Consider the following 922,746-nt stretch of genomic DNA (forward strand, 5'->3'; position numbering starts at 1 on the left):
GTTTTCAGATAGAATAACCCCAGTAATATCGCGGGTTGAAGCCAACAAGACGGGTGAACACCGGTGAGTGGAACATCGGATTTCGTCCATATATTAACTAAATGACATTGGTTCAGGCTGTGCCGCCGATCACGCTGCTGATTCCGTACATGAGCCTGATTGTATCGCTGAAGCTGTTTAATACATATGGGGCGCTGGTGCTTACTTATATGGTATTTACCCTGCCCTATGCGATATTGATGCTGACGGGGTATTTCAATACGCTTCCGAAGGATCTGGATGAAGCGGTTATGATTGACGGAGGTACCAGATTCAAGGCATTATGGAGCGTCCTTGTACCGCCGTCGGTTCCGGGTCTTGTCTCGGTAGGGATGTACACGTTTATGCAGGCGTGGAATGAGTATTTATTCGCACTGGCATTGACAAAGACCAATGATATGCGTACAGTGCCGGTAGGAATCAATTTGCTGATGGGGCAGCATGCCTATGAGTGGAATCAGATGATGGCGATGAGTGTACTTGGTTCTCTGCCGATTTTATTCCTGTTCCTGTTCTTCCAGAAATATTTCATTGCAGGTATGACGGCAGGATCGGTAAAGAATTAGAAAAGGAGTAGGCAGGATGGACTTGAAACAGAAATATATTGAGGCATATGAGGATCTGGACCGATTGGTTCAGGCAAGGATCAGTGGGGAACGTTATCCGGCGATGGGATATACAAGCAATCTTGACCTGCTATGCGACTTTAAAACGGAACGTCTGAACCGGCTTCTTGAAGAGCATATACCGGGGGTGCAGCTTTCCAAAATGAAAGCGGCACCAAAGATCCGGACGATGCAGGATTTGCTGGAAACAATGGTATATTACTGCTCCAACGGGATCGGCGGGGAGGCCGATGTGGAGAATGTGGAACTTGTAAAAGAGCTCTTTGATTTTAAATACGGCATGGGCGGCACTGCAGTCCAGGCGGCGTTGGCGCTGAGCGGTGTGGGATGCCCGTCGATTGTGCATCTGACGGATGACTCGAAGGAAGTGTGTGATATTTTAGAGACCCCGTGGGTGTACACCGTATCGCGGGAAGGCCGGCTCGTGCATACGGATGAAATCAGGCAGACTCAGGAGCAGGAACCTCATTTCATCATCCAGTTCAAAAAGGGAGATAAAATATGCCTGGGAGGGCAGGAAGTCGTAATCCCGTGCTCGAATCGACTGATACTCACAAAAATCACTGTAAACGAGTTTGTGCCGTTTTCTAAGCCGTATTTTCAGTGGATCGAACAGAATGCCCGAAAGGTAAGCAGCAATGTACTATCCAGTTTTAATGCGCTTTTAGATCCGGAACTTTTAAAGGAGCGGCTGGGCTATACAAAGCAGCATATTGAAAAATACAGAAAAAACAATCCGGAGGGAATCGTCTTTTTCGAAGATGCACATTTCCACAGCATAGATGTGAAAAAGCTCTGCCTGGAAACGGTCGGGGAAAGCGTGGACATTCTGAGTATGAACGAGGAGGAGTTAAATCATACTTTAAATGAAATGTATCATCTGGATGTCCATGTGGACGACATCCTTTCCTGTGTGGAAGGCGCAAAATCAATCCGCAGCATGTTCGGCGTCCGCAGAGGGGTGATCATCCATACGAAAGATTATTCCATGTATGTAGGAGAACCGCTTAAGGCGGATATTGAAAAAGGCTTGATCTATGGAAACCTGCTGGCAACGGCAAAAGCGAAGCATGGCTGGTACGGCACGAAAGAACAGATAAAAGAAGTGCTGGAATTTGGTTTCAGCGACAGGGGCGTGAAGAATTTTCAGGCGGTTCAGGAAAGTAAATACGCAGGGGAAGCTGTTTTGGTCCCATCGAAGTATATTGACAAGCCGAGATATACAATCGGCCTGGGAGACTCTTTTGTGGGCGGCGTACAGATGTGTTTTTAAAATTTGAAGTATAAAAGAAATTTTATTTTTTGGAATTATTGACAGAAAAAAACAGGTGGATTATTATAATAATAGTATTTTATGGAGGTAAGGATTATGTTAATGAATATGAAGGATATTTTGGCTGTTGCGAAGGAAAATAAATTTGCGCTTCCGGCGTTTAATATCAGTGACTATTCTATGTTTCTTGGTATCATGGAGGTGTGTGAAGAGACAAACTCACCGGTTATTATAGAGATTCATCCGGACGAGCTGAGTTTCATCGGCTCAGAGATGGTGACGGCGATCAAAGAGAAAGCATATAAATCACCGATTCCAGTATGTATTCATTTGGATCACTGCAGTGATTTTGGAAAAATTATGTGGGCGATCCAGAGCGGCTTTACTTCTGTAATGTTTGACGGGGCGGAGCTTCCTTTTGAGGAAAATATTGCAGGGACAAAGAAGGTTATCGAGGCGGCGCATCCGGTCAATGTATCTGTTGAGGCGGAACTTGGGACAATTGGCACGACAGACCCGGACGAGATGGAAGGAGGCGCTGCTGAGATCATCTATACAGATCCGGAGGACGCGTTCAAGTTTATCGCTGAGACAGGTGTTGATACGCTGGCAGTCGCAATCGGAACCTGCCATGGCCTGTATCCCGCAGGCATGAAGCCGGAGCTTAAACTGGATATCCTGAAAGAGATCGCATCAAAAGTGGACATTCCGCTGGTGCTTCACGGCGGTTCGAATAACCCGGACAAGGAGATTGGGGAGTCTGTTACACTTGGAATTAATAAGATCAACATTTCTTCCGATATCAAGGCGGCATACTTTGAGAAGATGAGGGAGGTTCTTGAGGACAAGAGCCTAAGAGAGCCGAACGTGATTGAGCCTGAATGCATGAAGGCGATGAAAGAAGTTGCAAAACATAAGCTGGAGTTGTTCCAGACAATCGGAAAAGCGGATTTATATTAAAATAATATACAATAGTCGGGGTGGCAAAGTTGAGTGAGAGGGATTTTCTGAAAAGAGAGGTGCTTGATGTGATCAAGGAGCAGTACGATCTTATTTTTTCCGCCGAGAAGAAGGTGGCGGATTTCGTATTGCAGAATCCTCAGAAAGCAGTAGAATGTAATGTTTCAGAACTTGCAAAACACAGTGGAGTCAGTGATGCTACGATTGTGCGGATGTGCCATCATATCGGATATACGGGATACTACCAGTTCAGGATCACGCTTGCGAGGGACTTGGGAAAGCAGCAGTATAACAGTATTGAGAGCATTGAAAGTAAAGACAGTGTTGAGGCGATGTTCGGGGAATTTGCGAAGTCGATGCTGGTCATGGGAAGAAGGCTGGATCTGGAAGTGATGCGGGCCTGCGTCAATCTGTTGAAAAACTGCAAAGTCGCCCATATCATGGCGGTGGGAAATACGAGTCCTCTGGCGCAGTATATGGGATTCCGTCTGGGACGTCTGGGGATTAAGAGTACATATAATGTCGCGCCGGAATATTTCCTTAACCATGTGAATCTGGCGGATGAAGGTGATATTCTGATTGCCATATCACAGTCGGGTACGTCAAGACAGGTCATCCAGGGGATGGAGCTGGGAAAAGAAAAGGGGCTTAAAATGATCGCCATTACGGCGTGCGGCCAGACGCCTGTATCTGACCTGGCAGATTATGTACTGCTGTCCGCAGGGATTGAAGAACCGTTCAGTTATTACAAGAGTTATGCGCATCTGAATGAAACGGCCATCATTGACGCTTTGCTTAACTTTGTCACCAACGAGGAGCTTATTAAGATGAGACAGGCTGACAAACCGGAGATGATTTTGTCAGAATATAAGATTTAATAAGATCAGGTGGTGCAGGAGGAGAATGTTATGAAACGTTCCAGAATTAATGAAGTGATAAAAGACATGGAAGCCCTGATCAAGGAACATGGATTTGAGATTCCCCCATTTGCAAAATGGAGCGCAAAAGACTGGGAGAATGTCGGGCATGAATATGATGAGATCCGTGATAACTGCCTTGGGTGGGATATTACGGATTATGGGCTTGGAGACTTTGACAAGGTGGGATTCTCGCTGCTGACTATCCGCAACGGAAACCGGAACCAACCGGAAAAATATCCCAAGACTTATGCCGAGAAACTACTCATGCTCTATGCGGGGCAGACGGCTCCGATGCATTTCCACTGGTATAAGATGGAGGACATTATTAACCGCGGGGGAAATGATATCTACATTACTGTGTTTAACGGAGCAAAAGACGGCAGTATGCTTGATACGGATGTGACGGTATATTCCGACGGCAGGGAAGAGGTAGTGCCTGCGGGGACGAAAGTGCTGTTAAAGCCGGGGCAGAGCATTACGATCATGCCATATATGTATCATGACTTTATCGTGCCGGAGACGGGAGGGGCTGTGCTCCTCGGGGAAGTGTCCATGTGTAATGACGATGAGAATGACAATCGTTTTTATGAGCCGATCGGACGTTTTCCGGAAATAGAAGAGGATGAAGCACCGTACCGTTTGCTTTGCAATGAGTATCCGGCGGCTGAGTGAGAAAGATGGTGCGGGTGATACTATATGTATTGAGCTGCCAACGGTCAGATTAGAATTTGTCATATGAGGAGAGGGCGGAAGAATCCGTCCTCTTTTTGATAACGTAAGATTTGCCATAATAACCAAAAAAGACATTTTTTTATTGAACTTGCAGTGCATCACAGGTATAATGGACATATTCGAAGAAAGGAGAGGCATCTTATGAACATGTTATCCATTGAGCAGGAGTTAAAGAACAATTCTTATCCGGGAAGAGGGATCATCCTTGGGAAAAGCGCGGACGGCGAGAGTGCGGCGGCGGCGTACTTTATCATGGGGCGCAGCGTGAACAGCAGGAACCGCATCTTTGTGGAAGACGGGGAAGGAATCCGGACACAGGCGTTTGATCCGGCGAAGCTGACAGACCCGAGCCTGGTGATCTATGCGCCGGTGCGTGTACTCGGCAATAAGACCATCGTGACCAATGGGGACCAGACAGACACGATCTACGAAGGTATGGACAGGCAGATGACATTTGAACAGGCGCTGCGTTCCAGGGAATTTGAGCCGGACGCTCCCAACTATACGCCTCGTATCTCCGGGATCATGCATGTGGAGAACGGAACATATAATTATGCCATGTCGATTTTAAAGAGCAGCAATGGAAATCCGGATAGCTGCAGCCGGTATACATTCGCCTATGAGAACCCGGCGGCGGGGGAAGGGCATTTTATACATACCTATATGCACGACGGCGATCCGCTGCCCAGCTTTGAAGGGGAACCGAAGCTGATCTCCATCCCGGATGACATGGAAGCCTTTACAGAGCTTCTGTGGAACAGTCTGAATGAAGAAAATAAGGTCTCTCTCTTTGTAAGATATATCAATATCAGGAGCGGAAAATACGAAACCAGGATCGTGAACAAGAATCAATAGAAAAAAGAAAGGCAGGAGCTGCGACAGATGAAAGAATTAGAATTAAAATATGGCTGCAACCCGAATCAGAAACCATCCAGGATCTATATGCAGGACGGAAGCGACCTTCCCATTGAAGTACTTTGCGGACGTCCGGGATACATCAACTTTCTGGATGCATTCAACGGCTGGCTGCTGGTGAGTGAGATGAAGAAAGCCACCGGGCTTCCGGCTGCGACTTCCTTCAAGCATGTCTCCCCCGCAGGCGCCGCGGTGGGCCTGCCGCTCTCAGAGACACTTGCGAAGATCTACTGGGTGGATGACTTAGGAGAGCTTTCTCCGCTTGCGTGCGCCTATGCAAGGGCCAGGGGGGCTGACCGGATGTCCTCCTTCGGAGATTTCATCGCGTTGTCAGACGTGTGCGACGCAGATACGGCAAGGCTGATCAAACGTGAGGTATCCGACGGCGTGATCGCGCCGGGATATGAGCCGGAGGCGCTGGAGCTGTTAAAGCAGAAGAAAAAAGGAAACTATAACGTGATTCAGATTGACCCCTCTTACGAGCCGGCGCCGCTGGAGCACAAGGAAGTATTCGGAATCACATTTGAACAGGGAAGAAATGAATTAAAGATCGACGACGAGTTTTTTGCGAAGGTGGTAACCGCCAACAAAGAGATTCCGGAAAATGCAAAGAGGGATCTGGCGATCTCCATGATCACACTGAAATATACCCAGTCCAATTCCGTATGCTATGTAAAAGACGGACAGGCGATCGGGATCGGAGCCGGGCAGCAGTCCAGAATCCACTGTACCCGTCTGGCGGGCCAGAAAGCGGACAACTGGTGGTTAAGACAGGCGCCGCAGGTTCTGGGTCTGCAGTTTAAGGAGGGCATCGGACGGGCGGACCGGGACAATGCCATTGACCTGTATATCGGAGAAGAGTATATGGACGTTCTTGCGGACGGCGTATGGGAGAAGACCTTCCAGGTAAAACCGGACGTATTTACAAGGGAAGAGAAGCGGGCATGGCTGGACAAGATGACCGACGTATCCCTGGGGTCTGACGCGTTTTTCCCGTTTGGGGACAACATTGAGCGGGCTCATAAGAGCGGAGTAAAATATGTGGCGCAGCCCGGAGGTTCCGTGCGGGACGACCATGTGATTGAGGCATGCGACAAATACGGCATGGCAATGGCGTTTACGGGACTCCGTCTGTTCCATCATTAAGAAGAAAAAGCGGAGGCAGGCATGGTATTGGAATCAAAAAGCCCGGAGGATACATTTCAGATCGGGATGCGTCTCGGGCAACTGGCGAAAGCGGGAGAAGTATACACGCTGACCGGTGACCTGGGAGTCGGAAAAACCGTATTTACACAGGGATTTGCGAAGGGGCTGGGGATTGATGAGCCCGTGAACAGCCCCACCTTTACGATCCTGCAGATCTATGAGGGCGGCAGGCTGCCCCTGTACCATTTTGACGTTTACCGGATCGGAAGCGTGGAAGAGATGGACGAGACCGGGTTTGAAGAATATATGACGGGAGAAGGGGTTTCCCTGATCGAATGGGCGGACCTGATCCGGGAAATCCTGCCCGGAGAGCGCACCCGGATCCGGATCGAAAAGGATCTGGAAAAGGGGTTTGACTATCGACGGATTACGGTTGAAGCGGCAGAAGAGTGTTTGGATTGATCCTGCCGCAAGCTGATGTGGCATTTATAGGCGATTCCGTATATCAGACATGGAAAGAAAGGATGTATGACATGAAGGTGCTGGCAATAGACAGTTCCGGGCTGACGGCATCGGTTGCCGTTGTGGAAGACAGCCGCACGATAGCGGAATATACGGTGGATTATAAAAAGACGCATTCCCAGACTTTGCTGCCCATGATCGATGAGGTGGCAAAGATGACGGAGCTGGAACTCTCGGACATAGACGCCATAGCCGTGTCAGGAGGGCCCGGGTCATTTACCGGGCTCAGGATCGGTTCGGCCACGGCGAAGGGGCTGGGGCTTGCACTGGATAAGCCGCTGATCCATGTGCCTACGGTAGACGGGCTTGCCTACCAGGTGTACGGCTGCGGGGATATCATCTGTCCCATCATGGACGCGCGCAGGAACCAGGTCTACACGGGAATCTATACATTCTCCGCAAAGGCGGGAAAAAAAGAAGGAACCCGGGAGGTGGAGCCTGTTTTTCAGGTGCTGCGAATGCAGATGGCCATTGCCGTGGAGGATCTGATCCGACGGCTGAACAACTATAACAGGCCGGTGGTGTTCCTGGGGGACGGAGTGCCGGTTTACCGGGAAATGCTGTCTGCGGGACTTGAGGTTCCCTATTCGTTTGCGCCCTCCTATATGAACCGGCAGCGGGCGGCCGTGATCGGCGCGCTGGGAATCCGTTATTACAAAGCGGGAAAATATGAAACCGCTATGGAGCATCAGCCGGAATACCTGCGGCAGTCCCAGGCGGAGCGGGAGCGTGCCCAGCGGGAGCGGACGGCAAAGACCCTGATCCGGGAGATGAAAGCCGAGGACGCGGCGGCTGTCGCGGAGATTGAGTATCAGACATTTCCGGATCATTGGAGTCAGAATGCCGTACTGGATACACTCTCAAACCCGCAGACCGTCTGCCTGCTTGCGGAAAAGGCGGGCAAGGCCGCGGGATATCTGCTTGCCTATCTGGCAGGCGGCGAGGCGGAGATCGCCCGGATCGCCGTGCCGGAAGGGTTGAAAAGGCAGGGTATTGGGAAAAAACTGCTGCAGCTTCTGGAGGAGACCTGTAAAGAGAAGCAGGTCGGAAGGCTTCTTCTGGATGTGCGGGAAAGCAACCGGGAGGCAAGGGCGTTTTATCAAAAAATGGCGTTCCAGGAGGACGGGGTACGGAAAGGATTCTACCAGTCGCCGGCGGAGGACGCGGTACTGATGAGCAGGGAGCTGTAGAGGAGATGCCAGGCAGCATATTGCTGTTCATCCCGCTGGTGCCGGATATCCAGCCATGGGAACGTTTCCCAGTGGGAAACAGAAGAGAAAACAGTTATAATTTAGGCGTAACAGAACTCACAGAGTATTTGATCATACGGAGGAGGAGGATTGTATGCGCCAATATTGTCATATAAAAAAAACGGAAGAGATCAAAGAGGTCAGCAGGATGATCTGCAACCAATGCGGGAAAGAGATTCCGGTTGTGAACGGCCAGGCCCGGGAAGGGGTGTTCAGCGCGGACTATAGCTGGGGATATTTTTCGGAAAAGGACGGGGAGAGGCATTCCTTCGAGCTGTGCGAGGAATGCTATGACGCCCTGCTGAAGGGGTTTCGCATACCGGCTGAAATAGAAGAACAGTGGTGAATGCTGTTCAAACCATTTGCTTTGACGGAGGAATGGAGAGGATTATGTTAGATGTATGTTTGCTTGGATGCGGCGGGATGATGCCGCTTCCTTACCGCTGGCTGACTGCGCTGATGACCAGGTTCAACGGCAGCAGCCTTCTGATCGACTGCGGGGAGGGTACGCAGATCGCAATCAAAGAGAAGGGATGGAGCTTTAAACCCATCGATGTACTTTGCTTTACACATTATCATGGAGATCATATCAGCGGCCTTCCGGGGCTGCTTCTTACGATGGGAAATGCGGAACGCCGGGAGCCTCTGACCATGATCGGCCCGAAAGGCTTGGAGTGGGTGGTCAATTCGCTCCGCGTGATCGCCCCGGAGCTGCCGTTCCCAATCCATTTTCAGGAGATTGAGGGGGCAGAACAGACTTTTGAAATGGAAGGCTACCGTCTGCAGGCATTTCGTGTCAACCACAATATTCCATGCTATGGATATTCTCTGGAGATTGACCGGGCCGGGAAGTTCGACCCGGAACGGGCTATGGCCCAGGAGATCCCTCAGAAGTACTGGCGGTATCTGCAGAAGGGGGAATCCGTGGAATCGGAGGAAGGGCGTCTGCTGACGCCGGACATGGTGCTTGGGCCGCCGCGAAAAGGAATCAAGCTGACATACACGACAGATACCCGGCCCACGCGTTCCATCGTGGAACACGCGGAACAATCGGATTTGTTTATCTGCGAAGGGATGTATGGGGAAAAGGAAAAAGCGGCCAAGGCCGTGGAGTATAAGCACATGACATTTTACGAGGCTGCGCAGCTTGCAAAGGATGCCCGGGTGAAGGAAATGTGGCTGACCCATTACAGCCCGTCCATGACCAGGGCGGAGGTGTACATGGATGAGGTGCGGAAGATCTTTCCTGCGGCAAAGGCGGGAAAGGATAAAATGTCGGTTACGATGAAGTTTGAGTAGGTGGGGATATGAAAGAAATCAGGGATATGAATATACTGGCAATCGAAAGCTCCTGTGATGAGACGGCCGCGGCAGTGGTGCACAACGGGAGGGAGGTCTGTTCGAATATCATTTCCTCCCAGATCGACCTGCACAAGCTGTACGGCGGCGTGGTTCCTGAGATCGCGTCCCGGAAGCATATTGAGAAGATCAACCAGGTCATTGAGGAAGCCTTAAAGGAGGCTGAGGTGACGCTGGAGGATATTGACGCCGTGGCCGTGACCTACGGCCCCGGTCTGGTGGGCGCACTGCTTGTAGGCGTGGCGGAGGCCAAGGCCATTGCCTATGCCAGGCATCTGCCGCTGATCGGCGTCCATCATATCGAAGGGCACATTTCCGCGAATTATATTGAGCATCCGGATCTGGAGCCGCCCTTTTTGTGTCTGGTTGTATCCGGAGGGCATACCCATCTGGTCTGCGTGCGGGATTATGGGACCTATGAGATCCTGGGGCGAACCCGGGACGACGCGGCAGGGGAAGCCTACGACAAGGTGGCCCGGGCCATCGGACTGGGATATCCCGGCGGACCGAAGATCGACCGGCTGGCGAAGGAGGGCGATCCGGACGCGATTCCATTTCCCAGGGCGCATATTGCGGACGCGCCATTTGATTTCAGCTTCAGCGGGCTGAAGTCTGCGGTTCTCAATTATATCAACGGCTGTCAGATGAAGGGAGAAACCTTCCGGCCTGCAGATGTGGCAGCATCCTTCCAGAAGGCGGTGGTGGATGTGCTGGTGGAGCATTCGATGAAAGCTGCGGAGGAATACGGGATGGGAAGATTTGCCATTGCCGGGGGCGTGGCTTCCAACAGCGCGCTGCGGGAAAGCATGAAAAAGGCGTGTGAGGAGCGAAATCTGAAATTCTACCATCCTTCGCCCATCTTCTGCACGGACAACGCGGCTATGATCGGGGCGGCGGGATATTATGAGTACCTGGCCGGAACCCGGCACGGGTGGGATCTGAATGCGGTGCCGAATCTGAAGCTGGGGGAGCGTTGACTGGCTGTACAGGGATAACAGGATATATTGTGATAAAAATGGGTTGCATACTATATGTTGTGGCCCGGTCGATCGGCTGTGACGAGATACCTTGGGTATACCTTGCGAAGCGGTCAATCGGCTATGACGAGATGCGCCTGGGTATATTGTATTCCATATGGAGATCAGATAGGGGGGCACAATGGAAAAATCGTATTGTACCGCGGTCGTCCTGGCAGCAGGCAGGGGGAACCGCATGGGAACGGAAGTGCATAAGCAATATCTTCTTCTGGCAGGAAAGCCGATCGTCTGCTATTCGCTGCAGGTATTCCAGGAATCAGATATCATTGACGAGATCATCCTGGTGACCGGGGAAGGAGAAGAGGACTACTGCCGGAAGAATTTTGTGGAGACATACGGGATCACCAAGGTGAGCAGGATCGTGGCAGGCGGAAAAGAGCGTTTTCATTCGGTCTGGAACGGACTTCGGGAGACCAGGGAGGACGGATATGTGTTTATCCACGATTCCGCGCGTCCGTTTGTAGATGAGGAAATGCTGTCACGGCTGTATGAAATCGTGCGGCTGGACAAGGCATGCGTGGCCGGGATGCCGGTGAAGGATACGATCAAGATCGTGGATCCGGAATGCAAGGTAAGGGACACACCGGACCGCGGCACGCTGTGGATGGTGCAGACACCCCAGGTATTTGAGACAAAGCTTGTAAAACAGGCGTATAAAATGCTGATACAGGATCAGGAGAAGCAGGCCCGGGGAGAATCCGGCGGCTCCCGCCGCAGAGGATATACCGTGACAGATGACGCGGGCGCAGTAGAGATCATGCTGAGACATCCGGTGAGGATGGTGAAGGGATCCTACAAAAATATAAAGATCACCACTCCGGAGGATCTGGAAGTGGGAGAGGTATTTGCCGGCCGGGGGAATTCCTGACCGGCCTTTTCTGATGTAAAACGGGGCGGCAGATTTATATGGCGTTTCGGAACTGTCCCGAAGAAAAAACACGAACTATTTGCAGATTATTTTGGGATTGTTTTTAGTATAAACACGATTCAGGACATTGATTACATGCATATGCGGACAGATTAAATGGTAAAATAATGTTCGTGTGTATATTCAGAAGTTTAGGAACTGTATAAGTAATTCCCATACAGTTCCTCAGAATATGATGAGAGAAGGAGCTTTCATAGTATGAGCGCAGGAACAGAATTTTTGGCAGTTGTTATGGAAAAACTCCGGGGGAGGATCCGGGAGCTGGACGAAACGATAGAATTTGTGCAGAAGGATATCGAGGGGATGCACGAATATTATTGGGAAAATTATACGGAGATGGACCAGTACGGCTACGAGAATTTTGATAACAGCCAGGCTCTTCTGACACAGATCAATGCAAATCAGGAGAATCTGAATATGAGGCGGCGACTGAAAAGGATGCTGGATTCTCCGTTTTTCGGAAGAGTAGATTTTATCTATGACGGCGATGACGAGGCGGAAACCTTCCATATTGGGATTGGAAATTTTTCAGAAAAGCGGGGCGGGATCCCTCTGATCTATGACTGGCGCGCTCCGGTCAGCGGTTTGTTTTACGATTATGACAGGGGGCCTGCGTCCTATGAGGCACCGAGCGGGAGGATGCATGGGGAGATCAGCTCCAAATGGCAATACAAGATCCGGGGCGGCAGGATGATCTATGAATTTGAGAGTGATATGAAGATAGACGACGACATCCTGAAACAGGAGTTGGGAACCAACAGCGATACTCAGTTGAAAAATATTGTGCGCACGATCCAGAAGGAGCAGAACGCCATTATCCGGAATACAAAGGATAAGGTCCTGGTGATCCAGGGGGCGGCGGGAAGCGGAAAAACCTCTGTAGCCCTGCACCGAATCGCCTATCTGCTGTACCATGACCGGGAGAACTTACGTTCCTCGAATATACTGGTGCTGTCGCCGAACAGCGTATTTTCAGATTACATTTCCCATATCCTTCCGGAGCTGGGGGAGGAAAATATCCGGGAAATGAGTCTTGACCTGTTTGCGTATCGGGAATTGAAGGATACGGTCGCTGACTGCGAGGACAGATACCATCAGATCGAGCGTCAGATCCGGGAAGGATGCGCGGGCAGAGACCGTCAGGCCAGGGAAGCACGTTACCGCTGGAAGCAGTCGAAGGAATTTGTACAGTGCGTGGAAGGATTTCTTGTGGAGCTGGAGGACCGTCTGGTGGATTTCCAAAATGTGGAATATAAGGGCATGGAGAAAAAGGCGGAGGAGATCCTGAAGCTGTTCTACCACAAATTCTCCGGAGTGCCGCTGCTGTCCAGAATGGATGCAGTAATGGAGTGTTTTGTGGATGAATATGAGACGCTCCATGATAAAACACTTCCGGAAGAAGAATTGCTGGTGATCCGGGAGAGATTTGAGAGTCTCTATGTGACCACGGATCTGTATGTGATCTATAACTGGCTGCTGGAGGATTCCGGATATCCGGCGCTGAGGGATGTACCGGCGGAGAAGCGATTTTTGAAATATGAGGATGTGTATCCCCTGCTGTATCTGAAATACCGGCTTCTGACCGGGGCGGCGCGCCGGAACATCCGCCATCTGGTCATTGATGAAATGCAGGATTATTCCTATCTGCAGTATGTGATCCTGGGGCTTTTGTTCCCGTGCAATATGACGATCCTGGGCGACCGCGCACAGACGGTGGATCAGGAGCCGATGGATGTGCTGACCTTTCTTCCGGAAATATTCGGCAGGAAGATCCGGTGCATTGAGATGAAAAAAAGCTATCGGAACACGGCGGAGATCGCGGAATATGCAGGAAAGATCACGGGAATTGAGGGAGTAGAGTATTTCCAGAGGCATGGGAAGGCTGTGGAGGAGAGACGGCTGGCATCCAGGGAAGAAGCGCTGGATGAGGTGCTGCGGCAGGTACGGCTGATAAGGCTGGAAGCGGAAGCGGCCGGGGAAGAACGTGGAACAGACGAACGGCGGGAAATGCCTGGGGCAGAGGAAATGAGAGGAGCTTCCAAAGCAGGCCCAACGAGAGAAAAGAGCAGTGCAGAAAGTGGATCAGAAATAGAATATGAGAATGCAGCCGTCCTGACGATGACGGAAGAGGAAGCAATCGACGCATACCGTTATCTCAAGGAACGGCGGGAGGACGTATATTATATCGACAGGGACAGCAGCCTGTTCCAGAAGGGGATTACGGTAACTACCTTTTATCTGGCGAAGGGACTGGAATTTGACCAGGTGTTTGTGCTGGGCGGCGAGAAGGAAAGTCCGCTGTTTCAGCAGTTCCGGTATATCTGCGCGACACGGGCTCTGCATGAGCTGTATGTATATGATTTTGGGGCGTAACGGTCTGAATACCAGTTTTTATGAGCATCCTCCCGACCAAGCAGCGTGGTGATTGGCCGGGGGGTGACATATAATGGTGAAACTACGCAGAAATAGAATACGATCGGGAACTGCACAAATAGGAAATTGATTTTTATAGTTCCTTTTTACAAAATGAGGAGGCGGTCATTTGAAGGAGCAGGACAGGGCATTGGCTGAAAAGGTTCTGGATTACTGGTTTACAATGGAATTTTTGGCTCAGGATAAATTTCCGGATCATCCGGAGCTGACCGGCAGAGTGAAAAAGTGGAAGCAAAATCCGCCCAGAGGCAGAGAAAAAAACACTCCGATCGAGGATTTTGTATTGCTCCGGGGCAGCTCCTGCCGGGAGACGCTGTATGAGGTGATCGCAAAAGAGGCCCGGGCCTGCGGGATGAAAAAGTGGGGGAACCTTACCATTTATATTGGGAAGGTCAAGCGGGAAAAGTGTATCGACCGGATTGCGGAGGTTCTGCCGTTTACAGCGGAGGACGGAGGCAGGCCGGAAAAAAGTACGGATCAGATTGCATGGGCCAGCCTCCAGCTATCTCCGTCGGGAGAGTACATCAGGTATTCGCTGTCCCTGTCCGCCATCCTGTGGGCGCTCAGGCAGGTGAAATCTGCCAAAGGGGATCTGTCTGCGTCCCTGGACGCAGCTTTGTATGCAGAGGCGGTAGAAGAACTGGAAGCTATGTTTTTTGGACCGGAAGCCGCTCAGTCCGAGGGACAGGAAGAGGAGAAGGACGACACCCTGCAGTCCTTTTCGGCAGGCGCCGTAACATTTGACCGGCTCCGCGGTCTTTATCAGGAGATCGAGAAGCGGTATCTCAAGGGGAACATACAGAATACCGCGGCAGAAAATGAGGCATATGATGCATACGAAGAGGTTTATGCAGTTCATTTTCAGATGTTTGCGGATGGAAGGATCAAAAGCAAAAAAGAAGAGGATCAGTATCTGGGGCTGACGCATGATTATTTTTCCAATGATATCAGGCTTGTCCAGGAACAGATCAGAAGCGGGGTATTGGAGGAAGACTGCCATATGGGGAAGGATCTGCTTGCCTATGTGACGGTCTTAAAAGAGCAGGAAACGGATGGTATCGATCTGGTGAATCCCGGGAAGCAGGGGAAAGCGGAATATCAAAAGCAGATCCAGGAGATTTTATCCGTGGAAAATGCGCCTCTGGGAAAATGGCCGTCCAGATTTATGCCGGCCTTTATGCAGCAGACGGCCATCAACCTGGCGATCGGCAAAGGCAGCTCCGAACTGTACGCCGAAAATGGGAATATTTTTTCTGTTAACGGACCTCCCGGAACGGGAAAAACGACCCTGCTCAAAGAAATTGTGGTCAGTAACATCATAGAACGGGCCATCCTGCTTTCGGAATATAAAAAACCGGAGGATGCCTTCGAAGAGCATGATTTTCTCCATGGCGAGGAACCGGGAAATGCTTATTCAAAGTACACCCGCCATTGGTACAGCCTGAAAAATGATGAGATCAACCGGTATAGTATGCTGGTGACATCGTGCAATAATGCCGCAGTCGAAAATATTTCCAAGGAGCTGCCCAAAAAGATGACAGGCGATCTGTCGCCTCTGGACGGGGATCCTGAGGAGCTTCGGGGGGCATTGGCAGAGGTGGGCAGGCTTTTCGAACCGGAGGAGTCCGACGTGACAGAGAGCACCGGTCAGAGCGGAAAAGGCAGTGAGAAAATCCAATACAGAGATATTTACTTTACAAAATATGCGCAGGAGCTTTTGGATGATACGGAGGTCTGGGGACTTGTGGCTGCCCCGCTGGGCAGAAGATCGAATCTGAATCAATTTTATCAAAAGGTGCTGTATCCCCTGGGGTGGGATTTTTACGGGAAAAAGGAGACGGCCCAAAACAGACTTCCGTCCTACCAAAAGGCAAGGAAACAGTTTTTGCGTCAATTGGAGATCGTCAGAGAGATGCAGAGCGCATTGGGAAAAGCCGGAGCGTTGTCAAAAAAGAAAGCGGAAGCCGAAGCCTTAGCCGCCAGGATTGAAATGGAATCCGGAAGGGCGATATTTGAGGCGGGGCAGAATATCAAAAAAGGAAGAGCTGTTTTTTCCGAGTTAGAGAAGGCCAAAGAGCAGATCTGCGCAAATATGCTTGCCTGTAAAAAGGCAGCGGAGCAGGCAGAGGCAGCGCGGCAGAGCAAAGAGGAAGCGCTTTCCGGGGTGAGAGGAAAACGAAAGGAAGCTTTGGAAAAGGAATTTGAAAAGAGAAATTCTGTAAGCGGATTACAGAAGCTTTTCCAAAAATCAAAATACGAGGCTGCCATGAAGCTTGCCGAGGAATATGGCCGGGAGGCCGGAGAGCTGGAAGACGTGATCTCCGAATTAGAATCTGAGCTGGAGCTCTTGAATCAAAATGTGGAGGAAGCCCGGACGCTGAACCGCCGGGCGGAACGAGAATACCAGTCACATCGGTCAGAGACTGGGAGGTATGCACAGTGGATCAGCAGTGAGGAGGAAAAAGCTGCTGACCATAGAAAGAAGATATCTCAGGCCCGAAAAGAAGCAGAAGCGGCCCGAAAGGAATACGAATCGGAAATATCCCAATATACTGGCGCAGGCAGAATGGACGAAAGAGTGGCTATTGATGAAAGCTTTGTGGAAAAACTGCTTTCCAAGGATGTCCGAACATCCACCGATGCCCAGGTGGCAAATCCCTGGTTTACCCAGCGTTACAACCGGGAGCGGGAAAAATTGTTCGGGTATGCAATGCGCATGAACAAGGAATTTGTGATTTCCTCCAATCACTGCAGAGACAACTTCACCACGCTGTCCCATTATTGGGGGCTGCGGATGGGGGATGAAAACGAAAGGATCCTGTTCCATCAGGAGGACAAAGAGATTATGGTGCCCGCCCTTTTTCAGACCCTGTTCTTACTGGTGCCCGTATTGTCCTCCACGTTTGCTTCGGTGGGAAGGCTGCTCAAGGACATCACACAGCCCGGGGTGATCGGTACGCTGGTCGTGGACGAAGCTGGGCAGGCACAGCCGCAGATGGCTCTGGGGGCGCTTTACAGAAGCCGGCGGGCGGTCATTGTAGGAGATCCGAAACAAGTGGAGCCGGTGGTCACCGATGACCTGATCCTGCTTCGGAAGGCATACCAGGATCAGGCGCTCAAGCCCTATAAGAAAAAGACTCTGTCCGTTCAGGCATTTGCCGACGGGTTGAATCGGTTTGGTACATATCTGGACAACGGTACGGACTACCCGGAGTGGGTAGGCTGTCCACTGCTGGTTCACAGGCGCTGCATCTCCCCGATGTACGACATTTCCAACGAAATCTCGTATAACGGGATCATGAAGCAGCAGACCCGGCCGCCCAAAGCGGAAAAGGCCGCAAGGTTTATTTTTGAGAAATCGCAGTGGATCAATGTAAAGGGCGAGGAAAAAGGAAATAAGAACCACTTTGTGGAAGCCCAGGCCCGGAAGGTCTGCGAACTCCTGGAAATTGCGTTTTCCAAAAATCCGGAGCCTGGTATCTATATCATCAGCCCATTTACGACCGTGGTCGCCGGAATCCGGAAATATATTGACCAATACTGCAGGGAAAACGCCGGCCAAACCAGGATCAACAGCAGATATATTCTGGATTATGACCAGAAAAAGATTGGTACGGTCCACACATTTCAGGGGAAAGAGGCCGATGAGGTGATCTTCCTGCTGGGCTGCGATACAGGCGAAGGAGCAAAAGGGGCCGTCCGGTGGGTAAACCGGAATATTGTAAATGTAGCGGCGACCCGTGCAAAATTTCGGCTGTATGTCATTGGGGATGAGGAAGCCTGGAAGGAATCGGCATGTATCAGCACCGCAAAGAATATCATAGATACCTTTGCCATCAAAGAGATCAAATCCATCCTGGAGCAGGACCTTCCGGAGGAGGAGCGCAGAGAAGCCCTGCTGAAAGCATCCGCGGGATTGCCTTCGGTTACCGCGTTTTCTACGGCTGAGGCGGAATATGAAGAGGATGCGGTAGACTACAGCATTGATACCTCCGGTCTGCTCCAGGGATTGAATGATGAATTTCTGACCACGGAGCTGACGGCGTCCCAGCTGGGGAAATTTGGCTTTGACTCCGGAAAGGCTCTCGATCAGCTGTCTGGCAGAGTCAGGGATAATCTTCTGCTGGGAATGAAGCTGTACTTTCTTCTGGAGCCGGTCTATCGGGTCAATCCCGGGTTCGACGCCTCCTGCTGCGCGATCCTTTTTTGCAAGGCAATTGAGCTGCGGATGAAGGACTGCTTCCTCAAAAGCCTGCAGGAACTGTTTCCCGAATTTAAGATTCGGGGAATGGGAAAGGGCAGAGGCACCGTAGCGCTCAAGGACGCCAAATACGAAGAGCTGACGCTTGGGGCATTTGGCGTGATCCTGAAAAATCACAGGGCGGAGCTTGGACGGCGGATGCAGGCGGCAGGAAATCCGCGGTACGATGAAAACTGGTGGAGGGCCTTTGAAGCACGGCTGCAGGACTGCACCAACAGGAGAAATCAATGCTGCCATTCGGGGCTGTTTAGCTGGATGGATCATTTGCACCTGCTGGCGGATCTGTTCCGGGCCGATAAAACAAAGGGGAGAGATCCGAAGATCGGCGGGATTATGTTTGAGAGTGCAGTGGGGATGGTTCTGAGCGGTTCTGAGCAGGTGTGATTGGTTTAAAGAAGAGAGAAATGGGAAATATGATACTGGGCGTGATCAATTTGATGTGAGTATATAAGTATGTATATAGACAGGAGGGTACCGGCAAATGAATTTGCATACATTTGAATCTATGCTTTCAATTGGAGAGACGGTTGCTGTGGAATTTAAGCGTTGTGGAAATGGAATTGAACACGATGTATACGAGAGCGTTTGCTCTTTCCTGAACCGATTTGGCGGTGATCTGTTTATGGGGGTATTGGATGATGGTACTGTGACGGGTGTGCCGGAGAAGGCTGCTGGCGATATGATTAAAAATTTCATCAGTGTGATCAGTAATCCGGTTCACTTTACACCGACGGTCTATCTTGCGCCGGAGCTGCTGAAGTATAAAGGTCATACAGTGATTCATGTACATGTGCCGCCCAGCGCAGAGGTTCACAGTTATAAAAAAGTAATCTATGACCGGGTAGATGATGCAGACGTGAAAGTGACGGCAACCGCGCAGATTGCGTCTATGTACATCCGAAAGCAGAATATTTTTACAGAGAAAAGAATTTATCCGTATGCTTCGGAAGAAAATCTGCGGCTTGACCTTTTGCCTCGGATTCGAAAGATGGCAGTCAATAACGCCGGAGGAAGGCATCCATGGGAGAGCATGAGTGATCAGGAACTGCTGAAGAGTGCAGGTCTGTATGGTATGGACATTGCCACGGGAGAAAAGGGATATAATCTGGCGGCGATTCTTCTATTGGGTAAAGATGATGTGATTATGAATGCCTGTCCTGCATATGAAACGGATGCTCTTGTACGTAAGGTCAATGCTGACAGATATGATGACCGAGAGATTATTCGGACGAACTTGATCGAAAGTTTTGATCAGCTGATGGATTTTGCAAGAAAGCATCTGCCGGATAAATTTTTTCTGGAAGATGTAAGCAGGGTCAGCCTTAGAAACATTCTTGCAAGGGAAATGATCAGCAATATACTGATGCATCGGGAATTTACCAGTTCCTATGCGGCAAAATTTGTGATTCAGAAAGAACGGATGTATACGGAAAATGCGAACCGGGCTCTCAGGGAAGGCGTTATCACTCCGGATAATCTGGAGCCGGATCCGAAGAATCCGATCATAGCATCCTTTTTCAGGAATATAGGCAGAGCTGACAGACTGGGATCCGGCGTGAGAAATCTGTTCAAATACAGTAAGTATTATTCGGGGCAGGATCCAGAGTTTCAGGAAGGGGACGTATTTCGGATCATTGTTCCGCTGGATGAAGAGTACTCTTTTGATTATGGTCTGGATCATGAGGCTGGGGAAATGATTGGCGGTGGGACTGCTGTAAAGATTGACGGTAAAATTGACGGAAAAACTAACGGAAAAACTGACGGAAAAACTAACGTTAAAACTGACGGTAAATCAATAAAAAAATTAACGGATGCGGAGCATAAAGTTTTGGATTTGGTACAGGACAATCCGTTGATTACGCAGAAAGAACTCGCAAGTATTTTGGATTTATCAGACAGTGGAATACGTTATGTGATGAGGGGGCTTAAAGAAAAAGGTCTGCTGTATAGAACCGGATCACATCGAAAAGGTATCTGGCATCTGACAAAGTGATAAAAATACCGAATCGGAATTGTTCTATATGATGTGAAGACCATATAACATTTTATATAGTAAAGCGGAGAATCATTTTCTGACCGACAGGCTATTAGTAAAAAAGAAGCCTGTCGGTTTTTATTTATCAAGATTTCTGATTGAATGGGCTAAACAAATATCCAATTCCCAATATTGTCTTTTAACAGGACATTGTAGTTTTTCGAATTGTATATAATCGAAGATAGTCTACTGTAAGCAAGAAATGAGCTTTATGCTGCAGATTGATCTTTTAAATCAAGTATGGGAACAAATATCGCAATTTATAGATATTGCAGGTATTATCCATGTCTGCTTAGAATGAAAATAAAAAATCTTGGAAGTGACAGAATGTGTCCACGTGTTCCTTTATAATCATTTATAGTGACTGCTCGGAATAGCAGGTTTGCGACGGAACGTCCGCACAGCAGACGGTCTATGTCGGTTGCCCTGAATACGATAGTGTGCAGAAAGATTGCGGGCGGCAGGCATTTCTGCATGGCAGAGATTGATAAAAGAATACGAGGAGGCAATACGATGGGAAACGGTACGGAAGATAAGGCAGAACGGATCTTGACGATTTACACGAAATTAAAGCAGGGGAAGATCATTTATAAGGATGCATTAATTGAAAAATATGGAGTCAGCGCCAGAACAGTTCAAAGGGACATAACTGATATTCAGGAATTTCTGCAGAGCCAATTCCTGGAAGAGGGAAATATCCAGGAGGTTATATTTGATAAAAGGGCGGGCGGATATCGGCTTCAGATTAAGCGGACCAATGAACTGAATGGGAAAGCGGTTCTGGCGGCCGGTAAGATCCTTCTGGAAAGCAGGGCGCTGGCAAAAACGGAAATGCTTCCGATCCTATATAGTCTGACTGCGTTATGCGATACCGATTCGGGGGTGACGGATGTAAAGGATATGCTTCGCAATGAAATTCAGAATTATACGGAATTGCGGCATGGACAAAAGCTGCTCGATCGGATCTGGGATCTGGAACAGGCTGTGAAAGCGCATAAATATACAGAAGTCACGTACAAGGCTCAGCAGAATCACAGGGAAGTGACAGAGAGAATAAAACCTGTGGGAATTGTGCTGCGGGATTTCTATTTTTATCTGGCGGCTTACGGCGCAGAGGAAGACAGTGAAAAAAACAGTGATCCGAAAAATGTATTTCCTGTATTTTATCGGGTGGACAAGATTCAGGAATATACGGTAATGGAAGAATATTTCCGTGTTCCGTATGCGGGCAGATATGAGGAGAGTGAGTTCAGAAAACGAATCCCATTCGTGCAGAGCGGGGCTTTGAGAAAAGTGGAGTTCCAGTATGTTGGAAAAGCATTAGAATCTGTGCTGGACCGCCTGCCTTCGGCCACTGTGATACAGAAGGATCAGGACGGATATCTGATCGAAGCGGAAGCGTTCGGGCCGAGGATTGAGAGATGGCTCAAGGGTCAGGGGGACAATGTAAAAAATCTGCGGGTTAAATGAAATCGAATACGAAGGAACTGTATGGAAATGAAAGTACGGTGTAAGAGAGCTGCCGGAATGCAATCGTATAGTTGGAGAATGGTTTATACACCGTATTTCGTTTTGAACATAGTAGAAAGAGGAAGAGGGGCGGGAAAGCCCACAGTAAAATTATGGAAGACTTGATCAAAGAGATATACGATAACAAGATGAAAAAAAGTAAATGGAATCGAATAGATTATGAGATTGAAAAGGAAATACGGGATCTGCTGCAGCATGTAGAGGAGCATTTGCCGCCCAAAGAGTATGAAAAGTGCAGAGACAAGATGTATCAGGCGGCATTTGCAGGAAAAGAGAAAGGATTTGCCGAAGGGTTCCGGTATGGAGTCAGATTGACTGCAGAATGCTTCATTCAGAAGGAAGGTCGTGAAGAATCCTGACAATCTCCAGAATCTGCTTTTTGGTGCGGTCGGTACAGGAGTGAAGCTCATGTAAGATCTCCTGCTCCAGTACAGAATAAGATGATGGCAGGACTAGGCTACATCATTTTCTTTTTACCTATGATCGTAATGAACGAATCCAAATTTGCAAGATTCCACGCAAACCAGATTCTGCTCTTGCTGATACCAGAGGTGGCCATTACATTCGTAGGAACAATTCTCTCGACAATGCTTATGGCGTCATTTTCATTTGGGCTGGCTGGAATCATATCATTTATTATGGTTGCGATTTCTATTGCAATCGGTGTTGTGGCAATCATGAATATGATTGCAGCATTTCGAGGAGAAGCCAAAAGAGTTCCATTTATAGGCCATATTACGATCATCAAAAATTCGAATGATATGTTTTAAATCATCATGAAGCGCTTTTATGGAAATGCGGAAAAATATTTTATGTTAATGAGATAATTGATGGAGCAGGCAGAAAAATATTGGGTTTCTGCCTGTTTTATTTCCTATAGAAACACATGTGATTACTATCTGATTTTAAGAATAAAACATTTTTGCGATGAAAGAAGTGATTATATGTGCTATACTGGTATAAGCGACATGAAATAGTGTATGTATAAAAGAATTGAGATATAAATTTCACACAAAACTGTTCGATTATTACAAAAAACGCGGCATTGCTCCCATCGGTTGTATAAATGCTGCACAGAGGAGGCAATTGTGGGAAATAAAATTTATAGGATTTTGGATCTTTACATAAAACTTTCTGAGGGCAAGATTGTCAATAAAGCAGAGGCTGCAGTCGATTATGGAGTAAGTGAACGTTCAATCCAGCGGGATATAGAGGATATTAAAGAATTTCTTGAGGAAAGAAGAATAACAGACGCGGATATGCGGAAAGTGGGATATGAGAAGGAAAAAAATGGTCATTCCATGAAAGGCTTGGAAGATACGCTGCTGTCCAACAGTGAGATTCTTGCCGTGAGTAAGATTCTATTAGAGAGCAGAGCGTTTACAAAGATAGAGATTAACAGCATACTGTATAAAATCATCAACGGATGTGTTCCAGAAGAGAGTATGAAACTGGTAAATAAGCTGATCGACAATGAAAAGATTCATTATAAAGAAACCCGTCATGGATCCTATATTGATGGAAAACTCTGGGGTATAGCACAGGAAATCGGTTCGGGCCTTGAAAAAAACAATTTGCTGGAGATGACTTATCAGAAGCAGGATACTTCCACAGATGTTGTAAAGTATGTTGTTCAGCCGTTGGCGATTTTATTTTCGGAATATTATTTTTACCTGAATGCCAATATTGTAGAAAAAATGAAAGGGGCACCTATGTGCCGAAATATAAGTATCCGGCTGTTTTTCGAATTGACAGGATTAAAGAATACCGCAGAATTGAGGAAAAGATTAAGATAAAAGACAGCGAACGTTTCGAGGAAGGAGAGTTCCGCAAACGGATTCAGTTCATGTATATGGGCGAGCCAATCAAGATAAAATTTAAGTATACCGGCAAAAGTATTGATTCTGTCATTGACAGACTGCCTACGGCGGAGAAGGAACCGATATTGACCGAGCAGGGTCCGGCTTGGCTTGTGGATGCGGAGGTCTATGGAAGAGGTGCCCTGATGTGGCTGCTCACCCAGGGAACTATGGTGGAAGTTGTGGGGCCGCCGTCCGCCCGGCAGGAGATGAAAAATATGCTCCGGGAAATGCTTGCGAAGTATGAACAGTAACTAGAAACGGAACACATTAGAAAATGATATTGCAAGTCTTTGCTATAAAACCAGTATGTATGCTATACTCAATCCATACACAGGAAAGGAGCGTTTTGGCATATATGGAAGAAAAGAAAAAACTTCCAATAGGAATTGAATTTTTTAAGGATTTTAAAGCAGATAATTTCTACTATGTGGACAAGACAGGCTTTATCAGCGAATTGCTCAGAACCAGGGGGAGTGTGAACCTTTTTACAAGACCACGCCGTTTTGGGAAGAGCCTGAATCTTGATATGCTGAAATCCTTCTTTGAAATCGGCATGGATCCATCTCTATTTGACGGATTGGAAATATCAAAAGAAGCAGAACTGTGTGAGCAGTATATGGGCAGGTATCCAGTGATATCTGTCAGTTTGAAGGATGTGGATGGTGAAGACTATCAGGCTGCGTTTGAAGCATTTTCCGCAGTAATAAGTGAAGAAGCTACCAGGCTGGATTATCTATTACAGAGTGATAAACTAACGCAATATGATAAGGCAAAGCTCGTTCGGCTGATAGAAGGGGAACTGGATAAACCGATATATCTCCAGAGCGGTCTGAAATTGTTGACAAGCCTTCTTTATAAGCATTATGAAGTTCCTGTTATCGTTTTGATTGATGAATATGACGTTCCGTTGGATAAGGCTTATCAAAGAGGATATTATTCAGAAATGGTCCAGCTGATCCGTTTGCTGTTCAGCCGTCTGCTGAAAACAAATGCAAACATGCATTTTGCTGTGATCACAGGCTGTCTGCGTATAGCCAGAGAGAGTATTTTCACCGGATTAAATAATTTTAAGGTCCGCACCATTTCTGATGTGCGGTTTGCTGAGCATTTTGGATTTACGAATGAGGAAGTTAAATCAATGCTTTCTTATTATGGATTGGAAGATAAATATAACCTGTTCAAAGAATGGTATGACGGATACCATTTTGGAAATGTAGATGTTTATTGTCCTTGGAGTGTGATCAATCAATGCGATAAATTTTGTGAATCCGGGAATGCACAGATAGAGTCTCATTGGGCCAACAGCAGTAATAACGCGATCATCAAAGAGATCATAGAAGAGGCTACGGAATCCACCAGATCGGATATCGAAGCATTGATTTCAGGGGAGACTGTGAAGAAAAGACTGATTCCGGAATTGACATATACAGACTTTGACAGCAGAGATATCGATATACGTCAATCCTATTTGTGGAGTGTTCTTTTTGCGACGGGCTATATAACGGATGCCGGAGAACCAGAAAATGGAGTTCATACATTGGCGATACCAAACAAAGAAGTTCTCGGTATTTATGATACAAAGATTCATTCCTGGCTCAGAGTGAAAGCAACTGGCAATACAGTGAATTGGCATAGATTCTGCAGTGCTTTTAAAGAAGGAGACGCAGAGACAATACAGGTAGTATTTAATGAATTTATGGCAGATTCTATCAGTATCAGAGACACTTATGTGAAAAAAGAAATGAAAGAAAATTTTTATCATGGAATGTTACTGGGGCTGCTGAAAGCAGAAGGAAGCTGGATTGTAAAATCGAATGCGGAGTCAGGGACCGGCTATACGGATATAAAGCTTGTGATTCCTCCGGAAAGGACAGGATGTATTATAGAGGTAAAATATGCGGAAAATGGGACCTTTGAAACAGCCTGTCGTAAAGCAATGAAGCAGATCGACCATGATGGATATGTGGTGTCATTAAAACAAGAGGGTATGCAGACCATTCATAAATATGGAATTGCCTGTTATAAAAAGAATTGTAGAGTGATATATCAGGAAGAGAAAATATAATCTGCAATTGCTGTTCTACGGATAGACAGGATTAAAGAATACTGCAGAATTGAGGAAAAGATAAAGATAAAAGACATCGAACGATTACCAAAAGAAAAAAATCTTTCCGCATATCTTTAAAATTGAAAAACTTTCCTGTATAATAGAATGGATTTCAAGGAATCCATTCTATTTTTATGGATATAAGAAACTGTCTCAAAATAAGAAGCTGTCATGAAATAACTTTTTATTATGAAACTGTTTCTAAAGATTGACAAGAAAGGCCGTGTCTGTGAATGCTTCGAACAGATACGAAAGGTACAGATTTTTTATGGATATTAATCAGAAACTGGCACAGGAACTGGACGTAAAGCTCTGGCAGGTGGAAGCCGCGGTAAAGCTGATCGACGAGGGCAATACGATCCCTTTTATTTCGAGATACCGGAAGGAAGCCACAGGCTCCCTCAACGACGAGCAGCTTCGGAAGCTCCATGAGCGGCTCACGTATCTGCGCAACCTGGAAGAGAAAAAAGAGCAGGTATTGTCCAGTATAGAAGAACAGGGTAAGCTGACCGCGGAGTTAAAATCCCAGATCCTGGCGGCGGAGACGCTGGTGGTGGTGGAGGATCTATACCGCCCCTACCGCCCGAAGCGGCGCACCCGTGCGACCATCGCCAAGGAGAAAGGGCTGGAGCCTCTGGCGGCGCTTATTACCCTTCAGCAGACGAAGGAACCGCTGGAGGAAAGTGCAAAGGCATATCTGTCCGAGGAAAAGGAAGTAAGGACCGTGGAAGAAGCCATCGCCGGAGCGCAGGATATTATCGCGGAGTCCATTTCCGACGAGGCGGATTACCGGAGCTGGATTCGGAATGCCACCGCCCGGAAGGGCAAGGTGACATCCGCGGCGAAGGATGCCAAAGCAGAATCTGTGTATGAGATGTATTATGAATTTGAAGAGCCGGTAGGCAGGCTGGCGGGGCACAGGATTTTGGCTCTGAACCGGGGGGAGAAGGAGAAGTTCCTGACGGTGAAGGTGGAAGCGCCGGAGGAGGACATCCTCCGTTACCTGGAGAAAAAAGTGATCCACAAGGACAACCCCATCACCGCACCGGTGCTCAAAGCGGCCGTGGAGGACAGCTACAAGCGTCTCATCGGGCCGGCCATTGAGCGTGAGATTCGAAACGAACTGACAGAAAAGGCGGAGGACGGCGCCATTGAAGTATTCGGAAAGAACCTGCACCAGCTTCTGATGCAGCCGCCCATCACCGGGCAGGTCGTGCTGGGGTGGGACCCGGCGTTTCGTACCGGGTGCAAGCTGGCCGTGGTGGATGCCACGGGAAAGGTGCTGGGAACGACGGTCATTTATCCCACGGCACCGACCACTCCGGCGAAGATCAAGGCATCCAAGGATCTTCTGAAAAAGATCATTCCGAAATACAACATCACGCTGATCTCCCTTGGGAACGGCACCGCTTCCCGGGAGTCGGAGCAGTTCATCGTGGAGCTTTTGAAGGAAATTCCGGAGAAGGTGCAGTATGTGATTGTAAGCGAGGCGGGGGCATCGGTGTATTCCGCGAGCAAGCTGGCCACCGAGGAATTTCCCAACTTTGACGTGGGGCAGAGGAGCGCGGCTTCCATTGCGAGAAGGCTTCAGGACCCGCTGGCGGAGCTGGTGAAGATCGATCCCAAGTCTATCGGCGTGGGGCAGTACCAGCATGACATGAACCAGAAGAAGTTGGGAGAATCCCTCACCGGTGTGGTGGAGGATTGTGTGAATAAAGTCGGTGTGGATCTGAACACGGCATCCGCGCCACTGCTGTCTTATATTTCCGGCATCAGCAGCACCCTTGCAAAAAATATCGTTGCCTACCGGGAGGAAAACGGAAGGTTTACAGACCGGAGAAAGCTTTTGAAGGTTGCCAAGTTAGGACCCAAGGCATTTGAGCAGTGCGCCGGATTCATGCGGATTCAGGGCGGGGACAATCCCTTAGATGCCACCGGAGTGCATCCGGAGTCCTATGAGGCGGCGGAAAAGCTTTTGACAAAACAGGGCTTTCAGCCTGAGGACATCATCGGCGGAAAGCTGGCAGGATTATCTCTGACCATCAAGGACTACAAAAAACTGGCGGAAGAATTGGGCATTGGGGAAATTACCCTGCAAGATATCGTAAAAGAGCTGGAAAAACCAGCCCGTGATCCCCGTGAGGAGATGCCCAAGCCGATCCTGCGGACGGACGTGCTGGAGATGAAGGATCTGAAAGAGGGCATGATCTTAAAGGGAACGGTCAGAAATGTAATCGACTTCGGTGTGTTTGTGGATATCGGCGTACACCAGGACGGGTTGGTACATATTTCCCAGATCACGGAAAGGTTCATCAAGCATCCCCTGGAAGTGGTGAGCGTGGGCGACATCGTGGATGTGAAGGTTATGAGCGTGGATCTGAAGAAAAAAAGGATTCAGCTCACGATGCGGGGAATATCATAAACAGATTTCAGAAAAGAGGCGGCATTTATGAAAAACCTTAAGATTCCGGTAGGGCGTTCCGGATTTGCGGATATCCGGAAAAACCAGTATTATTTCGTTGATAAAAGCGGCCTGATCGAGGAACTTCTGAGGACGGATGCGACACAGGTTACGCTGATCACTAGGCCCCGGCGGTTTGGAAAGACGCTGGGAATGAGTATGCTTGCCGCCTTTTTTGATATCCGTATATCCGGAAAAGAGCTGTTCAAAGGGCTTGCCGTCTCGGAAAATCAAGAGCTGTGCGCCGCCTGGATGAACCGGTATCCGGTACTGTTTTTATCCTTTCGAAGCGTGGACGGTCTGGACTTTGAGGGCGCATATGCCCAGTTTGCCTCTGTCATCGCGGAGCTGTATAAGGAGCACTTTTACCTGATGGAGAGCGAACAGATCAACACGCTGGACAAGGAGATGATCTACAGGATTGCGTCAAAAAAAGCAGGAGCGGAGGAGGTAAAAAACAGCCTGCTCAAGCTTACACGGCTGATGGCTGCACACTATGGAAAGCCCGTTATCCTGCTCATAGACGAGTACGATGTACCCCTGGCCAAAGCAAGTGAAAAGGATTACTATCCCCAGATGCTGGATATGGTAAAAGGGATCATGCAGGTCATCAAGGACAATGAAGCACTCAAATTTGCAGTGATCACAGGTTGTCTGCGGATTACAAAGGAGAGCATTTTTACAGGTGCGAATAATTTTGTGTCCGATACCATTTCTGATACCAGATTGAACGAATATTTTGGATTTACGCAGAAGGAAGTGAACCAGCTCTTGCGGGAAGCGGATCTCTCGTCCCATGAGGAGGAGATGCGGGAGTGGTACGACGGCTATCATTTTGGAGAATTTGATATATATTGCCCATGGGACGTTGTAAACCATGTGAATCAACTGCTTCTGAATCCCGGGGCAAAGCCGGCCGGCTACTGGAAAAATTCCAGCGACAATGCCATCATCCGTTCCTTTATCGATTATTCCGGCGTCGAGATCACGAAAAAGTTTGAGTCGCTCCTGTCAGGAGAAACTGTGATTCAGAAGGTGGAGTTGGATCTGAGTTACAACTATCTGCATTCTTCTCAGGAAAACCTCTGGAGTATTCTCTATCTGACCGGCTATCTTACAAGGGTCAGAGAGGGAAAAACAAAAGGAAAACTGCCCCAGGGAAGTCTGGAGCTGGCTATCCCGAATGCGGAAATTATGGAGATTTTTGAGACGACGATCAGCAAGTGGTTTGAGGAAACTGCAAGGCAATGGGATCGACAGGCTTTGTTTGCGGCGGTATGGAACGGAGACGCAGAGCGTGTGACAGACGAAATGACCAGGCTGCTTAGAAAAACCATCAGCTATCACGACTATAAAGAGGACTTTTACCATGCGTTTTTTGCAGGAATTTTTGCCGGGGCAGGTTACAACGTAGAATCCAATCGGGAGCACGGCGAAGGGCGCAGCGACATCATCGTACAGGACTATGCAGGAGACCGGGCAGCGGTTTTCGAAGTGAAATATTCGAACACCCTGAAAGAACTGTCCGGAGACTGCAGCAAGGCGCTTGCGCAGATAGATGAACGGATGTATGCGGAAGAACTGGAAGAGGATTACTCCCGGGTTGTCTGTTACGGGATGTCATTTTATAAAAAGCGCTGTCTGGTAAAAAAGAAGAAGACGGAATAAAAAAGAAACGTTTTGATGAAAAGCGGGAATTACACGGCTGAAAGCCAGAAAAGGAACAGGAGAGGAGAAGGAAAAAAAGATGGATGCAATTAGCAAGATAATCAACGATATCGATAAGTTCGTGTGGGACTGGTGGATGATCATTCTGCTGCTCGGAACCCACGTGTTTTTGACCATCCGGACGGGATTTATCCAGAGAAAGACCATATCCAAAGGGATTAAGCTTTCCGTGGCAAAGGATCCGGACGCAGAGGGGGAGGTGAGCCAGTTCGGGGCGTTGTCCACGGCCCTGGCTTCCACCATCGGAACCGGTAATATCATCGGGGTGGGAACCGCCGTTGCCATGGGCGGGCCCGGGGCCGTGCTGTGGTGCTGGCTCACCGGTGTGTTCGGGATTGCCACGAAGTACGGGGAATCCCTGATCGCGGTTAAGTACCGTGTCAAGACCGAGGACGGCAGAATGCAGGGGGGAGCTATGTATGCCCTGGAGCGCGGGCTGAATATGAAGTGGCTGGGCGTGGTCTTTGCGGTCTTTGCCGGATTTGCGTCCTTCGGAATCGGGTGTGCGACCCAGGTCAACGCCATTGCGACGGTCTGCAGGGAAAACCTGAATATCCCGGAATGGATCATCGGCATTGTAGTCGCGGGCCTGACAGCGGTTGTTATTTTCGGCGGGATCAAGAGTATCGCAAGAGTCTGTGAGAGACTGGTTCCTTTCATGGCCGTTTTCTATGTGATCGGATGTATCATCATCCTGGGGATCAACTATGACTTCATCATTCCGGCCATCGCAACGATCTTCCGGCTGGCATTTACGCCGGGGGCAGCGGCCGGCGGACTGGTAGGCGGCGGGATCAAGCTTGCCATCCAGTACGGGGTAGCCCGGGGGCTGTTCTCCAACGAGTCCGGTATGGGTTCTGCTCCCATCGCTGCGGCGGCTGCACAGACAAGGAATCCGGTGCGCCAGGCGCTGGTTTCTTCCACAGGGACATTTTGGGATACGGTAGTCGTATGTCTCATGACCGGGCTGGTGCTGGTGACAACGATTATGAAAAACCCGGCCATCAATGCAAATGAGATCGACAACGGAGGCGTGCTTACCTCCATGGCATTTGCCCAGATCCCGTATCTGGGGCCGGTGATCCTGGTCGTAGGCATCATCTCCTTTGCGTACTCTACCATCCTGGGATGGGCTTATTACGGGGAGCGGAGCGTGGAATATTTTGCAGGCAGGAAGGGGCTGATCCCTTACCGTATTCTGTATATCATAGTTGCGGCGGTGGCTCCTGTACTGGCATTGGATCTTGTATGGACCATCGCGGATATCCTGAATGCATTGATGGCGATTCCAAACCTGGTTGCGGTGCTGCTGCTGTCACCAATCATTGCCGGTGAGACAAAGAAGTATATCAACAACCTGGACGTAAAGGATGACACACCGATTCCGGTGGTGAAGACAGGACTTGGGGAGAAGTGATTGAAAAATGATTGCGATTGTAGATTATGATGCGGGCAATATCAAAAGTGTAGAAAAGGCGCTGCTCCTGCTGGGGCAGGACGTGAAGATTACGGACAATGGGCAGGAGATCCTTTCGGCGGACAAGGTGGTGCTGCCCGGGGTGGGCGCTTTCGGAGACGCCATGGGCAATCTAAAACGCCGGGGGCTGGTGCCGGTGCTCCGGGAAACAGCGCAGAAAGGAATCCCGTTCCTGGGGATCTGCCTGGGACTGCAGCTTTTATTTGAGAGAAGCGACGAGGCTCCGGGCGTAGAGGGCCTGGGAATCCTGCCGGGCGAGATCCTGCGGATTCCGCCGAAGGAAGGGCTGAAGATTCCCCATATGGGCTGGAACTCCCTGCACTTAGAGCACGGCGGGCGGCTCTTTGAGAATGTGCCGGAGCAGTCTTACGTGTATTTCGTACATTCCTATTACCTGAAAGCCCGGGAAGAGGAGATTGTGAAGGCATCCGCGGAATACGGCGTACATATCCATGCATCGGTGGAAAAGGGAAATGTATTTGCCTGCCAGTTCCATCCGGAAAAGAGCAGCGAAGTGGGACTGCGGATATTGAAAAATTTTGTTGAGCTGTAAAAAGAACCTGTCTGTGAGGAGACAGGACAGAGAAAGATGAAAACATCCGCTTTGCCTCTCAGTTTAAAGAGACAGAGCGGATGCATGCAGGAGAAAATTATGCATACAAAAAGAATCATCCCCTGTCTGGACGTAAATGCGGGACGGGTGGTAAAAGGCGTGAATTTCGTAGATCTGAAGGATGCGGGAGATCCGGTGGAGATCGCAAAGGCCTATGATAAGGCCGGCGCGGACGAACTGGTATTTCTGGATATTACGGCGTCTTCCGACAACCGGAATACGGTGGCGGATATGGTGCGCAAGGTGGCGGAGTGCGTGTTTATCCCGTTCACCGTAGGCGGCGGTATCCGCACGGTGGAGGATTTCCGGGCGCTGCTCCGGGAAGGGGCGGACAAGATCTCCATCAATTCCTCGGCCATCAATACGCCCGGGCTGGTGCGCGATGCGGCGGAGAAGTTCGGGAGCCAGTGCGTGGTGGTGGCCATTGATGCCAAGCGCAGGGCGGACAACAGTGGTTGGAATATTTATAAAAACGGAGGCCGTATCGACACAGGGATAGATGCCGTGGAATGGGCGCAGAAAGTGGAAAGCCTGGGAGCGGGAGAGATCCTGCTGACCAGTATGGACTGCGACGGGACAAAGGCGGGATACGATCTGGAGCTGACCCGCGCCATTGCGGAGCATGTGTCTATCCCGGTCATTGCGTCCGGCGGAGCCGGAACCCTGGAGCATTTTCGGGATGCCCTGACGGAAGGAAAAGCGGATGCGGCGCTTGCGGCGTCCCTCTTTCATTATAAAGAACTGGAGATCCGGGAAGTGAAGGAATACCTTCAGACAGAAGGAATCCCGGTACGCCTGTAGGGAGGAAATGCTGTTTCTTTAAGGGAACCTCTCCAAAGGATAAAAGTATAAATGACAAAGGAGTAAATAAGAATGGCAGGAATCAACGGCGACTGGTATGAGATATTAAAAGAAGAATTTGGAAAGCCTTATTATAAGCAGCTTTTTCAGACTATAAAGCAGGAATACAATACAAGGCTGATCTTCCCTCCGGCCGATGACATATTCAATGCATTTCATCTGACCCCGTTAAAGGAGGTCAAGGTGGTGATCCTGGGACAGGACCCCTACCACAATCATGGCCAGGCACACGGGCTTTGTTTTTCCGTCCAGAAAGGGGTGAACGTTCCGCCCTCCCTGGTCAACATTTACCAGGAGCTCCATGACGACCTGGGGTGCGCCATACCGAACCACGGCTGTCTGACAAAGTGGGCAGAGCAGGGCGTGCTGATGCTCAATACGGTGCTGACCGTGCGGGCGCACCAGGCCAATTCCCACAGAGGGCTGGGATGGGAGGAATTTACGGACGCGGCGATCATGGCCTTAAACGCGCAGGACAGGCCCATCGTATATATCCTGTGGGGTACGCCGGCCCAGAGAAAGGAACGGATGCTGAACAATCCCCGGCACCTGATCTTAAAAGCGCCCCATCCAAGTCCATTTTCCGCTGCCCGGGGATTTTTCGGAAGCAGGCCGTTCAGTCAGACCAACGCGTTTCTGGAGGACCACGGGCTGGAACCGATCGACTGGCAGATCGAATAGGCTTTCCTGTTTGGCTTCTCAGTTTTTACAAAAACAGGTTGACAGCCCCCGGCGTGTGTGGTAAAGTTTTTTTAAACCAATGAGGAAGAGCAAGTACTTTTTGCTGCTGCCGCACAGAGAGCTGCAGGTGGTGGGATTGCAGCGGGACAGGGCAGGGAGGAATGGGCTTCTGAGGGCAAACTGAATTGGATTCGCCATACAGCGGTCAGACTGTACGGCATGGCGTCTGCGGCAGCGCAGGCAGGGGTTCACAGTAGGGGAGCCGGAGAGAGTACTCCGTTAACAAAGTCCGCATATGTCAGTATGCATGAGAGGGTGTTTATGAACACCAAGCCGGGTGGCACCGCAGGAGCGGATGATGATAGGATTCGTACAGCTCTTGTCCCTGCAATAGTATCTTATTGTGTGGGATGAGGGCTTTTTATTATGCCCGGTCATCCCGAACAAAATCCTGGCTGTTTCAGACAGCCGGTTCTGTAAAAATGAAAGGAGAATGGAACGATGAGTGAGAACAAGATTCCCTACAAGATTTACCTGGAAGAAAGCGAGATGCCCAAGGATTGGTATAATGTCCGCGCGGATATGAAGAACAAGCCTGCGCCCCTTCTGAATCCGGGCACCCATGAGCCGATGACCGCAGAGGAGCTCGGCGTGGTGTTCTGTGAGGAACTGGTAAAACAGGAGCTGGACAACGACAACCGTCTGATTGAGATCCCGAAGAAGATCCGTGATTTCTATAAGATGTACCGTCCGTCTCCGCTGGTACGTGCATACTGCCTGGAGGAGAAGCTCCAGACTCCGGCAAAGATCTATTACAAATTCGAAGGCAATAACACCAGCGGAAGCCACAAGCTCAATTCCGCCATTGCACAGGCATTTTACGCAAAGGAGCAGGGACTTAAGGGCGTGACCACAGAGACCGGGGCCGGACAGTGGGGAACCGCGCTGTCCATGGCATGCTCCTATCTGGAACTGGACTGCAAGGTCTATATGGTAAAATGCTCCTACGAGCAGAAGCCGTTTCGCAGGGAAGTGATGCGGACCTACGGCGCCAGCGTAACGCCTTCACCGTCAGAGACCACGGAGATCGGACGCAAGATTCTGGCAGACCATCCGGGAACGACAGGAAGCCTTGGATGCGCCATCTCCGAAGCGGTAGAGGCTGCGACCCGGACGGAAGGCTACCGCTATGTACTGGGAAGCGTTCTGAACCAGGTGCTGCTCCACCAGTCGATCATCGGAGTGGAGACCAAGACCGCCATGGATAAGTACGGCATCAAACCGGACATCATCATAGGATGCGCGGGGGGCGGCTCGAACCTGGGCGGACTGATTTCCCCGTTTATGGGAGAAAAGCTGCGGGGCGAGGCAGATTACCATTTTATCGCGGTAGAGCCGGCATCCTGCCCAAGCTTTACCAGAGGCGTATATGCCTATGATTTCTGCGATACCGGCATGGTTTGCCCGCTGGCGAAGATGTACACGCTGGGCAGCGGCTTCATCCCCTCGGCCAACCACGCGGGCGGCCTGAGGTATCACGGAATGAGCTCCGTACTGTCCCAGCTTTACGCGGACGGTTATATGGAGGCACGCTCCGTAGAGCAGACCGCCGTATTTGAAGCGGCGGAGCAATTTGCAAGGGTAGAGGGCATCCTGCCTGCGCCGGAGAGCAGCCATGCGATCCGCATCGCCATTGATGAAGCGATGAAATGCAAGGAGACCGGCGAGGAAAAGACGATTCTCTTCGGTCTGACGGGAACCGGATATTTTGATATGTATGCCTATGAGAAGTTCCACAATGGTGAGATGAGCGATTATATTCCTACGGATGAAGATCTGAAGGCCGGGTTAGAGGGGCTTCCGAAGTTCTGAAAAACTGCCGGATCTGTATTCAGAAATCCCTGCCGGATACAATATCATATTGTATAGGCAGGGATTTTTAGCTTGCGGCTTTTGCCGCTGCAGGCAGGTATGGAAAAGAAATAAGAAAGACAATCGACGCGGTTTAGGGACATTTTGCCGGGAGGAGGACACGGATGTCATATTTTCCAATGTTTATTGAGCTAAAAGACAGGCCCTGCCTTGTTGCAGGCGGCGGTAAGATCGCCCGGCGCAAGGCGGAAACCCTGCGGGATTACGGCGCCCGGGTGACGGTAGCGGCTCCGGACGTGCTGCCGGAGATTCGGGCTATGGAAGGGGTTGTATGCCTGGAAAAACAGTTTGATCAAAGCGATCTGGCGGGGCAGGTGCTGGTGGTGGCGGCCACCGACGACCCGGAGCAGAATCACCGGATCAGTCAGGCATGCCGGGAAGCGGGGATTCCGGTGAATGCGGTGGACCAGAAGGAAGACTGCAGCTTTATTTTTCCGGCTTATCTGAAAGAAGGGGAAGTGGTAGCCGCGTTTTCCAGCGGAGGACAGAGCCCGGTCGTTGCCCAGTATCTGAAGGAACAGATGAGGCCGGTTATAACGCCCCTGCTGGGTGAGCTTGCAGAAGCATTGGCCTGCCTGCGGAACGCTCTGAAGCAGCCGGGGATGGAGGACATGAGAAAAAAACTCTGCCGGGAGATCTTAGAGCTTGGTCTGGATATGGGCGGAGTGCCTGGCGCAGAGCAGTTAGGAGAGATGATCAAAAAGATGCAGGAAGGGGGAGACAATGATGGAAAGAATGAGAAGGCTGAGAGTGAGCCCGGCTATGCGGAGCCTGGTGCGGGAAAATCACCTGCGGGCGGATGAACTGATTTATCCGATCTTTGTTATGGAAGGGCAGAATCTGTGCAGCCCTGTGGAGTCCATGCCGGGGATCTGCCAGTATTCCATCGACCGGCTGCCGGAAGAACTGGACCGTGTCGTGGAAGGCGGGATCTTGTCGGTTCTGCTGTTCGGGATTCCCGCTCATAAGGATGAGGTGGGGAGCGGAGCCTACGACGACCAGGGGATCGTACAGCGGGCCATCCGTTTTATAAAATCCCAGGAACGCTACAGGCATCTGATCGTGATAGCCGATGTCTGTCTCTGCGAATATACGTCCCATGGACACTGCGGACTGGTAAAGGATGGCGTCATCCTCAACGATGAAACTCTGCCGCTTCTGGCCAGGACCGCGGTCAGTTATGCAGGGGCCGGCGCAGATATGGTCGCGCCCAGCGATATGATGGACGGCCGGGTGAGGGCCATCCGTGAAGCACTGGATGAACATGGATTTGTCCAGATCCCGATCATGGCATACAGCGCCAAATTTGCCTCCGGATTTTACGGCCCGTTCCGGGACGCCGCCCATTCGGCGCCGGGCTTCGGAGACCGCAAGACCTATCAGATGGATCCGGCAAACGGCCGGGAGGCCCTGCGGGAGGTGGAGGAAGACCTGCGGGAAGGGGCGGATCTGATCATTGCCAAGCCTGCCATGGCTTATATGGATATTATCCGGAATATTACCGAAACCTTTCATGTTCCGGTGGCAGCTTATAATGTGAGCGGGGAATATGCGATGGTGAAGGCAGCGGCAGCCAACGGCTGGATCGACGAAAAAAAGATCGTTATGGAGATCCTGGTGGGCTTGAAACGTGCAGGGGCAAAGATGATCATCACCTATCATGCTCTGGACGCGGCCAAGTGGATTCGGGAAGGAGAATAGAATGGATACAAGATCAAAAGAACTGTTTGAAGCGGCCAGGCGGCATATCCCGGGCGGGGTGAACAGTCCGGTGCGTGCATTCGGCTCCGTGGGGAGGACGCCGCGGTTTATCGCGTCTGCCCACGGCAGCAGGATCGTGGATGTGGATGGAAATGAGCTGATTGATTATGTCTGCTCCTGGGGGCCGGGAATCCTGGGACATGCCCACCCGCAGGTCATCGAGAAGGTCCGGGAAGCATGCCTGGACGGGCTGACCTACGGCGCGCCTACCGAAAGGGAGGTGCAGATGGCGGAGCTGCTGTCGAAGCTGATGCCTTCCATGGAGGTCAGCCGTCTGGTCAGTTCAGGCACAGAGGCTGTGATGAGCGCCATTCGGACTGCCCGGGGGTATACAAGGCGTGATAAAGTCATCAAGTTCAAGGGCTGCTATCACGGCCATTCGGACGGGCTTCTGGTGAAGGCCGGTTCTGCCGCACTGACGACCTCCGTGCCGGACAGCGCCGGGGTTCCGTCGGATTATACCCGAAATACCCTGGTGGCCCTGTACAATGACCCGGATTCGGTGGAAGCCTTCTTCCGGGCGAATCCGGGGGAGATTGCAGCCGTGGTGGTGGAACCTGCGGCGGCAAACATGGGTGTGGTTCCACCGGCCCCTGGTTTTCTGGAATTTTTGCGGGAGATTACGGAAAAAAACGGTGCGCTTTTGATCTTTGACGAGGTGATCACAGGATTTCGGCTGGCTCTGGGCGGGGCCCAGGAGTATTTTCATGTGACCCCGGACCTGACCACCCTGGGCAAGATCGTGGGCGGAGGAATGCCCATAGGGGTCTACGGAGGAAAGCGGGAAATCATGGAAATCGTGTCGCCCCTGGGGCCGGTGTATCAGGCGGGTACGCTGTCCGGAAATCCCATTGCAACGGCGGCGGGACTGGAAACCCTCCGAATCCTGCAGGCAGATCCAGGGATCTACCGGAGAATGGAAGAGAAGGCAAAACGCATCGAGGACACCGTCCGGGAGGCGGCCGGAGATCGTGTGTGTGTGAACCGGATCGGGTCGCTCTTAAGCCTCTTTTTTACATCAGTCCGGGTAACGGATTACGAAAGCGCGGTTTCCTCGGATACCGCAAGCTATGCGCGATACTTTGGATATCTGCTGGATCACGGAATCTATGCGGCGCCGTCCCAGTTTGAAGCCATGTTTCTGTCGGACGCCCATACGGAGGAGGATGTGGAAACCACCTGCCGGGTGATCCGGGATTTCCTGCGCGGCATGGAGTAAAGCGTGTCCGCAGATGAAAAAAGGAGGCATCCGGATGCAGTTTGGATTTTTAGGGATCAGTTATCAAAATGCCCGGCTTGAGATCCGCGACAAAATATCGTTTACAGACGCGATGAAGCTGGATTTTTTTCAGAAAGCGGAGGCAGTCGGAATACAGCAGTGCATGGTGCTGTCCACCTGCAATCGAAGCGAGATTTATTATATTTATATAGAAGAAAAACAGAAAGCAGAGATCCGGCATATTTATGAGGAAATGTTTCCGGATGTGGAAGTGAGGGCGTATCTGTCTGAGCTTTCCGGTGAGCCGGCCATGGCCTATCTGTTCAGGACCGCGGCGGGGCTGGAATCCCTCGTGCTGGGGGAAGATCAGATTCTGGGGCAGGTGAAAGAGGCGTTGGAAGATTCCAGGGCCATGGGATATTCCGGCAAGGAGCTGAACCGGATTGTACGCGGCGCCGTGACCTGTGCCAAACAGATCAAAACCGATCTAAAGATCAGTGAAAGACCGCTGTCTGTCAGCTATATCGGGATTCGGATGCTGGAGGAAGCATGTGGACTTACAGGGAAACGGCTTCTTGTGATCGGCAGCGGAAAGACGGCGGTGCTGGCGCTGAGATATCTCTGCGGATATGAGTCGGTGCAGGTGACGGCGTGCAGCAGAAATAAAGCACATGCCAGGCGGCTGCTGGAGGAATTTCCACAGATTGGAATCGTGTCTTATGGAGAACGGTATGAGGCTTTGAAAACGTGTGATATTGTGGTCTCCGCCACGGCCTCCCCCCATCTGGTTCTGCGGCGGAAGGACTTTTGTCCGGTAAGGCCGCTGACCATGCTGGATCTGGCGGCTCCCAGGGATATTGACACGGCGTTTGCAGAGGATTCGCTGGTAAGGCTGATCAATCTGGATACCCTGCAGGAGATCGCCGCGGATAACCGGAGGGACAGGGAACTTCTGGCGGAGAAGAGCCGGGAAAGGATCGAAGCAGCGGTACAGGAGACGGCTGCCTGGCTGCTGCAGAGCAGGATGGATATGACCATTGAGTCTTTGCAGCATCGGTGCGGGGAGATTGCAGAGGACAGCTATGCATATCTGGATCGGAAGCTGGAGCTGAGCCAGAGGGAGAAAAAAATGCTGAAAAAGGTGCTTTATGCCTCCCTGCAGCGCCTTCTGCGGGAGCCCATCCGGGAGTTAAAACGTCTGGATACGGAGGAGGAGCAGGAGGAATACAGGCGGCTGGTCCGGCAGCTTTTTCAGATCTGATCTGCTGTAGGCAAGCCTGCCTGGGACAGGACCTGGAACTCTGATTACGAAGTATCCGGCAAAATGCGCCAGCGACGCGTTTTGCCGGATTTTACAGGAGAAGATTATGAAATATATCATTGGTACACGGGGCTCAAAGCTGGCGCTGGCACAGGCGGAAGCGGTGCGCCGCAGGCTGGAGGAGGCATACCCGGAGGACAGATTCGAATTATACGTCATTCAGACAAAGGGGGACCGGGTTTTGGACAAACCCCTCCATGAGATTGGCGATAAAGGGGTTTTTGTCAAAGAGATTGAGGAAAAAATCCTGTCCGGCGAGGTGCAGATCGGGGTGCACAGTATGAAAGACATGCCGTCTCGTCCGGCTCCCGGCCTGAAATTTACCAGGGCATGGAAAAGGGAGGATCCTAGGGATGTGCTCATCCTGCGCGAAGAAAGAAGGCTGGAGGATCTGCCCGAGGGTGCGGTCATCGGGACGGGCAGCAGGCGCAGAAAGTTCCAGCTTCAGAGCCTGCGTCCTGACCTGCAGGTCGTGAATATTCGGGGAAATGTGGACACCAGGATCAGGAAAATGGAGGAAGAACAGCTAGACGGTATCATCCTGGCGGCGGCCGGCCTGCACCGCCTGGGAATGCAGGAACGGATCACCCGGTACCTGGAGCCGGAGGAGATGGTGCCCGCCCCGGCCCAGGGAATCCTTGCACTGGAGATCCGGGAGGGAGAGACCAGGCTGCAGGAGCTTTTGGACGCTCTCAGCGATGAGGAGACGGATCTGGCCGCAGAAGCAGAGCGAGGATTTCTGCGTGAGATCGGTGGGGACTGCCATGTTCCCGTGGGGGCGGTGTGCAGAAGGCAGCCGGGCGGACTGCTCCGGCTGGACGTCATGTTCGGAGATGAGACAGGCAGCCGGATGGCTTTTGCGTCTGTCCTGGGAAGGAATCCGGTACAGCTTGCAAAGGAGGCTGCGGTCAGTATCCGCCGTCAGATGGCGGGAACTGTATACCTGGTGGGCGGCGGTCCGGGAGATCCGGGACTGATCACAGTGAGAGGCATTCAGATGCTCCGGGAGGCGGACTGCATCATTTACGACCGGTTATCCCCGCCGGAGCTGCTGGAAGAGGCAAAGCCTGGCTGCGAGAGGATTTACGTGGGAAAGGCGGACCGCCGCCATACGATGGAGCAGGAGGAAATTAACCGGCTTTTAGCAGAGAAAAGCCTTCGGTATGAAACCATCGTCCGTCTCAAGGGCGGGGATGTATATGTGTTCGGACGGGGCGGCGAGGAAGGGCTGTATCTGGCGGAAAAAGGAGTACCGTTTGAAGTGGTTCCGGGAGTCAGCTCAGCCACTGCCGCGCTGGCCTGCGCAGGGATTCCCGTGACCCACCGGGGAAAAGCATCGGGGGTTCATGTGGTGACAGCCCACAGCAAAGAGGACGCCCTGACAGAGATTGATTTTGAGGCAATGGCAGGGGGAAAGGAAACCTGTGTCTTTCTCATGGGGCTGGGAAGGCTGGAAGAAATCGCCTCCAGACTGATGGAAGCCGGGATGCCGCCGGATACGGAGGCAGCGGTTGTTTCCTGCGGTTCAACTCCGGAGCAGAGGAGCTGCACGTCAGACCTGGCCCATATCGCGGAAACGGTGCGAAACGCCGGTCTGGTCTCCCCGGCAGTCATTGCGGTGGGAGAGGTGGTCGCATTGCGGGAGAACCTCAATGTTTATGAAAAACGTCCTCTGTTTGGAAAACGATATCTGATTCCGAAGATCGGGGAAAGCGGCTCCAGGCTAAAGGAGCTGCTTGGGCGCCAGGGCGCGGCGGCGGATGAGGTCTGTGTGGGAACGATTGTCAACACCGGAAAAAGATTTTCAGCAGAAGAATTGAAGCAGGCAGACTGGCTGATCTTTACCAGCAGGAATGGCGTGGACGCATTTTTTGAAGGACTTGCAGAGAGCAGGCTGGATGTACGCTGCCTGTCCGGGTGCAGGATCGCGGCTATAGGCGGCAGAACGGCGGACGCTCTGAAACAATACGGGCTGTATGCCGACCTGATTCCGGATGCATTTCACAGCGATGCGCTGGCCAAGGCGCTGAAACAACGACTGTCCCCGGGGGACCGGGTCTGGTACCTAAAGGCGGGAAATGCGGACGGACATTTAAGATCGCTTCTGGAAGGCTGCTGCAGTCTGGAAGAAATCCCAGTATACGAAAATCAGGCGGCAGTACCGGATACGGAAAAGCTGCGGAAACCAGAGGAGTATGACGGAATCTTGTTTACCTGTGCCTCCTCCGTGGAACGTCTGCTGAAAGTGGTGGGAGAAGAGTGGAGACAGTGTCCGGCCTGCAGCATCGGTCCGAAGACGACCGCCTGTTTAAAGAAATGCGGAATGAGGCATGTTATAGAGGCCGGGCGGGCAGATTATGAAGGAATGATAGAAGCGCTGGTTAATGGGAATTCCTGGCTTTGAGCTGTTTTTTTAAAAAAAAAGTTGACAAAGTGATTTTTTTGTATTAGAATGGCCGACGTAATATTTTTGTAATATTTGTAATAAATTAGAAAAAATATGCATATATTTTATAAGAAAATATTTACAATATTGCAAAGAATTGGAGGTTGGAGTATATGAAACAATATAGAAAGATCATTGCGTTACTTATGGCGGCAACGACCAGTGTGGTCATGTCGTCTGAATTTGAAAGTCAGGCTGCGGACCCGGCATTGGATATGGCTCAGGTAAAGATTCTGGGTGAGTACAAGCTCACCCAGCCCTATGGTTTTAACGATGCGCCGGAAGAGGCCCTGCTGAATCTGAAGAAAGCGACAGCGCAGGCAGAAGAGCAGTACCAGGAGATGAAACGGAAGGAAAAAGAGGCGCGGGAACGGAAAGCAGCGGAAGAGGCCAGAAAGGCACAGGAAGAAGCGGAACGGATCGCAGCACAGCAGGCAGCGGCGGAACAGGCAGCAGCAGAACAGGCTGCGGCACAGCAGGCAGCAGCAGAACAGGCTGCGGTACAGCAGGCAGCAGAACAGCAGACGGCAGTTCAGCAGACCGCGGCATACAGTGCATCAGCCAGCGACCAGACACTGCTTGCGGCTATCATCTTCTGTGAGGCAGGCAACCAGCCTTATGAAGGCCAGGTGGCGGTGGGAGCCGTGATTATGAACCGGGTACGCAGCGCCGTATATCCGAACAGTATTGCCGAGGTCATCTACCAGCCGGGACAGTTTGGTCCGGCAATGACCGGATGGCTGGATTCCATTCTTGCCAGCGGCGGCTATACGGATACGGCTATGCAGGCAGCAGCGGACGCACTGGCGGGAAGCAACCCGATCGGGGATTGCCTGTACTTCGGATGCGGAAACTTTGGAATCCAGATCGGGGATCATTTCTTCCATTAAAAGATGCTGTACGCGCCTCCTACTCGTTCTCCCAGAACCACTCCGGTGTGTTGGCACAGGCAATGCTGTGGTAGAACTTGTGGGGCGCGATCCCTGTGGATTTTCGGAAGACCCGGCTGAAGTAGAGCGGGTCGTCATACCCCACCAGCCGCGCTACCGTGGAGACGGACATGGAATTGGCCGTTAGAAATTCTTTCGCTTTCTCGATCCGCAGGCGGCTGAGGAACTGCATGGGAGGGACTCCCATCCTCTGTTTGAATGTATGGGAAAAGTAGCTCTCGCTCAATTTACAAAAATCTGCCATGGAGGCCACAGTCCAATTTTCCATATACCTGGAGTTGATCTCACAGATCAGGCGGTCGATAGAAAAATCATTTTCAGAGGGGCGCAGGGCATTGCACAGGGATCGGTGGATCATAGACAGTAAGATATAAAAATTTCCCGCAACCACATCTTCATAATGTATCTTTTTAAACTGAAGCTCCGTGATGATCAGATGGAACAATTGCCTGACGGAGGAGCTCTCGCCGATGTAGCAATTTTCAATGGAATACCGATCTAATATCCCTTCGCATGCATTTCCGGTAAAATGAATCCAATAGACCTCCGGCTTATCTGCCGCGTAGTAGGAATAGAACTGCGGCTCCGAGGGGCGGAACAAGACCACGTTTCCTGCCGCCAGCGCCGTCCATTCCCCGTTCAGGCAAAAATGTCCTGCGCCCCTGTAGATATAAATGATCTGATAATCCAGCCGCCCCTTCTCTCGTTTAAGAAAATAATTATGATTTTTAAAAATCTGCTTTCCGCAGCAATTGACCAGCAATGGGACGCTCTCGTCGTAAAATCCGTCCAGCCGTCTCCTGTCCCGCAGGTGTCCGCAAATATTTACCATATCCTTTTCCTTTCTTATGATTCCGAACTGATATTGATAGTTCTATTTTGAAGGCCGCTGCGAAAAATGTCAAGCCGAATCCGCTGCTGCCGGCACCGGTCAGGGTGTGAACAGCAGATGTTCAGATATAAAAAGCAGGATTGTCCATGTTGAAAGCACTTCTTGCAATAGTATCCCTGCCGGATATTTTATAAGATACATATAGAAAAGAGACCGGAATCTTTTGAACACAGGCTCCCAAAGCCCACAGTCCCGCACGCGCAACGGGCCCCGGGGGTCTGCATAAAAAAGAAAAGGAGGAGAGTTTGCTTGAAAAAACAAGTTGTCTTCTTGATGACAGACACGACAAGAAAAGACATGCTGGGGTGTTATGGAAATAGAAACATGATTACCCCGAACCTGGATTCCCTGGCAGAAGAGGGAATCCGCTATGAAAATGCGTACACCTGCCAGCCTGTCTGCGGACCGGCCCGGAGCGCAATCTTCACAGGCATGTTCCCCCATTCCAACGGGACGGTGGCCAACGGAGTACCCTTCGGGGATAATGTGAAGACAGTGGGCCAGCGGCTGACGGATCATGGAATACAGTGCGGCTACATCGGCAAATGGCATCTGGACGGGGGCGATTATTTTGGCCTTGGAAAATGCCCGGAGGGATGGAATGCAGACTACTGGTATGACATGAAGAACTATCTGGAGGAACTGTCGGAGACGGACCGGGTTCGTTCCAGGCGGTCCGGGGAGTGTTTCCGCCCCGGGTTTTCAGAGGAATTTACATATGCGCACCGTTGTACAGACCGGGCTGTCCGCTTTCTAAAGCAGTTCCGGGACGAGGATTTTTTCCTGACGGTCTCCTACGATGAGCCCCACTCCCCGTCCCTGTGTCCTGCTCCCTACAATGAGATGTACAAGGGCTTCAGGTTTGAAAGTTCCGCATCTTTTCAGGATGATTTGGAGGATAAGCCTCTGCTGCAGCGGCTCTGGGCAGGGGAGCTTCTGGACGCGCCGGGGCAGCAGGTCAGCCAGCCCTCCGAATACCTGTCCCTGCTCCTGGGCTGCAATTCCTTCGTGGATCATGAGATCGGGCGGGTGCTGTCCCTGATCCGGGATATCCTGCCGGAGGCGCTGGTGATCTTCACCTCGGATCATGGGGATATGTTAGGGGCACACCGATTATTTTCAAAAGGCCCCACCGCATATAAGGAGGCGGCGAATATCCCGCTCATCATCCGGGGAGGGGAAAAGGGGAAGGTGGTTCATGCGCCCGCATCGCATATCGACCTTGTCCCCACAATCCTGGATTATTTTGGGATTCCCATTCCGAAGCTGTTGGAGGGCAAAAGCATGCTCCGTCAGATCTATGATGCAGAGGTGGCTGTCAACCAGGCTGTATTTACCGAATTCACCAGGTACGAGGTGGACCATGACGGCTTTGGAGGCCTGCAGCCCATGCGGGCGGTGACCTCTGAAAGGTACAAGCTGGTGGTGAATCTGCTGGATAAGGATGAATTTTATGATCTGCAGCATGATCCTGAGGAGCTGGTAAACCGGATCGACGATCCGGCCTGCCTGGACACGATCCGGGAATACCATGGACTCCTGATCCGTCACATGAACGACACCCGGGATCCCTACCGGGGGTACCAGTGGTCACTGCGGACCTGGAATAAGGGTTTTGTACCGTCTTGGGAGAACGAGGGGTTTACAAGGCAGCGGGAGAATGAGGAATACGAGCCGCGCCAGCTGGATTATGATACCGGCCTTCCCATGGTGAATGCGGTCCGCAGCAAATATCTTTATGAAATGGAGGGAAAGATATGAACGATCGAAAAAAAGAACGGAACGCGGCGGGAAAAAAACGAAGGATTGAGCAGCTTAAGCTGAACGCATGGTGCTGGCTGTTTATGGCACTGGCAGTGGGCTTCTATATCCTGTTCCAGGGCTACCCGATCCTGTGCAGCATCCAATATTCCCTTCTGGACTGGTCCGGGATGACGTCTGACGCGGCGTTTGTGGGGCTGGCAAACTACCGGGAGCTGCTAAAGGACGAACTGTTCTGGAACGCCTTTGTCAACAGCTTCAAGTACATGCTGATGATTGTTCCGCTGGAGCTGGCCGTTTCCCTGTTCCTGGCATATATGCTGAACGACGAGCGGCTGAGAGCGCGTTCCGCCTATCGGACAATGTATTTTATCCCGGTGATTACCACCGCTTCCGTGGTCGGTATCATCATGATTTTTATTCTGGGGGTTCAGGGGCCGGTCAACCATGCCCTGACGGCAGTTCACATCCTGGAAGAACCGCTGAATTTTCTGGGAAATGCGAAATATGCCCTTCCCACCCTGGTGGTGATCTCCCTGTGGAAGGACTGCGGCACTTACATGATCTATTGGCTGGCAGGACTGCAGGGCGTCTCTAAGGACGTGTACGAGGCAGCCACCATTGACGGGGCGAACCGGAGGCAGACCTTTTTCCATGTGGTGCTGCCGCTGATCGCTCCCACTGGAGGGATTATTGCGATTCTGTGCGCCATCAATTCCCTGAAGGTATTTGATATGATCAAGACCATGACCGAGGGCGGGCCCTATTACGCGACAGATGTGATCGCTACCTACGTTTATCGGAACGCATTTTCCAGTGAGATCGGGATGCCCAGGCTTGGTTATGCCAGCGCGGCGGCCCTCTTCTTCGGTGCGGCCGTGATCGTCATCGGTCTGGGGCTCAATGCGGTGAAAAGCCGGCTGAGCAAAATAGTGTAAAGGAGGACGCGGTTATGAGTAAAGAAAAAAGTATCCGGACCGTCAAGACAACGGTCACACACCTTTTACTGGCGGGCATCGGCTTCGTCTGGATTTATCCCTTCTTGTGGATGATCTCCGCATCGTTCAAGAGCCAGGCGGAATTTTTTGAAAACAGGCTGGGGCTGATTCCGAAGTCACCTACCATTGAGAACGTCATACGCATCTGGAACAAGGCAGATTTTGGAACTTATTTTATCAATACGATCATTGTCACCGTGTTTTCCGTGCTCATCGTTCTGGTTATGACCATGATGGCCGGTTATGCGATGGGCCGGTACAAGTTCCGGGGGAGGAACATGTGCATGGCGGTATTCCTCGGGAGTATTGCAATTCCTCTGGTCAGCACCATCATCCCCACTTACGAGGTGGTAAAAAGCATGGGGCTTGTAGGCACAAAGCCGGGGCTGATTCTGTCTCAGGCGGGCGGCGCACACGTGATCTTCCTGCTGCTGTTTACCAGCTTTTTCGAATCTGTGCCCAACGAGCTGGAGGAGGCAGCGAAGATCGACGGCTGCAACTTTTTCCAGACATTTTTCCATGTCATGATGCCTCTGTGCAAGCCGGTTGCGACTACGGTGGTGATCATGGAGACCATCTGGGCATGGAACGCATTTATGCTTCCGCTGGTATTGACGCTGAACAATCCGGCATCCCGGACTCTGGCCGTAGGCCTGTATGCGTTTAAGGGAGAGAATACCGTGGACTGGACGGGAATCGCGGCGGGCGGTACCATTGCGGTTATTCCAGTGGTCATCCTGTTTATTTTTATGCAGAAACACTTTGTAGAAGGAATTGCCGGGGCGGTGAAGAGCTGACCCCTCTTTGGAAAGGAAGGTACATAACATGCTGAAAAAGAAAATCGCAACCCTGATCATTGCCGCGGCACTGGCGGCTGTTTCCCTCGCGGGATGCGGCGCGATGCCGTCCATAGGCGGTTCGGAGACAGGAAGCACGGAGGAGAAAGCCGGAGCGGATGCTTCGGAAGAAACGGATGCCGACGGAAAAGTGACTCTCCGGATCGTAGACTGGAGCGACGGCTCCGCGAACCAGCGGGAGGAATTTCACAAGAAATACATGGAGGAGCACCCGGACGTCAACATTGAGTATACCATGCTGACGGTAGACCAGTTTAAAAATACCATTGTAACCATGATCAAATCCGGCGAAGGACCCGATCTCTTTCCGATTCCGGTGGGGCTGACATTGAATACCGCCGTGAAGGAGGGCTGGTATCAGCCTATAAACGGATTTGTCGGGGAGGATTTTGCAGACCGGTTCGATGCTCTGTCCTTCGAAGAGGGCGTGACCCACATCGGTGAAGACTGGTACACCATTACAGAGGTTATGCCTACGATCCAGTGCCTGTTTTTTTATAACAAGGACGTGCTGGACGCGGCAGGCGTGAAGGAGATTCCATCCACCTATTCTCAATTCCGGGAGGCCTGCAGAAAGGTGACGGAAAATGGGAAGGGCAATGTCTATGGCCTGATCGACGGCGGAAAGCAGATGAACCGTATGGATGTCTTGGCGCGTTCATTGGCTGCGGCCGCAGGAGGTAAGGTGGCCGCGACCACCAAAGTTCTGGCGGATCAGGGAGCGGCTCCCTATGACACAGAGGAAATGAGACTGGCTTTGGATCTGATCCGGGGGCTTGTGGATGACAGAAGTATCCATCCGGACACGATCAATATCAGCGCGCCCGAAGCGAGAGAGCTCTTTGCCCAGGGACAGGCCGCATTCCTCTGTCAGGGTATGTGGTGCATCGCACAGTGGGACGAGACCTATCCTGACCTGAATTATGGAGTTATGTCTGTCCCGGTGCCGGACGGGGTGGCAGACACTTATGTCCAGGGCGGGGAATTGTCTCCCTGGATGGGGATCTACAAGCAGTCGAAGCATCCGAAGGAAGCCGCTGAGTATCTGATGGCGCTGTACAGCGAGGAATACGGCTACCAATCCAGCTGCGTGGAGGACGGAATCTTTGTGTCTGTGATCCCTTCCATCAATGAAGCTTATATGACCAACGAGGTGATGAAGCAATACTATACCATTGCGGAGGAAACCTCCCGGGTAGTGCCGACCATCGTGAAACGGGATGAAAAGGCAAACGATTTTTATGCGGAGATCAAGGATGTCCAGCCCAGCCTGGGAGCCATCGTCCAGGGGATCATCTCCCAGAGCATCCCGGATTACGAGACAGCCCTGCAAACATTGGCAGATGAATCCACGAAAGAGTGGAAGCGTGCCTGCGAGGCTGTGGGGATGGATTATGCGGCTCTGGAATTTCCAAACTGGGATACGGCCAGGGATTATACGGATGAGGATTATGAAGCATTGAGGTAGCGGAAAGCGGAACAAAAAAGCATATACCAGGGAAATCAAGCATAATTTATAATGATCAGTTGAGGCGCGTATAAAAAAAGCTCCTCCGGTTTATGAAACATAGCCGGAGGGGCTTTTTCCTATAGTGCGGAGACATTGCCGGCAGCAGCCGGTCATTAAAATCTTTAAGAAATCTTAAGAATATTTTGTGGAGATAATAGGTATTTCGTTATATAATAGATGAGTAGTCTGTGATTTCGGGAATACGCAGAGGAAAGGAGGGGGAAAGTGGACAAGGTAATCGAGGTAAATAACCTGTACAAATTATATCGTGTGGGCAATTCTGTTGTGCGCGCATTAAACGGCGTGAGCTTTGCAGTCTATCCCGGGGAGTTCTGTGCGATTGTGGGAACCTCCGGCTCCGGAAAATCGACACTTCTCAACATGCTGGCAGGGCTGGAGAAGCCGACAAAGGGAGAGGTCATTGTCAGCGGACAGCACATGGAAACACTCAATGAAGACGGCCTTGTAAAATTCCGCAGGGAGAATGTGGGATTCATTTTCCAGTCGTTTCATCTGATCGGAACAATGAATGCCCTGGAAAATGTGGCCCTGCCCTTAAGCTTCCGGGGAGAAGCGAGAGGCAGCCGGCTCAAAAAAGCGGATAAGATGCTGGAGCTGGTAAATCTGAAAAAGCACAAAAAGCATATGCCCAACCAGATGTCCGGCGGCCAGCAGCAGCGTGTCGGCGTGGCCAGGGCGCTGGTGGTTGATCCCAAGATCATCTTTGCGGACGAGCCGACCGGCAATCTGGACTCCCACACATCGGAAGAAGTGATGCATTTGATGCAGCAGGTGGTGCGGGAACAGAAAAAAACGCTGGTTATGGTAACCCATGATAACCATCTGGCAGCCTATGCCGACCGGATCTTTCATATTATAGACGGCAATATCGTGAAGATTGAAGACAACCGGAAAAAGGCACATGCCGCGTCTGCAATGGATGCCAGGCAGAACATATAAAAGATTAAGATAACGGAAAGAGAGGAACAGGATTCATGAAAAAATGGACGCAATGGACAGGGATTTTTCTGAGCCTGTCGCTGGCCGTCTCCTGTGTGCCGGCGATACATAGTCAGGCGGGATACGGCACGGCACATGCACGGGCGGCGGCTGCTTTCCCGGGGACAGGGATTATGGCAGCAACAGCGGTGCCGGACGGTGCGGAAAGTTCACAAGATCCGACAGACGCTTCTGACGGAGCGGATGCAGCGGATTCGGATTCCGGAAATGGTCTGTCCACAATTCGGATTTCAGTAGGAAACGGACAGGCTACCCCGCAGTACCAGGCAGGGCAGAAGGTGGAAAAGCTGACGGTCACTGTAAAAAACAGCAGTACTTCTCCTGCGCAGAATGTCGTGATTTCTCCGGTCATTGATGATGCCAAAGAATGGCCCTTTGAGATCGACAGTATGAACTATGACAAAGAATTTCAGAAAATCGACGCAAACGGTTCGGTAGAAGCTGTTTGGGAGAATCTGAGAGTGCGTGAGGACGTCGAGACAAAATCCTACAAGTTGGTTTTCGAGATATTGTACGATGGTATAAAAGAACCCTGCAGGAAATATGTCTATGTAAAAACAGCGGGTACAAAGGGTGACGAGCCCCAGGAACCAGGATATCCGCCCTACCCTCCGATCATTATCAATCCGCCGTCAGCCGAGCAGCCGGGGGATCAGCCCTCCGACGGGCAGCCGGAGGATCCCGGGATCCAGGGTGGCATGGAGGAAGGCGGCGTATATAACGGCGATATCTCAGCAGTTGGAGGCGGAGGCGGTTCTGATGAAAAGAAAGGGGTTCCGAGGGTCATTGTGACCGGATTCAATACCGAACCGGGAGCCGTGAATGCAGGAAGCAATTTCCGGCTCATCGTCCATGTGAAAAATACATCTACAACAACGGCAGTTTCCAACATGCTCTTTGATTTTCAGGCACCTTCCGCCGGGACAGAAGCGGCCGCGGAAGCACCGGCGTTTTTGCCCTCATCCGGGGCCAGCTCCATTTATCTGGACCAGATTCCGGCAGGGGAGACGAGGGATGTTGCCATCGACCTGAATGCAAGGGCGGATCTGGTGCAGAAGCCGTACAGCATCAATATGTCCATGCTCTATGAGGACTCAAACGCGTCCCAGTACGAGGGAAGCTCCAGTCTGGCAATTCCCATTTACCAGGCAGCCAGGTTTGAATTCAGCGAGATTGAGCTGTCGCCGGCCAGCATTGAGGTGGGGCAGGAGGCAAATCTGATGTGCAGCCTGTACAATACCGGCCGTGTGAAGCTTTACAATGTAAAGGTGAAGTTCATGGGCGATGGCATCAGTGCCAAGGAAGTATTCGTAGGCAATCTGGATTCCGGCGCCACAGGAACCATTGACGGGATGCTGACCGGAGAATCCGAGATCATGCCCGGGACAAAGTGTAAAATGGTCGTAACCTATGAAGACGAATCCGGGAACCCATCCTCCAGAGAGGAAGAATTTGAGATCCAGGTGACGGCTCCTATGGAAATGGATATGGGAGATATGGAGATGATGGGGGAGATGCCGGAGGAAGCGAAAGGATTTCCGGTCATTCCGGTTGTCATTGCGGCGGCAGTCATTCTGGTGATTGTTCTGGCCGTGGTTCTGACCCGCAGAAGGAAGAAAAAACGGGCACAGGCAGAAGAGGAGGATTTAGCGGATGAGGTGGATCGATTTACTGAGGATGAGTAGCGGAAACCTCAAAAAAAGAAAGCTCAGGACTTTTCTGACGATCCTGGGTGTAGTGATCGGTACGGCTTCGATCGTAGTTATGATCTCCCTCGGGCTTGGGATGCAGCAGTCCATGTACAAGCAGATCGAGCAGGCAGGAGGCATGACGGCCATTACGGTGACAGGACAGGATGTGGGCGGAATGATGTACTATATATCATATTCTCCCGAAGAGGGCGAAGCAACGAAATATGTCACGGATGATACGATTGCTGAAATAGAAAAGCTGGAGCATGTAAAAAGTGTGACTCCGTCTCTTACTATGAGATCCATGATCCTGAGCGGAAATTATTACGCCGACATTCAGTTGGTGGGTATGACACAGGAGGAACTTGAGAGGCAGCATATGGACCTGGTAGAAGGCAGCCGTATGCCGGAGTCCAATTCCGCAAGCCTGGAGCTGGTGATCGGAAATATGGTTCCTATGGATTTCTATGAAAAGGGATCCAATAGAGGTTACTGGGAGACGCAGCAGCTTCCGGATATTGATTTTATGAAGGATCCTGTATTCCTGATCCTGAGCTCGGAGGATTATTATAATGCACAGTCAGGCGGTAATTCCGGAGCATTTGGTTCGGAGGGGAATGCCGCGCCGGTGAAAGCACCGAAAAAATATGTGGTACAGGCCAGCGGAATGATGTCCGGAGGAATAGATACCTATCACAACGGCTCTTATAATGTATACTGTGATATCTGGACGTTAAAAAGCTTCCTTCAGAAGGAATACAGAGGAAAGGCTATTCCCGGACAGCCCAAGACACAGACAGGAAAGCCTTACAAGTTCTTTGCTTATACCAATGCCATGGTGCAGGCAGATGATATCGATCACGTAGAGGATCTGGCCGCCGCCATTCAGGGGATGGGCTACAGGACCAGCACCAATGCGGAATACCTGAAAAGCGCACAGCAGGAGTTTGCCATGATCGAGGCGGTGCTGGGCGGAATCGGCGCTGTGTCGCTGTTCGTAGCGGCTATCGGAATTGCCAACACGATGATGATGTCCATCTATGAGAGGACGAAGGAGATCGGAGTCATCAAGGTGCTGGGCTGCAGCCTGCGCAATATCAAACAGATGTTCCTTCTGGAAGCCGCGTTTATCGGCTTTATTGGAGGTCTGGCCGGCAATATCCTGAGCTTTCTGCTGTCCTTTGCGATCAATATGGTTACTGCCCATGGCGGAGCCATGGGACTGGACAGCGATATTTCCTACATACCGGTGTGGCTGGTGGCAGCGTCCATGGGATTTGCCGTGCTGGTGGGAATGGTGGCCGGGTATTTTCCGGCGCTGCGCGCCATGCGGCTGAGCCCGCTGGCTGCGATCCGAAATGAATAAGAAGCTGTAGTAAAACAGAAAAGAAAAGCAAAGAGACAGTGGAACCGGGACGGACGCTGTCTCTTTCATGACGCGGTATGCAGCATGCTGATGATTTCTGCCTGCATGATTTTTTACATAGCTATTCTTCGATTACCTGGATTTCCAGATAGTCAAAATCAATGGAATCCACGAAATTATCCTGATAAAACCTGGCCTTGCTGTGACGCTTAAACTCCGCGATCGTGGCGTCCAGCCAGATGGGCTTGCTTAAGTCAAATTCATAGCAGACGGCATCCAGTGCGTTGAAAATTTTATGCGTGCGTGTATCATCCGTCTCGTCACAGATCACCGTGTCACGGACCATGCGGTTATCCTTCCACTCTTTTCCCCATAAACGGAACATATCGAATCTTCTCCTTTGATCAAAAGTATATCGCCCCAAACGGCGCAGTATCTAAGGCGTCCTCCACGGAACAGTTACAGTATATCATCAGACGCAGGAAAATAAAAGACAGAAATTATAATGACAAAAGAGAAGAATCGTGCTATATTTTTTACAATCATTATCTGAAAATCAAGAGACAGGGGGAAGATTCATATGAAAAGCATGCTGGACAGAATTTTTGTAGACGGCCTCAGCGGGATGGCGCAGGGCCTGTTCGCTACCTTGATCATCGGGACGATCATACAGCAGATCGGTACATTTGCAGGCGGGGACGCGGGCAATCTGATCTATCTGACAGGAAAGGTGGCGGCGTCTATGACAGGGGCCGGAATCGGCGTAGGAGTCGCCAGGAAGTTCCAGGCAGACCAGCTCGTTGTAGTATCAGCCGCTACGGTGGGAATGGTGGGGGCCTTTGCGGGCAAGCTGCTCTCAGGAGAGATCATGCAGGATGGCACCATGGTATTCGCCGGACCAGGGGAACCGCTGGGGGCGTTTGTGGCCGCCTATGTGGCGATTGAGGTAGGCATCCTGATCAGCGGCAAGACGAAGCTGGACATCATCCTGACCCCCCTGGGGTGTATTGGGGTGGGGGCTGTCGTAGGAATATTTGTAGGCCCGCCTATTTCAAAATTTATGGCATGGCTGGGCTCTCTGATCAATTGGGGGACGGAGCAGCAGCCGTTCCTCATGGGGATTGTTGTTTCCGTCCTGATGGGGATGATCCTGACACTGCCGATCAGCTCCGCGGCTCTGGGAATCATCCTGAACCTGTCGGGACTCGCAGCCGGCGCGGCCACCATCGGCTGCTGCTGCAATATGGTAGGCTTTGCGGTGGCAAGCTTTCGGGAAAACCGTTTCGGCGGGCTGCTGGCCCAGGGAATCGGAACCTCCATGCTGCAGGTGCCGAATATCGTGCGGCGTCCCCTGATCTGGCTTCCTGCGATCCTATCCAGCGCAATCCTGGGCCCGGTGGGAACCATGCTGCTCCATATGACAAACAATGCAACCGGATCGGGTATGGGGACGGCCGGACTGGTGGGACAGATTATGACATGGCAGGTAATGACCCAGACCGAGCCGCCGACGGTGGTTCTGGTGAAGATCCTGGTGATCCAGGCGTTGCTTCCGGCGCTGCTGACATGGATGATCTCAGAATTTATGCGTAAGAAAAACTGGATACATTACGGGGACATGAGACTGGATCTGTGATGCTCCAGGTGTTCATTTTTACGATCAAAATACATAAATATGCATGTACTTTGAATATACGTAGAATACGGTTGAATAGATAGAGGGTACATGATATGATAAGACGTGGGGCCATACTGAGCAGGCCCTGGGGCGGGCTGTATTCCGGCAGCCCTGAAAATAAAATACAAAAGCAAGGGAGGTGATCAATTGAGGGGAGAACAACAGATGCAGGATGCAATCAGGAATTATGAGGACGTAGACAGTTGGAAAACAGTGATTTTCCTGTATAATGCAGCCCTGAAGGAAGTCGGGACCAAGCTGGAGATTCTGAACGATGAATTTCAGCATGTACATAAGTACAACCCAATCGAGCATATTAAAACAAGAATCAAAACACCGGAGAGCATCGTTAAGAAGCTGAAGCGTTACGGCCGGGAGACTTCCATTGTAAATATGGTAAAATATATCAACGATATCGCAGGTGTCCGTCTGATTTGTTCTTTCACCTCGGATATATACCGGCTGGCTGAGATGATTGGAAATCAAAGCGATTTGAAAGTGCTGTCGATCAAGGATTATATCAAGAATCCGAAGGAAAGCGGATATAAAAGCTATCATATGCTTGTGTCCGTGCCGATCTTCCTGTCCGACAGTGTTGTGGATACAAAGGTTGAGATTCAGATCAGGACAATAGCGATGGATTTCTGGGCAAGTCTTGAGCATAAGATTTACTACAAATTCGAAGGAAATGCACCGGAATATATCAGCCGGGATCTTCGGGAGTGCGCGCAGATGGTTGCGGAACTGGACGATAAGATGCTTTCTCTGAATGAGGCGATCCAGGCGTGTCTGGATGATATATAAGAGGCTGTCGGGAAATGGGATTGCAGGAATGCAGCCATTTACCGGCGGCCTTTTTAAACTTAGTATTTGTCATGAAAAAAACCGGCGGCTGTCAGTCCGGCGCCGCCGGCATATGAAAAAATCCTTATAAAAGGGAGGATGCCGGGTGGTCGATTGCTCAACCCCCGGCATGTATTATGAAAAAGTTTATTCAAGTAATCTTCTGACGTCTTTTTCAGTATCAAATGTGTTCTTCATTTGATGATATTAGTATATCCGTGAGAAATGAAGAAAACGTGATGATAAAGTGAAGGTTTTTTAAATGATAAATGAACAATCTGTGAACTGGGATTTTCTCGGGATATTTGGGAAATGATTTAGAAAAAAGTAAGAAAAAGCAGGAAAAATTTATGCTCCGGGCACTTGGAAAGTGCTGGAGATTATGCTATCCTAAAAACGGAGTTTTTTTCGGAAGATAAGGTTTACCGGCAATGAGATTTGCGTGGAAGCTCCCAAAGGCTTTCAGACGTTAAGCTGAGGAGGGAATGATATGACGAAGAGTGAATTTCTGGCACAGTTGAAAAAGGCGCTCCAGAACAACCTGAGCAGCAGCGCCGTGCAGGAGAATATGGATTATTATGACCGCTATATTATAGAAGAGACGGCAAAAGGCAAAAGCGAGCAGGAAGTGGTGGACATGCTGGGAGATCCCTGGATTCTGGCGCGTACGATCACAGATGCCAGCGACGGTACGGACTGGGAGACCGTACATGAGACAGGAAGCGACAGGAGCACATCTTCCTATGGCGAGCGAAGCCGTGAGCAGAACCGGAGCGGGATGCATATGTCCGGGGTAAGCACCTGGGTGCGCGGGATTCTTCTGGTCTTGTTTGTGGTTATGGTGCTGATGCTGATCGTATCCATCGTCAGCGGAGTGGTAAGCTTTCTTGCGCCTGTGCTTGTGCCCATTCTGATTGTAATGTTTGTGATTCGCCTGTTTGGCGGCCGGCGGTCTTGAAGCCGGCTGCGTCAGATATAAGAACGGTAAAAGACCGATGGGGGAGCCATCGGTCTTTTGAGGGGAGTATAAATAATTAATAAGGGGTTGTAGAAAGTATACTTTCTACAAATCTTAGTATAATATATCAAATTGGAAAATGCAAGCAAAAATGAAAAATTCTTTATAAAAATTAAAAGAAAATGGCTTAAAATGGGCTGAAAATCAAAATTTGAGGAAAATTCGATGCATAAAAAAACAAAATAGAGAGAGAATATGAGTGTACTAAATAATTTCAGGAGGAATTTTACTCATGGCAAAGAATACGAACAACTCAAATTCAAACAGCAACAGCTCCTATTCATCTTACGCGGATGAGAGCAACAAGAACTCAAACAAGAACGCGCAGAACAAGAACAGCTCTAACGCACAGAACAAGAACAGCAATCAGAGCAACAGCCAGAACAGAAACGCATACAACGAGAAGAGCAACTACTAAGTTACCGTTACCAATAACCATCTGGCAGGTAAATATCAGGGGCGTAGTAAATTCAACTTTACTACGCCCCTGATTTATAGTAAGATATCAATACGGGATCAGAGAAGGATCTGGTTTGAAGGAGGTTTTCATGGAAAGGGTAGAATTGATTGCTCCCTGCCATTTTGGCCTGGAATCGGTACTGAAAAGGGAGATTCTGGATTTGGGATATGAGATCATAAAAGTAGAAGACGGACGGGTAACGTTTCGGGGAGATCAGGGGGCGGTCTGCAGGGCCAATCTGTTTTTGAGGACCGCGGAAAGGGTTCTGTTAAAGACCGGAGAATTTAAAGCAGTCACATTTGACGAGCTTTTTGAAAAGACGAAGCAGATTCCGTGGGAGGAATATATTCCCGAAGACGGCAGGTTCTGGGTGACAAAGGCGGCATCGGTGAAAAGCGCCCTGTTCAGCCCTTCAGACATCCAGTCCATCATGAAGAAGGCAATGGTAGAGCGGATGAAATTACGCTACCGGAAGGAACGGTTTTCGGAGGAAGGGGCATCCTACCCAATCCGTGTTTTTTTTATGAAGGACATTGCGACGGTGGGGATCGACACATCCGGCGTATCATTACATAAGCGGGGATACCGCCAGCTTTCCAGCAAGGCGCCGATCACGGAGACGCTTGCGGCTGCACTGATCCTGCTGTCTCCGTGGAAAAAAGACCGAATCCTTGTAGATCCGTTCTGCGGAAGCGGTACATTTCCCATTGAGGCGGCTATGATTGCTGCCAATATGGCGCCGGGCCTGAACCGGTCTTTCACGGCAGAGGAATGGACGGGCCTGATACCGCGGAAGCTGTGGCTTGAGGCGGCAGATGAGGCAAGGGAACTGGAAAACTTGGATGTGGAGACGGATATCCAGGGCTATGATGCGGACGGGGAGGTGATCCGGGCTGCCAGGCAGAATGCCGCGGACGCCGGGGTGGAGCATTTGATCCATCTGCAGCAGCGTCTGGTAAGCGAACTGCGCCATCCTAAGAAGTATGGATTTATCATTACCAACCCGCCCTATGGGGAACGGCTGGAGGACCGGGAGTCTCTGCCGCAGATCTATCGGGAGTTTGGAGAAAGCTTCCGGCGGCTGTCCGACTGGTCCGCCTATGTGATCACCGGGTATGAGGACGCAGAGCGGTACTTTGGCAGGAAGGCAGATAAGAATCGAAAGATATACAATGGAATGATCAAGACCTATTTTTATCAATTTATGGGCCCAAAACCGCCCAGACGAGAAAAGAGAGGTCCGGAAAACTGATTTTCGAATGGAATCCCGGAAAGATTATGGGTTTTGGTCGCAAAATAAATGATTTTGTGGTATACTACGTTTAGTCCGACTATTTATGTCCAGAGGCACCGAAAGCCGGCCATCCGGCGGTCTTTTGAAGGCGTTTCGCGTGAGGGCATGAGTTGTATGGATCGGATCAATGTACCAAGCGCCGGATCAATCTGCTGCTTGGCATCATAGAAAAGAATGATAGAAAGACTGAAGATGAACTGAGAAGGTAGGATTATGGAAAGAAGAATTGTATTTGCGACAGGAAATGAAAATAAGATGGTTGAAATCCGCATGATTTTATCAGATCTGGGAATGCCGGTTTATTCCATGAAGGAGCTTGGAGTGGAGGCTGACATCGTGGAAGACGGGATTTCTTTTGAGGAAAATGCGGAGATCAAAGCCAGGGCAATTTCACGGCTTCTTCCTGATGACATTGTCCTTGCGGATGATTCGGGCCTGGAGATTGATTATCTGGATAAGGCGCCGGGAATCTACTCCGCGAGATTTGCGGGAGAGGATACTTCTTATGATGTGAAAAACTGCATTTTGCTGGACAAGCTGGAGGGGATTCCGGAGGAAGAACGTACCGCCAGGTTTGTGTGCGCGGTTGCGGCGGCATTTCCGGACGGAAGTGTGGAAACGGTTCGCGGTACGATAGAAGGGTCGATTGCCCAGGAGATGCTTGGGGAAAATGGCTTTGGATATGATCCCATTTTCTATGTGCCGGAATACGGCTGTACGACGGCGCAGATGGATCCGGACAAGAAGAATGAGCTGAGCCATCGCGGGAACGCGCTCCGTGCCATGCGCAAGATCATCGAAGCAAGATTTGGGAAGGAAGAGGAATGAGGATTTTAATTGTCAGTGATACTCACGGATATCACAAAAACCTGGACCGTGCGCTGGAAAGTGCGGGAGAGGTAGACATGTTTATCCATCTTGGGGATGTAGAGGGCGGAGAAGAATATATCAATGCCGTAGTTGGGTGTGAAAAGCACGTTGTCAGAGGGAATAACGATTTTTTCTCGGATCTTCCGAAGGAAGAGGAGTTTTATATCGGAGAGAAAAAGGTGTTTATCACTCACGGGCACGCATATTGCGTTTCCCTGGACCCGCAGCAGATCAAGGAAGAGGGAAAGGCAAGGAACGCGGATATTGTCATGTTCGGGCATACGCACCGGCCGTACCTGGAGCAGGATGGGAGCATCACGGTGCTCAACCCGGGAAGCCTGTCCTATCCGCGCCAGGAGGGACGGAAGGGCAGTTATATGATCATGGAGACGAAAGACCAGGGAGAGGCGGAATTTCACCAGCTTTTCCTGTAATAAGGGAAGAGGGCCGGGGAAAAGACCGGTTCTTTCAATCTTCCCCTTTGCCGCAGCAATAGCCCACGGCAAGCCCGATCAGAAATGATATGCACGTCAGAATGATAATAACAGCGGGATGCAGCATGTCTTGTATCCTCCATGGAGTTTTTGAGGCGTCGGGACGGTATCTGAGAGGTACCGTCTATATCTATATGTATGCAGGCCGAGACAGGATCGTGCATGTTTTGGTTAAGAAAATCAAAAAACAGAATTTGGATAGGGAAACAGGCTGTTGCTGTCCGGCAGGGTGCTCAAAATTTTTTTCTTGGTTGTCCGCAAGATCTTCCTCTTCCTTTGAACAAGGTAGAGAGAAGATAGTTTTTCTCTTTGAACTCTACCCCAATTTGACAGTTCAGGAATGTTTGGAGTATATGGGGGATCTTGCAGGAGATCCAAAAACAGAACGGTACTATTTTCCATCCATGTAGTGGAGGATTTAGCGGCTACCTGTAACCAGCTTGCGATTATGCACAAAGGTCGTTTTTTGTATGCGGGTTCTATAAGGAATTTAGTAGAGGAAGCACAGGGGAAAATCTGGATTTGCAAAGCGGCGGAAAAGGAAAACCGCCTTTTTCAGCACTAAAGATATACTAAAAATCCGAAACCGCCTCCGATTGGAACCGGGTTCGGATTATCATTATCTGATGCGGATAACAGGACTTGAACCTGCACGTCGTAGACACCAGATCCTAAGTCTGGCGCGTCTGCCAATTCCGCCATATCCGCATAAACACAATAAAATATATAAATGAATAATCAGACATATACATGATGAAAAAATATCCGGGAATCAATTTCCTGGATATTTTTCTTCGAATGAGCGTGCGGGGATTCGAACCCCGGACAACTTGATTAAAAGTCAAGTGCTCTACCACCTGAGCTACACGCCCGTAATCTTATGAAATTCCCGCCTGGATCATGCCAGGTAACTGGGCTAGCTGGATTCGAACCAGCGAATGCAGGAGTCAAAGTCCTGTGCCTTACCGCTTGGCGATAGCCCATCAAAGACTTAAATGAACATCATGTCTTCCTGATGCTTTCTTCTTCCTGCGAGAAGAGGGTGGGTAGTGGGACTCGAACCCACGACATTCGGAACCACAATCCGACGCGCTAACCAACTGCACCATACCCACCATAACGAGCCTGGGGGGATTCGAACCCTCGACCTACGGCTTAGAAGGCCGTTGCTCTATCCAGCTGAGCTACAGACTCACAAATAAAATAGCCCCCATCTATTACTTCTTTAGGCTCCTTACAAATAACTTCTGTAAGAGAGCGGGTGATGGGAATCGAACCCACGTATCCAGCTTGGAAGGCTGGTGTTCTACCATTGAACTACACCCGCATATCACGTCGGGGTGACAGGATTCGAACCTGCGACCTCCTGGTCCCAAACCAGGCGCTCTAGCCAAGCTGAGCCACACCCCGCAACATCAAAACCATACGTCCTACCCGTGACGCAAGACCTATTATATAGTATACTGAGCACATTGTCAACAAAAATTTTATCGAATTTTTGCAGGAATTTTATCGGCACTTCAGAACCGCAGAAAAATGCAGAAAGAATACGAGATTTCGGTTACATGAAAAACAAAGTGACTGATTCCAGTCGTAAAAATCATCAAACAGCTTATCATCAAATGCTATGATTGACGAATCTGTCTGCTGATTTTTATATGGCTGTGACCAGTAACGAATCGTAACGGTGAATCGCAATGAATTGCTTACAAAGCCTTGACATCATTGTTCGGCCATGCTATTTTTGAAAACAGCAGGCCGCACAGGCATTCGTGTACGGATCGAAGGAGATGCGAATGGTGAAAACGGCAGTGCGGGACAAAAAGCAGACGCGGATGGAGCGATACAAAAGGAAGAGAGAGGACGATACAAATGAGAAGGACGGACCGGGAAGTAAAAGATGTGGATGAAATGATCGGGATCATGAAGAGATGTGACGTGTGCAGATTGGCGCTGAACGATGGCGGCTATCCGTATATCCTCCCTTTGAATTTTGGTTTGAAGGCGCAGGACGGAAAGGTGACTCTGTATTTTCACGGAGCGGAGAAAGGAAAAAAATACGAACTGCTTGCAAAAGACAGCCGCGCTTCCTTTGAGATGGACTGCTCACACCGGCTGGTGTCCTCTGAGGAGAACGGGCAGTGTACGATGGAATATGAAAGTGTGATCGGCAAGGGAAAGGTGGAGATCGTGTCAGAGGAAGAGAAGATGGAAGCGCTGACCATTCTGACAGACCATTATCATGAAACACATTTTGAATTTGATACAAGGGCGGTTCCGAAAACGGCGGTGATGAAGCTTGTGGTGGAGGAAATGACCGGAAAACGAAGAGTGAAGGGAGAACATTAAAGGATGAAGTATATAACGTTTGCGATTCCGTGCTACAATTCGGAAGCATATATGGAGAAGGCGATCAATTCGATCCTGCCGGCAGGCGAGGATGTGGAAATTCTGATCGTGAATGACGGTTCCTCAGACAGGACGAAAAAGATCGGGAAACAGTATGCAGAACGGTTTCCCTCCATCGTGCGGGTGATCAATAAGGAGAACGGCGGGCATGGCGACGCGGTCAACTCCGGGTTGTCCCAGGCTTCGGGAAAATATTTCAAGGTCGTGGACAGCGACGACTGGGTAGACGAGGATTCCCTCATGAAGCTCCTGGAAGTGATCAAGGGATTTGTCAGCGAAGAGGAAGAAGTGGATATGATCGTCTCCAATTATGTCTATGAAAAAACAGGCGTGGAGCACAAGAAAGTCATCCATTACAGAAATGTCCTTCCTCAGAACGAAATCTTCCGCTGGGACGACATCGGCAGCTTTCACCTGGATCAGTATATCCTGATGCATTCGGTCATGTACCGCACGGAAATGCTGAAGCTCTGTCAGCTAAAGCTTCCGAAGCATACATTTTATGTGGACAACATTTATGTCTATTATCCGCTTCCGCATGTGCGCAGGCTTTATTATCTGGACGTGGATTTTTACCGCTATTTTATCGGCAGGGAGGATCAGTCGGTCAATGAAAAGATCATGATCAGCCGCGTGGATCAGCAGATTTATGTGACAAAGAGCATGATATCCATGTATGATCTGCGCCTGATCGGAAGCAAGAAGCTCAGAAAGTATATGATCAATTATCTGGCAATCATGATGACGGTATCTTCTATATTATGTATCCGCTCCAAAAATGTGGAGAACCTGCAGAAGAAAAAAGAACTGTGGAAATACCTGAGACAGATGGACTACAAAATTTTCCTGAAGATCCGTTACGGCATCCTGGGACAGACTATGAACCTGCCGGGCAGATCCGGGAGAAAGGTTTCTTCTATGGCCTACAGCGTGGCGAGAAGACTGATCGGGTTTAATTGACGCTTCGGTGGGCCTGATTTTAGAAAGGCGATAGAAAATCCTGGTTTTAGAAGTATATTTTTCCAGCCTGGGGACAGACTATTTATCGAAAGATATAGAAAAAGAAAGGGAGTTTGTTCTATGGCTGTTAATTTCAAGGAAAGCAAGACAAAAGAAAACCTGATGCGGGCGTTTGCCGGGGAAAGCCAGGCGAGGAACCGCTACACGATCGGGGCAGAAAAGGCGCGGCAGATGAAAATGTATTCCATCGCGGATATTTTTGTATACACGGCAGATCAGGAGCGCGCCCATGCGGAGCGGTACTATGAACTGCTGAAAAGCCTTTCTGGGGATACCATATTTATTGACGGCGGATATCCTGTGGACCAGCAGGAAAGCCTGGCGCAGTTGATCCGCGCGGCAGAGCACAATGAAAAGGAAGAGGCGGAAAACGTATACCAGGAGTTTTCACGGGTTGCCAAGGAGGAAGGCTTCCTGGAGGCAGCATCCGCGTTTTCACTGATCGCGGAGGTGGAGCGGACTCACCAGCTCCGTTTTGCGGAAGTGGCGGAAATGCTGGAAAAGAGCGAGTATTTTGCCTGTGCAGATACCGGAAAATGGATCTGCACAAACTGCGGATATATTTTCGAAGGAAAGCAGGCGCCCTCATCCTGTCCGTCCTGTCATCATGAGCAGGGGTATTTCCTGCCTTATGAGCTTGCGCCTTATAAGGGTAATCATTAGTATATTTTCCACCTGTACGGTTGGATGCTCTTTGAGCAACCGTACAGGTGGAAAATTTTTATCTTGGCAGATCCGGAATTTTATGTTATGTTTATATACAGATACGAAAAGAGAGGCTGGATTTATGTTTTGGAAAATGACGAATCTGCAACTGAAAAAAGGCAACATTTTTCCTCTTTACGGGGATAGTGCGCCTTTTTTTAGGAGGATTTGCGGCAAAACGGATATGCATAAGCCATATATTTGACGGCTTCTGCGTATGATCCGGCGGATCTTTTTACATTGGCACATTATCTCCTTAACGATATTCATTTTACAGTTAAGGAGATTTTTTTATGCAGAATATTCAAAAACAAATATCGAGACTTTATTTATCAACCGTGTTCGGCTATTTGTCACTGTCAGGTGCATGGATCGCAATTCTTGCGGCACGCGGTTACAGCCTGGTTGAAATTGGTTTTGCAGAAACCGTATTTCATATAACCAGCCTGATCCTGGAAATTCCGTCAGGCGTCTTTGCCGATGTATTTGGAAGAAAAAATATGCTGATCGTCAGCAGCATCATGCGGACGATCGGCAACATTGTTATGATCTTTTCCAGCAATTTCTGGATGATATGCATCTCTATGATGTTTCAGGCGGCAAACTATAATTTTTCGTCTGGGTCAGGGGAAGCTCTGGCATATGATTCACTGAAACTGGCAGGTCAGGAAGCACGTTATGAAAAATATGCATCCAATCAACTGATGATCCAGCGATTTTGCAGAGGGCTTTCTACTTTATGTGCCGGATTTGCACTTTTCATCGGGTATCAAATGGCGTACGGCGCGGACCTTCTGATCGGCATGATACAGATCTGGATGCTGGGATCGCTGTATGAGGCGGGCACAGGCCGCAAACATGAAAACAATGAGCAAAGCCCGTTGGCACAATCGGAAGCGAAGCTTCGGAATCTGCAGATCATCTTACATAATATAGGGCGCGAGCTTGTTTCCTGCTTTATCACAAGCCTTTCCTTCATGAAAAAAGCAAAGGGCGCCGTCCTGCTCATGTTCTGTAATTCGCTGGTCGGAGCTGCGGACATTTTGCTGCTGTATTTTCTGCAGGCAAAGCTGCCGGAAAGCGGCATGTCGGATTCTGCGCTTGGATTTGCGCTGTTTTTTATGGAACTTGGCGGTATATTTGGCGCAAAAATCATTCTCAAATGTAAGCAACTGCAGTATCGAAGCGTATTTGTGATTACCGGGCTGCTTGTATTTTGCGGAATACTGGCGGAGCACTCCGGGCTCTGTATACTGATGACGGCAGGGGGCTTTGCCGCCGCGCTGGGGGATGATGCCCTGCAGGTCAGGACCAATACGGTTCTTCAGGATATGTTTCCGTCGGACCAGCGGGCGACGTTGATTTCCATAGAATCCTTTACATTTTCGATGATTATGATTGTATTGTCGCCGCTTGCAGGGGGATGGTTTTCACGCTGGTAAACGGAGCGTATCCTTTTTTCAAAAAGCGGGCAGATGATGAACAATGCGAGTTTTTCACCCATTGATATGGAACGTATGCTATACTTAATGTGCGGATCGAAAATTGTTAGACGGTAAGCTTTCGTTAGTAAGATCAGAAAAACTGACAGGAAATTGTAAGCCGCAAGGAGAAAAATACGATGATAAGACAGGCAGTGAAAAATGACGCGTCAAGAATAGCGGAAATATTGATATTTACAAAACGCATGAATTACAGGCGGATCTTTCAAAACGATCTGGTGTCGTTTGGAGAAATGCAGGTTTATCCATTAGCAAAGGATTATATAGACAACCCGGATAAATTAAAGGGTATATGGGTTTATGATGATGGAATTGTCAAAGGAATGGTGCATATTCAGGAAAACCGGATTGAAGAATTATACGTTGACAGTTTTTTTGAAAATCAGGGCATCGGCACTGAATTGATGGAATTTGCGATTGAAAGGATGGGCTGCAATTCATTGTGGGTTCTGGAGAAGAACACGAAAGCAATCCATTTTTATAAAAAGCACGGTTTTTTATTTACAGGAGAAAGGCGGCTGCAAGAAGGGACAACAGAAATTCTTCTTGAGATGGGGCGGTAGATTTCAGTTTGGAACGCAGGGAAAAGTGGGATTTCCTGCGTTCTTTGTTTAGGGAACATGGAATGACTGATTCGCAATTCGGAGAAAATCGCATATTGTAAAAGGAAGGAGAGGGAAGGCGGCGATGTTTTGTGAATAGTCAGAAAGCAGATAATCAGTTGAATCTTGCGCTGGATGCTACGGAGGAGGAACGCCGAAAATCACTGGAACTGGATGTGGGATATGATCCGATTGAGCGGGAATGGGATCTGATTATTAAATATTCCGGAAACCTGGACGCTGTCCGCTTGGTGGCGGAGTCTGTAACGGAGATGGCCAATGAATATGCGGTCATTGTGATACGCGAATCCAGAATCCCGGAACTGGTAACGATTCCGGAGGTCGAGTATATTGAGAAGCCGAAACGATTGTTTTTTCAGGTGTCAAATGGGAAACGGGTTTCCTGCGTCAATCCGGTACGGCAGGCACCGTTTTCTTTAAGAGGGAAAGGGGTTCTGATCGGGATTGTAGACAGCGGGATTGATTATAATCTGTGGGATTTCCGCAATCCGGACGGGACGACCAGGATTCGCTGTCTGTGGGATCAGTCGATTACAGGAAACCCGCCGGCAGGATATGCGGCAGGTACGGAATATACACGGGAACAGATTAACGAGGCGTTGTCAGCGGAGACCCTTCAGGAGAGATACCGGATCGTACCCAGCCGGGATTTTTCCGGACACGGAACGGCAGTGGCCGGAATTGCCGCCGGGAACGGGCGGCAGCGCGGGGAGAGACAAGGGGCATCGGGCAGTCTGCGGCCGGGTGCGGCAGAAGGAACGGCGAGCGATTTGCGGCCAGGGACGTCGGAAGGAACGATGGGCGGATTACAGCCGGGGGAGTCGGAAGGAACGGCGGGCAGCTTGCGGCAGTCTGCAGCAGGAGGAACGGCGGGCGATTTGCGGCCAGGGACGTCGGAAGGAGCGATGGGCAGCTTACAGTCGGGGACACCGGAAGACGCAGGAACCGGCGTTCGCTTAGATATGTCGGCAGTGGCGGAACAGTATGCCGGGGTGGCGCCGGAGAGTGAACTGTTGGTTGTGAAAATGGGCAGCCCCCGGGCGGATGGTTTTCCGAGGACGACAGAGCTGATGCAGGGAGTCGATTATGTGATCAAAAAAGCGCTGGAACTGCGGATGCCGGTGGCAGTGAATATCAGTTTTGGAAATACGTATGGCCCGCATGATGGTTCATCATTGCTGGAACGATTTCTGGATGATATTTCTAATTACTGGAAGAGCGTGATCTGCGTAGGCGCCGGAAACGAGGGAACCAGTGCAGGGCATACGGCCGGGCGGATGCGTGAGAACCAGGAAGAAGTAGTTCAGCTAGGGGTGCAGACGAATGAGCCTGTGCTGAATGTGCAGATCTGGAAGTCCTATGTAGATCAGGTGGATATCTCCCTGGTCAGTCCTTCCGGTGTCCGGGTGGGACCGATTCAGGAAATATTGGGATCCCAGAGATTTGTGCTGGGAAATACGGAGATATTGCTGTACTATGGGGAACCCAGCCCCTATAGTGTGCGGCAGGAAATTTTTATAGATTTTCTGCCCAGACAGTCTTATATTGACAGCGGAGTCTGGAGGATCATACTGACCCCCAGAAAGATTGTAAACGGAGAATACGAAATGTGGCTCCCAAGCCAGGGGGCATTGAATGTGGGGACTGCATTTTTATATCCGGAAAGCAGTGCTACGCTTACGATTCCGTCTACTGCATCGAGGGTCGTTACAGTGGGGGCATATGATGCTTTGAATTATACGTATGCAGATTTTTCCGGAAGAGGGGTACGGACGGAATATACGGCGGGATATGAAAATATGGCTGCCTTCAAGCCAGATCTGGCAGCACCGGGGGTCAATGTGATGACAGCGGCGGCAGGAGGCGGATATGCCCCGGTAACGGGAACCTCATTCGCGGCGCCGTTTGTGACAGGAGGTGCGGCGCTGCTCATGGAATGGGGGATTGTGAAGGGGGAAGATCCTTATTTGTACAGCGAAAAAGTAAAGGCTTATTTAAGGAGAGGAGCAAAGCCATTGCCGGGATTTGATGTGTATCCTAACCCTCAGGTGGGGTATGGGGCGTTGTGTGTCGAAAACAGTCTGCCGATGTAGGATTAGGGGAGACTTTTTGGGGAAGATTGGTTAATTTCTGCTATGCTAAAATTAAGAATAGGATACCTGTACCGCTTTAATTGGTATGTGTAGGTATCCTTTTTCCATATGTTTGCCTGTTGATACATAAAATTGTGTAAATACACATAAAATAGCGATTGATGTTATATTTAAAATAAAGACAGAGAATGGAGGCTATCTCTTAGAGGCAGGCGAATACATAATTACTATCCGTTCAGACTCACACCATGTATTGGACGAGGAAACCTTTACGTTAGACGGCGATATTGATTACAGTACAGGAGGGCGTACATCTGATGGGACTGTGGCAACAGAATCCCTAATATGACAATGGCAGATGGGCCGCAAGGGGTGCGTAAGCAGGAAGGGGCGGGAGATCAGTTGGGGTTGAATGCTTCGCTGCCTGCCACTTGTTTTCCAACCGCAGCTGCAATGGCAAATTCCTGGAACCCAAAACTTGGTGAGGAAATGGGCAGATGCGCTTTGAGAAGCAGGCAGCTTACATATAAGTATCTAATTCCTTCTGTAATTGCTGGAGAAATGTATAAGAGGCCTTGGAAAGTACCTGATATTTTTTCCAGACAATACAAAGCTGCGCATGTAAAGCAGGAAGAAGCGGCCGAAAACAAAGGTTGCTGTCGCCAGTGGTATTGATGAGTTTATCCAGTGCAATCACATATCCAAATCCTTTTTTTACAAACTGCGCCGCGTTGTAGACAAGATCATAAGTGGCTACGACATTCAGCTTTGAAATGTCCGCCTTCAGCCAGGAAAACATTTCACTGTTTATGGAAGTCTGGTGGGACAGGATCAATGGTTTATCCCATAGGTCTTCTGCCTGGACTGTCTCTTTTTCAGCCAGCGGGCTGTCTTTCCTCATAAGCACGCCCCATGTGTCCTGCATCGGAAGTCGGATATAATCATATTTGCTTATGTCTGTCGGGCCGACGAGAAGCCCGAAGTCAATCAGCCCTTTATCCAGACGCTCCATGACACGCTCTGCATCGCCGCTGTAAATGTGGTAGTGGATCAGAGGGTGACTTTTTTGCAAATTCCACGCGGCCTGTGCCAGAAAGGAGATGGCCTCTGTTTCGCCGCATCCGATATAGATTGCACCATTGATATTTTCATTGGAAGAAGTCAGTTCCGCTTTTGTTTTTTCCATCAGGTCTACCAATTCTTCTGCACGTTTACGCAGCAGCATCCCATCTTCGGTCAGAGTAACCTTCTTACTGCCACGGATGAGCAGTTGTTTCCCTAGTTCTTCTTCCAGGTCTTTGAGCTGCCTGGAGAGGGGCGGCTGTGTCATGCGTAATGATTCTGCGGCTTTCGTTATGCTTTCTTCCCTTGCGACGGCGAGAAAATATTGTAATACCCGAATATCCATATGTAAATCCTCCTGTTGTTCGATGGTTTTAGATATTGCGCTATGTCTGGATTGTAACAAAAATATAGATACCTTTCAAGTATGACAGAACATTCTATATATGTATTTGATATTTGACTTGCGGCGATTTACAATAGACTTGGAAGGAGGATAAAAGATGGCAGAAGCAAACGATATGTATGAAAGCATTCATCAAAATCTGATTGATGCGGGATGTAACAAGGAAACAACGGAGCAAATGATATGAATGATTTTATTTTTCACAACCCTGATAAGGTGTATTTTGGAAGGAACCAGCTCGGTCATCTGACTCCACGCTGGCTTAAGTATATTTTGAATGAAGGTACAGCTTCTGCAATCTATCGCCTTGGTTCAAAGGTGTTTGGTGTTGCGGAAGGAATGGAGCCGATGGAACTGAATCCGGATGATGTGGAAAAACCTGGGCGGTTGCAAAGGGAACTCTTCCCATTATAGGAGTTACCAAAGTAAAACAAGTAGAAGAAGCTGCAGCGGCAGCGCAAATTGAGCTGGACGGAGAAGAAATTAGGCGTTTGGAAAAATTGGGTGATGATACTAACGTTCAGACGTTACGGGAATGGGAAAGAGAGATGTAGTAACTGGTGGAGCGTAGTTGGATAAAATTCATTCGTTAAGAAAGGTGGAAAGGGTTTTGACAATAGAGGAAGTAATAGAAGGATTTGGAACAGAAAAAGAAAAAAGTCCTGAGTATGGTACATATGCGAATGAGCTTTTCCAGGAAGCTGTCCGAATCGGTATGGAAATGAATACCCATTACCATACCCCGGAAGAACTCAGGGGACTAATGAGTAGGTTGATCGGGAAAAAGATAGACAGTTCTTTTCGGATGTTCCCCCCGTTCTATACAGATTTTGGAAAAAACATAGAAATTGGGGAAGATGTATTTATCAATTCAGGATGTCATTTTCAGGATCAGGGGGGGATAAGGATTGGAGATGGTACACTGATTGGACACAATGTTATACTGGCAACAATCAACCACGATCTGAATCCAAAGAATAACAGAAAAAATCATTATGCGCCGATAAAGATTGGCGCTCATGTATGGATTGGCTCTAACGCAACGATATTACCAGGAGTAACGATTGGCGACTATGCAGTAGTTGCAGCAGGAGCCGTCGTTGTACGGGATGTTCCCTCTATGACAGTAGTGGGAGGCGTTCCTGCAAAAGTATTAAAAGTGATTCCGCAAGAAATACCTCAAGGATATAGCTGTCTGTCCAGAGAACAGGAGCAGGTTGGGGAAAGGAAGGTGCTGCATGAAAAGGCTGTTTAAATGTATGCTGGCGGGGACACTTATCGTTATGCTGTCGGCCTGCGGCAAAAATGCTGGGATGGAACAATCCGAGCGGCCGGAACATGCTGAAACAACAGAGCCGTCAACAATTTCCCAGATGGAAGAAACAACACAGGAACAGGAGGAGCAAGTCATGACAAATGATATTTCTTTTGATTTTCCCAGAAAAACTGTCATGCTGAACAGTGGATATGAAATGCCGATTTATGGGATTGGTACTTACAGCCTGACAGATGAAGTTTGTGTGGATTCCGTTACGGCGGCATTGAACAGCGGCGTTCGTCTGATAGATACCGCATATATGTACCATAATGAGGAAAGTGTGGGAGAGGCTGTCAGAAATTCCGGTATACCGAGGGAAGAAATTTTTGTGATAACAAAACTTTATCCCAATCAATTTTCTAATCCGGAAGCTGCGATTGAGGAAGCGCTTGCCAGATTAGATATAGAATATATTGATATGATGCTGCTTCATCACCCCGGGACAGGCGATGTTGAGGCTTATCTCGCAATGGAACAGGCGGTTGCTGATGGAAAGATACGTTCGATTGGCTTATCAAACTGGTATGTTGAGGAACTGGAGGAATTTTTACCGCAGATAAACATTACACCCGCTCTGGTTCAGAACGAAATACATCCTTATTATCAGGAAAACGATGTAATTCCATACATTCACAGCCTTGGGATTGCTGTGCAGGGCTGGTATCCGCTTGGCGGTAGGGGATATACGGCAGAACTGCTTGGAAATGAGGTCATTTCTGAGATTGCGGAGGTTCATGGAAAATCGTCTGCACAGGTTATTCTTCGGTGGAATCTTCAGAAAGGTGTTGTAGTTATTCCTGGTTCCAGTAATCCGGATCATATCCAGGAGAACACAGAACTATTTGATTTTGAATTAACCGAGGACGAAATGGAGCGTATTAATGCCCTTGACCGTGGCGAGAAACATGATTGGTATTAGAAAAGTGAAGGGGCTGATGCTTTAGGATTTGCGGAACAAATTCAGAAGTTTATATATTTAATATTCAGTTGGAGGTAAGGAAATGAAAGTATTAGCGATTAACAGTAGTGCCCGAAAGGATGGGAACACAGCAATTCTTATCAATACTGTGTTTGAGGAATTGCATCAGGCGGGAATTGAAACAGAGATGGTACAGCTTTCCGGCAAAATTATTGAACCCTGCAAGGCTTGTTGGGCTTGCGGCGGAAGGAAAAACTGTGTGCATAAAAAAGATTTATTTCAGGAAATTTTTAATAAGATGACACAGGCAGATGGGATCATTCTTGGCTCACCGGTTTATACGGCAAATATATCTGCGAATATGCAGGCTCTTTTGGAGCGTGCCTCAGTAGTGACGGATATGAATCGTAATGAGAATCTCTTTTGGCATAAAGTTGGTGCGGCTGTTACGGCGGCACGCAGAGGCGGTGCGTTAAATGCGCTTGATGCAATGAACCATTTCTTTATGTTGCAGAATATGTTTATTGTAGGTTCTTCTTATTGGCCAATGGCTTATGGGCAGATGCCAGGTGATGTAGAGAAGGATGAAGAAGGGCTTGCTACGATGAAAAATCTCGGTCGGAATATGGCGCATTTGTTGATTTCTTTGAATGCGGCTGACAGGCATAAGGGAATTTTTTAAGGAAGACCTAGAGGAAAGGCGGTTGTAAAATTGAGAAAAGGAATTTACCTGGTGCTTTCAATCCTACTACTTTTTACCATGGCTGGATGCGGAAATGAAAACAGTGAAAATGGGGCGGAAAGCAATCTGACGCAAACAGGCGGGCAGGCAGACCAATCGACAAATCATGAACAAGAAGGCTCTGAAACTGAAAATCAAGAATCACCAGAGGCAGTTTCGGAGCCGGAACAGGAGCCGGATATGGAAACAAAAACTTTGGTAGTGTATTTTTCTGCTACAGGTACGACAAGACCGCTGGCAGAATATACGGCAGAAATTCTTGATGCAGATATTTATGAAATAGTGGCGGAAGAACCTTATACAGAGGATGACCTTGCATATTATACGAATGGCAGGGCAGACCAGGAACAAAACGATCCCAATGTGCGGCCTGCAATTTCCGGCAGCGTGGAAAATATGGAACGATATGATACGATAATCCTTGGCTATCCGATTTGGCATGGACAAGCTCCTCGCATTATCAGTACATTTTTAGAAAGCTATGATTTTTCGGGAAAGACAATTGTGCCATTTTGCACTTCACATAGCAGTGGGATTGGTTCTAGTGCAAGCAACCTTCATTCCCTGTGTCCGGATTCAACAAAATGGCTGGATGGGGAGCGGTTTGAGGGTGGAACTTCAAAAGAAACAATCAGAAATTGGCTTGAAAAAAGGATAATGACTTTTATGAAAGCTTGATAAAGTTCATATCGGATCATGGTTATATGCCAAAAGTATATTGCATAGAGGGGTGCCCATTACGTCTGAATATTTGAAAGATGCAGGTTTGGAGGGTAAGATACCATTTGTTGTAAAAATAAAAAATGTAGGTAACTGCAAGGCAAATGATATAAATATACAAATTCATATGCCTACTGGAGTGAGAATTTTTAGTAAAGTTATGCTTGAAGAACTAAAAGAGCCTAAAGCTCCAGAAACTTTAGAAAATCCAATAAATTGGTTTTATAGTAAATCATATTTGGGAGCAGCAACGTCGTCATTGGAGAATATTTTTAATGTAGGGAGAGGAATAGGCGCATACAATATATCTCCATTGACAAATTCATTTAGTATTAATAATGATGAAGAAATTAAGGATAACTGCTTGAATATTTGGAATCGAAGTATGATACATACAGGAGAATATGAATCAGAGGAAGATTCAAAAAGAATGTTTGAACATGCATGTGCTTTTTGTGATTTGGGAAAAGGCTATTCCTGCAGCCTTTTCCCATACATTTGTTTATGCTCAGAAACGGTACTACCACAAGAGAAAATTGTTTTAGAATGATGTGTTGCTCCCTCTCAATTTTTACGGTACTCTTTCGGTAGGACTTCAAAATATGTTTTAAATGCCGCAGTAAATTTGCTCTGACTGTCATAGCCGACAGCCTGTGCGATTTCAGCTATGCTCTTATTCGTTTCTTTTAACAGTTTCGCAGCCTGTCGCATTCGGTGTTCCTTGATATGTGCTGCAATGGAAGTTCCATAAACAGACTTGAAAACATTTTTCAAAGTTGTTTGATTGATGAGATATTGTTTTGAAAGTTCCTCTATGGTAATTCTTTGCTCCATGTGTTGCAAAAGCTGGTCATGAATTTTTCGGATAGTTTCTGTTAGCTCGAATTGATATTCAACCAATTTGCTTTGGGGAGTAAATTCCATTTTGTTAAGGTATAACAACAATTCTAAAACTTTGATTTTCTGGTATGGAAGCGTAAGCGTTTCAGGCTGGTCATAAAATGCAGAAAAGATACTTTCCGTCTGTTCATTTCCGGCAAGAAAGACAGGACTATCGTTTTGGCAAAATTTTTTAGGCAATACGGTTTCAAAAATAGTACTGTTTTCCAGCAGGTCAGGTGGATTTCCAGAGGCTTTTGGCAGATCAATATAAATACTAAGTCCCTGATACCTATTGTTTGGAAACGTAAGTACAGAATCCGTACAGGCTTTCATGGTATGGAGAGAAAAATCTCCCGGATTCAGATATATACGGTTTCCGTTTTTCATCTCCCACATAAGCTGTCCGGATTTGCAGTAGTTAATCTGAATAATATGTGATATAGCCTTATGCCGCACAGAAAAAGAATCAGTTGAAAATGTAAGATAGCATAACTCAATACCGGAATAAAGCGGAATGAGAGTCTGTGATACCTCTTGATGAAATTTCTCCACATTTTTTTGTATTTTTTTCAATTCCTCATTCATAGGGCAGACCTCATAATTCAGGACAGGTGATTTCCATAACCTGCTCAATCATCTGATGCAGCAGACGTCCCTGTGGCGTATCTGCGGCACGATAGTAAACCTCTTTTCCTTCACGCCGGCAAACAATAAGACCGCTGTTTTTCAATGGTCTGAGATGATGTGACACTGCCGGACTTGACATATGAAGCATATCTGAAATATTGAGGACACATTCCTCCTGGTGGCAGAGAAGCCAGAAAATTCGGATTCTGGTGGTATCTCCAAGCTGTTTGAAAACTTCCGCTACGGTTTGAAAATAATCTACATGGTCTAACTGTTTCTGGATTAGTACAGTCTGTTGTCCTTCGCCATGTTGATGTGGCAATTTCATATTATCCATATTGTTTTCCTTTCTTTTATTTGTATTTCGCCCAAACGGAAATACTTTTCGCCCGTTTGGGAGGGAATGCTTTGGGGATATTGACGTGTGTCTTTTTCCGTATTATACTACGGCTATGATGATTAAACAAGTACTTAATCACTGAATTTAAAAATAACAAGGAGGACTTTACAATGAAGAAAACTTACAAGATCGAGGTAGACTGTGCCAACTGCGCAAATTTGATGGAGGATGCGGCTCGCAAGACTGCTGGTGTGCAGAGCGCAACAGTTAATTTCATGACACAGAAAATGATTGTGGAGTTTGATGAGGGGCAGGAGCCGAAAGATGTCATGAAGAACGTGCTGGATGCTTGTAAAAAAGTGGAGCCGGACTGCGAGATTTTTCTTTAAGCGGTAGCTGCCTGTGACAGAGTGACACCCTTAAAATGCGCCGCTGCAATTTAGGGGTGTTATTTTTACCAATAACGATTAAATAATTAAGCATATTTTGAAAGGAGTTTCATTATGGAGGAATTAGTAATAAGTATATTACTTATGGTTGTCATTATAATGGCTGCGTCGCTTCTTATTTTTGTTGGCAGCCGCAAAGATGGAATGACAAAAAAGCAAAGGGTTATGATGATTCGGATTTTACTCAGTGCCGGAATCTTGCTGGCACTCCAGTTTATTTCCGCAGAGATGTTCGATACAGCCTGCGGGTATTTATTCCCGTCTGCCGGAAGATGGCTTCGTTTTGCGTGCTATTTGATTAATTATCTGATTATCGGATATGACATTTTACGGAAGGCTATAAAGGGTATTAAAAACCGTCAGGTATTTGATGAGAGCTTTCTGATGGCTGTGGCTACGATTGGGGCAATGGCACTGGCTATTTATGAAAATGGAGAATATCTGGAAGCCATTGCTGTTATGCTGTTTTATCAGATTGGGGAGTGGTTTCAGGGATATGCGGTTGGTAAGAGCCGCCGGAATATCAGTAACCTGATGGACATTCGTCCTGATTATGCAAATGTTGAGAGAAATGGAAAATTAGAGCAGATTGATCCGGATGAAGTAGGGATCGGCAGCGTGATTGTTGTTCAGCCGGGAGAGAAAGTGCCGATTGACGGGATTATCGCCTGTGGTGCTTCCAGTCTGAATACCAGTGCATTGACCGGGGAAAGTCTGCCGAGGGAGGCAAAAGTAGGTGATGAAGTAATCAGCGGCTGTATCAGTATGACAGGAGTATTGAAGATACAGACAACAAAAGAGTTTGGAGAATCTACGGTTTCTAAGATTTTGGATTTGGTGGAAAATGCAAGTTCCCGCAAATCGAAATCAGAGGATTTTATCTCGAAGTTTGCAAAAATCTATACTCCGGCTGTCTGCTATGCAGCATTGGCGCTGGCATTCCTTCCTCCTGTTGTCCGTATGCTTTTTATGGGGCTGTCTGCCGATTGGGGAGTCTGGATTTACCGGGCATTGACATTCCTTGTTATCAGTTGTCCTTGTGCGCTTGTTATCAGTATTCCTTTAAGTTTCTTTGCAGGTATCGGAGGAGCAAGCAAGGAGGGTGTTTTGGTGAAAGGCTCCAATTATCTGGAAATCCTCTCCCAGACAAAATATGTTGTTTTTGACAAAACCGGAACCATGACAAAGGGTGTCTTTGAAGTAAATGGGATTCACCATTCTACCATAGGGAATGAAAAATTGTTAGAGTATGCTGCTTTTGCAGAAAGCGCGTCTTCCCACCCGATCAGCAAGAGTTTACAGCGGGCATATGGGAGAGAAATTGACAGGACTCGTGTATCGGATATACAGGAAATCAGCGGAAACGGTGTGACTGCAAAAGTAGACGGCATAGAGGTTGCAGCCGGGAACGATAAACTGATGAAGCATTTGAATATTCTTTATCAGGACTGTCACCAGACCGGAACAATTATCCACATGGCAATTAATGGGAAATATGCAGGTCATATCGTGATTTCTGATATTATTAAACCTCATTCTAAGGCGGCGATTGCGGAATTGAAGAAAGCGGGAGTAGATAAGACCGTCATGCTGACCGGAGATGCAAAGAAAGTGGCAAATCAGGTTGCTGCATCACTTGGGATTGATGAAGTTTACAGCGAACTTTTGCCAGCAGATAAGGTTGAAAAAGTAGAAGAACTTCTGCGGGTGAAGCCTGGCAAGGCAAAGCTGGCATTTGTGGGTGACGGTATCAATGACGCACCTGTGCTTTCCAGAGCGGATATTGGTATCGCTATGGGGGCAATGGGTTCCGATGCGGCAATCGAAGCAGCGGATATTGTTCTGATGGATGACGATCCGATTAAGATTGCAAAAGCAATCAAGATTTCAAGGAAGTGTCTGAGGATTGTGTACCAGAATATTACGATGGCGCTTGTTGTGAAATTTGCTTGTCTTGCATTAGGAGCTGTGGGCATTGCGAATATGTATCTGGCGATTTTTGCAGATGTAGGTGTTATGATTCTTGCTGTGCTGAACGCAATCCGTTGTCTGTTTGTGAAAAAACTGTAAGGAAGGAGGGGTTCCTTTGGCGGAATATCAGGTCGGTCAAATTTATGAAGGACTGAAAGAAAGCGATTTGTACATTCTTACGGAATTTTTTAAGATGCTTGGGAACCCTACCCGTATTCGTATCCTGTTTCTTTTAATGGAACAGGATGCGAATGTCGGTGATCTGGCGGAGCAGCTTGGGATTACGCAGTCTGCGGTATCGCATCAGCTTAACTTGCTGAAGTCGAATAAATTGGTAAGGCGGCGCAGAGATGGAAAAATGATATTTTATGCTTTAGTGGATGAGCATGTGCAGATGGTAATTGAAAAAGGGGCAGAGCATATTTGTGGGCGGTAAAAATGAGGTGACTATAAAATGACAATGGATGAATTGAAACCAAAACAAAGTGCCTATATCCGTTCCGTAGGCGGAGCAGGCGCACTCAGGCATCATTTGCTGGATATGGGGCTTACACCGAAAACAGAGGTTACGATTCAAAAGATTGCACCTATGGGTGATCCAGTGCAGATTGAGCTAAGGGGTTATGAATTAACATTGAGGGTTGATGAAGCGCAAAAAATTATGGTGGAGAAAGTTCATACCAAAGCGGAAAAAATTCATGCCCCACAAAGAACACAGGCAGTAGAACACCCAGGTGTCGGTGAACTTGGCAGGGCGAAAAGTTATCATGTTCATGATGCGGCGAATGAGATAGCTGAAGGAGCAAAGATTACTTTCGCACTGGTAAGGAAATCAGAATTGCGGGAAAACCACTTTGTTCAACCAGCTCACAGGGGCAAATCAGCATGTGGGAAACTTTCCCGGAGTAACGGTTGACCGCAAAGATGGAACAATCCGTAAACATTCAGAGGCGGTTGTTACAGATTTACCGGGAATCTATTCTCTTTCCCCCTATTCCAGTGAGGAAATTGTGACAAGGGATTTTCTAATGGATACGCACCCGGACGGGATTATCAATATTGTTGACGCTACCAATATGGAGAGGAATCTGTACCTTACCATGCAGCTCATGGAGCTTGGTATTCCGATGGTGCTGGCATTGAATATGATGGATGAAGTACGGGCAAACGGTGGTTCTGTCAGGGTAAATGAACTGGAAGAAATTCTTGGTATTCCGGTAGTACCGATTTCCGCAGCAAAAAACGAGGGGATTGAGGAACTGATTGACCATGCACTTCATGTGGCGAGGTACAGGGAAAGTCCCGGCAGGGTTGATTTTTGTCCGGCAAGTAACGATGAACATGATTCTGTGGGCGCAGTACATCGGTGCATTCATGCGGCAGTACACATATTGGAGCCAGAGGCAAAAGAGAAAGGGTTGCCAGTCCGCTTCACAGTTACAAAACTGGTAGAAAATGACCGCCTGATGAAAGAGAAACTTTCTATTTCTCCTGAAAAAGCGGACATATTTGAACATCTTGTTTCTGTATTGGAAGCGGAAACAGGACTTGACCGAGAAGCTGCGCTTGCAAATATGAGATTTTCGTTTATTGAAGCTCTGTGTGCAAAAACAGTAGTCCGTCCCCATGAAAGCCGGGAACATAAACGCAGTATGTCGATAGATCGGATTTTAACAGGAAAGTATACAGCGATTCCATGTTTTATCGGGATTATGGCTCTTGTATTTGTTATGACGTTTAGTTTAATTGGTGCGGCATTGTCTGATCTGATGGGTATGGGAATTGATAGGGTGATTGCTTTGCTTGATCGGTTGCTTGTAAAGGCGCAGGTGAATCCGGTGGTTCACTCCCTTGTGATTGACGGTGTTTGTAGCGGTGTGGGAAGTGTACTCAGTTTGCTGCCAACGATTGTGACTATGTTTTTCTTCCTCTCCATTTTGGAGGACACTGGATATATTGCGAGAGTGGCTTTTGTCATGGACAGGCTGCTTCGTAAAATTGGGCTTTCAGGGAGAAGTATTGTTCCTATGCTGATTGGTTTTGGATGTTCAGTTCCTGCGATTATGGCTACCAGAACGCTTTCCAGTGAACGGGATCATAAAATGACAATTCTGCTGGTTCCATTTATGAGCTGTACCGCCAAGCTGCCGATTTACACTCTGATGATTAGTGCGTTTTTCCCAAGAAGGTATCAGGCGCTTATTATGGTTGGGTTGTATGCTTTAGGGATTATCTGCGGTATTTTATATGCGTTACTTTTAAAGGGGACAAAATATAAGGGAGCGCCGGTTCCGTTTGTAATGGAACTTCCAAACTATCGGTTTCCTTCAGCAAAAAGTGTGTGGCAGCTTATCGTGGAAAAGGCGAAAGGATTTGCTAAGAAAGCCTTTACAATTATTTTTGTAGCTTCTCTTGTAATCTGGTTTTTACAGACCTTTGATATAAGGCTGAATGTTGCTGCTTCTGCGGAAGAAAGCCTGCTGGCACTATTGGGCGGGGTAGCTGCTCCTTTATTTGCACCTCTTGGATTTGGAGATTGGAGAGTTTCTACGGCATTGATTACCGGATTTACTGCAAAGGAGAGCGTTGTATCTACGCTGACGGTTCTTTTGGGCGGGGATGTATCTTTGCTTGGAACATTGTTTACGCCTTTTACCGCATTTGTATTTCTTGTATTTACCTTGCTGTATACACCATGTGTTGCGGCTGTTGCAACTATGAAGCGGGAAATGGGCGGAACTAAGGCAGCGGCTGGAACTGTAATCGTACAATGTGCAATCGCTTGGATTGTGGCATTTGCTGTTCACAGTGTAGGGGCTGCTGTTGGGCTTGTATAGAGGAGGATTTGATGATGAATTTGGCAAGTATCGCTGTACTTGGCATTGTAGCTGGTCTGTTGATATTATCCATTGTTTATTCCCGAAGAAAGGGAATAAACGAATGCAATGGGAATTGTGCTGAATGTGTTGTTCAATGTACAGATAAAAAATAAACTGATAAATTGAAATACCTCTGGCACAAGTTCTCTATTCCGGAGGTATTTCAACCTGCCTTCTGTGTCAGTTATCTGTCTGACCTATTTTTGTGTGATACAGTTCGATTATATCCTGTAAAGAAATGCTGGACATATGTTTTTCGGTTCCTTTTTGTATTTCGTTGTAGTAATCCTGCAGAGCCAGTTGGATATTAACCCCTACTCCGCAATCTGGATTGGTGTGTGTATCAAGATGCAGAAGCGGCTTACTTCCCTCAACAGCTTTATAAATATCCAAAAGTGTGATTTCCTCTGTGGGTTTTGCCAGGGAAGGCTTTGCATGACCGTTTATGCTGGACATCAATCCTGCCTTTTTTAATTTCATCATGATCTGTCGGACAAAAGCCGGGTTTGTCTGAATACTGTCAGCAATTACAGTGCTGCTTAGGTCATACTCCTGATGGATTGCAATAAAAGCCATGATATGCACTGCGTCACTTAATTTTGTAGAATATTTCATGAAAAACTCCTTTGCTGTAAATTTAATTTTAACAGCCACTTGACTTGTTATATGGATAGTGCTATACTTTTGATTTGTTGTTATTTATATAATAACAACAAATCAAATGAAAGTCAATAAAAAGAGTTGAAAGGAAAAGAAAGCAAACATGAATCGAGAGTATGATAGAAAAGCAGATATCCTACTTGAACAGATTGAGAGAGCAGATGCCGTCTGTGTAGGGGCGGCTGCGGGGATGTCCGTTGCCACAGGCTATGATATGGCGTATCACAGCGATAAACATTTTAAGAAATATTTTGGGGAATTTGAAAAAAAGTACGGATTTCAGGGGAGCTTTAACGGATATTATTACCCATACCCGACCAGTGAAGAACGCTGGGCATTTCTGGCGACCTCCATCCATGCAAGTCTGGAGCTTCCGGACGGTCCTGCCTATGAAAATCTGTTTGAACTTCTGAAAGGAAAGAATTATTTTGTGGTGACAACCAATCAGGACACCTTATTTAGCAGACGCTTTCCGGAAGAAAGAGTCAGTACCATTCAGGGAGATTTCAGATGGCTTCAGTGTGTGCGTCCCTGTCATGACGAGCTGTTTGAAAGTAAAAGTATGATTGAGGAGATGTATGCAAATATAAAGGACTGCCGGATTCCTACAGAATTGATTCCGCACTGTCCGAAATGTGGAAGGGAACTGGAGCCGTGGGTTCGGGGCTACACGTTTCTGCAAGGCAGAAAATATAAAGAGGAATACGAAAAGTGGAATCATTTTCTGATGGAAAATAAACATAAAAAAATACTTTTTCTGGAACTTGGGGTGGGGCGCATGACGCCCATGTTCATTCAGCAGCCCTTTTGGAATATGACATGCTCCCTGCCGCAAGCCTATTACATTACAATCAACCCAAAAGATGCACTGCTTCCAAAGGAGTTAGAAAGAAAAGGAACTGCGATAAAAGAGGATATTGCAGTGGTTCTGGAAAAAACAGTTAAAAAAATATGGTGCAAAGAATGAAGAATAAAGAAAATCTGGAACTTCTGGCAGAAAAAATCCGTCAGGTAGATGCAGTTGTGATTGGGGGTGGTTCCGGGCTTTCCAGTGCAGCAGGCTATAATCACTACCATTGGATGCCTTATCTGGAAGGACAGTTGCAGGATTTTATTATTGCTATTCTTCACCAGAGCAACAGTGGGCATATTACGCACGTTATATACAAAGTCTGTGGGATGCCCCAACGGGGCAGACTTATTATGTCTTGGCGGAGATTGTAAGGGGAAAAGAAGTATTTATATTAACAACCAATGTGGATATGCAGTTTGAACGGGTATTTCCCCAAAATTCTATTTGCAGTTATCAGGGGAATGTGGGCTATTTTCAATGCAGCCAGCCCTGCCATGACCGGATTTATCCGAATGAGAACATCATCCGGGAGATGTGTGAAAATATGCTGGGAATGCGGATACCTTCGGAACCGCTTCCAAGATGCCGGGTATGTGGACGGATCATGGTTCCGTGGGTAAGAGATGATACGTTTCTGGAGGGGCGGGACTGGAAAGATGGTGTAATACGCTACGAATCTTTTCTGAAACAATGTCTGACAAAAGAAAATGCAAAAAGCGTTTTGCTACTGGAATTAGGGGTAGGAGAAATGACGCCCGGTATTATTAAATTGCCCTTTTGGGAAATGGCATATAAAAACAAAGGTGCTTTTTATGTCTGTATGAATCAGGAAGATTCTTCTTCCCCGGAGCATTTGAAAAACAAAAGCCTGTATATAGATGGTGATTTATCAAAAACTTTACAGGATTTAAAACAGATTATGAAAGGAAAGGCAGGGACAGGAAAGTGAATGTATATCAGAAAATAAAGCAAATCATCAGTGAAGCGGACGGGGTGTTGATCGGAGCCAGCAACGGATTATCCATAGCAGAGGGGTATCATTTATTTACGGATGATGCGTGGTTTCGTGAAAGAATGGGTGATTTCAGGGAAAAATATGGTATTTACTGTATTTTGCAGGGGATGGCTGTTTCCTATTCTTCCGAGGAAGAAAGATGGGCATATTTCAGCCGAATCATCAAAGAAAAGTGTTTGCAGGATGAACCGACGCAGATTATGAAGGATATGTATGAACTTGTAAAGGAAAAGGATTATTTTGTTGTTACGTCCAATGGGGAGGATCACTTTATCCCGGCAGGTTTCGAGGAAGAACGTGTATTTGAAATGGAAGGCAAGCTGACAGAAATGCGTTGCACAAAGGGCTGCTGTGATGAAGTCTATCCAGACAGGGAGGCAGTTCTTCGCATGGCAGAGGCGGAAACAGATGGCAGAGTGCCGGAAAGACTTTTGCCCAGATGCCCAAAATGCGGCGGGAGTATGGAAGTAAATTATGGGGAGTACTCCTCTTTTCAGGGGAAAAAGAACTGGCAGGAAAAAGCTGCCCGCTATCAGGGATTTGTAAATCGTATGCGTGGAAAAAAACTTGTCATTTTAGAGTTTGGTGTTGGCTGGCGCAATCAGATGATAAAAATGCCATTTATGCAGCTTACGGCAGCAGAACCTCATGCTAAGTATATTACTTTCAACAAAGGTGAGATTTACATTCCTGACGGGATACAGGGAAAGTCCATTGGTGTGGATCAGGATATTGCAGCGGCGTTGCGTGAAATTGTGAAAGTGGGGTAGGGCTATGCAGGAAAAATGGATGGAGGGATTACCGGAATGGAAACTGATAAGACCTGTATTTGATAAGTGGAATGATATTCTGGAAAATCAGGTTACGTTTACATTAGAGAACAGTGAAAAGCACACAGGCGCACATTGCAGGCGTGTAATGCTCTACGCATTAGCAATCGCACAGCGTCAGGGGGTGCCGGAAGAAGATAAAGATATATTGGGGGCTGCTGCGGCATTTCATGATTCCAGACGGCAGGATGACTGGTTGGATGTTGGACATGGACAGCGTGCGGCAGATTATTATCGGGAATATTGTGTATCCCATGAACTGGAGTTTAAACAGAAGTGCTATGATATTATTTATTATCATGATCGTGACGACCAGACTGGAATTGATGTCATTTCAGGAAGGAGTCCATTAGGGCAGAATAGTGTGGTGATTTACAAGATTTTTAAGGATGCAGATGCCCTTGACCGGTTTCGTTTGTAAGCGTTACAAAACACACCGTAATGAAAAGAAGTGCATGTCGTGATATACTCTATCAAAACATACACTTCTTTTTTGTTCTATGTTCCCTGAGTCGGCAGCTTTCTGGCAGTGTCTCAGACCAGGGAAGATATGCTTCCAGTAATTCAGGATGGTTTCGGTGATCGAGATCCGGCAGGCTTTCTAATAAATAACATAGATAGCCAAATACATCCAGATGATTCAGTTTCGCTGTTTCTACCAATGTATATACGATGCCGCTGGCTCTTGCCCCTGCCGGTGAGTCCGCAAACAGCCATGCCTTGCGTTCGGTTGCAAATGGACGGATACTGGTCTCGGCACGAAATCCGAATATTCGGATATCGTGCCGAGCGGTGTGCGAAATCCTATGCGACGGGGAGAAAGAACGTCCTTTTCCACGATACGGTAAAGGGCGCGAGAACCAGTGCCATCATCTACAGCCTGGTAGAAAACGCAAAGGCAAACCACCTGAATGTGTTCCAATACCTCTACACACTGTTGCTGTACATGCCGGACTATAAAGAGGAGCCCGCAGGTGTGGAAGCGATGATGCCGTGGAGCGAGTTTATAAAGGAGCGCTGTACCAGAGTGATGGATACAGAAACAGAAACACCGGAAAACAGGGGGCAGATACCGCTCTGAGAGGAGCCGCCCCCCATTTTGTGATGGAACAAGGATCTCTGATAGAAGATGATATTTTGCTGACAGTACTAAGGCCTGATGGAGCCTTCCCACGTTTGAAATATAGATTTATACACTTCGGATTCATTAGCTCATTTATAAGAAGCTGCTTCTTAATCAAGATTACCCCATAGATTTCAGAAAATGTAAAAACGATAGGTTATTCATCGCTTACTACATAAAGAAAATCGAAGCGTTGAGGGAGGAAGAACGCAGGTTATGTGAGCAGATCCAAAGGCTGCAGGAAGAAAATGAGAAGGGTGCAGAGGAAGGTGAGATACAGCAGGATGAAACAGAGCAATATGGAAAGTTCAAGAGCCTTACCAGAGATGTAGTGGAACAGTGGATTGATTGCATATATGTATATGGGAAAGCGCAGTTTGATATAGTTTTTCTATAAAAACATACAAGAAATCAATCGTAAAAATTTACGATTGATTTCTTGCGCGTTTCTGCATATAATATAATCAATAAAATTGGAAAGGGGACGAATGTTATGCATGAAACAAGGATATTAGAATTTAAGGAAACAATTACAAATACTTTTTTAAAAACAGTAAGCGCCTTTTCAAATTATGATGGTGGAAGAATCCTTTTTGGAATTGATGACGATGGTAATGTCAAAGGATTAGCAGACGTAAAACAAGCATGCCTGGATATTGAAAATAAAATTAATGATAGTATTTCTCCTCAGCCTAATTATACGCTTGAAATACAAAATAATGATAAAACAATAACACTAACCGTAGAAAGTGGTGTTCAGAAGCCCTATTTATATAAATCAAAAGCATACAAGAGAAATGATACGGCGACGATAGAGGTAGATACACTGGAATTTTCAAGACTTATTTTAGAAGGCCAGAATATTGGATTTGAAGAGTTGCCATGTAAAGATCAGAAGATAACTTTTGAAGTTTTGAGTCATAAGTTGAAAGAAAGTATTCAAATCGAAACATTTAATCAGGATACATTAAGAACATTGAACTTATATGACAGTGTCAACGGATATAATAATGCGGCAGGTCTTTTGGCAGATAAAAATCATTTTTCGGGAATTGACATAGTGAAATTTGGTGAAAATATCAGTATCATTCAAAAGAGGGCAACATTTGAAAATATATCGGTATTGGATGCATACGAGAAGTCGTTAGATGTATTTAGAGATTATTATCAATACGAAGAAATACAGGGTGCTGATAGAAAAAGGATTGAAAAAATACCGGAAGCCGCATACAGGGAAGCCATTGCAAATGCCTTGGTTCACCGAGTCTGGGATGTGGAATCGCAGATTCGGGTTCTAATGTTTGATGATAGAATAGAAATTATTTCTCCCGGAGGTTTGCCATCCGGAATAACGGAAGAAGAATATTTATCCGGTAAAATTTCTGTTTTAAGAAATAGAAATCTTGCAAATGTATTTTATAGGTTAGGGTTTGTTGAGATATTCGGAACGGGAATTACCAGAATAAAACAACGCTATGAAGAAGGATTAAAAAAACCGGGTTTTGAAGTATCAGAAAATACAATTAAGATTGTGCTTCCGTTATTTGAAAAAAACCTGAATTTAACGGAAGATGAAAAAACGGTATATAAAATTTTAAGCAAGACAATGCTGAAATCAATCAGTGAAATTGCACCATATGTTCCTTTTGGTAAATCGAAGACAACACAATTATTGAAAGAAATGGGGCAAAAGGGTGTCATAAAAGTTGAAGGCAGGGGAAGAGGCACAAAGTATATAATAAAATAGAAAGTACAGGCTTCATGCAAAAGGAACATCCGAATGAAAAACGTGCAGAAATAAACGTAAAAAACAGTATAATAGTGGAACAATTTTGCAATGATTTGACAATGGAAGGGGAAATAAATAAACTAAATAATGAATATAGAAGCATACAATTTAGATTCTCTGCGAAAGTTAGTCCGAAATCTCCAGGACGAAAACAAAAGATTGAAAGAATTGCTGGACAAGGCAGATGTTGCTTATGAGTCAGGAAATGTGTTTGAAGAAAAAATAGAAACCATCGAAGAATATGATCCAGACCAGGGTGGGCGCATCCAGAGTAAATACATTACAGAAGAGCTGGCAAACCGATTTTTTGCAATGTTTTGGGGGAGAATGGATGTTTATGCCAAAAGAGGCACGAAAGGCGGATATTTTCCACAGTGTGATAATAGATGGAATAATCGGATATGCCCAAAACAGCGTGGTGAAAAAGTCAATTGCGAAGCCTGCGAGCATAGGAGGTGGACGGAACTTAAGCCCAAGAAAATTATAGAGCATCTTCTCGGATATAGAGAAGATGGTGCGGATGTACTAGGAGTATATCCACTGCTACCAGATGGCACATGCCGGTTGGTCGTTTTTGATTTTGACAATCATGAGAAAGGTGCTGAAAAGACAGATTTTGCAAATACGAATGATGAATGGCATGAAGAAGTGGATGCTTTAAGACTTATCTGTGAAAGAAACGGCATCACACCATTAGTCGAAAGATCAAGGTCAGGCAGAGGCGCGCATGTATGGATATTTTTCAAAAAACCGATATCCGCTGCTCTTGCAAGAAATTTCGGCTTCTTGCTGTTGGATAAAGGCTCAACTTCGATTAATCTGAAATCTTTTCATTATTATGACCGAATGTATCCGTCTCAGGATGCTGCAAGCAGTATTGGAAATCTCATTGCATTGCCGCTGCAGGGACAGGCACTGAAAAATGGAAACAGTGCTTTTGTTGATAAAAATTGGAATGCTTATCCGGATCAATGGGACATTTTGCTCAATCATACTCAAAAACTGTCAAAAGAAGATGTAGAAAAATATATGGCAAAATGGCAGACAGAGCTTGCCAGAGAAAAGGAAATGCTGGTTCCTTCCAATTCCGGAAATCGTCCAAAGCCCTGGAAGAAAAAAGAGGGATTTGTAAAATCGGATGTTGTTGGAAAAATGCACATAGTTCTCGGGGATGGAGTATATGTCGATACATTAAATTTGATGCCGCGTCTGCAAAATCAGATTCGAAGTATGGCTGCTTTTGATAATCCTGTATTTTATAAAAACAGGAGGCTTGGATATTCTAATTACTACAATTTCAGTGCCGTTTATATGGGGAAAGATCAGGATGGTTATATCTGTATTCCAAGAGGACTTCGGGATGACCTGCTTAGTTCCTGCAAAGAAGCAGGTATTGAGTATGATATTTTAGATTACAGAGAAAAGGGAAGACCTATAAGAGTGTCTTTTCATGGTGATTTAAAGACGCAGCAGAATCTGGCGGCACAGCATCTGCTTGCATTTGACCATGGGATTCTCAGTGCAGCTACAGCATTTGGAAAAACGGTAGTCTGCAGCTATCTGATTTCAGAAAGAAAAGTGAATACACTTATTTTGCTTCAAAGTAAAGATTTGCTGGAACAGTGGGTGGATGAGTTAAATAAATTTTTAAGCATAGACGAGGAGCCGCCGATTTATAAAACAAAAAGCGGGAGGAAAAAACACAGGAAAAGCGTCATAGGTATTTTGCATGGCAGCAAAAATACTTTGACAGGTATCATTGATGTGGCGATGGTCGGCTCGATGTATAGTAAAGGAAAATTCAATGATTTTGTTAATTCTTACGGTATGGTTGTGATGGATGAGTGCCATCACTGCGGTTCCAATACATCTGTGGAAGTGATGCAGAAGGTAAATGCCAGATATGTTTATGGTGTGACGGCAACGCCTAAAAGAGGGGATAATCTGGAGAAAATAATCCATATGCTTTTGGGTCCGATCAGACACAGCTATACGGCAAAAGAGCGGGCAGTTGAACAGGGGATCGGGCACTATGTATATCCGCGGTATACAAGGGTGGTTGATACAAATGAAAGTAAAAATGGTATTAATAGTGCATATGCTTTGATCAGTACGAATACTGTTCGGAATGAAATGATTCTTGCTGATACAAGAATTTGTGTGAAAGAAGGAAGAACCCCTGTGATTCTCACAAGGTACAAAGAGCAGGCAAAATACTTGTATGATAATTTGCAGAAAGACGCAGATTATGTGTTTATCCTATATGGAGATAACAGTGATAAGGAAAATTCAGAAGTCAGAAGAAAACTAAAAGAGGTGACCAGGAATCAGAGTTTGATTTTGGTGGCAACGGGGCAGAAGATAGGAGAAGGGTTCGATTATCCGAGACTGGATACTTTGATGCTGGCTTCGCCCGTTTCTTTTGCAGGCAGACTTGAGCAGTACATTGGAAGATTGAATCGTGACTATGAGGGTAAAAAGGAAGTCATAGTATATGATTACGTAGATTCTCATATCCGGGTTTTTGATAATATGTACTCAAAAAGGCTGCGTACCTATAAACGAACAGGATTTCAATTGATAACGAATCGTATTCTTTCAAAACAGACAGTAAATTCAATTTATGATTCCGGGAATTACATGGATGTATTTGAGAGGGATATTGTTGAGGCAGAAAAGAAAATCATTGTGTCCAGTCCAGAACTTACGCAGGATAAGATAGAGCGTTTTATCTATCTTGTCAAGGCAAGGCAGGAAGCTGGAATAACAGTGACAGTCATAACAATAGAACCACAGAACATATCTTATGGAAGTCCGGAGTTTTGCCAGAGATTCATTCAAGAAATGCGGGAAAGTGGCATTCAAGTCATCGTAAAGGAGGATGTAATCGAACATTTTGCTATTATAGACGATGAACTTGTGTGGCATGGAGGAATGAACTTGCTGGGAAAAGAAGATGTATGGGATAATCTGATGCGTATCAGGTCTGATCAGGTTGCTGAAGAGCTGCTGGAGATTGCGCTGAAGAAAAAAGTTCGAGATTTTACTTGTAAATAGCGAAAAAATGATTATAATAATTATTAGATTAGAATGTGATTTGAATTGGACGGGAGATTTTTATGTTCGTTGAAAACAAGACAACTGAATTCAAGAGAGTATACGTTGAAGATATTAAAAATACGATTGTTGCCTTTGCAAATTGTGATGGGGGTACACTTTATATTGGAGTGGACGATGACGGAACAGTTTATGGTGTAGACGATGTTGATGGTACTATGCTGCGTGTAACCAATGCGATCAGAGATGCTGTGCGCCCAGATGTTACGATGTTTGTTGAATGTCATAATGATGTCATGGATGAAAAGCCTGTTGTGTGTGTAAGTGTCCAACGTGGTACTGCAAGACCTTATTATTTGCATGGAAAGGGAATCCGTCCAGAGGGTGTTTATGTTCGTCAGGGAGCATCGACAGTTCCGGCAACAGACGCTGCTATCCTGAATATGATCAAGGAGACCAGCGGTGACAGTTATGAGGCGGCACGTTCTCTTAATCAGCATCTTACTTTTAATAAATCGATCGACTTTTTCAAAAAACGGAAGGTAGAGTTTGGAAAAGCCCAAATGCGTACACTTCATTTGATTGGAGAAGATGATATGTACACGAATTTGGCGTTTTTGCTGTCTGAGCAATGTACACATATGATCAAACTGGCTGTTTTTGAAGGGAGTAAGAAATCTGTATTTAAGGACCGCCGGGAATTGTCGGGCTCCCTTTTGAAGCAACTGGAGGAAGCCTTCGATTATATTGATCGTTTCAATCGCACCCGTGCAGAATTTTCTGGACTGGATCGGTTAGATATGCGAGACTATCCTCCAGAGTCAATCCGTGAAGCATTACTGAATGCTATCGTCCACAGAGACTATTCATTCAGCGGGTCTACTCTTATCAGTATTTTTGAAGACCGAATTGAATTCGTAACAATCGGTGGTTTGGTGAAAGGCATTGTATTGGATGACGTGATGCTGGGGGTGTCCGTATTGCGCAATCAGAATTTAGCCAATATTTTTTATCGCCTGCGGCTGATCGAAGCATATGGTACAGGAATTCTAAAAATCAATGAATGTTATAATGATTATGCTGTGAAACCTATGATAGAAACAACATGTAATGCTTTTAAGATTACGCTTCCTAATACCAATTTTCATTCTCAAGAGCAAAAAGCTTCAAATACCCTTAAAATGGTTAGTTCTACTAGTGTGACCAAAAAAGAAGAACGAATAAATGCTGTCTTAGAACTGTGCCGCAGTAAAGGTTCTATTATTCGCAGCGATGTAGAATCGGCACTTGGTGTTTCTCAATCTACGGCAATTTTGCTTTTGAGAGAGTTAACTGGTGATAGTGTGCTGATTAAAAAAGGAAAGACTAAAAATTTGCGATACTATGAGAATAAACATAGAAGTGGTTAAGGCTGCACTGCTCAAATATGAATGTGCAATGAATCATAAGAGTAAAATGGAAAATGATTGAAAAGATCATCCATTTCTAGTATAATCACCTCATTACCATTTTGGAGGTGCGGCAATGAACCGAACAAAAAGGCGATCAGTGACGCATTCTGGCAGCTTCTCGAAGAGAGGCCCTACAACAAAATTACAGTGCAGAATATTGTAGAATACTGTCAGGTAAACAGGAATCCCTTTTATTATCATTTTCAGGATATTCCTGCCCTGACCGAGTATTCCATTCAGGAGTGGACAGAAGAGAACTCAAAAATCATTGTGAATTTGGAGCGCCGATCCAATGCATTACCCTGATCGCGCAGGAATGCATCAGGCGTAAAACCGCTTTTATCCATCTTTACAGTTCTTCGCACAGAGAGGAATTTATACGGTGGGGCTGCTTTTTTTGATTTCCTGTATGAATTGAGAAAAATACCGGAAGGAAAACAGGCCCATGGCGGGGGATTTCTCTTCCGGTATTTCCATATATTTTATTCATGGATTGTTAAAACGCTCAGGAAATTATAACCGTTTCTTCCTGGCTGCAAGCGCTGAGCGGAACTCCGGCAGCGCGGCCTGTCCCATCTCGGTTACGGGCTTGATCCATTTGCCGCTTACGGTGTACCACAATTCAAAGGCAAGCCGGATCAGCTCGTCCGTGTACAGGAACGAGAATACGGCAAGGAACGGAAGGTGCCAGATCATGCCCGCGGCCCATGTTGCCGGGACGCTTACGGTAAACAGGCAGATGATCTCAAGCAGCGTTCCGAACACCGCCTCTCCACCGGCGCGGTAGCAGCAGTTCATAATATAGTTGCAGGTGCGGATGGTTCCGGCTGCCAGATAGATGAGAATCATATATTTACCGAAAAACATAGCTTCAGCGCCAAGGCCGAACAGTGAAAGCAGCGGTCTGTTCAGCAGCAGGCCGATCAGGCAGATACAGAAGGTGATGGCCGGGCACAGTACGGAGAACTTTTTCATATACTGGTAACCGCTCATGAGATGGCCGGAGCCCACTTCCTTTCCGACAACGACGGAAGACGCATCTGCAAGGCCCGCAAAGAAGGCGAATACAAATCCCTCCAGGACACGGAAGGCAGCCATGGCAGCGATGGCCGATGCCGACTGATGCCCGATGACAATATTGATCAGCATCTGCCCGATCCCGTAGAACAATTCATTGCAGATGATCGGGAGACATTTTCCCATATATTCCTTCAGAAAACCGTCCTGCCAGGAGAACATTTCTTTCAGCCTGAGCTCAACGGTTTTCTGGTCTTTCATAAGAAACATAAGCAGTACCAGCACATTTACAACGCCTGATACCAAGGTGCCGACCGCCGCACCCGCCGCGCCCATCTTAGGCGTACCGAAGCGCCCGTAGATCAGAATCCAGTTCAGGATAAAATTCGTAATCAGCGCGAGAACGGAACTGATCAGAGGCGGTTTTACCCGTTCCGTGGAACGCATCAGAAAGCTGATGATCATCGCAATCACCTGCAGAGGGTAGGCAAAGCCTACGATCCGGATATAAGGAGCGCCGATTGCAATGATATCTGCCTTATCTGTATAGATTCCCAGTATGAACTCCGGGTTGGCGACCGCCGCTCCGCCAAAGAGCACGGACACTGCCAGCATACAGGCCAGCGCAAGCCCGAAGACACGGTTGATCCCCTTCTCATTGCGGGCTCCCCAATACTGCGAGAAAAACAACAGTCCCCCGCTTGCAAACCCGAAATAGCAGGAAAAGAATAAAGATGAAATCTGAGAGCAGATTCCAACCGCGGCAACAGACAATTCACCCTGGCTGCCGATCATGATGGTATCTACCATACTCGCCGTGGTGGACAAAAAATTCTGGAGCGCGATGGGCAGCGCGATGGTAAGCACTGTCCGAAAGAAACTCACCCAGCTTATTTTTTCGTGATTCATATGTTGACTCCTTTCATTCATTCGTTGCCGTCTTTCCGCAGATCCCGCGGAAAACCCGTATTTCCCATTATACCCGGAAAAACGGACATTGCAAGAACTATTTTATAAATGAAAGGCCAAAATAAGTCAGAAAAAAACTAAGAAAAGGAACGCATATCCTCAGAGCCGCTGTCCGAATAATAGTGATACAGCAGGTCGGCCTCTAAAGGCAGAATCCGCTGATTCAGGCGGACGATGCCCAGGGCCGTATCCAACGGTTCTTCCAGCGGGTACGACAGCAGATTCGGAAAGTTTGCGACATCAACCATATTCCGCGGAAGTAAGGTGACTCCCAGATCATTGGCGACCATATTCAAAAGATACAGATGCCTTCCGGCAATAAACCGGATATGGGGTGTGATGCCCAGCCGGGAAAAATAATCCGCACACAGCTTGTAAATATCAGATTCCTTATTCAGCATGACAAAAGAAACCCCGGACAGGATATCCGGAGAAATGGCCTGCAGATTTTCAGGTAAAGCCTCCCGTTGTTTTTGGGAACAGACAAACACAAAATGGTCAAAACAGATGGTATGAAAATCATAAGTTTTTTTGGAAATATAATCCAGCCGTAAAATGGCCAGATCAATCTTTCGGGCGGATAAAAGATGCAGGATGACCTTTTGATCCCCCTCGGTAATATTTACCTGAATATTGTTGAATTTCTGGAACGTTGTCAGAGTTTTTAAAATATTGTATTCTGTGATCAGCGGCAGGACGCCCAGCGACACGTCGCCGGCAGGGGCGTCTTCTTTCAGGGCAGAAATCTCCCTTCGGAGGTTTTCATAATTTTCGCTGATGATCTTCGCATATTTATAGAATAATTTCCCGCCCGGAGACAAGGAGACTTTATTGTTGGAACGGGCAAAAAGAGTAATGCCGAGTTCGTTTTCTAAGGATTTGATCTGCTTGGAGAGAGAGGATTGAGAAATATACATCTCCTCTGCTGCATTTGAAAAATTGCTGTATTCCAGTATCGCTAAAAAATATTTGATCTGTGCGATTGTCACTTCTGCTCACTCCTTCTTTCCCCAATCCGATTATAAATTTGATATACAGAAAATGCAATTCTTTTTTGGAATAAACGCCTGTCAGAATTGGAATAGCATTTTGGATATGAAAAAAATATAATAAAGCAGGAATCCGGCATGACATGATCCGACAAATCATGTCAGCATGAAAAAAAGAAAGGAGGAGGTAAACATGCCGATAGGAGTAATCATTAATGCCGTGTCAGTCGCGATAGGGGGAATCTTAGGAGCGTTGGTCGGCAATAAGCTGAATGAGGACTTCAAGACCAAGATCAATATGATATTCGGGGCCTGTTCCATGGCAATGGGAATCGGGTCTATCGTATTGATGAAAAACATGCCGGCAGTCGTATTTTCAGTCATTATAGGTACCGCGCTGGGTCTGGTGATCCATCTGGGGGACCGGATCAACACGGCAGGCGCCGGGATGCAGAAGGTCATTTCCAAGTTTGTGAAAGCAGACACTTCCAAAATACCTGAGGAAGAATTTATGGCTACGCTGATCACTGTAATCGTGCTGTTCTGTTCAAGCGGTACAGGAATCTACGGCGCCATCGTATCGGGAATGAGCGGAGACCACAGCATCCTGATCGCAAAGTCCATACTGGACCTGTTTACGGCCATGATCTTTGCCTGTACGCTGGGAATGGTTGTGTCCACCATCGCGGTTCCGCAGTTTGTGATCTTTCTGGTGCTGTTCCTGTGCGCAGGACTGATCTTCCCGATGACCACACCGGATATGATCAATGACTTTAAAGCCTGCGGCGGCATCCTGATGCTTGCGACAGGGTTCCGCATGATCAAGGTGAAGATGTTTCCCACTGCGGACATGATCCCGGCAATGGTGCTTGTAATGCCCATCAGCTTTTTCTGGACAACCTATGTTCTCCCGCTGGTGAGCTGAAATAGCGGACGAAAACATGAAACAGACAATGCAGCCAATCTGCGGTGCAGATTGGTTCCAATTTCGGAGGTGCAAAAATGGCAAAAATGAATGATTTGAGATCTGCGCTTGAATTTCTTAAGACAAAAGAAGGCCAGTATATTGAAAGCGATGTAGAGGTAGACCCGAAGGCGGAGCTGTCGGGCGTATACCGTTATGTGGGAGCCGGCGGCACGGTGCCGAGACCGACACAGGAAGGCCCGGCCATGGTATTTACAAATGTTCGGGGACATGAGAACGCAAGGGTTGCAATCGGCGTCCTTGCCAGCCGCAAACGGGTAGGCTACCTTCTGAATGAAAAACCGGAAAACCTGGGCTTCTTATTAAATAAGGCTGTGGAAAATCCGATCCCGCCGGTAGTGGTAGACAACGCAAAGGCAAAATGCCAGGAAGAGGTGCATTACGCTACAGAGGAAGGCTTTGACATCCGAAAGCTGATCCCGGCGCCGACCAATACCGAAGAGGACGCGGGCCCGTACATTACAATGGGGCTCTGCTACGCATCGGATCCGGAGACAAAGGAATCGGACATCACGATCCACAGACTCTGTCTCCAGAGCAAAGACGAGATTTCCATGTATTTCGTGCCCGGCGCGCGCCATCTCGGTGTGTTCAGGGAAAAGGCCGAGGCAGCGGGAAAACCGCTTCCGATCTCCATCTCCATCGGAGTGGACCCTGCGATTGAGATCGCGTCATGCTTTGAGCCGCCTACAACCCCGCTTGGGTATAATGAGCTGGGAGCGGCTGGCGGTATCCGCGGAGAAGCGGTGGAGCTTACGTCCTGCCTGACCATTGATGAAAAATGTATTGCGAATGCAGAGTATGTAATAGAAGGAGAACTGATTCCGAACGCCCGGATTCGCGAGGATGTCAATTCGGATTCCGGAAAGGCAATGCCGGAATTTCCGGGGTATACAGGAGGCGCCCAGCCGGCCATTCCGGTGATCAAGGTAAAAGCCGTTACCACAAGGAAGAATCCCATCATGCAGTCCTGCATCGGACCCAGCGAGGAGCATGTAAGCATGGCGGGGATTCCGACAGAGGCAAGCATCATTTCCATGGTGAACCGTGCGATGCCGGGAAAACTCAAAAATGTATACTGCGCGTCCAGCGGCGGCGGAAAATATATTGCGGTTCTGCAGTTTGTAAAATCCGTTCCTTCCGACGAAGGACGCCAGCGTCAGGCAGCGCTGCTTGCATTTTCGGCGTTCAGTGAGTTAAAGCATGTATTTTTGGTCGATGAGGACGTGGACTGTTTCGATATCAAGGATGTGATGTGGGCGATGACCACAAGATTCCAGGCGGACGTGGATATGATCCCGATTCCGGGAGTGCGGTGCCATCCTCTGGACCCGTCCAATGATCCGGCCAACTCACCGTCCATCAGGGACCATGGAATTGCTTGCAAGGCGATCTTTGACTGTACCGTACCGTTTGCGGAAAAGGATCGTTTCCATCGTTCCAAGTTTAAGGAGCTTGATCCCTCCCATTGGGTTCCTGAATTGTTCAAGTAATCGGAGGTATAAAAACAGAATGGGGGACGGCATATGCGGATGATTGTAGGCGTATCAGGGGCTACAGGAGTGGAGATGAGCTTTTACCTCCTGAAAGCTCTTAGAAGCTTAAAAGACTGTGAAATCCATCTTATTTTGAGTGAGGGGGCGAAGCTGACCTGGGAGCTGGAGAGCAGCATTCCCATGGATGAGCTGACCGCCCTGGCGGATGTGGTCCATGACAACAAGAATCTGGCGGCATCCATATCCAGCGGGTCCTTTGTGACGGACGGAATGATCATCATGCCCTGCAGCATGAAAACACTGGCGGGCATCACCGCGGGATTTGCGGAAAATCTGCTCCTGCGGGCCGCGGATGTCTGTATGAAGGAAGGGAGAAAGGTTGTGCTGGTTCCGCGGGAAATGCCGCTTAGCCGGCTGCATCTCAGAAATATGGAATGTGCGGCGGAGTATGGCTGCGTGATCGTCCCTCCTGTATTGACGTTCTACAACGGGTCCAAGACGGTGGAGGACCAGATCAATCACATTGTAGGAAAGATCCTGCTGCAGTTTGGGATCACCTACGAAAAGTTTGTTCCGTGGACCGGAACGGGGAAAGAAGGGTAAGGTATGATCACAGAAGAATTGTATGGAGGCTATACGGTTTCCTGCGACATCATCCCCATGGGGAAAGACTATACGCTGGCAGTGTACGGCGGGGATACGCCCCATGTGGGAAGCGTGGTCATGTCAAGCGCCAGGCCGAGCCTGACAGGAGAAGGGATCGGCGTCACGTCTTCTGTGCTGACCGGGCTTGGACATAAGGATGATGTAGTGGCAAAGCTCTTTGCAGAGGCGGTTGCGAAGAGAGGAAACTGTACGGCGGTCTGTGCCTGCGGAATCCATATAGATGATATAGATTCTGCGCAGCTTGAGACCGTAAAACAGAGCTGCGAAAAGCTGCTTCAAAGGGTTCTGGAGACGATAGGATGCGGTTCCTAAAACGGCTTATAAGCGTATGTTCTTAACGAAAAACAGATTGAATTTGATTGCTGTCTAACTCTTGACATTTTGGGGAAAGAAGTGCAAAATAGTGATGTTGAAAAAGGCATGAAAGCATACCGGATTTTTTATGCAGCATACAGGAATATAGGAGGGTGATGGAATTGGATTCGGAAGAAGTGCAGATGATGGACAAGGCGGCGGTACAGCAGAAGATTGACGAGATGCAGCAGGAGATTGAGCAGCAGAGAACGCTTTTGAACGAGAAGGCCAGGGAAATTGAGGAATTGAAGCGGCTTTTTGACGGCAGCGGCGTGGAGGCAAAGCAGACGCTCTGTACGTCTCGTGATTGTTTCAAAGACAGCCTGGAGGCGGTCTATGAGATTGTTTCCGGCCTGGAAAAGTATACAACCGAGGAAGTGCTGTTTTATGCGGCGCAGATTCTCTCGGAATTGATGGACACCAGGGACGTGGCAATCTATACCGTGGCAAATCGGGATTACGCCAGACTGTGCTCCGCTACATCTTCGAATGCAAGGAGGATGGGCAATTCTATAAAATATACGGCTTTGGGAGAAGTGTATGAGGAACTGAAAAACGGCCGGGTATATATGAACAGCACCATGCGGGAAGATCTTCCCCTGCTGGCCAGCGCGGTTTATGATCATGAAGAGATCCGGGTAATCCTGATGTTCTGGGGGATTCCTTCTGAGCGGATGACGCTGTCAGAGTCGAAGCGTCTGACCGTGATCGAGATGCTGCTTCAGAATGCGATCCTTCGCGCAAGCCGTTATATGTCCAATTTCAGAAGGCAGCGCTACATGGAAGGAACCAATGTGCTGAACGAAAAAGCATTCCGGGTTCTGGTCAACGCGTTTCTGGAGGCAAAGGAGAAGGGGCTGACAGAATGCGCGCTGGTAGAGGTGGATATGGGATATGAGGACTACGAAGAGGTGTCCACCCAGGTGGCCTGCAACATACGTCAGACAGATTATATGGGCCTGATGGAAGGCGAGAAGCTTTACATACTGCTTGCCAATACGGATATGAAAAATGCGGAGGTTGTTCAGGAACGTCTGCGGAAGCTTGGCTATGAAAGCACACTGAAAGAGGATGCGGCATAACCCGACATAAACGGGCTGCCGGAAAATGATCTGCAGGTATGCGGCATTTTCCGGCAGCCCGATTTTTTTCAGAAAAGGACCGGTGGTTTTATTTCAAAAAGAACCGGACCAGTTTTTCATGGATGTGTTTATACGGCTGGTAGCGCATGGGCAGGTCCAGCCAGGTCTTTTTATCTACGATACTCTTTTCGTGGGAGAAGGCGTCAAATCCGGTTTTCCCATGATAAGCCCCCATCCCGCTTTCCCCAAAGCCGCCGAAGCCCATTTCGCTGGTGGCAAGGTGGATGATGGTGTCGTTGATGCAGCCGCCGCCGAAGCCGCAGCGGGACGTTACCCTGCGGGCAAATGCCTTATCCCTGGTGAATACGTAGAGCGCCAGCGGATGGGGCATGGCGTTGAGGTTGCGGATGACCTCATCCTGGGAGTCGTAAGTGAGGATCGGCATGACCGGCCCGAAGATTTCCTCCTGCATCACGGCGTCTGCGAAGGTCACGTTGTCCATCACCGTCGGCTCGATCTGCAGGGTGCTGCGGTTGACCCGCCCGCCGCAGACCACCTTGTCCGGATTGATGAGCCCGCAGATCCGGTCATAATGCTTCTCATTGATGATCTTTCCGTAGTCAAAATTCAGAAGCGGCGTCTTGCCGAACTGCTTCTGGATCTGGCGGCGGATCTCCTTGACCAGCCGGTCCTTGACTGCGCGGTCACAGTACACATAATCCGGGGCGACACAGGTCTGCCCGCAGTTCAGATATTTTCCAAAGACAATCCGTTTGGCCGCCAGCCGGATGTTGGCGCTGCGCTCCACAATGCAGGGGCTTTTTCCGCCCAGCTCCAGGGTGACGGGGGTGAGGTATCTGGCCGCGTGCTGCATGACCTCTTTGCCCACGGCCTGGCTTCCGGTAAAGAAAATATAGTCAAAATGTTCGTTCAGCAGGCAGGTGTTTTCCTCCCGTCCCCCGGTAACCACAGACACGTACTGTTCCTCGAAGCATTCCTGCAGGATCGTGCGGATGATCTCGCTGGTATGGGGGGAATACGCGCTGGGCTTGACCACCGCCGTATTGCCCGCCGCAATGGCATCCACCAGGGGATCAAGAGTCAGCAGGAAGGGGTAATTCCAGGGACTCATGATCAGTACCACCCCGTAGGGGCACGGCTTTTTATAGCTTCTGGAATGAAACTGCGCCAAAGGGGTCCATACCCTTTTTTCCCGGGCAAAAGAGTGGATATGCCTGAGCATGTAAGTGATCTCGCTGAGCACCAGCCCGGTTTCACACATATAGCTCTCGAAGGCGCTTTTTCCCAGATCCTTTTCCAGGGCAAGGTGGATCTTGGCTTCATATTTTTCGATGCATGCTTTTAATTTTGTGAGGGCCTGCACCCTGCGGCTGACATGCAGGGTTGCGCCTGTATAAAAATAAGTACGGTGTTTCTGTACGATTTCTTTGATCTCGGTCTCTGTCATGACATGGTTCTCCCTTCTTTATTATTGCGCGGACACCGCATGGTAAAACTGCTCCAGTTCTCCGGCATCCATCAGCACAGGTACGGGGTAGAGCGGGTTCGCTTCCTTGTCCGCATAGCGCGCCAGCTTCGGGATATCCTCTTTTTGGATCTCTTTTATGGTATCCCCGATTCCGAACCGTTTTTTCATGTCCTTGACGGCGTCGATGAAAATGCGTGCCGCTTCATCATATGGAGTCCCTTTTTCCACCAGGTCTGCGGCCAGGGCCAGGTGATACAGCTTTTTGTGGATGCTTTCCCCGTAGGCTTCCAGCACAAAGGGAAGGAGGACGGCATTGGCCAGGCCGTGGGGGATATTGTATTCCCCGCCCAGGGAGTGGGCAACCGCGTGTACATATCCTACATAGGACTTGGTAAATGCGCAGCCGGCATAAAAAGAGGCGTGGAGCATGTTTCGGCGTGCGGCGATGTCCGTCCCTTCGTTGTAGGCGGTATCAATATTTTCAAAGATCAGTCTTACGGCTAACAGGGCATCTTTTTTCGTACCCCGGGTGGTGGAGCGGCCGATGTAGGCTTCCACCGCGTGGGTCAGGGCGTCCATACCGGTGGTGGAGGTGATCTCCTTCGGAAGACTGACCGTAACTTTGGGGTCAAGCACCGCATAGCGCGGAATCAGAGGGAAGTCGTTGATGGAATATTTATGTCTGGTAACCGCGTCTGTGATGACGGCTGCCAGTGTAGTCTCGCTGCCGGTTCCGGCTGTGGTCGGAACCGCGATGAGCAGAGGCAGACGGGTATGGACTTTCAGAATGCCCTTCATCTTGGAAAGGGGCTTTTTCGGCTTTGCGATGCGGATTCCTACGCCCTTTGCGCAGTCCATGCTGGAGCCGCCGCCGAACCCGATGATGGCGTCGCATCCTTTTTCCAGATACAGGGCCGCGGCTGTTTCCACATTTGCAGTCGTCGGATTTACTACGGTCCCGTCGTAGATGGTATAAGGGATATCATGCTGTGTGAGCGCTTTTTCCAGACGCTTTGTAAGCCCCAGTTTTAGAATGCTTGTATCCGTGATGATCAGGACGTTGGTGCATTTTTTCTTTTGAATCAGTTCCGGGAGCGCCTTGACGCTTCCCACAACTCTGGGCTTCCTGTAGGGAAGGAAGGGGATGGAAATCTTCAATACGGTCTGAAATGTTCTGCAATAGAGTTTTCTAAGTGTATTCATGGCTGATCATTATCCTTTCGTACTGATAGTGTAAATCATGAGGTATCTCCTCACAGGCATTGCCCTGCGGATCTACCTTTTATAAGGCAAATGTCAATACAACAATTTAACCGTATTGACTATAGCAGGAAAAAGGCGAGAAGTCAATTGCATACTTTTATATAGAAGCTATGCCAGAAAACACTTCAGTTCCCGTATGGAATGATTCAGAATCAGCTTTTCGGGCAGATCTGCAGTATCCGCAAGCTCCAGGGCGTATGAGACGTCTCCCACGTGCTCCGTGCCGTGGCTGTCGCTTGAGAGGATGACCGGGTAATGGTAGTGCCTGCACAGATTCAGGATCATCAGGTCATTGAACCGGGTGTCCCCACGGTATCCGTCCGGACTTAAGGAACTGTTATTGATCTCCAGAAGCACATGGTGTTCCATGGCGGCCTGTATCATGGCGGGATAATCCACCGGATATTTTACATCGTCGCAGTGCCCGATGATACGGACATGGGGATTTTTCATGGCGGCAATATAGGCGGCTGTATTCTCATCGATGGTGCCGGGCTTCTTCACCGGCTTGTGGATACTGGCAATCACATAGTCCAGATGGGCTAAAATCTCATCATCCAGATCTAAAGTCCCTTTGTTGTCTAATATATTGACCTCCGCGCCGTAGAGCATCTCTACCCCCAGCCGCATCCTTGGGGCATGGGCCAGGCCGCGGAAATAGGAGTCTCTGCCGCCGCCCGGTGTGGCGGGCCCGTGGTCGGAGATCCCCAGAAGTCTCAGGCCCCGTGCCCAGGCTGCTTTTGCCATGTCTGTGATCGTTGCGGCAGAACCGTGCCCGCTGGCAATGGTGTGTGTATGGATATCAAATGTAATGGAGGACATTGCAGATTCTTCCTTTCTTCTATAAAAAGTAATATAAAACACTTCCGGTATCCTTCGAACCATCGGCAGTACGAACCGATGATTTACTTCTTAACCTCTTTACAATAACACAAAATTCAGTAAGGATTCAAGAAGAACTGCAGCCGTTTTAAATACTTGCGAAACATGGGTATCCATGATACGATGGGTTGTAGATACACTTCGCTGCCGGCCGTCATGGGAAGGCAGCGTAAAAAAGATTGTGATGATATGGAAACATTAAGAAAATGAATCCGAAACAGTCTGGAAAATCCCACGGAAAAGCCGTGAGTGAAATAATAGGAGGAGGTAACAGACGATGTCAGAAGAGTACAAAGGAATGGCCATCGGGGTATTTGAACTGGAAAGCGAGTGCGCATGCTTCGTGGCGCTGGACGCCGCGGCAAAGGCGGCGGACGTGAAGATCCAGGGAGTGGAAAGGAACCGGCTTTCCGCCGGGGCCTGCGTGAAGATGCGGGGGACGGTCTCCGATGTCAATGCGGCAATGGAAGCGGCCCTTCGAACGGCAGAACCGCTGTCCAAGATCGTTTCGCATACGATCATTGCGGCTCCGTCAGAAGAAGCGGAAACGGCAATTCGAATGACCATCAACAAGTAGTCTGCCGCTGTTTATAGTTGAATTGAAAAAACGGCAGAGCGGCCTTTGGGCCGGAGAAAGGAGAGTAGGGATATGTCATATGGTGCTTATGGGCTTGTGGAAGTCCTTGGAGATGCAAATGCTGTTCTGGTGACAGACCGGATGCTGAAAGCGGCGGATGTGGAATACGTGACAAAGGATACAAAGTGCGGCGGTCATGCGCTGGTCTTTATGGGAGGCAGTATTTCGGCTGTCACCGCGGCAGTGGAGAGTGTGAAAGAAAACCCGCCCTGCAGGATCTTTCAATCCGCGGTGATATCCAATCCGTCCCAGGAGATGGTGGATATCGTGGAAATGTTCCGTAACAGATAACCGACAGCAGGAAGGCGGCCTATGAAGCGCAGTGCGCGGCCGCAGAAAAATAGAGACAGCAGCCAGGAGGGCAGGATGAAACTTGTATTTTTGGATAAAAAAACAATCGGCGAGGACATGGATTTTTCTCAGTTTGCCAGGCTGGGAGAGGTGGTGGGGTACGACTTCACCGCACCAAAGGAAGCGCCGGAACGGGTGGCGGATGCGGATATTGTGATTGTGAACAAGGTTCCCATCAACCGGCAGACCATTCATAACGCACGGAATCTGAAACTGGTCTGTGTGACGGCCACCGGAACCGACAACCTGGATAAGGACTATCTGGCCGAAAGAGGGATTGAATGGAGGAATGCGGCAGGCTATTCTACGGAGTCCGTGGCGCAGCATACGTTTGCCATGCTGTTTTACCTTCTGGAACACCTGCGGTATTATGATGACTATGTGAAAAAGGGAGACTACATCAACGATGTCATGTTTACCCATTTTGTGAAAACCTTTCCCCAGCTTACCGGAAAAACCTGGGGCATCATCGGCCTTGGGGCCATCGGCCGAAGGGTGGCGGAAATCGCCCGGCTGTTCGGCGCAAGGATCGTGTATTACTCGGCATCCGGCGCGCCTGCGCAGGAGGGCTACCGGCAGGTGGATCTGGAAACACTGCTTCAGACGTCGGATATCGTATCCGTCCATGCGCCCCTGAACCAGTATACGGATGGGCTGATGAATCAGAAAGCCTTTGCGCTTATGCAGCCCCATGCCCTTTTTCTGAATCTGGGCCGGGGACAGATTGTGGTGGAGGAAGCGCTTGCGGAGGCGCTGAACGAGGGGAAGATCGCGGCGGCGGGCCTGGACGTCCTCTGCAGGGAGCCTATGGCTGCGGACAGTCCGCTGCTGAAAGTGAAAGAAAAAGACCGGCTTCTGATCACCCCTCATATCGGATGGGCCAGCGTGGAAGCGCGTACGAACCTGATGAATATCGTGGCGGAGCATATCAGAACCTTTTGCGGCAGCCCAAAACATCCAGGGACATGAAAAACTGGATTGTGCAGGTTTACCTATGAGAGGGTGTGGTTTCCTGTTGCTGTTGGGCAAAATGCTGATCGCATTTCAGGGCGTTGTGAGTAAAACTCCCACACAAAACCACATAAAACCAAATGTTGTATCTGTTGTGATTCCTTTAAAACAAATGAAAAACCAAACAAAACGTGTTGTTTTTTGTTGACTTTTACCTGCGTTAGGAGTATAATGCAATTAACTGGCTGGGGAGTCTTATCTTGTCTCTCTACGAGGTTAAAATATATCCATAAGCGACACACAAAATTTAACAGATCTACTTGTGATGCAAAGCCTGTTTGTGGATAAGAAAGGAGTAACAAGCAGATGGGATTATATACTTATAACAGTACGGATATCCCGAAAACCGACCGGATACCAAAGCTGGTAGAGCACTTGTACGCAAAGCTGCCGGAGATTGAATCTGCAAGGGCCGTCCTGATCACGGAATCTTACCGCCAGACGGAGAATGAACCCATGATCATCCGGCGTGCCAAGGCATTTCAGCATATCCTGGAGAATATCCCCATCATCATCCGTGACCTGGAGCTGATCGTGGGAAGCACGACCATAGCGCCCAGGGGCTGCCAGACCTACCCGGAGTTTTCTTACGAGTGGCTGGAAGCGGAGTTTGATACGGTGGAGACCAGGTCTGCCGATCCGTTTTACATTTCCGAGCAGACCAAGCGGGAACTGAAAGAGGCGGATGCCTACTGGAAGGGCAGGACTACCAGTGAGCTGGCGACGGCTTATATGGAACCGGAGACGTTGATCGCGATGGAGCACAATATGTTCACGCCGGGAAATTATTTTTACAATGGCGTAGGGCATGTGACGGTAAAGTATGAGGAGGTGCTCGCCATCGGATTTTCCGGAATCCGGGAGAAAGCGGAGGCGGAGCTGGCAGCTTTAAGCCTGGCAGACGGAGACTATCAGAAGAAGTCCCGTTTCCTTCAGGCGGTCATCATAAGCTGCGATGCGGCGGTGACCTACGCCAGACGTTATGCGAAGCTGGCCCTGGAAGAGGCAGAGAAGTGCACCGACGGTGCCAGAAAGCTGGAACTGCTCCAGATCGCGCAGAACTGCGCCAATGTGCCTGAGAAAGGGGCGGCCGGATTCTATGAAGCCTGCCAGTCCTTCTGGTTCGTGCAGCAGCTTCTTCAGATCGAATCCAGCGGACACTCGATCTCACCGGGACGTTTTGACCAGTACATGTATCCTTATTATAAGAAGGATCTGGACAGCGGCAAGCTGACACGGGAATTTGCTCAGGAACTGATGGACTGCATCTGGGTAAAGCTGAACGACCTGAACAAGTGCCGTGACGCCGCATCTGCAGAAGGGTTTGCAGGCTACAGCCTGTTCCAGAACCTGATCGCTGGAGGACAGAACGGGGAGGGCATTGACGTGACCAATGACCTGTCCTTTATGTGTATCCAGGCGTCCATGCATGTCTTCCTTCCGCAGCCGTCCTTCTCCATCCGCGTATGGAACGGTTCGCCCCACGAATTTCTCGTTAAGGCGGCGGAACTGACGCGTACCGGGATCGGGCTTCCGGCGTATTACAATGATGAAGTCATCATTCCGTCCCTGGTCAGCCGCGGGCTGACGCTCAAGGACGCTCGGGAGTACAATATCATCGGCTGTGTGGAGCCTCAGAAGGCGGGCAAGACCGAGGGGTGGCATGACGCCGCGTTCTTCAATATGTGCCGTCCGCTGGAACTGGTATTTACCAACGGTATGGACAAGGGGGTACAGGTAGGGCCCCAGACCGGCAATGTAGAGGATATGAAGACCTTCGAGGAATTTTACCATGCATACAAGATGCAGATGGATTATGCCATCAAGCTGCTGGTCAATGCGGACAATGCCATCGATATGGCGCATGCGGAACGCTGTCCGCTTCCGTTCCTTTCTTCCATGGTGGACGACTGCATGAAGCAGGGCAGGACCGTGCAGGAAGGCGGAGCCGTTTACAACTTCACCGGCCCCCAGGGCTTCGGGGTTGCCAATATGGCGGATTCCCTGTATGCGGTGAAAAAGCTGGTGTATGACGAGAAGCAAGTCACCATGAAGGAAATGAAAACCGCTTTGATGACCAACTACGGTCAGGGACTGGATACCGAGGATATTGCTGCTGTTACGGCAAATGTAGCCAATGAGATGAAGGCTTCCGGCCAGACGGTAGGGGAAGCAGAGATCGGGGCCATCCTTAAGACCGTGGTGGCAGCATCCGAATCACCGGAAGTCAAAGCCAACGGAGAACGGATTCTGAAGCTCATCGACCAGGTGCCCAAGTTCGGCAATGATATCCCTGAGGTGGATGCGTTTGCCAGGGACGTGGCGTACACCTATACAAGGCCGCTGGAGAACTACAAAAACCCAAGGGGCGGCATCTTCCAGGCCGGCTTATATCCGGTATCTGCGAATGTACCCCTGGGCGCACAGACGGGAGCGACGCCCGATGGAAGGCTGGCCCACATGCCGGTGGCAGACGGAGTATCGCCGTCCGCAGGCAAGGACGTGAACGGGCCGACGGCGGCAGCAAATTCCGTATCAAAGCTGGATCACTATATTGCTTCCAACGGTACGCTGTTTAACCAGAAGTTCCATCCCTCCGCACTGAGCGGAAGAGCGGGGCTTGACAACTTCGTAGGTCTGATCCGGTCTTACTTTGACCAGAAGGGCAGCCACATGCAGTTTAATGTAGTCAGCAGGGAGACGCTTCTGGACGCGCAGAAGCATCCGGAGCAGTACAAGCACCTGGTGGTCCGCGTGGCAGGCTACAGCGCATTGTTCACCACATTGTCCAAGTCTCTGCAGGATGACATTATCCGCCGGACGGAGCAGGGCTTCAGCGATGAAGGCTGAGCAGGGAAGGAAGAGCACCATGGAAGACTATAAGAAGACAACAGGCCGCATTTTCGATATTCAGCGGTACTCCATCCATGATGGGAACGGAATCCGAACCATTGTATTTTTAAAAGGATGTGTGCTTCGCTGCCGCTGGTGCTGCAATCCGGAATCTCAGGAATATGCGGTACAGACCATGATGGTTCAGGGGGAACCGAAGACCATCGGCAGGGATGTGACCGTGGCCGAAGTCATGGAGACTGTGGAGAAAGACCGGCCCTATTACCGCAGGACCGGGGGCGGACTGACGCTCTCAGGCGGGGAAAGCCTCTGCCAGCCGGATTTCGCAACTGCGCTTCTGCGGGCCGCAAAGGAAAGCGGCATCAGCACGGCCATGGAAAGCATGGGCTGCGCAAAGTGGGAAGTGATCGAAGGACTGCTCCCTTACCTGGATCAGTACCTGCTGGATATCAAGCATAGAAATCCGGACAAGCACCGGGAATTTACCGGCAGATCCAACGAGCTGATGCTGGAAAACGCAAAGAAAATCGCGGATTCCCATATGACGGAGCTGAGTATTCGGGTTCCGGTCATTCCGGGCTTCAACGATACGCCGGAGGAGATCCGGGATATTGCCGCATATACGAGAGATCTGGGCAATGTAAAACGGCTTCATCTGCTTCCCTACCACAGGCTTGGCCAGGACAAATACGCCGGGCTGGGAAGGGAATACCTGATGGGCGATGTGAAACCGCCCTCCAATGAAAAGATGAACGAGCTGCTTGCTGCTGCAAAGCAGGTATCCGGAGTAGAATGCCAGATCGGCGGGTAAGTTAAGATAGATATAAGAAAAGAAAAAGTATAAAAAATCCAAGGAGGATAAAAGGATGCAAAACGAATTTGAAATCAAAAAAGAGATGTGTGAGATCGGCAAGCGCGTATACAACCGGGGAATGGTTGCGGCAAACGACGGAAACTTTTCTGTAAAGCTCAACGACAATGAATTTCTGTGCACACCGACCGGCGTAAGCAAGGGATTCATGACACCGGAATACATCTGCAAGGTAGATGCGGAAGGCAGAGTGCTCCAGGCAAACAAGGGCTTTAGACCTTCTTCCGAGATCAAGATGCATATGCGTGTCTACAAAGAGAGACCGGACGTAAATTCCGTAGTTCATGCGCATCCGCTGTATGCGACCACATTTGCAATCGCAGGGATTCCGCTGACACAGCCGATCATGCCGGAAGCAGTCATCGCTTTGGGATGTGTTCCGATCGCGAAGTACGGCACACCTTCCACCATGGAGATCCCGGATGCGGTATCCGAGCATCTGCAGTATTTTGACGCTGTACTGCTGGAGAACCACGGCGCGCTGACCTACTCCGATTCCCTGTTAAACGCATACCATAAGATGGAATCCGTAGAGTTCTACGCTCGTCTGTTATGGCAGACCATGCAGATCGGCGGACCTCAGGAGCTGAACAAAGAGCAGGTTGAGAAGCTCTATGAGATCAGAAGACAGTTCGGACTTCCTGGAAAGCATCCTGCAAATGTATGCCCGAATGCAAAGGCAGGCAAGCCAAGCTGCCATACCTGCGGCGGAAACTGCAGCAGCGCGGCTCCAAAGGCAGACGCAGACCTGGTAGCAGAGATTACCAAGAAGGTTATGAGCCAGCTTGGAATGTAAAGCATATGAATGAACAGGAGATTTCCGGCCTGGTGAAAGCCGTGCTGGAAAGTATGAAAGATACAGGTTCCGAACATGCCCCCGGCCATGTCTGCAAATGCAAACAGCATAAGATGACCCTGGATAAAGCCAATGCCCTGATCGAGAAGGTCAAGGCAAAGGCATCGGAAATGGGCGTCCGGGCGGTGGTGGCGGTTGCGGATCAGGCCGGAAGGCCCGTGGCGGTTCAGAGTATGGACGGAGCCTATATAGCAAGCTTTGACATTGCGGTCAATAAATCATTTACCTCGGCAAGCCTGAAAATGTCAACGGAGGCTCTAAGCCGTTTGAGCCAGCCGGGCCAGTCCTTGTACGGCATCCAGTTTACCAACGGGGGTAAAATCGTCATCTTCGGAGGCGGAGAGGTGCTTGAGGCAGAGGGGAAAATGATCGGAGCCTTAGGCGTAAGCGGAGGTAGTGCAGAGCAGGATACCGAGCTTGCGGCTTACGGCAGGGAAGTATTTAAGGAGGTAATATCGTGTCTGTAAATGAACGGATGGTTCAGGACATTGTACAGGAAGTGGTGGCGAAGATGCAGATCGCTTCTGACGTGACCGGCAACCACGGTGTTTTCCAGGATATGAACGCTGCCATTGAAGCGGCCAAGAAAACACAGAAAGTCGTTGCACGGATGTCCATGGACCAGAGAGAAAAGATTATTTCCAATATCCGTGCAAAGATCAAGGAACATGCGGAGATTTTCGCGCGTATGGGAGTACAGGAGACCGGTATGGGAAATGTCGGACACAAGATTTTGAAACACCAGCTTGTGGCTGAGAAGACGCCGGGAACCGAAGATATTCAAACAACAGCCTGGTCAGGAGACAGAGGTCTGACCCTGATCGAGATGGGGCCGTTCGGAGTCATCGGAGCCATCACGCCCTGCACCAATCCAAGCGAGACGGTGCTGTGCAATACGATCGGCATGCTGGCGGGAGGCAATACGGTTGTATTCAACCCCCATCCGGCGGCAATCAAGACATCCATCTATGCGGTCAACCTGATCAACGAGGCATCCCTGGAGGCAGGCGGCCCGGACAACATCGCATGTACGGTGGAGAATCCGACGCTGGAGAGCAGCAACATTATGATGAAGCACAAGGACATCCCTCTGATCGCGGCGACCGGAGGCCCGGGCGTGGTAACGGCAGTCCTTTCCTCCGGCAAGAGAGGCATCGGCGCAGGGGCAGGCAACCCGCCCGCGCTGGTAGACGAGACGGCAGATATCCGCAAGGCGGCGGAGGATATTGTAAACGGATGTACATTTGACAACAATCTCCCCTGTATCGCGGAGAAAGAGATCGTGGCGGTGGATTCCATCGCAGACGAGCTGATGCATTACATGATCTCCGAGCAGGGCTGCTACCTGGCTTCGAAGGAAGAACAGGACGCGCTGACAGAGGTGGTATTAAAGGGCGGCCGTCTGAACAGAAAGTGTGTCGGAAGAGACGCGAAGACACTGCTGGGCATGATCGGTGTAACCGTACCGGACAATATCCGGTGCATCACCTTTGAAGGGCCGAAGGAGCATCCGCTGATCGCGGAGGAATTGATGATGCCGATTCTGGGCGTGGTCAGGGCAAAGGATTTTGACGACGCGGTAGAGCAGGCCGTATGGCTGGAGCATGGCAACCGTCATTCCGCCCACATCCACTCCAAGAACGTGGACAATATCACCAAATATGCAAAGGCGATCGACACTGCGATCCTTGTAAAGAACGGACCGTCCTATGCGGCGATCGGGTTCGGCGGGGAAGGCTTCTGTACCTTCACCATTGCCAGCCGGACAGGAGAAGGACTGACAAGCGCAAGCGCCTTTACAAAGAGGAGACGCTGCGTGATGTGCGACAGCCTTTGTATCAGATAAAGAAGCAAACAGGCAGTCAATCTGTAAATGCGCCAGGGGAATGAAAGGCGGCAGGTTGGTTGTAAGTTGAGGAGGCAATAAAAAATGGAAATGAATTCTGCAAATGTAGAAGCCGTTGTAAAGCAGGTTCTGGAAAGCATGTTAAGCCAGCCGGTTTCGGCTTCGGCGGCTGCACCGGCAGCAGGAGGGGCGATCCCAAAGACCGCGCATGTTGCCATGCTGACGGCTCTGGAGCATTATGATGTAAAGGAATTTCCGATGCCGGAGGTCGGCGACGGAGATATCCTTGTAAAAGTAGAAGGCTGCGGTGTCTGCGGAACAGACGCGCACGAATTTAAGAGAGATCCCTTCGGCCTGATCCCGGTAGCGCTGGGACATGAAGGAACCGGCGAGATCGTAAAGATGGGAAAGGACGTAAAGGTTGACAGCGCAGGAAAACCGCTGAAAGTAGGCGATAAAGTTGTAACCTGTATGATTTTCAAGGACAACCCGGATATCACCATGTTCGACCTGAACAAGCAGAATGTGGGCGGCGCGGATGTATACGGACTGCTCCCGGATGATGATATTCATCTGAACGGATGGTTTTCCGATTACATACTGATCCGGAAGGGCTCCACCGTATTCAATGTCAGTGATCTGGATCTGAAGTCCCGTATCCTGATCGAACCCTGCGCCGTACTCATCCACGCGGTTGAGAGGGCGAAGACGACCGGCATCCTGCGGTTCAACAGCAGGGTTGTGGTTCAGGGCTGCGGACCGATCGGACTGATCTGTATCGCGATCCTCCGTACCATGGGGATTGAAAATATCGTGGCAGTAGACGGAAATCAGCAGAGGCTGGATTTCGCGAAGAGGATGGGAGCAGACAATTCCGTCAACTTCATGAACCACAAGGGAATCGAAGCACTCAGCGGCGCCGTGAAGGAAGCATTCGGCGGATACGAGGCGGATTTCGCGTTCCAGTGTACCGGATCTCCGGTGGCTCACGCGAATATCTACAAGTTCATCCGCAACGGCGGCGGACTCTGCGAGCTGGGATTCTTCATCAACGGCGGGGACGCAACCATCAATCCGCACTTTGACCTGTGCTCCAAGGAGATCACACTGGTGGGCTCCTGGGTATACACCCTGAGAGATTACGCAACCACGTTTGACTTCCTGAAACGGGCGAAGGCAATCGGGCTTCCGATGGACGACCTGATCACACATGAATTTCCGCTGGAGCAGATCAATGAAGCCCATGTGACGAACTTAAAGCAGGAAGGTCTCAAGATTGCGATCGTAAATAAATAGTGACTGATTTGTAAAAACCTGCGAAGGAGAGTGGTTATGGGAGAAGCAGTAGGAATGCTGGAGGTATTCGGGCTGGCAACCGCCTACGCGGCGGCAGATGCCGGGTGCAAGGCAGGCAATGTCCGGCTGGAAACCTTTGATAAAAACAAACCGGCGAATGCGGATGAATTACCTGTACCGCTGATCGTGATGGTAAAATTTCGCGGAAGCGTATCCGATGTCCAGGCTGCGTTGGAGGCGGCAAAGGCAAAGGCCGAACAGCTTGCAGGGATCGTGACGGAATATGATATCGCAAGACCCACGGAGGATACGGAAAAGATGCTCAAACTGAGCGGCTTAGATAAAGGAACACCAAACAAAAAATATTTGAAGGAGATTTAGGAGGATATAGAAATGGCACAGCAGGCATTAGGAATGGTAGAAACCAGAGGACTGACAGCAGCAATTGAAGCAGCGGACGCAATGACAAAGGCGGCTGAGGTTACATTGGTAGGAACTGAGAAGATCGGCTCCGGTCTTGTAACCGTTATGGTACGCGGAGACGTAGGAGCAGTAAAGGCAGCAGTTGAGACAGGCGCGGACGCTGCGGCAAGACTTGGGGAACTGGTTGCAACACACGTGATCCCAAGACCGCATGACGATGTAGAGAAGATTCTCCCTACAATTTAATTTGACAGAAGCTGTGACCCGCGGCCGGATTAAAAAAGGCTGCGGGCCGGAACAGGAGAATCCCTCAGATTGATTAGTAAAGGAGCAGTCTCATGGGACAGGCATATGGATTTTTTGAAATCCCGAGTGTGACGGCTGCCGTAGTCGCCATTGATATGATGTGCAAGACGGCGGAGGTGGAGCTGGTCACATGGGAGAAAAAACTGGGCGGACGGCTTGTCACCATCATCATCCGCGGGGATGTGTCCGCAGTCACACAGGCGATTGAAACTGCAGCGGCAAACGCGATCAAAGAGCCGGCAGCGTATGTGGTGATTGCAAGTCCACACGAGGAAGTCATCAGGATGGTGAACCAGAGTGCCAACCGGGTAAGTTGAGGAGGCAGTGACCATGGCAGATGAAAAGAAGCCGACAGGCGAGGAGAAGAACATAGATTCTTCCAAAGCGGAAGGCGCGGCCAAAAAAGGCAGGACAAAGAAAACTGCAGGATCAAAAGCTGCGTCCGCAAAGAAAGCAGAAACAACAGCCAAAGCGCCCGCCAAGACAGTTCAGAGAGTGAAGCAGGCGGCGCAGCAGGCTGAAGAAGTTATTGTTGAACAGACGATCCAGAAGGAGGAAAAAAGAATGTCACAGGAAGCATTGGGAATGGTAGAAACAAGAGGTCTGGTAGCATCCATTGAAGCGGCGGATACCATGCTGAAAGCAGCGAATGTTGTACTGGTAGGAACAGAGAAGATCGGTTCCGGTCTTGTAACCGTTATGGTACGCGGAGACGTAGGCGCTGTAAAATCAGCAGTTGAGTCCGGCGCGGAAGCAGCAGGAAGGCTCGGCGAACTGGTAGCGACTCACGTAATCCCGAGACCACACGGCGATGTAGAAAAGATTCTTCCGGCAATCAAATAAGTAAGAACGATGCCAACCGGGGGGTGGAAAGACGCGCCCTCCGGAGGATATGCAGGATGCCCCTTCCGCAGCAATGTAGCATTGGAATAGAAACGTGGGCGGGACGTGGGCCTGCATCACAAAGAGGAGAATTGATATGGACAATAGTAATGTAGCATTAATTACGAAGATGGTCTTAGAGGCAATTGAACAGCAGAAGTCTTCGGCGGAAAATGGCTACCTGGTGCCGGTGGGGGTATCCGCAAGGCATATCCACCTGACCCAGGAGCATGTGGAGGCCCTGTTCGGAGAAGGCTATCAGCTCACGAAGAAAAAAGAGCTGATGGGCGGACAGTACGCATCCAACGAGACAGTGACCATTGTCGGCTTAAAGCTTCGTGCCATTGAGAATGTCCGGATCTTAGGACCTGTCAGGAGCAAATCCCAGGTGGAGGTATCCGCTACAGACGCCATCCGTCTCGGTGTGAAGGCGCCCATCCGGGAATCCGGCAATACCGCCGGCTCCGCGGCAGTTGCAGTAGTAGGGCCGAAGGGCGTGATCTATCTGAACGAGGGATGTATCATTGCGAAGAGACATATCCACATGGCGCCGAAGGATGCCATGGCAGCCGGAGTACATGACGGCGATATTGTTTCCGTAAAAGCGGACAATGAGCGCGGCACCGTATTCAATCACGTGCAGATCCGTGTAGACGACAGCTTTACGCTGGAGATGCATATTGATACGGACGAGGCAAACGCGTCGAAAATTGCGACAGGAGACACGGTGAGGATCATATGCTAATCGGAAAAGTAGTAGGAAGTGTTGTTTCAACACGGAAAAGTGAAAATTTAGTCGGGAATAAATTCATGATCGTGGATGTCCTGGAGCATATGCAGAATGGTGCAAAGCAGTTGATCGCCATAGACAAGATCGGCGCCGGAGTAGGAGAATATGTACTGGTGGCACAGGGCAGCGCGGCCCGGATCGGAAGCGGCATGCCGGACGCCCCCGTGGATGCGGCGATCGTTGGAATTATTGACGATGGAACAGGACTGGAGTAGTGAAAGATTATGGATATGAAAGAATTAAGTGTACTCATGCAGCAAAACGGAATCGTCGGCGCAGGCGGCGCGGGCTTTCCCACCTATGCGAAGCTGAATGAGAATGCGGATACAATTATTCTAAACTGCGCAGAATGTGAACCACTACTGAGATTACATAGACAGTTGCTTGAAAAATATGCCCAGGAGATCGTGGATACCTTCCATCTGATCGGGGAGGCAGTGGGCGCCAAAGAGGTCATCATCGGAATCAAGAAAGCATATACCAGGACGATCGAGGCGCTCAATGCAGTTATCGGCGTTTATCCGGAGGTTCGGTTAGGGCTGCTGGATGAAGTCTATCCTGCCGGTGATGAAGTGGTGCTGATCTACGAGGTGACCGGAAAAGTCGTAAGGCCGGGCGGGCTTCCCATCGAATGCGGCGTCGCCGTGTTCAACGTGGAGACGGTCTACAATGTATACAGGGCCATGAACCAGCAGACCCCGGTGATGGATAAGCTGGTGTCTGTGGTGGCGGAAGTAGAGCATCCAATGACCGTGCGCGTGCCGATTGGTACAAGCATTGAGGAGACGGTGCGCCTTGCCGGAGGAGTGACCACACCCAACCCGGTGTATTTTATCGGCGGCCCGATGATGGGATTTATCGGAAGCGGTTCCCAGCCGGTGACCAAGACGACCAATGCGGTGCTGGTGCTGCCGGAATCCCACTATATCATCCAGAGGAAACGGCAGAAGGTTTCTATAGACCTGAAACGGGCGGCGGCATGCTGCTGCCAGTGCAGCATGTGTACGGATCTGTGTCCGCGAAACCGTCTGGGCCATCCGATCCAGCCCCACCTGTTCATGCGTGCGGCGACCTGTAAGGATGTGCAGAAGCCGGATATCTTTGTCAACACGTTTTTCTGCAGTTCCTGCGGATTATGTGAGATGTATTCCTGTTTCCAGGGACTGTCTCCGAGAACGCTGATGGCAGAGTATAAGGCAGGCTTAAGAAGCCATGGGTTAAAGCCCCCGCAGGTCGTACCCAAGCCGGTAGGGGAAGAGCGGGAATACCGCAAGGTTCCGATGGAACGTCTCATGGCAAGACTGGATCTGACGAAGTACAACAGGGAAGCACCGCTGGATGAATCGGCGGTACCGGTCCGCAGGGTGAAGATCATGCTCAGCCAGCATATCGGCGCGCCGGCTTCCCCAATCGTAAAGCAGGGGGATACCGTCACCGCGGGACAGATGATCGCGGAACCGGCCAAGGGCTTAAGCGTGGGTATCCATGCATCCATTGACGGTGTGATAAAAGAAGTAAGTGAGAAATATGTGATCATTGAGACGCAGGAAGGACGTGCAGGGAAATGAGTAAGGCAATTGGAATGGTAGAATATAAGACTGTTTCAGCAGGTGTCGTGGCGGCAGACGCCATGGTGAAGACCTCTGAAGTCAGTATCATCGAAGCACAGACCGTATGTCCGGGAAAGTATATCGTCATCATTTCAGGAGATCTGAGCGCAGTCAATGCAGCCGTGGAAGCGGCAAAAACATTGCATGGAATGCATCTGATCAACAGTTTTGTACTCGGAAACCCGCACGAATCCATTTTCCCGGCTATCTACGGGGCAGCCGAGATAGAAGCGGTTTCGGCCCTGGGAATCATGGAGACATACGATGCGACTTCGATCATAGTGGCAGCAGATGAAGCAGCAAAGACAGCGATTGTGGATCTTGTGGAGCTTCGGATCGCAAGAGGAATGTGCGGAAAATCCTACCTGATGCTGACCGGAGAGGTGGCGGCCGTAGAGGCAGCCATCGAGCGGGCAAAATCAGTGACTGCAAAGGACGGGATGTTCCTGGATTCCTCCGTGATCGCACATCCGGACGCACAGATCAGGAACGCGATACTATAAAGAGTTTAAACAAAGGAATGCGGGAAAATAACTTCAGTATGCAATATAGGCGATATGTTATTTTCCCGCAGTCTTTCGTTTTCATTGGATTTATAAACAGTTGGGAGGCGGTACGATGCTTGCGATTGAGAGACGGAATGAGATACTGGAAAAGCTACAGGCAGAACGCCGCGTGGTAGTGAGTGAATTGAGCCAGTTCTACAAGGTATCGGAGGAGACGATACGGCGTGACCTGGAGAAGCTTGTCAATGACGGATATGCGATTAAGAGCTACGGCGGTGCGGTGATCAATGAAAACACCAATATTGATCTGCCTTTTAAGGTCCGGAAGAACCATAACGTGATCGGCAAGCAGCGCATCGCCGGACTGTTTAACAAGATGGTGAAGGACGGCGACAGCATCATGCTGGACGCCAGCTCCACCGCTGTCTATGTCGTGAAAGCATTGAAGGATAAAAAGAATCTGACGGTGATCACCAATTCCGTGGAGATCATCATAGAACTGCTGGATGTGCCGGACTGGAAGATCCTTTCCACCGGAGGCGTGTCCAGGGAAGGGTCATTCGCCCTGGTAGGCCCCCAGACGGATCGGATGCTGAGGTCGTACCATGTGGACAAGGCAGTGATCTCCTGCAAGGGGATCGACCTGCAGGCAGGGATCACGGATTCCGATGAGCTTCATGCGGACAACAAAAGAACCATGCTGGAATCCGCCAGAGAAAAGATCCTGGTGGTGGACGGCAGTAAATTTGGAAAGGTGGCATTCAATACCATTGCCGGGCTGGGTGAGATCACATCCGTTGTCACAGACGAAAAGCCCGACGAGCAGTGGCTGCAGGCGATGGAGGCTGCAGGGACAGAATGCATCTATCCGGAGTAAATAATGCGACAGGATGATTCGGTCAAATGAAAAGTTTTGATATAAAGACAAAAATATATTTCGGCGACCAGGCGCTGGACCGGCTCTCGGAAATTCCCTACCAGCGGGTGCTGGTCATCACGGATCCGTTCATGGCTCAGAGCAGTATGATCAATCTGGTAACCGATCCTCTGAAAAAGGGCCGCAAGGAATTTGAGATTTTCCAGGATGTGGTTCCGGATCCGCCCATCGAAAAGATTTCCGAAGGCGTGAAAAAAATGCTGGAATACAGGCCCGACGTGATTGTGGCGGTGGGCGGCGGCTCTGCCATTGACTCCTCCAAGTCTATCCGGGAATTTGCGCTGCGGGTTGACCGCTATGGGGAGGTTGGGCTGATCGCAATCCCAACGACCAGCGGGACGGGCTCGGAAGTGACTTCCTTTGCGGTGGTTTCAGATCCGAAAGAACAGAGAAAGTATCCGCTGGTATCCCGGGATATGACGCCGGATGAGGCGATTCTGGACGCGGAGCTGGTGAAAAGCGTGCCGCCTGCGGTGACGGCGGATACGGGGATGGATGTATTTACCCATGCGCTGGAAGCCTGCGTGAGTACGAATCGGAACGATTTTTCCACGGCTCTGGCGGAAAAATCCATCGAGATCTGCGGCGTGTTCCTGCTTCGGGCATACTTAGACGGCAGCGATACCCACGCCAGACAGAAGATGCACTCGGCTTCCTGCCTGGCAGGTCTGGCATTTAACTCCGCATCATTGGGGCTGAACCACGGGATGGCGCACCAACTGGGCGCTACCTTCCATATCCCCCACGGGCGGGCCAATGCCATGCTGCTTCCGCATATCATTGAGTTTAACAGTGATATCAATAAGCACAGCAAAAGCCAGACGGACTATCTGCCTGCGGTAAAGCGTTACTCCACCGTGGCGCAGATTCTGGGCCTGAGCAGCTATAATAAAATCATGACCGTGCGCTCCCTGGTGAACTGGGTGCAGTTCATGATGAAGGAAATGGATATCCCGCTGTCCATCTCCCAGATGGAGAAGATATCCAAAGAAGAATATTTTGCCGCCATCGACCGTATGGCAGATGCCGCGCTGGCCGACGGCTGTACCGCCACAAACCCGCGGGTGCCGAGCAAGGCGGATATTATGAAAATTTATGAAGCATTGTGGTGAAGCTTAGCTGCAATCGTGTCTGCTTCGTATGTGAGCAGATGCGGCTGCAGCTTTTAAAATATGTCCGAAATATTTACATCCCTATGGTGTGAGCAAACTTTTAAATGACTGTGTGGAATTAGAACAGCAAGAATATGGTATTGAAAGCCGCAGATTTCTGATGAAAGAGGTCTGCGGCTTTTATTATAGAAAATTCTATTGACATATAAGTGTATATAGTGTATAGTGTGCATATAGATGCATCACATTAAAAGAGGAGACAGGACCATTGAAAATATTAATCTCGAACACTTCTGACATCCCATTGTATCAACAGATCAAAGACCAGATTAAGGATGCTATCCTGAAAGAAGAGTTGGTTGAAAATGATCCGCTTCCCTCGATCCGTGCATTTGCCAATGATTTGAAAGTCAGTGTCCTGACGATAAGACGGGTCTATGAAGAACTGGAACAAGAAGGGTTTGTGATAAGCCAGGTTGGTATCGGGACCTTTGTATCTGCAAGTAATATTGAACTGCTCAGAGATTCCAGACGCCGCCTTGTAGAGCAGAAAATGCAGGATATGATACAGACCGCAAAAGCACTGGATATCACTAAGGAAGAACTGAATGCAATGATGGATATTCTTTATGAGGAGGTATGACTACATGGCATCAATTTTAGAGGTTTCCGGATTGAGAAAGAGTTACGGCAATTTTGAACTGAACGATATCAGTTTTACAATTCAGGAGGACTGTATCACAGGCTTTATAGGTGCAAACGGCGCGGGAAAAAGCACAACCATTTATTCTCTGCTGAATCTGGTCCGCAGAGAGGCAGGAACGATCACATTTCGCGGAAAAGATATTTCTGCAGACGAAAGACTGTTCAAGGATAAAATCGGTGTTGTTTTTGACAGCAGCAGCTTTTATGATGAGCTGACGATTCAGGAGATGACCTCATTGATTGCGCCCTCATATTCTGAGTGGAATCAGCGTGCGTATCAAGAGTATTTAGATATGTTTTCTCTGCAGAAGGAACATATCATAGGAATGCTGTCAAAAGGCATGAAAATGAAATACGCTCTTGCACTTGCTTTGTCGCACAACGCAGAGCTGCTGATTATGGATGAGCCCACAAGCGGACTCGATCCCTTTATGCGGAAGCAGTTTATCCGCATTTTGAAAACATATATGGAGGCGGGAAGCAGGGCTGTCTTTTATTCCACGCACAACACGACAGATTTAGATCAATCCGCGGATATGCTGATCATGATACATGCAGGAACTATTTTGTTTGAAGAGAATAAAGATGCGCTGCTGGAGAAATTCAGAATCGTTAAAGGCGATGTAAAACTGCTGCCGGATATACAGCCCTTCATGCTGAATTTTGACAAAAGTAATTATGGTTTTACCGGCATTACGGACAAAGCTGAAAAAATCAAAGCAGCATATCCGGAGGTTTTGATCGAAAGAGCTGCAATAGAGGATATTATGCTTGCATATATAAAGTAGCGTAAAGAATCGTATAAGTAAATGACATGGAAACGGCACCTGTCCAACCGCACAGCCGGCATATTTTTCACAGACAGGCAATGAAGCAACTGTGCAGGTTGGGCGTGGTATACAACAAGCAGATTCAAAGGAGCGTGAATCAAAATGATAATGACATTGGTAAAAAAAGACATCATGATTATAAAAGGATATGTTTTGGCAGAAATTGCAATTGCAGTCGGAATCCCTCTGATAATCGCAAACAGGCAGCCGCAAATGGGCGGAATGACAGGACTTTTGATAGCGACTTTGATTGCCTCACTATCCTTTAACCTGGCGGTTTCGGGAAAGGAAAATCAATATCCAAAAGCGACTGCTCTACTTTCGTCTACCCCATATATGAGGAATAGGGTGGTTGCGGCAAAATACATCTTATACATTATAATCTATCTGTTCTGCTGTATTGTGTCGTTCGCTGAAATGAAATTCATTCCGGAACTCAGGGTGGAATCCTTCGTTCAATCCGCGGCGTTTGTTTTTCTCTCCCAGGCGATTGGGATGGGAATTTTCCTGCCGATACAGTACAAATTTGGTTATGAAAAAACAAGATACTTATGCTCTTTGTTTTATCTGTATCCTTTTGCTGCAAGTGCAATGAAACAGATGCTGCTGTTTGAAAGCTTCGGGCATTTGCGCCGTTCCAATACAGGGACTTCAGCTATAATATTGTTTGCCGCCGGATTGGCAGTTTGGATCATTTCTTTTGAAATCTCGAAAAAGATATTTGACGGGAAGGACTTAGTATAAAGTGAACCGTGTGAAACGGCCGGATATCCGGAGGAAAGAGAGAATCCCCTTGTATTTTAGGACTTTGAGAAAGGCATAAAGTACAAGGGATTCCCTTTTCCTTGGGAATCAGGGAAAAAACGGTATGGACCGTCAGTCCCGTGAAAAAACATCACTGCAGTTCAAACGGAATTTCCGCGATCACTTGGGGCGCATTGTCGGTGCCGGCAGTCTTATCCACGATTTTTACCACAAATTGAGAAGCTTCCGCTGCATTTGCAGTGATCTCCAAAAGGGGCTGTCCGGTTGTCTCATCGGATGCGTAAGAAATATGCTCCCATTCAACCTTTGCGCCGGCGGAATCAAAAATCTGAGGAACCAGCGCATGGGTGTCCCGTCCGAAGGGGACAAGGATTGTAAGGTGGAGACAGCTGGGGGTGGCAGCGGCCTTTGTGACGGTGAAGCCCTGGTTCTTTGACGGACTGCTCAAGCTTCTGCTGCCGGACGGGTCTGCGGATGTACGAAAGGCCAGCTTCCAGTTTCCGCGTATGGTCTTATGCCCCATCGCCTCATGGTACGCCCCTTTATAGGTGCCGATATCTTCCAGCCTTGTGCCTCCGACTGCGTTAAAATCCAGTCTGACTTCCAGGGTATCCGCGGAAGTGAGGCCCGCGGAATCCATGGAAATGCGTACAAGCTGGACAAAAGAGCCGTCATCGCTTTTCCGAGGCTGCATGAATACAGATGTCACCTCTGTTCCGTTTATGAAGGCCGGAGCAAAGAAGGGAAGCGGATCTCCCTCTATAAAGTTTAGCGGAGTAAGGAACTCAGAGCTGTTCAATTCTTCGTCTTCTGTCCGTATGGAAAGTGTATAGTACAGGTCATAGCCGTCAAAGTATACATCGGAAATCATAACCTCTACACCGCTGTCATCGGCAATGGTTCCAGGCTCCGTACTGCTGCCGTTTGCATTGACTCCGGATTTTGCGGAACCAGTGTCTGTATCACTGCCAGATTTTGCGGAGCTTCCGTCTGTATCACTTTGCGGAGCTTCTGCTTTTTTCGAATATTTTTCAATCTCTTCATATGCGGTTTTGTCCTTTGGATCTGTACGGATGTTGGTTTCCTGGATTTTTTTAAAGAGATTTCCTATAATCGGAAGATCCCTTGCAAGTGCCGGCTGGCTGAAAAGCAGACCGCCGGCACTTATTGTAATCACGGCTGCCGCAGCTGCTGCGGCCCATGCTGCCATCCGCCGCTTTCCCTGCCGTGTATGCGCTGTGTTTGTTTGTTCTGCACTTATTTGCTCTGTATTTTGCTTCACGGTACGTTCCTTTTGGGGCCTGCGGCTCAAAATCTGCCGATATGCTTCGTTCAGCTTTTCATCTACCGCATCGGGAATGACCAGCTCCCGGCAAAGCTCCTGTTTCATTTTTTGTTCTAAATTCATTAATTACACCTCCAAATTTTTGTAACCAATTTGCATAGAAAATGGACTTTCTGCCTGTTATCTGCGGGGCATTGCCTGCCTGGATTCGGAATAGGTCATTTCTTGTAAATAAAGCCTTCTGTACAGATCCCTGCCCCTGGAAAGCCTGGTTTTGATTGTATTTTCGTTCAGACCCAGGAGCTCGGCGATCTCTTTGACGCTAAATTCCTCCGCATAGTATAAAAGCAGTACGAGCCGGTATTTTGCGTCGATCTGCTCCATCAGCCTGGAAAATTCAAGATTGTCTGTCACCTCTTTTTCCGGGCCGGGGTTCTCATCGTGCTCCCGCAGTTCCTGGATTGATGCCAGTTTATGCCGTTCTTTGAGGATTCTGCGGCAGTGGTTTATCAGGATCTTAAACATCCAGGCTTTGAATACGGAAGGATTTTTCAATGTGCTTATTTTTTCATAGCAGGTCAGCGCCGTGTCCTGGATGGCATCGGCCGCGTCCGGGGCGTTTTTTAAAATTCCGAACGCAATACGGAACATTTCCTGTTTGTTGTTTTCGATCAGCGTGATCAGCGCCTCACCGTCGCCGCTCTGGGCCTGCTCAATCAGCGAATGATTCATGTATACCGCTCCTTTCGTCTTTGCTGCTGCAGCATTACACATATTAAGATAAAATAAAGGGGGAAAAGGTTTCATATTTTTTGAATTAATTGGCTTGACCGGCTTATAAAGAAATCATCAGAGAAGAGATGAAAAATATAGTACTCAAAATAAAATATCCTTTTGATAATAGTTCCTTATGCATGATATCAAACCAAAAAATCAGAACAGTTGCTGCAGCCAGGATGATGCATACGGCCAAAATTCGGAATATATCGGCATGCAGAATCAAGGACAGCAGCATCCCCTCCCCTGCAATTACGATCATTGGAATCACGGCAAACTGTACTGCGATCTGCTTTTCTGATAATGGAATCAACAGGCCGTCCTGTGCTTTTTCAAGAATGCTGTCCAACTGCAGCAGCATACTTCGAAGAGTCAGTTGAAATACCGCAAAGATACTTCCGGTCAGCAGAAGCTGACGTGTCGATTCCTGATCCAAAATCGGGATCGTCCAAAATAGTTCAACCCGGCAGATGGTCAGACTGAATGTAAAGAAGAGCAATCCGGTTAAAATAAATTCCCTGCTTAATCTGTAAATGGAGGTTCCTGCTTTCCAGACCAGGGGAAATCTGGCCAGCAGTTTCGGTGCATTTTTTCGAACAGGAAGATTGCGGAGCTTTTTTTCTTTTGCGTATTGATTTAATAAAACCGTATTATGATTGTTTTGTGCAGTATGTATTTTTTCAATAAACTGCATTTCATCTTCGTACTTTTCCATATTCAGATGAAGTGTGAGCAAATAGCGGTACAGCATGAAACACCACAGCAAAAAAGCAATACCGGACAAGAAGGGATGTATCCAGACGAAAAAAACGGATAAATATAATAAAAGCAAGATACCAAAATCAAATAAGGTTTTTCTGTTTTTGTGATAGATTTTCCATCGGAGCAATCCTACGGAATTTAATAAATATAAAACAGAAAACAGGGTGTATGCAAAATCACGGTTCCAATTTACCCCATTTATACACAATGCAAGGAACAGGGCCAGTAAAAACTGCCTGCACGCGATTCCGATAAATTTTATTCCGATCAGTTTTTTCAGCCTTTTTTCACAAAACAGGAAAATAGAAGCGGGCTTTACAATAATAAGAGGCTTAACCCTGAAAAAACAGCAGCAAAAAGAATATACTGCCAGAGCGGAAATCAGGCCGTCATAGATCTGAGGCCGGAAGTCCTCTATGTCTCCGATTGCAGGAACAGCGAAAGCAGTAAATAGGAACAAGATATAACCGGTGAAGAAAACGAAAAACAGAGAGGGTAATAAAAGATTGCTTACCATTCTTTTGCACTCCCGCAGCCTGTTCAGACACAACATTTTATAGATATACATGTTTCATGCCTCCTTCATTTTATCAGAATCACGGTTTGACTGTATCGGATGTACAGCGATCTGTCAGGTGCAGGTAAAGTTCTTCTAATGAAACTGCATCGCTCACATGGTACTGCGCAGTGATTTCTTCTTTACTGCCCTCCGCAAGAACCTGCCCGTTGTGGAGAAAAACAAATCTGCCGCAGATGGCTTCTGCCAGATCCAGCAAGTGAGTTGAAATGAGTATGGCTTTATGCTGATGCGTTAATTTCTGCAGAATCTGCTTAAATATATGGAGTTGTCGGGGATCAAGCCCTGTGAAGGGTTCGTCTGCCAAAAATATTTCATATTGACGCAGCAGCGCAAGTGCAATCATAAGCTTTTGCAGATTCCCCTTTGACAGGGCGCAGGGGATTTTGTGCAGATGCTTCTGTAACTCTAATTGTTTGATCAGACCTTGAATGGAAAGAGGATTTTGCGGATACAGCGCTTTTACAAACTGCAAATGTTCCAAAACGGTAAGCTCTTCATAATATACAGGTGTATCCGGCACAAATGCAAACGGATGATTCGTATTTGACAAAGTGGATACAGGGCTTTGGTTTACCAAAATATTTCCACTGGATGGTGTTAATTTTTTGATCATTATTTTCAGCATGGTCGTTTTGCCGGAACCATTGGAACCAATCAGACCTGTTATTGTACCACTTTGAATTTGAAAACTTACATTTTGCAGGACAGGCAATTCTGTATAAGAAAAATTGATATTCTCCACCTTAACGTGCATTGTAACTCCTCCTTTTTTGTTTGATCTTACACCTTAGACAAGGTTTAAGGTCAAGAAAAAAGAAAGATTTTCTGTATAATCTAGTTACTGTGAATAATAACATAATCTAAAGACCTATGCCTTTTCGTTGTAATATATTATCCGGATCATGCAGACGAACACAACGATTATCATAGAAAGTGCAATCAACTGAAACGGCAAAGTCATATAAGCAGTAAAAAGCTCGAAATAAAAATACAAACACAGGATCATGACAAACAGCCATCCTAAAATGCAGATTGACTGCCTGGAAAGAAAAATAAGACTCTTTATGCGATCCTGCTTTTTTAGCTGCTCTAATTGTCTGCAGTAAGCCTCTTTATTATGAAATATTTGTTTTAACAGGTTGTCCGGCACTTCGTTTATATCTAATTCCAGACCGGCAAGCTGTTCACATAAGAGTTGATTTTGTCTGATTCTTTGCTCCTCGGTTTTGAGGTCATCCATATGTATTCTCAGAACATCTGATAAATTTTTTCTGCCTTGTATACATTCACGAATCTCTGAAACAGAAATGTCCAGTATTCTCAGCAGTTTTATTCGATTTAGCAGCTTTACATCAGCATCGGTGTATTCACGGTAACCATTCATGGGATTTCTTTGCGGAAAGATCAGATGCTCTTTTTCATAAAAACGAATATTATGACTGGTGATTCCAGTTTGATTTTCTACTTCTTTTATTTTCACAGGCGGCTCCTTCTTTCGTGATTTGTTTTTCTTTATTATATCAGGCTTTTTGCAAACTCACAAATGATTCGAAAGAATGCTGCATTGGATTTGATGGAAACACCTTATACAAAAGAATTTTGCCTGGGCCGTTGAATAAAATATTGGAAAAGTGTATAATAAAAATAGATAATATATGAGCTGTTTTTATGGAAAAATGCATAAAATAGATCATATATTATCTATACTGAAAAGAAACTGTATATGCAAAGGAGAGCTGTAACAAGATGGCGGCAGAATATGTATGGGAGACGCCGGAAGAGATGGATCTGCTCCTGGCGCAGAGAATACGAAGGATTCGGAAACGTCGTTTAGTTTCACAGGAAAAGCTGAGCCAGATGAGCGGAGTCAGTTTTGGGTCAATCAAGCGTTTTGAAACGACAGGAAAGATTTCCCTGCTTTCCCTGACAAAGCTTGCGGTTGCGCTTGACTGCGGGGACGAGATCCGAAATATGTTTACACAGATTCCATATCGGAATATAGAGGAGGTTATTCGTGAAGGCAGATAGATATCTTAAGGTGCTGTATCAAGGCAGGCTGGCAGGTACACTGGCCCTTACACCGGAGAAAAAGGCGGCATTCGAGTATGCAGACGAATGGCTGAAGGACGGTTTTTCCATCAGTCCGTTTTCCCTTCCTCTGAAAAAACAGGTATTCATCCCTCAAAAAGACTATTTTCACGGCCTGTTCGGCGTATTTGCGGACAGCCTGCCGGATGCGTGGGGAAATATTCTATTGAACAGGCTTTTAAAGAAAAAGGGGATCAATGCGGATCAGATGGATATACTGGACCGGCTGGCAATTGTCGGGAGTTCCGGAATGGGGGCATTGACCTATCAGCCGGAAATACAGGTGGCAGCGGATACTTTGGAACAAAGCGATTTGACAGGGTGAGGACGGACGGTGCGGGTGAAACGAAAAAAATTCATATGCTGACAGCGGCCGCATTGCTGGAACTGGATTTTGAGCAGCCGAGTCTGGATTATCACAGCCTAATGAAGCTGACAAAAATTTTAACAAGAAATAACCAGGAAGATATGCAGAATATGTTCCGCAGGATGTGTTTCAATGTGTTTGCCCACAACCGGGACGACCATTCGAAAAATTTTTCGTTTCTTTATGATGAAGAGAAAGATTGCTGGCGGCTGAGTCCGGCATACGATCTGACTTACAGTACGACATATTATGGTGAGCATACCACAACCGTGGACGGAGAAGGGGCTTCTCCGGGAATCAGAGAAATCCTGGCAGTGGGAACAGCGGCTGGGCTGGGGAAAAGGTACTGTGAAGCCGCTGCGCAGGAGATTTTGGAGAAGGTGAAACAGATGCTGGGGAGGTATTTATCATGCGGTTGTTTATGGAAGTTATGACTTTCGGAGGGCAGAAATTATGCTGAACATCATTTTCAACAGAGGCACAAGGGACATCGAAAACAGGAATTATGTGTTTAGCCCGGACACCTATTTTAAATATAACTATGAGGAAGAATGGTTTGAGGATGAACTGGTGAAGGAAATGGTTTTGGATGTAGACAGTTCATCGGTAATATCTGCGCATGCAATTGACAGTCCAGTTTTTGGGGCGATCGCTCCGGAAAGACTGTCAGGCGGTGTGAAAGCCCTTATTATCATGTACAAAGAGCCGTCTTTAATAGTGAACGCCTCTTCCTGCGGGAATAATTGTGCAAAATGGATATTAGAGATTGGGAAAATACAGGATATTACCATCAGGCTCGGATATGAGATGGAGTTTGAAGAGCCTTTTGAAATCTGTATCAAAAACAGTGGAAAAGTGGTTCATAGCTACGTTGATTTTCTAAAAGAATTTCAGGAGGTGGAGATTTTTGAAGGGTAATATCAAAGTGATTGTCTCCACCAAAAAGCTGCGTTATGAGTTAAATCTGCGCAGGAATATTACGGTGATTCAGGGAGACAGCGCTACAGGGAAGACCACTCTGGTTCAGATTGTAAGCGATTATTTATCCGAAAGGACAGGACCTGGAACAGAAGTGATATGTGACAAAAAATGTGCTGTCTTATCAGGAGATACAGAGAGTGCAGTGATACGGTTGAAAGCACTGGCGGATGCAGTTGTATTTGTAGATGAACAGGAACGATTTTTGTATTCGAAGGTATTTGCAGAGACTGTGTTAGATTCAAATTGCTATTTTGTGTTTATTGCAAGAGACGGGCTGAATATGCTGCCGTATAGTGTGAATGAGATTTATTACCTTAAGAACAGCGGTTATTATCAGAATACCAGGCAGGTGTATAATTCCATGCATCAGGTATATCCGGAGATGGGTATGGCAGAGAGAATCGAACCGTCTGTTGTTCTGACAGAAGATTCCAATGCCGGTTATGAGATGTATGAAACAATCTACAGGGAGAAAGAAGTGAGATGTATTTCCGCAGGAGGAAAATCGAATATCGCAAAGTACATTCTTGCCAACAGGCAAAATCGGATATTTGCAATTGTAGACGGTGCGGCATTTGGCGCTGACATGCAAAGTGTAATACATGCATTGGAATTATGTCAGGGAAGCCATGTTTGGACTCCAGAGTCATTTGAATACTTAATTTTACAATCAGGGATTGTACAGGCAGAAGGATTGGGGGAAATTATGCAGGCGCCTGGAGAATTTATCGAAAGCGGGGAATACAGCTCGTGGGAAAGATTTTTTACTCATTTGCTAGAAGATTTAACAAAGAATACAATATATGCTTATAGTAAGAGAAAGCTCAATCCGAATTATATCACAAAAGGAAATATTGAAAAAGTTATAAAAATGTTTCCTAAACAGATATCTGATATGATCAAGGCTTTATAAGTTTATCCTGGATTTCCCGCTCTTATGCTTGACATATTTTTGCTCTGAGAGTATCATTTTTAATAGGATAAGTATCTGAAAAATCAACGGATACGACAGAATAAGTTCATTTCTGAAAGCGAGGAACAAATCAATGGCAAGTACTCATGAGGAACAGATCAGGATCGTGCAGGAAACCGTGGCCGGCAAGGAAATTACCTTTGCCCATGTGATGGGAAGTCCGGCTCCGATCATATATCAGAAACTGGGATTAAATCCGCAGGTGGACTACCGCTCATCTGCGATTGGGATTATGAACATGACACCGCCGGAATCGGCAGTCATTGCGTCGGATATTGCGGTGAAAAGCGGGAATGTCTATCTCGGCTTCGCAGACCGTTTTACCGGGACGCTGATCATTACAGGCGATATCTCGGAGGTGTTTTCCGCAATGACGGAGATCGTGGACTATTTCCGGGATTCCCTGGGGTATGTAGTCTGCGGCATTACGAAGAGATAAGGCAGAGGCAAAAAAGTCTCTGATGACTGAGAACAGGATCAAGGGCGTATCTGTGAACTACAAGGCAGCTACGGGACAGGAAGTGACGCGATGGCTCGAATTACAAAGGAGGAACTGCTGGAAAAGCTGTTCCATAACGATTATGAACATCTAAAGGGAAAGCGGCTGCGCATGACGCGTGTGCGGGTTCCGGGCAAGGAGGTTTGTCTGGCACATGTGCTCAGCCCGTCCGAGACATGTATCTATCAGAATCTGGCCCTGCATATCGGCGTCCATGAAGGGGAAGACCATACCGGTGAATCCATCGGCCTGATTCGTTTCACCCCATGGGAAGCGGTGGTGGCGGCAGCAGATATAGCGGTAAAAAGCGCGGATGTGCAGGTTGGATTTATGGATCGCTTCTGCGGTTCTCTGATCCTCACCGGAGGTTTGTCACAGGTTCAGACCGCGGTGGAAGAGGTGGTCAGATTTTTCGGTGAAGAACTGGGCTTTCGGACCTGCGAAGTCCATAAAAATTAAGATTACAGGATCGTATAAACTATGAAAAAATTATTTTTGATGGGCAGGAGCGAAGCGGGAAAAACCTCTCTGACACAGGCGCTGAAGGGCGAAGAGCTTCATTATGTAAAAACACAATATACGAATACCAGCGAGGACACGATCGACTCTCCGGGGGAATACGCGGAATCGAAGTGTTTTAGTGTAGGACTTGCCTGCTTTTCCTTTGAGGCCGATGTGGTGGCGATGGTTCAGGCGGCAGATGAGCCGTACAATCTGTTCGGGCCTGGAGGCCGTTCGTTTATCCTGCGTCCGCTCATAGGGATTATTACGAAGGTGGATTCGCCCTATGCCAATATTCCGATGGTCAGGCAATGGCTGGTTAATGCAGGGTGTGAACGGATCTTTCTGATCAATAACGTGACCAGAGAGGGGATTGACGAGTTGATGGAGTATCTGTCGGAGGAGCTTCCCGTCCTCACACTGCAGCAGGCGAAAGACAGGCAGGCACTGGGACTGAATGAATGGGATGCTGTGCCGCTGGCCGGAGAATGACAGACTTGCCTGAAAAAGATAAAAAAAGAAAAGCGGAGACTGCTGAATACAGTGGTCTCTTTTTTTCATTTAAGTGGGGATATTTTTGTCATTGAAACGTCTAATAGATGTAATACAAATGAGAGGCCGGCCGGCGGAAGGGAGATGTAAATGCGTGACGAAAGAACAATTGGGAACCTTGATCCTTGCTTCTGAAAAACAAATGTACGCTACAGCAAAGTCCATCCTGAAACAGGATGCAGACTGCGCAGACGCGATACAGGAGGCAATTGTCAAGGCTTTTGGAAAGGTGGATGGTTTGAAACAGGAAAAGTATGCCAGAACATGGCTGATGAGGATCTTGATGAACGAATGCTACAATATTCTCCGCAAAGGAAGCAGGCAGGTGTCTCTGGAGGCTTGCCCGGAAGCAGCAGCCATGGAGGCGCCGGAGAGGAAGGATTACGGCCCGCTGTACGAAGCGCTCAGACGCTTGAAGGAGGAACTGAGGATCGTAACCACATTGTATTATGTGGAGGAATTTAGTATCCGGGAAATTTCGGCAATTTTAGAAATATCAGAGGGCGCTGTCCAGAAACGTCTGGCACGTGCAAGGGCAAAGCTTAGAAATACACTCAATTATATGGAGGTGGAATGGTGAGATTGGAAGATTTAAAACAGCAGTATCCGGAGCCGCCGGAATTTATCCATCAGATGATCCTGAATGAGGTAGAAAAACAGATCAAAAGTAATACGGAAAACCATGGAGAAACAGCAGGAATCAGGAGAAAGAGAGAACGCCCATGGACGATCAGACGGACAGCAGCCGCGGTGCTGGCGGCCTGTATGATCATCGGCACGGCTGCGTTTGCGGCGGTGAGTATGTATCATCTGAAAATCGAAGAGAAAGGAAAATACAGTGTTGAAACCCGCGTGATCCATGACGCGGACGAGGAGAAAAGCATTTCTCTGCCGGAAAAAATTGCGGATGTCAGGCTTGAGGCGGATTACATTCCAAAGGGGATGCGCTGGAGGGACGAAAGCCACCTGGACTTTGAGGAAAGCCCGGGATCAGGCGGAATTTCATTTAGCACACTTCTGCTTGATGAAGAAAGCGACGGGCTGAACATCACGGATACGAATGTTGTGGAGAAGGAAAAGCAGGAATTTGGAGAACATGAAGGAATTTATATGCGCTATAATATGGACTCCGGTTTTTCACAAAGGATCTATCTGCTTTATCCGGAACTGTACAGAATCCTGATCCTTTATATTAGCGAAGAAGTCTCCCAAGAAGACGCATATAAGGTGGCTTCCGGCATCACGCTGCAGGAGACAGGGGAAATGCTGGATACATCCGAAGTGTGGAGCTGGAGCGAATATATCAGCCAGCAGAACCCGGTCGGAGATTCAGACGAGATGATGACTGCCGTTTTGAAAAAAGATCTAAAGCTTCATAAGGTTGGAAACGCCTTTCCGCTGGATATGGCAGGCAAGGATCTAAATGGAAATCACGTATGGGCTTCGGAGCTGGGGATGGAGATCACGGCTAAAGTGGATTCTGTAGAAGTTCTGGACGACCTGTCCCTTCTGGAAGCGGAATATATCCCGGACGAATGGAAGGATGCAGTCGGAGAGGACGGAAAGTTGATGAAAAACCAGCTATCCTATATCAAGAAGGGGGATGGGGTGAATACGCTGGACGAAGTTGTGGGGACCAAAGAGGTCAGACAGAAGCTGGTGCTTGTGACAACAACGTATACCAACAACGGCGATCAGGAGCTGCACAACGTACTTTATCAGGGGAACCTTCTGCTCCTGAAAGAGCAGGGCAGTGAATACCGCATCTATACCTATTCTGATACGGAAGGGCTCTGTGACATTGCCGGAGGCGGTACCTGCGGGGAATCCGGCCAGGCATACGACGATATCATGCAGAGCGGAGTTGCCTGGAGTCAGAAATATCGGTCGCCCCATGCGGATTATGGGAACGGCGGTAATTATATTTCCGCATTAAAACCGGGAGAATCTGTTCAGACCCGGCATGCCTGGATCGTAAATGAGCCGGATCTGGAAGATATGTATCTGAATGTATGTGTAACCGGCGGAATGATGGAATTTGACGAGGATATGATAGAGACCGGCCTTGTGGATGTACGGCAGTAATCCGCATATTGGCAGGTATGAAAACGAAGAACGCAGGCATGACCGCTGCGTTCTTCGTTCTGTTTATATTTCAGAAATGTTCCTGAAACCTCTGTTTTTTAATATACGTCTTTCCACTCGTCGATATTGTCAGCGTCGAATTTGAACGGTGCGCCCAGGATCATCTCTGTACCGCCGTCATCTGCTGCAACGATTTCATAATCGCCCATGTCGCCTGCGGTGAACTTGTCGCCTTCTGCGCCTGTGATGGTTCCGTCAACCAGTGCCATGGAAGTATATGCTCCAAGACGTCCAAGGTCGATGGGGTTCCACAGATACATATAGGGGCAGGAGTGGTCGTCATCGTCGCCGATGTACTCAGCCATTTCAGACGGAAGTCCAAGTCCTGTCAGCTTCACGGAAGACTTTTCATCCTGAAGAACCTTAGCTGCCGCGTTGATACCAACGGTTGTCGGAGCGCAGATGACTTTCAGATCCGGATATTTTGCAAGCAGAGCCTGTGTCTGGTCGGTGGATTTCTGCGGCTCGTCATCGCCGTAAGCAACCTCTACCAGCTCCAGTCCGGAATACTTGTCGTCGCTTTCCATGACTTCCTTCATCGCGTCGATCCATGCATTCTGGTTTGCTGCCTGTGATGTAGCAGACAGAACTGCCCACTGTCCTTCACCGCCGGAGATATCAAGTACGGCATCCATCAGAGCCTGTCCGATCTCCTGTACACCTGCCTGGTTTACAAATACCTGACGGCTGTCCGGATTGGTCTTGGAATCTTCACAGCATACCTTGATGCCTGCGTCCATTGCTTCTTCCAAAGCTGCCTGCAGCGCGTTCTCATCGTTTGCCGCGATACAGATGGAGTCTACACCCTGGGAGATCAGGGACTGGATTACGGAAACCTGCGCGTCCGCTGTCGGAGCTTCAGGATGCTTTACGATTGCCGTGCCGCCTGCTGCTTCGATGACTTCCTGGAAACCGTCGGCTGTCTTCTCATTGAACGGGTTTCCTGCGGACTTTGTAACGATTGCGTAAGTACCGCTGCCGCTCTCTCCTCCTTCGTCGCCTGCGTCTTCTGCGTCTCCGCCTGCATCGTCCGTAGCTTCGCTGCTGCTGCCGCTGTCAGTATTTCCGCTGTCGTTGTTTCCGCCGCCGCATCCAACTGCCAATGTAGCAACCATAGCTGTGCACAATAAAGCGCTTAATAATTTTTTCTTCATGCTTCTTTCCTCCCTGGAATATGATTTTTTATACAAAGTATCCCCTGTCCGGCGGATACCTGGTACCATGAAATAAGTGATATAAAAAAGTTTTAATACAACATCATTTTGCCGAAATAGTCTTATGCTTTCTTCTTCACATTCAGCCGTGCCGAGAGGTTCGGCAGCAGCACCGCCAGGATCAGAAGGATTCCCAGGATGATCAGGATCAGCTGCGGGTTCATGTTGATCTGTCCAAGGCCGATCCGCAGGCAGATGATGGTGAAGCCGGAAATGATTCCGCCCAGCAGCCTTCCTTTTCCTCCGGAGGTGGAGATTCCGCCGAATACTGCCATTGCGATAGCATCCATTTCAAATCCGTTTCCGGTGGTGGTGTTCGCGCCGTACAGAACGGACGTCAGAAACAGCGCCGCAAGCCCGGCCATGAATCCCATCACGGTATAGATGATGAGCCGGATGGTCTGTACATGGATTCCGGAATAGTATGCCGCCAGCCGGTTGGAGCCGATGGCATATACGCTCCGTCCGAAGGTGGTCTTTGCCAGCACCACGCTGAACAGTACGGCCATGAGGATCACGATAAAGAAAACGTAAGGAATGATCCCGACTTTTCCGGCGATCATACGGAAGCCGTCCGCATTGGTCAGGGAAATGGATCCTCCGCTACCCAGCGCGATTTCCGCAATCCCGCGGAATACGATCTGGGTTCCCAGTGTGACGATCATAGGCGGCAGCTCCTGGAAGTTTGTCAGGATCAGGCCGTTGACCAGGCCGCATATAGTGCCCACAAGCAGGGCTGTGAGGATCACGGCTGCGAAGGGCAGCCCTTTGTTGGACGCCATGCAGGTCATGGTAGCCGACAGGCAGACCGTTGCGCCCACGGAGATATCAATTTCACCGAGTACCAGGATGAAAGCCATGGGGAATAACAGGAACATTTCGGTCAGGTACTTCGGCATTTCTCTCAAAACATTCTCAAACTGATAGCTTTGGGAGATACTTGCACAAAAAACATTGATCAGGATAAACAATACGACTAACATGCCTTCCCAGCAGAATAATGTCTTTTTCAGAGATTTCTCCGGGACATTGGCAATCGTTCTTCCGGATTTTCCAGCCATAGCTACATCTCCCTCCCTTTCAGATTGTTTTTATCCATTACGCGCTGTGTGATCACGTTCAGCACGATGACCACCAGGATGATGACGCCCTTTACCGTGTTCTGCGCGATCGCTTCGATTCCTACAAGGGGAAGCGCTTTCGCGATGATCGCCAGGATCAGAGAGCCTAAGAGCGCTCCGGCTACGCTTCCCCGGCCGCCGGTCATGCTGACGCCGCCGATGACGCAGGCCGCGATGACATCCATCTCTCTGCCGTAGAGCATATTCGGCTGTGCAGAGGAGTAAATAGACACTGCCAGCGCGCCGCACAGTCCGGAGAGCGTACCCATCACGGTGTAGACCATCAGTTCCACATTGGCCGTGTTGATACCGGAGATCTGAGCCGCCTCCCGGTTGCTTCCCACCGCGTAGACCATTCTTCCGACCTTGGTCCATTTCATCACGATGAAGAAAATGATATAGCAGATCACCATGACGATGATCACGTTGTTTACTCCAAGGACGCTTCCCAGCGCAAAGTCCTTAAAGGTTCCCAGGTTTTCCGCGCTGGCCCACTGGCTGTTGGCAATGATGTAGGCAAGCCCGCGGTATATGTACATAAAGCCCATTGTGGCAATGATCGGCAGTACCTTTCCTCTGGAAATGATCAGCCCGATCAGCAGTCCGCACAAAGCGCCGATCCCGATGGCAATGAGGAATAATACGAATGTATTCTGCACCATGCCGTATTTCATCAGCATACCCACCGACATACCGGAAAACGCAAGCGTGGAAGCGATGGAGATATCAATTCCGCCGATCAGCAGTACGCCCAGCATTCCCAGGGTCATGATCATGATGACCGCATTATTTTTCAACATATCCGAAATAGATTTTAATGTCATGAAAGAAGGACTCCGCAGCGAGATCACGATACAAAGGACGATCAGTACGATCAGCAGGCTCGCTTCACGGGAATCGGTAATCTTCTTTAAGACTGATTTATTCTCTTTCATCTTCCCTGTTTCCCCCTTACTTTGATTTTTCCATGGCAAGCTCCAGGATGCCTTCCTGGCTTGCCTCGCCTCTGCTCAATTCCCCGGTTACCTTTCCGCCGCACATGACGATGATCCGGTCGCTCATGCCTAAGATCTCCGGCATTTCGGAGGAAATCAGGATGATCGCATATCCTTTCTTCGCCAGGTCGCCCATGATCTGGTAGATCTCAGCCTTTGCGCCGACATCGACGCCCTTGGTAGGTTCGTCCATGATGACCACTTTCATTTCCTGTCCCAGCGCTTTGGCAACCACCACCTTCTGTTGGTTTCCTCCGGAGAGGGAGGAGGCCGGGTCAAAGATGGTCACAGCCTTGGTGTCCACGTCTTCCAGAAGCTCTTTGGAAATCTCCCGTTCCTTTTTCTCATCGTTGAAGCCGTTTTTCGCGTATTTGCCCATGGTGGGGAGGACCACATTTCTTCCCAGCCCCCAGCTCATGATCAATCCTTCCTTCTGCCGGTCCTCGGGGAGCAGGATGATGCCCTGCTTCATGGCGTCGGAAGGCTGTTTGATCTGGATCGGCTTTCCTTCCAGGTATACTTTTCCTTCATCCGGCCTGGTGATGCCGCATATACTCTCCACCACTTCCGTCCGTCCGGCTCCGACCAGCCCGGTGAGCCCGATGATCTCGCCGGCGTGTACGCTGAAAGAGACATTTTTATAATACCCCATTCTGGAAAGACCTTCGACCTTCAAAACCTCCGCGCCGATTTTGACTTCCGGTTTCGGGAACAGGTCCTTGATCTCCCGGCCCACCATGGCTTTGATCAGATCCGCGTTGGTGATCCCGTCTACGTCATAGGTTCCGATATACTGGGAATCCCGGAATACGGTGACTCTGGTTGCCAGGCGGTACATATCTTCAAAACGGTGGGAGATGAAGATGATGGATACGCCGTCGTCCCGCAGCTTATCGACGATCCGGTACAGCTCCTCCGATTCATTCTTGGTCAACGCGGCCGTAGGCTCGTCCAGTATGATGATCCGTGCATTGGTGGAAAGCGCCTTGGCGATCTCCACCATCTGCTGCTGCGCCACGCTGAGCGCTCCCATCTCGTCCGTGGATTTGAAATCCGCATTTAACTGGTTCAAAAGCGCGGTGGCTTCTTCGTTCATCTTTTTCCACTGGATCATGCCGTTTTTGATGATCTCATGCCCCATGAATATATTTTCTGCGACGCTCAGATCCGGATAGGATGTAGGATGCTGGTATACGGCCGCGATTCCTGCGGCCTGCGCGTCCCTGGGCCCTTTGAAATCTATTTTCCGGCCGTCTAAGAACATCTCGCCCTCTTCGGCTTTGTGAACGCCGGTGATGACTTTTATAAATGTAGATTTTCCGGCACCGTTCTCACCCATCAGTGCATGAACTTCGCCCTTTTTTAACTGGAACTGCACGTTGTTCAATGCCTTTACGCCGGGAAATATTTTCGTAATTCCTTTTAATTCCAAAACATAATCCGACACCTGCTTTACCCTCCTTCTTTTTTATCCCACAGGATATCCTGCATAATTTTATTCTACCAATCCGGTTCACGACATGAAACAGCAATTTTTTTCGATTAAGGGTAAATTTTTTTTGTGGCATTTTTCAAAAGGATTTGCTAAAATGAAAAGAACCGAACTGACGGCCGGAATGTTCAAGAGGGGACAAGACGGCGTTTCTGTACAAAGGAGACGGGACTGGGATGAAACTGTTAATTGCGGATGACGAACTGTTGACAAGGGAGGGGCTTTCTTCCTCGATTGACTGGAAAAACCTGGGGATCGACCAGATCTTTCAGGCGGACGACGGGCTGCGCGCCCTGCATATCGCGAAGCTGCACGAGCCGGATATTATTTTGTCCGACATCCGTATGCCGAGGATGAACGGGATCGAGCTGGTGGAAAGGCTGACGGAACTGCTGCCCGATACCAGCATTATTTTTATGAGCGGCTATTCGGACAAGGAATATCTGAAAGCTGCCATCAAGCTGAAGGCCATTGATTATGTAGAAAAACCATTGAATCCGGAGGAAGTCCGGGCAACCGTGGTGGAGGCCATCAACCGCCGGCAGCAGGTGCTGCGCTCCAGGCAGAATGAGGATCTGCTGTCCATGGAGACCGAATCGAATCTGGCGCTGCTTCTGACGAAGCCGTACAGGGACAACAGCCCTCAGATCGAGGCCCTGGCAAAGGAGCTGTCCCTTTGTCTGTCGCCGGAGAGCGGTTTCGTGACTTACATTGTGAAGCTGCGGACCGAGGAGCCCATCTCGGTTCTGATCAAAGGTATCCGGGAGAATCTGAAGAGCTTTCTGAAAAATTTCCATATAAATGCGGTTTACATACGGATGCATGCGGTGTATCATGTGTTCCATCTGATCGGAGAGGGCGGCGCGCCTTCTGGGGCCGTGCTGTCTTCCATTGACCTTTTTTTCAAGGAGCAGTTTCTGCCCTTCGGATTTTTCACGATGAGCCGGGGAGATACGGTGAGCGGGATTACAAGGGTCTATCAATCCTATACCTCGGCGGTGGTCGCCATCCAGAACAGCTTTTTCTTTCCATCCGGTACGCTGCTCACCCCGGATGACGCCAGGGGAGGATTTACATTTGCGCCGGAAGGCACGGCGGGGGTGGAAAATGACACGGAGAGCTTTGCCGATGCGCTGGAGGCAAAGGATTCGGATCGCTGCATGGCCTTTCTGGACAGCCTGCACCAGAAATACAATAAGAACTACGGGATGCTGCCGAACCAGATCAAGGATGCCTATTACAGATTGTTCAATGTGCTGAATGACTGCCGGCAGAAGTGGAAGCTGTCCGCCGATTTTGCCGGGACGGATTCCAGCGAAAGCATCATCGAATATCTGGAAAATTGTTTTACCTATGAAGAACTGCACGATACCCTGGCGGAACGTACCAGGCGGATGTTCCAGCGGCTGGATGCTTCCGTACCGGAGGACAATGTGATCTTTCTGATCAAGGATTATATTGCAAAGCATTACGGGAGCGATCTGCTTTCGATTAAGGAAATCAGCGATTATGTACATTTGTCCGCATCCTATGTGTGCACGTATTTTAAGACCCAGACCGGGCAGACGCTGAACCAGTACCTGACGGAATACCGGATGGAAAAGGCCATGCACCTTCTGGAGGATGCACGGAACCAGATCGCGGATATTTCCGCCAAGGTGGGATACAGCAACGGGAATTATTTCAGCAAGAGCTTTAAAAAGTTTACGGGGCTTACGCCGTCAAAGTACAGGGAGAAGATGCTGGGGTAATGAAAAACCGGCATATTGGCTGCAATATCAGGGGGCTGCAAAATGAGAACATTTTTTCAGGGCATTACGCATTTTTATAGAAATCTGCGCCTGCAGACGAAGCTGACGATCACCCATCTGGTCATCGTGACGATCCCGATGGTTGCGATCCCTGTGCTTTTTTTTACACAGCTTTATGATATGATCGTTGCCGATACTGTGCGTAAGGAGCAGGAGGCTGCCATCCAGACCGCGCCTATGATTGAGGAGACGGTGGCGGATATCCTGGCTGTCCACGGAACGCTGACGGAGCATGAATTTTACAGTAAGCTTATCAATCCGGCCCGGGTGGAAGATCTGGAGGTCTTTGCGGATTCGGAAGAGGCAAAAGGGTTTCGAAAGGAGGCGGAAAGTCTGGCGGGAGACGGGCTGATCAGGGACATCCGCCTTTATATGGATATTCCGGACGATGGGGAGATTTTCTCGGACAGTGCCCTGAGCCCTTTGGCAGAACCTATGGACCGGATACGCAGGACCTACTGGTACGGGATTTTCGCGGGGGAGCCGTCCACCAGCAGGCTGTTCTGCCCGTCCTTTTATCTGGGGACTTACGAGAAGAGTACCTATGGGGATATGGCGTATATTACCAGAGGGAGGACGCTCTATGAAGGCAGGTGGGTGACCTTTTACCTTGCCGTTTACTTTTCGCAGGAGCATTTGGATGAGCTTTTGAAAAATAATATGAGCTCCAACAGCAGCGTGGCCTATATCATCAACAATCGTGACAGCATGGTTGCCACGACGGATATCGCGCTGTCGGGAACCTACCATTTCAGCTACGACGTGGTGCTGGAATCGGTGATGTCCTCGAACAATTTTATTTCCAAAAATATTCTGGGGGAGGACGTGTATGCCGGCTTCAACCGTATCCGCAATACGGACTGGTATATGGTGGTTGCGGTTCCGTCGGAGCCGCTGATCCAAAAGAGCCGGATCTTTATCGGCCTGTTCGGCCTGGTCTATCTGGGGTGCATCCTGGCGTCCTTCATGATCGCTACACTCCTGTCCAGGTCTCTGACCAACCGGCTGTCCGCAGTCATCGACCAGATGTCGAAGTGCCGTCTGGGGCTTCCGGCGGCGCTGCCGGATTCGGACGCCCAGGATGAGATCGGGGATTTGGTGGATTCCTACAATTATATGACGCACATCATCCATGACCTGGTGGAGGAGCAGGCAAAGGCGGCGGAGGATCTGCGGATTGTCGAGTTTAATTCCCTGCAGGCGCAGATGAATCCGCATTTTCTCTATAATACGATGGATATGATCAACTGGCTGTCCCAGCAGGGGCGTTCCCAGGAGGTTACCATGGCCGTGCAGAAGCTGTCCCGGTTCTATAAGCTGACTTTAAGCCGGAAGCAGTCTTTGAGCACCATCCAGGATGAGCTGGAGCATGTGTCGATCTATGTGGAGCTTTTGAACATGCGGTTTGCGGATAATATTGACTTTATCGCGGATATGCCGGACTGCCTGATGGAGCGTCCGATCCCGAAGCTGACCTTCCAGCCCGTGGTGGAAAACTGCATCCTCCACGGCATTATGGAAAAAGAGGAAAAGGAAGGAACCATTGTGCTTACCGGATGGGAGGAGGAGAACGGGATCGTGATCCTCATCTCCGACGACGGGGTGGGGATTGAGCCGGATATACTGGAGAATATTCTTGTGGAAAAGAAGAACAGGGCGAAAAGCTCCGGGACGAATATTGCGGTGTACAATACCCATCGACGCCTGCAGCTTATGTACGGCGTGGAATATGGGCTGAAATACAGCAGTACGCCGGGGGAGGGGACGGAGGTGGAGATTCGGATACCGTGATATGATTTCAAGATGTACGGCTGTGTTGACGGACGCAGGAATGTGCCGGAACGGTTTTTGTGAACGGATGAGCAGGCTGGTATAATTTTGACGGAATGGTCATAAAAATGTAGAAGAAAATTTTCGAGGGGAACGTTAGAACGATGGATCAGAAAATGAAGAGAATATGGCTGGAGGTGGGACTGGCCGTTGCACTTGTCGTAAGCCTAAGCTTTCTGGGAGCAAAGATGGGCTCCGAACACCAGAAGAAAGAAGCAAAACTGGAACTGGCTGAGGCCGAGAACAAGTCTGCTGCAGAAAAGCAGGACGGCAGTGCGGCCGAAGAAGAATCCGGAGGGAATGCAGAAGACGGATCAGGAGCATCCGATCCGGGGGCGGCACCTGCACCAGAAGCCGAAGAAGTGATCGCGGACGGACAGTATCCGATCATGGGGAAAAGTTCGGTGACCGTGGAGCAGATGGTTTCCTATTTTAATTCGGTCAATCTCCCCTATCCTGCGGAGCAGCTATCCAAGGGCGGGGCAGATTCTATTGAGACGTTCTGCCAGATGTACTATGAGGAGGCGGCGGCAGAAGGAGTGCGCCCGGAGGTTGCGTTTGTCCAGACGATGAAGGAGACCGGGTGGCTGCAGTACGGCGGGGATTCCTCCATTGAACAGTTTAATTTTGCCGGACTGGGCACCACGGGAGGCGGCGTGGCGGGCAATTCATACCCCGATGTCCGTACCGGAATCCGGGCACAGATCCAGCATTTAAAGGCATATGCTACGGCGGATGCGCTGGCTCAGGAGTGCGTGGACGACCGCTATGAATATGTCATGAAGGGGTCTGCCCCCTATGTGGAATGGCTGGGCCAGAAAGAGAACCCGGGCGGCCAGGGCTGGGCGACAGCGGAGAATTACGGGTATTCGATCGTAGAGATGATCCATAGTATGAACCAGATGAAGTGACGGATAGTAATAGAAGGCGCTGCCGGCGGGTCTTAAACAGGTATGATGCAGGGCTCATTATAATAAGGAACTTTTCTTTTTGATTCTTAAGATTTTAGAAACTCCTTGACAAAAAAGCATTTGCCCGCTATGATATTGTTTAGTTCATTTGGAGTTAACAATTTTGTAAAATTTCAAAGGTGTTGAGAAAGAGGAGTACATAATTACTTCCCACAGAGAGGACAGCCCATCGGCTGGAAGGCGGTCCGGGTATTAGGATTATGGAACGTGGCTTTTGAACCGGATGCCAGAAGCAGGACAGCGAGCAACCTGGGATTCTGCGGGTAAGGCATCCCGTGGCGGTTTACGTTACAGAACCAGCAGTTATGTTATGGGGCGGCATGAAAAGCGGTGCGACCGTTTGTTTTCTATGTCACATCATAAGTATAGGAATTAAGGTGGTACCGCGGAGATACATTCGCCCTTTACATTGTAAAGGGCTTTTTTAATACCTCAAATGTGAAAAATCCGTGAAGTACCATGAGAAAAAGGAGGAGAATCATGGGTAAGGAACTGGCAAAGACGTATAATCCAAAGGAGATTGAGGAAAAACTGTATGAGAAGTGGTGTGAAAACAAGTATTTTCACGCAGAGGTGGATCGGGACAAAAAAACGTTTACGACCGTTATGCCCCCTCCGAATATTACAGGAAAGCTGCATATGGGGCATGCCCTGGACAATACGCTTCAGGACATCCTGATCCGCTATAAGAGGATGGAAGGCTTCAATGCCCTTTGGGTGCCGGGAACCGACCATGCGGCCATCTCGACGGAAGTAAAAGTAACGAACCAGTTAAAATCCGAGGGGATCGACAAAAAAGAACTGGGACGGGAAGGATTTTTGAAGCGCACCTGGCAGTGGAAGGAGGAGTACGCGGGCACCATCGAGAATCAGTTAAAGAAGATGGGCATCTCCTGCGACTGGGACCGGGAGCGGTTTACCATGGATGAAGGCTGTTCCAAAGCGGTGGAGGAAGTCTTTATCAAATTATATGAAAAAGGATATATTTACAAAGGGTCCAGGATCATCAACTGGTGTCCGGTATGCAAGACGTCCCTGTCCGATGCCGAGGTGGAGCATGAGGAGCAGGGCGGACATTTCTGGCATATCAAGTATCCCATCGTGGGGACGGAGGATTTCCTGGAGATCGCAACCACCCGTCCGGAAACAATGCTGGGCGATACGGCCATTGCGGTACACCCGGAGGATGAGCGGTACAAGGATATCATTGGAAAGCATGTTATGCTCCCGCTGGTGAATCGGGAGATCCCGATTGTGGCAGACTATTATGTAGATAAGGAATTTGGAACCGGAGCGGTGAAGATCACCCCGGCCCACGACCCCAATGACTTCGAGGTAGGCAAGCGGCACAATCTGGAAGAGATCAACATCATGAATGATGACGCCACCATCAATGAGCGGGGCGGCAGATATGCGGGGATGGAGCGTTATGAGGCCAGAAAGGCCATTGTAAAGGATCTGGAAGAGCAGGGATTCCTTGTGAAGATCGAACCCCACTCCCACAATGTAGGAACCCATGACCGCTGCGGCACCACGGTGGAGCCGCTGATCAAGCAGCAGTGGTTTGTAAAGATGGAAGAGCTGGCCAAGCCTGCCATTGAGGCGCTTCACACGGGAGAACTGAAATTTGTGCCGGAGCGGTTCAACAAGATCTACCTGCACTGGCTGGAAAATATCAAGGACTGGTGCATCTCACGGCAGATCTGGTGGGGACATCGGATTCCGGCTTACTACTGCGACGCATGCGGGGAATTTGTAGTGGCAAGGGAGACGCCGGAAACGTGTCCCCACTGCGGAGGAACCCATTTTACGCAGGATGAGGATACGCTGGATACCTGGTTCAGTTCCGCGCTGTGGCCGTTTTCCACTCTTGGCTGGCCGGAAAAGACGGAGGATCTGGATTACTTCTATCCCACGGATGTGCTGGTGACCGGATATGACATCATTTTCTTCTGGGTCATCCGTATGGTGTTCTCCGGGCTGGAGCATACCGGAAAATCCCCCTTCCATACCGTGCTCATTCACGGGCTGGTGCGGGATTCCCTGGGGCGCAAGATGAGCAAGTCCCTGGGAAATGGAATTGATCCGCTGGAGATCATCGACCAGTACGGCGCGGATGCGCTGCGTCTGACGCTGGTAACCGGAAATGCCCCCGGCAACGATATGCGTTTCTCCAATGAGAGGGTGGAGGCAAGCCGGAACTTTGCGAACAAGGTGTGGAACGCATCCCGTTTCATACTGATGAATATGAAAGAAAACATCGTCGAGGAGCCCGAGGATTCTCTGCTGGGACCTGCGGACAGGTGGATTCTGTCAAAGGCCAACAGCCTTGCAAAAGATGTGACGGAAAACATGGACAAGTTTGAGCTTGGGATCGCGGTTCAGAAGGTGTATGACTTTATCTGGGACGAGTTCTGCGACTGGTATGTGGAGCTGGCAAAATTCCGGATCTACCATGCAGAGGAGGATCCGAGTTCCGCGAAATGTGTCCTGTGGGTACTGAAAACCGTATTGGGGCAGGCGCTCAAGCTTCTGCATCCGTTCATGCCGTTCATTACGGAGGAGATCTACGGCGCGCTGGTGCCGGAGGAAGAATCCCTGATGATCTCATCCTGGCCGAAATACCGGGCGGAATGGGAATTCCCGGCTGCGGAAGAACTGATGGGCCATGTGAAGGATATCACCCGGGGCATCCGGAATATGCGTGCAGAGATGAACGTGCCCAATAACCGCAGGACGAAAGTGTTTATCGTCAGCGGGGACCGGGAGCTGCTGAACGGGATGGAAGTATTGAAGGAATCGGTAAAACCGCTGATGCTGGCAAACGATATCATCCTTCAATGTGAAAAGAAAGAGGCCGCAGAGGACGCGGTGTCGATTGTAGTGCCGGGGGCAGCGGTGTATCTGCCGCTGGAAGATCTGGTAGACTTTGAGCAGGAGCTGGAACGTCTGACCAAAGAGGAAGAAAAGCTGACAAAGGAGATTGCACGGGCGAAGGGAATGCTCTCCAACGAGAAGTTTTTGAGCAAGGCGCCGGAGAAGAAGGTGCAGGAGGAAAAGGAAAAGCTGGAGAAGTATACCCAGATGCTGGAACAGGTAAAGGAACGTATGGCTGGGCTGAAAAAAGCCTGATCAGAGCATGAAACAGGGAGAGAAGTTGGGATGAAGAAGGTTCAGATCAAGAAGCCGGATTTCAGGGGCTTCTTTCACAGAATGAAAAATTTGAAGATAGAAGACCTCAAGGCATACTGGATCGCCAGGCGGGAGCGCCGCGCAAGGATTCTGGAGGAACGGCGCAACAGTAAATTTGCAAGAAGAATGGCGCCCGTTTACCGGTTTATGAACCGGTTTTCCCTGGTGTTCCATTATCTGCTGGCATGTATATTGAACTATTTTATAGAAGCGATCTCAAGGCTTTCCCTGTTTCAGGCATGGGAGTATCTGACGGAGACGCCGAAGGTATTTTTGTTCAATGCCTTCCTGATCTTCGCCACCTTTTCCATCGTGTATGTGGTCAGGCGGCGGGTATTCGCAAGGATACTGCTCAGTGTGTTCTGGCTGTTTCTGGGCGCGTGCAACGGCTATCTGCTGACGAAGCGGGTGACGCCCTTCAATGCCCAGGACTTAAAGGTGCTCTCGGACGCCCTTTCGCTGACCGGCAATTACTTTTCAACCTTCGAGCTGATTATGCTGATCATAGGGATCGGCGCCGTGATCCTGTGGGTCGTCTCCATGTGGAGGCGGGGCGGACAGTTTACCGGGAAAATGCACCGGATCATTGCGCTGTTCGGGGTTGCCTTCTGGATCATTGCCTATATGGCGCTGACAGAGGCGGCCATCGACCGCCGGATTATTTCCAATTACTTCGGAAATATCGCCTTTGCGTATGAAGATTACGGATTCCCTTACTGCTTTACATCCAGTATTTTCAAGACCGGGATCTCCGAGCCGGCAGGGTACGGGGAAGAGACGATGGAAGCCATCAGCGGCGGAGGGAAGATTACACAGAGTACAACGGGACGGAAGGAAGAAGAGCTGCCCAATATCATCTTTGTGCAGTTGGAGTCATACTTTGATCCCACAGAGGTGGAGTGGCTGCAGTTCTCGGAGGATCCGATCCCCAACCTGCGGAAGATGTATGAGGAGTATTCCAGCGGGTACTTTAAAGTGCCGTCCGTAGGCGCGGGTACGGCCAACACGGAATTTGAAGTGCTGACGGGTATGAGCATGCGTTTCTTCGGGCCGGGGGAATATCCCTATAAAACCTACGCAAAGACGAAGCTTTTGGAAAGCGCGGCCACAGCCCTGACCAGTCTGGGATACGGGGCCGAGGCGCTGCACAACAACGGAGGTAATTTTTACAGCCGGGCACAGGTGTTCAACCATATGGGGTTTGACCATTACACCAGCAAGGAATTTATGAATATCCTCCAGACCACTCCCAAAGGGTGGGCCACGGACGACATCCTGATTCCAAACATCATGGATTCCATGGATACGACGGAAGGACAGGACTTTGTATTCGCCATCAGCGTTCAGGGGCACGGAGATTATCCTGTGGAGAAGATGATCGAGAACCCCGCTATTCAGGTTGGCGGCGTGGAGGACGAAGGCAGGAGAAATGCCTGGGAATATTATGTGAATGAAGTATACGAGATGGATCAGTTTGCCGGGGATCTGGTGAAAGCCGTGGAGGAACGGGGAGAGCCTTCGGTCATCGTATTTTACGGAGACCACCTGCCCACCATGGACCTGCAGGCCAAGGACCTGAAAAGCCGGTACCTGTACAATACCAATTATGTGATCTGGGACAACATCGGCCTGAAAAAGAAGGACGGCAACTATGCGGCATACCAGATCATGGCAGAGGTGCTGGACCGTCTGGATATCCACTCGGGGACGGTGTTCAATTACCACCAGGAGCGCCGCCAGACGAAAAACTATCTGGCCGATCTGGAACTGTTGCAGTATGATATTCTGTACGGGAAGCAGTATGTGTACGAGGAAAGCGGAATGCCGATCACGTCCGGCCATATGGCGATGGGGGTCAAGGACACTTCGATCACTTCCCTGGTGGAGCAGCTGGACGGCACATACAGCATATACGGAGAGAACTTTACCAAGCAGAGCAAGGTCTATATCAACGGCGAGAAGCAGAACAGCACGTTTTTGAATAATACAAGGATTGATCTCAAGGAGTCCGTTCTGGAGGAGGAAGATATTGTCATGGTGGCCCAGGTAGGCTCCAGCAATACCATTTTCCGGACGTCGAAGGAGTATAAATACCGGGACGGGCGTTTCGTACCCCTTCCCAGAAATACAACCACGGTGAAGGCCGGGCGGAATGCGTTTATCGGAAATGACGAGGGAGAGTAGGCATTTTGACATATGATGAGGCAGTGGATTATATCTTAAATATCCCGAAGTTCACGAAAAAAAATTCTTTGGAGCATACCAGGCAGTGTTTACGTTTCCTGGGAAACCCGGAGCGGGAGCTGAAAGTCATCCATGTGGCGGGAACCAACGGAAAAGGCTCTGTCTGCGTATATGTGGAGGCCATGCTGAGGTCGGAGGGAAAGTCCGCCGGCCTCTTTGTCTCCCCCCATCTGGTGCGGATGAACGAGCGGATACGGATTCGCGGGGAGCAGATCTCAGACAGGGAATTTGTGCGCGTGTTTGAAAAGGTGATGGAGAAAGTCAGGGAAATGGAACGCCAAGGCTTTCCTCATCCCACTTTTTTTGAGATCCTGTTTGGCATGGCGGTGACGGCGTTCGCTGACGCCGGCGTGGAGTACGCGGTGCTGGAGACCGGGCTTGGCGGGCGGCTGGATGCCACCAACGCCGTAGAGCATCCGGCAGTGACAGCCATTGCGTCCATCGGGATGGATCACCGGGAGATTCTGGGGGACACACTGGAGCAGATCGCGGCGGAAAAAGCGGGGATCTTAAAGAAACATGTACCGGTATTTTATTCCGAAGGGGCGGAGGCATCCAACCGGGTGATCGAAGAACGAGCCGCCGGACTTGGGATTTCCTGTAAGAAAATCGGGAAAAATGCGTTCGAAAATCTGAGAATCGAACATAAAAATATTGCATTTTCCTGTACAAATGCGTATTATGGAACTACGGCATGGAAGCTTCACAATACAGGGCTGTATCAGGCGGAGAACGCGGTGCTTGCCCTGGAGGTGATGCGAAGCCTGACAGGAGGCAGCGGACGGCCCCACCTTTGGAGGGAAGCGCTTGCCCGGGTCACATGGGAAGGCCGCATGGAAGAAATCCTGCCGGGAATCTATATTGACGGGGCCCACAATGTCAATGCCGTACAGCGTTTTGCGGAAAGCGTCCATGCACGGGGGCCGCACAGAAAGGCGGTTCTGTTTTCTGCCGTACAGGAGAAAGACTATGAAGAGATGACGGCCTGCCTTTGCAGAAGCCTGGATGCGGATTTTTATGTCGTGACCCATCTGGAGGACAAGAGGGCAATGGATGCCGAAAAACTGGCGGAAGCGTTTGCGCGGTACACAGACCGGCCGGTGGAGGTGCGAAAGTCGCCCCGGGAAGCCCTTTCCTATGTGAGAAAACACCAGGACGGCCGGACAGTCTATTGTCTCGGCTCCCTCTATCTGGCCGGGATGCTGAAAGAACTGGCCCGGGAGCTCTGACCTGTTGGAGGAAGATTATGTTAAATTATGAAGAAGAACTGAAGAAATTCAAACCAAGCCTGGAAGTAGAGGATATAGAAGATGCGGTTTATCAGGAGGATCTGTCGGACATGTCTGATCTGCTCAAACAGGTGATGGATCAGAAACGATAGGAGATCAGCATGGAAGAACGATTTGAGATTCCGGATATGCTGCGGAAAGAAAATGGTGAGGTTTGATGGACTATACGAAGAAAATCATCCGCCAGTCGAACTACTGGTATAATGATGGCCTGAAAAAAGCCCGGATACGGGATATGTCCGGTGCGATTGTCTCACTTCGGCGGAGTTTACAATATAATAAAGGTAATGTTACGGCGCGGAATCTGCTGGGGCTGGTCTACTATGGCCGGGGCGAGGTCGTGGAGGCGCTGGTGGAGTGGATCATCAGCAAGAACCTGCGTCCGAAGAACAACCTGGCAAATGCCTACCTTCAGAACATTCAGCATTCGGCCAGGGGGCTGGAGGTGATCAACCAGTCCATAAAAAGGTACAACCAGTGCCTGGTCTACTGCCAGCAGAACGGGGAAGACATGGCGATCATCCAGCTCAAAAAGGTGACGGTATCGCACCCTACGTTTTTGAAGGCACATCAGCTTCTGGCCCTGCTTTACCTGCATACAAAGCAGTATGCCAAGGCGCAGCAGGTGCTGACAAAGGCGCGGAAGCTGGATACGACCAACGAGATCACGCTTCGCTATATGCATGAGCTGACGCAGATCCGTGGCAAAAAGGCGAAAAAACCGGAGAACAAGGGGACAAAGAAGAAAAAAAGAAAAAAAGAAACCATAGAATACAGTCTGGGAAATGAAACCATCATCCAGCCGGCACACCGCATGGTCAAGGAGATCGCGGGAAGATTTACCTTGATGAACATTGTGCTGGGCATGGCCATCGGCGCGGCGATCGTATGGTTTCTGATCATGCCTGCTGTGGACGAGTCCAAGTCCGACAAGCGGAACCGGGAGGTTCTTGAATACAGCGAACGGATCAACGGCCTGGAGGCACAGTTAAGCGCGGTGACCCGGACGCTGGATTCCTACCGTGCAGACAGCGCGGATTCCGAGGAGGCGGTACAGACCGCGGCCGCCACGGCGGAAAGCTATGAAGCCCTGATGACCGCATCGGAACAGTACAGCTCCGGAAGCTATACGGAGGACAGCATTGCCGATCTGCTTCTGAATATCAACCGGGGCGCCCTTGGGGAGAACGGGCAGGAGCGGTATGATGACCTGACGGAGAGCGTATATCCGGTTGCCTGCAGCAGCAACTATGAGTCGGGAACGGCGTCTTATAATGTGGCCAATTACGATACGGCCATCGAGGCACTTTCCAAGGTTGTGAGAATGGATGAAAGCTATGACGACGGCGGCGCGCTTCTGACTCTGGGGCTTGCCTGCCTGGATAACGGAGACCCCGAGTCGGCGACCAACTATCTCAAGAGGGTGAACGAGCTCTTCCCGGACGGTGAGTATGGGGAAGAGGCAAGGACAAAGCTGGATGAGATCGCGGCTGCGGCCAGCCAGAATACAGAAGAATAGACAAGCGGCGGGGATGCGCCGGGATACGAAAGAAAAGGATGTGTAGAGAATACGCGTCCTTTTTTATATACCATCGTATACAGAAAAGCTGCCAGTGACAGGTTTTCTGTATGCCGACAAACCGGAGACGAGGGGGCGTTACCATATGATCAGGAGGAGTATAGATAAATGAAGTATCAGGTAGAAGAGAATTGCCTTACGATTTTTCTTCCAAAGGAGGTGGACCATCACCAGGCGGAGGAAATAAAAAAAGAGGCGGATGCGATCATAGAACGCAGTCATATAAAATATGTGATTTTTGATTTTGGGGAGACAGAATTTATGGACAGTTCGGGAATCGGGGCGGTCATGGGCAGATACCGTCTGGTCCATCTGATCGGCGGCGAAGTATGGGGAGTCCATGCAAACGCCAGGATCAAAAAGATTCTGATGATGTCAGGAGTTACAAAAATTATGCAGATATATGAGGAGGATCAGAGATGAGAGACACAAATGAAATGGAGGTCATATTTGACAGTTGTTCTTCAAATGAAAGGTTTGCGCGGGTGGCAGTGGCGGCATTTCTGACACAGCTCAATCCGACAGTGGAAGAGGTGTCCGACGTGAAAACGGCCGTATCCGAGGCGGTCACAAATTCCATCATCCATGGCTATGACCAGGAGATACATAAAATCAGGATACAGTGCCGGATTGATCAAAATCTGTTTATGGTGGTCGTGAAGGATGAGGGAAAGGGGATCGAGGACATTGCCCAGGCAATGATGCCCATGTACACCACCAGGCCGGAGCTGGACCGGTCCGGTATGGGGTTCGCGTTTATGGAAGCATTTATGGATAAGGTGGAGGTGGAATCTGCCCTGGGCGGGGGAACCACGGTCAGGATGGAGAAAACAATTGGAAAAGGAAGGAATCTATGGACCACACAATCGCTCTGATTCAAAAAGCTCACGAAGGAGATAAGGAGGCAAGAGAGCAGCTTGTAAAGGAGAATGTGGGGCTGATCTGGAGCGTGGTGAAGCGGTTCTATGGACGGGGGACGGATGCGGAGGACCTGTTTCAGATCGGCAGCATCGGACTTTTGAAGGCGATTGACAAATTTGACCTGTCCTATGACGTCCGGTTTTCCACCTACGCGGTGCCTATGATATCCGGGGAGATCAAGCGGTTTCTGCGGGATGACGGCATGATCAAGGTGAGCCGATCCCTGAAGGAACTGTCCTATAAGCTTTTCCAGGCAAGGGAGGAGATGACTGCCGCCCTGGGGAGGGAGCCCACCATCGAAGAGCTTTCCCTGGAGCTCCATGTGGAAAAAGAAGAAATCGTCCAGGCGATGGAGGCCGGAGGGGAGGTGGAATCCATTTATAAGCCCATCCACCAGAAGGAGGGGAGTGAGATCAGGCTGATGGACAAGCTGGTGGAGAAGGAGCACCAGGAGGACAGAATACTGGATTCCATGCTGCTGCAGCAATTGCTGGAAACACTGGACAAGGAGGAACGGCGGCTGATCTACCTGCGCTATTTTAAAAATCAGACCCAGTCGGCGGTGGGAAAAAAGCTTGGGATTTCGCAGGTCCAGGTATCCCGGATGGAAAAAAAGATCATGGCTGCTCTGCGCCGGGAATCAGGTGTATAATTTTCGGATTTTCTTAGATACTAATTCCTATATTATAGAGAAAGGACAGGTGGCTGTAATGGAAGAGGGAAGAAGAAAAATCCGGATCTGCCTGATGAGCATGATTCTGGCGGCAGTGGTGATCGGAATTTTTTATTATTACTATAACGACGCTGAGGCTGTTTCCGAGAGCGCGGGAACGCTGATCCAGAGGCCGGGTGCAGAATCGTATGTCGGCTAACCAGGAAACGGTCTATATCAAAGGCGAGCGGGATGTGGAGGTTACAAAGACAGACGTCACTCTGGGGGATATACTGACCCTGGAGTGCAGCAACAAGGCGATGATCCCAAAGCTCAGGGTCTTGAAGATCCTCAAGATCCCGGAAAAAGGAAAGCACCGGTATGTGATCTCCATATTGAAAATTATTGCCTGCATCCATGAAAAATATCCCGGGGTGGATATTCAGAATATGGGAGAGACGGACATCATCGTGACCTATGAAGACCAGAAAACTCCCGGCATGGCGGTTCATCTGATCAAAACGGTGTTTGTGGCGGTGCTGACCTTTGCTGGATCCGCATTTGCGATCATGGCATTTAACAACGACGCGTCCGTGTCGGACCTGTTTTCCCAGATGTATGAATTTGTGATGGGAACAAAGACAGACGGCTTTTCGATCATGGAGGTCAGCTATTCCGTGGGGATCACCATCGGGATATTGGTATTCTTCAACCATTTCGGGAAGAAAAAATTTACCGTGGATCCCACTCCCCTTGAGGTGCAGATGCGGGTCTATGAAAATGAGATTCAGACCACTCTGATTGAAAATGCATCGAGAAAGGGGGCGGAGCTGGATGTGGGTACAGCAGATCCTTCTGGGAATCATCGGCCTTAGTTCCGGGGTGGTTATCGCAGGCGGGCTGTTTGCGCTGATCGTGGAGCTGGGGGTGATCGCGGACTTCGCGGACCGGACCCATACGGCGGATAAGATCCTTCTCTACGAGGACTGCGCCGCATTGGGAGGCGTGGCGGGCAACCTGATATCGGTATTCCGTCCCCAGATGGGATATCTGGGCTTCCTGCTTCCGGTTTTCGGGCTTTTGTCCGGGATCTTTGTAGGCTGCTGGGCCATGGCCCTTGCGGAGGTGCTGAATGTATTTCCCATCTTTATACGAAGGCTCAAGATCGTGCGCTACAGTGTGGCCTTTATCCTCAGCATGGCCCTTGGGCGCGGGCTGGGAGCCTTTATCTATCTGCTGAAGCGTTGGTAATGGAACGTCAGATATCCATACGGGCATGACTGTTTGGCTCGCTGCTTCGCGGGAATAAATGCCGATGAGCCGGATGTGCCATGCATCTCACCTGGCTCGTTGTTTCGTTCGTATAATTCGTATCAAGGGCTGCCGGGATTCGGCAGCCCTTTCGCTGCGCAGGCGGGGTTACATGATTCCCCACAGCCAGTAGAGAAACCCCAGCACCCAGGTGGTAAAGATGCCGTAGAGGATGACGGGGCCCGCGATAGTAAAGATCTTGCAGCCGATGCCGAATACCTGCCCTTCCTTTTTATATTCGATGGCCGGGGCAGCTACGGAATTGGCGAACCCGGTAATGGGAACCAGCGCGCCGGCGCCTCCCCATTTTGCGATTTTGGGATAGACATTCATCCCGGTCAGTATGATGCTGAGAAGGATCAGCAGCAGGGACGTCCAGCCGCTGCAGGCATCCTTGGAAAAATCCCGCAGCTTGCAGTAATTATAGATCAGCTGTCCCGCGGTACAGATGATCCCGCCTGTCACAAATGCCTTTCCCATATTCACCCATACATTGTGGACGGGCGTCTTTTGCTTTACATAGGTTTCATATTGCTTTTCCTGCTTCATTTTTTGTGTTTTATCCATATTCTCACCTCATGGATAGTATCTGGAAAATGTAAGATCTTATACGGCTTCATGAATAAAATCCCGTTGGTTTTCTTATACTACGTACTAAAAATGAATCCGGTCAGGTTAACAACCCACGGATTGGAAATGAGGAAACTGTGTGGAACAGGAATTGAAAAATCAAATGAATCAGATCAGAGGAGCGCAGAGCATCAGCTTTGAAGTCTCGCCTTATATTATCAGCAGCGGTTCCGTTGCCGGCAGCAAGGAGGCGGAAGGCCCCCTTGGAAAATTATTTGACATGACGAATCAGGACGACCTGTTCGGAGCTAAGACCTGGGAGGAAGCGGAGAGCAACATGCAGAAGGAAGCCTGCGTGCTGGCCCTTGGAAAAGCGCATGTAAAGCCCCAGGAGGTTCGATTCTTATTCGGCGGGGACCTGCTCCGCCAGGGAGTCGCCACTTCTATGGGCGTGGAGTCGCTCCAGATCCCGTTGTTTGGGCTCTACGGTGCCTGCTCCACCTCCGGGGAGGCGCTGGCCTTAAGCGCCATGAGCGTGGCCGCAGGCTATGGGGAGCGGATGCTGGCGGTTACGTCCAGCCATTTCGGCAGCGCGGAGAAGGAATTTCGTTTCCCCCTGGGCTATGCCAGCCAGCGTCCGCTGTCCGCCCATTGGACGGTGACGGGAAGCGGTGCCTTTCTGGTGGGGGCGGAGAAAAGCCATGTGCGCATCTCCGGTGTGACGGTGGGAAAGATCGTGGATTACGGCCTGAAGGATTCCCAGAATATGGGGGCCTGCATGGCCCCGGCCGCCATGGACACCATTGTACAAAATCTGGAGGACTTTGGGCGGAGCGTGGAGGACTATGACAGGATCATTACAGGCGACCTGGGATATGTGGGGCAGGATATCCTTTTTGACCTGATGCAGGGAAAGGGCTATGATATCCGTATCAAGCATATGGACTGCGGAATGGTCATCTTCGACCAGAAGTCGCAGGATACCCATGCCGGTGGAAGCGGCTGCGGCTGCGCGGCTGTAACGCTTTCTTCCTATATTCTGCCGAAAATCCGCAAAGGAGAATGGAAACGCGTCCTCTTCGTGCCTACCGGGGCGCTGCTTTCCACGGTGAGCTTTAATGAAGGCGCAAGTATTCCGGGAATTGCCCACGGAATCGTACTGGAACATGTGAATTGACTGTGAATAGTAACAGAGAAAGGCAAAATTTACATGAAAAGGAGGATAAGGATTTGGATTATGTAAAAGCATTTTTAATCGGAGGAATCATCTGTGCGCTGGTACAGATTTTACTGGACCGTACAAAATTGATGCCGGGACGTGTTATGGTGCTGCTGGTCTGCACCGGGGCGGTTCTTGGTTTCTGCAATATCTATAAGCCCTTTCAGGAGTTTGCAGGAGCCGGAGCCAGCGTGCCCCTCCTGGGGTTCGGCAACGTTTTGTGGCAGGGCGTAAAGGAAGCGGTGGATAAAAGTGGATTTCTGGGGATTTTCCAGGGCGGCTTCAAGGCCAGCGCGGTGGGCATCTGCGCGGCGCTGGTGTTCGGGTATCTGGCGTCTGTCACCTTCGAGCCGCGGATGAAAAAATAGGCAGAGGAAAAGAAGTTCTTGTTGCTTTTTACCGGGGATAATGTTATCTTGTTCGTGTAGTGTTTTGTACGAGGGAGGAAAGAGCATATGGATTATGTAAACATTATCGTCCCCTTTATCGGGGGGCTTGGCATGTTCATTTACGGCATGCAGATCATGGCGCAGGGACTGGAAAATGCCGCCGGCAACAGGATGAAAAGCATGCTGGAGGCCTTGACGCGTAACAAATTTTTCGGGGTGCTCCTGGGGGCGCTGATTACGGCGGTAATCCAGAGCTCTTCCGCCACCACGGTCATGGTGGTTGGTTTTGTCAACGCAGGGATCATGAGCCTGAATCAGGCGATGGGAGTTATCATGGGGGCAAACATCGGTACGACTGTGACCGGATGGCTGGTATCCAGTGTGGAATGGGCCAAGTTTTTAAGCCCCGGCAACCTGGCGCCCATTGCGATCATGCTGGGTGTTGTCGTGATGCTGACCGGAACAAGGCGTTCCACGAAGGATATTTCCAGCATCATCATCGGCTTTGGACTTTTGTTCGTGGGAATCACAACCATGTCCGCATCGGTTGCGCCGCTGCAGGATTCAGAAGGGTTCCGCAACATATTCATAACCCTGGGGCATAACCCGTTTCTTGGAATCATAGCCGGAGCCGTAGTGACCGCGGTGATCCAGAGCTCCTCCGCGTCCGTAGGTATCCTGCAGAGCCTGTCTGCCGCAGGGCTGGTGCCCTTCAACGCGGCGGTGTATATCATCATGGGACAGAACATCGGTACCTGTGTGACAGCCATCATGTCCAGTATCGGGGCAAAGAAGACGGCAAAGACAGCGGCAGTGATGCATCTACTCTTTAACATCATCGGTACGGTGCTGTTCAGCATTGTTGCCATTGTATTGTTCAAAGTAGTGTTCCCGACGGCGGGGACAGGCATGATCACCCAGACCGAGATCAGTACGGTGCACACGATTTTCAACATCGGCACCACCGTCCTTCTCTTCCCGGTTTCTGATCTGATCATCAAGCTGGCGAAGAAGCTGGAGCGGGAAGACGACCGCGACCAGGACGAAAGCAGAGTGCTTCTGGACGAACGTATGCTGGAGACACCGGGGATCGCCCTGCAGTCCGTAGTCAGCGAGATCGCCAGAATGGGAAAGATTGTGGTAAGAACTGCCGACCGGGCAGAGCAGGTCATGTTTTCCAAGGATGACCGCCAGATCCGGAAGATCCGGGAGGAAGAGGAGACGGTGGACAACCTGTGCAGCGGAATCACCGGGTACGCGATCCAGCTAAGCTCCCTGTCATTGAATGAAAAGGAGCACCAGCATATTGCAAGCCTGCTGCAGACGTTGTCGGATATGGAACGTATCAGCGATTACTGTGAAAATATTTCCGAATTTGCCGAGACGATGACGGAGCGTAAGGCGGAGTTTTCGGAAAAGGGGACGGCAGAGCTCAAGGAGATGATGCAGGTCTGCTTCGACAGCTACCGCTATGCGGTAGAGGCATTTGCCGGAAATGACAAGGAAAAGGCGATGAAGGTCATCGAGAAGGAGAGTCAGGCCGATGAGCTGGAGATCCAGCTCCGTTCCGCGCATATGAAGCGGCTGGCCAATAACCAGTGCAGCACCGACGCAGGCATTGTATATCTGGACGCTCTGGTATGTCTGGAACGTATATCCGACCATTCCCGGAATATTGCGGAGGAGATTCTGATGTCCTGATACAGGGAAGGGCCGGAAAGGACTCGAAGAAAAATGCCTGCAGGGATCTTGCAGGCAGCAGGAAAGAGCCGGGTGAAGGATGAGAATATTATATGCAGAAGATGAGGTGAGCATGTCCGAGGCGGTGACGGACATTCTCACCTACCATCATTATATGGTAGACCCGGTGTATGACGGGGAGGAAGCCCTGGATTATGCCAGGACAGGAGAGTATGACGGCATCATCCTGGATATCATGATGCCCGGGAAAAACGGATTTCAGGTGCTGGAACAGCTCCGCAGGGAGGGATGCCGCACCCCCATCCTTTTGCTCACCGCGAAGGGGGAGGTGGAGGATCGGATTCAAGGGCTGGATCTGGGCGCGGACGATTACCTGCCCAAGCCGTTTGCCATGGAGGAACTGCTGGCCCGGGTGCGGGCAATGCTTCGGCGCAGGGAGGCGTTTGTTCCGGATATCCTGACCTGCGGGGACATTTCCCTGAACCTCCAGAGCTACGAATTGAGCGGAAACGGGCAGACTGTCATACTGCCGAAGCTGGAATACCGCATGCTGGAGGTGCTCATGCAGAACCAGAGGCGTTATCTTTCCTCAGAGGACTTGCTTGTGAAGGTCTGGGGATATGATACGGAAGCAGAGGTGGGGGCCGTCTGGGTGTACATATCTTATCTGCGGAAACGTCTGGCGGCTTTGAGCGGCAAGGTGGAGATCCGGGTGAAACGAAACATCGGCTACACTCTGGATCTGAAGGAATAAGACGAAGCGGCAGAACGGCACGGAAGACATAGAAGGATCGGCGGCAGAAGGCTTTTCGCGGGAGGAATGCAGGATGCAGAAAACACTTCAGAGAAAATTTGTCCTTACGGCCATGTCGGCAGTGACGGTGCTGCTTGTCATTCTGCTGGGCGCCATCAACGGATTGAATTTTCGGCAGAACGGGCAGCAGACGGATCAGCTCCTTGTGATACTGGCCCAGGAGGCAGCGGGACCGAGAAAATCAGTCCCCCAATCGTCGCCGTTTCCGGGGATGCCCCAAAAGAAGCCGGGGGATTTTTTCAGCCCGCCGGTTACCAGGGATCATGCCATGGCGGCCCGGTATTTTTTTGTTCGGTTTGACCGCGACGGGAAGATTGAGGAAGCGGATATCAGCCGGATTTCCTCCGTATCCACGGAGGAGGCAAAACGCTGGGCACAGGACATTTACGAACTGGGGAAGGAATCCGGAAAGCTGGACCATTTTAAATACAGACGGCAGTTCGCACACGACGGACAAGGGGAGATCCTGCTGTTTCTGGATACGTCCTCACAGCAGCATTCCCTGCTGGTGGTGCTGGTACTGTCTGCGGGGATCGGTGTGCTCTGCTGGGGCGCGATGCTGCTTCTGGTGATTCTGCTGTCAAAAAGGGCAATCCTCCCCATTGCCCGGAATCTGGAGCGGCAGAAGCAGTTTGTGACGGATGCGGGACATGAGATCAAAACGCCGCTGGCCATCATTCTGGCAAATACGGAGGCCATGGAGCTTCACGGCGGGGAGACCAAATGGAGCCGCAGCATCAAGGCCCAGACGGTTCGCCTCAACGGACTGATGCAGAACCTTCTGGTGCTTGCCAGGCTGGATGAGGACGCGGCAGAGCTGCCGGTATCGGATTTTTCCATGAGCCGGCTGCTGGAGGAAGCGCTGCCGCCGTTTTGCGAGTCGGCGGCTTTGAAAGGCGTGATGATCGAGACCCAGATTGGCCGGGACATAGAGGTCTGCAAAAACCGGGAAAACATGCTGCGCCTGGTGTCCATTTTATTGGACAATGCGGTGAAGTATGTACCTGCCGGTGGGGAGATCGCTGTCACCTTAAAGAGACAGGGCCGGGAAATGCTGCTGCAGGTGGAGAACGACTGCGCAGAGCTGCCTGGGGCCGAACCGGAAAAGCTGTTTGACCGTTTTTACCGGGGGGACGGCGCCAGAACGCAGAAGAGCGGGGGATACGGGATCGGGCTTTCCGCCGCCAGAGCGATTGCGGAACACGGCAGGGGAGAGATCCGGGCAGAGTATCGGGAAGAAAACAGAATTGTGTTTACAGTTCGGATGTAAAAAGACAGGATGCTATAAGAATGGACTGACTTGACAGCATTTGGAATGATCTGAAAAAATAAAACAGGAACAGGCAAGGCCCCTTGGTACGGTGCGGTATCAGGGGGCTTTTCTTTTCAGGAAACACTTTTTTCACATATTTCTAAGTTACATCTAAGGTTTCCCATGTAGAATCTACCCAAACAGTACAGTTGGAAAAATCATGAACTGTTTTGACTACCTGTCACACAAACGATCAGAAAGGGGAGGGAAGTTTTGACTTGGCGTCATGAATGGAAGCATGAGATCAATGTCTCGGATCTGCTGCAGCTTAGGCAGCGTCTGGGTGCGGTCATGGAGAAGGATTCCCACGCGGCGGATGGGAAATATGAGGTCCGAAGCCTGTATTTCGATACGCCCGGGGATAAGGCGCTTCGTGAGAAGATCGATGGGGTGGATCGAAGGGAGAAATTCCGGCTGCGGTATTACAACCGGGACCATTCCAGGATCTGGCTGGAAAAGAAAAGCAGGCGCGGCGGGCTGGGAAATAAGCAGAGTACGGGCATGTCAGGAGATGAAGCGCAGGCTGTAATTGAAAACCAGTGGGGATGGATGATGGACAGCGGGAGGCCGCTGGTGGAGGAATTGTACTGCAAAATGAAGTTCCAGGGGCTGCGTCCGAAAACCATTGTGGACTATACCCGGGAGCCGTTTGTCTATGCTCCCGGCAATGTCCGCGTCACGCTGGACTATCACATCCGAACCGGGCTGTACGGCACTGACTTTCTGGATCCGGACTGCGTCACAGTTCCGGCGAAGGACGCGCCTGCAATCCTGGAAGTAAAATGGGATGCATTTCTGCCCTCCGTCATTCGGGATCTCGTGCAGCTGGACGGGCGGCGTACGTCGTCATTTTCCAAATACGCGGCCTGCCGCAGATATGGTTAGATAAAAATTGAAAATCAGGAAGGATTGGTACATATGACATTTCAAGATATTTTCAAATCCAGTTTTCTGGAGAATGTGGACAGCGTCAGTATTGTGGATATGGCGCTGGCAATGATCCTGGCATTTGGGATCGGTTTGTTTATCTTTTTGATCTATAAGAAAACCTTTTCCGGGGTGATGTATTCCTCCGGCTTTGGGGTGACGCTGGTTGCATTGACCATGATTACGACCCTTGTCATCCTGGCGGTGACGTCCAATATCGTGCTGTCCCTTGGTATGGTCGGCGCATTGTCCATCGTCCGCTTTCGAACCGCGATCAAGGAACCGCTGGACATTGCGTTTTTGTTCTGGGCGATTGCGGAAGGGATCGTACTGGCAGCAGGCATGATCCCGCTGGCCGTGTTCGGGGGAGTTTTTATCGGAGCGGTGCTGCTTTTGTTTGTCAATAAAAAATCATATGTTAACCCATATATTGTCGTGCTCAGCTGCGTGAACCAGGAAAGCGAGCGAAAAGCGCTGGATTTCCTGAAACAGGAGGTCAGCCGGTGCATCGTAAAAAGCAAGACTGTTCAGAGGAGTATGGTGGAGGTGACTGCGGAGATCCGAATGAAGGGGGAGAATACGGAGTTTATCAATACACTTTCCGGAATGGATGGTGTGAAAAGCGCCGTACTGGTCAGCTATAACGGGGACTATATGGGATAGGAGGAGATGCTCCGGAACCGCAGGCGGCGGGGAGCTACATTGTATAAGGAGGAAAACTGATGTCAACGCATAAACAGATTGACAGGATCTGCTGCGGCGTTCTGGTGCTGGTGCTGCTTCTGACAATTGTATTTATGAATGCAGGGAAGCTTGGCGTACAGGCCGTATCGCGTGCTTTGGGATATGAGTCGAAGCTGTTTGACACATCCATTGTGCATACGATTGATATTGAGATGGAAGACTGGGATACATTCCTGGAGGGGTGTACGGATGAAGAGTATGTGTCCTGTTCCCTGGTGATCGACCAGGAGGCATATCAGAATGTGGCGATCCGGGCCAAAGGAAATACGTCGCTGACATCTGTGGCATCCTATGGAAATGACCGCTACAGCTTTAAGGTAGAGTTTGACCATTATGAACAGGCAAAGACCTATTATGGGCTGGATAAGCTGTGCCTGAATAATATCATCCAGGACAATACCTATATGAAGGACTATGTATCCTATCAAATGATGGCCGAAGCCGGTGTGGCCTCGCCGCTCTGCAGTTTTGTATATATTACGGTAAACGGAGAGGATTTTGGCCTGTATCTTGCCGTGGAAGGAGTGGAAGAAAGCTTCCTGGAACGGAATTATGGAACGGATTACGGAGAACTGTATAAGCCCGACAGTATGAGTATGGGCGGCGGCAGAGGAAACGGAGCCGGGTTCGATCCGGGAGAGGGCGGTCTGTGGGAAGACGGAAATTTTGAAGAATCACCTGCAGGAAATCCGGCAGGGCGGATGAATGAAATGCCGCCGGAGGGAATGGAGAACTTTGAAGGCCAAATGCCGCCGGAGGGAATGGAGAACTTTGAAGGCCAAATACCGCCGGAGGATATGGAGAATTTCGGAGGTGAGAACATGGTAGCGCCGAATACAGAGATGCCTACAAAAGATATTTCCGGCAGTGAGACCGATGCTTCTGGAGTGGAAAGAGAAAAGGTTCCTGGCAAAATGACCATGGGCAGTGAGGATGTCTCCTTGATCTATACGGATGATGAATATGACAGTTATACCAATATTTTTGAAAATGCGAAAACGAAAATTTCAGACAGCGATAAAGACCGCTTGATCGCGTCCTTGAAAAATCTGAATGAAGGTGAGAATATAGAAAATGTGGTTGACGTAGAGGAAGTGATCCGCTATTTCGTCGTGCATAATTTTGTCTGTAATTTTGACAGCTATACGGGCTTTATGATCCACAATTATTATTTATATGAAAAGGACGGGCAGCTTTCCATGATTCCGTGGGATTATAATCTTGCCTTCGGCGGATTTGAGGCAGGAACAGACGCGCAGAGCCTGGTAAATTATCCCATCGATTCTCCGGTTTCCGGCGGTACGGTGGAATCCCGGCCTATGCTTGCGTGGATATTTGCAGATGAGAAATATACAGAACTGTACCACCAGTATTTTTCGGAATTTCTCAGCCAATATTTTATAAGCGGCGAATTTGAAAAAATGATAGATACTGTTTCTGAAATGATTGCGCCGTATGTGGAAAAAGATCCTACAAAGTTCTGTTCCTATGAAGAATTTCAAGAGGGTGTTTCTACGCTGAAAACATTTTGCGGGCTTCGGGCGGAAAGCATTCAGGGGCAGTTGGACGGGACGATCTCATCCACAGGCACGGCACAGCAGTTCCCGTCGGAGGAGCAGCAGACGGAAGCATTTGAAGGGGTAGAAGCAGGGGATTTGGCCATTGAAACAATGGGAACCATGGGAAATACGTTCGGTCCGGGAGGCGGCCCGGGAAAGTTTGCGGGGGCGTCAGAAGTTTTTGCGGATGAAGACGCAGAGGGGACAGAAGGCAGTGAGGGACGAACAGGTATCGAGTCGGAAGATACCGGCGGAGAAATTGGTATCGGGCCAGAAGGCAGTGAAGGAGGAACAGGTATCGGCTCGGAAGATACCGACGGAGAAATTGGTATCGGGCCAGAAGGTACTGGTGAAGAAAGCCATCTGGGATCAGGAGGAGTTCAGGAGAAAACCGACCCTGGTGCAGAGGAATTTGAAGGGAGATTCAAACCCCAGGACATGGGGGCGATGGCTCAGCCAGAGGTTCAGAGGAAGGACATGGGAAATATATGGATCATGACAGGGTTTTCATTTATTGTACTATTTACAGGAATCATCTGTGCATGCAGGTTTAAAAGATACTCATAAAAAATGAACATAAAAAGAAGGACTGGCAGGAAATAAGTGTGATCCAGGCAGTCCTTTTTTACTTCATCTAAACACGCACTATTTTACACTGCCTATCCCTCTGCTATTAGAATCGTTATTTATACGCTTTTGACGTCTTGCTAATTTTTATAAATACTTTTTAGATATTTCCGGCGTCAAATTAAATACACTTGTTCTATCATCAAGCATACATTAAACGTCCTTTAGGCTCTGGTATCACAATTCCTCTCTTTTTGTTTACATCAATCCATAACTTTATCTCCTCTTCAATTGCAGCCGCAACCTCCGGTAAACTCTCTTCATCTGCTATGCATCCTGGTAATTCAGGTACTTCCGCCAGATAACAATCATCTTCCTTACTCCACCAAATAACCACTTCATATTTTGCATCCATACTCCTAATTCTTCCCAGCCGTCGCCATTTTGCCGTCCCCCACTCGTCGCCGTTCCCCTTTGTAAGCCTTTAGATGTACTTCCTTGTGTAAACGCTTTCTTCCCTGTATTTTCCGTCCAAAACAACGAAAAAAGGCTCAGTTCCGGTATTCTCAGAACCAAGCCTTGACAATGGAAACAATGAAGAACGAACATATGTTTATTTTTTCGGACTTTCGTTTTTTTTCTTGCCTTCTATAAGAGAGCGCTCTGCAGACGAATTGGGAAGGATTTTTTGGAAAGCGTAGGCACTCCTGCTATCAGAAATGCTTTAGGATGCCATGATGCCCCACATCCAACAAAATAATCATTTTATCCCCTTCATAGTACCAAATAATGCGAATATCCATATTAACACTGCATTCAAAGAGGTCTGTACCCTGTATCCGTTTTGTACGTAATGATGAATGCGACGGATTCTGCGCCAGAAGTTCCAGTTTGATTTTTAGCTGATTTTTCTCCTGTGTACTTAGCCTTTAAAAATGCTTTTGAAAACGGGACATAAATGTAAATTTGTATGCCATTAGTCTGCCTCCAATTTATCAAACAAAGCATCAACGCTATCAAAAACTGGCTGCTCCCCAGAGGCGATCTTAGCTTTCACGTCACGGATCTCTTCTTTTAAGTCATCCAGGTATTTCTTTGGATAAACAACCACTGGCATGATACAGATAGAGCCGTCCTTTTCAAAGATATCCAACTTATCTCCCTCTGACAGTCCCAGCTTTACAATGATTTCTTTTGGAATCGTAACCTGTGCCTTCTGGCGTAATTCAGCTATCATTATATCATCTCCCTTTAGTAGATCATTATTGGGTTTTAGATTTTTCCAGCTAATTTCGTTTAGTTCTTTTTAGTTTTTTCCAGCATCAAATCAAGTACTATTTTAAGATGCCTTAGCATCTCTCTTTTAAATGGCTGATTATGCTGACCACTTTTCATTGACGTATCCGATAGCCGCTTCATTGGTAAGTTTAAATCTTTCCATGATTTTCTCTATGATAGTTGCATCATCCAGACTAGATTCCCGATAGGTTCTAACTACAGCTCTAATTGCAACGTCTTTCGAAATTTCATCCATGATCTTACTCATTTTCTTCACCTTCCTACGCAACTTTAGAGTAATCAATAATTGAAATTTTACTTACTATTTTTTCTAAATCATCTAAGATATCATCAATTTTTTCTGCAATGGAATTTCTAAAAACAACTTCACCGCACTGGCCACATTTCATGCAGGGCACATTTTCTATAATAACATAACAATCTTTAAGCTCTGCAAAATACGTCGTCTTAGTTTCTTCCATTTGCCCGATTTTACAACATGCACATCTCATACTCATCTGAACTTTCTGGTTCATAAATCATCTTCAAATTTGTTTGAATTAGGAATATAAGCCATTATCTTTTTTTGCATTTCTACATTTTAAAACAAGTCCGAATGCGTACCGGTTCTGGAAAGTTCTAAAAATTCTCCATTATAACGATATATCAATAACAATCCGGCGAAATATGGCATTCTCTAAATCCTTTGTATTCCCCTCTTAAGTCATGGTCTTTGTTCTTAATATCCAAGGGTTCCGGTTTCATCAATTTCTCAAGTATAACTTCAAAAAGCTGGAAATCATATCCTCTTTTTTGACATAGCTTTATGTCTTTCTTCATTTTCCCGGAATATTTCAAATTATACATACTTAACTCTCCAGCATTGCAGAAATAAAATCATGCGCACTGCCTTCAAAGACTGTACCGCCTCCATTTTCCAATTCCTGCATAGCCTCCACTGTTTCCTCATTCGGTATTTTTTCTAAAATCTCGTCCCCAGCGGTCACCCCTTGCAGATACGCAATTACATATTCAATTTTATAATCTGGAACGGCTTCAAGCAACTGCATTGCTCTTTCGCTATTGCTCATAGTTTTATTCCCTCTCTTTCTGCTTTTTCTTTAATTTCCTGAAACAATATCCGTCTATAATATTCTGATATTTATTACTCAAACTTCGCACATGGATTTTAGCTATGCACCTTGAAAATTCAATATCTGGCAATAATTTAATTATCAAAGAACAGCCTTTTGGAACACTATGCTACTATTAATTGGGATTGTAGCAGGGATGGCAGGGTGCTGATAAAAGTGTCAACCAGTTCATCTATCTTTTCATCAACAAGATCACAGTGTTCCTCTAAAAGTTTCCGGAACATTTGAAGCAGCATTTGAAATGCCTGCATCCATGTGATGTCAGACATTTCGTCAGAAAAGTACAGAAACAGTTCTCCAAGTGAGCGGCTGTCGTTTGATTCCCTGTTTTCGATGGACAGCATCATATACCTGGTAAAAACAACTGCCGTATGGGCGGTCATTGCATCAAAAGAAAGGCAATGGCATTCTTTGCTGAGCCTGAGATAACTCTTGCAGACTTTGAAGAATACTTCGATATCCCATATGCCGATATTTTGTAATTGAGACCACTAAAACCAATATATCCTGCAAAAAATCGGCATTTTTAAAATGTCGGCATTTTATCCCAGCGTTTTCCATAAAGGCGGATGATTTCATCTTCACATAAGGATGTATCTGTTGTGATAAGGCAGAGGTATTCCTTGCGCTTATTCCTGTTGCGGACATATACAACCCTGGCCGGAACCGCTTTCCCATCTTTGATGGCTTCCACATCCACTGATAAGAGGTATTTGGAACGTCCCCTGCGTTTTTTGTTCCTCTTGTAGATATCGATAAGGGAGAGTTCTTCTCCATTGTATCGGAAGAACATTTTCGGGGTTTTCTTAATCATTCCAATCACTTCATAGCCAAGATTTTTTACAGCATGAAGCGTTTTGGGAGAAGAAAACCAGCTGTCAAAGAGGACATATTTGGCAGGAATCCCTGTTGTTTTAGCGGCTTTCAGAAGTTCTAACATAGCTTCCGTCCCTTTGGTCATGGAAAGCTTGCGGCGGTTATAACCGATGGTCCTTTTATCAAGGCTGACGGCTTCATTCACACGGTTTTTCTTATTATCCGTGGATAAAAGGATGCTGTTGACTGGAAGAAACGTACTTCCGTCAGTCCATCCCAGGGTCAGCATACGGAACCCAAACTTATAAGCATGTTTTGCATGGTCGTAAGTTTTTGCAAGGAGTTCCACTTTCTTGGAGCGGTTTCTTTCAAACATAGAATCATCAATGCAGAGAACATTTTCCCTGTCTGCGTTATTTAGTGGGACAACGGCATCCTTGATAATTCTTGATGCAAGTATCGTTGTGAACCTGATCCAGTTGATCTGTGTTGATTTCATAAAGCGGTATACCGTATCTTTAGCAAAAGCCGGCGTATTTCTTCCCGACAGCAGATTCATGTACATGCTTCTGTTTGAAAAGATCAGAAGGAACAGATACTGAAAAATCTGTGTCACAGGTGTACCTTTCTTATGATAAGCGCCCGCCGTTTTCAGGGCAGACGCCACATGGAATCTGGCGAAAAATCTTTTGATGGTTTTAGAAATCTGGTTATCATTCTGGTTGTCTTGTGTTATACTGTTATTCATAGCATGAGCCTCCGCTGGTATGTTGTTTCTGGACAATTCAATTATACCAAAAACAGAGTGTTTCATGCTATTTTATTGCCAGTTTTTATTGAATTTTCAAGGGGCATAGGCACTTATTCAAGTGCGAAGTTTGAGTACAGTATATATAAATCCTGTAGATGTATTGCAGGGGAAAGCATTACTTTTGTTTGTAACCCCTTCTTTTTTAAAGTCATTGCTTCGATTTCGGTATGATTATTTTTTAAATACGTTTCAAACCCGACTTCAATAGTGTCTCCCATGATTTCCTGCATTCTTTTTTGAATCATTACTTTAAATTCCTGATATTCCATTTTTTCTCCAATCCCGGTTAAAAAACCGATTATATTTTTTATGTGCTTTATCGCCAGAGCAGCTCTGGCGAATCCTGTTCCATCTATTCAGAGTCCTGCAATTTTTTTTATATTTTTGGTAATGGTTATATGGTCTAAAAATTGAAGGGAGGGAGGTAAAGATTGATAGATGGTAAAGTTGCTCTAACCTGGTCTGAATATACCTGTGCCTGCTTTTCCCGAGAAAGGCTGACACAGGTACCATAGAAAACTGTATGAATAAAAGGGATAATACCATCATGGCACTATCCCTCTCAGTTAGTAGAAGCATTATTGTTTTTTTGATTTTTACTGCTAATTTTTTTTAGTTCTTTTTAGATTTTTCCAGCCTCAAATCATGTACTATTTAAGATGCCTTAGCATCTCTCTTTTAAATGGCTGATTATGCTGACCATTTTTCGCTGACGTATCCTGCAGCCGCTTCATTGGTAAGTTTAAATCTTTCCATAATTTTCTCTATGATAGTTGCATCATCCAGACTAAATTCACGATAGGTTCTAATGGATGCTCTAATCGAAGCCTCTTTTGCAATCTCCTCTCCAATTCTACTCATTTTCTTCACTCCTTCCGGATTCTTCTTTAAATATTTCGTGCGTTCTGCCATTAACTCAAAATACATATCATCAGCATCTGTACAGTTAAAATCATGCATCAGCCTTCCTATCTCAGAGTCTCCCCGGTATTCGCCATTCACATACAAAATATGCTCACCATCTTCGAACGGCTTTCCTGTCACCAGATTGATTCTTTCAATAGGGTATAATGGTTCTCCTTTTCCGTAGAAATCTTCATCCACGATAAAGATTACATATGTATCTGGTAACTCTTCAAATTCCTGCCCTGCATTCAGATTTTCAATATCCATTACACTGGAATGGTATCTTGCCCTGTGTGGAGATGCACCTGCTTCCCCTTTCTGTACTTCTATATCATATTTTTTACCTATGGAGTCTTCCCCATAAGCATCAAGGCAGAGGGAACGTGCTCCTGCAAGCCTTTTCATGTCCGCTTGTGTTTCGCAGTTGGTAATGACCAAGTCCTTTTTCCCGGTAATGATTCTTAATACAAGCTCCACCAGTGGGATATTGTCTTTAAACATGCATCGCATAAACTCGTCGTCAATGGGTCGCAAATCCTGTAGTTTCTGTAAATTTGCTTCATATTCCCGTTCTCTTATCTGCTGTTCCGTCTCACTCATCAACCGCTCTCCTCTCTTTTATAGTCATTATACCCTCAATCAGCATCTAAAACAATCCCAAATTATTCTACTTTCAGAAACCTGATCCAGCCCACTTTCCCAGACTTCCAATCCTTCCCAGCCGTCGCCATTCCGCCGCCACTCACTCGTCGCCGTTCCCCTTTGCAAGCCTTTAGATGTACTTCCTTGTGTATACGCTTTCTTCCCTGTATTTCCCGTCCGAAACAACGAAAAAAGGCTCAGTTCCGGTATTCTCAGAACCAAGCCTTGGCGATGGAAACAATGGGGATCGAACCCATGACCTCTCGCGTGTGAGGCGAACGCTCATCCCAGCTGAGCTATGTTTCCATATCAGTATTGTCAACCTTTAGAAGCAAAGCAGACATATTGCTGTACGAACTCCCTTCACGGGCGTCTGCTTCGCGGTAAGGAATCCTCTACTTTGTAGATCCCTCCTTACCGAAAATAATGGACCTGGCGGGAATCGAACCCGCGTCCAAAAACCTATCCCATGTACTTCTACTATCATAGTCCGTTCTTTTTCATTCCCTCTGCCGTACGGGAACGAACACCCTTACGGTTTCAGTAGCTTCATAATACGCCTGCAGGTTCAAAGCTTTGCCAGCATCGTTTCCCGCATAGTCGGTGCCAGATTCCCGGAGTGCGGGTGCCCCGGGGCTGACATGCAGCAATTAGGCTGCAGCTAATTCGAAATTATCGTTAGCGTTTAATTTTAAGTTTGCGATTTGACGCATCTGCCTGCGGATAGCTTCTCCATCTTCAAGATCCCTGTCGAAACCAGTACAAGCCCTCAGATGAATGGCATACTTTATATACCATATGTCTATTTTAAAAAAGCCGGCCGAATTAGTCAAGTAAAACAGTCAAATTCATAAAACTTTCACAAACCAGGACTTCTGCCCGATTTTAAATATTCCAAAAATGTTCTTTTAAGAAATGTTTTATATTCTTTCCAGTTTGTGATAAGATAATAAAGAGAAATGTCAACTGGAAAGGAGTGTATATTATGCCGACAACATATGCACACTATAAATTTGGAAAGGACGTGATCGCCACCCTCCCAAAGCATTTTCAAAAGTCTATTGAAAACAACCGGGAATTGTTTGACATCGGACTGCATGGCCCTGACATTTTATTCTATTACAGAGTGCTCACGACAAACCATGTAAATACGACCGGATACGAGCTGCATGATCAGCCGGCGGAGGCATTTTTTCTGCAGGCCGCCCAGGTCATTAAGCGGTCGCTGGATCAGGATGCGGCGCGGGCATATATCGACGGATTCATCTGCCATTTCGCGCTGGACAGCGAATGCCACAAATATATTGAAAAAATGATTCAGGTCAGCGGAATCAACCATTCCGAGATCGAGATGGAATTTGACCGGATGCTTCTGACAGAGGATCTCATCAATCCGGTTTCATATCTGGGAACCAACCACATTCATCCGACGATGAAAAATGCGGAAGTGATCGCTCCTTTTTTTGAGGAGGTCACGGCAAAAGAAGTAAAAAAATCATTATCTTCCATGATTTTGATTCATAAGCTTCTGCTTGCACCGAATCCTGGAAAACGGCGTTTTCTGTTTACGGCCATGAAGCTGACGGGACAATATGATTCCAAGCATGGCATGGTCATGAGCGAAACTCCGAATCCGACCTGTCAGGATTACTGCAGACTGCTCAGAAAACTATATAAAGGAGCCGTACCACTGGCCGTGGGCCTGATCCTGAAGTATCACAAGCTGCTTACCGACGGTATCGAACTCCCGTCCAGATTCCATGAAACCTTCGGTCCCGGTGAACGCTGGCAGGATCTGCCCCTTTAAACCGCTTTTTGCATCAGCAGACAGCACATAGGCATAGCCCTGGAAAGGATGTAAAACATGAATTTTAAAATGACCCCGCTGGAAAAGAGATGGGTACTCTATGATGTCGGCAACTCCGCATTTTCAATGCTTGTTTCGACAATATTTCCTATCTATTTTAATTATCTGGCAGAAAACGCCGGAATCTCTGATGTGGATTATCTTGCATACTGGGGATATGCGTCTTCCATCTGTACCCTGCTGGTGGCGCTGATGGGGCCCACTCTGGGAGCTGTGGCCGATACAAAGGATTTTAAAAAACGGATCTTCAAAGTGGTTCTCTTTATCGGCGTTGCAGGCTGCATTACGTTGGGATTTTTATCTTCCTGGATCTGGTTTTTGGGCATATTCATCCTGGCAAAAACAGGCTACTCTGCCAGCCTTGTTTTCTATGATGCCATGCTCACGGACGTGACGGAGCCCGAACGAATGGACACCGTTTCTTCACAGGGCTTCGCATGGGGGTATATCGGAAGCTGCATCCCCTTTGTGGCAAGCCTTGGAGTGGTATTGGGCGGAGGGTCTCTGGGACTGAGTATGCAGTCTTCCATGACCATCGCCTTTATCATCACGGCGGTATGGTGGCTGCTTTCCGCAGTCCCGCTGCTCATTTCCTATGAGCAGAAATATTATATCGAATCTACGGCGCATGTGATCCGCAACAGCTTCCGCAGACTGAAAAATACCTTCGCAGACATCAAAAAAGAAAAGCACATATTCCTTTTCCTGCTTGCGTTCTTTTTCTACATCGACGGAGTCTATACGATCATTGATATGGCCACCGCTTACGGTCAGGCGCTTGGGCTGGACACCACAGGACTGCTCCTGGCGCTCCTTCTGACACAGGTGGTCGCATTTCCGTCGGTTCTGCTGCTGAACCGCCTTGCAAAAAAGGTCGGCTCCACGAAAATCCTGACCGTCTGTATTCTGGCATACCTGTTTATCGCCCTGTATGCATACGGACTGGATACCCAGCGTGATTTCTGGATTCTTGCGGTCATGGTAGGGCTGTTCCAGGGTACGGTGCAGGCACTGTCACGCTCCTATTTCGGCAAGATCATCCCCGTGGAAAAATCGGGAGAGTACTTCGGCCTCTATGATATCTGCGGAAAAGGCGCCGCGATCCTGGGCACCACCCTTGTATCTGTGATGAGCCAGCTTACCGGAAGGATGAATGTGGGGGTAGCCACTATTTCCGTACTGTTTGTGATTGGACTGGTGCTGTTCGGCAAGGCAGTGAAGCTAAATGAGAATGCACAAAAATCATAGTGTCTCATATTGCCAAAGGCCCGTTTAAATGATCAAAAAAACACCGAAAACTGGAATTAAAAATAAGATAGTTTCATAGAACCACGGAGGGTTTTTGTTCTATAGGAAAATTCGGAGAAGTTTATCTCAAACGTGACATACAATCACACTCCTTTTGAAGTATTTAGTCGTTTATTATACTATCGGAGTTGGTTGTATGTTTTTTATATTTTTAAAGGACAAAAACCAAAAAATTTGTAAACTGCTGCAACTTAAAAAAAATATGAAAAATAGGCGATCCAACCAGAACAATAAAGGATAGTCCATTGATAGAAGTTTTTTCTGCTGCAATGGACGGCCTGAATACCAGCTTTTATGTGCATCCTTCCGACCAATCAGCGTGGTGATTGGTTGGGGGTGACATGTAACCCTGACAATCCCAGTGTGCCCGCCGTCCGTTATATTTCTCTTGCCGGAATGACAGGGGAATGATATACTTTGTGTGAATAAAAAGATGGGCATGCCGGAAAGCGCAGAACAAATACACCCGAAGCAGTATTTTATGGGGGGATATGATGGATATGAACAAAAATTTCCGATTAAATTTTAAAATTTCCGCCCTGCTGGGCGCAGTCATTTTCTTGATCATTATCATATATCTGCTCATTTTCACGAATCATTACCAGAAATATGAATATGAGATTATCGGGCAGGAAAATATCAACACTCTCCGCTCCATTGATTCATCATTAAGCACGATGGCCGCAAGCGCGGACAATTACTCGAAGATGATACTTGCCGACAGTGTGGTACAGCAGATGATGGAGACAGGGGATATACTGGATGACTTCAGCAAACAGCAGACGCTGATGAAACGGATCTATTCTGTCCTGCAGTTTTCTGAATTTATTGATATGATCTGGCTGACGGATCAGCAGGGGCAGAGATTGATCATCGGGGACAGCGCCAGTATCCATACTGACAGCGGAAGCGGATATGAAGGAAAATATGAATGGCTGAGAAAACCCTATGGAGAACCGGAGCTGGTTGTGGAGAAGGGGGAAAATACGAACTCTCTGATGCTCATTCGTTCCTTCAACAGCCTGGAGCAGTTTGCGAGTCTCGGACTTATCGGCGTACAGATCAATCAAGATAAAATAGACCATCTGATCTCAAATAGTATCGACTACGAGAACGAGCAGATCGCGATCCTGAATTTTGATAATGAGATCATCTACCGGGGCGGGACACAAGGGGCGGTCGGGGATGTGGTCAAAGCTGCGGAGGCGATCAGCCTGTCGGACCGGGAGCTCATCAAAAAGGAGCATATAAACGGAAAAGACTATTATCTGCTGGGAGTCGTAAATCCGAAAAACGGTTGGAAAATCTTTCGCTATACGCCGATTGTCAGAAATAAAGATATCAACACCCTGGTTCGATTCAACATCCTGCTGATCCTGATCATCGGCCTGCTGATCTTTTGCGGCGCGTCTGCAATTGCGCATATGCTGACAATCCCGATTCAGCAGCTTTTATGTTATATGAAGAATGTTGAAGGCGGGCAGCTGGAAAAGATTCAGGAGCAAACCCTGCTGCAGGAATTTAAGTCGCTGTTCCACGGCTATAACAGACTGGTGGATGAAATCAAACGGTTAATCCAGGAGACGATCGAACGGCAAAAACGGATCCGGATTGTAGAGATGAATGAAATCCAGGAACAGATGAAGCCGCACTTTTTATACAATGCGCTGGATTCCGTAGAAGCGCTTGCCATGCTGGGTGATACAGACAACGCCTGCAGGCTGATAGAAGCGTTGGGCGGTTTTTATAAAAAATGCGTAAGCGGCGGCCGGGAATATATTTCCATTGACAGCGAGATCCGTATGGTTCATGATTACATGGAAATTTTAAAAATCCGTTTCGGGGATTTGTTTCAGTTTGATATTGAGGTGGAGGATTCCTGCAGAAAATATGAGATTCCCAAGCTGACCATACAGCCCCTGGCAGAAAATTCATTCCAGCATGGAATTCGTCCGAACAAGACATCCGGATATATCCGGGTCTGCGTCAAAGAGGAAGGCGGGAAGCTGCATATCCTGGTCCAGGACAATGGGAAGGGAATCCCGGACGATATCGTCAGCGAACTGCAGAACCTAAAGGACTGTGGAGAAAAGAAGAGCCTTGGACTGCGGGGGACGATCCAAAGACTGAAATTGATCTATGAAAATGCTTTTTCCTTTGAGATAAGAAATCAGGGGCTTTCGGAGATACATCTCTATTTAGATACGGATGTTTTGGGAGAATAGTATGGAAAAATTAAGGGTTATTATTATTGACGATGAAATGCTGATCAGGAAGCTGATACGCATGAAAATGGATCTGGAGGGATTGAACCTGGAACTGGCCGGGGAATACCAGGACGGCGCCGATGCTGTCGAAGCTCTGGATTTGGTCAGGCCGGATATCATAATCAGCGATATCTGCATGCCAGAAGTGGACGGGCTGAGCTTCAGCGAAAAATGTATCGAATTATTTCCGGATATCAAAATCATCATCCTGACAGGATATGATGATTTCGATTACGCAAGGCGGGGGATTAAGGCAGGGATTTTTGATTACCTTATGAAACCTGTCCGGGCTGACGAACTGAATGCCACACTGAAAAAGGCAGCTGACGAGATCTTGAAGCTGAGACTGCAGAAGGCAAAACAGAAAAAGCTGCTGGAAGAAATGGAACGCAATATTCCTGCCTTAAGGGACATTTATATCAACCGGATCCTGCTGCAGGAGCGCGCGGAGGATGATATTGAAAAAGAACTGGACAAATATGGAGTGAAGGTCAATACAGGGAAGGATCGGGGCATCAAGGTTGGGATCATCGCGATTAAAGAAAGCGTCTCCCAGTTGGGGCTGACGGAGCAGATCATGGAAGAGGCAAAGTCATTTTACCAGAGTGACGACGATATCATAGTGCTGCGGGATCACTGGAACCGGATTGTTGCGGTGACGGATAGTATGGACGTACCATTTGAGGAATGCATGGATATCCTGATCTCTATTATACAGAAAAAATTTCACTGCCATGTAAGCGCCGGAATATCCGAGGGATATCCAGGCTGGAACAGCATCCACAGCGCTTATGCGGATGCGTTGGATGACATGAAAAAGAAACATGGCACCAGAGCCGGCGACGCAGGCACGAAAGAAACGGAATTTTACGGACTGTGGGGAGAATTGGCAGAATCGGTGAAAAACGGATCTGTTGAGGAATCCCTGGAAATGGTAGAGCGGATTTTTTCCGCTCCTGAGCCGTCTTTTCCGGAACAGCAGAAGAAGGTTATGATCTGCTGCCAGAAAATGTACGCAGACCTGGAAGTAAACCAACAGAAAGTCCTGTTTGATAAAATGTTAAAATGGTGCTGTACAATGGATCAGCTGAAACGCTGTGCGGATAATATCATTTCCGAACTCCTTATCAGAAAGAAGCTGGAATGCAGCTGCCGGAACAGTGATCTGGTCGTGCGTATCATCAAATATATGCTGGAAAACATTCGGAACGAGAAACTGAGTCTGAACCTCCTTGCGCGGGAATTTTCCATAAGCACCAGTTATCTCAGCCGTCTGCTGAAGCAGTTCACAGGACGGAGCTATGGCGAGATCCTTTCAGATATCCGGTTCATGAGGATGATCGAGCTTATGAATACAACCCGCATGAAAGACTGCGATATCGGGGGGCAGATCGGGATCAACGATGCGCATTACCTCAGTATCTGGTTTAAAAAGATTTCCGGATATTCGGTAACGGAATATCGGAAAAACATGAACATCAGTCCTCTTTAAAAACAAAATAATGAAACCCGAAGGAAGAAAAGAGCAGGAAAATGAAACATTCTCTCATGGTTTGTGAATGTATTTACCTGCTCTTTTTTTGTATAATGTCATATATCAGGAGAGAAAACTCCAAAAAAGCATCACAAAATAATTCCAGAGGAGGGAAAAAGGATGAAAAAGATTTTCAGAAAAACAAGTGCCTTATTTGTGGCAGCTTCTATGACGCTGGCGCTTGCAGCCTGTGCGGGCGGGGGCTCAGGGACAGAGAAGACCGGCGGAGAGGGACAGGCAGAAGGCGGAAGCGATGCCGGGGAGGAGATTACTCTGACAATCTGGCACCAGTCTGTAGCAGATACGGATCCTGTGAAAAAGATCATTGAGGATTCCGTAGAGGAGTATCACAAGCTGCATCCCAACATCACGATTGAGCAGGACGGCGTTACGGGAGAGCAGTATAAGACCAAGATCAAGACGGCATTTGCCGCAGGGGAAGCTCCCGATATCTCTTACATGTTCAGCGGAGGAAGCTTCGTAAAACCGTATATTGATGCAGGATATCTGCTTCCGATTGATGAATATCTCAGCGAAGAGACGAAAAGCAAAGTGCTTCCGGGGATGCTTGACGGATGTACATTTGACGGAAAAGTCTATACCCTGCCCACGGTCACATTTCTGGCAAACCTGTACTGCAATACGGAAATGTTCGACAAGGCGGGCGCAAAGATCCCGACCACGTGGGATGAGCTCTTAGAAGCTATAGAAAAACTGAATGACGCAGGGATGACTCCTATTATGATGGGAGAAAAAGACCGGTGGCCGGGAATGTACTGGTATGATATCGTTTCTGCAAGGACAGCGGGAAACAAAGGGCTGGAAGAAGCATTCGGTGACCCGTCCAAGTTCAACTCCGAACCGTTTATCAAAGCGGCGGAGAAGATGCAGGAGCTTGTCAATGCAAAGGCATTCAACGAAAATATGATGAGTATGAGTTACGACGAGATGGTAGAAGGGTTCGCGGCCGGCCAGGGAGCGATGCTGTTCCAGGCGAACTGGGTTCATCCCTCAATCCAGGCAGATACATCGGCTACAAAGGGAAAGGTTACCTGTGTTTCCTTCCCGGTGATTGAAGGAATGGCAGGCAGCGAGACAGAATTTTCAGGAGGCAGCTCCGACGGGTACTATATCAATGTGAACTGTGAACACCCGGAAGAAGCCGTAGAATATCTTTCCTATCTGAGTGAAAAGATCGGCCGGGACGGCTACCAGCAGGGCGCGGGTCTTCCATGCTGGAATACCGAAGATGTGGATACATCAGGACTGAGCGTGCTGGATACGGAATCTGCGGCGCTGATGGAAACAGGTACTTCGTATATTACATGGTGGGATAATATTTTCCCGGCAGAAGATTCAGAGACCTACAAGGATCTGGTAGCGCAGCTGATGGCTTTAAAGATTACTCCGGAAGAATTTGCAGAAAGTATGTCTAAATTAAGTCCGTCTGAATTTTATTAAGGCATTCGGATTTTACGTGACCATACTCCCGGGACGGCCTGACCGGACATCCCGGGGGCTGCGGCAAGACATAAAAGGGGTTACTCGGTTTCAGGTAATCCCTTTTACTTTATCTAAGGGAAGGAGACGCAAAAAATGCGAAAAATTTTATCCAACAAACAGGCAATTGTGCTGTTCATGCTTCCGACAATGCTTCTGATCGCAGTCTTTGTCGTGATCCCGATCGCCATGTCCGTTTATTACAGCCTCTTGGACTGGGACGGAATTGGGGCAGGGATATTTGTCGGACTGCGGAATTATAAAGAAATGTTTCTTGATACCAGGTTCGTTAATTCGGTGAAAAATTCCCTGCTGTACGCCGCGCTTTCACTGTGCCTGCAGATTCCGTTTTCGCTGTTTCTGGCGATTGTTGTAGCAAATGTGTCCAGAGGGGAAAAATTTTACCGTACAACTTTTTTTATACCGGTGATCATTTCCAGTGTTGTGATCGGACAGCTGTGGCAGAAGATCTACAACGGAGATTACGGTCTGTTAAATGCGCTCCTCGGCATGTTCGGCTTTGCCGGGCAAGACTGGCTGGGACAGGAAAGTACGGCTCTGATGGCAGCATTTATCCCGAATCTGTGGCAGTATGTCGGTTATCATATGCTGATCATGTATGCGGGTATAAAGTCCATTTCGCCGGATATCTGTGAGGCGGCAAAGATCGACGGGGCAAACCGGGTTCAGATCGCGTTTAAGATTACGATTCCGTTGTTGAAGCCGATCCTTCAGGTGTGCGTCACATTTTCATTGATCGGTGCTTTGAAGATCTTTGACCTGATCTATGTACTGACCGGAGGAGGACCCTTCTTCTCCACGGAAGTGCCGACGATCTATATGTATAAAACGGTATTTGATTCCTTTAACTATGGCTATGGAAGCGCCATTTCTATTTTTGTGATCCTGGAATGCCTGCTGCTGACAGTTGTGCTAAGGACATTTTTCAGAGACAAGGAGGAAGCATAATGAATACAAAGGGCCCGAGAAATATAAAAACAATTATTACACATGCATTTCTGCTGATCTTTGCGTTTATCCAGGTATATCCGATTTTCTGGCTGTTTGAATTTTCACTGAAAGACAATAGCGAGATCTTCGGCGGAAATATTGCCGGACTGCCTGAGCACTGGAGGTTTAGTAATTACGCGACAGCATTTTTCAACGCAAATATCATGCAGTATTTTTTAAACAGCGTACTGGTCACAGGTGTTACCATTCTCGTGACGCTGGTAGCGGCGGCAACTGCGGCTTATGCAATTTCCCGTATGATCTGGCGGGGGAGAGAGACGATGCTCAAGGTGATCCTTCTGGGGATGATGGTGCCGATCCATGCAGCCCTGCTTCCGTTGTTTATCATTTTAAGCAAGACGCATCTGCTGAATTCCTACTGGTCGCTGATCATACCTTATGTGGCATTCGGACTGCCCATGGCAATCTACCTTTTTACAAGCTTTATGGCATCCATACCCAAGGAAATGGAAGAGGCTGCGGCGATTGACGGCTGCGGGATCTATCAGATGTTTTTCCGCATTATATTCCCGCTGATTCGGCCCGCGATCGCGACCGTGAGTATCTTTACCTTTATTTCTTCCTGGAATGAGCTGATGTTTGCGGTCACATTTATCAATAAATCGGAATATAAAACACTAACGGTCGGCATTATGTCGATGGTCGGAGCATATACCACCAAGTGGGGCGAGATCGGCGCCGGCCTGATGATCGCCACGATTCCTACGGTGATCGTATATCTGCTTCTCAGCGAGCAGGTACAGAACAGCCTGGTTGCAGGAGCGGTAAAGGGGTGATAAAATGGGAAAGAGTGCAAAACTGGCGGTTTATGCCGACCATACGAGAAATACGATCAGTAAAAACATTTTCGGACATTTTATGGAGCATTCTGTAGATGTGATCTACGGAAGCGTGTTCGATCCGGAAAGCCCGCTGGCGGATGAGGACGGTTTTCGGCGGGATGTACTGGAAGCATTGAGGGACGCGAAGGTTCCGATGCTGAGATATCCGGGAGGAAATTTTGTATCCAACTATCACTGGGAAGACGGGATCGGCCCCAGGGAGAAACGGCCAAAGTGTTTTGATTACGCATGGCTTGCAGAAGACGATAACCGGATGGGCACGGTCGAATTTATCAAGCTCTGCAGAAAGACCGGAGCGGAGCCGTACCTCTGTGTCAATATGGGCAGCGGGACGGCCGAGGAGGCCATGCATTGGGTGGAATTTTGCAATGGTACGGGGGATACCCGCTATGCCGCCCTGCGGAAAAGCCTGGGGTATGAGAAGCCTTTTCATGTAAAATACTGGGGACTCGGAAATGAACTGTACGGAGACTGGCAGTTCGGCGCAATGAATGCCTCGGATTACGCAAAAAAGGCGCTGGATTTTGCCAAGGCCATGAAGTGGATGGATCCGGAGATCGAGCTTGTAGCCTGCGGCTATGACCTGGGAAGCGACTGGAATTATGAGGTCGCGCGGGTTCTGAAGCCACTGATCGGCCATCTGGCGATTCACCATTATTCCATCGGCTACGGGATTTTTACAGATGAGGATTACAGGCAGTGCATGTATATCCCGGATTATATCACGAAGCTCACCAATGCGGCCAGGGCCTCCGTGGTGGCAGGCACCAACGACGCGCTGTCCGAGATCAAGATTGCCTGGGACGAATGGAATACCCATGCATGGGATCTGGAAAAAAAGGATGACGACCGGAATTATACATTGAGGAACGCCGTCCTGACAGCCGGAATCCTTCATTCCTTTATCCGAAGCAGCGATATTGTGGAGATTGCAGGATATTCGCCCTTCGTGAATGTATGCGGAGCGATTTCTGTCAAAAAGGACCGGGTGCTCAAACGCCCCCAATACTATGTATTTGAACTGCTCTCAAAGGTGTTCGGCGAATGTACGGAATATGTGGAGACACGGCTGGAGTGTGACACCTGTTCCATGCCGGAGGTCATTGACTATTCAAACCGCCCGGCGGAGGCAAAATTTGCTCTCAACGCAAAAACCGCTGTCCGTTATGTGGAGACCGGTTATCTGGACTGTGCGGCGTCGATGAACCGGGAGAGGTCCCGGCTGGCGTTATCTCTGATCAACAAAAGCGAGGACAGGGACTACACGGTGGATGTCTCCGTATTCGGGAGCAGTGCTGTATGGAAGGATGCGGCCGGTTATGAATTGTACCATCCGGATTTTGACGCGGCCAATACCGCCCAGGATCCGGAACAGGTGGTGATCCAGGAGGCGCATCCGGTTTCGGAGGAAGGGAAGATTTATCTGAAAAGGCATTCCCTGACGGTTGTGGTGATGAATTTGTTGCAGGGAGAGGAATCATGGACAGAAAAGAAGCAAGACTAAAGGCACAGGAGTTGGTCGCGCGGATGACGATCGAAGAGAAAGCTTCCCAGTTAAAATTTGATGCGGAAGCAATCCCGCGGTTAGACATTCCTGCCTATAACTGGTGGAACGAGGCGCTGCACGGAGTCGCAAGAGCAGGAACGGCGACAGTATTTCCCCAGGCGATCGCGCTGGGAGCCGCGTTCGACACGGAGCTTATGGAAGAGATCGGAAGCTGCATTGCGGCTGAGGGACGCGCGAAATATAACGAAAGCAAAAAACACGGCGACCGGGATATTTATAAGGGACTTACCTTCTGGGCTCCAAATGTCAATATTTTCCGGGATCCAAGATGGGGACGCGGGCATGAGACCTACGGAGAAGATCCATATCTTACATCAAGGCTGGCCGTTCCCTTTATCCGGGGGCTGCAGGGAAATGGGGAATATCTGAAGGCGGCGGCCTGCGCCAAGCACTTTGCCGTACATTCAGGGCCGGAGGCAAAGCGGCACTTTTTTAATGCAGAAGCTTCGAAAAAGGATCTCGAAGAGACATATCTTCCTGCCTTTGAAGCCTGCGTGAAAGAGGCAGAGGTGGAAGCGGTCATGGGCGCGTACAACCGGACAAACGGGGAGCCCTGCTGCGCGAGCAAAACCCTGATGCAGGATTACCTGCGGGGAAAATGGGGATTCGAGGGGCATTATGTATCGGACTGCTGGGCGGTTCGGGATTTTCACGAAAATCATCAGGTGACGGACCGCCCCGAGGAATCTGTAAAAATGGCTCTGGAAGCCGGGTGCGATTTGAACTGCGGCTGTACCTATCAGAAAATCCTGAATGCGTACCAGGAGGGCATCATTGATGAAGCGTATATTACTGAATCCTGCGTAAGGCTTTTTACGACAAGATTTCTGCTTGGAATGTTTACGGAGACGGAATACGACAAAATTTCTTATCTGGAAGTGGAGAGTCCGGAGCATCTTGCATTGGCACACAGGGCCGCAAGAGAAAGCATGGTCTTATTAAAAAATGACGGGATCCTCCCGTTAGATCCAGCCAGGCTGAAAACCATCGGCGTGATCGGCCCCAATGCGGACAGCCGGAGCGCCCTGATCGGCAACTACCATGGAACATCCTCACAGTATATCACGGTATTGGATGGGATCCGAAATATTGCAGGCGCATCCTGCAGGATCCTGTACTCCGAAGGATGCCATCTCTGGAAAGAGAATGTGGAGCATCTGTCATCTCCGGAACAGATGGACCGGCTGTCGGAAGCCGCTGCGGTTGCGGAGCATTCGGACGTGGTGATCCTTGTGCTGGGACTGGATGAAACCCTGGAGGGAGAGGAAGGAGATACCGGCAATTCCGATGCTTCCGGCGACAAGCAGGATCTTTTGTTCCCACTGTCCCAGAGAAAGCTGACGGAAACCGTTCTGCAGTCGGGGAAGCCGATGGTCATCGTGAATATGACAGGAAGCGCTATGGATCTTCGGGCGGCGGATGCACAGGCGAATGCTATCCTGCAGGCATGGTATCCGGGGGCGCGGGGCGGACAGGACGCGGCGGAACTGCTGTTTGGAATGGCATCGCCTTCCGGAAAGCTGCCGGTGACGTTTTACCGCGGTACGGAGGATCTCCCGGACTTTGAAGATTACTCCATGAAAAACCGGACCTACCGCTACTATGCCGGGGAAGCGCTGTACCCCTTTGGATATGGGCTGACATATGGGGAATGCCGGGTTGAGAGTGCGGACTGTGAAAAGACTGCATCGCCGGATGGGCGGCTTGAGGCAGTGAAAATCACCGCGCTGATTCGAAACGGCGGGAAAATGGAGACGGAGGATGTCCTGCAGGTCTATGTAAAAGATCTGGACTATCCGGGAGCAGTACTCCATCCGTCACTGGCCGCGTTTGCAAGAGTACGGCTTAAGCCAGGGGAAGAAAAGCAGATCGGTCTGACGGTTGACAGGATGCGGTTTACAAGCGTGGACGAGGATGGAAACAGAGCAATCTATGGGAAACATTTTGAACTGTATGCAGGATTCTCACAGCCGGATCCCCGAAGCGAGGAGCTGACCGGGCAGAACTGTGAGAGGATGACAGTGGTTCTTTAAGAGATTGCCCGTTCCCTTGATACAATGCCCATCACAAAAATTTCCTGGCCGGCTTATATAGTCTTTCTATAAGCCGGCTGTCTTTATTTCAATATATGGCATCATAATGCGTTTTACGTTAACCATTTTACGGCAACAGATAAACATTTCACAGCGATTCCATTGTTTCGGCGTTTCGGATAGGCTATAATAAAATGTCTATCTTGATGATGATTTAGGAGGTGGCACCTTGATCCATATTGTAATCTGCGACGATGAAAAACAGATGTCTGATCACATAAAGACGTTTGTTTCCGATTTTTTTCGTAAAAAGAACAGGGAGATCAGCCTCCGGACGTTTTTAAGCAGTGAAGAGCTGCTGAACTACGATGGGCAGATCGACATCCTGTTTCTGGATATCCAGATGAATGGCATGGATGGTATGGAGACGGCAAGGAAACTGAGGGCGGATAAGTTCCGGGGATTTCTGATCTTCATCACGGTACTGAAAGAGATGGTATTCCAGTCTTTTGAGGTGCAGGCCTACGATTATCTGGTCAAGCCGGTGGAAGAAAAGCAGTTTGAGAGAACCATGGAGCGCCTGTTAGCTTCTATGCACAGCGTCGGTGAAGACAGCCTGCTCGTGCAGAAGGGATATGAAGGGCGCATTATTCGAAAGGATGAGATTGTATTTTGTGAGATCATAGACCGGAAAATATATCTGAACCTGGTATCAGACGAAGTTCTTGATTATTATGAGCGGATTGAAAATCTGGAAACGAAACTGGGCGGCCATTTTTTCCGATGCCACAGGAGCTATCTCATCAATCTGAAGCACTTAAAAGGTTATAAAAACGGGACTGCCTATATGGATAACGGCAAAGAGGTTCCCGTATCACGGCTGCGGAGTAAAGAGTTCTCCAGTGTTGTGCTGCGGTATATGAAGAACATCTGAGATTCGAAATGGTTCTGATTCAGATTGCCGGCCTGCCTGAAAGGGTGCCGGGCAGATAGGGAGATTTCCATATGGGAGGTAAAATGGCTGAGTATTTAGACTTTTTTAATAGATATATTATGGGCGTTATCGAGATATCTATCCAGCTTTATTTTTTGGCAAAAATCCTGAAAAAGAAAATATGGATTCCTTTTTATTTCCTGTTTGCAGTATGTGCGGTGGTTGTCAACGATTTTTTTTCGGTCGGCACGATAACGGGCTTCGTGGTGTATGTATTTCTTCTTACGGGATACGGGATGCTGGTCTGTCACGCGGATTTTAAGTTTTCTATTTTGTATGCGGCCTTGATGACGGAAATCATGCTGCTCTGCTTTGGGATTGTGAACTCCCTGACGGGGCTTTTATACTCATGGAGGCCGGATTTTTTCTGTGGTAGGGCCGGTATCGCGGTCATGCTGGGCAGCGAGGCGGCGTCACTTCTGCTGGCCGGGTTTTGTTATTATATGGTATATCGCTATTTTTCCTATTATACCGCAGCGGAAATGCAGCAGATGTTTCTGGTTTTCATCCCGATCCTGATGATCTTTATTATGAGTGAGTACATTAATGCGATCGCATTTGAGTACAGGTATGAGGTTATAGGGGAGGAAGAACCTTACCTGTATCTGTTCAACCACTGGCAGCTGCTCGTCATGCAGTTTTTTGGGCTTTTAAGTGTGTTCTGCATCCTGTTCTCTTATAAGAAATTGCAGCAGAATTTCCGCCTTAGCAGAGAATTATCATTGCTGGAGCAGGAAGAATATTCCCTGAATCAGTATGTAGAGGAGGCGAAGACCCGTTACGATGAAACAAAGTCATTCCGCCATGACATCAGGAATCACATCGCTGTGGTAAAAAAGCTCCTGCAGAGAGGGAAAGTAGAGGAAGCTGTAAGCTATATGGAGGATATGGACGATATGGCGGAAAAAATGTCATTCCCCTGCAGTACCAATAACCCGGTCGTGGATATTTTGGTGGGGAACAAGCTGGGGATTGCAAAAAGCATGGGGATAGGCGTGGATTGCTCCCTTCTTCTGCCATACCCCTGCAGCCTGCGGGACATTGATATCTGTATTGTCCTGTCAAACGCGCTGGATAATGCAATCCATGCATGTAAAAATCCGGATGACGGCACAGATGGGCATATCTATGTGTCCGGGCGTATCCAGGGGGATTTCCTTATGATAGAAGTGGAGAACAGCTTCCATGGAAAAGATACGTTCAAAAAAGGGACTGGCTTGTCGAATGTAAAAAAGGTAGCCGAAAAATATGGCGGCGCCATGAGTATAGAGACACGGGGAGACGTATTTATCCTACAGGTACTGCTGATCATCCCACAGCATCCAGAAAGCATCTCACAGCAAATGGATTAACCTGCCGCTTCTCACTGCCGAAAAACGAAAAAGGGGACAGCTCCTTACCCGGCAATATCAAATTGGAGGGATTATAATGCATGCGAAAACGATGGAAGGCCTTGCAGGGGCAAGTATGAATATGAAAATGATGAATACACCTTTCCGTGTCTATCAAGAAGCAGAGAGGAGAGGTGATACATCTGCCATGGAGCGGGCAATGGGGTATGTCGGTGAGACCGCAGATAAAGCAGAGGACTATCAAAAGAAAGTTGAAAAGGGAATGAAGGAAGAAGCGAAGGAGGCGCGGGAAAAAGCGAAATCAGAGCAGGAAAACGCTATCCGGAAGCGAAAAGAAGAACACGGGGAACAGGAAAAGAGAATAGCGGAAAGCAGGAATGGGAACACAGATACAGTCAACATTAGTGAAAACGGGAAGGCAATACTGGGTGAGAGGTCTGATCTGGCTCAGGCTGGTACAGACAGCGGCATACCTGTAGAAACAGCAGATGTTGTTAAGACAGAGCCGGTAATCTATACGAAAACCGGAGAAGCCGCCAGGCCGGAATCCAGTACGAATATTTCGGTTTCTGCATAGAAGGAATTGATCTCTGAAAAAGAGAGGGGATAAAAAAGGATAATGAGTAAATATAACGCTTTATGGGAATATGTTCAGAAAACCGGAAAGGAATCTTTTCGGCTGACATTTGAGGAAATTCAGGATATCGCAGGGATACCCATCGACCATTCTTTCCTGAAATACAAAAAGGAATTGACGGATTACGGTTATCAGGTCGGGAAAATATCCATGAAAGAGCAGACTGTTATTTTCAATAGGATGCCCTGCAAAATCCGCTGTCTCAAAAAGCCTGTATGGCAGTTTACTTGAGGATAGTAAGATTATGGAAGGCTCTATTATTGTAGAAATGAGATAAAAATCCAGTTATCGAGGTAACTATATATGGGGAGAAATACAAAATACAAACCAGATCATTTGTGCATTGCAATATTCACGCTTTGTTTATCCGTGAGGTTTGTAGAATACTTTCTGATTGAAACAGACAAAACGGCTATTGGAGAAAATGTGCTTCATAAAGTAGTTGGAATTATCATATTGGCTTTGGTACTAAAAAGGGTAAATCTTTCGTGGAGTGATATTGGATTTCAAAGAAACGGTTTTGCAAGCGGTATTTTGAAAGGATTGTTATTGGGAAGCGTTTGCTTTATTATTTCATATGGTTTGGAATTAGCAATTTTTATTCTACAAGGCAATCCCGCACATTTAGAAATGTATATCAGCAGTTTTTCATTAACCGGCTCTCAAATAAAAAATACGGATTTCGTTTTCTTTCTGTTATGTGTGCTATTTAATATGATCAATGTATGGATGGAGGAAGGTGTTTTTCGCGGATTATTCATCAGAACACTTTCCGAAACAAAGCCATTTATGCAGGCGAATTTTATTGCTGCATTTTTATTTGGTATTTGGCATATGGTAATGCCAATCAGAAGTTATATCAACGGCGAAATGTCATTTGCGGCAATGCTTCTTATGGGTATTGGCTATATGATCCTTGCCGGGATTATGGGAATCAAATGGGGCCTTCTTTACCGCATAACAGGAAATCTATGGGCAGGGCTTGGCGACCATTTATTCAATAATACTGTTGCTGCAAACATGCTGCATGTCGTTTCACTAAATGGCGCAGACGAATTACAAATTGTCCGGATTTTGGCGGCACAAATGATATCCTTTGCAGTTGTGTTGGCAATTCATACTGATCGAACGACTAATGTTCGATCAGGTATTACTGCAAGAACAGAAGCGGAAATAGATAACGGAAAAGAAGTTGAAGGACAAAGGAGGAAAGGTTCATTGAACGATTTAAAAGAATTAGTGAAACTGATGAAAGAGCATCCTATCATTATTGTTGTAACATTGGCGGCGATGGTCGTTGGCGCAATTTTAGGAGCAGCAGCGTTTTATCAGGGGTGGTTAGGATGAGTTTTTATTTGATGCAGATTGAATGACAGGAGGCAATAGAGTATGGAATTTGTAAAATTGACATACGAAAATATGGATAAAGAACACATCTGCTGTGCCATATCCAATAACAAAGATATTCAGGTCATGTCCAAAAAGAACTGGCTGAAGGAGCGGCTGGACGAAGGGCTTGTATTCTTAAAAGGCAATGTCCGGGGGAAATGCTTCATTGAGTATATCCCTGCGGAATATGCATGGGCGCCCATCTGGGCAGAGGGCTACATGTACATCGACTGCCTGTGGGTATCCGGGCAGTTCAAGGGGCATGGATACTCGAACTTCCTGCTGGATGCGTGTATCGGAGACAGTAAAGCGAAAGGAAAAAAGGGGCTTGTGACCCTGTCCTCCAAAAAGAAAATGGGATTCCTCTCTGATCCAAAGTATATGGGCTATAAGGGATTTCAGACAGCGGATACGGCGGAGCCTTATTTTGAGCTGATGTATTTGCCCTTTGAGGAGGACGCTTCCCTTCCACGTTTCCGGGACAGCGTATGCGGGCATGGAGATATGCCGGAAGGATTTGTGCTGTATTATACAAACCAATGCCCCTTTACGGCTAAGTATGTACCGATACTGGAGGGGATGGCAAAAGTCAGGAACGCTGCGTTTCAATCCGTACATATTCAGACCAGAGAGGATGCGCAGAATGCCCCCTCGCCCTTTACAACGTTCTCTCTTTTTTATGACGGGCAGTTTGTGACCCATGAAATCCTGTCGGAGAAGAAATTTGATAAAATTTTAGTCAGTAAGGGACTGTGAACCGGAATTACACAAGTCAATAAATTTAGGGAGTGTTGCTATGAAAAAGAAACTGTTCATAATTATAACGGGGGTCATATTGGTTGGTTTCGTATGTATTTGGCTTTTGGTAAAGAACAAGTCTGCGGAGCAAATGATTGTTGACCGCTTAAACGAAGCAGTCTCTCATTATACGGATATGAACATAAAAGATGATAAAACATATTCTCTGAAAGTTTCTGACACGGAAATGCTTGTGACGACATATGTGCCTGAATATTCGTTTTTTGGAGTTTCTACCGATGCGTATACGGTTCGTCCATGCAAAATAGATGAGACTTTAACGACAGAAAAAGAACAGGATCTGCCAATCTGCAATTTTGATTATGTATTGATTTACGATGAAAAAGCAGACAAGTTTTATAATATAAAATTCGAGGAAAAAGGAAAACCAGTCATTCCAAAGTTTACAGACGCAAAAGAACTGGCTTATGAACTTGAATTACCAAATGTGGGGACAGTAGAAAATCTCTCTCTCAAAAAAAATTCTGATAATCCAATCGTGATAAGCAGCAAAGAGGATGTGGAAGACATATTGGGCATTTTAGAAGGTACGAAACCGACTACAAAGAGCGGTGAAATAGGTACGCCTGTCCGTGTTGAAAATATTATTAATGCAGACTTTATCAGTAAAGAGAATGTGATATGCAGATTATTTTTATATGAAGATGAAGGAAAATATTTTATCGAACAGACGGACAATGGAGTGTATACGATTTCTAAAGAGGATTATGATTTGATAGAAAATCATATGGAAGGCAATTGATCATTGAGCAGCAGTGTGGCTGAAATTCTGTCACGGAGATACGGTTTAAACTACTTTAAAATAGATGATTTTGGGGATAGATCTATGCAGGTAGTCCGTTTCCTGCCGGGCAGAAACGGCGCTTCTGCATTCCATATGATAGGAGGAAAATATAGTTGAAAGTATTGAGAGCAGAGAATATTTCAAAAATATATTGCCAAAATGCGGTGTCATTGCAGGCACTATGCAGTGTATCGGTGACAATCCAAAAAGGTGAATTTGTCGCTGTACTGGGTAGAAGCGGTTCGGGAAAATCAACGCTTTTAAATATCCTTGCCGGTTTGGACAGACCTTCAGAGGGAAAGGTTTACATTGACGGTACGGATATTGTAAAGGAATATGTACCTGGGGATTTGCAGGTGACGGCAGGAAGCATTTATGAAAATATAGCGGGAGGGGATATTCCCTCCATATCGGATTCGGTTTTTCAGGAAATGAAAGCAGTTCCGGGCGTCAGGCAGGTGCAGGATTATGCGATCAATTACGACAGAGGGATCTTTCTCTGCGAGGAAAGGGAAAAATTAAACGCGGACAGCGGGAATTATGAATCAATGCTGGCTATGGAGCAGGAGATTGACGGAAAGAAGCAATGCTTATACAATCTGGTTTTGGCGACAACGGATGATATAGAGGCGCTGGCGCCGTCCTATGATGAAGAAAGAGACGGTCCTGCCGCGATCATGGAAACGGAACTGGCAAAGACATTGAACCTGGAAATCGGGGATATGTTTACCATTTATGATGAGCAATTGATTATAAACGGTTCGAAAAACGGATGTAAGTCTGCCCGTGTAAAGCTTCTGGATGCCCGGAATATTATATTGTCGGAAAATCATATAGGAGGGAATCTGCTGGTTGTGGACAGGGAAACTGCACAGTTATTTTCAGGCAGATTATACCGGCAGGTTGTCAATGTGTGGACTGAGGAGGGCAGGAAAGCAATGGCCGTGTCCAATTTGGAGCGTATTTCAGACGCTAACGGATATTCCTTCCGCAATGCCGGCCGGCAAATACAGAAGTACGTTGATTCGGATCACTGCCAGAAGGTGATGCATTGTTTTTTTATCATCATCCTTGCGGTGATCGGCCTTTTGGTCTATTTCAATACTGTATTTACGAACTTGCTAAGCAGGAGAAATGATTTTAAGATCATGTATAAAATCGGCATCCGGAAACAAGAGATGTATTGGATGGTAATGAAAGAGGGTTTGATTCAGGGCGGTATGGCAGCAGGAGCTGCGGCGATTGTGCAGGCCGCTTTGAGCGCAGGCAGACAGGAGTCATTTTTCAGTATGTTTACGATAACAGATGCGGGTGTGGTGACAGCATGCGTATTGTTTCCCATTTTTATACTTTGGTATATGTTTCATAAAGACTCTCAGGTGGCGTGAAAGCCCTTATTATTTATGTATAAGGAGCCGGATCTTATTGTAAATGCGTCTGCATGTGGAGACAATCAGGAGATGGAAAAACGGATAAATCCTTTGACAGAGATAGCCGATAGGCATTGAAAAACCGCCGTTATGGCGTTACCCATAGCGGCGGCAGACAGGACACAGTATCCATTGCTGCTTACTCATTTCTATGATCCTTCGTTTGAAACAATTTCTCATTCATTTTTCTTACATTATATCTGCCTATCCCAAACTGTATGATCCATATAACTACAAAAATGAAAGCGAAAATCCCAAAATAGATTAAAAATCCAACTATACTATGTTCCATCCAATATGCAAAATAAGCGATGGGTAACATTATTACGGAAATAATTGAAAAGTAAATTCCTGTCTGCTTTACAATGCTCCAACTATCCATTTCCCATATTACTGAACTTGCCGCAAATCCCACACCTAAGATTCCGCAAAGAATTGTTTGCAAAATGACAGCATTGATTTCATTTCCCATAATGGATATGAGTTCGGGTACACAAGGCGAGTAATATCCATCTGCCCAACCAAGAGAAATCAAGATTGTAATGAAATAGCCCATTGTAATTCCAAGTGGAAACCCTAAAAGACTACGCTTCACAATTTTCTTTTTCATAACATTCACCTCATAATCCTAATATCTTTTTTAGTTTTGCAACATAGCGTCTGGATACATATGTTGTTATTCCATTTGATAATTTAACGCAAATTGTACCTGTAAAACTCAAGTCAAAATTATTGACTTTTTTTAAGTTGATAATTTCCGAATTTGATATACGAATGAATTGATTAGAGGGTAATCGATTTTCTATCTCATATAACCTAAGTCGAAGAATATATTCCCCTTTGTCAGTAACTGCAAAAACTTTTCCAGAATTTGCATAAATACGAATTAAATCTGTCTGTTCTAATATTTCAATTTTTTCATCTTTATACCCAGAAATTATTTGTGAGGCATTTTCTGAAAGTTTTTTTACAATGTTACTCACATCTTCTGTCATTGAAGCAGTCAGTATGATTACTTTGGGGTCAATATATGAACTGTCAATTTTAATTTCGACCTGCATGATAATCACCTCTTTCTTTTTCTTTACAAGGCAATTATAAGTAAAGCAGATAATAGTTTCAATGGATTTGCGATAGTTGGTTGATTTCAAAACACAACTGGTCAAAATCCAAACTTATATAAAAAAAATATGAAATTTGTTTTCTTTGGTTTTTTATATGCTATAATGAGACTCTATAGAAAACGAAAGGAAAACATCTATGGCAGAGTTTGTTCAACTAGAGAATATCACGAAAGTATACAGGATGGGCGAAGTGGAGATCCGGGCGGTAGACGGGATTGATTTTGCGATAAAAAAAGGGGAGTTTGTGGTGATTGTAGGGCCCAGCGGGGCGGGGAAGACCACGGTTCTGAACATTTTAGGCGGAATGGATACCGCCACAACCGGCAGGATCACGGTGGACGGAGAGGACATCACCGGATATAACGAGCGGCAGCTCACCGGATACCGGAGAAACGACATCGGATTTGTGTTTCAGTTCTACAACCTGGTTCCAAACCTGACGGCAAAGGAGAATGTGGAACTTGCTCTGCAGATCTGCAGAGAGCCGTTGGATGCGCAGACAGTTCTGGAGGACGTGGGCCTTGGCGACCGGCTGGACAATTTTCCGGCACAGCTTTCGGGAGGGGAACAGCAACGGGTATCCATTGCCCGGGCGCTGGCCAAAAATCCCAAGCTGCTGCTCTGCGACGAGCCTACGGGAGCGCTGGACTACAATACGGGAAAAGCGATTTTAAAGCTTTTACAGGAGATGTGCAGGCAAAAAGGAATGACCGTGATCGTGATTACCCACAATTCCGCGCTGGCGCCGATGGCGGACCGTTTGATCAAGATCAAGAACGGAAAAGTATCCGCCATGGAAACAAACACACACCCGCTGTCGATCGACCTGATCGAATGGTAAGGCAGCATGTAACAACAGCAGGATCATGAGCAGTAACTGAAAAAAAGAAAACGGCAGGTTTTACATATGGGTAAAAAAGCACTGAGAAAAGATTTTTTCATGGAAATAAAAACCAGCTTCGGAAGATTTATGTCCATTTTTTTCATTGTGGCCATCGGAGTTGCGTTTTTTTCCGGAATACGGGCGGCGGAGCCGGATATGCGGTATTCCGGGGACGCCTATTTTGATGAAAAGAAGCTCTTCGATATCCAGGTGATCAGTACCCTTGGACTGACAGAGGATGATGTGCGGGCGCTGAAAAAGGTAGAAGGGATCAAAAAGGTAGAATACGGATATTCCATAGACGCCCTGTGCCAGGCAAATGACAGCCAGCAGGCGGTACATATCATGTCCATCCTTCCGACTATGAATCTTCTGACCGTGGAGAGCGGCAGGCTTCCCGAGGAGAAGGACGAATGCGTGGTAGACGCGGATTACCTCATGGCCGGCGGATTTCAGATCGGGGACAGGCTTACGTTCAGATCGGGAACGGACGACGCGATTACAGACAGCTTGTCTACGGATACATTTACCATTGTAGGAACAGTCAGCAGCCCGTGCTACATCGGCTTCCAGAGAGGAAGTACAACCATCGGCACAGGGAGCATTGCCGGCTTTGTCAGCGTGCCGGAGGAAAGCTTTTCCCTGGATGTCTATACGGAAATTTATGCATCCGTGGAGGGCGCGGAGGAACTGCTGGAATTTACGGCCCCCTATACGGACCGCGTGGAGGAAGTAAAGACGCATGTCGAGGCCATCCGCAAAAAGCAGGAGGACGCCAGGTATCAGGAGATCATAGACGAGGCGAACGAAGAGCTGGATGATGCGAAGAAGGAGCTCAAGGACGCGAAAAAAGAGGCTGAGAAGGAGCTGGAGGACGCCAGGAAAAAGCTGGACGACGGGCACAGACAGTTAAAGGAAGGAAAAAAGAAGCTGGACGATTCTGCCGCAGAACTGGAAAATTCCCGTGCAGACCTGATCTCCGGCCAAAATGAAGTAGACCGGAACACGGAGGAACTGAACCGGCAGAACGACCTGCTCAATGAAAAGATCGAGGAATACAACCTGCATGTAGAAGAATATAACGGCCAATTGGAGGAGTTCAACCAGAAGCTGGCGGAATTTAACCGGCAGCTGGACGAATTTAATGAACAGAAAGAAGAATTTTATGCCAGGAAGCAGGAGTATGAGCAGGGAAAAGCGGAGTATGAGCGAGGCATGCGGGAATACGAACAGAACCGGCAGCTTCTTGAAGAAAAAAGCGTACAGTTGGATGAGGGATACCTTGCCCTGGAGGCAGGGTTCCAGGCATTGGATGAAGGAATCAGCGAACTGAACGGAGCAAAAGAGCAGTATCAGGCAAAGAAAGCAGAGTACGACGCCCTGGTTGCCGCCGGCGGCAAAGATGACGCGGCGCTTGCGGCGCTGCAGGCTATGGCGGGGCAGATTGCCGAAGGGGAAGCCCGGATCAGCGCGACCCGGACTCAGCTTGAGAATACCCAGGCCCAGCTTGAAGCCGGAAAGACAGAGCTGGAGGCCGGAAAAGCCCAGCTGGAGGCCGGAAAGGCGGAACTGGATGCGGCAGGCCCGCAGTTGGAAGAAGCCGGACGTCAGATCGCAGCCGCCCAGGCCCAGATCGATGAGGCCCAGGCTCAGTTTGACGAGGGAAAAGCCCAGTTGAACGAAGGCCAGGCCCAGTTGGATGAGGGAAAGGCCCAGTTGGATGACGCGCTCTCCCAGCTTGAAGACGGGAAGCGGCAGATCCAATCCGGAAGGGATCAGCTTGCGGATGCCCAGGCCCAGATCAACGACGGCTGGTATCAGCTCCGACAGGGGGAGAAGAAGCTTGCCGACGCGCGGGCAGAGTTTGCAGAGAAGGAGCAGGAGTTAAAAGACGCCGAGAAAGAATACCAGGAAGGAAAAGAGGAAGCTGAGGACAAGATCGCGGACGGGGAAAAGAAGATTCTGGACGCGGAGGATGAGATCAGCAAGATCGAACACGCAAAATGGTATATCAATGACCGGGACGACCTGCCGGAGCACGCAGGATACGGGGAAAATGCAGACAGGATGCGCGCCATCGGAGAAGTGTTTCCGGTGCTGTTTTTCCTGGTGGCTGCGCTGATCAGCCTGACCACCATGACCCGTATGGTGGAGGAGCAGCGAATCCAGATCGGAACCCTGAAGGCATTGGGATACGAGCGGCATTCCATCGCGGGAAAATATCTGGGCTACGCCTGCCTGGCTACGGTCATGGGAAGTATCGTGGGCGTGCTTTTCGGAGAAAAAGTATTTCCTTATATTATCATCACGGCCTACAAGATCATGTACGAGCATATTCCCAATGTGGTGATTCCGTACGATATCCGTTATGCGCTGATGGCATCGGCGGCGGCGCTGGCATGTACATTGCTTGCGACCTTTTTTTCCTGTTACCGGGAACTTCGGGAGCAGTCTGCAGAACTGATGCGACCGCCTGCGCCCAAACAGGGGAAGCGGGTTTTGCTGGAGCGGGTCCCGTTTATCTGGAACCGTTTGAATTTTACATGGAAAGCGACGATTCGGAACCTGATCCGGTATAAAAAAAGGTTCTTCATGACGATTTTTGGAATCGGGGGCTGCATGGCTCTTCTGCTGGTGGGCTTCGGATTAAAGGATTCCATTTTTGATATCGGATTTCTGCAGTATCATGAGCTGCAGATTTATGACGGAAATATCATCCTGAATGAGGATGCGTCCAGGAAAGAGAAGACGCAGGCATATGAAGCGCTCACAGAAGACACGCGGGTGGAAAAGACGGAGCTGAACCTGCTCAAGCAGGTGACGATCAGCAATGGCGGCAAAAAAAAGGATGTATACCTGAATGTCCCGGAGGACGCGGAGCGATTTCCCCAATTTGTGATCCACAGGGACAGAATCACAAAGGAGACATATACTTTGGACGATGAGGGCGTGATCCTGACGGAAAAAATGGCGAAGCAGCTCCAGGTACAGCCAGGGGACAGGGTTTGGATCAAGGACGACGCAAAGGGAGAGATTGAAGTTCGGATTTCCTCGATTTGCGAGAATTATATGCAGCACTTCCTCTACATGTCTCCCGCCCTGTATGAAGAAGTACACGGAAGGGCGCCGGAATACAATTCGGTTTACTTTATCATGAAAGAAGGAAAGGAAAAAGAGCTGGAGGATGTGGGCGAGTCCGTGTTAAAGGAAAAGGGCGCCTTAAGCGCAAGCTATACGAAGGATATCGAGTCCCAGCTCGACGATATGCTGGTGAGTCTGAATATCGTAATGGTCGTGCTGGTGATCTCGGCCGGAATGCTGGCGTTTGTGGTGCTGTATAACTTAAATAATATCAATATCACGGAGCGGAAGAGGGAGCTGGCCACGCTGAAAGTCCTGGGCTTCTATCCGGGCGAGGTGGCCCAGTATGTTTACCGGGAAAATGTGATCCTGACCGTACTCGGCGCGTTTGCGGGGATGGTGCTTGGAAAATTTCTGCATCAGTTTGTCATTGTAACGGTGGAAATTGATTCGGCCATGTTCGGACGGAATATCGATTTCAGCAGCTTTGTGTATGGATTTTTGATCACCGTCGGATTTTCCGCGTTTGTGAATTTTGTAATGTATTTTAAATTAAAGAAGATCAACATGGTGGAATCTCTGAAAAGTGTGGAATGATCCAAAAAATAGAGGACGGATTTCACAAAAGAAACATATCTTTTTCGTATACTATACCACAAAAGGAGAGATGCCCTATGGAAAAGATAAAGATTTTAGTCGTTGATGATGAGAGCAGGATGCGCAAGCTTGTCCGGGATTTCCTTGTAAGGGAAGGATACGTGGTTCTGGAAGCAGGGGACGGGATGGAAGCGATGGACATCTTTTATGAAGCCAAAGATATCGCGCTGGTCATCCTGGACGTGATGATGCCGAAGATGGACGGATGGCAGGTGTGCCGGGAGATCCGGGAGCATTCCCGGGTGCCGGTGATCATGCTGACTGCCCGTTCGGACGAGCGGGACGAACTGCAGGGCTTTGAACTGGGGGTGGATGAATACATTTCCAAGCCCTTTAGCCCGAAGATCCTGGTTGCACGGGTGGAAGCGATCCTGAGAAGGACCCTTGGCCTGGAAAAGAATGACGCTGTCAACGCGGGCGGGATCATGATCGATAAGGCGGCCCACATCGTGAAGATCGGTGAGCGGCAGGTTGACTTAAGCTATAAGGAATTTGAACTGCTGTCCTACTTCATTGAGAACCAGGGAATTGCCTTGTCCAGGGAAAAGATTCTGAACCATGTATGGAATTACGATTATTTCGGCGACGCCCGCACCATCGATACCCATGTGAAAAAGCTCAGGAGCAAGCTGGGAGAAAAGGGCGAATGTATCAAAACCATCTGGGGTATGGGATATAAGTTTGAGGTGGAAGGCTGATTATGGCAAAATCAATTAAACGGCAGTTGGTAGTCGTATTTGTTGGATTGATCGCCATGCTGCTGGCAGTGGTTTTTATTGTAAATTCCATGTTTCTGAGACAATATTATGTCCTCCACAAAAAGTCCGAGATGATCGAGATGTATCAGATGATTGATTCCGCGGTGTCTTCGGGAAGCGTGGCGGAGAAAAAGCAGCAGGAGAAGATTGAGTCGAAAAGCGTGAACGCCAATATTTCCATGCTGGTGGTAAGGCACGACGAGTATTCCTTAGAACCCATCTTGTTTTCAATACAGGTAAAGGATGTGCTGATAGAGGAACTGTTCGGCTATATCATAGGGCAGAGCCGGGGAAAAGTGCTGGATCAGGCGCAGAATTATACCTTCTACAGGTCAGAAGATCCGGTGAATCAGGACACATTCTATCTGGAGATGTTCGGAAAGCTTTCTGACGGCGCGCTTTTTCTGCTGCGGAGTCCTCTGGACAGTATTCGGGACAGCGCGGAGCTGGCGAACAAATTTTTGGCCTATGTGGGCATAGCGGCATTGGTGTTCGGAGCATGCTTTGTCTGGTTCTTTTCCCAGAAGATCACCAACCCGATCCTGGAGCTGGCTGTATTGTCCAAGCGAATGGCGAATCTGGACTTTAACGCCAGGTATACGGGCAGCGGAAATGATGAGATCGGGATTCTGGGAGAAAGCTTCAATACGATGTCGCAGAAGTTGGAAATGACCATATCCGAGCTGAAAAAAGCAAACAATCAGTTACAGAAGGACATTGAACAGAAGGAAAAGATCGAGAATATGCGCACGGAGTTTCTGGGCAATGTATCTCACGAATTGAAGACCCCCATCGCCCTGATCCAGGGATACGCGGAAGGGCTCAAGGAGGGGATCAGCGAGGACGCTGAAAGCCGGGAGTTCTACTGTGACGTGATCATAGACGAATCCAATAAGATGAATCATATGGTCAAGAACCTTCTGACACTGAACCAACTGGAATTTGGCTCAGAACAGTTGGATGTAGAGCGGTTCGACCTGATCCGGCTGCTTCGGGGCGTGATCGCGAGCTGCGAGATTCTGATCCAGCAGGCGGAGGCGTCGGTGGATTTTATCGCCGGCGAGGAGGTCTATGTATGGTCGGATGAATATAAGACGGAGCAGGTGTTCCGCAATTATCTGACCAATGCGCTTCACCATGTGGATCACGAGAAGCGGATCGAGATTCGTGTCATCCCCAGGGAAGACATTGTGCGCGTCACTGTATTTAACAGCGGGACACCCATTCCGGAGGAGGATATCGGAAAGCTGTGGGATAAGTTCTACAAGGTCGATAAGGCGCACACCAGGGAATACGGTGGGAACGGGATCGGCCTGTCCATCGTGAAGGCGATCATGGAATCCTTCCATCAGGAATATGGGGTGCGTAATTACGACAACGGCGTGGAGTTTTGGTTCGAACTGGATGCGAAAGAATAATTTCTGAATTTTTTCTTGACATTTTCCGGTTTGGCGCATATACTATGTACCAAGTTAACAAATTAATACTTTAGCACATGAAACCGATGAACAAGAGGAGTAGGTAAGAATATTTGTTTACAGAGAGCCATAGGCGGTGGGATTATGGCAGCAAGAGTTTTTACTGAATGGACTTGTGAGGGCAGCTTGAAACTACCGGATATGATTCGGGAAGGAGTAGACGCTGACGGGGGAACCGATCCGTTATCAGCAGGGAGTGTATGTTAGTACATGAAAGAGCGGCCGGTTTGTCCTGTTTTTCAGGAAGAGGCAGACTGGCAATATGGGTGGCACCGCAGGGTGATGATATGACGATCAGTCCTTGTCCCATTGGAAAGAGATTTCCAGTGGGGCAGGGATTTTTTTCGTTTTCAGGAAAGGAAGTGTAAGAGGATGCTGAGACCAGACAGAGAGACCATTATGAAGCTTGCAAAAAATTATTCTGTGATTCCGATCAGCAGGGAACTGTTCGGAGACAGCACGACTCCCATTGCGATTCTCCGGAAGCTCGCGCTTTCCAGCAGCAGATACTACCTGCTGGAAAGCGTGGAGGGCGGTGAGAAGTGGGGGAGGTATTCCTTTATGGGATGTGATCCGGTGATGCGGGTGACATGCCGGGGGATTGCAAAGGACCCGCCGGAGGATGGGGGTGCCGCGGATGGGGAAGAGCCGGAAATCCGGGGAAGTGGGGAGACGGAATCCCGGATCTGCAGAAAAACCGCCCGGGTGGTGATAGAAGAAAACGGAAAGAAACGGCAGATAGAAACCCACCGTCCCCTGGAGATCCTGCGGGACATATTGAAGACCTGTAAGGCACCGGTTCTTCCGGAGCTGCCGCCGTTTACCGGAGGATTTGTAGGTTATTTTGCTTATTCCATGATCGGATATGCGGAGCCGGTGCTGGATATCCGGAAAGGGGAATTTTCAGATTATGACGTGATGATGTTTGACAAAGTGATCGCATATGACCATCTGAGACAGAAGCTGATCCTGATCGTAAATATGAAAACCGACCAGGTACTGGAAAATTACGGAAAGGCATGTGCCGAGATTGAGAAGCTGTCCGCTTTGTTGAGGCAGGATATTCCGCCGGCACCGGCATTTGAACAGGAGGAAATCCATTTTACCTGCGCTGTGAAAAAGGAAGACTACTGCAGGCAGATAGAGCGGACAAAAGAATATATCCGAAACGGCGATATCTTTCAGGCGGTTATATCCAGGCAGTTCCGAAGCCCTATGAAGCAGAGCCTGCTGAATGCATACCGGGTGCTGCGGACCACCAATCCTTCCCCTTATATGGTTTATCTCCACACGGAAGAGGAGGAATTGATGAGCACGTCTCCGGAGACGCTGGTGCGTCTGAACAAGGGAAGGCTGGCCACCTTTCCGGTAGCGGGCTCCAGGCCCAGAGGCAGGACGGAGGAAGAAGACAGAATGCTGACAGAGGAATTGCTGCAGGATGAAAAGGAACTGTCGGAGCACAATATGCTGGTGGATCTGGGGCGCAATGATCTGGGGAAGGTCAGCCGGTTTGGAAGCGTTGCGGTGACAGAATATCAGATGATCCATAAATATTCCCGGATTATGCATATCTGCTCCCGGGTGGAGGGGGATATCCGGGAGGATCTGGATGCGCTGGATGCCATTGAAGCCGTGCTTCCCGCCGGAACACTGTCCGGAGCGCCGAAGATCAGGGCCTGCCAGATCATTGAAGAACTGGAGCAGGAAGCACGGGGGATCTACGGAGGCGCTCTTGGGTATATTGATTTTACCGGAAACATGGATACCTGTATCGCGATTCGTATGGCAGTCCGGAAGAACGATATGGTCTATGTCCAGGCCGGAGGCGGCATCGTGGCGGACAGCGTGCCGGAGACCGAATATCAGGAGTCAGGAAACAAAGCGGCGGCAGTGCTTCAGGCAATCATGCGCGCCGGGGAAGCAGAAGGAGGCGGGGAAGGATGATTTTGCTGATCGACAATTATGACAGCTTTACGTACAATCTGGTTCAGCATCTGGGAACCTTGCAGCCGGATATCCGGGTAGTGAGAAATGACAGGATTACGGTGGAGGAAATCGCCGGAATGCATCCGACACACATTGTTCTCTCCCCCGGCCCGGGTTACCCGAAGGACGCGGGAATCTGTGAACAGGTGGTGGAAGCATTTCAGGGGAAAATTCCGATCCTTGGAATCTGTCTGGGGCACCAGGCCATCTGTGAGGTCTACGGAGCAAAGATCACCCGGGCCGCACAGCTTATGCACGGGAAGAAAAGCAGGTTAAGGCTTGCGCCGGACTGCGAACTGTTTGTCGGGCTGGGAAAGGAGCTGGATGCGGCCAGGTATCATTCCCTTGCGGCAAAAAAAGAAACCGTGCCGGAAACACTCCGTATCACGGCATTGTCTCCGGAAGGGGAGGTCATGGCGGTGCAGCACAAAACATTTCCTGTATATGGGCTGCAGTTCCATCCGGAATCTATTTTGACAGAATCCGGAATACAGATTTTGAAAAATTTTTTAAATATTACTATCGGAAAGGAAGGGAAGAGCATGATCAAAGAAGCAATTTATGAATTACTGGAGGGCAGAGACCTGTGCTATGATATGGCGAAGCAGGTGATGGAGGAAATGATGGACGGCACGGCGACCCAGGCGCAGATGGGGGGATTTTTGACGGCGCTGCGGATGCAGGGGGAGAGTATTGAGGAGATTACCGCATTTGCAGAGGTCATGCGTGAGAAGGGGGTCAAGATCCATCCGGAGCGGGAGGTCATTGATATAGTAGGGACCGGCGGGGACGAGGTGGGAACATTTAACATCTCCACCACCACCGCATTTGTGGTGGCGGCAGGCGGGGTTCCGGTGGCGAAACACGGCAACCGGAGCGTGTCCAGCAAGAGCGGCGCGGCGGATGTTCTGGAATGCCTGGGCGTGAATGTAGGACTGAACGCACAGCAAAACGAGACGATCCTGAACCGGACAGGAATGTGCTTCCTGTTTGCGCCGGTATACCATTCGTCTATGAAATACGCGGCTCCGGTTCGCAGGGAGCTGGGCGTCCGCACCGTATTCAATATCCTGGGGCCGCTGTCCAATCCGGCGGCAGCCACTATGCAGCTTCTGGGCGTCTATGATAAAAAGCTGGTGGAGCCTCTCGCAAGGGTTCTGGGAAATCTGGGGGTAGTCCGCGGCGTTGCAGTATGCGGGGAAGACGGCTTGGATGAGATCACTCTGACAGGGGAAACCATTGTTTGTGAGATCCGCTGCGGCGAGATTACCCGGTACACGATTACACCGGAGCAGTTTGGACTCCGGTGCTGCGGGCTGAATGAGATGATCGGGGGAACTCCGGAAGAAAATGCGCAGATCACACGGGATATCCTCTCTGGAAAAGAAAGAGGTGCAAAGCGGGACGTGATACTGATGAACGCGGGTATGAGCCTGTATCTCGGGATAGACGGCATTACATTGGCGGAAGGCATCCGAAAAGCGGCGGAGCTGATCGACAGCGGAAAAGCCCTGGCAAAGCTGGAGGAATTTACGGCAGCGACAAAAGAATATCAGGAATAGCATTTGTATCATTGTTTCGGGCAAAGCTGTGCATTTACAGAGCAAATTGCCGGAGGAAAGAGGGATAGGCCATGATTTTAGATGAGATTGCAAAATCTGCCAAAAGGCGGGTTGAGGCGGAAAAGAAAAGGATTTCCTGCAGGGAGATGAAAGTTCTTGCCGGGAAAAAAGCGGAGGCGGAGCAGGAAGGCGCAAAAGGCGGCTTCGACTTCCCGTTTGAAAAGGCATTGCGGGGGGAGGATATTTCGTTTATCTGCGAGGTGAAAAAAGCATCTCCCTCCAAAGGCGTGATCGCGGAGCACTTCCCCTATCTGGAGATCGCAAAAGAATATGAACAGGCAGGGGCGGCTGCCATTTCCTGCCTGACAGAGCCGGAATATTTTCTGGGGCAGGACCGCTATCTGGAGGAGATCGCCGGGAGGGTAAAAATTCCGGTGCTCAGAAAGGACTTTACGGTTGACAGCTATCAGATCTATGAGGCGAAGGTACTGGGGGCAGACGCAGTGCTTCTGATCTGTGCGATACTCAGTGAGGAACAGATCAGAGAATCCATCAGGATCGCGGACAGCCTGGGGCTTTCGGCCCTGGTGGAGGCCCACGACGAGCAGGAGATCGTCAAGGCGCTGTCCTGCGGGGCAAGGATACTTGGGGTGAACAACCGGAATCTGAAGGACTTTACGGTTCATGTGGAGAACAGCCTGGAGCTGCGCAGATATGTACCCGGGGATATTCTGTTTGTGGCAGAGAGCGGCATCCGTACGGCGGAGGACATTGAAAAGCTGCGGCAGGGAAATGTGCAGGCCGTGCTGATTGGGGAGACACTGATGCGGTGCAGGGATAAAAAAGCGATGCTGGAGGAACTGAGGGGAAAGAAGGGATTCTGTGGTTAAAATAAAAATCTGCGGGTTGAAAACCGGAGAGGATATCCGCATGGCGAACCGCCTTAAGCCGGATTTTGCCGGGTTTGTATTTGCAGACAGCAGACGGCGGATCACGCCGGAACAGGCAGCCGGTATGAAAAAGGAGCTGCAGCCGGAAATCCGGAGCGTGGGGGTTTTTGTCAATGAAGAACTGGAACGGGTTGTAAGCCTGGCCGAAAGCGGCGTGCTGGATCTGATCCAGATTCACGGTGATGAGGATGAGGCATACATCCGCCGGCTGAAGGAGAGGACAGAGAAGCCGGTCATAAAGGCTGTCCGGGTGAGAGGACAAAAGGACATCCTGCAGGCGGTAAAGCTTCCCTGCGAATATCTGCTCCTGGATACTTACAAAGCGGACGGGTACGGGGGCAGCGGCGAGACCTTTTGCTGGGACTGGATTCCGGAGATCACGAAGCCGTTCTTCCTGGCAGGCGGATTGAGTGCCGAAAATATTGCGGAAGCATTGAAATGCTGCCATCCATGGGCGGTGGATGTGAGCAGTTCTGTGGAGACGGAGGGGAGGAAGGACGAAAAAAAGGCCAGACGGTTTATGGAGGCCGTGCGTGCGCAGGAGCAGCATGAACGGCCGCACAATCAGGAGAGGGACATCCGTGACGCAGGTCGGGAAAAAGGAAAACAGGAACAGAGAAAATAAAGACAGATATGAGAAAGAGCAGATTCAGAAAAGAGAGGATGAGACTATGAGCAGCAGTGAAACAAGCCGAAAGGGACGATATGGTCAATACGGAGGGCAATACATTCCGGAGACTCTGATGAACGCGGTCCGCGAGCTGGAGGAAGCCTATGAGAAATACAGCCGTGACCCGGAATTTATCCGGGATCTGGACGAATTGATGAAGAACTATGCAGGGCGCCCTTCCATGCTGTATTTTGCGGAGAAAATGACAAAGGATCTGGGCGGCGCGAAGATCTATATCAAGCGGGAGGACCTGAACCATACCGGTTCCCACAAGATCAACAACGTGCTGGGTCAGGTGCTTCTGGCAAAGAGGATGGGCAAGACAAGGGTCATCGCGGAGACCGGTGCCGGACAGCATGGGGTGGCGACGGCCACAGCGGCCGCTCTGATGGGAATGGAATGTGAGATTTATATGGGGAAGGAGGACACCGACAGACAGGCACTGAATGTATACCGGATGGAGCTTCTGGGCGCAAAGGTCCATCCGGTGACCAGCGGCACGCAGACGCTGAAGGACGCGGTCAATGAAACTATGAGGGAATGGACGAAGCGGATGGATGACACTCTGTATGTGCTGGGCTCCGTGATGGGCCCCCATCCATTTCCCATGATCGTGCGGGACTTTCAGAAGATCATCGGGGAGGAGATCAAAGAGCAGCTTCAGGAAAGAGAAGGGAAGCTTCCGGACGCGGTGATCGCCTGTGTGGGCGGCGGAAGCAATGCCATGGGGGCATTTTACGAATTTATCCCATATCCGCAGGTCCGGCTGATCGGATGTGAGGCGGCAGGGCTGGGCATCCATACAGAGAAGCATGCGGCGGCCATTGCAAAGGGAAGCACAGGGGTTTTCCACGGTATGAAATCCATTTTTTGCCAGGATGAATACGGACAGATCGCGCCGGTCTATTCCATTTCCGCAGGGCTGGACTATCCGGGGATCGGGCCGGAGCATGCAAGGCTGGCGGAGACAAAGAGGGCGGAGTATGTGCCCGTCACAGACGAAGAAGCAGTCCGGGCGTTTGAATACCTGTCCCGGACAGAAGGCATCATCCCGGCGATAGAGAGCGCCCATGCGGCAGCCTATGCCATGAAGCTGGCGCCGGTTATGGAAAAGGGCCAGATTATTGTGATTAATCTGTCCGGCCGGGGGGACAAGGACGTGGCGGCAATTGCAAGATACAGGGGGGCAGAGATTTATGAATAGAATCAAAGAAGCATTTCACAATAAAAAGGCATTTATTCCGTTTGTGACAGGCGGAGATCCCACACTTGACATTACGGAGCAGCTTTTGTATGCTATGGAGGAGGCAGGAGCAGATCTGATCGAGATCGGAATCCCGTTTTCAGATCCCATTGCAGAGGGCGTGGTGATCCAGGAGGCAAACGAACGCGCCCTGAAAGCAGGATTCACTGCGGATAAGCTTTTTGACATGATCCGGCGTGCGAGACAGAGGGTGACAGTGCCGATGGTGTTCCTCACCTATCTGAATCCCATTTATACCTATGGAAAAGAGAAATTTATGAAACGCTGTGAGGAGTGCGGAATTGACGGCATCATTGTGCCGGATATGCCTTTTGAGGAAAAAAGAGAGCTTTCCGATGTCTGTGAAAAATATGGTGTGGACATTATTTCGCTGATCGCCCCCACTTCGAATGAACGGATACGGATGATCGCCGGAGAAGCAAAAGGATACATTTACTGTGTGTCATCATTGGGGGTGACGGGGGTACGCAATGAGATCAAGACCGATATCGCCGGGATGGTGAAATTGGTCAGAGAGACCACGGAGGTTCCCTGTGCGGTGGGATTCGGGATCTCAACCCCGGAGCAGGCCAGGAAGATGGCAGAGTTGTCCGATGGGGCGATCGTAGGAAGTGCCATCGTGAAGATCATTGCGGAGCATGGAGAAGACTGTGTGCCTCATGTAACAGAATATGTGAGAACTATGAAAGGAGCACTGCCATGAAGTACATAGAAATCCCTTATGTAAAGAAAAAAGTATCCCGTATTTTGTACGGAACTGCCGCGCCTCCGTTTATGCAGGGCGAAGATGGAAACGACCTGCTGGACGCCATGTATGCCCTGGGAATCAATGCGTTTGATTCGGCTCGGGTGTACGGCGGGGCGGAAAAGTCACTGGGAAAATGGATTGAGGACCGGAAGCTGCGGGATAAGGTTATCATTCTTTCCAAATGCGCCCACCCGGACCCCTCCGGAAGGAAGCGGGTCAATGAAAAGGAGATCCGGGAAGATTTTGCGGAATCCGCCGAATATCTGCGGACGGACCATATCGATATCTATCTGCTGCACCGGGACGATCCGGAGGTGCCGGTGGGAGAAATTGTGGAGATTTTGAATGCCATGCATGAGGAGGGGAAGATCGGCGCTTTCGGAGGTTCCAACTGGACCCACAGAAGGATTGCCGAGGCAAATGCATATGCCAGGGAGCACCATCTGATCCCGTTTAGCGTATCCAGTCCCCATTTCAGTCTGGCAGAGCAGGTCAGGGATCTCTGGGGCGGCGGCTGTGTGACCATCTCCGGCCCTTCCAACGGAGCGGCAAGGGAGTGGTACCGGAACCAGAATATGCCGGTGATAGCCTATTCCAGCCTGTCCCACGGGTTTTTATCCGGAAAGCTGAAAAGCGGGGAGCGGGAGAAGGCGGATCAGATTCTGGATGAATTTGCAATGAAGGGATATGGGTGTGCGGATAACTTTGAACGGCTGCGCAGATGCGAGGAACTGGCTGAGAAGAAGCAATGCACCGTGTCCCAGATCGCCATGGCATGGCTCTTCCGGCAGGAACTGAACACGCTTGCGGTGGTGAGTACGTCCAGCGCGGAGCGGATGCAGGCCAATATTGACGCAATGTCTATCAGATTCAGTGAGGAAGAGGCGGCGTATCTGGATTTACTGTAGGCGGCCGGGCAGCAATTTATTCCAGCGGAGCAGCGAGCCAGGTTGCCATGCCTGCATATTTGACTACCGCGTAAGGGCTGGACGGGGGGATGGCTGCTGCGGGGAATTTGACTTCTGCAGGCTCCGGGGCGGCTCCTGAAATTCTGCCTTGTAGGAACGGGAAAAGGTGGAATAATCCCGGAATCCGGCGGCAAAGCAGGCTTCCGTGATGGGGGCGCCCTCTTCGATCAGGCTGCGGGCCAGAAGGAGCCGGCGGTAGGTGATGTAGCTGCCGATGGTATATCCTGTCTCGGCTTTGAACAGGCGCATCATGTAATATTTGCTGATAAAAAATGTATCCGCGAGGCTGTCAATATCCAGTGCATCGGTCAGATGGAGATGGATGTAGTGCAGGATGGCAATGACTTTCGAGTTGTAGTGTTCCGTGTCCAGAAATTCGATCCTTTTCTTCAAGGCCGCCCGGTTCAGTTGGATCATAAATTCCAGGAACAGCACCTGACGGTACAGGCTGCTGGCATATTCCGTATCACTGAAGGATTTTTCCAGCCGGTTGGTGATCTTGAACAGGGAGCTTTTCTCCAGGGAGGGAATCCGCAGCACGTGGGAGTGTTCCTCCTTTGCCTTTTGAAAACAAAAACTCAGGTCGTATTCTTCGTTCTGATAATCCGCCATAAAGCCGGGAGATATATAGACGATGATCCGTTCATAGGGCACGGAACCATCCACCTGAATCCGGTGCAGGTCGTTTTTTTCCACCAGAACGATATCGTAGGGCTCCAGCTCATAAGTTTTTCCTTCTATATAATACTGTACATTTCCGCGGATAAAGATGGTAATCTTATGGAACTCGTGATAGTGGAACTGATACTCCTTCACCAGTTGGTCGGTCAGATGAAAGATGCGGAAATCACTGTTCAGATATCCTTTTTTTTCATAATTTCCCATAGCTTCTCCTTTATCATGTTTTTATATGTCAGTCTGCATATGCTGGTTTCATTATACAGCAGTATCTGCAATGTTTAAAGCATTTTCTGCGTATTATTTGAAAAAAATGCTTGCTATAATAGTAAAAAAGATACGGACGGCAGACCTCGAAGGTGCTGCCGGAAATGAACAAACCATGCAGAAATCCGCACGAAACCGTGGGGAAGGGCTGCACAAAGCTTGGAGGTGCGACGATGAAAACCGTAGTAGAACGATATCATGGACTGGGAAATGATTATCTGGTATTTGATCCGAATAAAAATGATCTGAAGCTGAACAGGGAAAATGCGGCTATGCTGTGCAACCGTAACCTGGGGCTGGGCTCCGACGGAATCCTGGAGGGGCCGTTTATAGGGGAAAAGCATATGTCGCTTAAGATCTGGAATCCGGACGGGAGCATTGCCGAGAAGAGCGGAAACGGAGTACGCATTTTTGCAAAATATCTCAAAGACGCTGGCTATGTACAAAAGAAAAAATACCATCTGCAGACAGACGGCGGCATGGTGGAGATCGCATATCTGAATGAGGACGGGAGCAGGCTGCGCATATCCATGGGGAAGCTGTCCTTCTGGAGCGATGAGATTCCGGTGGCCGGAGAGCGCAGGGAGGTCATCAATGAGGATATGGTATTCGGAAATATGTTCTATCCGGCAACCTGTGTATCGGTGGGGAATCCGCACTGCGTCATCCCCATGGATGAGATCTCGGAGGAGCTGGTGCGCAGGCTGGGAAGTGTTTCCGAAACGGCAAGATATTTTCCGGAACGCGTGAATACGGAGATCATGAAGGTGATCGACAATTCCAACATTGCCATCGAGACATTCGAGCGCGGCGCCGGGTATACCATGGCAAACGGAACCGGAGCCTGTGCGGCGGCCGGCGTGGCATATAAGCTGGGCCTGACGGGAAACAAGGTGATCGTCCACATGCCGGGAGGAGACTTGCAGGTGGAGATTGACGATGACTGGGAGACTTATATGACCGGGGACGTATTCTATGTGGCGAAGATCAGTCTGAGCAGCGAGTTTACCGAAAAGCTCCGGGCACTGTGATGAAATAAGACAGGACAAAAAAGAATCTCTTGTTGCAGAGATTCTTTTTTTGTGCTACCATGGCTATAACAATTCAAAAGATAAGGAACTGTGGAGCAGCGGGCTTGGGAACGTCTGGAAAAGTTCCGCTTGTCTGCGGTTTCTGAGGAGAACATATGCTGATAGAGATAGATTTTAACAGTGAGGAAGCGATCTATATCCAGCTTCGGAATCAGATCATCCTGGGAATTGCGACTTCCATATTCCAGGAAGGGGATTCCCTGCCGTCTGTCCGCCAGCTTGCGGACACCATCGGGGTGAACATGCATACGGTCAACAAAGCCTATGCCGTTCTAAAGCAGGAGGGCTTCATCAGCCTGGATAAGAGACGGGGCGCGGTCATCCGCGTGGATATCGACAAGATCAAGGCATTGGAAGAGATGCGGGAGCAGCTTCGGCTTGTACTGGCAAAGGGCTGCTGTAAAAATATCACCAGGGAAGAGGTACACGGCCTGGTGGACGACATATTCGACACATACTCAGGAATGATTTAGAAGGAAGGGAAGGCAGACTTTATGCAGAATCGTTATACAAAACAGGCGGAGAGAGCCATCAATTATGCGGCGGCGGCCGCAAAGGAGCACAAGCATCCCTATATCGGGACGGAGCATCTCCTTTTGGGGCTCTGCAAAGAGATTACCGGCGTGGCCGGGCAGGTGCTGGCGCGGCACGGTGTGGAGGAAGAAAAGCTCCTTCAGCTTATGGACGAGCTGATCGTACCGGGCGGAGAGGAGCCGGTTACACTGCGTCCCCAGAGAAGCCCCAGGCTTGAGTACATTCTGGAGGACAGCATCCGGGAGGCAGGACATTTTCATATGGATAAGGTGGGGACGGAGCATCTTCTGATGGCCATCATCCATGATGCGGACTGCGTGGCGGCCAGGATTCTGACCACGCTGAACGTCAACCTGCAGAAGGTAGTGCAGGACATTCTCTTTGCGGCGGGCGTGGACTCCAGAAGCTACCAGGAGGAGCTGCAGGAGGACGGAAGAGGAAGGAACAGCGCAGTAGAGCAGTTCTGTAAGGATATGACCGGGGAGGCGGAAGAAGGAAAGCTGGACCCGGTGATCGGCCGGGAGGAGGAGATCTTCCGTCTGATGCAGGTTTTAAGCAGGCGGACGAAGAACAACCCCTGCCTGGTGGGCGAGCCCGGCGTGGGCAAGACGGCGGTTCTGGAAGGTCTGGCCCAGCGGCTGGCCTCCGGGCTTGTGCCGGAAAGCATGAAGGGCAGACGTATCTATACACTGGATCTGCCGGGGCTGATTGCAGGCTCCAAGTACCGCGGAGAATTTGAGGAGAGAATGAAAGCGCTGATCTCGGAGGTGGAGTCAGATCCCAATGTGATCCTGTTTATGGATGAGCTTCACACCCTGATCGGCGCAGGCGGCGCGGAGGGCGCCATGGATGCCTCCAACATCCTCAAACCTGCGCTGGCAAGAGGGGAGCTGCAGATGATCGGGGCCACCACCCTGGCGGAATATCGGAAATATATTGAAAAGGACGCGGCTCTGGAACGGCGTTTCCAGCCGGTAAATGTGGAAGAGCCGACGAAGACGCACTGCCTGGAGATCCTGGAAGGACTGAAGGAAAAATACGAAACCCACCACCGGGTTACCATAGGAACAGATGCCATGGAGGCAGCCGTACACATGTCGGAGCGTTATATCACAGACCGCAATCTTCCCGACAAGGCTATTGACGTGCTGGATGAGACATGCTCCAGGGTCAGCCTGAAGGGATACAAGATTCCGGAGAACCTTTCCAGACTGGAGGATTCCCAGAAGGAGCTGATCCGCCAGAAGGAAGCAAGCATTATGGCAGGGGATTTCACAGAGGCGCATCTGATTCAGAAGGAACAGCAGGCGGTTGAGAAAAAGATCGAAGCTATGCGGAAGCGTTTTGATAAAAAAAATGAGGCCCAGCATCCGGTAGTCACGGAACAGGATATCGCTGAGGTGGTGTCCGCATGGACAAAGATCCCGGTGCAGAAGCTGGAGGAAAGCGACAGCCAGCGGCTGAACAAGCTGGAAAAAGAGCTTCACAAGCGGGTCATCGGACAGGAGGAAGCGGTCAGCGCGGTGGCAAGGGCTGTAAAGCGCGGCCGGACGGGATTGAAGGACCCCAGAAGGCCCATTGGCTCCTTCCTGTTCCTGGGACCTACAGGGGTAGGAAAGACCGAATTGTCCAAGGCCCTTGCGGAGGCTTTGTTCGGCAATGAGGAATCCATCATCCGGGTAGACATGTCCGAATATATGGAAAAGCATTCGGTGGCCAAGATGATCGGCTCCCCTCCGGGATACGTGGGCCATGGGGACGGCGGCCAGCTCAGCGACCGGGTCCGCACGCATCCCTATTCGGTCGTGCTGTTTGACGAGGTGGAAAAGGCGCATCCGGACGTATTCAATATTCTTCTGCAGGTGCTGGATGACGGACATATCACCGATTCCCAGGGAAGAAAGGTGGATTTCAGCAACACGGTCATCATCATGACTTCCAATGCGGGGGCCAAGGCGATCATTGATCCCAAGAAGCTTGGATTTGCCGTGAAGGAGGACAAAAAGAGCGATTACGAACGGATGAAACAGAATGTCATGGATGAGGTGAAGCTGATCTTCCGCCCGGAATTTCTGAACCGGATCGATGAGATCATCGTATTCCATCCGCTGGATAAGAACCATATGAAGCAGATCGTGACCCTGCTTGTAAAGGCGTTTACAAACCGTCTGAAAGAGCAGATGAACATTACCCTGACGCTGCGTGATTCTGCAAAGGTTCACATCGTGGAAAAAGGGACCGACGCGAAATACGGTGCAAGGCCCTTGCGCCGGGCGATGCAGACCGAGCTGGAGGACAAGCTGGCAGAAGCCATCTTAAACGGAGAGATCGTTCCCGGAACCTGCGTAGAAGCCGGAATTTCCAAAAAGGAGATTAAATTTTATCCAAAAGAAATAAATGAGTAGAAAATAAGAGAAATTTATTATATAATATAGACAACAAAAGATTTTCTCAAAATACTTAGGAGGATTTAGAAATGGCAAGAGTAGAGGAATTATTACGTACGGAAAAGGATGGGACGATCAGCTTTGGAGATTACACACTGGCATCGAAGACAAAGCTGGATAATTTCGAATTTGAAGGCGATCTTTATAAAGTAAAAACATTTGCTGAAATCACCAAGCTGGAAAAGAACGGCATGTTTGTATACGAATCCGTTCCGGGCAGCGCGGTGGAGAACTTCAAAGCTACGGACACAGAGGTGAATTTCCGGATCTCGGCTCCGGAGGATGTGAACTTTACGCTGGAGCTTCAGCCGGAGAGTGAGTACGAGGTGCTGATCGGAGGCGCGTCGGCCGGGAAGATGAATACCAATCTCAGCGGGAAGCTGAGTGTCAGCGTGGAGCTGGGAGGCGATGAGAGCACAGAGGTCAGGATTGTGAAGATGTAGGAGGGATGCACCGGTATAGACCGGAAGATCCATTCACTAAGTGAATGATAGACAATTCAGGATATTAAAAATATATGGAACTGTCACTTGGCAGAGTGGCAGTTTCTGTATTTAGGAAAGGGGTGGGCTGGCAGGATGGGTATATATTTGAATGGGAAAAAAGCATATGGTTTATTTCAGGAGGACGCTTCGCTGACATATTACGTGGATAAGACAGATATCCTGGAGGAACTTGTGCCGATATTGGAACAAAAGAAAATTAGAACTGACAAAACAGAATCCGACAAGGGAAAGAGCCTCAAATATATCTGCATTACCAGGCCGCGCCGTTTCGGAAAGACGGTGATGGCCAATATGATCGCCTCTTATTTGGGAAGGGGCGTGGACAGCAGCAAAGAGTTTGACCGCTTAAAAGTGTCCCAGTATGAATGGTACAGAAAGCATCTGAACCAGCACAATGTGATTCGGATTTCGTTTAATGAGATGCCGAGAAACTGTGAATCATTCAGGCAGTACATCACAAGAATAGAAGATGGACTTCTTACAGATTTGGGAAAAGCGTATCCTGACGCGGAAATTGAAAAAGACGATGCAGTGTGGGACGCGCTGACAAAGATATACGAATACTGCGACGGTGAAAAATTTGTCTTTATACTGGATGAGTGGGATTTTATTTACCACCAGAAATTTGTTTCACAAGAGGAGAAGGATGCATTTACCAAGTTCCTCAGCGTCCTTTTGAAGGATCAGCCGTATGTGGAGATGGTCTATATGACGGGGATTCTTCCGATTTCGAAATATTCCAGCGGTTCGGAACTCAATATGTTTTTTGAGTTCTCAATGGCAACCATGGAAAAGTACAGCGAGTATTTCGGATTCACGGATGAGGAGGTGGATGCGCTATACCAGCGGTATATAAGACTGGAAGACAAGCCAAAGGTGTCACGGGACGACCTGAGACTCTGGTATAACGGCTATCAGACGATGTCCGGAAGAAGGCTTTACAATCCACGCTCGGTCGTCGGCGCGCTGGAGTACAATCAGATTGGAAGCTACTGGACGACTTCCGGGCCCTACGATGAAATCTATTATTACGTAAAAAACGATACTGCCAATATGCGGGAGGACATTGCGCTCATGATGAGCGGGACACCGGTGCCGGCAAATGTACAGGAATATGCTTCCGTCTCGATGGATCTTAAGACAAAGGATGAGATTTTTTCGGCTATGGTGGTATACGGCTTTTTAAGTTATCTGAATGGCTGCGTGTCCATTCCAAATAAGGAACTGATGGATAAGTTTGCGGAAATGATGCTGCTGAGCGCCGGATAAAGCTGCCGCCCAGTACCGTAAAGTCAAATATCCATGCAAGCATGGCTGCTTGGCTCGTTGCTTCGCGGGAATAAAAAGAAACAGCCGGGAGCATTTCACATATGCCCCGGCCCTTTCTTTTTTTCAGGACGCCCCGTCCCTGCTGAATATGACGCAGAGCGTTTTCAGCAGAATAGTACAGTCCAGGCCCAGAGACCAGTTTTTTATGTACTCGGTATCCAGACGCACCACTTCATCAAAATCTGTGATCTTGCTTCGTCCGCTGACCTGCCACATGCCGGTGATTCCGGGCTTGATCGCCATTCGGATTCTGTGGTGCAGGTCGTATAACTCCCATTCATCCACTGTCGGGGGACGGGTGCCGACCAGGCTCATCTCTCCTTTCAGCACATTCCAGAACTGAGGAAATTCGTCCAGCGAAGTTCTGCGGATAAAGTGGCCGATTCCTTTGGGATTGCCGTGCCGGTCCTTCTTTCCGCTTCCGATCACCCGCGGGTCGCAGTCCATCTTGAACATCAGCGGACTGCCCTGTATCTTATTCTGCTCGATCAGCTCCTGCTTTTGGCGTTCCGCGTCCATATACATGCTTCGGAATTTATAGAGCTTAAACTGCCTGCCGTTCTGCCCGATCCGGACCTGCTTAAAAAGGATGGGGCCGGGAGAGGAGATGTAAATAGCCGGACCGATAAAAAGGAACAGGAAAGCCGTGATCAGGCATCCGATCAGCCCTCCGGCGATATCCATCATCCTCTTGTAGAGCCGCTGCTTCGGGGAGACCATGCTGATACTCGTGGTCAAAACGGTTTCTCCCCCCATCAGCTCCACCTGTTGGATACCTTCCTGGATATTCTCAATTTTGGACAGGGTCATGTGCACGGTGATGCCCATTAAAATAAAAGAATCAATCAGCTTTCCGGGATATTCCACCGTATTCGGAACCTTGATAAAAACCTCATCCACCCACTCGTGCCGGATATAATCCTTTACGCTCTCCGCGCAGGCCACAACCGGGATTTCACCGATGTACTGCCCTGTCAGATCCTGGTCAAGAAGGACGATCCCGGATATGGTAAACCCTTCATAGGGAACGCCTGTGAACCTGGAAATGAGCTCGTCAGCCAGAGCGGATACCGTGATTACGACCATGGAGTGGCTTCCCACCGATGACCGGCCCTTTTTTACCAGATACATCTTTCGAATGATACGGCTCAAGTATAACAGAACCAGATAAATGGCTGCGGTTGACGTAAAGAGGAGCCTGGAATGGTCTAAGGTCTGCCTGGTCAGGAACAGATGCAGCACCGCAAGCAGCATGACGGCGCACACGTGCTTGAGGGACTCTCTGAACTCAATGTAGGAACTGCGCTTCAAGATGTCCTGATAAGGGCTTATGAAAAACGCGGCGGCAATCTGGCAGAACATAAGCATGACCAGTTCATTTCGATACATCCGGTCGCTGTAAGCAGCCGGGGGGAGACAGAATGCATAGGCCGCCCGGAAAGCAAGCTGCATGACGATCAGGTCCAGCAGCAGAAAATCCCAGTATCTCAGCCAGCCGTAGGATGCCTTTTTATACATGATTTTTCTCCTTTGAATCGTTTTTTTATTCCCGCGAAGCAACAAGCCAGGCAGCCATGCTTGCAATGGAAAAACCATTAAAAAAACTTGTTTATGATTCGTTTGGCCATCTCTTTCATAAAGCAAAATTCGGATGTCCTGCAGTAAACGGCCAGGTAGACTGCATTTGGAATCAGGATGCAGAACAGCAGTCTGAGCACAAATCCGAACAGCCCTTCTCCTGCCGCCGAGCATGCCAGCCCTGTAAGTCCTCCTGCCGCGGCAGTCAGCAGCAAATGTCCCAGATACCGCAGAAAATATTCTCCGATGGGCTGCTTTAATCCATGCCGGTAAAGGCCCAGCGGTTCGACCCAGAAGGGCAGCGCCATTGTACTGATCAGCGTCCCGGCGAGAATCCCGAAAATTCCCCACCGCTGTGCCAGAAGGATGGAAACCGCCAGGTTGAGGGGCGGCTCCAGGATGGATTTGTAGCGTTCATCCCAGAACAGGCCCATAACGCTTTTTGTGTTGGCGACCGGGATGCGCATACTGTTTACGTAAAAATTTATTACGATGATCAGCACCACCGGCCTGGGCAGCAGGTAATTCCCGCCCAGCCAGATACGGATAAAGGGATCGTAGAGCCACAGCAGGCAAATGCTCATCCAGCCGAACAGCCATGCCGAGAAAAAGTTGAGACGGCGGAATGCCGCCTGCCTGTTCTGCTCGGTTTCCGTAGCGTTCAGGTTTCCCAGGGCAGGGGTAATGGCATTGAACAGCGCATTGACCATCACATTCAGAAACCCCCGTATCATGACATAATTGGAGTACAACCCGGTGGTTCCGATGCCTACAAACTTCGAGATCAGGATATTGTCCGTGCTGAATATGGCCACGGCCCCGATTCGGTGCAGGATCATGGCTCCCACGTTGCGGCGGATATCATGCAGGATTTCCACGGGCAGAGGGGAGATATCCGTTTTCTTCAGGTACGGATAAAGCCGGTCTGTTTTTACGGAAATCAGGACGTTCTGTGTCAGTGCAGCCCCGATCGCAATGAACAGGTAAAACACGTAGTTTCCGGTTATCAGCAGTACCCCGATCTGGGCGACGGCGGCGATTACGGACACGGCAGTGCGGATCAAGCTGTCGATGTACTTTTTCTGGTATACGAACAATAAAGTGGATTTATAGGCAAACAGGTACGATACGCTGGCATTCACCACGTTCAGCACGTAGATCAGCGATATATTCGGGATATTTTCCGGCATTTCCTTTACAAAAAAATCCAGAAAAGGGGTCAGGGACAGACCGGCTGCCAGGACGATCACAAAGACGCTGCGGTAAACGCGCCGGTAAAGCTGCATCAGGGACTTGATCAGAGTGGTGTTGCCCTGGGCTACCGGCTGGTACAGGCTGTATGTGATCGAAACGCTGAATCCCAGTTCCGCCAGCGAGAGCATGGAAAGGATATCGGTAAACAATCCGCTGACTCCCAAATATTCTTTTCCCAGAAGCAGCACAAATACCCGCCGGGATACGAATTTTAAGACCGCCAGCACCAGCTCGCTGACTGCGGCAAATTTTAAGTTTTTTACAACATGCTCCGTTCGATCCATCTGCTTTCTTCACTCCATCCCTGGGGTTTTGCCAGAACCCTTTTTGATGTACTTGTAGACAGCGGCAATTCCATGAAAAGCGGTCCTGCTGACATACAGCACCAGGATCGAAAACCTGGTCTTTTTATCCCGGCAGAGCGCCAGCGACTTCCAGCTAAAATGATGCCGGATGTTCTCCCGGAACCGTTTCAGATATGCGGACAGATCGGCTCCCTTGGTTCCTCCTTCCACAGCCTGCATGGCCAGGCGCACAACGGTATCCATGGCCAGGAGCTTTAAGCCTGGAACTGCTTCCGGGAAGTGGACGGAAGCATCCGCACAGATATGATCCAGAACGGAAAGCACCGTGCATCGTTTCTCATCAACGCCGCTGTTGATCAGGCTGCCGGGCCTGTAAAGGTAGTGGTACAGCGTATCCGGAAAATAGCGGACCGTTTCCGCATCCTTTAACATCTGATAGAAAAAAAGAAGGTCCTCGCAGCAGAGGGCGCGCTCATCAAAGGGATGCCGTTTTACATCTTCTGCCGAATAAAGCTTCCCCCATACATTCCAGAGGAAAGGGGTCCGCCGGGCCAGGCAGCAGACGGTTTCGGCGGCGGAATAGGTGCCTGCAGGCGTATTGGATTTCCCAAACCCCTCGATCCCGCAGATACTGATGTCCGCTTTGCATTCCATGAGATTGTCATACAGCTTTTCCAACAGGTTCGGCTTTACATAGTCGTCCGAATCAATAAAAGAAATATATTCTCCGGTGGCCCTGCCAATGCCCTCGTTTCTGGCAGCGGACAGCCCGCGGTTTACGGGAAAATGAACCACCTGCATCCGTTTGTCCCGGGCCGCGTAAGCGTCGCAGATGCTTCCGCCCTGGTCTGTGGACGCGTCGTCTACGAGGATGATTTCTATATTTGAATAGGTTTGCGCCGATATGGAATCCAGACATTTTTCAAGATAGGATCCCACATTGTATACCGGCACGATGATACTGATCTTTGGCTTATTCGAATCCATTTTATCTGCCCTTCCACCGTTTGATCTGTCCATAGACACGTGCAGCCTCCTGGAAAACCGACGCACCGGCGTACAGCAGCAGCGCCGCTGCCGTCACTTTTTTCTCCTGGCAGAGCATAAGCGCGTTCCGGCTGAAATGCCGCCGGGTATTCTGACAGAGCCGCTTCAGATATCCGTACAGCATACCGGACGGCATGTCTGCCTCCACTGCAAGCATGGCCAGACGGGTGTTGGTATCCAGGGCAATTTGCTGGAAGCCTGCCAACGCCTCCGGAAAACGGACGGAGGCATCCCGGCAGATCTTGTCATGCACCAGAAGGGCGGTGCACTTCCGGTCGTCCACGCCGCTGTGTACCTGGCTGCCTTCCCGGTTGACATAATGGTAAAGCCGGTCCGGCAGATAGCTGACCCGGTTGGAGGATTTTAAAATTTCATACAGGAACAGAAGATCTTCGCTGTAAAAATAACGTTCGTCAAAAGGATGTTTTTTTACAAGCTCCATTGTATAGAGCTTCCCCCAGGGCACGTGATTGAAAGGGACGCCATGTGCCAGGCAGCAGACGGCCTCAGACCGGGAAAATGTACCCGGGGGACCTCCCTGAAGCTTGATTCCATCGGCGCCGCAGGCACTTACATCGGCACCATTTTCCAACAGGTTGTCATACAGCTTTTCCAGCAGGCAGGGCTCTACATAGTCGTCGGAATCAATAAACGAGACAAAGGCCCCGCAGGCCCTGCGGATGCCCTCGTTTCTGGCAGCGGACGGGCCACGGTTCTCTGAAAAATGCAGGACAGTGATACGACCGTCACGGGCGGCGTAATGGTCACAGATCCTGCCGCTTTCATCGGAGGAGGCGTCGTTTATAAGGATCACCTCGATAGTTTCATACGTTTGAGCCAGGATTGAATCCAGACACCTTCCAATCCAGGCTTCCACATTGTATACCGGTACGATCACGCTGATCATCGGTTTTTCCTGTTCCATGGGTTCTTCCTCCTATGTCATTTTATGTACATCCGTTTTACTCAAGGTTCATAACCTGTCTGTAATATTCGGCAAGCCGCTCATGCATCCGCCGGATGCTGAATGTATGTTCCGCTTTTTCCAGATTGTTTCGGGACATGGCTTCCAGCATCTTTACATCGCTGCTGCAGCGCAGCATGGCTTCTGCCAGCGCGGCAGTATCTCCGGGTTCCACCAGGATTCCGTTTTCCTCCGTGACGACCTCTGGAATCGCGCCTACGGCGGTGCTTATGATGGCCTTGCCGGCTGCCATCCCCTCCAGGATGGATACGGGCAGACCTTCGTGGTAGGAGGGGAGGACCAGGACTGCGGCCTGCTTCAGGCAGTCCAGTTTCTCCTCCCGGCCAATCCAGCCAGGCACCCGGATCTGACGCTGGAGTCCTTTTTGGGCAGCCAGGGAGCGGATCTGTTCCATATCCCCGTCTCCCGCCATACAGACGGTGAGATCAGGGTTTCTTCGGAGGGCAAGCTCCAGGGCATCAACCAGGTCATAGGCCCCTTTTCGCTCGCCAAGCCTGCCCAGCATGAGAAAGGAATTGCGGTACTTTGACACGTCCGCGGCTGCAGAAAGGAATTGGGCGGTATCAACCCCGTTGTTCAGCACCCGGCAGGTGTCGATGTGAAAGCGGGCTTCCAGTTCCCTCTTCCAACTGTCAGACAATGCCAGCACCAGATCCGCCTGACGGATAAAACGGTCCACGATCTTCTTTCTGCGCGTCCCCAGCCTGTCGTAAAACACCAGATATTCCGCGCCGTGGATATGTACGATTGCTTTTTTTCCGGCCTGTTTTATTTTTCGTAGATAAAGGTTCTTTCGGAAGGTGCTGCCTTTTTCTGCGGTGTGGATGTGGAACAGGTCATAATTTTTATACCGAAGCAGAAAACGCAGATAGCCGTAGGCGGAATACAGCAGCCGGACCGCCAGGCTGCCGTCGATATAGGATGGGAAAATGTCGATCTGAAACTCTTGGTTCAGAGATGCGCTTTCCCGGATTCCGCGGATAACCTCAGCCATCCCGCCGCAGGAGCGGGTATCGCTGGGGCCGATGACTAAAACCTTCATGATGCATCCTCCCATTGCGCGCAGTGCTGTTCAAGCGCCTTGTCCGCCAGGGAATCCATATGGTAGGACATGGGGACCAGGGCGCAGGCGATCATGGTATAGGGGTAGTAGATCGTATTGTCTGTGGCGTACAGCACAAAGCAGTAGATACAGATACTGAGAAACAGGCAGCCTGCATTTTTTCCGCCCTGCCGGAACCAGTAACGGAGCCTTACGATCAAAAAGCACCAGAGCCAGATCCAGTATCCCACAAACCCCATATTCAGGTACATGCGCAGAAAATCGTTGTGGATCTGCATGATCGTCCTCTGGGGAGTCTGGAATACGGCGCCGGTCTGCCAGTCCACATACCGCTCAAATCCAATCCCCCTGCCCATAAAGGTGAAGTTGATATCGTAGTAGGGCTCCAGGTTTGTAAACATGCCCAGACGTCCTTTGGTATCAATCTGAAGCGCTGTCTCCAGGTATTCAAAAAGGCCCAGGCGGATTCCCGCAATGTACAGAAAGCTGACCAACATCATCCCCACGGCCAGGCACAGCGCCGTCTGTCTGGATGCTTTTTCCGGCAGCAGGCGCAGGATGAAGGCCACGAGGAATCCAAGCAGGATGGCGGGAATGGCAATCCGTTTCAAACCGAGAACAAACAAAAGGGCCACTACCAGCATCCAGAGGAAAGAGTGTGAGACTTCCTTCCGGTTCAAGAGCAGGTAGAGTATGAAGGGACCAAACGCAAAGGTCAGGTCGTTGATCTCCAGTTTCGTCATGAGGGGGCCGCTTTCCACTGCGAAGGAGAGCAGCAGCGTGCGAAATTCCATCAGAAAAGGCCCAAGCCCGCCTTCTGCGATCACCACCAGGACAAGCAGAAAATTTGCGGCGCACATGGAACCCAGACAGTACCAGATCCCCTTTTCACCAAACAGGTACAGAGTTGCTACAGCCACACAGACCGACAAAAGCTGCGGAATGATCATGCCGATACCGTTTGCGATGGTGACGGCGTCCGCTCCGGACGCCACCCAGATGACCGAGGAAAAGAGAAAGGGGATCAGGTAGGGCAGGACCTGTACCGCAGTATGGCGGGCCAGAAGGACGACTCGATTGAGCCGTACCGTGGCCGTAAAATTCAGCAGCGCAAGAAACAGAATCGCGAACGCACAGGGATTTTTAAGGCTGAAATCAACGCCCCCCACTTTAAAATATGTATCCTGCAGAAAGAACATTGCAGTGGCCAGTATAAAATAGATGATTGAGATCAAGCTTCAAACCTCCCTGGTATAAGTGTAACGCTCCGCTTTATCGGACCGGGCACCCCCCGGCTCAGTCATGGGAGCACGGCAGTATCCGTGACAGTTTCAGGCAGATACGACCGGAGAACATCGTCAACGGAGGCGAGAAACGTCTCCGTATTGGACTGGTATGTATCAAACTGGTGATTGCGGACCACCGGCAGTATCTCCGGCAGGAGATCCACGTCCGGACAGGTGTACACCAGATTCATATCGTGAAATCGCGCCGGCAGCTCCAACTGGTGGTCGTCCACATGCTCCCCGTATCTGGAAAGACGGGGAACTACGATAGTTTTCTTTCCGCGTTTTACGGCGTCAATGATCGTGCCGGTGCCGCCGTGCGTAATGAGGACCGTGCACGATCCGAGCATTTCCGAAAACAGGGCCCGGTTATAGAAAGGCTGGTACCGGCAATGGGAAGGCGTATAATCGCTGGCGCCTGTCTGGATCAGAACCTCTTCCGTGATGGCGCCTTCCTGAACCATCTGATCCACCTTTTTCAGCAGGCGGTTAAAGGGAAACTTTTGGGAGCCGACGGTTACAAATATCATAGGATCACCTCAATAGATACCTCCGAGATACACGGCGCCGGGATAGAACTCCAACAGCTCAGGCCATTGGACATAGAAGCGGTCCGCGAACCGGTAGAGAAATTTTCCTGTCCTGGTAGGACTGTGGACATTGGCATAGGATTCGATAAAAACAAGCTTTGCCCCCCATATTCTGGACAGCAGGCAAAGCGGGATGACTGCGAGAACGCCGGTGGTTATGACCACATCCGGCTGTTCCGCAGACAATATCCTGAGGGAAAGGAAGGCATTTGCAAGCAGCCGCAGGAAACAGCTTTTTTCCCGGCGGTTGACCTGCTGCAGATAGTAAAACCGGATTCCTTCCTCAGACGCTTCGTACAGGGTGCGCTCTGTGACGATGAAACTGTCGTACCGGCCCATAAGGGGCCGCAGCATCATGAGCTCTTCCAGATGGCCGCCGGATGATGCTGCGAAACAGAGCTTTAATTTTTCATTTTTCAAAACCGATCATCTCCTGCATGAGTGCTGTTGGCCCGCTTCATGGCGGTAGACAGCAGTTCACGGATATAATAGCATTGTTCTTCGCCGGCACAGGCGGAGCCGCTCTGCAGTCCGATATGATAGCCGCGCTCCCCGGCCTTTTCCTCCATGACGAGACCGATCTGGGTCAGGGCTGCGTTCACCTGCTCCCGTTCCAGCGCTTCCGCGAAGAGCAGATACTGTCCGGCCCCGTTATTGCCCACAAACAGCTTGTCGGAGGGGACGAATACGGAAGTCAGGACTCCAACGAAATCCTTGATGATCTGATCCCCGGCTTCGCGGCCCAGACGGGCATTTTCCGCCTGCAGGTTGGCCAGCTTAAATACGATACAGGCAAAGCTCTCCGGTATCGGACGGCGGTCCCGGGCCGTAATGAACTGGTCGCATTTCGCACGGTTGGGAAGTCCGTCCACCTTGTTTGTGAAAGCATAGTATTCGATAAAATCTTCGACCCTGCCGAAAAGCGCCGCGCCGGCACAGCCCAGGGCTCCGAAGATCACAACGATCAGGATGGTGAAGATCAGGATCGGAAAACGTTCCGTAACCCGCACGCTGGAAAGCATGGAAATGTTCCGTACACCCAGATATTCGTTGTATTCATCGTTAGTCTCATAGTAAATCGTCTGGAGCTTATTGATCTTTTCCGCCAGGCGTTCGATCTTGGCCTGGATCTCATCCTGAACCTCCTGAGGAGAGCTGGAGGGCGCGCCGGTGAATACATCCAGAATATAGTTATTGTATTCCCGGTCGATCAGGTTCTGCTCGTAGAGGGTGCGGTCTTCGATATACTGCATCATCAGCAGGTCGTATTCCGCCGTCCGGTCTACGGGCTCCCAGTCGTCTTCCTCATACTTCCGGTTCCAGTCGTCGTATACGTTGGGCAGCACATAGTTGCGCAGAGCGCTCTCCCGGGTCTGGTCGATGGTATTCGGATCTGCCTCCGGTGTGTTGGTGGCGCTGAACTCATCCATGGCGTTTTCATAAGAGGAGATGATGCCGCGGATTCGTTCCACCTCAAAGGACACCGCGCTGTTGGAAATCTCCAGGTCATTGTTCCTGTTTTTATATTTGTCCAGGAGCAGGCCGCAGTCCTTTGTGATCTTACCTTCCAGAATCTCGGAAAGGAGCTCGCGGACTTCTACATCCTGGATAAACTCAAATTCATTTTTCAGATCCTGGAAGCTGCGGCCGGTTTTGCTGGAACGAAAATCCATATCCCATTCTGCCTTGTTGGCCAGATGCTCCGTCATACTTTCCAGGGTTTCATCCATGACCTCGGCCATTTCCAGATAATCGTAGCCCTTTGTGGAGATGTCGCTGACCGGGTTTGCGGCCAGGCCGGTGTTGACATGGGATTTTCCGTAATAGCTGGCGTATTCCTGCAGCACCTGGTTCAGGATCTTGCGCGGATACTCCTTGCCGTTTCTGACGCCGCAGTTGAAGGAGACCAGAAACCGGGTCGGTATGAACTCATAATCCTCTTCCCCGTTGTCCAGCTTGGCCTGCTGGATCAGAAGATCTTCATCTGTGATGATGGGTTCCGCATGGATGTTCATACGGATGTCATCCGTGGTTGCCTCTGAAAACTCAATCCCAAGCGCCCGCATCGCATCGGAAACCAGGTTGGTGGCGTAGATCTCGGACGGGTCGATGGGGGTATCATCCGGGGAGAGCCCTTCGGCAGCTCTGGAACCGGTATATTCAATCACTGTGACCGCGGTATACTGCTGGATATACAGCTGGGCGATCAGGTAAAAAGCGATGCCTGCCAGAATGGAAAACCCGGCGATCGCTTTACGGTATTTTTTTAAATAGCGAAAAACATCTAGTTCTTTCATGACGCGTCCCCCTTCTCTGTTTTTCCGTTTTTCCTGCCAAGTCTCCAGGTTCTATGTCCGGCTGTGCGGACTTTGCCGCTGTCCTGGCAGAACGGCTCCAATAGCATATTCCCGCCCAGTGCGATGACAAAAAGGAGCGTGAGCAGAAGTGCGTCAACGGCGATGCCTGAGGCTGACGGCGAGCTGAAGCATACCTGTATGTAGCCGTCCCGCTTTTCTGCAATATAGGTATCACACAGTGTTCTGCTCTGCTCGGCCAGATTCAGCAGTTCGTTTTTCAGGCTGTCGATCTGACGGTCTGCTTCCTCATAGGCATTGGAAGGAGCCTGGCTTTTTCCGACCTGCGCGGAGGCGTAGGTGTTGTGTTCCATTTCCTCGACCAGCTTCGTGGCCTCCGCCAGAAATTCCGTTGCTTCCTCCGCGAAGTAGTCCACGCCGACCTTTGTCCTGGACATGTAAAATTCCTGTTCCACATCGTAGGTAGGAATCAGAACGAAACGGGTCATAAACGCATCGTAAATATCAATGGCTTCGATGCGTACGTCATGTGCCGCCATCTCCTTTAGGCGGGTGTTTTCCAAAAGGTGGTTTGCGTACTGCATCCGGGACTGATAGGTGTCCTTGTTTGTGGAGAGACCTTTCTCCAGAATAAAAGCTCCGTAGCGTTCCAGCTCGATATTGATGTAATTTTCAATTTTCTGGTACAGGGAGGAGAAGGTTTCCTGATCTTTCTCCGCACGGAAGCTGCTGCTCTCGCTGCTGTAGCCGGGGAGATAGTCTCTGACCTTTGTGGCCTGCATCTGCAGATAATCCTTTACGTCCAGGTATTCCATTCCCTCCAGATCCTCAAAGGAGAGATCCAGCACACTGTCATTTTCCGCGTAATTGAGGGTAAAATCTTCCCGGTATACGTCTGCCAGAAAGTTCAGGACCGTCTGGGGCTTCGTATGGTGGAGGGATACGCGTTCCGAGCAGTGAATCCAGTATTCCGTTGAAATTTTCAGATCGGATTCCTGGGAAACATCCAGTTTTTCCGAATCCAGGGGAGTGGATATGGACAGATAATCGGACAACTGCTCCGGACTCATCTTCAAATTGCCGCGCTGAATGACTTTTTCAAGGATGTGTTCGGACAGGATATTGGATTCGTTGAATCTGGTGGCGTTGGGGTTCTGCCCCCGCGCCGCCTCCTCGTAGTTGAAGATCATCAGCATGCCGGGAGTCCAGAGCTCAGTCAGCAGGCGTCCGATGAAGTAAAGCAGAAAGAAGAGCGCTCCAAATAAAGCGAGCTGTCTTTTCTTTTTGGCCAGGGAGCCAACGCCGTTTTTAAGCCCTGAGATCTGCAGCTTCGATTTCGCTCTCAGGAAACGCCAGCCCAGAGATATGTACAGAAGAAGCATACACAGCATCAAAACAGGTTTTACCATACTTAACAGAATCATATTGTATTCACTCCTTTACTATTTCTGCGGAACATCCGGTTCCTTGCGGATGTTGATGTCGATGACCGCCAGCTCGGGTCTGTTGTTGATCCGGGGAAATCCACTGTGCCCGCCCATCCCTCTCGAAACAAAGATGGTACTGTCCGTCAGCCGGTACATTCCGCCGCTGTATTTTGGAAAAAGGCCGGTATCTCCGTGGAAGAGCCCGCCGATCACGGGAAGGCGTACCAGCCCGCCGTGGAAGTGCCCGCAGACTCCTAAGTCTATCTCCGTGTCAGCCAGATGCTCATAGTAGAGCGTAGGGTAGTGGGAGATCAGCAGCTTAAATTCCTCGCTTTTTTCATACTCTTTGATAAATTCCTCTCCGTATTCCTCATATCCCTCCGGAGCCGTGGTCAGCCCGCCGATCAGGAACGGTGTCTTGTGGATTGTGACCGATTCGGCACGATTGATCAGGACGTGGACGCCTTTTTCAGCAAGCATCTCTTCAAGGGGAATCCCTTTTTCATAGAGCAGATGGCTTTCGTGGTTGCCGGGGCCATAGTAGACAGGGGCGATCTTGAGCAGCTCATCGCACAGGTTCATCAGGATCTCCAGATTGTCGTCGTCTGAATTGACCATGTCTCCCGCGATCACGATCAGGTCTGGCATCAGGGCGTTGATCTGTTCTGTCAGCTCTGAGTTGCCTTTGCCAAACTCATGGTTATGCAGATCCGACAGAACCACCAGGCGGGTATTTTCCGAGCCTCTTATTTTGGGGGAGTGCAGGTGGTAAAATGTGACCTCCAGCTCGTCGGAAAGCAGATAGCGTCCCCCCAGAACCAATATGGCGGCAGCGAGGAGCAGGAATAAAAACGCCCATTTTCGGCGTTTTTTGGTACCTCCCTGAACTGCCGCTGAGTCAGCCGGGCTGACTTCTTGATTTTTTTTGTTTTTCTTTCGCATAGTCCCTCCTCTTTGACGGAATTACAAAATCCGCATTTTGTTTGAGAAGCGGGCCAGGAGAACATCTTTTAGCGGACACATCCGCCATACGGCAGAAAAATAAAGTTTGAATCATAAAACATGGATTGAATAACCTGATTTAGCCGAAAAAAAAGACTGTGAAACACAAAGATGGGTATAAAGAAACAGGAACATAAGCAAAGCATATGTCCGTTTTTACTCTGATATATTGCATCGTGTCGAAAAACCACCGTGAAAATGTGCGAACCATAAAGCTGTCTCTACAACATGAAATGCTGCGTTGTTTAGGGACTCTAACTGATCAATCTCAGACTTTCCAACTGCCGGGCATGCTCCGTGCCGGTAGTGACTAGATAGATCCGGGTTGTGTCTATACTGCTGTGCCCCAGTACATCCGCCAGGCGCACGATATCTTTACATGCGTTATAAAAGCTTGCCGCGAAGAGATGCCGGAGATTGTGTGGAAAAACCTTTGAGGCTTCCACCCCGGCAGATGCGCACAGCGCTTTCATTTCCTTCCAGATCTGATTTCTTGACAAAGCGTTTCCGTTTTTTGCAATAAAAATCCGCCCCTTCTTAATACCATGCTTTTGCGCATATTTCCTCAATTTTCGGCAAAGCTTACCGGGCAGCAGGATTGTCCGGATTTTTCCTTTCAGGGAGATATCCGTTCGTCCATTACATACAGCTTCTACGGTAATGTATTGTACCTCTGAAACGCGGATGCCTGTGCTGCAGATTGTTTCCATCAGCAGACACAGACGCTTTTTTCCCTGCATCTGGGCGGTGTGCAGAAGCTTCATATACTCTTTCCGGTCCAGCTCTTTTGCCTGCTCCCGGAACATTTTACGCTGAATGTGAAGAAATTTTACCCGGCATTCTTCCCAGCCCATAAATCGGAAAAATCCGTTTATAGCTGAAAGCATCGAATTGATCGTAACGGGGACATACGACATGCCCGCCAGATATTCTTTCCAGCCGGCGGCATTTTCTCTGCTCACTTCTCTCTTATCAAGCCAGGAAAAAAATGCCTTTATATCGCGCAGATATTTTTCGATTGTCCCATCGCTGCGTTCCTCGCGGCGGAGATACTCTTTATAACTGTTGATATCCTCATTTGTCATCTGATAGTTCATGATATCCTCCTTTTTGTTTTCTCTTTGGATGCCTCGCACACCTGTATTTATCTTAACACGAAATATATGGCCGGAAAAGCCAGGAAGGAAGAATCTATATGCTCATTCTTCCCCGTAAAGAAAATGTCGCAGAGTGTCCTACTCTGCGACATATTTCCGCCCTTGATATTGAGTAAATATTAACACGTTTTGTACATATTTTCAATACTAATCTATGAGATTAGCAGGATTTAACATGTGCCTAAAAAGAAAAAATAAAAAAAAGAAACATTTTTTTGCAAAGACTGAGCCTTTCGCAGTCGGTTAAACAGTCATTATCTTATATGATAATAATGTAAAATCTTCTGGATTTTATTGGCACTATGGACAGAGTGAAATATAGGAGGTACTTACATGGCAAAAGGCGAAAATATTTTCAAGAGGAAGGACGGGCGCTGGGAAGCGCGGTACATCAGATCCAGGGAGGAGGACGGCAGGATCAAATATGGATTCTGTTACGGAAAAACCTATGTGGAAGCGAAAGCAAGGGTGACGGAGGCAAAGGCAAAGCTGTTGAACGAAGCGAACCTGGATTCTGTCCTCAATAAGGAAAAATTTTCCTCTTACTGCGACTGCTGGCTGGATCTGAGAAGCACACAATTAAAAACTTCCAGTTACGTGAAATATCAAAACGGCATTGAAAAACACGTCAAACCTTATTTGGGAGAACTGTATTTAAAGGATATTACTACCGAAAAAATCTCTGCTTTTTCGCAGCATTTGCTGAATGAAAAGAAGCTATCCATCAAATCTGTACGTGATATTCTGACATTTGTTCGTTCCATTCTTTCTTACATAAACAGGCAGATTGACGGTGAACTTTCTCATGTCGAGGTCATTTATCCCCGAGAGTCTCCCAAGACCATACGTGTATTGACTGAGCAGGAAGAATCCGAACTTATCTTGTATCTGGCAGAAGGGATGAATGCAGGAAAATTTGCGGTGTATCTGGCGCTCCGCACCGGAATGCGGATCGGGGAAATCTGCGCGCTGCGCTGGAAGGACATTTCATTTGCAGACGAGACGATTCATGTCGGCAATACCGTCCAGCGTATTAAAAATATTGGAGCTCAGGGCGACTCAAAAACCGTGTTGATGATCGGATCGCCCAAAAGTGATAAATCCAGGAGGACTATACCTCTGATGCCGGATATTGCGGCGCTGTGCAGGAAGTTTTATCGCGGGAATCCGGAATGCTTTGTACTGACAGGGAAAGAAAGCTGCATGGAACCCCGGAAACTGCAGAGATATCTGAAAAGCTACACAAAAGAATGCGACATTCAGGACATTCATTTTCACACCCTCCGGCATACGTTTGCGACCCGGTGCGTAGAGGTTGGCTTTGATGTGAAAACGCTGAGCGAGGTTCTCGGACACGCAAGTATCTCAGTCACATTGGAACGCTATGTGCATCCCAATTTAAACCTCAAAAGGGAAAATATGAGACGTTTGAAAATTGTGGACTGCTTTTCTTCTGAACAGTCAGATACAGCAGTAAATCAGTAAAGGGGTCTGCCCGGCATACATTTTTTTCATCATTATCGCAGAGTAGGACACTTTGCGGCAGTCAGGATTTCTGCCTGAAATTCTACTTTCCAGGGAGGTTGGCGGAACGATGACGGGCAGAAAATGGAGTGAAAATAAAGAGTCAGAACCAAGGCTCAGTCTGGAAAAGGCGGAAGAGATTTTAAGAAATGTATACCGGGCAGCCGGTGCTGCTCCGCCTGAGAATTGCTCTGAGATCCTCCGGCGGGGAAGTGAAAAGACTTTTTAATTTTAAAAGAGAATGATGCCTGAATTACAGATATGTAACAAAATGCGGATTTTGCCAATCCGCCGAAGCGGTGTTTCTTCAAACGCAGATACAAGTATGTGAGGGGGAATATATGAATGAAATAAACAGAGAGGGTAACCAGGTCAGGACTTACAGGGGTACCCGTTTTTTATGTATGGGAGAATCAGTGTATCAGCAATAAAGACAATTTATGATGAGGATGGCAAAGAATAATGAATGTATTATTAATTGGCGGAGCCAGCAAGGTCATGGATGTCATGATCGATAAGTTGAATAAGAGCAACCACCGGATCTATCTGCTGACGGGGCAGAAAGGGAAGGACAGAGAACGCGGGATTTCACGTAAACGGGTCTTTGAGAGATATGATTTCCTGTATGACAGTGAAAGCGTCAAGGACGTCATGGAAAGTGTAAGGCCGGAAGTAGTGCTTTTTATGGGGGCCTATGATCCGAACTTTGACTGGAAATATCATGGAAGGACAGAGTCGGTCCGTTATACGTCATCCTTGATCAATATTCTGTCGGCGTATTCCATGCTGGGGGGCGGGAGATTTATCTATCTTTCTTCGCAGGAAGTGTTCAGCGGATCTTATGTGAATGATATTCCGGAGACAGAGAAGGTATCGCCGAAAGGATTCAAGGCTCTGGCAGTGGCGCAGGGAGAGGACTTATGCGGAAATTATCGGAACATGCAGGGGGTTGATACAGTGGTCCTTCGTCTGGACCGTGTATATGGGATACCGCAAAAGGGACAGGAGGAAGATAACCCCTGCTTTAAGATGTGTCTCGAAGCATTGAAAAGAGGACGGATTTCAGCCAGCAGCAGAAAGTCGTTCAGTATGCTGTTTGTGAATGATGCTGTGGAACTTGTTTATAAGGTGATGACAGCGGAAAAAACGGCGCAGTCTTGTTATCATATCTCCTCCATGGAGGAAATCAAAGAGATTGAGCTTGCCCAGATTATCATCGAAAAGATGGGAGTCGGAATCTCGATTACAGACCAGTCGGTAGGGGAAAAATACAGACATATACTGGACGGGAAAAAATACCAGAATGAATACGGGCAGCGGATTTTCACACACTATCCGGAAGGGGCGGAGCAGGTTGTATCGTTTATGAAGCGGCACAGCGACAGCTTTCTAAAATCTGAGGATACCGGAGGCGGCTGGGGAGGCAGACTGTGGCACAATACCAAAGTAGCCGTGAAAACTCTGCTTCCATTCATAGAGAACTTTATCTGTTTCTTTGTATTTCGGATGCTTTATATGCAGGCGTCTGGCAGCCAGTATTTTGGCAGGCTGGATTTTTATCTGCTGTATGTACTGTTGTTTGCAGCGATGTACGGACAGCAGCAGGCCATCTTTTCCGCACTTCTTGCGGGATTGGGCTATTGCTTCCGGCTGGATGGCGGACGTTTACAGTTTGAAGTGCTGCTGGACTACAATACATATGTGTGGATGGTACAGTTATTTATTGTCGGAATGGTCGTGGGGTATATCCGGGACCGTCTGCGCCACACCCAGGATGACAAAGAGGAAGAACTGGGATACCTCTATGAAAGGATTGAAGATATCTCGGAGATCAATGACAGCAACGTCAGGATGAAGCGGAGCTTTGAAGCCCAGCTTGTGAATCACAAGGACAGTCTGGGAAAAATCTATGAAATAACGTCCAGTCTGGAAAAGTATGCTACTGAGGAGGTGCTTTTCTATGCGGCCCAGGTTCTGGCAGAACTGATGGACAGCCGGGACGTGGCAGTGTATATTGTGGCGAACAGGGATTATGCCAGATTGTTTTCCGCAACCTCCCCGGAGGCACGGAAGCTTGGAAATTCTGTAAAATATACAGCAACAGGGGATATGTACACCGAATTGAAAAATGGACGCGTCTACATCAATAAGAACATGGAAGCAGATCTTCCTTTGATGGCAAGCGCTGTATACGGCGATGACGAGATGCAGCTGATCCTGATGGTATGGGGGATTCCATGGCAGCGTATGACTTTGGCAGAGGCAAACCGTCTGAAGGTGATTGGCACATTGATTCAGAATGCGTCGCTGCGGGCAAGCCGTTATCTGGATACCCTGAAAGGTCAGAGATATGTGGAGGGAACCAATGTCCTGAATGAGGATGCGTTTACACTTTTGGTAAGAGCATTCCTTGAGGCTAAGAGCAAAGGGCTGACAGAATGTACATTGCTGGAGATTGTGACAGGATATCAGGGATATGAACAGGCATCGGCACTGCTGGCCGGCAGTATCCGCCAGACCGATTATATGGGAACAATGGAAGGCGGAAAGCTCTATATCCTGTTATCCAATACAGATCTGGAAAATGCGGAAGGTGTTCGGGACCGTTTCAGGAGACTTGGCTATGAAAGCGTGCTAAAGGAGGCCGTAGTATGACACTGACAAGGGAAGAGCATATGTTTATATGGATGCTTATGATCAATCTGGCGGTGGCTGTCCTCTACCTTGTGTGCGGAATGTTCATTGCGGTGCCGATTCGGAAAAAAGAGAATGAAGATGAGGAATATTTGTATGACGGCAGAAAGACATATATTGTTCGATTTGTGATCATGCTGCTGTGCCCGGTAGTGGCTCCACTTTTCTTTTTTATGACACACCTGCTTTATATGACTATTTTCAGATTCCAGGTCAATCTGGAGGATGTTATTTTTGACAAGAGCCGTGTAAAGACGCAGGTAAAGGCAAATGAAGAACGGGAACGGAACGTGATTCCGGTGGAAGAGGCGCTTGCGGTAAGTGATGAGAAGAACCTGCGGATGGCAATGATGAATATTATTAAGGGAGATATGAATGAATCCTTATCTTCCGTTGCATTGGCGCTGAATTCAGAAGATTCTGAATCCGCCCATTACGCGGCGTCCATCCTGAGCGATAAGCTGAATGAGTTTCGGATGGGAGTCCACAAGCTGTACAGACAGATGAAAGAAGAGGGGCCTGACTCTACGGAATATGAAGAAGCTCTGACTGCCTATATGAATGACTTTCTGAAACAAAAGGTATTCATGGAACTGGAGCAAAACCGCTTTATCAGGATGTTGGAAGAGGCGATGGAGCGGCTTTATGAAAAGAATGCTTCGAAGCTTTCCGCAGAATGGTGTGAGAGCCTCTGCCTGCTGCTGCTGGAAAGCAGAGACTATGAAAAAATGGAAAAGTGGTGTCAGAGGCTGGAAGAACAGTATCCTGACGAACTGTGTACATATACCAGCAGGTTAAAGCTGTACTTTACAGTAAAGAACCGGGAAGCATTTTTCCAGACGCTCAATGTCTTGAAAAATTCAAATATCATCATTGATAATGAGACGCTGGAAATGATCAGGATTTTCAGCTAAGGAGAGAGGGAAATGATATCGCGTTGGAACTATCTTGCAATCACAACGGTTATGCTGGTTGTGTTTTTCCTGTTCCAGTTTACAAACGTTGCGCTGGAAAATTGGGACGGTTACGAGGAAAATTCCTATTATCAGGACAGAGAGGAACTTCCGGGGGAGGACAGTGCTTATCAGGCCGGAACCGGAATGACAGGCAGGCCGGGCAGTTTTGGAGACATGCCGGACGGTTTGCGGAGACGTGTGGTATATATCGGAGCCGAAGACAGTATGGAGAGGAATGTGGTAAATACATGGGCTTCATATACAAAGCGCAGTTTCGCAGACTATGGGACACTGGAAGAATATGAAGAAGCGGAGCATGGAGACGAGTCTCTGCGTCCGGAAATGCTGGTGATCCGCCCGGAGGATGTAAATTGGGGGCAGCGAAGCCTGTACAGAGAACTGGAGGGCTATGTGGATGCCGGTATCAGCCTGGTATTCTGCGGTCTTCCGGATGCGGATGTGATCAAGAACAATGTGCGGCTGCAGAAACTTCTGGGCATTGAAAAAGTAAAATCAGAGAAAATCCAATTGGAAGGTATTTACCTGCATGAAGGCTTCCTGCTGGGAGGAGAGGCAGTGTATCAGGCCGAGAACCAGGAGGAAAATGAAAAGAGACAGGATTTGGAACTGGTACTGCCGTGGTATACGGTAGGGGAGAATGCAAAAGTCTATATGCGCGGAATCACGGAGGAACTGCAGAAAACGGAGGAAGATTATCCGGCTGTCATCTGGCGGAACCATTTTGACAGGGCCTATGTGTTCGCGGTAAACGGCAGTTACATGGAGGATGTGACAGGGCTGGGACTTTTGACCGCAATGTCCTCTGAAAGCAGAGACTATGATCTTTACCCGGTGGTGAATGCACAGAACATGGTGATTCTCAATTATCCGGAGTTCGCGTCGGAGAATACCGCGAAGATGGAAGAACTGTATGGGCAGCCTATGTCTGGAATGATGCGGGATATTGCATGGCCGGCGGCAGTAGCAGCCTACCGGCAGAATACACTGGGACTCTCCTGTATGCTGGCTCCGGAGTATGACTATGAGGATGATACGTTTCCGAGTAAAAAGGAGCTCCAGTATTATATGAAACGCCTGAAGGAACAGGGGGGAGAGGCAGGACTGTCAGGTACGGCTATATCGGATACAGAGATCCGGCAGAAGCTGAGAGAGGATCAGCGAATCATGAGTAAAGAGCTTCCAGACTTCCAGTTCTCATCCTTCTATGCAGGCGGGCTGACCGGGGAGGAGACAGAAGCGTCGCTGCAGGAGGAACTGCTGCAGTCTGTGCGAACCGTGGTATTGGATTATGAAGGGGACAGCGAGATCATCGGATACCAGTCGGAGAATATCACAAAACAGGACATTCTGTCTGACGGTACGAAGCATACATACCGGGAGGACTTCCGGATGCGCAGTGTACAGACGGCATTGGGATACAGCAGTGTGGGGATGGATATGACCCGGGTAGCGTATCCGGAGGATGCAGATGATACGCTGGAAAAGGTGGTCTCTGAATTTAGCGGGAACGTTGGATATTACTGGAAGAATTTTAAAGGATTTTCCGGCACAACGGTATCGGAATGTGACAATCGGATTCGAAGCTTTCTGGCGCTGGATTATACGGAAAGCCGGGAGGGCGGCAGCATTCATCTGGAATTAACAGGTTCGGAGGCACCGGCATGGTTTGTTTTGAGAGCGGACGGCGAGAGGGTTACCCATATAGACGGCGGAAGCTTCACAAAACTGGAAGATCAGGTATGGCTGATCGAGGCGGAAGCTTCAGATATTATGATTGAATTGAAGTAAAAGAGGAAGGAAAAAGATGAGAATCTGTATTGTAGCGGAGGGTTGTTATCCATATGTGGTGGGCGGAGTGTCCAGTTGGATACACAGTCTGATTCTTTCATTCCCAAAGCAGGAATTTGTGATTCTGGCAATTGTGGCAGACCGCTCTCTGCGAGGGAAATATGTATATGAACTGCCTCCGAATGTGAAGGAAGTACATGAAGTATATCTGAATGACGTTGACTGGGGTAAAAAGAGGATGCATAAGCATCGTATGAACAAAAAGGAATACCAGGCCCTGAGAAGTCTTCTGCTGGGACAGAAGATCGAATGGGAGAACTTGTTCGAGTTTTTTCAGAAGAAAGATATTTCCCTGAACGGAATGCTGATGGGAAAGGATTTTCTGGATGCGGTGACGGAATTTTATCAACTGAATTACAGCCAGATGGTATTTACGGACTTTTTGTGGATGATGCGCTCCATCTATCTGCCGCTGTTTACCATATTAAAAACCGGACTTCCGAAGGCGGATCTGTACCATTGTATCTGTACCGGATATGCCGGAGTGCTGGGTAGTATGGCAAAGCATATCTATGGGGGCAGGCTTTTGATCTCGGAACACGGCATCTATACCCGGGAGCGGGAGGAAGAGCTGATTATGGCCAAATGGGTCAGGGGGATCTATAAGAATATATGGATCGAACAGTTTTACAAGATGTCCGGGCTGGCATATGACAGGGCCGACATGGTGACAAGTCTGTATGAACACGCGCGTGAGCTTCAGATCGAACTGGGATGCCCGGTTGAAAAGACCAAGATCGTACCAAACGGGGTCAGGGTGGAAGAATTTCAGAATCTTCCCGGCAGGACACAGGAAGATGAGGGGAAGATCAATATCGGTGCAGTGCTGCGCATCACTCCGGTGAAAGATGTCATGACTTTGCTGCAGGCGTTCGGATTTGCAAAGGAACGGGAACCGGCGCTGAAGCTGTGGGTTATGGGTTCCTGGGAAGAGGATTCCGAGTATGCGCAGGAGTGCTTTGAACTGGTAAAGATCATGGACATACCGGATGTGGAATTTACCGGCAATGTGGATGTGAAAGAATATTACGGCAGGATGGATATGATCGTGCTGACAAGCATCAGCGAGGGACAGCCGCTGGTGATTCTGGAAAGCTTTTCGGCCCGTAAGCCGGTGATCGCTACCAACGTAGGAAACTGCCGGGGGCTGATACTTGGAGAACATGACGATTTTGGAGCGGCAGGGATCAGTACGCGTATTATGAATGTAGAAGAAACCGCACATGCCATGATTGCACTTGCAAGGAACGAGCCGCTTCGGGTTCAGATGGGCGAGAATGGATACCAAAGAGTGATGTCACGTTTCCAGATGACGCAGCTGCAGGACACATATGAGACCATCTATAAAGATTTTGCGGATAGTATGCAGATTGCCTGGGAAACGGGAAAAGGCAGCGCAGATACAGGCCGGAAGGCAGCGGAAGAAACATGCAAACATACTGCTGAGATAGAAGAGGAGCCGGATAAGGAGAGCGGGAGGAGTTAAGACATGGCTGGTGTAGGAGTAAAATTAAATCGCATATTTGAAAAGAAATCAATCCTGGCTGATTTGCTCGGATTCGCCTATAGCCTGATTATCACGATAGCGCCGATGCTGGTGATCATCTTGAATATACTCCTGATGGGATGGATACTTGGATTCCGGACGGTTCCGTATCTGACAAGGGAATTGTTTTCCTGTACCATCCTGTATACGTTTATCTTCGGGCTTCTGGCAGTTTCGCCGTTTAACGCAGTCTTATCAAAGTATATGCAGGATGCGATCTATGAGGAACGCTACGAGGATATTCTGCCCTGCTATTATGTGGGGGCGCTGATGACACTTATACTTGCATGCCTGGTGGGAGTTCCGTTCTGCCTTTGGGAGCACTTTGTGGGCGGTGTCGCGGTGTATTATGTATTTACCGGGTTCTGCACCTATATTTCTATGATCCTGGTATTCTATTCCATGATCTATCTGTCCATCTGTAAGGACTATGAGAGAATCTCCCTGTTCTATATCATCGGGATGGCGGCGGCATTTTTTCTGTCGCTGTTCCTGCGGTTTGGATGCGGATGGGAGATTTCCTACAGCATGCTTTTTGCATTGACGGCAGGTTTCTTCCTGACTGCGGTACTGGAGTTTGCCGCTGTAAAAAGATATTTTCAGAAGAACAGCAACCGGTTTTTGCCTGTACTGAGATATTTTAAAATCTGGTGGCAATTGGTAGCGGCTAATTTTTTATATATTCTCGGGATGTATGTACACAATTTTGTGTTCTGGACGGATGACAGAAGGATGGTGCTTGTGGATACCTTTGTCTGCAACCAGCCTTATGATATGGCGACATGCCTTGCCATGTTTACAAATATTTCCGCTACGATTATATTTGTTACCCATGTGGAAATGCATTTCCATGATAAATACAAGCTCTATTCGGAATCGGTTATCGGCGGAAAGCGAAGCGATATTGAGAGCGATAAGCGGCGGATGTTCCGACAGCTGGGGAATGAGCTGATGAACCTGATGCGGGTACAGTTCATCATTTCCGTAGTAATCTATCTGCTCTGTGTCGTGCTGCTGCCGCAGTTCGGATTCGGCGGTACGATTATGCAGATCTACCCTTGTTTGGCAGCAGGGTATTTTATCTTGTTTTTGATGTATGCGGCGATACTGTTCCTGTACTATTACAATGATCTGACGGGGGCGGTGCTGACGACACTTGGCTTTTTCGGAGTGACCTTGCTGGGAAGCATATTTGCAATGAAAATGCTGACGGAGATCTGGTATGGACTTGGGGTTGTGCTGGGTTCCTTTACAGGGTGGACAGTGGCTTATATGCGGCTGCGTAGAGTGGAAAAGAATCTGGATACACATATATTCTGCCAGGGGACGCTGCTGAAACGGGCAAACGGATCAATGCCGGCGGGGATGGTGTATCAGGCAGAGGAAGAGAAAAGACGAGGCGCAGATGGTCTGTAAGAGACAGTGAGGAAATGAAAACTCCAGGCTGCAGAGGCTTTAGATTTGCGGCTTCTAAAGATGGGGGGCAGATTTGATGAGGCTTGCATTGGCAGTCATGGGTATCCTGATTATACTGGCGTCGTTCTGGTTTCGTGCTGTCAGGAAATTGACAGTGGATTTTACCGTGATGTGGGGGATTTTGGGAATCCTGCTTTTGCTGGCGGGAATCATTACGCCGCTGTCAGTCTGGATTCGAGAATGCTTTGCGGGAGCGGGGCGGGCAGCGGCCGTATTTGGAATGGTATGTCTGGCGGCGGGGGCTCAATTCAGTCTGACACTGTCCCGGCTGACAGTAAAAAATCAGGAGCTTGCGATAGAAGTATCGCTGCTGAAGCAGGAAAATGCCAGAATCTTGACTGAATTGGAAAAGGATATTAGAAGTAAGACGAAACAAGATCACGAGGAATGAGCGTATTATGATGAAAGGTTCTTTGCAGACGGATGTGTCGGCATAGAAAAATGAATGAGAAAAAAGAACTGCTGGTAATTATGCCGGCTCATAATGAAGAAAAGAATATTCGGAAAGTACTGGAGCAATTGGAGAAGCAGAAGGTTTTGCAGATTGCGGATATCCTGGTGATTGATGATGCGTCTTCGGATGCAACCGGCCAGGCTGCGAAAGAACATGAATGTGCATTGATTTCAAACATATTCTGGATGGGGTATGGCAGCTCTCTGCAGTTGGGATATCGATATGCGGTGAAAGAGCAATATAAGTATGTAATCCAGATGGATGCGGACGGACAGCATGATGTCTGCAATGTTCCTTTGCTTTACCGGAAGCTGCGGGAAAGGGATGCGGACGGGCGTACGCCTGATATTGTGCTGGGTTCCCGTTTTATGGAAGGAAGCTCCGAGTTCCGGGTGATTCCGCTCAAGAGATTTGCATATGCATGGTTCCGGCTGATCATCCGGGCATTGACCGGAAGGAAAATCGCAGATCCTACCACAGGTCTTCAGGGACTGAGCAGGAAAGCTTTTTTTTACTATTCAGAAGAGGGGCATTTTGATGACAGATATCCGGACGCAAATATGGTCATCCAGATGCTGCTGTTGAACTTCCGGGTGGTGCAGCTTCCGGCAGTCATGCATGCGAGAACAGAAGGACAGAGCATGCACAGAGGAATGAAGGAAGCATGGTATATGTGCAGGATGTTCTTTGATATTCCGGCAATTGTATTTCGGATCAAAGGATTAAAAGCGGATGCGGAAGTCAGTGATAGGCTGCAATAAGCAGACGGCCGGGCTTTGAATTGGGGCAATAGGGTCTGCCGTATATATCGGGGACTGTGAGGAGGAGGCACCAGGATTGGATACTTGGTATTGGATTTTTGAATACGGAAAAGTGTTTTGCGGCTATGTGTTTTTGATGTTCCTCTGGCCGTCGGTTGTATTTTGCGGGCATCTCAGGGAGAAAACGAAAACATACCGTTTCAGCTTCTGTGTCACAGTACAGATCGTGCTTATAAATACGGTGGTTTTGACCCTGGGACTATTTCATATACTTCATCGGTTTTTTGTACTTTTTCTGTTCTATGGAGTATTCGCTCTGGCGTTGGTACAAAAACTGAGGCAGCATTTAACTTCAATTGATCTGGAAAAATTAAAAGTATACAGACTGTCAACTATCCGGATCAGAGTGAAGGAATATGTGTCGGAAATCTGGCGCAGAGTGTATCCGCTGTTGAGAGAATACGGACTTTTATTAGCTGTAATCGTATATGGAATGTTGTATTTTTCTTATGGAGCATTTCAGGTTCGCGCTTATGGATATGGGGATCTGTATGCCCATCATGACTGGATCAACGGACTTTTGGAGGGCAGGATCTTTTCCGGAGGAGTTTATCCGGCGGCGATGCATTGCTTTATCTACTGTATGAATTCTCTTCTGGGAATCCGGGTCTATAGTATTTTGTTGTTTATGCAGGGGATTCATACGGCAGTATTATTTATTTCGGTATATATTCTGCTGCGGAAAATTTTTTATTATAAGTACACGCCGGTATTTGTGATCATGCTGTTTTTAACATTGGATCTGGTAAATGCGGATCAGATACAGAGCATGTTCCGGCTGCAGATTACGCTTCCGCAGGAATTCTGCCTTCATACAGTGTTTCTGTGCGCGTTTTATCTGATTGTTTACTTGAAAAATACGGACTTCATTTTCTGGAGGGACAGACTGTCAAAATGTCATTGGGACAGAAATCTGTTTTTGTTTATGATGTCGCTGGCAGCCGCAGTTATGACGCACTTCCATACGACAATCATGGTGTTCCTGATATGTGTACCGTTCGCAGCATTTGTCTGGAAAAAAATATTGCGCAGAGAATATCTGATTCCGCTGACTGCGGCTGTCCTATGCAGCTGCTTGATAGCGGCTGCGCCTATGGCGGCAGCTCTGGCTGCAGGAATCCCATGGAATAGTTCCATTAATTGGGCAGTAAACGCGATGAGCGGTGAGGAAAGCCGAAGCCTGCGGGAGGAGAAGGAGCTTCCGAAGGAAGGGGAGGAGACAGAGCAGGCAAATCCGCAGATGGAACGCAAGGAGATCAGCATAACAGCTTTTATTATAAATCTGTTCATTGGAGGATATGAGAAAAGCGGCTATGCAGCTTTATATGGAAGAGGGAGGGGAAATTGGATCATTTTTTTCACAATGCTTGCCGTTATATACTGCTGGCAGGTTCACAGAAAGCTGAGAGGCGGATTTTTGAATGATATTTGTTCCTTGTATCCCCCGGTCATACTTGCATCATTTGTTTATGTACTGGTTTATGAAGCGCCGATGCTTGGACTGCCGGATCTGATTCCGGAGGGGCGGTTTTTTGTCCCGGGGCACATGATGGTTCTGGCAGTCACGATGATACCGGTGGATGTTCTGTTTTCCATACTGGAGCTTTTCTGCCGGAAATGCATCTTAAAGGTCGTGTCCGCGCTGTCCGTATTAGGAATCTATGGGGGCGCGCTCCTTATGGGAAATTATCGGGGATTTTTATTCTATGAATTGGTGAAATATAGTTCGGCGGTGTCGGTGACAGAATCTATTGTGGATACATTTCCGAGACACAGTTATACCATCGTGTCTCCTACGGATGAAATATACTCCATTATCGGCCAGGGATGGCATGAGGAGCTGCTGACATTTGTTGAAAAATGTGAGAGTGAAGAATATACACTTCCATCGGAATATGTGTTTGTATATGTGGAGAAGAAACCTCTGCTCTATGCGCAGTGTCATTTCCATCAGGGACCGTCCTGGTTGGGAAGCGAAAAATATCAGGAACCGTATTGGAACATATATTCTAAAAAATATCCGGATGGCGGGGCGAGCCAGAGCCCGGAAGTGATTGCTTCAGAGACTTCCGAAAAAGAAGCGGAGAAAAAGATACCGGAATATACGAATCCGTGGCTGAAGTATACGAAGCTTGGCAGCCGTACGATTCTGGAGTCGAAGGCGTATGAATGGTGCAGGCATTTTTCGGAGCTGTATCCGTTTGAAATGAATGTCTATTATGAAGATGAGGACTTCGTATGCTATTACTTCAGACAGGACACGGCTTCATTGTATAACCTGGCGCTGGGAATGGAATAGCATGGCAAAGAGGTACAGGATAGATAAGAACAGAACGAACAGGAGAAAAAATGATTTATATGAGACTGGAAGAGACTGGAGGGAGGAATACAGAGCTGACAGACGCAGGATCGAAGAATATGAAGCAAAAAGGCGTAAGTGGAACAGGCGGAGGGTAAGAATCCAGAGGGCAAAACAGGTGCTTGCTGTCTGCTGCATATGTGCGGTATTGCTGCTGCTGGGTTACAGACTGATTTTATATCTCATGAGAGAAAGGCTTGAAGTAGAGAGCTTTTCGTTTACGGAATCTGCAAGAGAATTGCGGAATCCAAATCGTGGGTTTTACCATCTGTATAGATTTCAGATCACGGAAGAGCCGGAAGACTATAAAGCGCTTGTACAGGAACGCTACCAGAAGGATACAGATACAGAGCTTACCCTTGTTCAGATCTCTCTGCAGGCTTACAGGGAAAAGGAAATAGGGGAAAGGGGGCTTGAAAATATCAAAGAATTGTTTTCAGCCCTGGGAGAATTAGATAAGCAGTTAATTATTCGGTTCATGTATGACGAGGATGGAGAAAATGAGTTGTATGAGCCGGAGAGTATAGAGATTATTCTGACGCATATGGAACAGCTTGGGCCTGTACTGTGTGAGGCAGAAAAAGATATTTTCGTCATTCAGGGCCTTTTTACCGGAAACTGGGGTGAAATGAACGGTACACGGTACAGTTCGTCAGAAGATATGCGGCTTCTGGCTGAAAAACTTGCGGAGGTGACGGATCAATCTACATATTTATCCGTGCGTATGCCGGCACAGTGGCGCGGGATTCTGGGATTGGATGATCCGGCGGAAGCGCTGGCAACTCATATATTGGCCGGCCGGCTGAGTTTATTTAATGACGGGATTCTGGGCAGTGACAGTGATTATGGCACTTATCTGACAGAGGATTTTGTCGGGATAGATGAGTATGGAAGATGGAGACGAGCAGAAGAATTGGATTTTCAGAGGGAGTTGTGCCGCACAGTTCCGAATGGGGGCGAGGTAATCAACGAAAATGTACTGAATGATTTCGAAAACTCGGCAAAAGAACTGGCGGCTATGCATGTGACCTATCTGAACACGGATTATGACGAGAAGGTTTTGAAGAAGTGGAAAGATACACGGGTGGCGGAGGAGGGCTGTTTTGAAGGAATGGACGGCTATACCTATATGGAGCGTCATCTGGGATACCGTTTGCTGATCCATGACACCTGCCTGAAACCCAGCAAAGATAAAAAAAGTGTGTATGCGGCGGTTCATTTAAAAAATGTGGGATTTGCGCCTTTGTATAAGATACCGAAGATAAAGCTGATTTTGTATAGTGAGGAGGAAGGGCAGCTTCCGCCGATGGAGATGTCATGTGCAGTAGATCAGCTTGTGGGCGGTGAGGAGCGAGACGCATTGCAGATGGCGGGAGTGAAGATTGCGGTGGATGAGCTTAAGAGGGGGAGGTATGAGGTGTACTTTTTCATGGAGGACCAGGATACGGGGAGAAGTATATTGATGGCGAATGAAGAAGAGGAAGAGGAGTATGGGTATCGGATTGGGACGATTGTGGTGAGATGAAAGGTAGGACTTGTTTTAGTAGATTTTTGTAACAAAAGGAAGAGTATATGAAATTGAAATCCATTATGATATATCTAAAAAGGGGTTATTATAATATAAACGGTTTAAATGGGATTATTTTCATATTATATATGACGTTTATTATATCGGCTCGAAGTTTTATTTCGTGGCGTGGGGACTTTACGTTGTTTTTTGTAGCTGCAATTTTGTTAGTTTTAGCAAGTGCAAGTTATATATGTCCAATCATATTACAAAAAGTTAAAGATTTAAATATTGATTTAAAAGAGAATAAAATGAGCAAGAAGGAAAAATATATATGGATTATATGTTTTTTGGTGCTACATTTATGATTTTACTTACCTGGTATTTAGCATATTATCCGGGAATGTTTTCAGGTGATGCAATAGATCAATATGGGTAAGCATTAGATGGCGAATATAATGATTGGCATCCAGCTTTACAGACCCTATTTACATATACATTACCATTAAAAATTACTGGAAGAGCAGGATTAATTATTCTATTTCAGATTCTGGAATTTTCCGGTGTGCTTTCATATTTGCTATATACAATTTTACGATATACAAAGAAAAAATATGTTTGAAGATTGTTTTATATTTTATTGTATTGATTATGCTGATGGTGTTTTAGAGTATGTTTTTACTATATTGGAGTGATTAATTTAGCTGTAATAGTATCTGTTCTGGGGAAATATAATCGCAAAAATGAGTGCAAAAGAGTTTTTTTGTGTATACCGATTTTAATATATGATTTTGGAACAATGTTCCTTTTGTCAGGCAGTGACTTTAGATTTTTTTATTTGAATTTTTCGATTTGTCCAATTATTATGATTATTTTATATGGTAGAAGAGTTCATGATGGAATTATAGAGATAAATAGAAAGAAAGATGAAAAACAATGTGTGGTTGAGGTATGAAGAAAGTGATTATTATAGGAGCAGGTCCTGCAGGTATCACCGCAGGATACAAATTCTATTCTATGCTTTTTGAAAATTATACAGAAAAAGTCAGGGGGCGGTCTGAGAGAAATTCCTCGGGATTGGGGGATGCAGAGAATAAAAGGACTGTCTGTAGCGTTGCTTATTAAACATTTTTTTGAAAATACGCTTTGGAAGAGAAATGCAAGTTATAAAAAGGAAACTAAAGAAAGCATTTGGAATGTAAATGCTGAAAAAAATATCAAGAAGAAAGAAACTAGATGTCAATGCAAGTATTTAGGGGATTTTCATCATGAAGAAAAGGAAGAAGAATACACCATTCTTTTCAGTAATTGTACCTGTTTATAATAATGAAGATGATATAGAAAAGTGTATTTCCAGTATTCTTGCCCAAACATATGACGATTTCGAACTAATAATAGTAGATGATGGATCGACAGATAAAACACCCGATATTTGTGATGATTTTGCACAAAAGGATGAAAGAATTCGAGTAATACACAGACAAGGGAATGGCGGGGTAACAGCAGCTCGTAATGAAGGACTTTTCTATTCATCAGGAGAATATATATATCATGTTGATGGAGATGATTGGATAGCTGAGAAATTGTTGGAAACTGCGAAAAATAGATTAGATAAGGCATCTATTGATATATTTGTATTCTGTCATGTGAAGGTTTTGGAAAACAATCAATATCAAAAGAGAAAGCTGAGAGTTGAAGAGGGGTTGTATGATAAGGAACGTTTAAAAAAACAGATATATCCGTGGATGATTTTTCAATTAGACAAAAAGGGGGGGATTGATTCGGGATCACTTTGCGATAAAGTGATAAAAAGGAAACTGCTACAAAAGCATTATTGCAGTGACACGAGTTTATTTCGCGGCGAGGACTGTGTCTGTGCGTGGGAATGTTTGTATTTTGCTGATAATGTATATTTTTCAGAAGAGATGTTGTATTTTTATAATCGTTTAAGTGAAACCTCAGGCCAAAAAAAGTATCGTAAAAATTTGTTGGAAAATGAAAAGGCCATTGCTAAATATCTTAGATCAAGTTTGAAAGTAAAAGAGGACTTTGAAATTGAACGACAGATTAATATGTTGGAGTTTTATGGGATTGTGAGATCTATACATCAGGAAATTAATTTTCATCATTCTTTTTTTAGCTCGGCGCAGTTGTTAAAAATGAAATGCAAAGGAGAAAGAGATATATGCTGCTATAAAGGGATGCCTTTAAAAATATATCCGTATGTTCTATTAATAAACCATCAATGTTTTTTGTTCTTGATGATGTGCGTTATACTAAAAAAATATATCTATAAACTGTTATGCATATTTAGAGGTTGGATTATAGATATATAAAAAAATTGTTTATATCATTGGAACAAGCAGCACATGTGTATTCCATTTTTGAGATGCGATATAGGGTATCAAGGTGTATGGAGTAGAAAATGAAAAGTGAAGATATGAAATTGAAAGCATTATTTTTTTTGAATTCATTTATTGGAGGCGGCGCTGAAAGAGTTTGTTTAAATATGGCAAAACAACTTTTTAAACTTAATATTGAGAGCGATTTTATTACTATTTATAATAGAGAACCTGATTATGATATACCTGAGTATATTCATATATTTCCACTAAAAATTGATAACCGAAAGGGGGAAGGCTGGGATATTATCAGAGCAGTTCCTAAAGTGAACACGTTTCTTTCAGGAAAAAAATATATATTGATCACAGCTCATGTTCAACCGTCTCAACTTTTAGCCTCTTTGACAAAAGTCAGTAAAAAATGTCTTTATGTGATGCATAAGAGCCGCCATCAGGCGGAGCAACATAGCACTGGCTATGAGAGACTGTCACTAAAACTTTTCTTGAAGGGAAAAAAGATAGTGACTGTTTCACATGGAATCAGAGATGAATTGATTCAAGAATATGGGATTTGTTCCAGGAATATAGAAACTATATATAATCCTTGCAGCAGCTTGGATTTAAGAAACATGTCTGTATCAGCGTCTCCGCACAACAGGGCGTATATCCTTGTCATGGGCCGTCTCGTTGAACAAAAAAATCCCTTGCTGGCATTGGAGCTCTATTGTAAAGGTCATTTTTATGATCAATATGATTTAGTATACTTGGGAAAAGGCATTTTAGAGGAAAAATTGAAGCACCGGATTGAGGAATATGGAATGCAAAAATATGTATTTGTACCTGGATTTAAAAAAAATCCGGAACAATGGATTAAAAATGCAACGCTTTTGCTTTCATGTTCAAGACAAGAGGGACTCCCTATGAATATTATTGAAGCTCTGATCTGTGGAATACCTGTTGTAGCAGCTGATTGTCCATATGGGCCAAATGAAATTTTAACAGGTGAATTATCAAAATATCTTATTCATCCTGAAAAGGATCAGGAGAACAGTATTTCTGTAATTTCAGATGCATTGGAGTCTTATCCACAAATTACAGAAAAATATTATGAAAAATTTGATGACGGATTAATTACAAAGACCTACTTAAGAGTTTGGAAAGACTTTTTTATACAATAAAAATAGGAAAGAGTCATAAGGAGGGCAGAATGGAGACATTTTGGATTTTAGAATATTTAAAAGTCTTTAGTGGCTATATTTTCCTGATGTTTATTTGGCCGACGGTTGTTTTTTGGAACCATTTAAGAAGTAAATCAAAAATATATCATTTTAGCTTTTGTGTTACAGTCCAAATTGTTTTGATCAATACCATTGTACTTATGATGGGATTATTACACATTTTGAATGATAGGACATGTGTTTGGTTCTTTACGTGTATTTTTTTGCTTTCTATATGTCAAAGGATTAAGGCTTTGACATTTCAATATGAAGAATCTGCAGATAGTGGGATAAAGGTGCTGCTGCAGTCTTATAGTGAAAAAGTGAGGGGGTTATTCCGTCTAGGGAAAGATAGCCGTTCTGGAATTTGGGAATATATTTTACTTTTTGTTGTAATATGTTTTGGGATGGTTTATTTTTCTTATGGTGCGTTTCAGGTACATTGCTATGGACAAACTGATATAATGACTCATCATCAATGGGTGAATCATTTGACAGAGGGAAAAATTTATCCGGATGGGATTTATCCAGAGGCGATGCATTGCTTTATTTATTGCTTATATGCTTTGTTTGGTATTCGTATCTATAGCATTATGATGTATTTGCAGTGCATTCATATAATGGTATTCTTTATTTCAGCATACGTATTGTTGCGGGAAGTATTTTATTGGCGCTATACATCGATTTTTGTACTGTGTTTATATATGACACTGAATATTAATGTTCCTACTTGTGAATATAGTATTTATCGTCTTCAGATGACACTACCAATGGAATTTGGCTTGCATACACAATTTTTATGTGCGTTGTTTTTGATTCGTTACTTAAAAAAAATACGTCCATATAGAATAATAGAAGATTTATTTAAATACTGTTGGGATGAAAACTTGTTTTTATTTATGATGTCAGTTGTTGCATCCATTTCAATTCATTATTATACAACATTTATGGCATTTATTATATGTGTTTCTCTTGTGGTATTCAACTTCAAAAGAATACTAAAACCAACGAATCTAATTCCTTTAATGATTTCTATAATATTTGGGGGTGCTATTGTATCAATGCCAATAATGGGTGCTCTGGCAATTGGAATTCCCTTTGAAGCGTCTATTAATTGGGGGGTACAATCTATAAATAGTAATGACAGAAAAAATGAGGTATTAGAAGGTAAAATTGCTAAAAATCCTTTAGAACCAGGAGAAGAAGATAGAGAAGTTTTGGAAAAGTTGCCAGAAATCGGACAAAAAATTGTGAAGGGATTGATGAAAATAGAATACCTTCTAAAAGAGACGTATAAAAGGGGCTACAAAGGTATGTATGGAGAAGAAAGAGGGAGTCGTATTTTTATAGTAACTTTAATAGTTATTGGGGGCTGTCTCATAGGGAGATATGCTTCTAACAGAAATATAAAGAAATTTTGTAAAGGATATCCACCAATTATTTTGACTTCATTTTTTGCAATGATAGTATACATATCATATGAAGCACCCGATTTGGGTCTTCCAGTATTAATTGCTGGTAACCGATACTGCTCCAGCGCGCATATGATGACTCTAGCAGTTATGATGATGCCGGCAGATTTTGCGTTTTCTTTAATAGCTTCTTTTTATAGAGATTTTATTATGCAATTAATATCTTATATTTTTTCTGTAGCAATTTATTTATTTACAAATTTGTTTGGAATATATCATGGATATCTGTATTATTCATTAACACGATATGATTCTGCAGTGATGATAACAGATTCCATTATAAATGATTTTCCACAGAATAGTTATACTATCGTATCTCCGTATGAGGAATTATGTCAGGTTTTTTTATATGGAAAGCATGAGGATATATCGCTTTTCATTGAAAAAAATAACGATGAATATTATACAATTCCGACAGAGTATGTTTTTGTGTATGTGGAAAAAAAACCAATAATATATAGACAAGTTTATTACTTTAGTGGGCCATTATGGTTGGGGAAAAGTGGAAATTCCGTTATAGAAGCATCTGAGATTTCAGAGAAAGCTGTACAGAAAGATTTATCTGGATTTAGTAAAAAATCTCTTTACAAAGAGGGGCGTACAATTTTAGAATCGAAGGTATATGAATGGTGTCATCAATTTTCAGAGAGATATCCTTCTGTGCTGAATGTTTACTATGAGGACGATGATTTTGTCTGCTACTATTTTGAACAAGATTCAGATGCGCCTTATAATTTGGCGGAGGATTCAAAATGAAATCAATTCTGTTTGTGATAAATACAATGGGCATGGGGGGTGGAGAAATTGCGATGATAGAATTGCTTAGGCAATTAGATATGGAAAAGTATGAAATATCGCTGCTTGTGCTGACAGGACAAGGAGAGCTCATAAGAAAGCTGCCGAAGAAAGTTAATTTATTAAATAAAAAATATTTTCCTGTTTCTGTGCTTGATTGGAGGGGAAAGATAAGACTTTTTAAGACCGTAATAAAAGTAATGCTGTTTAAAGGTTTGGTTTTTAAAAAGATGCGTTATATTATCAAAAATCTGAAGAATATGATTGAGCAAGGAAATATAAAAAAGGATAAACTTCTCTGGAAATGTATTTCTGATGGAGCACAGCAACTGGATCAGGAGTATGATCTTGCAATAGCTTATTTGGAAGGCGCTTCGGCATATTATGTGGCGTCTAGGGTAAAGGCAAAGAAAAAAGCAGCGTTTATTCATATTGATTATAAATTGGCAGGATATAATAGAATGCTGGATGAAGATTGTTACCTGGATTTTGATAGGGTATATACTGTATCAGAAAATGCGAAAAAGGTTTTTCTTGAGGTTTATCCAGAATGCAAAGAGCGGGTAGCAGTATTTTACGATTTGATAGATAGGGAAAGGATTATTAACAATTCTAAAGAAAAGGGGGGATTTTCAGATGATTTTGACGGAATCAGGATTTTGACGGTCGGGCGTTTGGTTCGTCAAAAGGCAATTGATATAGCAATTGACACGATGAATATATTAAAGCATTCTCAAAAACATTTTCGATGGTATGTTTTAGGAGAAGGAGAACTGAGGAGAAAATTGGAAAAGCAAATTCGAACACTTGGACTGGAAAAAGATTTTATCCTCCTTGGAACGGTAGATAACCCATTCCCATATTATGCTCAGTGCGATATATACGTTCATACGTCTTATTTTGAAGGAAAGGGAAGCATTGCGATAGAAGAGGCTCAGGTTCTGGGGTGTACAATAGTTGCATCGGAGCATAGTAGTGTACGGGAACAGATAGAGGATGGCGTAGATGGGGAAATCTGTAAGCTCGACTCGAAGACATTGGCTGAAACTATATTGGAGCTTGCGAATCATCCTCAGCAGATGAACGCTTATAGTCGTGCTGCATTAGAGAGAGAACAGACAGATAATCAAAAAGAAATAGAAAAATTACTTGAGTTGATATCTTAATTGGAGGGGTGTTGTGGCAGGGAAGGTTTTATTTGTAATAGAAAGGTTTTATGGAGGAGGAGCAGAAAGAGCCTTGTCCAATATTGTAACTCACTTTCCGAGGGAATGGCAAATTGATATTTTAGTAGATGATGAATCAATGGTTAAATATCCGTACAGAGGAAATTTGTTATCTCTTTCATATCCAGAAAAAGATTCGACGATACACTTTATCATGAGTATGATAAAACGGACAATATGTCTAAGGAAAATAAAAAGAGACAACAAATATGACGCCTGCATAAGTTTTCTTGAAGGCGCGAATATTTCTAATATCCTGTCGGGAAACAAATACTGCAAAATCATTGTATCAATACGAAATCAAGTAATGCCTGAACATTCAGGGACATATCATAAAGTTAGAGATTTTCTTCTGACAAAACTGATGTTCGCTCATGCGGACATAGTTTCAGCCGTATCAGAAGAAATTGCAATGAGGTTGATTTATCAATTAAAGATTCCTCAAAATAAGGTGTGTGCGATTGTAAACGGATACGATTGTGAATGGATAAAAAGAAATATGACCCAACTTCCTGAGAACCATATAGCGTACAATGAATTTGTCGGCAAAAAATATAAAATAGTAGTTACAGTTGGCAGGCTTGTTTTACAAAAAGGTCAATGGCACTTAATCAGAGCTTTTTCGGAAGTGCTAAAAAGAGAACCACAAGCAGTATTATTCATAATAGGAGAAGGCTTCCTAAAGGAGTATTTAGAAGAACTGGCCCAATCTTATGGGATATGGAAGCAGGTTGTTTTTGTGGGTTGCACGGACAATCCATTTTGGTTCCTTGGAATCGCAGACATTTTTATATTGCCTTCTTTATGGGAAGGATATCCTAATGCATTGGCGGAGGCAATATGCTGTGGATTGCCATGCATTGCTTCGGATGTGCATTCAGGACCGAGAGAAATACTGGCTCCGGGCTTAAATGCAACCGATAAAAGAGTAAGCGAAATAATGGAGGCGGAATATGGAATGCTAATTCCTGTATGCAGTGGTAAAAAGTATTCGGTTCATGACCCTCTTGAACCAGAAGAATGCAAGATGGCGGAAGGAATTATAACACTATTGTGTGATGACGCCAAAAAGCAGTATTATAAAGATAAAAGCATGAAGAGGGGAAAAGAACTGGATATTAATCGAGCAGTTAAAGAGTGGATAGATATTATATAAATGAACAAGGTGAGAGAGGAAAATACTTGGAGCTGAAAGATAAAAAAATATTAATAACAGGAGCAGCTGGATTTATTGGCTATCATTTGGTATCTGTTCTTTTACAGAAGGAGAAAAGTATACATATTATAGGAATAGATAATATAAATGATTATTATGATATCAGTATTAAAGAGTATCGATTAAAGAAAATAAATGAAATATCTTTGGAATATTTTGATTGTTCATGGAGTTTTTTGAAAGGCGATATTTCAGACAAACAATTTGTTTGTGCTGTATTTAAAAAGTATAAACCTGATATTGTTATAAATCTTGCTGCACAGGCAGGGGTTCGTTATAGTATCATAAATCCTGATGTTTATATTGAAAGCAATTTGATTGGTTTTTATAATATATTAGAGGCGTGCCGGAATAGTTGCATAGACAATGATTCGGTAAAAACAAACGAATATCAAGGTGTTCAACATTTGATATACGCATCGAGTTCATCCGTATATGGAGAAAACAAAAAAGTACCATACAGTACAGAGGATAAAGTAGATAATCCAGTATCGCTTTATGCGGCTACCAAAAAAACGAATGAGCTTATGGCTCATGTATATTCTAAAATTTATAATATACCTAGTACGGGACTGCGTTTTTTTTCGGTTTATGGTCCAGCTGGGAGACCGGATATGGCATATTTTAAATTTACGGATCAACTGCGTAAGGGTGAGAAGATTCAAATATTTAATTATGGGAATTGCAAACGTGATTTTACATATATTTCTGATGCAGTGGAATGTATTTTACGGGTGATATCCTGTCCACCCATGCAGACTGCAGGGGAAGATGGGCTGCGGGCAGCACCATATGCAATATATAATATTGGAAGCCAAAAACCTGAGAAATTATTGGATTTTATGGAAATTCTTCAAAAAGAACTGGTCGATGCGGAGATTCTGCCGAAAGATTATGATTTTGAGGCATTAAAGGAGTATGTACCCATGCAGCAGGGAGACACGCATGTTACATATGCAGATACAACAACATTGGAACGTGATTTTGGCTTCAGGCCTAAAACCAATTTGCGTGAGGGGGTACATAAATTTGTTGAATGGTATAAAGATTTTTATAAATTATAATTGAACTCAGAAAAATTCTGTTTTATTTTGTCCTTAAAAATAGCAGGCAGTCAATTTATTTTGAAAGATGATGCTTATGGAAGTGAGGACTATGGTGAAAGAATTAATATCTATTATTGTTCCAATTTATAATTCCGCACGATATATTTGCGAATGTGTATATTCTGTGCTTGAACAGACCTACGAGAATTTTGAATTGATTTTAATTGACGACGGCTCATTGGATGAAAGCAAAGAGATTTGTCTGAAATTGTGTGAAACAGACAAACGAATCCGTTTCTTTCCACAAGAGCACAGGGGAGTCTCAGCGGCAAGAAACACAGGATTGAAAGCGGCAGAAGGAAAATACCTTTTTTATATGGATAGTGATGATATCATACATCCTAACTTGTTGGGAACATTATATAATGAATTGGAAAAAACAAATTCTATCATGGCTGTTTCACAATTTCATTCCATAAAGGATGTGGATAAAAGGGAACAGCTGACCGCAATGCCAAACAGAGAGAAGCCTTTCTTTTCATATATCGAAAAATCAAAAGTAATCGAATACTTTTTGGGCGGAATATGTAAAGAATTTAAAGCTTTGGCAGGAAAAATGATTTTGCGCAGTTCGGTACAAACATACTTTTTTGATGAGTCACTATCGCATGGAGAAGATACGAAATATATATCAGATTTTACTGAATGGATCAGATGCTGTCATATTACATCAAGATTGGTATTTTTATAGGAATCATTCCGGGAACACAAGTAAAATACATTCTATAAAAGCATACAATAGTATGTATGAATGTGAAAGGTTTATATGCGATCAAGAAAAAGAGTGCGGAAGAATTAAAAGTGCAGTTATTCGAGAACAAGCTATTATGAATCGTATCATAGAATGGTATATAAAAAGCAGATACCTTCAGAATCAAATTGTGATGGACTATCTCAATAAATTAGCTGCGGATGAAAAAAGGCGGGAGATATATTCATTTACATGCCTCTCTCTAAAAATCAAATTCTCATTGGCATTTTATTGTTTTCCGTTATATTGGATTTATTGTGATATTCTTTATGTATTAGGAAAAATAAAAGCAGGATTTTGTTCATTAAAGAAAGGTTGTAAAAGAAAAAATGGACGATATGAAGAATAGAATGGATGTTGTTGTAGGCATTATAACTTTTCATTGCTCAGATAATTATGGTGCTATGCTACAAGCATTTGCACTTAAAAGTTTCTTATGCAGAAGTGGGAGAAAAGCTGAGATTATACTCTATGAACCACCCTTTTTAACAGGGAGGCATTGGTGGATTCCATATATACCCGATAGCAGTTTTTTGAAATGCTTAAGGAATGCAAGATGGGGATGGGAATGCCATCTGCGAATGAGAAAGGATTTCTTTAGATTAAGATACAATATGAAAAAATTTAGAAAAAGCTATTTGAACCCGAACAGTCAAAGAAAAAGTTTTTTTGCCTGTCAACTGAGGAAACTCTCATATCAATATTATATTGTTGGAAGCGATCAAATATGGAATCCGGAAATTACATTCGGTTTGAAAAGTGTGTATTTTGGTGATTTTAAAAACAAGCTAAAGAAAAAAGTGATTTCGTATGGAGCAAGCCTGGGGGGAGACTCATTGGATGAAAAATATAATGAAAAAATTTCAAAGTTGCTTTGTAATCTTGATGCTATTTCTGTTAGAGAAGAGACAGCAATACCATATATAAAAAAGTTTTACATGAGAAGCGTGATAGCAGTTTTAGATCCGGTTTTCTTATTAAAAAAAGAAGAATGGGAGAATATAGAAAAACTTCCCAAAAGGGAAGAGTATATTTTGGTTTATGCTACAGAGTTTAATGAAAAATTAGTGGATTATGCAAAAAAGCTGTCAGACATTAAAGGAATACAAGTAATAGAATTGAGAACTTGTATAGGGAAAACAAGCGATGAATTTATGATAGAATATACGGCTGGACCATCTGAGTTTTTAGGATATATCCATAAAGCTGCTTATGTTGTGACAAATTCTTTTCATGGAGTGGCATTTAGTATAATTTATCAAAAGAAATTTATTGCCTTTCCGCACAGTAGCCGTAATACAAGAATTTGTAATCTTTTAAGAAAATACGGGTTAGAGAATCTGCAGCAGAACAATCCAGATCAAAAAATGATAGATTCTTTGATAGATTGGGATGATATTAAAAAAAGAACAGAAGAACATGTTAAGATATCTGCAGAATATTTATGGCAGGAAATTATACTGGATTCATGTAAGAAAAAATAGAAAGCTTAAAGAGACTTATGGAAAAGGTGTCGATTATTATTCCGATATATAATGAAGAAGCTTATATCAGACAGAGTTTAAAATCTGTAATGAGGCAAACATATAAAAAATTGGAAATTATTGTTATCAATGATGGCTCTACAGATCAAAGTCTACATATATGTAATGAGCTTAGCCAAAATGATGAAAGAATTTTTGTATTCTCTCAGATAAATACAGGTGTATCAACCGCACGTAATCGTGGCATTGATATTGCTACAGGAGAATATATTTTTTTCTTGGATGGCGATGATGCTATTCACCCGTTTCTCATAGAACATTTGGTTTGTCAAATGAAGAAGCATAATGTTGAACTGGCAATGTGTGAATGTAGAAAAATGACAAACCAACAAATGGAAAGTATTATATATGGGATTTCGAAAAGTGAAGAAGAAAAAAAAATCTGGACAAGGGGTCAGGCAGAAGAATGGTTTCATAAATATCCGAAAAGACTATCTGGTATAGGTGGAAAAATGATATTGCGGAAATTCATAGGAGATCTGCGATTTGAAAGGCAAATGATCTATGGGGAAGATACCTTGTTTTTGTATAATTTAATTTGTAAAAATCCGCGTGTTGCATATTTTAATGTAGAATGGTATTTTTACAGGCAACATTTATGTAGCGTTACTCATTCTGAAAAAGTGAAAATGGATGAGAAATATTTTGAGTGTACGAGAATAATTCGAAAAAGTGAATACGAGAAAAATCAGATGCCCTATGTATTATATTGGGAAGAATGGCTTTTGGAACAAATGGAGAAGAGCTTTGTGTTAATGAAAGAAAACAATAAAAAGAAGAGATGGAAAGAGTTAAGGAAAATGGCTGTTGCAGAGAGAAAGCATCCGTTGTTTTATAAACTGAATCTGTGCAGGAGACTACGATTTTGGATCTGTTTTTTTGCTTATCCATTGTATAAAAATTATTACAATGAATAAGAAACTGCTTCTGAGATCGAACTGAGGTTTAGATATTATAAGGAACATTATTTTAAGACTTTTGCGAAATTCTAGGAGAATAGAATGCTTGAAATGTTTAAATATTTAACACAAATTTTAGAAAAGGATGAACAGAGGATGTGGAGGTTTATAGCCTTTTTCTCTGTTATGGATTCCACAAAGTCAATGATAGGTGTTTTTTTAGGTGTTAATATCATTAATGCTGCTGTATACATAAACCAGATAACATCAAGTATGCTTTTTTTGTTGATTTTTATGGGGGGTGCATCCATTCTGTTGAAAATAATTGCGCTATATAGGATTAAAATAGAAAATCTATTTATATATAATAGTGCACAGAAGCTATCTATAAAGGTATTGGAACTATTTATTAAAGAAGACCTGGAACATCACAACAAAAAAAGTGGAGCAAAGATGTTGACTTCAGTTCGTAATGATACGGAGAAATGTATTAGTATTATCATATCATGCATTAATATTTGGGTTAATATGCTTTCGATGATTATGGGCTGCATGATTATAATCTATGTTTCAAAATGGGTGGGGGCAGTCAGTTGTATTGCAATAATATTGTTAATGACAGGATTTATATATATTAACCGCATACAAATGAATCTTTATGGAGAGAAACGCAGAATGTATGAGGTGAAAACAGCCTCACAGATTTTTACTGCGTTTGGTTTGTTTAAAGAAGTGAAAGTCGCAGGCTGTGCATCGGCTGTTTTACAGAAATATCGGGATGCAAGCGAAGGATACGCACATGTACATAGTGAATATGAGTATCGAACAAACTGTACGAATATGTTTATGCAGATTTCTGCAATGTCTATAGGTTATATCATGTTTGCAATTATAATAGGAACTAAATCGGATGTTCTATCTGCTGCAGCTTCAATATCAAAATATTTTATGATATTAGGCATAATCGTAGGAAGTGGGAGAAATATAATAAACGGAGTAAACAAGATAGAGTTTTCAAAAAAGTCTTATGAAACATTGCAGGAATGCCTGGACAGATATACAAAACTAAAACAGGAAGAGAAAGATTCTGCAAAAATCAGACAAAAAAAACTGACATTCCAAAAAGGGCTTACGGTTAAAAATTTGAAATTTTCCTATAACGAAAGGATGCAGATATTCGATGATGCTTCAATAGATGTTCCTGTAGGAAGTTCTGTTGCGATCATAGGGATTTCTGGCATAGGGAAGACTACTTTTCTTGACCTGCTTCTGGGACTTTTGAAGCCTCAGTCTGGAAATATTATTTATGATGATTATGACATTGTTACGCAGTCGGATGCGGAGGGAATATGTAGGGCAAATCTTGGAGAAATCGTAGGATACATCCCTCAGGTAGTGTACCTGAATGACGAAACAGTACGCAGAAATATTTCTTTTTTCGAAGAGGGGATTGATGAAGAGCGGGTCATTGAGTCCTTGAAATGCGCACAGATATGGGAAGATGTTGAGCAAATGCCCGAAGGAATCAATACTCTGATTGGGGAAAATGGCACAATTATTTCAGGTGGACAGCGTCAGAGAATGGCACTGGCAAGAGCTTTATACAGAGATTTTGAGATTTTGATCATGGACGAGGCAACAGCCGCTTTAAATATGGAGATGGAAAAAGCAGTAATAGATTCTATCAGGCAGGTAAAAGGAAATAAAACGCTGCTTATTGTAACTCATCATATGAGTTTGGCAAATGAATGTGATATAATTTATAAAATTGAAAACAAAAAATTTGTAAGAGAAAAATAAAATTTCATTATATATTTTGTCAATTTTGATGGAGGAATTTTAAATGGACAGTGGATATCAGAAATATACAAAAGATCTGGTTTCCATCGTTACCCCGGTTTTCAACGGAGGATACTATCTTCAGCGTATGCTGGATTCCATATTGAATCAGACTTATCCGCAGATAGAAATGATCCTGGTGGATGATGGCTCAACAGACGATACAGTCCAGACTGCCCAACGATACCAACAGAGATTTGCCGAACGAGGCTTTGGATATCGGATCATACAATCTGCCCATAAGAATGCATCTGCAGCAATCAACCAGGGCCTGCCGTATGTGACCGGAGAATATCTGATCTGGCCTGACAGCGATGACATATTGGAGTTGGAGTCCGTAGAAAAAAGAGTGGAATTTTTGAAAAAAAATCCGCAATATCAATGTGTCCGCTCACTGTCCTATTATTTTGACCCGGATTCAGGAGAATCACGGAAGGCAGAAGAGCAGATTGGAGATCTGGAAAAGGAATCTCTGTTTTGGGATATTTTAGAAGTCAAAACCTTTGTATGCTGTGGATGCTATATGTTAAAATCAGAACATTTTTTTTCAATATATTCGGACAGGCATATACCGGAATACCCTGTGGGACAGAATTTTCAAATGCTTCTGCCTTACATGTATCAACATAAATGCCCGACATTGCGAGAAGCGTTGTATGGTGTCTGTGTCAGGAAGGGCAGCCATTCCAGGAGGAAACTGACTCAGGCAGAGGAGGAACTGAAGTATTTGGACTATGAAAATCTGGTGGATGAGATTGCAGGCATCTGCGGTATTCATGATAAGAAATCCTTGAGTCGTATTGGATGCTGGAAAGCGAGACGCAGATACAGTATTTCAGTAAAATATGGACGTAAAAAGGAAATGCTTTATGCATTATATCAGCTATTTCTAAACCATGGGATGACAAAAACGTTGCTGATAGAGGCATTTTGGCGGCTATGGGATGATTTTTTTCATTAAAAAATGCGATAGCAGAGATTTATTGAAAGCAAATACCGATATGGAAGGAAAAGTATTTGGCGGCGTGTAAGATATGATGACATTTGCCTGGACAAGATACAGGCAGAGAGGAGCCGGCATGGAATTATATTTCAAAAGAGAGGAATGCTGCGGATGCGGGGCATGTGTGGATGTATGCCGGGTACAGGCTGTGCGTATGCGCCAGGATGGGGAAGGGTTTCTATATCCGGAAATCGACAGATCCATATGTGTGCACTGCGGCAGATGTGAAGAAGTCTGTCCTGTAAAAAAACATACCTTGCCGGACGAAGTCCTCCGGCCCGCAGGGCATGTGTTCAGGTGTGCCCTTGGGTATACCTTGACGGACAAAGCCCGCACGCTCCATAGGGGCATGGACTATGGGATGCCCTTAGAGAATCCTTCTGCCGAATGCTGGAATCAATACATCGGAGCAAGGGCAAAAAGTGCAGCGGTCAGAAATTCCAGCTCTTCCGGCGGTATGTTTTCAATCCTGGCACAATATGTCCTTGAAAGGAAAGGTGTGGTATTTGGTGCAGGCTATAACAGCAGGATGGAAGTGGTACATAGAGGAGCAGAGAATCTGGAACAACTGGAAAAGATAAAAAGGACCAAGTATGTCCAGAGCAATATACAGGGTATATTTTTAAAAGTAGAGCAGTGTTTAAAAGGGAGGCGGTGGGTGCTGTTCTGCGGTACGCCTTGCCAGTCACAGGCTCTTAGGCTTTTCCTTGGGCAGGAGTATGATACGCTGATCGTTGTGGATCTGGTATGCTATGGTGTTCCGTCTCCGGGAATCTGGGAAAATTATGTAAAGTATCTGGAGTACAGGCATCATGGGAAAATGACAGAATTTTCTTTTCGGGATAAGAGGGCGCAAGACTATGGGCATACATGTGCTTATGTGATCAATGGAGAGGAATATGCGGGTTCACTTTTTCAGGATAGGTTCTGCAGGATGTACTTTAAAAATTATATTCTGCGGCCTTCCTGTCATAGCTGTAAATTCTGTACGGTAGATCGAAGCAGTGATTTTACGATCGGGGATTTCTGGGGGATTGAGAAGGTTAGGCCGGATTTGGATGATGGCATGGGAAATTCAATGATGATCCTTCATACGGAGAAAGCAAGAAGAATTTGGGAACAAGTTCAGGAAGATGTGGACTGGTTTGAATGTACAAAAGAAGATCTGCTGCAGCCGCGTCTGACTAAGCCAACATGCAGGGCAAAAGGACGAAGAATGCTCCTGCTGCTATATAAACTGCTGCCATTTTTTCTATTTATAAGAGCAGCGGATGACCGGGCGTGGATCTGGAAATTGTTTCGAAAGAAATAGATGAAAAGCAGGAGGGGCTGTTTTGCAGCAACCCCTTCCTCAGTATCCGCTTTTTTACCTTGCGAATATCCTTTCCCATTCATCTAAAATATTCTCTTTTTCAAATTTTCGAACAGAATCTGCAGCCTGCCTGCCCATTTCTCTGCGCATCTCTTTATCATTCATAAGAACTTCCATTTTACATGCAAAATCTTTTATATCCCATGGCTCGACCAAAAAGCCATTTGTCCCGTCACATATGACTTCTTTTGGACCAGTTTTGCAGGAATAACAGACAGCTGGGAGTGAAAAAAACATAGCTTCAAGAAGAACCATTGCAAATCCCTCATTTCTGGAAGGAAGAACAAAGAATGCCGCATTCTTATAATATTCTTCAATATTAGATACAGCTCCAACGAAACGCATATTTTTAATGCCGGCTTTTGCTGCCTTTTTCTCTAAGGCGCTTCTATCTTTACCATCCCCTGCAACTACAACCGCCCAGTGTGTATATTTCGGTTCCAGCAGACTCCAGCTTTCAATCAACAAATCAAAGCCCTTCGCCTCCGTAAGTCTCCCTGCTGCTAAAATAAAAGGCAATTCCTCTCGTTTAAAAAACGTATCTTCATACGGAACAGGATTGTAGATTTGTGTCAGCGCGCATGTTAACCGAAGATTTTTCTGATAATATTTTTTATCTTCTTCTGTTAGGACGATCAGATGATTGGAATATCTTGTGACCATCCGCCTTACTATCTTCCTTAAAAAATGATTCCTTTCGAAGTGATAATAATAATTAAAATGTTCCCACGAAATCCAACGGATTTCTGGCATACGGTATTTCAGAAAAATGGAATAGCAGCCTAATATAATATCTACATCCACCAGAAAATCAGGACGTTCCCGGGACAATAGTGCTGTAAGGTATTGAAGATTTCCGATAATTCCAGGGTTCTTTCTTTCCTGCGCTGCCCAATAGACTTTAATGCTCTTATCTAATGAAAAGAATGTTTTTCCATTTCCTCCCAGGCTAATTAGGGAAACTTGATAACCGCGTTTCAACAGTCCATTTGCAATGATAGACAATACTCGTTCTGTTCCACTGGAATGGCTCATGTCGCCAATAAAGAAAAAAAGCCGTCTATGATTTTTATTCAATGTTTTTCTCCTCAATATATTAGACTTGCTCTGGAATATAAAATAATGTTTTCTGAACTTTAATCACAGAAAATATACTATATAGGCGATTAAAAGTCAATAGCTTAAGCAGACGAGGGGAAGCTTCTCTTGCAGAGAAAGACGCGGAGCTTGCCCGGAAGGAAGCCGAACTTGCCCGGGCGATGGAACTGTTGAAAAAATATAATATTGCATTTGTTTCATAACATCTGATTGTTTTTTATCCAAATACCAGAAGCCAGTAAAGGCGGAACACCTTGCCTTGACTGGCTTCTGGTATTTGAACCTGGATAGTCAAGTAGCTCAAAGAAAAATTTTCAGACAACTTACTTACGCATGTGATCTGCCTATCAATACCTTCTTCCCCCTGAAAGCAAATCCGTATTTCCTGATCCTTTCGGCCGGCACGCCTTTTGCTTCCAGAGAGACAGCATATTCTTTTTCTTCGATCTGCTGCAGCGCCGCTTTTACCGTGTCTTCCAGATCTTTCTCGTCTTCTGAATCCTGAATTTTGAACTCCAGGATAATTCCGGGCTCCTGTATATCCTTTGGTTCAAGCATAACGTCATATCTTCCAAATCCGCTTTCACGGTTTGATGTAATGATATAACGATCCTCCAATGTCACCATCAGTCCTAATACAAATCCATGATAAAAGCGCTCCGGTTCACGTTCTTCGGATGGCTTGCCGCCGCTGTCAAAGTAACTGAACGTTGTCTTTGCTACCCGGTTCATATAGATATTCATTGCTTTCAGATCATCCAGCAAAAGAGCTTTTATAAAATCATTGTAATTGGAAGCAGAAGACGCAAACCATCCCTGCACCATACTGCGGAACATGATCTTCGTTTCATAATTGGTGATTTCCAATTCATAGACAGGCTTCCACTCACGGCCTGGCACATAGCTTGTCTCACATCGTTTTACCCGGAGATAGCCGCTTGCCAAAAGCAGGCTCCAAATGGCATTTTCATCCAGGTCAAGCTGGTTATAAACAATCTGCTCTTCAATCTCAGTTAAAATAGTTTTTCCATCCAGCAACTGTTTAAATGACTCTTTGACCTGCTTCGTCCCTTCCCTGATCATCTTTCCTGCCAGACTATTGCTGCTCGTATTTGCCCAATAAGGAGCAAACTGATGTTTATCCAGGTAATGAATGATAGACCATGGATTGTATATATCTGTTTTATGGCCGAAAACAAAGCCGTCATACCAACTCCTCACCTCATCTTTCCTATTCGAAAGATGATATTCGTCTAATGCAGCAAAAACCTCCTCTTCTGTGAATCCAAAGCATTCCTCATATTTATCCGATGTTGTTGTTACGACTTCCAGGTTGTTAAAATCCGAAAAGATAGATTCCTTACTGATCCGGGTTATTCCTGTCATAATTGCACGTTCCAAATAGGGGTTCCCTTTAAAAGCCGCATGAAACAGACTGCGCGTAAAAGCTGCCAATTCTTCCCAATAACCATTTACATATGCCTCCTGCATAGGAGTATCATATTCATCCAGAAGGATGACAGCCTTTTGACCATAATATCGGTACAGATAACCAGACAGTCTCCGGAGTGATATCGTAATATCTGTATCATCACTATCCGAAGATATTCCATCATAGTATTTTTTGTCTTTTTCTCCAAGAATACCTTCCTTTAACAGAAAGTCGTATTGGTTATACAGGTCTACAATCGTCTCACATATTTTTTTCCGTGCCTGTTCGTAGGATACTTCTTTAATATCTGAAAAACTCAAAGATATGACCGGATAGGTTCCCTGGAGTTTCCGATATGCATCTTCTTTCCATATATTCGTTTCCAGGAAAAGGCTGCTGCCCGAATACTGCACTGAAAAAAAATGTTCTACCATACTCATCGTCAGTGTTTTTCCAAATCGGCGCGGCCGGGTAATCAATGTGACATCATCCATGGATTCCCACCACTCTTTGATAAACATGGTCTTATCTACATAAAATACATTCCGTTTGATTATCTTTTCAAAATCCTGGAGACCGATTCCAACGGTTCTTGCCATACCGACACCTCTCTCTAAAATACACACAGCGCAATAAGTTTCTTTCATTATAGCTGTTCTCTGTCTAAATCACAACCGCAAATAACCATATATACGATCAGTCAGTTGGAAGATAAATTTGTTTTGGGATATACAACCGTTCAGAAGCTGAAAGAGTAAGAAGCAATGAATTATATTGGTTGTTGAGTGAAGGCAGCGATTACAGAAAAAACAATCGCAAAGCGGCTTACTATACGACAAGTGCCAAAAAAGCCCCTGTTTTAGGAGCTTTTTGCAGGCAGGCCGCCAGAATTGACTGTTCATCAATAACGGCCGCGGCTGCCGTGAGCTTGGACAGCCGCATAAATGTATGTTTTTTCAGCGATTTGTATCTTCTTTATTATTAATGTTTGTTAGAAAACCACGCCGGCTCATATTCTGTATGTGCAGATCGTGTATATAGCAAGGGGATACATTGACTGCGCGGCAGACTGCTGAGATATGTATCTTACGATGAAAGTGATATAGATGCCGCATTTGGAATGGCAGGAGTTAAATGTTAAACGCAGATTGGTATTGAAAAAATATGAAAATCGTGTTAAAATTTACTCACTATTTGATGCGTCGTCTTGTCGTATAGTAAGCCGCTTTGCGACAAGCCGTATACACTGAGAATATCAGCTCAGAATTGTAATTTCCAGGGAGGTCGGATGAGCCGTGTGGAACAGAAGATGGAATGAAAAAGAAGAGATGGAACCAAAGCTTGGCTTGGAAAAGGCGGAAGAGATTTTAAGAAACGTATATCAGGCAGCTGGTATTGCCCCGCCTGAGAATTGTGCGGAAATACTTCAACGGGGAGCAGAAAAGAATTTCTGAATGTGAAGTGAAGATGCCTGAGTTTTAGCTGTGTCAGAGATTGCGGTGACGTTTTACAGAGAGGGTACTCTTTTCAGAAAACAGAAAGGATGCCCTCTTTCAATATCATCGTGCGCAGAAAGGTGAAAAAGATGGTTGTATTATTGATAGGCGGCGGCTGTGTGCTGATGGATGCGATGATCAGCAAATTAACCAAAAACGGCCATCGCGTGTACCTGCTGACAGGGCAGAAGAACAATCGTTTTTCCTACAAGCAGGTGTTTGAAAAATATAATTTTCCGTATGACAGCGGAAGCATCAAAGATATTTTTGAGAGTACGAGGCCGGACGTGGTCGTATTTATGGGGGCATACGATACGAACTTTGACTGGGGGGAGGACGCGAGACAGGACTCGGTGCGCTATGTGGCCGGGCTTGTCAATATCCTGTCCGCTTACAGTGTGGTCAAGGAAGGGAAGTTTGTCTATTTTTCTTCTCAGGAAGTATACGGCGGAGTCTATATTGACAACATCGGTGAAGAAGAGCCGGTATCCCCGAAAGGGTTTAAAGCAATGGCCATGGTCCAGGGAGAGGAAACCTGTGAGAATTTCCGAAGGACGCAGGGCGCGGATACGCTGATCCTCCGGTTTGACCATATGTACTGGATACCGGAAAAGGGGAAGTCGGAGGACAACGATTGTTTCCGGATGTGCCTGGAAGCCCTGAAAACGGGAAAAATCTCAGCCAACGAGAGACGGGCTTTTTCCATGATCTATTTGAACGACGCGGTGGAGCTGGCATACAGGGTCCTGTGTGAGAAAGATCCCACACATTCCCTTTACCACATTTCTTCCATGGAGCCGGTTAATGAAAAACAGCTTGCCGGGAAGGTACAGGAAGCGATGGGGGCCGGGATCACGGTGACAGACAGTTCGGTGGGGGCAAACAGCCGCCTGGTTCTGGACAGCGGTAGGTATAAGAAAGAGTTTGGCTTTGAACTGTTCACCGACTATGACAAGGGGATCAAGCAGATCGTCCACTACATGAAGCGCCACAGCAATTCGTTCGTTTCGGAAGAGGATGAAGGCGGCGGGATGGCTCTGAAGATCTGGAACCTTGTCAGGCGGATCTTCAAGGCGCTGTTTCCATTTGCGGAGTCGATCGCAATGTTTGCACTTGCCTTTTTCCTGAACGGCCAGGCGGCTGACAGTGAATTCCTGGCGAAGCTGGATATCTACCTCCTGTATGTATTGCTGTTTTCCGTTGTTCACGGCCAGCAGCAGGCTGTTTTCTCTGCTCTGCTGGCGATGGGCGGCTACTGCTACCAGCAGATGTCAGTCCATTCCCTGTTTGAAGTGCTGCTTGATTACAATACATACGTCTGGATGGCACAGCTCTTTATCGTGGGACTGGTTGTGGGCTACATGAAGGACCAACTGAGCTTCATCCGGGAAGAGGGGAGATGCAGGGTTCAATATCTGAACGGCCAGCTTAAGGACATTGAAGATATCAATGACAGCAACGTGAAACTCAAACATAATTTTGAATCCCAGGTAGTCAATCACAGGGAAAGCCTTGGGAAGATCTATGAGGTCTCTTCCTCACTGGAGCAGTACGGGCCGGAAGAGGTGCTTTTTTATGCGGCGCAGGTGCTGTCAAAGCTGATGGACTGCAGGGATGTGGCAGTATACAACGTAGCCAACGGGGATTACGCAAGGCTCTTTTCCTCCACATCCCCGGAAGCGCGCAGGCTCGGTAATTCGATTAAATATTCGGGGATGGAGGAACTGTATGGGGAACTGAGGGCGCACAGGGTTTACATCAACCGGAATATGGTAGAAAAAATGCCCATGATGGCAAGCGCAGTCTATTCGGAGGATTCCATGCAACTGATCATCATGCTCTGGGGCGTTCCGTGGGAGCGCATGACGCTTGGGGAGGCCAATCGGCTCACGATTGTGGGATTCCTGATCCAGAATGCGGTAGTACGTGCCAACCGTTATCTGGACGCACTCAGGAATGAGCGTTATGTGGAAGGGACCAGCGTGTTGGAGGAGGAAGCGTTTACGCATCTGGCAAAAGCCTTTTTCGACGCAAAGGATAAGGGCCTGACGGAGTATATTCTGCTGGAAATCATAACCAATGAATGGAACTGCGAGTATGCGGCGGATTCCCTGGGCAGAACGATGCGGCAGACAGATTATCTGGGACTTTTCAAAGGCGGACATCTGTATGCGCTTCTGCCGAATACCAACAGGGAGAATGTGGGCGGTATCATAGAGCGTTTCCGCGATTTGGGGTATGAGTGCCGGATCGACGAGGAGGCGGTGCTATGACCATGGCAAGAGATGAATACATTTTTTTGATAATCCTTGCGGTCAATCTGATTGTGTCGGTTCTCTACCTGGCGGCAGGGATCGTGCTCATGGTGCCTGCGCGCATCGCTGGCGGATGGGAACGACGAGGAGATCCTGTATGACAACAGAAGAACTTATGTGATCCGTTTCATCGAGATGATCCTCTGCCCGGTCATTGTTCCGCTGTTCTTTTTTATGGGGCATCTGTTTTACCTGTTTGTATTCTGGCGGGACGCAAACCTGGTGGACGTGGTTTTCAGCAAAGACCGTGTAAAAACCAACCTGAAGGCGGACGAAGAGGCAGAACGCAACATCATTCCCCTGGAGGAGGCACTCCTGGTGAATGAGAAAAAAGACCTGCGCTCGGTGTTTGTGAATGTGATGCGCGAGGATATCAGAAATTCACTGGCGTCCATTACCCTGGCGCTGGACAGTGAGGACTCGGAGACTTCTCACTATGCGGCGGCGGTTTTGTCGGATGAACTGAATAAATTCCGTATCTTCGTGCAGAAGCAGCTCACGCAGGTTCGGGAGAAAAAGGATTCCGATACGGAGGGGGAGGAGATTCTGGTAGATTATATGGACAGCATTCTCAAGCAGCATGTTTTTTCGGATCATGAACAGAGAAAATATGTAAACGAGATGGCAGAGGCGGCGGAACTGCTCTATGAAAAAGATGCTTCCAGGATCACGCTGGAACGATATGAGGCGGTCTGCCTGAGAACCCTGGAGATGAAGGATTATGGTGCCGCGGAAACATGGTGCCGGCGCATGGAAGAACAATACCCGGACGAACTGTCCGCGTACACCTGCAGGCTGAAGCTCTATTTTGCCAGGCAGGACAGGGAAGCCTTTTTCCAGACCCTGGATGCCTTGAAGAAATCAGATGTGGTGATTGACCGTGAGACGCTGGAACTGATTCGGATCTTCAGTACAAGGAGGCAATAAAGATGTCAATGGCAATACTTTCCGTACTGCAGCTCACAGAGGTCGCGGCAGCCTATGTTTTCGTAATCCTGCTGCTGCCCTGGCTGTTTCTGCGCAGGAGGCTTGCAGGCTTCGGCAGTGTGCCCGTGAGATTTATGATCTATTTCCTTACCGGAAATTTTTACATCATCAATCTGGTATACCTGCTGCAGCTCTTACATATCTCCTGCTGGCTGACGCTGTTTCTCGGAACATTTGCTCCGTTCATAGCGACGGGTTTTGTGAAATACAAAGGGGGGCTTTTGGCGGCTCTGGAGAAAAAGCTTGTTCAGATCCTGCTCGTCCTGGGAGGGGAGACGGGAAGGAAGACATTGTTTCTCCGTCTGCGGAGAAGGATGAAAAGGCTCTTGGCAGCCCTCAGCAGAAAAGGCAGTGAAGCCGTAAAAAAATTCGGATTTGAGATCCTGGTTGTATTCGGGCTGATCCTGCTTCTGGTCTATATGTACGGGACAAATGCAGTCAATGTCTACGGATACTGCGCATCGGATGTTGTGCTGCATAACTACTGGATCAACGAGATGGGGCACAACAACATATTTGCTGACGGCGTGTATCCCTTTGGCATGCACTGTCTGCTGTACCATCTTCACGGACTGTTCCGGATACCTGTGTATGTGCTGCTCCGGCTTTTTTATGTGGTGCAGACGGTTATGATCCACCTGGTGCTGCTGGCATTTCTGCGGTGCGTGTGTAAGTCAAAGTATGCTCCGTACATCGGGATCGTGATTTATATTGTTTCGAACCGGTTTTACCACTATACCTATATCAGATATCACGCCACACTGCCCCAGGAGCTGGGTATGGCTTTTATACTGCCGGCTGCCTATTTTGCAATGGCCTTTCTCCAGGAGAAAAACGTTGTGTCCAGGCTGAAAGAGGCGGGGGATGCAGGAGCAGAAGAGGCGGAAAAAGTTGGCGGGGAGGAAAAGAAGGAAAAGGGCATTACGGTTTCGGGACTGTATCTTGCCCTGTTTGCGGCCAGTATTTCCCTGACGCTTACCATTCATTTCTACGATACGTTTATTGCCGGACTGTTTTGTATTGCAATCGGGGTAGGATTTTGTTTCCGCGTATTTCGATGGGAATATTTCAAACGGATTGTGGCGGCCGGAATTGCCGGGATCGTGATCGCGGTGCTTCCCATGGGCGCGGCCTATGTTACCGGGACGCCTCCGCAGGGATCACTGAACTGGGGGATTTCCCAACTGCAGTCCGCTGCATCCGTTTCAGGGGGAACGGGTACAGATGGCGGAAACAAGGCAGGAGAAGGGCCGACGGTACTGGAGAATATTCTGGACAGGATGGAGTTCTTTGTGACAAACGATATGGAAACCGCCCAGGTGCTGGTAGGAAGCATCGGCCTGCTTTTTGTGTTGGGGCTTTTGTGGATACTGTTTCGGAAAGTGGACTATGGGGCGGTTCTGGTATCGTTCAGTATTTATATGGCGACCATGGCTGTTTTTCAGGCGGCGTCTGAGCTTGGGATCATGCAGCTTTTGGAGGTTACACGTTATTCCGTGTATCTGGGATATGGGATTCCGGCAGTCTGGAGCCTGTGCGTGGATGCACTGATCTTGATTCTGTTCCGGAAGGCAATCGTTCTCAATCTCTGCTCCTTTGCAGCCCTGGCGGCATCCTGCGTGCTGACGGTAAGAATGGGAGTGCGGCCTCCTACCTGTGTCACCCCTTATGAGACGAATGAAGCGATCATCTGTCTCAATAACATCATACGTGAAAACAAAGGGCAGGCATGGACGATCTGTTCCGCCAATGACGAACGCCAGATGATAGGGGACTGTGACTTGGGCTTTCATTATGAAACCATCAAGTTTTTAAAGGAGATGCGTTCCATCGATGAGGAGACCGAAATTACGATCCCTACATCTACGGTGTATTTCTTCATTGAGAAGATCCCGCTTCTGTACAGAGATCCGATCAATACGGAGAAGGCTACGCGGCGGGTATCCCCGGAGGGGGCCGGAAAACCGCTTTCGGAGGAGCCGGGGATCAAGCCCTATACCGAGGAGAGGCGATGGGTCACAATGTCGCATATGTACTATTGGGCATTGGCTTTCAAAGAACTCTATCCGAATGAGATGGAGGTCTATTATGAAACGGAGCAGTTTGTATGCTACCGCGTAAGACAGAACGGATACAGCTTGTATAATTTTGCGATTGATTACGGATATAACGGATATGACGAGACAAAGAAAGATCAGGAGAGGGGAACATGATATCACGCCGAAATTTTTTCATAATGACAATCTTAATGTCGGTTGTATTCTTTCTGTGTATGTTTATCAACAACATGAAGGACATATCCAATGATTATGAGGTCAATGCATTTGTCACCGGGACGGCGGAGGATTATCCTTCCAAGGTCAGCATCTACATGCCGGACGGGCTGAGAGAGAAGGAGGAACCAGAGGAGGAGACTCAAGAAGGGGCGTCGGAGGATGAGGCTGTCTGGGTTTCCCGCAATAAGGCAGTATTCATCGGAGCTGAAAACGGAAAGCTTGGGGAACTCGTAAAGACATGGGCTTCTTACACAAAGCGGGATGTCTCCGGATATGAAACCCTTGCCTCCTTAAATGCAGCGGAAGGGGAGCAGGAGCTTCCGGAAATGCTGGTCATTGATCCCGGCTGTATTGACTGGATGCAGGAGAGTGAAATCGGATTTTTGACCGAGTGCATAGAACGGGGAACCCATCTGGTATTCGCATCCCTCCCGGATGTATCGGTGATAAAGAGAAGCCGGCAGGTCCGGGAGCTTCTCGGCATTCGGGAAGTGGAACAGGATCAGACGACGGTGAAGGGGATTCATCTGTACGGCGGTTTTCTGCTGGGCGGAGAGACGGTCTATATGACAGATAAGAAGGAGGAGCGGAAGTTTCAGGACATGGAGCTTACATTTCCCTGGTACAGTCTGGCCTCCGGAACCAAGGTATATATGAAGGGAATCCCGAAGGACGAGGAAACAGAGACGGAGGATTATCCGGTTGTGATATGGAGGAAAAGCTTCGGCTCAGCGTATGTATTTGCCGTAAACGGCGGATATATGGAGGGAATGTCCGGCCTTGGGCTGCTTTCCGCCATGTCCTCCGAGATGTACCGGTATGAGATCTATCCGGTGGTCAATGCACAGAGTATCGTGCTGGCCGGCTATCCCAGCCTGGCCGATGAGAACCGGAACGTGATGCAGAAATATTATGAACGTTCCATGCCGCTTCTCCATCAGGAGTCGATTTGGCCGAATATCACCACGGCCCTCCAGGATTATGAGATCGGCCTTACCTGTATGATGACGCCGCAGTACGACTATTCGGATGGGAAACTTCCGGACGCCCAAAGGCTTAAGGACTATATGAAAAATTTCCATGAAAAGTCGGTGGAGGTCGGCTGGTCGGGGCTGAGTATCTCGGATACGTCTGCGGCTGAGAAGCTTTCCTGGGATCAGGAGTTTCTGTCGGATGCGGTGGGCAGCTATGAGTTTGCCTCTTTTTACGCGGGAGACATGGACGAAGGGGAGGCGATGGAGGCTCTTGGGTCAGAGCTTTTGTCGTCGGTGCGGACAGTCGTACGGGATTATGACGAACAGGCAGTAAGCCCTCTGGGATATCTCTCCGAGCATATTACGGAGCAGCGTGCGGTTATGGACGGCACAGAGTATTCCTTCCGGAAGGATTTTCGGGCAAGGTGTGTGGAAACGGCGCTGGGATACCTCAACATGTGCTGCGATATGGAGCGTGTGGCTTACCCGAAAAACAAGAAAGATTCCTGGGATGAGCTGTCCAAAGAATTTGTGAGAAATGTTGACGTGTTCGGAAAGACATTCAAGGGCTTTGACAAGGCGACGGCATCCCAGTGCGACGAGAGAATCCGCAGCTTCCTGTTATTAGACTATACGGACAGGCGGAAAGGGAATACGGTGTATCTGCAGATCAGCGGGGTGGACACTGCCGTATGGTTTGTGTTCAGGAATTACGGCAAAGGCATAAAGGAAGTAGAGGGCGGAAGCTTTCGGGAGCTGGAAGAGGGCGTTTATCTGATCCGGGCGGACAAAAGTGAGGTTGCGATTACACTCGAACCGGCTGACGAGAGGTATTATTACGGATACTCTGAAAGGAGATAGCAAGTGAAAGTCTGCATAGTAGTAGAGGGATGTTATCCATATGTGACAGGCGGAGTATCCAGTTGGGTACACGGTCTGATCCAGTCTTTTCCGAAGCTGGAATTTATCATCCTGGCGATCATCAGCAACCGTTCCCTGAGCGGCAAATTTACCTATGAGCTGCCGGAAAATGTTTCGGAGGTGCATGAGCTGTATCTGGAGGATGCCGACTGGAACCGGAAGGGCCGCAGAAGATGCAGGCTGAGCAAGGCGGAGTACCAGGCGTTTCGGAGTCTGGTACGGAACCGGCGCGTGGAATGGGAGACGGTATTTCGGATGTTCCAGGAAAAACCAATTTCGCTGGATAAGTTCCTGATGGGAGAAGATTTCCTGAAAATCGTCCGGGAATCTTATGACATGCATTACAGTCAGCTTGTCTTTTCGGATTTTTTATGGACGATCCGATCTGTGTACCTGCCGCTTCTGTTTGCCCTGAAGATGAAGCTGCCCAAAGCGGATCTGTATCACTGCGTGGCAACCGGATATGCGGGAGTGCTTGGAAGCATGGCAAAGGTTCTTTACGGCAGCCGCCTGCTGATCTCGGAACACGGGATCTACACCAGGGAACGGGAGGAAGAGCTGCTCCGCGCGGACTGGGTGCAGGGGGTGTACAAAAACATCTGGATCGACCAGTTTAAGAAGATGTCAAAGCTGGCATACGACAAGGCGGATCTTGTCACCAGCCTTTATGAATATGCCAGGGAGCTCCAGATCGACCTGGGATGTCCTGTGGAAAAAACCATGGTGACGCCGAACGGGGTATCCGTAGAGCGGCTGAAAGACCTTCCGGGAAAAACAAAGGAGGATGAAGGAAGGATCAACGTCGGCGCCGTGCTCCGCGTAACGCCGATCAAGGATGTAAAGACCATGATCCAGGCATTCAGCTTTGCAAAGGAGAGGGAACCCAGGCTGAAGCTCTGGATCATGGGCCCCACGGACGAGGACGAAGGGTATGCCCGGGAATGCCGGGAACAGGTGGAAGCGCTGGGGATAGAGGACGTGGTATTTACCGGGCGGATCGATATCCGGGAATATCTGGGCAGGATGGACATGACGATCCTGACCAGCCTCAGCGAAGGCCAGCCCCTCACGATCCTGGAGGGCTATGCGGCGCACAAGCCCGCCATAGCTACGGATGTAGGAAACTGCAGGGGCCTGATCTACGGGGAGAACGACGGGTTCGGCGACGCGGGGATCGTGGCCCACATTATGAATGTGGAGGAGATCGCACAGGCCATGGTGGATCTGGCAAGAAATGAGCCGATGCGCCTGCAGATGGGGGAAAACGGCTATCAGCGGGTGGTTTCAGGCTACCAGATCGAGCATATGCGTGAGAAATACCAGAAAATCTATAAGGACTTTTCTGACAGCATGGGACTTCGCTGGGAGGAATAGCGGAATAGCGGATGGGAGAGGAGAATGTCAATGGCAGGCATAGGAAGTAAACTAAGTAAGATATTTGAAAAGAGTACGATCACAACATATCTTATCGGATTTGTATACAGCTCCATGTCCACGGTGACTCCGATGTTTGTGATCATCCTGAATATTCTGGTGATGGGGTATTTTCTGGAGTTCGACAGCCTGGGGCTCATAGAAAGGGAATTGTTTTCCTGCTCCGTGCTGTATATATTTATATTTTCACTTCTGACCTGTTCGCCGTTTAATTCAGTCCTGTCCAAGTATATGTCGGATGTGATCTATGAAGAGCGGTATCAGGATATCCGGCCCTGCTATTATCTGGGGCTGCTTATGAACCTTTTGCTCAGCAACCTGCTGGGAGTGCCTTTCTGTCTATGGGAGCATTTTGTAGGCCGGGTGGACGTATTCTATGTATTTACGGGGTACTGCGGCTATATTGCGCTGGTGCTGGTTTTTTATTCCATGATCTATCTTTCCATTGCGAAGGCGTATCAGAAGATTTCTTTATTCTATACGATCGGTATGGTATGGGCGTTTGTCTTTTCCCTGTTCCTGCGGTTCATTATGAAGTGGGGAATCAGAGAGAGTATGCTGTTTGCGCTGACCACCGGCTTTTTCCTCATCGCCTTTCTGGAAATAGCCCTTGTGAAGCGTTACTTTCAGAAAAGCAGCAACCGGTATGCGTCGGTTCTCAGGTACTTTAAAAAGTACTGGCAGCTGGTGGTCGCAAACTTCTGCTATATCCTGGGCCTGTATGTACACAATTTTGTATTCTGGACTACGGATATGAGGATGGTGCTTGTAAAGACCTTTGTCTGCAACCAGCCGTATGACATGGCCACATGCCTGGCCATGTTTACCAACATCTCTGCCACGATCATTTTTATCACCCGGGTGGAAATGTTTTTTCACGAGAAATATAAAAATTATTCCGAATCGGTCATCGGCGGGCGCGGCAGGGACATTGACATTGCCAAAAAGGAGATGTTCCGCCAGCTTTCCACGGAACTGATGAGCCTGGTGCGGATTCAGTTCATTATTACGACGGTGGTGTATCTGGCCTGCGTCGTGCTTCTTCCGCGGTTTGGTTTTTCCAGTTTGACGCTGCGGATCTATCCATGCCTGGTAGTGGGATACTTTATCGTGTTTTTGATGTACTCGGAAATTATATTTTTGTACTACTACAACGATCTGGGCGGAGCGGCTCTGACATCACTGACCTTCTGCCTGGTGACCTTATTCGGAAGTATCCTTGCGTCAAGGCTGCCGGAGCTGTGGTATGGGCTGGGCGTTGTGCTGGGAGCATTTTCCGGATGGACGACGGCGTATTTCCGCCTGCGGCATATTGAAAGAAACCTGGACCGGCACATCTTCTGCGTAGGGTCGCTGCTGAATCCGGGGATGGGGACGCAGCCGCCGGGAAAGGTATATGACAGAAAGATACAAACAAGGAGCGAGGAGGTCTAGCGATGGACAGCGATTGGATTCGGTTTGGAATCAGCTTTGCAGGGATTTTGCTGATGGTGGTCAGCTTCGTGATGCATTCCTACAAAAAAATTACGGTGAACTATACGGTGATCTGGGAACTGCTGGGGCTCGCACTGCTTCTGACCGGCGTTGTCCCTGTTTTTTCACAATGGACCAGGCAGCTTGCGTCAGGAACAGGACTGGCATTTTTCTGTGTGGGAGCCATATTTTTGTTCGAGGAGTTCAGAACCAGCGCGATGATCTCCCAATTGATCTTAAGGGAACGGGAAATGGCCATGCATGTGGCTTTGCTCAATCAGGAAAATGAGGCGATCCTGAAAGAACTGGAAAGTTTGAGCAGGATGGTGGCGGAGGAACATGAAAAAAAGGAAGAGGAGAACAATGGCTCTGGAGAAACGAAAGCGTGCGGAGAGAAAGAAACTCTTGTTTGTGGTTAACACATTGGGCCGGGCAGGTGCGGAGACTGCGCTGCTGGAGCTGTTAAAAAAGCTGGATGGCAGGGAGTATCGGCTTTTTCTGTATGTGATCATGGGACAGGGGGAGATGGCGGGGGAACTGCCTTCTCATGTGAAGCTTTTGAATCCCAGATTCAGCAGATGTTCCGTTTTGGAAAAAAAGGGGAAGCGGGTCATGGTACGGACCATATTGTCCGCCTTTTTTCGAAACGGAGGATGTCTGGACAAGCTTTGTTTTATTCTGAAAAACCTTGCGGCCATGAGAAAGAAAGGTATATTCCAGCCGGATAAGCTTTTGTGGCGGATGCTTTCAGACGGGGCGCACCGTTTCGACGTGAAGTTTGATATGGCTGTGGCTTACCTGGAAGGGGCTTCGGCTTACTACGTGGCGGAGCATGTAAAGGCAGACAAAAAATGCGCCTTTGTGCACATTGATTATGAGAGCGCAGGGTACACAAGGGAGATGGACCAGGGCTGCTGGGAGCGATTTGACCGGATTTTCACCGTTTCGGACGAGGTGAAGTCCCATTTCCTGGCGTTCTATCCCGAATACGCGCCTAAGACGGATACGTTTCATAACTTAATCGACCAGGAGGCGGTCAGGAACCGGGCAAAGGAAGGCTCCGGATTCCGGGACGGCTACCCGGGGGCGCGGCTTTTGACGGTGGGCAGGCTGACTTATCAGAAGGCGTATGACATCGCGATTGACGCCATGGGGCTTTTGAAGACTTCGGGCTGCCGGGCCAGGTGGTACGTGCTGGGCGAGGGGGACCAGAGGGCGGCGCTGGAGAAAAAAATCGCGGCTGCGGGACTGGAAGAGGATTTTGTGCTGCTCGGCGCCGTGACGAATCCGTTTCCCTATTATGTCCAGACGGATCTTTACATACATGCGACCAGATTTGAAGGAAAGAGTATTGCGATCCAGGAGGCGCAGACTTTGGGATGTACGGTGATCGCCTCGGACTGCAACGGCAACAGGGAACAGATCACAGACGGGGTGGATGGAATACTCTGCGAACTGGCTCCCCGGGCGATTGCGGACAGTATCGCGGCGCTTTTGAAGGACGAAGACAGGAGAAAAAGGCTGGGACAGGAAGCGGCAAAGAAGACGACGGCTCAGAAAGAGGAGATTCAGAAGCTGCTCAGAGTCCTGGAATAGTGTGAAGTATCGTATGAAAAAAGATGCGGGGCATGGAGGCAACAGCATGGAGAATAAAGAATTACTGATCATTATACCGACTTACAATGAGGGAAATAACATTCTGAGGCTGCTGATGCAGTTGGAAGAACTGGGAATGAAGGATAAGGCAGACATTCTGATCGTCAACGACGCTTCTACGGATGCAACCAACTGGATCGTAAAAGAGATGCACTATCCCATGCTTTCACAGCTCTACAACATGGGGTACGGCTGCGCGCTGCAGACCGGCTACAAGTATGCGGTTCGCAGGGGATATCAGTATGTGATCCAGATGGACGGGGACGGACAGCATGATGTGTGCAACATTCCCGTGATCTATCAGATGCTGACGGAGCAGGATGCTGACGGACAATATCCGGATATCGTGCTTGGGGCGAGGTTTATGGAAGGAAGCGCCGACTTTCCGGTTTCCCTTCCCAAGAGGATTGTGTATTCCATGTTCCGCTGGCTGATACGTATGGCAACGGGAAAGAAGATCTCAGACCCCACCACGGGACTGCAGGGTTTAAGCCGGAAAGCCTTTTTGTACTATTCGAAGTATGACCATTTCGACGACAAATACCCGGATGCGAATATGATCATACTCATGATGCTGCTCAAATTCCGGATCGTGGAGATCCCGGCGGTGATGCACGCGAGAAAGGAAGGAAAAAGTATGCATTCGGGGCTGAAGCCGTTTTGGTATATGCTTCGGGTGATGTTCAGTGTTATGGTCGTTTTGTTCCGTGTAAGCGTTCTGAAAATGGACGCAGAAGTGGGGCTTTTAAGTGCGGACAAGATCTGATGCGTCCGCCGGACTCTATTTGGGAAGGATGCTGATGTCCATGCTTCCCAGAAAAAAGCCGTATTCAGAGCAGGTTCCTTCGTTGGCGGGAAGGACTCTGTGTCCGGAAACCGGGTCGCTGATCTGAAAGTAGAGATCATAGGTTCCGGTGGCATACTCCCGGACTGTTACGGGAATCGTAAGCCGGATTTCTTCACCGGGATTCCAGAAGCGGGTATCAGTTTCTACAGCCAGGGAATATGTCTCGCCGGTTTCTTTTTTCACCAGAACCAGGGACACGTCAAAGGGCCGGTAGCAGTTGGAAAAGCCTGTATTCTGGAGTGTGATGTTTACCGCCGCGTTTTTTTCCCAGGGCAGCATGGAGGGGCATTCAAAGGAGCGGAGAACATACCGGTATCCCAAGTGTCTGGAGATATAGTCGAATCCGCTCATGCCGTTATAGGGAGAATTTTCCTGGCAGGTATGTGCACGCCATTTGGAAAATACGTTGTCGTCATAGGCGCTGTTGAGATAGGAAACATGGGTGCTTGAGAGATCTTTTACCGCTGCGGCAAAATCATTGCGGGGATTGGGGATCACCACCTCTCCCCCGTTTGGCACATAGCTGCATAAAAGCTGCTGGAAACCAATCTCATCCTGCCTGCTGTTTTTGTGATAGAGGGAGAAAGCACCCGAGGCAGAGCCGACGGCATAGGTGTTGAGATCTGTTTCAGACCCCAGCATACCGTCGTTGAACAGGCTGAGCCTGGAAGCAAAAGTGCCGCTGAAAGCCTCGGAGCGATCCAAAGGCGTCGTGGAGCCGGTCAAAAGCCGCCATTGCTGGGGGGTGCGGACGGCCAGGAAAATCTTCGGATCTGTGACGGAAGCCAGGTGGCTTGTCAGGGTGATCATATCCTCCGCATTCGCATAGCTGGAACCGTGCATTTCCCCCCATGGGCCGATGAAGATCCCCTGTAGGATATATACGCAGTCGGAGTAACGGTTTACTGCTTCGGCGGTCTGGGACATATGGTTCAGGATCAGGGAGAGTTCCCGGGGTTCAGATGCCGCTGCGTCGCCGTCCCAGTCATAGAAAAAGCGGACGATCAACTGCCTGCCTGTTGACTGCCAGCTCTGCAGCACCTGGTTCAAAAAGGAAAGTCCTTGTTCGCTGATGGGGCGGTCCGCATAGTTTTTCAGGTTAAATTCCAGCAGGACGAGGCCGGCATGGTACTCCTGTTTGAGAATCCCGGATAGATCATAGTCCGTATCGTCCGAAACCATGTAGTTGTGGATCTGGTACCAGCCGATGTAGGGATTTTGAAGTTCTTCCGCAGATTCGGTAAAACCTGTGGGAGTAGAATGGACAAAACGCATTGCCAGGAATAAAAGTAAGATTCCGAGGACTGCGCAGAAACATAATAATGAGATAACCGCTGAAATCATTTTTTTGAAATTCATGGTAGTTTGGATTCCTGCCTTAACAAAAATTTATTCCCGCGAAGCAGCGACCAAAGCAGCCTTGACTGCAGAGATAGCTGACATTTGCCGCGGGGGAAAAACGCGGTGCATCACGCCATCGGTGTGAACCGTAGCCATTATATCATTTTTCAGACCGGAAAGCTATCCTGAATATTGCGGTTAAAAAAGAAGTAAAAAAAGAAAGAGAGGGCGCTTATGGCCTGGGGGCCGTAACAACGGGGCGTATGAAAAAAGTATCGGTCATTATTCCGATGTACAATTCGGAAAAATACATCAGACTTTGCCTTTGTTCTGTGCTGGGCCAGACGTTCAGGGACATGGAAATACTTGTGGTGGATGACGGTTCCGCAGACCGGGGGCCTGAGATCTGTGAGGAAATGAGACTTGCGGATGACAGGATACGGATTTGCCGCAAGGAGAACGGGGGCGTTTCTTCTGCAAGAAACCTTGGAATCGAGCGGGCAGGAGGAGAATATCTCTTTTTTCTGGACAGCGATGATGCTGTCCATCCATGTCTGATTGAACAGATGCTGCGGAAGGCAGAAGAGCAGCAGGCAGACCTGGTGTTCTGCGGCTATCGGAAACTGGACACAGAGAAGATGGACGGTGCGCTGGAAGAAGGGAAGAAGGGATGCGGACGTATCCGGCAGCAGACCGCAGAGGGGGAGGAAGCAGAGGAATGGTTTCACATCCGGCATGCGAATGCCCTCTCCGGCATCGGCGGCAAGCTGCTCAGGCGGGCGGCCATCGGGCCGCTGCGGTTTGACAGAAGTCTGGTGAACGGGGAGGATACGATGTTTTTGTATCAGCTGATCCGAGGGCAGGTACGGTGTGTCTATCTGCAGAAGGACTGGTATTATTACAGGCTTCACCCGGAGAGCGCCACACAGTATTCGGCAATGCCCGGAGGAACCCGCTATTTCGAGAGCAGCCGGAGGATTCGGGATGAGGAGTACAGAAGGGGGCGGACGGAGTTTGCGCTGACCTGGGAACGAATTGCAGCCGGGCAGATGGAGAGATACTACAGCGTGCTGAAAAGCGCGGCAGATCAGAGGGAATGTGCCGGGATGAGGAAGCTTGCGGCAAAAGAGAGAAAGCATCCCATGTTTGAACGGCTTCTTTTGAGCGAAAGGGTGCTCTTTGACCTCTGCTTTTCCTGCCACACCCTGTATGTGCCGGTGAACCGGATGGTTCCTGTGCTGCTGAAATGGAAGGAGACGGTCATGATGCGAAAAAATCATGGGGATATTGGAATTATCACGTTCCATTGTTCCAACAATTACGGGGCAATGCTGCAGGCGTACGGCCTGAAAAGTTTTTTGCGCAGAAATGGGAAAAAGGCGGACATTGTACGTTACGAACCGTTTTATATGACGGGAAGGCACTGGTGGATTCCCTATGCGCCGCTCCGGGGATGGAAGGGGCGGATCTGGTGCCTGTTCAATATGTGGGACGGGTTTCTTGCGCATCTGCGGACAAGAGAGGAGTTTTCCAGGCAGCTTCAGAATATGAACTATTTCAGATATAAGTACCTGGTCAATAAAAAGCGGAGGAAGATTTTGACTGCAGCGGGACTCAAAAGGCTGAAGTACAGATGCTATGTCCTGGGAAGCGACCAGATCTGGAATCCGGATATCACCTGCGGGTTAAAGAAGGCATACTTCGGCGCTTTTCAAAACAGGCGGAAAAAAAGGGTTATTTCCTATGCGGCAAGTTTCGGCGGTTCAGAGCTTTCTCCCCGGTATGATAAGGAATTTGCAAAACTGGTGAGCCATGTGGACGCCGTGTCGGTCAGGGAGGAGGAGGCCGTTCCCTATGTGGAAAGGCTGTACGGCAGTAAGGTGACAGCGGTCCTGGACCCGGTATTCTTTCTAAAAAAGGAATCCTGGCAGAACGTGGAGCGGATTCCCGAGCGGGCCGATAAGCGGCGCTATATTCTGGTTTATGTTACGGAACCGAATCAGGAGATGGCGGATTATGCAAAGAAACTATCCCGGGATACAGGGCTGCCGGTCCTGGAAGTACGTGCCGGGCAGCTTGGGACGGATGCGGGATTTGAAGTGGATTACAGCACAGGGCCTGGGGAGCTGCTGGGATATATCCACAGGGCGGAATATGTGGTCTCCAATTCCTTTCACGCAGTGGCGTTCAGCATCATATATGAGAAGCAGTTTCTGGCATTTGTACACAGCAATCTGGGAGCACGGGTGAGGAACATTCTCAGAATCCATGGACTGCAGGAACGGTTATGTGAGGGCAGCAGGACGGCAGATATCCATGCACGGATTGACTGGGAAGCTGTGAGAGAAAAGACAAAGGAGCATGTGAGATTGTCCGGCGAGTTCCTTTTGAACCAGATAGAAGAATCGGTTGAGGTTGAAACATGAAGCGATTATTTACAAACAAAGAAGCGTGCTGCGGCTGCGGTGCGTGCGTGGATATCTGCCGCTGCGGTGCGGTGCGAATGGTGGTTGACAGGGAAGGCTTCCGCTATCCGATCATTGACGAAGCGAAATGTGTGGACTGCGGAAGCTGTGTACAGGTCTGTCCGATGAAAACACAGGGCAGGGAGAAAGGGCTGCCGCCCCAGTATTTCGGCGTACAGGCGAAGGAGGAGAAGGTTCGGTATGCCAGCTCTTCCGGGGGGATGTTTCCGGTTCTTGCGGAATATGTACTCCGGCAGCAGGGCGTTGTCTACGGGGCGGCCTATGACAAGCATATGCGGGTGGTACACAGGGAAATCCTTACCATGGAAGAGATGGATAGTATCAAACGAACCAAATATGTTCAGAGCAGTTTAAAAGGGATTTACCGGAAGATCGAGGCACGGCTGAAAAAGGGGCAGTGGGTACTGTTCTGCGGAACGCCCTGCCAGGCAGAGGGGGTGAGACTGTACCTGAAACAGCCGTATCCAAAGCTGATTCTTGCGGATCTGATCTGCTATGGGGTGCCCTCCCCGGGAATATGGGGGGACTATGTAAAGTATCTGGAAAAAAAGCACGGCGGAAAAATGACGGATTTTTCATTCCGGGATAAGAGGAAGGGAGACAACGGACATACACGCGCTTATGTGGTTAACGGAAAAGAATATACAGGTTCCCTTTACGGGGACACCTACTGCAGAATGTATTTTTCCAACAATATGCTGCGGCCTTCCTGCCATCAATGCAGATTCTGCAGTGTCGAGAGGAACAGCGACCTTATGATCGGCGATTTCTGGGGAATCGAGAAGGTGAAGCCGGAGATGGATGACGGCATGGGAACCTCGCTGGTTATTCTGCATACAGACAAGGGGCGGGAGATATGGGAGGCGGTCCGGGAGCGGCTTTCCTGGTTTGAATGCAGGGAGGAGGATGCGGTTCAGCCTCGTTTGACCAGTCCCACAGACGCAGCAAAAAGCCGTGGATTCTTTCATGTTTTTTACAGGCTGCTGCCGTTTCCTCTGTTCCAGGCGCTATACAGGGGATTTGCGTCAGGCAGAGCGCTGTTAAAGAGAATTTTAGGATGGAGCTGAAAAAATGTTCAGATATTTGACGGGAATTTTGGATACAAGAGAGCGGATGACATGGAAAATATATGCGGTGTTGAGCCTGATCAGCCCGATTGTGGATATCTTTAGTTTTTCCGTGATCATTTATATCATCAATATTGTGGTGCGTGAGAACCAGGCGTCTCCGGAGCTGACGGCATTTACGGTTTTTATGGTACTGGTGTCCATGCTGAAATGCCTGTTCGAGCTGTACAAAAGTAAGATCGCAAATCGCTTTGTGTACGAGGGCGCCCAAAAGCTGTCCATGAAAATCTATGAACTGCTGATCAAAGAGAACCTCACGGAGCACAATAAAAAGACCGCCATGCAGGCATTAAATATGGTCCGCAATGATACCACAAACTGTATTCAGATCATTGTAGACTGGATCGGCATCGTGATCAACGGCATAACCATGGCGGGATTTGCCGCCGTGCTCATCTATGTCTCGAAGTGGATCGGGGTGGTAAGCAGCATAATACTGCTTCTGCTTATGGCTGTCGTGTTTTTCCGGATGCGTACAAGGATGCGGGAATACGGGGAGAGAAGCAGGGCCTGGTCAATCAAAGCAAATTCGCAGATCACCATTGCATACGGATCGTTCAAGGAAATGAAGATTGACGACCGCTCCACCTTTGTGCTCCACAAATACGGGGATGCAAGCCAGGCATATGCGCAGGTTCAGGGAGAGTACAAGTACAAGATCAGCAGCATCGGAGTGATCCTGCAGAATTCCATTATGGCAGCGATGTTTGTCATTCTTGCGGTGATCCTGGTGTTTGGAACGAACCTGTCCGCCATCCTTGCGCCGATGGTGGTGTATATCACCGCTCTGGTGCGTATGCTGCCCATGGCTTACAACGTATTGAACGGGATGAATAATGTGGAATTTGCGGAAAAGTCATATGAGGCACTGAAGGAGTGTATGGCTGAATACAGCCTGCTCAAGGAGGAGGAAAAACGTTCCGAAGCTGTCCGGCAGAAAACGCTGACGCTTCAAAAAGGGGTTTCCGTTCGAAACCTGACCTTCGGCTATTCTGACAGGGTACATATTTTTCAGGACGCCTCGATCGACATTCCTGTGGGGTGCTCCATCGCGGTGATCGGTGCTTCCGGCGCGGGAAAGACGACCTTCGTGGATTTGCTGCTGGGGCTTTTAAAACCCCAGAGCGGGCATGTTTTTTTCGATGATTATGATATTGTGACCCAGTCCGACGCAGAAGGCCCCTGCCGGGCCGGCATGGGGGAATTGGTCAGCTATATTCCCCAGACGGTCTATCTGAACGGAGAAACCATACGGAACAACGTGGCTTTTTTTGAAGAGGAGGAAGAAGTGGATGAGGCACGGGTCATTGAATGCCTCAAATGCGCCCAGATCTGGGAGGACGTCCGGAAAATGCCGGATGGAATACATACCCTGATCGGGGAAAACGGCACCGCGATCTCCGGCGGACAGCGGCAGAGGATCGCGCTGGCAAGGGCGCTTTATAAGGATTTTGAACTTCTGGTTATGGATGAGGCTACGGCGGCGCTTGATATGGAGACAGAAAAGGCGGTTATTGATTCCATCCGTCAGATCAAGGCAGACAAGACGCTGATCATGGTAACACACCATATGAGCCTGGCCAATGAATGCGACGTGGTGTATAAGATTGAAGACCAGAAGATCCTGCGGGTGAGATAAATGCCGGGAAGGCAGGGACCAGAGCGCTTGTATATCATAGAATGCAGAAAAGCTGCCGGCTGCAGGTTTTCCGCGTGACAAAAGGAGGGGCAGATGGATCAGAAGCAATATGAATACAATCCAGGCCGGGTGTCTGTTGTGACTCCGGTTTACAACGGAGAAACGCATTTATCCTACATGCTGGATTCCATACTAAGTCAGACCTACCCGGACATGGAGATGATCCTGGTGGATGATGGTTCATCGGACGGCACAGTCAAGGTGGCAAAAAGCTATTGTGAAAAATTTGCTGCAAAGGGGTATGGGTACCGTATCGTACAGGCGGAACATAGGAATGCGTCCGCGGCGATCAATCAGGGGCTTCCTTTTGTGTCTGGGGAATATCTGATCTGGCCGGACAGCGATGACTGCCTGGAACCGGAATCTGTAAAGCGGAGGGTGGAGTTTTTACAGAAATATCCCCGGTATGAGTGTGTCCGGTCGCTTTCCTATTATTTTGACGCGGAGACAGGGAAGAGAAGTGATAAAGCGGATGAGCAGAGGGGAGATACGGCAAAGCAGGATTTGTTCTGGGATATCTTATCGTCGAAAACTTTTGTCTGCTGCGGATGCTATATGCTGCGAACGAAAGCGTTCTTTGAGGTTTATCCAAAGCGTCGGATACCGGAATACGATGTGGGCCAGAATTTCCAGATGCTGCTGCCTTTTATGTACCGTCACAAATGCCCTACGTTGGAAGAGGAACTGTACGGGGTTGCAATGAGAGAAGGCAGTCACTCCAGGACGGCGCTCACTCAGGCGCAGGAAGAGAAAAAGTACAGGGATTATGAGAAACTGGTGGACGACATTGCGAAGAACTGCCGAATCACAGACAGGGAAGAAAGGAAGCAGATTCTTTGTTGGAAAGCCAGGCGTAGATATAAACTGGCGCTTAAATACGGACGTAAAAAAGCCGCGGCCCGTGCGCTGCTCTGGCTCCACAGGTGCGGCGGATTCAGCGCCGGCGAAGCGCTGGAAGAGATTGTATGGCTCTATTTCGTGAATGGATGGGTGGAGGAAAACGTGTATCCCATCTATCTGAAAATCGTCGGCAGGAAATGAGAAGAGTGTTTAGAAGTCATTTCCCTTCAGGTGCATATAGCTGGCCCGGCAGATCAGATCCGTAATGGGCCAGCAGCTCAGGCGGAAAAAGAACACAAGGATTTTTCGCGGCAGGATTCCGTTTTTCCAGTTGTATTTCATGGCTTTTGCGTAAATCGGATTTTTCCGCATCCGGGCACACATCCGGCATTTTGTATGGTACGGCCTTGGGCTAGAAGGACTGAACACTTCCCAGATCAGGACGTATGTCAGATTTTCAAGGCAATAGGAATAGTATTCATTCTCAAGGACAGGGAACATACGGCACTGTTCTAAAAGCTTTTTCAATTGCCGCTGCAGCCGGGCATGATTCTTAAGAAGCCCGGAGCGAAAGCCGTGGGTTGCGGAGCCTTCGTGGATGTCGTAAAAGTAGACAGGGACAGAGGTATACACGCAGGATCTGGCCCTTAACTGGTATTCCATGTTAAATAGCAGATCCTCTCCGACAGTCAGGCTGGGAGAGAAGCGGATGGAATAACGGTCTATGATGGATTTTTTATAGGCTCTTGCACAGGGGGAGCGAAAATCCGCGCTGCCATCTGCATACAGGGGGCGCGGCACAAGAATGCGTCGGATGAGCCGCAGCATGTTGTCTCCGCTAAAGGATACTGTATGGACAGGATAATCCGCAGAGACGTGTCCTGCGATGAATTTTGCAAAATCAAATAGAAGCAGATCCTGGTTCTGGTATGTTTCCCGGGCAATGAGATTTAGAAAATCTCTGGAAATGAAATCATCGGAATCTACAAACACGACCCATTCTCCCTGACAATGGTCAAGCCCGTGATTTCGGGCGGAGGAAACTCCGCGGTTTTCTTGATGGATGACTTTGATGCGGCTGTCCTGGCAGGAATATTCTTCGCATATGGCAGGGCTGTTGTCTGTGGAACCATCGTTGACCAGAATGATTTCAAAATCGCCGCAGGAAGAATCTAAAATAGAATTGATGCAGCGGCGGAGGTATTGTTCGGTGTTGTAGACAGGAATTATAATGGAAATCATTTTAAAAATCCTTTCTTTTTCTTGAGATTATGAAGAAGGGGATCTACACATTTTTAATATAGTATAGATTTGACAAAAAAGCAATATGGTCGCGGGAGGATGCTGCGGGTTACAGCAGCGTTTATTCCACATCGCGTTTGCAGAAAAGGAGCAGTGGACAGATGGGTACAGATGAAAAAACAGGCGGACGGCAGTTGCTTCGGAGAGAGAAACGGTTCAAGTATGGATGGACCGTTTTTGTCGTATTATTGCTGATCGGAGGATTTGCATTTGCAGTATGGAGAGCGGCATGGGATGAGCCGGCAATTGATAATCCGGATTTCAGGGTTGTGATTAAGACCAATGAGTTTGCGGAGGTATTCCATCCGGCCATGGAGGTTTCTGCTGCCGGGGGAATGACAATCAGCTTCGGGGAGGAGAGCCTTGAAACGGCAGCAGGGGAGAAGGAGAAGTTTACTCCTGATGATTCGAGATTTGAGGAGGGGGAAGGCAAGATCAGGATTACGGCAAAGGATGGCGGGGAGATTACTCTACATAACATTCAGAGAGCGTATGGGACGCCCTCTTACGCGGGAGTGATTGAACTGCGTGCCGCAGAGGACGGGCTTGTAGTGATCAATGAGCTTCCTCTGGAAGCGTATTTGCGTAAGGTCGTCCCCAGCGAGATGCCTTATTATTATGAACTGGAAGCGTTAAAGGCACAGGCAATCTGTGCGAGGAACTTTGCATATCAGCATGTAAAGGAACCGGGGTATCCGGAGTATGAGGCAAATTTGGATGACAGTACACGTTACCAGGTGTATGGAAACTGCCAGGAGGACGCATTCGTAAACCAGGCGGTGGAAGGGACGAAAAACCAGGTCATGCGTTACTGGGGAAAGCTTGTCACCACCCTTTATTTTTCCACTTCCTGCGGCTATACGACGGGCCTGGAAGCCTGGGGGACAGAGGAGGACGAGGCCAGCCGGTATCTGAAATCCGTAGCGGTGAAGGGGGAGGACGGAGATTACGAGGCAGAACTTCCTTGGTACAAATGGAAGATCCAGATTCCTGTGGAAACGCTGTCCAGCCAGGTGAGCGCGAATATGGAGACGGATCTCGGCACCATTCAGGATATAGAGATTACAAAGACCGGAGACGGGGGGATTGCGCTCCAGGTCAGGATTACAGGTGATAAGGACACGGTTATGGTGGAAACGGAGAATAAGATCCGGAAGGCTTTGGGCGGCACCGGCGCTGAGGTTGTAAGGCAGGACGGTTCGATCGAGCCTGGAACGGCGCTGCTACCGAGTGCGTTTTTTACTATTGAAAAGGATAGGGAGACATTTGTGATTAATGGAGGCGGATTCGGGCACGGAATCGGGATGAGCCAGAACGGGGCGAATGAAATGGCAAAGAAAGGGAAGAACTGCAGTGAAATACTGACACTTTTCTTTCATAAGGTAAAGGTGGAAACGGGGGAGTAAAATGTTTACATTTATAGTGACATGCTATAACCAGGCGGAAGTTATCACACATGCGTTGGAAAGCATCCGTTATCAGATCCGAAGATTCGGAAAGGGACAGAAGTTTCAGTTGATCGCTGCGGATGACGGCTCGGAGGATCAGAGCTGCCAGGTGATCGAACAGTGGATTGAGGGAAATGAAGAGCTTTTTGAACGGGTGGACATGCTTTTCCGGGAGAAAAATGCCGGGATCTGCAGAAATTATGTGGAAGCTTTGAGACTGGTGTCAGGAGAGCGTTTTGCTGTCCTGAACGGCGACGATCTGTTTTCACCATACAGCCTGTTTGATGTTACGGATCTGTTGGATGAATATGACATGGTTTGCACTGCGTTTCTAAAGTTCTCTGGCTTTGGCGACATGGTCCGGTTCTATCCTACATACCTGGATGTGGTGCTGCAGAACTTTATCCGGGGAAATATTCTGCGGCGCTCCATCAAACTGGGCTGCGCAGTTATGGGGACGGCAGTGTATCGGAAAGAACTGCTGACGGAGGATGTATTTGATTTTATTCTGCGGTTTCGGACTGTCAATGACCGGGCCTGTTTTCAGAAGATTGTAGATAAACATGAGAATCTCAGGGTGTGCTATGTGAATCGGCCGTTTATTTTGTACCGTATATCAGAGAACTCGATTTCAAATTTTAACAGTCCGAATCGGTGGCTGCACAATCAGGAGGTTGCGCAGCTCTGCCGTGTAGAGAGGGCGGAAGAGAAGTCAGGATTTTTTAAAGCGATGCTTTATTTGCAGGAAAAATCAGCGGCGGTCAGGGCGAATCCACATTATTTCGTAAGGCTGATGCGGTTTTTCTCGCCTTACTATTTTATTATGCTGTGGCTGTTTGTTAGGAATTACCGGGAGATCGTCAGAATGGAACATGAGCTGATTGATCCGCATTGGAAGCGATGCAGCGAATATTATAAAAGAATAATGGAAAGGATTTAGCATTTGGTAAAAGGAAAAGAGTATTGATAAGTTGTGTAATTGTTACTGTTCACACGGTGTCGTGCACTTGCTGCACGGCATCCGGCCAATTCAGTGCTGGGGCGGGCATCCATCCCGTCTACACTCCGTTCCGGTCCGTCCTAAACAAGCGTCGCTGGCGCTTAGGACCGCCGGCAGGCGACTTTTCAATGGGCTGGATGCATTACAGTTCGCGGCCGGTTGGGTCGTGACTGTAACTGTCTGTTACATGTCACACCCCGACCAATCACCACGCTGATTGGTCGGGAGGATGCACATAAAAGCTGGTATTCAGGCCGCCCATTGCCGAAGGCAATTTTAAATGGCGGCCTGAGTTACAGGGCACGCCTGGTCAAGGTGTGACCTGTAACAACTGTCTTTTAAGCATGATGCGAAAATACATTCGGTGTTGTGTATTTGGCCGCGATATGTTATCCTTAACAGGAAGAATCCAAAAAGATATTCATCTTTTTTTGTTCTTGCCGGTACATCGCCGGGTTACTCAATCACAGTTTTTTACAAAGCAGATTTTCGAGTTTCATTTGCCAGGAGGATATATTTCAGGCTGTTTTTGTAGGAATTTTACTTTTCTGGGTCCATGATTCGTGTTATGATTAGTTCAGAAAAGAAAATTTGCAGCACTTCAGAGCAGCGGGCCGCGCGCAGACCTGCCGGCTGTTCTGAAGAGTGACGGAAATTCTCTCCTCTCCTCGTGTAAACACTCGGAAAGTCCTGCAGGAGAAAGGAGAATTGAATGAATCAGACAACGAAAAAAACAAACCAAGATTTTATTATGTCACCGAAGGTTGACGTATGCTTTGCAGGGCTGATGGAGAACCCGATGGTTCGGAAAGGCTTCTGCGCCGCAATCCTGCGGGTTTCCCCGGAAACGGTTGAGAAAACGGAGCTGCTCCCCACCCATCTGCAGCGCAGCTACGCAGACGATAAGCTGGGAATTCTGGACGTGCGTGTGCGCATGCTGGACGGTACTCAGATCAACATGGAGATGCAGGTAAAGGGGTACGAATTTTGGGATGAGCGGGCCCTGTTTTACCTTTGTAAAATGTTTTCGGATCAACTGAAATCTGGAGAATCCTATGAAAATCTGAAAAAATGTATACACGTAAGTATTCTGGATTTTATCCGTTTTCCAAAGGATAAGGAGTGCTATCACAGGATCGGCTTTTGCAAAAGGAAGACAGGAAAGGTTTACAGCGACAAGCTGGAGATACAAATTCTGGAATTGAAAAAGCTGCCGAAGGAGATACAGACCGGGGAAGAGATCGTCAACTGGATGCGTTTTTTTAACGGGAAAAATAAGGAGGAGTTTGAACAGATGGCGAAGAAGAGTGAATATCTGGGCGAGGCTTATGAAGCGCTGCAGAAGTTAAGCGCGGATGATTTGAAACGCCTTGAATATGAAGCGAGAGAGAAAGCGCTGAAGGATCATAATTCATTTTTGAGCAGTGCACAGAGAATTGGAGAGAAGCGAGGGGAGAAACGCGGCAGGAAAATTGGAGAGAGGCACGGCAGAGAAATCGGAGAGAAGCTTGGCAGAGAAATCGGAGAGAAACACGGCAGGAAAATCGGAGAAGAACATGGCATCGAATTGGCAAAACAAGTATTCCGGCTGCAGGCGCAGGGTAAAACAGAACAGAATATTGCATCCGAATGTGACATTCCGATTGAGAAGGTGCGGAAGATTTTAGCGTAATTGCTTTGCCTGCAGCCGGATATTTCCCTGCCCCTTTGCCTGCAGCATGGCCTCATAAAGGCCGGTTCCGTCTCCCGGCTTCGGGCAGAGTCATAAAAATCTATTCCATTGCTTTGTGGAGCATATAAACGGTGTCCTGATCAGAAATGCGCTGGATACTGTTCACGGTGCCTTGCACCTTGCTGCAAGGCATCCGGCCAGTAAAATAGCGGTTGCGTGTATCCAGCTCCTCACCGTCAGGCGACTTTTCAATGGGCTGGATGCGTTACAGTTCGCGGCCGGTTGGGCCGTGAACTGTAACGTGTAATTGTAATAATTGTGTGAACTTGTAGGAACCGGTTTACTTTATTTGCAGGGATGTGCTATACTGGACAAAATAAAATTGAAGGAAAGGGGGAGTTAAATGTTAGATGCAAAAGATTTAAGGGCAATCGCGGAATTGATCGATGCCAGGGCGGAGGAGACCGAGAAGCGTTTGAGCGACCACTTGGAAAAACTGATAGATACCAGGGCGGAAGAGACAGAAAAACGCTTGAGTGAAAGCACGGAGCGGCTGGTCGATTCAAAGATGGATGAAATGAGAGCGCTGCTCGACAGCAGGACAGACGAGATGAAAGTATTGCTCGACAGTAGGACAGACGAGATGAAAGCGCTGCTTGATACCCGAACCAAACAAATGGAAGATCTGCTCGATACCCGAACCAAACAAATGGAAGACCTGCTTGATACCCGAACCAAACAAATGGAGGATCTGATCGACACCAGAATCAGTCAATCGGAAGTATTCTTAATTGATGAGATGGAGCGGTATGACAGAAAGTATGAAAAGGAATTTGGGGATGTGAAGCAGCGTCTTGGAGCTTTGGAGGGTGTTTACCGTATGACAAAAAACGAAACGGAAACAATCAATCTGTCTCTGAAATTAATTGAAAACCTGGATAAAAGGGTCACGAAGCTGGAGGCCAGGGCTGCAGTTTGAAGTAAGGGGAATGGATATGCATGATTGGATGGTTGCTTTTGGAATACGAAAGAAAGGCATCGGTTTCCAGGCTGCGGAACTGACGGAATCTGTGTCTGAGCTGTCCAATCCGGCCAGGGGATGGTATCAGATACATACGTTTGCGGCAGAGCAGGAACCGGACTTTGAGGAGCTGCGCTGGTGTCTGCATCCGAAGGATACGCTTGCATTCCTGCTGATTGACATCGGGCATTTCCGGGACAGGGATCTGGAACAGGAGGTTCTCGACCGGATTCGGCGTATCTTTTCGTTTTTTTCGGAGAGATCTTACGATTGTATTGTAAGGATAGTCTATGATCATGAAGGAAAGGCTTTACTGCGGGAGCCGTCCTTTTTTTCGCAGGTGAAGTCACATTTGGAGCAGATTGGGAGGCTGATGGAGCAGTTTGCGGACACCGTCTTTGTGTTCCAGGGATTGCTGGTAGGCAACTGGGGGGAAATGCATTCCTCCAAATTTTTATCTGAAGCCCAGATGGGGCAGATGGCGGAGATCCTTCGCCGATATAAGGGAGAGGAGACGTATCTGGCGGTCAGGCGTCCGGTATACTGGCGAATGCTGCATGAGGAGCAGAAAGAAACGGGGCAGGTCACAGCGGACGATATGGGGATTTTTGACGATGGGATACTGGGCTCTGAGAGCCATCTTGGAACCTTCGGCACACAGAGCAGGAAATGTGCGTCATGGAACAGCCCCTGGGAACGGACGGAGGAGCTTTCGTTTGAGACAGAGATCGGCAGGCTTGCGCCCAATGGAGGGGAAGCTGTATATAGCCGGGACTATCTCCAGGAGCTGACTCCGGAAACAGTATTGGACATCCTCGGCAAGATGCAGGTCACATATTTGAACAGAGCGCATGATACGAGAATACTTGAGGTCTGGAAGGAATGGAAGTATCCGGGAGCGGGCTTATGGAAAGGGAAAAGCATTTATGATTATGTAAGCGCGCATTTGGGATATCGCTTTCTGATCCGGAAGGCATGTGTTTCATTTAAAAGGAAAGATCACGTTTATTTTGCGGAGATTGAAGTCGAAAATACAGGCTTTGCAGGATACTATCAGGAAGCAGAGATCTGCCTGGAATATACGGACAACAGCGGTGTATATTCTTCTGAGGTATTAGAACCCCGGATGAAGGGCTGGAAAAGCAAAGAACGCCGAAGATTGGCCCGTACAATAGAAGCAGGGGACGGCGGGGTGTATTTAACGGCCAGGCGGAAGAAAGACGGGGCGGTGATCCGTTTTGGGAATGAATCTGATGAACAGGGAAGAGTGCTCCTGGGGGAAATCACAGGATTATTATGAAAACAATAAAGGGGAACGACAATGCAAAAGGGCAGTCGGATTATAGAAAAAAACTATAACCTGACTGCTCATATTTTACTTTTCAATTAGACGTAAATAAAAATAAAAGCTATACTGATATTTAGACGTATTCAGAAACCGGATTTGTGGCTTCCCGAAGGCTTCTGAGACGGAATAAGGCAGGAACGGAATGTGAGAACGAAAAAATTACAGCTTGTGGTCACTTTTCATACTACGGCAGACGCTATGGCGATGGAGCAGGCGTGTAAAAAGATGCAGGCAGAAGGACGGCTGATCCCGGTTCCTAAGGCGATCTCTGCGGGATGCGGGCTTGCGTGGTGCGCCGGGCCAGAGAGCAGGGAAAAGCTCAAAGCAGTTATGGAGAGTGTCGGCATAGAAGAGGAAGAAATACACGAATGCATGGTTTGAGCGCCGGTGATGAAAATAGGAAATGCACACAAATGCATGATTTGAGCATCTGAGCCGAAGAAAAGAGGACATACATAAAATACATGACTATGACAGACTTCTATTTGAAAAGAAGCAATACGAAAGGGAAAAATTTATGATTTATTTGGATAATGCCGCAACCACCCTGCAGAAGCCGAAGCAGGTTGGGGAAGCGGTTGCCCAGGCAATGTGTTCCCTGGGCAACGCGGGGCGGGGAGTGCATGAGGCGACCCTGGGCGCCTCCCGGGTGATCTTTGAAACAAGAAAAAAGCTGGCGGATTTTTTTCATGGGGAAAGCCCGAGACAGATCGCATTTACCTCAAATTCTACGGAAAGCCTGAATACGGCGATCAAGGGAACACTCCAGGGAGGGGATCATGTGATCACAACGGAACTGGAGCACAATTCGGTACTCCGCCCGCTGTATGAAATGGAAAAAAAGGGAGTGGAGCTTACCATCATCCGAAGTGACGAAAAGGGATGCATTGACGTGCAGGATTTTGAGCGTGAGATTCGGGAAAATACGCGGATGATCGTCTGCACCCACGGCTCCAACCTGACGGGAAATCTGGTGGATATTGCGGGGGTCGGAGAGACTGCCCGCCGGCACCAGGTGATTTTCTGCGTGGACGCGTCCCAGACGGCGGGGGTATTTCCCATCGACGTGCAGGAAATGAAGATTGATATTCTATGCTTTACCGGACACAAGGGCCTGCTGGGCCCCCAGGGGACCGGCGGGATGTATGTGCGAGAGGGAATCGGAATCCGCCCGTTAAAAAGCGGGGGCAGCGGCGTCCAGACATACCGCAGGGAGCATCCGGCGGAGATGCCCACCGCCCTGGAAGCGGGAACCCTGAACGGACATGGCATTGCCGGGCTGAATGCAGCGGTGGATTACATCCGGAAAACAGGAATGGACGTGATACGCGGGCAGGAACAGGATTTGATGATGCGGTTTTACGAAGGGGTGAAAGAGATTCCGGGAATCAGGATCTATGGAGATTTTTCAAAGCCGGAGCGGTGCCCCATCGTGGCTCTCAATCTGGGAGAGTATGATTCTTCGGAGGTCAGCGACGAGCTGTTTATGAGTTATGGGATCGCCACCCGCCCGGGGGCCCACTGTGCGCCGCTGATGCACAAGGCTCTGGGAACAGTGGAGCAGGGCGCGGTGCGTTTCAGCTTTTCCCATTATAATAAGGAAGAGGAAATTGACGCAGCCATTGCGGCGCTGCGTGATCTGGCAGACTGATTCCGCCAGGTAAAAACGGCGGATATCTTCGCTGTAAAGCTGCATGAACCGACAGAGTGAATAAGGCGCTGCAGGGGATGCGGCCGGCAGCAGGGCGCAGATCCTGTCTGAGGCTGACAGGCTTTGTGTCCAATCACAATATACATAAAATACATAATAAAAAATGATGCGGAGGAACAAAAAGATGGAAAAAAAGATAGTAGACGCAAGAGGGCTGGCATGTCCGCTCCCGGTTGTGAATGCGAAAAAGGCGGTTGGGGAATTTCAGGAGGACGGAGTTCTGACGGTTCTGGTGGACAATGAAATCGCAGTCCAGAACCTGCAGAAGTTTGCTTCCCAGAAAGGGCTTCAATCAGCAGGAGAGAAGAAGGGGGAGAAGGAGTACGAGGTGACGATCCAGGTTGCGGCAGGCGGCGCTTCTGCTTCTGCTTCCGCTTCGGCGGCGGAAACAGAAGCAGAAGAGATTGCCTGCTGCCCGGATTCGAGAAAGAAAGGTCTGGTCGCGGTCCTTTCTGCCAACGTGATGGGAGGCGGAGAGGAAAAGCTGGGCAGGGCGCTGATGAAAGCCTTTGTATTTGCCCTGACCAAACAGGACATGCTTCCGGAGACGATCGTGTGCTACAACTCCGGGGCGTATCTGACCTGTGAAGGCTCGGATTCCCTGGAGGACTTCAAAGCCCTGGAAGCAGAGGGCGTCAATATCATGACCTGCGGAACCTGCCTTGATTTCTACGGAATCAAAGATAAGCTGGCGGTCGGAACAGTCACAAACATGTACGATATCGTAGAGACGATGGAAAACGCCAGGTCTGTGATCCGGCCGTAAAACGGTTTATTCCCGCGAAGCAACGAGCCAAGTAGCCATGCTTGCATAGGATATTTGACTATGCTTCCATCCGCAGCCGTTCCACGACACTTTGCTTTTCCAGATTTTTAAAGCACAGGTACGGAATCAGGACTGCAAGGCCGATCAGGATGGGAGTGCAGATCAAAAGCGGCAGCAGGGTGAACCGGAAGGTGGAGTATCCCACGGATGTAATCGCCCGGACAATTACGCCTACAACGATGCTTCCGCACAGATAGGAGGCCGCCAGGGTAAGCCCTGCATAGTAAAGCCCTTCAAAGGTCAGCATGCTCCGAAGCTGCCGTTTGGTCATGCCGATACTCTGGATCATGGCAAATTCCCGTTTTCGTGAGATGATGGCAGTGACCATGCTGTTGACAAAGTTCAGAACACCGACCAGTGCGATGATCACGCTGATGGCATATCCCATGACTGCGGAGGAACGGGTCTCCGCTTCGTACTGCTGGACCAGACTTTCGCGGAAAACCAGGTTCATTCCCGGGGCGTTATTCTGCTGGTACTCGGTGAGCATGGAAACCGCGTCCTCTATCCCTGCATCCGCCGTGTTGAAATAATACTTCTGCAGGTTGCTGTCCGGCCAGATTTGAGTATAGGCGTCTGCGGACAGAATCAGCGGGAGATCAAAAGCATTTGCTCTGCGGCCTTCTGTCATGGGCACCAGCGGCGCCAGTACCGCCATGACGGTAAATTCCCTGCCTTCGATGGAAACGGATTCCCCGACAGTCCAGGCGGGAGGGTTGGTATCAAAATCGCGGGCTTCCGGCCCGATTGCCAGCGCATAGTTTCCAGAGGCAAATTTTTCGGCGTCAAAGGTTCCGCTTATGATGTAAGGGCCTCCCACGGCCGCATCCAGGATCAGGCCGTCGGCTCCGTACACGGTGACCGGAACGTCTTTCCCATCAAGCGCACGGTCGTATTCCTCTTTCCACTGAGGAAAGGTGAGGTCAAAGGATGCAAAATCATCCAGACGCTCCTGGTTATAATAGGAACTGAGATTTTCCCGGGTATGTTCGCTTAAAGCCATGGGAACCTGGCGGGAGTACAGCCTTCCGCTTGCCTCAAAGGATTCCATCCCGGTAATCTGCTCTACCAGCTCCTGTTTGATGGTATTGCTTTCCGGGTCATATCCTCCGGAGGTCTGGTTGGTGGCATCGTCGATCTGAAAATCAGCAACGCACATGTCGATCAGATATTTTTCCACATCAAAGCTGGCATTCTTTGCGTAGAAGTAACTCATCAGCACCAGCCCTAAGGTCAGGGAACCAAGCACCAGAATCGTTCGCTTCCGATTGCGGCCAAGGTTTGACCAGGCCATATTGGCCAGGGAAGCTCCGTTTTTGGACTTCTTTACCTGACGCTTGACCTCTGTGTCCGTATCCGTGTAGCGCAGCGCCTCTATGGGAGAGACTTTTCCGGCCAGCCTTGCGGGCAGCAGACAGGAGATCATGACCGTGATCCAGGTAAACAGCGCCGATCCGATGAAAATAACCGGATTTGCGGACAGAACCGGCTTGGCGTCCTGGGAGGCGATCAATGCAGGGATCAGCAGAATCCCCAGAATGTATCCAAGGATCAGGCCGCAGGGGATGCCAAGAAGGGAAAGGCGGCTGCTCTGCCCGTAGATCAGCTTTTTGATCTGTTTTGTCTGCATTCCCAGGGTCTTCAGCTTCCCGTAAAACTGGATATCCGAGGCAACGGAAATCTGGAATACATTGAAAATGATCAGATAACCGGCCAGGAAAACAAGGACCATTCCGGCGTACATGGGAAGAGTCTCCATGAAAGCGTTGTACTGCATTTCAGGGTCATATGCCAGGTTGGTGTGAAATTCCACGTCAGATATGCCGCTTTCCGAAAGAAGCCGTTCTGTTTTTTCCTCAATGTTTTTACTGTCCGCATAGGTAATGCCCATCATCCGTTGGCCGAGGATCTGGCCTTCATAGGATCCTTCGGCGCCGCCGCAGGCTTCCAGTACAAACTCCTCGCTGACCCAGGCCATGCTGGCATATACAGAATGGTTCCGTTCCCACCAGCCGCAGAGTGTAAAGGTGCTGGAAGTCACCTGGTCGGAGAAGAGATCCTTCCGCCATTCCAATGTGACTGCCGCTCCCAGCTCCTGGGGAATCCCAAGCTGCTGCAGGGTCGAGGTATCCAATGCAATCTCCGTTTTTTGCTCTGGCATATGTCCGGCTTCGGGATATGCGAAGTCGTCTTTGGCATACTGGTCATCGGCATAGCGGATCTCTACCTGCCGACCGCCGAGCCGTTCATTTTCCGCCAGGCCAAGGACGATGGAGCGGCCGCAGGATTTGACATCCGGGTGTGCCGCAAGGAGTTCGATCTGCTCGTCGGTGATCTGCTTGGCGGTGGTATGGGCCTTGGTTCCGGTCTGACGCAGGTACATTTCCGTCAGATTTTTACTCAGGCTTTGTGCCAGTGTGAATAATGTGGTGAACATCATGGCAGTCATGGTGATGGCCAGGACTGCAACCAGGTTGCGGCTTTTATTTTTTTTGAAGCTCCGGCCCGTAAGAGTCCGGATCATAGATTTTTGTTCTTTCATGGTTTCGATCATTCCTTTTCTGTTCATTCTGGCGCACTGCGCATATGGGGACAATGGCTGGTTACTCATAAACCCGGCCGTCCTCGATGTGGATGCACCGGTCAGCCTGCTTCGCAATCTCCGGGTTATGGGTGATCATGACAATGGTCTGATGGAATTGTCTGCTGGTGATTTTCAAAAGCTCGATGACTTCATCGCTTGTCTTGCTGTCCAGGTTTCCGGTGGGCTCGTCAGCCAGGATGATGGCCGGCTTTCCCGCCAGCGCCCTTGCGATGGATACCCGCTGCTGCTGGCCGCCGGAAAGGGTATTGGGCATCTGATAGAGCTTTTTCTCGATCCCCAGAAGGGAAACCACTTCTTCGATGAATGTATCATCCGGTTTTTTCCCGTCCAACTGAATAGGCATTACGATGTTTTCATACACGTTCAGAATCGGGACCAGATTATAATTCTGGAAAATAAAGCCGATGCAGCGGCGGCGGAATACAGTCAGGTCGTCGTCCGCCATGTTTCCGAGTTCAAATTTGTCTACTTTTACGGTGCCGGAGGTGGGGTGGTCCAGTCCGCCCAGCATGTTGAGCAGGGTGGATTTCCCGCTGCCGGATGTGCCGATGATGGCCACAAACTCTCCTTTTTCCACGGAAATGCTTACATCGTCCAGTGCGTTTACGATATTCGGCTCCTTGCCGTACTGTTTTACTAAATGTTCGGTTCTTAAAATACTCATGATGTGTTGTCCTCCTCCCAATCCGGCTTGGCCGGAAATAACAGTTTCAAATCTTGCTCTGTTTATAATCCACATTATATTCGGATGATCAAATCCGGCAATATAGAATGCGTAAACTAATATGGAGAAGGTAAAATCTAAATGGGAACATCTAAAGAGAAACATCTAAATAGGAAAAGCAGAATCCACCTGTGCGGATTAGCCAACTGCACAGGCGGATTCTGATTCGGCGATGGGGAGTATGATTTTGACAATGAATTTTTCTTCTTTCGGCCTTGCGATGCATTCGCCGCCGTATTTTTCCACAGCCTTTTGGATATTGGAAATGCCGAAGCCGTGGAGGAAGGAATCTTTTTTGCTTGTCTTTTGCGGAGTAAATTCGTCAAGCCTTCGGTTGTTTTCCACTGCAATCACCAGCATGTCATGGACAGCGGCGGCTTTTACGGTGATCAGCCGCATACTCTCAGGCAGCTTTTCGCTGGCCTCAACGGCATTGTCCAGGGCGTTCCCGAAGATCGTGCTGATATCCAGCGGTTTTAGAAATGCCCCTTCGGAAAAACTGACGGCGGCGTGGAAATCAATCTGCTTTTCTCTTGCCAGCCGGGATTTATCGCGGAGGATCATATCCAGATAGTCATTGCCGGTATGATAGTAGGTCTCATAAGTCTCGATCTGTTCCTGCAGGGAGCGGGCGGACTCGTTCAATACTTCGGAGTTGGCCTGCTGCGTCTGCAGGACAAGGAGATGGTTTTTCATATCATGGTAAATGCTTCGAATCCGCTTTTCATCCCGGAGCTTGTCCTGAAAATACGCCTGCTTCTGTTCCAGCTCCTGGGCATGGCAGGCAGTCTGCACGGAACTGCAGATATAGGCCGCCAGGTAGATGCATCCGAAGCTGGACACGATGGACGCTGCGCAGATGGGATACACGACGGCTGCTTCCTCGGGAAGAAAATAGATGATCGTAAAAATGGCTACAATAGATGCCAGCGTCAGGACATCCACAATGAGCCACATCCGCAGCGTCAGGTCGGAGGTGATCCGGCCCAGGTATTTTCTTAACAAGGCCCATGCCCCAAGCCAGAATAAAAGCCGCACCAGCAGGGAGAATGTGTGAATGGCCGTGCTGATGAGGAGCAGGCCGGGGGGCCATTGGGAAGGATTCCCCGACACATGGTTACAGGCAAAAAATAACCGTGACCCCATATCCTGCATCAGATAATTGACCGCTACAACCACGGGATAGAATACCAGCACGGCAGTCAGCTTTTCGATCCATCTTCCGCTGTGGAACAAGAGGATATAGGCGGCAAGGAGCAGGAGGGCTCCAAGGAGGTTGGGCAGGTCATTGGAATAGATCACCATATTGGCAAAAAAGGAACAGATCACATAGGCTGGAATCCAAAGCAGCCGGTTTCTGCGCAGTGGGATAAAGCTGTGGAGGGTCAGTAAAAACAGAAAGCCATAGCTCCAACCAAGGAGCAGGGTGATCAGGTCAAGTGCTTTTATCATATCATGTCCCCCCAGTATTCTGTCAATTCTTCCATAAACTGTTTTCGTTTTGGCTGGCTGATGGGAAGGATTTCCCCTGTCACCAGGGTGATCTCAAGCTTCTGCACACCTTTTATATAGAAGAGATTGACAAGGTAGCTGCTGTGGCTCCTCGCAAAGCCCTGCCCTTTCAGCTCCTGCTCGACCTCTTTCATGCTTTTGTAACAGATGATCTTTTCCTGCTCGGTGTGAAATAGCAGGTTGCGGTTAAAAGTCTCGATGTAGCGCAGGCTTTTCAGAAAGATTTTATACTTACCAGAATCATTTTTTATGATCAGGGACGGGGAGGCGTCCTGACGGCTCATGGAGAGGAACCGGTTCAGCTCATCCCGCAGCCGGACATACCGGATGGGCTTGATGATGTAATCAGCGGCCCGGTATTTGTACCCTTCCAGCCCGTATTGGGTGAGGGTGGTCAAAAAGATAATCCCCACCTTTTCATCCATCTGCCGGATCTTTTCCGCCGTGCGGAGACCGTCTACCAGCTTCATCTGGATGTCCAGGAAGATCAGGTCAACGGTGGGATCATATTTTTCGATCAGATCCAGGCCGTCATAGTAGGGGGATACCTTGATCTCTTCGCCGGTTTCGGCAGCGTATTGTCTGATGAGGCTTTTCAGATGATCGACAAAGCTCTGTTCATCGTCGCAGATCGCAATGTGCAGCATAGTATTCTTACTTCCTTTTCTGTTTTGGTTTCAGCTTGCAGCAGGCAGTCGGTTTTCGCTGGAAAACGAAAGAACTGCCTGGGCGTCAATGCAATTCATTTTATCATAAACGATTAAGGAAAGCCAGAAGGTTTTTGCTTATAAAGCATATTTTGAAACGTATATTTATAAAGAAGCAATCTTTTAAAATGGAGCGGATTTTCTGAAAAGATCACTCTGCAGGAATTTAATTTAAAAAATTATTTTTATGAGAATGATAAAAAAATAAGAAAAAATAATTTTGAAGTGATTTATTTTCAATAAAAAATCATTTTGAAATGACTTTTTATTGAAAAAATATTTGGAAATGTGTATACTACAATAAAGGAAGATACAGATTACAGCAACAAAAGCTTTGAACAGGTTCGTTATTGAAGGGAGATGGGTGTATGGAACGGAATATAGTTCTGGAATTATTAGAATGGCGGGACAATGTAAAGGAACGGCTTCCAATGGTTTTATACGGTGCAAGGCAGGTGGGAAAGACCTATACGCTGCTGCGGTTTGGGCGGGATTATTATAAGAACTGTATTTATGTGAATTTTGAACGGATGCCCTTGATCGCGGAATTTTTTGAGGGAGATCTGAGTCCGGAGAGGATTGTACGTTTTCTGGAAGAGTATTTTTCGGAAAAAATTATACCGGCGGAGACTTTGTTGATCTTTGATGAAATCCAGGTCTGTGAACGGGCGCTGACCTCTCTCAAATATTTCGCTGAGGATGCTCCGGAATACCATATCGTGGCTGCGGGCAGTCTCCTCGGAGTTGCACTGCATCGGGAAAAGTATTCGTTTCCTGTGGGGAAGGTGATTATGAAGACCATGTATCCCATGAGCTTTGACGAGTTTCTGAATGCAATGGGCAATGGACATTTTGTGCAGCAGATCAGGGAGCATTTTGAGCGGAGACAGGAGATGCCGCAGCAGACGCATATGGAATTGATCAGTTGGCTGCGCCGGTATATGTTCGTGGGCGGTATGCCTGCTGTGGTAAAGATGTATATGGAGGAACAGTCCCTTGTGAATATACAGGAAATGCAGGAAATGATCCTGAATGCTTATACGGCGGATATGGCGAAATACTCCTCTTCCGGGGAATGTACAAAAATCAGAAATGCGTTTCATTCCCTCCCTGCGCAGCTTGCCAAGGATAATAAAAAATTTCAGTATAAGCTGGTTCGCAAGGGGGCGACGGCAGGTCTGTTCGGGGATTCCATCGCGTGGCTTGTTATGGCGGGGATCGCATTGGAGTGCGACCGAGTAACCAGGGGGGAAGTACCGGTTAAAATCTCCAGGGATATCTCATCATTTAAGCTATACATGTCTGATGTCGGGCTTCTTTCCTGCTTTTCAGGCATCATGCCGGAAAATGTGATACGCCGGGAATTATCAGACGTATATAAGGGAGCGCTGGCAGAAAATTATGTGGCGCAGGCATTGCGCGCGGGAGGGCACGAGCTGTTTTACTGGACATCGGATGCCCCGGCGGCAGAGGTGGACTTTCTGATACAGAAAAAAGGAAAGGTGATTCCCGTGGAAGTCAAGTATGACCAAAATGTGCGGGCAAAAAGCATGAAGCATTTTTCCGGTATGTATCATCCGGAGGAGATGATACGAATCTCCGCCAGGAATTTTGGGATGGATGAAAATGGATTGATATCGGTACCTTTGTATGCGGCATTTTGTATATAAGAAAACGAAGAAAAAAGGTTTAAAATTCTAAAAAAAAGTATTGTCGTTTTTTGGTACTTCAGGTATACTGTTCATACTATCAGAAGGAAGGGCCTTCCATTTCATCCATCCGGCCCTTCTGCAAGGTGAGAAATGATAGAAATGTAGCATATTAACAAGGGGTTTAGGGAGTACGTGAAAATAAGCTTGCCATACTGTGAATGCAGAATCAGGCATGCTTTTTTTGACGATTCCTGAAAGCGGTCGTACGCGCGGATGGGGCAATACGCCGCGAAACGAAGCTGTGGATCTGCAGGAGAAGAACGGATGCAGATCCTGCTAAGGGAGGAGAGGAGTATGAAGCGGATCATTTCATGTCTGCTTGCTGTAATTCTCGTTTTTTCTCTATGTGTCGATACCAGTGCCGAGCCTGTGGACACAGAGACTGCGGGGAGCGGTCCGGATGTCGTGGCTGAGGGCGATGGTGAGACCGGAACCGGGGAAAACGAGAATCTGCTTCAGGAAGACAACGAAGGCACAGAGGATGAAGAGGACTCGGAGACGGAGGAAGGGGCAGGCCCGGAAAACACGGATGAACCGGAATCAGGATCAGAGCCATCCGAAAAGAACCTTTTCACAGTGAATCCGGACGACGCGTCTTTCGGCACAGAGGATGAGGAAGGCCAGGAAGACGGCGTGGAGGACGAAGAGGAAGAAAAGGACGAAGAGGACGAGAAGGAAAAAAAGAGAAGCCAGGACAGGGACTATCTGGGGCAGGTCGATGTGGAGATCCTTTCCGCATTGAATCTGCAGAAGGATGTAAACTTTACCGTTTCCCTGACCGGGCAGGAATCGAAGCAGGTGATGCTGGCTGCGGATCAGGAGACGGAAAACGGGGGCTTGTCCCAGGGCGATGCGACGTTTGAAGACCTGGAACCGGGGACTTATGTACTGACTGTCGGGGCTCCGGGTTTTGCAACCTATACGCAGGAGCTTGCCGTAGAGGACTGGGCGTATAATCTGACCCTTACCACGGGGATCGTCAGCGGCTTTTCCTATGATCAGCCGGGAAGCGTGCATCCGGGGCTGCTCCTTCTGGGAGACGTGGACGGAAACGGCGTGATCGACGACGCAGACCGGGATCTGCTGGTGGACGCCATAGACGCAGGGGAGCGGGAGCCGGAAAAGCAGGCTGCGTCCCGGCATGAAAATCCGAACCTGAATCTGAACGGGGACCAATGGGTTGACCTTGCGGATCTGGAATATTTTGCAAAGGGATATGGATTTCATGGGGATCCCAGCTCTTCAGTGGTAAAATTAGTGCCGGCAGATGCGGTGACAGTCAGCAAGGACGAGCACACAAAAGTAGTATCCGGCGATCTGGATACCCTGCTCAAAAATGAAGGAAGCGTGCAGCTTGCTACGGACTCCGGCAGTCCCTTCACAACGGAGGGACCGGTTGCCGTGGAGTTTGATTTTGCAAAAGAGGAGGGCATTCCGATTGAGGGCCTGGTGATCGATACGGGAAACGAGGATTCCATCGAACTGGCTCAGATTGACCTTGTCTATATGGATGATGGGCAGGAGCAACCGGCTCAAATCCCACTAAAAAAGGGAGTCAATTTCCTGCTGGACGTTGACAGTGCGGTGATATCCCAGGATCACAGCGGTGCCATCAGCGTGAATTTCGGAACACAGATTGCGGTGAAAAAGGTGACGCTGAAGATTATGGGGATGCAGAACAACAATAACCTTGTAGAGATTTCCAAGGTGGAATTTCTGAACGATATGGAGAGCCGTATCCCCGAGCCGCAGATGGATATCCCGCAGAACCTGTCGGCAAAGGCGGGCAATAAGCAGTTCACCCTGACATGGGATCCCTGCGTAAATGTGACGGGATATGAGGTACGGATCACGCCGGAGACGGAAGGGGAAGCAAAATGGGAGACTGTTTTCGTAAAGGGAAACAGCGCACAGATCTCATCCTTCCAAAAAGAGAAGCTTGTGAACGATACGGCCTATACGGTGTCGGTGCAGTCTGTAAACGGCGCATGGAGGAGCGGGTACAGCGAACCTGTAACAGTGATTCCAAAAGCGGATAAGAAACCGGACGCGCCGGATAATCTGAAAGTTACGGGAGCATACAGAGCCATTGACGCATCCTGGAAAAATATGGAGGATACGGACAGCTACAATCTGTATTACCGTGAAAGCGGAAAAGGCGACTTTATCAAAATAGAAGGAATAACAGTCAGCAGCCATAGGATCATGGAGCTGAAGGACAGGACCAGCTATGAGGTCTATGTGACAGGTGTCAATGAACTCGGCGAGGGCAAGCCGTCCCTGACCGGGGAAGCGGAAACCACCTCTCCGGATCCGGCTCAGATGCCCAGGTATAAGCTGATCAACCAGGCTGCGGAGGGACAGGTAAGCGAGCATATTACCAATGCGGTCTATTTTAACGGTTCCATGCAGGACAGCGAAAGGGATCAGGCAGGAGGAAAGACTGCGTGGGGGACGGTGGATAACAACCCGGTATCCCATTATCTGCTGAACAGTTGGGATTCCGGCGGATTCAATACTCTGGGATCGCATGGTCTGACTTATGAATTTGACCAGGCATATAAGCTGCAGACTTTTGCGCTGCAGGAGGTAACGGTGCAGAGCCTTGGATACGGATATGCGCAGGTTCGGTATTGGGACGAGAACGGAAATACCGAGGAGTTTACGAGCGGTCAGGTTTCTGTACAGAGAAAAATGGATTCGGAGAAGCGGGTGTACTATATGATCCGTCTCCCGAAAGCGGTGTCCGTAAAGAAGCTGCAGTTCGGCATCAGCCGCAGCCTGGCTTCCGGTACGATCACATGCTCGGAGATTTATTTCTACCATTATGATTCTCTGGAAGACGATATTATGGCGCTTTATGCCAACGACTTACATACAGAGCTGAAAAGTGAAGTGAACCAGGCCACGATTGACGGACTCAGGACACGAATCAACACAAAGGACCCGGATAGCGGGGAATACCATCCGGATAAAGAGAAGCTGGAACGAGAACTGCAGACAGCAGAGGACATTCTGAAGGCGAAGCTGAGCAGGACAGTTCAGATACATAACGGCATTACGACCCGGGATACGGACCGCGGATTCGGCGGGCTGAATGCATGGCAGCCGCTTGGAGTGTCGGCGGCGGCGGGAGAAGAGATCACGGTGTACGTGGGCCACAACACGAAGAAAACCGGCGAGAATACGAACCTGCAGTTGATCGCAACACAGTATCATGCGGAATCCGGCTCAATGTTCAAGCAGGTAGCGAACCTGAAGATTGGAAGAAATGATATTACGGTTCCGCAGCTTTCCACAATAAAAGGGGAAGCCGGAGGTGCGCTGTATGTGCAGTATACGGGCAGCAGCGCGTCGGATCAGTATGCGGTTCGTGTAAGCGGAGGCGCGGAAGTGCCCTTCCTGGACCTGTATCAGGTGACAGACAGAAACGAAAAGCTTACACGTGCGCAAAAATATGTGGATGAACTGAAAGCATATGTAGACCAAATGGAGACGCAGCACGAGAAGCTTCACGAGGAATCCAAACTGGGTTCCGTGAAATATGAGTATGCAGAAAGCGAATGTATACTGGGAGCATCGGATATGATGCTGGACACTATGATGCTCTCGCTTCCGGCATCGCAGATCCTGAAAGGATGCGGAGGAAGCGCAGAGAATATCGTGTCGTCTGCGGAAGCGATGGAGAGCATGATGCATCTCTTCTATCAACATAAAGGATTGACTGCGAACACACAGAAAGCGGACGGCGCCGCGGTGGACGTAAAGGATACCTATCCGTCCAGACATCTGAATATCCGGTATCAGCGGATGTTTGCAGGGGCATTTATGTATGCATCGGGCAACCACATTGGAATTGAATGGGGTTCCGCTCCCGGCATGGTAACCGGCAGGACACTCACGGCAGATACGGAAGGCCGGTATCAGGACGGCAATTATTTCGGCTGGGGAATCGCGCATGAGATCGGGCACTGCATCAACCAGGGCAGCTATGCGGTCGCGGAGATAACCAACAACTATTTTTCTGTGCTTGCACAGGCGAAGGATACCAATGACAGTGTGCGGTTTAAGTACGACGAAGTGTACAAGAAGGTGACCTCGGGTACGAAGGGGCGTGCTTCCAATGTATTTACCCAGTTGGGAATGTACTGGCAGCTTCATCTGGCTTACGATAACGGATATAACTTTAAGACATACGACAATTATGAGGAGCAGCTTGGAAACCTGTTCTTTGCAAGGGTGGATACTTACGCAAGAACGCCTTCTAAAGCACCGTCGCCGGGCGGGGTAACATTGACTCTGCCGGGAGACCAGGATCAGAACCTGATGCGCTTAGCCTGCGCGGCGGCAGAAAAAAATCTTCTGGAGTTCTTTGAACGATGGGGAATGACGCCGAATGAAGGGACGATTGCCTATGCGCAGCAGTTTGGTGAGGAGACAAGGGCCGTTTACTATGTAAATGACGATTCTCGTGTGTACAGGCGGACGCATGGCGTAAGCGGGCTGGACGAGGCAGGAAGTACGCAGGCGGTGACGGTAGAGTCTGTACAGATCAACCCTGTATCAGCGAACCAGGTGGATCTTCGGTTCTCATCAACGATTCCGCAGGAGGATATTTTGGGATATGAGGTTGTGCGCTGTACCAGGTCTGGCGGAGTTGTTCAGGAGGAAGTGGCAGGCTTTACGACGACCAATGCATTCAGCGATCACGTGACCACAATGAATAACCGTGTGGTGAGCTACAAAGTGAGGGTGATCGACAAATATCTGAATCAGTCGGCACCGGCATCCTCAGGGGAAGTGAAGATCCAGCATGACGGAAGTATTGATAAGTCAAACTGGACGGTCAGCACCAACGATCTGACGGCAGCAGCGGAGGATACGAAAAAGACCAGAAACGGAATTGGAACCGGAAGCGAGAGCAATGAGGAGATCGGAAGCGGTATGGGAACCGATGATCAGGATACGATCTGCGGTCCGGCGGTGGAAGATCCCATTAAAAACGTGGTAGACAATGATACAGGTACGGTCTATATCGGAGCGGCGGGAGCAAGTGCGGAAGTGATTATGGAGTTTAACAAGCTGCATACAATCACTGGCTTTAAGTATACGCCGGCCAAAGGACAGAATGGGATCAAGGATTACAGCATTTTTGTACGGGAAGGAAACGGCCAATGGAAAGAAGCGGCAAGCGGAACCTTCCAGCCAGATAAGGTTCAGACCGTATTCTTTGAAAGCGGCAGGAAGGAAAGTAATGACAATATTGCCGGTTATCAGGCTACGGCAGTGAAGCTGGCAATCCAAAATCAGGCAGGGAAGTCGATCGGAATTGCCGAACTGGATGTGCTGGGAGTGACCGGGGATGATGTGGATTTCCGGCGTACCAATGGAGAGCAAAAACCGGTGATCGGAAAACTGAAAACAGCATTTGATTACGGCGGCGGCACCATTCCGGCTGGTTCGCTGGTATTTACCGGAGTTTATAAGGGAAATCCGGCGTACAACGTGGTGATCCTTTATGACCAGGATGGAAATATCGTCGGCGGCGCAGGAGCAGACGGCAGCGTCAATGCAGACCAGATCATCCTTGCCGATGTGCCCGATACCGGAAATATTCAGGATGTTTCAGACGGTTCCTGGGTATACTGGATTGAACCGGAGCATATGATAGATCTTACCAAATTGGAACAAGTCCGGGCAGAGCTGTATCGTGTGGATCATGCTGAGACAAATGCCGGCCAGAGGCTTGTCAGTGATTCGAAGTTCGAGACTATGCCGGCAAAGAGTATGGCAGATATGCCGGAGATTCAGCTTACATCATCAAAGAGCGGCGGCACAGAATAGGCATCATTTGCATTTCACGGAATCCCCTCCACATCGGCTTACAGGAGCGGATACAAAGGGATTCCGGGGAGTGCGAAAAACGCGATAAGGGGAGTAGGACATGAAGAAATATTTAATTGGATTGATAATGGCAGTGTTCGCATTTATCGCAATACTGCCGCTGCAGGTATTGGCAGCAGGAGACGAGGTACGGCTGAAGGAGGACGGGAACAATGTAAATGTGTCGGTCACTGTTTCAGGCGGCGCCGGGGAGAAGGTATCTTCTATGCAGCTTGGGCTGCAGATCACGGATCGGGACGGCAATCCGGCAGGGCCGGAGATATTGGAGCAGATTGAAAACCTGACCTTTAGCTGGAGCCAGGAAGTCCAGGCAAGGGCAGCGGTTACAGAACAGCGTTACCAGCGTGAAACCGGAATCCTGCGGATCTATATTGCAGGAAGCGAACCGCTTTTTTCGGGAGAAGGGGAAGAACCTGACAGCCTGGCGCTGGGGAACGTGATGATGGAGGAGATCCAGGAAGGTGCAGCAGACGGACTCTATATCAGTGTGGTGCCGGATTCCTTTCGGAAGGTGCAGGGAAGCAATGCGCAGAAGCTTTCGGCATCGTTTTCGAATGCCGTGCTGATTGTCCCTGTGAACCGAGAAGACCCGGTTGATCCGGAGACACCAGAACCGGGACAGCCCGGAAATCCGGGCGGGTCGGCAGGCGGTTCCGGCGGGGCAGGAGGCTCTGGCGGGGCAGCAGGCGGTTCCGGCGGGGCAGGGAGCTCCCTGGTGGATAAATCCCAACTGCAGGAGGTGCTCAATCTTGCGGCAGGATATCAGGAAGAGGATTACACGTCGGAAAGCTTTGGCGTCTTGAAGAAGGCGATGAAAGAGGGGCAGGCTGTGCTGGATGACCCCTATGCCGTACAGGAGGAAGTGGATCAGGCGGCATCGGCGGTTATGAACGCCATCGGGGGCCTGGTGCCTTTCGGGACTACCAGTGTGGATGCGCGGAATGAGATGTACTCCGGAACAAGCCAGGCTGTCGGGACAGGAGATATGACATCATGGCGGGTGTGCGTAGTTGTGATGGTTCTCAGCGGATTAGTAATCGCGGGAGCCGGGATCTGTAAAACATATCGGAAGAGGATGCTGTAAAAAAGCTATAAGCGATTAGAAGTCCGGGTAGAAAAAAAACGAAAAGATGTTATAATAAGGAAAAGGGCAGAGCCTGTTACAGGTATTTAAGGAGCAGTGATGTATTGAACGCAGGAACAGAAGAGAAAAAGCAGTCGATGGATATAACCTTGTCATCGACAAGATCTATGCAAACCTCATTGCAGGCAATAAGAAGCGGCAAAGCAGGGCTGGACGGCCATAGACAGTCGATGCTGAACAGAGTTCCGGAAATTGGCGATTGGGCAAGTTTTAAATATGAGTTTATTATGCTGAAAGATTTAGCCTATTTGACTGCAAAAACAGGAGATGAGTTTGCATTGCTGCGGGGCAAGAAGGAGGATATTTTATTTCACGGTGATTCAAGAAACTGTGTATTTGACGGAACTTTGGTTGATATGCTGATGACGCATAAGCTGTATATTGTTGGGCATTCCCATTCGGGAGAACCGATTCCAAGACCGTCAGGAAATGACAGAGAAGCTCTGGAAGTGATTGGACAGGAGAAAAGTACGGTAATATCGGCAATGTCAGGGATGTGTATTGACTTTAGTGCAGATTCATTTGAGATATGGTGAGGTGATTGTTATGTTGACATTCGAAGAAGCCAGAAAAATAGGGCTGGATGCATGTGCTGAGAAACTGGGCAGAGAGTTTGTTCGAAAGCATGCCAAAACTTCATCAACGGCGTATGGCGATGCGGAGGATTATGCGTATTGCTTTATCGGGGTGAGTGATCAGCCCAGTAAGCCATACCGTGAAGGCGATAAGATTGTACTTTCTTCCGCACCAGAGGACCAGTTTCCATATATGGCAAGCTGTAATGTATGGTATGACACTGGAAAGATAGATTTTTTGGAGTGCATTTTGCCTGCTGTATGATTTGTGAAGCAAGGAAGCCCAACAGAAAGAAGAATCGACAAGGGGATATAGGGTATGGATTTTTTGATTAACCTGGATGGGAACATCCTGCTATGGATTCAGGAGTACATCCGGCAGGACTGGATGGAGGGGATTTGGAAATGGATTACGATGCTGGGGGATTCCGGCTGGTTCTGGATTGCCCTTTCCATCCTTCTGATGATCCCGAGACAGACCCGATGGATCGGGATTACCTCGCTGGCGGCTCTTGTAATCGGAGCCCTGATCACAAATGTGACTCTGAAAAATCTGGTTGCCCGCACCCGGCCTTATGAAGTGATAGACGGCCTGGTGCTGCTGATCGAAAAGCAGAAGGATTATTCCTTCCCTTCAGGGCACACCTGCGCGTCCTTCGCAGCGGCCGGGGTGTACTGGCGGATGATGCCGAAAAAGTACGCGGTTCTGCTGCTGATACTGGCGGCGCTGATCGCATGTTCCAGGCTGTATGTGGGCGTGCATTACCCTTCGGACGTACTGGCAGGTCTGGCGATCGGTCTCTTTGCGGCATGGGCGGCATGGCATCTGCAGAAATATGTCAGGACGCACAGAGGGAAAGTGAAGTAAACGAAGAGGTAAGATCATATATTAAAAAAAGATCAGTTATTTTCTGCCTGATCACATACAGAGAGAGAAAAAACGAGACTGTCGAAAACGGGCAGCATTCCCGCGATATGCGGTGAATGAAGTTCCGTTTTCGGCAGTCTTATTTTTTCGTATTAGTCAGAGACTTTCCAGCACCGGATGGATCTGAGCCGTCCGAGGCCGGATATGACCAGGCCGGTTAAAAAACATATTTGACTGTTGCCATTCTTTAAGTGTGAACTGCAGCGTTTTTTCAGTGATACCGCGATCCCGCTTCATACACCGCTTCGCAGGTGAGCTGTACCCCCAGTTTTTTAAAGATTTTAATATCCACATCGGACAGCATAACGGAGGTATGGGCCTGACATCCTTCCAGCGCGGGAAGCTGCTCCAGGGCCAGACGGGCATCCCGGCTGGTTGCCGCGCTTGCGGAAAGGGCAATCAGCACTTCATCCGTATGAAGCCGCGGGTTTTTGCTTTTCAGATAATCCACTTTCAGCTTCTGGATGGGCTCAATGGACTCCGGAGAAAGGATATCCAGATCATGGGGCTGCCCGGCCAGTTCCTTAATGGCATTTAAAAGCAGCGCTGCGGAGGCGCCCAAAAGGCTGCTGGTCTTCCCGGTGATCATCCGTCCGTCGGGAAGCTCCAGAGCTGCCGCCGGGGCGCCGGTCTGTTCTGCGCGCACTAGGGCTGCCGCGACGACTTGCCGGTCGGCGGTGGAAATGCCGGCCTGGTTCATCAAAAGCTCCAGCTTTTGGGTTTCCTCCTCCATGCAGTTCCCCCTTAATAAGGAGTTGAGGGAGGCAAAGTAACGCCGGAGGATCTCCTGGCAGGAGGCTTCCCGGCAGATCTGGTCGTCGCAGATACAGTTTCCGGCCATATTTACACCCATGTCGGTAGGCGATTTGTAAGGGCTTTTTCCGTAAATTTTTTCGAAAATCGTATTGAGCACCGGGAAAATCTCCACGTCCCGGTTGTAGTTTACCGTGGTTTCCCCATAGGCTTCCAGATGGAACGGGTCGATCATATTGACATCATTCAGGTCCGCGGTGGCAGCCTCGTAAGCCAGGTTGACCGGGTGCTTCAATGGGATGTTCCATATGGGAAATGTTTCAAACTTGGCATAGCCTGCATGAATCCCGCGTTTGTGCTCATGATATAGCTGTGAAAGACAGGTGGCCATCTTTCCGCTGCCCGGTCCCGGCGCCGTAACGATGACGAGAGGACGGGTGGTCTGGATATACTCATTTTTTCCGAAGCCGTCTTCACTGACGATCAGCGGGATGTTGGACGGATACCCCGGGATATGGTAGTGGAGGTAGACACGGATGCCCAGATTTTCCAGCCGCCTTCGGAAAAGAAGGGCGCTGTCCTGCCCGGAATATTGTGTGATGGCAACGCTGCCCACATAGAGCCCGTGCTCATGAAAAGAGTCGATCAGCCGCAGGACGTCTGAGTCGTAGGTGATACCCAAATCCCCGCGTATTTTGTTTTTTTCAATATCCTTGGCGCTGATGACGATGATCAGCTCCGCCTGGCTGCTGAGCTGCTTGAGCATATGCAGCTTTGAATCCGGGGCGAATCCGGGAAGCACGCGGGAAGCGTGATAGTCATCGAACAGCTTTCCGCCAAATTCCAGATACAGCTTGTGGTCGAACTGCTCAATGCGATGTCGGATGTGCTCCGACTGTGTGCGTAGGTACTTTTCGTTATCAAATCCTGTTTTCATAATGTTTTTCCTCGCGTCTGTTTATAATCTGACAACTGCGGAACGCCCAACGACCCCAGACAGAGACTGCGAAAGCAGCGAATGGTCTGTGAAGCAGACAGGTCTGCGGTCTGCCGTTCGATTGCAATATAAATCTTAGTATACAACAAAAACCTGTGTTTTTACAATATTTTCATAATCTTTTAGTTGATTTATAACGAACCTGTACTTATAATATAGGAGTGCAGTGGAATTTAGCAGGAGGAGCAGGATGGATAACAAGAATAATAAGAATAATCCCAGGAACAATCGGCAGGGATGGGGCGTGATCCTTTTCACGACATTGCTGACCCTTTTTATTGTAATGGGACTTTATTCGCTGATGCAGGACAGAGATCCGGAAGAAATCAGCTATGATAAATTTTTAGGGCTGGTCGATGAGGGGAAGGTGGAAAAGGTTACCCTGGGTTCATCCCGTATTTATATTACCCTGAAGGAAGGCGTAAATAAGGAAGAAGAGAAAAAAGAAGGGAAGGATTCCCAGGATCAGGTGGAAGATCAGTTTCAGGATATGCGGGACAATCTGCTGAACCAGATGGAGGAAGCCACGGGACAGCGGGACGACCAGGAGCGGCCGCCGGATTACTTTACCGGGACTGTACAGGATGACAACCTGCCGGATCGGCTGCTGGAGGCAGATGTAGAATTCGGACAGGAGATTCCGGATACGGCATCCATGATGATGATGGAGATCTTTATCACCGTGATACTGCCGCTTTTACTGCTGGGAATCCTGTTCAGCTTCGTGATGCGCAACATGACCAAGGGCGGCGGCATGATGGGGATCGGCAAGAGCAACGCCAAGGTCTATGTGGAGAAGGAGACAGGAGTCACCTTCCAGGATGTGGCGGGCCAGGATGAGGCCAAGGAGTCGCTCCAGGAGGTGGTGGATTTCCTCCATAACCCGGGAAAATATACGGGCATCGGGGCGAAGCTGCCCAAGGGCGCCCTGCTGGTGGGACCTCCGGGAACCGGCAAGACATTGCTGGCCAAGGCCGTGGCAGGCGAGGCCAAGGTGCCGTTTTTCTCCCTGTCCGGTTCTGCCTTTGTGGAGATGTATGTAGGCGTGGGCGCGTCCCGTGTCCGCGACCTGTTCAAACAGGCGCAGCAGATGGCGCCCTGTATCGTATTTATCGACGAGGTGGATGCCATCGGGAAGAGCCGTGACACCGCAATGGGCGGCGGCAATGACGAGCGGGAGCAGACGCTGAACCAGCTTCTTGCGGAGATGGACGGATTTGACACGAATAAGGGACTGTTGCTGCTGGCGGCTACCAACCGTCCGGAGATCCTTGATCCGGCGCTTCTCAGGCCGGGACGTTTTGACCGGAGGATCATCGTGGATAAGCCGGACCTGAAAGGCCGTGTGGATACGCTGAAGGTGCATTCCAAGGATGTGAAGATGGATGAGACGGTGGATCTGGAAGCCATCGCGCTGGCGACCTCGGGAGCCGTGGGATCGGATCTGGCCAATATGATCAACGAGGCGGCCATCAACGCCGTAAAGAACGGGAGACAGGTGGTCAGCCAGAAGGATCTGTTTGACGCCGTGGAAGTGGTGCTGGTGGGCAAAGAGAAGAAGGACCGCATCATGAGCGAGGAGGAACGCCGGATTGTGTCCTATCATGAGGTGGGCCATGCGCTGGTCAGCGCCCTGCAGAAGGATGCGGAGCCGGTGCAGAAGATCACCATCGTGCCCAGGACCATGGGTGCTCTGGGTTACGTGATGCAGACGCCGGAGGAAGAGAAGTTCCTCAATACCAAGAAGGAACTGGAGGCCATGCTGGTGGGAATGCTTGCAGGCCGTGCGGCGGAGGAGATCGTATTTGAGACGGTTACCACCGGGGCGTCCAATGATATAGAAAAGGCGACCAAGATCGCCCGGGAGATGATCACCCAGTACGGGATGTCGGAGAAATTCGGACTGATCGGCCTGGAATCCGTGCAGCACCGATACCTGGACGGCCGTGCAGTGATGAACTGCGGGGACGCGACAGCGGCAGAGATCGACGCGGAAGTCATGCTGATGCTGAAAAACGCATACGAAGAGGCGAAGCGCCTGCTGCAGGAGAACCGGGAAGCGCTGGATAAGATCGCGGAATTTCTGATTGAGAAGGAGACCATCACCGGCAAAGAGTTCATGAAGATTTTCCGGGAAGTCAAAGGCATTCCGGAACCCCTGGAGTCCGAAGAGGGAAAAGAAAAGAAGGAAAACCGGATCGCCATGCGTCCGGTGGAGCGTTTGGAACAAAAAGAAGAACCGGATGCTGAAGTGTGGTAAAATAACAGGCAGGGATGAAGTCATGGATCTCTGCCTGATTTTTTTAGGGGGCGGATTCCTGGCGGATGTGGCAGAAGCAAATCTGCAAAGGCCGGGGACAGATCCTCAGGGGACAAGACTATATAAAAAGGGAAAGTGAAACACGGGGCATGGAAGAATATAATTTTGATATTGTGGAAGAATTAAAGAAGCTGCCGGCCAGACCGGGCGTCTATCTGATGCATGACGAGAAGGATCAGATCATCTATGTAGGCAAGGCGATCAGCCTGAAAAACCGGGTGCGGCAGTATTTTCAGTCCAGCCGGAACAAGGGCATCAAGATCGAGCAGATGGTGACCCACATCCGGCGGTTCGAATACATCGTGACGGACTCCGAGCTGGAAGCCCTGGTGCTGGAATGCAATCTGATCAAGGAGCACAGGCCGAAGTACAACACCATGCTGATGGACGACAAAGCCTATCCTTTCATCAAGGTGACGGTTAACGAGCCATTTCCCAGGGTGATGCTGGCAAGGAACGTGGTGAAGGACAAGGCAAAATATTTCGGGCCTTACACCAGCGGCCAGGCGGTGCGGGACACCATTGAGCTGCTCCACAAGCTGTATCATCTCCGGAGCTGCAACCGGAATCTGCCGAAGGACACAGGAAAGGAGCGGGCCTGCTTAAACTACCACATCCGGCAGTGCGACGCGCCCTGCCAGGGATGCATTTCCCAGGAGGAGTACGCAAAAGCGGTCTCAGAGGTGGTACGGTTTCTGAACGGGCATTATGAGGGGATTCTCTCGGAGCTGGAAGGGAAGATGAACGCGGCTTCGGAAGCGCTGGAATTTGAGAAGGCCATTGAGTACCGGGAACTGCTGAACAGTGTGAAAAAGGTGTCCCAGAAGCAGAAGATCACGGACACCGGCGGGGAGGACCGGGATATCCTGGCGGCGGCCACAGAGGAAGAGGACGCGGTTGTACAGGTCTTTTTCATCCGGGGCGGCAGGCTTATCGGCCGGGACCATTTTTATCTGCGGATCTCCAAAGAGGAATCCATCGGCAGTATCCTGGACAGCTTCATCAAGCAGTATTACGGAGGGACTCCCTTTATTCCGGGAGAGCTGGTGCTGCCGGAGGAGCCGGAGGACCGGGAGCTGATTGAGGAGTGGCTTTCCGGAAGGCGGGGCTCGAAGGTCACGCTCCGGGTTCCGAAAAAAGGAACCAAGGAAAAGCTGGTGGAGCTGGCGGTGAGCAACGCGCAGCTTGTATTGAGCAAGGACAAGGAACGACTCAAGCGGGAGGAAGGGCGCACCATCGGGGCGGTGAAGGAGATCGCCGGGTTGCTGGGACTCAAGGGGATCAGCCGGATGGAAGCCTTTGACATTTCCAATACCAACGGATTTGAGTCCGTGGGTTCCATGGTGGTCTACGAACGGGGAAAACCAAAGCGCAATGATTACCGGAAGTTCAAGATCAAGGGCATCAAGGGTGCGGACGACTATGGAAGCATGCGGGAGGTGCTCACAAGGCGGTTTACCCACGGGCTTCGGGAGCGGGAGGAAAGCAGGGAGCTGGGCGGATTTACCACCTTTCCGGATCTGATCCTGATGGACGGCGGAAAGGGCCAGGTCAACGTGGCGCTGCAGGTTCTGGAAAGCCTGCATCTGGACATTCCGGTGTGCGGCATGGTCAAGGACGACCACCACAGGACCCGGGGGCTGTATTATCAGAATGAGGAGATCCCCATTGACCGGTCTTCCCAGGCATTTCTTCTGGTGACCAGGATTCAGGATGAGGCCCACCGGTTTGCAATCGAGTATCACAAGCAGCTCCGGGGGAAAGGGCAGGTTCATTCCATACTGGACGATATCCCGGGAATCGGGCCTGCCAGGCGGAAGGCGCTGATGCGCGAATTTGCCAGTCTGGATGAGATCAAGGCGGCTACTGCCGAGCGTCTGGCCCAGATTCCGGAAATGAATGAAAAAGCGGCGGAATCCGTGTACAAATTCTTTCATTAATGATATACTATAAGGTGCAGTGGGCGAAGCGGCAGGATTGTGCTTCGCCGGGAAAAGATAAGAACTGCCGTGACGTGGTTTGCCGGATGTTCCCAAGGCGGCGGCCGATGCATGACAGTTCCCAAGAAAGGAAAAAAATAAAGATGGGACAAGGCGTTAAGATTAGCGAGCTGGCGGAGAAAATGGGTTTAAAGAACCTGACTCCTACCGTGGATCTTGCAGACAAGCGGATCACTGTTCCGGAAGTAAACCGGCCGGCATTACAGCTTACAGGGTTTTTTGATCATTTTGCGTATGACAGGGTGCAGATTGTTGGATATGTGGAGTATACCTATCTCCAGACACTGGAGGAAGACCGGAAGCAGCAGATTTATGACGAACTGCTGTCGCGCCAGGTGCCGTGTATCGTATTCAGCCGCAACCTGGAGCCGGAAGAAGAGCTTCTGGAGCTTGCCCGCAGCAGGGACATCCCCGTGATGCAGACTTCCAGACAGACCAGTGCTTTTATGGGGGAACTGATCCGCTGGATGAATGTGAAGCTGGCTCCCTGCATTACGATCCATGGAGTACTGGTGGACGTATACGGCGTCGGCGTGCTGATCATGGGGGAAAGCGGAATTGGAAAGAGCGAAGCGGCTCTGGAGCTGATTAAGAGGGGGCACCGTCTTGTGACAGATGATGTGGTTGAGATCCGGAAGGTCAGCGATGACACGCTGGTTGGTTCGGCTCCGGATATCACCAAGCATTTCATCGAACTCCGGGGTATCGGGATTGTGGATGTAAAATCCATGTTCGGTGTACAGTGTGTCCGTGAGACACAGAATATCGACCTGGTGATCACACTGGAAGAATGGAACCGGGATAAGGAGTATGACCGTCTGGGACTGGAAGAGAACTATACGGAATTTTTGGGGAACAAGGTTGTCTGCCACAGCATCCCCATCCGTCCGGGGCGGAACCTTCCGATCATCATGGAATCCGCAGCGGTCAACCACAGGCAGAAGAAGATGGGATACAATGCCGCGCAGGAACTGTACAAGCGGGTACAGGAGAATCTCGTAAGAAAAGGATAGGAGAGGGAAGTCATGAAGTATTGTTATGGAGTAGATATCGGCGGAACGACTGTAAAGATGGGATTATTCGAAGAGACGGGCAAGATTCTGGATAAGTGGGAGATCGTAACCAGGATAGAGGACGAAGGAAAGGCCATCCTGCCGGATATCGCCGCGTCGATTCTGGAAAAGACACAGGCCCATGGGCTGGAGAAGTCCGAGATTCTTGGGATCGGTGCGGGAGTCCCCGCGCCGGTGACGGCCGAAGGCGTGGTCAACGGGAGTGCAAACCTGGGCTGGAACTACAAGGAAGTGAAGCGGGAACTGGAAGAACTGACCGGAATGGACGCGCTGATCGGCAATGACGCCAATGTCGCAGCGCTGGGCGAGATGTGGAAAGGCGGAGGGGCAGGACAGAAGAATCTGGTCATGATCACCCTGGGCACCGGAGTCGGCGGCGGCGTGATCGTCAATGGAAAGGTGATCACAGGGGAGCACGGCGCAGGCGGCGAGGTGGGCCATATCTGCGTGAACTACGACGAGACGGATGTCTGCGGCTGCGGAAACCGGGGCTGTCTGGAGCAGTATGCTTCCGCTACCGGGATCGTCCGGCTGGCGAAGAAGCGTCTGGCAGTGGAAACAAGAGATACGGTACTGAAAAAAGAAAGCGTCACGGCCAAGGACGTGTTTGATGCGGTCAAGGCAGGAGATGCGGTGGCTGTCAGCGTTGCGGAGGAGTTTGGGAGATACCTGGCCAGCGGCCTGATCAATCTTGCGGTGATTGCGGATCCGGCTGTCTTTGTGATCGGCGGCGGGGTATCCAAGGCCGGAGAGGTTCTCATTCCGTTTATCCAAAAGCCGTACAGGGAAAAGGCATTCTTTTCTAATCGGGAAATAGAGTTTAAGCTTGCGACGTTGGGCAACGATGCCGGGATCTGCGGAGCGGCCAAAATGATACTGGATGCTTAAGCGGCATTACATATATGTTAAAAGACCTGTCACCGGCAGGTCTTTTGCATACCATCATATGCAGAAAAGCTGCCGGCGGCAGGGTTTCTGCATTCACGGTATACAAAAAGGCTGTCGGCGGCAGGATTTCTATATGTGAGAAAATGAAAAAAAGCGCGTGATTTCGAAAGATTTTCTTAAATTTCCTAATATATATGAACTTTTTGTTTTTTTTCTTTATTTAGAAAAATAAATTTGGTATAATAAACAGCATGTATAAAGGAGGGTAGGATTCATGAATTATGGAAAAGAACATCTGGAGAAACGAAAAAAAGAAATCTCCTCGAAAAAGAATATGCAGAAAAAGCGGGTGGGAGTCCGTTTTTTCAAGGCCCTGATCATCTGTGTCCTTCTTCTTGCAGTGGTTGGTGTCGGAGGCGTAGGTTACTTTGTAAAGAAGATCCTTGACAACAGTCCTACAGTGACGCCTTCCCAGGTCAAGCCAACAGGCTATATATCGGTTGTCCGCGCGAAGGACGGGACAAAGACGGAAGAATTTTTGCGGGCCGGCTCCAACCGTGTCTATAAATCAATCGACGAGATCCCGGATTATCTGGGCAAAGCATTCGTCGCCATTGAGGACGAGCGTTTTTACCAGCACAACGGAATCGACCTGCAGGGTATCATACGAGCCGGGGTAAAGGGCGTCACCTCGGGCAATTTTGACGAAGGTGCCAGTACACTGACCCAGCAGCTCATCAAAAATAATGTATTTATCAACTTTATGGATGAAAAGACGTTCTACGACAGGCTGCAGCGGAAGATCCAGGAGCAGTTCCTGGCCATTGAGATTGAGAAGCAGATGTCAAAGGACGAGATCCTCGAAGCCTATATGAATACCATCAACCTGGGGCAGAGCTGTCTTGGGGTGCAGAGTGCGTCGGAGCGGTATTTCGGCAAGGATGTGTCGGAACTGACGCTTTCCGAGAGCGCGCTGATTGCGGGAATCACGCAGAGCCCCTCAGGTTATGACCCGGTTCTGCATCCGGAGGCCAACCGATCCAGGCGGGAGGACGTGCTGGACAAGATGCTGGAGCAGAATTATATTACCCAGGCGGCTTATGATGAAGCCATGGCAGATTCGGACGCGGTCTATGAGCGGATTATCCCTACGCCGCCGGTACAGAATACCACACCGTATTCTTATTTTAACGATCAGCTTTACGAACAACTGGTCCAGGATCTTCAGGAGCGGAAGGGCTATACGGAAGCACAGGCCGTTGCGCTGGTCTTAAGCGGCGGGCTGGATATCACATCCACCCAGGATCTCCGGGTGCAGGCGATCTGCGACGAGGAGGTTGCAAATGATGCGGTTTATCCTCCGGGGACAGAATACGGACTGGATTTTGCGCTGACCATCTACCGCGCGGAAGGCGACCCGGAGAACTACAGCAAGGAGATGCTGGCAGAATATATCACCAATGCATGGGGACGGGAATATCCGCTGCTCTTCTCATCACCGGAGGAGGCAGACCAGGCGATCAACGAATATAAATCTACACTGGGGATTACGGAAGCGGACAAGGTGGAAGAGTGGAGGGATATTACTCCCCAGCCCCAGGCTTCCGTGGTGCTTATGGATCAGCATACCGGTGAGGTACTGGCGGTGGTCGGCGGAAGGGGACAGAAGACGGCCAGCCTTTCTTTGAACCGGGCGACGGACTCCATGCGGCAGCCGGGCTCCTGTTTCAAGCCGCTGTCCACCTATGCCCCGGCGATTGATGCCGCCGGGTATACGCTGGCGACACCGATCCAGGACGACAAGCCCTTTGAATACCCCAACGATCCCACGAAGAAGGCGCATAACTGGGATAACGTTTACCGGGGCAGCGCGACGGTTCGTTTTGCAATCCTGCATTCCATGAACGTCTGCGCCTTGAAGACGCTGCAGGCGATTACGCCTCAGCTGGGATATGATTATCTGATCAACTTCGGGTTTACCACGCTGGTGAATTATGACGATCCGAAAAATCCGGAATATACCGACGTCCAGCTTCCCACAGCCCTCGGCGGTATTACCCACGGTGTTACGAACCTGGAGCTGACGGCAGCTTATGCGACCATTGCCAACAACGGCACCTATATCAAACCGATCCTGTACAGCAAGGTTCTGGACCATGACGGCAATGTGCTTTTGGAGAATGAGATTAAGGACACCCACCAGGTGCTCAAGGACACTACGGCAGCGCTGCTGACAAGCGCCCTGCAGGATGTAATTACCAAAGGTACCGGTACGGCGGCCCAGATGTACAACATGCCGGTGGCAGGGAAGACCGGTACGTCCGAGTACAGCCGTGACCTGTGGCTTTCTGCCTATACGCCGTATTTTACAGCTTCAGTGTGGGGCGGATATGACTGCGGGAAGCCCATGGAAAATATCTACAACCAGGTATGGCATGAGGTGCTTTGGAAGAATATCATGGAGCGGGTGCATGAGGGTCTGCCGCGTCAGGAATTTAACATGCCGGCCGGCATTCAGCAGAAGACGATCTGCCAGCAGAGCGGTTTTCTGGCCACCAGCAGCTGCTACCCGGTTGTGACCGAGTATTTTGCGGAAAATGCGCCTACCGTAAGCTGTTCCGGACATTACAGGGCTCCTGCCGTGGAAGAAAAAGATGACGACGAGGATGATGACGGAACCACATCCGGAGATGACTCCACAACCGGAAGCGAAGGAAGCACCGGCGGAACGAGCGGAGACACGACGGGCGGGACAAGCGGAGGAAGTACGTCCGGCGGCACAGCGGATACGCCTTCGGGTGGAACCGATACAGGAGGCACGTCAACGGAATAAGAATATAACGGAAATCAAAGCAGGCATAGTCAAACTCTTTTGGCTGTGCCGCTTTTCAGGAGGAATAGTACATGAGTTTTCATATGGAAAAAAAATTACCCACTCCGAAGGAGATCAAGGAGCTGTATCCGGTTTCCGCGGAAGTGGCGAAGTGCAAGGAAGAGAAAGACCGGGAGCTGCAGGATGCCATCAGTGGGAGGAGCGACCGGTTTATAGTCATTATCGGCCCCTGTTCGGCGGACAATGAGGAGGCGGTGTGTGATTACATCAGCCGTCTGGTGCCCATCCAGGAGGCTGTCCGGGATAAGGTGATCCTGGTGCCGAGAGTCTATACCAATAAGCCGCGGACCACCGGCGAAGGGTATAAGGGGATGTTCCATCAGCCGGATCCTGAAAAAGCGCCCAACCTTCTGGCGGGCCTGGTTGCAATCCGCCATCTGCATATGCGGGTGCTGGAGCAGTTTCGGCTTCCGGTGGCGGACGAGATGCTGTATTCGGAGAACTACCGTTACCTGTCCGACATCTTATCCTATGTGGCCGTGGGTGCACGTTCCGTGGAAGACCAGCAGCACCGTCTGGTATCCAGCGGCATTGAGGTTCCGGTGGGGATGAAGAACCCAACCAGCGGGGATTTTTCCGTGATGCTCAATTCAGTGGTGGCGGCACAGCACGGACATAACTTCCTGTACCGGGGGTGGGATGCCACTACAAGCGGCAACCCGTATGCCCATGTGATCCTCCGGGGCGGGGTCAACCAGTACGGGCGTACGCTTCCCAACTACCACTATGAGGATTTGATGCGGCTCTGGGAGATGTATCAGGAAAGGAAGCTTGCAAATCCGGCATGCATCATCGACGCCAACCATTCCAATTCCGGAAAGCGGTATAAGGAGCAGATCCGCATTGTAAAAGAAGTCCTGCACAGCCGTGCACATTCCAGGGAGATCCGCAGGCTTGTGAAAGGGGTTATGATTGAAAGCTACATTGAAGAGGGACGCCAGGAGATCGGATGCAGCAATCATGTTTACGGCCGGTCGATCACAGATCCCTGTCTGGGATGGGCAGACTCGGAGCGGCTGCTGTATGAAATTGCGGAGAGGTGTTAGAAAGAGATGAACTACCGGACAGTATATGAGGGCGGAAAAGGGGAGATCGTAGAAAAAAAATCCCGTTTTATCGGGGAAGTATTTTCGGTGGAAACGGAAGAAGAGGCCGCGGAGATCGTTGGGAATATCAAAAAGCAATACTGGGATGCCCGTCATCACTGCTGGGCGTATGTCATCGGCGGGGCCCAGGTGCAGGAACGGTTCAGCGATGACGGGGAGCCGGGCGGGACGGCCGGAAAGCCGATCCTGGAGGTGATCCGGGGGCATGAACTGAAAAATGTGCTGGTGGTCGTGACCCGGTATTTCGGCGGGACGCTTTTGGGAACCGGCGGGCTGGTGCGGGCCTATACGCAGTCGGCGCAGGCGGGGATTGAGGCCAGTACTCTGATCACGAAGACAGAAGGGTATCTGATGAAGATCGGGACAGACTATTCGGGACTGGGAAAGCTGCAGTACCTTCTGGCACAGCGGGGGCTGCAGACGGTTGACGCGGACTATGGGGAGGCTGTGACACTTTCTGCGCTGGTTTCGGCGGAGGAGGAGAAGGCGCTTAGGGAAGAGATCACGGAGGCGACCAATGGGCAGGCGGTGGTTAGCCGGGATAAGGAGTGCTGGTTTGCTTGTGTTGAGGGGAGAATGGTGGTGTTTTGAAAGTAGGGGGGAATTAGAAGGATATGCAGGGAGTTGGTAGGGGGCGGGAAAAGGGGTGGTTCAGGGGGGACACAGCAGAGACCACAGACCCGTCTGCTGCGCAGACTATCCGCTGCTGGCGCAGCTCCTGTCTGTGGTTCTTGGGCGTTCCGCCCAATAGCAATATAAAATAAGGCTCACTGACAAGTGAACTTGCCAGTGAGCCTTGTTTTATATTGCTGCTGTTCAGAATGTTTAATGAAATTCCGGTTCGATTAGGCCGAAGGCGCCGTCTTTTCTTTTATATACTACATTGACCTCGTCGGTCTCGGCATTGCTGAATACGAAGAAGTTGTGGCCGAGCAGTTCCATCTGGATGCAGGCATCCTCGGGGAACATGGGCTTGATTCCGAACTTTTTGGTACGCACGATCCGGATCTCGCCGTCTTCTTCCACCTCATCCTCTGATTCGAAAAATTCCTTTTTAAAATCGCTTGGTGAAGACGCGGCTGTGGGATGGCCCTGGCTCCGCGCGACCAGCTTGTTCTTATACTTGCGGAGCTGACGTTCGATCACCTCTTCTACCAGGTCAATGGATACGTACATGTCATTGCTTGTCTGCTCGGAACGGATGATATTGCCCTTCACAGGGATGGTAACCTCGATTTTCTGCCGTTCCTTCTCAACGCTGAGCGTAACGATGATTTCCGTTTCAGGAGTGAAATACCTTTCGAGTTTTTTGAGTTTTTGTTCAATTGTGCTTTTCAGTCCAGGTGTTACTTCAATGTTTTTTCCACTGATAATAAATTTCATGCAGATCAACTCCTTTACTCATATTAGACTTATCCCTATTATAGCATGAAAAGGAGTCAATGTATAGAACGAATCACTTCAATTCTTGTAATTTTCCCGTCTGTGATTTTTGCGATGCGCAGGGCGCAGTCCGAAAAATAGACGCACGCCCCGACCCCCGGGTATGTTTCGTCCTCCTGCAGCTTTTTCAGGATGATGTCCCGCAGCGTCTCGTTCTCCTCATAAGGCAGATTGAGATGGATGAGACGGTTGACGCTGCGTACTTTCTGGCTGGCGCGGAAGAGAATCTTATCGGATTCGTCAAAGGCCACGAACAGGAATTTGCGGGTGGCAAACAGGATGGCGATGGAGACCACGCCGATCAGGCTGTTGATCGGAGAGGAGTGGTCAATGATGATCTGCCTTGCAATGGCAAAAAGCAGGACCTCATACATGGTCTGGGGGGAATGGAAATAAAGCATGCGCACCATCTCGATTCCGATTGCCAGGTTAAAGCAGGTGGTCAGCAGATCGTCATAATTCGGATATTTGTTATAGTCCGACAGATTGCCGAAGGTCATGATCAGACGGAAGGTCATGATGAGGATTCCGACTGCCAGGATCAGTGCGATGACGTACTCCAGTAAATTTGTCAGTCGCTTTAAAAACAAAGTCATATATTCTTTCATTGTGCGGCTGCCTCCTCCAGGGAAAGGGTGTTCCTGCCCGGCAGGCCCATATCAGGCCGAAGGGCAGGCACCAATTATTTTTGATTGTTCTGGTTGCTGCGCTTGCGCAGTCTGGAATCCAGGATCTTCTTCCGGATGCGCAGAGACTTTGGAGTAACCTCCAGAAGCTCGTCCGTGTCGATAAAGTCCAGCGCCTGCTCCAGGCTCAGGATACGGGGCGGGGTCAGGCGGAGCGCCTCGTCCGCGCTGGAGGAACGGGTATTGGTCAGGTGCTTGGTTTTGCAGACGTTCAGCTCGATGTCGTCCGTTTTTGCGTTCTGGCCTACCACCATCCCGGAATAGACCTTCTCACCGGGGCCGATGAACAGGGAGCCGCGCTCCTGGGCGCTGTACAGTCCGTATGTGACGGACTCTCCCGTCTCAAAGGCGATCAGGGAGCCCTGCTTCCGGTACTGGATGTCACCCTTGTAGGGGGCATATCCGTCAAAGCTGGTGTTCAGGATTCCATTTCCCTTGGTGTCGGTCAGAAATTCGCCCCGGTATCCGATGAGTCCCCGGGCCGGGATGGAAAATTCCAGCCGGGTATATCCGCTGCCGATGCTGTTCATGCCCTGCAGCTCCCCTTTCCGCTGGCTGAGCTTTTCAATGACCGTGCCCGTAAATTCATCCGGGACATCCACGAAGGCCGCCTCCATGGGCTCCAGCTTCTTTCCGCTTTCATCGGTCTTGTACAGGACTTCGGCTTTGCTCACCGCGAACTCGTACCCTTCCCGGCGCATATTTTCGATCAGGACGGAAAGGTGGAGCTCCCCACGGCCGGAAACCTTATAGTTGTCGGCGTTTTCCGTTTCCTCCACCCGGAGGCTGACGTCGGTATTCAGTTCCCGGAACAGACGGTCGCGGATGTGCCGGGAGGTGACGTACTTGCCCTCCTGTCCGGCAAAGGGGCTGTCGTTGACGATAAACTGCATGGAGATCGTGGGCTCGGAGATCTTCTGGAAGGGGATCGCAGCCGGATTCTCCGGGGAGCACAGAGTATCCCCGATGGAAATGTCGGAGATGCCGGAGATGGCCACGATGGAGCCGATGCCGGCTTCCTTTACATCCACCTTGTTCAGCCCGTCAAATTCATAGAGCTTGCTGATCTTTACTTTTTTCTGCTTGTCCGGGTCGTGGTGGTTGACCAGCAGCATCTCCTGGTTCACGGCGATGGTGCCGTTGTCCACCTTGCCGACGCCGATCCGTCCCACGTATTCATTGTAATCAATGGTGCTGATCAGTACCTGGGTGGGCGCGTCCGGGTCTCCCTCCGGGGCCGGGATATAGTTCAGGATGGTCTCGAACAGCGGTTCCATGTTCTTTTCCTCGTCCGTCAGGTCGAGAACCGCCACACCTGCCTTCGCGGAAGCGTAGACAAAGGGGCATTCCAACTGTTCGTCGGAAGCGTCCAGGTCCATGAACAGCTCCAGGACTTCGTCGATCACCTCATCAGGACGGGCCTCGGGGCGGTCGATCTTGTTGATGCATACGATGACCGGAAGATCCAGCTCCAGCGCCTTCCTGAGCACGAATTTTGTCTGAGGCATGGCCCCCTCGAAGGCGTCCACCACCAGGATGACGCCGTTGACCATCTTAAGCACGCGCTCCACCTCCCCGCCGAAATCGGCATGTCCCGGGGTGTCGATGATGTTGATCTTGGTGCCCTTGTAGCTTACGGCCGTATTTTTGGACAGGATCGTAATGCCCCGTTCCCGCTCAATGTCGTTGGAATCCATGACACGCTCCGCCACTTCCTGATTTTCGCGGAACACGCCGCTCTGTTTCAAAAGCTCATCCACCAGGGTCGTCTTTCCGTGGTCTACATGGGCAATGATTGCAATATTTCTTACGTCTTCTCGTGTTGTCTTCATAATCTGATACCTTACCTTTCCAAAGTCAATAAAGTATAACGGCTGCGGACCCGTCTCATATCCGGCGGGCTGCAGCAGGGTTTTGCAGGGCTAAATAAGGCGTTTGTCCTGCAAATTTACAGCGTACTCATTCTAACATAAAATATTGCGGAAAAAAAGAGGAAAATTGTCGAGGGAAAATGTCGAACGATTTAGGGGGCATTTTTGTTCTATATGCCGGGGGCTGTACATAAAATTAGTAGTGACTTAAAAATACCGCAAAGAGGAAGGGAGACCTATAAATTATGTCAGATAAGATTATTGAAAACAACCAGGTAACGATCATGGGTGAGGTGGCGTCAGGATTTACATACAGCCATGAAGTCTTTGGAGAAGGATTTTACATGGTAGACGTGCTGGTGCGCCGGCTGAGCAATTCCGAGGACCGAATCCCGCTGATGATCTCAGAACGGCTGATTGATGTGACACAGGATTATACCGGAGAATTTATTATGGTATCCGGGCAGTTCCGTTCTTACAACAGGCATGAGGAACAGAAAAACCGCCTGGTGCTGTCCGTGTTTGTCCGGGAGGCAGAATTTATCGAAGAGGAATTGGACGGGGCAAAGACCAACCATATCCTGCTGGAGGGCTACATCTGTAAAAAGCCCATCTACCGGAAGACGCCACTTGGCAGGGAGATTGCGGACCTGCTGCTGGCAGTGAACCGGCCCTATGGAAAATCGGATTATATCCCCTGTATCTGCTGGGGCAGGAACGCGCGTTACGCGTCCGGCTTCGAGGTGGGGGAGCATGTCCGGATACTGGGCAGGATACAGAGCCGCGATTATGTGAAAAAGATATCGGAGACGGAAACGGAGACGCGGACGGCATACGAGGTGTCCGTCAGCAAGCTGGAATGTCCGGAGGAAGAATAAAAAAATAGCAAAAATGTTTGTGAAAGGGATATCATTTATTGAGGAATTTTCTCAAATATGATATCCTTTATTTATGCTGATTTATCGTAGGGAATTTTGATCAGAAGAACTATACAATCACAGGAGGAAAACAACATGGTAAATGTTTTGATGCATGGATGCAACGGAAGGATGGGACAGATGATCACCGGCCTGGTGAAGGAGGACCCGGAGATTACAATCGCGGCGGGGGTGGACAAATTTCAGGAGCCTCAGAACCCCTACCCGGTTTTTGACTCCATCGGAAAGTGTGACGTCTGTGCAGACGTGGTGATTGATTTCTCCACGGCGGCGGCGCTGGAGGAGGTGCTGGCGTACTGTGTGGAAAAACAGGTTCCGGCGGTGCTGTGTTCTACCGGGTATTCCGAGGAGCAGCTTGGCAAGATCGCGGAAGCCTCTGAGAAAACGGCGATTCTGAAGTCCGCCAACATGTCCATGGGGATCAATCTGCTGCTAAAGCTTTTGAAGGACGCGGCAAAGGTGCTCTCTCCGGCGGGCTATGACATAGAGCTGGTGGAACGCCATCACAACCAGAAGCTGGACGCGCCCAGCGGTACGGCGCTGGCGCTGGCGGACTCCATCAATGATGCAATGGGCGGGCAATACGAGTACGTATATGACAGAAGCCAGGTGCGTAGGAAGCGTGAGAAGAAGGAGATGGGGATCTCGGCGGTCCGCGGGGGAACCATCGTGGGAGAGCATGAAGTCATTTTTGCAGGCGTGGACGAGGTCATCGAGTTTAAGCACACGGCTTTTTCCAGAAGCGTGTTCGGCAAGGGCGCGGTGGAAGCTGCCAAATTCCTGGCGGGCAAGCCGGCCGGGATGTACGACATGAGCGATGTGATCCAATTTTAAGCAGGATCAGCATTAATATAGAAAGAATTTTATCTCCCCAGGGAGATTTGGATAAGAATACAAAGAGGGACTTTTTGATGAAGAATTTGGAAACAAGATATCTGGAGAGGCTGTCGGATCTCTACCCGACGATTGCGGAGGCATCTACAGAGATTATCAATCTGCAGGCAATCTTAAATCTGCCCAAGGGGACGGAGCATTTTATCACGGATGTGCACGGGGAGTATGAGGCGTTTGCGCATGTGCTGAAAAACGGGTCAGGGTCTGTCCGCCGCAAGATCGACGAGGTGTTCGGCAATACGTTGAGTTCAAAGGAAAAACGGTCGCTGGCGACGCTGATTTATTATCCCAAAGAGAAGATGGAGATCGTGAAGAAGAACGAGGACAACATGGAAGACTGGTACAAGGTCAACCTGTACCGTCTGATCGAGGTGAGCAAGCGGGCTGCCAGCAAGTATACACGCTCCAAGGTGCGCAAGGCTCTGCCGAAGGATTTTGCCTATGTGATTGAGGAGCTGATCACGGAGAAGGCGGAGGTCAACGACAAGGAATCCTACTACAACGAGATCATCATGACCATCATCCGGATCGGCAGGGCGGAAGGCTTTATTGCGGCCATTTCCTCCCTGATCCAGCGGCTGGTGGTGGATCACCTCCATATCGTGGGGGACATCTATGACCGGGGGCCCGGACCGCATATCATCATGGACAAGCTGATGAACTACCATTCCCTGGATATCCAGTGGGGAAACCATGACGTGCTCTGGATGGGCGCGGCCGCGGGACAGTGGGGCTGTATTGCCAATGCCATCCGGATCTGCGCCCGGTACGGCAACCTGGACATTCTGGAGGACGGGTACGGCATCAACCTTCTGCCTCTGGCTTCGTTCGCCATCCGGATGTATGAGACCGACCCATGTACCTGTTTTGCGCTGAAAGGCCAGGACGACACCATCAGCAGGGCGGAGATGGAGATGAACCTGCGGATTCACAAGGCGATCTCCGTGATCCAGTTCAAGGTGGAGGGACAGATCGTCCGGCGTCAGAAAGACTTTCACATGGAAGACCGGGGGATGCTTCACCGGATTGACTATGAGAAGGGAACCATCACGCTGGACGGGAAGGAATACCAAATGCTGGATATGAATTTCCCAACCATTGACCCCAAGGACCCGTATGCTTTGTCCGGGGAGGAAGAGGAGGTCATGGAGCGCCTGGAACGGGCGTTTACGGGATGCGAGAAGCTGCAGGAGCACATGCAGCTTCTGCTCAGAAAAGGCAATCTGTACAAGGTGCACAACAACAACCTGCTGTACCATGGCTGCGTGCCCCTCAACGAGGACGGAAGCCTGCGGGAGGTGACCCTGTTCGGACATACCTTCCGGGGGCGATCTCTGTATGACGCGCTGGACCGCTACGTGCGCAAGGGATTTTTTTCGCTGGATGAACAGGAGCGGGAGAACGGAAAGGATATCATGTGGTATATCTGGCTGAGCCCGGATTCCCCGCTGTTCGGCAAAGACAAGATGGCCACCTTCGAGCGGTATTTTCTGGCGGAAAAGGAAACCCATGTGGAAAAGAAAAATCCGTATTATAAGCTTCTGGAAGATGAAGAGGTGATCGACCAAGTGATGCGGGAATTTGGCCTTCCGCCGGAGAGCGCCTACATTGTCAACGGCCATGTTCCGGTGAAGAGCAAAAACGGGGAGAACCCGGTCAAATGCAACGGAAGGGTGATGGTCATTGACGGCGGTTTTTCCAAGGCTTACCAGAAGGAGACCGGAATCGCGGGCTATACGCTGATCTATAACTCCTACGGGCTGCGGCTGGTGGCCCACGAACCGTTTGAATCCACGGAGGGAGCGATTCAGCGGGAAAGCGACATCCATTCCGAGAGCGTGATCATCAAGCGGGTCATGGAACGTCGCCTTGTGGGTGATACGGACGCCGGCAAGGAGCTGCGGGAGCGTATCGCGGATCTGGAGGAGCTGCTCGCGGCGTACCGGAGCGGCGAGATCAAAGAGAAACGCTGATTGTTTTGGGATTTTTTCAATCTATATGATGTTTGATCCCTGGAAAAATTTTCCATACATAATATGAAGGGTTTTGCAGATATTACATGTATGAAAAATATTTTTGAAAGGGAGAAAAAACGATGAAAAAATATAAGAAGCTTCTATTATTAATGGTATGTACCGGTGTAATCGGCAGTATGACTGCCTGCGGAAGGAATAAGGATACCGACGGCGCGGATCAGACAGATACAGAGAACGTGGGCAATACCAACCGGGACGAAAACATGAATGACGCCACCGGCGGAAACAAAAACAACACCAACCGAAACGACACGATCAACGGGACAGATAAGAACAACGGTGCCGATCAGAATACCACCAACGGAACGGACAGGAATAACGGGACAAACGGCAATAATGGAACCGGTACAGATAACGGAACCACCGACAGAAACAACGGAGACGGCGTGATAGAGGACGCCATTGACGATGTGCGGGACGGTGTGGACGATATGGCGGATGACGTCAGAGACAGATAAGAATTGTGAACAATGGCAGGGGAGCCGAAGATGCAGGACGGCTCCTTTTTCCATAGATGGGAGAAACACATGAAGTTCAGACCCTGTATTGACATACATAACGGAAAGGTAAAACAAATCGTAGGGGGCAGCCTGAACGACCAGGGGGATCAGGCTGAGACCAATTTTGCTTCGGAGCTGGACGCGGCTTACTATGCGAAGCTGTACAAAAAGGACGGGCTGACCGGCGGGCATATGATCCTTCTCAACGCCCCGGATTCTCCTTACTATGAGGCGGACAAAAAGCAGGCGGCCCTTGCACTGGGGGAGTACCCGGGGGGACTGCAGATCGGAGGCGGGATCACGGCGGAGAATGCGGGCGCGTTTCTGGAAGCGGGGGCCAGCCATGTGATCGTCACATCCTATGTATTCCAAAACGGAATCTTTCAGAGAGAAAACCTGGAAAAACTGAAACGCTCGGTCGGCCGGGAACGCATCGTTCTGGATCTGAGCTGCCGGAAACGGGACGGGGCGTACTACATCGTGACAAACCGCTGGCAGACCTTTACATCGGTTAAGCTGGAAAGAGGAACGCTGGAAATGCTGGCGGGGGAGTGCGGTGAATTTTTGATCCACGGGGTGGATGTGGAGGGAAAGTCCTCCGGCGTGGAGGAGGACCTGGTCCGTATGCTGGCAGAGTGGAACGGGGCGGATATGACCTATGCGGGGGGCATCGGCAGCATGGAAGAGCTGGAGCATTTCCGGAGGATTAGCGGCGGCCGCCTGGACTTTACCATCGGGAGCGCCCTGGATCTGTTTGGAGGAAACATCCCCTACCGGGAGCTTTGCAGAATGAAAACAACTTGAAAATCCACAGGATTTGATATAAGATAAGTTGTAGAATAAATGAAATGTAAAGATAGAAGATGAGGAAATGCCTAATGAGCGAAAAGGAATCATCATTGAAAAACTGGCAGAAAAGTTTACTGGAAACTATGAATCTGTTGAATTTGAGGGAAGTTAGTGTTAAAATACAATCTGAATAAACAGAAGAAGGAGTTAATTGCAGATTATGGGTTTGATAGAGAAAATATTTGGTACGCACAGCGAAAACGAACTGAAGCGTATTTACCCGATCGTAGACCGGATCGAAGCGCTGGAGCCGGAGATGCAGGCGCTTACCGATGATGAGCTCAGGGCCAAGACCAGGGAGTTTCGGGAACGCCTGGAGGAGGGCGAGACTCTGGACGACCTTCTGCCGGAGGCATTTGCGGCAGTCAGGGAAGCGGCGGTGAGAAGCCTGGGGATGCGGCACTACCGGGTACAGCTGGTCGGCGGTGTGATCCTGCACCAGGGCAGGATTGCGGAGATGAGAACCGGAGAAGGCAAGACGCTGGTGTCCACCCTGCCGGCCTATCTGAACGCGCTGTCCGGAAAGGGCGTACACATTGTCACGGTCAATGACTATCTGGCAAAGCGTGACGCGGAGTGGATGGGAAAAGTACATGAATTTCTGGGGCTGACGGTGGGCGTTGTGCTGAACAGCATGGACAACGACGAGCGGCGCAAGGAATATAACTGTGATATCACATATGTGACAAACAACGAATTGGGCTTTGATTACCTCCGTGACAACATGGTCATTTACAAGGAGCAGCTTGTACAGCGGGGGCTCAATTACGCGATCATTGATGAGGTGGACTCGGTTCTGATCGACGAGGCCAGAACCCCGCTGATTATCTCCGGGCAGAGCGGCAAGTCTACCAAGCTCTACGAAGCCTGCGATATTCTGGCAAGGCAGTTGGAGCGCGGGGAGGCCAGCGGTGAATTTTCCAAGATGAACGCCATCATGGGAGAGGAAATCGAAGAGACCGGGGACTACATTGTCAATGAAAAGGAAAAATCCGTCAACCTGACGGAGGACGGCGTGAAGAAGGTGGAGAAGTTCTTCCATGTGGAAAACCTGGCCGATCCCGAGAACCTGGAGATTCAGCACAACATCATCCTGGCGCTGCGGGCCCACAACCTGATGTTCCGGGATCAGGATTATGTGGTGACTCCCGAGGGAGAGGTGGTCATCGTCGATGAATTTACCGGCCGTATCATGCCGGGACGGCGCTATTCCGACGGACTCCATCAGGCCATTGAAGCGAAGGAACATGTGAAGGTAAGGCGGGAGAGCAAGACCCTGGCCACCATTACCTTCCAGAACCTGTTCAATAAATTCGAGAAGAAGAGCGGTATGACCGGTACGGCGCTGACAGAGGAAAAGGAATTCCGGGATATTTACGGGATGGACGTCGTGGAGATCCCGACCAACCTTCCGGTCCAGAGAAAGGATCTGGACGATGCGGTTTATAAGACGAAGGAAGGAAAGTACCGGGCCGTTGTGGAAGCGGTCAAAGAGGCTCACGCCACCGGGCAGCCGGTGCTGGTGGGCACCATTACCATCGAGGTGTCGGAGCTTTTGAGCAAGATGCTGAAAAAGCAGGGAATCCCGCACAATGTCCTGAACGCCAAGTTCCATGAGATGGAGGCGGAGATCGTAGCCGACGCGGGCGTCCACGGCGCGGTGACTATTGCCACCAACATGGCGGGCCGTGGTACGGATATCAAGCTGGACGACCAGGCCAAGGCAGCCGGAGGCTTGAAGATCATCGGTACGGAACGGCATGAATCCAGGCGAATCGACAATCAGCTCCGGGGACGTTCCGGACGTCAGGGAGACCCGGGTGAATCCCGTTTCTATATTTCCCTGGAGGACGACCTGCTGCGTCTGTTCGGTTCCGAGAAGCTGATGAGCGTGTTCAATACGCTGGGTGTGGAAGAGGACGAACAGATCGAACATAAGATGCTTTCCGGCGCTATCGAGAAAGCACAGAAGAAGATTGAGAGCAACAACTTCGGAATCCGTAAGAACCTGCTGGAATATGACCAGGTCATGAACGAGCAGCGTGAGATCATCTACGGGGAACGCCGCCGGGTGCTGGACGGAGAGAGCATGCGGGATACGGTTTACAATATGATCACCGAGTTTGTGGAGAATACGGTGGATCGGCATGTATCGGCGGAAGTGGATTCGGAAGAATGGGATCTGGCCGGATTGGATGTGGCGCTTCACGGTGTGATCCCGCAGCTCGTGATCCCTCCTGCAAAGGAGATAGAGGACATGCAGCAGAAAGAGTTAAAGCACCTGCTCAAAGAACGCGCGGTCAAGGCGTACGAGGCGAAGGAAGCGGAGTTCCCGGAGCCGGAGCACATCCGGGAGCTGGAGCGTGTGGTACTGCTCAAGGCCATCGACGGAAGATGGATGGATCACATCGACGATATGGATCAGCTCCGTCAGGGCATCGGCCTGCAGGCATACGGCAACAGAGATCCGCTGGTAGAGTACAAGATGACGGGATACGACATGTTCGGCGGAATGACCAATGCCATCGCGGAGATTACCATCCGCACCCTGTTCCATGTACGGGTGGAGCAGAAGGTGGAGCGGGAGCAGGTTGCCAAGGTGACCGGCACCAACAAGGATGACAGCGCCGTGCGCGCGCCAAAGCGGCGTGACACGAAGAAGGTCTACCCCAACGATCCGTGTCCCTGCGGAAGCGGCAAGAAGTATAAGCAATGCTGCGGAAGAAAATAAATTTTTATTAAAAGAAAGAGGTGATTAAGGTGGTTTTATTAGACGAATTAAAAGCAACTCTGCTTGCATATGAAGAACCGCTGAAAGATTTGAGGGATTCACTTTGACTTAGCGTCAAAGAAGGAAAGAATCGAAGAACTGGAAAGAAATATCGAAGAACCGGGCTTCTGGGACCGTCCGGAGGAATCCCAGCATACCATGAAGGAGCTGAAAAGCCTTCAGGACTCGGTCAAGCAGATCGAGGGCATGTTTTCGGATCATGAGGATCTGGGGCTTCTCATTGAGATGAGCGAGGAGGAGCCGGATGAAGGAACCATTGCGGAGATCCAGGAGGAGCTGGAGCGGTTCAAGGCGGAGTTCGAGGAACTGCGGATTCAGACGCTTCTGACGGGAGAGTACGATAAGAGCAACGCCATCGTGACACTGCACGCGGGAGCCGGAGGAACCGAGTCCTGCGACTGGACCGGGATGCTCTACCGGATGTACAGCCGGTGGGCGGAGAAGAAAGGCTTTTCTCTGGAAGTCCTGGACTATCTGGAAGGAGACGTGGCCGGGATCAAGGGCGTGACCTTTGAGGTGTCCGGTGAGAATGCTTATGGCTTCCTGCGTTCGGAGAAGGGGGTACACCGTCTGGTGCGGATTTCCCCGTTTAATGCGGCGGGCAAGCGGCAGACGTCGTTTTCTTCCTGCGACGTGATTCCGGATATTGAGGATGACATTGAGATTGATATCAATGACGATGATCTTCGGATTGATACATACCGCTCCAGCGGTGCAGGAGGCCAGCACATCAACAAGACCTCCTCGGCAATCCGGATTACCCATCTTCCGACCGGGATTGTGGTGCAGTGCCAGAATGAACGTTCCCAGCATCAGAACAAAGACAAGGCCATGCAGATGCTGAAATCCAAGCTGTATCTGCTGAAACAGCAGGAGCAGGCGGAGAAGATGTCCGATATCCGCGGGGATGTGAAGGATATCAATTTCGGAAATCAGATCCGCTCCTATGTGATGCAGCCCTACACCATGGTCAAGGATCACAGGACCAATGCGGAGATCAGCAATGTGAACGGCGTGATGGACGGAAATATTGATCCGTTTATCAATGCCTATCTGGGGGCTTCCGGTAAATAAGGACAATAAAATAATAGAAAGGAACAGCAGACATTTGAAAGGTCTGCTGTTCTGCATACGGATGGTATCAGTATGTGTCCGCAGGAAAACGACACAAAGAAGAAAATATCAATTATAAGGAAAGGGAGAAAAAATGGTAAATATAGCAGTAATGGGATACGGTACGGTGGGCTCCGGCGTGGTGGAAGTGATCAATACCAACGGCGCGCGTATCAACCAGAGGATCGGAGACGAGCTTCAAATCAAATATGTACTGGATCTGCGGGATTTTCCGGGGGATCCGATTCAGGAAAAGATCGTCCATGATTTTGACACCATTGTCAATGACCCGGAGGTCCAGATCGTAGTGGAGGTCATGGGCGGCATCGAACCGGCTTATACCTTTGTGAAAAAGTGCCTTCTTGCCGGAAAGAGTGTGGCTACCTCGAACAAGGCATTGGTTGCCAAGCACGGGGCGGAGCTTTTGTCGATTGCGCGGGAGCGGGATATCAATTTCCTGTTCGAGGCGAGCGTAGGGGGCGGGATTCCGATTATCCGTCCGCTTAATTCCTCGATGACGGCCGACGAGATTGAAGAGATTACGGGAATCCTGAACGGAACCACCAATTATATGATGACCAAGATGTTTTACGAGGGTTCGGATTACGACGACGTGCTCAGGGAAGCGCAGGAGAAGGGCTATGCGGAGCGCAATCCCGAAGCGGATGTGGAAGGATATGACGCCTGCAGAAAGATTGCCATTTTGTCCTCCCTGATCTCCGGGCAGCAGGTGGACTTTGAAGACATTTACACCGAAGGCATCACGAAGATTTCCAAAGAGGATATGATGTATGCGAAGGCAATGGGAATGACCATCAAGCTGCTGGCCACCAGCAAACGGCAGGGGGACCTCCTGCAGGCCATGGTGGCGCCGTACCTGCTGAGAAAGGAACACCCGCTGTACAGCGTCAACGATGTGTTCAACGCCATTTTTGTACATGGAAATGTCCTTGGGGACGCTATGTTCTACGGCAGCGGGGCAGGCAAGCTTCCCACCGCCAGCGCGGTTGTGGCGGATGTGGTGGACGAGGCAAAGCATCTCCACAGGAACATCATGACCATGTGGAAGAGCGACAAGCTGGAGCTGCTTCCTTTTGAAGATACGAGCAAACGGTTCTTTGTCAGGATTTCCGGGGAGCCGGAGGCTCTCAAGGCCCATGTGGAAAGTAAATTCGGTCCGGTGGAGATCATCCGGGCAGACGGCCTGGAAGGAGAATTTGGATTTTTGACCGGCGTGCTTACAGAGCGTGTATATGAGGAAAATGCAAAAGAATTTCCGGGCATTCTTCACAGAATCCGTGTGGAAGGATAGTGGGTATGATGAAAAAGTATGTGATTGTTTTGTGTGACGGGATGGCGGATGAACCGCTGCAGGAGCTGGATGGAAAAACCCCTCTTGAAGCCGCCCGGACGCCGAATATGGACAGGCTGGCGCCCCGCTCCGAGATCGGCATGGTGCGGACGGTGCCGGAAGGCATGTCCCCGGGCAGCGATACGGCCAATCTGTCGGTCATCGGATACGATCCGTCAAAATACTATTCCGGGCGTTCTCCGCTGGAAGCGCTGAGCATCGGGGTGGATATGAAAGAGGACGACGTGTCATTCCGCTGCAATGTGGTGACTTTGTCCGAGGAAGAAGACAACTATGAGGACCGGCGGATCTTGGATCACAGTTCGGGAGAGATCAGCACCGGGGACGCGGCGGTTTTGATCGAAGCTCTGAAGGAAGGGCTGAGACGGGACGGATACGAGTTCTATGCAGGCACCAGCTACCGCCATCTGCTGATCTGGAAGCAGGGCAGAGTGGTGGAGCTGACCGCGCCCCACGATATCCTGACCCGGCGGATCGGGGAATATCTTCCCCAGGATCCGGTGCTGCGGGAGATGATGGTGAAGAGCTATGAGATCCTCTCCAGCCATCCCATCAATGTGAAGCGGAAGGAAAAGGGGCTCAATCCGGCCAATTCCGCCTGGTTCTGGGGGGCAGGCACCCGGCCTGCGCTGACTTCCTTTGAGGAGGAGCATCACCTCAAAGGGGCCATGGTCTCTGCCGTGGATCTTCTGAAAGGCATCGCGGTGGGCGCAGGAATGCGCAATATCACCGTGGAAGGCGCCAACGGCGGCTTGGACACGAATTATGCGGGAAAAGGGCAGGCGGCCATCGAGGCGCTCCGGGAAGATACGGATTTTGTATATATACATATTGAAGCTCCGGACGAGATGGGGCATCAGGGCAGCTTTGAGAACAAGATCACGGCCATTGAGCGGATCGATGAGCAGATCATCGGCCCGATCACGGAAACGCTGGAGGCGGACGGCATAGAGTTCCGTATGCTGGTATTACCTGACCATCCGACCCCGGTTCGGGTGCGTACCCATGTAGGGGACCCGGTTCCCTATCTGCTGTATGACAGTACTGCGGATCTGGGCGGCAGAGCAGTCCGGTATGATGAAAAGACCGGGCAGGAGAGCGGGATCATGGCGGAGAAAGGCCATATGCTGATCCGGCATTTGTTTGAGAAAAATGAAATGTAAAGTGAAGGGGGGCTAACGGAAGCGCTCCCCCCCATCACAAGCTGGCAGAAATTGGCTGTCTTTTTTGTTTTGATGTTCATCTAAAACCATTTCTGCCTTTTTACAGTTTGTCTATTTTATTTCGAGCCTTTTTTCGAAGCTTAAACAGCAGGCTGGAGGAATACTGCTCATTATGGATTAGCAATTCATAGATCTCCATGAGACCCGCTGAGTAAACAAACCCAAAAAGTCCGAACCCGAACCCGAGGAAAACAAGGGAATGGTAATTGGTCCAGGGGATGAACCCGTTTCCGGTAAATACGATTGCGAGAATCCCCATGATAAATAAAGTAAGGCTGGGAACTGCCAGCAGCCGGCATTTTTTTTCGATGATCCGGTACTCTGCGGATAATTCTTTTAAAACCTCATAATCAAAGATCAGCGGCTCCTGCTTCAAGACCTTATACTTGTACTGCTCCGTGAACATTCCGGCGATCATTGCAATGATCCCTGAAATGACACATACGGCGATTCCCAGGAGCTGCCAGGTACGGCTGCCGGAAAACATGATATATGGAATCCCGCTGAATGCCCAGAACATCAAACACAGGCCAACGCAGAGATTTTCTTTTTTACCGTTGGAAATATATCCCAATGCAAATTCCCTGCTCACATAGTAGCCTTTTTCGTCGCTCTCTGTCTTGACTTTTTCATCCTTCAGCAGAAAATCCGTAGATACCTCAAAGACATTGGATAATTGTAAAAGCTTTTCCGTTTCCGGGTATCCCTGATTGTTTTCCCATTTGCTGACCGCCTGCCGGGTTGTTCCGAGCTGCTCGGCCAGAGCCTCCTGTGAGAGTCCTTTTTCCTTTCTCAGTTTCAAGATTTTTTCACCAAGATTCATGCTGTTTATTCCTCCGTGTTTATGGTTTTTCATAAGGCAGGGCTGCCTGTATGATGGGAAAAGGATATCAGATCCTGCTGTATTTTACTATATTTTGAAAGATGCATTTTGTCAATATCCGGTTGCATGAGCGTCCGATCACGGAATTAGCCGGATGCCGTGCAGTGAATGCGCGCCGCCGTGAGTTCTGCAAGGCTGCACTGGCTGCGGCGGGCTATTCCATATACCGCCTGCTCATAAGGTATACTGCAAGGAAATAGCAGGTATAAAATAAGAATGTACACAGCAGGTATTCGCCGGTAAACCGGAACAATATATTGTGCAGCGTGCCCGGAAGCAGGCAGTTTAATTTCCGGTTCAAAAGCGGTACGCAGGGCACAAAAACCGGAAGGGCGATCAGCAGCGGCAGGGACAGACGAACCGCGGTCTGCTGCATAGACAGATGCCTGAGCTGCAGGGCGCTCCGGCCGATATAGTACAGAATCCGGAGACTTTCCGCTTCCTGCCTGATCTGGATGAGCTGCTGCAGGGACAGCATGGAAAAGTAAATGACAAGAAAGACCACACAGAGGCTGACCTGTACCAGGCCCATCCACTGCTGGACGCTCCGCTCAAAGAGGGCCAGCTCCGGACGCAGCATGAATCTCCCTACGATGAAGCTCATTGCAGAGAACAGAAAGCACAGGCAGAAAACCGTGTTTAGGATCGCGTGGGTCTGAAAATCGGAGGTGATTTCCGCCAGGATATACAGTCTGTTTGTCTGGTACAGAGAGGCGGACTTTTCCCGTCTGAGTGCGTACAGAAACCCGAACAGCCATTGATAAAAAGCGAACACCGTGATGAACAGCGGAATTGCGGCAACGGATATCAGGAAACCGGCAGAATGCTCCGGCAGAAATGCGATTCCCCACACAGCCGCCGCCAGGCATCCGAAGCCGGCCAGGAAGACCAGACCCCATTTTTTCGGGTTGTATGTGCGGCTCATTGTCTGATTCCGCTTTTTCTCATACATCAGTTCCCGGATCTGCAGCCTGCGGATACGCCCATATAGCTGAAATGCGCAGACCGCTTCCACAAGGCAGAAGTAGAAAAATGTGTGCGGCAGGCTTCTTGCATAAAGTGCAGAGGGCGTCATTTTCAGATAATCCATACCCCTATCCAAGGCCGGCAAGACCAAGGCGCGGCAGAGGGCGAATCCGGCGGCCGTGCCTGCCAGGAAACAGAAGCAACCGATCAGAAGAAATTCCGCGAGAAACAGCAGAGACAGCCTGTTTTTTTCCATACCCAGCAGCAGATAGTTTGCCAGTTCCCGGGCGCGCTGCTTCAGCATAAATGCGTTGATATAGCCAACCAGGGCGATCAGGATCACAGCGATCAGCACAGGCAGGGAGGCAGCCTGGAATCCTGCGGTTTTTCCCATAACGGCAATGCAGCCGGAGACCTCCGTAACGGCCAGCAGAATCACCATGGCGGCAATATATAAAAGATAATCGACCCAGGAGCGCTTTGCGCTGCGGATTGCCAGTCTAGCGTACATCTCTGTTTTCCTCCTCCATCCATGCCATTTTTTCCAATATGCCTGCAAAAAAAGCCTGTCTGTTTTCCTGATTCCTGCTCATGGACGTCCGGATTTCCCCGTCCTGCATAAAAAAGATCCGGTCGCAGCAGCTGGCCGACAAAACGTCGTGGGTGACCATCAAAATGGTTACGCCGTATTCTCTGGAGAGCATGGAAAAGGTATCCAGAAGCTGTCTTGCAGCCTGGGAATCCAGGGCGCCCGTTGGCTCGTCCGCCAGAAGAATGTCCGGGTCTGCCGCCAGGGCCCTTGCACAGGCGCAGCGCTGCCGCTGCCCGCCGGATACCTCATAGGGAAACTGATCCAATACAGAGGAGATTCCCAGCTTTTCGGAGACATCCAGAACGGTTTTTCGAATCGTATCTTTCGGGGCAGCTTTTACGGTCAGGGCGAGCGCGATATTTTCATAGATCGTCAAAGTGTCCAGTAAATTGTACTCCTGAAAGACAAAGCCCAGGTGTTCCCGGCGGAATCTGGCTGCCTCGGACTCAGAGAGAGCCGTCACATCCCTGCCGCTGATTCGGACAGTGCCGCCGGTGGGCTTGTCGATGGTGGCGATCAGATGGAGCAGCGTCGTTTTTCCGCAGCCGGATGCCCCCATAATTCCGGTGAAGCTGCCGCGGGGGATTTGAAAGCTGACGTTTTTTACTGCCTGGGTCGGCGCGTCTCCTGAGCCGTAGACTTTGGAAACACCGCACACCTCCAGGGCATTTTCCGCAGCGGGCGGTACGTCTTCATCCCACTGATTATGTCCCAGCCAGTTTGTGATTACTTCCAGCAGGACTTCGTCTGTCTTTTCTCTCAAATTTCCTTCCGGGATGCATTCGCCGGCAAACAATTCATTCAGCGTGATTCCCAGAAGATTGCAGAGCTGCGGAAATAAAGACAGATCCGGCATGGAACGTCCTGTCTCCCATTTGGAAACGGCTTTGTTTGTGATTCCAAGCATTTCTGCCAACTGGTTCTGCGTCCACCCGTTGGCCCTGCGGCGTTCGGAAATAAAGCCGCCGATTTTGGTCTGATCCATAGTGCAAAACCTCCTGTTCTGCTGTCTATGATACCAGATTTCTTGAAAAATGGACACCTACCGGCGGTAGAATCGGAAATTTTCATGGAAATGAGAAAGAAAAACGGCCCGCAAATGGGATTTGCGCCATTGGTACCATGAGTGCAAAGGCTGATTGCTGGACTTTTTACAGAAAAAAGGGATAATAGAAGTAAGGAAGGAGGAAAACAACATGAATATCGCGGCAATAATTATCGAAATCAGAAAACAAAGAAAAATGACACAGGAGGATTTTGCAAAATTGTTTCATGTAACACGACAAACGGTATCCAATTGGGAAAACGAAAAAAGCTATCCGGATATCAAAACGCTTGTAGAAATAAGCGACGAATTTGATATTTCACTGGATAATCCTGCCGATCATTGATAGGGCTTTGGAATTATGGGATTCCATTAACGAATAAACTATTTGTCTCTGCCGGCCAAAGCCGGCAGAGGGGCGGAGAGATTGTAAAAAATCCTGATTATATTGCTGATACTTAAAAGCTGAATATTGCTCTCATACTAAAGGAGATACAGTCTGAGCAGGAAGTATTTAAAACAGTATTACGTTTGGTGACATCAAAAGAGAATGATTCCGATATCTTTAAAGTAAGATAGGAACAGAACTCTTTGAGGTAGAAGATTTCGTGCGGTCCACACGCCGATGGTACTGACAGCATTTTCGGAGAGCCTCATTTTAATTTGTAAAATTTATAAACAAATGCTATACTATTAAGATAGACAAATGAGGAGGTGGAAAGCATGGCTTATTCAGAAGAAATAAAGAAAATTCGTCAGAAATGTTTTCTTTCACAGAAGACTTTTGGTAGAGAACTTGGAGTTTCTTTTTCATCAATCAACCGTTGGGAAAGTGGAAAAAGAAAACCAGGTATCTCTGCTATGAAGAAGATCAAAGATTTTTGTGATGCTCAAGTATTATGATACTGAGCGTCAGCAGAAGAACAGATATTCCGGCCTTTTATGCGGAGTGGTTTTTTCAGCGTATCCGGGAAGGATTTTTGTATGTCAGAAACCCGATGAATCCCCGTCAGGTGAGCAGGATCGGTCTGTCTCCCGAAGTGGTGGACTGCATCATATTCTGGAGCAAGAATCCGGCGCCGATGCTGGAAAGGCTGGATGAGCTGAGGGAATATCCCTTCTATTTTCAATTTACGCTGACAGGGTATGGAAGGGATATCGAACCGGGACTTCCGGATAAAAGGAAAGAGGTTATCGGTACATTTCAGAAATTATCTGAAAAAGTGGGGAAGGAGAGGGTCGTCTGGCGGTACGATCCGATTCTGGTAAATGGCAGGTATACGATAGAATATCACTTGAAAGCCTTTGAGGAGATTGCCGGCTGTCTCAAAGGTTATACGGAAAAGGTGGTCATCAGTTTTGTTGATTTTTATGCGAAGACGCTGCGCAATACAAAAGATCTGTATATAAAGAGCCTGAGCAGGGAAGAAATGAGGGAAATCGCGGAAGGAATGGCACAGATTGCAAAAAGCTGCGGGCTGGTGATTGAAACCTGTGCAGAGCAGATCAATCTGCAGGATGTGGGAATCCGGCACGGGAGCTGTATTGATAAAAAGCGGATCGAGAAGATTGTGGGATGTTCACTGAGCGTAGAAAAAGACAAAAACCAGAGAGAAGCCTGCGGCTGCTGCGAAAGTATTGATGTGGGAGCCTACAATACCTGTAGAAATGGGTGTAGGTATTGTTATGCGAATTATCATGAGGAACAGGTGCGGAAGTGTATAGCATGCTATGATGTAGATTCGCCGCTGCTCTGCGGAAGGATTGAACCGGAGGAACGGGTAACAGACAGGAAAGTGAGATCTTTTCGGAATCCGCAGCTGAGTATTTTTTAATATGATCCGGGAGTACCTAAGACGTGAAGCGCGATACTGAGCGCCAGACAGATCTGCCGCTCAGTATCATATGGCTAGAATTACCACTTTCTCAACAGTTCTACAGATTCCCTTTCAACCCGATCTCCTCCGCCTTTTCTTTCATCCCCTCAATGGTCTCCCGGATCACCTCGTCCAGTTCCATCCCCAGCATTTCAGAACCTTTGCGGATCACTTCGCGGTCTACTCCTGCGGCGAAGCGCTTGTCTTTGAACTTTTTCTTTACGGATTTCACCTCCAGATCCAACACACTCTTAGAAGGACGCATCAGGCACGCCGCATTGATCAGGCCGGTCAGCTCATCGATCGTATACAGTACCTTTTCCATCTGGCTTTCCGGCTTGGTATCCGTGCAGAGTCCGTATCCGTGGCAGCTCATGGCGCGGATGTAGACCTCATCAATCCCTTCTTTCCGCATGATCTCTTCTGCCTTTTTGCAATGCTCCTCCGGGAACTGTTCATAATCCAGGTCGTGCAGCAGTCCGGCCACACCCCAGACTTCCTCATCTTCTCCGCTGAGGCGTCCGAAGTGGCTCATGACAGCTTCTACAGCCAGAGCGTGCTGCTGAAGAGCCGGGGACTTCGTGTAGTCCGTCAGCAGTTTCCATGCGTCTTCTCTTGATAGTTTCTTTTCCATTTTGAAAACCTCCTACTTACTTTATCAAAAAAATGTCTGTACCAGAAACATATACAAAACCGTCCCACATCCAATACTCAGCAGGGTATTCTTTTTCCACTTATGCAGAACAACGATAAAAAGGATGGCGGTCAGCTCGGGCAGGGCAAAATGTCCGTCGGAAAACGCGTCCTTTAAGCAGTACACCACCAGCAGCCCGATGACCGCATAGGGCAGGACCGTTCCGAGATAGGTAATATAGCGCGGCGGCTCCTTTCCTTCCGGAAATATGAAAAAAGGAAGAAAGCGCGTCGCCATGGTTCCCAGTACGACGGCAGCAATCGTGAGAATACTCTGTGCGGCTGTCATGGCTCTTCCTCCTTCCTGCCGTATTTTCTGCCGATAGAAAAACACAGGATGATCAGGGCCATGGCAGGCAGTATAAAACCCTGGTTCCCGAATACCAGCAGGCAGAGCAGTGAACAGCCCAGGCCGGTGAGGGCCGGGCGGTGGTCCCTGGATTCCTCCCACTGGTTGATGAACATGACGACAAACAGTGCCGTCATGACGAACTCGATGCCTGTCGTATCAAAATGTATGACATATCCCAAAAGGGCTCCCGCGGTCGCGCCCGTGACCCAGTAAATCTGATTCAGCAGTGTTACAAAGAACATGAACCATCCCCTGTCTACATCCGGGGGCGGCGCTACGGTGCAGTTGATGGTAAAGGACTCGTCGCACATCCCATAGATCAGATAGGGCTTTTTCCAACCCGTATTCTTGTACTTTTCCAGCATGGAGATCCCGTAGAACAGGTGCCTCGCATTGACCATCAGCGCCAGGAAAAAGGCATGCAGCGGATGAAAGGCGGACAGCAGCAGCTCCACGGTGACAAATTCCATAGAACCGGCAAAGATGAACAGGCTCATGAACATGGGATAGACAAAGGAAAAACCTTTGCTCCTCATGAGAAATCCATAGGACATGCCCAAAAAAAGAAAGCCGATACAGATGGGGAGCGTATAAGGCAGGGCGGCTTTGAATGCTTTTGTTTTCATTGATATCAATTCCTCCTGACCTGCAGTAAGGAACTGTCCAGAAAAATCCTGCGGATGCTTTCCGGACAGCTCTTAAGAAAGAAACAGGAGCTTTTTGCCCCTGTTTCCTGTAGTCTGGATCCGATCAATCTCAGATTGATATTTATAACTGAGGACCAGCAGAAACCAAAGCCTTGCCTGCGTCATTGCCCTCATATTTTGTAAAGTTCTTGATGAATCTCTGCGCCAGATCCTTTGCCTTGGTCTCCCACTCAGCAGCATCGCCGTAAGTATCACGGGGATCAAGGATGCCGGAATCTACGCCCGGAAGCTCTGTCGGAACTTCAAAGTTGAAGTACGGGATCTTCTTGGTCGGTGCTTTCAGGATATCGCCGTTTAAGATCGCATCGATGATACCGCGGGTATCCTTAATGGTGATACGCTTGCCTGTTCCGTTCCATCCGGTATTTACCAGATATGCCTTTGCGCCGTTTGCTTCCATTCTCTTCACCAGCTCTTCGCCGTACTTGGTCGGATGCAGTTCCAGGAAGGCCTGTCCGAAGCATGCGGAGAAGGTCGGTGTAGGCTCTGTGATACCGCGCTCTGTTCCGGCAAGCTTTGCGGTAAAGCCTGACAGGAAGTAGTACTGTGTCTGTTCCGGAGTCAGGATGGATACCGGAGGAAGTACGCCGAACGCGTCTGCGGACAGGAAGATCACTTCCTTCGCTGCAGGAGCCGCGGATACCGGGCGCACGATCTTTTCAATGTGGTCGATCGGATAGGATACACGTGTATTCTCTGTCACGCTCTTATCGTCAAAATCAATCTTGCCGTTCTCATCCAGAGTAACGTTCTCAAGCAGGGCGTTGCGCTTGATCGCATTGTAGATATCCGGCTCAGATTCTTTGTCCAGGTTGATGACCTTCGCATAGCAGCCGCCTTCGAAGTTGAAGACACCGTTGTCATCCCAGCCGTGCTCGTCATCACCGATGAGGAGACGCTTCGGGTCTGTGGAAAGCGTTGTCTTGCCGGTTCCGGAAAGGCCGAAGAAGATAGCGGTATTCTCGCCGTTCATATCTGTATTTGCGGAGCAGTGCATGGAAGCGATGCCCTTGAGCGGCAGATAGTAGTTCATCATGGAGAACATACCCTTCTTCATCTCTCCGCCGTACCATGTATTGAGGATTACCTGCTCGCGGCTTGTGATGTTGAACATTGCCGCAGTCTCAGAGTTCAGGCCCAGCTCCTTGTAGTTCTCTACTTTCGCCTTGGAAGCGTTGTAAACAACGAAATCAGGCTCAAAGTTCGCAAGCTCTTCGTCGGTAGGCTGGATGAACATATTCTTTACGAAATGTGCCTGCCATGCCACTTCCATGATAAAACGGATCGCCATGCGGGTATCCGCATTTGTACCGCAGAAAGCGTCAATTACAAAAAGTCTCTTATTGGAAAGCTCTTTCAGAGCAAGATCCTTAACAACGGCCCATGTCTCTTCAGAAGCCGGATGGTTGTCATTTTTGTATTCGTCAGAAGTCCACCATACAGTATCTTTTGAATTTTCATCCATTACGATAAACTTATCTTTGGGTGAACGGCCTGTATAGATACCTGTCATTACATTGACTGCACCAAGTTCACTTACCTGGCCTTTTTCAAAACCTTCCAGATCAGGTCTTGTTTCCTCTTCAAATAACATCTCATAAGAAGGATTGTGTACAATTTCTGTAGTTCCGGTAATACCATACTTACTTAAATTGAGTTCTGCCATCTTAATTTAACCTCTCTTCTTCAATATTTGTCTGCATATACAGGAGATCGCAACCTTTCGCCTGCAAAGTGGACATTCGTTCAATAACATATTATACATATTCAAGCGATAAAATCAATAACAATTCTCCAAAATTTTTCAATTCCTCACAGAAATATATGGTTTTATATGGAAAAAGATTGTACTTTCAGAACAGGTATACGAAAAACCCGCCGACGACGCGGATTCAGGAAAATTCGGAGAAGTATTCTATAGAATAAAAAAGCAGGTGATCAAGTCACCTGCCCTGCTGGTTCATCTGGTTCAGTACATACGCGATCAGATGCTGGCGTTCCCACTCGGCGCAGCGGTATTCCAGTACGAATTGGATCTCCTCATCCGTCAGATAAAGAATATCCTCGGAATTGCGCCTGTAGCATATATGGTAAGGCGACTGCGCTTCCCGGTACTCATCCGGGGAAAACGGCTGCCGTACCAGTTGGTCCAGCGTGATGGAATAGACCTCGCAGAGCCGGGTCAGAAGATCCAGGTCCGGATCTCTCTTTCCGGTCTCGTAATTGGAGTATGCCTGACGGGAGATGCTGATTCTGTCGGCCAGCGCCTGCTGGGTAAAGTCGTACGCTTCCCGATATCTTCTTAAATTATACGCAAGCTGTAAATTAGCCACGGTGCACCTCCGCATATGGGGGAAATAATCCCGGAATTACTAAAACAAATGTCAAAAAATGTAATTTGCATTTTGATTATAGCAGTTATATCCATAATACGGGTTATTATGCAACAGAACAAAGAAAATATTCGGCATGTAAACAAAGGGTTGCGTGTGAGCGCAGATTAAAAAAGGGTGTCTGACTAGACTTAAAGCTTGCTCAGCGTACTGTTCTGGTACCGGGCGGAACAGGTGACGTCTTCTCCGAACCAGCTTGGAGGCTGGAACGCGTTGGCGGAATCCTCATCCGGAAATTCCACTTCGGCAAAGATCGTCCCCTCCAGAAATCCGGAGAAAAAGTCCAGTTCGATATGGAGACCGTTTTCCAGGGGGATGACATACCGGTTCTTGGTGATGAGATGCCCGTCCACCTTTCCGATCATGTGGGAGTATGCCTCAGGGGTCAGTGGAAGGTTGTATTCTTCCCGGACCATAAGGCCCTTGGACTTGTAAGTGAGGTAATAGTCGTCATTGTCGCGCCGAATCCGCACGACAGGTTCGGTGCAGAGGTAGCCCTGTTCAATCCGGCGGCAGGGATAGTCCGTCGGATCAAAGGGGATCTTTGACCGTTCGATGAGATATTTGCGTTCGATTTCCATGGATGTCCTCCTTATTAAGATGTTTTTTTTACAAAGCAATGCGCTGGATGGACAGATCCGCCCGGCGGCAGGAGCTTTTACGCTTTTACCTATCATAATACGTCCGGGGAAAAAAGTAAACGCCGATTGCATTTTTTTGGGGCTTCTGGTAAACTGAAGCTGTTGTTCACAACTGCGGTGTTCACGGCAGCAAACTGAAAAGAGATTATATTCAGGAAGGAATCAAAAGACGATGGATGAAAGTGTTTTTGGCTTTGTCAGTATTATGGCGTTTGGCTGCGGGATCTACGGGCTCTATGCGTATATCCGGATGAAAATGGACGGGCATATCAATGAGACCCTGCTCCTTGGAAAGAAGTATTCGGAGCATATGTGCAAGAATAAAGAGGAATTTGTGAAAAAGGCGCTGCCGGCGGTGCTGGTATTCGGGATCGTGACGACGGCCTACGGGGTAATCGATATGATCCACTGCTACGTGAAGCCCATTCAGGCCGTGGATTCTGCGGGCCTGGTGATCTTCCTGGGCATGCTCGTATGGTATATGGTCTATACGACAAAATTAAAAAACAAATATTTTTAACGGGAGCCTGGCAGTTTATTCTGCCAGGTCAAAGGCAAGTCCTTTCTGATCAAAGAATCTGGGGACCATGGCATCCCATTCCCGTTCCAGGGATTTGTCCATGGAAAAGGCTTTCAGGGAGGTTCCGGTGACGCATTGAAGGCCGGCGCCGTCAAACCGGATGTTGAGATACAGCCCCTGAACGTCGGATACATGAAAATCCAGGCTTTTCTGCTCGATCAGCCGGGCGGTATTTTCCGGGGACAGGCTGAAAACAAAGCGGAAGCTCAAAGGAGTCCGCTTCCCCTTGATTATGGAAAAACACAATTCACGCAATTGCTTCCAGGAGGCATAATCGCCTTCCGGAGAGTCCTCATAAAAGTCTTTCTGTATGAAACCGTCTATGGTGAATGTATTGAATGTCACAACCTCCCCTTCTATAAATAAAAAATTGTCAAAGGTGTCTGACAGCAGAAGCTGGGTCATGAAATTTTTGGTATTTTTTAACTTCAGCGCGATCATAATTCGTGCCCTCCAATCATTGGGAATCCTGTGGTTTTACTGGCCTGGGGCCGTGCAGTACGGCGCATGGCAAAGATCCGGGACATCTCTATTCTATCACAAAAATCTTATGTAGTGAACCAGAGACGTTGACTTTTCATAGGAAAAAACGTATTATATTACTTATACTCTGAAGGGGGGCCTGCAAAAATGCCCCTCCTGGGGCCTACGCGGCGCTGTATGCCGTATGCAAAAAAGCCCCGTCAAACACAAATGAGAGAGGTACGAGAAAGAACATTGGATAATAAAAGTAAAAGAATCATGGTCATTGCGGGCACGGCTTTCGCGGCCGCGCTTATTGTGATCATTATAGCGGTTGAGGCGGTGGGGGATCTGACCAGGAAAAAGGTGGATACCTCGGAGGGGCTGCAGATCATAGAACATGCGGAAGCAGCGAAAGTCACCGCAATCGAGACGAAGATACAGAATCTGGAGGAACAGGAGAAAAAGGAAGAGGAGGCGGAAGACACCCGCAGCATCAAAGAGATATTTACCAGTGCGGTCGTGATGGGGGATTCGATTACGGCCGGATTTTCGGAGTACGACATATTGAACGCGTCCAGCGTTGTGGCGGAGATCGGAGCCGGGCTTGATGGGCTGGGAGAACAGATCAAAAAGCTGAAAGAGATCAATCCGCAGGTGGTATTTTTATCCTATGGGATGAACGATATCCTTTCCACCCAGGGAGATACGGATCTCTTCATCGAGAATTACAAATCCGTGATCAAGGAGCTTCAGAAAGAGGTGCCCAATACAAAGATCTTTGTCAACTCCATTTTCCCGGTGTCCAGACAGGAACGGGAACGGGAGCCGGCATTTCAGCAGCTTGACGAGTACAACAAGGTTCTGCGGGAGATGTGCGATAAACAGCAGATCGCGTATGTAGACAATACGGAGCTGGTCTCTGAGCAGTACTATGAAGAGGACGGAGTCCATTTTAAACCGGATTTTTACCCGATATGGGCAAAGCGGATGGCGGAGGTGGCTTCATTATGACAGAGAGACAGGAAGCGTATTATGGAGAAGAATACGAAAACGGCTATTATGAGGAAGGTTATGAAGAGAACTACGGCGGGGACTACGGGGAGTATGAGAACGCTCCCAGGGAAACCCCTTCATTCAGCAAAGCAGGGGTCATGAAGTGGGGAGCGGCATTTCTGATTCTAGTGTATATCGCGCTGCTGCTGATCTATACCAGCGGGAGCACGAAGCCTTTTGAGGAAGTGGCCGCATCCGTGGAGACGCTCATAGATAAGGAAAACCTTGTCAAACAGGATGCGCAGGCTTTGAAGCGGTATTATGGGCTGAACAGCGCGGACTACGAGGGCGTCCTGTTTTATTCCGCCGAGTTCAGCATTTCGGCCCAGGAAGTGCTGCTGATCGAGGTCAAAACAGAGCAGCAGGTGCAGGAGGTCCGGGATGCCGTGGAGGAGCGTTTGGAAAGCCGGAAGAATACCTTTGAGGGATATGCGCCGGAGCAGGCGCAGCTAATCAAGCAGGCGCAGACCCAGGTGAGGGGGAAGTTTGTCTTTATGGCCGTTTCACCGGAAGCGGAAGCCTATGCCGCCGCATTTACAAAGGGCCTGTAGACCGGGCTGGGAAGAGGATATTTGAATGCTGTTTAGTAGTATAACGTTTTTGTTTATGTTTCTGCCTGTTACACTGGCAGTTTATTATCTGGCAGCCCCGCAGATGAGGAATCTGGTGATGCTGGCGGCCAGTCTGTTTTTTTATGCCTGGGGAGAACCGGTCTATATCATCCTGATGCTGCTGTCGATCCTCATGAATTATTACTGCGGGCTGGATATCGACGGAAAACGGGAAAACCCGCAGTTTGCCAGACGGAGCCTGGTTTTTGGGGTTTTGGCCAATGTGGCGGTGCTGGCGTTTTTTAAATATTACGGCCTTGTGATGGAGACTGTGAACGGGGTGTTTCCCGTGGATATTCCTTACAGGGTGCTCCCCCTGCCCATCGGGATCTCTTTTTACACATTCCAGGCGCTGTCCTACATCATAGATGTGTACCGGGGGGAAGTCAGGGCGCAGAAGAAGCTGATTCACTTTTCCTTATATATATGTATGTTTCCCCAGCTCATCGCGGGACCCATCGTCCGGTATATCGATATTGAGGAGCAGTTGATGCAGCGCAGCTTCGGCATTGTAAAATTTGGGCGGGGCGCCATGTTCTTTATCCGGGGGCTGGCGAAAAAAGTGGTCATCGCCAATTCCATCGGATCTGTCTATGAGGAGGTGACCCGGCTTCCGGTAGGGACGGTTTCCGTGCTGACAGCCTGGGTCGGATGCATTGCCTACGCCTTCCAGATTTATTTTGACTTCAGCGGATATTCGGATATGGCGGTGGGCCTTGGAAAAATGTTCGGATTTGAATTTCGCAGGAACTTCCATTATCCGTATGTGTCCAAAAGTATCACGGAGTTCTGGCGCAGATGGCACATATCCTTAAGCACCTGGTTCCGGGAGTATGTGTACATTCCGCTGGGTGGAAACCGCTGCAGCGGGCAGCGCAATATGCTGAACCTGATCCTTGTCTGGGCTCTGACCGGATTGTGGCACGGGGCGGAGTGGAACTTTCTGCTGTGGGGCTTGTACTACGGCGCTCTGCTTATCTTGGAAAAATTTGTCTGGGGTACGCTGATGGAACGGCTTCCGGGATTCGTCCAGCATATTTATGCATTTGTCCTGGTGATGGTGGGGTGGGTATTTTTCTTCAGCCCCAGTCTTGGAGCCGCGCTGGATCACATCGGAATGATGTTCGGCATGGGCGCCAGCGCACTGGCGGACCGGCAGGCTGTATTTCTCCTGACGACCCACTGGCTTTTGTTTGTGCTGTGCATTCTCGGCTCCTCCTCCAGGGGATGGTCCCTTTTGTGCGCCTTTACGGAATCCTACAAAAAAGGACGGACCCAGAGGATCATGTCCTGCGTGGTATATATGGGGATGTTCCTGGTAAGCGTGGCATTTCTGGTGACGGAAACCTTTAACCCGTTTTTATATTTCCGTTTTTAGGAAGGAATGGAAAATATGCGGAATCATAGAAGATTGAGAAGAATTGAAGGGACGGTAGGAAAAGTATTCATCCTCTGCATGATTGTCTTTTTCCTGCTGAACCTGATCATATCGGACAAGGAGATGTCCGAGGAGGAGAACCGGATGCTTGCCCGTATGCCGAAAGTGACCTGGAGCAGCATCGTATCCGGGGATTTTATGACAAAATACGAATCCTACCTGTCGGATCAGTTTCCGGGGAGGAATATTTGGCGGAGCATAAAAGTGAGCTTGAGCGGCATTGGAGGAAGCAGGAAGGAAGGCGACGTACTGATCGGAAAGGACGATTATCTGATGGAGGAGATCGCGGTGCCGGATCAGGAAACGCTGATGGAAAATCTGGAAGCGATCCGGCAGTTTGAGAACCGGAGCCGGGACGTCCAGATGTATATGCTGCTGGTGCCCAATGCGGCATGCATTCTAAGCGAACGCCTTCCGGCCTTTGCAACGGTATCCGACCAGAGCCGGATGTTCGCCCAGGTGAAGCGTGAGCTGGGGGAGGACGTGGAGTGGCTGGATGCCTCCGCCGCGCTGAAAAAGCACGCGGGGGAAAAGATCTACTATAAGACAGACCACCACTGGACCAGCCTGGGGGCCTTCTATACATTCAGCCAGGTGGCGGAGCAGATGAAGATCAAGACGGACGTGTCCAGCAGTTTTGTCTCCTATCCGGTGTCCACCACCTTTAACGGGATGCTGGCCGCGAAAAGCGGATGCAGGCTGAATGTGAAGGAAGAGATCTATATTTATGTTCCCAGGGATACGGACAACGATGTGGTGGTAAACTATGTGGATGAGCAGCGCAAGACCGCTTCGCTGTATGATTCGTCGAAGCTGAAAACGCGGGATCAGTATGCGGTCTTCCTGGGGGAAAATACTTCCGTGGTGGACATCAAGACCGTGTCGGAGAGCCAGCGGAGGCTGCTGCTTGTGAAGGACTCCTATGCCAACAGCTTTGTGCCGTTTCTGACACCCTATTTCCGGGAGATCGTGCTGGTGGACCCCAGATATTACAGCGGAACGATCGAAGAGATCATGGACACTTACCGGATTACCGATGTGATGTTTCTCTACAGCGGCAATACCTTTTTCCAGGACAACAATCTTAAAGGCGTGCTCAGCGGGGAGTGAGAGGAAGATGGGCAATCAGATCCAAAAGGAATATCAGCAGAAGAAGGAGCCTGTCCGGCTGAACAAATACCTCAGCGAGGCCGGCGTGTGCTCCAGAAGAGAGGCGGACCGGCTCATTGCCTCCGGCAGGGTCACGGTGGACGGCCGCCCGGGGGAAACCGGAATGAAGGTCTATCCCGGGCAGAAGGTATGCGTCGGGAAAAAAGCCGTTTCCCGGCAGGAGGAGATGGTCGTGCTGGCGGTCAACAAGCCGGCGGGCATTGTCTGCACCGAGGAGAGGAGGGAGCGCAGCAGTATCATCCGTTTCCTGGATTATCCGGTGCGCATCACCTACGTGGGAAGGCTGGACAAGGATTCCCGGGGCCTTCTTCTGATGACCAACAACGGGGACATCATCAATAAGATCATGCGGGCCGTGAACCGGCATGAGAAGGAATATAAAGTGACGGTGGATCGGGCCGTGACGGAGGACTTTCTGGAGCAGATGGCAGGGGGCGTGCCGATCCTGGATACGGTGACCAGGCCCTGCCGGGTGCAGAAGATCGGAAAATATACGTTTTCCATTATCCTGACCCAGGGGATGAACCGGCAGATTCGGCGGATGTGCGAGGCTCTGGGCTATCAGGTGAAGGATCTGGTGCGCACGAGAATCGTAAACATCGAATTGGGAAACCTAAAGGAAGGGGAGTACCGCAGGGTAAGCGACGGGGAACTGGATGAACTGTACGAACGGATTCGGGATTCCTCCAATGTCCCGGAGCGGGAGACTTAAAAAAGTACGGCAGGAAGTAAAGCCGGGCATGTTTTTTTTGCGGCCGCGGAGCGAATGGGAGCAAAGCCGTGGGAAAACCGGCCGGCAGAATCGAAAATAAATCGGAACAGGAGCGGGATGTTATGGATAAGAAAAGACAGCGGATGCAGGAACTTACAGAGCTTTTGAACCGTGCCCGGCGTGCGTACGAGCAGGAAGACCGGGAGATCATGAGCAATCTGGAATATGACCGTCTGTATGACGAACTGGCCGGGCTGGAGCAGGAGTTGGGAACAACGCTTGCCTCCAGCCCGACGATCCACGTGGGCTACGAGGTGCTCAGCGAACTGCCCAAGGAGCGGCATGAGCGCCCCATGCTGTCTCTGGACAAGACCAAGGAGGTGCCCAGGCTGCAGGAATTTCTGGGGGATCAGAAGGCAGTGCTCTCCTGGAAGCTGGACGGGCTCACCATCGTGCTCACCTACCGGGACGGGAGCCTGCAAAAAGCGGTCACCCGGGGCAACGGGGAGGTGGGGGAGGTCATCACCAACAACGCGAAGGTGTTTAAAAACCTGCCTTTGCACATTTCCTTCCGGGGGGAGCTGGTTTTGCGGGGGGAAGCCGTCATCGGGTACACGGACTTTCAGCGGATCAATGAAGAGATTGAGGATGCAGACGCCCGGTATAAGAACCCAAGAAATCTGTGCAGCGGGTCCGTCCGCCAGTTGAGCAACGAGGTGACGGCAAGGCGGAACGTCCGTTTTTTCGCGTTTTCACTGGTGCGTGCAGAGGGCGTGGATTTTGAAAATTCCAGGCTTCGGCAGATGGAATGGCTGGCATCCCAGGGGTTTGAGGTGGTGGAGCACCATCTGGTGACCTCTGAGACCATCCAGGAAGAGGTGGAGTGGTTTTCGGGGCGGATCGAAAGCAATGATTTTCCGTCGGACGGCCTGGTTTTGGTCTATGATGACATCGCCTACGGGCAGTCGCTGGGGGCAACGGCAAAGTTTCCCAGGGATTCTTTTGCGTTCAAGTGGGCGGATGAGATCCGGGAAACCACATTGCGGGAGATTGAGTGGAGCCCCTCCCGAACCGGGCTGATCAATCCGGTGGCGGTGTTTGAGCCGGTGGAGCTTGAAGGCACCACGGTGAGCAGGGCCAGCGTCCACAATCTGAGTATTATGGAGGAACTGGAGCTGGGGATCGGGGATTCCATCCAGGTCTATAAGGCGAATATGATCATTCCCCAGATCGCGGAGAACTTAACGCGGAGCGGGAACTGTGAGATTCCGGCGGCCTGTCCGGTGTGCGGAGGCGCGACCCGCATTTCCACGGAGAATGATACCAAGACTTTGTACTGCACCAATCCGGAGTGCCAGGCGAAGCAGGTGAAGGCATTTGCCCTGTTCGTGAGCCGGGATGCCATGAATATTGAGGGAATGTCCGAAGCGACACTGGAGAAGTTCATCATCCAGGGGTTCATCAAAGATTTTTCGGATATATTCCACCTGGACCGCTATGAGGAGGAGATCAAGAACCTGGAGGGCTTTGGGGAAAAGTCCTATGTGAACCTGCAGAACAGCATCGAAAACGCAAGAAATACGACATTGCCCCGGCTGGTCTACAGCCTGGGGATCGCCAATATCGGCCTGGCCAACGCCAAGGTCATCTGCCGGGCGCTGGATAACGACCCGGCACGGATTCCCGACGTTTCGGAGGAAGAGCTGGACGAGATCCCGGGCGTAGGCGGGGTGATCGCCAGGACGTATGTGGATTATTTTGCCCAGGAAAAGCACCGGGAGCTTTATCGGAAGCTGCTGGACGAGGTGCGGATTCCCAGGGAGGAGATTTCGGCAGACAGCGCGGTATTTGCCGGGGTGAACTTTGTGATTACGGGAAGCGTACAGCACTTTGCAAACCGGGGGGAAATGAAGGAGCTGATCGAGAGCCGGGGCGGAAAGGTGACAGGCTCTGTGACCTCCAAAACGAACTACCTGATCAACAACGACGTGCAGTCGGCCTCCTCCAAGAACAAGAAGGCCAAGGAGCTGGGCGTGCCCATCATATCCGAGGAGGAATTTCTGGAGCTTTTGGATCACAGTTCGCCTTCCGGCAAAGGGGCGGATGCTTAACGCCCGCCCTGAAATCTCCTGTTTGCAGCAAAGGGGCAGCGTTTAGAAAAAGTTAATTTGAAACTGCGGCGGTTTTCGACTATAATGAAAAAGCGGGTGGGAAAACCGCGGAAATAATAATCTGGAGGACGAAGGATGTCGGGGAATGATTTTATCATAGTAGATTCCGAGGAGCATGAAGAATCTGCTTCTGCGGAAGAGAAAAAAGACGTGGCGGTATCGGAGAGCGAAAAGGATAAGCAGGACGATGAGTACGAGAAGGTCTGCTTTATGTGCCACCGCCCGGAGAGCATTGCCGGGAAGATGATCGAGATGCCGAATCATATTACGATATGCCAGAGCTGCATGCAGAGAAGCTTTGACTCGATGACCAATGGTTCCCTGGATTTTTCGAAGCTGATGAACAGCATTCCGGGGATACAGTTTTTGAATCTGTCGGATTTGGAAAACGCGATTCCCAAGCGGCAGAAGATCAAGAAGAAAAAGGAAGCAAAGGAAAAGCCGGTGAAGAAGCTCAATATCAGGGATATGCCGGTGCCGCACAAGATCAAGGCCCGTCTGGACGAGTATGTGGTGGGCCAGGAGCATGCCAAAAAGGCCATGTCCGTTGCGGTCTACAACCACTATAAGCGGGTGGCGTCCGGGACGCTGGACGACATCGAGATCGAGAAGTCCAATATGCTGATGATCGGCCCCACCGGAAGCGGGAAGACCTATCTGGTGAAGACGCTGGCAAAGCTTCTGGATGTGCCCCTTGCCATCACGGACGCAACATCTCTGACAGAGGCGGGATATATCGGAGACGACATTGAGAGTGTGGTTTCCAAGCTGCTTGCGGCGGCGGATAACGACGTGGAACGGGCGGAGCAGGGCATCATATTTATCGACGAGATCGACAAGATCGCAAAGAAGAGAAATTCCAGCCAGCGGGATGTGAGCGGCGAGTCTGTGCAGCAGGGGATGCTCAAGCTCTTAGAGGGCAGCGAGGTGGAGGTGCCGGTGGGCGCCAACAGTAAAAACGCCATGGTTCCTCTGACGACGGTGAATACGAAGAACATCCTTTTTATCTGCGGCGGGGCATTTCCGGATCTGGATATCATCATCAAGGAGCGGCTTTCCAAAAAGACATCCATGGGATTCAACGCGGAGTTAAAGGATACATATGAGAAGGACCGGGAGCTTTTGTCCAAGGTGACGGTAGAAGACCTGCGCAAGTTCGGCATGATCCCGGAGTTTATCGGGCGCCTTCCGATCATCTTTACGCTGCGGGGACTGGATAAGGATATGCTTGTCAAGATCTTAAAGGAACCGAGAAACGCCATCTTAAAGCAGTACCAGAAGCTGCTGGCGCTGGACGAGGTGAGCCTGGACTTTGACGAGGGCGCGCTGGAGGCCATTGCGGAAAAGGCCATGGAAAAGGACACCGGGGCCAGGGCACTGCGGGCGATCATCGAAGAATTTATGCTGGATATCATGTATGAGATTCCAAAGGACGACAATATCGGCCAGGTGACGATTACGAGGGAATATATCGAAGGTACGGGCGGGCCTGTGATCCAGCTCAGGAGCCAGAGCGTGCCGCTGCTGAACCAGACGGTGTGAGTCCGGAACAGGCAGCATTACAATAGATCTGCAGGGGCTGTTTTTAAACAGCCCCCTTTTTGTGCCGCCGTATGCAAGGCTATCGGCAGTTTTTTTTGTATGCTGCCTTATGCAGGCAGCGGGGAGGATTCCCGCATCAGAGTTCCCGTATCTCGTTCAGGGCGTTGTACAGATCTAACAGGCCGTATCCCCAGTCCCGGTTGGGGAACTGCATCCCCGGGGGACGCTGGGCGCCGATCATGAGAATACTTTTGATCTGGTAGGAATCCACAGAGGTATTGCCCATCTTGATCAGAATCCATTCCAGAAGGAGGGCTACGGCTCCGGCGTTGATCGCCGCGGCGGCGCTGGAACCCGAGCGCATGGCGTAGCGCCCGCCGGGAAGGGCGCCTAGGACGTCAACGCCGGGGGCCGCGATGGTGGGATTGATGACGTCATTCCGGCTGTAGCCCCTGCCGGAGCTTAAAGCAACCGCATTGGTACTGCCGTCATAGAAGGCAGTGTTGATGGTGCTGGCGCCGTTGGCAGGATTGGTGATGGTATAGTAAGGGCTGGAATTTAAAAAATAGACTTCCCCACTCAAAAATTCACTCATCGGAAGCCAGATATGGAACTGCCCGTTGAAGATCCGGACCGGTTCGATATTGAGCCGCCAGATGCCGGGGGAAGGGTCGGAAAAACGGAAGAAAATCAGCTCCGAGCTTTCCAGCTCCGCCGTGATCCGGTAATCAATGCTCACCCGGGTTGGCTCCAGCAGAAATTGAAACGATGTGCGGACATTGGTACGGACGGACAGCCGGGAAGTACTTTCACCGGATGGGGAGGTCAGGGAGACGGAAAGGACGTTCGGGATGGAAGTCCAGAGTTCCATGGTGAAGCCTGTGACCCCCTCTCCTACACGGATTTCCGCAGTATGATTTGTGTAGACATCCGGGATTTCATAGTAATAGTGATGGCGTTTGTCTGCCTCGTTGCCGCAGCCGAGGACCGGAATCCGATTGATGGAGGAGCCGTAGGAATTGAGGATGAGCGGACAGGGAAGCGCGCCCACATGGCCGCCCGCGTTGGTGCCCAGGGCAAAGCAGAATACCAGCGGGAGTTTCAGCTTCTGGGCCAGAAGGTCCAGGTAGCGCAGCGCAAGTATGATGTCGGTCTCCTGGTGGCAGGGGACGCCCTCCGGGATAAAATAATAATCACGCAGATACTGCTTGGCCTGCTTTAGCTTTACGACGGCAAGGGTGCACTCCGGGGCTGCCCCCAAAAAGTTTTCATCGGGATTTCCGCTTCCGGCGGCCAGGCTTGCGGTAAAGGTGCCGTGCCCGGAATCATCCACGGAAGGGACGACGCCCAGGGGGGAGGCGCTTTGGAGCGCTTCGTTGATCATTTCTTCGGTATATTCGGAGCCGTAGGCAAACCCTTCCGGCGGTGTTCCGTCCTGAATGGTCTGATCCCAAATGGCTGCGATCCTTGTGGTGCCGTCCAGGTTTCGGAATACCGGGTTCATGTAGTCGATGCCGCTGTCCAAAAAGCCGATCAGTATGCCTTTCCCCATCAGGTGCAGGGTAGGGTAGCTGTGTAGGGGCAGGATGCCCGCCTGGTTCAGGGAATCGGTGCTGATATGCGTATAGCATTTGGGAATGGCCGTATAGTACAGCATTTCCGAGGTGAGGGGATCTGCCTGCTCGTTGGGGACGTAGATGCAGCGATAGCCCATTTCGACGTCCTGGGTGCAGAAATCTTCTTCTCTGATCCGTGAGATCAGGGAGGAATTGTCATTTACGATAAAATCACGGTAATCATCGGAAAGGATGGAATTTTTGCATGTTTCCTGATCAATCATAGATTGTGGGTTCTTTCTTTTTTATTTCACTATATGATAAAAAGGGGCCGTTCAGAACAGCAGACAGGAGACACGCCCGCCCTTTTGCGGGACTGCGGCAGCGAATAGTTAAAAATTTATTATGAAAGTATAAAATAAGAAAGAAACTCTTTGAAGTTGGCAGAGAATGGGGTATAATGATTTCAGTAAAAGTGACTGGGAAAGCTGTACGGCTTGATGGTTGCGAATTTAATTACACATCAATGAAAGGGGCTGTATCTATATGAGAAATTTTTTAGAGGATTTAGGAAAACGTCTGGGAGAAACTGCTGAGAGCATGACGAACAAGGCCGGAGAGGCTATGGAGATCCAGAAGCTGAAAAGCCAGATCCGCACGCTGGAAAGGGAGAATGACAGCGACCTGGCAGAGCTGGGGCTTGCGGTTTATGACCAGTTCAAGGCCGGAACAGAGGTTGGAGAGGAAGCTGCGGGACTGTGCGAGGCGATCCAGAGCAGGGAAGAAAGCATTGCGGAGTGCCTGCAGAAGATCTCGGATGTAAAGGGAGATTCCCAGTGCGAGGACTGCGGCAAGACCGTTGGAAAAGGCATGGCATACTGCCCGTTCTGCGGACATAAGATGCCGGAGATCGTTGAGGAAGCAGCGCAGGAGTTTGCGGAAGCTGCGGAAGAAAAGGTTGAGGAAGCTGCCGAGGCTGTGGAGGACGCAGTAGAGACCGTAGCTGAGAAGACCGAAGAAGCTGTGGAAGCGGCAGCCGAGAAAGTGGAAGAAGCTGCGGAAGAAGCAAAGACCGAGTAGGATATCCGCCGGGGCATAGACTATCAAAGGGGGATGGTTATGGGAATATTGTTATTGATCAGTATGACAGCATGCCTTGCGCTTCTGGATATTGCGGCCAAGTCCGTTATAGAAGGATATTTGACCCGGAAGGAGGAGCGGACGGCCTGCCAGGGAAAGATCATACTGCGTAAGGTCTACAACCGCGGGTTCTGCATGAACCTGCTGGAGAAGAAGCCGGAGGTTGTAAAGTACGCTTCGGCATATGCGGCGGTGCTCCTGACCATTTACCAGCTTTTTACCCTGATGCGGAAGAAGCACCGTGTCAGGAAGATCGGCCTGTCGCTGATGACTGCAGGGGCATGGAGCAATACATTTGACCGGTGGCTCCGCGGGTATGTGATCGACTATGTGGGATTCCAGACCAGATGGGAGAAGCTCACAAGGCTGACTTTCAACCTGGGCGACTTTTTCCTGGGAGCGGGAAGCATCCTGGTGATGCTGTGTACGCTGTTCCATAGCGGAAAGAAAAAATAAGGCTGCAGTTCGCCGGCTGGACGGTGAACCGCAGCAAAATGAGATATGGCCGGGGATCTGTGAAGGCTTCGGTATGCGAGGCTGCCCCACCTGAGATTCGGCGAAGTCAGGTGGGGCAGCTTTTATAATGCGAAAAATAATCGAACTGGTTCAGAAGAATCGTGAGCCGGAGTCCTATGATACTGTCCAGATTGGAAAAACTGACGTGGATCAGGTGCTCGATTTTCGAAATTCGCGCATGCAGCGTATTGACATGAATGAATAGCTTTTCGCTGGTCAGCTTATAGGAAAGCTCATTCGAAAAAAAAGATTCCAGGGTAAAATAGAGGTTGGAGGAATGCTTCCTGTCATATTCAAGGATCGGTCTCAAGTATAATTGGTACAACTCGTCCAGGTAGGCATCGTTGATGTTGCCGTTGCTGTCCGTAAACAGCTTGATGATCCCCAGATCTCCATATATAAGCAGAGAAACGCTGTCCTGCCTGTTTCTGACATAATTCAAAGTAAATACGGCTTCATTATATGCCCTCCGCAGATCCCAGTAGCGATGGAGGTCACTGATCCCCATAATAAAGTGGGAGGAATTAAAATAAGTGGACAGGGCATCATAGAGCTGCATGCCCACATCTTTTATGGAACGTACTTTATCATCAATCAGAATCACCCATTGTTCTTTATATAAAAACACAAGAAATTTATTATTGTAGAGCCTGATATGCTTCAAATGATTGATAAATCCGGTCAATAGCTCCACGTTATTAAAGAGATTTAAGTCTTTGCGGCTGTTGATCAAGAGCAGATAATAGCTGTTGCTCAATTCTGTATTCAGACTCAGGCTGATCTGCTTTTTGCGGGCATGGTCTTCGTGCGGCAGGTCAAGGAGACTTTCAAAAACAACACTTTTGAAGTAATAGTTTGATTTCTCAAATTCTGCCGTAATACTGATTTTCAGAGAATATATGGACATGATTGTTTCCAGTCGGCAGATCAGTTCAGGAGGAAGCGTCTCGGCAGATGAACGGTATTTTACAATAATATAAAATGCAGAAGTAAATTTTGAAATATGGGAAGGGATGATAAAATACTGATCTTGTTCATTGACAGAATTGTCATGGTATTTATATCCGTTCATGGCAATGCCGTTGAAATTCTCCCCGACAGGAATGCGCTGTAAAAGAGTACTGACTCTCAGATTCCGAAGCTCCGAATTCCAGTCGTTGTCATTAGAGCTGTCCTGAATCCGAAGATTATAGTCTGCAAGCGCGATCGTGATTTTTGTCAGGTTATGCACAATTTCGCAAAGGCTGTTCAGCAGGTAATTATTGGACAGATAGTTGATAATAGAATTCTGAAAATTCTGGTTTTCTACAAGGTACTGTGTTTGATTATTGATGATCAGATTCTGGATCAGAACGATCATACTGCTCCATGGAACGTGATCTTCGATAAATATAAGAGGAATGTGATATTTGATCAACAATTCTTTTTGTTCCTCAGTGATATACTTTTCATACAGCTTGTGCGTGATCACGCCGGAAATTTTTTTCCGGTACAGAGTATTGATAAAGCTCTCAGTGAGACAAGTACGCATGAAACGGCTTACAATCAGAATATCGCCTTCATGCAGCCAATTCTCTATATCCTCCACGTCCATGACGGTTGCGCTTTTTATAATGTGCTCCAATCCCTCCTCAGTTATGATCATATCGCAGGAAACCATCGGTTTTGTATTGAGTAGATCTCGGATGGAAACCTCCTTAAAATCATTATGAAATGTGTAATTTAATAGATTTTCTTCCATTTAGCCACCACCTTATCTGCTGATTATATCATTGTTTCCTGAATATGCAAAGATGATTATGGTAAATTTAAACACAGGAAACAGGAAATGTAAATTGGTGCCAGACATGAAAAAAGCATGAAAATTTTGTAGATATACACAATGGAAATAACCAATATCAAACCTTATACTATAACAAAAATCAAACGTTGAACGGGGAGCCGGCGCGGAAATGAAGTGGATACACAAGGAGAAAAGAATATGGAGAGTAAAGGCAAAAGAAACTACACTCCGCGGGAATTATGCAGGTTTATAATTCCGTCGGTTTTGGGGACAGTCATTTTTCTGCTGCCGATCAAATGGCATGGAAATATGACCATATTGATCGGAATTATTACGGATGCACTGCAGGTATTGCTTGCACCGGTGATTTCAGCTGTGGTGACAATTGCAATTGTTCTTTCAGCAGTGCTTTCTACGATCAGAAGATTTTTGAAACCGGAATGGATCATAAAAAGTGAACGCCTGAACGCACTTTTTTCATGCAGTACCTTCTATTATATCTGCCGTCTTCTGGGAATGGTATTTGCGGTGATGGTGTATTTTGGAATCGGTTTTGAAGCTGTGGTTTCTCCGGATACTGGTGGAACCATGCTGGGATTGCTGAAGACGATTACCGTGTGGTTTATGGCAGCGGCTTTTTTGATTCCGCTGCTGATGGATTTCGGGATTATGGATTATGTCGGTACGCTGCTGCGCAGAGTGACCAGACCGGTATTCCATCTGCCGGGAAGGGCGGCGGTAGATCTGCTGGCATCCTGGCTGGGAAGCAATACGGTGGGGGCGGTGCTTACCATCAAGCAGTATGAGCGGGGATATTATACGGCGAGAGAAGCCATTGTGATCGCATGTTGTTTTTCTGCAGTGTCGCTTCCGTTCAGCCTGGTGATCGCCGCAATGATCGGTGTGGATCATTTGTTCATTCCCTTTTATCTGATCGTAACGATTACCGGATTCGTAAGTGCGGCGATCATGATCCGGATTCCGCCGTTACGTCTGTATCCGGACGAGTTCTGTCCAGATGTAGGAAAACAGGTCAAGGAGGAGGAAATTGAAGGGTATACCATGCACCAGTGGGCATTAAAGCTGGCTGTGGAAAAGGCGGCCAAGGGGCCGGGGATGAAGCAGATCCTGCTTAGCGGGCTGGATACCTTTATGGGGATCGTATTCCAGACGGCTCCGATCGTAATGGCTTTTGGTACGATCGCATGTATGGTGGAGGCATATACACCCATTTTTAAATGGCTTTCCGTTCCGTTCGGATATTATCTGCGGTTATTTGGGATTGAGGATGCATTTGCGGTGGCGCCTGCGGCAATCATTGGATTTATTGACATGTTTTTGCCGTCTGTACTGCTTGCAGGAGTGGAGTCGGTGAAAACCAGGTTTATACTGGGGGCACTGTCATTGGTTCAGATCGTATATATTACGGAGATCGGATCGATTATGATTTCCTCGAAGGTTCCGGTCAAGCTGAAAGATCTGTGTTTTATATTTATAGAAAAGACGTTGATCGCGCTGCCGGTGATCGTGTTGCTGACAAATTTATTTGGTGTATTTTAAAGAATGAAGGGGCTGCCTGCTGACAGTCTCTTTTTTCACGTCTGTTTGGAACATGCTGTTTTGAAGATTACGTTTTTATCATCAGGAGGCAGAAAAGCTGATAGCAGGGCATTTTTGGCTTGGTGATTCATACAAATCTTTTGAACTGACTTTGTGGGTTCAGACAATATATTTCGGAAAATATTTTTACTAAAATAAAATACACAAGGAAAAAACAGAAAATACAGACAAATGAAAAGGAAGGTGAGTCAACAATGGGAGAAACTCAAAAAAAGAAAAAAGAAAAGAAGGGTCTGAATTCCTATGTAGTTATATTTGTTGTAATTGCATTCATGGCAATTCTGACCTGGTTCATTCCGGGAGGGGAATATGAATTGGATGAGGCCGGATATGCGATTGCCGGGACTTATAAAGAACTTCCGGCCAATCCGCAGGGGCTTTGGGACGTGATCACTGCGCCGATCGTAGGTATGGTCGGAAATGGTGCGGTGAGCGGGGCAATTTCCATTTCCCTTTACATCATGCTTTTCGGGAGCTTCCTGAAGATGATGGAAGAGACAGGTGTCATCGGATTTGCGCTGACATCCGTGGCAAAAAAATTTCAGAAAAAACCTTATATACTGATAACGATCCTTGTATTTATTCTGTCATTCCTTGGTACGTCACAGGGGGCATATGAAGAATGTGCCATTTATGTATCTCTGTTCCTGCCGATTTTCCTGGCGATGGGGATGGATACGATTACGGTCGTGATGATTTCCGTATTCGGTACGCAGATCGGATGTGCCGCATCAGCGATCAATCCGTTTTCCACAGGGATTGCTTCGGATATTGCGGGGATTTCCTTTGGAGACGGTATTATCCCAAGACTGATTCTGTTCTTCGTGCTGTCGGCAGTTGTTTCCGTGCTGATCAGCTGGTACGCGAAGACGGTGCAGTCTCATCCGGAAAAATCCGTGCAGTTCTATCGGCGGGATCAGGACCTGAAGGAATTTTCCAATTCCGAAGAGGCGGGTGATACGGCAAGTGATGTGAAGCATATGAAGGGGCTTGTGATCGTGTTTGTCCTGACCTTCGTGATCATGCTTCTGGCATTGTTCCCATGGACATCCATTAATGAGCATTTTACAATCTTTGCGTCAATTGCGGAATGGGTGAATACGACACCGGTCATCAGCACCGTCATCGGAAGCAGCGTGGTGGCATTCGGAGACTGGTATTTTACGGAGCTGACAGCACTGATGCTTGTGATGTGCCTGATTGCGGGATTTATGGCAGGGTATGACCTGGATAAGATTATCAATATCATAATCAAGGGCGCGGCAGAGCTTGTATCAACGGCCCTGATTGTTCCCATGGCACGCGGTATCCAGGTGATCATGACATCCGGGAATATTACATCCACCATCCTGCATGCTACGGAGGTGACGCTGGGATCCCTGCCGGTTGTGATATTCGTAATTCTGGCATTTGTGATTTATCTGATCTTTGCATGCTTCCTTCCCAGCTCTACAGGGCTTGCAGGGGCAACCATATCGGTCATGGTTCCGCTGGGGACATTTGCAGGGGTACCGCCGTATGTGATGATCATTATTTATAACTTTGCGCTTGGTATCGCCAAGATGTTTACACCAACGTCGATCGCGGTTATGACATGTACTCAATATGCGAAGATTGATTATACATCCTGGATCAAGGCGGTATGGAAACCACTGGCTGTGATCTTCCTGGTGTGTCTCGCGTTTGCGTTGGGATTGACCTTGATTGGTTAAAGCAGATATGAGAAGGAGTCGTGTAGACAAACTAAGGTATTCAAATTGGTAACAAAGTGGTAAGAAGCATTCAATATATAAAGGAGAAAACAAAAATGGCAATTTCACTGAAAGGAAGAAACTTTTTCGCATTGGAGGATTTTACACCGGAGGAGATCCGTTACCTTTTGGATCTTGCAATCCAGCTGAAAAAGGAAAGTAAGGAACACATCAAACATCAGGACTATATCGGGGAGGACTTTCTGTTATTATTTGAAATGAATTCTACACGAACCCGCTGCGCGTTTGAGACTTCCGCAAATGATCTGGGAATGGGAACCACATTTCTTTCAAACTCGCATTTCGGGAATACGGAGACCATCAAAGACTCCATGCGTGTATTCAGCGAGATGTACAGTGCCATCGGCTACCGGGGCGCTAAGCACAGCACGCTGCTTGAAATGGCAAAAGACAGTGCGATCCCGATTATCAACGGATACACAGATCATCAGCATCCGACCCAGATGCTGGCAGACGCAATGATACTGGACGAGGTTTGGGGAAGGGAGAACTATAAGGGTAAGACACTGTGCTTTATCGGGCGGGGCGGTGCGGTGAACTCCTTCTCATATGGCGTAATGTGTGCTATGCTTGGTATGAACTTTACCTATATTACCTCTTATATGGGAATGGATGAGGCTCTGGAAGGTCTGACAGCGGCAGAAAAGGCTACGTTCCGCAAATTCGTGCCCGAAGGAGTAGTATCTCCGAACTGGGACACCAAGATGGACGCGAGAAAGCGCAAAATTGTAGAAGAACTGTTCGCGAAATACAGCCCGGAATGTAAATTTATTGAAACGGATGATATCAACGCGATCAAGGGCGTGGATGTGATCACAACAGAGAATTGGGGATTCTTTACAGACCCTGTGGAGACATGGCTTCCGGGGATTGTACGCTTCCGTCCCTACCAGGTGAACAGAGAGCTTCTGGAACGTTCGGAAAATCCGGATTGTATTGTCATCCATATGCTGCCGTCCACACACAATATGGATCACGCATCCGGACAAAAGCTGCTGTCCGTAATAGAGGATCCGGAACTGCGTGAATTTTTAAAGGGCGGAATGGAAGTGACAGATGAAGTCTTTGAACAGAACGCAAAATATATTTTCCAGGAAGCAGGCAACCGAAAGCATACGATCAAAGCGGTGATCAAAGCTGTATTAGGAGAAAGATAATATATAGTATGCAACTTGTAATTGTGCGAAGTCAAAGCGATAGACCTTAAGAAGGAGGAACCATTTATGGATATTTTAAAATACAGAGGATTGGATTATGAAGATTTCCGCGTACCGGGGGAATTTGAACCCCAGGAGGCCGTGATCCTGGGATGGCCGGAAATGGCGGAATGTATTAAAGGGTACAGTCTGCACAAAGCATTTGCACAGTTGATCAAGATTATTGTGGAACAGGCAGAGGGTGTGACCGTCTATGTGAACTGTCCGGATCAGAAGCGAGTGGAAAGCTGCAGGAAGGCTTTGGCAGAGGAAGAAGTGGAGATTGAAAAGGTTGTGATCACGACCTATCCGGACGGCAGCAACTGGACAAGGGACTACGGCCCGGATATCCTGGTGGACGATAAGGGCCACCGCCTCCTTGCCAATCCGAGATTTAACATGTATGGTCAGAGTACCATTGACAGTGTTACTTCTACATTATGCGCAAAGTTCGCGCCCCATCTTGCGTTGGAAATCGGATGCCGGGATTTTGTGAATTCCACCCTGATTACAGAAGGCGGAGACAAGGAATTCAACGGCAACGGTGTGCTCATGGCATTGCGTGATACGGAGGTGACGAAGCGTAATCCGCATATGTCAACCGAAGAGGTAGAAGAAGAGCTGAAGAGATTGTTCCACTTGAAAAAAGTGCTCTGGCTGGAGAAAGGTGTGTTCGACGACGAGCTGACCACCTCAGGGGTATTGGATTATGTGGATGGAGAGCCGGTTTACCGCTCATCCTCCGCAAACGGGCACATGGATGAATTTGCAAGGTTTGTAGGGCCCAATACGATCCTCCTTACCGAAATTACGGAAGAAGAGGCATCAAACCTGAACTCCCACCGGATTACGAAGGAGCGCTGTGATGCCGCTTATGAAGTTTTAAAAAATGCAACAGACGCGGAAGGAAATCCGTTTAAGATCGTGCGTATGCCGGCTCCGGAGCCATTCTATGTATATTCTAAACCGGGAGACTGGATCAATGATACATGGTCCTGCCGTTACGGAGAGGGAAATGAATTCCTGGATGACGGGACACCGATGCCGACAGGGGATATGATCATGCAGCCGGCCCTGAGTTATATTAACTTTTTGATCCTGAACAATATCGTGATCGCTCAGAATTACTGGGAAGAAGGACGTCCGGAAAGCATTAAAAAACGGGACGAACAGGCACTGGCTGTGCTGCAGGAGGTGTTCCCGGACAGAAAGATCGTGCCGTTTGTCAGTACCGCGCTGAATATCCGGGGCGGCGGAGTGCACTGCGCGACGAAGAATGTACCAAGGGCATCTAAATAGGAGTTCTTTTCATAGGAAGAGGTGAAAATATGCCGAAAATTGTAATTGCTCTGGGCGGGAACGCGCTCCAGTCCAAGGACAGCAAGCCGACGGCAGAAGGACAGCTGGAAGTAGTCAGGCAGACCTGTGAAAGGCTGGCGGAGATCAGCGCCCAGGGATATGAGATGAGTATTGTCCATGGAAACGGACCTCAGGTCGGGAGAATCCTTCTGGCCTCTGAGGCCGCGAAGGATCTGACGCCTGCAATGCCGTTTGATGTGTGCGGAGCCATGAGCCAGGGATATATCGGATATCATATCCAGCAGGCATTAAAATACGCGCTCAGTATTCGGAATAAGCATTGTCCGGTGGTGACAGTCGCGACGCAGATGGTGGTTGACAGAGACGACAGGGCTTTTGAAAATCCTACAAAACCAATCGGTCCCTTTTATACGGAGGAAGAGTCAAAGAAGCTGGAAAAGGAAAATGGATATACGATGAAAGAGGACGCGGGCCGGGGATGGCGCAGAGTGGTTGCGTCTCCAATCCCCAGAAAGATCGTAGAGATAGAGGCAATTAAAAATCTGTGGAAATCTACGATTGTAGTTTCCTGCGGAGGAGGCGGCATCCCGGTAGTCGAGAATCCGGACGGGACACTGGAAGGGGTGGCTGCCGTCATTGATAAGGATCATGCAGCTGAGCTGCTTGCGGAGCAGGTGGAAGCGGATATTCTGATGATTCTGACAGAAGTGGAAAAGGCCGCGGTCAACTGGGGCAGCCCGAATCAGAAAAATCTGGATACCATGAGCCTGAAAGAAGCGGCGCAGTATGTGGAAGAGGGACAATTCGCTCCGGGAAGTATGCTCCCGAAGGTGGAAGCCTGCATGAAGTTTGTACGTCAGAATCCACAGAAAAAAGCGATTATCACCAGCCTTGACAATGCGCTGGAAGCATTGGAGGGGAAGACAGGGACAGTGATTACATTTGCATAAAGTGAATCTTTGCTGGAATAGCCGGAATACATAGAGGCAATTTCAGGAAAAACAGGGCGCGGCATCTGAAATCAGAAATACTCAGACGCCGCGCCGTTCGTATATTGGCAGTTGATTTATTGTTACTGTTCACACCTTTTGGGTGCTCCAGTAACAGTATCCAGCCCATTTTTAGTCGCCTTCGGCGAGGGGCTGGATATTATGGCAAATGTTACTTTATTGGCCGGACGCCGTGCGGCAGGGTGCACGACGCCGTGTGAACTGTAACGATTTATTTCTGAATAAATATTTTTGCGGACAAAGAGTAAAAATGTATAGTATTTTTTATAAAGTAGTGTTAGAATAGAAGAAATGCGTAGCTTCAATAAATAGCATCATATAAATTTGTGTGTGTGAGGTTACGAAAATACATGATATAGGAGGTTGCATAAATGGCGAGAGGACGCAAAAAACAGGTAAATCTTACATTAGAGGAACAGCTTGAGGCAGTGAATAATGAGATTGCTGCATGTGAGGAACAGATCAAAGAACTGAAGCGTAAGAGAAAAGAGATAGATAAGCAGATCAAGGAAGAGAAGAAGGAAGCTCTCTTTAAAGCAGTGGAGGAGTCAGGCAAAAGTATAGACGATATTCTGTCCGCTCTTTCCGAAGGCTGATGTTGGCGCAATGTTCACAGCAAATGGATTTTGCCGTGAGTGTAATGAAGTGAAAAATAAAATGCAGGCCGCTATGAGAATGGGATAATTCTGTGGCGGCTTCTTTTCACGGAGGAAAAAACTCATGATACAGGATATAGCTCCGCATCATCTGGACAATGCATACCGTCCTGTCCCGCCGGACCGGGACAGTATAGCCTTGTGCTATGAAGGACGCGCCTGTCTGATGAAACGAGCGGGAGAAGAGATCATTTTTCCAAGATTCGCGGATCTGGAGAAAGAAAATACGGAGATTTACAAAGCTTATACCTATCTGTTCCAGGTAGATGAAGAACGGTATTATCTGGTCACGGAAGCAAAATGGGACTGTCTGTCTGACTTTGAGTTGGAGGATCTGACTGTTTTCCGACAGGCCGAACCGCAGTACAGGGCATTTGCCGGAATTACGGGTCATCAGTTATACCATTGGTATCAGGCCCACCGGTACTGCGGACAGTGCGGTTCTCCCACAAAGCCGGACGGGAAAGAGCGGATGCTGTATTGTGAAACATGCCGTTCCATGGAATATCCCAGGATCTGTCCTGCCGTGATCATCGGCGTGACAGACGGAAACCGGCTTCTGCTTTCCAAATATGCGGGGCGGACATATAAAAAATATGCGCTCCTTGCGGGCTACACGGAGATCGGGGAGACGATGGAAGAGACCGTGGCACGGGAGGTCATGGAAGAGGTGGGGCTGAAGGTGAAGAATATCCGCTACTATAAAAGCCAGCCGTGGGCGTTCAGTGATACCATTTTGATGGGCTTTTACTGTGATCTGGACGGAGCGGATGAGATCCGGCTGGATGAGGAAGAGCTGGCGCTGGCGGAGTGGTTCGAACGGGAGGAGATTCCGGTCACGCCATCCAGAGACAGCCTGACCAATGAGATGATCATGCGGTTTAAGAATGGAAGAATATAAGCGATGTAATACATGGCTGAATAAAACAGCATGGTTCTTAAGCTTGCGGAAAGTAAACAAGAAGCAAAAGAATTTGGCATAGCATTTGCTAATTGAATATATAAATGAGAAAGGAAGAAATATGATGAGAGCAGAATTTGACGAGACATTGATTACAGGAAACGAGATGATCGATTCCCAGCACAAAGAACTGATCGGCAAGATCAACGGATTGCTGGACAGCTGCGAGGACGGCAATGACAAGCTGGCGGCGGTCAAGACGCTGGACTATCTGGCGGAATATACGGATTTTCATTTTACGGCGGAGGAAAAGCTGCAGGAGGAAATGGAGTATCCGGGGATAAAAGAGCACAAAGAAGAGCATGCTAAGCTGAGAAAGGTGGTAGATGAGCTTCACCAGATGCTTGTGGAGGAGGAAGGGCCGACTCCGGCATTTGTAGAGCAGGTGAACCGCAACGTGATCGACTGGCTGTACCGGCATATCAAAGGATTTGACCGTTCCGTGGCAGAATACAGATTCATGCGCGGAAACAGTGAAAACCTGTAATATCCTTTGCTGTGAATCTTCATAAAATTCTGAGCCTGGACAGGGGCTGAGATATAAGGGAGCACGAAAGAGTGATTTGTAAATGTCTGTACAAATCACTCCTTTATTTTCGAGAGACTCTGTGCTTTACAAATGCCGGGAAGTGTGGTATGGTTACAAGTGATTAGCACTCTACTATACAGAGTGCTGACAGAAGGAGAGAGATTATGATTACAATACCTATATATGATATGATCATTTTGCCGGATGTGACCTATTATTTTAAGAAAGACGTACTGAAGGATCTGGGGGCACAGGGCGCCGAGAAGGGGGATCAGCTCCTGTTTCTTATGCTGAAAGAGGATAAGAGCAGGAAGGACATGACCATGTCAGATTTCTATCCGATCGGTGTGATCGGGGAGCTGGAGACCATTGACGGGGACGGCAATGTGAGCGTCAAGACCGGGGAGCGGGTGGAGGTATCGGATCTGCAGGTGACAGAGGAAGCCATTGAGGCGTCGGTGTCAGTCAGAAAAGTGGAGGAGGACATTGAGTCCGAAGAGATCCAGGAGCGTTTTGAGAAAATGCGCTCCACGCTGCTTCATTTTATACAGGGATTCCAGTGGGGAATCTGGGCGCGCAGCTATGTCCTGCACTGGAAGTCCATGAATGAGGTGGTATCTGCCCTGTCCGGATATCTCACACTGTCAGACGATGAGAAATATGCGATCCTTGCATCAGATACGGTATCCGAGCGTATGGAACGGATCGAAAAAGCAATCTATGAATTTATCGAGATGGCCAGGGTCAGCGAGGAAGCGGAGACGGCGCAGCAGGAGAAGCATGAGAAGGTCTATCGGGAAGAAGCCATCAAGAAGCAGATCGATTTTCTGCAGAGGCAGCTCGACGAGATGCATCCGGAAAATGTCTCCGATATCCGGAAGTTTGAACAAAAGCTCCAGGATTCCGGGATGAACCAGGATGCGAGAAAGGAAGCCGACAAGGTTCTCAACCGGATGAAGCAGGAAGGGAAGGACAGCCACGAGTACGGGCTGCTCTATGACTATCTGGACTTTGTTACCAGCCTGTCTTGGAGAAAAATGGACGCGGAGGATGTGGATCTGAAGGAATCCGAGGAGATCCTGGACCGCGAGCATTACGGACTGAAAAAGGTGAAGCAGAGGATCGTGCAGCAAATGGCGGTGATGGCGCTCAAACAGAGCCAGTCCGGCTCGATCCTGCTGTTTGTAGGCGCGCCGGGAACCGGAAAGACGAGTATCGGCCAGAGCATTGCAGAGGCACTGCACCGGAAGTATGTCCGGGTCAGCTTGGGCGGCGTGCGCGACGAGGCGGAGATCCGGGGACACCGCAGAACCTACGTGGGTGCCATGCCGGGCAGGATCATGGAGGGGATGAAGCGCTGCGGGACCTCCAATCCGGTGATGGTATTGGATGAGGTGGATAAGCTGTCCAGGGATTACAGCGGCGATCCGGCAAGCGCGCTGCTGGAAGTATTGGACCCGGAGCAGAATAATAATTTTACGGATCATTATATGAATGTGCCTTACGACCTGTCGGATGTGCTGTTTGTATGTACGGCCAATACCACGGACACGATACCGGAGCCTTTGCTGAACCGGATGGAGGTGATCCAGTTCCCGGGCTACACGGCGGTGGAGAAGTTCCAGATCGCGAGGAAGCATCTGCTGCCCAAAGCCATGAAGGGAATGGGAATCAAGGCCCAGAACCTGAAAGTGACGGATCAGGCTGTCCAGGCCATCATCAGTGATTATACCAGGGAATCCGGCGTTCGCGGACTGAAAAAGCGGCTGGACGGCCTGTGCAGATACGCGGCGGTGAAGCTGGTCAAGGGCGAGCAGAAGAGCATCACGGTGAGCCCCAAAAGGCTGCCGGAATTTTTGGACCGGAAGCCCATCCGGCATGAGGAAGCGCTGGAGGAGAAGAAACAGGGGATTGTCACCGGGCTTGCGTGGACGGCAGCAGGTGGGGAGATCCTTTTCGTAGAGACCTTATTTACCAAAGGGGAAGGAAAGGTGAAGGTCACCGGACAGCTCGGGGATGTGATGAAGGAGTCCGCCCAGATTGCGGTCAGCCTTGTAAAATCCAGATATCCCGAAGCGGCGGAGGTATTCAAGACCAATGACCTGCATATCCACGTGCCATCAGGCGCGGTTCCGAAGGACGGACCTTCAGCCGGGATCACCCTGACCACGGCCCTGGCGTCATTAGTAACCGAAAAGCCGGTGAGCCCGGAATACGCCATGACAGGCGAGGTGTCCCTGCGGGGGACGGTGATGCCCATCGGCGGCCTGCCGGAAAAGCTGATGGCAGCGCAGCGGGCCGGGATCTCCAAGGTATTTATACCGGAGGACAATGTGGACGATCTGGACGATGTGGCGGAGGAAGTGAAGGAGAAGCTGGAGATCATACCGGTGAAGAAGGTAGAGGAAGTGCTGGAGAGGGTTCTTTGAGATAAGAGACGCGCGGCCTCGGAACCGGATTGAGAGAAGCGCGGACAGTAAGGCGCGGACAAATATACTGCTGATAAAAAAGAGGTGGGAATGATGGTCAGTTTGAGTACATTGTGTTATATCGAAAAAGACGATCAATATTTGATGCTTCACAGGACGGTGAAGAAGAATGACATCAATAAGGACAAATGGATCGGTGTGGGCGGACATTTTGAAAAAGGGGAAAGCCCGGAGGAATGTCTGCTCCGTGAGGTGAAGGAGGAGACAGGATATACGCTGACTTCCTGGAAATACAGGGGAATCGTGACGTTTCTCTATGGGGAGGACGTGACGGAGTACATGTCCCTCTATACGGCGGAAGGGTTTGAGGGAGACGCGATTCCCTGTGATGAAGGAGAGCTGGAGTGGGTGGAAAAGAAAAAGATCCAGGAGCTGGACATCTGGGAAGGGGATAAGATCTTCCTCAGGCTTTTGGAGGAAGGGCATCCGTTCTTTTCCTTGAAGCTGGTCTATGACGCCAAGGGAACTCTGCTGTATGCGGCGCTGGATGGGAAGCAGATGGAATTAGGCGTGCAGACAGACCGGTGATTACGCGGAGAACCGAATGAACAAAAAACCTGTATCCGGAACCGGGCAGGCTCTTTTACAGAAGCGTGCAGATCCCGGATACAGGTTTTGGAAATGCTTTTGGATACGGAAAAAGCAGGCGGACGCTTGTGCTGCTACTTTGGCCGTATGTATGTTCAATCAGCTGACGTCTGCAGCAGATTCAGGGCAGTAGCGGTCTTCATAGGCGGCCTTTAAGATCTGGACAGCCTGTGTTTCCGTAAATCGGCTGCTGTCGATGCACAGATCGTAAGAAGTGATGTCCAGCCATTTTTCATCCGTAAAATACTCGTAATAATTGCGCCGCTCTTTGTCCATTTTCTTTACATAAACACGTGCGTCCCGTTCCGGAATATCCATCCGTTCGGCAGCCGTTGATACCCGGAAGTCGAAGGGGGCGTGGATAAACACGCGCAACGCCCGTTTTTCCAGGATATGTCCGGCACAGCGCCCGATGATGACACAGTCCTCACGTTCGGAAAGGGAGAGGATGATCTCGCTTTCGGCCTGGTAGAGTACGTCATTCATGGGATAAAAGCGGTATTGGGGCGCCATCTGCATTGGTTCGTCCAGGGGATAACGCCACTGGCTGGCCCGCTTTTCGTCTACTTTCTGCAGTTCTTCATATGGGATGCCTTCCTTTTCGCTTGCAATCCGGATGAGTTCCTTGTCATAGTAATGGATTCCCAGCTCGTCCGACAGTGCCTTTCCAATCTTTCTCCCATTGCTCCCATACATCCGATTGATGGTAATGATTCGTTTTGTCATATTACAGGGCTCCTTTCACTTCCGTACCGCGCAGCAGGCTGCATGGCATCGGGATACCTTGGTGTGCAGAAAAACCGCGGGCGGCGGGATTTCTGCGGTGGAAAAAATATCGGTTTCTATGGATACATTATAACAGAATTTTCAGAAAATGACTATAAAAAGAGAAAGAAGGATGGATAATTCAGGGTCCCAGTTGTTACAGTTCACACGGCGTCGTGTACCCTGCTGCACAGCGTCTGGCCAATAAAGTGACATTTGCTATAATATCCAGCCCCTCGCCGAAGGTGACTGAAAAATGGGCTGGATACTGTTACTGGAACACCCAAAGGGTGTGGACATTAACGTAAAAAAACAGTCAATTCGCGTGTAAATTTGTATTTCATCTCATGGTTATGTTACACTTTTTGATAGCCGGGTCCTGCATAAATAATGTAGGAAATGTATTCGGGCACTATGGAAATATAGGGAAATAATGAAAACAAGCTGTACAGGATATTTTCCTATGGTTCTTGAAAAGGAAACAGGAAAGGAAGCATAAGATGAGAAAAGTGGATTTTAACGAAGGCTGGACCTGTAGATGCCTGACACGTGACGAGGCGGAGTATCCAGTGGCTCTGCCTCATGACGCTATGTGGTCAGAGGCACGTACAGAGGCAAGTAAGGGAGAGAATAATATCGGATGGTTTGAAGGCGGAGACTATGAATACCGGAAATTATTTTTTGTATCAGAAGATGACCGGGACAAGAAGATCCTGATAGAATTTGAAGGAGTCTATCATAATGCAGAGGTCTTTCTCAATGGGAAAAAGATTCTGTCCCGTCCCTACGGCTATACCAACTTTTATGTGGATACAAAAGATGCGCTGCTTTACGGTGAGGAAAATGAAATCTGTGTGACCGCCTATAATTCGGATCAGCCCAACAGCCGTTGGTATCCGGGAACCGGAATATACCGCCCGGTATTTCTCTGGATTGGAGAGGAAAAGCACATTCCGGTTAACGGTGTGCGGATCCGCACCGTCAGTTATGAACCTGCTGTTATAGAGGTGGAAGTCAAAACCAGTATCAATGGCCGAGTGAAGATTGAGATTTTTGATGACAGCGAAAAGTGCATGGAAGTAAAAGAACTGGAAACCGAATCTCAAGCTTCTGTCCAGATGCAGATTCCGTCTCCAAAACTCTGGAACTGCGATACTCCAAATCTGTATCGCTGTAAAGTGACATTCGGGGAAGACGTCGTGGAAGAGCATTTTGGAATCCGGCTTCTGGAGTGGAACAAAGATGCAGGCCTCACCATCAATGGAAAACGTGTTATCCTCCGCGGCGCCTGTATCCATCACGACAATGGAATCCTGGGGGCATGTGCCTTCCCGGAAGCAGAGGAACGGAAAGTGCGGATTTTGAAGGAACAGGGCTACAATGCCCTGCGATCCGCCCATAATCCCTGCTCCAAAGCCATTTTGGATGCCTGTGACCGTCTGGGCATGTTGGTGATGGATGAATATGTGGATGTATGGTATATCCACAAGACAGAGCATGATTATGTGGATCACCTCCCCCGCTGGTGGAAGCAGGATCTGAAAGATATGGTGGAAAAGGATTACAACCATCCGTCCGTCATTATGTATTCCACAGGAAATGAGGTATCGGAGACCTCCCAGAAAAAAGGAATAAAGCTGACAGGCCAGTTTACCCAGTACCTTCATTCTCTGGACAGCACCAGGCCGGTAACCTGCGGGATCAATATTTTCTTTAACTTTTTAAGTTCCGTCGGTTTTGGGGTTTACAGTGACGACAAGGCAAAAAAGAACGCACAGGCGGCGGAGAAGAATGCTCAGGCAGCACGAAAGAAAACAGATGCAGGGAAGGAAAAAAAGAAAAAACCGGTGGGAAGTGAATTTTATAATACTCTGGCCTGCCTTGCCGGGGATTATTTCATGAAATGCGGAGCCACGCTGTACCCCTGCGATTTAAAAACCAGAGACGCATTTGCCAATATGGATATTGCAGGTTATAATTACGGCATCTTCCGCTATCTTCATGACCTAAAAAAATATCCGGACCGTCTGATTCTGGGAACAGAGACGTTCTGCAAGGATGCATATTCTTTCTGGGAGAAAGCAAAACAGAATCCACGCATTCTGGGAGATTTTGTATGGGCCGGTATGGACTATATCGGAGAGACAGGCGACGGAGCCGCAGAATATTCGGACTATAAAGAAGAAAATCCGGCCTGCCGCATGACCGGAGGCAACGGGCGTGTGGATCTGCTTGGAAAACCACGGGCAGAGGCCGCATTTACCCGAGTCGCCTTTGAGCAGGAAAAGGGGCCGCTCATTGCGGTCAACCCGGTATACCAGAAGGAGAAGCTGAACCTGACCGGGTGGCAGCTGACGAAGGCGCTGGAAAGCTGGTCGTGGCACGGGTGTCAGGGGCAGACAGCCACGGTAGAAGTGTACGCAAGGGCCGCAGAAGTGGAACTTCTGGTGAACGGGCAGGCCGTGGGCAGAAAAAGCTATAAAAATACATGCCGCAGGGTATTTAAAACAAAATACGAGGATGGAGAAATCACGGCGGTTTCCTATGACAGCATGGGCAGGATCATCGGCCGTCTGACTTTGAAAACAGCAGGGGAAGATATCCGGCTCAGGATTTGTCCGGAACAGCAGGAAGTAAAGCCAGGAAAGCTTGTGTTTATTCCGCTCCAATATACAGATGCAGAAGGGATCTGGAAGCCGATGGTGCGGGAGCGGCTGAAGGTATCTGTGGAAAACGGAGTCCTGATGGGGCTTGGCAGTGCAAATGCATATGTAAAAGGAAATTATGCGCAGGATACGGCGGACACCTATTATGGGGAGGCCATGGCGGTTGTCAGGGCCGGGGAAGCCGGTGTGGTAACCGTAACGGTGGAAGACAGCCGGGGGAGCCATACTGTGGAGGTTCTGTGTAAATAAAAATATATAAAGTGATTGCTGGACATAATGGCAAGGACAAAAGAGCATCCATAAATACAGCGAACAGAGGGGACTTTTGATTTTGGACGAAAATAACCGGCCCCTCCATTCGCGTCAAAAAAAGTGCAGCTGACGTTCCTGGCCATCTGCCGGAAAAAAGACATGCTATAATCCTTACATCAAAAAGAGAAAGGGAGAGAAAGAGATGAGTTACAGAAAAAATCTTTGGCGGGGCTTGTCCACCTGCACGGCATCATTGCTGGCGGTTTCTCTGGCAGCAGGTCCGCTCGTAGACAGCTATCGCACGGACATTGACAAATTCCTTGGAACGAAGAGCAGCATGATGGTCACGGAAAATACGGACGGAGAAGATTTGTATACTTACAAGTCGGATTATTCCAGCACCACGGAACTTCTGGATTCCATCGAAGACCTGGGGGAACGTATGAGTGAAGAGGGCACGGTTCTGTTGAAAAATGAAAACAATGCCCTTCCGCTTACTGAGGAAGAGACACAGAAAATTTCCCTGCTGGGCTTTTCCAGTTACTATCCGGTACAGGGCGGCGATATGGGAAGTTCTCTGACAGCCAATGGCGGGGGCGGAACAGACAACGGCGGAACAGACGCAGATACGGTAGATTTTGTACAGGCATTGTCTGCAAAGGGCTTTGGCATGAATGAAAAACTGCAGGAGCTTTACAAAGGTCTGGAATCGAGCTTTAAGACAGAAATCGATATGTGGGGAAATATCATGGAATATTACCACATTACCGCTCCGGCGACAGACGGTGTTTTTTCCAGCAAAGAGCCGTCTCAGGAAATCATGGACAGTACGGATCCTTCATGGAAAGACAGTATGGATGATTACAATGTGATGCTGGTGACCATTGCACGTTCTTCTACGGAAAACGGAACCTATCTGCCGGGAGAGACGGGCGTAGACCCGTCACAGAATCTGAACCAGACAGATCCTTTGGGACTTTCCGATGATGAACGTGATCTGATCAATGCGGCAGTTGAGGCGAAAAAATCAAACGGTGGAAAAGTGATCGTGCTTCTGAATAACGCAAATACCATGGAAATTGACGAGATCAAGAATCATACCGGTGTGGACGCGATCATGGAGATCGGCCTGCCGGGAGGATATGGTTTCTATGGAATCGCAGATGTCTTAAGTGGGGAGGCAAATCCTTCCGGCCATCTGACAGATACCTATGTTGTAAAGAATGCAAATTCTCCTGCGGCACAGAATTTTGGCAATTTCGCATGGACAAACCCGGATCCGTCTACCAGCACCAATTCTTTTGAGGTAGAGGCGGAAGGGATCTACACGGGATATAAATATTACGAGACCCGTTATGCGGATGTGGTGCTCGGGCAGGGAAATGCTGCTTCTAAAGCAGGAAGTACCACAGGCGGCGCATGGGATTATGACAGTGAAGTTTCTTATCCATTTGGTTATGGGCTGTCCTACACGACTTTTGAGCAGGAACTGGAAAGTGTGGAGGTAGATCTGGATTCCAAAACAGTGACCGCAGAAGTAACAGTGACGAATACCGGTGACGTTGCGGGAAAAGATGTGGTACAGTTCTATACATCTGTTCCATATACCGAATATGACAAAGAGCATCTGGTAGAAAAATCGGCAATCCAGCTTCTGGATTATGAAAAGACAGATCTCATTGAGCCGGGTAAATCCGAGAAGGTGACCATCACGGCAGACGCGCAGGATATGGCAAGCTGGGATTCCACCTGCAAAAATGAGGCGGGGACTGCGGGAAACTGGATTCTGGATGACGGAACTTATTATTTTACCGTAGGAAACGGAGCGCATGAGGCGGTCAATAATGTGCTTGCGGCACAGGGCGCGGCAGCAGACGGGGATGAGGGAAATGTAAAGACATGGGATTTAGACAACTTTGATTCGGAATCTTTTGCAGTGACATTAAACGGAACTCCGGTAGAAAACCAGCTTGCAGACGCAGATCTGAATTACTATATGCCTGATACGGTCACCTATCTGACCAGAAATGACTGGGAGGGCACCTGGCCAAAGACCTATCAGGATCTGACGGCGACGGACGAGATGCTGGATATTATGGACAATGACATCCGTGAGATTACGGCCCAGGGCGACCCTGAGTCTGTCATATTCGGCGCGGATAACGGCCTGACACTGGCTGATCTAAAGGGCGTGACAGATATTGAAGACGAGCGGTGGAGCCAGCTGATCGACCAGATTGAACTGGAAGAGGCTTTGATCCGTACTGCATTTGGCGGAACAAGCACGAAGATCATTGAATCCATCGTATCTCCTGAGGTAATTCAGAACGACGGGCCGAACGGTTTCAACTCCTATCCTCTGGGACAATATGCCAATAAGGATGCTTCTACAGGAGACCCCTGTGCAGTCGATCCGGATGACCCGAACCTGGGCTACAGGATGGGGGTTATGGGAAATGGCACAATTATGGGGCAGACCTTCAGCAAACAGCTCATGGAAGAATGGGGCAAGGTGATCGGAAACTACTCCCTGTGGGCAAATACAACGATTTTCTGGGGGGCAGGCACGAACCTTCACCGTGTACCGTACAATGCGAGAAATCATGAGTATTTTTCAGAAGACGCAGTGCTGACAGCAGGACAGGCTTCCACATTCATTGCCGCAGGACAGGAATACGGAACTATTATTGCGCCGAAGCATCTGGCATTTAATGATACGGAGATCAACCGGACCGGTATTGCTGCGTTTATGACCGAACAGGCGGCAAGGGAAAATGAACTCAGGGGGACACAGGATTGTATCGAAGAGGCAGGCGCCCTGGGTGTGATGTCCACCTATAACCGTGTGGGATGTACACAGAGCAATGCCCACGAAGGACTGCTCCTGAACATTCTCCATAAGGAATGGGGCTTCAAAGGCCTGATGTCGGAAGACTTCATCCAGGATCCGAATTATACGGTATTAAAAGAAGCCGTACATAACGGCGTGACCATGACCTGTAATACAGGTGACAACAATATTGAGGCAGTCTCTGCAAAATGGCCTTACTGGACCGTGGAAAATGTAAGCCAGGACGAGACTCTGCTTCAAGACTTGAAACAGGTGATGCTGTATCAGAATTATGCACTGGCGAATTCCAATGCAATGGATGGTATGTCTACCAGTACCCACATCGAAAAGGTCAATACATGGTATGACAACCTGGTATTGGGCCTGAGAGCCGGATTTGGCATTCTGACAGTACTTTGCATCGCGATGTATCTTCTTGGAATGAAGAAGAAAGAGCAGTAGGAAAGGGGAAAATGAGATGGGCGAGAAAAGAAAGATTGGTATCGGATTTATCCTGACAGTTTTGACGATGATCGTGACTGCCGTATCACTGTTCCTTTATCTGCAGAACTGTAAGACAAATTATTTTGCAAATATGGGCGTCAACACGACAGTGGCTGCATGCCTTGTGGCTGCAGTGGTGCTGGAAGCATTGATGCTGGCTTTATCCATGAAGCAGGGTGAGAAAGCGTATCTGGATGCGATCCCGGTAGTGTGCGGAATCCTGACGGCTGTTGCGGCAATCCAGTTTATCGGAAGCAGGATTGCAGGTGCGGCTTCCATTATGACCTTTGAAAGCAATGCAGAAAATATGGCGGACCTGAACAATGCCATTGTTGCCATGGCCTGCTGTGTGATCGCATTATTACTGGTGATGATCAGTTCCTTCTTTAAAGTTGTGAAAGAAGCATAATTATGGAAGTTTGGAACTGCACGGTAATACCGCTGCAGTTCCAGAAAGGAATGAAGAAATATGAGCAGTCAGAAAAATGATTTTTGGAGCAGTCCGCTGACTCGTTCCAGGATTACGGCCTCGGATGTCAGGACACCGGAGATGCTTCTGGGCTATTTTATCGGTCCTTTCGGAGCGCTGCTTTCATCCGGTATATTTACCAGCATCCTGCAAAATTATTTTACGGATGTTCTTCGTCTGGATCTGACGTTTCTGACAACCCTGCAGTTGTTCTCCACCATTCTGATCGTAGCGGCAAACCTGATCGTGGGACAGTTGATCGAACGGACAAAAACCTTTGCCGGAAAGGCAAGACCCTGGATCCTGCTTTCCGCGCTGACCCTGTCGGCGGCCAGTGTCCTGATGTTCATTGTCCCCTTTGAAGGTGCGGCAAAGCTGGTCTGGGTTGCCATTGCCTACAACCTGTATTATGCAGTGGCGTATCCGATCTATAATACGGCAAATTCTACGCTGGTGCCGGTGTCTACAAGGGACAGCCAGAAACGGGGCGTATTGGCTTCCTTTACCAATGTGGCGGGCCTGGGAGTTATGGGATTTGGCTCCATGGTATTTCCGATTTTAGTGTCCTTTGCATTAAAAGATAATCAGGCGTTGTGGTTTATGGTTATGCTGGCGGTTGCCGTATTTTCCGCGCTGACCATCTATCTGCAGTTTATGTTTACCAGAGAGCGTGTGACAGAGGAATTTATGGCGTCCGGTGGAAAAGAATCAGATGGAAAAGCGGCGGAATCCGTTTCCTTGTCCGCACAGCTGAAAGCCGTTGCAAGCGAGAAAATGTGGTGGATCGCGATTCTGTTCTACCTCGTATTCCAGTGGAGCGGCGCTATCAAAAATGGCTCCATGTCCTTCTTTTGTAAATGGGTATTGGATAATACTTTTTTTGGCTCCGCCGATGCATGGGGGGCTTCCCAGTCTCTTTTGAGCATTATGGGGGCGATTCCGATGGCTCTGGCAGTTGTGGTCGTGGTTCCGCTGTGCAATAAATTCAGCAAGAGAGTGGTTGTATTTATCGGAATGGTGATCGGTGTGGCAGGCGGTTTGATCGCCGGCCTGGGAAACGGGAGCATTGTGCCGGTAGCAGCCGGCGTTGCGCTGAAATGCCTGGGGGCTTCTCCGGCGGCTTATGTGATTCTGGCAATGTTGGCAGATGTGATCGACCATATTGAGTTTAAGGAAGGGATGCGTACCGATGGATTGACAATGTCTATCTATAGTTCTATCATGGTAGCAGGGACTCCAATCTGTAATTCCATCTTCAGTGCGATCCTGAATGTCAGCGGATATGTGCAGGATGCGGATGTGGCGCTGGGGACGGCGGCACAAAGTGCGGCAGTGCAGAATGCGATTTCGATCAGCTATATCTGGGTGGAGACTGCTGCTTATGCGGTTTGCGCGGTGCTGATCTTCCTGTTTACGGTGGAAAAGAATCTGCCGCAGGAGCAGGCGCAGATTGCGAAGAGGAAAGAACGGGAAGTGGGATAATGTCTTAAGTGCAGTGGATGGAATACCATCTGCTGCATTTTTGTAGTAGTCAATTACGGATAGAGGAGGGCGCAATGGAAAGAAAACGGCATATTGTTTCATGTGCCCTTGGGCTTTGTATTGCCTTTGGTGCCATGGGATGCGGCAAAAGGGTGCTGGAAGAAAAGGATTTCTGCCATCTTGTGCTGGAAGAGGGGGAAGGTTTTTTTGTGGAGGAAAGTGCCCTGACGGTGGAACGGGGGAAGGATGCGTCTTTTGAGATGATCCTGGAGGATGGATATGAACTGCAAAATGTGAAATATGGAGATGACAGGGAAGCAGGAAGTGCTGCCCGCAATTATTCCGTGAAATATGATGGGGATGGCAGAGCGCTTACTTTGACGCTGTATGACGTTCGATATTCCGAGACTGTGCAGGCACGGGTTGAAAAAAGCGATGTGGTCATCCGGTATCATGCCAATGGGGGCCGCAGATGTGAAAGCAGGGATATGGCGGATGAAGGATATGGGGAGGATGGCGGCGGGGATGAATTCCCGGTTGCTGTTGTGCGTTCCCATTTGCGGCCGAATACGTCGATTGGTACGGATTTATTTGAGAGGACCGGCTATACGCTGATTGGCTGGAATACAAAGCAGGACGGGAGCGGGACTCAGATCGGGCTTGGCAGCAGGGTGGATACTCAGGAGGGGATGTTACTCTATGCGCAGTGGGTTCCCTGGACGGATGCGGCTCATTTTGAGTATGAAGATCAAGGAGAATTTGCGCAGATTACAGATTATCAAGGGCAGGAAGATACGATCTGTATTCCGGCAGAACTGGATGGAAAGAAGGTAAGGCGGATCGCAGAAGGGGCATTTGCAGGTGTGGATTGCAGAAGAGTGATTTTGCCGCCGGGAATCTATGAAGTGGAAAACAAAGCGTTTGAAAGTGCATCGCTGCAGGAACTCTATCTTTATGATGATATTTCCAAGATCAGCGATCATGCATTTGCAGGATGCGGGCAGTTTGAAACGCTGCATATCAATGCAATAGAGCCGCCGGTATATAGCGGAAATTATTTTGACACCTTCCAGGACAAATATGACAGGCTTTTGCAGTTGAAGGATCAGAAAAAAATCGTATTGTTTTCAGGTTCTTCTACCCGGTTCGGCTATGACAGCGCCATGATCGATGAGGCGTTTGAGGAGTATGAGGTGGTGAACATGGGAGTGTTTGCCTATACTCCGGCGCTTCCGCAGCTGCAATTGATTCTGGAATGTATGCAGGAAGGAGATATTCTGCTCCATGCGCCGGAATTTGATGCCAGCAACCGGCAGTTCTGTGGGCAGAAAGCTTTGGATTACGCCACATTTGCTATGATGGAATCAGGTTACGATGTGTTTACAAAGCTGGATATCCGGGATTTTGAGCAGGTATTTACCGCATTTTCTTCTTACAATGCCGGGCGGGAAGGAATGGAAAAGAAAAATTATAAAATCTCCGCGTCTCATTATGATGAGGATGGTATTCCGGTAGAAGAAGACAGCTATAACGAATATGGGGACTATTGCCTGTATCGGCCAAATTCTGCAGAAGAACAGCCAATCTATGGCCTTCCGGTGCATTATACAGTCAATGCATTTCCAAAGGGACAGTATATTGAGCCGTTGAATGCAGTGTATGAGCAGTTTTTGGAAAAAGGGGCTGACGTTTATTTTACATATTCGCCCCGTAACCAGTATGCCGTGTCAGAGGAGAGTACACCCGAAGAACGTGCGCGGCTGCACCAGTATTTTCAGGAAAACCTGATCGTGCCGGTGATCACGGAACTGGAGGATTCTCTGGTTTCCGGGGTGTATCTGTATGGGACGGATAACCATCTGTCTACCGAAGGGGTGGAGATCCGGACCAGGAGAATCATTCAGGAATTGAAAGAAGAAATGGAAAAGGAACAGGATGAGAAATGAAGATCGGAATCATTTGCATTATTTGTGAGTTTTTTACTGTGGCCGGAATTCTGTATGCGCTGGTCTGCGGCGCTAAACTTCAGGAAATTTTGGCGGGGGTGCTTTTGATGCTCTTTGTGAGCCTGCTGGTCGTCCGGGCGGGCAATAAGAGAAAAGTGAAGAAGGCAGTCGGGCCGCAGCGCGGACCGGCCGTGAAAAATGAGGAAAATATATGAATTTTACATCTTTGGAATTTATCACTTTTTTTCCGGTAGTCCTGATTCTTTATTGGATCATGCCGGGACATAGAAGATGGATCCTGCTTTTAGCAGCAAGCTACCTGTTCTATATGGAGGGGAGCCTCAGATCAGGGGCGCTGCTTTTGTTTACTACAGGGGTATCCTATACGGCCGCATTACAGATGGAGAGAATCCGAAGTGAGAAAGGGGCGGGGGCAAAAGAGATTAGATTGTGGATGCTGCTGGCTCTTGTCTGCTGTCTGGGGTGTCTGGTGATCTGGAAGCGAAAAGGCTTTCTGGTTGTAGGAATTTCGTTTTATACATTCCAGACATTGGCCTATGTGCTGGATGTGTACCGCGGACAGATCCGATGTGAACGGCATTTTGGATATTATGCATTATTTGTCTCTTTCTTTCCTCAGTTGGTCGCCGGACCGATTGAACGGACGGAAAGTCTTCTTTTGCAGTTAAAAAAAGTACAGGTCTGGAATCGAAATGATTTTACTGATGGGGGCTGGCTTTTGCTCAAGGGCTTCTATAAAAAACTGGTGGCAGCGGACTATCTGGCGGTTTTTGTGGATGTTGTCTATGCTTCGCCGGGGGAGGCGGGGGGACTTGGGACAGTCCTTGGGACTTTATGCTTTGCGGGACAGATTTATTGTGATTTTTCCGGTTATACGGATATTGCGCGGGGGACGGCGCGTATGATGGGAATCCGTCTGACGGAAAATTTTAAAAATCCATATGGGGCGGAAAATATCCGGGAATTCTGGCAGAGATGGCATATCAGCCTGACAAAATGGTTTACGGATTATGTGTATATTCCGCTGGGAGGCAGCAGGTGCGGAACACTGATCCGCTGCAGAAATATCATGGCGGTCTTTCTGCTGAGTGGGTTATGGCATGGGCTGTCCTGGAATTACGCAGCCTGGGGGCTGCTGCATGGAGTCTGTTTTTTAGCGTATACATTGTGGAATGAAGTCTATCCGTCCAAAAGCGGCATGCATTTGCCTGGCCGGTTTGTTACATTTGGATTTGTCTGCTTTGCCTGGATCTTCTTCCGGGCAAAGAATATGAGGGAGGCAGGGCAGGTCCTGAGGCAGATCCTGTTCCACTTTGCAGATCTGGGAATCTTAGAGACACTGCAGTCCATGCAGATACAAAGAATCGACTTATTGCTCCTGCCGTTGGCGCTGGGCTGCCTGCTGCTTGTGGAACAGATGCCGGATACGATCTGTAGGGCCAGGACATTAAAAGAGACCATAAAAGTATCATTTCTTGGATTTTATATGGTAAACGCGATTGCCATTTCCTGGCTGGTTGGAGCCGCGGCGGACAGAGGAAATTCTTTTATTTATTTTAGGTTTTAAGTGTGGATTCGGGGGTAAGGACATGGAGCGGACAGCGAAAAAAGCGATACTTATCATAACAGGGATTCTTCTTCTTGCGATACCTGTATTTCTCATTGTATGTGCCCTCTGTCTGCCTGCCAGGTACGAAGAAACATTTTTAGGTGAACTGAGAGAGAAATGCAGGCGTCTGGAGGAAATCGAAGGGAAGCGTATCATACTGGCGGGAGGGAGCGGTATTGCTTTCGGCTATGACAGTTCGATGCTGGAGTGGGCATTCCCGGAGTATCAGGTTGTAAATTTCGGGATGTATGCAGGGCTTGGAACGAAAGTGATGCTGGATTTATCTGAGGGATCCGTGCGGGAAAATGACATTGTGATCCTGTCGCCGGAGCAGGAGGCACAGACTCTTTCGGACTATTTTAATGGAGAAGCCATGTGGCAGGCGGCGGACGGGGAATTTTCGCTGCTTTTCAAGATCAAACGCGGGAACTGGGGGCAGATGCTAGGGACGCTGCCGGGTTTTGCGGCAGACAAATTCCGTTATCATTTACATGGGACAACGCCTGAGCCGGAAGGGATATATCGGAAGGATTCGTTTAATGCATACGGGGATATTGACACAAAGCTGTGTGGGCAGAATATCATGCCGCAAGGATACGACAGGAACACTCCGGTTCGGTTTACAGACGATGTCTGGCAGGAGGAGTTTATAGAGTATATGAATACCTATGCCTTACAGCTTGAGAAACAAGGGGCAAAAGTCTGGTATCGGTTCTGTCCGGTCAATGCGTTGGCAGTAGGGCCAGGGGACATATCCGCATATTATGAAGCGCTGCAGACAAAGCTTTCTTTTCCGGTCATCGGGAACCCGAATGACAGTGTAATGGATGCGGAATGGTTTTATGATACAAATTTCCATCTGAATTCCAGCGGGAAGATTGTGAACACGATCCAATGTATTCGGGATATAAAAGCCATGCTGGGAGAAAGTACGCAGACGGCATATGAATTTCCAAATAAACCGGAAATGCCGGCGGATACGGGAGGGGATTTGGAGAAACAGCCAGAAATACTGTATGCAGATATTTATGCGGGAAATGAGGAAATCCAGGCTATCACGATACCGAAGGAGGTTGCACTGATTGAGGACGGTGCATTTGAAGGGTGCAGCCGGTTACAGGCAATCATACTTGAAAATGAACAGCCATCAGAAATCCGTCCGGGGCAGGGATTACTGCGTGGAACAGATGCGGATATCTATGTAAAAGACGAGGTATTGCCGGATTATCGGCTGAATTATTTTTGGTCCATGTATGCAGGAAGGATCAAGGCACAATCCACGTTAGAAAAATGACGTTTTACGTCAGGAAAAAGCGTCAGTCGAAAAAAAAGTTATAATAATCCATTATAAACGTGGACGAAACACGAAATAACAGATAAAATGGAGTGGAGGTTCTAAGATGAAAACAAAACAAGCATTTAACCCGTATCTGCCAAGTTATGAATATGTTCCGGATGCTGAGCCGCATATTGTGGATGGCCGTGTTTACATTTATGGTTCCCATGATCTGTTCAACGGCCTGAATTTTTGCCTGGGGGACTATGTGTGCTGGTCCGCCCCAGTCGGGGACTTAAGCAACTGGAGATATGAGGGCTGTATTTATAAACGGGAGCAGGATCCGGCGGCGCCCAGGATCCGCCTGACGAATGGGCTGGCGGCTCCAGATATGGTACAGGGGCCGGACGGAAAATACTATCTGTATTATTTCATGGGCGGCACAAAGATGATCTCTGTGGCAGTCTGTGATGAACCGGCAGGAAAGTATGAATTCTATGGATATGTAAAATATGAGGATGAAGTGCCTGTAGGCAAAAAGAATGAACCATTTCAGTTCGATCCGGGAATCTTCATGGATGATGACGGACGGCTGTATATGTACAGCGGCTTTGCGCTGGCGGGGAATCCCATTCTTCTGGACGGCTCTAAACCGACGGAGCATGGCCCTATGTGCTTTGAACTGGATCCTTCCGATATGCTGACGGTGAAAAAAGGCCCTGTGTATATTGGGATTGCAGGAGAGAAGGAAGCGCCCGGGACCCCTTATGAGGGACATCCTTTCTTAGAGGCAAGTTCCATGCGTAAATTCAATGGAACCTATTATTTTATCTACAGTTCCCTGAACAGCCATGAACTTTGCTATGCCACAAGTGACAATCCCACCAGCGGTTTTTCGTACGGGGGGATTCTGGTCAGTAACGGAGACATCGGAAGGCCGGGCGTGACAGACGTGAACCATGCAAAAAATTATACGGGAAATACCCACGGGAGTATTATTGAGATCAATGGAGAATATTATATATTCTATCATCGCCACAGCAACCGGAAGCAGTCTTCCAGACAGGCCTGCGCGGAGAAAATTCGTTTCGAAGACGGAAAATTTTATCAGGCGGAACTGACATCCTGCGGGCTGAACGGAAAGCCGCTGTCTGGAAAAGGGCATTATCCCAGTTATATCGCCTGTAATTTATATGGAAAAAAGGGAACCAGATTTTTAAGCATGATCAAGCATCCAAAGAGAGGCTACCCCTACTTTACTCAGGACGGTAAAGACCGTGAATCAGGAGATGACCAGTATATTGCGAACATGGATGACGGCGCGGTGGCAGGGTTTAAGTATTTTGACTTAAGAGAAACTTCCAAGATCAGGATTAATATCCGTGGAAATGCCTCTGGCATGGTTTATATCCGTACTGCGGAGAATCAGGAGCCGGTGGCAAAGATTGAGGTAAAACCGACAAAAGATGTGCATGGTTTTGTCTCGGAACTGAAAGCACCTGGAGAAAAGCAGGCGTTGTTTTTCAAATATGAAGGAAGAGGAAGCTTTGACTTTATTTCTTTTGACCTAGCATAAGAATGGCTGCAGCGAGGGACAGTGTATGATACACATTGCGATTGTAGAGGATGACGTCCATGATAAAGCCCGGCTGAAAAAATGTCTGAAAAGATATGAAGAGGAAACCCAGCGGCGGTTTGAGGTGACCGAGTTTTCGGACGGCGAGGACATCATTACAGAGTATATGGCAAAATATGACCTGATACTGATGGATATTGAAATGACCTTTATGAATGGCATGAGTGCGGCCCGGCGGATTCGGGAAATGGATCCGGACGTGGAACTGATCTTTATTACAAATATGCCCCAGTATGCAATCCAGGGCTATAAAGTAAATGCATTGGACTATCTGTTAAAGCCGCTCTCCTATTTTTCATTTACGGAAACCATGAACAAGGCACTGAAACGGATTGGGACATCGGAGAAAAAATATGTCGTGGTTGCCACAAAGGGAGGAAAAATGAAACTGGATATTTCCGGCATCTGCTATGTGGAGGTGCTGGATCATCTTCTGCTGTATCATACCACCGAAGGAATTTATGAGGCCCGGGGGACTCTGAAAGATACACTAAGCCAGCTGGATGAACGTTTTTTTAGCTGCAGCAGGAGTTATGTAGTGAATCTGGATTATGTAGAACATTACCGTGGAAACGATCTTACGGTGAACGGTGATGTCCTTGCCATGAGCCGGGGCAGGCGGAATGCATTTCTGGACGCATTAAATGCACATATGAATGGAGAGTGGAGATGAAAGGAGCAGAAATCTTGAATACACCGGGATATTACTATGCATTTGCCTATTGGATGTCCGCATTTGTGATCATCTTCATTTATCACGATAAGCCGCGGCAAAAAAAACACTGGGCAGGAGATGCAGCGGTATTTGTGATCCTGCAGGTATTCATGTATCTGACAGACGGCGTGGCGAAGTTCCTGTTCATACCGTCTATGCTGCTGATCATCTTTCTGGTGCTTTTATATGTACGGATAAATTGTGATTTTACGTTAAGGGAAACAGGATATTACGGGGCTACAGTGCTGATCAATGCGGAGTTTGCCGCGTCCCTCTGCTGGCAGATCTACTATAACTTTGCATTCGATATTCCAAAGGATTATCAGGTTTTCTGGTGCGTTGGAGAAATGGTCCTGGTCTATGGCCTTATTTATGCGGCGATTTATTTTCTGGAGCGGCATCTGCGCAAGGATATTGAGGAACTTCGGCTTACCGGCCGTGAACTATTGAGTGTATTTGTGATTGCGCTTATGGTTTATAGTGTCAGCAATATGAGTTATGTGGATACGGAATGGCTGTTCAGCAGCGCCATGAGCAGGGATATCTTTATTATCCGTACTTTGACGGATTTCTGCGGGATCTGTCTCCTTTACGCCTATCATATCCAGGTACGTGCGATGCAGATGCGGTTTGAAATGGATACCCTTCAGAATATCATGGAAATGCAGTATAAAAGTTATCAGATGTCACAGGATAATATTGATATGGTGAATCAGAAATACCATGATCTGAAGCATCAGATCACACTGCTGAAGGCAGAGACAGAAACGCAAAAATCCGTGGAATATCTGGAGCAGATGGAACGGGAGATTAAAAGTTATGAAGCGCAGAACAAGACAGGAAACAAAGTGTTAGATGCTGTCCTTACTATTAAAAGTATGGCTTGCCAGGGGAAAGGGATTGAACTGAAGTGCGTGGTAGAAGGGGATCTCCTCTTCTTTATGGATGATATGGATGTCAGTGCCTTGTTTGGAAATATGCTGGACAATGCCATAGAGTCCGTGGAAAAGCTTCCGGATGAGCGGATGCGGCTGATCCGTCTCTACGTGGTTCGGGAAAAGCAATTTTTGCGAATCTGTACGGAAAATTACTGTACGGAACAGATCCAATTTAAGAAAGGCATGCCAGTGACTACAAAAAAAGATAAGCGTCTCCATGGATTTGGGATGAAGAGTATCCAAACTACAGTTAGGAAATATGACGGCTCCGTGATGGCTGCTCTGAACTCGAACTGGTTTGAGGTGAAGATTTTAATACCGATTCCTTAGGGAGTCACAGACAGGTACTTACACTACAGATTAAGTCAGATGAATTTCCTTGTTGATATCATCAAGACTCATATCTGCAACACCATTATTCTCAGCCTGTACTCGCAGGGTATGAAAGGCTTGCACCGCGCCCTCACGTGTGATATCAGCTTCAGAAGATGATAGTTCAAAAGGAATCCTGCGCTGTCTGACAACAGCTCGTGCAAATACATTGATTGCTGTAGATGCGTTCATGCCGAAATCCTGGCATAAGCAGTCAAATTGATTCTTTAATGTTTCGTCCATTCGGACGCTGAAAGTTGCAAATTGGTGTTTTTATAATTAAATTGAACCGATTTTCTGAAACGATAGTTCCATGAAGCAATGGAAGCAGGAGGTATAGAAGATTTGTGAGGGACTCGAAGCAGAACATAGAAAGTGAATAGATTATTTTTATTCCAAAGTCGCAGATTGAAAACGGTCTGCGGCTTTTACATTTTGTTTGCTAAAAAAAGTTTTTTCATTTCCTTATACTTTCTTTATAATTCCCTGTTATCCTTATTCCTGTAATCGGTTACGAGACAGAAGTTTTTATTGCATCAAGCAAGTGACAGACTATACGAAATACAGTATGAAAAAGGTGACAGGAAAGGATGGAATATGATGAAACATATTTTAGAAACAGAGTGTGTAACAAAAGAGTTCCGGGGCCATTCCGCGGTGTGCGGCGTGTCTCTGCAGATACCGGAGTGCTGTGTATACGGGCTTCTTGGCCCCAACGGGGCGGGGAAATCAACGATCTTGAAGATGCTGACAGGGATTCTCAGGCCCACCAGCGGGAAAGTGCTTTTTGACGGACATTCTTGGAGCCGGAAGGATCTGGCGGAGATCGGCGCGCTGGTGGAGACACCCCCGGTATATGAGAACCTGACGGCCTGGGAGAATCTGAAGGTCCGGGCGCTGATCCTGGGGATATCGGATGCCCGGATTCGGGAAGTGCTGGATTTGGTGGATCTTGCGGATACTGGGAAGAAAAAGGCGGGGGCATTTTCGCTGGGGATGAAGCAGAGGCTGGGACTTGGGATCGCGCTGCTGGGCCGGCCGAAGCTATTGATCCTGGATGAACCGCTGAACGGGCTGGACCCGATCGGGATTCAGGAGCTGCGTGAAATGATCCGGAGATTTCCCCAGGAGGGGATCACGGTGATCGTGTCCAGCCATATCTTGAGTGAGATCGCCCAGACTGCAGACTATATCGGGATTATCGCAAATGGGATGCTGGGTTATCAGGGAGAAATGCCGGAGGAAGGGCATCTGGAGGAATTATTTATGAAGATTGCGGCGAAGCACCGGGCGGCTTAGGAACCGGCGCGAAATCATATGTACAGACTGTGCGTTAAGAGAAACTGGCAGGTATATATTTGGAAGGAGAAGAGATCAGATGAGAGAATATTATATTGCGGAGAGTTTAAAGAACCGGCACACCTTCGCGGGGAAGCTGGGCTGGATCATGCCGTTGACGGTGGTGGCACTGTCGGCCATGCTGACCTGGGATTATTTTACAATCGACTGCTATAACTGGTGGTATACAGTTCTGTTCCCGGGAATGGCTGCGTTCCTGTGCGGGGCAGTGGGAAACAGGGATAAGAAGCTGGGGAATCGGGCCATCTGGACGCTGCCGGCAGAGCCGGGGAACATATGGGACGGAAAGATCCTGTACGGCATCCGCTGTATGGGAACAGCCCTGCTGGTGCTGGGAGGCGTGACCCTGGCTGCCGGTATCGGAATGGAACAGATCCTGCACAGAGTATTACGGATCAGCCTGACACCCGGACAGCAGATCTTTGCGGTGCTGATATTGTTTACAGTGTCATTGTGGCAGATTCCCTTCTGCCTGTTTCTGCAGCAGGCTATAGGGACATTTCCTATGGTGCTTCTCCATATGGGCATGTGGGTTCTGTGCTCCGCCGAACTGTCGCTGAAACCCTATTTCTGGGTGCTTCCGGGAGGAATTGCGTCCCGGATGATGTGTATAATCCTGGGGATACTGCCAAACGGGCTGGTAGCAGAACCGGGAAGCATGACCTATTCACCGGAACTGATGGAACGGACGGGGCTGCCTCTGGGAATCGCGGCATCGCTTATCTGGTTCTTTCTTTTCTGGCGTTTGAGCCGGAGGTGGTTTGAAAGGAAGGTGGAGAGATGATGGAAGCTGTGAGGACAGATGTAAACAGATCGGGGGAATTAAAAAGTTCTGTAAAGGAAGAAGTGACGCCTGAAAAATTAAAAGAGCATGTAAGGACAGAAAGAGAGCAGCCCGGGGAATCCGGAAGGTCTGCAAAAGTGAATGGAAGCATACAAGGGGAACTGCTGCGGCTCATAAAAGCGGAATTTTGGAAAGTGCGGCATACCCTTTTAACCTGGATTCATCTGCTGGTTCCTCTGCTGGGGATTGTGGTGTTCCTGATGTACTACAGTTGGTCAGGGTGGAGTGACGAAGGGAAGGTATCCGGGTACATCCAGGTATTATCCATTGCATTTCCGCTGATCATCAGCGTAGTCTGCTCCCTGTCCGTGGAAATGGAGGAACAGGGGCATTTCCAGACGATGCTCGGGGCGATGGTGCATAAAAAAGCCGCGCTGCTGGCAAAGTGGGCGGTGCTGGCGGTGCTGGGGCTGGGGGCTCTGCTGCTGGCAGTGGGAGGGTTTGCGGCGGGCTTCGGGATGATGACAGGAGGGTCGGTCTATACACCGGCGCAATATGCAGGGATGGCGGGGGTGCTGTGGCTGGGAGGAATCAATTTGTACCTCCTCCATCTGTTTCTGAACCTGGCATTTTCCAAAACCATTTCCATGTGTGTCGGAACGTCGGAGCTGCTCACGGCGGCGCTGTTTCTGACCGGGCTGGGGGAAGGGCTGTGGCAGTTTTTTCCCTGCTCCTGGGGTAGCAGATGGAGCGGATATCTGCTATTATATTGGAAAGGGCAGGCGATGCCTGCCGGATTTGTATCCCGGAGCCTGGGAATCGGCGCAGTTCTGACGGCGGCGCTGTGGGGAATGATTTTCCTGTGGTATCATTATTATGAAGGAAGGCAGTGTCATGATTAATATATTGGCGGTGGATGATGAGAAACATATCTTAAGGCTGATTCAAAACGCGCTGGCAAAGGAAGGGTATCATGTGACGGCGGTGTCAGATCCGCAGGAGCTTGAAAAGCTGAAGCTCACGGAGTATCAATTGATCCTTCTGGATGTCATGATGCCGGGGAAGGACGGATTTGCGCTGTGCGGGGAGATTCGGGATTCGGTGGACTGCCCGATCCTGTTTCTGACCGCAAAAACGGAAGAGGCGGATATCATGAAGGGGCTGGGCGTGGGAGGGGACGACTACATCACCAAGCCCTTCGGCATCGGAGAGCTTCGGGCACGGGTGGCGGCCCATCTGCGGCGGGAGACGAGGGAGAAAAAGCAGGCGGTGTCGGTGGGCGGCGTGCAGTTTCTTCTGAAGGCGAAAAAGGTGCGGTACAAGGATGAGGAACTGGATTTTACAAAGAGTGAGTATGCGATCTGCGAGTACCTTGCGCTGAACCATGGGCAGGTATTTTCCAAGGAGCGGATCTATGAGCATGTCTTCGGCTATGAGAAAGAGAGCGATAATTCGGTGATCACCGAGCATATCAAGAATATTCGGGCAAAATGCCAGAAGGCAGGGCTGGAGCCGATTGAGACGGTGTGGGGGATCGGATATCGATGGAGATAGGGATGAGGGGAAAAGGACAAAAAACGATCGCAAATGTTTTTCTGAGATATATCTGCCTGCTGGCAGGAGGGGCGCTGATGTGGCTTCTGGTCCTGGTCTGCATCTTTATCGTGCTGGAGGCGTCTGGGGAGGTGCTTCCAGCCAATTATGCGGAGCTCTGGCTCAATGAAACGGCGGCAGAAATCCGGACGGCTTCGGAAGTCACAGAGAACATGATACCTCCGGAGTGTACCTTCGGGGTCTACAAGACAGATGGAAGCTGGCGGTACGGTACGTTTTCCAAAGAGCTAAGGGAACTGGCCTGGGAGCACTATGAAAAAAATGATGCCAATACCGGTGGCAGGGGATACCTGCGTTTTCTGGAACGGGATAAGGGGGAGGTGTGCATTGTAAACTACAGGATTACCATGCTGTATCGGAACGCGTTTCTGAGAAAATGGGTTCCTAGGGCGGATCTTCTGCTGGTGATCGGATATGTGGTTCTGTTTTTGCTGCATACGTTCGTGGTCTCACGGCATTTTGGGAAATATATGGGGGCAAGGCTTGCGGTGCTCAATGAGGTTACGGGAGAAATCCGGGACCAGAACCTGGATTTTGAAAGGACGCATTCGGAATTGAAGGAAGTGGAGGAAGTGCTGGATTCCCTGCATCAGATGAAGGAGGCCCTGAAAAGCTCTCTGCATCGGCAATGGAATTTGGAAAAGGGCAAAGAGGAGCAGATTGCGGCGCTGGCCCATGATATCAGGACTCCGTTGACGGTCATCCGGGGAAATGCGGAGCTTTTGGCGGAAGGGGAGCTTGCGGAGGAGGAACAGGAGTATAACCGGGATATCCTGCAAAGCGTGGCGATCATGGAGGAATATCTGGAAATGCTGCATGAGATTCTGCAGGCAGACCGGACGGAGATGGAAAACGGTAGCGCTCAGGAGGATGACGAAGAGCGGCAGATCACTTGTGAAGCGCTGGCCGGGAAAATGGAGGAGCAGGCCAGGCTTCTGGCATCCGCTCGGCAATGCGGGATTACGTTCAGAAGAGGCCCGCTGCGGGGCATGGTCAGAGGGAGTGAAAGCCGGATGATCAGGGCATTTCAGAATATTGTCAGCAATGCGCTGGATTACAGCCCTCCTGGGAAAGGGATACGGATTGCGTTTTCCAACCGGGAAGAAGCAGGGAAGGCGTATCTGCTGGCGGTAGTTACGGATGAAGGGCCGGGATTTTCGGCGGAGGATCTGAAATATGCCGCCGAGCGGTTTTACCAGGGAGATAAAAGCCGGAGCAGTAAGGTGCATTATGGGATCGGACTGCATACGGCCCGGCAGTTTATCATGGCCCAGGGGGGATATCTGGCGCTGGAGAATGGGGAGGAAGGCGGGGCAAAAGTGACGCTTGGTATGTTACTGTTGACTCCTGGGCCGTGCACTGCGCTGCACGGTCACAGGCCAGTACAGTACTAGGGCTGGAATCCGGCCTCTTGCCGTAAGGCAACTTTAAATAGGCCGGATTCGTTGCTGTGAACACCGTAGGTGTGAACAGTGACGCTTGGTATCAGAAGATGGGAATGAAGCTGGGAATGAACAAGAACAAATAGAGGACAGATATCAAAGATTGTGTTATAATGTGAACACTTGACGGGAGTTTTACGGAATTGAGGAGCGTGATCGGTGATGGGAATGTATTTGAACCCTGGGAACAGTGGATTTGCCGGGATCAGAAATGACACATATGTTGACAAAAGCGGATTGATCGGCCTGGTCAACGAGACGATAGATACCCCCAGGCGTTTGACGTGCATCAGCAGGCCCCGCCGTTTCGGAAAATCATTTGCAGCCAAGATGCTGTGTGCATATTATGATAAGACTTGTGACTCCGCGCCTTTGTTTGAGGATCTTCAGATTGCCCTTGATGAAAAAATAAACGGGACATACAGGAAATATCTGAACAAATATGACGTCATCTACCTTGATATGACATCTGTTATGGGAGAAGCAGGCAAGACAGAGTGGATTCCTTATATCAAACAAAGACTGACGCAGGAACTTTCCAGGGAATACCCGGATCTGAAGGCAGAGGAGTCTTTTCTGGCAACACTCCTTTCCGCGGTGGAACGGATGGGCAATAAGCTGATTATGATCATCGACGAATGGGATGCGCCAATAAGAGAAACCCCGGAAATTCAGAAGAGCTATCTTGAGTTTTTGCGAGTGCTGTTTAAGAGCAGCAGTACCACGGATAGAATTTTTGCGGCCGTCTATATGACAGGGATACTTCCAATAAAAAAAGACGGTTCTCAATCTGCTATTTCTGATTTTAAAGAATTTACGGTGGTCAAGCCCAGAAAATTTGGGGAATATGTGGGGTTTACAGAGACTGAGGTGCAGAAGCTGTGCAGGGACTTTGGGCGTGATTTCGGCATGATGAAGAAGTGGTACGACGGTTACTGTTTTCGGGGTGTGGGCTCTGTGTATAATCCAAACTCGGTCATGGAAGCTGTCCGAAATGATGATTTTGATTCTTATTGGATACAGACCTCAGCGGCAGAGAGTTTGATGGGATATATAAGCCTGGATTTTGACGGACTTTCCAGGACGGTGGCAGAACTGATCGGCGGCGGAGAGGTGAGGGTTGACACGAAAGGATTTGCCAATGACCTTGTGACATTTCGAAATCAGGATGATATATTGACATTGCTGATCCACTTAGGATATCTGGCTTACGATGAGACGGCAGGAAAGGCGTATATACCAAACGAAGAAATCAGGATGGAATTTGTGAAAATTGTCCGGGACGTGAAGAGAGACGATACGCTCAGACGTGTCAGGGAGAGCGAGCAGCTCATTATAGATACGGTTCATGGAAATGCCCGGGCTGTGGCGGCCCAGATTGAGAAAATCCATGGGGAAGAAGCCGCACTGCACTACAATAATGAGCAGTCTCTGCGCAGTGTGATCAAACGGGCGTATTTCAGTTACGGCGATGAGTTTGTCTTGTTTGAAGAGCTGCCGGCGGGTATAGGATATACGGGTGACATTCTACTGGTTGGCATTAATTATGACGAAGAAGCAGCGGCAGGGGAGAGGAAGCATACCTGTGTGATCGAGAAGTACCAGGTATGAGGAATAACAATATGTTATGCATTCTGGCCTGGAGAAAGGATAAGAAGTATGGGATTGTATTTGAACAGTATTGCGCCTTACAATCAGTATAAAATGATTACAGAGGAACCTTATTTTGTAGACAAATCTGCAATGTTGGAGGAGTTGATCCCGGCGCTGGGGCGGGAACAGCGCTTTTTTTGCATTACAAGGCCGCGGCGTTTCGGAAAAACCATTATCGCAAATATGATCGGCGCTTATTTCGGGCGGGCGAAGGACAGCCATGATATCTTTGACAAGCTGGAGATTGCGGGAGCAAAGCAGTATTCAAAGCATCTGAACCAATATGATGTGATCTATATAGATTTCAGTGAGATTCCAAGCGGGTGCGGGCATTACAAGAATTATATCTCAAGAATCGAAAACGGAATCTATCAGGATCTGAGAGCGTCATATCCGGAGCTTGAGCTGGATTCGGATCAGGCGGTCTGGGATATACTTTCCCTTATTTTTGAGAAGACAGAGCAGAAGTTTCTCTTTGTGATTGACGAGTGGGATGCATTGTTTTATATGCCTTTTATCCAGGAGGAGGACAAGGTTTCCTATCTTCTTTTTTTGAGATCCCTTTTAAAAGGGAAAAGCTATGTGGAATTTGCATATATGACCGGAATCCTTCCAATCGCGAAATATTCGGACGGTTCGGAGCTGAATATGTTTCTGGAATATGATATGGCGACAAAGATTCGATTCGGTGAATATTTTGGATTTTCAGAATCAGAAGTGGACGAACTTTTTGAAAGATATACAGAAAATACTGAAAAGCCTCGCATCGGCAGGAACGAGCTGGCAGAGTGGTATGACGGTTATCATACGGCTATGGGAGAATGCCTGTACAATCCCAGGTCTGTGGTGAGTGCGCTGTCCAATAATCAGTTGGCCGGGTACTGGACCGGTTCGGGGACATATGATTCCGTATTTTACTATATAAAAAACAATATTGAGGACGTAAGAGACGACCTAGGGCTGATGGTCTCCGGAGAGCATGTAGAAGCAAGAATGCAGGAGTACGCGGCGACAGCAGAAGAACTGGTGACAAAAGACCAGATTTATTCTGCAATGGTGGTATATGGACTGCTGACTTATGAAGATGGTGAGGTATTTATCCCTAATAAGGAATTGATGATGAAATATGAAGAAATGCTGATGAACAGGGAGTCTCTGGGATATGTGCACCGTCTGGCAAGGATTTCATCTAATATGCTGAAAGCGACGCTGGCCAGGGACACAAAGACGATGACCGAAATCCTGCAGTACGCGCACGATACAGAAACGCCCATCTTGTCGTACAATCATGAGACAGAACTGTCCGCAGTGGTGAACCTGGTCTATCTTGCCGCCCGGGATAAGTACAGGGTAGAGCGGGAGGATAAAGCAGGAAAAGGATTCGTGGACTTTATCTTTTATCCGAAAAGGAAGGGCCAGGACGGCATAATACTGGAGCTGAAAGTGGATCAGACCCCGGAGGAGGCGATCCGGCAAATTAAGGATAAGGGATATGGAATGCGCTTTCAGGGGAAGATTGGCGAACTGCCGGAATATACCGGGAGGGTGCTGGCCGTCGGAATCGGCTACAGCAGAGAAACAAAAGAACATGCCTGTAAGGTAGAATGGCTGGAATAAACACAGGAAAGGTACAGAACATGGAAAATATACGTTCAGTCATGGACTTTGAGTTTGATACGAGAAAAATACAAAATACGCATTTCCACCAGAATCCCGAGATCATCTATGTGCTGGAGGGCGCTCTGGAGCTGGAGATCGAATCGGAGACCCAGGAGCTGCAAAAAGGGGAATTTCTGCTGGTGAACGCCAACAAGCGGCATTCCCTGCGGGAGACACGAAAAGACCTGCTCATAGTCAGCATCCAGATGAATTTTTCAATACTGGTGGAATACCTGGGGACGAACCAGATTTTGTTCTGGTGCAATTCCGCGGCGGACAAAAGCGAGGCTTACGAACAACTGAAAAAGGTGCTGGACCGGATGCTGAACCGGTACTATGACAAGGAAAAGGAAGGTGCTCTGTATCTCAACAGCATTTATTACGAGGTATTGTATCTGCTGACCAGCTACTTTATGATCAAGGCGGACGATAACCGGCTGAAAGAACAGGTGTCGCCGGACAATTCCCGGGTGTTTGAGATCCAGAATTATGTGCAGGCCAATTACCAGAAGCAGATCAGCCTCAATGACCTGGCAAAAAAACTGTACCTGTCCAACGCCTATCTGTCCAAGTATATCAAGAAGCGGTTCGGTCTGAGCTTTCTGGAATATGTGAACAATATCCGGCTGTTCCATGCGGTGGACGAGCTTTTGTATACGGAGAAGAAGATCACAAGGATTGCGCTGGACAACGGCTTTCCCACTTCGGCATCCTTCAATAAGGCATTCCGGGACATTTACCATATGACGCCCTCCGCCTACCGGACCAGCGTGCGGCAGGAGGAACGGGAGGATATGGACGCAGCCGGGCAGCAGGAGGAAGTGGGGCAGAGGGTGAAGGACTATCTGGCAGGCAGCGTAACGGTGGAGGACACCGTCGCGGCCAGAAATATCAGCCTGTTCACCGTGGATGCGTCGGAGACGGAGGAATACACCAAAAACTGGTGCAAGATTATCAACATCGGGCGGGTGGAATCGCTTCTGGACAGCAGCATGCAGCAGCAGGTTCTGCTCATGCAGGAGGAGCTGGGCTTTTCCTATGTCCGGATCTGGAACATCTTCGTGGGAGACATGTACGATGAGGACGAGGAGAAAGGGTGGCACTACAATTTCAGCCGGGTGGACCGGGGGCTGGATTTTCTCGTGGATCACAGGCTGAAGCCGTATATCGAGCTGTCCTTCAAACCGATCCATGTGAGTTATACCATCAATTCCACCCTGGCCCAGAAGGAGAACGACATCATTTTCCACGAGCGGGAAAGCTATGAGAAGGTGATGCAGGATCTGGCGGCCCACCTGATCAACCGGTACGGGCTGGAGGAGATCGAGACCTGGTATTTTGAACTCTGGAAAGACGAGCGGATGAACATGCTGGACGAAAACGGATGGTATTTCGACTGCTTTGAGATCGGATACAAGGCTTTGAAGCAGATTTCACCCAGGATCAGGGTGGGCGGCGCAGGATTCGCCATGGGATATGACCGGTATCAGTACCGGGATCTGATCAGCAACTGGAAAAAGCGGCAGATCCGCCCGGACTTTATCAGCGTGTACGCATACTCCTATGAGCTGATCCAGCAGAATAACATGTATTTCGGGAAGCGTTCTCTGGATCACAATTTTGTGAAAAATCAGATGGATATTTTTAAAAAGATCCTGGCGGAGGAGGACTTTGTGCCGGAGGAACTGCATATCACGGAGTGGAACTTCACCATTTCCAACCGGAACTGTATCAATGACAGCTGCGCCCATGGAGCCTATGTGATGAAGACCTGCATTGAGTCCATTGGAAATGTGGATATGATGGGGTACTGGCACGGGTCGGACCTGCATACGGAATTTTTTGATACGGAGGGCGTCCTGTATGGGGACAACGGGCTGCTGACCAGGGACGGGATCAAGAAGCCGTCGTTCTACGCCTTTCATTTCCTGCATTTCGCCCAGTCCCGACTGCTGGGAAAGACGGAAAACGCCCTGCTGACCACCAACGGCAGAGGCACCTATTCCATTGTATGCCACAACTGCAAGCAGTTCAATTACCGGTATGCCATGAAGGAGGAGAAGGACATCCGTATTGAGGAGATGGACGAGCTGTACGAAGACCTGGAGGCGGTTCACTTGAAATTCGAGATCCGGAATGTGAAAGACGGGGATTATCTGATGAGGGTATTCTATGTAAACAAGGACAACGGAAGCGTACAGAATACCTGGAAGGATATGGAGTATATCAGAAATCTGTCAAAAGGGGAGATCGACTACATGCGCCGCAGCGCTATGCCCAGGGTGGAGCTGCGCAGGCTCAAGGCGGAGGACGGGGTGCTCCGGGTGGAGGCGAAGCTGGCGGCACATGAGATCAAGGCGCTGGATATTCGGTATCAATATTAGTTGGAAAATGCGGTTATTACACCAGGGCCGGGTTCCCACGGCTGATCCGACTGTTAATAGCAATAAAGGGACGCTTTCCTCTGCGAGAGCGTCCCTTGAAAGTATTTCCGGCTGTGCGGCTGCCAATCCGACAGCTGGGAGTATTTTGACATTTAACGATGACTGCCGTTTTTCAGGCGGAATCGTCCAACCAGGCTCTTCATGAGCTGGGACTGGCCGGACAGCTCCTGGCTGGCCGCGGCGCTTTCCTGGGCGGTTGCGGAGTTGGTCTGCACCACGCTGGAAATCTGTTCGATCCCCATGGAGATCTGGGAGATGGCGTCTGCCTGTGTGCTGCTGGCCTCGGAGATCTGGGAGATGATATCGTGCATTGCGTTGACGCCTTCCACGGCTTCTTTCAGAGATTTTGCGGTTTCGTCCGCAATCTGTGTTCCGCTGGCCACTGCCTGCAGGGAATTTTCGATCAGGGAAGCCGTACTGTGGGAAGCATCGGCGCTCTTGCTTGCTAAGTTGCGGACCTCATCGGCCACCACGGCGAAGCCTTTTCCGGCGTCTCCCGCGCGGGCCGCCTCCACCGCGGCGTTCAGGGCCAGGATGTTGGTCTGGAACGCGATATCTTCGATGGTCTTGATGATCTTGCCGATCTCATCGGAACTATGGCTGATATCGTTCATAGCCTGAATCATATCCTGCATCTTCTGGTTGCTTGTATTCATCTCATCACTGACCGTATCCGCCATGGAGTTGGCCTTTCTGGCGTGCTCCGCATTTTGCTTGACACGGTTCGAGATCTCGGTCACTGTGGCGGCAAGCTCTTCCACGGAGCTGGCCTGTTCCGTTGCGCCCTGGGAAAGCGCCTGGGCTCCGCTGGATACCTGCTCGGAACCGTTTGCCACCTGCTCGGAGCTGGAACTGATCTGAAGCATGGTGTCATTCAGCCGTTCAGAGATCGTGCGGAAGGAGTCCAAAAGAGGACGGAAACCGCCGGTATACTCCTCGGCGCAGGCGGAATCTATGGTAAAATCTCCGGAAGCCATTTTCGCCAGAAACTTATTTTCATCTTCAATGATGGCCTGAAGCTTGCGGATCAGCCGGCGCACCTGAGAGGAAAGATCCCCCAGCTCGTCTCTCGACTCATAGGAAATATGGATATCCAGGTCGCCCTGTGCCATCTTCGTAGCGGCCTGCTCAATTTCAAATAAGGGAAACTTGATCCCACGTATGATTACAAAGGAAAAGTACACGCCGATGATGATAATGATAACCATGACGGCAGCCTGGGAAAGGAGTGCGGTTCTGTAAAGAGAAATACTCTCCTGGGTCTCGGAATTGCTGCCTTCTGTATTATATGCGATGATATCGGCAAGGGCGCTGGTTACCGCATTGTAAAGCTCAACGCATTCGCCGTCCAGAAGGCTGCGGGCCTGTTCGATCCTGCCCTGCTTTGCGAGGGCGAGCAGCTCTTCATCCGCCTGTGCATAATTGTTCCATGCTTTCTGAGCGGCTTCATAATATGGTGTTTCTTCCGAATCAATCAGGCCGCCGTATTTGGCAAGAAGGTTATTCATCTCTTCTTTTTCGCTCTCCAGATACTGCAGGCTTGATTCCTCCTTTTCCGGTGAAACGGCAGTGAGATACGCCAGCTCGTTGAGCCGGATATAGGAAATGGTCGTATCCATATCTCTGGCCGTGTCAACGCTGGGAAGCCAGCTTGTGGAGATATCACTTGTTTTCTCATTCAATCTGCCCATCAGGTTGAATGACATGCCCCCGATCATCAGCATCCCGATCAGTGCGACGCCTACAAGGACATAGAGCTTTTGGCTGATTTTTAAATTTTGGATCACTTTTTTCATAACTGTAGTCTCCTTATGTAAAAATATTGAAGCTCTTGCTTTCACTTGCAGCTTTTACGTGAAAGTCCATATTTATATCGTCATCTCCAAGCAAAAAGATAAGATGGAATTAGGGAAAGTTTTTTATGCGCAGAGGCATAAGCAACGGCGTAATCCGTATCGTAGGAGAGTGAGACCAGAATCCGGGAAATGCCTTTTTGCTCTGCAAGCCGCAGGGCATTCCCATGGAGGGTGACTGTAGGCTGGCCGTTCTCATTTTCCAGGATCTCGATCTCATTGAGACGGATGTCATTCCCATGGAGGTTCAGGGATTTAAAGACCGCTTCCTTGCCGGAGAACCTGGTGGCAAAGCTGTTGAGGGGGACCGGCCGGGAGGTGATCAGCGCAACCTCGTCGGGAGTATAGGTTTTCCGAACAAAGGGATCGTTTAAGTCGGCGACGCTTTCGGCAATGCTGCTGATTTTTAAAATATCGGTTCCGATGCCGTAAGTCATGGCAGAGGCTCCTCCTTTCTGTAGCTATCCATATTTTATATCTGCAAATCAGAAAAAACAAGTAAAAATCTTCAGAATGCAAAAAAGCCTAAAAAGTACGGACACAGAATTGAAAATGGGGCGAAAAAATGTTAGCATAGAGGAGAAAATGACGTGAAAACAGGTTCCCCAAGCAGATAAAGGAGAATGGCCATGCAGGAAATGATTTCGAATGCAAAAGGCTCCAGGTCGGAGCAGACAAGGAAGCGGATCGAACAGACGTATCTGAATCTGATTTTTGAAAAAAAGTGGGACAGGATCACGGTAAAGGAGCTCTGTTCCCGGGCGAATATCACCAGGGGGACGTTCTATCAATATTATGGGGACATCTATGAGCTGATGGAACAGATCCAGAATTCCATCCTGCAGGAAATGTCGCGGAAATATAAGGAATTGTCCGGAAATCCAAGACCGCCGTTTCCAATAGAAGAATTTATTGACAGGTATGAGGTTGAGCCGCCGCCCCTTCTGCTGTTCTGGTTCGATTTCTGCAGGGCACATAAGACGGCCATGGAAGCGCTGCTCGATCCCCACAACGGCGATCCCTATTTTGTGAAAAAGCTGAAAAATATACTGAATGAATATATCGAAGCCATGATGGACAATGACGGGCTGCCCCGGGATGGGCTGCGGGGGTATTTTGTCAGGACCGTTGCGGAGCTGCACTTTCTGTCTGCGCGGCTTTGGCTGGAATCAGAGGGGGAAAATGCACTGACGGCCGAAGAGGTGGTGAACCTTCTGAACACCATGCGGGTAGGGGCGGGATATCTGACCTATAAGCAGATGATTACGGCAAAGACCGGGGACAAGACGCCGGTTTGACAGCCCCATATGGAGGGGCTTGGAAGGATTCGGTTTTTACAATCAAAATGTTATATTACCCAGAAGACGGACGCTGATTTCCGGGATGTTCTAAAAGAGGACATGGACGGAAATCAGCGTCCGTTTTGATTCCATGGTATACAGGAGCTGTCAGCGGAAGATGTTCCACCTGTACGGTTGGATGCTCTTTGGACATCCAACCTACCTCATTCATTCGGAAAAAACGGCCGGGGCAGTTAGACACATTTCTGAAATCTGTACAATTTGAACACAAACCGGAAAAGTGTTCTGTTGTTTTTCGACTGATTTTTCTAAAATATAATCAGTAAGAAAAAGAAAAACGAGGAGGTTTCCAAACATGGGAGAAGTAGAAAGAATTACGAAAACCGTGGACATGAGCGGGGAACAGGTAGAGATTGTCATGACAAAGATGATGACTCCCTGCACGCAGGAAGAATTTGAGTCAATGTCCCTGGAGGAGCGGGAGCACGCGAAGATCCAGCCGGCGCTGAACCAGCGGACCTACAGCCCGGAGGAAGGGATCATCTGTATGCAGGACATTCCGGTGAAGATGCGTGACGGCGCTACGATCTATGTGGACATTTACAAGCCCGAGGCAGAGGGAAAATATCCCCTGATCATTTCCTGGAGCTTTTACGGCAAGCGCCCCTTCGAAGGACAGGCAGAGTGGCAGATCATGGGGGTTCCGCCCCACACCGTATCGGACATGTCCAAATTCGAGAGCCCGGATCCGGGTTACTGGTGCCGCCACGGCTATGCGGTGGCAAATGTAGACCCGAGAGGGATCGGACATTCGGAAGGGGACTTTGTACAGTTCGGTACCCAGGACGGAAAAGACGGTTATGACTTCATCGAGTGGGCGGCTAACCAGGAATGGTGCAATGGAAGATGCGGACTGGCGGGCAATAGCTGTGTGGCAATGACCCAGTGGAGGATCGCCGCGCAGCAGCCGCCCCACCTGGCATGTATCGCGCCATGGGAGTCCACCACGGATATGTACCGGGAATCTCTGTGCGAAGGCGGGATTCCGGCAAAAGCGTTTGTAGGCTTTGTGATGCGTGAGGCATGCGGAATTAACTACATAGACAACACGCCGCTGAACCTGGAAAAATATCCGTTTGTCAACTGCACGTACTGGAAGGACAAGGAACCGGACTTCGGGAAGGTGAAGATCCCGGTATACCAGACGGCATGCTGGAATCACCTGCACCTGCGGGGCTCCATCAACGCATTCCGGAAATGCAAATCCCGCCGGAAATGGCTCCGTGCCCACAGGAATTTCGAGTGGCCGGACGCATATAGCAATGAGAACATTCAGGATCTGGAAAAATTCTATGCCAGATATTTAAAGCTGGAGCGCAACGGCTGGGAGCTGACTCCGAAGGTCAGGATCGAGGTTCAGGATGTGGGAGAGTTCAACTACCAGACCAACCGTCCGGAAGAGTCCTTCCCGCTGAAACGGACCAGATACGAAAAACTGTACCTGGATGCGTCCGACAATTCCATGAAGGCAGAACCTGTGGCCGGGGAAGCAAAGGCAAGCTATGACAGTCTGACCGGAGAGGTGTGTTTCGATTACCGCTTTGAAGAGGATACGGAGCTGACAGGATACTTGAAGCTGAGGCTCTATGTGGCGGCGGAAAGCTACGACGACATGGATCTGTTCGTCAACATCCAGAAGCTGAGCACCACAGGGGAATTTCTTCCGATCACCTTGTTCGGGGAGAACCATCCGGGGGCGTGGGGCAAGATGCGTGTGTCCCGCCGGAAGCTGGACGAAAAGCTGTCCACAGATTACAATCCGGTGCAGGCCCACACCTGCGATGAAAAGCTGGAGCCGGGCCAGATCGTGCCTGTAGATATTGAGATCGTGCCCACCAGCCGGTTCTTCCACAAGGGGCAGCAGATCCGTGTCCAGATTGCCGGAAGGTATATCCGTGAAGACTGGTTCGAGCCGCTGAGATGGGAGTCTGACAACAAGGGCAACCACCTGATCTATACAGGCGGACAGTACGAGTCCTTCCTGCAGATCCCGGTGATCCCGCCCCGGTTCCAGGATGGGGACATTATCATCCGGTAATGAAGAAAACTGCGTGAACGCCGGCCGAGAATAGAACATAAAAAAAGAAAGGAATATCAAATCATGAGAGAAGAAGTATTGGCAAAGATCATTGAGAAAGCAAGCAAAATCTGGGGAGCAGACGTATCCACACTGAACGGAGATACGGAATTTGCGTCCATGAATCCCAAGTCCGCACATTATTCACAGATGACCACATTTTTGGAGGATGAATTTGACGCGGAGGTTCCCTATATGAACTTTAAGCGCTGCGCGACCTTCGGGGAAGCGGCGGATTATGTAGCTGAGCTGCTTGACGAATAATAGAATCGGGGCGGGCGGGGAATGAAACAGGTACACGATTTGCTGCGGAGACATGGCATTTCCCGACCGCTCTCAGGGAGAGAGTATCATGAATGAATTTATCAAGAATATGACGGAAAAAGCGAAAAAGAACCCAAAGCGGGTCGCTTTTCCGGAGGCTATGAATGTGGATATCCTGCGCACGGCGGAGCAGGTCACTGCGGCCGGGATCGGCTTTCCGGTCCTGATGGGAAAGCCAGAAGCGATTGAAAGCCTGGCAGGGGAGCATCAGATCTCCACGGCAGGATTCGACTATTTTGATTATACAGAGGAAGAAAACCGCCTGAAGCTGGCAGAGGAATATACGGCCGGACATGAGGATTTTTCCGCCAAGGCGGTTGCCAGGAAATCCAAAGACCCGGTGCGCTGCGCGCTGTTCCTTTTAAAGCTGCATAAAGTGGACTGCGTAGCTGCAGGAAAGGAATATTCTACAGGAGATGTGATTTTTGAAACCATGGGAATCGTAGGGCTGCAGGAAGGCGTGGAGAGCGTGTCCAGCTTAGGGATTGCGGATATCCCGGGATTTGACGGGCCCCAGGGGCAGATGCTGGGACTGGCGGACTGCGCCATTACCGCCCAGCCTGACGCAAAGGATCTGGCGGGCATCGCCATTTCTTCCGCAGACACCGTAAAAAATCTGCTTGGCTGGGAGCCCCGGGTAGCCATGCTGTCCTTTTCCACCTGCGGAAGCGCAGAGCATGAAAGCCTGGATGTTGTCCGGGAGGCGGTAAAGCTGGTGCGCGAATACCGTCCGGATGTGAAGGTGGACGGGGAATTTCAGTTGGATTCCGCCATCATCCCGGCAGTGGCAGCCAAAAAGGTTAAGTGGGAGAGCGAAGTGGCAGGTAAGGCAAATGTCCTCATCTTCCCCAACCTCCATGCAGGAAATATCGGAGTCAAGCTGATCCAGATCTTCGGCCATGCCAATGCCTACGGGCCGGTGCTCCAGGGCTTCGCGCAGCCGGTATGCGACTTCTCCAGAAGCGCGCCGGTGGATGAGATGCTTGGAAACGTGGCCATGCTGGTGATTCGCGCGGCGGCACAGGAGGAGCAGCATGGGTGATTATAAAGTATTTACGGTGAACCCCGGTTCAACATCGACCAAGATTGCGCTGTTTGAAGGGGACAAAAAAGTATTTTCCGCAAATGTCAGCCATGACGCCGGGGCTCTTGAGAAGTTTGAGACCCTTGCGGATCAGCTTGCCTATCGGAAGGAAACGATCGGGCAGCTTTTGAAAGAAAACCAGATCGACCTGAGAGGGCTGGATGCCTGCGTGGGAAGGGGCGGCGGACTGCTGGCCATGGACGGCGGCACCTATGCCATCGACGAACTGGTGCTGGATCATTCCATCCACGCGGCCAACGGGGTGATCCATCCGGCATGCTTAGGCCCCAGCATTGCGAAGGAGTTTGCGGATATGTACGGCGCAAAAGCGTATACGGTAAACCCGCCGGATGTGGACGAGCTCCAGGACCTGGCCCGTATGACCGGAATCAAAGGGGTATACCGGATGGTCCACCTCCATGCACTGAACCTGAAAGAGACGGCCATCCGCCATGCGGAAAGCCTGGGAAAGGCATATGAGGACTGCAATTTTGTAGTCTGCCATATCGGAGGCGGGATCTCCATCTCTGCGCACCGGGGCGGAAAGATGGTGGACGGATTTGACATCGTAGGCGGAGAAGGGCCCATGGCCCCCACGCGCTGCGGCAGTGTCTGTGCGGCGGATCTTCTGAAATACTGTGAAGGGAAAGACTTAAAAGAGGTGAAAAAGCTCTGCACCAGAAGCGGCGGATTTGTGAGCCACACCGGGATCTCGGATGCACTGGAGCTGACCAGGCGTGCCGAAAACGGCGATCCCTATGCCGAAATGCTGTGGAATACCATGATCTACCAGATTACAAAATGCATCGGCTCTATGGCGGCAGTGCTGCACGGCAAGGTGGACGGGATTCTGCTGGGAGGCGGAATGGTCTACAACCAGGATCTGGTAAACCAGGTGAAGGAAGCCTGCGACTGGATCGCGCCGGTCTGCGCCTATCCGGGAGAATTTGAGATGGAAGCCATGGCGGCAGGAGCCGGGCGTGTGCTGGACGGAAAGGAAGCCGTGAAAACATACAGCGGCGTTTGTAATTTCCAGGGCTTTGACTTCGCATAAGGAAGAAAACAGGGTGAAAAAAATATGAAATTGAGTAAAACAGACAAGATAAAGATCATCATTACCATCGTCGCCATTTCCTTCATCCAGGGGCTGCAGTTCTGCGTGTCGCCGGTGCTGGGCCCGATCCAGAAGCATTTCCCGGAGGCCGGGGTGAGCATGGTACAGATGCTGGTGACGGCGCCGACCCTGCTTTCCATCGTGGTGGCGTTGATCTCCGGCGCTCTGGTGATGAAGATCAGCAAGAAAAAGCTGCTGGTATTTGCCGGGCTGGTGGCCGGAGTGACCGGATTTCTCCCCTTTCTGGCGGACAGCTTCTGGCTGCTGTTTGCGTCCCGGGCCCTCTACGGCATCTCGCTGGGGCTGGCGATCGCGTTGAATACGGCGGTTGTGGCGGAATTTTTTGAAGGCGACGAACGGGTAGCCGTCATGGGCATCCAGGCGGCCAGCGTAGGCGCCGGGATGGTCGTGGTGACGACGGTGGGCGGATTCCTGGGCGGATTTGGATTTGAAAAATCTTATTTTATCAACAGCATCGGATTTATCTCCATGCTCCTGATCGCGTTCTGCCTGCCGGATACCGGGACGGTGAAAACCGAACAGGGGGAAAAGCTGGAGATGACGCCCAGGGTCTGGACCATGACCCTTCTGGGAGCGCTGGAAATGCTGTTCCTCATCACATTTTCCACCAATATCGCCATGCACCTTGGCGGAAGCCTGGCAGGCAGTACGGTGGTATCCGGAAATCTGACGGGCGTATTTTCCGGGGCCCAGATCGTCATGGGGCTGATCCTGGGGACGGTGACAAAGGCCACGAAGAAATATACGCTTCCGATCGCAATGCTGAGTTTTTCCGTGGGCGGTTTGTTGGTGATGCTTTTTCCGGCCAATTATGGTATGCTCATTGCAGGAGCGGTTTTCTGCGGATTTTCCCAGGGAATGTTCATACCGACGGCCATGGTGGAGGTATCCAACGCTGTAAAACCCGCGGCCACGGCCATGGCGGCAGCCTGCCTGACCTGCGGAAACTGTTTCGGACAGTTTATATCCCCCACCGTTTTAAATACGGCTTCGAAACTGATCTTTGGAGAGACGGCCACGTCCCATGTGTATCTGCTGGCCGTGATCGGGATGACTGCAGCGGCAGCGGCGGTGATACTCTGTACAAAAAAGAAGCTAGTGTAGAAATGAAGAGGTAAAGGCATGGAAAACGACAGAAAACTGATGCAGTTTTATTTTCTTACAAGCCCGGAGAAATCAACACATTACCATCAGAATTTGGAGATACTCTATGTGCTTAAGGGCGAAATGGAGATTCAGATTGATGATGCTCTCTACATATTAAAAAATGGTGATTTTATTGTAGTCAACGCGAATAAGAGCCATGCCATTACCGTAACCAGGGAAATGTTCGGCGCCCGGTTTGAGATCGACTTCCACCTGCTGGCAGAATATATGGGAACCATGCAGCTCATGTTCTGGTGCAATACGGCGGCGGATAAAAATGATGCCTACCAGGACATGCGGGTTTTGCTGGACCGGATTCTGGAGCGGTATTTTGAAAAAGAAGACAAGGGCTCCCTCCATCTGCAGTCCCTTTATTTTGAGACGCTGCATCTTCTGACCAGCAATTTTATGGTCAAGGCGGATGACGTACGCGTCAATCTGGAAAATTCCCAGGATCGTGTCCGGGTGCGCCAGATCCAGAACTATATCCAGGCCAATTACCAGGGGCAGATCAGCCTGAATGACCTGGCGGAAAAGCTGTATCTGTCCAATGCGTACCTTTCAAAATATGTAAAGAAACATCTGGGACTGACCTTTTTGGAATATCTGAACAACGTTCGTCTGTTCCATGCTGTAGACGAACTCATCTATACAAATAAAAATATTACCAGGATCGCGCTGGACAACGGCTTTCCCACATCAGCGGCATTTACCAAAGCATTCCGGGATATCCATGGGGAATCCCCCAGTGAGTACCGGAAGAAGATCCAGAATGTGAACCAAGAGCCGGAGCCCACTCCGGAGCAGGAGGAAAAGAACCGGCAGCGAATCCAGGAATATCTGAAATTAAGGGAAAACCGGCAGGAGCCGGTGGTAAAGCATTTCCAGGGCTGCGAGGCCGATGCGGCCGCATACGAGAGCAGAGACATGCTGTGGAATAAGGCGGTCAACGTGGGAGAAGCCTACTGCATCCTGCAGTCGGCGGTACAGAACCAGCTTCGGGAGATCCAGAGGGAAACCGGGATGGTCTATGCGAGGATCTGGAATCTGCTGACCCGTGAAAACTGTTTTGATGAGCGGGAGGGATACAATTTCCGAAAGCTGGACCTGGTGCTGGATTTCCTGGTGGATATCCAGATGAAGCCGTATATTGAGCTGGGATACAAACCGGAGCTCTTCCTCTATACGCCGGAGCGGTGTCTGCGGCAGGAGGAGCGGGAGGACGGAATCTACCCCTATGATACGTTCTGCGAGATCATCAGGACGCTGTGTATGCACCTGGTGAACCGATACGGCGCGGATGAGGTGGAAAGCTGGTATTTTGAATTTTGGAATGACCCGCAGCTTCAGATGACCGGGGAGGACGGGGAGTACTACCGCTATTTTGAAGTCATTTACCGGACATTTAAGCAGATCCTGCCAGAGGTTCGGGTGGGCGGCGCCGGGCTGATCCTTGGGTATGAGACTCCGGTAGCTAGAGATATTTTTAAGATCTGGAAGCAGAGAGCATGCAGGCCGGATTTTATATCATTTTGCTCATTCCAGTATATCGCCCTGGTGGAATCCGGGATGCGGTACGGGAGGAAGTCCATTGACGGACATTATATGAAAAATCAGGTGGCGATCCTGCGGGAAATGATGGAAGAAGTGGATTTTCAGGTTCCGGAGATCCACATTGACGAATGGAATTTTACCGTATCCAACCGGAATATACTCAACGATAGCTGCGAGCAGGGAGCCTATATAATGAAAACCTGTATGGAGATGGAAGGCTGTGTGGATTTTATGGCCTATTGGCACGGACTGGATATCTATTCGGAGTACTATGATTCAGGGTCCATCTTAAACGGGGACTCCGGCATGATCTCCAGGGACGGTATCAAGAAGCCCTCGTTCTATGCCTTTCAGTTTTTGGGCAGGCTGCAGCAGTATGTCATGGCCAAGGACGAAAACTGCATGGTGACGACCAACGGCAGGGGCCGGTATGTGATCGCCAGTCATAATTATAAAAAACTCTCTTCCCGGTATGTATTTACCGAGGAGGACGAGATCCAGATCGGCGACCTGGAACAGTTCCTGGAGGATATGGAGCCGCTGGAACTGAGATTTTCGCTGAAAAATATGAAAAACGGAAATTACCTGGTGAAGATCTATTATGTGAACCAGGATAACGGAAATGCGCAGGAACTTTGGCGGAAGCTGGAATTTGCCAAAGGGCTTGCCAAGGACGAGATTGAATATCTGAAAAAGAGGGCGGTTCCTACCATGGAGATGAAAACCGTGGAGGTGACGGACGGCGTGCTGGAGCTGGAAAGCGTTCTGCTGGCGCAGGAAATCCGGCTTTTGGACATCCAGTACCAGTACCGGATGTGAGGAAACCGCGGAAAGGAAGGAATCATGGCGGAAAAAAGCTGCAGCAAAGGAAAAGAACTGTATCCTCATCTGTTTGCGCCTTTGAGGATCGGAAACATCAGGATGAAAAACCGCATCATCTGTGCGCCCACCAGCCCCAGCATGATCGATTTAAACGGACATTTTACACCGGAGATGATCGCTTATCTGGAGGAAAAGGCCGAAGGTGGTGCGGCGGTTGTGACTTATGGGGAGGCAATCATCCATTCGGCCACCGGAAAGTCCCACAACAAACAGCTTCAGCTGGATGCGTTCGGCGTGCGCCAGGGCATGACGGAGGCGGCGAGGGCCATCCACAACGCAGGAGCCTATGCCAATATCCAGTTGTCCCACGGCGGAAAATACGGCGGACTGGTCAGCGTGGGCGGGGATGTGGCAACCTGCGAGGTGGCCTACGGCCCCAGCCATGAAATGACTCCCATGGGAGAGGTACAGGAGATGCCAAGGGAGTTGGTCTATGAGATCATCGAATCCTATGGAAAAGCGGCGAAGCTGTGCAAGGAGACGGGATTTGACATGGTGCAGGTGCATGCGGCCCATGGATGGCTGTTTTCCCAGTTTTTATCCCCGGTGATGAACCAGAGGACGGATGAATTTGGAGGAAGCCTGGAAAACAGGGCCAGATTTTTCCTGCTGACGGTAGAGGCGGTCAGAAACGCGGTGGGTCCCCAGTTTCCGATTGAGGCGAGGATCTCCGGGGATGACCTGACGGACATCGGCCTGGGGATGGAGGACTGCATCAAGGTGGCGGAGATGATCGACGGCAAAGTAGATCTGATCAACGTATCCTGCGGAAACCATGAGGATCCGGATATGTTCTGCAGAACCCATCCTTCCGCATTTTATCCGAGAGGGGTCAACGTGTATCTGGCGGCGGCCGTCAAAAAGCATGTGAAGACCCCGGTTGCCTGTGTGGGCTCCTTGAACGACCCGGCCCAGATGGAGGAGATCATTGCCTCCGGGCAGGCCGACGCGGTGGAGATCGGAAGGGCCGTGCTGGCCGATCCTTATCTGCCGAAAAAAGCATACGAGGGCCGCGCGGATGACATCACACCCTGTCTGCGCTGCTACGAGTGCTTCGGCTCCACCGTGGAGCTGGAGATGGTAAAATGTATGGTGAATCCCACCATGGGCCAGCAGCTTGCGGCGAAATGCCCGAAGGCGGAGCCGGAGCGGAAAAAGAAGGTCCTGGTCGTGGGTGGAGGCCCGGCCGGGATGGAGGCAGCCATCACTGCCGCCCGGCGGGGACATGAGGTCACATTGGCGGAAAAATCAGATAAGCTGGGCGGAAACCTGCATCCGGCGGGAGCCGCTTATTTTAAGGAAGATATCCGGAAGCTCTGCGATGTGCTGGCGCGCCGGGTGGAGCGTGCCGGGGTGAAGGTACTGCTGGGAACGGAAGCGACGCCGGACTATGTGAAGGAATTTGCGCCGGACGCGCTGTTTGTGGCGATTGGCTCCGAGGAACTGTGCCCGCCGATTCCGGGGCTGGATTCTAAAAACGTGGTGATGGCTGTAGATGCGGAACTGCATCCTGAAAAGCTGGGTCAGAAGGTGGTCATCATGGGCGGCGGCCTGGTAGGAGCGGAAGCGGCCGTCGGATTTCACCATGACGGGAAGGAATGCACCATCGTGGAGATGAAGCCGGCCATCGCGGAGGATGTCAATTCCTTCTACCGGGGCGGCCTGATGCCGGAGGTGGAGAAGGCGGCTAAGTGTTATGTGAATACAAAGGTCAAGGCCGTGGTGCCGGAAGGGGTGCTCTGTGAGAAGGACGGAGAGGAGCTGCTTCTGGAAGCGGATACGGTGGTGTGCGCGCTGGGATTGAAGCCCCTTTGCGAAAAGGCGGACGCACTGGCGGAGCTGGTGGACGAGTGCTATATCATCGGGGACTGCGGGAAGGTCGGGAAGATCTATGACGCGATGAATACAGGGTATTACTCGGCGATGCGGGTGTAGCGGATCTGCTATACTGCATTGCGATCGGGAATGGTTTATAACAGATCAGGAGGAAGCTGTCATGTGAGGTGCATGGCAGCTTTTTCGTGGTGTATCCGGCGGGCGCACGACGCCGTGTGAACAGTAACAAAATCTCCTCTCTTCGATCTGTAAACTGCTTGACAAACGATCCGTCAGTAAGCATACTATTAAATAACAGCAATCCATTTGAGGGAAGCAGCTGTTACATTTCCATACAGTTCCTTGGCATATACCATTGGACTTGTTTTCATTCGGAAAGAGAGGGCATATATGGGCAGGATATTTAATGTCAGTGCCGCGTGTAAACCGGAATTGCATTATATGGTGAATATGGATGAACAATTGAAACAGATAAAAGCCATGGTAGACCAGGGGCTGTATTTTACCATAAACCGTGCCCGGCAATATGGCAAAACGACTACGCTTCATGCTTTGGAGCGGCTTTTACAAAGAGAATATATTGTAATCAGTCTGGATTTTCAGATGTTCAGTGCTGCGGACTTTGAGACAGAAAAAGATTTTATTGAAAACTTTTGTATGGAAATTTTAGGGTGTGCTGCGGCAAAAGATATTTCTGCGGATATACGGGGACAGATGGAAGGCTTGGCAGATGGATCTGTACAAAATGACAGACTGTCGGCCCTGTTTCGCTGTCTGAGTAAGTGGTGCCGGCTTTCAGAAAAAAAGATTGTGCTGATGATCGATGAGGCGGACAGCGCTTCAGAATATCGTGTGTTTCTTGATTTTTTGGCGCAGTTGAGAGGGTATTATATTATAAGAGAAAAGAAGCCGATATTTCAGTCTGTGATCCTTGCAGGAGTATATGATATAAAGAATCTGAAAAATAAGTTCGTGGAAGAGTATAGGATGAACAGCCCGTGGAACGTTGCGGCAGATTTTGATATAGACCTGCGCCTGAGGGAACATGGGATTGCAGGAATGCTGGCGGATTATGAGGAAGACCACCAGACAGGAATGAATATACAGGAAATTGCGGGATTGATTTATGATTATACGTCAGGTTATCCCTTTCTTGTGTCACGCATCTGCAAATTAATGGATGAAAAAGTTTATAGAGATGAAAATGAATTTGAAAGAAATAAGGCATGGACAAAAGAAGGGTTCTTGACGGCTGTCCGTATGCTGCTGACAGAAGAAAATACATTGTTTGATTCTCTGGACAACAAACTGATTGATTATCCGGATCTGAAACAGATGCTTATGGAATTACTGCTTCAGGGAAATGTGATCGAATACGTACCAGGCAATTTGGGAATCCGCATGGCGGCGATGTTTGGTTTTGTGACGATTGAAAATTATATTGTGAATGTCTCAAACCGAATATTTGAGACAAGGCTTTATAACGGATTTCTGGCGGAAAAGTCGAGACACAATGAGCTGGCGCAGACAGCGGCTTTGGAAAAAAATCAGTTTATTGCAGACGGACGTCTGGATATGGAGCTGGTTCTCCGAAAATTTGTCAGCTATTATCAGGATATTTTTGGGGAACTGCAGGAAAAATTTTTGGAGGATAACGGGCGATGTCTGTTCCTTCTGTATATCAAACCGATCATCAACGGAACAGGAAATTACTATATTGAAGCAAAAACACGGACAAACCGGCGCACGGATTTGATCATTGATTACTGCGGGGAGCAGCATATTGTAGAGCTAAAACTCTGGCGGGGACAGGAATATAATAAAAGAGGAGAGGAACAGCTTACAGACTACCTGGATCTTTACCATGCGAAGCAAGGATATCTTGTCAGCTTTAATTTCAATAAGAAAAAGAAGGTTGGTGTGGAACGGCTTCGGATCAAAGACAAGATTATTTTCGAAGCGGTGGTTTGAGAACAGGTGATGAGTATGAAACTGAGCGTTTATAAGGATATCATAAAAAACGAAAAAAATTTCCGGTATATGATTCTGGCAAATATGATCAGCCGGTTTGGGGACTCTGTGGATGCCATCGCCTATAGCTGGATGGTCTACCAACTGACAGGCTCGGCGGCGTGGCTGTCTGTCATTCTTGGGGTGAATATGGTTCCGACGGTGCTGTTTCAGCCGCTGGGAGGTGCACTGACGGAATATTTCCGCAAAAAGAGAGTCATTGTCATCTGTGACATTGCCCGGGGAGCTGTGGTCTTTTTCACAGGCGTGTGTATGCTGCTGGAAGTGTTAGAGCCGTGGCATCTGCTTGTTTTGACATTTATAAATTCCTCCATCGAAGCGCTGCGGATTCCAAATGGGCTTGCAATCCTGCCCAAAATCCTCAGGAAGGAGCATTATAAGGCGGCCATTTCCATGGACCAGGGGGTGCGGAGAACGTCCGAGCTGATCGGCATGGGCTGCGCCGGAATCATCATAGGGTGGATTGGAATCGGCGGGGCTCTGTTTGTGGATGCGGTGACCTTTCTGGCTTCCGGGCTTCTGCTTTTAATGCTGAGGGTGAATGAGGAGAGCGGGGAAGGGCAGCGGTTTCAGATGAAGGGGTATGCCGCCGCGCTCAAAGAAGGGTTCGTCTATTTTAAAACGAGTAAGCTGGCAATGATGGTATGTGTGATCTGTGTGGTACAGAATTTGTGTATGCTTCCCATTGAAAATCTGCAGGCTGCTTATATCAGCGAATACCTGAGACTGGACGTATTTGCGATGTCAGTGGGCGGGACGGCGATTACGGCGGGCATGATTTCCGGGGCGCTGCTTTTGCCTGTGATCTCCCGGAGAATCCCGGAAAAACAGGTGCTGATCCGAGGAGGAATCCTGATCGGGCCGCTGTATTTTTGCTATCTCGCGATCGGGATGATTCCTTTCAATGAAGGAAAATATCTTGGCTATTTTATTGCGGCGTTTGCCTTTGGAATGCTAAATTCGGTGATCGGGGTTACGGTCCAGGTGATCTTTGTGAGCAGCGTACCGGAAGAATTTGTGGGGAGGATCAGCGGGATATTTAACGCGCTGGCCTGCGGGTCTCTGCCGGTGGGATCATTTTTGCTTGCAGGCTTGTCGTCTGTATTGGCGATCCGGGAATTGTATCTGCTGACCGGGATTCTGTCGGGGATTCTGTTTCTGCTTATGGATCGCTCAAATGGAAAATAGCATATATAATGCAAGAACAAAAGGAGAAGTAAGTATTTATGGCTTGGGAAAATCTGGAAATTGAATTCAGAAATTGGGAGTATTTCCTGTCAGTTGCAAAAACATTAAATTTTTCAAAGGCGGCGAATGAACTCTGTATTACTCCCCAGGCGTTGACACAGCAAATTAAAAAATTTGAGGATATACTGGGGAAAAAATTGTTTATACGCAGTACCAGAAATGTAGAGCTGACAGAATTTGGTGAATATTGTGTTCACAGGATGCAGCCGGTTAAGGATGACTATGACAGAGCATTGGAAAAAATTAAGAACCGAATAGAACTGTCGGATAAAAAGCTCAGAATTGTCTTTTTTCGTGCCTTGCCGAAAGAAAGGATTCTTAATGTCTGGATTGAAAAAATTCAGAATTATTTTAAGGGATATGAAATAGATTTTATAGCTGCCAATATCGAGGATGTATGTTTTTATTTAGAAAATGGAAAGGCAGATGTTGGGTTTACAATTGTTGATCAGGACCTGCCGGCAGAAACTTATATGACAAAGAAAATAGAGAGCTATCCGGGAAAGATTTTTGTATCTCAAAAGCATATATGGCTGAGCAGAAAAAATGTGACAGCAGAAGATATCAGTATGGAAAAAATGATCCAGCTTGATCATGCAGGGCATACTTGGGATTCTAAAAATTCTGTATATGCGAAGATTAAATGTAATGGTATAAGAACAACAGACAATTTTGATTCCATGCTGATGTGCTTGCAGAAAGGCGATTGCTTTGCAGTATTTCCTGATATATATAATGAAAAAAAGGATCTTCATTTAAAAAGTTTGCCACTTCCGAAGGAATATGCGTGCATATTTAATATAGTATGCATTGCAAAAAAGGATTTGGGCGATGATAGATTTGTAAATTTGATGGAATATCTCAATTCTTGCTGTTGATTGGTATTTACATTTTTATAAAGAAGGCATATCTATTGAATATTATAAAGCGCAGCTTTATAATATTCAATTTTTTTGGATTTCTCTTTTAAAAAAACGTTGAGTATAATTGTCTTATCAAGAAAAAATATAGAAGGAGACAATGATTATGATGAAAAAAGGAATTGAAATGCAGCTGAATGTCAGACCGATCTATGTAGGGCTGCAGCATAAGTATTTTTTTGAGGGCCCGTGCAGAATGGACATTACAGAGAATCTGACACCTGAAGCAGACGCCATGATCAATGCACAGTTCGCACATGGTTTCTTCCAGCAATCAAAAGATATTTTGGGAAAAGAGAAGGGAATTTATCTCATGGAGGAAATTTATGCGGAAAGAGACTGTGATTTCCTTAGCAAGGAAGACTTTTTTGAGGTTGTAATGAAGGAATATGAAAAGGTGGATCTTTATCTGGTGGGCTGCCACATTGCGAGAGGCGACCTTATTGTAGAGCTTGCTCAGAGAACCGGGAAACCCATTATGATTATGCCGGGAACACCAGGATCTGCAACCCGTTATGTATCTGCACTCAGGGCAAGAAACTATGAGGCCTATGGCGCGATGACCTGGAAAGACGGCATTCGTAGAATGCACGCCCTCAGATTGAGAAAAGTGATTGCAAATACACATATTTTGCAGGTGGTGCGTCATGATTCTACCAGCGAAATTTCTTCCAACAGTTTTCTCAGCCCAAATGAAGTCACCATGAAATTGGGAACAAAATTCCGCGGTATCAGCTTACATGAGCTTCTTGACCAGACTGCGCCGACAGACCCAATGATTAACCATTGTACTCCAGGCCGTAGGGGAGTGAATCCAACAGAAGAAGATATGGAAGAAATTAAGAGAATCACCGACGACCTTTGTGAGGGCGCATGCGAGGTAGGCATGCAGAAAGAGAAGGTAGAGATCTCTGTCCGTCTGTGGTACACAGTTCAAAAGCTTTTGGATATGTATGACTGCAATGCATTTGTAATGCCATGTCCGGATTTCTGTGCAACCTGCCGTGCAAATGAAGAAAACATGACGCCCTGCTTAACGCATTCCCTGAATAACGAGCTCGGAATTCCGTCATCCTGTGAGTTTGATCCAATTGCCACACTTTCTATGCAGCTTCTTCAAAGCGCATCGAACTGTGCAACATTTATGGGTGAGGTAAACCCGATTGAATACACACGCAATGACGCAAAAGAGGTATTGGATAAACTGGACAACCATGACAATCTTTTTACTATTTTCCATTCTGTGGGAAACAGAAAAATGAGAGGTTATGATAAGGAAAATAGCGCTTATGCGCTTGAGCCTTTTGCGTATTCCGGATGGGGTGCAACGATGCGTTACAATTTTTCAGAAGATATCGGACAGGAAATTACAATGTGCCGTTTTTCTCCCGACTGCAGGAAACTGCTTATTGGAAAAGGCGTTGTAGAAGGCGGTGCCCGCTATCTTGATAAAAACTGCAGCCTGACGATGGTATTTCGTGTAAAGGACAGCAAGGAATTCTATAACAGACAGCTTGATTTCGGTTCACATGTTCCGCTTACATATGGAGATTATACCGAGGAATTGAAAATGTTTGCTGAGCTTGTTGGACTGGAACCTGTGATGGTTTAAGGATGGGATATATGATTCAGGATAAGGCAAAAATTCTTGCGGATGCAAACAGGAGATCCGCATTGATATTAGATGAAATCAGGGAAACGAAAATGCCCGATGCGGAGTTTTTGGCAACAAAGATCAAACAATACTGCGGAGTAAAACTCAGGCTCGAAGAAAAAGAAATTTCTGACAATATCATCTTAATGTTACAGACAAGTGTGGCAAAAGCGCTGCATATTGAGATTACACAGCTGCCCGGGGTAGACCACCCTGGGCAATGCGGAAGTGCCTCTGCAGTCCTTTCAAAAAAAATTCAGATGTTTTTGGCTGTACAGAAGGGATTGAATATCCATATAGATCCTAAAAAAACACCTGAAATCCAAACCATTCAGGAAATGGCACAGCTTGTTCAGCCATTGCTTTACGAAAAAACTGAGAAAAGGGAAGAAGATGTCTATTGAAGCAGCACAGAAGGAATTCATTGATAGTTTTAATGAACTGAATGATTGGTTTATGCAATATGAACTTTTACTGGAAATCGCAGGTATGATTCCGATACCAGAGGATAGTGAAAAGAATGAGATGAATAGAATACAGGGATGTCAGACAAACACCTGGCTGGTTCTGAGAGCGGTTGACGGGAAGCTGCTTTTATTCGTGGACAGTGAATCACAGATCATTCGGGGAATACTGGGCGTTTTTGTAATGCTTCTTCAAAATCAGCGGCTGGAGGACGCTGCAGATGCAGAACTTTGTTTTATAGAAAAAACTGCATTGAAAGAGCAGCTGTCAACGGATCGTTTTAACGCAATGTCACGCGTCCGGGAAATGATTGTAAAGTTCTGCAGACAGCAGATCAATTCGGATAAGGGGGAAAATGGAGATGTTTGACGCAGCAAAGATTTCTTTGGATTTTCCGATTCTTTCCACGATGGTATATGGAAAACCGTTAATTTATTTTGACAATGCAGCTACTACGCAGATACCGCAGATTGTGATGGATACAGTAACAAACCATTATAAGACACAAAATGCAAATGTACACAGGGGAATACATTATTTAAGTAAAAAGTCAACCATGTGTATGGAACATGCAAGGGTATTGATGCAAAAATTTGTCCATGCAGAATCTCCGGAGCAGATTGTTTTTACGAGTGGAACAACTGAATCTGTTCATATGATTGCCCAGTCTTATGTAAGGTATCTTTTGGAAGAAGATGATCAGATCATTGTTTCTGAATTTGAGCATCATTCGAATCTGGTGGTTTGGCAGCAGCTGTGTATGGAGAAGCGGGCAAAGCTTATTGTAATTCCGGAGAAAAACGGGACACTTGACATGGACTGTTTTATTTCTTCCATTTCTAAGAAAACAAAATTTGTATCTATGACAATGGTTTCCAATGTAACCGGAGTGCAGCTCCCTGTGAAATTGATCGTTCAATACGCACATGAAGCCGGAGCAGCGATATGTATTGACGGAGCTCAAAGCGTCCGGCATGGGGTTGATGTCTGCAGGCTGGGCTGTGACTTTTTCTGCTTTTCGGGTCATAAGATGATGGGACCTGCAGGAACAGGAGTTTTATATATCGCGCGGAAGCTGCTTGATACAATGCGGCCCGTTAGATTTGGGGGCGGGATGGTAGAAACCGTATATTCTGATAGAACCACATTTGCGCCAATGCCTTATAGATTAGAGGCTGGAACACCAAATTATCCAGGGATTATCGGACTTGGAGCTGCAGCGGAATATTTGATGAATCTTGGAATGGAGGAAATTTCCGAATATGAGAAGGCATTGACTGTAGAACTGGAACATATGTTGAATTCAGTGGAAGGAGTTACTGTACTGGGGAAAGGACAGGAAAAGTACAGTGTAGTTTCGGTTGTAATGAAAGGGATTCATCCTTACGATGCAGCAAGTTTCCTGGATAAATATGGAATCGCGGTAAGGTCAGGAAGCCATTGTGCGCAGCTGATCGTAAGAAAATACGGCGTGGATTCTGTTTTGCGCTTCTCGCCGGCTTTTTATAATAATTTTCATGAAATTAATACGATTCAGGAGAAGCTTCAAGAGATAATTGGTTTCTTTCAGAAATAAAAAAGGGCTGTCGGGAAATAGATTGCCCTACACAGTGGCAGGTGTGATTCATACGGATCACACCTGCCACTGAAATTTATCCATTAAAAAAATGACAAAGAATTAACCGCATATCTATTATTTCGCACAGCAAAGAAGAACCTGCCGTGGAGGAATTGCCATACAATCATGCCGGATACCCGGAAGATCCTGGAGCAGATGGGAGAACAGATCAAGCTGGCGCGGCTTCGGAGGAAGATATCAGCAGAGCCACATTGTGTTCTGTGGAAAAAGGTTCACCCTCTGTTTCTATTGGAGGCTATGCGGCAGTTCTTCATGCACTGAATGGAATGGACCGGGTTCTTACTTAGGCGGAGCAAGGCTGAAAGCAACGGTTCAGGCACCGGACGGGGCTCTGTGACTGAGCAGAGGGGCCGCAGAATATATGCGGCCTGCCTTTGAGACAATTAAGATATAGAAGCTTTTTGAGCCGGGACAAAAAATATGCTATATTTTTTGTCCCGGCTTTTTTGTATGGAAAATAAGAGACCAAAATTGATACCATATTAAGAGACTGACAGAGAAGCGGAAATTATAAAAAATATGTAAACTATCTTCATAAAACAAAAGAACGATGGAGGTAGAACATGAAAGTATTAGGAATTTCCTTTGGAAGAAGGAACCAGCGCAGCGACGTGATGGTAAAGGAAGCACTGTTTGCGGCAAAGGCAGCCGGAGCGGAGGTGCAGTTTATCAATACCGTGCGCATGGACATTGGACATTGCCGCGCCTGCGACTACTGCAGCCGTCTGCGCGACAAAGGAGAGACGGAGATCCACTGCTGCATGAAGGACGACTATCATATCCTGGAGGAAGCATGTCTGGACGCGGACGGGATCATCATCGGCGCACCGGTCTATGCGGTGGGCATCGTCGGACAGTTTAAGAATTTTGTGGACCGTTTCGGACCGTCCCATGACAGGGCTGCATTGATCGAGGAGAACAAAAAACGGATCGAAGCGGGCAAGCCGGAACTTGACCCGAGATATTTTAAAGACCGCTATACAGGCTATATTTCCGTAGGCGGGGCGCAGACCCACAACTGGGTATCCCTGGGGCTTCCGATGCTGGATCTGTTCAGCTTTTCCTTCTGCATGAAATGTGTGGGCCATGTGGATGCCTATGACCAGGGCAGAACCGGTCATCCGCTGTTTGACCCGGAACTGATGAAAAAGTGCGCAGAGCTTGGCAAAGCGGTAGCAGAATCACTTGGAAAACCATATGACGAAGTGGACACCTGGGTTGGAGAGGAAGGCGTATGTCCGGTATGCCATAACCCGCTCCTCAGTATGAACGGAACTACCCATGTGGAATGCCCCATCTGCGGCATTTGGGGAGATCTGTCTGTGGACGGAGACAAGGTGAAGGTAGAGTGGTCCGAGCAGGAGATCGCCCGCGCGCGGAATACAAACATCGGAATCTATGAGCACTATAACGAGATCCAGAACATGATCAAGGTCTGTGTACCGAAGCTGGTTGCGAATAAAGAGACGCTGCCGAAGATGATGGAAAAATATGAGAAATTCGAGGAAACGATTGAAAATATGTAAGTTTGACCTTTGGAAACTGTTCAGAACAGGATTACATATGTATTATGAACCCCATATGAATACGCAGGAACTGCAGAGGTAATCTTCATTGCAGAGGCCGATGTTTGGGGGATTGCGAATGTATCCATGAAGCTGCTGAACAGACACTCTATACGAAAGAAAGGAAAACGATGATGGAACAAAAAGCAAAGTTAACAATGGGTACCAAGATCGTATATGGACTTGGTGATTTTGCCAGTCAGCTTGTGTGGACATTTGTTGGAAATTATCTGACTGTTTATTATACGGACGTAGTAGGGCTTGCCCCGGCGATTGCCAGTGCAATCATGCTGATTGCAAGAATCTGGGATGGAGTAAATGATCCGATGTTCGGAGCTATTGCTGAGCGTACAAAATCAAAATGGGGACGTTTCCGTCCTTATATATTGGTCTTTTCCCCGATACTGGCCATATTCAATGTGCTGGCATTTACGGCTCCGTTCGGCAACAAAACGGCGGGCGTGATTTGGGCGGCATTCTCGTATATCGGCCTGGGAATGTTATATACGGCTGTAAACTTAAGCTATGGTTCCCTTGCAAATGTCATGACAGCAGATTCACAGGAACGTGTGGAATTAAATTCCTGGAGGATGATCGGAACAAACCTGGGATCTTGTTTCCTGAGTGCAATTTCTATGCCTCTGATCTTAAAGTTCAGCCGTGCGGAAGCACCAACCGGAATGGGATACACTCTGACAACTCTGGTATTTGCAATCTGTTCCCTTCCATTGTTCTTTCTGGTGTTTAAATGCTGTAAAGAAGTGATCCAGCCGCGTCAGGATGTAAATCAGATCCCGATCAAGACAACGATCAAGGTGGTAGTGACAAACAAACCGCTGCTTATTATCTTCTTCACGCTGCTGGCTTACATGACGGGAATGTTTGGACGTATCGGGCTTGCGATTTATTACTTTATGTACAATATGCACCGATTTGACCTGATCTCCATTTTGATGATGGCGCCTACGATCTGCGGGGCAGTCGCAATCTTTTTGACAAGAAAGCTGGTAAATTATGTGCCGAAAAAAACGCTCGGGGCGATCAGCCTGACCGGATGCGGGATTTCCCTGCTGATCCTTTACATGATCCCGGCTTCCAATGCGACGATGGTGATCATCATGTCAGGGGTATACGGGCTGTTTTCCTTTGCAGTACCGTTGTTCATGGGAAGTGTTCCGGAATGTATTGATTATGCGGAGTTAAACACCGGAGTGCGTTCCGACGGTACCTCTTATGCGTTTACATCTCTGGCAACAAAGTTCGGAAGTGCGTTCGGCGCTTCGGTTGGCCTGATGATCATGTCCTATTTCGGATATGTGGCAAATGCAGAGCAGACGGCAGAGGCTTTAAAAGGAATCAACATTGCGGTCAATATTTTCCCGGCAGTCACATTTTTTGTGGCTCTTGTAATTTGGATGTTCTATCCGATTGATGCAAAAAAAGCAACGGAGATACGAGAAGAATTGGAGAAAAAAGCAGAATAGAGTGAGGACATAAAATGAGTGATAAGAAAAAAGTATTGGGAATTAATTTTGGACGGGCAAACGTAAATTGTAAAAAGTTATTGTCCGCAGCCATGGAAGCCGCAAAACAGGCGGGAGCGGAAACGGAGATCATTGATACGATCAAACTGGATATCCGGCACTGTATCGGGTGCGGAGCATGTTCACGCATGCTCCAAAGCGGGAAGGGACAGATTCAATGTATCCAGAAAGATGACTATGAGGCACTTTCAGACGCTGTTCTGGCTGCAGACGCGATCATTGTAGCGGCTCCGGTGTATGTACTGGCACCTACAGGACAATTTAAAAATTTCGTGGATCGTTTTGGACCAGCCCATGATAAGGCGTATATGCTGTTTGAAAATGAACTCCGCAAGGACACGGGCGGAGAAGAATTGAATCCGGACTGCCTGAAACGCCATCTGGTATCGTATATTTCCGTAGGAGGCGCAACCACGCCGCATTGGGTATCTTATGGACTTCCGGGGATGAATTTATTTGGAATGAGCCTGAATATGAAGGTAGTAGACCAATTGGACGCATATGGCTCTTATGTCCCGGACAATCAGAAGGTGCTTCTGGAAAAATCCAGGCATATCGGAGAACGGATTGTAGAAGCGCTGGATAAAAAGACCAGCGAGATCACATGGGAGTCTGAGCCGGGAATCTGTCCGGTATGTCATTGTAAGGAGATGACGCTGAATGGAACCTCCACGGTATGCTGTCCGGTCTGCGGTATCTATGGAACCCTAAAAATGGAAGGAGACCAGGTAAGGGTGGAATTTAGCGAGGAAGAGAAGAATCGGAGCCGTTTGAAATTTACCGGTGTACTGGAACATCAGGTGGAACAGGGCCGAAAGGACCGGTATCCAAGATTTGACGAATATGTGGAGAAATTCCGGGCAATGCAGGATGAGATGTAATATGTTATGCGCACAGTGATTTTGTGTGCAGCGTAGATCTAAAGAATGAGCATACATCTTTCAGAAGGAAAGATGAGATGGAGGGCACTATGAGCAACACGAATTTGAATCAATACGGCACAAAGCCATTGACTTTTGCCAATTATTTTGTATATGGACTGGGTAACTTTGCATCCCAATTGTCATGGACCATGGTCGGTACATATCTGTCCATTTTCTATACGGACGTATTCGGGCTCGGCGTAGGGGCTGTTGCAATGCTGATGCTGGTTGCAAAAATCTGGGATGGTATCAATGATCCGATGATGGGAACTCTGATGGAGCGTACTCATACAAAGTGGGGACGTTTCCGCCCATACATTTTTGTCGGGGCGCCGTTCTTAGTCATTTTCACAATCCTGACCTTTACCGTACCGGGATTTGAAGGGACTGCGAAACTGGTGTATGCCTATGTGACTTATATCGGTCTGGGAATGGCATACACGATGACAAATGTACCTTATCTGGCATTGCCGACCGTTATGACACGTGACCCGAAAGAGGTAAACAGGCTGAATGCGGCTCAGATGATGGGTATGACAGTCGGACAGATCATACTGAACCTGTTTGTGCTGAATCTGGTACTCTGGATCGGAAAAGGCGACCAGGCTGCCGGGTATCAGGGCGCGGCGACGCTTCTGGCATTTATCGCGCTGCCGATGTTCTGGGCGGTAGCTGTATTGTCCAAGGAGCAGATCACGGTTAAGAAGGAAGACCAGGGCAAGGTCAGTGAGGGTCTGAAACTGGTGTTCCGGAATAAGAATCTGCTCTGCGCAATGATGTATTCATTTTTTAATATGTTTGGTATTCTGGGACGTATTTCTGTGGCAGTATTCTTCTATATGCATTGTGTAGGAAATTTTGCCCTGATCTCCGTATTTATGATGATGCAGATGGCAGTGGGAACCATTATTATGCCGTTTTCACCGAAGTTTTTGGAAAAATTCGGCAGACGGAAAACCGCAATTATCTCCATGGTCATCCAGGGTGTGGCTTTGGTTCTGCTGTATTTTGGACCATCGACGAACATCCCGTTTAATTTCCTGTGCATGGTTCTCTATGGAGCGGGCTATATTGCAGGTCCCTGCGGTTCCTGTATGATGATTGATGCCATTGATGATTTTGATGATAAGTATGGTTACAGAAATGACGGTATGGCATTTTCTTTCCAGGGAACCGCGATCAAAATCGCGACCGCGATTGCAAACTCCGCATTCCTGCTTGTAATGGGAGCGTTCGGATATGTAGGCGGCGGAGAGATTACGGAACATGTACAGACCGGTATCAACATGGCGGCAAACCTTCTGCCTGGTATCGTATTCTTCATCGGAATCATCCCGCTGGTGCTGTATGACCTGGATAAGCCGGGATATATGGATGCAGTCAGGGAAAGACTGGTTGCAAGGGATAAGGCGAAGAAAGAAGTGGAAGGCATGGAATAAAAAAATCTGTCGTGAAGCGATATACATTCAGGCTGCGTTTATACGCAGCCATTTTTTTGAGATGACAGTAACGACCTCTGCCGCCGGAGCCTGGCTTTCAGGCTGCAGAGGAACCTCTTATTCCCAATCACAGTCAGCATGGGGCCGAAGGACAGGACTTCGATCAGCAGTTCCGTTTCCATACTCTGGTTATAATAGATGAGGCATTCATAGGTGTCCTCATCTATTTTTGCGGTATTTTTTTCATAGTTGGCAAAATGCAGCATGGCACGTTCCAGGGCATTGCGCCTGTTGACGATATGGAGCGTTACAGGCTCATTATAGTAGGAATTACGGATCAGCGCATTCAGATCCATACAGGAAGAAAGTATTTTTTCCACAGGCCGGACGCTTTGAATCCGGGAAAGGTTCAAAAGCTCCAGCTTCATTCTTCCGTTTTTGCCCGGATTCAGGGCCAGAAGGCGGAATTTGTCATTTTTTACGGAATATTCCAGCCGGGCGGGGACATATTGGTGGTGCAGACGGTTTCCATTTGGCGAAATGTAATCGATGTCCACATACTGCCGGTTTTTCTGCGCCTGGAGCAATATTTGGAAACAATGGCGATAGCGTTCATCCTGGTAAGGGTCGCCGTCTGAAAAACGGTCGTAGTAGTAAAACTGTTCCGGCCGCCAGAGAGGAGGGACAGCGGAGAGCATGTGACGCAGGTCTTTTAACTGTTCCGGTTCCAGAAATAATCCCATGCGGGGATCGGATAAGAGGGCTTTCAGATAAGATTTTTCCAGGGCGGAGAGGGGCGTCAGAAAGTCAGTGCTGAGCCTGGACAGGTAGAGTCCGCCGTCTTTTTGAAACAGATTCCAGGTTCCGTCTTCGATTTTGGGAATGATGGAGAGGAGGCTTTCTTCGAAGCCTTCCCGGCAGATCCGGCTGCGGATATCCTGTATGGTAAGAGCGCTTTGGCCGGACAAAAGATGCCGCAGGACCTGATAATAACAACTGTAAATTTCTGAAAAAAGTTCCATTCGTGTTGTTCTCCTATATGTCGTACATCCGATACATGGTCTGAAGATCGCGGTAAAAACGCTGTTCGACCAGCTTGCTGCTGCATTCCAATGAGAGGATGCGGCCGGTAAAGGTGCGGACCCAGGGCAGCATTTCATTGCAGTCAAAGGCATGGGTCTCGTACCGGTAGACATGTTCCCCGACCTTTGTGACGCTGCCGCCCCGGCCTTCCCGTTTCAGGCGGTCAACGATGTAACCTTCCCCGGGCTCAATCACCTGAAGGGTCATGGACAGGCTTTCCAGCCGGCGGCCTCCTCCCCCCTGAAAGGATACGCCCCAGAGGCTGGGGCGGTTTTGGGTCAGCTTGTCCAGCAGCGGGCCGTAATCTTCGGCAGTTTCCAGCAGGGCCACATGCTTGAGGGCATCCAGGCGGAAGCAGGAGAAACGCCTGCTCATGCGGAGATATCCGCACAGGAAACGGCGGCCGCTTCTGGTGCTGATAAAGATCTGCAAAGGGACGCATTCCGCAGTGCTTACGGTTCCATGGCGGGAGCTCCTCAGATCCATTCGTACCGCTTTATGCTGATTCATCGCATTCAGAAGCTCCAGGAGAATTTCGTCTTCCAGGGTATGTACAAAGAAGCTGTGTTTCACGCGGAAGGAGCGGTTCTCATGGTCAAACTGCTGGGAGAGTTCATTTCCGATGATCCCGAAATGGCCGGCCATCTGAAAAAAAGAACAGGCGTCCAGAACCTGTCTGTTGGAGCCAAGCCAACGGGCGAGGGAATTGTCCAGGGAGAACAGGACGGTTTTGCCGGATTTCGTTTTTATGAGCAGGCCCTCCTTTTCGTAGGCATTGCATTTTCGGCGGACAGTCTGGATATCAAAGAGGGCTTCATACTGCGTGAGCAGGCTGTCCGTGATCTCTCCCAAAGTGCGGGGGCGGCCGTCCTGAAGCAGATCCAATATCAGAAAGTGAAGGACGATATCGTTGTCTGTGAAGCTTTTGGTTTTCCAGACCCGAAACAGCGGGTTGGTGTCCAGAAGGCTGCTGTCAATGGCAAGGGAAATGCTGGAGCCGCCGGGGGCGTAGTCTTTGCGCACGTAAGGGGCAAGCCAGCTTTCCAGACGCCTTCGCTCATTGTCATAAGTCCGGGGGCTCTTTTCCTTAAAATCGTTTCTGGTTTTGAAGCCGTAGACGAAGAAGTCCCGGACGTAGTCCCTGGTTTTTGGGAAGCTTTTTATCAGTTCGTGGAAGTCGGACATGTTTCGGGGGGCTCCTCTCTGAGATTTTGGATGATGATTTCCATTTTATTATTCTCAGCAACAGGATAATTGCTGTATAATTCCTTTAGCTGATGGTAAGATTCTTTTATATCTGTATGCTTTCCATCAGTTACAATCTCATATATTTCATGGATACTGTAAGGCAGCATTTTCAGCGGGGAACGATTAACCAGTACGAAATAATTTCCGGAGATTTTTACAAATTCCGCAAATTCTTTCGAGAATACAAAATGATTATTTTCTTCAATAAATATAATCGTATCTTTTAATGGATATAATGCTTCTTCCCAGGTACGTCCGACTTCACGGCGCAGATACACATAATAATCGGCATCTGTGGTTACAGAATATCCGGATTCTCTCCCAACCCTCAGATATTCATACATCATATGGAGCAGCGTTGTTTTTCCGGTGGCGCTTTCTCCTTTGATTATCGTAATATTTCTTTTTATAGAAAATTCAAACAGTACTTTTTTGCTTTTTACCCTGAAATGATAACTACCCTTCATCCTGCATGGCCTCCGCTTCCAATAACCCATCCACATACTCTGTCGGATTGCGGACGATTTTTCCTGTATTCATAATCTGGATTTCAAATGTACCCTCAAAACGGATGATGTGCTGCAGATATACGGTCAGGTCTTTTGACTCGGCGATCTTTAAAACCCATTTTGCACAGTTATTTCCGCAGTTGGACAAATTGTATACAAACGAATCGTCTTTCAGCATCAGGATCAGAACCTTTACACCGCCGGATAAATCTTTCGGCGTGATTGCTCCTAAAACAGGACTCTCGATGATATGAGCGCTGATGACAGCGGAATGGTCAACATCCTGAATCATCTCTTTGACAAAAGCATCCTCAATCCATTCATCTTCATATACGTTATCAAAATAGGCAGGAGCGTCATTCATATATTCGGTCCCGCCGTAATACCATATTTTCAACATATTGCGTTTCCTACCTTCCCAATTTTATTCCCGAGAAGCAGCGAGCCAAGCAGCCATGCCGCATGATGCATTAACAGTATACTTTATAGACGGCAGAAAAATCAAGCAGGTCACAGAAAGTTCGCAACTTTTTTGAAATGATCTTTTGGAATATATTTCATATAATTATAGCGCACGGGTATTGGGAGACACTCCCTGCCCGGCGGTGCCTGCAGCGTGCTGTCAGGTATATCATAAATAATCCGTATCTGTTCGGCAATGCCTCAGATACGACTGCAGTCCCATGGAAATTGCTTTTTTGCAATAGGGATTGCTCCTGCAGATTCTTAACCTGGAGGTTAAGAAGGATTTGTGGTGTCGAGGGTTCGACTCCCTTCCGTGCAAACGGTAGCTCAGTGGGTAGAGTACACAACATGATGGTAAGGCAATCAAGCCTGCGGTTCGAATCCGCTCAGGAAAATGCTTTTATCCCGAAATCCGGCACGGCAGTGCGAACCGCTGCCATGCAGTTTGGCCTGCTGCCAGCAGGACGGGGATACCGCAGTAAGGAATTGCCGCAAAATAATTCCAACCGCACAGCTGGAATTATTTTGAGGCAGTTCCTGAGAAGAAAGGGGGAACAGCAGCCCGCAGAAGATATTTCACCGGTTCTTCCGGGTCCGCAGGATCTGACAGCGGATCACAGGATCACAGCGGGGATATCGGGGCGCGGGCCTGCCCTTCCTCCCGGACTGCTGCCAAACCGTGCTGCGCTGCAGCCCGCATTCTGTCCGGCCATGCAGATGTCTGACCGGGCGGAAGGGGCGCTGCACCAGCAGCCATGCCTCCGCATCAGGCTGAAGGATGAGGGATAAAAGGTTACCATTTGCGGCCGGCCAGGCCGTGAACTGCTGCGAGAAAAGTATTGATAAAATGGAAATGAATGAAAATAGATCGGAGGGAAACAGCAATGAAGTATATGATTCAGGATAACCAGGCAGGATTTGTATTAAAGAACGGGATCTTTCAGAAAATGATCACCGCCGGGACGTACCATTTTTCTAAAATAGCAGGTTACAGGGTGGAGATTGAGGAGATGACAGGGGAAGTGGATTATATGGACGTTCCCTATCCGGTTCTTTCGAGAGATCCTGCATTTCTGGAGGCCACCGTACACATGGAGATTCCGGACGGCTCCATTGGATTTCTCTACATAAACGGAAAACTCTCCTCCTATGCAAACCGGAAGGAGTATACCTTCTGGAATGTATTTGACAAGCATGAGATCCGGATCGTGCCGATGACGGAAACGATGACGGGGCCGGAGGTGTCCAGGCAGATGCTTTCTCTTGTTCCCGGAAAGCTCTATACGGAGGTAAAGGTCGGGGAAGGGGAGACCGGGCTGGTGTATTATGACAACGTTTTGCAGAAGCCGCTTTCCAGGGGGATCTACCGTTTCTGGAATTGCAAGCACAGCATTTCCTATAAGGTGCTGGACATGAAGCAGAGGGAACTGGATATTGTCGGGCAGGAGATCCTCACGAAGGATAAGATCGGGATCAGGATGAACGTTTCCTGTATCTATAAGATCCGGGACGCCGTAGAATTTGCCGCAGCCATCTCGGATCTGAAGGGCCAGCTGCACTCCGCGGTGCAGCTGGCGATCCGGGAGATCGTGGGGAATTATAAGCTGGATGAGATTCTGGAGGCTAAGGAGCGGATCTCCGCAGAGATCTATGAGGCGTTAAAGGACAGAGAGGGGATGTTCTGTGTGCATTTCCTGACAGCCGGGATCAAGGACATCATCCTGCCAGGCGAGATCCGGGCGATCATGAACTCCGTGCTGGTGGCGGAAAAGGCCGCCCAGGCAAATGTGATCTCCAGGCGGGAAGAGGTGGCATCCACCAGGTCGCTGCTCAACACGGCCAAGCTGATGGAGGAAAATCAGACACTCTATAAGCTGAAGGAGCTGGAGTATCTGGAGCGGATCTGCGGGAAGGTAGGCGAGATCTCCGTCAATGGAAACGCGGGAATCGTGGAGCAGTTAGGCCGTCTGATGGGGGCGGAGCGGGCGGTGTGATACCGCCCCGATCCATGTCCCCATGTCTTGATTACCGCAAGGGTTTTGATGTCCAATAATCAACATCGTGGGGAAGCCCGATCTCTTTTGCACAGAAGAAAGGAGTGTCTTTCCTGCGAAGCTGCTCCTCATAGTCCTGTAAGGCTTTCAGAGCGTATTTGCCGAGAAGGAGGATTACCGGCATATTGATGATGGTCATGAAGCCCATAGTCACATCGGCGATATCCCACAAAAGGTCGGCGCTCAATCCGGCGCCCGCGAAGATCACCAGCGAGGCGATGATCCGATAGACGATCATAAAGCATTTGCCGGGCGTATGTCCGAACATATAATTGAAAACATGGTCCACATAAAAGAGATTTCCCAACAGGGTGGTAAACGCGAACAGGACCATGGATACGGTGATAAAGAGAGGCCCGAACATCCCCAGCGTACTCTGCAGCGCTTCCTGTACATACGGCGCGCCTGAGAGCGCTTCTGTGGGCTCAATCCCAGAACACATACACATAAATGCGGTTGCAGAGCACAAAAGCAGCGTATCGATGAACACAGACAAAACCTGCACCAGGCCCTGGGCAGCCGGATGGTTCACATCTGCGGAAGCCGACGCGTTGGGCGCGGAGCCGACGCCGGCTTCATTGCTGTAGAGTCCCCGCTTGATCCCGTACATGACGCAGGAACCGCTGAAGCCGCCCATAATGGACCGGAAGTCAAAGGCTTCGCTGAAGATGCGGGAGATCACGGCGGGCAGATAGGTAATGTTCATAACGATCACCACCAGGGAGACCAGCACATAGGCAAGTCCCATCATGGGAACCATCACACTGGTGACCCGGACAATACGCTGTCCGCCGCCCAGCAGGCAGTATCCCACAATGACCGCAAGCACCAGCCCGATGATCCAGGGAGTCAGATTCGGATCATAAAAGCTGTAGGATGCGAAGGTGGACTGCAGGTTGTAAGAGGCCAGCATGTTGAATCCGAATCCATAGGTCAGAACCAGGCATACGGAAAATACGAGCGCCAGCGGACGGCTGTGGAGAGCTGCTTCAATATAATAGGCAGGCCCGCCGTAGCTTCCGTGTGGACCGCGTTTTTTGTAGATCTGGGCCAGGGTGCTTTCGATAAAAGCGGAGGCAGCGCCGATGACGGCAATGATCCACATCCAGAAAACAGATCCGAAGCCGCCCAGGCAGATGGCCGTTGACACGCCGATGATATTACCGGTGCCTACACGGGATGCCGTAGAAACCATGAGCGCCTGGAAGCTGGAAACCTTGTCGTCCCCGCCGGCCGGCTTTTCCATGATGGCCCGGAAAGCCTGCCCGATCATGCGGAACTGAACAAAGCGCGTCCGAACCGTGAAGTAAATACCTCCTGCCAGCAATAAGATGATCAGCAGATAGCCGTACATAAAATCACTGATCCATGAAACAATATTTGAGATCATAATCTTCCTCCTGTCTTTTGAGTACGATTGCCGAATGACAAAAACTATGTTTATTATACAGAAAGTGCTGCGGGAAAGCAAATATTTTCAGAAAATATCGACAGAATGAAAATTCACATCTACCTGTTAAGATTCTATATCGTGTGATTTCACCTAAAAAAGTATTACATTAAGTGACCGTCTGTTCCATATGCCAAGCAGCTTTGGATTCCTGCACGAATGGATATTTGACTGCGAAAGGAAAAGTGATTCACCGGAAACATGAAGATATTTTACAAGACAGAGCCTGGAATAAGGGGTACAATGACTGTGACGGCAATGTAAAAGATTCTGTGAAAAGATGCGGTGAAAAAGCAGCCTGCATCCAAAAACTGCCGGAAGACGGCGGAATGTTCAGGAAAGAGAGCTGCCGTACAGATTTGTTATGGAGGAGATCCGCTATGAAAAAGGAGACACGGACCGCAGTATACGACGAGGAACTAAGGATAGAAGCCTACCGTTTTGAAGGGATCGTGCAGCCGTTTCCGAACCATTTCCATGGACATTATGTCATCGGGCTTGTGGAGGCGGGGCAGCGCGTTCTTTTCTGCAGGGACAGAGAATATGCGCTGGAAAAGGGCAGCATCCTGCTTTTCAACCCGGGCGACAGCCATGCGTGCCTGCAGAGCGGCGGGGAGACATTTGATTACCGGGGACTCAATATTTCCAGGGAGGTTATGCTTGACCTGGCGGAGGAGGTGACCGGAAGGCGGGAGCTTCCGGGCTTTTCAAAGAATGTCATCTATGATGAGGAAGCAGGAGGCTGTCTGTGTCTGCTGCATGAGATGGTCATGACGGGAACCGGTGATTTGGGAAAAGAGGAAGCACTGCTGTTTCTGATTTCGCTCCTGCTCCAAAACTGCGGTCAGCCTTTTGACAGGTGCAGCCCGGAGTGCCGGACGGAGATTGAGAAAGCCTGCGGATATATGGAGATGCATTTTAAGGAACGGATTTATCTGGATCAGATCTGCCGCTGTGCAGGGCTGAGCAAATCCACGCTGCTCCGTGCTTTTACAAAGTCGAAGGGAGTCACGCCCTACCGCTATCTGGAGACAATCCGCATCAACGAAGCAAAAAAACTGCTTGCGGAGGGGATGACGCCTTTGGAAGCGGCCATAGAGACGGGCTTTTCGGATCAGAGCCATTTTTCGAATTATTTCAACCAGTTTATCGGGCTTACGCCGGGAATCTACCGTGAAATCTTTCCACCTGTACGGTTGGATGCTCTTTGAGCATCCAACCCACCTCATTCATTCGTAAAATCCGTGCTTCGCACTTTTGTGCCTGCTAACGCAGTCACATTTTACTCATTAATGAGGTAGGTTGCTAATCCGAAGTCGCATTTTCATCACAATAAATTGCATAAAAATGTGACTTCGGATTGCAACCGTACAGGTGGAAATCTTTTGTGAAAAGGAGGGCTGCGCATATGGGGAGTAGAAAATCAGCCGGGCATCTGGCAGCGCTGTTTACGATTATCATCTGGGGAACGACATTTATATCGACGAAAATCCTTCTGGTAGATTTTCAGCCTGTGGAGATTTTGTTTTTCCGCTTTGTCATAGGATTCGGGGCTTTGATCCTGGCCTGTCCGCGCAGGATGAAAGACGTGGGCCGCAGGCAGGAGAAGGTTTTTGCGCTGGCCGGGCTGTGCGGGATCTGCCTGTACTATCTTCTGGAAAATATCGCGCTTACCTGTACGCTTGCATCCAATGTGGGGGTCATCATCTCGGCGGCTCCGTTTTTTACGGCAATATTGTCAAGGCTGTTCATGAAGTCGGAGGGGAAGCTGGGGCCTGCTTTTTTCGTTGGATTCGGGGTGGCGATGACCGGCATCCTGATGATCAGCTTGAACGGTTCCGGGCCGGAGCTGAATCCGGCCGGGGATATACTGGCGCTTCTTGCGGCTTTTGTGTGGGCCTGCTATTCTATTTTGATGAGAAAGATCGGAGACTTCGGGTATCCGGTGATCCTTGCCACCCGCAGGACATTTTTTTATGGGATACTGTTTATGGTTCCGGCGTTGTTTGTGTTTGACTGTAAGATCGGGGCGGAGAGGTTTGCGGATGGAACGGTTATGTTCAATCTCCTCTATCTGGGGCTGGGGGCGTCTGCCCTTTGCTTTGTTACGTGGAATTTTGCGGTGCATGTACTGGGGGCGGTGAGGGCAAGCGTCTATATTTATATGGTTCCGGTGATCACGGTTGTGACTTCCGCGCTGGTTCTGAAAGAGCCGGTCACCTGGATGTCGGCCGGAGGGACGTTGCTGGCAGTCGCAGGGCTTTTTATTTCCGCGAAGCAATGAGCCAAGTAGGTATACCTTGTGAAACGGCTGGGCTAACTGTTTTTTGGAGTCAGAAACAAGGAATTGAACCCTGAAGATCCGTATGATATAATAATTTTACTTTTACGAGGAACGTCAAGGAAAATTCAGGATGGTGGATTATGAATCAAAAACAGAACGCCCCAAAGCCATGGCAATTCGACCTGGAAGAGTATATCCGGCAGGGAGAAGCCGGGAAAGCGGAAAAGAGCTGCGCGTGGAAAACGGCAATCGGCCTGCAGGATGTGGACGGACTGGAGACATCGGCATATCTGCTGGAGACAGCGAAGGAGCATATTGAGGGATATATTGATATTGATACTGCGCGGAAACGGATCGACAGCTATTACGAGACCCGGACGGAGCGCAGGGAAGAGGAAAAGGGTACGGAGGAGGCAGACAGGGTTGCTGCACGGATCACCCAGATTCTCAGCGAAAAGACATTCCAGTTTTCACCGGCGGAATACAGGATGATCCATAAGCGTCTTTTCTTTGGTATCTACGATCACGCAGGAATGACCCGCACCTATAACATTACGAAAAAAGAATGGGTGCTTCATGGAAAAAGTGTATTTTATGCGTCGGCAGACAGCATCAATGCGACGTTAGAATACGATTTTGGACAGGAAAAGCAATTCTCTTATAAAGGGCTGTCATTGCAGGAATCCGTAAGGCATCTGGCAAAATTTACTTCTGATATCTGGCAGATTCATCCGTTTTGCGAGGGGAATACAAGGACTACGGCCGTATTTATTGTGAAATATCTGAAAACATTTGGATTCCATATCAACAATGATGCGTTTGCAGAGCATTCCTGGTATTTTCGAAATGCCCTTGTGCGTGCGAATTACAACGATCTGACGCGGGGTATCCATGCAACTACGGAATATCTGGAGCATTTTTTTGGAAATCTGCTGTTAGGTACGGATTATGAGTTAAAGAATCGAAATCTGGTGATTGATGATGGATTTTTATAAACGGATGGAACTGGTATGTGAGCGGATTCCGGCAGGACGGGCAGCGTCCTACGGACAGATCGCCCTGCTCTGCGGAAAGCCGGGCAATGCCCGGCAGGTTGGTTATGCCCTGCGGCGGGGACGGGCAGGGGAGAGCGTACCCGCCCATCGGATTGTGAATGCAAAGGGGATCTTAAGCGGCGCGGAGGCTTTTGATACTCCGGAGACCCAGAAGCGGCTTCTGGAGGGGGAGGGCGTCCGGGTGCAGAAGACGGATGCGGGCTGGCGGGTGGATCTGAGAGAATACGGATGGGTCAACTCGATCGAAGAGGCGGAGGAGCTTTACCGGATTTTTCAGGAAAGGGGAATATAAAAGAGAGGGCCGGTGATGATACATCACCGGCTCATTCGATTACTTCCCGTCGTTTGCGTTCACCTTCCTCCAGCGCCCGCAGCGTATTGTCATGGAGAAGCTCTTTGGCAAATTTGTCCTGTCCCACGTAATAGGAATACATGATATCCAGCATGACCAGAATGGGAAACTGGGGGGAGATCACATTGCCGTGGTTCAGATGCCGGAGGGACGGCAAAAGTACGATCTCGTCGCAGAACTCTTCGAAGATGCCCCGGTTCTTGGCGGTCAGGATGACCGTCTTGGCGCCTCTGCGGTGGGCCTCCCTGAGCAGGTAGAGCACATCCTCCTTTTCCCCGCTGATACTGATTCCGAATACCAGGCTGTTTGAGTCCTGGAACACGGCCTGCATGCGCATCAGGTCGGTGTCCTTGATGGAATCAATGTCTACCCCGATCCGCATAAAACGTAATTCCATTTCTTCGGCTGTCAGGCCGGAGCTCCCCCGGCCGCACACAAAGACCCGGCCAGACTGGTTGAGATACCGGCCGATCCGGGCAATCTGGGCCTCGTCTACCAGGCTGTAGGTCTTATTCAAAAGCTCCTGGTAGGCGTTGAGGATCATCCTTGTATTGCCGGTCATGGATTCCTGTTTTTCTACGAAAGTCTCTTCGTACTGGTATACGAACTCACGATACCCCCGGTAACCGCATTTTTTGGCAAAGCGGGACAGCGAGGCTTCAGATACATACAGCTTTTCGGAAATGGATTTTGCGGAAAAATCCATTTTCTTACGGTTCTGTATGAAAAAATCTGCGATCGTTTTTTCGACCATTGTAAAGTTATCATAATTCGATTCGATCATGGGGACTACGGATTTTACATAATATTCCATTGGTTCCTTACCTGTTGTTTTGAGACGGATGTATTTTCTGAAACACGTTTGTACAGATACTCACAGCAAAATGCATTTGCTGTGAGTATCGTATCGACCGCAAAGCGGCTTATTTTCTTTTATACAGAGCGGCGCTGCATAAAGTGATAGAACGCCCCCAGCATTCCGGCATCATTTCTGTGCTTCGCGAATGCGATCCTTGTGCGGGAACAAATGCTCGGGATCAGGTACTTTTCCAAGGTGCGTTCCATCAGGGGCCTCAGATATTCTTCCTGGGCCATGATTCCTCCGCCCAGGACCACTGCCTCCGGGTTGATCACATAGCAGATGTTCGCGATTCCCTGTCCGAGGACATCGGTCATTTCCTCGATTGCACGGACACAGAGCCCGTCGCCCTTTTTGGCCTCTTCAAAGATGCGGTAACCGTTCCAGACCTCTGCCGGTTCATTTTTCCATTCGGCAACTTTTCTGGTGAGAATGCTTGCTGCCCCCAGTGTCTGAAAATCACTTCCGGCCATGTGCATGTACCCCACCTCACAGGCGCTGTTGCTAAAGCCGTGGAATACTTTGCCGTCCGCAATGATACAGCCCCCGATGCCGGTTCCGATGGTCAGCATGAGGGCGGGGGAGCAGCCTTTGGCCGCGCCGGACACGGACTCCGCAAGGCCGGCGCAGTTCACGTCATTTTCCACTTCACAGGGAATTTTAAACCGCCGCTCCATCACTTCTTTAAACCGTGTGCCCGTATAATGGGGAATCAGCGGAGCTGCGTGAAAGATCTCACCTTTTTCGGTGTCCACCATGCCTGCGGTAGAGATGCAGATGCCGCTGATCCGATTTGCGCCGATGTATTTGTCCGCGATGCCGACCGCCTTTTCCAGAATGGACGGGCCGCCTTTGTAGGCTTCGGTGCGCATCTGGCTGCGGCAGAGAAATTCGCCGCCTTCGCTTAAGATGCCGTATTTGATGGCAGTGCCGCCGATATCTATGGTTACATATTTATTCATATCTGCTCCCCTCTATTATAATATATTACTGCTGCTTCGGCAATCTGATTTCATAGGAATGCTTATGGAACATGAAATAGATGGTTATCGTTCACTCCTGGACCGTGCACTACGTTGCACGGTCACAGCAACATCAGATGTGTACCTTGAAGATTGCCTTTTTTATGGTTTCTGATTTTTCGGCGGCAACGGCCGTGCGGTGGGCGTCGCTTGGAAAGCAGATCAGGAAATCCCCGCTTTTGAGTACAACGGAGCTGTTCTTAGGGCCATCCATGGGAAGAAAATCATCCGCCGGCACGTAGTCCTTCACATCCATATCCTGGATAAAATTCAGGTCGATCTGTTCGGTGCCGTCCAGCATCAGGTGGATGTCCAGGTATTCCCGATGGGCCTCCCAGAAACGTTTTTCTGCCTCTACGGTCTGATACTCAACGATGTTGACAAAGAGACGTTTTCCGTCAATCTCATGGCTTCCTTTTTCATAGGCTTTCAGGTCGTGCGAGCCTGCGTAATCGAAGCATTCCTTAACTGCGTCTTCCAGGAATGCGTATTCTTTTAAATTCTGTATATTTCCGAATATCATATCTGTTCTCCTGTTCTTCGGGCAGACCGCTGCAGGCCGCACCCTGATCAGGTACGTCCTGCAACGATGGACTCATGCCCGGGTATTTTGTAAAGATGGGTTCGGTTTTCTATTTGAAGACCGTTGTGTTGGGCGCCGGTACGGAGGTATCGCCTGTCATCTTCCGGGAAATGATACTTGCCGGGATCCCCACTGCCAGAGATACCGCGATGGATATCAGGGAGTAGGACCAGATGGATACCGAGCCTGCCGGAGCAAAATACTTGATCCCTACCATCACAGCGGATGCCGCGATAAATGCCAGTGTTGCGCCGAAGGTATTTGCCACCTTGGTAAATGCGCCCAGGATGAAGGTTCCGATGAGGATTCCGAGTACCAGTCCCATGAATCCGTTGAACCATTCGTATGCGGACTTCACGCCGCCGTTTGCCAGTACCATGGATACGATGATGGAGAAAATACCTACGATCAGGGATACGTACTGGCCGATCTTGGTCTGTGTCTCAAAGCTTAATTCTTTCTTGGTAAGCCTTGCCTGGATGTCCAGGGTCCAGCTTGCGGCTACAGAGTTCAGCCCGGTTGACAGGGTGGACTGGGATGCCGCGTAGATCGCTGCAAGGAGCAGGCCGGTGATTCCGACCGGAAGCTCAAACGCGATGTAGGACGCGAAAATCTGATCCTGCGCCGCTGCCGGTGGAAGGGTATTCTGCTGATAGAACACATAGAGTCCGGTTCCGATCAGGTAGAATACGGTGGCGATAAAGATGGAAAGAGCTCCGTTGGTCAGCATCATTTTGTTTAACTTCTTCGTATCTGTCGTGGTCGTGAAACGCTGTACGATATCCTGGCTGGATACATAGGAGCCCATGGTGTTGAAGCCCGCGCCTACGATCATGATGAATACGCTGTCTTTTAAGATATTGATGTCAAATATGGGCTGGTCTACTGCCAGGAATTTGTGGTCTGCGGCAAATGCACCGAAGATCGCTCCGATTCCTCCGTCAATGTGTGCCAGAAGGAATACCAGAGCAAAGGTGACGCCGATGAGCAGTACGGAGCCCTGGATAAAGTCGGTCCAGAGTACGGATTTCAAGCCGCCGGTGTAGGAATAGATGATCGCGATCACACCCATGATGATGATCAGCAGGTTGACGCTGATTCCGGTCAGGCTTCCCAGTACCATACAGGGCAGGTACATGATGATGGACATACGCCCTACCTGGTAAATGATAAACATAACCGCGCCCAATACGCGGAGCCCCTTGCTTTCGAACCGCAGCTCCAGATAATGATAGGCCGTATCAATATCCAGCTTGCTGTAGATCGGCAGGAAAAACTTGATGGTCAGCGGGATGGCAAGCAGCATACCGAGCTGTGCGAACCACATGATCCAGGTTCCCGCATAGGAATTTCCTGCAAGCGACAGGAAAGATATGGGGCTTAACAGGGTTGCGAAGATGGATACGGAAGTCACCCACCAGGGCACGGTGCCGTCACCCTTGAAATATTCTTTTCCCTTCATTTCTCTCTTTGCGAAGTGAAGGCCTGCGAACAGGACTGCAGCCAGATACACAACTAAAATAACCAGATCTATCATTGTAAAACCTTGCATAGATTCTCCTCCTTTTTCTCATTCGCTGCCGGCACAAGGATATGCATTACCGTGCCGGCTATAGATATTATCCTCTGCAGAAAGTCTGCCGGAGCAGGCTTCCTGCATTTTCTCTGTAGTGCCGGCTTAACAGCCATATTCCGCCTTCGCATTCTGGATCATCTGTGCTGCTTCTTTGACTACTTCCGCGTCGCTCTCGATCAGGGAAGCCAGAGGCGCCCTTACGCTGCCCAGTTCCAGACCTTCGTTCTGCTTTAAGACCGCTTTGATGATGCCGTACATATTTCCGTGTCCGGAGCACAGCTTATAGATGATCTCATTGACTGTATACTGGAGCTTCCGTGCCTGTTCCATCTCATTTGCCTTCACCAGGGCTTCCAGCTTTAGGAACAGCTCCGGCATTGCGCCGTAGGTTCCGCCGATGCCGCCTTCCGCACCGATGGCAAGGCCGCTGATAAACTGCTCGTCGGGACCGTTGAAAATGATGTAATCCTCACCCGCGGCCTGCTTGAACATCTGGATATCCTGTACCGGCATGGATGAATTTTTCACGCCGATGACGTTCGGGTTTCTGCGCATTTCGGCAAACAGTCCCATCGTCAGGGCTACGCCTGCGAGCTGGGGGATGTTGTAGATCACAAAGTCTGTATTCGGTGCGGCGGAGCTGATATCATTCCAGTATTTTGCAATGGCATGCTCTGGCAGACGGAAATAGATCGGGGGGATGGCAGCGATGGCGTCTACGCCCAGGCTCTCCGCATGCTTCGCCAGTTCCATACTGTCCTTGGTGTTGTTGCATGCCACATGGTTGATCACGGTGAGTTTGCCGTCAGCGGCTTTCATGACATTTTCCAGGACGATCTTCCGGTCTTCTACACTCTGGTAAATGCATTCTCCGGACGAACCATTGACATAGACGCCCTTCACGCCTTTTTCTACAAAATATCTGGTCAGTGACTGTACGCCCTCGGGGCTGATATTTCCGTTCTCGTCGTAGCAAGCGTAAAATGCGGGGATGACTCCTTTGTATTTGTTAAGATCTCTCATGATTTTTCTCCTTTTTTAATGTGGATGCAGAAAACGTTTTCCAACTGTGCGGCTGCACGAATTTTGCGAACTGATCAATGGGTTGGAACTCTGTTTACGTTTTTCTGCTGTTTTGCATTGCGATATATAAAAAAATTATCTGGTACAGTATTTTGCCGGATTGAATCTGTCATTCAGCCTGGCATGGTTCCGTCACATTTTTTGCCTGGTAAATGTTGTTGACGGATCAGCACTGCCTCAGACTTCCAACCCTTCAGCAAATGATTTCGTAATGAGCTGGGGCCTTGTGATGCATGAGCCTACGACAACGCAGAAGGCTCCAAGATCGATGACCCGGCGCGCCTTTTCCGGTGTGTTGATGTTGCCCTCCGCAATGACCCGGTGCTTCACGTTGGCGAGGATCTCCCGGATGATCCGGAAATCGTCTGCCTCGATCTGGTCTCCCTTGCTCTGGGGGGTGTAGCCTACCATGGTGGTTCCGATAAAGTCGAATCCCAGCTCGTCCGCATGGAGAGCTTCCTCAATGGTCGAGCAGTCCGCCATCCAGAGCTGATCCGGGTAGCGTTCCTTTACCTGGTGAAAGAAATCATCCAGCGTCAGATTGCCGGGACGCAGGCCGCCGGTCGCGTCCAGGGCGATGATCTCCGGTTTGACCTCCATCAGCTCCTCCACCTCTTTCATGGTCGGAGTGATGTAAATGCTGCTGTCCTCATAGTCTCTTTTTACGATTCCGATGACCGGAAGGTCTACCTGCGACTGGATCTCACGGATGTCCTCCCGGGTGTTGGCGCGGATCCCCATTGCGCCCCCTTCTTTTGCGGCCAGCGCCATCCTTCCCATAATAAAGGAAGAATGCAGCGGCTCGTGGGGAAGAGCCTGGCACGAGACGACCAGCTTCCCTTTTAGTTGTTCCACACATTCCCTCATAGACTTACTCCTTTCATCTCATAGAATGTTGATGAATCCGCCCTTTCGGGCTTTGTTTATCGCTTCTGATATTCAGTATAGCATTGAAGAAAATATTTTCAATAGATACACATGGTTCTGAAAGTTCTTTCGTTCTTTTCAAAAAAGGACGCAATTTGATAGAAAATTCAGATGTGTTTTTGGGCAGATTGCACAATCCCAGGTTACTTCTTTCTGACTTTGAAAATACCTGTAAGTTCAAAACGGGGGTTTGCCGCTTCGGTTCAGTTTATGCATACCTGAAAAGTATATGGATTTGGAGAGGATTTATTCGTGTGCGAAAATAGATCGAGGGAAAGGGTTCGATATTTTATTGCAGTAAAAGGAAAATTGAAGCTGTCTTTTCCTGCTGCGATAGAGTATAATTATAACTGTCCAGAGCAGGGCTGCGGCGGAGAGGAGGAAGCGGCAATGGGAAAAATATTTAATGTGAGTGGGGACTGCAAACCGAATCTGCACTATATGGTAGATATCAGTGAGCGCCTTCGAAAGATAAAAGAGCTTGTAGACAGAGGAGAATATTTTTCGATTCACCGTGCACGGCAATATGGGAAGACCACAACCTTGCGGGCATTAAAGAGATATCTGCAGGAAGAGTATATTGTACTCAGCCTGGATTTTCAAAAACTGGATGCGGCAAAATTCGAGAATGGAAATATGTTTTCGCTGGCATTTGCGTCTTACTTTATTCGTTTGCTGAGGAGAGAATGTGCAGACAGAACAGATGAAATGGAGGAACAATTGAACGAACTGTGGGAAATAGTATGCAAAAGCCACAGGACATTTACTTTGTTTGATTTGTTTGGATATCTAAGCCAGATCTGCGGGGCGGCAGAGCAGCCGATCGTCATGTTGATTGATGAAGTGGACAGTGCTGCAAATAATCAGGTGTTTTTAGACTTTCTGGCACAGTTGAGAGGATATTATATAGACCGGGATGAAATGCCGATTTTCCAGTCTGTGATTCTGGCTGGAGTATATGATATAAAGAGTCTGAAGTTAAAAATACGCATAGAAACAGAACATCAGACAAATAGTCCGTGGAATATTGCGGCAGATTTTGATATCGACATGAGCCTGCCTGAAAATGGGATTGCGGGAATGCTGGAAGATTATGAGCAGGATAACCGGACAGGGATGAATGTTCGGGAATTGGCGGCTTTGATATACGAATATTCATCCGGGTATCCGTTTCTCGTATCCAAAATCTGTAAGCTGATCGATGAAAAAACAGCAGGCAGCCGGGAATTTCCGGATAAAAATTCGGCATGGACCAGGGAAGGATTTTTGGCGGCAATTCGGATGCTTCTTCAGGAGGAAAATACGTTGTTCGAGTCTCTCGACAATAAGCTGATTGATTTTCCGGAGCTGAAGCAGATGCTGCAGGATTTGTTGCTGAAAGGCAGGATGGTCGAATATGTGCCCGGAGATACGGGGATACGGATGGCTGTCATGTTCGGATTCGTTACATTGAATAACGGGATTGCCGTCGTTTCAAACCGGATATTTGAAACACGGCTTTATAATGGATTTCTTGCGGAAAAGGCCAGGCAAATAGAGATTTCACAGATTGCCGCGAATGAGAAGAACCAATTTATTGTCAGTGGACAACTGGATATGGAACGGGTTCTTCAAAGGTTTGTCAGTCACTATTCGGAGCTGTTCGGGGCGTGTCATGAACATTTTCTGGAAGACAATGGGCGCTGTATCTTCCTGCTTTATATGAAACCAATTATCAATGGAACGGGAAATTACTACATCGAGTCAAAGACAAGGTCGAACAGGCGCACAGATTTGATTATTGACTTTTGCGGAGAGCAAAAGATCGTGGAACTGAAGATCTGGCATGGGGAAGAGTACAACCGGCGGGGAGAGGCACAGCTTTCGGAATATCTGGAAGAATATCATCTGAAACGGGGCTATATGGTCAGCTTCAACTTTAATAAAAAAAAGCAGATCGGCGTCAACAAGATTGTATGCGGCGATAAAGTATTGATAGAGGCGGTTGTCTGAAGAAAGGCAGGACAAAAAAAGTATATCTTTTTTTGTCCTGCCTTTTTTGGAGGGTACAAAAAAGTCTAAATATGAGAATAAATCTGGATAATTAAACGAAAGTTTTTCCTCGTTCTTTCTATTATAATGTACTCAAGATCAAGAGAAAAAGAAAAGGAGAACAAAAAGCTATGAAATTAGGATTTGTAAGTGCGATTCTGGACACATGGACGTATGAGGAAATGATGGATTTTGCATCTGACCATGGATTCGAATGTGTGGAAGTGGCATGCTGGCCGCAGGGGAAGGCGGAGAGAAGATATGCGGGCGTAAGCCACATTGACGCGGAGCGTGTACTGGAGGATGATACATATGCTGCGCATATCACGGACTACAGCAAAGAAAAGGGCGTGCAGATTTCTTCTCTTGCATATTATCCCAATACCATGGACGGAAATCTGGAGAAACGTGAGGCGGCTGTGTCTCATCTGAAAAACCTGATCAAGGCGAGCCATAAGCTCGGAATCGGCATGGTGACCACATTTATCGGAAGGGATCAGACAAAGAATATCGAGGAAAACCTGGAACTGGTGAAAGAGGTTTGGCCGTCCATCATCAAAACAGCGGAAGAGAATGATGTGAAGATTGCCATCGAGAACTGCCCCATGCTCTTCGGACCGGATCAGTGGCCGGGCGGACAGAACCTGATGACCACTCCGAAGATCTGGAGACAGGTATTTGAGATTCTGAACAGCGACAACCTGGGAATCAACTATGACCCGTCCCACTTTGTATGGCAGATGATCGACTATATCAAGCCGATCTATGAATTTAAGGACAAGATTTTCCACGTACACTACAAGGACATCAAGGTTTATCCGGACCGCCTGAACGACTGCGGCATCATGGCATATCCGCTTGACTTCATGTCACCGAAGCTTCCGGGACTGGGAGATGTGGACTGGGGCAAATATGTTTCTGCGCTGACGGACATCGGCTATGACGGATGCACCTGTATCGAAGTCGAGGACAAGGCATTCGAGGGAACCAAGGAGAAGGTGGAAGATTCCCTTGTACTGAGCCAGAGATATCTGCGGAATTTTGTCATCTGATGTTACGATTTGTTACTGTGAATAGTAACTACGATTTACAGTCGTATCAAAAATAATCCTTTCTTTTTTATCCTGCCTTCGTATGAGGGCAGGACATAGCTAAAATATCATATAAAAACAGGACAATTGAAGGAATGTTTCCTTTGCGGAAACAACTTATAATAGAATCAGCGAAAGCGGAACAGTAAAAACAAAAGGAGAACAAAACAATGAGCAAATTGAGAGTAGCAATCGTTGGATGCGGCGGTATCGCAAATCAGAAGCATATGCCTTCGATCAAGGCGAATGAGGACAAGGCTGTTATGGTAGCGTTCTGTGACATCATTCCGGAGCGGGCGGAGAAGGCATGTAAAGAATATGGTGCAGAGGGCGCAAAGGTTTACACAGATTACAAGGAGATGCTGGCGGATACGAGCATCGAGATCGATGTGGTTCACGTATGTACCCCCAACGTGGCGCACTGCCCGATCACGGTTGCTTCCTTTGAGGCAGGCAAGCATGTGATGTGCGAAAAGCCTATGGCGCACAATACCGAGGACGCCCAGAAGATGCTGGACGCATGGAAGAAATCCGGCAAGAAATTTACCATCGGTTACCAGAACCGTCTCCGTGACGATACCCAGACGCTGCATGCTTCCTGTGAAGCAGGGGAGCTTGGGGATATCTACTTTGCAAAGGCACATGCGCTGAGAAGAAGAGCGGTTCCTACCTGGGGCGTATTCCCGAACAAGGCGCTGCAGGGCGGCGGTCCGCTGATCGACATCGGAACCCATGCGCTGGACATTACACTGTGGATGATGAACAACTACGAGCCGGCTTCTGTATCCGGACAGGTATTCTACAAGCTGGGACGCCAGGCGGACGGCCCGGAAGGAAATGTATTCGGCCCATGGGATCCGGAGACATTTGAGGTAGAGGATTCCGCATTTGGTCTTGTAAAGATGAAAAACGGAGCGACCATTTATCTGGAAGCATCCTGGGCGCTGAACGTGCTGAAGTCCATGGAAGCATCCACCACACTGTGCGGAACCAAGGGCGGAGCTGAGATCCATCACGGCGGAAGCTATCCCCAGGACGAGCTGATCTACAACACGGTAGAGCACAACCAGTTGATGGAAAAGACCATCTCCCCGGCAGGCGTGGTAGACTTCTTCGAAGGCGGCGCGGCAGCAGAGGCAGTGAGGGAGCAGGAGCAGTGGCTGAACGCGATCATTAACGACAGCGAGCCTCTTGTAAAACCAGAGCAGGCATTTGTAGTGACTCAGATCCTGGAGGCAATCTACAAATCCGCGGAGACTGGGAAAGAGGTATACTTTGACTAAAGTAAGGAACAGCAGCACTCTGTGAAAGCAGATCGTGCAAGCAAGCTTGCAAAGAGCTGTTTTTACAGAGTGGTATTGGGCGGGACGCCCAATCAGTCTCAGACAGGAGCTGCGAAAGCAGCGGATAGTCTGCGAAGCAGACGAGTCTGAGACCTGCAGTTCCAGACGGATGAGAAGAACAGCAGCACTCTGTGAAAGCAGATCGTGCAAGCAAGCTTGCAAAGAGCTGTTTTCACAGAGTGGTATTGGGCGGGACGCCCAATCAGTCTCAGACAGGAGCTGCGAAAGCAGCGGATAGTCTGCAAAGCAGACGAGTCTGAGACCTGCAGTTCTGGACGGATGGGAAGAACAGCAGCAAGCTTTAAAACAGAAACTTCGTAAATCGGAAAGGAAGAAAATAATGGAAAAAATAAAATTGGGTATCGTCGGCTTTGGCTTTATGGGCCACTGCGATGCGGACATGATGAATACATTTGACGAGATCGACCTGGTAGCGGTTGCGGATACGAATCCGGACCAGCTCAAAGACGCGCCGGAGGGCGTGGAGACATATGCAAATATTGACGAGATGCTTGCCAACGCGGATATCAATGTCGTGATGGTATCCACACCGAACCCCAGCCATCCGGAGATGGTGAAGAAGGCGGCGGCAGCGAAAAAGCATGTCATCTGTGAGAAACCGGCAGCCATGAGCATTGCGGAATATGACGAGATGGTTGCGGCATGTAAAGAGAACGGCGTGCTCTTTACCGTGCATCAGCAGAGAAGATGGGATAAAGACTACCGGATCATGAAAGAAGTCTATGACAAGAACCTGGTTGGGGATATGTACATTATCAAATCCCAGCTCTACGGTGTAAACGGCAACATGCATGACTGGCACATTTATCCGGAGATGGGCGGAGGAATGCTCTATGACTGGGGCGTACACCTGATCGACCAGATGCTGGATATGGTGAAGTCCGAGGTAGTATCCCTCTATGCGGATGTACAGAATGTCATCAATGAAAACGTAGACGACTATTTCAAGATCATCCTGAAATTCAAAAACGGCGTGACCGCAGAGATCGAGCTGGGAACCTATTACCTGACACCGAAGCGCGCATGGTTCATCGGCGGAAAGAAAGGCTCTGCAATCATCGACGGATTCGGCGGAGAAGGCAAGATTGTCCGCACCGCGCATCTGCTGGAGAACGTACCCGGCAAGATCACGATGACTGCTGCAGGCCCCACAAGAAGCTTCGGCCCGCCGGAGCCGGGACTTCTTTCCGAAGAACCGCTGCCGGAAGTAAACGTGGCGCACAGGAATTATTTTGAGCATTTCCTGAAAGCATTCAATGGAGAAGAAGAGATCATTGTAAAACCGGAACAGGTAAGACGGGTGCTTCGTCTGATGGATGCGGTGAGAGAATCCGCAAAGACCGGAAAATCAATCGCATTTGAGGAATAATTGGCGAGTTGGAGTTAGATTTCACGCAGGCGTGATATGCAGCGGTTATGATTTCGGATGCCCTGCACCTTGCTGCAGGGCATCCGGCCGGTATAATAACAGTTAAATAAAGAAGGGCAGGTAACGTAAACCTGCCCTTCTTTATCATATTCAGCGACTGCTGTCTTGTCTGAAATGAGGAAAACTCAAGCGGAATAACTGCTGCATTGTTTTTCATCAAGAGCAAAATTACAGCAGCGGTTGGCAAGGCTTTCCCAAGCTTTTAATAGAAGGACTGGACTTTTTCAGTCCAGCCCCATCCTTTTTTGGTTCCCACTTGGTGGTAGGGTACACCGCTTTTTTAGCTCCCACTTAATGGTAGGGTACACCGCTTTTTTGAGTATTACTACTCACTAATTATTATATTTTGTAAAGCAGATCATGTCAATACATTTTTGAAGGGTAGGCAGAATAAACGCACGAACAGTAAAGAGGACTTATTTCCCCATTTATTTGGCCAGTTCGTCAATTGCATCCAGCATATCATTATCGTATAATACTTTCAGGACAGCAAGGATTACAGGAATCTCCGTTTCCAGGTTCCTGCCTATTTTGTTACGGATCCGCTTCATGCTCCTATGATAGTAAACTTTCAACAACTTTATAATGAACATGACAAACCTTCTGACCAGACCAAGATTGTGTATCCCGTTTTTCTCTTTTGAACGCAGTTGATCTTCTTTGAATACGATATCAAGCACCCAATGCAGGCCATTTTCGATATTCCAATGCCGACGCGCAACAATTGCGAACAGTTTTGCGATTGGCTTGATGCTGCATAGATAATACCGTTCTTCTATTGATACTTTGCCGGTTTCTTTTTGGATAATTGTCTTCCTTTCATACCCTATGGATGTCAGCTTTTCCCAGTCTTTCCTGTCTTCAAACCAGTTTAAATCGTCTGTGATAAAGTATTCTCTTGTGATGGTATTGTAGGTTGTTTCTTCGATTTCCTTGAAATACTGCCCTTCCTTTGCCAGGATCTCTTTGAGGAGTTCTTCATAGGCAAAGTATTCCTTGACCTCAAGATATACGGTTCTCTGGTTTTCCTTCAAGGCAAGGCAGTAATCCCCGTGTGCCTCTTTGATAATTGCTTTTGCGGTTGCTTTCTGCGTATTCATGGCATCCGCAGTCACCACACAGCCTCTGCAGTCTATTTGTTTCATGACTTTCTGCATTTCCGGAATCTCATTGCTCTTTTCGTCAATCCGCGTGGAAGAAAGGCTGATCCCCCATTCTGTTGACATCACATTAAATTCATTGAGGTTCCGCCTTTGTGTGGGATCTTTGCTGTTCTTTTTTCCGGTATTGTGGGTTTCTTTTCCATCCGCCGCAATCACATCTCTGATATAACAGTCCAGCTCATCATTTTTATAAAGATATTCATCCAGCTTTCCCCCGGCCACAGTGACAATCCGTATCAGGATATTTACCAGCATGCCCTGCAGTTCGTCCGAATGCAGGAGAGAAAAGACTCTTTGGATCGTATCATGGGAAGGAATCCCGTGAGGCAGTTTCAGATATTGTTTCAAAGTCTCCCTTTCGTCTACCGCAAAATCGGCGATATCTGTCCATTCATCATTTCCTGCAAGGACGCCAAAGAAAGCAATCCCGACAATATCTTTCATGGAATGCCACACCTTCGCCTGCTGTCGGCTGTCCGTAAGTTGGTCTGCCTGTATGGAATACTCTTCCATAAATATCTTGTCTAAATCTTTTATCCCCAGTCCCCTCAATTCTTCTACTCGGATATGGATGGTTTCTGATAAACTCTGAAGCCTGGTATCTTTCTTTGACATCTCTTTTATTTGCCTTTCTAAACTATAATCTGGTTTATTTCAGGCATAGTATACACGATTTTCGATGTCAGATAAAGAGTGTTGGAAGAATATTCCCTCGTGAATACGCACAATTTTAACTGAAATATACCCACATGTTCATTCATGCGTTTATTCTGGAAGGGTAGGGAATTGAAACCTGCCCTTCTTTGTGATACCATGATAGATACAGATTGGGTGAATCGGGACAGTGTAAGCGTAAAAAATGATACGGAATCTGTACACATGAAAATCTGATTTGTAAATTGCCTGCAAAGGGGAAATGGATATGAATGTTCTTCAGGGTTTGACAGAATTATACAATCACCTTTCTTTTGACAGTACATACCGGAATGTCTGCAGAGGGATCCTCGAGAATCTGGAGGAAGCGGCGGACGGCAGTATTTATGATATTGCGGAGCTGACGAACTCATCCCGGACGACAGTGTGGCGGATGGTGCAGAAGCTGGGGTATCAGAATTTTACGGATTTTCATCATGAATTGAAACGGGCGGTGAAGCAGTATACCTACTACAATCGGCTCCTGCCGCCGGAACAGAGCCAGGATGCCGTAAGTGTGAAGGATGCCATGCTGGCACAGGCCATAGAAACCTGTGAGACCGTGCGGGATCAGATTGATGCAGATGAGGCGGAACGGATTGCCGAGGAACTGAGCGACGCGGATAAGGTGGTCTTCTATACACCTTATAAAAACAGCGCCATACTCTCGCTGCAGCAGAATCTTGCCATGGACGGGAAGGAGACGGGATATTACTGCCTGCTTCCGGATATGATGGAGGACAGCAGTACATTGACGGAGCAGAGTATTGTCATTGTCAATATGATCGAACATGTGGAAACTATGGACATGGAGCCGGTGTTTGCCAATATCAAGGCAAAAGGGGCGAAGGTATATGGCGTGTCGAAGCGGTATAAAAAGTATCTGGACAGGGAATTGTTCCGGGGCAGTAGGGAAAAGGTGGTAACAGGGGTCCTTTTGTTTGACCTGTATTTTCTGATGCTGAGTGAGATATACCGGATGAAATATATTCGGTAAGTGTGAAAAAAGGGTAAAAGAATCTGGTTTCAAATTTGAAACCAGATTCTTTTTTGGTGGAACATTGTTGCTGAGGAAGAACGCCGATGAAAAATTCCTGCCTTATAATGGAGACATAAACAAAGAGAAAACGAAAGGAGTTATGAAAGCGATGAAGTACAGTTTATGTGCAGACATTATGTTTGTGGCAGTCGGCGAAAAAGGGCCTGTCTGGCCGGATACGGACGGAATCATTGAGGGCATGAAGCTGGCAAAAAAGAACGGATTAACGGGGATTGAAATGTTTGATCTGGAGGGAAGAGATCTGGACCGCATTGCCGCGGCGGGAAAGGAACTGGGGATTGAGATCCGCGCATGTGTTTCCGCGGGAGCCTCTCTTCTGGGAGACCCGGCTAAGACAGGGGAGCTGGTTTCCCTTTTTACACAGAGTGTGCCAAAGGCTAAGCAGATCGGGTGTAGCAGACTGATCCTGAATGCGGCTGATTATGCGAAAGATCTTTCCGCAGAGAAGGTTCTTGCGGCGATGGAGGATGCATTGAAGCGCCTTGCTCCGATTGCTGAGAAAGAGGGGGTAACAGTACTTGTTGAGCCGCTGACGGGCGGATTCTTTACAAGCTCGAAACAGGCATTTGGCTTAATTAAGAACGTAGGAAGTGAACATGTAAAGCTTCTTTATGACATGTTCCACTTCCAGAATATTGAGGGACAGATTACGGAGACGATCAAGGCGAATCTGGAGCTGATCGGAGATCTTCACGGGGCAGGGGCGCCGATGAGAGCGGAACTGACAGTAGGAGAGCTTGATTATGCGTTTATTTTGAATACCGTGAAGGAACTTGGCTATGAAGGAAACTTCTGCCTGGAATTCTTTACATTCGAGAACCGCGATGAGAAGGTGGCCGCATCCTGCAAAGTGCTGCCTGCATAACAGAAGAAACCCTGGTGTACTGTACCATTCATTTTCAGCCAAATGAATGCGGCGCTGCACCATACATATTATAAAAGTAATATCCGGCCGTACAGTCGGAAGAATATAAAAAATCTATGGAGGAAAATGAAATGGCAAAGAAAAGAATCGGAGTAATTGGTATTGGTGAGATCGGAACGACAAAGCATTTAACACAGCTTGTCAAGCATTCGGATGAAGTAGAGGTCGTTGCGCTGTGCGATATTCTTACGGAGAGATGTGAAAAGGCCAATAAAGATTTCGGCCTGAAAGCAAGGATTTACACGGATTACAAAGAAATGTGCGCGGCAGGCGATATTGATGCGGTACATGTTTGTACTCCGAATCCGCTTCATTGCGAGATGACGATCTGTGCGTTTGAACACGGAAAAGATGTTTACTGTGAGAAACCCCTTGCATGTACTTACGCGGACGCACAGAAAATGCTTGAGGCACAGAAGAAAGCAGGCAGGAAGCTTACAAGCGGTACACAGTGGCGTTATAATACGGCTCCGATGGAAATGAAGAGAATGTATGAAGCAGGTGAATTCGGAGACGTATACTATATCCGTTCTTCTCAGCTCCGTCCGAACCGTCTTCCGGCATACGGTGTATACACAAGTAAGGAGTTGAACGGCGGCGGAGTTTTAATGGACGGAGGCCCTCATTCCATTGACCTTCCCATGTGGCTGACAAACAATTATGATGTTGCAAGCGTTCGGGGAGTCACTTTTGATAAGATGAAAAATTTCCCGGAAGGAAATCAGCTTGGGCCGTGGGATCCGGACAACTTCGATGTAGAAGATACCGCAATGGCCATGATCACAATGAAAAACGGCGCGATGTTCTATATTGAGACAGCGTGGCGTACAAACATGCAGCAGGAAGCTCCCGGAATCATCTGCTCCGTAGCCGGAACGCTTGCCGGTGCGGATATGGTCGGCCCTGGATTTGAAGACAGCGTTCGTATTACCAAGATGGTTGGCGGAGAAATGAAAACAGAGATCACGAGTCCGGAAGCGAAGTATGACATGTGGGAATATGACATGACAAAATGGGTGGAATGTATTACAAAGGGAACGGATCCCGCGGTTCTTCCGGAGCAGGCAGCAATCGTTACCCGTGTGATTGAGGCTATTTATCAGTCTGCGGCAACGGGTGAGACAATCGTATTTGAATAAAACTGAACGAAGTTTTTTAGAAAATGGGGGGACTGTACGCCGTATATAGCCGGCAGTGACAGTCCCGCTTGCTTTATAAAAGCGGAACCCAAAACCAATGAAATGATCGCGGCGGAAGAGAGGGCTATGGAAAACAAAAGAAAATTAATGCAGTTCTTTTTTATCAGACAGGAAGAATCATCGGTGCATTACCATCAGGATTTGGAGATCATTTATGTGATGAAAGGGAAAATGGAGATTAAAATTGATGAGTCGGCGTATCAGCTCCAAAAAGGGGATTTTATCTTGATCAATGCCAATAAAAGACATTCCTGCGTGGGAACGCAGGGGATTTTGGCGGCAAGATTTTTTATTGATTTTCATGTTCTGGCGGAGCATATGGGAACGCTGCAGCTGATGTTCTGGTGCAATACGGTGGCGGACAGAAATGATGCATATGAAGAGGTACGGAAATTATTGGACCGGATTTTAAGCTGCTATTCCGATCAGGAGGAAAAAGGTGCATTATATCTGAATGCGCTTTATTATGAGCTGCTGCATCATCTGGTCAGCTGTTTTATGGTGAAAGCAGATCAGGTATGGACGAATCAGGAGGATTCCAGAAATCAGATCCGGATTCGGCAGATACAGAATTATATCCAGGCAAACTATCAGACGCAGATCAGCCTGAATGATCTTGCGCAGAGATTATATCTGTCGAATGTGTATCTGTCAAAATATATTAAAAAACATATGGGACTTACCTTTTTGGAATATCTGAATAATGTGCGTCTGTTCCATGCGGTAGATGAACTGCTGTATACGAATAAAAGTATTACACGTATTGCGATGGATAACGGATTTCCAACATCAGCGGCATTTATCAAGAGCTTCCGGAGCATTCACCGTGAGGCACCCAGCCAGTATCGTAAGAGGATGCAGCAGAATATGCCTCCGGTTCACCAGGAGTATGAGCTGGAAGAAAAAAGCCTGGATTTGGTACACGAATATTTAAGGAACAGACAGATGGGACAGCAGGAGACCGGGAGCAGACAGCAGATTTGTACTGCGGATGCCAGCCATTATGAGATTCAAAATGCGGATTGGATCCGGGCGGTGAATGTGGGAGAAGCGTATTCACTTCTGCAGTCAGAGGTGCAGGATCAGCTTATACAGATTCAGCAGGAGACCGGCATGAGATATGCAAGGATCTGGAATTTGCTCTCCCAAAAACAGTGTGCAGACGAAAAAGGGGGAATGAATTTCCGAAAGCTGGATCTGGTGCTGGATTTTATCATTGATCATCAAATGAAGCCGTACATTGAACTGGGGGGAGGAATAGAAGTAAAAGAGTCGGAGAAGGATAGAGCGAAAAAGAAAGAAATGTGGGATTATAACCTGTTCTGTGAAATGATAAGGGCGTTATATCTGCACCTGATCAACCGCTATGGTCTGGAAGAGATAGAGGGCTGGTATTTTGAGTTCGGGAAGGCTTCCGGCCTTGGAATGACAGCGGAGGACGTAGCCTATTACCAGGCCTTTGAGGCCATCTGCCGTATATTTAAGGAGATTGCTCCGGAAATTCGGGTGGGAGGCGCCGGGTTTTTACTGGGGTATGAAAAATCCTTCTGCCGTGAGATCTTCCGCATCTGGAAGAAACGTAAGTTCCGGCCGGATTTCCTGTCCTTTCGTTCCTGTCAGGATATGTCGATTGCTGAGGACGAGCTTATTTATGGAAGAAGATCCATTGACAGCGGCTACATGAAAAATCAGATGCAGTTAATCCGGGACACGATGGAAGAGGAAGGTTTTCAGATTCCGGAGATACACATTGTTCAGTGGAATTTTACGGACTCGAATCAGAATGTGTTCAATGACAGCTCTGCGCAGGGAGCCTATATAGTAAAAACCTGTATCAGCATGCTGGGCAATGCAGATTTTATGGGATATTGGCAGGGACTGGATATCGGGTCGGACTATGCTCCTACAGGGGCAGGGGCGCCGGGCGATACGTTTCTGGCAGGACAGGAAAGTACACAGCACGGTCATTCGGACATTACGTCCGTATTGAACGGAGAGTGCGGACTGATTAGCAGAGATGGTATACGAAAGCCCTCTTTTTATGCGTTTCAGTTCATGAACAAGCTGCAAAGCCATGTAGTATGCAGAAATGAGAACAGTGTCGTTACCGCAAATGGGCGGGGACGGTTCACTGTGGTCTGCCATAATTATAAAAGCTTTTCATCAAAATATGCATTCTGTAAAGAGGAAGAGATCCAGATCGACGAGATGGATCAGTTTGTGGAGGATATGGAACCGCTGAGGCTGAAAATCTGTCTGAAAAATATAAGCAATGGAACTTATCAGGTAAAGTCTCATTATGTGAATCACGAAAATGGTTCGGTTCAGAATATCTGGAAAATGATGGGGTATGAAAAGGTTCTTGCGAAGGATGAGATCGAATATCTGAAAAGACGGGCGATCCCCAGTATGGAAATCAGGACTGTTCAGGTAACGGATGGGACCATGGAACTGGAACATGTGATGCAGCCTCAGGAAATCCGGCTTTTGGATATTTGGTACAGATATTAAAATTTCTATGTTGATTTTTAGTTTTTATGGTTTTTTTGAAAAAATTGTATTAAATATTGACGCAGGTTTCAGATAAATACACGAAAGAAAATTTTTGATAAAGCGGTAAACTTAAATATAACAAAAACATGGAGGATCAATGAAATGAAAGTACTGGGAATTTCCTTTGGAAGAAGGAATCAGCGCTGTGATGTGATGGTAAAAGAGGCACTGTTTGCAGCGAAGGCAGCAGGAGCAGAGGTGCAGTTTATCAATACGATCCGAATGGATATCGGACATTGCCGCGCATGTGATTACTGCAGCCGTCTGCGGGACAAGGGGGAAGTGGAGATCCACTGCTGCATGAAGGATGACTTTTCTGTTTTGGAGGAGGCGTGTCTGGAAGCGGACGGGATCATCATCGGCGCGCCGGTCTATGCGGTCGGCATCGTAGGGCAGTTTAAGAATTTTGTGGATCGTTTCGGGCCGTCCCATGACAGGGCAGCACTTCTGGAAGTAAATAAAAAACGTAAGGAAGAAGGCAAACCGGAGCTGGATTCCAGATATTTTAAAGACCGCTATACCGGATTCATTTCCGTAGGAGGCGCGCAGACTCATAACTGGGTTTCTCTGGGGCTTCCCATGCTGGATCTGTTCAGCTTTTCCTTCTGTATGAAGTGCGTGGGTCATGTGGATGCATATGATCAGGGAAGGACAGGACATCCGCTGCTGGATCCGGCTCTGATGGCAAAATGTGGGGAGCTTGGAAAGGCTGTGGCAAAGTCTGTTGGAAAACCATACGAGGAAGTGGATACCTGGGTGGGAGAGGATGGAGTTTGTCCGGTCTGCCATAACCCGCTGCTTAGTATGAACGGGACGACCCACGTGGAGTGCCCGGTCTGCGGGATCTGGGGAGAGCTGTCCGTGGAAGGAGAGAGGGTGAAGGTAGATTGGCTTGAAAAAGAAATTGCGCGGGCACGCAATACGACCATCGGAATTTATGAACATTACAATGAGATTCAGAACATGATCAAGGTCTGTGTGCCGAAACTGACAGCCAACAAGGAGACATTACCGAAGATGATGGAAAGATATGAGAACTTTGAAGAGAGCATTACTGCCATGTAACACGGAGAAATGAGAATAAAAATATACCATTACTTTAGAGAAAGTAATGCCAGGAGGGCGCTATGAATGAAACAAAAATAAACAGATATGGTATGGAACCGCTGACCTTTAAAAATTACTTTGTGTACGGAATGGGGAATTTTGCTTCCCAGTTGTCCTGGACCATGGTAGGTACATATCTCTCCATTTTCTATACGGATGTATTTGGCCTCGGGGTAGGGGCTGTAGCCATGCTGATGCTGATCGCCAAGGTCTGGGATGGTATCAATGATCCTATGATGGGAACCATCATGGAACGAACTCACACGAGATGGGGACGTTTCAGGCCTTATATATTTGCTGGCGCGCCGCTTCTGGTCGTATTTACGATCCTGACATTTACGGTTCCGGGATTCGGCGGACCGGCCAAGCTGATCTATGCATATGTGACCTATATCGGACTGGGAATGGCTTATACCATGACCAATGTGCCGTACACGGCGCTCCCGGCCGTTATGACTCATGATCCGAAGGAAGTAAACCGGCTGAATGCCGCGCAGATGATGGGCATGACCATCGGGCAGATCGTTCTGAACCTGACCGTATTGCCTCTGGTCACCTTCATCGGCGGCGGAGACCAGGCAAATGGATATCAGAAGACGGCAGCCCTGCTGGCAATCGTTGCACTTCCGATGTTCTGGGCAGTGGCAGTGATGTCGAAAGAAAAGGTGACGGTGGAAAAGAAAGAACAGGGCAAGGTTCTGGACGGCTTGAAAATGATTGCAAAGAATAAGAACCTGCTCTGCGCCATGTTCTATTCCTTCTTTAATATGTTCGGTATCTTAGGACGTATTTCGGTGGCTGTATTCTTTTACATGCACTGTGTACAGAATTTTGCGCTGATCACGGTATTTATGATGATGCAGATGGCAGTCGGGACGCTGGTGATGCCCTTTGCGCCGAAATTTGTAGAGAAGTTCGGAAAAAGGAACGGCGCGATCATCTCCATGGTGATTCAGGGAGCCGCATTGCTCCTGCTGTACTTCGGACCATCCACCAGTATACCGTTCAACTTCCTGTGCATGATCATCTATGGAACCGGATATATAGCAGGTCCATCCGGAAGCGGCATGATCGTTGACGCGATTGATGACTTTGATGACAAGTATGGTGTCCGTAATGACGGTATGGCATTTTCCTTTAACGGTACCGCAATCAAGATCGCGACCGCAATCGCCAACTCAGTGTTCCTTCTTGTCATGGGGGCATTTGGATATGTGGGCGGCGGAGAGATCACATCCCATGTACAGACCGGGATCAATCTGGCTGCAAACATGCTTCCCGGAATCGTATTCCTGATCGGGATCATTCCGCTTGCATTGTATGACTTGGACAAGCCGGGATATATGGAGGCGGTCAGAGAACGCCTGACCGCGCGCAACGCGGAGAAAAAAGCGGAAGAGTAACTATGACCTCTTTGCCACACCTGATATCGTGAGGGTATCCACACCGAATCCCAGCCATCCGGAGATGGTGAAGAAGGCAACAAGAAAACTGCTATGATTTTTGTCATGGCAGTTTTTTTGTGCGGAAAAAGATAAAATTTTACGCCTCAGAAAGCAGCAGGGAGAAAAGCGTAGATATGCCGAAAGATATAAACTAAGAAATAATATATTTTTCTGCCCGGCAGGGGGCGGCATATACGGACAGAAAGCAATCAATTTGCTACGCAAATTGGTTACAGACAACAGTCAGGAGAAACAGGAAATGAACAAGATACAGATTACATCGGCAGGCGGGGAAGCCTGCCATTCCCACAGAAGTGCAGAACTGATCTATGTGCTGACAGGACAGGCCAAGATCCATATACGGGGAGAAGATTTTCAGGCGTTTCCAAAGGATGTGATATTGATCAATCCGGAAGAACCGCACGGCTGGAGCGGCCATAAGGGCGCGCTGGTCTGTAAGATATATATGGACTATTATGTGCTGAAAAATGCGCTGAAGCAGGAGCCATTTTTGTTTTTATGCAACAGTGTCAGAGAGCCGGAGAAGGATTATGGGAGAATCCGCTACATCCTGGAAACGATTTTGAGCAAATATGCGGAAGCGCCGGAGGGGTTCTGGGTGGAAAGCCTGTATTATGCACTGTGGGAGGGAATCAAGACCCAGTATCTGGCGGCAAGTACCGGACAGACCGCACCGGTGGGTGATAAGATCGGAGAAGTGATGGACTATATCCAAACGTCTTACGGCCAGCCGTTAAATCTGGCGGAGACAGCGGCGAGATGGTACATGTCGGAATCCGCGTTTTCCAGGTTTTTCAAACGGGAGACGGGAACCGGATTTACGGAATATGTGAGAAATCTCCGTCTGGAACAGGCAAAGGAACAGCTTTTGTCCACCAATAAGACCGTCACGGAGATTGCCTATGACTGCGGATATTCCAATCTATCCGTATTTAATAAAAATTTCCGACAGGCATTTTCCTTAAGCCCCAAACAATTCCGGCAGGAAAGAAACATACCGGTACAGAAAACAAACGCTTCAGATCTGGATGGGCTGGCGGCTTATTTAAAGGATTCCGCCTCTTATAAGAAAAAGGCAGAGACGAAGGGAAAACGGATTTTGATTGATACAAGGCAGGGAAGTCCCTTCGGGGATTCGGCGCTGCACTGCATGAATGCCGGGATGTTTGCCAATCTTCTGGAGGCAAGGGTGCAGAAGCATGTGTCCATGGTAATCCAAAACCTGGGCGTGAAATGCATCCGGCTGTCCAACCCTTTTGATCCGGAGCTGAAAATACGGTCCGGCCACGGGACGGAACAGATGAATTTTGAAAAAATGGATACGGTACTGGATTTTTTGCTGGAGCAAGACGCGGTTCCGGTATTTGAGCTTCCGGAGCGGCAGAAAAAGATGATCGTCAGTATCGGTTCGGATAAAAGGCTGGAGGAGATCAGGACAGATCCGGTTTTTCTGTCCCTGGAGGAGTGGGAGCGTGCCCTGGAAGCGCTGATGAAGCATCTGGCAGACCGCTATACGGCAAAGGAGGTCGGCAGATGGGGCTTTGAGATCTGGTACGACGTGGAACAGGTGACCGGCGCAGGACAGATTCCGTATTTTCTTTTATATGAGCGGACGAGGAGCATCATCAAGGCTTATGCCCCGGAAGCGAAGATCGGGGGCAGCGGATTGAATACCGAGCTCAGCCGGGACGTGCTAAAGGAACAGCTCCTCTGGTGGAAGGATCGGGAGGATCGACCGGATTTTCTGACATTTATCAGTTACCCATACCAGGTGGAATGGGATGAAAAGAAGGAGACAGGAAAACAGTACAGCCTTTTGAGCATTGATTCGGATACCCACTTTGTAAAACAGGATATGGAAAATTATTATGCTCTCATGAGGGAGACAGACTATCCGGAAACACCGGTATGGGTATCTGAATGGAATACCTCTCTCTCGGAACGGAATATTTACAATGATAGCTGCGCAAAGGCATGCCATATGCTGACGCAGATGGTGGATGCCGCGGACAGGATCTGCCGGATGAGCTATTGGGGGATCAGCGACTGTCCCTCTCAGTATTTTGATTCTGCGGCCCCACTGATCGGCGCCACCGGACTGATCACCAGGGACGCTCTGCTGAAGCCGGCCTACTATGCGTTTGAATTTTGGAAGCAGTTGGGAGAGCGGATGCTTGGAAAAGGAGAACACTACATCGCCACATCCCAGCATGGGGACTCCGTCCAGATCCTGACATTTAACGCGAAGCAGTTCAGCTACGGTTATCAGCTCAAGGACGAGGACCGGCTGGCGCCCGGTGAGCTGCCGTTCGTATTCCGGAACAGCCATAGGCTGGAGCTGACTTTTGCCCTGGAGGGGATGAAAAAAGGAAAGAAAAAAATATGCATTTACCGGGTAGGGGAAGTCTCCGGCAATGTTTTGGCGGAGTGGAAAAAGCTGGGGTACGCCAATGACCTGCTGCGATCGGAGATTGCATACCTGCAGAAGATCTGCATTCCACGGATGGAGGTATTGTATCAGGAGGTCACAGGAGGGATACTGGAGCTGGATGTGATGCTGGAGGCCAACGAGATGGCGCTGATCCTGGTTTTCTGCAAGGATTATCCTTAAAAAGGGAGAAACAAGTCTGCGGAGATGGCCGGAAATCCAGATCATCGGTTCAGAGGAGGAAAAACGGCAAAAATTGACAAATATATAGATGATTTTTGCACCTCTGATTCATCCGGACATCAGTATTTTCAAGGAAAGGACATTTTTCAAAGGCTGTGGATTAGTTTTTCGGGAAAAGAAATCTTAAAATAGTAAGAAAACAAAGGAAAAGGAGGATTTCTTTTATGGAAACCGGAAACAGAGTAAAAGAAAATGTCGGACGGATTCAGGTCGGGGCATATGGGATGGGGAATTTTGCGTGCCAGCTATCCTTTACGATGGTCAACATGTACCTGGCATATTTTTATACCGACGTATTTGGACTGTCCGCGGCGGCGGTGGCAACGCTTCTGCTCGTGGCGAAGGTATGGGATGGTATCAATGACCCGATGATGGGGGCGCTGATGGATAAGACATATACCCGGGTGGGGGGATATCGTACCTATATGATCGCTGGTGCCGTTGCATTGGTGGTCTTTACCATTCTGACGTTCAGCGTGCCCGGATTCGGAGACAGCGGAAAGCTATTCTACGCCTATGTGACCTATATCGGGCTGGGCATGGCTTATACGGTAATGAATGTGCCGTTTAACGCGCTGCCTTCCCGGATGACGGACAACCCGAAGCGGCTGAACCAACTGTTCGCATCCAGCATGTGGGCAGGGGGACTTGGAAGTACGGTGCTGGGAATGTGCACCATGCCCCTGATCCTGATGCTTGGAAACGGCGTGCAGGAAGCAGGCTATCAGAAAACCGCCATAGTCTATGCGGTAGTTTCCCTGCCGATGGTTCTTTTGATGGTGCGGCTTTGTAAAGAAAATCCGGACATTGCGAAGGCAAAAGAGATCACGGCCGCTAAAGAGGGTGAAAAAGGAACGTCCTTTTTTGGATTTATAAAATCCATTTTTACCAATAAAAACCTGCTGTGCGTCTATGTATACATGTTCTGCGCAATGTTCAGCCAGATTGGAAGGGCAAGCACCGCTTTCTATTATTATATGTTCTGTGTAGGCAATATGGCCTGGGCATCCGTACTGATGTCCGTAAGCGGGTTGGTGGGCCTGGTGCTGATCCCCTTTGTCCCGGCGCTGATCGGGAAGTACGGAAAGAAAAAGGTGGTCATTGTATCACAGATCATCCAGATTATCGGACTGATCATGATGTTTGCAGGCCCGTATACCAATATTCCTTATACCATTGCCGCAAATCTGGTCTATGGACTTGGCGGCGGGTACAGTGCATGTGTGGGCGCTATGATCGTCGATGCACTGGACAATTATGAATACAGGACCGGTGTGCGCAACGACGGAGTGGCATTTGCATTTAACGGGCTGATGACGAAGATCTCCGCAGCCATTGCGGGTTCCATCGGTCTGATGGTCATGGCGGCGTTCGGGTATACCAACGGCGCAGACCTGACGGAGCGTGCGCTGACCGGGATCAATACAGGCGTCAATATTGTTCCCCTTGTGGCGGCGGCAGCGGCGATCGTCCCGATGCTGCTCTTTGACCTGAATGAAGAGAAAATGACAGTCATCCGTCAGACGCTCAAGGAACGCAGGGAGACTGTATTAAAGGGGCAGTAGAGAACGTGCGGAGCCGTGGCTGCAGGCTGCCCGCGGCAGGAAGCTCTGCAAAGAATTTCTTAGAGGAAAAACCTGGAAAGGAATAATCAATATGAAGCTGGCAACAACGAAATATGGTGTGATAGAAGGCGTGGAGAAAACGGGATATTCCTTGTTTTGCGGAATCCCATATGCAGAGCCGCCGGTCGGGGAACTCCGCTGGAAGGCGCCCCGGCCCGTAAAACCCTGGGAGGGCGTGTACCGTGCAGACAGGTTTCGTGCCCGGGGCTGGCAGGAAAATGATACGGAAGGGGAGGTTCCCTTCTGGAAGGAAAAGCTGTTGAAAGAATTTTACGATGATCCCCGGTATATTCCGGAGATGAATGAAGATATGCTTTATCTGAATATCTGGACACCCGCGAAGCAGGCCGGAGAAAAACTGCCGGTTGCATTCTGGGTGCACGGAGGCGGCTTTGGAAGCGGCTGGAGCTGGGAAAAGGAATTTGACGGAGAAGCATACTGCGGGCGGGGAGTGATCCTGGTCACCATTGCGTACCGTCTTGGAATGTGGGGGAACCTGGTACACCCCTGGCTGAACGCAGAGAATGAACATGGCGTATCGGGGAACTACGGTATTCTGGATCAGATAGAAGCGCTGAAATGGGTCTATGACAATATTGAGGCATTTGGCGGTGATCCGGACAATATTACGGTGTTCGGGCAATCGGCCGGGGCCATGAGCACACAGTTTCTTGTATCGACGGAATTATCCGGAAACAGGATCGCAAAGGCTATCTTCCAGAGCGGCGGGGCACATAACAACGAAGCGCTTGCTGGCCGCACCTGGGAAAAGAGTATGGAGATCGGCCGGGGATTTGTGGAAGAGACAAAGGCGGGGTCGCTGGAGGAGCTGCGGGCCATGCCGGCAGACCGGCTGGAACTGCTGGCGGAAGCATACAGCGCCGTGAAGCAGGAGGGAATCCTGTTTATGCCGGTTGCAGACGGATATGTATTTTCGGAAAATACAACGGATTGCCTGGAGCACGGACATGTAAAGCAGATTCCGTATATGCTGGGCACTACGGAAAATGACCTTTTTGTCACGCCCGAAATGCTGGAAAGAGGGGAGAAGACGACGCTTTACAAAGGGTGCATCGAATGGAGCCAAAAAACAGAAGAACTCTGGAACCAGCCTTCCTATGTGTATTACTTTAAGCGGCATTTGCCGGGGGACGACTGGGGTGCGTTCCACTGCGCAGAGCTCTGGTATATGTTCGGCACGCTGGATCGCTGCTGGCGGCCCTTTGAGGAGCAGGACCGGAAGCTGAGCCGGGAGATGCTGGAGTATTGGGTGAACTTTATGAAAACCGGGAAACCGGCGGATGCAGAGGAGTGGAGACCCTGTACAAGGGCGGATGCGTTTGTGAAAGTACTGGAATGATTCGCGGCGGGAGCCGTTTTTGCCAAAGGAAAATCAGCCTTCCTGCTGCCGACGCTGAGATAAGGAAAAGCCGTTGCTTGGGTTTTTGTCCATGCAACGGCTTTTCGGGTGGTTCTGATTCAATTTTTGAAATACAAATCAGAGGGTTCATCTGCACGATATGATTTCCATTCTTCTGTTATTTTCCGTATCAAATCCGGTTTCAAAAAAATAAAAATACCGAATACAAAGAGTATAATTCCCCCACAAATAGACCATAACATATTTATCATACTCCTTTATCAAATATTTCCAAAGCAATCTGAATAATTTCGTCCACTTCATAGTCCAGCTGAACAATTAGCTAAAGAAATCAAACTCATCCACCGCAAAAGCGATGTCAATCTGGAATGGCTCACGCTGGGGCATCTGCAATCCCTGTTCGTCTGCAATGACCAGATAATAAGTTGCAGTATTGCTGTATTTCAGAGATTTCAGATTAAACTGGCAACGGAAAGTACGCTCTGCACCATTATCGCTTGTCTTATCTGCAATCATCTTCTGAACATCACTAATCTGCCTGCCATTTTCATCCGTAAAGTAAACCTGATAGGCAGCTGCTTCACGGTTGGCACCAACAGCATCCTTCTGATAGAAATTCAGAGAAAAATCATATTACTGATTTTACGGTTTGCTGACAACAGATTAACCGTTACCGGTTTCTTTTCATCTGCTTTCTCATGGCCGGATTCGATGCAAGTCCCATCTCATCCATCCAAATAGAAATCAAATCTGCCCGGAACTCCTCGCTGTAAAGCTCTATATCTAAAAGCCAGTTATCATCTGGGCGGTTGTACGCCAGCGGACTGTAAACCAGATAGTTTGCGGTCAAATCATCCACTGAAAGCAGTTTTTTCACAGAAAACGCATTGTTACCAGTCAGTGCAACCACCTTTGCATTTTCAAGGACCACCTCGTCCAATTTGTCCTCAAATTCTTTATCTTTGTCATACCAGAAGATGATACGACGCTGATAAAATTCCGGCAAAGGGGCAGCAAACCGACGGTTCAAGTCTTGTATTACTTTGTCGGTATCCATGCCGCGTTACCTCCCCTCTGCGTTCTTCAAATAAATGGTACTTCTTGCTGCACCCGTTTTTTTCAGCCAATCTTTTTCAATCATCGACTGCAAAATAACCCTTGCTCTACGCTGCTTCACATTAAGAAGTTCCATCACTTTATTTGTTGTTATAGAACCATTTTCCAGTACATATTTATAAATGCATTGTTTCTGTTCACTATCCGGCATTTTGATAGCATTATCCGGCACATCATCGGCACTATCCGGCACTTTATCGGCACTATTGGGATCATTGAGATCACGATTGAGGTCATTAAGGTCAACTGTATCATTGCTCTGGTCTCGATAAATGTTGATACGCAAATCAACTTCACCACCAATAAATTCTGGTTCCCGCAATCCGGCTTTCTTTACTTTGCCAATAATTCTCGGGATGCCGCTTCCCCAATGCTCAATTAAATTCATATAAGAAAACGCATGGGCAAGTGCTTCATTCCTGATTTTAGAATAACCTTCCTTCATACGTTCCACAGTCTGTCCCATTGGCAATTTGCCAGGAGAAGTGATTTCCAGCCGGTTATCATAAACAGCAACCTGTATCGTTCCATGATCCAGATAACTGCGATGTACCACAGCGTTGATAACTAATTCACGAATGGCATCCGGTGGAATTTCATAAACATCCTGCCGGTAAATCCCCACAATAGTCGCGCCCAGATGAATATTCCGCAGAACAAACTGAAATGCTTCATCTATTTGCTCCCAAAGCGGGCCGGGATATTCTCTACGGTCAACAAATACCGCTTTTGTTGTACCTTTGAACACACCACATTGTGTTGTGACATGAAGTCCTCCGTTGCCAGTCAAAATGGCAAAGGCATTGGACGGATAATCTTTTCCGTCACGCTCAATCAAAACCCCCCAAGAACGCAACTGCTGTCTGCCAACCTCTTTGACAGATGCTTTCTGTTCTTCATTATGAGCGTTTTTCAATGCCTGTTCCTTCATGGCTTTGCAAAGAGCGTCAATATCTTCATCTGTAATCGTTAATCCAGTACACAAAGCTTGATCGAAATAGCGATTGCTTCCTTCAAACATCAGCTCTTTGATCATGTATTCGTCAGCAAGACGGGTAGTTCCGGCAACACGGACATATACCCCGCCTTCTCTACCAAGAGCCTTGATATAATACGGTCGCTGTCTGCCCTCGGAAATTTCCGCTACAATAACAGTCTTACCGTCAACTGTCCGTAATGTAATATCCGGAATAATCGTCGGTTCACAGCTATCTGATACGGCATTGGCAATTGCATCCATTTTCTAGAATACCTCTTCCTTGTCAAAGCCAATTACTTCTCTGGCAGGTTCTCTTTGAACTCCACATTCTTGGATTCCCCTGCAAGAATTTCTTCTATTATGGTCATGATCCTCCTCCTTTCTTTATCAAAAATCTGGTCGTTGCCAAACCAATCGACAATGCAAGCATATTTTACTGGCTTTATTTTCATAGAATCTATAAGCAAATGGATCTTTCTTTACCTTTTTGGCAAAGTACGTCAATAAACCAACCCAATCTGGTAATCCATAATATCTTCGGGTAATACCAGAACCCGCAAATAAAAATGGGGTTGTATTAAATCTTGCAACCACTTCCTGTAGTGTCATGTAGCACCTTCCTATGTTTAGATATTCACATTATTTTTTGGTGTTTCTAAATTTTGGACTCACTGAGTCCAAAATTACTGACAAGCCATTATTCTTTATTTTGACTATCTTCTTGTACCAATTCCTCTACCAAATATGCATCGCTCATACAGTGCATGTCCGATACGCCATCTCGTATCAGCTGATAAACCTCGGAATGATAGAAAAAGCTCAATGCCGCATCCAGTGAAAGTCCCTGCTGTTTTGCAAAGCGCTCAATGACACGACAATATTTTTTTTGAAGCAGAATTGGATTTGCCGTCATAATCTTTCACTCCCTTCAAAATGCAACAAAGACAGTGCTTTTTCTGTGCAGAAACAAATTTGCAGATTCGGCCTTTCATAACGCAGACGATGGATGGCTTCTGCTTTATCAATCAGTCCGTCAAAAAACAGTTCCACTGTATTGAATACCTTATCATTGGCAACACCACCAAATACAAGGTCATAGTTGGTCATATCTTTTCCACTGCGGCAGTTCAGAATAAAATCAAGCCATTCCTCGGAATAAGAATCGAATTTCAAAACATTCAGTTCAGTTTCCCGGCTCTCATCATACTCATATTTTGAAATAATACCATCTTTTCCTCGACGTTTGAACTTTCCACACCACTTTGCAGCCTGCTCATACAGCGGTGTGACATAAAAGCCACGTCCGAAGTCCAAATTGGGGCGGGAATGAACCAAATCCGGCTGTGAAATTTCTAAAAAAGAACCATGATAGAGAATCATACTTCCACCCCCTTTTCCTTCATTACATCAAGGAGGTCATTCACGATATATTCCCGGCTCTGGGTGTGCAATACTTCGTATTCCGGCACGATATAACCGTTCAGAATATCGCTCTTTTCGGCAAACGCCTGATAAACGCGCTCTGCATCCACAGCCAGCTTTGCCGCAACATTTTCAATACAGAAAACGGCAAACTCAAGCTCGTTGGAATTTTTAATGTTCTCATCCGTCATCATACGCAAGCCCTCCTTTACTTTATTTTAGCCAAAACATCCTGAAAAATTGCATAATTTTTCTTCACGCCGTCGTCCAGGTCAATAGAAATCATCTGGTCGGCAAGGTGATGAATTTTCTCTTCGTAGATGCGGATTTCGGCATCTTGTGCCTGCAAAGCAGTCAGCTTTCTGTTCAGCTTCACACGCTCGCTGGGTGGAAGCATTGGCAATACGCTGTTCCAGGCCGGCAATAGCAGTGCCTTAAAGCCATTCTTCTTGCCGCTGTCAAACAGCCAATAGATCGGACGTTTCTGATAAATCTTACAATGATCAGCATAGAAATCAAATCTATCTTACCAAAGGACGTGTCCCTTAACCGGTACTTCTCTCCAATGACTGTCAGCATAAACTCCCAAACAAGTCGGCTCTGCTTCATCATCGCATACAGGCAGATCTGCTTTGCTATCTCTGTCGGCTGCGATGCAATCGCAGAAACCAGAGTTTCATCTTCCAGAGCATGAAGTCGTTTCATACAGGCTTTTGCCATCCGTGTAATCGATTTTTCAGTTGGATACTGGAAAAGATTCTGCTCCACAATTTCTGTTACAATCGCTTCATCTGAGAGTCCTTCGCTCATCAGCTTTGCGGTGGAACGCATTTCATAGAAAAGGAACGGTTCTCTGGTCAAAGACGCTATATACGGATAAGAATGATCCACAATGTTTTGCCTCCTTACGGTTCCTCTTTTTTACCAGGAACAAATTCCATGATGTCCCCAACATCGCAATTTAATACGGAACAAATTTTTTCTAATACATCCATGCTGACATTTTCATCTTTAGATAACTTCGACATTGTTGTCGTACTGAAACCAGTCTGCAAGCGCAAGTCTTTTTTTATCATGTCTTTATCAATCAGCATTTTCCACAGCTTTTTATAGCATACTGCCATATTGTCACCTCTTACCATTATTCCTGTTTAAAGTTCAGTATTCTCGTTATTTACCCGTTATTTCCTCTATCATAGCATAGAAGTGCGAATAGTACAATCAAGATGTCAAAATTTCAAATTCATGCTTTACGAACTCGCAGTTCAGATTTGTCATTTTGGAAATTATGATAACAAGAGCAGAATTTGAGAAAAAGAAAAAAGAATTATTGAACAGATAAAAGGAAGAATTTGTGATATACTTAACATGTATTTGGCGTGTCGGGGATACAGGTAATCTATAGAAAGAGGATGCAGATTGATGAATGGCAAAACTACGAAAAAAAGTGCTGCTAAGACATCTGAGCAGCAAACGAAAGGTACGTCTGGTAAGAAACAAAATAATTTGACTTCTAAGAAAAAAGAAAAAGTGCATTGGTACCAAAAAACGGGGTGGATTCTATTTTGGTTATTTATGTTTTTTCCAGTTGGTATTGTATTGACTTGGAGGAATAAAAAGTGGAATAAAATTGTAAAAACCCTGTTTAGCGGCTTGTTTGGCTTTTGGTTTCTAATTCTCTGTGTAGCTGCAGCGACACCGACACCGGAAAAACAGCTTGAAGAAATTATATTATCCCTGGACAGTGATCAAGTTTATGATATTAATAATCCAGTAGATATTGTTGTAGAAACGAATCCGGAAGATTATCATATCCCAAAATCCGCTTTTGAAATAACAGGCGGTGAATTGGATTTTAAAGATGATAAAATAACGTTTACCTCATCTGTAGATGGTGAATTTGATATTAGCGTAGAGTATTCGGATGTTATGAGTAATACACTTACGCTGAAATTTGAAGACAAAGAAGCGATTGCGCAGGCTCAGATTGCAGCGGAGCAGGCGGAACAGGAGCGTATAGCTGCGGAACAGGCGGAGCAGGAACGGATCGCCGCCGAACAGGCCGAACAGGCACGGATTGCAGCGGAGCAGGCGGAACAGGAACGGATTGCAGCGGAGCAGGCACGGATTGCAGCGGAACAGGCGGAACAGGAACGGGTTGCAGCGGAGCAGGCACGGATCGCACAGGAACAGGCGCAGATCGCAGCGGAGCAGGCGCGTATAGCGCAAGAGCAGAATCAGCAGACGGCTCCAATAGAAGCAATGGTATGGTTATCTGCAACCGGAAGTAAATATCACAATAAACCGAATTGCGGAAATATGAATCCAAACAATGCCCGCCAGGTGACTTTATCAGAAGCACAAAGGTATACGGATGGACCTTGCAAAAACTGCTATAGATAATCTTTTATATAGATCGTATCGCTAAGAAAAAAGCCGTAATCTAAAGGATGGGGATTGCGGCTTTTTATAATGAAATTTTATATATTTTTATAGTGTACCTGTGTGAAAAAAAGCTTTATATGCGCTGTATGCGTTACTGTTCACACGGTGTCGTGCACTCGCTGCACGGCATCCGGCCAATTCAGTGATGGGGCGGGCATCCAGCCCGTCTACACTCCGTTCCGGTCCGTCCTAAACAAGCGTCGCTGGCGCTTAGGACCGCCGGGAGGCGACTTTTCAATGGGCTGGATGCCGTTACTGTGAGCACCCGGCCAGGGTGTGAACTGTAACCATATATACAATGTATTGACATGGCACATTTGGGATAATATAATATTGTAAAGGAAGGTGTTGATATTATGGCAACGACTAATATTACAATGAGAATGGACGAAGATTTAAAAGCACAGTTGCAGGAACTTGTTTCTAATCTTGGAATGGATATGACAACTTTTTTTACATTATCTGCAAAACAGGCAGTCAGAGAACAAAGAATCCCGTTTATGATTTCTATGGATATTCCTAATGAAGAAACAAAAGAAGCAATAGAAGAAGTGCGTCAAATGAAACAAAACCCCTCTATGGGAAAATCTTATACGGATGTCGATGAAATGATGAAGGAGTTGCTGGTATGAAATATACAGTAAAACCAACTACTAAATTTCAAAGAGATTTGAAAAGAATACAAAAAAGAGGGTACGACATTTCATTGCTGACAAATATAATTAAGAAATTGGCTGATGGAGAACAATTACCTGAGAAAAATCGTGATCATAGCTTAAACGGAGATTTTGTTAATTGCCGAGAATGCCATATTACTCCGGATTGGTTGCTCATATATGAAATTGATAATGGAGAACTGATATTGTATTTGACAAGGACAGGAACGCATAGTGATTTGTTTTAAAATTGAATCATGGAAGATATTACATGGACTATTGCAGTTGATGTCAGTTATGACACGTGATAACCGTTTTGAGGTATAGTCCGGATATGGAAAGGAAACCAACGAATATATGTGAAGTATTAGAACACGTAGAGAACAGAGGAATCCAGAAAAGGATAGAAAAAGGCGAGGATACAATTTTATCTTTGCGCCTTGAAAATGCAATATCTGGCAGTTATTCAGCTGTCAATGTTCAGCGATCTGAACATTGACAGCAACAATTGAAAAACCTGAATCCATGTGATGTCAGACATTTCATCGGAAAAACATAAAACAGGCGCTTATGCAAATGCGAAGTTTGAGTTACTTACCGCTGCTGTCTGATGGCTTATACTTACCCCAATTTCCTCTTGTTCTGATAAAAAGTAATCAATGAATAAATACACACAATGATAATCCAAATACCAATTCCCGGCAAAAATACAAGATTGTTGTTTGGCACAAACAAAGCAAGCAGACACTGGATAAGCCCAAAAGGAATTGCCGTGTACCCGGCAAATCTATGCGTTTTTTGCCAGCATAGTTTATCTTTTAGAATCCAAGGCAATTTAAAACCAATCCGGCTGCGGTAAGGCATTTGCGGTAAAAAATTTCCGACTAATACCATTAAGCTCCCTACGATAAGCACAATGCCTTTCATGTAATTCATTTGCAAACCGCAATACTTAGCTATCGTGACAAAATAGAAAAGAAAAATTCCAAGTCCAAAGAAGTGAATTACAGTTAGAGTAATATCATTTCTCACTTCATTGTCGTTTTTGGAGATTTTGTGAGGAAAAAAGGCTGCAATAGCTAACGCAAGCAAAATAACAAAACAAATCCCAACAAAAACCCAACGGGGAGGGCTTTGCATAAACAAAGGTATTTCGCTGGGAAGGTATTTAAAGCATAAGGCTGTCCCTATAATGAATAAAATCAGGAATATCATATTCAGACTTCTACATAGTTTCATTCTCGTTTTCCTCTTTTCCTGTCGATTTATTTGTATCAAAAAATTCCAAAAATGTTCCTAAAGTTGTTTGCAATACAGAAGCATTAAGGGAATAAGTAACGGACATCCCCGTCCGTTCGCCTGTCACTAACCTTGCTTCTTTCAAAATATCAAGGTGTTTTGATATGGCAGGCTTTGAAATCGTAAAATTTTCAGAAATTTCCTTCGCCGTCATATCACCGTTTGCGAGCAGCTTTAGGATCTGCCGCCTGGTATCATCAGATAAAGCTTTGAATACAGTAGTCATCTAAACAAATCTCCTTTCCACATAATACTGTATTCATTTTTCCTTGTGTGTAAATTGATGGTAAATCAAATACGGAACAGGTGTAAGCAGCAGGATAAAATACTTACTTGCATACCAGCCTGCTTCTCCATTCACATCAAAATGGAAGGGTATCTTGTCCGGAAGGAAAAATGTTGCCGCAAACAATATGACAAAGGTTCCGATCAATAACACTGCAGGGATCATTTTTTTCTTACTCATAGCTTCTTCCTCCTTTTGAATGACATATTTTGAAATATTACTCTTGATGAGACGCAATTCCTTTACACACAAGTAAAATTAGAATACATACACTGCACGATAGAAAGGTTATAATGCCTCCGGCAGCGAATCCGTTCTGAAGCATTTTTGCTGCCGCAAAGAAATATCCGATTGAAATTGCGATACAAAGCAAAATAGAGAAAACCACATTGACATTTTGCTTGATTGCTTCTGCTTCATTTGTCCATTCCAATTTTGGACGTTTCATGTCGATAAATACTCCGATCAAGTTCCATAGCACTGCAAATAATATGCCAACGAAAGAGATTATTCCAATCTGGATAAAACTATAGTTAAAGTAAACCTTGAATATTAAGCAATTTATGATAATCCCCATAATCGAAATACTTGTAGAAAACAGGGCTTTCACAAACGCCTGCCGCTTTAATGAATACGGAATGATCTTCATTATCCAAAAACTTGCCCCCTCTCTGGAAAAACTGCTTGAAGCTACTACATTGATTGCGGATGTAAGTACGATTACCGCAAGCGCAAACAGTACCGCATAAAAGGAAAATTCCGAGGCTGATACCAGGGCTCTTATTTGTTCTATATTCTCTGCGTCTGCACTGATCCGAAAAGACAGCGGCAATAAAAAGGGGGTAATAAAAATTCCAAACAATCCGTTTATGACATACACCGGATTACGGAAAAACGTTTGGTACTCTTTCTTAAAATAGCTTCTCAGCTTTGACGATGAGTTGTATTTCACCGCCTTTAAGCGAATCCGTCCCTCTTTATCATAAATGGCATATTTCTCTCCGATCACAAGATGACTCAAATAGTAGTATACGCCGATAAACACAGCGGCAAGTATGATGCAGAATAGTTTTAATCCGGGATGAAAACGGATATACGAATTATAGAACGGGAATGGTACAATCAAATCATGAACCCGGTTCAATAAGTCTCGTTCTGCGCCTGTTTGCCCATTTGATAATAGAACGCCGATCAGGCTGCCTGCAAAATACACCATGATTCCTGTGACTGCCAGCATGATCCTCATACATTTCAGAAGCATGGCAATTTTCAGGCATATTGTCACAAGAACCGCTAATGGGAACACGACAATATGAGGAAGTATCGCTGCCGCAGAGATATATGTAATGACCGCAGAACTATCTCCCATGTATTGCGTTTGAATGATACACGCAGGAAGCAGCAGTAAAAGTTCAATCCCATAGCAAAACATGATGACTGTAATGTACTTACCTGTAAAAATGTCGCATGGCCTCACGGGAAATAGCAGCAAGTGTTCGATATCCTTTGAAAAGCAAAAAATATTTATCAGCAGGAAGGCGCTCACGATTGAGAGTATCATCGCCGCTGCAAACAGTGCAAGCCGACAAAACAAATCTCCCAACCCCAGCTCGGAAAGTCCGTCATAAAGCTGCCCAAGCATTTGAAAATAGTAGTAATAGAACACGCCTATCATACTTAAAACAAAGCAAGTCAGCACAATAACATAGGTATCAGGGCGTTCTTTTAACTTATACCGAAAATTCAAAAAGCTGAAATGGATCTTACGGATTGTTTTGCTTAATTGAAAAACCTTTATCCATCGGTACATCATTAACCACCTCCAAATAAATATCCTCCAGAGAAATATAGGAAGGGTTATCTCGAAGCTCGATTGTTTTCTGAAGTGTTCCAGCCTGCATGATGACAATTTTATCACACAAATTCTCACAGATTTCCAATATGTGAGATGAAAATAGAACAGATTTTCCGTGGGCTGCCCTGGATTGAATCAATTCCTTTAAGACCTGAACAGATTCTACATCCAGTCCCGTCATTGGCTCATCTAACACCCAAAGCAGGGGATCATTAACCAGGGACGCTATAACAGCAATTTTTTGCTTTGTCCCATGGGATAATTTTTTAATAGGGCTGTTCAGATATTTTTCTACCTGAAACGCTTCTATCAGCGGAGTATAAATTTTACTTCTTGTTTCAGAAGGTACTTCGTACATATCCGCTATAAAATTCAGATATTCCTTTCCCGTAAGATTGTTGTATATATCGTGGCTGTCAGAAACATAGTTTATTTGTTTCTTGTATTGCATGGGATGTAGATCCAGCGAGTAATTGCCAAGGCAGACAGAGCCTTTTTCAAGCGGCAGCAACCCCAAAATCAGCTTTAAGGCTGTAGTTTTCCCAACTCCGTTTTTCCCTAACAGGCCAACGATTTCTCCATCTAATACGGAAAAAGTAAGATTGGTCAGCACAGGTACATGCGGTTGATAATGGAAAGACAGGCCGGACACTTCTAACAAAAAGAACACCCCCTTTATAGCTTTTAACCTTTTAGTTAATTGGTTACTTACAGTATAGCACCGGGTCTGAGAAATGTCAATACAAGAAGCATATTCTGGCTGTGAAATTATTTGAAGTATAGTTTTTTTGCAGAGAAGAAGTTGGAATTGCATAACGAAGCGTAATTTGGTATATGACAATTCAGAAATCATGCCCTGTATGAACGGGAAGCGATTGGAAGACCAGCTGAGAAAGTTACTTTGGGATATCAAAGCAGTTTACGACATTGCCCCGGGCGCGGCCTTTGAAAAGGTCCTGATTTCAGCGGAGGCGCTGTTTCAGGAAAATGACCTGAGGACGATCGTGGGGGAATATGAACGGATACTGGAGTTATGATAGAATCTCTGGAACAGGAGAGGGTTGACGAGTCAAGCTTTATGATGGCAAACGTCATCCAGGCATTGAATATTTAAGAATTCCAGAATCGTCTCCATAAAATCCGTACCGTGTTTCTAGGCATAGAGGTAAAGCCTCATAAGGCCGGGGTGGATCAGAAACTGGATTCTGATTCAGGTTCCGGCTGATCAGGTCTGTTAAAAAATAAGAATATGTGCCCCCCTTGTTTCTTCGGAACGCAGAGTCTTTTTGAAGCTCCATGGATATCAATTTGCTGAATCTGTGAAAAAATTCCCTGTCAAAATACGTGTCTGGATTAAATACGGGTTCAGTAATTGATTGCCGTATGCGTGGTATTGATATCTATTTTCTTTCAAACGAACAAGTAACTGCATGTATTCCATATGGCATGCTCCTTTATGTTGACATTGATATAATAAGGAAAAAGGATGTCTGTCGGCATTTCGTTATAGATTCCAAAAATATAGAAGAAAAAGAATGAAAATGAGCGTGTAGTGCTATTTTTGAGCGCATAATCCGTATCGGAACTTCATTTTGTTTTTTATAATAGAACGGGCAATGACAAAAAAGTGCGTTTTTGAAAGGAGAACAAAAAGTATGATATTCGATGCGATCAGGAATAAGGAAAACTACAAGGCGGAAACGAAGATTTATCAGGCGCTGTGCTATCTGGAACAGATCAGCAGATGGGATGAGATCTTACCGGATACAGTGATTCTGGAGGACTGTATGTTTGCCGGCCCGGTATCGTTTATCAGTAAGGAAGAGAAAGAATGTGTATATGAAGCACATAAAAAATACATGGATATCCACTATATTATGGAAGGAGCGGAAAGAATCGCAACGGCGGACGTGCGCAGTCTGCAGGTCAAAACTCCATACAGTGAGGAAGAGGATATTGGATTTTTCACCGGACCTGCATCCGGAAGCTGCCTTTTAAGGCCCGGGGATTTTATGGTATGTTTTCCAAGCGATGCCCATAAAGTGGCCATGATGGATCAAACGCCGGAAACCGTAAAGAAGATTGTCGTAAAGATCAAAGTTGAAAAGTGACAACCCTCCGGGGGATGCGCAGCTACGCGCGCGGAACAAAAGCTGCGCTGCTAAGAATGTAACAACGCAGGAGTGTGCGAAGCGCACTTTTGTTTTTGCGGGAGGTTAAAATGTCAGCGATAGATCACATTCGTTTTACTTTTTTGTTTATTGAGTTTTATTCCATGGGAAAAACATGGGTGTATCCGGAATCCGTTACGCCATACGGCATATTCCGGTATATCGTAAAGGGAAGGGCGGAATTTTGCATAGATGACAAAACGATCATTGTGAGAGAAAATCAGATCGTATACATTCCCCAGGGAAGCAGGATGTCCTGCAAAGTCTCCAGCGAAACGTTCGAGTTTTACAGCATCCGTTTTACAACCTCGGTATTTTATGAGGGCGAGGATGTTCTGACAGAGTATTACGGGATTCCAAGGGTGCTGGAAAATGAAGGGGAAGATATTTTCTTTCAGGAGATTTACAAATGGGTGAGGAAGGATGCGAGGGTCAAAAAATGCTTTGTAAGGGGATACTTAGACCTCCTCATCGGCTCACTGGCCATGCGCGGCAGCAAGGTGGACAAGGACACCGGCGATTTTGTGGGGAATACGGAGGAGAAAGCGCTGAACCACAGGGCCGCAAAGAACAATGACCAGGTTGATCCGAGAATCTACATGGTGGCGAATTATATTATCCTGCATCCCCAGGAAAAATACAATCCGCAGAAGATGGCGAAGATGGCAGGCTTAAGCAAACAGCGGTTCAGCAGCCTGTTCAAGGAGAATATGGGAAAAAGCCCCATGGCGTATGTGCGGGAAATCCGGCTGACCACGGCGGCAAGGGCTTTGCTGGTCACCCATGACAACGTGATTGATATCGCCTATCAGTGCGGATATGAGGATACGAATTATTTTATAAGGGAATTTAAGGCGGCATTTGGATTTACGCCGAATCAGTATCGGAAGGTCGCGAGCAAGTGAGGCATGGAGAACGCAGGCTGACCGGGAAACGGCAATAAATTGCGGCAGCAGTTCACAGGCTGACCGGCGAACTACAGAGCATGAGTGCCAGATGCTATTTTTAAGTGTGCCCTTAGTAGATTAGCAGAAAGAATACAGATAAAATAGAAGAAACAATTTGATGTGGCCGCATTGAAAAGTAGTAACCAGTTAACTGTACAATGAATCAGTGAGGACAAGCTTATGAGAAAAAAATTGGCCATATTATTGGCGGGAACCATGATCGCCGCTGCCGCGCTTGCGGGGGGCAGGTCTGAAAGCAAGGGCTCTGCCGCGCAGGAGGATTCGGGAGAATTAAAAGGCGACATTACATTCTGGCATTCTTTCACACAGGGGCCGAGGCTGGAAGTCATCCAGGAAACGGCAGATCAGTTTATGAAAGACAACCCGGGCGTGAAGATCACGATTGAGACCTTCTCCTGGGGAGATTTTTACACAAAATGGACGACCGGGCTGGCATCCGGAAATGTGCCGGATATGAGCACCGCGCTTCCGGGGCATGTGGTGGAGATGATGGACGCGGATGCGCTGGTGTCCGTTGACGACCTGGTGGACGAAATCGGAAGGGATAAATTTTCCGAATCGGCGCTGTCGGAAGGTGAAAAAGAGGGAACCTGTTATTCCTTACCGCTGTATTCCCATGCTCAGGTCATGTGGTACCGCAAAGACCTGTTGGAGGAAGCAGGGCTTTCGGTGCCGGCCACATGGGATGAATTAGCAGAGGCCGCAAAGGCGCTTACAAAAGGGGAGGTCTACGGGTGCTCCTTCCCATGCGGGTCCAGCGACCTGATGGGAACCAGATTTCTGAATTTTTATGTGAGGAGCGGCGGAGGAAGCCTTTTGACAGAGGACCTAAAAGCTGATCTGACCAGCGATCTGGCAATGGATGGAATCCGGTACTGGCTGGATATTTATAAAAACTGCTCTCCGAAAGATTCCGTGAATTATGTCGTACTGGATCAGGCAAATTTGTTCTACCAGGGAAAAACAGCATTTGATTTCAATTCGGGATTCCAGATCGGCGGCGTGGAGACCAACTCTCCGGATCTGGTCGACCAGATCGACTGCGCGCCGCTTCCGAAGATTCACGCGGACGATCCGGATTATGGAGCCGAAACCTCCAACATCCCCATGGTGGTCTGGAGAAATTCAAAATATCCGGAAGTGTGCAAGGCATTTATGAAAAAATTGTACGAAAAGGATACATATATCAAATTCCTGGAGGCGACCCCGGTGGGAATGCTTCCTTCCATCAGCGGTATCTCAGATACGCAGGAGTATCAGGAAAACGAGACCGTCCAGAAGTTTTCGAACGCAGTCGGGGTGATCACGGACGCGATGGAGAAGGGGACTGCCATCGGGTATGAGCACGGCCCGAGCATCCAGGCCGGCCTTCTTACTTCGCAGGGGATCATCGAAAGCATGTTCCAGGATATCATTACAAATGGTACCGATGTAAAGGAAGCGGCAAAAGCAGCAGAAAATAAACTGAACGAGTTATTCGATACCGTGCAGTAATTCAGAACACAGACTATGTATTTATAAGGTCAAGATAAATGATCGAAATAGTCCAAGAAAGGAAAGGCATATATGAAGAAAAGAAATATACATGTGGATTATGCCCGTTGGATTTTTGTCCTTCCCGCGCTGCTTTCCGTAGGTCTCTTACTGATTTACCCGATCTTTTCAAGCTTGTACTACAGTATGACTACAAAACATCTGATCCGCCTGACCTATGAGTTTGTAGGGCTGGAAAATTATAAGGCGGTATTGTCAGATTCGAACTTTTATAAAGCATTTTTCAATTCCCTCTTGTGGACGGCGGGGTCCCTGCTGGGCCAACTGGCCGTAGGATTTACAGCGGCCCTTGCCATCAACCGGGTAAAAGCGGGAAAAGGGGTTTACCGAACCCTGATGATCATTCCATGGGCGTTTCCTTCCATCGTGATCGCGCTGTCCTGGAAATGGATCTTAAACGGGGTGTCCGGATTTGTGCCCAATATGTTAGTCCAATTAGGAATTTGCAGCGAACTGCCGCAGTTTCTCAGCGACAGCAGCCTGGTGTTTTTCACACTCATTTTTATCAATATCTGGTTTGGGGCGCCTATGATCATGGTCAATGTGCTGTCTGCCCTCCAGACCATCCCCCAGGACCAGTATGAAGCGGCCCAGATCGACGGGGCGTCAAAGCTGCAGCAGTTCTGGTTTATCACAGTACCGCATATCAAGGTGGTGGTGGGGCTGTTAGTCGTCCTTCGTACCATCTGGGTGTTCAATAACTTTGACTTGATTTATCTGCTTACCGGCGGCGGGCCGGCAAACGCGACGACAACCGTACCGATCTACGCTTATAACATGGGCTGGGGATCAAAATTGCTGGGACGGTCTTCGGCAGTCACAATGCTGCTGCTAGCATTCTTATTATTGATATGCGTGGTGTATTTTACGATCATTGGAAAATGGGAAAGGGAGGACAAGTGATGGCGAACAAAAAAGAAAGAGCCGGCAATATTTTCTGCCATATCTATCTGATCATCTTATCAGCGGCGGCCTTTTTCCCGTTGGTGTGGGTGCTGCTCTGTTCGGTAAAATCATCCGGGGAGCTGACGTCGGAACCGACCCGGTTTTTACCGAAACAATTCACGTTTGATAATTTTGCCCATGTAATCCGGGATCTGGGATTTGCCGGAAATATCGGGAACAGTCTGATCATCGCGGTCACGACGACTGGTATTGCCATTGTGATTTCCTCGATGGCAGCATATGGGATCGTCCGTTTTTTTCCAAAGCTGGGGTCCGCCATGTCGAAAGTGCTGGTCACCACCTATATGTTCCCGCCGATCCTGCTTGCCATTCCGTATTCCATGGTCATGGCAAGGCTGGGGCTGGTCAATACGAGAATCGGCCTGATGATTGTATATCTGTCATTCAGCGTCCCTTATGCCGTGTGGATGCTGGTGGGATTTTTCAAAACGGTGCCCATCGGGATTGAGGAGGCGGCCAGGGTGGACGGCGCAAATAAGCTGCAGACGTTTGTACAGATCGTACTTCCGCTGGTCATGCCGGGGATTGTGGCGACGGCGATCTATACGTTCATCAACGCATGGAATGAATTTTTGTATTCTTTGATTCTGATCAACAGTACGGATAAAATGACGGTTTCCGTGGCATTGAAATCCTTACAGGGGGCAGAAATTTTAAATTGGGGAGACATGATGGCGGCATCCGCCCTTGTGGTAGTCCCATCCGTGGTATTCTTTATGTTTATCCAGAATAAGATTGCGGGCGGAATGACCCAGGGCGCGGTCAAATAAGAATGCAGTGTGAAGTATCGTATGAAAAAGTAAAGTATCGTATGAAAAAATGATACGGGTATTGCCCGCATTAAAAATCTGCTTCGCAGATGGCGGGCAGACAATCAATTTGCTATGCAAATTGGTTACAAAAAGGGAGGTAATGAAGATTGAAAACAATAGGATATGCAATTGTAGGAACCGGTTATTTCGGCGCAGAGCTGGGAAGAATCATGCAGGAGCAGGAGGGAGCGAAAATTGCGGCAGTGCTTGATCCGGAAAACGGACAGTCTGCGGCGGGCGAACTGGGCTGCGATGTGGAAACGGATCTGGATACATTATACAGCCGTAAGGATGTGGAGGCGGTCATTGTGGCAACTCCCAACTATTTACATAAAGAGCCCGTGATCAAGGCGGCAGAGCACGGCGTCCATGTCTTTTGTGAAAAACCGATCGCGCTTTCTTATTCGGACTGCGACGAGATGGTGAGGGCGTGTCAGGAACATGGAGTGGTCTTTATGGCCGGGCATGTGATGAATTTTTTCCGGGGCGTCCGTCATGCAAAGGAACTGATCAACAAAGGAGCCATCGGAAAAGTCCTTTACTGCCATTCCGCGCGGAATGGCTGGGAGGAACAGCAGCCGGATATCTCCTGGAAGAAGATCCGGGAAAAATCAGGAGGGCATCTGTACCATCACATCCATGAGCTGGACTGCGTGCAGTTTTTGATGGGCGGAATGCCCGAGGAAGTGACCATGACGGGCGGAAATGTCGTACATCAGGGGGAAGCGTTTGGGGATGAGGACGATATGCTGTTTGTGAACATGCAGTTTTCGGATCAGCGCTTCGCGGTATTGGAATGGGGCTCCGCGTTCCATTGGGCGGAGCACTATGTTCTGATCCAGGGAACAGAAGGTGCCATTAAGATTGATATGTGCAATTGCGGGGGAACCGTAAAAATCGGAGGTAAGGAAGAGCATTTTCTAGTGCATGAGTCGCAGGAGGAGGACGACGACCGGACAAGGATTTACCACGGCACAGAGATGGACGGCGCGATCATGTACGGCAGACCGGGAAAGAAGCCGCCCATGTGGCTGCACAGTATTATGAAAAATGAAATGAAATACCTCAACGGGATTCTCCACGGCAATGAGGTGGATGACGAGTTTAAGCCTCTGCTGACAGGCGAAGCGGCGAGGGCTGCCATTGCCACGGCGGATGCGTGCACGAAATCCAGATTTGAGGATCGGAAAGTGAAGCTGAGCGAGATCATCGGATAGGGATAAGAGTATTTTTAATGGGATATTGGCTCACTTATGAATTGAGTCAACGTAAAAAGAATACCTGTAGTTCTGCACGCTGGCCGGCTTCCAGACAATGCTTGTATTAATTAAGTTGATAAGGCACATAGTAGTAAATACGATGACTGAGTATATGGTAAACGTGTATTCATCAAGGCTGATGTGAATAATATTCTATACTCAGTCATTGAATTTAGATGACTGAGGTGCTATAATACGGGAAAAGGAAGAGAATCAGAGAAAGGAGAAAAAGAAATGAATGCATGTGCAATGAAACCTGGTTTACCATTTGTTACTAATATGGTATTGTCTAGAACTCCTGCATCGGAAGATAATAAGAAGATGACAGAGTTTATCAATTCTCATGAGTTCTCCTTTGATATTGATCCTGCCGGAAAATTAATTAGTGTTGTAACGAATAAAAGTAATTAGAATGGAAATTAAAAAATACACAAGAGAATTTGAAAATTTAAAGAATCATTTCGAATGTGGGAATATTATTATTGACAATTTTCTGAAAAATGGAGATGCTCTGGATGAAAACCAGGGCATTACTTATGTGATGCTGTCTGATAAAAAAGATTTTATAATCGGTTACTATAATATTGAAGTCGGCCGTGTGGATCAGATAGAAATAGTTGGTAATCGTAGAATATATAAACCTATGGGTGGTACTGTTAATATTAATTATTTGGCTGTACATAGCAGATACCAGGGGACAAAGATTGCTGAAACTTTTGAAGAAGATATGAATACATTTGTGCAGGAAAGTGATCAGAAATGCTATAAGCTGTACAAATGTGTTGATGATATAATTCAGATATAGGGCATATGGAAAGAAGTTTGTTAAGAGGGCTTTGGCAGCCCTCCGCGAGGGTCAAATCCCCCCCCCCGCAGCTTGCTGCGCTATAATTTTATGTCCCGTCAGCTTGCTGCGGGGTATTTGACTTCAAAGCCCCCTGCCGATATTCCGTAGGGCTCACCCCCGTATATTTCTTAAAGATAGACGAAAAGTACGTGGCGTCATGGTATCCCACCAGATCCGCGACCTCATAGGCGAGGATATCCTGCCGGAGCAGATATTCTTTTGCTTTTTCAATCCGCACGTGATTGATGTATTCTGTCAGAGATTCCCCGCATACCTTTTTAAACGTCCGGCTCAGGTGGGACGCGGAGATATGGAGATGGTCCGAGAGGACCTCCAGGGACAAGGGCTCTGAAAGATGGCTGTGGATGAATTTTACTGCATGGTCAAACAGCTTGTTCTGGGCGGCGGTTCCTACAAAATGGTCTTTTGTATAAGCCATCAGTTCAAAGACCGTATGTTCCAGGGAAAAGATATCCGAGGCCTGGGTGATCCTGGACAGGTATTCGCCGGGAGGGGCGGCATTTTCACGCTTGATGAGCACCCGGCAGCAAATGTAATACATCTGGGCGCAGATATTTTTGGCATCTGCGGAGTTGACAAAATTGGACTTAAACTTATTGAAAATTTTATGCAGAACCCCGCCGGCGTCCTCAAACAGCCAGTTGTGCAGATGGTTCTCAAAGTGGAACAGATCCAGGGAGTTTTCCGCGGTCAGGTCATAGTCCGCGTCCTCCGGCGCGTCGGAGAAGAGGGCAATATTTTTTTCATAATAAAAATGAAATGTCAGGGCGTGGATCGCCTCGGACACGGCATAGCTAAAGTCCGAAGCGCTGCTGTGGTACCGGCTGATTCCGACCGACACCTCCCGGGAATCCAGCGTCCGGGCGATCACGGTGATCTCCCGGCAATTCTCCAGAACCGCATCCGGTACAGATTCACAGCGGCCCTCCAAAAAATAGACCGCAATGATCAGGTTGTTGTAACGGTAGCAGCAGGCGTTCTTTTTTCCGTCAAGGATAATGCTCTTTAAGAAGGCGGTGTCATTTTCCAGGGGGACCATCTGGAATGCCGCTACATAATAGTGGTCCAGACGGATTCCCAGATTCGAAAGCCGCTCCTCAAAGGAGGGGAGGAAGGCGGAGCCGGTCATTTCCAGCAATAGCTGGTCTTTCAGAAATGCCAGTTCCTCCTCGGCGATGGAGGTCTGTTTCCTGGAGGTGACGATCTGCTTCTGCGCGTCCTGGATGGCTTCCATCAGCTCCTTTTTATTGGTCGGTTTCAGGATAAAAGCGGACACATTATATTTGATGGCTGTTTTTGCGTATTCAAAATCCGCGTATCCGGTCAGCAGGATGACTTTGATCTCCGGCTGATGCTCATAGATGAATTTTGCCACAGCCAGACCGTCCGCCACAGGCATCTTGATATCAGTAATGACGATATCCACGGGACTGGCTTTGATAAATTCAATGGCTTCCATTCCATTTCCGGCCGTTCCGGCCACCTTACAGTCCAGAGAATCCCAGTCTATAAAATTGGCAATGCCTTTGCGCATGATGGCTTCATCGTCAACAACTAACAGTTTGAATGTCATGGTCTTCCTCCTTTGTGCGGATCGGAATCTGAAAGGAAATGGTGGTGCATTTTTCCGGGATGCTGTCGATGCGCAGGCGGGCATCCGGCCCGAAAAGCAGCTCCAGCCGTTTATCCAGGTTGCAAAGTCCTACATGGGTGTGGGCGTCCGCCCCGGAGGGCCGGATATTGCGTATATCCGGGATGGGGTCGAAGCCGATTCCGTTATCGATAATGGAAATCTCCATGAGCTGGCCGTCGGACGGGATGACCTGTACGATGAGCCGGCCCTTTCCGTCTTTTGGCTCCAGGCCGTGTACGATCGCATTTTCCACCAGCGGCTGGATGCAGAATGTGGGAACCATACAGTCCATCAGCGCGTCCGGGACCTGGAATACGCAGGAAATCTTGTCCTCAAAACGCATCTGCTGCAGGTAGACGTAAAACTTCACATACTCGATCTCCTGGGCAAGGCGCACATAGTCCGTTTCTTTGGACAGCGTATTTTTCTTGAGAAGCTCCCCCAGGGAAATGATCATCTGATAGATTTCCTCTTGATCGCTGATCTGTGCCTTCCATGCGATGGTGTTGAGCACGTTAAACAAAAAATGGGGGTTCATCTGCGACTGCAGCGCCCGGATTTCCGAGCTTTTCAGCAGCAATTGTTTCTGAAAATTGTCATTGTAGTAGATATCCAGCTGTTTCAGCATCCGGTTCAAGGCGTCCGCCCAGACCCGAAACTCCCGGTACATCTTCATGGGCGGCAGGCTGGCCTGCTCCCCCTTTGAGATCTGGTTGATGTGGTAGATCATCCGGTCAATGGGCCTGGTGACTGCCCGGCTGACGATCACGGCCAGGAGGAGCGCAGCCAATACCGTACATGCCAGCAGCAGGATGTAAGTCTTTAAGGTATCGTTGAGATCCTGGAACAGGATGCTTTTCGGTGCGGCCACGGCAGCGGTGAGCTGGATCTTGTCCAGCTTCTGCACGGCGGTAAAATATGCGTCGGAGCACAGCGTTAGCTCCTGGAAGGAGACAAAGGCCGTACTTCCCTGATCCAGCGCGGCCTGCAGCTCCAGGCTCTGGGGTTCCATGTCCCGGCTGGAACAGAGATTCATGTCCCGGTCATACAGGCAGATGAACCAGGAAGGAGCCAGTCCGTTTACACAGTAGGCAAGCCATTTTTCCAGATCCACGGCGATGATGAAGGTTCCGCTGTAGCTTCCCGTATTGCCGCTGAAAAGATTTCGGATAAAATAAAGGTTTTTTCCGTCTGAGGGCAGCATCCGGCAGGTCAGCCGGTGTTCTTTTTGATCCAGATCCCGGAGGAGCTCATGGCTTCCGGAGAGGCTCCCGGCAGGGGAGGCGGAGGTGGATATGCGGAATACGTCCCCCTGTACGTTCAGGATGTAGATCCCGTTTGTAAAATTTTTTGCGGACAGGGGCGTGCTGTAATAGAGGTCCGTCATCTGTTTTTCTATATGGATCTTACGCTCCGAGCTCAGCGGCTTGTGGGCGGTATCCTCTAAAATCCCGGCAATGGAGGCGTTGGATACATAAAGGGGGATGACCGAGTCAATGGAATCCACCTGGTCGCTGATCTTCTGGTTGACCTGTCCAAACTGGCCGGTGACAGAGTGTTCATAACTGGTTGTAAGAATCCGGTCTGTCCTTATATAATAGAAGAAAAAGGAACAGAGCAGGATGAGGGTTACGATCAGGGAGACGGTAACGGTGATGAAGGAGCGCAGGGAGGGGATGTGTATCGTGTTGCTTCTGTTCATATCTGTTTTTTTCCATCCTTATCTGTATTCCATTTATATAATTTGTCACCAATTTTCGCAAGAAAAAATTGATGACCTGCTTGCGCATCGGCGCAATTCTTATTACATATTATTATTACATAATCCGCCCCTGTCTTCAATCGGTTTTGGGGCGGAAGCAAAAAATTCCAAAGAAAGCAGCAAATAATTTAAAGCAATGCACAGCGCCGGGAGGGCGGGGGCTGATGAGAGGGTGTTCCGGCTATGAAATTCAAAGAACACAGCATATCCCTTTATTCAAATCCGGGCAGCAGGCGTACTATAATAGAACCAGCTTAAGGAAAGCCGAGACGTATGGGAGACGATTCCATACAGGCAGGCGGAGGATCTGTCTGCCGCGCAAGTAGGCAATCAATTTGCTGCGCAAATTGGTTACAAAAATTGTAGGAGGAGCGAGCATGAAAAAGAACTATTTGAAGAGGGTACTTGCATCTGCGCTTATGGGTACAATGGTATTGGGACTGGCAGCCTGCGGAAACGGCGGGGGACAGGGGACGGAAAGCAAGACGGAATCCGGCGGGGCATCGGAAGATACGGGAAAGACCGTATTGAATGTCATCAACTACCATGTAGGAACGGATTACGCGGCGGACTACTACGCCTACCTGTTCGAGGAATTTCAGAAAACCGAAGAAGGGAAGAACGTAGAGTTCAAATTTGAGGAGATTCCGACCACGGACGCTTACAACCAGAAGATCAAGCTGCTGATCTCCAGCGGGGATCTGCCGGATATCGTGTTCAACGGTGGGAACAACATCACCGAACTGGCGGCTAAGTCAGGGAAGGTGGCGGACCTGACCCAGTATTTTGAGGAAGATCCGGAGTGGAAAGCGCTGTTTGATGAAACCTCGCTGGACTTCAATACGGTAGACGGGAAGATCTACGGCGTACCGGTTTCCAAGGAAATCTCTTACATCTATTACAACAAAGAGCTTTTTGAGAAGGCGAAGGTGGAAGTGCCGGAGGTAGGGTATGAGACCTGGGACGATTTCTTTGCGGCCTGCGATCAGCTGAAGGAGGCGGGAATCACGCCGGTGGGCATGGACACCGCGGACATGGGGTGGCTTACCAACCTGTGGATGAGCGCCCTGATCGGTACAAGCGGGGAGGCCGGAAACGAATGGATGAACACCATGTATCCGGACGACTTTAATACGCCGGAGGTGGAAGCCGCGGCGGAGACGATCCAGAGGATGTTCCAGGAATACACCACAGACGATGCGGTGGGCGGGAAATACGACCCCATGGCGACCCATTTCTTCAACGGGGAGATCGCGATGATTCCCAACGGCCCCTGGATGATTCCGGATTTCTCACAGACGGAAAAAGCGCCGGAAGGATTTTATGATAAGGTGGGCATTATGCTGATGCCGGGCCGGGGCATGGAAATGGTTCCCACACCTGGGGATATGGTAGGGGCATCAGACGAGGAGAAGATCAAAGCGGCTGTTGCGTTTTTGAAATTTGAGACCAGCCCGGAGAATCAGATCAAGGCGCTGGAAATGACAGGGCTGCAGCCGGTATCCAATGACCTGGATATCCCGGAGGACCTTACGGAGAGCGATCCGCTGATGGCGGAGGTACTGCAGATCCAGAACGAGGCCGAGGCTACCTATGGACAGAATCAGGCGTACTGGTATCAGAACACCATCGACACCTTCTCGACAGAGCTTCCGGAGCTGGCCTTCGGAAATATCACACCAGAAGAATTTTGCAGCAAACTGACGGAATCCGCGGCAAAGAATCAGGAGTAAGTCAGAGACAAACCGCAGGTCTGCAGGTAAGCAGTTGCAGTTCGCGGCCGGTCAGGCCGTGAACTGCAACGGTGACGATACTTGCGGGCCTGCCCCTTTTTATACTGGGAGGATTTGCACAATGAGAATCAAAAATAAAGGCTTGTGGATCGTGCTGTTTACCATGCCCTGCATGCTGTTGTTCGCCCTGGTGTACGCGGCTCCGATCGTTACGGTGCTTTATACGTCGCTCTGCGATTATACGACCTTTTCCGGGCCGGTATTCGCGGGGGTGAAAAATTTCGTGAACATATTCGGGGACGGGGATTTTCTGGAATCCATAAAAAATACCCTGGTGTGGGTGCTTCTGCAGTCTACCTTCCATGTGTCCCTGGGGCTTGTGATGGCGCTGGTCCTCAGACGCAAGCCCAAAGGCTGGAAGGTGGTGCGCACGGCCTATATGATCCCCAATATTGTACCCACAGCCGCCACGGGGGTGATGTTTACGCTGCTTCTGAACCCCACCTTCGGGATCGTAAAGCCGTTTCTGGAAATGATCGGGGTGGAGGTGAGCCAGGTGCCGAACCTGTTCGGAAATTCCAGATACGCGTTCTGGACCGTTACCGCTACGTGGATTTTCTACGCCGGATTCAATACGATTATCTTTCTGGCAGAGATGGGGGCGGTTGACAAGGAGATCTACGAGGCCGCCACGGTGGACGGGGCCAGCCCCTGGCAGCTGGATCGGTATATCACCCTGCCCCTGATGAGAAATATCTTCGGGACCTGTGTGACCCTTGCTTCGGTGGCCATGGTATCCCAGTTCGACATCATTTACATGACCACAAAAGGGGGGCCGGGGAATAGGACGTTGAATCTGCCCATCTATCTGTACAAGGCGGCAACCCTTGAGAACAACTACGGAAAGGCAAATGCGGTGGGAACCGTACAGATTGCCATCGGGCTGATCCTGGTGCTTCTGATTCAGAGGATGTTCCAGGAAAAGAGAGAACAGGGGGAAAAAAAGAGATGAAATCCATTGCGAAATTATGCAAATATGTGTTCATGGCGGTGTTTACGGCCATCGCAGTCGGGCCGATCCTCTGGGCCTTTTTGAGTTCCTTCAAAACCTATGCGGAGATCAATTCCTCTGCGCTGTCCCTGCCGTCGTCCTTCAATCTGGACAATTATAAGGCGGCGTTTCAGTACGCGCCGATTGCGAAATATTTTTTCAACAGCATTGTGATCGTGGGCAGCAGCGTGCTTGTCACGGTGGCTCTGGTTGCCATGTGCGCCTACATTGTCTCCCGGTTTGATTTTAAGCTGAAAACGCTGGTGGTCCTTTTTATCTCCGCGTCTTTGATGCTTCCGGCCCAGGCGATCTCACAGCCGCTGTTTATGATCTTCCAGAAGCTGGGGATTTTTGATACCAAGCTGGGACTGGTCATCGTGTATTCCGCCATGGGGATTCCGATGTCGTTTTTCGTGATGGTCAGCTATTATAAAACCATTTCCACTGCGCTGGAAGAATCCGCCTATATTGACGGCGCGTCGTTTCTGCAGACCTTTGTCCACATCATCCTGCCCCTTGCGAAGCCGGGGCTGGTGACGATCGCGCTTCTGCAGTTTATCAATACTTGGAATGAGTTTTATTTTGCGCTGATGCTTACAAGCGGGGATACGGCGCGGACGGTTCCGATCGCGCTGAATTATTATATGGGAACCTTTGCCAACAATTATTCCGCATTGTTTGCGGCGGTAGTGATGACCGTGCTGCCGACGATCCTGGTGTTTATCGTCCTGCAGAGACAGGTGATGGAAAGCCTGACCGCAGGCGCAGTGAAAGGATAAGTGTGACCGGAAATGATGAATATGGAAATAAAGCCGATCTACCCTGTGGAGCCCTGGACCATTACGGAGACTTCCTTTGACCGGAAATACAATTATAGGAATGAGACGACGTTTTCTCTCTCCAACGGATACATCGGAACCCGGGGGACGTTTGAGGAAGCCTATGATTTTGACATAGACACCGGGCTGGAAGGGAATTTTGTAAATGGATTCTATGAGAGTGAGCAGATCCGCTACGGGGAAGCGAATTTCGGATCGCCGCTGTTCAGCCAGTCCCTGCTGAATCTGCCGAATATGAAAGAGACGAGGGTGCTCCTGGAGGATGAATGGTTCACCATGGAGGAGGGGACGATAGAAGACTACTCCAGAACCCTGCATATGAAGGACGGGGTGCTGAAAAGGAGCCTGGTCTGGACCTCGCCCCGGGGAAGGAAGGCAGAGATCCGGTTCCAAAGGCTGGTGTCCTTTGAAATGAAAAATATCATGGCCATCCGCGTTCAGGTCACGCCGCTGAATTTTTCCGGAAAGATTCAGTTTCGGTCAAGGCTGCAGGCGGATGTGGAAAACCATACGAGAAAGACGAACCCGATCGTGGATTACGGCCCCTTCGGCCGAAGGCTGGAACCTCTCAGGCTGGAGGGGGAAGGATACCGCCTGTATTATGAAGGGATTACGAAAAACAGCCGGCTCACCGCAGCCTGCGGGTGCAGCCACAGGGTATCCGGCAGCGAATGTGAGACGGGATGGGAGTTTTGTATAGGGGAACTGGAAGGGACGGCGGTTTTGACGGCAGAGGCGAAGGAGGGCTCTGCCGTGGTGCTGGAAAAAATGCTCTGCTATTCCACGGATCTGGATCTGCCGGCAGAGGATTTGAGAGGATTTATTCTGGACACCTTAAAAGAAGCGGAGCAGAAAACCTTCGGAGGACTGGAAAAGAGCCAGAAGGCCTATATGGGACGGTTCTGGAACACGGCGGATATCCGGATTCAGGGAAAGGACAGTCAGGCTTTGCAGCAGGGGCTTCGGTTCAACCTGTTTCATATCCTGCAGTCCGCGGGAAGGGACGGCAGAACCGGAATGGGGGCCAAGGGATTGTCGGGAGAGGGATATGAGGGGCACTATTTCTGGGATACGGAGATGTATGTGCTGCCGGTGTTTGTGTATACCGAGCCGGAGACTGCCAGACGGCTTTTGGACTACCGGTACGGCACCCTGGAACAGGCCAGGGAAAGGGCCCGGATTCTGGGTCATGAGAAAGGCGCTTTGTTTCCCTGGCGCACCATCAACGGGGAGGAGGCGTCCACCTATTATCCGCTGGGAACCGCCCAGTACCATATCAACGCGGATATCGCCTATGCACTGTCCCTGTACCTGCAGGTGACGGGGGATGTGGACTACCTGAAAGAAAAGGGGGCGGAAATCCTCATCGAGACTGCCCGGGTCTGGGCGGATGTGGGCAGCTTTGCGGAGTGCAAAGGGGGCAGATACTGTATCTGCAGCGTGACCGGGCCGGACGAATACAATGTGCTTGTGGACAATAATTTTTACACAAACCTGATGGCCAGGGAAAATCTCCGGGACGCGAAAGGAGCAGTGGAATATCTGGCCCGGCACGACAGGGAAGTGCTTGCACGCCTGAAAGAGAAACTGGATTTTTCGGAGGAGGAATGGAAGCTCTGGCAGAGGATCATAGATCACATGTATTTTCCATATGACGAAGCCCGGCAGGTTTACCCCCTTGACGATGGATTCATGATGCGCAGGCCCTGGGACGAATCGAGGATACCTGAGGAAAAAAGGGCGTGGCTGTATGAGAATTATCATCCGCTGTTTATTATGCGGCACCGGATGTCCAAGCAGGCCGACGCCATCCTGGGGATGTATCTGCACAGCCATCTTTTTACGAAGGAAGAGATCCGGCGGAATTACGACTTTTACCAGGAGGTGACTCTTCATCATTCCTCCCTGTCTACCTGTATTTTCGGGATTGTCGCAAGCGATATCGGGTATGATGACGAGGCTTACCGGTATTTTTCACAGTCGGCCAGGATGGATCTGGATGATTACCATCATAATTTTTACGCGGGCATCCACGGGGCCAATATGGCGGGTACATGGCAGGCGGTTGTAAACGGGTTTGCCGGGCTGCGGTGCCAGGAGACAAGGCTTAAGTTTTCTCCGTCCCTTCCATCGGAGTGGGAAAGCTATTCCTTTAAGCTCCGGTACAAAAGGGCGCTTTTGAGGATCGGGGTTTCCCGGGGACAGGCGGAGTTTACCCTGGAAGAGGGGGAGAAGATCACATTTTATATCGGCGGAAAGGAAATTTGTATTCAGGAAAACGGAGGGAGACACGTTGAAAAAATATAAGGCGGTCTTTTTCGACTGGGACGGCACCGCGGTGACATCCAGGACGGCGCCGGCAGAGGCGGCGGTATCGGCAATGCGGCCGCTGCTGGAGAAGGGGGTGAAGCTGGCGGTGATCAGCGGGACCACCCTGGAGAATATCGCAGGCGGGCGCATAGAAGAGTATTTTACGAAAAAACAGCTTGAGAATCTATACCTGGGCCTGGGGCGTGGGGCTTATAATTATGAATTTCGGGATGGGACGCCCTATATCTTTGAAAACAAGATCCCGGATCAGAAAACGCTGCTGGATATCCACCGGATCTGTTTTGAGATCCATGTCCGGCTGAAAGAGCAGTACGGACTGGATACGGACATCGTTTTTTGCAGGCCCAACTACTGCAAGATTGACCTGATGGCGGACAATCTGAGGGGAGATCATCTGTTTATGCAGGAGGACGAACTCCATATGCTTCGGAGGAAGCTCAAAAACCATGGGATTTGCAGAGGGCTCATGGAGCTGCTGGAGCTGGCTGTTTCTATCGGGAAGGATTATGGGATCAAGGTGGTTCCTACCTGCGACGCGAAGTATCTGGAGGTGGGGGTGTCCAGCAAAAGTGACAACGTAGATGCGATCCTCGGCCGCATATCCCGGGAAAGTGGTATCCAGGCCGGAGACTGTGCGTTTTGGGGAGATGAATATGTGGGGATAGAAGAAAACATTTTCGGCAGCGACAGCTTTATGCGTACCGGGCGGACTTCGGCGGGGGATTTTTTTGATGTGTCGGAGGTAAGCGGGCAGCGGCCGGAAGGGGTGAAAATGGTGGGGGGAGGCGTGGAAAGGTTTTTGGAGTTTCTTAAGGGGCAGGGGTGTTAGATACGAGTGCTGTTATGTTCGTAAGACCTTAGGAATATTTTTTTGTATCGATTATTTTGATATGTGGTATTGCAGCTTATAAAATTCCGTCTTTCACAGTTAAAAAAAAGAAAAAACTGCTATATCCCTTATATTTACCGGGGTATAGCAGTTTTTTTTGTTGTCACGGACTATGGTAATTTATTCCCGTCTTTTACTTTTTTTCTGAATTGTTTTCATCTTACTTTTTGTTATGAACTGATAATCTGTTCGAAAGCTACAGGCATCATGAAGGGCATAAGAAGGCTTTTCCAGAACAGGTTTTATGAGACCTGTAAGAACTTTTTCTATGATATGGCTGTCTGCCATATTGACAACCGTTCTTGTGTGTATTATACTGTATTTGTAATAGTAATACAGTTAAAACAGAAATGGAGGTGAGCATTTGGAAATAATCGTAAGCAATAAAGCAAGCCGACCGCTGTATGAGCAAATTTCTTCACAGATTAAAGCGGCTATTATGAGTGGAGAACTGAAAGCTGGTGAAGCGATTCCATCTGTGCGTTCATTGGCAAAATCGCTGCACATCAGTATTCTTACAGTACAAAAGGCTTATGCAACTTTGCAGGAAGATGGTTTTATTGAAACAACTGCTGGGAAAGGCTGCTATGTGTCGGCACAAAACCAAGACTTCTATCTTGAAGAACAACAAAAGAAGATAGAGGAAAAATTTGCAGAGGCAATCGAAATTGCCCGCACAAGCGGAATATCTCTCAACAAGCTGACCGATTTGCTAACCCTTATGTATCAGGAGGATGATGGAGAATGAATGATGCTTTAATTATTTCAGGTCTAACTAAGACATATAAAGATTTTATGTTGAATGGAGTTTCATTTTCTGTTCCATGTGGTTCTATTGTAGGACTGATTGGTGAAAATGGAGCCGGAAAAAGTACAACGATCAATGCAGTGCTGGGACTTATTCAGAAAGAGGCTGGCAGCATCTGCGTTTTAGGTAAAGAGCAGCTGGATAATGAAATCAAGGAACAGATTGGTGTCGTATTTGACGGCAATAACTATCCTGAAATCTTTTCTACCCGAAAACTCAACCGGGTTATGAAAGACATTTATCATTCATGGGAAGAACACACATTCCTGAACCTTTTGAAAAAATTTTCTTTACCTGCTGATAAACCGATGAAGCAATTTTCAAAAGGAATGAAAATGAAATTGGCAATCGCAGTTGCCTTGTCCCATAATTCTAAGCTGCTGATTTTGGATGAAGCGACCAGCGGGCTTGATCCCGTCATACGAGATGATATATTAGACATCTTATTGGACTTTGCACAGGACGAAACGCATTCTATTTTGATTTCTTCGCACATCACTACTGACCTTGAAAAAATTGCTGACTACATTGTTTTTATTCACGAAGGGCAAGTAGTATTCTCAAAGCCGAAGGATGAGCTGATCGAGCAGTATGGTATCATTAAGTGTGGAGCCGCACAGTTCGAGGCATTGGATAAATCGGACATCATCGTATATCGCAAGATGGATTATGAATGGCAGGTACTGGCTGCTGATCGTGCTGCTATGAAGAAAAAATATCCCAAAGCACTGATTGATTCAGCTTCGATTGACGAAATTATGCTTCTCTATATAAAAGGAGAAAGGGGGAAATAAAATGAAAGGCTTATTACTGAAAGATTATTATTTAATCAAGTCTGTGCTATATATCATACTCGTAGTTTTTGCAGTGGTTGGAATAGGAATGTCTTTTTTGACTTCCACATGGGTTTTAACTGTAATTGCAACTGTTATGCTCGGAATGATCTCTGTAACGACGATAAATATGGACAGAAACTCTGGTTGGAAAAAAGTTTCGATTGTTTTACCTGTATCCAGAACAGCTGTTTTAGACTGTAAATATATCTTGTATATACTACTTAGTGGGATCGGTTTGCTTTTAGGTGTCATTCTGGGTGTTGTGGCATCCATTATAAAAGGTCAAATTGACGATCAATCTATGATGCTGTTTGTTGGCATCAGCGTTGCTATGGCATTGCTTTCTGGAAGCATGACAATACCACTCACATTCCTGCTTAGTGAAGAAAAAAGTATGTTGGCTTTAATCATTGCGTACCCTTTTTCCTCTTTTGTATTTGTAGGAGCTGCGCTGCTAATTGATAACAAGCTGCTCGCTTGTGGTCTTGTGACTATTGTAGGTGTATTACTTTATGCGATTTCGTGGCTGATTTCGAGAAAACAAATTATAAATAAGGATATCTAAAGAGATAATTAGAAATCTATGAAATGATTCCTGAAAGAATGAACTGACAGGTAACTAAGGCACCTCTTTATTACAGCAGGACAAAAAAAGATATAGCTTTTTTGTCCTGTTTTTTTTATTGCCTGGAAAAAAGTCCAAATAAGGGGATAAATCTGGATAATTCAAAGAAAGTTTTCATCAGAGGGATTCGGTATAATATGAATCAAGGTAAGAGAAAAAGAAAAGGAGAACAAAACAATGAGCAAATTGAGAGTAGCAATCGTTGGATGCGGCGGTATCGCAAATCAGAAGCATATGCCTTCTATCAAGGCGAATGAGGACAAGGCTGTTATGGTAGCGTTCTGTGACATCATTCCGGAGCGGGCAGAGAAGGCATGTAAAGAATACGGCGCAGAGGGCGCGAAGGTTTACACCGATTACAAGGAGATGCTGGCGGATACGAGCATCGAGATTGATGTGGTTCACGTATGTACCCCCAACGTGGCGCACTGCCCGATCACGGTTGCTTCCTTTGAGGCAGGCAAGCATGTGATGTGCGAAAAGCCTATGGCGCACAATACCGAGGATGCCCAGAAGATGCTGGACGCATGGAAGAAATCCGGCAAGAAATTTACCATCGGCTACCAGAACCGTCTCCGCGACGATACCCAGACGCTGCATGCTTCCTGTGAAGCAGGGGAGCTTGGGGATATCTACTTTGCAAAGGCACATGCGCTGAGAAGAAGAGCGGTTCCTACCTGGGGCGTATTCCCGAACAAGGCGCTGCAGGGCGGCGGTCCGCTGATCGACATCGGAACCCATGCGCTGGACATTACACTTTGGATGATGAACAACTACGAGCCGGCTTCCGTATCCGGACAGGTATTCTACAAGCTGGGACGCCAGGCGGACGGCCCGGAAGGAAACGTATTCGGCCCATGGGATCCGGAGACCTTTGAGGTAGAGGATTCCGCATTCGGCCTGGTAAAGATGAAAAACGGAGCGACCATTTATCTGGAAGCATCCTGGGCGCTGAACGTACTGAAATCCATGGAAGCATCCACCACACTGTGCGGAACCAAGGGCGGAGCCGAGATCCATCACGGCGGAAGTTATCCCCAGGACGAGCTGATCTACAACACGGTAGAGCACAACCAGTTGATGGAAAAGACCATCTCCCCGGCAGGCGTGGTAGACTTCTTCGAGGGCGGCGCGGCAGCAGAGGCAGTAAGAGAGCAGGAGCAGTGGCTGAACGCGATCATTAACGACGGCGAACCTCTTGTAAAACCGGAGCAGGCATTTGTAGTGACCCAGATTCTGGAAGCAATCTACAAATCCGCAGAGACAGGAAAAGAAGTATACTTTGATTAAAAGTCAGGAACAGTCTCGGACATAAGCTGCGAAGCAGTGAATAGTCTGCAAAGCAGATGTGTCTGAGACCTGCAGTTCCGGACGGATGAGAAGAACAGCGCATCGCGTAAATTGGTTACAATCAATGCAGGAGGGAAGAAAATGGCGGGCAGACAGATTTATAATCCGGATGGATTTAAGAATGTAGAAGAAAATGGAAAGATTACGGGATATCAGTTTCAGTTTAAGGCGCAGTACTATCGTGGATTTACCTTATCCATCGTGCGTGACATCCAGGTCAATGTGGACGGAGAGGATGCGGCACGGGAGGATATCCGTTTTACCGTGAACGGGGAGACTTTCACGCTGGAAGAAATGCGCACCGTAGTAGATTCTGATTATCGCTGGGAATTTGGCGACTATGCGACAGTGACTGTGCAAAAGGAAGGCGGGCTTGCAAAGGGAGCGCATCATATCAAGGCTATGCAGATCATTGCCCCATCCTATATGCCGTTCCAGACAGAGGCATTGTGTGAAGCAGATTTTGAGATTGCCTGAGGCAATTGCCAGATCATGAACCCGGGGGCATCCGTGACGGCCATGGGGCCGTTTCATAAGACTTAGAAAAAAAGCAGGAGGAAAAAATTATGAGCTATGATATCAAAAGAAGCGTTTCCCTGTATAGTTATCAGGATGAATATTATGACGGAAAATTAGACCTGGAGGGCTGTCTGAGAGAGACTGCGAAGACAGGGGCAACCGGTGTGGAGCTTTTGGCGGAGCAGATGATCCGCAGGTTCCCGCTTCCGATCGAGACACAGGAGTTCAGAGACCAGTGGTTTGGATGGCTGAAAAAATACAACCTGGAGCCGTCCTGCTATGATGCGTTTCTGGAAAATAAGATCTATGACAACCGGACCCTGTCGCTGGGCGAGCAGATCAATATGATGAAGCGTGACATCCGTCTGGCTTCCATGCTGGGATTTAAGAATCTGCGTACCCTGGTGTCCACTCCTATGGACGTGATTGAAGGAAGCCTGGACTATGCCGCGGAAATGGATGTAAAGATCGGGCTGGAGGTGCACGCGCCGTTTTCATTAAATTCCGGCTGGGCGGACGGATATATGGAAATGATCCACAAGACCGGAACAAAGCATTTCGGATTTATTCCGGATATGGGAATCTTCTGCAGGAACATTCCGGATGTGCTGCGGGATAAGGCGAGACGGCAGGGTGCGTCCGAGGAATGCATCAAGATCGTAGACGATTCTTATGCACAGCGTCTTGAAAAAGGATTTGTAAAGATCAAATACGACCTGAACCTTGGCAAAGCCAACATGGAATACCGGATGGCCAACGGCATGAAGGAAATGATGGACGCTGTAGAAAAGGCAGGCGGCGGCCCGGCAGATAAGGCTTACGCCGGGGCATCCTTTACATATTCCTGGTCCGAGCCGCAGGATCTGATCGACAACATTGATTACATTTTCCATACCCATGCGAAGTTCTACAATGTGCATGAGGATTATGTGGAGACGGCAGTTGCCATCCCGGAGGTGGTAGAGGCATTTAAGAAAGCCGGATATAAGGGCTTCCTGAGTTCCGAGTATGAAGGCGGAGAGCATCTGCGCGACGTGGGCGTGGACAGCATCGAGCAGGTACGCCGTCATCAGGAAGCAATGCGCAGGGCGATCGAAGGATAGGAGTGACTGGTCACACTCAATGTTATTTACTTAAGGAAGGGGCATATCAGGAATGATAGCCCCTGATTTGTTTTCTCTTCTTGAATTTTTCGGCTGAAAATTCATATGCTTCTTGAATAAGGGGTTTTAACTGTTCCAATGTCTGATTAGACGGATTCAGGACGCTTACCTACCCCATCCAAGCATAAACTGGGTGGGGAAGGATCGTATCCTAAAATTCCGCGATCAATTATACATATGTTAGCTGATGTTAAGCTCAAAGAGTTCCATAATTTCTTTCTGAAAAGCTGTTATCGTTGTGTAGATCTGCCTACGCTTCCCTTCAACAGAAACCACACGCAGGGATTTCATCTCATCTATCACTTCCTGCATATTATGGTTTTTAAACCATCCGGCTCCATCCATGATGTTTTTGATCTGGGAAGATAGTATCAGGGCAATATATTGAATAAATAACCGTCCATCCATCGCCGCAGAGGAATGGATACGCAGCCTTTTCATATCAGTAGGAGATGTTTTCATAAACGTATGTGGTGCCATTTTTGTGTTTACAGGAGACCAAAGATGCCATGCTGATTCCTCCGGACATATGTATAATTTACCGCTTTTATTATACCATTTATATATATATGTTCGTAAAGAAAAACATGGGTCAAACACCGATTTTATAAGGGATTTGGGGAATAAGTTTAAAACCTATGTATAACAATTTCGGGAGATTAGGTTGTGAAATCGCTTGCGCCGAAAACCATGAAACAGCGGCTGGAAGAAGCAAGATCAGAGGCGAATGCTCATAACAGTCAGAGGAAAATACTGGAAAGAGAGAGGACAGAGAAGAATAAGCAGTGGCAGCAGGAGATGTAGATTTTTACGGAAAGAGAGGAGCAGACGATGAAATTAACTTATGAAAAATGTGGTGATTACTTGATCCCGAATTTAATACCGGATCCGGAGCCGGAGGGAGAGTTGAGAAAATTTGGACTGATGAGGAGATCATACTTGGAGAACCATAGGGGGCATTTATTCAGGATTGTTGTTGTCAGGTAAATTAAAGAAACATCTACTTATGATACAGGAGCAAGCAGAAACGAGATTTGATTTGCTTGTGGCGCAGATGGCGAAGAGGGAAGGTGTGACGGAGTAGCTAAAGGCACAGGATCAGATGCTTTGGGTGCGGAAGATGAATAGTATTCGGGCGAGGGCAGAGGAGATTGTTGTAACAGAGTTGGTTTATCAATTATAGGTGACAACTTCAGTAAATATGCTTCAGTAAATATCCGAAAAAAATCTTGGAAAAAAGCTGATTTAATGTTAGAATAAACTTGGTATTTTAGAATATTTTGTCAAATTTACTTTTTCCCAAGAATTATATAAGGACTTCTCACTGATATGGAGGACTCACTATTAAAAATGGCAAGGAATATTTCGATTACGGGGAAAGTGAAAAAAATATCAGCAGAGATGAGGAGATCAATAAAAGGTTAAAAGCTATGGGGTGGATAGTGCTGCGTTTTTGGGGTAAAGATATAAAGAAAAATACTGAAAGCTGTATAAAGACAATAGAGGAAGCTGTGTTTGATGTAAGAATGGGTATGAATTGAAGAGCGAGATGAGAAAGGTAAAATATATGGCTCAAATTGAACTTCCTACAATAACCTGTGATTGGATAGATAAATTTAGATGTAATAGGAAACAGAAGTGGGAAGCTCAATAATATGACTAAATTTTTAACTGAATTCTAATGAAGGATAAACTCGAAAATATCAGGAAGGAGATTTTTTTATTAATTTACTTCGATTAAAAGTAAATAATACTTCGGAATTTCAAGGTTCGTATGAAAGAATAAATAACTTCTATCGTCAAATAATGATTTTACTGGAATCTTCAAAGAGCAAAGATGATAAGCTTTTCAGGCGATTCGAGACGAAGTAAATGAAGCTATTGGTAAAGAGTGGAGAAAAATGTGTTCGGCTGATAAAAAAGATTATTTGAAAGAGCATATTGTCAAGAACTCAGAACGATGTGGGAGAATGATTGACAATTATCGAACACAAACAATAGCACCGTATCAGCTTGATAGCAATGCCGATTACTTGGTAGCACGTACATTTAAGCAGATAAAAAAGGAAGGCGTATTTAATGTACTTGCACACTCTGCGAACAGAGAATTAAGCAGCTGGGATGCAACACTTGAATTGCTCTGGATATTTAAAGACTGGGTTGAAAATAATAGAGGATGGGATGAAGTATTATCCGCTTCTACAAGTAAAAGGGAAAAGTCGTTGCAAAGACTTTTGCATCTTTCGGGGAAATATTATTGCAGACAAAATAACATAGACATGACTTTTGAGGCAAATGAAGGTCCGGGTTCGGTTGATTTGAAGATGAGCAGAGGAAACGATAAGACTGTTGTTGAGATAAAACTCTCTTCAAATGCTGACTATATTCATGGGTATGAAGAACAGATTGAGCAATATGCCAAATCAGAAGGAACAACACAAAGAGTATTTGTGTATGTGAAAGTTGGAAATCCTGGACGAGATAAAAGGATAGAGGAACTTCATGCATCAAGACTAAATAACGGGGAAAATCCGCCGGAACTTTTTATCATAGATTCTCAGGAACAAACGTCAGCGAGCAAGAGATAATATATTATTAACAATTGTGCAGACGGTCTGCACAATTTGGAAGGAAGGTAATATGCTTATAACATCGAATGAGTATTTGCAAGCAGTACAAGAAATAAATGATTATGTGAATCAGGCTAAATATAGAGCATCCGTTAGTGTGAATAGTGAAGTGCTGAAAACAAACTTGTTCATTGGAAGTGTGATTATTCGTAACTCCGAATGGGGTAATAAATTCGTTGATAATTTATCTAAGGATATGAGGTTGAAATATCCCGGTGCAAAAGGGTATTCTGTTCGAAATTTAAAGTATATGAAGAAGTTTGCACAGATTTTCTCTGAGGATGATGTAGATAAGTATGGATTGGCAAGGATTACTTGGAGCCATCATCAAGTGTTGATGAGTAAGGTGTCAAGCAAAGAAGAATATGTATGGTATTTGGAAAAAGTTTTAGAGCATGGATGGTCGGTAGATGAATTGGCATCCCAGGTGAAGAGCCAGTTGTATGAGAGGCAAGTTGTGGCAAATAAGATTTCAAATTTTGAAAACAGATTGCCTATTGAACAAAAGGATATTGTTCTAAGTACTATGAAAGATCCATATATGTTTGATTTTATCGATTATACAGAGGATATGTTGGAAACAGATATAGAAAATGAGTTGGTAAGGAATGTTACTTCACTATTGATGGAATTAGGAACCGGTTTTGCCTTTATGGGACAGCAGTATCATCTAGAGATTGGCGGAAAAGATTTTTACATTGACCTTCTTTTCTATAATACAAAGCTTAGATGTTATGTAGCGATTGATTTAAAGACAGGTGATTTTAAGCCGGAGCAAGCAGGGAAAATGAATTTCTATTTGTCAGCTCTGGACGATTTGGTTAAATCTCCAGACGATAATCCATCTGTTGGACTGATATTATGTAGAGATGAGAATAGAACCATTGCAGAATATGCGTTAAGAGATATGTCGAAACCTATTGGTGTGAGCGAATATCATTTGTGCACAGATCTTCCGCTGGATTTGAAAAGTGCTTTACCGGATCCGGAGGAGATTAGGAGTAGGATTGATATGAAAAAATAAATTGTGCAGACCGTCTGCACAAATGAATTAGAAAGAGTTTCATGATAACACCATGATAACAAAAATTCTAAAAACCTCAGATACAGGGTGCATATAAAAGAAAAAACAACCGAAAAAGCTTTGAAAATCACACAAAATCACTCCCATTTCTCCCAAAGAAAACCGTGAGGGTGGTAGAAGGACTCCGAAAAGAAGATTTTGGATACTGAGTTCAAAAGTGATTTGAAATGTTACCCGGATTACGATTTGATAGAAGAAATTGTAGGTATGTCTAATACGGCAGGAGGATTTCTCTTCCTTGGAGTTGAGGATGATGGCATGATTACCGGAGTTCATAAAAAGCATATAGATTCCATTGGTGTTATGGCATTGATTGCAAACAGCACGGTTCCGCCAATTTCTGTAAGAGCAGAAATTATTACGGAAGAGAATTTGGATGTCCTGAAAATTGAAGTGCCGAGAAGCCGCGGCGTTGTATCAACTGCATCTGGTAAAATTCTAAGAAGAAGGCTAAAATTTGACGGCAGTCCGGAAGTGATTCCCATGTATTCCTATGAAATCCCATCACGGCTGGCAGAGTTGGGAATGCTTGACTATTCAGCCCAGCCCCTTGCAGGGGCTACATTGGATGATCTTGAGAGGGGTCTATTGTATATGGAAGACCCTGGCCGGATTATTCAGAGTCTACAAGCAGAAATGTGAGATTATTTATTCAAAGAGCGAAAGCGGATATGCCATTTGCAAAGTTTGTCGCAGAGGAACAAAACAGGCGGGGAAAACCGTTGTCTATCTATACTTTAATGATTCTTTCAGTTTTGAACAATGAAAGAAGAAGTACTGTGGATCGAATAGTAGAATTGACAAATTTGAGCGGGAATAAGGTGAGCTCTGCAATAGAAGCTATGATAGAGTTGGGATTGATAGAAGCGTCCGGGAAAGGAAATAACCGTACGTATATTCTGGGGAAAAAAATTTATCGGGAAAACAAGAAAGGCATTCAATATGTTCGTCAGACGGACATTGACAGTATCAGATATCCGGAATTAGTAATGAAACTTGCGGATACTCAAAATGGGATCATTACAAAGCAGGATGTTGCTGAACGGCTAAAAGTAACTCCTTCCCAGGCATATACGATAATCAAAAAATTGCAGGATGAAGGCCGTCTGGAATTATTGTGTGGCGGAAAGTATTCCAAGTATAGAGTAGTTTCATTCTAGTATAACCTTGCTCATCCATTTGCAATGCTGTTTATCGCAATATATTGCTGAAAAGATGACACTGGAAGACAATACAGAGATTGTCCATTCAGAACGATTGGAAAATGGGGAGGTAAAGGTGTATATTGAAACCCCGGATGAAAAGGTCTGCTTTCATAGCATCCAGCCTATCAACAGATAGCATAATATGTATTTTATTCTGCCGGATGTCTGTGGTATAATTCCATCGAACAGCGAAAGAAAATATTCTATGAATAGAAAGCGGAGGTTGTCCGATGGAGATTGTAGTGCTGCTGCTCAGGCAGAATCTGGTGATGCTTGTATATATGATGATTGGTTATTACCTGTATAAAAAGAAGCTGGTCAGCGCCGGAGGAAGCGCGGATATCGGCAGGATCCTGCTGTATATCGTTATGCCGGCGGCAATCCTGAAATCCTATCTTGCGGATTTTTCGCGGGAGCGCTTAGAAGGGCTTTTTGTATCCTTCCTGGCCGCTCTGCTGTCGCTTCTGCTTTCGATTGCCGCGGCCCGGATCGCATTTTCAAAAGAACAGGGAATCGAACGGTTCGGAGCCGCATTTTCCAACGCAGGGTTCATCGGGATTCCGCTGGTACAGATGACCCTGGGGGAAGAAGCGGTATTCTATGTCTCTTCCTATGTTGCGCTGCTGAACATCCTGCAGTGGACATACGGGCTGGTCACGATCACGGGCGACCGGTCTTTGATTTCCGTGAAAAGGCTCAGGACCAATCCGATCCTCCTCAGCTTTCTGGCAGGCATCGCATTGTTCCTGCTTCCGGTATCCCTCCCGGAGACCGCGGAAAATGTGGTCGGTACGATCGCAGCCATGAACGGCCCGCTGGCCATGATCGTATTGGGAGTCTACCTGGGGCAGGTTCCGCTCCGGTCGTTGTTTTCCGGCCGTGTGGTTTACCGCTGTGCTCTGGTGCGGCTCATAGTGATCCCGGTTTTGACGATGGCGCTGCTGTTTGTGTTTCCGGAAAAATATCATATGCTGAAGCTGACGATCCTGATCGCCGCTTCGGCTCCGGTGGGCTCCAACGTGTCAATCTTCGCTCAGCTGTACGGGCAGGATTATATGCAGTCCGTGAAAGAGGTGACGCTCAGTACGCTGCTGTGTATCATCACGCTTCCGCTGATCCTTGGAATCGCGGATTATGTGTTGTGAAGCGGCTGAACGGACGTAACAGGATGCGCTTGAGTATATTCTTTGAAATAGCGGACGATCACATCACGGCAGGTCCGGACCGCGGAGGTCTGGAAACTTTCCGGATTCCAGGACAGCATCAAAAATCGTTCCATGGGCATCCCGGAGACCGCTTTGAGAGACATGGAAGGGGTAAGAAAATCATGCCATGTATATTCCGGGATAAACGCGATCCCGGGGCCGAGCGGAAGGAGATCCCGCATGACAGCCGGCGTATCCGCGACGGTTGTGACATTTGGCGAAAAATGATAGCGTTCACAGTAATGCCGTACAATGGAGGTCAGGTTGGTTCCGGAAACCAGCTCTGAGAAGGATTCACTGCGGATCTCGTCCAGAGTCAGGGCAGAACGATCCGCCAGCCTGTGGTTGGAGGGAAGGACCGCCTTGATGGGCTCCCGCAGAAGAAAGATCCGGCTGTTACTGTCCGGCAGGAGGGTGTGCACGGAGGTCAGGGACAATGCCGGGAGCGGGCCATTCGGGGAGGGTGGCTGCTGTGTGATCTGCAGGCGGATGCCCGGATCCGTTTCCTGGATCCGCCGGACGATGGCAGGAAGGAGCATGGAGGCGGAGCCTACATAGAGGGAGACCGTCTGATCCTTGCTGGATTTCAGCTCATCCAGTTCCAGCCGGGCATTGTCAAGGGCAGTAAAGACCTGTTCCACATAACGGAGGAAGATCGTGCCGGCGTGGTTCAGGCAGATTCCTTTCCCCTGGCGGTCGAACAGAGAACAGCCAAGCTCGGTTTCCAGACGTTTCAGGGTCTGGCTTAAGGAGGGCTGGGCGATGTGCAGCTTCTGCGCTGTTTTTGAAAGCTGCTGTGTACGGGCGACTTCACGAAAATATTTTAACTGTAGTAAATCCATAGATACCTCACAGATGATTGAAAATGATATATGGCTGCGATACTATTATAGTAAAAGCGGCAGCGCGCGGCAAGACTTTCTGATACATCCGGTTCACGGAAAAATCGTTACATGAAATGAAAAGCCACATGATGGCACCGTGAGCAGTGGATAGTCTGCACCTGCGTTCGGAACAGTTATAGATGATAAAAGAGAGGAGAAACTAAATGGAAACAATGGAAATCATTCAGGGATTCATGAAAAAGGAACAGCAGGAGAAGATCGAGAAGTACCGTGTTTTGAATGAGACGGTAAAAAAGGGAAAAATTTTGTTTACCGGTTCTTCATTGATGGAACAGTTTCCAATCCATGAGCTGATGATGAACGAGGGGTTGGGACTGACCATTTACAACCGCGGAGTCGGAGGCTTTACAACTTCGGATATGCTGGAAAATATGGAGGAACAGATTTTCGGTACGGAACCGTCCAAAATTTTTATCAATATCGGAACCAATGACATCAGCGATGCATCACGGTCATTTGAGGCGGTTTTGGAATCCATGCTGGAGAACTATGAAAGAATTCTGACGCAGATCAAGGAGCGTCTGCCGGAAACAGAGGTTTATATGATGGCTTATTACCCGGTCAATGAGACGGATAAGGTTCCGGAGACGGAATGGGCGGGGGAGATGTTTGCCAACCGCAATAACCGGAACCTTCCGATCGCGAATGAGGCGGTGAAGAAGCTGGCGGAAAAGATGGGATATCATTATATTGATGTCAATGCCGGATTGTGCGACGAACGCGGAATGCTCAGGAGAGAGTTTACGGTGGAAGGGATTCATATGTACGCAAATGGCTACCAGGTGGTTCTTAAGAATCTGAAGCCGTATCTGTAGGCAGAAATTTGGGATAGTAGCCCCAGCTGCACATCCGGAAGCCTGCCTGACAGAGGGGATGCCCATCTTTGTCCAGAGAGATGTCCTCGGGGATGCCGTCCAAGGTTCCCCGCCTCTTATTGAGGTCGATCAGGGCGTTGGGAAGAAGAGAGGAACGGGCATATTGCTCCCTGGGGCCGCCCCAAAACCGATCCATAAAATCGAAATAGGAGCCGAGAGGCGGCGGAACTCTATCAGAGCGATTTTGAGGATCACATCGGGAAGAAGGGATGCCGGGCCGGGGCGGTGAAGCCGCGGTGCCCGAGGAAGCCGGTTGCCGGTTCTATGTAAAAAAGATAACGGTAAAGAATATAGGCAGAAGGTAGGATACAGATGTGTATGTAGGCTTTCTGCCTTTTTTGTGCACGTACAGGTGGAATTTTTTTCTGAATTTTGAAATCGACCTGTTGGGCAGCACGGCAATCGTGGGACAAAATGGATCTGGAAAGACAACTCTGGCTAAGTTTTCTTCCAGCAAGTTTTACGAAATCCGACTATATTTTTTAGAATCGATAGCATATAATGAGTCTGTGATAAACTGGATTTTGTGTAAGAGAAAACGAAAGGATGTAGCTGAATTTTACGAATCATTCTAAAGCCAGAGAGGAGGAGCAGTTATGATGTATCCATTTATGACACTGGAAGATAATACAGAGATTGTCCATTCAGAACGATTGGAAAATGGGGAGGTAAAGGTGTATATTGAAACCCCGGATGAAAAGGACTGCTTTCATAGAATGACTTGTTATCTTCCGTCTTATCGTATTGAGGTTGACGGTTATTCAGAAAAAGAAATTCAATATTTTATGGACATAATAAAATCTACAGCAAATCTGATTATTGAGTTTTCAAAAGAAGGAGGATTTATGAATGCCTCGGGCTTTTAGGATTGGTTCTTACTGGATATATTTTTGGGTTACTATTTACAGTCAGATAAAAACTGTCAATCAGCTTCTTACAAGCTTCGCTTGACGAATCTGACTGCCATTTTTTATCAGACTGTGAATAGTAACATTTTTGGGCAAATGAAGGTAGACCGAACTTGACATTTTCCAGGATATTTATTATACTTAGGTTACTAAGTGATTAAAGGGGAGAGATATGGAACATGATAAACACGCAGCACGTTATGTCAGCAAGTTGTCAAATAAATTACGCAGAAAAATTGATGCTTTTTCAAGTAGGGAATCTTTCAGCGGTTCTCAAGGGCGAGTGCTGCATTTTATTTTAGCTCAAAGCAATGATGTTTTTCAAAAAGATATAGAAGAGGAATATAGCTTGCGCCCGCCAACAGCGACCGAACTGCTGAAAAAAATGGAGAAAAACGGCTTGATCTATCGGGAAGCTATGGCAAGTGACGCAAGAATGAAACGAATCGTTGTCAGTGAAAAAGCATTGCAGTATAAGGATATGGTGATAGCAGATATTACCGCACTGGAAGAGGAACTAACAAAAGATATTTCGCAAAATGAGTTGGATATTTTTTTCAAAGTAATTGAAAAAATGCTTGATAACATTTCGTGAAAGTGTTAAGGCTGTCGATAAATCGGCAGCTACATTTTAAAATATAAACTTAGGAAACTAACAAATGGAGGTATCACTATGAATGAAACAAGAGTGGATTACTTAAACGGGAAATTATTTCCCATGATTTTAAAATTTTCCATACCAGCAGCTATCTCACTATTGATAACAGCTATTTATAATATCGTGGATAGAATGTTTGTTGGCAATTTTAATGGAACTTCCGCATTAGCGGGCTTATCAGTCTGTTTTCCCTTATCTTATATGATGATGGCTTTTGCTTTGATGTGCAGTGCGGGAGGTTCTACCTTTTTCAGTTTATTTTCGGGTCAGAACGAACCGGAAAAAATGAATCGGTCTTTTGGCAATGCGATGGTGCTTGTTTGTGTGTTTGAAATCATACTAAGTGCTTTGCTGCATTATGACGTTTGTGATTATGCCCGCAAGCGGTATCAGTCAAGGCATCCAGCCAATCATCGGGAATAATTATGGCTCTGGAAATTACAAGCGGGTTATATCAACGCTTTGTCAGGCTACTGTATTTTCCGTGTGTATTACCTGTTTTATTTGGATGATTGTTCTTGTCTTTCCAAAACAGATCCTTGCTGCTTTTGGCGGGACAGAAGAAATGTTCCGAATTGGCATTTCAGGTTTGCTTGTTTTGAAAGAGAAAAACAGGGTACGAATACAACGGTAATGCTGTTGCATTTTGAAGGAGGGAATCCTATAATAGAAACTATAAATGAAGGGGGGATTCATTCCGATGTTTTTTATCATGGGAGTTACGCAGGGAAGAAAGAATTTTGACTATAACCAGATGGTGGTTTGCGGGCATTGCGGTTCTTATGGAAGATATCAGGTGTACATGACTTACATGTGTTTGTCATTGTTCTTTATCCCCTGTTTGAAATGGAACAGACAGTACTATGTACAGAGTACATGCTGCAATACGGTTTATTCTCTTGCGCCGGAGATTGGGAAGCAGATTGCAAGGGGAGAAAATATAGAAATCCTGCCGGAACATCTGATACAGGTGCAGGCAGGATACAAAAGCGCATCCTAAGCTTGAAAAAAGCATATCCGGAAGCCAAGCGGCATAAGCCGTTGAATGTAAATGGCATAACCGAAGAAGAGATCAGGAACTGGATGTAGAATGTATAGATCCTGGCAGATACTTTAGCTGAAGAGTTGAGAGAGGGGAAAGAAATCATGGTGAAACAGATTGTAAGAGACGTATTCTTCCTGGGGCAGAAATCAGAACCGGCAACCAGGGATGACCTGCAAGTGGGAAGAGACCTGCAGGATACTTTAAATGCCAACCGTGACCGCTGTGTCGGTATGGCCGCCAATATGATTGGTGTAAAGAAAAATGTGATTATTATAAATATGGGAGTTATCGACTTGGTGATGTTTAATCCGGTGTTGATTCGGAAAAAGGGACTCTATGAAACGGAGGAAGGCTGCCTGTCCCTTGACGGGGTACGTAAAACGAACCGTTATCAGGAGATAGAGGTAGAATATTATGACTTCAACTGGAAAAAACAGAAGATAAAGTTGAAAGACTGGCCTGCACAGATTGCACAGCATGAAATAGATCATCTTTCCGGGAGGGTGATATAGCCATAGTCCGGGATGGATAAAGAGGTATAGCCTGCTTAAAAAATGTAAAAAGCATCTTCTTCAAAAAAATATTCTCTGTATTCCTGCATAAAGTGGGAATATAACCATGGATCTACTATTGCAGCGCCCCTGGTTCTATATTATACTATTATAGAGTAGTCTTTTTACCCACCGTACCGTTTTGGAAAGGAGTAAGTATGGATCAAAAAGAAATGAATGAACAGGTAGGGAAGCTGCTTTCAGACAATCCGGCGAAGTATATCAAGATCAGAGGTATCCTCGATGAGATGTTTGAAGGTCGTACCCTCGAAGGCTCCAAAGATATCAGCGATCGTGAGTTTGAAAGACTTCGCGGTAAATTCCGGGACATTGACGTGCCGCTGAGTTTTTGCGTCAATAAGGAAGCGGCTTATCAGCTGCAAAAGGCAGTCAGATACCACCGCTCTCAGTCCCAAAGCAGATACGATGATCGTCCGACAGCCAAAAAGTCTGCTAAGGCCAAGAAAAAGGGCCTGTTCGGTATATTCGGATAAAAAGATATTGACTTTTTGAGAAAGGGGATTCGCCTGGTGTGATGCAGCACCGGGCGAATCCCCTGTTTTCGTTTTACGCTTGGCTGAGAAATATAAAATTTATCCAAGCTTCTTCCGAAAAGCATCCGGAGTCATCCCAGTCTCCTGTTTGAATTTTTTTCCAAAATAGCTGGGGCTTCAGCTCCATGGACTGGGGGGATTCATCAGGTGGGCATACCATTTTGATGTCGGCTCTTACGATGGAACAGATGTATAATGATGAAGACGGTGAATTAAATATCAAGGGATTTATAGATTTTTATGGTCCGACAGATTTGTTGTCAATCAGGAGACAGTCTGAGACACAGGACCATACTTCTGCGAAAAGTCCGGTGGGAATGCTTCTAGGCGGGTATCCTCTGGATGACAGGCTGGAGCTTGCCAAAACGGCCAGCCCTGTTCATTATATTGAGCAGGCGAAAGAAGTCAGACCGGTTTTGATCATGCATGGTGATAAGGATGAGATCGTGCCTTTTGAACAAAGCTTGCAATTTTATGAAAAGATGAGAGCCTATGGAAAGGATGTGCGATTTTACGCGGGGAAGTTTATTTACAGGCATATTTGTGATATACTCGTGAAAAACATTGGATGAACATAACCGGGAGGTGCAGCATTATGATCTACGAAAATAGCATGAAGAATGCGGAGTATCCGCTTAAATGTGCGGTGATGCGGGGGAATCTTCCGTTCATGAACCACTGCCATCAGGAACTGGAGATCCTGATGCTGCGGAAGGGAAGGCTGCAGGTATTTTATGGGAATGAAACGTATGAACTGCTGGAGGGGGATGTCTGTATCGTTCCGCCTTTTGGCAGCCATGAGATCGGCAATGGAAAGCCTGACTGTGAAAGGCTCTCGGTTCTGCTGGATCTGCGGCTGCTGGGAAGCAGGACGAAGGAGAACCAGGAGGAGCTGTGGATCCGAAAAGAGCTGGAAAAGAAGGATCTGTTCAGCAGGCACTGGGAAGAGGCAGTCCGGGAAAAGGTGTCGGAGATCGTGGGAAAGCTGTATCAGGAGTATAGTGAAAAGGGCTATGCGTGGAAACTGTCGGTGAAGGCTCTGATCAGTGAACTGATATTAGCAGCTCTGCGGGAGATGCCGGAGAGGGAAATCGGGGCGCAGGAAAAGGAAGTGGTTCAGATCAGGCATATCCTGGAATATATCGCTCTGCATTATTACAAGGATATTACGCTGCAGTCCTGCGCGGATGAGGTGGGATTTAACAGTACCTATTTATCCAGATATTTCAGCAGCGCAATGGGCATCACATTTCAGGAATATATCAAACGACTGCGGATCGACAGGGCGAAGTGGCTGCTGATAACGACGGAAAAGCTTCCGGTGACGGAGGTGTGTGTACAGTCCGGGTTTCGGGATATCAAAACATTTAATAAGCTGTTCAAGAAGGAGTGTGGGATGAGCCCTACGGAATTCCGTAAAAGTATGTTGATGGAATAAAACAGACCGTCTGCGGCCTGCTGTCCGGAATCGCTACGGATTTTTAATAAAAAAGGTCGTTATAGTGTTAGGGGTCTCCAGGGATTTCAGATATAATGGTATTAAGGAACCGTGAGGGATCTGTCCTCCAAAGGACAGATCTGCCCGGCCGATATGAATATGAAATTTTCAGGAGGCGTGTGATGATTCAAAGGATTTATAAAAAAGAGTACAGTGAGGTTTCCCATCCGTTTCCAACGGCGGTTAGAAAGCCAGGCTTTATGGAAGCGGGATATGTGGAAGAGGAATATTTTTTTGAAGGTACGGCAAATGTATATGAAGAGGCAGGGGAAAAGACCAGAAGAGTGATACATGAGAACCTGCCCTACTGCAACCGGTTTCTTGTGAGAAAGCCGGCGCAGGGGGAGCGGTTCAGTGGGAATATCGTAGTGGAGATCCTCAATGCCACGGCGGGGTTTGATATTGAACGGATGTGGGTGGTCGGAGCGAAAGAACTGATGCGCGGCGGGGATATTTATGTAGGGATCACCAGTAAGCCTGATGTGCTTGATAGTTTGAAAAAGGCAGATCATGCCAGATATGCTCCGATCAGTTGGAAGATCACTTATGAAAGGCCGGAAAATCAATACGGCGGGTTGGATAAGGCGGCGCTTCCGCGTAAAGCGGATTGCGAGACAGGACTATTCTGGGATATGCTTACGGAACTGGCGGAGATCCTGCGGACGGATACGGAGTTCATTCCGGAGGGAAAGAAGCGGTATCTCTATCTTGCGGGATGGTCACAATCGGCGGCGTATATGTATACATATCTGAATTATTTTGCGTTTCCAGCGGCAGGGCTGTCGGTATTTGATGGGTATCTGGCAGCAGGCGGAGTGCATTCCTTTGTGGTTCCTTTGAATCAGAATGATTATGGGAAGGAGCAGGATGTCAGAAAGAATATGATCACTTATATGCCGGTGCCGTTTATTTCCGTGCAGACGGAGAGTGAGAATGCGTACTTTGACGGGATAAAGACAAGGCAGGAGGACAGTGACAGGGAAGATTTAAAATATCGGGTATATGAGATTGCGGGGGCAACGCATGATACAAAGTTTTCTATGATCGATTATTATGCAGGGGATCCGGATATGGAAAAGATTGGGATCGTGCCGGATTTTCCTTCGGTGGATGATTATCCCAATGATTATCCTTATGAATATTGTTTTTATGCAGTGTACCGGATGCTGTTCTCATGGGTAAGAGAAGGGAAATGTCCGCCGCATGGAGAGCGGATCGAAGTGGACGGGGACGGGCGGAATAAGACGGATGCTCTGGGAAACGCGGTCAGCGGAATGCGTACCCCATTCCTGGATGTTCCGGCCGCAGTGTATTATCCGTACTGTGCGGTGAAGAGAGCAAACGGAGAGATCGTAAAGCATGGCTTGTTCGGGCATATGGAGCCATTTTCAAAAAGAAAACTGGAAAAGCTGTATGGGAATCTGGAAAATTACAGGAAGCTTGTGGAAGGATCGGCACAAAAACACATGGAAGCCGGTTTCCTTCTTCCGGAGGATGTGACAGACTGTGTGGAGGAAGCCATTCAAAGAGTAGTGAAATTAAGTACTCATAATAGGGGGAATGAGAGTGAGATCTTGGAATTATGAATTTGAAGTGCCGGACACGAAAAAGATCCGGATGATCGTGCATACGGATTGCAAAAACGAAGCGGATGACCAGTTTGCCCTTGCGCATCATGTGATGACACCGGGATTCCTTGTGAAAGGAATCGTGGCCGGGCATTTTGACAGGGTGCCTCAGAGTTATCCGCAGGGGGAGACCGCCCAGGCAAGTCTGGAGGAAGTGCAAAAGCTCTTAAAGCTGATGGATATTGAGGGAATCTGTCCGGTGGAAAAAGGGGCAGAGCATCCACTTTCGGATGAAGATACACCGAATCCGTCAAAAGGGGCGGAGCTGATCATCCGGGAAGCTATGCGTGAGGATCCGCATCCATTGTATATTGCCTGCCAGGGGACGCTTACGGATCTGGCGGCGGCGATTTTGATGGAGCCAGAAATCTGCGGCAGGATGACTGCCGTCTGGATCGGCGGGGGAGCATATCCGAATGGCGGGAAAGAGTTTAATCTTTATCAGGACGCGGCAGCGGCAAATGTAGTGTTCAAGTCGGATATGCCTTTATGGCAGATTCCGGTCGATGTATATAAACAACTGGGAGTTTCGCTGGCAGAGGTACAGCGTTATGTAAAGCCTTGCGGAGAAATCGGGGAATATCTTTTCCGGCATATGGCAGAATATAATCTGAGCCGCCCCACAGGGATCTGGCCCCATGGCGAGGTCTGGGGGCTGGGAGATTCGGCAGCGATCTCCGTGCTGTTGGAAGAACGTGAGTGTACAGACAGCTACGATATGATTCCGGCACCTTGTATAAATGTGGAAGACCTGTCTTATATGACCAATAAAAAGAACAGGGAGATCCGGGTCTACCATCAGGTGAACGCAAGACTTACGTTACAGGATTTTTATGCCAAGCTGGCGATCAATTACGGGGGGAAGAGATGAGGAAGATTAAGTACAAATTTGAAGTGCCGGACATGAAAAAGGTTCGGATGATCGTGCATACGGATTGCAAAAACGAAGCGGATGACCAATATGCCCTTGTACATCATCTGCTGACACCCAAATTTATCATGAAAGGAATCGTAGCCGGTCATTTTAACCGGACCTCCGGGAAATGGGGAGACGGGTGTACGGCCCGGGCAAGCCTACTGGAAGTGAAGAAAATCCTGGAATTGATGGATATGGAAGGAATCTGCCCAGTGGCGAAGGGCGCGGAATATCCGCTGGACAATGAACAGGAGGCGGTCTGGTCACAAGGGGCGCAATTGATCATTGACGAGGCTATGCGTGAAGATACACATCCATTATTTGTGGCAGTCCAGGGGGCGCTTACGGATGTGGCCTGTGCTATTTTGTTGAAGCCTGAGATCTGTGAAAGGATGACTGTGATCTGGATCGGCGGCGGAGCGTATCCAGCGGGGGGATGGGAATTTAATGTATCTCAGGATATTGCGGCGGCAAATGTGGTGATGAAATCCCAGGTGTCTTTGTGGCAGATCCCGTCAGATGTGTATGAGCAGATGGAAGTCAGCTATGCGGAGCTGGAGGTAAGGGTACAGCCAAGAGGCGCTGTCGGAGAGTATCTGTTCCGTCAACTGGTGGAATTTGCGGCCGGCCATCCGGACAATCCATGGCCAAGCGGGGAAAGCTGGTGCTTGGGAGATTCCCCGTCCGTGTATGTGTTGCTGGAGCGGGAATCGAAGAGCAGCCTGTATCAGGAAATGGCCGCGCCGTGCATCCGGTATGAGAATATGACGTATTCTTATGAAGTGGCAAACAGGAACATACGTGTATTCCGGAAACTAAATGTCAGAATGGCATTGGAAGATTTTTACGCAAAGCTGAAACTGAATTTTTCGTGACGGATCGGAACGATCCGTGCTTTGTACCTGTTGAGTATACTTGGTTGAAGCAGACGCATGGTTGAGGAAACGTTTGGAAAAGGGGTGGCGTGATGGAAATCTTACTGGTGGATGATGAGGTTTATACGATCCGGATCCTGCAGACGGCCATTGACTGGGAGAGCCATGGAGTGGGGCAGGTATGGTCGGCGCTCGGAGTGGCGAGGGCGAAGGAGATCGTGAAGGAGCATCCGGTGGACCTGATCATCTGTGACATTGAGATGCCCAAAGAGACCGGACTGGATTTTCTTACATGGATTCGGGAGAACCGTTATGACACGGAAATGATTCTTCTGACCTGCCATACGGATTTTTCCTATGCAAAACAAGCCTTGGGGCTGGGCGCCTATGACTATTGCGTGAAGCCCATTATTGTGGAAGATATTGAGCGGGTCATTGCGGAAGCGCTGGCGCACATCCAGGAAAAAAGGAAGATGCGGCAGGCGTGGGAAGAAAAGGATTATCTGGAAAGAAGGCGCAGGATCGTAGATCGGAATTTCTGGAGAAATACACTGGAAGGACGCAGCGGGGATTCACCGGACGAACTGCTGACGCAGGCAAAGGAAAACAATATCAGGCTGGAGTTGGACGATACTTTTTGTATGGCGCTTTTTTCAGCCAAATTTGTGGATCTGGCGGGGGAAACAGAACCAACGGATTATCTGAAGATCACCCAGGATTATTTTGACCAGATAGATCCGGAGACGGTTCTGGTAGAGAACGTAAGCCGTGATAAATGGACGGTCCTGATGAAGAACAGGGCTCCTTTAGAATTCCGGAAACTTTGTATGGATTATCTGGTCATGCAGCGTAAAAAGCGGGAACTCCGGCTGATCGGCTGTTATCAGACCGGGCTTTACTGTGAAGAACTTGTGCCGGCATACAAGAAGCTGCATGAAACAGAGATGATGATGACATTTTATCAGGAAAATTTGTGGGATGTGTGCCGTGTGGAGCAGGAAAAGCTGGTGGATGTGGAACTGACAGCCGACATGGAGCAGCTTTTGTACAGCGGAAGGTTTGCGGAATTCGCGGATCATCTGGACAATTATCTGCAGAAAAAGCAATGGAAGCACCCTGTTTCCGTGGCGGCACTTTATACTCTGCGCGCCGATATCTGCCAGAGCCTGGATGTGTATCTGAAAGGCCGCGGGATATCTGCCCATTCGCTGCTTCTGGATGAGGAATTATGCAGGAGAATGAATGAGTCTACAGTGTCTGTGGAGCATATGATGCGTTTTGTACGCTGTCTGGCGCAGGTCGTACCCTACGAGAACGATGTGACAGACATTACCAATGCGGTAAAAAAGTATATTTTTCAGCATCTGTCTGAAGATATCGTAAGAGACAGTATCGCGGAAGCACTGTATATGAATGTAGACTATATCGCACGGGTATTCAAGCGGGATACGGGAATGTCGATCTCCCAGTATATCAACCGTGAGCGGATCAACCAGGCAAAGCTTCTGATCGCCACCTCGGATATGCCGGTGGGAGATGTGGCGGAATCTGTAGGATATACGAATTTCTCTTATTTTTCTAAAATATTCAAACAGTTTGAGAACTGCACTCCGAGAGAGTATAAGCTGCGTATGAAAGGAACTGCCATGAAGTAATGTAAAGTTATTTCATGGCAGTTTTTCGGAGTCGTTTTTGTGATAATTTTCAGGAAAAATGATAATTTACATGGGAAAGAAATAGATTTTAGGAAAGAGAGCCCAGGAGAGTATGATATAAAGTCCGATTTGTTGCGGTTCGGGTCGCTTTAGAGAGAGAAACCAGAAAAGAAATCCGGTATAGTAAATGCATCAAAAGAAAACGCCGTGTCAAATATACGGAGGAAAGGAAGGGAGATTTATTATTATGAAATGGAAAAAGGGAATGGCTGTTTTGACAGCCGCGGCATGTCTGGCAGGCTGCCTGGCGGGATGTTCAGGTTCGGGTTCGGACTCAGGGTCAAAGGAAAGCAGTAAAGAAGAAAGCACAGAGATCAAGGATATTACCTGGATGTACGCACAGATGTCCGGTATGATCCCGGAAGACCTGCAGAAGGTGGAGGATGCGCTGAATGAGATCACGGAGGAAAAGATCCAGGTACATGTAAATCTGAACCCGGTATCGTTTGCGGATTATCAGAACCAAATCAGCCTGATCATGGCAAGCCAGGAGAAAATGGATATCATTACGACAGCAGGCTCCAATATCTGGTCCGCATTGTTAAGCCAGAGGCAGCTGACACCGTTGAATGACCTTCTGGATGAGTATGGTGCGGATATCAAAGATACGGTACCGGAGGATTATTTCCGCGGGACCACGGTAAATGGGAACATCTATGCGGTTACGACAAATGGAACAAAATCAGATAATTATAATATTGTTCTCCGCAAAGACCTGGTAGATAAATATGATCTGCAGGATGAGGTGGAAAAGATCAAGGCCAGTGACAGTATTTTAGATATGGATGAGAACTTTGAGATCCTGGAAGGGATTTTCCAGGTGATCAAGGAAAATGAGCCGGAGATGGAGATCTTATTCCCTTGGGGCTCGAACATGGGGATCAATTATGACCAGCTCAGCGACAGGCTGGGAGTGATGATGTACGATGGAGAGGATATTGAAAATCTGTTTGCCAGCGAAGAGTATAAGAAGCTTTGTGAGACCATCTATGGATGGGCGCGGGATGGCTATATCATGAAGGACGCGGCGACCACCACAGAGTCGGCAGGCTCCCTGATGAAGAGCGGACGTCTGTTTGCGTATACGTTAAGCTCCGGGCGCGGAAATTATATAGATCCCGGGGCGGCCAATGGCTATGAGGCGTATTGTGTAAACCTGCGGAAACCGTCTATCAGCAACAACAGTATTACCCTGTTCGCAAATTGTATCCCGACTACGACGACGGAGCCGGAAGCTGCCATGAAGTTTTTGAATCTCCTGTACAGCGACGCTGACGTAGTGAACCTGATGGCCTACGGGGTCAAGGGAGAGCATTATGTAGAAAAGGAAGACGGCTGGATCGCATATCCGGATGGTGTGGACGCAAGCAACAGCAAATATCCGGGAGACCAGACTTATATGTATGGAAATGCGTTCCTGCTTGCGGACCATGAGACCTATACCACCCAGAGCGCTGAAGAGGGAAAGGCGTATGACGCGGGAGCCTACATTACAAATTGTATGGGCTTTAATTATAGCTCCGATGAAATTAAGAATGAGGTCGCTGCCTGCTCCGCGGTATTGAATGAGTTCCGTACCGGGCTGGAGATGGGGGCCATGGATCCGGCGACAGAATTACCTGCTTTTCTGAAAAAACTGGAAAAGAGCGGGATCAATGTAATCATAGAGGAGAAGCAGAAACAGCTGGATGAATGGAAGGAAACACTGAAGGAATAGAAACAGGCATCCGTAATCTGATAAAACAGAAAAAAATGCTGCTGCAATACTGCGGCAGCATTTTTTAAGAATGAGGTAGAAGATGAAAAGTAAACAGGGAGAAATTATGGCCAACAAGAAAAAAGCAAACTGGAAGGCACAGCTTCCGCTGCTGCTTATGACAGTGCCGGGAATGCTGTATCTCTTTATAAATAACTATATTCCGATCTGCGGACTTTTTATAGCATTCAAGGACATTGATTATTCGAAGGGGATTTTTAAGTCGGACTGGAATGGATTTGAGAATTTTAAATATTTGTTCCGTACGGAGGACGCATTTATCATTACACGGAATACCATCCTTTATAATCTGACATTTATTATTCTGAATGTGGTGATCTGCGTGGCCGTTGCCGTCATGCTCAGTGAAGTGTCAAAGAAGTTTATGATGAAATTCTATCAGACGGCGCTGCTGCTTCCCCATCTGATCTCCATCATCATCATCGCGTACATAGCCTATGCGTTTTTGAACAGCGATACAGGATTTATCAACCACAGCATCCAGGAGGCCATGGGAAGGGATCCGGTTAATTTTTACGCAGACCCAAAATACTGGCCGTTTATCCTGGTGATCGTACAGGTGTGGAAGACCATGGGGTATACGTCGATTATTTACTTTTCCGCGATCCTGGGTATAGACAGGAGCTTGTATGAGGCAGCCGTAGTGGACGGGGCGGGAAAGATGAAACAGATCTTCTACATTACACTGCCGCTTTTACGACCGACGATCATCACGATGGTGCTGATGAATGTGGGGAGGATCTTCTATTCAGACTTCGGGTTGTTCCTGCAGGTGCCGATGAACCAGGGGGCACTGTTTAATGTGACCAACACCATTGATACCTACGTGTACCGCGCGCTGCTTTTGAACAACGATATCGGAATGGCGAGCGCGGCAGGTCTGTATCAGTCGATCGTGGGATTCCTTCTGGTACTCGGAGCGAACCTGCTGGTACGGAAGATGGATCCGGAGAATGCATTGTTCTAGGGAGGAGCTTGTAATGAGAAAATTAAAAAGTGAAACTACATTTCAGATCGTGATCAATATCATCTTGATTTTTCTGACCTTGTGCAGCCTGCTGCCGTTTGTGCTGCTGATCATGTCTTCCGTGACGCAGGAAAGCGCGCTGATCGCTGACGGCTACCAGTTCTGGCCCAGGGTATTCAGCCTGGATGCCTACCGTTACATCATCGCAAGGGCAGGAACGATTTTTAAAGCCTACGGGATCACCATGCTGGTGACACTTGTGGGGACGACGATTTCCCTGATCATTACGCCGCTGCTGGCGTACCCCCTTTCCCGCCAGGACTTTAAGCTGCACAATGTAATGTCTTTTCTGGTATTTTTTACCATGCTGTTTAACGGCGGGCTGGTACCCACCTACATGATGTGGACGCAGATCTTCCACATCAAAAATACACTTCCGGCGCTGATCATCCCGGCATTGCTGCTCAATGCGTTCAATGTAATGCTGATGAAGAATTATTTCAAAATGAATATCCCCTATTCGCTGATCGAGGCGGCGAAGATCGACGGGGCGGGTGAGTTCTTTATCTTTTACCGGGTGGTGATGCCGCTGTCCAAGCCGATCATGGCAACGGTGGGATTATTCGTCGGGATCAATTACTGGAATGACTGGATGAACGGTCTGTATTATGTGACAGACGCAAACCTGTTCAGCCTGCAGAACTTCCTGAACCGTATGATGCAGAATATCAATTACCTGGCAACGGCGGAAGGCGCGGAAGTAGCGCAGGGGTCAATGATCATGCCCAGCTCTTCCATGCGGATGGCGCTGGCGGTGATCGGCGTACTGCCGATCATGGTATTGTACCCGTTTTTCCAGAAATACTTTGTCAAGGGTATGACGGTTGGCTCGGTGAAAGGGTGAGAGCTGCGCTGCTGTGAAGAACCGGCAGGGTTCATCCGGGCAAGGGCAGCGTGATCGTAACGACAGCACCGGAGTCATTGGAAAGCAGCATGGAGGAATCCGGGCATTCCAGATCCAGACGCTGGCGGATATTTACAAGGCCGATGTGCTGCCCGTCTCCCGGAGTGGATGGGTGGGAGTTAAATTCATCCATCAGCTCCCGGGGGAATCCGCATCCATTGTCGTGTACGGCCAGGACCATCCGGTTCTGCCGTATGCAGGTCCGGATTTCGATGACCAGAGGCTCATAGGGCTCTAAGGCATGCTTGAAGATATTTTCTACCAGGGTCTGGATAGTCAGGATCGGGATCTCAAAATCATTCAGGTCAGGATCCAGACGATAGTTGACGGTGATCTGGTCCGGATAGCGAATCCGCTGCAGGGTAAGATAATTTTCCAGATGCTCCAGTTCGTGGCGCAGCGTGGCGGTCCGGATGGTCAGGTTCATAGTATTGCGCATGTACTGCGACAGACATTTGACCACTTCTGTAATCTTTTTGTTTTCCTTCATCTGTACCATCACACCGATCGTGTTCAATATATTGATAATGAAATGGGGCTTGATCTGGTGCTGCAGGTACTGCAGCTGGATGTCTTTTAGGCGGAGCTGCTTTTCGTAGACATCAATCTTCAGCATCTGGATTTCGTGGGACATACTGCTCAGGGCCTGGTTGATGTGGAGGACTTCCTGGGGCATGCCCTCATTGGAAGGCGTATAGTCCAGATTGCCGGATTCGTACTGGGTGATCACAGCCAGAACCTGGTTCAAGGGATCCTTAATGATCCGCCTTAAGGCAGTGTTGGCAACGGCGATGGTCAGCAAAGCAAATATGCTGACTCCGATCAGGAACCGCAGGCTGACACTCATGGTCGCCAGATAATGTGATTCGGGCGTGCTGACAGAGAGCACCAGGGGAGCAGCGGAGGATGCCTGGCTTGTAGTGATGTAAGTATGTGTGGATAATGCCTCGGCAGGATCCGCGCCCGGGCTGGAGGACAGATATTCTCCCTGCTCATCTGTCAGGAAAAGAAATGCGTCAGGATAGGGAGACAGACCGGAGACTTCGGGCAGCAGGGAATCCGTGCTGACCCAGGAGCCGTAGCAGAAACCGTTCATCCATTGCAGATACAGCAGGTACCGGCGCCCGTCCAGCTCTTTGAGATGCCAGCCGGAAAAGGCGCTCAGGCCGGTCTCTTCCATGATGGAAGAGACCGTGTCCTTGATCTTGAGCCGGGTATTGTAGGTCTGGGGCGAGTTGGGGGAATTGTTGAAGACATAGCCGTATTCGTCATTTTCCGCGTCATAAAGAAACAGGCCCTCACAGTGGTTTAAAAACAGGATATTGGAAGAAAAATCAGAAATAATATCTGATTTTCTTCGGTAGATATCACCAGAGCCGAGGGCGGAAAAGTCCGGAGCGCCTTCCTGTATCCGGTACATGTGCAGGGAAGAGGAGATCCTGGAGAGGCACTGGTCCAGTTCATTCATATATAAATTCAGCGCCTGCTGCTGCGCGGCGGTGAACTGGCTTTTTACCATATGCAGGCTGTAAAGACTGAACACAAAAACAATGGTAAGAAGAAACAGAGTGATGGATGTATAAATAGTTCGGAGCAGCTTTACCATGCTGTAAGATTTATGGCGTATCATGAGGTTCCTCCTCCTAATTAATGTAGCGCCCCCTCCCTTTGGCCGAGGACATGTTGCCGGAAGGCATTTGGAAAAATGCTCCTTGGAGCATCCAACCGCACAGCTGGCAATTTAGTTGTAACACAGAATAGGAAAAAAGGCAATGGGATGTAAAGATATGCGGTGTTTTGCAAAAGAAATGCCATAGAAAGAAATGGTCTGGAAATTGTATAATGCAGACATAATGAAGCACAAGGAACGGTCAATATAAATGCATCAGTGTTATTACCGCAGTCCGGAAGGCTTCATACGGAATACAAAAAATAGTAGAAAGAAGGGGCATTATGAAAAAATTGAAATTAGGAATCATCGGCTATGGTTTTATGGGGCAATGGCACAATAACCATGCGGGAACCCTGGAGGAAGTGGAGGTTGTGGCAATCTGCGACACCGATCCTGCCCAGCTGAACAAGGCGCCGGATACCGCCAGCCGCTACAGCGATCATAAGGAGCTTCTCAAAGATGAAAGGGTAGAATGGGTGGTGATCTGTGTGCCCAATCATCTCCATTGCCAGATCGCCATTGATGCGGCAAACGCCAAGAAGCATCTGATCGTGGAGAAACCCTGTGCGTTGAATGTGGAGGAATTTGACCGGATGTATGCGGCGGCAAAGGAAAACGGCGTGATGTTCACCGTGGATCAGAACCGCCGTTGGGACCGGGATTATTCCATGGTGAAAAAGGCATGGGAGGAAAAACGGCTTGGGAATATTTTCATGGTGAAATCCAGCCTGTACGGTGTGTTCGGGAAAATGCATGACTGGCACGAGTACAAGGAATACGGCGGCGGAATGCTTTATGACTGGGGCGTGCATCTGATCGACCAGATGCTGGATCTGATTCCGGAGAAGATCCTGCAGGTCTGTGCGGATATGAAATGTGCGGTGAATAAAGAGGTGGATGATTATTTCCGGATCCTGCTGTATTTCGAAAGCGGCCTCACTGCAGAGATTGAGCTGGGAACCTTCCTGCTTGGAAAGATGCCGAGGTTTTATGTGGCAGGTGACCAGGGAACGATGGTAGTGGAAGAGATCAAGGCGGAGAACGGCGCCATTTACCGGGCAGGGGAATTCCGGGAGGCTTTGCCGGAAACGGTGAAGAATCTGGACGCAGGCCCTACAAGAACATTTTCCACGAAGGCGGAGGATGTGGTGTATACGGAGGAACTGCCGGTGATACAGCGCAGACACAATGATTGGAATGATTATTTCCGAAATATCGTGGGAGTGATCAACGGAAAGGAAGAACTGATCGTGAAGCCGGAGCAGGTGCGGCGGGTGCTGCAGGTCATGGAAGCGGCGCGGGAGTCGGCGGCGATCCGCAGATCGGTGAGCTTTGAGCAAAGAAGGAACTCGTAAAACAGGAAATGGAGGAAAGAAAAAAATGAAGAATGGTAAATTACAGATGGCTTTTATCGGGTGCGGCGGGATTGCGTTTAACAAGCATTTTCCATCTCTGGCAGAGCTGCCGGAGCTTTGTGAAATGGTGGCTTTTTGTGATATTGTCGAGGAACGTGCGGTGAACGCCGCAAAAGAATACGGTACGGAAGATGCAAAGGTTTATACGGATTATAACGAGATGCTCAAAGATGATGCGATTGATGTAGTACATGTGCTGACACCGAACGTGGCGCACTGCCCGGCTACGGTCGCGGCATTTGAGGCGGGCAAGCATGTACTCTGTGAAAAGCCGATGGCACATACTACGGAGGCGGCACAGAAAATGCTGGATGCATGGAAAAAATCCGGGAAGAAATTCACTGTTGGTTATCAGAACCGTTTTCGTCCGGAGGTGCAGGAGCTGCATAAAGCATGCCGGGAAGGAGAATTGGGCGAAATCTATTTTGCAAAGGCACATGCTATCCGCAGGCGCGCGGTTCCTACATGGGGTGTATTTCCAGATAAATCTCAGCAGGGCGGCGGTCCGCTGATCGATATCGGAACCCATGCGCTGGATATGACATTGTGGATGATGGATAATTATAAGCCGAAGTCTGCGTCCGGTTCGGTATTTTATAAGCTGGGGCATCTGCAGGAAGCGGCAGAAAGCAATATTTTCGGGCCGTGGGATCCAAAGACCTATGAGGTAGAGGATTCTGCGTTTGGATTTATTAAAATGGAAAATGGAGCCACCATTTATCTGGAAACCTCCTGGGCACTGAATATGCTGGGGGCGAAGGAAGCGGCTGCGACATTGTGCGGAACGAAGGCGGGGGCTGAGATCAATTCCGGTATGAGTGTGAAGGATAAGGAAGATAAGCTGGTATTTAACAGGGGACATCACGGAAAGCTGACAGAGGAACATTATTCTCCGGGCAAGGCAGTGGCTTATTTCAGCGGCAAGGAAATGACGGACGGAGTGTGCGAGGCGAAGCAGTGGCTGGAAGCGATCCTGAATGATACGGAGCCGTTGGTAAAGCCGGAGCAGGCATATGTGGTGACCCAGATCCTGGAAGGAATCTATAAGGCGGCAGAGACAGGGAAAGAGGTGTTCTTTGACTAAAAGCAGTATAAAAGATATGCCAAAGTATCATCTGGTGTTCAGATAGGAGTGTGAAGAGATGAAGTTAGGTCTGGTCAGCGCGATCCTGGATGGGTTGAGCTTTGAAGAAATGATTGATTGTGTGGCGGAGAATGGACTGGAATGTGTGGAAGTGGCATGCTGGCCGAAGGGGAAGGCAGAACGCAGGTACGCGGGAGTGAGCCATATTGACGCGGCGGCGCTGGATGAAAAGAAGTGTGCGTATATCCGGGAATATTGTGAAAAGAAGAAGGTGGAGATTTCTTCCCTGGCTTACTATCCCAATACCATGGATCCGGATATGGAGAAGAGAGATGTGTACATAAAGCATTTGCACACATTGATCGACGCGTCCGCAAGGCTGGGCGTAAATATGGTCACCACATTTATCGGGAGGGATCCGAAAAAGACTGTGAGTGAAAATCTGGAGCTGGTGAAGGAAATATGGCCGCCGATTTTGGATCATGCGAAGGAGAAGGGCGTGAAGATCGCGATCGAGAACTGCCCCATGCTGTTTACGGAGGACGAATGGCCCGGCGGGCAGAATCTGATGACTACACCGGCAATCTGGAGAAAGGTATTTGAAATCCTGGATTATGAGAATCTGGGGATCAATTATGACCCGTCCCATTTTGTATGGCAGCAGATTGATTATATCCGTCCGCTCTATGAATTTAGAGATAAGATCTTCCATGTTCATTATAAGGACATCAAGGTCTATCCAGATCGGCTTGCGGATGTGGGAGTGATGGCAGTTCCGCTGCAGTATATGTCACCGAAGCTGCCCGGACTGGGAGATGTGGACTGGGGAAAATATGTCTCTGCGCTGACGGATATCGGTTATGACGGGTATACCTGTATCGAGGTGGAGGATAAGGCTTATGAGGCTTCCATAGAGGACGCAAAAAGGGCTGTGAAACAGAGCGCGGGATATCTGCGGAATTTTGTGGGATAAAAATGCTGCTAAAAGGAAGTTACACTGCCACTAAGCTCGAAAAGACCTCGCTAAGTGGGCAGGTAACTATAACTCGCACTTAGCACCTGAAGGACAGGTGCTAAGTGCTCATAATAGGAGGGAAGAAGAATGGCATTGAAAGTAGGGATACAATTATATTCGGTCAGGGATTTGATGGACAGGAATCCGCTGGGGACGATCGGGCAGGTGGCGGATGCGGGATACCGATATCTGGAAACTGCCAACCACAGGGCTTTGGAAGATGACGGAGTGGGATTTGGAGTCAGCCCGGAGGAATTGAACGAGGTGCTGGCAAGATCCAGAAGTAAGATCATCAGCGCGCACATTTTTCCGTTTTGTGAGGAAAATTATAAGAAGGTGGTAGAGTATAACCAAAAGATCGGAAACCATACGGTCGTTTTCCCGATGGAAGTTTTCCGGGATTATGATGATACGATGCGGAAGATCGAAACCTATGAAAAGATGGGGAAGATGGCGGCGGAGGAAGGGATGCGGTTTTTGTATCATAACCATTACCAGGAGCTGCAGGAATTCCATGGGCATAAGGTGCTGGACCTGATTGTGGAAAATACGGACCCTGCCCATGTGAACCTGGAGCTGGATACTTTCTGGGTGCTTCGGGGCGGTGTGGATCCGGTGGAGCTGATGAAGCGTTATGGTACACGGATCAAGATGCTGCATCAGAAGGATTTTGCGAAGGATACGAAGACACCGGTGAATATGTTCGATGTTGTGGGAAAGGAGACCTATATTACGAGAGAGGTATTTAACCAGTACAAATGTAATGATGATTTTGTGGAGATCGGATATGGGCAGATGGATATCCAGAAGATCATTGATACAGCGCTGGAGATCGGCAGTATTGAGTATATCGTGCTGGAGCAGGATGCCACGAAACTGGATCAGCTGGAAAGTGTAAAACGCAGTATGGAGGGATTCCGGAAGTTTGAAGGGATCGTATGGGAGTGACGGCGAGGCAGAACAGCTTATGGAATCCAGCCTATCTTTTGCTGGCAATTTCCAATTTTTTTAGCTGGCTGAGCTATAATATGGTGGCTCCGGTCATTACCGGGTATCTGCAGAACTTGGGGGCAAGTGTCTTTGTGTGTGGGATCGCTGGCGGATTGTTCGCGTTTACCTCCTGCCTGTCCCGCCCCTTCAGCGGCATGATGTCAGACCGGATGAACCGGAAAATGCTGATGAGCGGGTTTACGATGCTGATGGCGGTATCACTGCTTTTGTACTCTTTGGTCCCGAATATTTTTGTGATCTTGTTTTTTCGGGGGATTCATGGGATCGCGTTTGGGATTTCCAGTACGGCAAGCCTTGTGCTGGTCAGCGAAAGTGTGCCGGAGGCCCGGCTGGGCGAGGCGGTCAGCTACTACGGCGTGATGTCGGTGGCATCCATGGCTGTGGGACCGGGGATCGGGATCTGGCTGAGTGAAACACTGGGATATCTGTATTGCCTGCTGATCAGTACGGCGGTCCTGTTTCTGGCAGGGATCGCGACAGTGCTGTTTCCTTATGAATATACACAAGGGGGATCCTGTAATCTACATCCCGGGAGTACAGGCGGAACGCATCCGGCAATGGACCCAAGGGTATCCCGTGCAAAAACACCGGACAGAGGGAAGCGGGAAACACGGTGGCTGTCTTTCGGGCAGTTCGTAGAGCCGAAGCTGCTCGGGCTGGCAGGAGTGAATGCGGCATTTACCATGATGAACGGGGTAGTCAGCGCATTCCTTGTTGTATTTGCAATGCAGCAGGGGATTGAGGGAGTAAGCTGGCATTTTACGCTGAATGCGGCGGTACTGATTTTTTCACGGATTATCCTGGCACGGAATATGAACAGGTGGACGTTAAAACAGAATCTGTATCCGGCGTTTGTATGCGGGATTTTTGCGCTGGTTTTGATCGGCGGGGCAGATACATTGCAGATGCTGTTGGCGGCTGCCGTAGTCAAAGCATTTGCCCAGGGCATGTCCCAGCCTGCGATCCAGACGGAAGGGCTGCGGATGGTGAGGCCGGAACGCAGGGGAGTGGCGTCCAGTACCATTTATATCGGCGGAGACCTGGGACAGGCTGTGGGGCCGATGCTGGGCGGGGCGGTGGCACAGAGCGTCGGGTATGGGATCATGTACTGGATCTGCGCGGTTCCGATAGCGGCGGCATGGGCGTATTTTTTCATGAGGGAAAAAAGGAGCCGGGAATAGCGGGGACAGGATGGATTGAGCTCAAATTGGGAAAATTCAGACTTATGTTTCTGACAATAAATAAAATATTCTATATTTCCGATAAAAACCGGATATACAAAAAATAACTCGTCATGCTTTTCATATGATTCTAAAAACAATCAAAGAAATTAGCAGACAGGTTAGCTTCATTAAATAAATGACCGTAGAAGATTAAAATACCAGAAGTATATCAAAGTTGAAATAAAGACTTTTGATGCACTTCTGGTACTTTTATTTCTGTAATCTGCCATGTTAACCCAATTAGATAAAAAAATGAATCATTTTTATAAAATTTTACAGTTTTTTCTCTGCTGTAAAGGTATATAATTCAGAAAAAGCCCTGGAGGAAAAATGTATGAACAGCCTGTTTCATTATGATGGATACCTTAACCGGATATTGACAAAGCTTATGTATATTGTTGCGCTTAATTTGCTCTTTCTTATATGCAGTATTCCTGTCATTACGATCGGTGCTTCCTGTACTGCCATGTATACGGTGCTTTTTCGGTTCGTAAGAAATGACGAACCGGATATTTTGAAAACATTTTTTAAAGCGTTTCGGGAGAATCTAAAAAAGGCCTCTTGTATCTGGGCGGCAATGTTGGCTGCTGCAGGTACATTGGCAGTCAATTATTATGCTCTGTACCATATGGACGGGGGATGGACAGAAGCATTGCGTGTGTTTTTCAATTTTATTTTTATAATATGGGTTATGCTGTGGGTTTATATATTTCCGGCAGCTGCCTATTACAAAAATAGTGTTTTAGGGTATTTTCAATTTTCTGTTCGGGTGGCGATTGCAAATCTGCCGGTTACTGCGGCAATCATATTAATACAGGCGGTAATGCTTTTGGCAATCCTATTTTTTGCACAGTATATGCAGATGGCAGTAATACTGTTGACTTGCTGCGTTTTTTCACTTCCGGCATATTTTTCGACAGGATTTCTTGTGAAAATATTTGAGCGATTTGAAGATGATGATTTGAATTGATATATTGATATGCTTTGTTGAGGGGCTTTCACAGATTTGGGAGGTTTTGAAAAATGAAGGAAACCAAAATAAAATGGATATGGCTGCCGGAATGGACAGCAGAGGATAAAGAAAAACCGATTCTTGCTTTGTTCTTAAAAAAGGCAAATTTAAAGACAGAACCAGAAAAAGCATTTATAAAAATTTCAGCGGATACACGATATAAGTTGTATATTAATGGACAATTGGTGGAAATAGGACCCAGTCGTGGAGACTGTCAGATCTGGTATTATGATGAAATCAATATAACGCCTTTTTTAAAAAAAGGAATCAATGTTTTTGCCGTACAGGTTTTGCGCTATCCCATGGAAGCGAGGAAGGGAAATTACGGCATGTTTCGAACGGAATATCCTGGGTTATATGCAGAGGGTTCTATCTTGGATGTAGAAGGAAATTGTGTTATACTGGATGCAGATGAAAGCTGGATGTGCCGTAAGCACCCGGGGTTTCAGATTGTATCAGAATCTGAAAGTTTTGCCCCGCTGCAGATTTTTGAAGCATGCAATGGAAAATCGGAATTGAAAGGCTGGATGCTGCCAGAGTATGATTCTATGTTATGGATGCATGCCCGGCTATATTCAGCTATGAGCCCGGCTGTTAGTCCTGGAAACCTCCAGCCAAGAACGATTCCCTTTTTATATCGAAAAAGAAGCAGGTTTCCAGGTGTGACAGTAGTGCGTGAATCTGTCAATAGTAAAGCGGCATGGGAAGCGCTGCTGCAAGATGATCAGAAACTTACGATCCCCGGACATACAAAGGAAATCCTGGAAATCAATGCCGGGGAGGAAATGACGGCTTATGTTAACCTTGCCGTAGAGAGAGGGACAGGGGCGAAGATTAGATTGCTGTATTCCGAAGGATATGTACAGGATGGATATCATAAGGAGTTTCCTATAAAAAAGAATCGGAATGATTGGATAAACGGGCATCTGGACGGATTTGAGGATTATTACCTGTCTGCGGGATATGGTAACGAGGATATCCCCGAAGAGTATGAGCCTTTCTGGTTTCGGACATTCCGATTCATCCGGCTGGAAATTGAAACAAAAGAAGAGCCTTTGATCATATCTCGATTGGACTATACGGAAACGGGTTATCCATTGGAGGTAAGAACACAGGCATCGGCTTCTGATCCGACACTGAAAGCGGTTTGGGATATCAGCGAACGGACCCTGCGCCGTTGTATGCACGAGACATACGAGGACTGCCCGTTTTACGAGCAGCTGCAATACGCAATGGATGCACGGACAGAAATACTGTATACCTATGTACTTTCAGCGGATGACCGGCTGGCCAGAAAGTGTATAGATGATTTCAGGCGTTCACAGCGATATGACGGTCTGCTGAATTGTTCCTATCCATGTGTTATGCCAAATGTAATTCCTGGTTTTTCCATTTATTATATCTTTATGCTGTATGATCATATGATGTATTTTGATGACAGAGAATTATTGGAGGAACATATGCCGACGATGATGGGGATTTTAAATTATTTCCACAGAAATCGTGCGGAGGAGGGATATGTAAAAAAATTAGGTGGGTTAAATGGAAGAGGGACAAACTGGTCTTTTATTGACTGGACACCGGAATGGGACGATACCACAGGAGTACCCTCTGCCATATTGGAAGGAGCGATCACAATGGAAAGTCTTTTGTATGTGGCGGGCCTTCAGCATGGAGCCGCAATTCTGAAACATTTGGGGCATAAGGAACAGGCTGATTTCTATTTGGAACGTGCGCAGGCGGTTCAGGTTTCTATCCGAAAGTATTGTACAGGCGAGGACGGGATGCTGCAGGATGGACCGGGGATTGAACAGTACAGCCAGCATGTCCAGGTATTTTCAATCCTCACGGAAACGATAGATCAGGAACAGGGGAGAAAAAATCTGGAAAAGACATTGCTCTATCCGCAGGATTATGCCCAGTGTTCTGTGGCAATGGCATTTTACCTGTTCCGGGCATTACAGAAAGTAGATTTATATAAATGGACGGAAGAATACTCAAAACTATGGCTAAGGATGCTGGAAAAAGGGCTGACCACCTGTGCAGAGGATGAGGTTGGCGAACGCAGCGACTGTCATGCATGGGGGGCTCTGCTCCTTTATGAACTACCGGCTGCTGTATTAGGCGTACAGCCGGCCGGACCGGGATATCAGGCAGTCATCATACGGCCGGAGCCGGGGAACCTGGAGCATGCAGAGGGCAATGTCTGGACTCCAAAAGGAATGATTCGGGTAAGTTGGAGTGTAAAAGGCGAAGGCGCATTTTCATATGAAGGTCCGGAGAATATGGAAATCATTGCTGATACCAGTCTTTTGGAAAAGGCATGGTGTCAGTAGATTACAGAACAAAAAGGAACCAGGGGATGGGCGAATGGAACATCGGAAAAAGTGTTTGGGAAACCTGAAACAAATGGGTGTTGCGCCCAGAATGGCGACTGCGTTCATCATTTTGATTATTGTGCCTTATCTCTTCCTTGCGTCGGTCATATTCTGGTTTTATGAAAAAAATGCTATTTCCAATCTGACAGAAGCTACAATGGATACGATCACCGTAGCGGCAGCAGGCATTCATTCCGCGATGCTGGAGCGTGAAGATGATTCTATGGCTGTTTATTACAACGGCTGTGTAGAAATGCTGGGAGCGGAGCGGACGTTGACAGAGCAGGAGGAAAAACAGATCACGGAACATCTGTCTGCCTCTAGCTATGCCAATACAGGAGTACGGGCCGCATATCTGAAAGCAGGGCGGGACGTATTCCATAGCGGCGGTAATTATGCAGAAGTGCTGGATGTTATGGAACCTTATGAGGAAGAGATCGTAGAAGCAGGCGGCAGGTGCCTGTGGTACACAACTGACCAGCTCCATGGAAGCTCCTATGAAAATAATTATATACTGGCCCGTTCTCTGAACAGTGAGACGAAAAAAAATGTAGGAATCTTATATCTTGTCTTAAGCGATAAGATGATTACCGATGCGCTTGGAATGGTGTCTACAGAATATGCGGAATGGTATTTAACGAATGCTCAGGGGATTGTGCTGTATGCTTCGGATGTATCAAAGATGGGAGAACATGTGGATGTGTCTGCGCTCAGTTTGAAAAAAAAGCGTACCTGTCATACGGTTTACAATGAGCAGGGGCATGACGAAGTAATGGTGGCCTACAGTTTGATGGATGTAGGGTGGTATTGTATTAGTAAAATACAGCTGCGGGCAGTCCGTAAGGATGCGGTTTCTCTTGTGATACCGATTATGGTGATTGCCCTTGTATGCATTTTGTTTATGCTGCTTATGCTTTACATGCTGAGGATATATGTGTTCACTCCGCTCCGGCTTTTGAAAAATTCTATGGATGAATATGCGCAGAAAGAAATAGGAGAAACCAGGATAAGGATTGTAGGGATCGGCGAGTTTAAGAGCCTGTCAGAGCATTTTAACAATATGACACAGCGTATCAGCCGGTTAATGAAAGCCTATAAAGAAGAAGTGGATGAAAAGAACAGGCAGCGTATGAAAGCATTGTCTGCGCAGCTGACGCCGCACTTTATTTATAATGCGCTGAATACGATCAAATGGGTGGCAGTTCTGAATCATCAGGAAAAGATCCAGCATCTGGTGGAATCTTTGGTAAATATTTTTATGAATTCTGCCCGTGCGGATGACGAAACCTACACATTGGGGGATGAACTGGAGCTGATAAAGAATTATGCAGTGATTCAGAAAGCAAGATTTATGAATTTTGAGTTGGAGATTGAAGCGGAAGATGGATGCCAGGACTGCAGGATTCGAAAGCTGCTGATCCAGCCTATTGTGGAGAATGCTATCGTACATGGCCTGAACCGGGGCAAGGTAAAGGATGGGAGGATATGGATAAAAGCCTGGATGGACGAAGAACTGCATATATCCGTTGAGGATAAGGGGATCGGATTTGATGTGGAAAAGTGGAGGAACTGTCCCAAAAAAAATGAAGAGCATACCAATATTGGCGTGATCAATGTAGAAGAGATCATCTGTCTGGAATATGGGCAGGATTACGGTCTCAATATTGAAAGCGCTCTGGGAAGAGGGACAAAGGTTATCTATACATTACCAAGGAAGATGAGAAATGATACGCGCGATTATTGTAGATGATGAGGTTCTGGCCGGCGTGGGGATACAGTCCCTGATTGATGGACAAGAGGATATAAGTGTTTCCGGTGTATTCAGCCTGCCGGAAGAAGCGATTGAGTTTCTGAAAGAAAATGTGGTAGATATCGTTATTACAGATATAGAGATGGCAGACATGAATGGACTGGAACTGATACAGGTAGTTCGCAGTGAGAACCTGGCCAGTGGTATTATCATTTTAAGCTGTCATGATGATTTTTCTTATGCGCAGGAAGCTATTTCAAAAGGAACAGACAGCTATTTGCTAAAGCACAATGTTTCCAGGGAAATGCTGGTAAATGAAATAAAAAAGGTGTATCAGAAAACAAGTGATTTTGGAATGAACAAGGTACGGCGGGCATCGCAAGGAACGGAGCAAAAACTTCTTGCAGAGCGTGAAATTTATGTGGTGGGGATTTTACGGTTTGACACACCGGAGTATCTGATGGCAGATGTGGACAGGATGATGCTGATGCATCTTTTGGAAAAAATTGTGTCACACTATGAGATGGGTACACTTTTCGCTCCTTATAACCGTGAGATGTTCATTGTGTATCAGTTCCGCAGGGATATGCCAAAAGGTGATAGACAGGAGCTGTTATATGAGAATCTGTCAGTCATTAACAAAAATATCCGTCAGTATATCAATGGAAAAATTGTAAATGGAATTAGTACGGAATCCGATGATCTAAAAGAAATGCGGGAGAAATATGATGAAGCGGTTTCGGCAGCGGATCTGTGTTTCTATGATTCTTCAAAAACAGTCTTTGTTTGGCGTAATGGAAATAAAAAGCCTGTATTAAATGAGTTTTCCAGAGAAAAACTTCTGGAAAATAACGGTCTGGAGATTCTGAGAGACGAGCTAAGGGATTTTGTGCGACAGGCGTATTTCAGCCAAATGGAGGTGTGGAGTCTGAAAGGGCAGCTTGTTCCAGCAGTCAGCCGGATGGTGTATGCCGTTCTTCAGGAGCATCGGTTCAGCGAAACGTTACAGGCGAAATGGAGTGCGGAGCATCTTCGAATATCAGCTGCCGCACAGGCGAAAAATGCGGATATTTTACAGGAACAGTTATTGGAAGTAGTCTCTCAGTTTCGTCAGGAGTGTCTGGCAGATAGGAACCAGGATGAATTTGCAGAGGTGCTGGCCTATATTGATGAGAACTTGTCAGATAAACTGTCCCTAAAGGAGCTTGCGGAGAAAGGATGCATGAGTATCCCTTCTTTCAGCCGAAAGTTTAAGGAACGTATGGGAAAAACGCTGATCCAATATCTCAATGAATGTCGTATTGAAAAGGCAAAAACTCTTTTGGAAAATAAAAATCTGTCCCTGGAGCAGGTGGCGGAGGAAGCTGGATTTTCTAATGCAAACTATTTGATACGTGTATTTAAAAAAATAACCGGGCAGACGATAGGGGAATATCGGAAATGAACTGCCGGGAAGCTGGTTTGGTCATAGCAGGATTCTGTATGAATGGCACAACTGGTTCCTGGCAGTTTTTGTTTTTATTCCAGCGAAACAGCAAGTCAGGCAGCCATGCCTGCATGGATATTTGGCGGCTGTGATAAGATTTTGAATGAGAATATCATTTTTTGAAGAAGTGGCCGGATCACTTTATCAAATTGTGAAGAATGATGATTTATGTGTTACTTGTTGAAAAGCAGGGGATTTTTTATAATGTAATCAATCAAAAGCGGCAGCAGCCGGATTCAAATTCAAAGAGAAAAGGAGAACTTATTATGAAAAAGAAGTTATGTTTGGCAATGACAATGGCTATGGTAGTGTCACTTGCAGGATGCGGCGGAGGCGGGGCGTCATCTGACAGCGGAGCTTCTGATAACGGCGGAGATTCAGGAGAGGGCGGTGTGTCTGGTTCCATTACCATATGGGAGCATGATTACAGCTTTGAGGACAGTTTGGAACAGATTATAGCAGGATTTCAGGAAGAGTATCCAAACGTAGAGGTAGATTACGAGATCAAAGCGGATGGTGATTATTACAGCCTGCTTCAGACAGCGATTCAGTCCGGTTCCGGTCCGGATCTGTTCTGGACAAATGGAACGGCAACCGCAAATATGCCGGATCTGGTGAGCAATGATGCCTGTGCTGATCTGACAGATCTGGTGGATTATTCTTTCATTTCTGACGCGGCTATGGATCTGGCAACGATGGATGACGGTATCTATTCTGTGCCATGGATGACATTAGATACCCGTACCGTATTCTATAACAAAGATATGTTTGAGGAAAATAAATGGGAGGTTCCAACAACATTCAGTGAATTTGAAGATCTTCTGGCTGATATAAAAAAGGCTGGCATCACTCCTATTTCACTGGCTCATGATTCATGGTCCGCATTATTTGCCTATGAGCCTGTTCTGGCAGCCTATGATCCAGAGTATTGCGAAGGACTCCGTGACTACACAAGCAAGGCCGATGACGATGCGGCACGAGAAGCGCTGCAGAAAATGGTAGATTGGGCAGAGGAAGGCTATTTTGGCAGCAACTGGACTGGGGTCATTGATAATTCAGCACAGATCCTGGCATTTACGACGGGAGCAGCGGCTATGAACATCGCAGGTTCCTGGGACGCGGCTACGATTTCAGAGAACAATCCGGATTTGAACTTTGGCGCATTTACCATTCCGTCCGAGGATGGCACGACAGGCCTGGTAGGAACCTCCGCGAATGGGTTTTCTGTAAACGCGGCTTCTGAGAACATGGATGCGGCTGTAGCTTTTGCAAATTACTGTGCAAGTAAAGAAGCGCAGACGATATGGGTACAGTCCCAGGGCGCGGTTTCCGGAAGCGAAGAAATTGAAGCAAGCACTGAGATCGCAAAGGAAATTTCGGAAAGCGGCGGAGGGAATACATACCGGAGCTGGCAGAACGTATTGAGCAGCCATTCTTCTACTGGAAATGCGTCTACAATATGGGATTCTGATTTTATGAAGGTATTTGATGGACAGATGACCGTGGATGAATTAATGGATGAACTTGGAGCAGAGATGGAGTAACCTGTAAAAACAAAGAAATGGAAGCTGTGGCGTGTCAGAAAGACCACAGCCTCCAATATAGAAAAATTTGGAGGTAATCTCTATGAAGAAAAACAGGAATTATCTGTTATTTATTACACCGGCATTTATCCTGTATTCAATTTTTATCGTCCTTCCTATTATTATTGTCATGTTCCTTGGTTTTACGGACTGGTCAGGAATGGGAGATATTCACTTTGTCGGTATCAAAAACTTTATAACAATCTTTACAGATTCACGCTTTGCGCCGGAATTTTTCAATGCATTGAAAAACAACCTGAAGTATTTATTATGTGTCTGGCTGATTATCACGCCATTCCAGTATCTGGTGGCATACTTGCTGTATATCAAAATCCCGGCGCATCAATATATTAAATTCATGGTATTTCTGCCGTATGTCATCAGTACCACGATCGTCAGCTTTTTCGCGACACTGATCTTCAACCCGAATATTGGATTTTTGAATACATTTCTGACCAGTATAGGAATGGAGCCGGGGGCATGGTTCGGAGATCCGAAGTGGGCTTTCAAGCTATTGATCATTCTGATTCTCTGGCAGGGATCAGGATCAGGAATTATGATTTTCTATTCCAACTTTATGGATATTTCCCAGGATGTCATGGAGGCTTCCAGGATTGACGGATGTACGGAGTGGCAGCGTTTCCTTCATATTCTTCTGCCATTGTCTCTTCCGTCCTGCGCATCGAATATCACAATGAGTACGATCTGGGCGCTGGCAATCTTTGATCTGCCGTTCATACTGGGCGGATCGAACGGCGGTATCAATGGAACGTTGGATTTCGCGAATACGGTATTTTACCGGTATACTTTTGGAAGCGGCCTCAATGGAAAATCGGATTTAGGCTTCGGGGCATCTATCGTAGTAATCATGTTTATCGTCATGATGGTGGTAACCTTGATCCAGAATAAGGTGCTTACAAAATTCGAATACGACAATTAAGGAGGGGACATTTATGGCAAAACAAAAACAGGCGGATTTTTCCCAGGGCAGCGGTGAGGTGCTCTCAACCAGTGGAAAAGTAATCCGGGGGATCTGTTCTTTGATTATGATATTATATTCCTGCATTACGATTTTTGTCCTGGTTGTTACGGTAATGGACTCTCTGAAAGCAAAAGGAGATCTGGTTACAAATTTTGTGGGACTGCCGAAGGCGGTTTCCTTTTCCAGCTATGCATCGGTTTTGATAGACGGGGACTTCCTCCTCTATTTTAAAAACAGCTTGGTATTGACAGTGTGTGGAACCGTCGGCTGTATTCTGCTGTCTTCCATGGCTGCATATGGCATTGCCCGTTATCAGTTTAAAGGAAAAAGCCTGCTGACCGGTTATTTTATGGTAGGTATGATGGTGCCGGTGCAGGTTAGTATCCTGCCGCTGTTCATCATTTTAAGGAACTTAGGACTCCTGAATAAGCTGTCAGGCCTGATTCTGGTATACATATCCGGAATCTCTATGTCCTGCCTGATTTTTCAGAAATTTTTCCGCACAATCCCGGCGGCATTGGAAGAATCTGCCAGGTTGGACGGATGCAGTGACTTACGGTTGTTCTTTAAGATTATTCTTCCGATCACAAAGCCGGTTATATTTACGATGGCATTGATCACTGCAATTGGGCAGTGGAATGACTTTTACATGCCGATGGTACTTTTAGGAAATAAAAATGTAACGACACTCACACTTGCTATTTATCGCTATGTAGGACAGTTTACCAAATACATGAGTGAATCCATGGCAGCCGTTGTTATTACCCTGATACCAATCATTATTATTTATTTTGTATTCTCATCCCAGATTGTAGAAGGGCTGACTGGTGGGGCAGTGAAAGGTTAGAAGGCAATTACAAAATTCAGCCAAGCTTCTTCCGGAAGGCATCCGGAGTCATCCCGGTTTCCTGTTTGAATTTTTTTCCAAAATAGCTGGGGCTTTCAAAACCGCACAGCTTCGCGATCTCCTGCACCTTTTTCTCAGGAAACCGGATCAAAAGTGTACGGGCCTGGCTGATGCGGATGGTCAGGAGATATTGCATGACCGTCTGCTTCATGGTCTTTTTGAACAGGGTACATAGATATTCTTTGGACAATCCAACCACTCCTGCAAGCTCATCTAATGAAATATCTCTGCCATAATGCTGCTCCATATAGAAAATAACCGCTGTGATCAGATCATCCGCATCCACATAAGAAGAGGGATTGATCCGTGTGATGCATGAGGACAGATCCAGGAGAAATGCATAGCACTCCTTGGAATATTCCCGTGTCTTTCCGGAGCACTTTTTTTGATGGAGCTCATGGAGCCGCCGGATATGGTCAATAAAAACCTCCGGCCGGGAAAAATGGTATACTCCGGTTTCGTGCATCTGCAGGACCGTCAGGACTTCCTGGCACAAAGGACCGCCAAAACCGAAGAAATGCACGGTCCAGTCAGGAGTCAGGGCCTGATAGATATGGGAAACCCGGGGATAGATCAGAAGTCCCTGGCCTTCGGAGATGATGGAACGCTGGTTATTTACGATAAATTCACCCCGGCCATTGACGCAGTAGAACCACTGGTAACAGAGCATCCCATGAGGGCGGCGGATCGGTTCCTGGCGATGGTTGAGGCCGAACAGGTGAAGGGCCAGGGGGAGGGTGTACTGGTCTGGGGAATTGTGGATCTGGTAAATCATAGGGGCACCTCGTGATACTTGGAATGCAGTGTGGATTCTGTATACAATGACAATGTTTTAGGAGCAGCAGACTAATATTAAAATTGTTATATAAATATTATGATATTAAGATTGAGATCAAATGTCAAGCAGAGATATAATAAGGGCAGAAAAGATAGAAATAAAATATCAGGAGGACAGAACAATGAACCACATCCCGCAGATTAGAAATGACAATGGAATCCCTACATTATATGTAAAAGGGGAACCCTTCTTTGTGCTTGGCGGAGAGATCCACAATTCCAGCGCCAGCAGCCTGGAATACATGGAGCGGCATGTATGGAGCAACCTGGAAGGACTGAACCTGAATTCTCTGATCGTACCTTTATACTGGGAAACCATCGAACCGGAGGAGGGCAGATATCAGTTCGGACTTCTGGACGGGCTGATCGGACAGGCGAGAAAACGGAATATACATCTGATCTTTTTATGGTTCGGACTGTGGAAAAACAGTGAATCCATGTATGTGCCGGCATGGATGAAGCAGGATACCGCGGCTTATTTCCGGGCGGAAAAGGTAAGCGGGGAAAAGCTGGATACGATCTCACCGCTCTGCGAAGCCGCAGTGGAAAAGGATGCGCAGGCATTTTCAAAGATCATGGCCCACATCCGGGAGATTGACGAGGAGGAGTCTACGGTTATGATCATGCAGGTGGAAAATGAGATCGGCCTGCTGGGAACCGCCTGTGATTACAGCCCGGCGGCAAGAGAGGCATTTGCCCGGGAAATTCCGGCAGAGCTGGCAGGGGAGTACGGTGCTTCGGGAGACTGGAAGGCGGCTTTTGGAGCGGATGCGGAAGAATATTTTATGGCATATCATTTTGCAAAGGCCGTGGAGAAGATCACACGGGCCGGACAGAAGGAATATCCGCTTCCCTGCTATACCAACGCATGGCTGAAACAGTATCCCTGGTACGCGGGCTCTTATCCATCCGGCGGCCCCATTCGGGAGGTACACCGGATCTGGAAGCTGGCGGCGCCCTCTTTGTTCACCCTGGCGCCGGATATCTATGTGCCCTATGCTGCGGATGTGATGGATGAATATAGTTATGAGGGAAATCCGCTGTTTGTCCCGGAGGTCAGGAAAGACGCGGTGACATCGTCTTACTGCATGTATGCGTTTGGGAAACACAACGCGATCGGTTATTCACCGTTTGGGGCGGAAGAACTGGGGCTGCCGCCGGAGGCGGTGGACAGGCCGCCCATGGAGGTGATGGCCGCTTTGAATATAGATCCCTCCGCATTTGAGATCGAGGGGAGCAAGGAATATCTGAGCAGGACGTATGGCCTGATGGAACAGATGAAGCCGCTGTACCTGAAGCACCGGGGGACAAAACATCTGCAAAGCTGGTGCAGGAAGTCGGAGACAGATTATGGGGCGTTTTTTCAGTTTGAGAAGTACGACCTTGCCGTGGCGTATGCGCCCCGCATGACAGCAAAGCCGCTGGGGGCGGGAATGGTGTATGAGCTGGCAGAGAATCAGTTTTTGATTGTGGGAATGATGAGCACGCTGAAGTTCCAGGCGAAAGCCGGGGAAAATGTGAAGGTCAATTTCCTGCGGCTGGAGGAAGGGGAGATTGAAAACGGCCGGTGGAAGCCGGGGCGGATACTGAATGGAGATGAGCAGATGGCGCTGAAGCTGGGAGATATGCCGGAATGTCTGTATGTGGAATTGTACAAATATTGATTGAAAAGTGATTCAATGTAGTGATTTGTATTGCTTTTTATCAGAGTTTGCCATATAATTTAAGAAAAAAGAGAAGGTGAGAATATGGCAAATGTATCAATTCGCGTTGATGATACCGTAAAAAGGCGGGCGGAAAATATCTGTTCAGAATTAGGAATGAGTTTATCCACAGCAACAAATCTGTTTTATAAGAAGTTGATAAGCTATGGAGGAATTCCTTTTGAATTAAAGGTTGACCCCTTTTATAGTGAAGAAAATCAAAAGCATTTAGAGAACGTGATCAGCAATTATCAAAAAGGAAAAACAGAGCTTGTGCATAAGAAAATCACAGAGTTAGAAGAAATGGAGGGATGACATGATAAACCTGACATTTCTTCCGGAAGCCTGGGAAGACTATTTATATTGGCAGGGGCAGGATAAATAAAATATGGAGCCAGCTTAAAAAGCTGCCGCATTGGAGATACAGTGTTCAACCTCCGGTGCGGCAGCTTTTTTAAGCCGCAGAACAAAAATAATATATGTTTTTTTGTCACCTAAATATAAAAACAGGGAGTTCAGGACAAAAAAAACCGCGTTTTTGGTTTAAATCATAGTATTGGATGGACAAAAAAAACGATAAAATAGTATCAAGTTAAAGATAAAGAACAAAAAACAAGGAAAAGTGAGGTAAAAACTTATGGCAAATTATGAAGCACAGGTTTGTGTAATCGCAGCAGGACCATCCGGATTGTCAGCGGCAGTGCAGGCAGCGGAGGACGGAGCAGAAGTGATCGTTCTGGAGAAGGCGGCGGCAGTCGGCGGAGCGGCGAACATGGGGATGGGACCGCTGGGAATCGGAACCAGATATCAGAAGCAGAACATGCAGGACGTTTCCGTAGAAAAAGCGTTCGACATGTTTATGGAATATACACATTACAATGTAGACGCAAGACTGGTAAAACGGTATTTTGAGCAGTCGGCGGAGACTATTGAGTGGCTGGAGGACATGGGCGTGGAATTTGAAGGTGCGTTCCGCTATTTCCCGAAGTCAGAGCCTACCTGGCATATCGTAAAGACTGACACCGGCATCGGACCGAGAGCCGCTTCCTTTATGAACAAGGCATTGTATGCAAGGGCGCAGGAGCTGGGTGTGAAGGTGCTTCTGGAAACTCCGGCGAAGAAGATCATCATGGAGGACGGAAAGGTGGCAGGCGTCCTGGCGACAGACAAGGATGGAAATGAAGTTCATGTTGCATGTAAGGCTGCCATCATCTGCACCGGCGGAGCGGGCTGCAATCCGGATTTTATCAAAGAGGAAACAGGCTATATCCACGGAAAAGACATGTTCAACTTCGCAATCCCGGGCATCATGGGCGACGGCCTTAAGATGGCATGGGAGGCAGGCGCTGACAAGCTTCCGGTACGGATCGAGCAGGCTGCAAGCGTGGTAGGTGTAGAAGACCTTCCGGGAAGTGTTTCCAATATCTTTTCACAGCCCAACCTTCTGGTCAACAAATTCGGCAAGCGTTTTATGAACGAGGATCATATGCAGAATACAACCTACCTGTCCAACGCGGTTTCCCATCAGAAGGAGCGCAGCGGGTTCAGCATCGTGGATTCTTCCATCGTAAGATATTACATAAAGAACGGTGTAGACAATGTAAGCCTTGTCCGTCCGGATCCGGATGTGTCCGACTTTATTGAAGGCGTAAAGATGGCTCAGGAAAACGGAAATACCGGCCTTGTTGTGGCAGACACCATCGAAGAGCTGGCAGAGATGGCGGGGATCGACGTGGACAATCTGGTGGATACAGTGGACGAATACAACGATTACTGCGACAGCGTGGATGAGGAATTTTTCAAGCCGAAGAAATATCTGCGGCCATTGGTGAAGGCTCCTTACTACTGCGCGAAGATCTGCCCGGGCGGATATGGAACCGTAGGCGGCATCCGCATCAATGAAAACTGTGAAGCATGCGACAAGGATTTTGAGCCGGTTCCGGGACTTTACGCGGCAGGCGCGGATTCCTGCAACATTTACGACGACAGCTATATGTTCCTGCTCCCGGGAAATTCCATGGGATATGCGGTAAATACCGGGCGTATCGCGGGAATGAGCGCGGCGGAATATGTGGAAGAATAATCAGAACAGCAGCAATATGAAAAAGCAGACTGTACAAGTTTACTTGCAAAAGGCTGATTTTTCATATTGTTATTGGGCGGATAGCCCAACAACCTCAAACAGGGACTGCAAATGCAGCGGATAGTCTGCGAGCAGACGGGTTTGAGGTCTGCTGTTCGAGAGGAAAAAGGAGGATATATGAGAGAGACTGTATCAGATATTCAGAACCGCAGAAGCGTAAAAGAGTATAAAGCGGAACAGATTACAGATGAGGAACTGACAGCCGTGCTGGAAGCGGGAATGAATGCCCCTTCCGGCGGCAACAGGCAGTCCCCGGTATTTATCGCGGTGCAGAATAAAGAATGGATTCAGAAGCTTTGCAGGCTCAATGCGGAAATTGCCGGAGCGCCGGAGGGATTTGACGTGTTCTACGGAGCGCCGACCATCATACTGGTGCTGGCGGACAAGAACGCGCCCGACGCAGTACAGGACGGAAGCCTGTGCCTGGGAAATATGTTCAACGCGGCATACGCGCTTGGCCTGGGTTCCCGCTGGATCAACCGGATTCGGGAAACATTTGAAACGGAGCTGGGTAAGGAGCTTTTGAAGGAAGCCGGATACGAAGGAGAATACATCGGAGTCGGCTCCTGTATCCTTGGATATCCTGCAAACGGTTTTCCGGAGCCCATCAAACGGAAACCGGATTATTATAAGATCATCCGGTAACCTGATCATGGAGGGAAGACACAATGGAAGAAAAAAATAAAGAAGTGATCCGTAAATTTTACCAGGAATTTTTCAATGATCATATTGTAGAATCCGCAGACAAATATGTGAGGGAGGATTACATCCAGCACAATCCGGGCGTGGATCAGGGCCGGGAAGCTTTAAAGCGTGCATTCGGTGAAAAATTTGCGGAGCATCCGGAGTTTAGGCTGAATATCCAGATGATGATCGCAGAGAAGGACAAGATTGCGGTCTATCTGAAAAATGTTGATCCCCAGGGAAATACAAAATGCCGTGTGGTAGACATATACCGGCTGGAGGATGGAATGCTGGCGGAGCACTGGGACGTGCTGCAGCCCTGCGGGTGATGCGGCCCATATGTTACAGGTCACACCTTGACCAGGCGTGCCCTGTAACTCAGGCCGCCATTTAAAATTGCCTTCGGCAATGGGCGGCCTGAATACCAGCTTTTATGTGCATCCTTCCGACCAATCAGCGTGGTGATTGGTCGGGGTGTGACATGTAACGCCCATATACATAACTGTTCAAAACGGCAGCAGAGTCTGTGCGCGCCGTTTTGAATGCCATCGTATGCAGAAAAGCTGCCAGTGGCAGGTTTTCTGTAAGACGTAATTTTACCTGTACAAAAAGGAGGGGAGCAGAGGATGGAACGGAGCAGAAAAATCAGGACAGCGGTCAGCATATTTTTGATCGCATTTGCATTTGGATTGAATATCACGGGCATTTCTCCGATACTGGGAGTCTTAAATGAGAAGTACAGCGAGTACGGAACCAGCATGGTGCAGCTTCTGCAGACGCTGCCTTATCTGCTGCTGATGCTCGGCTCCCTTTTGATCGGCTGGTGGACGACGAAGGCCAGCAAGAAAAAGATTGTGCTGCTGGGGCTTTTGATCATCGGCTTCTGCGGTATTGTGCCGTTTTTCTCGGAACAGTTCTGGGTGCTGTTTTTATCCAGGCTTTTGATCGGATTCGGATTTGGAATCATGGGGCCGATGAATACGGCGATCATTTCAGAGTTATTTGAGGAGCAGGAGAGAGCGGGCTACATGGGACTGCATGTAGTCGGCATGGGAGTCGGCACCATGGCGGGCAACCTGCTGGGAGGCATACTTTCCGGAATCAGCTTCCGTTACTTTTATCTGGCATATCTCATCGCGTTTATTTCCTGGGGCGCTGTACAGTTCCTTCTGGAAGAAACGCCGCCTGTGAAAATAGAAAAGGCTTCTGAGATGAAGCTGAACGCAAAAGTGTATGCCCTTTCCTTTTCCTCATTTGCCCATACGTTGTTTATCAATGCATACAGTATGAACGTGGGGATTTATATTCTGCAGAATATCACAGAAGATACCACGGTTACCGGAGCTGTGACTACGATCAATGCCGTTTTCGCGTTAATGTGCGGCGCATTCTTTGCGAAGATTTCCGGACTGCTGAGACAGTATACGGTGGCAGCCTCGATCCTCAGCGCGGCGGCAGGGTACGGAGTGCTGCTGGTACTGCCGGGAATGGCGGGAGTTTATATCGCAAGCGCGCTCTGCGGGGTTTCCCTGAGCTGCTTTATGGCGGGGGCTTCTATGCAGATCTCGGTTTCCGTAGAACCCAACGCAGTCGCGAAGGCCAGCGGTGTGTTTTCCATCATCGGCGGTATCGGCGGGCTGATTGCCCCGGCAGTCCTGGGAAATGCGGCATCCCTCCTGCTGGGTGAAAATTCTGCGGTGAATCAGTTCCGGGTCGCATGTTTCGGTATGCTGCTGCTTGGGATTCTGATGCTGATAGCTGCAATGCGTTCCCGCGTAAAGCGAGGACAATGACACAAAAAAGGAACAGCCAGACAAACAAAGGAGTACATAATATGAAACAATATGGATTTGGTGTGGATATCGGAGGAACTACCTGCAAGATCGGTTTTTTCGACATGAGCGGAACCGTTCTGGAAAAGTGGGAAATCAAAACGAATACGGAAAACGGAGGCGCTTCGATTTTAGATGACGTGGCCGCAGAGGTTCTGGGAAAGCTCCAGGAAAAAGGGATCAAAAAAGAGGACGTCCAGGGGATCGGACTTGGGGTTCCAGGCCCGGTGGGAAGCGACGGGACGGTTTATAAATGCGTCAACCTGGGCTGGGATATTTTCAATGTGGAGACAGAGCTGTATAAGAAAACCGGCCTTCTGGTAAAGGCGGGCAACGATGCCAATGTTGCGGCCCTGGGCGAGATGTGGCAGGGCGGCGGAAAAGGCCATGAGGATGTGGTGATGATCACCCTGGGAACCGGCGTGGGCGGCGGCATCATCATAGGCGGCAGGATCGTGGCAGGCCATCACGGGGCCGGCGGAGAGATCGGACACATCCTCATGCGGGAGGATGAAACGCAAACCTGCGGATGCGGAAAGAAAGGACATCTGGAGCAGTACGCTTCCGCCACCGGGATCGTGCGGATGGCGCAGGAAAAGCTCTCCGGCGAGACGAGGGAGACAAAGCTGAATGACATCCGGCCGCTGACCGCAAAGGATATTTTTGACGCGGCGAAAGAGGGAGACACCGTGGCTTTAGAACTGACAGATCAGCTCTGCAGCATACTTGCGACGGCGATGTCAAGTATTTCCTGCGTGGCTGACCCGGAGATCTTTGTTGTGGGCGGCGGTGTATCGAAAGCAGGCGCTTTTTTAATAGAAGGAATCAAAAAACATTTTGTGGAGAAAGCGTTTCATGCCAGCGAAGGGACGGAGATCGCCCTGGCAACCCTGGGAAATGACGCGGGAATGTATGGGTGTGTGCGGCTTTTGTTTTGAGCCCGGTGAATCGTACAGGGAAAGGCTGCCGGCGGCAGACTTTTAGGTTAGATGAAGCCAATCAGGAGAAAGAGAAGGGAATTACTGGAAATTAAGAGGAGGAGATTGACATGGCAGTCATAACAATTGACGGGATCCGCCTGGAAGTATCGGACAACAAGAACGTACTGGACGCGGCCCTGGAAAACGGCATCTACATCCCCCACTTATGCCATCACAAGGACTTGAACCCGCTGGGTTCCTGCCGGATGTGCATCGTGGAGGTGGAAGGCCAGGAGGGCGTGGTGACGTCCTGTACACTGAAAGCAAAGGATGGCATGACCATCCGGACAAAGACACCGGAGATCGAGCGTCTCCGTATGCTGGCGCTGGAGCTTTTGCTGGCAGGGCATCCGGAGGACTGCTCCACCTGTCCGAAGTACGGCAACTGCGAGCTGCAGATGCTGATCCAGTATATCGGCCCCAAGACTGGAAGACTGAAACTGCGTACCAAAGGATTCAAGGCGGAGGAAGGCAATCCGCTGATCCTCCACGATATGAACCGCTGCGTGCTCTGCGGCCGCTGTGTGCGCGCCTGCAACGAGCTGCGTGGAGTCAAGGTTCTGCAGTACCAGAAGAAGGAAATGGAGACCTATGTAGGGACGCTGCATAATAAGCTTTTAAAGGACGCAGACTGCCGGTTCTGCGGCGCCTGCGCGGAAGTCTGTCCCACAGGAACCATCCGCGACAAGGTGATCAATTCGGAAGTAAAGAAAGAGGATGCGGTGGTACCGTGCCGTCACGCATGTCCGGCCCATACCGACATCCCGCGCTATATCCGCCATGTGAAAAACGGGGAATACGACGAGGCAGCTGCGGTCATCCGTGAGAAGGTGCCGTTCCCCCGTGCTTTGGGATACATCTGTACCCATGTGTGTGAGCTGGAATGCAAGAGAAAAGAAGTCAGCGAAGCGATGTCCATCAGGGATATCAAGCGGTATGCGGCGGACCATGACACCGGCTCATGCTGGAAGGGAAAAGGCAAGCAGCTTGCGGATACCGGAAAGAAGGTCTGTGTGGTGGGCGGCGGCCCGGCCGGACTGACAGCGGCATATTACCTGCGCAAGCAGGGCCATGAGGTGACCTTAAAGGAAGCGCTCCCCACGGTCGGCGGCATGATGTCTTACGGAATCCCGTCCTACCGTCTGCCCAGAGAGATCATTGCGGAGGAAGCGGCAGTGATCGAAGCGGCAGGTGTAAAGATCGAAGTGAATACAAAGGTGGAAAAGCCGGTTGACCTGCTCAAGGAATACGACGCGGTGCTGATGACCATCGGCGGACACAAAGGGGTTCGCCTTCCCATGGAAGGAAATGACCTGGAGGGCGTGGTATTGAACGCGGATTTCCTGCGCAACGCAAGCATGGGAAAAGAAACCGGCATCGGAAAGCGGATCATCGTACTGGGCGGCGGAAACGTGGCATTTGACTGTGCAAGGACGGCGAAACGTCTGGGCGCGGAGGAGATCCATCTGGCCTGCCTGGAGGCAAGGGACGTGATGACAGCCGATGATGAAGAGATCGAGCAGGCCCAGGAGGAAGGCATCTTCGTACATCCGGCGCAGACCTTTGAGCGGATCACAGGGACAGACCATGTGACCGGCGTAGACTTTATGAACGTGGAATCCTTTACCTTTGACGAGAACCGCCGTGCCATCATCCAGAAAGAAGAGGGCAGCGAGCATCATATCGAAGGCGATACGGTGATTTTCGCGGTGGGCCAGAGACCGGACATCACGGAAGAAGCCGGGCTGGAGCTGGGAAGGGCCAATTCCATTGCGGTAAAGGATATGGAAACCAATAAAGCCACCTCGGTGGAAGGCATTTTCGCGGCAGGCGATGCCATTTACGGGACAAAATCCGTGATCATGGCGATTCAGTCCGGACGGGAGGCGGCCAGTGAGGTAGACAGGTACTTAGGCGGCGACGGAGACATTTCCGAGGTGCTTGCTCCGGTACAGGAGGCAGATCCCTTCATCGGGCAGTGCCCGGGCTTCGGATACCTGGAGAAAAAGCATACACAGGTGGACGGACCGGAGAAGAGAAGCGACAATTTCAATTTGTTTGACCACGGGATCTGCGATGGGGATATCTGTGCGGAGGCGGGGCGCTGCCTGCAGTGCGACCTGCGCCTGAAGATTTCCAAACCGAGCCTGTGGGGCGATTTTTCAGAGAGTAAGGAGGCGTAGAGTGATGGGTGCTTTGGAACATGCAAAAACAATGAGCAGGGAAGACGTGCTGAAAAAGATCGCGGCGCTTGAGATCCAGGAATCCGGAATCCATGCCGGCCCCCTTACCGCCCATTTCGACGCGGCCCTTGCGGAAAACGCGGAGGAGGGAACGGACCTTGCGGCTGTCGCTGCGCTGAACAACGCAGACACAGACCAGGTGCTGCTGGAAGTGCTGAAAAATGACCCGGAGAAGATTTTTGAAGGGCTGGCCATCGCAGCCTATGCCCTGGGTACAGAGAAGACGGTATTGTATGTGCCGGAGGCGGAGACTGCACTGGCAGAATCCCTGGCGGATACGGCGGCAAAATACCAGACAGAGGTGAAGGCGGAATTTTTGAATATCCGTGAAAATAAAGGAAATGCTCTGATCCACATCGTGACCTGCGCAGACCTGGCGGATGCATTTTCGGATGCTTATACGCCCGGCGTGTATGTGTCGGTCAACGGCGGGGAAGTGAAGAAGGTGGCTGCAGATACGAAGATCGCGGATCTGGCGGACACGGAAGGGGCGAAGGCGCTGCTTCTGGGATATCGGCTCCACCAGCCGGAGGATGCGCAATTGACCGCGGCGGAGGCCGGGATCGCAAACGGCGTGGTCCGGGTGCTGACAGAGAAGGACTGTATCGTGGCGGAGACGGAGAAAAAGCTGACCGCCTCCAGGAAGCAGAGCTGCGGAAAATGCGTGTTCTGCCGGGAAGGGCTGATCCAACTGCAGTATATGCAGAAGGAGACTGCGGAAGGCAGAGGAAAGATGGAATTTCTGGATCTGACCAAAGAGATCGGGGAGGCCATGTGCTGCTCCACGCCCTGCAGCATGGGGCAGGTATCCGCGGAGATCGCGTTGACGGCCACGGAGCTGTTCGGCAAGGAATATGAGGCGCATATCAAGAAGAAAAACTGCCCGGCGGGCGTGTGCGCTTCGTTTGTCAATATTTACATTGATCCCAAGCTGTGCAGCGGGTGTGAGGAATGTGTGGATGTATGTCCGAAGGATTGTATCGAAGGAAAGGCAAAATATATCCATATGATCGATGACTTTGACTGTACCAAGTGCGGGAAATGTATGGAAGTATGTCCGGAGGACGCGATTGTGCAGACTACCGGCAAGGTACCGAAGCTGCCGAACAGGCTGACGAAGGTTGGGAAGTTCAAGAAGTATTAAAGCGTTTAAGACTTTACATGAAAATTGCCTTTTGATATAATGAGAATATCACAAGACGGTATTTTCATTATGGAAGGGAGGCGGTTCTATGCCAAATTCTGTTGAGATTGCTAAAGACGCGGTTGAACAGTTTCAAAAAGTTCAACGGCATATGTTAATAGCGAAAGAAGAAAATGCTGAGAAAACATATGCAAGTTTAAAAAAAGATTATTTATCTTTAAAAGCTATTTTGCAGGTAGCGGGTGTCAATCTGACAGATATTGATGAAATAAAAGAGTAACTATAAATCAGGATGCCCTGCAGCTTGCTGCGGGGCATTTGGCTTAGGGACTGTGGAAAAACGGGAGGTGCATTTATGTCCAGGACAGTTGGGATCGGTCACCAGGATTTTGAAAAATTGATCAGAAAGAATAATTTTTATGTGGACAAAACAAAGTTTATTAAAGAATGGTGGGAAAACGATGATGATGTCACCTTGATCACCCGCCCCAGACGTTTCGGGAAAACGCTGAACCTGAGTATGGTGGAGCATTTCTTCTCTGTAGAATATACCCAGAGATCCTTGCTTGCGTCACACCCCGGCGGGGCGGACGGGACGGCCATCCGGATGGATTCCGACTCCGAAGCAGATCTGCCCCATACCGATAGAAACAGTTTGTTCCATGGGCTTGCGATCTGGGAAGAGGAAACGTACCGGAGGCTGCAGGGAACCTGGCCGGTGATCTTCTTAAGTTTTGCAAAGGTGAAAGAAAGATCCTTTCAGAATGCAAGGAAGAAGATCTGCCAGCTTATTACTAATCTATATAATCGATATGATTTTTTGCTGGAAAGCGGATTATTAAATGAGAAGGAAAAAAGCATTTACCATGAAGTAAATGCTGACATGGAAGATTATCTCGCATCCGAAGCGCTGTCCAATCTTTCCGATTATCTGATGCGCTATTACGGAAAAAAGGTCATCATTCTTTTGGATGAATACGACACGCCCATGCAGGAAGCCTATGTGGGCGGATATTGGGATGAGCTGATTTCTTTTATGAGAAATCTGTTCCATTCTACATTTAAGTCTAACCCTTATCTGGAACGGGCGTTGATGACGGGGATCACGCGGGTCAGCAAGGAATCTGTTTTTTCTGATCTGAACAATTTAGAGGTAGTGACTACGACTTCCGAAAAATACGAGGATTCCTTCGGTTTCACGCAGGAGGAGGTATGGGAAGCCCTGAAAGAATACGGTCTGTATGAGCAGAGGGAACAGGTGCGGCACTGGTATGACGGCTTTACCTTTGGTAACAAGTCAGACATCTACAATCCCTGGTCTATCATCAATTATCTGGACAAACGCCGTTTCTCTCCATACTGGGCAAACACCAGCAGCAATGGCCTGGTGGGGAAGCTGATCCGGGAAGGGAGCCCGGATTTAAAGATCGCCATGGAGGATCTGCTTTCCGGCAGGCTGCTTCATGCACAGATTGATGAGCAGGTCGTATTCAGTATGCTGGATGCCGATGAAAATGCGGTCTGGAGCCTGCTGCTGGCAAGCGGATATCTGCGGGTAGAGGAGTTTGAGTTTTCTGACAGCGGATACCCGGAATGCGAATTAAAGCTGACCAATTGGGAAGTAACTGCGATGTTCAGGCGGATGGTGGCCGAATGGTTCAGGCAGCCCGCTTCTGCCTCCGCATATAACACGTTTATCAAAGCGCTTCTGCTGGGGGATGTGGATGCCATGAATACCTATATCAACCGGGTGGCATCCGCTTCCTTCAGTTACTTCGATACCGGCAGATATTCTTCCGAGGATGCCGAGCCGGAAAGGTTTTACCATGGCTTTGTGCTTGGACTGATCGTTGACCTGGCAGACAGGTACAGGATCACATCCAACCGTGAGAGCGGCTTCGGAAGATACGATGTGATGCTGGAGCCTCTCCGGTCTTCGGATGATGCGGTGATTATCGAATTTAAGGTTTGCAGTGCAAGAAAGAAGCAGACTCTGGAGGACGCCGCGGCAGAAGCATTAGAGCAGATCGACCGGATGCACTATGCCGCGGATCTGGAAGCGAAAGGAATCCCGCCGGAGCAAATCCGAAAATATGGGTTTGCGTTCGAAGGGAAAAAAGTTTTGATCGGATGATCTTTGGATACTCCAACCGCACAGCTGGATTTTTTTCCTGTAAAGAGACTTAACCTCAAGCACTTTGTAAATAAAAACAGAAAAGGGGCTGTTTTTTCACAGCCTCTTTAAAATGAATGATATAGATCCATACGGATCACAGATGCAGAAATCCGTTTGTCAGTTCTTTGCCGCATTTCTCTCATCCAGATCAATTCGAATCTGATCCATTTTTTTTTATCGAGATGATACCAGAACAGCGGAATCGTACATACGACCACGCAGAGCGCCGGGAGCAGGTTTACGATGGCATTGATCCCCATCTTAGTGGCCTCGGTCTGGTCTGCGCCTGCCACATATCCTACTGCGGCCAGAAGAAGCACGCCGATAGAACCGGTCAGGGCCGAGGCCAGCTTTACGCCGAAACTCATGAAGGAGTAAGTGAGGCCTTCCTCACGGATTCCATATTTCCAGTCGCCGTATTCGATACAGTCGGAAAGCATCCCGGTACAAACGTTTGCGCCTGAGCTGGTGAATCCGATGATCATGCTGACACCCACCAGAAAGACCGCGTTATTGGCCGGAACAAGGATAAAATACCGCGCCGAAAGAATCTTTTTTATGAGATACGAGTGCTTGTCCCTTGCGTTTACGATCATAATGCCTTCTTTTTTCAGATAACTGATCTGTCCCCGCAGGTGATCTGCATTTCCCCCTGCAGGCAGAAGAAAAGCTTGATATCCGTATGGGTCATATTGCCCGGCGATGAATGGGATAAAATTTTAAATTTAATGATTTCCTGCCCGTGTTTGCTGTTGTACAGGAAAATCGCTGCTGGCGGCAGGATAATTTTTGTTGAGGACTGCTTAACAAAAGATTCCAAGCAGTGTCATAATCAAAAAAACAAAAACGAAAAGTAGATGAGGGAAATTCACAATGCCGACCCGTCCTGTAAGGCTTTCGCTTACATTTTTCATCAGACGAAAGATATAGTCAACAAAAATTGTTATTTCACTACAGATAAAATAAGCCTGTATAGTTTATAGATAACAAGTAATTGGATATGTCGTTTATTCTGTTAAAAATAAAAATCGTATATAATAACTTTAATTTCCAGAAAACTTTTAAGACAGGAAAAAGGAGAAGATAGAATGGACGACTTTAAAAATACTGAAAAAGCGCCGGAGGTAAGGGCAAAGGACTTATTGGGCAGGATGACCTGGGAGGAAAAACTGGCACAGCTGCAATGTGTTATGGTCATGGATACAGAAGGAATGTCCGAATTAGCAGACAAAAAATATGGGATAGGCGAGATCATGGTGCAGTCAGCCGCGGAAGATCCTGCGAAAACGGCGGAAGTAAATCGAAAGATCATCCACCATGTGATAGAGAATAGCCGCTTTGGCATTCCGCCGATTCTGCATGCAGAGGCATTGTCCGGAGCAGTGCTCCCCGGGGCTATGGTATTTCCGTCAGCAATTGGGCTTGGGGCGACATTCCATCCTGCGGCAGTGGAGGCGATGACGGATACCATTTCACAACAGATGCGCGCCGCAGGATACCGCCAGGCATTATCCCCGGTCATGGATCTGGGAAGGGACCCCAGGTGGGGAAGAATCGGAGAAACCTATGGGGAAGACCCGGCTTTATGCGCCATGATGAGCGTGGCATTTACAAAAGGGCTGCAGGGAAAAGACAGTGAAAAAGAGGTCGCGGCGACCGGCAAGCATTTTTTGGGATACAGCTATGGCGATGGTGGCCTGAACATGTCGAGCAATCCGATCACGGAACGCGATATCCGGGAAGAATATGCGAAGCCGTTCCAGGCAGCCATTTCCGAGGCTGGATTGATGTCCGTTATGAATTCCTATGGCACTTTGGATCATGAGCTCGTCATAGGATCAGAAAAAATCCTGACGAGCCTCCTGCGGGATGAGATGAAATTTGACGGCGCGGTGGTATCCGATTATCATTCCATTGACAAACTGGTCTCACATCGTATCACAGAGGATATGACAGAGGCGGGAGTCAAGGCTTTAAAGGCCGGTCTGGATGTGGAATGTCCGATGCCGGTGGGATATACAGAAGAACTGCTGAAGTGGGTCGAGTCCGGAAAGCTGGATGGAGCTTATATTGACAGGGCAGTATTGAGGGTATTGGAATTGAAGTTTAAACTGGGACTTTTTGAAAATCCATACCCATTAGATCCGGAAATGGTCAGGAACGCATTTTATTCCCAGGAGCACGAAAGGAGAAGCCTTCAGGCAGCAAGGGAATCCATCGTAATGTTAAAAAATGAGGGTATCCTGCCGCTGGATAAACAAAAAAAGAAGGTGGCTGTGATCGGCCCGCATGCAGACAGTCCCCGGCTGCTCTTTGGATGCTATACGCTGCCTGCCGCGGTGGATATGGGATTAAGCGGAGCGCTGTCAGAGATGGCCGGTATGGAGGAAGCCGCGAAAAAGGCAGATACGGTGGAACGGGCCGATACATACGAGGGCAGTAATGTACTGCGGGAGCCAGAGATCGTCGGACAGGCTTTGGCAGGAATGTACGGACAGACAACGCCCACGATCCTTTCCTGTATCAAAGAAAAACTGGCAGATTCGGAGGTCACATATGAAAAAGGCTGCGAATATGCCGGATATGACAGAAGCGGATTTGCCCCGGCAATCCAGGCGGCAAAGGAGGCAGAGGTTGCAATCGTGACAGCAGGCGGAAAATATGGATGGGACGGCAGCTGCACCGTTGGGGAAGGGATCGACAGCGCAGGCATAGGACTGACCGGCGGACAGGCGGTTGCGAACGTGATCTTCGGCGACTATAACCCGGCGGGAAGGCTGCCGGTGACAGCAGCCAGAAACGCGGGACAGATCCCGGTCTATGCAGGACAAAAAACAGGGAATGCCTATCCGGCAGTCCGGAGTAAAATGTCACTGTGCAAATATGTAGAGGATTGTGTAGAACCATTGTATCCCTTCGGCCATGGCCTGAGCTACTCATCCTTCGTATATTCTGATCTGCATATTACGGACGGGGCTCCCTGTGACGGGGAGATAGAGGTTTCTTTGAATATCACAAATGTAAGCGATTGGGACGGAGAAGAAGTGGTACAGATTTATATCGAGGACGTTCTGACGGAAATGCTCCGGCCAAACCGGGAGTTTGCCGGATGTGACAGGATCTTTTTAAAAGCCGGGGAAACAAAGACGGTGGAATTCCGGATGAAAGCGGATCAGTTTGCATATCTGGATCAACAGATGGAGTGGTTTGTGGAGGCCGGTGAGATGAAGGTGTATGCAGGGGCATCCTCGGATGATATCCGGCTGACAGGAAAATTCAGAATCCTGGATTCCGGAAGGATAGAAGGGAATAGAAGAGGATTTTATGCCTCTGTCTTTGAAACGGGTTTCATGGATTGAAGGTGGTGGAAAAATGGAAAAAAATGATGAAAGGCTGGGCAGCGCGCCCCTGGGGAAACTGATGGTCAGTATGGCGCTGCCGGCGGTGGCTGCCCAGGTGATTAATGTGCTCTACAACATTGTGGACAGGATTTATATCGGGCATATTGCAGGCTATGGAGAGCTTGCGCTGACAGGAGTAGGCGTTACCGCCCCGATCCTGATGGTGATCTCCGCATTCAGCGCGTTTGCGGGAATGGGAGGCGCCCCTCAGGCTTCCATACAGCTTGGGAAGAAAAATTATGATAAAGCGGAAAAAATATTAGGAAGCAGCGTTGCCATGCTGCTGTTGTTTTCCGTGGTGCTGACTGTTTTTTTTCAGATCTTTAAGACCCCGGTGCTGTATGCCTTCGGGGCCAGTGACAATACCATTGTCTATGCGCGGCAGTATATCACCATTTATCTGGCAGGTACTGTTTTTGTGCAGTTTGCGCTGGGGCTCAATACCTATATCAGCGGACAGGGCAATCCGAAGGTCGCCATGCTGTCCGTACTGCTCGGCGCTGTGGTCAATATCATTCTGGATCCGATCTTCATATTCGGGCTGAATATGGGAGTCAGGGGCGCCGCCCTGGCGACGATCATTTCCCAGGCGTTAAGCGCGGCATGGGTGATTCATTTTCTGGTCTCGCCGAAAAGCGTGATCCAGATCAGGAGGAAATATATCCGTTTTGAAAAAGAAACCGTTATGGGAATCGCGTCGCTGGGAATTTCGCCGTTTATCATGCAGAGCACCGAGAGCCTGGTCATGATCGCGCTGAATACCGGATTGCAGAAATATGGCGGGGATCTGTATGTGGGCACCATGTCCATCATGTCCAGTGTGATGCAGTTCATCGTGATCCCTGTGCAGGGGATCTCCCAGGGCGTACAGCCGATCATGAGTTATAATTACGGCGCAGGCAACTTAAAGCGGGTGAAGGATACGTTTGTACGTATGGTCCTGGTGTGTCTGGGCGCAACACTTTTCCTTGCGGGGATTGCGGTCTTAAAGCCGGAATTTTATGCCGGGTTATTCAGCAGCAATGAACAGCTGACGGCGCTGACCTGCCAGTATATGCCTGTTTATTTCCTTGGGATCACGATTTTCGGCATACAGATGGGATGCCAGACCGCGTTTCTGGCGCTGGGGCAGGCGAAGGTGTCTCTGATCATTGCGCTGCTGAGAAAAATTGTGCTTTTGATCCCCCTGGCGATTCTCTTTCCGCGCTTTATGGGAGTCGTGGGGGTCTACCGGGCGGAGCCGGTTGCGGATTTTATATCGGTTGCCGTTACCATTGTTCTGTTTATTGTGACGTGGAGAAAAGTATCGGCGGAATCTTCCGATAAATAGAGTCAGACTTTTGGAAAGTAGAAAGGAAGTAAATAATGAAAATGTATGATAATAAATTAGTAGAAATCCTGCAGAATGAATCTTATATGGGAAGCGCATACGGCACACAGGTGGAAATAAAACCGATTCCGGATGATGACACGCAGGGCGTGATCGATGCAAGGGTACTGGCAAGGATCATGGAGCTGATGTCCCGGCAGCAGGAATCCGCCCTTCCCAATGAGGATTCGATCCGGAACATGAGGGACAGCACCGGAGCGCCGAACTTAAACCTGAATACCGTAGAAATGCTCACCCGCTATATCGAAGTCCACGTGGAAGACAGGAAAATTCCGGTCTGGATCTATTATCCGCGCCGTCCGATCGGGCAGAAAAAACGCCCGGCATGTATCTTCCTCCATGGAGGTTCCTGGATCGCCGGCTCCCCGTTTGTGGTGGAAAATCCAATGAGGCTTTTGGCGGAAAAGGCCGGATGCGTCGTATTTAATGTGGACTATTCTCTCGCGCCGGAGCACAGATTCCCTGCGGCCCTGGACGATGCGTACGGTGTATTGAGACATATTTTTGAAAATCCGGATGAATATGGCATTGATCCGAAGAAAATAGGGATCGGCGGAGACAGCGCAGGCGGCAATGTTGCAGCTGCAACTGTGCTAAAAGACCGGGATCTGGGAACTCATATGATAGGCCGGCAGATATTGATCTATCCGGTCGTCACGGCGGTCAACACAGGAATCCGCGGGTTTGAATGGTCCTTAGATGAGTATGAAATGAGCGAGGAGCAGCGCCCGATGCTGGAACCGGGGCTGATTCTGGGAAGGCCGATGAAAAAGGGAGAGGAAGTAATTCAAAATTCACTGATCAAATATGTAAATACCGAAGATGAATTTTCAGATCCCTATGTGAGCCCGATGCTGGCAGAATCTTTTCAGGGGATTTGCAAAACGATGATCATGGTAGCGGAATTTGACGGACTGCGGCTTCAGGGCGAATACTTTGGCAAGCTTTTACGCGATAACGGCGTAGAAACACGGATCATACGTTATAAAGGAATGGGGCATGCGTTTCTGGATCATCTGGGATACTACCCGCAGACGGAAGATGTCATATTGGAAATGGCGAAAGAAATCGCGTCTATATGACCGGAAACATAGCTGCGGGATTAGCCTGTGGACGTATACATGTGATGCTCACGGCCGATGAAATCTGCCGTGAGTATTGCGTTAGCCGCAAAAAGAAACCAGGTGGACATGGCTCCATGTTCACCTGATCTTTTCTGAAAAATGCGTCTTATGTTCCTTCCGATAAGCGGAAGGCGATATTCCATAATGGTTTTTAAACACCCGGCTTAGGTGCGAGGGTGCGGTAAATCCGCATAAATACGCGATATCCTCCATCACCAGATCGGATTCCCGCAGATACTGTTCCACCATTTCCAGGCGGATCTTCATGAGCAAAGCGTGAAACGTATCTCCGGTTTTTTTCTTTACGATCTTGCAGATATACTGCTTGCTGAAATGGATTTGGTCAGAAAGGGAAGATAAATCCGCGGTCTGATAATTCTGTTTCAGATAATCGATGATCTGCTGATACTGCTGGTCAAGCCTTGTGGTTTTTACGGAAGCGTCCATGGTTGTTTTATCACTGCGCAGGATCAGTGCGAACAGGAGGGAAAGAAAATTTTTCATCGTATTTTTGCTGTATTTATCCTGATTGATATACTCCGTAAAAATGGCGAGTACAAGCGTCTGGATCATCTCATTTCCGCCTGTATGGACGGCAAGGTAAGTCATGTGATGCTCTGACGCGAATGTATGCGTAATAAAATTGGTTATGAGCGGATCTTCATGAAAAATATTTTTATATTCCGCGGCAACAAAGGACTGCCTGAGATCCATATAGATGCAAAGGCTTTCGGGGCTGGTCTGGATCGCATAATACACACCGGGAGGAACAAGGTAAAAGTCCCCGGCCCGCAGAGGGAATGTGTTCTCGTCCAGGATCAGTGTTCCGCTTCCCTCAAACAGATAGACCAGTGTGTAATAATTGCACTTATGCCGCAGCCTGCTTGGAAAATTAAAATGTTTTGATACACAAAAGTCATACCCGGGGGCAATCGTATAGATATCCCGGATCTCATCCAGATCGCTGATCTTCTGGGAGGGGAGCATTTCCGGGGATAATTTGGTCGGAAAGTAGAACCGGTGCAGGTTCTTGCTCTTAATGACATAATTATTAAAATATTCCAGATAGCTCTCATATTTTACAAAATCCTTTGGGGATTTGGAATATTCCATATAAGAAATTTCCAGATTGCTCAGATTCTGCAGAATGTTGTAAGTCTGTCTGGGATCAAGTATTTCCATATCCTCTCTCCTCGTCTGTCGTTTTCGCTATTACTATATCCACGGCCGATTGATCCGGCGCTCAGTATCACCACCTTTAGTATAGCCCCAAATAAGAAAAAGTACAACCTGTTTCATGGGAGATAAGGAAAAATCTGATTTATTCATAATTGATATGCATTGGAATATACCAGAGATTCAAAAAAAGAGAAAAAAATATAAACTATATATTAACAAAAGAAAGAAAGGAATGTAAGCTACATGAAAAATCAACTATCATTACAGGAACGGGCTCAAAAATTCAGCCCAAAGAATGCGATTGGATACGCGCTGCAGGACGGCACCAATACATTGGGCTCGCTGCTGGTATCCTACGTGACGTATTTCGCCACAGACAGTTTATTCCTGTCCGCGGCGTCGATTGGTATGGTTCTGGCGTTTTCACGTGTATTTGACGGTGTGACTGACCTGCTGGCCGGGGCGCTGATCGACCGGACAAGAACCCGATGGGGGAAAGCGCGTCCGTTCGTGCTGGTGGGGTTCCTCTATTGGATCTCACTGCTCTTGATCTTCTCAACACCCCCACAGTTTTCCGATGTGGGGAAGCTGGTATGGATCTTTATTACATATAACCTGACCTGTTCCGTATTTAACACCCTGATCGGAACCAGTAAAGCCGTATTGCTGAAGAGGACAACGGTGAATGGCAACGCGCGTATCAAGACGCTGACCATTACCTCCCTGTGTGTAACTACGGCCTCTGTCGCTGTGAGTGTACTCCTTCCCCTGCTGATCGCGAAGAATAACAGCCCGGCCGGATGGAGGACGCTTGGGATCGGATTTGCCATCCTCGGATGTATTTCCACGGCGATTACATTTTTCTGCTGTGTGGAATATACAGAGGAAGAACTGGCTGAACTTGGAGTGATAAAAGAAGAACAGGGAAAAGACAGCAGGCTCTCCCTGAAGGATTATGGGCGTGCAATCATAAAAAATAAGTATATCATGCTTTATATCGTACAGTATTTTGTTGCAATGTTTGCCATGGGAATGTTCAATGGTGCAGGAACCTATTATTACGCCACAAATCTTGGGGATCTGACACTGATGTCAACGGTCAGCCTGGTGTCTCTTTTGTCGTATCCCTTATTCCTGGTCTATCCGAAGATCATATCCAAGATTGGGGAGGTTGCTTTTACGAGATATACGTTTTTGATAGGCGCGATTGGTTTTGCGCTGCGGTCCCTGGTAGGAAGCAATGTGATCCTGTTGTGTGTGACCAGCTTCTTCGCAGGATTCCTTCTGACAGGTAACAGCCTTACGGAAAAAGAGATCATTATTCAGTGCATGGACTACAGTTACCTGAAAAACGGAATTCGGGCGGAAGCAATTTATTCCGCATTGAGTGGCTTTACCTATAAAGTGGCGATGGGAATCTCCGCCGCGGTTATGGGATTTATCCTGGGATTTGCCAAATATGACGGCGCGCAGGCAGTACAGCCCGCATCGGCTCATGTGGCGATTAATTTTATGTTTAACCTGCTTCCGGCAATCATTGGTTTTGTCCTGTTCTTTACATTTAAGTCCATACGTGTAAAAGAAGAGAACCAGAAGCTGCGGGAGGCAATGCTTTCTGAGCAGGGAAAAGAAGTAGAAAAATAAACGTTTGGATTTCAGAAGGGGCTGTCGGGAAATAACGATTTATGCCCCTGATAGGTAAGAAAAAACAGGGGCTGTCGGGAAATAGATAGCCCCTTCGTATATAAGGAGAGGAAAACATGTTAAAGGCCGTAAAGTTAAGAACAGAATATCTGGAAAATCCACTGGGAATCGACATTGAGAAACCGAGATTTGGCTGGAATCTGGAAGGGGACGGCAAAAGGCAGACTGCGTTTGAGATCCGGGCAGCACACTCGGAGGCAGCATTGGCAGACAGCGAGATATGGAGCAGCGGAAAAGTGGCCTCTTCCAGTATGCAGCACCATGAATATGGAAGAAAGCTTCAGAGCAGGGAGCGGGTATACTGGCAGATCCGCGTCTGGGATGAGGAGGATGCTGCCGGCGAGTGGAGCGAAGCCGCGGTATTTGAGATGGGGCTGCTGGAAAGAGCGGACTGGAAGGCAGAATGGATCACCGGGGACTATGAGCCCAAAGCCGGGCAGCGGTATCCGGCGGATGAGTTCCGCAGAGTATTTGAAGAAAATGCGGACGATATAGCCAGCGCCCGCTTATATATCACGGCATGCGGGATCTATGAGACCTGTCTGAACGGAACCAGGGTGGGCGATCAGGTACTGACCCCGGGAGTGACCTGCTACGATACAAGAAACCAGTATCAGACCTATGATGTGACGCAATTACTAAAATCCGGGAAAAATACATGGGACATTTCCCTGGGGGACGGATGGTTCCGGGGAAAAATGGGCGTGTTCGGATATTCCTCTGTCTACGGCGATACGTCCTGTGTAATCGGACAATTGGAGATCACAAAGAAAGACGGAACCACAAGCACCATTGTGACGGACGCGGAGTTTGCATGGTCCAACGACGGCCCTGTCCGGTTCAATGACATGAAAGACGGGGAGACGGTGGAAGGAGGAAAGCTTCCTTCCTATTCCGGAAACGCGAAAGTGGCAGAGTGGGATTCCATCCTCTGCTGCTCCAACAGCGTGCCGGTCCTGGAACAGGAGACCCTGATGCCGCAGGTACTGGTGACTCCGGATGGAAGCACCGTACTGGATTTCGGACAGAATATCGCCGGTTATATGGCATTTTCCGTTCAGGGACATGCAGGGCATACGGTCAAAATGCAGATGGGCGAGATGCTGGATGAGAAAGGCAATTTTACGGTCAAGAACCTGATCACAGAAGACACAACCCCCGATTTTATACCGGACTGCTGCGACGATACCCGTTTCCAGACCATGGTCTATACCTGCGGGAGCAGTGAGAGGGAATATTGGAAACCGAAATTCTGCGTCCAGGGCTTCCAGTATGTGAAGCTGGAGAACTGGCCGGAGGAAGTAAAGCCGGAGCATTTCCAGGCGATCGCGGTCTATTCGGACATGGACGTGACCGCAAAATTCCGCTGTTCCTCTAAAAATGTAGAAAAACTGGTGGAAAATACCCTTTGGAGCATGAAAGGGAATTTCCTGGATGTGCCCACCGACTGCCCGACAAGGGAGCGGGCCGCGTGGCTTGGGGATGCGCAGCTCTTCTTTGATACCGGATGCTATTTTATGGATTTTACCGCGTTTTTCAGGAAATGGATGCGGGATGTATTCGACGACCAGGCGCCCGATGGGAAAGTCTATAACATTGTTCCGAGAGGGTCGGAGCACGGCGGCATGAATGAGTTCGTGGAGGGCTCCAGCGGATGGACGGACGCGGGAATCCTGATCCCGTACCGCTATTGGAAGCATTTTGGCGATACAAGGATGCTGCAGGATTGTTATGAGCCCATGAAGCGGCTGGCGGAATTTATGGTCTCCAGAATGGGGGATACGTCGGATTCGGAGCTGGACAAGAAGCTGGAACCGAGTGAATACAGGCAGTATGTTGTAACTACAGGCTTCCACTTCGGAGAGTGGAACGAACCGGGAAGCACGTCCATGGACGTGACGCTGCCTAAGTATGAAGAGGCAACCGCGTATCTGGCATATTCCCTGCGATGTATGGCAGAGATGGCAGAGGCGGTGGGCAAAGAGGAGGACGCGGAAAAATACCGGGATCTCTCGGAAAAGGTAAAGGCGGCATACCAGTATTATTTCATGAAAAATGACACGGTGGATTCCAAAAGAATGTGTCAGTATGTGCGCCCCCTGGCGCTGGGGCTGACGGACGAAAGGTCATTGAAAAATGTGCAGGAGGGACTGTCGCGGATCGCGAAGGAGAGCAAATATCATGTGGGTACCGGTTTTTTGTCTACCCCGTTTGTACTGAATATGCTTTCCCAATCGGGAGACACGGAAGCGGCTTATAAAATGCTGGAAAATGAAAAGTACCCGAGCTGGATCTATGAGATCGGGCAGGGGGCTACCACCATATGGGAGAGCTGGGACGGCATCGCATCCAGGAACCATTACTCCAACGGGGCATGCTGCGACTGGATCTTTCATACCGTAGGCGGAATCCGGATCGCCGGGGAAAACCGGTTTGAGATCGCGCCGGTTCCGGGAGGGAGCCTGACAGAGGCGTCACTGGAATATCAAAGCCTGTACGGAAAGGTGTGCTGCGCATGGAAAAAAGAGGACGGAAAGACGGTCTATACGGTGGAGATCCCTGCAGGGTGTGAAGCACAGATCAGGATTCCCGGATATGATGTGCGGGTGATAGAGGCCGGGAGTTATACGTTCTTATGAGGTAGTGTAAAGTATCGTATGAAAAAATGATACGGGTATTGCCCGCATTTAAAATCTGCTTCACAGATGGCGGGCAAGAAGGCAATCAATTTGCTTCGCAAATTGGTTACAAAAAATGGAGGAAACGAAAATGGAACTGTATTTGAAAAAGGAAATGAAAACAAAGAGGCTGAATAAGCACTGGCAGTATTGTGTAGGCAGCGGACATGCAACGCTGGCATTGCGTGCGGATTATCTGGAGCAGCTAAAGCAGGTTCACGAAGAACTGGGGATCGAGCGTGTGCGTTTCCACGGCATCTTTAACGATGATATGCAGGTCTTTATGAAATATTCCGACCTGATGCCGCTGCCCGGCGCGGAACAGCTTACCCAGTTGTCATTTCGGAAGATCGGCATGGTATATGACAATATCCTCGCATGCGGCATGAAGCCCTATGTGGAACTGTCGTTTATGCCCAAACATCTGGCATCGTCAGACGCAAAATGCGGATTTTACTATGGAGGCTGTATTGCGCCGCCTCGGGATGATGCAGAATGGGCGGACTTTATCAAAAAATTTGTGTCCTATCTGATTGACCGCTATGGGGCAGAAGAGGTGGAGTGCTGGCCCTTTGAGGTATGGAATGAACCGGATGTGTTTGTATTCTGGGCGGGAACGAAGGAGCAGTATTTTCATCTGTATGAGGTTACCGCAAGGGCGGTTAAGGAAGTCGATGACAAGATCCGGGTCGGCGGCCCGGCCGCTTCCGGGAGTAAATGGATCGGAAGCTTTATGGCCTTTTGCAAAGAGCGTCAGATACCGGTAGATTTTATATCCAGCCATCAGTATGCCGGGGATCCCATCGGCGGGGTAGAGGCATCGGAGGATCTGGAGGCGGAAGGAAACCCGCAGGCGGAGCTTCCGGATGCTAAGGCAATGGAGCATCTGTTTGACGGCCTGGAAAACGGAAGCGTGCTGGACGGGGTGCGGAGATTGATGCCGGACAAATCAGAATTGATGGATATTGCGGGGGACGGATTCCGGCAGAACGCGGCGATCGTGAAGAAGCAGGCGGAAGGGCTTCCTCTATACTATTCAGAGTGGAACGAAAATGCAATTTTTTCCGCTTATACGAATGATACAAGAAAAGTGGCCGCATACATTGTGAAGGCAGCGTTGGATACAGAGAAAATCATTGACGGCTCTTCCATTTGGTGTTTTTCGGATATCTTCGAGGAATTTTCGGAGTTCCCGCAGGAATTTCACGGAGGATTCGGCCTGATGACCCACAGCGGAGTCCCGAAATCGCAGTATTATGCGCTGAAAATGCTGGCGGAGCTGGAGGACGGCAGGCTGGAGCTTGGAGAGGGCGCCACAGATGAAGAGATCGGCGCGGCGGCATTTACAGGAAACGGAAAACTGCAAATCCTGTTATTCCGCCAGAAGATGAAAAATCTGGACATGCCGAAAGAGAAAGCGAAGGTTCGCGTGGAGCTGGATCAGGAACCCCAAAGCGTATTTCAGGAGCGGATTGACGAAGAGCACGGGAATCCTCTGAAAGTCTGGGAAGAGTGGGGCAGCCCGGAGGATCTCAAGCCTGGAGATAAAAAAACGTTGATCAGCCGGACAAAGGTGGAAAAGGAAGCCGTGGTGTATCGGTATGAAGAGGGACGCTTGGTGCTGGAGGCAGAGCTGGGGGTGAATGATATTTACCTTTTTACGGTTTGCTTATAAATGACGGGAACGCCTGTTGTAATAACAATATAGATTTTAAAGGAATACAGTAAGGAAAACTGTCCAGGCTGTGGAGAAAGCGGCTCTGATGCATGCGCATCAGAGCCGCTTTCTTGCGTACCCAGTATGGGGGTCACCTGATCGGTGAAAGTCTGATCGAGGTAATGGACAGTCATCCTTGCAGCATGCAGCTATGTTTTAACTGTTTTTCCTCAGCTCATCAATCTTTTCATTCTGTTCAGCCAGTTTTTCCTTTGTCAACGGGTACTGCAGCATGATAGCCGTACTGATGGGCGTTGACCGCACTGCAGAACATCGTCCCTACGTGGTAGGCCAAAACGGCGGTAATCGTGATCAACACCGGCTTCTGCGCAAAGATACGGAACAGGTCTGTAAACTTATAACCGCTCCCTTTCTCCGTATCCGCGGCGTGGACGCGCTCTTTGACACCCAATGCACCTGTGATCGAGAATGCCAGAATTAAAACCGTCGTACCAAAAATCAGGTAATAGTACCCATACCGGAAAATCTGGTCTATTTGCTGACTTATATACAAAATTATTATCATAAGCATCTTAACTTGGATAACCTCTCTGACTTTTCCGGCATCAGCAAGCCGCATCTGATTCGGCTCTTTCGCAAATATGTCGGCTGCACCCCGAGAGAATATATCCTGCGGCTGCAGATAGAAAATGCAAAACAACTTTTGGAATCCACCGCCCTGACCATAAAGCAGATCGGAATCATGGTCGGAATAGAGGACGCTAATTATTTCAGCCGTTTCTTTAAGTCCAGGGCGGGCCTGTCGCCGCAAGATTGGCGGACTACCCACAGGGTGTAGGCAGAATGCGGCGTATCAGTATGAGAATGGACAGCTGATGCTGGAGGCGGAACTGGGAGTGAATGATATCTATATGTTTACGATCATAAAATAGAAAAGCCTAATTTGAAAAAAGAGGATATCCCTGATAAAAGGATATCCTCATCTATTATTTCTACGACATTTGGTATCTGGTTGATTTTTTTGTTTCGATTTTCTACCCAGCCATTATTCCAGGCTGCAAAAGTTGCTATAAGTAAAATACTCAAACTTCGCACATAGATTTTGCCTATGCACCTTGAAAATTCAATACCTGGCTGTTATTCAGTTGTCAAAAGTCTGCTGTTATGCTGCTTGAAGCTGCGCTTTCAGCAAAGCAGGTAATGTATTCATAAATGTATCAACGAGTTCGTCGATTTTATCGTCGGACAGCTCTGTATTGTTGTTAAGTATGGTTCGGAACATTTGAAGCAGCATTCGAAATGCCTGTATCCATGTGATGTCAGACATTTCATCAGAAAAATATAGAAAAAGTTCTCCCAGCGAACGGTTATCACGCCCTTCCCTGCTTTCCAAAGACAGCATCATATATCGTGTAAAAACAACCGCAGTGTGGGCTGTCATTGCGTCATATGATAAGGAGTTACATTCCCGGCTAAGATTCAGATAGCTTTTGCATACCTTGAAGAAAACTTCGATATCTTATACGAAAGTTCGTAAAAGATATCTTATACGAACCCTGCTTTTATATGAACTTTTGTGATGGAAATACAATAAATATCAAATTTTCCATCACAAAAAGTTCGTATAAAGTCCTTAGTCTAATCCAAGAATCCGAGACAGTTCGTCTTCGTCATCTGGCCATAATGGTTCTTCTTTTGGAATCACATTGTTTCTTCTGTTTGCGATTTCTCTCATCTGGTCTAACGATGGTGATGTATAGTGGTCTCTTGTTGTTTTCATGTCCGCATGCCCTAATAGCACCGAGATCGCAGCGAGATCCACGCCATCACGATATAGCATCGTTCCCCTTGTGCGCCTAAATGTATGGGGTGAGACGGATTCTGGCAGATCATGTTCTTCCCGAACCTTGTCCGAATATTTCTTTATCAGTTTTTGGACATTACGTGAAGTCATATATTTCTGCTTTCCGTCGATCACTGTATAGATGAACGGAGCATCCCTGTTTCTTTCCGGGTGGAACTCGCCCATATATTGTCTGATCAAAGCCGTTGTCTTGGAATCCATTACGACACAGCGCTCTTTGTTGCCTTTTCCATGGAGCCGTAACTTCACATCATTATGGTCAAGGCATACATTTCTGACATCCATGGAAACAAGTTCAGCCACCCGCATTCCACTATCGTATAAGACAGACATGATGACCTTGTCCCTTAGCCCCTTCCGGGTGTTTGGAGGCATATGCAGCAGGGCTGCAAGCGCATCAACATCTTCGATGACCGGCTGAAGTTCTTTTGGCTCGCTGTAATAAGGAACCTGTTCAACGGAAAACGCATACTGCTGTAAACTGACATCCCTTGCAGAAGCATAACCCACATAGGACTTGACTGTTGCGAGCTTGTTATTGACCGTCTTTGCTTTCAGGTTATCAACTTTGTGGAGATGATTCCTGTAATCCAGCAGAAAATCATACGTACAATCCTTAAATTCGAACCTGTTTGTAGGTATTCCAGCGATGTTGTTCACATAATTCCGAAATGTCTTAAGCCCCTGTCGATAAGTAACGGCTGTATGACGGGAGCCGCTTTTCTCTTTTGGTATGAATACATGCAGAAAATCATAGGTTCTGCAAAAGAACAGCAAGTCGTTGTTGTTCATCTGCGCATCACCTCCGGGATTACACGGTCTATGACTGAGTCTCTCTTTCTGATCGTCTGCGCCGCATCTTCAACATAATGGTAATAGTAATACGTATCATTAAAACTTTTGTGACCAAGAAACCTGCTCAGGTATGGGAGCATATGTTCAAAGTCCAGCCCCTGTTCACGCCATAGATTTATCCTGTTGACAACATATGCATGCCGGAGACAGTGTGTCGTTGGATTTCTGTCACATCCAGAAGAAAAAGATGTGTTCCGCCAGCATCTCCGGAACATAGAACTGATGCTTTCATAGCTCATCGGTTTATCTGGATCAATCCCCGGGAAGAGCCATGCCGGCTCCCTGGCGAGTTCCCCAGTAAGATACGAAATGTATTCCCTGCAAAGTTTTACCATGTCATCTGAAAGATAAATAATACGGTCCCGGTTTCCTTTCCCATCAAGTATCATGACCGTGCCGTCATACAGATCAACATCATCCATAGATAGAAGACGGGCTTCCGATGCACGGAGTCCATTCAGGTAGACCAACCTGAACAGTACCGGATACTCATTTGACATGCGTCTGACATCTGCGTTTCCCTTCCCCGGTGTATAACGGTCGATTTCTATGAACAGTTCCGCGATCTCATCACCAACAGGAAGATGGATGACAGGTTTTGAGGGACGGACTTCTATCGGAGGACAATAACTGGAAATTCCCAGGCTATTCAGATACATGGAGAACTGCCTTATAATACTTATCCTTGCCGTAAGGCATTTCTCGCCCTCAGTGTCCCTTTTTTTGACCCAGCCAGACAGATTCTCAGGAGTCAGCCCTGTTTCTTCATAGCCCTGGTCTGTCCAGTATGCATCAAACTGCTTCATCCACTTGGATTCGTTGTGATACTTGTATCCAAGGGACTTTTTCTCATCAATGAACCCTGTAATCCACCCGGCAATAGTGCTTTTATATTTGATCGCTTTACTCATGCCCGTACCTCCCTTCCATTGACAATCCAGTCTCTGAAAGAGAAAGCGGGCACAGCCGCATCTTTTCCGTATCCAGTGACGTATATTTATGTACGTTCTTTGTGTCCGAATGCCCCAGCATTTCTGCCGTCTCAGCTAATGTTGCGCCGCTGTTTAATGTGGCAGAGCCAAAGGTCCTTCTGAACATATGGACTTTACCTGTGGATACCCCTGCGCGCTCCATTGCGTTTCTGCATACGGAGCGGCCGGCAGGACTATAAGGTGCTTTCAGATTAAGGAATAACCTGCCGCTGCCAGTATCCCTGCGCCTTGCATCCTTTAAATATCTGTATATCGCATTGCCTGTTTTAATGTCCATCGGATACAGGTGTTCTGCCCGGGTCTTCTGTTGGAAGATACGTATACTCCGATTTTTCCAGTCAATGTCGGAAATTTTCATCCCGATGATGTCGCTTGACCTGAATCCCATGTTCAGGGCAACCATAAGGATTGCGGCATCCCTCAGTTCGAGAGGTGTCGCTGCATTCGCACAGTAAACCTCAACTGTTTCTATATCTTCTGGCGACAGGATCTCCACGATCTTTTCACCGCCTGCAGCCTGGCCTGGAAGCGCAAGATGCATCCCCATCGAAATGGCTTCCTTCATTTCAAGATAAATGAGAAACTTTCTGATACGGCTGTTATAGGCATTCTTTGCTTCCGGCGTTTTGTGGCCATTGTCAAAAAGATTAAATTCCTTGATGATCCCAGGCGACAATTCCGCGAAAGAAGTAATGCCTGATGATACGAGAAAGCCGCAGAATCTGGTACTACAGGTACGGTACATTTTTATAGTATTCTCTTTCCACCCCTCCTTTTCCTTAGCGGCTATAAATGGCGCTATCCCGGCCCGGCACCATGACGGCAGCCTGTCGTATTCAGTATCCGTATGTTTCCACCAATGCGAAGGCAGGATGTCTCCCATGCGGATATAGTCGTCATACATCTCATATGTACGCCTTGCCATACAAAAGCCTTTTCCAAAGAGACGCTTTCCGACTGCTTCAAACCACACATGGGTGATGGTACGGTCATATCCAAGGTTTTCCCTGTCCAAAAACAAGTATAGTAAGGTAAGGTGATATGGTGAGGAATCCGTTACCGTCTTGCTGTATCCCGCCGATTTCAGCCGTTGTGTAAAATCATTGATGGACTGATAGAATTCTTCCACGGTGGAACAGGCACTCGCTTTGCGGCGGACATGGATTACCGCCTGTGCGGCAGATTCCAGATCTGACAATGATGTGCACTTGTCAGCTTCAATGTAATGGAGATAAAGGGAATAACCTCTCCGGCACCTGCCCTTGGCGGACATATATTCCAAAAAACCGCTGACAAGCCCTTCGTTGATGTAGTATGCTTTCGATGATTCCCTCAGGAACCGGTCGTAACCATCAAGCATTGAATAGTCGATATCCTCAATGCAGCCAGCGTCGTTATACTGTATAAAACAGCAGAACTGAACGACCTTGTGCCGGATGTTAGTTAGGTGGGCCTGCGTGTAACCACCGGTAAGTGATATATCTGAAAGGTATTCTTCAATTCTGTCTTGAAACTGCTTCGATGGATGCGCATAGACTACCAGATGGGAACCTAATATTCTCCCATACTCATAAACATCATAAAGTCTGTAAATAGCGTTTCGATACTGCGGCTTTAGATATTTAGCCGCACTGTGTTCACACCATTCCAGTGCATAGTCCATAGAAAACCATTGAATCCCATTAAGCGCCATACTTTCATTGAGTGCATTGTAACAGCCCATGCTTATTTGTATAGCTCTCGGACCGTATCTGTACCGCTTAAGTGTGGCAATCACTACCGTTACATTGTTTTTGAAATTTACCATGTCAGTCTCCTTTCTATAAATAAAAAGTGTATGTGTACTAACATGGTACATTAGTTTTGGATTTTATACGAACTTTCTTATGCACAAATACCGCTGGAAAAGACTCCGCCCACTGAAAAGTTCGTATAAAAGCAGGGTTCGTATAAGATATCCCAGCGCTTGCCATAAATACGGATGATTTCATTTTCATCCAGCGTTGTATCGGTAGAGATAAGGCATAAATATTCTTTCCTCTTATTCCGGTTACGCACATATACAACTTTAGCCGGAATGACTTTCCCATCCTTTACAACATCCACTAAAACAGAAAGCAGATACCGGGAACGGCCGCGTCTCTTTTTATTCCGGTTATAGATTGTAATCAGGGACATGTCTTCCCCTTTGTATCGGAAGAACATTTTGGGAGTCTTTTTTACCATACCAATGACATCATAACCGATGGTCTTTACTGCATGGAGGGTGCTTGGAGAAGAAAACCAGCTGTCAAAAAGGACATACTTTGCTGGAACTGCCGCTTTCTTAGCAGTTTTTAAAAGCTCAAGCATGGCCTGTGTCCCTTTTTGAATGGAAAGCAGCCTCCGTTTGTACCCGGCAGTCCGCTTATCAACCTTCACAGCTTCATTGACCCTGTTCTTTTTGTTTTCAGACGAGAGAAGAATGCTGTTCACGGGAAGAAAAGAACTTCCATCTGACCATCCAAGTGTAAGCATACGAAATCCAAAACGGTATCTGTGGTTTGCGTGGTCGTAGGCCTTTGCAAGAAGCTCTACTTTTTTAGAACGATTGCGTTCGAACATAGAATCATCAATGATGAGTACATTTGCGCGGTCTTCTGAGTCCAAGGGGACGATCGCGTCCCTGATAATCCGAGAAGCCAACAGAGTTGTAAAACGTATCCAGTTAATCTGGAGCATCTTCATGAACCGATACACCGTATCCTTAGCAAATCCGGGAGTATTTCGTCCAGTGATCAGGCTCATATACATACTCCTGTTAGAAAAGATCAGCAGAAAAAGATACTGAAAAACCTCAATAACGGGAATGCCATTTTTCTTATAGGCATTAGATGCTTTCAATGCCGAGGAGATATGGAATCTTTTAAAAAATTTTTTGATAGATTTTGAAATCTGCTTATCATTCTGGTTTGCTTGTGTTATACTTTTATTCATAGCATGAGCCTCCGGTTTTAATTGTTTTTCGACAACTCAATTATACCAAACCAGACGGTTTCATGCTATTTAATTGCCAGTTTTTATTGTATTTTCAAGATGCATAGGCACTTATTAAAGTGCGAAGTTTGAGTAAAATAATAATAACTATGTTGGATATAAGCAATGGAAAAATCTTTTTCTCTTTATTGACCAGTGAATTAATGTAATAAAACAGGCCGAACAATACATTTATTAGCACAAGGCCAATGATTAATGCTACAGAAATTGTCCTATAAACGCTGGATTGTGCAATATTATTCAGCACTGAGGTTGAAAAGGCAATTCCGCCAGTAAACGCTAAAACAACAGCGGCAAATATTCCGAGAATAGTAATATACTCTTTCTGAGAATTATCAAGTTTATTCTCAACCTCAATGATCTTTTTTTCTGTGTCGCCGTAATCTTTTTTTATTTCTTGCGCTTTTTGCTGTAATGCATTAATTTGGCTTTGGAGAATCTCCAATGAGGACTCACCAGAAATTTTTCTATTTGCGCCATCTGAATAAGTGATTCTTGCAATATCCAGATTCACATGGTCGTATAGTTTTTTAATCGCATCACTAACGTCAATGATTCGTTTTTCATCGGCAGCTTTATTTTGTGGCTTATATCCACTTCTTATCATGGCTAAATTTTGTCCAAGAATATTGATATCGCCCAATTTAGGATTTTGCTGTATCTGTGTCAGGACAGAAAAGATATCTGTGTAAAAATGACGAAATCGTTTATCCTGCGATTCAGCATCATAAAGTGATTCAAGACGCCTGTACATACTGGAACGGTAGTAAGCGTCTTGAAGTAATTCCTGTGATTTTGCCAATTCAAATAGAATGTCACAAAATTCTGTCCTTTGTTGAGATTCTTTCGTTAAGTCCATATTCTCATCCCACCGCCTTAATCAGGTCAATAGGAATAACATGATGGTTACCTAATCCCTTTTTATAAATCTGATCCCAAGCTCCATTTGCTTTATGAGTTTCTGCGACCATGATCCAGGGGTCTAAACTGCGTTTTGTTTCCATAATAGGATCAATAGAATCTTTATCCTTTGGATGGATCTCATAATTTTCATGTGCGGATGAAATAGGCATAGCTCCATATCCGCAATAATGATAATATACATTCGGCACAACCGGACCAAACTGCCAAGCTTCAATAGCATCCGAAAAAGCTAAATCATCACGATTTAAGAAATCCTTTTGGATATAATATAATATTTTTTGAAGCTGCAGATTGCTGATAGGGTGACTATCTTCAATGCATTTAGAGACAATATATTTTGATAGATCAATAGCTGTATACATATCTGATGCCCTCCTTTCATTATACAGATGTATAGCTATAGTATACTACGATTATTAAAAAAATGCTATTAAAAAATTGTGAACGTTTTCGATGTGCCCCATTAATTATAGTGCTTAGAAGTTGTAGAAAAATAACTGACACATCTTGGCTTATCTATTTCTCTGGCTGCACATCCGAAGAAATATCCTGCGCAATCTGTATCACTTATTTTTCTACAATTCCTTAAGTTTCATCAGAGATAAATCTGTTTCAAAAGATTCATATTGTATAACCATGTAGATATGACAGTTCTTCAAAAAATCAGATGGAATTTTTATGGAAAACAAAGAGGATTTTACGCTTCGTGTACTGGCAAGGCCGTCCGAAAAAAATAAAATGATCCTGGAACCATATCAGAAGGATCTGGAAATTATCTGGGGCGACCTGAAAGACGACGATAAGCTGAGAGAATGTGTAAAAGGCGCGGACTATGTACTGCATGTAGGAGCATTTTTATCTCCGTTTGCGGATGAACACTCGGAAGAAGCCATGAGGATCAATTATGGTTCTACGCTGTCTGCCGGTCAATGCGGCAAGCGTCGAGTATGCAATCATCAGCCACCAGCCCTACAACAACTGCCTGGAGTGGTCCAATGCGGAGGATTCGGGAAATCTGATGCGCAATGTCTGTCTGGACGGCGTACCGGAAAAGTTTTGGAGAAGGGTATATAACTTAAGCAGCGGCGCGGATTACCGCCAGACATGCGCGAGCTTTTCACTGGCTCTTGGGGGAGATATACGTCAGACCAATGAGCCAAACTGGATGGCCACGGGAAATTTCCACGGACATTTCTATACGGATGCGGATGAATTGGAGGCTCTGGTTCCGTTTCGGACCAAATCCTATGCACAGCAGATCCAGGAGATCCAGATGGGATTCATGGAAATGATGAAAGCGGCAGGTCCGGACTTCCCGATGCCGACCCCGGAGGAGCAGAAGGAGCATACAAAGGCAGTGATCAGCCAGCCGGGCGGAGTCCTGCAGTTTGTCACAGACGGGGATGAGGAGCGGATCAAGGTATGGTTCGGTTCGCGCGAAAAGTATGAGGCGATCCCGAAGAAATGGGATGATATCGTGTTGTCAAAGCCCATTGACCTGCCCGGTTATCTCGATCATGGTTTTGATGAGACCAAGCCTGCAGAAGAGCTGGATATTGAGGATATGCGCCAGGCAGCAGAATTCCGGGGAGGAAAATGTCTGTCCGAGACAATGACGAAAGGGGACCTGTATACAGCGCTGAGATGGCAGTGCGCGTCGGGGCATGAATTCGAAGCGACGCCATACACCGTGTTATTTGCCGGCCACGGGTGTCCGGAATGTATGTGCGGCGAGTGGAGATATGGTGAGGAAGCAGAAGTAAATCCGTTCTTTGCACAGGTATGGAAACCGCTCCACGAGGGAGAGGAGAATTTCCGTGTAAAAATGGTTGCTGATGCAATGATGATCGGATGTACAGGGTAAGGTTCTTATTTTTCCATATCAGGATTCATTTTTCTATGTTCAAAATACCATAAATTGTTCCCATTATTTCATTCCGAAAGCAAATCTAAATCTTTATAATAATACCGGAAATGCAATCTTATAAATACAAAAAGGAGGAGTTAAGCTATGAGAAAAACAAAACGGCTCATTGCAGTACTTCTTGTATTTGCAATGGCACAAATGCTGACTGCCTGCGGTGGAAGCGCCGGAGGATCCGAGGGCGGGTCAGGAGGAAGCTCGAAGGGCAGCGGGACACTGACTGTCGCAATCTGGGATGTGGGGCAGCAGCCGGGCCTGCAGGAGATCATGGATGCGTTTACGGAAGAAACTGGGATCAAGACCAGTCTCCAGGTGATTGAATGGGACAGTTACTGGACATTGCTTGAAGCCGGTGCGTCAGGCGGGGAGATGCCGGACGTATTCTGGATGCATTCCAATGAGGCTTATCGGTATATGTCAAATGATATCCTGCTTGACCTCACAGATCAGATTGCGGAAAGTGACGTTCTTGAGATGGATAAGTTCCCGGAAGATCTGAAAGAGATGTACCAGCTTGACGGTAAGACCTATGCAGTGCCGAAGGACATGGACACGGTAGCGATCTGGTACAACAAAGATATGTTTGACGAAGCAGGGATCCCATACCCGGACGGAAGCTGGACTTGGGACGAATTTTATGATATTGCGGTCAAGCTTACGAAGGATGACGGGAGCCAGTATGGGTTCGCGGCAAGTACGGTCAATGAGCAGGACACCTGGATGAACATCATCTATTCCATGGGCGGCTGCGTATTGACGGATGACTGGAAGTCCGGATTTGACGATCCGAATACGGTCAAGGCAATGGAATTTGTGGACAAATGTGTAAAGAACGTGATGCCTCCGGCGGCTACTATGTCTGAGACCGGTACGGATGTTCTGTTCAGCTCCCAGAAGGTTGCGATGATCTCCCAGGGCTCCTGGATGGTATCGGCGTTTAAGGATAACGAGGATATCGTGGCCCACGGCGACGTGGCACGGCTTCCAAAAGGGGATGAGACCGGAAAGAGCATCTCCATGTACAACGGGCTCGGATGGGCGGCATCCGCAAATACAGGCATGCCGGACGAGGCATACAAGCTGATCGAGTGGTTTGGCACAAAGGATATGCAGCAGAAACAGGCTGACCTGGGTGTGACCATGTCTGCTTATGAGGGCGTATCAGATAACTGGGTGAACTGTACGGACGCGTTTCACCTGCAGCCTTATCTGGATGCATTGGAAGGCGACCTGGTATTCCGGCCGCATACAAATTCGACGCTTGCATGGTGGAATCCCATGGTGGAAGCGCTGAAGGCGCCATGGAACGGCGAGGCGGATATGGCTGAGACGTGCCAGAAGATTGCGGATATGATGAATGAGACCATTGCGGAAGAATAGTACAGAATCACAGAAAGGGGTGAGACCTGTGGCAATGCCTAAAAAGGGGACGACCCAGGAGAAAAATGAGTTTATTTGGGGATGGCTTTTCATTCTCCCAACGATGATCGGTCTGATCATCTTAAATATTATCCCGATATTCCAGACGATCTACCAAAGCTTTTTTAAGACGGGAGATTTTGGAAAAGGGAATATTTTTATCGGGGCGGACAATTATATCAAAATGTTTGGGGACGCAGAAGTATGGCAGGCAGTGATCAATACATTTAAGTATGCGCTGATTGAGGTGCCGTTTTCCATCGTTATCGCGCTGGTGCTGGCGGTTCTGCTCAACCGGAAGATCAAAGGCCGGGCGGCGTACAGGACCATCTTCTTCCTGCCTATGGTAGCGGCTCCGGCGGCGATCGCCATGGTATGGAGATGGCTGTTTAATTCCGAATTCGGTCTGCTCAACCATGTATTCGGCACGAAGATCAACTGGATCTCGGATCCGAAGATCGCGGTATTCGCGATCGGAATCATCGGCGTCTGGTCTATCATCGGTTATAATATGGTGTTGTTTATTTCCGGGCTTCAGGAAATACCGGGGGACTACTACGAAGCGGCAAGCATTGACGGCGCGACAGGCGTGAAGCAGTTTTTCAAGATCACCATCCCGCTGCTGTCGCCGACCATCTTCTTTGTGACCATCACAAGGGTCATCGGCGGCCTGCAGGTATTTGACCTGATTTATATGGTCATGGACAAGGATAACCCGGCGCTGTATAAGACACAATCCCTGGTATACCTGTTCTATCAGAACTCCTTTGTGGAAAATAACAAGGGGTACGGTTCCACGATCGTGGTACTTCTGCTTGCGATCATTATGCTGATTACTGTATTCCAGATGATAGCGCAGAAAAAATGGGTTCACTATAATTAGGAGGGATGGAGATGGAGACAAGAGCAAAAATCAATCAGGCTGTGATTCATATCGTCCTGATCCTGGTTTCAATCACGATGCTGGTGCCATTTCTCTGGATGGTGCTGACAGCGTTTAAAACGATGACAGAGGCGACATCGGTAAATCCATTTGTGATCTTTCCCAAAAACTGGCTGACAGACAGCTTTACCACGGTCATCCGGAATATGGATTTCCCGATCTTATATCTGAATACGCTCCTCTTGATCGCAGGCCGTGTCATTGCGGCGGTACTTACGGCCACACTGGCAGGATATGCGTTTGCCAGGCTGAATTTCAGGGGAAAGAATCTGATGTTTTCCCTGGTCATGTTCCAGATGATGGTGCCGGGACAGATATTTATCATCCCTCAATATCTGATGGTAAGTAAAATGGGGATGCTCAATACGATATTTGCGCTGGTATTTCCAGGGCTTGTGACGGCCTTTGGGACATTTCTGCTGAGACAGGCATATATGGGGCTTCCCAGAGACCTGGAAGAGGCGGCAAGGCTGGACGGATGTAATATCGGGCAGACATTTCTCTTTATCATGGCGCCGCTTACACGGTCATCCATGGTCGCGCTTGGGATCTTTACGGCTGTATTTGCTTACAAGGATCTGATGTGGCCGCTCATCGTGAATAAAGACGTGATGCCGCTGTCCGCCGCTCTTGCAAAGATGCAGGGGCAGTATACGAGCAATTACCCGCAGCTGATGGCAGCGTCGCTGCTGGCCTGTATCCCGATGATCATACTGTACCTGATATTCCAGAAGCAGTTTATTGAAGGGATTGCGACATCAGGAGGAAAGCTTTAAAAATGGGAGTATTCAACGAAAACGGGCTGTTCAACAGAGGCTTTGGATTTCTGGGACAGCTGATCGGATTGAATCTGCTGTGGATCTTGTGTACGCTTCCGGTCTTTACGGCCGGAGCGTCCACAACCGCAATGAGCTTCTGTGCTCTGAAACTCCACAAATATGGGGATTGCAATGTATGTAAGGATTTTTTCCAAAGCTTTAAGCGGAATTTCAGGCAGTCTACGGTGATCTGGATGGGGATTTTGACGGCAGCAGGCCTGTTCTATATGGAACGTAAGGCAATCCTTACAATGCCGGGAAGCGTTTCCGGGATATTTTCCTATCTGCTTGCCGCCGTCTGTATTCCGTTTGCCATGACCGCGCTGTATGTGTTTCCCACCCTTGCCGCGTTTGAGAATACCATGAAAAAAACGGTTGCCTGTGCTTTTTATTTCTCTATGAAAAATGCGGCCTATACACTGGCGGTAGCGTCTATTACTTTTTTCCCGATGTTTTTTACACTGGCCGATGCACAGCTTTTTCCGGTTTATCTGTTTTTCTGGCTGATGTGCGGCTTTTCGCTGACAGTTTATGCGGATACATGGTTTCTGTGGAAGCTTTTTAAAACCTGTTATCAGGAAGAAGATAAGGAAAGCAGCGATACGGATCTGTATTACTTCTAAGAGTAAAGGAGGACCGTTATTTGATCCAGGGCTGTTTTTCTGAAAATTTATCCATAAGATCTTTATGCTCCCGGTAATTTTTCGGGCTTTTTCCAAATTTTTTCTTGAACGCTTTTGAAAAGGCCAGGGGATCTTCATAGCCGACGGCTTTGGCAATCTCATGTATCGTACTGTCTGTACTGACCAAAAGGCTGGCTGCTTTATGGAGGCAGTAATTGATGAGAAAAGTCTGGACGGATACCCCGAGCTCTTTTTTAAAAATACGGTTCAGGTAGGTACGGCTTATGCCTATATAGTCTACAATATCGGTCACATTGATCCCATACTGATAAGAATATTCAATATACTCGATCGCATGTGCCAGGTAGGCCTTGCTCTGCCCGCGGCGCTGCCGGGATTCCTGGGGGGTATGCATTGCGTAATCATTGCACAGTTTTGCCAGGATCTGGAGCATGCAGGCGTTGCGGTTCAGGTCGGCGGCAAAGGTGAGCTGCCGGGATTCCAGGATCATGTGGATTTTTTCTAAAATCTGATCCGGATCGTGAAAAGGACGCACCAGGGTATGCTGAGAAAATCCGCAGTTTGTGAGGGCGGCATTTGCACGGATCCCGTTGAACCCGATCCAGGCATATGACCAGGGCTCCTCGGCATCAGAAGCATAGGTGACGTGTTCATTGGGATAGATCAAAAACATCTCGCCGGCACGGAGCTGCCAGGTATGCTTTCTGCATGTATAGACACCCCTGCCGGACAATATGAAGTGGATGATGAATTCATCCTTGGGGCCGGGACAGATGTGGGAAGGCGTACAGTGTTCTACGCCTGTATGGATCAGATACAGATCCAGAGAAGTCTTTCTCAGGTTTTCCAGACATTTGAATGACTCGCTTTCCGTATATTTAATATTATGCATGGGCGCTCCTTCCCTTGTATGGAACAGATTGTTAAAGTTATTTTTATTATTGAGGATAACATTGAAAATCACAATAGTAAAACAAGTTTTTTTTATGGGGGGCATCTGAAATTGTAATGATGACTTCTTATGAAAAGAAAAGGATATGGAAAATGAACAAATATAGTATGATCATCAAAGTATACGAGGCAGGGAGTATTTCTAAGGCGGCAGCGCAGACAAGCTATTCCCAGTCTGCCGTCAGCCAGGTGATCTCGTCTGTGGAGGGGGAACTCGGATTTCCGCTGTTCAAGCGTCTGAAAACAGGAGTGACGCTCACAGAAGAAGGGAAAAAGATCCTTCCGGCATTCCAGAATATTGCCAGGGAGGAGGAAAATATCAGGCAGACGGCGCACTCTATTACGAGATCCTGTGAGGGAAAGCTGACGATCGGCTCGATCCCCGGGGTCAGCAGGCAGTGGCTCCCGGATATTATAAAGAACTTTTCAGAGGTTTACCCAAAAGTGACCTATGAACTGGTACACGGATCGGCAGAAAATATCCAGAAAGAACTCTGTGAGGGGAATATTGACTGTGGTTTTACGACATTATATCCGGTAAACAATGAATTGGAGTTTACGCCGCTCCAGGAAGATGAGTTCCTGATTCTGCTTCCGAAGGAACATCCGGCGGCAAAAATGGATACGGTTGCGCTGGAAGATATCGCGCAGAGTCCGCTGCTCATCACAGATAAAGGACTGGATTCCGGGATTCCGGGCGTGTTTGCATGGAAAAGTATCATACCGAATATTTATTTACAGGGAAGGGATGTGATCGGAATGATCAGGATGATCGAGAATGGGCTGGGGATCGGTGTGTTTTCCGGATTGAGCCTGGCCGGGATTCATTTGCCGGAACAGATCGTATATAGAAAATTTAGGGAGCCTTATAGAAGGACGGTTGGGATATCCGTACGGAAAAACCAGAAACAGCCGTTCATCACAGAAAAGTTTACGGAGTTTACTTATGAGTATATACGAGGGAGGAAGGAGTTATGAGTATTTTATTTGACGAAAAAAATATGACCTTTCATTTATACAATGATGCTGTCAGTTATATCATGGCTGTGCTGCCGAACGGCCACATGGCACAGCTGTATTTTGGCAGGAAGATCCGCCATAAAGAGGATTTTTCGTATCTGCTTGAAACGGCTCCGCGTCCGATGGCCTCCTATTTTTTTGAAGGGGAACGTACCTTGTCCCTGGAGCATATCAGGCAGGAATATGGCGTATACGGCAATACGGACTACCGACAGCCGGCGGTAGAGATCATCCACAGGGACGGGAGCCGCGTCTGTGACTTCCGATATCATTCCCACGAGATTTCCGCTGGGAAACCACAGCTTCCGGGGCTTCCGGCGACCTATACGGAGGACGGCTCAGAGGCGGAGACATTGACCGTTGTTTTAAAGGATCCGGTTTCCGGGATTTCTCTCTGTCTCAACTATACAATCTTTTGTAGGGGCGGCATCATCGCCCGCAGTGTCAGACTGTCCAATGAAGGGACAAAGGAGGTGCACCTGGCAAAAGTGATGAGCTTATGCATGGACCTGCCCGACAGCGACTATGAAATGATGCAGTTTTCCGGAGCATGGGCGAGGGAACGCTATGTAAAAAAGCGCAGGTTGGAACAGGGCTGCCAGTCTGTAGGAAGCATACGTGGAAACTCTTCGCACAACCATAATCCGTTTCTTGTGCTGAAACGGCCTTCCGCCGATGAGTTCCAGGGGGAGGTTATGGGATTCAGCCTCATATACAGCGGGAATTTCCTGGCCCAGGTGGAGGTGGACACTTATGATACGTCCAGGGTGCTCCTTGGGATCCACCCGGATTGGTTTGACTGGAAACTGGAGCCCGGGGAGGCTTTTCAGGCCCCGGAGGCAGTCATGGTATACTCGTGGGAGGGATTAAACGGTATGAGTCAGATCTTCCATCGGTTATACCAGAGGCGGCTTGCGCGGGGGGTATGGCGGGACCGGCCGCGTCCCATTCTGATCAATAACTGGGAGGCGACTTATTTTGATTTTACAGAGGACGGGCTGGTGCAGATTGCGGAAAAGGCAAGGGACTGCGGCGTTGAGCTGTTCGTACTGGACGACGGGTGGTTCGGCGCGCGCCGGAACGAGTATGCGGGGCTTGGAGACTGGAAGCCGTGCAGGGAACTTCTGCCGGATGGGATCAAAGGGCTTTCACAAAAGATCGAGAACCTTGGTATGAAGTTCGGACTGTGGTTTGAGCCGGAAATGGTCAATAAGGATTCCGGACTTTATCGGGAGCATCCGGACTGGATCCTCCATGTTCCGGGCAGAAGCAGTTCCCACGGACGGTATCAGTATGTACTGGACTATTCCCGTCCGGAGGTGGTAAGCCGGATTTATGAGATGATGTCTGAAATATTGCGGGAATCCCGGATTTCATATATAAAATGGGATATGAACCGGAGCATTACCGAGTGTTATTCACCCGCCCTTCCGGCAGACAGGCAGGGGGAGGTGTTCCACCGTTATATACTGGGGGTCTATGATCTGTATGATCGGCTGACCCAGGAATTTCCCCAGATCTTGTTTGAATCCTGCGCCAGCGGGGGAGGGCGCTTTGATCCCGGCATGCTCTATTACGCGCCGCAGGCATGGGCCAGTGACAACACAGACGCTGCGGAGCGCCTCAAGATACAATACGGCACCACATACTGCTATCCGGTCAGCAGCATCGGAAGCCATGTATCTGTTGTCCCCAATCACCAGGTAAACCGGAGCACGCCCCTTTATACACGCGCAAACGTCGCTTTTTTTGGAACATTTGGATATGAATTGGACTTGAACAGGCTGACAGGGGAAGAACAGGAAGAAGTGAAAAAGCAGATCCGTTTTATGAAGGAGTACCGCCTGCTCCTGCAGTTCGGCACATTTTACCGTCTGAGCAGTCCCTTTGAGCATAATATGACCGCCTGGATGACGGTAAGTGAAGATCAGAAGGTAGCGCTGGTAGGCTGGTACCGTATGATGAACCGGGTGAACGCGCCTTATGCCCGCATACGGCTGAAAGGGCTTGCGCCGGAGCTGTATTATGAGGATGCGTCGGCGGGAAGGGGCTATTATGGAGATGAACTGATGAACCTAGGGCTGCTCACGTCGGATTCGTCTTCCGGGGAGGTCATTGGGGATATAAAGCCGGGATGTGATTTCGATTCGAGGATTTATGTTTTGAAGGCTGTATAGGAAAAAGGCGCTGTCGGGAAATGTTGCCATTCTAAGCGCCCTAATGATTTATATCATATTTAACCTGGTTTTATACAGATTTTCACTTTCTTAACAGTACAGTCGACTTGTTCTGGCGGTGGTTTTTATTCGTTGTACTGGTATGCATATCGTGATATAATGAATTGCGCTGATGCGCAGGCAGGTCATCAATTTCCTGGCGGAAAATGGTGACAGATTATGATGCTATTTGATTCGCAGAAAAGGAGGGCGGCATGAAACCTGTTATTTCAATCGGAGCTCAGGATTTTACTTATATCAGAAGCCACCATTATTTCTACATCGATAAGACAAGCTTTATAAAGGAATGGTGGGAATATGGCGATGCTGTCACCCTGCTGACCCGTCCGCGCCGTTTTGGCAAGACATTGAATCTGAGTATGATGGAGGCTTTTTTTTCCAACCAGATTGCAGGCAGGGGGGAGATGTTCGAAGGGCTGTCCATCTGGAATGAGGAAGCATACCGTCGGCTTCAGGGCACCTGGCCTGTACTCTTTCTGAGTTTTGCAGGGATGAAAGGGGATACTTATGAAACAGCAAGAGAAGGGATTGTTCAGATTATCATAGACATTTATGCGAAATATAGATTCCTGATGGATGGGAATGCCCTGAATGAGCAGGAAAAGGAATATTTTGATTTTATAAAACCGGATATGTCGGACGCTGTGGCATCCATGTCACTGCACCGTTTGGCAATCTGTATGAATCGGTATTATGGAAAAAAAGTGCTGATTTTTCTGGATGAATACGACACGCCTCTGCAGGAGGCCTATGTGTATGGATATTGGGAAAAGCTGGTATCCTTTATCCGCAGCCTTTTTAACTGTACCTTCAAGACCAATCCCTATATGGAGCGGGGACTTATGACGGGAATTACCAGGATCAGCAAGGAATCCATATTTTCCGATATCAGCAATCTGGAAGTGGTAACCACGACCTCAGAAAAATATGAGACTGCATTTGGTTTTACGGAAGAGGAGGTTGCCGGGGCATTGGAGCAGTTCGGGATGTCCGAATTTCTGGAAAAGGTTCGATACTGGTACAATGGTTTCCGGTTCGGGAACAGGAGGGATATCTATAATCCATGGTCTATCACAAAATATCTGGATGGAAAAAAATTCAGTACCTATTGGATGAATACCAGTTCCAATAAGCTGGTGGGAAGACTGATCCGGGAGGGGACTCCGGATATCAAGATTGCCATGGAAGATCTGCTGGCAGGAAAAGAGATTACGACTATGCTGGATGAAGAGATCGTCTTTGACCAGCTTGACGAAAGTAATGAGGCAATCTGGAGCCTGCTTCTGGCATCTGGTTACCTGAAAGTGGATAGCATTGCTGAAAATGAGGAGGAAGAAGAACTATATCAGTTATCGCTTACTAATTTTGAGGTCAAAAGGGAGTTTCGGAAAATGATCCGAAAATGGTTCAAGAATACGTCTGTCCGTTATAATGATTTTATCAAGGCGCTGCTGGCGGATGATATAGATTATATGAATCAGTATATGAATCAGATCTCGCTGCAGACGTTCAGCAGCTTTGATACGGGGAGGAAGCCATCAGAGGATGCGGAACCTGAACGCTTTTATCACGGATTTGTATTGGGATTGATGGTGGACCTGGCGGGGCAGTACCGGATCACTTCCAACAGGGAGAGCGGCCTTGGGCGGTATGATGTGGTCATGGAGCCTTTGAATAGGCAGGGACAGGCGGTGGTCATGGAGTTTAAGATTTTTAATCCTATAAAGGAAAAGGACTTGAATGAAACGGTGGAAAATGCGCTGCAGCAGATTGAGGATAAAAAGTACGATACAGAACTAATGGCACGAGGAGTTGCAAAAGAAAATATCCGGCATTACGGATTTGCTTTTGAAGGAAAAAAGATTTTGATCGGATAACGGAAATATATTTGATTCAGGATAAAGTGTTTTGAAAGGTGATCGGCGATGATCCGGAAACTGGAAACCCTGACGGAACGGGAAAAGAAAAAGCTGTATCAGGGCGAGAGCGGGGAATTTCTGACAATTATAACCAGGTGAGCTTAAAGCAGGCGGCGGAATTTTTCGAAGAAGTTCAAGAAGTATTAAAGCGTTTAAGACTTTACATGAAAATTGCCTTTTGATATAATGAGAATATCACAAGACGGTATTTTCATTATGGAAGGGAGGCGGTTCTATGCCAAATTCTGTTGAGATTGCTAAAGACGCGGTTGAACAGTTTCAAAAAGTTCAACGGCATATGTTAATAGCGAAAGAAGAAAATGCTGAGAAAACATATGCAAGTTTAAAAAAAGATTATTTATCTTTAAAAGCTATTTTGCAGGTAGCGGGTGTCAATCTGACAGATATTGATGAAATAAAAGAGTAACTATAAATCAGGATGCCCTGCAGCTTGCTGCGGGGCATTTGACTTAGGAACGGTAAAAAAGGGAGGTGCGTTTATGTCCAGGACAGTCGGGATCGGCCATCAGAATTTTGAAAAATTGATCACAATGGATTACTTTTATATCGATAAAACGAAGTTTATCAAAGAATGGTGGGAAAGCGGGGATGAAGTTACGCTGATCACCCGCCCCAGGCGCTTCGGAAAGACGCTGAACCTGAGCATGGTGGAGAACTTTTTTTCCGTAGAATATACCCAGAGGTCCTTACTTGCATCATATCCCGGCGAACCGAAAAGGCCGCGCAGCCAAAAGGATTCCGGCTCTGATGCAGACTTTTTGCATTCCGGCAGAAACAGTATATTCCAGGGGCTTGCAATCTGGGAGGAGGAAAAGTACCGGAAACTGCAGGGAACCTGGCCGGTGATTTTTCTCAGCTTTGCAAAGGTGAAAGAAACATCCTTTCAGAATGCAAGGAAGAAGATCTGCCAGCTTGTGACCAATTTATATAATCAATACGATTTTCTGCTGGAAAGCGGATTATTGAATGAGAACGAAAAAGGCCTTTACTATGAGGTAAATGCTGAAATGGAGGATTATCTCGCGTCAGAAGCACTGGCCAATCTTTCCGATTATCTGATGCGCTATTACGGAAAAAAGGTCATCATTCTTTTGGATGAATACGATACGCCCATGCAGGAAGCCTATGTGGGCGGATATTGGGATGAGCTGATTTCGTTTATGAGAAATCTGTTCCACTCTACATTTAAGTCCAACCCCTATCTGGAACGGGCGCTGATGACAGGGATCACGCGGGTCAGTAAGGAATCTGTTTTTTCGGATTTAAACAATTTAGAGGTAGTGACTACGACTTCCGAAAAATACGAGGATTCCTTCGGTTTCACGCAGGAGGAGGTATGGGAAGCCCTGAAAGAATACGGTCTGTATGAGCAGCGGGAGCAGGTGCGGCACTGGTATGACGGCTTTACCTTTGGTAAAAAGTCAGACATCTACAATCCCTGGTCTATCATCAATTATCTGGACAAACGCCGTTTCTCTCCATACTGGGCAAACACCAGCAGCAACGGCCTGGTGGGGAAGCTGATCCGGGAAGGGAGCCCGGATTTAAAGATCGCCATGGAGGATCTGCTTTCCGGCAGGCTGCTTCACGCACAGATTGATGAGCAGGTCGTATTCAGTATGCTGGATGCCGATGAAAATGCGGTCTGGAGCCTGCTGCTGGCAAGCGGCTATCTGCGGGTAGAGGAGTTTGAGTTTTCTGACAGCGGTTATCCGGAATGCGAATTAAAGCTGACCAATTGGGAAGTGACTGCGATGTTCAGGCGGATGGTGGCCGAATGGTTCAGGCAGTCCGCTTCTGTCTCTGCCTATCACACGTTTATCAAAGCACTTCTGCTGGGAGATGTGGATGCCATGAATACCTATATCAACCGGGTGGCTTCGGCGACTTTCAGTTATTTCGATACCGGCAGAAATCCTTCTGAGGATGCCGAGCCGGAAAGGTTTTACCATGGCTTTGTGCTTGGACTGATCGTTGACCTGGCGGACAGGTACAGGATCACATCCAACCGGGAGAGCGGCTTCGGAAGATACGATGTGATGCTGGAGCCTCTCCGGTCTTCGGATGATGCGGTGATCATCGAATTCAAGGTCTGCAGCGCAAGAAAGAAGCAGACCCTGGAGGATGCCGCGGCAGAAGCATTGGATCAGATCGACCGGATGTGCTATGCTGCGGATCTGGAAGCAAAAGGAATCCCGCCGGAGCAAATCCGAAAATATGGGTTTGCGTTCGACGGGAAGAAAGTTTTGATTGGATAGCATCATTTGATGATTTCGCTGCAGATGTGCTCCGGCGCGAGGGTGTGTTGGGACACACACCTTTTTCATCTGCGCTTCTTTGTTCCTTCTAATCCTACATTGCCGCTGCTCCTGCCTTCTTCCTTCCCTTCCAGGGGGAGCCATTCCAGGGCCCGCTTGATATAAGTATCCCAGAAATCCCACTCATGGGAGCCTGGCCCGACCTCGAAGGTATGGCGGATATGGTGGTGTTCCAGCAGGGCGGAAAACTGTCTGTTGGAATCCAGGAGACCGTCCTGATCCCCGCAGGCAATATAGATCTCAGGAAATTCGGCATGTTCCTTTACCAACTGCTCTACAAGCACCTGGGGGTTCCTGTCGCTGTTTAACGCTTCCTGCAGATCCGATCCGAAACAGGTATGCTTAAATTCCTCTGATTCCGACGGAAACCTGGGATTCTCCGTTTTTGTTAAAAGCATCTCATTTAGAATGAATGCGCCGGACAGGGAGATGATGCTTCCAAAGGTTTCATGGTATTTCAGTCCGTTTCTCATGGCTCCGAAGCCGCCCATGGACAGGCCGCCGATAAAGGTATCTTCCCGCTTGCGGGACAGCGGGAAGGACCTTCTCGTAAATTCTATCAGCTCCCGTCCGATAAATTCCCCATACAGATTGCAGTTCCAGGGCTGATCCAGATAGAAGAAATTGTCACCCGACGGCATCACTACCGCCAGATTCTGATCCTGCGCCCACCGCTGTATCCTTGTGCCGTACAGCCAGTCCGTGTAGTTCCCGATGATCCCATGCAGCAAATACAAGGTTTTAAAAGGTTTCCCTTCTTCCCTTTTGGGCATCCCCGAAAAATAGACCTTGTCCGTGGGCAGCACCACATACAGCGGGACAGTCCTTCCCAGGGTTTCTGCCATAAAATTCACTTCTAATACTGCCATTTTGATTTCCTCCTTTTTTAAGCTTCTGTATCGTAATACTTTAGATTATAAAGGAAGGCGGAAAAGCAGACTGCATAATATTTAACCGAGTTGTATACAAATCTTAACCTTTTTCGGGCGGGGATGCAGGCGGATGTTAAGAATGCGGGGGACTTTTTTGGCTTGGGAAAAAATAAGGAAAAATAAGTGGATCGGAAATGTTATGGAAACTGGTCCAAATATGTGATAAACTGAATAAACAGTGTGCAGTCATGGAACTTTGTAATCGGAAAGGAAGTGTATTGGTCGATGGAGTTTGACATTGGATGTTTTGAAAAATACAGAGAGAATAATCGTCTGGAAGTTAAAAAAGCAAAGGGCGGCCTGCCGGTCAGCCTCTGGGAAACCTATTCTTCTATGTCGAACTGCCATGGCGGTACGATTATTTTAGGTATCATAGAAAAGGATGACGGTAGCTTTGCTACGACAGGTTTAAAAGATGTTGAAAAACTGAAAAAAGATTTTTGGAATACAATCAATAATAACAGGAAGGTCAGTGCGAATCTTCTCACGGATACGGATATAGAATCTTATGAAGTAAACAATGATGTAATTCTTGTAATCCGTGTACCGAGAGCACCACGCGAATTTAAGCCTGTCTATATCAACGATGATCTCTTTGGAGGAACATTCCGAAGGAATGGAGAAGGGGATTATCACTGTACGAAAAGTGAAGTACGGGCGATGCTCCGCGATCAGACAGAAGAAACGTCGGACATGAAAGTGTTGGAGGATTTTGACATTTGTGATCTGGATATGGAAACGATCCGTGCTTACCGCAACAGACATTCTGCCTATCGGTCAGAACATGTGTGGGAAAGTCTGCCTGATGAAGAATATCTGGAACGGATTGGAGCAGCCAAAAAGGCGAAATCTGATAAAAAGCTGCATCCCACGGCAGCAGGTCTTTTAATGTTTGGTGAGGAGTACCGTATTTTGTATGAATATCCAGAATATTTTTTGGATTACAGGGAGATACTTGATCCGGCGATACGATGGACAGACCGACTGCAGTCAAGTTCCGGTGACTGGTCGGGGAATCTGTTTGATTTCTTTTTCCGCGTGTATTCAAAAATAGTGAAAGACTTGAAAGTTCCTTTTAAGCTGGAAGGGATTACTCGAATTGATGATACTCCTGTTCATAAGGCTCTGCGTGAGGCGCTTGCCAATTGTCTTGTAAATACAGATTTTTTTGTGGCCAGGGGAATCGTTATTAAAAAAGATGCCGACAGGATTATCATGGAAAATCCCGGATATATTCGAACCGGGCGGGAGCAGATGCTCAAGGGCGGAATTTCTGATCCGAGAAATAAAGCATTGATGAAAATGTTTAATATGATCGGTATTGGAGAACGTGCAGGAAGCGGTGTGCCGGATATCTATTCTGTATGGGAAAACCAGGGCTGGGAGAAACCGGTTGTAGAGGAGCAGTATAATCCGGATCGGACGATTTTATCGCTCTCATTTACAAAAAAAGAAGCAGAAAAAATAAGTGGAAAAAAACAAGCAGAAAAAACAAGCAGAAAAAACAAGCAGAAAAAACAAGCAGAAAAAACAAGCAGTCATGGAAAAGCAGCAAAAACCGGAGAAAATAAGAGACTTATTTTGAAGTTTCTTGCAGCAGAGGGGAGCAGCAAGGCTGTGGATATTGCAGCGCATATTGGTCTTAGCCCGGCCCGGACAAGAGTACTGCTCACGGAACTTGCGGATGCGGGGAAAGTGTGTGCAGAGGGAAATGGAAGATTACGGAGGTACGGACTGCTGTAATGGCCCGGAACCGGGAGAAAATTCTCCGCATGAACTTCAGAGGATATAGAAGCCGCGGTTGAAAAAAACGGAACAGAGTTTTGGGATCAGGCGGAAGAAAGCGAATCGGTTTTTACATGCTGATTATTTAAAGGAAAGAAATACGTGTGAAACAGGGGAATTGTTTTGAAAGGGGCAGCACATGATCCGGAAACTGGAAACTCTGACAGAACGGGAAAAACAGATGAAAAAGCTGTATCTGGGCGAAGGAAATGATTTTTTGTCCCGCCCGATGAGCTTTGCGGAATATAAACAATTGATCCGGGAGCATCCGGAGTACCCGGATGTGGGATTTGTGTATGAGCTGGGATCCATGGCAAGGCTTGGGACAACCGTGCCGGAGGTGGAGGCGCTGACCAACGGGGACGCGATTGATGTGGAGGTGCATGAGCGGTATGGATATCCGGTGGTGCATAACCATGTGTATATCGAGATGATCTATGTGTACAGCGGAACCTGTACGCATTATATTGAATCGGGAGCTCAGGAGCCGGGGACTCATTCCGGATGGAAGGGGTTCCAGATGAAGGTGGGAGATCTCTGCCTGCTGGCTCCCAATGTCCGGCATGTGATCACAGCGCTGGAAGATGACGTGATCGTGCTTAATGTATTGCTGAGTAAGCAGCTGATCGACACCGGCTTTCTGGCGCTTTTGAAGGACAAGTACCTACTGGCGGATTTTTTTAAAAACATCCTGTATGAAAGGGGAGCCAGCGCCTATATCCTCTTTCCGACGGGAGCGGACCCGTGGATGAAGCAGACCTTCGGACTGATCTACCAGGAGGAACAGAAGCGGGAGTATGCCTACAGGGAATATCTTGTTTTATATGTGAAACAGGTGATGATCCATCTGATCCGCCGCTACCAGCTTCAGGCGGTGGTTGCGGAATCGGTGCAGCAGGAGATGGGCAGTCATGTGGTGGCCATACTGGCCTATATTTCTGTCAATTATAACCAGGTGAGCTTAAAGCAGACGGCGGAATTTTTTCATTTCAGCGAGGCATATTTAAGCAGGATGCTGAAAAAATATACGTCCAGGACGTTTGTGCAGATCATCACGGAGCTGCAGATGAAGCATGGAAAGGAACTGATCGAGGAGGGGAAGCTGAACCTGGCGCAGATCAGCCAGGAGGTGGGGTGCTTTGACGCCAGCCATTTTACGAAGAAGTTCAAGAAGCAGTTCGGGATATCTCCGGAGGAATACCGGAAAAAATTACACTTCACGGTCTGATCGTACAGGATTCGTACAGCAAAGCAGCTAAAGTGAAAGCAGTGCCGTTAAATGAGAACAATATGAGGAAAGCTTTTGTTTTTAACCGTGTAGATTATGATCGCTTTTTTGCTTATGGTGGCGTATAATAAAAATACCAATCAAGAGATCGTGGGGCGATAGTATCAAGGAAAAGCATATTGCTCAAATCCATTATAATATGAATATTGGTATTACGGAGCCGAAATATGCAATTTTGGATGATGGGTCCCAAGTTGTGGTAAAGCTATCTCGTGGCCCGGAGGGAAATTTAGTACTCTTTAACGAGTATGTGTGTTATAGACTGGCAATACTTATAGATCGACTTTTATGCCTAAAACGACAACAAAAGAGGCTCTCGAACAAGCAAGTATAGAATTTAAAAATAGGATTCATTGTGAAATGATAAAAAAATTTATCGAAGAATGTCCGCAAGAATGGCGACCAGCGAAAGAAAGTGAAAATGTATTGGCCGAATATTTAATGTACAGGATAAATCACTTCGATGTTATAATATCTACGATTCTGAATTACATAAAATAGAAAAGGAGGTATATCATGAATCATATTGAATATTCAGCTTTGAATTACTATCATTCGCCCATATCTGATGAATGCTTATGTCTTGGAGTGCTGTTTCATAATATCACTACCGGTCAGCGTGATTTTAGATATGTTTGTGCGAGGGAGATTGTATATGATGAAACCATTTACGCATAGACAGCAAGGCGACAGAGGGGAAAAGCTCTGTCGCTTTTCTTTTCGGGAAGCATCTGATTTAATAGTGATTTTTTTCTGAATATATTGACATGGCAGTAATGAGTTACTATGCTATTCGGCAGGAACTTGTTCCTACTAAATACGGTGGCAAAAATAGATGAAAATGGACAAACTTTTTGAAGAATACGACTGTGATACCGAACACAGAGTACAAGCGATATTTTCAAGTATCTTTATACTACAAAATCGTATGCAGACAGCGGGTGAAAAACTTCAAACGGAAATATCCCTGAAGCAATGGTTATTACTTGTAATGACAACTTGCTGTCCAGAGCCACGAACATGAACAAATATCAGAAACCTTATGGGCTGTTCCAGACAGAATATAAAAAAATTAGCTTTAACTCTTGAAAAGAAAGGATTTGTCCGTTTGCTATTAGGGGAAATAATTCTGTCCGTATTGAGATAACTGGATAAAGCAGGTCAATATGCCGAAGAAATAGGAGAACGCCATTCACAGTTTTTGAAGTTGCTATTTACAGATTTCAACGAGGACGAAATAGATTTGCTTTTCCGTCTTTATGTAAAATTATTTGCTGGCATAGAGCGGTAGAAAAATATGCGGAGAAATTAGGCTAATGAACATTGGGAATGGGCATACGTTTTTCATCATCACGCATAATTTGATTGCCGCGAACTGATTTAAGGATTATTTAATAACTTCTATGCTACAATCGAATCACAAAGCGAAAGGAGCAGCGAAAATGTATCTACGAATACTGAAAAAAGACCTTAAGCGCAAAAGAGCGATGAACGTGATATTGCTGGTATTTATTATACTCGCGTCGATGTTCATGTCCTCAGGCGTGAGCAACATCATCACCGTGACGACTGCGCTGGACAGCTATTTTGAAATGGCGGACGTGCCCGATTACTTCGCGATGAGCGAAAACAAATCTGACCACAAGGATATTTGCGGGACGCTTGAAAATGCCTCCGCGATAGACGAGTTCCGTATCGAGGAGTTCGTCTCAATGTCCCAGTCCAATATTACGCGGGTCGGCGAACCGCTTAACGCTTCCAACCTCAGTCAGAAATTAGTATTACAGAGCGACAGAAGTTTGGGGATAAATTATTTTCTGGACGACGAAAGTATTCTTAAAAGCGTACCGAAAGGGAAAATTTACGCTGCCCGTTTCACAGAGAAAAACATGGGACTTAAGGCAGGCGACAAAATTACTGTTGAAATAGAGGGCGTAAACCGTGAATTTACCTTTGCGGGAGGCTTCAAGGACGCTGTCCTCGGTTCGGAATTGATGGGCATTAAAAGGTTTATTATAAACGCCGAGGACTTTGACGAATATATGTCCAACGAGACGATAAAAAACATGTACGGCGGAAAATTCGTGGGCATACACACCGCCGACCTTGACAAGACCCTGTCCCAGATAGCGGATATATCCGACAGCTTTACTATTGCGAACGGCACGGAGATACTGGATCAAGCCTATATTTTTGATATGATAATCATGGGTCTTATCCTTGCGGTGAGCATTATTCTTATAATCATATCCTTTGCGGTGCTGCAGTTTACCATAGCCTTTACCCTCTCCGAGGAATTCCGCGAGATAGGCGTTATGAAAGCAATAGGCATACGGAACATAAAAATTCGGGGACTGTACCTTACAAAATACTTTGCTATTTCCGTTGTCGGCGCGGGCATTGGCTTGATACTCAGCTACCCGTTCGGAAAAATGCTTATAAATTATTCCTCGGAGTCTATTATAATAGACATCAGCAATAACGGTTTTGTCAATGCTGCCTGCGCGGTTCTGGTAGCGGCTGTCATTCTCCTGTTCTGTCTCGGCTGTACGGGCAGGGTGAGCAAAATGTCCCCGATCGATGCTGTAAGAAACGGGCAGACGGGGGAACGCTTCCGCAAAAAGGGCGTTATGAACCTTGGAAGATCGCGGCTTGGCGCGACGGCTTTCCTTGCCGCAAACGATATTGTAAGCAGTCCCAAACGCTACGCTGTCATTACCTTTACGTTTTTTCTGTGTATGTCGCTGCTGATCATGCTTTCCAATGTCACGGCGTCTCTTAAAAGCGGAAAGCTGCTGAAATATTTCGGGATGGCGGACTGCCACGCCGTTACGGACATCGGCGGCGAAGCTATGAAATTTATGGCTGAGGACGGACATGAAAAGGTTGAAACATATCTTGAGGACATGGAGCAGACCCTTGCGGAAAACGGTATGCCCGCGGAATGTATGACGGAATATTATATTTATACGATGATAAGATACGGCGAATATGAAAGCAAGACAGCTATACTTCAGGGTACGGGAACAACAATGGATATGTACGAATATTTAGAGGGTACTCCTCCCCAAAACAGCGGCGAAATTGCAGTGACGACCCTTTTGGCAAAAAAGCTGGGTGCGGAAATAGGCGATACCGTTACCTTGTCCTACCCAACAGGTGAAACGGCGGAGTTCATCATAACCGCTCTGTATCAGTCAATGGTCAACCAGGGCATATCCGTAAGGGTTCATACCGACTGCGATATCAACTATATCGCAGCAAGCGGCTCCCCCGGTACACAGATAAAATTTACCGACGGCCCAGACGATAAGGAAGTATTAAGCAGAATTGAAAAGATCAAGGAGCTTTATCCTAAGTTTTCAAGCGTTAAAACAGCGGGCGAAACCGTAAAGGACAACACCGGAGTCGGCGATGCCATAGACGCTGTGAAAAAAATGTCCGCCGTCCTTACAGTGATTTTAGCCGCGCTTATCACCGTGCTTATGGAGCGTTCCTTTATCGCGAAGGAGCAGGCGGAGATCGCCCTTATGAAAGCCATTGGCATCAGGAACGCCAAAATATACGGGCAGTACACGTTAAGATTTTTCATTACGGCATCGGCGGCTGTACTTCTTGCGGAGCTTCTGGGTATGCCCCTTACAAAGCTTTGCTTCGACCCAATTTTCAGATTAATGGGTCTTGAAATGGGCGTGGAATATGTGCAAAACCCTATGGAGATATACGCAGTATTCCCCGTTATCGTCCTTACCGCCACAGCCGTAAGCGCTTTTTTGACCTCTCTGTACACAAGAAAAATCAAATCCTCCGATACGGCAAGCATTGAATAATGAAAGGAAGAAGCAATTATGAATATTCTCGAAGTAAAAGACCTCTGCAAAACGTATATCGTAAACAAGCGGCAGAACAACGTATTGAAAAACGTAAATTTCACGATTGGCGAGGGAGAAATGGTCGCCGTTATGGGTCCGTCAGGCTCTGGAAAATCCACGCTGCTGTACGCAGTTTCGGGCATGGATAATTTTACCGCAGGAGAAGTGAGTTTCTGTGGGAAAAATATCGCAGGGATAGGAGAAAGAGAACTTGCAGACCTGCGCCTTGACGAAATGGGTTTTATCTTTCAGCAAATGTATATGCTGAAAAACCTCACCATATTGGATAATATCATACTTCCCGCAACGCAATCCAAAAAGCTCCGTGAACCCCGCAGAGAAACGGCGCGGCGCGGTCAGGATTTCATGCGCAGGCTCGGCATTATCGACATTGCCGACAACGACATCAATGAGGTTTCGGGCGGTCAGCTTCAGCGGGCGTGCATTTGCCGCAGTATGATAAACGACCCGAAAATGATTTTTGCCGACGAGCCGACAGGGGCTTTGAACCGTGCTTCCTCCGACGAGGTAATGGAAGAGCTTGTAAAATTAAATTCTGAGGGAACAACGATTATGCTCGTTACTCACGATGTTAAGGTCGCGGCAAAATGTACAAGGGTCATGTACATTGTTGACGGGAACATAAAGGGAGAGTACGACTTAAGCGACTGTTCCACACAGATAAGAGAACGGGAGCGCGCATTGAATAACTGGCTTTTGGAATTAGGGTGGTAATATGGATATTCTCATTGTTGAGGACAACAAGGAGCTTGCCGATCTGCTGTGTGATTTTCTCCGTGCGGAAAATTATACGGTATCGTCGGTTCAAACAGCCGAAAAAGCCTTGCTGCTGTACGAAAGATACGGCGCAAGGCTTGTCGTGCTTGATATCATGCTGCCCGACAAGGACGGATTTTATGTTCTGGAAAAAATCCGCAGGTCAAGCAACACGCCCGTATTGATTGTAAGTGCGAAAACGGAAAAGGAGGACAAGCTGAACGGACTGAATCTCGGCGCAGACGACTATATAGAAAAGCCATATGATATTGATATTATGCTCGCAAAAATAAGAGGGATTTTTAAGCGACGATACGCTCTTGACGAAATTACTGACGGCAATATACGCATAAATAAGGCGAGCCGTGCCGTTTACAAAAACGAAAAAGAACTCGAAATGACCGCGAAGGAATTCGAGCTGCTTCTGCTTTTAATGGAGAATAAAGGCAGGGCTTTGAGCAAGGAATACATTTTTGAACAGGTCTGGGGCAGCGACAGCTTTTCAGAACAGCAGACACTGACGGTACACATAAAATGGCTGCGGCAGAAAATAGAGGACGCCCCCAAAAATCCTAAAAAAATAGTGACTGTATGGGGGGTGGGTTATAAATATGAAAGCGTTTAACAGAATTTTCTCGGTAGTTGCGGTTGCCGTGATACTATTGTTTGCTGTCGTGAATCTGATTCTTGCTGCCGACAAGACCAATAACGGCAGACTGTACCGCGTAGAGATAAGCCGCCTTGTTCGAGAAATAGAAGCGAACGGTTCTGCCGACATTTCCGAATGTGTGTACGTTACAAATATTGAACGATACGGAGAAAAATTTTACAGCACGGACAGCGACTATGTTATCCGTGAAATAAACGGAGAACTTTATCGCTTTGATTACAATACTAACGGCTACTCCGACAAAACGCAGCTTACAGGAATTGTAAATGCCGTTCTCGGCGTTATGGCGATTTTAATTATAACGGTTTTGCTTTATATAAAATTCGCAATTCTTATGCCCTTTGAACGTCTGAGCGGTATCCCTTACGAGCTTTCAAAGGGTAATCTCGCCGCGCCGATAAAGGAAACGAAAAACCGTTTTTTCGGAAAATTTCTTTGGGGAATCGATATTCTCCGTGAAAATATCGAACAGCAAAAGCAGCGCGAACTGGAAATGCAAAAAGAAAAGAAAACACTGCTGCTATCGCTCTCGCACGATATTAAAACGCCACTTTCCGCTATAAAATTGTACTCGGCAGCACTGTCGAAAAATTTGTATTCGGATGCGGAAAAGCAGCACAAAATCGCTGAAAATATCAACGAAAAAGCGGACGAAATCGAGGGCTATGTTTCACAGATTATAACAGCTTCAAGAGAAGATTTCTTCAGCCTTGAAGTGAATATGGGTGAGTTTTATCTTTCGGAACTTGTTGAAAAAATCGCGGGATATTACAGGGAAAAACTGGCGCTTATCAAAACAGATTTTATTATCGGGAAATATAAAAACTGTCTTCTATCGGGAGATTTGAGCAGGAGCGTTGAAGTGATGCAAAACATTATTGAAAATGCCCTCAAATACGGCGATGGCAGACGTGTGGAATTGATTTTCCCCAAAGACGACGAATGCGTCCAAATTGCAATCATGAACGGCGGTTGTACGCTTGAGAAGGACGATTTGCCGCATATTTTCGAGAGCTTTTGGCGCGGAGCAAATGCGGGAAACATTGGCGGCAACGGGCTGGGGCTTTACATTTGCAGACAGCTCATGCGCAAGATGAATGGCGAAATTTTTGCGAAGATCGACGATGACATCATCACTGTCACCACAGTTTTCGCAAGAGCGTAAATGATTGAAAATTGAAAAAGCCATGCAAAGGATAGGTAAATATATGCGAATCAATCACACAAGAGAATAAAGATTGCCAGTCATGCAAAAGAGGCGGAGAAGCTCTACAGAGGGGTCCATGGGTACCTGGTCACAGATGCCTATACCGGGTATGACTCCCTGGATGGGATATGCAGGGCACTGTGCTGGGCAAAAGCGTCAGGAACTGAGCAGGCCTGTCCTGGAAGGATTTTGGGCGTGGTCAAGAGCCAGCGGCATCGTATATACATTGGTAGACCCCACGGACGAGGAAATGCAGGAAATGGAACGGGAATATATGCAGCGTACCAAACGTCAAACCGCCTAAATATGGGCGTGGCAGGAGAAAATCTATGCTCCTGCCGATACATATCTATTTTTATCCCTATCTGGTTGAACCCATCATGTAAAAAAAGAGAAACGGTATTTATGGGTTCAATAGACTTTCATATACTGATAAATAAATCTCCTGGAAGGAGTCATGTTCTGTTTGACCATATGGGAAAACTGGCGATAGATCTTCCAGGCTTTTTTTGTGTCTTCTTTTGTTGCGTTTTTGGTGTAAAACATGGTTTCCAGTACGGTTTGGTACAGCCATTCCATGGATTCAGAAGGAATTTCCGGGAAATAGTCCCGAAGCGTTTCAAAGCCCTGCAGGCTTAACAGGTCGGTGGGTTCCATTCCCTGAAAAACGGCTGTATCATAGAGCGCACGGTAGATCCGCCGGATTCCGGCGCCCCGGCGGACGCTTCGGAACTGCCGGTATCTGCGCTGTCTCCGGAGTGCTGCCTGGGTGAGTAAAAGCAGGACGGCCGCCCCCAGGCAGAGGATGCAGACGGCGCAGGATTTCAGGAAGAAAAGCCCCCAGCCCGCGGCATTGCGGATCCAGGAATGCCTGCCGCTGGATGCGGCGGGAATGCCGGGCTCCGGGCGGGCGCCGTGGTAGGGCAGGGTATGCTCCTTTGTGATCCATTCTCCGTCTTCCAAAACCTGGCACCAGGCATGGCCCATGTCCCCGGTGACCTCTGCGGTGTAGCTGCCGTCCTCCTGACGGCGGAAGGCGGAGGCGGGAACGGCGTAACCCTGGACATATCTGGACGGATAGCCGCACATGCGGTACATCAGGGCTGCCGTTGTGGCAAAATGGACGCAGAAGCCTTTTTGATTGTCAAACAGGAAATATTCGGCAAAATCCTGTCCCGATGGGGTGGGGCCAGGCTGGAAATCGTAAACCGTATGATTCTCAAATTCTTTCTGGATAAAGTCGGAAGCCTCTGCAAGTGTTTCGGGAGCGCGTTCCCGGCAGAGGGTGTCCAGGCGTTCCAGGCTATCCGGATATTCCAGGTAGCTTTCAGGTGGAATCCCGTTTTCAGAAGTCATGTCATACCAATGGCTGTCCACATAGGAAACGCCGTACGCGGAAGGATGATACACGGTTCCTTCCGGCCTGGAATCCAGGGTCAGGGTCAGCCGGGTGCCGGCGTCCGGCTGAAAATGGGACAGTGCATTCAGATCCGGAAATTTGTCCGTGCTGACAGTCGCGGTCCCCTTGGAAGTGCCGATCCGGAGAGCTTCGGCATTTCCCAGGCCGTTTTCGGCGGAAGGCTGTGAAGTGTCCCCGTCCGGGGTATCCCCGGACGATTCGGCGGAAAACTCCGGCTGGATGTCTGTTTCAGGAGTGGGATCCGGGACGGCCGGCGGCTCCTGGGGCTGGGGCGGATCGCTTTTGGCCCCGGAACTGTCTGCATCCGGCTGTTCCGGATTTTGGGTCTGCTCCTGTTCCGGGGGAACCTCCCGGGCCAGCCGTTTCTGTTCCTCGCGCTCTGCCTTGGCCTGAGTATAGGAATCCTGCAGGGGCTGAATCCATCCGGTTTCGATGGTTTCACGGGTGCGGGCGTAAAAGCCGTCGGAGGGTTCCTTGCAGGCTTCCAGCGGACGGCTGGCGAAGGCGGACAGGGAGATCAGCAGGGCCAGGACGCAGGCCGACGCGGTTCCTTTGAGCAGTGCGGCGCGTCCGTCCCGGCAGCCGCAGATCGCTGCGTATACTCCGCCGGAGAGAATCAGCAGCCAGCAGGAGGTTTCGGACGGAACCAGGGTTTCTGCCAGAATCCACCCGGCGGGAGCCAGGAGAAGGACGTACGCTGTCAGCTTTCCCGCCCTGAGATGCAGGACCAGGCTCCAGATGAACAGCAGGGGCAGCAGGAAGAGCGCGAACATGAACGCCATTTCCGGATCGGGAACCGGCCGGACGGTGTAGGGATTCGCGTTCGGCCTTCGGACGCTCAGATAGGCGTTGGCCGTCAGGTTGATCACATTGACCGCCCCATCCTGATGCCGCCAGATCCAGACCCCGGCAAGGCAGAAAAACAGAAGCGGAAGAAAAAATTTCCACAGCCTGCGCAGAGGGGCGTTCCAGAGGGCGGTCAGTGCGGCGGTGAAAAGGAAGCAGAGGAGATACAGCCGGGGAGTGTCTGCCTCAATGGGAAATACGCCGGTCAGGCAATGCCACCAGGAGAACATAAGAAACCAGACCGCCGCCAATTGGGCCCCGGCCAGCAGGAAGGGACGGAGCCGGTTTTTTAGGGGATTCCGGATCAGGCGACGGCCGCCTGTCTGGTCGGATTCCGATAGAAGGGCTCTGCCCCGAGGATAGGATTTGGGATCGGTTTGGGAATATAGGGTGATTCCGTCCCGTGTTTTTTTGCGTTCCTTCATAATTATAATGCTCCTTTTTGCAGGGGATCAAAGCTGCAGCAGTTCCTGGGTCCCGCCGTTTACGGTGAGCGTCCCGTCTGCATTTAAAACTACGATGCTGCTGAAATTCACGCCCCGGAAGGCCTCTTCATAGCAGGTTTTTTCCAGCTCTTCATTTCGGAAGGGCTCGGTGGACAAGAGCCGCCAGATCCATTCATAGACTTCCTCCGCCGTGCTGACTCTCCATTTGATGACCCGGCTGCTCTTTTCTTCAAACCATGCGGCCATGTGGATGCATTTTTCTTCCAGAAGGGTGATCGACAGCGAGGCCGCTTGCTCCAGCAGACGGTTGAATCCGGCGCTGCTTGCGTCGGCAAGGGGCAGGCGGACCCAGAGAAGCACCACGCAGCCCATGGGAAGGCTGTTTTCCTTGACCATCAGGCTGTCCTCCTTGGCGCTTAATTTCCAGTGGATGGAATGGATGGAATCCGGCGGGCGGTATTCCCGGATCTGGTAGATCTCACTGGGGTCGTCCCCTTTTTTTTCGGTGGAATATTCGTCTGCGTCGGCAAGAAATTCCCTCGTCCGCCGTGTGATTTCCAGGGGCATCAGTTCAAAAGGTGGCATGATCCCGATGGCCCGGCGCTCTCCCAAAGGAATCGTCCGGCAGAAGATCCCCAGCATGTCATAGAGTACCAGGGCGTCCAGCCGGTATTCCACCGTGCCTGCATAGGCGGAATCCAGTTCCACATCCAGCTTCTGCTCCTCAAAGGGGGAGAGCTCGGAAGGGGCATATTTGATCCGGTGGGCAGCTTTGGTTTTTCGGCGGAAGAAACCTTTCCGGGAGGAGGAGGCCGCTGTGCCGGTGGCGGAGCCGCTTTTTTCGATTCCCGGGGCGGGCTGTCCGGAAAAACCATTTCGCACCTGTGCCCGGAGGACATATTTTACACTCCAGAGCCTGGAATGGTTTTTCAGGATCAGAGTACCGGAAAAACGTTTTCCGCGCTCGGCCATGGCCGGGAACCTGCCGAAACGGACGCTTACCTGCCTGCCTGTATGCCGGAGGAACAGGCAGGAGCAGATGGGGTACAAAAGCTCCAGAATAAGAAAGCCGGTCCAGATCTGCCCGTCATACATAAAAAACAGATAGGTGCTGCCGAGAAACACCAGTATATATCCGATTATTCGTGCTGTCATATTAGATCCTCGTTTTGTTCTGCGGATGACTTATTTTTTGGAAATGGACGGCGCTGTGGTGTGATCCAGGATCTGCTGGATCAGGTCGTCCGCCAGGATGTGTCCCACTCTGGCCTTGGTGCTGAGCTGGATGCGGTGCACGGCAACGGCGGGAAATACGGCCTTCACATCATCCGGGACCACGTATTCCCTGCCGTTTAAGTAAGCGCACGCCTTTGCCATGGAAGCCAGGGCGATGGTGCCCCGGGGACTTAAGCCCAGGGCGATCATTTCCTGCTCCCGGGTGGCTTTGGACAGGCGGGCGATATAGGAATAGACCACATCGTGGACAAAAATCTCACTCACCTGTTCCTGGGCTTCCAGCAGGCCGTCGGCGGAAAAGACACGCTCTGCCCGGGCGTCCGCCCTGCCGTACTGGTTTCTCTTTAAGATGTCCACTTCCTCCGTGACCGTGGGGTAGCCCATTTTCACGCAGATCATGAAACGGTCAAGCTGGGAGTCGGGGAGGAGCTGGGTTCCCGCGGAGCCGGTGGGATTTTCCGTTGCAATGACGATAAACGGGTTTCCCACGTTCCGGGTGATGCCGTCCACGGTGACGTGGCGTTCCTCCATCACCTCCAGGAGCGCGGACTGGGTTTTCGGGGAGGTCCGGTTGATCTCGTCGGCCAGCAGGAGGTTGCACATGACCGCGCCGGGCTGGTACACGAACTGCCCGGTCTCTTTCTGATAAATGGTAAACCCGGTCAGGTCTGCAGGGAGTACATCCGGGGTGAACTGCACCCGGTTGGCTTTTAAGCCCATGGCGTGGGAAAATGCCAGGGCCATGGTGGTTTTGCCGGTGCCGGGAATGTCTTCTACGAGTATATGTCCTTTGGCAAGAAATGCCATCATGATCTGTTCGATGATATCAAATTTTCCGACCACCGCTTTCTGCACCTGGGAAATGACGGCCCGGGGGGTGCCGCGCAGGTCGGGGTCTTCTCTGTAGTTTATCATAATCCTTGTCCTCATTTTTATAGAATACGTGCAGCTTTGCAGCCGTGTATATCATAGGTAACTGCTCACACGGTGCCGTACACTTGCTGCACGGAAACCGGCCAATTCGCTGATGGGCCGGATGCCGCTGCAGTGAGCGTCCGGTCCGAGTGTGAACCATAATTATCATACCATAAAATTGAAAACGGGTCAAAAATATACAAGTAAAAAGTCCGGAATCTACATTACAGCAGAGAGCGCGAGGTTTATGCTTATATCAGAAGCACGAGATTCAAAAAAAGGAGAAGAAGCGAATATGGAAAACAATTATATTTTGCCGTTTTTGTGGATGCGCGGCGAGGAGGAAGCAGTCCTTCGGGAAGAGATGGAGAAGATCTATGAGTGCGGGATTCGGGCCGTATGCCTGGAAGCGCGTCCCCACGACGATTTCTGCGGGCCGGGCTGGTGGCATGACATGGATATCATCCTGGATGAAGCGAAAAAGAAGGGTATGAAGCTGTGGATTCTGGACGACAAGCATTTTCCTACGGGATACGCAAACGGGCTGATCGAAAAGAAGTACCCGGAGCGGAAAAAGCTGTATCTGGCGTGCACGACGGCGGATATTTTCGGGGGCGGGTATGAGCGGAGCCTGAATGTGAGCCGGATGCTGAAGCCTTCCATCGGATTCTGGCAGATCGGGGATCCTGTGGACTATGCGGAGCGGGAAAATAATCAATTGTATGCGATCCTGGCTGTGCGGTATGCGGAAGGGAATATCTTCCATGAGGAAGTGATCGACCTGACGGAAAATTATGACGGATGCTATGTAAAATTCACCCTGCCGAAGGGGAATTGGAGAGTGTTTGTACTCTATAAGACTCGGACAGACGGGGGAAATGATACTTATATCAATATGATCGACAAGGAGTCGGCGGCGACCCAGATCGAGGGGGTCTATGAGTCTCATTATGAGAAATACGGCAGCGAATTTGGAAAGACGATCGCAGGCTTTTTCTCGGATGAGCCCCAGTTTGGAAATGTAGTCGTTTTCAACAATTATGATGTCCAGGTCGGCAGGCTGAACATGCAGCTTCCGTGGAGCGATGAACTGCAGGAAAACCTGACCGGGCTGTATGGAGAGGGGCTGGCAAAAGCGCTTCCGTTCCTGTTTGTGGAGACCGAGGAGCAGGGGCTTCGGACCGGCATCCGCTATGACTATATGGACCAGGTGTCCCGTCTGTACAAGAAGAATTTCAGCGATGCCATCGGGACATGGTGCGAAAAGCACGGCGTGGAATATATCGGGCACGTGGTGGAGGACAACGGGATTCACAGCCGTCTGGGCATGGGGCCGTCCCATTATTTCCGGGCCATGTCCGGACAGCATATGGCAGGCATTGACAGCATCGGCGGGCAGATCCTTTACGGGGCGCCGGTGGAGCAGCGCAACGCGATGACGGACTGCGACGGAGAATTTTTCCATTATACGCTTGGAAAGCTGGGGGCATCCTGCGGGCACTTGGAGCCGAAGAAGCAGGGTAGGACCATGTGCGAGCTGTTCGGCGCCTATGGATGGAGCTTCGGGGTGCGGGATATGAAGTATCTGCTGGATCATTTGCTGGTGAAAGGGGTCAACCATCTGGTTCCTCATGCATTTTCCATGGCGGAATATCCGGATCCGGACTGCCCGCCCCACTTCTATGCGCGGGGCAATAACCCGGAATTTCCGTATTTCGCACGGATGATGAAGTATGCCAACCGGATGTGCGGTCTGTTAAACGGTGGACAGCATGTGGCTTCCGCTGCGGTCCTCTACGATGGGGAGGCTGACTGGGTGGGCAAAAATATGCCTATGCAGAAGGTGATCCGGCAGCTTTTGGAGCACCAGATCGACCTGGATATCGTATCCTTAGATATGCTGGACGACCTGGCGGCATACAACGGCAGGCTGGAGGGAAAGAAGCTGTATATCAATGGGGTGGAATTTCAGGCGCTGATCATCGGTTATGCGAAGGAAATCCCGGAGCGGCTGGCGGCCTTTGTGGAAAAAGCGGGGGAATTTCCGGTGATCTTCGTGGACGGAAAACCGGAGACAGTGATTGGAAAGGGCGGACGTACGGGTCGGATCGCGGAAAAGGGCGGCTGTGCGGAGCGGATTGAGGAAAATGGCGGCTGTACGGATCGGATCGCGGAAAAGGGCGGCTGTGCGGAGCGAATTGAGGAAAAGGGCGGCAGTGCGGATCGGATCGAGGAAAAGGACGGATACACAGACTGCATTGCGGAAAATGGCTGTATGGATCGGATCGCGGGAAAAGCCGGAAAAGGATGTACGGCGGGGGCGATTGGCGGAGAGACTGTGGCTCTGGCGGAGCTGGCCGGGGTGCTGAGAGCGAGAGGATTCGCGGATATTGCGGTAGATACGGAATTTAAGGATTTGAGTTTCTACCATTATAAGAAAGACCGGCAGATCTTTGTATTCCAGAACGAATCGGCAGTGGAGACATTCTGCGGAAAGGTGATACTGCCAACAGCGGAGCCGGTTGTATACTATGATGCGATGGAAGATGTGTATGAGCTGGCGGATTTTTGCGAGAGGGAAGGAAACATAGAAGTTTCACTGGAATTGCAGCCTGGTGAATGTGTTGTGATTCTCGAACAAAAAAACATAGTATGCAATGCGAAACACAAAAGTTTCAGAGCGCAGCTTGACGGACTGGAGAGCAGGGATATTTCTGCGGACTGGACGGTAAGTCTGGTAAAGGCGAAAGACTATCCGCAGTTCCAGAAAGGGGAGATGGTGCATGAACTAAAGCCTGTTTCTGATGAGAAACCCACGTTTTCTGGCATAGCATGCTATGAAAAGACGGTGTATCTGGAGGTAGTGCCGGAGAGGGTGGTGCTGAAAGCGGAGCAGGTGTTTGAGATGATGAAGGTGACTGTAAACGGAAGCGAAGCAGGCGTGCGGATCTTCCCGCCGTACCAGGTGGAGATCAGCGGCGCTTTGAAAGCCGGGGAAAATAAGATCGTTGTGGAGGTGGCAGGCACACCGATGCGGGAAATGCTGGAGATCCCGCAGCCGCCGTTTGATTTTACCCATGAGGCGCTGGAGCCGATGGGGATGTTTGGGAAGATTGAGTTGTATTGCGGTTGACAGAAAGCTGCTGTTGGGAACAGGGGTGTCGGGAAATGGTATTACTGCACATATATTGTGGGGAAATCGTCATTTCCCGACAGAACCATCTGATTTTACAAGATATTTCTTTTGAACAGAGAATAGGCAGCCGCATAGTATACAAAATAAATCATTGCAAAAACCGAAATCGTAATGAAACCATATAAAGGAATGATGCCTTTTTGCAAAATATAAACCCCATACAGAGCTTGGGCTCCAGCCATCAGAACGAATATAACAACTGCCGGCAGGATCAGCGGAATAAAGAAAAAGGTAGATAATTCACGATGAATGAGTTTTCTTTGCATTTCTTCTGAGACGCCGATCCTGTCCAGGTTCTGATAGCTCCGCCGATTATGATCAAGAGCGGATAGCTGCTCAAAAGCCAGTACCGTGCAGGAAAGCAGGATAAATATAATACTCAGATAAAGGCCGCAGAACGAAATGGAAGTAAAACCAGTAAGGGAATTACTTATGCCCCATGCCTGTACCGTTACACCCATGGTAACATGATCCGGCCATATGGTACCGGCCTGAAGCTCTGGGTGCCATTGTTCCGAATGAAGATACCCACGGATTTCAGAGCGTAGTTCCGGAATACCGCCGTTTTCTAATTGCATAACAAGCCGTATTTTGTTCGCCGGAAGCTTTTGCGCAACGTGATCCGGAACTACAAGGACATATCCGTTTGTTCCGGCCATTCGATATTGTTCCATCGCTTCTTCATAAATTCTGCCCTGCGGATTTTCGAGAGTTACACCTGCAAGTGTGATCTTCGGCCGGGTTTTCAGGGCTGCTTTAATATCCTCTGTATAAGTCCATGTGTCACAATGAACCAGGTATTGATCATCCGGCAATTCTGTTTTTTTGAATCCAAGTATGGAGCGAAGTGTATTGTAGTCGGACAGGGCAAGCGCGTCAGCAGAATAGCCATTTGCATCATAGAGATAATAAATCATCTCTTTCTGGACGGGGCACTTCTCATCCACAAAGGAAATCAGACCGTCAAAGCTGTTTCTGGTTAAAGGCGCATCAATCGCAACGCCGGTGTCATAGGGATAAGAGGCTTTCATATTTGCTTTATAGCCAGCACCCATGACCAGCCCTATAAACATGGCTGCAAGGGAAAGTGTAAATAAAATGGCTGTAATTGCCATCACGCGTCCGCAGGATTGAATACGATGTCCAATCTGCCCGAAGTAAAATAAATTGCACTTGGAATATAGAATCCTCTTTTTGCGCTTTGCAAAAGTAATCAACATGACAGGGAAGCAGCGGTAAATCTCATATACACCCGCCAGAAGCAATGCGGTCGATCCAATCAGATAGACCCATGCTGTATTTGTCTGAATAGATAAACCTTTCCGGATCAAAACCATTCCTGTAATAACCGCCGCTACAGAGCAAATGACAAGTACGAGCTGCAGGGAACTACGTTTCTGCTTAGAAATGACTTCATTTTTGCGGCTGTCATAAAGCAAATCCACAATTTTTTCACGCCGGATTATATGGACGGCACGAACCATCCCGGTTCCGTACATCAATATGAAAAATAAAATGGTGAGTACCAGAGCCCGTTTCGAAAAAGAAGCATGATAGGAATGCGGCACATCAAATATATTTTTTACAAGCTGTGTCAGTATTCCGGCAAGTCCCGTCCCCAGAGAAATGCCGGACAGAAAAGCCGCCGTTCCTATAACCGTATTCTCGATCAAAAATAATTTCTGGATAGAACCAATTTCCATGCCGAGTAATTCATAGGCGGCAAATTCTTTCTTGCGCTGTCCAAGTATGAATCGGACGGCATAGCTGACAATAAAAGAGGAAATCAGTGTAGCAACAACGGAGAGTGCTGTAATTCCGGTTGTCAGGATCGACATATTTTCGGACATGGAAGTAATATCAGTTGAAAATCCCAATGCCAAAAAGGAATACATCAACATCACTATAAGAACGAGCGTTATGAAATAAATCACGTAATCTTTGGCAGAGCGTTTGACATTTTGCAAAGCTAATTTAAGATACATCGCCGGCCCCTCCTCCCATCATGGTGAGAACATCTATAATCTTTTCAAAAAATGCTTTGCGGGAATCCGAGCCTTTCAAAATCTCGGTAAAAATCCTCCCATCCCGAAGAAACAGGATACGGCCCGCATAGCTGGCGGAAAAAGCATCATGCGTCACCATCAGGATCGTGGCCCCTGACTGTTCATTGATGCTCTGCATGGTACGGAGCAGCATTTGAGCTGAATGGCTGTCCAGGGAACCGGTGGGTTCATCAGCCAGGAGCAGCTTCGGTTTGTTGATGATCGCCCTGGCGCAGGCGCAGCGCTGTTTTTGGCCGCCGGACACCTGATAGGGATATTTGTCCAGAATATCCGTGATGCTGAGGGTCTGCGCCATCTCCAGCACCTTTGCGTCAACCTGTTCTGCAGGCGTGTGATTGATGGTCAGGGCCAGCGCAATATTTTCAGAAACAGTCAGCGTGTCCAGAAGGTTGAAGTCCTGAAAGACAAAGCCGAGATTTTCCCGGCGGAACCGGGCCAGCGCCTGATCCCGGATTTCCGTGACATCCGTCCCGTCCAGGCAGATATGGCCGGCGCTGACCGTATCAATCGTGGAGATACAGTTCAGAAGCGTTGTCTTGCCGGAACCGGATGCCCCCATGATGGCGACAAACTCACCCTCGTTTACAGAAAAGCTGATGTCGTGGATCGCTTTGGTGAGATTGCCCTGGTTTCCATAGTATTTCTGGATATGGTCCAGTTTCAAAATTTCATTCATTGTGTTCACCTCCACTCCCATTGTAAATGAAACCGGCTTCTGTTTGTATCAGGTTTTCTTACAAAGTTCTAACAAAATTGTAAGAAGTAGACTAGATCAGTTCTGCACTTCATGAACAAAATGATTGATCCGGAAGGTCAGGCAAAGAGATGTTCCGGCTTTACGCGAGTCTGCGGAAATGCCAATCCCTATTTTATCGCAAAGCCTTTTGCAAAGATATAATCCGATGCCGGTTGAATTTTGCGTGGTACGCCCATTCTGTCCTGTGAACCCTTTTTCGAAAATACGGGGAAGATCACAGGCCGGAATGCCAATGCCGTTATCTGCCACATCAAGCATAACCTGATCTCCCTGCCGCCGGACATGAAAATCCAACTCAGGCTGTTCTGTCCGATACTTTACTGCATTCACGATAAGCTGGTTCAAAATAAAACGAACCCATTTGTCATCTGAAAATACGGTATGGTCTGCATTTGATATTTTAACCTTCACTTTGTTCCGCAGCAGAAGATACTTGTTATCTGCTATGGACTGATGGATAACATCAGACAGGCAGATCTCCCGCACAGAGTAATCTTTTTCTGCATAGTCACTGCGGGCATAATAGAGGGCCTGCTCCGTGAAATGATTTGTCTTTTCCAATTCCGTTAAAAATTCTTTTGTGAATTCGGAACGATGATTTTCACAAAGCAGTTTCATGGCCGTAATCGGCGTTTTTATCTCATGGATCCACTGCTCAATATACTCTTTATACTCTATTCTTTCCCGGCGGACGATACCGGTCTGTTCCAGCATGGATTTTCCAGCCATTTTTATAAGCCGGTAATACACCTGGTCTTCAGCCCTTTCCGGTGGTTCCATTATTTCAGAGATCAGATAGCGTTCCGATAATTGATCCGCCATCGTCAGCAGCACCTGCATTTGCCGCTTGCGTTTCCAATAGGTACTTCCCATACCGATTGCTAAAATGAATCCCCAAAGAATTAAAATCAGCGCAATACTTGAAACCGTATTGCCGCATATCATAAGAAAAAGAGTAAGGGCAAGCATACACACGAAATTTGTAAGCAGGAATGCCTGCCTGTTTTTCCAGTATAATTTTTTATTCATAGTGTGTACCCCTGCCGATGTTTCGTTCTGATAAAATTTTTCAAACCGATGGCGGCCAGTTTTTCTCGAATACGGTTTATATTTACACTCAGGGCATTGTCGTCCACATATAATTGGTTGTCCCACAAAAATTCTGTTATATCCGGGCGGGAACAGATGTTTCCGGCATTTTTGAACAGGAAATATAAAATTTTCTGTTCGTTCCTTGTCAGGTCAGCCCGCCGTCCCTCATATTCCAAAACGCTGGCCTCCAAATGCAGAACCGCACCGCCATAAGCCATCTGTCCCGCCTGCTGTGCCGGATATGCGCGTCTTAACAAAGAGGCCGTCTTTGCAAGTAAAATTGCCGAATTATATGGCTTCGTAATAAAGGCATCCCCGCCCAGCATAATGCTGTTCAGTTCATCCATATCTGTACTGCAGCCTGTCACAAAAATGATGGGAGCATCTGAGAATATACGAATTTTCGAACACAGGGTAAATCCGCTTTCTCCAGGCAGCTTAATATCCAGCAAAATCAGGTGCGGTTTTTCCTTTTTGACAGTCTCTATCACGGAAGAAAAGTCTTCTGCTCCTGTGGTTACATATCCATTCCCTTCCAACAAGGCCCGCAATTCTCCTTGTATCACAGGATCGTCTTCAATTACCATGATTTTGTACCGGTTCATTTGTACTGCACCTCCTAACTTACATTATAGTTCTATCTATCACTCGACGCATGTGAGCGAAAAGAAAAGCGGAGAGGACAAAAAAACATGTGTATATTTTGCTCTCTTTGGCCGGAAGGTAAAAAAATGGGCAAAAAGCCGGATGATTTTGGCTCAAAATCGGATAGGAAAACCCCTTTGGATTCTGTAGAATAAAACTGGGTGTATTGCAGGCTGCCGCTTTCAGGATAGCGGCCGTATTAGACTGCAGAAACGTAAAAAAGAAGATATAATAACAGCAGGAGGGTCAAAAAGATGGGAAAAATAAATTTGCAGATGTATTCCTTTATGGATGGGATGATGAATGACAGCCGGGAGAACTTCCGGCGCGCGGCGGAGATGGGATATGACGGGGTGGAGCTGTTCGGGCCGGATTTTGAGATCCCGGCGGAGGAATTGAAAGCGCTGCTGGACGAACTGAATTTGCAGCCGGTTTCTCTCCATGCGCCGAAGACAGAGATGGTGGAGGGATTGATCCCCTTTGCAAATACGCTGGGGATGCAGTTTATCGGAATCGGGATGGAGGTTCTAAAGGACGAGGAGTCTGTCCACAGCTTTGCCAAAACCCTGAACCGGATCGGAAAAGCCTGCGCCGAAAAGGGGCTGATGCTCACCTACCATAATCATACTCAGGAATTTGCGGACTGCAGCCGGATCGGGAGTGTGCCTGGCGCCACGGGAGCAGCGGAGGAGAAGCAGGCTGCAGGAGAGGCGTGCGTCAGCGTACAGCCGGAGAACCGGCATGCGGCAGAAACGGCACTGGACGGCTCAAGGAGAACCAATAGGGTGATCGACGTTCTGATGCAGGAAACAGATCCGGAATATGTGAGCTTCGAGCTGGACGCGGGCTGGTGCGCGGCGGCCGGATTTGATCCGATCGCGTTTGTGGAGCAGTACAGCGGCCGGGTGAAGCTGATCCATATCAAGGAGAGCAGCCGGGTGGTAGGACCCCAGCCGCCCATGGATTTCAGCATGCTGCCCAGGGATGAGAACGGCGCGCCGATTTTCCCGGAAGATTTGAAAAAGACCATGGAAGATCTGAAGCGGATTAACTGCCGCGCCGGAGAAGGGCTGGTGGACTGGAAAGCGCTGAAAGAGACGGCGGACAAAAACGGGTGCCGGGCTTACATCGTGGAGCGGGAATATTCTGTCTCGGGAAACCGGCTGAATGACCTGAAAGCTGATTTGGAGCATTACAGGACGCAGATTTCTTAACAGCCGCAGCAGGAGTAGGTCTAATGGAAGATAATATAAGAAGAGACAAAATGAAAATTTCCGTCTTGAATGCAGCGGATGAGCAGGAGCATTTTCATCAGGATATTGAACTGCTGTATGTTCTGGAAGGGACTATGGATGTGACGATCGGGGAGCAGGTCACCCATATGGAGCCGGAGGACGTGCTGGTGGTGAACGCGAATAAACGGCATTGTCTGAAAGGCTCCGGGGATATTTTGTATGTACGCTTTTCCATCCTATACCAGATGGTCAGCGACGTGTTCCAAAGCATGGATGTGATTTTCTGGTGCGATTCCACGAGAGGGCAGAGCGAGCGGTACAACCAGCTTCGGGATACGCTGAAAACCCTATTGAACCATTATCTGGAAACACGGGGAAATTCGGCCAACTTCGGGCATATCGGGCTGTGCTACCGGGTTCTTGACATTTTGTCCATGTACTTTCTGGTGCAGGCCGCGGACAAGGAAAACATGGATGAAAAGGAAAAGTTCGAGGAGCGGATTTCCCAGATCAACAATTATATCCGGGCAAATTATAACCAGCCCATCAGCCTGAAGGACCTGGCCGACAAGCTTTACCTTTCCAACGGCTATCTCTCCCGTTTTTTCAAACGGAACTACGGCATGAGCTTTGCGGAATACCTGACCAATATCCGGCTGTACCATGCGGTGGATGAACTTCTGTATACCAGCACGCCGATCACCCGGATCGCCTATGACAACGGTTTTGCAAATGTGGCCATCTTCAACAAGGCGTTTAAAAAGGCTTATGGGGAAACGCCCTCTTCGCTGCGGAAACGTTCCAGGGAGCAGAAGCGGGAGGAGGAGTTCCGGGAAACAGACGCGGCTGTGGAGGAACGGCTGGAGCACTACCTTCATGTGACCAATTCCGTTCAGGAGGAGGGTGCCGAGATCGGCGTTCGGAAGGACACCTTTTCCGTGCAGAAGAGTGAAAAGCTGTGGGACGGCTGGGGCCGTACCATGAATATCGGGTCGGCAGCGTCGCTGCTGCGGTCCGAGGTGCAGGAGCACGTGATGCTGCTCAAAGAAGCGCTGGGGTTTACCTATGTTCGGTTCTGGAATATTTTCGCAAAGGAAATGCTCATCGACCTGGATGTCCTGGACGGCAGCTATAATTTTACAAGGTTGGATTCCATCCTGGACTTTCTGCTGCAGTACGGGCTCAAACCGCATATCGAACTGGGAATGAAGCCGGTCAGATTTATGAGAAATGTGCAGACGCTGTTTCAGGAAGAGGAAGACACAGGATATGCGGAGCCGGAAAAATGGGAGCGGGTACTGCATGCATTGATGCGGCATCTGGTGCACCGCTACGGCAGAAGCGAACTGGACAGCTGGCGTATGGAGGTGTGGTTCCATGAGAGCAGGTGGGAGCAGGAGAATGCGGTAAATGAATATTACGAGCTGTTCGGCAGAACCAGCAGGATCGTGAAGCATTACAGCGACAAGCTGGAGGTGGGCGGCTGCGGGCTCAGGCTGGATTTCCGGGAAAGCTGGCGCATCGCGTTTCTGGAGGGCTGGGGCGCCCAGGATGTGAAGCCGGACTTTCTGTCCATCTGCTACTTTTCCTATGAGCGCGGGGAAATTGAAAAGGATCGGTATGCGAAACGCAGTACGGACAATGAATGCATGAAGCACCGTATTTTATATGAAAAGGGACTCATCGAAAGGACCGGGCTTCGGGAGGTCAAGCTCTATATCACGGAATGGAATCTGACGGCTTCCGCCCGCAGCTTTATCAACGACACCTGCTTTAAGGGTGCCTATGTGATCAAAAATATACTGGATATTTACGGCGAGGCCGCGGATATGGCGTTTTTCCTAGGGAGCGACCGGGTCTCGGAATACTATGATTCCAACCGGCTGCTCCACGGGGGGACCGGGGTGATGTCGAAGGACGGGATTCTCAAACCCACCGGATTTGCCTTTGAATTTTTGAAACGGCTTTATCCTTATTATATCGGCAGAGGGGAGAATTACCTGATCTCCACCGACCAGCATGATTCCTACGGGATCATCTGCCACAACCAGCGGAAGCTGGGATATAATTATTATTTTACCAAGGAGGACGAGATCGAGAAGGAACATCTCTGGAAATATTTTGAGGATCGGAACGGGCTGGAATTGTGCCTGACCCTGACGGATGTGACGGACGGGGGTTACCAGGTGAAGACGTACCGGATCAACGAACAGAACGGGAGCGCGCTGAATATTTGGCAGGAGATGGATTATGAAAAGGAACTGTCCAGGAATGATATCAAGTATTTCCGCAGGGTCTGCGAGCCCAAGCTGACGATCCAGAAATGCGAATCCAGCGAAGGGGTTTTAAGCCTTCAGGTGCAGATGCAGCCCAATGAGATCGCGTTTGTGAGGATACGGCTGCTGGTGTAGGTCAAAATCCCGCTATATATTTTGCACATGGGATATAGGAAAAGAGAATCCACATAAGATTTTGGTCATTAGAGTCAGAAAACAGGAAGTAATAGAATAGGCGTATAAAGGCATTTGCTGATAAGATGTTCTCATCAAGAAAGAAAAGAGAGGAAAAGAAAAATGAGTGAAAACACAAATGCAGCCGTACAGGCAAACGAAGACGCAAACAAAAAGCTTTCTGTTCTCACGAAGATTGGCTACAGCTTTGGCGAGATCGGCTCTCAATGTTCCTGGACACTGATCAGTTCTTATCTGACCGTATTTTATACGGATGTGGTGGGGCTTACCCCGGTGGTTATCTCGGCGATCATGCTGATCGCGCGGATCTGGGACGCCGTCAATGACCCGATGTTCGGCGCCATCGCGGAGAATACACACACGAAATGGGGACGTTTCCGTCCGTACATCCTCTGGGGCGCGCCGATACTGGCATTGTTTAACTGCCTCACATTTTTGAATCTGGATGTCCCTAGCAGTTGGAAAGCAATCTGGTGCGGATTTACATATATCGGCTGCGGGATGGCTTACACGGCGGTCAATATTTCCACACAGTGCGTTGCAAACTGTATGACGGCGCTGAACGAAGAGCGTGTGGCATTGAATGCATATAAGGGCGTCGGCTCCGGCCTGATCCAGATGGTCATCAGTGCGGTAACCATGCCGATGATCCTCTATTTCGGAGGCGGTTCTGCTTCTTCCGAGAAGGGATACTTCATGGCGGCGCTGGTATTTTCCATTGTGTGTATTCCCTGCTTCTGGGTGTGCTTTGCATCTACAAAGGAAATTCTGGGAAGCAGCGGCAAAAAGGAAAGCGTTGGAGATACCATGAAAAACCTGGTAAACTCCTTCAAATATACGTTTAAAGACCGGAACGCGGTATTTTTGATGCTGGCCATGCTTACATTTTTGACGGGACTGTTTGGACGAATCGGTATCATGGCGTACTATTTCATCTATATCATGGGCAATCCGGTGCTCATCGCAGGGTTCGCAACGGCCATGTCGGCGGGGATGCTGGTGGTGAACTTTTATGCTCCGTTTCTGCTGAACCGGTTCAGCAAAAAATATGTAGGCGCGGCGGGCTGTATCTTACAGGCCCTGTGCTGTGTATTCTTCTTCATCATCGGCGAGAACAATCTGGTGGGCATGATCGTTCCTTCCGGGTTCCTGTATGGCGTGACTAACCTGATCTCCATTTCCTGCTTTACGCTGAGCGCGGAGATCATTGACGACAACTGGCTGAGGACAGGCGTGCGTTCCGACGGCGTGATCGCGTCCTGCGTTTCCTTCTCCACCAAGCTTGGAAATGCCATCGGCGGTTCTATCGGAATCCTGGCGCTGAGCGCAGTGGGGTATGTGGCAAATGCGGAGAATCTCTCTGCGGAAGTGCTGACGAGGATGGATATGGTGATCAACTTTGCGCCGGCAGCGTTGTTTGTACTCGGAGCGGTCCTCTTCCTGTGTGTGGGAATGACGAGGGAAAAGGCGAAAGCGAATGAGGCGGAGATCGCAAGGAAAGTGGCGTCCGGGGAATTGAAATAAGATATAGAATAAAAGAATGTATCTCTCTTTATGTGTGGGATGCTGAAAAGGAAGGGCGGCCGATGGGCGGCCCTTCTTTTTATCAGATCAGCCCCACGCGCGACATCCCAAATACAAAGAAAAATAATGTAAACACGCATAATACGGAGGTCGTAGCAACGATCTCGCCTGCCAGCTCCCCATTTCCGCCCATGGTCTGCGCCATGGGAGCGGAAGCGACTGCCGCGGGAGACGCGAAAACCGCGAGGAGTATAACGAGGACATCCCCTCTGTAGCCGAGAAGTATCCCTGCGGAAATCATGAGGAAGGGGGCAATGACCAGATGGACAGCCGCCGCCATTACCAGGTATTTCCGATGCCGTACCATACTGCCCAGGGAAAGGATCCCGCCCAGGGTGACCAGTGCCAGCGGAGTGGAGATATCGGACAGGTTCAGGAGCGGCCCCATTAAAAACTCAGGAATCCGGATATGCAGAAGGTTGAATACGGCGCCTGCGATTCCGGCTTCTACCAGCGGATTCTTTGCGATATTCCGGAGAAGATCCGAAACAGACACAGACACGCCGTGGTTTGTTTCAAACAGGATCACTGCCAGGATATTAAAGAGCGGGACGACTACCGCAGAGAGCGCAGATACCAGTGCCATCCCTTCATTTCCGCACAGGGAACCGGCAATCGTCGTTCCGAACAGGACAAAGTTGCTTCTGAAAATTCCCTGGATCACCGTCAGGGAATCTTTTTTCTCTTTTATCACCTTTGGTACAAAGTATAAAGCGGCAAAGTAGAGAAGGATCACCTGAACCAATACAAGAAGAAATACGTCCGGTTTCAGAGCGTCTCCCAGGTCTGCGCGATAGACATTCATAAAAAGGGTCAGAGGGATAAATATTTTAAAAATCAGACCGTTCAAGGTTTTAAAATTTTCTTTTGAAAAGATGGAAAATCTGCGTATCAGTCCTCCGACCGTCATATATACGACAAGAGGGAGAACAACGGAAAGAGCCAACATAAAGCTGTTCATGGGAAATACCTCCGGTAATCAAATGTGGGATTGCTGCTGTTCTGTACAGAATCGGCGCATATCTGCGTAGATGCCGGGCAGATTGGCGGGATTGTATAAGTGACAGGATTCAGTATAAAGGATTCGACCGGAGATTTCTATATAGAAATCTCACAAAAAAAGAACAGGCCCCTTGTGGGATACTGTTACTGGAGCACCCAAAAGGTATGAACAGTAACCCTTGTGGTTGTGAAACAGTTACAATGCCGGCAGATCCTCTTTGGGGACATTTATTTTCATAAAGTGATAAAATAAAAAATGTCAAAGCTGGCAGTCAGGCAATGAAAAGGAGGATAAAGACAATGTCTATGATGGAAATCATTGAATTGATGAAACAAAGAAGGTCTGTCAGATCTTATACGGATGAAGCGGTATCTGATGAAGTGCTGGACACGATCCTGGAAACCGCAACCTACGCGCCGACCGGCGGCGGAAAGCAGTCCCCGGTGATCGTTGCCGTAAAGGACCGGGAGACAAGAGATCTGATTTCCAGGCTGAATGCAAAGGTGATGGGAGGCGATACGGATCCCTTTTACGGAGCGCCCGTGATCGTGATCGTATTGGCGGACGGAACCCGGGGAAGCTATGTTGAGGACGGTTCCGGAGTGCTGAATTATATCATGCTGGCGGCAAAGGCATGCGGTGTGGACAGTGTGTGGGTTGCCAGGGAAAAAGAAATGTTCGATTCCGAGGAAGGCAAGGCGCTTTTGAAAAAATGGGGGCTGCCGGACTCGCTGCGGGGCGTCGGCGCGGCCGCGCTGGGCTATCATGCAGGTGAAGAGCCGGAGGCTGCGCCTCGAAAAGAAGACTACATTATAAAAATATGATGATAAACCAATATGTTACTGCCAAATTTTAGCCCCTTCTTATTGGAAAAAGCACAGCCGGGATTGCTGTGCTTTTTCCTGTACAGAGAAATGGTACTTTGTGAACCGGCCACATTGCGCCGCCATGAATCAGAACGCAAGCTTATTTTTAAATTTGTACAGATAAAGAGCCGTCTCAAGCAAAAAATGATCCTCACGGTTATGCAGATCCAGCCCGGTCAGTTCCTGGATATTTTTGATACGGTAAGAAATCGTATTATAATGCGTGAACATCTCTTCGGAAATCCGTTTAATATTTCCAAAGTATTCAAAATAATAATCCAAAGTCAGCATCAGGCTGGTATGCTTCTGCAGGTCATTTTTGATCAGCGGGTCCAGGAGCTCATAGATGAACTGATTGCTTTCCGCGTCCGGATTCCCGGAGTGCAGCAGGCGCAAAAGCCCCAGCTCGTCAAAGCGGAGAAACTGCTGTCCGGTAGAAATAGCGGATTTTAACGCAAGCTTTGCCTCCGTGTCCGTCTGGATGATGCCGTTGATCCCGAAGTGAGGCCGGCCGCAGCCGCAGGTGAGCTTCAGATCCGGATATTCATTGGAAAAGGAACTCAGCAGGGCCGGAAGATGATGGATCAGCTGCTGAAAATCCAGATGCTCCTCCGGAGTGTTCAGCAGGATCAGATCATCTTCGGCTGTCCGGACGATCCGGATATCGATCCCGAGCTTTGTAAAGGTGGATCGAATATTTCCGACAAGCAGCGTGTGCTGAAAGGAATCCCGGTATTGATTGACGGATTCTTTCAGCCGGTCGATCTTCAGATGAAAGATCAGATGATTGTCGGACAGGTTTAGCTTAAAATCATTTGCCCGGGACTGCTCCCAATGGTCGTCCGTGATCGGATCCGATAAGAGATGGGACAAAAAGCTGGCAAACAGGGTATCCCCGTGCTCACGTACACTTTGTTCCCGGGTAATCTCCAGCGGGATTGTGGAGGAAATCTGGGAGAGCAGTTCAGGGGCAAGGGGCGGGTTCTGGGTCGGGTGATAGATGTAGAGATACCCGTACGAGCCCTCACCCAATTTTAACTCATAAGCCTGGGAGTTTTTTGTCACGATGCTGATCTTCTGGGTTTCGGAAAAACCGGCAAATTCCTTCTCGTCGCTTTCTCTCAGAGACAAGCTGTGCAGGTTATTGATGCTGTCAACGATCAAAATGCTGCCGGAGCTTAAGTCGGAGATCATCTTTGCGATCATATTTAGGTCGGCGCCTTCCGTGATGGTCCGGATCAGCATCTGGTTTACGGCAATGGTGTTCTGCAGGAGCGTGGTGCGCCGCCTCGTCAATTCTTCAGATAAGATGCTGTTGATATTGGAAAACTGGATATCGGGCGGCAGCTCGATCAAAGGAAAGCCGTACTGATCCGCCTGTTTTATCATTTCATCAGGGATCTTTCCGTTTAAATATTTGGTTGGCTTGATACAAAAACCCGCAAGTCCTTTTTCGGCAAGGGTCGGGATATAATCGTGCATGGCCTGGGGATCCTTGCAGATGGAGTAGCAGGTGGATATCATCAGCTCGCCCTTGGAGATCCAGGAGGCGTAATCAGGGTTATCGCTTAAGTTCAGCCCCAGAATGGGGTGATCAAGTCCCTTTCCTCCGGCAAGCAGCCTGCTTGTGGAAAAAACAGGAAGCTCGAGGATTTCTCCTACGGTCGGATAATAAGAAATTTCAAAAGTCGTTTGCATAAAATTCAGCCTCCTGTTTGATTATGCCTAAGGGCATCCCGTTATGTCCATTCGGCCATTTCAAAATATATAAATATCACAACAAAAGTATAGCGATTTTATTGTGGAGTGTCAACATAGAAAATGAGAAAAAATCTAATTATAATATAAAACATAACAAGGAACATTAAAAATAAAAAACAAGGATTTATAAAAAATCCACAAACAAAAAGGAGGTTTTTTGCACGTTGCTTCAAATCGATCAGGAGTTATATATGGAATTGCAGAAAAACACCATAGAAGTAAAAATGCATTCCTGCTTTCACAGTACATGGAATGCCCGGCGGGATCAGGAACTGATCACGTTTCTTGCGGGTGGAAAATGTCTGCAGCCGATGTCCCTGCGATTTGAGCAGCCGATCGACTTTCAGGAATGCCGGATACCCACAGGGCGGCCGCTGTATCTATCTCTGAGCGGCCTGTCCGACGGGGCAGAGGAGATCTTTCAGTTCACAGGCTTTGAAGTCAAAGATCTGAAACTGAATCTGAAACGTCCCTTAGAGCCTGAATGCGCAGGCTGGATCCGGGCTTTTTTAAAAAAGCAGGATGAAAAAGGGATTCATGGAATCATTGAGGGAAATGTGAATGACAGATTCACAGGGTATCTGGAACCACGGATACAGAGGTTCAGGGCAGCAGTCAAAACTCGGGACCATGAAAATATTTTAAATGCTGTGAACCAGACCGCCGGATGCGGTCCGGGACTGACCCCCTCATCGGATGATTTTCTCTGCGGTTACATTTCTGTCATGCCACGGACAGAAGCGTACGCCGGAATCAGAAAGGTAATCGCCGACACGGCAGCGGCAAAAACAAATGATATTAGTGCTTCATTGTTAAAACATGCGGAAAAAGGCCGTTTTTCAGAGGACATTCTGGAGTTGTTTCTTGGATTCAAAACAAAAGACAGGAAGAAAACAGAGAGCTTTATTAGAAAGGTTGCGGATTTTGGAAGCAGCTCCGGGTGTGATTTCCTGACGGGAATGTATTACGGTATTTTAGACGCGCGGGAAAGGAAGGTAGAATCAATTGATCAAGTTGGAAATCAGAAAAAATGCCTATTATGACTCGGTCACTCTGATGATCATTTCAAAGGATGTGAAAGCCTTTGACGGGGTGAACGAAGCGCTGGTCGGCATGGGAACAGACCTCAACCGTGAGATTGCGGAAAATCTGGGATTAAATGCGGAAGGCTTTGAGGCAGTTACGGCAAATGATTTCTTCATAGCGGCGGACTGCGACAGTGAAGAAGTCTTTCAGAAGGTCATTGAAAATGTAGATGAGATGCTGAATAAAAAGGCGGAGAAGAGCAAGGCAGAATATGTTCCGCCGACCCTGGAAGGAGCATTGAAAGTAGAGAAAGACCTGAACATGGCGGTCATCTCCGTGCCTGGAAGATATGCCGCGGACGTTGCAAGGGACTGTCTGGAGCATGACATCAACGTGATGCTTTTCAGCGATAATGTTACCATTGAAGAAGAGAAGGAACTGAAGGAATATGCCGTATCTAAGGAGCTTCTGGTCATGGGGCCGGACTGCGGAACTGCGATCATCAACAATGTGCCGCTTGCATTTGCAAATGTGGTAAAGAGCGGCAATATCGGTCTTGTATGTGCATCCGGAACCGGCGCCCAGGAGGTATCCAGCATCATTGACCAGTTAGGCGGCGGAATCTCACAACTCTTGGGAACCGGCGGAAGGGATCTGAGGTCGGAGATCGGCGGTCTTATGATGAAGCAGTGCTTAAATGCATTGATCGAAGACGCAAAGACAGAGATCATCGTGCTTGTTTCCAAGCCGCCGGCAGCAGAGATCGAGAAACAGATTTTCGAGATTGCCTCAAAGACAGAGAAACCGGTTGTGGTATGTTTCATTGGTGGAAATGTAGAAGAGATCAAAAAGTCCGGACTGTATGTGGCCGTTTCCCTGGAAGACGCGGCGCATAAGGCGGTTCAGCTTGCAAAGGAAGAAACGGTCACCGATTTCACCACATTCGCCATGGGACAGGAGAAAGCGGAAGAGCTTGCTGCGGAGGAGGTCTCCAAAATGGCTGAGGGACAGAAATATGTCCGCGGCCTGTATACAGGAGGAACCATCTGCGATGAAGCCATGAAGCTTTTGATCGATGACCTGGGCTCGATCAGGTCCAATATCCCGCTGAAACCGGAGGACAGGCTGGAGGATGCAAGAAATTCAGCTTCTGTTGAGCATACGTTCCTTGATTTTGGGGACGATGAGTTTACCGTGGGGCGTCCGCATCCGATGATTGATCCCTCTCTTCGCGCGGAAAGGGTCGCAGAGGAGGCGAAGGATCCGCAGACAGCGGTGATCCTTGTGGACTGTGTGATCGGATATGGTTCTCACGAGGATCCGGCAAAGGAGCTGTCAGACGCGGTCCGTAAGGCAAAAGAGACTGCGGCAAAGGAAGGCAGATATCTTTCTGTTGTGGCGACCGTCTGCGGCACGGAAGGGGATCCCCAGAGCAGGACGGCGACTTCGCTGCAGCTGGCCAATGCCGGGGCGATCGTACTTCCGTCCAATGCACAGGCAACCCGATTTGTTCAGACGATTCTGAAAAAACTGCAATAGGAGGCGAAGATCGTGAGCAGAGTGAATGAATTATTTGAAAAGAAACTATCGGTCGTGAATTTTGGGATTGAATCCTTTTACAGAGATCTGCAGGAGCAGAATGTTTCTTCCGTACATGTGGACTGGAAACCGATCGCAGGCGGGGATAAGAAAGTCGCAGGATATCTGAAAGCCCTCAAAAAAGAAGACCTGACGGAAAAGATTGAAGCGGCAAACCAAGAGGCGCTTTCCAGGATCCTTTCGGCACAGCCGGTACTGGTGGGAATGTCAACGGCGGGAGAGGCAATCCCGGGGATGACACCCAAGACCATCCTGCATGCAGGACCTCCGATCGCGTGGGAAAACATGTGCGGACCGATGAAAGGCGCGGTCATGGGCGGTCTGATCTATGAAGGACTGGCAAAAAATCTGGAAGAGGCGGAAAAGGTGGCGGCAAGCGGAGAGATCACCTTTGACTCCTGTCATCACCATCATACGGTGGGACCGATGGCCGGTATCGTTACATATTCCATGCCGGTATGGCATGTCGTAAACAAAACCTTTGGAAATGACTCGTACTGCACGATGAATGAAGGCCTCGGAAAAGTGCTTCGCTTCGGGGCATGTGATCAGGAAGTATTTGACCGTCTGGATCGTATGCGCAAGGAATATTATCCGGTATTAAAAGAGGCATTGGAGATCCACGGTGAAATCGATATGAAGGTCATGATCGCCCAGGCGCTCCAGATGGGAGATGAGGGCCATAACCGGAATAAGGCAGGGACATCCCTTTTTATCCGGGAAATCCTGACAGACATTTATAAGACGCGTTTTCCGCTGGAACAGCAGCAGGCGGCGATTGAATTTATCAATGGAAATGACCATACTTTCCTGAATCTGTCTATGCCGTCCTGCAAGTCTATTATGGATCCGACTCTGGGGATTCCTTACAGTACTGTTGTTTCTACCATGGCGAGAAACGGCGTGGAATTTGGAATCCGCGTGTCCGGTATCGGAGCAGACCAGTGGTTCACCGCACCTGCGGAATATATCAAGGGGCTGTATTTCCCGGGATTTTCAGAAGAGGATGCAAATCCGGACATCGGCGACAGCTGCATCACGGAGACGACGGGCATCGGCGGCTTCTGTATGGCGGCGTCCCCGGCTATCGTTCAGTTTGTCGGAGGGCAGGTACAGGATGCGATCAATTATTCCAGCCAGATGTATGAGATCACCGTTGGAGAAGGAAACGCATATAAGATTCCGGTATTGGATTTCAGGGGAAGCGCAACAGGGATCGACATCATGAAGGTCATTGAATCCGGAATCCGCCCGATCATCAATACCGGCATCGCGCATAAGGAATATGGGATCGGTCAGGTTGGGGCAGGACTGGTAAACCCGCCGGAGGCTTGTTTTACAAAAGCGCTTGAAGCATGCGCAAACGCATGGTCAAAATAAAAATTAAAATTTTAAGGAGGAACAAAAAAATGAGTAAATGGGAAGACATTAAAATGTATGATCTGAGTATTCCGATCGGAGTAAGTACACCGCCATGGCCGACTTATGAGCCGCTGCAGGTGAAGTATTTCAAGCGTCTGGCGCCCAACGGAGCAAACGGCCAGCTGCTGACACATTCCAATCATCTGGGTACTCATCTGGACGGACCGCGTCATTTTGATACGGCAGGAAGAGACATTGCGGCGCTGGAGCTGGAAAAGCTGGTTGCTCCCGGTGTGATCGTGGACTTAAGTGATCAGGCGGAGGACTGGGGAATCTATACGCCGGAGGATATCGAGAAACGGGTAGAAGTGAAAGAAGGCGATATCCTGATCATCAATACCGGATATCACAAGTATGGCTTTGACCAGCCGGAAGCGGATGAACGCCGTTATATGCTCAGGCATCCCGGCCCGTGTCTGGAATTTATTGACTGGGTACGTGAGAAGAAGCTGAAATGGGTCGGCGTAGACTGCGGATCCGCAGACCATCCGATGAATACAAAGATCCGTGACTGGGAACCCATGGAAGCAGAAAAGTGCGACAAGCTGTTCCGCGAGAAATACGGCAAGTCTCTGAATGAGATCTATCCGTGGCCGGAGCATTATCAGGCAATGCACTTTGAGCTGTTTATCCAGCCCTATGAGGCAATCCATGCGGAGTGCCTCGGCGGTGAGATCGACAAGCTGTCTAATAAGCGCGTGATCATCGGCTGCTTCCCGTGGAAGTTCCAGGATGGGGAGAGCTGCATCAGCCGTATCGTGGCGTTTGATGGATTTGAGAATGTATAAAAAATATCGAAAGGGCATCCCTTAATATATATTCCTGCAGCGCGGACAAACTTCGTCCGGTAAGTTGCGGTATAATAGCAAAATAGTTCGGCCGGACTAAAGACTGAGTGGGAACAAAAAGGACATGGGATAAAAAGAAAGGAATAAAAATATGGGAAAAGATAGTGGAACTATTGAAAATGCTCGAGAATTGGCACCCGCTAAACAATTATTATTAGGATTCCAGCATTTATTTACGATGTTTGGCAGTTCTGTCCTGGTTCCGCTTACAACAGGGCTTGATATTTCGGTAGTATTATTTATGAATGGACTGGGAACCCTGCTGTTCCACTTTATGACTAAGAAAAAAGTTCCCGTATTTCTGGGATCATCCTACGCATATATTACGCCTGTGATCACGGTTGCGGCAATGTATGCGGCAGATGGCCTTGCATACGCAAGGGGAGGTATTCTGATTGCCGGTGTCGTTTATATGCTGATGTCGCTTGTGGTCTGGAAGTTTGGCACGGATCGCATCAGCAAACTCTTTCCGCCAGTCATTACAGGATCCATGATTCTGGTGATCGGTTTGAATCTGGCACCCACAGCAATTTCCATGGCTTCGGAAAACTGGGCAATCGGTATAGTCGGACTATTGATCGTTATTATTTGCAACATCTATGGGAAAGGTTTTATTAAAGTGGTACCTGTTTTACTGGCATTATGTGCGGGTTATCTTGTATCTCTGGCTGCCGGGAATGTGGATTTGACACCGATCAGGGAAGCCGCATGGATAGGAATTCCAGCATTTGCAACACCGAAATTCAGCATTACGGCTATTTGCATGGTAACTCCGGTATGTATTGCCACGATGGTGGAACATTTTGGTGATGTGGCAGCGATCGGCGGTGTTGTACAAAAAGACTTTTATCAGGATCCAGGTGTAAACCGTACACTGTTTGCGGATGGGCTTGCGACATTTGCATCGACTTTAGGCGGTGGATGTGCATTGACAACTTATTCTGAAAATACAGGAGTTCTGGCATTAACAAAGGTATTTGATCCGTTTGTTATGCGGCTTGCGGCCGGATTTGCAATTGTGCTTTCCTTTTGCCCAAAGCTTGCGGCACTTCTTCGTACGGTTCCAAGCCCTCTGATCGGCGGCGTTTCCATCATACTGTTTGGATTAGTCGCGGGGACTGGCCTTAGGACATTGCATAAGGTTAATTTTAGTAACTCGAGAAATCAGATCCTTTTTGCGATTATAGCTATTTTGAGCCTTGGAAATGCGGCGTTGTCATTCTATATAGGCAATGTAAATGTTGCAATTGCAGGAATGCCGCTTTCAGCGATTATTGCAATTATAATCAATCAGATTTTGCCGAAGACAGGCGATGAATATTTCGAAGAACAGGAAGAAAATGCTTAAAGGAGGATGAAATGAAATACGATATTCTGATAAAAAATGCGAAAACAAGGAACCGGGATGAGCTGGTAGATATCGCTGTTCTCGATGGAAAGATTACGGCCATTGAAAAAAATATCACAGAGGAAGCGTCAAAGATCATTAACGCTTCCGGAAACCTGGTAACAGAATCTTTTGTAAACGGCCATCTTCATCTAGACAAGGTATATACGCTGCAAATGGCGGGGCAGGAGGCGCTGAAAGAATATAACGGCGCGAATATGGGTGGCGCCATGACAAGCATTGAGCGTGCTGCGGATTTTAAAGCGGCATATGACGAGTCGTGGATTATTGAAAATGTAAGAAAAGCCTGTAACCTGGCTGTGAAATATGGCAATACACACATCCGCGCGTTTGCTGATGTGGATTCGAAAGCAAAGCTGGAAGGCGTAAAAGCGCTTTTAAAGGCCCGTGAAGAATATAAGGATAAAGTAGAACTTCAGGTTGTTGCCTTCCCCCAGGATGGTGTGGCACGTGAACCAGGTGCCAGGGAATTGATCAAGGAAGCATTAGAACTGGGAGCTGATGTAGTCGGCGGTATCCCGTGGATTGAATTTACGAAAGAAGATGAGCAGGATCATGTAGATTCCATGTGTGCATATGCAAAGGAATATAATAAGCCGATTTCTATGCTTCTGGATGATGTAGGGGATGCGGAAGAACGTACGCTGGAGATGCTCTGCAAGAAATCCATTGAAATAGGATGGCAGGGGCGTGTGACGGCACAGCATTGCCGCGCGATGGAATTGTATCCGGAAAATTATTTCCGCAAGCTGGTGACATTATTGAAGCAGGCTGGTGTAGGTATTGTATCTGACCCGCAGACCGGACCGCTTGCCGCCAGGGTGAAGGACCTGCTTGAAGCAGGGGTGCCGGTTGCGCTGGGACAGGATGATATCCAGGATGCGTACTATCCATTTGGAGAATGCAATATGCTCCAGGTCGCGTTCCTTGCAAGCCACCTGTTGCGTATGGTCACATTTGACGATATGGAACTTCTCTATGATATGATTACTGTGAATGCTGCAAAAGTACTCGGCATCGAAGGCCATGAACTGAAAGTCGGAGGAAATGCGGATCTGGTCGTATTGGATCAAAAGGATGTGTATCACGCAATATGGTATCACAGGGCTCCGGTTTATGTAATTAAAAATGGAGAAGAGATTACGGAGAAATAATTAAAAAGAGTGATGACTAGGATTAGTCAGAATATGTGCCTCCTGTAAAAAGCTTTATCAGGAGGCACGCTATTTTCAAGAGGAGGAAGAGGACAATGGAAAAGAATCCATCAGAACGTAATTTGAATCCCATTGCCAAAATGGGAAATGTGCTTCTGAAATTTTCTTTAAAATATATGCCGGACGCAAGTATTTTTGCGGTGCTGCTGACAGTGACCGCCTTTATCGCAGGGGTAGCGCTGACCGACCAGGGGCCGATTGAAATGATCGGGAACTGGTATAAGGGGTTCTGGGAGCTGCTCGCCTTCGCGATGCAGATGTCACTGATCGTGGTAACAGGATCCGCAGTGGCAAATTCTCCGGCGGTAAAAAAGGGAATCAAGAGAATCGCATCCATTCCAAAGAGCGGAATGCAGGCAGTCTGGCTGGTAGCAGTGGCAGTCATCCTGGTATCTTATCTGCACTGGGGACTTTCACTGATCGTAGGGGCGCTGCTGGCGAAGGAAGTCGCGAAAAATCTGAAAAGAAAAAGCATTCCTTTCGAATATGGCCTGATCGTCGCGGCAGCTTATGTAGGGCAGATGACATGGCAGGGGACGCTTTCATCGTCCATTGGGCTCTCCATCGCGTCTCCGGGACATATTCTTGAGAAAGAAATGGGAATCATCCCGATGTCAGACTATATGGGGAATTTTGTGAACATCTTTGTGACGATCGCACTGCTGATCATCCCGCCGATCTTTGCCATGCTGATGCATCCGAAAAAGGACGGGATCTCACCTCTGGAGGAGGATGCGCTGAAAGCCATTGAGGAAGAGGATGCTGAAGCATTGAAGCGCCCGGAAAATCCTACGGTAGGGGATATCCTGAATTATTCTCCGATCATTTCCTATTCCATAGGCATCATGGGATGGGTCTATATCATTTACGCATTTGCCACAAAAGGATTTTCTGCGCTGGATATTAATCTTGTGAATTTTATTTTCCTGTTTACCGGAATGATCTTACATAAAAATATCGCGAACTATGTCCGCGCGGTCAGCGAAGCAGTCAGCGGCGCGGCGGGGATCATCTTCCAGTTTCCGCTGTATGCCGGAATCCAGGGGATCATTAAGTATTCCGGACTTGTCAATATCCTTTCATCTGCGATTGTGGCAATTTCCACGCCGAAGACATTTTACCTCTGGACATTTCTTACAGCGGCGATCATCAATATGTTTGTGCCGTCCGGAGGCGGTCAATGGACAGTCCAGGGACCCATTGCAATCGCGTCGGCAGAAATGATGGGGGCAGATGTGATCAAGACCTGTCTGATGGTCGGTTATGGAAATACATGGACGAATATGTTTCAGCCGTTCTGGGCAATTGCGCTGTTGGGCATTACGGGATTGAAGGCGAAGGATATCATGGGATATTCTACTGCCATTATGATATGCGGAGGAATCGTCTATATTATCGCAAGCTTCCTGCCGATGTATTTGTAAATCAGGACAGGACGAAAAAAAGAAATGGAGAAGGAAGAATATGAAAAAAAGAATTGTGATTGCGCTTGGCGGAAACGCTCTTGGGAAGACGGTTTCCGAACAGGCGGTTGTTGTAAAGGGTACGGTGAAGGTGATCGCGGATCTGATCAGAGACGGGCATGAGGTGATTATTTCACATGGAAACGGCCCCCAGGTAGGGATGATCCAAAAGGCATTGAGCGCGCTTCATGCACAGGATCCGGAAAATTATGAAATTTGTCCGTTATATGTCTGTGCGGCAATGAGTCAGGGATATATCGGATATGATCTGCAGAAGGCGTTAAAAAATGAATTGGTAAAAAGCGGAATTTCAAAAAGGATATCTACTCTTTTGACACAGGTGGAAGTGGATTCGAAAGATCCGGCTTTTGAGAATCCGACCAAGCCGATCGGCGCGTATGTTTCCGAAGAAGAGGCAAAAAGGCTCCGGCAAACACGGGGATTCGTATTCGCGGAAGACGCGGGCCGGGGCATCCGGCGTGTTGTTGCGTCACCGAAGCCTGTAAATATTCTTGAGATCGATACGATCAGGAGCATGCTTGATCAGGGAGAAATCGTCATTGCATGCGGAGGGGGAGGAATCCCGGTTGTAAAAAATGCAGAGGATGAATATGAAGGAATAGAAGCGATTATTGACAAAGATTTTGCTTCGGCGAAATTAGCCGAATTGATCCATGCGGATTATCTGATCATTCTGACCGCTGTGGAGAAGGTGGCGATCAACTATGGAAAGCCGGATCAGCAATGGCTGAGCAGGATGTCTGTGAAGGAAGCGGAAAGGTATATTGAAGAGGGGCAGTTTGCGCCTGGTTCCATGCTTCCGAAGGTAGAAGCCGCGATGCAGTTCGCAGGTTCAGGTCAGGGACGAAGGGCGCTGATCACATTATTGGAAAAGGCGAAGGAAGGGATCGAAGGAAAGACAGGGACGGAGATTGTATGTTGCTAAGTGCGCTTTAGCAATTGAATAAAGGCTTTACACTCATATCTTATTTTGGTACAATGAGAGTATCTCATAGATGATATTTTTATATTTAATAGAAGGGAGGCAATTAAATGACCGACAAACAATTACGATATATCAATAGATTAACTGTTTTTGTAAGAAAACTATTAAAACTTGTACCGCAAGAAAAAAGAGATGAACTTGAAAATGAATTTGATTCTATCCTTTTAGAAGTCACGGAACCAGGCGAAAATTAAACGAAAGTGTAAAGTCTTTATTGAACGATTAAAGACTTTACACTTTTTTTAACGCTTTTCAGAAGATGATTCAGTATGTCGATTTACAGCATTGCCGCTTTACGCTCAAAACCGGCAATGACTTTTCCTCTGCGGAGAATATAAGGGCGGGAGGCACGGATGCGGATTGCCTCATGTACGCTTGGAGCGTCAACAATATTTAAATCTGCGTCATTTCCGATTTGAATGCCGTATTTTGCATCCGGATCAAATGCACGGGCAGAACGGGAAGTAAGCATATCCCACATAATGCGTGCAGTTTCCGGTGTGTTGTACTGTGCGCAGTAGCATCCCACCAGACCATAATCCAATGGATCACCGGTTCCGTATAGATGAAAGCCGTCGCAAATGGTATCCTGTGCCGTTATCACATTGATCCCCATGTCAACCATTTCGCGGATCCGTGTAACACCACGTGTACGCGGTTCCTGGTCGATTCCCATGATTGCCATCGTCTGTGTATTGGCACAGATATTGACATCCGCATTCTTCAGCATTTTCATGACTTTAATAGCATGAGATTGGTTTTGATATGTGATCGATGTACAATGACCGCCTGTTACACGTCCCTGCCAGCCTCGTTCCATTGTTTTCCATGCCGTATATTCCAGTGAGCGGTCAAACATATCTTTTGACTGGTCAATGTGCATGTCGATCAGGGCATGATATTTTTCCGCCATATCAAATACAAAATCAACATGTGCGCGGGCATGCTCATCAAGCAGTTCCGCAGCAGGCATTCCGCCGACAACATCACAGCCCATTTCCATAGCTTCTTCCATCAGCTTGTCTGTACCCGGATCGCAGTAGATGCCTTCCTGAGGGAACGCGACCAGCTGGAGATCACAGATGTCTTTCGTCGCCTCCTTTGCGAGCAGTAACCCTTTTACCGCGTTCAGATTTGGATCAAGCATACTGATATCAATATTAGAACGCAGTTTTGTTGTCCCATACATGACACAGTCACGAATCGCTCGTTCTGCGCGGCGCGCGACATCCTCGGGTGTATATTTGCGGATCCGCTCATGCATCACAAAGATCGCGTCCTCCAGAGTCTCTTCCGTACTGGAGATCCAGTTCTCTTTGCCAAAGCTCTGACGTCCCTGCTCGTAGGAGGTATATGCTTTGTCAAAATGCATATGGGTATTGACAAAGGTGGGGCATGCCATCATACTGTTGGCTTCGATGACTTTCGTTCCGTCAGAAGCGGTTATGTTTTCAGAAATTTCCTTATATTTCCCATTTTCGTCAATCAAAATATCGGCAATGGTTCCGGTTCCGTTTATATTTGCTTTTTTAATAAGTAGCATTTTTAATCCTCCTGAAAATTATTTTTTTTTAAATCTTATTTTGAGATCAATCATTCTGGTTCCAATGTATCCGCATCAGGAATGCGTTAGCTTTCCTGCTCTTCTTTGTTTTTCAGCATGTGATTCAGAAGCAGGTTTAATACGATACCCACTACAACTGATAAAAAAGTAGGGGAAGTCACGAGCATGTTGATGAATGACGGTAATCCGGAGGCCCACTCAGAAAATGTAGAAGCGCAGTGATAAGGAAGCATGACTGCGATCGACAGAGTAGATCCGGCAATTACGGTATTTTTTAAAGTGCGTTCATCTGATACGATCGTATCGATACCAGAGAACATGATCGTTGCGGCTGTGATCAAGAACACGGATCCGATTACAGAACGCGGAATTCCTGACAGGATATATGCTAATTTGGGGCATACACTGTATAATAGAAAGAAAACAGCAGCAACCATTGTTACAATGCGTGAGCAAACACCTGTTGCGGAGATAATGCCAATATTTTGAGTGTAAGAAGTACAGGGAAGACCGCCGAAAAATGCAGTAGCGGCGCATCCGAAGCCTTCCGCCATGATACCCCGGTCAATGTGTTTAACCTGGAATTTCTCATTGCAGGCGCTGCAGGTAGCTGCGTAATCACCCACAGATTCAAACATGGACCCGATGAAACCGGCAAATACTCCGATAAACGCAAGCGGCAAAAACTCGATCATTGCGCCGGGCTGTCCTTCCAGACCTGTAAAAGGAAACAGCTTTGGCATGGAAAACCAGGGAGCAGCGGCAACAGCGTCCCAGTTAAATGCTCCTGTGACAGTACCGCCGAATACGCCTACAACAATAACTGTGATCAGAATAAACCCCTGGGAAAGGATTCCTTTACATTTAAATTTTAAGATCAGAGCCAAAATGAATGCGATCAGGGCCAGGATCAGAAACTTTGGAGTTTGGTTGGATAATGTCCATTGGATCGCGATTCTCGCTGCCACAAAGCCGATGGATGTCACAACAGAGCCGATGACAACCGGCGGGAGAAATTTTCTGATCTTACTCATGATCCGGCTTAAGCCCAAAAACCCTTCTACCAATCCGCCGATGATCACAGCACCCCAGATTGCAGGCAGACCATATACCGACGCGGCAGATCCCATGGATGCGGCCAGAGCAGAGGAAGGTCCCTGCACGATCGGCAGACGGTTTCCGATGGTTGCCTGCAGCAAAGTACAGAACCCCATGCATAAGAATGATGCGCTGATCATGGTGGGCAGAACGGAAGTACCGTCTAATCCAGCCAGGGAAACAAAAAGTGATGCCCATATGAAAGGTGTAAAATCTACAAGGGTAATCTGCAGAGCAAAGTACGCGGTTTTCCACCATGGCCTGGGGACATCTTCGATTCCATAGGATATCTCAATATTTGATTTTGTTTCAATATTAAATACTAATTCTTCCGGATTATACATCATGCAGTCTCACCTCCTTAAAAAATTCATACATCATAATGCCCGTCCTTTGGTTCATAAAGTACCTCCTCCTTTTTAAATCGAATGTTTAAATATTGGTTGTTTTATATTATAATTGTCAGATTTTTTGAATTCTATATGAAGGGTTCACAAATTCTTTTAGTGCAATTTTGTGAAAATGATAATGGAGATTTTGAAAAAAATGTAATAATTCAACAAAAAAGCAGGAGCTTTTTTCGCTTCTGCTTTTTCAGGTCTTTCTATTCTGTTTGTAACGATTCAGCAATATTTTAATTTATATCACTTTTTTTCACCTAAATCTTTATACAGGCTTAATGCCAGTTCCAGCCGGAAACGGTCTTCATAATGATTGATATTCAGATTTGTAATTTCAATAATATTTTTCAAACGATAGGTGATGGTATTATAATGTGTATACATATCCTTAGATACCTGCCGCAGGTTTCCCATATTTTTAAGATAACATTCCAGTGTACGAAGTAATTCCGCGTTTTTTGTCCTGTCATATTCGATCAGCCTGCCGAGAGTCTCCTGGACAAACATATCTATTTCATGATTTGGATTATCTGCGCAGATCAGTCTGAGAACATCCAATTCATCAAAACATGTGAAAGACCGTTTACAATTTTGGGCTGCTCTCAGGGCGATACGCGCTTCACGGTCACTTTGAGCCAGACCGGTTATTCCGGTATGAGGGCGGCCGCAGCCGGCGGTAATATTTAAAGTTCCATAATGATTGGCTACGCTATTGGAAAATAAGGTGCACAGCCTGTTTAAATCTGAAAGATTCCTGTTTTCACCAGGAGCGCTTAGTAAGACAATATGCTCTCCGGTGTCCTTGATCGTACGAATGGAAAATCCATATCCTTCAAAGTAACTCCGCATATTATTGAACAACAAACTGTGTTGAATATCGGCTACATAGCTATTGGCACTTTTCTGGCTGGATACCCGCATACGTATGATGACATGGGCTTCTTCCGCAAGAATACCAAGCTCAGCAGCTCTGGATAACTCTGTTTGTTCGTCCAGAATCTGATCGGACAGCAAATGAAAAACATAATTTGTGAAATCATCTTTCCGAAAAGCCTGCTTTTGCTGCTCACGGGTGATCTCGAGCGGTACGACATGCTGGATCTGGTACAATATTCGGGGCTCTGGATTTACTTCAAAGACTGAAGAATACAAATAAAGATATCCAAAAGAATGATCCCCGCTTTTTAATTCGTACATTTGTGCCTTTTCAGCAAAAAAATCCGAAGTCTTTTCGGCAGAAAGATCAGCAAAAAAATCCAGATCTTCTGGACAAATATGAAAAGCCTGCCGGGTATTTATGGTGTCAAGAATCATGACACTGTTATTCATGAGCGCGGAAATCATACAGACGATATCTTCCAAAGCAGCGCCTTCAATAATCGTACTGGTGAGCATTTTATTTGCTGTCAGTGCTTCTTCGAGACGAATGGTCTGACGTCTCAAAAGTTCATCGGAAATGGCTTTTGTTAAGGATGAAAATTGTACGCCTTTTGGCAGTTCAATTAAGGGGATGCCCAGCATATCCGCCTGTGTGATCATAATGTCCGGTATTTTTTTCAGATATGGATAAGGTTTGATAAAAATTGCGGACATTCCGCTGTCAGAAACATTTAATACAAATTTGTCCAGTGCTTGTATATCATTATGAATTGCGTGACAGGCGGTTACAATGATCTCATTTTTTGAAAGCCACAGATAGTAATCAGGAGTGTCACTCAGATTGATCCCCAAAACACGTAAATCAAGCCCCTTATAGCCGGCAAGAAGCGTATGTCCTTCAAAAGCGGGTAATTCTAATAGTTCAGCAACTGTTGGATAAAAAGAATGATCAACAGAACCTTCCATCGTTCTCCCTCCCTTAGAATCATGGAATGCAGGATACCCGGAACAGATGAAAAAAGTTTCGGGCATTCCACTGCATTTGTTATTAAATTTAGTATAAAGCAGGAACAACCTGTTCTGCAAGAGGGAAATAAGGAGGTTGCTTATCATATTTGCGTTATTTTGGTAAAAGTTATATGGATTTGCGGAAATGGTATATGCTGACTCCATAGGTTGACGTATGACTGTGAAAATGTCATAAAAATGAGCTCCCTCTTTTGTGTGGATTCACTAAAAAAATGGAACTTAGGAACAATATATTGACAAGATTTTACATCGAAATTATAATGAAGCTAAATTGGTTCTACCACTGAACCTCAGAACCAATATAAACTCTAAAAGGTATGAAAAGTGACTGTCTGACGGTATCCTGTATTCGCTGTTTGATCTGCGGTAAGAGACAGGCAGCCATGATTCCGAGAGCCTATCAAAAAGAAAAGGAGGAATGGATTATGTCCGAAACTGAAAATCAAGATCTGCTTGCCATGACGCATCTGGGGGAGGAGCCGTCCAAGTACATGAAGTCTGTGACACCGCCGATTTTTATGAACTCACTTCATGTATTTGACACGGTGGATGAATATTTTTCCGTGGACATCTTCAAGGATGAATATTACTACGGGCGTGCATCGAATCCTACGGTTGCGATTCTGGAGAAGAAGCTGGCGGCGCTGGAGCACGGCGTCAGGGCGGTTGCATTTTCCGCGGGGATGGCTGCATGTACGGCGGCGATCATGGCAGTCTGCAAGATGGGAAGCCATATCATCTGCCTGAAAGAAAGCTATGGTCCGGTGCAGCATCTGCTGGATGATTTCCTGATCGAAAAGATGAATGTGTCGGTGTCCTATGTCCGTGGGACAAAGCTGGAGGATTTCGAAGAGGCAATCCGCCCGGAGACGGATCTGATCATTTTGGAGAGCCCGTCTACCCTGCTGTTTTCCGTCATTGACCTGGAGGGGGTCGCAAAACTGGCGAAGGAGCACGGGATCAAGACGTATATTGACAATACATATTCCACGCCGGTATTCCAGAAACCGCTGGATATGGGAATCGACATTGTCATGCATACCATGACGAAATACATCGGCGGGCACAGCGACCTGTCCGGAGGGGTACTGATCTCCAGGGACGAGGAGCTGATGAGGGGGCTGATGATCCAGAGGGACCGGTTCGGAAGTATCCTGGGGCCGATGGAGGGATGGCTTGCAATCCGCGGCCTGCGTACATTGGATGTGAGGATCAGGAGACATTATGAAACCGGGATGCAGGTTGCGGAGTATCTGGAAAAGCATCCGAAGGTGAAAAAAGTGTATTACACGGGGCTGAAATCCCATCCCCAGTATGAGCTTGCGAGAAAACAGCAGAAGGGCGAGTGCGGGCTGATGAGCCTGGAGATTGACGGGGATGAGAAAGCGACGGCCAGATTTGTGGACGCCCTGAACATATTTGAGCGGGGCTGTTCCTGGGGCGGATTCGAGAGTCTTGCGATTGCGTATACTTACAACTGGACCCAGGAGCAGCAGGACTTCCTGGGAGTCAACCGGAGCATTGTAAGGCTTCACTGCGGCCTGGAGGGCGCTCAAAATCTGATCGAAGACTTAAAGCAGGCATTGGAAAAGGTATGATGGAGGTGGATTATGGAAGAGAATAAAATCGAAAAGACAATCAAAACGCCGAGTCTGGGACTGGCAGTCCTGCCGCTGATTTTTATGTTTGTGGTACTGTTTACGGGACTGATTATTTTTAAAGTAGATATCAAGGTACTTTTGCTGCTCTGCGCGGCATTTACAATCGTGCTCTGCATGTATCTGGGGCATACCTGGAAGGATGTGGAAAATGAGATTGTTGATAAACTGGCAAAAGCATTTCCGGCGATCATGATCCTGATCACGGTTGGACTGATGATCGGCGCATGGATCGTGAGCGGCACCATTCCGTTTCTGGTTTATATCGGCCTGCAGATCATCAACCCAAGGTTTATCATTGTGACCTCCTTCCTCGTAACCGTGATCCTGTCTGTCAGCACAGGGACATCCTGGGGCGCGGCGGGAACGGTGGGAGCGGCTTTGATGAGCGTGGCGGCGGGAATGGGCGCTCCCCTTCCGGCCGTAGCAGGCGCGATCGTGGCCGGCGCTTATTTCGGGGATAAGATGTCGCCCCTTTCCGACAGCACCAACATGTCCGCCATCGCCACCAACACAAACCTGTACAAGCACATCGGGCATATGTTCTATACCACGGTGCCTGGATTTATTGTAAGCTGCGCGGTTTATATCATTGCCGGGATTTCCTTTGCCAGCAGCGGCGCGATCGGGCAGGTGGATGAGATTATCAAAACACTGTCACAGCTGTTCAATCTGAGCATGCCTGTGGGGCTGCTGCTTCTGGTGCCGCCGGTAATCGTCATTTACGGTTCCTTAAAAAAGAAGCCCACGATTCCGGTTATGTTCATCTCTTCCGCGGTTGCAGTCCTGATCGCCATGTTTGTTCAGGGATTTTCTTTTGAAACCTGTGCAGCCAGCATGGTGGGCGGATTCAAGATGGAGATGTTTGTGAATCCGACTGTGGATTTGGAAAATATCGTGAAAGAGGTTCCGAACCTCTTGCAGCGCGGCGGTATGTCTTCCATGATGAATACGGCGCTGATGGCGTTCTGTGCCTTTGGATTTATCGGGGCGCTGACAATCGCAGGCTGTCTGGACGTGATCCTTTCCCAGATCATGAAGCACATCCACAGCACCGGGCAGCTTATTACGGTCACAGCGATCCTCGGCGTGATCATCATTACCGTGATCGGAGAGGCTTCGGTTACATTCCTGATGATCGGGGGCTTATTCAAGGATGAATACATTAAGCGGGGATTGGAGACCAAAAATCTGTCCCGTACACTGGAAGACAGCATTACGGTGGTGGAGCCGCTGGTACCCTGGTCACTGGCAGGGGTGTACATGACCTCCACCCTGGGAGTGCCGACCGCACAGTACGCGCCCTGGGCATGCCTCTGCTATACAGGCGTTATCTTCGCGATCATCTGGGGATTTACAGGATTTGGGATTGCGAAGATCAAAAAAGGCGGAGACAATTACGACGATTATGTAGAGCTTACGGGAACGGAACTGTGAGAAACAAAAGAAAAAGCATTTCCTGAAAGCAGACAGCGATTCAGAACAGCGGACAAGAGATACGTCTGCTGTTCTGAATCATTTTTATAGGAAATTTCGTCTCTTATCAGAGAAAATCCCTGCGGCATACCGGCTTCAGGGCGTACCGCCGTCTTCTGAGATCAGAGAAAATCCATGGGTATTGATGGCGTCAATCGCGCGCAGGGCGGCTTCCGTATCCTGCCGTATGATCGCTTCGGCCAGCTTTAGATGTTCCGGTACTGTGAAAAGCCATACGGAATTATTTTCGCTGGCGGCGCTCTCCCTCCGGATAAACCGGTCGTCGCGGATCTTATCGATCAACTGATGAATGACAGAATTGCCGCCCATCTCATAGAGCTTGGTGTGAAACCCATGATCCAGGGTATGGCTGTAAATATGATTCTGGTATTCCTCCTGCATGTCCATTGCCAGGGAAAGGAGCTCCTGCTTTTGCTTTGGCGTACCGCGCACCATGGCGTTCAGTATGGTCTTGTGCTCCAGGGTATCCTGAAGCTCCTGCAGTTCTTTTGCGGTGAAATCCGTGAGCCGGACGGACAGAACGCTTTTTCCATTGTCAGGAGTATTGATAAAAACGCCGCTTCCTGTCTTTACATAGATCAGTCCGCGGTCTTCCAAGATCCGCAGCGCCTCCCGGACAGAATTGCGGCTTGTCTGGAGCATGGCCGCCATATCGCGTTCGGAAGGGAGCTTGTCCCCGGGCTGTAGGTTGTTCATTCGGATATAATTATAAATCGAGTCGGAAATTTTCAGATATAGGGAATCTTTTTCAACGGGTTTCAACTTGATTTCTCTTTCTTCCATAGTGGGCCTCCTTTTTTTGGAGCGCCGGATCATATTCTCACGCAGTCGGCGGGAGGAAAAAACGCCGCAGACAGTTTTTTTCGTATGAGAGCCGGCATCCATACCTGATTATACGGAAAAGAATGACAGACGTCAAGTTTTCGCTGTTGTGAGGGGAATGGCTTGCTAATTTTGATTACTAATGCTAGTATAAGATTATAAGAAAATTTTTCTGGATGATTAGAGGTGATGGCAGGTGACAGATATTCTTGAAGCAGTGAACATTCAGTGGCATCCGGGCTTTTATGGTGCGGCAGAATTGGAATTTTTATCAAACAAAGGTGATCTTGAATTTCAGAGGGAATTTAATCTGAGTAAAGAGCCCATCCGGATGGATCTGCTCATCATCAAGAAGCTTGCGGATGTTCGGATAGAGAATGAACTTGGACATATTTTTAAAAAATATAATGTCGCTGAATTTAAAAGTCCGGACGATGCTCTCTCCATAGACGACTATTACAAAACAGTAGGCTATGCCTGTCTTTATAAAGGATTAGGAGAAACCGTAGACCAGATTCCGGCGAACGAACTGACCATCTCCATCTTCCGGGAAAGCTATCCAAGGGAAATGTTTGAAGTGATGAAGAATCTAGGAATGGAGATTAAAGAGCAATATCCGGGAATATATTATATAAGTGGAAAACAGGTCTTGTTTGATACACAGATCGTGGTGACAAAACAGCTTGATAAAGAAAATCATCGTACATTACGTGTTCTTTCAAAACGTGTGAAAGAAGAGGATGTCCGGGCATTTGTTGAAAAAGCTGCGCAGATATCCGAACCAGGAGATAGAAACAATGTAGATGCAGTCCTACAGGTCAGCGTTTCTGCAAATAAGGAGATTTATGAGGCAATCAGGAGGTGTGATAAAGTTATGTGTGAAGCATTGAGAGAACTTATGAAGGAAGACTTAGAACAAAGGGAGCAGGAAACATTGCTTAAAGCAATTAGGAATCTGATGGAAACAATGAAATGTAGTGCAGAGCAGGCAATGGTGGCACTGAAAATTCCAGATGCTGACAGGGGAAAGTATATTGCAAAATTGTAAAAAAATCCGGATTCAGTTTATATATTCAGAATACTTATCAGAAGATAGAATGAAAATGGAGATTATAACAAGCACAATTGCCTGCAGCGTCCCCAAAAGCCTATACAGGGCATCTACCCAAGTCATCCCGTCATCTTTTACGATTAGCCCCCGCAGAAGCAGGCGGTTCAAATAAAAGGAAAAGGTTTCCGAGTACACAGAATCCTTGTTGATTTTTAATGTACTGATTGCAGTCTATAATGTCAGCATAAAATGTCCCTCCTACTTAAAAATAATAAAGTGCCCTGCTTAAGTTTGACGTTAGATTGTCAGAAAGCAGAGAGAAGCAATGGTTACATGTCACACCCCGACCAATCACCACGCTGATTGGTCGGGAGGATGCACATAAAAGCTGGTATTCAGGCCGCCCATTGCCGAAGGCAATTTTAAATGGCGGCCTGAGTTACAGGGCACGCCTGGTCAAGGTGTGACCTGTAACAGCAATGCTGTTGTGAGCAGCAACCAACAAAATATCAATAGACTTCCCCCCGCCGCCTGTGTTATACTGTCATAAAAACAGACAGGGGAGTGCCAAGAGACCATGTACCGGATTCTTATCATTTACATAGCTGCGCTCAGCATACTGACATGGGCCCTGTTCGGAATCGACAAGTGGAAGGCTGTCCGCGGGAAATGGCGGATCAGGGAATCGACCCTGCTGGGCCTCTCGCTCATCGGCGGGGCGGCGGGCGGTCTGGCCGGTATGTACCTGTTCCGGCATAAGATCCGGAAAAGCCGTTTCCGGATCGGAGTGCCCCTGATGCTGATTGCACAGGCAGTTCTTTTATGTGTATTAGTTAAGGTAAAATGAAAATCAGGAGAAAAGAGTGCAAAAATCGACAGTTCATTTTTGCACTCTTTCCGTATATTTCGATCCCGTAATCCAAAAGAACAATTTTTTGATCCGTTTGGGATAAGCAGTATCAAGAGAAAAAAACGCACCGGCCATATAATGGAAGAAAATGAAGAAGGAAGGAAAAAGACATGGAGAAGAAAAAAGTGGTTGGCTTTTCTTTTGGAAGGAAAATGTCCAATACGGAGGTTATGATCAAGGAAGCGCTGCTTGTCTGTGAAAAGGCGGGCATGGAGATCCAGTTTCTGCGCTGCGACGACCTGAATATTCACATCTGCACGGGCTGCTGCTCCTGCGTGGCGGGATTGATGATGGGGAAAGGCCGGGGGCACTGCATCCATAAGGATGATGATTTTCATATCATCGAGGAGGCGTTGATGTCCGCGGACGGGGTGATCGTCGGATCGCCGACCTATGAATTTGCGCCCACAGGCAATTTTAAAGTTGTATGCGACCGGATCGGGCCGGCACATGACAAGACATTTAGGGGGCCGGCCATCGAACAGGGGATCGCACAGGGAAAAGCTCCCGAAAGCTATCCGGACCCGAGAAGTACAAAGCCGCGTGTCGGCGCGCTGATCACGGTGGGAGGCGCAAGGACCGAGAACTGGCTGTCATTGTCCCTGCCGAACATGTATGAATTTACATTTCCCATGGGGATCGACGTGGTTGACAAGTACAAATATTTTGGAGCCATGAACATAGACCATGTGCTGGGCAGGCCCGACGTGATGGAGAGAATGGCAAAGCTGGGACAGAACATCGTGGACGCCCTGCAGGCAGAGACAGAAGAGGAGCGCACCCGCTACCGCGGAGACGACAAGGGAGTCTGCCCGGTCTGCCACGAGAGCATCCTGACCGTCGGCTACGGCGGCAATAAAGTAGAGTGCCCGGTGTGCGGAATCGAAGGAACACTGGAGCTTGTAAACGGGGAAATCCAGGTGACATTTTCCGAAGAGCAGCAGAACCGTTCCAGGCTGCGCGACGCCGGAAAGTGGGAGCATTCCAACGAAATCCGAGACGGCGCCATGACCCAGAAAAAGGTGGAGAATTTAAAAGAACTGAAAATGAAATATCTGGGTGTGGGAGAAGCGTAACAAATAAGGAGCGGCAGTAATATAAAGTATTTTCCAACTGTGCGGTTGCGATCCAACCGCATAGCCGGAGTGTTTTTTTAGGGAGAAGAGCAGATGCGGTATGAGATCATCAGATGCCAGTTTTCCACAAAGAAGGAGCAGGGGATGCACCTCCATCAGGATATCGAGATCCTCTATGTGCTGGACGGTTCGCTGGCGATTGAGTATGAGGAGGAAGCCTATTTTCTCGGAACCGACCAGTTCATGCTGATCAATTCCAATGTGCGTCATGGGTATCATGCCGTGCCGGACTGCGGGGAGAACCCGGGCAGCGGGAAAGCGGATGAAATCCTGCTGGGGAGCCTGCTGATAGACAATAAAGTGCTGACGGAGATGTTTGGGGGAGAGCAACAGTTTTTTTGGTGCAATTCTGCCCAGGAGCAGTCGGAGAGCTACGAAAAAATGCGCTATTTCATCCGGCAGGTATTCAACTATTACCAGACCACGGAAGGCCAGGGGATCGCGCTCAAAAACAGCGTTTATTATCAGCTTATCTACCTGATCACGACGGATTTTATCGTGAAAAAGGGGATGAGGAAATTTGAATCCCTGCGAGGAATCCGGGACGAGCGGATGAATGAGATCCTCAGCTATCTGATGATGAACTACCGGGAGCCGATCACCTTGAAGGAACTGGCGGACCGCCTGTTTTTGTCTCATACATACCTGTCCAAATACATCAAAAACAATTTTGGGATGAGTTTTTTAAAGCTTCTGAACAATATCCGGCTGGATCATGCAGTGAGCGACCTGCTGTACACGGATAAGACCATACTCAAGATCGCCATGGACAGCGGTTTCCCAAACCAGGCCGGGCTGAACCATGCGTTCCGGGAATGCTATCATACCACGCCGGCAGAATACCGGGAGCAGATGGCGGAAAAGCTGGACCGGGGAGAGCAGGAGGACAGCAGCCAGGTCAGGGAAAAGGTCGAACAGTATCTGACCTCCAACCTGGTCAGGACTTCGGAGGCTGCGGATTCCATCGTACAGGAAATGGAGATCGACACAACCCAAAAAGAGGAGATAAAACGGAGCTGGTGCCGGATCATCAATGTGGGCGCGGCATCGGACCTGCTGCGTTTCGATGTCAGGGAACAGCTCCGCTACATCAAGGAACAGCTTCATTTTGAATATGTACGGTTCTGGGACATTCTCACCGACGAGGTGATGATTGAGCTGAAGGAAAAAAACTCCCGGTACAATTTCAAGCTCATTGACCAGATCTTTGATTTTTTGATGGAAATCGGCGTGAAGCCGCATGTGGAGCTGGGATTTAAAGGGAAGGACTTTTTCGTGGAAAAGGTGGGGCTCAAGATGCTCAGCCAGAATATGGAAAATCAGATCATGCTGCTGGAGAAAAACAGGGTGCTTCTGGAGGAACTGATCCGCCACCTGACAAAACGCTATGGAATCAGCACCGTGGAGCAGTGGTATTTTGAACTGGAGCAGAATGCGGTTGTCCAGAAACGGGTGCCCATCGGCCATTACTTTGAAGCCTTCGACGCCATCGCGGAGATTTTCCGAAATTACGTCCCCAATGTGAAACTGGGAGGGGCGGGGTTTTGTATGAACTATGTGGGGGAGGAGCTGCCCGGGATCATTGCGGAGTGGGCCAAAAGAAAGCACCATCCGGATTTTATTTCCATCTATTCCTACCCTTATCTGGTAAAGGAACATCTGCTGGACGCGGGAAGGAATCCCTACGCTCCGGACGAGGATTATCTGTATCACCAGATACGGGCCGCGAAGCAGGTGATCCGGGAGGCCGGGTTTGAGATTCCGGAATTTTTCGTGACGGAGTGGAGCTCCACCCTTTCCAACCGGAACTGCCTCAACGACGGCTGCTTTAAAAGCGCCTATATTATGAAAAATCTGATTCAGAATTACAATGAAGCGGATGCCATCGCATACTGGGTCGCCACCGACATTTTTGCCGAAAGGATTGACACGGATCATCTCCTGTTCGGCGGCTGCGGGCTGCTCAGCAGGGACGGAATCCGCAAACCGGCCTTTTTCGCATTCAGCCATCTGAACCACATGGAACACTATTTTCTGGGAAAAAGCAGGAACGCCATCGTATCCGGCGACGGAAAGGGACTTTTTTACATATGCTGCCACAATTACAAGCATTTTAATTTCCGGTACTACTCCCAGGACGAGAACCAGATTGAGGTTGAGCAGCAGCCACGCCTGTTTACGGATCATGAGGCCATCCAGATGAGTTTTAAGCTGCACCCGGTCAACAATGGGATATATCAGGTGAAGGTCTATTCGGTGAACCAGGAAAATGGAAATGTGCAGGACGCATGGAGGAAACTGGCCTACTTCAACGCCCTTTCCGTGATCGAGATCCAATATCTGCAGACCGCCTGCCAGCCGGCGCTTACCATCCACAAGGCGGAGGCGTATGACCATACGCTGGTGGTGGAAACACGCCTGGCGGCCCAGGAGATCCAGGGAATCGTGATCGCGGAGCTGTGACGTCGGCGGACCACGGGCCGGTGAGGGCAAAAAACGAATATTATATTTTAACCTTTGCCCATGGAAAATGGAATTTCAGGCGGCAAAGGTTATTTTTATAGGAAGAAAAGCGTAAAATCCGACAGGTTTTCTGCCTGCGGATTTATTACAATACAGGTAAGGATCGAGGACGGCAGCGGGGAGTATGCGCGGCAGATGAGGGGCGCGGCCTGCTGTACCGGACTGTGAATAGTCATATAAAAAGAGAGGAGCAGGAAAAATGAAATTGACAGAACAGCAGAAGAACCGGGTGGAGGATTTGTTGTCCAGGATGACCCTGGAGGAAAAGATCGGGCAGATGAACTTGGAATCGCCGTCAATTGTTGGCGGGTTTGATGTTCCCTTCGAGGAATTGATTGAGATGATGACAGACGGAAGGATTTCCCAGGAGGAATTTCAGAAGATCATGTCCACGGCCACCCGGGATTTTCATGAGGAAGATATCCGTGCCGGGCTGGTTGGGGCCATGATGGGGGATGATCCGGTGAAGGCCAACGAGCTGCAGAAAATCGCGGTGGAGGAGAGCCGGCTTGGAATCCCGCTGATCATGGGATTTGACGTGATCCACGGGCTGCGCACCGTGTATCCCATCGCCATCGCGGAGGCGGGCACATTTGACGAAGAACTGTTTGAGCGTACCGCCGGGATCGCTGCAAAGGAATCCAGGGCCCACGGGATCGGATGGAATTTTGCCCCCATGATCGACGTGGCGAGGGACTGCCGCTGGGGGCGGGTGTCGGAAGGCCCGGGGGAGGATGCGTACCTGGCGTCCCGATTTGCAAGGGCCAAGATCCGGGGATTGCAGAATGACCGGACTTCTTCGGAAAACTACGTGGCGGCTTGCTTAAAGCATTATGTGGCATACAGTGCCTGCGAATCCGGGAGGGATTACAACACCACCAGCATGTCCATTTCTCAATTGCACAATGTGTATCTTCCTCCTTTTAAAGCGGCGGTGGAGGAGGGCGCGGCAAGCGCCATGGCGTCCTTCAACGACCTGAACGGCGTGCCCTGTACAGTGAATCCCTATACCCTCCGGGAACTCTTAAAGGGAGCATACGGGATGGACGGCTTTGTAGTCAGCGACGCCAACGGGATCAAGGAATGTGTGACCCATGGGATCGCAGAGGACGACAGGGACGCGGGGATCCAGTCGGCCAATGCGGGGCTGGACATGGACATGGGTACCCATATTTACAAGGATTATCTGAAAGAAGCAGTTGAAAGCGGCGCGGTTTCCATGGAGGTATTGGATGACGCGGTGCGCAGGATCCTTTCCGTGAAAATGTGGCTGGGCCTGTTTGAGAACCCTTATGTACCGGAGGCGTCCATCGCCGGGTACGCGGGAAAAATTCCGGAACAGCATGCGGAGGTGGCTCTGGAAGCGGCGAAAAAATCCATCGTCCTTCTGAAAAACGAGGGAAATGTGCTTCCGCTCTCGAAAAAGCAGAAGATCAGTCTGGTGGGGACCCTGGCGGCCAGCGAGGAGGAGATCATCGGAGCCTGGGCCATGAGCTGGAGGAATGAGGACTGTGTGTCCATCCTGGAAGGGCTGAAAAACAGCGGGGCAGATGTAAGCTATTATCCCTGCGGCGGGCCTGAGGGGGAGATCAATCCGGACGAGATCGCGAAAGCCTGCGGCGAAGGGGATGTGGTCGTTGCGGTCGTGGGAGAGCTGGTGAGCATGTCGGGAGAGGCATCCTCCAAGGCCAATGTGGAGCTTCCGGGAAAACAGCGGGAAATGCTTTCCCTTCTGCTGGAAAAGACCCGTGCAGCAGGAAAGAAGCTGGTGACTGTGCTGATGAACGGACGTCCCCTGGCCCTGGGCTGGGAGGAGGAACATCTTCCGGTTCTGGTGGAGGCATGGCATCTGGGCGTGCAGATGGGAAATGCGGTGGCGGCGGTGCTGACAGGCGAGGAGAACCCCAGCGGGAAGCTGGCTTCCTCCTTCCCTTCCGTGAACGGCCAGTGCCCCATCTACTACAGCCACCCCAATACCGGAAGGCCGGGAAGCAAGAGCAAGTTTACGTCCCGTTACCTGGACGCGCCCTTTGACGCCCTGTTCCCCTTTGGTTACGGGCTGAGCTATACCACATTTGCATATTCAGAACTGAAGTCGGAGGAGGACAAGGACTGTCTCCGTGTGTCTGTCCGGGTAAAAAATACAGGGGACAGAAAGGGAACCGAGGTGGTTCAGCTCTATATGCAGGACGTGACGGCAAGCCTGGTGCGCCCGGTGAAGGAGCTCAAAGGGTTTTCCAGGGTAGAGCTGGAAGCCGGGGAAGAGCGGACGGTGAACCTGGAACTGAAGAAGCAGGATATGGGATTTTATAACAACCAGGGAGAATATGTGCTGGAGGACGGGCTGTTCCGGATCTATGCGGGAGGAAATTCCAGAGACTGCCTGTGTGCGGAAATCCGGGTGAACTTTTAGAACGTGTATGGGACAGAAGGCGGGCCGGGGGCCTGCCGCTTCCCGCAGTGAAGATTAGAGAACGAGGAGGAATCACCAATGCAGAAGAAATTAACCAATCCGATCATACCGGGATTTTATCCGGACCCGTCCATCTGCCGGGTGGGGGAGGACTATTATCTGGCGTGCTCCAGCTTTGAGCTTTGCCCCGGCGTGCCGGTCTTTCACAGCCGGGATCTGGCACACTGGGAGCAGATCTGCTATGCCATGACCCCGGAAAATGGATTTCACATGGAGCGGAACAGCGGCGTGGGAGGCGTCATGGCCCCGACGCTTCGCTGCCATGACGGGCTGTTTTACATCATCAATGCCAATTTCAGCGACAGGGGAAATTATATCGTGACGGCGGAAAATCCAGCCGGCCCGTGGTCTGAGCCCCATTGGCTGGATGACGTTCCGGGAATCGACGCGTCCCTCTTTTTTGACGACGACGGACAGGCGTATATCCTGGGCACCGGGGACGTGTGGGACAACGGAACCGGCGTCAAGGAGCGGGGGATCTGGCTTGCAAAATACGATGTGGAGCATTTCCGTATGCTGGGCGAGCCGGTGACGATCTTCAACAGTGCCCTCCGGGTGGGGGCTTCTCCGGAGTCGCCCCACCTGTACCATGTGGGGGACTATTATTATCTGATCATTGCGGAAGGCGGGACGGAGCATTATCATGCGGTGATGGCGGCAAGGAGCAGGGAGCTGTTCGGATTTTATGAGGGCAATCCGGCAAACCCGGTGATGACCCACCGGCACATGGGCTTTCAGAGCCCGATTATCAACGTGGGCCACGCGGATCTGGTGGAGCTGCCGGACGGAAGCTGGTATGCGGTGCTGCTGGCTTCCCGGCTGATCGAGGGGAAATGCAAGAACCTGGGAAGGGAGACGTTTATCTGCCCTGTGGTGTGGGAGCGGGGCTGGCCACTGTTTAGTCCTGAAACCGGGAAGATAGAGTGGGAATATGACGCGCCCCTCTGCCTGGTTCGGGATGGGGCAGATGGTTTGGAAGGCAGCGGGGATGCGGCCACAGCCGTAGCCGGGCCGTGGATGGATGGAAACCGGGAGGAAGGCGCAGCTGGAACGCCGGACGAACCAGGCGGTGACGCCGGAAGCGGGCAGAGCGGGTTCGGTTTGGTCCGGGAGGAGTTTGACAGCGAAACGCTGGATTTCTGCTGGTCGTTCTGGGGAAGGCCGTACCATGATTTCTATAAGATTGCGGATTCTGCGCTATATCTGAAATGCATCCGTCAGTCTTTGGCAGAGGAGCTGCGCCCTATGACGTTTGACATGGAAAAATCAGAGGCATATGAGACTGCATTTCTGGCGTGCCGCCAGTGCAGCATCCATACGACCGTCACCTGCCAGATGAAATTCCTGCCGACAGGGCAGGAAAGCGCCGGCCTAGCGGTGGTGCAGGCCATGAACCATCAGTACCATCTGGAACGGGCAAAAAGTCAGGGCAGACAGGTGCTGCGGCTCATGCTGTACACCGCAGACTACAACGTGCCTCCCTATTTCCCGGGGTTTGCGAGTACGACCTGTGAGCAGGTGATCGCGGAAACGCCGTGGGAGGCAGAGGAGATCGTGCTTCGGCTGGAAATCCGGGGAGAGCGGTTCAGGGTCTGCTTCGGGGAGACGAGGGACGAGCTCCGGGAGCTCTGCGTTGCGGACGGGGAGCTGATCAATCCGGAAAAGGTGGGATGTATGACAGGCACTATGATCGGGATGTATGCAACCGGCAATGGGGAGGACTGCGAAAACTGGGCGGAATTTGGATGGTTTGAGATGGAATAGGTTTGCGTCCCGGCCATGCGCGCCGCTGCAGGGCGCGGGTCGGGACAGTAGTATCGGGGCTGGATTCCAGCCCCATTTTGCAGCGCATTTTGCCCATTTGATAAATGGGGTGCAATCCGACAACGCATTTGCATTGCAGTAAATCGTACGCAAATGAGCTGTCGGATTGCAGCCGCACAGTTGAAAAAATTTATCAGTGTATCTTGTCTCAGCGTCTATTGACAAGGCAGAATAATGACGATATATTTATATGGGGAATGCCAAAAAATAGAAGTTCTCCCCAAGTTGAAATTGAGGAGGTTATGAAATTGAAACAACGTATTCTATCAGTTGCTTTAGCGCTGTGCTTAGTGCTTTCGTCTCAGTCGGCGGCATACGCATGGGACACTCCGGCGCCGGAAGCTGATTATATGGAAGAAGCTACATTCGGATTGGATCAACGCGATAGTGTAATCCCGACTCCGACGGAGGTCTATAATGCAATGATTGCACTGAAGGAGCAGGATGCTTATAAGGAGGGGACAACTTGGACCAATGATGAACCTTATTCGGACTCAAAGGGATATTACAGGTGGAAAGGTGGAGCTCTTGGTGGGTCAAATATTGTTGCTGTAGGCTGTGTGGCTTTCGCTTTTATACTCAGCGATGCGGCATTTGGCAACCTTCCGGCTAGGATGTATGAAAGGGACAAATTTAAATATGAGGATATTAAAGTGGGAGATATCCTTCGGGTAAATAATGATGTCCATACTGTAATCGTACTCGAAGTGAGTGATGTGGGTGTTGTTGTCGCTGAAGGAAATATCTCTACAGGAGACCACCAAGGTAAAGTACATTGGGGGCGGACAATCTCTAAGGACGAGGTAATGAGCAGCACCAGCCATTATATCACTCGTTACCCGGAAGGCTATGTTTCACCGGATGATCCCTCTGCCAACGAAATAATTGACAGTGGAACTCTTAATGGAGGACTTTCTTGGAATCTGACGAAGGCAGGTACACTGACCATCACCGGCAGCGGTGCTATGCCGGATTACAGCAGTGCTGTAGAACAACCATGGAATGATAAAAGCAGCCAAATTCGGAAGGTTGTTATCGAGAATGGCGTTACCAGCATCGGTTCCTGCGCTTTTTGGAACTGTGGGGTTCTCGACGTAGAGATTTCTTCAAGTGTGACAATGATTGGTAATAGTGCTTTTCGCGATTCTTCGATCATTTCCATGACGATTCCATCCAGCGTAAAAACCATCGGTGATAGTGCTTTCCGTGGGTGTGGGAATCTTAGTTCAGTGACTGTTTCAGAAGGGGTGGAAACCATTAACCAAAATGCCTTTTATGGCTGTACAAGTCTTACATCCATATTCCTGCCGGCCAGTATTGAAGAGGTGGGGGCTGCGGCATTTTTCCAATGCACGAAAATGACAAGCGCCACATTTGCTGCTGGCAGTAAACAGGTGAAGTTGGGCGATAATATATTTACGGGTTGCTACTATTTGATGGATGTAAAACTGCCTCAGAGTATAGACCGCATTGGTGAAGGGATGTTTCAGAACTGCGGTTTACTTGCCAGAGTAGAAATTCCGCAAGGAGCGGAAAGCATCGGAGGGTCAGCATTTGCTTCCTGTACCGGATTGCGCGAAGTTGTAATTCCTGTAAGCGTAACAACGATAGAGATAGCTGCATTTGCCAAATGTTCTCTGACCGATATATACTATACCGGCACCGAGGCACAGTGGAACAGCATCAGTAAAATCGGTGATACAGAAGCAGCAGTGTCAAAGGCGACGATACATTATAATTACGTCCCAGAACAGCCGACACCGCCCGATCAGCCGAATCCGCCCGCGCCGGATACGGATGAGCCGTTTATTGAGAACGAAACAGGCAAGAATGGCTGGGAAGCCATTAAGAATGAAGCTGCAAATGCTTCTGATGGAAAGACGATTGACGTAAATATGAACGGAGTATCCGTTGTACCCGGTTCTGTGCTTGACAGTATGAAAGGAAAGGACGTTACGATTTCCTTTGATATGGGAAATGGGATTGTCTGGTCTGTAAACGGCAGGGATGTTACAGCGGATCATGCAAACGATGTGGATTTTTCCGTACAGGTTGGGACATCGGACATTCCGCAGAATGTGATAAAGAATGTGGCCGGAAATCGTCAGACAGTAGAGCTTAATCTTGCTCACAGCGGTGATTTTGGCTACAGCGCGGTACTTAAGACCAATGTGGGTGCGGCTCATGCGGGATTATATGCAAACCTGTTCTATTACAATGAAAGAACCCGCAAGCTTGAATTTGTCTCTAATGACCAGATAGAAGAAGACGGCACTGCAGAACTGAAGTTTACACATGCATCCAGTTATGTGATTGTGATTGATAATCAGGTCATGGATGATGGAAACGGAGGCGGCAATGGCGGAGGTAACGGCGGCGGCTCTTCAGGTGGCAACGGAGGAGGTTCTTCCGGCGGCAGCGGCGGCTCTTCAGGAGGCAGCGGAGGAGGTTCTTCCGGCGGCAACGGCAGCGGCGGCTCTTCAGGAGGCAGCGGCGGATCGTCCTCTCCTGGCGGTAGTTCTGGTGGGACTTCTTCAGGAAATACTGGCGGATCTACATCTGCAGGCGGCACCGGAACGCAGGGAACAGACAGACGGTCTCCCATGACCGGTGAATAGGACGCCTTATTCGGCGGATTCAAAAGAAAACAAATCAATCAGATTGATCCAAAGGGAATGCTTGTGCCGGGGCGGTTACTGTTCACACGGTGCCGTGCACTTGCTGCACGGCGTCCGGCCAATAAAGTAACATTTGCCATAATATCCAGCCCCTCGCCGAAGGCGACTTAAAATGGGCTGGATACTGTTACTGGAGCACCCGAAGGGTGTGAACAGTAACCCGGGGCGCAGGCATTTCTTTTTATACCATCGTATTTACTTGACATATTCCGTATCCCCCTGCTATAATGCATCTACATATCAGGGAAAACAATGTCTTTTTATATCCATGTATTCAAAGATACAGCTCTGTATTTTATCAATGAAATTCCCAAGTATGGAAACCGCAACCAAATAAGCGCTTAGTATTGCATTGGAAGAAACAGGGGGCTAAGTTACATGTTACTGATGATTTCTGTGAATTTCTGTCAGAAAACACTTGCATTTTCTCTTCAATGTCATACAATTGAAAGGAGAACAAATGAAAAGAAAACTGGAACAATTAAATCTGCTGGATGATTTTTTGTTTGGGAGCATACTTTCCTATCCGGAAATCGGGGAAGAGTTCTGCAGGAAAATTTTGAAGATCCTGCTCAATGTGGATATGGATAGGCTGCATATCGTCCCCCAGAAGGTCTATTATGGCTCAGATACCGACAGGCATGGCGCACGCTTGGACGTCTACATTGAAGAGGAAAAAGGGACAGGGACAATCTATGATGTGGAGCCGGACAAAAATGATGACAGGGAGCTGAAACTTGCATTACCCAGGCGGGTCAGATTTTACCATTCCAAGATTGACGGCCGAAGCTTAAAGGCGGGGGATGATTACTCGAAGCTAAAGCAGGTGATTGTTTTGAGGATCATGTCATATGATCCCTTCGGCAGAGATCGTGTGCTGTACACAATCCGGAGCAAGTGTGAAGAAGATCCGGATATGGATTACGACGACGGCGCGGCGACCTGTTTCTTTTATACAAAAGGAAAAAAGGGCGAATTGTCGGAGGAAGCACGGGAGCTTCTGCGCTATATGGAGGATTCCAGTGCAGGCAATGCACAGAGCGAGCGGCTGAAAGAGATCCACAGTATGGTGGAGACGGTCCGGCAGGATGAGGAGGTGGCGTTAGAGTATATGAAGGTATATGAAAGAGAGCAGATGATTGAGAGGCGCGGAGAAAAAATCGGTGAGAGGAGAGGGGAGATCAAAGTCGTCCGGAATATGTCAAAGTCTATGACGCCGGATCAGATTTCGGAAGCCTCGGGACTGGAACGGGAGTATATCCAAAAAATCCTGATGCATATACGAAATAATCCGGAAGAGTCAGATGCCGGGATTGCGGCCAGGATACTTGCCGGTGATTGAAAATGAACCCAAAAGCATGATACAAAAAGATTCAGAGATCAGGCGGCCCCCATATTGATCAGGGGGCTGTTTTCATGTCATCCTATGCAGAAAAACTGCTAACAGCAGGTGTCGTTGCTGCGAACACCGTAGGGCGGGAGCAGTGCCTAAAATTCGCGGCTATGAATTGGTGAATGGTAATTTACACTTGACACATTCCGGAATCCCCTGCTATAATGCATCTACATATCAGGGAAAACAATGTCTTTTTATATCCATGTATTCAAAGATACAGTTCTGCATTTTATCAATGAAATTCCCAAGTATGGAAACCGAAACCAAATAAGCGCTCAGTATTGCATTGGAAGAAACAGGAGGCTGACAGTTACATTATTACTGACGATTTCTATGAATTTTTGTCAGAAAACACTTGCATTTTCTCTCCAATGTCATACAATTGAAAGGAGAACAAATGAAAAGAAAACTGGAACAATTAAACCTGCTGGATGATTTTTTGTTTGGGAGCATACTTTCCTATCCGGAAATCGGGGAGGAGTTCTGCAGGAAAATTTTGAAGATCCTGCTCAATGTGGATATGGACAGGCTGCATATCGTTCCCCAGAAGGTCTATTACGGCTCGGACACCGACAGGCATGGCGCACGCCTGGACGTTTACATTGAAGAGGAAAAAGGGACAGGGACAATCTATGATGTGGAGCCGGACAAAAATGATGAAAGGGAGCTGAAACTCGCATTACCTAGGCGGGTCAGATTTTACCATTCCAAGATTGACGGCCGAAGTTTAAAGGCCGGGGATGATTACTCGAAGCTAAAGCAGGTGATTGTTTTGATGATCATGTCATATGATCCCTTCGGCAGAGACCGTGTGCTGTACACAATCCGGAGCAAGTGTGAAGAAGATCCGGATATGGATTACGACGACGGCGCGGCGACCTGTTTCTTTTATACAAAAGGAAAAAAGGGCGAATTGTCGGAGGAAGCACGGGAGCTTCTGCGCTATATGGAAGACTCCAGTGAGGACAATGCACAGAGCGAGCGGCTGAAAGAGATCCACAGTATGGTGGAGACGGTCCGGCAGGATGAGGAGGTGGCGTTAGAGTATATGAAGGTATATGAAAGAGAGCAGATGATTGAGAGGCGCGGAGAAAAAATCGGTGAGAGGAGAGGCGAGATCAAAGGAGAGATCAAAGTCGTCCGGAATATGTCAAAGTCTATGACGCCGGATCAGATTTCGGAAGCCGCGGGACTGGAACCGGAGTATATCCAAAAAATCCTGATGCATATACGAAATAATCCGGAAGAGTCAGATGCCGGGATTGCGGCCAGGATACTTGCCGGTGATTGAAAATGAACCCAAAAGCATAATCCAAAAAGATTCTAGCTGTGCGGTGCTAATCCGACAGCTCACTTGCATTGCAACCGCACAGTAGGAAAAGATTCAGAAATCAGGCGGCCCCCATATTGATCAGGGGGCTGTTTTTTGTGTCACTGTATACATGAAAAACTGCCGGCAGCAGGATTTCCGCATATATTCAAGCTCCATGATTCGGTGCAAAGGCGTCTACCATGGCGTTCACAAACGCTTTCCCATGAGAATGCGCGGAAGGGTTGATGGCGATCATGGTCAGCGTCAGGGGCTTTGCGTCCGTTACCTCGATCACCTTGAAGCGGGAGCTGGTGAAAAATTCCTGGGCTACGATCATAGGGTTGAGGGTGCAGCGCAGATTGGATGCAATGTACTGCTTGATCAGGCCCAGCCGGACCGTAGAGTTGGTCAGCAGGGGACTGAAGCCGGCGGACTGGCAGCTGGAAATATAATAGTCAAAAAGGGCGGAATCTTCTTTGGAAAAACAGAAATATTCATTTCGGATTTCCGACAGACGGATGGAATTGTACCGTGCAAGCGGGTGCCGCACATTGACAACCAGGGAAAGAGGAGTCGTCTGCAGCGGATAAAAAGAGTACTCCGCGGGAATATCCCAGAGCTCCGAAAATCCGAAACAAATCTCGATCTGCGCATTTTTGAAAAAAGTGCTGTTCATCTGGGCATGGGAACACTCCAGTGTTTCGATGTGAAATCCCGGGATCTGCTGTTCAAACTGGATCATATTGACAGCAACAGGGGAATAGCTGACATTGAAAAAGGTAGCGATCTTTAAGCAGGAGGCACGCCTGGCAGAACCGGTTCGGCAGATATCCTCCATCAGATCCAGCTCGGACAGAATCCGCTCCACATGGGGCGCAATGGCGAGTCCCACCTCTGTGGGCACGGTGGCCGAGTGAAAGCGTTTGAACAGCGTAACTCCCAGCTCATTTTCCAGAGACCGGATCTGCTTGGAAAGCGCGGACTGTGAGATATAGATACTGTCCGCAGCCTTGGAAAAACTACGGTGGGTATAGATGGCCTGAAAACATTGCAGTTGTTCTGTACGCATGGTGGATACCTCCGATTTTTAAATTGCGGGAACCGTTCACAGCCGCAATTGTACGCTGCAATTCATATCCCAGCGGCTGCAAACAGTAACACAATAAACAATATCACACTTTTACTGCCTTGACCAGATACTTCCTGGATTTCGTGGTAATTGTGCGACGATTAAAATGTATTTATTCCATTTTGGAAATTTTGTGCGTGGCAATCGGAAATCATCTATAAACTGATGTGTGATATAATCAATTTCATAAACAAAGAGCGTGGCCGCGCATCAGAGATTACAACTTGGAAAGGAGCAAAAACATGACACAATTAAATCGCATGCTGGACCCCAGGGGGTATCAGGAAAGAAATACGATCACCCTCGCAAAGAGGCCGTCTCTGGATGAACTGAAAAACGGGAAGATCCTGTTTTACAACAACACAAAGCTGGGGTTCTGCAATTATTACACCGTATTTGACAGAATCAAGGAACGTCTGGTGGAGATTGGCTGTGATGAATCAAAATGGGTGGAATACACGGAAACGGTACGCGGCAAAAATGCTCAGAGACTGGCTGAATACGCGGCAATGCTTGCCGAAGAAAAGCCTGCTGCGGCAATCGTAGCATTTGGGGATATGGGAACCTCGTCCTCCACCACCGTGCTGACCATGGAATTAGAAAAGATCGGAGTGCCGGCTGTCTACATGACGGCGCCTCCCGGAACCGCGATCACGGAGGGGGTTGGAGTATACCGGGCAGGAAACCTCTGCATGGCGTCCGTAGACATTTACCAGGCATCCACTGTAGAAGATGTGGCGGCAGAGGTGGATAAAAAATGGGATTATATCCTGGCGTCTCTGACGACAAATGGAGAAGAGCTGAAGAAGCTGGCGCATATCGACCTGAAAATGGATCGGGTCGCGCCTGCGGCAGACGGACTGCTCCCATTTGTGCCTGAACGGAATGAAGAAAGCGACGCGGAGCCCGGCGCTTATCTGGAAGAAATCATGGATTATTTCCATGCAGAACACATTTCCGACGGCCTTCCCATTATCCCGCCCACGAAAAGGCGTTATGAGGCCATGCTGGAATACTGCCCGTGGGATGAGGACACAAAGCTGGTGGATCCGTCCGGCCCGTCGGGAAAAGAGATCACCGTGAAGGATGTGGCGGTTGCTGCCGTGATGGCAGGATGCAAGCCCAATGCGATGCCCGTACTGGTGGCGGCCTTTAAGGCATTGAACAGCCCGCTGTACAACTTCAACCAGTCGGTAACCACCTCCCATCCCGGCGGAAATATGTGCATCGTTTCCGGCCCCATCGCACAGGAGCTGGGGATTTCCGGAAGGCAGGGCTGTATGGGGCCCGGATGGCCGGCAAATGCATCCATCGGACGTGCCATCAACCTGGTGATCATGAATGTGCTCCGCTCCGTGCCCGGCGTCTGCGACCTGGACTGCATCGCTTCTCAGGCGGAATTTACCTACTGCTTCGCAGAGGAGCCGGATCTGGCGCAGTGGAATATGATCAACGAAGATCGTTTCGATTCCAAAACCACCACGGTTTACCTGCTCAAGGCAGAGCCGCTCCATGATATCATTGACTTTTTGAGCCTCAACGGGCATGACCTTCTGGATACCATTACCGCCTGCTGTACCACGCTGGGCTCCAACAATGCGTATATGCCGGGGCCGCTGGTGGTCTGCCTGACACCGGATCATGCGATGATGCTGAAAAAGGACGGCTACACCAAGGAGATGATCCAGGAGCACATCCACCAATATGTCTACCACCAGACGCCGATGGTCAACGGGCGCGGCCTGATGCCTGTACGCCCGAAGGAATGGGACAACCGCCATCCGCTGCCTGTCACCCGTTTCCCGCGGGATGTGGAAGTGGTCACAATCGGCGGAAGGGGAGGCCACTCCGGCGTGGTTCTGCCATGGGCGCTTCACAGCGAAGGCTGTGTGGAAGCGCTGCGGCTTCCGGATGGAAGGATTGCAGGGAGTGTGGAAGACTTCAGAAGAAAAGTTTGAATTTACTGACTATGAAAAATGACTACCGGGTAACCTAATAGCACGATCAGCTATGGTTACAATACAGGAGGTGCAGAATTTATGAAAAGGAAAAAATGGTTATCACTGGCACTTTGTGTTGGATTGACCGGCACACTCATTCTTGGAGGATGCGGAAATGGAAACGGAGATTCGGGAACAGGAAGCGGACAGACGAATCAGGGGGCAGAGACAAAGGATGCAGGAAATACAGAAGACACAGAGGATAGCTCCTCCGATACAACAGATTACGGCCCGGCCCTCAAACTGACCATGGGCTCCACCGGGGCGGCAGAGGACATCTCAACCCAGTCCGCGCAGAAATTCTGCGATCTGGTGAAGGAGCGTTCCGGCGGCCAGATTGAGATTGAACTGTTTCCGGCCTCCCAGCTCGGCTCTGCAACAGATCAGTTGGAAATGGTTTCGAACGGGTCCATTGACCTGTTCCTGGAGGCGAACCTGATGACGACCTACGGAATTGATAATCTGAAGCCGGCGTCGATCATGTTTTCCACCCGGGGGAAAGAAGATCAGAAAAAACTGATGAACAGCGACTACATGCAGAAAAATTTTGATGAGTTCCTGGAAAAAAGCGGAATCCGCGTGGTCTCATTTGACTGGTACCGCAATGCCACCGCGATCGCGTCCGTAAACAAGATTGAAAAGCTGGAAGACTGTGCGGGTGTGAAACTGCGTGTGCCTCCGGTAAACAGCACGGTAGATATGTTCAACCAGCTTGGCTTCAATGCGACGCCGGTATCCTACAATGAAACACTGATCTCGATGCAGCAGAAGGTGATCGACGCCGTATGGTGTACCGAGGATGCCATCTGGACCATGGGCTTTTATGAGCCGGCAAATTATGTATTCGAGCTGAATGCGGCGGCTGACTGTATGTACGTGTATGCCAACGACAACCTGTTCAGCAGCACCATGACCGACGCCCAGAGAGAACTGATCCAGGAATGTGCGGATGAAGCAGGGGATTATTATACAGGGCTTGCCGAGGGGGCACTGGAAGAAAACCGGAAAAACTGGGAAGCTGCCGGGGTAGAGACCATCACGATCACCGAAGAGGAGCAGGACCGCTGGGCCGAAATTTTCTTTGACTATGCGAAAAAGCAGGAAGCTGCCGGCGAGTGGGATGAAGGGCTGTTTGAAGAAGTCCTTTCGATCAACGGATACTCTGCAGATTAATCTGGCGATTTGCCAAAAGGGTGCCGGATGCCCCGGTACCCCGCTTGAGAAAAGGTGAGGAAATGCCTATATGAAAAAAACAATTATGAAAGGGGTCAACAAGTTTATATTAGTCAGCTATGATATATTGAAAAATATATCCGCTGTCGTTTTATTCGTGATCATTATGGTCACAACGATCAGTATTATCTGCCGATATGTATTCAACAATTCGCTGAGCTGGGCCGAGGAGCTCTGCTGTTTTCTCCTGATCTATCTGGCTTTTATGACCGCAGGTCTGGCAACAGTAGAAAAAGCCCATGTCACGGCGGACTTTATCAGCGGTTATATCAAAGGAAAAGCAAAGCTGGTGCTGAACTGGGTGATCCGGCTTCTGGAGATCGTATTCTTTGTTGTGATTGCCTATGCTTCGATTACACTGATGCCGACGACAAAGCAGATCAGTCCGGCATTGGAGATACCGCGCCCGTGGTATTATGTACCGGTTGTGGTGATGTGCATTTACATGGCCTTTGCGGTGATCACAGATCTTTTGAACGAGCTGTTTCCAGGCTATAATTACTGGCGGCAGCGTCAGGATGAGCTGGACAAGATTGCCGAGGCTGAAGAAGCTGCGCTGATGAAGGAGTCTTTGGAAAGCGTGGACGAATTTATGGATGAGCAGGAAGGGGGCAAAACAACATGAGTTCAGGTATGATTATCGTGGTTGCCGTATTTTTGATATTACTTTTTGCCGGGTTCCCGTGCCTGTTTGCACTTGGCCTTCCTGGAATTATCTGGCTTCTGATCAATCCGGGAGTGCCGTCGTCCATGCTGGCTACAAATATGATGGGCTATCTGAACAGTTTTACATTATTGTGCCTGCCAGGATTTATGTTTGTAGGACGCCTGATGAATACCTGCGGTATTACCGATCGGCTGTTCCAGTTCTGTACGGCGCTGGTGGGGCGTTTCCGCGGCGGGATGGCTTACTCCAATGCGGTGACCAGCATGCTGTTTGCATCCATGTCCGGTTCTGCGATTGCGGATGCAGGCGGGTTGGGGCTGGTGGAAATGTCTATGATGAAGCGCGCCGGTTATAAAGCGGATTTCGCAGCCGGAATTACAGCGGCGTCCAGTATCATCGGCCCGATCATCCCGCCCAGTGCGGCGATGGTTATGGTTGGTACGATGGGAAATATTTCTGTGGCCAAGATGTTTGTCGCAGGAATTTTTCCGGGAGCTATGACGTGCGCGCTGTTGTGCCTGAATGTCTGGTTCCGGGCACATTTTACAGCAGAAGGGAAGGAATGGCCCTGCACAAAGGTCAGCGCAAAGCAGACGATTCGCTGTACATTGCGTGCGATTCCTTCACTGGGAACGTTTATCATTATTATGGGATCAATTATGGCGGGGATCTGCACGCCGACGGAGGCGGCCGTACTTGCTGTCTGGTATTCCATCTTTTTAGGGATCATCTACAAAAAAGTAACTCTGAAAGGTCTGTGGGAAACCTTAAAGGCGACTGCAACCACCTGCGGCCCTCTGTTTGTCATTATGACAGCGGCCAGCATTTTTACATGGATTCTGACGAGAGAAGGGCTGTCGAATATGATCAGCTCCCTGATGGCGCAGTACAGCGGCGTTGTCAGCGACAAGGTGATCGTGGCGATCTGTGTTGTAGTATTCCTGCTCATCGGATGCTTTATTGATTCCAGCTCCGCAGTATTGCTGCTCAGTCCGGTGGTATTTCCGGTCATCCGGGCCTTCGGCATTGATCCGGTTTATTTCGGAGTACTGATGGTGTATGCGCTGATCATCGGCGTGATCACACCTCCATTCGGGATCTGCCTGTTTGTGGTATCCGGGGTGGCCAAGCTGCCGGTCAGCGCGGTCACAAAAGAGGCGGTTCGATATCTGCCGATGATGATTCTTCTCTGTATCATCATGATCCTGTTCCCGAATATTGTGACTTTCCTGCCGAATCTGCTGTTCTGACAGAGCTGCAATTTGCGGCAGGCTAATGTGAGAATTGTAAAAAAATGCATGTTCTGTGTATATTTATAAACAAATTGTATTTCACAAAAGAAAGGAGTATATTTTTATTATGGAAAGAAAAAGTTATGACGTTATCGTATGCGGCGGTGGAACTTCCGGTACTGCGGCGGCGGTTGCCGCGGCGCGCGGGGGCGCGAAAACCCTTCTGATCGAGAGGAACGGGGCGCTGGGCGGACAGATGAATGTTTCAGGCCCTCCGGGATTTTCCTATGCGAATCTGTTCAACGGCTATGACGAGCAGGTGATCGCAGGGTTTGCAGAAGAAATGCACAGCCGTCTTTTGAAGGAAGGACACGCATATAAGCACGACCTGAATCTATACCGCACCCATTCCGGATATACATTTTCCTATGTAGATCCTGACTGGTGGGGGCTGGAAATCTTTGAAGTCATGACGGAGAATAAGGTAGATCTGCTGCTCCATACGCTGGTTGTGGATGTGCAGAAAAACGGAGACGCGGTCAACGGCGTAATCGTGGAAAATGCCAACGGACGTCTGGTCATTGAGGCGAAAGTTGTCATTGACTGTACCGGTGAAGGGGACATTGCGGTTCGCGCAGGCTGCGACTATGAACTGCTTCCCAGGGAGGAGTGCGAACCTCAGACCGTATGCTTTACTATGGGCGGCGTGGACTGGGATAAAATGATTGATTACATCCATGAGAACCCGGATCAGATCCTGTACTCCGGCCCGGACGAAGGGCAGTGCGGGGATTATCCGAAGCGTTCCCTGGAAGAGCATTACGAGATCATGAGAAATATTACGAATATCATGGATTACGGCGATCTGCGGGGCTTCTATAAGATCATGGACGAAGCACTGAAAAATGGGGACTGGCATGAATATTCCGGCGTCGGTTTCTTCCTGATGCCCCGTGAAGGCGGAGAGATCCAGGCTCATATGCAGCACAGCAGCCAGGTTCCGAACTGCTGGAGCTGTGACGCATGGGATCTGACAAGGGCTGAGGTAGAGTGCCGCCATCAGATCATCATTGCCCTGAAATTTTTCCGCAAGTATATGCCGGGCTTTGAAAATGCGTATCTGGTGCGCACCGGTGTGGAGCTGCGCCTGCGGGAAGGCCGCCGGATCATGTGCGACTACAAGATCACCGGAAAAGACGTGGTGGAAGGCCGCCGTTTCGATGACTGCATCGGAAAGAACCAGTTTGCGGCAGGGGCCGTTCATGTGGCCAATAACCAAACCATTGAAGTACGTTCCGGCGAAGCGCTGGGCAAGCCGCCGAAGGGAGGCACAAACGATATTCCGTACCGCTGTATGGTTCCGCTGAAAGTGGAAAATATGCTGGTAGCCGGAAAACACGTATCCACAGACCGCGCCGCATACATGCGTTTCTTGATGCAGACCGTGGTAACCGGACAGGCCGCCGGCGTTGCGGCAGGGCTGTGCGTGAAGCACGGAGTATCTCCGCGGGAGATCGAGCAGGAAACATATGTAAAGGAGATGCAGGAGATTCTCCGCCAGCAGGGAGCAATCCTGGACGGTGTACATTAACGGTATCGTGCATTTGCTGCACGGATTCTGATACTCCATAGATTGGTAAGCTCCCTATGAACATACTGCCATTGATAGGAAACAGGGCTGTCCTGAAGGTCGTTTTGGGGACAGCCTGTTTCTATAAGGGAAAGGGGACGGACATGGGATGAATACACAGGAAATCATCATACTGATGCTGCTGATCGCATTTGGCACGGCTTACAATCTGTACCGGCATTACAGCCAGAGGCAATTTGAGGAAGAACTGAATGAGACACTCAAAACCAGGGGATATGATGCATTCGTGGAAATGCTGGAGGGCAGGAAGGGCCGAAGATGCTATCCCAGGTATACGGCAGATTTGAAAAAAATGGATGCCGCCATCCACTGTGAGCGGCATGAGGAAGCCCGGGAGCTGATCCTGAAATTGAACCAGTCGGCTATGTCCTCCAGGGATTATGTAAACTACAACATGGCTGTGCTCAGCTATGCGGTCTCCAGACGGGATACTGCTATGGGCGAAACCGCCTGCAGGGCGCTTGGCAGACGGGGGATTTCTCAAAAATATTTCAGGGAGGCCGAGCAGGTCTACGATATTTACCTGCTTCGGAAATCCAATCATATCGAGGAGCTACGGGCCTTTGCGGCAAAGATCAAAAATCCATCCAGCAGAGCCATGGCCTACTACCGGATTGCGCGGCAATACTACTATATGGAGGATATGGAACAGTGCAGAACATATTTAACAATGTCAAAACATGTATTCCCGGATCGTACCTGGCGGTCCGTGATACAGAACATACTGGACGGTGATTATTCGGAAATGGATTCTTAACCACAGACTTTTTGCATCACCTGTTCAGATGAAAGAATGAGGGCTGCCATGCAAAATAAAAGAAATGATTTGGAAAAGCGGGCATCGCTATTTCCGGATGGGGTTTATCTGGGACTGCTTATGCTCGCTTATGTGATCGTCGGGATCAATACATACCGTCTTCAGCCGGTCCTGACCACGCTTATGGATTATCTTTCGGCTGATACAAGCCGGATCGGGTTCTTAATGTCTCTTTGTACATTCGTTACACTCTGTCTTGCGATTCCATTTGGAGTGACGCTGCCCCGGCTGGGGTGCCGCAGAGCAATGATTCTCGCTGTATTTCTGGAGATTGCGGGTTCTGTGATCGGATTTCTTTTTCCCACATATGGGGGAATCGCGGTTTCTCAGATCCTGTTCGGCCTGACCAACACGATGGCGACTGTGTGTGCGCCGTATTTGCTGCAGATGGTCTATGACAAAAAGGAATTTTCCGTAACGGTTGGTTATCTGAATGCCTGCCAGACAGTCGGGATGGCTGCGGCTTTTTTGATCCTTCCTTTGCTTCTGGCGGGAAATGCAGTCCCGCAGGTGTGGTTTTTTACCGTGATCCCATCCGGCCTTCTGCTGCTGACCTGGATACCGGCAATGAACCGGGGGGCGGAGCTTGCGCTGCAGCAGCGCGCGGATGCCCGGCAGCAGGAAGGGGTGTCTGCACGGGAAAAAGAAGAAGGGGAGGGCAAAAAGGGAGACCTTTCCTTGAAGAAGACGGAAACCTGGCTGGCTGCGGTCAGTACGTTTTTCATCATGTTCAGCGCGGGAGCGGTTTTAAACTTTGCATCTTCCTTCCTCACCGCGGTGCGCGGCATCCCGGAAGGCACAGCCGCCCGGATCGTGCTCAGCAGCGCGGTGGTCGGGATGGTCTGCAGCGCATTTGTGGGGATCGTCTGCAATCAGGCGGGCCGGCGGATCGTGTTCATTGCCATTGTGATCATTCTGGCGCTGCTGCGGCTTTTGATGGTGGTTACACCGACAGGGATTCTGCTGAATCTGGTCATTGCACTGCAGGGTGTTCCGGCAGCAGGTATTGTTGTGATCAATACCCTGGTTCCGGATCTGTGTCCTTCCGTAAAACAACGCCCTCTTGTCATTTCCATGATCTCCACGGCTTCCATGGCAGGGATGTGCTTAAGCTCCATTGTCTTCGGCATGATGATCCGGTGGTGGGGATACGACCGGGCGTTTTTGGTTATGGTTCCGGTGTCGCTTCTGGCGCTGGTGGGTGTGCGGTCTGTTGTGTCGGATCGGTGAGCGGACGGTAAAACAGGGGGCTAACAGTTAGATTATCCCGGAGAAAAAATCGGTGAGAGGAGAGATCAAAGTCGTCCGGAATATGTCAAAGTTTATGACGCCGGATCAGATTTCGGAAGCCTCGGGACTGGAACCGGAGTATATCCAAAAAATCCTGATGCATATACGAAATAATCCGGAAGAGTCAGATGCCTGGATCGCGGCCAGGATACTTGATGCGGATTAAAAACCAACAAACTCTTTTGCGCAAATATCACACAAAAAGGTCAAAAAAGAATATGCAAATATGACCTCCCTGCATATCATATGCAGATGAAAAATCGGGGAGGTCAATTTTGCCCCAGCAAAAAAAGCAGAAAATGAAAAGTAAAAAACAGGATATTCCTGTATAATCATATGCAGAACAAAGGAAAGAAACGGAAAGGATGGAAAAGCATATGAAAATATTAGGTTTATCATTCGGCAAGAAGAACGCGAACAGCGACATTTTGACAAAGGAAGCGCTGTATGGGGCAAAGGAAGCATATCCGGACGCGGAGATCAAGTTTATCAATACACAGAGGCTGACTATTGACCGCTGTATCGGCTGCGGCGCCTGCTCCATGGCACTGGAGAGAGGAAAGGACAACAACTGTGTGATTAAAGATGACTTCCAGATGGTGGAGGAAGAGATCCGCAAAGCAGATGCGGTCATCGTAGCTGCGCCGGTATATGTACTGCAGCCGGTGGGGCAGTTCAAGAACCTGGTGGATCGTTTCTCCTGCCGCCATGACGTGTCTGCCATCAACTGGGTGCTGGACAAGAGAAGAAACGGAGAGATGCCCGGAGACCCGGATGCATTTCCACAGGAGCGTTTCAAACGCCGCACCGTATCTTACATATCTGTAGGCGGGGCAAGCACGGAAAACTGGACCTCTATGGGAACCGCCACACTGCACCTGTTTGGATTCCCGGTCATGATGCAGGTGGTAGCAAATTACAACGCGAACAGCATGGGGACCATCGGCAATCCCTATCTGGATGAAGAGCTCATCGGGCATATGCAAGAGATCGGAAAACGGACCGCGGCAGCCCTTGAAATGGCTCCGGAGGATGTGGAATATTACGGACCGAAGGGAAACGGCACCTGTCCGGTCTGCCATCAGAACCTGCTGACAGTCAATGGAACCACCACCGTGGAATGTCCGATCTGCGGGATCGAAGGCAAGATTTCCATTGACGGCGACAAGCTCCATGTGGAATTTTCCGAAGCACAGCAGGCACGGGCAAGGGGGACTTTTGCAGGGCTTCGGGAGCACACCACTGAGATTCAGGGCTTCGGCGCGATCTGCGGGCCGAAGATCATGGCAAATAAAGCGCTGCTCGACAGACAGATGGACCGGATCAAGAATTTTGATCAATACATCAGCGAATAATTGGATGCTATAAATATAGGACCCTGTATCCTGCGTCACGGTGTCCGGCCAATAGAGTAATATCTGCCACAATTGAACATGAACAAAAAAGAGTGCAAAAATCGACATCCCATTTTTACACTCTTTTTTATATAGAGAAATCTGAAAGTCCGAAGGAACAATTTTTAAATATGTCTGAAATAAGAATTGCCTGGAGAAGAATATATTCCGGGAATATAATGACGGAAAGGAAAAACGGCATTTTCGCGTGTTGGGACACAAAGGAGGAGAAACATGATCGTTGAAACAAAGTATGGAAAAATAGAGGGTGTTGACAAAGGCAGCTACATTGAATACCGGGGCGTGCCCTACGCAAAGCCGCCGGTGGGAGACCTGCGCTGGCGTAAGCCTCAGGAGCCGGATGCCTGGGAAGGCATTTACCAGGCCGTGGATTTTAAAAATCGCTGTGTCCAGGAGGATCATCTGTCGCCGCCTTACGATAAAGATTTTTACAGCAACCCGGATTTTGCCCGGCCCGACGATGAGGACTGCCTGTATCTGCAGATCTGGGCGCCAAAGTCCGGACTAAAGCATACGGAAGGAACCCTATCAGGAACTCATAAAAATGAAGCGGGCTCTCAGGAAACGGCAGAGCGCCCCCGGCAGAAAAAGCTTCCGGTCGCATTCTGGATTCACGGCGGAGCATTCCTGGGCGGCTTTTCCAGTGAACTGGAGTTTGACGGAAAGGCATACTGCGACCGCGGCGTGATCCTGGTGAGTGTGGAATACCGCTGCAACATCTTCGGCTTTTTTGCCCACCCCTGGCTGACGGCTGAGAGTGAGCGCGGAATCTCCGGCAATTACGGCATTCTGGATCAGATCGCCGGGCTGAAATGGGTCTATGAAAATATCGGAGCATTCGGCGGCGACCGTGACAATATCACGATTTTCGGACAGAGCGCGGGGGCCATGAGCGTACAGACGCTTGTTTCCACGGAACTGACCGGCAATCTGATCGCAAAGGCCATCCTCCAGAGCGGCGGTTCCTACGGAGGCGGGCTGCACCGGGACATTCCCTTAAAGGAGCAGGAACAGTACGGAGAACTGTTTGCGGAAATGATGCATGCCGGAAGTCTGGAAGAGCTGCGCGCCAAGACGACAGAGGAGATCCGGTCGGCAATGGGAAAATTTATGGAAAAGGTGCTGCCCATTGCAAAGGGGCTGTTCCTCACCCCTGTATGGGACGGATATTTGCTGGACGGGGGCTATTATGAGCTGATGGACGCAGGAAAAATCAAGGATATCCCTTATATGCTGGGTACCACCAAAGATGACATTCTGGTTACGCCGGAAATGGCAGAGAAAGGGGAATTTTCCGAGCTGTATCAGGGCTGCATCGCATTCAGCCGGAAGCTGGAGGAGCTGGGAAGAAATCCCGCCTATGTGTATTATTTTACCAGAGACCTGCCGGGAGACGATTTTGGGGCATGGCATTCCAGCGAGCTGTGGTATATGTTCGGCACGCTGGACCGCTGCTGGCGTCCATGGGAGGAGCAAGACCGCAGGCTGAGCGCGCGGATGCTGGATTACTGGGTGAACTTCATGAAGACCGGCAATCCAAATGGGGCTGGAGCAGAAGTCTGGAAACCGTGTACAAAGGAAGAACCGGCAGTATTTGAACTATGCTGAAAATGTCCGTAGAACAAAGGAGTTTCCCAAAGAATAAAAAACAGCAGGAACCGAATCGTATTTCTCGTGTTCCTGCTGTCTCTTTTTGATTCTTTTGTAATTGCCGTCCATCTGCTTATTTTCTTGAAGACGGTACATAATACTGTCCGCTCATGGCCGCAAGTCCTGCGCAGATCATTTCAGCATTTTCTGTAAAATATTTCTTGAATGCGTTGATGATGGTACTTCCGATTTTCGCGTTTGCCTCATACATATAGTTGATCTGTTCTGCTGTCAAATTCATATACATAATTTTTTCTCCTTTTTTTGCTTGGTATTGTTTGTATCCTTGCTACGTGTATTATAATAGCACTGTGGAAATGAAATTTTTAGATAATTTTTTGATGAATGATTAGGTCAAAATTGACATCGGGAATAAACATATTGCCATTGTATCGCATTTGCGATATAATAAAAACAGATCAAATATTCCGGAGGTGATATCACTGAAGAAGATTTTGTACCACGGTTCTGAAAGTATTATAGAGCGGCCGGAATATAACAAAGGCGCGAAGACAAATGATTACGGAAGAGGATTCTATTGCACGGAAAAAGTCGGCGGACATCCAGGAACCGTTTATGCTGGACATCATGAGGGAGGGGATCAAAAATGGTGATACACGCTTATCCTGAGGATTATCTGCATTCGGCGCAGCGGATCATGGGAGATATGCTGGACTATGCGTCCGACTCATACGAACTGGACCCGGATGATTTTTTTCAGATGTTTCTTATATCCGATGTGGCATATCAGTTCCAGACAGGCAACCCCAGCTATGTGGCGGGAAAAACAGGCTGCGAACTGGTAAAAGAGGTGATCCGGCAGAGCGGGCTGAACCTGCCGGATCTGCCGGAAGAGATGTACCTGGACAAATCTCCGGAATACTGGGCAGGCCATGCGCTGGCCTTCTATCAATGGTACACGGGAAAGACATTTCAGCGCATCTATAAAGCGGTATCTGTCCGTGACATTCTGAACATGTATCCGGCATATCATGAGATGGAGATTATGCAGTTTGTCTCTGCGATGGATGAAAAGCTGGCGGATTATTATAAAGAAACGAACCTGAAACGTCTCCGGCAGTATGCCGGTTTATCCCAGAGCGAGCTGGCAGAGCTGTCGAAGGTTCCTCTCAGGCAGATCCAGCTTTTTGAACAGCGCCAGAGGAAAATCAACCATACAAAAGCAGTCACAGTCCTGATGCTGGCCCGCGCGCTGGGATGCAGGTGCGAAGACCTGCTGGAAATATAGAATGAATCAATGGTTGCGATTCACAGTAACAATCCATGGCATTACACGGCTCTGAGCGTATTACGAAGGGTCATGCCGCAGTACAGATTTTGCTGTGGCCTGCCGGATTGCAGCCGTATAGCTGGAATCTGTCTGCAAATCCAGAAGAAAGGAAACAAATGAGATGGAAACCATCGGTATCATAGAAGACGATGAACTGCTGGGGCAGGCCCTGGCCATCGCGCTTCGGAAAGAGGGATACGAGACGCTGTCCGCCGTGAACTGCAGGGAGGGCAGGGGTCTGCTGGAAAAAAAATCCGGATCTGCTGCTGATCGACATCAACCTGCCCGACGGCGACGGGATCAGCTTCTGCCGCGATATGCGCAGATACCAGGAGATCCCGGCGATCTTCCTCACCGGGCAGGACGAAGAGGAGGACATGCTGGGGGCCTTCACCGCCGGGGCGGACGACTACGTGGTAAAACCATTTCCCATGCGTGTGCTGATCAAACGGATACAGGCCGTTTTGTTCCGATGCAGGGAAAAGAAGGAGGCTTTTTTGTATAAAGGGCTTGGGATTGAATTTGCCCGCAAACGGGTCACCTGTCATGGGAAGGAGATCCCGCTGACGATGAAGGAGTACCGGCTTTTGGAATACCTGGCAAAGAACAAAGGGCAGCTCCTTACCAAAAATCAGATCCTGGAGCAGGTATGGGATGTGGACGGCGCCTTTGTGGGAGAAAATACGGTCAGTGTGACGGTGAACCGCCTGCGCAGGAAAATCGAGCCGGATGGGGCCAATCCCGTGTATATCAAAAATGTGTTTGGGCAGGGGTATGTATTCGGGGAATGATGTTCCGGGGGATGGGCACTGCGCGCAGCTTTTCAGGGGAGATCAACTGCAGAGCAGAAGGGTGGAATAGAAAAATGGGAATATGGTGTATCATCACAACGGCGCTGGCAGCTTTTAGTACCGGCGCCGTCTGGTACTGGCAGGGAAAATACAGGGAGCGGGAGCTTTCAGAGATCTCGTCCATGCTGGAGTGCATACTGGACGGCAGGGAGCTTCCAGAGCGGAGGGCTGATCAGGAGACGCTGTTATCGAAGATCACCCACCAGCTTTTCCGGCTGCAGAGCATGACGAAGGGGTATCACGCGCGTCTGGAACAGGACCGGGACTCCATCAAAAACCTGATCACGGAGATCGCCCACCAGATGCGGACGCCCCTTGCCAATATTGAGACATATCTGGATTTTCTGCAGGATGAGGATCTGAGCAGAGAGGAACAGAAAAGCTATCTCAAGGCGGTGATGCTTTCCGAAAAAAAGATCCATTTCCTTGCGGAAAGCTTCATCAAAATGTCCAGGCTGGAGCATCGGATCATCCAGATCCGCCCGCTGGACACGGATCTTCTGCTGACACTGTCGGAGGCGGTCAGCCAGGCAGAGGAAAAGGCGCGCAGGCGGGGGCTGCGGATTTGCACCCGGTTCCCGGAAACGCTGTTCCATCCCCACGACGCGGACTGGCTGGGGGAGGCGGTCTTCAACCTGTTGGACAATGCGGTCAAATATTCCCCGCCAGGGTCAGGCGGCGAGATCCTGCTGGGCGCGGAGCAAAATGAAATGTTTGTGCGGATCTGGGTCAGCGATCACGGGACCGGCATCGAGGAGGGGGACGAGGCCCGAGTGTTCCAGCGCTTTTACAGAGGCAGCAATGCCGGGAAAACAGAAGGCTTTGGGTTGGGGCTGTATCTGACAAGGGAGATCGTTCTTCTGCACGGCGGATTTGTAAAGCTGAAACGGCAGGAGGACGGGACTTGCGTGGAAATCTATCTGGGTTACTGTTCACACCCTACGGGTGCTCCAGTAACAGTATCCAGCCCATTTTAAGTCGCCTTCGGCGAGGGGCTGGATATATCGCTGTCATCACTTCATTGGTCGGACACCTTGCAGTGCAGTGCAAGGTGCCGTGTGAACAGTAACCTATCTGGAACGATCTCCGGTTGCCTGCTTCCCCAATGCTTGAAAAGCAAACATTCTTTTAGTATAATGAAGATACAGGCAGAGCAGCGGGGAATGGGAGGCGGAGGAAATACGATGGATAAAAAAGAGACAGGTGTAAACAGCAAAATGGGAGAGGCACGGACCAAGTCTGCTGATTTGCACATGAGAACGGACGAATCGGGAAAGGGAACAGTAATACCGGAACCTGACTCTCAAAAATCAGATGTGAAAACAACGTCTAAGGATTCTGTATTTCGTGACCTGTTCGGGGATCGTAAGTATGCCCTGCAGTTATATCAGGCAATCCATCCGGAAGATACGGATGTAACAGAAGCAGATATAGGGAATGTGACGATAAAAAATGTTTTCACTGACCAGGAATACAATGACTTGGGTATGACGGTTCGTGAAAAATTACTTTTAATGCTGGAGGCGCAATCCTTATGTTATGCATAACATAAAGCTTGTTATAAAAGGTAAATAGTTATGTAAAGTTAGCCATCTCAGGCCTGAAATATCAAGGGTTTGCGACGGCTGTTTCTTTACATAACATTTTACAATGCTATAAGGCCTTTTTCAACCAGTCAATCAAATCTTCCTTTTCTTTTTTACCATATTTTGCTGTTGCATTGATAGATGTACTGTTTTTCTTAAGCTGCTCCTCTTTTATCTTAGGGTTTGTCCTTGCATAAATTTCTGTAGTCAGTATAGATGTATGGCCGAGCAGATCCCTAATATAGACAAGGTTGACCCCCGCTTCCAACAAATGCATGGCTTTACTGTGGCGGAAGGAGTGGTTCGTAATCCTGCTTTTAAAATAATCCGGTTTCTGTTTCTTTCCCATATTTATATATTTATCAATGATATACTGCGTCCCGGCACGTGTCAGCTTTTCGCCTTTACGGTTTACAAACAGGGGACAGTCAGGCACATCCCTGCCGCAACGCTTCATATAGACTTTAAGGATCTTTGCAACATTATCGCAGATTGGAACCAGCCTTGTTTTATTCCCTTTTCCGTGTAGTGTAATGGTATTCGTTGCTCCAAAACGGATATGGCACGGACATAAGTCTGTTAATTCCTGCACCCTTGCCCCGCTCTCATAAAGCAGGACAAGGACGGCCAGATCCCTAAGCTGCATGTCATCTTTCTGGTTTGGCAGGGAAAACAGGAAAGTGGTTTCCTCAAGGGTCATATAGCTTACCGGAACAGCAGGGGCTTTTTTAAAGGGTACGGACAGCACCTGGGCACACTGGCTGAACCCTGTCGGATCACGGTATTGCAGGTACCTGAAAAAAGCATGGATTGCTGCCAGCCGCTGGTTTCTTGTCCGGATGCTTATTTTACGCGTGTCCTCCAGCCATTTGAGGAATTCTTCAATCCGCTGTGCTGAAAAAGAACTGTATTCCAGCTTTTCTGGCGGAATACGGTAAGATTTCTTGTAAAATTCCATAAGCTGTACAAACGTATCACGGTACGAGCGGATGGTATGGATGGAAGCAGCAAGCTGGTTTGGAAGATAATCAGAAAAATATTTTGTCAGATGGTAAGTAAACGTGTTACCCATGGTTCTTTTCTCCAATCTCCGGGAATAACCCCGGTGTGTATTCCCCTGTTTTTTCGAAGACATTCTCCTGCCTGTCTTCAACCAGGCGGAGATAGTATTCCGTTTCCCGGATATGCTTATGGCCAAGATAAGCTGACAGCAGCGGGAGAGAGGTATAAGTATCAAACCCTTTTTCCTGCATCTGCTCAAGTGCATAGACACAGAAGGTATGCCTGAAATCATGCAGCCTGTGCACTCTTCCGTCCTCCCTGTCAGGTATACCGGCATTTTTCAGGAGGCTGTGGTACATTTTATAAAGGGAAGCCCTGCAAAAAGGCTTGTCTTTATGTTTTGTTCCGTGGAAAAGGAATGTATCAGGGCTGGAGTGTGAATGGTATTTACTACAGAATGATCCCATTCGTGAAAGAAGGGTGTCTGATGCAAGGACAATCCTGCTCACACGGTTTTTTCCATCCAGCACGGTCACTTTCCCTGTCTGGAAATCGACATCGCAGAGCCTGAGCATAACAACTTCCGATTTTCTGAAACCGCAGCAGTAATACATAGACATCATTGCACGGAATGCTTCGTTTTCATAGCAGGGAGCTTTGGAACAGTTTTCATCCAGCAGGGCAAACATGCGGGAGATTTCCTCCTTTGAAAACACATAAGGGATATAGTCGCTGTTGAAGGAACGCCTGTCGTCATGCCCGACATAAACATCCTGGTATCCATTAGATATCAGATATTTCCCAAAGGAAGATAGTATGCTCCTCCTGCGGGACGAAGTCACTTTTCTTTCACCTGGTTTTACTGCTGTCCAGACTTCGTACATTTCCCTTGTAATGACAGGCTCTGATATGCCCATCTCCTTGAAGAGCCTGTCCATCTCCCGCAACCGATAAAGGTCGGTTTCTGCCACTTTATAGCCACAGGAACGTTTATACTGCACATAGAGGGGAATCTCTTTTGAAAATGGGCCGGTAAATTTGAAATCATCTATATCACGCATTTGGCACCTCCAATGAGACTTCTTTCAGATGTTTCTCATCAATCGTAAGATATATTTCTGTAGTCAGGGTACTGGTATGCCCAAGGATATCTGATATCCCGCTGACCGGGACATCCCCGGACATAAGGTTTGTTGCTAGGCTGTGCCTTAAGGCGTGCGGCCCCCGGTGTCTTCCTCCAGAGTCAATGCCTGACTTTTCAATACAGGCTTCTACAACGTTGTAGAGGACTCCTCCGTTTGCATAGGCCTTATGGGGCGCACGCAGGGTAATAAAGATATGTTCTGTATCGCTGCTCTGATAACGTGCATTTTTAATATAGTCAATAAGTGGATAACGGATTTCATCCAGAAGAGGGAGCATCTGCGGGTTCCCAGTCTTATGCTGGCTAAACCGAATCGAGCCCCTGTTCCAGTCTATATCTGAAAATCGGAGACGGATGACATCCCCGGCACGCATACCAAGATAAGCAAAAAAACATACTGCGCAGTATGCAAACTTCCCAGACCTGCTGTCCGTATCAATGGAAGAAAGAATCTGACCAATTTCTTCTTTTGAATAATACGACATGAGCTTGCGCCGTGTTTCGTCATGAATCACCGGCAGTGCATCCCAGCCTGAAAAATGGATGTATCCTTCTTCATGAAGCCAGTCCAGGATCATGCGCAGGATGACTTTGTGCCCCTGTAGAGTTTTTGGTGCATACCCGTCCAGGCTTTCTATAAAGTCATATACATTTTTTCTTTCGGCTCCATGAATTTCTGTTATTCCAATACCGTCAAGATAATGGATAAACTTTGCGAATGTCAGGATGCGTTTAAACCGGGAGCTTCTTTTAAGTTCCAATCCCTCAATATACATCCTATACTCCTGGAAAAGCGCATCATAATTCCTGGGGATTTCTACGCTGTTCGGCTTATTATGAGTCTTGGCATATGTTCCGTTTTTATCAAATTCAAATAATGTCAGGAGCGGATACCTGATTGCGTACTGTATGGGAATAGAGGGGTTATACAGGTCAAAATCAAAATGCTCTCCTACAAAATCAGCTGCGTTGGAAAGTGAAATGGATTCAATTCCTTTCCTTTTGCAGTACTGGCAGAACAGTCCTAAGACCCACCGGCTTTTTCCAAGTATCTGTTGGCTATAGCCATCGTCTGTCATCCTATCTAAAAGGGCTTCCGATAGAGGCTCTAAATCATTTTTCAACATATTTATCTCCTTTCTTTGGCAGGAACCAAATATCTTTCCTTCATGCTAAAGATATAGTAAAATAGGAAGAAATTCGAGTCTGTTTTTGAAAAATTTAAAGACACATAATAAAAGGTTGAGGCTTTTACGCATCGATGGAGCATGGATAAATCTATTGAGTTAGAGAATTAGTTATGCTATGATAAGACATAAGAAAAAGCCCTGTTTTTTAAGAAACAGAGCCTGTATTTACATAACTATTTACCTTTTATAACAATCCAATTGGACGATGAACATTATTATCAGGATTTTTCTTTATCTTGCGCATACATGGAATGAGTATATTGAGAGTACCAAACAAAATCGGTATGGGAGTAAAAAACTGGTTGTTCCCAGGCCGGAACTCTACGTCATATATGTGGGTGACCGTAAAACCAGGCCGGAATGGATTCGGCTCTCGGAGGAATTCTTTGAAGGAAATCGGGATTTTATTCAAATAAACGTAAAGGTGCTTTATGGAGAGGGAAAAGACGATATTATCAGCCAGTATGTAGATTTTACAAAGGTATATAATGAACAGGTGAAACTGCATGGTAAAACCAGGGAGGCTGTGCTGGAAACAATAAGGATATGTAAGGACAGAAATGTGCTGAGTGAGTATTTGTCCGGGCGTGAGAAGGAGGTTATTAACATCATGATGGGTTTATTTGACCAGGAAAAGGCGGTAGAACAGTTCGGGAATGAAAAGAAGGAAGAGGGCCGCACAGAGGGCCGTGCAGAGGGAAGGCTTGAAGGAAAAAAGGAAGCGGCCATTAACATGAAGGCAGAGGGCCTGTCAGAAGGTATGATTGCTAAAATCTTAGATGTGGGTTTGAGTATAGTTCAGGAATGGATTTCTGGGACCGCTGTGGTAAGATAATACAATACCGCAGGATTTTTGGAAGAACAAAGGAGAGCTTATGAAATACAGAGAACTTGGAAAGACCGGCTTGATGGTCAGCGAGATCGGGCTTGGTGGAGAATGGCTGGAGCGTCATAATACGGAAGAAGTAAAAGCAGTGATTGATGCCTGTGAAAAAGAGGGAATTAATATTCTGGATTGTTGGATGTCGGAGCCAAATGTCCGGTCTAATATCGGATCGGCGATCAAGGGAAAACGCAGCCGGTGGATCATTCAGGGGCATATCGGCTCTATCTGGGAAAATGGGCAATATGTCAGATCAAGAGATCTGGAAAAAGTGAAACCGGTTTTTGAAGATTTGCTGGTACGGCTTCAGACGGACTATATTGATCTGGGAATGATACATTTTATAGATACTGCAGAAGAATTTGACCGGGTTATGAATGGGGAATTTATCGAGTATGTGAGACAGCTGAAAAAAGAGGGAAAGATCCGTCATATCGGAATGAGCTCCCATAACCCGTCCATCGCTAAAATGGCGGCCTGCCATGGTGAGATTGAAATGCTCCTATTCAGTATCAATCCGGCTTTTGATCTGCTGCCGCCTGTTACGGATCTGGAACAATATTTTACGGGGCAATATGATGAAAGCCTGAGTGGAATTGCTCCGGAGCGGGAAGAATTGTATAAGATTTGTGAACAGAACCGTGTTGGGATTACGGTTATGAAAGGATATGCGGGGGGACGCCTGTTTCAGGAACAGACATCACCATTTGGAGTCGCGCTGACACCTGTACAGTGCATTCATTACGCACTGACCCGGCCGGCAGTAGCGGCGGTAATGGCCGGATTTGACAACCCACAGCATGTATACGAGGCTGTGGCATATGAGACCGCTTCCAGTGAGGAGAAAGACTATGCGAGTGTCTTGGCATCGGCTCCGCGGCATGCATTTTCAACAGGGCAGTGTACGTATTGTGGACATTGCGCACCATGCCCTGCCAGGATTGATATTGCTATGGTGAATAAGCTGTATGATCTTGCCTTGATGCAGGATGAAATTCCGGGAACAGTCCGTGCGCATTATCAGCAGTTAAATGCAAATGCAGCAGACTGTATCGGATGCGGAAGCTGTGAGAGCAGATGCCCGTTTCAGGTACCGATTACCGGCCGGATGCGGAAAGCAAAGGAATTATTTTTATGATTTTTAGCGGGCGGTGCGGCCGGCATCATCGTTCTCTGCCTGTTGTTTTCTTCTGATCCATGCTTCGTCGTCCTCGTAAAATGGAACCTGTTCAGGATAAGCACGGGCAATCTGTTCTTCGATATGGAAGCTGTTATTTAAAGTGTCATAGAGCAAAAAATCTGCGGTATACAGGATAAACCAAAATCCGGTAAGAGGCAGTAAGACAACAGACCATGGGAGGAAAAGGGCAAGGGCAATCCAATAAAGCATCTGGAGCAGTGCGGTGCCGAGGACTCTGGGAAAATACCGGAGCATGAATAAAAGGCAGTTCCCGGCGCTCCGGAGGAAAGGCTGTTCGAACAGAACGATCTGCGGCCAGATGGTGGAGAAGCACATGGTAACGATCAAGATACTGAATAAATAGAGCGCGATGGTTCCCCATCCGGGAAAGGAAGCAGACCACCAGAACAGCATAGCCATAAAGATATCGAAACCGAGCAGGAGGCAGAATAAGATGCCGGGCAGAATGGCCTGCCGCCAGTTCTGCCGCAGGGCATGTGTATAATCACGGAAGCACCTTAGCTTTGCATCCCGAAAGCCGCGGAAAATGGCGTCATGCATACAGGATAGGGCGGGACCGGCAAAAATTCCGCCGATGATCCCGGCAAAGAGCATAACAAGCAGGCTGGAAGAGAGGATGGCATAGACGCTCCCGATTGCAAAAGGTAAAAAGCCAAGTATAGTCATCAGATTTGTAAACAAATATTTCCTGATATTCCGTTCTAAAACCTCGGTATATCGTGCAAAGCCGGTGAGGCGCTGTCCGGTTGATGCGTGTTGATTTTGATGGTGTAAGAAAGCCATGATAGTTTCCCCCTGGTATTAATTTTGCTGGATATATTGACAGTTATTTAGGAAATCTTTCAGTAATGCGGTAAGATTTCCGTCATAATCTTTTGTACAGGTCAGTTCCGCGCATACCGCGTTTGCGCCGCAGACCCCTAATGCGGATACTCCATGGTCATAGGGTGTGTCTTCTCCGATACAGTCATAGGTGATCAGGGTATAGGACTGGCTGTTGCAGGTGATGGTGTCCGTGGTTTGGATTTTGTATTTGCCTTCGGCAGAAGCAAGCCATGCCTGGCGGCTTTTTTCTGCATCTTTTTCGCTTTTTTCTTCACTTGCAAGAAGGTACAGCTGTGCGTTATAGAGGTCGATCGTTTCTCCCTCACTGTTTTCGTAAGGCACAGGATTACCGGCACCCCATGCGGCATAAAAGAGTCCGTCTGCAGCGAGTACATCCTTATTATCAAGCAAGATAAATTCCTGCGGCGCATTGGCAGTCATAACTGTGCCGATTTCTGTCTGGCCTTCCGGCTGCTTCTGCCCATCTTTGGCAGCCGAAGAAGCGGAAGAACAGCCTGTCAGAGACAGAAACAGACAGCCAAAGAGCAAAGCGGCTTTTTGCTTCTGATTCCGGTATTTTTTTCTCATTTTCTCTCAACCTCCTGTAAGTGTTTGATCCGTCTGTAAAGTATCCCAGATCTGGCTGCATTCTTCTGCATAGAGAGTTTTGCTTCTGCTATAAAAGCAACGCCTTCCAAGGTACAGACCAAAATCCCAGGGGATCACTTTTCCTTCTGCGGAAAAATCATATTCATCCGGACAGCTTCCATCGGGCATGGCCAGTACCTGGAAATCTCTCTGAACCTTTCCGGGATCTTCCATCAGGAAGAAGTAGCTTGTGCAGTCATCAATGTCCCCGATCAGAGCAATCTCGGCTGCCTGCTGATAGGAAAGACTTTCGGCATCTCCTGCGGAGATATTGCTGACAAACTGGTTGATTTTTACCAGTATTTTTCCGTCGTGATTGTAATCTCCCGCCAGAGAGGTGAAGGTGTTTTCGATAGAAGCAGCTATATCCTCCGGCAGAGAATGGTCTCCGATATATGCAATCTGGAGATCTGGCGTATCCCTGAACCACCCAAGGTTGTTTCCGATGATATCGATTCCGATTAAGAACAGAATGACTCCGCAGAGGACATACCATTTGTGATAATACCACCAGTTTTTCATTGACAATCATTTCCTTTCTTTGGCGATGCCGCCCTCTTCTTTTGTAGTGCCGCCGTATGCATAGGATACAGGGAGGCAGACAAGGGGTGGTTTGGTAGACATATGCTCCTGCAACAGAAGCTCCACGCACATTTCGGCAATATCCATAATTGGCTGCACGATTGTAGAGCAGAAGTAATCGCCGTCCCCGAAAGCCCGTATACCGTCAAAACCAATCACCTGTACATCCTCCGGCACCCGCAGATTCATTTTACGGAGTATTTTAATAATCTCATAGGCGATATAGTCCGTCACGCAGAACAGCCCGTCAAATTCCAGCTTTCCGTCAAAAAGATGCTCTCTTAAGAAAACTTCAAACTCGCTTAAAGGATCATCGTCCTGCAGAATCTTCTCTGAGAAAGAAAGGCCTTTTATAAGACAGCCGTTTTCAAAGCCGGCCTTTCGTTTGTTGGGTTCGCTGTCAAGAGAAGAGCCTACGCGCAGAAAAGCAACGTTTTTGCAGCCCAAGTCTGCCAGCTTTGCCGCCGCCATCTGACCGCCGGCAAAATTATCGCTTGCAACACAGGGGATATGTGCTCCCATAGGGCGGTCAATAGATACAAAGGGGATGGTTTCATCCGGATGCAGTTCCGGGTTATAGGTCAGGCCGATGATACCGTCCACTTTGTTCTGCTTTGTTATGGTGAGATATTCCTGCTCCATCCTGGAATCGTAGTCGGTGGTACACAGAAGCATCCGATAGTTTCTCTTCATAAGGGAAGTGTTGATGTGGTGTACCAGCTTTGCAAAAAAAGGATTGGATGTGTTGGGGATCAGCAGTGCAACCGTATAAGTTTTGCTGGCTTTCAGGCCCTGCGCGTAGCTGTTTACATGATAGTCAAGTTTTTGGATTGCTGCTTCCACACGAAGACGGTAGGATTCGCCTACCGGCAATCCGTTGATCACTTTGGAAACTGTACCCAATGCAACGCCTGCCTCCAATGCAACGTCTTTCATAGTAGGAGCGGTATTTTTCCTGCGCATGATGAACACCTCATTTCTCTGTTTCGTGAAATAATTATAATACAAATTCATGCATTTGTAAAGAATAATTTCATGAATTTTCATAAATTTCATGAAACGTTATATGAAGAACTAATATACAAAATGCTTAAGTTTTATTTATTTAATTTTCACAAAAATATAAGAATTGACGGATTTGTGTTATAAAATGGTTGTAAAATAAAATTCAAAGTGATACTATTTTAGAGTAATACATATAACGTTTCACGAAGCCATGGTGAAGAACGTTATGCAGAAGGAACGGCCGGTCTGACTGCAAAGATGAATCCCGGAACGTTGGGAAGTGCTGTTTACATATTATAACAGCTGTGATTCAAAACGGCTCACAGCGTATGGTGCAGGCGCTTTCTGACAGTTCCATAGATAAGGAAGGAGAGATTTTATGGCTAGTTCAAAAAGAACACCTGCTCAGACAGAACAAAAATCGGTATGGGAACGCATGGGCGATCATTGGCAGTTATATCTGATGTTGTCGGTTCCATTGATTTTGACAATTATTTATAAATATGTACCGATGTACGGTATCCAGATCGCATTCCGTGATTACAAATCTGTGCGCGGGATGTGGGGCAGTGAATGGGTAGGCTTGAAATGGTTCCAGCGTTTCTTTAGTTCCCCAAACTGTATCCGGATGATCAAGAACACGATATTGTTAAGTTTCTATAGTTTATTGTGGAGCTTCCCGATTCCGATCATCCTGTCGCTGGCGATCAACCAGCTTAGATTCAAGCGGTTTAAGCGGTCCGTACAGACGATTCTCTATGCACCGCATTTTATATCCATTATGGTTGTCTGCGGTATGCTGCGCATATTTTTAAGTCCGTCGGGCGGTCTGATCAACCTGATTGCCGGAACAGGGATTGACTTTTTATCAGAAGCATCTGCGTTCAGGACCATCTATATTGCATCCGGTATCTGGCAGGATGCAGGATGGGGGATTATCGTCTACATGGCATCTCTTGCAAATGTTGACGTTTCCCAGTATGAGGCGGCGAAGATCGACGGGGCTTCCCTGTTCCAGCGGATCCGGTATATAGACCTTCCGGAGCTGGTTCCGCAGATCGTACTTATGCTGATTATGAGCGCAGGCAACTTAATGAACGTTGGGTTTGAGAAAGTATTCCTGCTCCAGACGGATCTGAATAAGGCTACCAGTGATGTCATTGCGGTATATGTTTACCAGCAGGGTATTGAACATGCCAAATACAGCTATTCAACAGCCGTCGGTCTGTTTAATACGGTAGTCAACGTCATTCTGCTGATTATCGTCAATAAGATAACGAGCAAGATTTCTGAAGACGTAAGCTTTGTATAGGAGGTGCAGCATGGGAAAGAAAAAAAAGACAGGACAGTTGCATGGTTTATCGGACAGGACCAGCGATATTATTCTGGTAGTGATCTGTCTTATTATTGTATTTTTGGTAGCATATCCGCTTTACTACGTGCTGGTTGCTTCTGTTTCCAATCCTTATGACGTATATGCGGGAAAGACGTTCCTGCTTCCAAGCGGGTTTACCCTGGATGGTTACAAGGCCGTATTTGCGGATAAGAGTATTATCACCGGCTTCCTCAACAGTATCAAATATACGGTGGTCGGGACGGTATTTTCCGTAGTGATGATCTATTTATCAGCCTATCCGCTGAGTGTAAAAAATCTGCCAGGACGAAAATTTATCAGTATATTTTTCATTATAACCATGTATTTCGGCGGCGGTCTAATGCCTACATATCTGGTAGTCAGGGACACTGGATTGATTGATACGATATGGGCGATGTTTCTTCCGGGGGGCGTTGCCGTGGGCAATATGATCATTGTCCGTAATTTTTTTGAACACAGTATTCCGAAGGAAATGATTGAAGCCGCGGAGATTGACGGCTGTTCGAAATGGACGACTTTCATCAAGATCGTGGTTCCGTTAAGTAAGTCCATTATGGCAGTTATGGTAGTATTCAGCATGGTGGCCTATTGGAACGACTGGTTTACGGCTCTCATCTATCTGCCGGGAAAGGAAAATGCGCCGCTGCCGCTGGTGCTGCGTAATATCTTGATCAAGAGTTCGGCAAGCGCAAGCCAGGCGGGCATGATTTCAGGAGGTTACGCGGAACTCAGTAAGCTGACAGAGATGATCAAGTTTTCTTCGGTTATCGTGGCGGCCCTCCCGATGCTGATCATCTATCCGTTCGTCCAGAAATACTTTGAGAAGGGTATGATGGCAGGCGCGGTCAAGGGTTAACATATGGTTGGATCAGTTCCGCCCATCCCCGGGGCAATGTATGGCGGGATGGACGGATGGATATGGAATTTTCGGAAAAGGAGATGGGATAATTGAAGAGATGGAAAAGAGTGGTTTCCTGTATGCTGACAGCAGGCATGACGGTATCGATGGCCGCATGTGGAAATAAAGTCGAAAATTATTATGAACCCGGTGTCACCAATACAGATACTTCTCAGACGGATTTTACGATTATGGGAGGAATCAGTGCGCTGAGCCCGGGATATGAAGATAATGAGGTTCTAAACCAGATGCAGGAGGACGCGGGGATTAAGATCAATTGGAATGTAATGAGCGATTCTCTGGCAGAGCAGGTCAATATTCGGATTGCCGGGAGACAGCTTCCAGATGCATTTATGGCAGTCGGATTCAGTAATTATGATATCACGACCTATGGAAGCGACGGCGCGTTCATTGATCTGAGTCCGTACCTGACGGAAGAATATATGCCGAACCTGTCAAAGATACTGGAAGAGAATCCGGATATTCGAAGTGCGATCACCATGAGCGACGGAGGGATCTACGGTCTTCCATCCGGAGAGAGGATGGGAACTGCCGGCATCGGAGCCGGGGAGGATTACAATATCTACCAGTTCCCGCAGTTTGCCATGATCAACAAAGCATGGCTGGATGAACTGAACCTGGAGGTTCCGGAGACTCTGGATGAACTGCATGAAGTCTTGAAGGCATTTGAAGAAAATGACATGGCAACCTACTATGGAAATGAAGAGGGCAGTACAATCCCAATGAGTACTGGGTTTGACCAGTGGTGCTGGGGACAGAATGTGTTCTATGCAGGATTTGGATTTACGAATTGGCCCAATGACGTGATAAATGATTTAGAGTTAAATGCTGATGGGAAAGTGGATTTCGTGTGTGCAGATGAGAAGTATCGGGAGGCTCTGACTTATTTCCATGACTGGTATGACGAGGGACTGATGGATGTCGAGATGTTCAGCCAGGATGACAAGCAGCTGATGGCGAAATGCCAGCAGGGAAAGGTAGGGGTCGGTACCTGGTGGTGGTTTGACCTGTGGGGAGAACATAAGGATGACTATGTATATCTGCCGGTTCTTGACGGGCCGGATGGAACCCACAATGTCACCCTTCGTTCGGCGCCGCCCCTTAGCTGCGGGAACCTGAGCATTACATGCGCATGTAAGAGTCCGGCAAATCTGCTGAAATTTTTCGACCAGTGGTATGATCCGGAAAATGTGATGCAGCTGCAGTATGGCCCGATCGGGACGTACTTTACCGGGCAGGATGAAGATGGAGTATGGCAGAGCATTACGGAAGAAGATGCACAGAAGGAATATGGGAAAAGTGTTGCGGAGCTGAAGGGCGTAAGTGAGGTATACGGCCCGAAGTTGATTTTGAGTAATTATTATGGTTCCACTTTTGCGCTGGAGGATGCCGCGGTTATCCGGCTGACAGATTTGTATGAGACCTGGATGCCTTATGTGGATGAGAAGGCGGCATATCCGACAGACTGTGTATTTACAGAGGATGAGCTGGATGTGATCGACCGCTATAAGACGGATTTTGAAAATGCCGTATCCGAGCAGGAGGGGCTGTGGATCAAAGAAGGCGGACCTACGGATAGTGAGTGGGACGCCTATGTGAAGAAGCTTAAAGATACCTGCGGGATGGAGGAGCTTTTGAAGGTTTATCAGGATGCGTATGACCGCTATATGGAAGCGCGGTAAACCGAAAACCGGGAAATGACCGCTATAGGCAGTTTTATTCCTGCGAAGCAACGAGCCAATTAGATATGCTCGCATGATATTTGGCGACTGCCGCGAGAGTCAAATACCCCGTAACTTGCTGCGGGATATTTGACTGTTACACGGCAGTGAGCCTAATATCCAGGTCAGTATGTATGGATATTGGGCAGTTGGTGGGCGCTTGATTTTTAGAAATAGAGTTTAGGAGGCAATTATTGTATGACGAGCCAGACATTACGTGAAGCACGGAAATATGAAGAGGTATTTGAAAAGACGATAAAGAAAGGGGAACGCCCGGAATTTCATTTGTCTCCCCGTACAGGCTGGATGAATGACCCCAACGGATTTTCCTGGTATAAGGGGCAGTATCACATGTTTTATCAATATTATCCATATGAATCCAAGTGGGGGCCGATGCACTGGGGACATGCGGTGAGCGGAGATTTGCTCCATTGGGAGTATCGTCCGGCTGCGCTTGCTCCAGATGAATTCTATGATATGGAAGGCTGCTTTTCCGGAAGTGCAATAGAGCTTCCGGACGGCAGACAGATGCTCATGTACACGGGCGTTTCAAAAGAACATAAGCATTATAGCACCCAAGGCGAAGAATTGCAGACGCAGTGTATTGCAATAGGCGACGGGATGGATTATGAAAAGTATGAACACAATCCGGTTTTGGATGCAAAGGATCTGCCGGAAGGGTGCAGCAGAGCCGATTTCCGAGATCCCAAAATATGGAGAAAAAAAGACGGAACTTACTGCTGCATCATAGGAAACCGTCCGGCAGACGGAAGCGGGCAGATTCTTTTGTATACCAGTGAGGATGGTTTTCAATGGGAGTACAAGAATATCCTTGTCTCTAATTTTAATCGATTCGGGAAAATGTGGGAATGCCCGGATCTTTTTGAACTGGATGGAAAATGGGTACTGCTTACCAGTCCCCAGGATATGCTCCCGGAAAGATTTGAGTATCATAATGGAAACGGAACACTCTGCCTGATTGGGGACTTTGATGAGGATGCAGGTGTATTTCAGGAAATGCATAACCAGTCGGTGGATTATGGGATTGATTTCTATGCCCCTCAGACGGTGCTCACACCGGACGGAAGGCGGGTTATGATCGGGTGGATGCAAAACTGGGATTCCTGCGGCATCCGTTCGCATGAAGAACCATGGTTTGGACAGATGAGCCTTCCGAGAGAATTGTCAATAAAAAACAACAGGCTTTATCAGAAACCGCTAAAAGAGCTTGATGCGATGAGATGTAATAAAGTAGAATATACAGGTGTAACGGTGGCAGAGACGGTCTGGCTTGACGGAATTAAGGGAAGAAGAATGGATATGCTGCTTACCATCCGTCAGGGAGATCCGCAGGACTTGTACCAGAAATTTGCAGTCCGGTTTGCCCAGAACGAAAGATATCATACTTCACTCAGCTTCCGTCCAAGGGAATCCATTTTAAAAATAGACAGAAAATTCTCCGGCTCCAGGAGGGCCAGTATCCACCAGAGGCGCAGCTTGGTGAATACGTTGGATGGAGAATTGAAGCTGAGGATTATCCTGGACCGGTTCAGTGTGGAGGTCTTTGTAAATGATGGGGAACAGGTATTATCAGCAACGATGTATACGGATCAGGATGCGGACAGGGTGTCATTTTTTGCAGATGGGACTGCCAAGATTGATGTTGTGAAATATGATCTTGCATAGACTGCTTCAAGCAGCTGGTTCATGCTGAAAAGCACGAATTTTTTTGTTTGTTGTTACTATTCACAGCCACTTCACACACATGCGCAAAAACAGCCGGCAAAGCCGTCTGCCGATGCTGCGCATCTTGATTTTTTGCTTATGTGGGTGAAGTGACTGATTCCAGTCATATAAAAATCATCAAACAGCTTCTTACAAGCTGTGCTTGACGAATCTGTCTGCTGATTTTTATATGGCTGTGAATAGTAACTGTTTGTTAGCAATTTGTTAGATTTCCCTTGTATACTGCAGGATATAACGTATCCAGGCGGTCTGACGCCCGGCCGGGGAAGAACTGCAGGCCGGCGGGGCTGTCCGCAGCCGCTGGACTGTTCCGGCAAAAAAAGCGGTGCGCTCCGGATACGGCAAAAGACAAGGAGGGATTTCATTTATGGAGATTGTGAAAACATGCGGATTGAAAAAGTATTTTGTGAACGGAGAGTATGAGGTTCGGGCTCTGGACGGCGTGGACATTTCCATCGAAGAAGGGGAATTTACGGCATTGGTGGGAAGCTCAGGCTCGGGAAAGAGCACGCTTTTAAACATGCTGGGCGGCCTGGATACGCCCACCGAAGGGGACGTGCTGATCCGCGGGCAGAGCCTGAAATCTATGAAAAGGGATGAAAAGACCATCTTCCGGAGACGGAACATCGGGTTTGTATTCCAGCAGTTCAACCTGGTGCCGGTGTTAAATGTCTATGAAAATATCATCCTGCCCCTGCGGCTGGACGGCCTGACCCCAGACGAAGCATTTTTGAAAAAAATCATACAGACCCTGGGGATTGAAGACAAAATGGGGCAGATGCCTTCCACCCTCTCCGGAGGGCAGCAGCAGAGGGCGGCCATCGCAAGGGCGCTGAGTGTAAAGCCAGCCATCATTCTGGCCGATGAGCCCACCGGCAACCTGGATTCCCGGGCCAGCATGGAGGTGGCAGGGCTTCTGAAAACCTGTGCGGTGCATTTTCATCAGACGGTCATCCTGGTGACCCACGATGAGGAAGTGGCTCAGATGGCGGACCGGATACTGCCCATAGAGGACGGGAAGATCGCTATGCGGCACGGCGGGATAGATGCCGGAACTCATCTGGCCGGAAGGGCCGGTGCAAGGGATGCCGGTACAACTGCCGCCAGAGATACCGGCGGTACAGCCTCCCCTGACAGACCGGAAGGGAGGGATTGAGATGCGGATCTTCGGAAGAAACACTCCCAACAACAATCAGGATGCAGTCAGGCTTCTGGCAAAGGCATGCCGGCGGTTTGGCAGAGGAAGAAACCGGCTTCTGGCAGGAGCCTCTGCACTTGGTATCATTGTATTGTGTACGGTATTCAGTATTGCTTACGGGAAAATGGAAGCGGATTATCTGCAGGCGGCCAGAGGAAATGGAACCGTGGCAGCGTCTTCCCTGGAGCGGGGCACGATGGAACAGTACCATGCAATTCAGGAATTGGATTATGTGGACTGCGTAGGCAGAAAGGTGGAGGCCGGTCTGCTCTACAGCGGAAAAGAGGGGATCTCCGGTTTGGAAGTAGTGGATTCGGTAGCCTGGGAGAAGATGCAGACGCCAGCCTATACCCATATCCATGGAAACTATCCCCAGAAGGAGGGGGAGCTGATGCTTTCCGTCCGGGCACTGGAAGCGCTCCATATCTCAGAACCCAAAGAGGGGATGACGCTGAAATTATCCGCAGTGCTTGCCACAGGGCAGAGGGAGGAAATAGATTTTACACTGTGCGGCTGGTTCCGGGAATATGAGGACCCGGGAATTTCTCTGCCTGTGGGCTATACCAGTGAAGCGCAGGTGCAGAAGTGGGGGATGAGCCTGGAGGAGCCGGACCTGCTGCTGATCTGCCAGAAAAGTACCATCGACGGATACAGCGTCGAAGACCGTCTGTATGAGGATATCCAGGTCAGGGACCGGACACAGCGTTTCCTCGGCGGGAACCGGTACGGCTATATTGTGGTAAATGGGTTTTTAGGGGGATACGGGATGGCGGTTTTCTGCGCGGTTCTCGTCCTGGTGGGTGTATTCTTCCTGATCTACAATATATTCGGCATTTCTATGCAGAAGGAGATCCGCCAGATCGGACTTCTGGATATCCTGGGGACGACGCAGAGACAGATCCGCCAAATCTATCTGAGACAGACTGTGTTTACGATATGCCAGGGAACCGTACTGGGAGCTGCGGGAGCAGCCGTCGTGATCCTGTTTTTGGTTCCCTGGGTTCTGGGAAACCTCTACCTCTACAATTTCGGAAAATCCGCGGATCTTATGGTATTCCGTCCGGAGCTGCTTATAGCGTCCGCGGGCTTTACAGCCATCGTCGTATTCGGAGCGGCCGCCTGTACGATTTACCAGGCGGCAAGTCTGACACCGCTGGACGCGCTGCATTACAGGGGCGTTTTGGAGAAAAATACGGGAAAAAAGCGCGGCGGTATCCGGAAGCATACACGCTTTGCACGGCAAAATCCGGTTCTCTATATGGCATGGCAGAATCTGATCCGATATAAAAAACGATGTGTCCTGACGATCGCGTCCCTGTTCCTGGGCGTTGTCACGGCTCTGGGGGCGGTGGTCCTGACGACCGGGATAGATGACACACATTCCATTGAAAAAGACCCGGATTTTTCTATTATCGGGGGCATCGTGTATACTTCCGAGCAGGATTCGGAAGGAAACACGGTGCAAGTTAATGAAAATGACGATTTTTCTCCGATCACAGAGGAGGCAGAGAAGAAGCTGCTTTCGATTCAGGGGATAGAAAAGGAACAGGCGGTGGTGGTGAGAGGCGCCTATCTGTATATGGACCTCCGGGCAGAGGCCCTTGCGCCTTTGATGGAGACGCTTAAGAGCCCGGAAGAAGCGGAGGAGGCCGAGACTCGGGAAGAAGGGCGGGGACTGCCGGCTTCCTGGGGGATTGCCACCGTCCAGATCGTGGACGAGGAATACATCGGGGAACTGGAAGAATATGCGGACAAAAACCGGCTTTCTGTCGATATAGACAGCCTGCGGGATGGAAGGGGAGCCGTCCTGCTCCATCATCATGAATTATCACAGATTTTGAGTGAAGAAGCAGAAGAGACGACGGGACTTCCGGTCACATTCTGGCAGCTTCCTTCCAAAGAAGAAAGGACGGCTTCCTGGGAACGGATGACGGAACCGGAGTATGAGAGCTGGCGGGAGGAAAACTGCCGTATGGCAGAGCTGGAGCTGGCCGGTTATCTGGACACCCAGGCGAAAGGATTTCCAAAACTAAGAAGGACATGGTTCGGCCCGGGGATCAAGTACTTTCTTGTCAGTGAACAGGGATTTGCAAAGCTGGGGACAAAAGAAAAATGTTTCGTCATGGATCTGAATGTGGAACCGGAGCTGGAACCGGCAGCCAAGGCGGCGGTCTGGAAAATCCAGCAGGACGAGAACCAGAGGGACGCGAACCTGGGGCTCGCAGTGAATTGTAAATCGGATACTCTGGCGAGCGCGCAGGGGTATATCCGGACGAACCGCATCATTCTTGGCGCGCTGAGCCTGGTATTGATCCTGATGGGGGTTCTCAATTACCTGAATGTGATCGCAACCGGCATTCTTTCCAGGCAGAGAGAACTGGCGGTGATGGAATGCGTGGGTATGACCGGGAAGCAGGTCAGGTGGATGCTTGCTTTGGAGGGAGGCATTTACTGCATGATCGTCGGAGGGCTGGTGCTGACTGTGGGAAGCGGGCTCCTGCAGACGATCCGGTTATATATGGAAAACCGGATCGCGTATTTTAAGTTTCTCTATCCGGGAATGGAAACCGGATGCATTCTTGCAGCGCTTTTCGTTGTCTGTATCTGCGTCCCCCTGTTCATGTACGGACGGATGGAAAAAAGAAGCCTGACTGCCAGGACAGCGGAAGAATGAGGAGGCGCGGCGGCGCTGCCGATGAATGGCAGCGCCGTACCGGGAGGTTATGAGGATGCAGTCATCCTTCTATCGTATGCGCGATATAGGTCAGATGGTCGCCTAACCGTTCCAGATTGGACACCAGGTTGATATAGACGCTGCTGCATTCCGGTTTGCATTCGCCGGAATGCAGCCGTTCCATGTGCCGGTTCAAAAGCTTTTTGCGGAAGGCATCAATATCCTGCTCCGCCTGGTCGATCTGGGCAAGCAGCCCTTCATCCTTTTCCAGGATCAGCCGTTTGGTCAGCGCATACATTTCTTCCAGCCGCTGTACCATGACGTCAATCTCCGCCTTGACACTGTCGGAAAAATGAAGGTCATGCCGGATGGATCTCTGCGTATACTTGGTAAAATTATCCGCGATCTCGGCGATCCTCATAACATCTCCCACGTTGTTGTGGAGCGTGGAGATATTTTCCTCATCGGACAGCTTGCTCTGGGCGGACAGCCGGATCAGATAGTTGACGATGGTATGGTAAATGCCGCCTGCCTGGTTAATCAAATCCTGGCTTGGTTCGATCAGGCTTTTATCCTTCTTGTAAAAGGAGCGGTACGCCGTCCGGAATGCATCCATGGCGGTGTCGGATAAAAGGATCATTTCCTTTTCCAACTGGGAAATGGCGATGGAAGCAGAGGACAGCATCCTCTCGTCCAGGTAGGTCACTGCGGTTTCCGCCTTCTTTTCCGGAATCAAAAGCTCCGATATTTTCACAAATATATTGCAGAACGGCAGAAACAAGATGGTGCAGGTTAGGTTGAAAAAGGTGTGGAACATGGCGATTTCTGTCGCCGCTGATCCGAACCATGTACGGAAGGTGTCATTCATAAAATCCGGCCAGCACATCAGCAGGATGAAAAAGAGGACCGAACCGAAGGTATTGAACATCAGGTGGATCAGCCCCGCCCGCTTCGCATTGGCGCCGGATGTGAAGGAGGACATCAGCGCGGTCACGCAGGAGCCGATGTTCGTACCCAGGATGATGAAGAGAACCTCATTGCCGCCTGTGCCGATGGTCAGCCCGGCCACCGACATGGCAATGATCACTGAGGTCGTCGCGGAGCTGGACTGAACCAGGGCCGTGAGAAAAATGCCGATCCCGAATAACAGGAACGGGTTCGTGACCACCTCAAACATATGCTGTATGGCGTCCCGGTTGTACTTCATGGCGTCCGACATCAGGGACAGGCCGATGAAAATGAGGCCCAGGCCGGATAAAATGAATCCGGTCTTCTGCAGGTTGTCGCTTTTGCAGGCCATGCTCATCATCATGCCGATGAATACAAAGATCTGTATGTAGGTCGTCACCGGAAATGCGCTCAGCGCGGCAATCTGCGCGGTGATGGTGGTTCCGATATTTGCCCCCATGATCATGGCCGCGGCCTGGTGCAGGTTCATGATCCCTACGTTGACAAAGCCCACGATGAGCACGGTGGTCACGCCGGAGCTCTGGATCAGGGCGGTGGTGGCGGCGCCGATCCCTACATTGACCAGCCGCCTGTCCGCTGTTTTTTCGAACAGATCCTTGATTTTTCCTGTGGCAAGCTGCTCGATATTGGCGGTGAGAAGGTGTACTCCGACCAAAAATACGCCTGTCCCTGCAAGCAGCCTGACTGTAAACATGATCAACTCTCCAAAAGTCATCTTCGTTCCCTCCATCTGCCTCCCGGAAGCCCTGTGCGTTCGGATTCGCGGGAGCGCTCTTTCTTCCTTTGTATACCTGCAGTGTTTTTCCGGCATAGCGTAAAAGAAGCGAGACAATGCCGCGATATATACAACAGCAAAGTCTCGCTATTTCATCACAGAGCCGGATTCGAAAATCGTACTGACGACTAAGTAAACACAGGATGACCTGTGCAAGCTACTCCCTTTGTTGTGTATAGTATATAGGTTTTGGGAGGGGTTGTCAATCCATCTTTTGTTACGATTCACAGTCATTTCGCTTACATGCGCAAAAACAGCCAGCAAAGCTGTCTGCCGGATTCTGGAAGCAAAACTGAACCGGTATGGTACGCGCTTTACAATTGAAAACATCATCGGAACATTAAATAATATGGAGGTCACAAACATGGAGGATATGTGCTATATGTCCACTTATGAAAATGCAAAAGTCTGTACAGCCTTAAATGCGGTTTTTGATCTGGGACTGGACAAAAAATACTACCAGCCAAAGGATTTGAATAAAAAGATAAAAAAATTTCGAAGTAACTGTTCCATACAACATTTATAAACTAACCAAAAGGGGCGCAACCCTTGTAAACTCAAGGGATTGCGCTATTTTGCTTTTTTGTAAGTGTTAAAGACGGGGTCAGTTTTATGGTTTTTATTCCGTTTCATCTCTTTGCAGGCGTCTGCGAAAATCCTCAGGAGTAAAGGTAAATGTTTTTTTGAACAATTTAAGAAAGTAATTTGTATTGGAATACCCAACATGAAAAGCAACCTGGGATATCGGGATGGAAGGGTTCTTTAGCAATTGGATAGCGCGATTCATGCGGATATCCAGCAAAAGTTCGGAAAATCCTTTCCCGGAATGTTTTTTCAGTAAGCGGATAATCTGCCGTTCACTATAATTATACTGGGAGGCCAGGCGAGAGAGCGTTATAGTCTGGCAATGTACATGCATGTAATTCAGCAATGCCTGAAAAAGTCTGTCTGTGCTACTGATGATGGGTACAGAAAAGACAGCCTCCTGCTCATGGTGGCGCATTAGGATGAGAAAAAACTGCATCATCAGTATTTCAAGCATTTTTCCACTATATTTCTTTTGAACTTTCCATTCTGTAAATGCTGATATTACGATGTCTTTCAGTTTGGTATCTCCCATGCAATGCCATATGATACATCCATCCCCAAAATTGTAGAGGGCATTTGAAAAAATAGCTGAAAGATAATTATTATTATTTAAAAGCTGGAAGAAAGCAGTATCAAATGTTGTTATACGTATAAAAAAATCAATGATGACGCTTTGAGCATTTTGCGAATCAAAGCAATGGACAAACCCCGGAGGACAAAGAATGATATCACCGTCCTGCAAAGGCAATCTTTCATCCTTGGTAATCATGGAACTCCCACTGCCTGCCAGTACATAATTCAATTCTATGAACTGGTGGGAATGGAGAATGAACGGCATATAGCGGAGGTTTTGTCGGATTGCAACATTTTGATCTTGCGGGATAAAAAAATCCTCGTTCAAATAGTAAGAGGTTCCTTCAAGGAAAAAGGGGACTTTTGGAAAATACTGTTTCCACATCTTACTCATCAGATTTAAAAGATGTTCATAAGCAGTCTCGTCTTTATCAGACGAGCCGATAACTCTTAGACGATATTCAGGATAGCTTTTTAGAAAATTTAATAAAAATTTTTCGGCATCATTTAACTCTGTCAGCGAGGATAGTATTTCAATATGCTCTTTTTCCATAGTATTCCTTCCTTGTCAGAAAACCTATTTTCAACTTTAATTTAAGTGTATCATGTTCTTTATCAGATGTCATTTTATTTTAAATATATGTCAGGAATATAATGACGTTTTATGGTACTATTGTTACATCAAATAAATAGAAGATGAAAACAGGGGGGGAAGCTGACAGGTGAAAATCAAGATAGCTTTATGAAAAGAATTGATAATCAAAAGGAAAAGGAGAAAAACATGGAAGAATTACAGAAGTGCCTGTTTGCATGGGCTCCTGCGGCAATCCTCATTATTCTTATGATTGGATTTAAAATGGTATATCAGTATGATGAAGAGGAACCGGAGGTCCTGGCAGAGTTGGCGCGCAGAAAGCAGGCTGGAAATGAAAAGATAGAAGGAAGAGGATAATAAATGTATACGAACGAAATAAATATCAGAGATCCATATGTTCTTGTACATGACGGCAGTTACTATTTATATGGAACCCGCAGCAATACCTGCTGGGGAAACGCGGAAGGTTTTGACTGCTATAAAAGTTCTGATATGGAACACTGGGACGGGCCGATGGAAATTTTTCGGCGTCCAGTTGACTTTTTCGCTACAGAAAGCTTCTGGGCTCCGGAATGCTATTACTATAACGGACGATTCTATCTGCTGACTACATTTGGCGGGCCGAAAATGAAAAAAGGGATTTATCTGTTAGTGTCAGATCATCCGGATGGAGGGTTCGTGCCTTATGGCGGCCGGCTGACACCGGAAAACTGGACTTGTATTGATGCAACTTTGTATTTTGAAAATAATCATGTATACATGATCTACTCTCATAGCTTTGAAGACACTCCGAATGCAGATATCTGTCTGGAAGAACTGGAAAGTGACCTTTCTTCGGCAAAGACTTGTCCAAGAGTGCTTTTCTCCGCAAAGGAGGCGCCCTGGTCAAAGCCTGTCCCATTTGCGGAACAAGAATTCGGCATGAAGGGGGATGTCTATTTTTCGGACGGCCCCTGTGTGTTCCGGATGGAAAATGGGAAACTATATCTTACGTGGTCAAGCTGGAGCAACGGAAGTTATGCGGTCGGCGCGGCGGTTTCTGAAAATGGGACAGTGGAGGGACCATGGACACAGATAGAAACACCAATCTGGCCGGAAAACGGAGGGCATGGAATGGTATTTCAGAGTCTTGAAGGAGAAAGATACTTTGTATTACATTATCCGAATGATAGAGCAAAGGAACGGCCATGCTTTAAGAGATTAGTATTAGAAGGAGATCGGTTAATGCTGTCAGATATAAAGGAGGCCGAACATGAAGCAGTTTGAAATGTATGAGATGAAATTTCGGTCACATAAGCCAGTGCTGTCCGAGGTGGCAGTAGAGCTGCAGGCTGAATTTGTACATGGGGAAGAAAAAACGGTTGTAAAGGGTTTTTATGGAGAAGATGGAAATTATTATCTTCGATTTCTGCCCAGGAAGACGGGCGCGGCCAGCACACTAGTATATCTGGATTATGTCATGAGAAGATTTTCTGCTATTCCTTCTATTTGGCGGAGTTTTGTATACCAGGGGAATGCAATCTGCAACATTTGACGGATATTTTTGCTTTCAAAAGTATCAAAGACTCTTGAATTAGCTTTTTGACCGTGTTATGATATGAAAAGAGGGAAAACAAAGAAGCGGCTACCCTCCGAATAAGTTTTAGCAGTAACCTTTTACAAGGTCAGCCGTCACTATTGGCAGTAGTGGCGGCTATTTCTTTTTATCCCTAAAAATCTGATATAACAGACTGATAAGGGCGACAACAAATGTACAAAACAAGAAAAAATCCTGATATGTAATCATCGTTATCCCCTCCTTCCTCTTTGGTCTGGAGGGTCAGCCCCTCCGACAATGGAGGGCAGCCGCCTTAGCTCTTTGATTTTCCCTGATAGCTATTATATCATGGGATTTTTTAACTACAATCACTTTTCAACTAAAAAAGCCTGCTAAAAAACAGACCTCTACAAATTTCTTCTTTCTCTTTTCGTTATCCGTTCCTATGCAATCGCTTTATTGTAATGATATTTTACGGATTCCTGATCTAAGCATACATAAACCTGCGTGGTACGCAGATCGGCATGTCCCAGAATCTCCGCAACCTCCTGAATTGGGACATTTTTCTTCACAAGGTCTGTCGCCAATGTCCTCCTGAACCTGTGAGGATGCACATTGTCCACCCCTGCCTTCATCCCCAGACGTTTAACCGCCACTTCTATTCCCTCTTTTCCCAATCTGTCAAAAGGCGCTTTTACAGATACAAACAACGCCGGGGTATCATCTGTCCTGCTCTTTAGATATTGCTGCAGGTACTCCGCTGATATCTCTGATAAATAAAATTTTCTCTCTTTTCCTCCCTTCCCGATCACTGTCGCTTCCCTTGTCAAAAATCATACGTATACAAGCATAGAACTGGCAAAGATTCTTTCGTAAATGCTGCTGGAACACATAATATTGTTCCGGGTATGTTAATTGCTTTAGATCAAATACAGGCATCTATAGCAAGCTACAATAGCGGCATTCATCAGGAGTTTTATGCGGAAGGTCGCATAAATTATCAGGTTGTTTTAAGCAAATATAGTAATGATTATTATGCTGGAATCATTATGAGTTCTCATATGTATAGTGAATCATATTTACCAATATTCTTTTCTTACGCTAATGGCGGGCAGTATGGTTTATTTATTCCGGAAAAAATAACTTAAAACATCATTATATACAATTGAAAGATTATGAGATCAGTAAAATATCATTACAATAAAGCGATTGCATAGGGAATAAATGGAAGAGTGAGAAATAGCTTAGGAACCTGTTTTGGCAGGTGTTTTTGTCGTTCAAAGATAATAGATTGAAAATACGGATATTGTGCTTCATAAAATCCCATGCTATAATAGCGGCATGGGAAACCAAAGAGCCAGGCGGCTTTCCCTCCTATAGCGGAGGGGCTGACCCTCCAGACGAAAGAAAGGGGGGGTTACCAATGTATGTTACATATGCGGATTTAATCCAAATTGGAATATTCATTGTCACCCTTATCGGGTTGTGTTATACAATCTTCAAGGGTAAAAAGAAATAGCCGCCACTACTGCCAATAGTGACGGCTGACGTAAAATGTTAGTTTAGCACTGTTCGGAGGGTAGCCGCTTCTTTGGTTTTCCTCTTTTCACATCATAACACGGCAAAAGGGTTAATTCAAGAGTCTGAAAGCAAAAATATCCGTCAAATGTTGTAGATTGCATTCCCGCGGTATACAAAACTCCGCTTTGGAAGAGATAGGAAGCGGAAATAGTGACGGCAGTAGATTCAAAAAGGTGTTTATGAACCAAGCAGAGTATACAGACGCAAACTCATTACCTGTATACACATTTGCATATGTGTTTAGTACGGCAACTAATATACCAAGTGGAGCAGCGAATGGCAGTTATATTATCACAATAGGCGTTCACAATGGGGAAAGGATGCAGATATATCTGCCACGTGCCATAGGGATTATGGGCGTAAGGTATATTATTAGCGGCTCATGGACAGTGTGGAAAAATATAACGCTTACATAAATTTCTATGATTCCATGATCCAGGTTGTAGAAAAATGCATGCTATTAACTTGCATTTACTGGGATGAAGATCCTAAACCCTCCTGCAGCCCTTGAAAAAAACGCGGGGTTATATCCATAATACGTCATTATTATTCCAGCGTATGTGTTGTAAGTTCTCTTACAAAAAATCACAAAGAAACTTTGTGCCCCTCCGGCAATTGTATGTATACCACTTTCATAATTTGCAATAGATTTTTCCAATGCATCAAGAGCAAGAGGCATATTCCCCACGTTAACATCAGTTTTGCCAAACGCATCCGCAAAGGATATTGTGCTTCCCACTGCAGTGTATACATAATTGCCTTCCAAAGCGGAGTTTTGTATACCAGGGATGATAAAATTTGCTATATTCTTAGAGTTTTCTTCACAAGAAAAGCACGAAAGACTATTGAATTACACTATCTAACGTGCTATGATGTGAAAAAGGGAAAGCCAAAGAAGCGGCTACCCTCTAAATACTAACAACTATGACATTTTACAATGTCTAGCCGTCAACTATTCGCGGTAGTCGGCGGCTATTTCCTTTTATCCCTAAAAATCTGATATAACAGACTGATCAGGGCGACAACAAATGTACAAAACAAGAAAAAATCCTGATATGTAATCATCGTTATCCCCTCCTTCCTCTTTGGTCTGGAGGGTAAGCCCCTCCGACAATGGAGGGCAGCCGCCTTAGCTCTTTGATTTTCCCTGATAGCTATTATATCATGTTTTTTTTAACTACAATCACTTTTCAACTAAAAAAGCCTGCTAAAAAACAGACCTCTCCAAATTTCTTCTTTCTCTTTTCGTTATCCTTTCCTATGCAATCGCTTTATTGTAATGTTTTCCGGCATTGTCCGCTGTGCTGACTGCGGCGAAAAGCTGTACTACTGCACAAGCAAGAATTTTGAAGCGCGGCAAGACCATTTTGTGTGTTCCACTTCAAGGCTGAAAGTAAAAGAAGTCTGCCCTATGGCAGCCTCTTTTTCCTCTTTAGAAGACTTCCCCTCCGTCTTCGTCAAATCATACCGCGGAATCATCGAAAAAGCCGTGCTTATAGCCGAACTGTAAAATCTCTCAGGGCGATCCGGACGCTGCGCTTTCAACCCCGTGCGTAGAGGACACGCTTTGGATCAACTTTTACCATGACTATTACGAAGAAGGAAGCCCGAAACTGACAGAAAGGAGCAACCACCACATAATTAAGCGGCTTATTCTGAATGACAGTGTTACTATTCATAATAGCATGACAGTGAAAAAATTTCTTAAACACCCTTGGCAAAGCGTACCAGACGTGACGTGGTTGAATCGGGGCTTTTAAAACGCACCTCTGGTATGCTAAAATGATAGAGAAAACAAAAAAAGACGTTCCAGCCAATGGTGGAATCTCCCCGATCCAACCGTTGGTTCGAGTGAAAAACATACAGTCAGGTGTATTGTTCAAGGAGAGAAAGAAGTATCCAACGGAAGATAATCATTTTTGGCCAAAATATAAAGGCATGAGATATGCACCGGAATATATTTTTTCAAAATGAATAGACTAAAATACATATTACAAAAAATACGAAAATATAAAAAACATAAGTTGCAACTTAGGAAATATAGTGATAATATAAAAACATAAGTTACAACTTAGGAAATATGTATATTGAATTAAAACATAAGTTATAACTTAGAAAAAATGAAGATCATAACATAGATCAGGGGAGAGGAGGAAACGACGTATGCATAAGCGAATCGAAAGGCCGGAATATCTGGAACAGCTAATACGTTTTCGGGAAAAAGAAGTCATAAAAGTAGTAACCGGAATACGCAGATGCGGGAAGTCTACGCTGTTTGACCTGTATTGCGAGTATCTGGTGCAGGATGGCGTGAGCAAAGACCAGATCATCCGCGTCAATATGGAAGATCCGGATTACCATGATATCCGGGATTATATGCAGCTGTATGATTGGATCCGGCAGCAGATGCATTCTGAAAAGATGAACTATATCCTGATCGATGAAGTGCAGAATGTGCCGGAATTTCAGAAGGCGGTTGACGGACTATATATAAAGGAAAATTGTGACGTCTATATCACGGGTTCTAATGCGTATCTGCTGTCGGGGGAGCTTGCCACACTGCTGGCCGGCCGCTATGTGGAGATTAAGATGCTGCCGCTGTCTTTTAAGGAATATCTGTCTGCGCTGGAGGATAAGACAGACCTGATGCTCAAATATCAGAACTATATCCAGAACGGTTCTTTTCCCTATGTGGTGCAGTTGGAAAAGAAGAGAGATATCCACGCATATCTGGAGGGGATCTATACGTCCATTATCCTGAAGGATATCATGGCCCGCTACCGGATCGCGGATGCAGGCGGGCTGGACAGCGTGATCCGTTTTATGTTTGACAATGTGGGCAACCTCTGTTCCGCAACCAAAATCGCGAACACCATGACCACCGCGGGAAGGAAGATCGCGATTTCTACGGTGGAGAATTATCTGGGGGCGTTGACGGAGTGCTTTATCCTCTATAAGGCGGGACGGTACGATGTGAAGGGAAAGCAGTATCTGACGACGGGCAACAAATATTATCTGTGCGATATGGGGCTGCGCTATTATCTGCTTGGGACAAAGCGGGCGGATCTGGGGCATATACTGGAAAATGTGGTTTATCTGGAGCTGCTGAGAAGAGGCTATGAGGTGTATATCGGAAAAGTGGGGATTGCGGAGATCGACTTTATCGCGATCGGTGAAGAAGGGGAGGAGTATTACCAGGTTGCGTTGACTGTTATGGAGGAAAGCACGTTGGAGCGGGAGCTTGCCCCCTTGGAAAGTATCCGCGACCACAATCCAAAGTATCTTCTGACAATGGATTTTACACCGCTGACCTCCCACAATGGGATCAAACAGTGGAATGTGCTTGAGTGGCTGATGAAGTGACAGGCTGCAGATCAAAGAATCACGAAAGGAAGGAGAGAAAACTATGACAGCATTTTTAAAGGATTTGTCAAAATTTTACGGAACCGGGGAGCGGAATCAGGCGGGACAGACCTTGGAGGAATTTTTGGAAGGGTATGATCCTTATAAATATCAGACGCCAAGCTGTACGGCAGATGCAGTGATCTTTTCCTGCGCAGAGCCTTTGACAAAGGAGCTTCGGGGGCTCAAGCTCCTTCTGGTGAAGAGGAGCAACCATCCGAGTATCGGTTTTTGGGCGCTGCCGGGGGGCTTTGTGGATATGGAGGAGAATCTGGAAGAGTCTGCAAAGCGGGAGCTGCTGGAGGAAACGGGAATCGGCGGTCTGCCCATGGAACAGATCGGGGCTTACGGGAATTATGACAGGGACCCCAGGACACGCGTAATCACCACGGCATATATGGCGCTTGTACAGGGGAAGGAGTTAAAAGCCCAGGCCGGGGATGACGCGGCAGACGCGGTGTGGTGCGAATTAGAGTTGGAAAAAATAGCGGACGGCGGGGTGGCTGATCCGAAAGCAGAGCTGCAGCAGGCAGAGGAAGGCAAAGACTCTGGTACGGATGCTTTCCGGAGCGGTGGGCAGCAGGGACAGGAGAACGAGATCACGACCTACCGGCTTTCCGTGAAAAACCAGGAAAAGGGTCTGGATACCTGCGCGCTGGTGGAACGCAAGAGACGCTCGGGGCTGATCCGGGAGGAGTCATTTGCGGTAAAGAACGGCGGGATGATCGCGGTGGACCATGCGGCGATCATTGTGCAGGCGCTGACGATTCTGCAGGAGCGGTGTGAAGGATAAAAGGATTGTCCTCGGTGATTGCATAGCTTGTTTTTGATTCCTCTATTTTTTCCTGATAGATCCGATACATCTGTACTACGGAAATCTTTCCGTTTTTTTGGGTGCGCAGTTCATACACGCTGCTGACCGCATAGGGAAGCTGCTGAAACATTCCGCTTCGGGAGATGATTACTATATAACAATCCGCGGTCTGAAACAGGGATTGAAATTTTTTCTCATAGAGATACCGGACATCCTCATCAACGAAAATAATGCTGTTGTGCGCATGTTCTAATTCCTGATGCCAGTCAGTCCGGTTTTCAAATATTTTAATCTGATAATCGCTGCTTTTGCTTACGTGTACTCCGGAGTCCTTTCCGAGTTCCGCATAATCAGAAAGGACTCGAATCATGGAGGTTTTTCCGGTACCGCTTTTTCCTTTGATTACAGTGACTTTCCTTTCAAGATTTAGCCGATAAATGACCTTTCTTGATTCTATTTCTAAAGAAAATCTACCTTTCATGACCGCCTCCTACATATGCGCACATTTTCAGAATCCAGTCTTCAGAAGTTCGGATTTCGGAACCGTCATTGAGACATCTTGCCTGAATGCCTGTTTTTTCGAACCCCAGATCGTATCCGCTCAGCGAAGCCCGAAAATCCTTTTTCTCAGCGATCTCAGAAATCCATTTTTCGCAGTTCTTTCCGCATACGATCAGATCCACATAAAAATCATCGAGTTTGTACATACAGATCAGTGCTTTTACTCCGCCGGAAAGCTTTTCCGGCGGGATTTGTCCCAGTACCGGGCTTTGGATACAGTATTTGTCCAGTACTTCGGAGCAGTCAACGTCCAGCACCATTTCTTTGACGAAAGGGTCGTCCAGCCAATCTTCATCGTAAGTGTTGTTAAAATATTTATCAATACTGAGGATGGCTTCCGTATCGTATCCGAAATATATATTCAGCATTGTTTTTACCTCCGGTTTCATTGGTTCCTGCGAAGCAGTATGCCGCGCTGACGCAGGGATTCTGACTTTCAGACAGAAATAGCATATTAGCCCTAAACACTCGTACGGGGCGGTAAGCGGGCAATTCTGTTCTGAATAGTTAAAGAATAACACAAAATGTCCTGGCCAACAATCATTTTGTATACCATTGTATGCAGAAATACTGTCAGCGGCAGGTTTTGTATGTTTTGCATGAATTTGACATAGGCTTTGTAAATAGTAAAAAACGATTCGCACTTATTTTTATGCTGCAATATGCCGACATTTATTAAAGGTTCTATTTATTCGTTGTATGAGCGATTCAAAAAAGCAGGAGGTTAGAATATCATGGAATCGAACGAAGATTCTATTAAAATATTGGAAATGAGAATCCGGCAGCAAATGGGTTATTCTCTGCAGAAGAACATGAAACCAGAAAATTTAAAGTACTATATGCCTTCTGCAGTACAGCCGAAACCGGATATCCGCCAGGAGATCCATATGGAAAACGCGCAATTCGTCCATTCGGCAGCAGATGCGGTCAAGCCGGGCATTCCCGTGGTCGGGGACGTCGGGAGAGAGGGGCAGATTCAGACAGGTACCGGGTCGGGGATTCCAATCCAGGCAGGAAGCGGAAGCCTGCCTCTCAGCGAGGAGTACATAGACCAGGTCATTGGGCCGCCGCCCATGATGGAATATGAGCATATAGAAATTCCGGAGCCAAAGGAGGTTCAGCATGCAAGGGCAATGAGCGGCTATGAACGATCTCATTCGCTGGAACGCAAAGAAATTTTTAATATGGAAGGGAAGCATTTTCTGGATTCAAAGGGATAAGCAGGAGTGCCGCCTGTTCCTGAAATTTAAAAAAGAAGATCCTATAGACCGGCGGCTGGCCTTATGTGCCCAGCCGCCTTTGAAATTCGTCGTAGTTTCGGGTATCCCCGGGACTGCAGTATACCGCAAATTCTATAGCCGTAAAATCATATGCAAATTCTTTTACAGCCTCTGCCATGGCTTCTGCCACGACCTTTGGGGAATTGCAGAATGCTCCGCATCCAAAGGCGCCCAGTATCAGCACCTCTTCCTGTTCTTGTTTGGCAATGCCCAGAATCCTTCTCATACGTTTTATATGAAGTTCCAGAAGTTTCCGTTCGGATAAGCGAACCGGCTTTTTTCCGCTGCCTGGATTCATGGCATTGCTGGGCTGCTCCCGCAGATTGGGGGCGGCGCAGGTGACCACATCAACCGTATACCAGTCGGATTCCGGCATCAGTTCGGGCTGCGGCGTATCGGTTTTGAATACCGTGACATTTGGGGTAAAAATGCAGTCATCGTTGTACCGGACATCCATGCGCTCCTCGCGGAGCAGCCGCCGGTGGCGGTTATGAAATTTTTCGGTTATACCCCTTTCTGTAATGTGAAAATACAGGCTGCTGCATCTGCAGATGGCCTCCTCCTGGGCATTGGAACCTCTGGTCACTCCGTTTTACATGCTTTCACGCAGTATATCCAGCCGGCGGGCCAGCATTTGATAATCCGTTTCACGCCCCCGGAACCATTGAGGATCAATCTCACGGATCTGGTTTAGCCCGATCTTCGATACGGCCTGCAGGGCCGCTTCCCTCTGCGTCATATACACTGGCAGGACGCTCAGGCAGTTTGCTCCGTCCGCATGGTCATAGGACTGGAAAGCCTGGTTAAAATCCATCAGGGGATGCAGCGAGATCGGCCGGTTTGTTTCGTTGTCTACGAGAAAACCCCAGTTTCCCCAGTGCCTGTCGGTATTCCCGACAAGGTAATCCAGAATATTCATCATGTAGTAGGAATGGCTGTCCAGTTCCAGGATATAAGCGGCCGGATCGATTCCTTCATTGACCGCGTAGATCTCAAACGCCTCTCTGGATACGATGGAATACCGCTTGGAAGTCATCAGTTCGCTGGAAGAAACCTTGATCCCCTCATAATAGGTTTCCTGATATACCACCTGGGGACAGCGGAAGCACCGGCAGACTTTGCTTGCCAGAAGTTCATTTTCCACGGCCCGGATGCCGCCGGCTTTGAGCAGCGTAAATCCCTGCTCATGCCGGAGCCATGCCTTGGGAAAGCACCCGTTTGTTGACAGGTCCGGAATCAGGCTGTCATTTTGTACCGTAATCTGGCGTCCGCGCAGGGAAACGTCAATAAATGCATTGTCCAAATGGTTGTCGTACAGGTTGGCCTCCTGAAATGTAATATCCTCATCCGGACGTTTTACCCAGTAGATATCCGTCAATGTCAGACAGCGGCAGGACAGTGCGATCCGTGCCCGGTCCCGGTCTGTTACAGCTTGTGCCGCCCCAATGCTGTTCAGGATTTCTTTGGCATATTGGCGGTCCAATGTGAGGATTCTGCCGGCACACCAGTATTGGAAATTTGTGAGATTATTGATCAGGGTGTCCAGTTCTTCATCGGTGTCGTCCAGATAGAGATTGTACGGCAGAAACTTCCCGCCGCCGAAGATCCTGCAGTGACCTTGTGTGTCAATCCTTGCCGCGGCCTGGCCGCCGTGCATGATTTCATAAGTCGTTTTTGCTGTTTTGTTCATGTTGGTTCCCGCTCTTTCTGCGCTGCTGTTTACATTCTTTACAATATTGAGTATAGTTCCATTGTACCAAGCCGCTGACGGAATAGCCAGCCCCAATACCAACTTTTATGTTATAGTTTACGGTCTGACCGCCAGCCCCATCACTGTATTTGCCGGATGCTTCGCAGCAAGTGCACGGCACCGCGTGAGCAGTAACGTCCAATCAGGAGTGTGACTTGTAACGAGAGATTTCAGCCAGCACGCCCATTTCCGTATTCCGGACGGTCAATGACAGATGGTGCAGGGTACAGATCTTTTTGGCCAGATACAGGCCAAGCCCCAGGTGTTTTTCGGCATCTTCCAAACGTCCCTGTCCGCTGTAGAACATCTCAAACACATGCGGAAGATCCGCGTCCGGAATCCGTTCCCCGGTATTTTCCATGCCGCACCGGTCCTTGCTGACAGTGATTCGGACCGTTCCGCCTTCCGTATTGCAGGAAACCGCATTGGACAGCAGATTCCAGACTGCTTTTTCCAGATATTTCCGGTCTCCGGTCAGGTGAAATTCTCCCTCCGGCTGATACAATACCAGAAGCTTTTTGGCGGAAATGACATCATCCAGCTTTTCCAGCTGCGTTTGAACCAGGTCATTGAGGTTAACCGGCTCTTTTTTTAGAACCAGCGTATCGGAATCCAGGCGGGATACATAGATCATTTCCGCCGCAAGGGCGTCCATTTCTTCGGTCTTGAGTATGATCTGATCCAGGTAATGATCCCGCTTTTCCGTTACCGTATCCTCCTTCAGGTTTTCCGCATAACCGCGGATGGCGCACAGGGGCGTCTTCAATTCATGGGCGATGGCATTGGTAAAATCGCGGCGGTTCTCCTCCAGGGCATCCCGCCGCAGGTTCGTCCGGTGGATGGCAAAAGCCAGGACACATGCGCATACCAGCATACAGGCAAAGCCCAGCAGATAGAAGTATTTCATATAATCCATGGCGGCAAGCCAGGGATGGCAGTCCACAGCCGCAACCAGAAAATAGGTGCCCGCAAGCTTATCATCCTTAAGAATGAAAAGTTCAGAGACTTTTTTTGTCTGCGGCAGGAAAGGCGGGAACTCATCAGCGGCCGCATTATATCTCGGTATCGTGTAGAACAGGTCATCGTCCAACTGCAGGTTCTGAAGAAATGGATTTTCCTGCCATGCAAGCCAGCGGTCATATCCGAGGCTGTTATACGGAAAAGAAGGGTAGCACTCCAGCTCAAAAAAATAATTTTGCGGAATCTTGGAAATGTCAATCTCCGGATTTGTCCATGACCAGACGATCCTGCCGTGATCCCAGATTTTATTTGAAAACAGGATTAATTCCTCCTGTTCCAGGTGTGTCTGTCTGTCAGCGGACACCTCAGCATTGTTTTTTTCTTTCTCATCTTTGTTCCAGTTCATTTTCTGTACTACGATCTGGACCGGCACATCGCTTCCTCTCTTGAATGCTATCATGATCCGGTAATCTAAAGAGTTATATACAGGCTGAGAACCCCCTTTTTCAGAAGAAGGAAAAGCCGATTTGCTGCGGAAGCTTGTGATCTGCAGATTTCCGTAATAGGCCAGCTCTTTGAGCTCGTCCTGACTGAGATAATCATCCACGAGTAAATACTCGCGAAACAGATTTGTATCCGGATTTACAAGGGAGAGCATATTTTTGCTTTGTGACAGGAGTTTTTTTTCTTCGTCAAACAGAGCAAAAGAGTATTGAAAATAGGCACTGACTGTCCCTGCCCTGTAACTTAGCATGGGGTCATAGTTGTGGGCGGCAGTTTTCAGGTATCCATTTGCCAGCCATTCTTCTTTTGCTTCTTTATCGCGAATGTTTTCTTCCATTTCATTGAAGATGGTATTAAAATATGTTTCAAAACGTTCCATAAATGTTCCCTTGATCAGAAATGTGGCGATTCCCATCAGCGCCAGATACAAGGCCAGAAATCCTGCCAGTACCGGCAGAAACGTGCGGATGATTCTTTTTTTCGTTTCATTCTGTCACCTCCAGACAATACCCGGACTTTCGGAAGGTTCGGATGCTGCAGCTGCTGTGTTCCATTGCTTTTCGAAGCATCTTGATGTGGTTGTCCACGACCCGTTCATTTCCTTCAAATTCATATCCCCAGAAACGGATCAGGAGCTGTTCCCGGCTGTAGATCCGGTTGGGATTTTCCATGAAGAAGAGGAGTATCTCATATTCCCTCGGAGCCAGCGGCAGAGGGGTTCCCTGCACCAGAATCCGCCGCATCCGGAAATCCGCTACCAGGTCTCCCCGCCGCAGCGTCTGGAAAGGGGCCTCTCCACGGACGCGGCTCATCAGGGACATGGCTTTGGCGTAGAGCACCGGCAGGGAAAAGGGTTTTGTCACGTAGTTGTCGGCTCCCAGGGAGTAGCCGTTCAGCTCGTCCTCCTCCATGACCCGGGCCGTGATAAAGATGACCGGCACGTCGCTGTCCTCACGAATCCGCCTGCACACGGTAAAACCGTTCAGCTTCGGGAGCATGACGTCCAGAAGGATCAGCTGAAAAGCGGCTGTGCGTATGGTTTCTAAAGCTTCCTCTCCGTTTGCTGCCTCCGTGATCTGCCAGCCCTTGCTTCCAAAATAGTCGGCAATCGTTTCGCGCAAAGCGCGGTCGTCTTCTACAATTAATAAATGCATTGCCATCTTTTTATCACCTCGTTTCTCTTAAGCGGATGTCCCATCTGAAGCAGCGGAGCAATAACATGCTGCTTGCGGGTGGATGAATAATATAGTTGTTACAGATACTATACCGCGGAAATATATACTTATTGTATGCTGGAGCCAAGAAAATAAAAAATAATGGAACAGCCGGGAAAATTCCGACAGTTCCATTACGTTTTTGGATACATTGTGTAGAAAAAATACCGGCTGCCGGCTTTTTTGCATTATTCCCACGGATTCCCATCCGGTGAGACGCTCTGCTGTTCTTTCAGCCACTCCCGGAAAATATCCGTGAAGGAGCCTTCCTCCAACCGGGCGTGATAGAGCTCGCCTGCCTGCTTGGTATAGCTCCGTGTCAGGAAAGCGACCTGATAGGTCTGGTCATCCTCCAGGCTGGCGCCGCCCTTCGTTACCAGGACATAGGGGTAGGCTTCTCCTTTTCCGGAAAGGTTAAAGCCCTCCTCCGCCATCTCCCTGACCTGTGCTCCGGTCATGGTGAGGACGGCATATTCCCCATCGTATCCGGGGGAAATGGCGGAAATGATATCTGCGTCGATCATGCCCTTGTAGAGCTTTCCGCTGATGCCGGCGCTTAACAGATCTCCTTTCTTATAGAAAGAAGCCACCGGTATCATCGCCGCATCCGCCCCCGCAGCATTTCCCAGGGCCTTGCCTGCCAGGGCTGCGGTTTCCTCTAACGTAAAGTTGGCGGTGCTCTCGCATACATCCGTATTGTCGGGATGGCTGAGATAGCTGGTCTGCAGAGCATCCATCAGGGAAATGCAGGTCTGGCCGTCCAGGCCCTCCTCGCCCTGGAGCCAGCGTTTGAACATCTTGCCCATGTCATAGAGGACATGTTCCCAGCCGGTGTAGGTGACAGGAGCGATCCGCCCCTCCTGCTGGGCCTGCCATGCGTCATAGATCAGTGCATCCTCCGGGACCTCCTCATTGTCCAGAGGGCTGAGCAGGCAGGGTTTAAGTTTGCCGCTAAAGACGGCCTGCCCTTCGGGGGAATAAAGCAGGGACAATAGGTGCACTGCATCCTCCAGTTTTTTCTCATTGCCCGGCTCGGTGAGCCGTCGGCTGATGCCGATGTAGGCGGAGGGCTGGTATATATAGACATTTTTGCTGCCGTCCCGGCTGAGGTAAGGCATCATGCCGAGCTGGTCGCCGGTTGGAAGCTCTGCCGTGCTGACATCCAGCATGGATGTGAAGAACATGGCCCGGCGGTTTCCCAGTTCCTCGTCGATCAGGTCCTGATTGCTCCGTTCCTTAAGGTCTGCGGAGAACATCCCCATATCTATGTACCTCTGGACGTCCTCCATGGCAGTTTCCCACATGCCCGCAGCCGGGGCGCCGCCGGAGAGAAATTCTTGCTCCCAGTCCGCACCCTCGGGGGTGGAGAGCCAATCGGTCTTGGCCACGTTGAATACGGCGGAAAAGGGATCGTCGTTCAGTTTGGTGCCAACCAGGCCGGGGGTCATGCCTGCAGCCCGGATCTGGCCGCACAGGGCTTCCAGTTCCGTAAGGTCGGAGGGCACTGCCCAGTTGTGTTCCTCCATCAGCGTTTTGTTGTAGTAGATACCGTGTACACTGCCGTTGACGGGCAGAAGATAGACGCCGCCGTCAACCGACGCCTGGTCCAGAACCCCAGAGGAAATATGTTCCGTAAAATCAAAGCCGGACAGGTCTGCCAGCCGTTTAGCGGCAAGATCAGGATCCAGATTCCGGGTGGTAATGAAGATGTCGGGAATGTCGTCTCCCCGCATCTGCGCCCAGTCGTAGCTGGTACGGTTGGGGCCTGCGTAGGGGGAATAATCAAGCACGATATCCGGGTAAGTCTGATCCGCCAGCTTTAAAAAATCTTCATAGCCGTTCCGGGTGCCCCAGATCAGTGCATCGCCGTCGTTTTGGGTCTTCCGAAAGGTGCAGGCGGATAACAGAACAATCGCTGCCGCGGACAGGACTGCCAGGCGGCGCAACAGTTTTGCTTTCATGAAAAATGACTCCTTTCCTGTAGGGGCGCCGCGCCTTTTTCGGATGTGTAAACTGACTGCCGGATAAAGGGGCGCCGCGTTGATTTCATGGAATTATCATATCATATCCAGATGGATTTTTCAATTTTGGAAGCTGCCCGGAATTACAAAAAATTCCACTCCCCAGATCCCTTTCAAATCGCCCTTTTTTTCTTCGCCGATCATGGGATCTTCGAGGATTTTGTCAATGGCTGCCTGATATAATGCTTTCAATTTTTTGTCTTTTATTTTTTTGATGAATTTCGCTGCCGGCGGTAGGAAACGTATTTTTGCCATATTTATTCCTCCGCACCAAAAACATCGTTATAAGAAGCTGATTCTATCTCAGATAAAGCCGCTTTTTCGGCGTCCGAAAGCATTCTCTCCACGGCAGGGCGGATCTGCTTTTGGGCAAGCCTGAACCGATCCAGCAGATCTTCGCCGCTATACCCTTTTGCAATCAAATCTGCTAGGATCTGTTCGGCGAATTCACCGCCTCCAGTTGTCTTTACAGGCCGGCGGTTGAACGATTGTTATAAAAAAACAGCCTATTCCGAAAGAATCTGAGAAAGAAATATGATATTGTTAGTCGGAAAAACGGATAAGGAGGTGCTCTATGACAGAGAAAGAAAGGCTGCGCCAGAAGATGTTCCGACTGGTTCTGCCGATGTGGTCAAGCTGCCGGTGGTGTACCGTCATTACATAAAATACGGGTGGGTGAAAAACCTGACCTGACACCGAACGTGAAATTTCAGCATCAAAAAGGCAGCAGGAACCGAGGTATTTCTTGGATTCCTGCCGCCTATTTTTGATTCATTGTGTAAATATTGCCCATGGCATTATTTTCTGCCGGACGGTGCATAGAACTGCCCGTTCATCATAGCCATGCCTCCGCAGATGACTTCCGCATTCTCTTTCCAGTACTTTTTGAATCCCGCGATCATCCTCTCTACCAGGTTTGCATTTGCTTCAAGCATGTATCTTGCGTCTTCCGCTGTCATATTTGTATACATAATCTGTTTCTCCTTTTCTGATTTAGATTCTGTCTTACTGTCTGTTTCCCTGTGACGTGTATTATCTTATCACGGCCGGAAACAAATTTTTAGATAAATTATTGATGAATAATTAGGGCGATATTGACATTCTTGCTAGGCGGTTCCGGTAATTTACAGTATGAAACAAGCCCGGGAGGGAAATCGGCAAAAGGGCTAGTACAGCATTGCGTATATAATGGTGAAGAATTCACCGTTAATTACGCAAGGCTGTACTAGGGGCTGTTTTCTAACTTCTTTCTGATTTGAAATATAATGCAGTGCCGGCTAAAGCGACAAGACATTCCGTAATTGGAAAGGACAGCCATACCCCTGTCATTTTTAATAAAAATGACAGGAAAAACGCCATAGGGATTATAACTAAAAGACCTCTTGACAGTGAAACGATTTGTGCGGGCAGGGCTTTTTCTATTGATGTAAAATACGAGGATATAATGATATTAAAGCCCACAAATGGAATCGCTGTAAAATACAATTTTAACCCGGTTTCTGCAATCTGCTGTAACTGCATATTTTGTTCACTGTTAAATATGCTGACAATTGGATTGGCAGATAATAGAAAAATAAAATAAATCCCGCATGATATAACCAGCATTGTTATTAAGGCATATTTCAAAATCTGTTTCTGGCTTTCGCGCTCACCATATCCATATACTCTGCTTAAAATGGGCTGTGTTCCCTGTGCTATCCCTGTATAAATGGAAATGACCACAAGCGACAGGTTTGCAACCACGCCATAAGCAGCCACACCAATATTTCCCTGCAGGTGCAGAATAATAGCATTAAAAGCGATTATTACAATTCCGGATGCCATTTCTGTGATGAAAGACGGAACACCTAAAGAAAGGATATCTCTTGTCAATCGAAATGACAGATTTATTCGTACGAAATGAAACTGGTTTTGCTTTGTGAGCCAATGCCTGGATAAAACAGTCAAACTAATAACGGGTGCTAAACTTGTAGCGAATACTGCGCCGAATATTCCCATATGAAGGGGGAATATAAATATATAATCTAAGATTATGTTTGAGAAGCTTCCAGTCAGCATACCAATCATCGATAATTTAGGATTTCCGTCATTTCTGACAAAGCAGGTCATTGTGTCATTCGCCATAAATGCCGGAGCGAATAGCAGAATAACCTGTAAATATGTTTTTGTCATATGAAAAACCTCTTTGTCGGCACCTAATAGTTTTGCCAGGTTTTTAGAAAAGAAAATGCCTGTCAACACGAAAATGACAGCCAATACAGCCATCATACATACTGTGTTTGAAAAAGCCTTATCCGCGTTTTTATATTTTTTTTGTCCTCTGTAAATGGAATATTTTGTTGCGCCTCCCATTCCAAACATCAGACCGCTTCCATGAATAAGGCTATAGACAGGAATGGCCAGGTTAAGCGCAGTCAGACCATTTGCGCCCAAACCGTTTGAAATAAAAAAGGTATCGGCAAGTATGTAACATGATAAGCCAATCATACCACATATATTTAGGATTACATATTGAAAAAATTCTCTTAAAAGTGTTTCTGCTTTCATAGATATCTCCTTTAAAAACAAAAGGCGCCAGAACATTCTATCTTCTATGACCTAACGATAGAATGTCTGACGCAAAATCTCTTTACCCGGTGGCAAAAGAGCAGCGTTGTTTCCAGTATTTTTATTTCTGTTCTTCTACTTCAATCTTGCGGATCTGCTTTGTGCGGATCTCTTCACAGATATCACGGATAAAGGTATCCAGCGGCTTCTGGCCCTCATCTCCCAGATAACGGCTGCGTACCGATACCACGCCTTCCTCCTGCTCTTTGGCGCCCACGACCAGCATAAACGGAACCCGGTTCAGGCGGGCGTCACGGATCTTGTAGCCCATTTTCTCGGAGCGCTGATCCACGGAGCAGCGGATGCGGGCCTCTTTCAGCTTTTGCTCCACCTGGGCCGCGTAATCGTGGTATTTATCCGAGATCGGGATGATGCGCACCTGCTCCGGACAGAGCCATGTGGGGAATAATCCGGCATATTTTTCAATCAGCCATGCCAGCGTCCGCTCGTAGCAGCCCATGGAAGTTCTGTGGATGATGTAGGGGCGTTTCTTGTCGCCGTTTTCGTCAATAAAATACATATCAAACTGTTCCGCCAGCAGGGCATCCCACTGGATGGTGATCATAGTGTCTTCCTTGCCGTATACGTTTTTGGCATTGATATCCACCTTCGGTCCGTAGAACGCGGCTTCGCCCACGTCCTCGACAAACGGGATATTCAGCTCCTGGAGCATGGCGCGGATATGGCCTTCGGTTTCCTCCCAGACTTCCGGCGAGCCGATGTATTTTTCACTGTTTTCCGGATCCCATTTGGACAGGTGGTAGGTCACATCCTCCTCCACGCCCAGAACCTGCAGGATATGCTGTGCCAAGGCGATACAGTCTTTGAACTCCTTTACCATCTGGTCCGGCCTTACAACCAGATGCCCCTCGGAAATGGTAAACTGGCGAACCCGTGTGAGACCGTGCATCTCGCCGGAATCCTCGTTGCGGAAGAGGGTCGAGGTCTCGCCGTAGCGCAGGGGCAGATCCCGGTAGCTGTGCTGCTCGGCCTTATATACATAGTACTGGAAGGGGCAGGTCATGGGGCGCAGGGCAAAGACTTCTTTGTCCTTGTCTTCATCCCCCAGCACAAACATCCCCTCTTTGTAGTGATCCCAGTGTCCGGAGATCTTGTACAGGTCGCTCTTTGCCATCAGCGGGGTTTTGGTGCGGATGTATCCCCACTCGTTGTCCTCCAGATCCTCGATCCAGCGCTGCAGCTCCTTGAGCATGATTACGCCGTTGGGCATGAGAAGGGGCAGCCCCTGTCCGATCACGTCCACGGTGGTGAACAGCTTCATTTCACGGCCCAGCTTGTTGTGGTCGCGTTTTTTCGCCTCTTCCAGCATGGTGAGATGCTCCTGCAGCTCGTCCTTTGTGCCGTAGGCGGTTCCGTAGATCCTGGCCAGCATCTGATTTTTTTCATTGCCTCTCCAGTAAGCGCCGGAGGAGGAGATCAGCTTGAACGCCTTGACGCCCTTGGTGCTCATCAGGTGGGGGCCTGCGCACAGATCCACCCAATCTCCCTGGGAATAGAAGGAAATCTCCGCGTCCTCGGGAAGGTCCTGGATCAGCTCTACTTTATAGGGTTCATTTTTCTCTTTGAAAAATGCGATGGCGTCCTCACGGGATTTTGTAAAGCGCTCGATCTTCGCCCCTTTCTTGATGATCTTTTTCATCTCTTTCTCAATAGCGTCCAGATCTTCCCTGGAAAATGGGGCGCTTTCAAAGTCATAATAAAATCCGGTGTCAATGGACGGCCCGATGGCCACTTTTGCCTCCGGGAACAGGCGCTGCACGGCCTCGGCCAGCACATGGGAGGCGGTGTGGCGCAGGGCGGAGAGCCCCTTTTCATCCCTGGCGGTGAGGATATTTAAGCTGCAGTCGCTGTCCACAATGGTGCGCAGATCCACAACCTCCCCGTTGATTTCGCCGGCGCACGCGGCGCGCGCCAGACCTTCGCTGATATCGTACGCGATATCGATGATGGATTTTGCTTCGGAATACTCTTTTGCAGAGCCGTCTTTTAATGTGATGATCATAGTACGTTCGTTCCTTTCTGTAAAATTTTGAGAAATGTTTCTGCTGTCTTGAAGTGTCAGAAAAAAATATAGCCCGCCCCCTGTGATTGTTTGAGATCACAAGGGACGAGCTGAAATTCTTAGCCGCGGTTCCACCCTTCTTGCTGATTGCGTACGCAAAAAGCCGCTTTTTAGAAGCTGTTGAAAAAAACGGATACAGCTTCTTATGATGATAACGGAATCACCGGACCGGATTGGGGTCACTCGGAGGTGGTTTTCAAATGCTTCTGCAGTAAGATGCTTCCAGCACCGGACACAAATCCCTGCCCGGGCATCTCTCTCTGGAAAGTTCCGCACTCTACTCGTTTCGTCTAAGTGTTATTTTTTTCAGTTCTTTCGTTCTGCTTTTGCTGTTCTCTTGTATTATATGCAAGAAGAAGAGATTTTTCAAGTAAAATATCGAAATTGGATCAATTTAATCTGGCTCAGGGTTATTATTCACACCCTTACCGGGTGCTCACAGCAACGTCAGTTTTCATCCGAATCCAGTCCTGCGAAGAAATCATCGTAGGTACACCCATAGATTTTGCGAAGCTCGATCAGCACGCTGATCCGTATATTCAGTTCACCTCTCTCGTACTTCTCATAGGTGCTCCTGCCGATATCACATGCATGATGCTGCAGTCTGGCACAGAGCTTTTCCTGTGAAAGTCCATGCGCCAGACGAAGCTTTTTCAGATTTGCCCCCATGTCTCGATCACGCCTTAATTTCTGTTCCCGTTCCATATTTTTCCCTCCTGAGATTTTTTACCTTTTCCTCATATCCCATCATACCCTTAATTCACAGGAAATATTGCCTTTGGCAGCGGCCCCATGGATTTCCATGGCTTCCGCTGAGGTCAGTCACTTGACCTTATGCGGCTCATCCGGATCCAGGCCTGCAAAGAAATCATCATATGCACATCCATAGATCTTCCGGAGCTGAATGAGTACGCTGATCCGGATATTCAATTCCCCGGTTTCATATTTTTCATAAGTACTCCGGCCAATGTCACAGGAACGGCGCTGTAATTCCGCACACAGCTTCTCTTGTGACAACCCGCTCGTTTTCCGCAGTTTTCTAAGGTTTTCCCCCATATTGCAGTCGCGCCTTAACTTTTGCTCCATTTTTACACCTCATTTGAATTTTCAGTTTTTGACCAGTATTGGTTGCAACTTCTTGTTATTTTATGGTATGCTGACTGAAAATATTGACCTCTATACTGGTCAAAAAGTAAAGAGAGAGAAAGATCATGAAGGAAATACTGGATAAAATACAGAAACGTTCTATAGATGACAGGAAAAGGATTGTGAATAAAAGGTTCTGCAGGATCGTATATCTGGCAGTTCTCCTGGTGATCCCGATTTTGGGATACCTGCAATGGGGACGGGATGTGGCGGTGTGCAGCAGCAATCCAAAAATATTTTCAAATGGGAGTCTGGAGGAGATATCGATCATAGCGAATAAGCTGTATATATTTGATCAGGAAAAATTTGCAAGATATGTATTGCAGAGATGCGCGGATAATTCTTTTAGGGAGGTCCGGTTTTCTTATGATCTGAGCGGATATCCGAATGAAGTGCATATCACCGTATATATGAATCGGGCTGCATGGAAATGGAGGAAAAAGGCTTTTGAGATCCGTTGGATTTCAGAGGAGAATAAGCATTACAATATAGTAGAAAATCCGGAGAAGTACAGAATAGAGATTAAGTGAGATGTTCTGCGGAAGGGATCATAGATATGTGGATACCTGCAAGGGCAGACGATCTATGAGATCCATGATCCAAATAGCTGACCTGGCGAAGATTCAGATTGAAAAGGCGCAAAACAGGGACCCTACCGCCGGTAGGATGACATTTTCAAGAGTTTATGTCATAATAAAGCCATGGAAGGGGGCGTTTTTATGATCGATGTAAAAAAAGTCGGAGCATTTATCTCAGAATGCCGGAAGGAAAATGAGTGGACACAGAAGCAGCTTGGAGAAATGCTTGGCGTTACGGATCGGGCGGTGTCAAAATGGGAGACCGGCAGATCGCTGCCAGACATCGGTCTGATCGAACCGTTATGCGGATTGTTTGGGATCCGTGTCAGTGAATTTCTGGCAGGAAAGAAGATGGAAGCAGAAGCGTATCAAAAGGAGACGGATGAACTGCTGATCAATGCGATCGGAGAACACCAGCTGTATGGATTTCAGATCGTGATCCATCTGTTGACAGTGATCGCTCTGCTGGTCTTTTCCATTCCTTTTTTGATCAGGAGGGAAACGCAATGGCTTCCCGGATTGGAGACGGAGAATCTTCTCTGCTGGATGGCAGCGGTTGTCCTGACAGGAATCATCTGGTATCTGGATAAAAACCTGCCTGCCCGGAAATACCGTGCCTCCAATGTGTGGATAGAAGCAGCAGGAGGCGCAGTTCTTTTTTGTATTCTTATGGGCATCGATTTTTATGCTTCCGGCGGGGGCAGAGCGCTGGAACAGGTAACGGCGGCAGAGAAGCTATGGGCTGCGATCCTCGCGGCGGCAGGGCTGATCTTTACGGTTGCTGTACGGATTTTCGGATGCCGAACGAGGAAATGAAAGTGAATTTACAATAAGTGATAGGATCGCCGGTGATGATCCTATTTGAAAACAACAATATTATATTGCGGAAAATAAGGAACAACTTTGAAGCCTTAGGAGTCAGTACACTAGTATAATCCACATGAATTAACCTTATGTTTCGATTGGGTAAATTTCCATCTGCTGCGTTGTCGTCAATCCCGGATAGGTCTGGTCAATGAGGCCGATCAGGTTGTTTTTCATGGCGGTTTTGTGTTTACAATAAATGGATATTGACATTCCATTCCATCTATACTAAACTGAAGGTCACAGACGGTAATCCACATAGAGAAACGGCTTGTTTTTGAACTTCACACCTTCTGGAACAGTCAGAGTTCCAGAATTTCATATTCTATTGTCTGTTTTTATCTTTCCTGCTATCCTGGGAATTTTCAAAACTGCTATGGAAAAAATATAATTTAGTAAAACCGCATTGTCTGTGACTGCTATTTTTGATATAGTAACAATATAGCAGCTTTGTATCTGTGATATACCCGAGGGCACCCCATTATGGCCATGCGGCCGTTTCATAAGGTATCCCCAAGGGCACCCCATTATGGCCGTTTTATAAGGTATACTATAGATACTAGGTTTCTCTATAGGTTTTACGGAAAGGATGATTATGTGCAAAGAGAACATGAAAACCGTCCCGGAAGCTGCAAAGCCTGCTGCAGAGGAGTCCGTCATACAGCATGAAGATGCAGCTCTGAAAACAGCCTTCCTCTATTTTTCAGAGGAGCTGCTCCCGTATTTTGGGATCACGAAAAAGGCTGTGGGGATAGCCGCAACAGAACTGGTGAAGCTGGATGTACAGAAATTACATGAAGATTTCAACTTTATCATGGAGGATGGTTCCTGGATTCATTTTGAGTTTCAAAGCAGGAACAAAGGACGTAAGGACTTGAAGCGGTTTCGGATGTATGAAGCGACAGCCAGTTACCAGCATAATGCGGCCATTACTACATACGTGCTCTTCTCCGGGAATGTCAAAAGGCCCATGACGGAATATACGGAGGGAATCAATACATTTTGCATCAAGCCGATCACCATGAAAAGTCACAGTGCGGACCGGTTGATTGCGAAACTTCAAAAAAGTCAGGAGAATGCCGAGAAACTTAAGAAAGAGGATCTTGTCCTGCTGACACTCTGCCTGCTGATGGACGGGGAAATGCCCTTAAAGGATCGGGTGAGGGCGGCGTTTCGCATTACGCAGGAAGCAGGAGATGACTATGAGGAGATGGACAGGATTGAGGCGGTATTGTATGTAATGGCGGATAAGTTTTTGGATTCTGTTGAAATGGATGAATTGATGGAGGTAATCGGAATGACACGACTTGGACAAAAATTGGTAAATAGAGGAATGGAACAGGAAAGACTGGAAATTGCCGAAGGACTGATCGGTATCCTAGATGAACGGATCATTGCGGAGAGGACAAGGCTTCCTCTTGAAACCGTGTTGAAATTAAAAGAACGTCAGGAATCAGCGCCTGTATTATAAGACTCAAATTAAACCCTATGGGAAGGCTGCCGGACATCACCCAGATCAAGCCATTCCTGGCCCATGGGGAACTTTCGCAGCCAATCTAACATTGATAAAAGAGGCCGTCTGGAAATGAGATATTTCCAAACAGCCTCTTTTTTCAAATATTACACTAGGAAATAGACAGAATTTCTATACTTATTACACTGGTTTCTTTTTCAAACCCCTGCTACAATCTAATTATCACCAGCCAGACCACTTTTTTGACAAAGGAGATCAGAGTAAAATGGATGATTTTTTAAATCAGGTCCGACGGCAGGCAGAAGGAAAATGTGAGCCGGAGCTGACGGAACTATTTGTGAACTGCTATACCAACACCCTGGACACGACGATCCGGAGGATGGAGGACAACACGGCCCATGTGATTACAGGGGATATCCCGGCCATGTGGCTGCGGGACTCATCGGCCCAGCTGCGGCCGTATTTGTTCCAGGCGAAGGAGGACGAGGAGCTTCGGGAGCTGATCGCGGGGGTAGTCAGAAGGCAGTTTCAGTATATCTGCATCGACGCCTATGCCAACGCGTTCAACGAGTCCCCAAGCGGGGCATGCTGGGCAAAAGACGATCCGGAGCAGAACCCGTGGGTATGGGAGCGGAAGTTTGAGGTAGATTCTCTCTGCTATCCGATTCAGCTTGCGTACCTGCTTTGGAAAAATACAGGATGCACCTCCCAGTTTGACGGGAATTTCCACGAAGGGGTTGAAAAGATTTTCCAGGTATTCCGAAAGGAGCAGTACCATGAGGAACGATCCGAATATCGGTTCATAAGGAAGAGCCCGTTGTTCCGCGATACCCTTTCCAGAGATGGGAAAGGGGCGCTGGTCAGATCCGGAACCGGCCTGATCTGGTCAGGCTTCCGGCCCAGCGACGACGCATGCACCTACGGATATCTGATCCCTTCCAATATGTTTGTGGTGGTGGTCATGGGATATCTGGAAGAAATGGCCCGGACTCTTTTTTCTGACCGGCAGTTGGAAAAGGAGGCAGGAGACCTCCGGGAAGAGGTGAGGCAGGCCATTGAAAAAGAGGGCAGAACCTATACGGAAGAAGCGGGCATGATTTACGCCTATGAAGCGGATGGGTTTGGCATGTACGAGCTGATGGACGACGCCAATGTGCCCAGCCTGCTGGCGATGGATTACCTGGGCTATCCGGCGGATCCGGAGACAGCCGGGAATACCAGAAGGTACATATTGAGCGAGGCAAATCCCTACTATTACAAAGGGGCAAAGGCGGCGGGGATCGGAAGCCCCCACACGCCCCCCGGCTTTATCTGGCATATCGCAATGGCCGTCCAGGGGCTGACCTGCAGGCGCAGGGAGGAACGGCTGGAAATCCTCCGGAGCATGGCAGCCACCACAGGGGGAAAGAATGTGATGCATGAGGGCTTTTCCTGCGAAGATGACAGCAGGTACACCAGGGACTGGTTTTCCTGGGCAAACGCCATGTACGCAGAATTGTTTTTGAACTATTTGGGATATGAATTGGAAATAAAATAATTTACACAGTAACAAAAAGATTGACATAGAAAATATAAAATGACTTCAAACAGGAGGCTGAAAGACACATGTTCCATACAGACAGAAAATTAGACAGAAGAATCCATGAAGTAAAAAACTACAGATACCGGGATGTCAGAGAACTGAAAGAATTTGCGGTTCGCGAGGATGTGCAGGGCGTGGTCAACCCGGTGGTGCCGGTCTGCTTTGACGATTGGGACACCATCCGGGTGGGAGACTGCTGGTCAGGCCGGGACCGTTATCTCTGGATGCACAAAGAGGTTGAGATCCCAGAGGAATGGAAGGGGCAGCGGGTGGTCGGAATCTTTGACTTCGGCAAGACCGGGGCAGGCAACAACTCCGGCTTTGAGGCCATGTGCTATATCAACGAAAAGCCTTACCAGGGAGTGGACATCAACCACATGGAAGTATTTTTCCCGGAAGAGCTGTGCGGAAAACGCTTCCGTCTGACCTTCCGGCTCTGGTCCGGACTGGAGGGCGGCGGCGTGCCCAGGGAGCAGGAGCACAAGATCAAACGGGCGGATCTGGCCTGTCTGGATGAACAGACAGACGACCTCTATTATCTGGGTTCCCTGATCTTGGACACAGTCGGTCAACTGGACGATGGAGATCCTGTGAAATACGACCTGCGGACTGCGCTGGATCAGGCCAGCCACTGCATTGACTGGTCTTACCCGGGGAGCGAAGTATTTTACGAAACCGTCCGACAGGCAGATGAGCTTCTCAATGAAAAGATTGACGGCATGGGAAAAGAGTCCAGGATCAACGTTCACTGCGTGGGGCACACCCACATCGACATGGCGTGGCTCTGGCGGCTCAAGCATACCCATGAGAAAGCGTCCCGCTCCTTTTCCACGGTGCTGCGTATGATGGAACTGTTTCCGGAGTATATCTTCCTCCAGACCCAGCCGCAGATCTACGAATATATCAAAGAAGATTTTCCGGAAATCTACGAAGAGATCAAAAAGCGCGTGAAAGAGGGCCGCTGGGAGACAGACGGCGGCATGTGGGTGGAGGCGGACTGCAACCTGACCAGTGGGGAATCCCTGACCCGCCAGCTCCTGATCGGCAGCCGTTTCCTGAAAGAGGAATTTGGAAAAGACGTGGAATACCTGTGGCTCCCGGACGTGTTCGGCTATTCCTGGGCGCTGCCCCAGATCCTGAAAAAATCCGGGATCGACATGTTTATGACCACGAAGATCAGTTGGAACCAGTACAACCGGATGCCCCACGATACCTTCCGCTGGAAAGGGATGGACGGCTCCGAGGTGCTGACCCATTTTATCACCACTCCGGAACCGTGGAACGGGCCTGACTCCTGGTTCTATACCTACAACGGCCTTCTGACCGGCCGGACTGTGAAGGGGGTATGGGATTCCTACAGCGAGAAGGAAATGAACAAGGATCTGCTGATCTCCTTTGGATACGGAGACGGAGGCGGCGGTGTGAACCGGGATCTGCTGGAAGCCAGAAGAAGGCTGGATAAAATCCCCGGCCTGCCAAATGTAAAGACATCCACGGCAGGCGCGTATTTCCGGAAATTGAAAGAGAACGTGAGGGATACGGAGCAGTATGTTCATACCTGGGACGGGGAGCTGTACCTGGAATACCACAGGGGTACATACACCAGCCAGGGCTATAACAAGCGCATGAACCGGAAAATGGAGCTGCTCTACCGGAAGGCGGAATGGCTCACCGCCATGGCGGCTGTGGGGAAAGAGAACCTGGACGGGGCAGAGCAGGAAAAGCTGACAAAGGGATGGAAAATGATCCTGACCAACCAGTTCCATGATATCATCCCCGGCTCCTCGATCCATGAGGTGTATGAGGATTCCCGCAGGGATTATGAAATGGTTCGGCAGATCGGGGAGGAAGTCATCGCGGATTACCGGGATCAGGTATTGCAAAATGCGGAGGATGCCTATACCGTTTACAACGCGTCCGGATGGAAGTCGGATATTCTGGCGGAAATCCCGGAAACAGCGAGCGGGGTATTCACCGACGGGGCAGGAAACGTGCTTCCCTCCCAGCAGGGGGATGGAATGTACTATGTACAGGTTCCGGATGTGCCCTCCATGGGGCATCGGAGAGTCCTGTTCTGTAAAGAGGGAACCGCCGCAGAGGCAAAGGGATCTGAGGTGAAGGCTAAAGAAGCGGCAGACGGAATGGATCAAACAGGCCAGCGCATATTCACGGTTCATGGAAAGGAACTGGAAACCCCGTTTTACTCAATCACCCTGAATGATTACGGGCAGATTACCCGGCTGTATGATAAGCAGGAAGCGCGGGAAGTGCTGGCGCCGGGAGAGCGGGGAAACGTCCTGCAGGTATTTGAGGATAAGCCATTGGACAATGACGCCTGGGACATTGACATTTTCTATCAGCAGAAAATGCGGGAGGTTACGGATCTGACCGCCTTTGAAGTGACCTGCCAGGGGCCGCTGCGGCTGGTGGTTCACATGGAATGGAAGTACATGAACACATCCATTTCCCAGGATATGATCCTGTACCGTTTTGACAGAAGGATTGATTTCCGGACGGACGTGGATCTCCAGGAACGGCAGCAGTTGTTCAAGGCGGCATTTACGGTGGACGTGCGGAGTACCTTCGCGACCTACGACATCCAGTACGGCAACGTGCGCCGGCCCAACCACTGGAATACAAGCTGGGATCAGGCCAGATTCGAATCCGTGGGACACCGGTTTGCGGACCTGTCGGAGAGGAACTACGGGGTGGCGCTCTTAAACGACTGCAAATACGGGTATGACGTGAAGGACAACGTGATGCGCATTTCCCTGCTTCGGTCGGGGCTGCAGCCAGACCATCTTCAGGATCTTGGAAAGCATCAGTTTACCTATGCGCTGCTTCCACACAAGGGAGACTTTGTGGAGGGGCAGGTGGTTCAGTCCGGATATGCCCTGAACAACCCGGCGGATGTGTTCAAAGGGGCGGAGCAGGCAGAGAGCGGGAGCTTCTTCACAGTGGACAATGCACAGGTGGAGATCGACGCCGTAAAACGCTCCGAGGACGGCCAGTATCTGGTGGTGCGGTTCCACGATTTTGCAGGGGCAAGGCAGAATGTAACGGTGAAGCCGGCATTTGCATACCGGGCATGGGCGGAAGGAAGCCTGATGGAACAGCCGCTGTCGGCATTTGACGGAGGCGAAGTCAGGCTGGAGCTCCATCCTTACGAAATTAAGACGATCTTATTTCAGCTTTGAGAACGGCGGAATTTGAAAAAAACGATCCGAAACGGCAGACTTCGGGACTGCCTGCCGTTTCGGATCGGTATACAAAAAAAGAACGGGAGGATTTACGATGCTTGGAGAAATATTTCATATAGAAAAAATGATGGGAGCGTGCGAGAAAATCATCTATTTTCTGCTGGTCAATCTGTTTTTCTGGGGGTCCAATCTTCCCCTGCTGCTATTTTTTGTGTTTGTGGGAATCAGCCAGGCAGAGACCTTCCTGCCCCTCTTTCTGCTCTGCGCGATTCCGGCAGGACCTGCGCTGTGCGGAGTATTCTTTTCCATGAACCGGATGCTCAAAGGGACGGAAGTCTCGGCCTGGAAAGACTATTGGGCAGGGTATAAAGACGGGTTTCTGAAAAAGCTGGGTGTTGCGGCGATCCAGGCATGGATGGTCGGGATGTTCTGGACGAATATCCGTTTTTTTACGGTTCAGTGCCCGGTATTTCTGCTGGCGCTTCTGTTTATCCTGCTGTTTGCGGTGAGCCTTTTGATGACGCCGGATCTGTACCTGCTGGCCTCCAGATATGACATGAGTATCCGGGATATTTGGAAGGGGGCGCTGGTGCTGTGCATCGGCCAGCCGCTTCTGACCTTCGGAAATACGGCGGCGCTGGCATTTGTCCTGATGCTTCTGGAAGTTCAGGCGGGAATCTGTGTATTGTTTGTTGTCAGCCTGTATGGTTTTGTGGTAGTATTTATAAATCAGAAGATCTTTCGGATGCTGGAGGCAGGCACATGGAGAAGAAAAGACCAAAACAACTGTATTTGAAAATGTTTCGGACCTATACCGCGATGGTGCTTTGCATTGTGGCGGCTCTGGTCCTTTACTTTATGTCCGCCACCAGAGGCAGGCTGCTGGAAAACGGCCGGGAGGAGCTGGAGCGGATCAGCGGGGAAGCGCTTGCCTATGCGGAAGGGGTGGAGCAGATTGCGGATTACCTCCACCGGGACCTCTACCGCTCCCAGTCGGAGCTGGAGGATCTCCTGCAGTATTTCCGGCTGGAACCGGAGGAATACCAGCAGTATTCCCTGAGACGCTACATTTCCTCGGAGGAGCTGGTATATAAGAGTGTCTTTTACTTTATGAACCAGGCATTTGAGGCGTATTCTGAGTTGGAAAAAATAGAACTGGTCAGTTATGAGACGCAGCAGCTGACAGAATGCCGCCCGGAGAAAATCGTCTTTCCGGGGAAGGACGGGCAGGTGCGGCTGGCCCAGATTCAGAATCAGGAGTATTGCGTGCCGGGGAAGCTTGTCTATGTGAAGGAAGTCCGGGAAATGAACACGATGGAACCGGCTGGCTGCATGGTGTTTACATTTGAGGCGGAGCAGGCGCTGGAAAAAATCCGCAGCTTCAGCCCGTTTGCGGAAATGGCAGTTGTTTTCGGGGAGGACCAGGTGATCTTCCAGTCCCCGGAGGGAGCGGACTATGCCCTTCGGCTTGAGGACCGGCACTATTTTGTGCGCAGCCAGTCGGCGGGGGAATACCAGATCCATACATTTCTGGATGAACGGCAGGCCGCCCGTCTGCCCTGGACCACATTTCTGGCCATCCTGGCAGCGGGGGCGGCGGCAGGCGTGATCGGGATCTTCTTTGTGGACTATTATGCGAAACGGTTTGCCGGGCGGGTGGAAGCCATCCTGGACGCCATGAACCAGGTGACCACCGGGGATTTTCAGGTGCGCCTGGAAACCGGGAAAAAAGAGGACGAGCTGGACATGATCGCGGACAATTTTAACGGGATGTGTGAAAAGCTGGAGCTCTATATCGAAAAAAGCTATCTGGAGGAAATCGAGCGGAAAAATGCCCAGATGCAGGCGCTCCAAAGCCAGATCAACCCACATTTCCTGTACAATACCCTGGAGGCGATCCGCATGAAGGCCATCTGCAACGGGGACCGGGAAGTGGGAAAAATGCTGTACAGCATGGTGGTCCTGTTCCGAAGCCAGTTAAAGGAGGCCGATGTGATCACCCTGGGGCAGGAATTGGACTACTGCAAGCAGTATCTGGAATTGTTTGAGTACCGCTATCAGGGGTGTTTCCGGTCGGAGGTGGAATGCCCGGCAGAGCTTTTGTCCCTGCCCATTATCAAGTTTGTGCTCCAGCCTGTGATGGAAAATTATTTTATCCACGGCATTGAGCGGGAGCGGCAGGACAATCTGGTGCAGGTCCGCGGGGAGAAAAAAGGGGACACGCTGTTTCTCTATGTGAAGGATAATGGCCGGGGCATGGACCCGGAGAAGCTGGCGCAGATGAACAGGGAGCTGCGGGAGAATGTGAAGACGGAGAGGCGGAACGGGCAAAAGCTGCGGGAGAATGCGAAGGCGGAGAGGCGGAACGGAGAAAATCCGCGGAATAAACCGGAATCAGAGAAGGGCCGGGAACCACAGGAACAGGCCGGGACGAAAAAGCGGAATGAATCCATCGGTATCCATAATGTAAACCGGAGGCTTAAGGCGGTCTATGGTGAGAAGTACGGGATCTATCTGGAGGCGGTACAGCCCAAAGGGCTGATGGTGGTACTGATGGCCAAAGCGGAGGAAGACGCGGGCAAAGACCGGGTGAGCGGTTGTGCGGAAGAAGGGGAAGAGCATGAAAAAGGTAATGTTAGTTGAGGATGAGGAGTTTATCCTCCAGGGGATACGCTGTATCATTGACTGGGAAGAGATTTCCATGACCGTGGTTTCCATGGCCCACAACGGGCGGGAGGCATTGGAGATGTTCAGCAGGGAACCTGCGGATATCGTGGTGACGGACGTGGAGATGCCGCTGATGAACGGCCTGGAGCTTTTAGAGGAGATCCGGAAGATCAATCCCAGGACCAGGTGCATCATTTTATCCGGCTATGATGAATTTGAATACGCCAGGACCGCACTGAAGCTGGACGTGGAGGAGTACATCCTGAAACCGGTCAATGAGGAACAGCTGAAACAGGCGCTGATCCATGCGGCGGAGCATTTTGACGAGATTGCCAGGGAAAAGGCAGGGAGCATGGAGGACAAGATCGGCTGGCACCGATTTCTTAAGGGGAAGCTGGACAAAAACGAGGCGGAGACCTTTCTCAGGATGCTGCCGGAGATCGGCCCGGAGGAATCCGTCACGGCGGCCATGATGAAGATCGATGCCGACAGCCTGGAAGCCAGGGACGGCATGCAGGACGTTTTGATCGGGCTGCAGAAGCTGCCCCGGAAGCTGAAAACCATTTACCTGTCGCCGGACACGCTGTTTCTGCTCTTATATGAAGAACGGGAAGGTATTCTTCAAGGCAGCCAGGAGGCGTCCGAGACTTTCCGGGCATTTCAGAATCATCTGGAAAGCTCCTTCGGCATCATGAGCTTCATTACGATCGGCCCGCCGATCCGGGCGTACCAGGAGCTGCCGCCGTCCTACAAGATCATTTCCAGGCTGCAGAAATACAGGCTTTTGGAAGGCTACGGCTCCTGCATTACGGAGAGCTACATCAAGGAACGGAAGAACCAGGACGTGGCCATTGATGAGAACCTTCTTCGGAAAATGATCCTGAAAAAGGACAAGGAGGGCGCGCTGAACTATATCGAGGATCTTTTCATCAATAACCTGAAATCCGAGGTGGATGTGGACGTCCTGTACCAGCTTGCCCTGAAAATGGCGATTCTTCTGCAGGACATCAAGGTGGAATATAAGCTGGAGCAGTCCAGGAACCTCCAGGCCCTTACGGAAATGGTGGAAAAGATCTACCAGGCGGACGACATTTTCGGGCTGAAAACCATTTTCATTTCGGAGATCACGGAGATCATCCTCTACCTCCATACCGAGGATTCCCAGTACACGCCGGTGGTGAAGCAGATCATGGAGGAGGTGCGGAAAAATTACAAAGAGGACATGAATCTGAAAACGCTGGCGTACAAATATCATATGAACGCGTCCTATCTGGGGCAGATTTTCCAGAAGGAGGTGGGGTGCTCCTTTACCCAGTATCTGAGCAACACGAAAAATAAGATTGCAAAGGATCTGATTCTGAATACGAATATGAAGATCAATGACATTGCCAAGGAAGTCGGGTATCCGGATACCAGTTATTTTTACCGGAAATTCAAGCAGTGCTACGGGGTGTCTCCGGCGTCGCTGCGCAATATGAAGAAATATTGAGACATTCGGAAGGCGGGGGCTCAAAAGCGGGGGATGGCCTTCCGAATGTTTGGGAAAAAAGTCGGATCAAGAAAACCGGCTTTTTTTCGCGTTTGTGTGATGATTCCGATGATGTTTTGCCGCAGGTCGGCAGTTATTTCAGCCTAAACGCCGCAGGGCTTTTGACAGAAACGGCGAAGATCCATATGAGGGCATAGATCACACCGCCGATAAGAAATATCAGCATGACCGTCACCGCAGGTAAACGCAGCATTGTAAAAATATATGTTAAGATCAGCACAGGCATCTGTACCGTAAACAGTATGGGATTTTGTACGGTACTGTCCTTTATATACGGCTGAAATAAATAATAAACCGATACGTGCTGAATCCCGAATACCGCATATAAAGCGAATACTGTGATCTCAAGCAGCAGAAACGGAATATTCCATATGTCGATCCTTGCCATACAAAACAGCGCCAGAAGAAGTGACCCAGAGGCGGCTGCAAGTAGAAAATTATATTTCAGAACAAGTCTCAGTTTCATAAAATAATTCTGTAGGATTGCCTTTCGAGTCCTGTAAAAACTATATACCAGCAGTTTACTGTCAAAGTGGGTATAATAAAATTTGCAGAACCCTTCCCCGTGGGAATGAGCGGCGGCAATCACAGGTAATAGAGGAACGAACAGATAGATATTGCTTAATATAAGTTTGGTTTCCAAAGGACGGTCGGCAAAACCAATGACTGCGGAAATAAAAACTGCTGTCAAAAAAATCAAACGCCGTTTCAGATATTTAAAAAGCTGCTTTTTATTTCTCAAAATGAACAAGCCATTGATGAACCTGTATCCACGCATTTCTTTTATTTTCTGCGTACTGATCCGTTCGATCTCTGTTTCAGAATGGTAGACTGCGTCTTGCCTTTTCCGCGCAAGTTCTTCTGTCAGGCTCTCCTTTTTAAACAGGCCGGCCAGCGTATCATTATACCCGTCATAAAGGAAAAAAATATAATATACGCTGCAGATTCCGATCACACAATATGCCGATATGAAAAATTTGCCGGTCAGGAATTTCACGATTAACAGATGACTGGAAAGCACGAGCGGACCGTATGCGCCGGCTAATGAAAACATAAACAGAAACAGGCTGAAAATTTTCTTCTTTTCTAATGGAATGCCTGCCTGTTTGAAAAAAAGAGATGCACGCACTCGCTTAATAACTGCAGGGAAATATATGCGGCTGATAATGCAAAAAAATACATAAGATTACGAAGGAATAAAACGCAGAAAATATAAAATACGAATCCTGCGGAGATAAACTGTAGGAGATATTCGTTTATTAAAAAAGACAAGATTCCTTCTTTAACGGGCATTTTCATATGAGCCAGACAGATATATTTTGTCTTGGAATTCAAAAACAGCTTTCACATATTTCGTCATGTTCACCATCCTTTAATAGGTTTATGAGTTTTTCCTCAAAATTTTTATCACGCAGCATGTTATTGTCTAACAGAGTCAATTTTTTATCATGAAGAATAACCAAGTCATCACATAAATCTGCCGCTAACTGCAGAATATGAGTTGAAAAAATAATGATATGGTCTTTCTTCATTTTCAAGATTATTTTTTTAATATCTGACGCCGCTACTACGTCCAGGGAGGTCAGAGGCTCATCCAAAAACAGAACCGGAGAATTACAAATGAACAGGGTCAGGAACTGTATCTTATTCTTCATGCCATGCGAATATGTTTTCAGCAGTTTTTCCTGATCTTCCCTGCTCAGGTCTACCAGATCAAACAGTCCATCAATCGAAAAGGTTTCGGGATTTTCCTGAATATCGATTAAAAATTGAATAAACTCCCTTCCGGTCAGAAATTCGGGAAGAACCGGTGTGGATTCTATAAATCCAACATTTCCTGGCGATAAAGGCTGAGCACAGTGATCATCCATAGCCAGCAGGGCATCTCCGCCGTTTTTCTGCGTCATGCCGTTCAGGCAATGGAAGAACGTCGTTTTCCCGACGCCGTTTTTTCCAACCAATCCATAAATTTTTCCGGATTCAAACTCAAAGTTTATACCGTCAAGTACGGTATTTAATCCATAGCTTTTTGTTAGATTGTTTATGATTAATTTCATCATGTTCCTTTCGAAAATCTGTTTTTTCGCCTGCCTGCCGGGCGTAACATGCGCAATACCTAAAAAAACAATCCGTCCCATGTTTGCTCTGCTTTTAGCTTTGCAAAGAAACTCCAAAACTTGGGTATTGCCCCTTGTTCTCGATATTCATAATGTTCGGGCTCCACGCCCCACAAGTTCTGAAACATACTCCTGCGTCCAGCCTCGTTCTTCTCTGGCTCGCCGGATTGCCTGCCCCAGCCCGTGAAAGTCAAATTTTCCTTTGTAATCTTCCATACAATATCACCCTATGTCATTTTACTTTTCTGGTGATAGTATGTGAATGTAATTAAGTTTCATGTAATGTCATATTTTATTTTCGTTCATTTCATCAATCACTTTACTTAATATAGATACTGGCACTTTACCGTCTCTATGTTCCTCACCCCATCTGCAAAAGACTTCCAAAACAGGGCTTAGAGATTGCCCCAGTTCTGAAAGGCTGTATTCTACTTTTGGCGGAATCTGGTTGTATTCATGGCGAATAATCAAGCCATCTTCCTCCAAACCCTTTAAGGCGTTGGTTAGTGAACGAAACGTAGCGGTTTCCATCAACCGCTTAATCTCATTATAGCGGGTAGGGCCGTTCAAATATAAACAATACAGTATTGGAAGTTTATATTTTCCTCTAACTAATGACATGGTGTGATAAAAACCTGTGTTTTGGATTCCGTGTTCTGCAAATATTCTTTTTTTAGTCCCTGACATATAACCTCCACGCTCTACTAAAATAGAGTACATGCTATAAAAGTGCGTACTTGTTGTTCCTGCTCTACAATGTTACAATATGGGCAGAAAAAAGTCAAATGGAGGTGTATCAATGGAACTGAATAACGAGATATTGACAGCAATTCAAACCAGAAGGAGCATCCGCAAATTTAAGCCTGAAATGATTCCGGCAAAAATCATTGACCAGATTATTACTGCGGGCACTTATGCAGCAAATGGAATGGGAAAGCAATCAGCAATCATTATGCTGTCACAAATAAGGAGTTGCGAGATCGGCTTTCTGAAATGAATCAAATGATTGGGGGATGGAAACCTGGATTTGATCCTTTTTATGGCGCTCCCGTTGTCCTGATTGTATTAGCGGACAAAAACTGGAGCAATCGGGTATATGACGGCAGCCTTGTTATGGGAAATTTAATGCTGGCCGCACATTCTCTTGGCATTGGAAGCTGTTGGATTCACCGTGCCAAAGAGGCGTTTGAAACCGATGAGGGGATGGATATTCTGAAACAACTTGGTATTACAGAAGAATATGAAGGTATTGGGCATTGTGTCCCTGGCTATCCTGACGGACCGATTCCACAAGCTGCTCCTCGTAAAGAAAATCATATATTCTATATTCAGTAACTGATAACAGGAGGAATAAAGTATGTCTAAGAAACAAACATTAAGATTGACATGTCCCCAGTGGCAAGGAGGCGTAAACCCTAACTATGTTTTTGGCGCAGAATTACTCTCATTCATTGCACCGCCCAGCACAACGGATAAGAGCATTACGATTTGTGTTGATAAAAATTTTGATACAAATTGCCAAACAGAAGATGGTGTGGATTTTGGGGAATCGCTATATGAGCAAATGGCGAAAGTGAAACAGATTTTAATGGAAAACAATCCAGAGCGTCTGATTGTATTTGGCGGGGATTGTTCTGTTACGCAAGTTCCCTTTGATTACTTAAAGGGAAAATATGAAAATCATATTGGTATACTTTGGTTAGATGCACACCCGGATATTTCAAGTCCGGCTGCATCTTCCCATCTGCACGAAATGCCATTAGCGAATCTTTTGGGGCTTAATCCTAATTCAAAAATTACGAGTGTAGAACATCCATATTGTCCTGAAAAAGTTTTTTTGGGTGGTTTGATTGAGGAACAACTAAGGCCGATGGATATGGCTTGTAAAGAATTGCATTTACATATGGCGTCTCCTGAACAGTTAGCGGAGAATAGCTCTCCGGTACTTGAATGGATTAAAAAAGAAAATATTCAATTTGTAGCGGTGCATTGGGATTTGGACGTACTTTCTCCCCACGATTTTAGATGTATTTATCCTGCGGAACCGCATACAGATATTGACGCTTTTCCAGCTGCTGTTGGCCGCATGAAACTAAGCGAAATCTGTCGATTGCTAAATAATATTTCCTCTGTAGCAGAAATTGTAGGTTTGAGTATTACCGAACATCTGCCTTGGGATGCGTTTAACATGAGAAAAGCGCTTGGTGACATCCCTATCTTTCAATAAAAGGCGGAAAAGAATATGATAATCGTTATATGGTCGAGTCCAAATAAGGATGGTTTGACAGCAACTGCAAAAAATAAGATTATAGAAGGGCTTTCTGCTGTTGACCCTGAAATTGAAGATCTGGCGGAGGAACGGCTGGTACGTTCAGGGAGATGCAAAAAGGTTGACAACGTAAAAAGGAGACAATATACGAACCCTAAAGATCTGTCAGCCGGCTTGTAAAATCAGGAGGTTTATGGTAGTATGGAGATACGAAAAAGGAAGGGAAAGCAGGTGGGAAGATTGACAGTGACGGAACAGATAGACCAGAAACATCAGGAAGATTTACAGAGGCTAAGAGGCTTTCGTCTGCTTGATGATGATTTCCTCACAAAGTGTTTTGAGGGAGATACGGCAAGCATAGAACTGGTATTGCAAATTGTACTGGAAAAGCCGGATTTAAAGGTGCTGGACGTTCGTACACAGGTATTTGTGGAGAATTTGTTGAATCGTTCCGTAAGGTTTGATATTCTTGCTACTGACAGTACCGGTGCTAAAATAAATGTTGAAATCCAACGGGCCGATAAAGGAGCCGGGAGAAAAAGAGCAAGGTATAATTCCAGCATGATGGACGCAGCTCTTTTGAAGAAAGGTGATGATTTTGACAATCTTCCGGAAACATGGGTAGTGTTCATCACGGAAAATGATGTGATAGGAAAAGGGTTGCCACTCTATCCGGTTGAGCGCTGCTTTTTAGGAACCGGAGAAAGATTTGAGGACGGTTCACATATACTGTACGTAAACGGTGCTTATCGTGGAGATACACCAATCGGAAAACTCATGCATGATTTTTCATGTACGAATGCGGCAGATATGCATTATACGACACTGGCAGACAGAGTTCGTTTTTTCAAGGAAAGTAAGGAGGGCATTTTAATCATGTGCAAAGTCATGGAGGATATGAGAAAAGAATCTTTACAAGAGGGTGTAAAAGAGGGCATAAAAGAAGGGGCAATCAATACTGCTAAAAGAATGTTGGAAGATGGAATGTTGACACTTGAAAAGATTGCGGAATATGCAGGACTTCCTCTTGACGAAGTGAAAAAATTGAAAGCAGAGCGGACAGCATAAAACAAAACCGTAGGCCGTGAATCTAAAAACAGGTTCCTGGCCTTATTTTTTTGCCCGGAAATATAAATTTTCTGTGAACTTGATTAAAAAGTTCTTTACAAAACGTTTCTGGGAAAACGTGCCTGCAGGAAAGCCAGGAGGTGCTGGATTACACTCTGGTGATCCGCCGGTATGCCAATGAGTATGGAATCCTGGAATATGTACAGGTTATACAGGCTATCATGATGCAGGAATCCAGGGGGCAGGGGAACGATTCCATGCAGGCCAGCGAGTGCCCCTTCAATACCCGATATCCCAACAGCCCCAACGGAATCACAAATCCAGAGTATTCCATTCAGGTCGGGATTCAGTATTACGCATACTGCGTCCAGGAGGCCGGATGCACGGGGCCCCAGGATCTGGACAAGCTAAAGCTCAGCCTTCAGGGCTATAATTATGGGAATGGGTACATATCCTGGGCCATCCAAAACCATGGCGGCTACAGTGAAGCAAACGCCCTGCAGTTTTCCCAGGAGCAGGCGGCAGCCCATGGCTGGTCTGGCTATGGAGACCCGGAATATGTTCCTCATGTGATGCGGTATTATTCCGGAGCAATGGGAAATGGAAGGATAACGGATATAGTCCGGCGGCGGGGGCGATTATCTTTTTTGATTGGGATTGGGATGGGGGATCGGATCATGTGGGGATTGTGGAGAAGTGCGAGTTTACCAGTCAAAAGTCCCTCGTCATACCGTATGATGCGGTTTTAATTACAGTATTTCTGCAAGATATCGTGGTGCAGAAGCCTTTTGACGGGCAAATCATATATAGAACTATAGGAACAGAAAAAATAGTAAACAGAAAAAATGAAAAAAATTTGAAAAAAGTTGTTTTTTTTATTTCTTGATTCGTTATACATTATAGAAGGGCTTATAGAGATTAAGAAAATAAAAAGACAAGATTAGGAGAAAGTTTTGTGTTTGAAAATAAACAATGGAGAAAAATTGCTATTGACAAAGACAAAATAGATGCATTAATACAAGAAAATTATATGAGTATATATAAGTATTGCTTTTATCACGTACATAATAGAGATGTGGCTCAGGATATCACACAAGATGTGTTTCTTAAGTTTATAAAGGAAATTGAAAGGTACAGAGAATATGGGAAACTAAAAAATTATTTATATGTAATAGCCAGGAATTCTATTCGAGATCACGCGCGAAAAATAAAAGAGATAGATTTAGAGACAGACTTCGAAGCTGAAAAATATGATGATGGAGGAATTGATAAAAAAATAGAACAACTAAGTGTTTGGGAAGCGCTAAGTTCCTTGGAAGAGTTAGAAAAAGAAATTCTCATTTTGAGATATTATCAGGATCATATAATTAAGGAAATTTCCGAAATTATGGGTATGCCAGCTTCAACGATAAGATATAAATTAAAAAATGCTGAAAAAACCTTAAAAAGTAGATTGGAGTTATGAATTATGATTAATAGGCGTTTGAAAAAAGAACTGAATAAGATAGAAGTACCTATGTATGATATTTCTAAATATGAAGAAACAATAAGAAAAGCAAAGAAGGTAAAGCTGCATCCAGAAAAATTGAGAATGAGTAATATAGAATTCTTTTGTGATCAACTACGTTTTATAAAAAAACAGACATGGGTTTTAAAGACGTTCTTTTCTGTTTTGATGTTGCTTCTGATTTTTACAGAACATATGGAGACCAGTAACTGGATTTGGACGTTGGCTGCAATAGCTGGTCCGGTTTTATGCCTGATTAATGCAAATGAGATATGTAATATATTTCAGCCGGGAATGTTAGAGATACAGATGACAGCTAAGAATTCATTCAGCAGAGTGCTTATCGTGCGTTTGCTGACATTTGGGCTGATTGATCTGGTATTTTTCGTGGTTATGGCAGTTGGTATTTCTATATATAAAGATACTGCAATCTGGCAGGTGATCTTATATGGAATCGTCCCCTATGTCATTATGTGTTTTGGATGTATGCTGATCTTAAATAGATGCAGAGAGAAATATATGTCTTTATATATAGAAACATGGGGAGTGTGTTTATGCTGCGCGATCATGATCGTGAAAATCACAGATATGAAAATATATCAGACAGCATATTTCAGTATATGGCTCTGCACAGGTATCATAGCTCTGGCTGGTACGATAATAGAAGTTCGGAAACTTTTTATAAGAACAGGAGGAAATCTGAATGCAATTAATTATGGAACATCTCTCTAAACAATTTAAAAATAAAATTGCGGTCAGACAGATTGATGCAGTTTTATCAGAAGGGATATATGGTTTTTTAGGCGCTAACGGCGCAGGAAAGACGACACTTTTGCAGATGATCTGTGGAATTATTGAACCTACATCCGGAGAAGTAAAGGTAAATGGTGAAAATAATATACAGATGGGGGAGCGGTTCCGGGATATATTGGGATATCTGCCGCAGGAATTTGGATATACACCAGGTTTTACCGCGAAGGATTTTATGCTGTATATCGCTTCCATTAAAGGCTTGGAGCCCAAATATGCAAAGAGAAAAACAATAGAACTCTTAAGATTGGTAAATTTGGAAAAAGAGACAAACAGCAAAATAAGGACTTTTTCGGGTGGGATGAAACGAAGACTGGGAATCGCGCAGGCTTTGCTAAATGATCCTAAGATTCTCATTTTGGATGAACCGACGGCAGGCCTGGACCCGAAAGAACGGGCATATTTCCGCAATATTATATCCGAAATGTCAAAAGATAAGATCATCATTATATCGACTCATATTGTATCGGATATAGAATACATTTCTGATCAGGTACTGGTGATGAAAAAAGGAGATTTTATTTTACAGGGCACACCGGAAGAACTGCTTGATAAAGTGAAAGGGGAAGTGTGGTCGTGCCGTATCCCCCATAAAAAATGGGTAGGATTTGAATCCCGGTACTGCGTTGTTAATTCGCATGTGCTGGCAAATGATGTGGATGCCAGAATTGTATCTTTGGAAGCTCCTATTGACGGAGCCGTCAATGTGGAGCCAACTTTGGAGGACTTATATCTGAAGTGTTTTTCTGATGAAATGGAAGCGGGGGAGTGAAGCGGATGGGTGGAATGATTAAATATGAGTGGAAGAAGATCTGGAAAAACAGACTGACGCAGATATCAATGATTGGATGTAGTCTATTTTTGCTTTTTTGTGTATATATGAGTATTATCGAAATCACGACAACAGATGAGAATGGACAGGCGATCAGTGGAATGAGCGCTGTTGAAAGACTGAAAGATATACAGCAGCGGCAGGAACTGACACAGGATAGAGTGGATGAAATTGTGAATCAGTATTTGACGTATATTCATGATCCCAATACAAGTTCAAATAACGAAGCGTATTATTATCTGTCTGAGGAGCAATATAAAAAATTTTTCCTGCCCAATAGAGATCTGTTGATGATGATTGGAAATATATACCGAGATTCGGGAAGTGAGGAGAGCGTGATAGATGCTCTTGAAAGGAATGTTGGCAAAGATTTTCGGCAGGCCCGGCTTGAGCGTGATCTGAAAATAATTCATTTAAGAGAAGAGTCGGGTAAGCTTACTTCCATAGAGGCAGATTCTTGGGAAAAGGAAGCGGAAAAAATACCAGAATATCAATATGGGTATCAGAAAGGATGGGAAATGATCCTGAATACGCTGTCGTGGCCTGTCATGATCATGATGATCATCTGTATTGGAATCGCGCCGATCTTTTCCGGGGAATATCAATCAAAATGCGACTCACTGTTTTTATGTATGAAATATGGAAAAAGTAAGTTGATAACAGCCAAAATTATTACGGTGTGGCTATTTACAACCTGTGTATCTTTGGGAATTACTTTGAGTTATTCGGCAGTCTATCTTGGACTTCTTGGCAGGGCTGGCGCGGACTTGCCGATTCAGCTGGTATATCCAACGCGAGCAGTTGGCTACCATTTAACAATAGGAGAGGCAGTGATTTATGCATTAATTTTGTCTTACATCCTTACCTTGGGGATTTCCGGAATCACAATTTTGATATCCGCATTATTAAATAACACCTATGGCGTGATTATTATTATGTTTCTTTTTATTATCCTGCCAACCTTTTTGTCGGTGAATACGGGATGGTATACCTGGAACCATATAGTGTCATTATTGCCGTCAAAGATCGTGGACTTCGGGTTCAATTCCTATACGGCCTACAGCATAGGAAACGTAGTAATAAGGTGGCCGGATATGGCAATGCTCATAAACGGGGCGGGCGCTGTTCTGTTTTCCGCGGCGGGGTATTGGATTTTCAAAAACCATCAGGTAAATAAGTAAAAGTTTACGTACAGAAGCTTCTGTACTGTGGAAAAAGGAATCCTTTTTTCCACAGTACGTAAGGAGAGGTGACTATTTGAAAGAAAGTAAGACATTTAATAACACTCTATATTGTATTAAATATATTTGGAAAATAGACAAACAATACATTCTGTTGATGATTACGATTTCAGTTCTTACAAGTATATTTAATGTAATAAATCTCAGCATTTTACGATATATTACGAACACTCTTATGAAAAAAGAAACCGGTTATTTTCTTGGAATAATAGGGATTATGTTTCTCTTATCAACTGTTATTGCAGTTATCAATGGGAGTGCCAGCTATTTATTTGAGCCGCTATTACAAAATCGTATAGTGGAAAGGATACAGAAAGACATTTATACAAAGGCAAAAAAGTTTAGCTTGGAAGAAGGAAAATGGAATCCAGATTCCAGAAGGGCAGTCCCTCCGCCTGACAGTAGATTCCTGCGACTACTATATCCGGGTGGAAGGGCTGGAGGATAAATCGCTGGCAGAATCAATTGAAAAGGTACTGAACCAGGGGCAAAATGGATTTAATTTATTTACCCATATCCAAAGATGCGCGCCGTCAAAATTCGGATATGATAACCCTTCCCAATATAACTCGGAGACAGCTGAAAAATCCGTACTCTACCATCTTGTGAAAGAAATGACAGGCTATGACCTCCGTGAGCTTCAAAATGAAGACGGAAAGTTTTATACGCCGGATGGGAGCGATCTGTGGCTGGAGTTAAAGGAAAAAGCCGAAGCCTATTCTCCGTTCCAGCTGGAGAAATATCAGGAAGGCTATGAGAAGCTGGCGAAAACCGGATGGGAAGGCTCTCCGGATTATGCCCTGAGCCTGGAGTACAAAGATCAGCATTTGCTGGATATTGATACGGAATATGGCTATGGCGTCGGCCAGACGGACTGGCAGGAGGAATTACTTCCGAATCTGCCTGCGGAAGGTGAAGAGGAGGAAACGATAGAGGGAGAGAACGTGCCACAGGAGCAGACGGAAGCAAAAAGTATCGGGGAGGTATCACAGGATGAAAAGGTTTCCGGGAAACCTGCAGACCCGAATCACGCATTTCCTAAATTTAATCCGGCGCTTAAGTATGCAAAGTACCTGAAAGTATTGGACGAATATTATGAAAAACAGAACGAAGAGAACCTGAGATTTGCAAATCCGGAAGGGCATATCCGTGATAAATACTATAATCCAAAATCCCCCTATTACATCCGGGGATTGTCACCGCTGGAACGGGAGATCGGGATGGAGCAGGAGATCGGGATGCTGTGCGGCAGGGAGCCGTCTCTCAATGGTTACGATCCGGTGATCCAGAGGACATTTGGAGGCTGTAATTCCTTTCAGGCCGATCAGGAATACAATCAGGAAATGCGCGGACAAATCAATGACTGTATCAATCAGATCTTTTCAGCGAACGGAATCGTAATCCCTGACGGCACAGAACTGCGTCTGACAGTAGATCCGTATGATTACAGGATCCATGCGGAGGGAGTGGAAAAGGATCTTGCCGCGGAGATTGAGTCTGCATTGAATTTCGGAGAGAATGGCCATTCTCTTTACAACCATATTTCATACTGCAATCAGAGCAATATCAATATAGGACAGCAGGGATCAAACCAGTATGTGCAGGGGGATAAGGCGAAAGCGGCAGTCTACCATATGGTAAAGCAGCTTACCGATTATGATCTGAGAACGCTGGAAAATAAAAACGGCAGATTCTATACTCCTGACGGCAGCGATCTGTGGGAGGTTCTTTCGAATAAATATAAGGAAATGGCTGAAAGCGGAGAGGCAGTCTCCTTTAGGCTCGAAGATTATTACGATCAATACCGGCGAATCGCAAAAGAAGGATGGAACAGGGGAATTGACGCGGTTCTTACGATAGGATACAAAAATGGTGTATTGTTTGATGCCGCAGTATAAACAGTTTTCGAAAACAAAAATTTCCATTCTCTATTTAGAAATGGGTTTTAATAAAGCGAGGGAAGAACGGAAGTGGAAACAATGGAAGGAAACGGAAGAGACACTGCTTCGAACCCTGGGTATGGGACGAGGAATCCATACTGGAATTAAGAAGCAGTGACTGGGAGGAATTTAAGAGTGAAAGACGCTTTCAGGATCATCGGGCATCCTTCCCACAACATTTTGATTGGGGAAGTCCAACAGAGGTTGAGCAAGAGATTGATAACATTTCCGCATTGTTGGATTCCATTGATGATGAACATCTTTTACATATCCTGCTGGATACAGGACGAAAGAATCTACAAATACTATTGATGAAAATGATGGGATATTCAATAGCAGAAATAGCAGGCGAATTTGGAACTATAAATGGGCAAATTCAGAAAATTGCACAATAAGTTTATGCGACCAATGCCAAAACATCCTCAAAAAGAGCGTGTCTTGCCCCACACTGGTAGACGAACCGGAGCCGTTCTTCCTGGATATGGCTATAGATATAAGTGTAGCCATCTTCAAAAGACATGGCTTCGCCACATCCAGTACATGCAATCAAATGTGCCAGCGACATCAATAACCAGTACCTCCGGATTCCTCTCGATGAACGAACCTGGTACTTGTCAAATGACAATCTGTTTTTTGACTGACGAAAAAATACCTCCACCGGTCACGAGGCTGACATCTGCATCTAGCCCGGAAGCCAAGAAATACCAGAGTAAAATTGGTTGATCATGATACTGCCGCTCAAAAAGGTTGACAACGTAAAAGGGAGACAATATACTAAAACCAAGAAACAAAAGGACTGGAGGTGGACGTTTCAATGCAGGAAAAAGATGTGGATGTCAAAGCTGCCGCGGAACCCTCTGTACAGGAGCTTCGGGAACGTTCTTATGAATTTGGACTGCCGGATTACCTGCAGCATGATCTGGACGCTTATAAAGAAGGCCTGGAAAAAGGATCTTCCCTGCTTGACTGCCTGTGGGGGGAGTTATACGGGAGCATCAACACAGCAGAAATCAGCGCCGGCGCGATCACTCCGGAGCATGCGGACTATCTGCGGAAAAAATTCCTTTGGGGAGGCCAGGAGAATTGATTAAATAAGACATACAGAATACCTGTCGCTGGCAACGCTTTTGCATACGATGGCATACAAAGGAACTGGAAAATTTCCAGTTCCTTTTTTCAATTCCACATATAATTTTTCCACTTTCCCATGTCTCCGCCATAGAATTTGTGCATGGAAACTGAAAGTTTTCAACTAGGAATCAAATCTCCATCTGGTATATAATGTAATTGTTCAGAACAGTTCAGGACGTAGAAATGATTTCATAAAGATGACAGAAAGAAGCCGAGGATCGTTATCGTTTATTCATGGGCCGTGCACTGCGCTGCACGGTCACAGGCCAGCATAGTATTGGGGCTGGAATCCGGCCTCTTGCCGCAAGGCAATTTTAAACAGGCCGGATTCGCTGCTGTGAACATCGCGGATGTGAACAGCAGCCGGCAATCTTCCGTTATCCGCCGCATCTGCGAGACAGCCGATGCGGGAGAAGCATCTGACACCGCAGGACGTGCAGATCCCAGCGGTGAAACACTATCTGAAAGTGAAGGAGGTTGTGATGCAATGCACGACAAAAAAGTAAAGAAGAGGGGATTTTTTTCGAAGCTTAAGACCAACAAAGAGCTGCTGATCCTAAGCGCCCCGGGTGCAGTCTGGTTTTTTCTGTTTGCCTACCTGCCTTTGTTCGGGATTCTGGTGGCATTTAAGAAATACAGGTTGTCGGGCAATTTTTTCCAGAGCCTGATCTCCAGCGAATTTGTAGGGCTGGATAACTTTAAATTCCTGTTCAGCAGCGGGGATGCCTGGATCATCCTGCGGAACACGGTACTGTACAACGTGGCGTTTATCGTTCTCGGAATCGTACTTCCGGTGATCGTGGCCCTGCTTTTAAATGAACTGAAAAATAAAGGAATGGCGAAGATCTACCAGAGCTCCATGTTCCTGCCCTATTTCCTGTCATGGGTTGTGGTCAGCTACTGCGTGTTCGCGTTCCTGAACCCGGAAAAAGGCTATTTCAACGCGGTGCTCCAGCAGTTCGGCCAGGACAGCGTTTCCTGGTATACGGAGAAAAAATACTGGCCCTTTATCATCATTTTCATGAGCCAGTGGAAAGGCGTGGGCTACAACACCGTCGTATACCTGGCGTCCATCTGCGGCATTGACAAGACCTATTACGAAGCCGCCGTACTGGACGGGGCCACCAAATGGCAGCAGATCAAGTACATCACCCTGCCCCTTTTGCGGCCGGTTATCACGATCCTGCTGATCATGTCCATCGGGGGCATTTTCAAGGCAGACTTCGGGCTGTTCTACCAGCTTCCCAAGGATTCCGGCCCTCTGTACCCGGTGACAAACGTACTGGATACCTACATTTTCCGGGCGTTGAAGACCAGCGGCGAGATCGGGATGAGCTCGGCGGCGGCGCTGTTCCAGTCCACGGTCGGATTTGTACTGATCATGATCGCCAACAAGATCGTGTCCAAGGTGGACAGCGAAAACTCGTTATTCTAAGAAAGGAGATAGGAGAAAATGTCATTACTGAATTTAAAAGAGCGTGCTTATGAGAAAAAGCTGCGGAAGCTGGAAGACGCGCAGTGCAGCTACAACTCCATAAAAAGCTCCACCAATGTACTGTTTAATACGATCCTGACGATCCTGTCCCTTCTGAGCGTGATCCCGTTTATCTTCGTCATCATCATTTCGCTGACGGACGAGGAAAGCCTGGCCATGAACGGCTACCGGTTTATCCCGGAAAAATGGAGCTTTTATGCATACGAATACATCGTCAGCGCGGGAGAAAATATCATCAGAAGCTACGGCGTGACCATCCTGGTAACGGTGACGGGAACGCTTCTGGGGCTGCTTCTGACCGGAACCTACGCATACGCGCTTTCCAGAAAAACCTACGAGTTCCGCTCCTTTTTTACAAAGGTGATCACGATCCCCATGCTGTTTTCCGGCGGTATGATCGCCAATTACCTGATCGTGACCAAGGTGCTGATGCTGAAAAATACCATCTGGGCGCTGATCTTGCCCTTATGCCTGAACTCCTACAACATCATCGTGCTGCGGACATTTTTCAAAACAAGCATTCCCGATTCGGTGGTGGAGTCGGCAAAGATCGACGGGGCGTCAGAGTGGCACCTGTTCTTTAAGATCGTCATTCCCATGGCGCTGCCGGGGCTGGCAACCATCGGACTGTTTTTAACATTGGGCTACTGGAACGACTGGTTTAATGCTATGATGTACATGGACGACAAAACCTGGATTCCGCTGCAGTATTTGCTGATCCAGATTGAGAGCTCCATCGACTGGCTGGCCAGCAACAAGTCCATGATGGGTGTGGACGGCATCCAGGCAGCGGCCAACCTGCCCAAGGAAACGATCAAGATGGCCATTGTTGTAATCTCCACGCTGCCGATCATCTTTGCCTATCCGTTTTTCCAGAGGTACTTTGTAAACGGGCTGACCATCGGGGCGGTAAAGGAGTAAGAGCAGGCCGGACAGCGGATTCTGCGTTTAGAATTATGGAAGAAAAATAGAAGAAAAAAGGAGAATTTGATCATGAGATGGAATAAAAAGTGGATGGCACTGACAATTGCGTCCGCACTTGCGGCCGGAAGTTTAGCAGGCTGCGTAGGAAAAGGGGAGACCAACGAGAGCGGAGAAGAGATCACGGAGCTGACCTGGTACCAGGTGGGGGATTCCCAGAACGACGACCAGACGGTCCTGGAAAAGGTGAACGAGTACACCCAGGAAAAGATCGGCGTAAAATTAAACATTGTAAAAGTAGGCTGGGGAGACTATAATCAGAAGATGCAGGTAGTCATCAATACCGGCGATGCATGGGATCTGTGCTTTACCTGTTCCTGGGCCAACGATTATCTTCAGAACGCCCAGAAGGGTGCATTTCTCGAGCTGGACGGCCTGATCCAGGAGCAGGAAATGTACGAGCGGATCGACCCGCGTTTCTGGGAGGCGGCCAAGGTAGGCGGAGTGACCTACGGCGTGCCCAGTGAGAAGGAGATCGGAAACTGCCCCATGTGGGTATTTACCAAAGAATATGTAGACAAATACGACATCCCATATGAAGAGATCCATTCCCTGGAAGACTTAGAGCCCTGGCTTAAGCTGATCAAGGAAAAAGAGCCGGATGTGGTGCCGCTGTATCTGACCAAAGACTATACGGCGCCTACCTATATGGATAAGATCCAGGACCCGGTGGGCATCGAATACGGAGACGATTCTCTGACCGTGAAAAATGTTTTCGAAACCGAGAGAATGAAATCCACCCTTGCAACCATGCGCAAATATTATACAGAAGGCTATATCAACAAAGACGCGGCTACCGCTTCCGACGACAAATCCATCAAGCGTTTTGTCACAAAGGGCGACGGCCAGCCATACGCGGAGCTGATCTGGGGCAAGGACCTGGGGTATGAAGTGGTGGCTACCCAGATCATGGATACGAAGATCACCAATGCTTCTGCCAGAGGGGCGCTGACGGCTGTCAACAAAAATTCCGAGCATCCCGAAAAAGCCATTGCACTGCTCAACCTGATCAACACCGACGAATATCTGCGGAACCTGCTGAACTACGGAATCGAAGGCGTACACTGGGAGAAGGCGGAGCCGGACGCATCCGAGGTCGAGGCTGCAGAGGGAAAAGATTATGTCTATGACTTCAAGATCAAGCTGGACGAAGCGGCGAAAAAAGACTATTCTGTGCCTTACTGGGTGCAGGGAGGACTGTTCAACACCTATGTATTAGATAACGAGCCTCTGGACAAATGGGCAACCTTCAAGGAGTTCAACGATGCCTCCGAGGAAGCGCCGTCCTTTGGGTTCGACTTCGACCTGGACCCGGTCAGCACCCAGGTAGCGGGCTTCCGGAATGTCCTGGATGAATTTGGAAAATCCCTGTATACAGGAAGCGTGGACCCGGAGGAATACCTTCCGCAGCTTCAGAAGAAGCTGGAGGCAACCGGCGTGCAGGACGTGATCGACGAGATGCAGAGCCAGATTGATGAATGGAAGGACGGAAAGTAAAGCTGTTTCTTATAAGCGGCCGGCCCGGCCGTGAAAAACAACTGTAAATGCGCCGCTTCCGCTGAGACATGCGGGAGCGGTGAATTATGCGAGAGGAGCGATGGAACAATGAAAAGAAGTGAGATCAACCAGGCCATCAAAGGCATGGAAGCGTTAATCAAGGAGCACGGCTTTGAGCTGCCCCCATTCTGTAAATGGACGCCCGGGGATTGGGCGGAGAAGAATCACGAATACGATGAGATCCGTGACAACATGCTGGGATGGGACATCACGGATTACGGTCTTGGAAAATTTGACCAGGTAGGGTTTGCGCTGATCACCCTGCGGAACGGAAATTTAAAGATTGATAAATATACAAAGACCTACGCGGAAAAACTCTTGATGGTCAAGGAAGGCCAGATGGCGCCCATGCATTTCCACTGGAACAAGATGGAGGACATCATCAACCGGGGCGGCGGCAATGTTTTGATCACGGTCTACAATTCCACGGAAAACGGGGAATTTGCGGATACCGACGTGAAGGTGAACTGCGACGGCAGGGAGTTTACCGTGCCTGCAGGGACTCAGGTTCGGCTGCAGCCGGGAGAGAGCATCACGGTCTATCCTTATATGTACCATGATTTCCATGTGGAAGAGGGAACCGGGGCGGTTCTTCTGGGAGAGGTCTCCATGTGCAACGACGACGAAAACGACAACCGGTTCTACGAGCCCATCGGACGGTTCCCGGCCATCGAAGAGGACGAACCGGCGTACCGGCTGCTCTGCAACGAGTATCCGGCGGCAGAGTAAAGAAGGGGCCGGATGGATCACCGGACAGGCAAGCGATTCATATGTACGGTAAATTGGTCATAATCAGAAGGAAGTACATTTGTATGACAAATTGATCGCAACCAGAAGGCAGTCAATTTGCTGTGCAAATTGGTTTCAAAGGGGAGCAATGATATGGAAGTCATCACATTAGATAAAAACTGGAAAATGTGCCGGGTGGGCGATGAGAAGTGGCAGGAAGCGGCGGTTCCCGGATCGGTTTATACGGATCTGCTGAGAAATCACAGCATGGAGGACCCCTACTGGAAGGACAACGAGGACCGCATCTGCGCCCTGATGGAATCCGACTACGAATACGTCTGCACGTTTGAGGGGCAGGAGACAGAAGGGTATTCCGAAGTGTTCCTGCGTTTTGAGGGGCTGGACACGGCGGCAGAACTTTTTCTCAACGACAGGCCGCTGGGAAAGGCCAACAACATGCACCGGACATGGGAATTTGATGCGGGCCTATTGCTCCGCCGAAAGGAAGAAAACATTCTCAGAATCCGGTTTGGCTCCCCGCTGAAATACATTGCGCAGGCTTATGAAAAATATGGAAATATCGGAAACGAAGATACCTATGAGGGCTTCATGCATCTGCGGAAGGCGCATTATATGTTTGGATGGGACTGGGGGGCGCACCTTCCCGATGCGGGAATCTTCCGTCCGGTCCGCCTGTGCAAGGTGAAAAAAGGGCGCATCGACAGCGTCCGGATCAGCCAGACCCATCTGGACGGGCGCTGTATTCTGGACTTTGACGCGGAGTACCTGACCGATGATCCGGAAAACTGCAGCATTCGGATTCGGGTCAATGCGCCGGAGACAGGGCAGACAGAAATTATGGGATCAACGGGGGATGTTCAGAGCGGGAGCATGGAATCGCCGGACGAACGTCAGAGAAAAACCGGAGATCTGCGGGAAAGAAAACAGTATGAGACGATCCTCTCCCCTGAAGGAAAAGGGCAGATCGTGATCGAGAACCCACAGCTCTGGTGGGTTAGCGGCCTGGGCGGACAGCCTTTATATGAAGTGGAAGCGACCCTTTTCTATAGAGGGACAGAGGTGGATTTGTGGAAGCGGCGGATCGGTCTGCGCAGCATGACGGTACAGCGGGAAAAAGATGCCTGGGGAGAAAGCTTTGCCCACGTGATCAACGGAAAACCATTTTTCGCCATGGGGGCGGACTACATCCCGGAGGAGCATCTTCTGGGGAACAGAAGCCCTGAAAAGACCCGACGCCTGCTGGAAGACTGCAAGCTGGCCAACTTCAATGTGATCCGCGTCTGGGGCGGCGGCTTTTACCCCGACGACTGGTTTTACGATCTCTGCGACGAGCTGGGGCTGGCAGTCTGGCAGGACTTCATGTTCGCCTGCTCGGTATACGAGCTGACGCCGGAATTTGAGGAAAATATCACACAGGAGTTCATTGATAACGTGAAGCGGATTCGCCACCATGCCTGTCTGGCGCTGTGGTGCGGCAACAATGAGATGGAAATGTTTGTGGAGGAACGGTGCTGGGTGACAAAACCAACGGAAGTGCGGGATTACCTGTTCATGTACGAACGGATCATTCCCGGAATCCTGAAAAAACAGGATCCCCAGACCTTTTACTGGCCCGCAAGCCCCTCCTCAGGCGGTTCCTTTGACAACCCCAACGACCCGGACCGGGGGGACGTGCATTACTGGGAAGTATGGCACGGAAACAAGCCCTTTTCCGAGTACAGAAAGCACTATTTCCGGTACGCGTCGGAGTTTGGATTCCAGTCGTTTCCCTGCAAAAAGACCATCGAAACCTTTACCGACGATCCCCGGGACTGGAATATTTTTTCCTATATTATGGAGAAGCACCAGAGAAATTACGGTGCAAACGGAAAGATCATGAATTATCTCCAGCAGACCTACCGTTATCCTACAAGCTTCGAGGACGTTCTGTATGCCTCCCAGCTTCTGCAGGCAGACGCCATCCGCTACGGGGTGGAGCATTTCCGGAGAAACCGGGGCCGGTGCATGGGGGCCATTTACTGGCAGCTCAACGACTGCTGGCCGGTCATTTCCTGGTCCTCCATCGATTACTGCGGAAGGTGGAAGGCACTGCACTATTATGCAAAACGGTTTTTTGCGCCGGTGCTGATATCCTGCCAGGAAGAAAGCTGGCTCACCCAGGAAGCCAACATGAACCGGCAGCATTTCGCATTTGAAAAATCCATCCGGCTCAATGTGGCGAATGAAACGCTCCAGGACAGGCAGGTGCTTGTCCGCTGGAACCTGAGAAACGCATCCGGCGAAAGCCTGCGCGAAGAGCAGAAGGAAGTGCTGGTTCCCGCGCTGTCCGCGGTGTGGCTGGAAAAAACGGAACTGCCGGAGACAGACGTATTTACCCAGTACGTGAGCTATGAGGCATGGACAGGCGGGGAAGTGGTTTCGGAGGGGACGGTGATCTTCTCCTATCCGAAGTATTTTCGATATGAAGATCCCAGGCTTTCCCTGGAAACCGATGGGAAATTCATCACGGTCTCGGCCGCGGCCTATGCAAAGAGTGTGGAGATCCAGAATGAAGCGGAGGATCTGGTGCTGTCGGATAACTACTTTGACTTAAACGGCGGCAGCAGGACGGTGGAGATCCTGAGAGGGGAAGCGAAGGGGCTGCGGGTGCGGAGCGTGTATGATCTGTAGAGGTTACTGTTCACGGTGTCGTGCACCTATTGCACGGCATCCGGGCAAAATGAAGGTATGCTATTGTTTTTTTGATTCTGAGAACGTATACTATAGTCAGTATAAAGAGATTCAACGAACAGGCGTGGTCGTATTCAGGAGGTGAGGGCATGTGCGATATCCGATTTTTTAAATCAGCATATCATTGTTATGATGTTGCTGCAAATCTTCTGAAATTTTATGAGCAGGATGAACTGTATCTAAATGATGTTGCGTATAATCTGCAGCAATGTATAGAAAAAACACTGAAAGCATTTCTGGAGTGCAGGGGAGTGACCGTCCCGCAGACTCACAGCATCCGCAAGCTGATCTCTATGTCAAAAAATAATGGATCGGTCATCATCATAACAGACTGGATCATACAGAATCAATATGAAATAGAAACATGGAAAGCAGATACCCGATGTGATTTTGATATCAGCCTTGAACTGGGACGGATTCGGCAAGGGCTGGAGGAAGTAAAAAGGTTTTTGGACATCAACCACATGAGTGATAAATTAAATCCGGAACTGACGGAGGAAATGAAGGAGAAGCTGAGGACGAAAATGCCGAAAAACCTTGTGATACACGACAATTTTGAGTGGAATTGTTATTATAGTATTTTTAAGAAGCAGCTATACCTTTAATATACATCTGAAATAGAATCACAGCTTTCTGACATTATTTCGGTCAGTGAGGCAATAGAGGAAGCGCCTCAGTCTGCCTTGTGTGCTCCAGCGTAAGTGTGCGTTAAGACGCACACTTTTTCTGCATAGAGTACCAGGCGGGCGTACGCAATATGACCGGAAACAGCATACGGCACAATCCGGAATGCTGACGGGTATATCTTTCAGGCGCGTTCCAGCCCGTGTATCCAGTCTGACTTACGGTAATAAATCAGGAATGTCATAGAACTCAGAGCCCAGGTAAGGGGGTAAGCCCAGAAAATCATTTTCATTTCCGGGATGATCCGAACCGCGATCGTAATATAAGTGATCCGCACGATACACCAGAAGATCAGCATAATCACCATCGGTACGACAGACTTCCCGGCTCCCCGCAGGATTCCCGCCATACAGTGGGAAAACGCAAGCAGAAAGAAGAAAAATGCCTCCGTGCGCGCCTGGGCTGCCCCGAAGGCAATGACCTCGGGGGTGCTGTTGAATGCGGTGATCAGCCAGGGGGCACAGACATAGATCAGCAGGCCGATCAGTTCCGCGATGATCGTTGTGCAGAAGATACAGAATACAGCGCCCCGTTTTGCGCGGTCGTACTGCTTTGCACCCAGGTTCTGGCTGATGAAGGTGGTGAGAGCCAGGGAAAAGCAGGTGATCGGCAGGAACACAAACCCCTGGATCTTTGAGTAGGCGCCGCATCCGGCCACCGCCATAGGGCCGAACTGGTTGATATTGGCCTGGACGAATACATTTGCAACGGAAATAATGGAATTTTGGAAGCCCGCGGGAATCCCGTTTTCCAGAATCTGCCGCAAAATTTCTTTGTTCAATTTGATTTTTCCAGGCTCCAGCCGGAATGCCTCCGGGCTTTTCATGAGCTGGCGCAGGCACAAAAACGCGCTGATAAACTGGGAGATCACGGTAGCCAGCGCGGCGGCTCCCACGTCAAAACGAAATACGCCGATCAGGATCAGATCCAGAAGGACGTTGACGACGGAGGAGATCACGAGGTAGATCAGCGGATGACGGCTGTCCCCTACGGACTGCAGTATCCCGACAAAAAAGTTGTACATCACGAAGGCCAGCGATCCGGAAAAATAGATCCGAAAATATGTAATGGAGCTGGGCAGAACTTCAGCCGGAGTCCCCATAAGTACCAGGATCTGCGGCGCGGCAAAGATGCCGATGAAGGTCAGCAGCAGACCGCAGATCAAACCGAAGGCCGCGGTAGTATGGATGGACAGCCGGAGCTGTTCCATATTCCGCGCGCCGAAATGTTTGGCAATGACAACCCCGGCCCCGATGGAGATTCCATTGAAAAAGCCGACCATCAGAAAAATCAGGCTGCCGGAAGAACTGACTGCGGCAAGAGCGGCATTTCCGATAAAATTGCCGACGATCAGAGAATCCGCCGCATTATAAAGTTGCTGAAAAAGGTTTCCCCAAAAAAGGGGAAACGCAAATGTAACAATACGTTTCCCGATAGAACCCTCTGTCATAAGCGTAAATGAAGAATCTGACATGACAGGAACCTCCGCTTCATAATTTAATGGTATGTAATTCATAAAGTACACCCAAGGGCGTCCCGTTATGGCCATTCGGCCGTTTCATAAAGTATAGGACATTGAAGATAGAAAATCAAGTGGCTGGCATGAAATATAAAAAACAGTGAAGGTTATGCGTTACATGTCACACCCCGACCAATCACCACGCTGATTGGTCGGGAGGATGCACATAAAAGCTGGTATTCAGGCCGCCCATTGCCGAAGGCAATTTTAAATGGCGGCCTGAGTTACAGGGCACGCCTGGTCAAGGTGTGACCTGTAACGGTTATGCGTTACTGTTCACACCCTGACCGGGTGCTCACAGTAACGGCATCCAGCCCATTGAAAAGCCGCCTCTCGGCGGTCCTAAGCGCCAGCGACGCTTGTTTAGGACGGACCGGAACGGAGTGTAGACGGGCTGGATGCCCGCCCCATCACTGAATTGGCCGGATGCCGTGCAGCAAGTGCACGACACCGTGTGAACTGTAACTTAGGAAGTCCGCATTCGATAAAATGGACGTTATATGAGTTGTCAGAAGTAAATAGATATGGTAGAATACGGAATTAAGAAAACAACCGTGTTGCAGGGTGGCTGACCTTCATTTTATTTTACATAGAATGGGGGTGGTGCTGATGGACAAGAAACCTTTCGATTTCAAAGACCTGATAGCCATTGGGATGTTCATTTTAGCATTGCTGACATTCGTTTTTACGTTTTGTCGATAATGTTTTAAAGCATAGAAAAACCACCCTCATACTTTGACCGGGTATCGGGTGGCATTTTCTATGTAACCTTAGTATTTGGTCAACCCCTTGTGGGCGGTTGTTTTCTTTTACAGATATGATTATAACATTGTTTCGTTCACTTGTAAATAATTAGTTCAATATGTTCAATATTTCGGCAAACTGAACTGTACACCTGTAATACACAAAATAGTTGAACAATGCCGAAAATAGAGGGCTTTCACAAAAAGTATGTTCTTCTATAGGAAACGGCAGGCAGTCATCATGTGAAAAAAGGAGTAAAAAATGCTGAAAATAGCGATTCTGGAGGATGAGCCTCAGTATGCAGAACAGATACAGGAATGCCTGGAACGATTTCAGAAGGAATACAAAATTCCCGTAGAATACACCTGCTTTGGGAGCGGGGATACCTTCCTGCACAGGTACAGATGCCAGTTTGACCTCCTTCTTCTGGACATTCAGATGCCGTTCATTGATGGGATGCGCGTTGCTGAGGAAGTCCGGAAAATGGATGAAAAGACAGGGATCATTTTTATTACCAGCGCGGGGCAGTATGCCGTCAGGGGCTATAAAGTAGGCGCGCTGGATTACATCCTCAAGCCGGTGGAATATTTTGTGCTTTCACAGAGTATCCTTCGGGCTTCAAGAAGCTTATCCGATTCGGACAAGAAATACCTGAATCTGAAAATAAAATCCGGAATGGTTCGGATTGATCTGGACCATCTCTACTATATCGAGAGCCGGAGACATACATTAGAGGTCCATACAGCGGATGGGATTTATGAAACCTACGGCACAATGAAAGAGCTGGAGGAAAAGCTTGGGGGAGACTGCTTCATGCGGGGAAACAAAGGATATCTGATCAATCTGCGGCATATCACCGCAATCAAAGAAAACGCGGTGATTGTCGATGGAAAATCACTGGCGCTGAGCAGAAACAGAAGAGAGCTCTGTCTGAACAGGCTGATGGAATACTGGGAGGAGACGCGTCTATGAGTGAAGGGTTAGCCAATATACCAATCGGATATACGATACCCGCGGAAAGCTTGTCCTGCATTTTGTATATTGTATTACTGGAAAAGAAATACATGAATTGGAAAAAATTGCTGTTTATGGCAGCGCTAACGGGAGCGCAGTGCCTGTACTTTATGAAAGCGGGAGGGATTCTCTTTGACTATGTGGGTATGGCCGCCATGAGCATTCCCTGCCTTTTGATGCTGGGCTGCTTTGCACTCTGCTGCCGGATGGAATACAAAAAGCTGGTATACTATTCCATCCGGGCATTTATTCTGGCCGAATTTCTCGCTTCCCTGAATTGGTATTTATATCTTTGGAAATGGAAGGAGCTGTTTGGAAAGCATGGAGAATATTTCTGCCTGGCAGCGGTCTACGGCGCAGTCCTCCTGATTGCGTACCAGGTTGAGGAATATGCCTGCGCCGAGAGCGGAAGCATCCAGATCACAAATACAGCTCTTTTTTTCGCAGCATTGACCGGAATGGTCCTCTATGTGGCCAGCGGCTGGCAGATCGGTGTCAGGCGTTCGGAGGTGACGGGAGAATATGGCATGGCCCTGTTCGGCATGCGCACAATGGTGGATTTTGTCGGAGTGATTATGCTCAGCGCCTATCACATGCAGCTGTGCAAGGCTCACTTGGATCATGAATTATTTGCGGTGAAGGCGATCCTGAAAAAGCAGACGCAGCAATACGAGATGTCCCAGGAATGTATTGATGTGATCAATTTCAAGTATCATGACCTGAAGCATCAGATCAGCCTCTGGAAAAAAGAAACCGAGAACAAACACCAGGAAAACTATCTGGATGAACTGCAGAAAATGATCAAGCTGTATGAGATCCGGATGCATACGGGAAATGAAGTGCTTGATACGATCCTGGCGGAAAAAGGAGTCGTATGCGTCAGAAAAGAAATCCGGATCACAAATGTGGCGGATGGGAAGGCGCTGGATTTTATGGAACTGGAAGATATATGCGCCGTATTTGGAAATGCGCTGGATAACGCGATCGAATACCTGGAACAGGTCAGGGATAAAGAGAAAAGGCTGATTCGCGTCGTTGTCCGGCGTATCCATGATTTTGTCATGATACAGATTGAAAATTACTGTGAAAATGAGGTCTGTCTGGAAGGGCGGCTGCCAGGGAGCTCCAAGGGAGATGAGAGGTTCCATGGCTACGGGTTAAGGAGTATCCGGTATATTTCTGAAAAGTATCATGGAAAAATGGATATCAGCCAAAAGGAAAACTGGTTTGTACTGAAAATAATTCTGCCGTTCGGCAGGTAGAAATGTCTCTGTTCTTCTAAAAGAAAATGGCTGCAGCAGCAGCCGCGCTCCGGTGCGGGTGTGCGTCAAGACGCACACTTTTTTTCGTTCAAAAACCGTTGGTGTGCAAAAAACGACCGTTTGCCGGAATTTTGCCCAAAACAAAAAAGCCATGCTATGATAGTTTCAGATGATCAGCTGGTACAGAGGATGTGCCAGGCGCCGGCGGAATATGAAAAGGAGTACTCTCGAAAAGTAAGAATGGAGGAAAAGGGTACACATGACAAAGTATGGACGCAGTTGGATAAAAAAAATGATTTTGGTGTTTGCGATGCTGTTCGTGTTTGGCTACTCACCCGCGGTCTATGCGGAAGAAGAGCCAAAACAGGCGCCCGGTCAGGAACTGATGGGGGAAGGCCAGGAAGAAATGTCCTTCGAGGATATGATCGGGACGATGGAAAAACCGGAAGCGGAAAAAAAGGTGATTGAGGAGAACTCCGACCCAGCGGCCGACGAAGGCGTAAGCACTTATACCGTGATCGCGTTTGCTGCAGCCGCAGTGCTTTTTATGATTGCCGTTCTTCTGATGGCAATCGCCGGTGTAAAAAAGAAAAAATCGGAAAGACTGTTTTTCGGGTTTATGACAAGCGCGGTTTCATTTACGGTCATCATCGCTATGACCGCAAATATCCTTGCTCTGGGAAGATACAGCCTGGTTATGAATAAGACCTTCGGAAAAGGAAAAATCACGGTTGAACAAAAAGAAGGCAGTGAGGGCTGGGACTCCGAATATAATAAAAAGGAGTATGCATCTGCAGACGAGGCGCGGGAGGCGGCAATGGACCTTACCCAGCGTGTGGAAGCAGAGGGCGCGGTTCTGATGAAAAATGAAAACAGCGCGCTTCCGCTGGCGCCAGACGAAAAAAAGATTACGCTTTTAGGCGTAAATTCCGCCCACATTTCAGCCGGGGCACAGGGGGAAGGCGTAAACGGACAGAAGGGTGAGATGTATTCTCTGCAGGAGGGAATGGAGTACGCAGGCTTCGAGGTCAATCCTTCGACGATGGAATTGTATGAGTCTCTGTTCTGGAGCGACGACTATAAGTACGAAACAAAGCTGACCAATACCACAGATGAAAGTATGGCGATTTCCAAAGTCTACCAGTATGGGCACAACAGTGCGGGCTTTAGTAATGATGAGCCATGGATCATCGGTGAGGTGGAAACAGACCGGTACACGTCGGATATAGAAAGGACATACAAGGACTATTCCGGCGCGGCAGTCGTGACACTTACCCGCGTAGGCGGAGAGGGATCGGATCTTGCGATGGATATGGGAGTATATAAGGAATATGGCGGAGAGGAAGGGAAGCACTATCTGGAACTGGACACCAGGGAGCAGGAACTGATCCGATATGCCAAAGAACATTTCTCAAAAGTAATCGTTTTGATCAACAGCAGCAATGCCATAGAGCTGGGGGATCTGAATGCGAAGAAGACGGCGGATAACCTGGGTGTGGACGCCATCCTCTGGATCGGCGGCGTGGGAAGTACCGGAACAAAGGCCGTAGGGGATATCCTGGCGGGAAATGTCAATCCCTCCGGGCGCACCGCTGATATTTATCCGGCAGATTTTACCGCAGACCCCACATGGAATAATTTTGGTTCCGGGAAATATACGAATATTGACGAAACAAATTCCCCGGACGGATATGCATATTCTGTAGAATATGAGGAGGGGATTTATATCGGATACCGGTACTATGAGACTGCAGAGGCAGAAGCACAGGCCGGAAACTATGATTCGTATTCTTATGAGGACGCGGTTGTATATCCCTTCGGCTATGGGCTGAGCTATACATCCTTTGAGATGGAGTACGCGGATACGCCGGCCTATACAGACGGAAAATTCCATTTTGACGTCCAGGTCACCAACACAGGGGATATGGCCGGCCGTCAGGTGGTGGAGCTCTACGCCGAAGCGCCTTATACTTACGGCGGAATTGAAAAATCCAAGGTTGTGCTTGCGGGCTTCGGGAAGACAGAGATTCTAGAGCCGGGCGAGAGCGGGACGGTTTCCATTGAGGTGTCCAGGGATGATCTGGCATCTTATGATTATCAGAATGAAAAGTGCTATGTATTAGATGAAGGGACATACAAATTTTATCTGAGCGAAAATTCCCACAGCTGGGCTTCCATTTCTGAGGAGGATTCCGGAAAATATTTTGAATATGAGCTGGAGAAAATCGTTTACAATACGGATGATACCAAAAGGGAGTCCGATGAAATTGCGGCTGTAAACCAGCTGGATGATGTAACCAATTATCATTTTGTAGATTATAAGGACAGCAATGCGGATAACGGATATGCGCATAATATGACACGGGAAGATTTCAAAGGATCATTTCCTACGGCATTGACAGAAGCCGATCTTGTGGCAGGAGAGGATGTAATAGAAGGCATCAATTATGACGCGGCGTCTGACGATCAGGGAGATGAGATGCCGGCAACAGGAGTTGACAACGGTCTGATGCTGGCCAATGTGCGGGGCCTGGATTATGACGATCCCCTGTGGGATGACCTGATGGATCAGCTGACCGTATCCGACCTGCATGGGCTCTGCGCTTATGGCCATTTTGAAACGGCGGAGATTACATCCATCGCGGCGCCTTACACATCGGATATAGACAGTCCGAATGGGTTTGTCAATTTCTTCAAGCCAAACCTGGTTTCCAACGGATATACCACGGAGGTTGTGCTTGCATCGACCTGGAATGTGGAGCTGGCACGGGAACAGGGAGAATGTATCGGTGAGGAAGGACTGCAAAATGAGATTACAGGCTGGTACGGACCTGGATTGAATACACACCGCAGCGCGTTCGGTGGAAGAAATTTTGAGTATTTTTCAGAGGACGGCGTCCTTGCGGGCAAGATCGTGGCGGCAGAATGCAGCGGCGCGCAGAGCAAAGGCCTGATGGTCTACGCAAAGCACTATGCGGTCAATGATCAGGAGGAAAACCGCAATTCCACTTTATGTACATGGGTAAATGAGCAGGCGGCCAGGGAGATTTATTTAAAGCCGTTTGAGCTGTATGCCAAGGAGACGGTTGCAGAGGTGGAATACCTGGATGAGAACGGAACCCGCCAGACCGCAAAAATGCAGGGGATCGGAGGCGTTATGACCGCATATAATATGATCGGCGCAGTCTGGGCCGGAGCCTGCGAGGGTATGGATCACGTAATCCTGCGGGACGAATGGGGGCTGGACGGAGGCGCGATCACGGACGCGATCGGAGCTTCCTATACCTATGCGAATGCCGATCAGGCAATCCGTTACGGATCGGACCTTCTTCTTGCATATGACCTCCAGATGGAGGATACGGAATCTGCGGCGGCAGTTCAGGCATTAAGAGAAGCCGCGCACCATATCCTGTATGCCAAGGCGAACAGCAACGCGATGAACGGGCTGACTACGGGAACCGTGATCCATTATGGAACGGCGCCATGGAAGACCGTACTGTTTGTCTGTGATGCCCTGGCTCTTCTGATCGCTGTGTCAGGGATTGCAATGATGGTAAAAGCAAAGCAAAGAAAAATAGAAGTGGTAACAGAATAACAAATAAAACCCCACGGGATGATGAAACAAAAAAAGGGTGGGGCTGCAGCGCCGGAACAGGGCGAGGCAGCCCCACCCTTGTGACTTGACGTAATAAAAATTTTATGACTAATAAAAAATACTGGATTTGTGAAAATTTGGAAATATTACGATCCTGCTGATTTCTGTGATCGCGGGAACAATCGGGAATAAAAACGTGCATTTATTGCCTTCCTATGAAGAAGTGCCTTAAATTCAGAGAGACCCCGGAACGTATAAAACCAGCCGCTTTTCTGTCAGCCGTGCGCAGTATGGCTGCACCGATGGAATGCAAAATATATCTGGTCAGACCAGAGTGTGTGCCAAAAACATAGCGTTGTTTTCATTCCTGTCCGCCGATCTTTATACATGCCGTATCAGCAGACACAGGAATGAAATTTGGCATATATTGTATAAAATGCTGATTTTTACGCTTTTATTTTGATATATAAATGCAAAATGTACATATTTTTGGTTTACCTTCCTTTCACTCTGTGCTATAATCATCACAAGAGAGTTTACCGTAAAAATCGGATTTACAGCATTCCGGCCTTCTTGGTCGGAGCAGAGAGGAAGGGTATATGGCAAAACAAAAGTTAAGACCAAAGATTGTGAAATTATGTAAAGTAGTGGGCGGGCTTACCGGCGTGGTTAATAAGATTGATGAAAACGCGCCGGAGTACTATGCCCTGGCCTCCATCCTGACGGATGAGGAGGCGGACGTGGCGATTGCGGCCGGACTCCGCAAGGAGCGTCCCCTGGAATATCTGGTGAAAAAAACCGGCATGCCGGAAAAGAAGGTAAAAGAGCTGGCGGACCACCTGGCATGGATCGGGGTATTCCGCGTGACCACGAATCCGGTGACGAAAAAGGACCAGTATTTCATGCAGATCTTTGCACCAGGCATCATGGAAATGCTGGTCAACAACCAGGAGCTTTTAAAGACCCACCCGGAAGTGGGAAGGGCGTTCGAGGAATATACCCGAATCCGGATGGCCAATATGTCCCCCATGATGCCGAACGGCTATGGGCTGATGCGGGTCGTCCCTGTGGAAAGCGCGATCCAGGACATCCCGAAGGCACACGATTATGACAAGCTGAGCTATTACATCAACAAATACGAAAAATTTTCCGTGTCCCCATGCTCCTGCCGGGCATCCAGGCGCACCCTCAACGACGGCTGCGGCCATCTGGAGGAGGACATGTGCATCCAGATGGGAAAAGGCGCGGAGCACTACATCCGGACCGGACGGGCCCGGGAGATCTCCCGGGATGAGGTTTATGAGATCATAAAGAGGGCGGAGGACAACGGGCTGATGCACGACATGCCCAACATTGAGGAGGCCGGGGAGAGCGCGGCTATCTGCAACTGCTGCGCCTGCTCCTGCTTCGGACTGCGGATCGGCCTGATGTACGGGGCAAGGGATATGATCCGTTCCAACTATGTGGCGAAGATTGACGAGACAAAATGCGTGGCCTGCGGCCAGTGTGTGGAAAACTGCCCGGGCAATGCGCTGAAACTGGGGCAGAAGCTCTGCACCTCCGAGCCCATCACCCCGCCGGAATACCGGAAGATGCGGGACAGCCTCTGGACGAAAAAGGACTGGAACCCGGATTACCGTGAGAACCGGGAGGACGTGGCGGAGACCGGCACCGCACCCTGCAAGACGGCCTGCCCGGCGCATATCGCGGTACAGGGGTATCTGCGTCTGGCGGCAGAGGGAAGATACCGGGACGCGCTGGCGCTCATTAAGAAGGAAAACCCGTTCCCGGCAGTCTGCGGGCGGATCTGCAACCACCGCTGCGAGGAGGAGTGTACGAGAGGAAATGTGGACGAGGCGGTAGCCATCGACGAGGTGAAGCGTTTTATCGCGGACCATGACCTGAACGCAGAGACACGCTACATTCCGCCCATGGTGAACCAGATCGGAAAGCCCTATCCCCAGAAGATTGCCGTCATCGGGGCAGGCCCGGCAGGATTAAGCTGTGCGTTTTATCTGGCGGAAAAAGGCTATTCGCCGGTGGTATTTGACAAGGCTAAGCGGCCCGGCGGTATGCTGATGAACGGCATCCCCTCCTTCCGTCTGGAAAAGGACGTGGTGGAAGCGGAGATCGATATTTTGAAGGAAATGGGCGTGGAATTTCGCTGCGGCGTGGAGGTAGGGAAGGACGTGACCATCAGCGGCCTCAGGGAAGAAGGCTTCCAGGGCTTCTACCTTGCCATCGGCGCCCAGGGCGGACGGAAGATCAACGTGCCTGGGGAGGACGTCAAGGGCGTGGTTTCCGGGATTGAGTTTATCAAAGAAGTGAATCTGGGAAGCGGGACGAAGCTGTCCGGAAAAACGGTAGTCGTGGGGGGCGGAAATGTGGCTGTGGATGTTGCCAGGACAGCCATCCGCGTAGGCTCCGGAAATGTGGAGATGTACTGTCTGGAATCGCCCGGGGAGATGCCGGCGGCTGCCGATGAGGTGGAAGAGGCAGCCAGGGAAGGTATTACCGTGCATCATTCCTGGGGGCCAAAAGAGATTCTTGTAAAGGACGGAAAAGCAGCGGGCATCGTGTTTAAAAAATGTACAGATGTGTTTGACGAAAACCGCAGATTTGCCCCTCAGTATGATGAGGACGATACAATCACAGTAGAATGTGAAAATATCCTGCTGTCCGTCGGCCAGTCCATCGAGTGGGGAGCGCTTCTGGACGGAACAAAGGTGGAGCTGAATAAAAACGGCACTGTGAAGGCGGACCCGCTGACATATCAGACCGGGGAGCCAGATATCTTTGCCGGCGGCGATGTGTACTCCGGACCGAAATTTGCCATCGACGCCATTGCGGCCGGGAAAGAGGCGGCCATCTCCCTTCACCGCTATGTACAGCCGGGACAGACTCTGACCATGGGACGGGACCGCCGGAATTACCGGGCGCTGGACAAGAGCAGCGCATTGGTTCCGCTGGACTGCTTCGATGCGGACAAACGCCAGATTCCGGGTTACAATGCGGCAAAGGCAAAGTCATTTGGGGATACCAGGACTACATTTACGGAGGAACAGGTGCGAAAGGAGACCGCAAGGTGCCTCGGCTGCGGGGCTACCAAGGTGGACGGGTACCTGTGCGTAGGCTGCGGCCTGTGTACGACGAAATGTGAATTTGACGCTATTAAGCTGGAGATGCGGACTGATATGAAGCCCGTCCAGGCCGGAACCTTCGAGACCATCCCCATCAAGGTGGCGGGACATGTGGTGAAGAAGGTGGGAAAGATCGCAGTGAAAAATGGGAAGAAGCTTCGAAAGTAGCGCAAGATGAGTCCTGAAAACTCAAGGAAATGGTTCGGAACAGGATTGCCGGCGGAAGCATGGAAGAGGTGATTGATGTACAGGCAGGGCAGCAGTCCTGCCTGTATTGTGCAGTTCATTTGTTTAAAATTGCTTTTCATATCTAAAAATATTATTAGGTTTTTTAAGTGGCAAACAGTAAATAATTGTGTTATTCTTTTAGAAAGAAAAATTATTTTGAATATAGTGAAATATAAGGAGAAAAATATTGAAAATTTATTTGGATATGTGCTGTTATAACAGGCCATATGATGAACAGTCTCAATTGAAAGTAGCCATGGAAACGCAGTCTAAGCTTCATATACAAAATCTGATAAAAGAAAAGCAGTTGGAGTTGATTTCGTCATATATGTTAAGATATGAATGCAGTAATAATCCGTTTGAAATGCGTCGTAATACAATTTTCGATTTTATGCATAAAAATACATTTGCATATGTGGGAGAAGAGCACAAGAAAGAGATTGAATTAAAAGCTGCTGAAATTATGCAGACAGGGGTCAAATTTAAGGATGCGTGCCATGTTGCGTCGGCAATATATGCGGGATGCGAGTATTTCATATCTACGGATATACGTTTACTTAAGTACAGGAGTGATGAAATTAAACTGGTTACACCAATTGAATTTGTTACAGAAATGGAGAGTGAATAAAATGACTGCAAGTACCGTTGAGATTATGAACAGGGGCATGAAATGTCTAACCGAACAGATGGGGATTATTGAAGCTGAACGCTTTATTTCTATTATCATTCGTGAAAAATTCGATTATACGAAATGGCAGAGAGAGTATTTTGATGCAAAAACACCAGAGGAGATCAGCAGAGAGGCTTCACAATACGAGCAGTCTCATCCTTTTCCAGGAAATGCTGTCAGACTTTGAGCGGATCGTATCAGATTTTATGGATCGGATGCCCTGCGGCAAAGTGCAGGGCACCGCGGACAGCGCCGAAATTCCGCTGACCAGGGAAAACGGATCAGGAAAGGGGGATATGCATGCACGAACTGGGACTTTGTGATGCCATGCTGAGAATGATGGACAAAATACTGACAGAAGAGGAACCAGGGGCATTCAGCATCCGGCGGGTTGTGCTGGAGATCGGCGAGCTCTCCGGCGTGGTTCCCCGTTTCATGGAGGAAAGCTGGAAAGCGGTCGCCCGCGGGACCCACTATGCAGACGCCGTGCTGGAGATCCGGACGGAACCAGGCTATGCAGACTGCCTGGACTGCGGGGCGCATGTCCGGCCTGCAGAGAGCGGTTTCAAATGCCCGGACTGCGGCGGGGAAAAATTAAAACCTGTGTCCGGGATCGACATGACAATCCGCAGTATTGAGGTGTGCGAAGAAGAACAGCAATTGGATTTCCGCCAGGAAGGTACAGAATTGGACCCTGCGGGAGTTCCCGATAAACCGATGGAGGCAGAGGAGTAATCAAGATGGAAAAATACAGAGTAATCGAGATCAAACAAAGCATTTTTGCGGATAACGACAAACAGGCGGACGCACTTCGGGAAAAGCTGAAAGAGAAAGGCGTATTCCTGCTCAATCTGATGTCCAGCCCGGGAGCCGGAAAGACGACCACCTTAAGCCGTACCATTGAAATGCTGAAGCAGGAAATGCAGATCGGGGTCATGGAGGCGGATATTGATTCGGATGTGGACGCGGCGGCGATCGAAAACTGCGGCGTCAGGGTCATCCAGCTCCACACCGGAGGCATGTGCCACCTGGACGCCGGGATGACAGAGCAGGGGATTACGGAATTTGGAATCCAGGGTCTGGATCTTCTTATCCTGGAAAATGTAGGCAATCTGGTATGTCCCGCAGAATTTGACACCGGGGCCGTAAAAAATGCCATGATCCTTTCCGTTCCGGAGGGCCACGACAAGCCCCTCAAATACCCGCTCATGTTCCAGGTGTGCGACGTGGTGCTTGTGAACAAGATCGACGTACTGCCGTATTTTGATTTTGATATGGAAAAATGCGTGGAATATGTACACATGCGCAACCCCCAGGCAAAAGTCATCCCCATCTGCGCTAAGACCGGGGACGGGATGGAAGCCTGGGCGGACTGGCTGCGGGGACAGGTGGAAGCGTGGAAAAAATAAATCATGTACAGGCAGGTCCACAGCCCCGTAAGACATACAGCAAAACCTGTCGATGATCGTACGGCCGGGATTTCCGGCAAAAGAAAATGTCCCGCAGTATCCTGGAAGCGGAGACTGCGGGACACCAGAGAAGCTTAGACGGTTTGTCACTGTGAGCACCCGGCCGATACAGCAACGTTATTCCACAGTCAGGCCAAAATTTTTCAGGATGCGGTAGCTGTCCAGAAGTCCGGCCATGTAAGCGAGGATACTGTGTTCAAAGTCGCTTTCCTCTTTTCGGGCCAGGATGGTATCTATCAGGTCCCGCTGAGGTTTTGTGAAGTCGGTGCTCTGATAGCGCCGGTAAGCCTGCAGGTATTCGACCCGGCACACCTGGTAATCCTTATCCTCCAGGAGAAGACTGTGCAGAGTCGTATTTTTCAGGCTGTCCATGTACAACTTCAATATATCTTTTATTTCTTCAATGCTGTTATCTTCTGTGATGATGGAAAAGAGTTCTTGTGCGATTTGGTCGTTTTTAAGCATATGTTCGATTCCTTTCTGCCGTAGGCATAGTGAAAAGAGACTGGCTTACATTGACGGGTTTCGTGGAAAACAGGCAGAACACGCAGCACGCGTACCCTTCCGTCTGTTGTTTCATAGAAAAAAAGAAGGACGGCAGCATTTTAACAGGCAGCCATCCCTCTTTTTTCTGTCACGTTTCATCAAGGTTTTGACAAGCGTTTCTTTTTTGCAAAATCTGACAAAGCAGATTGAAAATCCCTGTCCGGTTGGACAAACTCATTGTTACAGCAGCGAAGATAAATAGAATCAAGTTTTCTGAGCAGTATCCGTCCAAAAAGCGGCATAGGGATAAGAGATAACTGCGTCTGTTGCTATGTATTGGCTGTACAGCGTTTTGTATCAGCCTGTTTCCATGTGTCTATTTTAGCACGAACATGTCGAAATAGAAACGGCAATCGTTCTACAAATTCTCCCTGATTTCTACAAAATTCGACATTGCAGGGGCGTTTATTCCATGGTTTATCTTTGAAGTATTTCAAAAAAATTCTCTGGAGTGACAGCGGGGATATCCGATGTGGAAAAATCTTCCCTACCCAAAGCATTTCTGACGCCTGCATGATCGGCATTGGCCACTTGCAGAAAAAAAGTATACATTCCGGGACATTGCCTCTCAAGGGGTTCATCCCTGTAAACTGCGGAGCTGCCTCAAAAAGAGGGGCGCAAGCGGTTTGCATTGAAGGAAGTAAAGAATTACGGACCGTTTGCGGAACTGGTTTACATTAGAGCCTGACGCCGCGCAAAGTATACGGCGGGGAATTTGACTTTCGAAAAAAACAGAAAATTTTACGTCATCGTTAATAACCGACAGAGACCTTTTAGCAGGTCTCATTTTTTTGTGTAAATTGACGCAAATTATGAACGAAAAAAAGAGCGAAAATATTTTCGTAACCATGGATAAATTGTGATAAATGTCGGAAAATACTTTAGTAAAATAGAAATATTGAAATAATTTACCGGTAACGATATAATTTTATTGTGCAAAACAGAACGGCAATAGGACTGGAAAGGCCAGGGTTGAGTATGAACATTCAGGAGGTTGCAAGGCTTGCGGGGGTATCTATTTCCACAGTTTCGAAAGTAATGAACGGGAAGGCTGAGGACATCAGCGAACCGACCAGGAAAAAGGTTCTGAAGGTCATAGAGGAAAATAATTACATTCCTTATGCCAAATATAGAAAAAAGGAAGGACTGAGAAGCGGTTTGATCGGATTGATTGTCCAAAGGAGCAATACAAACAGCCATGAACTGATCATGTCTGCGGAAGAAGTGCTGAAAAATCGAGGATACCAGCTATTGATTCGAATGCTGGATGATGATGAGACATTGGACGATGCGATGCGTCAGATGCAGAAAAGAAATCTCTCAGGAATGATTATAAATACAGAGGAATCTACGTTTTATCAGGACGACTATTTGAAGACCGTATACCTCTCCGATACAGGCCGGTTTGATGAAAGCCAGAAAAATACATTTTACTGCCAGAGATCCGAGGCCGGACGACAAATTGCGAGAATGCTTTTGTCGGCTGGACACCGTACCATCGGAGCGGTTTTTTTAGAGCAGGAGAGAGGAATATTAAAAGGAATTGAGGAAATATACAGGGAAGAAAACCTGTCCGGCCAAATGATCAATTACTACATCGGAGAGGATATGGCGGATATCCAAAGAAACGGAATGACACTGTGCATTGCCGAGGATGTGACTGCAGTGGTCTGCGGAAATGTGATGATTACCGGATGTGTAGTGGAGTATGCGGAGCAGAGCGGCATCCATGTTCCGGAAGATTTGTCCTGCGTATGCGCGGACGATGAAAAAATTCTGGAGTGCCTTTGCTGCGGCATCACCGCAGTGAGATATCCGGTTCGGCGGATGACCGAGGATGCGGCCGAATATCTGCTGGATCTGATTGAACAGAAAAGAGAAAGTGAGATTGTTCGGAAATATCTGCCGGAGCTGATCAAAAGAAACAGCGTAAAGAAGCAAAACGCCGGAGATTTTGCGGTGAAAATGGTAATTGTCGGAAGCATGAATATGGATAATCTGATCGAAGGAGAGCAGATCCCGCTGAATGGGCAGACTCAGATCGCGAAAAATATTATCTGCTCTGCCGGCGGAAAAGGCGGCAACCAGGCGGTTGGAGTGTCAAGACTTGGCGGAAGCGCCTATATGATCGGACGTCTCGGAAAAGACGCGGACGGCCGGACGCTGTATAGAAGCCTTGGAAACTATGGCGTCAATTTGGAAGGCGTGGAGTTTGACGATTCCTCTGCCAGCGGAAAAGCATTTATCCATATTGACCAGAATGGGGAAAATACGATCGTAGTCTACCGCGGGGCAAATGAAAACCTGGACGGATGTCAGTTGGAGCGGTACAAAGTGATTTTTCGAAAATGCAGATATTGCCTGTTGTCTTCGGAAATATCGAAGGAGACCATCGCGGCGGCAATCAAATGCTGCAAAGAAACCGGTACAAAGGTCCTCCTGAAACCATCTGCCATTGAGGAATTGGGAGAAAAACTGCTAAACGGCGTGGACTATCTGATCCCCAATGAGATGGAACTGGGAAAGATCATCAGCGGGGATCAGACATTGGAGGAGAAGGCGCAGGAGCTTCTGCACGGAGGTGTGGAAAATGTGATCGTAACGCTGGGAAAGCAGGGCGCGTATCTGAAAAACAGGAAATACAGCCTGTACTTTCCAAGTGCGCCGTTTCATGCGGTGGATACAACCGGCGGAGCAGATTCCTTTATCAGCGCGCTTGCGGTCGCACTGAGCGAAGATAAGGATTTGATCTATGCTGTTATTTATGCGATGTATGCGGCGGGGATTACAGTGACAAGGTATGGCGTACAGGAGGCGATGCCGGATAAAAACACAGTCGGCATTTACCGGGAAGAGATTGACGCGCGGTATCACAGGATGATGAAACAGATATCAGGATAAACAGTTGAATAACGGGAGGATGGAATGAAAAAGATACTGGTTTTAGGCAGCCTGAATATGGATTTTGTGATTCGGGTAAAAAAAATGCCGGAGGTCGGAGAGACGATTCTGGGTGAGGACGTTGCTCTGGTTCCAGGAGGAAAAGGCGCAAATCAGGCATATGCAGCGGGAAAGCTGGGCGGACATGTGACCATGCTGGGCGCTGTAGGGATGGATCCTTACGGCAGCAGTCTGACAAAAAATCTGCAGGATGCGGGCGTGGATACAGAGGGCATTCTCAGAAGTAAGAACGACGCAACCGGACAGGCATTTATAACAGTCTATGAAAACGGAGACAATTCGATCATCGTGATTCCGGGGGCAAATGGGAGGCTGAAGCCGGAAATGCTCCAGGAGAGCATGAAATATATCGATGCATGCGACTATATCATCATGCAGCTTGAGATTCCTCTGGAGACCGTGCGGTATGTAAAAGAGCTTGCCTTGCGCAGGGGCAAGAAAGTAGTGATCGATCCTGCGCCGGCTGCGGCAGGGCTGGAGGATTCATTCTGGCATGGAATCACAATTCTGAAACCGAATGAAACAGAGCTGGGGATTCTGACCGGAAAGCAGCTTCGCAATGAAACGGAAATGATAGAAGCCGCGCGCAGTTTGGTTTTCAAAGGAGTGGAAACGGTTCTGGTGACGTTGGGAGAAAAGGGATGCCTGATGGTCCGGGAAAAAGAAGCGGTTCATTTCCCGGCGAAGAAAGCGGAAATGGTAGACACCACCGCAGCAGGGGACAGCTTTCTGGCCGCTTTGGTTACGGCATTATGCGAAGACAGGCCATTTGAGGACGCGGTCGAATTTGCACAGACTGTTTCTTCTATTGTAGTCGGCAGGCATGGCGCGCAGACGTCAATACCATGGAGAGCTGAAGTGCCGGGAGGTGTTTGATATCAAGATTCGTAAAAATGTATTTTATCCTACGGTTCTGATGATCCTTGCGTTTTCTGGATGCTATCTTTTCAATGACGAACTTGTCAGCAAAGCGTCAGACTGGATGAATCAAGCATTTAATCAGACGCTGGGATGGTTTTACCTGGTTGTGGCGTTGTTCCTGGTGATTGTAACGGCGCTTGCCCTGTTTTCAAAATTTGGAAAAAGCAGGATCGGGGGCAGCGAAGCAAAGCCGATGCTGTCCACGTGGAACTGGTTCGCGGTGGTATTATGTACAACAATTGCGGCAGGGCTGATTTTCTGGGGGGCATGCGAGCCAATCTATCATTTGATGGAGCCGCCGGAGTTCCTGGGGCTGAAGCCGGGAAGCCACGAAAGCGCGGTGTTCTCGATGACCACCATGTTTCTGCACTGGACGATCACCCCCTATGCGATTTACGGGATTCCGGCATTGGCCTTTGCTTTTGCGGTTTATAACCGCCGCCGGGCATTCAGCTTTTCTTCCTGTATAGTGGAGGCGGTTCCAAAAGCGGGCGGAGAACGGCCGGCATCAATCATCGATTCCCTGTGTGTGTTTTCCACGGTGATGGGAATGATCGCGTCTCTTGGACAGGGAATCCTCAGTATCGCAGGCGGAATTACCGAAATAACAGAAAGGCAGGCATCCAAAACAACCTGGATACTGATCGGGATTACGATTGCTGTGGTTTTTACTGTTTCAGCGTGCAGCGGGGTGCTGAAAGGAATCAAATGGATTTCCAATATCAATACCGTTTTTCTGCTGGGGCTGCTTCTGTTTGTATTTATAGCAGGGCCTGCCGCGTATATCATTCAATTGTCGCTGGAATCGTTTGGGGTATATATAGACAACTTTTTTACAAGAAGCCTGATGATGGGGGCGGGAAGCGGAAGCGGCTGGTCTTATTTCTGGACAATTTCAACGTTCGCGAACTGGATGGCATGGGCTCCGGTCACCGGGATGTTCCTGGGGAAAATCTCATACGGACATTCCGTGCGCTCTTTCATCGGGATCAATATACTTGCCTCTGCCGCAGCATCCGGGCTCTGGATCAATATTTTCGGAGGAACCGCAATCAGCCAGCAGCTTCACGGCGTGGATCTGTATGGAAAGATGGAATCCGCGGGAATGGAAAGTGCGGTGTATACGATGCTTGAAAACCTGCCTGCAGGGATGGTGCTTGTTCCGGTACTTGTCATTGTCGTTTTGCTCAGCGTCGTAACGGCAGCGGATTCTACGACAAATGTGCTGGGGAATCTTTGCTGTCAGGGAGAGGAACAGGAAGCCGGTATGATTTTTGTAAAGGTCGTATGGGGCGTGCTGCTGGGAGCGATGTCGATTCTGATGGTGTGTTCCAAAGGAATCGCGGGAATTAAGATGATATCTGTAATCGGAGGGATACCGGCAGTGTTTCTCCTCCTTCTGTCAGGGATATCGCTTTTGAAAAATATAATGTTGGTATCTGCGGGTAATGGCCAGCCCGTTGATGCGATAGATAAGAAACAGGATAAGTAATGGGAGGTATAAGGAGATGACAGAGATGAAAAGAATACCAATTGTAATGGATTTTGACACAGGGACGGACGACGCCATCGCATTGATTACGGCTCTGCAGCACAGGGACATCCTGGATATCCGCGCGGTTTCAGCGGTAGCGGGAAACGTACCCCTTGAGGCAACAGCCGCAAACACAAGAAACATCGTGGACATGCTGGGACACGACGATATTATCGTTGCGAAAGGCGCGGACAAGCCGTTGAAAAGAGAACTGCATTGTGCAATTTCCCACGGGAAAACCGGCCTTGGAAATGTGACGGTTCCGGATTCGGGAAGAGCGTACTATGAGAAAGACGCGGCTGACGCAATCTATGAGGCGGCGTTGGAATTTCCGGGAGAACTGGTAGTCTTGGCAACAGGGCCCCAGACGAACCTGGCACTCTCGATCCAGAGATACCCGGATATTGTGAAGCTGATCCGGAAGGTCTATATCATGGGAGGCTGCCTGGTAGGAGGAAACATGACGCAGGCGTCGGAGTTCAATGCATATGTTGATCCGGAGGCGCTGCAGATTTTGTTCCGCTCCGGTGTGGATGTGACGATGGTCGGCCTGGACGTAACGCTGCAGACAGAGCTGCCGATGTGGGTAAAGGACAAGATCGCGGCAATCAACACGCCGGAAGCACAGCTTGCAGTCCAGGTCTTTGAATTTATGCTGATCAGGAACAAAGAATTTGGATACGACGTGGCAAATCTGCACGATGTAGTCGCATTCTGTGCCATCGTCCATCCGGAAGTTCTGAAGCTGAAGCGCTACTATGTGGATGTAGAGACAGAAGGAACCATTACCCGGGGTATGACGGTAGCGGATTTCAGGGATGTATGCCCGGATCACGAGAAAAATGTGGACTGTGCGGAAGATATTGATTTGGATGCGTTCTGGGAATGGTTTGTAAAAGTATTTGAGGAGAGAGGAACGGTAAAATAATATGAAGCAGACGAAAAAAAGAAATATGTGGCTGATGCTCATCGTCATCTGCCTGGGGGGAAGTATCATCTATATCTTTCCGTATCTGCAGTATACGTTTTATGACAGCATGATGGCAGAGCTTGGGTTTACCAATACCCAGATGGGAAATGTCATGTCGGTGTATGGGGCGCTGAACCTGATTGCCTATTTTATCGGCGGTATGATTGCAGACCGGTTTTCCAGCCGGATTTTGATTACATTTTCCCTGGTTGTAACCGGAATCACCGGATTCTGGTTTGCGACGTTTCCATCCTATACGGCTATGATGATCATCAGCGTGATCTGGTCATTTACGACGATTTTTACGTACTGGCCGGCTACGATCAAAGCGGTTAAGCTGCTGGGGGACAGCGATGTACAGGGAAGGCTGTTTGGTTTCAGGGAAGCGCTGAACTCTTTTGGGGCGTTGGTTTTCTCATCAACAGCGATGTTCATTTTTACACGCAGCGGGGAGAATTTCAGAAATGTCGTAATATTCTACAGCATTGTGTATATTGTGACAGGAATCATCAGTTTTATGTTTCTGCCAAATGACGAGACTGGTGAAGCGGAAAAGCGCAATATTTTTGCTGGACTTGGCTATGTGCTGAAGAATCCCCTGGTATGGCTGATCGGATTTATCATTTTCTTTGGCTATGCCGTCGGATCAATCATGGGAAGGCTGACCCCGTATCTGACCTCCGTATTTAAGATGGGAGTCGCGACAGCAGGTATTGTAGGTATCATTAATTCCTACGGCGTAGGGAATGTGGGAGCAGTTGCCGGAGGATTGATCACAGATAAGATGAAATCATCCACAAGATTCCTGAAATGGTGTTTTGTGATTATGGCGGTATTGCTTGCAATTTTTGTTGCAGTGCCGGGCGTGCCTTCCTTCTTAATGGCAGCGATCATCATGGGGTTATCCGTAAGGCTTGTACAGACCGCAGTCCGAGGGGTATACTTTGTACCTCTGGATGAGGCGAAAATTCCGGCTGAGTATTTGGGGACTGCCGCCGGTGTGGTGAGTGTGATCGGATTTGCGCCGGATGCGTTTTTATTCTCCGTCTATGGGAAGATCATCGACAGCATGTCGGAAGTGGCGGGGTACAAAGTGATGTTTGGCTCTTTGATCGGGTTCTGCGCCGTTGGATTTGTTTTGACCAGTATTCTGATCAGAATGTTTCAGAAAGCAGAAAAATAAGCTGCAATTTTGCTGAGCGTATGCCTGGCGGCAAGGAACAGGGCGTTCATTGCAGACTATTTATTATGCGTTAGGCATTGCAAGTATTTTATGCGGAGCGGCGTATAAAATAGGATATGAACTTGGAAAAAATGCAAGAAAGTAACTGTCCTTAGCCTGATAAACTAAACAGTTACTTTCTGTAACGAATTAATTTCAAGGCAAACCGTTCTGCTTTCTGGTAGTGCCTTTTTTATGTGTTTTCAAAAGTACTCGCCCGATCGGCGTATCTGTTCCACATTTTCATTTTAGTTTGATTCCACTTTGTTGTCAAGATTTTTTTCATTTCAACATTACCAATTAAAATGTACCATGTCGAGTAGACATACCCCTTATAACTTTATAGAAAAAAACTCCCTTCTATGGTACAATAAACGCAGAAAACAGAACCACCGGTGAGGAACCGTGACAAGGAAAGGAGACGGAACATGAGCGTATATTTTTACGGCTGCATAACCATGGACGGCTATCTCGCTGATAAAAACCACAATCTGGACTGGCTTTATCAGACGGGCACAACGGAGGAAACGGATTATGAAAATTTTTACAACAATATGGACATTACCATCATGGGGAAGCGGACCTTCCGTGAATTGGAAAAATCAGAAACTTCGGAAGAGATCTATCCGACGACAAAAAACTACGTCTTTACACATTCCGGGACATTGCCTCTCAAGGGATTTATCCCTGTAAACTGCGGAGTTGCAGAGTTTGTAAGACAACTGGACCGGGACAAAAATATCTGGATCATCGGCGGAAACACCATACTTGCCCCGCTGCTGGACGAGGATCTGGTGGACTGTATGATCCTGCAGATCGCCCCCGTACTGCTGGGGGACGGTATTCCGCTGTTTTCTCAAAAAGAGGGGCGAAAACGGTTTGCATTGAAGGAAGTAAAGAAATACGGACCGTTTGCGGAACTGGTTTACGTTAGAGCCTGACGCTGCGTAAAGTATACGGCGCGGTTCGAACAATGGGGTATGAACAGCAATGGAAAGGAGAGCGCTATGAAAAAATGGGTGCGGCTGAATTATTTCAAAGTCGATGGAAGTGACCTGGTATTCCGTGCGGAGAAATCCAGTAATTTTGTGTATATTGATGTCTCCGACGGGGAGCGTTTTCATAGACAATAGCAACCCTTATACAAATTTTTATACCCGCGAAGCAGCGAGCCAGGCAGCCGTGCCTGTATGGATATCTGGCGGCTGCGTCGGGGGATTTGACTTTAAAATAAACCGCAGAGCCATAGGATGGGGGAGCTTGGATGCAGGAAAGGAATGCAGTCGAATATGAACATAAAAGCGCTGAAAGCTTTTTGGAAAAAAGAAGAGGAAGCAGCCCATATCCACGGATGGGATTTCTCGCATATTCATGGAAGATATGAGGAAGAGCAGGATTTACCGTGGGATTATGAAAAGATCGTAAGACAATATCTGAAAAGTGACCTGGATATTTTGGACTATGATACCGGAGGCGGAGAATTTTTATTATCTTTAGGGCATCCTTTTGAGCGGACGTCTGCGACGGAAGGGTATGGGCCGAATGTGAAATTGTGCAGGGAAACACTGCTGCCGCTGGGAATCCATTTTAAGGAATGCACAGACCCATCCAAAGTTCCATATGAGGACAAGACCTTTGATATCATCATCAACAGACATGGAGATTTTGATGCCCGGGAATGCTTCCGTTTACTGAAAAAAGGCGGAATTTTTATTACCGAACAGGTTGGCGGCGATAATGACCGGGATCTGGCAGAACGGGTGCTGCCCGGAACACAAAAGCCCTTCCCGCATCTGAACCTGAAAGAGCAGCAAAACGTATTTGAGGCTGCCGGGTTTCAGATTCTGCGCGGGGAGGAGGCATACAGACCGATCCGGTTTTATGATGTAGGTGCATTTGTCTGGTTTGCCCGGATCATAGAATGGGAGTTTCCCGGTTTTTCCGTAGAAAAATGTTTTGACAGGCTGCTGAACATGCAGGAAGAGATCGAACGTGCGGGGAGGATTGAGGGCACGATCCACCGGTTTTTACTTGTGGCGGAGAAGTAAGGCTTCGGAAAAGAAATCCGGTCCGTCTCCCTGGGGGGAACGTTTTCACAAAAAACAGCACTAGCAGACCGAAGCCTTACAGGCGCAAAACAGGCTCAATGCTTCCGATATCGGCAGACCATACACCCCGTCAGCACAAACGTCCCCATCTCCGCCCCGGGAATCGCCGCCCACACCCCTGCAACCCCGAGAAACCGCGGCAGCACCAGCAGAAAGACCGTAATCAATCCAAACGTCCGGAAAAAGGATATGGCCGCCGAGACCTTTCCGTTTGACAGCGCCGTAAACAGGGCGGAGGCAAAGATATTGCATCCGGAGAACAGAAAGCTGAATGAAAAAATTGCGAATCCGTCTTTCGCGAGCTCATAAACATGGGTGTTTGTTCCCGAAAATATCCCGGCGATGTGCCTGCCTGCGAAAAGGGAAAACAGGAAAACCAGCAGCGAGACCGCCCCGATAAAGCAGAAACAGATGCGGACCACTTTTTTCAGCCGCTTCTCATTCTGGCTGCCGTAGTTATAGCTGATCACAGGGGCGGTTCCCATGGAAAAACCGATAAAAAGCGTGGTCAGAAGGAACTGGGAATAGATGATCACCGTGATGGCGGCCACCCCGTCCTCTTTCATCAGCCCCATCATTGACCTGTTAAACAAAAACGTAGTGACGGCGCTTGAGAGCTGGCTGACCATTTCAGAAGCGCCGTTGGAACAGCTTTTGCCCAGAACGGCCAGATCCATTTTGGGCCTGCAGAAATGCAGATCGCTTTTTCCGGTGAAGAAAAAAACCGTTCCGGCCAGGGTGGGGATCATATATCCGATGCTGGTCCCAAGGGAAGCCCCTCGGATGCCCATTTGCAGCAGTACGATGAAAATATAGTCAAACACGATGTTGGCAATTCCGGCAAAAACCGAAAGAACCAGTCCCAGTCCCGGCTTTCCTGCGGTGACAAAAAGATTCTGATACAGGACCTGCATGATATTTCCGGCAGCGAAGAAAAGCTGGATTCTCAGATAATCCCTGCAGTAGGGGAGCAGGAGTTCGCTTGCGCCCAATCCCCGGATGATCTCCTCCAGAAATACAAATCCGATCAGCGACACAGCCAGGCCGAGGAGCGCGCCTGTCAGGATGATCAGCGTGAAATTGCTTCTGGCTTCCCCGGCTCTTTTGCTTCCCATTTTCCGCGCCACGACGGCGCTTCCGCCTGCTGCGAGCATGGTTCCCATTCCCACAATGAGATTGAGGACAGGGCAGACGATGTTGATCGCGGACAGGGCATTTGTATCGATAAAACGGGCCGCGAATATGGTGTCCGTTATGGTATAGACCCCCATAAACAGCATCATCGCCATACTTGGAAACGCAAACCGGATCAGTGAGAATGTATGAAAATCCTCTGACAGCGGGTTTGTCTGTGCTTTGGTCATAATCAGTTTCCTCCTTCTGCAGTCGATCAATGATTCAGAGCCTCCGCAGCGGGTATGGAATTACCTGCCCTGGGGCTGAATTGTATGTTCCCCGGAGAGCACAAGCCGCTGTACCGGATACCCGTACTCCAGGAGCAGTTCTTTTTCCGTAAAACCGAGACGGCAAAATTCCTCCCGATATCCGGTATCTGCTTTGTCGCCTGCCCGGTATGTGGTCAGAGAGAGCTCCGTGCCTTCCGGCAGCTCAGAGGCCAGCTTGTCGAGAAACAGCCCGGTCACTCCCAGGTTCCGGTACTGTGGATGTATTGCCAGAAAATCAATCCTTCCCGAGTCCACCGAGAACCCCATAACTCCCACGGCCATGCCCTCATCCCGCAGGATCAGCGCCCGCTTTTCCGCGATGTAACGGCGCAGATTGTGGGCGTATTCTGTCTCGTCCAGGCAGGGGTAGCCGTCGATGGTAAGGCGGACCAGCTCCATCCAGTCGTCCGCATCGGAAAGCCTGGCAAACCGGATATCCTTTTTTGTAAAATGTATACCCGCAGGCTCCCCTTTCAGGCGGATCTCAAGCTGCAGGGGATAGTAGGCTTTCGCTTCGCGAAACTGTGCGGGCGTTGTTTTGTACATCGCTTTGAAAATGTCTGTAAATGCCTGCTGGCTCTCATATCCGCTGGCCAGGGCAATTGCCAGGATCGGTTGATCGGAATCGACAAGAAGCCTGGCCGCTTCCGTAAGCTGCCGCCTCTGAACATAATCGTGAATGGTCATGCCCACGGTTTTTGTGAAAATCCGGTGCAGATGAAATTTTGAATAGTGCAGCGCGGCCGCCGCCGTATTCAGATCAATTTTCTGCTCCAGATGCTCTTCGATAAAACGAATGGTCTGCGAAACAATGCGTACTGTCTGGCTCTGCATCTCTCTTCCTCCTTCCTGTATCTTTTTTTTTCGGCACCTGGGTGTGCAAAAAGTGTACGTCCGGTTGTGAACAATAACACCATTGTACCACAATGAAATGAGAATGTTTCATGATTCTTGCGGTATTTTATGGGTTGGCTGCCGTTGCTGTGAACGCCCGGTCAGGCCGTGAACAGTAAGTGCGCCCAGAAGGGCGCAATGTTTAATGGGTGGAAATCCCATCTGGTAAGATGCTAAACACATCACCAGTAGCGAACCTTGGGTCTGTATTGGTAACAATATCAGGCTAAGCGTAGGAAGCCAGGTAGTAGGGCTACAGGGCGAATTTAGCACCGAAATCACAGTTCAGTGTGCCGACGCTGTTTACTGTGCGTAAGGCAACATGTGTGTTATCGCTATGGTGAGATTCCACACAGCACTGCGGTGTTGGAACGCCAGTTATGCTATACAATGACATTGCGTCAACTGTGGGAGAACCTGTATCCTCCGTCTTTTAGTGTAAAAGGTCGGTATGTGAATCAACGAAGGGAGTGCAGCAAACGGGACGCAGGTAGTCGGATAGCCCGATATTACTACGGAATCACGGACAACACGCAGAGTTTGAGTGACTTCGGGTATCGGATGATGAAAAGTCTATTTAAATGGCTGAATCGAAGAAGCCAGAAGAAAAGCTATAACTGGGAGGGGCATACCCCTTATAACTTTATAGAAAAAAACTCCCTTCTATGGTACAATAAACGCAGAAAACAGAACCACCGGTCAGGAACCGTGACAAGGAAAGGAGACGGGACATGAGCGTATATTTTTACGGATGCATAACCATGGATGGCTATCTTGCTGATAAAAACCACAATCTGGACTGGCTTTATCAGACGGGCACAACGGAGGAAACGGATTATGAAAATTTTTACAACAATATGGACATTACCATCATGGGGAAGCGGACCTTCCGTGAATTGGAAAAATCAGAAGCTTCGGAAGAGATCTATCCGACGACAAAAAACTACGTTTTTACACATTCCGGGACATTGCCTCTCAAGGGGTTCATCCCTGTAAACTGCGGAGCTGCAGAGTTTGTAAGACAACTGGATCGGGACAAAAATATCTGGATCATCGGCGGAAACACCATACTTGCCCCGCTGCTGGACGAGGATCTGGTGGACTGTATGATCCTGCAGATCGCCCCCGTACTGCTGGGGGACGGTATTCCGCTGTTTTCTCAAAAAGAGGGGCGCAAACGGTTTGCATTGAAGGAAGTAAAGAAATACGGATCGTTTGCGGAACTGGTTTACGTTAGAGCCTGACGCTGCGTAAAGTATACGGCGCGGTCCGAACAATGGGGTATGAACAGCAATGGAAAGGAGAGCGCTATGAAAAAATGGGTACAGCTGATAGTGACGGCAATGTGCCTGATTGCCCTTGCAGCCTGCGCAGGGCAGGGAGACGGCGATATACGCAGTGATATACGTAGTCAGATTGCCGGAAAATCCTTTGTCTACGAGAAGGAAGGTTTTGGCAGTGATTTTACCATTGAAATCAAGGATGACAACACGTATTCTTACTATGAAGGCGTATTAAGCAGTATCATAGGAGGCGGAAAATGGGAATTGGACGGCAGCGTCCTCTGTCTTTTGGGTGAAGGGGAGTCAGACCGTCCGATTCAGAATTATTTCAAAGTCGATGGAAGTGATCTGGTATTCCGTGCGGAGAAATCCAGTAATTTTGTGTATATTGATGTCTCCGACGGGGAGCGTTTTCATAGACAATAGTATCCTGGATAGGATTGAAAAATAAGAAATTCCGATGGAGAGGAGTACGTTTTGAAATGCGGTGGTATAAAATGTGCGGATTCAATCAATACATCAACAAAAACATCGGAAGGAAGCTTACCTTCCTGATGGTTCCCGTCCTCTGCATCGTCATGACAGTAACCATCCTGCTTACGAGCTGGACATACACCCGGCGTCTTGTAAAAAATATCGAAGAGGGAAGCCAGTATATTACAGAAACTTTTAAACTGAACATGGATTTCTGTACATCGGACGTAAAGGCGCTGTTAAATACCCTTTCCATGGACGAAAATGTGGTCCGGCTGGTCACCATGGAGAAAGATGTTCTGGATTACGGAGATTTTTTATCTTGCCAGAGGGAATTGAAGAAACGCTTTGGTTCCATGACCTCCATGAAAAGCTACATCCAGGATGTATTCGTGCTGGGAAATAACGGATATCAGTACAATTATCTGCAGAATATCTGCGGGAGCCTCATGGAAACCGACTGGTTTCAGGAATGTGTGGACAAAGAGAAAAAGGGGTTCCAGTATATCCTGCCCCACGACGTGGACTACTATGAGACGGGAAAGACTCCGGCCAGCCAGGCCATTTCTGTAGTGCTGCCCATCCGGTCCGGCAACGAGACGGTTGGGTATACACTGTGCGACATTCGGATGAACAAGGCCGCTGTCCTGCCGGAAAGTATCCACAAGGATGCCAATATGAATGCTTATCTGGTCAACGGTTCTACAAAGGAGTACTACGATTTCCAGACGAAGCAGAACCACACGGAAGGGGCGGCAGAATTTATTCGTTATCTGGGAGACAAAAAGAGCGATTCACTGAGGGCGGATGACCATTTCATCGTTTACTCAAAAATGGAAAGCAGCGACTGGTATATTGCGGCGGTCTATCTGTACAAAGACATCATTGCGTCGGCCGTGTCGGCGCAGCGGATTGGTTTTATTATGCTGCTCTTGGGCTGCGGGGCGGTGGTAGTGCTGTCACGGGCAATCGCAGGCTCTGTGAAACGGCCGATTGACGAGATCATCTGCAGAATCCAGCAGGTGGAGCAGGAGAATTTTGAGCCTGTCGAGGTGACCGGAGTTACAGGCCAGCCAGGGGAGCTCGTGCTGATACGCAGCCGGTTTGAGGAAATGATCCGGCGGATCAACGAGCTGGTACATAAGGTCTATCTGGGAGAAATCTACCGGAAAAACATGGAATACGAAAATCTGGTCAACCAGGTGAATCCTCATTTTATATTCAATGTACTGCAGCTGATCCAGGCAAAGGCAGTATTGAGCGAGAATTACGAAATTGAGGAGATCGTCGTATCGCTCAGCCGGATGATGCGTTATACGATGAGCAACAAGGATAAGATCGTAACGCTTAAGGAGGAGTGCAGCCATGTGGAAAGCTATCTGGAATTGTACAGACAGCGTTACAGCCATAAGTTTTCCTATGAGATTCATCTGGAAAAAGAACTGGAGCTGCATCCGATCTTAAAGTTTGTCATACAGCCGCTGGCGGAAAACTGTATGAAGCATGGCTTTAAAAAGCTGAAACGGGAAGGCCGTGTTGTCATTGATGTTTCACGGCTGGAGGAACATATCCGCATCCTGGTAGAGGACGACGGAAACGGGATCGAGACTGGAAGACTGGAAGAACTGAGGAATTATATCTCAGATACCGAAGACCGGCAGTTCTCGTCTATCGGACTGAAAAATACGTTCCAAAGGCTCAAGCTGACTTATGGAGAAAAAGCGGAGATGAAGATCGAAAGTGCGGAAAACCAGTATACGAAAGTATGCATCACAGTACCGCGGGAGGAGATCCATGTATAAGATCATGTTTGTAGACGACGAGGAGCAGAACCTGTTCCTTATGGAAAAGATCGTTGACTGGGAGGAAAATGGCTTTCGGGTCTGCGGGATTGCCCTGGACGGTTCGGAGGGAATCCAGGTATTTGAAGAAACAGAGCCGGACGTGGTGTTTGTAGATATTCGTATGGACGAGATGAATGGGCTGGAGATGATCGAAAAGCTGCAGCAGAAGAAAAAGAAAGCGGTTTACGTGATCGTCACCGCATATGACGAATTTTCTTATGCAAAGAAAGCAATCTCCCTTGGAGTAAAGGATTATCTTTTAAAGCCGGTTTCCAGAACGGAACTGCTGGATATGGTACGGCAGATCCGGGAAGAGCTGGATATGGAACGTAAAAAAGAGGATGACAGCCGATTCTTAAGCAGACAGTATGAGAACGGCATATTCGAAAAAGCATTTGCCGCTCTGGAAACAGGATGTCTTGAGAAGCGGGACATTTCCGCGATGCCGGAGCCGAATGCGGCAATACCGGGATCAGATACTGCAATATTGAAATCGAATGCTGCGGAACCGGATTCCGGAATGCCGGGAGTGGATACTGCAGCCCAGGAGCTGGACTCCGTGATCCGGGGACGCGCGCTGCGTTCCTATGAAATGTATTCGCCAACGGAGGAGCCCGGGGATCTGCTCTATCTGGTGGAGGACTGGGAGATTGAATACTGTTTTCCGGGCTATGACTGCGTCTGTTTTATATCGGAGGAAGAAAAAAAAGATGCCGTTCTGGAAGCCTTTGAGGAACTGAAAAGTCATCACATCAGGAAGAAATATATCCTGCAGGTCAACCGGACATTTTCGAATGCAGAGGAATTGATCCGGGGGTACTGCGGGGATTTCCGGCACCGCGGATACTGCTTCTATGAGCGGCAGAGCAGAGTATTCTTCTGTAGTGAAGTGAAGACCGGGGAAGGGCAGGCATACCTTTCATATGGTGAGGAGGGGGAGAAGCCTCTGCGCCGGCTGATCTACAACGGAGTGCCGGAGGACGCGATAGAGCTTGTACGTTGGATAGCGGAATATGCAAAAGAGCAGGGGAGTGCTCCCGGCGGGCTGGCCGATGAGATGATCGGACTGCTGTTCCTGGTGAAAAACGAGCTTACCAAGCTGTACAAGGACCGGGCCTTTCTGATCCTGCGGCATCAGAATGTATGGGATCTGCATAAGCTTCGTACCGAAGCGAAGCTCGTTTCCCGGATGGAGGAATTGCTTCGCGAAACCGGAACCGCAGTGAAAAATATGATAGAAAATAAAGGAAACTATTCCCTGATGGGCAGGACTGCGGAGTATATCAGGGAACATTTCGCAGATCCGGAGTTTTCCGCGGGAGAGGTTGCCGAGACCGTGCATCTGAGCAGAAATTATTTTCTGAAAGTATTCAAGGAAGAAATAGGAATCGCTTTTCTGGATTATGTAACAGACATGAGGATGGAAAAGGCCAGGCAGATGTTGAAGGAAACGGAGGAGACCGTGTATGCCATCAGCAGAGCGGTGGGCTATGAGAGCCAGTACCATTTCAGCCGGAAATTCAAACAACGGTATGGAATCTCTCCCAACGAATACCGGAGCCTGTAAGGAACGGTTGAGAAAAGAACGGCAGAATGAAAACATCATCAGGCAGATTGAACGGGCTTCGCCTGTGGAAATCTGCCTGATGCTTTTTTTGTGGAAATTTTTTTATGAGAGTGATTTTGAGCAACGATTCGTGATTTTCGGCATTTCCGAAGGAGGAAAATTTCAGTAGTATATACTTATAAAAAACAAAAGGGAGGAACTACACATGATAAAAAAAGGAATGGCGGCTTTGCTGTGTGCAGGAATGGTGTTGAACCTGGCGGCGTGCGGAGGCAGCGGGGATGATGCAAAAAGTGAAAAAGGCGGAAGCTCAAAAAATACCGTGACATTGCTCTCCTGGTATACGGAGGAGCAGATGATGCCTCTGAAAGAGGGATTTGAAGCAGCCAATTCAGATCTGGAGCTGGAGGTGCAGTTTGTACCGCCGACAGAACAGTATATCCAGAAGCTGACTCTGCTGATGAACGGGAATGAACCTACGGATCTGTTCTTTATGTGCCCGGAGGTTCGGGAAGACGTGGTTGCGACAGATTTTGCGGAGGATCTTTCCGATATGCCGATCATGGAGAAGCTGAGCGACAACGCAAAAAGGACGCTGGGCGCGGATGGCAAGGTGTACGGACTTTCCATGGATTCCTGGGCAAGCTTTATGTTCTACAACAAAGAGATTTTTGAACAGGCAAAGATTGAGAAAACACCGGAGACCTGGGATGAGCTGGTGGAGGATATGGCGAAGATCAAGGAGCTTGGTATTGACCCGATGACCGCACAGTCCGAGGATGCGGGGAGACTGCTTCTGGGATTATTCGCATCCAATGAGGCGTCAAAGGATCCGAATGTGGAAGCGGCGCTCGCGGACGGCAGTAAAAAATTTTCCGAGCTGTACAAGGAATCCATGGACGCATGGTATGAGGATGTGATCGAGCCGAAATACCTGGGACAGTCCTGCCTAAGCCTGACCAATGACCAGCAGATCGAAATGTTTGTAAACGGGCAGGCTGCCATGATGATCGGCGGGCCTTGGAGCCTTCCGGATTTTGAGTCAAAGAATCCGAATCTGGAATACGGAACCTTCGGGATTCCCGGATTTGACGGCGAGGTGATGCTGCAGGGTGCGGCAAATGTAGGAATCGGCATTGCAAAGGAAGCAAAAAATAAAGAAGGCGCAGAGAAATTTATGGAATATCTGTCCTCCGAGGACGGTGTTCAGTGCTGGGCCGGCATGTTCGACAATTTTATGAACGCGGCGGATGCAGAGTATACGGTAGACCCATGTCTGGAGGCATTCAAGACAGATGTAGCGGAAGGCAGAGTGTACTGGCAGACTGTGGAATGGCCGTCTTCATCCTCTATCCTGGAGGCATATACATCCGCCTGCCAGAGCGTGATCGCAGGGACATCCACACCGGAGGAGGCTCTGGAAGCGGTAGACGACAAGTTTGAGGTCATTCTATCAAATTAGTATATAGACTGGAAAGGGTTGAGCAGTTATGAAATTAAAAAAAGAATTACCGTACCTGTGTTTTATACTTCCCGCGTTTCTGGTCTATACCGTGCTGATGCTGTATCCGATGCTCCAGGCGGTAGGGCTGTCATTTACGGACTGGAAGGGCGTTACCTTTGAGAATCTTCATTTTGTGGGGCTGAAAAATTATCTGGATGTTTTTTCAGATAAGCAGATCATCATCTCCATCACCAATACGGTGGTCTATGCCATTGCCGTGCCGATCGCGGTTACGATCCTTGCGATCCCGCTGTCGGTTGCCCTGAATTCCAAAATGAAGACCAGCAACATCCAGAGAGCGGCGTTTTTCTTCCCGTCGGTTCCGAGTGCGCTGGTGCTGGGGTTTTTATGGTCCTATATTATGTCGCCTCTGGATTACGGACTGCTGAACCGGATGGTTACAGGGCTGGGCTTTGACCCGGTCCTCTGGCTGGCGGACCCAAAGATGGCGATGGTATCAGTTATCGTAGTGACTGTGTGGAGCCAGCTTGGCTGGCATGCCTGCATCTACCTGGCACAGCTGCAGAGCGTTTCCGAGGACCTGTACGAGGCGGCCCGGATCGACGGCGCAAATACACTGCAGTTATTTTTCAGGATCACAGTGCCGCAGCTAAAGCCGGCCATGGTCACCAGCGTGATGCTGCTGATGATCTCTTCCCTGAAGGTATTCGATCTCCCGTTCGCGCTGACAGGCGGCGGGCCGGGATATGCGACGACCATGATATCCCAGGTGATCATTCAGAGAGGTTTTGTAGATAAAATGTATGGAAGATCTATGGCAGCGGCGATCGTATTCTTCTTATTTGTAGCATTTATTACGGCAATCCAGCAGAAAGCGGGGGCAGAAAAAGAATGAGCGCTAAAAAAGTCAGAAATATAGCAGGCGAGATTGCAATGCTTGCATTGTGTATCGTGATACTGATTCCGTTTTACTATCTTGCAGTCAATACATTCAAGACACCTCAGGAAATGTCCGGCTCGCCGCTGGCGCTTCCTCGGAGCGTGACCTTTGAAAATTACGCAAAGGCATTTGAAAACATGGATTTTGTGCGCAGCTTTAGCAATTCTCTGATCATTACAGTGGTCTCGGTAACGCTGATCGTGCTTTTTGGAGCTATGGCGGCCTATCCTATTGCGCGTAGAAAACACAAGATGTATAAAGGACTCCTGGCCTATTTTCTGCTGGGGTATATGGTTCCGGCACAGACCATCATGATCCCTCTGTACCTTCTGCTGCAGAAAATGCATCTTCTGAACAATATTGCGGGGCTGATCCTGGTATATTCGAGCTGGTGCAATTTTGCGATGTTCCTGTATCAGGGATTTTTCAAAGGGCTTCCGATGGATATTGAAGAGGCTGCGATGATTGATGGCTGCGGCCCATGGAAATGCTTCTGGCTCGTGGTATTTCCGTTGCTGAAGCCGATCACTACAACAATTATCATCTTTGAGGTCATGTGGGTGTGGAATGATTTCCTCTACCCGTACCTGTTCCTCAGCTCCAACAAGTCCTTTACCCTGGTCATGCAGGTGTATAAAGGGGTGGGGCAGTTCAGCAATGACTGGTCCATGATGCTCTCAACCATGGTTCTGGTATTGATCCCGGTGGTAATCTTCTATCTGATCATGCAGAAGCATATCGTAGCCGGGATCACAAGCGGGGCCGTGAAGGGCTAGACACAGCAAATGAATATTAGAAACAGAGGAGATTATATATGAATATCATACCAAATGCCCCATTATTCCGGGATCCAATCTACGATGGGGCCGCTGATCCGACAATCCTGTGGAATCCCATGGAACAGGCATGGTGGATCTTTTATACCAACCGCCGTGCGTTTTCTCCGGGAGTCGGGGTGAGCTATATGCACGGTTCCGACATCGGGATCGCCAGCTCCGATGACGGAGGAAAAAACTGGATCTACCGGGGAACCGCTCAGGGGCTGGGGTTTGAACCGGGAAGAAATACCTGGTGGGCACCGGAGGTGATTGAGCACGAAGGAACATTTCACATGTATGTATCCTATGTGCGCGGGGTTCCGTTCAGCTGGGAATATCCAAGAAAAATACTCCATTATACGAGCAAGGATCTGTGGAATTGGACATTTGTCGGAGAACCGAAGCTGGCCTCGGATCGGGTAATTGATGCCTGTATCATCCGGCTGCCTGACGGACGCTGGAAGATGTGGTACAAAAATGAGGCAGATCAGGGATTTACTTACAGCGCGCTCAGCAAGGATCTGTATCATTGGATCCCCGGCGGCGCGGAGATTACGGATTGTCCCCATGAGGGACCCAATGTATTTTTCTTCCGGGAAAGATACTGGATGCTCACAGATCCCTGGCATGGGCTTGGGGTGTATGTCAGTGAGGACGCGGTAAACTGGAAGAGGTGCTCCAATATCCTGCGGGAACCGGGACTGCGCCGGGATGACAGCGGGATCGGAGCGCATGCGGATGTACTGGTGCATAAAGGACGTGCATATATCTTTTATTTTACACACCCGGAGGTCACAGAGGAAGAACGAAATGATCCGGACTTTGTATGGGAATACCGGCATCGGCGCTCCTCCTTGCAGGCTGCAGAGCTGATCTGCAAGAATGGGGAACTGGCCTGCGACAGGAACCATGTGGAGATGGATCTGGGAATGGTATGAGACCATGTGTCGATGCCGTCAGCTCCCTGTTGCAACCTATAACCAGCATCTTGACATTTACTGCCGAAAATAGTAGTATTTTTGTATTGCGTGTGCTGTGAACAGCATCAAACAGATCCATATTAATATAAGGTAGGAAAGGAATGAAAAAGCGATGAAGTTAGGCGTATTTAATCCGGTATTGAAAAACAAAACCTTCGAGGAGGCATGTGCCTATCTGGAGGGGCTGGGCGTGCAGATGATGGAGATCGGATGCGGGGGATTTCCGGGCAAAGAGCACTGCAATCCGAAGGTGCTCTTACATGACGAGGAGAAGCGCAGGGAATTTCTGGATGTGCTTGCAAGGCATCATCTGGAGATCAGCGGCCTGAGCTGCCACGGCAACCCCATCCATCCGGACCCGGAGAAGGCAAAGGCATTTGACGATGACCTGACAGATGCCATACTGCTCTGCGAAAAGCTGGGCGTGCCGGTTCTGAATACATTTTCCGGATGCCCGGGGGCTGACGATGACTCGAAGATGCCCAACTGGGTGACCTGCTCCTGGCCCGATGATTTCGGCGAGATCCTTGCCTGGCAGTGGGAAAAGGTGCTGATCCCGTACTGGAAGCAAAAGGCCGCTTTCGCAAAGGAACACGGCGTGGAAAAGATCGCACTGGAGCTGCATCCGGGATTCTGCGTATACAATACAAGCTCGCTTCTGCGCCTCCGCCGGGAGGTGGGGCCGGAGATCGGGGCGAACTTAGACCCCAGCCACCTGATCTGGCAGCAGATGGACCCGGTGGAAGTGATCCGCGTGCTGGGAGAGGAAAACGCGATTTTCCATTTCCACGCGAAGGATACCCAGATCAATCCGTATAACTGCCGGATCAACGGGGTTCTGGACACCGGCAATTACCATGATCTGAAAAAACGCTCCTGGACCTTCCGCTCGATCGGCTATGGAAACGACCTGGGCTATTGGAAAAATATCATTTCCCAGCTTCGTTTGACCGGGTACGACCATGTCATCAGCATTGAGCACGAGGACGGACTGATGAGCCAGAATGAAGGGCTGACCAAGACGGTAGACGCCTTAAAGCAGATCATCATTTTTGAAGAGCCGGGAGAAATGTACTGGGCATAGAGTAAAAGGAGGCTTGAGGATTCACGTGGGAGATCTTCAGACACTGATTGTATTTTGTATGGAATTAGCCGGAACCATCGCGTTCGCGGCGTCCGGGGCCATGGTGGGGATCAACTGCGGGATGGATATTTTCGGAGTGTGCGTCCTGGGCGTGGTGACGGCCGTGGGCGGCGGGATGACGCGGGACATGATCCTGGGAAATGTGCCCGGGGCGCTGATCAGGCCGGTGTATGTACTGGTTGCGGTGTTTACGGCGCTGGCGGTGTTTCTGGTGCTGTATTTTAAGAGAAATGTGCTCCGGGGAAAACCCGGGGAACTGTATGACAGGGCCATGCTGGTGATGGACTCGGTGGGGCTTGGAATCTTTACCGTGGTAGGCGTTACCACAGGCATCAGCAGCGGATATCTGGAAAATACGTTTCTTCTGACATTTCTGGGGACGCTGACAGGGGTCGGGGGCGGACTTCTGCGGGATATAATGGCAGGCATGCCGCCCTACATTTTTGTAAAACATATCTATGCCTGCGCCTCTGTGGCAGGGGCCTTGTGCTGCGTCTGGATCTACCGCGGCTTCGGACAGATCCCGGCTATGGTCGTATCCTCCGCGCTGGTGGTGCTGATTCGGTTTCTGGCGGCGCATTACCATTGGAACCTGCCCCGGATGAAGCGGGAAGGATGACTGTTTGGGGCAGAAAGTGTGTTGCAGGAGGGATGCTTAGTATGTGGCAGATTTCATTTCTTATATTTTTGATACCGTTTTTTATATTTGTGAAAATTATGATACGGGACCCCAGGACATTGTGGAGCGGGGTCTCCTTCTTTTGGATGATGACGTTTCTTGCCGTCGTTCTGTTTTTGATTCTGGCGCAGTATACGGAATGGCTGTCGGCCCATCCCGGGCTGATCGGAATCCTGACGTTCCTTTGTATGCTGGCGGTGATCAGCGTGATCGCGTTTCCGGCTGTCCTGATTCTTGTCTTTTTCATAGAGGGGATTCGGGTCGTCCGGCATGAGGGGATGAAGCCCTCCAATTTGCTGTCCATGCTGTTTTCCATCTTATTGTATGCATATCTGGCCGTCTGGCCGTCAATCGGGAATTTACAGAAAAATTCATTCGGCACTACGCTTTACGGCGTCATCAGTTTTTCCGCGGTTTATATATTGGCATTGCTGGCGATGTATTCGATCTCCGCGGTTCTCAACCTGGTCCATCTGAAAAAGAAGAGAAATGCGGACTACATCGTCGTACTGGGCTCCGGAATCCTGGGAACAAAGGTCACGCCGCTTTTGGGGGCCAGGATCGAAAGAGGGATCGAGCTTCTGCGGTACAATCCCGATGCGCTGCTGATCATGTCCGGAGGGCAGGGGCCGGGAGAGGATATCCCGGAGAGCCGGGCCATGGCAGATTACGCGGTGGAACGGGGCGTGGATATGGAAAAAATCCGGATGGAGCAAAAATCCATATCCACAGAAGAAAATCTGCGGTTTTCCAGGGAACTGATGGACAAAGAGAATCCGAAAATCATCATCGTCACCACCGCCTATCATGTGTTCAGGGCGCTGATTCTGGCAAGGCAGCAGGAAATCCCATGCGTGGGATTCGGGGCAAAGACAAAATGGTATTTTACGCTGAATGCGCTGATCCGGGAATTTGCCGGCTACCTGCGGCTGACCTGGAAGAGACATGCCGTTGTCATCGGCATCGCGGCGGGGATCGCAGGATCGGCCAGTCTCGTCCGGCTGCTGGGGCTGCTCAGGATGTTTGGGAATATTTTTTAGATTTTTCTGTCACACATGCCGAAAAATCTTGTCTAATCTTATATACCCAAAGGGCATCCTTGATTTCAAAAGCATGTCCCCTTGGGACGGGCGCACGTCGTCCGATCGGGTATAGCCATGGGCAGCTCTGAACGCAGGTTCCTCGGGTATACCAGCGGGGAACCTCTGCCCTGGAGCGCACCGGAGGTTCCGACTCTTATGTACCGTATGAAAAACAGACGCGCTCCGGAAAAGAGGAGACCATGAGTAAACTGACGAATGAAGAAATGACGGCATTGATCGAGAAGGCGGTTGCGGGGGACAAACAGTCCCTGGAGACGGTGCTCTGCGGCGTGCAGGATCTGGTATTCAACCTTTCCCTGCGGATGCTGGGGACATTTCCGGATGCAGAGGACGCGTCCCAGGACATTCTGCTGAAGGTCATGACCCACCTGTCGTCGTTCAAGGGGGAGAGCGCGTTCTCCACCTGGGTGTTCCGCATTGCGGCCAACCACCTGAAAAACTATAAGAAGCATATGTTTGCGAAATTTCCGCTGAGCTTCGAGTATTATGGAAATGACATTGAAAATGCAGACCTTCGTGATGTGCCGGATCTGACCCAGAATGTGGAACAGGCCATTCTGGCGGAAGAGCTGAAATTGTCCTGTACCAACGTCATGCTGCAGTGTCTGGACGCGGAGAGCCGGTGCATTTTCATTCTGGGCACCATGTTCAAGATTGACAGCCGGATCGCAGGGGATATCCTGGGCATCTCTCCGGAGGCATACCGGCAGCGGCTGGTGAGGGTGAGACGGAAGGTGGCGGATTTTCTGTCGGAATACTGCGGCGAATACGGAAGCGGCAAATGCAGGTGCGCCAACCGGGTAAATTATGCGATCCAAAACCACCGGATCAGCCCGGAGCATTTGAGCTTCACCTCCGCGTCCATTTCCGGGCAGACCGCCCTGGAGGTAAAAGAGGCAATGGAAGAGATCGACGGCCTGTCCCAGGTGTTTTCCTTCTGCAAGACTTATCAGCCGCCGGAAGACCTGAAAAAGTTCATCGAAGATTTTCTCGGCGGGGCATCCTGTTCCGTTGTGACAAATGCGTCCGCGGCCGGGAATGCTGACAGAGTATAGGAGGTGCATGGAAGGATGAATACACAGTTGATTTTGCATTATCTTACGGAGCTGAGCAATCACAATGAACGGGAATGGTACCATGCCCATAAGGCGGAGTACCGGGAGGCCAACGCGGAGTTTGAAGCGCTGGTGCAGGATCTGATCTTGAAGATCGGAAAGTTTGACAGCAGTGTCCTTCACAACCAGCCGAAAGACCTGACCTTTAAGCTGGTAAGGGACACCCGGTTCAGCCATGACAAATCCCCCTACAATCCGGCGTTCAGGGCCCACATTTCCTCCATGGGGAAGCTGCCGGTTCCGGTGGGGTATTATCTGATGATCAAGCCGGGCGGACAGTCGTTTTTAGGGGGCGGCTTGTTTGCGGACATGTTCAAGGAAGCCACGGCAATGGTCCGGGACTACATCGCGGCAAACGGCCGGGAGTGGGAGGAGATCCTGGAAAATCCGGACTTCCGGAAGCACTTTACCGTACAGGGGACGGCCCTCAAAAATGTGCCTGCCGGGTATGATAAGGAGCATCCCCAGGCGGAGTTTTTAAAATATAAAAGCTGGTATCTGGAGTATCCTCTGGAGGATGCCGGGGTTGCGGACGGGGAGGAGTTTGCCGAGCATGCGGCTTCAATCTTCCGGATCATGAAGCCATTCAATGACTACCTGAACAAGGCGCTTGTAAACTTCAGGATGCCGGAGAGAAAAAAGTGATCCGAAGCTAGGATGAAAAACACAGTATTCCGCCGAGGCGAAACCTGGTTTGCATCATCACCGTAAACTATGCCTTTCCGTGAAGGTCAAGAGAATTTTTTGATTTTTTTCTGACCTGAGAAGGGGTGGCCTGAAAATGTTCGGCGAACATCCTGCGGAACAGTTTATAATTGGTAAATCCATGCCGCTCCAGGATCTGCTGCAGCGTATCCTCCGTCGTGATGAGATCCTGATAAATGCGGGACAGCCGGAGTTCATTCTGATATTCCAGAAACGTAAGTCCCATGTGTTTTTTGAAAAAACGGCAGAAATACCCGGCTTCCAAAAAGGCAACCCGGGAGATCTCGTCGATGGAGATGGGGCGGTCATAGTTCCTGGCGGTATAGCTTAGGATCTCGTTCAGCCGGTTCAGATCTTTCGTCCTTTGGTTCAGATTGGCCTGGAAAACCTTCACGCTGAAATTGTGGTAGAGCTGGAACAGGATTTCAAACAGCAGGCTGTTAAAGCGCAGAACATACCCATCCGGGCGGATGTCGTCGGCGATCTGCATCTGCCGCAGCGTTTCCTTGAAACGGTTCAGCTTGGTCTGCCGGATGGGGTCCGGGCTTGGGTCGTCCAGGACGAACCGAAGCTGCTGCACATCCGGGATATACAGCCGGATAAAATCCATCGGGATCTGAAACACGATCCCGATATTCGGCGTGGTGCATTTTGTAGAATGGATCACACAGGAATTGATCAGGAAGCACTGCCCTTCCAGCAGGCGAAAGGCAGCGCTCTCCACGGTGATATCCAGTTCTCCCTGAACCATGTAAATGATTTCGATGGCGTCATGCCAGTGGCTGGGGAAGTAGCTTCCATGGTCAATATCTGTAAAAAAGCGGACTCCGGTTGTCTCCGGAACCTGGATCATTTCATAAATATGGTTCGACTGGGGTTCTGGCATACACTCACCTCATACTATTACGGCAACTGCTTCATACGGCATCAGCATCATCGGGTTCTTCAATTCGGCGCTTCCATTTTCAGATGAGGAAATATCGTCCTTCCCGGAAGCCTTCGGTTCGTCATAATTCCGGATCAGGATTTTCCCATCCAGAAATTCTCCGGGCATTTCAAATTCCGCCTGTTCCGCCGTGAAATTGCACACCACCAGAAGCTTCGTTTCTCCAAGCGTTCTTGTGTAGGCATAGATTTCTTTCGAATCCGGCAGGAGCAGGTCATAGGTTCCGTACACGATGACCTCGTGTTCTTTCCGCAGCCGGATCAGTTTCTGGAAATAATGGAATACGGAATCGTCTCTGGCAAGCTGTTCCTGGGCGTTGATTTCTTTGTAATTTGGATTGACCATGATCCAGGGAGTGCCGCTGGTAAAGCCTGCGTTTTCCTTGTCATTCCACTGGAACGGTGTTCTCGCGTTGTCACGGCTCTTATATCTGAGAAAACGCATCATTTCCTCCTTGGAAAAAACGCCCTGCCCGGTCAGTTCATGGTAGGCGTTGATGCTGTCCAGATCCCGGAAATCCTCGATGTTCTCAAAAGGAACGTTGGTCATGCCCAGCTCCTGCCCCTGATATATGTAGGGGGTTCCCTGCATCATATAAAGGCAGGTGGCCAGCATTTTCGCGGAAGCCTCCCGGTATCTGCCGTCATTTCCAAAGCGGGAGACACTGCGGGGCTGGTCGTGGTTTTCCCAGAAAAGGCTGTTCCACGCAATGTCCTCGAGACCCTTCTGCCAACGGGTCATGACATTTTTAAGGTCTCTTAAATCCATCTTCTTTTCCGACCACTTGTTGGTGCCGTCCGCGTCCACATCCATATGTTCAAACTGGAAGACCATGTTGAGTTCCCTGCCGTCGCTGCGGGCGTATTTTTTCGCTTCCTCCAATGTGACGCCGGAGCATTCTCCCACGGTGATGGTGTCCGCCCGGTTCAGGACTTTTTCGCGCATCTCCTGCAGATATTCGTGGACATGGGGGCCGTTGGCCGGCTCATTGAAGCTGGCGTAGCCGTTGATTCCGGGAATACCGTCCGGCAGATCCGGTTTTTTGGAGATCAGGCTGATCACATCCATGCGGAAACCGTCCACGCCTTTGTCAAGCCACCAGTTCATCATCTGAAATACCTCTTCCCGGACCGCCGGGTTATCCCAGTTCAGATCCGGCTGTTTTTTCGAGAAAAGATGCAGATAGTACATGTCCGTTTCTGAGTCATATTCCCATGCCGGGCCGGAAAAACAGGAGCCCCAGTTATTCGGTTCTTTTCCGTCCTTCGCCGGACGCCAGATATAGTAATCCCTGTAGGGATTGTCCGTGGACTTCCGGCTTTCCACAAACCAGCGGTGCTCGTCGGAGGTATGGTTCACCACCAGGTCCATGACCAGGCGGATGCCCCTCTCATGGGCCGCCGCAAGCATTTCATCGAAATCCTCCATGGTGCCGAACTCTTCCATGATCGCCTGATAATCGCTGATATCATACCCGTTGTCATCATTGGGGGACTGATAGACAGGGGAGAGCCAGATGACATCAATGCCCAGTTCTTTGAGGTAATCCAGTTTGGAAGTGATTCCTCTGATATCCCCGATTCCGTCTCCGTTGCTGTCACAGAAGCTTCTAGGATAGATCTGATAAACGACGCTTTCTTTCCACCATTTTTTCTCCATGATAGATACTCCTTTCTTTCATTCCCGCGAAGCAGTGCTTTGCAGGGGAGTCTGCATACCAGCGTATGCAGAAAGGCCGCCAGTGGCAGGCTTTATGTATGATTGTACCCTATAAACAGAATGGTTTCAAGAAAAAAAGAGAATGTTTCTGGGGGCTTCCAGTCAGTTGGGGATGAACAGTAAAAAGAGAATATCGACCGGTTTTTTGGAGAATATACGGTCTATGACAGAATGGATGGATATGGTAATATAATATCGTAAACAAAAGGTGTCCGGTGCGCACGGCAGGATGAGAAAAAGAAAAAAGAGAGGGTTTTCTGATGGAAAATAGGAGTAAATTGACCATGTCAAAGGTCATAGAACGTTTTTCTTATGGATGCGGTGATTTTGGATGTAATATTATTTATACGGCGATGTCGGCGTTTCTGTTGTTTTACTATACGGACTATGCAGGAGTGAACGCCTTTGCGGTGGGCACGATCATGATGGTCTCCCGGTTTTTCGACGGGATCAGCGACGTGATCATGGGAGTGATCGTGGACCGCACAAGGTCAAAATACGGAAAGGCCAGGCCTTGGCTGCTGCGTATGTGCGTTCCCTTTGCGCTGTCGGGGATACTGCTGTTTTCCGTGCCCACCTCCTGGGCGTCCGCGCCGAAGCTGGTCTATGTGTTCATTACATACAACCTGGTTTCCACAGTCATCTACACGGCCATCAATGTTCCTTATTCCGCGCTGAACGCGCTGATGACCCAGGACCCGTATGAACGGTCGGTACTGAGCATTTTCAGAAATCTGCTGGCCACGGCGGGGACGCTTACGATCAATACATTCACCCTTCCGCTGGTGGAGTATTTTGGAGATAATACTTCCGCATGGACCAAGACTTTCTGCGTATTCGGCCTGCTGGCGGTGGCCGCGTTTCTGGTCAATTTCTTCGGGACAAAGGAGCGGGTCAGATCCGTGGCATCCGAATCCGGAAATGCGGAGGTGGTTCCCTTCAAGGTGGGAATCAAGGCTCTGTTCCGGAATAAATACTGGATCATGATGACGGGAATGCTGGCGTTGTTTTTCCTGATGTATTCTGTAAACGGCGGGGCGACGGTCTATTACGCAAAGGATATTTTGGGAGACAGAAACCTGGTGGGGACTATCAATGGAATCTTCAATGTGGTTCAGATCGCAGGGATGTTTTTTATCGCGATGCTGGTAAAAAAATACGGAAAGCGGAACGTATTTGCGCTGGGCCTGGTGCTGGACATCATCGGTATGCTGGTGCTGAATTTTTCCGGAGGCGCGATAAGCCTGATCGTAATATCCAGCGTCATCAGGGGCGTGGGAAATGCCTGCGGCGGCGCCACCATGTGGGCTATGGTTTCCGATACCATCGACTATGGGGAGTGGAAGACCGGAGTGCGTACGGAAGGGCTGGTCAACAGCGCGTGCAGCTTTGGCTATAAGATCGGAAACGGAATCGGCTCCGCACTGCTGGGACTCATCCTGGAGGTGGGCGGATACGTGGGGGAAGCGGCGGCACAGTCTGCCTCGGCGCTGGCTTCCATCAAGGTCTGCTTTGTGTGGATTCCTGTCGCTGTCTATCTGATCGGGCTGGTGATTATGAAATTCTATCACCTGGACCGGGAATTTGACGGGATCATCGAAGACCTGAAAAACCGCGCAAAGAACAAGCAGGAAGTGTAAACAGACTGGTTACAAAAAAGGAATCACGTGCATGAAAATCACTTCGTGATGGCACGTGAGCAGGCAATCACCTGCTTTGCAGGTGGTTACAAATAGGAGGAACTATCATGAAGGTAAAAGGTGTTAATCTTGGAAACTGGCTGGTGTTGGAAAAATGGATGAGCCCGGCGTTATTTGAGGGGACAACGGCGGAGGATGAGTACCATCTTCCGCGGCAGCTCTCCCGGGAGGTGTATGAGGCAAGGATCAAAATCCACCGCTCGGAGTATATCACGGAACGGGATTTTGTGTCCATCAAGGCTATGGGGATGGAGGCTGTGCGCATTCCGGTGCCCTACTTCATATTCGGCGACAGGGAGCCGTTTATCGGCTGCATCCAGGAGCTGGATAAGGCGTTTAACTGGGCGGAAAAGTACGGGCTGGAGGTTCTCATCGACCTGCACACCGCGCCTATGGGGCAGAACGGGTTTGACAACGGGGGGATCTGCGGCGTGTGCAGATGGTCCCAATGCCCGGAGGAGGTGGAGTTTGTCCTGTCTGTCCTGGAAAGGCTGGCGAAGCGTTATGGGACGAGAAAAGGGCTCTGGGGCATCGAAGTGCTGAATGAACCGATCACGGAACATGCATGGAAGCTGATGGATGTGCCCAACCGCTATCCGGCGGCGGAACCGGAGATGGCAGAGGGGTCCGGCCCCAACAGCCTGGAATTTCTGCGGGATTTTTACTGCAGGGCTTATGACCGGATTCGAACGTATTTGCCGGAGGAAAAATATGTGGTGATCCACGACGGGTTCGAGCTTCTGGCATGGAAGGATTTTATGCGGGAGGAAAAGTACGTCAATGTGGTGCTGGACACCCACCAGTATCTGATGATGGCGGAGGCCGAGGGGTGCGCCCAGGAGCTGGACGCGTATCGGGACTATATTGAAGCGCATTATAAAAAGGACATCCGGGAAATGCAGCAATATTTTCCGGTGATCTGCGGGGAGTGGTGCCTGTTCAACTCCCTGGCCTGCGGCTGCGATACGAAAGGCGGGCAGAGTGTGTTAAACGGCGTGGAAGGAAGCAGCGGGGAGCGTCTGGACGCGGAGGAGAAGAAGCGGATTTACCGCGCTGTGGCTGAGGCGCAGATGGATGCATGGAACCAGGGCAGCGGATATTTTTACTGGAGCTACAAGCTGCTGACGGATACAGTCAACGACAAAGGCTGGATCGGCTGGGACAGCTGGGATCTGGGGAGATGCGCGGATTTCGGCTGGTTTCCGACAGAACGATAAAAATTGCTGTGTGAAAATATTTCAAAAAAAGGAGTATCCTGTTATGATTCAAAATCCCATTTTCAAGGGTTTTAACCCGGACCCCTGCATCTGCAGGAAGGATGACGATTATTATGTGGCGGTATCTTCTTTCGAATGGTTTCCGGGAATCCCGGTGTACCATTCGAAGGATTTAAAAAACTGGGAACTGTACACCCATGTGCTGACCGATGACAGGGAGGTGGAGCTGCGCAAGCTGCCCAGTGCAAAGGGAATCTGGGCGCCCTGCCTGACCTACTGCGAAGCGGAGGATTTATTTTATGTGGTGTACGGCGTGATGAATTCTATGAACGCCCGGTATTTTGACGTAGACAATTTCCTGATCACGGCAAAGGATATCCGGGGGCCGTGGAGCAGTCCGGTATACCTAAATTCCGCCGGATTCGACGCGTCGATTTTCCATGATGAGGACGGAAAAAAATATGTGGTGTCGCTGGAGTGGGAGACCAGGGAAGGCTATGAGAAGCCGGGTGAGATCTGCATGGTGGAATATGACCCCAAAAAGCAGGAGGTCAAAGGCCATGTGAAACGGATCTGGCGCGGGGGCACCGACCGGGGCTGCATCGAGGCGCCCCACCTGACGAAACGGGGGGAATACTATTATATCATGTGCGCGGAGGGCGGCACGGGATACAACCACTGCGTCACCATGGGCCGTTCGAAGCATGTCTGGGGGCCCTACGAAAAGGACCCTATGAATCCCATTCTGACCAGCCAGCCGGGAGAGTCTTACGAAAGGCATGATCCCGACCACTTGAAGCCGAAATATTACAACCCGGATTCCATTTTGCAGAAGTCGGGCCACGCAAGCTATGTGGATCTGCCAAACGGGGAGACTTACCTTGTGCACCTCTGCGCAAGGCCCTTCGTACCGGAACTGTGCTGCACGCTGGGGCGGGAGACAAGCATCCAGAAAATGCAGTGGACGAAGGATGGGTGGCTGCGCATGGCGGACGGAAGCAACCTTGCGAAAATGGAAGTGGAGGAGGCACAGCTTCCGGAAGCGGCTATGCCCCGGATTCCGGACTTTGATGATTTTGACTCGGAGGAATTGAGGCCCTGCTATTACGCGCCGAGGATTATGCCGGAGAGCTTCGTGGATCTGAAAGCCCGCCCCGGGTATCTCAGGATGCGGGGGCAGGAATCCAGAACCTCCCTGAACCGGGTCAGCATCCTGGCCCGGAAGCTGACCAGCGTCTATGCCACGGTCACCGCGAAAATGGAATTTTGCCCGGAGGTCTATCAGCACAGCGCGGGCCTGATCCTCTATTACGACAATATGAACTATGTCAATCTGCGGAAATATTACAGCCAGACGCTGGGAGGAAGCGCCCTGTCCATCGTCCATCTGGAAAACGGCGAAAAGAACGAGATGGTGGATACCAGGATCGGCGTCAGGGACGTACCGGTTTATCTCAGGATCAGGTTGGAAGGGCGGAAATTTCATTTCGAATGGAGCTATGACGGGAAAGAGTATACGCCCATCGGCGGGGAATTTGAGACAGCCAGGTTTTCTGATGAGTACTGCAAATTCGGGGAATTTACGGGGGCCTTCGTGGGAATGACCTGCGCGGACCGGGCAAGGCACAGGCATTATGCGGATTTTGATTTCTTTGAGTATACGGCGGATGAGGGTCACTATTCACAGCTCATGTAATTAGATTGTTTTAGAAGAGAAAAGCCATTGTTGATTGTGATAACCTTTGAAAAATAAGGGGATTGGGAATTAACACATGGAGAACTGCTCTATAAAAGTAGTTCTCCATTTTTTTGTTGGTACTTTATCTGTCTTTTAAAGAGCATGATGCGAAAATACATTTGGGGTTGTGTATTTGGCCGCGATATGTTATCCTTAACAAGAAGAATCCAAAAAGATATTCATCTTTTTTTGTTCTTGCCGGTACATCACCGGGTTACTCAATCACAGTTTTTTACAAAGCAGATTTTCGAGTTTCATTTGCCAGGAGGATATTTTTCAGGCTGTTTTCGTAGGAATTTTACTTTTCTGAGTCCATGATTCGTGTTATGATTAGTTCAGAAAAGAAAATTTGCAGCGATTCAGAGCAGCAGGCCGCACGCAGACCTGCCGGCTGTTCTGAGGTGTGCCGGAAATTCTCTTCTCTCCTCGTGTAAACACTCGGAAAGTCCTGCAGGAGAAAGGAGAATTGAATGAATCAGACAACGAAAAAAACAAACCAAGATTTTATTATGTCACCTAAGGTTGACGTATGCTTTGCAGGGCTGATGGAGAACCCGATGGTTCGGAAAGGCTTCTGCGCCGCAATCCTGCGGGTTTCACCGGAAACGGTTGAGAAAACGGAGCTGCTCCCTACCCATCTGCAGCGCAGCTACGCGGACGATAAGCTGGGAATCCTGGACGTGCGTGTGCGCATGATGGACGGTACTCAGATCAACATGGAGATGCAGGTAAAGGGGTACGAATTTTGGGATGAGCGGGCCCTGTTTTATCTTTGTAAAATGTTTTCGGATCAACTGAAATCCGGAGAAGCCTATGAAAATCTGAAAAAATGTATACACGTCAGTATTCTGGATTTTATCCGTTTTCCAAAGGATAAGGAGTGCTATCACAGGATCGGATTTTGCAAAAGAAAGACAGGAAAGCTTTACAGCGACAAACTGGAGATACAGATCCTGGAATTGAAAAAGCTGCCGAAGGAGGTACAGACCGGGGAAGAGATCGTCAACTGGATGCGTTTTTTTAACGGGAAAAATAAGGAGGAGTTTGAACAGATGGCGAAGAAGAGTGAATATCTGGGAGAGGCTTATGAAGCGCTGCAGAAGTTAAGCGCGGATGATTTGAAACGTCTGGAGTATGAAGCGAGAGAGAAAGCGCTGAAGGATCATAATTCATTTTTGAGCAGTGCACAGAGAATTGGGGAGAAGCGCGGGGAGAAACGTGGAGAGAAACGTGGGGAGAAACGCGGCAGGAAAATCGGAGAAGAACAGGGCATCGAATTAGCAAAAAGGGTATTCCGGCTGCAGGCGCAGGGGAAAACGGAACAGAATATTGCATCTGAATGTGACATTCCGGTTGAGAAGGTGCGGAAGATTTTAGCGTAATTGCTCTGCCCGCAGCCGGATCATACATGTTTGATTGAGAAAATACAAAAAGAAGACTAAAAGCAATTTATTGTACTTGAACGCCACAGACTTCTAAAGGAAGAGGTCTGTGGCTTATATTATGTAAAAAAGCAAAGAGATGAAAGAGAAAGAAATGATCAGAGCGATAAGGCCTTAAGTTCATGGCATTGAGTCTAACCTCCCGCTGATTTTCGAATCAAAATTGCATCTTGCGCACCCTGGAATACCGGATAATCAAAAGATGTTTTTTAATTTTGGAGAGGTAGTAAAATGTGAAATGTCAAAGAGATAATGACAGATAAAGGAATCGGTTTTACATAGATTTTATATGTAAACAATGAGAGATTACCGACTGTCAATTAATCTATGATGAAAAACGCGGGACAGACAGAGCCAGGAAATAGTACTGTCTGTCCTGACTCAGGAGGTAAGAAAAATGTCTGTAAACAACAGGAAATGGACAACTTTTACAGCAGCAATCAGTCTGGCCTGTCTCTGCGTGTCTTTATCAGCATGCTCTTACAGCACGAAACAAGATGCGCCAGTAGGAATGAGCAGCCAAGAAGAATCAGGCAACTCTGAGAATGCGAGCAGTCAAGAACAACCGGACAATTCCGAGAAAGCAGGAAGTCAGGTAGAAGCCGAGGGCTCTGCAAGCGCGGATGGTGCAGAGGAAAAATCAGAGGGGATACTATCCCGGGCACAGGGCATACTGGAGGGAGAACCAGTAGAATCATCAGCTGGAAAGGAGTTCCGCCAGGACAAGGTTCTGCAGTTGGGAGAGACAGCGCCGCTGGGCTTTCCTACGGTAGATAATCCGAAAAGAATTGGAGTCGAATGTACCGTAAATGCAGCAAAGCTGTACAATAATCCGAAAGAGGCCGGACTGGACGAGAAGAAGGTACAGACGGAAGGGGATCTCCTCTATGATATAGAGACGGAAATTCCTGTGTCGCCGTTAGATACATCAAAATTAAGTTTTCTGCTATGTGACGTCAGCATAAAAAATATCAGTCTGGATCTGGGGGAACTGAACATAACCATGCTCAATGTGACAGGTCTTACATCAGATGGGAAGGAACTGAGGCATACAGGTCTTCCGGCGTATTATTCAGAAGCTGTGTATGAGCTGGATGATAGACACTTTTATGACTTTGACATACCTGCAGGCCAAAGTGTGGATATAAAAATAGGATGGTGGATAGATTTGGAGCAATACAAGAAGGAAAATTTGTATGTGACGTATAATTTTGGCGGCGATTATGATTTACAGAGTCTCTGGAAGCTGGACTTATAAGAAGGAGCAAAAAGATGTTAAAAAGAATGATAGGAATAGAGCTTCGCAAAGCTTTGAAGAATAAACTATTTTATATCACAATCCTGCTAGGCTGTTCCATCACCATGCTCAGCTTTGTGAACAGTATAGCTATTTATCAGAATGAGCTGTTGATGCAGGAACACTCAGCCGGGAATCCGATGCAGGCACTCTCGAATGTATTTAATAACTGGAGCGGGGGAGAAACCTTTTCACTGGGGTCCTCCATTTACTTTTTTGTGCTCCCGCTGCTGGCAGCAATTCCCTATGGCTGGTCCTACTGCGAGGAAAAACAGTGCGGCTATGTCAGGATGGCGGCGGCGCGCGGCGGCAAGACCTGTTATTATCTGTCGAAATACATTGCTGTTTTTTTATCCGGCGGGCTTGGGGCGGTCATTCCGCTGCTCTTTAATTTCCTGCTGACGTCGCTGTTCATTCCGGCGACCCTGCCAACGCCTGTATACTGTACCAGCAACGGAGTGTTTTTTTCTTCACTGATGTCCTCGCTCTATTATACGGTTCCGGTGCTGTATGTGCTGCTGTATCTTTGCGTGGACTTCGTGTTCTGCGGGCTGATCGCGTGTATCAGCTACTGTGCGGCAAGCCTGGTCAGGCACCGTGCCGTTACCGTGATCCTGCCGATGTTTTTGCTGCTGGCGTTCCACTATTCCCGGCAGTTCATCTATACCTCGAGTACGATAAGATATAAGGAAATATCCCCGATGTATTTTTTACGCCCGGTAGCGGCGGCATATACAGCTTCCTGGGCAGTGATCCTGGCGGAGGCGGCAGTTCTGTTTACCGCAACAATGTTTGTGAGTATGGTATGGGAGCGGAAGCATGAGATTTATTAAAGACTTGGTATTTGATTTCAGACAGGGAATCCTGAGAAGCGGGACGCTGCTGCTTGTGCCGGCGGTGATCGCGGCAGTGACATTTTTCGACTTTTATGCAAAGGCGCGGCGGTATCTGGAACAGGGGATGATACAAAGCACGGTGGATTATGGGGACTACTGGTTTTACCTGTACGGGGGGATGTGCGAGTACATACCCTCTCCCGACAACCCGTTCCAGTTTCCGGCTGTCTGGATCCTGATATTTTTAGTCCTTCCGTTCATTCTGCTGAATTATCCGTTCCGGGATATGTACGGAGTAGGGCAGCAGATATTGGTTCGTTCCGGGCGGAGATCCCTGTGGTGGCTGTCAAAATGCTGCTGGAATTTCTGCGGGACTGTCCTGTACCATCTGATCATACAGGCGGCAGGGCTTGTGCTGTCCCTTGCCTTTGGGGTGGAGATATCGAACCGGATCCATATGGATTTTATCAACCTGGTATTCAATATCAGGTATCAGGAGGTCTGGAATCCTTCTTCGCTCCCGGTCGCGGCATTTCTGCTGCCGGTACTGGTTTCCGCGGCCATCAACATGCTGCAGATGACGGTGTCCCTGTTTATCAGGCCGATGTTCGGCTTTTTCTCCGTGGCGGTCCTGCTGCTGGCGTCAGCCTACCTGCTGTCCCCGCTTCTGATCGGCAATTATGCCATGGCATTCCGGTATGACTGGGTACTCAAGGCGGGGGTTTCGATGGAAGCTGGAATGAGGATAGCGGTAATCCTGCTGCTTCTGGCCGCATTAACAGGGCTTGTGAGATTTTGGTTATATGACATATTGGAAAGTGAATAACGTGTGAAATAGAATAGTAGGAAGGAGACAGATATGGTTCAAATAGAAGTTGATCATGTTACGAAACGGATCCACAAAAATACGGTTCTGCAGGATGTCACTGCAGTGATGCACGAGGGAAGGATCTACGGGCTGCAGGGGGTGAACGGCTCGGGGAAGACCATGCTGATGCGTATGATCATCGGCCTGATCCGCCCTTCGGAGGGCCGGGTGTCGATCAATGGCCGGGTGCTGGGCAAGGACATCGAATTTCCGGAAAGCATTGGTTTCCTGCTGGAAAATCCGGCATTTCTGGGGCGCTATTCAGGCTTCGACAATCTGAACATGCTGGCGGGCATCCGGAGGCTTGCCGCACCGGAGCAGATCCGGGAGAGCATCCGGGCGGTAGGGCTGGATCCGATGGACAGGAAGAAGTACAGAAAATATTCGCTCGGGATGAAGCAGCGTCTCGGCATTGCCGCGGCGATCATGGAAGCGCCTGACATCGTGATCCTGGATGAGCCGACCAATGCCCTTGACGAAGCCGGGATCGGCCTGGTGAAAGGGATCCTCACAGAGCAGAAGCAGAGGGGCGCGCTTGTGATCGTGTCCTGCCATGATATCGGGATACTGAAAGAATTGTCGGATGAGATCTTCAGGCTGGATGCGGGCAGGGTTGTGGAACACCTGTGCCTGGACAGTGCACAGTGAGACGGAGAAAGGAGAGAGGGCTATGCGTAAAAAAAGAATTGCGGCTGTCGTGATCATGCTTTGCATGATAGGGCTGTATGGAGCCAGAGTCTATGCGGTCAACGCGGATATCAGTACCCCGGGCCGCCAGATATTCGAGAAGGGGGAGACGGTTCCGTATGGAACAGACTATAATATCTCCGAGGGCGATTCCTGCGAGGGCTACACCGTGCAGGCATTGGATTCCAGAACCTTGTCGGCGGAAGAGTTCAGCAGGGAATATGACGTGAAGGATATGGGGATTGCCGATGCTTTTTATATGGTAAAGCTGTCTGTAAAAAATGAAAGCAATCAACACGTCGGGGAGCAGGGCGTGCCGCTGGGGATCTCCATGCTGGTCGGAACGAATTACTCTATCATACCATCACCGGCCCTGTTCCAGGCGGTGAATCCGGATATACCGGCAATATCATTTTCTCTGCAAACCGGGACGGAAAAGGAAGTATGGCTTGTATTTCAGCTGATCTCCGGAAGCACCCCAGATTCGGAATATCTGGAAAAACATCCGCCCATGCTGCAGATCACGCAGTATCCGAATCAGAAATTGCTTCAGCTATCCTGACGCATCAGGAAGAGAATATGCATTTTGAGCAGCCAAAACAACCTGTTAGTCAATAGATGTTGATTTTTGACAGCAGAACCCGTAAATTGATTATTGAAATTTAGGAGCTGTAGAAAAACAACGGATACAGATCCTAAAGAAGGAGGAGGTTGAGACACAGAAGATGATCGAGAGAACGGCGAAAAGGATTGCGGTAAGCTGCGTAAAAAACAATGTGATCCAGAAGGAACAGGAAGGGGTATGCGCCTACGGCATGGAGCTGCTGATCGCGACAATGTGCAGCACGGTGGCCATATTAGGAGCGGGACTGATCCTGCATCGGTTCTGGTATACCATATTTTTATTGGTTCCCTTTTACCACATCCGGATGTATGCAGGGGGAATCCATGCGGAAACCTATGCGAAGTGTATTCTGTCATTTACCGTGGGATTTCTGATGATCCTGCTGGGAACGGAATATTTGATTCGAGCGGGTTTTCAGGACGGGCTGATGCTGTATTCCCTGATGTCTTTTCTGGTAATCTGGCTGGTGTCCCCGATTGAGGATCACAGCAGGCCGCTCAGCGTGGATGAACAGACAGGATATAAGAAAAAAGCACGCATCTCAGCATTTGGCTATGAGTCCATGGTACAGGCGATATATTACATTTGGAAGTCGGTGGAGGCTTTGTATGCGGCATCAGCCGTAAGCGCCGTCGCACTGGTCCTTATATTGGGGATTGTAAAAAATAAAAGGATCGGATACCGGCCGGCACATATTTGTAGAAAATAAAAAATGTGATATACTAAGATATGCCCAAGGGGTGCCCTATGATGGCCAACCGGCTGTTTTACAGGGGAAAATTACGAGGAAAGAGGTTTCGGGATGATTAAGATAGCCGTGTGTGACGACGAGCAGCATTTTGTAACACAGATCAAAAATATTCTTGTGGAATATGGTAAAGTAAATCAGACAGAGATCAGCGTCAGTGAGTTTCATGACGGTGTCATGCTTTTGGATCGGTATGACTGCAGCTATGATATCATCTTTCTGGACATTAAAATGCCCCATATAGACGGCGTGAAGGTGGCGGAGAAAATACGCGTCCGGGATCCCAATGTGACGATTATTTTCCTGACCTCTCTCTTTGGGCGGGCTGTGGACGGCTATCGGGTCCGCGCGTCCAATTTTTTGATCAAACCCGTCTCTGAAAAGAAGCTGACGAAGGAGATTGACCGCTGGATCGAAACGAACAGGGAAAAGAAGCAGGAATGCCTGCTTGTAGAGAATACTGCGGGACGGTTTATGATTCCGATCGCTTCATTGCGATACATTGAGACGGCTGAGAGAAACCTGTTGCTGCATTCAGAGGAAAAAGAGATTGTCTGCTATAAAAAATTAAAGGAGCTGAAAAGAAGGCTGGAACCGTATGGCTTCGGGCAGAGCCACAAGAGCTATCTGGTGAATTTTTCATATATTGATACCATCAGCGGCAATACGATCATCCTGGTTACAAAAGAGGAGATTCCCCTGAGCCGGGCAATGAAAAAAGAATTCATGACAAGCCTTGCCAGATATATGGGAGGGAAGCTATGAAGGCGGTTCTGGATATTGTCTTTACCTTGATTGAAGGCTGCTGTTTGCTGTATCTGGCGAAAAGTGAGAAGGTTCAGCAAAGAAGGCAAATACTGTTTGTACTATTTTATATTTTGATCATTTTTGGCTTGACACAGATATTCACGCTTTCAGAGCTGAGGATCAAGGTGGTGTTTACCTGTGGGAGTGTAGTGCTCATTTATTTTTTGATTCTGGGGCTGCCCATGAAAAAGTCCATTTTCTATATGATGATTGGTAGTTTTTTACTCATGGCCAGCGAGCTTCTTATAATTAATATTGGATGGGTGTTTCAAATAAATCCAGGATTAAAAGAGGATGCGTCAATCTCAACTATACATATTATCATAAGTAAGATCATATATATCACTCTTTTGATTACGGTACAGAAGATAATTTCTGATGTAAGCAGGGAACGATTTGATATAAAAGTATTGTTTTTCTTTGTATGTTCCAATATTGGTTATATGGTTGTGGGAACATTTATTTTAGCTAACATTCTTTATACGGAAGGAGAAGCGTATAATAATATGCTGCTGGTCTGTTCAGTTGTTTTGTTGTTTACATTTATCATCAATGTTTTCTTTTCCAACAAATATTCCAGAATAGAAAATGAAGCGCAGCAGCAAAGGATGGCAATTTACAAATTAGAAACGCAGACGAGATATTACGAAGAAAAGATGAGGGATGAAGAGCGGATTAAAGAAATCTATCATGATATGAAGAACCACTTACTGCTATTGGAAGAAGAGTGGGGGGAGAGACACAGTGCAGGGATTGAAAATCTAAGGAAAGAAATGGCGCAATACGAAAACTACTACAGAACCGGCAATAAGTTTGTAGATATTATTTTAAAGGACAAGCTCGCAAAAGCCGCGGAATATGGCATCCATATCGAAGATCGTGTAGAACTGATTGATATTGATTTTATTGAACCGCTGGATCTCAGCACTGTTTTTGGCAATTTGCTGGATAACGCCATAGAAGCCTGCAGATTCATTGAGGAACCGGAAAAAAGATGGATATCTATATCGTCAAAACAGGAGCATAATCTTCTGATCATCAGCGTCAAAAATAATAAAGTGTGTGGGAATATAAAAAATGTCCCTAAAAAAGTGATTCATGGATATGGATTGGCAAACGTAACGGCGGCAGTTCACAAATATGGAGGAGAAATTGATATTCGGGAAGGAAAACAGGAATTTGCTGTCAATATCGTAATGCCGATCAGGAAAGGAGAGGCGTTCGCATGAAAAAATCTATACTGAGTATTTTAAGTAATATCGCGTTGTGGACAGCAGTTCATTCTTTGTCACAATGCAGTGGGTGGTGTGGGCATCAGCCGGAGCTGACAGATTCGCTAAAAGAGCAGATGACGGAACTGAAAGGTAAAACATGTGCAGAGTTATAAAATAGAGATGAAGGAATCCGCACTTCCTGTCTTGCTGACGAAATCTATCTTATACAATTTGATCCGTTGCGTCGGAAACCATCGCAGGCTTGAATCAAGAATTGAGGCGGAAGCATTGGTGGAGATACCATACATAAAATACCTGTTAGATGTTTTTCGCAGCAATCCGGAGTTCTTTACCGCATTTCATATCCCGGCAGAGGTTTGTTTAGACGCGGAAGTGTTATACCGTCTTTTTACAGATCAATTTCAAATGCTGACAATGGATGGTGAAAAGTGCTTTGAACAGGTGAAAATGCTGAAACAGGATTCCAGAATAAAGTATTGTTTTAAATGTTCGATTCATTTCTATCGAGTATGCAATAGTGATTCAAAAGCTCTGAATCTGAGCAGTTTTACATAGGGTGGCTCTTTATCCGGAGCGGTGAACTTATCAGGCGTTCCGTACAATATCATGATATAGAATACGTTCAATCTTTGATAAATTCAGTGGTTGAACGTATTTTTTTCTAATCTTTTTTGTCTGTATTGCAAAGAACAGGTAAAGACTCCTGAAAATAAACTTTTCAAAAATGTTTTTGGAGTTGTGGCATATAAAGTTTGAGCATTCTGAAATACCTCTTATGCAATTTTTGAGACATTTATACAAAAATGAAATAAAATGAAGACAAAGGAACATAAATTATATTTTTTAAAACAATGGTGAAGGTGGTTTTATGCTGACTGTAAAATATCTGACAAAGAGTTATGACAATTTTAAGCTGAATGATATTTCGTTCTCATTAAAAGAAGGAAGGATTACAGGCCTTATAGGAATGAATGGCTCCGGCAAAACAACGGTATTAAAGTGTATCTTAGGAGCGGTTCCCTATGAGACAGGAAAGATCTCAATCGGCGGCCTTACCGGGCTACGGAATGAGCAGGAATACAAAGATAAGATCGGAGTTGTCTTTGACAGCGGATGCTTTTACGAGGAGCTCACACTGGAAGCAATGACGGGCATCATTGCGGGAGCCTATGGAAGCTGGGATGAACGTATCTATTTCGGATATATAGAGCGGTTCGGACTATCCCGTACACAGCAGATCAATACGCTTTCCAGGGGGATGAAAATGAAATACAGCCTTGCGTTAGCCTTATCGCATCATGCGGAGCTGCTGATACTGGATGAGCCATCCGGCGGACTGGATCCGAAAACCCGTCAGTTTTTTTGCGGGGAACTTCTGGCGCAGAAAGAAGAAGGGAAAACCATATTACTCTCTGTAAATGCGATATCGGATATCGACAGGATATGTGACGATATTGTTTTTATTCATAACGGAACAATATTGAGGGAGTGCTCCAGAGAGGTATTTTTGATGGAATCCGTAAAGAATCCGCCAACCGTTGAGGATGCGATGATGGAAATAATCCGCAGGAGGGGGAAATAAGATGAAGATGTATACTTTATTAAAAAAAGATCTGTTATTAGCAGGCGATTATTTTTGGCTTTCGCCGGCCTGTGCCGTCGGAGTGCCGGTTTTTCTCAGCGCTCAGAACCTGCCGCGCTTCAGCAGTATTTATGTTCTGCTGACAGGAGTCAGCCTTTCATGCTATTTCCTGTTCAGCAGTATCTTTGCAATGGAAGATAAATATAAGGGGAACCTCTACTTAATGGTAATTCCCTATAAAAAAAGAAATATGGTTGAAGCAAAATATCTTCTGGCAGTTTTGATATATCTCTTTACTTTGATTTGCTGTCAGGTAATGTCGTTTACCAAAATCCAGGGGATTGCTTTGGCAAAATATAAACTGACTTTTTCCGACGCCGCGATTGTGTTTTTTATCATATCAATGGCATGGGGTATATGTTTCCCGCTGTACTATCGCTCTTCGTATGGAAAGATAAAGGCTGTGCTGTTCGCGGGAATGCTTATAGCTCCGACATGTGTACTGACAGGACTGAACCGCCTGGCGAAGCTGGATATGATTCACGGCACAATGACGATTCGCCCGGTACCAGCGGTGATTCTGATACTGTTCAGTATGATGATCCTGCGGGTATCTATAGAAATATCGTGCTGCTTCCTGAAAAAAAGAAATTTTTGAGTGTTGGTATTTTATGAAAAATATACCAACGGCAATCTTTTTGAAACAAATATGTCAATAAAATAGTAATCTGTCTGCTACTGTCTTTTAAAGAGTATGATACGAAAATACATTCGGGGTTGTGTATTTGGCCGCGATATGTTATCCTTAACAGGAAGAATCCAAAAAGATATTCATCTTTTTTTGTTCTTGCCGGTACATCGCCGGGTTACTCAATCACAGTTTTTTATAAAGCAGATTTTCGAGTTTCATTTGCCAGGAGGATATTTTTCAGGCTGTTTTTGTAGGAATTTTACTTTTCTGAGTTCATGATTCGTGTTATGATTAGTTCAGAAAAGAAAATTTACAGCGATTCAGAGCAGCGGGCCGCGCGCAGACCTGCCGGCTGTTCTGAAGTGTGACGGAAATTCTCTCCTCTCCTCGTGTAAACACTCGGAAAGTCCTGCAGGAGAAAGGAGAATTGAATGAATCAGACAACGAAAAAAACAAACCAAGATTTTATTATGTCACCGAAGGTTGACGTATGCTTTGCAGGGCTGATGGAGAACCCGATGGTTCGGAAAGGCTTCTGCGCCGCAATCCTGAGGGTTTCCCCGGAAACGGTTGAGAAAACGGAGCTGCTGCCCACCCATCTGCAGCGCAGCTACGCAGACGATAAGCTGGGAATCCTGGACGTGCGTGTGCGCATGCTGGACGGTACTCAGATCAACATGGAGATGCAGGTAAAGGGGTACGAATTTTGGGATGAACGGGCCCTGTTTTACCTTTGTAAAATGTTTTCGGATCAACTGAAATCCGGAGAATCCTATGAAAATCTGAAAAAATGTATACACGTCAGTATTCTGGATTTTATCCGTTTTCCAAAGGATAAGGAGTGCTATCACAGGATCGGATTTTGCAAAAGAAAGACAGGAAAGCTTTACAGCGACAAACTGGAGATACAGATCCTGGAATTGAAAAAGCTGCCGAAGGAGGTACAGACCGGGGAAGAGATCGTCAACTGGATGCGTTTTTTTAACGGGAAAAATAAGGAGGAGTTTGAACAGATGGCGAAGAAGAGTGAATATCTGGGCGAGGCTTATGAAGCGCTGCAGAAGTTAAGCGCGGATGATTTGAAACGCCTGGAGTATGAAGCGAGAGAGAAAGCGCTGAAGGATCATAATTCATTTTTGAGCAGTGCACAGAGAATTGGAGAGAAACGCGGGGAGAAGCGCGGTAGGAAAATCGGAGAGAAACTTGGCAGAGAAATTGGAGAGAAACACGGCAGGAAAATCGGAGAAGAACATGGCATCGAATTGGCAAAGCAAGTATTCCGGCTGCAGGCGCAGGGGAAAACGGAACAGAATATTGCATCTGAATGTGACATTCCGGTTGAGAAGGTGCGGAAGATTTTAGCGTAATTGCTCTGCCCGCAGCCGGATCATACATGTTTGATTGAGAAAATACAAAAAGAAGACTAAAAGCAATTTATGGTACTTGAACGCCACAGACTTCTAAAGGAAGAGGTCTGTGGCTTATATTATGTAAAAAAGCAAAGAGATGAAAGAGAAAGGAATGATCAGAGCGATAAGGCCTTAAGTTCATGGCATTGAGTCTAACCTCCTGCTGATTTTCGAATCAAAATTGCATCTTGCGCACCCTGGAATACCGGATAATCAAAAGATGTTTTTTAATTTTGGAGATGTAGTAAAATGTGAAATGTCAAAGAGATAATGACAGATAAATGAATCGGTTTTACATAGATTTTTTACAGATAAATATACCAACGGCAATCTTTTTGAAACAAATATGTCAATAAAATAGTAATCTGTCTACTACTGTCTTTTAAAGAGCATGATGCGAAAATACATTCGGGGTTGTGTATTTGGCCGCGATATGTTATCCTTAACAGGAAGAATCCAAAAAGATATTCATCTTTTTTTGTTCTTGCCGGTACATCGCCGGGTTACTCAATCACAGTTTTTTATAAAGCAGATTTTCGAGTTTCATTTGCCAGGAGGATATTTTTCAGGCTGTTTTTGTAGGAATTTTACTTTTCTGAGTCCATGATTCGTGTTATGATTAGTTCAGAAAATAAAATTTGCAGCGATTCAGAGCAGCCGGCCGCGCGCAGACCTGCCGGCTGTTCTGAAGTGTGACGGAAATTCTCTCATCTCCTCGCGTAAACACTCGGAAAGTCCTGCAGGAGAAAGGAGAATTGAATGATTCAGACAACGAAAAAAACAAACCAAGATTTTATTATGCTGCCGAAGGTTGACGTATGCTTTGCAGGGCTGATGGAGAACCCGATGGTTCGGAAAGGCTTCTGCGCCGCAATCCTGCGGGTTTCCCCGGAAACAGTTGAGAAAACGGAGCTGCTCCCTACCCATCTGCAGCGCAGCTACGCAGACGATAAGCTGGGAATCCTGGACGTGCGTGTGCGCATGCTGGACGGTACTCAGATCAACATGGGGATGCAGGTAAAGGGGTACGGATTTTGGGATGAGCGGGCCCTGTTTTATCTTTGTAAAATGTTTTCGGATCAACTGAAATCCGGAGAATACTATGAAAATCTGAAAAAATGTATACACGTCAGTATTCTGGATTTTATCCGTTTTCCAAAGGATAAGGAGTGCTATCACAGGATCGGCTTTTGCAAAAGAAAGACAGGAAAGCTTTACAGCGACAAGCTGGAGATACAGATCCTGGAACTGAAAAAGCTGCCGAAGGAGATACAGACCGGGGAAGAGATCGTCAACTGGATGCGTTTTTTTAACGGGAAAAATAAGGAGGAGTTTGAACAGATGGCGAAGAAGAGTGAATATCTGGGCGAGGCTTATGAAGCGCTGCAGAAGTTAAGCGCGGATGATTTGAAACGCCTTGAATATGAAGCGAGAGAGAAAGCGCTGAAGGATCATAATTCATTTTTGAGCAGTGCACAGAGAATTGGAGAGAAGCGCGGGGAGAAGCGTGGAGAGAGGCGCGGCAGAGAAATCGGAGAGAAACACGGCAGGAAAATCGGAGAAGAACATGGCATCGAATTGGCAAAGCAAGTATTCCGGCTGCAGGCGCAGGGGAAAACGGAACAGAATATTGCATCTGAATGTGACATTCCGATTGAGAAGGTGCGGAAGATTTTAGCGTAATTGCTCTGCCCGCAGCCGGATCATACATGTTTGATTGAGAAAATACAAAAAGAAGACTAAAAGCAATTGTCCCAAACAGCATACCAGCCAGGGGGACTATGAGGAGGAACTTATGGGGCGTACGGAAGAGGTGGAATTGACGGTATTGTGCCTGATCCGCCGGGGAGACCAATATTTGCTGCAGGACAGGGTGAAGCCGGATTGGAGCGGGTTTACCTTCCCCGGGGGACATGTGGAAAGGGGCGAGTCTTTCGTGGATGCGGTGATCCGGGAGATGAAAGAGGAAACGGGCCTGACCATTGTTCGCCCCAGGCTGTGCGGGGTCAAGCAGTTTCCGATTGAGGGCGGGCGATACATTGTCTTTCTGTTCCGGGCAGACCATTTTACCGGGGAGGTGGTCTCTTCTGAGGAAGGGGAGATGCATTGGGTCGGTAAAGAGGAGTTGTCCGATGTCAATCTGGCGGAGGGCTTCCATGAACTGCTCCGCGTCATGCTTGACGAAAGCTGCAGTGAATTTCAGTATGTGGTGGAAAAGGATGAGTGGAAGATTGTGATAAAATAGAGGAGTGAAGCCATGGACATTTATGTAAATCCCGGAAATCTGTCATTTACGGAAGCGGTAAATTCGCAGATTTTTTGGATTTACAGAAAAAGAGGTACCACCAAGCCTTTATTCCGAATCGGGGGCTTGATGGAAAAAGCCCCAAAAGAATCCTTCTCCCGGACGTTTAAATGAAATAATCCCCATAGTTTTCCAAAAGATATTCTTCCGCATCTTTTTCAGAACAACCGGAATATATCTGGCTGATAAAATTATGCGCGATAAATCTGCTGGCCCTGGTTGGAAAGCCAAGGCCCTTAAGGATGGAAATATCCGAATCCGTAAGGAAAAAATGCAGCCGGATGTAAGGAAAGCCCAGTTTTTCCAATACAAGGGAGGTCCTGTCGGATAAAGTGATGATGTGCTGGTAGGACAGGGTTTCAATCTGGTACAGTTCGTTGATGTCCAATACGGCCACGATTTTAAAATCAAAATATTCTTTCAGTGTTTCAACAAAATATTCAAGCTTTTCCTGGATGGTATTCGTAATCAATATAAGCCGCATTTTTTCCCGTCCGATGATTTTATTCCGCAAAATCCACTTTTTCATCATCAATGTGATTGCAGAGATGTGGTCCTGGTTCATCTGAAACTGCCAGTTTTTCAGGAAGAAGGAAGCATATTCGGATATACAGGCGTAGATTTCACGTTCGTGCTGCTCCGTATGTTTTACCAGCTTATCCGACAGTTCAATATGATAGAAATGGGCCGAGATTTTTTTATACAGATAGGTATAAAGTTCCTGAAATACCTGCCTTTCTGTATAAAAATTCAAATTGAGTTCGGAACATACGGACTGGAAAAATCCGCGTACATCCGCCTCCAGCGCGGGGCTTTGGGGCACGGCAAGAGCCGGGCGAAAATCAAGTATCGATAAAATATGGTTTATGGCATCGTTTTCAAAGGCTGAGTCAGAAAAAGAAAACGGGGTGTCCGGCGCAGCAATCAAAAACTTCGGCGATTCATGGAGATGCTCCTTATGGCAGCAGTGAAGAACCAGATAGATCAACAACAGTTTTTTGCTGGGATAAGAAGGGACGGCTTTTATGGTATCTAAAATCCTGCGGTACAGTTGGATGGCCCGTTCTTCGGTTTCCTGCAGCATATCCGAAAAATGGCTGTAGAGCAGATGTTCAAAGGGGGAGTTGGCAAGCCGCTCATAAAATTTGAGATCTTCGCCCACTTCGGCAATCTGCAGCAGAAGTCCGGATACAGATAACCGAAACTGAAATTCATCCCCTTGGATGGCGATCCCTTTTTTGCGTAATACGACTAATTCCAGACCGTAAGGCACGAGATACGTTTTCAGGTATCTGGTGTCTTTCTTTTTGGTTGTAAGAGAAAATCCCCATTCACTGTAGAGACGGCTCAAATTGGCATAGCCGTTCTGAAAACAGAGCAGTATGATGACAGCGATCCGTTCCCGGATGGACGGAAGATACAGAGACATCTCCAGATTCTGAATAAAATGCAGATAGTCGGAATAATTCATGGCCGAGGTCACCTGGTTATTATGCACTTCCATCTGAAAACGGGAAGGCAGCTCCTGGTTCAAATGATGGATCTCCTTTCGAATGGAAGAAACCTCTTTTTTAAAATACAATGCAAGCTGCTTTATGGAAACGGATTTTTGATCCTGTATGTAATTGAGCAATCTCAAATTTTCCGGATATAATGCCATAATTTTTTCATTCCTTTCCCTGCAAAACGGACTTTTTCGTATATACATCAATATAACGCATCCAGAAAATAAAGGCAACTATTTTCCTTTGAAAAGTAGAATATCATATCTTTGAAATTACCTTAAACTGTATATATAATGAAATCATAACAAAGGATGCATCTTCTTAATGTTATAAATCACAGTAGAGAAAACATGAGGAGGTTACGATGAAAACGAAAAAAAGGAAACAAAAAGGCGGCTGGAAAACCGGCATCCAGACATTCGGGAGATCTTTGCTGCTGCCCATCGCAGTGCTTGCGCCGATTGGTATGCTTATGGGAATCTGCGGTGCGCTGAGCCAGCAGTATATGATTGAGAAGCTGCCATTTTTGGATCATGCGGTTTTACAATCCATTATTGTAAGTCTTCAGACGGTCACCAGTATGATATTTAATAATATTCCGCTTTTGTTTGCCATGGGCGTTGCATACGGGATGTCCAAAAACGAGAAAGGGATTGCGGTTTTTGCGTCCGTGGTCAGCTACCTGACATTGAATGTTACAATGGGCACCTATCTGAAACTTACAGGAACTTTGGCTGACCCGGAGACCATGTCGCAGGTTGGACAGGGGATGGTGCTTGGCATTCAGACGCTGAAAATAGAGGCGGCAGGCGGGATCATCTGCGGGCTTCTGGCGGCAAAAACAGCAGACCGGTTTTATAAAGTAGAGCTTCCCCTGGCATTTGCTTTTTTCGGCGGGAAAAAATCGGTACCGATTCTCTCATTTATACTGTCCATTCCTCTCGGATTTGTGATTCCGGTTGTGTGGGGGATTCTGACACGTTTGCTGATCTCTGTTTCGTTTATCTTTATGAACGATTATGTGGGGCATGGCATTTACTGGATCATGCACAGGGCATTGATTCCCTTCGGACTTCACCATGTATTGGCCTCCATTGTGCGGTTTACGGAAGCCGGCGGGACCTACATGATCCATGGCCAGCAGTACGTGGGCATTCTTCCGGCTGTAAACGAAATCCTGTTCAACCTGGGGCCATCTGACCCGGCGTGGGCAGAATGGATGCCAAAGCTGACCAGCTACCTTGCTTCCGGGCAGATGCTCAATACGCTGTTCCGTGTGCCGGCAATCGGGCTTGCGATGTATAGAACATCCTTTGCAAAAAACAGAAAGGTTGCAAAAGGGGTGATTCTGACAGTGGTATTAACCGCGTTTTTGGGAAATATCACAGAGCCGCTGGAGTTCTCCTTCCTGTTTATCGCGCCCCAGTTATTCGTGATTTACTGCCTGCTCTGCGGTCTGCTCTCGCTGCCCCTTGGTTTTTTAAATATTTCCATCGGCTATATCAGAGGCACGATTTTTGATTTTGGGATTTTTGGAATGCTGTACGACCATACAAATTGGATCAACCTGGTGCTGCTGGGGGCCGTAAATTTTGCTGTGTTCTATGTTGTATTCAAATGGGCAATCGAACGATTTGACCTGGAAACACCGGGGCGAGAAAAATTTGAAGTCAGCGAATCCGCGAGCATGCTGCTGAAAGAAAAAAGATATCCGGAAATCGCAGCCATCGCGGTGGAACAGCTTGGCGGAAAATCCAATATTGTAAAGGTGGAAAACTGCATTTCACGGCTGCGCGTGGATCTGGCAGACCAGGAAAAAGTAAATCAGGAGTGCTTAAAGGATTCAGGCTGCGCGGGTTTCTTTTTTCCGCAGAAGAACCATATTCACGTCGTGTTCGGGCCGCATGTGGAATTTGTCAGGAATGCATTGGATGAGCTTATGAAAAAATGAGGAAATGGAGGAAAACTACAATTGCGGGCATTGTATGATTCAAAAAGCAAAACAATCAGCGACAGAGGTGTGAAAGCGATCCTGTCGGATTCGGAAAAATGGAAAAGCTGGCTTCTGGTAGAAGCAGAGCTGGCGAAAGCACAGGCAGAAGAAGGGTTTATTCCGGAATGGGCCGCCGAAGGAATCAGGCAGGCGTGCAGATTGGAAAATCTGGATCTGGAGGAAATGGAGCGGATTAAGAAAAAGATAGGGCATGGATTTGTTCCATTCCTGAAAGTACTGCTCAAAGCATGTCCGGAAGAATCCGGGAGATATCTGCACTACGGGGTGACGACACAGAACATCCAGCAGACATCCCAGCTTTACCAGATGAAAAAAGTCCATCATATTTTTTTGCGGATGTGCGGTGAAATCCTGGAAAACCTTTCTGCTTTGGCTGTGAAACACAAGGGCACGGTAATGCCTGGGAGAACCCATGGAAAACATGCCGTTCCAATCACATACGGCTATAAGGTTTCTGTCTGGATCAGCGAGCTGCTCAATGCGGCGGAGAGGATGGAGGAATGCGAGAAACGGGTCTTTCAGGTGATGATGGGAGGCGCGGTTGGTTCTTTCAACGCTATGGGGGAGGCGGGCATCCGTGTACAGGGCCGGGTTGCGGAATCGCTGGGCATGTACTCCATGCCGGTTCCCTCCAGAAGTATCAGCAGCCACAAGGAAGAGTATATTATGAACCTGGCATTGCTGTGCAACGTGTGTCATAAAATGGCGGAGGAAGTGTACTATACGGGAATGGAAGAGTTCGGCGAAGTCAGCGAGGCTTTTCAGGAGGGCACTGTGGGAAGCTCCACTATGCCGCAGAAAATCAATCCAAAGCTGGCAAAGGGGATGATCGCCAATTCCCAGAAGCTGTATTCCATGGTTTCCCTCGGCCTATTTTCCAGTGTGAGAATGTTTGAAGGCGACAGCAGTTCTTATATGCTTTATGACGGAATGCTGGAGGAAGCGCTGGAGCTGACCGCGGAGGTGCTGATGCGGATGGAGGAGCTGACGAGGACCATTCATGTGAATCAGGACAGGATGTATGAAAATGCCTGGAAAAACAGGGGGCTGGACAACAGTGAATGGGTCATGATGAACGTGGCTGCCAAAACAGGCAAGGACAGGGCGCACGAGCTGATGTATGAAAAGGCCATGAAGGTGGAACTGGAGGGATGCGATTACCTTTCCGTCCTGTTGGAAGATGATTTCCTGACAGGACTTTTTACCGGACAAGAATTAGAGGCGATGATCCGTCCGGAAAACTATGTGGGATGCGGAGCAAAGCTTGCGGAAACTATGGCAGAAAAAGCGGCGGAGAAAGCAAAGAGACTAAAGGAGGAGCGATGATGGGATTTTTTAAGAAGAAAGATTCGGGCTGAAAGCTTCGGTCGGCATAGAAATCCTGATCCATATTGGGATCGATACGGTGTAGTTGGACGGAAAGACGGTAGAGGTGCGGAAAAACAATCAGAGGGTCGCACCTGCATTCCATTCAAACCGAAAACCGCTGCATTCACGCAAACTCTATTGCGTCAATGGAAAATAAGGACTACAATAAAATCAACAAACGTCGTGATAAGAGATGCCGTTTTCACAGCGGCAGAAAGGAGGCAAATATGTTAAGCTTTAAAAGACGCAATGCAGCAGTTTTTATCCTGTTGGCCGCGGTTATGCTTACAGCCTGCGGCAGGGATCAGCCGTCCGATGCCAGGGCGGAGGAGATCATCCATGATTTCTGGCAGGGAGATTATGAGTATACGCAGACTGTGTACAGTACAATCGGTGAGGAACAAAGAAAGCTCTATGGAGAGACCCGGGGAAAATTGATTTCCGATCCCTATCAGCAGTACGAGCGGGCGGCGGATGCTTCGGAGCAGGGAATTACGGAGCAGTACTGGTATACGCGGGATGGACAGGTGGTGTACAACTTCAAAGCGCCCACAGCGGATTCTCTGAATCATTGGACAACGATTCAATCAGGCGTAAAAGGAAGCTGCGTATATATCAAAGAGGGACAGCCCTTTGTTTTTGACAGGGAAGAAACCATTTCCGGCAGGAAGTCCTATGTATACCGTGCCCGGTTCGAAGAGGAGTATGCGGCAGATTATTCCCGCCTGCCCGAGGAAGAGAGGAACGGGGTTACGGAGATTGCGGTTCCTTATAGGATGGATGTGGAATATTACATTGACTTTTCCGAAAACGAAGTTGTCAGGATCAGGCTTGACATGACCGACGCGGCCAAGGCAGGCGAGATTGCAAATCTGATGTTTTCCGGAATGACCCGGGAAGAGGCAGAAGAGCAATTACGTCAAAATGGGACGGAAGAAGCATATGAAATGTTTTACGATATCCAGAATTTCAACGGGCCGGTGGAGATTAATGCTCCCCAAGATTTGGAAGAATTGTAAGAAAAATGTGAGTATTTACGGAAGATGGGCTGTCAGGAAATCGTATCCGCACATAATATACTGTGGTATAAAGCGCGATATATATTCCAGACAGCCCTGAATCAGTATTCGTCTAAATACCTTTTCAGCTCCTCCGTCAGCTTATAAACTGTTGTTCCAGGATCACATTGGGAGGGCTTGTATCTCCCTTTGTGATACTCTGCCATCCGTCTTTTTGCATTTTTGATCGCCGTATTGACCCCGTCGTCGATATTTACCAAATCATATATATTTTCATAATTTTTTTGATATTTTAGCTCGCCCAGCCTGTGTTTCCTGAAAATCTCATCCAGCTTTGCACACCATTCTTCTCTGTGAAGCGCGGAATCACTATAGTAAAAATGTAGGTAAAGCCAGTATTCAAACGACTGGTTGCTCCATGCGATTTTGTATCCCTTCTCAGCGCCCTCGGCGATTGCCTGATCAAAGTCTGCGAAATCATCCTTATCAAATACCACCCATATATTCTGATATACGATCTTTGCCTCTTTTACGATACGGTCCGTCACTTCGATCAGCTTTCCTGTGGAACAGCCTTCCCCTGAAATATCTATAAGGGGATTTTCCACCACCTGAATATTACCGCCGGTTTTTTCTTCGATCAGCTTTTTCATTCCGTTAAAATACAAGGGTTCAGTTCTTTTCCCCTCCGTTACGATCAGAAAAGAATTGGCCCTTGGTATCCTGTATTCGCGCCGTCTCTGCTTTCGTTCCTCTCTCCGTTTTTTAAAAATGTCATCCGACCCCATTTTGTTGTCCTTCCATCATTTCAAAATCTTTTAGAAACGGGATTCCGCCGTATACGCCGGCCAGATAATCTTTTTCAAACGAAGCATCGGATCTGACTTTAAACTCAGATAATGCCTGCAGTTCCGAATACCCATATTCATCTTTCTGGACAAACCAGATTTGATCCCGTCTGAAAAATTTTTTATCCATCAGTGTCGTATCATGGGTGGTGTAGATCAACTGGGCGGTGGATTTCTGCTCGTAGAACAGATCCACGATAAATTTCAGCAATAAAGGGTGCAGTTTTGTATTTAATTCATCAATAAAGATGGAACCGTTGTTCCAAATTGCCATTGACGCGTAGATAAAAAGTATGATGCTTTTGATCGTCCCCTCGGATTCCGCATAAAGGTTCAGAGCGTAATCTCTGCCGTCTTTTCCTCTGTGTACGGTGAAGAACCGGAGATCCTCCTCATGATCATCGCAGATGATATCTTTTATGCCCATATCAATCGCAGTCAGAAATTCGATCAGCTTTTCTTTTTGCTCCGTGATTATATTCGGAAGATATCGTTCAAGGATTCGTGTATCTTCACAAAAATCAGAGGGAATCACCAGCGTATCCAGTATCCCGGAATATACGCTTCTGAAAATATCAGTCTTTAATTTTAATTTATTAAAAAAAGAGAGCACCAACGCATCTGACGGAATCTGTTCTTTATAGAGATCGCATTCCTTTCGAACAGATGCGCCAAATTCCGCATGTTCCGTTGTACGCTCAAAAACAGTGGCTTTTCTTTTGGTTTTCAGATTTTTCCGATACATCCATTCCGATACGATACAATCCGCATTGTACTCAAATCCATAACAATACTCAAATCCATCCAAAATCTCAACAACCTGAAATTCCGAATTTTCTTTCTGTTCTTCAAAGGAAAACGGAATATAATATTTATGAATGGCTGACTCTGTGTGATCGCTTACATTATTTAAGGATTCGATGATGATCCGCTGAAAATAAGACATTGCCAGATACAGATTGGACTTTCCGCTGGCATTCGCCCCATAGACTGCCGCTACTCTGAGGAATTTTTCTCCACATCCAATATCAATCAGATTGGATTCGTGTTCTTTATATGCGTTAATTGCCGTCATATCCAATATCGTTTCTTCTCGAAAAGACAGCACATTCTTCGCCATAAACTGAACCAGCATGATTTTATCCCTCCTTTCTGTTATAATATATCCATTTTTGAATATTATGTCAATGTTTTTACGGAATTTACGTAATTTTTGTTTTTATTTATATTCATTTCGCTTGCATGCGCAAAGACAGACAGAAAAGCTGTCTGCCGATGCTGCTTTGTTTCACATCATCCCCAGATATTTCAAGACCATCATAGACAGATTCATATTCATAAATTCCTCACCCACCGCCAGCTCGCACCCCATCAGCTCCCGGATCTTTCCCAGCCGGTAGAGCAGCGTATTTTTATGGATATGGAGATTCTTCGCCACCTGGGAGGACTGCCCCGGCTGGTGCAGATACTCCCTCAATGTGGCGATAAACTCCGTCCCCTTCTCCTGGTCGTAGAGGTAGAGCCGCATCAGCCCCGGATGGATCAGGAAACGGAGATTTTCCCCGTTTTGCTCCGCGGTTTCCAGCAGTTTGTACACATAATAGTCACTGTAATAATACACCGGCGAAGGGTCGTTCAGCTTCAAGCCCAGCTTCACCGCATCCACAGCCTGCCGGTAGAAGGAGGGCATGTCCTCAAGCTGTCGGAAAAAATTGCTGATCCCGGCCTTTAGCTGGTTGGCCAGAAGATAGTCCGCAAGCTGGCTCATTTCATATTCGCTGAGATTCTGAAACAACTCCCTGCTGATAAAAAATACAATCGTATCCTCATAGATCACATAGATACTCCCCGAAAAAATCCGGATCAAACGTTCCAGGATCACATTGAGCTGCAGATCCGAGGTGCTGTGCCCGGCAGGTGGGATGGCCACGATATAAAAGGTGTCTTTCAGGTTGTAGCCCAAAAGCCGCAGCCGCTCCCGGATTCTGGAGGCATCCTGTCCCGGATTTTTGAGCAGGTCGGAGAGAAAATAAGAATACATCACCCCTTTATTTCTCGTATAGGCGGAATCCTTCTGCAGCTCCATGGAAACCAGGTTGGAAAAACGGTGGAAGAAATCCGCGTCAAAATCCCGGAAGGGGCGTTCCGATTCCAGCATCATGATATGCCCCACCTCGATCCCCTGGATGCGGACCGCATCCACCAGCATCCCTTTTTGCACCAGTTCATTCACATAATAATAGGCGGTTCCCGATTTTCGGACTTTTTCATCCAGGCGGTTGGCGCGGATGGAGGCGATCCCTTTTTCGCTGATATAGCCGGACTGGCTTTCCGCGGTGAAAAAAGCGTTGTCCGGGATCAGGCCAGCGGAGATGGCAAGGTATTTATGCTGCAGATCCACCACATAGATGGGGTTGCCGAAGATTTGGGCTGCCGTGTCCACCAGGTACTGCAGCCCGTTTCCGGAGAACAGGGCGTTGACCAGGAGGTGCATGCCGGCGCTGATCTCCTGGAGTCTGGAGATGCTCTCCAGGGAAGCGTTGAACAGCGCGGCCTGGGAGACTGCGCTGCCGAAATAGGCAAGGGTAAAGGGACTGCGCCCATAGCGGGAAAAATCCACCGGCTCTCCGCAGCAGAAAAATGTAAATTCCGAGTCCGTTTCCGGATCCGGCATCTGGGAGGTAGAGCCCAGATAAAGGGCGGCCGGGTCAAAAACGGTCTGGGCAGGGTCCCAGAGCCTGGCAAACAGCAGGTTCCGGGCAGGATGCTCCTTTCCAAATATCAGGGGTTCATACCCCTTTTCTTTCAGTTCCGACAATAGTACCGAATGTTCCATAGGACCTCCTTTTTGCCCCGGAATGAAAATATAGGGAATCCGGGGGATGTAAAAAAATGCGTTGCAGGATACAGGTTTTGCGTTGTACGATCGCACAAAAAGTATCGTTTGCTAAATGCAAATGTTGGGTAGAAATACGATGAATACACTGCATTTATTATATATAATAAATGCACAATCGTAAAGAGGAAAGGAAGTTGATTATGACGACATTAGGAAAGTATGGAAGAAGCGTATCGATCATCGGCGTAGGCTGCACCCCATTCATGTACACGGTGGACAATCCCGAGACAGACGGGCTCACCGAAGGGGAGATGTTCGGCTACGCAGCGCTGAAAGCGATGGAGGACGCAGGGGTCAATCCCCAGGATGTGGATTTTTATTTTCACGGACAGGCAAGCCCGCTGAACGGTTCCAATTACCTGACCCCCAACATCCAGATCGGAAACTGGTTCGGTATGAAGGGAAAGGGTTCGATCCACCATTCGGAGGCATGCTGTACCGGATATCTGGCCATTGAGCAGGCAGTCAATGCGGTTGCCTCCGGAAAATACAACTGCGTGCTCACAGGGGCGGTGGAGTTCGGCGACAGCACGCCCGCGCCTGCGGACAGCGTGGAAACCCCGAAGCATCCCTACAAGAGGGATAAGATGACTATGGACAAGTTCCTGAAAACCACCTCCTGGCTGTACGACCGCACCTATACGAGAGGTCTCATGGCCGGACAGGAGCTGATCTACGACGACGCGGCGGAGTGGTATGTCAGAACCAGGGGCATCACTGCCGAGCAGATGAACAATACCCTGAACTGGATGTGCATCAACAACCGGAGAAATGCGTCCGTCAACCCGCTGGCCATCGAGAGAAAGACCTATGAATCCCTTGCCGAAGAGGCGGGCATGACATTAGAAGAATACATGGATTCCCCGTACAACCCCCGCATGGGAGATTTTCTCAGGGCCGGCGGCGTGGAGTTGAAGTGCGACGGCGCTGCGGCCGCCATTGTGTGCGCCACAGAGATGATTCCGGAGATCGCGAAAAACTTGAAGCATAAGCCCATTGAGGTGATCGGGATCGGAAGCGCGGCCTGCGAAGCGACCACGCCCCACTTTGAAGTACGGGCCACTGAAGAGGCGGTGCGCCAGGTATACGAGCTGACCGGATTGACCGGGGAAGATCTGGATCTGTTCTACGCAAATGACTTTATCATCACCTCCCACCTGGTATCCGCAGAGATCGCGGGCTACCTGCCCTACGGCGAAGGCTGGAAATATATCTGCGACGGACGGACCGCATGGGACGGCGACAGGCCCATCAACACCAACGGCGGGCGGACCTCCTTCGGACACGCGCATGCGGCTTCCGGGCTTGCGGATGTGTACGAGGCATGCAAGCAGATGTGGGGAGAATGCGGCCAACGTCAGGTGAAAAAGATGCCGAAAACGGCCATGCTCCGCGGATACGGCGGCGCCCAAAACGTCGCGGCAGTTGTGATTCGGACATTGGAGTAGAAACGTTACATGAAAACAGGAGGTGCGGATGTATGAGTATCAAATTAGAAAAAGTAGTGCAGAAGTTTTATGAGGGCCTGGAAGAAGGAAAATTTCTCGGCCGGAAATGTCCGAAATGCGGAAATGTGGAGTTCCCGCCGGTCTATGCCTGCAATGCGTGCGGCAGTTATGAGACCGAGTGGTATGAGATCAGCGGAAAGGCAAAGCTGCACTCCATCGTCCTTCCGGCGGCGCTTTCCTCAAAGCCGGAATATAAGAAGCTGGGCAAATACGCATACGGCGAGGTGGAGCTGGAAGAAGGAACACGCCTGAATGCGGTGGTTCGGGGCATCAGCAAGAAAAACAGGGCGGAAATGTCCGCAAAGCTGCCGCTGAACTGCCACGCGTCGATCTTTGAGCGGGAAGGCGGATACAAAACAGTCGTTTTTGATTTAGATGTATAAAAAGAAAAGGAGATCAGAATCATGGAAAGAAAAGAACTGGAAACACAGGTAATCAATATGGTATCAACCTCTTACAAGAAGGATGCGGCATCCCTCTCCACAGCGACATTATTCAAAGAGGATCTGGGCGGGGCGTCCATCCAGATGGTAGCACTTGTGTCCGAGATTGAAAATGAGCTGGATGTGGAGCTGATGCTTGCGGACGCCAGCGGCTGCGCCACCATCGGGGACCTGGTAGACCTGATAGAAGGAGAAATGTAGGAAATGAGCGTACTGGATCAGATTTATTTGAGGGCAAAAGAAAATCCAAGAAAAGTCGCGTTTCCGGAAGCTCTGAACGAGAAAATGATGCAGGCCGCGTACGAGACGGGAAAAGAGGGCTATATCATCCCGGTTCTGGTCGGCAATGGGAATGATATCCGGGAGGCGGCCAGGGAAAGAGGCTATGACGAAGGCGTATTTACCATCGTAGATATCACCGAAGAGGAGTATAAGAAAACGCTGATCGACAAATATGTAGCCCTTCCCCAGACCATTTTAAAGGAAAAGGCGCTGAACCGCCGGATGCAGAATCCGCTGTATTACGCGATGGTCATGCAGGCGGTGGACGAAGCGGACGTGACCTTTGCGGGGATCGACAACACCACCGGGGACGTGCTTCTGGCAGGGCAGATGATCATTGGGCTAAAGGAAGGGATCAGCACGGTCTCCAGCATCGGCCTGTGCGATATTCCGGGCTTCCAGGGAAGCGAAGGCTCCCTTCTGGCCATCGGGGACAGTGCGGTGTGCACCAATCCGGACGCGAACCAGCTTGCGGACATCGCGATTTCCGCCTGTGACACGGTGAAGGCGCTGCTGGAATGGGAACCCAGGTGCGCTATGGTCAGCTATTCCACGCTGGGCAGCGGACAGGGAGAGCTGATCGACAAGGTGGTGGAAGCGGTGAAGCTTGCCAACGAAAAACGCCCGGATCTTGCCATCGACGGGGAATTTCAGTTTGACGCCGCCATCTCCCCGGCTGTTGCGGAGAAAAAAGTGAACCGGGAGAGCCAGGTCGCGGGAAAAGCAAATGTAGTCATCTGGCCCGACCTGAATGTGGGAAACGTAGGAGTCAAGCTGATCCAGCAGTTTGGACACGCGGACGCCTACGGCCCCATGCTGCAGGGCTTCAACAAGGTGGTATGCGACTGCTCCAGAGGGGCGCCGGTCTCCGAGATCAAGGGCAACATCGTGATCAGCGCGGTACGCGCGGCCGGAAGCAATTGAACGATCGAAATACGCAGGGCACATGTGTCCGGAAACAATTGAGAGATCGAAACACGCAGGGCACATGTGTCCGGAAGCAATTGAGAGATTGAAACACGCAGGGCACATGCGCCTCAAAGCAATTGAGAATCAACCATAGAAAGCAGCGGTGTAAACATGAGTGAATATAAAATTTTAACAGTCAACCCCGGCTCCACATCCACGAAAATCGCGCTGTTCAAGGGCGAACAGTGCCTGTATTCCAAAAACGTATCCCACGATGCGGCGGAGCTGGAAAAGTTTCATAACCTGACGGAGCAGCTTCCCTACCGGCGGGACATGATCCTGGGCCTTTTGAAAGAGGCAGGGATCACGCTGGAGGACGTAGACGTATTCGTCGGACGGGGAGGCGGCCTGCTTGCCATGGAAGGCGGCACCTATGAAGTGACAGAGCTTTTGCTGGATCATGCCCGCAATTTTGCCAACGGGGTCGTCCACCCGGCCAGCTTAGGGTCCCAGCTTGCCCATGAATTTGCGGAAACATACGGGGCAAAGGCGATGGTCGTCAACCCGCCGGACGTGGATGAACTGCAGGACCTGGCCCGGATGACAGGCATCAAAGGGGTCAACCGGATCATCCACCTTCACGCGCTGAACTTGAAGGAAACCGCCATCCGCCACAGCAAATCCGTACTCCACAAAAAATATGAACAATGCAATTACGTGGTCTGCCACATCGGCGGGGGAATCTCCGTTTCCGCCCACCGGCAGGGCCGGATGGTGGACGGGTACGACATCGTAGGCGGCGAAGGCCCCATGGCCCCCACCCGCTGCGGAAGCGTGGCGGTGGCCGACCTGCTGGCCTATATCCGGGACAATGATCTGGAAATAGCGGACGTGAAAAAGCTGTGCACCCGAAACGGAGGGTTCATCAGCCACACAGGCATTTCCGACGCCCTGGAGCTGACCGAACGGGCAAAAAAAGGAGACCGGTATGCCGATATGCTCTGGAATACGATGATCTACCAGATTGAGAAATGCATCGGTTCCATGGCGGCAGTGCTCCACGGCAAAGTGGACGGCATTCTGCTGGGCGGCGGTATGGTGCATAATAAGGATCTGGTGGAGCAGATCACCAGGACCTGTTCCTTCATCGCGCCGGTCACCGCTTACCCGGGAGAATTTGAGATGGAGGCCATGGCGGCCGGAGCCGCCCGCGTATTGGACGGGGAAGAAGAATTAAAGCAGTACACCGGAAAAAAAGTCTGGGAAAAATTTGATTTCGAATAATTATGGAAAATCGAGCAGGAGTCAGGATATGGAAGCGAAAAAGGAAAAAAGAATACGCATGCTTACGCTGGCCTTCGGGATCGCTCTGATGCCGCCGGTCTGGGCGGTGTTAAGCCCCTACATAGGAATCAGCACCGGGGCGGTGGCGCTGATCTGCGCCGGGCTGTATGTAGCAAACGGAAACCAGAGAAAAGACGCGTTCAAAATTACGGTTGGTTTTCTGTGCGGGGATGTGTGGGCGGTTCTGGCAGTCTGGATCATGGAAGCAATGCCCTTTCATCCAAATGTGGAATTGTATTGCACCCTGTTTGTGCTGGGCGGTCTTGCGGTCATCATCGGGGAGTCCTTTTCCAAATTCATCTTCGTGCCGTCCTGGCTGTGCGGCTGGGCCATCGGCCTGACCATCTTAGGGCCCATGAAGGTGCAGGATTTCGGGACCCTTCCCATCCAGATCGGAGCGGCCATGGCGGCGGGAGTGGTGTACGTGGGAATCGGAGTAGACGCATTTCAAAAAATGCTGTTAAAGAAATTCGGAGTGTGATCCTGAATTGCGCCGATGTGCAAGGCAGGTTGTCAACGGGGGTGCTGCACAAGAGTACGGCACCCCCGTCGTAGCATTATTTCGGTGAGGCCCCGGCACGTTTGGCATAAAATGTATGGGCGGTGAAAATGCATAATATCAGCAGGCCGCCGGATACGCCTAAGGTGAGCAGGACATTGGCGCCGGAAATTCCGGATACCAGATAGCCTGCTATACAGCAGACCGCCACGGTCAGGGCGTAGGGGAGCTGGGTTTCCACATGCTCGATGTGGCCGCATCCGGCGCCTGCGCTGGAGAGGATCGTGGTATCGGAAATGGGAGAACAGTTATCTCCCAGGACGCTTCCGGCCAAAGTGGCGGAAAGCGACACGGTCAATAATTCCGGCGCAAGCGCATGGGCCGCAGGCGCGATAATGGGAATGAGGATTGCGAAGGTTCCCCACGCCGTTCCGGTGGAAAAGCTTAAAAATGCGGCGATGACAAAAATCATGGCCGGCAGCAGGAACATGGGAATATGACTTCCGGCCAGCAGATCGCTTACAAATGCAGGGGTCTGTAAAAGGTCTCTGCATACGGAGCCGATGGTCCAGGCCAGGAACAAAATGCTGCAGGCAGGGACCATGGTCTGAAAACCGTTGGAAATGCCGTTCATAAACTCGTTGAAATCCATCAGCTTTCTCGGGACAAACATCACCATAGCCGTCAAGATTGCTCCGAAGCTGGCCCACACCAGCGATTTTGAGGTTTCAGAGCTGCCGAAGGCTGCGCCGATATCCAGAAACGTATCCCCGGCCGTGAAGAAGCCGCCTGTATAGAGCATTGCGGTAACCGCGAAAAGGATCAGCGCCAGGATGGGTACCAGCATATCCGCTACGGTTCCCTGCCTGGGGCGATCTGCCGGACGGACCGAATCCTTTTCGGCATCAGGCATCCGGCAGCGGGCCGAATGCTCCGAGGCCGCCATCGGCCCGTAATCTTTTCCGGTAAATACAATCGTAAATACCATCACCAGAGAGAGAATGGCATATAGGTTCAGAGGGATGGTGGACAAAAATACCTGGAAACCATTGTCATAATATCCGGTCGCCTCCAGGTTGCTCCCTACCGCGGCCGCCCAGGAAGACACCGGGGCGATGATGCATACCGGCGCGGCGGTGCAGTCGATCACATAGGCAAGCTTTGCACGGGATACCTGGTACTTGTCGATCAAGGGCCTCATCACCGTTCCCACGGTCAGGCAGTTAAAGTAATCGTCTATGAAAATCACGATGCCCAGGACTGCGGCCGCGGCCAGGGAAAGCCTGCCGTTTTTGATCTTGGAGGAAGCCCATTTTCCGTAGGCTTTGGAGCCCCCGGACAAAGAGATTACCGAGACCAGGGCTCCCAATAAACATACAAAAATAATGATATTCAGGTCAGCGCTTTTGATGACCAGGTCAAAGGCGGTTCCCACGGTGCCTGAGATCGGGTTTAGCCCCATTCCCAAAGAATAAATCAATGTACCGGAAAGAACGCCCAGAAAAAGCGAAAAAATCACTTCTTTTGTCAAAAGCGCCAGTGTGATGGCGAATATAGGCGGGATCAGGGAAAACCAGCCTGCATAAAATGAGTCCAAAACATAATCTCCTTTGTTATTTTTTGTATACGATCCTTCCGTCTACGATGGTCATGGATACGCTGATATCACGGATGTTCTCCAGAGGGGTATGGAACAGATCCCCGTCCAATACGGCAATATCGGCCGTCTTTCCGGCTTCCAGTGTGCCGAGCATCTCCTCCTGTCCCAGATTGTACTGTCCGCCCCGGGTCCATGCTTCTAATAATTCACCTGGGGTCAGCGCGTTTTCCGGGTTAAATGGTTCGCCGCCCTCCGGAAATCTGGCGCCGGTGCTGTGATAGACAGATTCCGGGATATCATCATAGAGAAGCGGAAGGTCAGTCCCGCAGGAGATGACGATTCCGGAGTCCGCCATTTTCCGGCGGTTCCAGTAATTTTTCCCCCGGGCGCTTCCGATGGTTTCATGGATCATAGAGACTTTGCTTTCACGGTCGGCCAGAGACATGATCTGGGGATAAACCTCGGCAATGATGCCAAGCTGCCCCATGCGCTCCAAATCGGCGGGATCGGAACATTCCAGGTCTGTAATTGCGTGCCGGTTCACCAGGCGGCCTTTCTCATCCTTTTTGCACAGGGCAAAGATATCCACGGTTTTTCCGATGGCCCCGTCGCCCTGGGCATGGAGGGAAAATCGGAAACCTTCCGCATCTGCCGCGATGGCGTCGGTTTTCAGGGTTTCCCAGTCAATGTCCTTTTTGCAGCAGGTGTGGGTGTGCAGATAAGGCTCTTTCATTTCCCCTTCAAGCTGGCTGATGGAGCCGTCGGTCATCTGGTTGTATCCGGAAAAGCGTAAAAAGGGGCTGTGAAAATGGCTGCGCATGCGTCTTCCGTGCTCCAGGTCCATAGGAGCGCCCACCGGCTGGCTCATGAAGTGGACGCGCAGCGTCAGCTCGTCTTGTTCTTCCAGTTCTTTTAATACATCGGTAAATCCATAAAAATCATCAAATCCCATTTCCTTTACAGAGGTGATCCCGCGGGAGTTCATCATGTTCATATAGTTTTTGAAACCGGGGACAGAAAACTCCCGTTTGTTTAACAGATATCTCAGCAGCCTCCAGTAGCTTTCAGACCAGCAGGTCTCCGGTGTAAACTGATAAACCTCTTCTGCGGAGGAGTTCATATAACAGCTTTCCCCGTTTTCGTGGAATAAGATGACAGGATGGTCCGGGAATACCTCGTCCAGTTTTTCACGCGTCAATCCGGTAAAATCAGGCTTCAGACCTCTTGCAAGCAGGGTGTCCCCCGGCCGGAGTCCCGCCGAATATCTGGAAAGCTCCGAAAGCACGCTGCTTTCTGTAGTACAGGTCTGCAGATCCGGGCCTGCAGTCGTCAGAAGCCACCCGGTAAAGAAGCAGTGGACGTCAACAAAACCAGGGCAGATGACCTGGTTTCCCAGCTCATAAACAATGGTATCCTCATTCATATACTCCGTTCCGCCGCCGGCGCCCACGGCAAGGATCTGATTTCCGCTTAAAGCCACAAAACCGGCAATACAAGAGTGATCCCGCCCGGTAAAAATATTGTCTGATCTTAAGATCATGTCTGCGTTTCGCATAAAATACCTCCTTTTTATCCCGGCTGTTTCAAATAATCTTTTCCATGAGTGCCGCCGGCTGTTTTTATACACTCATTTTTGAGATTGATAAGTTAATATAAAAAACATACCAATTTTAAACGATCATATCATAACAGAATGGAATATTCAATAAAAATGAATGAATACGCATAAAAAATGTCAAATATAACAAATTATGCATAAAAAATTTATGCATATTGACGTTTTAAACGGAAATTGGATTAAAAAATACTGATATATATATAGTTATAAATTGAAGTATGATGGATATATTGGTATAAAAAATCAAATATAATATATATAAAATGCACAAATGGTTTGCCAGCGCTCTCGTACAGAGGGATTTGGAAAATAGGGAAAGTTTGCCTTTAATAGGAAGAAAAAGAGGTATAAAAACTACCGGAACAAGTCATTTTTGGAGAAAATATACAATTAAAAATGGTGAAATTAGCTAAAATTAAATGGAATAATATGTGAAAAATGCAAAATTGACAACAAATGGAATCTTATGTTATATTTGACTCGTTCAAAGTGGTATGAAAAAATAACAAACATATTTAGAAAGGAGAAAAAGTGGGTGTGAAAGTGGCGGCAATAGGAGATAACTGCATTGATGTCTATGAGCGTATCAACCGCAGATACCCAACCGGCAATGTGGTTGACACGGGAGTGAATATCCAGAAGCTGGGGATTCCGGTTTCGATTATCAGTACAACGGGTTCGGATGCGAATGGGAAATGGATGATGGAGTCATTGAGAAAAGAAGGAGTGGATCTGAGCCACTTCAAGACAGGGGAAGGTGCGACGGCCATTACGTATATGGACTTAAACGGGCTGGACCGGGTGCACGGCGAATATGTGGAAGGGGTTTTGGAACACATCGTATTTGACGAGGAGGACGTGCGTTTTGCCGCAGGGCATGACCTTGTGCATACGGCGCTCTGGGGAAAAGCGGAAGCAGCGCTGGAAAAAATCAAAGCGGCAAATCCGGATTGCCAGATCAGCTTTGATTACGCAGACCGGCTGGATCATGCCCTGGTGGAGCAGACGCTTCCCTTTGTGGATTACGGTTTTTATTCCTGCCACGGGGAGAAGGATGAGAAGATCAGAAGCTTTTTAAAAGATAAAGTAGAACGCGGGATGAAGATCGCGGTTGCCACTTTTGGAGAAAAAGGAAGTCTGGCGTATGACGGAGAGCGGTTTGCGGAGGGCGGCATTTACCCGGCAGAGGTGATAAATACGGTAGGAGCCGGGGACAGCTTTATCGCAGGATTTCTTTATGAAGTCCTACACTGCGCACCGCTGGAGAAATGTCTGGACACAGGAGCCAGAGTTTCAGCCAGAGTCGTTTCCACATTTAATCCGTGGGAGGATTAAGTTCGGAAACAGAGAACAAAAAAAGGAACCGTAAATTAGGTTGTGTAAAGTGCAGGCAATCCATTTGCTGCGCAAATTGGTTACAAAATAGAGAGGTGTAAGTTATGAAAATTGGCATGTTTACGTCAGGCTATCAGAGGAATCCGCTGGAGCATTGTTTTCAGGATGCCAGACGGTTTGGGTATGATTTCATCGAATTGTGGGGCGGGCGCCCTCACGCATATGCGCCGGATCTGAAGGCCGGGGAGATTGAGGATGTGAAGCGCCTGATCGAACAATATGAAATGCCGGTTCTGGGTTATACGCCGGAACACAACGCGTATCCGTACAATTTTATGATTGGAAGTGAACTCCAGAGAAGGGACGCGGTTGCGTATCTGAAGCTTTGCCTGGATATGGCAAAGGAGCTGGGGGCGGATTATATGCTGGTGAGCCCGGCCCACGCGGGATACCAGGCCGATTATGAGGAAATCTGGAGCCGCATGGAAAAGACGATCCGTGAATTGGGGGAACACGCGGAAAAGAAGGAGGTAAAGCTGGTAGTAGAAACCCTGACTCCTTATGAGAGCAACGCCTTCAAAAGCGCGAATGACGCGGCGGAGCTTTTTAAGCGGATTGATTCTCCTTATGTAGTAGGGATGTGCGACCTGGTGCCCCCCTATGTGCAGCATGAAAGCATCATGGCTTACCTGGATAAGCTGGGAGATAAAATGTACCACTTCCACATTATAGACGGGGAGCAGGGGACAGACAGCCATATTGTTCCGGGAGAAGGCTCCATTCCGTTAAAAGAATTATTCATGGAATTGAAAGAAGCCGGATATCAGGGGACGGCAACCCTGGAACTGGTCACCGGATACATCAATGAACCGCGGCTGTACGCGAGAAGGGCCGTCAGCCAGGCAAGGGCGTATATGAAAGAGGCCGGGTTCTGACAAGGAGGAAAAAAATGTTTATCGATATGCATGTACATCCGGCGTTTTATGAACCGATCAACGGGGACAGCCGAAAAGAGGACTTGCGGCATGACGCGCTGGACATCCATCTGAACGGAACGGCGCCGCTGGAGCATATTTTCAACCAGATGTCCTGCGCGGGACTGGACCGCCTGTGCCTGCTTCCACAGGACTACCGGAGGGAGCACGGGGAGCCGCTGGTCGCAAATGAAGAGATCAAAGCCCTGGTGGATCTTGCGCCGGACAAGTTTATTGGATTCGCCGGCGTGGACCCGCTTCACAAAGACGCGGAGGAAGATCTGGAATATGCGTTTGAGGAGCTGGGGTTAAGAGGGCTGAAGCTCCATCCCTCAAGACAGCACTTTTATCCGTCGGATGAAAGGCTTGCAAAAATATACGATATTTGCGAAGCATACAAAAAACCGATTGTCTTCCACAGCGGGCTGTCCTGGGAGCCGAATACATTATCCAAATATTCCAGGCCGGCGGAGTTTGAAGAACTGGCGGCGCTGAGGCCGGGGCTGAAAATCTGTCTGGCCCATTTCGGATGGCCCTGGGTGCAGGAGACGGCCATGCTGATGCTGAAATATCCGAACGTCTATGCAGACACCGGCATCCTGTATTTCGACAATGCCTGGGAATTTTACAAAAAGGTATTTACCCAGGACATTCCGGCTTCCTGGATTGACAGGAGCCTCCGGCATCAGGTGATGTTTGGAAGCAATAACCCCAGATTCGAGCAGATCCGTATGGCGGACGCGCTCACAAAGCTGGGCTTTCGCGAGAGCACGCTGGAGCTGGTAAAAGGCAAGAACGCGGTGGAATTTTTAGGCGGTCTGTAGGGAGGAAAAAGTATGGTCGTTTTAAAATCGATTACCATCCTGACTGAAACATACAATCAATTTATCCGTATAACGGAGAAGATTGAAGATGCAGTCAGAGAAAGCGGGATTCAAAACGGAATGGTCCATGTGATTTCAAAGCATACGACTACCGGGATCATGGTCAATGAATCCCTGGAATGTCTGGAGAGCGATATTGAGGATTTTCTGGGCCGTCTGGCGCCGGAGGAGGGGCACTACGCCCACGCGCGCATGCTTCGGGATTACGGGTCCACGGCAGGAAATCCGACGGGGCATCTGAAAGCCCATATAACGGGGAACCACTGCCATCTGATCATCCAGGACGGCGAGGTGGTCAAAGGCGGGGCCCAGGAGGTCTATTTCTGCGAGTTTGACGGTCCCGCGAAGAGAACCGTCCTGATCCAGGCGGCAGGAGAGTGAGCAGCATGGGGAACCATGATGTGATAAAAGACGGGGACGTCTTAAAACCATCCAAATATCAATCAAAGGAGTGATGAGTATGTCACAAGAAACACCTCAGGCTCAGAGTGTCGAGCTGAAACGGAAGCTGGGCCTAAGCGCCGTGATTGCTTTAGGGGTCGGGACCACGGTGGGTTCCGGAATCTTTTCGTCGCTGAGCGAAGTTGCGGCCGCGGCAGGCAGCAGCCTGTTCCTGGTTCTTGCATTTTTGATCGGAGGAATCCTCCAGGTGCCTGCCAACTTCTGCTATGCGGAGCTGGCCAGTGCCTTTCCGGAGGACGGAGGGCAGTATGTGTATTTTAAAGAGGCAGGTTCCAGGCCGCTGGCGTTCCTCTGCGGATGGATCAGCTTCTGGGCGACAGACCCGCCGTCCATTTCCATTATGGCCCTGGCGATTGCGAATTATCTGGGATTCTTCATTCCGGTGCATGGTATTGTGCTGCGGCTGATCGCAACGGCATTTGTCCTGTTCTTCATGATGATGCATCTGCGTTCCGTAGAAGGGGGAGGAAAATTCCAGGCCATTATTACGGCGCTGAAGATCATTCCGTTTATCCTGATCATCGGGATCGGAATTTTCTTCATCAAGGGCGATCTGTTCATGTCCGCGGCGCCTTTGGCGGGAGCTGCGGCAACCGGCGGGTTTGCGGCCCTGATGGCAGGCGTATCTGCCACCACATGGTCATTTGACGGCATGGCGGCGCCCTGCTACATGTCCGGGGAGATCAAAGACCCGGAGAAAAACCTTCCCAAAGGACTGATCCTGACAGCGGTTACCGTACTCGGCCTGTATGTGGCTCTGACGGTGGTAGCTTCCGGCCTTTTGTCCGTGGATGAACTGGCCTCCTCGGAGGCGCCCATCGCCCTGCTGGCTTCGAAGATTCCTGGAATCGGAAATTATGCAGGTACCATCATTGCCGTGATGGCCGTGATTGTCGTAATCGGTTCGCTTTCAAGCTGTGTCATGTACCAGCCAAGAATTGAATACGCCATGGCAAAGGACGGGTTATTCTTCAAATCGTTTGCAAAAGTACATCCGCAGTATGAGACGCCGTATTTTTCCATCATCGTGCAGTGCGCGGTTGCGATCGTTCTGATTTTCGCCACGTCTCTGTCTGACCTGCTGGGATATTTTACCCTGGTGGGCCTGTTAAAGAACTTCATGACATTCGGCACGATCATTGTGCTGCGCAACAAAGAAAATTATAAGCCTACCTATCATATGCCGTTCAGGCCGCTGATGGTAGCGGTGGCCATGATTGTAACAGGAACCCTGATCTGGTCTACCTTTATCTGGGCTCCGATGCAGGGGATTGCCTGTGCGGTGATCGCGGTTGCGACAGGGCTTCCGGTATACTATTTCTGGGAGAACAAAAACAAGAAGGAAAGACAGTTGGAAAATTAGTGTAAAGACGGATTTTGCGGTTGGCGGGGCGGATTCGAAAGTTGACTTTTTGGGGCGGATGTTCTAAGATGAAAGAGACTGTATGAACAATCTGAAATGTGAAAATTGAGGAATATCTGCTATGAAAATTGAGCGTCAGAAGCCCCGCGACGAGGCGATTGAGAAGATAGAAAATTATATGATCAGGAACAGGCTGCAGGCAGATGATAAGCTTCCTTCAGAGCGCGCAATGTGTGAAATGTGGGATTTTAATCGTTCGACGCTGCGCAGCGCCATAAAGCAATTGATATCGCAGGGAAAAATTTATAATAAAAACGGCTCCGGGACCTATGTGGCCCGGGAAAAGCTGGTCCGGAATCTGCAGGATGCCAGAGGGCTGCATCAGACAGCGGCGGATATGGGCAGAGAGATTACAAGCCAGGTGCTGGATCTGTCTGTCTGCGAGACATCCAAACACATCGGGCGCAAGATGAAGCTGCCGCTGGGACATAAGCTGTGGCGTCTGGAACGTGTGCGGATGCTGGACGGGATTCCGGTGACTATGTCGGTGATCCATCTGGACGCCGGGCGTTTCCCGGATCTGGATCAGCACAATTTTGAAAGAGAATCCCTGTACGTGATTCTGAGAGAGCGTTACGGCGTGGAAGTAAAGAGCGGTTATGAAAATCTGAGTATTTCCAATTGCGACGAAAAAGAGGCCGGATATCTGCATGTGGAGGCGGGGACACCTGTCCTTTACCAGTCTGGGGTTACGTGCGACAATGAAGACAGGGTTTTTGAGTGTTTTAAGGAAATTACCCGTACAGAGTATGTGTGTCTTGCCAGCGAGCTTACCAGAAAATAGCCTGTTCCAGAACATTGTACCGCAAACCGGTTTCAATGATTATGGAGGGATTCGGAATGAAATTAGCTGCAGTTGGCGATAACTGTATGGATGTTTATGAAAATATAGGAAAGGCTTATCCGGGGGGAAACCCGGTCAATGTGGCGGTGTACTTCCTGCGCCTGGGAGGGGAAGCCTCTTATACAGGCGTTGTAGGGACAGACCAGTACGGCAGTCTGATGAAAGAAAAAATCGGGGAAAAAGGCGTGGATGTCTCACATATCCGGTTTGAGGAAGGCAGCACGGCCATCACACATGTGGACCTGATAGACGGGGAGCGTGTGTTCGGAGATTACGAGGAAGGGGTTCTCGCGGAGTTTAAGCTGACAAAGGAAGAGATTGACTTTTTGTGCAGCCATGATCTGGTTGTGACGGGCCTGTGGGGCAATATCCATGCCGACCTGGCAGAGATCCACAGCCGGGGTGTAAAAACCGCGTTTGACGCGGCAACCCGTCCGGACGACGAGGCGGCCCGGATTGCGATTCCGTCCGTGGATTACCTGTTTTTCGCGGCGGACGACGGGGATACGCCTGAGCTTCGGGCGCAGATGAAAGAGATCTTTGACCGGGGGCCGAAGCTTGTGATCACGACCCTGGGAGAGAAGGGCAGCATTGTATATGACGGGAAGGCGTATACCACGTTCGGTATCATCCCCTGTCATGTTGTGGATACGATGGGGGCAGGCGACAGCTATATCGCAGGCTTCTTAAAAGGAATCCTGGAAGAAAAATCAGTAGAAGAATGTATGAAGGCAGGCGCTTCCAATTCCAGCGTAACTTTGGAGTATAACGGCGCCTGGTAAGGTAAGAAAGGGGACGTTTGTTTTGGCGGAATCAACAGGAGTAGATTATCTTGCACCGGTGTATATACAGCTTCGGGAGGTGGTGCGTTCCAAGATTGAGGACGGGGAGTACGCCCCGGGAACCGCGATACCTTCTGAAAATGCGCTTGCAGAGACCTACGGCATCAACCGGCTGACGGTGCGCAGCGCCATCGACGCGCTGGTGAACGAAGGGCTGCTAAAGCGGGTGAAGGGAAAAGGCGTTTATGTGATGGCAAAATATGAACGCGACCTGGAAGTGCTCGGCGGTTTTTCCCAGACGATGAAAGACCGGCATGTCCGTTCCTGTAAAAAGATTTTGCTCAGAGGCCAGAGGAAGGCCGGAGAAAAGTATGCGTCCATTTTGAAGATCCATGAGGAGGATCTGATATATTATATTAAGCGTCTGGACTATGCGGACGATGAGCCCATTGCGATCCAGGAGATATTTATTCCATATAATCTGGTGCCCAACGTGGAAAATATTGACATTTCCGTGTTCAGCATGTTCGAGATCTACAAGTTTTATGGAATCAATCCTGCCAGGGCGTGGCAGGTGCTTGATCTGGCCCAGCTTACCCAGTCAGACGCAAGGATGATCAATATTAACAAAGAGCAGACCGTATTTTTATTCTCGTGTACGACTTACGATGACAAGGATAGGGTCATAGAATATTCAAGATCTTATACGAGAGGAGATAAGTGCAATTTTACGGTCCATTTCCATAAATAGGAGGACATTGGTATGTTGAAGTTTGATGAGCAGAAGCAGATAAACAGCGTAAACGGAGGCCTGGCCTTAAGAGGAGAGATTGAGAAGGTTGTGGATGAGATCCAGGAGAAAGGCTTCGACGGGATTTATTTTATCGGAATCGGCGGAACCTGGGCGTCCAGCCTTCAGGCTGAAGTATATATGAGAGGCAGGAGCGCGCTTCCGGTCTACGTGGAAAACGCGGCTGAGTTCATTACAACTGGAAATAAACGTTTTACAAAGGATTCCATCGTGATCTTCTCATCTGTAACAGGAAATACGGAAGAAATGGTCAAGGCGGTGGAAAAGGCAAAGGAAATCGGCGCGAAAGTCTTTGGGTTTGTGGATAAGGCGGAGGCAGAGATTGTGAAGCTCTGCGACTGGTGCATTTCTTACCCGGAGAACGAGCAGTTGAAGTTCTATATGACGGCAAACCGGCTGATGTACAACAACGGGGAATTTCCGGAATATGACCGTTATAACAAAGAGATGGAGGAGCATCTGGCAGAGGCCCTCGTGAATGTAGAGAAGAAGGCGGACGCATGGGCGGCGGAATACGCGAAAGAGGTTTACGCCTATGTAAAAGCAAATCCGGATATGCCCCATTATTTTGTGGGAAGCGGCAACCAGTGGGGAGCCACATATTCTTACGCGATGTGTTACTGGGAGGAGCAGCTTTGGATTCGGACCAAGTCGATTACCTGCGCGGAATTTTTCCACGGCATGCTGGAAGTGGTAGAAGCGGAGACTCCGGTGACGCTGTTCATGGGCGAGGATTCCCAGAGACCGCTTGCAGAGCGCGTGGCAGGGTTCCTGCCGAAGGTGTGCAAAAACTATGTAGTGATCGACAGCAAGGACTATGAGCTGGAAGGAATCAGCACAGAGTTCCGCGGTTCCCTGTCCCATCTGGTGATGCATGCGGTGAATAACCGGGTGGATGCCCATCTGGAAGATGAGTTTAAGCACCCCATGGTGATCCGCCGTTATTATCGTCAGTTTGAGTATTAAAAAAGGACAGCGCGGAATGTAGGAAACCGCATTTGAGGGGATGTTATTTTGAGCAGACAGGAAGAAAACCTACAATTGATCAGAGGGAAGGCATTGTCCTTCGGACAGCAGGTCCGGCTTGTGGTCTGCCTGAGTATCCCGGCAATTCTGGCGGAGATCAGTTCGATTGTGATGCAGTATATTGATGCGGCCATGGTGGGGAGCCTGGGAAAGAATGCCACGGCGTCCATCGGGCTGGTGACCAGCACTACGTGGTTTGTAGGGGGCCTGTGCATCAGTGCGGCGATGGGATTTTCGGTACAGGCTGCCCAGTATATCGGGGCAAAAGAAGAGGAGGCTGCCAGGGACGTGCTTCGGCAGTCTCTTCTTGTCTGCGGGGCGTTTGCCCTGCTGGTGTGTTTTGCCTGCATCTCGGTCAGCGGGATTCTTCCGCGCTGGCTCGGAGGGGCGCCGGAGGTATGTGAAGAGGCGTCCCGTTATTTTTTCATCTATGCCTGCGCGCTTCCGGCGGTTCAGTTCCGCCAGCTTGGAGGAAGTATGCTGCAGTGCAGCGGTGATATGAAAACACCCAGCATCCTGAACGGGACCATGTGCGTTCTGGATGTCCTGTTTAATTTTTTCCTGATCTTTCCCACCAGGACGGTGGAGATCGGCAGCGGCCATTGGGTCGTATACGGGGCCGGGCTTGGAGTGGCAGGGGCGGCTCTGGGAACGGCCCTCTCGGAAGTGGTGACCGCCCTGGCGCTGCTGTATATGCTCTGTTTTCGTTCCAAGGTGATGCAGGTCACAGGGAAAGGGGGATGGGGCGTGAGCGGAATATACCTGAAAAAGGCAGTCCGCATTTCCCTTCCCATGGCCTTTGAACACGGGGTACTCAGCGGGGCGCAGATTATTTCCACGAAAATTGTGTCCCCGCTGGGGACGGTGTCGGTGGCGGCCAATTCGCTTGCGGTGACGGCGGAAAGCCTTTGCTATATGCCCGGATACGGCATTGCCGCGGCGGCGACCACCCTGGTGGGGCAGAGCGTGGGCGCCAGGAGAAGGGAGCAGGCCCGCGGCTTTGCGCGCCTGTCGGTGCTGCTGGGAGCGGTGCTGATGACCATGACCGCCTTTTTGATGTTCTTTTTTGCGCCGGGGATGTTTGCGATGCTGACCCCGGACAGGGCGGTCCGGGATTTGGGGGTCCGTGTGCTGCGGATTGAAGCTTTTGCGGAACCGCTTTATGCCTGTTCCATCGTGGCTGCCGGCGCCTTAAGGGGGGCCGGGGATACGCTGGTGCCCAGTGTGATGAATCTGATGAGTATGTGGGGAATCCGAATCACCATGGCGGTTTTTCTCGCGCCGCGCATTGGATTGACCGGGGTCTGGATTGCGATGTGCGTGGAATTGTGCATACGGGGAAGCCTGTTTCTGGTCCGGCTGTTTCGGGAGAAATGGCTGGCGGCTGCAGACAGGGAGGAAGATTAGACATTCAGAAAGCTGCCGGTGGCAGGTTTACTGTACAGGATGATACCAAAAATCCCGGAGCGGGTGTTGGCCGGCTCCGGGATTTTCGTATATAATCTTCAGTTTTTATTGATCCCATGCATGCTTTCCGGCATCCAGATCCGCGCGGATTTCCGATACCCTCTTTGCATCCAGCTTGTAGAAGAGCATCGGGATCAGGGAAACGACGCCGATCACGAAGGGAAGCAGGTTCACAACCGCATTGATTCCCTGTCTTGTGGCCTCTGTCTGATCCGCATTGGGAACATATCCCACTGCCGCCAGTAAAAGCACGCCTACGGAGCCGCAGAGTGCGGTAGCCAGCTTCACGCCGAAGCTCAGCATGGAAGCCGCAACGCCTTCCTGCCTTCTGCCCAGCTTCCAGTCGCCGTACTCGATGGAGTCCGCAACCAGGCCGTAGCATACGGAAGCAGCCGAATTACAGAGCCCGCATACAAAGGATACCACGAGAAGGAAGGGAATCCCTGCGTTGGGGAACAGGAACATGACCAGGAAACCAACGTTCATCAGCATCTGAAGAAAGATCAGATAGCCTTTTTTGCCCAGCTTTTTCGTACCGATCGGAAGGAAGAGCGTGCCGATCAACTGGGCCACGGTCATGACCGTGAAAAATGTGGCGATGTGCATGAAATCACCGACAACATAGATGATATAATATGTAAGAAGTCCCATACGGCCGGATACACAGATGGTTCCAAGTACCGTCGCCAGGACAACCATCAGAAGCTGGTCGTTTTTCATGATTTCCCGGATTGCGCCGACAAATCCAAGCTTCTCGGAATGTTCCGTGGGCTTATGAAGCTGGTCGGTGTATTTCTCCTTACAGATCACTGCCGTAGCCCAGAATGCCGGAATCATCAGTATGGAAAGCACAATCGCGAAACGGAAGTACCCTTGTGCGTCTGCCACCTCTGCCCCTGGCTTTGAGAGGGCCAGCAAAGTGGGAGCCGCCACCATGGAAAGGATGATGCCGATTACAGAAGAACCGATGCCGCGGGCTGTCGCCAGGTTCATACGCACCTGAGAATCAATCGCGATTACATTCTGCAGCGCCTGATAGGCAATGGAAGCAGCCGTATAGGCCATGCCGGTGCCGATGTAGCAGATCAGGCAGGCAACCGCTTTTGCCGTGCCGGTTATGGGCCAGACGGTAAAGGTCAGAATGTTGAAAATTGCCAGCACCGGCGGCGCAAAATACAGGTATGGACGGAAACGTCCCCATTTCGTATTGGTGCGGTCCGCGATGGAGCCCATCATCGGATCGTTGATTGCGTCCCATACACGCGCGATCAGCATGATCAGAGATATGGCAGACGCGGTCAGACCGACGATGTCTGTATAAAACAATGTCAGATAGTTGTTGACCATGTACCAGGACATCTGACAGCCAACCTCCCCCAGGCTGTAGCCAAATGCAAGCTTTGGACTTGTTTTTTCTCTTGCCTCTTGAGTGTTCATAACTTCCTCCTTTAGATATGTTTTATGATATCCGTATCTTATCACGTAGGAGTTTCCCGGTACTGTGCTTCTTTGTTCAAAATACCCCCAGATTTTTGTCTTTTTTTGGCATACTGCCGAATGAACCGCTGTATGGATAATTTTCAGGTTCTTATTTTTATCCTTTTTTGTCTGTCAAAACATTATGTGGAAATCCTCCCGATAAATTCCTTCGGGGGAACGCCGTACATTTTTTTAAACCGTTTGCTGAAATAAAACACATCTGTAATGTCTTTTACGAACTTTCGTATAAGGCGTGGAATCCTCATTTCGGAAACTGAAATATACCATCGGATTGATCAATTTCCATTCTTATAAGCCGGACTTTGTCAAACAGGAAATATGGGCAAAACTCATCGTCTACAACTTGACAGAAAGTATCATCAACCATACTGCTGTGGTCCATCAAAAGAAGACAAAGCATGATTACAAAATACATTTTGGTACAGCAGCCCATATTTGCAGGGTGTTCCTACGTCCTTCTGTGAAAGAAGGCTCAATCAATGTAACCGCCCTGCTTCAGCGCAGGTTGATCCCGATCCGAAATGAACGGCAGTATCACAGGCTAAAGACAGCCCATTTCCGGAGGCCGCGATATCTTATATACCGGGCAGCCTGAAAGCATTTTTACCTTAAATATAGATATTTTTTTTAAGCAGATGCGGATCTGCTTAGTCGTCATGCCCAAAAATAATTTTCACCTCTTTCATTATGATCCGAACAGTCTCTCAGACACAAGCAAAAACATATGTTCTGACTTGTGCTGTGAAAACAAGTCCACTTTATATCTAATAATTTATAGAACACCGGTCTGGCTTTGTTTAACTAAATGACATTGGTTCACACGGTGTCGTGCACCTGCTGCACGGCATCCGGCCAATTCAGTGATGGGGCGGGCATCCAGCCCGTCTACACTCCGTTCCGGTCCGTCCTAAACAAGCGTCGCTGGCGCTTAGGACCGCCGTCAGGCGACTTTTCAATGGGCTGGATGCGTTACAGTTCGCGGCCGGTTGGGCCGTGAACTGTAACGACCAGAAAACCAGAAATGCGCTGCGCTGACTCACAGCTTGTAAAATCAGCAGGTTTATGCTAGTATGGAGGTACAAGACGAAAGAGAAGGCAGGTGGGAAGATTGACAGTGACGGAACAGATGGACCAGAAACATCAGGAAGATTTACAGCGGTTAAGAGGCTTTCGCCTGCTTGATGATGATTTCCTCACTAAGTGTTTTGAGGGAGATACGGCAAGCATAGAACTGGTATTGCAGATCGTACTGGAAAAGCCGGATTTGAAGGTGTTGGACGTCCGTACACAGGTATTTGTGGAAAATCTGCTGAATCGTTCGGTAAGGTTTGACATTCTCGCCACCGATAGTACCAATGCTAAAATAAATGTTGAAATTCAACGGGCCGACAAAGGCGCCGGGAGAAAAAGAGCAAGGTATAATTCCAGCATGATGGACGCAAACCTGTTGAAGAAAGGTCAGGATTTTGACGAGCTTCCAGAAACATGGGTAGTGTTCATCACGGAAAATGACGTGATAGGAAAAGGACTTCCACTTTATCCGGTTGATCGCTGCTTTTTGGGAACCGGAGAAAAATTTGAGGACGGTTCGCATATACTGTATGTGGCGCGGGCTGAGAAATCAGCATAGCTGATTTCCACTGGCAGGCGGAGATACTTCTGCCTGTCTTTGTAAGCTGATAATATAAAACAGGAGAATCCTGTCAGGTAAGGTTTAGCCAACCGCCTGTACCGAGTCCTTGGAGTCGAAGCGGTAACGTCAGACTTAAGCGTAGGACAGGGAGCAACAGAGCCGAAACGAAAGTGAAGTGATTGAGCTGGGAAATAGATATAGGGTTGGAAATGGTCGATGCGCTTACATACGTAGCAGACAACACCCTTATGACCGATAGGGCGAGGGAATAAGGGCATCCCCCAGTCTGAGAGCTTGGCGAGGTTGATGATAATTATATTATACAGAACAGCCGAGATCCTGCTGTCTCCTTGAAAAGAAAAGGTATGGAAACCAAACCGAAGGAATGAGGCAGGAATCCAAAAGGACAGCAGGAAGTCCGATACACTCATAGTACCAAAGAAACTGCCAATCACAGTGGAGGGAAGGGGTGTACACTTTACAGCTTCAGGTAAATCAGGGTCATGCGGACAAAGGAGAGCTGGCAACGTGATAAATGAATTACTTGGAATACAATATAACATCGCAAAAGCGAACGCAACAGATGGAAAAGTCCAGAATCTGGCGTCATATATCAATGTTGGAAGCCTGAAAGCAATCCATAAGGCTATGGATAAGAATAAGGCCAGTGGCATAGACAGAGTGACAAAAGAAGAATATGGACAGAATCTGGAAGAAAACCTTGAGAATCTTGTAAAGAGAATGAAGAGCGGAAGCTACAGCCCAAATCCAACAAGACGGGTTTATATTCCGAAAGAGACGAAAGGCAAAATGAGGCCGCTGGGCATATCCTGTTACGAGGATAAACTGGTGGAAAACGCAATTGCACAGATACTGGAACAGATTTATGAGCCGAAATTTTATGACGAGAGCTATGGATTCAGACCAAACCGGAATTGCCACAAGGCAGTAAAGAAGGTCGTTGAGACAGTGAGGTATCAGAAGACGAATTATGTGGTAGAGGCAGACATCAGGGGATTCTTTGACAATGTAAACCACGAATGGCTGATGAAGATGCTGGCACATGACATAGCGGACAGAAAATTCCTTGGAATCATAGGGAAATTTCTGAAAGCGGGAATCATGGAAGACGGCAGGTATCTTGACAGTGAAAGGGGGACCCCGCAGGGAAATGGGGCGAGCCCAATATTGGCGAATATATACCTGCATTATGTGCTGGACAACTGGTTTGATGTGATTGTGAAAAGACAGTGTAGGGGAGAGAGTTATTTAGTACGCTATGCTGATGACTTTGTCTGCTGTTTTCAGAAAAAGTATGAGGCAGAAGTGTTCCGTCAGAGGCTAGAGGAACGGTTTGCCAAATATGGGCTGGAGCTGGCGGAAGAGAAGACTAGAATACTGGAATTTGGGAGATTTGCGGAGGAAGACAGGAAAAGGAGAGGCGAAGGGAAGCCAGAGACATTTGACTTTCTGGGATTTACATTTTACTGTGGAGCGGATGCAAAGAAACGCTTTTTCCGGTGTAAAGTAAAGACAAGCCGTAAGAAACTACGCAGCAAGACAAAGGCGATGAAAGAGTGGATAAAGAGCCACAGGGATATGCCGCTGGAATGGATATTCAGGATGGTAAATGCCAAACTAAGAGGACATTACCAGTATTATGGAGTGACAGATAACATGGAGGAAATATGCCTGTATCTGCACAATACAAAGATGTTGCTGTTTAAGTGGCTGAACCGCAGAAGCCAAAGAAGGAGCTATACATGGGAAGCTTTCACCAAAGGACTATTGAGAACTTTTCCATTAATACAGCCACAAATCAGGGTGAGTTTGCTAGGTAGATAACATATGAATGTAAAGTGAAAAGCCGTATGCGTTAGTAGCGCACGTACGGTTTTGTATAGGGGTATGGGGAGTAATCCCCATATCTACTAGAGAACGGCGCCTATCGTGGAGATACCCCAATCGGGAAACTCATGCATGATTTTTCATGTACGAATGCGGCAGATATGTATTATGGGACTCTGGCAGACAGAGTTCACTTTTTCAAGGAAAGTAAGGAGGGCATTTTAATCATGTGCAAGGTCATGGAGGATATGAGAAAAGAATCTTTGCAAGAGGGTGTAAAAGAAGGGGCAATCAATACTGCCAAAAGAATGTTGACAGATGGGATATTGACACTTGAAAAAATTGCGGAATACGCCGGACTTCCTCTTGACGAAGTGAAAAAACTGAAAGCAGAACGAACAGCATAAACGAAACGGGAAGCACAGGGGCAGATCGTTTTTTGTGTTTTCGGAATAGTAGTATCAATGGGCATCAGTCAGGAATGGCTGGTGCTTTTTGTATGAAAAGAGGTATGTTTCAAATAGCTGTTCTTTCAATGTATTCATGCCGGACGGCACGTTCAACGCGCTTTTGTCTGCGGCAGGGCTTGAAAATCTGACCGTTTCCTGGCTGGTGGAAGAGGTGACGGCCATGAATACGATTATTTTCGTAAATATCTGGGCCGGCGTGGGATATTATATGGTGATCCTGCTGGCCGGGCTGACGACCATATCCAACGATATATACGAGGCGGCCCGGATCGACGGCGCAGGAGCGGTGCCCTGCTTTTTCAGGATCACGGTGCCGCTTCTGGGGCCCACCATCAAGATGTGTATCCTGATGGACATCATCGGAACCATCAAGATATTTGACCTTGTATTTTCCATGACGGAGGGCGGGCCCAACGGACTGACCAACCTTCCGACTACGCTGATGTACCAGGAAGTGTTTAAGTATGACCACTATGGGGCCGGCAGCGCCATCGGTATTGTGATCCTTCTGATCTGCCTGGCCGGAACCGCGCTGAGCGAGCTTTTTCCATCCGGAAAAGAGAAAGCATAGGAGGGGAAGAACATGAAGAAAAAAATTACATTTCTTTCGACGGCGAAATATTTGTTTCTGATCAGTATGGCGGCTGTATTTATCCTGCCGATGGTCTTTACACTGCTGGCTTCTCTGAAGGATAACCGGACGATCTTTTCTGATCCGTTCGGGCTGCCGGAGGTGTTTCGGTTTGAAAACTATATCACCGCGTGGAGAGAGGCGAACATGAGCAGGTACTTTATCAACAGTATCCTGATCTCGCTGGGACTGCTGAATTTCAGCGGGGAGAGAGGGTCAGATTACGGGCCGATTGTGAAGGCTGCCCGCAACGCTTGTTTTAGGAAAGCGCTGCGGGCAGCCTGTTTTGTTTTTGGCCATAGGGCGGATGGGAGCTGTCGGGAAACGGAATTTATATACAGCAGATATTGCGGAACATGCGGCGATTTCCCGACAGCGCCCGGTTTATGACCGGGAAGCGGCGGGTCGGGCAGACAGGGCGGCCTGTACATCCGGCTCCAGGATTTCCAATCCGTTTTGCGTTAGCCTGCAGACCTTGTCGCAGACCTCCGCGATATATTTCCGGTCGTGGGAGATACTGATCACTGCGCCGGGAAAATCTTTGAGCATCTGCCGGATGACCGGCCCGGACAGAGGCGAAAAGTTCCGCGTGGGCTCATCCAGGATCAGGACATTGGCGCCGCTTAAACTCATTTTCAGAAGGAAGAGCTTTGCCTTCTGGCCGCCGGAAAGCTGGGAGATCTGGTGGTTCATCTCGTCGGCGGTATATTTCAGCGCGCCGAGGAAGGTGCGGATCTTTGTCTGCTCCTTCTTATCCCCGGTTCGGGAGAGATAATCCAAGGGCGTGGAGGAGGGATCTAGCAGTTCTTCATAATTCTGGGGCATGTACTCCGCATGGAGATCCTTCCGGGAGAGCAGTTCCTCCGCGATTCTGCAGAGCAGCGTGGTCTTTCCGGCCCCGTTTGACCCCACGATACACAGCTTTTCACAGCCCCGGATCAAGAGGCGGATGTGCTCTGAGAGCACCCGCTCCCCGTCCGGCGTATCGAGCCGTTCCAGGGTAAGGTCCAGGACCGTCTTTTTGGAGGGGAGCTTTGCGGTCTCGTCCCCCAGCTTGAAGAAAATTGCATCCTCCTCCTCGGGCATTTCCGTCATCTGCGCATCCTCCCGGGCAAACCGCCGTTCCATGGATTTTATGGCGTGCATCTTCTTTTTTAACAGGCGCGCTTTGGAAGGATTTTGCCGGGTGATGACAGCCTGGGCATGATCCACGCTCTGAAAGACCCGCATGTATTTTTCCTCCCGCAGCTTTTTTTCCCGCCGGTCATTGGCTGCTTTGCGCTCCTGGTTTTCGAATTGGGCCAGCCGCTCCCGGCGGTACTGCAGGTAGGGCATGTGCACGACCGTGTGGCGGGACTGCGTCTTTCGGCGGATCTGCTCGATGTGGATGACCATGTTGGCCGTATGCTCGATCAGCGTCTCGTCATGGGAAATGAACAACACGATGCCCTTCCAGCCGAGAATCAGCGTTTCCAGCCATTCCAGGGTGTCCAGGTCGATGTCGTTGGAAGGCTCATCCAGCAGAAGGACGTCCGGCTCCGCCACCAGCAGGCGGAGGAGCTGCGCCTTCACCTTTTCCCCGCCGGACAGCGTCCCCATGGGCTGCTCCCGGTAGAAAAAATCAACAGGCAGGCCAAATTCCCTTGCCATCCGGTTCAGGTCTTTCGGGTCCTGTTCCAAAAACATGGATTCCTCCATAAAATATTCATAAACAGATTTTTCCTTTTCCTGCCCGGGCAGCTCCTGGGGCAGGTATCCCATCCGATGTCCCCGGACGATCCGCTCCCCCCTGGCCTCACAGTAATCCCCGATCCTGTCGGGGGAATAGAGCCACTGGAGCAGGGTGGATTTTCCGTTCCCCTCCTCCCCGATGATCACGGCCTTGTCCCCGTCGCCCAGCACGCAGCTAAAATCCTCCAGGATCACTCTTGTGTCTTTTTTGTGTACGATTGTCAGGTTTTTTATTTGTATCATAGAAACCTCCTTCTGGAAATGACAGGCTTCTTTGAGTATGGGAAGAACAAAAGTGCGCTTCGTACACTCCCGCGTTGCTACATTTTTAGCAGCGCAGCTTTTGTTCCGCGCGCGTAGCTGCGCATCCCCCGGAGGGTTTTTGCTCTATAGGAAAATTCGGAGAAGTTTCCTATAGAACAAAAAAGAGCCTGTCTTCGTACCCGAAAACAGACTCACGCAAATCATGTCAAACCGCGCGGCAGCAGCTAAATATACACGCAGATATGTATATCCGGCCCGCTGCTTTTGCGGGAATAAATCTTGTATATGTCCTGAACACAGAAAATGACACGGCTGTGGACGATCATACAAAAAAAGACAGATCATGCGGGATAATCTAATTCGGCATACGCAAACTCAACCTGTATCAACAGGCAGAGATAACTTCATTGCAGCATCCAAATCAAATTATCGAATAATCATGTCCTCACCCTACACATCCTTGGCAAACCTGTACGGCAGATCCGCTTGTCGTGTGCCCTTTCTGTTTTGTTCAGTGCTATTATACATACAAAAGGGTGGGAATGCAAGTACTATTTTAAAAAATTTGCAGCGGCAGAAATCATTTGTTATTGTTCACACCCTGGCCGAGCGCTCACAGTAACAATCATTTGTCAAATAGATCGCTGTGTGTTCCGGTTCGGGACAATGTCAGCACCAGCACATCATCTTCAATCCGGTAAATGAGAATCCAGTCAGGCTGGATGTGGCATTCCCTGTGCCCAGCCCAGTCACCAGTCAGTTCATGATCCTTGTTTTTTTCCGGCAGCGCATCCCCACGAGATAAAGCCCGGATAATATTATCCAGCAGGTCAATATTTAGGTTGCGCTTGATTGCCAGTTTGTAATCTTTTTTGAATTTTGTGGTCCAGACAATATCACGCTTCATCTTTTCAGCTCCCGGAGGGCTTCTTCTACATCAGAATAATGCTTCACATTCGGATCATGTGCAATGCGTTCCGCTTCCAGCATAGCTGCAACGGTTTCCCTGTTGGGCTGCTCCAGCTTCACGTCAAAAGGGAAGCCGCCCACGCGGAGAGACTGGCGCAGGAATACATTGATAGCGGTGGTAAGGTTCATGCCTAATTCACTGAACAGGCTTTCACTCTGTTTTTTGATTTCGCTGTCCATACGGACGCTGAAATTTGTTGTAGATGCCATGATGTCAACTCCTTTCGCATTTCACTGTATGTATAATATACACAATCTGCAATGCAAAATCAACTCAATAGACGAAAAAATTATAAATTGTTTTTTGCCTATTGACAGTGAAGTTTTATTCCTGTCCCGCTGCTTCAAAGCCAAGGAGATACAGATCCGAACGGTAGTTTTTTACAGTCAGCCGCAGTCCGTTCTCCGATACGTCCTGTTCCACTTCCAGAGCAGGATTCAGGGCGGTTACCGTTCTATGGAGTCCGGGGAGAGAGACCACATTGCAGCCTTCTTTCAGGCCGTCTATATAGAAATAAAGATCCCGGCCTTTTCTGGTATAATACACCTGTGTTCCATCCGCCCTGTGTTCCGAAAGCCTTTTGCTGCAGCGGGTGCCGTAGATCCCTTTCCCATTCACCTGCAGCCATCTGCCAAGCGTCAGAAGGCGCTTTACCTGTTCCGTGGGAATTGTTCCGTCGGCCTTTGGCCCGATGTTCAGGAGCAGATTGCCGTTATCTGCCACGGTGGCAACCAGCAGGCGGATCAGTTTGGGAAGGCTGATGAGCTGGTCGTCCCCTTCATTTTCATTATACCCGAAGGAGAGCCCCATTCCGCGGCACATTTCCCATTTTTGTGTTCGGTCTGCCTTTCCGTACTGGTACTCCTTTGTGAGAAAATCATGGTACAGCCCATTGAAACGGTCGTTGACCACTCCGTCTTCCACCGTATTATAATAATGGGCCAGCAGATAAGGCATGGCATGCTCGCTTTGCTTCGGCCAGCCGATATCATTCCAGAGTACGGAGGGCCTGTATTTGTCCACCAGTTCCTTCATCTGTTTATAAGAATAGTCCGCATACTCGAAGGTGGGACAGGCGTTGGAAAAATTTTCTCCTTCCACAAAGATGGGATCATTGGCAAACTGCCAGTCGATCAGCCCGGAATAGTATAATCCCATCTTAAGGCCGGCACCTCGGACAGCCTCTGTCAGATCGCCGGTGATATCCCGGCAGGGTCCCATGCGGCCCGCATGAAACTTGGTATGCTCACTGGGATACAGGCAGAAACCGTCATGGTGTTTTGTTGTCAGCACAACATACTGTGCGCCGGCTTTTTGGAAAAGCTCCGCCCATTCCCCGGGATTCCAGTTTTCCGCCTTCCACATGGGAATAAAGTCCTCATACCGGAACTCCCTGCCATATGTATTCATGTGGTGTTCGTAAGTGGGGCCCCTCCCCACATTGACCGAATTATAATACCATTCTGCGTAAGGGTTATTGCAAAACCACTGTTCGTCGCTGTCTACCTCTCCCAATTCCCATGTCCTCGGTGCAAATGCCGGGACGGAGTAGATGCCCCAGTGGATAAAAATTCCGAATTTGCAGTCTTCATACCATGCCGGAACCGTATGCTGTTTCACGGATTCCCAGGTTCCTGTATATCTTGTTTCATTCATAGCAAATACATGCTCCTTTCTTTTGCTCTGTTTGGAGCCGGTGACTTTTTGGTATTCACACGGCTCCGTTTTTCTGTATTACCCTTTGACTGCCCCCGCAGTCATGCCTGCAATGACCCATTTCTGTGCAAAGATATAAACCAGAATGACCGGCAGGGAAACCAGCACCACGTCCGCGCAGACCAGGTTCCAACTGCGGCTGAACTGCCCGTAAAAATTGTATACGGACAGGGGCAGGGTCCACTTGGAAGATGAATTTAACAGATACATGGGAATCTGCAGTTCATTCCATACCCACATAAAATTCAATACCCCCGTGGTCGCAAGGGCCGGCTTTAAGAGCGGAAAGACGACGGTGACAAACAGCTTCCATCCTACCGCACCGTCCATGACTGCCGCCTCATCCAGTTCTCTCGGAATCCCTTTGATAAACCCGCTCAGCATCATCGTGGTGAAGGGCATATACAAAGCGGCATAGACCAGGCATAATCCGATCCGGCTGCCGTACATCCCGAGCTTCTGTAAAAGCTGGATCGTAGGAAGTGCCGTAAACGGCGCGATGATTCCAAGGGTAATGATCTTATAGGTGATTCGGCATCCCCTGGTGTCCCTCCTGGCAATGATAAAGCTTAAAAATGCCGACAGGGACGTGATCAGAATGACGGACAGGAGAGTAATAAACACACTGTTCCCGAGTGATCTGAAAAAATCCTTTTCCAGGACAGCTACATAATTCTCCGGATGCCATTCTCCCGGCAGGGAGATATTCAGATAAGAAGCCTCCCCTTTGCTCTTAAAGGAAGTCAGCAAAACCATCAGCATCGGGTAAATGGTAACAATGCTGAATATCCATAAAATAACCTCTAAAATTCGATTTACCGTATTTTTTCTCTTCTTCATATCACTCCACCGTCTCCCATCTGGAACTAAACTTCTGATACAGCATGGATACGATGATCAGCAGCAGTGTAAACACCAGATTAACAGCTACCGACTGTGCATACCTTCCCGCCGACATCTCGTTCATCATCAAGGTTCCAAAACTCTCCGTTGCGTTTCCGGGGCCTCCGCCGGTCATAACATAGATCAGGTCAAACATTTTCAGCCCATAGATCAGGCTGAATAAGATGTTTACATTGACCGTAGGCATGATCAGCGGCAGTGTGATTTTGCGAAACATCTGCCATTCGGTAGCGCCGTCCAGCATGGCCGCCTCGATATAGTCAGAAGAAACGGACTGCATGCCCGCCAGCGTGATGATAATGGCATACCCCACATTTCTCCAGACCTCCGCCATACTGATGGCGAAAACCGCCGTCCCTCTGGAGCCAAGCCACTGGATATTGGCGATTCCGAACAGATTTAAAATATTGTTCAGAGTGCCGTGCCTTGTCTGGAAGACCGCGCTGAAGATCAGGCCGACAACCAGGCAGGAAAAAACCGACGGAATAAAATAAACCGTACGCAACGCAGTCCGGCTCCTTATATCTCTGTTCAGGATATACGCGAACACAAACCCCAGGAGCGTGACCATCACTGTTTTGACCCCTGCATAGATCAGCGTATTGACAAAAGCGACCGGAACCTTAGAGCTTTGGATAATAGATAAAATATTTTCCAGGCCAACGAATTTCAGGTCACTCGTCCTTGCAGCGCTCCAGTTTGTAAATGCATAATAATATCCGGCTGTAGACGGGATAATAAAAAAGATTGTAAAAACGACGGCAGGAATGACGGCCAGATAAAGCGGATAGATCTTTTTTCTGTTCATATGTACCTCCAATTCAGTAAAACAAAGCGTATATTACAGTTTCAGGTTTGAGATATCCTCAAACCTGAAACTGCTGAAAACATGATTATCTCTTATCCTATTTATTCCTGCTCAAATGATTTCAATGTGGCGATCCGGTCGTCGTCGATCAGCTTGATACATTCCTCGACTGTAATGTCGCCGGACATCAACTGGAGCAGCGCCTTGCCGCCCTCCCCCTGGTTGTATCCTACGATCTTGGGCTGTGCTGAAGAAGCGCGGATCAACTGGTCTACACTGTCCTTATTCTCCTCATACTGGGTGGAGTTTACATTTGTAGTCTGACCTTTGAATACGGCAGCCGTGGAGATTCCGTCAAATGCCTGATTATAATTCTCCGGCACGGACATGAAGTTGATAAAATCCTTGGCTTCTTCTACATGATCTCCATTTTTATTTGCCATCATCAGATTGACATTGCCGCCCTCATAGGTTCCTTCCTCACAGGTTCCCATAAATACCGGCATAATGCCGAAATCTTCCCCAGCATAATCATAGGATTCGCTGTCATAATCCGTATCAAACCAGGTATCCCAGCAGAACAGCATGGCCGCTTCTCCGGTGCCTAAGACCTCACTGCAGTAATCCCATGTGTCGGATGCAAAATTCTTTCCAAAGTAGCCTTTTTCCGCGGCAGAGAGGAACCATTCACACATGGAGGTAAATTCCGGGATTTCCGCGTAGGTAAGCTCCCCGGCGTTGAGCTGTTCGATATATTCCGGATGCTCCTCCAAAACCGGGTCCAGCGCAAACTGGTACAGGATCGGCCAGCTGTCCGCAGCCGCCAGATAGATGGGCTGTATATCATTTTCCAGCAGCTTGTCGCAGACCTTGTCAAATTCTTCCTGTGTCTTAGGCTGGCTGATTCCAAGCTCATCGAAGATTTTTTTGTTGTAGAAGCATCCCGAATTGGAAGCCTCCCAGAAAGGAAGTCCGATGATCTTGTCATTGTAGGTCGCCTGGGGCAGTACGGAATCCTGGATATCCGATACCCACTCGGCGTCCGTCCAGTCTACGAAGTTTTCCTCCGGGTTGAAGTTTTTCAGATTGCTGTTTCCGAAGTGTACATACAGATCCGGAATATCGCCGGTGGTAAACTTGGTAAGCGCGATGGTTTCCGCATTATCCGTATCCAGACCCTGCTGGTCGATCTTGTTTCCGCTTTCTTCCTCCCAGAGGGAAATGATCTTCTGCATGTAGGGCTTGGCCATATCATCTGCATTGCAGTACAGCGTCAGGGTTACGCCGCCGCCGGTATTGGAAGCGCTTTCTGTCTCTGCCTGTTCAGAACTCTCCCCATTGCTTCCGGAACCGCCCCCGCTGCCTCCTCCGCAGCCGTACAGAGTCACAACAGCCAACATACCTGTCAACAGCAGCACCATTTTTCTTTTCATGTCTTTTCCTCCTTAAACGTATTGGTTTCGAACAGCAAGCAGGACAGGAATACAGTTGTTCCAGCATAGACCGTCTCTTGCTGTTCTGTGATTTAGCAATATTATACAAAGACGGAATATTTTCCACCATGGACATTTGTCGGTTTTCACATGTACTTTTTGCTGATTTGCATATTAGCCGTCTTTTTTTGATTGGAATGTGGTATAATAAGCAGCAGAAATACATCATGAAACATTAGTTTTTCCGTAATTGGAGTGATTTATGAAATTTAGAAAACTGTCATTTCAGAAAAAAATATATATTTCCTGCTTTGCGCTGAATCTGGTTCTTCTGCTGTCCTGTTCGATCTTCTTTTATTACTATACGGCAGATTCTCTCAGGGAAAATACGCAGGACACGATCGTAGGAAATGCATCCATGCTGTGCAAGGAGCTGGATATGCTTTTACGCATTGGAGACAATACATTAAAAGATCTGCAGACGGATTCCTCCCTGATCTCGATCTCCAGAAATATCGGGGATTCCTCCGAAAACTACTTTGCCAATCATGTTTCTGAGAGATATTTGTTTCAAAATGCATTCCGCTCCGTTTTGATTTCTCAGAATCTGAAAGGGTCCATCAGCTATATAAGCGGTTTTTATGACAACGTCGGAGTGTCCGCTTCCGCCGGTGCGTCCAGGAATATTTCCAAAGTGAATCTGAAAAAAATAAAGGAGTTGGAAAGCCTGATGGAGAACACCTCCTTTTCCTCTTACCTTCCGCCCCATGAGGATTACTGGGGACAGGGAAAAACCGTATTTTCCGTAGTCCGCGTTATGCGTGACACATACCACAGATACGGGCTTCTGATTCTGGATTTTGACATCTCTTATTTCGCAGATTTTTTGGAGGATTTTGAAAATCCGGATGATTTTTCCATTGCCATACTGGATGAGGAGCAGAACTTCGTATATTCAAGCGATTCAGAGCAGGATCAGGAACACTTTTATGAGTCCTGCAGGGAAGCGCTGCAGTCCCGCAGCAGAACCTTTTCCTGTGACCAAATGAGTATCAGCGGCCTGGAAGTGTCCGGGGCAGCAGGGTGGACGTTTATACTCAGCAGCAGTATCGCGGGATACCTGGTTTCAAAAAAATCTACGCTGGTCATTGCCGCTGCAATGTTCTTTATCCTGTTTCTCATCACCGCCGCTTTTTTGTTCCTGATGTCTCACGGGCTGACCAGGCCGCTAAAGCAGCTTGTGAGCCAGTTAAAGAACCTGGAACCGGGAAGAAATATCAATATGCAGGCAGTATCCTCGGATAATGAGATCACAATTCTGGCGAACGCAATCCAGGCATTTCTGGCAGAAATATATGACCAGAACCAACGGCTTACGGAGGCGCACCGGCGCACGCTCCAGGCACACTACGACGCAATGGAGGCACAGTTGAACCCGCATTTTCTGTATAATACGCTCTCAGTCATCGGTATGACAGGATTAAGCGGCGGCAATACGGCGGTCTCGGATATGTGCAGCCAACTGTCCAGCCTGCTCCGCTACTCATTGTCCTATATCGGGCAGAGCGTCCGGCTGGAACAGGAGATCACCAATGCCGGGAGCTACCTCTATATCATGAAAATGAGATACGAAGAAAAGCTGGAATATGAATGGGAGCTGGATGATTCACTGAACAGGATCTCCGTCCCCAAGCTGATCCTTCAGCCGCTCGTTGAGAACTGCTTTCATCACGGCTTCCAGCAGACGGAGCAGGAGATCTGCCCGCCGTGGAAGATCCGGATTCGCTCTTTTCAGGACGATACCTGCTGGTATCTTTCCGTGATCAATAACGGCGCGCCTTTTAAAGAAGAAAATCTGGAGCGCCTGCGCCTGCGGCTGGAACAGTTCCGGTTTCCGGAATATGAAGAAGACATGGGGAACACTCTGCAGGCACACCAGGGCTTTGGCCTTGAAAATACGATCCTGCGGCTGAATATCTATTACCGGGGGGAACAATATTTCAGGGCAGGTACGACAAGGCAGGGAGAAACGGCCGTGACCATCGGCGGGCCGCTCCATCCAAAGAAACCGTTTGTTGCTGTCCAGGGAACTTTCAAAGGAGGAACGCATGATACAAGTTATGATCGTAGAAGACGAACCTGCGATTGCCAGGGGGCTGTCCCTGATGATCAGCCGGAATTATCCTGACTTTCAGGTGATCGGTACGGCCGGAAACGGAAAAGAAGGGGTTCAAAAAATTCTCGCTCTGACGCCGGATCTTATATTCGCTGATATCAACATGCCGGTCATGAACGGGCTGGATATGATCCGCCAGGTTCAGGAAGCCGGTTTTTTTACAAGGTGTGTGATCCTGACCGGATACGCGGAATTTGAATATGCACGCACCGCCATCCATCTGGGGGTTACGGATTTTCTCTTAAAGCCCATCTCGTCAGATACACTGGATGAGATCCTGATTTCCTGCAGGCAAAAGAACCAGAAGGAACTGCGGATTCTGCAGGCAGAATATCTGCAGCGCTGCATGCACCACAGCTCTGGGGCGTCGGATATGAAAAATCCGCTTACCGGTTATACATGTACCTTGATGCTGGTCCTGTCCGGCCCGGTCTGCGGCAATATTTATAATGAAGTGCTGTTTGATTCCGTTCCGGTATCTATAGATACGGGAATCAGGCAGGAGATAGAGGACACATTTCAAGCCGCCTTTTTCCCGCTTCGGGGGAGGCACTATAATGAATGTCTTTGCGCCCTTGTATCTCCAAACCTGCAGCCTGTCGATGTAAAAGCGGCGGCCAGGAAGCTGTATGCCTCCTTTCCCTCCTCCGGCACGTACAGGAACCTGTTCATTTCGGAACAGGCCGTTGACGGCAGGGGAATCCATGAGCTGTCGCGAAACATGTACCTGTATGCGTTGCTGCGGAATCCTTTTGGCTTCGGTCAGATTGACATGGTCAGGCAGATCCCTGACGATAAGATCCGCATTTCCAGAGAAATCAGGCAGATCTGCCTGGACATTGGGGAGCACCCTGACCAGGAAACGCTTCGTGAAGCCATTCATGGGATGCTTCAGCTCTGCCGGGAGGAAAAGGTTACCCAGCTTCAGCTCACGTCCGATCTGCGCTATTTCATCAAAACGGTGGTCCCTGGTTCTCTGGATGAGCAGATGATTTATCCGGATGCTGCGGAAATCGTCTCCTCCTGTTTTTCTTATGAGGAACTGGAACAGGATCTGTTCTTTGAACTGGAACGGCTCTGCAACCTCAATACGCCCGGCCTGGCAAACAGCGAGCAGTCTCTTGCAAAACAGGTGCGGAACTGGTTGGATATGAACTTTACGTCTCAGATTACGTTTAAAATTTTCCAGGATATCTTCGGGCACAATGAAAAATATATTTCTACCCTGTTTAAGGCCGAATTTGGGATTTCACCCATCAAATATCTGGGGAACCTCCGGCTGGACATGGCCCGGAAGCTGATCCGCAATAATCCGGATCTCTTATTAAAGGATGTGGCTGAGATGGTCGGATACACGGATGCGTTTTACTTCAGCCGGGTTTTCAAATCCCACGAAGGAATCTCTCCCAGCCAGTATGCCAAGCTGATGAAAGAAACCTGCAGAGGTCCGGAACCGCAGGCTAAAGCCGGCCGCGATTCCGAATAGTCACAAAAAATCCATCCCCCTACTTCCGAAAGATCACCGATTCATAAGGCCGGAGCACAGGCCCCCGGTAGCCGCCTTCCCGGTCGTAGGAGGACAAAAGAACCTCCCCGGCGCCGTCCAGCAGGGCGGCCGGGATCTCATGCTCCTGACGGGAGAAATTGTGGAATGCCAGCAGGGTTTCCTCTGCCGTGCTTCTGGTCAGAGCGAACAGATCTTCCTGTCCTGTTTCCAGGAAAACCAGATCCCCCCGGGATAAGGCCGGGGATTCTTTGCGCAGTGCGATCAGCTTCCGGTAGCACTGGTAGACCGAGTGGGAATCCCGGCGTTGGGTTTCCACGTTGATCTCCCTGGTATTGGGATTGGTTTTCAGCCAGGGGGTGCCGGAAGTAAAGCCGCCTGTCTCGGAATTGTCCCACTGCATGGGAGTCCGGGCATTGTCCCGGCTTTCAAGCTGCGCCTGGGCCAGGGCGGCCTCCGGGGTCATGCCGGAAAGCAGGTACTGCTGGTACTGATCCCTGGTGCTGGGATCGTCATAATCTTCGATGGAGGGCAGTTTTACGTTGGTCATCCCGATCTCCTCGCCCTGGTATACATAGGGCGTGCCCGGCAGGCTGTGAAGGAACATGGCCAGAAACTTCGCGGAGACCTCCCAGTACTCCCCGTCGTCGCCGTAGAGGGACACCTGCCGGGGCTTGTCGTGGTTGCTGAAAAACCTTGCCCACCAGCCGTCCTCCTTCATGGCCTGATAGGTTTCCTCAATATCCTTTTTCAGCCTTTTTGGCGACCAGGTGTCGATCTCTGTTTTCGGAAGCACGAAGGGGATCACCATGTCAAATTCTTCCCGGTCCGTTTTCACATAATTGCCCAGCTCTTCTACGGTGGGCGCCGCTACCTCGCCGACAGTCAGGATATTGCGGGGGGCAAACACCCGCCGGTTCATTTCCCGGATATAGGCGTGTGTGCCCGGACGGCAGATCAGGCAGTCCGGAAAGGAGTAGCCGTCCGGCCGGGGCGGCAGCGTGGAATCGGGGAAATCCAGGGGCTTGTCCAGGTAGCTGATGGCGTCCACCCGGAAGCCTTCCACCCCTTTGTCCACCCACCAGTTCATCATTCCAATGACCTCATCCCGAAGCTCCTGGCAGGCCCAGTTCAAGTCCGGCTGCTTTTTGGAAAAGTAATGGAAATAATATTGGCCCCGTTCGGGTACATATTCCCAGGCGCTCCCGCCGAAAGCGGAAGCCCAGTTGTTTGGTTCATGGCCGTCCACCGGGTCGCGCCAGATGTAATAATCGGATTTGGGATTCTCCCTGGACGACCGGGATTCGATGAACCAGGGATGCTCATCTGAGGAATGATTTACCACCAGGTCCATGATCACGCGGATACCCTTCTGCCTGCAGGCGTCCCGCAGGCGGTCCCAGTCCTCCATGGTGCCAAATTCCTCCATGATCTCCTGATAGCCGGAAATATCATAGCCGTTATCGTCATTGGGCGAGCGGTAGACCGGGGAAAGCCACAGGGCGTTGATGCCCAGCTCCTCCAGGTAGTCCAGCTTCTGCAAAATACCGGGCAGGTCCCCGATGCCGTCCCCGTTGGAATCATAAAAGCTTCGGGGGTAGATCTGGTAAACGACCAGGTCTTTGATCCAACTTTTCTGTTCTGTCATAAGTATTCCTCCTAGTGCTGTATTTTTTCCATTATATACCTTTTTGGAAGGAATAGTAACCTCAGAAAGCTTTTTTTTCACAAAATACTTGACTGTATACCTGGTATATACTTTAAAATATGTACAAGAAACACGGGATTTTACCGAATGGACGAGGGGGTGTGTGTTTGAACACAAAACAGATTGAAGAGCTGACCGGGATTACCAGACAGAACATTCGTTACTATGAGCGGCAGGGTCTGCTGGAGCCGGCCAGGGATACAGGCAATGCATACCGGGATTATTCCGAGGAAGATTTCAGGAGGCTTAAGCTGATCAAAATGCTCCGTATGCTGGACATGCCGATCAAGGAGATCGGGCAGGTGCTGGACGGAACGCTTCCATTAAAGGAGGCCGCCGCAAGACAGCAGGAAGCCCTCCTGCAGCAGCAGAAGCAGATCCAGGCCGCGGTGGAGGTCTGCACGAATATCCGAAAGGAAAAATCAGAGGTCATTGACGTGGACAGCTACCTGGACCGGATGGAGAATATGGCGAAAAGCGGAAGTGTATTCGCGCGGATCGTGGATGATTACAAGCAGGTGGCGGAGGAAGAACGGCAGCGGCAGTTTTCCTTCTATACGGAACACCCGGTGAATACGGCGGGGATGTTTGAGGAGGAACTGCGGAAATGGGCCAAGGGGGAACAGCGGAAGTTCCGAATGGTCCGTCCGGGCAAGTATCCGGAATTTACCCTGGATGGGGTCTCCTATACGGCAGCGCGCACGGTGGAGCAGGACCAGGAGACGAAGGAACCCCGGACGCGGATCATCTGCAGCAGAAAGGATGACGAGAAGGTAAAAAAGGAGATCAGGGGAAACCGAAGAGCCCTGCTTCAGGGGATCTATTCGGTGGGAACCAATATCCGGCTGCACCGTTTCAAGAGCGTCCTGAATGGGGCGATCAGTATGATGACCGTGGTGGTGCTGGTATTTTATCTGGGAAACCTGGTCAGCGCCAGGGGGCAGTTTGAAGCGCTGCCGGAGGCGATCCCGGTGCGGGCTACGGTGCTGAACGCGGAAGGAAGCCTGAACAGCGGACTGTTTATCCGGCAGCAGGTGCTGGACACGGTCTATGCATCCCCTTATATATGGAAGATACGGGAGACGGCGGAACTGATCGGGTATACGCAAAAAGATGGGGGAAGCGGAGCAGGAGACACGTTGCAGACAGACGAGTTTCGAATCCTGGGCGTCAACGACCTGGAATCTGTCTTTGAGGACTGTGAAAAGGATCTGACCTGGGCAAAGGGCTGGGACTGGGACCGGTTTCAGGAGAGCACCGGAGTGTGCATCGTGGGAACCACATTTCTGCAGGGCCGGGATCTGGAGCCGGGAGACCGTCTGGATTGCGCTCTGGAACACTACATCCAGGTATATAATTTTCTGGAGCGGGAAGAGCTGAAACCGCTGGAAATGGAGATCGTCGGGGTGATTGACGACAGGGAAGCCGGGGAATCCACGGCCGCGGAGGTGGTGCTTTCCCTGGAGGCGGTGCGGCAGATCTATGAAGAAAATGACAAGGTTTATTTCGCGTCTTCCCTGAGATTTACCGTGAAAGAGCCGATGAAGCTGAACGAATTGAAGCAGGATTTGAAAGAACCCGGGCTGACTTCCGTAGTTCCCGGATCTTCGAAGAATTACGCGGGCTGCGCGCTGCGGATGGAGGACGATGTATTCATCCAGGCGGCCCTGGGGCTGGAAAAAAGCATCTCCCTGCTGGAAGGGTTTCTGCCCTTTGTACTGCTGATTGTGGGGCTCTCCGGGTATATCGTACCCCACCTGCTGCTCCAGAGCAGGAAGGGTGAATACGCCATCATGCGTGCACTGGGAACAGGCAGAAAACGCTGTACGCGGATCTTTTTTGCGGAGCATATGCTACTGGCGGCGGCCGGCGGCGCGGCCGGAACGGTGCTGGGCGCGGTTTTCGGAACCGCGGACATTTTGACGGTATGTATGGTGTGGATACTCTTTTTGTGCTGTTACGCCCTGGGAGCGGCTGTGGCTATATGGATGTTTGGCAGAATGAGCATCGCGGCTGTGCTGACGCATCAATAGGCGGCAGGGATAGATGAAGGAAGGATTCGGCGATCCATTTGCTGTGTAAATGGGTTTCATAGTGATAGAAAGGGACATCAATGGAAAAAATCAGAGTAGAAAATGTGAGTTATTCTTATCAGAATCAATATCAGAAGATCCAGGCGGTGAAGGAAGTGAGCTGTTCCTTCGAAGCCGGGAATATGTATGCCATCACCGGGGAGAGCGGCTCAGGGAAGAGTACCTTCCTGTCCCTCCTGGCAGGTCTGGACTGTCCGGAATCCGGCACGATCCTGGTAGACGGGGACAATCTTCTGGAAATGGACCGGGATGCCTACCGGAGGAAACAGGTTTCCATGATCTACCAGGCATTCCACCTGTTTCCGCTTTTAAACGCCCTGGAAAATGTCATGTACCCGCTGGAGCTGCAGGGACTGTCCCGCCGGGAAGCCCGGCAGCAGGCGGCGGAGTGCCTGGAAGAGGTGGGGCTGGGGGAAAAGATCCTGAAACAGTACCCCAAAATGATGAGCGGCGGGGAGCAGCAGCGGGTCGCCATCGCCCGGGCCATGGCGGCGCAGGGGAAAATTTTACTTGCGGACGAGCCTACCGGGAACCTGGACTCGGAAAATGAAGCGCATATTGTAGAGCTGCTGAGAAGGCTGGCCCATGAAAGGGGCTATCTGGTGATCGTAGTGACCCACAATCCGGAGATCGCCCGGCAGGCAGATCAATGCATAACAATGAAGGACGGAAGGATGGTTTAAGATGACGCTTTATTATGGTATAAAACAGATCCTGCGGAGTCCCTTAAAGAGCATCCTGTTCCTCCTGCTGGCCGGAGTTTCGGCGTTTCTGCTTGTGCTGGGGAGCAGCCTTTGGGAGATCAACCGCACGATGCTGGAGGAATTTGAGGATCTGTTCATGACGGTGGGGACGGTGGAGCAGAAGATCGACCACGTAGAGACTTATAAAATTTGGGACGCCGGAAACGGTTATGAATACGGCCAGACGGGAATACGCGGGGAACGGATTCCCAGCGCGGTCATGGATTTTGAAGGGGCCGGTTATATACTGGAAGCGAAGCAGAGGCCCAATTTTGGCGCGCTGGTGGATCAGAAGGCGGGAGCTATGCCATACATGTTTATCATCGTAGAGGCGACGCCCATAGAGTCGGGGACGGCAGATGAGTCATTTCCCATGCGTGCGGAAAAGGTTCTTTCAGGAGATGAATATGAACTGAAAGAGGGAGATATTTTTTACATCTGCGACCACCATATGGAGGAAGCCAGGAGCTTTGAGGCAGGAACGACATATATCATGATGCTTAACTATGCCGGCTGGGTTCATGGGTCAAAGGTGGAACACATTGCCCCGGAGGATTTTGTGCCGGAATTTTTCCCGGTAAACAGTGTGGCCTCGTATCAGTATACCATGGAGGGCGAACGGGTCTATGATGCTGTAGCAGAAGCGGAAGAGGAGTATGACATTGATATTGTAACAGAAGATTTTTACGAGACGGAGCGGGGAAAACGCTGGCTGGAAATGGCAAAAACACGGGATTATCTGTTTTATACGGTTCCTGTGATGCCTATAGACAAGACAGAGCTTTTGATGCCCTTCTATTGGAAAGACGCGCAGATTTCAAAAGGAAGGGATATTACAGAGGAGGAGTACGCAGAAGGAAAACCGGTCTGCCTGATTTCTTCCAGTCTGGCCGTGCTTTTACGAAAGGAAGCCGGAGACAAGCTCACGCTTCCGCTCTATTGCGCAGATTATTCCCCAACGCAGAAAGAGGCGATGTGGGTGGCTTCCATTTTAAACGCCGAGGGAAAGGCATATCCGATATTCCATGAGCAGGAGTATGAGATCGTTGGGATCTATACGGCCGCGTCGGCTACAAAAAATGGATATGAATTGTGTATCAATCAGGTGATCATTCCCTGGAATGCCGTTCCTGAAAATTCCTGGGTGGATCATATCGCAGGAATGGGGTATATGACCGGCGGCAATACCTCCTTTGAGATTCCCAACGGGACCATCGAGGATTTCATGGCCGCATGGGAGAAGCAGGGCGTGGAAGAGCTGGAGCTCCGGTTCTATGACAACGGGTATACCAATCTGCAGACCGGACTGGAGAGCAGAAAGCTGATGGCGGTCATCTTTCTGGCCAGCGGGTGTATACTGGCGCTGATGATCCTGTGCTTCTTCGCAAACACCTTCATCACCGGACAGCGTCAGCGGATCGCGGTGGAACGGCTGCTTGGACGGACGAAAGGGCAGTGCGCCTTTTCCCTTCTGACGGGATTTTTCCTGCTTGCGGCATTGGGCACGGCGGCAGGCTGCGGGGCGGGACGGATGGCCGCGGATCGGGCGGTGGAGGCCACAGAGCAGACCATGGAATTTGACAAAGCCTTCAGCAGCGCGGTGATCGCCCAGGCGGATACAGAAGAAATAGAAATCTCCGGGGCAGGGCAGAAGGCAGATGCGGGGACGGCGGTTGGGGCTGGAATCGGGCTGGTTCTGGCAGCAGTGCTGATCGGCTCCGGGTTCATGGGGCAGGCGCTGAGGAAAGAACCGCTGCAGATCCTGGGGGAATTGGAGGAATAGATATATCAGGGGGACGCAAATGGAAAAAATCAGAGTAGAACACAAGGTTCGGGCGCAGGGAGTGTTTATGACGATTTACTACAGCATGAAGCAGATCCTGCGCAGCCCCGTGAAAAGCACCCTGTTCCTTCTGCTGTCCGGTGTTTCGGCATTTCTGCTGACGCTGGGCGGCAATCTTTGGGCGGTCAACCTTGCCATGCTGGAGGAATTTGAGGAGATATTTGTTACGGTGGGGACGGTGGAGCAGAAGATCGACCACGTAGAGACTTATAAAATTTGGGACGCAGAAACGGATGACAGATATGATCAGCGGGCAGTACACGGGAAACGGATTTCCGATGAGGTCATGGATTTCGAAGGGGCCGGTTATATTCTGGAGGCGAAGCAGAGGCCCAGCTTTGGAGCGCTGGTGGATCAGAGGGTTATGGGCAGCGTCTATGATTCTCTGATCGTAGAGGCAGCGCCCGTAGAGTCAGGCAGGGCGGACGAATCATTTCCCATGCGCGCCGAAAAGGTTCTGGCAGGCGATGAAGCTGTATTGAAGGAAGGCGATATTTTTTATATCTGCGACCATTACCGGGAAGAACCCAGGAGTTTTGAGGCGGGAACAACGTATATTATGACTCTGGGCCACGTAAATGAGGTACATGGTTCCAGGGTGGAGCACATTGCCCCGGAGGATCGTGTGCCGGAATATATGCCGGACAACAGTGTGGCCTCTTACCAGTTTACGATGGACAGGGAGCTGATTTACGATGCCGTAGCTGAAGCGGAGGACGAGACGGCCTTTGACGTGGTCACGGAAGGCTTTTACGAGACAGCGCGGGGCAGGCGCTGGCTGGAGCTTGTAAGATCATTCGACTGCCAGGCTTATACCATTCCGGTGACCCCGGTGGACAAAACCCTGCTTTTGATGCCTTTCTATTGGAAAGAGGCACAGATCTCGAAAGGGAGGGACATCACGGAGGAGGAGTATGCCGAAGGAAAACCGGTCTGCCTGATCTCATCGGAGCTGTCCCTGGTTCTCAGGAAAGAGGTCGGGGACAGGCTTGCGCTTCCGCTTTACTATGCAACCTATTCCGAGGTGAGTAAAATGGGGATTCAGGCAGCGTCTGTTTTGAATGCCCAGGGAAAGGTCTATCCGGTGTTTGACGAGCAGGAGTATGAGATCGTCGGGATCTATACGGCCGCATCGGGAGCAAGAAACGGATATGAGATGGGGCGCCATCAGGTCGTGGTTCCCTGGAATGCCATACCCGAAAACTGCTGGGCGGATAACATCGCGGGGAACGGGCCCATGCGGGGCTTCAACACCTCTTTCCAGATTCCCAACGGAACCATCGGGGACTTTATGGCCGCATGGGAGAAGCAGGGCGTGGAAGGGCTGGAGATCCGATTCTACGACCGCGGGTATTCCGATTTAAAAAACGGGATCGAGAGCAGGAAGCTGATGGCGGTCATCTTTCTGACTGGCGGATGTGTGCTGGCGGTGCTGATCCTCTGTTTTTTCAGCCATCTGTTCATCACAGGACAGCGAGGGCGGATCGCGGTGGAGCGGCTGCTGGGACAGACGAAACGGCAGTGCGCCCTCTCCCTTTTGACCGGATTTTTCCTGCTTGCGGCAGCAGGCACGGGGGCAGGCTGCGGGGCGGGCCAGATGGCCACGGGCCGGGCGGTGAAGGCCGCGGAGCAGACTACGGAATTTGACGCCGCATTCAGCAACGCGGTGATCGTCCAGACGGATACAAAAGAGAATATGCTGCCCGCTGCAAAGGAGAAGCACGGCCCAGGAGCCGCCGCCGCGGGAATCGGGATGCTCCTGGGGGCAGCGCTGATCGGCTTTGGGGTGATGAGGCAGGAGCTGAAAAAGGAGCCGCTGAAGATGCTGGGGGAGATGGAGGAGTAGGCGGGAGTATACCGTATAAGGATTGTGGGAATCGGGATGTTCCTGGGTTGGGGATAAGAACGGCAGATGTGGGAGGAAATCCCGTATCTGTCGTTTTTTGATACCATCGTATGAAGAAAGGCTGCCGGTGGCAGGTTTTCCGTATAGAAAAACTTCGCAGAAAACAAGGATGTCGTTCAGGCCGGACCAGTCCGGTATTGGGTGTCTGGTGGTACCGAAATAAGAAAGGAACCTAAAAGGAATAAAAAAGGAGACACTAAATCAACATTGTGTTTGTATTACATTTATGATACAATGTTATTACAAAATCAATGGAGGTACAATATGGCTACACTACAAATCCGTATTGATGATACATTAAAAAAGCAAGCAGATACTTTGTTTTCCAGTCTTGGTTTGGATACATCAACAGCAATACGCATTTTTTTGAATGCTTCTATAGAAAATGACGGAATCCCATTTCCTGTTCAGCATAAATCCATACCTTATTCTCTTCAGGAAGCCGTCTATGACAGCCGGTTTCGGAGAAATCTTAACGGTCCTTTTGACAATGCAGAGGATGCTGTTGCATCTATGTTAGAGGATTGACCTATGTATAAAATTGTTTACACCAACCGTATGAAAAAAGATGTTAGGCTGATAAGAATAATATTTCCAGAGACATAGATTCAGCCGCAAAGAAGAAACAACTTGATGTATTATAGAAAATCAGTACCGGGAATGTGGCACTGTGTGATGAGCGTTTTTATTTAAAATCAGGTACACAGGCTAAATTAGAGTTCAACTTGGCGGCATAGGGGATTCGAAAGCTTGCATTACTATGGTTGCTAATTAAAAATGGGACTTTGGGAGGTTCTGAGCTTTTTTGGATGAACCGGAGGCTAATATCAATCCAAAATATATTCCGGTTTTGGCAGAATTGCTGATTATGTTGGAAAGTGAAGGCGTTCAGGTATTTGTGTCCACACATGATTATTTCCTGGCAAGGTATATTGAAGTAAAACGCGGAGCGGACATTGATGTTCAGTATATTTCCCTGTATAAAGAGGAGGACAATACCGTGATGTGGGAAACGGCAGAGGAATTTGAACTGCTGAAGCAAAACTCGATTATGGATACATTCAGTCAGCTTTGCAGAGAAGAGATTTGGGGGATTGATGTGGCTTTTCTGAATGAACAACTTGCCGGAAAGTACAAGCTGACATGCCGAGAGGGAAAGAACGATAATTTACTTCAACAAGCAATCGCTTTATATGAGCATCTGCTTGATGAGTCAGACTGGCCAACAGTTACAATTCTTGATATTGCTGAAAAAGTAGCTATGGGACCTTTCGGCTCTAATATAAAGGTTTCTACATTTGCTCCAGCAGGTATTCCTATTACAAGATTCAGAATGGAGATTAACGAATGACGATTCTAAATGAATTAGATTCCACTTGTGGACTCTCTGACGAGGAGTTAACGGTAAGATTCAGGGAATCTATAAGGATTGATAATGAGGTTAGAAAAATAAAGGGTTTGCCTATTGCAGGATATGACGATAAAACTCAGAAGGCGTACCTTGAATATCCGGACGGGAGGCGCGAATATGTCGGGAAATGATGTGGTATGGCTTCCAGAAGTCATTGTATTTGCCGGTCTAAATGGAAGCGGCAAATCAACAATCACCCGAATGGCAAAGATTGGAGGTGAGTATATCAATGCAGATATCAATGTTGCAAGAGTGAATGCAAGAGAAGCGCTGGGAGGGCATGGCGTTCCGGAAGAAAAAATTAGATCCAGATATGATAAAGCGCTGGCGCTGATTCCAAAGTTCGTTGAGATTTGCGATATCCTGCACATATATGATAATACGCAGGAACCGTTCAGAATATTTAAGAAACGCAAAGACGTATATTATCGTTGGAGTAATCAATATTGGAGTAATGATGATATCAAAAAATTAAGTGGAATTGCAGAATATGCGAATTAATTAATAGATATTATAGAAGTTATTTGCTGTTCTATACCTCTCTGTGAGTGGCGGGAGTCAAAGCTTGGGACTGCCACTTCGTAGCCTTTCTCTAAAAAACGAAGGAGGAAAGACATTGAGGGTTGTTCTGAGAAATCCTTAAAGTATTATCGAACAACGATAGAAGCGATGCTTGCAACCATTGGAAAAGGAGTTTTGCATATCAAGACAGAAGATTTGAGGGAATATCTGACAAATTACCAGGAAGAAAAGAAATCCAGCAAGGTAACGATCGATAACATTCGGAGAATCTTGTCAAGTTTTTTTACTTGGCTGGAGGATGAGGATTATATATTAAAAAGCCCTGTACGAAGGATACATAAGGTTAAGGCTGCTACGGTAGTAAAGGAGACATATTCTGATGAGGAAATAGAAGTCATGAGGGATGGCTGCGATAATCCAAGAGATTTAGCTTTAATTGATATGCTTGCATCGACAGGGATGCGTGTTGGGGAATTAGTTCTTTTGAATCGGGAGGATATAAATTTTGAAGAGCGGGAATGTGTAGTCTTTGGTAAAGACAGCAAAGAGCGCATCGTTTACTTTGATGCGGGAACAAAGATACATTTGCAGGAATATCTTGAAGGACGAACAGATGATAACGAGGCGCTGTTTGTTTCGTTAAAGGCCACTTATGACAGGTTGCAGATTGGCGGTATTGAGGTTAGGCTTAGGAATCATCACGCTCATATCGTCCAAGGAAATAAACTTTGTGATACTCGCTATCTATGCTATTTTATTGAATAGCATAGATTTATCTGGTTATATTACTGGATCAGCTCAACCCAAGTTAAGTCAATCTAATTTGAATGCGATTACGTTGTTTCTTCCAGAAATTAATGTGCAAAGAAAGATTGTAGAATATCTTTATATGCTTGATAAGAAGATTACCGTCAATCAACTGATAAACAGAAATGAAAGTAGGTATATATGCTTAATATTAAAACAATAGCAGATGATGCAGACATTATTGTAAATGGATATGCATTTAATCGTTATGAGAATGGCTATCGTGTGCTAAATTTACACCGGAGTGATAAGGCGGCAGTATTTTCTCAGGAAGGTGAGGTGCTTGAGACAAGCATGGATGATATTGAACTCAGCATTGTAAGTGATTATTTAAGAGAAAATAGAAAATACATGGAGGATTAAGATGCCAAAATACTATGAATTTAAAGTGGCAGGATACTATTTGTATTTTCATCATTTTGTGTTGTTGAATGTATACATGCGCATGCAAGCGATCAAAAACTTACGGAAGCTGGTTCCGCGAAATTTTTTGTGAAGGATAATGGAGATTCAGTTTTACAGAATCGGGGGAGATTGAAGGACAGGGAAATCAGAAAAATATAAGATTTTATAAAACAGCATTATAAAGAAATGTATAAGAAATGGTCTGACTACAGTCAAGAGGGATTTTATGAATATAAATAGAAATTGACGGAGAATAACAAAGATCCGGAAGAGTGGCGCAGTGTAATTGGAAATAAGCATCATAAGGATGAATTAGCAAAAAAATTTAAAGATAATGACAGTCCTTTGAAAATTGCGATTGTTGTAGATATGTGGCTGACTGGATTTGATGTTCCATCCATGGCAACCATGTATGGAGAATGGACATAATAAAAACAAAAAAGACAAAATGCGGATATCCGTTTTTGTCTTTTTTTGTTACCTTATATGCAGAAAAGCACAGGAGGATAAAGGAAATGTTATCAGAATGTTATTACGGAGTGGGGGGATCCCTGATCCAGTGGGAAGGAGAGACCGGCGTACTACAAGGCTGGCGCGCCGGAAATAACTGATGGACGTGTGGGGAGACCTGCGGTTTTATGAGGTCTGACAGTACAATAGAGGAAGGAGACAGGATAATATGGAAACAATCGAGAAATATGGGATCTTTGAATATACTGTAAAAGGAGTGCCGTCTTCTGCCCCGACGGAAGGGGCCGCCACATTCCGGAATGGGGAAACCGTGCGGCAGGTGCATGCCTTTCTGACAGGGGCAGGGGAATATAGAATCCGCTTCATGCCGGAAGAAGAGGGGCTGTGGAATTATCAGATTTCTATCTGCGGCAGGGAGCAGGAAGGAACCCTCCAATGCGTGCCGAATACCGGAGAGAATCATGGAAAAGTCATGGCTGACGGAGATTGCTTCCGGTATACGGACGGCGAAACCTATATCCCCTTTGGAACCACCTGTTATGCCTGGATCCATCAGACAGAGGAGCTGCAGGAGCAGACCATAAAAAGCCTGTCAGAATCTCCGTTTAATAAAATCCGGATGTGTGTGTTCCCAAAATCCATGCCCTATAATAACAACAACCCGGACTGCTACCCATTTTTGAAAAAGGAAGACGGAGCCTGGGATGTAAACCGTCCCGATCTGGTATTCTGGGAAAAGCTGGACAAAAGAATCATGCAGCTTGGAGAATTGGGGATCGAGGCAGACCTGATCCTGTTCCATCCATACGACCGTTGGGGCTTTGCGGAACTGAGCCAGGAGGACTCTTTGACATATCTGGAATATTGCGTTGCCCGCCTGGCTGCGTATCGGAATATTTGGTGGAGCTTGGCAAATGAATACGAGATGTTGTTTCGGAAGTCGGCGGAGGACTGGGACGCGTATGGAGAAATGCTGCAGGAGCAGGATATTTACGGGCATCTGATTTCCGTACACAATATATTCGCGCCCTATCCGAAACGGAAATGGATGACCCACTGCTCCATCCAGTACCAGGCTTCTGATCTTGACAAGGTGCTGAGATGGAGGCAGGAATATCAGATTCCTGTGGTCATCGACGAGTGCGGCTATGAGGGGGATCTGCCCTTTAACTGGGGAAGTTTGACGGCATTTGAGATGGTACACAGGTTCTGGTGGGTCATGCTGCGAGGCGGCTTCTGCACGCATGGCGAGACATTCCACAGGGAGGACGAGATACTCTGGTGGGCAAAGGGCGGCAGGCTTTATGGGGAGAGCGCGCCGAGGATTGCGTTTTTAAAAGCGCTTCTTTACAGTCTGCCCGGGAAGCGGCATTTGGCGGAAATGGACGGGAAAAATCCCAATGAAGCAGACACAAAGGATACAGAAGAAGACAGCCTGCGCCCGTTTTTGAACCGGCTTGCGGACGCTCCGGAGGAAGCCAGGGAAACATTTATGGCCGTAGTCCGCCCGCTCCGGCTGGAAGGGGAGACGTGGTATCTGGAATATTTCAACCGGAACCGTCCGGTATATGCAGACCTTCACCTGGCTAAGAACCGAAAATATAGAGCCGAGGTGATCGACATCTGGAATATGACCAGGGAAATGATCGGGGAGGATCTCAGCGGAGATGTGAGAGTCAGTCTGCCTGCGAAAGAAGGGACAGCGATTCTGGTGACAGAATTATCGAAAACAGGGCAAGATAAATACAAAAAAACAAAAATATAGATATATCAGAAACCTGAGATTGTGTAAGATATACTCAGCAAGAACGTATACGAAGATTGTAAAAACCGGGACTGCGGCCGAGATCCCGGAAAGAGAAACATGGAATCCAAAAAGGAGAAGAGGAGAAAAGAAATGGCAAGAGAATTAGGAAAAGATAAAGACGGTATACAAAAAGTCATGCGCGCGCCGGATTACGCGTCGGACGCATTGGGGCAGATCGCGCTGAATTCGATTAGCTGCCTTGCGGGTCAGATGACCTTCTTCTATACGAATAAGATGGGGATGGCGGCAGCCACAGTCGGCACGGTACTTCTGATCGCAAAAATTTTCGACGCGATCACAGACCTGTTCATGGGAAAAATCGTGGATAAGACCCATACAAAATACGGAAAAGCAAGACCCTGGCTGCTTCGGATGGTCATTCCGTCGATGATCGCGATCGTAGCGTTGTTTACCGTTCCAAAAGGCGCAGGCAATTTCCAGTACATTTATGCATTGCTCACCAATATTTTTGCGTCCGCGATCTGTTATACGGCGATCGCTGTTCCATATTACACCATGATGGCGTATAAGACCAAGAGCAGCGAAGAAAAAGGCAAGATGGGTACATTCCGTTCCGCAGTCGGATATGCCATCGGCGTAGGTCTCGGGATCGGCCTGATTCCAATTACTACGGCTTTGGGGGACGACCAGGGGGCATGGATCAAATTCGCGGTAATTTTGGCGATCCTTTCAGGCGTGGGTCTTTTCATTACATTCAAAGGCTCTAAGGAACGTTTTGCGGAAGAGGGGGAAGAGCAGGCGAAGGAAAACGAAGTCTCGATTCTTAAGGGACTGGGTATGCTGGTGAAAAATCCATACTGGATCAAGATCACCGTATTCGGGGTATGTATGAATGTGATGTACGCCATGATCATGGCCGCTCCGATTTATTATGCGCAGTGCATCGTAGGGGATATGGGATTCTACAGCACAATCAATACGATCAATCTGATTCCTTCTATTATCGGATTTTTGACCGTGGGAATCCTGATCAACAAATTCGGCCTGGCCAGGACTGCAAAATATGCAAGCATCATCGGCATCGCCGGCAGTGCTGTAAGATGTATTTTCCCGTCAAGCGTTCCGGTTACATTGATCTTTGGCTCTGTTGTCATGTATGCGACCATTCCTTTGATCTCCGTACTTCCGGCTATGGTATTGAATACTTCGGAAGTGAACATGAAGAATTTCGGCGTCCGCATCACAGGAATGACCAATGCCTCCAACAGCTTTGTGGGCAAGATCGGAAACGGCCTCGGCGGTTCCGCCATCGGCTGGGTACTGGCAGCAGGCGGTTTCGATGCGGTAGCGGCAGGCGGAGAGATTACAAAGGGTGTTACCACGGCAGTTTACGCACTGAATATTTATATCCCGCTGGCAATGTTTGTCATCATGCTCATTATCCTGGCAAAATATGATCTGGAAGATAAGATGCAGGCTCTGGCTGCAGAAAATGAAGCGAAAGCGGCAAGTAAATAAAATTCCAGCTGTGCGGTTGGATCAAATTATAAAAAAATGTCCTGCAAATATGTTTCACAGGGCATTTTTTTGACAAACACAGTAATACCCGTCAGCCTGTGAAAATAGACTTTGGCAGGGAGTACAGAAGGAGGACAAAAAATGAGATATGAATTTCCTGAGAATTTTGTATGGGGTACGGCAACAGCGGCAGCACAAGTGGAAGGCGCGCCCTTTGAGGGCGGAAGAGGGCCTTCCATCTGGGATGTATTTTCAAGGATTCCGGGCAGCATCAAGCATGGGGATGTCCCGGATGTATGCTGTGACTCTTATCACCGATATGAAACCGATGTGGAAAAACTTAAGGAGCTGGGGGTAAAGTCGTACCGCTTTTCTTTTTCCTGGTCTCGGATTATCCCGAATGGTACAGGGGAGATCAATCAGGCAGGAATCGCTTATTATAAGAAATTGATCGCCAGCCTGAAAGCGGCGGGAATCATGCCAAATGCGACTATGTATCACTGGGATCTCCCCTATGCGCTGCAGACTATGGGCGGTTTTGGAAACCGGGAGATTGTCAAATGGTTTATACATTATGCGGAGGTACTTCTGGACAATTTCGGAGAAGATGTGGATCTGTGGGTGACCTTCAATGAACCTATTGCGGTCTATGTAGGACACGCAATGGGCTGGTTTGCCCCCGGACTGCAAAATGAAGCTTATGCCCGGAAGTGCCTGCATCATCTGCTCATCTGCCACGGTGAAGCTGTGAAATTGTTTCGAAAGAGGAAGCTGAAAAATGCCCGCATCGGAATCGTGGTAGATGTGTGGAAGCATTATCCGGCCCGGGAAGGAAATCCGGCTGACGAAGCATCTGTTTTGTACAACAATGAGATCGCAGGTTACGGGATGTTTTTAAATCCATTGTTCTTGGGACAGTATTCGGATGTGCATATGAAGTATATGAAGAAGCATGATATGGTTCCGGACATCTGGGAAGGGGACATGGAAACGATCTGCCAGAAACTGGACTTCTACGGATTGAATTTCTATAACGGTTTGTTTGACAACGCAGATGAAGATACAAAAAGGAACAGAGAGCAGACCCAGACAGGAGGAAATTATCAGGAACGGCCGGAGGTTCACACCGAGATGCTGTATGATGTGCTTCATATGCTGGTGGAAAAATACCACATAGATATTCCCATTTATATTACGGAAAACGGTCTTGCGGTAGATGAGGGTGAAAGTCTGGAAGACACGCTGGATGACCAGGAGCGGATCGACTATATGAAAAGCGTTTTAATTCCGCTTCATCGTGCGATGCAGGAGGGGATTGATGTGAGGGGTTACTATGCATGGTCTCTGATGGATAATTTTGAATGGTCGGCGGGATTTGACGCACGGTACGGACTGTATTATACGGACTATGAGACGATGGAGCGGCTACCGAAAAAAAGTGCGCTCTGGTACGCAGAAGTTATACGCAATCATGGGTTTGAAGAGGAGTAAAGAGAGGAATAGAATATAATTTTCATAAAGAATAAAACAAAATGAATAGTCATGACAGCAGCAGTTACAGAATAAAAAAACAAAGGAGACTATTATGCAGATTGGGATTAATACCTATGGACTTTCTAAATATATGATAAAAGATTTTAACGGAACCCTGGAGCAATTAAAAAGAACCGGGATATCGTCAATTGAACCAATGGTTATTTTTGCTGAAAACGAAAAGAGCGAAGAAGCACTTCAGGCATATCAGGAGGCCGAAAAGATGCAGATGACAGGAGGCGCGTGGCCGAAATGGATGGCGGGAGAAAAAATACAGGCTGTCCGTGATGCGGGACTGCAAATCCGCAGCGTACATATGTATGGCCCCGGTTGGAAACAGCCTTTACTGGATCAGGCAGTTGTATTTGCAAAGGAACAGAAGATTCTATATTATGTGCTTAGCCTGAATGAAAGCTCTATCGAAAAGGTAAAAGAAGAAATTCCAGGGATTTTGGAAGCCGCAAAAGTGCTGAAAGAGAACGGAGTGGAACTGCTCATACATAATCACGAAACGGAATTGCAGGACGATCAGGGAACGTGTGTCCTGGAGGTCTTATTGGAAGAAATACCGGAGCTTCGGCTTGAACTTGATGTGGGCTGGGTGAAATATGCTGGAAAGAATTGTTCAGAAATCATGCGGAAGTATAAAGATAGAGTGCGGATGATTCATTTCAAAGATATTTCCGAGGGTGCATCTCCCAAAAACAGAAATGCTTGTTTTACCGCAATTGGTGAAGGCTGCATTCCTCTGGCTGAGATTATAAAAGAGTCTAAGGATATGAAGTTGGATGAGTTTGGGTATGTAATTGATCAGGATCATTCATCAGGAGATATGATGAGGGATATATGTGTTGGAGTCCGGAATATAACAGGCTGTTCAAAGGCAAGTAAAGATTGAGAATACAGAATGAAACGAGAGGTTCATCATGGAAAAATTAATCATGAAAATTCAGGTTTTTGGGGAAGGTACCCCGTCAGACCTGCAGAGTCCATATGGATGTGTGACATTTGTGCCGTTTACGGCAAAGGTGGAATCGGAGCTGTTTACCGGGGAGACGCTTCCGGGAGCGGTGGATGTGCAGGTGGAAACGCCGGACCATGTCCGCAATATGTGTGCGAAATACATGTTTCAGGGAAAAGATTTCCAGGGCAATGACTGTAAGCTGTATGTTGAAAATAACGGATATCTGCAGCCGATGAACCGGCAGGACCCGCATTTCAATGCGGTTCCCCGGTTCCTGACAGACAGCCCGGCGCTGGGAGCATACCTCTGCCGGCAGCGGTTCCGCTCCGAAGTGCAGGGGATGGACTGGGGAGTGGAGATCCGGATCTTTGATGTGCTGGCATAAAAGTATCAGCGAAAGCTGCTGTTCTGATGTTTTTCCCGATACTGCCCGGGAGTCATCCCCGTATACCTTTTGAACGTATTGCCGAAATAACTCTGGGACGGAAACCCCACATAATCTCCGATCCTGGCAATGGATTCATCGGAGTATTTTAAGAGATTTGCGGCCCGTTCCACCCGGAACCGGGAGATGTATTCCTGCAGCCGGATTTTCATTTCCCTGGAAAAGATTCTGGAAAGATAGGTGGGGCTGATATGGAGATGGTCCGCAATATCGTCCAGAAGGATTTTTTCCCGGTAATGCTGGCAGACATATTCGCAGCACTGCTGGACATAACCGCTGCATGCGCGGCGCTCTTTCTGCGCCGCCACCCGTTCGCAAAAATTCCGGACCGCCTGGTTGCGGCATGCGATGAGGGCCGGTACATCCATGCACGTATCGCTTTTCTGCAGATAGTAATCGCTGAGTTTATACGCTTCCCCCGGGGATACCCCTCCATCGATGGCGGCCCTGGAGGCCAGCGCCACGGAAACGGTGACCAGCTTTCTCCACTGCATGATCCGGTTCTGCGACATCTGCCCAAGCTGCTGGTCGAGCCGCATATTCAGGTGCAGCGCTTCCTCTGCGCGGCCTTCCCGGACATAATTCAGTAAAGCCTGCTCATCGGAATATGTATGGTGGGCGCTTTCCTCTTCCTCCTGCCGCAGGGAGAATTGAACCTGGTCCGCTGCCAGGCCGGCGCTGATCCCTGCATCCAGATGATTCTTGCGGATGATCTCTTCCTCATCGGTGCGTTTTCCAAGCACCATGGCCGCAATCTGGACCATGCTGATGAAGCGCGCGAAGGATAACACAGGCGGATGCTTTTCCGTGACGGAACTGTCAGCGTAAGTGCGGTAATACTGATGCAGTTCGAGAACGTCCATGGAGTGCAGTGCCGCGGGACCGATTAAAAACCAGGCCGGCGAACCGGATTTTTGGCTGGGATCTTCTGCCGCCGAAGGGAACGTCTGATGGGCCCCTCCTGCCGGAGAAATTACATCCCCATGAATCCCACCAGCAGAGGATTCGCCGGCTGCGATTTCCGAATTATAAACGGAATCGTCCTCCCAGAGGATGGCGGCGAACAGGACGTCGTGGGCATCCCGGATCAGGGCCGGAAGCTGGGGATGCTTTGCTGTCATTTCGATCAGACGGTCTCTCAGCGCCGTATTTTCCCGAAGCGGATTAAAGCCTGTGTGTGTATGAAGATCCCAAAACTGCCCATGTGAGTAGCAGGTAATCTCCACCCGCCCCAGCTCACTGAGCTTATCCAGAAAAAATTCAAAGTTCCGCATGGTTTATCCTCCTTGCTGCTGTTCAGTATACCCAAGGGCACCCCATCATGGCCATACGGCCGTTTCACAAAGTATACCCAAGGGCACCCCATCATGGCCATACGGCCGTTTCATAGAGTATACCCAAGGGCACCCCGTTATGGCCATTCGGCCGTTTCATAGAGTATAAATTTTCTGACTGAACTTGTCAATATTTTGCAAAGAAAGACAAGATAAAAACAGTGTGCGGTGATTTCGTGTGTTATATTGAGGATACAGAAACCCAAAGACGGAAAAATACGGAAGGAGTACAAAAAATATGATCAGCAGACAGGCACAGGAATTGATGAACATGCTCCGCGAGGGCAAGGAAGCATCCAAAGGGCAGTCTTTATCGCCCGAGGAAACAGTAAAACTCAGAGAAAAACTGAATACGCAGATGAACAATACGCCGCTGCCGGAAGGCATCCAAATCAAGGATATCCATGAGGGCGGCGTCATGGGGGAATTTCACCATAACCTGACCCCGGGAAAAAGCGGGGATAAGATCGTCTTGTTTATTTTCGGCGGCGGTTTTGAGACCGGGTCCGTGATTTCCAGAAGAAACTGCTGCAGCCAGGTGGCGCTTGCAGCCGGAATGGACGCATTTGCGGTGAGCTACCGGCAGTGGCCGGAGGCCATGTATCCGGCGGCGCTTGAAGATTGTACAGCGGCCTTCCACTGGCTGGAAAAGAAAGGCTACCGCCCGGAAAATATCCGCATTTTCGGGGAATCGGCGGGAGCAAACCTGACAATCGCAACCACCATGTATCTCAACGATCACGGGCAGGCGCTGCCGGGCAGGATCTGTCCGTTCAGCCCGGTTATAGACGTGACCAACTCTCTGCCGTCGAGGATCTCCAGGAACGGCCGGGACCCGATGGTGCAGGGAGACGCGGCAAGCAGGTTTTTTACGAAGGAGGATGAGAAGCAGCCTTATGCTTCCCCGATCCGGGGCAGCTTTCAGGGGTTCCCGCCCGTGATGGTCCATGTGGGCACGGAGGAGGTATTGTTTGACGACAGTATGGAACTCAAACGGCTCTGTGAGGAGGCCGGCGTGGATATCACCGTCAGGGTGTGGGAAGGAATGTTCCACAGCTTCTGCATTTTTTCGCTGCCGGAGACGGAGGAGGCTATGAAAGAGATCGGCGCGTTTCTGCGCGGGTGAGGATTTTGCAGAGCAATGCAGCAGGGCCGGCCGGGAAAAATCCGGGCAGTATCAGGATATTCTTTGGAAGGCAGGCTTTCTGCCTGCCCGGCAGACGGGACTGCGGCCTGATGTTTTGAACAGTTACAAAAACATAGAATAGACAGGAGCAAGGTTATGTGGAAGGAAGCAAGCTGGCTTGGGGTTCCAAGAGCAGAAATTGAGGAGAAAAAGATTTATCAGGGGGATATGAACGGCCGGTTCGCCCTTTACCGGCTGAAAATAGAGTTGGATGAGCCTGGAGAGCTGGTCATGGATATTTCCGCAAATTCCAGATACAGGCTTTGGATCAACGCAGAGCCGGTGCTTTCCGGCCCATGCCGCAGCAGCGCGTACAGGCATTATTATGATAGGGTGGATGTGAGCCGATATCTGCGGGCGGGCGTCAATGTATTTGCGGTGCAGGTGCTTCTGTGCGACGGTATGTATACAAACGGCTGGCTGGGAGACCGGCGTCTCCCCCTGTTCAGCGTGGAAGCGCCGCCGGCAGGGCATCGACTGGCGGTGGAAGGCGTTGTCCGGGACAGATCTGGCTCCCCTGCGGCGGATGTGACCACAGGCCGGGCCGGATGGAAGGTCTGGCTGGATCATACATGGTATCTGGTGAGCGAGCCTGGGATCAACGACAATATGGGGGCATTGACGGAGCACATTGATTTTACAAAAACATGCTCCGACTGGAAAAGCATTTCCTTCGACGATACACGCTGGAAGGAATGCGAAAAGCTGGAACAGGCGGCGCCGGGTATGGAAAGCCTGTACGGACTGCAGAAAACCCTTGCCCTGGAAGAGCGCCCCATCCCGCTTCTCTATGAGACGCCCGGAGAGCTGTCCGGGGAATTGGGCAGACCTGTGATGGGGGGAGCGGAGTCAGTCACCATCGGGCCCAACGAACACCAGACCATTTTATTTGCAGGCGATACATTATTGAACGGATATTTCCGGTATCAGATGTCGGGAGGCGCGGGGGCAGAGCTTACATTCACGTATTTTGAAAAATTTACGAAGAAGGCGGAAACGCTCCCACGGGATGATTCCGAAAACGTAGAAACCGGGCGGGCGGAGGTGTTCCGCCGGGATGATTTTGAAAACGTAGAAACCGGGCGGGCGGAGGTGTTCCGTAGGGACGACTTTGAAAACGGAGAGATCGGGGACAACGGGCAGAAGGACAGGATCATTGCCGACGGATCGGATCTGACTTACGAGCCCTTCTGGTACCGCACTATGCGGTTTCTCCAGGTGGAGATCCAAACCCGGGAGGAGGAGCTTGTGTTTTACCGCCCCCGGTATCTTGCCACAGGATACCCGCTGCATCCGGAGTCCTATATCCGCTCCGGCGCTTCCTGGGTGGAGCAGGTGTATACCATGTGTGTCCGTACCCTCCAGGCATGTATGACGGATGCCTACATGGACTGTCCGTTCTGGGAGCAAATGCAGTATCCCATGGATACCAGGCTTCAGGCATTGTTTACCTATGCGTGCAGCAGGGATACCGCCCTGGCCAGGAAGGCGCTTTTGGATTTTCACGACTCCATGCTGCCTATGGGGCTGATCCAGGGGCACGCCCCTTCCAACCCGAAACAGGTCATCAGCACATTTTCGCTCCATTATATTTTTATGCTGCTGGAATATTATAAGCGGACGGGAGACGCCGCGCTGCTAAGGCAGTATCGGTCAGATGTGGACGCGATACTGGAATATTACGACAGGCATGTGGGCGGCCAGGGGCTGGTAGAAAATCTGGGATACTGGGATTTTGTAGACTGGCAGGAGAACTGGAAGGGCAGCCAGGGCCGTCCCGGGGCTGCGGCTGCCGGCCCCTCCACGATCATCAACCTGATGTATGGAAAGGCCCTTCTGGACGGCGCCGAAATCTGCGGAATTACCGGGAGGCCGGGGATGGCAAAGGAGTACCGAAAACGGCAGAAGCAGATCGCGGATCGGATTCAGGCTTTGTGCTGGGACAAAGACAGAAATATGTACCGGGAGGGGCCGTCCTATCCGGAATTTACGCAGCATGCGCAGAGCTGGGCGGTGCTGTGCAGACTGGCCGAGGGCCGGGAGGCAGCCGGGCTTCTGCGCAGGACTTTTGAAGAGCCGGATGTACTGCAGTGCGGTTTTTCCACCTGCTTCGAATTGTTCCGGGCCTGTGAAACAGCAGGCTGCTATGAGCTGACCCGCAGCCGGATGGAGTGGTGGATTCATCTGCTGGACGAGCACTGCGTGACCTGCCCCGAGACTCCGGTGGATTCCCGGAGCGAATGCCACGGCTGGAGCGCGCTTCCGATGTATGAGCTGCTTAACGTGATTGCAGGAATCCGCAGGGAAACCGGCAATCCGAAGGCAGTGACGGTGCGGCCCCACATGGGAAATCTCCCTGATCTGGAAGGCGCGGCTGCGACGGAATACGGCAGCATTGAATTTCGGTATTCCCGCCTGGACGGATGTACACGCTATGAAATCTCCCTCCCCGAAGGGATGACCGGAACATGGCTGGGGGCTGACGGGGAACTTACGGAATTGAAGGCCGGGAAAAATATATTTTATGAAAAGAACGGCAGTCAAAATATAGATTGAAGGACAGGATACTCTTAGAGTATCCAACCGCCCAGCTGGAAATCTTTCCACTCACCGCACCCGGGGATCATCTGTTTCAAGATGGCCCCCGGCTTTTTTTCTGTCGGTATTCCTTCGGTGTCAGGCCGAATTTTTCCCGGAAAATCGCATAGAAATGGCTGCGGTTGGTAAAGCCGAGCCGCTGCATGATATCAGAGATGCTCATGTCAGTGTACGCCAAAAGGCGGGCGGATTCTTTCAGGGAGAAGTTCCGCCCGTATTTTAATAAGGACATGCCGGTACGTTTTTTGACGATCTTATTCATATAATCCGGATCGTAGTGCAGCTCTGCGGCCAGATCCTGGCGGCTGATGCAGCCGTTTGTCTGCGTCAAAAGCTCCTGGATACGCAGGAACAGATATTCTTCCTTGTCGCTTGGCAGCGTGAACTTTTGCAAGGCGTACTGTCCGGGATCAAGCAGAATCGAACAAATCCGGGAAACCAGACCGGAAACAAGGGGCAGCAGGCCGGGACGGCGTTCTGCGGTTTCCCGGATGATGGTTCCGAATATTTGTTCAAATTCGGAAACGGCAGCATCCGGAGAGCCTGCCGGTATAAAATCCCAATACTGCTTCTGTGCCGCATTCCCGGTCTGGCATGTTTTCCGAACCAGGTCGTAAATCGGGTTTTCCTGTGAGATGACATGTCCGGTTTCATCATAATGTATATCGGAACGGATGAGATTGAGGAAAAAGTCATTTGAGACAGCGAGAAACATCAGCTCCGCATTCTCCTGGGCAATCTCTACGTGGCGGATATTCTGGTTGACCAGGCAGCACTGCCCTTCCTGATACGTATAGGTCTTTCCTTCGATTTTCTGTATGATGCGTCCATGGATGACAAACATAAACTCAAAAAACTCATGTTGGTGCATAGAACGGTTCCTTACAAAGTCGGACTTCATACGGGATGTGTTGGTTTTGGAAAAGCCCGGGGCAATCAAGGAGTAAAATATTTCGTCATGGTCCAGGTCATAATTCATATAAATCAGCATATAGGGGCCGTTCATCCTGTACTGTTCCGCATAAAAGCTTGCCCGTTTATCTATGTGGAGCTCGGTCAGCGAGAGGTTCTTTTTTAAATGGGATTCATTTGTAGGATTCATAGAAATCTCCTTGTCAATCCATAATCGGTATCGTTTGTCTGCGTCTTATTGTATCTGTTTTGTAAAAAAATGAAAAGTGAAATGAATTTAGAATACGGATTTTGCATTCTTTTTTGTCCTGAAAGACTGTTTTTGACATTGAAAACGAAAAACAGACAAGGTACATTAAATACAACAGAAGTTCAAAGCGCGCGAATAGAACAGATGGAATGAAAAATGAGGAAGGTATTTACTTATGAGTAATCAGAACAATCAAGAACAAAGCTTACCGCTGATCCGCAAGATCGGATACGGCGTAGGAGACGCGGGCTCCAATTTCTGCTGGACATTTGTTGCGTCCTTTATCATGATTTATTGTACGAACACACTGGGAATCAGCGCTGCGGTCGTGGGGACGCTGATGATGCTGTCCAAGGTCCTGGACGGTATCACAGATATCTTTATGGGACGTATCATCGATGCCACACACAGCAAGATGGGAAAGGCAAGGTTTTGGTACTTTGTCAGCTCCTTCCCGGTGGCGATCTTCACATTCATCCTGTTTAATGTGCCGGCCGGCTTTACGGAAAATACGAAGTATGCTTTTATTTTCGTCATTTATACCCTGATCGGGGCGGTATTTTATACCATGAACAATATCGCCTATTCCACGCTGACCGCGCTGTGTACAAAAAATCCAAAAGACCGGGTACAGATGGGCAGCTACCGATATGTGTTTGCCGGTGTTGCGATCCTGTTCCTGAGCTTTTGTACCAGCGGCCTGCTGGAATATTTCGGAGGCGGGCAGAAGGGATGGAGGGCCGTATCCCTGATCTATGCAATCATCTGTCTGGTGCTTTTGCTGGTGCCGGTATTCGCGGTACGTGAATTGCCGGAAGAAGCGTTAAGGGAAGCTTCGGGGATGGATCAGAGAAAAGACGAGTTCGGATTTTTCCAGGGGATTGCCCTGCTGTTTAAAAATAAGTATTTCCTGCTGATTCTTGCGCTTTATCTGGTGAAATACATGGGAAGCGGAATGACTGCCGGCCTGGGCATTTACTTCGCAACCTATCAGTTAGGAAATGCGTCTCTGCTCGGCACACTGAGCCTGGCGGGTATCCTTCCGTCGGCGGTTGCGCTTCCCTTTGTCCCGCTTCTGACCTCCAGATTCGGAATGAGCAAAGCGGTAATGACATCCAATATTGCGGGGGCGCTGGGCTGTATTCCGGTCGTTATAGGCGGCCTGACCGGTAATTTTCCGCTGGTTCTCATCGGCATGGTGATCAGGGCGGTTACCTCCGCGCCCCAGACAGGGGCGATGAATGCGATCATCGCGGAAACGGATGAATACAGTCATCTGAAGTTCGGCCGCAGGATGACGGGAATGATCTATTCCTGCTCTTCTGTCGGAATCAAAGTAGGAACAGGACTTGGGACGGCGCTTTGCGGATTTATCCTGGATCTGGGCGGATTTGACGGAATGGCAGAGACACAGACGGCAAGGGCGGTGGCGACGATCAACTGGTCTTACCTGCTGGCGGTGATCGTGCCGATGGTTCTTGCGGCGGTTCTGTTCTACTTTATGAAAGTAGAGGAAGAAAATAAGAGGATGAAAGCAGAAAGATAGAAAGGTAGAAGGGAAAAGGCATATGCAGAGACTAAATTTTAACCGTGACTGGACGGTAAAAAAAGTACCCCGGGGACTGGCAGCTTCCGTGCCGGAAAGCGAAGGGCACAAAGTGACGCTGCCCCATGACGCCATGGTCTGGGAGGAGCGCAGCGGGGCATACGCATCTGGGAGCGCAGGCGGCTATTATGCAGGCGGCTATTATGAATATGTGAAAAATTTTTATGTGGACGAGGCAGAAACAGAGGAAACGTTCCTCCTTGAATTTGAAGGGATTCAGCACAGCGGCCATGTGTATGTAAACGGCGTGTTGGCAGGAAGCGTGGAGGGCGGCTATAGGAGACTGCTTCTTGATATTACGCCTTACCTTCGTTTCGGAGCGGAAAACCTGGTTTTGGTAAAAGCCATCAACACGGCCATGCCCAACAGCCGGTGGTATACGGGCAGCGGCATTTACCGGCCGGTGTACCTGTACAAGGGCGGAAAAATCAGGATCGACGCGGACGGCCCGCGGATTTCCACTCCGGAGATTTCCGAGGGGATTGCGGCGGTGAAAGTGGAGACGACGGTCAGATACGACGAGAAGATTCGAAAGGCGGTCGTACTGAAAACCGAAATCATTGCGCAAAACGGAAGTATTGCGGCAAGCGAGAGCTCCCCCATGACGCTGTTCGGGCAGGACAAAACCCTGCAGACCCAGCGGATCTATGTAAAAGAGCCGGCATTGTGGTCGGTGGACAACCCTTGTCTTTACCGATGCAGAGTGACCCTCTGGGACGGGGAGACGGTTTTGGACACGGCAGAGAGTTCCTTCGGCATCCGCAGGCTGGAACTGGATCCGGTCAATGGGCTGCGGCTCAACGGCGAGAAGATCCTGCTCCGGGGCGGATGCATCCATCATGACAACGGCCCGCTGGGGGCGGCGACCCTGGAACGGGCGGAGGAACGGCGAATCGAACTGCTGAAAAAGGCAGGGTTTAACTCGGTCCGCATTTCCCATAATTCTTCTTCGAAGGCATTGCTGGACGCGTGCGACAGGCTGGGCATGCTGGTGATGGAAGAAAGCTTTGACATGTGGACACAGACCAAAAGGCCCTTCGACTATTCCCTGGTGTTTGCGGACAACTGGGAAAAAGACCTGGAGGACATTGTGCAGAAAGACTTCAACCACCCCTGCGTGTTTATGTATTCCACCGGAAATGAGATCAAGGAGATCCACACCCCGGCCGGCGCCCAGTGGAGCAGAAGGCTGGCAGAAAAAATCCGCAGCCTTGACACCACCCGCTATGTGACCAATGCGATCAATGGCATGATCGGTATTATGGGCGACCTGCCGGTGGTGATGGAGGATATGGGAATGACTGTGCCGGAGAGGACGCCGGGGGGCGGAATCAACGATACGATGACCGCGCTGATGGGAGCGATGAATTACCTTTCCTCCCACCCGAAGGTGGAAGAGGGATTAAAGGAAGCCTACGGAACGCTTGACCTGATCGGCTTAAATTACATGCGGGATGTGTACGATCAGATGAAGGAATATCCGAACCGTGTATTTTACGGGGCGGAAACCCTGCCGCCGGATATCGCGCCGAACTGGAAAAAAGTAAAAGAACTGCCGGCCTGCATCGGGGATTATACGTGGACGGCATGGGATTATCTCGGGGAGGCCGGGATCGGCATTGTGACTTACGACGGCCGGCTGAAATTTGCCAAGCCTTACCCTGCGTATCTGGCTTTCTGCGGTGACCTTGACATTACCGGATACCGCCGGCCCATGAGTTATCTGCGGGAAATCGTATTCGGGCTGCGCAAAGCCCCCTATATCGCGGTGCAGCCGCCGGAGCATTACGGCATAGAACCCATGTGCACGCCCTGGTCGCTGCCTGAGACGGTTTCCTCCTGGACGTGGAAAGGGCATGAAGGGAAACACTGTGTGGTGGAGGTCTATTCCGACGCGCCGGAAGTTGAGCTGTTTGTAAACGGAGACAGTGCGGGCCGCAAGCCTGCCGGGGAAGCTCAGGATTACCGCGTCCTGTTCGACACGGTTTATGCGCCCGGCGAGATCAAAGCGGCGGCTTATTATGAAGATGGGTCCAGGGAGGAGTACTGCCTGTGTACGGCAGAAGATGAGGTATCCCTGTGCATGACGCCGGACCGGGCTCGGATCGGAAAAGACGACCTTGTCTATGCGGCCATTGAGCTTCGCGACGCAAAGGGAACGCTGCAGACGGCGGCAGACCGCAAAGTGTGCCTGAAAGTGGAAGGCGCCGGGTATGTGCAGGGATTCAGCTCCGCAGATCCATGGTCCGAGGAGAATTTCTTCGATGAAAGCAGAACCACATACTACGGCCGGGTTATGGCGGTGGTGCGTTCGGGAGAGGATTCCGGGACGATCCGGCTGATTGCTCAGGCGGACGGGCTTGAAGCGGTGTCTGTAGAAATAGAAGTTGAATAACGGATATTGCCTGTTTTTATCCCCGGTCAGCTGCTGTACGGACTGACCGGGGAATGCTGACTGCGCGGCAGCGATATTCCTCCTCCATATATACGCGCAGACATTCTTTCATACATTCTATATTCGTTTCCGTGGGGGCTCCCCATCTCTAGATGAAACCACTGTGCAGCTTTTTCAGCGATCCTCTCATGTTCCAATCATTTTAGGATGTTCAGCATTGCCTCATTTTCTTTTGGGAGCGCATAAAACATAACCTAGATTATTCACGGCACAGCCGTGAAAGTGGCTGAAAGCCACATAGTTACTATGTTTTAACTGAATATTGCTTTTCACCTGTCAAGTGAATGAAAAAAGAGCATCCACTTGTGATAAAATTAAGGTGTCTAATCTCAAATAATACCAACAAAAGGAGCCCTTTATGAGTATTGTAAACACCTTACCATTAGAAAGCAATAGACAGATTAAAATAAATTTTGACGGAGGAGATTTATCCTCCGATGCAGGCTTACTTCTCATCAAAGAATTCGTAAGCAAACTTGGTATTGATAAGCTATTAGGCAAAGCTTTCAAGACCAATGATTCTGCATTATTCAGATACCATACGGATCAGGAAAACCTACTCCAGATGATATATATGATCATTGCCGGTTATTTCAAGGATGATGCTTCCGATGAACTGACGAATGACCCCGTATTCAAGTCCATACTTGAAAAAGATGCCCTTGCATCACAGCCTACTGTTTCAAGATTCTTTAACCGTATGGATGAAAATACTTTAAACCAGTTTCTTGCGATTGGCAGAATACTTCGGAATAAAATTTACAGTATTCAGATGCCTCAGGCTGTTATTCTGGATCTGGATTCCACTCTTCTTGATGCATACGGCAAACAGGAAGGCAGAGCCTTTAACTTTCATTATCAAAGCAATGGTTATCATCCACTTGTTTGTTATGATGGAATGACTGGAGATCTGATAAAAATCCAACTTCGTGACGGAACACAGTATTCCTGCACCGGAGTGGTTGACTTCCTGCAGCCGATACTTGATGAATACCTGAATGATTATCCGGAAATCCGTATTCTGCTTCGTGGTGACAGCGGTTTTGCTACGCCTGACCTTTATAAGCAGTGCGAGGAAAATGGCGCAGGCTATGTGATTCGGCTGAAAGAAAATGGCATGCTCCGTGAAAAAGCCTCCTATCTTGTGGATGAGCTTGATGCGAGCACAAGGAATAACAAAGTTGATTATGCGGTAGTTTATGGTGAATTTATGTACAAAGCAGGTTCATGGCCTTATGAAAGGCGCGTGGTATGCAAAGTTGAAAAACCGGAAAACCAAATGGTTTACCTATACACATTTATTGTCACAAACATGGATTCTTCACCGGAGTATCTCATCAAATTTTACTGCAAGAGAGGGCTGATGGAAAACTTCATCAAAGAAGGCAAATCCGGTTTTGATTTTGCATCCGTAAGCAGTCATACCAGAATGGTAAATGCCAACAGACTTCAGGCACACGCTCTTGCATATAACATATTTAATTGGTTTAGACGATTGGCGTTATCAGCAAACATGCGAAAGCAACGCATTGATACCGTCCGTTTAAAACTGCTGAAGATTGCTGCGAAAGTAATTCATTCAGCAAGATATATCATATTCAAGCTGTGTAGCAGTTGCCCTTATAAGAACGAATTCAATGAGACACTTTCAAATATCGGTAAGCTAAATGTACAGCTGGAATAGCAGCTATTAACGAACCTTGACAGCTTAACAACTGCTCTAAATGCTGTCACAGGGATTTTATGCCCTTTTGACGGGGGCATTGAGTAATGTTATGGCTGTATGGATCAATTTTCAGATTCATGGTACAGTTATCAATTCAGATACTGTTCCGTGAATAATTCGGGCATAATTATATTTTATGCATATAATTTATTAAACCCATCGGGAAATCAAATTTGATACCGAATATAAATGAGGTGGTTTTGATTGAATAACTATAATGCAAACTGGATGTTTCATCCGCCGAACCGGTCCGGCATGGGAAGAAATTGCAATAGAAATTGTAATAGAAACACGGGCCGGCCGTCCGCCTGCAATGCGCCTGAGCCGAACATGGCCCAACCCGAGCATTCCCTATATTCAGATCGCGCAGGCGCGGAGGGGTGTGATTTTTCCTGCGGTCATAAGCATGGATCGGGAGGACAGACAGAAACGCCGGATTTGCCGGGATGTCCCGGAGACTGTGCAGACGCATGCGTGCCGGGATGCCCTGGAGACTGTGCAGATGCATGTGTGCCGGGATACCCCGGAGACTGTGCAGACGCATGTGTGCCGGTTTGTCCCGGAGAATGCAGAGAGCCAGGGGCCCGGGGACCAAGAGGAGAGCCCGGTCTGCCGGGGTGCCCCGGAGAACGGGGAGAGCGGGGAGAGACTGGCCCCCAGGGGCCGAGAGGGGAACCCGGTCCGCCGGGATGTCCCGGAGAGCGGGGGGAGATTGGACCCCAGGGTGTCACCGGGCCTCAGGGGCCGCAGGGAGCAACAGGCCCCCAGGGACCCAGGGGAGATCCAGGCGCACGGGGGCCGGCAGGTCCGCCCGGTTACCCGCAAAACAGTATCTTTGCGTCATTTTTAGGTCAGGAAGTGATCCTGCCGGAAAAAACCAGCCTTCCGCTGAAGACAGATATACCGGATGTTACCCGGAATATCACTCTGTGCAATGAGTATTCCGTATCGCTGACGCCCGGCTGCTATGCGGTCTGCTACTATATATCTACGGTCATGAAAAGGCATGGTTTTATCAAGCTTGCGCCAATCTTTAACGACAGTGTACAGACGGTATATGCCGCATACGCAGAGGCGTCAAAAAGGAAGGAAATGCTTGTTTTATCCAGATATTTTATCGTCCGGATACCCGATGCGTCCACGCTGTTTTTTTCATGGACATCATCATGCGTTTCCAAAATCAATATGAATATGAGTATCGTAAAGCTTTACAGAGAATAATCGAACAAGGAGGGTGAATCGACATGCCGACAATCAGTCTCTGCATGATCGTCAAAAATGAGGAAACGCATCTTGCGCGCTGCCTTGACAGTGCAGCGGAGCTTGTGGACGAAATCATTATTGTGGATACCGGTTCGACGGACCGGACAGTCGAAATAGCGTCTGAGTATACATCCAATGTCTATTCGTATCCGTGGAAGGACGATTTTTCCGATGCAAGAAATGATTCTTTTTCCAAGGCCTCTATGGATTACTGTATGTGGTTGGACGCGGATGACATTCTGGAGGAAACGGAAAAGGATAAGTTTTTGCAGCTAAAACAGACTTTGCCGCCGGATGCAGACATTGTAATGATGAAATATAATATTTCTTTTGATGAAGCCGGAAATCCTTCTTTTTCTTACTTCAGGGAAAGATGGATCAGGAACTGCTCAAAATTCCGCTGGGTAGGTGCAGTCCATGAGGTGATTCCGCAAAGCGGAAATATCATTTATTCGGATATTGCGGTCTGCCACAAAAAAATCACGTCCGGAGACCCTGACCGGAATCTGAATATTTACCGCAAACTCCTTGACAGGGGAGAACGTTTAGAGCCCCGGCATCAGTACTATTTTGGGCGGGAGCTGTACTATCACAAGCAATATGAAGAGGCGGTTTCTGTACTGGAACAATTCCTGCTCTCGGCGGATGGATGGGTTGAAAATAAAATAGAAGCCTGTTCGGTCTGCGCCAACTGCTATTACCATCTTGGGCAGGAACAATCCGCGCTGGATATTCTTCTGCGCAGCATGAGCTTTGATTTGCCAAGAGCGGAATTGTGCTGCGAAATCGGGAAACATTTTCTGGAACGCGGAGATTATCATACTGCGGTCTACTGGTATGAGACTGCGCTGAACAGACCGAAAAATCATTTTTCCAATGGATTTGTCCAGCCGGACTGCTATGATTATGTTCCTCTTTTGCAGCTATGTGTATGCTTTGACAGAATGGGGGACAGAAAAAAAGCGAAAGAATACAACGAAAGGGCGGGAGCGTGTAAACCTTATTCCAAAGCATATCTTTATAATAAACAGTATTTTGACAGTCTGCAGATTTCTTGATTGGGAGGGCAAACATAAAATATATTCTGTTTTTTCTGGAAAAATGTAACAAATATTTCCGCTGACCATAAAATATTTGTATGAAAAGATACTTTTTAAGTGTTTTTTCAGATAATTTGGAAAGGATATGATGTTTATGGATAACAGAAATTCATGCAGCAGTTGTCAGAATCAATGCTATCCTCCCCGTTGTGAACGAGGGCCTGTGGGGCCCAAGGGAGATCAGGGTCCTGCAGGCCCGCAGGGGATCAAAGGGGATACCGGCTGTCCCGGCCCGAAGGGTGACAAAGGCGATCCCGGCCCTATGGGACCGCAGGGGATTCCAGGCACTCCCGGAGCACGGGGACCCAGAGGAAATCCGGGGCCGGTAGGGCCTACCGGAGACACGGGGCCGAGAGGCTATGCCGGCCCGAGAGGTTATGCCGGACCGCAGGGTATTCAGGGAATCCAGGGTGTCCGCGGTGATGTTGGCCCCAAAGGTGATCCGGGATGCGAAGGTCCGAAAGGAGATGCGGGCCCCCAGGGACCGGCAGGCCCCCAGGGACCGATAGGACCTGTGGGACCCCAGGGAGATGCGGGACCTCAGGGGCCAAGAGGGATTCAGGGCCCAACCGGAGCCACCGGCCCAACCGGCCCTATGGGCCCGCAGGGTGTGACCGGTCCGCAGGGGATTCAGGGTGAAACCGGTCCAAACGGCCCCCAGGGACCGAAAGGATGCCAGGGAGATGATGGTCCGATGGGCGCTACCGGTCCTACCGGAGCCGATGGAGCTACCGGAGCAACAGGTCCCACCGGAGCCGATGGAGCCACTGGCCCCACCGGAGCGACCGGGGCCGATGGAGCAACAGGTCCCACCGGAGCGACCGGAGCTGATGGAGCAACAGGTCCCACTGGGGCGACCGGAGCTGATGGAGCGACAGGTCCCACCGGAGCGACCGGAGCTGATGGAGCGACAGGCCCCACCGGAGCAACGGGGGCCGATGGAGCAACAGGTCCCACTGGGGCGACCGGAGCTGATGGAGCAACAGGTCCCACCGGAGCAACGGGAGCTGATGGGGCGACAGGCCCCACCGGAGCGACCGGGGCCGATGGAGCAACAGGTCCCATCGGAGCAACGGGAGCTGATGGGGCGACAGGCCCCACCGGAGCGACCGGGGCCGATGGAGCAACAGGTCCCACCGGAGCAACCGGAGCGACCGGGGCCGATGGAGCGACAGGTCCCACCGGAGCAACCGGAGCGACTGGGGCCGATGGAGCAACAGGTCCAGCCGGAGCAACGGGAGCCGATGGAGCGACAGGTCCCACTGGAGCGACCGGAGCTGATGGAGCAATTGGTCCCACCGGAGCAACCGGGGCCGATGGAGCGACCGGAGCCACCGGCCCCACTGGTGTTGCTGGTACGGGAGCAATCATTCCATTTGCATCCGGGCTGCCGGTTTCATTGACAACAATCGCCGGAGGGCTCGCGGGAATCCCAGCATTCGTTGGATTTGGAAGCAGTGCGCAGGGGCTTACGGTTTTGGGAGCCTCAATTGATATCACAAATGCAAGCGGAACACTTTCGAACTTTGCATTCCAGGTTCCGCGTGCCGGAATCATTACCTCGTTCAGTGCATTTTTCAGTACCACAGTAGGACTTTCGCTGCCAGGTTCCACAGTTGCAGTAAGAGCGCAGATCTATCAGTCCGCAACGCCGAATAATGTATTTTCTCCGATTGCCGGAACACTGATCAACCTGACGCCGTCGCTTACGGGAATCGTCTCTATTGGTACACTGCTGAACGGTTCACTTACAGGACTGAATATTCCTGTAACGGCTCAAACCCGGCTGATGCTGGTATTTTCAGCGACAGCAAGCGGTCTGACGCTGCTCAATACAGTCGCAGGATATGCAAGCGCCGGCTTAAGTATTAATTAATGATATGCTGATACGAACAGAAACATGACATGAAATAAAAACAATTCCAGCTGTGCGGTTGGATGCTCCAGGGAGCATCCAACCCACTTATCCATTCGCAAAAATCGTGCTGACGCACTCTTACGTCTGCTAACGCAACCGCACATCTGGAAATAATTCCCAGAGGTTTCGGGATTCCGGACCTCTGGGAAAGTCTTTAAGCCTCTCTGTGAATATACATCCTGCTAAGCGTTGGTTCGCCGTCTCCCTGTACCATACAGAAAAATTCCCAGCCATAGCGTTCATAAAAAGAAGTATGATCCGTAACAAGATAAAGCGTATCCACTCCCTGCTCTTTCATATCCGTGCAGACCGTATGCAGCAGCTCACCCGCGATTCCCCGGCAGCGATAGTCCTCCTCCACATATACGGCGCAGACATTGGGCGCTAAGTCCCTGCGGTTATGAAAATCATTTTCAATGACGCCCAGACCTCCCACGACGGTATGCCCCTCCAATGCCAGATACCATTGTGGTACCGCCGCCTTTTGACAGAGACATTCGTCGATACTTTCTATATAGGCTTCCAGGGGGACTCCCCATTTCTGATGAAACCACTGCGCGGCTTTTTCGGCCAGTTCCTCATGCTCCCGTAATTTTAGGATGGTTATCATTGTCACATTCCCCTTTCTGAAATGAAATGTTCGATCCGTCTGCCTGTCCGGTCAGAAGCAGCGCGGCCGCTGCGCCGCAGAGCCCTCCCGTCAATTTGGAGAGAAGAAGCGGGAGGATCAGGTCTGGTTCCGTCCCGAAGGTGAATCCCATGTGGGCCGCCAGTGCGGAAGCGCCGCACACCAGAAAGGCGGCGTTTACCACTTTGCCCCGGGCATCCATCTCCTTCATCATGGCGATGGCGGGAACCGGGCTTACGATTCCCATGAGAAGGCCCGCCACGCTGTTTCCGTTCATGCCGGTTTTTTGGCCCGCCCAGTTCAGGGGCTTTTCCAGAAGCCGCCGCAGGATTTCCGCAACAGGAAGGCTTCCCAGCATCACCACGCCGATGGAAGACACCACGGCCATCGCCTCCTCGATGGGGGCAAGCCCTTTGAGGAGACGGAAGCCGGTCATATATTCCACCGCCCCTGCGGTCAGCCCGACGGTCGTCAGAAACCCGATGCCTGCCGCAAAATATCCGAAGCCTTTGATCGTTTGATCCGGGAAAAAGCGGATTCCGGACATGAACATCAGGGAGAGCAGAAAAACCGGAAGGCTCTGGAGTAAAATTTCCACGATACCCAGTCCGCAGAACAGCCCGCCCATGACCAGCGACACAGGCATCATGCCCAGGCCGATGAGTATTCCCCTGGCGAACAGGGGCCGCTCCTGCCGGGAAATCATCCCCATCCCAACGGGAATGGTGAAGGTGACGGTGCACCCGAAGGTAGCCCCTGCCACGATCCCGGCGTATCGTCCCACCGAAGGCGCGTTCGCCAGTTCCATGGAAAGCTGGTAGCCGCCCATGTCAATTGCCAGAATCCCGCCCAGGATTCCCGGGTCCAGTCCGGACAGGTTCCACAGCGGGACAAGGAACTGCTTCAAAAGCCCGGAAAGGAGTGGGGTCAGGCAGATGATCCCTGCCATGGAAAGGGCGGTGGCGCCCAGAAGCATAAAGCCTTCTTCAAACCGCTTTCCAAGCCCCAGGCGGTTTCCGCAGATCCTGTCCAGGCCGCCGGCCGCCGCACCCGCGGCCATGATCCACATGATGGTTGTATTCATGGTTTATCCGGTCTCCTTCGTGTTTTGTATACCCAAAGGGCATCGTATCGAACGTAGCCTGTCCGTTATTATAGAGTGAAAAAGGGGAAAGATCAAGAGCGAATTGTAACGTATCCAGCTCATCATTGGGAAGGCGACTATCTGATTCCCGACCTGAAACTTTCGGATACAACGGAATATCAGATCGGGAAGTATGGACGGATGAGAACGCATTTGTATGATTTTGAAAAATTTAAAATCGGGGATTGACAGGACGGAAGAAATTGCTTATTATTGAAAGCAAGAAATGGGTTTTCACCGTACATCTTGCTGCGGCTTGCTCGTTTCTTTTTTTATTGCTAAAATATCATACAGATATTTCCTGCCATTTTAAGCATGGTTAATCAAAAGCCGGGCATGGAAGATATTGTATCTTACAAGCGTATTTTCCTCATAGACCGGGAGGGCAAAACGGACATCATACCTATACCAGCCGTATTTTGCGTTTTTATTGTGTTTTTCCTTGTGGTTTTCTTCAAAAACCGGGTTAGATGCTATCTGGATCAGCTCAGGTATCGCAGTGGCGGCATTTGCTTTAGCTTTTGCATTTGCGCCCATGAGGTTTTTCCGGCTTTCTGATTCCGTGTATTCTTCCGGCAGTTCACTCCCGATAAAAATATGCTCTGCATTTTCAGTGATTTCGTAATAGTCCCCGACATATCCTTCGAGATACCGCTTTACATCATTCCAGTCAATCTGACGTTTGCCCTTGAAACGGATATCGTTAATCAAGACCAGTTTTTTATCGTCCGCATCGGTTATGATATTTACATTCCTGTTTTCAATCATCTCTTTTATTCACCTTTTTCTTTTCGCTTGATTTGTAGACATTAAACAGGTTCTTGTACTTCTGGCTGCAAAATTCATTTCCCTTCCGGCTTGCGACAAAGGCTTCTTTCAGTTCTTTTTCCGGAGCCTTGTGCATGGCGGCAAGCCCGACATTTACGGCATCAATGATAAGCTGTTCAAATAAATTTTTTGCCCAAAATCTTTTTCAATCCATCAATCCTGCCACATCATCTGATGTAATATTTCTTACTATTATAAACAGCTACTTGTCATCGGTCAAGCTGTCCGATGTCCTTTTCTTCTGTACTTCGTTTTCCAAAAAATATTTTTCGTCAAGTGTCATTGGCAGGCTGTTTTCCTTCCTGTATGTGAGTATGCCGCCGTAGAGCTTCCGTATCTTTTTCAGTGCGGTTTCACAAATACCCCTGATATTATTAAAAATATGACTCCTGAGCAGTTGAATGAGAAGGTCAATGAGGCTTTAGAAAATAATGAGTCTGAAAACATCAGAAGATGGAGAGGCAGATGAAAAACAAGTATGCAGAAAGTTTACAAACACACTTGACAATATCTCGACGTTCACACGGGCTGTCAGTTCAGTGAATCGGAATTTTTCAATCAAAATCAACAATTTGGGGAAGCTTCCTTAAAAAAATCTGCTAAATTGACGATATATTAGTAAAGTGCATAGCCAAAAGGAATTTATATGTAAGGAGGATTACGTTATGTCAATGGCTGTAGGTTATAAGCCTTATACAGGTGCAATTAATACAAACAGCGCACGATACAAACGTGCGAAAGCAATGTATGACGAAGGACATCCCAACGGAGAAGAAACGAAGTCTGCTGCGGAAGTGAAGGTTGAAAAAGATTTGCAGAATCTGAAAATGCTTAAGCAGATGCTTGGGCAAAAATATGATGACCTTGATTTAAAATTTAAAAATCCGCTTGAAGCAGACGAAGAAACATTTATTCGTAATTATATGGGACTCTTTGATGAGGACGGTGATTTCGTAAATCCCTATGGTGTAGCGGGAATGGACATTACAGGGAAAGACCCGTCTGAATTTCATAAAATAATCGATGTTTCCGAAACTGCCCGTCAAGATATGTTTGATGAAACGATGCGCCATTTCATACAAGAAAAAGGAGTCGCCAATGGCGATACAACAAAGCGTACTGAGGTTTTTACACGCTATCAGTTAAGCGTTAAAAAATCAGATCGGTTAAGCGGTACATGGACACTTGGACAATATGAGCGAATGTATACAAAAGCATTTTACGAAGCTGTAAGAGAAGCAAACCCCAACTGGCAGCTTGGGCAGCCATTTGATACAAGCATTGTACGCAATATTACCCGCGAAGATGTAGAAAACCGCATTGTAAAAGGCGACAGCGAATTTTCATTAAAACCGAGGGCATCTTTGGATGTTAAGGCATAATGTTACTGTTCACACGGCATGATCTATCAAACAGAGAACCGTGAGTTCTAACTTGACAATCCCTCCGATGGAGTGTATGCTGTAAACATCTATTCGGGAGGGATAACATGATGAATCGTCCGTTTTGATCTGCAGCTGCATAGTTTTGCGACACAGACGCTGTACCGCAGGGTTACGGGCCGCTTTGTCTCAGCGGATCCTGGTTCTGCCAGTGTCTTTTTGTTGTATTCAAAAACAGGCGACTGCTTTAAAAAACAGAAAGGACGTATTCATCCATGAAACGAAATATCTATCTCATGTATGCCATTGCATTTCTGCAGGGCATGGTATTTTACGGGCCGGTGGCGACGCTCTACCGGCAGGCGCAGGGGGTCAGTGTATTCCAGATCACCCTGATCGAAAGCATTTCTCTCATTCTGTGTATCCTGTTGGAGGCGGCGTGGGGAATCGCCGCGGACAAGATCGGGTATCGGAAAACCATGATCTTCTGCTGCATCCTCTATTTTTTATCCAAGCTCGTATTCTGGCGGGCGTCGGGCTTTGCCGGATTTTTAACGGAGCGCGTTATGCTCAGTGTGGTGATTGCCGGCATGTCAGGTGTGGATACCAGCATCCTCTATCTTTCCTGCAAAGGGGAAAACAGCCAGAAAGTGTTCGGGATCTACCACAGCCTGCAGACGGCGGGACTGCTTACGGCGGCAGCGGTATTTTCCCTGCTTGTCCGGGAAAATTATCCGCTCTCCGGGCTGCTTACGGTGCTCAGCTACGGGATCGCGGCGGCGCTGTCGCTGGCCCTTATAGAGGTGGCCCCGGAAGGGGAGCGGCAAAGCGGTGCAAAAGGGCTTCGGGAAGCGTTGTCCGAGACATTTGGCAGCCGGCAGCTTCTGATGTTTTTGATCGGATCGGCGCTTTTGAATGAAACCCACCAGACGGTCACCGTATTTCTGAACCAGCTCCAATATAAAGCATGCGGCCTGGGAAATGCAGCCATGGGATATATCTACATCGCAGCCACGGTGCTGGGAATGTGCGGAGTCTGGTCCGCCCGGTTTACAAAGCGGGCCGGAATCCCGGCGTCGGCCGCCATATTGAGCGCAGCTTCCGCGGTCTCCTGCCTGGTACTGGCGGGAACGAAGAGGGCGCGGCCTTCGGTGTGTGGGATTTTGATGCTGCGCGTCTCCAACAGCCTGTTTCTGCCCTTTCAGATGGAAATGCAGAACCGGCAGGTGAGGACCCAATACCGGGCCACCGCGCTGAGCATCCAGGCCATGCTTTTGGACAGCATCGGCGCGGGAACCAATCTGGCGTTCGGCGTACTGGCTGAGAGGCATCTGGCGGGGGCATTTCTCTTTGGGGCGGGGATCTGCGCCGGGGGCGCGGCGCTGCTTTTGAAATCGAGCCGGAACTTAGGGGAAAAACAGGCGAAATCATAAAGGCTGGTGAAGAAGATGTATATATCCAAAATTGCCGCGCAGGCTATTGTAGAAGAAATCGGGGAGGAGATCCACGAACATATCAATATGATGGACGCTACGGGGGTCATTATTGCCAGCACAAATTCCGCCAGGATCGGTCAGATGCACGAAGGCGCCAGGCGGATCATCCAGGAGGGGCTGCCGGAATTATATATTTCCGGGGACATGGAGACGGAGACCACCAGGCGGGGCATCAACCTGCCTTTGGTGGTGCGCGGGGAGATTCTGGGAGTGGTCGGCATTACCGGAGAAAAAGAACGGGTGATGGGCTACGGAAAGATCGTCCGGCGCATGACGGAGATCATGGTGACGGACAGCATCCAGAAGGACAAAAAGCGGTACGACCAGAGGGTGCGGTACCGTTTTATAGAGGAGTGGATTGAAAAATCCTCCGCCGGTTTTTACAGCCGCAATCTGATTGACAGGGGAAGGCATCTGGGAATTGACATTGAGAGGCCCTACCGGGTGATGGTCCTGTATTTCCGGGACTACCACAAACTGTCGGATACTCTGGAGGGGCAGAAGCTGCTGGAGGAAATGGAGGCGTCCATAAGGCATGAAATGGAGCGGTGCGGATTCCCTTATCTGCGGGAGCCCCCCAGACAGATCTGCCTGATTCCGAAATGCAGCGACGCGCAGATGAAAAAGACGGCGGAAAAGCTGTCCGGGATGATCCGGCAGAAATATGACCGGGATGTGGCTGCCGGTTTTGACAGCGGACAGGGCAGCGGAGAGGACATTGCGCAGGGCTGTGCCGAGGCGTTCAGGGCTGCGTCCCATGCGGTGACCTGGAAGGAGCCCTTCTATTATTATGACGACCTGAACATCGAGTTATTTATCAATGAGATCTCGGAGGCCGCAATGCTGGAATACCTGGATAAACTTTTTGGCCGGGATTCCGGGGACCGGCTGGGGGACTATATGCACCTGATTGAACAGTATTTTGCCTACGAGGGCGCTGTTGGAAAGATGGCGGAATCGCTGTTTATGCATAAAAACACGCTGCAGTACAAGCTGAAAAAGCTGGCCGAGGTTACAGGAAAGGACATCCGCAGGCCGTCGGACGCGGCGGTCTATTACATGGCGCTTGCGTTTTATCAGAAACTGCATATGGAACGGACGCATTTTCCGGATATGGCGAAGTGATAAAAAAGTTGGATAAATTAACGGTTTTTTTGAAAAAACAGACCTTTTTTCTGTGCAAAAATCTGGCGGAATCTCGAGGGTTATGTTACGCATAACAAAATAAATAAAAATATTTGTGTCATATAACATTTACCGAAAAAGTGAAATGTGATATCCTTTAAGACATAAAGCACAAAGAAAATGCATAAAATATAAGGAAATTGTGCGTTTTGACGATTGATTTGTGCGTAAAAGTCAAAGGAGGAAGAGAGATATGACAGGAGTTCCATTTTTAATCGTGTTTGTTGTGGCTATTGTAGTCATGATCGTGATGATCAGTAAGTTTAAGATTCATCCGTTTCTTTCCATTTTACTGGTTTCACTGCTGCTGGGGCTGATCGGGGGGATTCCCTTTGCGGCCGTTACAGATGCGGACGGCAATACTGTGGACGGTATCGCGACGGTCATCGGAAGCGGATTTTCATCCACATTTACCAGCATCGGTATCGTCATTATTTTCGGCGCTATGATCGGAACCTTTCTGGAGGCGACCGGGGCGGCATTGAAGCTGGCCGACATGGTGGTAAAGCTGGTGGGGCCGAAGCACCCGGAGCTGGCCATCGAGCTGATGGGCTGGGTGGTATCCATTCCGGTGTTCTGTGATTCCGGATTCGTTGTGCTCAATCCCATCCGTAAGGCGATGGTGAAGAGGACAGGGGCTTCTTCGGTGGCGATGACGGTCTGCCTTTCCGCAGGTCTGTACGCGTCCCACGTATTTATCCCGCCCACACCGGGGCCCATTGCGGCAGCCAATACGCTGGGCGTGGGAAACAGCCTGCTTCTGGTGATGGGGCTCGGCGCGCTGGTTTCCGTACCGGCTCTGGCGGGTGCCTGGTTCTATGCGAAATATATTGGGAAAAAGGTGCATTCCAACGATGAGTCGGATCATGAAGGCGTGGTACAGAGCTATGAGGAGCTGGTCGCTTCCTACGGTAAGCTTCCGTCCGGATTTATGTCGCTGGCGCCGATTATCATACCGATTATTTTGATGGCGATGTCCAACGTATCCTCCATACTGGGCTGGAGCGGCGGTCTGGCGGCTGCCTGTACATTCCTGGGCACACCGATCATCGCGCTGGCAGTTGGCGTGGTATTCGGCATCATTGTCCTGGTGCAGGCGGAAATGGTTGAGAAGCTGTATGATCTGACAAATGATACGTTAAAGACGGTAGGCCCGATCCTGTTCGTGACAGCGGCAGGCGGCGTGCTGGGAAAGATCATTTCCTCTACCAGCCTTGTGACCTTTATTACGGACCATGCAAATGTACTCCAGTCCATCGGGATCTTCTTCCCGTTCCTGCTGGCGGCGATCCTGAAGTCAGCGCAGGGCTCCTCTACGGTTGCGATCACGACGACCGCGGGAATCATGGCGCCTCTGATGGGAGCATTGGGAATGGATTCTACGGTGATGTCCGTGCTCTGTGTTATGGCCATCGGCGCCGGAGCAATGACCGTGTCCCACGCCAACGATTCCTATTTCTGGGTAGTTACGAACTTCGGTGAAATGACGCCGGATCAGGGATATAAGACGCAGACGGCAGTGACGCTGGTGGAAGGCATTTGTTCCATCGTATTCATCTTCATACTTTCACTGTTCCTGTAAAGAGCGGCCGCAGGGAGAACAACTATAGGGAGAAGAATCATTTTCGGACAAAAGCGGCTTTGGCAGCGGATCAGGCGTCCATAAGGCATGATCCATTCATAGATCAGGAGGAAAGCAGATATGGGATTGAGAGAAGACGCGGATCGGATCGTCCGGGAATCCATCCGGAGGGTGCTGCCGGATGAGGCGGTATCCCGCGCTTTGGCAGGAAAAGATTTCGGAAACGGAAGAGTCTATGTGGTGGCCGCGGGAAAAGCGGCCTGGCAGATGGCAAACACAGCGGCGGAGATTCTGGGGGACCGTATGGAAGCCGGTGTGGCCGTGACGAAATATGACCATGTAAAGGGTGACATCCCGGGGATGAAATGTTTCGAGGCCGGACATCCGGTTCCGGACGCAAATTCATTTGCCGGAACCCAGGCGGCCCTGGAGCTGGTGGAAAATCTCCGGGAAGAGGATACGGTGCTGTTTCTGCTGTCCGGAGGCGGAAGCGCGCTGTTTGAAAAGCCGCTGATCCCGGAGGAGGAGCTGGCCGATATTACGAAGCAGCTTCTGGCCTGCGGCGCGGATATCGTGGAGATCAATACCATCCGGAAGCGGATTTCCGCGGTAAAGGGCGGAAAATTTGCCAAACTATGTGAGCCGGCCAGGGTATTCGGCATTGTTTTGAGCGACATACTGGGGGACCCCCTGGATATGATCGCATCCGGTCCGGCCTATCCGGATTCGACCACCTGTGCCCAGGCGGCGGCCATCGCGGAAAAGTATCAATTAAAATTAAGCGAAAAGGCCAGGGAGCTGCTGGGGCAGGAGACGCCGAAGACGCTGCGCAACGTAGAGACTGTGATTACAGGCAGCGTGCGCAACCTCTGCCGGGCGGCTGCGGATGCCTGCCGGGAGCTTGGATATGAGCCGGTGGTGCTTACCGACCAATTGTCCTGCGAGGCAAGGGAGGCCGGGGCGTTTCTGGCGGCCATCGCAAAGAGCCATCAGGAGAGCGAAAAGAGCCTGGCCTTTCTGGCAGGCGGCGAAACCGTGGTGCATCTGACCGGAACCGGGATGGGCGGCAGGAACCAGGAGCTGGCGCTTGCGGCGGCCCAAGGGATCGCGGGGCTTTCGGATACCGCGGTGTTCAGCGTCGGGAGCGACGGAACCGACGGGCCCACCGACGCCGCCGGAGGATACTGCGACGGGACGACGAAAGAAGCGCTCCAGAAGCAGGGGATCGATATCTACCAGGTGCTGCGGCAGAACGACGCGTACCATGCGCTGGAAAAAAGCGGCGGTTTGATCATCACCGGAGCGACCGGCACCAATGTAAATGATGTGGCGGTTGTGCTGATTAAAAGGTGAGAAACAGATAACGGATAAGGAGCAGGTTACAGACGTGGAAGCTGTGACCTGCTTTTTTGATACCATCGTATGCAGAAAGGCTGCCGGCGGCAAGCGAATGACAATAAATCAGATATTTCAACCGTCGCATTTTCAAACAGCCGCGTCTGTATTTCACCCTCAAACAAAAATATTCTTATCCCTCGGCTTTCTTTTACAAAATGGTTACAGTCCCCCAATTGAAAACCCCGCTCCCGTGATATAAAATAAAACCATCCCCAGATCATTTTCGGTACAAGCCGGCGGCGCATGCTTAAAAGAGGTACATGCATTCGTCTGCCATATAGCATTCGAAAAGGAATCAGACTCGGAAAGGAATCAGACCATGAAACTGCAGACAAAGATCACCCTGGCAGCAACGGCTTCCATGCTCTTTTTGTCCCAGATCTTCTCCATCTGGAACATTTCGGTGACACAGCGCCAGATCATAGACAATATCCTGCTCTTTGAATCGGAGCAGCTCCAGAGCGACATCAACAGCTTTTCCAATCAACTCAGCACCAGGAACGTACATAATTCCCAGGGGATGCAGTATGCAGGGCAAAGCGTTTTCCGTTCCGGACTCAGTGAAAACGCCATCCTGTATTATGAAGAGGAAGAGCTTGACAACCGTACTCCCTATATTTTTGATATGAAACACGCGGAAACGCTTTCCAGCCCGTACCAAAGCGACGTGATTCCGAACGACTCGCCGATCAACGTATTTCTGGAGGAATTAAACGGTACAAAGCTTCTGATTCTCTATGGGAGCAGTGATCAGTTTCAGCTTCTCCACTACCGGGATGTGACCTCGGTATTCCAATCCGGAAGGGAGCTTTTGTATCAGGGGATTCTGGTGGCGTGCATCCTCTCCGTTATTCTGGCGGCCGTGCTGATGCTGACCATCCGGAGGATTCTGACCCCCTTCTACCAGCTTCGGGATGCGGCAAATGTGATCGCGGACGGGGATTACCAGAGACGGGTGGACCGTCCCGGGAGCGATGAGATCGGACAGGTTTCCCAGAGCTTTAACCGGATGGCGGACCGGGTCGAGGAACACATCCGAACACTGGCGGAAATGAATGAGAAGCAGCGGCAGCTTCTGGGCTCCCTTGCCCACGAGCTGAAAACCCCTATGACCGGCATTCAGGGCTACGCCGAACTGCTGCAGCGGGTAAAGCTCCCACTGGGAAAACAATCCGACTTCCTGCATTATATCGAGGAGGAGTGCAGGCGCCTGTCCAGGCTTTCCGCAAAAATGCTGCAGTTGACGGAACTTTCCGACGAGACCGTGATCGAAAAGACCTGGCAGAGGGTGGAAGGGCTGTTCGCACAGGCCAGGCAGATTACGCGTTTCCGCCTGCAGGAAAAAAACATCCGTCTGGAGATCCGCCAGGACAAAGGGCTGCGGATCGAATGCGACCGGGATCTGCTGCTCAGCTTTCTGACCAACCTCATTGACAATGCCTGCAAGGCCAGCCCGGCGGATTCATGCATCCGATTGATTGGGACCGGGGAGGGGCTGTTTGTCCAGGACGAAGGCTGCGGGATACCGGAGGAAGAGATCCGCCGGGTGACGGAACCATTTTACATGATCGACAAATCCCGTTCCAGAAAACAGGGCGGCGCCGGGCTGGGCCTTGCGCTCTGCAGCCAGATCGCCAGGCTCCACGGAGGAACGCTGGAGATCCGAAGCGCCCCGGGGGAGGGGAGCAGGATCGGGATTCGTGTATCTGCGGAGGGCGAAGGCAAAATGGGGAGTACATCCGGCCAGCCGGATATCCGATATTCTGATCACAAAAGCGGCCCGGAGGGAATATGAGAGGAGGAGAGTACTGATGAGACGAAAAGCAGTGATTTTCTGCTGTACCTTGCTGGTGTTCGTTTCCGTGTCCTGCGCGGGGGCGCGGAACAGCCGCATTCTGCGTGAGAACCCTGGACCAGGCGCAGACAGCTACCGGGAAGCCGGGGAGAGTTCCGGCAGTACGGGAGACTCCGGCGGTGAAGGCGGCTCTGGTAATGTGTCCGACGGTGCGGGCGGCTCCGATAATGTGTCCGGCGGTGCGTCCGGCGGTTCCCTGGCGGAACGGCTGTTGGTGCCGGAGGTATATGAAGCATCCATACAATCTGAAGATGGTACCTTTCAACTGACCTGCGATGCCGGGATTGAGCTGCCGGACGCGTCACGGATTCCGGTTTTTGAAGTGGGGCATAAAGAAATTGACCAGGAATGGATTGATTGTGTGACGGAGACGTTTTTCGGAAATGCTCCGATTTATGAAGGGGATTCCTATATACCGGACCCGGAGATTTTTGGGAACGACGTTGAAAACCCCATGGAAAAAAAGGAATCGTGTCCAAGGCTGGAGGATTCGGAGCAGCCGCCGGAATCGCCAGAATATAACAGCTATTATTTCTACGGTATTGCGGAAATGGAAGAAACTCTTTTTAGCTATAAGCTGAGGTGGGTACAGAACGACAGTCTGCAGATCAATATTTTAAGAAAAAAGACGGAAGCGCTGAATGAGGTATTGTATTGGGACTCCGGCTATTACCAGTCAGAGGAAACGACAGCTTATCCGAGACCCTCCAGGGAAGAGGCAGAAAGGATTGCAGGAATCACACCGGAACAGGCGCAGGAGACCGCAAAGGAATATTTAAAAAGGCTGAAAATGGATGAGTTTTCTCCGCAAAATACCTGCCTGGGTGTATGCCGCTATTATACCGGCAATGTCTATGGTTCGAATGATGCTCAATATATTGATGCAGGTTATCTGGTGAGCTGCACACGGGAGATCCAGGGAATTTCTGTTACGGACGAAAAAAGAAACGGCATCTGGACTGAACCGGGGTTGGATGAGCTGCCAAAATGGGGATATGAAAAAGTGGAATTTTTTGTCAATCAGGAGGGGCTGCAGGAGTTCAGGCTCAACAACATGTACAGCATCGAGGAACAGCAGGCAGCAGACACAGAACTGCTGAGTTTTCCGGAAATTGCGGAGATTTTTGAGCAGGCGATCCAGATGAATTATGAAAATACGGACGCGCTTCAAACGGACATCCGTATTGATCGTGTGCAATTTGGGTATATGCGGGTCTACAACCCGGGTGTGGATCATACCAGAGGCATCCTGATTCCGGTATGGGATTTCTTCGGGAGCAGAGTAAGCTATGGCAGCAAAATTCAGGAAGAGCAGAAGGACTATGTGTTCAAAAGGGCTGAGCCCAATGAAAGTATTCTGACAATTAACGCATCTGATGGAATGATTATAGACCGTCAGCTTGGCTATTAACAGGAGAAAAATGGACAGGGGTCTGCCCTGCCGCAGAGCGGATACGCTCAGGTATGGCAGACCCGAAAAGCTCAGGCGCGGCAGACCCCGTATTATTATGATGCCAAAACATGCATCCCGTTAATCCCACCAGAAATACCAGACATTTGACCCTTCCAGCCCTGCGGCCAGCTCGGACAGCTTATAAGTCTGCGTCCCCTGGTCCACCCGGTCCACACAGAACGCATAGTGTTCCCTGGCAGCCTCCAGGCTGTCCGCGCCGTTGAGCCCGGCGGGGGCGTAAAATTCCATCACATCATGGGTAAATACGGCCGGCAGGGCCTGATATTTCTCATACCAGTATTTGCAGATGGAGATCATCTCCTCCGGCGCCGGGCACTCGTTCCAGCCGCCCATGGGCAGATATCCGATGATCTCCCACGGATGGCTGACCGGGAGTTCCAGGAGCAATACGTCGGCCTCCAGATTCCTGTCGGAGAAGGAGCAGTACCCTATAAAATGATGCAGCTCCTCGCCTTCGGTCTCATTTCCGATGAACTCCTCTTGATTTTCCCCGTCCAGATTAAAATCTTCCATGTATTCCTGGTAGCGTTCTTCCAGAATCTCCCTGCCGTTGTCCCCGCAGGACGCAATGATCTGGTCCCTGTCATAGTCCTGGGAAACCACATCTTCCAGCCATTCAACCGCATAGTCATCCAGCAAAAACAGGGCCGGATAAAAGCCATCCGTTCGTCCCCTTTCCAATGCGGCCTTGTAGGCCTGCTCCGCCGCTTCCGGGGAAGTCCCCTTCTCAAATACCGTGTACCTGCACTGAAAACGTTCCGCGATTCGTTTGGTTGTTTCGTTCATGTTGATATCCTCCATAATATGTAACCAATTTGCGCAGCAAATAGATTTCCTTTACCTTTTGCCGATCTGTTTTCCAATCTCTGTAATCTCCCCATAATACCGGTCAAAAAACATCCGGTATGCAGGGCAGAAATAATTTTCATAAAGTCCGGTTGCCGGATTGAAATCCCGGTTCCGCTGGCAGCCGCCGCGGCAGATCCTGTAATATTTACACTGGCGGCATTCGCTGTCAAGCTGCCTGGAGCGCTCCACAAAACCAAGCGCTTCTCTGCGGGCGTCGATGGCATCCAGCCGGTCTTCGTTGAAATTTCCCAGCCGGTCTTCGTCCAGCATATAAAAGTCGCAGGGATATACGCTTCCGTCCGCCTCCACCACGTTCTGGATGCCGCAGACCCCGCGCTGGTCGCAGGACTCCGCCAAATATCCGGCGGACAGTCCAATCCAGTTTTCAAACTGGCGGATATAGGGCTGTTTCCCGTTTTTCAGATCCCGGGACCAGAGGAAAAACAGATCGATCAGAAATTCCCCGTAGACTTCCGGCGTCAGGGAGTGGGAAGCCTGTCCGTGTTTCTCACCCAAAGGATCCAGGCATGCAATGTACTGCTGGTAATTCCATCCCCGCTCTTTGTAATAGGAGTAAACGTCTGCGATGTTTTTCGCCACAGCGGGGGTTACCACGGTCAAAATATTGTAATCCACCCCATATGCATCCATCAGATCCGCCGAATAGGAGATCCGGTCGAAGGTTGCGCCGCCGCTTTTTCGGTCATGCCGCAGGGAATTGTGGATCTCGGGCGTCCCGTCCAGGGAGAGCCCCACCAGAAATTGGTGTTCCCGAAAAAATTCACACCATTCCTCGTCGATCAGATATCCGTTGGTCTGAAATGCGTTCTGAACCCGGACATGGTTCTGATTATACTGCTTTTGCCAGGCAGCCGCCTGCCTGAAAAAATCAAGCCCGCGAAGGGAAGGCTCCCCGCCCTGAAAGGCGTAGCCAGCTGTCCCTTCCGCCCGCAGCATCGTCTTGCGTATGACATTTTTCAAGGTCTGCAGGGACATAAATCCGAAGGATTTCTGCGACCTTTTTTCTGCCTCGTCACAGTAAAAGCAATAATCACAGGACAGATTGCAGAGGCCTGAAGCGGGCTTCATAAGTACACTGACGGCAGGCATAGTGATCATCTCCTTTTCTTATAGGAAGCCAGACGCTGCCTCCGGCTATCCTAAATAGATATATATATTATAAATATTGATGAGGATAATTACAACCATGAAACTAAGAAAAAGCTGATCCACCCTGCGGTCCGAGATTTTTTTGTTCAGCGAGCGGCCGGTGATTCCGCCAAGGATTCCTCCGGACGCCATCAGCACAAGTATGGGAATCTCAAAATCCGGGATGGTTTTCGTCACGATCGAGGACACCAGGCTGGCAATCTGGGAAAACAGGATGATATACAGCGAATTTTCGGCAGCCGCCTTCGTGGTCATGGAAAAAAAGAAAAATAAAACGACCAGGTTGATGGGGCCGCCGCCGATTCCCAGGAAGGAGGAGAGGATGCCGAGAAAAAGTCCGATGAGGACACAGACCGCCGGGTTTTCTACATGCTTCGTTGTAATTTTTGCTTTGCAGATCGTATAGGCCAAGGTGCCCAGGGTGACCGCCAGAAGGCAGGACGCCTGGAGCGCCCCCACCCTGCCGGGGTCAGGACTTAACGCAGCCGCACGGGAAAACATCCATTTCCCGGCAAGTCCTCCGAAGGCAGCGCCGGCTGCCAGGGGAACCCCGATCTTCCGGTCAATGTGCGATTCTTTGCTCATTTTGCTTTTTACAACGGAATATGCAGTCATAGAGAGGACCGTACAGCCGGACAAAAAACTGATCACCGAGACATCCATTATATGGAAGGCATCCAACACCGGCTTGATGATGACGCCGCCGCCGATCCCGCAGATTGCCCCGATGACGGACGCACAAAAACAGATTGCAAAAAAGATAAGTAACACCATAGTTTTCCCTCATTTCATCGTTACTGTTCACACAGTAACATTTCGTCTTCATTCCGGTTTTTATTGTAAAATGGAAGTAGACGTGAAACAATGATTATGTTATTATAAAATATATAACAAAAATATTATGTAAATTAAAAACAGAGGGGATAGGAATATGACGCTGCGGCATTTGGAAATTTTTGCAGAAGTGCGGAGGATGGAGAGTATCACAAAAGCGGCGGACAGCCTGAATATGGCGCAGCCGGCGGTGAGCCGGGTGATCCGGGAGCTGGAGAGCTATTATGGGGTCCGGCTGTTTGAACGGATGAACCGGAAGCTCTATATCACCGAAGCCGGAGAGCAGCTTTTTTCCTATGCGGATGGGATCATCAGCCAGTATTACGAGGCCAGGGATGTGCTCCAGGACAGGGAAATGACCGCAAAGCTGAGGATCGGGAGTAATATCTCCTGCGCCCAGAAGCTGATGCCGGAGCTGCTGGGCCGGTTTGTGAAGAAATATCCGGAAATCCCCGTCTGCGTGAAGGTGGCAAATTCCCAGGAGATTGAACGCAAACTTCTGCTGAATGAACTGGATTTTGGGTTCATGGACGCGCCCGCACAGCCGGAAGCGTTTATCAGCCATAAGATCCGGGAGGATGCGGTGCGGATCGTCTGCGCGAAGGAGTATCCGATTGAGGCGAAAGTGACCTTTGAACAGTTCAAAAGGCATCCCCTTCTTGTCCGGGAGACAGGCAGCGGTTCCAGGCAGATCCTGGAGCAGTGGTTTGCCATGGAAGGGGAGCGGCCTAACATCGTGATGGAAAGCTCGGACGTCCACAGCCTGAAGGAAATATGCCGGTGCGGCTTCGGCCTGCTGATCCTGACGGAAAGCATGACAGAAGGATGGGCAGAGGAGAATGAGTTTCGGACGGTGGAGGTCGCGGGAAACCATGGGAAACGTTCCTGCTGCCTGGTATACCATAAGAGTAAATATCTGACCAGGAGTATGCGGTATTTTAAAGAGTATACTTTGTGAAACGGCCGCATGGCCATAATGGGATGCCCTTGGGTATACCTTGTGAAACGTCCGCATGGCCATAATGGGGTGCCCTTGGGTATACCTTGTGAAACGTCCGCATGGCCATAATGGGGTGCCCTTGGGTATATCTTGTGAAACGTCCGAATGTCCATGAAGGGGTGCCCACGGGTATGCGGTAAGGAACAACGCCCCTGCGCGGGGCGAAAAAACTGCCGGGAAATGACCGTTGTACGCAGCAGGCTGCCCCTTAAGCGGCTGCACGATTGCGTAAAAAAGTCATTTTCCGGCAGTTCTGTCAGATCATATTACATTATATTATATTATGCCTCGGTCTGATTGTGACGGTGCATGGAGAAATCGTATTTGCTGTATTCGGAAACCGTATCCGTAACCAGACGGTCATCCGCTTTTTTGAGCTGCTTGTCGCGCTCGCGTTTGAACGCCCGCTCTTCCTGGATATTTCCCGGGCCGGCTACACAGCCGCCTTCGCAGGCCATTCCTTCGATGAAATCCTCAGGAAGCTTTCCGGCTTTCAAAAGCATCAGAGCCTTCCGGCATTCCGCCGCGCCGTTGCACTGGCGTACATTCAGGCCGCTCTGTCCGCCGTGTTCGATGTAAGCCTGTTTTACGGCCTTTGTCACGCCGCCGGAATTGGAGTAGCCCTTGGCATGGATACTGCCGTTTTGGGGTTCTTCCAGGGTAACAGGCTCCAGCTTGATATTTTTTGCACGGAGCATGGCCTGAAATTCTTCAAAGGTCAGTACCAGATCCGCGTTTTCACCTTCTTTATCCTGATCCTGTCCGGCCTCGCTCTTCTTCGCGATACATGGTCCGATGAAGATACATACCGCGCCCGGATACATGGCCTTGACCAGCCTTGCCGTTGCGGCCATGGGGGATACCGTGGTGGAGATGTGGTCCGCAAGCTCCGGGAAATGGCGGCGGATGAGGTGCACGAACGCAGGGCAGCAGGAGGTGGTCATCTTCTTGCCGGCCTCATGTGCCTCCGCCCATTCCTTTGCTTCAGAATCGGATACGAAATCCGCTCCGATGGCCACGTCTACCATATCCTTGAAGCCCATCTTCTTCGCGCCCTTGCGGATGGATTCCATGGTGATATCCATGCCGAACTGTCCCTCCGCGGCGGGGGCTACCAGCGCGTATACCGGGCGGTCGCCCTTTAAGTAGTCGATGACCTCGAGCATACGGGAGCTGTCAGAGATAGCGCCGAAGGGGCACTTGCTGATACAGGAGCCGCAGCGGATACATTTTTCATCATCGATCCATACCCTTCCGTCTTCGTCCGCCTGGATGGCGTCTACCGGGCAGGCGCGGCGGCAGGGGCGCATGATATCCACGATGGCGTTGTACGGGCAGGCGTCAAAGCACTGGCCGCATTCCTTACACTTTTCCGGATTGATGTACGCCTTGTCCCTTGCCATGGTGATGGCTCCGAAACGGCATGCCTGCATACATTTTTTTCCCATGCACTTCTGGCAGTTGTCTGTCACGGAAAAACGGGTAATGGGGCAGTTCTCGCAGGCTGACGGGAGGATCTTGACGGTGTTGTGGCATGGCTCGCCGTCTGCCGGGTTGATGTTCTTGGCAAGCATGATCCTTTCGCGGACGATCTCCCGCTCTTTATGTACGCAGCAGCGGAACTTCGGCTTGGTCCCGGGCAGGATCTCGTAGGGCAGGGTCGCCTCAATCTTGTGCAGGTTCCCCTCAAAGGCCGCTTTGGCAACCTGATAGAGCACTTCGTCTTTTACTTCTCCAATGGTATTATTTTCGTGTAACATACTATGATTCCTTTCTTATGTAGTGAATTATGAATATGTTTCCTTAAAATCGTCTTTATTTTAACACATTTTATTCGGTGAAACAATACTATAGATGAACGAAGAGTTCTGGTATTTTCTAGTTATTTTTATAAAAAAATATTTCAAAAAAAGAGAATTGGCGGAAGAGGGAAGAAACGGAGAAGGAGGGGAAATGCGAAGACCCCGCCTGCTCTGCAAAAGAGCAGTGTATGAAAGCTCTTCTTAGCTGTATGCCATCTGATACTTAAATTCCTGAAAGTCCTTTTCAAGAAATTGTACCTTTTCGATCAGGTAATTGACTTTTACTTCATAGGCAAGGTTTTTGTCGGCTACCGGAATGGCCTGGTTGAGCTTATTGGTAAGTTCGATAAAATTCTCGGCGATTAACTGTATGTTCTTATCTGTCTGGTTTTCAAGATGCACTTCGATGCCGGTTACTCTCTGTTCAAGGACGGAGACCTTTTCTTTGAGGACTGCCACATCTTCTTTGAGGACTGCCACATCTTCCTTGAGAATTGCCACATCCTCCTTAAGGACTGCCACATCCTCTTTGAGGACTGCCATGTCTTCCTTAAGAACTGCAACGTCCCCTTTCATACCGATCACTTCGGAAAGAATCAGATCAAGTTTTTGGCTGTCTGTCATGTTATAACCTCCTTATCGGGTATCTGTTTACAAGTTTCTGTAAGTATAACACAGCGGGAAGAGAAAGTCTATAAAATCAGCCGAAATAAAAAATGTTTGAAAAAAATACACAATCTGTTATGATAGATGCAGTATCGGAAATAATCAGAGAGGAACGAATATTATGGTTGAAACAGGAGCAGCATTTGGAAGATTTCAGATTTTTACATTAAAACACATGGAGTATATTCTGGCGGCGAAGATGCGCTGCCGCAAGCTGTATATCGGGATCACGCATGCGGATATCGTGTCCTTTGCGGCTACCTCGTCCCTGGACCGGCACGGGGTTACGAAAAAGGACAATCCGCTGACCTATCTGGAGCGCCATGAGATGATCCAGGGGGCGCTGCTGGATTTCGGCGTCAGGCGCAAGGAATTTGACATCATTCCCTTTCCGGTGACACAGCCGGATCTAATCCAGCAGTATGCGCCCAGGGACGCCACCTATTACCTGAGTATCTGCCGGGAGTGGGACGAAGAGAAGGCGCAGGCCGTCCAGCGCCAGGGGCTCAAGACTGAGATCCTGTGGCAGCGGCTTGGCGAGGACTGCGGGCCCACGGGATACGATGTACGCAAGATGGTGGCGGAGAACCGAGACTGGTTCCAGTATGTGCCCAAAACCGTGAGCGATTATATCCGCAGCCGGGGGATCGACCAGCGAATCCGGGAGCTGGAACGCCTGTACTCCAATCCGGAATGGAAGAACCAGAAACCCCGGGAGCGGGAACGTCCCGCGGAACAGTAAGCCGGTTTCGCGGGAAGAAACGCTTCGGGGGGGGATGTGGGGCTGCGACCATAAGGAAAACGGCTGCAGCCGCGCTGTGGTGCGAAAGTGTCTCATAGCGCGCATTTTTTTACGGCAGCAGGTAGGCATACATGACCACAAAGTGGCAGGCGCTTCCGCCCATCACAAAAAGGTGGAAGATCTCGTGGCTGCCGAAATTTTTATGCCGGCTGTTGAAGATCGGAAGCTTTAAGGCGTAGATCACGCCGCCGATCGTATAGATGATGCCGCCCGCCAAAAGCCAGCCGAAGGCCGCCGCGCTCATGGAATTGAGGATCTGTGTAAATGCCAGTACGCAGGTCCAGCCCATGCCGATATACAGGATGGAGGACACCCACTTAGGGCAGAACACCCAAAACGCCTTGATCAAAATACCTGCGATGGCGATGCCCCAGACCAGGGACAGTAAAGTGATCCCTGTCCGTCCTTTGAGCACCAGCAGGCAGATGGGCGTATAGCTTCCCGCGATGAGGATGAAGATCATCATATGGTCGATTTTTTTTAATAAAGTATTTATTTTTTCTGACAGATCAAAGGTATGATAGGTGGTGCTTGCCGCATACAATAAGATCAGGCTTGCCGCATAGACGGCCAGGGAAATTACGTAGATTTGGCCCGGTTCGTGGGCTGCCCGGATCAAAAGCGGGACTGCCGCGAAAATAGCCATCAGCATGCCGATGAAATGAGTGATTGCGCTGCCTGGATCTTTGATATGTTGTTTTGTCATAAAAACCGCCTCCTGAATACATGAATGGTTAACAAGTAGTTTTCGATACTACATTTGATTATATTCATATATTACACCGATTATTCCCAAAATGCAAGGAAAATTTATCCGGAAAAAAATCCGGGCTGTCGGGAAATGAATCCACTTCCCAACAGCCCGGACAAAATCATACGATCTCCGGCAGAAAAATTCAGACAATGTATCCCAGGCAGAAATACTCAGCCGTTTTTTCTCTCAAAGAACTTGTCGATATTACTTTTGATTTCTTCAGGTTTTAAATATTTTGACAAATATCCCTCCGGCTTCAGAGGAATGACTTTTTTGACACTCTCAGGATCCACCCTGCCGGTGAGGAAGAAGACAGGGAGATCGGTCAGCGTCTCATCGGAACGGATCATCTCCAGTACCTGCCTGCCGTCGCAGACCGGCATCTCATAATCCAGCAGCACCAGGTCCGGGCGATCCAGAGTGATGGAGCGGATTGCGGCTAATCCGGAGGTGGCCATGGAAATCTCGTAATTCTCCTCCAGCAGCTGCTTCATACCCTGGCGGATGGTCAGGGAATCATCGATCACGAGTATCTTCGGTTTCTGCGCGGCCTTGCTGGCCTCATGCTGCGTAAGATACTCCTCAATCTCGGCGATGGCGTTGTCCGAACTGATGGCATTTCCCACTCCGTTTTCCAGCAGGTGCGGCGCAATGGCGCAGAACGCGAAATATCCGGCGCCGGTATCGAACAGCAGGCTGACCTGCGGCTGTTCTTTCTCAAACAGCTTCTGGAACTGCTCATAGGTCAGGAGGTTTTCCTCCTGCATCTCTTCCAGATCCGCATCCGGAAGATGTTCCCTGATGCGCCCGACAAACTGCTGTGCCGTATATCTGGCGGCGTTGATGAGCATGGAATCCAGCTTGTTGGTCTGCAGCCCAAGCACCTTTCCGACGGTGTTGATCAGAAGCTTTTCCTCAAAGACCAGAACGATCTCCCACTTTTCGTCCTGCCTCGTACCATAGACTAGGCGGTAATAGATGCCTCTGCCGAACTTTTCTCCGCCGTAGACTTCGCTGATCGCACGGGACTCCAGTTGGAACATATCATATATAAGCTGAACAATCGTTTTTTCCAGGGCATTGACCTGGTCGCTTGGCAGGAGCTCCCCCCATTTGCTGCTGGATTCCCCTGTGATCGCACGATCCTCCGTCAGGGTGTGCCCGATCAGCCAGCCGGCGCAGACGCCCAGAAAATGATCGACGGCTTCCGGGGAAAAATCCGACTGTTCCAGTTCTTCCTCCAGGGCCGGAAGCGTCTTCTGCCGAAAAGCGGCGTGAATGTGCTTATGCGTCTGAATGTCCTTGTAGTCAATGGAGGCCATGTATTTTTCCTCTTCGGCAAAATGCTTCATTGCATGGTCTTTGAAGAACTTGATCCCCTCCTGGCACGCCCATTGACTTTTCTTTTCTTCCTCGCTGAACGCGAAAAGCTTGTTGATGATTTTAAAAAGACGCTTGTGTTCCTTGTCGATCGTATCCACCCCGATACTGTACTCGTCTTTCCAAACCAATTGGTTTTCCATAGTGAAATAATCCTCCTTTGCTACAGTCAAGGTCTCATTCTTGCGGATGGCAGGTAATACCAAAAACCCCTATTTCTCCCCTTGACTGAGTGTACTGCATATCTGTCAAGAATGACATTTCATACCACGGCCTGACCGCTACTTATACTATATCATATATATGCAGAAAATGGATATTTGTTTTTATACCATTTTGCTAGATTTTTGAAGGATCTTTCATCAATTATACAGGGCGGATAATCATTGGATTCTGGTGCCCGCCTTTCCGTGGACGCCGTCTTTTACCTTGTCGAAGGAGGTGATCAGCGCGCTGCGTCCTTCGCCTTTTTCGATAAATTCTACGGAGGCCCGGAACTTGGGATACATGTTATAGATGCCGAAATGTCCCTGCTCCATGTATTCCTTCGCTTCTTTGACCGTGATGGCCCCCAGCTTGGTCTCATTTTCCTGTCCGAAATTGATGAACACCTGTTCCACGCTTGTCAGGATGATCAGAATGTCGGCATTGACGCCCTCCGCAAGCTTTCCGGCGGCAAGATCCTTTTCAATGACCGCGCTGGCCCCTCTCAGGTGGTTGTCCTGCTTCATGACCGGAATCCCGCCGCCGCCGCAGGCGATGACAAGCTGATCCGCGTCCAGCAGGGCGTTGACGGCGTCCAGTTCCACGATCTCTACCGGATTAGGGGCGGACACGACCCGCCGGAAGCCCTTGCCCGGTTCTTCAATGATGTAATTGCCTTTTTTACGTTCCTCGTTGGCCTCCTGGACGGACATGTACCGGCCCAGCACTTTGGTAGGGGTATAAAATGCCTCGTCATAAGGGTCCACGATGACCTGGGTCAGAATGGTGCTGACTGTGCGGTAAATGCCCCGGTTCAGCAGTTCTTCCCGGATGCCGTTCTGCAGGTCGTAGCCGATATAGCCCTGGCTCATGGCGGAGCATACGGACATGGGCGCGGCGGTATAGTCCGGGTGCGCCTTGCCGAATTCGTTCATAGCGGTATGGATCATGCCCACCTGGGGGGCGTTGCTGTGGGTGATGGCAATCTGATAGCCTTCCTCCAAAAGGTCGGCGATGGATTTTGCGGTTTTCTTTACGGCCACCATCTGCTCCGGAAGGGTGGTGCCCAGAGCGCGGTGCCCGAGTGCGATGACTGCTCTTTTTTTCATGATGGTTCTCCCTGTCTTTTTTATAAATGCGGTGATTTCTTCCTGGCTGTTTTTGCACATGTGAGTGAAACTGTGAATGGTAACGTCTGTCGGAATTGCCTGGCCTTTATGAAGCTCAGATCATGCCCCCATCCAGACCGATGATCTGTCCGGTCAGGTAAGGGTGGTTTTCCGCCAGATCAAAGACCAGCTCCGCAGTCTCTGCGGGTGTTCCGAAACGGCCTGCCGGAATCTCATCCATCAGGGCCTGCCGTTCCTCCTCGCAGAAGCCTGCGTTCATGGCGGTGTCAATGACTCCGCAGGCAATGGCATTGACCTGGATATTGCTTGGCGCCAGCTCTTTTGCCAAAGCCATGGTCAGCCCGTTGAGCCCTGCCTTGGAAGCTGAATAAGCGGCTTCACAGGAGGCGCCGGCCCTCCCCCACATGGAAGAGATGTTGATGATCTTCCCGCTTTTCTGGGATATCATATAGGGAAGGGCGGCACGGGAACAGTAAAAGGCGGAAGAAAGGTTCGAATGCAGAATGTCTTCCCAGTCCTGGTCGGTCATGTCTGTCAGAAGCCCGATGTAGGAGATGCCTGCATTGTTTACCAGGACGTCGGGACCGCCGCAGAGCTTGCGCATGGCGGAAAACATCCGCGCCACGTCGTCGGAACGGCCCGCATCTCCCGGAACGGCTTCGCAGAAATATTCTTCTGCGAGAAGCTGACTCCTGAGATCATATAATTCTGCTGTGGAATGTCTGCAATTGATAAATACAAAATAACCGGCCCGGGCAAAGCGCAGTGCACAGGCCCGGCCGATGCCCCGTGAGGCGCCGGTAATCAGTACGGATCTTCTTTTCATAAGCCGGTAAATCCTCTTGAAAAATAGTTCAGCCTGCCCAAAAGCTACCTGAGGCGGCGTTCTGTACATAAGAGAGTATAGCATACTTGCCGGGTTTTTGGAAGTCGAAATTCTGATTCTGCCGCTTATAGAAAAAAACTATAGATCCGGGTGGATATGTGATTTTCCAATTAGACGAATCCGGGGATCAAAGCTATACTGGAACATATGGATTTGTTGATTTTGGAACAGGAAGTTGAGGAAAGCGATGAAACAGGAATATCATATCGGAATTGATATAGGATCTACCTGCGCCAAGCTGGCGGTTCTGGACGGGGAGGGCCGGCTGGTGTTCCGATCCCTGCAGCCCACCGGATGGAGCAGTGTGGACACGGCGGAGTCGATCCGGCAAAAACTGCTGGAGGAGGGGATCGACCCGGAGCAGTCCCCATGTGTGGCCACCGGATACGGGAGGATCTCGGTCCCTTACGCGGACAAAATGATCACGGAGATCACCTGCCATGCCCGGGGCGCGATGTGGATTCATGATGCCCGCGAGCTGGTGGTCATTGACATCGGCGGCCAGGATACGAAGATCATCCGGATCGAGGACGGCCGGGTGAAGGATTTTGTGATGAACGATAAGTGCTCGGCCGGAACCGGGCGTTTTCTGGAGGTCATGGCAAATACGATGGCCCTGCGGCCAGATGAGGTCTGTGAGCTGGCGCGTCTGGGCGGCGGGACGTCCATCAGCTCGATGTGCACGGTCTTTGCGGAGTCCGAGGTGATCAGCCTGATCGGACGGGGGGAATCCAAAGAAAATATTGCGTTTGCCGTGGTGGAGTCCATCGTGAGCAAGGTGGTGTCCCAGACAAGCCGGCTGAACGTCTGCAATGAGACGGTCTGTCTCACGGGAGGACTGTGCGGATGCGCGTATCTCCGGGAAGCCTTATCCGAAAAACTGAACTGCCGGGTGCAGGCAGAACCGGAAGGGAGATACGCCGGAGCCTTGGGAGCGGCGCTGAGCATGTAGAAATTTTCCACCTGTACGGTTGGATGCTCTTTGAGCATCCAACCCACCTCATTCATTCGTAAAATCCGTGCTTCGCACTTTTGTGCCTGCTAACGCAGTCACATTTTACTCATTAATGAGGTAGGTTGCTAATCCGAAGTCGCATTTTCATTGCAATAAATTGCATAAAAATGTGATTTCGGATTGCAACGTTACTATTCACAGTCTGGTTAAAGTATAAAATCCAATTATAATAGAGGGCCTCAAACCTAGTGTTTATCTATGGTTTGGGGCCCTCTTTGGCTTATTAAACCAGCATCCCTGTTAGTTTATTGGTATTTTTTGAAAAACATGCCAATAACATATTGATATTTTTATTGGTATGTGTTATAATATATAGTACCAATATGTAGAAAGGGGAAGATAAAATGTCAATCGTAAGATATGTGAATAAAAAAACAGGTCGGGTTGCCCTCTATGAATCAACTTCCCATTATGACCCGGAAACAAAACAATCCAGGCCGATCCGGAAATATCTTGGCACAGAAGATCCGGAGACAGGTGAACTGATCCCGTCGTCAGGAAAGCGCGGCAGAAAAAAGGAACCGGATGACAATTCCAGCCATAGCAAAAAGAAAAAACCAGAAACCGACTACCGGTTCCTTGCTGAAACATTAAAAAAGGAATGCGCGGAAAAAGATGCCAGGATCAAAGTTTTAGAACACCGCAACCAGTTGCTGCGTTCCAGTTTGGAACGTATAAAAGAAATCGCTTCCCATATACCGGAAGCGTAAACAGGATACCTATAGGAGGCAGCCATGGACCGTCTGTTTTCAGAATATACCACACTCCAATACCAGAATAAGGCCATGCGCCGGGAATTAGAAGCTTTCCGGAACGGGGAAAGATATAAAAAGCTGCAGGCAGACCACCACAAGGTGGTTGCCGGGTATATCAAGGAGATTGAACGGTTAAAAAAAGAATTGGCAAAGGCCCATGCCGCCACGGTTACCATCCGGAACATCTGGTTTGGGGAATGTGACTCAGACTGGGAAAAATACCAGGCCGAATTGAATAAGAAAGAACAGAAGATCCAAAAACTGATGGATAAAAACTGGGAGATCCTGAAAGCATCCGATGATAAGATTGCCGCCATCATCCAGGATTATGAGGGGCAGCTTGCGGAAAAGGATGCCGTGATCCATGGGCTGGCGGCAGAGCTCGCCCATGCGGCAGCCCTGCTCGGCAGGGATAGCACAAATACTTCCACCCCAACCGGCCAGACACCCCCGTGGAAAGACAGGCATATCCCGAACAGCCGCAGGAATACAGGGAAGCCGAAAGGCGGGCAGCGCGGACACGAGCGCCATACCCTGGAAAAGCCTGGGCCGGAAGAGGTGGACGAGGAAGTAAGCCATCCGGTGGGCGACGGGGAATTCTGTCCGGAATGCGGCTGCGGGGATTTTACCTTTACCGGTGAATGTGAGGAAAAATACGAGATTGATATCGAGGTCAAAGTCATAAAGCGGCTCCATAAATTTTGGGTGTACCAGTGCAGAAACTGCGGGCAGATTGTCCGTACTGGGATTGACCCGGCCTTACGGGCCGAGTGCCAGTATGGGGCGTTTCTCCAGGCGCTGTCCCTCTCGCTGATGAACACCACAAACGCGGCCATCAACAAGGTTCCCCTCCTGATCAGCGGCCTGACGGATGGGGAGGTATGTCCCAGTGAAGGGTATATCGCGAAACTCCAGCCAAGGGCGGCCAGGGGCTTAAAACAATTCAGGGAGGATCTTTTCCGGCTCCTGGTCACACGCCCCATCCTCTATTGGGATGACACTGTGGTGATGGCTGACAAGTCCAGGATATGCCTGCGCTTTTACGGGGATGAGACAGCCGCCTATTATGTTGCCCATAACAAAAAGGACATGGATGGCATACTGGCAGACGGGATATTGGAGGCGCTCACAGAAATGACAAGTGTCATGCATGACCACAATTCCATCAATTACAACAGCAGGTTTGTATTCATGAATCTGGAATGCAATGCACACCTGCAGAGGGACCTCCAAAAGAGTGCGGACGAAACAGGGCATAAGGTATTACTTGAGATCAAACAGCTGGTCTCCGGCACGATCAGGGACAGAAATGACCGGATCCTGTCGGGGGAGGAAAGCTTTGGGGAGGCGTATATAGAAAACTTTAACAAAAAGATGACGGAACTGCTGGGGAAAGCAGAGGGGGAGGCCGCAGCCAATACATCCGATTATTCCGGGCCATTTGAGCGTGCCCTTATTGCGAGGATTATAGATTACCGGGAAAATTTTTTTGCATGGGTGGAAGATTTTTCGTTGCCCACAACCAACAATTTGAGTGAGAGGGCGTTGCGTGGTGTGAAGACAAAAATGAAGGTGTCAGGCCAGTTCGCTTCAGCTAGGACAGCAGACAATTATGCGGCAATCCGAACTTATATAGAAACATGCAGAAGGAATGGGATCAATGAGATGAGCGCATTGACGAGGTTGTGTAACGGGAATCCTTATACTATAGAAGAAATATTCTCTCAAACATCCCAGCCATAAAAGCATTCAGCCTGTTTGAAACAAATGGCCGGCGAAATACCGGTCCATTTGTGTTGCAAAAAAGCCATTTGGACTGTGAATAGTAACATTGCAACGGTACAGGTGGGAAATTTTCCGAATTACGGCTTGACAAATCTGCCCCCCTTGGGGTAAGATGAATCGCAGATACGAAAAAAGCGATGAAGAGAACAAGTAGCAGGAACCAAGGAGAAGACAGAGAGCTGCCGGTTGGTGAGAGGCGCATGATCCCATTCCTTGTGAATACATCTCGGAGCTTCACACCCAAAGCAGGGGGGCGAAAGAGAAGCCGGACGGACTTTTCCGAAGCGATCCCGGGCAAGTAGGCTGTGACGGGGCAGTGCACGTTAACGCACGGAGTGATTGAACCGGAGCCGGAAGATGCGGCGGCAGGACGGGCACGGGAAGATCAACTCATAGAGGCAGACAACGGAAGTTGTCTGTGAATAAAGGTGGTACCACGAGCGTAAGAGCCCTCGTCCTTTTCCGGACATGGGGCTCTTTTTTTCTATTACAACAAATAAGGAGAAAAAATCATGAAAATTTATGATGAACTCAAGGCCAGGGGCCTGATCGCCCAGGTGACGGACGAGGAACTGATTTCAGATCTGATCAACAACGGGAAAGCCACGTTTTACATCGGCTTCGACCCAACGGCGGACAGCCTGCACGTAGGACATTTTATGGCGCTGTGCCTGATGAAGCGCCTGCAGATGGCGGGCAACCGTCCCATCGCGCTGATCGGCGGCGGCACGGGCATGATCGGAGACCCGTCGGGAAGAACGGACATGCGCCAGATGATGACCCCGGAGATCATCCAGCACAACTGCGACTGCTTCAAGGAGCAGATGAGCCGGTTTATTGATTTTTCAGAGGGAAAGGCTATGATGGTGAACAACGCGGATTGGCTTTTGGATCTGAACTACATCCAGGTGCTGCGGGAGGTAGGCGCCCATTTCAGCGTAAACCGCATGCTGACGGCGGAATGCTACAGGCAGAGGATGGAGAAGGGCCTGAGCTTCCTGGAATTTAACTACATGATTATGCAGGCTTATGACTTTTATGCATTGTTCCAGAAATACGGCTGCAACCTGCAGTTCGGCGGGGACGACCAGTGGAGCAACATGCTGGCGGGAACCGAGCTGATCCGCAGGAAGCTTGGAAAGGACGCCAGCGCAATGACCATCACCCTGCTGCTGAATTCCGAGGGCAAGAAGATGGGCAAGACCCAGTCCGGCGCGGTCTGGCTTGACCCCAACAAGACGTCCCCGTTTGATTTTTACCAGTACTGGAGAAATGTAGGGGACGCGGATGTCCTGAAATGCATCCGTATGCTGACCTTCCTGCCGTTGGAGCAGATCGACGAGATGGACACGTGGGAAGGAAGCCAGCTCAACAAGGCAAAGGAAATCCTGGCCTATGAGCTGACCAGTATGGTGCACGGGGAAGAGGAAGCGAAGCGCGCCCAGGACAGCGCAAGGGCGCTGTTCAGCCAGGGAAATGCGGCGGACATGCCGACTGCGGAGCTGACAGAGGGCAGCATCGACATTCTCACCATGCTGTTAAAGAGCGGCCTGGTGCCCTCCAAGGCAGAGGCAAGACGCGCCGTGCAGCAGGGCGGCGTGGCCGTGGACGGTGAAAAAGTGTCCGATATCCAGACCGCCTACAGCAGGGAAATGCTTTCCGGCGACGGGCTGATCCTGAAAAAGGGGAAGAAGAATTTCCGAAAGGTTGTACTGAAGTAGAAAAAGATACAAACAGAAAGCTGCATTGAATATAGAAACAATAGAAATCAATCTGCAGGGACAATAGCATATCCGTTTTTCATCCGAAAGGAATGATCAGGAACGGTTCGTAAAATAATTCTGAACCGTTTCCTAACGGCAGGGCGGCGAGTCGCCGTCTGGAAGCAATAGAGAACTGCAGAAAATAACTCCTGCATCCATGTATGTCTGAGTTGTTTTTCTGCAGTTCCGATACAGCGCTCCATCCGGCAGAACGGATGGAGCATCAGGGACAGAAGACCTTCGGATGCTCCGATGTACTTCTGCACACTACCGTGTGCGTTTCCGGCATAGCCTTGGTACACCTGCGCATCCTGCGGAATCCATTTTTTGTATTGTTCCTGCAGATGATATCTATCCTGAAAATCAAACGCGCTTACTTCGAAAATCAAAAAGGCCGCGGCTCCCGCGAAGGGGCGGGCTTTGGAATTACATCACTGGAAAGGAAGTGCATGAAATGGGCGGGAAGGATTTATGGAAATACTGTACCCAGGAACAGGTTCGCGCCGCGCTTCGTTCCCTTCGCCTTCTGGACGGCGTGCACATCCGGGAGGAGAATTATTTTTCCTGCCTGTATGCGGTCAGCAACCATCCGGAGCAGCACTATCATCCGGCCTCCGTCCCGAAGAAAGGCGGGGGAGTGCGCAGACTTCTTGTCCCAGATCCGCTGCTGTGCCGGATTCAGAAAAATATCCTGAGACATGTACTGGCGGAGTTTCCCATTTCGGAGTATGCCGCCGCATATAAACCCGGAACCTCCATTGTGGAGAATGCAGAGCCCCATGTGGGCGCGAAAGAACTGCTGAAGCTGGATATCCGTCATTTTTTTGACAGCATCACATTTTTTCAGGTCTATGGGCAGGCATTTCCTTCCACCTGTTATCCGCCGGCAATCCGCACCATGCTGGCAAACCTGTGCTGCTGCCGGGATTCGCTGCCCCAGGGCGCGCCCACCTCTCCGGCGGTTTCCAACCTGGTCATGAAGCCCTTTGACGAATATATGGGGAACTGGTGTCAGGAGCGGGGGATCGGGTACACAAGGTACTGCGACGATATGACCTTTTCCGGGGAGTTTGACAGGCGTGAGGTTCAAAATAAGGTGCGCGGTTTCCTGGCCGCATACGGATTTGAACTGAACGAACAAAAGACCCGGGTGCAGAAAGCACACCAGAGACAGACGGTCACAGGCA

The 922,746-nt window shown here is 48.6% G+C and carries 802 protein-coding genes, 8 tRNA genes, 1 other RNA gene, 22 pseudogenes and 1 other annotated feature (1 of these 834 only partly in view); of the genes and pseudogenes, 616 read left to right on the forward strand and 217 right to left on the reverse strand.

Annotation, left to right across the window (positions count from 1 at the left end):
• The first annotated feature begins 101 nt into the window (after positions 1–101).
• The 35 genes from EBB54_RS00665 (at position 102) to EBB54_RS00835 (ending at position 43,325) form a co-directional block, all read left to right on the forward strand.
• Entirely contained in the window at positions 102–605 is a 504-nt protein-coding gene (locus EBB54_RS00665) for a carbohydrate ABC transporter permease (protein ID WP_330554308.1), read from the forward strand.
• A gap of 16 nt (positions 606–621) precedes the next feature.
• A complete protein-coding gene (locus tag EBB54_RS00670) occupies positions 622–1,938 on the forward strand; it encodes an ADP-dependent glucokinase/phosphofructokinase (RefSeq protein ID WP_125125951.1) in 1,317 nt (438 codons plus the stop codon).
• 96 nt (positions 1,939–2,034) lie between these two features.
• The gene (locus EBB54_RS00675) at positions 2,035–2,898 is read left to right on the forward strand and encodes a ketose-bisphosphate aldolase (RefSeq protein WP_125125952.1); all 864 of its coding nucleotides are present in this window, start codon (positions 2,035–2,037) and stop codon (positions 2,896–2,898) included.
• A 20-nt stretch (positions 2,899–2,918) separates the two neighbouring features.
• Positions 2,919–3,776, forward strand: coding sequence for a MurR/RpiR family transcriptional regulator (locus EBB54_RS00680; protein ID WP_334295272.1), 858 nt, complete (start codon positions 2,919–2,921; stop codon positions 3,774–3,776).
• Between the two features lie 30 nt (positions 3,777–3,806).
• Entirely contained in the window at positions 3,807–4,490 is a 684-nt protein-coding gene (locus tag EBB54_RS00685) for a D-lyxose/D-mannose family sugar isomerase (RefSeq protein ID WP_125125954.1), read from the forward strand.
• 201 nt (positions 4,491–4,691) lie between these two features.
• Positions 4,692–5,405: an IMP cyclohydrolase gene (locus tag EBB54_RS00690; protein ID WP_004077554.1), complete on the forward strand. Its 714-nt coding sequence runs from the start codon at positions 4,692–4,694 to the stop codon at positions 5,403–5,405.
• 27 nt (positions 5,406–5,432) lie between these two features.
• Entirely contained in the window at positions 5,433–6,611 is a 1,179-nt protein-coding gene (locus EBB54_RS00695; protein ID WP_125125955.1) for a phosphoribosylaminoimidazolecarboxamide formyltransferase, read from the forward strand.
• A 21-nt stretch (positions 6,612–6,632) separates the two neighbouring features.
• The gene (gene tsaE, locus EBB54_RS00700; protein ID WP_125125956.1) at positions 6,633–7,073 is read left to right on the forward strand and encodes a tRNA (adenosine(37)-N6)-threonylcarbamoyltransferase complex ATPase subunit type 1 TsaE; all 441 of its coding nucleotides are present in this window, start codon (positions 6,633–6,635) and stop codon (positions 7,071–7,073) included.
• Positions 7,074–7,144: 71 nt separating this feature from the next.
• Complete coding sequence (gene tsaB, locus EBB54_RS00705; RefSeq protein WP_125130524.1) at positions 7,145–8,323, forward strand: tRNA (adenosine(37)-N6)-threonylcarbamoyltransferase complex dimerization subunit type 1 TsaB; 1,179 nt, start codon at positions 7,145–7,147, stop codon at positions 8,321–8,323.
• Positions 8,324–8,477: 154 nt separating this feature from the next.
• Complete coding sequence (locus EBB54_RS00710; protein ID WP_004077549.1) at positions 8,478–8,729, forward strand: hypothetical protein; 252 nt, start codon at positions 8,478–8,480, stop codon at positions 8,727–8,729.
• Positions 8,730–8,773: 44 nt separating this feature from the next.
• Positions 8,774–9,682 carry a ribonuclease Z gene (locus tag EBB54_RS00715; RefSeq protein WP_004077547.1) on the forward strand — a complete coding sequence of 303 codons (909 nt, stop codon included), beginning with the start codon at positions 8,774–8,776 and terminating at the stop codon, positions 9,680–9,682.
• A gap of 8 nt (positions 9,683–9,690) precedes the next feature.
• Complete coding sequence (tsaD, locus tag EBB54_RS00720) at positions 9,691–10,719, forward strand: tRNA (adenosine(37)-N6)-threonylcarbamoyltransferase complex transferase subunit TsaD (RefSeq protein WP_125125957.1); 1,029 nt, start codon at positions 9,691–9,693, stop codon at positions 10,717–10,719.
• A gap of 181 nt (positions 10,720–10,900) precedes the next feature.
• Positions 10,901–11,647: a 2-C-methyl-D-erythritol 4-phosphate cytidylyltransferase gene (ispD, locus tag EBB54_RS00725; protein ID WP_125125958.1), complete on the forward strand. Its 747-nt coding sequence runs from the start codon at positions 10,901–10,903 to the stop codon at positions 11,645–11,647.
• A gap of 258 nt (positions 11,648–11,905) precedes the next feature.
• Positions 11,906–14,080, forward strand: coding sequence for a HelD family protein (locus EBB54_RS00730; RefSeq protein WP_125125959.1), 2,175 nt, complete (start codon positions 11,906–11,908; stop codon positions 14,078–14,080).
• Between the two features lie 169 nt (positions 14,081–14,249).
• A complete protein-coding gene (locus tag EBB54_RS00735; protein ID WP_243127458.1) occupies positions 14,250–18,785 on the forward strand; it encodes a DEAD/DEAH box helicase in 4,536 nt (1,511 codons plus the stop codon).
• Between the two features lie 97 nt (positions 18,786–18,882).
• A complete protein-coding gene (locus EBB54_RS00740) occupies positions 18,883–20,394 on the forward strand; it encodes an RNA-binding domain-containing protein (RefSeq protein WP_125125960.1) in 1,512 nt (503 codons plus the stop codon).
• 516 nt (positions 20,395–20,910) lie between these two features.
• The gene (locus EBB54_RS00745) at positions 20,911–21,906 is read left to right on the forward strand and encodes a helix-turn-helix transcriptional regulator (RefSeq protein WP_162307053.1); all 996 of its coding nucleotides are present in this window, start codon (positions 20,911–20,913) and stop codon (positions 21,904–21,906) included.
• 188 nt (positions 21,907–22,094) lie between these two features.
• Positions 22,095–22,325 carry a hypothetical protein gene (locus tag EBB54_RS00750; protein ID WP_125125962.1) on the forward strand — a complete coding sequence of 77 codons (231 nt, stop codon included), beginning with the start codon at positions 22,095–22,097 and terminating at the stop codon, positions 22,323–22,325.
• A gap of 120 nt (positions 22,326–22,445) precedes the next feature.
• Positions 22,446–22,736, forward strand: a complete 291-nt coding sequence (locus EBB54_RS00760; RefSeq protein ID WP_148099326.1) for a DUF4870 domain-containing protein — start codon at positions 22,446–22,448, stop codon at positions 22,734–22,736.
• A 318-nt stretch (positions 22,737–23,054) separates the two neighbouring features.
• Positions 23,055–23,762 (forward strand): hypothetical protein, encoded by a 708-nt coding sequence (locus EBB54_RS30900; protein WP_243127459.1) that lies wholly within the window; start codon positions 23,055–23,057, stop codon positions 23,760–23,762.
• A gap of 50 nt (positions 23,763–23,812) precedes the next feature.
• Positions 23,813–24,079, forward strand: a complete 267-nt coding sequence (locus tag EBB54_RS30905) for a WCX domain-containing protein (RefSeq protein WP_456300109.1) — start codon at positions 23,813–23,815, stop codon at positions 24,077–24,079.
• Positions 24,080–24,183: 104 nt separating this feature from the next.
• On the forward strand, positions 24,184–25,893 hold the full coding sequence (locus EBB54_RS00770; RefSeq protein ID WP_125125964.1) for an AAA family ATPase: 1,710 nt from the start codon (positions 24,184–24,186) through the stop codon (positions 25,891–25,893).
• Positions 25,894–26,203: 310 nt separating this feature from the next.
• Complete coding sequence (locus EBB54_RS00775; protein ID WP_125125965.1) at positions 26,204–28,357, forward strand: Tex family protein; 2,154 nt, start codon at positions 26,204–26,206, stop codon at positions 28,355–28,357.
• A gap of 27 nt (positions 28,358–28,384) precedes the next feature.
• Complete coding sequence (locus EBB54_RS00780; RefSeq protein ID WP_125125966.1) at positions 28,385–30,064, forward strand: AAA family ATPase; 1,680 nt, start codon at positions 28,385–28,387, stop codon at positions 30,062–30,064.
• Between the two features lie 79 nt (positions 30,065–30,143).
• Positions 30,144–31,541, forward strand: a complete 1,398-nt coding sequence (locus EBB54_RS00785; protein WP_125125967.1) for an alanine/glycine:cation symporter family protein — start codon at positions 30,144–30,146, stop codon at positions 31,539–31,541.
• Positions 31,542–31,548: 7 nt separating this feature from the next.
• Complete coding sequence (hisH, locus tag EBB54_RS00790) at positions 31,549–32,154, forward strand: imidazole glycerol phosphate synthase subunit HisH (RefSeq protein ID WP_125125968.1); 606 nt, start codon at positions 31,549–31,551, stop codon at positions 32,152–32,154.
• A 99-nt stretch (positions 32,155–32,253) separates the two neighbouring features.
• Positions 32,254–33,015, forward strand: a complete 762-nt coding sequence (hisF, locus tag EBB54_RS00795) for an imidazole glycerol phosphate synthase subunit HisF (RefSeq protein WP_125125969.1) — start codon at positions 32,254–32,256, stop codon at positions 33,013–33,015.
• Positions 33,016–33,087: 72 nt separating this feature from the next.
• Positions 33,088–33,756, forward strand: coding sequence for a uracil-DNA glycosylase (locus EBB54_RS00800; RefSeq protein WP_125125970.1), 669 nt, complete (start codon positions 33,088–33,090; stop codon positions 33,754–33,756).
• A 501-nt stretch (positions 33,757–34,257) separates the two neighbouring features.
• Positions 34,258–35,628 carry a TrpB-like pyridoxal phosphate-dependent enzyme gene (locus tag EBB54_RS00805; protein ID WP_125125971.1) on the forward strand — a complete coding sequence of 457 codons (1,371 nt, stop codon included), beginning with the start codon at positions 34,258–34,260 and terminating at the stop codon, positions 35,626–35,628.
• Between the two features lie 164 nt (positions 35,629–35,792).
• On the forward strand, positions 35,793–36,491 hold the full coding sequence (locus tag EBB54_RS00810; RefSeq protein WP_125125972.1) for a precorrin-2 dehydrogenase/sirohydrochlorin ferrochelatase family protein: 699 nt from the start codon (positions 35,793–35,795) through the stop codon (positions 36,489–36,491).
• A complete protein-coding gene (hemB, locus tag EBB54_RS00815; RefSeq protein WP_125130528.1) occupies positions 36,415–37,389 on the forward strand; it encodes a porphobilinogen synthase in 975 nt (324 codons plus the stop codon). The genes EBB54_RS00810 and hemB overlap by 77 nt, the downstream gene beginning before the upstream one ends.
• A gap of 1 nt (position 37,390) precedes the next feature.
• Entirely contained in the window at positions 37,391–38,668 is a 1,278-nt protein-coding gene (gene hemL, locus EBB54_RS00820) for a glutamate-1-semialdehyde 2,1-aminomutase (protein ID WP_125125973.1), read from the forward strand.
• Between the two features lie 34 nt (positions 38,669–38,702).
• Positions 38,703–39,929, forward strand: a complete 1,227-nt coding sequence (gene hemA, locus EBB54_RS00825) for a glutamyl-tRNA reductase (RefSeq protein ID WP_125125974.1) — start codon at positions 38,703–38,705, stop codon at positions 39,927–39,929.
• A gap of 106 nt (positions 39,930–40,035) precedes the next feature.
• On the forward strand, positions 40,036–42,393 hold the full coding sequence (gene hemC / locus EBB54_RS00830; protein WP_125125975.1) for a hydroxymethylbilane synthase: 2,358 nt from the start codon (positions 40,036–40,038) through the stop codon (positions 42,391–42,393).
• 155 nt (positions 42,394–42,548) lie between these two features.
• The gene (locus EBB54_RS00835) at positions 42,549–43,325 is read left to right on the forward strand and encodes a cell wall hydrolase (RefSeq protein ID WP_125125976.1); all 777 of its coding nucleotides are present in this window, start codon (positions 42,549–42,551) and stop codon (positions 43,323–43,325) included.
• Positions 43,326–43,344: 19 nt separating this feature from the next.
• On the opposite strand, the gene EBB54_RS00840 is transcribed toward EBB54_RS00835, so the two are convergent.
• Complete coding sequence (locus EBB54_RS00840) at positions 43,345–44,217, reverse strand: AraC family transcriptional regulator (RefSeq protein ID WP_125125977.1); 873 nt, start codon at positions 44,215–44,217, stop codon at positions 43,345–43,347.
• Positions 44,218–44,526: 309 nt separating this feature from the next.
• Between EBB54_RS00840 and EBB54_RS00845 the strand changes: the two genes are divergently transcribed.
• The 7 genes from EBB54_RS00845 (at position 44,527) to EBB54_RS00875 (ending at position 53,480) form a co-directional block, all read left to right on the forward strand.
• Positions 44,527–46,038 carry a sulfatase-like hydrolase/transferase gene (locus tag EBB54_RS00845; RefSeq protein WP_125125978.1) on the forward strand — a complete coding sequence of 504 codons (1,512 nt, stop codon included), beginning with the start codon at positions 44,527–44,529 and terminating at the stop codon, positions 46,036–46,038.
• A complete protein-coding gene (locus EBB54_RS00850) occupies positions 46,035–46,976 on the forward strand; it encodes a carbohydrate ABC transporter permease (RefSeq protein WP_125125979.1) in 942 nt (313 codons plus the stop codon). Before EBB54_RS00845 ends, EBB54_RS00850 begins: the two co-directional genes overlap by 4 nt.
• 14 nt (positions 46,977–46,990) lie before the next feature.
• Positions 46,991–47,833 carry a carbohydrate ABC transporter permease gene (locus tag EBB54_RS00855; protein ID WP_243127461.1) on the forward strand — a complete coding sequence of 281 codons (843 nt, stop codon included), beginning with the start codon at positions 46,991–46,993 and terminating at the stop codon, positions 47,831–47,833.
• A 28-nt stretch (positions 47,834–47,861) separates the two neighbouring features.
• A complete protein-coding gene (locus EBB54_RS00860; protein WP_125125980.1) occupies positions 47,862–49,361 on the forward strand; it encodes an ABC transporter substrate-binding protein in 1,500 nt (499 codons plus the stop codon).
• Positions 49,362–49,628: 267 nt separating this feature from the next.
• Positions 49,629–50,363: an ABC transporter ATP-binding protein gene (locus tag EBB54_RS00865; protein WP_125125981.1), complete on the forward strand. Its 735-nt coding sequence runs from the start codon at positions 49,629–49,631 to the stop codon at positions 50,361–50,363.
• Positions 50,364–50,398: 35 nt separating this feature from the next.
• Entirely contained in the window at positions 50,399–52,108 is a 1,710-nt protein-coding gene (locus tag EBB54_RS00870) for a COG1361 S-layer family protein (protein WP_125125982.1), read from the forward strand.
• A complete protein-coding gene (locus EBB54_RS00875; protein ID WP_125125983.1) occupies positions 52,077–53,480 on the forward strand; it encodes an ABC transporter permease in 1,404 nt (467 codons plus the stop codon). Before EBB54_RS00870 ends, EBB54_RS00875 begins: the two co-directional genes overlap by 32 nt.
• Positions 53,481–53,601: 121 nt before the next feature.
• On the opposite strand, the gene EBB54_RS00880 is transcribed toward EBB54_RS00875, so the two are convergent.
• Positions 53,602–53,865: a hypothetical protein gene (locus EBB54_RS00880; protein WP_004077486.1), complete on the reverse strand. Its 264-nt coding sequence runs from the start codon at positions 53,863–53,865 to the stop codon at positions 53,602–53,604.
• A 195-nt stretch (positions 53,866–54,060) separates the two neighbouring features.
• On the opposite strand from EBB54_RS00880, the gene EBB54_RS00885 reads away from it, so the two are divergent.
• From EBB54_RS00885 to EBB54_RS32410, 8 genes and pseudogenes are all read left to right on the forward strand, one after another.
• A complete protein-coding gene (locus EBB54_RS00885; protein WP_125125984.1) occupies positions 54,061–55,116 on the forward strand; it encodes a PTS transporter subunit IIC in 1,056 nt (351 codons plus the stop codon).
• Positions 55,117–55,323: 207 nt separating this feature from the next.
• Positions 55,324–55,962, forward strand: a complete 639-nt coding sequence (locus EBB54_RS00890; RefSeq protein WP_016296336.1) for a GTP pyrophosphokinase — start codon at positions 55,324–55,326, stop codon at positions 55,960–55,962.
• 529 nt (positions 55,963–56,491) lie between these two features.
• On the forward strand, positions 56,492–56,959 hold the full coding sequence (locus EBB54_RS00895) for a DUF1700 domain-containing protein (RefSeq protein ID WP_125125985.1): 468 nt from the start codon (positions 56,492–56,494) through the stop codon (positions 56,957–56,959).
• Positions 56,960–57,251: 292 nt separating this feature from the next.
• Complete coding sequence (locus EBB54_RS00900) at positions 57,252–57,437, forward strand: hypothetical protein (protein WP_125125986.1); 186 nt, start codon at positions 57,252–57,254, stop codon at positions 57,435–57,437.
• A gap of 130 nt (positions 57,438–57,567) precedes the next feature.
• Entirely contained in the window at positions 57,568–58,731 is a 1,164-nt protein-coding gene (locus EBB54_RS00905; RefSeq protein WP_125125987.1) for a THUMP domain-containing class I SAM-dependent RNA methyltransferase, read from the forward strand.
• A 255-nt stretch (positions 58,732–58,986) separates the two neighbouring features.
• Positions 58,987–59,601, forward strand: a complete 615-nt coding sequence (locus EBB54_RS00910) for an XTP/dITP diphosphatase (protein ID WP_004077477.1) — start codon at positions 58,987–58,989, stop codon at positions 59,599–59,601.
• The gene (locus tag EBB54_RS00915) at positions 59,598–60,077 is read left to right on the forward strand and encodes a metallophosphoesterase family protein (protein ID WP_125125988.1); all 480 of its coding nucleotides are present in this window, start codon (positions 59,598–59,600) and stop codon (positions 60,075–60,077) included. The genes EBB54_RS00910 and EBB54_RS00915 overlap by 4 nt, the downstream gene beginning before the upstream one ends.
• 433 nt (positions 60,078–60,510) lie before the next feature.
• Positions 60,511–60,702, forward strand: a pseudogene (locus EBB54_RS32410) (ABC transporter ATP-binding protein); the annotation flags it as partial.
• Positions 60,703–60,764: 62 nt separating this feature from the next.
• On the opposite strand, the gene EBB54_RS00925 reads toward EBB54_RS32410, so the two are convergent.
• From EBB54_RS00925 to EBB54_RS00955, 7 genes are all read right to left on the reverse strand, one after another.
• Positions 60,765–60,845 (reverse strand) — tRNA-Leu (locus EBB54_RS00925).
• Positions 60,846–60,936: 91 nt separating this feature from the next.
• A tRNA-Lys gene (locus EBB54_RS00930) sits at positions 60,937–61,009 on the reverse strand.
• 39 nt (positions 61,010–61,048) lie between these two features.
• Positions 61,049–61,120 (reverse strand) — tRNA-Gln (locus EBB54_RS00935).
• 58 nt (positions 61,121–61,178) lie between these two features.
• Positions 61,179–61,252, reverse strand: a tRNA-His gene (locus EBB54_RS00940).
• A 5-nt stretch (positions 61,253–61,257) separates the two neighbouring features.
• A tRNA-Arg gene (locus EBB54_RS00945) sits at positions 61,258–61,331 on the reverse strand.
• A gap of 62 nt (positions 61,332–61,393) precedes the next feature.
• Positions 61,394–61,464 (reverse strand) — tRNA-Gly (locus EBB54_RS00950).
• An 8-nt stretch (positions 61,465–61,472) separates the two neighbouring features.
• Positions 61,473–61,547 (reverse strand) — tRNA-Pro (locus tag EBB54_RS00955).
• A 462-nt stretch (positions 61,548–62,009) separates the two neighbouring features.
• Here EBB54_RS00955 and EBB54_RS00960 point away from each other — a divergent pair.
• The 6 genes from EBB54_RS00960 (at position 62,010) to EBB54_RS00985 (ending at position 68,489) form a co-directional block, all read left to right on the forward strand.
• Positions 62,010–62,486: a pyridoxamine 5'-phosphate oxidase family protein gene (locus tag EBB54_RS00960; protein WP_125125989.1), complete on the forward strand. Its 477-nt coding sequence runs from the start codon at positions 62,010–62,012 to the stop codon at positions 62,484–62,486.
• A gap of 3 nt (positions 62,487–62,489) precedes the next feature.
• Positions 62,490–63,506 carry a glycosyltransferase family 2 protein gene (locus EBB54_RS00965; protein ID WP_125125990.1) on the forward strand — a complete coding sequence of 339 codons (1,017 nt, stop codon included), beginning with the start codon at positions 62,490–62,492 and terminating at the stop codon, positions 63,504–63,506.
• A gap of 120 nt (positions 63,507–63,626) precedes the next feature.
• Complete coding sequence (gene rbr / locus EBB54_RS00970) at positions 63,627–64,229, forward strand: rubrerythrin (protein WP_004073587.1); 603 nt, start codon at positions 63,627–63,629, stop codon at positions 64,227–64,229.
• Positions 64,230–64,564: 335 nt separating this feature from the next.
• The gene (locus tag EBB54_RS00975) at positions 64,565–65,713 is read left to right on the forward strand and encodes an MFS transporter (RefSeq protein WP_125125991.1); all 1,149 of its coding nucleotides are present in this window, start codon (positions 64,565–64,567) and stop codon (positions 65,711–65,713) included.
• A 179-nt stretch (positions 65,714–65,892) separates the two neighbouring features.
• A complete protein-coding gene (locus EBB54_RS00980) occupies positions 65,893–66,336 on the forward strand; it encodes a GNAT family N-acetyltransferase (RefSeq protein ID WP_125125992.1) in 444 nt (147 codons plus the stop codon).
• Positions 66,337–66,467: 131 nt separating this feature from the next.
• Positions 66,468–68,489, forward strand: a complete 2,022-nt coding sequence (locus tag EBB54_RS00985) for a S8 family peptidase (RefSeq protein ID WP_125125993.1) — start codon at positions 66,468–66,470, stop codon at positions 68,487–68,489.
• 520 nt (positions 68,490–69,009) lie between these two features.
• On the opposite strand, the gene EBB54_RS00990 is transcribed toward EBB54_RS00985, so the two are convergent.
• On the reverse strand, positions 69,010–69,897 hold the full coding sequence (locus EBB54_RS00990) for a LysR family transcriptional regulator (RefSeq protein WP_125125994.1): 888 nt from the start codon (positions 69,895–69,897) through the stop codon (positions 69,010–69,012).
• Positions 69,898–70,140: 243 nt separating this feature from the next.
• Between EBB54_RS00990 and EBB54_RS30485 the strand changes: the two genes are divergently transcribed.
• The 7 genes from EBB54_RS30485 (at position 70,141) to EBB54_RS01030 (ending at position 74,206) form a co-directional block, all read left to right on the forward strand.
• Entirely contained in the window at positions 70,141–70,371 is a 231-nt protein-coding gene (locus EBB54_RS30485) for a hypothetical protein (protein ID WP_125125995.1), read from the forward strand.
• Positions 70,368–70,511: a hypothetical protein gene (locus EBB54_RS32415; protein WP_408640790.1), complete on the forward strand. Its 144-nt coding sequence runs from the start codon at positions 70,368–70,370 to the stop codon at positions 70,509–70,511. The genes EBB54_RS30485 and EBB54_RS32415 overlap by 4 nt, the downstream gene beginning before the upstream one ends.
• Positions 70,512–70,567: 56 nt before the next feature.
• On the forward strand, positions 70,568–71,212 hold the full coding sequence (locus EBB54_RS01005) for a DapH/DapD/GlmU-related protein (RefSeq protein ID WP_125125996.1): 645 nt from the start codon (positions 70,568–70,570) through the stop codon (positions 71,210–71,212).
• Positions 71,196–72,194: an aldo/keto reductase gene (locus EBB54_RS01010; RefSeq protein WP_125125997.1), complete on the forward strand. Its 999-nt coding sequence runs from the start codon at positions 71,196–71,198 to the stop codon at positions 72,192–72,194. Before EBB54_RS01005 ends, EBB54_RS01010 begins: the two co-directional genes overlap by 17 nt.
• 82 nt (positions 72,195–72,276) lie before the next feature.
• Positions 72,277–72,876, forward strand: coding sequence for a flavodoxin family protein (locus EBB54_RS01015; RefSeq protein ID WP_125125998.1), 600 nt, complete (start codon positions 72,277–72,279; stop codon positions 72,874–72,876).
• Positions 72,877–72,906: 30 nt separating this feature from the next.
• The gene (locus EBB54_RS01020; RefSeq protein WP_243127462.1) at positions 72,907–73,614 is read left to right on the forward strand and encodes a flavodoxin; all 708 of its coding nucleotides are present in this window, start codon (positions 72,907–72,909) and stop codon (positions 73,612–73,614) included.
• Between the two features lie 73 nt (positions 73,615–73,687).
• Positions 73,688–74,206 (forward strand): hypothetical protein, encoded by a 519-nt coding sequence (locus EBB54_RS01030; protein WP_148099327.1) that lies wholly within the window; start codon positions 73,688–73,690, stop codon positions 74,204–74,206.
• Between the two features lie 14 nt (positions 74,207–74,220).
• Here the strand turns inward: EBB54_RS01030 and EBB54_RS01035 are convergent, their stop codons facing one another.
• Complete coding sequence (locus EBB54_RS01035; protein WP_125126000.1) at positions 74,221–75,123, reverse strand: helix-turn-helix transcriptional regulator; 903 nt, start codon at positions 75,121–75,123, stop codon at positions 74,221–74,223.
• A gap of 10 nt (positions 75,124–75,133) precedes the next feature.
• Positions 75,134–75,502 (reverse strand): ArsR/SmtB family transcription factor, encoded by a 369-nt coding sequence (locus tag EBB54_RS01040; protein ID WP_120422165.1) that lies wholly within the window; start codon positions 75,500–75,502, stop codon positions 75,134–75,136.
• Between the two features lie 173 nt (positions 75,503–75,675).
• On the opposite strand from EBB54_RS01040, the gene EBB54_RS01045 reads away from it, so the two are divergent.
• From EBB54_RS01045 to feoB, 4 genes and pseudogenes are all read left to right on the forward strand, one after another.
• Complete coding sequence (locus EBB54_RS01045; protein ID WP_016222172.1) at positions 75,676–75,894, forward strand: cation transporter; 219 nt, start codon at positions 75,676–75,678, stop codon at positions 75,892–75,894.
• 204 nt (positions 75,895–76,098) lie between these two features.
• Positions 76,099–78,024 (forward strand): heavy metal translocating P-type ATPase, encoded by a 1,926-nt coding sequence (locus EBB54_RS01050; protein WP_125130536.1) that lies wholly within the window; start codon positions 76,099–76,101, stop codon positions 78,022–78,024.
• A 16-nt stretch (positions 78,025–78,040) separates the two neighbouring features.
• Positions 78,041–78,361 (forward strand): ArsR/SmtB family transcription factor, encoded by a 321-nt coding sequence (locus EBB54_RS01055; protein WP_120422167.1) that lies wholly within the window; start codon positions 78,041–78,043, stop codon positions 78,359–78,361.
• Between the two features lie 18 nt (positions 78,362–78,379).
• Positions 78,380–80,762: pseudogene (gene feoB, locus EBB54_RS01060) on the forward strand (ferrous iron transport protein B).
• Between the two features lie 222 nt (positions 80,763–80,984).
• Here the strand turns inward: feoB and EBB54_RS01065 are convergent.
• The gene (locus EBB54_RS01065) at positions 80,985–81,419 is read right to left on the reverse strand and encodes an Rrf2 family transcriptional regulator (RefSeq protein ID WP_125126001.1); all 435 of its coding nucleotides are present in this window, start codon (positions 81,417–81,419) and stop codon (positions 80,985–80,987) included.
• Between the two features lie 148 nt (positions 81,420–81,567).
• Between EBB54_RS01065 and EBB54_RS01070 the strand changes: the two genes are divergently transcribed.
• The 5 genes from EBB54_RS01070 to EBB54_RS01085 are packed head-to-tail and all read left to right on the forward strand — an operon-like array spanning position 81,568 to position 84,583.
• Positions 81,568–82,431, forward strand: coding sequence for an SIR2 family NAD-dependent protein deacylase (locus EBB54_RS01070; protein WP_125126002.1), 864 nt, complete (start codon positions 81,568–81,570; stop codon positions 82,429–82,431).
• Complete coding sequence (locus EBB54_RS30915) at positions 82,428–82,688, forward strand: hypothetical protein (protein WP_243127463.1); 261 nt, start codon at positions 82,428–82,430, stop codon at positions 82,686–82,688. Before EBB54_RS01070 ends, EBB54_RS30915 begins: the two co-directional genes overlap by 4 nt.
• A complete protein-coding gene (locus EBB54_RS01075; RefSeq protein WP_243127464.1) occupies positions 82,673–83,266 on the forward strand; it encodes an SIR2 family NAD-dependent protein deacylase in 594 nt (197 codons plus the stop codon). The genes EBB54_RS30915 and EBB54_RS01075 overlap by 16 nt, the downstream gene beginning before the upstream one ends.
• Positions 83,263–84,102: an SIR2 family NAD-dependent protein deacylase gene (locus tag EBB54_RS01080; RefSeq protein WP_243127465.1), complete on the forward strand. Its 840-nt coding sequence runs from the start codon at positions 83,263–83,265 to the stop codon at positions 84,100–84,102. The genes EBB54_RS01075 and EBB54_RS01080 overlap by 4 nt, the downstream gene beginning before the upstream one ends.
• A gap of 19 nt (positions 84,103–84,121) precedes the next feature.
• Positions 84,122–84,583, forward strand: a complete 462-nt coding sequence (locus tag EBB54_RS01085) for an HD domain-containing protein (protein WP_125126004.1) — start codon at positions 84,122–84,124, stop codon at positions 84,581–84,583.
• 52 nt (positions 84,584–84,635) lie between these two features.
• On the opposite strand, the gene EBB54_RS32090 is transcribed toward EBB54_RS01085, so the two are convergent.
• Complete coding sequence (locus EBB54_RS32090; RefSeq protein WP_162307054.1) at positions 84,636–84,824, reverse strand: transposase domain-containing protein; 189 nt, start codon at positions 84,822–84,824, stop codon at positions 84,636–84,638.
• 74 nt (positions 84,825–84,898) lie between these two features.
• On the opposite strand from EBB54_RS32090, the gene EBB54_RS01095 reads away from it, so the two are divergent.
• From EBB54_RS01095 to EBB54_RS32420, 5 genes are all read left to right on the forward strand, one after another.
• Positions 84,899–85,243: a transposase domain-containing protein gene (locus EBB54_RS01095; protein WP_330554712.1), complete on the forward strand. Its 345-nt coding sequence runs from the start codon at positions 84,899–84,901 to the stop codon at positions 85,241–85,243.
• A 535-nt stretch (positions 85,244–85,778) separates the two neighbouring features.
• Entirely contained in the window at positions 85,779–87,032 is a 1,254-nt protein-coding gene (locus EBB54_RS01105; protein WP_125126005.1) for an ATP-binding protein, read from the forward strand.
• A gap of 201 nt (positions 87,033–87,233) precedes the next feature.
• Positions 87,234–90,131, forward strand: coding sequence for a TOTE conflict system archaeo-eukaryotic primase domain-containing protein (locus EBB54_RS01110; protein WP_330554316.1), 2,898 nt, complete (start codon positions 87,234–87,236; stop codon positions 90,129–90,131).
• 62 nt (positions 90,132–90,193) lie between these two features.
• Complete coding sequence (locus EBB54_RS01115) at positions 90,194–91,540, forward strand: RNA-binding domain-containing protein (RefSeq protein WP_125126007.1); 1,347 nt, start codon at positions 90,194–90,196, stop codon at positions 91,538–91,540.
• A gap of 189 nt (positions 91,541–91,729) precedes the next feature.
• A complete protein-coding gene (locus tag EBB54_RS32420) occupies positions 91,730–91,888 on the forward strand; it encodes a hypothetical protein (RefSeq protein ID WP_243127861.1) in 159 nt (52 codons plus the stop codon).
• Positions 91,889–92,095: 207 nt separating this feature from the next.
• Here EBB54_RS32420 and EBB54_RS01125 read toward each other — a convergent pair whose 3' ends face one another.
• Complete coding sequence (locus tag EBB54_RS01125; RefSeq protein WP_125126008.1) at positions 92,096–93,508, reverse strand: MATE family efflux transporter; 1,413 nt, start codon at positions 93,506–93,508, stop codon at positions 92,096–92,098.
• A 137-nt stretch (positions 93,509–93,645) separates the two neighbouring features.
• Entirely contained in the window at positions 93,646–94,557 is a 912-nt protein-coding gene (locus tag EBB54_RS01130) for a LysR family transcriptional regulator (RefSeq protein ID WP_125126009.1), read from the reverse strand.
• Between the two features lie 193 nt (positions 94,558–94,750).
• Here EBB54_RS01130 and EBB54_RS01135 point away from each other — a divergent pair, with 193 nt between their 5' ends.
• The 5 genes from EBB54_RS01135 to EBB54_RS01155 all read left to right on the forward strand — a co-directional run bounded on the left by EBB54_RS01135 (position 94,751) and on the right by EBB54_RS01155 (position 99,140).
• The gene (locus EBB54_RS01135) at positions 94,751–95,482 is read left to right on the forward strand and encodes a DUF554 domain-containing protein (RefSeq protein ID WP_125126010.1); all 732 of its coding nucleotides are present in this window, start codon (positions 94,751–94,753) and stop codon (positions 95,480–95,482) included.
• Between the two features lie 77 nt (positions 95,483–95,559).
• On the forward strand, positions 95,560–97,035 hold the full coding sequence (locus tag EBB54_RS01140) for a UbiD family decarboxylase (protein WP_125126011.1): 1,476 nt from the start codon (positions 95,560–95,562) through the stop codon (positions 97,033–97,035).
• Positions 97,036–97,068: 33 nt separating this feature from the next.
• Positions 97,069–97,641, forward strand: coding sequence for a UbiX family flavin prenyltransferase (locus tag EBB54_RS01145; protein WP_125126012.1), 573 nt, complete (start codon positions 97,069–97,071; stop codon positions 97,639–97,641).
• Between the two features lie 3 nt (positions 97,642–97,644).
• Positions 97,645–98,016, forward strand: coding sequence for a prenylated flavin chaperone LpdD (lpdD, locus tag EBB54_RS01150; RefSeq protein WP_004073262.1), 372 nt, complete (start codon positions 97,645–97,647; stop codon positions 98,014–98,016).
• A gap of 158 nt (positions 98,017–98,174) precedes the next feature.
• Positions 98,175–99,140 (forward strand): hypothetical protein, encoded by a 966-nt coding sequence (locus tag EBB54_RS01155; RefSeq protein ID WP_125126013.1) that lies wholly within the window; start codon positions 98,175–98,177, stop codon positions 99,138–99,140.
• 88 nt (positions 99,141–99,228) lie between these two features.
• Here EBB54_RS01155 and EBB54_RS01160 read toward each other — a convergent pair whose 3' ends face one another.
• From EBB54_RS01160 to EBB54_RS01170, 3 genes are all read right to left on the reverse strand, one after another.
• Positions 99,229–100,608 (reverse strand): aldehyde dehydrogenase, encoded by a 1,380-nt coding sequence (locus tag EBB54_RS01160; protein WP_125126014.1) that lies wholly within the window; start codon positions 100,606–100,608, stop codon positions 99,229–99,231.
• Between the two features lie 21 nt (positions 100,609–100,629).
• Entirely contained in the window at positions 100,630–101,832 is a 1,203-nt protein-coding gene (locus EBB54_RS01165) for an iron-containing alcohol dehydrogenase (RefSeq protein WP_125126015.1), read from the reverse strand.
• 168 nt (positions 101,833–102,000) lie between these two features.
• Positions 102,001–102,714, reverse strand: coding sequence for a phosphatase (locus EBB54_RS01170; RefSeq protein ID WP_125126016.1), 714 nt, complete (start codon positions 102,712–102,714; stop codon positions 102,001–102,003).
• Between the two features lie 337 nt (positions 102,715–103,051).
• Between EBB54_RS01170 and EBB54_RS01175 the strand changes: the two genes are divergently transcribed.
• From EBB54_RS01175 to EBB54_RS01280, 22 genes are all read left to right on the forward strand, one after another.
• Positions 103,052–103,351: a BMC domain-containing protein gene (locus tag EBB54_RS01175; protein WP_125126017.1), complete on the forward strand. Its 300-nt coding sequence runs from the start codon at positions 103,052–103,054 to the stop codon at positions 103,349–103,351.
• Positions 103,352–103,423: 72 nt separating this feature from the next.
• On the forward strand, positions 103,424–103,702 hold the full coding sequence (locus EBB54_RS01180; RefSeq protein WP_125126018.1) for a BMC domain-containing protein: 279 nt from the start codon (positions 103,424–103,426) through the stop codon (positions 103,700–103,702).
• 75 nt (positions 103,703–103,777) lie between these two features.
• Positions 103,778–104,731, forward strand: a complete 954-nt coding sequence (locus tag EBB54_RS01185) for a D-2-hydroxyacid dehydrogenase (protein ID WP_044990150.1) — start codon at positions 103,778–103,780, stop codon at positions 104,729–104,731.
• 348 nt (positions 104,732–105,079) lie between these two features.
• Positions 105,080–107,623, forward strand: a complete 2,544-nt coding sequence (locus EBB54_RS01190) for a glycyl radical protein (protein WP_125126019.1) — start codon at positions 105,080–105,082, stop codon at positions 107,621–107,623.
• A 19-nt stretch (positions 107,624–107,642) separates the two neighbouring features.
• Positions 107,643–108,437: a glycyl-radical enzyme activating protein gene (locus EBB54_RS01195; RefSeq protein WP_125130542.1), complete on the forward strand. Its 795-nt coding sequence runs from the start codon at positions 107,643–107,645 to the stop codon at positions 108,435–108,437.
• A 55-nt stretch (positions 108,438–108,492) separates the two neighbouring features.
• The gene (locus EBB54_RS01200) at positions 108,493–109,293 is read left to right on the forward strand and encodes a class II aldolase/adducin family protein (protein WP_004073240.1); all 801 of its coding nucleotides are present in this window, start codon (positions 108,493–108,495) and stop codon (positions 109,291–109,293) included.
• 5 nt (positions 109,294–109,298) lie between these two features.
• A complete protein-coding gene (locus EBB54_RS01205) occupies positions 109,299–109,820 on the forward strand; it encodes a GlcG/HbpS family heme-binding protein (protein ID WP_125126020.1) in 522 nt (173 codons plus the stop codon).
• On the forward strand, positions 109,811–111,199 hold the full coding sequence (locus tag EBB54_RS01210; protein WP_004073235.1) for an aldehyde dehydrogenase family protein: 1,389 nt from the start codon (positions 109,811–109,813) through the stop codon (positions 111,197–111,199). Before EBB54_RS01205 ends, EBB54_RS01210 begins: the two co-directional genes overlap by 10 nt.
• Positions 111,200–111,283: 84 nt before the next feature.
• Positions 111,284–112,495: a zinc-binding dehydrogenase gene (locus EBB54_RS01215; protein WP_125126021.1), complete on the forward strand. Its 1,212-nt coding sequence runs from the start codon at positions 111,284–111,286 to the stop codon at positions 112,493–112,495.
• 36 nt (positions 112,496–112,531) lie between these two features.
• Positions 112,532–112,876: a BMC domain-containing protein gene (locus EBB54_RS01220; protein WP_125126022.1), complete on the forward strand. Its 345-nt coding sequence runs from the start codon at positions 112,532–112,534 to the stop codon at positions 112,874–112,876.
• A gap of 12 nt (positions 112,877–112,888) precedes the next feature.
• Entirely contained in the window at positions 112,889–113,164 is a 276-nt protein-coding gene (locus EBB54_RS01225; RefSeq protein WP_004073230.1) for a BMC domain-containing protein, read from the forward strand.
• Positions 113,165–113,256: 92 nt separating this feature from the next.
• Positions 113,257–113,541, forward strand: a complete 285-nt coding sequence (locus tag EBB54_RS01230) for a BMC domain-containing protein (RefSeq protein ID WP_004073228.1) — start codon at positions 113,257–113,259, stop codon at positions 113,539–113,541.
• A gap of 247 nt (positions 113,542–113,788) precedes the next feature.
• On the forward strand, positions 113,789–114,067 hold the full coding sequence (locus EBB54_RS01235; RefSeq protein ID WP_044984887.1) for a BMC domain-containing protein: 279 nt from the start codon (positions 113,789–113,791) through the stop codon (positions 114,065–114,067).
• A gap of 136 nt (positions 114,068–114,203) precedes the next feature.
• Positions 114,204–114,851, forward strand: coding sequence for a phosphate propanoyltransferase (locus tag EBB54_RS01240; protein WP_004073224.1), 648 nt, complete (start codon positions 114,204–114,206; stop codon positions 114,849–114,851).
• Positions 114,845–115,111 carry a EutN/CcmL family microcompartment protein gene (locus tag EBB54_RS01245; protein WP_004073222.1) on the forward strand — a complete coding sequence of 89 codons (267 nt, stop codon included), beginning with the start codon at positions 114,845–114,847 and terminating at the stop codon, positions 115,109–115,111. The genes EBB54_RS01240 and EBB54_RS01245 overlap by 7 nt, the downstream gene beginning before the upstream one ends.
• A 9-nt stretch (positions 115,112–115,120) precedes the next feature.
• A complete protein-coding gene (locus tag EBB54_RS01250; RefSeq protein ID WP_125126023.1) occupies positions 115,121–116,464 on the forward strand; it encodes a 4Fe-4S dicluster domain-containing protein in 1,344 nt (447 codons plus the stop codon).
• Positions 116,461–117,009 carry a BMC domain-containing protein gene (locus EBB54_RS01255; protein ID WP_125126024.1) on the forward strand — a complete coding sequence of 183 codons (549 nt, stop codon included), beginning with the start codon at positions 116,461–116,463 and terminating at the stop codon, positions 117,007–117,009. Before EBB54_RS01250 ends, EBB54_RS01255 begins: the two co-directional genes overlap by 4 nt.
• A gap of 115 nt (positions 117,010–117,124) precedes the next feature.
• Complete coding sequence (locus tag EBB54_RS01260) at positions 117,125–117,889, forward strand: DeoR/GlpR family DNA-binding transcription regulator (protein ID WP_004073217.1); 765 nt, start codon at positions 117,125–117,127, stop codon at positions 117,887–117,889.
• 26 nt (positions 117,890–117,915) lie between these two features.
• On the forward strand, positions 117,916–119,061 hold the full coding sequence (locus tag EBB54_RS01265; RefSeq protein WP_125126025.1) for a 1-propanol dehydrogenase PduQ: 1,146 nt from the start codon (positions 117,916–117,918) through the stop codon (positions 119,059–119,061).
• Positions 119,062–119,329: 268 nt separating this feature from the next.
• The gene (locus tag EBB54_RS01270) at positions 119,330–119,704 is read left to right on the forward strand and encodes a GntR family transcriptional regulator (protein WP_004073214.1); all 375 of its coding nucleotides are present in this window, start codon (positions 119,330–119,332) and stop codon (positions 119,702–119,704) included.
• Positions 119,705–119,708: 4 nt separating this feature from the next.
• Positions 119,709–120,554: an ABC transporter ATP-binding protein gene (locus tag EBB54_RS01275; protein WP_125126026.1), complete on the forward strand. Its 846-nt coding sequence runs from the start codon at positions 119,709–119,711 to the stop codon at positions 120,552–120,554.
• A gap of 150 nt (positions 120,555–120,704) precedes the next feature.
• Positions 120,705–121,340 (forward strand): ABC-2 transporter permease, encoded by a 636-nt coding sequence (locus EBB54_RS01280; protein ID WP_279229985.1) that lies wholly within the window; start codon positions 120,705–120,707, stop codon positions 121,338–121,340.
• A gap of 151 nt (positions 121,341–121,491) precedes the next feature.
• On the opposite strand, the gene EBB54_RS01285 is transcribed toward EBB54_RS01280, so the two are convergent.
• The 5 genes from EBB54_RS01285 to EBB54_RS01305 form a co-directional block, all read right to left on the reverse strand.
• On the reverse strand, positions 121,492–122,769 hold the full coding sequence (locus EBB54_RS01285) for a DUF4179 domain-containing protein (protein WP_125126028.1): 1,278 nt from the start codon (positions 122,767–122,769) through the stop codon (positions 121,492–121,494).
• Between the two features lie 57 nt (positions 122,770–122,826).
• Positions 122,827–123,378, reverse strand: a complete 552-nt coding sequence (locus EBB54_RS01290; protein ID WP_125126029.1) for an RNA polymerase sigma factor — start codon at positions 123,376–123,378, stop codon at positions 122,827–122,829.
• Positions 123,379–123,481: 103 nt separating this feature from the next.
• A complete protein-coding gene (locus EBB54_RS01295; protein WP_148099328.1) occupies positions 123,482–124,138 on the reverse strand; it encodes a hypothetical protein in 657 nt (218 codons plus the stop codon).
• A gap of 643 nt (positions 124,139–124,781) precedes the next feature.
• Positions 124,782–125,519, reverse strand: a complete 738-nt coding sequence (locus tag EBB54_RS01300) for an ABC transporter ATP-binding protein (protein ID WP_125126031.1) — start codon at positions 125,517–125,519, stop codon at positions 124,782–124,784.
• A gap of 114 nt (positions 125,520–125,633) precedes the next feature.
• Positions 125,634–126,245 (reverse strand): MerR family transcriptional regulator, encoded by a 612-nt coding sequence (locus tag EBB54_RS01305; RefSeq protein ID WP_162307055.1) that lies wholly within the window; start codon positions 126,243–126,245, stop codon positions 125,634–125,636.
• 266 nt (positions 126,246–126,511) lie between these two features.
• Between EBB54_RS01305 and EBB54_RS01310 the strand changes: the two genes are divergently transcribed.
• The 9 genes and pseudogenes from EBB54_RS01310 (at position 126,512) to EBB54_RS01350 (ending at position 132,811) form a co-directional block, all read left to right on the forward strand.
• The gene (locus EBB54_RS01310) at positions 126,512–126,793 is read left to right on the forward strand and encodes a helix-turn-helix domain-containing protein (RefSeq protein WP_004073198.1); all 282 of its coding nucleotides are present in this window, start codon (positions 126,512–126,514) and stop codon (positions 126,791–126,793) included.
• Positions 126,780–127,654, forward strand: a pseudogene (locus EBB54_RS32095) (type II toxin-antitoxin system HipA family toxin). The gene EBB54_RS01310 and the pseudogene EBB54_RS32095 overlap by 14 nt, the downstream one beginning before the upstream one ends.
• A 19-nt stretch (positions 127,655–127,673) precedes the next feature.
• Positions 127,674–128,138: a DUF4869 domain-containing protein gene (locus EBB54_RS01320; protein ID WP_125126033.1), complete on the forward strand. Its 465-nt coding sequence runs from the start codon at positions 127,674–127,676 to the stop codon at positions 128,136–128,138.
• Between the two features lie 64 nt (positions 128,139–128,202).
• Entirely contained in the window at positions 128,203–129,114 is a 912-nt protein-coding gene (locus EBB54_RS01325) for a translation initiation factor 2 (RefSeq protein WP_125126034.1), read from the forward strand.
• Positions 129,115–129,247: 133 nt separating this feature from the next.
• The gene (locus tag EBB54_RS01330; protein ID WP_004073193.1) at positions 129,248–129,613 is read left to right on the forward strand and encodes a BMC domain-containing protein; all 366 of its coding nucleotides are present in this window, start codon (positions 129,248–129,250) and stop codon (positions 129,611–129,613) included.
• Between the two features lie 90 nt (positions 129,614–129,703).
• Positions 129,704–130,132: a BMC domain-containing protein gene (locus EBB54_RS01335; protein WP_044984891.1), complete on the forward strand. Its 429-nt coding sequence runs from the start codon at positions 129,704–129,706 to the stop codon at positions 130,130–130,132.
• Between the two features lie 21 nt (positions 130,133–130,153).
• Positions 130,154–130,666: a EutP/PduV family microcompartment system protein gene (locus EBB54_RS01340; protein ID WP_125126035.1), complete on the forward strand. Its 513-nt coding sequence runs from the start codon at positions 130,154–130,156 to the stop codon at positions 130,664–130,666.
• A 154-nt stretch (positions 130,667–130,820) separates the two neighbouring features.
• Positions 130,821–131,306: an RNA polymerase sigma factor gene (locus EBB54_RS01345; RefSeq protein ID WP_125126036.1), complete on the forward strand. Its 486-nt coding sequence runs from the start codon at positions 130,821–130,823 to the stop codon at positions 131,304–131,306.
• Entirely contained in the window at positions 131,300–132,811 is a 1,512-nt protein-coding gene (locus tag EBB54_RS01350; RefSeq protein WP_125126037.1) for a hypothetical protein, read from the forward strand. The genes EBB54_RS01345 and EBB54_RS01350 overlap by 7 nt, the downstream gene beginning before the upstream one ends.
• 98 nt (positions 132,812–132,909) lie before the next feature.
• Here the strand turns inward: EBB54_RS01350 and EBB54_RS01355 are convergent, their stop codons facing one another.
• The 4 genes from EBB54_RS01355 to EBB54_RS01370 all read right to left on the reverse strand — a co-directional run bounded on the left by EBB54_RS01355 (position 132,910) and on the right by EBB54_RS01370 (position 137,648).
• Positions 132,910–134,025 carry a rhamnose ABC transporter substrate-binding protein gene (locus EBB54_RS01355; protein WP_125126038.1) on the reverse strand — a complete coding sequence of 372 codons (1,116 nt, stop codon included), beginning with the start codon at positions 134,023–134,025 and terminating at the stop codon, positions 132,910–132,912.
• 122 nt (positions 134,026–134,147) lie between these two features.
• Positions 134,148–135,146, reverse strand: a complete 999-nt coding sequence (locus EBB54_RS01360) for an ABC transporter permease (RefSeq protein WP_004073183.1) — start codon at positions 135,144–135,146, stop codon at positions 134,148–134,150.
• 2 nt (positions 135,147–135,148) lie between these two features.
• Positions 135,149–136,141: an ABC transporter permease gene (locus EBB54_RS01365; protein WP_125126039.1), complete on the reverse strand. Its 993-nt coding sequence runs from the start codon at positions 136,139–136,141 to the stop codon at positions 135,149–135,151.
• Positions 136,142–136,157: 16 nt separating this feature from the next.
• Positions 136,158–137,648 (reverse strand): sugar ABC transporter ATP-binding protein, encoded by a 1,491-nt coding sequence (locus EBB54_RS01370; RefSeq protein ID WP_125126040.1) that lies wholly within the window; start codon positions 137,646–137,648, stop codon positions 136,158–136,160.
• 221 nt (positions 137,649–137,869) lie between these two features.
• Here EBB54_RS01370 and EBB54_RS01375 point away from each other — a divergent pair, with 221 nt between their 5' ends.
• The 14 genes from EBB54_RS01375 to EBB54_RS01430 all read left to right on the forward strand — a co-directional run bounded on the left by EBB54_RS01375 (position 137,870) and on the right by EBB54_RS01430 (position 153,433).
• Entirely contained in the window at positions 137,870–139,444 is a 1,575-nt protein-coding gene (locus tag EBB54_RS01375; protein WP_125126041.1) for a response regulator, read from the forward strand.
• A gap of 42 nt (positions 139,445–139,486) precedes the next feature.
• The gene (locus EBB54_RS01380; RefSeq protein WP_125126042.1) at positions 139,487–141,295 is read left to right on the forward strand and encodes a sensor histidine kinase; all 1,809 of its coding nucleotides are present in this window, start codon (positions 139,487–139,489) and stop codon (positions 141,293–141,295) included.
• A 143-nt stretch (positions 141,296–141,438) separates the two neighbouring features.
• Positions 141,439–142,245 (forward strand): glucosaminidase domain-containing protein, encoded by an 807-nt coding sequence (locus EBB54_RS01385; RefSeq protein WP_125126043.1) that lies wholly within the window; start codon positions 141,439–141,441, stop codon positions 142,243–142,245.
• A gap of 540 nt (positions 142,246–142,785) precedes the next feature.
• The gene (locus tag EBB54_RS01390) at positions 142,786–145,437 is read left to right on the forward strand and encodes a valine--tRNA ligase (protein ID WP_125126044.1); all 2,652 of its coding nucleotides are present in this window, start codon (positions 142,786–142,788) and stop codon (positions 145,435–145,437) included.
• Between the two features lie 30 nt (positions 145,438–145,467).
• Entirely contained in the window at positions 145,468–147,681 is a 2,214-nt protein-coding gene (locus tag EBB54_RS01395) for an LTA synthase family protein (protein ID WP_125126045.1), read from the forward strand.
• 5 nt (positions 147,682–147,686) lie between these two features.
• Positions 147,687–148,970, forward strand: coding sequence for a bifunctional folylpolyglutamate synthase/dihydrofolate synthase (locus tag EBB54_RS01400; RefSeq protein WP_125126046.1), 1,284 nt, complete (start codon positions 147,687–147,689; stop codon positions 148,968–148,970).
• A 17-nt stretch (positions 148,971–148,987) separates the two neighbouring features.
• Positions 148,988–149,122 (forward strand): hypothetical protein, encoded by a 135-nt coding sequence (locus tag EBB54_RS31540; RefSeq protein WP_004073163.1) that lies wholly within the window; start codon positions 148,988–148,990, stop codon positions 149,120–149,122.
• Positions 149,123–149,187: 65 nt separating this feature from the next.
• Entirely contained in the window at positions 149,188–150,549 is a 1,362-nt protein-coding gene (locus EBB54_RS01405) for a tetratricopeptide repeat protein (protein ID WP_004073162.1), read from the forward strand.
• A 168-nt stretch (positions 150,550–150,717) separates the two neighbouring features.
• Positions 150,718–151,032, forward strand: coding sequence for an STAS domain-containing protein (locus EBB54_RS01410; RefSeq protein ID WP_004073161.1), 315 nt, complete (start codon positions 150,718–150,720; stop codon positions 151,030–151,032).
• Positions 151,029–151,484, forward strand: coding sequence for an anti-sigma F factor (gene spoIIAB / locus EBB54_RS01415; protein WP_004073160.1), 456 nt, complete (start codon positions 151,029–151,031; stop codon positions 151,482–151,484). The genes EBB54_RS01410 and spoIIAB overlap by 4 nt, the downstream gene beginning before the upstream one ends.
• Entirely contained in the window at positions 151,463–152,182 is a 720-nt protein-coding gene (gene sigF, locus EBB54_RS01420; protein WP_004073159.1) for an RNA polymerase sporulation sigma factor SigF, read from the forward strand. The genes spoIIAB and sigF overlap by 22 nt, the downstream gene beginning before the upstream one ends.
• Before the next feature lie 58 nt (positions 152,183–152,240).
• Positions 152,241–152,402, forward strand: coding sequence for a hypothetical protein (locus EBB54_RS30490; protein WP_004073157.1), 162 nt, complete (start codon positions 152,241–152,243; stop codon positions 152,400–152,402).
• Positions 152,392–153,057, forward strand: coding sequence for a stage V sporulation protein AA (locus EBB54_RS01425; RefSeq protein ID WP_125126047.1), 666 nt, complete (start codon positions 152,392–152,394; stop codon positions 153,055–153,057). Before EBB54_RS30490 ends, EBB54_RS01425 begins: the two co-directional genes overlap by 11 nt.
• A complete protein-coding gene (locus EBB54_RS01430) occupies positions 153,017–153,433 on the forward strand; it encodes a stage V sporulation protein AB (protein ID WP_125126048.1) in 417 nt (138 codons plus the stop codon). Before EBB54_RS01425 ends, EBB54_RS01430 begins: the two co-directional genes overlap by 41 nt.
• 168 nt (positions 153,434–153,601) lie before the next feature.
• On the opposite strand, the gene EBB54_RS01435 is transcribed toward EBB54_RS01430, so the two are convergent.
• The gene (locus tag EBB54_RS01435; RefSeq protein WP_004073151.1) at positions 153,602–154,060 is read right to left on the reverse strand and encodes a SpoVA/SpoVAEb family sporulation membrane protein; all 459 of its coding nucleotides are present in this window, start codon (positions 154,058–154,060) and stop codon (positions 153,602–153,604) included.
• 166 nt (positions 154,061–154,226) lie between these two features.
• Between EBB54_RS01435 and EBB54_RS01440 the strand changes: the two genes are divergently transcribed.
• The 8 genes from EBB54_RS01440 to EBB54_RS01475 all read left to right on the forward strand — a co-directional run bounded on the left by EBB54_RS01440 (position 154,227) and on the right by EBB54_RS01475 (position 163,295).
• A complete protein-coding gene (locus EBB54_RS01440) occupies positions 154,227–155,240 on the forward strand; it encodes a stage V sporulation protein AD (RefSeq protein ID WP_125126049.1) in 1,014 nt (337 codons plus the stop codon).
• Between the two features lie 53 nt (positions 155,241–155,293).
• Positions 155,294–155,650 carry a SpoVA/SpoVAEb family sporulation membrane protein gene (locus EBB54_RS01445; RefSeq protein WP_004073147.1) on the forward strand — a complete coding sequence of 119 codons (357 nt, stop codon included), beginning with the start codon at positions 155,294–155,296 and terminating at the stop codon, positions 155,648–155,650.
• 87 nt (positions 155,651–155,737) lie between these two features.
• Complete coding sequence (locus EBB54_RS01450; protein ID WP_125126050.1) at positions 155,738–157,372, forward strand: Na/Pi cotransporter family protein; 1,635 nt, start codon at positions 155,738–155,740, stop codon at positions 157,370–157,372.
• Positions 157,373–157,451: 79 nt separating this feature from the next.
• Entirely contained in the window at positions 157,452–158,126 is a 675-nt protein-coding gene (locus EBB54_RS01455; protein WP_044990141.1) for a response regulator transcription factor, read from the forward strand.
• Between the two features lie 73 nt (positions 158,127–158,199).
• Complete coding sequence (locus tag EBB54_RS01460) at positions 158,200–159,456, forward strand: sensor histidine kinase (RefSeq protein WP_243127466.1); 1,257 nt, start codon at positions 158,200–158,202, stop codon at positions 159,454–159,456.
• 255 nt (positions 159,457–159,711) lie between these two features.
• Positions 159,712–160,383: a polyphosphate polymerase domain-containing protein gene (locus tag EBB54_RS01465; RefSeq protein ID WP_125126052.1), complete on the forward strand. Its 672-nt coding sequence runs from the start codon at positions 159,712–159,714 to the stop codon at positions 160,381–160,383.
• 33 nt (positions 160,384–160,416) lie between these two features.
• Positions 160,417–161,088, forward strand: coding sequence for a DUF4956 domain-containing protein (locus EBB54_RS01470; RefSeq protein ID WP_004073137.1), 672 nt, complete (start codon positions 160,417–160,419; stop codon positions 161,086–161,088).
• A 59-nt stretch (positions 161,089–161,147) separates the two neighbouring features.
• Positions 161,148–163,295, forward strand: coding sequence for a CotH kinase family protein (locus EBB54_RS01475; protein WP_125126053.1), 2,148 nt, complete (start codon positions 161,148–161,150; stop codon positions 163,293–163,295).
• Positions 163,296–163,497: 202 nt separating this feature from the next.
• Here the strand turns inward: EBB54_RS01475 and EBB54_RS01480 are convergent, their stop codons facing one another.
• The 11 genes and pseudogenes from EBB54_RS01480 to ssrA all read right to left on the reverse strand — a co-directional run bounded on the left by EBB54_RS01480 (position 163,498) and on the right by ssrA (position 169,671).
• Positions 163,498–163,710, reverse strand: coding sequence for a type II toxin-antitoxin system HicB family antitoxin (locus tag EBB54_RS01480; RefSeq protein ID WP_125126054.1), 213 nt, complete (start codon positions 163,708–163,710; stop codon positions 163,498–163,500).
• A 561-nt stretch (positions 163,711–164,271) separates the two neighbouring features.
• Positions 164,272–164,532, reverse strand: coding sequence for an AbrB/MazE/SpoVT family DNA-binding domain-containing protein (locus EBB54_RS01490; protein WP_125126055.1), 261 nt, complete (start codon positions 164,530–164,532; stop codon positions 164,272–164,274).
• A 138-nt stretch (positions 164,533–164,670) separates the two neighbouring features.
• Positions 164,671–164,841 (reverse strand): hypothetical protein, encoded by a 171-nt coding sequence (locus EBB54_RS01495; RefSeq protein ID WP_243127467.1) that lies wholly within the window; start codon positions 164,839–164,841, stop codon positions 164,671–164,673.
• 13 nt (positions 164,842–164,854) lie between these two features.
• Positions 164,855–165,109 (reverse strand): type II toxin-antitoxin system MqsA family antitoxin, encoded by a 255-nt coding sequence (locus tag EBB54_RS01500; protein ID WP_243127468.1) that lies wholly within the window; start codon positions 165,107–165,109, stop codon positions 164,855–164,857.
• A gap of 130 nt (positions 165,110–165,239) precedes the next feature.
• Positions 165,240–165,440 carry a type II toxin-antitoxin system RelE/ParE family toxin gene (locus EBB54_RS01505; RefSeq protein ID WP_330554323.1) on the reverse strand — a complete coding sequence of 67 codons (201 nt, stop codon included), beginning with the start codon at positions 165,438–165,440 and terminating at the stop codon, positions 165,240–165,242.
• A 2-nt stretch (positions 165,441–165,442) separates the two neighbouring features.
• A complete protein-coding gene (locus tag EBB54_RS01510; protein ID WP_125126056.1) occupies positions 165,443–165,664 on the reverse strand; it encodes a hypothetical protein in 222 nt (73 codons plus the stop codon).
• A 167-nt stretch (positions 165,665–165,831) separates the two neighbouring features.
• Positions 165,832–167,291 (reverse strand): annotated as a pseudogene (locus EBB54_RS01515) (IS4 family transposase).
• A gap of 113 nt (positions 167,292–167,404) precedes the next feature.
• Complete coding sequence (locus tag EBB54_RS01520; RefSeq protein ID WP_243127471.1) at positions 167,405–167,623, reverse strand: DUF5688 family protein; 219 nt, start codon at positions 167,621–167,623, stop codon at positions 167,405–167,407.
• A 421-nt stretch (positions 167,624–168,044) separates the two neighbouring features.
• Positions 168,045–168,860, reverse strand: coding sequence for a PD-(D/E)XK nuclease family transposase (locus tag EBB54_RS01525; protein WP_016296448.1), 816 nt, complete (start codon positions 168,858–168,860; stop codon positions 168,045–168,047).
• Between the two features lie 274 nt (positions 168,861–169,134).
• A tRNA-Val gene (locus EBB54_RS01530) sits at positions 169,135–169,208 on the reverse strand.
• 118 nt (positions 169,209–169,326) lie between these two features.
• Positions 169,327–169,671: a transfer-messenger RNA gene (gene ssrA / locus EBB54_RS01535) on the reverse strand.
• 216 nt (positions 169,672–169,887) lie between these two features.
• Between ssrA and EBB54_RS01540 the strand changes: the two genes are divergently transcribed.
• The 17 genes from EBB54_RS01540 to EBB54_RS31545 all read left to right on the forward strand — a co-directional run bounded on the left by EBB54_RS01540 (position 169,888) and on the right by EBB54_RS31545 (position 190,215).
• A complete protein-coding gene (locus EBB54_RS01540; protein ID WP_125126057.1) occupies positions 169,888–170,709 on the forward strand; it encodes a zinc dependent phospholipase C family protein in 822 nt (273 codons plus the stop codon).
• A gap of 57 nt (positions 170,710–170,766) precedes the next feature.
• Positions 170,767–172,017 carry an MFS transporter gene (locus EBB54_RS01545; RefSeq protein WP_004073079.1) on the forward strand — a complete coding sequence of 417 codons (1,251 nt, stop codon included), beginning with the start codon at positions 170,767–170,769 and terminating at the stop codon, positions 172,015–172,017.
• 560 nt (positions 172,018–172,577) lie between these two features.
• Positions 172,578–174,302: a sensor histidine kinase gene (locus tag EBB54_RS01550; protein ID WP_162307056.1), complete on the forward strand. Its 1,725-nt coding sequence runs from the start codon at positions 172,578–172,580 to the stop codon at positions 174,300–174,302.
• 1 nt (position 174,303) lies between these two features.
• Positions 174,304–175,836, forward strand: coding sequence for a response regulator transcription factor (locus tag EBB54_RS01555; protein WP_162307057.1), 1,533 nt, complete (start codon positions 174,304–174,306; stop codon positions 175,834–175,836).
• Between the two features lie 162 nt (positions 175,837–175,998).
• The gene (locus tag EBB54_RS01560) at positions 175,999–177,339 is read left to right on the forward strand and encodes an extracellular solute-binding protein (RefSeq protein ID WP_125126060.1); all 1,341 of its coding nucleotides are present in this window, start codon (positions 175,999–176,001) and stop codon (positions 177,337–177,339) included.
• Positions 177,340–177,474: 135 nt separating this feature from the next.
• The gene (locus tag EBB54_RS01565; RefSeq protein ID WP_125126061.1) at positions 177,475–178,347 is read left to right on the forward strand and encodes a carbohydrate ABC transporter permease; all 873 of its coding nucleotides are present in this window, start codon (positions 177,475–177,477) and stop codon (positions 178,345–178,347) included.
• The gene (locus EBB54_RS01570; RefSeq protein WP_004073071.1) at positions 178,347–179,186 is read left to right on the forward strand and encodes a carbohydrate ABC transporter permease; all 840 of its coding nucleotides are present in this window, start codon (positions 178,347–178,349) and stop codon (positions 179,184–179,186) included. Before EBB54_RS01565 ends, EBB54_RS01570 begins: the two co-directional genes overlap by 1 nt.
• A gap of 4 nt (positions 179,187–179,190) precedes the next feature.
• The gene (locus tag EBB54_RS01575) at positions 179,191–180,756 is read left to right on the forward strand and encodes an alpha-L-arabinofuranosidase C-terminal domain-containing protein (RefSeq protein ID WP_125126062.1); all 1,566 of its coding nucleotides are present in this window, start codon (positions 179,191–179,193) and stop codon (positions 180,754–180,756) included.
• Entirely contained in the window at positions 180,732–182,852 is a 2,121-nt protein-coding gene (locus tag EBB54_RS01580) for a glycoside hydrolase family 3 C-terminal domain-containing protein (protein WP_125126063.1), read from the forward strand. Before EBB54_RS01575 ends, EBB54_RS01580 begins: the two co-directional genes overlap by 25 nt.
• A gap of 229 nt (positions 182,853–183,081) precedes the next feature.
• Positions 183,082–183,786, forward strand: a complete 705-nt coding sequence (locus EBB54_RS01585) for a LytR/AlgR family response regulator transcription factor (protein ID WP_125126064.1) — start codon at positions 183,082–183,084, stop codon at positions 183,784–183,786.
• Positions 183,787–183,869: 83 nt separating this feature from the next.
• Complete coding sequence (locus tag EBB54_RS01590; protein WP_125126065.1) at positions 183,870–185,198, forward strand: sensor histidine kinase; 1,329 nt, start codon at positions 183,870–183,872, stop codon at positions 185,196–185,198.
• A 76-nt stretch (positions 185,199–185,274) separates the two neighbouring features.
• Positions 185,275–185,775 (forward strand): hypothetical protein, encoded by a 501-nt coding sequence (locus EBB54_RS01595; protein WP_004073062.1) that lies wholly within the window; start codon positions 185,275–185,277, stop codon positions 185,773–185,775.
• Between the two features lie 42 nt (positions 185,776–185,817).
• On the forward strand, positions 185,818–186,066 hold the full coding sequence (locus EBB54_RS01600) for a hypothetical protein (protein WP_125126066.1): 249 nt from the start codon (positions 185,818–185,820) through the stop codon (positions 186,064–186,066).
• A 72-nt stretch (positions 186,067–186,138) separates the two neighbouring features.
• Positions 186,139–187,182 carry a CPBP family intramembrane glutamic endopeptidase gene (locus tag EBB54_RS01605; RefSeq protein ID WP_125126067.1) on the forward strand — a complete coding sequence of 348 codons (1,044 nt, stop codon included), beginning with the start codon at positions 186,139–186,141 and terminating at the stop codon, positions 187,180–187,182.
• Positions 187,183–187,224: 42 nt separating this feature from the next.
• On the forward strand, positions 187,225–187,980 hold the full coding sequence (locus EBB54_RS01610) for an N-acetyltransferase (protein WP_125126068.1): 756 nt from the start codon (positions 187,225–187,227) through the stop codon (positions 187,978–187,980).
• A 40-nt stretch (positions 187,981–188,020) separates the two neighbouring features.
• Positions 188,021–188,785 (forward strand): DUF5301 domain-containing protein, encoded by a 765-nt coding sequence (locus EBB54_RS01615; RefSeq protein WP_125126069.1) that lies wholly within the window; start codon positions 188,021–188,023, stop codon positions 188,783–188,785.
• Positions 188,786–188,940: 155 nt separating this feature from the next.
• On the forward strand, positions 188,941–190,215 hold the full coding sequence (locus tag EBB54_RS31545; protein ID WP_125126070.1) for an ATP-binding cassette domain-containing protein: 1,275 nt from the start codon (positions 188,941–188,943) through the stop codon (positions 190,213–190,215).
• A gap of 181 nt (positions 190,216–190,396) precedes the next feature.
• On the opposite strand, the gene EBB54_RS01630 is transcribed toward EBB54_RS31545, so the two are convergent.
• Both EBB54_RS01630 and EBB54_RS01635 read right to left on the reverse strand, forming a co-directional pair.
• Positions 190,397–190,867, reverse strand: coding sequence for a DUF3021 domain-containing protein (locus EBB54_RS01630; RefSeq protein WP_125126071.1), 471 nt, complete (start codon positions 190,865–190,867; stop codon positions 190,397–190,399).
• A gap of 10 nt (positions 190,868–190,877) precedes the next feature.
• Positions 190,878–191,318, reverse strand: a complete 441-nt coding sequence (locus tag EBB54_RS01635; protein WP_125126072.1) for a LytTR family DNA-binding domain-containing protein — start codon at positions 191,316–191,318, stop codon at positions 190,878–190,880.
• A 199-nt stretch (positions 191,319–191,517) separates the two neighbouring features.
• Between EBB54_RS01635 and EBB54_RS01640 the strand changes: the two genes are divergently transcribed.
• The 11 genes from EBB54_RS01640 to EBB54_RS01690 all read left to right on the forward strand — a co-directional run bounded on the left by EBB54_RS01640 (position 191,518) and on the right by EBB54_RS01690 (position 206,326).
• Positions 191,518–192,222: an ABC transporter ATP-binding protein gene (locus EBB54_RS01640; RefSeq protein ID WP_125126073.1), complete on the forward strand. Its 705-nt coding sequence runs from the start codon at positions 191,518–191,520 to the stop codon at positions 192,220–192,222.
• A gap of 66 nt (positions 192,223–192,288) precedes the next feature.
• A complete protein-coding gene (locus EBB54_RS01645; RefSeq protein ID WP_125126074.1) occupies positions 192,289–195,942 on the forward strand; it encodes an FtsX-like permease family protein in 3,654 nt (1,217 codons plus the stop codon).
• 77 nt (positions 195,943–196,019) lie between these two features.
• Positions 196,020–196,700, forward strand: coding sequence for a response regulator transcription factor (locus EBB54_RS01650; protein ID WP_125126075.1), 681 nt, complete (start codon positions 196,020–196,022; stop codon positions 196,698–196,700).
• Between the two features lie 2 nt (positions 196,701–196,702).
• A complete protein-coding gene (locus EBB54_RS01655) occupies positions 196,703–198,178 on the forward strand; it encodes a sensor histidine kinase (protein WP_125126076.1) in 1,476 nt (491 codons plus the stop codon).
• 77 nt (positions 198,179–198,255) lie between these two features.
• Positions 198,256–198,550, forward strand: a binding site (T-box leader).
• Positions 198,551–198,610: 60 nt separating this feature from the next.
• On the forward strand, positions 198,611–200,182 hold the full coding sequence (locus tag EBB54_RS01660) for an anthranilate synthase component I family protein (RefSeq protein WP_125126077.1): 1,572 nt from the start codon (positions 198,611–198,613) through the stop codon (positions 200,180–200,182).
• A complete protein-coding gene (locus EBB54_RS01665; RefSeq protein ID WP_125126078.1) occupies positions 200,179–201,786 on the forward strand; it encodes a bifunctional anthranilate synthase component II/anthranilate phosphoribosyltransferase in 1,608 nt (535 codons plus the stop codon). The genes EBB54_RS01660 and EBB54_RS01665 overlap by 4 nt, the downstream gene beginning before the upstream one ends.
• Positions 201,787–201,857: 71 nt before the next feature.
• On the forward strand, positions 201,858–202,676 hold the full coding sequence (gene trpC, locus EBB54_RS01670) for an indole-3-glycerol phosphate synthase TrpC (RefSeq protein ID WP_125126079.1): 819 nt from the start codon (positions 201,858–201,860) through the stop codon (positions 202,674–202,676).
• A gap of 40 nt (positions 202,677–202,716) precedes the next feature.
• Positions 202,717–203,361, forward strand: a complete 645-nt coding sequence (locus EBB54_RS01675) for a phosphoribosylanthranilate isomerase (RefSeq protein WP_125130546.1) — start codon at positions 202,717–202,719, stop codon at positions 203,359–203,361.
• A gap of 46 nt (positions 203,362–203,407) precedes the next feature.
• Complete coding sequence (gene trpB, locus EBB54_RS01680; protein WP_125130548.1) at positions 203,408–204,610, forward strand: tryptophan synthase subunit beta; 1,203 nt, start codon at positions 203,408–203,410, stop codon at positions 204,608–204,610.
• Entirely contained in the window at positions 204,603–205,373 is a 771-nt protein-coding gene (gene trpA, locus EBB54_RS01685) for a tryptophan synthase subunit alpha (RefSeq protein ID WP_125126080.1), read from the forward strand. The genes trpB and trpA overlap by 8 nt, the downstream gene beginning before the upstream one ends.
• On the forward strand, positions 205,370–206,326 hold the full coding sequence (locus tag EBB54_RS01690) for an aldo/keto reductase (protein WP_125126081.1): 957 nt from the start codon (positions 205,370–205,372) through the stop codon (positions 206,324–206,326). The genes trpA and EBB54_RS01690 overlap by 4 nt, the downstream gene beginning before the upstream one ends.
• Positions 206,327–206,389: 63 nt before the next feature.
• On the opposite strand, the gene EBB54_RS01695 is transcribed toward EBB54_RS01690, so the two are convergent.
• Positions 206,390–207,271 carry an AraC family transcriptional regulator gene (locus EBB54_RS01695; protein ID WP_004073015.1) on the reverse strand — a complete coding sequence of 294 codons (882 nt, stop codon included), beginning with the start codon at positions 207,269–207,271 and terminating at the stop codon, positions 206,390–206,392.
• Between the two features lie 233 nt (positions 207,272–207,504).
• Here EBB54_RS01695 and dapF point away from each other — a divergent pair, with 233 nt between their 5' ends.
• The 5 genes from dapF to EBB54_RS01720 all read left to right on the forward strand — a co-directional run bounded on the left by dapF (position 207,505) and on the right by EBB54_RS01720 (position 213,178).
• Entirely contained in the window at positions 207,505–208,362 is an 858-nt protein-coding gene (gene dapF, locus EBB54_RS01700) for a diaminopimelate epimerase (protein WP_125126082.1), read from the forward strand.
• A 155-nt stretch (positions 208,363–208,517) separates the two neighbouring features.
• The gene (locus tag EBB54_RS01705; protein ID WP_125126083.1) at positions 208,518–208,895 is read left to right on the forward strand and encodes a GntR family transcriptional regulator; all 378 of its coding nucleotides are present in this window, start codon (positions 208,518–208,520) and stop codon (positions 208,893–208,895) included.
• A 21-nt stretch (positions 208,896–208,916) separates the two neighbouring features.
• Entirely contained in the window at positions 208,917–211,361 is a 2,445-nt protein-coding gene (locus tag EBB54_RS01710) for an ATP-dependent Clp protease ATP-binding subunit (protein ID WP_125126084.1), read from the forward strand.
• 71 nt (positions 211,362–211,432) lie between these two features.
• Positions 211,433–211,846, forward strand: coding sequence for a hypothetical protein (locus EBB54_RS01715; RefSeq protein ID WP_004073007.1), 414 nt, complete (start codon positions 211,433–211,435; stop codon positions 211,844–211,846).
• 135 nt (positions 211,847–211,981) lie between these two features.
• Complete coding sequence (locus tag EBB54_RS01720; protein ID WP_125126085.1) at positions 211,982–213,178, forward strand: AAA family ATPase; 1,197 nt, start codon at positions 211,982–211,984, stop codon at positions 213,176–213,178.
• Between the two features lie 123 nt (positions 213,179–213,301).
• On the opposite strand, the gene EBB54_RS01725 is transcribed toward EBB54_RS01720, so the two are convergent.
• The 12 genes from EBB54_RS01725 to EBB54_RS01780 all read right to left on the reverse strand — a co-directional run bounded on the left by EBB54_RS01725 (position 213,302) and on the right by EBB54_RS01780 (position 227,187).
• On the reverse strand, positions 213,302–214,756 hold the full coding sequence (locus EBB54_RS01725) for a sugar transferase (RefSeq protein WP_125126086.1): 1,455 nt from the start codon (positions 214,754–214,756) through the stop codon (positions 213,302–213,304).
• A 77-nt stretch (positions 214,757–214,833) separates the two neighbouring features.
• Positions 214,834–216,354, reverse strand: a complete 1,521-nt coding sequence (locus EBB54_RS01730) for a lipopolysaccharide biosynthesis protein (RefSeq protein ID WP_125126087.1) — start codon at positions 216,352–216,354, stop codon at positions 214,834–214,836.
• Between the two features lie 9 nt (positions 216,355–216,363).
• On the reverse strand, positions 216,364–217,395 hold the full coding sequence (locus EBB54_RS01735; RefSeq protein WP_125126088.1) for a glycosyltransferase family 2 protein: 1,032 nt from the start codon (positions 217,393–217,395) through the stop codon (positions 216,364–216,366).
• Positions 217,364–218,347 carry a glycosyltransferase family 2 protein gene (locus EBB54_RS01740; RefSeq protein WP_125126089.1) on the reverse strand — a complete coding sequence of 328 codons (984 nt, stop codon included), beginning with the start codon at positions 218,345–218,347 and terminating at the stop codon, positions 217,364–217,366. The genes EBB54_RS01735 and EBB54_RS01740 overlap by 32 nt, the downstream gene beginning before the upstream one ends.
• Before the next feature lie 37 nt (positions 218,348–218,384).
• A complete protein-coding gene (locus tag EBB54_RS01745) occupies positions 218,385–219,449 on the reverse strand; it encodes a glycosyltransferase family 4 protein (RefSeq protein ID WP_125126090.1) in 1,065 nt (354 codons plus the stop codon).
• Positions 219,446–220,705 carry an O-antigen ligase family protein gene (locus EBB54_RS01750; protein WP_004072996.1) on the reverse strand — a complete coding sequence of 420 codons (1,260 nt, stop codon included), beginning with the start codon at positions 220,703–220,705 and terminating at the stop codon, positions 219,446–219,448. Before EBB54_RS01750 ends, EBB54_RS01745 begins: the two co-directional genes overlap by 4 nt.
• 65 nt (positions 220,706–220,770) lie before the next feature.
• Positions 220,771–221,286: a PssE/Cps14G family polysaccharide biosynthesis glycosyltransferase gene (pssE, locus tag EBB54_RS01755; RefSeq protein WP_125126091.1), complete on the reverse strand. Its 516-nt coding sequence runs from the start codon at positions 221,284–221,286 to the stop codon at positions 220,771–220,773.
• A gap of 9 nt (positions 221,287–221,295) precedes the next feature.
• Positions 221,296–221,766, reverse strand: coding sequence for a PssD/Cps14F family polysaccharide biosynthesis glycosyltransferase (pssD, locus tag EBB54_RS01760; RefSeq protein WP_125126092.1), 471 nt, complete (start codon positions 221,764–221,766; stop codon positions 221,296–221,298).
• Entirely contained in the window at positions 221,763–223,643 is a 1,881-nt protein-coding gene (locus EBB54_RS01765) for a GGDEF domain-containing protein (protein WP_125126093.1), read from the reverse strand. Before EBB54_RS01765 ends, pssD begins: the two co-directional genes overlap by 4 nt.
• A complete protein-coding gene (locus tag EBB54_RS01770; protein WP_125126094.1) occupies positions 223,640–225,085 on the reverse strand; it encodes a YveK family protein in 1,446 nt (481 codons plus the stop codon). Before EBB54_RS01770 ends, EBB54_RS01765 begins: the two co-directional genes overlap by 4 nt.
• Before the next feature lie 18 nt (positions 225,086–225,103).
• Entirely contained in the window at positions 225,104–226,030 is a 927-nt protein-coding gene (locus EBB54_RS01775) for a metallophosphoesterase (protein WP_125126095.1), read from the reverse strand.
• 314 nt (positions 226,031–226,344) lie between these two features.
• A complete protein-coding gene (locus EBB54_RS01780; RefSeq protein WP_125126096.1) occupies positions 226,345–227,187 on the reverse strand; it encodes a tyrosine-type recombinase/integrase in 843 nt (280 codons plus the stop codon).
• 393 nt (positions 227,188–227,580) lie between these two features.
• Between EBB54_RS01780 and EBB54_RS01785 the strand changes: the two genes are divergently transcribed.
• From EBB54_RS01785 to EBB54_RS01895, 25 genes are all read left to right on the forward strand, one after another.
• On the forward strand, positions 227,581–228,732 hold the full coding sequence (locus tag EBB54_RS01785) for a tyrosine-type recombinase/integrase (RefSeq protein WP_125126097.1): 1,152 nt from the start codon (positions 227,581–227,583) through the stop codon (positions 228,730–228,732).
• A 109-nt stretch (positions 228,733–228,841) separates the two neighbouring features.
• Complete coding sequence (locus tag EBB54_RS30000) at positions 228,842–229,000, forward strand: hypothetical protein (protein ID WP_154677759.1); 159 nt, start codon at positions 228,842–228,844, stop codon at positions 228,998–229,000.
• A gap of 233 nt (positions 229,001–229,233) precedes the next feature.
• Positions 229,234–231,426 carry an NAD-dependent epimerase/dehydratase family protein gene (locus tag EBB54_RS01790; protein ID WP_125126098.1) on the forward strand — a complete coding sequence of 731 codons (2,193 nt, stop codon included), beginning with the start codon at positions 229,234–229,236 and terminating at the stop codon, positions 231,424–231,426.
• A complete protein-coding gene (locus EBB54_RS01795) occupies positions 231,423–232,379 on the forward strand; it encodes a hypothetical protein (RefSeq protein ID WP_125126099.1) in 957 nt (318 codons plus the stop codon). Before EBB54_RS01790 ends, EBB54_RS01795 begins: the two co-directional genes overlap by 4 nt.
• Positions 232,380–232,391: 12 nt before the next feature.
• Entirely contained in the window at positions 232,392–234,230 is a 1,839-nt protein-coding gene (locus EBB54_RS01800) for a DUF2194 domain-containing protein (RefSeq protein WP_125126100.1), read from the forward strand.
• A gap of 16 nt (positions 234,231–234,246) precedes the next feature.
• A complete protein-coding gene (pelF, locus tag EBB54_RS01805) occupies positions 234,247–235,776 on the forward strand; it encodes a GT4 family glycosyltransferase PelF (protein ID WP_125126101.1) in 1,530 nt (509 codons plus the stop codon).
• A gap of 3 nt (positions 235,777–235,779) precedes the next feature.
• A complete protein-coding gene (gene pelG, locus EBB54_RS01810; RefSeq protein ID WP_125126102.1) occupies positions 235,780–237,252 on the forward strand; it encodes an exopolysaccharide Pel transporter PelG in 1,473 nt (490 codons plus the stop codon).
• Positions 237,253–237,328: 76 nt separating this feature from the next.
• Complete coding sequence (locus EBB54_RS01815; protein ID WP_125126103.1) at positions 237,329–237,703, forward strand: hypothetical protein; 375 nt, start codon at positions 237,329–237,331, stop codon at positions 237,701–237,703.
• 50 nt (positions 237,704–237,753) lie between these two features.
• Positions 237,754–238,527, forward strand: a complete 774-nt coding sequence (locus tag EBB54_RS01820) for a glycosyltransferase family 2 protein (RefSeq protein WP_125126104.1) — start codon at positions 237,754–237,756, stop codon at positions 238,525–238,527.
• Between the two features lie 76 nt (positions 238,528–238,603).
• Complete coding sequence (locus EBB54_RS01825; protein WP_125126105.1) at positions 238,604–240,886, forward strand: hypothetical protein; 2,283 nt, start codon at positions 238,604–238,606, stop codon at positions 240,884–240,886.
• A 1-nt stretch (position 240,887) separates the two neighbouring features.
• Positions 240,888–242,471, forward strand: coding sequence for a DUF4832 domain-containing protein (locus EBB54_RS01830; RefSeq protein ID WP_162307058.1), 1,584 nt, complete (start codon positions 240,888–240,890; stop codon positions 242,469–242,471).
• A gap of 933 nt (positions 242,472–243,404) precedes the next feature.
• On the forward strand, positions 243,405–243,578 hold the full coding sequence (locus tag EBB54_RS30005; RefSeq protein ID WP_154677760.1) for a hypothetical protein: 174 nt from the start codon (positions 243,405–243,407) through the stop codon (positions 243,576–243,578).
• Positions 243,579–243,721: 143 nt separating this feature from the next.
• A complete protein-coding gene (locus tag EBB54_RS01835) occupies positions 243,722–244,789 on the forward strand; it encodes a glycosyltransferase family 2 protein (protein WP_125126107.1) in 1,068 nt (355 codons plus the stop codon).
• Between the two features lie 89 nt (positions 244,790–244,878).
• On the forward strand, positions 244,879–245,973 hold the full coding sequence (locus EBB54_RS01840) for a glycosyltransferase (RefSeq protein ID WP_125126108.1): 1,095 nt from the start codon (positions 244,879–244,881) through the stop codon (positions 245,971–245,973).
• Between the two features lie 29 nt (positions 245,974–246,002).
• On the forward strand, positions 246,003–248,240 hold the full coding sequence (locus EBB54_RS01845) for a hypothetical protein (protein ID WP_125126109.1): 2,238 nt from the start codon (positions 246,003–246,005) through the stop codon (positions 248,238–248,240).
• Positions 248,237–249,445: a glycosyltransferase gene (locus EBB54_RS01850; protein ID WP_125126110.1), complete on the forward strand. Its 1,209-nt coding sequence runs from the start codon at positions 248,237–248,239 to the stop codon at positions 249,443–249,445. The genes EBB54_RS01845 and EBB54_RS01850 overlap by 4 nt, the downstream gene beginning before the upstream one ends.
• A 13-nt stretch (positions 249,446–249,458) precedes the next feature.
• The gene (locus EBB54_RS01855; RefSeq protein WP_125126111.1) at positions 249,459–250,661 is read left to right on the forward strand and encodes a glycosyltransferase; all 1,203 of its coding nucleotides are present in this window, start codon (positions 249,459–249,461) and stop codon (positions 250,659–250,661) included.
• Positions 250,643–251,785 carry an NAD-dependent epimerase/dehydratase family protein gene (locus EBB54_RS01860; protein ID WP_279229955.1) on the forward strand — a complete coding sequence of 381 codons (1,143 nt, stop codon included), beginning with the start codon at positions 250,643–250,645 and terminating at the stop codon, positions 251,783–251,785. The genes EBB54_RS01855 and EBB54_RS01860 overlap by 19 nt, the downstream gene beginning before the upstream one ends.
• A 91-nt stretch (positions 251,786–251,876) precedes the next feature.
• A complete protein-coding gene (locus EBB54_RS01865) occupies positions 251,877–252,518 on the forward strand; it encodes a glycosyltransferase family 2 protein (RefSeq protein WP_162307059.1) in 642 nt (213 codons plus the stop codon).
• Between the two features lie 52 nt (positions 252,519–252,570).
• Entirely contained in the window at positions 252,571–252,927 is a 357-nt protein-coding gene (locus tag EBB54_RS01870) for a hypothetical protein (protein WP_125126113.1), read from the forward strand.
• On the forward strand, positions 252,917–254,062 hold the full coding sequence (locus tag EBB54_RS01875; protein ID WP_162307060.1) for a polysaccharide pyruvyl transferase family protein: 1,146 nt from the start codon (positions 252,917–252,919) through the stop codon (positions 254,060–254,062). The genes EBB54_RS01870 and EBB54_RS01875 overlap by 11 nt, the downstream gene beginning before the upstream one ends.
• A 17-nt stretch (positions 254,063–254,079) precedes the next feature.
• On the forward strand, positions 254,080–255,039 hold the full coding sequence (locus EBB54_RS01880; protein WP_125126115.1) for a glycosyltransferase family 2 protein: 960 nt from the start codon (positions 254,080–254,082) through the stop codon (positions 255,037–255,039).
• 84 nt (positions 255,040–255,123) lie between these two features.
• Positions 255,124–256,821 (forward strand): ATP-binding cassette domain-containing protein, encoded by a 1,698-nt coding sequence (locus tag EBB54_RS01885; RefSeq protein ID WP_243127472.1) that lies wholly within the window; start codon positions 255,124–255,126, stop codon positions 256,819–256,821.
• Positions 256,822–256,864: 43 nt separating this feature from the next.
• Positions 256,865–257,821, forward strand: a complete 957-nt coding sequence (locus EBB54_RS01890) for a glycosyltransferase family A protein (protein WP_125126116.1) — start codon at positions 256,865–256,867, stop codon at positions 257,819–257,821.
• Between the two features lie 73 nt (positions 257,822–257,894).
• The gene (locus EBB54_RS01895; RefSeq protein ID WP_243127473.1) at positions 257,895–259,175 is read left to right on the forward strand and encodes a Coenzyme F420 hydrogenase/dehydrogenase, beta subunit C-terminal domain; all 1,281 of its coding nucleotides are present in this window, start codon (positions 257,895–257,897) and stop codon (positions 259,173–259,175) included.
• A 54-nt stretch (positions 259,176–259,229) separates the two neighbouring features.
• Here EBB54_RS01895 and EBB54_RS01900 read toward each other — a convergent pair whose 3' ends face one another.
• Entirely contained in the window at positions 259,230–260,312 is a 1,083-nt protein-coding gene (locus EBB54_RS01900) for a glycosyltransferase family 4 protein (RefSeq protein WP_125126118.1), read from the reverse strand.
• Between the two features lie 348 nt (positions 260,313–260,660).
• Positions 260,661–262,364, reverse strand: a complete 1,704-nt coding sequence (locus tag EBB54_RS01910) for an AAA family ATPase (protein ID WP_125126119.1) — start codon at positions 262,362–262,364, stop codon at positions 260,661–260,663.
• 729 nt (positions 262,365–263,093) lie between these two features.
• On the opposite strand from EBB54_RS01910, the gene EBB54_RS31550 reads away from it, so the two are divergent.
• From EBB54_RS31550 to EBB54_RS01955, 11 genes are all read left to right on the forward strand, one after another.
• Positions 263,094–263,219 carry a hypothetical protein gene (locus EBB54_RS31550; RefSeq protein WP_279229956.1) on the forward strand — a complete coding sequence of 42 codons (126 nt, stop codon included), beginning with the start codon at positions 263,094–263,096 and terminating at the stop codon, positions 263,217–263,219.
• An 89-nt stretch (positions 263,220–263,308) separates the two neighbouring features.
• Positions 263,309–265,534 carry an NAD-dependent epimerase/dehydratase family protein gene (locus EBB54_RS01915; protein WP_125126120.1) on the forward strand — a complete coding sequence of 742 codons (2,226 nt, stop codon included), beginning with the start codon at positions 263,309–263,311 and terminating at the stop codon, positions 265,532–265,534.
• Positions 265,531–265,677 carry a hypothetical protein gene (locus EBB54_RS30940; protein WP_243127474.1) on the forward strand — a complete coding sequence of 49 codons (147 nt, stop codon included), beginning with the start codon at positions 265,531–265,533 and terminating at the stop codon, positions 265,675–265,677. The genes EBB54_RS01915 and EBB54_RS30940 overlap by 4 nt, the downstream gene beginning before the upstream one ends.
• 16 nt (positions 265,678–265,693) lie before the next feature.
• Positions 265,694–266,503: a hypothetical protein gene (locus EBB54_RS01920; protein WP_243127475.1), complete on the forward strand. Its 810-nt coding sequence runs from the start codon at positions 265,694–265,696 to the stop codon at positions 266,501–266,503.
• 2 nt (positions 266,504–266,505) lie between these two features.
• Positions 266,506–268,776 carry a hypothetical protein gene (locus tag EBB54_RS01925; protein ID WP_125126121.1) on the forward strand — a complete coding sequence of 757 codons (2,271 nt, stop codon included), beginning with the start codon at positions 266,506–266,508 and terminating at the stop codon, positions 268,774–268,776.
• Positions 268,777–268,799: 23 nt separating this feature from the next.
• Positions 268,800–270,674 carry a DUF2194 domain-containing protein gene (locus EBB54_RS01930; protein ID WP_243127476.1) on the forward strand — a complete coding sequence of 625 codons (1,875 nt, stop codon included), beginning with the start codon at positions 268,800–268,802 and terminating at the stop codon, positions 270,672–270,674.
• 3 nt (positions 270,675–270,677) lie between these two features.
• Entirely contained in the window at positions 270,678–272,108 is a 1,431-nt protein-coding gene (pelF, locus tag EBB54_RS01935; RefSeq protein WP_125126123.1) for a GT4 family glycosyltransferase PelF, read from the forward strand.
• A gap of 30 nt (positions 272,109–272,138) precedes the next feature.
• The gene (gene pelG / locus EBB54_RS01940; RefSeq protein ID WP_004082935.1) at positions 272,139–273,602 is read left to right on the forward strand and encodes an exopolysaccharide Pel transporter PelG; all 1,464 of its coding nucleotides are present in this window, start codon (positions 272,139–272,141) and stop codon (positions 273,600–273,602) included.
• A gap of 2 nt (positions 273,603–273,604) precedes the next feature.
• Positions 273,605–274,060, forward strand: a complete 456-nt coding sequence (locus EBB54_RS01945) for a DUF2304 family protein (protein ID WP_125126124.1) — start codon at positions 273,605–273,607, stop codon at positions 274,058–274,060.
• A complete protein-coding gene (locus EBB54_RS01950; RefSeq protein WP_125126125.1) occupies positions 274,005–275,237 on the forward strand; it encodes a glycosyltransferase in 1,233 nt (410 codons plus the stop codon). Before EBB54_RS01945 ends, EBB54_RS01950 begins: the two co-directional genes overlap by 56 nt.
• A gap of 46 nt (positions 275,238–275,283) precedes the next feature.
• Positions 275,284–276,063, forward strand: coding sequence for a glycosyltransferase family 2 protein (locus tag EBB54_RS01955; RefSeq protein ID WP_125126126.1), 780 nt, complete (start codon positions 275,284–275,286; stop codon positions 276,061–276,063).
• A 15-nt stretch (positions 276,064–276,078) separates the two neighbouring features.
• Here EBB54_RS01955 and EBB54_RS01960 read toward each other — a convergent pair whose 3' ends face one another.
• Positions 276,079–277,488, reverse strand: a complete 1,410-nt coding sequence (locus EBB54_RS01960; RefSeq protein ID WP_243127477.1) for a DUF4832 domain-containing protein — start codon at positions 277,486–277,488, stop codon at positions 276,079–276,081.
• A 260-nt stretch (positions 277,489–277,748) separates the two neighbouring features.
• Here EBB54_RS01960 and EBB54_RS01965 point away from each other — a divergent pair, with 260 nt between their 5' ends.
• The 4 genes from EBB54_RS01965 to EBB54_RS01980 all read left to right on the forward strand — a co-directional run bounded on the left by EBB54_RS01965 (position 277,749) and on the right by EBB54_RS01980 (position 283,838).
• Positions 277,749–279,911: a polysaccharide pyruvyl transferase family protein gene (locus EBB54_RS01965; protein ID WP_125126128.1), complete on the forward strand. Its 2,163-nt coding sequence runs from the start codon at positions 277,749–277,751 to the stop codon at positions 279,909–279,911.
• Positions 279,908–281,038, forward strand: coding sequence for a Coenzyme F420 hydrogenase/dehydrogenase, beta subunit C-terminal domain (locus EBB54_RS01970; RefSeq protein ID WP_125126129.1), 1,131 nt, complete (start codon positions 279,908–279,910; stop codon positions 281,036–281,038). The genes EBB54_RS01965 and EBB54_RS01970 overlap by 4 nt, the downstream gene beginning before the upstream one ends.
• A gap of 4 nt (positions 281,039–281,042) precedes the next feature.
• A complete protein-coding gene (locus EBB54_RS01975) occupies positions 281,043–282,737 on the forward strand; it encodes an ATP-binding cassette domain-containing protein (protein WP_125126130.1) in 1,695 nt (564 codons plus the stop codon).
• A gap of 93 nt (positions 282,738–282,830) precedes the next feature.
• On the forward strand, positions 282,831–283,838 hold the full coding sequence (locus EBB54_RS01980; protein WP_125126131.1) for a glycosyltransferase family 2 protein: 1,008 nt from the start codon (positions 282,831–282,833) through the stop codon (positions 283,836–283,838).
• Positions 283,839–283,847: 9 nt separating this feature from the next.
• Here the strand turns inward: EBB54_RS01980 and EBB54_RS01985 are convergent, their stop codons facing one another.
• Positions 283,848–284,879 (reverse strand): glycosyltransferase family 2 protein, encoded by a 1,032-nt coding sequence (locus EBB54_RS01985; protein ID WP_125126132.1) that lies wholly within the window; start codon positions 284,877–284,879, stop codon positions 283,848–283,850.
• 161 nt (positions 284,880–285,040) lie between these two features.
• Here EBB54_RS01985 and EBB54_RS01990 point away from each other — a divergent pair, with 161 nt between their 5' ends.
• The 8 genes from EBB54_RS01990 (at position 285,041) to yedF (ending at position 293,905) form a co-directional block, all read left to right on the forward strand.
• Positions 285,041–286,345 (forward strand): SpoIID/LytB domain-containing protein, encoded by a 1,305-nt coding sequence (locus EBB54_RS01990; protein WP_125126133.1) that lies wholly within the window; start codon positions 285,041–285,043, stop codon positions 286,343–286,345.
• 1 nt (position 286,346) lies between these two features.
• Positions 286,347–287,327, forward strand: a complete 981-nt coding sequence (locus EBB54_RS01995; protein ID WP_125126134.1) for a glycosyltransferase family 2 protein — start codon at positions 286,347–286,349, stop codon at positions 287,325–287,327.
• A gap of 772 nt (positions 287,328–288,099) precedes the next feature.
• Positions 288,100–289,059 (forward strand): Rpn family recombination-promoting nuclease/putative transposase, encoded by a 960-nt coding sequence (locus EBB54_RS02000; RefSeq protein ID WP_125126135.1) that lies wholly within the window; start codon positions 288,100–288,102, stop codon positions 289,057–289,059.
• A gap of 403 nt (positions 289,060–289,462) precedes the next feature.
• The gene (locus EBB54_RS02005; RefSeq protein ID WP_125126136.1) at positions 289,463–290,038 is read left to right on the forward strand and encodes a hypothetical protein; all 576 of its coding nucleotides are present in this window, start codon (positions 289,463–289,465) and stop codon (positions 290,036–290,038) included.
• Positions 290,039–290,054: 16 nt separating this feature from the next.
• Positions 290,055–291,380, forward strand: a complete 1,326-nt coding sequence (locus EBB54_RS02010) for a DUF4874 domain-containing protein (protein WP_125126137.1) — start codon at positions 290,055–290,057, stop codon at positions 291,378–291,380.
• A 192-nt stretch (positions 291,381–291,572) separates the two neighbouring features.
• Positions 291,573–291,809, forward strand: coding sequence for a DUF3343 domain-containing protein (locus EBB54_RS02015; protein WP_125126138.1), 237 nt, complete (start codon positions 291,573–291,575; stop codon positions 291,807–291,809).
• Positions 291,810–291,945: 136 nt separating this feature from the next.
• Positions 291,946–293,079: an aminotransferase class V-fold PLP-dependent enzyme gene (locus EBB54_RS02020; RefSeq protein ID WP_125126139.1), complete on the forward strand. Its 1,134-nt coding sequence runs from the start codon at positions 291,946–291,948 to the stop codon at positions 293,077–293,079.
• A 184-nt stretch (positions 293,080–293,263) separates the two neighbouring features.
• Complete coding sequence (gene yedF, locus EBB54_RS02025) at positions 293,264–293,905, forward strand: sulfurtransferase-like selenium metabolism protein YedF (protein WP_125126140.1); 642 nt, start codon at positions 293,264–293,266, stop codon at positions 293,903–293,905.
• A gap of 58 nt (positions 293,906–293,963) precedes the next feature.
• Here the strand turns inward: yedF and EBB54_RS02030 are convergent, their stop codons facing one another.
• The 4 genes from EBB54_RS02030 to EBB54_RS02045 all read right to left on the reverse strand — a co-directional run bounded on the left by EBB54_RS02030 (position 293,964) and on the right by EBB54_RS02045 (position 299,453).
• Entirely contained in the window at positions 293,964–296,576 is a 2,613-nt protein-coding gene (locus EBB54_RS02030) for an ABC transporter permease (protein WP_243127478.1), read from the reverse strand.
• A complete protein-coding gene (locus tag EBB54_RS02035; RefSeq protein ID WP_004082896.1) occupies positions 296,569–297,234 on the reverse strand; it encodes an ABC transporter ATP-binding protein in 666 nt (221 codons plus the stop codon). Before EBB54_RS02035 ends, EBB54_RS02030 begins: the two co-directional genes overlap by 8 nt.
• Before the next feature lie 198 nt (positions 297,235–297,432).
• Complete coding sequence (locus tag EBB54_RS02040) at positions 297,433–298,746, reverse strand: sensor histidine kinase (RefSeq protein WP_125126141.1); 1,314 nt, start codon at positions 298,744–298,746, stop codon at positions 297,433–297,435.
• Positions 298,743–299,453: a LytR/AlgR family response regulator transcription factor gene (locus EBB54_RS02045; protein ID WP_125126142.1), complete on the reverse strand. Its 711-nt coding sequence runs from the start codon at positions 299,451–299,453 to the stop codon at positions 298,743–298,745. The genes EBB54_RS02040 and EBB54_RS02045 overlap by 4 nt, the downstream gene beginning before the upstream one ends.
• Positions 299,454–299,881: 428 nt before the next feature.
• Between EBB54_RS02045 and EBB54_RS02050 the strand changes: the two genes are divergently transcribed.
• From EBB54_RS02050 to EBB54_RS02075, 6 genes are all read left to right on the forward strand, one after another.
• A complete protein-coding gene (locus tag EBB54_RS02050; RefSeq protein WP_125126143.1) occupies positions 299,882–301,183 on the forward strand; it encodes an ATP-binding protein in 1,302 nt (433 codons plus the stop codon).
• Between the two features lie 336 nt (positions 301,184–301,519).
• Positions 301,520–307,069 carry a fibronectin type III domain-containing protein gene (locus EBB54_RS02055; RefSeq protein ID WP_243127479.1) on the forward strand — a complete coding sequence of 1,850 codons (5,550 nt, stop codon included), beginning with the start codon at positions 301,520–301,522 and terminating at the stop codon, positions 307,067–307,069.
• A 100-nt stretch (positions 307,070–307,169) separates the two neighbouring features.
• Positions 307,170–308,213, forward strand: a complete 1,044-nt coding sequence (locus EBB54_RS02060) for an FIVAR domain-containing protein (RefSeq protein ID WP_125126145.1) — start codon at positions 307,170–307,172, stop codon at positions 308,211–308,213.
• A gap of 104 nt (positions 308,214–308,317) precedes the next feature.
• On the forward strand, positions 308,318–308,809 hold the full coding sequence (locus EBB54_RS02065; RefSeq protein ID WP_004082887.1) for a hypothetical protein: 492 nt from the start codon (positions 308,318–308,320) through the stop codon (positions 308,807–308,809).
• A gap of 10 nt (positions 308,810–308,819) precedes the next feature.
• Complete coding sequence (locus EBB54_RS02070; protein WP_004082885.1) at positions 308,820–309,113, forward strand: hypothetical protein; 294 nt, start codon at positions 308,820–308,822, stop codon at positions 309,111–309,113.
• A 54-nt stretch (positions 309,114–309,167) separates the two neighbouring features.
• Complete coding sequence (locus EBB54_RS02075) at positions 309,168–309,716, forward strand: phosphatase PAP2 family protein (RefSeq protein WP_125126146.1); 549 nt, start codon at positions 309,168–309,170, stop codon at positions 309,714–309,716.
• Positions 309,717–309,987: 271 nt separating this feature from the next.
• On the opposite strand, the gene EBB54_RS02080 is transcribed toward EBB54_RS02075, so the two are convergent.
• Positions 309,988–311,466, reverse strand: a complete 1,479-nt coding sequence (locus EBB54_RS02080) for a DUF1846 domain-containing protein (protein ID WP_004082881.1) — start codon at positions 311,464–311,466, stop codon at positions 309,988–309,990.
• 250 nt (positions 311,467–311,716) lie between these two features.
• Between EBB54_RS02080 and ftsH the strand changes: the two genes are divergently transcribed.
• The 7 genes from ftsH (at position 311,717) to EBB54_RS02115 (ending at position 322,397) form a co-directional block, all read left to right on the forward strand.
• Positions 311,717–313,786, forward strand: a complete 2,070-nt coding sequence (gene ftsH / locus EBB54_RS02085) for an ATP-dependent zinc metalloprotease FtsH (protein WP_004082879.1) — start codon at positions 311,717–311,719, stop codon at positions 313,784–313,786.
• A gap of 149 nt (positions 313,787–313,935) precedes the next feature.
• Positions 313,936–315,786 carry an excinuclease ABC subunit UvrC gene (uvrC, locus tag EBB54_RS02090; protein WP_125130556.1) on the forward strand — a complete coding sequence of 617 codons (1,851 nt, stop codon included), beginning with the start codon at positions 313,936–313,938 and terminating at the stop codon, positions 315,784–315,786.
• A 143-nt stretch (positions 315,787–315,929) separates the two neighbouring features.
• Positions 315,930–316,859: an HPr(Ser) kinase/phosphatase gene (hprK, locus tag EBB54_RS02095; RefSeq protein ID WP_044991217.1), complete on the forward strand. Its 930-nt coding sequence runs from the start codon at positions 315,930–315,932 to the stop codon at positions 316,857–316,859.
• A 12-nt stretch (positions 316,860–316,871) separates the two neighbouring features.
• A complete protein-coding gene (locus tag EBB54_RS02100) occupies positions 316,872–317,807 on the forward strand; it encodes an ROK family glucokinase (protein WP_125126147.1) in 936 nt (311 codons plus the stop codon).
• 274 nt (positions 317,808–318,081) lie between these two features.
• On the forward strand, positions 318,082–320,640 hold the full coding sequence (locus EBB54_RS02105; RefSeq protein WP_125126148.1) for a transglycosylase domain-containing protein: 2,559 nt from the start codon (positions 318,082–318,084) through the stop codon (positions 320,638–320,640).
• Between the two features lie 71 nt (positions 320,641–320,711).
• On the forward strand, positions 320,712–321,746 hold the full coding sequence (locus EBB54_RS02110; protein WP_004082868.1) for a 3-deoxy-7-phosphoheptulonate synthase: 1,035 nt from the start codon (positions 320,712–320,714) through the stop codon (positions 321,744–321,746).
• A gap of 6 nt (positions 321,747–321,752) precedes the next feature.
• Positions 321,753–322,397, forward strand: coding sequence for a YigZ family protein (locus EBB54_RS02115; protein WP_125126149.1), 645 nt, complete (start codon positions 321,753–321,755; stop codon positions 322,395–322,397).
• A gap of 234 nt (positions 322,398–322,631) precedes the next feature.
• Here the strand turns inward: EBB54_RS02115 and hpf are convergent, their stop codons facing one another.
• The 3 genes from hpf to typA all read right to left on the reverse strand — a co-directional run bounded on the left by hpf (position 322,632) and on the right by typA (position 325,767).
• Positions 322,632–323,189, reverse strand: coding sequence for a ribosome hibernation-promoting factor, HPF/YfiA family (hpf, locus tag EBB54_RS02120; RefSeq protein WP_004082864.1), 558 nt, complete (start codon positions 323,187–323,189; stop codon positions 322,632–322,634).
• Between the two features lie 56 nt (positions 323,190–323,245).
• Positions 323,246–323,857, reverse strand: coding sequence for a transporter associated domain-containing protein (locus tag EBB54_RS02125; protein WP_004082862.1), 612 nt, complete (start codon positions 323,855–323,857; stop codon positions 323,246–323,248).
• Between the two features lie 74 nt (positions 323,858–323,931).
• Complete coding sequence (gene typA / locus EBB54_RS02130) at positions 323,932–325,767, reverse strand: translational GTPase TypA (protein WP_125126150.1); 1,836 nt, start codon at positions 325,765–325,767, stop codon at positions 323,932–323,934.
• Positions 325,768–326,051: 284 nt separating this feature from the next.
• Between typA and EBB54_RS02135 the strand changes: the two genes are divergently transcribed.
• The 9 genes from EBB54_RS02135 (at position 326,052) to EBB54_RS02175 (ending at position 337,462) form a co-directional block, all read left to right on the forward strand.
• Positions 326,052–326,684 carry a single-stranded DNA-binding protein gene (locus tag EBB54_RS02135; RefSeq protein WP_004082859.1) on the forward strand — a complete coding sequence of 211 codons (633 nt, stop codon included), beginning with the start codon at positions 326,052–326,054 and terminating at the stop codon, positions 326,682–326,684.
• 135 nt (positions 326,685–326,819) lie between these two features.
• Positions 326,820–327,578 (forward strand): 4-hydroxy-tetrahydrodipicolinate reductase, encoded by a 759-nt coding sequence (gene dapB, locus EBB54_RS02140; protein WP_125126151.1) that lies wholly within the window; start codon positions 326,820–326,822, stop codon positions 327,576–327,578.
• Between the two features lie 77 nt (positions 327,579–327,655).
• Positions 327,656–329,611 (forward strand): fructose-1,6-bisphosphatase, encoded by a 1,956-nt coding sequence (locus tag EBB54_RS02145; RefSeq protein WP_125126152.1) that lies wholly within the window; start codon positions 327,656–327,658, stop codon positions 329,609–329,611.
• Positions 329,612–329,733: 122 nt separating this feature from the next.
• Positions 329,734–330,132 carry a hypothetical protein gene (locus tag EBB54_RS02150; RefSeq protein WP_125126153.1) on the forward strand — a complete coding sequence of 133 codons (399 nt, stop codon included), beginning with the start codon at positions 329,734–329,736 and terminating at the stop codon, positions 330,130–330,132.
• A gap of 69 nt (positions 330,133–330,201) precedes the next feature.
• Entirely contained in the window at positions 330,202–330,978 is a 777-nt protein-coding gene (gene hisA / locus EBB54_RS02155) for a phosphoribosylformimino-5-aminoimidazole carboxamide ribotide isomerase (RefSeq protein WP_125126154.1), read from the forward strand.
• 205 nt (positions 330,979–331,183) lie between these two features.
• The gene (gene secA, locus EBB54_RS02160) at positions 331,184–333,754 is read left to right on the forward strand and encodes a preprotein translocase subunit SecA (protein WP_125126155.1); all 2,571 of its coding nucleotides are present in this window, start codon (positions 331,184–331,186) and stop codon (positions 333,752–333,754) included.
• 29 nt (positions 333,755–333,783) lie between these two features.
• Positions 333,784–334,888, forward strand: a protein-coding gene (gene prfB, locus EBB54_RS02165) for a peptide chain release factor 2 (protein WP_125126156.1) whose coding sequence is annotated in 2 segments (ribosomal slippage) — positions 333,784–333,858 and positions 333,860–334,888 — 1,104 coding nt in all. Because the reading frame shifts where the segments join, the coding sequence is not laid out codon by codon here.
• A gap of 133 nt (positions 334,889–335,021) precedes the next feature.
• Positions 335,022–336,239 (forward strand): homoserine dehydrogenase, encoded by a 1,218-nt coding sequence (locus EBB54_RS02170; protein ID WP_125126157.1) that lies wholly within the window; start codon positions 335,022–335,024, stop codon positions 336,237–336,239.
• 5 nt (positions 336,240–336,244) lie between these two features.
• The gene (locus EBB54_RS02175) at positions 336,245–337,462 is read left to right on the forward strand and encodes a cofactor-independent phosphoglycerate mutase (RefSeq protein ID WP_125126158.1); all 1,218 of its coding nucleotides are present in this window, start codon (positions 336,245–336,247) and stop codon (positions 337,460–337,462) included.
• A 100-nt stretch (positions 337,463–337,562) separates the two neighbouring features.
• On the opposite strand, the gene EBB54_RS02185 is transcribed toward EBB54_RS02175, so the two are convergent.
• The 3 genes from EBB54_RS02185 to EBB54_RS02195 form a co-directional block, all read right to left on the reverse strand.
• Positions 337,563–338,345 (reverse strand): helix-turn-helix domain-containing protein, encoded by a 783-nt coding sequence (locus EBB54_RS02185; RefSeq protein WP_125126159.1) that lies wholly within the window; start codon positions 338,343–338,345, stop codon positions 337,563–337,565.
• Positions 338,346–338,559: 214 nt separating this feature from the next.
• Positions 338,560–339,882: an FtsX-like permease family protein gene (locus tag EBB54_RS02190; protein WP_125126160.1), complete on the reverse strand. Its 1,323-nt coding sequence runs from the start codon at positions 339,880–339,882 to the stop codon at positions 338,560–338,562.
• Positions 339,872–340,948 (reverse strand): ATP-binding cassette domain-containing protein, encoded by a 1,077-nt coding sequence (locus EBB54_RS02195; RefSeq protein ID WP_125126161.1) that lies wholly within the window; start codon positions 340,946–340,948, stop codon positions 339,872–339,874. Before EBB54_RS02195 ends, EBB54_RS02190 begins: the two co-directional genes overlap by 11 nt.
• A 211-nt stretch (positions 340,949–341,159) precedes the next feature.
• On the opposite strand from EBB54_RS02195, the gene EBB54_RS02200 reads away from it, so the two are divergent.
• The 3 genes from EBB54_RS02200 to EBB54_RS02210 all read left to right on the forward strand — a co-directional run bounded on the left by EBB54_RS02200 (position 341,160) and on the right by EBB54_RS02210 (position 342,843).
• Positions 341,160–341,354: a helix-turn-helix transcriptional regulator gene (locus EBB54_RS02200; RefSeq protein WP_125126162.1), complete on the forward strand. Its 195-nt coding sequence runs from the start codon at positions 341,160–341,162 to the stop codon at positions 341,352–341,354.
• Between the two features lie 377 nt (positions 341,355–341,731).
• Positions 341,732–341,911: a helix-turn-helix domain-containing protein gene (locus tag EBB54_RS02205; protein WP_125126163.1), complete on the forward strand. Its 180-nt coding sequence runs from the start codon at positions 341,732–341,734 to the stop codon at positions 341,909–341,911.
• Positions 341,908–342,843 carry a DUF1848 domain-containing protein gene (locus EBB54_RS02210; protein ID WP_125126164.1) on the forward strand — a complete coding sequence of 312 codons (936 nt, stop codon included), beginning with the start codon at positions 341,908–341,910 and terminating at the stop codon, positions 342,841–342,843. Before EBB54_RS02205 ends, EBB54_RS02210 begins: the two co-directional genes overlap by 4 nt.
• 100 nt (positions 342,844–342,943) lie before the next feature.
• Here EBB54_RS02210 and EBB54_RS02215 read toward each other — a convergent pair whose 3' ends face one another.
• The 6 genes from EBB54_RS02215 to EBB54_RS02240 form a co-directional block, all read right to left on the reverse strand.
• Positions 342,944–343,519: an HDIG domain-containing metalloprotein gene (locus EBB54_RS02215; protein WP_125126165.1), complete on the reverse strand. Its 576-nt coding sequence runs from the start codon at positions 343,517–343,519 to the stop codon at positions 342,944–342,946.
• 24 nt (positions 343,520–343,543) lie between these two features.
• Positions 343,544–343,867: a branched-chain amino acid transporter permease gene (locus EBB54_RS02220; RefSeq protein ID WP_125126166.1), complete on the reverse strand. Its 324-nt coding sequence runs from the start codon at positions 343,865–343,867 to the stop codon at positions 343,544–343,546.
• Positions 343,864–344,556, reverse strand: a complete 693-nt coding sequence (locus tag EBB54_RS02225; protein WP_125126167.1) for an AzlC family ABC transporter permease — start codon at positions 344,554–344,556, stop codon at positions 343,864–343,866. Before EBB54_RS02225 ends, EBB54_RS02220 begins: the two co-directional genes overlap by 4 nt.
• Positions 344,557–344,698: 142 nt before the next feature.
• Positions 344,699–346,303 carry a phosphoenolpyruvate carboxykinase (ATP) gene (pckA, locus tag EBB54_RS02230; RefSeq protein WP_004082830.1) on the reverse strand — a complete coding sequence of 535 codons (1,605 nt, stop codon included), beginning with the start codon at positions 346,301–346,303 and terminating at the stop codon, positions 344,699–344,701.
• 277 nt (positions 346,304–346,580) lie between these two features.
• Complete coding sequence (locus EBB54_RS02235; protein WP_125126168.1) at positions 346,581–346,970, reverse strand: helix-turn-helix transcriptional regulator; 390 nt, start codon at positions 346,968–346,970, stop codon at positions 346,581–346,583.
• Positions 346,971–347,161: 191 nt separating this feature from the next.
• Complete coding sequence (locus EBB54_RS02240) at positions 347,162–347,611, reverse strand: CYTH domain-containing protein (RefSeq protein ID WP_004082826.1); 450 nt, start codon at positions 347,609–347,611, stop codon at positions 347,162–347,164.
• A 232-nt stretch (positions 347,612–347,843) separates the two neighbouring features.
• Between EBB54_RS02240 and EBB54_RS02245 the strand changes: the two genes are divergently transcribed.
• The gene (locus tag EBB54_RS02245) at positions 347,844–348,191 is read left to right on the forward strand and encodes a hypothetical protein (RefSeq protein WP_125126169.1); all 348 of its coding nucleotides are present in this window, start codon (positions 347,844–347,846) and stop codon (positions 348,189–348,191) included.
• 15 nt (positions 348,192–348,206) lie between these two features.
• Here EBB54_RS02245 and EBB54_RS02250 read toward each other — a convergent pair whose 3' ends face one another.
• A complete protein-coding gene (locus EBB54_RS02250) occupies positions 348,207–348,692 on the reverse strand; it encodes a DUF5721 family protein (protein ID WP_125126170.1) in 486 nt (161 codons plus the stop codon).
• A gap of 252 nt (positions 348,693–348,944) precedes the next feature.
• Between EBB54_RS02250 and EBB54_RS02255 the strand changes: the two genes are divergently transcribed.
• From EBB54_RS02255 to clpX, 7 genes are all read left to right on the forward strand, one after another.
• The gene (locus EBB54_RS02255) at positions 348,945–349,727 is read left to right on the forward strand and encodes an SGNH/GDSL hydrolase family protein (protein WP_243127480.1); all 783 of its coding nucleotides are present in this window, start codon (positions 348,945–348,947) and stop codon (positions 349,725–349,727) included.
• A complete protein-coding gene (locus tag EBB54_RS02260; protein WP_193554333.1) occupies positions 349,724–350,320 on the forward strand; it encodes a DUF4358 domain-containing protein in 597 nt (198 codons plus the stop codon). Before EBB54_RS02255 ends, EBB54_RS02260 begins: the two co-directional genes overlap by 4 nt.
• 25 nt (positions 350,321–350,345) lie before the next feature.
• Positions 350,346–351,758, forward strand: a complete 1,413-nt coding sequence (locus EBB54_RS02265) for an MBOAT family O-acyltransferase (protein ID WP_125126172.1) — start codon at positions 350,346–350,348, stop codon at positions 351,756–351,758.
• A 15-nt stretch (positions 351,759–351,773) separates the two neighbouring features.
• Entirely contained in the window at positions 351,774–352,928 is a 1,155-nt protein-coding gene (locus tag EBB54_RS02270; protein WP_125126173.1) for a DHHW family protein, read from the forward strand.
• 7 nt (positions 352,929–352,935) lie between these two features.
• A complete protein-coding gene (locus EBB54_RS02275) occupies positions 352,936–353,700 on the forward strand; it encodes a pseudouridine synthase (protein WP_125126174.1) in 765 nt (254 codons plus the stop codon).
• 122 nt (positions 353,701–353,822) lie between these two features.
• Positions 353,823–355,811 carry an NAD-dependent DNA ligase LigA gene (gene ligA / locus EBB54_RS02280; RefSeq protein WP_125126175.1) on the forward strand — a complete coding sequence of 663 codons (1,989 nt, stop codon included), beginning with the start codon at positions 353,823–353,825 and terminating at the stop codon, positions 355,809–355,811.
• Between the two features lie 135 nt (positions 355,812–355,946).
• Positions 355,947–357,413: an ATP-dependent Clp protease ATP-binding subunit ClpX gene (gene clpX / locus EBB54_RS02285; protein ID WP_125126176.1), complete on the forward strand. Its 1,467-nt coding sequence runs from the start codon at positions 355,947–355,949 to the stop codon at positions 357,411–357,413.
• Between the two features lie 136 nt (positions 357,414–357,549).
• Here the strand turns inward: clpX and EBB54_RS02290 are convergent, their stop codons facing one another.
• The gene (locus tag EBB54_RS02290) at positions 357,550–359,253 is read right to left on the reverse strand and encodes a S8 family peptidase (RefSeq protein ID WP_125126177.1); all 1,704 of its coding nucleotides are present in this window, start codon (positions 359,251–359,253) and stop codon (positions 357,550–357,552) included.
• 262 nt (positions 359,254–359,515) lie between these two features.
• On the opposite strand from EBB54_RS02290, the gene EBB54_RS02295 reads away from it, so the two are divergent.
• Together EBB54_RS02295 and EBB54_RS02300 are read left to right on the forward strand one after the other, a co-directional pair.
• Positions 359,516–360,049 (forward strand): hypothetical protein, encoded by a 534-nt coding sequence (locus EBB54_RS02295; RefSeq protein WP_004082797.1) that lies wholly within the window; start codon positions 359,516–359,518, stop codon positions 360,047–360,049.
• Between the two features lie 39 nt (positions 360,050–360,088).
• Positions 360,089–360,565 (forward strand): signal peptidase II, encoded by a 477-nt coding sequence (locus EBB54_RS02300; RefSeq protein WP_004082795.1) that lies wholly within the window; start codon positions 360,089–360,091, stop codon positions 360,563–360,565.
• Positions 360,566–360,671: 106 nt separating this feature from the next.
• Here EBB54_RS02300 and EBB54_RS02305 read toward each other — a convergent pair whose 3' ends face one another.
• Positions 360,672–362,366 (reverse strand): helix-turn-helix domain-containing protein, encoded by a 1,695-nt coding sequence (locus tag EBB54_RS02305; protein ID WP_125126178.1) that lies wholly within the window; start codon positions 362,364–362,366, stop codon positions 360,672–360,674.
• 240 nt (positions 362,367–362,606) lie between these two features.
• Between EBB54_RS02305 and EBB54_RS02310 the strand changes: the two genes are divergently transcribed.
• The 10 genes from EBB54_RS02310 (at position 362,607) to EBB54_RS02355 (ending at position 374,489) form a co-directional block, all read left to right on the forward strand.
• Complete coding sequence (locus EBB54_RS02310) at positions 362,607–363,968, forward strand: YjiH family protein (RefSeq protein WP_125126179.1); 1,362 nt, start codon at positions 362,607–362,609, stop codon at positions 363,966–363,968.
• Positions 363,969–364,222: 254 nt separating this feature from the next.
• On the forward strand, positions 364,223–365,740 hold the full coding sequence (locus EBB54_RS02315) for a YfcC family protein (protein WP_125126180.1): 1,518 nt from the start codon (positions 364,223–364,225) through the stop codon (positions 365,738–365,740).
• A 95-nt stretch (positions 365,741–365,835) separates the two neighbouring features.
• Entirely contained in the window at positions 365,836–366,957 is a 1,122-nt protein-coding gene (locus tag EBB54_RS02320) for a Rossmann-fold NAD(P)-binding domain-containing protein (RefSeq protein ID WP_125126181.1), read from the forward strand.
• Between the two features lie 66 nt (positions 366,958–367,023).
• Positions 367,024–368,295 carry an agmatine deiminase family protein gene (locus tag EBB54_RS02325; RefSeq protein ID WP_125126182.1) on the forward strand — a complete coding sequence of 424 codons (1,272 nt, stop codon included), beginning with the start codon at positions 367,024–367,026 and terminating at the stop codon, positions 368,293–368,295.
• 29 nt (positions 368,296–368,324) lie between these two features.
• Positions 368,325–369,266 (forward strand): carbamate kinase, encoded by a 942-nt coding sequence (gene arcC / locus EBB54_RS02330; RefSeq protein ID WP_125126183.1) that lies wholly within the window; start codon positions 368,325–368,327, stop codon positions 369,264–369,266.
• A gap of 431 nt (positions 369,267–369,697) precedes the next feature.
• Positions 369,698–369,922 carry a hypothetical protein gene (locus EBB54_RS02335; RefSeq protein WP_004082780.1) on the forward strand — a complete coding sequence of 75 codons (225 nt, stop codon included), beginning with the start codon at positions 369,698–369,700 and terminating at the stop codon, positions 369,920–369,922.
• 124 nt (positions 369,923–370,046) lie between these two features.
• The gene (gene nudC, locus EBB54_RS02340) at positions 370,047–370,883 is read left to right on the forward strand and encodes an NAD(+) diphosphatase (protein ID WP_004082777.1); all 837 of its coding nucleotides are present in this window, start codon (positions 370,047–370,049) and stop codon (positions 370,881–370,883) included.
• 124 nt (positions 370,884–371,007) lie between these two features.
• Positions 371,008–371,430: a bacteriohemerythrin gene (locus EBB54_RS02345; protein WP_044991176.1), complete on the forward strand. Its 423-nt coding sequence runs from the start codon at positions 371,008–371,010 to the stop codon at positions 371,428–371,430.
• 206 nt (positions 371,431–371,636) lie between these two features.
• Positions 371,637–373,901 carry an endopeptidase La gene (gene lon, locus EBB54_RS02350; RefSeq protein WP_125126184.1) on the forward strand — a complete coding sequence of 755 codons (2,265 nt, stop codon included), beginning with the start codon at positions 371,637–371,639 and terminating at the stop codon, positions 373,899–373,901.
• 93 nt (positions 373,902–373,994) lie between these two features.
• The gene (locus EBB54_RS02355; RefSeq protein WP_125130560.1) at positions 373,995–374,489 is read left to right on the forward strand and encodes an NUDIX hydrolase; all 495 of its coding nucleotides are present in this window, start codon (positions 373,995–373,997) and stop codon (positions 374,487–374,489) included.
• Positions 374,490–374,648: 159 nt separating this feature from the next.
• Here EBB54_RS02355 and EBB54_RS02360 read toward each other — a convergent pair whose 3' ends face one another.
• The gene (locus EBB54_RS02360; protein ID WP_125126185.1) at positions 374,649–375,275 is read right to left on the reverse strand and encodes a cytidylate kinase-like family protein; all 627 of its coding nucleotides are present in this window, start codon (positions 375,273–375,275) and stop codon (positions 374,649–374,651) included.
• A 539-nt stretch (positions 375,276–375,814) separates the two neighbouring features.
• On the opposite strand from EBB54_RS02360, the gene EBB54_RS02365 reads away from it, so the two are divergent.
• The 11 genes from EBB54_RS02365 to EBB54_RS02415 all read left to right on the forward strand — a co-directional run bounded on the left by EBB54_RS02365 (position 375,815) and on the right by EBB54_RS02415 (position 391,988).
• On the forward strand, positions 375,815–378,229 hold the full coding sequence (locus tag EBB54_RS02365) for a glycoside hydrolase family 2 TIM barrel-domain containing protein (RefSeq protein ID WP_125126186.1): 2,415 nt from the start codon (positions 375,815–375,817) through the stop codon (positions 378,227–378,229).
• Positions 378,230–378,434: 205 nt separating this feature from the next.
• On the forward strand, positions 378,435–381,524 hold the full coding sequence (locus EBB54_RS02370) for a glycoside hydrolase family 3 C-terminal domain-containing protein (protein WP_125126187.1): 3,090 nt from the start codon (positions 378,435–378,437) through the stop codon (positions 381,522–381,524).
• 16 nt (positions 381,525–381,540) lie between these two features.
• A complete protein-coding gene (locus tag EBB54_RS02375) occupies positions 381,541–381,975 on the forward strand; it encodes a hypothetical protein (RefSeq protein WP_125126188.1) in 435 nt (144 codons plus the stop codon).
• A gap of 60 nt (positions 381,976–382,035) precedes the next feature.
• Positions 382,036–383,517 carry an MFS transporter gene (locus EBB54_RS02380; protein WP_125126189.1) on the forward strand — a complete coding sequence of 494 codons (1,482 nt, stop codon included), beginning with the start codon at positions 382,036–382,038 and terminating at the stop codon, positions 383,515–383,517.
• 74 nt (positions 383,518–383,591) lie between these two features.
• Positions 383,592–385,463, forward strand: a complete 1,872-nt coding sequence (locus tag EBB54_RS02385) for a leucine-rich repeat protein (protein WP_125126190.1) — start codon at positions 383,592–383,594, stop codon at positions 385,461–385,463.
• Entirely contained in the window at positions 385,460–385,678 is a 219-nt protein-coding gene (locus tag EBB54_RS02390) for a hypothetical protein (RefSeq protein WP_125126191.1), read from the forward strand. The genes EBB54_RS02385 and EBB54_RS02390 overlap by 4 nt, the downstream gene beginning before the upstream one ends.
• Positions 385,675–387,051 carry an MBOAT family O-acyltransferase gene (locus tag EBB54_RS02395; RefSeq protein ID WP_125126192.1) on the forward strand — a complete coding sequence of 459 codons (1,377 nt, stop codon included), beginning with the start codon at positions 385,675–385,677 and terminating at the stop codon, positions 387,049–387,051. Before EBB54_RS02390 ends, EBB54_RS02395 begins: the two co-directional genes overlap by 4 nt.
• Before the next feature lie 22 nt (positions 387,052–387,073).
• Entirely contained in the window at positions 387,074–388,387 is a 1,314-nt protein-coding gene (locus EBB54_RS02400) for a hypothetical protein (protein ID WP_125126193.1), read from the forward strand.
• A gap of 106 nt (positions 388,388–388,493) precedes the next feature.
• On the forward strand, positions 388,494–389,945 hold the full coding sequence (locus EBB54_RS02405; protein ID WP_125126194.1) for a family 43 glycosylhydrolase: 1,452 nt from the start codon (positions 388,494–388,496) through the stop codon (positions 389,943–389,945).
• Positions 389,946–389,970: 25 nt separating this feature from the next.
• Positions 389,971–390,678, forward strand: coding sequence for a LytR/AlgR family response regulator transcription factor (locus EBB54_RS02410; protein WP_125126195.1), 708 nt, complete (start codon positions 389,971–389,973; stop codon positions 390,676–390,678).
• The gene (locus EBB54_RS02415) at positions 390,675–391,988 is read left to right on the forward strand and encodes a sensor histidine kinase (RefSeq protein ID WP_125126196.1); all 1,314 of its coding nucleotides are present in this window, start codon (positions 390,675–390,677) and stop codon (positions 391,986–391,988) included. The genes EBB54_RS02410 and EBB54_RS02415 overlap by 4 nt, the downstream gene beginning before the upstream one ends.
• Before the next feature lie 30 nt (positions 391,989–392,018).
• Here the strand turns inward: EBB54_RS02415 and EBB54_RS02420 are convergent.
• Positions 392,019–392,276, reverse strand: a pseudogene (locus tag EBB54_RS02420) (type II toxin-antitoxin system RelB/DinJ family antitoxin); the annotation flags it as partial.
• A gap of 351 nt (positions 392,277–392,627) precedes the next feature.
• On the opposite strand from EBB54_RS02420, the gene EBB54_RS02425 reads away from it, so the two are divergent.
• From EBB54_RS02425 to EBB54_RS02460, 8 genes are all read left to right on the forward strand, one after another.
• Positions 392,628–393,329: a lantibiotic protection ABC transporter ATP-binding protein gene (locus tag EBB54_RS02425; protein WP_125126198.1), complete on the forward strand. Its 702-nt coding sequence runs from the start codon at positions 392,628–392,630 to the stop codon at positions 393,327–393,329.
• A gap of 79 nt (positions 393,330–393,408) precedes the next feature.
• Positions 393,409–394,173: a lantibiotic immunity ABC transporter MutE/EpiE family permease subunit gene (locus tag EBB54_RS02430; protein WP_125126199.1), complete on the forward strand. Its 765-nt coding sequence runs from the start codon at positions 393,409–393,411 to the stop codon at positions 394,171–394,173.
• A complete protein-coding gene (locus tag EBB54_RS02435) occupies positions 394,170–395,075 on the forward strand; it encodes a lantibiotic immunity ABC transporter MutG family permease subunit (protein ID WP_243127481.1) in 906 nt (301 codons plus the stop codon). Before EBB54_RS02430 ends, EBB54_RS02435 begins: the two co-directional genes overlap by 4 nt.
• Positions 395,068–395,727: a response regulator transcription factor gene (locus EBB54_RS02440; protein WP_125126200.1), complete on the forward strand. Its 660-nt coding sequence runs from the start codon at positions 395,068–395,070 to the stop codon at positions 395,725–395,727. The genes EBB54_RS02435 and EBB54_RS02440 overlap by 8 nt, the downstream gene beginning before the upstream one ends.
• A gap of 2 nt (positions 395,728–395,729) precedes the next feature.
• Entirely contained in the window at positions 395,730–397,181 is a 1,452-nt protein-coding gene (locus EBB54_RS02445) for a sensor histidine kinase (RefSeq protein WP_125126201.1), read from the forward strand.
• A gap of 210 nt (positions 397,182–397,391) precedes the next feature.
• Positions 397,392–398,840, forward strand: a complete 1,449-nt coding sequence (locus tag EBB54_RS02450) for an AAA family ATPase (RefSeq protein WP_125126202.1) — start codon at positions 397,392–397,394, stop codon at positions 398,838–398,840.
• 48 nt (positions 398,841–398,888) lie between these two features.
• Positions 398,889–400,499: an AAA family ATPase gene (locus EBB54_RS02455; RefSeq protein ID WP_125126203.1), complete on the forward strand. Its 1,611-nt coding sequence runs from the start codon at positions 398,889–398,891 to the stop codon at positions 400,497–400,499.
• Positions 400,487–402,925 carry a GH39 family glycosyl hydrolase gene (locus tag EBB54_RS02460; protein ID WP_243127482.1) on the forward strand — a complete coding sequence of 813 codons (2,439 nt, stop codon included), beginning with the start codon at positions 400,487–400,489 and terminating at the stop codon, positions 402,923–402,925. The genes EBB54_RS02455 and EBB54_RS02460 overlap by 13 nt, the downstream gene beginning before the upstream one ends.
• A gap of 152 nt (positions 402,926–403,077) precedes the next feature.
• On the opposite strand, the gene EBB54_RS02465 is transcribed toward EBB54_RS02460, so the two are convergent.
• Both EBB54_RS02465 and acpS read right to left on the reverse strand, forming a co-directional pair.
• Positions 403,078–404,781, reverse strand: coding sequence for a methyl-accepting chemotaxis protein (locus EBB54_RS02465; protein ID WP_125126205.1), 1,704 nt, complete (start codon positions 404,779–404,781; stop codon positions 403,078–403,080).
• Positions 404,782–404,861: 80 nt separating this feature from the next.
• Positions 404,862–405,275: a holo-ACP synthase gene (acpS, locus tag EBB54_RS02470; protein ID WP_125126206.1), complete on the reverse strand. Its 414-nt coding sequence runs from the start codon at positions 405,273–405,275 to the stop codon at positions 404,862–404,864.
• A 192-nt stretch (positions 405,276–405,467) separates the two neighbouring features.
• Here acpS and EBB54_RS02475 point away from each other — a divergent pair, with 192 nt between their 5' ends.
• Positions 405,468–406,136, forward strand: coding sequence for a TetR/AcrR family transcriptional regulator (locus EBB54_RS02475; RefSeq protein WP_125126207.1), 669 nt, complete (start codon positions 405,468–405,470; stop codon positions 406,134–406,136).
• 55 nt (positions 406,137–406,191) lie between these two features.
• On the opposite strand, the gene EBB54_RS30335 is transcribed toward EBB54_RS02475, so the two are convergent.
• Positions 406,192–406,350: a hypothetical protein gene (locus tag EBB54_RS30335; protein ID WP_162307061.1), complete on the reverse strand. Its 159-nt coding sequence runs from the start codon at positions 406,348–406,350 to the stop codon at positions 406,192–406,194.
• 144 nt (positions 406,351–406,494) lie between these two features.
• Here EBB54_RS30335 and EBB54_RS02480 point away from each other — a divergent pair, with 144 nt between their 5' ends.
• The 19 genes from EBB54_RS02480 (at position 406,495) to EBB54_RS02570 (ending at position 429,665) form a co-directional block, all read left to right on the forward strand.
• Complete coding sequence (locus tag EBB54_RS02480) at positions 406,495–408,237, forward strand: CocE/NonD family hydrolase (protein WP_125126208.1); 1,743 nt, start codon at positions 406,495–406,497, stop codon at positions 408,235–408,237.
• Positions 408,238–408,300: 63 nt separating this feature from the next.
• Entirely contained in the window at positions 408,301–408,540 is a 240-nt protein-coding gene (locus tag EBB54_RS02485; RefSeq protein ID WP_125126209.1) for an acyl carrier protein, read from the forward strand.
• Between the two features lie 88 nt (positions 408,541–408,628).
• Positions 408,629–409,642, forward strand: a complete 1,014-nt coding sequence (locus EBB54_RS02490) for a phosphate acyltransferase (RefSeq protein WP_125126210.1) — start codon at positions 408,629–408,631, stop codon at positions 409,640–409,642.
• On the forward strand, positions 409,635–410,738 hold the full coding sequence (gene buk, locus EBB54_RS02495) for a butyrate kinase (protein ID WP_125126211.1): 1,104 nt from the start codon (positions 409,635–409,637) through the stop codon (positions 410,736–410,738). Before EBB54_RS02490 ends, buk (EBB54_RS02495) begins: the two co-directional genes overlap by 8 nt.
• 24 nt (positions 410,739–410,762) lie before the next feature.
• Positions 410,763–411,923 carry an MFS transporter gene (locus EBB54_RS02500; RefSeq protein ID WP_125126212.1) on the forward strand — a complete coding sequence of 387 codons (1,161 nt, stop codon included), beginning with the start codon at positions 410,763–410,765 and terminating at the stop codon, positions 411,921–411,923.
• Between the two features lie 18 nt (positions 411,924–411,941).
• Complete coding sequence (locus tag EBB54_RS02505) at positions 411,942–414,338, forward strand: GH39 family glycosyl hydrolase (RefSeq protein WP_125126213.1); 2,397 nt, start codon at positions 411,942–411,944, stop codon at positions 414,336–414,338.
• 24 nt (positions 414,339–414,362) lie between these two features.
• Entirely contained in the window at positions 414,363–416,336 is a 1,974-nt protein-coding gene (locus EBB54_RS32100) for an oxidoreductase (protein WP_125126214.1), read from the forward strand.
• A gap of 291 nt (positions 416,337–416,627) precedes the next feature.
• Positions 416,628–418,208, forward strand: coding sequence for an AAA-like domain-containing protein (locus EBB54_RS02515; protein ID WP_125126215.1), 1,581 nt, complete (start codon positions 416,628–416,630; stop codon positions 418,206–418,208).
• 9 nt (positions 418,209–418,217) lie between these two features.
• Positions 418,218–419,456: an MFS transporter gene (locus EBB54_RS02520; RefSeq protein ID WP_125126216.1), complete on the forward strand. Its 1,239-nt coding sequence runs from the start codon at positions 418,218–418,220 to the stop codon at positions 419,454–419,456.
• A 38-nt stretch (positions 419,457–419,494) separates the two neighbouring features.
• Positions 419,495–420,394 (forward strand): LysR family transcriptional regulator, encoded by a 900-nt coding sequence (locus tag EBB54_RS02525; protein ID WP_125126217.1) that lies wholly within the window; start codon positions 419,495–419,497, stop codon positions 420,392–420,394.
• 421 nt (positions 420,395–420,815) lie between these two features.
• Entirely contained in the window at positions 420,816–422,048 is a 1,233-nt protein-coding gene (locus EBB54_RS02530) for a fucose isomerase (protein ID WP_125126218.1), read from the forward strand.
• Between the two features lie 11 nt (positions 422,049–422,059).
• Positions 422,060–422,494 carry a hypothetical protein gene (locus EBB54_RS02535; protein WP_125126219.1) on the forward strand — a complete coding sequence of 145 codons (435 nt, stop codon included), beginning with the start codon at positions 422,060–422,062 and terminating at the stop codon, positions 422,492–422,494.
• Positions 422,484–422,924: a SufE family protein gene (locus EBB54_RS02540; protein WP_125126220.1), complete on the forward strand. Its 441-nt coding sequence runs from the start codon at positions 422,484–422,486 to the stop codon at positions 422,922–422,924. Before EBB54_RS02535 ends, EBB54_RS02540 begins: the two co-directional genes overlap by 11 nt.
• Complete coding sequence (locus EBB54_RS02545; RefSeq protein ID WP_205128743.1) at positions 422,917–424,131, forward strand: aminotransferase class V-fold PLP-dependent enzyme; 1,215 nt, start codon at positions 422,917–422,919, stop codon at positions 424,129–424,131. The genes EBB54_RS02540 and EBB54_RS02545 overlap by 8 nt, the downstream gene beginning before the upstream one ends.
• Positions 424,132–424,299: 168 nt before the next feature.
• Entirely contained in the window at positions 424,300–424,455 is a 156-nt protein-coding gene (locus EBB54_RS02550; RefSeq protein WP_205128744.1) for a hypothetical protein, read from the forward strand.
• 302 nt (positions 424,456–424,757) lie between these two features.
• Positions 424,758–425,720 carry a flavodoxin family protein gene (locus tag EBB54_RS02555; RefSeq protein ID WP_125126222.1) on the forward strand — a complete coding sequence of 321 codons (963 nt, stop codon included), beginning with the start codon at positions 424,758–424,760 and terminating at the stop codon, positions 425,718–425,720.
• A 170-nt stretch (positions 425,721–425,890) separates the two neighbouring features.
• Positions 425,891–427,243: an MFS transporter gene (locus tag EBB54_RS02560; RefSeq protein WP_125126223.1), complete on the forward strand. Its 1,353-nt coding sequence runs from the start codon at positions 425,891–425,893 to the stop codon at positions 427,241–427,243.
• A gap of 14 nt (positions 427,244–427,257) precedes the next feature.
• A complete protein-coding gene (locus EBB54_RS02565; protein WP_125126224.1) occupies positions 427,258–428,184 on the forward strand; it encodes a flavodoxin family protein in 927 nt (308 codons plus the stop codon).
• Positions 428,185–428,273: 89 nt separating this feature from the next.
• Positions 428,274–429,665, forward strand: a complete 1,392-nt coding sequence (locus tag EBB54_RS02570; RefSeq protein ID WP_125126225.1) for an MFS transporter — start codon at positions 428,274–428,276, stop codon at positions 429,663–429,665.
• 38 nt (positions 429,666–429,703) lie between these two features.
• Here the strand turns inward: EBB54_RS02570 and EBB54_RS02575 are convergent, their stop codons facing one another.
• Genes EBB54_RS02575 through EBB54_RS02590 form a run of 4 tightly spaced genes read right to left on the reverse strand, consistent with a single transcriptional unit; the run spans position 429,704 to position 432,905 of the window.
• Positions 429,704–430,687, reverse strand: coding sequence for a WYL domain-containing protein (locus EBB54_RS02575; protein WP_125126226.1), 984 nt, complete (start codon positions 430,685–430,687; stop codon positions 429,704–429,706).
• A gap of 13 nt (positions 430,688–430,700) precedes the next feature.
• A complete protein-coding gene (locus tag EBB54_RS02580; protein WP_125126227.1) occupies positions 430,701–431,933 on the reverse strand; it encodes a WYL domain-containing protein in 1,233 nt (410 codons plus the stop codon).
• Entirely contained in the window at positions 431,912–432,463 is a 552-nt protein-coding gene (locus EBB54_RS02585; protein ID WP_125126228.1) for an ATP-binding cassette domain-containing protein, read from the reverse strand. The genes EBB54_RS02580 and EBB54_RS02585 overlap by 22 nt, the downstream gene beginning before the upstream one ends.
• Entirely contained in the window at positions 432,453–432,905 is a 453-nt protein-coding gene (locus EBB54_RS02590; protein ID WP_125126229.1) for a DUF4869 domain-containing protein, read from the reverse strand. Before EBB54_RS02590 ends, EBB54_RS02585 begins: the two co-directional genes overlap by 11 nt.
• Before the next feature lie 413 nt (positions 432,906–433,318).
• Between EBB54_RS02590 and EBB54_RS02595 the strand changes: the two genes are divergently transcribed.
• The gene (locus tag EBB54_RS02595) at positions 433,319–433,759 is read left to right on the forward strand and encodes a hypothetical protein (protein ID WP_125126230.1); all 441 of its coding nucleotides are present in this window, start codon (positions 433,319–433,321) and stop codon (positions 433,757–433,759) included.
• Positions 433,760–433,854: 95 nt separating this feature from the next.
• Positions 433,855–434,964 (forward strand): slipin family protein, encoded by a 1,110-nt coding sequence (locus tag EBB54_RS02600; RefSeq protein ID WP_125126231.1) that lies wholly within the window; start codon positions 433,855–433,857, stop codon positions 434,962–434,964.
• Between the two features lie 31 nt (positions 434,965–434,995).
• Here EBB54_RS02600 and EBB54_RS02605 read toward each other — a convergent pair whose 3' ends face one another.
• The gene (locus EBB54_RS02605) at positions 434,996–436,414 is read right to left on the reverse strand and encodes an alanine/glycine:cation symporter family protein (protein WP_125126232.1); all 1,419 of its coding nucleotides are present in this window, start codon (positions 436,412–436,414) and stop codon (positions 434,996–434,998) included.
• Positions 436,415–436,854: 440 nt separating this feature from the next.
• Between EBB54_RS02605 and EBB54_RS02610 the strand changes: the two genes are divergently transcribed.
• The 4 genes from EBB54_RS02610 to EBB54_RS02625 all read left to right on the forward strand — a co-directional run bounded on the left by EBB54_RS02610 (position 436,855) and on the right by EBB54_RS02625 (position 440,105).
• Positions 436,855–437,685 (forward strand): AraC family transcriptional regulator, encoded by an 831-nt coding sequence (locus tag EBB54_RS02610; protein ID WP_125126233.1) that lies wholly within the window; start codon positions 436,855–436,857, stop codon positions 437,683–437,685.
• Between the two features lie 197 nt (positions 437,686–437,882).
• Complete coding sequence (locus EBB54_RS02615; RefSeq protein ID WP_125126234.1) at positions 437,883–438,758, forward strand: DMT family transporter; 876 nt, start codon at positions 437,883–437,885, stop codon at positions 438,756–438,758.
• Between the two features lie 140 nt (positions 438,759–438,898).
• Positions 438,899–439,753, forward strand: a complete 855-nt coding sequence (locus EBB54_RS02620) for a Fic family protein (RefSeq protein WP_125126235.1) — start codon at positions 438,899–438,901, stop codon at positions 439,751–439,753.
• Positions 439,740–440,105 carry an MGMT family protein gene (locus EBB54_RS02625; protein ID WP_125130564.1) on the forward strand — a complete coding sequence of 122 codons (366 nt, stop codon included), beginning with the start codon at positions 439,740–439,742 and terminating at the stop codon, positions 440,103–440,105. Before EBB54_RS02620 ends, EBB54_RS02625 begins: the two co-directional genes overlap by 14 nt.
• A 31-nt stretch (positions 440,106–440,136) precedes the next feature.
• Here EBB54_RS02625 and EBB54_RS02630 read toward each other — a convergent pair whose 3' ends face one another.
• From EBB54_RS02630 to EBB54_RS02655, 6 genes are all read right to left on the reverse strand, one after another.
• Positions 440,137–440,979, reverse strand: coding sequence for a MurR/RpiR family transcriptional regulator (locus tag EBB54_RS02630; RefSeq protein ID WP_125126236.1), 843 nt, complete (start codon positions 440,977–440,979; stop codon positions 440,137–440,139).
• A 119-nt stretch (positions 440,980–441,098) separates the two neighbouring features.
• Entirely contained in the window at positions 441,099–441,986 is an 888-nt protein-coding gene (locus EBB54_RS02635; RefSeq protein WP_125126237.1) for an ROK family protein, read from the reverse strand.
• A 133-nt stretch (positions 441,987–442,119) separates the two neighbouring features.
• Positions 442,120–442,569: a YhcH/YjgK/YiaL family protein gene (locus EBB54_RS02640; RefSeq protein ID WP_125126238.1), complete on the reverse strand. Its 450-nt coding sequence runs from the start codon at positions 442,567–442,569 to the stop codon at positions 442,120–442,122.
• Between the two features lie 109 nt (positions 442,570–442,678).
• The gene (locus tag EBB54_RS02645) at positions 442,679–444,181 is read right to left on the reverse strand and encodes a sodium:solute symporter (protein WP_004082661.1); all 1,503 of its coding nucleotides are present in this window, start codon (positions 444,179–444,181) and stop codon (positions 442,679–442,681) included.
• Positions 444,182–444,307: 126 nt separating this feature from the next.
• On the reverse strand, positions 444,308–445,228 hold the full coding sequence (locus EBB54_RS02650) for a dihydrodipicolinate synthase family protein (RefSeq protein ID WP_125126239.1): 921 nt from the start codon (positions 445,226–445,228) through the stop codon (positions 444,308–444,310).
• Positions 445,229–445,465: 237 nt separating this feature from the next.
• The gene (locus tag EBB54_RS02655; protein WP_016295229.1) at positions 445,466–446,155 is read right to left on the reverse strand and encodes an N-acetylmannosamine-6-phosphate 2-epimerase; all 690 of its coding nucleotides are present in this window, start codon (positions 446,153–446,155) and stop codon (positions 445,466–445,468) included.
• Between the two features lie 450 nt (positions 446,156–446,605).
• On the opposite strand from EBB54_RS02655, the gene EBB54_RS02660 reads away from it, so the two are divergent.
• From EBB54_RS02660 to EBB54_RS02675, 4 genes are all read left to right on the forward strand, one after another.
• Entirely contained in the window at positions 446,606–448,207 is a 1,602-nt protein-coding gene (locus tag EBB54_RS02660; RefSeq protein WP_125126240.1) for an AAA-like domain-containing protein, read from the forward strand.
• Positions 448,208–448,377: 170 nt separating this feature from the next.
• Complete coding sequence (locus EBB54_RS02665) at positions 448,378–449,298, forward strand: sugar phosphate isomerase/epimerase family protein (protein WP_004082652.1); 921 nt, start codon at positions 448,378–448,380, stop codon at positions 449,296–449,298.
• A gap of 209 nt (positions 449,299–449,507) precedes the next feature.
• On the forward strand, positions 449,508–450,620 hold the full coding sequence (locus EBB54_RS02670) for a Gfo/Idh/MocA family protein (protein WP_125126241.1): 1,113 nt from the start codon (positions 449,508–449,510) through the stop codon (positions 450,618–450,620).
• 331 nt (positions 450,621–450,951) lie between these two features.
• On the forward strand, positions 450,952–452,070 hold the full coding sequence (locus EBB54_RS02675) for a Gfo/Idh/MocA family protein (RefSeq protein WP_279229986.1): 1,119 nt from the start codon (positions 450,952–450,954) through the stop codon (positions 452,068–452,070).
• Between the two features lie 488 nt (positions 452,071–452,558).
• Here EBB54_RS02675 and EBB54_RS02680 read toward each other — a convergent pair whose 3' ends face one another.
• Complete coding sequence (locus EBB54_RS02680; RefSeq protein ID WP_125126243.1) at positions 452,559–453,908, reverse strand: ISAs1 family transposase; 1,350 nt, start codon at positions 453,906–453,908, stop codon at positions 452,559–452,561.
• Between the two features lie 307 nt (positions 453,909–454,215).
• Between EBB54_RS02680 and EBB54_RS02685 the strand changes: the two genes are divergently transcribed.
• From EBB54_RS02685 to EBB54_RS02725, 9 genes are all read left to right on the forward strand, one after another.
• Positions 454,216–454,983 (forward strand): MurR/RpiR family transcriptional regulator, encoded by a 768-nt coding sequence (locus tag EBB54_RS02685; RefSeq protein ID WP_125126244.1) that lies wholly within the window; start codon positions 454,216–454,218, stop codon positions 454,981–454,983.
• Positions 454,984–455,134: 151 nt separating this feature from the next.
• Positions 455,135–455,911 carry a sugar phosphate isomerase/epimerase family protein gene (locus EBB54_RS02690; protein WP_125126245.1) on the forward strand — a complete coding sequence of 259 codons (777 nt, stop codon included), beginning with the start codon at positions 455,135–455,137 and terminating at the stop codon, positions 455,909–455,911.
• Between the two features lie 131 nt (positions 455,912–456,042).
• Positions 456,043–457,110, forward strand: coding sequence for a Gfo/Idh/MocA family protein (locus tag EBB54_RS02695; RefSeq protein WP_125126246.1), 1,068 nt, complete (start codon positions 456,043–456,045; stop codon positions 457,108–457,110).
• A 126-nt stretch (positions 457,111–457,236) separates the two neighbouring features.
• Positions 457,237–459,681: a GH39 family glycosyl hydrolase gene (locus EBB54_RS02700; protein WP_125126247.1), complete on the forward strand. Its 2,445-nt coding sequence runs from the start codon at positions 457,237–457,239 to the stop codon at positions 459,679–459,681.
• Between the two features lie 144 nt (positions 459,682–459,825).
• Positions 459,826–460,788, forward strand: a complete 963-nt coding sequence (locus EBB54_RS02705) for a flavodoxin family protein (protein WP_125126248.1) — start codon at positions 459,826–459,828, stop codon at positions 460,786–460,788.
• 62 nt (positions 460,789–460,850) lie between these two features.
• Complete coding sequence (locus tag EBB54_RS02710; protein WP_125126249.1) at positions 460,851–462,233, forward strand: MFS transporter; 1,383 nt, start codon at positions 460,851–460,853, stop codon at positions 462,231–462,233.
• Between the two features lie 301 nt (positions 462,234–462,534).
• Complete coding sequence (locus EBB54_RS02715; RefSeq protein WP_125126250.1) at positions 462,535–464,907, forward strand: GH39 family glycosyl hydrolase; 2,373 nt, start codon at positions 462,535–462,537, stop codon at positions 464,905–464,907.
• Between the two features lie 224 nt (positions 464,908–465,131).
• Entirely contained in the window at positions 465,132–466,532 is a 1,401-nt protein-coding gene (locus tag EBB54_RS02720) for an MFS transporter (RefSeq protein WP_125126251.1), read from the forward strand.
• Between the two features lie 91 nt (positions 466,533–466,623).
• Entirely contained in the window at positions 466,624–467,952 is a 1,329-nt protein-coding gene (locus EBB54_RS02725) for a carboxylesterase/lipase family protein (RefSeq protein WP_125126252.1), read from the forward strand.
• 119 nt (positions 467,953–468,071) lie between these two features.
• Here the strand turns inward: EBB54_RS02725 and EBB54_RS31755 are convergent, their stop codons facing one another.
• The 11 genes and pseudogenes from EBB54_RS31755 to EBB54_RS02775 all read right to left on the reverse strand — a co-directional run bounded on the left by EBB54_RS31755 (position 468,072) and on the right by EBB54_RS02775 (position 472,614).
• Positions 468,072–468,224, reverse strand: a complete 153-nt coding sequence (locus EBB54_RS31755; RefSeq protein ID WP_330554343.1) for a DUF6199 family natural product biosynthesis protein — start codon at positions 468,222–468,224, stop codon at positions 468,072–468,074.
• Positions 468,225–468,291: 67 nt separating this feature from the next.
• Positions 468,292–468,489 carry a hypothetical protein gene (locus EBB54_RS30740; RefSeq protein WP_205128745.1) on the reverse strand — a complete coding sequence of 66 codons (198 nt, stop codon included), beginning with the start codon at positions 468,487–468,489 and terminating at the stop codon, positions 468,292–468,294.
• 154 nt (positions 468,490–468,643) lie between these two features.
• Positions 468,644–469,030: a hypothetical protein gene (locus tag EBB54_RS02735; RefSeq protein ID WP_243127483.1), complete on the reverse strand. Its 387-nt coding sequence runs from the start codon at positions 469,028–469,030 to the stop codon at positions 468,644–468,646.
• Positions 469,031–469,036: 6 nt separating this feature from the next.
• A pseudogene (locus EBB54_RS02740) lies at positions 469,037–470,436 on the reverse strand (ATP-binding protein).
• Positions 470,437–470,455: 19 nt separating this feature from the next.
• Positions 470,456–470,677 carry a hypothetical protein gene (locus EBB54_RS32105; RefSeq protein ID WP_125126253.1) on the reverse strand — a complete coding sequence of 74 codons (222 nt, stop codon included), beginning with the start codon at positions 470,675–470,677 and terminating at the stop codon, positions 470,456–470,458.
• An 88-nt stretch (positions 470,678–470,765) separates the two neighbouring features.
• Positions 470,766–470,981 (reverse strand): DUF3791 domain-containing protein, encoded by a 216-nt coding sequence (locus tag EBB54_RS02750; protein WP_125126254.1) that lies wholly within the window; start codon positions 470,979–470,981, stop codon positions 470,766–470,768.
• On the reverse strand, positions 470,978–471,448 hold the full coding sequence (locus EBB54_RS02755) for a DUF3990 domain-containing protein (protein ID WP_125126255.1): 471 nt from the start codon (positions 471,446–471,448) through the stop codon (positions 470,978–470,980). Before EBB54_RS02755 ends, EBB54_RS02750 begins: the two co-directional genes overlap by 4 nt.
• Complete coding sequence (locus tag EBB54_RS02760) at positions 471,445–471,684, reverse strand: DUF3791 domain-containing protein (protein WP_125126256.1); 240 nt, start codon at positions 471,682–471,684, stop codon at positions 471,445–471,447. The genes EBB54_RS02755 and EBB54_RS02760 overlap by 4 nt, the downstream gene beginning before the upstream one ends.
• Positions 471,685–471,698: 14 nt before the next feature.
• Positions 471,699–471,866, reverse strand: a complete 168-nt coding sequence (locus EBB54_RS30950) for a BREX-1 system adenine-specific DNA-methyltransferase PglX (RefSeq protein WP_243127484.1) — start codon at positions 471,864–471,866, stop codon at positions 471,699–471,701.
• On the reverse strand, positions 471,863–472,381 hold the full coding sequence (locus EBB54_RS02770; protein ID WP_243127485.1) for a DUF1819 family protein: 519 nt from the start codon (positions 472,379–472,381) through the stop codon (positions 471,863–471,865). The genes EBB54_RS30950 and EBB54_RS02770 overlap by 4 nt, the downstream gene beginning before the upstream one ends.
• 14 nt (positions 472,382–472,395) lie before the next feature.
• Positions 472,396–472,614 (reverse strand): helix-turn-helix domain-containing protein, encoded by a 219-nt coding sequence (locus EBB54_RS02775; protein ID WP_125126257.1) that lies wholly within the window; start codon positions 472,612–472,614, stop codon positions 472,396–472,398.
• Positions 472,615–472,912: 298 nt separating this feature from the next.
• Between EBB54_RS02775 and EBB54_RS30955 the strand changes: the two genes are divergently transcribed.
• From EBB54_RS30955 to EBB54_RS02790, 3 genes are all read left to right on the forward strand, one after another.
• Complete coding sequence (locus tag EBB54_RS30955) at positions 472,913–473,893, forward strand: efflux RND transporter periplasmic adaptor subunit (RefSeq protein ID WP_193554334.1); 981 nt, start codon at positions 472,913–472,915, stop codon at positions 473,891–473,893.
• 398 nt (positions 473,894–474,291) lie between these two features.
• Positions 474,292–474,567, forward strand: a complete 276-nt coding sequence (locus EBB54_RS02785; protein WP_125126258.1) for a type II toxin-antitoxin system RelB/DinJ family antitoxin — start codon at positions 474,292–474,294, stop codon at positions 474,565–474,567.
• Positions 474,564–474,839: a type II toxin-antitoxin system YafQ family toxin gene (locus EBB54_RS02790; RefSeq protein WP_125126259.1), complete on the forward strand. Its 276-nt coding sequence runs from the start codon at positions 474,564–474,566 to the stop codon at positions 474,837–474,839. Before EBB54_RS02785 ends, EBB54_RS02790 begins: the two co-directional genes overlap by 4 nt.
• 373 nt (positions 474,840–475,212) lie before the next feature.
• On the opposite strand, the gene EBB54_RS02795 is transcribed toward EBB54_RS02790, so the two are convergent.
• The 5 genes from EBB54_RS02795 to EBB54_RS02815 form a co-directional block, all read right to left on the reverse strand.
• Positions 475,213–475,830, reverse strand: a complete 618-nt coding sequence (locus EBB54_RS02795; protein WP_125126260.1) for an SdpI family protein — start codon at positions 475,828–475,830, stop codon at positions 475,213–475,215.
• On the reverse strand, positions 475,817–476,116 hold the full coding sequence (locus tag EBB54_RS02800) for an autorepressor SdpR family transcription factor (RefSeq protein WP_125126261.1): 300 nt from the start codon (positions 476,114–476,116) through the stop codon (positions 475,817–475,819). Before EBB54_RS02800 ends, EBB54_RS02795 begins: the two co-directional genes overlap by 14 nt.
• Before the next feature lie 33 nt (positions 476,117–476,149).
• The gene (locus tag EBB54_RS02805) at positions 476,150–476,356 is read right to left on the reverse strand and encodes a DUF1648 domain-containing protein (RefSeq protein ID WP_004082613.1); all 207 of its coding nucleotides are present in this window, start codon (positions 476,354–476,356) and stop codon (positions 476,150–476,152) included.
• A gap of 37 nt (positions 476,357–476,393) precedes the next feature.
• Positions 476,394–477,413: a hypothetical protein gene (locus tag EBB54_RS30960; RefSeq protein WP_243127487.1), complete on the reverse strand. Its 1,020-nt coding sequence runs from the start codon at positions 477,411–477,413 to the stop codon at positions 476,394–476,396.
• A 526-nt stretch (positions 477,414–477,939) separates the two neighbouring features.
• Positions 477,940–478,701 carry an ABC transporter ATP-binding protein gene (locus EBB54_RS02815; RefSeq protein WP_243127863.1) on the reverse strand — a complete coding sequence of 254 codons (762 nt, stop codon included), beginning with the start codon at positions 478,699–478,701 and terminating at the stop codon, positions 477,940–477,942.
• Positions 478,702–478,891: 190 nt separating this feature from the next.
• Here EBB54_RS02815 and EBB54_RS30015 point away from each other — a divergent pair, with 190 nt between their 5' ends.
• From EBB54_RS30015 to EBB54_RS02850, 9 genes are all read left to right on the forward strand, one after another.
• Entirely contained in the window at positions 478,892–479,068 is a 177-nt protein-coding gene (locus tag EBB54_RS30015; RefSeq protein WP_154677762.1) for a hypothetical protein, read from the forward strand.
• Between the two features lie 618 nt (positions 479,069–479,686).
• Entirely contained in the window at positions 479,687–480,142 is a 456-nt protein-coding gene (locus EBB54_RS02820; RefSeq protein ID WP_125126262.1) for a YhcH/YjgK/YiaL family protein, read from the forward strand.
• A 110-nt stretch (positions 480,143–480,252) separates the two neighbouring features.
• Positions 480,253–481,107, forward strand: a complete 855-nt coding sequence (locus EBB54_RS02825; protein ID WP_125126263.1) for a helix-turn-helix domain-containing protein — start codon at positions 480,253–480,255, stop codon at positions 481,105–481,107.
• 222 nt (positions 481,108–481,329) lie between these two features.
• Entirely contained in the window at positions 481,330–482,664 is a 1,335-nt protein-coding gene (locus EBB54_RS02830) for an ABC transporter substrate-binding protein (protein WP_125126264.1), read from the forward strand.
• A gap of 72 nt (positions 482,665–482,736) precedes the next feature.
• Positions 482,737–483,627 (forward strand): carbohydrate ABC transporter permease, encoded by an 891-nt coding sequence (locus tag EBB54_RS02835; RefSeq protein ID WP_125126265.1) that lies wholly within the window; start codon positions 482,737–482,739, stop codon positions 483,625–483,627.
• Positions 483,627–484,460, forward strand: a complete 834-nt coding sequence (locus EBB54_RS02840; RefSeq protein WP_125126266.1) for a carbohydrate ABC transporter permease — start codon at positions 483,627–483,629, stop codon at positions 484,458–484,460. The genes EBB54_RS02835 and EBB54_RS02840 overlap by 1 nt, the downstream gene beginning before the upstream one ends.
• A 149-nt stretch (positions 484,461–484,609) precedes the next feature.
• On the forward strand, positions 484,610–485,719 hold the full coding sequence (locus EBB54_RS02845) for a Gfo/Idh/MocA family protein (RefSeq protein ID WP_125126267.1): 1,110 nt from the start codon (positions 484,610–484,612) through the stop codon (positions 485,717–485,719).
• 276 nt (positions 485,720–485,995) lie between these two features.
• Positions 485,996–486,172 (forward strand): hypothetical protein, encoded by a 177-nt coding sequence (locus tag EBB54_RS30020; RefSeq protein WP_154677763.1) that lies wholly within the window; start codon positions 485,996–485,998, stop codon positions 486,170–486,172.
• 1 nt (position 486,173) lies between these two features.
• A complete protein-coding gene (locus tag EBB54_RS02850) occupies positions 486,174–486,566 on the forward strand; it encodes a hypothetical protein (RefSeq protein WP_125126268.1) in 393 nt (130 codons plus the stop codon).
• Positions 486,567–486,654: 88 nt separating this feature from the next.
• Here the strand turns inward: EBB54_RS02850 and EBB54_RS02855 are convergent, their stop codons facing one another.
• Positions 486,655–488,202 carry a response regulator gene (locus EBB54_RS02855; RefSeq protein WP_125126269.1) on the reverse strand — a complete coding sequence of 516 codons (1,548 nt, stop codon included), beginning with the start codon at positions 488,200–488,202 and terminating at the stop codon, positions 486,655–486,657.
• Positions 488,177–489,964: a sensor histidine kinase gene (locus EBB54_RS02860; protein ID WP_125126270.1), complete on the reverse strand. Its 1,788-nt coding sequence runs from the start codon at positions 489,962–489,964 to the stop codon at positions 488,177–488,179. The genes EBB54_RS02855 and EBB54_RS02860 overlap by 26 nt, the downstream gene beginning before the upstream one ends.
• A 437-nt stretch (positions 489,965–490,401) precedes the next feature.
• On the opposite strand from EBB54_RS02860, the gene EBB54_RS02865 reads away from it, so the two are divergent.
• The 11 genes from EBB54_RS02865 to EBB54_RS02915 all read left to right on the forward strand — a co-directional run bounded on the left by EBB54_RS02865 (position 490,402) and on the right by EBB54_RS02915 (position 502,108).
• Positions 490,402–491,757 carry an ABC transporter substrate-binding protein gene (locus EBB54_RS02865; protein WP_125126271.1) on the forward strand — a complete coding sequence of 452 codons (1,356 nt, stop codon included), beginning with the start codon at positions 490,402–490,404 and terminating at the stop codon, positions 491,755–491,757.
• Positions 491,758–491,878: 121 nt separating this feature from the next.
• Positions 491,879–492,769 (forward strand): carbohydrate ABC transporter permease, encoded by an 891-nt coding sequence (locus EBB54_RS02870; protein WP_125126272.1) that lies wholly within the window; start codon positions 491,879–491,881, stop codon positions 492,767–492,769.
• On the forward strand, positions 492,766–493,587 hold the full coding sequence (locus tag EBB54_RS02875) for a carbohydrate ABC transporter permease (protein WP_004082580.1): 822 nt from the start codon (positions 492,766–492,768) through the stop codon (positions 493,585–493,587). Before EBB54_RS02870 ends, EBB54_RS02875 begins: the two co-directional genes overlap by 4 nt.
• Before the next feature lie 15 nt (positions 493,588–493,602).
• Complete coding sequence (locus tag EBB54_RS02880) at positions 493,603–495,954, forward strand: glycoside hydrolase family 65 protein (protein ID WP_125130571.1); 2,352 nt, start codon at positions 493,603–493,605, stop codon at positions 495,952–495,954.
• Positions 495,941–496,807, forward strand: coding sequence for an HAD family hydrolase (locus tag EBB54_RS02885; RefSeq protein ID WP_125126273.1), 867 nt, complete (start codon positions 495,941–495,943; stop codon positions 496,805–496,807). Before EBB54_RS02880 ends, EBB54_RS02885 begins: the two co-directional genes overlap by 14 nt.
• A gap of 424 nt (positions 496,808–497,231) precedes the next feature.
• A complete protein-coding gene (locus EBB54_RS02890) occupies positions 497,232–497,615 on the forward strand; it encodes a GntR family transcriptional regulator (RefSeq protein WP_125126274.1) in 384 nt (127 codons plus the stop codon).
• Positions 497,612–498,469 (forward strand): ABC transporter ATP-binding protein, encoded by an 858-nt coding sequence (locus EBB54_RS02895; protein ID WP_125126275.1) that lies wholly within the window; start codon positions 497,612–497,614, stop codon positions 498,467–498,469. The genes EBB54_RS02890 and EBB54_RS02895 overlap by 4 nt, the downstream gene beginning before the upstream one ends.
• 1 nt (position 498,470) lies before the next feature.
• Positions 498,471–499,076 carry an ABC-2 transporter permease gene (locus tag EBB54_RS02900; RefSeq protein WP_125126276.1) on the forward strand — a complete coding sequence of 202 codons (606 nt, stop codon included), beginning with the start codon at positions 498,471–498,473 and terminating at the stop codon, positions 499,074–499,076.
• Between the two features lie 237 nt (positions 499,077–499,313).
• On the forward strand, positions 499,314–500,426 hold the full coding sequence (locus EBB54_RS02905) for a Gfo/Idh/MocA family protein (RefSeq protein ID WP_004082573.1): 1,113 nt from the start codon (positions 499,314–499,316) through the stop codon (positions 500,424–500,426).
• A gap of 141 nt (positions 500,427–500,567) precedes the next feature.
• Positions 500,568–500,963, forward strand: a complete 396-nt coding sequence (locus EBB54_RS02910; RefSeq protein WP_004082572.1) for a C-glycoside deglycosidase beta subunit domain-containing protein — start codon at positions 500,568–500,570, stop codon at positions 500,961–500,963.
• Between the two features lie 89 nt (positions 500,964–501,052).
• A complete protein-coding gene (locus tag EBB54_RS02915; RefSeq protein WP_004082571.1) occupies positions 501,053–502,108 on the forward strand; it encodes a sugar phosphate isomerase/epimerase family protein in 1,056 nt (351 codons plus the stop codon).
• A gap of 46 nt (positions 502,109–502,154) precedes the next feature.
• Here EBB54_RS02915 and EBB54_RS31765 read toward each other — a convergent pair whose 3' ends face one another.
• Both EBB54_RS31765 and EBB54_RS02920 read right to left on the reverse strand, forming a co-directional pair.
• On the reverse strand, positions 502,155–502,268 hold the full coding sequence (locus tag EBB54_RS31765) for a hypothetical protein (RefSeq protein ID WP_330554676.1): 114 nt from the start codon (positions 502,266–502,268) through the stop codon (positions 502,155–502,157).
• Between the two features lie 80 nt (positions 502,269–502,348).
• Positions 502,349–502,612: pseudogene (locus EBB54_RS02920) on the reverse strand (IS1634 family transposase); the annotation flags it as partial.
• A gap of 222 nt (positions 502,613–502,834) precedes the next feature.
• On the opposite strand from EBB54_RS02920, the gene EBB54_RS30030 reads away from it, so the two are divergent.
• The 8 genes and pseudogenes from EBB54_RS30030 to EBB54_RS02950 all read left to right on the forward strand — a co-directional run bounded on the left by EBB54_RS30030 (position 502,835) and on the right by EBB54_RS02950 (position 508,232).
• Positions 502,835–502,972, forward strand: a complete 138-nt coding sequence (locus tag EBB54_RS30030) for a hypothetical protein (protein ID WP_154677765.1) — start codon at positions 502,835–502,837, stop codon at positions 502,970–502,972.
• Positions 502,973–502,999: 27 nt separating this feature from the next.
• A pseudogene (locus EBB54_RS02925) lies at positions 503,000–503,351 on the forward strand (TnpV protein).
• A 208-nt stretch (positions 503,352–503,559) separates the two neighbouring features.
• Complete coding sequence (locus EBB54_RS30965; RefSeq protein ID WP_279229987.1) at positions 503,560–503,709, forward strand: DUF559 domain-containing protein; 150 nt, start codon at positions 503,560–503,562, stop codon at positions 503,707–503,709.
• Positions 503,710–504,138: 429 nt separating this feature from the next.
• Entirely contained in the window at positions 504,139–504,756 is a 618-nt protein-coding gene (locus EBB54_RS02935; protein ID WP_243127490.1) for a hypothetical protein, read from the forward strand.
• Positions 504,757–504,808: 52 nt separating this feature from the next.
• A complete protein-coding gene (locus EBB54_RS02940) occupies positions 504,809–505,822 on the forward strand; it encodes a PDDEXK nuclease domain-containing protein (protein WP_004082563.1) in 1,014 nt (337 codons plus the stop codon).
• A gap of 198 nt (positions 505,823–506,020) precedes the next feature.
• Positions 506,021–506,524, forward strand: a complete 504-nt coding sequence (locus EBB54_RS30970; protein ID WP_243127491.1) for an AlbA family DNA-binding domain-containing protein — start codon at positions 506,021–506,023, stop codon at positions 506,522–506,524.
• Positions 506,521–507,042, forward strand: coding sequence for a winged helix-turn-helix transcriptional regulator (locus EBB54_RS30975; protein ID WP_243127492.1), 522 nt, complete (start codon positions 506,521–506,523; stop codon positions 507,040–507,042). The genes EBB54_RS30970 and EBB54_RS30975 overlap by 4 nt, the downstream gene beginning before the upstream one ends.
• A 275-nt stretch (positions 507,043–507,317) precedes the next feature.
• Positions 507,318–508,232, forward strand: a complete 915-nt coding sequence (locus tag EBB54_RS02950; RefSeq protein WP_004082555.1) for an AEC family transporter — start codon at positions 507,318–507,320, stop codon at positions 508,230–508,232.
• On the opposite strand, the gene EBB54_RS02955 is transcribed toward EBB54_RS02950, so the two are convergent.
• On the reverse strand, positions 508,220–509,134 hold the full coding sequence (locus EBB54_RS02955; protein WP_125126277.1) for a LysR family transcriptional regulator: 915 nt from the start codon (positions 509,132–509,134) through the stop codon (positions 508,220–508,222). The genes EBB54_RS02950 and EBB54_RS02955 overlap by 13 nt on opposite strands.
• Before the next feature lie 206 nt (positions 509,135–509,340).
• On the opposite strand from EBB54_RS02955, the gene EBB54_RS02960 reads away from it, so the two are divergent.
• On the forward strand, positions 509,341–510,012 hold the full coding sequence (locus EBB54_RS02960; RefSeq protein ID WP_125126278.1) for a GDSL-type esterase/lipase family protein: 672 nt from the start codon (positions 509,341–509,343) through the stop codon (positions 510,010–510,012).
• Here the strand turns inward: EBB54_RS02960 and EBB54_RS29860 are convergent.
• On the reverse strand, positions 509,987–510,208 hold the full coding sequence (locus EBB54_RS29860; RefSeq protein ID WP_148099330.1) for a hypothetical protein: 222 nt from the start codon (positions 510,206–510,208) through the stop codon (positions 509,987–509,989). The two genes, EBB54_RS02960 and EBB54_RS29860, sit on opposite strands and share 26 nt — an antisense overlap.
• A 460-nt stretch (positions 510,209–510,668) precedes the next feature.
• On the opposite strand from EBB54_RS29860, the gene EBB54_RS02965 reads away from it, so the two are divergent.
• From EBB54_RS02965 to EBB54_RS02995, 7 genes are all read left to right on the forward strand, one after another.
• Positions 510,669–510,938 (forward strand): hypothetical protein, encoded by a 270-nt coding sequence (locus tag EBB54_RS02965; protein ID WP_125126279.1) that lies wholly within the window; start codon positions 510,669–510,671, stop codon positions 510,936–510,938.
• 214 nt (positions 510,939–511,152) lie between these two features.
• Entirely contained in the window at positions 511,153–511,575 is a 423-nt protein-coding gene (locus EBB54_RS02970; RefSeq protein ID WP_125126280.1) for a MarR family winged helix-turn-helix transcriptional regulator, read from the forward strand.
• A gap of 78 nt (positions 511,576–511,653) precedes the next feature.
• The gene (locus tag EBB54_RS02975) at positions 511,654–512,061 is read left to right on the forward strand and encodes an MATE family efflux transporter (RefSeq protein ID WP_125126281.1); all 408 of its coding nucleotides are present in this window, start codon (positions 511,654–511,656) and stop codon (positions 512,059–512,061) included.
• A complete protein-coding gene (locus EBB54_RS32425; protein ID WP_408640791.1) occupies positions 512,012–512,272 on the forward strand; it encodes an MATE family efflux transporter in 261 nt (86 codons plus the stop codon). Before EBB54_RS02975 ends, EBB54_RS32425 begins: the two co-directional genes overlap by 50 nt.
• Positions 512,273–512,317: 45 nt before the next feature.
• A complete protein-coding gene (locus EBB54_RS02985) occupies positions 512,318–512,638 on the forward strand; it encodes a zinc ribbon domain-containing protein (RefSeq protein WP_330554346.1) in 321 nt (106 codons plus the stop codon).
• A gap of 146 nt (positions 512,639–512,784) precedes the next feature.
• Positions 512,785–513,195, forward strand: coding sequence for a peptide deformylase (locus EBB54_RS02990; RefSeq protein WP_125126284.1), 411 nt, complete (start codon positions 512,785–512,787; stop codon positions 513,193–513,195).
• Positions 513,196–513,392: 197 nt separating this feature from the next.
• Positions 513,393–513,728: a hypothetical protein gene (locus EBB54_RS02995; RefSeq protein WP_125126285.1), complete on the forward strand. Its 336-nt coding sequence runs from the start codon at positions 513,393–513,395 to the stop codon at positions 513,726–513,728.
• A gap of 99 nt (positions 513,729–513,827) precedes the next feature.
• On the opposite strand, the pseudogene EBB54_RS32430 reads toward EBB54_RS02995, so the two are convergent.
• A pseudogene (locus EBB54_RS32430) lies at positions 513,828–513,899 on the reverse strand (hypothetical protein); the annotation flags it as partial.
• 14 nt (positions 513,900–513,913) lie between these two features.
• Between EBB54_RS32430 and EBB54_RS03000 the strand changes: the two are divergent.
• The 9 genes from EBB54_RS03000 (at position 513,914) to EBB54_RS03040 (ending at position 524,068) form a co-directional block, all read left to right on the forward strand.
• A complete protein-coding gene (locus EBB54_RS03000; RefSeq protein WP_125126286.1) occupies positions 513,914–514,360 on the forward strand; it encodes a prolyl oligopeptidase family serine peptidase in 447 nt (148 codons plus the stop codon).
• Positions 514,361–514,383: 23 nt separating this feature from the next.
• Positions 514,384–515,226, forward strand: a complete 843-nt coding sequence (locus EBB54_RS03005) for a helix-turn-helix domain-containing protein (protein WP_162307063.1) — start codon at positions 514,384–514,386, stop codon at positions 515,224–515,226.
• Between the two features lie 182 nt (positions 515,227–515,408).
• Positions 515,409–516,872, forward strand: a complete 1,464-nt coding sequence (locus EBB54_RS03010; protein ID WP_125126288.1) for an alpha/beta hydrolase domain-containing protein — start codon at positions 515,409–515,411, stop codon at positions 516,870–516,872.
• Positions 516,853–517,785, forward strand: coding sequence for a nucleoside hydrolase (locus EBB54_RS03015; RefSeq protein ID WP_243127494.1), 933 nt, complete (start codon positions 516,853–516,855; stop codon positions 517,783–517,785). The genes EBB54_RS03010 and EBB54_RS03015 overlap by 20 nt, the downstream gene beginning before the upstream one ends.
• Positions 517,782–518,705, forward strand: coding sequence for a nucleoside hydrolase (locus EBB54_RS03020; protein ID WP_125126290.1), 924 nt, complete (start codon positions 517,782–517,784; stop codon positions 518,703–518,705). The genes EBB54_RS03015 and EBB54_RS03020 overlap by 4 nt, the downstream gene beginning before the upstream one ends.
• A gap of 92 nt (positions 518,706–518,797) precedes the next feature.
• Positions 518,798–520,360: a response regulator transcription factor gene (locus tag EBB54_RS03025; RefSeq protein WP_125126291.1), complete on the forward strand. Its 1,563-nt coding sequence runs from the start codon at positions 518,798–518,800 to the stop codon at positions 520,358–520,360.
• Positions 520,361–520,607: 247 nt separating this feature from the next.
• On the forward strand, positions 520,608–522,137 hold the full coding sequence (locus tag EBB54_RS03030) for an ABC transporter substrate-binding protein (protein ID WP_162307064.1): 1,530 nt from the start codon (positions 520,608–520,610) through the stop codon (positions 522,135–522,137).
• An 82-nt stretch (positions 522,138–522,219) separates the two neighbouring features.
• Positions 522,220–523,164: an ABC transporter permease gene (locus EBB54_RS03035; protein WP_243127495.1), complete on the forward strand. Its 945-nt coding sequence runs from the start codon at positions 522,220–522,222 to the stop codon at positions 523,162–523,164.
• A 13-nt stretch (positions 523,165–523,177) separates the two neighbouring features.
• A complete protein-coding gene (locus EBB54_RS03040) occupies positions 523,178–524,068 on the forward strand; it encodes a carbohydrate ABC transporter permease (RefSeq protein ID WP_125126293.1) in 891 nt (296 codons plus the stop codon).
• 31 nt (positions 524,069–524,099) lie between these two features.
• Here EBB54_RS03040 and EBB54_RS03045 read toward each other — a convergent pair whose 3' ends face one another.
• Entirely contained in the window at positions 524,100–525,758 is a 1,659-nt protein-coding gene (locus EBB54_RS03045) for a sensor histidine kinase (RefSeq protein WP_125126294.1), read from the reverse strand.
• A gap of 323 nt (positions 525,759–526,081) precedes the next feature.
• Here EBB54_RS03045 and EBB54_RS03050 point away from each other — a divergent pair, with 323 nt between their 5' ends.
• The 12 genes from EBB54_RS03050 (at position 526,082) to EBB54_RS03105 (ending at position 541,586) form a co-directional block, all read left to right on the forward strand.
• On the forward strand, positions 526,082–527,155 hold the full coding sequence (locus EBB54_RS03050) for a Gfo/Idh/MocA family protein (RefSeq protein WP_125126295.1): 1,074 nt from the start codon (positions 526,082–526,084) through the stop codon (positions 527,153–527,155).
• A gap of 25 nt (positions 527,156–527,180) precedes the next feature.
• Entirely contained in the window at positions 527,181–528,299 is a 1,119-nt protein-coding gene (locus tag EBB54_RS03055) for a Gfo/Idh/MocA family protein (protein WP_125126296.1), read from the forward strand.
• 58 nt (positions 528,300–528,357) lie between these two features.
• Positions 528,358–529,272, forward strand: a complete 915-nt coding sequence (locus EBB54_RS03060; protein ID WP_125126297.1) for a sugar phosphate isomerase/epimerase family protein — start codon at positions 528,358–528,360, stop codon at positions 529,270–529,272.
• Between the two features lie 129 nt (positions 529,273–529,401).
• Positions 529,402–530,262 (forward strand): sugar phosphate isomerase/epimerase family protein, encoded by an 861-nt coding sequence (locus EBB54_RS03065; protein ID WP_125126298.1) that lies wholly within the window; start codon positions 529,402–529,404, stop codon positions 530,260–530,262.
• Entirely contained in the window at positions 530,253–531,506 is a 1,254-nt protein-coding gene (locus EBB54_RS03070; protein ID WP_125126299.1) for an MFS transporter, read from the forward strand. Before EBB54_RS03065 ends, EBB54_RS03070 begins: the two co-directional genes overlap by 10 nt.
• 430 nt (positions 531,507–531,936) lie before the next feature.
• Entirely contained in the window at positions 531,937–532,518 is a 582-nt protein-coding gene (locus EBB54_RS03075) for a YesL family protein (protein WP_243127864.1), read from the forward strand.
• A 704-nt stretch (positions 532,519–533,222) separates the two neighbouring features.
• A complete protein-coding gene (locus EBB54_RS03080) occupies positions 533,223–534,896 on the forward strand; it encodes an alpha-L-rhamnosidase-related protein (protein WP_243127496.1) in 1,674 nt (557 codons plus the stop codon).
• A 34-nt stretch (positions 534,897–534,930) separates the two neighbouring features.
• Positions 534,931–536,688 (forward strand): sensor histidine kinase, encoded by a 1,758-nt coding sequence (locus tag EBB54_RS03085; RefSeq protein ID WP_162307065.1) that lies wholly within the window; start codon positions 534,931–534,933, stop codon positions 536,686–536,688.
• A complete protein-coding gene (locus tag EBB54_RS03090) occupies positions 536,663–538,132 on the forward strand; it encodes a response regulator transcription factor (protein ID WP_125126303.1) in 1,470 nt (489 codons plus the stop codon). The genes EBB54_RS03085 and EBB54_RS03090 overlap by 26 nt, the downstream gene beginning before the upstream one ends.
• A 308-nt stretch (positions 538,133–538,440) precedes the next feature.
• The gene (locus EBB54_RS03095; protein WP_162307066.1) at positions 538,441–539,718 is read left to right on the forward strand and encodes an ABC transporter substrate-binding protein; all 1,278 of its coding nucleotides are present in this window, start codon (positions 538,441–538,443) and stop codon (positions 539,716–539,718) included.
• 82 nt (positions 539,719–539,800) lie between these two features.
• Entirely contained in the window at positions 539,801–540,697 is an 897-nt protein-coding gene (locus EBB54_RS03100; protein WP_125126305.1) for a carbohydrate ABC transporter permease, read from the forward strand.
• Positions 540,698–540,710: 13 nt separating this feature from the next.
• Positions 540,711–541,586 carry a carbohydrate ABC transporter permease gene (locus EBB54_RS03105; protein WP_125126306.1) on the forward strand — a complete coding sequence of 292 codons (876 nt, stop codon included), beginning with the start codon at positions 540,711–540,713 and terminating at the stop codon, positions 541,584–541,586.
• Positions 541,587–541,602: 16 nt separating this feature from the next.
• Here EBB54_RS03105 and EBB54_RS03110 read toward each other — a convergent pair whose 3' ends face one another.
• The gene (locus EBB54_RS03110; RefSeq protein ID WP_125126307.1) at positions 541,603–542,421 is read right to left on the reverse strand and encodes a helix-turn-helix transcriptional regulator; all 819 of its coding nucleotides are present in this window, start codon (positions 542,419–542,421) and stop codon (positions 541,603–541,605) included.
• Positions 542,422–542,605: 184 nt separating this feature from the next.
• On the opposite strand from EBB54_RS03110, the gene EBB54_RS03115 reads away from it, so the two are divergent.
• From EBB54_RS03115 to EBB54_RS03165, 11 genes are all read left to right on the forward strand, one after another.
• Positions 542,606–544,147, forward strand: a complete 1,542-nt coding sequence (locus EBB54_RS03115; RefSeq protein WP_125126308.1) for a DUF5597 domain-containing protein — start codon at positions 542,606–542,608, stop codon at positions 544,145–544,147.
• 84 nt (positions 544,148–544,231) lie between these two features.
• Positions 544,232–544,501 (forward strand): type II toxin-antitoxin system RelB/DinJ family antitoxin, encoded by a 270-nt coding sequence (locus EBB54_RS03120; RefSeq protein WP_125126309.1) that lies wholly within the window; start codon positions 544,232–544,234, stop codon positions 544,499–544,501.
• Positions 544,502–544,823: 322 nt separating this feature from the next.
• Positions 544,824–546,269, forward strand: a complete 1,446-nt coding sequence (locus tag EBB54_RS03125; RefSeq protein ID WP_125126310.1) for an FAD-dependent oxidoreductase — start codon at positions 544,824–544,826, stop codon at positions 546,267–546,269.
• Between the two features lie 177 nt (positions 546,270–546,446).
• Positions 546,447–546,974 carry a nitroreductase gene (locus EBB54_RS03130; protein ID WP_004082536.1) on the forward strand — a complete coding sequence of 176 codons (528 nt, stop codon included), beginning with the start codon at positions 546,447–546,449 and terminating at the stop codon, positions 546,972–546,974.
• A 23-nt stretch (positions 546,975–546,997) separates the two neighbouring features.
• The gene (locus tag EBB54_RS03135) at positions 546,998–547,342 is read left to right on the forward strand and encodes a nuclear transport factor 2 family protein (protein WP_125126311.1); all 345 of its coding nucleotides are present in this window, start codon (positions 546,998–547,000) and stop codon (positions 547,340–547,342) included.
• 297 nt (positions 547,343–547,639) lie between these two features.
• Positions 547,640–548,806 (forward strand): MFS transporter, encoded by a 1,167-nt coding sequence (locus EBB54_RS03140; protein ID WP_125126312.1) that lies wholly within the window; start codon positions 547,640–547,642, stop codon positions 548,804–548,806.
• 41 nt (positions 548,807–548,847) lie between these two features.
• Positions 548,848–549,783 (forward strand): ROK family glucokinase, encoded by a 936-nt coding sequence (locus EBB54_RS03145; RefSeq protein WP_004082531.1) that lies wholly within the window; start codon positions 548,848–548,850, stop codon positions 549,781–549,783.
• Between the two features lie 110 nt (positions 549,784–549,893).
• On the forward strand, positions 549,894–552,008 hold the full coding sequence (locus tag EBB54_RS03150) for an FAD-dependent oxidoreductase (RefSeq protein ID WP_125126313.1): 2,115 nt from the start codon (positions 549,894–549,896) through the stop codon (positions 552,006–552,008).
• Between the two features lie 4 nt (positions 552,009–552,012).
• On the forward strand, positions 552,013–553,212 hold the full coding sequence (locus EBB54_RS03155) for an NADH-ubiquinone oxidoreductase-F iron-sulfur binding region domain-containing protein (RefSeq protein WP_125126314.1): 1,200 nt from the start codon (positions 552,013–552,015) through the stop codon (positions 553,210–553,212).
• Between the two features lie 88 nt (positions 553,213–553,300).
• Positions 553,301–553,492 (forward strand): hypothetical protein, encoded by a 192-nt coding sequence (locus tag EBB54_RS03160; RefSeq protein ID WP_004082528.1) that lies wholly within the window; start codon positions 553,301–553,303, stop codon positions 553,490–553,492.
• A 75-nt stretch (positions 553,493–553,567) separates the two neighbouring features.
• On the forward strand, positions 553,568–555,346 hold the full coding sequence (locus EBB54_RS03165; protein WP_125126315.1) for an AAA family ATPase: 1,779 nt from the start codon (positions 553,568–553,570) through the stop codon (positions 555,344–555,346).
• A 107-nt stretch (positions 555,347–555,453) separates the two neighbouring features.
• Here EBB54_RS03165 and EBB54_RS03170 read toward each other — a convergent pair whose 3' ends face one another.
• Positions 555,454–555,984, reverse strand: coding sequence for an MFS transporter (locus EBB54_RS03170; protein WP_125126316.1), 531 nt, complete (start codon positions 555,982–555,984; stop codon positions 555,454–555,456).
• 492 nt (positions 555,985–556,476) lie between these two features.
• Between EBB54_RS03170 and EBB54_RS03175 the strand changes: the two genes are divergently transcribed.
• Genes EBB54_RS03175 through EBB54_RS03185 form a run of 3 tightly spaced genes read left to right on the forward strand, consistent with a single transcriptional unit; the run spans position 556,477 to position 561,261 of the window.
• On the forward strand, positions 556,477–558,747 hold the full coding sequence (locus EBB54_RS03175) for a beta-glucosidase family protein (protein ID WP_125126317.1): 2,271 nt from the start codon (positions 556,477–556,479) through the stop codon (positions 558,745–558,747).
• A gap of 13 nt (positions 558,748–558,760) precedes the next feature.
• Positions 558,761–560,119, forward strand: a complete 1,359-nt coding sequence (locus EBB54_RS03180; protein WP_125126318.1) for an MATE family efflux transporter — start codon at positions 558,761–558,763, stop codon at positions 560,117–560,119.
• Positions 560,120–560,154: 35 nt separating this feature from the next.
• Positions 560,155–561,261: an alpha/beta hydrolase gene (locus EBB54_RS03185; protein WP_125126319.1), complete on the forward strand. Its 1,107-nt coding sequence runs from the start codon at positions 560,155–560,157 to the stop codon at positions 561,259–561,261.
• 120 nt (positions 561,262–561,381) lie between these two features.
• Here the strand turns inward: EBB54_RS03185 and EBB54_RS03190 are convergent, their stop codons facing one another.
• Complete coding sequence (locus EBB54_RS03190; RefSeq protein ID WP_125126320.1) at positions 561,382–562,485, reverse strand: AraC family transcriptional regulator; 1,104 nt, start codon at positions 562,483–562,485, stop codon at positions 561,382–561,384.
• A gap of 240 nt (positions 562,486–562,725) precedes the next feature.
• Between EBB54_RS03190 and EBB54_RS03195 the strand changes: the two genes are divergently transcribed.
• The 3 genes from EBB54_RS03195 (at position 562,726) to EBB54_RS03205 (ending at position 568,539) form a co-directional block, all read left to right on the forward strand.
• Positions 562,726–564,126, forward strand: coding sequence for an MFS transporter (locus tag EBB54_RS03195; protein WP_125126321.1), 1,401 nt, complete (start codon positions 562,726–562,728; stop codon positions 564,124–564,126).
• Between the two features lie 116 nt (positions 564,127–564,242).
• Entirely contained in the window at positions 564,243–566,825 is a 2,583-nt protein-coding gene (locus EBB54_RS03200; RefSeq protein WP_125126322.1) for an alpha-L-rhamnosidase, read from the forward strand.
• A 130-nt stretch (positions 566,826–566,955) separates the two neighbouring features.
• Entirely contained in the window at positions 566,956–568,539 is a 1,584-nt protein-coding gene (locus EBB54_RS03205) for a GH39 family glycosyl hydrolase (protein WP_162307067.1), read from the forward strand.
• 238 nt (positions 568,540–568,777) lie between these two features.
• Here EBB54_RS03205 and EBB54_RS03210 read toward each other — a convergent pair whose 3' ends face one another.
• Positions 568,778–569,113: a hypothetical protein gene (locus tag EBB54_RS03210; protein WP_148099331.1), complete on the reverse strand. Its 336-nt coding sequence runs from the start codon at positions 569,111–569,113 to the stop codon at positions 568,778–568,780.
• A gap of 6 nt (positions 569,114–569,119) precedes the next feature.
• Here EBB54_RS03210 and EBB54_RS03215 point away from each other — a divergent pair, with 6 nt between their 5' ends.
• A complete protein-coding gene (locus tag EBB54_RS03215) occupies positions 569,120–569,380 on the forward strand; it encodes a helix-turn-helix domain-containing protein (RefSeq protein WP_162307068.1) in 261 nt (86 codons plus the stop codon).
• Between the two features lie 324 nt (positions 569,381–569,704).
• Here EBB54_RS03215 and EBB54_RS03220 read toward each other — a convergent pair.
• From EBB54_RS03220 to EBB54_RS03250, 7 genes and pseudogenes are all read right to left on the reverse strand, one after another.
• Positions 569,705–570,061: pseudogene (locus EBB54_RS03220) on the reverse strand (IS4 family transposase); the annotation flags it as partial.
• A gap of 114 nt (positions 570,062–570,175) precedes the next feature.
• The gene (locus tag EBB54_RS03225) at positions 570,176–571,198 is read right to left on the reverse strand and encodes a tyrosine-type recombinase/integrase (RefSeq protein WP_125126326.1); all 1,023 of its coding nucleotides are present in this window, start codon (positions 571,196–571,198) and stop codon (positions 570,176–570,178) included.
• Positions 571,195–572,172 carry a tyrosine-type recombinase/integrase gene (locus EBB54_RS03230; protein ID WP_125126327.1) on the reverse strand — a complete coding sequence of 326 codons (978 nt, stop codon included), beginning with the start codon at positions 572,170–572,172 and terminating at the stop codon, positions 571,195–571,197. Before EBB54_RS03230 ends, EBB54_RS03225 begins: the two co-directional genes overlap by 4 nt.
• Positions 572,165–574,060 carry a tyrosine-type recombinase/integrase gene (locus tag EBB54_RS03235; RefSeq protein ID WP_162307069.1) on the reverse strand — a complete coding sequence of 632 codons (1,896 nt, stop codon included), beginning with the start codon at positions 574,058–574,060 and terminating at the stop codon, positions 572,165–572,167. Before EBB54_RS03235 ends, EBB54_RS03230 begins: the two co-directional genes overlap by 8 nt.
• A 146-nt stretch (positions 574,061–574,206) precedes the next feature.
• Positions 574,207–575,229: pseudogene (locus EBB54_RS03240) on the reverse strand (IS4 family transposase); the annotation flags it as partial.
• Between the two features lie 94 nt (positions 575,230–575,323).
• The gene (locus tag EBB54_RS03245) at positions 575,324–576,148 is read right to left on the reverse strand and encodes a hypothetical protein (protein ID WP_125126329.1); all 825 of its coding nucleotides are present in this window, start codon (positions 576,146–576,148) and stop codon (positions 575,324–575,326) included.
• A gap of 4 nt (positions 576,149–576,152) precedes the next feature.
• Positions 576,153–576,575 carry a Panacea domain-containing protein gene (locus EBB54_RS03250; protein ID WP_125126330.1) on the reverse strand — a complete coding sequence of 141 codons (423 nt, stop codon included), beginning with the start codon at positions 576,573–576,575 and terminating at the stop codon, positions 576,153–576,155.
• 542 nt (positions 576,576–577,117) lie between these two features.
• Between EBB54_RS03250 and EBB54_RS03255 the strand changes: the two genes are divergently transcribed.
• The 5 genes from EBB54_RS03255 to EBB54_RS03275 all read left to right on the forward strand — a co-directional run bounded on the left by EBB54_RS03255 (position 577,118) and on the right by EBB54_RS03275 (position 581,940).
• Positions 577,118–578,077: a hypothetical protein gene (locus EBB54_RS03255; RefSeq protein ID WP_125126331.1), complete on the forward strand. Its 960-nt coding sequence runs from the start codon at positions 577,118–577,120 to the stop codon at positions 578,075–578,077.
• Between the two features lie 147 nt (positions 578,078–578,224).
• Positions 578,225–579,517 carry an ABC transporter substrate-binding protein gene (locus EBB54_RS03260; RefSeq protein ID WP_125126332.1) on the forward strand — a complete coding sequence of 431 codons (1,293 nt, stop codon included), beginning with the start codon at positions 578,225–578,227 and terminating at the stop codon, positions 579,515–579,517.
• Between the two features lie 34 nt (positions 579,518–579,551).
• Entirely contained in the window at positions 579,552–580,439 is an 888-nt protein-coding gene (locus EBB54_RS03265) for a carbohydrate ABC transporter permease (protein ID WP_125130580.1), read from the forward strand.
• Between the two features lie 11 nt (positions 580,440–580,450).
• Positions 580,451–581,275 carry a carbohydrate ABC transporter permease gene (locus EBB54_RS03270; RefSeq protein WP_330554348.1) on the forward strand — a complete coding sequence of 275 codons (825 nt, stop codon included), beginning with the start codon at positions 580,451–580,453 and terminating at the stop codon, positions 581,273–581,275.
• 2 nt (positions 581,276–581,277) lie between these two features.
• Positions 581,278–581,940, forward strand: coding sequence for a YesL family protein (locus EBB54_RS03275; RefSeq protein ID WP_125126334.1), 663 nt, complete (start codon positions 581,278–581,280; stop codon positions 581,938–581,940).
• Positions 581,941–581,956: 16 nt separating this feature from the next.
• Here the strand turns inward: EBB54_RS03275 and EBB54_RS03280 are convergent, their stop codons facing one another.
• The gene (locus tag EBB54_RS03280) at positions 581,957–582,853 is read right to left on the reverse strand and encodes an AraC family transcriptional regulator (protein WP_125126335.1); all 897 of its coding nucleotides are present in this window, start codon (positions 582,851–582,853) and stop codon (positions 581,957–581,959) included.
• Positions 582,854–583,005: 152 nt separating this feature from the next.
• Between EBB54_RS03280 and EBB54_RS03285 the strand changes: the two genes are divergently transcribed.
• From EBB54_RS03285 to EBB54_RS03305, 5 genes are all read left to right on the forward strand, one after another.
• Positions 583,006–583,890, forward strand: a complete 885-nt coding sequence (locus EBB54_RS03285; RefSeq protein ID WP_162307070.1) for a LysR family transcriptional regulator — start codon at positions 583,006–583,008, stop codon at positions 583,888–583,890.
• On the forward strand, positions 583,887–586,109 hold the full coding sequence (locus tag EBB54_RS03290) for an alpha-galactosidase (RefSeq protein WP_125126337.1): 2,223 nt from the start codon (positions 583,887–583,889) through the stop codon (positions 586,107–586,109). Before EBB54_RS03285 ends, EBB54_RS03290 begins: the two co-directional genes overlap by 4 nt.
• Before the next feature lie 254 nt (positions 586,110–586,363).
• Positions 586,364–588,046, forward strand: coding sequence for an AAA family ATPase (locus EBB54_RS03295; protein ID WP_125126338.1), 1,683 nt, complete (start codon positions 586,364–586,366; stop codon positions 588,044–588,046).
• A 277-nt stretch (positions 588,047–588,323) separates the two neighbouring features.
• Positions 588,324–588,515: a hypothetical protein gene (locus tag EBB54_RS03300; RefSeq protein WP_004082528.1), complete on the forward strand. Its 192-nt coding sequence runs from the start codon at positions 588,324–588,326 to the stop codon at positions 588,513–588,515.
• 73 nt (positions 588,516–588,588) lie between these two features.
• Complete coding sequence (locus EBB54_RS03305) at positions 588,589–590,367, forward strand: AAA family ATPase (protein WP_125126339.1); 1,779 nt, start codon at positions 588,589–588,591, stop codon at positions 590,365–590,367.
• Positions 590,368–590,432: 65 nt separating this feature from the next.
• Here EBB54_RS03305 and EBB54_RS03310 read toward each other — a convergent pair whose 3' ends face one another.
• The gene (locus EBB54_RS03310; protein ID WP_125126340.1) at positions 590,433–591,296 is read right to left on the reverse strand and encodes an alpha/beta hydrolase; all 864 of its coding nucleotides are present in this window, start codon (positions 591,294–591,296) and stop codon (positions 590,433–590,435) included.
• Between the two features lie 288 nt (positions 591,297–591,584).
• On the opposite strand from EBB54_RS03310, the gene EBB54_RS03315 reads away from it, so the two are divergent.
• The 7 genes from EBB54_RS03315 to EBB54_RS03340 all read left to right on the forward strand — a co-directional run bounded on the left by EBB54_RS03315 (position 591,585) and on the right by EBB54_RS03340 (position 600,916).
• Positions 591,585–593,102 (forward strand): RNA-binding domain-containing protein, encoded by a 1,518-nt coding sequence (locus tag EBB54_RS03315; protein WP_125126341.1) that lies wholly within the window; start codon positions 591,585–591,587, stop codon positions 593,100–593,102.
• Between the two features lie 181 nt (positions 593,103–593,283).
• On the forward strand, positions 593,284–594,372 hold the full coding sequence (locus EBB54_RS03320; RefSeq protein WP_125126342.1) for a helix-turn-helix transcriptional regulator: 1,089 nt from the start codon (positions 593,284–593,286) through the stop codon (positions 594,370–594,372).
• Positions 594,373–594,948: 576 nt separating this feature from the next.
• Positions 594,949–595,110, forward strand: coding sequence for a hypothetical protein (locus EBB54_RS30035; RefSeq protein ID WP_154677766.1), 162 nt, complete (start codon positions 594,949–594,951; stop codon positions 595,108–595,110).
• A 764-nt stretch (positions 595,111–595,874) separates the two neighbouring features.
• Positions 595,875–598,262, forward strand: coding sequence for an ABC transporter permease (locus EBB54_RS03325; RefSeq protein WP_125126343.1), 2,388 nt, complete (start codon positions 595,875–595,877; stop codon positions 598,260–598,262).
• Between the two features lie 18 nt (positions 598,263–598,280).
• On the forward strand, positions 598,281–599,039 hold the full coding sequence (locus tag EBB54_RS03330) for an ABC transporter ATP-binding protein (RefSeq protein WP_125126344.1): 759 nt from the start codon (positions 598,281–598,283) through the stop codon (positions 599,037–599,039).
• Position 599,040: 1 nt separating this feature from the next.
• Positions 599,041–599,706: a response regulator transcription factor gene (locus EBB54_RS03335; RefSeq protein WP_125126345.1), complete on the forward strand. Its 666-nt coding sequence runs from the start codon at positions 599,041–599,043 to the stop codon at positions 599,704–599,706.
• Positions 599,693–600,916 carry a sensor histidine kinase gene (locus tag EBB54_RS03340; protein ID WP_125126346.1) on the forward strand — a complete coding sequence of 408 codons (1,224 nt, stop codon included), beginning with the start codon at positions 599,693–599,695 and terminating at the stop codon, positions 600,914–600,916. Before EBB54_RS03335 ends, EBB54_RS03340 begins: the two co-directional genes overlap by 14 nt.
• Positions 600,917–601,369: 453 nt before the next feature.
• Here the strand turns inward: EBB54_RS03340 and EBB54_RS03355 are convergent, their stop codons facing one another.
• From EBB54_RS03355 to EBB54_RS03365, 3 genes are read right to left on the reverse strand one after another with little or no spacing between them, the layout of a single operon-like run.
• Complete coding sequence (locus EBB54_RS03355) at positions 601,370–603,649, reverse strand: transglutaminase-like domain-containing protein (protein WP_125126348.1); 2,280 nt, start codon at positions 603,647–603,649, stop codon at positions 601,370–601,372.
• Positions 603,650–603,676: 27 nt separating this feature from the next.
• Complete coding sequence (locus EBB54_RS03360; RefSeq protein WP_125126349.1) at positions 603,677–604,825, reverse strand: DUF58 domain-containing protein; 1,149 nt, start codon at positions 604,823–604,825, stop codon at positions 603,677–603,679.
• A 30-nt stretch (positions 604,826–604,855) separates the two neighbouring features.
• The gene (locus tag EBB54_RS03365; RefSeq protein WP_125126350.1) at positions 604,856–605,821 is read right to left on the reverse strand and encodes an AAA family ATPase; all 966 of its coding nucleotides are present in this window, start codon (positions 605,819–605,821) and stop codon (positions 604,856–604,858) included.
• A gap of 295 nt (positions 605,822–606,116) precedes the next feature.
• On the opposite strand from EBB54_RS03365, the gene EBB54_RS03370 reads away from it, so the two are divergent.
• Positions 606,117–608,954 (forward strand): glycoside hydrolase family 2, encoded by a 2,838-nt coding sequence (locus EBB54_RS03370; RefSeq protein ID WP_125126351.1) that lies wholly within the window; start codon positions 606,117–606,119, stop codon positions 608,952–608,954.
• 95 nt (positions 608,955–609,049) lie between these two features.
• On the opposite strand, the gene EBB54_RS03375 is transcribed toward EBB54_RS03370, so the two are convergent.
• The 4 genes from EBB54_RS03375 to EBB54_RS03390 form a co-directional block, all read right to left on the reverse strand.
• Positions 609,050–611,002: an FtsX-like permease family protein gene (locus EBB54_RS03375; protein ID WP_125126352.1), complete on the reverse strand. Its 1,953-nt coding sequence runs from the start codon at positions 611,000–611,002 to the stop codon at positions 609,050–609,052.
• Entirely contained in the window at positions 610,992–611,759 is a 768-nt protein-coding gene (locus EBB54_RS03380; RefSeq protein ID WP_125126353.1) for an ABC transporter ATP-binding protein, read from the reverse strand. Before EBB54_RS03380 ends, EBB54_RS03375 begins: the two co-directional genes overlap by 11 nt.
• Before the next feature lie 96 nt (positions 611,760–611,855).
• A complete protein-coding gene (locus EBB54_RS03385; protein WP_125126354.1) occupies positions 611,856–612,869 on the reverse strand; it encodes a sensor histidine kinase in 1,014 nt (337 codons plus the stop codon).
• Positions 612,866–613,537 carry a response regulator transcription factor gene (locus tag EBB54_RS03390; protein ID WP_125126355.1) on the reverse strand — a complete coding sequence of 224 codons (672 nt, stop codon included), beginning with the start codon at positions 613,535–613,537 and terminating at the stop codon, positions 612,866–612,868. The genes EBB54_RS03385 and EBB54_RS03390 overlap by 4 nt, the downstream gene beginning before the upstream one ends.
• A 294-nt stretch (positions 613,538–613,831) precedes the next feature.
• Here EBB54_RS03390 and EBB54_RS03395 point away from each other — a divergent pair, with 294 nt between their 5' ends.
• The 3 genes from EBB54_RS03395 to EBB54_RS03405 all read left to right on the forward strand — a co-directional run bounded on the left by EBB54_RS03395 (position 613,832) and on the right by EBB54_RS03405 (position 618,807).
• Positions 613,832–614,791 carry a sugar phosphate isomerase/epimerase family protein gene (locus tag EBB54_RS03395; RefSeq protein WP_125126356.1) on the forward strand — a complete coding sequence of 320 codons (960 nt, stop codon included), beginning with the start codon at positions 613,832–613,834 and terminating at the stop codon, positions 614,789–614,791.
• A gap of 23 nt (positions 614,792–614,814) precedes the next feature.
• Entirely contained in the window at positions 614,815–617,223 is a 2,409-nt protein-coding gene (locus EBB54_RS03400) for a GH39 family glycosyl hydrolase (RefSeq protein WP_125126357.1), read from the forward strand.
• Positions 617,224–617,385: 162 nt separating this feature from the next.
• The gene (locus EBB54_RS03405; RefSeq protein WP_125126358.1) at positions 617,386–618,807 is read left to right on the forward strand and encodes an MFS transporter; all 1,422 of its coding nucleotides are present in this window, start codon (positions 617,386–617,388) and stop codon (positions 618,805–618,807) included.
• An 82-nt stretch (positions 618,808–618,889) separates the two neighbouring features.
• Here the strand turns inward: EBB54_RS03405 and EBB54_RS03410 are convergent, their stop codons facing one another.
• Positions 618,890–619,828: an AEC family transporter gene (locus EBB54_RS03410; protein WP_125126359.1), complete on the reverse strand. Its 939-nt coding sequence runs from the start codon at positions 619,826–619,828 to the stop codon at positions 618,890–618,892.
• Between the two features lie 341 nt (positions 619,829–620,169).
• Here EBB54_RS03410 and EBB54_RS03415 point away from each other — a divergent pair, with 341 nt between their 5' ends.
• Positions 620,170–620,694 carry a nitroreductase family protein gene (locus tag EBB54_RS03415; protein WP_330554350.1) on the forward strand — a complete coding sequence of 175 codons (525 nt, stop codon included), beginning with the start codon at positions 620,170–620,172 and terminating at the stop codon, positions 620,692–620,694.
• Between the two features lie 129 nt (positions 620,695–620,823).
• On the opposite strand, the gene EBB54_RS03420 is transcribed toward EBB54_RS03415, so the two are convergent.
• Entirely contained in the window at positions 620,824–622,434 is a 1,611-nt protein-coding gene (locus EBB54_RS03420; RefSeq protein WP_125126360.1) for a PucR family transcriptional regulator, read from the reverse strand.
• 254 nt (positions 622,435–622,688) lie between these two features.
• Between EBB54_RS03420 and EBB54_RS03425 the strand changes: the two genes are divergently transcribed.
• The 9 genes from EBB54_RS03425 to EBB54_RS30040 all read left to right on the forward strand — a co-directional run bounded on the left by EBB54_RS03425 (position 622,689) and on the right by EBB54_RS30040 (position 632,677).
• Positions 622,689–623,540 (forward strand): DUF2877 domain-containing protein, encoded by an 852-nt coding sequence (locus tag EBB54_RS03425; protein WP_125126361.1) that lies wholly within the window; start codon positions 622,689–622,691, stop codon positions 623,538–623,540.
• The gene (gene fdrA / locus EBB54_RS03430) at positions 623,512–625,062 is read left to right on the forward strand and encodes an acyl-CoA synthetase FdrA (protein WP_243127499.1); all 1,551 of its coding nucleotides are present in this window, start codon (positions 623,512–623,514) and stop codon (positions 625,060–625,062) included. Before EBB54_RS03425 ends, fdrA begins: the two co-directional genes overlap by 29 nt.
• Positions 625,063–625,074: 12 nt before the next feature.
• Positions 625,075–626,502, forward strand: coding sequence for a YlbE family protein (locus EBB54_RS03435; protein ID WP_125126362.1), 1,428 nt, complete (start codon positions 625,075–625,077; stop codon positions 626,500–626,502).
• 29 nt (positions 626,503–626,531) lie between these two features.
• Entirely contained in the window at positions 626,532–627,332 is an 801-nt protein-coding gene (locus EBB54_RS03440; protein WP_125126363.1) for a cyclase family protein, read from the forward strand.
• Between the two features lie 151 nt (positions 627,333–627,483).
• Positions 627,484–628,740 carry a uracil-xanthine permease family protein gene (locus EBB54_RS03445; protein WP_125126364.1) on the forward strand — a complete coding sequence of 419 codons (1,257 nt, stop codon included), beginning with the start codon at positions 627,484–627,486 and terminating at the stop codon, positions 628,738–628,740.
• Between the two features lie 11 nt (positions 628,741–628,751).
• Positions 628,752–629,954, forward strand: a complete 1,203-nt coding sequence (locus EBB54_RS03450; protein ID WP_125126365.1) for an amidohydrolase family protein — start codon at positions 628,752–628,754, stop codon at positions 629,952–629,954.
• A gap of 95 nt (positions 629,955–630,049) precedes the next feature.
• A complete protein-coding gene (locus EBB54_RS03455; RefSeq protein WP_125126366.1) occupies positions 630,050–631,438 on the forward strand; it encodes a short-chain fatty acid transporter in 1,389 nt (462 codons plus the stop codon).
• 40 nt (positions 631,439–631,478) lie between these two features.
• Entirely contained in the window at positions 631,479–632,423 is a 945-nt protein-coding gene (arcC, locus tag EBB54_RS03460; RefSeq protein ID WP_125126367.1) for a carbamate kinase, read from the forward strand.
• A gap of 107 nt (positions 632,424–632,530) precedes the next feature.
• A complete protein-coding gene (locus tag EBB54_RS30040; RefSeq protein WP_154677767.1) occupies positions 632,531–632,677 on the forward strand; it encodes a hypothetical protein in 147 nt (48 codons plus the stop codon).
• Between the two features lie 83 nt (positions 632,678–632,760).
• Here EBB54_RS30040 and EBB54_RS03465 read toward each other — a convergent pair whose 3' ends face one another.
• The 3 genes from EBB54_RS03465 to EBB54_RS03475 form a co-directional block, all read right to left on the reverse strand.
• Positions 632,761–634,026 carry an amidohydrolase family protein gene (locus EBB54_RS03465; RefSeq protein WP_125126368.1) on the reverse strand — a complete coding sequence of 422 codons (1,266 nt, stop codon included), beginning with the start codon at positions 634,024–634,026 and terminating at the stop codon, positions 632,761–632,763.
• Positions 634,027–634,112: 86 nt separating this feature from the next.
• Entirely contained in the window at positions 634,113–635,492 is a 1,380-nt protein-coding gene (locus EBB54_RS03470) for a uracil-xanthine permease family protein (protein ID WP_243127500.1), read from the reverse strand.
• Positions 635,493–635,789: 297 nt separating this feature from the next.
• Positions 635,790–637,391: a PucR family transcriptional regulator gene (locus EBB54_RS03475; RefSeq protein ID WP_162307071.1), complete on the reverse strand. Its 1,602-nt coding sequence runs from the start codon at positions 637,389–637,391 to the stop codon at positions 635,790–635,792.
• Between the two features lie 488 nt (positions 637,392–637,879).
• Here EBB54_RS03475 and EBB54_RS03480 point away from each other — a divergent pair, with 488 nt between their 5' ends.
• Positions 637,880–639,052, forward strand: a complete 1,173-nt coding sequence (locus EBB54_RS03480) for a trans-sulfuration enzyme family protein (protein ID WP_125126370.1) — start codon at positions 637,880–637,882, stop codon at positions 639,050–639,052.
• A 12-nt stretch (positions 639,053–639,064) separates the two neighbouring features.
• A complete protein-coding gene (nhaC, locus tag EBB54_RS03485; protein WP_125126371.1) occupies positions 639,065–640,549 on the forward strand; it encodes a Na+/H+ antiporter NhaC in 1,485 nt (494 codons plus the stop codon).
• 135 nt (positions 640,550–640,684) lie between these two features.
• Here nhaC and EBB54_RS03490 read toward each other — a convergent pair whose 3' ends face one another.
• Complete coding sequence (locus EBB54_RS03490; protein WP_125126372.1) at positions 640,685–641,392, reverse strand: FadR/GntR family transcriptional regulator; 708 nt, start codon at positions 641,390–641,392, stop codon at positions 640,685–640,687.
• Between the two features lie 235 nt (positions 641,393–641,627).
• Between EBB54_RS03490 and EBB54_RS03495 the strand changes: the two genes are divergently transcribed.
• The 10 genes from EBB54_RS03495 to EBB54_RS03540 all read left to right on the forward strand — a co-directional run bounded on the left by EBB54_RS03495 (position 641,628) and on the right by EBB54_RS03540 (position 656,713).
• Positions 641,628–642,479, forward strand: coding sequence for a hypothetical protein (locus EBB54_RS03495; RefSeq protein ID WP_125126373.1), 852 nt, complete (start codon positions 641,628–641,630; stop codon positions 642,477–642,479).
• 580 nt (positions 642,480–643,059) lie between these two features.
• Positions 643,060–643,329 carry a DUF1294 domain-containing protein gene (locus tag EBB54_RS03505; RefSeq protein WP_125126374.1) on the forward strand — a complete coding sequence of 90 codons (270 nt, stop codon included), beginning with the start codon at positions 643,060–643,062 and terminating at the stop codon, positions 643,327–643,329.
• A gap of 173 nt (positions 643,330–643,502) precedes the next feature.
• Complete coding sequence (locus tag EBB54_RS03510) at positions 643,503–644,468, forward strand: flavodoxin family protein (protein ID WP_125126375.1); 966 nt, start codon at positions 643,503–643,505, stop codon at positions 644,466–644,468.
• 93 nt (positions 644,469–644,561) lie between these two features.
• Positions 644,562–646,991: a GH39 family glycosyl hydrolase gene (locus EBB54_RS03515; RefSeq protein WP_125126376.1), complete on the forward strand. Its 2,430-nt coding sequence runs from the start codon at positions 644,562–644,564 to the stop codon at positions 646,989–646,991.
• A 60-nt stretch (positions 646,992–647,051) separates the two neighbouring features.
• Positions 647,052–647,219, forward strand: a complete 168-nt coding sequence (locus tag EBB54_RS30045; protein WP_154677768.1) for a hypothetical protein — start codon at positions 647,052–647,054, stop codon at positions 647,217–647,219.
• Between the two features lie 31 nt (positions 647,220–647,250).
• Positions 647,251–649,464 carry a glycoside hydrolase family 3 N-terminal domain-containing protein gene (locus tag EBB54_RS03520; protein ID WP_125126377.1) on the forward strand — a complete coding sequence of 738 codons (2,214 nt, stop codon included), beginning with the start codon at positions 647,251–647,253 and terminating at the stop codon, positions 649,462–649,464.
• A 78-nt stretch (positions 649,465–649,542) separates the two neighbouring features.
• Positions 649,543–651,288: a glycoside hydrolase family 43 protein gene (locus EBB54_RS03525; protein WP_125126378.1), complete on the forward strand. Its 1,746-nt coding sequence runs from the start codon at positions 649,543–649,545 to the stop codon at positions 651,286–651,288.
• A 302-nt stretch (positions 651,289–651,590) separates the two neighbouring features.
• The gene (locus EBB54_RS03530) at positions 651,591–653,966 is read left to right on the forward strand and encodes a leucine-rich repeat domain-containing protein (RefSeq protein WP_162307072.1); all 2,376 of its coding nucleotides are present in this window, start codon (positions 651,591–651,593) and stop codon (positions 653,964–653,966) included.
• 520 nt (positions 653,967–654,486) lie between these two features.
• Positions 654,487–655,368: an Rpn family recombination-promoting nuclease/putative transposase gene (locus EBB54_RS03535; RefSeq protein ID WP_125126380.1), complete on the forward strand. Its 882-nt coding sequence runs from the start codon at positions 654,487–654,489 to the stop codon at positions 655,366–655,368.
• Between the two features lie 451 nt (positions 655,369–655,819).
• Positions 655,820–656,713, forward strand: a complete 894-nt coding sequence (locus EBB54_RS03540; RefSeq protein ID WP_125126381.1) for an Rpn family recombination-promoting nuclease/putative transposase — start codon at positions 655,820–655,822, stop codon at positions 656,711–656,713.
• A 187-nt stretch (positions 656,714–656,900) separates the two neighbouring features.
• Here the strand turns inward: EBB54_RS03540 and EBB54_RS03545 are convergent, their stop codons facing one another.
• A complete protein-coding gene (locus EBB54_RS03545) occupies positions 656,901–657,803 on the reverse strand; it encodes a LysR family transcriptional regulator (protein ID WP_125126382.1) in 903 nt (300 codons plus the stop codon).
• 302 nt (positions 657,804–658,105) lie between these two features.
• On the opposite strand from EBB54_RS03545, the gene EBB54_RS03550 reads away from it, so the two are divergent.
• The 10 genes from EBB54_RS03550 (at position 658,106) to EBB54_RS03590 (ending at position 669,776) form a co-directional block, all read left to right on the forward strand.
• On the forward strand, positions 658,106–659,821 hold the full coding sequence (locus EBB54_RS03550) for a UGSC family (seleno)protein (RefSeq protein WP_125126383.1): 1,716 nt from the start codon (positions 658,106–658,108) through the stop codon (positions 659,819–659,821).
• 81 nt (positions 659,822–659,902) lie between these two features.
• Positions 659,903–661,036: a TRAP transporter substrate-binding protein gene (locus EBB54_RS03555; RefSeq protein ID WP_125126384.1), complete on the forward strand. Its 1,134-nt coding sequence runs from the start codon at positions 659,903–659,905 to the stop codon at positions 661,034–661,036.
• Positions 661,037–661,106: 70 nt separating this feature from the next.
• Complete coding sequence (locus EBB54_RS03560; RefSeq protein ID WP_004069882.1) at positions 661,107–661,721, forward strand: TRAP transporter small permease; 615 nt, start codon at positions 661,107–661,109, stop codon at positions 661,719–661,721.
• The gene (locus tag EBB54_RS03565; protein ID WP_004069880.1) at positions 661,718–663,013 is read left to right on the forward strand and encodes a TRAP transporter large permease; all 1,296 of its coding nucleotides are present in this window, start codon (positions 661,718–661,720) and stop codon (positions 663,011–663,013) included. Before EBB54_RS03560 ends, EBB54_RS03565 begins: the two co-directional genes overlap by 4 nt.
• A 109-nt stretch (positions 663,014–663,122) precedes the next feature.
• Positions 663,123–664,586, forward strand: a complete 1,464-nt coding sequence (locus EBB54_RS03570) for an FAD-dependent oxidoreductase (protein WP_004069878.1) — start codon at positions 663,123–663,125, stop codon at positions 664,584–664,586.
• Positions 664,587–664,734: 148 nt separating this feature from the next.
• Complete coding sequence (locus EBB54_RS03575; protein ID WP_125126385.1) at positions 664,735–665,403, forward strand: hypothetical protein; 669 nt, start codon at positions 664,735–664,737, stop codon at positions 665,401–665,403.
• A gap of 48 nt (positions 665,404–665,451) precedes the next feature.
• Positions 665,452–666,693, forward strand: coding sequence for an MFS transporter (locus EBB54_RS03580; protein WP_162307073.1), 1,242 nt, complete (start codon positions 665,452–665,454; stop codon positions 666,691–666,693).
• A 52-nt stretch (positions 666,694–666,745) separates the two neighbouring features.
• The gene (locus EBB54_RS30050; RefSeq protein WP_154677769.1) at positions 666,746–666,919 is read left to right on the forward strand and encodes a hypothetical protein; all 174 of its coding nucleotides are present in this window, start codon (positions 666,746–666,748) and stop codon (positions 666,917–666,919) included.
• 211 nt (positions 666,920–667,130) lie between these two features.
• A complete protein-coding gene (locus EBB54_RS03585) occupies positions 667,131–668,108 on the forward strand; it encodes a flavodoxin family protein (protein ID WP_125126387.1) in 978 nt (325 codons plus the stop codon).
• Between the two features lie 273 nt (positions 668,109–668,381).
• Positions 668,382–669,776, forward strand: a complete 1,395-nt coding sequence (locus EBB54_RS03590) for a carboxylesterase/lipase family protein (protein ID WP_125126388.1) — start codon at positions 668,382–668,384, stop codon at positions 669,774–669,776.
• A 115-nt stretch (positions 669,777–669,891) separates the two neighbouring features.
• On the opposite strand, the gene EBB54_RS30500 is transcribed toward EBB54_RS03590, so the two are convergent.
• Positions 669,892–670,065, reverse strand: a complete 174-nt coding sequence (locus EBB54_RS30500) for a hypothetical protein (RefSeq protein ID WP_170178083.1) — start codon at positions 670,063–670,065, stop codon at positions 669,892–669,894.
• 187 nt (positions 670,066–670,252) lie between these two features.
• Between EBB54_RS30500 and EBB54_RS30980 the strand changes: the two are divergent.
• The 5 genes and pseudogenes from EBB54_RS30980 to EBB54_RS03615 all read left to right on the forward strand — a co-directional run.
• Positions 670,253–670,324, forward strand: a pseudogene (locus tag EBB54_RS30980) (hypothetical protein); the annotation flags it as partial.
• 101 nt (positions 670,325–670,425) lie between these two features.
• A complete protein-coding gene (locus EBB54_RS03600) occupies positions 670,426–671,067 on the forward strand; it encodes a helix-turn-helix domain-containing protein (protein WP_125126389.1) in 642 nt (213 codons plus the stop codon).
• 341 nt (positions 671,068–671,408) lie between these two features.
• The gene (locus EBB54_RS03605) at positions 671,409–671,900 is read left to right on the forward strand and encodes a response regulator transcription factor (protein WP_243127865.1); all 492 of its coding nucleotides are present in this window, start codon (positions 671,409–671,411) and stop codon (positions 671,898–671,900) included.
• Positions 671,901–671,974: 74 nt separating this feature from the next.
• Positions 671,975–672,937 (forward strand): sensor histidine kinase, encoded by a 963-nt coding sequence (locus EBB54_RS03610; protein WP_125126390.1) that lies wholly within the window; start codon positions 671,975–671,977, stop codon positions 672,935–672,937.
• Between the two features lie 207 nt (positions 672,938–673,144).
• On the forward strand, positions 673,145–673,507 hold the full coding sequence (locus EBB54_RS03615; RefSeq protein ID WP_125126391.1) for a hypothetical protein: 363 nt from the start codon (positions 673,145–673,147) through the stop codon (positions 673,505–673,507).
• 106 nt (positions 673,508–673,613) lie between these two features.
• On the opposite strand, the gene EBB54_RS03620 is transcribed toward EBB54_RS03615, so the two are convergent.
• From EBB54_RS03620 to EBB54_RS03630, 3 genes are read right to left on the reverse strand one after another with little or no spacing between them, the layout of a single operon-like run.
• Positions 673,614–674,618, reverse strand: a complete 1,005-nt coding sequence (locus EBB54_RS03620) for a tyrosine-type recombinase/integrase (protein WP_016294733.1) — start codon at positions 674,616–674,618, stop codon at positions 673,614–673,616.
• On the reverse strand, positions 674,611–675,609 hold the full coding sequence (locus EBB54_RS03625; RefSeq protein WP_125126393.1) for a tyrosine-type recombinase/integrase: 999 nt from the start codon (positions 675,607–675,609) through the stop codon (positions 674,611–674,613). The genes EBB54_RS03620 and EBB54_RS03625 overlap by 8 nt, the downstream gene beginning before the upstream one ends.
• On the reverse strand, positions 675,602–676,819 hold the full coding sequence (locus tag EBB54_RS03630; protein ID WP_016294731.1) for a tyrosine-type recombinase/integrase: 1,218 nt from the start codon (positions 676,817–676,819) through the stop codon (positions 675,602–675,604). Before EBB54_RS03630 ends, EBB54_RS03625 begins: the two co-directional genes overlap by 8 nt.
• 268 nt (positions 676,820–677,087) lie before the next feature.
• Between EBB54_RS03630 and EBB54_RS30985 the strand changes: the two genes are divergently transcribed.
• Positions 677,088–677,717: an RpnC/YadD family protein gene (locus EBB54_RS30985; RefSeq protein WP_243127504.1), complete on the forward strand. Its 630-nt coding sequence runs from the start codon at positions 677,088–677,090 to the stop codon at positions 677,715–677,717.
• 40 nt (positions 677,718–677,757) lie between these two features.
• Positions 677,758–678,903, forward strand: a complete 1,146-nt coding sequence (locus EBB54_RS03640; RefSeq protein WP_125126394.1) for an aldo/keto reductase — start codon at positions 677,758–677,760, stop codon at positions 678,901–678,903.
• Between the two features lie 3 nt (positions 678,904–678,906).
• Here the strand turns inward: EBB54_RS03640 and EBB54_RS03645 are convergent, their stop codons facing one another.
• From EBB54_RS03645 to EBB54_RS03660, 4 genes are all read right to left on the reverse strand, one after another.
• A complete protein-coding gene (locus EBB54_RS03645) occupies positions 678,907–679,647 on the reverse strand; it encodes a hypothetical protein (RefSeq protein WP_148099334.1) in 741 nt (246 codons plus the stop codon).
• A gap of 120 nt (positions 679,648–679,767) precedes the next feature.
• Positions 679,768–680,379, reverse strand: coding sequence for a hypothetical protein (locus EBB54_RS03650; protein ID WP_125126396.1), 612 nt, complete (start codon positions 680,377–680,379; stop codon positions 679,768–679,770).
• 6 nt (positions 680,380–680,385) lie between these two features.
• The gene (locus EBB54_RS03655; protein ID WP_125126397.1) at positions 680,386–680,961 is read right to left on the reverse strand and encodes a hypothetical protein; all 576 of its coding nucleotides are present in this window, start codon (positions 680,959–680,961) and stop codon (positions 680,386–680,388) included.
• Positions 680,962–680,967: 6 nt separating this feature from the next.
• On the reverse strand, positions 680,968–681,984 hold the full coding sequence (locus EBB54_RS03660; RefSeq protein WP_016297437.1) for a LacI family DNA-binding transcriptional regulator: 1,017 nt from the start codon (positions 681,982–681,984) through the stop codon (positions 680,968–680,970).
• Positions 681,985–682,405: 421 nt separating this feature from the next.
• On the opposite strand from EBB54_RS03660, the gene EBB54_RS03665 reads away from it, so the two are divergent.
• The 6 genes from EBB54_RS03665 (at position 682,406) to EBB54_RS03690 (ending at position 691,659) form a co-directional block, all read left to right on the forward strand.
• Positions 682,406–683,338: an ABC transporter permease gene (locus tag EBB54_RS03665; protein WP_016297436.1), complete on the forward strand. Its 933-nt coding sequence runs from the start codon at positions 682,406–682,408 to the stop codon at positions 683,336–683,338.
• Between the two features lie 10 nt (positions 683,339–683,348).
• On the forward strand, positions 683,349–684,257 hold the full coding sequence (locus tag EBB54_RS03670; protein WP_016297435.1) for a carbohydrate ABC transporter permease: 909 nt from the start codon (positions 683,349–683,351) through the stop codon (positions 684,255–684,257).
• A gap of 92 nt (positions 684,258–684,349) precedes the next feature.
• Entirely contained in the window at positions 684,350–686,002 is a 1,653-nt protein-coding gene (locus EBB54_RS03675) for a type 2 periplasmic-binding domain-containing protein (protein WP_125126398.1), read from the forward strand.
• Positions 686,003–686,239: 237 nt separating this feature from the next.
• Positions 686,240–687,727 (forward strand): glycoside hydrolase family 32 protein, encoded by a 1,488-nt coding sequence (locus EBB54_RS03680; protein WP_125126399.1) that lies wholly within the window; start codon positions 686,240–686,242, stop codon positions 687,725–687,727.
• A gap of 427 nt (positions 687,728–688,154) precedes the next feature.
• Positions 688,155–688,943, forward strand: coding sequence for an ABC transporter ATP-binding protein (locus tag EBB54_RS03685; protein WP_125126400.1), 789 nt, complete (start codon positions 688,155–688,157; stop codon positions 688,941–688,943).
• Complete coding sequence (locus EBB54_RS03690; RefSeq protein ID WP_243127506.1) at positions 688,873–691,659, forward strand: ABC transporter permease; 2,787 nt, start codon at positions 688,873–688,875, stop codon at positions 691,657–691,659. The genes EBB54_RS03685 and EBB54_RS03690 overlap by 71 nt, the downstream gene beginning before the upstream one ends.
• Before the next feature lie 61 nt (positions 691,660–691,720).
• On the opposite strand, the gene EBB54_RS03695 is transcribed toward EBB54_RS03690, so the two are convergent.
• Positions 691,721–693,358, reverse strand: a complete 1,638-nt coding sequence (locus tag EBB54_RS03695) for a Na/Pi cotransporter family protein (protein WP_243127507.1) — start codon at positions 693,356–693,358, stop codon at positions 691,721–691,723.
• Positions 693,359–693,671: 313 nt separating this feature from the next.
• On the opposite strand from EBB54_RS03695, the pseudogene EBB54_RS03700 reads away from it, so the two are divergent.
• Positions 693,672–693,929, forward strand: a pseudogene (locus EBB54_RS03700) (hypothetical protein); the annotation flags it as partial.
• Between the two features lie 93 nt (positions 693,930–694,022).
• Here EBB54_RS03700 and EBB54_RS03705 read toward each other — a convergent pair.
• Positions 694,023–695,117 carry an AraC family transcriptional regulator gene (locus tag EBB54_RS03705; RefSeq protein WP_125126402.1) on the reverse strand — a complete coding sequence of 365 codons (1,095 nt, stop codon included), beginning with the start codon at positions 695,115–695,117 and terminating at the stop codon, positions 694,023–694,025.
• 189 nt (positions 695,118–695,306) lie between these two features.
• Between EBB54_RS03705 and EBB54_RS30055 the strand changes: the two genes are divergently transcribed.
• From EBB54_RS30055 to EBB54_RS03715, 3 genes are read left to right on the forward strand one after another with little or no spacing between them, the layout of a single operon-like run.
• Positions 695,307–695,516, forward strand: a complete 210-nt coding sequence (locus EBB54_RS30055; RefSeq protein WP_162307074.1) for a hypothetical protein — start codon at positions 695,307–695,309, stop codon at positions 695,514–695,516.
• Between the two features lie 3 nt (positions 695,517–695,519).
• Positions 695,520–696,425 (forward strand): glycoside hydrolase family 43 protein, encoded by a 906-nt coding sequence (locus tag EBB54_RS03710; protein ID WP_125126403.1) that lies wholly within the window; start codon positions 695,520–695,522, stop codon positions 696,423–696,425.
• On the forward strand, positions 696,412–696,693 hold the full coding sequence (locus EBB54_RS03715; protein ID WP_125126404.1) for a DUF5060 domain-containing protein: 282 nt from the start codon (positions 696,412–696,414) through the stop codon (positions 696,691–696,693). The genes EBB54_RS03710 and EBB54_RS03715 overlap by 14 nt, the downstream gene beginning before the upstream one ends.
• 159 nt (positions 696,694–696,852) lie before the next feature.
• On the opposite strand, the gene EBB54_RS32115 is transcribed toward EBB54_RS03715, so the two are convergent.
• The gene (locus EBB54_RS32115; protein WP_243127509.1) at positions 696,853–696,945 is read right to left on the reverse strand and encodes a putative holin-like toxin; all 93 of its coding nucleotides are present in this window, start codon (positions 696,943–696,945) and stop codon (positions 696,853–696,855) included.
• A 194-nt stretch (positions 696,946–697,139) separates the two neighbouring features.
• On the reverse strand, positions 697,140–697,508 hold the full coding sequence (locus tag EBB54_RS03720) for a tyrosine-type recombinase/integrase (protein ID WP_243127510.1): 369 nt from the start codon (positions 697,506–697,508) through the stop codon (positions 697,140–697,142).
• Between the two features lie 96 nt (positions 697,509–697,604).
• Here EBB54_RS03720 and EBB54_RS29875 point away from each other — a divergent pair, with 96 nt between their 5' ends.
• Both EBB54_RS29875 and EBB54_RS31775 read left to right on the forward strand, forming a co-directional pair.
• On the forward strand, positions 697,605–697,844 hold the full coding sequence (locus tag EBB54_RS29875; RefSeq protein ID WP_148099335.1) for a hypothetical protein: 240 nt from the start codon (positions 697,605–697,607) through the stop codon (positions 697,842–697,844).
• Between the two features lie 275 nt (positions 697,845–698,119).
• On the forward strand, positions 698,120–698,215 hold the full coding sequence (locus EBB54_RS31775) for a putative holin-like toxin (protein ID WP_304973296.1): 96 nt from the start codon (positions 698,120–698,122) through the stop codon (positions 698,213–698,215).
• 522 nt (positions 698,216–698,737) lie between these two features.
• On the opposite strand, the gene EBB54_RS03730 is transcribed toward EBB54_RS31775, so the two are convergent.
• Together EBB54_RS03730 and EBB54_RS32435 are read right to left on the reverse strand one after the other, a co-directional pair.
• On the reverse strand, positions 698,738–699,043 hold the full coding sequence (locus EBB54_RS03730) for a hypothetical protein (RefSeq protein ID WP_125126406.1): 306 nt from the start codon (positions 699,041–699,043) through the stop codon (positions 698,738–698,740).
• A 206-nt stretch (positions 699,044–699,249) separates the two neighbouring features.
• Positions 699,250–699,342 (reverse strand): putative holin-like toxin, encoded by a 93-nt coding sequence (locus EBB54_RS32435; RefSeq protein ID WP_302585340.1) that lies wholly within the window; start codon positions 699,340–699,342, stop codon positions 699,250–699,252.
• Between the two features lie 214 nt (positions 699,343–699,556).
• Between EBB54_RS32435 and EBB54_RS32120 the strand changes: the two genes are divergently transcribed.
• The 4 genes from EBB54_RS32120 (at position 699,557) to EBB54_RS03745 (ending at position 702,472) form a co-directional block, all read left to right on the forward strand.
• Positions 699,557–699,787 (forward strand): zinc ribbon domain-containing protein, encoded by a 231-nt coding sequence (locus EBB54_RS32120; RefSeq protein WP_243127511.1) that lies wholly within the window; start codon positions 699,557–699,559, stop codon positions 699,785–699,787.
• Positions 699,788–700,059: 272 nt separating this feature from the next.
• Positions 700,060–700,251: a hypothetical protein gene (locus tag EBB54_RS29880; RefSeq protein ID WP_148099338.1), complete on the forward strand. Its 192-nt coding sequence runs from the start codon at positions 700,060–700,062 to the stop codon at positions 700,249–700,251.
• Positions 700,252–700,440: 189 nt separating this feature from the next.
• Positions 700,441–701,640 carry an ATP-binding protein gene (locus EBB54_RS03740; protein ID WP_125126407.1) on the forward strand — a complete coding sequence of 400 codons (1,200 nt, stop codon included), beginning with the start codon at positions 700,441–700,443 and terminating at the stop codon, positions 701,638–701,640.
• A gap of 43 nt (positions 701,641–701,683) precedes the next feature.
• Positions 701,684–702,472 (forward strand): NUDIX domain-containing protein, encoded by a 789-nt coding sequence (locus EBB54_RS03745; RefSeq protein WP_125126408.1) that lies wholly within the window; start codon positions 701,684–701,686, stop codon positions 702,470–702,472.
• Here EBB54_RS03745 and EBB54_RS03750 read toward each other — a convergent pair.
• The gene (locus tag EBB54_RS03750; RefSeq protein ID WP_125126409.1) at positions 702,426–702,974 is read right to left on the reverse strand and encodes a P-loop NTPase family protein; all 549 of its coding nucleotides are present in this window, start codon (positions 702,972–702,974) and stop codon (positions 702,426–702,428) included. The genes EBB54_RS03745 and EBB54_RS03750 overlap by 47 nt on opposite strands.
• Positions 702,964–703,422, reverse strand: a complete 459-nt coding sequence (locus tag EBB54_RS03755; protein WP_162307075.1) for a DUF4869 domain-containing protein — start codon at positions 703,420–703,422, stop codon at positions 702,964–702,966. Before EBB54_RS03755 ends, EBB54_RS03750 begins: the two co-directional genes overlap by 11 nt.
• Before the next feature lie 366 nt (positions 703,423–703,788).
• Between EBB54_RS03755 and EBB54_RS03760 the strand changes: the two genes are divergently transcribed.
• Positions 703,789–704,274, forward strand: a complete 486-nt coding sequence (locus tag EBB54_RS03760; RefSeq protein WP_125126411.1) for a hypothetical protein — start codon at positions 703,789–703,791, stop codon at positions 704,272–704,274.
• Between the two features lie 61 nt (positions 704,275–704,335).
• On the opposite strand, the gene EBB54_RS03765 is transcribed toward EBB54_RS03760, so the two are convergent.
• From EBB54_RS03765 to EBB54_RS03795, 7 genes are all read right to left on the reverse strand, one after another.
• Entirely contained in the window at positions 704,336–704,920 is a 585-nt protein-coding gene (locus tag EBB54_RS03765; RefSeq protein WP_125126412.1) for a TIGR02452 family protein, read from the reverse strand.
• 6 nt (positions 704,921–704,926) lie between these two features.
• On the reverse strand, positions 704,927–706,024 hold the full coding sequence (locus tag EBB54_RS03770) for a HipA domain-containing protein (RefSeq protein WP_125126413.1): 1,098 nt from the start codon (positions 706,022–706,024) through the stop codon (positions 704,927–704,929).
• A 202-nt stretch (positions 706,025–706,226) separates the two neighbouring features.
• Positions 706,227–707,978, reverse strand: a complete 1,752-nt coding sequence (locus EBB54_RS03775) for a sensor histidine kinase (protein ID WP_125126414.1) — start codon at positions 707,976–707,978, stop codon at positions 706,227–706,229.
• Between the two features lie 55 nt (positions 707,979–708,033).
• Positions 708,034–708,708, reverse strand: coding sequence for a response regulator transcription factor (locus EBB54_RS03780; RefSeq protein WP_125126415.1), 675 nt, complete (start codon positions 708,706–708,708; stop codon positions 708,034–708,036).
• A 242-nt stretch (positions 708,709–708,950) separates the two neighbouring features.
• Entirely contained in the window at positions 708,951–710,723 is a 1,773-nt protein-coding gene (locus tag EBB54_RS03785) for an ABC transporter substrate-binding protein (RefSeq protein WP_125126416.1), read from the reverse strand.
• A gap of 120 nt (positions 710,724–710,843) precedes the next feature.
• A complete protein-coding gene (locus EBB54_RS03790; RefSeq protein ID WP_125126417.1) occupies positions 710,844–711,038 on the reverse strand; it encodes a type II toxin-antitoxin system RelE/ParE family toxin in 195 nt (64 codons plus the stop codon).
• A gap of 2 nt (positions 711,039–711,040) precedes the next feature.
• Positions 711,041–711,205: a hypothetical protein gene (locus EBB54_RS03795; protein WP_243127512.1), complete on the reverse strand. Its 165-nt coding sequence runs from the start codon at positions 711,203–711,205 to the stop codon at positions 711,041–711,043.
• Between the two features lie 112 nt (positions 711,206–711,317).
• Here EBB54_RS03795 and EBB54_RS30060 point away from each other — a divergent pair, with 112 nt between their 5' ends.
• A complete protein-coding gene (locus EBB54_RS30060; RefSeq protein ID WP_154677771.1) occupies positions 711,318–711,476 on the forward strand; it encodes a hypothetical protein in 159 nt (52 codons plus the stop codon).
• A 104-nt stretch (positions 711,477–711,580) separates the two neighbouring features.
• Here the strand turns inward: EBB54_RS30060 and EBB54_RS30505 are convergent, their stop codons facing one another.
• From EBB54_RS30505 to EBB54_RS03815, 5 genes are all read right to left on the reverse strand, one after another.
• Positions 711,581–711,754, reverse strand: a complete 174-nt coding sequence (locus tag EBB54_RS30505) for a hypothetical protein (RefSeq protein WP_170178084.1) — start codon at positions 711,752–711,754, stop codon at positions 711,581–711,583.
• Positions 711,755–712,022: 268 nt separating this feature from the next.
• Positions 712,023–713,330 (reverse strand): MATE family efflux transporter, encoded by a 1,308-nt coding sequence (locus EBB54_RS03800; RefSeq protein ID WP_125126418.1) that lies wholly within the window; start codon positions 713,328–713,330, stop codon positions 712,023–712,025.
• Positions 713,331–713,451: 121 nt separating this feature from the next.
• Entirely contained in the window at positions 713,452–715,413 is a 1,962-nt protein-coding gene (thrS, locus tag EBB54_RS03805) for a threonine--tRNA ligase (RefSeq protein WP_125126419.1), read from the reverse strand.
• A gap of 507 nt (positions 715,414–715,920) precedes the next feature.
• Positions 715,921–716,178, reverse strand: a complete 258-nt coding sequence (locus EBB54_RS03810) for a helix-turn-helix domain-containing protein (protein ID WP_125126420.1) — start codon at positions 716,176–716,178, stop codon at positions 715,921–715,923.
• A gap of 117 nt (positions 716,179–716,295) precedes the next feature.
• Positions 716,296–716,559, reverse strand: coding sequence for a helix-turn-helix domain-containing protein (locus EBB54_RS03815; protein WP_004069807.1), 264 nt, complete (start codon positions 716,557–716,559; stop codon positions 716,296–716,298).
• A 125-nt stretch (positions 716,560–716,684) separates the two neighbouring features.
• Here EBB54_RS03815 and EBB54_RS03820 point away from each other — a divergent pair, with 125 nt between their 5' ends.
• Both EBB54_RS03820 and EBB54_RS03825 read left to right on the forward strand, forming a co-directional pair.
• Positions 716,685–717,149: a hypothetical protein gene (locus tag EBB54_RS03820; RefSeq protein ID WP_004069805.1), complete on the forward strand. Its 465-nt coding sequence runs from the start codon at positions 716,685–716,687 to the stop codon at positions 717,147–717,149.
• 189 nt (positions 717,150–717,338) lie between these two features.
• Complete coding sequence (locus EBB54_RS03825; RefSeq protein ID WP_162307076.1) at positions 717,339–718,013, forward strand: helix-turn-helix domain-containing protein; 675 nt, start codon at positions 717,339–717,341, stop codon at positions 718,011–718,013.
• A 135-nt stretch (positions 718,014–718,148) separates the two neighbouring features.
• Here EBB54_RS03825 and EBB54_RS31555 read toward each other — a convergent pair whose 3' ends face one another.
• Entirely contained in the window at positions 718,149–718,274 is a 126-nt protein-coding gene (locus EBB54_RS31555; protein WP_279229957.1) for a hypothetical protein, read from the reverse strand.
• Positions 718,275–718,650: 376 nt separating this feature from the next.
• Between EBB54_RS31555 and EBB54_RS03830 the strand changes: the two genes are divergently transcribed.
• The 6 genes from EBB54_RS03830 to EBB54_RS03855 all read left to right on the forward strand — a co-directional run bounded on the left by EBB54_RS03830 (position 718,651) and on the right by EBB54_RS03855 (position 728,473).
• Positions 718,651–719,532 carry a hypothetical protein gene (locus tag EBB54_RS03830; RefSeq protein WP_243127513.1) on the forward strand — a complete coding sequence of 294 codons (882 nt, stop codon included), beginning with the start codon at positions 718,651–718,653 and terminating at the stop codon, positions 719,530–719,532.
• A gap of 268 nt (positions 719,533–719,800) precedes the next feature.
• Positions 719,801–721,072 carry a glycoside hydrolase family 125 protein gene (locus EBB54_RS03835; protein WP_125126422.1) on the forward strand — a complete coding sequence of 424 codons (1,272 nt, stop codon included), beginning with the start codon at positions 719,801–719,803 and terminating at the stop codon, positions 721,070–721,072.
• A gap of 68 nt (positions 721,073–721,140) precedes the next feature.
• Positions 721,141–724,314: an alpha-mannosidase gene (locus EBB54_RS03840; RefSeq protein WP_125126423.1), complete on the forward strand. Its 3,174-nt coding sequence runs from the start codon at positions 721,141–721,143 to the stop codon at positions 724,312–724,314.
• 97 nt (positions 724,315–724,411) lie between these two features.
• Entirely contained in the window at positions 724,412–725,113 is a 702-nt protein-coding gene (locus EBB54_RS03845) for a DUF624 domain-containing protein (RefSeq protein ID WP_125126424.1), read from the forward strand.
• Positions 725,080–726,960, forward strand: coding sequence for a sensor histidine kinase (locus EBB54_RS03850; protein ID WP_125126425.1), 1,881 nt, complete (start codon positions 725,080–725,082; stop codon positions 726,958–726,960). Before EBB54_RS03845 ends, EBB54_RS03850 begins: the two co-directional genes overlap by 34 nt.
• Positions 726,938–728,473 (forward strand): response regulator transcription factor, encoded by a 1,536-nt coding sequence (locus EBB54_RS03855; RefSeq protein ID WP_004069787.1) that lies wholly within the window; start codon positions 726,938–726,940, stop codon positions 728,471–728,473. The genes EBB54_RS03850 and EBB54_RS03855 overlap by 23 nt, the downstream gene beginning before the upstream one ends.
• 133 nt (positions 728,474–728,606) lie before the next feature.
• Here the strand turns inward: EBB54_RS03855 and EBB54_RS03860 are convergent, their stop codons facing one another.
• The 4 genes and pseudogenes from EBB54_RS03860 to EBB54_RS03875 all read right to left on the reverse strand — a co-directional run bounded on the left by EBB54_RS03860 (position 728,607) and on the right by EBB54_RS03875 (position 731,370).
• Positions 728,607–729,587 (reverse strand): hypothetical protein, encoded by a 981-nt coding sequence (locus tag EBB54_RS03860; protein WP_125126426.1) that lies wholly within the window; start codon positions 729,585–729,587, stop codon positions 728,607–728,609.
• 277 nt (positions 729,588–729,864) lie between these two features.
• Positions 729,865–730,671 carry an ATP-binding cassette domain-containing protein gene (locus tag EBB54_RS03865; RefSeq protein WP_243127514.1) on the reverse strand — a complete coding sequence of 269 codons (807 nt, stop codon included), beginning with the start codon at positions 730,669–730,671 and terminating at the stop codon, positions 729,865–729,867.
• Between the two features lie 34 nt (positions 730,672–730,705).
• Positions 730,706–730,866, reverse strand: a pseudogene (locus tag EBB54_RS03870) (helix-turn-helix domain-containing protein); the annotation flags it as partial.
• A 69-nt stretch (positions 730,867–730,935) separates the two neighbouring features.
• Positions 730,936–731,370 (reverse strand): winged helix-turn-helix transcriptional regulator, encoded by a 435-nt coding sequence (locus EBB54_RS03875; protein ID WP_330554356.1) that lies wholly within the window; start codon positions 731,368–731,370, stop codon positions 730,936–730,938.
• 79 nt (positions 731,371–731,449) lie between these two features.
• Here EBB54_RS03875 and EBB54_RS32125 point away from each other — a divergent pair.
• From EBB54_RS32125 to EBB54_RS03930, 11 genes and pseudogenes are all read left to right on the forward strand, one after another.
• Positions 731,450–731,985: pseudogene (locus EBB54_RS32125) on the forward strand (nitroreductase).
• A 22-nt stretch (positions 731,986–732,007) separates the two neighbouring features.
• Positions 732,008–732,877 carry an arginase family protein gene (locus EBB54_RS03885; RefSeq protein ID WP_125126428.1) on the forward strand — a complete coding sequence of 290 codons (870 nt, stop codon included), beginning with the start codon at positions 732,008–732,010 and terminating at the stop codon, positions 732,875–732,877.
• 15 nt (positions 732,878–732,892) lie between these two features.
• Complete coding sequence (locus EBB54_RS03890; RefSeq protein WP_125126429.1) at positions 732,893–733,099, forward strand: hypothetical protein; 207 nt, start codon at positions 732,893–732,895, stop codon at positions 733,097–733,099.
• Between the two features lie 21 nt (positions 733,100–733,120).
• The gene (locus EBB54_RS03895; RefSeq protein ID WP_125126430.1) at positions 733,121–733,987 is read left to right on the forward strand and encodes a PD-(D/E)XK nuclease family transposase; all 867 of its coding nucleotides are present in this window, start codon (positions 733,121–733,123) and stop codon (positions 733,985–733,987) included.
• Between the two features lie 131 nt (positions 733,988–734,118).
• A pseudogene (locus EBB54_RS03900) lies at positions 734,119–734,690 on the forward strand (CHAP domain-containing protein); the annotation flags it as partial.
• 252 nt (positions 734,691–734,942) lie between these two features.
• Positions 734,943–735,452, forward strand: a complete 510-nt coding sequence (locus EBB54_RS03905) for an RNA polymerase sigma factor (RefSeq protein WP_125126431.1) — start codon at positions 734,943–734,945, stop codon at positions 735,450–735,452.
• Positions 735,453–735,455: 3 nt separating this feature from the next.
• The gene (locus EBB54_RS03910; RefSeq protein WP_125126432.1) at positions 735,456–736,226 is read left to right on the forward strand and encodes a hypothetical protein; all 771 of its coding nucleotides are present in this window, start codon (positions 735,456–735,458) and stop codon (positions 736,224–736,226) included.
• On the forward strand, positions 736,198–737,076 hold the full coding sequence (locus tag EBB54_RS03915) for an ABC transporter ATP-binding protein (RefSeq protein ID WP_125126433.1): 879 nt from the start codon (positions 736,198–736,200) through the stop codon (positions 737,074–737,076). Before EBB54_RS03910 ends, EBB54_RS03915 begins: the two co-directional genes overlap by 29 nt.
• A 5-nt stretch (positions 737,077–737,081) precedes the next feature.
• Positions 737,082–738,317, forward strand: a complete 1,236-nt coding sequence (locus EBB54_RS03920) for an ABC transporter permease (protein ID WP_125126434.1) — start codon at positions 737,082–737,084, stop codon at positions 738,315–738,317.
• 76 nt (positions 738,318–738,393) lie between these two features.
• On the forward strand, positions 738,394–738,825 hold the full coding sequence (locus tag EBB54_RS30345; RefSeq protein ID WP_125126435.1) for a 6TM ABC transporter family protein: 432 nt from the start codon (positions 738,394–738,396) through the stop codon (positions 738,823–738,825).
• A complete protein-coding gene (locus tag EBB54_RS03930) occupies positions 738,749–740,275 on the forward strand; it encodes a DUF4885 family protein (protein WP_243127866.1) in 1,527 nt (508 codons plus the stop codon). The genes EBB54_RS30345 and EBB54_RS03930 overlap by 77 nt, the downstream gene beginning before the upstream one ends.
• Before the next feature lie 439 nt (positions 740,276–740,714).
• Here EBB54_RS03930 and EBB54_RS03935 read toward each other — a convergent pair whose 3' ends face one another.
• Positions 740,715–740,942, reverse strand: coding sequence for a hypothetical protein (locus EBB54_RS03935; RefSeq protein WP_193554336.1), 228 nt, complete (start codon positions 740,940–740,942; stop codon positions 740,715–740,717).
• 189 nt (positions 740,943–741,131) lie between these two features.
• Here EBB54_RS03935 and EBB54_RS03940 point away from each other — a divergent pair, with 189 nt between their 5' ends.
• The 7 genes from EBB54_RS03940 to EBB54_RS03970 all read left to right on the forward strand — a co-directional run bounded on the left by EBB54_RS03940 (position 741,132) and on the right by EBB54_RS03970 (position 749,566).
• Complete coding sequence (locus EBB54_RS03940) at positions 741,132–741,404, forward strand: hypothetical protein (protein WP_125126437.1); 273 nt, start codon at positions 741,132–741,134, stop codon at positions 741,402–741,404.
• 531 nt (positions 741,405–741,935) lie between these two features.
• The gene (locus EBB54_RS03945) at positions 741,936–742,883 is read left to right on the forward strand and encodes an ABC transporter permease (protein ID WP_125126438.1); all 948 of its coding nucleotides are present in this window, start codon (positions 741,936–741,938) and stop codon (positions 742,881–742,883) included.
• Between the two features lie 18 nt (positions 742,884–742,901).
• Positions 742,902–743,864, forward strand: a complete 963-nt coding sequence (locus tag EBB54_RS03950) for a carbohydrate ABC transporter permease (RefSeq protein WP_016297235.1) — start codon at positions 742,902–742,904, stop codon at positions 743,862–743,864.
• Positions 743,865–743,936: 72 nt separating this feature from the next.
• Positions 743,937–745,421, forward strand: coding sequence for an ABC transporter substrate-binding protein (locus tag EBB54_RS03955; protein WP_125126439.1), 1,485 nt, complete (start codon positions 743,937–743,939; stop codon positions 745,419–745,421).
• A gap of 108 nt (positions 745,422–745,529) precedes the next feature.
• A complete protein-coding gene (locus EBB54_RS03960) occupies positions 745,530–746,210 on the forward strand; it encodes a D-lyxose/D-mannose family sugar isomerase (RefSeq protein WP_125126440.1) in 681 nt (226 codons plus the stop codon).
• A gap of 153 nt (positions 746,211–746,363) precedes the next feature.
• Positions 746,364–748,901 (forward strand): beta-mannosidase, encoded by a 2,538-nt coding sequence (locus tag EBB54_RS03965; RefSeq protein ID WP_125126441.1) that lies wholly within the window; start codon positions 746,364–746,366, stop codon positions 748,899–748,901.
• Positions 748,902–749,050: 149 nt separating this feature from the next.
• Positions 749,051–749,566 (forward strand): HEPN domain-containing protein, encoded by a 516-nt coding sequence (locus EBB54_RS03970; RefSeq protein WP_125126442.1) that lies wholly within the window; start codon positions 749,051–749,053, stop codon positions 749,564–749,566.
• A 203-nt stretch (positions 749,567–749,769) separates the two neighbouring features.
• On the opposite strand, the gene EBB54_RS03975 is transcribed toward EBB54_RS03970, so the two are convergent.
• Positions 749,770–751,119, reverse strand: a complete 1,350-nt coding sequence (locus tag EBB54_RS03975) for an MATE family efflux transporter (protein WP_125126443.1) — start codon at positions 751,117–751,119, stop codon at positions 749,770–749,772.
• 1,050 nt (positions 751,120–752,169) lie between these two features.
• Between EBB54_RS03975 and EBB54_RS03980 the strand changes: the two genes are divergently transcribed.
• The 8 genes from EBB54_RS03980 to hypB all read left to right on the forward strand — a co-directional run bounded on the left by EBB54_RS03980 (position 752,170) and on the right by hypB (position 763,226).
• Positions 752,170–752,880, forward strand: a complete 711-nt coding sequence (locus EBB54_RS03980) for a LytR/AlgR family response regulator transcription factor (protein WP_125126444.1) — start codon at positions 752,170–752,172, stop codon at positions 752,878–752,880.
• Entirely contained in the window at positions 752,877–754,184 is a 1,308-nt protein-coding gene (locus tag EBB54_RS03985) for an ATP-binding protein (protein WP_125126445.1), read from the forward strand. Before EBB54_RS03980 ends, EBB54_RS03985 begins: the two co-directional genes overlap by 4 nt.
• A gap of 292 nt (positions 754,185–754,476) precedes the next feature.
• Positions 754,477–757,779, forward strand: coding sequence for a beta-glucosidase (locus tag EBB54_RS03990; protein WP_162307077.1), 3,303 nt, complete (start codon positions 754,477–754,479; stop codon positions 757,777–757,779).
• A gap of 599 nt (positions 757,780–758,378) precedes the next feature.
• Positions 758,379–761,087 (forward strand): FAD-dependent oxidoreductase, encoded by a 2,709-nt coding sequence (locus EBB54_RS03995; RefSeq protein ID WP_125126447.1) that lies wholly within the window; start codon positions 758,379–758,381, stop codon positions 761,085–761,087.
• 388 nt (positions 761,088–761,475) lie between these two features.
• Entirely contained in the window at positions 761,476–761,775 is a 300-nt protein-coding gene (locus EBB54_RS04000) for a hypothetical protein (RefSeq protein WP_243127515.1), read from the forward strand.
• Position 761,776: 1 nt separating this feature from the next.
• The gene (locus EBB54_RS04005) at positions 761,777–762,004 is read left to right on the forward strand and encodes a hypothetical protein (RefSeq protein WP_125126449.1); all 228 of its coding nucleotides are present in this window, start codon (positions 761,777–761,779) and stop codon (positions 762,002–762,004) included.
• A 113-nt stretch (positions 762,005–762,117) separates the two neighbouring features.
• Positions 762,118–762,552 carry a hydrogenase maturation nickel metallochaperone HypA gene (locus EBB54_RS04010; protein ID WP_125126450.1) on the forward strand — a complete coding sequence of 145 codons (435 nt, stop codon included), beginning with the start codon at positions 762,118–762,120 and terminating at the stop codon, positions 762,550–762,552.
• Between the two features lie 5 nt (positions 762,553–762,557).
• Entirely contained in the window at positions 762,558–763,226 is a 669-nt protein-coding gene (hypB, locus tag EBB54_RS04015) for a hydrogenase nickel incorporation protein HypB (RefSeq protein WP_125126451.1), read from the forward strand.
• Between the two features lie 177 nt (positions 763,227–763,403).
• On the opposite strand, the gene EBB54_RS04020 is transcribed toward hypB, so the two are convergent.
• The gene (locus tag EBB54_RS04020) at positions 763,404–763,751 is read right to left on the reverse strand and encodes a hypothetical protein (RefSeq protein WP_125126452.1); all 348 of its coding nucleotides are present in this window, start codon (positions 763,749–763,751) and stop codon (positions 763,404–763,406) included.
• Positions 763,752–764,810: 1,059 nt separating this feature from the next.
• Between EBB54_RS04020 and EBB54_RS04025 the strand changes: the two genes are divergently transcribed.
• The 8 genes from EBB54_RS04025 (at position 764,811) to EBB54_RS04055 (ending at position 773,488) form a co-directional block, all read left to right on the forward strand.
• Entirely contained in the window at positions 764,811–766,733 is a 1,923-nt protein-coding gene (locus tag EBB54_RS04025; RefSeq protein WP_148099340.1) for a PfkB family carbohydrate kinase, read from the forward strand.
• Positions 766,734–766,757: 24 nt separating this feature from the next.
• Positions 766,758–767,669: a ribokinase gene (rbsK, locus tag EBB54_RS04030; RefSeq protein ID WP_125126454.1), complete on the forward strand. Its 912-nt coding sequence runs from the start codon at positions 766,758–766,760 to the stop codon at positions 767,667–767,669.
• Positions 767,617–769,206 carry a BCCT family transporter gene (locus EBB54_RS04035; RefSeq protein WP_125126455.1) on the forward strand — a complete coding sequence of 530 codons (1,590 nt, stop codon included), beginning with the start codon at positions 767,617–767,619 and terminating at the stop codon, positions 769,204–769,206. Before rbsK ends, EBB54_RS04035 begins: the two co-directional genes overlap by 53 nt.
• A gap of 25 nt (positions 769,207–769,231) precedes the next feature.
• Positions 769,232–770,176 (forward strand): nucleoside hydrolase, encoded by a 945-nt coding sequence (locus EBB54_RS04040; protein WP_162307078.1) that lies wholly within the window; start codon positions 769,232–769,234, stop codon positions 770,174–770,176.
• 1 nt (position 770,177) lies between these two features.
• Positions 770,178–771,401, forward strand: coding sequence for an MFS transporter (locus EBB54_RS04045; RefSeq protein WP_125126457.1), 1,224 nt, complete (start codon positions 770,178–770,180; stop codon positions 771,399–771,401).
• Positions 771,402–771,868: 467 nt separating this feature from the next.
• Positions 771,869–772,381 (forward strand): dihydrofolate reductase family protein, encoded by a 513-nt coding sequence (locus EBB54_RS04050; protein WP_125126458.1) that lies wholly within the window; start codon positions 771,869–771,871, stop codon positions 772,379–772,381.
• A gap of 66 nt (positions 772,382–772,447) precedes the next feature.
• Entirely contained in the window at positions 772,448–772,573 is a 126-nt protein-coding gene (locus EBB54_RS31560) for a hypothetical protein (protein WP_279229958.1), read from the forward strand.
• Between the two features lie 156 nt (positions 772,574–772,729).
• Positions 772,730–773,488: a class I SAM-dependent methyltransferase gene (locus tag EBB54_RS04055; RefSeq protein ID WP_125126459.1), complete on the forward strand. Its 759-nt coding sequence runs from the start codon at positions 772,730–772,732 to the stop codon at positions 773,486–773,488.
• 95 nt (positions 773,489–773,583) lie between these two features.
• Here the strand turns inward: EBB54_RS04055 and EBB54_RS04060 are convergent, their stop codons facing one another.
• Both EBB54_RS04060 and EBB54_RS04065 read right to left on the reverse strand, forming a co-directional pair.
• A complete protein-coding gene (locus tag EBB54_RS04060) occupies positions 773,584–774,912 on the reverse strand; it encodes an MATE family efflux transporter (RefSeq protein WP_125126460.1) in 1,329 nt (442 codons plus the stop codon).
• Positions 774,913–774,972: 60 nt separating this feature from the next.
• Positions 774,973–775,827: a helix-turn-helix domain-containing protein gene (locus EBB54_RS04065; protein WP_125126461.1), complete on the reverse strand. Its 855-nt coding sequence runs from the start codon at positions 775,825–775,827 to the stop codon at positions 774,973–774,975.
• Positions 775,828–776,618: 791 nt separating this feature from the next.
• Here EBB54_RS04065 and EBB54_RS04075 point away from each other — a divergent pair.
• From EBB54_RS04075 to EBB54_RS04135, 13 genes are all read left to right on the forward strand, one after another.
• Positions 776,619–777,131: a dihydrofolate reductase family protein gene (locus EBB54_RS04075; protein WP_125126462.1), complete on the forward strand. Its 513-nt coding sequence runs from the start codon at positions 776,619–776,621 to the stop codon at positions 777,129–777,131.
• A gap of 66 nt (positions 777,132–777,197) precedes the next feature.
• Positions 777,198–777,596, forward strand: coding sequence for a hypothetical protein (locus EBB54_RS04080; RefSeq protein WP_125126463.1), 399 nt, complete (start codon positions 777,198–777,200; stop codon positions 777,594–777,596).
• A gap of 56 nt (positions 777,597–777,652) precedes the next feature.
• Entirely contained in the window at positions 777,653–779,446 is a 1,794-nt protein-coding gene (locus EBB54_RS04085; protein ID WP_125126464.1) for a sensor histidine kinase, read from the forward strand.
• Positions 779,439–781,055: a response regulator transcription factor gene (locus EBB54_RS04090; protein WP_125126465.1), complete on the forward strand. Its 1,617-nt coding sequence runs from the start codon at positions 779,439–779,441 to the stop codon at positions 781,053–781,055. Before EBB54_RS04085 ends, EBB54_RS04090 begins: the two co-directional genes overlap by 8 nt.
• A 205-nt stretch (positions 781,056–781,260) precedes the next feature.
• Entirely contained in the window at positions 781,261–782,517 is a 1,257-nt protein-coding gene (locus EBB54_RS04095; protein ID WP_125126466.1) for an ABC transporter substrate-binding protein, read from the forward strand.
• Between the two features lie 28 nt (positions 782,518–782,545).
• Positions 782,546–783,415, forward strand: a complete 870-nt coding sequence (locus EBB54_RS04100; RefSeq protein ID WP_125126467.1) for a carbohydrate ABC transporter permease — start codon at positions 782,546–782,548, stop codon at positions 783,413–783,415.
• Positions 783,412–784,236 carry a carbohydrate ABC transporter permease gene (locus tag EBB54_RS04105; RefSeq protein WP_125126468.1) on the forward strand — a complete coding sequence of 275 codons (825 nt, stop codon included), beginning with the start codon at positions 783,412–783,414 and terminating at the stop codon, positions 784,234–784,236. Before EBB54_RS04100 ends, EBB54_RS04105 begins: the two co-directional genes overlap by 4 nt.
• Positions 784,237–784,274: 38 nt before the next feature.
• Entirely contained in the window at positions 784,275–785,216 is a 942-nt protein-coding gene (locus EBB54_RS04110; RefSeq protein ID WP_125126469.1) for a glycoside hydrolase family protein, read from the forward strand.
• A gap of 154 nt (positions 785,217–785,370) precedes the next feature.
• Positions 785,371–786,342: a sugar phosphate isomerase/epimerase family protein gene (locus tag EBB54_RS04115; RefSeq protein WP_125126470.1), complete on the forward strand. Its 972-nt coding sequence runs from the start codon at positions 785,371–785,373 to the stop codon at positions 786,340–786,342.
• A 25-nt stretch (positions 786,343–786,367) separates the two neighbouring features.
• The gene (locus EBB54_RS04120) at positions 786,368–787,021 is read left to right on the forward strand and encodes a trimeric intracellular cation channel family protein (RefSeq protein ID WP_004069705.1); all 654 of its coding nucleotides are present in this window, start codon (positions 786,368–786,370) and stop codon (positions 787,019–787,021) included.
• A 41-nt stretch (positions 787,022–787,062) separates the two neighbouring features.
• Positions 787,063–788,121 carry a YdcF family protein gene (locus EBB54_RS04125; protein ID WP_004069702.1) on the forward strand — a complete coding sequence of 353 codons (1,059 nt, stop codon included), beginning with the start codon at positions 787,063–787,065 and terminating at the stop codon, positions 788,119–788,121.
• Between the two features lie 242 nt (positions 788,122–788,363).
• Positions 788,364–789,239, forward strand: coding sequence for an RNA polymerase sigma factor (locus EBB54_RS04130; protein WP_125126471.1), 876 nt, complete (start codon positions 788,364–788,366; stop codon positions 789,237–789,239).
• A 15-nt stretch (positions 789,240–789,254) separates the two neighbouring features.
• On the forward strand, positions 789,255–789,944 hold the full coding sequence (locus EBB54_RS04135) for a DUF2461 domain-containing protein (protein ID WP_125126472.1): 690 nt from the start codon (positions 789,255–789,257) through the stop codon (positions 789,942–789,944).
• Between the two features lie 67 nt (positions 789,945–790,011).
• Here EBB54_RS04135 and EBB54_RS04140 read toward each other — a convergent pair whose 3' ends face one another.
• Together EBB54_RS04140 and EBB54_RS04145 are read right to left on the reverse strand one after the other, a co-directional pair.
• Positions 790,012–790,890 (reverse strand): helix-turn-helix transcriptional regulator, encoded by an 879-nt coding sequence (locus tag EBB54_RS04140; RefSeq protein WP_125126473.1) that lies wholly within the window; start codon positions 790,888–790,890, stop codon positions 790,012–790,014.
• Positions 790,891–790,899: 9 nt separating this feature from the next.
• Positions 790,900–792,609, reverse strand: coding sequence for a glycoside hydrolase family 13 protein (locus tag EBB54_RS04145; protein ID WP_125126474.1), 1,710 nt, complete (start codon positions 792,607–792,609; stop codon positions 790,900–790,902).
• Positions 792,610–792,929: 320 nt separating this feature from the next.
• Between EBB54_RS04145 and EBB54_RS04150 the strand changes: the two genes are divergently transcribed.
• From EBB54_RS04150 to EBB54_RS04235, 19 genes are all read left to right on the forward strand, one after another.
• Positions 792,930–794,309 carry an MFS transporter gene (locus EBB54_RS04150; RefSeq protein WP_125126475.1) on the forward strand — a complete coding sequence of 460 codons (1,380 nt, stop codon included), beginning with the start codon at positions 792,930–792,932 and terminating at the stop codon, positions 794,307–794,309.
• 107 nt (positions 794,310–794,416) lie between these two features.
• Positions 794,417–795,586 (forward strand): glycoside hydrolase family 5 protein, encoded by a 1,170-nt coding sequence (locus EBB54_RS04155; protein WP_125126476.1) that lies wholly within the window; start codon positions 794,417–794,419, stop codon positions 795,584–795,586.
• Positions 795,587–795,629: 43 nt separating this feature from the next.
• Positions 795,630–797,282 (forward strand): glycoside hydrolase family 43 protein, encoded by a 1,653-nt coding sequence (locus tag EBB54_RS04160; RefSeq protein WP_125126477.1) that lies wholly within the window; start codon positions 795,630–795,632, stop codon positions 797,280–797,282.
• 512 nt (positions 797,283–797,794) lie between these two features.
• Positions 797,795–798,706, forward strand: a complete 912-nt coding sequence (locus tag EBB54_RS04165) for an Rpn family recombination-promoting nuclease/putative transposase (protein ID WP_125126478.1) — start codon at positions 797,795–797,797, stop codon at positions 798,704–798,706.
• Between the two features lie 571 nt (positions 798,707–799,277).
• Positions 799,278–800,024, forward strand: coding sequence for a DUF5027 family lipoprotein (locus EBB54_RS04170; protein ID WP_162307079.1), 747 nt, complete (start codon positions 799,278–799,280; stop codon positions 800,022–800,024).
• Positions 800,025–800,038: 14 nt separating this feature from the next.
• The gene (locus EBB54_RS04175; protein WP_125126480.1) at positions 800,039–800,896 is read left to right on the forward strand and encodes a hypothetical protein; all 858 of its coding nucleotides are present in this window, start codon (positions 800,039–800,041) and stop codon (positions 800,894–800,896) included.
• Positions 800,883–801,725 (forward strand): hypothetical protein, encoded by an 843-nt coding sequence (locus EBB54_RS04180; protein ID WP_125126481.1) that lies wholly within the window; start codon positions 800,883–800,885, stop codon positions 801,723–801,725. The genes EBB54_RS04175 and EBB54_RS04180 overlap by 14 nt, the downstream gene beginning before the upstream one ends.
• A gap of 33 nt (positions 801,726–801,758) precedes the next feature.
• A complete protein-coding gene (locus tag EBB54_RS04185; protein ID WP_125126482.1) occupies positions 801,759–802,415 on the forward strand; it encodes an ABC transporter ATP-binding protein in 657 nt (218 codons plus the stop codon).
• 22 nt (positions 802,416–802,437) lie between these two features.
• Entirely contained in the window at positions 802,438–803,016 is a 579-nt protein-coding gene (locus tag EBB54_RS04190) for a DUF5028 domain-containing protein (protein ID WP_162307080.1), read from the forward strand.
• A gap of 163 nt (positions 803,017–803,179) precedes the next feature.
• The gene (locus tag EBB54_RS04195) at positions 803,180–803,788 is read left to right on the forward strand and encodes an accessory gene regulator ArgB-like protein (RefSeq protein ID WP_125126484.1); all 609 of its coding nucleotides are present in this window, start codon (positions 803,180–803,182) and stop codon (positions 803,786–803,788) included.
• A gap of 93 nt (positions 803,789–803,881) precedes the next feature.
• The gene (locus EBB54_RS04200; protein ID WP_125126485.1) at positions 803,882–804,592 is read left to right on the forward strand and encodes a LytR/AlgR family response regulator transcription factor; all 711 of its coding nucleotides are present in this window, start codon (positions 803,882–803,884) and stop codon (positions 804,590–804,592) included.
• Positions 804,593–804,837: 245 nt separating this feature from the next.
• On the forward strand, positions 804,838–805,863 hold the full coding sequence (locus EBB54_RS04205) for a sensor histidine kinase (protein WP_162307081.1): 1,026 nt from the start codon (positions 804,838–804,840) through the stop codon (positions 805,861–805,863).
• Positions 805,860–806,021 (forward strand): cyclic lactone autoinducer peptide, encoded by a 162-nt coding sequence (locus EBB54_RS04210; RefSeq protein ID WP_125126487.1) that lies wholly within the window; start codon positions 805,860–805,862, stop codon positions 806,019–806,021. Before EBB54_RS04205 ends, EBB54_RS04210 begins: the two co-directional genes overlap by 4 nt.
• Before the next feature lie 7 nt (positions 806,022–806,028).
• Entirely contained in the window at positions 806,029–806,424 is a 396-nt protein-coding gene (locus tag EBB54_RS30350) for a hypothetical protein (protein ID WP_162307082.1), read from the forward strand.
• A gap of 313 nt (positions 806,425–806,737) precedes the next feature.
• The gene (locus EBB54_RS04215) at positions 806,738–807,451 is read left to right on the forward strand and encodes an ABC transporter ATP-binding protein (protein ID WP_125126488.1); all 714 of its coding nucleotides are present in this window, start codon (positions 806,738–806,740) and stop codon (positions 807,449–807,451) included.
• 1 nt (position 807,452) lies between these two features.
• The gene (locus EBB54_RS04220) at positions 807,453–808,109 is read left to right on the forward strand and encodes an ABC-2 transporter permease (RefSeq protein WP_125126489.1); all 657 of its coding nucleotides are present in this window, start codon (positions 807,453–807,455) and stop codon (positions 808,107–808,109) included.
• A 464-nt stretch (positions 808,110–808,573) separates the two neighbouring features.
• On the forward strand, positions 808,574–809,509 hold the full coding sequence (locus tag EBB54_RS04225; RefSeq protein WP_125126490.1) for an Rpn family recombination-promoting nuclease/putative transposase: 936 nt from the start codon (positions 808,574–808,576) through the stop codon (positions 809,507–809,509).
• A gap of 801 nt (positions 809,510–810,310) precedes the next feature.
• The gene (locus EBB54_RS04230; RefSeq protein ID WP_125126491.1) at positions 810,311–811,234 is read left to right on the forward strand and encodes an Rpn family recombination-promoting nuclease/putative transposase; all 924 of its coding nucleotides are present in this window, start codon (positions 810,311–810,313) and stop codon (positions 811,232–811,234) included.
• Positions 811,235–811,346: 112 nt separating this feature from the next.
• Positions 811,347–811,796, forward strand: coding sequence for an 8-oxo-dGTP diphosphatase (locus tag EBB54_RS04235; protein ID WP_125126492.1), 450 nt, complete (start codon positions 811,347–811,349; stop codon positions 811,794–811,796).
• A 166-nt stretch (positions 811,797–811,962) separates the two neighbouring features.
• Here the strand turns inward: EBB54_RS04235 and EBB54_RS04240 are convergent, their stop codons facing one another.
• Complete coding sequence (locus EBB54_RS04240) at positions 811,963–813,516, reverse strand: helix-turn-helix domain-containing protein (protein WP_162307083.1); 1,554 nt, start codon at positions 813,514–813,516, stop codon at positions 811,963–811,965.
• 209 nt (positions 813,517–813,725) lie between these two features.
• On the opposite strand from EBB54_RS04240, the gene EBB54_RS04245 reads away from it, so the two are divergent.
• The 3 genes from EBB54_RS04245 to EBB54_RS04260 all read left to right on the forward strand — a co-directional run bounded on the left by EBB54_RS04245 (position 813,726) and on the right by EBB54_RS04260 (position 817,762).
• On the forward strand, positions 813,726–815,312 hold the full coding sequence (locus tag EBB54_RS04245) for a PTS transporter subunit EIIC (protein ID WP_125126494.1): 1,587 nt from the start codon (positions 813,726–813,728) through the stop codon (positions 815,310–815,312).
• 30 nt (positions 815,313–815,342) lie between these two features.
• Positions 815,343–816,701 (forward strand): class-II fumarase/aspartase family protein, encoded by a 1,359-nt coding sequence (locus EBB54_RS04250; protein WP_243127517.1) that lies wholly within the window; start codon positions 815,343–815,345, stop codon positions 816,699–816,701.
• 269 nt (positions 816,702–816,970) lie between these two features.
• Positions 816,971–817,762, forward strand: coding sequence for a hypothetical protein (locus tag EBB54_RS04260; RefSeq protein WP_125126496.1), 792 nt, complete (start codon positions 816,971–816,973; stop codon positions 817,760–817,762).
• A 101-nt stretch (positions 817,763–817,863) separates the two neighbouring features.
• On the opposite strand, the gene EBB54_RS04265 is transcribed toward EBB54_RS04260, so the two are convergent.
• From EBB54_RS04265 to EBB54_RS04275, 3 genes are all read right to left on the reverse strand, one after another.
• On the reverse strand, positions 817,864–818,550 hold the full coding sequence (locus tag EBB54_RS04265; protein ID WP_125126497.1) for an RloB family protein: 687 nt from the start codon (positions 818,548–818,550) through the stop codon (positions 817,864–817,866).
• Entirely contained in the window at positions 818,537–819,745 is a 1,209-nt protein-coding gene (locus EBB54_RS04270; RefSeq protein ID WP_125126498.1) for an AAA family ATPase, read from the reverse strand. Before EBB54_RS04270 ends, EBB54_RS04265 begins: the two co-directional genes overlap by 14 nt.
• 153 nt (positions 819,746–819,898) lie before the next feature.
• Positions 819,899–821,446 carry a PucR family transcriptional regulator gene (locus EBB54_RS04275; RefSeq protein WP_125126499.1) on the reverse strand — a complete coding sequence of 516 codons (1,548 nt, stop codon included), beginning with the start codon at positions 821,444–821,446 and terminating at the stop codon, positions 819,899–819,901.
• Between the two features lie 203 nt (positions 821,447–821,649).
• Between EBB54_RS04275 and EBB54_RS04280 the strand changes: the two genes are divergently transcribed.
• From EBB54_RS04280 to EBB54_RS04305, 6 genes are all read left to right on the forward strand, one after another.
• Positions 821,650–822,957 carry a thiolase family protein gene (locus EBB54_RS04280; protein ID WP_125126500.1) on the forward strand — a complete coding sequence of 436 codons (1,308 nt, stop codon included), beginning with the start codon at positions 821,650–821,652 and terminating at the stop codon, positions 822,955–822,957.
• A gap of 32 nt (positions 822,958–822,989) precedes the next feature.
• Positions 822,990–823,400: a Zn-ribbon domain-containing OB-fold protein gene (locus tag EBB54_RS04285; protein WP_004069641.1), complete on the forward strand. Its 411-nt coding sequence runs from the start codon at positions 822,990–822,992 to the stop codon at positions 823,398–823,400.
• A gap of 21 nt (positions 823,401–823,421) precedes the next feature.
• Positions 823,422–823,661, forward strand: a complete 240-nt coding sequence (locus tag EBB54_RS04290) for an acyl carrier protein (protein WP_004069640.1) — start codon at positions 823,422–823,424, stop codon at positions 823,659–823,661.
• Positions 823,662–823,664: 3 nt separating this feature from the next.
• Positions 823,665–824,666 carry a phosphate acyltransferase gene (locus tag EBB54_RS04295; RefSeq protein ID WP_125126501.1) on the forward strand — a complete coding sequence of 334 codons (1,002 nt, stop codon included), beginning with the start codon at positions 823,665–823,667 and terminating at the stop codon, positions 824,664–824,666.
• A gap of 156 nt (positions 824,667–824,822) precedes the next feature.
• Positions 824,823–825,935: a butyrate kinase gene (gene buk, locus EBB54_RS04300; protein ID WP_125126502.1), complete on the forward strand. Its 1,113-nt coding sequence runs from the start codon at positions 824,823–824,825 to the stop codon at positions 825,933–825,935.
• Between the two features lie 28 nt (positions 825,936–825,963).
• A complete protein-coding gene (locus EBB54_RS04305) occupies positions 825,964–826,476 on the forward strand; it encodes a DUF1097 domain-containing protein (RefSeq protein WP_125126503.1) in 513 nt (170 codons plus the stop codon).
• 76 nt (positions 826,477–826,552) lie between these two features.
• On the opposite strand, the gene EBB54_RS04310 is transcribed toward EBB54_RS04305, so the two are convergent.
• Positions 826,553–828,091 (reverse strand): Na+/H+ antiporter NhaC family protein, encoded by a 1,539-nt coding sequence (locus tag EBB54_RS04310; RefSeq protein WP_125126504.1) that lies wholly within the window; start codon positions 828,089–828,091, stop codon positions 826,553–826,555.
• A gap of 16 nt (positions 828,092–828,107) precedes the next feature.
• Complete coding sequence (locus EBB54_RS04315) at positions 828,108–829,649, reverse strand: amidohydrolase (protein ID WP_125126505.1); 1,542 nt, start codon at positions 829,647–829,649, stop codon at positions 828,108–828,110.
• Positions 829,650–830,243: 594 nt separating this feature from the next.
• Here EBB54_RS04315 and frlD (EBB54_RS04320) point away from each other — a divergent pair.
• The 10 genes from frlD (EBB54_RS04320) (at position 830,244) to EBB54_RS04365 (ending at position 839,660) form a co-directional block, all read left to right on the forward strand.
• Positions 830,244–831,047 (forward strand): fructoselysine 6-kinase, encoded by an 804-nt coding sequence (gene frlD, locus EBB54_RS04320; RefSeq protein ID WP_125126506.1) that lies wholly within the window; start codon positions 830,244–830,246, stop codon positions 831,045–831,047.
• Between the two features lie 104 nt (positions 831,048–831,151).
• On the forward strand, positions 831,152–831,982 hold the full coding sequence (gene frlC / locus EBB54_RS04325) for a fructoselysine 3-epimerase (RefSeq protein WP_125126507.1): 831 nt from the start codon (positions 831,152–831,154) through the stop codon (positions 831,980–831,982).
• 14 nt (positions 831,983–831,996) lie between these two features.
• On the forward strand, positions 831,997–832,845 hold the full coding sequence (locus EBB54_RS04330) for an amidohydrolase family protein (RefSeq protein WP_125126508.1): 849 nt from the start codon (positions 831,997–831,999) through the stop codon (positions 832,843–832,845).
• A 12-nt stretch (positions 832,846–832,857) separates the two neighbouring features.
• A complete protein-coding gene (locus EBB54_RS04335; protein WP_004069631.1) occupies positions 832,858–833,286 on the forward strand; it encodes a secondary thiamine-phosphate synthase enzyme YjbQ in 429 nt (142 codons plus the stop codon).
• Positions 833,287–833,365: 79 nt separating this feature from the next.
• Positions 833,366–834,730, forward strand: a complete 1,365-nt coding sequence (locus EBB54_RS04340) for an amino acid permease (protein WP_125126509.1) — start codon at positions 833,366–833,368, stop codon at positions 834,728–834,730.
• A 121-nt stretch (positions 834,731–834,851) separates the two neighbouring features.
• On the forward strand, positions 834,852–835,574 hold the full coding sequence (locus EBB54_RS04345; RefSeq protein ID WP_004069628.1) for a GntR family transcriptional regulator: 723 nt from the start codon (positions 834,852–834,854) through the stop codon (positions 835,572–835,574).
• A gap of 56 nt (positions 835,575–835,630) precedes the next feature.
• Positions 835,631–836,416, forward strand: a complete 786-nt coding sequence (gene frlD, locus EBB54_RS04350) for a fructoselysine 6-kinase (protein WP_125126510.1) — start codon at positions 835,631–835,633, stop codon at positions 836,414–836,416.
• A 22-nt stretch (positions 836,417–836,438) separates the two neighbouring features.
• On the forward strand, positions 836,439–837,167 hold the full coding sequence (locus tag EBB54_RS04355) for a GntR family transcriptional regulator (RefSeq protein ID WP_125126511.1): 729 nt from the start codon (positions 836,439–836,441) through the stop codon (positions 837,165–837,167).
• Positions 837,168–837,179: 12 nt separating this feature from the next.
• Positions 837,180–838,193: an SIS domain-containing protein gene (locus EBB54_RS04360; protein WP_125126512.1), complete on the forward strand. Its 1,014-nt coding sequence runs from the start codon at positions 837,180–837,182 to the stop codon at positions 838,191–838,193.
• Positions 838,194–838,241: 48 nt separating this feature from the next.
• Positions 838,242–839,660 carry an MATE family efflux transporter gene (locus tag EBB54_RS04365; RefSeq protein ID WP_243127519.1) on the forward strand — a complete coding sequence of 473 codons (1,419 nt, stop codon included), beginning with the start codon at positions 838,242–838,244 and terminating at the stop codon, positions 839,658–839,660.
• 105 nt (positions 839,661–839,765) lie between these two features.
• Here EBB54_RS04365 and EBB54_RS04370 read toward each other — a convergent pair whose 3' ends face one another.
• Positions 839,766–841,157 carry an MFS transporter gene (locus EBB54_RS04370; RefSeq protein WP_125126513.1) on the reverse strand — a complete coding sequence of 464 codons (1,392 nt, stop codon included), beginning with the start codon at positions 841,155–841,157 and terminating at the stop codon, positions 839,766–839,768.
• Between the two features lie 1,189 nt (positions 841,158–842,346).
• Here EBB54_RS04370 and EBB54_RS04375 point away from each other — a divergent pair.
• From EBB54_RS04375 to EBB54_RS04395, 5 genes and pseudogenes are all read left to right on the forward strand, one after another.
• A pseudogene (locus EBB54_RS04375) lies at positions 842,347–842,826 on the forward strand (PD-(D/E)XK nuclease family transposase); the annotation flags it as partial.
• 555 nt (positions 842,827–843,381) lie between these two features.
• Positions 843,382–844,698, forward strand: coding sequence for a group II intron reverse transcriptase/maturase (ltrA, locus tag EBB54_RS04380; RefSeq protein WP_125126514.1), 1,317 nt, complete (start codon positions 843,382–843,384; stop codon positions 844,696–844,698).
• 74 nt (positions 844,699–844,772) lie between these two features.
• Positions 844,773–845,108: pseudogene (locus tag EBB54_RS32130) on the forward strand (nuclease); the annotation flags it as partial.
• A gap of 88 nt (positions 845,109–845,196) precedes the next feature.
• Positions 845,197–845,742 carry a carbohydrate ABC transporter permease gene (locus EBB54_RS04390; protein WP_243127520.1) on the forward strand — a complete coding sequence of 182 codons (546 nt, stop codon included), beginning with the start codon at positions 845,197–845,199 and terminating at the stop codon, positions 845,740–845,742.
• A gap of 12 nt (positions 845,743–845,754) precedes the next feature.
• Positions 845,755–846,192, forward strand: a complete 438-nt coding sequence (locus tag EBB54_RS04395; protein WP_125126515.1) for an ABC transporter permease family protein — start codon at positions 845,755–845,757, stop codon at positions 846,190–846,192.
• Here EBB54_RS04395 and EBB54_RS04400 read toward each other — a convergent pair.
• The 7 genes from EBB54_RS04400 to EBB54_RS04430 all read right to left on the reverse strand — a co-directional run bounded on the left by EBB54_RS04400 (position 846,187) and on the right by EBB54_RS04430 (position 853,627).
• Complete coding sequence (locus tag EBB54_RS04400; RefSeq protein WP_125126516.1) at positions 846,187–847,776, reverse strand: ATP-binding cassette domain-containing protein; 1,590 nt, start codon at positions 847,774–847,776, stop codon at positions 846,187–846,189. The genes EBB54_RS04395 and EBB54_RS04400 overlap by 6 nt on opposite strands.
• Before the next feature lie 646 nt (positions 847,777–848,422).
• Positions 848,423–848,704: a type II toxin-antitoxin system YafQ family toxin gene (locus tag EBB54_RS04405; RefSeq protein WP_004069607.1), complete on the reverse strand. Its 282-nt coding sequence runs from the start codon at positions 848,702–848,704 to the stop codon at positions 848,423–848,425.
• Entirely contained in the window at positions 848,701–848,976 is a 276-nt protein-coding gene (locus tag EBB54_RS04410) for a type II toxin-antitoxin system RelB/DinJ family antitoxin (protein ID WP_004069606.1), read from the reverse strand. Before EBB54_RS04410 ends, EBB54_RS04405 begins: the two co-directional genes overlap by 4 nt.
• 115 nt (positions 848,977–849,091) lie before the next feature.
• Positions 849,092–850,423: an alpha-L-fucosidase gene (locus tag EBB54_RS04415; RefSeq protein WP_125126517.1), complete on the reverse strand. Its 1,332-nt coding sequence runs from the start codon at positions 850,421–850,423 to the stop codon at positions 849,092–849,094.
• Positions 850,424–850,501: 78 nt separating this feature from the next.
• Complete coding sequence (locus EBB54_RS04420; RefSeq protein WP_004069601.1) at positions 850,502–851,323, reverse strand: carbohydrate ABC transporter permease; 822 nt, start codon at positions 851,321–851,323, stop codon at positions 850,502–850,504.
• A gap of 1 nt (position 851,324) precedes the next feature.
• Positions 851,325–852,194, reverse strand: a complete 870-nt coding sequence (locus EBB54_RS04425) for a carbohydrate ABC transporter permease (RefSeq protein ID WP_125126518.1) — start codon at positions 852,192–852,194, stop codon at positions 851,325–851,327.
• A gap of 101 nt (positions 852,195–852,295) precedes the next feature.
• On the reverse strand, positions 852,296–853,627 hold the full coding sequence (locus EBB54_RS04430) for an ABC transporter substrate-binding protein (protein ID WP_125126519.1): 1,332 nt from the start codon (positions 853,625–853,627) through the stop codon (positions 852,296–852,298).
• A gap of 262 nt (positions 853,628–853,889) precedes the next feature.
• On the opposite strand from EBB54_RS04430, the gene EBB54_RS04435 reads away from it, so the two are divergent.
• Positions 853,890–855,815 carry a cache domain-containing sensor histidine kinase gene (locus EBB54_RS04435; protein ID WP_125126520.1) on the forward strand — a complete coding sequence of 642 codons (1,926 nt, stop codon included), beginning with the start codon at positions 853,890–853,892 and terminating at the stop codon, positions 855,813–855,815.
• The gene (locus EBB54_RS04440; RefSeq protein ID WP_125126521.1) at positions 855,736–857,289 is read left to right on the forward strand and encodes a response regulator transcription factor; all 1,554 of its coding nucleotides are present in this window, start codon (positions 855,736–855,738) and stop codon (positions 857,287–857,289) included. Before EBB54_RS04435 ends, EBB54_RS04440 begins: the two co-directional genes overlap by 80 nt.
• Before the next feature lie 19 nt (positions 857,290–857,308).
• Here EBB54_RS04440 and EBB54_RS04445 read toward each other — a convergent pair whose 3' ends face one another.
• Positions 857,309–858,955, reverse strand: a complete 1,647-nt coding sequence (locus EBB54_RS04445; protein WP_125126522.1) for an alpha-glucosidase — start codon at positions 858,953–858,955, stop codon at positions 857,309–857,311.
• 161 nt (positions 858,956–859,116) lie between these two features.
• Here EBB54_RS04445 and EBB54_RS04450 point away from each other — a divergent pair, with 161 nt between their 5' ends.
• From EBB54_RS04450 to EBB54_RS04535, 17 genes and pseudogenes are all read left to right on the forward strand, one after another.
• Complete coding sequence (locus tag EBB54_RS04450; RefSeq protein WP_243127521.1) at positions 859,117–861,048, forward strand: MerR family transcriptional regulator; 1,932 nt, start codon at positions 859,117–859,119, stop codon at positions 861,046–861,048.
• A gap of 80 nt (positions 861,049–861,128) precedes the next feature.
• Positions 861,129–861,791, forward strand: a complete 663-nt coding sequence (locus EBB54_RS04455; protein WP_125126524.1) for an ABC transporter ATP-binding protein — start codon at positions 861,129–861,131, stop codon at positions 861,789–861,791.
• Position 861,792: 1 nt separating this feature from the next.
• Positions 861,793–863,634 (forward strand): ABC transporter permease family protein, encoded by a 1,842-nt coding sequence (locus EBB54_RS04460; protein ID WP_125126525.1) that lies wholly within the window; start codon positions 861,793–861,795, stop codon positions 863,632–863,634.
• Positions 863,635–863,653: 19 nt separating this feature from the next.
• Positions 863,654–865,540 (forward strand): FtsX-like permease family protein, encoded by a 1,887-nt coding sequence (locus tag EBB54_RS04465; protein ID WP_125126526.1) that lies wholly within the window; start codon positions 863,654–863,656, stop codon positions 865,538–865,540.
• A 324-nt stretch (positions 865,541–865,864) separates the two neighbouring features.
• Positions 865,865–866,128 (forward strand): type II toxin-antitoxin system RelB/DinJ family antitoxin, encoded by a 264-nt coding sequence (locus tag EBB54_RS04470; protein WP_125126527.1) that lies wholly within the window; start codon positions 865,865–865,867, stop codon positions 866,126–866,128.
• Positions 866,129–866,405: 277 nt separating this feature from the next.
• Positions 866,406–866,951, forward strand: coding sequence for an ATP-binding protein (locus tag EBB54_RS04475; RefSeq protein ID WP_243127522.1), 546 nt, complete (start codon positions 866,406–866,408; stop codon positions 866,949–866,951).
• Positions 866,948–867,142, forward strand: coding sequence for a hypothetical protein (locus tag EBB54_RS04480; protein WP_004069438.1), 195 nt, complete (start codon positions 866,948–866,950; stop codon positions 867,140–867,142). Before EBB54_RS04475 ends, EBB54_RS04480 begins: the two co-directional genes overlap by 4 nt.
• The gene (locus tag EBB54_RS31000) at positions 867,129–867,512 is read left to right on the forward strand and encodes a hypothetical protein (RefSeq protein ID WP_125126528.1); all 384 of its coding nucleotides are present in this window, start codon (positions 867,129–867,131) and stop codon (positions 867,510–867,512) included. Before EBB54_RS04480 ends, EBB54_RS31000 begins: the two co-directional genes overlap by 14 nt.
• Positions 867,513–867,620: 108 nt before the next feature.
• A pseudogene (locus tag EBB54_RS04490) lies at positions 867,621–868,226 on the forward strand (tyrosine-type recombinase/integrase); the annotation flags it as partial.
• A complete protein-coding gene (locus EBB54_RS32440) occupies positions 868,186–868,503 on the forward strand; it encodes a restriction endonuclease subunit S (RefSeq protein WP_243127524.1) in 318 nt (105 codons plus the stop codon). The pseudogene EBB54_RS04490 and the gene EBB54_RS32440, both read left to right, overlap by 41 nt.
• Positions 868,482–868,703 carry a DUF7723 family protein gene (locus EBB54_RS04500; RefSeq protein WP_125126529.1) on the forward strand — a complete coding sequence of 74 codons (222 nt, stop codon included), beginning with the start codon at positions 868,482–868,484 and terminating at the stop codon, positions 868,701–868,703. Before EBB54_RS32440 ends, EBB54_RS04500 begins: the two co-directional genes overlap by 22 nt.
• Before the next feature lie 285 nt (positions 868,704–868,988).
• A pseudogene (locus EBB54_RS04510) lies at positions 868,989–869,159 on the forward strand (type I restriction enzyme subunit R domain-containing protein); the annotation flags it as partial.
• A 265-nt stretch (positions 869,160–869,424) separates the two neighbouring features.
• Entirely contained in the window at positions 869,425–870,981 is a 1,557-nt protein-coding gene (locus tag EBB54_RS04515; protein ID WP_125126531.1) for a DUF5605 domain-containing protein, read from the forward strand.
• 132 nt (positions 870,982–871,113) lie between these two features.
• Complete coding sequence (locus EBB54_RS04520; protein WP_162307085.1) at positions 871,114–872,502, forward strand: MFS transporter; 1,389 nt, start codon at positions 871,114–871,116, stop codon at positions 872,500–872,502.
• A 141-nt stretch (positions 872,503–872,643) separates the two neighbouring features.
• Positions 872,644–873,993 carry a glycoside hydrolase family 1 protein gene (locus EBB54_RS04525; RefSeq protein WP_125126533.1) on the forward strand — a complete coding sequence of 450 codons (1,350 nt, stop codon included), beginning with the start codon at positions 872,644–872,646 and terminating at the stop codon, positions 873,991–873,993.
• 94 nt (positions 873,994–874,087) lie between these two features.
• Positions 874,088–874,933 carry a sugar phosphate isomerase/epimerase family protein gene (locus EBB54_RS04530; RefSeq protein WP_125126534.1) on the forward strand — a complete coding sequence of 282 codons (846 nt, stop codon included), beginning with the start codon at positions 874,088–874,090 and terminating at the stop codon, positions 874,931–874,933.
• A 28-nt stretch (positions 874,934–874,961) separates the two neighbouring features.
• On the forward strand, positions 874,962–875,384 hold the full coding sequence (locus EBB54_RS04535; protein ID WP_125126535.1) for a DUF3237 domain-containing protein: 423 nt from the start codon (positions 874,962–874,964) through the stop codon (positions 875,382–875,384).
• Between the two features lie 5 nt (positions 875,385–875,389).
• Here EBB54_RS04535 and EBB54_RS04540 read toward each other — a convergent pair whose 3' ends face one another.
• The gene (locus tag EBB54_RS04540) at positions 875,390–876,718 is read right to left on the reverse strand and encodes a helix-turn-helix transcriptional regulator (protein ID WP_125126536.1); all 1,329 of its coding nucleotides are present in this window, start codon (positions 876,716–876,718) and stop codon (positions 875,390–875,392) included.
• Positions 876,719–877,016: 298 nt separating this feature from the next.
• On the opposite strand from EBB54_RS04540, the gene EBB54_RS04545 reads away from it, so the two are divergent.
• Both EBB54_RS04545 and EBB54_RS04550 read left to right on the forward strand, forming a co-directional pair.
• Positions 877,017–877,904, forward strand: coding sequence for an alpha/beta hydrolase (locus EBB54_RS04545; RefSeq protein WP_125126537.1), 888 nt, complete (start codon positions 877,017–877,019; stop codon positions 877,902–877,904).
• A gap of 156 nt (positions 877,905–878,060) precedes the next feature.
• The gene (locus EBB54_RS04550; RefSeq protein WP_125126538.1) at positions 878,061–880,520 is read left to right on the forward strand and encodes an alpha-L-rhamnosidase-related protein; all 2,460 of its coding nucleotides are present in this window, start codon (positions 878,061–878,063) and stop codon (positions 880,518–880,520) included.
• Positions 880,521–880,596: 76 nt separating this feature from the next.
• Here the strand turns inward: EBB54_RS04550 and EBB54_RS04555 are convergent, their stop codons facing one another.
• Positions 880,597–881,664, reverse strand: a complete 1,068-nt coding sequence (locus tag EBB54_RS04555) for a helix-turn-helix domain-containing protein (RefSeq protein ID WP_125126539.1) — start codon at positions 881,662–881,664, stop codon at positions 880,597–880,599.
• A 235-nt stretch (positions 881,665–881,899) separates the two neighbouring features.
• Here EBB54_RS04555 and EBB54_RS04560 point away from each other — a divergent pair, with 235 nt between their 5' ends.
• From EBB54_RS04560 to EBB54_RS04585, 6 genes are all read left to right on the forward strand, one after another.
• A complete protein-coding gene (locus EBB54_RS04560) occupies positions 881,900–883,270 on the forward strand; it encodes an MFS transporter (protein ID WP_125126540.1) in 1,371 nt (456 codons plus the stop codon).
• A gap of 22 nt (positions 883,271–883,292) precedes the next feature.
• A complete protein-coding gene (locus EBB54_RS04565) occupies positions 883,293–885,725 on the forward strand; it encodes a glycoside hydrolase family 2 protein (RefSeq protein ID WP_125126541.1) in 2,433 nt (810 codons plus the stop codon).
• A 418-nt stretch (positions 885,726–886,143) separates the two neighbouring features.
• Entirely contained in the window at positions 886,144–887,469 is a 1,326-nt protein-coding gene (locus tag EBB54_RS04570; RefSeq protein ID WP_125126542.1) for an IS1380 family transposase, read from the forward strand.
• A 246-nt stretch (positions 887,470–887,715) separates the two neighbouring features.
• Positions 887,716–888,732: a hypothetical protein gene (locus EBB54_RS31565; protein ID WP_279229959.1), complete on the forward strand. Its 1,017-nt coding sequence runs from the start codon at positions 887,716–887,718 to the stop codon at positions 888,730–888,732.
• 23 nt (positions 888,733–888,755) lie between these two features.
• Positions 888,756–889,832 carry a tetratricopeptide repeat-containing glycosyltransferase family 2 protein gene (locus tag EBB54_RS04580; RefSeq protein WP_125126543.1) on the forward strand — a complete coding sequence of 359 codons (1,077 nt, stop codon included), beginning with the start codon at positions 888,756–888,758 and terminating at the stop codon, positions 889,830–889,832.
• A 136-nt stretch (positions 889,833–889,968) separates the two neighbouring features.
• Positions 889,969–891,750, forward strand: coding sequence for an exosporium glycoprotein BclB-related protein (locus EBB54_RS04585; protein ID WP_125126544.1), 1,782 nt, complete (start codon positions 889,969–889,971; stop codon positions 891,748–891,750).
• A gap of 196 nt (positions 891,751–891,946) precedes the next feature.
• Here the strand turns inward: EBB54_RS04585 and EBB54_RS04590 are convergent, their stop codons facing one another.
• Both EBB54_RS04590 and EBB54_RS04595 read right to left on the reverse strand, forming a co-directional pair.
• Positions 891,947–892,402, reverse strand: a complete 456-nt coding sequence (locus EBB54_RS04590) for a GNAT family N-acetyltransferase (RefSeq protein ID WP_125126545.1) — start codon at positions 892,400–892,402, stop codon at positions 891,947–891,949.
• A complete protein-coding gene (locus EBB54_RS04595) occupies positions 892,371–893,504 on the reverse strand; it encodes an ethanolamine utilization protein EutH (RefSeq protein WP_125126546.1) in 1,134 nt (377 codons plus the stop codon). The genes EBB54_RS04590 and EBB54_RS04595 overlap by 32 nt, the downstream gene beginning before the upstream one ends.
• A 102-nt stretch (positions 893,505–893,606) precedes the next feature.
• On the opposite strand from EBB54_RS04595, the pseudogene EBB54_RS32135 reads away from it, so the two are divergent.
• Positions 893,607–893,711: pseudogene (locus EBB54_RS32135) on the forward strand (TnpV protein); the annotation flags it as partial.
• A 165-nt stretch (positions 893,712–893,876) separates the two neighbouring features.
• Here EBB54_RS32135 and EBB54_RS04605 read toward each other — a convergent pair.
• Positions 893,877–894,332: pseudogene (locus EBB54_RS04605) on the reverse strand (hypothetical protein); the annotation flags it as partial.
• Positions 894,333–895,057: 725 nt separating this feature from the next.
• Here EBB54_RS04605 and EBB54_RS04615 point away from each other — a divergent pair.
• The 7 genes from EBB54_RS04615 to EBB54_RS04645 all read left to right on the forward strand — a co-directional run bounded on the left by EBB54_RS04615 (position 895,058) and on the right by EBB54_RS04645 (position 904,701).
• Positions 895,058–895,774, forward strand: a complete 717-nt coding sequence (locus tag EBB54_RS04615) for a DUF3879 family protein (RefSeq protein WP_004069404.1) — start codon at positions 895,058–895,060, stop codon at positions 895,772–895,774.
• A gap of 275 nt (positions 895,775–896,049) precedes the next feature.
• The gene (locus tag EBB54_RS04620; RefSeq protein WP_125126548.1) at positions 896,050–897,207 is read left to right on the forward strand and encodes an MFS transporter; all 1,158 of its coding nucleotides are present in this window, start codon (positions 896,050–896,052) and stop codon (positions 897,205–897,207) included.
• Positions 897,208–897,222: 15 nt separating this feature from the next.
• Complete coding sequence (locus EBB54_RS04625) at positions 897,223–898,395, forward strand: PucR family transcriptional regulator (RefSeq protein WP_125126549.1); 1,173 nt, start codon at positions 897,223–897,225, stop codon at positions 898,393–898,395.
• Positions 898,396–898,648: 253 nt separating this feature from the next.
• Positions 898,649–900,037, forward strand: coding sequence for a GntP family permease (locus tag EBB54_RS04630; RefSeq protein WP_125126550.1), 1,389 nt, complete (start codon positions 898,649–898,651; stop codon positions 900,035–900,037).
• A 120-nt stretch (positions 900,038–900,157) separates the two neighbouring features.
• Positions 900,158–901,390, forward strand: a complete 1,233-nt coding sequence (locus EBB54_RS04635) for a glycerate kinase type-2 family protein (protein ID WP_125126551.1) — start codon at positions 900,158–900,160, stop codon at positions 901,388–901,390.
• Positions 901,391–901,754: 364 nt separating this feature from the next.
• Positions 901,755–903,230 (forward strand): sensor histidine kinase, encoded by a 1,476-nt coding sequence (locus EBB54_RS04640; RefSeq protein ID WP_125126552.1) that lies wholly within the window; start codon positions 901,755–901,757, stop codon positions 903,228–903,230.
• A gap of 16 nt (positions 903,231–903,246) precedes the next feature.
• Positions 903,247–904,701, forward strand: a complete 1,455-nt coding sequence (locus EBB54_RS04645; RefSeq protein WP_125126553.1) for a DUF6034 family protein — start codon at positions 903,247–903,249, stop codon at positions 904,699–904,701.
• 120 nt (positions 904,702–904,821) lie between these two features.
• On the opposite strand, the gene EBB54_RS04650 is transcribed toward EBB54_RS04645, so the two are convergent.
• Genes EBB54_RS04650 through EBB54_RS04660 form a run of 3 tightly spaced genes read right to left on the reverse strand, consistent with a single transcriptional unit; the run spans position 904,822 to position 907,557 of the window.
• Positions 904,822–905,550: a DUF4253 domain-containing protein gene (locus tag EBB54_RS04650; RefSeq protein ID WP_125126554.1), complete on the reverse strand. Its 729-nt coding sequence runs from the start codon at positions 905,548–905,550 to the stop codon at positions 904,822–904,824.
• A gap of 51 nt (positions 905,551–905,601) precedes the next feature.
• Positions 905,602–906,723: an anaerobic sulfatase maturase gene (locus EBB54_RS04655; RefSeq protein WP_125126555.1), complete on the reverse strand. Its 1,122-nt coding sequence runs from the start codon at positions 906,721–906,723 to the stop codon at positions 905,602–905,604.
• Positions 906,724–906,768: 45 nt separating this feature from the next.
• On the reverse strand, positions 906,769–907,557 hold the full coding sequence (locus tag EBB54_RS04660; protein ID WP_125126556.1) for a sulfite exporter TauE/SafE family protein: 789 nt from the start codon (positions 907,555–907,557) through the stop codon (positions 906,769–906,771).
• Positions 907,558–907,714: 157 nt separating this feature from the next.
• On the opposite strand from EBB54_RS04660, the gene EBB54_RS04665 reads away from it, so the two are divergent.
• Positions 907,715–908,575: a LysR family transcriptional regulator gene (locus EBB54_RS04665; RefSeq protein ID WP_125126557.1), complete on the forward strand. Its 861-nt coding sequence runs from the start codon at positions 907,715–907,717 to the stop codon at positions 908,573–908,575.
• Between the two features lie 323 nt (positions 908,576–908,898).
• On the opposite strand, the gene EBB54_RS04670 is transcribed toward EBB54_RS04665, so the two are convergent.
• Positions 908,899–910,377: a 4Fe-4S dicluster domain-containing protein gene (locus tag EBB54_RS04670; protein ID WP_125126558.1), complete on the reverse strand. Its 1,479-nt coding sequence runs from the start codon at positions 910,375–910,377 to the stop codon at positions 908,899–908,901.
• A gap of 243 nt (positions 910,378–910,620) precedes the next feature.
• Positions 910,621–911,043 carry a hypothetical protein gene (locus tag EBB54_RS04675; RefSeq protein WP_125126559.1) on the reverse strand — a complete coding sequence of 141 codons (423 nt, stop codon included), beginning with the start codon at positions 911,041–911,043 and terminating at the stop codon, positions 910,621–910,623.
• Positions 911,044–911,206: 163 nt separating this feature from the next.
• On the opposite strand from EBB54_RS04675, the gene EBB54_RS04680 reads away from it, so the two are divergent.
• Positions 911,207–911,827, forward strand: a complete 621-nt coding sequence (locus EBB54_RS04680; protein ID WP_004069374.1) for a nucleotidyl transferase family protein — start codon at positions 911,207–911,209, stop codon at positions 911,825–911,827.
• A 109-nt stretch (positions 911,828–911,936) separates the two neighbouring features.
• Here the strand turns inward: EBB54_RS04680 and trhA are convergent, their stop codons facing one another.
• The 4 genes from trhA to fabG form a co-directional block, all read right to left on the reverse strand.
• Complete coding sequence (gene trhA, locus EBB54_RS04685; RefSeq protein WP_004069373.1) at positions 911,937–912,593, reverse strand: PAQR family membrane homeostasis protein TrhA; 657 nt, start codon at positions 912,591–912,593, stop codon at positions 911,937–911,939.
• 218 nt (positions 912,594–912,811) lie between these two features.
• A complete protein-coding gene (locus tag EBB54_RS04690; protein ID WP_125126560.1) occupies positions 912,812–914,164 on the reverse strand; it encodes a hemerythrin domain-containing protein in 1,353 nt (450 codons plus the stop codon).
• Positions 914,165–914,404: 240 nt separating this feature from the next.
• Entirely contained in the window at positions 914,405–915,334 is a 930-nt protein-coding gene (gene arcC / locus EBB54_RS04695) for a carbamate kinase (protein WP_004069370.1), read from the reverse strand.
• Positions 915,335–915,449: 115 nt separating this feature from the next.
• Positions 915,450–916,181 (reverse strand): 3-oxoacyl-ACP reductase FabG, encoded by a 732-nt coding sequence (fabG, locus tag EBB54_RS04700; protein WP_125126561.1) that lies wholly within the window; start codon positions 916,179–916,181, stop codon positions 915,450–915,452.
• 247 nt (positions 916,182–916,428) lie between these two features.
• Between fabG and EBB54_RS04705 the strand changes: the two genes are divergently transcribed.
• From EBB54_RS04705 to tyrS, 5 genes are all read left to right on the forward strand, one after another.
• Positions 916,429–917,193 (forward strand): acyl-CoA dehydratase activase, encoded by a 765-nt coding sequence (locus EBB54_RS04705; protein ID WP_125126562.1) that lies wholly within the window; start codon positions 916,429–916,431, stop codon positions 917,191–917,193.
• Between the two features lie 407 nt (positions 917,194–917,600).
• Positions 917,601–917,966 (forward strand): hypothetical protein, encoded by a 366-nt coding sequence (locus tag EBB54_RS04710; RefSeq protein ID WP_125126563.1) that lies wholly within the window; start codon positions 917,601–917,603, stop codon positions 917,964–917,966.
• Between the two features lie 24 nt (positions 917,967–917,990).
• The gene (locus EBB54_RS04715) at positions 917,991–919,754 is read left to right on the forward strand and encodes an IS66 family transposase (RefSeq protein ID WP_125126564.1); all 1,764 of its coding nucleotides are present in this window, start codon (positions 917,991–917,993) and stop codon (positions 919,752–919,754) included.
• A gap of 179 nt (positions 919,755–919,933) precedes the next feature.
• A complete protein-coding gene (locus EBB54_RS32600; RefSeq protein WP_162307045.1) occupies positions 919,934–920,098 on the forward strand; it encodes a hypothetical protein in 165 nt (54 codons plus the stop codon).
• 210 nt (positions 920,099–920,308) lie between these two features.
• On the forward strand, positions 920,309–921,517 hold the full coding sequence (gene tyrS, locus EBB54_RS04720; protein ID WP_125126565.1) for a tyrosine--tRNA ligase: 1,209 nt from the start codon (positions 920,309–920,311) through the stop codon (positions 921,515–921,517).
• A gap of 47 nt (positions 921,518–921,564) precedes the next feature.
• On the opposite strand, the gene EBB54_RS04725 is transcribed toward tyrS, so the two are convergent.
• Positions 921,565–921,948 carry a hypothetical protein gene (locus tag EBB54_RS04725; RefSeq protein WP_125126566.1) on the reverse strand — a complete coding sequence of 128 codons (384 nt, stop codon included), beginning with the start codon at positions 921,946–921,948 and terminating at the stop codon, positions 921,565–921,567.
• Positions 921,949–922,013: 65 nt separating this feature from the next.
• Here EBB54_RS04725 and EBB54_RS04730 point away from each other — a divergent pair, with 65 nt between their 5' ends.
• Positions 922,014–922,746, forward strand: partial view of a reverse transcriptase family protein gene (locus EBB54_RS04730; protein ID WP_125126567.1) — the 5' portion only. The gene runs 281 nt beyond the window's last position; only the first 733 of its 1,014 coding nucleotides appear in the window; the start codon lies at positions 922,014–922,016; its stop codon lies off the right edge, out of view.

This window comes from Schaedlerella arabinosiphila, assembly GCF_003885045.1.
GTDB lineage: Bacteria > Bacillota > Clostridia > Lachnospirales > Lachnospiraceae > Schaedlerella > Schaedlerella arabinosiphila.

Excerpts from the sequence above, each read along its gene's own strand:
- EBB54_RS00665 (WP_330554308.1), top strand. The coding sequence starts at position 102 with ATGACATTGGTTCAGGCTGTGCCGCCGATCACGCTGCTGATTCCGTAC.
- EBB54_RS00670 (WP_125125951.1), top strand. The coding sequence starts at position 622 with ATGGACTTGAAACAGAAATATATTGAGGCATATGAGGATCTGGACCGA.
- EBB54_RS00675 (WP_125125952.1), top strand. The coding sequence starts at position 2,035 with ATGTTAATGAATATGAAGGATATTTTGGCTGTTGCGAAGGAAAATAAA.
- EBB54_RS00685 (WP_125125954.1), top strand. The coding sequence starts at position 3,807 with ATGAAACGTTCCAGAATTAATGAAGTGATAAAAGACATGGAAGCCCTG.
- EBB54_RS00690 (WP_004077554.1), top strand. The coding sequence starts at position 4,692 with ATGAACATGTTATCCATTGAGCAGGAGTTAAAGAACAATTCTTATCCG.
- EBB54_RS00695 (WP_125125955.1), top strand. The coding sequence starts at position 5,433 with ATGAAAGAATTAGAATTAAAATATGGCTGCAACCCGAATCAGAAACCA.
- tsaE (WP_125125956.1), top strand. The coding sequence starts at position 6,633 with ATGGTATTGGAATCAAAAAGCCCGGAGGATACATTTCAGATCGGGATG.
- tsaB (WP_125130524.1), top strand. The coding sequence starts at position 7,145 with ATGAAGGTGCTGGCAATAGACAGTTCCGGGCTGACGGCATCGGTTGCC.
- EBB54_RS00710 (WP_004077549.1), top strand. The coding sequence starts at position 8,478 with ATGCGCCAATATTGTCATATAAAAAAAACGGAAGAGATCAAAGAGGTC.
- EBB54_RS00715 (WP_004077547.1), top strand. The coding sequence starts at position 8,774 with ATGTTAGATGTATGTTTGCTTGGATGCGGCGGGATGATGCCGCTTCCT.
- tsaD (WP_125125957.1), top strand. The coding sequence starts at position 9,691 with ATGAAAGAAATCAGGGATATGAATATACTGGCAATCGAAAGCTCCTGT.
- ispD (WP_125125958.1), top strand. The coding sequence starts at position 10,901 with ATGGAAAAATCGTATTGTACCGCGGTCGTCCTGGCAGCAGGCAGGGGG.
- EBB54_RS00730 (WP_125125959.1), top strand. The coding sequence starts at position 11,906 with ATGAGCGCAGGAACAGAATTTTTGGCAGTTGTTATGGAAAAACTCCGG.
- EBB54_RS00740 (WP_125125960.1), top strand. The coding sequence starts at position 18,883 with ATGAATTTGCATACATTTGAATCTATGCTTTCAATTGGAGAGACGGTT.
- EBB54_RS00745 (WP_162307053.1), top strand. The coding sequence starts at position 20,911 with ATGGCAGAGATTGATAAAAGAATACGAGGAGGCAATACGATGGGAAAC.
- EBB54_RS00750 (WP_125125962.1), top strand. The coding sequence starts at position 22,095 with ATGAAAAAAAGTAAATGGAATCGAATAGATTATGAGATTGAAAAGGAA.
- EBB54_RS00760 (WP_148099326.1), top strand. The coding sequence starts at position 22,446 with ATGATCGTAATGAACGAATCCAAATTTGCAAGATTCCACGCAAACCAG.
- EBB54_RS30905 (WP_456300109.1), top strand. The coding sequence starts at position 23,813 with ATGTATATGGGCGAGCCAATCAAGATAAAATTTAAGTATACCGGCAAA.
- EBB54_RS00770 (WP_125125964.1), top strand. The coding sequence starts at position 24,184 with ATGGAAGAAAAGAAAAAACTTCCAATAGGAATTGAATTTTTTAAGGAT.
- EBB54_RS00775 (WP_125125965.1), top strand. The coding sequence starts at position 26,204 with ATGGATATTAATCAGAAACTGGCACAGGAACTGGACGTAAAGCTCTGG.
- EBB54_RS00780 (WP_125125966.1), top strand. The coding sequence starts at position 28,385 with ATGAAAAACCTTAAGATTCCGGTAGGGCGTTCCGGATTTGCGGATATC.
- EBB54_RS00785 (WP_125125967.1), top strand. The coding sequence starts at position 30,144 with ATGGATGCAATTAGCAAGATAATCAACGATATCGATAAGTTCGTGTGG.
- hisH (WP_125125968.1), top strand. The coding sequence starts at position 31,549 with ATGATTGCGATTGTAGATTATGATGCGGGCAATATCAAAAGTGTAGAA.
- hisF (WP_125125969.1), top strand. The coding sequence starts at position 32,254 with ATGCATACAAAAAGAATCATCCCCTGTCTGGACGTAAATGCGGGACGG.
- EBB54_RS00800 (WP_125125970.1), top strand. The coding sequence starts at position 33,088 with ATGGCAGGAATCAACGGCGACTGGTATGAGATATTAAAAGAAGAATTT.
- EBB54_RS00805 (WP_125125971.1), top strand. The coding sequence starts at position 34,258 with ATGAGTGAGAACAAGATTCCCTACAAGATTTACCTGGAAGAAAGCGAG.
- EBB54_RS00810 (WP_125125972.1), top strand. The coding sequence starts at position 35,793 with ATGTCATATTTTCCAATGTTTATTGAGCTAAAAGACAGGCCCTGCCTT.
- hemB (WP_125130528.1), top strand. The coding sequence starts at position 36,415 with ATGGAAAGAATGAGAAGGCTGAGAGTGAGCCCGGCTATGCGGAGCCTG.
- hemL (WP_125125973.1), top strand. The coding sequence starts at position 37,391 with ATGGATACAAGATCAAAAGAACTGTTTGAAGCGGCCAGGCGGCATATC.
- hemA (WP_125125974.1), top strand. The coding sequence starts at position 38,703 with ATGCAGTTTGGATTTTTAGGGATCAGTTATCAAAATGCCCGGCTTGAG.
- hemC (WP_125125975.1), top strand. The coding sequence starts at position 40,036 with ATGAAATATATCATTGGTACACGGGGCTCAAAGCTGGCGCTGGCACAG.
- EBB54_RS00835 (WP_125125976.1), top strand. The coding sequence starts at position 42,549 with ATGAAACAATATAGAAAGATCATTGCGTTACTTATGGCGGCAACGACC.
- EBB54_RS00840 (WP_125125977.1), bottom strand. The coding sequence starts at position 44,217 with ATGGTAAATATTTGCGGACACCTGCGGGACAGGAGACGGCTGGACGGA.
- EBB54_RS00850 (WP_125125979.1), top strand. The coding sequence starts at position 46,035 with ATGAACGATCGAAAAAAAGAACGGAACGCGGCGGGAAAAAAACGAAGG.
- EBB54_RS00855 (WP_243127461.1), top strand. The coding sequence starts at position 46,991 with ATGAGTAAAGAAAAAAGTATCCGGACCGTCAAGACAACGGTCACACAC.
- EBB54_RS00860 (WP_125125980.1), top strand. The coding sequence starts at position 47,862 with ATGCTGAAAAAGAAAATCGCAACCCTGATCATTGCCGCGGCACTGGCG.
- EBB54_RS00870 (WP_125125982.1), top strand. The coding sequence starts at position 50,399 with ATGAAAAAATGGACGCAATGGACAGGGATTTTTCTGAGCCTGTCGCTG.
- EBB54_RS00875 (WP_125125983.1), top strand. The coding sequence starts at position 52,077 with ATGAGGTGGATCGATTTACTGAGGATGAGTAGCGGAAACCTCAAAAAA.
- EBB54_RS00880 (WP_004077486.1), bottom strand. The coding sequence starts at position 53,865 with ATGTTCCGTTTATGGGGAAAAGAGTGGAAGGATAACCGCATGGTCCGT.
- EBB54_RS00885 (WP_125125984.1), top strand. The coding sequence starts at position 54,061 with ATGAAAAGCATGCTGGACAGAATTTTTGTAGACGGCCTCAGCGGGATG.
- EBB54_RS00890 (WP_016296336.1), top strand. The coding sequence starts at position 55,324 with ATGCAGGATGCAATCAGGAATTATGAGGACGTAGACAGTTGGAAAACA.
- EBB54_RS00895 (WP_125125985.1), top strand. The coding sequence starts at position 56,492 with ATGACGAAGAGTGAATTTCTGGCACAGTTGAAAAAGGCGCTCCAGAAC.
- EBB54_RS00900 (WP_125125986.1), top strand. The coding sequence starts at position 57,252 with ATGGCAAAGAATACGAACAACTCAAATTCAAACAGCAACAGCTCCTAT.
- EBB54_RS00905 (WP_125125987.1), top strand. The coding sequence starts at position 57,568 with ATGGAAAGGGTAGAATTGATTGCTCCCTGCCATTTTGGCCTGGAATCG.
- EBB54_RS00910 (WP_004077477.1), top strand. The coding sequence starts at position 58,987 with ATGGAAAGAAGAATTGTATTTGCGACAGGAAATGAAAATAAGATGGTT.
- EBB54_RS00915 (WP_125125988.1), top strand. The coding sequence starts at position 59,598 with ATGAGGATTTTAATTGTCAGTGATACTCACGGATATCACAAAAACCTG.
- EBB54_RS00960 (WP_125125989.1), top strand. The coding sequence starts at position 62,010 with ATGAGAAGGACGGACCGGGAAGTAAAAGATGTGGATGAAATGATCGGG.
- EBB54_RS00965 (WP_125125990.1), top strand. The coding sequence starts at position 62,490 with ATGAAGTATATAACGTTTGCGATTCCGTGCTACAATTCGGAAGCATAT.
- rbr (WP_004073587.1), top strand. The coding sequence starts at position 63,627 with ATGGCTGTTAATTTCAAGGAAAGCAAGACAAAAGAAAACCTGATGCGG.
- EBB54_RS00975 (WP_125125991.1), top strand. The coding sequence starts at position 64,565 with ATGCAGAATATTCAAAAACAAATATCGAGACTTTATTTATCAACCGTG.
- EBB54_RS00980 (WP_125125992.1), top strand. The coding sequence starts at position 65,893 with ATGATAAGACAGGCAGTGAAAAATGACGCGTCAAGAATAGCGGAAATA.
- EBB54_RS00990 (WP_125125994.1), bottom strand. The coding sequence starts at position 69,897 with ATGGATATTCGGGTATTACAATATTTTCTCGCCGTCGCAAGGGAAGAA.
- EBB54_RS30485 (WP_125125995.1), top strand. The coding sequence starts at position 70,141 with ATGAATGATTTTATTTTTCACAACCCTGATAAGGTGTATTTTGGAAGG.
- EBB54_RS01010 (WP_125125997.1), top strand. The coding sequence starts at position 71,196 with ATGAAAAGGCTGTTTAAATGTATGCTGGCGGGGACACTTATCGTTATG.
- EBB54_RS01015 (WP_125125998.1), top strand. The coding sequence starts at position 72,277 with ATGAAAGTATTAGCGATTAACAGTAGTGCCCGAAAGGATGGGAACACA.
- EBB54_RS01035 (WP_125126000.1), bottom strand. The coding sequence starts at position 75,123 with ATGAATGAGGAATTGAAAAAAATACAAAAAAATGTGGAGAAATTTCAT.
- EBB54_RS01040 (WP_120422165.1), bottom strand. The coding sequence starts at position 75,502 with ATGGATAATATGAAATTGCCACATCAACATGGCGAAGGACAACAGACT.
- EBB54_RS01045 (WP_016222172.1), top strand. The coding sequence starts at position 75,676 with ATGAAGAAAACTTACAAGATCGAGGTAGACTGTGCCAACTGCGCAAAT.
- EBB54_RS01050 (WP_125130536.1), top strand. The coding sequence starts at position 76,099 with ATGACAAAAAAGCAAAGGGTTATGATGATTCGGATTTTACTCAGTGCC.
- EBB54_RS01065 (WP_125126001.1), bottom strand. The coding sequence starts at position 81,419 with ATGAAATATTCTACAAAATTAAGTGACGCAGTGCATATCATGGCTTTT.
- EBB54_RS01070 (WP_125126002.1), top strand. The coding sequence starts at position 81,568 with ATGAATCGAGAGTATGATAGAAAAGCAGATATCCTACTTGAACAGATT.
- EBB54_RS30915 (WP_243127463.1), top strand. The coding sequence starts at position 82,428 with ATGAAGAATAAAGAAAATCTGGAACTTCTGGCAGAAAAAATCCGTCAG.
- EBB54_RS01085 (WP_125126004.1), top strand. The coding sequence starts at position 84,122 with ATGGAGGGATTACCGGAATGGAAACTGATAAGACCTGTATTTGATAAG.
- EBB54_RS01095 (WP_330554712.1), top strand. The coding sequence starts at position 84,899 with ATGGACGGATACTGGTCTCGGCACGAAATCCGAATATTCGGATATCGT.
- EBB54_RS01105 (WP_125126005.1), top strand. The coding sequence starts at position 85,779 with ATGCATGAAACAAGGATATTAGAATTTAAGGAAACAATTACAAATACT.
- EBB54_RS01115 (WP_125126007.1), top strand. The coding sequence starts at position 90,194 with ATGTTCGTTGAAAACAAGACAACTGAATTCAAGAGAGTATACGTTGAA.
- EBB54_RS01125 (WP_125126008.1), bottom strand. The coding sequence starts at position 93,508 with ATGAATCACGAAAAAATAAGCTGGGTGAGTTTCTTTCGGACAGTGCTT.
- EBB54_RS01135 (WP_125126010.1), top strand. The coding sequence starts at position 94,751 with ATGCCGATAGGAGTAATCATTAATGCCGTGTCAGTCGCGATAGGGGGA.
- EBB54_RS01140 (WP_125126011.1), top strand. The coding sequence starts at position 95,560 with ATGGCAAAAATGAATGATTTGAGATCTGCGCTTGAATTTCTTAAGACA.
- EBB54_RS01145 (WP_125126012.1), top strand. The coding sequence starts at position 97,069 with ATGCGGATGATTGTAGGCGTATCAGGGGCTACAGGAGTGGAGATGAGC.
- lpdD (WP_004073262.1), top strand. The coding sequence starts at position 97,645 with ATGATCACAGAAGAATTGTATGGAGGCTATACGGTTTCCTGCGACATC.
- EBB54_RS01155 (WP_125126013.1), top strand. The coding sequence starts at position 98,175 with ATGGAATTGGATTCGGAAGAAGTGCAGATGATGGACAAGGCGGCGGTA.
- EBB54_RS01160 (WP_125126014.1), bottom strand. The coding sequence starts at position 100,608 with ATGACAGAGACCGAGATCAAAGAAATCGTACAGAAACACCGTACTTAT.
- EBB54_RS01165 (WP_125126015.1), bottom strand. The coding sequence starts at position 101,832 with ATGAATACACTTAGAAAACTCTATTGCAGAACATTTCAGACCGTATTG.
- EBB54_RS01170 (WP_125126016.1), bottom strand. The coding sequence starts at position 102,714 with ATGTCCTCCATTACATTTGATATCCATACACACACCATTGCCAGCGGG.
- EBB54_RS01175 (WP_125126017.1), top strand. The coding sequence starts at position 103,052 with ATGTCAGAAGAGTACAAAGGAATGGCCATCGGGGTATTTGAACTGGAA.
- EBB54_RS01180 (WP_125126018.1), top strand. The coding sequence starts at position 103,424 with ATGTCATATGGTGCTTATGGGCTTGTGGAAGTCCTTGGAGATGCAAAT.
- EBB54_RS01185 (WP_044990150.1), top strand. The coding sequence starts at position 103,778 with ATGAAACTTGTATTTTTGGATAAAAAAACAATCGGCGAGGACATGGAT.
- EBB54_RS01190 (WP_125126019.1), top strand. The coding sequence starts at position 105,080 with ATGGGATTATATACTTATAACAGTACGGATATCCCGAAAACCGACCGG.
- EBB54_RS01195 (WP_125130542.1), top strand. The coding sequence starts at position 107,643 with ATGGAAGACTATAAGAAGACAACAGGCCGCATTTTCGATATTCAGCGG.
- EBB54_RS01200 (WP_004073240.1), top strand. The coding sequence starts at position 108,493 with ATGCAAAACGAATTTGAAATCAAAAAAGAGATGTGTGAGATCGGCAAG.
- EBB54_RS01205 (WP_125126020.1), top strand. The coding sequence starts at position 109,299 with ATGAATGAACAGGAGATTTCCGGCCTGGTGAAAGCCGTGCTGGAAAGT.
- EBB54_RS01215 (WP_125126021.1), top strand. The coding sequence starts at position 111,284 with ATGGAAATGAATTCTGCAAATGTAGAAGCCGTTGTAAAGCAGGTTCTG.
- EBB54_RS01220 (WP_125126022.1), top strand. The coding sequence starts at position 112,532 with ATGGGAGAAGCAGTAGGAATGCTGGAGGTATTCGGGCTGGCAACCGCC.
- EBB54_RS01225 (WP_004073230.1), top strand. The coding sequence starts at position 112,889 with ATGGCACAGCAGGCATTAGGAATGGTAGAAACCAGAGGACTGACAGCA.
- EBB54_RS01230 (WP_004073228.1), top strand. The coding sequence starts at position 113,257 with ATGGGACAGGCATATGGATTTTTTGAAATCCCGAGTGTGACGGCTGCC.
- EBB54_RS01235 (WP_044984887.1), top strand. The coding sequence starts at position 113,789 with ATGTCACAGGAAGCATTGGGAATGGTAGAAACAAGAGGTCTGGTAGCA.
- EBB54_RS01240 (WP_004073224.1), top strand. The coding sequence starts at position 114,204 with ATGGACAATAGTAATGTAGCATTAATTACGAAGATGGTCTTAGAGGCA.
- EBB54_RS01245 (WP_004073222.1), top strand. The coding sequence starts at position 114,845 with ATGCTAATCGGAAAAGTAGTAGGAAGTGTTGTTTCAACACGGAAAAGT.
- EBB54_RS01250 (WP_125126023.1), top strand. The coding sequence starts at position 115,121 with ATGGATATGAAAGAATTAAGTGTACTCATGCAGCAAAACGGAATCGTC.
- EBB54_RS01255 (WP_125126024.1), top strand. The coding sequence starts at position 116,461 with ATGAGTAAGGCAATTGGAATGGTAGAATATAAGACTGTTTCAGCAGGT.
- EBB54_RS01260 (WP_004073217.1), top strand. The coding sequence starts at position 117,125 with ATGCTTGCGATTGAGAGACGGAATGAGATACTGGAAAAGCTACAGGCA.
- EBB54_RS01265 (WP_125126025.1), top strand. The coding sequence starts at position 117,916 with ATGAAAAGTTTTGATATAAAGACAAAAATATATTTCGGCGACCAGGCG.
- EBB54_RS01275 (WP_125126026.1), top strand. The coding sequence starts at position 119,709 with ATGGCATCAATTTTAGAGGTTTCCGGATTGAGAAAGAGTTACGGCAAT.
- EBB54_RS01280 (WP_279229985.1), top strand. The coding sequence starts at position 120,705 with ATGACATTGGTAAAAAAAGACATCATGATTATAAAAGGATATGTTTTG.
- EBB54_RS01285 (WP_125126028.1), bottom strand. The coding sequence starts at position 122,769 with ATGAATTTAGAACAAAAAATGAAACAGGAGCTTTGCCGGGAGCTGGTC.
- EBB54_RS01290 (WP_125126029.1), bottom strand. The coding sequence starts at position 123,378 with ATGAATCATTCGCTGATTGAGCAGGCCCAGAGCGGCGACGGTGAGGCG.
- EBB54_RS01295 (WP_148099328.1), bottom strand. The coding sequence starts at position 124,138 with ATGGAAAAGTACGAAGATGAAATGCAGTTTATTGAAAAAATACATACT.
- EBB54_RS01300 (WP_125126031.1), bottom strand. The coding sequence starts at position 125,519 with ATGCACGTTAAGGTGGAGAATATCAATTTTTCTTATACAGAATTGCCT.
- EBB54_RS01310 (WP_004073198.1), top strand. The coding sequence starts at position 126,512 with ATGGCGGCAGAATATGTATGGGAGACGCCGGAAGAGATGGATCTGCTC.
- EBB54_RS01320 (WP_125126033.1), top strand. The coding sequence starts at position 127,674 with ATGCTGAACATCATTTTCAACAGAGGCACAAGGGACATCGAAAACAGG.
- EBB54_RS01330 (WP_004073193.1), top strand. The coding sequence starts at position 129,248 with ATGGCAAGTACTCATGAGGAACAGATCAGGATCGTGCAGGAAACCGTG.
- EBB54_RS01335 (WP_044984891.1), top strand. The coding sequence starts at position 129,704 with ATGGCTCGAATTACAAAGGAGGAACTGCTGGAAAAGCTGTTCCATAAC.
- EBB54_RS01340 (WP_125126035.1), top strand. The coding sequence starts at position 130,154 with ATGAAAAAATTATTTTTGATGGGCAGGAGCGAAGCGGGAAAAACCTCT.
- EBB54_RS01350 (WP_125126037.1), top strand. The coding sequence starts at position 131,300 with ATGGTGAGATTGGAAGATTTAAAACAGCAGTATCCGGAGCCGCCGGAA.
- EBB54_RS01355 (WP_125126038.1), bottom strand. The coding sequence starts at position 134,025 with ATGAAGAAAAAATTATTAAGCGCTTTATTGTGCACAGCTATGGTTGCT.
- EBB54_RS01360 (WP_004073183.1), bottom strand. The coding sequence starts at position 135,146 with ATGGCTGGAAAATCCGGAAGAACGATTGCCAATGTCCCGGAGAAATCT.
- EBB54_RS01365 (WP_125126039.1), bottom strand. The coding sequence starts at position 136,141 with ATGAAAGAGAATAAATCAGTCTTAAAGAAGATTACCGATTCCCGTGAA.
- EBB54_RS01375 (WP_125126041.1), top strand. The coding sequence starts at position 137,870 with ATGAAACTGTTAATTGCGGATGACGAACTGTTGACAAGGGAGGGGCTT.
- EBB54_RS01380 (WP_125126042.1), top strand. The coding sequence starts at position 139,487 with ATGAGAACATTTTTTCAGGGCATTACGCATTTTTATAGAAATCTGCGC.
- EBB54_RS01385 (WP_125126043.1), top strand. The coding sequence starts at position 141,439 with ATGGATCAGAAAATGAAGAGAATATGGCTGGAGGTGGGACTGGCCGTT.
- EBB54_RS01390 (WP_125126044.1), top strand. The coding sequence starts at position 142,786 with ATGGGTAAGGAACTGGCAAAGACGTATAATCCAAAGGAGATTGAGGAA.
- EBB54_RS01395 (WP_125126045.1), top strand. The coding sequence starts at position 145,468 with ATGAAGAAGGTTCAGATCAAGAAGCCGGATTTCAGGGGCTTCTTTCAC.
- EBB54_RS31540 (WP_004073163.1), top strand. The coding sequence starts at position 148,988 with ATGTTAAATTATGAAGAAGAACTGAAGAAATTCAAACCAAGCCTGGAA.
- EBB54_RS01405 (WP_004073162.1), top strand. The coding sequence starts at position 149,188 with ATGGACTATACGAAGAAAATCATCCGCCAGTCGAACTACTGGTATAAT.
- EBB54_RS01410 (WP_004073161.1), top strand. The coding sequence starts at position 150,718 with ATGAAGTATCAGGTAGAAGAGAATTGCCTTACGATTTTTCTTCCAAAG.
- spoIIAB (WP_004073160.1), top strand. The coding sequence starts at position 151,029 with ATGAGAGACACAAATGAAATGGAGGTCATATTTGACAGTTGTTCTTCA.
- sigF (WP_004073159.1), top strand. The coding sequence starts at position 151,463 with ATGGACCACACAATCGCTCTGATTCAAAAAGCTCACGAAGGAGATAAG.
- EBB54_RS30490 (WP_004073157.1), top strand. The coding sequence starts at position 152,241 with ATGGAAGAGGGAAGAAGAAAAATCCGGATCTGCCTGATGAGCATGATT.
- EBB54_RS01425 (WP_125126047.1), top strand. The coding sequence starts at position 152,392 with ATGTCGGCTAACCAGGAAACGGTCTATATCAAAGGCGAGCGGGATGTG.
- EBB54_RS01430 (WP_125126048.1), top strand. The coding sequence starts at position 153,017 with ATGTGGGTACAGCAGATCCTTCTGGGAATCATCGGCCTTAGTTCCGGG.
- EBB54_RS01435 (WP_004073151.1), bottom strand. The coding sequence starts at position 154,060 with ATGGATAAAACACAAAAAATGAAGCAGGAAAAGCAATATGAAACCTAT.
- EBB54_RS01440 (WP_125126049.1), top strand. The coding sequence starts at position 154,227 with ATGAATCAGATCAGAGGAGCGCAGAGCATCAGCTTTGAAGTCTCGCCT.
- EBB54_RS01450 (WP_125126050.1), top strand. The coding sequence starts at position 155,738 with ATGGATTATGTAAACATTATCGTCCCCTTTATCGGGGGGCTTGGCATG.
- EBB54_RS01455 (WP_044990141.1), top strand. The coding sequence starts at position 157,452 with ATGAGAATATTATATGCAGAAGATGAGGTGAGCATGTCCGAGGCGGTG.
- EBB54_RS01460 (WP_243127466.1), top strand. The coding sequence starts at position 158,200 with ATGCAGAAAACACTTCAGAGAAAATTTGTCCTTACGGCCATGTCGGCA.
- EBB54_RS01470 (WP_004073137.1), top strand. The coding sequence starts at position 160,417 with ATGACATTTCAAGATATTTTCAAATCCAGTTTTCTGGAGAATGTGGAC.
- EBB54_RS01475 (WP_125126053.1), top strand. The coding sequence starts at position 161,148 with ATGTCAACGCATAAACAGATTGACAGGATCTGCTGCGGCGTTCTGGTG.
- EBB54_RS01480 (WP_125126054.1), bottom strand. The coding sequence starts at position 163,710 with ATGGATGCAAAATATGAAGTGGTTATTTGGTGGAGTAAGGAAGATGAT.
- EBB54_RS01490 (WP_125126055.1), bottom strand. The coding sequence starts at position 164,532 with ATGATAGCTGAATTACGCCAGAAGGCACAGGTTACGATTCCAAAAGAA.
- EBB54_RS01495 (WP_243127467.1), bottom strand. The coding sequence starts at position 164,841 with ATGAGTAAGATCATGGATGAAATTTCGAAAGACGTTGCAATTAGAGCT.
- EBB54_RS01500 (WP_243127468.1), bottom strand. The coding sequence starts at position 165,109 with ATGAACCAGAAAGTTCAGATGAGTATGAGATGTGCATGTTGTAAAATC.
- EBB54_RS01505 (WP_330554323.1), bottom strand. The coding sequence starts at position 165,440 with ATGTATAATTTGAAATATTCCGGGAAAATGAAGAAAGACATAAAGCTA.
- EBB54_RS01510 (WP_125126056.1), bottom strand. The coding sequence starts at position 165,664 with ATGAGCAATAGCGAAAGAGCAATGCAGTTGCTTGAAGCCGTTCCAGAT.
- EBB54_RS01520 (WP_243127471.1), bottom strand. The coding sequence starts at position 167,623 with ATGGAATATCAGGAATTTAAAGTAATGATTCAAAAAAGAATGCAGGAA.
- EBB54_RS01525 (WP_016296448.1), bottom strand. The coding sequence starts at position 168,860 with ATGAGTGAGACGGAACAGCAGATAAGAGAACGGGAATATGAAGCAAAT.
- EBB54_RS01540 (WP_125126057.1), top strand. The coding sequence starts at position 169,888 with ATGCCGACAACATATGCACACTATAAATTTGGAAAGGACGTGATCGCC.
- EBB54_RS01545 (WP_004073079.1), top strand. The coding sequence starts at position 170,767 with ATGAATTTTAAAATGACCCCGCTGGAAAAGAGATGGGTACTCTATGAT.
- EBB54_RS01550 (WP_162307056.1), top strand. The coding sequence starts at position 172,578 with ATGAACAAAAATTTCCGATTAAATTTTAAAATTTCCGCCCTGCTGGGC.
- EBB54_RS01555 (WP_162307057.1), top strand. The coding sequence starts at position 174,304 with ATGGAAAAATTAAGGGTTATTATTATTGACGATGAAATGCTGATCAGG.
- EBB54_RS01560 (WP_125126060.1), top strand. The coding sequence starts at position 175,999 with ATGAAAAAGATTTTCAGAAAAACAAGTGCCTTATTTGTGGCAGCTTCT.
- EBB54_RS01565 (WP_125126061.1), top strand. The coding sequence starts at position 177,475 with ATGCGAAAAATTTTATCCAACAAACAGGCAATTGTGCTGTTCATGCTT.
- EBB54_RS01570 (WP_004073071.1), top strand. The coding sequence starts at position 178,347 with ATGAATACAAAGGGCCCGAGAAATATAAAAACAATTATTACACATGCA.
- EBB54_RS01575 (WP_125126062.1), top strand. The coding sequence starts at position 179,191 with ATGGGAAAGAGTGCAAAACTGGCGGTTTATGCCGACCATACGAGAAAT.
- EBB54_RS01580 (WP_125126063.1), top strand. The coding sequence starts at position 180,732 with ATGGACAGAAAAGAAGCAAGACTAAAGGCACAGGAGTTGGTCGCGCGG.
- EBB54_RS01590 (WP_125126065.1), top strand. The coding sequence starts at position 183,870 with ATGGCTGAGTATTTAGACTTTTTTAATAGATATATTATGGGCGTTATC.
- EBB54_RS01595 (WP_004073062.1), top strand. The coding sequence starts at position 185,275 with ATGCATGCGAAAACGATGGAAGGCCTTGCAGGGGCAAGTATGAATATG.
- EBB54_RS01600 (WP_125126066.1), top strand. The coding sequence starts at position 185,818 with ATGAGTAAATATAACGCTTTATGGGAATATGTTCAGAAAACCGGAAAG.
- EBB54_RS01605 (WP_125126067.1), top strand. The coding sequence starts at position 186,139 with ATGGGGAGAAATACAAAATACAAACCAGATCATTTGTGCATTGCAATA.
- EBB54_RS01610 (WP_125126068.1), top strand. The coding sequence starts at position 187,225 with ATGGAATTTGTAAAATTGACATACGAAAATATGGATAAAGAACACATC.
- EBB54_RS01615 (WP_125126069.1), top strand. The coding sequence starts at position 188,021 with ATGAAAAAGAAACTGTTCATAATTATAACGGGGGTCATATTGGTTGGT.
- EBB54_RS01630 (WP_125126071.1), bottom strand. The coding sequence starts at position 190,867 with ATGAAAAAGAAAATTGTGAAGCGTAGTCTTTTAGGGTTTCCACTTGGA.
- EBB54_RS01635 (WP_125126072.1), bottom strand. The coding sequence starts at position 191,318 with ATGCAGGTCGAAATTAAAATTGACAGTTCATATATTGACCCCAAAGTA.
- EBB54_RS01640 (WP_125126073.1), top strand. The coding sequence starts at position 191,518 with ATGGCAGAGTTTGTTCAACTAGAGAATATCACGAAAGTATACAGGATG.
- EBB54_RS01645 (WP_125126074.1), top strand. The coding sequence starts at position 192,289 with ATGGGTAAAAAAGCACTGAGAAAAGATTTTTTCATGGAAATAAAAACC.
- EBB54_RS01650 (WP_125126075.1), top strand. The coding sequence starts at position 196,020 with ATGGAAAAGATAAAGATTTTAGTCGTTGATGATGAGAGCAGGATGCGC.
- EBB54_RS01655 (WP_125126076.1), top strand. The coding sequence starts at position 196,703 with ATGGCAAAATCAATTAAACGGCAGTTGGTAGTCGTATTTGTTGGATTG.
- EBB54_RS01660 (WP_125126077.1), top strand. The coding sequence starts at position 198,611 with ATGCTGAGACCAGACAGAGAGACCATTATGAAGCTTGCAAAAAATTAT.
- EBB54_RS01665 (WP_125126078.1), top strand. The coding sequence starts at position 200,179 with ATGATTTTGCTGATCGACAATTATGACAGCTTTACGTACAATCTGGTT.
- trpC (WP_125126079.1), top strand. The coding sequence starts at position 201,858 with ATGATTTTAGATGAGATTGCAAAATCTGCCAAAAGGCGGGTTGAGGCG.
- EBB54_RS01675 (WP_125130546.1), top strand. The coding sequence starts at position 202,717 with ATGGCGAACCGCCTTAAGCCGGATTTTGCCGGGTTTGTATTTGCAGAC.
- trpB (WP_125130548.1), top strand. The coding sequence starts at position 203,408 with ATGAGCAGCAGTGAAACAAGCCGAAAGGGACGATATGGTCAATACGGA.
- trpA (WP_125126080.1), top strand. The coding sequence starts at position 204,603 with ATGAATAGAATCAAAGAAGCATTTCACAATAAAAAGGCATTTATTCCG.
- EBB54_RS01690 (WP_125126081.1), top strand. The coding sequence starts at position 205,370 with ATGAAGTACATAGAAATCCCTTATGTAAAGAAAAAAGTATCCCGTATT.
- EBB54_RS01695 (WP_004073015.1), bottom strand. The coding sequence starts at position 207,271 with ATGGGAAATTATGAAAAAAAAGGATATCTGAACAGTGATTTCCGCATC.
- dapF (WP_125126082.1), top strand. The coding sequence starts at position 207,505 with ATGAAAACCGTAGTAGAACGATATCATGGACTGGGAAATGATTATCTG.
- EBB54_RS01705 (WP_125126083.1), top strand. The coding sequence starts at position 208,518 with ATGCTGATAGAGATAGATTTTAACAGTGAGGAAGCGATCTATATCCAG.
- EBB54_RS01710 (WP_125126084.1), top strand. The coding sequence starts at position 208,917 with ATGCAGAATCGTTATACAAAACAGGCGGAGAGAGCCATCAATTATGCG.
- EBB54_RS01715 (WP_004073007.1), top strand. The coding sequence starts at position 211,433 with ATGGCAAGAGTAGAGGAATTATTACGTACGGAAAAGGATGGGACGATC.
- EBB54_RS01720 (WP_125126085.1), top strand. The coding sequence starts at position 211,982 with ATGGGTATATATTTGAATGGGAAAAAAGCATATGGTTTATTTCAGGAG.
- EBB54_RS01725 (WP_125126086.1), bottom strand. The coding sequence starts at position 214,756 with ATGTATAAAAAGGCATCCTACGGCTGGCTGAGATACTGGGATTTTCTG.
- EBB54_RS01730 (WP_125126087.1), bottom strand. The coding sequence starts at position 216,354 with ATGGATCGAACGGAGCATGTTGTAAAAAACTTAAAATTTGCCGCAGTC.
- EBB54_RS01735 (WP_125126088.1), bottom strand. The coding sequence starts at position 217,395 with ATGGACAGATCAAACGGTGGAAGGGCAGATAAAATGGATTCGAATAAG.
- EBB54_RS01740 (WP_125126089.1), bottom strand. The coding sequence starts at position 218,347 with ATGGAACAGGAAAAACCGATGATCAGCGTGATCGTACCGGTATACAAT.
- EBB54_RS01745 (WP_125126090.1), bottom strand. The coding sequence starts at position 219,449 with ATGAAGGTTTTAGTCATCGGCCCCAGCGATACCCGCTCCTGCGGCGGG.
- pssE (WP_125126091.1), bottom strand. The coding sequence starts at position 221,286 with ATGATATTTGTAACCGTCGGCTCCCAAAAGTTTCCCTTTAACCGCCTG.
- EBB54_RS01765 (WP_125126093.1), bottom strand. The coding sequence starts at position 223,643 with ATGAAAGAACTAGATGTTTTTCGCTATTTAAAAAAATACCGTAAAGCG.
- EBB54_RS01770 (WP_125126094.1), bottom strand. The coding sequence starts at position 225,085 with ATGATTCTGTTAAGTATGGTAAAACCTGTTTTGATGCTGTGTATGCTT.
- EBB54_RS01775 (WP_125126095.1), bottom strand. The coding sequence starts at position 226,030 with ATGCGAAAGAAAAACAAAAAAAATCAAGAAGTCAGCCCGGCTGACTCA.
- EBB54_RS01780 (WP_125126096.1), bottom strand. The coding sequence starts at position 227,187 with ATGAACTATCAGATGACAAATGAGGATATCAACAGTTATAAAGAGTAT.
- EBB54_RS01785 (WP_125126097.1), top strand. The coding sequence starts at position 227,581 with ATGGCAAAAGGCGAAAATATTTTCAAGAGGAAGGACGGGCGCTGGGAA.
- EBB54_RS30000 (WP_154677759.1), top strand. The coding sequence starts at position 228,842 with ATGACGGGCAGAAAATGGAGTGAAAATAAAGAGTCAGAACCAAGGCTC.
- EBB54_RS01790 (WP_125126098.1), top strand. The coding sequence starts at position 229,234 with ATGAATGTATTATTAATTGGCGGAGCCAGCAAGGTCATGGATGTCATG.
- EBB54_RS01795 (WP_125126099.1), top strand. The coding sequence starts at position 231,423 with ATGACACTGACAAGGGAAGAGCATATGTTTATATGGATGCTTATGATC.
- EBB54_RS01800 (WP_125126100.1), top strand. The coding sequence starts at position 232,392 with ATGATATCGCGTTGGAACTATCTTGCAATCACAACGGTTATGCTGGTT.
- pelF (WP_125126101.1), top strand. The coding sequence starts at position 234,247 with ATGAGAATCTGTATTGTAGCGGAGGGTTGTTATCCATATGTGGTGGGC.
- pelG (WP_125126102.1), top strand. The coding sequence starts at position 235,780 with ATGGCTGGTGTAGGAGTAAAATTAAATCGCATATTTGAAAAGAAATCA.
- EBB54_RS01815 (WP_125126103.1), top strand. The coding sequence starts at position 237,329 with ATGAGGCTTGCATTGGCAGTCATGGGTATCCTGATTATACTGGCGTCG.
- EBB54_RS01820 (WP_125126104.1), top strand. The coding sequence starts at position 237,754 with ATGAATGAGAAAAAAGAACTGCTGGTAATTATGCCGGCTCATAATGAA.
- EBB54_RS01830 (WP_162307058.1), top strand. The coding sequence starts at position 240,888 with ATGGCAAAGAGGTACAGGATAGATAAGAACAGAACGAACAGGAGAAAA.
- EBB54_RS30005 (WP_154677760.1), top strand. The coding sequence starts at position 243,405 with ATGAAGAAAGTGATTATTATAGGAGCAGGTCCTGCAGGTATCACCGCA.
- EBB54_RS01835 (WP_125126107.1), top strand. The coding sequence starts at position 243,722 with ATGAAGAAAAGGAAGAAGAATACACCATTCTTTTCAGTAATTGTACCT.
- EBB54_RS01840 (WP_125126108.1), top strand. The coding sequence starts at position 244,879 with ATGAAAAGTGAAGATATGAAATTGAAAGCATTATTTTTTTTGAATTCA.
- EBB54_RS01845 (WP_125126109.1), top strand. The coding sequence starts at position 246,003 with ATGGAGACATTTTGGATTTTAGAATATTTAAAAGTCTTTAGTGGCTAT.
- EBB54_RS01850 (WP_125126110.1), top strand. The coding sequence starts at position 248,237 with ATGAAATCAATTCTGTTTGTGATAAATACAATGGGCATGGGGGGTGGA.
- EBB54_RS01865 (WP_162307059.1), top strand. The coding sequence starts at position 251,877 with ATGGTGAAAGAATTAATATCTATTATTGTTCCAATTTATAATTCCGCA.
- EBB54_RS01870 (WP_125126113.1), top strand. The coding sequence starts at position 252,571 with ATGTATGAATGTGAAAGGTTTATATGCGATCAAGAAAAAGAGTGCGGA.
- EBB54_RS01875 (WP_162307060.1), top strand. The coding sequence starts at position 252,917 with ATGAAGAATAGAATGGATGTTGTTGTAGGCATTATAACTTTTCATTGC.
- EBB54_RS01880 (WP_125126115.1), top strand. The coding sequence starts at position 254,080 with ATGGAAAAGGTGTCGATTATTATTCCGATATATAATGAAGAAGCTTAT.
- EBB54_RS01885 (WP_243127472.1), top strand. The coding sequence starts at position 255,124 with ATGCTTGAAATGTTTAAATATTTAACACAAATTTTAGAAAAGGATGAA.
- EBB54_RS01890 (WP_125126116.1), top strand. The coding sequence starts at position 256,865 with ATGGACAGTGGATATCAGAAATATACAAAAGATCTGGTTTCCATCGTT.
- EBB54_RS01895 (WP_243127473.1), top strand. The coding sequence starts at position 257,895 with ATGATGACATTTGCCTGGACAAGATACAGGCAGAGAGGAGCCGGCATG.
- EBB54_RS01910 (WP_125126119.1), bottom strand. The coding sequence starts at position 262,364 with ATGGCAAGAACCGTTGGAATCGGTCTCCAGGATTTTGAAAAGATAATC.
- EBB54_RS31550 (WP_279229956.1), top strand. The coding sequence starts at position 263,094 with ATGGAACCAAAGCTTGGCTTGGAAAAGGCGGAAGAGATTTTAAGAAAC.
- EBB54_RS01915 (WP_125126120.1), top strand. The coding sequence starts at position 263,309 with ATGCCCTCTTTCAATATCATCGTGCGCAGAAAGGTGAAAAAGATGGTT.
- EBB54_RS30940 (WP_243127474.1), top strand. The coding sequence starts at position 265,531 with ATGACCATGGCAAGAGATGAATACATTTTTTTGATAATCCTTGCGGTC.
- EBB54_RS01925 (WP_125126121.1), top strand. The coding sequence starts at position 266,506 with ATGTCAATGGCAATACTTTCCGTACTGCAGCTCACAGAGGTCGCGGCA.
- EBB54_RS01930 (WP_243127476.1), top strand. The coding sequence starts at position 268,800 with ATGACAATCTTAATGTCGGTTGTATTCTTTCTGTGTATGTTTATCAAC.
- pelG (WP_004082935.1), top strand. The coding sequence starts at position 272,139 with ATGGCAGGCATAGGAAGTAAACTAAGTAAGATATTTGAAAAGAGTACG.
- EBB54_RS01945 (WP_125126124.1), top strand. The coding sequence starts at position 273,605 with ATGGACAGCGATTGGATTCGGTTTGGAATCAGCTTTGCAGGGATTTTG.
- EBB54_RS01950 (WP_125126125.1), top strand. The coding sequence starts at position 274,005 with ATGGCTCTGGAGAAACGAAAGCGTGCGGAGAGAAAGAAACTCTTGTTT.
- EBB54_RS01955 (WP_125126126.1), top strand. The coding sequence starts at position 275,284 with ATGGAGAATAAAGAATTACTGATCATTATACCGACTTACAATGAGGGA.
- EBB54_RS01960 (WP_243127477.1), bottom strand. The coding sequence starts at position 277,488 with ATGATTTCAGCGGTTATCTCATTATTATGTTTCTGCGCAGTCCTCGGA.
- EBB54_RS01965 (WP_125126128.1), top strand. The coding sequence starts at position 277,749 with ATGAAAAAAGTATCGGTCATTATTCCGATGTACAATTCGGAAAAATAC.
- EBB54_RS01970 (WP_125126129.1), top strand. The coding sequence starts at position 279,908 with ATGAAGCGATTATTTACAAACAAAGAAGCGTGCTGCGGCTGCGGTGCG.
- EBB54_RS01975 (WP_125126130.1), top strand. The coding sequence starts at position 281,043 with ATGTTCAGATATTTGACGGGAATTTTGGATACAAGAGAGCGGATGACA.
- EBB54_RS01980 (WP_125126131.1), top strand. The coding sequence starts at position 282,831 with ATGGATCAGAAGCAATATGAATACAATCCAGGCCGGGTGTCTGTTGTG.
- EBB54_RS01985 (WP_125126132.1), bottom strand. The coding sequence starts at position 284,879 with ATGATTTCCATTATAATTCCTGTCTACAACACCGAACAATACCTCCGC.
- EBB54_RS01990 (WP_125126133.1), top strand. The coding sequence starts at position 285,041 with ATGGGTACAGATGAAAAAACAGGCGGACGGCAGTTGCTTCGGAGAGAG.
- EBB54_RS01995 (WP_125126134.1), top strand. The coding sequence starts at position 286,347 with ATGTTTACATTTATAGTGACATGCTATAACCAGGCGGAAGTTATCACA.
- EBB54_RS02000 (WP_125126135.1), top strand. The coding sequence starts at position 288,100 with ATGAATCAGACAACGAAAAAAACAAACCAAGATTTTATTATGTCACCG.
- EBB54_RS02005 (WP_125126136.1), top strand. The coding sequence starts at position 289,463 with ATGTTAGATGCAAAAGATTTAAGGGCAATCGCGGAATTGATCGATGCC.
- EBB54_RS02010 (WP_125126137.1), top strand. The coding sequence starts at position 290,055 with ATGCATGATTGGATGGTTGCTTTTGGAATACGAAAGAAAGGCATCGGT.
- EBB54_RS02020 (WP_125126139.1), top strand. The coding sequence starts at position 291,946 with ATGATTTATTTGGATAATGCCGCAACCACCCTGCAGAAGCCGAAGCAG.
- yedF (WP_125126140.1), top strand. The coding sequence starts at position 293,264 with ATGGAAAAAAAGATAGTAGACGCAAGAGGGCTGGCATGTCCGCTCCCG.
- EBB54_RS02030 (WP_243127478.1), bottom strand. The coding sequence starts at position 296,576 with ATGAGTAACCAGCCATTGTCCCCATATGCGCAGTGCGCCAGAATGAAC.
- EBB54_RS02035 (WP_004082896.1), bottom strand. The coding sequence starts at position 297,234 with ATGAGTATTTTAAGAACCGAACATTTAGTAAAACAGTACGGCAAGGAG.
- EBB54_RS02040 (WP_125126141.1), bottom strand. The coding sequence starts at position 298,746 with ATGATAAAAGCACTTGACCTGATCACCCTGCTCCTTGGTTGGAGCTAT.
- EBB54_RS02045 (WP_125126142.1), bottom strand. The coding sequence starts at position 299,453 with ATGCTGCACATTGCGATCTGCGACGATGAACAGAGCTTTGTCGATCAT.
- EBB54_RS02050 (WP_125126143.1), top strand. The coding sequence starts at position 299,882 with ATGGAACGGAATATAGTTCTGGAATTATTAGAATGGCGGGACAATGTA.
- EBB54_RS02055 (WP_243127479.1), top strand. The coding sequence starts at position 301,520 with ATGAAGCGGATCATTTCATGTCTGCTTGCTGTAATTCTCGTTTTTTCT.
- EBB54_RS02060 (WP_125126145.1), top strand. The coding sequence starts at position 307,170 with ATGAAGAAATATTTAATTGGATTGATAATGGCAGTGTTCGCATTTATC.
- EBB54_RS02070 (WP_004082885.1), top strand. The coding sequence starts at position 308,820 with ATGTTGACATTCGAAGAAGCCAGAAAAATAGGGCTGGATGCATGTGCT.
- EBB54_RS02075 (WP_125126146.1), top strand. The coding sequence starts at position 309,168 with ATGGATTTTTTGATTAACCTGGATGGGAACATCCTGCTATGGATTCAG.
- EBB54_RS02080 (WP_004082881.1), bottom strand. The coding sequence starts at position 311,466 with ATGAAAACAGGATTTGATAACGAAAAGTACCTACGCACACAGTCGGAG.
- ftsH (WP_004082879.1), top strand. The coding sequence starts at position 311,717 with ATGGATAACAAGAATAATAAGAATAATCCCAGGAACAATCGGCAGGGA.
- uvrC (WP_125130556.1), top strand. The coding sequence starts at position 313,936 with ATGGAAGAATATAATTTTGATATTGTGGAAGAATTAAAGAAGCTGCCG.
- hprK (WP_044991217.1), top strand. The coding sequence starts at position 315,930 with ATGGGACAAGGCGTTAAGATTAGCGAGCTGGCGGAGAAAATGGGTTTA.
- EBB54_RS02100 (WP_125126147.1), top strand. The coding sequence starts at position 316,872 with ATGAAGTATTGTTATGGAGTAGATATCGGCGGAACGACTGTAAAGATG.
- EBB54_RS02105 (WP_125126148.1), top strand. The coding sequence starts at position 318,082 with ATGAATTATGGAAAAGAACATCTGGAGAAACGAAAAAAAGAAATCTCC.
- EBB54_RS02110 (WP_004082868.1), top strand. The coding sequence starts at position 320,712 with ATGAGTTTTCATATGGAAAAAAAATTACCCACTCCGAAGGAGATCAAG.
- EBB54_RS02115 (WP_125126149.1), top strand. The coding sequence starts at position 321,753 with ATGAACTACCGGACAGTATATGAGGGCGGAAAAGGGGAGATCGTAGAA.
- hpf (WP_004082864.1), bottom strand. The coding sequence starts at position 323,189 with ATGAAATTTATTATCAGTGGAAAAAACATTGAAGTAACACCTGGACTG.
- EBB54_RS02125 (WP_004082862.1), bottom strand. The coding sequence starts at position 323,857 with ATGAAAGAATATATGACTTTGTTTTTAAAGCGACTGACAAATTTACTG.
- typA (WP_125126150.1), bottom strand. The coding sequence starts at position 325,767 with ATGAAGACAACACGAGAAGACGTAAGAAATATTGCAATCATTGCCCAT.
- EBB54_RS02135 (WP_004082859.1), top strand. The coding sequence starts at position 326,052 with ATGTCAGATAAGATTATTGAAAACAACCAGGTAACGATCATGGGTGAG.
- dapB (WP_125126151.1), top strand. The coding sequence starts at position 326,820 with ATGGTAAATGTTTTGATGCATGGATGCAACGGAAGGATGGGACAGATG.
- EBB54_RS02145 (WP_125126152.1), top strand. The coding sequence starts at position 327,656 with ATGAAGAATTTGGAAACAAGATATCTGGAGAGGCTGTCGGATCTCTAC.
- EBB54_RS02150 (WP_125126153.1), top strand. The coding sequence starts at position 329,734 with ATGAAAAAATATAAGAAGCTTCTATTATTAATGGTATGTACCGGTGTA.
- hisA (WP_125126154.1), top strand. The coding sequence starts at position 330,202 with ATGAAGTTCAGACCCTGTATTGACATACATAACGGAAAGGTAAAACAA.
- secA (WP_125126155.1), top strand. The coding sequence starts at position 331,184 with ATGGGTTTGATAGAGAAAATATTTGGTACGCACAGCGAAAACGAACTG.
- EBB54_RS02170 (WP_125126157.1), top strand. The coding sequence starts at position 335,022 with ATGGTAAATATAGCAGTAATGGGATACGGTACGGTGGGCTCCGGCGTG.
- EBB54_RS02175 (WP_125126158.1), top strand. The coding sequence starts at position 336,245 with ATGATGAAAAAGTATGTGATTGTTTTGTGTGACGGGATGGCGGATGAA.
- EBB54_RS02185 (WP_125126159.1), bottom strand. The coding sequence starts at position 338,345 with ATGAATCTTGGTGAAAAAATCTTGAAACTGAGAAAGGAAAAAGGACTC.
- EBB54_RS02190 (WP_125126160.1), bottom strand. The coding sequence starts at position 339,882 with ATGTACGCTAGACTGGCAATCCGCAGCGCAAAGCGCTCCTGGGTCGAT.
- EBB54_RS02195 (WP_125126161.1), bottom strand. The coding sequence starts at position 340,948 with ATGGATCAGACCAAAATCGGCGGCTTTATTTCCGAACGCCGCAGGGCC.
- EBB54_RS02200 (WP_125126162.1), top strand. The coding sequence starts at position 341,160 with ATGAATATCGCGGCAATAATTATCGAAATCAGAAAACAAAGAAAAATG.
- EBB54_RS02205 (WP_125126163.1), top strand. The coding sequence starts at position 341,732 with ATGGCTTATTCAGAAGAAATAAAGAAAATTCGTCAGAAATGTTTTCTT.
- EBB54_RS02210 (WP_125126164.1), top strand. The coding sequence starts at position 341,908 with ATGATACTGAGCGTCAGCAGAAGAACAGATATTCCGGCCTTTTATGCG.
- EBB54_RS02215 (WP_125126165.1), bottom strand. The coding sequence starts at position 343,519 with ATGGAAAAGAAACTATCAAGAGAAGACGCATGGAAACTGCTGACGGAC.
- EBB54_RS02220 (WP_125126166.1), bottom strand. The coding sequence starts at position 343,867 with ATGACAGCCGCACAGAGTATTCTCACGATTGCTGCCGTCGTACTGGGA.
- EBB54_RS02225 (WP_125126167.1), bottom strand. The coding sequence starts at position 344,556 with ATGAAAACAAAAGCATTCAAAGCCGCCCTGCCTTATACGCTCCCCATC.
- pckA (WP_004082830.1), bottom strand. The coding sequence starts at position 346,303 with ATGGCAGAACTCAATTTAAGTAAGTATGGTATTACCGGAACTACAGAA.
- EBB54_RS02240 (WP_004082826.1), bottom strand. The coding sequence starts at position 347,611 with ATGGAAATCGAACGCAAATATCTCATCGAACGGTCAAAGATCCCCTTT.
- EBB54_RS02245 (WP_125126169.1), top strand. The coding sequence starts at position 347,844 with ATGGATGAAAGTGTTTTTGGCTTTGTCAGTATTATGGCGTTTGGCTGC.
- EBB54_RS02250 (WP_125126170.1), bottom strand. The coding sequence starts at position 348,692 with ATGATCGCGCTGAAGTTAAAAAATACCAAAAATTTCATGACCCAGCTT.
- EBB54_RS02255 (WP_243127480.1), top strand. The coding sequence starts at position 348,945 with ATGAGAGAGGTACGAGAAAGAACATTGGATAATAAAAGTAAAAGAATC.
- EBB54_RS02260 (WP_193554333.1), top strand. The coding sequence starts at position 349,724 with ATGACAGAGAGACAGGAAGCGTATTATGGAGAAGAATACGAAAACGGC.
- EBB54_RS02265 (WP_125126172.1), top strand. The coding sequence starts at position 350,346 with ATGCTGTTTAGTAGTATAACGTTTTTGTTTATGTTTCTGCCTGTTACA.
- EBB54_RS02270 (WP_125126173.1), top strand. The coding sequence starts at position 351,774 with ATGCGGAATCATAGAAGATTGAGAAGAATTGAAGGGACGGTAGGAAAA.
- EBB54_RS02275 (WP_125126174.1), top strand. The coding sequence starts at position 352,936 with ATGGGCAATCAGATCCAAAAGGAATATCAGCAGAAGAAGGAGCCTGTC.
- ligA (WP_125126175.1), top strand. The coding sequence starts at position 353,823 with ATGGATAAGAAAAGACAGCGGATGCAGGAACTTACAGAGCTTTTGAAC.
- clpX (WP_125126176.1), top strand. The coding sequence starts at position 355,947 with ATGTCGGGGAATGATTTTATCATAGTAGATTCCGAGGAGCATGAAGAA.
- EBB54_RS02290 (WP_125126177.1), bottom strand. The coding sequence starts at position 359,253 with ATGATTGATCAGGAAACATGCAAAAATTCCATCCTTTCCGATGATTAC.
- EBB54_RS02295 (WP_004082797.1), top strand. The coding sequence starts at position 359,516 with ATGAGAAATTTTTTAGAGGATTTAGGAAAACGTCTGGGAGAAACTGCT.
- EBB54_RS02300 (WP_004082795.1), top strand. The coding sequence starts at position 360,089 with ATGGGAATATTGTTATTGATCAGTATGACAGCATGCCTTGCGCTTCTG.
- EBB54_RS02305 (WP_125126178.1), bottom strand. The coding sequence starts at position 362,366 with ATGGAAGAAAATCTATTAAATTACACATTTCATAATGATTTTAAGGAG.
- EBB54_RS02310 (WP_125126179.1), top strand. The coding sequence starts at position 362,607 with ATGGAGAGTAAAGGCAAAAGAAACTACACTCCGCGGGAATTATGCAGG.
- EBB54_RS02315 (WP_125126180.1), top strand. The coding sequence starts at position 364,223 with ATGGGAGAAACTCAAAAAAAGAAAAAAGAAAAGAAGGGTCTGAATTCC.
- EBB54_RS02320 (WP_125126181.1), top strand. The coding sequence starts at position 365,836 with ATGGCAATTTCACTGAAAGGAAGAAACTTTTTCGCATTGGAGGATTTT.
- EBB54_RS02325 (WP_125126182.1), top strand. The coding sequence starts at position 367,024 with ATGGATATTTTAAAATACAGAGGATTGGATTATGAAGATTTCCGCGTA.
- arcC (WP_125126183.1), top strand. The coding sequence starts at position 368,325 with ATGCCGAAAATTGTAATTGCTCTGGGCGGGAACGCGCTCCAGTCCAAG.
- EBB54_RS02335 (WP_004082780.1), top strand. The coding sequence starts at position 369,698 with ATGGCGAGAGGACGCAAAAAACAGGTAAATCTTACATTAGAGGAACAG.
- nudC (WP_004082777.1), top strand. The coding sequence starts at position 370,047 with ATGATACAGGATATAGCTCCGCATCATCTGGACAATGCATACCGTCCT.
- EBB54_RS02345 (WP_044991176.1), top strand. The coding sequence starts at position 371,008 with ATGAGAGCAGAATTTGACGAGACATTGATTACAGGAAACGAGATGATC.
- lon (WP_125126184.1), top strand. The coding sequence starts at position 371,637 with ATGATTACAATACCTATATATGATATGATCATTTTGCCGGATGTGACC.
- EBB54_RS02355 (WP_125130560.1), top strand. The coding sequence starts at position 373,995 with ATGGTCAGTTTGAGTACATTGTGTTATATCGAAAAAGACGATCAATAT.
- EBB54_RS02360 (WP_125126185.1), bottom strand. The coding sequence starts at position 375,275 with ATGACAAAACGAATCATTACCATCAATCGGATGTATGGGAGCAATGGG.
- EBB54_RS02365 (WP_125126186.1), top strand. The coding sequence starts at position 375,815 with ATGAGAAAAGTGGATTTTAACGAAGGCTGGACCTGTAGATGCCTGACA.
- EBB54_RS02370 (WP_125126187.1), top strand. The coding sequence starts at position 378,435 with ATGAGTTACAGAAAAAATCTTTGGCGGGGCTTGTCCACCTGCACGGCA.
- EBB54_RS02375 (WP_125126188.1), top strand. The coding sequence starts at position 381,541 with ATGGGCGAGAAAAGAAAGATTGGTATCGGATTTATCCTGACAGTTTTG.
- EBB54_RS02380 (WP_125126189.1), top strand. The coding sequence starts at position 382,036 with ATGAGCAGTCAGAAAAATGATTTTTGGAGCAGTCCGCTGACTCGTTCC.
- EBB54_RS02385 (WP_125126190.1), top strand. The coding sequence starts at position 383,592 with ATGGAAAGAAAACGGCATATTGTTTCATGTGCCCTTGGGCTTTGTATT.
- EBB54_RS02390 (WP_125126191.1), top strand. The coding sequence starts at position 385,460 with ATGAAGATCGGAATCATTTGCATTATTTGTGAGTTTTTTACTGTGGCC.
- EBB54_RS02395 (WP_125126192.1), top strand. The coding sequence starts at position 385,675 with ATGAATTTTACATCTTTGGAATTTATCACTTTTTTTCCGGTAGTCCTG.
- EBB54_RS02400 (WP_125126193.1), top strand. The coding sequence starts at position 387,074 with ATGGAGCGGACAGCGAAAAAAGCGATACTTATCATAACAGGGATTCTT.
- EBB54_RS02405 (WP_125126194.1), top strand. The coding sequence starts at position 388,494 with ATGAAAACAAAACAAGCATTTAACCCGTATCTGCCAAGTTATGAATAT.
- EBB54_RS02410 (WP_125126195.1), top strand. The coding sequence starts at position 389,971 with ATGATACACATTGCGATTGTAGAGGATGACGTCCATGATAAAGCCCGG.
- EBB54_RS02415 (WP_125126196.1), top strand. The coding sequence starts at position 390,675 with ATGAAAGGAGCAGAAATCTTGAATACACCGGGATATTACTATGCATTT.
- EBB54_RS02425 (WP_125126198.1), top strand. The coding sequence starts at position 392,628 with ATGATGAAACATATTTTAGAAACAGAGTGTGTAACAAAAGAGTTCCGG.
- EBB54_RS02430 (WP_125126199.1), top strand. The coding sequence starts at position 393,409 with ATGAGAGAATATTATATTGCGGAGAGTTTAAAGAACCGGCACACCTTC.
- EBB54_RS02435 (WP_243127481.1), top strand. The coding sequence starts at position 394,170 with ATGATGGAAGCTGTGAGGACAGATGTAAACAGATCGGGGGAATTAAAA.
- EBB54_RS02440 (WP_125126200.1), top strand. The coding sequence starts at position 395,068 with ATGATTAATATATTGGCGGTGGATGATGAGAAACATATCTTAAGGCTG.
- EBB54_RS02445 (WP_125126201.1), top strand. The coding sequence starts at position 395,730 with ATGAGGGGAAAAGGACAAAAAACGATCGCAAATGTTTTTCTGAGATAT.
- EBB54_RS02450 (WP_125126202.1), top strand. The coding sequence starts at position 397,392 with ATGGGAATGTATTTGAACCCTGGGAACAGTGGATTTGCCGGGATCAGA.
- EBB54_RS02455 (WP_125126203.1), top strand. The coding sequence starts at position 398,889 with ATGGGATTGTATTTGAACAGTATTGCGCCTTACAATCAGTATAAAATG.
- EBB54_RS02460 (WP_243127482.1), top strand. The coding sequence starts at position 400,487 with ATGGCTGGAATAAACACAGGAAAGGTACAGAACATGGAAAATATACGT.
- EBB54_RS02465 (WP_125126205.1), bottom strand. The coding sequence starts at position 404,781 with ATGAAAAAAGTGATCCAAAATTTAAAAATCAGCCAAAAGCTCTATGTC.
- acpS (WP_125126206.1), bottom strand. The coding sequence starts at position 405,275 with ATGACTTACGGCATCGGAACCGATATTTTAAAAATCAGCAGCATTGCC.
- EBB54_RS02475 (WP_125126207.1), top strand. The coding sequence starts at position 405,468 with ATGCAGGAAATGATTTCGAATGCAAAAGGCTCCAGGTCGGAGCAGACA.
- EBB54_RS30335 (WP_162307061.1), bottom strand. The coding sequence starts at position 406,350 with ATGAATGAGGTAGGTTGGATGTCCAAAGAGCATCCAACCGTACAGGTG.
- EBB54_RS02480 (WP_125126208.1), top strand. The coding sequence starts at position 406,495 with ATGGGAGAAGTAGAAAGAATTACGAAAACCGTGGACATGAGCGGGGAA.
- EBB54_RS02485 (WP_125126209.1), top strand. The coding sequence starts at position 408,301 with ATGAGAGAAGAAGTATTGGCAAAGATCATTGAGAAAGCAAGCAAAATC.
- EBB54_RS02490 (WP_125126210.1), top strand. The coding sequence starts at position 408,629 with ATGAATGAATTTATCAAGAATATGACGGAAAAAGCGAAAAAGAACCCA.
- buk (WP_125126211.1), top strand. The coding sequence starts at position 409,635 with ATGGGTGATTATAAAGTATTTACGGTGAACCCCGGTTCAACATCGACC.
- EBB54_RS02500 (WP_125126212.1), top strand. The coding sequence starts at position 410,763 with ATGAAATTGAGTAAAACAGACAAGATAAAGATCATCATTACCATCGTC.
- EBB54_RS02505 (WP_125126213.1), top strand. The coding sequence starts at position 411,942 with ATGGAAAACGACAGAAAACTGATGCAGTTTTATTTTCTTACAAGCCCG.
- EBB54_RS32100 (WP_125126214.1), top strand. The coding sequence starts at position 414,363 with ATGGCGGAAAAAAGCTGCAGCAAAGGAAAAGAACTGTATCCTCATCTG.
- EBB54_RS02515 (WP_125126215.1), top strand. The coding sequence starts at position 416,628 with ATGGGCAGGATATTTAATGTCAGTGCCGCGTGTAAACCGGAATTGCAT.
- EBB54_RS02520 (WP_125126216.1), top strand. The coding sequence starts at position 418,218 with ATGAGTATGAAACTGAGCGTTTATAAGGATATCATAAAAAACGAAAAA.
- EBB54_RS02525 (WP_125126217.1), top strand. The coding sequence starts at position 419,495 with ATGGCTTGGGAAAATCTGGAAATTGAATTCAGAAATTGGGAGTATTTC.
- EBB54_RS02530 (WP_125126218.1), top strand. The coding sequence starts at position 420,816 with ATGAAGGAATATGAAAAGGTGGATCTTTATCTGGTGGGCTGCCACATT.
- EBB54_RS02535 (WP_125126219.1), top strand. The coding sequence starts at position 422,060 with ATGATTCAGGATAAGGCAAAAATTCTTGCGGATGCAAACAGGAGATCC.
- EBB54_RS02540 (WP_125126220.1), top strand. The coding sequence starts at position 422,484 with ATGTCTATTGAAGCAGCACAGAAGGAATTCATTGATAGTTTTAATGAA.
- EBB54_RS02545 (WP_205128743.1), top strand. The coding sequence starts at position 422,917 with ATGTTTGACGCAGCAAAGATTTCTTTGGATTTTCCGATTCTTTCCACG.
- EBB54_RS02550 (WP_205128744.1), top strand. The coding sequence starts at position 424,300 with ATGCCGGATACCCGGAAGATCCTGGAGCAGATGGGAGAACAGATCAAG.
- EBB54_RS02555 (WP_125126222.1), top strand. The coding sequence starts at position 424,758 with ATGAAAGTATTAGGAATTTCCTTTGGAAGAAGGAACCAGCGCAGCGAC.
- EBB54_RS02560 (WP_125126223.1), top strand. The coding sequence starts at position 425,891 with ATGATGGAACAAAAAGCAAAGTTAACAATGGGTACCAAGATCGTATAT.
- EBB54_RS02565 (WP_125126224.1), top strand. The coding sequence starts at position 427,258 with ATGAGTGATAAGAAAAAAGTATTGGGAATTAATTTTGGACGGGCAAAC.
- EBB54_RS02570 (WP_125126225.1), top strand. The coding sequence starts at position 428,274 with ATGAGCAACACGAATTTGAATCAATACGGCACAAAGCCATTGACTTTT.
- EBB54_RS02575 (WP_125126226.1), bottom strand. The coding sequence starts at position 430,687 with ATGGAACTTTTTTCAGAAATTTACAGTTGTTATTATCAGGTCCTGCGG.
- EBB54_RS02580 (WP_125126227.1), bottom strand. The coding sequence starts at position 431,933 with ATGTCCGACTTCCACGAACTGATAAAAAGCTTCCCAAAAACCAGGGAC.
- EBB54_RS02585 (WP_125126228.1), bottom strand. The coding sequence starts at position 432,463 with ATGAAGGGTAGTTATCATTTCAGGGTAAAAAGCAAAAAAGTACTGTTT.
- EBB54_RS02590 (WP_125126229.1), bottom strand. The coding sequence starts at position 432,905 with ATGTTGAAAATATGGTATTACGGCGGGACCGAATATATGAATGACGCT.
- EBB54_RS02595 (WP_125126230.1), top strand. The coding sequence starts at position 433,319 with ATGATGGTAAGGCAATCAAGCCTGCGGTTCGAATCCGCTCAGGAAAAT.
- EBB54_RS02600 (WP_125126231.1), top strand. The coding sequence starts at position 433,855 with ATGAAGTATATGATTCAGGATAACCAGGCAGGATTTGTATTAAAGAAC.
- EBB54_RS02605 (WP_125126232.1), bottom strand. The coding sequence starts at position 436,414 with ATGATCTCAAATATTGTTTCATGGATCAGTGATTTTATGTACGGCTAT.
- EBB54_RS02610 (WP_125126233.1), top strand. The coding sequence starts at position 436,855 with ATGAAAAAGGAGACACGGACCGCAGTATACGACGAGGAACTAAGGATA.
- EBB54_RS02615 (WP_125126234.1), top strand. The coding sequence starts at position 437,883 with ATGGGGAGTAGAAAATCAGCCGGGCATCTGGCAGCGCTGTTTACGATT.
- EBB54_RS02620 (WP_125126235.1), top strand. The coding sequence starts at position 438,899 with ATGAATCAAAAACAGAACGCCCCAAAGCCATGGCAATTCGACCTGGAA.
- EBB54_RS02625 (WP_125130564.1), top strand. The coding sequence starts at position 439,740 with ATGGATTTTTATAAACGGATGGAACTGGTATGTGAGCGGATTCCGGCA.
- EBB54_RS02630 (WP_125126236.1), bottom strand. The coding sequence starts at position 440,979 with ATGGAATATTATGTAAAATCCGTAGTCCCCATGATCGAATCGAATTAT.
- EBB54_RS02635 (WP_125126237.1), bottom strand. The coding sequence starts at position 441,986 with ATGAATAAATATGTAACCATAGATATCGGCGGCACTGCCATCAAATAC.
- EBB54_RS02640 (WP_125126238.1), bottom strand. The coding sequence starts at position 442,569 with ATGATATTCGGAAATATACAGAATTTAAAAGAATACGCATTCCTGGAA.
- EBB54_RS02645 (WP_004082661.1), bottom strand. The coding sequence starts at position 444,181 with ATGCAAGGTTTTACAATGATAGATCTGGTTATTTTAGTTGTGTATCTG.
- EBB54_RS02650 (WP_125126239.1), bottom strand. The coding sequence starts at position 445,228 with ATGAGAGATCTTAACAAATACAAAGGAGTCATCCCCGCATTTTACGCT.
- EBB54_RS02655 (WP_016295229.1), bottom strand. The coding sequence starts at position 446,155 with ATGAGGGAATGTGTGGAACAACTAAAAGGGAAGCTGGTCGTCTCGTGC.
- EBB54_RS02660 (WP_125126240.1), top strand. The coding sequence starts at position 446,606 with ATGGGAAAAATATTTAATGTGAGTGGGGACTGCAAACCGAATCTGCAC.
- EBB54_RS02665 (WP_004082652.1), top strand. The coding sequence starts at position 448,378 with ATGAAATTAGGATTTGTAAGTGCGATTCTGGACACATGGACGTATGAG.
- EBB54_RS02670 (WP_125126241.1), top strand. The coding sequence starts at position 449,508 with ATGAGCAAATTGAGAGTAGCAATCGTTGGATGCGGCGGTATCGCAAAT.
- EBB54_RS02680 (WP_125126243.1), bottom strand. The coding sequence starts at position 453,908 with ATGTCAAAGAAAGATACCAGGCTTCAGAGTTTATCAGAAACCATCCAT.
- EBB54_RS02685 (WP_125126244.1), top strand. The coding sequence starts at position 454,216 with ATGAATGTTCTTCAGGGTTTGACAGAATTATACAATCACCTTTCTTTT.
- EBB54_RS02690 (WP_125126245.1), top strand. The coding sequence starts at position 455,135 with ATGAAGTACAGTTTATGTGCAGACATTATGTTTGTGGCAGTCGGCGAA.
- EBB54_RS02695 (WP_125126246.1), top strand. The coding sequence starts at position 456,043 with ATGGCAAAGAAAAGAATCGGAGTAATTGGTATTGGTGAGATCGGAACG.
- EBB54_RS02700 (WP_125126247.1), top strand. The coding sequence starts at position 457,237 with ATGGAAAACAAAAGAAAATTAATGCAGTTCTTTTTTATCAGACAGGAA.
- EBB54_RS02705 (WP_125126248.1), top strand. The coding sequence starts at position 459,826 with ATGAAAGTACTGGGAATTTCCTTTGGAAGAAGGAATCAGCGCTGTGAT.
- EBB54_RS02710 (WP_125126249.1), top strand. The coding sequence starts at position 460,851 with ATGAATGAAACAAAAATAAACAGATATGGTATGGAACCGCTGACCTTT.
- EBB54_RS02715 (WP_125126250.1), top strand. The coding sequence starts at position 462,535 with ATGAACAAGATACAGATTACATCGGCAGGCGGGGAAGCCTGCCATTCC.
- EBB54_RS02720 (WP_125126251.1), top strand. The coding sequence starts at position 465,132 with ATGGAAACCGGAAACAGAGTAAAAGAAAATGTCGGACGGATTCAGGTC.
- EBB54_RS02725 (WP_125126252.1), top strand. The coding sequence starts at position 466,624 with ATGAAGCTGGCAACAACGAAATATGGTGTGATAGAAGGCGTGGAGAAA.
- EBB54_RS31755 (WP_330554343.1), bottom strand. The coding sequence starts at position 468,224 with ATGATAAATATGTTATGGTCTATTTGTGGGGGAATTATACTCTTTGTA.
- EBB54_RS30740 (WP_205128745.1), bottom strand. The coding sequence starts at position 468,489 with ATGATTGCAGATAAGACAAGCGATAATGGTGCAGAGCGTACTTTCCGT.
- EBB54_RS02735 (WP_243127483.1), bottom strand. The coding sequence starts at position 469,030 with ATGGATACCGACAAAGTAATACAAGACTTGAACCGTCGGTTTGCTGCC.
- EBB54_RS32105 (WP_125126253.1), bottom strand. The coding sequence starts at position 470,677 with ATGACACTACAGGAAGTGGTTGCAAGATTTAATACAACCCCATTTTTA.
- EBB54_RS02750 (WP_125126254.1), bottom strand. The coding sequence starts at position 470,981 with ATGACGGCAAATCCAATTCTGCTTCAAAAAAAATATTGTCGTGTCATT.
- EBB54_RS02755 (WP_125126255.1), bottom strand. The coding sequence starts at position 471,448 with ATGATTCTCTATCATGGTTCTTTTTTAGAAATTTCACAGCCGGATTTG.
- EBB54_RS02760 (WP_125126256.1), bottom strand. The coding sequence starts at position 471,684 with ATGATGACGGATGAGAACATTAAAAATTCCAACGAGCTTGAGTTTGCC.
- EBB54_RS02775 (WP_125126257.1), bottom strand. The coding sequence starts at position 472,614 with ATGGCAGTATGCTATAAAAAGCTGTGGAAAATGCTGATTGATAAAGAC.
- EBB54_RS30955 (WP_193554334.1), top strand. The coding sequence starts at position 472,913 with ATGAATGGCAAAACTACGAAAAAAAGTGCTGCTAAGACATCTGAGCAG.
- EBB54_RS02785 (WP_125126258.1), top strand. The coding sequence starts at position 474,292 with ATGGCAACGACTAATATTACAATGAGAATGGACGAAGATTTAAAAGCA.
- EBB54_RS02790 (WP_125126259.1), top strand. The coding sequence starts at position 474,564 with ATGAAATATACAGTAAAACCAACTACTAAATTTCAAAGAGATTTGAAA.
- EBB54_RS02795 (WP_125126260.1), bottom strand. The coding sequence starts at position 475,830 with ATGAAACTATGTAGAAGTCTGAATATGATATTCCTGATTTTATTCATT.
- EBB54_RS02800 (WP_125126261.1), bottom strand. The coding sequence starts at position 476,116 with ATGACTACTGTATTCAAAGCTTTATCTGATGATACCAGGCGGCAGATC.
- EBB54_RS02805 (WP_004082613.1), bottom strand. The coding sequence starts at position 476,356 with ATGAGTAAGAAAAAAATGATCCCTGCAGTGTTATTGATCGGAACCTTT.
- EBB54_RS30960 (WP_243127487.1), bottom strand. The coding sequence starts at position 477,413 with ATGCTGGCAGTCACAGGAATCATGGTGTATTTTGCAGGCAGCCTGATC.
- EBB54_RS30015 (WP_154677762.1), top strand. The coding sequence starts at position 478,892 with ATGAACGGGAAGCGATTGGAAGACCAGCTGAGAAAGTTACTTTGGGAT.
- EBB54_RS02820 (WP_125126262.1), top strand. The coding sequence starts at position 479,687 with ATGATATTCGATGCGATCAGGAATAAGGAAAACTACAAGGCGGAAACG.
- EBB54_RS02825 (WP_125126263.1), top strand. The coding sequence starts at position 480,253 with ATGTCAGCGATAGATCACATTCGTTTTACTTTTTTGTTTATTGAGTTT.
- EBB54_RS02830 (WP_125126264.1), top strand. The coding sequence starts at position 481,330 with ATGAGAAAAAAATTGGCCATATTATTGGCGGGAACCATGATCGCCGCT.
- EBB54_RS02835 (WP_125126265.1), top strand. The coding sequence starts at position 482,737 with ATGAAGAAAAGAAATATACATGTGGATTATGCCCGTTGGATTTTTGTC.
- EBB54_RS02840 (WP_125126266.1), top strand. The coding sequence starts at position 483,627 with ATGGCGAACAAAAAAGAAAGAGCCGGCAATATTTTCTGCCATATCTAT.
- EBB54_RS30020 (WP_154677763.1), top strand. The coding sequence starts at position 485,996 with ATGAATGCATGTGCAATGAAACCTGGTTTACCATTTGTTACTAATATG.
- EBB54_RS02850 (WP_125126268.1), top strand. The coding sequence starts at position 486,174 with ATGGAAATTAAAAAATACACAAGAGAATTTGAAAATTTAAAGAATCAT.
- EBB54_RS02855 (WP_125126269.1), bottom strand. The coding sequence starts at position 488,202 with ATGACATTCAAACTGTTAGTTGTTGACGATGAAGCCATCATGCGCAAA.
- EBB54_RS02860 (WP_125126270.1), bottom strand. The coding sequence starts at position 489,964 with ATGAACAGAAGCAACACGATACACATCCCCTCCCTGCGCTCCTTCATC.
- EBB54_RS02865 (WP_125126271.1), top strand. The coding sequence starts at position 490,402 with ATGAAAAAGAACTATTTGAAGAGGGTACTTGCATCTGCGCTTATGGGT.
- EBB54_RS02870 (WP_125126272.1), top strand. The coding sequence starts at position 491,879 with ATGAGAATCAAAAATAAAGGCTTGTGGATCGTGCTGTTTACCATGCCC.
- EBB54_RS02875 (WP_004082580.1), top strand. The coding sequence starts at position 492,766 with ATGAAATCCATTGCGAAATTATGCAAATATGTGTTCATGGCGGTGTTT.
- EBB54_RS02880 (WP_125130571.1), top strand. The coding sequence starts at position 493,603 with ATGAATATGGAAATAAAGCCGATCTACCCTGTGGAGCCCTGGACCATT.
- EBB54_RS02895 (WP_125126275.1), top strand. The coding sequence starts at position 497,612 with ATGAATGATGCTTTAATTATTTCAGGTCTAACTAAGACATATAAAGAT.
- EBB54_RS02900 (WP_125126276.1), top strand. The coding sequence starts at position 498,471 with ATGAAAGGCTTATTACTGAAAGATTATTATTTAATCAAGTCTGTGCTA.
- EBB54_RS02905 (WP_004082573.1), top strand. The coding sequence starts at position 499,314 with ATGAGCAAATTGAGAGTAGCAATCGTTGGATGCGGCGGTATCGCAAAT.
- EBB54_RS02910 (WP_004082572.1), top strand. The coding sequence starts at position 500,568 with ATGGCGGGCAGACAGATTTATAATCCGGATGGATTTAAGAATGTAGAA.
- EBB54_RS02915 (WP_004082571.1), top strand. The coding sequence starts at position 501,053 with ATGAGCTATGATATCAAAAGAAGCGTTTCCCTGTATAGTTATCAGGAT.
- EBB54_RS02935 (WP_243127490.1), top strand. The coding sequence starts at position 504,139 with ATGATTGACAATTATCGAACACAAACAATAGCACCGTATCAGCTTGAT.
- EBB54_RS02940 (WP_004082563.1), top strand. The coding sequence starts at position 504,809 with ATGCTTATAACATCGAATGAGTATTTGCAAGCAGTACAAGAAATAAAT.
- EBB54_RS02950 (WP_004082555.1), top strand. The coding sequence starts at position 507,318 with ATGGAGATTGTAGTGCTGCTGCTCAGGCAGAATCTGGTGATGCTTGTA.
- EBB54_RS02955 (WP_125126277.1), bottom strand. The coding sequence starts at position 509,134 with ATGGATTTACTACAGTTAAAATATTTTCGTGAAGTCGCCCGTACACAG.
- EBB54_RS02960 (WP_125126278.1), top strand. The coding sequence starts at position 509,341 with ATGGAAACAATGGAAATCATTCAGGGATTCATGAAAAAGGAACAGCAG.
- EBB54_RS29860 (WP_148099330.1), bottom strand. The coding sequence starts at position 510,208 with ATGGATCGGTTTTGGGGCGGCCCCAGGGAGCAATATGCCCGTTCCTCT.
- EBB54_RS02965 (WP_125126279.1), top strand. The coding sequence starts at position 510,669 with ATGATGTATCCATTTATGACACTGGAAGATAATACAGAGATTGTCCAT.
- EBB54_RS02970 (WP_125126280.1), top strand. The coding sequence starts at position 511,153 with ATGGAACATGATAAACACGCAGCACGTTATGTCAGCAAGTTGTCAAAT.
- EBB54_RS02975 (WP_125126281.1), top strand. The coding sequence starts at position 511,654 with ATGAATGAAACAAGAGTGGATTACTTAAACGGGAAATTATTTCCCATG.
- EBB54_RS32425 (WP_408640791.1), top strand. The coding sequence starts at position 512,012 with ATGCCCGCAAGCGGTATCAGTCAAGGCATCCAGCCAATCATCGGGAAT.
- EBB54_RS02985 (WP_330554346.1), top strand. The coding sequence starts at position 512,318 with ATGAAGGGGGGATTCATTCCGATGTTTTTTATCATGGGAGTTACGCAG.
- EBB54_RS02990 (WP_125126284.1), top strand. The coding sequence starts at position 512,785 with ATGGTGAAACAGATTGTAAGAGACGTATTCTTCCTGGGGCAGAAATCA.
- EBB54_RS02995 (WP_125126285.1), top strand. The coding sequence starts at position 513,393 with ATGGATCAAAAAGAAATGAATGAACAGGTAGGGAAGCTGCTTTCAGAC.
- EBB54_RS03000 (WP_125126286.1), top strand. The coding sequence starts at position 513,914 with ATGGACTGGGGGGATTCATCAGGTGGGCATACCATTTTGATGTCGGCT.
- EBB54_RS03005 (WP_162307063.1), top strand. The coding sequence starts at position 514,384 with ATGATCTACGAAAATAGCATGAAGAATGCGGAGTATCCGCTTAAATGT.
- EBB54_RS03010 (WP_125126288.1), top strand. The coding sequence starts at position 515,409 with ATGATTCAAAGGATTTATAAAAAAGAGTACAGTGAGGTTTCCCATCCG.
- EBB54_RS03020 (WP_125126290.1), top strand. The coding sequence starts at position 517,782 with ATGAGGAAGATTAAGTACAAATTTGAAGTGCCGGACATGAAAAAGGTT.
- EBB54_RS03025 (WP_125126291.1), top strand. The coding sequence starts at position 518,798 with ATGGAAATCTTACTGGTGGATGATGAGGTTTATACGATCCGGATCCTG.
- EBB54_RS03030 (WP_162307064.1), top strand. The coding sequence starts at position 520,608 with ATGAAATGGAAAAAGGGAATGGCTGTTTTGACAGCCGCGGCATGTCTG.
- EBB54_RS03035 (WP_243127495.1), top strand. The coding sequence starts at position 522,220 with ATGAAAAGTAAACAGGGAGAAATTATGGCCAACAAGAAAAAAGCAAAC.
- EBB54_RS03040 (WP_125126293.1), top strand. The coding sequence starts at position 523,178 with ATGAGAAAATTAAAAAGTGAAACTACATTTCAGATCGTGATCAATATC.
- EBB54_RS03045 (WP_125126294.1), bottom strand. The coding sequence starts at position 525,758 with ATGATACGCCATAAATCTTACAGCATGGTAAAGCTGCTCCGAACTATT.
- EBB54_RS03050 (WP_125126295.1), top strand. The coding sequence starts at position 526,082 with ATGAAAAAATTGAAATTAGGAATCATCGGCTATGGTTTTATGGGGCAA.
- EBB54_RS03055 (WP_125126296.1), top strand. The coding sequence starts at position 527,181 with ATGAAGAATGGTAAATTACAGATGGCTTTTATCGGGTGCGGCGGGATT.
- EBB54_RS03060 (WP_125126297.1), top strand. The coding sequence starts at position 528,358 with ATGAAGTTAGGTCTGGTCAGCGCGATCCTGGATGGGTTGAGCTTTGAA.
- EBB54_RS03065 (WP_125126298.1), top strand. The coding sequence starts at position 529,402 with ATGGCATTGAAAGTAGGGATACAATTATATTCGGTCAGGGATTTGATG.
- EBB54_RS03070 (WP_125126299.1), top strand. The coding sequence starts at position 530,253 with ATGGGAGTGACGGCGAGGCAGAACAGCTTATGGAATCCAGCCTATCTT.
- EBB54_RS03075 (WP_243127864.1), top strand. The coding sequence starts at position 531,937 with ATGTATATTGTTGCGCTTAATTTGCTCTTTCTTATATGCAGTATTCCT.
- EBB54_RS03085 (WP_162307065.1), top strand. The coding sequence starts at position 534,931 with ATGGAACATCGGAAAAAGTGTTTGGGAAACCTGAAACAAATGGGTGTT.
- EBB54_RS03090 (WP_125126303.1), top strand. The coding sequence starts at position 536,663 with ATGATACGCGCGATTATTGTAGATGATGAGGTTCTGGCCGGCGTGGGG.
- EBB54_RS03095 (WP_162307066.1), top strand. The coding sequence starts at position 538,441 with ATGAAAAAGAAGTTATGTTTGGCAATGACAATGGCTATGGTAGTGTCA.
- EBB54_RS03100 (WP_125126305.1), top strand. The coding sequence starts at position 539,801 with ATGAAGAAAAACAGGAATTATCTGTTATTTATTACACCGGCATTTATC.
- EBB54_RS03105 (WP_125126306.1), top strand. The coding sequence starts at position 540,711 with ATGGCAAAACAAAAACAGGCGGATTTTTCCCAGGGCAGCGGTGAGGTG.
- EBB54_RS03110 (WP_125126307.1), bottom strand. The coding sequence starts at position 542,421 with ATGATTTACCAGATCCACAATTCCCCAGACCAGTACACCCTCCCCCTG.
- EBB54_RS03115 (WP_125126308.1), top strand. The coding sequence starts at position 542,606 with ATGAACCACATCCCGCAGATTAGAAATGACAATGGAATCCCTACATTA.
- EBB54_RS03120 (WP_125126309.1), top strand. The coding sequence starts at position 544,232 with ATGGCAAATGTATCAATTCGCGTTGATGATACCGTAAAAAGGCGGGCG.
- EBB54_RS03125 (WP_125126310.1), top strand. The coding sequence starts at position 544,824 with ATGGCAAATTATGAAGCACAGGTTTGTGTAATCGCAGCAGGACCATCC.
- EBB54_RS03130 (WP_004082536.1), top strand. The coding sequence starts at position 546,447 with ATGAGAGAGACTGTATCAGATATTCAGAACCGCAGAAGCGTAAAAGAG.
- EBB54_RS03135 (WP_125126311.1), top strand. The coding sequence starts at position 546,998 with ATGGAAGAAAAAAATAAAGAAGTGATCCGTAAATTTTACCAGGAATTT.
- EBB54_RS03140 (WP_125126312.1), top strand. The coding sequence starts at position 547,640 with ATGGAACGGAGCAGAAAAATCAGGACAGCGGTCAGCATATTTTTGATC.
- EBB54_RS03145 (WP_004082531.1), top strand. The coding sequence starts at position 548,848 with ATGAAACAATATGGATTTGGTGTGGATATCGGAGGAACTACCTGCAAG.
- EBB54_RS03150 (WP_125126313.1), top strand. The coding sequence starts at position 549,894 with ATGGCAGTCATAACAATTGACGGGATCCGCCTGGAAGTATCGGACAAC.
- EBB54_RS03155 (WP_125126314.1), top strand. The coding sequence starts at position 552,013 with ATGGGTGCTTTGGAACATGCAAAAACAATGAGCAGGGAAGACGTGCTG.
- EBB54_RS03160 (WP_004082528.1), top strand. The coding sequence starts at position 553,301 with ATGCCAAATTCTGTTGAGATTGCTAAAGACGCGGTTGAACAGTTTCAA.
- EBB54_RS03165 (WP_125126315.1), top strand. The coding sequence starts at position 553,568 with ATGTCCAGGACAGTTGGGATCGGTCACCAGGATTTTGAAAAATTGATC.
- EBB54_RS03170 (WP_125126316.1), bottom strand. The coding sequence starts at position 555,984 with ATGATCGTAAACGCAAGGGACAAGCACTCGTATCTCATAAAAAAGATT.
- EBB54_RS03175 (WP_125126317.1), top strand. The coding sequence starts at position 556,477 with ATGGACGACTTTAAAAATACTGAAAAAGCGCCGGAGGTAAGGGCAAAG.
- EBB54_RS03180 (WP_125126318.1), top strand. The coding sequence starts at position 558,761 with ATGGAAAAAAATGATGAAAGGCTGGGCAGCGCGCCCCTGGGGAAACTG.
- EBB54_RS03185 (WP_125126319.1), top strand. The coding sequence starts at position 560,155 with ATGAAAATGTATGATAATAAATTAGTAGAAATCCTGCAGAATGAATCT.
- EBB54_RS03190 (WP_125126320.1), bottom strand. The coding sequence starts at position 562,485 with ATGGAAATACTTGATCCCAGACAGACTTACAACATTCTGCAGAATCTG.
- EBB54_RS03195 (WP_125126321.1), top strand. The coding sequence starts at position 562,726 with ATGAAAAATCAACTATCATTACAGGAACGGGCTCAAAAATTCAGCCCA.
- EBB54_RS03200 (WP_125126322.1), top strand. The coding sequence starts at position 564,243 with ATGTTAAAGGCCGTAAAGTTAAGAACAGAATATCTGGAAAATCCACTG.
- EBB54_RS03205 (WP_162307067.1), top strand. The coding sequence starts at position 566,956 with ATGGAACTGTATTTGAAAAAGGAAATGAAAACAAAGAGGCTGAATAAG.
- EBB54_RS03210 (WP_148099331.1), bottom strand. The coding sequence starts at position 569,113 with ATGCTTATGATAATAATTTTGTATATAAGTCAGCAAATAGACCAGATT.
- EBB54_RS03225 (WP_125126326.1), bottom strand. The coding sequence starts at position 571,198 with ATGAACAACAACGACTTGCTGTTCTTTTGCAGAACCTATGATTTTCTG.
- EBB54_RS03230 (WP_125126327.1), bottom strand. The coding sequence starts at position 572,172 with ATGAGTAAAGCGATCAAATATAAAAGCACTATTGCCGGGTGGATTACA.
- EBB54_RS03235 (WP_162307069.1), bottom strand. The coding sequence starts at position 574,060 with ATGGTAAATTTCAAAAACAATGTAACGGTAGTGATTGCCACACTTAAG.
- EBB54_RS03245 (WP_125126329.1), bottom strand. The coding sequence starts at position 576,148 with ATGGACTTAACGAAAGAATCTCAACAAAGGACAGAATTTTGTGACATT.
- EBB54_RS03250 (WP_125126330.1), bottom strand. The coding sequence starts at position 576,575 with ATGTATACAGCTATTGATCTATCAAAATATATTGTCTCTAAATGCATT.
- EBB54_RS03255 (WP_125126331.1), top strand. The coding sequence starts at position 577,118 with ATGGTTCTACGCTGTCTGCCGGTCAATGCGGCAAGCGTCGAGTATGCA.
- EBB54_RS03260 (WP_125126332.1), top strand. The coding sequence starts at position 578,225 with ATGAGAAAAACAAAACGGCTCATTGCAGTACTTCTTGTATTTGCAATG.
- EBB54_RS03265 (WP_125130580.1), top strand. The coding sequence starts at position 579,552 with ATGCCTAAAAAGGGGACGACCCAGGAGAAAAATGAGTTTATTTGGGGA.
- EBB54_RS03270 (WP_330554348.1), top strand. The coding sequence starts at position 580,451 with ATGGAGACAAGAGCAAAAATCAATCAGGCTGTGATTCATATCGTCCTG.
- EBB54_RS03275 (WP_125126334.1), top strand. The coding sequence starts at position 581,278 with ATGGGAGTATTCAACGAAAACGGGCTGTTCAACAGAGGCTTTGGATTT.
- EBB54_RS03280 (WP_125126335.1), bottom strand. The coding sequence starts at position 582,853 with ATGCATAATATTAAATATACGGAAAGCGAGTCATTCAAATGTCTGGAA.
- EBB54_RS03285 (WP_162307070.1), top strand. The coding sequence starts at position 583,006 with ATGAACAAATATAGTATGATCATCAAAGTATACGAGGCAGGGAGTATT.
- EBB54_RS03290 (WP_125126337.1), top strand. The coding sequence starts at position 583,887 with ATGAGTATTTTATTTGACGAAAAAAATATGACCTTTCATTTATACAAT.
- EBB54_RS03295 (WP_125126338.1), top strand. The coding sequence starts at position 586,364 with ATGAAACCTGTTATTTCAATCGGAGCTCAGGATTTTACTTATATCAGA.
- EBB54_RS03300 (WP_004082528.1), top strand. The coding sequence starts at position 588,324 with ATGCCAAATTCTGTTGAGATTGCTAAAGACGCGGTTGAACAGTTTCAA.
- EBB54_RS03305 (WP_125126339.1), top strand. The coding sequence starts at position 588,589 with ATGTCCAGGACAGTCGGGATCGGCCATCAGAATTTTGAAAAATTGATC.
- EBB54_RS03310 (WP_125126340.1), bottom strand. The coding sequence starts at position 591,296 with ATGGCAGTATTAGAAGTGAATTTTATGGCAGAAACCCTGGGAAGGACT.
- EBB54_RS03315 (WP_125126341.1), top strand. The coding sequence starts at position 591,585 with ATGGAGTTTGACATTGGATGTTTTGAAAAATACAGAGAGAATAATCGT.
- EBB54_RS03320 (WP_125126342.1), top strand. The coding sequence starts at position 593,284 with ATGATCCGGAAACTGGAAACTCTGACAGAACGGGAAAAACAGATGAAA.
- EBB54_RS30035 (WP_154677766.1), top strand. The coding sequence starts at position 594,949 with ATGAATCATATTGAATATTCAGCTTTGAATTACTATCATTCGCCCATA.
- EBB54_RS03325 (WP_125126343.1), top strand. The coding sequence starts at position 595,875 with ATGTATCTACGAATACTGAAAAAAGACCTTAAGCGCAAAAGAGCGATG.
- EBB54_RS03330 (WP_125126344.1), top strand. The coding sequence starts at position 598,281 with ATGAATATTCTCGAAGTAAAAGACCTCTGCAAAACGTATATCGTAAAC.
- EBB54_RS03335 (WP_125126345.1), top strand. The coding sequence starts at position 599,041 with ATGGATATTCTCATTGTTGAGGACAACAAGGAGCTTGCCGATCTGCTG.
- EBB54_RS03340 (WP_125126346.1), top strand. The coding sequence starts at position 599,693 with ATGAAAGCGTTTAACAGAATTTTCTCGGTAGTTGCGGTTGCCGTGATA.
- EBB54_RS03355 (WP_125126348.1), bottom strand. The coding sequence starts at position 603,649 with ATGAAGGAACGCAAAAAAACACGGGACGGAATCACCCTATATTCCCAA.
- EBB54_RS03360 (WP_125126349.1), bottom strand. The coding sequence starts at position 604,825 with ATGACAGCACGAATAATCGGATATATACTGGTGTTTCTCGGCAGCACC.
- EBB54_RS03365 (WP_125126350.1), bottom strand. The coding sequence starts at position 605,821 with ATGATAAACTACAGAGAAGACCCCGACCTGCGCGGCACCCCCCGGGCC.
- EBB54_RS03370 (WP_125126351.1), top strand. The coding sequence starts at position 606,117 with ATGGAAAACAATTATATTTTGCCGTTTTTGTGGATGCGCGGCGAGGAG.
- EBB54_RS03375 (WP_125126352.1), bottom strand. The coding sequence starts at position 611,002 with ATGTATCTTAAATTAGCTTTGCAAAATGTCAAACGCTCTGCCAAAGAT.
- EBB54_RS03380 (WP_125126353.1), bottom strand. The coding sequence starts at position 611,759 with ATGAATGAAATTTTGAAACTGGACCATATCCAGAAATACTATGGAAAC.
- EBB54_RS03385 (WP_125126354.1), bottom strand. The coding sequence starts at position 612,869 with ATGAATAAAAAATTATACTGGAAAAACAGGCAGGCATTCCTGCTTACA.
- EBB54_RS03390 (WP_125126355.1), bottom strand. The coding sequence starts at position 613,537 with ATGAACCGGTACAAAATCATGGTAATTGAAGACGATCCTGTGATACAA.
- EBB54_RS03395 (WP_125126356.1), top strand. The coding sequence starts at position 613,832 with ATGGGAAAAATAAATTTGCAGATGTATTCCTTTATGGATGGGATGATG.
- EBB54_RS03400 (WP_125126357.1), top strand. The coding sequence starts at position 614,815 with ATGGAAGATAATATAAGAAGAGACAAAATGAAAATTTCCGTCTTGAAT.
- EBB54_RS03405 (WP_125126358.1), top strand. The coding sequence starts at position 617,386 with ATGAGTGAAAACACAAATGCAGCCGTACAGGCAAACGAAGACGCAAAC.
- EBB54_RS03410 (WP_125126359.1), bottom strand. The coding sequence starts at position 619,828 with ATGAACAGCTTTATGTTGGCTCTTTCCGTTGTTCTCCCTCTTGTCGTA.
- EBB54_RS03415 (WP_330554350.1), top strand. The coding sequence starts at position 620,170 with ATGTCTATGATGGAAATCATTGAATTGATGAAACAAAGAAGGTCTGTC.
- EBB54_RS03420 (WP_125126360.1), bottom strand. The coding sequence starts at position 622,434 with ATGCAAACGACTTTTGAAATTTCTTATTATCCGACCGTAGGAGAAATC.
- EBB54_RS03425 (WP_125126361.1), top strand. The coding sequence starts at position 622,689 with ATGGAATTGCAGAAAAACACCATAGAAGTAAAAATGCATTCCTGCTTT.
- EBB54_RS03440 (WP_125126363.1), top strand. The coding sequence starts at position 626,532 with ATGAGTAAATGGGAAGACATTAAAATGTATGATCTGAGTATTCCGATC.
- EBB54_RS03445 (WP_125126364.1), top strand. The coding sequence starts at position 627,484 with ATGGGAAAAGATAGTGGAACTATTGAAAATGCTCGAGAATTGGCACCC.
- EBB54_RS03450 (WP_125126365.1), top strand. The coding sequence starts at position 628,752 with ATGAAATACGATATTCTGATAAAAAATGCGAAAACAAGGAACCGGGAT.
- EBB54_RS03455 (WP_125126366.1), top strand. The coding sequence starts at position 630,050 with ATGGAAAAGAATCCATCAGAACGTAATTTGAATCCCATTGCCAAAATG.
- arcC (WP_125126367.1), top strand. The coding sequence starts at position 631,479 with ATGAAAAAAAGAATTGTGATTGCGCTTGGCGGAAACGCTCTTGGGAAG.
- EBB54_RS30040 (WP_154677767.1), top strand. The coding sequence starts at position 632,531 with ATGACCGACAAACAATTACGATATATCAATAGATTAACTGTTTTTGTA.
- EBB54_RS03465 (WP_125126368.1), bottom strand. The coding sequence starts at position 634,026 with ATGCTACTTATTAAAAAAGCAAATATAAACGGAACCGGAACCATTGCC.
- EBB54_RS03470 (WP_243127500.1), bottom strand. The coding sequence starts at position 635,492 with ATGATGTATAATCCGGAAGAATTAGTATTTAATATTGAAACAAAATCA.
- EBB54_RS03475 (WP_162307071.1), bottom strand. The coding sequence starts at position 637,391 with ATGGAAGGTTCTGTTGATCATTCTTTTTATCCAACAGTTGCTGAACTA.
- EBB54_RS03480 (WP_125126370.1), top strand. The coding sequence starts at position 637,880 with ATGTCCGAAACTGAAAATCAAGATCTGCTTGCCATGACGCATCTGGGG.
- nhaC (WP_125126371.1), top strand. The coding sequence starts at position 639,065 with ATGGAAGAGAATAAAATCGAAAAGACAATCAAAACGCCGAGTCTGGGA.
- EBB54_RS03490 (WP_125126372.1), bottom strand. The coding sequence starts at position 641,392 with ATGGAAGAAAGAGAAATCAAGTTGAAACCCGTTGAAAAAGATTCCCTA.
- EBB54_RS03505 (WP_125126374.1), top strand. The coding sequence starts at position 643,060 with ATGTACCGGATTCTTATCATTTACATAGCTGCGCTCAGCATACTGACA.
- EBB54_RS03510 (WP_125126375.1), top strand. The coding sequence starts at position 643,503 with ATGGAGAAGAAAAAAGTGGTTGGCTTTTCTTTTGGAAGGAAAATGTCC.
- EBB54_RS03515 (WP_125126376.1), top strand. The coding sequence starts at position 644,562 with ATGCGGTATGAGATCATCAGATGCCAGTTTTCCACAAAGAAGGAGCAG.
- EBB54_RS30045 (WP_154677768.1), top strand. The coding sequence starts at position 647,052 with ATGGAAAATGGAATTTCAGGCGGCAAAGGTTATTTTTATAGGAAGAAA.
- EBB54_RS03520 (WP_125126377.1), top strand. The coding sequence starts at position 647,251 with ATGAAATTGACAGAACAGCAGAAGAACCGGGTGGAGGATTTGTTGTCC.
- EBB54_RS03525 (WP_125126378.1), top strand. The coding sequence starts at position 649,543 with ATGCAGAAGAAATTAACCAATCCGATCATACCGGGATTTTATCCGGAC.
- EBB54_RS03530 (WP_162307072.1), top strand. The coding sequence starts at position 651,591 with ATGAAATTGAAACAACGTATTCTATCAGTTGCTTTAGCGCTGTGCTTA.
- EBB54_RS03535 (WP_125126380.1), top strand. The coding sequence starts at position 654,487 with ATGAAAAGAAAACTGGAACAATTAAATCTGCTGGATGATTTTTTGTTT.
- EBB54_RS03540 (WP_125126381.1), top strand. The coding sequence starts at position 655,820 with ATGAAAAGAAAACTGGAACAATTAAACCTGCTGGATGATTTTTTGTTT.
- EBB54_RS03545 (WP_125126382.1), bottom strand. The coding sequence starts at position 657,803 with ATGCGTACAGAACAACTGCAATGTTTTCAGGCCATCTATACCCACCGT.
- EBB54_RS03550 (WP_125126383.1), top strand. The coding sequence starts at position 658,106 with ATGACACAATTAAATCGCATGCTGGACCCCAGGGGGTATCAGGAAAGA.
- EBB54_RS03555 (WP_125126384.1), top strand. The coding sequence starts at position 659,903 with ATGAAAAGGAAAAAATGGTTATCACTGGCACTTTGTGTTGGATTGACC.
- EBB54_RS03560 (WP_004069882.1), top strand. The coding sequence starts at position 661,107 with ATGAAAAAAACAATTATGAAAGGGGTCAACAAGTTTATATTAGTCAGC.
- EBB54_RS03565 (WP_004069880.1), top strand. The coding sequence starts at position 661,718 with ATGAGTTCAGGTATGATTATCGTGGTTGCCGTATTTTTGATATTACTT.
- EBB54_RS03570 (WP_004069878.1), top strand. The coding sequence starts at position 663,123 with ATGGAAAGAAAAAGTTATGACGTTATCGTATGCGGCGGTGGAACTTCC.
- EBB54_RS03575 (WP_125126385.1), top strand. The coding sequence starts at position 664,735 with ATGAATACACAGGAAATCATCATACTGATGCTGCTGATCGCATTTGGC.
- EBB54_RS03580 (WP_162307073.1), top strand. The coding sequence starts at position 665,452 with ATGCAAAATAAAAGAAATGATTTGGAAAAGCGGGCATCGCTATTTCCG.
- EBB54_RS03585 (WP_125126387.1), top strand. The coding sequence starts at position 667,131 with ATGAAAATATTAGGTTTATCATTCGGCAAGAAGAACGCGAACAGCGAC.
- EBB54_RS03590 (WP_125126388.1), top strand. The coding sequence starts at position 668,382 with ATGATCGTTGAAACAAAGTATGGAAAAATAGAGGGTGTTGACAAAGGC.
- EBB54_RS30500 (WP_170178083.1), bottom strand. The coding sequence starts at position 670,065 with ATGTATATGAATTTGACAGCAGAACAGATCAACTATATGTATGAGGCA.
- EBB54_RS03600 (WP_125126389.1), top strand. The coding sequence starts at position 670,426 with ATGGTGATACACGCTTATCCTGAGGATTATCTGCATTCGGCGCAGCGG.
- EBB54_RS03610 (WP_125126390.1), top strand. The coding sequence starts at position 671,975 with ATGGGAATATGGTGTATCATCACAACGGCGCTGGCAGCTTTTAGTACC.
- EBB54_RS03615 (WP_125126391.1), top strand. The coding sequence starts at position 673,145 with ATGGATAAAAAAGAGACAGGTGTAAACAGCAAAATGGGAGAGGCACGG.
- EBB54_RS03620 (WP_016294733.1), bottom strand. The coding sequence starts at position 674,618 with ATGGGTAACACGTTTACTTACCATCTGACAAAATATTTTTCTGATTAT.
- EBB54_RS03625 (WP_125126393.1), bottom strand. The coding sequence starts at position 675,609 with ATGCGTGATATAGATGATTTCAAATTTACCGGCCCATTTTCAAAAGAG.
- EBB54_RS03630 (WP_016294731.1), bottom strand. The coding sequence starts at position 676,819 with ATGTTGAAAAATGATTTAGAGCCTCTATCGGAAGCCCTTTTAGATAGG.
- EBB54_RS30985 (WP_243127504.1), top strand. The coding sequence starts at position 677,088 with ATGAACATTATTATCAGGATTTTTCTTTATCTTGCGCATACATGGAAT.
- EBB54_RS03640 (WP_125126394.1), top strand. The coding sequence starts at position 677,758 with ATGAAATACAGAGAACTTGGAAAGACCGGCTTGATGGTCAGCGAGATC.
- EBB54_RS03650 (WP_125126396.1), bottom strand. The coding sequence starts at position 680,379 with ATGAGAAAAAAATACCGGAATCAGAAGCAAAAAGCCGCTTTGCTCTTT.
- EBB54_RS03655 (WP_125126397.1), bottom strand. The coding sequence starts at position 680,961 with ATGAAAAACTGGTGGTATTATCACAAATGGTATGTCCTCTGCGGAGTC.
- EBB54_RS03660 (WP_016297437.1), bottom strand. The coding sequence starts at position 681,984 with ATGCGCAGGAAAAATACCGCTCCTACTATGAAAGACGTTGCATTGGAG.
- EBB54_RS03665 (WP_016297436.1), top strand. The coding sequence starts at position 682,406 with ATGGCTAGTTCAAAAAGAACACCTGCTCAGACAGAACAAAAATCGGTA.
- EBB54_RS03670 (WP_016297435.1), top strand. The coding sequence starts at position 683,349 with ATGGGAAAGAAAAAAAAGACAGGACAGTTGCATGGTTTATCGGACAGG.
- EBB54_RS03680 (WP_125126399.1), top strand. The coding sequence starts at position 686,240 with ATGACGAGCCAGACATTACGTGAAGCACGGAAATATGAAGAGGTATTT.
- EBB54_RS03685 (WP_125126400.1), top strand. The coding sequence starts at position 688,155 with ATGGAGATTGTGAAAACATGCGGATTGAAAAAGTATTTTGTGAACGGA.
- EBB54_RS03690 (WP_243127506.1), top strand. The coding sequence starts at position 688,873 with ATGCCGGTACAACTGCCGCCAGAGATACCGGCGGTACAGCCTCCCCTG.
- EBB54_RS03695 (WP_243127507.1), bottom strand. The coding sequence starts at position 693,358 with ATGGAGGGAACGAAGATGACTTTTGGAGAGTTGATCATGTTTACAGTC.
- EBB54_RS03705 (WP_125126402.1), bottom strand. The coding sequence starts at position 695,117 with ATGGAAAAAGAGCATATTGAAATACTATCCTCGCTGACAGAGTTAAAT.
- EBB54_RS30055 (WP_162307074.1), top strand. The coding sequence starts at position 695,307 with ATGAAAAGAATTGATAATCAAAAGGAAAAGGAGAAAAACATGGAAGAA.
- EBB54_RS03710 (WP_125126403.1), top strand. The coding sequence starts at position 695,520 with ATGTATACGAACGAAATAAATATCAGAGATCCATATGTTCTTGTACAT.
- EBB54_RS03715 (WP_125126404.1), top strand. The coding sequence starts at position 696,412 with ATGAAGCAGTTTGAAATGTATGAGATGAAATTTCGGTCACATAAGCCA.
- EBB54_RS32115 (WP_243127509.1), bottom strand. The coding sequence starts at position 696,945 with ATGATTACATATCAGGATTTTTTCTTGTTTTGTACATTTGTTGTCGCC.
- EBB54_RS29875 (WP_148099335.1), top strand. The coding sequence starts at position 697,605 with ATGTTAATTGCTTTAGATCAAATACAGGCATCTATAGCAAGCTACAAT.
- EBB54_RS31775 (WP_304973296.1), top strand. The coding sequence starts at position 698,120 with ATGTATGTTACATATGCGGATTTAATCCAAATTGGAATATTCATTGTC.
- EBB54_RS32435 (WP_302585340.1), bottom strand. The coding sequence starts at position 699,342 with ATGATTACATATCAGGATTTTTTCTTGTTTTGTACATTTGTTGTCGCC.
- EBB54_RS32120 (WP_243127511.1), top strand. The coding sequence starts at position 699,557 with ATGTTTTCCGGCATTGTCCGCTGTGCTGACTGCGGCGAAAAGCTGTAC.
- EBB54_RS29880 (WP_148099338.1), top strand. The coding sequence starts at position 700,060 with ATGATAGAGAAAACAAAAAAAGACGTTCCAGCCAATGGTGGAATCTCC.
- EBB54_RS03740 (WP_125126407.1), top strand. The coding sequence starts at position 700,441 with ATGCATAAGCGAATCGAAAGGCCGGAATATCTGGAACAGCTAATACGT.
- EBB54_RS03745 (WP_125126408.1), top strand. The coding sequence starts at position 701,684 with ATGACAGCATTTTTAAAGGATTTGTCAAAATTTTACGGAACCGGGGAG.
- EBB54_RS03750 (WP_125126409.1), bottom strand. The coding sequence starts at position 702,974 with ATGAAAGGTAGATTTTCTTTAGAAATAGAATCAAGAAAGGTCATTTAT.
- EBB54_RS03755 (WP_162307075.1), bottom strand. The coding sequence starts at position 703,422 with ATGCTGAATATATATTTCGGATACGATACGGAAGCCATCCTCAGTATT.
- EBB54_RS03760 (WP_125126411.1), top strand. The coding sequence starts at position 703,789 with ATGGAATCGAACGAAGATTCTATTAAAATATTGGAAATGAGAATCCGG.
- EBB54_RS03770 (WP_125126413.1), bottom strand. The coding sequence starts at position 706,024 with ATGAACAAAACAGCAAAAACGACTTATGAAATCATGCACGGCGGCCAG.
- EBB54_RS03780 (WP_125126415.1), bottom strand. The coding sequence starts at position 708,708 with ATGGCAATGCATTTATTAATTGTAGAAGACGACCGCGCTTTGCGCGAA.
- EBB54_RS03785 (WP_125126416.1), bottom strand. The coding sequence starts at position 710,723 with ATGAAAGCAAAACTGTTGCGCCGCCTGGCAGTCCTGTCCGCGGCAGCG.
- EBB54_RS03790 (WP_125126417.1), bottom strand. The coding sequence starts at position 711,038 with ATGGCAAAAATACGTTTCCTACCGCCGGCAGCGAAATTCATCAAAAAA.
- EBB54_RS30060 (WP_154677771.1), top strand. The coding sequence starts at position 711,318 with ATGATATTGTTAGTCGGAAAAACGGATAAGGAGGTGCTCTATGACAGA.
- EBB54_RS30505 (WP_170178084.1), bottom strand. The coding sequence starts at position 711,754 with ATGTATACAAATATGACAGCGGAAGACGCAAGATACATGCTTGAAGCA.
- EBB54_RS03800 (WP_125126418.1), bottom strand. The coding sequence starts at position 713,330 with ATGAAAGCAGAAACACTTTTAAGAGAATTTTTTCAATATGTAATCCTA.
- thrS (WP_125126419.1), bottom strand. The coding sequence starts at position 715,413 with ATGATCATCACATTAAAAGACGGCTCTGCAAAAGAGTATTCCGAAGCA.
- EBB54_RS03810 (WP_125126420.1), bottom strand. The coding sequence starts at position 716,178 with ATGGAACGGGAACAGAAATTAAGGCGTGATCGAGACATGGGGGCAAAT.
- EBB54_RS03815 (WP_004069807.1), bottom strand. The coding sequence starts at position 716,559 with ATGGAGCAAAAGTTAAGGCGCGACTGCAATATGGGGGAAAACCTTAGA.
- EBB54_RS03820 (WP_004069805.1), top strand. The coding sequence starts at position 716,685 with ATGAAGGAAATACTGGATAAAATACAGAAACGTTCTATAGATGACAGG.
- EBB54_RS03825 (WP_162307076.1), top strand. The coding sequence starts at position 717,339 with ATGATCGATGTAAAAAAAGTCGGAGCATTTATCTCAGAATGCCGGAAG.
- EBB54_RS31555 (WP_279229957.1), bottom strand. The coding sequence starts at position 718,274 with ATGTCAATATCCATTTATTGTAAACACAAAACCGCCATGAAAAACAAC.
- EBB54_RS03830 (WP_243127513.1), top strand. The coding sequence starts at position 718,651 with ATGATTATGTGCAAAGAGAACATGAAAACCGTCCCGGAAGCTGCAAAG.
- EBB54_RS03835 (WP_125126422.1), top strand. The coding sequence starts at position 719,801 with ATGGATGATTTTTTAAATCAGGTCCGACGGCAGGCAGAAGGAAAATGT.
- EBB54_RS03840 (WP_125126423.1), top strand. The coding sequence starts at position 721,141 with ATGTTCCATACAGACAGAAAATTAGACAGAAGAATCCATGAAGTAAAA.
- EBB54_RS03845 (WP_125126424.1), top strand. The coding sequence starts at position 724,412 with ATGCTTGGAGAAATATTTCATATAGAAAAAATGATGGGAGCGTGCGAG.
- EBB54_RS03850 (WP_125126425.1), top strand. The coding sequence starts at position 725,080 with ATGGAGAAGAAAAGACCAAAACAACTGTATTTGAAAATGTTTCGGACC.
- EBB54_RS03855 (WP_004069787.1), top strand. The coding sequence starts at position 726,938 with ATGAAAAAGGTAATGTTAGTTGAGGATGAGGAGTTTATCCTCCAGGGG.
- EBB54_RS03860 (WP_125126426.1), bottom strand. The coding sequence starts at position 729,587 with ATGTTTTCATTAGCCGGCGCATACGGTCCGCTCGTGCTTTCCAGTCAT.
- EBB54_RS03865 (WP_243127514.1), bottom strand. The coding sequence starts at position 730,671 with ATGGGACGGATTGTTTTTTTAGGTATTGCGCATGTTACGCCCGGCAGG.
- EBB54_RS03875 (WP_330554356.1), bottom strand. The coding sequence starts at position 731,370 with ATGTACTCTATTTTAGTAGAGCGTGGAGGTTATATGTCAGGGACTAAA.
- EBB54_RS03885 (WP_125126428.1), top strand. The coding sequence starts at position 732,008 with ATGTCTAAGAAACAAACATTAAGATTGACATGTCCCCAGTGGCAAGGA.
- EBB54_RS03890 (WP_125126429.1), top strand. The coding sequence starts at position 732,893 with ATGATAATCGTTATATGGTCGAGTCCAAATAAGGATGGTTTGACAGCA.
- EBB54_RS03895 (WP_125126430.1), top strand. The coding sequence starts at position 733,121 with ATGGAGATACGAAAAAGGAAGGGAAAGCAGGTGGGAAGATTGACAGTG.
- EBB54_RS03910 (WP_125126432.1), top strand. The coding sequence starts at position 735,456 with ATGATTAATAGGCGTTTGAAAAAAGAACTGAATAAGATAGAAGTACCT.
- EBB54_RS03915 (WP_125126433.1), top strand. The coding sequence starts at position 736,198 with ATGCAATTAATTATGGAACATCTCTCTAAACAATTTAAAAATAAAATT.
- EBB54_RS03920 (WP_125126434.1), top strand. The coding sequence starts at position 737,082 with ATGGGTGGAATGATTAAATATGAGTGGAAGAAGATCTGGAAAAACAGA.
- EBB54_RS03940 (WP_125126437.1), top strand. The coding sequence starts at position 741,132 with ATGCAGGAAAAAGATGTGGATGTCAAAGCTGCCGCGGAACCCTCTGTA.
- EBB54_RS03945 (WP_125126438.1), top strand. The coding sequence starts at position 741,936 with ATGCACGACAAAAAAGTAAAGAAGAGGGGATTTTTTTCGAAGCTTAAG.
- EBB54_RS03950 (WP_016297235.1), top strand. The coding sequence starts at position 742,902 with ATGTCATTACTGAATTTAAAAGAGCGTGCTTATGAGAAAAAGCTGCGG.
- EBB54_RS03955 (WP_125126439.1), top strand. The coding sequence starts at position 743,937 with ATGAGATGGAATAAAAAGTGGATGGCACTGACAATTGCGTCCGCACTT.
- EBB54_RS03960 (WP_125126440.1), top strand. The coding sequence starts at position 745,530 with ATGAAAAGAAGTGAGATCAACCAGGCCATCAAAGGCATGGAAGCGTTA.
- EBB54_RS03965 (WP_125126441.1), top strand. The coding sequence starts at position 746,364 with ATGGAAGTCATCACATTAGATAAAAACTGGAAAATGTGCCGGGTGGGC.
- EBB54_RS03970 (WP_125126442.1), top strand. The coding sequence starts at position 749,051 with ATGTGCGATATCCGATTTTTTAAATCAGCATATCATTGTTATGATGTT.
- EBB54_RS03975 (WP_125126443.1), bottom strand. The coding sequence starts at position 751,119 with ATGTCAGATTCTTCATTTACGCTTATGACAGAGGGTTCTATCGGGAAA.
- EBB54_RS03980 (WP_125126444.1), top strand. The coding sequence starts at position 752,170 with ATGCTGAAAATAGCGATTCTGGAGGATGAGCCTCAGTATGCAGAACAG.
- EBB54_RS03985 (WP_125126445.1), top strand. The coding sequence starts at position 752,877 with ATGAGTGAAGGGTTAGCCAATATACCAATCGGATATACGATACCCGCG.
- EBB54_RS03990 (WP_162307077.1), top strand. The coding sequence starts at position 754,477 with ATGATTTTGGTGTTTGCGATGCTGTTCGTGTTTGGCTACTCACCCGCG.
- EBB54_RS03995 (WP_125126447.1), top strand. The coding sequence starts at position 758,379 with ATGGCAAAACAAAAGTTAAGACCAAAGATTGTGAAATTATGTAAAGTA.
- EBB54_RS04000 (WP_243127515.1), top strand. The coding sequence starts at position 761,476 with ATGTTAAGATATGAATGCAGTAATAATCCGTTTGAAATGCGTCGTAAT.
- EBB54_RS04005 (WP_125126449.1), top strand. The coding sequence starts at position 761,777 with ATGACTGCAAGTACCGTTGAGATTATGAACAGGGGCATGAAATGTCTA.
- EBB54_RS04010 (WP_125126450.1), top strand. The coding sequence starts at position 762,118 with ATGCACGAACTGGGACTTTGTGATGCCATGCTGAGAATGATGGACAAA.
- hypB (WP_125126451.1), top strand. The coding sequence starts at position 762,558 with ATGGAAAAATACAGAGTAATCGAGATCAAACAAAGCATTTTTGCGGAT.
- EBB54_RS04020 (WP_125126452.1), bottom strand. The coding sequence starts at position 763,751 with ATGCTTAAAAACGACCAAATCGCACAAGAACTCTTTTCCATCATCACA.
- EBB54_RS04025 (WP_148099340.1), top strand. The coding sequence starts at position 764,811 with ATGAACATTCAGGAGGTTGCAAGGCTTGCGGGGGTATCTATTTCCACA.
- rbsK (WP_125126454.1), top strand. The coding sequence starts at position 766,758 with ATGAAAAAGATACTGGTTTTAGGCAGCCTGAATATGGATTTTGTGATT.
- EBB54_RS04035 (WP_125126455.1), top strand. The coding sequence starts at position 767,617 with ATGGCGCGCAGACGTCAATACCATGGAGAGCTGAAGTGCCGGGAGGTG.
- EBB54_RS04040 (WP_162307078.1), top strand. The coding sequence starts at position 769,232 with ATGAAAAGAATACCAATTGTAATGGATTTTGACACAGGGACGGACGAC.
- EBB54_RS04045 (WP_125126457.1), top strand. The coding sequence starts at position 770,178 with ATGAAGCAGACGAAAAAAAGAAATATGTGGCTGATGCTCATCGTCATC.
- EBB54_RS04050 (WP_125126458.1), top strand. The coding sequence starts at position 771,869 with ATGAGCGTATATTTTTACGGCTGCATAACCATGGACGGCTATCTCGCT.
- EBB54_RS31560 (WP_279229958.1), top strand. The coding sequence starts at position 772,448 with ATGAAAAAATGGGTGCGGCTGAATTATTTCAAAGTCGATGGAAGTGAC.
- EBB54_RS04055 (WP_125126459.1), top strand. The coding sequence starts at position 772,730 with ATGAACATAAAAGCGCTGAAAGCTTTTTGGAAAAAAGAAGAGGAAGCA.
- EBB54_RS04060 (WP_125126460.1), bottom strand. The coding sequence starts at position 774,912 with ATGACCAAAGCACAGACAAACCCGCTGTCAGAGGATTTTCATACATTC.
- EBB54_RS04065 (WP_125126461.1), bottom strand. The coding sequence starts at position 775,827 with ATGCAGAGCCAGACAGTACGCATTGTTTCGCAGACCATTCGTTTTATC.
- EBB54_RS04075 (WP_125126462.1), top strand. The coding sequence starts at position 776,619 with ATGAGCGTATATTTTTACGGATGCATAACCATGGATGGCTATCTTGCT.
- EBB54_RS04080 (WP_125126463.1), top strand. The coding sequence starts at position 777,198 with ATGAAAAAATGGGTACAGCTGATAGTGACGGCAATGTGCCTGATTGCC.
- EBB54_RS04085 (WP_125126464.1), top strand. The coding sequence starts at position 777,653 with ATGCGGTGGTATAAAATGTGCGGATTCAATCAATACATCAACAAAAAC.
- EBB54_RS04090 (WP_125126465.1), top strand. The coding sequence starts at position 779,439 with ATGTATAAGATCATGTTTGTAGACGACGAGGAGCAGAACCTGTTCCTT.
- EBB54_RS04095 (WP_125126466.1), top strand. The coding sequence starts at position 781,261 with ATGATAAAAAAAGGAATGGCGGCTTTGCTGTGTGCAGGAATGGTGTTG.
- EBB54_RS04100 (WP_125126467.1), top strand. The coding sequence starts at position 782,546 with ATGAAATTAAAAAAAGAATTACCGTACCTGTGTTTTATACTTCCCGCG.
- EBB54_RS04105 (WP_125126468.1), top strand. The coding sequence starts at position 783,412 with ATGAGCGCTAAAAAAGTCAGAAATATAGCAGGCGAGATTGCAATGCTT.
- EBB54_RS04110 (WP_125126469.1), top strand. The coding sequence starts at position 784,275 with ATGAATATCATACCAAATGCCCCATTATTCCGGGATCCAATCTACGAT.
- EBB54_RS04115 (WP_125126470.1), top strand. The coding sequence starts at position 785,371 with ATGAAGTTAGGCGTATTTAATCCGGTATTGAAAAACAAAACCTTCGAG.
- EBB54_RS04125 (WP_004069702.1), top strand. The coding sequence starts at position 787,063 with ATGTGGCAGATTTCATTTCTTATATTTTTGATACCGTTTTTTATATTT.
- EBB54_RS04130 (WP_125126471.1), top strand. The coding sequence starts at position 788,364 with ATGAGTAAACTGACGAATGAAGAAATGACGGCATTGATCGAGAAGGCG.
- EBB54_RS04135 (WP_125126472.1), top strand. The coding sequence starts at position 789,255 with ATGAATACACAGTTGATTTTGCATTATCTTACGGAGCTGAGCAATCAC.
- EBB54_RS04140 (WP_125126473.1), bottom strand. The coding sequence starts at position 790,890 with ATGCCAGAACCCCAGTCGAACCATATTTATGAAATGATCCAGGTTCCG.
- EBB54_RS04145 (WP_125126474.1), bottom strand. The coding sequence starts at position 792,609 with ATGGAGAAAAAATGGTGGAAAGAAAGCGTCGTTTATCAGATCTATCCT.
- EBB54_RS04150 (WP_125126475.1), top strand. The coding sequence starts at position 792,930 with ATGGAAAATAGGAGTAAATTGACCATGTCAAAGGTCATAGAACGTTTT.
- EBB54_RS04155 (WP_125126476.1), top strand. The coding sequence starts at position 794,417 with ATGAAGGTAAAAGGTGTTAATCTTGGAAACTGGCTGGTGTTGGAAAAA.
- EBB54_RS04160 (WP_125126477.1), top strand. The coding sequence starts at position 795,630 with ATGATTCAAAATCCCATTTTCAAGGGTTTTAACCCGGACCCCTGCATC.
- EBB54_RS04165 (WP_125126478.1), top strand. The coding sequence starts at position 797,795 with ATGAATCAGACAACGAAAAAAACAAACCAAGATTTTATTATGTCACCT.
- EBB54_RS04170 (WP_162307079.1), top strand. The coding sequence starts at position 799,278 with ATGAGCAGCCAAGAAGAATCAGGCAACTCTGAGAATGCGAGCAGTCAA.
- EBB54_RS04175 (WP_125126480.1), top strand. The coding sequence starts at position 800,039 with ATGTTAAAAAGAATGATAGGAATAGAGCTTCGCAAAGCTTTGAAGAAT.
- EBB54_RS04180 (WP_125126481.1), top strand. The coding sequence starts at position 800,883 with ATGAGATTTATTAAAGACTTGGTATTTGATTTCAGACAGGGAATCCTG.
- EBB54_RS04185 (WP_125126482.1), top strand. The coding sequence starts at position 801,759 with ATGGTTCAAATAGAAGTTGATCATGTTACGAAACGGATCCACAAAAAT.
- EBB54_RS04190 (WP_162307080.1), top strand. The coding sequence starts at position 802,438 with ATGCGTAAAAAAAGAATTGCGGCTGTCGTGATCATGCTTTGCATGATA.
- EBB54_RS04195 (WP_125126484.1), top strand. The coding sequence starts at position 803,180 with ATGATCGAGAGAACGGCGAAAAGGATTGCGGTAAGCTGCGTAAAAAAC.
- EBB54_RS04200 (WP_125126485.1), top strand. The coding sequence starts at position 803,882 with ATGATTAAGATAGCCGTGTGTGACGACGAGCAGCATTTTGTAACACAG.
- EBB54_RS04205 (WP_162307081.1), top strand. The coding sequence starts at position 804,838 with ATGATGATTGGTAGTTTTTTACTCATGGCCAGCGAGCTTCTTATAATT.
- EBB54_RS04210 (WP_125126487.1), top strand. The coding sequence starts at position 805,860 with ATGAAAAAATCTATACTGAGTATTTTAAGTAATATCGCGTTGTGGACA.
- EBB54_RS30350 (WP_162307082.1), top strand. The coding sequence starts at position 806,029 with ATGAAGGAATCCGCACTTCCTGTCTTGCTGACGAAATCTATCTTATAC.
- EBB54_RS04215 (WP_125126488.1), top strand. The coding sequence starts at position 806,738 with ATGCTGACTGTAAAATATCTGACAAAGAGTTATGACAATTTTAAGCTG.
- EBB54_RS04220 (WP_125126489.1), top strand. The coding sequence starts at position 807,453 with ATGAAGATGTATACTTTATTAAAAAAAGATCTGTTATTAGCAGGCGAT.
- EBB54_RS04225 (WP_125126490.1), top strand. The coding sequence starts at position 808,574 with ATGAATCAGACAACGAAAAAAACAAACCAAGATTTTATTATGTCACCG.
- EBB54_RS04230 (WP_125126491.1), top strand. The coding sequence starts at position 810,311 with ATGATTCAGACAACGAAAAAAACAAACCAAGATTTTATTATGCTGCCG.
- EBB54_RS04235 (WP_125126492.1), top strand. The coding sequence starts at position 811,347 with ATGGGGCGTACGGAAGAGGTGGAATTGACGGTATTGTGCCTGATCCGC.
- EBB54_RS04240 (WP_162307083.1), bottom strand. The coding sequence starts at position 813,516 with ATGGCATTATATCCGGAAAATTTGAGATTGCTCAATTACATACAGGAT.
- EBB54_RS04245 (WP_125126494.1), top strand. The coding sequence starts at position 813,726 with ATGAAAACGAAAAAAAGGAAACAAAAAGGCGGCTGGAAAACCGGCATC.
- EBB54_RS04260 (WP_125126496.1), top strand. The coding sequence starts at position 816,971 with ATGTTAAGCTTTAAAAGACGCAATGCAGCAGTTTTTATCCTGTTGGCC.
- EBB54_RS04265 (WP_125126497.1), bottom strand. The coding sequence starts at position 818,550 with ATGGGGTCGGATGACATTTTTAAAAAACGGAGAGAGGAACGAAAGCAG.
- EBB54_RS04270 (WP_125126498.1), bottom strand. The coding sequence starts at position 819,745 with ATGCTGGTTCAGTTTATGGCGAAGAATGTGCTGTCTTTTCGAGAAGAA.
- EBB54_RS04275 (WP_125126499.1), bottom strand. The coding sequence starts at position 821,446 with ATGGAACATTCGGTACTATTGTCGGAACTGAAAGAAAAGGGGTATGAA.
- EBB54_RS04280 (WP_125126500.1), top strand. The coding sequence starts at position 821,650 with ATGACGACATTAGGAAAGTATGGAAGAAGCGTATCGATCATCGGCGTA.
- EBB54_RS04285 (WP_004069641.1), top strand. The coding sequence starts at position 822,990 with ATGAGTATCAAATTAGAAAAAGTAGTGCAGAAGTTTTATGAGGGCCTG.
- EBB54_RS04290 (WP_004069640.1), top strand. The coding sequence starts at position 823,422 with ATGGAAAGAAAAGAACTGGAAACACAGGTAATCAATATGGTATCAACC.
- EBB54_RS04295 (WP_125126501.1), top strand. The coding sequence starts at position 823,665 with ATGAGCGTACTGGATCAGATTTATTTGAGGGCAAAAGAAAATCCAAGA.
- buk (WP_125126502.1), top strand. The coding sequence starts at position 824,823 with ATGAGTGAATATAAAATTTTAACAGTCAACCCCGGCTCCACATCCACG.
- EBB54_RS04305 (WP_125126503.1), top strand. The coding sequence starts at position 825,964 with ATGGAAGCGAAAAAGGAAAAAAGAATACGCATGCTTACGCTGGCCTTC.
- EBB54_RS04315 (WP_125126505.1), bottom strand. The coding sequence starts at position 829,649 with ATGCGAAACGCAGACATGATCTTAAGATCAGACAATATTTTTACCGGG.
- frlC (WP_125126507.1), top strand. The coding sequence starts at position 831,152 with ATGAAAATTGGCATGTTTACGTCAGGCTATCAGAGGAATCCGCTGGAG.
- EBB54_RS04330 (WP_125126508.1), top strand. The coding sequence starts at position 831,997 with ATGTTTATCGATATGCATGTACATCCGGCGTTTTATGAACCGATCAAC.
- EBB54_RS04335 (WP_004069631.1), top strand. The coding sequence starts at position 832,858 with ATGGTCGTTTTAAAATCGATTACCATCCTGACTGAAACATACAATCAA.
- EBB54_RS04340 (WP_125126509.1), top strand. The coding sequence starts at position 833,366 with ATGTCACAAGAAACACCTCAGGCTCAGAGTGTCGAGCTGAAACGGAAG.
- EBB54_RS04345 (WP_004069628.1), top strand. The coding sequence starts at position 834,852 with ATGAAAATTGAGCGTCAGAAGCCCCGCGACGAGGCGATTGAGAAGATA.
- frlD (WP_125126510.1), top strand. The coding sequence starts at position 835,631 with ATGAAATTAGCTGCAGTTGGCGATAACTGTATGGATGTTTATGAAAAT.
- EBB54_RS04360 (WP_125126512.1), top strand. The coding sequence starts at position 837,180 with ATGTTGAAGTTTGATGAGCAGAAGCAGATAAACAGCGTAAACGGAGGC.
- EBB54_RS04370 (WP_125126513.1), bottom strand. The coding sequence starts at position 841,157 with ATGAACACTCAAGAGGCAAGAGAAAAAACAAGTCCAAAGCTTGCATTT.
- EBB54_RS04395 (WP_125126515.1), top strand. The coding sequence starts at position 845,755 with ATGAAGAAAAAAATTACATTTCTTTCGACGGCGAAATATTTGTTTCTG.
- EBB54_RS04400 (WP_125126516.1), bottom strand. The coding sequence starts at position 847,776 with ATGATACAAATAAAAAACCTGACAATCGTACACAAAAAAGACACAAGA.
- EBB54_RS04405 (WP_004069607.1), bottom strand. The coding sequence starts at position 848,704 with ATGAAGCGTGATATTGTCTGGACCACAAAATTCAAAAAAGATTACAAA.
- EBB54_RS04410 (WP_004069606.1), bottom strand. The coding sequence starts at position 848,976 with ATGGCATCTACAACAAATTTCAGCGTCCGTATGGACAGCGAAATCAAA.
- EBB54_RS04415 (WP_125126517.1), bottom strand. The coding sequence starts at position 850,423 with ATGAATGAAACAAGATATACAGGAACCTGGGAATCCGTGAAACAGCAT.
- EBB54_RS04420 (WP_004069601.1), bottom strand. The coding sequence starts at position 851,323 with ATGAAGAAGAGAAAAAATACGGTAAATCGAATTTTAGAGGTTATTTTA.
- EBB54_RS04425 (WP_125126518.1), bottom strand. The coding sequence starts at position 852,194 with ATGAACAGAAAAAAGATCTATCCGCTTTATCTGGCCGTCATTCCTGCC.
- EBB54_RS04430 (WP_125126519.1), bottom strand. The coding sequence starts at position 853,627 with ATGAAAAGAAAAATGGTGCTGCTGTTGACAGGTATGTTGGCTGTTGTG.
- EBB54_RS04435 (WP_125126520.1), top strand. The coding sequence starts at position 853,890 with ATGAAATTTAGAAAACTGTCATTTCAGAAAAAAATATATATTTCCTGC.
- EBB54_RS04440 (WP_125126521.1), top strand. The coding sequence starts at position 855,736 with ATGATACAAGTTATGATCGTAGAAGACGAACCTGCGATTGCCAGGGGG.
- EBB54_RS04445 (WP_125126522.1), bottom strand. The coding sequence starts at position 858,955 with ATGACAGAACAGAAAAGTTGGATCAAAGACCTGGTCGTTTACCAGATC.
- EBB54_RS04455 (WP_125126524.1), top strand. The coding sequence starts at position 861,129 with ATGGAAAAAATCAGAGTAGAAAATGTGAGTTATTCTTATCAGAATCAA.
- EBB54_RS04460 (WP_125126525.1), top strand. The coding sequence starts at position 861,793 with ATGACGCTTTATTATGGTATAAAACAGATCCTGCGGAGTCCCTTAAAG.
- EBB54_RS04465 (WP_125126526.1), top strand. The coding sequence starts at position 863,654 with ATGGAAAAAATCAGAGTAGAACACAAGGTTCGGGCGCAGGGAGTGTTT.
- EBB54_RS04470 (WP_125126527.1), top strand. The coding sequence starts at position 865,865 with ATGGCTACACTACAAATCCGTATTGATGATACATTAAAAAAGCAAGCA.
- EBB54_RS04480 (WP_004069438.1), top strand. The coding sequence starts at position 866,948 with ATGACGATTCTAAATGAATTAGATTCCACTTGTGGACTCTCTGACGAG.
- EBB54_RS31000 (WP_125126528.1), top strand. The coding sequence starts at position 867,129 with ATGTCGGGAAATGATGTGGTATGGCTTCCAGAAGTCATTGTATTTGCC.
- EBB54_RS32440 (WP_243127524.1), top strand. The coding sequence starts at position 868,186 with ATGACAGGTTGCAGATTGGCGGTATTGAGGTTAGGCTTAGGAATCATC.
- EBB54_RS04500 (WP_125126529.1), top strand. The coding sequence starts at position 868,482 with ATGCTTAATATTAAAACAATAGCAGATGATGCAGACATTATTGTAAAT.
- EBB54_RS04515 (WP_125126531.1), top strand. The coding sequence starts at position 869,425 with ATGGAAACAATCGAGAAATATGGGATCTTTGAATATACTGTAAAAGGA.
- EBB54_RS04520 (WP_162307085.1), top strand. The coding sequence starts at position 871,114 with ATGGCAAGAGAATTAGGAAAAGATAAAGACGGTATACAAAAAGTCATG.
- EBB54_RS04525 (WP_125126533.1), top strand. The coding sequence starts at position 872,644 with ATGAGATATGAATTTCCTGAGAATTTTGTATGGGGTACGGCAACAGCG.
- EBB54_RS04530 (WP_125126534.1), top strand. The coding sequence starts at position 874,088 with ATGCAGATTGGGATTAATACCTATGGACTTTCTAAATATATGATAAAA.
- EBB54_RS04535 (WP_125126535.1), top strand. The coding sequence starts at position 874,962 with ATGGAAAAATTAATCATGAAAATTCAGGTTTTTGGGGAAGGTACCCCG.
- EBB54_RS04540 (WP_125126536.1), bottom strand. The coding sequence starts at position 876,718 with ATGCGGAACTTTGAATTTTTTCTGGATAAGCTCAGTGAGCTGGGGCGG.
- EBB54_RS04545 (WP_125126537.1), top strand. The coding sequence starts at position 877,017 with ATGATCAGCAGACAGGCACAGGAATTGATGAACATGCTCCGCGAGGGC.
- EBB54_RS04550 (WP_125126538.1), top strand. The coding sequence starts at position 878,061 with ATGTGGAAGGAAGCAAGCTGGCTTGGGGTTCCAAGAGCAGAAATTGAG.
- EBB54_RS04555 (WP_125126539.1), bottom strand. The coding sequence starts at position 881,664 with ATGAATCCTACAAATGAATCCCATTTAAAAAAGAACCTCTCGCTGACC.
- EBB54_RS04560 (WP_125126540.1), top strand. The coding sequence starts at position 881,900 with ATGAGTAATCAGAACAATCAAGAACAAAGCTTACCGCTGATCCGCAAG.
- EBB54_RS04565 (WP_125126541.1), top strand. The coding sequence starts at position 883,293 with ATGCAGAGACTAAATTTTAACCGTGACTGGACGGTAAAAAAAGTACCC.
- EBB54_RS04570 (WP_125126542.1), top strand. The coding sequence starts at position 886,144 with ATGAGTATTGTAAACACCTTACCATTAGAAAGCAATAGACAGATTAAA.
- EBB54_RS04580 (WP_125126543.1), top strand. The coding sequence starts at position 888,756 with ATGCCGACAATCAGTCTCTGCATGATCGTCAAAAATGAGGAAACGCAT.
- EBB54_RS04585 (WP_125126544.1), top strand. The coding sequence starts at position 889,969 with ATGGATAACAGAAATTCATGCAGCAGTTGTCAGAATCAATGCTATCCT.
- EBB54_RS04590 (WP_125126545.1), bottom strand. The coding sequence starts at position 892,402 with ATGATAACCATCCTAAAATTACGGGAGCATGAGGAACTGGCCGAAAAA.
- EBB54_RS04595 (WP_125126546.1), bottom strand. The coding sequence starts at position 893,504 with ATGAATACAACCATCATGTGGATCATGGCCGCGGGTGCGGCGGCCGGC.
- EBB54_RS04615 (WP_004069404.1), top strand. The coding sequence starts at position 895,058 with ATGTCAATGGCTGTAGGTTATAAGCCTTATACAGGTGCAATTAATACA.
- EBB54_RS04620 (WP_125126548.1), top strand. The coding sequence starts at position 896,050 with ATGAAACGAAATATCTATCTCATGTATGCCATTGCATTTCTGCAGGGC.
- EBB54_RS04625 (WP_125126549.1), top strand. The coding sequence starts at position 897,223 with ATGTATATATCCAAAATTGCCGCGCAGGCTATTGTAGAAGAAATCGGG.
- EBB54_RS04630 (WP_125126550.1), top strand. The coding sequence starts at position 898,649 with ATGACAGGAGTTCCATTTTTAATCGTGTTTGTTGTGGCTATTGTAGTC.
- EBB54_RS04635 (WP_125126551.1), top strand. The coding sequence starts at position 900,158 with ATGGGATTGAGAGAAGACGCGGATCGGATCGTCCGGGAATCCATCCGG.
- EBB54_RS04640 (WP_125126552.1), top strand. The coding sequence starts at position 901,755 with ATGAAACTGCAGACAAAGATCACCCTGGCAGCAACGGCTTCCATGCTC.
- EBB54_RS04645 (WP_125126553.1), top strand. The coding sequence starts at position 903,247 with ATGAGACGAAAAGCAGTGATTTTCTGCTGTACCTTGCTGGTGTTCGTT.
- EBB54_RS04650 (WP_125126554.1), bottom strand. The coding sequence starts at position 905,550 with ATGAACGAAACAACCAAACGAATCGCGGAACGTTTTCAGTGCAGGTAC.
- EBB54_RS04655 (WP_125126555.1), bottom strand. The coding sequence starts at position 906,723 with ATGCCTGCCGTCAGTGTACTTATGAAGCCCGCTTCAGGCCTCTGCAAT.
- EBB54_RS04660 (WP_125126556.1), bottom strand. The coding sequence starts at position 907,557 with ATGGTGTTACTTATCTTTTTTGCAATCTGTTTTTGTGCGTCCGTCATC.
- EBB54_RS04665 (WP_125126557.1), top strand. The coding sequence starts at position 907,715 with ATGACGCTGCGGCATTTGGAAATTTTTGCAGAAGTGCGGAGGATGGAG.
- EBB54_RS04670 (WP_125126558.1), bottom strand. The coding sequence starts at position 910,377 with ATGTTACACGAAAATAATACCATTGGAGAAGTAAAAGACGAAGTGCTC.
- EBB54_RS04675 (WP_125126559.1), bottom strand. The coding sequence starts at position 911,043 with ATGACAGACAGCCAAAAACTTGATCTGATTCTTTCCGAAGTGATCGGT.
- EBB54_RS04680 (WP_004069374.1), top strand. The coding sequence starts at position 911,207 with ATGGTTGAAACAGGAGCAGCATTTGGAAGATTTCAGATTTTTACATTA.
- trhA (WP_004069373.1), bottom strand. The coding sequence starts at position 912,593 with ATGACAAAACAACATATCAAAGATCCAGGCAGCGCAATCACTCATTTC.
- EBB54_RS04690 (WP_125126560.1), bottom strand. The coding sequence starts at position 914,164 with ATGGAAAACCAATTGGTTTGGAAAGACGAGTACAGTATCGGGGTGGAT.
- arcC (WP_004069370.1), bottom strand. The coding sequence starts at position 915,334 with ATGAAAAAAAGAGCAGTCATCGCACTCGGGCACCGCGCTCTGGGCACC.
- fabG (WP_125126561.1), bottom strand. The coding sequence starts at position 916,181 with ATGAAAAGAAGATCCGTACTGATTACCGGCGCCTCACGGGGCATCGGC.
- EBB54_RS04705 (WP_125126562.1), top strand. The coding sequence starts at position 916,429 with ATGAAACAGGAATATCATATCGGAATTGATATAGGATCTACCTGCGCC.
- EBB54_RS04710 (WP_125126563.1), top strand. The coding sequence starts at position 917,601 with ATGTCAATCGTAAGATATGTGAATAAAAAAACAGGTCGGGTTGCCCTC.
- EBB54_RS04715 (WP_125126564.1), top strand. The coding sequence starts at position 917,991 with ATGGACCGTCTGTTTTCAGAATATACCACACTCCAATACCAGAATAAG.
- EBB54_RS32600 (WP_162307045.1), top strand. The coding sequence starts at position 919,934 with ATGAAGAGAACAAGTAGCAGGAACCAAGGAGAAGACAGAGAGCTGCCG.
- tyrS (WP_125126565.1), top strand. The coding sequence starts at position 920,309 with ATGAAAATTTATGATGAACTCAAGGCCAGGGGCCTGATCGCCCAGGTG.